Raw genomic sequence first — 894,225 nt, 5'->3', positions numbered from 1 at the left:
TATGCCTGGATCGTCGGCCCCGGCCCGGCGCTCAAGCTGGTCGGCCAGACCTCGATGCGCACGGTGACTGACTACACCTTCGGCGTGATCCCGATGTTCATGCTGATGGGCTCGCTGGTGTCGGTGTCGGGCGTGAGCCGCGAGTTGTTCAAGGCCGCCAACTCGATGATCGGCCATCTGCGCGGCGGGCTCGGCGTCGCGACCGTGCTGGCCTGCGGCGGCTTCGCGGCGATCTGCGGCTCGTCGGTGGCGACGGCGGCGACCTTCTCGGCGGTCGCCTATCCGGAGATGCGGCGCTTCAATTACCCGCAGTCGTTCTCGACCGGCGTGATCGCCGCGGGCGGCACGCTGGGCGCGATCCTGCCGCCGTCGACCGTGCTCGCGGTCTACGCGATCCTCACGCAGCAGGACATCGGCAAGCTCTTCATGGCCGGCATCGTGCCGGGTATTCTGGCGATGGCGATGTACGTGATGACCATCGCGCTGATCGTGCGCCTGCGGCCCGCGTGGCTGCCGCGCGGCGAGCTCAAGCCGTGGCGCGAACGCCTCGCCGACCTGAAGAACGTATGGGCACCGCTGGTGCTGTTCGTGTTCGTGATCGGCGGCCTCTACGGCGGCTTCTTCACGCCGACCGAAGCCGGCGGCGTGGGCGCGAGCGGCGCCTTCATCCTCGGCGTGCTGCGGCGCAAGCTCGACGGTCCCAAGATCCGCGAGGCGCTGCTGTCGGCCACGCGCACGGCGGCGGCGGTGTTCACGGTGCTGATCGGCGCGCTGCTGTTCGGCTATTTCCTGACCATCACGCAAAGCCCGCAGCGGCTCACCGAATTCCTCACCGGGCTGGGCATCGGCCGCTACGGCGTGCTGGCACTGATCATGCTGATGTACCTCGTGCTCGGCTGCCTGATGGACGCGATGGCGATGATCATCCTGACGGTGCCGATCATCTACCCGGTGATCGTCCACCTCGGCTTCGACCCGATCTGGTTCGGCGTCATCATCGTGATGACGGTGGAGCTCGGGCTGATCCATCCACCGGTGGGCATGAACGTGTTCGTGATCAAGAGCGTGGTGAAGGACGTGAGCTTCACCACCATCTTCAAGGGCGTGCTGCCCTTCATCCTCACGGACATCCTGCGCCTGGTGATCCTGATCGCGTTCCCGATCATCGCCTTGTGGCTGCCAACAAAAATGGGCTGATGAGCAACAAGCAAGTCATCTACACCGTGCGCGTCGAATTCGGCGACTGCGATCCCGCGGGCATCGTCTGGTTTCCGAACTTCTTCCGCTGGATCGATGCCGCGTCCCGCCATTTCTTTTCCGAGAACGGCGTCCCGCGCTGGGAAGAGACGGCGCGCACGCTCGGCGTCAACGGCACGCCGCTGGTCGACACGCACAGCCGCTTCGTCAACAGCGCAAGCTACGGCGATACGCTGCACTTCGCGGTGAGCGTGAAGGAGTGGCGCGGCAAGAGCTTCGTGCAAAGCTACCGCGTGACGCGCGGCGAGGACCTGATCCTCGAATGCGAGGAGGTGCGCATCTTCTCGGCGAAGCGCGAGGGCGGCGGCATCCGGGCGGTGGCGATTCCGGCAGAGATCAGGCGGCTTTGCGAATAAGAGCGGCTAACAAGACGTCGTGAGAGTCCGAACGCAGATGACGCAGCACGCCAGGAAAAGCAGCGCGACATGAGCGTCGATGCGACGCTCGAATCGGGTGCGCAGCTTGCCGAAGGAAGCCAGCCAGGAGTGAGTGGGCCCGACCACCCAGCGGTGGCGACCGAGCCGATCATTGCGCTCGATGCCTCTGCGCGTGATGCGATCCTTGATGCCTCGGCGCTGGAGGTGTCCATGCTGACTCGGCTGAGATCGAGCTTGTCGGCACTGCGCAGTTCGGACAGCAGCATCAGATGCAGGCCATGCCACACGCCTGCGGCCTGCCAGTCGCGAAGCCGCCTCCCGCATGCCATGCCGCTGCCAATGCCCTGTTCCTGGGGCAACTCCTCCCACGGGATGCCAGTGCGCAGCACGAACAAGATGCCGTTGAGCGCCATCTCGTCGCTCACCCGCAGACGCCCGCCCTTGGCCAAGGACACGAATACCGGCAACAGCGGCTCGATCTTCTTGAACAGCGCTGCGCTGATCTCTCTGTTCTTGTTTCGACCCATGCATCGCCAAACGCCGATCATGCGCTTGACGATGAGGTTGTTGTATTAGTCGCCTTTATCGCGGCCGATCGTCTGGATCTTGTCCCAGATTTTCGCAGGCTTGGGAACCTCGAGGCTGAAAATCGCTTCGAACGTGTCGGCAAGATGATCCGCGCTCGTGATGCGCTGTTCGCTGACGCCCTCTGCCGTCACGCTGCACAGGCAATCGTTCTTCAGGGCGACATAGCCATCCGCGGTATGTCGCAGGATCGCCAGCGCGTTTGTGAACGGCGAGCCGGGATCCTGTGTCAGCCAGCCAAGCGTGGCGGCTATGGCAGCCTCGTCGCTGTGATCGGGCCGAAAATCGAAGCTGTGCGCCATGCCGCGGGCATGGTTCCTGAAACGCAGCCAGCCGCCGTCCGTCGGCATGATCGAAAAATCGAAGCCGCGCTGGCTGATCGGCCCGACGGCAAGCGGTACAGGCTCGACGATGGCGTCCGCCAAGCCGACCTCGGCAAGGTACGGGCGGTCGAGATCGACGCGCAGAGTCAGATGGTTGCCGACGGCGTTGTCGCCCAGCGTTTCACGATTGACGCCGCCGCACAGGCGGGTCACGCGGAATCCGAGCGTGGCGAGCGCCGCGCCGAACAGACCATTCATCTCGTAGCACCAGCCGCCGCGCTTGCCCTCCACCATCTTGGCGAAGGCGGCGGCCGGGACGATTGAGGACGGCCATCCCATGAAAGCGTCCAGCGCCTCCCAGGTGAAGGCCATGAGATGGGCGCGGTGAAGTTTCGACAGGCTGCCTGCGTCGAGAGAAACCGGCCGGTCGACCCCGATCCTTGTGAGATAGGCGTCCAACTGGCCGGGCGTCAGGGCCATTGCACTTTCGCTTGAAGAGACGTGTGCCATTCTTTGGTTTCCTTTCGATGGACTGGTAAGGCTCCTTGTGAAGACCTCAGTACGAAGTCCTCGATTTCTGCCACGAGCCGTGCGGGCCCCGGGCCTTCCTCGGCAATGGCACGCCCAAACGCCGACGCCCGCTCCGCGAAGCTCGGCTCGGAAAGGACGCGCCGCACGGCCTCGCCGATCATCTGCGGCGTTGCTGAAGGATCGAGGCGCAGGCCCGCACCGTGATAGTCGACACGCGCGGCGTTGTCGTTCTGATCGCGCCCCATCGGGAGCACGACAAGGGGGACGCCATGGCACAGCGATCGCATGATCGTGCCGTGCCCGCCGTGGGTGACGACAGCACGCGCTTTGGTCAGCAGGTCGTCATGCGCTGCATTGGCAAGAATTGCCACATTCACCGGCGATTGAAGGCGAAGTCCCTCAAGTGCCTTGCCGAGGGTCACGACCACCTCGACCGGCTCCCCAGCCAAACCGGATATCACCCGCTGGAGCACGTCGGCCTGCCCCTGATTGGTGGTGCTGAACGATACGAGCACGCGTGGCCGTATCTCGCCCGCTGGTGGGCCCGCCCAGCGCTCGCGGGCCCAGCTCGGCATCTCCAGAAGCGGCCCCACATAGCGCACATGGTCCGGCAGGCGCCCGGCGGGAAAGTCGAAACTGCTGCTGGTGGCAAGGAGATGGCGGCCGGCGCTCAAGGGCTGTTCGTGGACATGGGCGAGCGGCGCGAGGCCGAAACGAGCACGGGCGGTGTTGAGGCCAGGCAGGAAGCTGTCCCATGCTTGCTCGACCATTGCCGCAACCTCGGCGTCGCGCGCTCTGTCCGCCGCCGACCGCGCAGGCTGAAAGCCCGGGCCGAACGGCGGATGTCCGGGCAGGGGCCAGAGCGAGATGTTGGTTGCGAGCAGTGCCGTTGGAACCTTCGCGACTTCGCCCGCGAGCATGCTGCCGAACAGCAGATCCGAGCCGAGAAGGAGATCGGACGGCTTCATTGCCAGCGCTTCGAGAATATCTTCGGCATAGGCTTGCGCTGGCCCGACGAAGATCCGTTCGCACCCTCTTTGAAAGCCGGCCAGGGGATCGGCGATTTCCCAATCACGCACGAAGCAGCTTTCGAATGAGCGATCCGGACGGTTCGGGGCGCGGTTCCATGGCAGGAATCGAGCCCCCGCCTCGATCGCCTCCGCCCTCATCGTGTCGTCTGCGATAAGGCGAACGTCGTGGCCACGTCCGGCGAGGGCGCGCACGGCTGCGAGCGTCGGCGGCACATTGCCGCCGCCTTCCCAGCCGACCGCCAGGATGCGCAGATGCGGCCCCGCATCTGTCGTCTTCATCATTGCCTTGGCCCTTTCTCGATGGAGACTGGATCAATTCGTGCTGTCCTCACGCAGCAGGCGCTCGATCGCCTGCGTCATGAGCCGGTGTGTCTGCGCGGCCGAATGCCCTTGCGCCCGGCGCAGCAGATGCCAGATCCAAACATCGGTCTGGGCCAACAACTGCGCGAGCCGATCCGCGCGGGGCCGGCCGTCGAGCTTGTCGAGCCAACCCTTGAACATGTCTTCGATCCACTCGCGATGACCTTTGCGTCCGCGATCGAGGACGGCGGCGAATTCGGGAATGCGAGCTTCCTGCCCGAGCGTCCGCACGAGGATGTCGCCGGTGCGTTCATAGTCGTCCATCAGGAGCGCGACGATGTCGGCCACGCTTTGGGCCGGCGTGCTCCAGCGCTGAGCCCGGATCGAGACATCCATCTGGGCCGCCATGGCGCTCAGCACGCCGGTCTTGCTGCCGAAACGCCGTATCACGGTTTGGCGGGTGGTGCCGGCCGCCGCGGCGATGTCGTCGAGAGTGATCTCGTCGAACCAGCGCTCTGCGAGGAGCGCGATCAAGGCGGCGATGATCTGCTGCTCGGTATCCTGAACCGCGTTGGCGCGCGCCGACTGGCGATAGGTTCGCGTAGGCTTGGTTGTCGCTCTCGATTTCATGTTACTCAGAGTAACTCGAAATCGAATGAGATGTCAACGGGAGTTGGCAACGCGCGCAGTTGCGACGTTGGGTTGTGCTTGCCGTGATTGCGGAAGAGCCTCGGCGTGAGATCGAGAGAGGCTGAATATTGCGAGAACTATCCGAGACAGGCTCGAAACGAGGACACCGCCCCATGACTGAAAGCTGCCGATCAACAATTGGGATCGTTAGACTCGGATCCTGCGACCTTGTGTGGTCTATTGCCCGCTAACACCACTTCGCCCTTAGATGCATCGAGCGCAATGATCGGCTCGGTCACCACCGCTGGGTGGTCGGGCGCACTCACTCCTGGCTGGCTTCCTTCGGCAAGCTGCGCACCCGATTCGAGCGTCGCATCGACGTTCATGTCGCGCTGCTTTCCCTGGCGTGCTGCGTCATCTGCGTTCGGACTCTCACGACGTCTTGTTAGCCGCTCTAAGCGCCGCCCGCGCTCTTCAAAGAATCAGGAGCGCCCGGAAGTCGTTCACGTTGGTATGCGTCGGCCCTGTGACCAGCAGATCGCCGATCGCATCGAAGTAACCGTAGGCATCGTTGCGATCGAGGTGCGCGGCCAGCTTGCAGCCCGCGGCTTCGGCGCGCGCGAGCGTGTCGGGCGTGACGAAGGCGCCGGCGTTGTCCTCGACGCCGTCGATGCCGTCGGTGTCGGCGGCCAATGCCCAGACGCCGGGCTGGCCCATCAGCGCGCCCGCCAGGCCCATGCAGAACTCGCCGGCCCGGCCGCCGCGGCCCTTGGGCTGGCCCGGCTGGCGAGGACGGATCGTGACCGTGGTCTCGCCGCCCGAAAGGATCACGCAGGGCTTCGCGAAAGGCTCGCCGCGCAGCGCCACGGCACGCGCGAGCGCGGCATGCACCTTGCCGACCTCGCGCGACTCGCCTTCCATCTCGTCGCTCAGGATGTGCGCTTCGAGGCCGGCCGCGCGCGCGGCCGCGGCCGCGGCTTCGAGCGATTGCTGCGGCGTCGCGATCAGGTGCGTGGCATGGCCCTTGAACACCACGTCGGCCGGCTTCGGCGTTTCGAGCGCGCCGCTTTCGAGTTGCGCGCGCACGGCCACCGGCACCTCGATGCGGTAGCGGCCCAGGATGGCCAGCGCGTCGGCACAGGTGCTGGCATCGGGCACGGTGGGACCGCTCGCGATGATGGCCGGGTCGTCGCCCGGCACGTCGCTGATGGTGAGCGTGACCACCTGCGCCGGCGCGCAGGCGGCGGCGAGACGGCCGCCCTTGATGCGCGACAAGTGCTTGCGCACGCAGTTCATCTCGCCGATGCCCGCGCCCGATTCGAGCAGTTGCTGGTTGACGCGCTGCTTGTCCTCCAGCGTCAGGCCCTCGGCCGGCAGCGTGAGCACCGACGAGCCGCCGCCCGAGATCAGGCACAGCACGAGGTCGTCGGCCGTGAGGCCTTCGGTCAGTGCGAGGATGCGCGCGGCGGCCTTCTCGCCAGCTGCGTCGGGCACCGGATGCGCGGCCTCGACGAGTTCGATGCGCTGCGCCAGACCTTCGGGCCGCGGCGGGATGTGACCGTAGCGCGTGACCACCAGGCCCGACAGCGGCGCATCGGCGGGCCACAGCGCCTCCAGCGCCTGCGCCATCGAGCCGCCGGCCTTGCCGGCGCCGAACACCAGCGTGCGGCCCTTGGGCGGCTTGGGCAGGTACGGGCCCATGCTGGCCAGAGGCAGCGCGCGCTCGACGGCGACGCGGTAGAGGTGTTCGAGGAATTCGCGCGGGGCGGTGCGGGGGTTGGGTGCGGTGCGTGATGCGCTCATTGACTTTCTCCACTGCCGATTGTCTTCGCTCCCCCTCCCAGAAGTCATGCGGGAGCGGGCTTCGATTACTTGGTGGGCGCTCCCGCCTCGAACCATTTGCCGATCATCGCGCGCTCCGCATCGGTGATGCCGGTCGCGTTGTTCATCGGCATGATCTTGGTGACGACCGCCTGCTGGTACACGGCCTGCGCATGCGCGGCGACCTGATCGGGCGAATCGAGGCGCACGTTCTTCATCTGCACCTGCGCGCCGTGGCACATGTAGCAGCGCGCCTCGAAGATCTTCTGCACGTCGCCGTAGGACACCTTCTGCACCGCTGCGCCCGGCGCCGGCTCGGCGGCGGGTTCGGGCTTCATCCAGACGATGGTGAGCCCGAGCACGGCGATGCCGAACAGCGCATAGGGAATCGGGTTGCGCGCATTGCCGAGCTTGAAGCGGTGCCGCACCACGAAGAACTGCCGGATCGCCGCGCCGCCGAGCATGATCAGCAGCAGCACGATCCAGTTGTACTGGTTGGTGTAGGTGAAGCTGTAGTGGTTGCTCAGCATCGCGAACACCACGGGCAGCGTGAAGTAGGTGTTGTGCACGCTGCGCTGCTTGCCGCGCTGGCCGTGGATCGGATCCACCGGCCGGCCCTCGCGCAGCGCGGCCACGTTCTTGCGCTGGCCGGGAATGATCCAGAAGAACACGTTGCCGCTCATGGTCGTGGCCATCATCGCGCCCACCAGCAGGAAGGCGGCGCGGCCCGCGAACCAGTGGCAGGCCAGCCAGGCCGCGAAAGCGATGAAGACGGCGACCAGCACGCCGACGATGGTGTCGCCGTTCTTGCGCTGGCCGAAGATCTGGCAGATGGCGTCGTAGACGATCCAGAACACGACGAAGAAGGCGAGCGCCACGCCGATCGCGGCGCCGGGCTGCCAGTCCATCTTCGACTTGTCGATCAGGTAGGTGCTGGCGTTCCACAGGTACGACATGGTGAAGAGGCCGAACCCGGTGAGCCAGGTCGAATAGCTTTCCCAGTACGACCAGTGCAGGTGCTCGGGCAGCTTCTTGGGCGACAGCGTGTACTTCTGCAGGTTGTAGAAGCCGCCGCCGTGCACGGCCCATTGCTCGCCGCCCACGCCCTTGTCCAGCGACTCCTGGTCCTCGGGCTTCTCGAGGCTGTTGTCCAGCATCACGAAGTAGAAGGAGGCGCCGATCCAGGCGACAGCGGTGATGACGTGGACCCAGCGCAGCAGCAGATTGGCCCAGTCGAGGTAGTAGCTTTCCATGTGCTCTCAACCTTGTCGGCGCGTGAGGGCGCCGTGGTGTGGTTCCGGCCTGCTCACCACTGCGGGCGCTGTAAGCAGAGAAAGTGCCGCGAACGCAGACCCTGCTGGGGACCTCGCTCCGCTGCGGCTTGTTGTGGACTGAAGTGTATACACTTTTTCCCAAAAGATTGCGGGAATTATCTTCATGCGATGTGCAGGAAAACCCTGCATCCATGCAAGCCCCATTCCAGGAATACCGCGGAACCGGCTTCGCCGGCCCGCAGGTATTGCCCCCTGCAAGGGGGTGGGCGGCCACACGCAATGGGCAAGCCTGGGGGGTGCTCATTGCTGCAACAGCTGTGCCGCCACGGCGACGGCGATCACTTCCGGCTCCTTGCCCGTGATGCCCGGCACGCCGATCGGGCAGGTGATGCGGGCCATCTCCTCGGCCGTGAAACCGCGTGCCTCCAGCCGATGGCGGAAGGTCGCCCACTTGGTCTTGCTGCCGATCAGGCCCACGTAAGGCAGGTCGCCGCGGGCGCGCAGGCGCTTCAGGCAGGCGATCACGATGTCGAGATCCTCCGCATGGCTGAAGCTCATGATCAGCACGCGCGAGCCCGGCGCGAGCTGCGCGACCGCGTCCTGCACGGGATCGGAATGCTCGGTCTCGATCTGTGCCGGCAGGTCGTCGGGAAACACGCCGTCGCGGCTGTCGATCCAGCGTACCGAGAAGGGCAGCGTCGACAGCAGCCGCGCGAGCGCCGCACCCACGTGGCCGCCGCCGAACAACGCGATCGGTTCGAGGTGCGCCAGCAATTCGGTCTGCAGCGCCTTCGCGTCCGCGGCCGAGATGCGGCGGAACGAGAGGAACACGACACCGCCGCAGCACTGGCCCAGGCTCGGGCCGAGCGGATAGCGCTGCACGCCTTCGATGGGCGGCCCACCGGCAAGCCAGGCGCGTGCTTCATCGGTGGCCTGGAATTCGAGCTGTCCGCCGCCGATGGTGGCCGTGAGCCCATCGGCCCACACCACCATCCAGGTGCCGGCCTCGCGCGGCGCGGAGCCCTGGGTCGACTCGACACGCACCAGCACGCCGCTCTCGCGCTTCAGGCGCGCGAGCAGTTCGTCGACCGCGCCGCTCATCGCCGATACCTCCGGTTGCGCGGCCCGGATGCGGGCACGGTATAACCGCGCCGATGAATTCCAAGCCCATGACGCGCCGCCTCGCCCGGGCTGGCGCACTGCTCTCCGCGCTCTGGCTCGCCGCCTGCGGCAGCAATCCCACCGCACCGATCGCCGGCACCGTGCCGGGACAGCTCTCGAAGGCCACGGCCAATCCCGCCGAAGCGTCCGGCCCGCGGCCATCGCCCTCGCGCGCAGCCACCGCGCGCGACTACCGGCGCGACGCGGCGCGCCACATCTATGCCGCCAACAGGAGCCGCATCTACGCCGGCAAGCTGCCGCCTCTGCTCTATGCGGTCGGCACGCTGCAGGTCAACCTCGATGCGGGCGGCAAGGTGCTCTCGATGCACTGGCTGCGCGCGCCCACGCATGCGCCCGATGCGATCGCCGAGACCGAACGCATGGTGCTGCAGGCCTCGCCCTTCCCCGCCGCGACGCAGCTGGGCAAGGTCACCTGGACCGATACCTGGCTGTGGGACGACGAAGGTCACTTTCAACTCGATACGCTCAGCGAAGGCCAGCAAGTGGGGGACTGACTCAGGACCCGCGGTAGGTCGAATAGCTCCACGGGCTGACCAGCAGCGGCACATGGTAGTGCTCGTCGGTGTGCGCGACGCCGAAGTCGAGCGCGACGCGGTTCAGGAAGTTCGGCTCCGGCAGCTGCACGCCGCGCGCCTTGAAGTAGCCCGCGACATCGAACACCAACCGGTAGGTGCCCGCGCGCAACGTGCTGTTGTCGTAGAGCGGCGCGTCGCTGCGGCCGTCCGCGTTCAGCGTGAAGCGCCGCACCAGCGTGGCACGCGCGTCTTCTTCCGTGCCGTCGGTGGTGAACAGCGCGACCTGCATGCCGGCCGCCGGGCCGCCGTGCATGGTGTCCAGTACGTGGGTGCTCAGGCCCATGGAGTGCTCCTTCGGTGCATTCGGGAAATTACGGTCGACAAAAGTGTATACAGTTATAGGCTTTGGGTCTATCATGAAAAACATGGACTCGACCACCACCCGCGCGATCGTCGACGCGCTGACCAAAGCCATTGTGGAGCACCGCCTGCAGCCCGGCAGCAAGCTGGCCGAGCAGAAGCTGGCCGACCACTTCGGCGTCTCCCGCACGCTGGTGCGGCAGGCCCTTTTCCAGCTGTCGCAGAACAAGCTGATCCGGCTCGAACCCGCGCGCGGCGCCTTCGTCGCGGCGCCCGCGGTCGACGAGGCCCGGCAGGTGTTCGCGGTGCGCCGCATGCTGGAGGCCGAGATGACGCGCGCCTTCGTGCGCAGCGTGACGCCGGCCAAGATCAAGGCGCTGAAGGAGCATGTCGCGCTCGAGAAAGCCGCCGTGTCCGGCGAGGACATCTCCGGCCGCACCGAGCTGCTCGGCGACTTCCACGTGCGCATGGCCGAGCTGATGGGCAACACCGTGCTGGCCCAGATCCTCGGCGAGCTGATCTCGCGCTGCGCGCTCATTACGCTGATGTACCAGAGCGCCACGGCCGCCGAGCATTCGAACGACGAGCATGCCGACATCGTGAAGGCGCTCGCCGCCCGCGACGAGGAGCGCGCCGTCAAGCTCATGACCGATCACCTGATGAACGTCGAGGCCAACCTCACCTTCGACCGCAAAGTCCCGACCCACGACATCTCCCTTGCACTGGCCTGAATACCCATGAGCAGCTACGACACCACCCTGTCCTATCCGCGCGACCTGGTCGGCTACGGCCGCAACCCGCCGCATGCGCAATGGCCCGGCCGGGCGCGCATCGCAGTGCAGTTCGTTCTCAACTACGAGGAAGGCAGCGAGAACTGCGTGCTGCACGGCGACGCGGGCTCCGAGCAATTCCTCTCCGAGATGTTCAATCCCGCGAGCTTCCCGGACCGCCACATCAGCATGGAAGGGATCTACGAGTACGGCTCGCGCGCGGGCGTCTGGCGCATCCTGCGCGAGTTCGAGAAGCGCGGCCTGCCGCTGACGGTGTTCGGCGTCGGCATGGCGCTGGAGCGCTATCCCGAGATCGCGGTCGCCTTCAAGGAACTCGGCCACGAGATCGCCTGCCACGGCTGGCGATGGATCCATTACCAGAACCTCGACGAGGCCACCGAACGCGAGCACATGCGCCTGGGCATGGAAGCCATCGAGCGCACCACCGGCGAGCGCGCCCTCGGCTGGTACACCGGCCGCGACAGCCCGCGCACACGCCGCCTGGTGGCCGACTACGGCGGCTTCGAATACGACAGCGACTACTACGGCGACGACCTGCCCTTCTGGATGAAGGTGCGCAAGACCGACGGCGAGGTCGTGCCGCAGCTGATCGTTCCCTACACGCTCGATTGCAACGACATGCGCTTCGCGCTGCCGCAGGGCTATTCGCACGCCGACCCGTTCTTCCAGTACATGAAGGACAGCTTCGACGCGCTCTATGCCGAAGGCGACGAGGCGCCCAAGATGATGAGCATCGGCATGCACTGCCGCCTGCTCGGACGGCCCGGGCGCATCACGGCGCTGCAGCGCTTCCTGGACCACATTGCCGCGCACGACCGCGTCTGGGTCTGCCGCCGGCTCGACATCGCGCGGCACTGGAAGACACAGCATCCCTACGTCGCGACCCACGGAGACTGACATGGCCCTCACCCTCGACCAATTGAATGCAGCCTCGCCCGGCCAGGCCGCCGCGCTGCTCGACGGCGTCTACGAGCATTCGCCATGGATCGCCGCCAAGGCGCTTGCGACGCGGCCCTTCCGCTCGCTCGCGCACCTCAAGTACGCGCTGGCGCAGGCCGTGACGGCCGCATCGCAAGACGAGAAGCTCGGCCTGATCCGCGCCCACCCCGAACTCGCGGGCAAGGCCATGGTGAGCAAGAGCCTCACGGCCGAATCGACGAACGAACAGAGCAAGGCGGGCCTCACCGATTGCACGCCCGAGGAGTTCGCGAAGATCCGGCAGCTCAATGCCGACTACAACGCCAAGTTCGGCTTTCCCTTCATCCTCGCGGTGCGCGGACCGCGCGGCACGGGTCTGGCCAAGCGCGAGATCATCGAGACCTTCGAACGCCGGCTGCACCACCATCCGGCCTTCGAGCTCGGCGAAGCGCTGCGCAACATCCACCGCATCGCGGAGATCCGCCTGGACGACAAGTTCGATGCCGAGCCGGTGCTCGGCAACGAGGTCTGGGACTGGCACGAAGCGCTCGCGAAGCACACCGATCCGGGCTATGCCGAGAAGGGCCAGCTCACCGTGACCTACCTGACCGACGCGCACCGCGCCTGCGCGCAGCAGATCGCCGAGGGCATGCGCGAGGCCGGCTTCGACAGCGTGCAGATCGACGCCGTGGGCAACGTGGTCGGCCGCTACGAAGCCGCCACGCCGGATGCGAAGACGCTGCTGACCGGCTCGCACTACGACACCGTGCGCAACGGCGGCAAGTACGACGGCCGGCTCGGCATCTTCACGCCGATGGCCTGCGTGCGCGAACTCCAGCGGCAGAAGCGCCGCCTGCCCTTCGCCTTCGAGGTGGTGGGTTTCGCGGAAGAAGAAGGCCAGCGCTACAAGGCCACCTTCCTCGGCTCCGGCGCGCTGACCGGCCATTTCAACCCGGCCTGGCTCGACCAGAAGGACGCCGACGGCATCACGATGCGCGAGGCGCGCGCCCATGCCGGATTGAAGGACGAGGAGATCGCCGGCCTCGAGCGCGATCCGTCGCGCTACCTCGGTTTCGTCGAGGTGCACATCGAGCAGGGGCCGGTGCTCACCGAGCTCGATCTGCCGCTGGGCATCGTCACCTCGATCAACGGCGGCCTGCGCTACGTCGGCGAAGTGATCGGCATGGCCAGCCACGCCGGCACCACGCCGATGGGCCGCCGCAACGATGCCGCGGCCGCGGTGGCCGAGCTGATCCTGTTCGCCGAACAGCGCGCCGCGAAGGACGGCGACTCGGTCGCCACCGTCGGCATGCTCGAGGTGCCGAGCGGTTCGATCAACGTGGTGCCCGGGCGCTGCAAGTTCAGCCTCGACCTGCGCGCGCCGAACGATCCGCAGCGCGACGCGATGGTGGCCGACGTGATGGCGGCGCTCAAGGAAATCTGCGATCGCCGCGGCGTGCGCTACGTGCTCGAGGAATCGATGCGTGCCGCGGCCGCGCCGAGCGCGCCCGAATGGCAGCAGCGCTGGGAGAAGGCGGTCGACGCGCTCGGCGTGCCGCTCTTTCGCATGCCCAGCGGCGCCGGCCACGATGCGATGAAGCTGCATGAAGTGATGCCGCAGGCCATGCTGTTCGTGCGCGGCATCAATTCGGGCATCAGCCACAACCCGCTCGAATCGAGCACCAACGACGACATCCAGCTGGGAGTGCAAGCGTTCCAGCTGCTGCTCGACAACCTGGCCTCCGAACAGGCCCACTGACACCATGACCGACTACCAAAAACTCGACGCCTGGATCGATGCCCACTTCGACGAGGAGGTGCAGTTCCTCCAGCAACTGGTGCGCGTGCCGACCGACACACCGCCCGGCAACAACGCACCGCATGCCGAGCGCACGGCCGAGCTGCTGAAGGACTTCGGCTTCGAGGCCGAGAAGCACGCCGTGCCCGAGCAGGAAGTGAAGGACTACGGGCTCGAATCGATCACCAACCTGATCGTGCGCCGCAAGTACGGCGAAGGCCTCACCATTGCACTCAATGCGCACGGCGACGTGGTGCCGCCCGGCGAAGGCTGGGCACACGATCCCTATGGGGGCGAGATCGATGGCGGCAGCCTCTACGGCCGCGCCGCAGCGGTCAGCAAGAGCGATTTCGCGAGCTTCACCTTCGCGCTGCGCGCGCTCGAAGCGGTCGCACGGCCCGCCAAGGGCAGCATCGAACTGCACTTCACCTACGACGAGGAATTCGGCGGCCTCCTCGGGCCGGGCTGGCTGCTGAAGAAGGGCCTCACCAAGCCCGACCTGATGATCGCGGCCGGCTTCAGCTACGAGGTCGTCACGGCCCACAACGGCTGCCTGCAGATGGAAGTGACGGTGCACGGCAAGATGGCGCATGCGGCCGTTCCGAGCACCGGGGTCGACGCGCTGCAGGGCGCGGTGCACATCCTCAACGCGCTCTATGCGCAGAACGTGCTCTACCGGCAGGTGACGTCGAAGGTCGAGGGCATCACGCACCCGTACCTCAACGTCGGCCGCATCGACGGCGGCACCAACACCAACGTGATCCCCGGCAAGGTCGTGTTCAAGCTCGACCGCCGCATGATCCCCGAGGAGAACCCGGCGCAGGTCGAGGCCACGATCCGCAAGGTCATCGCCGACGCGGCGGCCGAGCGCAGCGGCATCACGGTCGAGATCCGGCGCATGCTTCTCGCCAATTCGATGAAGCCGCTGGCGGGCAACAAGCCGCTGGTCGAGGCGATCCAGAAGCATGGCGAGGCGGTCTTCGGCGAGCCGATCAAGGCGATGGGCACGCCGCTCTACACCGACGTGCGGCTGTATGGCGAGGCCGGCATCCCGGGTGTGATCTACGGTGCCGGGCCACGCACGGTGCTGGAGTCGCATGCCAAGCGCAACGACGAGCGCGTGCTGCTGGAAGACCTGCGGCGCGCCACCAAGGTGATCGCGCGCACGCTCGGCGACCTGCTCGGCTGACGGACGGGCGCGCGGCATCGGCCGCCGCGCCTTTACAGATGGATGCATGGAAGGGTCAACAGGCCGTTCGCATGCGGCGTTGGAGATGCCATGTCGTCCATCGGGAGAATCTCGTCATGAGGCTCATCGTTCTGAGTTCAGCGCTGGCAGCCGCGCTTCTGGCCGGCTGCGTGGTGCAACCCGCGGTGCCCTACGCCGGCTATGAAGCGCCGCCGGGCGTGGCCTATGTCGCACCCACCTACGCAATTCCGGGGCCGGGTTTCGTGTGGGCCTATCACCCGCGTTATGGTTGGGGATGGCATCACCCCCAACAGGGCTGGCACCGAGGCTGGCGCTGAACCCGCCCGGCGCATCGCCCTGGCAGGACCTCGCCGCCGGCCTGTGCGTCGCGGGCTTGCTGATCCCCGAGGCCGTCGCATACGCAGGCCTCGCCCATCTTCCGGCCGTCCACGCGCTGACCGCGGCGATGATCGGTCTCGCGCTGTACGCCGCGCTCGGGCGCAGCCGCTTCGCCATCGTGGCGCCGACCTCGTCGACGGCGGTGCTGTCGGCCGCGGCGGCGATGTCGATCGCCGCGCCGGGCGCGTCGGCGGATCCGGCTGCGTATGCCGGCGCCTTCACGGCCCTGGTGCTGATGGCCGGCGTGGTGCTGGTGCTGCTGGCCTGGGCGCGACAGGGGCAGCTCTCCGCCTTCGTGTCGCGGCCGGTGCTGCGCGGGTTCGCCTTCGCACTCGCGATCACCATCGTGATCAAGCAGTTGCCCGATGCCTTCGGCTTCGCTTTGCCGCAGAAGGCCGGCGCAGACCCTTTCCATGCGCTGCTGTTCGCCGTCACCCACGTGCGCGAATGGCATGTGCCCACGGTCGCGGTCGCGCTGCTTGCGGGCGCCCTGATCGCGGGCCTGAAACGATGGCCCCGGGTGCCGGCATCGATGCTGGTGATCGCGCTGGCGATCGCGGCCGCGTACGGGCTCGACCTGAAGGCGCTCGGCGTGGCGGAAGTCGGCGTGATCGAAGCGCCGGGTTTCCATTTCGACGTGCCGCGGCTGCCGTGGGCCGAGTGGGTGACGGCCGGCGAGCTCGCCGTCGGCCTGGTCGTGCTGATCTTCGCCGAGTCGTGGGGCAGCATGCGGACGATGGCACTGGCCCACGGCGACACGCTGGATGCCAACCGTGAGCTGATGGTGCTGGGCGCATGCAACATCGGCGCCGCCTTGTTCCAGGGCATGCCGGTGGGCGCCGGCTTCTCGGCGACCTCGGCCAATGCGGCCGCGGGCGCGAGCAGCCGATGGGCTGGCGTGGCGGCGCTGGTCGCGGTCGGCCTGGCGGTGGCCTTCGCGCTGCCGGCGGTGCATCTGCTGCCGCGCCCGGTGCTGGCGGTCGCGGTGATCAGCGCGCTGTGGCATGCGCTGTCGGCGCGGCCGCTGTTGACGACCTGGCGCATGAATCGCGACCGCCTGTTGATCGTCGGCGCGGTGGCGGCCGTGCTCTTCTTCGGCGTGCTGTACGGCATGTTGATCGCGATCGCGCTGTCGCTGCTGGCCGCGCTGCGGCGCTTCAGCCAGCCGGTGGTGCACGAGCTCGGCGAGCTCGGCGCGACGCGCAATTTCGTCGCGCTCGATGGCCATTCGGGCGCGGCCGCGGTGCCGGGGCTGCTGGTCCTGCGGCCGGAGGAGCCCCTGTTCTTCGCCTGTGCCGAGCGCGTCGTCTCGACCATCCTCCGCAAGCTCGAGGACCGCGACGATCTGCGCGTCGTGGTCCTCAGCCTCGAGGAGAGTTCAGACCTCGACAGCACGGCCGCCGAGTGCCTGCTCGAACTGAACCAGCATCTGCGCGGAAGCGGACGCTCGCTCGTGCTGGCCCGCGTCAAGGAGCCGGTGCGCGATCTGCTGCATTTCCTGGACCCCGACGGCCTCGGCCGCACGGATGGCATGTTCTGGAGCGTCGACGATGCCGTGCAGGCCGCGCGCGCCGCGCAGCAACCGAAAGGACAGGCATGAACGTCGTGCGCCGCATGCAGGCCTTCAACGCCGGCCGGGATCCCGAGCGCCTGCAGATCAAGTACCGGCTGATGCGCGCCAGCGCCTTTGCGTTCCTGCGCGGGACCGACCATCTGTTCTACGAGCGCCTGCCGCGCGGCGGCCTGTTCAGGACGGCGCCGCGGGTCTGGGCCTGCGGCGATCTGCACCTGGAGAACTTCGGCAGCTACAAGGGCGACAACCGCCTCGTCTATTTCGACATCAACGACTTCGACGAAGCGATACTGGCGCCGGCCAGCTGGGACCTCGTGCGCCTGCTGGCCAGCCTGCGCGTCGGCGCCGACAGCCTGTCGATCAGCCCGCGCGAAGCGAGCGCGCTGTGCAAGGATTTCCTGCAGGCCTATGTCTCTTCCCTGGCCGAGGGAAAGGCGTACTGGGTCGAACGCGACACGGCGCATGGCCTGGTCCGGGAACTGCTCGACGGCCTGCGCCATCGGCCGCGCGCCCGGCTTCTCGCTGCGCGCACCACGGTCCGGCGCGGCCGGCGCGTGCTGCGCGTCGACGGCAAGAAGGCGCTTCCCGCGACGGCGGCGCAGCGCGCGGCGATCGGCGAATGCATGGCCGCGTTCGCCGCCAGGCAGTCCGACCCTGCCTTCTACGAAGTGATCGACGTCGCGCGCCGCATCGCGGGCACCGGCAGCCTCGGCGTGGACCGCTTCGCGGTTCTGGTCCAGGGCAAGGGATCGCCGGACGGCCACTACCTGCTCGACCTCAAGCAAACGCTGCCTTCCTCGCTGGCGCCGTACCTGACGGTGCCGCAGCCGGCGTGGGAATCGCAGGCGCACCGCGTGGTCGCATTGCAGCGGCGCGTTCAGGCCGTCTCGATGGCCTTCCTGCAGCCCGTGCTCTTCGGCGGGGGTTCCTACGTGCTGCGCGGCCTGCAGCCGTCCGAGGACCGCATGACGCTGGACCGCTCGCAGCGCTCGATGACCGAACTGGCGCAGGCGCTGCAGGTGATGGGCCGCGTGGTCGCATGGGGCCAGCTGCGCAGCGCCGGCCGCGACGGCTCGGCCACGGCCGATGAACTGGTCGCCTTCGCGCAACGCAGGAAATGGCAGGCCGAGCTGCTCGAACTGTCGCAGGACTGCGCGAACCAGGTCCGCAAGGACTGGGCGACCTTCAGCAGCGCATTCGACGATCGCGCATTCGACGGCTGACCGCGACGACCCTCGCGCGGACGCTGCCTGCAATCCATGGACGGCTGCCGTCGCCGGTCCATGGCACGCCAGTTGCTTCACCATCCACAAGGGTAAACACCGAACTCGCAGTTCAAGTTTGTCCTTGATTGCACCCATTTTTTGTATACAAATAACGGGTGCAATTCAAGACACCGGACATCCGGTCCGGACGTCTTTCCAACCGCCCCACCCGACGAGGAGTCCATCCGTGAACACAGCCGTCAGTCAAGGAACCATCGAGCTGCCCCTTCCCAACCATGCATCGCCCGCCGAATCGAATGCGCTGATCAAGCCGGGCTACGACCCGCGCCTGACCAACGAGGACCTCGCACCGCTGCGCACGCAGACCTGGGGCCAATACAACATCTTCGCCTTCTGGATGTCCGACGTGCACAGCGTCGGCGGCTACATCACGGCCGGCAGCCTGTTCGCACTCGGCCTGTCGAGCTGGCAGGTGCTGGTGTCGCTGCTGGTGGGCATCTGCATCGTGCAGTTCTTCTGCAACCTTGTGGCCAAGCCCAGCCAGATCACGAGCACGCCCTATCCGGTGGTCTGCCGCGCGCCCTTCGGCGTGCTGGGCGCCAACATCCCGGCCGTGATCCGCGGGCTGATCGCGGTCGCCTGGTATGGCGTGCAGACCTATCTGGCCTCGGGTGCCTTCATGGTGCTGGCGCTGCATTTCTTCCCGGGCCTCTCCGCCTATGCGGATGTCGCGAAGCATGGCTTCGTCGGCCTGTCGGCGCTGGGCTGGATCTCGTTCATGGTGATGTGGGTGCTGCAGGCCTTCGTCTTCTGGCACGGCATGGAGGCCATCCGCCGCTTCATCGACTGGGCCGGCCCTGCCGTGTACGTCGTGATGGCGATGCTGTGCGCCTGGCTGGTCTGGAAGGCCGGCTGGAGCCGCATCGACATGCGCCTGGGCGGCGTCAAGTTCGAGGGATGGGACGCCCTGCCGGTGATGCTGAGCGCGATCGCCCTGGTGGTCAGCTACTTCAGCGGCCCGATGCTCAATTTCGGCGACTTCTCGCGCTACGCCAAGAGCTTCGACGCGGTGAAGAAGGGCAACTTCTGGGGCCTGCCGGTCAACTTCCTGTTCTTCTCGCTGCTGTCGGTCATCACCACGGCGGCGACCCTGCCCGTGTTCGGCGAGCTGATCACCGACCCGGTGCACACCGTGGCGCGGATCGACAGCACCACGGCCGTCGTGCTGGGCGCGCTGACCTTCATGATCGCGACCGTCGGCATCAACATCGTGGCCAACTTCGTCTCGCCCGCGTTCGATTTCTCCAACGTCAATCCGCAGAAGATCAGCTGGCGCACGGGCGGCATGATCGCCGCCGTCGGCTCGGTCTTCATCACGCCCTGGAACCTGTACAACAACCCCGAGGTGATCCACTACACGCTGGACATCCTGGGCTCTTTCATCGGTCCGCTGTTCGGCATCCTGATCGCCGACTTCTACGTGGTGCGCAAACAGCGCGTGAACGTCGACGCGCTCTACACCCTCAACCCGGCCGGCGAATACTGGTATCGCAACGGCTACAACCCCCGCGCCATCTGGGCGCTGATCCCGGCGGCGCTGGTGCCGATCCTGTGCGTGATGGTGCCCACCCTTCGCGGCGCGGCCAACTACGCCTGGTTCATCGGCACCGGCTTGGGCTTCGCGGCCTATCTGCTGCTCAACGCCCGCAAGCGCTGAGCGAGGACTTTTCATGCGCATCAAGATCATCAATCCCAACACCACCTGGAGCATGACCGAGAAGATCGGTGCCTGCGCGCGATCCGTCGCCCGGCCCGGCACCGAGATCGTGGCGGTCAGCCCCTCGATGGGGCCGGCCTCGATCGAGAGCCACTACGACGAGGCGCTCGCCGTGCCCGGCCTGCTGCAGGAGATCGCCGCCGGCGAGCGCGAGGGCATCGACGGCTACGTGATCGCCTGCTTCGGCGACCCGGGCCTGAAGGCAGCGCGCGAACTGGCGCGCGGACCGGTGGTCGGCATCGCCGAGGCGGCCATGCATCTGGCCAGTCTGGTCGGCAGCAGCTTCAGCGTGGTAACCACGCTCGGCCGCACCGTCGGACAGGCCTGGCACCTGGCCGAGGCCTACGGCATGAAGCGCTTCTGCGCCAACGTGCGGGCCTGCGAGATCGCGGTGCTCGAACTGGAAGCGCCGGACTCGAAGGCACGCGAACGCATCATCGACGAATGCCGGCGCGCACTGGACGAGGACGGCTCCGACACCATCGTGCTCGGCTGCGCCGGCATGGCCGACCTCTGCGAGCACATCGGGCAGGTGCTCGGGGTGCCGGTGGTCGACGGCGTGGCGGCGGGCACGCAGCTGATCGAATCGCTGGTCAGCCTGCGACTTCGCACCAGCAAGCGCGGCGAGCTGGCGCATCCGCTGTCCAAGCCGGTGACCGGACTGCTCGAAGGCTTCACGCTGCCGGCCAGGACACCGCCCCTGAAACGCGCAGCCTGAAGCCGGGCGTGCGGCCCGCGCCGTCGGTCGTCCACAATCGCCCCATGCCACGCGTCGCCAAAGCACCTACGTCCCCGACCCCTCCGAGCAGCGCCAGCCCCGCCGTGCCCGACAAGAGCGCCACCATCGAAGGCATCGCGCAGGACATCGCCACGGCCATCGTCGAAAAGCGCCTGCCGCCCGGCACCTGGCTGCGCGAAGAGGCGCTGGGCCGCGTCTATGCGGTCAGCCGCACCAAGATCCGCGCGGCCCTGCTGACGCTGTCCAAGGAGAAGCTGATCGAGATGATTCCCGACAAGGGCGCCTTCGTCAGCAAGCCCAGCGTGCAGGAGGCGCGCGAGGTGTTCGGCGTGCGGCGGCTGCTCGAGAGCGAGGTGGTGCGGCTGTTCGTCGCGCGGGGCCGGCCCGCCGACTACAAGGCGCTGGAGCAGCACATCCAGTTCGAGCGCACCGCGCTGCGCGCCACCACGACCACCGGCACGGTGCGCGAGAAACTGCTGGGCGATTTCCACGTCGCGCTGGCCGAGGCCACCGGCAACCACACGCTGGCCGAGCTGATCCGCGAGCTGGTCGCGCGCAGCTCGCTGATCGCGATGCTCTACCACTCCTCCAACGACCCGCATTGCTCGTCGGACGAGCACGCGGAATTCCTGCGCGTGTGCCGCAGCGGCAATGCCGATGCGGCCGTCGCCAACATGACCAGCCACCTGCTGCGCATCGAGGCCAACCTGCAGCTCGAGACCGGCGCACCGGACCGCCAGCTCGACCTCGTCAAGGCGCTGCTGGCCTGAAACGTGCGAGGGGTGGTCCGCGTGTCCGTCACGCGGGCCGGAAGTGCGGGTTTTCCGCCATACGGCTTGCGAACTGAAGTGTATACAGTTTGGCGTACAAAATAACGCCGTTCGCCACGGCACCTGGAGATCCTCAATGACCGCTTCTTCCGTGACCGTCTCTTCGTCCGTTCATCCGGTCGACCAGCGACTGCCGGCCGGCAAGCTCGCCGCGCTCGGTCTGCAGCACGTGCTCGTGATGTACGCCGGCGCCGTGGCCGTGCCGCTGATCGTCGGCCGTGCGCTCAACCTCAGCCCGCACGAGGTCGCGCTGCTGATCTCGGCCGACCTGTTCTGCTGCGGCATCGCAACGCTGATCCAGGCGCTCGGCGCCACGCAGTGGTTCGGCATCCGGCTGCCGGTGATGATGGGCGTGACCTTCGCCTCGGTCGCGCCGATGGTCGCGATCGCCAACGCCAATCCGGGCCAGGCCGGCGCGCAGCTGCTGTTCGGCGCGATCATCGGCGCCGGCGTGGTGTCGATCCTGATCGCGCCGCTGGTCTCGCGCATGCTGCGCTTCTTTCCGCCGGTGGTGACCGGCACCATCATCGCGGTCATCGGCATCAGCCTGATGCGCGTGGGCATCAACTGGATCTTCGGCAACCCGGTGGGCCCGACCGCGCCGGCGCTGGTGGACCCGGTCTATGCCAAGTGGCTGGCCGACGTCACCTCGCCCGGCTCCGCGGTGCCGCCGATCCCCAAGGGCCTGTCGATCGTGCCTTCGGTGCCCAACCCCAAGTACGCCGACATGGGCGGCCTCGGCATCGCGGCGCTGGTGCTGGTGTCGATCCTGCTCATCGTCAAGTACGCCAAGGGTTTCGTGGCCAACATCTCGGTGCTGCTGGGCATCGTGATCGGCGCCGTCGTGGCCTCGGTCTTCGGCTTCATGACCTTCGAGAAGGTGGCCCGCGCGGACTGGGTCGACATCGTGCTGCCCTTCCATTTCGGCATGCCGCAGTTCGATCCGGTCCTGATCCTGACGATGACGCTGATCATGATCGTGGTGATGATCGAATCGACCGGGATGTTCCTCGCGCTCGGCGAGATGACCGACCGCCGAATCGACCAGAAGGACCTCGCGCGCGGCCTGCGCACCGACGGCCTGGGCACGCTGATCGGCGGCATCTTCAACACCTTCCCCTACACCAGCTTCTCGCAGAACGTCGGGCTGGTGGCGGTGACCGGCATCAAGAGCCGCTACGTCTGCGTGGCCGGCGGCGCGATCCTGATCGTGCTCGGCCTTCTGCCCAAGATGGCGGCGCTGATCGAGTCGCTGCCCACCGTGGTGCTGGGCGGTGCCGGCCTGGTGATGTTCGGCATGGTCGCGGCCACCGGCATCCGCATCCTCTCGGGCGTGGACTTCAAGGGCAACCGCCACAACGCGATGATCGTCGCGGTGTCCCTCGGCGTCGGCATGATTCCGCTGATCGCACCCAACTTCAAGCAATGGATGCCGCACGCGATCCACTCGCTGGTGGAGTCCGGAATCTTGCTTGCGTCCGTCGCCGCCGTAGTGCTCAATCTGTTCCTGAACGGCGCGAAGCACGACGAGGCTGCCATCATCACGGCCGCCAAGCAGGCCGAAGCGCATTAAGGCTCGCCCCCAGGCTTGCCCACTTCGTGTGGCCGCCAACCCCCCGGACCGGCAGAGCCGGATCCGCGGTGTTCCTTGAATTGGATGAAATCGGACCGATCGGCTTACTCAGGAGAGACTCATGCAAGGCAACAGCCCCCATGGCATTCCCGGCGCCGATCCGCGCCTCATCAACGAGGATCTCGCGCCCGTCACCGGTGCGAAGAAAACCTGGACTTCGTACAGCGTGTTCGCCATGTGGATGTCCGACGTGCACAGCGTCGGCGGCTACACCTTCGCGGCCAGCCTGTTCCTGCTCGGGCTGTCGGGCTGGCAGGTGTTCGCGGCGCTGGTGATCGGCATCGGCATCGTGAACGTGCTGATGAACTGGATCGGCCGGCCGAGCCAGCAGCATGGCATCCCGTTCCCGGTGATGGCGCGCGTGAGCCTGGGCGTGATGGGCGCCAACTTCGCGGCCACGATCCGCGGCGTGGTCGGCATCGTCTGGTATGGCGTGCAGACCTACTTCGCATCGAAGGCGGTGGCCACGCTGGTGCTGGTGTTCTTTCCGGCGGCGGCCTCGCTGCAGGCCACCAGCATCCTGCGGCTGGACCTGCTGGGCTGGGGCTGCTTCCTGTTCATGTGGATCTTCCAGCTCCTGATCTTCCAGCGCGGCATGGAAGCGATCCGCAAGTTCATCGACTTCTGCGGCCCGGCGGTCTATGTGGTGATGTTCCTTCTGATGGGCTGGATCCTCTGGAAGGCGGGCTGGGACGCGCTCGACCTCACGCTCGGCGACAAGGTGCTGACGGGCTCGGAATCCTTCATCGCGATGGGCAGCGCGATTCTGCTGGTGGTGGCCTACTTCGCGGCGCTGTTGCTGAACTTCGGCGACTTCTCCCGCTTCGCGAAGACCGAGCGCGACATGAAGGTCGGCAACTTTCTGGGCCTGCCGCTCAACTTCATCCTGTTCGCGATCATCGTGGTGGTCGTCACCGCCGGCAGCGCCAAGGTGTTCGGCCACATGATCATGGACCCGGTCGAGATCGTCGGCAAGATCGACAACAAGCTGGCCGTGGTGCTGGGCAGCGTGACCTTCGTGATCGCGACCATGGGCATCAACATCGTGGCCAACTTCGTCTCGCCGGCCTACGACATCGCCAACCTGTTCCCGCGCCATGTGGACTTCAAGAAGGGCGGACTCATCGCCTCCATCCTCGCGGTGATCGTGTGCCCGTGGATCTTCGTCGACAGCCCGAAGGCGATCACCGTGTTCGTGAGCATCTTCGGCGCCGTGCTGGCACCGATGTTCGGCGTCATGGTGGCCGACTTCTACCTGCTCAAGAAGCAGGTGGTCGACGTGCAGCAGCTCTACACGATGGCGCCCGGCGGCCGCTACCACTACGACGGCGGCTGGAACAAGGTCGGCCTGGTCGCGCTCGGCCTGGCCGGTGTGATCTCGGTCGGCTGGGAGTTCTCCACGCAGCTCTTCAAGGTACTGCCCGAGAACAACTTCGGCTGGGTCATCGGCGCCGTGGCCGGTGCACTGATCTACATGCTGATGATGCGCGGCGCCAAGCGCACCTGAGGCGGCGCGGACTCAGATCATCGCCAGCGGCCTCTTGCCGCGCGGCGGTGGATGCAGGCGATCGATGGCCGCGAGCGCCTCGGAGCCGAGCGTCAGTTCGGCCGCGGCGAGGTTCTCGCGCAGATGGGCTTCGTGCACCGCCTTCGGAATCGCGACGACACCCGGCTGCGCCACGGCCCAGGCGAGCGCGAGCTGCGCGGCGGTGACGCCGAATCCTTCGGCCATCGCAGCCATGCCCTTGTCGGTGGCCAATGCGCCCTGGTCGATCGGGCTGTACGCCATCAGCGGCATCCTTCGCGCACGCTGCCAGGGCAACAGGCTGAATTCGGGCCCGCGTTCGGCCACCGAGTAGTAGACCTGGTTCACGGCGCAATCCGGCGTCGCGCCGCACACGGCCGCGAGCCCTTCCATGTCGTCGGTGTCGAAGTTGCTGACGCCCCAGTGCCCGATGCGCCCCGCGGCCACCAGCGCGCGCATCGCTTCGCAGGTGTGCGCCAGCGGATGCTCGCCGCGCCAGTGCAGCAGATAGAGATCGATGCGGTCCAGCCCCAGCCGCGCCAGGCTGCGCGCACAGGCCGCGGACGTGCCCTTGCGGCTGGCGTTGTGCGGATAGACCTTGCTGACGATGAAGAGCTCCTCGCGCTTCACGTCGCCGGCGCGCAAGGCCTCGGTCAGCGCCTGGCCCACCACCTCCTCGGCACCGCCCTCACCGTACATCTCGGCGGTGTCGATGAGGCGATAACCCATCGCGATCGCGGCGCGCACCGCGGCCACTTCGGCCGCGCGCCGGCCCGGCGTTTCGCCCATCCGCCAGGTGCCGAGGCCGAGCACCGGCATCGTGCCGCCCGTGGACAGTTCGAGAGATCGCATCGCAGCTCCTTGTGTGCGTGAGGCTAGGCCTTCGTTCATAGGCCGTCCGGGAACTGGCGCCGGCCGGGTACATCGCCGACCATGGACAGCTCCCGAGAGAACCGGATCCCGCAGCCATGTCCGCCAACGACAACATCCTAGTGGCTTCGCTCGTGCTGTTCGCCGCGTTGAATCTCGCCGGGCACCACGGCGGCGAACGCGAGCACGAGCGCGAGCGCGAACCTGCACCGCAGGAAGTCACCGAGATGATCGATGAAGCCCTGACCTTCCCTGCCGCCGGCGACGACCTCACCATGTACATCAGCGGCCGCTTCACCGAGCGGGACGGGCGCATCGTCCAGCTGCCCGCCGACGCTGCGCCCGCGACGCCTGTGCTCTGAGCGGCTGCACCATCTCGATCGCGGCGCGCACCGCGGCCACTTCGGCTGCGCATCCACCCGACGTCGCCCCACCTTGGCGAGTAAGCATATTCAGTTTTTTATGGAACAGCGGCTTGAGCCGGCGTTACGAAAAGCGAGGAATTCATTCATCACCACTCTTCTTCAACGAGGTGCTGCATCGCAGCCTGGATCTTTCATGAGACATATCACCGTCAAGGTTCCGGGGGACTCGCCTGGCGCCATACGCCCTGTCGAACCCGACACCACGAACAAGCCGGCTCCGTTGAAGCTCCGCGTCGCTCCAGATGGCGCTTCCTTTGCCCATACCCCACGGTCTTCGCGACCCCGACGTTCCGAAGCGGCCGCAGGAGAACCCGGTGCGCCGTCGCCGCCGCGCTCGCGTTCGGCCTTCTCTGCAATCAACGACAACATGTCGAACCTCTCTTTGGTCTCCCTGGACAGCACATCGGAAACGATGCCGGCCTGGCTGGACGAAGAGCCGGGGAGTTTCGTGCTGCGAAGCGAGTCCTCGGAAGAAGAAGCGTGGAGCACATCGTCGCAGGATGAGTTCGATGACGAGGAGCCGTTGCGCTCCTTGCACGGCGACTACGAGCGGACGATTTCTCCGCGCCCGGTGTTCACGGACGACGCGTCGGCGGACTCCTTCGGGATAGATCCGGAAAAGCTGGCCGAAGCCAGAGCGGCGATGAAGAACACCTTCACGATCTGGTACCAGCATGCCAGGCGCCGGCAGAACGCGAAGGCCGACAGCAAGAACTACGAGGCGAAGCAAAGGCCCTACACGAAGACGGATGGCGAAACCGGAATGGAGACGCAGTTGCTCAGAATCGAACCGACCCGGGCCGAGCGCCTCCAGGCAAGCAACAGCAAGGCGGGAAAACAAGCAGCGGCGGGCACGAACCGTGCGAAGGTCTTGATGCGCAACCTGACCGGTACCCGCCGGCGGTACGGCAGCAACTATGCGAGCGACAAGGGCACGGAGGGGCTGCTGAACAACAAGAAGCTGGAGCCGGTCGTGTTCGCCTCTGGCATGCTCACCGAGGGAAAGATCGATACCTCCATTGTCGGCGCCGCCGGCGTCCATACCTCGGCGATCGGCGGGGCGCTGGGCTTTGCCAGCGTGCCGGCTTCGATCGCCGACACCCTGGACGTCCTGGACACCTATACCGGGTTGCTCAGCAGCAAGGCCCAGGCCAAGGCGAGTCTGCGTCATTGCGAAGACGCCCGTCGATTCATGCTCTACCTGGAGAACGCGACGCCGGAGGAGGCGCAGAACTACCTGGTGTTCTGCCAGGCAGCCCAGAAGCTGCTCGGTCGAACCAGGGAAGTGCGAGCGACCCACGCCGCGGTCAAGACGGACGCCGCCAAGGGTGGGGTCGTGCAGCCGGTGTCCACCACGGCGTCGACCTCCGTCCAGATCGCCAACCTCGTGGTCGGCTCTCCCGCTGTCGGCTATGCGAGTGCGGCGTTGGCGCCATTGGCCATTGCCAGCGCAGGCCTCGATATTCATTTGAGCAAGCAGGAGCAGGCGCGCAGACAGGCACAGCGCGAGTCGGCGATCGAGCGCAAGGAGGCGATGGCCGAGGTGCTGAGGTCTTGTGCCGGGCATCCCCGATACGCACTTCTGGCGGGCATCGTCGCCGGGCTGAACGCGCAGCAGGATCGATTGATTCGCCAGGCCAAGGTCGAATACGCATTTGCCAAGGCCCGGGAAATCAAATCCGCCACGAGCGTGCCCTTGAGTGTGGCTGGCGCCGTGACAACCGCCCTGGTCGCCGGCGGCGTGGCCACTGCCGCAACGGGGGGCGCCGTGGCGGCGGTGGTGGCCGTGCCGGCCCTGGTCATGGCGGCTTTGCTCACGGTGCGAGCCCGTCGCCGGGCCAGGGCCGAGCACACGTCGAAATGGCGCCAGCGCGGCGTTTGCGCCCTGGCCTTCCATATGCCGCGCAAGGTGCTGGAGCAAAAGCTGGCCGGCACGCATCCCGACGGCTCGAACTTCCAGGTGAATATCGGAGAAGGCGAATACCTGGCCCAGTTCCAGACCTTTGCCGGCATCCGCCTGATCGAGTTCGACGTTCGCGACAACGAGTACGCCGCGCTTCGAGGGCTGGCACTGCAAGTTCAGGACTTCATCCTGGCCCGCGATGCCGATGCCGCGGCGCCCTTCAGCGCGCTGCTGAATGCGCTCGGCGTCAACGAAGTCGATCTGCTGGCCCTGTGCAAGTCCGCCGCGGCCAAGCCATCAGAATTGCGCGCGGACTACATCCAGAACTACCTTGCGCCCCTGCTGGGAATGAAGTTTCGGATGGAAGGCGCAACGCAGGCGCTCCCCCACGTGTCGGTCTTTCTCGACGCCTTCAGGCTCGCGTGGATGAAGGTCCACGACAAGATGCCCAAGACCGTGGGCACCGATGATTTCTACGCCCGAGTCCGATGGAAATTGATGGCCCGATATGCCGATCCGAAGGAGGGCATGGCGGCCTTCATCAAGACAACGGGCGAGTTCCTGAGCAAGACCCGGGACGGACCGCATCCCTCCTACGACCTGAACCTCTACAACGAGTTGCAGCGCTTTCGCGCCTATTGCCTCCAGGTGCAGGAAATGCATGCGCAAGCGGCGCCAACGAAGACCGAGGAGATGAAGTCGAGGCAGAAAGACGGACGCAAGAACGCCGCGAGGACCGGCCCGACCGAATGGCGAGTCTCGGGGAACGACCTGGCAGCCCGCGCGGTGCGGTCGGCGAACGCCAAGGCCGGTCCGCCGATTGCTGGATTGGAGCCGACGCTGAGTCGGAGCCACGGCCCCTTGATCAGTCACAAACAAGAGGAGAAGGAAAAGAAGGGGACGGAAAGGAAGCCGCCGATACCGGCGATTCATCGAAGCCTCGATTCATCGAGCGGACGATCCGATGCTGCGCGGCAGGACGAGACGCCGCCGACGAGCCCGAGGACGCCCACGACCCCGAGGACACCGAGGACCTTGCGGACGCGCAGCAGCCCGAGGACGCAGACACCCTCGAGAACGCTGAGAACGCCAGGGAGCCCGCGCACGCCAAGGACGCCGACGCCGCACTCGGAGGTGATGCCGACGCCCATCGTGCCGGCGCGCGAAGCGCCGAAGACGAACCGAAACCCCGATGAATAGGCGAACCCCTGAGCGCGGCATTCGCGCGAAGGGTCGATCGACGCAGACCCGCCCTTCGATGGGGCAACGTCGATGAAAGACGCCTCAAGATGGCGACTCATTCGCCCCTCGATGGGGCCTCTTCTCGGTCTGCATGAAAAGACTTGCGCGAATCGCGCATGACTGGAACGGCGGCAGGGACCGCGTTACGAAGAGTGAGGAATTCATTCATCACCACGCCTCAAGGAGCACGCATGAGCAGAGAAGACTACGCCCGATTCGTGGAAGACTTTTGCGATGACCTCGGCATCGAGCAGTCCGACGAGGTATTGCATCGCGGCCTTCTGCAGGTGGACGACACGCTGATCGGCATCGAATATCTCGACGCGCGAGAAGAGGTCCGCATTCTCATGGACCTCGGAGAAACAGAAGTCGACACAAGAAGCGAGCTGCTCGCGCTCTTGCTGGAGGCCAATCTCGGCAACACCAGCATTTGCCTGCCGACCTTCAGCATGCATCCCGAGACACGGCATCCGATCGTCGCGTACCACGTGCCGCTGCAGGCATTGCTCGATGAAGAGCTCGACCTCGCGCTCGTGCTTCAGGAACACATGGTTCCGATGCTCGCCGAATGGAGGAGCGCAGTGGATGAAGCGCTCGACGCAGAACGGGAAGGTACGGAACTCGCGCCGCTTGCGGGCGCACGGGTCTGAACGAATCAATGAAAGGGAGTCATTCATGGACAACATCGGCAAGCGCAACAAGATCCAGCGGACCCGGACGACGGGCGATGCGACGGTGGAGACGGTGAAGGATGTCAGGCGGCTGCGCAAGACCTTGCGCAAGGCCGAACCGAATGCACCGGCGCCAGGCAGCGAAGGCGGCCGCTCTGTCATGCGCATCAAGGTCGCCGAGAGCGGCAGCTTTTTCTCTCATGCTGGCGAAGCTCTGCGGCCCTGGGGGCCTGACACGACCGGGAATCGGCTCAGCCCCTCCGATTCGCGGCGCACGCGCCGTCCGGCCTTCGTACCCAGGCTCGACATGGCGCACCGACTTCATGAATCCGGGGACGGCATGACGCGCATTTTCTCGAGCAGCGAGAGCGACACGCCCATCGTTTCGCCGCGCCGTGCGATCGACGAGCCGGATCCTCTCTTCGGTCTCGATCCCGAAAAACTTCAGCAGCAACGCGCCCTCTTGCAATCCGACTTCGACCGCAAATACGACTTTGCGAGAAAGCATCAGACCGACAGGATCGGGCGCAAGAACTACGTGGAAGTACAGGAGTTGGTGCCGTCGGAAGAAGGCCAACTTCAAAGGGAGACGCAATGGGTCAGGTCCGAAAAGACCTATGCGGAGCGCTTCCTCGAGCACAATGCCGAGACGGAGAAGAAGATCCAGACAGGCTTCAATCGCATGAAGCGCGTCGCACGCAGCCTGACCCACAGCCCGCGCAGGACCGGCAGCAACTATGCAAGCGACAAGCCCATGGACGAGCTGCTGAGCCTCAAGAAGATGCAGGGAGTCCTGGGTACCTTGACCACGCAGACCGCAACGAGATTGGACTTCGGCATCGCCGGCGCCGCGGGCGCCGCCGTCCCCGGTGCGGCCAACGCCCTGCCCCTCGTGGGCGTCGTGGCGGGCGGCGTCGACGCCGTGCAAGCCGCCCGCGCTGCCGTGCAATTGCACAGCAGCGACGCCGACATCAAGGCGCAACTGCGGCACCTCAACGATGCCGAGCGATTCCTTCGCTTTCTGTGGGCCGCGACGCCGAAGGAGGCGAAGCACTACCTGCAGTTCGACCAGGCGGCCCGACAACTGCTCGAACCGACCAAGGAAGAGCGCGCAGCCAGGGCTTCCCTGAAGGACGACATTCTCAACAGGGCCGTCGTGTTGCCGCCGATGACGCTCGCCTCGACCGGCGTGCAGATCGCCGGCATGGCGGTGACCACCAGTGCAACCGCCGCCGCCGGCGCGGCGCTGTCACCGCTGGGCATTGCGAGCAGCGCCATCGACATTCACCAGGGCAAGCAGGAACAGAAGTATCGGCGCGAACAGATACGGCTGGCGAAACTGCGCAAGGCCGCGATGAGCGCCGTGGTGGCGGCTCATGCCGGACATCCCAAGCACGCACTGCTGGCGGGCATCGTCGCCAGTCTCAGCGCAGGACAGGATCGGCTGCTTCGCGACGCCAGCGCCGGCAAGGCCTTCGGCAAGTTCCGCGAGATCAGGGGTGCCGTCAGCATCCCCCTGACGACCGGCGCCACCGTCGCGACCGGACTGGTGCTCGGCGGCGTCGCCACCGCGTTGACAGGGGGCATCGCGGGGGCGGTGGCCACCGTGCCCATCCTGGTCCTGCTCGGCGTGCTGACGAACGAGGTCCACCGCATCGCGAGGGTCGAGCACAAGGCCAAATGGCGCCAGCGCGCAGCCCAGGTGATTGCGCTGGACACACCGCGTGATGTGCTGGAACAAATGCTGGCCGGTACCCATCCGGGCGGATCGACGTTTCGGCTGGAAATCCGGGAAGGCGACTATCTCGCGGAATTCCAGACCTTCGCCGGAGTCCGCCTGATCGAACTCGACGTTCTCGAGAATGAATACGTAGGCCTTCACGCGCTGGCGCTGCAGATTCACGACCTCGTCACGGGCGAGGACCGCGGTGACGTGTCTCCGTTCCTCGACCTGCTGGAAGCCCTCGGCATGCATTCGGTCATGCAGCTTGCCGTCTGCAAGGCGGCATCCGGCGAGCCTTCGATCGCGCAGCGCGACTTCATCCAGAACCATCTGGCGCGCACCTGCATGGGCATGACTTTCCGCATGGCGGGCCCGATGCAGGCGCTTCCCCATGTGTCCGTGTTTCTTCGACACTACGGTCTTGCCTGGATGGAGGTCGTCGAAGACAGCAAGCTTCTGTCGGCGTCCCAGATGGCCGAGGGCTTGGAGTCCGAGGCGCTCAAGGAGCTTGTTCACTCCGACAGATTCCTGGCCGCAGTACGCTCGAAACTGGTTGCCCGATACGTCAACCCGAAAGAGGGACTTGCAGCCTTCATGCAGAGGTCCCGCGAATTCCTGCACAAGACCTGGGGGATGTCGCACCCCGCCCGTGACTTGAACCTCTGGAACGAATTGCAGCGCTTCTGCGACTATCAGCAAGGCGTCGAGCAAGATCTGCTGGAAGGCGATATCAAGCGGAAAAAAACGGGCCGCGCGGACGACGTTGCGAAAGCCCCCGAGATCCAGCAAGCCGGACGGAAGCTGGCGCAGTCGAAGAAAGAGTCGGAAGCGAAGGCGCAGATGGAGGCATCATCGAGGGCAGCGGTCATTGCCAGGGAGACGAGGAAGATCGAAAAGCACCCCGCCCTCGCAAAGAGCCTCCCGGCGAGCAACCGGGCCCCGGCGAAAATGCCGAAGATCGATCGACGCATCAATTCATGGAGCGACGTGTCCGGAGAGTCGGAAGGAGAGAAGGAAGCGTTGCTGAAGACGCCCAGGACTCCGAAAACCAACCGACGCTTCGATGATTGACCCGCGCCGGACCGGCCGCGGCGCCGCTCAGTCGCGGATTCCGACCAGCAAGCGCGGCAGCAGAAGCTCCGCCGCGCCGCGCAGTACCACGGCCGCCGAAGCGTCGAGGTGCAGGGGCGCGACGTCGAGCGTGATGAGCCGGCCGCCCTTGGCGAGCGACGCCAGCGGCAGGTCGGCCGCGGGGTAGACGATCGCCGTGCTGCCGACCAGCAGGAAAACGTCGGCCTCCTCTGCCGCCATCTGGGCGTCGAGCAGTACGCCGGGGTTCAGCATCTCGCCGAACATGACGACGTCCGGGCGCGCATGCGAGCCGCAGCGCAGGCATCGGTGAAGCGGCCACGGTCCGTGCCGGTTGCCGCAATGATCGCAGCGCCAGCGGCGCAGCGAACCGTGCAGTTCCAGCACGTCCAGGCCGCCGGCGCGGGTCAGGAGGCCGTCGACGTTCTGCGTGATGAGCCGCGTCGCCGGACGCAAGCGCTGCAACTCCGCCAATGCCAGGTGGCCCGGATTGGGCTCGGCCGCCTCCACCGCCGCGAGGCGCTCGGCCCAGAAGCGGGTGAAGCCGGCCGGGTCCCGCTGCAGGTCGTCGGCATGCGAGAACTTCAGCGCGCCCTGCTGCATCCACAAGCCGTCGGCATCGCGGTAGGTCGGAATGCCCGAGGCCTTCGACAGCCCCGCGCCAGAGAGCACGGCAATGCGCCGCGCCGAGCGCAGTAGCGCGATGGCGGTGTCGAGGGGGCCAGGGTTCTCGGTCATCGGCGTTGGCCTGAATTCTGCATCGACGCCCGTGCTCGCATGCGGGGCGGTTTTCGATTCGGGAATACCCGCACAGCAAAATCCCAAATCTTGCCTACATTGGTTGTATGCAAGATAAATGACTTCTTGCATGCAAACATCACGGAGATCTCCCATGCCCCGTTTCGCCAAGTCTCTCTTCGGTCAGGTCGTCATCGCGCTGGTGCTCGGCGTGGCGGTGGGCCTGTTCTTTCCGGCCTTCGCCGCCAAGCTGCAGCCGCTCGGCGACGGCTTCATCAAGCTGATCAAGATGATCATTCCGGTGCTGGTGTTCTGCGTGGTGGTGCACGGCATCGCCGGCGCAGGCGACCTGAAGCGCGTCGGGCGCGTCGGCGTCAAGGCGCTGGTCTACTTCGAGGTGCTGACCACCATTGCGCTGGGGCTCGGGCTGGTGCTGGCCTTCGTCTTCAAGCCCGGCGTCGGCATGAACGTCGACCCGGGCAAGCTCGATCCCAGCGCGATGGCAAGCTACGCATCGAACGCCGACAAGCTCACCCACGGCGGCACGGTCGACTTCCTGATGAGGCTGATCCCGACCTCCGTGGTCAACGCCTTCGCGACCGGCGACGTGCTGCAGGTGCTGCTGTTCGCGGTACTGTTCGGCTGCGCGCTGACGCTCCTGGGCGAGCGCGGCAAGCCGGTCGCCGTGGTGGTCGACGCGCTCTCGCTGGTCCTGTTCAAGATCATGGGGATCATCATCAAGCTGGCGCCCTTGGGCGTGCTGGGCGCGATCGCCTTCACGGTCGGCCAGTACGGCATCGGCTCGCTCAAGCAGCTCGGCATGCTGGTCGCGCTCTACTTCGCCTCGGTGCTGATCTTCGTCTTCGTCGTGCTGGGGCTGGTGATGCGGCTGTCGGGCTTCAGCCTCGTCAAGCTGCTGCGCTACTTCCGTGAAGAACTCGCGATCGTGTTCGCGACCACCTCCTCCGATGCGGTGCTGCCGCAGATCATGGCCAAGCTGCGCTACATGGGCATCCGCGATTCGACCGTGGGCCTGGTGATCCCGACGGGCTATTCATTCAACCTCGACGCCTTCTCGATCTACATCACGCTGGCCGCGGTGTTCATCGCCCAGGCCACCAACACGCCGGTCTCGATGACCGACCTGCTGACCATCCTGGCGATCGCGCTGGTCACCTCCAAGGGTGCGCACGGCGTGCCGGGCTCGGCGATCGTGGTGCTGGCAGCGACCCTGCATGCGATCCCGGCGATCCCCGCCATCGGCCTGGTGCTGGTGCTGTCGGTCGACTGGTTCATGGGCATCGCGCGCGCCTTGGGCAACCTGGTCGGCAACTGCGTCGCCACGGTGGCGATCGCGGCCTGGGAAGGCGACATCGACCGCGAGCGCGCGCACGCGGTGCTCAACGGCACCCATTCGCCCGAGGACGAGCCGCTGGCCGAAGCCGGCTCGCCGGCCCTGCCGGCCGGGATCCCGCTGGCACACTGAGGCCCCATGACCGACATCACACCGACCACCATCGCCGAGCGCGTCGTCGAAGCCATCCTGGCGCAGAAGCTCGCGCCGGGCGAGCGGCTCGGCGAGCAGGCGCTGGCGGAAAACTTCGGTGTGAGCCGCACGATGGTGCGCGAGGCGCTGATGCAGCTGCAGGCGCGCGGCTTCGTCGAGGTGCAGTCGCGCCGCGGCTGGTACGTGGTCGAACCTTCGGCCGAGGAGGCGCGCGATGCCTTCGCGGCGCGCCGCATCGTCGAGGCCGGCATCCTGGCCGAAGCCGGGCGGCCGCTCGCGAAGGTGATCCGCAAGCTGCGCGAACACATCGCCGACGAGAAGCGCGCGATCGCCGGCGCCGATGCCGCCACGCGCGCCTTCCTCCTGGCCGATTTCCATGTCTGCCTGGCCGACCAGATGGGCCACCGGCTGCTGTGCGACGTGCTGCGCGACCTCACGGCGCGCACCACGCTGGCGGCCACGCTGTTCCAGTCGACGCACGAGGCGGCGCAGTCGTGCGCCGAGCACGCGGCCATCGTCGCTGCGCTCGAGGCCGGCGACACGGCGCGCGCGCGGCAGTTGATGCTCGACCACATCGGCAACGTCGAGGAAGCGCTGGAGGTCGAGGCCACGGCCGGCCCCGGCGCCGACGAGCGCCTGCGCGCGACGCTGGCACCGGTGGCGCTGCCGCGCGCGCGCTGACTGCGCCGCGGGTGCGGCAGGGCCAAGGTCGGCTACAGTCGATCTGCCTATGAATTCCCCCCAGCTTCAACGCGGCGTCTTCCTGTTCCTGCTGTTCGCGGTCACGATCGCCTTCGGCTGGATCCTGTTTCCCTTCTTCGGTGCGGTGATGTGGGGCATGGCGCTGGCGATCCTGTTCACGCCGGCCTACAAGCGGCTGGCCAGGAAGATGGGCAATCGGCGCAACCTGGCGGCCATCGCCACGCTGTCGCTGGCGCTGGTGGTGGTGGTCATCCCGCTGAGCGTGATCACCGTCTCGCTGGTCGACGAGGTGTCGCTGGTGTCGCAGAAGATCCGCTCGGGCGACATCAACTTCGCCAACTACTTCCAGCAGGTGGTCAATGCCATTCCGCACTGGGCGCTCAACCTGCTGGACCGCTTCGGGCTGGGCAACGTCGAAGGCCTCATCAGCCGCATCTCCGCCGGCGCCGCGCAAGGCAGCCAGGCCATTGCCGCGCACGCGCTCAGCATCGGCCAGAACACCTTCGACTTCCTGGTGAGCTTCGCGATCATGCTGTACCTGCTGTTCTTCCTCTTGCGCGACGGCGGCGATCTGTCGAAGACGATCCGCAATTCGCTGCCGCTCGCCAAGCCGCACACGCACTACCTGCTGAACAAGTTCACCACCGTCATCCGCGCCACCATCAAGGGCAACGTCGCGGTCGCCGCGGCGCAGGGCATCATCGGCGGGCTGAGCTTCTGGTTCCTGGGCGTGCAGGGGGCGCTGCTCTGGGGCGTGCTGATGGCTTTTCTCTCGCTGCTGCCGGCCGTGGGCGCGGCGCTGATCTGGCTGCCGGTGGCCATCTACTTCCTCGCCACCGGCGCGATCTGGCAAGGGTTGACGCTGATCTTCATTGGCGTCTTCGTGGTCGGCCTGGTGGACAACATCCTGCGGCCGCTCCTCGTCGGCAAGGACACCCAGATGCCCGACTACGTCGTGCTGATGTCGACCATCGGCGGCATCGCGCTCTTCGGCATCAACGGCTTCGTGATCGGGCCGGTGATCGCGGCACTGTTCATGGCGGTCTGGGACCTGTTCGCTTCCTCCAACGAGGAAGACGGCAACACGCCGCCCTCGCCGTGAACGTCGACGCCCATGCATCGACTGGCACAGGCACGATCGAACGGCCCGGAACTTCACCAGCCTCCTCCCCTCTACATCCCACACCGACAGGAGACGTGGGAATGACAAGTCAATGAGTCAGCGCGGCCAGAGCGTCCAGTACGCAAGAAGTCCCCTGCTTGCCAGCAAGACCCCGGTCTGGCGCAGCAAGCTGATCGTCGCCGGCATCGCGTTCGGTTTCCTGATGCTGGCGGCCCGCGCGGTCTTCGTGCAGGTGATCGACAACAGTTTCTTCCAGCACCAGGGCGAGGTGCGCTTCGTGCGCACGCTCGAGCTGCCGGCGGACCGAGGCCGCATCCTCGACCGCAATGGCCTGATCCTGGCGTCCGACATCCCGTCGCCGAGCATCTGGGCCGTACCCGAGAACGTCGAGCGCGACGACCCCGCCGTCAAGGCCAAGCTCAGGCAGGTCGCCAAGCTGCTGGGCATGCCGCAGAAGGACCTCGACCAGAAGCTCGACGACGACGACAAGTCTTTCGTCTGGCTCAAGCGGCAGGTCGACGATCCGGTGGCGCGGCAGATCGCCGAGCTCGACATCAAGGGCATCCACTTGCGCAAGGAATACAAGCGCCGCTATCCGATGGGCGAAGCCGCGGCGCACGTGGCCGGCTTCACCAACATCGAGAACACCGGCCAGGAAGGAATCGAGCTCGCCTTCGACAAGGAACTCGCCGGCAAGGCCGGTTCGCGCCGCGTCATCAAGGACCGGCTCGGCGCCGTCGTCGAGGACACGGGCGAGCAGGTGCCGCCGATCGAAGGCAAGGACATCCAGCTCAGCCTGGACGATCGGATCCAGTCGGTGGCCTACGAGAAGCTGCGCGATGCGGTGATCGCCAACAAGGCCCGGGCCGGCAGCGTGGTGGTGGTCGATGCGGTCAGCGGCGAACTGCTGGCGATGGCGAACTACCCGAGCTTCGACCCCAACGACCGCCACAACCTCACCGGCGAACAGCTGCGCAACCGCGCGATGACCGACGTGTTCGAGCCGGGCTCGACGATGAAGCCGGTCACGGTCGCGACCGCGCTCGAACTGGGCCGCGTCAAGCCGACCACGATCATCGACACCAACCCGGGCCGCATCACCGTGTCCGGGGCGACCATCCATGACGACGAGAACTTCGGCGTGCTGACGGTCGAAGGCGTGATCCAGAAGTCCAGCAACGTCGGCGCGACCAAGATCTCGCAGCGCATGACGGCCCACGAGATGTGGGATTCGTTCACCGCGATGGGTTTCGGCCAGAAGCCGCAGACGGTGTTCCCCGGCGCGGTCACCGGGCGGCTGCGGCCGTGGAAGTCGTGGCGGCCGATCGAGCAGGCCACCATGTCCTACGGCTACGGGCTGTCGGCCTCGCTGTTCCAGATCGCACATGCCTACACGGCCTTCGCGAACAACGGCAAGATCATTCCGGTGACGCTGGTGAAGGCTAGCGTGCCGCCGATCGGCGTGAGGGTCTTCTCGCCGGAGGTCGCCAGCGAGGTCCGCAAGATGATGCACATGGCGGCGTCGCCCGGCGGCACCGCGCCACTGGCGCAGACCGAGGGCTATTCGGTCGGCGGCAAGACCGGCACCGCGCACAAGCAGGAAGGCAAAGGCTACGCCGGCAACAAGTACCGCGCCTGGTACACGGGCATGTCGCCGATCGACAAGCCGCGCATCATCGTCGCGGTGATGATCGACGAGCCGAGCGCCGGCAAGTACTTCGGCGGCCTGGTGGCGGCGCCGGTGTTCAGCCAGGTGGTGCAGGAGACGCTGCGCATCATGGACGTGCTGCCCGACCTGGCCGTCGCGCAGCAGGTGCACTGAGCCGGCGCCCGGCCGGCCGCGGCTTGACGACCTGCCGCAGCCCGTCCAGCCCGGGGCCGACGCTCTCGGCCTCGGCGCTCTCCGAATAGACGGCGTAGGCGGGGTACAGGAACTCGGGTGCGCCCGGCACGCGGTGCAGGCGGCCCGATGCGAGGTGGCCGCGCACGACGTCCAGCCGGAAGTAGCCCGAGCCGCCGGCCGCCAGCAGGTATTCGCGGCCCAGCGGGCCCAGGCTCGCCGACACGCCGGCGCCCGACAGATCGGGAAAGGCCAGGTCGTGCTGCACGGCGAATTCCTGGCCCCAGTCCACATACACGTAGTCGTCGGCCTTGGGCGCGTGGCCGCCGGGAGAGGTCGTCACCATCACGAGCTTCTCCTCGATCAGCAGCTCGATCCGCAGGCCGGGCCGCTGGTGCGGCGCATACATCACGGCGATGTCGAGCGTGCCTTCCGAGACCCGGCTCAGCAATTGCTCCGACAGGCCGACTTCGGTGCGCAGCGCCAGTTGCGGCGCGGCGCGGCGCATCCACAGCAGCCAGTTGAGCAGCAAGGGCTCCCAGAGGCTCACTTCGCAACCCACCGTGAGCACGGCCTGCCTGCCGGGCGGCACCTGCATCTGGTGCTGGGCCTGTTGCCAGGCCTGCACCAGGATCAAGGCATAGCGCCGGAAGCGCTCACCGGCCGGCGTCAGCGTGGCGCCGGCGCGGTTGCGCACGAACAGCGTGCGGCCCAGAAGTTCCTCGAGCGAACGCACGCGCGCGCTGATGGCCGTCTGCGTCAGGTGAAGACGTTCGGCGGCGCGCAGGAAGGAGCCGCTCGACACGATCTCCAGAAAGGTCTTCGCGAGGTTGATGTCCATGGGTTGTTCTGCTGCATTCTGGTCTTCAATGCAATCCTATTGCACTCAATGGCATTTGAATTCGTTTTACTTGCCGACCTCAAAGTTCGAAGATGTATCCACGCCTGTTGGCGGATGGACCGGACTCAAGACCAAGGAGTGCACCATGTTTGCAAGAGAAATCATGACATCGCCGGTGATCACCGTCTCGCCCCTCACACCGGTGAGCGACATCACGGCCTTGATGCGCGAGCGCCATATCAGCGGCGTGCCCGTGCTGGATGCGGACCAGCTGGTCGGCATCGTGAGCGAATCCGACCTGCTGCATCGCTACGAGGCCGAAGCCGATCGCTGCGCGCCCCGGCCTTGGTGGAGCCGGCTGATCCAGCGCAGCGCGCCGCCGCTGCGCTATGTGCGATCGCACGGGACGCGGGCAGCGGACATCATGACCTGCGGCACGGTGTCGGTGACCGAGGACACGCCGCTGGCGCAGATCGCCCTGCTGCTGACCACGCGCCAGCTGCGCCGCGTGCCGGTGCTGCGCGGCAAGCGGCTGGTCGGGATCGTGACCAGCGCCGACCTTGTCGCGGCATTGCTCGCTCACAGCGAGAAGCAGCCGGACTGCCCGCATTGCGACGAAGAGATCCAGGCCCGCCTGACGGCGGAACTCGACCAGCAGGAGTGGTGGAATCCGCATTGGTCGCACCTGTCGGTCATCGACGGGATCGTGAGCTTCCACGGCATGATCGAGCACGAGGCGCAGCGGGACGCGGCGCGCGTGGCCGCCGAGAACACGCCCGGCGTGCGCGGCGTGGTGGACGACCGCATCCGTGCAGCCGACTGGCAGGCCATGGCCTGAGCCGGAAGGCGGAATCCATGAACGCCAGGACGCCCTGCGCGACACGGTCGAGCGCCGCCTCGGCGCCGCCGCTGGCGCTGCACCTCGCTGGCCAGGACCGGCTCCGGCAGCAGTGCGCGTCGCTGAGAAGCCTGGCGCACCGCCTGGACGAACCCGATGCAGCGCAAGAGCGCGAGAGCATCCGCACCGCGCTGAACGCACTGAGCCAGGCTTTCCAGGTCACGCTCGAATGGCATCGCTCGGATCAGGAGGTCGATCTCTTTCCCGCGCTGCTCGAATCGATGGCCGGCTCGGACGCGGTCTGCATCCGGCAGATGGCGGACGATCTGACGGCCGAGCACCGCGCGCTCGAAGCACGGTGGCATCGGGTGCGCGCGGCGCTCGACGCCGTCGCCGAGGGCGGGAATGCCGGGATGCCGTCGGCGGAGGTCGACGCGCTGGCATCGCTGTGCGAGCGCCACACCGCGTTCGAGGATGCCGAGCTGCTGCCGATGGCCGAGCGCCTGCTGAGCGATCCTGAACTGGCGCGCCTCGCGCACGCGATGGCCGAACGCCGCGAGGAGCTGTAGCCGCCACAGTCCAGCGCCCGCACGGGCGCCCCGCTTCGGGATCTTCTTCTTGCGCAACGCGCCTCGGTGCCGGCATCGAAAGGCGGCCAGGGCTTCTTTTATGTCACGTCGTGATATAAACGGAACCCCCTGTTGCTGTGCCTGCCTGCCTGTGAATGCGCGAACACTTGCCAAGAAAGACTTCGAATCGCTGTCCGAATTCCGCTACCAGATGCGCCGCTTCGAGCGCTTCTCCGAGCGGGCGGCACAGGGCGAAGGCATCACGCCGCAGCAATACCTGCTGCTGCTCCACATCAAGGGATTTCCCGGCCGCAAGTGGGCGACCGTCGGCGAGCTCGCCGACCGCCTGCAGATGCAGGCGCATGGTGCGGTGGCGCTGGTCACGCGCTGCGAGACGCTGAACCTCGTCGAACGCCGGCCCAGCGAGATCGATCGCCGGCAGGTCGAGGTGCACCTCCTCGACCAGGGCGAGCAGGTGCTGCACCGGCTGGCCGACCTGCACCGCGCCGAACTCAAATCGCTGAAAGGCGTGTTCCAGATTCCCCAGATCGACTATCCCCCATCACCATGACGCATCCCCATCGCGGCGACTTCGCCCTCAATGCACGCCTGCTGCGCATCACGGCCATGGCCGCCGTGATCGGTGCGCTCAGCACCGCGGCAGCCTACGTGCTGCTGGACCTCATCCGCTTCTTCAACAACCTGTTCTTCTTCCAGACCTTCTCGATCGCCGACCGCTCGCCGGCCGACAACACGCTCGGCGCCTGGGTCATCGTGGTCCCGGTCATCGGCGGCCTGATCGTCGGCGTGATGGCGCGCTACGGCTCGGACAAGATCCGCGGGCACGGCATTCCCGAGGCGATCGAAGCCATCCTCTTCGGCAAGAGCAAGATGTCGCCGAAGGTCGCGCTGCTCAAGCCGATCTCGTCAGGCATCGTGATCGGCAGCGGCGGCCCGTTCGGCGCCGAAGGGCCGATCATCATGACCGGCGGCGCCATCGGCTCGCTGATCGCGCAGTACTTCCACCTCACCTCGGCCGAGCGCAAGGCGCTGCTGGTGGCCGGCGCGACGGCCGGAATGACGGCGGTCTTCGGCACGCCGGTCGCGGCGGTGCTGCTGGCGGTCGAGCTGCTGCTTTTCGAGCTGCGTCCGCGCAGCCTGCTGCCGGTCGCCGTGGCCTGTGCGGTCGCGGGCTTCTGCCGGCCCCTGCTCATGGCGCCGGGGCCGCTGTTCCCGCTGCAGACCGCGGTACCCGGTCCGCTCGCCATGATGTCGTGCGTGATCGCCGGCCTGTTGTGCGGCGCGCTGGCGGCGGCGCTGTCGGCTTCGCTCTACAAGGTCGAGGACCTGTTCGGCAAGCTGCCGCTGCACTGGATGTGGTGGCCGGCCATCGGCGGCGTGGCGGTGGGCATCGGTGGCTACCTGGAGCCGCGCGCGCTCGGCGTCGGCTATGACGTGATCGGCGACCTGCTGCACAACCACCTGGCCATCGGCGTGGTGCTGGCGCTGCTGGCGGTGAAGGCGGTGATCTGGGTCATCGCGCTGGGCTCCGGCACCTCGGGCGGCGTGCTGGCGCCGCTCTTGATGATGGGCGCCGGCGTCGGCGTGGCACTGAGCCGGGTGCTGCCCGGCAACGATCCGATGCTGTGGCCCATGGTGTGCATGGCCGCCACCCTGGCCGGCGTCATGCGTGCACCGCTGACGGCGACCATCTTCGCCTTCGGGCTCACCAACGACAGCAATGCGCTGCTGCCCCTGATCGCCACCTCGGCCGTGGCCTATGGCTTCACCGTGCTGACCATGCGCCGCTCGATCCTGACCGAGAAGATCGCGCGCCGCGGCTATCACATCTACCGCGAGTACGGCATCGATCCATTGGAGCGCCACTTCGTCGAGGAAGTGATGACGCGCGAGGTCCGGACCCTCGACGCCGGCATGCCGGTGGACGAGGCGATCGCCACCTACTTCGGATCGGGCCAGCTGCACCGCGCCTTCCCGGTGCTGCGCGACGGTGCGCTGATCGGCATGGTCGACCGCACCGCGCTCGCGTCCCACAGCGCCCGGGTGCCGGCCGCGACGGTGGGTGACGCGTGCGGCGACGCCGAGCCGCTGGTGGCGCTGGCCGCCGAAAGCTGCCGCACCGTGGCGACGCGGCTGGCGCGCCATCGGCTGGAGCGGCTGCCGGTCGTGAAGGACACGGAGTCGCTGACGCTGGTGGGTATCGTCGCGCGCAGCGACCTGATCAAGCCTTCGCTGGTGCACTTCGACGATGAAGAAAAGCGCGAGCGCATGCGGGGCATGCCCTGGCAGTCGCAGTCGGAGCAGCCCTAGACATGATGGCCGCCTTGCCCGGATCGGCGGCCATCATGTCTAGGCGCCTCAGTTCCCTCCCCAAGGGCGTACTGCGTACCCTCGCCGACCTGTGGCGCGACTCGCTTCACCAACGACGATTTTCCGGCTCCCCAGTTTCCGGAAACGCCGATGATCAGCGGCTCGCTGCCAGCCTCCTGGATCAGTTGCGCGGCCGCCTTCGCCACATGTGAAAAATTAAGCAAGTCAATTTTGACCTCGACGTCGTTCCACATCTGCGATGCCTCCTTTAATTTGTTCTTGATTGCCAATATCGGCGAAGAAGCTGTTCGTGGCTTGCCGAAGGTGAACGACCGCATAACGACTTATGCATCGGGTTGCCTTTCGAAAAAGAAGCACTCAGGCAGCATGGCTGGAGCGATGTAGTCGATGTCCTTGGTCGACACGCCGCAGGCAAAGAAGCCGTCGCGCCAATGCCGGACAACATCGACGAGTCGATCGATCTGCCCGCGCGCCTCTTCCGCAGTCAAACCGAAACGCCCCGCTTGCGACAGGAGGTTGTAGATGCTGGCCGTGCGACCGTAGTCGCCGATGGTCAACGCCAGGTCTCGCCTCTCCAGGTTGACCACAGGTGCGGGCACGAGGTCGTAGGCCGGAGACAGCCGCCATCCCTTCTGCCTGCGTAGCAGAGCGTGGTTGCGTGGATGATCATCGTTGTTGGTCACGGCGGCATTGAAGACCATCCGCCTGAATAATTCGGCGCAGTCAGCTTCCGGCTTGTCGGACCATCGGCGCAAGTTGTCGGCCAGCAGCGGGTAGGACCAGCGCTCGCGGTCCAGGTGGCTGTCACCACAGTCAAGCACGGTCAAGCCGCTGACAAGGCCGAAGCGAAGGTAGCCCTTGTCGGTATGGTTGCGGTCGAAGCGCTGCAACATCAGCACATCGCTCCCGCCAACGGACTGGAGCCGCGCCTGTGTGACGTTCAGGCCGCATCTCCGAGCCAAGTCGAGCGTCGCAAATTCGACTCGCTGCAGATTGAAGCGGTCATCTCTAGCGGGAAACTTGCCGAGCCAGAGACTTTGCGCGTCCTCGATCGTGGCCTTCGGCCGCGCACCACCCATGCTGGTGCCAGGATCGAGCTGTTCGAGCAGATGGGCGGCCACCGGGCGCCCCTCTTCGATCGCCTGTGTGGCCGCGATCAGCTCGGCCAACTGGTGTGTGCGGTTGTACTGGCGCTTGGGCGCGGGCGGTTCGGCCTTCAGCCCGAAGCTCAGGTACCCTGCCCCCCAGGGGTGAGGACCTGTTGGACCTGCGGACCAACGGTCCATTCAAGGGGTGCAGCGAGTTGCTGCGGTCGGCGCGCGCCGGGCTGATGGCGGCATGGGCAACCGGTGATGCGGCGCAAGCCGCCACGGGCTTGCTCAACTTCGTCAAGGTCAATGAGGCGGCACTCCGGACCCACATGCCGGGGAACGCCGAGTTCCGCGCATGGGCGCGCAACATCTCGGACTGGCTGTACAGCACCGATCACATCGCTGTCGGCTACGGCTTGGAGTATGACGGCGTAGATATCGAGCAGTTGTCGCCTGGCACGCTGGGCATCGTCTTGCTGCTGCTGTACTTGGCGATTCTCGACTATCGACGCGAGATCCATGCGTTGCTCAACCGCGGTGAATCTGTTCATCACCTGCAACGAGCAATTTACAGCGGTCGGGTAGCACCCGAGCGAGGCCGACGGCCGCAGGAGATGGTGGCGATTGCAGGGGCGCACGCGCTGTCGACGAACATCGTTCTCGCCTGGAACACGCAACGGATGGACCGAGCCATCACTCGCCTCAAAGGGGAAGGCATCGAGATCAAGGAGGACTGGCTGTACCGAATCGGGCCGGCGCACTTCTCGCACATCAACTTCCGGGGAACGTTCAAGTTCAATGTCGGGAAGTACGAATCTGTGTTGATCGACAGAATCGTCAGGCCGTCTTCCGCAAAGGTGCTCTGAAGCGTCGCTGCACAAACGTGATGGTGACGCATGGCGGGGCATGCTTAAGGTCGAATGCGATCGTGCGGCCCAAGGGTCCAGGCGTATCAATGTGCATTGAAAGCACGGAGCCGCGCGTCGAAAGCCTTCGCCAGATGCTTGTCGTGGCTATGTTTCTCAAGTCGCACCGTGTCAATCTGCACAAAAGATACGACTACCCATAGTGCGCCACGCACATCGATCAGGAGACGCGCGCCTCAAGTCCGGGCGATTGTCACTGCTCTTGATATGTCACGAATTGTTCGTGTCCACCGAGCCCCCGAGTGGGGCGTTTGAGATTGACATCGGCACGTTCGCCCTTCCTTCGGAGAATCCCGTGAGCTTGAATCGACCTGCGTTTGTCAAATTGATCTTCTCGGCTTCTATCGCAGCCGTTGCCCTCTCCGCGGCCACTGTGGCCAGCGCCGAGGTGAGTTGGTCCATCGGTGTCGGTGGCCCGATTTACTACGAGCCGGCTCCCGTGTATTCGAGTCCGCCACCGGTCTACTATCAACCGGCGCCCCCTGTCTATTACGACCCGCCTCCACCCGTCTACTACGATCCGCAGCCGGCATACTACGCGCCGCCTCGGCCGTCCGAGTACGAGCCTGGTTACTGGCAGGGGCCGCCCCCTGCAGAGCAACCAAGACTCAGCGATATGCAGCGGCGCGCTCTGGACAATTGCTCTATGTTGTCATGGCGTGATCAATCCAGGTGCCGTGCGACCGTGATGTCGACCGTCCGGTAGGCGTTTGCACGAGAAGCCTGAATTCAGGCGGCGCTGAGTGTTCCGGATGTCGCCCGTGTGGCAGTCAGTGGAAAATGTGACGCGCCTCATGGTTGCCTCATGTCTCGGTTGCACCGCTGGCCGTGAGCCGTGCAGCGACCTTGTCCCATTGGAGATGAACGCGCCCCTCCCTGGTCTGGATGGGCGTGTTGAAGAGACAGGTCGAGCGCCGCGACGCTCGAGCGCGCTACATCGTGTAGTCGCCGCTTGCCTCGGGCTGGAAGAGGACCGAGGCCACTTCTGCCGAACACTCTTCGCCGCTGGGCGTGAGCCATCGGGCGACGGCGCCTTCCTTCAACCCCAACAGACTCAGCCCCACCGGGGAAAGGATGGAAATGAAGCCTGCGGCGGGCTCGGCATCGCCCGGAAAACAGATCGTCAGCTTCTGGCGGCGCAGCGTGTGCGGGTCGACCAACTCGACCTGCGAATACATGGTGATGACCTTCGGCGGGACGTCCCGCGAGGCTACAACTTCGGTGGCCGACAGCAGATCCGCCAGATCGGGCGGAAGCTGGCCGCCGAACAACTTGGCGAGGCGTGAGAAATCCCGGTCGGTGAGCGTGCGCTCGCCGTGAATCGTTGCATGCATGACGCACTCCATTCGAGTTCGCAGGCGCCGCAAGAGCGGTGGCCCGCAGTCGCGCTGGGCTGGCGCCCGGCGATCAATGGTTGCGCTGAAGGTGGAGTGGATCGCCGGGCTCAGGGATGTGCGGCCGGCTGTCGCAATCCCAGTGTGACAACTTCGCGCCATGCGAACGCCCCGACGCTTGCCAAGAATGCATAGGGCATCGTGGACGCGCTGCAGCAACGGTGGAAACGCGGGAATCGCATGTCATGAGTCTATGCGGTGAAGCTGCAGCGGCCAAGCGATGCCCCCACCCTCCTTGCCAGAATGACTCAGCTCAATGCCCCTCGCGCGGAATGACATTGGAAGACTCACGGGTTGCGATCCAAGACTGAGTCGCCTCAATCTGGCAGGAGGTGTGGGGGTACTGTTGTCGCTTTCGCCAAGGTCTCATAGACTCGGCGCATGCAAATCAAGGCGCATACTTTCAACACAGTTCAAGGCCAGGTCGGCTTTACGATGTTGGCGACTCACACGTCGTGTGCCTTGGAGTTCGCTCGACCCATGGCAAGGTCGCAGCAGACGCTCGCACTTTCCTGAGCCCGGCGGTCAGCCTCTCCTCTTCTAGCGCAATTCTTTGACCGTCGGGCACCAGTCCCGCGCGGTAGCGATCTCACTTGCAAATGCAAGCCGGGTTCCTGGAATAGCCATGCACCAACCAAAGCTTCTAGAGCTTCGCTGCTGACGGACGACGTCGCACGTTCCCCTTTGGTGTTTCGCCTCTTCTGCCTCGGCCGCACCTCGCGCTTTCACCGACGCTAGAGCCTGTCTGGCGGTTCGTCGAGCCCGCATTCATCAGAACGCGGTTCGGCTTTCAGAACTGCGCGGGACAGCCACGACTCAGCAGGGCCGACTGGACCTCGGCCGCGCTGCGGCCTGCCCAACTTCGTGCCAACCTGGCGCGCATCGACATGACGACGCAGTCCCATGTCTTCAGGAGAGCAACCATGAACATCCAATCCATTCTCGCCGTCACCGACCTTTCGGGGCAGGGCAACCGCACCGTCTTTCGCGCGGCCGTGCTCGCGGCGCAGCATCGCGCGTTGCTCAAGATCATCTATGCGCCCAAGGACTTCATTGCTTGCGAAAACGCCGATGCAGGCGAAGGCGTGAGGCGACTCGCCGCCGAGGTCCACACGCGCTTCGGCATTCTTGTGAAGAACGTATCCGATACGAGCGGCCGTTTGGAGGCGATTGCCGAAGAGGCCCAATGGGTCGACATGCTGGTGATCGGCGAGCATCGAGAAAAATCCGCCAAGGCCTTTTTCTGCGGGCAACCCATCGAGCGTCTTCTGCGCGTCGTTCCTTGTCCGATCCTGCTCGCGCGACTGGAGGTATTCCATCGCTACCGCCGCATCCTGGTGGCAGTCGACTTCACGCCAGAGTCCAGGAAGCTGGTGAAGTTGGCCTGGTCACTCGACAGCGACGCCCAGGTCGAACTGTTTCATGCATTGAATACGATGCATGAGGGCAAGCTGCGCTATGCGGATGTGTCCGAGCAGGCGATCAGGGCCTATCGACATGAAAGCATGCGCGATGCGCACGAGCGCATTTTCTCCTTGAGCGACTCGTCGAATGCGCGTCGCAACAGGGTCGTCGCCGCCATCGGCAAGGGCGATGCGGCGCGCCAGGCGGTCGTTCAGCAACAGCACGCGAACGCCGACCTTCTCGTCGTCGGCAAGCGTCGGAGTTCGGCTTTCACGGACTTCCTTTTCGGAAGCATCGCGCAGCGCGTGCTGTGGTGGTCGAGCCGTGACGTCCTGCTGGTGCCGCACGATCTCCGGATCGACCCGAAGACCGAGGTCGCCGCATCGTCCGCGCGTCCGATTCGACGCGAACAAGTGGCTGTCGGGCAGCGCAGGAGGGCCGCATGAACACCCTGCGCTTTTTGACGACAGGGGAAGCGACCCTTTTGAGCGACGCGGCCGAGCGATGGCTGCGGCTGCGCGACGTGGAGATCAATCTCGGCGAGTTGGCTCTGAAGGTGCTCCGCGCTGCGACGCTGCGCCCGGCTGCCTGCCGACGACGGGACATCGCCAGCCTGAACTGGACCATCGACGCGCAATTTCCCGGAGCAAGTGCGCCTGTGGCGTTCACGCTGGTGTCTCCCGCAGCTGCCGACATCACGCAAGGCCGGGTATCTCTGCTCAGCTTCATCGGCTTGGCGCTGATCGGCCACGCGATCGGCGCGGTGGTCCGGTTGCCCCTTCGTGGTGGTCAAGCAGTCGACGCACGATTGGTGGCGCTCAGACCATGCCCGGAACTCACACATATTTCTGCCGACAAGGAGACGTGAATGTTCAGTGAAGACAGGCTCGCAGGCTATCCGCTTCGGCAATCGCTGCTGGCCGGCGCGAAAGGACTTCAAATCTTCGCGAACCGTGGCGTGGTGGACTGGATGTCACGCCCCGACCGGTACCTGGTCCTCTGCGAAGGCCGGGGTGGGCGGATTTACGCCGCGGATGAATGCGCTCTGGAGGAAGCCCAGCAGATGGTACGGGACGCGCATGGCGCCAAGGTCGTCATGCGCAAGCCCGAGATCCACACCTATGTAGACCTTGACCTGGACGCATTGGTCGAGCCCGTGATGTTCCTGCGCATCAAGAGCCCGCATGCTTATGCGAAAGATATCCTGGCGGAACTCAGCGGTCGTGAGGCACGAATCCTCGAGAAGGACATGCAACGGTATGAGTTGATTGTTCGGGCCGAAGGGCGACTGGCGAATCTTATGGGCCTGACCCGCAAGATCGGTTCGCTTGCCTGCGGCTCTGCCGCGGTCTGGACATGGCTGCACCGCTACGAGCGAGCGATGGCTGCGCCATCGCCGGGCGTCGAAACCCGGGATCCGACCTCCTGCACGAACGGCTCGCCTTGAATCGAGCCCCCTCCTCCACCGATGTCATTGGCCGCCATGAATATTGCATTGCCTTTCTCTCATTTCCGAATTCCGTTTCATCGGCCGGCAGAACTTCGGGTCGATGTCGGCTCGCTCTCCCCGGAATTCGACGAGTCGCTCGCCACGACTTACGAGCGCATCCATTCGCCGGGCGATCGGTTGCACGGCCTGCCGGCTTTCGATCTTCACGATCCCGACCTGAAGATTCGCATCAGAGAGGCCGACGGCGAGTTCTACGCGTATGTCGAAGACGTGCGTCGCGGATGTCTTGCGGGCTGTACCGTCTTCAATAGACTGGTCGAGGTGGGCCGTCGCGCAGACCGACATCTGCGCTCTCCCCACTCGCGCTACCGGGCGCAATACCAACGACGCGGCATCGCGACGGCCGTCTATGACTGGGCGCTCGCCACCGGGATCTGTCTGATGACGGGCGCGCGTCAGTCGCCAGGCGCACACGCCCTCTGGCTCAGCCTGGCGCGGCGGTACGAATCGGGATTCGCCGATCTTCGCAACAAGAAGCTCACTTACCTGGGGCGTGCCGTTCCTGCTCAGGAACTCGATCGGCTGCAGACCCGGATGTTCTTGCTCGGACGAGAGTGGTCACTGGAACGCTTCTGCGAAGCTGCCGAAATACAGAATGCCCGCGCTTCGGGCTGAGGGCGGACCGGCGCAGCGTGAACGCCTGCGCCAGCTCCGCGAGGCGAAGTTCCGAAACACTGCCTCGGATTTGTCGCCAGTTCCTTCGGCGCCGGATTTCCGAGACGCTGTCTCGGAAATCGCGGACCGTGGAGACGCCAGGAAGAAGCGCCGCATGAGCTCCAGGTTGTCGACACTGAAGCCACGGCTGAAGCTATTGGTCAGCTCACGAGACGGGCGGCCCATCGTATGTGTCTGGCAAAGTCATCGTGATCTTGCCTTGGCGTCGCAGGAGCCTCTTGTCCGTCCCACCCTTGACCGGCAAACGCGGATCGCCGAGGTCGTGCCGAGTCGCTCAGCGGGCGGGGTCCCAGTTGTAGGAAAGCAGTTCGTCGATGCGGCTGCTCAGACGCGTGGGCAACGGGCCCCCCCGATCGCCCGATGTCGCCCCAACCCGGAGATCGCAAGCACGTTCAAGCCACCGAGCGTAGCCACTCCGAGAAGACCCGGATGGTGCGCTCGCGCGGATGACTTGGCCTGCGGATCACGTGGAAGCCATAGCCGGGCAGGCTCAGTTGTCAGGTGCTGCATGTCCTTGAACTCGGGCACGTCGCGCCACCTGCGCGCAGCCGCGGCCAGCCATCGCTGCCATGTGGGCGGCTCGCGGTCGGCCGGACCCCAGTAGGCATGGACCAGGACGTGCCTGGCGAGGTCGGCGGGCCGCTTGAGCGCTCCCGCTGGCAGCAGGCGCGGACTGCAGATGGGCCAAAAGGTGTCGCTCACGAGTGCATCGACGATTCCGTCCGTCGGCATTTCCCGGCGGGTCGCATAGCGAATGGCGACGTCGCCATCCCCGGCCTGCAGATCGAGCACGGTGTCAGTGCCGATCACTTCCAGCGGCACGTGCGGATGCAATTTCCGCCATGCCGGCAGGCGGGGCACCCGCCAGCGGCTGGCGAAAGCGTTCGTGGCCGTCACACGAAGGGGCTGCTGCTCGCCATCTCGTTTGACGGCCGCGATGGCAGCGGCAAAGGCTTCCAGCCCGCCACGAACAGCCGGGAACAGTCGCGCGCCGGCATCGGTCAGCGCAAGGGGTCGCGGCCTGCGGCGGAACAGGGCGCAGCCGCAGTACCGCTCCAGCAATCGGATCTGGTGACTGATCGCGGTGGGGGACACGCACAGTTCCAGCGCGGCCTTCTTGAAGCTCATGTGGCGGGCGGCGGCGTCGAAGGCACGCAGCTCGAGTACGCGTTGCACCCGGTCGGGCCCACCATCACGGGCGGCCCGATCGTTCATTCGATCGAGCGCGCCCGCGCCCTGCTCGATGTCTTCCGCGACAGCACACACTCGCTGCCGGATGAGCACACGCTGTTCGCCACGCTGACGCATGCACCCGACGACTCCGGGACACCGGTGGCCGCCCTGGTCACTTGCCATTTCCTCACCGAACTGAGCGACGCCGCGATCGACACCATGATCGATTGCTTCGCGCGCTGCCCGACGCCCATGGGCCAGTTGCTGCTCGAACATTTCCATGGCGCGGTCGCCCGGATCGAGGTGGGCGACACGGCCTTCCCGCATCGACGCGAAGGCTACAACTTCCTCGTGCTCGCTCAATGGACGCAGCCAGTGGACACCGGCGCATGTGTCGCCTGGGCCCGTGAAACCTACGAAAGGATGCGAAGCTTCTTCGCCGCCGGCCGCTACGTCAATTGCCTGGAGCAAAGCGTTGATCCAGGCGGGCTGGTCATCGGGCGCTACCTGTGAAAAGGCGCCATGCATCAAAGCGCACAGCCAACTGCTTGCGGTAGAGCGATGCGTGCAGCAGATGGCGCTTGATGGCGAAGTGCTGGCGGATGGAGCCGAAGCTCGAGAGAAAAGACTGCGTGCGCTCAGGCCGGCGAAATCCTCGCATGCGTCGCTCCCGCTTCGGGGCGCACCTCCAAGGCCGCGCAGGTGGCCTTGCTAGCCCCTCGCGCTGCCGCTTGTCGCGTAGACAACCAGGCGACGCGAACCTGCAAAGATCTCCTTCGGCCTCAGCCCATAGACCTGCTTGATGCAATGGCTGAAATGGGTGGAGTCGGGGTATCCGTTGTCCAGGGCCACGTGGGCCAGGTTGGCCTTCTCGTTGACGTGCCGCAGCACGCTGCGCGCGCGCTTCCATTTGCGGAATGTCCGGAATGACACACCGACCTCCTGCTTGAACAGATGAAGAAAGCGCGAAAACGAAAGGTGCGCGGCTTCTGCGCACTCCTCGGCGCTCGACGGCGCGGACGGATGCCGCTTGATCATCTCAACGATCTCCTGAATCCGTCGATCGAGGACCTTCGGCACCAATGGCCCGTCAAAAAAGAACCGATCGAAATCCAGCGAGTTCAGATCGTCGAGGCTTCCCAGTTCGCAGAGTTCGCGTTGCCGGCGGCGCACGCGCTCGACGAACTGCGGCGCATCGACGATGCCCGACCGGGCGAGCAGCGGCGGCAGACTGGCAATCTCCATCGTCTCGGCCTCGATCTTGATGAGATTGATCATCATGGCCTCGGAGAGCAATTGATGCGGCTGGTAGGGATGAACGATCGCCATCTCGCCGGTTTCCCATTCGCCGCCGCCGACCGCGATGCGGATCGACCCCTCGGTCGCGACGTAGATCATCAGGGAACCCATGGTCCGCACACCCGGTGCGCCGAGCAGGCCGGCGTAGAAGATTCGGTCGGGCGTGATCCACATCAACCGGGCCGAGGGGCCCGCGGTCCTCAATCGATCAGCGGCAGTGTTACTGGCAACTTGCATGGCGAGTCTCCGGCCGCCAGACCGGGCGGGCGCCCAAGGGATATTACAGGACCGTTCGGGCGGTAGTTTGCAGCAGCCTAGCCGCTCGGGCGGCGCCAGTCTTGTGTCAGCTGGCTATTCGCCGCTTGACGCGCCGAATTCGACACCCCTTTTCCGCGGACCTCGCGGCACAGCGAATCCGCGCAAGACCGCGCGTTGATTTCGGGTCAGACTCGTCGGCACACACCCAGCCCTGCCCGATGCAAACACTCAAGGACAAGACCCTCCTCATCACAGGCGCCAGCCGCGGAATCGGCCGTGCCCTGGCACTGCGGGCAGCCGCCGACGGCGCCAACGTCGTGATCGCCGCCAAGACATCCGAGGCACATCCCCGGCTCGCCGGCACCATCCACGACACGGCCGCCGAGGTCGTGGCCCGCGGCGGACGAGCCCTGGCGGTGGCCGTCGACGTGCGGGACGAAAGCCAGGTGCTGGATGCGGTGGCGCGCGCGGCCGAACGCTTCGGCGGCATCGACATCCTGGTGAACAACGCCAGTGCCGTGCATCCGCATCCACTCCAGGACACACCGATCAAGCGCTATGACCTGATGATGGACGTCAACGTGCGCGGCAGCTTCGTTTGCGCGCAGGCGTGCATGCCGCATTTGCTGAAGGCGGCCAATCCGCACATTCTCAGTCTCTCGCCGCCACTGGACCTGCAGCCCAAATGGTTCAGGCCTCACCTCGCCTACACAACGTCGAAGTTCGGCATGAGCATGATCGCGCTCGGACTGGCCGAGGAGTTCGGCGCGCAAGGTCTGGCTTCGAATACGCTGTGGCCGCGCACGCTGATCGCGACGGCTGCCCTGGATCTGGCAGCGCCGGGCCAGGCCGCCTCGGCCCGCAGGCCGGAGATCATGGCGGACGCGGCCCACTGGATCCTGACCCAGCCGAGCCGGACCACCACCGGGTGCTTCTTCGTCGATGAGGACGTGCTTCGGCGAAGCGGCGTGACGTCATTCGAGTGCTATGCGGTCACGCCGGGTGTGGAGCCGCACCTGGACTACTTCATCGATCCCTGAGAGCGCGCTCATCCAGAAGTCCCGCGGGCACCTCGATCTCCAGGTCCAGCAGGATCTGGCCCATGCCCTTGCCCAGCGGATCGATGCGCGTCGACGCAGGACCACCGCCGTCCAGCGCTTCGTGAAGCACGAAGTTGATCGCCTGCACGCCCGGAAGATAGAAGCGCTCGACGGCCCCCTTCGCGAGGTGGGCGAAATGCCGCTTCACGCGTTCCGGCGTGACCAGCCGCCAGAGAAGACCGGCCCACTCGGGCTTTCGGGCAATCAGGCCGATGTTGCTGAGGTCGCCCTTGTCGCCGCTGCGGGCCCACGCGAGCCGTATCAGGGGAACCAGGATCTGCGGTCCCTGCGCGTGCCCCGACCACGCATCAGTCGGCTCCATCTGCACGCCCGACACGGCTGGCGGGGCGATGGATTCGGGCGCAGGCGACGTCATGAGCGCGGACGTGCCGTCCGGCAACACCACGCGCACGGGGACCCGCTGCTTGTCGAGCAGGAACGCAAAGGGCCTGACCAGCGGCGAAGGCGACGGGCGACCGCCGCCCGGGCTCGTGGTGCCCGGTGACCACGAGGTTGCGCTGGCGGCGATCTCGCGCGCGAACAGTTCGAGCGCCTTGCTTTGGGGATGGTCTGCGATGACCCGCAGCATGATCTCACGCGCATCCTGGCCGCGGGCCGCCGCGCCATACAGGGACTCGGTACCGAAGAGGTCGATTCGCGTTGCCGAGTAGTCCTCGAGGCCGGCCGCCCGGAACATGGCACGCGTGCGCTCGATGATGGCTTCGCCCGTGCGTCGCGCCTTGGCCTCTGCTTCGCGGCCGACGATGACCATGCTTCCCGTGCAGCGCCAGCCGTCGCGTCGGGTTGCCGACACCTTGTAGCTGGGCCCCGGCGCGCGACCGCGGGCACCGGTGACGCCCACGTGGTCGTCGTCGAGCTGCACCAGTCGAACCTCCCTGAAGTCGCAGGTCACGTCGGGCAGCAGATAGGAGGCCGGATCGCCAATCTCGTAAAGCAGCTGTTCGGCCACGCAGGCGCGCAGGATCCGGCCGCCCGTGCCCTTGGGCTTGGTCACGCGGAAGCTGCCGTCGGCCTCGCATTCGACGATCGGATAGCCGATGTGGGCCCAGTCGGGAATCTCGCGCCAGTCGGTGTGAAGGCCGCCGGTCGCCTGGCAACCGCATTCGATGAGGTGGCCCGCCAGACTGCCCGCAGCCAGGCGATCGAAGTCGTCTTCTTGCCAACCGAATTCGTGGATCAACGGCCCCAGCGTCGCGGCGCTGTCGACGATGCGGCCGGTGATCACGATGTCCGCGCCGGCCGCCAATGCGCGTGCGATCGGGAACGCGCCGAGATAGGCATTCGCGCTCAAGATCGAGGCGGGAACGGGCTCTCCGGAGAACATGTCGCGCATGTCTTCGAGTTGCGCCAGCTGGCCGGAGACATCGTCGCCTTCGACCACCGCGATGCGCGGCGCAAGGCCGAGGCTCTGCGCCATCTTGCCGAGCGCCTGCGCGCAAGCTGCCGGATGGATTCCGCCGGCGTTCGAGACGACCTTGATGCCGCGCTCCAGCACTTGCGCGATGACCGAGCGCATCGTGATTTCGACGAAGTCGGTTGCATAGCCCATGTCGGGCTTCTTCAGCCGCGCCGCAGCCAGAATGGCCATCGTCGTCTCGGCCAGGTAGTCGAACACGAGGTAGTCGATCTGCCCCGATTGGACGAGCTGCGGCGCACCGACGGCGCTGTCGCCCCAGAAGCCGGACGCGCATCCGATGCGGATGACCTTGGACGATGACTGCATGCGGCGCAATTCCTTTTCAACGATTTCGCACGATAGCCAGCCGGCCGCCGATTGCTTGCGCGAACTGGTCGAGGTCGAGGACGCGCGGGGCACTCGCCGGTTACAGCCAATTGCCGCAAGACGACCCGCATCGCTTTCGATCATCCTTCGAACACGCTGGCTGCCGGCCATCGTCCACGATGCCGCGCGGCGGCGACAACCCTGAGGTGCAATTTCGAATGAAGAGTGACCTGCGCAACGAGCTGGGTGAATCCTACGAGGCGACGCTTGCCGAGATCGCGAAGCGTGCGCAGTTCTACGATCTCGAGGGGCGTTTCCCGACGGAGAACATGCAGCTTCTTCATCGCAACGGACTGCTGGCCTATTGCGTGCGCAAGGAGTTCGGAGGCCTGGGCGCCGGTCCGGGCGGCGACGTCGGCCTCTACGGGCGCATCATCGAGGACGTCTCGGCGGCCTGCAGTTCGACCGGGCAGGCGCTCGCGGTCCATGGCACCGCCTGCGCCGCCATCAACCTGCTGGGCAGCCGGGATCAGATCCGCAGACTGAGCGAAGAGGTGGTGTCGGAAGGCGCGGTCTACGGCTTCTTCGGAAGCGAGCCGACGCAACGCTTCACCAAGGACGGCGGCCGCCCCGGCTACGACGCCGAAGTGCGGCGCGCGCCTGGCGGCTGGATCGCCAACGGCCAGAAATTCTTCTCGACCAATTCGATGGGCGCGAAGCGCTTCCTTTTTTTCGCCATGTCCCAGGCCGACGGTGAGCAAGGTCTGGCCGTGCCGATCATCGCCGTCGACGCGCCTGGCGTGAAGGTGCACGACACCTGGGACAACATCGGCCAGCGCGCGACCTCGAGCGGCGCGGTCGACGTGAAGGAAGTCTTCGTCGCGGACGAATTCATGCTGGGACGTCCCGGCGCCTTCTCGCAGGTCAGCCCTGTACTGCTCTCGAGCTTCCAGCTCACCTTCGCGCTGGAACTCACCGGCATCGCGCGCGGCGGGCTCGACTTCACCATCGATTACCTCAAGAACCACACCAAGGCGCCGGCAGGCCTGCCTACGCTCGGCCACGATCCCCATGTCCAGGGCCGGCTCGGCGAGATGGCTGTTCTGGTCGAGGCGACCCGGGCCATCGTCGAGCGCGCGGTGCAAGCCGTAGCGGACGCGGACCGCGATCCGACGCTTGCCGCCATCGCGCACCGCCGCGTGCTCCAGGCGAAGATCCAGGCCTCCGATGCCGCGATCGAAGTCGGCACGCGGCTGTTCCAGATCTGCGGCGCGCGCGCCACCACGCGCCGTGCCGGCGCCGACCGCTTCTGGCGCAATGCCCGCACTCTCTCGCTGCACGATGTCGTCGACAAGCAGCGGGCGGCGGTGGGCCGCGACCTTCTCGGCCTCGAAGGCGACATGGGCCATGTCCTCGCATCCGATGCGCAACGCACCAACACCGCATGACCATGAGCGCCGAATCTACGACCCCCGCCCCCGAAATCCTGGCCCGCGCACTGGCCGAAGACTTCTGGCGCCGTGCCGCCGATCACGACGCGGCCGGCAGCTTTCCGACGCAGAACTTCGACGATCTCCGCACCGCCGGGCTGCTCAGTTTGAATGTTCCGTCCCAATGGGGCGGCGCAGGGCTGGGGCCGGAAGCCGGCAAGCCGCTGGAACTCTGGAAGGTCACGCGCGCCATTGCCTTTGGCGACCCCGCCACCGCCCAGTCCTTCCACGTCCATGCCAACGAGATCGACATCATCCTCGGCCTGGGCACACCGCAGCAGCACGCGATGTTCCTCGAGCCGGTGGTCGACCGCGGCGTGATCTTCGGCGGCTACGGCTCGCAGCTGGCGGACAGCACGCCCACCATCGCCCGGCGCCGCGACGGCGGCTGGGTGCTGGATGGCAAGAAATTCTTTTGCACCAACTGCGAGGCCGCCGGCGCGGCGCTGGTGTGGGCCCTGGTCGAAGGCGACGAGGATCCTTCCGATCGGATCCAGGTCTTCTGCGTCTCGCACGACAACCCGGGCTTGCGCATCCAGCGCGGCTGGTGGGAGCAGTTCCAGGGCATGCGTTCGACCGGCAGCCACGTGGTGCAACTCGACCGGCTCGAACTCGACGAATCGGCGGCGCTCGGCAAGCCGGGCGACTATCTGCGTCTGGGTCTGCAGGCGCGCGCATACTGCCAGTTCGCAGCGAGCTTCGTCGGCATCGCCGACCGCCTGCTGCACGAGTCATGCAAGTCGGTCGCCTTCAGGAAGTTGACCGATGACGCGTCGGCGATCGCGCGCATCGGCAATTCGCGTCTTCACCTCGACGCGGCCTGGGGCCTGGTCGAGCGCGCCGCGCAGGCATACCAGCGCGGCGAGCCCGATGCGCCCGTGCGCGCCAACATGGCGCGCTACTTTGCCGAGCAGGCCGTCCGCGTCGGTCTCGAGAATGCGCTCGATAACATCGGCACCTTTGCCGGCAGCGCCGCGTCCGGCATGCCGAAGCTGGCACGAGACATCCACCTCTACATCCGCCACGAGAGCCGCGATCGCATCCTGCGCACCATCGGCGCGGCCCAACTCGATCTGCGCGTGGACACCAACTTCAGTGGCGACAACCCGATTCTGAAAGGTCTTTCAAAGCATGAGCACAGCCCGTCCCATCGTTGACCCGCTGGCCTTCGGCTGGTACTTCGTGGACCTTCTCGTCCACGACGGATCGCGCTTCACCGTGGCGATCCATGGCGCGAACGGCTTCGCCCTGCCCCGTCGTGCATCGGTGGTCGTCTGGCACTATCGGGATGGCGCCAAGCCGCAGATGTGGGTCAGCTCCGGCGGCGCGGCCCAGTTGCCCGAGCGGTCGATGTTCGACGGCATTCGCAACGACGTCGCGGTGCTCGATCGAACGCCGAACGGCTGGCAACTCGAAGTCAAGTCGCCCCAGTTCGAACTGACGCTCTCGATCGATCAACACTTGCCTCTATGGCGGCCGCCGACGCTGCCCTTTCCGCTTCGCTACGAGAGCGGGTCCGCGAGCTTCGATTGGGTCATTCTTTGTCCGCACGGGAGCGCCCAAGGCGTGTTCCAGGCCGGCGCCACGCGCATTGCGCTGGCGGGCGATGTCTATGTCGATGCCAATTTCGGCACCATCGACGTGGCCGCCGAGCTGGACTGGTGGAAGTGGTCCACCATCGACCTGGCGCCCGGCGAACGGGTGGTGGCTTCCACGACCCGGTGGCGGCGCGACCCGGCGGTCACGGCGGCCATTCACATCGGAAGCCATGGCGTGCAGGTCATGACGCCGGCGCAGGTGCGGGCGCAGCTGGGCGCGGACCTGACACCGCTCGGGCTGGACGCGCCGACAGCGCCGGACCTTCCGCTGGCGTCCGAGCTGGATCTCTCGGTGCTGGGCGCCCGGCTTCAGAAATACCGGCGCTGGTCCGGGCGGATCGGCGGCAAGCCGGCGGTGCTGGCACTGCTGACCGCCTAGCCGCGGCATCGGGCCCGATCGACATGCCGCGTCTGCTGACACCGCAACAGCTGCGCGACGGCACGCGCGAAGCGCTGCATGATTTTCAAGACCGCAAGTTCCGTGCGTATGCGGGTTCGATGCTGCGCCGCAGCCGCTACTACCTGGCGCTGTTCGAGCGCCATGGCGTGCGCGCAGAGGATATCGAGGGCATCGATTGCTGGCAACGCCTGGGCCTGCCGCTGGTTCGCAAGGATGCCTTTCGCGATGATGGCGATGCGTTCGAACTCGGTACGGCGGCCGGAGAACCTGACGCCGCGGTCGCGAGCTATCGGCAGTTCGTCGAGCAGATCGGGGCCTTGCCAGCCGTCGTACCGATCCGGTCATGGCAGCGCCTTCATGTCGAACAAGGCGTGCCGGCTGTGTTCCGCGACAAGCCGGCGGAGACGGCCGCGCAAATCTTTCAGGCCGTGTTCGGCATCAGCGGCGTGTTCCTGTCCGGGGGCAGCAGCGGCGTGCCGGTCGCCGTGAAACACACGCGCCTCGATCGGCAGCTCTTCGAGATCGCCACCCGGCGCCTGCATGCTGCGATGGTGGACCATCTGCATGCACTCGAGGAAACGGTGGTGTCCGCGACGCTCTACCCCCAGGCGCCTCACATGGGCTTCTGGATGACGACCTGGGGTTTCGAGGCCATTGCCCACACGCACATCGGCCTCAGCGGCGCCGGCATCCTGCCGACCGAACGGATGGCGGAGCTTGCGTTGCAATACGGCGTCAATGTCTATGCCGGGATCCCGAGCTATTTCCGCAATCGCTTCGTGCCCGCGCTGGTGGAACAGGCGCAGGCAGGGCGTTTTCCGATGCCGCGCAGAATCGCCATCACCCTGGGTGGCGAGCCGGTGACACCGGCCTGCCGCACCGAAGTCCGCACGCTGCTGCTGAACGCAGGCGCCCAGGACGTGCGGATCACCGGCGGCTATGGCGCATCCGAATCGCGCTTCCATCTCTGGTACGAGTGCGTCGAAGGCAGCGGCTACCACTCCGCGGCGCCGGATCTGGTGGCATGCCGCATCGTGCGGGTCGAGGAGGACGGCCACTGGACTTTTCTTCCGGATGGCGAGGAAGGCCTGCTCGTGCAGTTCCCCCTCGACGGCGCGGGTACCGTGCTGGCCGGCTTTCTTCTTGGCGACTCGGCGGTCATGACGCACGAGCGTTGCCCACATTGCGGCGTACAAGGCCCGCGGCTGCTGCGCGTCGGCCGGGTCGCGGACCTGGCCGCGCAGCGCGCGATCATGGGTACGGTGGAATTCAAGATCCGGGGCGCGACCGTGAATCTGGAGGACCTGCGGGAACAGTTGCTGCGCGATGCCGGCGTGGCCGAGGTCCAATTGCTGATCCGCCATCGCGATCCGTCGGACAGCGCATCGCCCGATGAACTGGTGGTGCGCTGCGCGCCGGCCGATGCCGATGTCCGATCCGAAGAGATGTTGCAGCGCGTCGCCCGATTGACCAAGCGTGTCAGCGAACTGACGCCGCTCGTCGAGCTCGTCACGCTCGACGACTTGCTCGGGCGCGGCTTGAAATTCTCGTGGCTGGTCGACCAGCGGCGGCGCGAGCCCTGAACCTGCGTGCGGCTCATGCCGCCGGATGCACCAGTCCCGCGTAGCTCCGGTTGAAATACACCAGCGGCCGCAGATCGCTGGCGCCGGCATCCACCACGCGGCCCAGGAAGATCGCATGGTCGCCTGCACGCTGGCAGGAACTGACCTCGCATTCGAAATGCGATACCGCGCCGGCCAGGATCGGCACCCCGGTGCTTCCGAACTGATGCGGCTCGGCCAACGCATGCACCGGTTCGCGGCCGGCCTTGGCGAAGCCATGGCTCAAGTCGATCTGTTCCTCGGAAAGAACGTTGACAGTGAACGCTCGGGTCTCTTCGATCAGTCGGGCAATCTTGCTGTGCTCGTTCACGCAGACCAGCACCAGCGGCGGATCCAGCGACACGCAGTTGAATGCGCTCACGGTCACGCCGTGCACGCAGCCGGTACGCCCCGACAGCACCACGGTCACGCCGGAAGCGAATCGGGCGGCGGCGTTCTTGAGCTTCGCGCTGATGGATGTGGTGGATTCGGTCATCGCTCTCTCCGATCCCAGAGCGACGCCGGCCCGACGCCTCTGAGTTGGGCCTTCTGCACCTTGCCGGTGTCTGTTCTCGGCAGCGACGCCATCGCACAGAGATAGCGAGGCACCATGAAGCGCGGCGCCACCGCCTCGAGGTGTTCGACGAGCCGGGAGGGCGCCAGCGGCGAAGGCGACTTGCTCACATAGAAGAGTGCAACCTCCTGGTCTTGCGCGTCCGTGTCGATCCCGACGGCCGCGGCTTCTTCCACCTCGGGATGGAGGCATGCGAGCATTTCGAGTTCGAAGGTCGAGATGTTCTCTCCCTTGCGTCGAATCGCATCCTTGGCACGGTCCACGAATTCGAAATGCTGATCGGCGCGCCTGACGAAGATGTCGCCGGTGTGCAACCAGCCGTTGCGCCATGCCGCGCTGGTCGCCTCCGGCCGGCCCCAGTATTCGGACATCACGGTCCAGGGCTGCGCGGGCCGCAGGACCAGTTCGCCGGCCGTGCCGTCGGGCAATGCCTGGTCCCATTCGTCCACGATGCGCGCCTCGTAGCCCTCGCACAGCGTCCCGCAGGATCGAGCATCTGTTGGCGATCGGTTCATGAGCGGAATGCTGGCCTCGGTGGACCCGTAGTTGGTGGAAATGTGGCAGGCGAACTTCTTCCCCAGCGCGACGAAATCCGGTGGCAGCGGAATCAGGTGCAGCTTGCGCAGCGGGCTCCCTGTGGCCGGATAGGAGGCGCGTACGGCAGCGACCATCGACGACATCAGGACCGCGGCGGTGCAGCCATGCGTCTCGACCTCCTGCCAGAAGCTGCTGGCACGGAAGGGTTCGCACAACGCCACCGAAGCGCCGGCCAGCGCTGCGCCCACCACGTGCGCATACTGCCCGGCGATGTGGAACAGCGGCAGAAATCCGTAATGACGATCGCCCGGCTCGATCCCCAGCGCCGCGTTTGCGCGCAGCGAATAGTCGATACCCCAGCGATGGCTGAGCACCACGCCCTTGGAGCGGCCCGTGGTGCCCGACGTGAAAAGGATGACCAGGGGCGCATGCGAAGCCACCGGAGCCGCCTCCTGCGGCGCGAAGGACAACGCCTCCTGCCACGCATACCGTGCCGCCGTCGGTGCGGCGACCGCCTCGCCGATCATCAGCAAGGGCGCACGCCATCCGGCATGAACGTGCGGATCATCGAGTTTCTCGGCTTGATCCACGCTGGCCACGATCAGCCGCGGCTCGGTGTCGCGCAGCAGATCGGCCAACAAGAGCCCTCGCCACGAGGTATTGATGGGCACCTGGATCGCGCCCAGCCCGGCCAAGGCCCATTGGCAGGCCACCAGCTCCTTCGAAGCGGAGGCCAGGACCGCCACGCGATCCCCCGCTGTCACGCCCCAGTGGCGAAAGGCCGCGATCAGCCTGCGCGCCATCGCGAGCAGCTCGGCGCGCGTCGCGCCGCCGCCCAGCGACCCCGCGAGGAAGACGCGCCTGTCCGCACCTTCCGCGCTCGCTTCCAGGGCCTGCCAGAGATTCATGGGACTGTCGAGGCGGCCAGCTCGCTCGCCTCCCCCAGGCCGAGATAGACCTTGCGCACGGCGTCGTCCTGCAACAGGCTTTTCGAAGGTCCGTTCATCACGATACGCCCGCGCTCCAGCACATAGGCCCGATCCGACAGTGCGAGCGCGAGGCTCGCGTTCTGTTCGACGAGCAGGATCGACATCTCGGAGCCGCGCAAACGCTGGATGAGCCCGGCGACACGCTGCACCATGACGGGCGACAGACCGAGCGAGGGTTCATCGAGCATGAGCAGGCGCGGCTTGGCCATCAGCGCGCGGCCCAGCGCGAGCATCTGCTGCTCGCCGCCCGACAGGCCGCCGGCCATCCGATCCGCGTACCTGGCCAATGCCGGGAACAATTCCTCCATGCGCGCGATGGACGCGGCATGCTCCGTCCGCGGCCGGGTGACGGCGCCCATCAGCAGGTTCTCCCGGACCGTCAGGTTCGGGAAGATCCGCCGCCCTTCGGGCACGTGCACGATGCCGGCTTCCACGACCTGGCGCGGTGTGCTCCCGAGGATGGAACGGCCGCCAAAGAGGATGTCGCCACTGGCCGGCACGATGCGCGAGATGGCATTCAGCGTGGTTGTCTTGCCGGCACCGTTCGAGCCGATGATGGCCACGACCTCGCCCGCCTGCACGTGCAGGTTCAGCGAAGCGAGAACCGTGGCGCCGCTGAAGGCGACGGTCAGACGTTCAGTGCTCAGCATCGGCGAACTGCCCCAGATAGATCCGGATCACGTCTTCATTCGCCGTCACTTCGGCCGGCGATCCGTGCATCAGCACGCGGCCCGCGTCCAGCACGGTGACGGTGTCGGCCAGTGACATGACGAAGTTCATATCGTGTTCCACCAGAACCACCGTGCACCCCCGCTGCCGCAGTGCCGCGATGTTGCGCGCCAGCACGCGCCGCTCGGTGTCGTTGAGGCCGGCAGTCGGTTCGTCGAGCATGATCAGCTTCGGGTCGGTCGCCATCGCCATGGCGAGGTTGAGCCGTCGAATCACGCCATAAGGACATTCGGAAGCTCGCCGATCGGCGAACTCGAGCAGCCCGGCCGCCTCCAGCACCAGCTCCGTTTCATCGGGACGCCCGGCCACGCGCGCGGCAGCAAACACGTTCTCGCGCACCGTCATGCCCAGAAAGCTCTTGGGGTGTTGGAAGGTCCGCACCAGGCCGGCGCGAGCAAGACGATGCGTCGCCCAACCCGTCACGTCTTCGTCGCCGTATTGCACGGCTGAACCCGGTAAGGGCTTCAGGAAGCCGGTGATGCAGTTGAAGAGCGTCGTCTTGCCCGCGCCGTTCGGACCGATCAGCGCGGAGATCGAGCCCTGCTCGATGTTCCACGTCACGTCGTCGAGCGCCCGTACACCGCCGAAGCTCTGCGACAACGCGCGAATGGCCAGCAGCACCGCCATCAGTCGGCTCCCACTCTCTTCGCACTCGATGGCGCGATCGGCGAAGGACCGGCGGCGCGTTCGCACGGCGCCGACCGTTCGGCGCGCCGGCGCGCACTCCCCGCATCGGCGCGCTGCGACAGCGCGCCGACGATGCCCTTGGGCAGGAACAGGACGACGACAACGAGGATCACGCCGGTGAGGATCAGGCTGTCCGTCGGATTGATCCGCAGCGCTTGCGGCAGCAAGACGATGATGGCAGCGCCAACGACCGGGCCGAACAGGGTTCCCGCGCCGCCGATGACCAGCATCATCACGAGTCGGACGGATTCCATCCCGGAGAAGGAAGACGGCGCGATGAACTGCAGGTAGACGCCGAAGACGGCACCCGCCAGACCCGCGATCAGCCCGCTGATGAAGAACGCCACGATCTTGGTCCGCAGGACGCCGACGCCGAGCGATGCCGCCAGATAGGGATCGTCGCGCACATGCATCATTCTTGCGCCCAGGCGCGACCGCAGCAGCAGTGCGAGCGCTGCCGCCGTCAGGCCCATCAGCAGCAGCGCCAACGCAAAGAAGCTGCGGCGATTCGCCAGGTCCAGGCCGAAGGTCATCCACTGCGCGCCGGCCGGGCGCGGCACCATCAATCCTGCCGGACCGCCGGTCAACCCGCGCCACTCGTTGAGCACGATCCTCACGAGTTCGCCCAACGCGAAAGTCCCGATCGCGAAATACGGTCCCTCCAGGCGAGAGAAGATGGCCGATACCGCCGCGCCCACCATGGCCGCGGCCAGCCCCCCGCAGAGGATCGCCGGGGCCAGCGGAACGCCTGCCTGCGACATGGCCAGCCCGGCGCCGTAAGCGCCGATGCCGAAGAGCGACGCATGGGCGATGGAGAACAGGCCTGTATAGCCGAACGCGAGATTCAACGACATCGCGAGCACTGCATAGATGGCCGTGACGATGCCCAGGTGCAGGATGAAGTCGGAGCCCTGCACAAGCAGATACGCGCCGAGCGCGCCGAGCAGCAGCCAGGGGGCCCATCGCAGTCCCTGCGCCATGTGTGTCCTCATGCGCGCCGCTCCAGCACGCCGAAGAGCCCCTTGGGTCTGATGAGGAGCACCAGGATCAGTATCACGAACCCGAAGCCGTCGCGGAATGCCGACGAGATATAGCCCGCGCCCAAGGCTTCGACGACGCCGAGCAGCAGCCCGCCGGCAATCGCGCCGGGCACGCTGCCCAGTCCGCCGAGGACGATGACGATGAATCCCTTGGCCACCGGTGCCGCGCCCATGAACGGAGAGACGGGAAACAGCGCGGCCAGAAGTCCGCCGGCCGCACCGGCGAGTCCACACCCCAGGCCGAAGGCGATCGAATACATCCGCTCGGTCCGCACGCCCATCAGCGATGCCGCCGTGCGGTCGACGGCCAGCGCTCGCAACGAACGGCCGAGGCTCGACTTCTTCAGCAGCAGCCAGACGGCGAAGATGACCAGGGCGCCCAGGCCGATCGTCCATACGCGCTGGACGGCCAGCACGACACCGGCGATCTGGACCGTCCCCGCGAAGGGCGGCGCCAGATTGTAGGACTCGGTACCGACGACTCTTGCCATGCCGTTCTGGAGAATCGCGATCAGGCCGAGCGAGACCACCAGGCCGTTGATGGGCTCGTCGAGCGTGTAGCGAAAGGTCAGCCGCTCGACGATGACGCCCAGCAATGCGGCCGCCAGCGCACCAACGAGCACAGCCGGAACAAAGGGCATCCCGGCCTGGACCAGTGCGAAGGTCGCGAATGCGCCGATCATGAGGAACTCGCCGTGGGCGAAGTTCGTGATGTTCATGATGCCGAAGGTCATCGTCAGGCCGACGGCCATCAGCGCGTAGAGGGTGCCGCTCATGAGGCCGTTGACGAGTTGCTGGAACAGCGTGATCAGCATGGCCGGCTCCCGGGGCGCGGACGCCATGCGCTGTAGGCACGCGCCAGCTCGTTCGACAGATGCGTCCGGGTTTCCCGCGGATCGATGATGTCGTCCAGGTAGCCGTGGCGCGCCGCAATATAGGGGTCGAGCAATTTCTCGAATTCCTCGCCGAGCTGCGCCCGGGTCGCGTCCGGATCCTGCGCTGCGGCGATCTGCCGATGGAAGATCACGTTCACGCCGGGGCCCGGACCCATCTGGCTGATCGAGGCCGTGGGCCATGCGACGATCGATCGGGGATGGACCGGATAGCCGCACATGACCATGTAGGCCAGGCCATAGGCCTTGCGAAGAATCACCGTGAACTTGGGCGTTGTGCTGCGCGCCAGCGCCGCAAGCACGTGGGTCGCGCGCACCACCTGACCCTGGCGCTCCACCTCCGAGCCGACCAGAAATCCCGGCACGTCCTGCAGGAAGACCAGCGGCATCTGAAAGGATTCGGCCACGGCGATGAAGCTGGCCATCTTGTCCGAGGACGCCGGATCGAGCGCGCCGCCCGCGTGCAGCGGCTGGCTTGCGATCAGTCCGACGGGCAGCCCGTCGATGCGCGCGTACGCGGTGATCACGGCAGGCCCGAAGGCGGGCTTGATCTCGAAGACCGAGTCCTGGTCGACCAGGACTCGGATCACCTGCCTCATGTCGTAAGCGGCCTTCAGGTCACTCGGAACGATCTGCAGCAGGTCCCGCTGATCACCGCCAGCGGCGGCCGCATTGCGCGCCGGCGGACGTTGATGGCAGTGATCGGGAAAGTAGGACAGGTAGATGCGGATCGCGGCCAGCGCAGCGAGTTCATCGGCGGCGACGTGATGCACCAGCCCGGTCTGCTCGGCATGCATGCGATGGCCGCCGAGTTCCTCGGGCGACACGTTCTCGCCGGTCGCCGCCGCGACGATCGGCGGACCCGAGACACCCGCGAAGGCCGTCGGCGTCATCACCACGAAGTCGGCGAGCGCGGCCACGAAGGCGGGCTGTCCGAAGCAATTGCCCAGAAGCGCAGCGATCGTGGGCACCCGGCCCGACATCTTCTGCACCTGATCGATGAAGGGATCCGCGAAGGCGCCGGCGAAGGTCGCGCCCATCTGTTCCTGGATGCGCGCGCCCGAGCCCTCCTGCAGCCAGATGAACGGATGGCCGTCGCGCGCCGCCCGCAAGCGCAGCTGCCTGAGCTTGCGCTCCGCCGCCATGCCCCGTGCGCCGCCGAACACGCTGCCGTCGTCCGCAGCGACGCAGACGATGCGGCCATCGATCGTGCCCACACCGCAGACCAGCCCGTCGGCGGGCGCGGCCACCTCGGGAAGAACGCTGTTCGTCAGCAGCCCGGCTTCATCGAAGGAACCCGGATCCAGCAGACAGCCGATGCGCTGCCGGCAGAGCATCCTGCCGCGCGCCTGCGCGCGCTGCATCTGCGCCGGTGTCGTCGCGCTCGCCTCGCTGCGCGCAGCACGCAGGCGCTCGAGATGCTCGTCCCAGGTTCTCAAGAATTTCCCCCGTTGGTACGCTGGCCGTCGATCGTTTCAGTGGCCGGGCAGCTTGATGGAACGGACTTCCTTGACCTGGCCACCAGCGAGATACACGCCTTCCATGCTCTGGCGACCGAGTCCCTTGTCGTCGACGCTCCAATCCACCAGGCCTGCGTACCGCTGCCCCTTGAGGACCTTCGCGACGGCGCCGAGATCGGTGGTCGTGCCCGCCTTTTGCATGCCGCTGATGATCATGTTGAGCCAGTCGTACTGCGTGATGGACCAGAAGCTGTTCGGCGTCAGTTTGCCCGCCGACTTTTCCAAGGCGGCCATGTACGCCAGGACTCTGCGATCCGATTGACCCTTGTCCAGAAAGCGCGTCCATGCCGGATAGGCGAAAGCCGGCAGGCCCTCGCCGGCCGCACCGGACACGCCGACCGTGCCGGCGTACATCGCGTCGACGCCCAGCTCGCCGGCCTGGCGGAAGATGCCCCGGACTTCGTCCGAATAGCCGGCGAAGAGCACGTCCGGCTTGCGCTCGCGGATCTTGGTCAGCTGGGGCGAGAAATCGGTGGCCCCGTGGTCATAGCGCTCGACGGCGACGACCTTCACACCCTTGGCTTCCAGTGTCTGCCGATAGGCGTCGGCATAGATCTGCCCGGCCTCGTCGCTCGGCACCATGATGGCGGCCGTCTTCGGCTTGGCCTTCTCCAGGACGAAGGGCACCCACATGGCTGTCGAGCCGTCATCTCCCACCTCGATATTGCCGGCCTTGAAAAGCAGGTCTTTTCCCGGCGTTCCCAGGAGCTTGGTGACGGCCGCGTTCGGACTGACCATGATGGCCCCCTGGGGCAGCGCGGCATTCAATACGGGCACGGCTTCGGCGCTGAGATTGCAGCAGAAGAAGATGCGCACGCCATCGGCGGCCATGCGCTGCGCCTCTGCGATCGCCTGCGCGGGATCCGACTTGGTGTCCGCCAGCACGACACTGATGGTGTAGGTCCTGTCGCCCACCTTCACGCCGCCCTTGGCATTGATCTCGCTGGCGGCAAGCTTGAGCCCTTCGCTGTAGGGAACACCGAAATTGGCCTGCGGTCCCGTGGTGCCGAACAGGCCGCCGACCTTGATGACACCGTCCGCAGCGAATGCGGCGAATCCCGCCCCCCCCAAGATGAGCGCGAGACAGGACACCGCGACAAGCCTGAGCCATGAAAGTATCTTCACCATCGTCTCCTTCTGTGTTGAATCATTGCGTCCGGCCAAACGGACAAGCGTAGGCGAGTCCACACCATTCACCAACGACGCGTTCGGCACTTGCTTATTCTTCTTGGCTTCGCCGCGCCGTGAATGGCGCAAGCACTCGGGCGGCGAGGCATTCACGGGCTGCCATTCGCCGAGACGACGGGCGCATCGGCGGTGATTTCCGCCAGCATCCGCCGGGCCGGGACATGATCCCCCACGGCTGCGTGCACTGCCGTGACGGTTCCCGCGACAGGGGCGCCATGCGCGTGTTCCATCTTCATCGCCTCCAGGGTGATGATCGGCTGGCCGGCCCGGACCTTGTCTCCCACCTGGGCCAGCACGGCGATCACGCGCCCGTTCATCGAGGCGCGCAAGCCACCGTCGGTCCCCGCTTCATCTTCCTTGCGAATCGTGGCGGCACGCGTGGCGTCCAACACTTCGTGCGCCTGACCGCGATACTCGAACAGCAGCCTTGCGCCATCGCGATGAAAGAAGACGCGCTCGAGGATGCCATCGCAGAGCACCTGCAGCGAATGCTCTTCGATTTCGTTGACCGACATCTTGTGCGAGCGCCCATCGATCTGCAGCTCGTACGCGTGCTCGCCTGTCGCATGGAAAAGCGCGCCGGCCGCGCGGCCGCCGAAATCCAGGCGGAGCTCGATGGGAAGCGAACTTCCGAGCTGGCGAGTTCCGGCGCGTCGCGAGGCGCCGGCGCTGGTCTCCAGCATCAGCAGCGCACCCACCGCCTGCGCCCGTGCCAGTTCGTCGTCCGTCGACACGAGCAGCGCATCCAGATGCTCGGCAATGAAGGCCGTGCTCGCCCTCCCGGCCGCGAATACCGGATGGGTCAGACAGCGGCCGAGAAAAGCCTTGTTGGTCTGCACGCCCAGTGCGACGCAATCTTCCAGGCCGGTGGCGAGCTTGCGGCGCGCCTCGTCGCGGTCGATGCCATGGCTGACCACCTTGGCGATCATCGAATCGTAGAAAGGCGGTATGGCACATCCGGATGCCAGCGCGTGATCGACGCGCAAACGCCGTGTGGGCTCCCAGAGCGACATCGTTCCGCTCTGCGGCATGAAGGCGCGCGACGGATCCTCGGTGCAGATCCGCACCTCCATCGCGTGACCTTTGAACTGCACCTGCGCCTGCGAAAGCGGCAGCGCTTCGCCGGCGGCAATGCGAAGCTGCAGTTCGACCAGGTCCAGACCGGTGATCGCCTCGGTCACCGGATGCTCCACCTGAAGCCGCGTGTTCATCTCCATGAAGTAGAACGCGCCCGACGGGTCGAGCAGGAACTCGAGCGTGCCCGCGCCTTCGTAACGGATGGCCTGCACTGCCTTGACCGCCACCTCCCCCATGCGCTGGCGCAGTTCGGCATCGACCGCGGGCGAAGGCGCTTCCTCGATGAGCTTCTGGTGACGGCGCTGCACCGAACAGTCGCGTTCGCCCAGATGAATGGCGTGGCCGAAACGGTCGGCGAGGATCTGAATCTCGATGTGGCGCGGCTGCACGATGGCGCGCTCGAGAATGACCTGGGCATCGCCGAAGGCATTCTTCGCTTCGGACTGCGCGCTTCGCAGCAACTCGGGGAAATCGCCCGGCGTCTGCACCAGCCGCATGCCTCGTCCGCCACCGCCCGCACTGGCCTTGATCATGACGGGGAAGCCGACGCGTTGCGCTTCGGCCATCAACTGCCGTTCGCTCTGATCCTCTCCCTGGTAGCCCGGAATGCAAGGCACGCCCGCCTGCTCCATCAGCAATTTGGCGCGGGCCTTGCTGCCCATCGCGCGGATCGCCTCCGCAGACGGACCGATGAAGACCAGCCCGGCATCGACGCAGGCCTGCGCGAACGCCTCGTTCTCGGCCAGGAAGCCGTAGCCGGGATGCACCGCGTCCGCGCCGGTCAGGCGGGCCGCGTCGATCAGGGCGGGGATGTTCAGATAGGACTGAGCGGGCAGCGAATCGCCCACGCACACCGCCTGGTCTGCCTCGCGCACATGACGTGCATCCGCGTCGGCATGCGAATACACCGCGACGCAGCGATAGCCGAGCTGCCGCGCGGTCCGCATGATGCGCAAGGCGATCTCTCCGCGGTTGGCGATCAGGATCTTGCTGAAGGGGGTTGGCGAACTCATCGAATTCAATCCTTGTCAGGGCCGGGCCACCGAGAACTGCATCGGGCGCGGGGTCCTCGCGTCGGCCTCGCGGCACACCGCCATGACCATGGCGAGAAGCTCTCGCGTATCGCGAGGATCAATGACCCCATCGTCCAGCATGAGGGCACTGGTCGTGAATACGCTCGTCTGCGACTCGAAGAGTTCGACGATCCGCCGCTGCTGCGCGTCGAGGGCCGCGTGGTCCACATTGCCGGTCTTGCGTCTCATGGCGCCCTCGGTGACGATCGCCATCGTGCGAGCGGCCTGCTCCGCGCCCATGACGGCGGTCTTGGCATTCGGCCATGAAAAGCAGAAACGCGGATGGAAGCCGCGGCCGCACATGCCGTAGTTGCCGGCCCCGAAGGAAGCGCCGCAGTACAGCGTGATCTGCGGCACCGTGGCGTTGGTGACCGCCTGGATCATCTGGGATCCGCTCTTGATGATGCCGGCCTCTTCGTAGCGGCGCCCGACGATGAATCCGGTCGTGTTGTTGAGGTAGAGAAGCGGTGTCCGGGCCTGGCAGCAGGCCTGGATGAAATGCGTGGCCTTGGCGGCGCCGGCGGGGTCGATCGGCCCGTTGTTGGTGATCACGCCGATGGGCCAGCCTTCGATCTTGAAGTGCCCGCAGACGGTCTCGCTGCCATAGCCGGCGCTGAACTCGAGAAAGTCCGAGTCGTCGGCAATGCGTGCGATGACCTCCCGCATGTCCACGGGCTGCCTGTGGTCCATGGGCATGATGCCCAGCAGTTCCTCGCGGTCGTAGCGCGGTGGTCTGAAGTCGCGCCGCGTCTCGGCGGGCTCCTGGCGCCAGTCGATCTGGGCGAGGATCTCGCGCGCGATGCGGATCGCGTCGCGGTCGTCTTCAGCCAGGTAGTCGCCCAGGCCCGACACCGTCGTATGCATCTCGGCGCCGCCGAGTTCTTCCTCGCTCGCCACCTCGCCGGTGGCAGCCATCAGGAGCGGCGGCCCCGCGAGGAAGGCGCGCGATCTTCCCCGGACCATGACGACATAGTCCGAGAGTCCGGTTTGATAGGCGCCGCCGGCGGTGGACGATCCGTGCGTCACGGTCAGCACCGGCAGCCCGGCGGCGGACATGCGCGCCAAGTTGCGAAACAGGTGGCCGCCGCGAACGAACTCCTCCACCCGGTAGCTCATCAGATTGGCTCCGGCGCTCTCGACGAGCTGCACGTACGGCAGGCGGTTCTCCAGCGCGATTTCCTGCATGCGCAACTGCTTGTCCAGGCCCATCGGCTGCAGCGCACCAGCGTCGATGCCGGAGTCGGACGCACTCACCATGCAGCGGATACCCGAGACGAACCCGATGCCTGCAATCACGCCGCCGCCCGACACGCTTTGGGTGAGATCCGGCTTGTCCATGCCCAGACCTGCGAGTGTGGAGAGCTCGACAAAGGGAGTCTGCGGGTCCAGAAGCAGGGACAGGCGTTCGCGCGGCATGAGTTGCCCGCGCGCCTCGAAGCGCGCCTTCGCGGCGGCCGACTTGCGCACGGTGCGGGCCTGGTGTTCGCGCACCTGCTCCAGAAGCGTCAGCATCCCTGCCCGGTTTGCCACGAAGCGTTCGGACGAAGCAGAGAGGGTGGTTTGGATAGATGCCATGCCGGTGTGAAGCTATGAGACGAAGCGTAGGGATGTCATGCACGCGGGTCTTGTGCCAATTGGCTGTACCTCGGCAACTCGTCAGCGCGAACGCACGCGCACCCTGAACTTCGGAACCAAGGCTGCCGGCCCATAGGACATCTTGGTCTGCCTGAAATTCGGAAGACCCATGTCCTGCTCGAAGTTGAGCCAATTGACCGAGCGAAATGCAGTGGCTGCGTGCCGAAACATGTACTGGTAGATTCCCTTGAAGGCTTCCGAGCCCTTGGCGAATCGCACCACTGCGTAGTCGTCGCGCAGCAGCTGCAGGAGAACGAAGCCCGCCGGTCGATGCCCGACGAAATACACGAACCCCGTCAGCCCCAGTTGAGGAGCCATTGCAAGCGCCTCCAGACAGGCCCGCTCGTCCGCTTCGCCTTGGCGCTTGCCCTTGGCAGCCATCCACTCCTGCACGATGAACGTGCACGTGCCGAGATCGTCGATGCCATAGGTCCGGCATTGAACTTCGTGGGCCGCCAGAAGCTGCCGCACCAGGTTGAGTTTCTTGGCTCGCAGCCGGCCACCATAGTCGCGAATGTCCTGCGCGAGGTAGAGATAGTCCTCGTCCGCTCGTGACGAAGCCCAATCGAAGCGCCGAGGATCCAACCGGTCGACCTGCGATTGGCTCAAGGGAAAGAGACAGTCCGCGCGGTGGAACAGCGCGTCGAGCTCGTCGGACGATGCGGTCGCCGGCTCGAAGAGCGGAAGAATATGCCGTACCCCGTCGTAGGTCAGACCGCTGACATAGGGCAGTGCGCCATCGACGAATCGGTAGGCGTGAGCCTCGCGAAATAGGTACAGGTTGGCGAACCAGGGGTCCGACAGGCAGAAGCCCCCCCTATCTGCGAAACGCTCCCGCAGCAGCGCGTCGAGACGGGCCTGATGCCGCAGTCCGAGGGGCTCACCGCTCGAGATGGGAGCGGGACACATGGTTCACATTGCGGCGACCTGGCTCCGGGCCCTGTGCCGGTGGCCCCGCGAAGCACTGGGCGATCGCGAGCCAAGTCGTCGCGGGCTCTCCATGGATCTCGAGCGCCGTGTCTGCGGCGTGACGACGCTGGGTCACGACCAGACAAAAATCTTCGGCGGGCCCGCGCACCCACGAGCCCGTCGCCGAGTCGCCCCAGGTCCAGATCGCGCCGCTCGGCGCGTCGAGTCGCACAAACGGCGTTTCGGCCGGAGGCTTCATGCCTCGATTGCTGAAACTCCAGGCCAGCGTCGTCACGCCGAGGTGTGCGATATGGCGGATGCGATCGGACGCGGGCCGCCGCTCCGACAGGGCATCCCAGATGTCCTGGCCATGCGCCCAAGTCTCCATCAGGCGCGCGGTCGCGAAGGAGCGCGCGCTCATGTCGGGTCCGAACCAGGGAATCCGGTCCTTGGAATTCCTTTGCCGGAGCGACGCAATCACGGATTCGCAGCGGCGTTGCCAGAGAGTCAGCAAGCTCGAATCGTCCAGATGGGCGTATTGCGCACGCGCGATGGCGCTGATCTCCTCGCCCGTGCTCAGGCGCTTCTTCAACGCAGACTCGTCAATGCGGAAGGCTGGCGGATTGGCCAGCGCCTGCGCAGCGCACTGCTCAAAGTAGCAGAGATGCGCGATCTCGTCCCTGGGCGTCCAGCGGTAGAAGGGGGTGGCGCGGGTCCAGTCGTTGACGCTGAGTGCGTGGCAACGCTCTGCGAGTTCGCCATATTCAGCGGCCAGATCATCGCAGAGGTCGTTCATGTGGAGAGAAGAGGCGTCCGGTGTTTCGATCGTCTGCCATGCTAGGGCCTTGCATGCCGTTGTTCTTGCGCGAACTTGCTGCGGCCGTTGACTATGTCGGCCCGACGGGCTGAGGGGGGAGCGTCAAGAAAGAATCACCGCCCGCAGCTCAAAGCTTTTGCGAACGCGGCAGACCGAGAGTGTGCTCACCCGCGGCGTCATTGGTTCCACAACCGAGCATCAGCGCGTTCACGAAGCGGCGATGTGCTGGTGTCAATCCCTCGCGTCCCCCGATGAGGTGCGCTACTGCACCTTGGCGCCCGAGGCCTTGACCACCTTCGCCCAGCGGCCCATTTCCTGGTGCACGTAGGTGTCGAACTGCACGGGCGAGGTCACCTGCGCATCGGCGCCGAGCGTGGCGAGCCGCTCCTTCACGTCGGGCATCGCGAAGATCTTCACCATCTCGGCGTACAGCTTGTCCACGACGTCCTTCGGCAGGTTCGCCGGGCCGATCAGACCGAACCAGGAACGCACGTCGAAGCCCGGCACGGTCTCGGCGATCGCAGGCAAGTCGGGGAAGGCGGGGCTGCGCGTGGCGCTGGTCACGCCGAGCGCGCGCAACTTGCCCGCGCGGATGTTCTCCGCCGCCGAAGGCAGGTTGTCGAACATCAGGTCCACGTGGCCGCCGAGCAGGTCGTTGATCGCCAGGGCCGCGCCCTTGTACGGCACGTGCAGGTACTTCGCGCCGGTGTCCATCCGGAACATCTCGGCCGCGAGGTGCTGCGAGGTGCCGTTGCCGGAGGATCCGAACACCAGCTTGTCGTTCGACTTCGCGTACGCGATGAACTCGGCGACCGTCTTCGACGGCACCTTCTCCGGATTCACCACGAGTACGTTCGGAATCGACACCACGTGCGAGATGAAGGTGAAGTCCTTGACTGAGTCGTAGGGCAGCTTCTCCATCAGACTCGCATTGATGGTGTGGTTGATCGCGCCCATCAGGATCGTGTAGCCGTCGGCCGGGGCGCGCGCGACGATCTGCGTGCCGATCACGCCGGCGGCGCCCGCATGGTTTTCCACGATCATCGGTTGCGGCCAGGATTGGCTGACCTTCTGCGCGATGAGGCGGCCGATGATGTCGGTAGCGCCGCCCGCGGCCGCAGGCACGATGAGGCGGATCGGCTTGTTCGGGTACGTGCCTTGGCTGAACGCGGGGGCGGCGAGGGTGGCCGCGGCCGCGCCGAGCAGCACGCGGCGGCGCGACAAGGTGCGAGTCGTGAAATTCATGTCGTCTCCTGTTGATATCGGTTCAAGCGGGGCGGAACACCGGCGCGATGCGGCCCTCCGGCGTGGCGCGGAAGTCCACCTGCATCGGCATGCCGATGCGAAGGGCGTCGGGCTCCGCGCCCACGATGTTCGTCATCAGCAACGGGCCTTCGTCGATGCGCACGTACGCAAGCAGCGTGTTCTCGCTCGGGCGGCGCACGAGCGTGAAGGTGTGCAGCACGCCGCGGCCCCTGGCCTCGATCCACTCGAGGTCGTCGCTGCGGCACTCGGGGCACTGCGCGCGCGGATGCCAGTGCACCTGCCCACAGGCGCGGCAGCGTGGCAGCAGCAGCACGCCGCGCGCGGTGGCTTCCCAGAACGGCAGCAGCTCGGGAAAGGCGGCGACATAGGGATCGGATTGCAATGTCGAATCGCTCATCACAAACGCTCCAGCAGGACGGTGGCGTGCGCATGGCCCGCGCCCATCACGAGGCCCGGACCGCTCGCGAGGGCGATGTCGCAGTTCGGCACCTGCACGGCGGGATGCGCCTCGCCACGCAGCTGGCGCACGGCCTCGATCACCTTGGTGAGTCCGCCGCGGTTCTGCGGATGGTTGTTGCACATGCCGCCACCGTCGGTGTTCCATGGCAGCTTGCCGCTGCCGGAAATCAGGTTGCCGTCGGCGACGAAGCGACCGCCCTCGCCTTTGGCGCAGAAGCCGAGGTCCTCGAGTTGCATCGCGACCATGATGGTGAAGTTGTCGTAGACGGACGCGTACTTCACGTCGGCGGGCGTGAGGCCGGCGTCCGCGAAGGCACGCGGGCCGGTCACGGCGGCGCCGGTCTGCAGCAGGTCGAGGCGCCCGGCTTCGTTGGTGCGGATCGTCTCGGCGAAGCCGCGCACGCCCACCCGCGGGCGCTTCAGCGCCTTCGCGATCTCCGGTTTGACGATCACGAGCGCGCCGCCGCCGTCGGTGATCACGCAGCAGTCGCCGCGTCGCAGCGGGTCGGCCACGAGCGGCGAGGCAAGCACGTCCTCGGTCGTGAACACCTTGCGCAGTTGCGCATGCGGGTTGTGCTGCGCATGGTGCGAGGCCGCGACCTTCACCCAGGCGAGTTGCTCCATGGTCGTGCCGTATTCGTACATATGCCGGCGCGCGAGCAGGCCGTACATGCCGGCGACGCTCCACGCGCAGGGCTGCTCGAACGGCGCCGCGGGCCGCTCGGCCGGGATCTGGCGGATCTCGGTGCCGGTGGCCTGGCCGCTGCTCCGCGGCTTGCCCGCGAGCGTGACGAGTGCCACCGAGCACCTGCCCCGCGCGATGGCGTCGGCCGCGTGGCCCACATGCGCGATGTACGAGCAGCCGCCCGACTCCGTGCCGTTCACGTGCGTCAGCTTCGTGAGGTTCAGGTAGTCGGCCATCAGCGCGGGGATGCCGCCGGGCGCGTCGGCCGCACAGAAGTAGCCGTCGACATCGTCGAAGCTGAGGCCCGCATCGGCGAGTGCGCCGCGCGCGCACTCGGCGTGCAACTGGGCGATGGACTTGTCGGGCGCGAAGCGCGTCGGGTGCTCGAACGCGCCCGCGATGAAGGCGGGATGACGCTGCGTCATAGGTTTCAGTGCGGCAGCGAGCAGGTGATGCCGCCGTCCACGGCCATCACCACGCCGGTGACGTACTTCGCTTCGTCGGACGCGAAGAAGAGCGCGGCGTTCGCCACGTCCCATACGTCGCCCATACGCTGCATCGGAACGGCTTTGGCGCGCGAGGCGCGCATCTCTTCCACATCGCCGCCGAACACCGGCAGGATCGTCGAGTAGATGCGCGGCGAATCGATCAGCCCGGGCAGGATGCAGTTGCAGCGGATGTTCTGCGCCGCGTGCTGCACGGCCACCATGCGCGTGAGCTGGTTGAGCGCCGCCTTCGATGCCTGGTAGGAGAGCATCGGATGGCCTGTCCAGCCGATCGACGCGATCGACGAGATGTGCACGATCGAGCCGCCGCCTTGGCGCTGCATGTACGGAATCGCGGCCTTGCAGGCGAGGAACGCGCCCTTGGCGTTGACGTCGAACACGCGGTCCCAGTTTTCCTCGGTGCCGTCCACGGGGCCGGCACGGTCGCTGATGCCCGCGTTGTTGTGCAGCACGTCGATGCGGCCGAACTTCTCGACCGTGAGCGCGACGGCACGGTTGACGTCGTCGGCCACGCAGACGTCGGTGCGCAGGTGCAGCGCCTCGCGGCCCTCCTTGCGCACGAGTTCCGCCGTGCTGGCGGCCGCCTCCTCGTTCATGTCGGCGCACACCACGTTCGCGCCTTGGCGCGCGAAGGTCGCGGCGGCGGCGTTGCCGTTGCCCCAACCTTCGCCCACGCAGCCGGCGCCCAGCACCAGCACGGTCTTGCCCTTCAGCCGATCGGCCATATTCGTTTCCTTGGTTTCAGACGCGGCGCGACTGGCCAGCCCAGTAGCGTTCCCGGATCTCGCGCTTGAGCACCTTGCCCACGGCGCTGCGCGGCAACTGCTCCCACACCTCGATGGTCTTCGGCGCCTTCATGGCGCCCAGCTTGTCGCGGCAGAAGCTCAATGCCGCCTCGCCGTCCCACGCGGCGCCGGGCTTCAGCTCCACGATCGCCTTGACCGCCTCGCCCCAATGCGCATCCGGCACGCCGACCACCGCGCAGTCGCCCACGGCGGGCAGCGACCACAGCACCTGCTCGACTTCACCGGGCGAGATGTTGAAGCCGCCGGAGACGATCAGGTCCTTCAGACGGTCGACGATGTAGAAATAGCCGTCGGCATCCTGGTAGCCGGCATCGCCCGTGTGCAGCCAGCCGTGCTTCATCGCCTCGGCCGTCTTCTCCGGGTCCTGGTAGTAGCCCTTCATGACGAGGTCGCCCTGGACCACGATTTCGCCGCGCTCGCCCGCGGTCAGCAGCCTGCCATCGCTGTCCATCACGCCGATGCGTACAAAGGGCGAGGGTCTTCCGCAACTCGAGAGGCGATGCGCGAGCGCCGGGTCGCGCAGCACGCGCGCATGGTCGTCCGCGTTCATCACCGTGCAGACGAAGGGCGCTTCGGCCTGACCGTACGCCTGCACCATCACCGGCCCGAACAGGTCGAGCGCTTCGCGCAGCTTGTCCACCGACATCGGCGCGGCGGAGTACACGAAGTACTTGAGCGAGGCGTAGTCGCCCTTGCGCACGCCGTCATGCGCGAGGAGCTTGTAGATCGCCGTCGGCGGCAGGAAGAGTTGCGTCACGCGATAGCGGGAGATCGCGTCGACGATCGCGGCCGGATCGGCGGATGGCAGGATCACATTGGCGCCGCCGTAGCCGCAGGCGGCGAACGCAACCGAGCCCGCCGCATGCGTCAGCGGTGCGACCACGAGGTGCACCGGCCGCTCGGTGATCGGCATCGCGGCATACCAGTTGGCGAACAGCATCGCGTAGTTGCGATGCGTGATGAGCACGCCCTTGGGCAGGCCTGTCGTACCGCCGGTGCCGCGGATCGCGATGACGTCGTCCGGCCGCGCATCGCTGCGCACAGGTGTCGCCGGGTGCCGCCCGGCCCAGGCTTCGAGCGGCGGCACGCCCGGCAGTTCGCCGTCGATGCACACGATGCCCTTGAGGTTCGGCATCGCTTCGCGCAGCAGCGGCAACTGTGCCGCGAACTGGCTGTGCACGAACAGGAACTCGCAGCCGCCGCGCGCGAGGATGTTCGCGTTTTCTTCCGGCGCGTTGCGTGCGTTCACCGGCAGCCAGATGCCGTTGGAGCGCACGATGCCGAGAATGGCTGCAAAGGTGAGCAGATGGTTGGCACTCAGCAGGCCCACCTTGCTCCCGCGTCCGATGCCCGCGGAATGCAGGCCGTTGGCGATGCGATGCGAGAGTTGCTGCACCTCGCCGTAATTGAGCGTGCGGCCGCCGGGCTCGGTGAGGCAAGGAGCCTCGAGACCGTATCCCGCGCCACGGTCGAACATGTCGATCAATTGCACGCTATTCCCCCGCGGCGCCGCTGGCTCGCACGAAGACGACGCCGCGCTCGGGCCATTCGCCGGCCAAAGAAAGCAGGGCCTGCGCGGCGGCGAAGGCGCCGAGCGCCTGCAGGAAGTGGCGGGGGGAGAAGGAGATGTCGCTCATCGATTTGTGAAAACGTTTCCAGATGCACTACGATAGGGAAACTGCAAAGAAGCGGCAATCCTGTGGAACGTTTTCATCCGGGTAAACCATGACGCAGCGGATCTCTGTGCGGGAGGTGGCGGCGGAAGCCGGCGTCTCGATCGGTACCGTCTCGCGCGTGTTGAACAGCAGCGGTTATGCGAGCGCGGATGTGCGTCTGCGCGTGCAGCAGGCGGCCGCGCGCCTGGGCTACCAGCCCGACTTCACGGCCCGTCACTTGCGCGGCGGCCGCAGTCGAACGATCGGCTACCTGCTGCCCAACATAGCCAACCCCTACCTGGCGATCCACCTGAGCGAAGTTGAGCGACTTGCGCAGGCCGCGGGCTATTCGCTGCTGGTCGGCAGCTCCGAGCGGCCGGAGCGGGACAAGGAACTCGTCGCCTTCTTCGAGAACCGGCGGCTCGAAGGCATCATCGCGTCGCCTTCGAACGAATACACGGACCCGGCGGGGTCGCCGTTCGCCGTGACGCCGTTGCCTTGCGTGATCGTCGACCGCGACCTGGGCCCCGGCTTCGACAGCGTGCTGATCGACCACTGCGCCGGCATCCGACAGGTGATGGAATACCTGCTGTCGCTCGGTCACCGGCGCGTTGCGTTGTTCGCTTCGGGCCGCGGCATGCGGCCCGGCCGCGAGAAGCTGCGGGGTTATCGCGCGGCGCTCGAATCGGCCGGGCTCGCGCATGACGAGCGACTCGTCCACATCGGCGATTCGTGGCTCGAGTCGTCGCGCGTGCCGATGCAGCACATGTTGAAGCTCGACGCGCCGCCGACGGCGATCATCGCAGTCGGAACCCAACTGCTCTCGGGCGCGGTGCACGTGATCCGCGAAGCGGGCCTCGACATTCCCGGCGATGTTTCCGTTGTCGGAATCGGTACGCTCGAGACGCTGGAGCTGATGTACCCGCCCGTGACCGCGCTTCGCGCCAACTACCACCAGAGCGCGGCGGCGGCGATGAAACTCATGCTGGAACGCGTGGAGAAGCGCGCGCCGAAGGAACCCCGCACGGTGCTCATTCCCTCGGACTTGATCCTCGGCCGGTCCTGCGCGCGGGCGCGTTGAGCGCGAGCAGCAGCGCGGTGAAGCGCGCTCCTTCTCGGGCTCGTCGGTCAGCAGGATGCGCCTCGCCGGGCCGTTCTGGTCAGTCGATCGAGCCGATCCCTTCGCTTTCCGGTTCGATGCCAACGCGCCATCCGGATTGTGGAGCCCGGCCGCGCTCGATCTGGCAATTCCGATCACCCGCAGACCCCGCTGTCGCCACCGCTTTCAATTGCTGCTATTTCGGCTCGCGCTTGGCAAGTCGTTCGAGCAGCGCGCGGATTCTCTCGCGTGCTTCGTGGCTGTGAATAAGGTGATCGAATGCCGCGATCTCGACATCGGCAGAATCGTCTGCGCCGCGCCGGTGTACCGCGGCCAAAAGCCGCTTTGCTTCGCGCAATGCGATCGGCGACTGCTCCGCAATGCGCGCGACGGTTGCAGCGGCGCGATCTTCCAGTTCATTGTCAGGTGCGATCCAATGGGCCAGGCCGAGACGATGGGCTTCCAGGCCATCGACGAGGTCGCCGCCGAGCAGCAGCCTTTGCGCGACCACCGTGCCGGCCAGGCCGACCAGCCGATCGACCGTCCTGCCGGCGGGCAGCAGGCCCACCCTGACTTCCGGCGCGCCGATGCGCGAGCTCGCGGACAGCATGCGCAGGTCGCAGGCCAGCGCCAGCCCGAGACCGGCGCCCAGTGCATTGCCTTTCACTTCCGCGAAGGCGATGGTCGGGCTTCGCTCGATGCGCCGGAACAGCCGATCCCACCGGTCGCCGTCGCCACGCAGGGCCTCGCCGCCCCGCTCGCCCAGCCACTGTGCGACGCGTGCCGGATCGGCCCCCCCGCAGAAATGCGCCGTCGCGGTCCGCAGGTGCAGCGCGGCGGCACCGAGCCGCTCCGACTCCGTCAGTGCATGCTCGATCGCATCGGCCAGCGCGCCGTCGATCGTGTTCTGGAGATTGCGATTCAGCGTCGCGACCAGAACATTGGCGCGCGTTTCCAGCGTCAACATCGTCATCGAGTCTCCTCGCGGTTCAGCCCCTGCGGTTCAACCAGTGCAGCGCGAGCCCGGGGCGCGGCCAGTCCATGGCCATCAGCTCCCCGCTCGACGACAGCGTGATATAGGCCGTCCGCAGGTCCTTGCCGCCGAAGCAGATGTTGGTGACGAAGATGTCGGGCATCGCGTACTGCTCGACGATCGCGCCCTCGGGCGAGATCACCGTGATGCCGCCATAAGGAATGTCGGCCACGCACACGTTGCCCGCGCTGTCGATCGCCAGCGAATCGAGGACCGAGTAGCCGCCGATGCCGAGCAGCAGATGCCCGCGCTCCCAGGGCACCGGCCCGACCGCCTTCTTGATCTCGCCGGGGCCGGCGATCTGGTAGGACCAGACGCGGCCCGACCATGACTCCGCGACGTACAGCGTGCTGTCGTCCGGCGAGAGCCCGACGCCGTTCGGCCCATCGAGCGGGAACACGACCTGCTTGATGAACGAGCCGTCGGTGCGCGCATAGAACACCGCACCGCGGTCGCGCTGACGCGCCATCACCTTGCCGGTGTCGGTGAACCAGAAGCCGCCGTGCTGGTCGAATACCAGGTCGTTGGGACCGCGAAGTTGAATGTCGCCGCAGTTGCGATAGAGCACTTCGCTCTTGCCCGTCTTCAGGTCGACCGCCTCGATCCAGCCCCCGCTGTAGTCGTCGGGCGCGATCCCGGGCAGCGTCTTGTCGCCGCGCTTGTGGAACGAAAAGCCACCGTTGTTGCAGATGTAGCAGCGGCCGTCCGGACCGATCGCTGCGCCGTTCGGTCCGCCGCTGAGCTGCGCCACGACGTCCTTGCTGCCGTTCGGCAGCACGCGGGTCAGCGCCTTGCCTTCGATCTCGACCACGAGGACGCTGCCGTCGTCCAGCGCGACCGGACCCTCGGGAAAGCGCAGGCCGGAGGTGACTCTGCGCAGGCCGGGAACTTCATGGACCAATGTTTGTTTCACGAAAGGACTCCTTGTTGGAATACGTGCACGTCTCGCTGTCCGGCAGCGGAGGTCGCGCGGATGGAAGGTCTTCTGCGCTCGGGATCAGACCTTCATCACGAAGGGATCCTGGATTTCGTCGCTGGTCTCGCACCACACGCTCTTGGTCTGCAGGAACTGGTCGATCGACTCGATGCCGTTGACGCGGCCGAGGCCACTGTCCTTGTAGCCGCCGAAGGGCGAGTTGAAGGCAAGCGCGCGGTAGGTGTTGATCCACACGGTGCCGGCCTGCAAGCGCCTGGCCATCGTGTGGGCACGCGCGAAGTTCGAAGTCCATACGCCGGCCGCGAGGCCGAAGCGCGTGCCGTTGGCGAGCGCTACCGCCTCGTCGTCGCTGGAGAAGGGCGTGATCGCGAGCACCGGCCCGAACACCTCTTCCTGCAGGATCGGATTGCCCTCGGGGATCCGATGCAGGATGGTGGGCTGGTAGAAGTAGCCGCCCTCGAAGCCGGGGACTTTCGCGCGCTCGCCGCCGCAGGCGAGTGCTGCGCCATGCTCGAGCGCCCTTGCCACCATGGTCTCGTTCTTGTGGAGCTGTGCCGCGCTCGCGGCCGGACCCATCTGCGTGCCTGCCGCGAGCGGGTCGCCGATCCGGATCGCCCTGGCCCGCGTGACCAGGCGCTCCATCACCTGGTCGTAGATGCGTTCGTGCACGTAGGCGCGCGAGCCGGCGATGCAGGTCTGGCCGGCCGCCGCGAAGATGCCCGACAGGATGCCCGCCACGGCGTTGTCGACCGGCGCGTCCTCGAACACGATGTTCGGGCTCTTGCCGCCCAGCTCCAGGGTGCAGCTGGCAAGGCGCGCCCCTGCGCGCGCGGCGATCGCGCGGCCCGCGCCGTCGCTGCCGGTGAAGCAGATCTTGGCCACCATCGGATGGTCCACGAGCGCTTCACCGGCGGCGCGCGCGCCGGTCACGACATTGATCACGCCGGGCGGAAATCCTGCCGCCTCGGCCAGCCGCACGAGTTCGAAGGCCGAGGCCGAAGTCACCTCCGAGGGCTTGAGAACGATGGTGTTGCCTGCCGCGAGCGCGGGCGCACAGCTCATCAGGGTGAGGAAGGTCGGCGAGTTCCAGGGCACGATGACGCCCACCACGCCCAGCGGCTCGCGCAGCGTGTAGTTGAGGACGCTGCGGCGCTCGAGCGGGATGGTGCGGCCTTCGATCTTGTCCGCCAGGCCGCCGAAATAGTAGAGCCAGTCGCACACCACGCGCGCCTGCGCAAGCATCTCGCCGATGAGCTTGCCGTTCTGCGTCGACTCGAGCCGAGCGATGGTCTCGGCATGGGCCGCTATCTTGTCGCCCCAGGCCATCATGAGGCGCCCGCGCCGCGTGGGCGAAAGCCGGCCCCAGGGACCGTCGAGCGCGCGACGGGCCGCATGCACCGCGGCGTCGACGTCCGCTGCGCCCGACTCGACGAAGCTGCCCCAGGGCCGGCCCGTGCTCGGATTCACTGCCTTGAACTGGCGGCCCTCCGCGCCCGCGCACGGCTGGCCGTCGATGTGGTTCTGGTAGACGGGGTCTTCGGACCGCTCCTGCACTTCGCTCATGGCGCGCTCCCCGGCCGGAAGCGCGGAACGATCTGGCCATCGCCCGTGTCGTCCCACCAGAGCGAAAGCGGCATGCCGATGCGCACCGCCTTCGGATCGATGTCGGTGAGGTTGCTGATCAGGCGCACGCCCGGCATGCCGTCGAACTCGACGAGCGCGACGACGTACGGGAGCTTTTCGCTGACGGCCGGGTGGCTTGCGTGGTGCACGACCGTGAAGGAAAAGAGCGTGGCCGACGGCGGCGCCTCGATCCATTTCACCTCGGTGGAAAGGCATGTCGGGCACATCGGACCGGGCGGGTGGCGCAGCGTTCCGCACTGCGCGCAGGCCTGGAAGCACAGTTCGCGCTTGCCGAGGCGGGCCCAGTAGTCGCGGTCGTTGAAGTCCGGCTCGGCGCGCGGCATCTCGGGGGGAAAGTAGGCCATCAGTGAACTCCGAGGATGAGGCCGCTGGTCGGCGACACGCCGAGACCACCGGTCACGAGACAGGTGCGCGCGTCCGCGACCTGCGAAGTGGAGGTGCCGCGCAACTGGCGCACGCCTTCGATGACGAGGTTCATGCCATGCACGTAGGCTTCCGAGAGCTGGCCGCCCGAAGTGTTCAGCGGCAGCTTGCCGTCGGGCCAGCGGATGGCGCCGCTCGCGACGAACTCGCCGCTCTCGCCCGGCGCGCAGAAGCCGTAGTCCTCCAGCGCCATCAGCACGAGGCCGGAGAAGTGGTCGTAGATCTGCGCCACGTCGATGTCCTTGGGGTCCAGGCCGGCCTTGGCGAACAGTTCCCTGGCGAGGCGACGGCTGTTGGTGGAGGCGTAGTCTTCGGCCGGCATGTTGTGGCTCGCGAGCGGGCCCTGGCCCCATCCGGGGCCGCTGCCCATCGCGGCCGAGAGGATGTCCACCGCCTTCACGTCGAGGTCGCGTGCGCGCTCCTTCGTCGTCACCACGACCGCGCAGGCACCGTCGCTTTCCAGGCAGCAGTCGTAGAGGCGAAAGGGTTCCGCGATCCAGCGCGCCGCGAAGTACTGCTCGCGCGTGAGCGGCTTGTCGTACATGATCGCGTTCGGATTGCGGTTGGCATTCGCGCGGTTGCTCAGCGCGATCTCCGCCATCGCCTCGTGGCCGATGCCGTGATCGTGCATGAAGCGCTGCATCACCATCGCCAGCATCATCGAAGGCGCGAACAGACCGTAGGGCGCGACGAAGTTGCCCTGCACGCGTGCATGGTTGAACCGGCCGAAGCGGCGCGACTGGCCCTGGCACAGGCCCCGGTAGACCACCACCACGTCGGCCTGCCCGCTCGCCACCGCTGCGTACGCCATCGAGACGCCGCCCGCGCTGCCGCCGCCGCCGCCGCCCCAGACCATGCCCGAGAAGCGCAGCACCTCGCCGCCGATGGAGACGTGCATCATGGGCGCCTCATTGGCGTCGTTGGAGAACGAGGTGAAGCCGTCGACCTCGCGCGCGGCGATGCCGGCATCGGCCAGGGCCGCGCGAACCGCCTCCGCCGTCACCTGGAACTGCGAGCGGTCCATGATGCCGCCCCACTTCTTGAATTCACTCTGGCCGATGCCGACGATGCATGGGCTGCGGTTGCCTCGGGTCAATTGCTGTCTCCTTGAGATGCGGGTTCAACGTTGGTGGGGCCGGGCGCGGCTGCGCTTGTCGGGGTGCAAGTCCTTCACGGCCTTGCGCAGTTCTTCGATGAAGGGCTCGAGCATCGGCTGGTCACCACGGTCGCGCAGGCGCGCGAGATAGGAGGTACGCTCCAGCGGCGGCACCAGCGGCACGTTCGCGATGCCGTCCTCGGGGCGGCAGTCGCCGCGCGCGAGCAGCGTGTAGTACGACAGGCTCGCGACCGTGTCCTTCTGGAGCGTCATCGAGTCGATCTCGATCCGCGTGTCCACCACGATGCCGCCGGCCGCGAAGTAGCGCTCCATCAGAAGGCGCGCGCCATGCGGATTGACTGGCAGGATGAAAGGCAGGCCGTTGAGTTCGTGGCGGTCCATCGACTTGCGCGTGGCCAGCGGATCGCTCGCGCGCATGGCCAGGTCCATGTGCTCGACCAACAGCGCTTCGGTCTCGACCTTGGGCGAATTGGGCGCGTGCACGACGATGCCCAGGTCGACCACCGACGCGGCCACGAGTTCGGCCACCTGGCCGGTCGCCGCTTCGATCACGCGCAGGCGCACGTCGGGATAGTGCTGCGCGAAGCGCCTGACCACCTGGCCCATGAAGCCGCGCACGAACATCGAGGGTGCCGCGAAGCTGATCTGCCCCTTGGGCCGGCGTTGCGAGAGCTCGATCTCGCTGCGGGTGTTGGACATCTCGTCGAGGATGCCCTTGGCCTTCTCGAACACCACGCGGCCCACGTCGGTGAGCGAGACGCCGCGGCCGGTGCGTTCGAGCAATTGCACGCCGAGGTCGGACTCGAGCTGCTGCAGCTGCCGGCTGATCGCCGACTGCGCGATGTCGAGGTACGCCTCCGCCGTGGTGAGACTGCCCAGGCGCGCCACGTGATAGAAGTAGAAGAGCCGTCGCGAGTCGATCACGTGCTGCGCGGTGCCTTCGGCGACGCGGCTCTTGGCCTTGCCCGGTGGGCGGCTGTCGGCGGAGTCGGCGTCCTGGGGGGATTTCTTTTTCACGTTCGTGCGGGGGAAAAGTGGACAAGCGCCTATTGTTGGGCCGGCGGTGACGACTTCCCGCGCGCGGCGCGCGGCTGTTCCCGTTCGCGATCCCAGGCCGCGTCGTTGGGACGTTTGCGCAGGGCGGCGCGATCGATTTCCATCTTGGCCACCGAACGCGGCAGCAGCGCGATGAATTCCACGAAGCGCGGTACCTTGAAGGGTGCCAGCTTGTCTTCGCACCATGCGACAAGTTCGGCCGGCGCGAGCTGTGCGCCCTCCTCCGCCACGACGAAGGCCTTGACCTCGTCCTCGCCGATCTCCGACGGGCCGGCGACGACGGCCACTTCCTTCACGCCCGGGCACTTGGCCAGCACGGTCTCCACTTCGACGGCCGAGATGTTCTCGCCGCGCCGGCGCAGCCAGTGCGCTTCGCGGCCGATGAAGCGCAGCCTTCCATCCGCCTGCAGCCAACCGAGGTCGCCCGAGTGCAGCCAACCGTCCTTGAGCACCTGGGCCGTGCGCGCGGGATCGTTCCAGTAGCCGGTCATGAACATGAACGGGAAGTTCGAGCGCAGCACCAGCTTGCCGGTTTCGCCATCCGGCAGCGGAAAGCCGTCCTCGTCGAGGATGCGCAACTCCACCCAGCCGTGCGGGCTGCCATTGGAGTCATCCTTGCGATCGCGATTGGTGGTGAGCATGGCGCCGCCGCCCTCGGTGAGGCCGTAGACCATCACGAGCGGAATGCCGAAGCGCCGGGTGAATTCGTCGGGGATGTGCGACGGCAGGCCCTGCGTCGCGCCGAGGCTGATACGCACCTTGTGCTCGCGATCCTGCGGGCTCGGCGGCCGCCGGCACAGCATGGTCAGCACCACGCCGAGCGGGTCGATCACGTTGGCCTCGACTTCGCGCACGCGCTCGAAGTAGCGGCTGGCGCTGAAGCGGCGGTCGATCACCGTGCTCATGTCGCACACGAGCGGCCCCATCAAACCCCACTGGAGTGCGCCCGCATGGAAGAGCGGCATCGTCGAGTAATGACGCTCGCCCGCGCGCACGGAGAAGGACTCGCCGTAGCGCACGCCCGAGAGGATGAAGGAGAACTGCGGCAGCACCACGCCTTTGGGCAGCCCGGTCGTGCCGCCGGTGTAGAGGATGGCGCCCGGGTCTTCGGCGCGCGTGGCGGGGAGCGTCGTCGGCAGGGGGCCGGCTTCGAGCGCCGCATACGGTTGCGCGCCGCTGGCGGCGGCCGTCTTTGCGTCGGCGACGACGTAGAGCGAGAGCATTTGCGTCTGGGCCGCAACTTCGAGAAAGTGCGGCAGACTCTCGGTGTCTGCCACGAGTACGCGCGCACCCGAGTTGGTGAGCGTGTAGCGCAGGTCCTGCCCCACGAGGCCTGCGTTGAGCGGCACCCACACGAGTCCTGCGCGCACGGTGCCGAACCACACCAGCAATTGCTCGAGGGCATTGAGCATGAAGGTTGCGACACGATCGCCCGGTGCGAGGCCGAGCGCGAGCAGGCCGCCCGCGACATGGCGCGATCGCCGCTCGAGCTCGACGTAGCTCACGCGCACGCCGTCGATCTCGGCGAACATCTTGCCGCCGTGCCGCGCCGCCTTGTCCTCGAGCAACTCGCCGAGGGTCTTCCAGGGAATGTTCTTGCCGTTGATCTGCATGTCGTGTGCTGTTCTCAAGCCGTCCCGGGCAGCAGGTGCATTTCGTTGCGTGCGGCCCGCTCCAGGGATTCGCGGAATTGGGGATGTGCGATGGAAATGAGCAGGCGCGCGCGGTCGCGCAGCGACTTGCCCCGCAGGTCGACCGCGCCGTATTCGGTCACGACCCAGTGGATGTCGTTGCGCGGAATGGTCACGGCCGTGCCCGCGGCGAGCATGGGCACGATGCGCGACACCGTGCCGCCGCGCGCCGTGGAGGACAAGGCGATGATGCCCTTGCCCTCGTCGGCAAGCGCCGCGCCGTAGTGGAAGTTCCATTGGCCGCCGACGCCGCTGTGGTGCAGGTGGCCGAAGCCTTCGGACGCGCACTGTCCCATCAGGTCCACCTCGAGCGTGGCGTTGATCGACACCGGCCGGTAGCCGGCCGCGATGGTGCGCACGTCGTTCACATAGGAGAAGGCGCGAAACCATGCGAAAGGATTGCGATCGACAAAACGGTGCAGCCGGCTCGATCCGATCGCCATCGCGGCCATCATCCTGCCGCGGTCGAGGCTCTTGCGTGCGTTGGTGATGACGCCCGCTTCGGTGAGCCTCACGACCCAGTCGAAGTAGGCCTCGGTATGCACGCCAAGGTCTTTCGCACCGCCCGTCACGAGCAGCTGCACCACGGCTTCGGGCAGGTTGCCCGCGCCGACCTGCAGCGTCGAGCCGTCCTCGATCAGCGCCGCGATGTGCGTCGCGATGCGCTTTTCCGTCTCGCTCGGCGCGGCGCCGGCCTGCGGCAGTTCCACGAGCGGATAGTCCGCTTCGTAGAAGCCGGCCACCTGGCTGATGTGCACATTGACGTCGCCATGCACGCGCGGCTGCGCCGGGTTGACCTCGAGCACGAGCTTCTTCACGCGCGGCAGGAAATCGGGCACCCACCCGCCCCAGGAGCCGAGATTGAAATAGCCGTGCTCGTCCATCGGCGTCGCGCCCGCGACGAAGACGTCGATGTCGTAGGGAAAGCGCCGCCCCGATTCGCTGCCGTGGTTGGGGCGGTAGCTCGCGCGGCCTTCGCGGATGGCCGTGCGCACGTTCTCGTCGTAGGTGAAGTCCGAGACATGAAACAGGTGGCCGGCCAGATCGGCCGACACGAGATCGGGCGTCAGCGGCAGCACCTCGCGGCGCATCGGGTGGAAGAGCTGCACGTCGCGAAAACGCCGGCCTTCGGCCGCGAGGCGCTGCGCGAAGCGGTTCGGAAAGCCACTCGCGCCGTTCAGGTACACGAGCGCACCGTCGTGCACGAAGCCCAGACCCTCGTCGCTCACGCGCCTGGCGGTGAGTTCGGCCTGGAAGTTCATGCCGCCTCCGCATGGTTGAGCGCGAGGCCCGCGCGCGGCCATGGCATCGAGACGATCTGCCCCATTGAGGAAAGCGTGATATAGGCCGTGCGCCGGTCCGCGCCGCCGAAGCAGATGTTGGTCGTGAACGGGTCCGGCATCGGGTACTGCGCGATGCGCTGGCCTTCGGGTGAGATGACGGTGATGCCTCCGGTGGGAATGTCGGCCACGCAGACGTTGCCGTCGCCGTCGATGGCGAGCGAGTCGAGGATGGCGTAGTAGTCGGGCGCCCAGAGCATGTGGCCCTTCTCCCAGAACACGCTCGCATGCGGGTGGCGCACGACGTGTCCCGGCTCGCCGACCTGGAAGGCCCAGACGCGGCCGGTGTGCGACTCCGCCACGTAGACCGTCTGCTCGTCCGGCGAAAGGCCGATGCCGTTGGGTCCTTCCAACGGAAAGATGGCGCGGCGGATCATGCTGCCGTCGGCCCTGGCGTAGTAGACGGCGCCGCGGTCGCGCTCGGTCCTGCCCTTGAAGGCCTTGCCGATGTCCGTGAACCAGAAGCCGCCGTGGCGGTCGAACACGATGTCGTTGGGCGCTCGCAGCGGGATGTCGCCGCAGGCGGTGTAGAGGCGTTCGTGCTTGCCGGTCCTGTGGTCGACGACGTCGATCCAGCCGCCCTCGTAGTCGTCGGTCGCGAGGCCCGCATAGGTGTGACCGTCACGCTCGGTGAACGTGAGGCCGCCGTTGTTGCAGACATAGCAGCGGCCATCGGGGCCGATGGCCGCGCCGTTCGGCGAGCCGCCGAGCTCGGCGACGACGCTGAATGCGCCTTCGGCAGAGATGCGGCTCAGCGTCCCGCGCTGCAGTTCGACGAACAGCAGGCTGCCGTCCGGCATCGCGATCGGACCTTCGGGGAACTGCAGGCCGCTGGCCAGCACGGTGACGGAAGTGGTTGTCATGCGGGGGTCTTTGGCTGGGGCGCGAGTTCCACGCCCAGGTAGGTGCTCATGAGGTCGGGGGCGGCGCGCAGTTCGTCGGGCGTTCCGCTGTAGGCGATGCGCCCGTTGGCGAGGACGTAGACGCGATCGGCCACGCGCAGTGCCTGCTGGATGTTCTGGTCCACGAGCAGCACGCTCGCACCGGCGTCGCGCAGGTCGCGCAGGCGCGGCACCAGCTCGGAGGTGACCTTGGGCGAGAGCCCGAGCGAGAGTTCGTCGATCAGCACGAGGCGCGGGCGCGCCAGCACCGCGCGCGAGATCGCGAGCATCTGCTGCTCGCCGCCGGACAGCATCCCCGCCAGCTGATCGTGGCGGCGGAAGAGCACGGGGAACCATTGCTCCAACTTCGCCATGAGTCCGGGGTCGGGCCGGCCGTGCACGTAGGCGCCCAGGCGCAGGTTCTCCTTCACCGACAGCGTCGGCAGGATGCCGCGGCCTTCGGGGATGTGCGAGATGCCGCGCTGCACGATGCGGTGCACCGCGAGTCCGGCAATGCTCTCGCCGTTGAAGCGCACGTGACCGTCGGCGGGTCGCACGAGACCCGAGAGCGTGCGCAGCAGCGTGGTCTTGCCCGCGCCGTTGGCGCCGACCACGGCGACGATCTGCTGCGGCGCGACGGTCAGCGAGATGCCGTGCAGCGCCTGGGCACTGCCGTAGCGCACGACGAGATTGACGACTTCGAGCAGCGGCGCGTTCGCGGTGCTCATTCGTCCACTCCCAGATACGCCGCGCGCACGCGCGCATCGGTGTGCACGAGGTCCGGCGTGCCGTCGGCGATCACGCAGCCGAGGTCCAGCACGGTGACGCGATCGGCGACTTCGAGCAGGAATTCGATGTGGTGCGTGATGAGCAGCACCGTCAGGCCCAGCGTCTCGCGCATGCGGCGCACGGCGATGCCGAGCTGGTCCATCTCCGTCGGGTTGAGGCCCGCCGTCGGCTCGTCGAGCATGAGCAGGCGCGGACGCGTGCACAGCGCACGCGCGATCTCGATCGACTTGCGAAAGCCGTAGGGCAGCTTGCCGATCCTGTCGTGCGCATACTGCTGCAGGTCCACCTGGGCCAACGCGGCCAGCGCCGTCGCGCGGTCCTCGGCCTCGAGCGCGAGGCGCCGTGGCGTGGGCAGGAAGTCGTGGAGCGTGAAGCCGCCCTGCCGCCGCAGCCCGACGAGCACGTTGTCGAGCACCGTGGCATCGTCCATCAGTGCCAGGTTCTGGAAGGTGCGCGAGATGCCCAGGCTGGCGAGGTCGTGTGCCGGCCGTGCGCGCAGGTTCTCTCCCCCGAACGCGAGCCGCCCTTCCGCGGGCTCGATCACGCGCCCGATGCAATTGAGCAGCGTGGTCTTGCCCGCGCCGTTGGGCCCGATGAGCCCGTGCACCGAGCCTTCGGCCACCTGCATGTCCACGCCGCCGAGCGCGCGGACGCCGCCGAAGCGCACCGTGATGCCGCTCACTTCGAGCAGAGCCGTCACGGCGACCTCCGCGTCGGCTGCCCGACGAGCCTCGAAAGCATCTGCTGCAGGCCCCCGGGGTACACGGTGCTCACCGCGATGAAGAGCAGCGCATAGACGATGGCGCCCAGGTTCTGCACCGACTGCGTGAGCTCGGGAATCAGCACGATGAAAAGCGCACCGAGCACGGGTCCCCAGAAGCGTGCCATGCCGCCGATCATCACGGCCGCGAAGACCTGGATCGACAGCTCGGGCGAATACGCTTCGGGCGCGATGTAGCCGCTCACGAGACCGAGCAGGCTGCCTGCGATCGAGCCGTAGACGGCACTGATCACGAACGAGAGCGTTCGTGTGCGCCTCAGGTGCACGCCGAAGCTCTGCGCCATAAGTGGATTGGCGGCCGATGCCCGGAGCGCGCGACCGATGCGGCCGCCCTCTACGCAGCGGGCGACCACGAGGCCCAGCACCATCAGCAAAGCGCAGATCGCGTAGAACACGCGGCCATCCATCGCTTTCACGAACGCGATCTCCGGCAGGAACAGACCCTGTGGTCCTCCCGTGACCGTGAACACCTTGACCGACTGGAAGAAGAGCGACGAGGCGCCCATCGTGACGATCGCGAGCGCGAAGCCCGACAGGCGCAGCGACGGCAGCGCGAGCAGCGCGCCGACGATGCCCGCGAGCATGAGCGCCGCGAGGATCGCCAGCGGCACCGGCCAGCCGCCGAGCGTGATCGCGAGCGCCATCGCGTAGGCGCCGATCAGCATGAAGGCGCTGTGGCCGAAGGAATAGATGGCCGCGAGACCGATGGGGATCTGCAGGCCCACGGCGGCAATCGCGTAGATCATCCAGAGCGTAGCGACGTAGCGGACGTACCCGGTCGCGAAGAGCGGCGCGAGCAGCACGAGCACTGCCACTGCCGACACCAGGGCCGACCGGCGCGAAGCGCGGCCGGCCTCCTGAAAGCCAAGGACAGGGTCGTGCATCTCAGACTCTCCTTTGTGCGCGATGGGAGGCGAACAGCCCCGCGGGCCGCAACAGCAGGACCAGCAGCAGCACCGCGAAGGCGAGCGGCTCGCGCACGTGGATCGAGGTCGCCGCGGCGGCGACCGTTTCGGCGATGCCGAGGATCAGCCCGCCCGCGACCACGCCGGGGAAGCTGTACATGCCGCCGATGATCGCGGCGGTGAAGGCCTTGAGCAGGTACGGCTGCATGAGGCCGGTGTCGAGGAAGGAGATCGGCGCGACGAGCAGGCCCACCACCGCGCTGATCGCCGTGGCGACGATCCACACGAGCACGTTGGTACGCTGCACGTCCACGCCCTGCAGTGCCGCGACCTCGCGGTTGAGCGCGACGGCGCGCATCGCAAGGCCGGTGCGCGTGTGGTTGAAGAACACGAAGAAGAGTGCTGCCATCGCCGCAGCAACCGCAAGCGTGCCGAGCTGGTCGTTGCTCAGCACCACGGCACCGAAGGAGATGGAGCCCGAACCGAACAGGCTCGGGAACTTGTAGGGCTCGTTCGGGCCCCACTTGAGCACGTCGATCGCGTGCAGCAGGCCCGAGAAGCCGAGCGTGCGCACCACGAGGTTGAGGTGATCCGCCTCCGGGCGAGGACGGATGAGGACGAAGTACACCACCGCGCCCAGAATGCCCAGAAGAACGACGGTCGACAGCCAGGCCGCCACGAGCGAAAGGCCCATGGGCAGCACGATCATGAACATCGCGAAGGCGCCGAAGGTGGCCAGTTCGCCCTGCGCGAAGTTGGCCACGCCGGTCGTGCTGAAGATCAGCACGATGGCGATGCCCAGGAGCGCATAGAGGCCGCCGTTGACGGCGCCGCTCACGACCGCAGCCACGAGGATGTCGAAGGTCATGCCTCGGCCCTACTGCAGCGGCACGGGTGCGCCGATCACCTTGAACTGGCCGTTCTGCACGGCGATCGGGTACATGGCCGTGAGGCCCTGGTGCACCGTGGGGCTGAAGCTGATCGGTCCGCTGAAGCCGGACTCGAAGCCCTTGGTCTTGTCCAGCTCGGCGATCAGCCCGGCGCGCGTGGGCTCGGGGCCGACGCGCTTGAGCGCATCGACGAACATCTTCGCGCCGAGGCAGCCGAACATCGTGAAGCCCGAGGGCTGCAGCGACTTGTCATAGGCAGCGAGCGCATCCACGCACTCCTTGGCGTTGGGCTCAGTGGGCGGCAGCGTCGCGGCGGGTGCGATTACGAGGTCGTCGGCCGCGTTGCCGGCGGCACGCAGGAACGCCTCGTCGGTAAGGGTGTTGATGCCGGTGATGACCTTGGGCTTCCAGCCTTGACGCTGCATCTCGAGCACGTAGCGCGCGGCGCCGGGCGCGGAGTCGACCATTACCACCATGTCGGGGTTCTTGGCTTTCATTTGCGTCACGAAGGTCGCTTTCTCGGGCGAGGTCACTTCGATCAGTTGCTCGTCGACGACCTGGATGTTGAGCGCCTTGAGCTTGTCCTTGATGACGGTCGTCCAGCCCTCATGGCCGGCGATATTGATCATCGAGATCGCAGCCGTCTTGGGTTGCCGGCTCTTGGCGGCGTAGTCGATCGCGGTGGCGAGCTGCTGGCCATAAAGCGGCAGGATCGAATAGACGTTCTTCTTCACCGGCTGCACGAGCGAATCAAGGCCCACCTGCGGAAAGAGATAGGGAATCGAATCCTTCTCGACCACCGAGAGAACGGCCGCGCCGGTGGCCGTACCGCAGCCGGAGAAGATGGCGAACACCTTGTCCTGGCTCATCAGGCGTCGCACGTTGCCGATGGCGCGCTGCGTCGAGTACGCGTCGTCGAGCACGGTGAACTTGATCTTGCGGCCGTTGACGCCACCCGCGTCGTTGACCTTCTTGAAATAGGCGTTCGCTCCGTCGCCGACGCCCGCGCACACGGCGATGGGGCCGGTCACCGCGAGCGAAGTGCCGATGTGGATTTCGCCGGGGCTCACGCCGTCATCGGCGGCGGCGCCGAACGAGGCGGCGGCGAGCAGCATGGCCAGGGTGGTCGCGATGGCGGTGCGGGCCAGGCATACAGGGGGAGCCTTCGAGTGGTGCGGATCGATCATGGTTGTCTCCTGTCGGTCTTGATTGCTTCGGCCGGACGACGGCCGCGTCGCTTGAGTTGAGTATGCATTGTTGATATTTCAGATATCGCATGTCAAGATAATTTCAAAGAGAGGCGATGGAGGAAAACCCGAAGGCCGCGAACCCATGCAGGTCGCGGCCGAAAACCATGGCGGAGATGCAGCGCAAAGCAAGCTGGACATGACGGGCAAGGCGACCGCCATGTCCAGCGGACTTATCCGCAGCGCGCGGCCACCACCCGCCCGTTCGGCTCGACGTCGACGAGCAGGCGGTCGGCCCTGAAAGGCAGCGGCGGATCGTCCGGCAGGACCGCGCGGGCCATGTAAGCGCCGGCTCGCATGCGCATTTCCTCCAGGAGCGGCAGGCTGATGCGTTGCCTCAGCGCGAAGTGGATGCGCGACGACATACACACCCCCGGCGCAGCGACGAATTCCGGCGGCGGTGGAAGATTCGGAGACATCGGCCTCGGACGCTCGGACTGACAGCCGACCATCACGAGGCACGCCAGCAGCATCATCGAGGCGTCGCAGACGGGCGCGGTTTTGAATGCTGACCTGAAGGTATTCATGACGCTCGCGCTCCACCGGAAAAGCAATACGAAATGATGGCCAGCGGCGCGCCCTCTCAGGCAGGATTGCGACAATTGAACAGAATTTCAGCGTCGCGGCGCGCAGGAATTGGTGCACTGGCAGGACGGCCTTGCGATCGACAATCCGGGCGCAACCCGCCTGCACGCCCCAACGGAGGACATCGATGTATCCCAGGAACCGTCTCGAAGCCCTGACCGATGGCATCTTCGCCGTCGCCATGACGCTGCTGGTTCTGGATCTGCGCATCCCCGACGACGCGGGCCGGCCCACGGACGAGGCCTCGCTGGTCCGGGCCCTGCTCGCGCTGGCGCCGAAATTCCTTCCGTACCTGCTGACCTTCTACGTGCTCGGTATCAGCTGGCTGTCGCTGATCAAGGTCAAGTCGCGCAGCGAGATGGTGGGCTCCGCCTATGCGAAGTGGTGCCTTCTCTACCTGCTGCTCGTGACCCTGCTGCCGTTCTCGACCCTGGTGATGGGACGCTTCACCGCCTACGCGGCGGCGACCGCGATCTACGCCGCCAACATCGGCCTCAGCGCGGGCGTCGGCTACAGGCTGATGTCGCTGCTGCCCGCGCCCGTGAAGGACGAGCACTGGCTGGATCGCCGGGTGTCGCTCGTGGTGCTGCTGGTCTCGTGCCTGCTGACGATTGCGCTGAGCTTTCTGATTCCTGCGCAGGCGTTGTGGGCGCTGGCGCTCAATCTCGGCGCGGGCACGGCGGCGCGCTGGTATCGCCGCCTTGAAACGCGCAGCTGAACGCAGTCGGCGGCCTTTGCGTCAACGCATCGGCACGTCGATCGACGCGGCGAGCGCCAGTCCGTCGAGCCGCTCCGAGCTGGCGACGACGATCGCCCGTTCGGACCGCCGCGCCGCATCGGCCAGCGCATTGCGCAGACACCGGATCGATGCACCATCGAGGGCCGCCGCCGGTTCGTCGAGCAAGGTCAGCGCGCGTCCCGATGCCAATGCCGCGGCCAACCCGACTTTGCGTTTCGAGCCGGTCGACAGCATGAACATCTGCTTGTCGAGATGTGGTGTCAGCGCGAAGCCGTCGACCAGTGCCTGCCAGCCGGCCGCGTCGAAACGAGGGTCGTCCGCGACCAGCGACGTCGTGCACTCGCGTGCGGTCATCCGGTCGAATTGATCGGCGGTCGGGTCGCAGAAGAACAGGTCCCGCCGATAGGCCTCGGGGTTTTCGTCGAGATGAACGCCGCCCAGCGTCAGCCGGCCGCCGCCGGGCAACAGGCCGGCCATCACACGCAGCAGCGTCGACTTCCCGCTGCCGGTGTCGCCGTACAGAAGGGTCACGCCGGCCTCGATGGATCCGGTCCAGCCGGACGCCAGCGCCGGCTGATCCGGATGCGCAAAACTCAGGTTCTCGATGTGCAGGATGCGGGGGCGGTGCGGGCTGTTGTCCATGCGCGCAAGCCTACCGCAGTGCAACTCAGCCGAAGTGGCACGAGACAGTTCCGAACTCGCCGTAGTCCGCCACCACGGTATCGCCCTTCGCGACATCGATGGGCCGGATGAAGGAGCCCGCCAGCACAACCTCGCCGGCCTGCAGCACGACGCCATGCCGATGCAGCCGGTTGGCCAGCCAGGCCACGCCATAGCCCGGATGATTGAGCACGCCCGCGGCCAGTCCGGTCTCCTCGACCTCGCCGTTGCGGCTGACGATGGCGCCGATGCGGCGCATGTCGGCATCGCTCGTGGCGGGCCGGAACGGGCGCCCGCCCAGCACCAGCGCCGCGTTCGCGGCGTTGTCGGCGATGGTGTCCAGCACGGTCCGCGTGCGCTTCGTCTCCGGGTCCACGCGCTGGATGCGCGCGTCCAGGATCTCCAGCGCGGGCGTGACGTAGGCCGTCGCGTCCAGCACGTCGAACAGCGTGCAGTCGGGGCCGGACAGGGGCCGGGCCAGCACGAAGGCCAGCTCGGCCTCGATCTTCAGCTGCAGGAAGCGATCGGCGGGAATCACCGCGCCGTCACGATGGAACATGTCGTCGAGCAGCACGCCGAAATCCGGCTCGGCGATCTGGACCGCGCGCTGCATGGCCTTGGACGTGAGCCCGATCTTGTGGCCCTTGACGGTTCGGCCCTGGGCTTGCTTGTGCTGCATCCACGCATGCTGGATCGCATACGAATCCTCGATCGTCATGTCGGGGTAGTCGAGCGAGAACTGCCGGCACGGCGTGCGCGTGCGCGCGGCTTCTTCGAGACGCTCGGCCGCGCGCTGCAAGGTCGCGGCATCGAGGCTCATGCGGGCCGCCCTTCGGCTTCGACGACGTTGCGCAGCACGCCGACGCCCGTCACCTCGACTTCGACCACGTCGCCCGGCTGCAGGTACTTCGGCGGGTCGAAACGGATGCCCGCGCCGATCGGCGTGCCGGTCGCGATCACGTCGCCGGGCTCCAGCGTCGTGAAGGTCGACAGGTACGAGATCAAATACGCGAAGTCGAACATCAGGTGCGCCGTGGTGTCGTCCTGCCGGGGCTCGCCGTTGACGCGCGTGCGCACGCGCAGGCCGGCATAGCCCCCGGGAAACTCGTCGGCCGTCGCGATCCACGGACCGATGGCGCCCGACGCGTGGAAGTTCTTGCCCTGGGTGACGTTGAACTTGGCGTGATGCACCCAGTCGCGAATGGTGCCTTCGTTGATGCAGGTCAGCCCGGCGATGTGCGCGCTGGCCTTCTCCCGCGCGATGCGCCGCCCGCCGCGGCCGATCACGATGCCGATCTCGCCTTCGTAGTCGAGCTGCCGCGATTCCGGCGGCTGCAGCAGCGCGCCGCCGTGGCCGACGAAGGAGTCGGGCACGCGCATGAAGATGCTCGGGTACTTGGGCAGGTCGCTGCCGTCCTTGTACTCGGCATTGCGGTGCGCGTAGTTGACGCCGATGCAGAAGATCTTGCGCGGCTGGGGCACCGGCAGTTCGAGGCGCACATCGGCGAGCGCATGGTCGGGCGCGGCGTCGGCGAGCGCGGCGCGGGCGCGTTGCAATGCCGGCTCGCCGCCCTCGAGCAGCGCGAGGACAGAGGCGATGTCCGGCAGGCGCCGGCCCAGGTCGACCACGCCCTCGCCTTTGGCCGCACCCCAATGGACCGTGCCGCCATGGCGATAGCTGAGAAGTTTCATGCGGACTCGAATCCAAAAAAGCGGGCGGGGTTGTCGACCAGGATCTTGCGGCGCGTGCCGGCGTCGGGCGCGAAGCGGTACAGCAGTTCGAGCAGTTCGCCTTCGTTGGGCGGCTGCTTGACCGAGACGGGATGCGGCCAGTCGCTGCCCCACACGCAGCGCTCGGGCGCCGCCTCGATCAGCCGCTGTGCGAGCGGCACGACGTCGTTCCAGGGCGCGCCGGTCTTCGAGATCTTCTCGGACAGCGACAGCATCACCCAGAAGTTGCCGCGCTGGAACAGCTCGAGGATGCGGACCAGGCTCGGGTCGGCCTCGCCCCGCGCAGGATCGGCCCGGCCCATGTGGTCGAGCAGCACCGGCACGTCGAGCGCCTCGAAGGCGTCGAGCTGCGCGGCCATGCCGCCGGGCTCCGGCTGCACCTTGACGTACCAGCCCAGCTCCTTCGCGCGGGCGAAGGCACGCGCCTGCTCGGCCGGCGAGAAGCTGATGCCCAGGCCGCCGCGCGTGAAGCGCGCGCCGCGCACGCCGGCGTCGTGCAGCTTGTGCAGGTAAGCATCGTCGCGCTCGGTCAGCACGGCCGCGTTGGCACAGGCGAGGTAGCGCCGCGGGCCATCGGCGTTCAGGCCCGCGAGCGCATCGAGCACCACCGTGTGGTCGGCGCCGTACGTGGTCGCCTGCACGATCACGCCGCGCTGGATGCCGAGCGTCGCATGCAGCTTCTGCGCGACCTGCCAGGTGGCGCTCGGCATCTCGTAGGCGGCGTCGGGCCGCACCGGGTAGACCTCGCGCGGACCGAACACATGGAACTGGCTGTCGCAGGACAGCGGCGGCGGCAGCGGCACGGGTGCGCGCGGCCGCGGATCGAAAGGAAGGTAGTCGGGCATCAGGCGATCCAGGCGGTGAAACTGCATTCGATGAGCTTGCCCATGTCGAGCTCGGGCGCCGTCATCGAATGGCGGGCCGGGCGCGATGCGGGGTCGGGGAACATCTCGAGCCACGGCGCGTTGAGGGCGGGCCGCTGCGTGCGGTCCTTCATCCAGACCGTGAGCTTCACGATGTCGGTGGTCCGGCCGCCGGCCGCCTCGACGATGCGGCGCACGTTGTCCAGCATGTGGCGGCACTGGGCCTCGATCGACTCGGCCGGCTTGCCGGTCGCGGGATCGTTGCCCTGGATGCTGCCGCTTTCCACCAGCGGGCCGACGCGGCATGCGGCGGGAATCGGGTTCTTGTGGCCGAAGCCCTCGACGTACACGCTGGTGCGCGCCGCGGGTGCGCTGCGGTCGAGCTTCATTCCGCCGTGATGTTGGCCTGCTTGATGATGGGGATCCATCGCGCGTCTTCCTTGGTGAGGTATTGGGTGAACTGCTCGGGCGTCATGCCGCGTGCTTCGGCGCCCAGGCCCTGGAACCGGTCCTGCACCGTCTTCTCGGCCAGGATCTTTCGCAGCGCGGTCGAGAAGCGCGCCACGATGTCCGCGGGCGTGCCGACGGGCGCCAGGATGCCGGTGAAGGTCTCCGCCTCGAAGCCCTTGAAGCCGGCCTCCTGCAGCGTCGGCACGTCCGGCAGCTGCGGCACGCGCCTGGCGGAGGTCACCGCCAGCGCGCGCGTCTTGCCCTGCTGGATGAAGGGCTGCGACACCGACAGCTGATCGAAGTTGAACTGCACCTGCCCGCCCAGCAGGTCGGTGGTGGCCGGCGCGTTGCCCTTGTAGTGCACGGTGACCCAGTGGCCGCCGCTTTCGCGCTGCAGGTACTCGCTCACCAGATGGTTGGTGGTGCCGGCGCCGGGGGACGCCATGGTCAGGTGGTTGTCGGGCTTTTTGGCGGCCGCCATCAGCTCGCCGATCGTCTTGTAGGGCGTCGACGGATGCACCTGCAGCACCAGCGGCGTGAACGAGACCGAGCCGATGGGCGTGAAGTCCTTCTTCCAGTTGTAGACGTTGCGCTTGAAGATCACCGGCGAGAACAGGATCGGACCATTGGCACCCATGAAGAAGGTGTAGCCGTCGGGCGCCGACCTGGCGACGAACTCGCCTGCGATCAGGCCACCCGCGCCGGGCCGGTTGTCGACCAGGAAGGGCTGGCCGAGCTCGGCCTGCAGGCGTTCGCTGATGATGCGCGCGGCGCCGTCGACGTTGCCGCCGGGCGGGTACGGAAGAACCAGCCGCACCGGCTTGGTGGGCCATGCCGGCTGTGCGCAGGCCAGAACGGGAAGCGCCACCGCAACGACGGCGCAGGCAACGCGGAATGCTTTCAACATAGGTCTCCTGAGTGAGCGGGAGCGCGCGCAAGACGCACCCTGGCCGCATCCGCCCACTCTAAGGAGACAGGCCGGAATGCTGCAAAGCAATAAGCCTCATTTGTTCCAGCATGTGGACTTTTATGAGATGCTGGCCGTGCCCGGATCGCGCCGCTGTCCACAATGGCGGCATCCCTCGCAGCTCCTCCACGCCGCCATGTCCCTGATCGCCAGCACCCTCAGCCCCGAAGCCACCTACCGCCTGATGAGCGGCATCGTGGTGCCCCGCCCCATCGCATGGATCACCACGCTCTCGGACACCGGCGTGGTGAACCTCGCGCCCTTTTCGTGCTTCACCTTCGTATCGAACAAGCCGCCGCTGCTCGGCATCAACATCGGCCGCAAGGCCGGCCGGCGCAAGGACACAGGCGCGCACATCCATGCGCTGGGCGAGTTCGTCGTCAACATCGGCAGCGCGTCGCAGATGAGCGCGATCCACGAGAGCAGCGCCGAGCATGCGCCGGAGGTCAGCGAGGCCGAGCTGCTGGGCCTGGCCACCCTGCCCTCGACCATGGTGCGCGTGCCGCGCCTGGCCGATGTGCCGGTGAGCATGGAATGCCGGCTGGAACGCGTGATTCCCTTCGGCGAGACCGGTGCCGAATTCGTGGTCGGCGAGGTGATCGTCTTCCACGTGCGCGACGGGCTGATGCGCGACGGCAAGGTCGACACCCGCGCGCTCGACCCGGTCTGCCGCATCGGCGGCCCGAACTACGCGACGCTGGGCCGGATCGTGACGCTGCGCGGCATGCAGCAGACGCCGAAATCGGTGCTGGACTCGCCGCCATGAGCCGCCGGCCGTTCCGAAGGCGAATACCGAAGCGCTGCTGCGCGAAGGTACTCCAGTGACCGAGCGCGACGCGAGCCAGACCGTCGGCGCGCAAAGTGTCCGTCGCGCGCTCGCGGTGCTGCGCATCGTCGCGACCGGCCAGGAACGCGGCGTGCGCCTGACCGATGTCGCCAGCCATTCGGACCTGAGCCGGCCGACCGCGCACCGCATCCTGCGCGTGCTGGTCGAGGAAGGCGCGGTGGAGCAGGACCCGGCCACGCGCCGCTACCTGATCGGCGGCGAAGTGTCGCTGCTGGGCCTGGCGCGCTCCTCGCGTTTCCCGCTGCGTGCCATCGCCGAGCCGCACCTGCGCCACCTCAGCGAGGTGCTGGGCGACACCGCGTTCCTCACCATCCGCAACGGCGCCGACTCGGTGTGCATCGATCGCCGTCCGGGCAGCTTTCCGGTCAAGGTGCTGTCCATCGAAGTCGGTGCGCGCCGGCCGCTGGGCGTGGGCGTGAGCGGCCTGGTCCTGCTGGCCTCGCTGCCGGTGGACGAAATGGCCGACATCGTGCGGCGCAACAGGCCCCGGCTGAAGGCGCTGCACATCGATCCCGGCACCTTGATCGCGCAGGCCGGCCTCACGCGCGCCCGGGGCTATGCCTATGCACCGGTCGGCGTGGTCCAGGGTTCGCGTGCAGTGGCAGTGCCGGTGCGGCTCACCGACGGCCGCACCGTCGCCGGCCTCGCGATCGCCACCATCACGGAACGGCTGCCCGATGCCCGCGTCGCCGCGGTCGTCGCAACCATGCAGGAACGCGCGGCGCTGATCGGCACGCAGGCCGCGGAACTCGCGCGGCGCAAGAGTTCGCGCAGCTGAAGCCGCGCCGCGCGGCAAGCCCGCTCAAGCTCTCGGCAACCTCGCGACGAAACAGGTTCCGGCCTCGGCCGACGAACCGACCTGCATGCTCCCTTCAGGCCGCCGGCGCTGCGCCGGGCGTGAAGGTCAATGCCAGCCCGTTCATGCAGTAGCGCAGTCCGGTCGGCGGCGGTCCGTCGTCGAACACATGGCCCAGATGGCCGCCGCAGCGCCGGCACAGCACTTCGTCGCGCGTCATGCCGAAGCTCTTGTCGGAGGCCTTCTCGACCGCATTGGCCATCGGCTTCCAGAAGCTGGGCCAGCCCGTGCCGCTGTCGAACTTGGTGGCCGAGGTGAACAGCGGCAGCTGGCAACCGGCACAGGCGAACACGCCAGCGCGCTTCTCATGGTCGAGCGGGCTGGAGAACGGCCGCTCCGTCCCGGCGTGCCGCAGCACGGCGTACTGATCGGGTGTCAGGCGCTTCTTCCATTCTTCGTCGGACAGCGTGAACTCGTAGGCCTTCGCGGCGCGGGCCACGGGACTCAGCAGCAGGCCGGACAGCGTGCCGAGCCCGGTGGCTGCAAGGGTGTTGAGGAATCGTCTGCGCGGGTGCATGCGGGAATCTCCTTTCGATGCCGTCTTCATGGTACGCACGCCGGGCCTCTGCAGGATTCAAGATTTCGTGACAACTTCAGGGCCTGTCGAGGCCCACCACCGCTCCCCGAAGCGCCCCTGCAGGAAGGCGATGAAGCTCGACACCTTGCCCGGCACCAGCTTGGGCGAAGGGAACACCGCATGGATTTCCTGCGCCGCCAGCGCGTGGTCGGCCAGCACTTCCACCACGTGGCCGGTGGCGAGCGAATCGCTGGCCACGTAGCGCGGCATCAGCGCGATGCCGAGCCCGGCGCGCGCGGCGGCCAACACTGCCGACACGTTGTTCGAGCGCAGCCGGCCCGACACCGGCACCGTGACCGGATCGCCCTTCGGCGTCTGCAGCTGCCAGACGTCGTCGCCCACCACGCTGCTGTAGATCAACGCCACGTGCGCGCTCAGGTCCTGCGCCTTCTTCGGCGTGCCGTGCTTCCTGAGATAGGCCGGCGCAGCCACCATCACCCACGGGTTCATGCCGAGGAAGCGCGCGCCGAGCGAGGAATCGGCCAGCTTGCCCATGCGGATCGCGACGTCGACGCCCTGCGCCACCAGATCGACGTAGCGGTCCTCGAAGCTGAGGTCGACCTGCACCTGCGGGTGCCGCCCCATGAATTCGAGTGCCAGCGGCACCACCACGCGGCGGCCGAAGGCGGTCGAGGTGCCGATGCGCAGCAAGCCCTGCGCCTGCGATTGCCGCAGCTTGACCATGCTCTCGGCCTCCTCGGCATCGCGCACGATGGCCTTGCATTTCTCGTAGTAGAGCGCGCCCGATTCGGTCAGGCTCACGCCGCGCGTGTTGCGGTTGAGCAGGCGCGCCTTCAGCCGCGCCTCGGTGGCCGCGACCTGCTTGGTCACGGTGGGCTGGGTGGTGTTGAATTCGCGCGCGGCCTTGGAGAAGCTGCCGGTCTCCACCACACGAACGAACATCTCCATCGCGAGCAATCGGTCCATCCCCGGATCGTAGCCAGTTATTCCGCCATGGAATAGGCTTTATGGTCCGGCGCCACCTTCTGCCGAAGGCGCGGAATTCCTACAGTCGAGCCAACCCAAGGAGACTCGACATGGCAAAGATGACCGCGGCCCAGGCCGCTGTGCTGGTGATGGAAAAGGAAGGCGTGACGCAGGCCTTCGGCGTGCCCGGCGCCGCCATCAATCCCCTTTACTCGGCCCTGCGCAAGCACGGCAGCATCGCCCACATCCTGGCGCGCCACGTCGAGGGCGCCTCGCACATGGCCGAGGGCTACACGCGCGCCGTCGCCGGCAACATCGGCGTGTGCATCGGCACCTCGGGCCCGGCCGGCACCGACATGATCACCGGCCTGTACTCAGCCTCGGCCGATTCGATCCCGATCCTCTGCATCACCGGCCAGGCGCCGCGTGCGCGCCTGTACAAGGAAGACTTCCAGGCGGTCGACATCGAGTCGATCTCCAAGCCGGTCACCAAGTGGTCGGTCACGGTGCGAGAACCCGGCCAGGTGCCGCAGGTGTTCCAGCAGGCCTTCCACCTGATGCGTTCGGGCCGTCCGGGCCCGGTACTGATCGACCTGCCCTTCGACGTGCAGATGGCGCAGATCGAGTTCGACATCGACACCTACCAGCCGCTCACGCCCTACAAGCCGGCCGCCACGCGGGCCCAGATCGAGAAGGCGATCGCGATGCTCAACGCGGCCGAGCGCCCGCTGATCGTGGCCGGCGGCGGCATCATCAATGCCGATGCCGCCGACCTGCTGGTGCGCTTCGCCGAGACCACCGGCGTGCCGGTGATCCCGACGCTGATGGCCTGGGGCGCGATCCCCGACGACCATCCGCTGATGGCCGGCATGTGCGGCCTGCAGACCAGCCACCGCTATGGCAACGCGACGATGCTCGCCTCCGACTTCGTGCTCGGCATCGGCAACCGCTGGGCCAACCGCCACACCGGCTCGGTCGAGGTCTACACCAAGGGCCGAACTTTCGTGCACGTCGACATCGAGCCGACGCAGATCGGCCGCGTCTTCACGCCCGACTTCGGCATCGTGTCCGATGCCAAGGCGGCGCTCGAACTCTTCGTGCAGGTCGCCGAGGAAATGAAGGCCAAGGGCCAGCTGCCCGATCGCGGCGAATGGGTCGGCCAGTGCCGCGAGCGCAAGAAGACCCTGCTGCGCAAGACCAACTTCGCCGACGTGCCGATGAAGCCGCAGCGCGTCTACCAGTGCATGAACAACAACTTCAGCCACGACACCTGCTACGTGAGCACCATCGGCCTGTCGCAGATCGCGGCCGCGCAGTTCCTGCACGTCTACAACCCGCGCCACTGGATCAACTGCGGCCAGGCCGGCCCGCTGGGCTGGACCATTTCCGCCGCGCTCGGCGTGCGGGCGGCCGATCCGTCGCGCAAGATCGTCGCGCTCTCGGGCGACTACGACTTCCAGTTCATGATCGAGGAACTGGCCGTCGGCGCGCAGTTCAAGCTGCCCTACATCCACATCGTGGTCAACAACTCCTACCTCGGGCTGATCCGCCAGGCGCAGCGCGGCTTCGAGATGGACTACTGCGTGCAGCTCGGCTTCGACAACATCAATGCGGCCGAGGATGCCGGCGTCGAGCGCAGCTACGGCGTCGATCACCTGAAGGTGGTCGAGGGCCTGGGCTGCAAGGCGATCCGCGTGCGCAAGCAGGAAGAGATGACGCCGGCGATCCAGCGCGCCGAAGCGTTGATGGCCGAGTTCGGCGTGCCGGTGGTGATCGAGGTGATGCTCGAGCGCGTGACCAACATCGCGATGGGCACCGAGATCGATGCCATCAACGAATTCGAGCCGCTCGCGGAGAGCGTCGAGGACGCCCCAACCTCCATTGCCGTCGCAATGCTGGATTGATCCGAGGAGACAAGATATGCCCAAGTTCGCAGCCAACCTCACGATGCTCTTCACCGAGCTGCCCTTCATGCAGCGCTTCGAGGCGGCCGCCAAGGCCGACTTCAAGGCGGTGGAATACCTGTTCCCCTATGCCTTCGACAAGAAGGAGCTGGCCGCCGCGCTGCGCGACAACGGCCTGGCGCAGGTGCTGCACAACCTGCCCGCGGGCGACTGGGATGCCGGCGAGCGCGGCATCGGCTGCCATCCGGACCGCACGGCGGAATTCCGCGAGGGCGTGGCCCGCGCGATCGACTATGCGAGCGCGCTCGGCTGCCCGCAGCTCAACTGCCTGCTCGGCAAGCTGCCGCAGGGCGTGACCGCGGCCGATGCCCGCAAGGTGGTGGTCGACAACCTGCGCTTTGCCGCGAAGGAGCTGCAGGCCGCGGGCATCCGATTGCTGATCGAGCCGGTCAACAGCTTCGACATCCCCGGCTTCTACCTGACGCGCACCGACCAGGCACTGTCGCTGATCGACGAGGTCGGCTCGACCAACCTGCTGCTGCAGTACGACATTTACCACGCGCAGCGCATGGAAGGCGAACTCGGCGCCACGCTGTCGAAGAACATCGCGCGCATCGGCCACATCCAGCTGGCCGACAACCCCGGCCGCGGCGAGCCCGGCACGGGCGAGATCAACTACCCGTGGCTGTTCAGGCACATCGATTCGATCGGCTATGCGGGCTGGATCGGCTGCGAATACAAGCCGCGTGCGACCACGGCGGAAGGCCTCGGATGGCGCACCGCACTCGCGCAATAAGCACAGAACACGACGACCAAGGAAACGACTTCATGTCCAGCAACGCACAAAAGATCGGCTTCATCGGCCTCGGCATCATGGGCGCGCCGATGGCGGGCCACCTGCTCGACGCCGGCCACACGCTCTTCGTCCACACGCGCGGCAAGACGCCCGAGCCCTTAGCCTCGCGCGCCAACGTGTGCGCATCAGCCACCGAGGTCGCACAACAGGCCGATGTCGTCTTCATCATGGTGCCCGACACGCCGGACGTGGAGAAGGTGCTGTTCGGCGAAGGCGGCGTCGCCGCGGGCCTCGCCAAGGGCAAGACGGTGGTGGACTGCAGCTCGATCGATCCGATCGCGACCAAGGACTTCGCCAAGCGGATCGCCGGGCTGGGCTGCGGCTATGTCGACGCGCCGGTCTCGGGCGGCGAAGTGGGCGCCAAGGCCGCGAGCCTCACGATCATGTGCGGCGGCGACGAAGGCACTTTCGGCCGCGTGCGGCCGCTGCTCGAGAAGATGGGCAAGAACGTGACACTGGTCGGCGGCGTGGGCGACGGCCAGGTGTGCAAGGTGGCGAACCAGATCATCGTGGCGCTCAACATCGCGGCGGTCGGCGAGGCGCTGGTGTTCGCATCGAAGGCCGGCGCCGATCCGGCCAAGGTGCGGCAGGCCTTGATGGGCGGCTTCGCATCATCGCGCATCCTGGAGGTGCATGGCGAGCGCATGATCAAGCGCACTTTCGCGCCGGGCTTTCGCATCGCGCTGCATCAGAAGGACCTCAACCTCGCGATGCAGAGCGCGCGTTCGATCGGCGTCGCGCTGCCGCAGACCGCGGGCGCGGCACAGCTGATGAACGCCTGCGCGGCCCTGGGCCATGGGCAGGACGATCACTCGGCGCTGGTGCGCGCGCTCGAAGCGCTGGCGCAGCATCCGGTGGCGCCGGACGCGGTCTAGAACAAACCAGCGCCAAGTGCTTTCACCGACCACCGCGGACATCAGTTTGGGGTAGCCTCTCTCCTGAGCCAAGAAGCAAGGAGACCCGATGGCACACAAGCTTTCCCCCGCCGAAGAAGCGCTGCGCGACGCAGCGCGCGAATACCACCGCTCGCCCGTCAAGGGCAAGATCTCGATCTCGCCCACCAAGCCGCTGCTGAACCAGCGCGATCTGTCGCTGGCCTACTCGCCCGGCGTCGCCTACCCCTGCCTGGACATCCAGGCCGACCCTTCGCTGGCCGCCGAATACACCTCGCGCGGCAACCTCGTGGGCGTCGTCACCAACGGCACCGCCGTGCTCGGCCTGGGCAACATCGGCCCGCTGGCCAGCAAGCCCGTCATGGAAGGCAAGGGCTGCCTGTTCAAGAAGTTCGCCGGCATCGACGTGTTCGACATCGAGCTGGCCGAGAACGACCCCGACAAGCTGGTGGACATCATCGCCGCGCTCGAGCCCACGCTCGGCGGCATCAACCTCGAGGACATCAAGGCCCCCGAGTGCTTCTACATCGAGAAGAAGCTGCGCGAGCGCATGAACATCCCGGTCTTCCACGACGACCAGCACGGCACCGCCATCATCTCCGCGGCCGCGCTCATCAATGGCCTCGAACTGGTCGGCAAGAAGATCGAGGACGTGAAGATCGCCGTCTCGGGCGCGGGCGCCGCCGCCATCGCCTGTCTCGATGTCATGGTCGGCCTCGGCGCCAAGCCCGCCAACATCTTCGCGGTCGATTCCAAGGGCCTGATCTACATCGGCCGCGCCGGCGGCTTCGACGATTCGAAGACGCGCTATGCCCAGCGCGACACCGGCGCGCGCACCCTGGCCGACGTCATGAAGGACGCCGACGTCTTCCTCGGCTGCTCGGCACCCGGTGTGGTCACGCAGGACATGGTCAAGAGCATGGCCCGCCAGCCCATCATCCTGGCCCTGGCCAACCCCGAGCCCGAGATCCGGCCCGAGCTGGCCAAGGAAGTGCGGCCCGACTGCATCATCGCCACCGGCCGCTCGGACTATCCGAACCAGGTCAACAACGTGCTGTGTTTTCCCTACATCTTCCGCGGCGCGCTCGACTGCGGCGCCAGCAAGATCACGGAAGAAATGAAGCTCGCCTGCGTGCGCGAGATCGCCGAGCTCACCAAGGCCGACATCAGCGAGGAAGTCGCCACCGCCTACGCGGGCCAGGAGCTCGCCTTCGGCCCCGACTACCTCATTCCCAAGCCCTTCGATTCGCGGCTGATCCTGCGCATCGCGCCGGCCGTGGCCAAGGCCGCCGCGGCCTCGGGCGTGGCGCTGCGGCCGATCGAGGATCTCGAAGCCTACCGCCAGCACCTGACGCGCTTCGTCTACCAGACCGGCATGTTCATGCGGCCGGTGTTCAGCGCCGCCAAGCTCGCGACCACCAAGCGCGTGGCCTATGCCGAGGGCGAGGACGACCGCGTGCTGCGCGCCGCGCAGCTGGCAGTCGACGAAGGCCTGGCCAAGCCGATCCTGATCGGGCGTCCCGCGGTGATCGAGACGCGCATCAAGAAGGCCGGACTGCACATCCGCCTGGGCACCGACGTCGACTGCGTCAACCCCGAGGACGATCCGCGCTTTCGCACTTACTGGGAGACCTACCACAAGCTCATGGGCCGCCGCGGCATCTCGCCCGAGGCCTCCAAGGCGATGGTGCGGCGCTCCAACACCACGATCGCGGCGCTGATGGTGCACCTGGGCGATGCCGATGCGATGCTGTGCGGCCTGGTCGGGCGCTTCGACAGCCACTTGAAGATCCTGGACAACGTGCTGGGCCTGAAGCGGGGCGCGCCGGGCTTCGCGACGCTCAATGCGCTCACGCTCGAGAAGTACACGATGTTCATCGCCGACACCAACGTGCACGAGGACCCGAGCGCCGAGACGCTGGCCAACATCGCGCTGATGGCGGCCGAGGAAGTGCGCCGCTTCGGGCTGCCGCCCAAGGTGGCGTTCCTGTCGCACTCCAACTTCGGCTCGTCCGAGCGCGGCTCGGCCCGCAAGATGCGGCTGGCGCGCGACCTGTTCGCGCGCATGGCGCCCGACATCGAGTGCGACGGCGAGATGCACGGCGACGCGGCGCTGTCGGAGACGGTGCGCCTGAACGCGATGCCCGAGACCACGCTCAGGGGCGAGGCCAACCTCTTGATCTGTCCCAACCTCGATGCAGCGAACATCCTGTTCAACGTGCTCAAGATGACCGGCGGCAACGGCGTGACGGTCGGCCCGATCCTGATGGGTGCGGCGGGCTCGGCCCACATCCTCACCACCTCGTCGACCGTGCGCCGCGTGGTCAACATGACCGCGCTCGCCGTCGCCAACGCGACCTCGTCGAAGTAAGCGTTCGAGCCCTTGAATGACGCCCCGCCGCGATGCCCGCGTCGGGGCGTTTTTGTTGGCGGGCTTTCATCACCGTTCCCGATGAATTTATAGCAACTGCGTCATTTACCGATCGGATCCGCGATGCAAACATGCGCCAGGGCTCGAAGAAGCCGCCGTGCGCAAGACATCCACGTAGGAGACATCCATGACGACGAATGCAGTGAGCGATCCGGTCAACGAAATGCTGCCCCTGCCGAAGCTGGCCACGCTCGGCCTGCAGCACGTGCTGGTGATGTACGCAGGCGCGGTCGCGGTACCGCTGATCATCGGCGGCGCGCTGAAGATGTCGCGCGAGGAGATCGCGTTCCTGATCAGCGCCGACCTGCTGTGCTGCGGCCTGGTCAGCCTGATCCAGTGCGTCGGCCTCTGGAACGTGGGCGTGCGTCTGCCCATCATGATGGGCGTGGCCTTCACCGCGGTCGCACCGATCATCGCGACCGGCTCCGATCCGCGGCTGGGCGTGCCGGCGGTCTTCGGCGCGGTCATCGCCTCGGGCGTCTTCACTTATTTCGCCGCGCCGTACATGAGTCGCATGGTGCGCTTCTTTCCGCCGGTAGTGACCGGCACCGTGGTGCTGCTGATCGGCGTTTCGCTGATGAAGATCGGCATCAACTGGGCGGCCGGCGGCGTGCCGATGATCCATGGGCCGGGCGGCATGGTGCCGAACCCGCAGTACGGCGCGCCCGTCAATCTGGGGCTGGCCGCCTTCGTGCTGGTGACGATCCTGCTGCTGACCGCCTTCCTGAAGGGCTTCATGGCGAACATCGCGGTTCTGCTGGGCATGACGCTCGGATTCGTCGTCGCGGCCGCAATGGGCCAGGTGCACTTCGGCGGCATCGCGGAGGCCGGCTGGCTGCGCGTCGTGCTGCCCTTCCACTTCGGCCTCCCGACCTTCGATGCGCTGTCGATCCTCACCCTGTGCCTGGTGATGATCGTGATGATGATCGAGTCCACCGGCCTCTTTCTCGCGATCGCGGAAATCAACGAGCGCCCGCTGACGCAGAGCGACCTGGCGCGCGGCCTGCGCGCCGACGGCATCGGCAACATCATCGGCGGAATCTTCGGCACCTTCACTTACACCTCCTATGCGCAGAACGTCGGCCTGGTGCAGGTGACCGGCGTGCGCAGCCGCTGGGTGGTGGCCGCGGCCAGCGTGATCCTGATCGTGCTGAGTTGCCTGCCGAAACTGTCGGTGCTGGTGGCCGCGATCCCGAATGCGGTGCTCGGCGGCGCGGCGCTGGTGATGTTCGGCATGGTCGCGGCCACCGGGGTGAAGATCCTGGCCAAGGTCGACTTCACCGGCGACCGGCGCAATCTCTACATCGTCGCGCTGGGCGTCGGCGTCGGTCTGATTCCGGTGGTGGCCGACCGCTTCTTCACCCAGTTGCCGGACCTGGCGGTGCGCTTCTTCCAGAACGGCATCCTGATCGGCACGCTCACCGCGGTATTGCTGAACCTGCTGTTCAACGTCCGCCGGCCGGTGCTCACACGGTCAGTAGCTGCGCTCGACGCTTGAAGAGCAGATCGCTGAAATTCTGCGCCGCCGGCGAGAGCGAGCGGTCGGCATGGAACAGCAGCGCGATCTTGCGCGTGATGACCGGATTCACCACCGGCTTGACGACCAGCCCCAGCGCCAGCGCGAGCCGCGTGGCGGTGGTCGTCAGCACCGCGATGCCCAGGCCGCCCTCGACCATGCCGATGATCGTCAGCGGCAGCGCCACTTCGTAGGAGCGCGTCAGCGTGATGCCGTGGCGCGCCAGCGTCATGTCGATCTGCTCGCGCAGCGGATTGCCGGCCGGCGATCCGATCAGCGGATAGCCTTCCAGGTCGCGCCAGGTGAGCTCCTTCTTGCGCGACAGCGCATGGCCGGCCGGCATCATCACCGCGTAGGTGTCGGTGGTCAGCAGGCGCGACGCCACGTCCTGGCGCAGGCCGGACTCGGTGCCGATGCCGAAGTCGACGGCGCCCGAGCGCACCATCTCCGGCACGTCGGGCTGCGCCACGTCGTGCAGGTCCACGGTGACGCCCGGATGCGCCACGCCGAACTCGCGGATCATGCGCGGCAGCATCAGCGCGGCCTGCAGCGAGGACGCGGCGATCGACACGCGCCCGCGCCCCAGCGTCTTCAGGTCGCTCGAACTGCCGAGCACGCTGTCGAGGTCGGCCAGCGCCTTGCGCGCCAGCGGCAGGATCTCGGCGCCGGCCTGCGTGAGGCTGAGCATGCGCGTGTGGCGGTCGAACAGCCGCAGGTCCAGGTTGGCCTCGAGTTCGCGCACCAGCGAGCTGACCGTGGACTGCGACAGCTCCAGCTTGTCGGCCGCGCGCGTGAAGTGCTTGGCCTCCGCGACCTCGACGAAGGCGCGCAGCTGACGCAGGGTCACGTTCATCTTGTTCATCGATCAATGCCCCGGTTTGAATGGCTGAGCCGATGGTAGCCACAGCTGCGGCCGCACGCGACCTCGAAATGATCGACTCGGGAAAGTCTGGAGTGGCTCATCGTGAATGCCGATGAATTTATCCGTTTAAGCATATTTACCGATGAACTGCCAATCGCCACCATTGTCATCACCGACCCACGTACGCAGGGGCAAAAGACGATGAGACGATTCGAATACAACGACCCGCAGACGATCCCCGAAGCGATCGCGCTGATGGCCCGGCTCGAAGGCGCCAAGAGCCTGTTCGCCGGCGGCACCGACCTGCTGGTCGAGATCCGCGAACACATCCGCCGGCCGGCCCATCTGATCGACCTGAAGAAGATCGCAGGCCTCGACGGGCTCGCGTTCGATGCCGAGAGCGGCCTGCGCTGCGGCGCGCTGGTCACGGTACGCAGGATCGAGACCTCGCCCATCGTGCGCCAGCACTACCGCGGCCTGATGAGCGCGGCGCGCGAGCTCGGCTCGATCCAGGTGCGCAACCGCGCGACGCTCGGCGGCAATGTCTGCCGCGCCTCGCCCTCGGCCGACACGCTGCCGCCGCTGGTGGCCGACGGCGCGCGCGCCACGCTCGAAGGCGCCGAGGGCCGGCGCAACGTGGCGCTGGAGGACTTCTTCACCGGCCCGGGACGCACGCTGCTGCAGAGCGACGAGATCCTGGTCGAGTTCCAGATCCCCGCGCCGCTGCCGCACACCGGCAAGTCCTACCTGAAGCACGGCCGGCGCAAGGCGATGGAGCTGGCGACCGTGGGCGTGGCCGTCACGCTGAGCCTGCACGAGGGCCGCGTGAGCCATGCGCGCATCGTGCTCGGCGCCGTCGCGCCGACGCCGCTGCGCGCACTGCGCGCCGAAGCATTGCTGATGGGCGAGAAGCCGAACGACGCCGTGTTCGCCGCGGCGGCGCAGGCGGCGCTCGAGGAATCGCGCCCCATCACCGACGTGCGCGCCAGCGCCGACTATCGGCGCCGCATGGTCGGCGTGCTCACACATCGGGCCCTGACACAGGCCCTGGAGGCCGTGCAATGAAGCGAGTGATTCAAGTCCGCATCAACGGCGAGGAGCGCGAGCTGGTGGTCGAGCCCTACCGCAGCCTGCTCGACACGCTGCGCAACGAGGCCACGCTGACCGGCACCAAGAAAGGCTGCGATGTCGGCGACTGCGGCGCCTGCACCGTGATCCTCGACGGCAACCCGGTCAACGCCTGCCTGGTGCTGGCCGTCGAAGTCGCGGGCCGCAGCGTCGAGACCATCGAGGGCCTGCAGCATGCGCCGGACCATGTGCATGCGCTGCAGGACAACTTCATGCGCTGCGGCGCGGCGCAGTGCGGCTTCTGCACGCCGGGCATCCTGATGATGGGCAAGTCCCTGCTCGACCACAACCCGAACCCGAGCACCGACGAGATCCGCTTCGCGCTCGCCGGCAACATCTGCCGCTGTACCGGCTACACCAAGATCATCGAGGCGATCTCGCAGACCGCCTGCGCGCACAAGGAGGAAGTGCAATGAAGCGCGACATCGATCTCGCCGAGCCGGCGCACAAGGTCATCGGCCACAGCGTCAAGCGGCGCGACCTGCTCGACAAGGTCACCGGCCAGGCCGTGTACGCGGGCGACCTCACGCTGCCGGGCATGCTGCACGGCAAGATGCTGCGCAGCAAGATCGCGCATGCGCGCGTCGTGCGCATCGATACGAGCAAGGCGCTGGCGCTGCCCGGCGTCAAGGCGGTGCTGACGCACGAGAACGTGCCGCGCGTGCTGCACTATGGCTCGCCGCATCCGCGCTCGGCCTCGTGCACCAAGGACCAGTACATCTTCGACACCAAGGTGCGCTACTGGGGCGAAGGCGTCGCGGTGGTCGCGGCCATCAGCGAGGAGATCGCCGAAGAGGCGCTGGACCTGATCGAGGTCGAGTACGAGCCGCTGCCCGCCGTCTTCACGGTACAGGACGCGATGCAGCCCGGCGCGCCGCTGCTGCACGACGTCGGCCCCGGCGGCAACCTGGTGCTGCCGCCGGTGATCGTGAAACGCGGCGACATCGCGCGCGGTTTCGCCGAGGCCGACTTCGTGATCGAGGGCGAGTTCGAGCTCGGCCGCCCGACCGCGTCGTACATGGAACCCAACATCTGCGTCTGCCAGTGGGACAGCAACGACAAGCTGACCTGCTGGGTCTCGACGCAGACTGCCTTCATGGTGCGCGGCGCATTGGCCGAGGTGCTCGGCGTGCCGCTGCACCGGGTGCGTGTGCTGGTCGATCACATGGGCGGCGGCTTCGGCGCCAAGCAGGATCTTTTCCAGCACGAGTTCCTCTGCGCGCTGCTGGCGCGCGAGACGCGCAAGCCGGTGCGCATGGAATTCACGCGCAAGGAGACCTTCCTCGGCGGCCGCTCGCGGCACCCGGCCAGCATCTGGCTCAAGCAGGGGTTCAGGAACGACGGCACCATCACCGCGCGCCAGGCGCGCGTGATCTACAACTCGGGCGCCTACGGTTCGCACGGCCCGGGCGTCACCACCGTCGGCACCAACGCGCTGAGCTCGCTCTACCGCTGCGACAACGTCGAGCTCGAAGGCCTGTGCGTCTACACCAACAACCCGATTGCCGGCGCCTTCCGCGGCTACGGCGTGGTGCAGACCTACTACGCGCTCGACATCCAGATGGACGAGGCGGCCGCGCGCCTGGGCATGGACCCGGCCCAACTCAAGCTGCAGAACGTGGTGCGCGAAGGCGACATCGCGCCCTCGGGCCATCCGGTCGTCGGCCACGGCTTGCCCGACTGCGTCGTGCGCGGCATGGCCGAGGTGGACTGGGAAGCCCAGCGCCGCCGCCCGCGCGACACCAGCGGTCCACTGCGGCGCGGCTGGGGCATCGGCTGCGAGATGCACGGCTCCAGCGCCTACCCCGGCATCAAGGAACAGGGCAACGCGATCGTCAAGATGAACGAGGACGGCACCGCCACCCTGCTCACCGGCGCGGCCGGCCTCGGCACCGGCGCGCACACCGCGCTGGCGCAGATCGTCGCCGAGGAATTGCACCTGCCCTTCGAGGACGTCAGCGTGGTGCATGGCGACACCGACGTCGTGCCCTGGGACATCGGCGCCTTCGCCAGCCACACCACCTACCTCGTGGGCCGGGCCGCGCAGATGGCGGCCGCCGAAGTGCGGCAGCAGGTGATGCAACAAGCGGCCATCCGGCTCGAAGCCGAACCCAATGCGCTGACCTGGCTCGACGGCCGCATCGTGCTGCGCGAGGATCCGCTGCGCGGCCTGACGGTGCGCGAAGCGGTGTCGCCGACGCGCGGCATTCCGTCGGCCCACATCATCGGCCACGGCAGCTACATGCCGACCAAGTCCTATTCCTTCGCGGCGCATTTCGTCGAGGTCGCGGTCGACATCGAGACCGGCCAGGTGCACGTGCTGCAGGTCGTGCCGGTGCACGAGTTCGGCAAGGTGATCCATCCGGTCGCTGCATCGGGACAGATCGAGGGCGGCATCCAGCAGGGCATCGGCCACACGCTGACCGAGGACTACCTGGTCGACACGACGACCGGCCGTTCGCTGAACGCGAGCCTGGTCGACTACAAGATGCCGCTGTCGATGGACATGCCGCCGATCCGCACCGTGATGCTGGAGACCGCGCCCGACCCCGGCGGTCCCTTCGGCGCCAAGGGCGTCGGCGAGGATCCGATCGTGGCCATCGGCCCGGCGATCGCGAGCGCGATCTACGACGCCATCGGCGTTCGCTTCCGCTGCTACCCGATCACGCCAGAGAAAGTGCTGCAGGCCCTCGCGGCCCAGCAGTGAAGGAGCAAACCATCATGCGATTCCCCGATGCCCAACGCGCCGACGCGCCGACCGATACAGCGCCCGTCGACATCGCGCAACCCGTCCCGGTGACCATCCTCACCGGCTTCCTCGGCGCCGGCAAGACCACGCTGCTCAACCACATCCTGACCGAGAAGCACGGCCTGCGCATCGCCGTGATCGAGAACGAGTTCGGCGAGGTCGATGTCGATTCCGACCTGGTGATGACCTCGGAGGAAGAAATCTTCCAGATGACCAACGGCTGCATCTGCTGCGTGGTCGATGTGCGCACCGACCTCGTGCGCATCCTGCAGACGCTGCTCGCACGGCCCGAGCCCTTCGATCACATCCTGGTCGAGACCAGCGGCCTGGCCGATCCGACGCCGGTGGCCGCGACCTTCTTCATGGACAACGAGGTCGCGCGCCGCGTGCGGCTCGACGGCATCGTGACGCTGGTCGACGCGCTGCACATCGAGAGCCATCTCGACGATCCGCAATTGCGCGATCACGACAACCAGGCGATCGACCAGATCGTCTCGGCCGACCGCATCATCGTCAACAAGACCGACCTGGTGGACGAGGCGACGCTGCAGCGCGTCGAGCGGCGCCTCTGCACACTCAACGAAGGCGGCCAGGTGATGCGCTCCAACCATGCGCAGGTCGACCTGACGCAGATCCTCGGCATCAGCGGTTTCGACTCGGCCTCGCAACTCGTCACCGAGGCCGACTTTCTCGATCTCGGTGGGCATCGACACGATCCTTCGGTGGCCTCGGTGTCGCTGGTGTTCGACGCACCCTTCCGCCGCGAAGCGCTCGAAGAGGCGCTGCGCGAGCTGCTCGATGCCGATGGCGAGAACATCTTCCGCCTGAAGGGCATCGTCGCCATCGCCGGCCATCCGCGCCGCCATGTGCTGCAGGGCGTGCACCGCGTGCTCGACCTGCGGCCGGCCGAGAGCTGGGGCGAAGCCGCGCCCGAGAGCAAGTTCGTCTTCATCGGACGCGCGCTCGATCCGCTTCGGCTGCGCCTCGTGCTGCAGGCCTGCCTGCAGACCGATGCCATGAGCGTTGCCGCCTGAGGCACGACGAACTCGCCATGCATGAAACGGCACCGCGTCGGATCATCGTCGGCATCAGCGGTGCCTCGGGCGCGATCCTCGGCGTGCGGCTGCTCGAACTGCTGCGAGAACTCGATGTCGAAAGCCACCTGATCGTCAGCAAGTCGGCGCAGGTCACGCTGGCCTACGAGACCGACCTGAAGCTCAAGGACGTGACGGATCTTGCCGACCACTGCTATCGCAGCGACGACATGGCGGCCTGCATTTCCAGCGGCTCGTACCGCACGCTCGGCATGGTGATCGCGCCCTGCTCGATGCGGACGCTGGCCGAGATCGCGAGTGCGAATTCATCCTCGCTGCTCACGCGTGCGGCCGACGTGGTGCTGAAGGAGCGCAAGCGCCTGGTGCTGCTGGCGCGCGAGACACCGCTCAACCTGGCCCACATCCGCAACATGCTGGCCGTCACCGAGATGGGCGCGATCGTTGCGCCGCCGGTGCCGGCCTTCTATGCGCGCCCGGTGAATCTCGAACAGATGATCGACCACACGCTCGGCCGCGTGCTCGACCTGTTCGACATCGACACCGGGGGCGTCAAGCGCTGGTCGGGCAGCAGCCGGCATGCGCAGTTGCCGCCGGCCAATGAAGACGGCGACGCCTGAGTCGGGGGTTTCATTGTCCCCAGCATGAAGCGCTGGCCACGCCTTGACTGTCGAGCGCCGTCTTGCTGTTCGTCTGGTCGATGGAGAGGGATGCGCACGCGGTATCGGCCAGTTGAGATCCCGACGGGGTCGCGGTAAGCAGGTATGAGGTCGCGCTTTGCGTCAGCACCACGGTGTAGAAGTTCTGCGCTGATGTCTGCGGAAAGGCCGGCAAAGCGGCGCATGCCTGGCTGTACGAATAGTTCTGCGCATAGCAACGTTCGAGAATCGCCTGATCCTGCGTCAGGGCCGCGTAGGCATCGGAGCGGTGCGATCGCAATACATAGCTGCGATAGGAAGGCATTGCGATGACGGTCAGCAGCGCCACGATGGCGAGCGTGATCATCAGTTCCAGCAACGTGAAGCCGGAGATGGCCGTGCGGCGTGGGCGCGTGTTCGAGAAAGCAAATGAATCGTTCATGGCATCGTCACTGGATCTGCCACCACGCGATGGAATGCGTGTTGTTGTTCGGGTTGAGGATCGATGGCTGCGTTCCATTCGACAGCGTGATGTTCTTGACCATCTGATTCGACTTGTTCGGCCCGAGAATCGTCGGTGAACTGCCATATCCCGCAGTGCCCAAGCCCACGCCCACAGGATTGCTACCGTTGTAGGCGTCGTTCAGATCGATGACGAGATTCCCGTTGACATCCAGCTGCGGCTGGGAGAACGCGCCGCCAGTGGCGTAATTGAGTTCCAGCAGCACCGGTGCCGCCCGAATTCCGCAACTGGTCGAAGGCGGTGTATTGAGGGTGGTGATGAAGGCACCGTTGAGCAATTGCGGGTCCGTCATGACTCTCTGTCCGGCAATGGGAAGATCGTCATGCCAGCCCACCTTGCTACTGAAATCCACTCTCGAATTCGTGGCCGTGAGAATGTCCTGCGGCAGCCCGGACTGCGCGGCCGTGACCAGGGTCAGCGTCTGCGATTGAAGATTGCTGCGTTGGTAGGGGTAGCCGCTTCCCGTCGGGCTGTCCAATATCCCGTAGACGGATTGAACCTGCGTACCCGAGAGGTCGCTGGCCGTCAGAAACTGCCCGGTACCGAACATCACGAAAAGCCCGGCGATGTGCGGATACTGGGGATTCAAGGTGACGACAGGCGCGGTGGTGATAGGTTGCGCGGCTCCGGCTGCATCCCGCGCCTGGAACAGCAGCTTGACCGACCATGCGCTGGGCGTGGCACTGCTCACGTCGATGGCCCACAGATTGCCCTGCAGGTCGCCCGCGTAGACCTTCGTGATGGCCGCGGACTGAAGCCCGTCCGAGTTGGCCACACTCACCGTGGAAAGCCCTTCGGGCGCGGTCGCCGAGCACGCATTCGACGGGACGCCTGACGCGGAACACAGATCGATCTTGGCGATGGTCTCGCCCGTCTGCGGATTCACCGCAAAGAGAATCGCGTGATTGGACGGGCTGTTGTAGCCATTGCCGAAGAAGACCGCATAGTTGGGCGACGCCGCAATCGCTGCGATGGTCGGCTGGCTGTAGGAAAGCCCCATGTCGCTGTCGCTGAATTCCCACTTCACGGCGTTTGCCACAGCCGTCTCGCTGGTCAGCGTCGACGGGTCGGTCACATCCAGCGCGTAGACCGTGCGTCCCCCGCCATTCTCGCCACCGACGAGCATCGTGTGCCAACTGCCGTCGGAGAATTGAACGTCGCCGGATTGCGGCGACCCGTCCACGAAGAACAGATGACTCTGGTTGTAGAACGGCGCGCTGAGTTGGTAGAGATTGGAGAACACGCCATTGGGAACGAACGCGAACTGCTCGCTGCCGTTGCTCGCATTGATCCCATGCAGCATGCCGTCGTTGGCGCCGACATAGAGCATGGGGGCTCGGTTGGCATGCCTGGATTGGAAGGTGAAATAACTGGTCGAGAAATAGGTTCCGTTCGGTGCACCCACATACGCGGCCTGGCTGTCGACGATGTCGCCCAGCAAGTGGGATCGATTCCGGAATGTTCCACCATTGCGAGCTTCGCCGGAGGTATCGCCGCGCAGATAGGCCAGTCGACTTTGGCCCGCAGTGTCGGAAGGCTGCAGCAGCGACTGCTGGGCCGGACTGATCCCCGAAGAGGCCGCGCTACCCGGCCATTCGAACGGCACCCCGGCATTGAGCACCGGGTTCCAGGTCGCGATCAGGCGTGATGAAGACCAGCCGGTGCCTGCGGCCTGGGCATCGAGCAAGGTCCGGGCCGACCAGATCGGTCCGCCGGTCGGCGCGCCGGTCGCCGGATCCAATGCCTTGGCGAACAGATCGCCGGTCCAATCCTGGTAGGGCGTATCGCTGGAAACGAGATTCGCCTGGTATTCGACGCTGCCGCTTTGCAGATGGCTGGAGTTCACGGAAGAGGCGGTCAAACTCGCTGCTGCGTTCTGCACCGCGACGAGAATGCCGTTCAGGTCGTCGACAAGAGCAGCAGGGCTCGTCGCGGGATAGTAGTTGGCGGTTCCACCTGCGACGGCGATCGCCTTCAGCGTGGCGGCCGCTTGTGGATTGAGCGTCGGGTCGACACCGGCTCCCAGACCCACGACATAGGTCTTGATGCCCACGCTGCGAAGCGCCTTGGTGCTTTCAATGGCGTCGTGCACCGCCTGATTGTTGGTGGATGCCAGGGAACCGTCGTCATTGAAGTTGGCCGTGATGCCGAAGCCAGCGGCCGCGGCACTGCCCAATGGCGGCCATGCACCGCCGCTCAGATCCATGGTCGGAAGACCGTCCGAGAGCAGGACCACATATTGCTGGGGCGCACATCCTCCGACGCTGTTCGGGGCCACGCGGCCGAAATACGATTTGACGCCGGTCAGCAGGCCCGCGATCGGGGACTGGCTGGCTACCGATTTGATATCCGGAGCGTCGATGTCCATGGATTCGGACTGAAGAGAAGGCAAGAAGGTGTTGAGTGCAGCCGTGACGTCGGTCGCCGCCGGATTGGCGCCGAGCTTGGTCATGTCAACGACGACGTGGCCATCTCCGGGAGAGGCATATTTACTGAACCCGAAGCCACGCTGGGCATACAGGATTTGCGACGAGTATGCGGCATAGCCTGCGTTGGAAGGCACCGATGTATTGGGCTGTCCAGCGGGCGCAGTGTTGGGATAGCTGATCAGGGTTCGCCGTGCGTTGAAATCAGACAGCTTGAAGTAGGGCGGATAGGGTGACTTGGGCGTCGGCTCTCCGTATTTGTAGAAGACCGGCGCAAGCCCTGTTCCCAGGTAATACACATCGTTGATATTCGGGTCGTCGCTCGACGCCCCGATTTGCACGTACGCGCTGCCTGACAGCGTCGCCGAGTCCACCAGTCCGCTGTTGGCGATGGAATCGCAAGTGGTGCCGACCAGCGTTGTCGCGCTGCTCTTGTAGTTGGCGCACGGGTTGGTGATGTATCGCTTCCCTGGTTCCTGGGTGTTGGTGTAGACGAAGCCTCCGGTGTCCGGCGACATGTAGTAGGCATATGTCAGGTACACCCCATCGGCCTCGGATTGGTAGTCCATCAACCCGAAATCGGTGTTTTGCAAGTAGCTCTGCAAGGTCGCCATGATGCCGGCCTTGGCGACGTTCAACCGGCTCGGCCCGTTGTCTACTGGCCAACCCTGGGCATCGACGGCCGTGTAAGGCGCCATGCCGGTGGAATCGGCAGGCTGCCGCGGTGGTGTGAAGCCGGCGGGTACCGCATAGTTCACCGGCGAACTCGAACCGCCCAGCTCATCGATCGGGAATACCAGACCGTAGTCGGCATAGATCGGGATGCTTCGCATGCCCGATCCGGTCATGATCGCGCCGCTCAGGATGCCGTCCATCGACGATGAATTGGCGAGGGCGAAGACGACCTGCGGACGCCCAGGCGTCGTCAATGCGAGAGGCACTTGCGAAATGAGCAATGTCGGATTGGAAGCCATGGCCTCCAACAGGCCTCCTCCCATCGACAGCAGCACCGCCAGGGGAATGCCCCACCAGCGGATTCCGGGTACCCACGAGCGAACGCGGCGCATTGTTTTCATGGTCTTGGTCCACCTATTGAAGCGACACCGTGCTTTGAAGCATCACGGGAGACCCTCCGCTCTTGCCGGTCGCCCGCACGGTGATGCGGTACACCCGTATCGCTGTCTTCGTGCTGATGCCCGGCTTGGGCACGGGCGGCAGCTTCTCGATCACATAGGCTGACGGTGCATTCGAGCCGCCTTGAAAGCCTTGCAGCACCGCGCTCGTCGATGTCCAGATGGCCGGGTTCTTCCAAACCGGATCGGCTGTGGGGTCGAGGATGTAGAGCCCGTTCTGGTTTGCCGCAAAACTGCTGTCGGAATAGGTTCCGCCGATCAACGCGTTCTCGACCTGGGCGAGCGTGCCCTCGGCCGTCTGGAATGCCACCATGCTGTCCGCGGAATTCGTGGCGACACGCGTTTGCGTCGTGTTCAGCGAAAACGCTGCAAGAGCGAGAATGGTGAGCATGACGAGCAACATCACGGTGCTCAGCAGCACCGCACCGCGCTGTGAAGATGACGTCGTGGCGTTCATCACGACGTGGCGTTGCGCAGATTGATCGTCATCTCGTACACGTGGCGAAGCCGCGTGTCGGCGGGCGGCGTGACGGCAGTGCCCAGCAGCGTGTAGGGCGACGCGGCGGCGCCTGTCCCCGAGCCGGCCCTTCCTTCGATCAGGAAAGACAAGCGCACGCTGGACACCGCCGTCCAATCGGTCACGGCGCCGGCTGGCACGTATTGCGCAATCACGAAGTTCGCATTGCTTCCGTAGAGCACCTGCATGCTCTCGACGCCGGGTACCAATTGCTCGATATTCCAGCCGGTGGTGGTGAGCGTTGCGCGCATCAACGCGCTTTGGTCCGCGTCGGTGTGCGAAACGAAAAAGGCGGTCTGACTCAGCGGGATCACTTGTGCCCCCACTCCATAGTTCACGGGGAAAGTCGCAGCCGCGTTGGTCAACGCGGCCGCACCCGCGTCGCGCGCGATGGTGGTCTGGGAGATGGCGGCGCCGGTGTTCAGAAAGATCGTCGATTTGCCGCAGTCGGATATCGCGGCGAACTGGCCGGGCGCAATGGCGCTGGCATCCTTGACCTGCAGCGGACCTGCGGCAACTCCGGCGCCGCTGGTGAGCGCGGTCGGGGCACTGCCGGCGACCGCGCCCAGAACGACCAGCACGTCGCTGCCCGGCAGCACATGGCCTGCCAATTGCACGTCCAGCGAGGGCGACCAGTGGGACGGGTCGGCATCGTTGTTGGCGTTGTCCGTCGCGATGCTCAGGGTGCTGCCATCGCCCGCCGTGTTCGAGGCGTCGTAGCCCATCACGCCCGTGGATACGTTGGCCAGATTGCCCAAGGGCGGCGACCCACCGGGCACCAGGTTGGAGGCTGCGCCGCTGATCGACGAGCATCCGGCGAATCCTGCCGCGCGCACGGTCGGACCCACGAGGCCGGCAATCGCGTTGTCTGCATCCTGAATGGCGGCTTGTCCCTGTGAAGCCTTGTAGACCTGCGACTGCGCGACATAGGCGCTGACCACGACGCCGACGAGCAGGATGCCGAGGCTGATGGCGATCATCATCTCGATGAGCGAAAGGCCCTTTTGTGAATGCGAGGCGCTCTTCATAGCAAGGTCGTGACCACGAAGTTCGCGATGCTCGGATGCCCTGCCGCGCTGGGCGACGCAGCGCCGAGCTTCCGGTAGGCCGGCGAGTCGTCCCACTGCACGGTGACCGTCACCAGCGTGTCGCTTCCCGAGGCCTGGGTCACGATGGAGCCGCTGCCCATGGGCAGTCGGGCGATGTCCTTGATGTCCTTGCCCAGCCAGTACCACGTGTCGTACGCCGCCAGTTGCTCCGGCGTGCAACTGACGCTGCCGCAGTCCGTCGCGGGCGCGGACGGATAGGTCGGCGTTCCGCTCGTGACGAGGTTGTTGACATCGTAGTTTCCGGTCAGGGCCGCTTGCCGATTTGCACGGGCACGGTCGACGGCGTCATAGGCCAGTTGCACTGCCTGCTGCTTCATGATGCTCGACGTGTTGGCTTTCATCGTCACGAGCAGCAGGCCCGCAATGCCCAGCAGGCCGAACGACAACACCAGAAGTGCGATGAGCACTTCGAGCAGCGCAAAGCCTTTTTGATGCGGGTGGGAAACCATGGCGATCTCCGTTCATTCAAGGGCAGGTCAATGCGCCGCCCCAGGCCGCCTGGCCGGGTGTCGAGCCCACCTGCACGAAGCCGGTGGCAACTGTCTGCACCGATCGCGCATAGGCAGCGCCGCGGGCGTCGCAGATCTTGAAATGCGCGGCCGTGCTGGCCAGTCCGTGCGAGTCGAAGCTCACGCTGGCCAGCGAATGACCGTTGACATCCGTGGCGGACAGCGCGGGGCCGGCCACGGGCGCACTCGATCGCTGGAGCAGCGAGGGCGAACCATCCGGATCGCTGACCAGCATCCAGCCTGCGCTCCAATCGGTTCCGCAAGCGGTGGACCCGGGTGCTCCGACAGGGCAGACGCGCGCCGGAACGGTCGCCTTCAGCGCCGAGCCGCGTGCGTAGTTGAGTGCGTTGACGAGGCTGTCGGCCAGTCCGGTGAGACGATTGTTCATCACCATGACTTGAAACGCCGGTGCCGCGAGAGACAGAAGAATGACCACGATGGTGGTCGTGATCAGCAATTCGATCAACGTGAAGCCCGCGAGCGCGGCTTTCGACGCGGCCTTGACCTTCGGCCCACGGATGCCGAAGGCGCGAGAAGCGCAGCCAGTGTGGCAATGGAGCGAATACATCTGCATTGGCATCGGCAATTGAAGGATCAGTCAGTGTTCGTCGTTCGTTCTGTGCGGGCGGACCTCATGCCTCATTGGATGAGGCGACGCGAGCTTAGGCATCGCCCGGATCGAGCACCTGACGCGCGCGACAATTGGCGAGAAAGCGGTGGAACAAATTGGCGGAAATGGGGCGATTTCCTGAATCGCTCCATGGCGGAGCGCCACGCCAGCAAGGATGAGAAAGCCTGGCGGCTATCGCCGGTGGCGTCGAAGCAGGCGAGCGCCCGCGTCAAAGCCGCGGCAGGCCGCGGCAGCCATCACGCCGGTGACGGCGAGCATCGCCGCCGTGTGAAGACCGACCGCCGCGAGCGCCAGCAGCAGCGAGCCCGATGCGGTGATCTCGCGGGCCGGCGTCCCGCTCATGCACAGCGGGATCAGCGCCGGCACCAGCATCAGACCGGCACCGTGCGCGGTGGACATCATGAAGGACCAGAGCGCCAGCCCCGCACGCCCTGCCGGCGCCCCCGGCAGCCGGACCCTGCGGCCCGACAGATGAAGCGCCACCACGACGACCAGCAGCCCGCCCGCCACCGCCTGCATCACGACACGGTCCATCGACAAGCCGAGCGCCACCGCGCCGGCCACCAGCGCGACCGAGACGGCATGCCCGGCCGCGATCGGCATCAGCGCCCGCAGCGCCTGCATCCGATCGCGCGAACGCACGCCCCAGGCCGCGGCGGCCATCCAGCCGGTGGCGGGATTCAGCCCGTGCAGAGCGCCGACCCCTGCGACCGCGAGCCAGGGCCAGAGGCTTGCCATGATGCGCGTCCGATGTCAGGCTGCCCGGCGTCGGGCATCCGCGTGGCAGGCGCTCACGAGGCGACTCGCTTCGGACGCCGCACGGCGCGAACCTTGCCGCTCGCGCCGCCGCCGCAATAGAAGAGCTCCGCCCCATCGGACTCGAGGCCGCTGACGCCAGTGCCGCGCGGCATCTCCAGCCGATCGAGCACGGCGCCGCTCTGCGGATCGAGGCGGCGGATCTCGCTCTCGTCGCCTTCCCATGTGCCGTGCCACAGCTCGCCGTCGACCCAGGTCACGCCGGTGACGAAGCGGTTGGACTCGATGGTGCGCACGACGGCACCGGTCGCCGGATCGATCTGGTGGATCTTGCGATCGCGGTACTGGCCCACCCACAGGCTGCCCTCGGCCCATGCGAGCCCCGAGTCATAGCCGTGGCCGGGCGCCGGGATCGACGCCAGCACCTCGCCGGTGGCCGGATCGATCTTGTCGATGCGCGCCTCGGCGATCTGATAGAGGTAGGTGCCGTCGAAGGCGGTGCCGGCATCTCCGGCATGGGCCAGCGTGCGCGTGGGCTCGCCACTCGCGGGATCGAAGGCAACCAGCTGGGCGCCGGTCGCGGCCCACACGTTGAAGCCGTCGTGGCTGACGCCGTGGACCTGGGCGGCGCCGGCGAAGGGGCCGTATTCGCGCACGATCTCGGCCGCATGCACCGATGGCTGGGGTCTGTTCCTGCTCGTCTTGCCTGTCATCGCTGGCTCCTTGCGGCACACCAGGGACGGCGCCGTCCAGTCACTCTAACCAGGTGGCAGCGCCGCGGGGAGTAACAATGTCGTCGTGAATCCGGTCCACGGCCGGCCTTCGACGAAACACCATCCAGCCCGATGCACTTCATACCCCGATGAACGAAATACAGAGAAGAATCACGGACAGCTTCGATGCACAAGGGCTGATGACGACCCTTGGTGCAAGGCTCGCACGGGTCGCGGATGGCGAGGTCCACATCGAGATGCCGTTCGCCACCGGGCTTTCACAGCAACTCGGCTATGTGCATGCGGGCGCGATCACCAGCATCGTCGACAGCGCATGCGGCTATGCCGCGTTGACGAAGGCGCCATCCGAATTCGAGGTTGTCACCGCGGAGTTCAAGATCAACTTCCTGCGGCCGGCCCTCGGGGAGCGCTTCCTGGCCATCGGGCGGGTGCAGAATTCCGGCAAGCTCCTCACGGTCTGCGTGGGCGAAGTCCGAGCCTTCTCTGGAACCGGGGATGCCCACAAGGTGGTGGCCCTCATGCAGGCCACCATCGTCAATGTCCGGCGGTGATGCGGCTGGCCGGATTCATCGCCGCATGCAACAGCCACCCACGACCCTGAACATCGGCATTGCCGGCGCTGGCCCGGCCGGTCTGGCCACCGCCATCGCGTTGAGCCGCCTCGGTCATCGGATCGAGGTGTTCGAAAAGCATCCCACGCTCGAGCCGCTCGGCGCCGGGCTCCTCATCCAGCCGCAGGGCCTGCACGCGCTCGATGCGCTGGGCGTGCGGCGCGCGTTCGACCACGTCAGCGTTCCCATCGAGCGGCTCCTCGGCGCCAGCCACCGCGGCTGGCGCGTGGTCGATTCAACTACCAGGACTCGCCGGCGCGTGCCGTCAGCCGGGCTGCGCTGGCCCAGGTTCTCTACCGCCAAGCGTTGGCGGCCGGGGTGCGCTTTTCTTTCGGATGCGAGGTCGAATCGCTGACAGCGGCCGAAGGACGCTCGCGGGCGATGACGCCTCGGGGGACTGCGGAATTCGACCTCTTCGCCATTGCCGACGGCGCGGCTTCGCGCCTGAGGGAAAGCGTCGGCCTTGCAGGCGCCGCGGGGACCTACCCATGGGGTGCTCTGTGGGGCCAGTTCTGGGTTCCCGCGTGGGACGAACCGCGGGCGCTGCGCCAGCGCCTGCGAGGAACGTCGGAAATGATGGGGCTGCTGCCGACCGGGGTCTCGGGCCGTGCCGTGCGCCTTTCCTTTTCTGCGAGTCTGCGCGGCGATCGCCATGCGGCGTGGCAAGCGAGCGAGCGAGCATGCGATGGCGCCGCAGGACTCAATTGGGTGCTGCCCGTCTCGACTTCGATCTGCGCGAAGCCGGCGGCAGGCTCGAGATGCATCTGCGAGGATTGCGCTTTCTGGGCGTTCCGTGTCCGCGCTGGCTGCTGCCACGCCTCGTTGCAGAGGAGACCGGCGACGGCGATCGGTTGCATTTTCGCGTTCGAGCGTCATTGCCGCTCGTCGGCACCGTCACGAGCTACCGCGGCCACCTGCGCATCGACCCACCCGAACAGGCATGACCGTCGCCTTGGCTGCCGCCTCAGGCCAGCATTTTCTCGACGATCAAGCGCCAGTGCGCCGCATCGACCGGCGTGATCGACAGGCGATTGCCCCTGCGCAGCACCAGCATGTCGGCCAGCGCGGGCGTCGCGCGCAGCTCGGGCAGGCCCAGCAGGCGGGTCTTGCGCAGCGCCTGCACGTCCAGCAGCAGCCAGCGCGGGTCTTCGACTTTGGAGGCCGCATCGTGGTAAGGCGACTTCGGATCGAATTGCGTCGGATCGGGCCGCGTGCCCGAGGCCACGCGCGCGATGCCGACGATGCCGGGCTCGGGGCAGCTCGAGTGATAGAACAGCACGCCGTCGCCGACCTTCATCGCATCGCGCATGAAGTTGCGCGCCTGGTAGCTGCGCACACCGGTCCACGGCACGGTCGCATGGGGCGCGGCCAGCGCATCGTCGATCGAGCATTCGTCGGGCTCGGATTTCATCAACCAGTACTGGGTCATGGCAGGTTCGCGGGTTTTTCGCCAATATAGCCGGCTTGTTTCCCGCCGTGCGTGCCCCTATGCTCGCAGACCTGTCACTACGAGAACCCGTCATGATCAAAGTCAGCGTGATGTACCCCCACACCGACGGTGCGCGTTTCGACCACGCCTACTACCGCGACAAGCACATGCCTTTGCTCAAGAGCCGCATGGGCGAGGCCTGCAAGTCCTACACGATCGACCGCGGCCTGGCCGGCGGCGCGCCGGGCTCGCCGCCGGTCTATGTCGGCATGTGCCACATCTTCTGCGATTCGGTCGAGGCCTTCCAGGCGGCCTTCGGCCCGCACATGAAGGAGATCATGGGCGACATCGCGAACTACACCGACCTGAAGCCGGTGATGCAGATCAGCGAAGTGGTGGTGGGCTGAGGCCCTCGCCTACCGGCCCGCCAGGATCTGCGCTGCGCGCTCCAGCGCCTGCGGCGACAGTTGCGCGCGCACGCCGTGGAAATCCGGGCCGCGCGTCGCATCGAGCCCCATGCGCGAGGTGGTGCCGACGCCCGAGGCCGACGGGTCGAGCGCGCTGCCCGGCAAGCCATCGATCACGACCAGGTCGCGGTGCGGCTGGAAGTGCGTGGCCAGTGCCCACAGCACCTCCTCATCGCGCGTCACGTCGACATCGGGGTCGACCGCGATCACGGTCTTGAGGTACGGGTCCCAGCCGAGCAGCCCCAGCATCACCTGGCGCGCCTCGCCGGCGCGCATCTGCTTCAGCGCCACGTAGGCATGGAAGTGGGTGCCCGAGTTCGGGTAGTGCAAGGCCGTGACGCTCGGAAAGCGCTGCATCAGCTTCTCGACCATCTCCGATTCGCGCGGGATGCGCGCGAGGTTCAGGTGCTCGGCCGAGTTGCCGCCGACCACGTCGACCAGCATTGGCGCACGCCGGCGCATGATCGTCTCGACGCGCAAGAGGTTGTTGGTCGAGCGGTCCGACGAGTAGCCGGTGAATTCGCCAAATGGACCTTCGTCGACCTTGGCCGTCGGATCGATCACGCCTTCGAGCACGAACTCGGCCGAGGCCGGCACCGCGATGCCGTGACGCGGCGTGCGCACCACGTCCAGCGGCGCGCCGAGCAGGCCGCCGGCGACCTCGCGCTCATCGACGTCGAAGGGCACGCGCGCCGACGCGGCCAGCATGAAGAGCGGATGGGCACCGATCACCATCGCCACCGGCATCGGACGGCCGCGCTCGATCGCGATCTGCAACAGGCGCCACAGGTCGCCGCGCGAATGCAGGCTGGTCGCAATCTCGGTCGGCGAATGCAGCATCGAGCGGTGGTAGCTCATGTTGCCGCAGCCCGTGTCGGGATGCTCCGAGATCAGGACCGCGTTGGTGATGTAGGGCGCGCGGTCGGTCTCGAAGTGTTTGAGCAAGGGCAGCGTGCGCAGATCGATGTCGCCTTCGCTCACCTCGTCGCACACCGGGCCCGAGGCGAGTACGCGCGGCGCCAGCAGCTTGCGCGTTCGCGCCTGATAAGCCTGGTGCAATTGCACAGGCTCGACGCCGAAGAGCCGCGCGACGCGCTCGCGCGAGGCGAACACATTGGTCGCGACCGGCACCGACAGCCCATCGACCTGCTCGAACAGCACCAGCGGATGCCGGCCTTCGCGCGCGAGCGCCTGCACGACGGCCGTGATCTCCTGGTCGGCGCTCACGGCCTGATCGATCACCAGCACATCGTCGGCATGCGCCGCGCGATAGCCGGTCAGCCAGCTCTGGAAGTCCTGCGCGGACACGGCCGTCGTCGCGGTCACGACAGCGGCCCTATTTCACGCCCGCATACGTGTCCGTCATGCGCCGCTTGGCGTCGTCGAGATCTTTCGGCGGCGGCGTCGTCTTGATGCCGCACAGCCGCGCGATGTTGTTGCCCATGTAGTCCTCGAGACCGTCCTCGTCGAGGTCCATGCCCTGCGGCGCGGGCGAGCACAGCACCTCGAGTTCGCGCAGCCACATGCCGGGTTCGTTGGGCGGCGAGTCGGTGCCGAACACGATCTTGTGGCGCGGCAGTTGCTTCGCGAACTCGACGATGCGCGACTGGAAGCACCAGCCCGACTCGCACACCACGTTGGGCGTGTCCATCGCCATCCAGAAGGCCTCGAAGGAATAGTTGCCGCCGGTCTGGATGCCGAAGTGGCCGATGATGAAATTCACCATCGGGAACTCGCGGATGATCGGATAGAACATGGTCGGGATCGTGTACGGCCCGTCGCCGGTATGGATCAGCACCACGATGTTGTACTTGGCGCAGACCTTCATCGCGGGGCGCAGCCAGTCGAGCGCGCGGTCGGGCCGGTAGCCGTGCATGTTGGCGTGCAGCTTCAGCATCTTGAAGCCGTACTCCTTGATGTGGAACTCCAGTTCCTCGGCGCCGTTCTCCGGACCCCAGCGCGGGTTGAAGGTGAAGTTGCCGATGAAGCGGTCCGGGTACTTCTGCGTCAGCTCGGCGATGTAGGCCATGTAGTCGCGGATGCCTTCGCGCCCGCGCCGGTTGCCGTCGCGGTAGCCGGTGTTGCCGGGCGGCGGCTGGATGAAGCCCATGTCGATGCGGCGCGGCTTGCCGTTGATCATGTAGGGGCCATCCATCAGCTTGAGCATGCGCTCGCCGTTGAAGGGCGTGCCGGTGTGGCGCCAGGCCTCGTCGACCAGGTTGGTGGGATGCAGGTGGGTGTCGATGATCATTGCGGGTCTCCGGGTTCAGCGCGTGGTGACGGGGGCCTTTTCGGCGGCGTCGGCCAGGCGGTCGCGAGCCTCCTCGAAGCTGCGCGGCGGCGGGCTCGGTTCGATGCCGATCATTCGCGCCAGGTTGTTGCCGAGGTAGTCCTCGAGCGAGTCCTCGTCGAGGCTCAGGCCCTGCGGCGGCTCGTGGCAAAGCACTTCCAAGAGACGCAGCCACATGCCGGGTTCGTTGGGCGGCGTGTCCGAGCCGTAGAGGATCTTGTGCTTGGGCAGCACCTTGGCGAACTCGACGATGCGCGACTGCAGGCACCAGCCCGATTCGCAGTACACGTTGGGCAGTTCCTGCGCCCACTGGAAAGGCTCGAAGCAGTACACGCCGCCGGTCTGCACGCCGAAGTGCGCCATGATGAAGTTGACGCTCGGAAACTCCTTGATCATCGGCACCCATTCGGTCGGGATGCTGTAGGGCCCGTCGCCGATGTGCAGCTTGACCAGCAGGCCGAGCTCGGCGCATTTCTGCAGCGCGGGCCGCACCCAGTCGAGCGCGCGGTCGGGCCGGTAGGCATGCATGTTGGCCTGCAGCTGGACCATCTTGAAGCCGTGCTCGGTGGCATAGCGCTCGATCGCCTCGACGCCGTTCTGCACGCCGCAGCGCGGGTTGTAGACGAAGCAGCCGATGAAGCGCTCGGGGTACTTCTGCACCATCTCCAGCGTGTAGGCCATGTAGGCGTCGATCGCCTCACGGCCGGTCTGCTCGCCGTCGGTCCAGGTGTAGATGGTGTTGCCCTGCGGCGGCTGGATGAAGGCGCGGTCGATGCGCCGCGGCTTGCCGTTGATGGTGTAGGGCCCGTCCAGCATGCGGATCAGGCGCTCGCCGGTGAAGGGCTCGCCGTCATGGCGCCACGCGAGGTCGACGAGGTTGGTGGGATAGCAGCTGGTATCGATGATCATGGTGTCCTCTGCGGGTTCGATGAACGAATGCTCGCAGCGGACCTTTGATCGGTAAACGGGTGAATCTTTATATATTCATCGGCTCTTTCAATGACTGCAATGAAGCGGCTGCAGCGCTGCGGCCTCAGACCAGGCGCGTCTCGATCTCCGTCCTGACCTCCGTCATCAGCCGATGCAGCGGGCACTTGCCCGCCACGCGCAGCAGCTCCTGCCGCTGTTCCTCGCTGAGCGCGCCAGTGACGCGCAGCGTGGTGTTGAGCCGGTAGACGCCCTTGCGCTCCTCGCTGTCGTCGCGCGCCACCACCACCTCGATGTCCTCCACCGGAATGTTCTTGCGCTGCGCGTAGACCAGCACCGTCAGCGCCTTGCAGGCACCGAGCGAGGCGTCGTACAGATCGTGCGGCTGCGGACCGGCATCGTGGCCGCCCGCGGCCTCGGCAGCGTCGACCGTGATCTGATGATCGCGAATGCGCAGGGTGTGCTGCGTGCCATGGAGGCCGTCGCGCCGGACCGTGATGCTCATGGAATTCTCCTGGTTGGAAAGTGGGCCGGATGGTAGCCGCGCCCGCATCCGCGCGGTGCGCTAAAGTCAAAGTGCCTGATTCGGTCATTTCGACCCTGCGGCGCCCCCGGCGCGCGGCCCACGTAGCATGAAAGCATGAGTTCACCTCCTCCACCCACCTTTCCCGCCGAAGTCCAGCTCGACGAACGCGACGGCCGCTACCTGCGCAAGGCCATCGTCTGGTCGCATGCGGCACGGCGGCGCGGCAACCGGCCCTTCGGCGCGCTGGTGGTGTCGGCCACCGGCGAGGTGCTGGCCGAGGCCTACTGCAACACGGCCGAGACCGGCGACCTCACCGGCCACGCCGAACTCAACGTCGTTCGCATGCTGAGCGAGCGCAAGCTGCCGAGCGAGGAAATGGCCGGCGCCACGCTGTACGCGTCCGGCGAACCCTGCGTGATGTGCGCGGGCGCGATCTTCTGGTCCGACATCGGCCGCGTGGTGTTCGGCATCGATGGCGCACGGCTGCGCGCGTTTCGCGGCGACGCGCGCGATGGCGTGCTGTCGTGCCGCGACATCCTCCAGTCCTCGCCGCATGCGGTCGAATGCATCGGACCGGCGCTGCTCGACGAGGCGAGCGCCGCGCACGTGGGTGCGTGGGAAGGCTGAGCCGCCTCCTGCAAGCCGGCTAGCATCGACGGATCACCGCATCGAACGAGCCCTCCGCATGAACGACGCCCCTCGGCTGCCCGGCTACCGCTTTCTCCATTCCCCGGGGCCGAGCCGCGTGCCCGACGAAGTCGTGCATGCCATGAGCCGCCAGCCGATGGACCTGGCCGATCCGCGCCTGAATCTGTGCATCGCCGCCTGCGAGACGGGGTTGAAGCGTCTGCTCGAGACCGAGCGCTCCGACATCTACCTTTACGCCGCGAACGGCCACGGCGCCTGGGAAGCGGTGATCGCGAACCTGGTCGCGCCCGGCCAGGCCGTGCTGGTGGCCAGCACCGGCCACTTCTCGGAATCGTGGGCGGTGCAGGCCGAGGCGATGGGCGGCCGCGTGATCCGCACGCCATGGACCGAAGGACTGCCGGTCGATCCGGCCGACGTCGAAGCCGTGCTTCGCGTCGACGCGGCGCACGAGATCGTCGCCGTCTTCATCGTCCACACCGACACCGCCAGCGGCGTCACCAACGACCTGGCCGCGCTGCGCGCCGCGATCGATCGCAGCGGGCACCCGGCGCTGTTCGTCGTCGATGTCGTGGCATCGCTGGCGGCCGCGCCGTTCGCGATGGATGCGCTGCGCGTCGATGTCGCGCTCGGCGCCAGCCAGAAGGGCTTGATGGTGCCGCCCGGGCTCGCGTTCGTCGCGGTCAACGAGGCGGCGATGGAGGTCTCGCGCCGCAACCGCGCGCCGCGCTACTACTGGGACTGGCCGCTGCGGCAGAGCCCGCACGCGTACCGCAAGTTCTGCGGCACGCCGCCGCAGAGCCTGCTCGCCGGCATGGAAGCGGCGCTCGCGCTGATCTTCCGCGAAGGCGTGGCCGAGGTGATCGCCCGCCATCGGCTCATCGCCGACGCGGTGCATGCCGCGGTCGAATGCTGGAGCGAGGCCGGCGCGCTGCGCTTCTTCGCGCAAGTGCCGGCCTCGCGCTCGGTATCGGTGACGACCATCGCAGTCGGACCCGGCATCGATCCCGAGGCGATCCGCAACGTCGCCCGCGAGCGCTTCCAGGTCGCGATCGCGGGCGGCCTCGGGCCGCTCGCCGGCCGGGCCTTTCGCATCGGCCATCTGGGCGACATGAACGCGGCGATGATCCTCGGCTGCCTGGCCGGCGTGGAAGCAGCGATGACGGTGCAGCGCATTCCGTACGGCCGCGGCGGGCTGGAGCGCGCGGTCGCGCGGCTGGCTTCGGGTTGAGGAAACGGGCCTCTTTCAGCGGACTTCCGCGTGGAGGAGTCCGAGTTGCTGCAGCGCCTTGACGCCGTCGTCCAGGCCGATCTCCTCGACGATCTTGCCGTCCTGGAGCCGCAGCACGGTCGTGCCGGTGAAATGCATCTTCCTGCCCGTCGCGGCCGGCAGCGATCCGATGAGAAAGTCGCTGAAGGCCGGCCCGGTGTGCGTACCGCCGCCTTCCCAGCGGCCCACCACGTGGTCGCCCTCGGCGATGAGATCGGCAGCGCCCCAGAAGTGAAGGTCGGGAAACGCCTCGCGAAAATCGGTCATGAAGGCCTTGATGTCTTCGCGGCCACGACGCGGCTCATGCAGCGAGTAGTGCAGCAGCATATCGGGCGCGGCAAGCTGATCGACGATGTCGAGATTGCAGGTCTTGCCCCAGAAATCGGTGAACCAGCGGCCGACGACGGCCTTGTTGTCGTCTTCTTTGGACATGGTGATATTTCCTTCAATGGATGGGGTTGAAAGAGAAGCAGGATCGCGTCTCCGTGCCCGGACCTTAGGCATGCGCGCCGACAACGGCACTCCGTTTCTTGCTTCGAAACCTCGTCGAAGGCGCGTTGCCGATGGCAGCGATTCCATGACAAGAACCGGAGTTTCTTCGGTCGATGCACGCCGTAGATTGGCTGCATCCCAGCCAGTCGAACCATGGAGAGTGACATGACGCGCAATCCGCAAACAGCGATCAACCCGCCCCCGAGGACCAGCACGGCGTCGTGACGAAGCTCGGTGAGTTCGTTCGAATCCGCAGACTCTCGGCGTCGATGCCGCACGAGCAATGGATGACGAGACTCGCCGACGACACGGAGGTCGTCGTGGCAGCCGACGGAAACGGGCCCAGCCCGCTCGGCATCGACAAGGCCATCGCGATCGTGCAAAGCCGGTTCTACCTGGAGCCGCGGGCGATCCAGTTGATCGCACCGTTCCTGAAGGGACGGGGCAGTTGGCGTCTGCTGACGATCGACTTCGGTGTCGAAGCACTTCGCCACGCGAGCGAGTTTCTCATGTGCTTTGCGTTCGTGACCGCGAACACCACCCTGTGCGGCACGAGCCCGTACTTCGAGGTCGGCTTCGCGTTGCCGAAGCAGCGGCCGCTGGAAGACCCGGTGTTCCTGCTCACCGTCAGGACGATCGTGGGCATTCCGTTCCCGATGGCCTGATCGCGAGCGGACCGGGCGAAACGCAAGGGCGCCGCGCAAGCCGGCCCGCGGAGTCCCTACACTCGACCCATGGCCTGGCACGCGCAACTCGACCTCGACTATCGGCTTGAAGACGCGCGCAGCGTCGCGCGCTTTCGCCACGAAGGCCCGCTGCGCATCCTGCAAAGCCTTTATCCCGAGGGCGACGCGATCTGCCACAACGTGCTGGTGCATCCGCCGGGCGGCCTGGTCGGCGGCGACACGCTCGACTTGCGCGTGCGCGCCGCGGCGGGCAGCCACGGGCTCATCACCACGCCGGGCGCGACGCGCTTCTACCGCTCCGAAGGCGAGCTCGCATTGCAACGCACCGAGCTGGTCGCCGAGGCCGGCGCGCGCCTCGAATGGCTGCCGCTCGAAGCGATCTGCTACAGCGGCTGCCGCGCGGAGAACCGGCTCACGCTCAGGGCCGAGCCCGGCGCCGAGCTGATCGGCTGGGACCTGAGCGCGCTCGGCCTGCCGGGCGCCGGCAAGCCCTTCGAACACGGCCGCCTGCAACAGCACGTCGAAGTACCGGGCGTTTGGCTGGAACGCGGACGCATCGACGCCGCTGACCGGCGCCTGCTGCAAAGCCCGATCGGCCTGGCCGGCCATCGCTGCCTCGCCTCGATGTTCTTCGTCGCCGGCACGCCGATCGCGCGTGCGCGGCGCGGCGCGGCGCTCGATGTCGCAAGGGCGCTCATCGAAGACCACGTGCTGTGCGCGAGCGCCGGCGCGACCAGTCCGCACGAAGAGGTCATCGTGCTGCGCGTGCTGGCGCCGCTGGTGGAGCCTGCGATGCAGCTGCTGCGCACGATCTGGCAGGCCTGGCGCGCCGAGCTGTGGAACCTGCGCGGACCCTCGCCGCGGATCTGGGCGACATAGGCGCGGCCAGCGGCGAACAGGCCCTCGTCCGACGAAAGCGCGCCGCGCGACTGCCTAGACTGGGGCGCCATGCAATCCCCAAGCTTCGCATGACGGCCGTGCACAGCGACATCCCCGCGCGGCTCGACCGCCTGCCATGGTCGCGCTGGCACTGGCGGGTGGTGATCGCGCTGGGCGTGGCCTGGGTGCTCGACGGGCTGGAGGTCACGCTGGTCGGCTCGATCGGCAGCGTGCTCGAGCGCGCCGACACGCTGGCACTGAACGCAGCGCAGGTCGGCTGGAGCGGCTCGCTCTACATCGGCGGCGCGGTGGTCGGCGCGCTGGTCTTCGGGCGGCTGGCCGACCGGCTGGGGCGCAAGAAGCTGTTCCTCGTTACGCTCGCGGTCTACACCGCGGCGACGCTGGCCACCGCCTTCTCGCCGGACTTCGCCTTCTTCGCGCTGTGCCGCTTCATGACCGGCCTGGGCATCGGCGGCGAATACGCGGCCATCAACTCGGCCATCGACGAGCTGATCCCGGCGCGCGTGCGCGGCCGGGTGAACCTGGCCATCAACGGCAGCTTCTGGATCGGCGCGGCGCTCGGTGCCGGCATGAGCCTGTGGCTGCTCGATCCGCGCGTGCTCGGCCCGGTGTGGGGCTGGCGCGCGGGCTTCGGCCTCGGTGCGTTCCTCGCGGTGGCGATCCTGCTGGTGCGGCGCGACGTGCCTGAGAGCCCGCGCTGGCTGATGTCGCATGGCCGCGCCGACGAAGCGCAGCGCATCGTCGCCGGCATCGAGGCCGAAGTCGCCACGCGGCACGGACCGCTCGCGCCCGCCGTCGGCGGCGCAGCCTTCGGCACCCGCGCAAGTCCGGCATGGCGCGAGGTGGCGCACGTGCTGTTCAAGCGCTATCCGCAGCGCAGCATCGTCGCGCTCGCGCTGATGATCTCGCAGGCCTTCTTCTACAACGCGATCTTCTTCACCTATGCGCTGGTGCTGACGCGCTTCCACGGCGTGCCCGAGGGCCGGGTCGCGCTCTATATCTTTCCATTTGCGCTCGGCAACGTGCTGGGGCCGCTGGTGCTGGGCCCGCTGTTCGACCGCGTGGGCCGGCGGCGCATGATCGCGCTGACCTATGTGCTGTCGGGCGTCGGGCTGGCGCTGACCGGCTGGGCCTTCATGCAAGGCTGGCTCGATGCGCGCAGCCAGGCGCTGTGCTGGTCGGCGGTGTTCTTTCTGGCCTCGGCGGCGGCCAGTTCGGCCTACCTCACGGTGAGCGAGGTATTCCCGCTGGAGATGCGCGCGATCGCGATCTCGATCTTCTATGCCGTGGGCACCGGTGCCGGCGGCTTCGTCGCGCCGGTGCTGTTCGGCGCGCTGATCGAAACCGGCAGCCGCGGCGCGGTCGCTGTCGGCTATGCGATCGGCGCGGCGCTGGTCATCGTCGCGGGGCTGATCGCGCTGCGCTGGGGCGTCGATGCCGAGCGGCGCTCGCTGGAAGACATCGCGCCGCCGCTCGGTGCGGACGCCGGCTGAACGAATGGATCAGGGACAGAACATCGAAGCGGCCGCCATGATCGCGGCGGCGACCACGCCCGTGAAGAACATGTAGAGGCCCAGCCTGGCGGCGAACGGGTCCTGGGGTTGCAGCTTCGCGTGAGATGTTTCCATGACGAACTCCTCTCGAATGGCAGTGTGATGCTAGACCTCGCATGGCACGAAGCACAGCGCAAAACCGCAGCGCCGGCGATTTCCGTTGCGCAATGTGTGGAATGTGTCACCCATCGGCGCACCGGGTTGACGAGAATCGAAGGCGGGCGCAAGGCATGGAATAAATCAGCGCCCCGCCGCGTCATGCAGTGAAGGACTCCGTTGACCGACCGCACCCTTCGATTCGAGACCGCGGCGCTGCCGCACCTGCCCGCCGCCTACAACCTGGCGCGCTGGCTGCTGCGCGACGACCGCGAGGCCGAGGACGCGGTGCAGGAGGCGTACCTGCGCGCCTTCCGCTTCTACGACGCGCTGCGCGGCGAGAGCGTGCGGCCCTGGCTGCTCGGCATCGTGCGCAATGCCTGCTACGACTGCATGCGGCAGCATCGCCATCTGGCGGACCAGGTCGAGTTCGACGAGTTGCGCGACAGCCAGGTCGATACGGCCGGCATCAGCGCCCTGCCCCAGGACGGCGGCGATCCTGCCGCGCTCTGGGAGCAGCGCAGCCGCGGCCGGCGCGTCAACGCGGCGATCGAGGCGCTGGCGCCGGCCTTTCGCGAAGTGATCGTGCTGCGCGAGCTGGAGGGAATGCCGTATGAAGACATCGCGCGCGTCGCCGGCATCCCGGTCGGGACGGTGATGTCGCGCCTGTCGCGCGCCCGCGCCCTGCTGCGCGATGCATTGCGCGAGGAAGCCCCCGCGGCGAAACAGGAAAGGGAACGGGATGCCAATGCCTGAAGAAGACGACCCGCTCGACGCGCTGATCCGCCAGGAGGGCCTGCGGCATGCACCGCCGGCCGCGCTGGCCGGGCGCATCCAGGGCGCGCTGCGGATGGCCGACGCGCAGCGTTCCGCACCGGGACGCAGCGGCCGGCAAGCGGCATGGCCCTGGCTGCGCGGCCTCGCGCTGTTCGGCGCCGGCGCCGCAACCGCCTGGGGCCTGGCCCTGAGCCTGCTCGTGCTGCCCGCGCAGGACGTGCTGAGCGACGCCGTCACCGACAGCCACGTGCGCTCGCTCATGGGCTCGCACCTGGCCGACGTCGCCTCGTCGGACCGCCACACCGTCAAGCCCTGGTTCGCGGGCAAGCTCGACTTCTCGCCGCCGGTGGTGGACCTCGCCGACGAGGGCCTGCCGCTGACGGGCGGCCGGCTCGACTACCTCGACGGCCGGCCGGTCGCCGCGCTGGTCTACCGCGCGGGCTCGCACATCGTCAACCTGTTCGTCTGGCCGGCGCCGGACGGTACGCCCACGGTGCCCGTGTCCGCCACGCGGCGCGGCTACAACCTCGTGCACTGGACCCAGGCCGGCATGCAATTCTGGGCCGCGTCGGACCTGAACGCCAAGGAGCTGGCGGCCTTCGCGCAACGCCTGCGCGAACGCCTCGCCACGGCCGATCCCGGACCCTGAGCCCGCTCAGGCGGACGATCTGGCCTGGTACATCGGATAGAGCTGCGCCTCCTCGCGCACGATGCGGTCGGTCAGCACCTGGCCGATGGAGGCGTACTGCTCACGGAAGGCCGCCTGTCTGGCCGGGTCGTCGAACACCTCGGACGCGGCATGACGATCGACGAAGTTGAAGGCGATCTTGCCGATGGCCCCCATCTCGATCTTGAAGCCGAGAAAGAGTGCATGCATGTCGTCGTCCTCCGGGATCACGCGCTGCAGGTAGCAGTAGAGGCTGACGCGTTCCTTCAACAGGTGGCTGGTCAGCATGCCGCGCAGCTTGCGCAGCTGCGCCGAGACCTCGGGCCATCGGTTCTGCCCCATCGCACGGCCGATCGCGTCGTAGAGCACCAGCAGCCCTTCGTGCTCCGCGCGCAGTTGGTCGACCAGTCCCGCGTGGTATTCGACCTGAAGCCCGTCGCCCCGGGCGGACGGCCGGGAGAGCCGGGCGGCGGCTGGCATGCGGGCCACCGCATCGGGCAAGGGGGCCGGGCTGCGTGGCGCCGGTGGAGGAACGGGACGCGGCTTTCGCCAGAAGGTGAAGAAGTGCGTGAACATGATCGTCCGGCTCCCACGGTGGCCATGCAGGATTGCCTCGTTGAGTGGCCGGGGCCATGCGGCGGTTCCGGGCTTGGCCTCGGCGACGCGCGCCGCTGCGCAATCCGTCACGATGGCCGCGGAAACCCTGAGGATGTCGAGTGCGCGCGCCGTGCGCCGACCGCTCAGGCGGATTCGATGTGCACGCCCGGTGCGCCGTCTTCCACCGCGAAGCGCGCGAGCCGGCGGACAGCGGAGCCGGCGAGCTTCTCGTCGTCCACGGCACGGTACTCGACCGCGCAGCCGCGCGCATCGAGCGACATCAGCGCGTAGCCGCGCTTGTCGCCGCGGCCGAAGCGCAGGTGCGGATTCTTCGCCAGCAGGTTGGCCACGCCCGCCGCGCTCGGGCCTTCGGAGGTGATCGCGCCGCCGACGAATTCGGTCGCCACGATCGGCGCGCCAGGCTCGCGCCGCAGGTCGGCCGCCCAGAACGCATGCACGTCGCCGCTGATCACGAGCGGGTTGCGCGGCCTGAGCACCGCCACCGCATCGAGCAGCCGCGTGCGCGCCGCCGCGTAGCCGTCCCAGCCATCCATCCAGTAGCCGTGCGCGGGTGGCCCCTTGCGATCGGCCTCGGCCATCAGCGTGGTCTGCGCGATCACGGTCCACTGCGTGGGAGGCCGCACCAGTTCGCGCGCGAACCAGGCCTCCTGCGCGGTGCCGAGAAAGCTGCGCCCGGGCGCGCTGCGTTCGGGGCAATCGACCAGCGGCGTGGCGCTGCGGCCCGGCAGGCAGGCGTGGTGCGAGCGGTACTGCCGACCGTCGAGCAGCAGCACATCGAGCATCTGGCCGAAGCGATAGCGGCCATAGATGGTCGCCGAGGCGCCTCGGGGCCGCGCGCTCGCGGGCACCGGCATGTGCTCGTACCAGGCCTGGTAGGCGGCCGCGCGGATGGCGAGGAATTGCGCGGGATCGGCCGTGTGGGGCGAGACATCGTCCGTGTAGTCGTTGGCGACCTCGTGGTCGTCCCAGATCACCAGCCACGGGAAGGCGGCATGCGCGGCCTGCAGGTCGGGATCGGTCTTGTAGAGCGCGTAGCGGTCGCGGAACTCGGGCAGTTGCGCCGGGATGCCGGCCTGGTGATGCCGCACGTGGCGCGAGCCCCAGGAGGTCTCGTAGATGTAGTCGCCGAGATGGATCATGCAGTCGATCGGCTGAGTCGCCATGTCGCGGTAGGCCGCGTAGTAGCCCTGCTCGTACTGCTGGCACGAGCCGAAGGCCAGCCGCGCGGGCGTGGCCGTGTCGCCGTCGGCGGGCGCGGTGCGCGTGCGGCCGACGGGGCTGCGGGCATCGCCCGCCCTGAAGCGATACCAGTAAGGCCGGCCCGGCGCGAGGCCGTGCAGCTCGACATGCACCGAGTGCGCCTCGGCAGCGACGGCCCGTGCAGTGCCGCGCGCGGCGATGCGCGCAAAGCGCTCGTCCTCGGCAACTTCCCAATCCACCTCGACCGGCGCCTTGCCCATGCCGCCGCCCTGCAGCGGATCGGGCGCGAGCCGCGTCCACAGCACCACGCCGTCGGGCGTCGGGCTACCCGATGCGACGCCGAGCGTGAACGGATCGCGATCGCGCCACCGCTGCGCGTGCAGGCGCAGAAAGGGGTGGGCGAGCGATGCGGCGGCCAGCGCGCCGCCGACCAGGCGGCGGCGGGAGAGAAAGTATCGGTTCAAGATGGCCTCGCGCAGTGGATGCCATCATCGCCCAATTCGCGATTGTCCCGGCATTCCGCCGTGACTCGCCACGATCCTGGCGAGGCTCGGTCAGATCGCGACCAGCTGCCGCACCCCCTGCGCCTCCATGTCCTTGCCGAGCCCGCGCGCGATCACCTCGCCGCGCTCCATCACGAGGTAGTCATCGGCCAGTTCCTGCGCGAAATCGTAGTACTGCTCGCACAGCACGATCGCCATGTCGCCGCGATCGGCCAGCATGCGGATCACGCGGCCGATGTCCTTGATGATGCTGGGCTGGATGCCTTCGGTCGGCTCGTCGAGGATCAGCAGCTTGGGTTTCGGCGCCAGCGCGCGCGCGATCGCGAGCTGCTGCTGCTGCCCGCCCGACAGATCGCCGCCGCGCCGGTTCAGCATCTGCCTGAGCACCGGGAACAGCTCGTAGAGCTCGGGCGGAATCGGCGTGCTGCCGGGCTTGTAGGCCAGGCCCATGCGCAGGTTCTCCTCGACCGTGAGCCGGGCGAAGATCTCGCGGCCCTGCGGCACGAAGCCCATGCCGGAGCGCGCGCGCTCGTAGGGCGTCTGCCGCTGGATCGGCGCGCCATCGAACTCGATGCTGCCGCTCTTGATCGGCACCAGACCCATGAGAGACTTGAGCAGCGTCGTCTTGCCCACGCCATTGCGCCCGAGCAGCACAGTGACCTTGCCGAGCGTGGCGGCGAAGCTCACGTCGCGCAGGATGTGCGAGCCGCCGTAGTACTGATGGATGTTCTTGACTTCGAGCATGGCTATCGTCCCAGGTACACCTCGATCACGCGCTCGTCGGCCTGCACCTCGTCGAGCGTGCCCTGCGCCAGCACCGAGCCATCGCACAGCACGGTCACGATCTCCGAGATCGCGCGGATGAAGCTCATGTCATGCTCGACCACCATCAGCGAATGCTTGCCCTTGAGCGACAGGAACAGCTCCGCGGTGCGCGCGGTTTCCTCGTCGGTCATCCCAGCCACCGGCTCGTCGAGCAGCAGCAGCTTGGGATCCTGCATCAGCAGCATGCCGATCTCCAGCCACTGCTTCTGGCCATGGCTCAGGTTGCCCGCCCGGCGCAGCACGCTGCCTTCGAGGTGAATGGTGTGCAGCACTTCCGCGAGCCGGTCGCATTGCGCCGAGTCGAGCCTGAACAGCATCGACGACTTCACGCCCTTGTTGGTCTTGAGCGCGAGCTCGAGGTTCTCGAACACGGTGAGCTGCTCGAACACCGTCGGCTTCTGGAACTTGCGGCCGATGCCGAGCTGCGCGATCTCGGCCTCCTTGTGGCGCAGCAGGTCGATGGTGCTGCCGAAGAACACGGTGCCTGCGTCGGGCCGCGTCTTGCCGGTGATGATGTCCATCATCGTCGTCTTGCCGGCGCCGTTGGGGCCGATGATGCAGCGCAGCTCGCCGGGCGCGATGTCGAGCGAGAGCTTGTTGATCGCCTTGAAGCCGTCGAAGCTCACGCTCACGTCCTCAAGGTAGAGGATGCGGCCGTGCGTGGTGTCGACCTCGCCGACCGTCGCGTGCCGGCCATAGCCCGCCTCGCGGCCGCCCGATTCGGTGAGGCTGGCGAAGTCGCTGTGTGCGTGGCGCGCGATGCGCTCGGCGCCGGCATCCATCAGGTCGGGTGTCATGCGCGGGCTCCCTTCGGTTCGGCCGCGAGCGGTGTCAGCGCGGCGGGTTCGGCGCCCTGCCCCGCCGCCACCGCGCGCTGCGCTTCGCGCCGGCCCTCGCTCGGCGCCGCCTTCTCGCGCGAGGCCCATTTCTTCACCAGACCCACGATGCCGTTCGGCAGGAACAGCGTGACAGCAATGAACAGGGCCCCCAGGAAGTAGAGCCAGTATTCCGGATACGCGACGGTGAGCCAGCTCTTGGCGCCATTGACGATGAAGGCCCCGAGGATCGGCCCGATCAGCGTCGCGCGGCCGCCGACCGCGGCCCAGATCGCGATCTCGATCGAGTTGGCCGCGCTCATCTCGCCGGGGTTGATGATGCCCACCTGCGGCACATAGAGCGCACCGGCCACGCCGCACATCACGGCCGAGATGACCCAGATGCTGAGCTTGTAGCCGAGCGGGTTGTAGCCCGAGAACATCACGCGCGACTCGGCGTCGCGAATCGCCTGCAGCACGCGGCCGAACTTGCTGCCGATCAGCCATTTGGCGAACAGGAAGAAGCCGAGCAGCGTGAGGCCGGTGAGCACGAACAGCGTCATGCGCATCTCCCGGGTCGCGATCGGAATGCCCAGAATGCGCTTGAAGTCGGTGAAGCCGTTGTTGCCGCCGAAGCCGGTCTCGTTGCGGAAGAACAGCAGCATGGCCGCGAAGGTCATGGCCTGCGTGATGATCGAGAAGTACACGCCCTTGATGCGCGAGCGGAAGGCGAAGAAGCCGAACACGAAGGCCACCGCGGCCGGCACCGCAGCGATCAGGATCAGCGTGGCGACGAAGCTGCCGCTGAAAGTCCAGTGCCAGGGCAGCGTCTTCCAGTCGAGGAACACCATGAAGTCCGGCAGGTCGCTCTTGTAGTTGCCGTCGCGCCCGATCTGGCGCATGAGATACATGCCCATCATGTAGCCGCCGAGCGCGAAGAACACGCCGTGACCCAGCGAAAGGATGCCGGTGTAGCCCCAGATCAGGTCCATGGCCAGTGCGCAGATCGCGTAGCACATGATCTTGCCGACCAGGGCCACGGCGTAGTCGCTCATGTGGAAGGCGCTGTCGGGCGCGACCGCCATGTTGAGCACCGGCGCCAGCGCGCAGACGGCGATCAGCGCGACGAAGAAAGCGGTCCAGCCCTTGCCGCTGAGCAGCGGGCCCTTGGAAGGAAGTTGGACGTCGCTCATGCCTCGGCGCTCCGACCTTTGATTGCGAAGATCCCTTGAGGGCGCTTCTGTATGAACACGATGAGGAAGACCAGCACGGCGATCTTGGCCAGCACCGCGCCGGCCCGGCCTTCGATGAACTTGTTGAGAATGCCCAGCCCCATCGCCGCGTACACGGTGCCCGCGAGCTGGCCGACGCCACCCATCACGACCACCATGAACGAATCGACGATGTAGTTCTGGCCGAGGTCCGGGCCGACATTGCCGATCTGCGACAGCGCACAGCCCGCGAGGCCCGCGATGCCGGAGCCGAGCGCGAAGGCGTAGGTGTCGATGCGCGCCGTGTTCACGCCCATGCAGGAGGCGATCGGCCGGTTCTGCGTGACGCCGCGCACGAACAGGCCCAGGCGCGTGCGGGCGATGAGCCAGCCCATCGCGAGCAACACGAGACCGGCGAAGACGATGATGCAGATGCGGTTCCACGGCAGCGTCACGTTGCTCAGCATGGTGAAGCCGCCGCTCATCCAGCTCGGGTTCTCGACGCCGACGTTCTGCGCGCCGAAGAACGAACGCACCAACTGCTGCAGCACCAGGCTGATGCCCCAGGTGGCCAGCAGCGTCTCGAGCGGCCGGCCGTAGAGGAAGCGGATCACGCCGCGTTCGAGCACCGCGCCGACCAGCGCCGAGGCGAGAAAGGACACGGGAATCGCCGCCACGAGATAGAGGCCGAATGCCGACTCCGGCAGGTAGCGCTGGAACAGGCCCTGCATCACGTAGGTCGCATAGGCGCCGATCATCATCAGCTCGCCGTGCGCCATGTTGATCACGCCCATCAGGCCATAGGTGATCGCGAGGCCCAGCGCGGCCAGCAGCAGCACCGAGCCGAGGCTGATGCCGCTGAAGATCGCGTTGATGCGATCGCCCCAGACCAGCGCGCCGTCGATGCTCGCGATCGAGGCCTGGATCGCGGCCTTGACATCCGCCTCGGTCTCGTCGGCCAGGCGCTGGTTGAGCAGCAGCTTGGTGTCGGGGTTCTTGTTCTGCCCCAGCGCCTTGGCCGCGGCGAGGCGGCGGCCCTTGTCGGCGCTGGTGAGCATCGAGGCATCCCGCACGAGTTCGAGCTTCGCCTTGATGCCGGCGTTCGTCTCGGCCGCCAGCGCCTTCTCGACCAGCGGCAAGCGCGATTCGTCGGGTTCCTTGAACAGCGCGGCCGCGGCTTCGGCCCGCACCGCATCGTCCTTGCTCGTGAGCTTGAGCGCGGCCTGCGCGGCATCGAGCGCGCCGCGCATCAGGTTGTTGTTGACCACGTCGTCGGCGTCGTCGGGCAGCTTGAGCTCGATGCCGCTCACCGGATCGAAGGCCTTGTCGTCCCTGATGACGAAGACCTTGTCGGCGCTCACCTTGACGGTGTCGTCACTCAAGGCCTGGATGAAGGCGGCGGTCTTGTCGTCGGCATCGGTCACGGCCTTGTTCAGCGCGGCGATGCGGTCTTCGCTGTCGCCGATCGCAATGGCCCGTGCTTCGTCGACGGTCAGTGCGTGGGCCGAGAGAGTCGTCAACAGCACGAATGCCGTCACGCAGAAGTTGATGAAGCGCATAGATAGTTGCACGCGATCTCAATTCCAGAAACACCGCGGAACCGGCTTAGCCGGGCCGCAGGTGTTGCCCCCGGTAGGGGGTTGGCGAAGCGACACGAAGTGCGCGAAGACTGGGGGCGAGCCAGCTACATCGACTTTCCGGCAGGAAAGTCGGGTTTTTTGTCGTTGCCTTCGATGAACGGGCTCCACGGCTGCGCCTTGACGGGCGCCGGCGTCTTCCACACCACACCGAACTGGCCATCGGCCTTGATCTCGCCGATGAACACCGGCTTGTGCAGGTGGTGGTTCTTCGGATCCATCTCGACGGTGAAGCCGTCCGGCGCCTTGAAGGTCTGGCCCGCCATCGCAGCGACGACCTTGTCGGTGTCGGTGCTCTTGGCCTTCTCGACGGCCTGCTTCCACATGTGCATGCCGATGTAGGTGGCTTCCATCGGATCGTTGGTCAGCGGCTTGTCGGCCTGCCCCGGCAGCTTCTTGGCCTTGGCGTAGTCGCTCCATTCCTTGATCCAGGCCGCATTGCTCGGGTTCTTGATCGACATGAAGTAGTTCCATGCCGCAAGGTGGCCGACCAGCGGCTTGGTGTCGACGCCGCGCAGCTCTTCCTCGCCGACCGAGAAGGCCACCACCGGCACGTCCTTGGCCTTGAGGCCGGCATTGCCCAGTTCCTTGTAGAAGGGCACGTTGGAATCGCCGTTGATGGTGGAGATCACCGCCGTCTTGCCGCCCTGCGAGAACTTCTTGATGTCGGCCACGATGGTCTGGTAGTCGCTGTGGCCGAAGGGCGTGTACTTCTCGTCGATATCGGCATCCTTCACGCCCTTGCTGTGCAGGAAGGCGCGCAGGATCTTGTTGGTGGTGCGCGGATACACGTAGTCGGTGCCCAGCAGCACGAAGCGCTTGGCGCCGCCGCCTTCCTTGCTCATCAGGTACTCGACCGCGGGAATGGCCTGCTGGTTGGGCGCGGCGCCGGTGTAGAACACGTTCTTGGACAGCTCCTCGCCCTCGTACTGCACCGGATAGAACAGCAGGCCGTTCATTTCCTCGACCACCGGCAACACCGACTTGCGCGACACCGAAGTCCAGCAGCCGAAGATCACGGCGACCTTGTCCTGGCCGAGCAGCTGCTTGGTCTTCTCGGCGAACAGCGGCCAGTTGGAGGCCGGGTCGACGATCACGGGTTCGAGCTTCTTGCCCATCACGCCGCCGTGGGCGTTGATCTCCTCGATGGTCATCAGCGCCATGTCCTTGAGCGCCGTCTCGGAGATCGCCATCGTGCCCGACAGCGAATGCAGGATGCCGACCTTGATGGTGTCCTGGGCGAACGCCGGCACGGCGGAAAGGCTCGCGAGAGCCACGGCGGCGGTGAGCGCCTTGAGGGTGAAACGACGTTGCATGGCTTCCTTCTCCGGTGGTTTGAACGATGGAGGGAAGTCTGCGCAGGAGGGCGCGCAACGGAAATACGCCCGGTGGCGTACGGCGGCTCAGCCGAAATACGCCCTGGCGTAATTGACCGGCGCATGGTCCGCCAAGTCGCGCAGCAGCACGGCGCCCGGCTTCCACGCATGCTCCGTCGCGTAGCGCGCGCGGCCCTGCGCGCGATCGGTCTCGATGAAGGATGGCGTCGGGTCGATGACGCAGATGGCCTGGTCGCAGGTGATGTAGGTCGGCGCGCCGGCATGTGCATAGAACGAGAGCGCCGGCGGTACCTGGGTCACGACGTCGCAGCCATCGACGAGGCGCACGATGTCGGCGCCGGCCAGCACCGCGACGAAGTCCGCGTCGCCCACGCGCGGCGAGCCGAGCGTGACGAGCAAGGTGGGCGGCGTCACTGTGGCGGCGAGCGTGGCGAGCGCCGCGCCGAGGCTGTGGCCGGCCAGCACGAGGCTGCTGCGCCGGCTGGCCGCGCCGGCGAGCCAGTCCTGGATCCGCGGCAGCACCGCGCGCGCCGCATGCGCGAAACCCGCGTGCACGCGGCCGCCGGTCGGTGCCCATGCGGTCTGCTGCGCCTGCAGGTTGGTCGCGAGATGGCGGATCTCGTCGGGCTGCGTGCCGCGAAAGGCGACCAGCGCGCCGCCGTCGTGCGCATGCAGTGCGCCGAACGCGAAGGTGGCGCCTTCGACGAACAGCGTCGGCGCATCGAAGCCGGCGCGGGCCAGTGCATCGATCAGGCGCGCATGCTCGGTCGTGGATGTTTCCGCGCGGTAGTAGGCCAGTCGCGCGGCTTCGACGGCCCGCTGGGTGGGCGTGTAGCGCTCGCCGGCCGCGAACAGCGTGTCGCGATGCTCGGGTGCGTAGAGCGCTGCGCGGCTCGCGTCGTAGGGAATGGTGGCCATCGGGTTGTCCCTCGGCGATACCGACTACGGCTGCACGGCGCCCGACCTGAACTGGCGCGCGGCGAAGGCCCAGATCAGTTTGCCAGCGTCCGGGCCCGCGACATCGCTGAACGGCATGCTGGGGGCACCGCCGCTCCATGCATGGCCGAGGCCGGCGATCTCGCACAGCGTGACCAGTGTTCTGTTGCCGCGGGTGTAGTCGGTGATGCGCATCGGATGGCGCTTGCCGCGCTGCAGCGTGCGCGGGCTGCCGGGCCGCGCGCCGGTGGCCATGGCCCAGACCGCTGCACTGCTGACCGCATTGCGGGCCGACACCACGGCGTCGGCATCGCCATGCAGCACCAGCAGCGGCGCCAGCGAGCTGAACGCGGCCGCCGCGCCCATCGCCTTGCCGACGGCGGTGGCGGGCATCGGCGGCACATGGCGGCCGCGCATGGCGCCGAGCGCGGTGGCCGGCGACTTCGCGGCGCCGGGCGCAACGCCGGAATGCATCGCTACCGCCTTGAAGCGCCCGGGATAGCGCGTGGCCATCAGGGCCGCCATGCTGGCGCCGGCCGAGAGGCCGGCCAGCGCAACGCGCTCGCGGTCGGCGGGATAGAGCAGGATCACCTGGTCGATCGCCGCCATCAGCGTCGCGGCCTCGGCATCCGCCTTGCCCGAGCGGCGTTCGTACCAGTTCCAGCAACCCTGCGCGTTGGCCAGGCGGTCCTGCTCCGGATAGAGCACGAGGAAGCGTTCGCGCGCGGCCACGCGGTTCATGCGCGTGCTGGCCGCGAAGTCGCGGCCGGTCTGGCCGCAGCCGTGCAGCATGACCATGAGCGGCAGCTTTTCGCCCGGCTGCAACTGCAGGTCGGGCGGACGGTACAGGTGATAGCGCCGGGCGCCGCCGGCGCCGAGCGCCATGCCGCCGATCCAGTCGCCACGGCCCGGCGGCGGCTTGAGCTGCTTGGCGGTCGCGCGCTGCACCTGGCTCGCGATGCGCTTGCCGCTCTTCAGCGTGGCCTTGGTGAGCGCCTTCAGGTTGCGCTGGTAGGCGCGCGTGAGCGGAGAGGTGGAGCGGCGGGACATCGGTGTGCGCGAAAGCGTGTTCCGCACACGGTAGCAGCTTCGCCTGCGCGCATCCATCGGCCGACCGGCCGCATCTCAATACAGTTCGGGCACGATCATGCTGGCCGGCACCGGATGGCGCAGGTAGTCGGCATTGCGCACGCGCGCGGGCAAGGTCACCGGGGCATGCTCGACCTCGTGGTACGGAAACTGGCCCAGCAGGTGGCTGATGCAATTCAGGCGCGCCTTCTTCTTGTCGACCGCCTGCACCACCCACCAGGGCGCCTCGGGGATATGAGTGCGTTCCAGCATCGTTTCCTTGGCCTTGGTGTATTCCTCCCAGCGGCGGCGGCTTTCGAGGTCCATCGGGCTCAGCTTCCACTGCTTGAGGGGATCGTGGATGCGGCCGAGGAAGCGCATGTGCTGCTCTTCGTCGGTGATCGAGAACCAGTACTTGATGAGCTTGATGCCCGAGCGCGCGAGCATGCGCTCGAAGTCGGGCACGGTGCGGAAGAACTCTTCGTATTCCTCGTCGGAGCAAAAGCCCATCACGCGCTCGACGCCGGCGCGGTTGTACCAGCTGCGGTCGAACAGCACGATCTCACCCGCGGCCGGCAGGTGCGCCACGTAGCGCTGGAAATACCACTGCGTGCGTTCGCGGTCGTTGGGCGCCGGCAGCGCAGCCACGCGGGCCACGCGCGGGTTGAGGCGCTGCGTGATGCGCTTGATCACGCCGCCCTTGCCCGCCGCGTCGCGGCCTTCGAAGAGGATGACGACCTTCTGCTTGCCGTGCTGCACCCAGTCCTGCAGCTTGACCAGCTCGGCCTGCAGGCGAAAGAGCTCCTTGAAATAGGCCTGGCGCCCCGCCTTGTCGGTCACCTTTCCCGATTCGAGTTCGTCGAGATTGCGGTCCTCGAGCTCGAGCTCGATCTCCTCGTCGTAGCTGTCGACCAGGTCGCGCGCGATGCGCTGCATCAGATCCTCATGGTCGGTGAAAGTGCTGGGCAGCGTCATGGTCGATCCGGAAGGCAGAGGGAAAGCCGGATGCTGCCGCCGCGGCATGACCGTTCCGTGACAAAGGAGGCCCGGCACGGGCCAAGCGCCGTCACGAAGCTGTCACATGACGCGCCCACGATCAGGCGCCGCGCCACAACCCGCCCCTTGCCATGAGCTCGATCACCGCGCCTTCGCTTTCGACCCAGGCCCCGTCTTCGGGGCGCCCCTCGCTGGATGCCAAGCCGGGACCGGTCACGCTGATCGTGTTCGTCGGCCTGCTGGCGAGCGGCCTTCTGTACACCGCCTGGAGCCTGGTTCAGGACGTGAGCGCCGCCGGCACGCCGGTCACGACCTACGTGCCTTTCATCCTGCTGGGCGTGGCGCTGCTGATTGCCCTGGGCTTCGAATTCGTCAACGGTTTCCACGACACCGCGAACGCGGTCGCGACCGTGATCTACACGCACTCGCTGCCGCCGAGCTTCGCGGTCATCTGGTCCGGCTTCTTCAATTTCCTGGGTGTGCTGGTATCCAGCGGCGCCGTGGCCTTCGGCATCATCTCGCTGCTGCCGGTCGAACTGATCCTGCAAGTGGGGTCGAGCGCCGGCTTCGCGATGGTGTTCGCGCTGCTGATCGCGGCCATCGTCTGGAATCTGGGTACCTGGTGGCTCGGGCTGCCGGCCTCGTCGTCGCACACGCTGATCGGCTCGATCATCGGCGTCGGCGTCGCCAATGCACTGATGCACGGGCGCGACGGCACCAGCGGCGTCGACTGGGGCCAGGCCCTCAATGTCGGCTATTCGCTGCTGCTGTCGCCGATCGTCGGCTTCGTGTTTTCTGCGCTGGTGCTGATGGTGCTGCGCCTGCTCGTGAAAAACCGCGAGCTCTACGACGAGCCGAAGACCAACGCCCCGCCGCCGTGGTGGATCCGCGGCCTGCTGGTGCTGACCTGCACCGGCGTGTCCTTCGCGCACGGCTCGAACGACGGCCAGAAGGGCATGGGCCTGATCATGCTGATCCTGGTCGGCACCGTGCCGCTGGCCTATGCGCTGAACCGCGCCATGCCCGCCGAGGAGACCATCCGCTTCGTCGCAGTGGCCGAGGTGGCACAGAGCGCGCTGGTGCGCAGCGCCCCTGCTGCCCTGCCCGCCCCGCAGCCGGCGCAGGCGCGCGAGACGATCGCGACCTATGTGCGGACGAAGGAATTCAATCCGACGGTGCTACCGGCGATCGCGGCCCTCGCCGGCAGCATCGGTACCCAGGTCAAGGACCATGGTTCGCTCGCCGGCGTCCCGGCCGACGCGGTGGCCAACGTGCGCAACGACATGTACCTGGCTTCCGAAGCGATCCGCGTGCTCGACAAGAGCGGCGCCGTGAAGCTGGATGCCGACACCAAGGGCAAGGTCGGCGCCTTCCGTCACGAGATCGACGATGCGACCAAGTTCATCCCGCTGTGGGTCAAGGTGGTGGTCGCGATCGCGCTGGGCCTGGGCACCATGATCGGCTGGAAGCGCATCGTCGTCACGGTGGGAGAGAAGATCGGCAAGACCCATCTGACCTATGCCCAGGGCGCCTCCGCCGAGGTGGTGGCAATGCTGACCATCGGTGCGGCCGACATGTACGGACTGCCGGTGTCGACCACGCACGTGCTGTCCTCGGGCGTGGCGGGCACGATGGCGGCCAGCCGCTCGGGCCTGCAGATGTCGACGCTGCGCAACCTCGCGCTGGCCTGGGTGCTGACGATGCCCGCTGCGATCCTGCTGTCGGGCTCGTTGTACTGGCTGTTCAGCCACCTCTTCTGAGCGCGCCCTGACCGCCGCGACTTCGCCAGTGCTGCAGCAACGGGCCGGCAACGCCTACGGCAGCGACGAGGCCGGGCTGATCTGCGGCTACCTCTTCGATGCGGCCGCGCCGCAGCCGGCCTGCGCCGTCGACTCGGCCTACGCGGCCGAATGGCTCGCCGCGGCGCCCGATGCAGCGCCGGGCGGCGCCTACATGTGGCTGCACTTCAACCTGAGTCACTCACAGGCGGAGCGCTGGCTGCTGCGCCACGCCGGGCTGTCCGATGTCTTCTTCGAGACTCTGCACGAGGGCCTGCATTCGACCCGCATCGAGCGCGCGGACGATTCGCTGATCGCGGTCATCAACGACGTCCACTTCGAGTTCAGCTTCGAACCGTCGGACATCTCGACGCTGTGGATCAGCGTCGGGCCGCGGCTGGTGGTGACGGCGCGCTCGCAGCCGCTGCGCTCGGTCGACGCGCTGCGCACGGCGGTGAAGGCCGGCGACGCGCCGCGTTCCAGCACCGAGCTGCTCGAGCATTTGCTGCGCGCGCAGGCCGACGTGCTGGTGAACATCGTGCGCGGCGTGACGACGCGCATCGACGTGATCGAGGACGACCAGCTCGCCGGCCGGCTCGACCACAAGCGTTCGCGGCTGGGCGTGCTGCGCCGGGTGCTGGTGCGGCTGCAGCGCCTGCTGGCACCGGAGCCGGCGGCGCTGTTTCGGCTGCTGCAGAACCCGCCCGCCTGGATGGCCGAGCCGGATGCACAGGCGCTGAGCGGCTCGACCGAGGAATTCTCGGTGGTGCTGCGCGACATGGGCGCGCTGCAGGAGCGCATCAAGCTGCTGCAGGAAGAGATCGCGGCCAACGTCAACGAGGACAACAACCGCAGCCTGTTCGTGCTGACGGTGGTGACGGTGCTGGCGCTGCCAATCAACATCGTCGCCGGCCTGTTCGGGATGAACGTGGGCGGCATTCCGCTGGCCGACCACAAGCACGGCTTCTGGGTCGTGCTGTCGATCATCGTGACTTTCACCGCGGCGGCGGCGTGGATCGCGTTGCGCAAGAAACGCTGAAAAAGCGAAAAGAATAAACTCATGGTGTGCCCTCGATCCTCAACGCCGACCTGCATTGCCACTCCGTGGTCTCGGACGGCACGCTGACGCCCGAAGCGCTGGCAGCGCGCGCCGCGGCCAACGGCGTCGAGCTCTGGGCGCTGACCGACCACGACGAGATCGGCGGCCAGCAGCGCGCCGCGGCCGCGGCCCGCGCGCACGGCATGAAGTACCTCACGGGCACCGAGATCTCGGTGACTTTCGCAGGCGAGACGGTGCATATCGTCGGCCTCGGCTTCGATCCGGACGACGCGGCCATGAGCGAAGGCCTCTACGACACGCGCGGCGGCCGCGGCAAGCGCGCGATGGAGATGTCCGAGGGGCTCGCCAAGGTCGGCATCCACGGCGCCTATGAAGGCGCGCTCAGGTTCGTCGGCAATCCCGAACTGATCTCGCGCACGCACTTCGCGCGCTTCCTGGTCGAGCAGGGCCACTGCCGAGACACGCCCGAAGTGTTTCGCAAGTTCCTCACCGAGGGCAAGCCCGGCTACGTGCCGCATCGCTGGGCCACGCTGAAGGACGCGGTGCACTGGATCACCGCCGCCCACGGCCTGGCCGTGATCGCGCATCCGGGCCGCTACAAGTTCACGGCCAACGAGGAATACGCGCTGTTCGTCGAGTTCCAGGCCCATGGCGGCCGTGCGATCGAGGTCGTGACCGGCAGCCACACCACGGCCGAGTTCGTCGAGTACGCCGACAAGGCGCTGGAGTTCGGCTTTGCCGCCTCGCGCGGCAGCGACTTCCACAGCCCCGACGAAAGCCATTGCGACCTCGGCAAGCTCCCCTTGCTGCCCGGCAAGCTCACGCCGGTGTGGGAACTGCTGGAGCACCGCATCCAGTGACGGCGGCGGCCAGCGCGGACGCTCCCGCAAGGAAGAACACGCGCGACATCGAATCGGAACGCATCCTCGCGGGCATTGGCTTGGTCGTGCTCGCCGTCGCCTGTTTCGCGACGCTCGACAGCGCCACCAAGCTGTCGACCACCGGCGTGCCGATCCTGATGGGCATCTGGGTGCGCTATGCGTTCCAGGCGATCGCGACGACGGCGGTGCTGGTGCCGACGCGGGGCGCCGCGCTGTTCCGGACGCGGCATCCCAAGTACCAGTTGCTGCGCGGCGTCCTGCTGCTGGCTTCGAGCACGCTGGCCTTCTTCAGCCTGCGCTACATGCCGGTGGCCGAGTTCACCTCGGTGGTGCTGATCGCGCCGCTGGTGATCACGCTGCTGGCGGCCACCACGCTCAAGGAGTCCGTGTCGCCGCTGCGCTGGGCGCTGGTGGCGGGCGGCTTCGTCGGCACGCTGGTGATCCTGCGGCCGGGCGGCGACGCCTTCGGCTGGGCGGTGCTGTTGCCGATCGGCCTGGTGATCACCAACGCGTGGTTCCAGGTACTGACCAGCAAGCTGGCGCAGACCGAGGATCCGCTCACGATCCATTTCTACACCGGCTGGGTCGGCACGCTGGTCGCATCGGTCCTGGTACCCCTCGCCTGGACGGCGCTGCCGTCGTGGCATTGGTGGGCGCTGCTGTGCCTGATGGGATTCATGGGGACGGTCGGCCACTTTCTTCTCATCCTGGCGTACCAACGGGCGCCCGCCTCCACGCTGACGCCCTACCTCTACGCCCAGATCGGCTTCGCCATGCTGGGCGGCTGGCTGCTGTTCGCCCAGATGCCGGACCGGGTGTCGCTGATCGGCATGGGGCTGATCGCGATCTGCGGCGCGGCCGGCGCCTGGCTCACCGTGCGTGAGCGGCGCGTGCCGATCGAGCCGGCCGAATCCTGAAGCGCCGTTCTCGCGGCAGAATGTCCCGCTTCGCTTTCGCATCCTCTCGCTCGCCATGGCCCAGTTCTTCGAAGTTCATCCCGACAACCCGCAGCAGCGCCTGCTCAAGCAGGCTGCCGCGCTGCTCGCGCGCGGCGAGATCGTCGCCGTACCGACCGATTCGAGCTACGCGCTCGCCTGCCATCTCGACGACAAGGACGCGGTCGACCAGCTGCGGCGCATCCGCCAGGTCGACGAGAAGCATCACCTGACGCTGATCTGCCGCGACTTGAGCGAGCTCGCCAACTATGCGCGGGTGGACAACAAGCAGTACCGCCTGCTCAAGGCGGCCACGCCCGGCCCCTACACCTTCCTGCTCGAAGCCACCAAGGAAGTGCCCAGACGGGTGAGCCATCCGCAGCGCAAGACCATCGGCCTGCGCGTGCCCGATCACAAGGTGCTGTGCGAGCTGCTGATGCTGCATGGCGAGCCGCTGCTGGCCACGACGCTGATTCCGCCGGGCGAGACCCAGGCGCTCAACGACGCGCAGCAGATCCGCGAGCGCTTCGAAAAGCAGATCGGTGCCGTCATCGATGCCGGCGCCTGTCCGTCGGAACCGACCACGGTGGTCGACCTCACGCCGATGGGCACGGGCGGCGAGCCGGTGCTGGTGCGGCAGGGACGCGGCGCACTGGCAGTTCTGGGCTTGTAGCCCCAGGCCATCGGGGGTCGAGCTCGACTCCTGAGACAATGGGTTGTGGACATTTCAAACCTGATTCAAACCGTGCTCATCTACGCCCTGCCCGTGGTCTTCGCGATCACGGTGCACGAGGCGGCGCACGGCTATGTGGCGCGGTACCTGGGCGACAACACGGCGTACGTGCTCGGCCGCGTGACGCTCAATCCCTTCAAGCATATCGACCCGGTCGGCACCATCCTGATGCCGCTGCTGCTTTACTTCGCGACCTCGGGCGCCTTCCTGTTCGGCTACGCGAAGCCGGTACCGGTCAACTTCAATCGTCTGCGCAATCCGAAGCGCGACATGGTCTGGGTCGCGCTCGCCGGTCCGGCGTCGAATTTCATCCAGGCGATCATCTGGGCGCTGTTCTTCGTCGGCCTGGTGGCCGGGGGCATCAACGAGCCCTTCTTCATCAAGATGGCGCAGGGCGGCGTGCTGGTCAATCTCGTGATGTGGGCTTTCAACCTGTTCCCGCTGCCGCCGCTCGATGGCGGCCGGGTGCTGGCCGGCCTGCTGCCGCACGGGCGTGCCCAGATCTTTCTGTCGCGCATCGAGCCGTATGGCTTCTTCATCGTGATGGGCCTGGTGATCGCCGGCATCGTCAGCAACTACTGGCTGCGGCCGCTGATGAACCTGGGCTACCAGGCGATCAACCTCCTGCTCACGCCCATCCTGGCCTTGCTGCACTGAATCTTCTCCCATGGCTTCGTCCTCCCCCGCTCCCGTCCGCTTCCTGACCGGCATCACCACCAGCGGCACGCCGCACCTCGGCAACTATGTCGGCTCGGTGCGGCATTCCGTGCGGTTCAGCCGCGAGAAGCATGTCCAGAGCTTCTATTTCCTCGCGGACTATCACGCACTGATCAAGGTCGACGAGCCCGCGCGCATCCAGCGCTCGACGCTCGAGATCGCCGCCACCTGGCTGGCCTGCGGACTGGACCCCGAGCGCGTGACCTTCTACCGGCAATCCGACATCGCCGAGATTCCCGAGCTGACCTGGTTCCTGACCTGCGTGACGGCCAAGGGCGTGCTCAATCGTGCCCACGCCTACAAGGCGTCGATGGACAAGAACATCGCCCGCGGCGACGACCCCGACGCCGACGTGAACGCCGGCCTGTTCATGTACCCGGTGCTGATGGGCGCGGACATCCTGATGTTCAATGCGCACAAGGTGCCGGTCGGCCGCGACCAGGTGCAGCACATCGAGATGGCGCGCGACATGGCGCAGCGTTTCAACCATCTCTATGGCGAACACTTCACGCTGCCGGAGGCCGAGATCGACGATGCGGTGGCGACGTTGCCCGGCCTCGACGGCCGCAAGATGAGCAAGAGCTACGACAACACGATCCCGCTCTTCGCACCGCGCGCGCAGTTGCAGAAGCTGATCGCCGGCATCGTGACGGATTCGCGCGCGCCCGGCGAGCCGAAGGACACCGAGGGTTCGGCGCTGTTCCAGATCTACCAGGCCTTCGCGGACGCCGAGGAGACGCAGATGCTGCGCCGGGCCTTCGCCGAGGGCATCTCCTGGGGCGACGCCAAGCAGATCCTCTTCGAGCGCATCGACCGCGAGGTCGCGCCGATGCGCGAGCACTACGACGCGCTGCTGAACGATCCGGCGCAGATCGAGCAGATCCTTCGCGCCGGCGCCGACAAGGCGCGCGCGCTCTCGCGCCCCTTCATGGCCGAGTTGCGCCAGGCCGTCGGGCTGCGCAATCTGGCGGCGCGGGACAAGGCCGCTGCACGCAAGGCCGGCAAGACCGTGCGGCCCAGTTTCAAGCAATACCGCGACAAAGACGGACTTTTTTATTTCAAGCTGCTCGACGCGAACGGCGTACAGCTGTTACAAAGCGTAGGGTTCGCATCGCCCCAGGAAGCCGGCCGCATGATCGGTACGCTTCGGCAGCAAGGCGGGCCGGCATTGAGCCTGCTCGCCGCGCAGCTGGAACCGATCGACAATGAGGGAGTTCGCGCGGCCTCGGCCGCACTCGAGGCGCTGGCTGCTGAAGCGGCCGGCGGCAGCTGAGCAACGATTTCGCGCAGCAATGGCCGGCACTGCCGGCCAGGGCGCACAAAATGAGAGAGAAGCCATGAGTATTTATGTCATCGACGACCATCCCCTGATGCGTGACGCGATCGTGATGGTGCTGCGTCGCCTGCGGCCGGCCGAGACCATCGTCGAACTCGAGCGGCTCGACAAGCTGCCCTCCGCCGTGAAGCAGCACGGCGCGCCCGACCTGTTCTGCCTGGATCTCAAGCTGCCCGACACCAACGGCGTCTCGGGCGTGGTCGAGGTGAAGAAGGACTATCCGGACGTTCCGATCGCGGTCTACTCGGCCTCGCCCGCGGCCGACATGGAAGAAGCCTGCATCGAGGCCGGCGCCGACACCTACATCGAGAAGTCGTCCAGTTCCGCGGAGCTGACTGCCGTGCTGCGCGGCCTGCTGATGGCCGACGCCGATGCCGAGGAACCGGTGGCCGCGGCCAGCAGCAAGCTGTCCAAGCGCCAGACCCAGCTGATCGCCATGCTCGACCAGGGCATGAGCAACCGCGACATCGCCACCGAACTCGACATCAGCGAGCACACCGTGAAGGTGCACCTCTGGCGCCTGTTCCGACGCCTCGGCGTCAAGAGCCGGACCCAGGCGCTCCACCACGCCCGGACCAACGGGCTGCTTTCGAATAACAGCTGACCCCCCAGGCTGCGCGCACTTCGTGTCGCTTCGCCTACCCCCTTTCAGGGGGCGCTGCCTGCGGCCCGGCGGGCCGGATCCGCGGCAGCTCACGAACAGGGTCCTGGCCTTCGGCCGGACCCTTTTTTCTTGGTCAGCCCACGGCGCCGGAGATGCGGGTTTGGGCTTGCGATTCGTCGGCATCGTGCAGCGCAACACGGAACACGCTGCCTCGCCCGAGCCGGGAGCGCACGCTGACCGGATGGCCGAGCGCATGCGACAGGCGCGCGACGATCGCAAGGCCCAGCCCGAATCCGTCCGATGTGCCGGCATGGTCGGCCACCTTGTAGAACTCGAGGAACACGTCGCGCAGGTGCTCGCGCGCGATGCCGATGCCGGTATCCCAGACCTCCACGCGAAGGCCGTCCCTCGACTGCCGTGACGCGAGCAGGATGCCCCCCTCGACGGTGTACTTGATCGCATTGGCCAGCAGGTTGCCGATCATGCGACGCACACGGATCGGATCGGTCAGCACCGTGCCCGACGCCACGTGCATGCGAAAGGTCAATCCCTTGGCCTCGGCGACCGGCCGGTATTGCAGTTCGAGATCGTGCAGCAGCTGGGCCACATCGACCCGCTCGATGTGCAGCCTCACCTGGCCCGAATCGATGCGCGCCAGATCGAACAACGAATCGAACAGCGCGTTGACGGCATGCGTGGCGCGCACGATCTTGGGCGCGATCTCCGCCACCAGTTCCGGCTCGTTGCGCAGCCAGTCGGCATAGAGCGAGAGCGCCAGCACCGGCTGGCGCATGTCGTGCGCGGCGCTGGCAAGGAAGCGATTCTTCATCGCCACCGCCGAGACCGCCGCCTGCCGTTGCTGCGTGAGCGAATTGATCAGGATGTGGTTGTGGAACAGCAGCTCGAAGCTGTTGCGGGCGGTCTCGTGGATGCGGCGACCGGCGCGCAGCAACAGCCACCAATGAAGACCGGGAAGCAGGAGAAAGCCGTAGTGAAAATGCGGGCGCTCGAACTTGAGCTCGATCATGCGCACGATGATCGCCGCCAGCATGGTGAAGAACAGCGTGTTGACGTAGCGCTTGAGCAGCGGCGGATGCAGCGCGAGTCCGTTCAACGGGAAGGTCGCCACGCCGGCGACGATCAGCCAGCTCATGAACTGGTTCACGAGCGGCGTGCGCTCGAAAAATATCAGGATCGACAGGCCCCACGCGAACGCGCTGGTGCTCCAGAGATAGCGATAGTGTTCGACGAAATATTGCTGGGCGGCCGAGTCCCGGTCGGCATAGTGCCGGGCGTAGAGCTGCTCGCCCCAGATGCGGAACCCGGTCGCCACGATGCCGATGACCAGCCAGGCCATCAGCTGCCACACGGGCACGTGACCCCAGCTCAACCCCACCATGGCCGGCATCAGGGCGGCTGCCAGGAGATAGGAACCGCGGGCTGCCCGCATCAGGCTGCGGATCAGCTCGCCGCGCACCCATGGCTCGGCCTCGTCCGCCGACGCGGGCGCCGGCGTGAGACTTGCAAAGGACGAGTTGCCCAGCCCTGCGAACGACGAATTACCCATCATGGCTCACTGCCCTCTGTCAGCCGGGCCACAAAAAAGGCCCCTCACGAGGGGCCCCTGGATGCGGCGCTGCGGCGCGCAAAAAATTTGACGGCTCCGTGCCGCTCTCGTCCACCCGTGCGTGGCCGGGCGGAGTCGTTCGATCTTAATTGCGCGCGACCGGGTCCCCTGGAATCGCTGAAGGATGCGTCGCGCCGCAACAACGCGATAGCGGCCTCGCCTCGTCTCTGTTTGGGTTTAAATCAACCTGTACAGAAGCTGAACAAATGAAAATTTACTGCACTTGTATCGCAGATCTGACATTTTCCCTACAAGAACAACAATAAGAACGATTCGCAGTCAAAATCTCGCGTCCAGGTGGCATGGCTTGTATGCGCCGCTGCCTGTCATTCATTACCGAGGATTTCATGAAACGCGTTCGTCCCGCGGTGCGCCATCACACGCCCGTCGCCCTGGCCCTGCTCAGTCTGTTCTCCCTGCCCGGTGCATTCGCCCAGCAGGCCGCGCCGGCCGCGGCCTCCGGACAGACAGATTCGTCAGCGTCAACGCCGGCGACTTCGGCCGCGCCAGGGACCTCGGTGCCGCCCACCCTGCGTGAGGTGCAGGTTCGCGATACCGCGGACAAGAACAACTTCGGCGCCAATGGCTCGTCGATCAGTCGCCTGCCCGCCGATCTGAAAGACATTCCTCAATCGGTGACAGTCATCAACCAGGCGCTGATGCAGTCGCAAGGCGCGACCTCGCTGGCGAGCGCATTGCGCAACGTGCCGGGCCTGACCATCGGCGCGGCCGAGGGCGGCACGATCGGCACCAACATCAACCTGAATGGATTCTCCGCGCGGACCGACGTGTATCTCGATGGCGCACGCGATCGCGCCCAGTACTTCCGCGACACTTTCGCCCTGGATTCGGTCGAGGTCCTGATGGGCCCATCGTCCATGCTGTTCGGCCGCGGCTCGACCGGCGGCGTGATCAACCAGGTGACCAAGAAGCCCTCGCTGACGCCGGCCGGCGAAGTGTCGGTATCGGCCAGCACGACCGGGCTGGCACGGACGACGATCGACGTCAATCAGCCGTTGTCCGAGACCTCGGCCTTCCGCATCTCGGCGATGGGCCAGGACGGCGATGCCACCACCCGCGATCAGACCAAGCTGCAGGACTACGGCATCGCGCCGTCGCTGAAATTCGGCATCGGCACGCCGACGCAAGTGACCTTCACCGCCCTCGTGCAGCACAACCGCGACATGGCCGACTACGGTGTGCAGGCGCTCAACGGCAAGCCGGTCGCGGTCGACCGCAACAATGCCTACGGCTTCAGCGATGACCGGACCATTTCGGACATCGGCGCTTTCGGCGCGACGGTCCTGCACAAGCTCACGCCGACCAGCTCGATCCGCAATCAGACGCAGTTCAATGAGGTCACCACCGACGCGCGCGAAACCGCGCCCCAGGCCCTTGGCACGCTGAGCGCGAAGGGCTTCACCGCGTTCACCACCGGGACCACGGCGGCACCGGCGCCTGCCTTCAGTGGCCTGCCGCTCGACCAGCTCTGGGTGCGGCAGCAAAGCCATGACCGCGTGATCCACGACAAGTCCTTCTTCAACCTGACCGAATACAACGCGAAGTTCGACACCGGCAGCATCAAGCACACCTTCCTGGCCGGCTTCGAGTTCGGGCGCGACATGTACAGCAACCAAGCCTACTACCGCAACGGAAACTGCGGCGGCGTGGCGCTGAATCCGGTCGGCGGCACCAGCGGCTATGCGTCGTGCACGCCCCTGCTCAATCCGATCGAGATCGCCTCGTCCGCCTCGGCGCCCAGCCTGCCGGGCAATCTCGCGACGGCCAATGCGACCACGGTCGCCGGCTACGTCAACGACACGATCGAACTCAGCCCGCAGTTCAAGCTCGTCGCGGGCGTCCGTCAGGACAACTACCGCGCCAGCATCAACAACACGGTCACGAGCGCCAATGCATTGGCGTTCATGAATCAGACGGTCAACTTCACCAGCGTGCGCGGCGGCGGCATCTGGCAGCCAACGCCCGAGCAGTCGTACTACGTGTCGTACAGCACGTCCTTCAATCCGTCGCTGGAGCAATTGACCTCTACGACAGGCGCGACGCAACCGCTGCCACCGGAAAAGAACAAGGCCTACGAGCTCGGCGGCAAGTGGGATCTGCACAACGGCGACCTGTCGCTCACTGCCGCCGCGTTCCAGATCACGCAAACCAATGCGCGCTCGCAGAACTCCGACGGCACCTACGTCGCGACCGGCACAGTGCGCGTGAACGGCGCGCGCGCCGGCGTGGCCGGACGCGTCACCGACCAGCTGCAACTGTTCGGCGCCTACACGCACCTGGATGCGACGATCGTCGACGGCATCGCGCCCGGCACGCTCGGCAAGACGCCGGCCAACACGCCCAAGGATGCCGCCAGCATCTGGGCGGTCTATGCCATCACACCGGAATGGGAAATCGGCGGCGGCGTCACTTACAGCGGGAGCCGTTTCGCGAACAATACCGACTTGGTTCGCGTGGACAGCTACACGCGCTTCGACGCCACGCTCGCGTACCACCAACCCAAATACGATATCCGCTTGAACCTGTTCAATCTCTTCAATCGCTACTATTACGACGCGCTGATCCCGTCCGACGGCGGCCGTGCAGTGCCCGGCTCCGGCCGCTCGGCCATGGTGACGCTGAACTACAGGTTCTGATCCCGCCGCTTCCTGCCAGAACATGCTTGTCTGCATTCCCCAGCTTCTCGACGCAGCGGCGCTGGCCGCGGTGCGCACGCGGCTCGACGCGGCCGGCGACGCCTGGGTCGACGGCCGCGTGACGGCCGGCCATCAGGGCGCAGCGGTGAAGTTCAATCAGCAGATCGACGAGCGCTCGCAGGTGGCCCGCGAGTGCCAGGACATCATCGCGAGCGCGCTGGAGCGGCATCCGATCTTCATCAGCGCGGCATTGCCGAACATCCTCTATCCGCCGATGTTCAACCGCTACAGCGAAGGCATGACCTTCGGTCTGCATGTCGACGGTGGCGTCCGCATTCATCCGCACATCGGCCGCAAGGTGCGCACCGATCTGTCGGCCACGCTGTTCCTGTCGGACCCCGACAGCTACGACGGCGGCGAATTGCAGATGGAAGACACCCACGGCATGCAGAGCGTCAAGCTGCCGGCCGGCGACCTGGTGATCTACCCAGCGAGCAGCGTGCACCGGGTCACCCCGATCACGCGCGGCACCCGCGTGGGATGCTTCTTCTGGGTGCAAAGCCTCGTGCGCGATGCCGCCGACCGCGCGTTGCTGTTCGACCTGGACAACGCCATCCAGCGTCTGAACCAGAGCGGGGCCGACGAAACGGCGCGCCGCACGCTGATCGGCACCTACCACAACCTTCTTCGCAAATGGAGCGACACCTGAGTCACGCCCGCATGACGAGCCTTTCAACAACTGCCATCGGCCCCGCCATCGCCGATCCGACGCAAGGCCTGGCCGCCGAACGTCCGCACCCGCATCATCGCCGCGCGATGCTCGTGCGCTGGATCCGCAAGACACACGGCTGGATCGGCCTCTGGGGCGCGATCCTGGGACTGATCTTCGGTACGGCCGGCATCTGGCTGAACCACCGTGCCGTGCTGAAACTGCCGATGTCGCAGCAACGCGCCAATGCACAGCTTGCACTGCCGGATCCCGCACCAGCCAGCGCACAGGAAATGGCGGCCTGGCTGCAAACCGCTCTCGGCATGGATGCGCCACCCAACTCGATACGCACCGAGCCCTCTCGACCTGTGGCCTGGACCGAAAAAGGCCGGCATGCCGGCGCGTCTGAATCGGCGGACGCCGCAGCGCCCAAGCCGCTGATGCAGCCCGAACGCTGGATCTTCAATTTCGGTGGTCCGGATGCGATCGTGCAGGCCGACTACTGGCGCGGCAACCGGTCCGTCGGCGTCACGACCACGAGCAACGGCTTCGTCGCCACTCTGGCCAACCTGCACAAGGGCGTCGGCATGCCCGTCGCGTGGATCCTGTTGGTCGATACGCTGGCCGGGAGCCTGATCTTCCTGTCGGTGTCCGGTGTGGCGTTGTGGATGCTGACCCACCGGCGCCGGGTCGTCGGCCTGGTCATCTTCGGCACCTCGGCGGCACTCACGCTGGGGTTGATATTGAGCCGGCTCTGAGCACGACGCGCTACCCCTGGCACAGTTCACAGGCTACAAGGAAGGCTCGACAAGCCTTCAAATAAAAGTAGAACTTTAGATTTAATTTCGGCTACGATTGGGCCATGAGAGCGCAGCCATTGGGGCTGCGCCGATGGAACAACCAAGGCAAGGCCGTGAAGAAATCCTGGCGTTTGTTGGCAAGCGTGATCCTGCTGATGTGCCTGGCTGGCTGCGAAGATGGCGCTGCAACAGCACCTGTGCGCAGTGCCGGCACGCCGACCGCGACATCGACGACAGTGACCTACGCGCCAGCGGCACCGCGTGCGCCGGACCCGACGTCCGAATTTCTCAGCGCATGGCGTCCCAAGGAATAGCTTCCTTGCCGGTCCTCTGACCCCCAAGGCAAAGCGCACGTCGCCGACGGATTCGCAAATGCCGGCGGCATCTCGACCACTGCACGAAACGACTGCCCGCGTGCAAAATGCAGCGCTCCTGCCGTGTAAGTGGCCTCATCAAGCGCATCATGCAAGCACGTCCCATCCGAACCTGCCGGCACGCCATCGATCGTCCTGAAACTCGATGAGCGACGATGCGCTGAAACGCATGCGCTTCGACAAGGTCAATATTGCGGCACAGCTGGTTCGACGCGCGGACGAATGGATCCGCCGCGCCGAGCCCGATGCCTTGCTGCGTGTGATGATGGCCGGCGGCCTGAGTGCGGTGATCCTCGAAGAGGACGGCCACGTGCGAACCGGCATCGAGTTGAACGAGTGCCGGGGCATTCTGTCCCGTATCGGAATGATCTGGGCCGATCTGCCGGCGGACGAATCCCTTTCGATCTTTGCGCTGGTATGGGGTGCCTCTCCACCGCCCGCGGCCGGCGCGGCCAGGGAAAGGTGGTTCGCGGCCGACCTGCGGGCCCAGGCCGGCGCGCGTCGATTCCTGCATGACGAAGTCGAAGAGAACATCCCCCTGTTCGAGGCATGCGTGCAGGAATGGCTCGACGCACGCGGAACCTGAAGTCACTCGAAAATGCGTTGCGCACCTACACGGCCGATGCGGTGACCGCTCAAGAATCCCGGATGAGCTTCGGCTTGAGGATCATGCATGGCAGCTTATAAAGCGCGCTGGACAATCGAGGATCTGGACTTCTCGCGCATGGCGCTCGATCGGGTGCGCGCAGACGAGAATCTTTTTTACATGGCAAGTTCCGCATCGTTCGTCGAAAGCGGATCGGACCTCTACACGCAGAACCTCGTCGACTTCTTTCGCGGCGACGCCGAAGTCGTCTCCTGGCTGCGCAATCAGTGGGAGCCCGAAGAGCTTCAGCATGGGCGGACACTGCGTGCGTACGTGCATCACGCATGGCCTGAGTTCGATTGGAACACGGCCTACCAGGACTTCCTCGCGGAATATGCGACCTATTGCAAGGTCGAGCTCCTGGCCCCGACGCGCGCCCTCGAGATGGCAGCGCGCTGCGTGGTCGAAACCGGCACCGCCACCTACTATCGCGCGCTGGCGCGCGCCACCACCGAGCCCGTGCTGCGCGATCTGAGCAACCGCATCGCCACCGATGAAATCAATCACTACAAGCACTTCTACGGCTTCTTCCGCCGCTACCGCGAACAGGAAGGCGTGGGACGGGCCCGTGTGCTGGCGACGATCAGCAAACGCACGCTGGAGTTGAAGAGCGAAGACGCCGATTGCGCGATCCGCCATCTGGTGAAGGCGCGATCCCCGGAGCGCGCCACGGATGCGAGCTATGTCCGGGAATTGAGCGCGCGCATGAGCGGCACCGTGCGGCGCAACCTGAAGCCGGGCGCCACGCTCAAGATGCTGATGCGCCCGCTGGAGCTTCCGGCGACGATGCAGGCCGTGGTCCAGTACCCGATCCGGCAGTTCATGCAGCACGTCTTCTTGCGTTAGCGGCGTGTCACGATTTTGGTCACTCTTCCCAGCCCTTCTGTCGTCTCTATGCCCGACTGCTGAGCAACCGGACGTTCGTATCGTCGAAGCGCTGGAGGTCTGCCGAAGGGATCGAGATCAAGCTCCGTCCCTTTGCTGCTGGCGCACGAGCCAACGCTCGCTGCGCCCGCCCACGCTGTAGCCGACGAGCTCGCTCGCGATGTCGATCGCCGCACACAAGGCCTGCAGATCGATGCCGGTTTCAAGCTTGCATTGCTGCGCCATCAGCGCCAGATCCTCGGTGGCCAGGTTGCCGGCAGCGCCGGGGGCAAACGGACATCCTCCCAAACCGCCGATGCTGGCATCGAAACGGCGCACGCCATGCGTGATGGCGCACCAGGCATTGGCCAGCGCCATGCCCCGCGTGTCATGGAAATGCACGCCTACCGCGTCCGGGGGCAGATGCGCCAACAGAGCGTCCAGCACGCGCGCCACATCCGTTGGCGCGGCGGAGCCGATGGTGTCGGCAATGACGATCTCGCTCGCGCCGGCGTTGCGCATCTCCAGCGCCAGTTCCGTCACGCGCGCCTCGGCGGTCACGCCTTCGAAGGGACAGGCGAAGGCCACTGCCACATAGGCGCGGGTGCGCAAGCCTGCGCGCGCCGCGTCGGTCAGCGTGTCCCTGCAGGTCTGGAGCGCCTGGTCGAGCCCCATGCGAATATTCTTCCGGTTCATCGTTTCGGTCGCCGCGAGCACCACGGCGATCTCCCGCGCGCCCGCCTCCACGGCACGCTCCAGGCCCCGCTGGTTCGGGACCAGCACGGAGACACGGGCGTCGTCCGGCACCACGAGCCCCCGGATCAACGCATCGGCATCCGCCATTTGGGGCACCGCCTTCGGCGAGGCGAAGCTGGTGGCTTCGATGCGCCGCAGCCCCGCGTCGAACAGCGCCTCGATCAGCGCGCGCTTGCCCTCAGTGCTCACCATCGTGCTTTGGCTTTGCAGACCATCGCGTGGTCCGACATCGGTGATGAACAGAGCATCGGTCACCGGTCAGACCCCCACTGCGCCGGCGACCTGCAAGGCGGCAATGCGGGCGTCGTCATAGCCCAGCATCTGCGACAGGATGACGTGCGAATCCTGTCCCACACGAGGCGGCGCTGTGAAACGAGCTTCTCCGGTCTCAGAGAACTTCATCGGAATGCCCGGCATGCGCACCACTTCGCCAGATTCCAATGGCATCGATACCACCATGTTGCGCGCGAGGACCTGAGGATCCGACAGCGCCTGCGCGAAATCATTCACCGGCCCGCAGGGAATGCGCGCAGCACGCAACCGCTCGAGCCACTCCGCAGTGGTACGACCGGCGAACGCCTGGCCAATCGCCGTGTCGATGAGAACCTTATCGGCCAGCCGGGCTGGTTGATACGAATACTCGGGCTTTTGCAATGCCGGCAGCGGAAGCATCTCGCGGAAGCGTTCGAAGAAAGCGTCTCCAATGCAGGCGACCACGACATGACCGTCCTGGGTGGCATAGACGTTGTAGGGCACGTGGACGAAGTGACCGTTGCCGATTCGATTTGGCACATGACCGGACATCAGGTGCATGGTCGCCATGTAGTTGAGCAACGAGATCTGCACATCGAGCATCGATACGTCCACGTGCTGTCCCTTCCCCGTGCTGTGGCGCGCGATCACCGCCGCGAGCACGCCCATCGCGCCGAAGATGCCACCACCCAGGTCACCGATCGGAATACCCGATCGTGTGGGCGGCATGGTCGGCTCCCCCGTGATGGACATACCGCCACCCATGGCCTGCACCACCTGGTCGAAGGCGGGACGCTGCGTGTCGGGTCCGGACTCGCCAAAGCCGGAGACGGTGCAGGTGATGATGCGCGGGTTGACCGCCGCGAGCGTGTCGTGGTCGATGCCGAGCCGCCGCATCACGCCGGCGCTGAAGTTGTCGAAGACGATGTCGGCGTGTTTCACGAGGTCGTAGAACACGGCCCGCCCCTCGGTCGACTTCAGGTCCAGGGCCATGCTCTCCTTGCCACGGTTCAGGGTCAGGAAGTAGGCCCCCATCCCATCGCGTGAATAGTCGGAGCTCTCGGCCAGCAGCTTGCGCGTGCCTTCGCCTGCGCCGGGTGGTTCGATCTTGATGGTGCGAGCACCCAGGTCGGTCAGCGTCATTGTCCCGTAGGGACCTGACAGCATGTGGGTGAGATCGAGGACGGTCAGTCCTGTCAGCGGCGCATTCTGCTTGGTAGTCATTCCGGATTCAATTTCTGTTTCTGCACAGTCACGCCCCAACGCCGCGCCTTACTGCGGGGAGAAAGGCGCCGGGTTGAGGATTTCGTTGTTCATGTCCTGGATCAGGGGCAGCACCTTCAGCACGAAGGCAGCCCACTCGGGATGAGCGGCCAGCTGCGCGCGGCGGCACTGTCGATCCTCGAAGGAGTCGTAGGCCCACAAGTGGATGACCTTGTTGATCGCGCCGATCTCGGTGCTGTAGAAACCCAGCATGCGACCCAGCACCCTCTGCTCGATGGCGATGCCTTCGGTGCCCATGAGCCGCATGAATTCGGGCAGCTTGCCCGGCAGCAAGACGTAGGAACGCATCTCGACAATCATCGCCACCCCCTCAGGCCCACATGACCAGGCTGCTGTCGGGCATGCGGCCGATGAAGGAACCGATGGACACGCGGCTGCCGCCCGGCGCCGTCGTGCCCGACGCGATCTCGTGCGGATTGCGAGTGTTGAAGATGACCACGTCGCCCGCCTTCGCGCGGTACACCAGGTTGGGCGCGCCTTCGACCAGGCTGCGGTCCAATCCGTAGCTCTTGGGAATCTCGCCCGGAACGACCTCGGGTTCCCAGGGACTGTTGTGCACCGTGGTGTGGCCGCCGGAGGCCAGTTCCTCCGCGAAGAAATTCCATCCGAGCTGGCCGTCGATGGCGCCGATCGCGTAATCGGGCGAATTGACGGGCGCCCAATCCACATGGAGATCGATCTTGTCGCTGGTGGACCGGATGATGCCGGCGAAGTAGGCTAGGCCGCTCTCCCGTGCGAAGTCCACCGGGTGCGGCCAGACCGCGCGCAGGCGATCCATCACGCGCTGCAGCGGATTGAAGGAATCGGCGAAGACCGCCTCCACATCCGCGCGGGCCTTGGGAACATCGGCCAGAAATTCCTCCTTGGTCCGGGTCCAACGGTACTGGTATTGAGCCAATCCGATGTACCCGATGCGGTCGCTCACGTTGTAGTACTGCATATTTCCCTTCTTGGCGGCGGCGGCAAAGCCTTGGCACTCCGAAGGGCTGGCGAAGCTCGGGATGCGGATAGCAGCGATCCTGTTGTCCAGCAGCAGGCGCAGGTTGTCTTCGGTCAGCACGTGCTCCTGCACGTCGACCCAGGTGGGTTTGGAAGTCATGCTTTGCCTTCAGTCGGGCTGCCGGTTGACCAGTCGCCCGGGCAGGAGAATCGTCACGACCGCTGCCACCACGAGGCTGCCGGCGGTCAGGTACATGCCGACAGCGCCGCTGCCGGTGGTGTCTCGCAGCCAGCCCACCAGATAAGGGCTGGCAAATCCGGACAGGTTCGCCACCGAACTGATGATCGCGATCCCCGCCGCGGCCGCTCTCCCGCTCAGCAGCACCGTGGGCAGCCGCCAGAATTGGGCAAAGGCCGTCAAGATGCCAGCGGTCGCCACGGTCAGCGCTGCAATGGCGAAGACTGTGGTGTCCTTGAAGGACATGCTCAGGTAGAGAGCGACAGCGCCTATCAGCGCCGCGAGCGCCAGGAAGAACTTGCGGTCGCCGCGAGCGTCTGCCACTTTGGCTACCCACACCATCGAGATCGCCGCCACGCCGTAGGGAATGGCGCTGAACAGCCCGATGTTGAGCATGCCGCTGACACCGCTTTCGCGAATCATGGTCGGCATCCAGAAGCCCATGCCGTAGATGCCCAGCCCGATGCAGAACTCGATCAGGCACAGCACCCAGACCAACGGCAGCGCGAAGGCGTCCTTGACGGAGACACCGATGATCCTGGTGTTCTCACGCTCCAGGTTGCGTGCCAGGATCTTCTTTTCGTTCTCATCGAGCCACGCCGCGTCCTTGATGTGGTCACGCAGCATGACGAGGACGACCACGCCGAGGAGGACGGATGGCAATCCCTCGATCAGCAACATCCATTGCCAGCCCTGCAGCGAGCCAACCTGGTGGAAGCTCTGCAGCAGCCAGCCCGAAAGCGGGCCACCCACCACGCCCGAGATCGGGACCGCCAGGAAGAACAAGGCCAGCGCCTTGCCCAGCCGGCTCGGCGGAATCCAGTAGGTCAGGTACAGGACGATGCCCGGAAAGAATCCGGCTTCGGCCACCCCGAGGAGAAAACGCAGCACGTAGAAGGACATGGGCGTCTTCACGAACATCATCGCGGAAGACAGCAGTCCCCAGGTGATCATGATGCGGGCGATCCAGCGCCTGGCGCCCACGCGATGGAGAATCAGGTTGCTCGGAACCTCGAAGATGAAATAGCCGAGGAAGAAGACCCCGGCGCCGAGCCCGTAGATGGTCTCGCTGAAGCCCAGATCGCCCAGCATCTGCAGCTTCGCGAAGCCCACGTTGATGCGATCCAGATAGGACATCGCATAGCTGAGGAACAGGATGGGGACCAGCCTCCAGAGAACCTTGCGATAGAGAGCCTCTTGGCTGGCAGCCTGCGCCGAGGAAAGGTAGCTCGAATTCTCCAGTGCCTGTGCGTCTGTCATGATTTCTTGCCTCGTTGGGATCTGCGGGGGGTCGGTGCTATGGGGCGGCGGCTCATCGCAGCTACTCGCTGACCCATGTCTTCTTGGGAGGCGACTTGATTTCCAGCTGTTCGCAGTCTTCCAGGGCTTCGCTGAAATGCTCCACGCCACGAGGATGAATCCATGAGGTACCGGGCTCAGCGATGAACTCCTTGTCGCCGATCACCAGGCGCAGGCGGCCCTTGATCAGGTAGGCAACAGTCTCATGGTCCATGTGCTTGTGCACCGGATCGATCAGGCCCTTCTCCCGGAAGACGTGAAGCATGAGGATGTCCTCGCCCACCATCAACCGTCGCACTTCCACCTTGCCTTTGGGCTTCACGCCCTCAACGGCAGCCAGCCGCTCGATCGGAATGTGGTCTCTCACCGAGAAGTAGCCTTCGGTTCGCGGTATGGAACGCTCTGTATCGCTCATCGGGTCATCCTCAAAGTCAAGCAAATAAGGGGTTGGGCATCGCCTCTTCGGCGCGCCTCTCAGCTCAATGTAGCTACAACAACAGTCGTCGCCTCATCTTCAATGTCGACAATGATGCGAGATTCAAGGCAATTTATGGCATATAAAGGATAAAAACCGGATAAATTGTGGACAATCATAGGTGACTGATTTCAACGACGCAAGTGCTATCGAAAGGAAAACATGACCGACTCTTTAGGCTGGCGACAGAAGTTCGCCGTTCTGGTCCCCTCCACCAACACGAGCGTGCAGCCGGAGTTCGACGCGATGCGCCCCACCGGCGTGACGAACCACATCAGCCGCATCCGCATCCCGAACATCCCGCTGAACAACGACGAGGACTTTCAGCGCCTGATCGAATTGATCGCAGCGGCGCAGGACGAGGCGGTCGATGCGGTCATGTCCTGCGAGCCGGACCGCCTCGTGCTTGGGATATCCGCGGAAACCTTCTGGGACGGGCTGACCGCCAGCCGCCGCCTCAAGGCACAACTGGAAGAACGCACGCGGCTGCCCGTTTCAATGGGTTCGGAAGCCTGCGAAGCCGCATTCGCGGTGCTGGGCATCCAGCGCATTGCCGTCGTCACGCCTTATCAGGCAATCGGCGACAGAAACGTCGTGCGCTTCTTCGAGGAAGCCGGCTACGAGGTCAAGCGCATCAAGGGACTCCGGTGTGAAAGCCCCGTCAAGATCGCGCACGTGCAGGAGGCCGAGCTTCGCAATGCCTTGCAGGAACTGGATGGGGATGACATCGACGGCATCGTCCAGGTGGGAACCAACCTGGCAATGGCCCGGCTTGCCGGCGAAGCAGAGGCATGGCTCAACAAGCCTGTGGTGGCCATCAACACCGCCATCTACTGGCATGCGCTGCGCCAGTCCGACATCGGGGACAGGAAGAGCGGTTTCGGCGCTCTCCTGGAACGATACTGATCGCCAACATGTCAGGCCGCCTCAGGAGGAGCCCTTGAAACAAGTCACCGGCACGGCCACCGTTGCCCACCAGCTCTACGCCGTCGTGAAGGAGCGCATCATCAATGGCCTCTACGGGCCGGGCATGAGATTGACCGAACAGCAGATGGCGGCAGAGTTCAACACCTCTCGCACGCCAGTGCGCGAAGCCATGCGCCTGCTGACTGCGGACGGCTTCGTGGTCTTCAAGCCCAACAGCGGGACGATGGTACGGACCTGGTCCAGTGCACAGATTGCAGAGATCTTCGAGTTGCGCGTGCTCATCGAAGGAGAAATCGCCGGTCACGCCGCGCGTCACATCGGTCTGGACGAAATTGCTCAACTCCAGGCTTTGCAGGACGACATCGAATCCGGCGGCCCGGATACCAGCGAGGCCAACGCGGCACGCATTGGCCGGCTCAATCGCGAGTTCCACCGGGTCATTGCGCAGGCCAGCCACAACGAGCGCCTGATCGCGACCCTCGCCAATGCGATCGAGCTTCCCATCGTCCAGAGGACCTTTCGCAGCTACACCGTCGACCAGCTTCGGCGCAGCTTCGGCCAGCATCGGGAGTTGATCGATGCCTTCCAGGTGCATGACGCCGCCTGGGCGCAGAGCACCATGAGTTGCCACATCCATTCGGCCAAGCACACCCTCTTGAAAGCCAATGAACACCATGATGAATGACGCGATGCACAAGAGCGAGACCGCACCCGGCAGCAACCACGGCCAAAGCGGCGCTTTCGGCGCACGGCTGGGCACAGGCACTCGTCAAGCGTTGCTGATGGTCGACTTTGCGCGCGCCTACTTCGAACCCGACTGCCCCCTGTTCGCCAACGTGCCCCACGTCATCGACGCAGCACAGGCGCTGTTGCTTTGGGCCCGCGGGCAAGGGCTTCTCGTATGCCACACCCGCGTGGTCTACGACGCACAAGGTGTCAATGGCGGCGTCTTCTACCGGAAGGTCCCCGCTCTCTCGGTTTTCCGCGAAGGCAATCCGATGGGAGACTTCGTCGAAGCGCTCCGGCCCGCGTCGCACGAGCCAGTGATCTCCAAGCAATACGCAAGCGCGTTCTTCGGCACCTCGCTCGCCAGCCTGCTGAATTCGCAGGGCGTGGACTGCGTGATCATCGCCGGCATGAGCACAAGCGGCTGCGTGCGAGCCACGGCCGTCGATGCCGTGCAACATGGCTACATCCCGATCGTGGCGTCCGAGGCGTGCGGCGACCGGCATCCAACGCCTCACGAGGCCAATCTCTTCGACCTGCAGGCCAAGTACGCGGACGTGCTGAGGACACACGAAATCCGCCAGGCCATCGAGGCGGCGGCCGGACGGTGAAGCCGCGCGGCGCCGCGCTCTATCTCGGCGTGGCGCCCGGCGACGAGAAGTCGTAGCGCGGCCCCGGCCCGGGAGCGATCGGCGGACCGAGATCGGCTCCTTGCGCAGGGCCCGCGAATTCGCGTGGCGACACCACGGGCGAAGGCGGTGATCCGGCGTAACGTGGCCCCGGCCCTTGCACGATCGGCGGTCCCGGATCTTGGTAATCCGGCATCGACGTGCGCGCGTTCGGGCGCGAAGGCTCGACCCAGGTGAACTTCGGCGACACATCGTCTTCATCCGATGACGTCGGCGCTCGAACGCGCGGCGCAGCGGCAGGGCGAGCGCGCCGCGTCTCGGTGTTTCGCGGGGTGGTGGCCGCCACGGTCCTGGATCGAGGCTCGGCACTTGCCGCCTGCGTGCCCGGCACCGATGCGGGGGCCACCCGTGCCTCGCTCGTCGTGGCGGGAACCGCTGGCGTCGACGCCAGCTTTGGCGCATCAGCCCCCGCGGTTGCCGGCTTGGGCTCGGCAGGTGGCTGCGGCGCTGCAAGCACCGTGCGCTCACTCACCGACGACTGCGGCGGCACCTTGTTCGCGGTCAGGACGTACAGGCACCAGCCGATGAATCCGATCAGCAGCACGAGGCCGGTCATCCCCGCGCGGACCCAGAAGATCGCCGGCTCGCGCGACATCAACGCAGCGCGCAGGCTCATCGGATGCGAATAGGCCGTACGCGGCGCATCGAAACCCGAGTCGCGCTGCGTACGCGGGGCTTTCGCATCGGTCCCGAAAATGGATTGGCCCATCGGCTCCACGCCAAGCCGCGCCGCACAGTTCACGCAAAACTTCGCATTTTCCCGATTGGACGCTCCGCAAATACCGCAAGCGGTCGTCATGAACATCGACTCCTTCGCACAAGGTCTTCACTGTGCCCCAAAGCGCGCGTCCGCGCTGTCGGCGGTTGCCCACTTTGCGTTTCGACTTGTCACCGAGGTCGTTCGCCGGACGCTGGCGACCTCGGACGAAAAGTTCAAGGAGTGGAACTCGAAACTCGCGGCCCATGTGCAGGGGACAGGACGGCCGATATTCTCAAAAGGCGACCCCCCAAAACCCACGAGATGCAAAGCACATCTGGAGACGACATGGATTTCACCTTGAACATCAGGCGGCGCTTCCTCCTCGGCGGCGCGCTCGCATCCCTGGCGTGGTCCAGCGGCGCGCTGGCGCAGGGCTTCCCTGCCCGGCCCATCACGATCGTGGTCCCGTTCGTCGCCGGCAGCCCGACCGACGTGGCCGCGCGGGCGTTTGCCGCCGAGTTCTCCCAGACACTGAACTCGCCGGTGATCGTCGACAACAAGCCCGGTGCCAACCAGACCATTGCAGGCGCCTACGTGGCGCGTGCCGCGCCCGACGGCTACACGCTGTTCTTCGCCAACCTGCCGGCGGTCGTGCCGCCGTCGATCCTCGCCAACCTGCCCTACAAGGGCATTCGCGACTTCGCGCCGGTTTCCGACATCATGACCATCGGATTCGTCCTGGTGACCGCGCCCGACGTGCCGGCCACCACCCTCCAGGAATTCGTCGCGCTGCTGAAGGCGGACCCGGCGAAGTATTCCTACGGCTCGTCGGGCATCTCGACGCCCATCCACCTGATGGCGGAAATGTTCAACAAGGAGATCGGCGTCAAGACCCTGCACGTGCCCTACAAGGGCGGCAACCAGGTGCAGATGGACCTGATCAGCGACCGCGTGACCTACGCCTTCCTGCCCACGGGTTCGATGGACTACGTGCGCGCCGGCAAGCTCAAGGGCCTGGGCCTCGCCTCGGCAAAGCGCGACCCGGCCTATCCGGAACTTCCCACCATGGACGAGGCGGGGCTGCGCAACTTCAGAGCCACGGTGCGCTTCGTCCTGGTCGCGCCCAGGCAGACGCCGCCCGACGTCGTCGGCAAGCTGAATGCGGCCGCCAACAAGGTGATCGCGAGCGAGGCCTTCTACACGCGCGTGAAATCGGTGGGCGGCGTGGAGATGTCGCACCCTGCCACGCCGGCCCAGGTCGGCGCGCGCATCGCCGAGGATGAAGCCCGCTGGGATGCGGTGGTCAAGAAAGCCGAGATCCAGCTCGAATAAGGCGGCGATGCGAAGCCGCCGGCAAACCGGCGGCGCCTTCGCCCAAAGCCTTCACGCCACGATGGCTTGCAGCAGGTCGGGGCTCGGCATCAACTCCCCCTTCTCGATGCGCTTGATGATCTCGTTGACGCGCCGGTGGCAGGTGACGTCGATGCCGACTTCCTCGCCGCGACGCGCGACGAGTCCGTTGATGTACTCCGTTTCGGTGCGGCGGCCCTTGCGGATGTCCTGACCCATCGACGGCCGCTGGCCATCGCTGCGCGAATTGGCCACTTCCATGATCATCGTCGTGATTGCCTCGCGAGCGCGAGTGTCGCTTTCAGCACGCGCCAGCAGGTCGAGGTCCAACCCGCCGACAGGCTCCAGCGCCAGGCCCAGCGCCCGGCCGACCCGGATGCTCGAGCTGCCGAGCCGGATCGTCAGATCGCGCGCCACGTCATTCGTGTCGCGCTGCTTGCCCGTGAGGCCGGTCAGGGCGCAGACGCCGTTGCGCATCGCATTGATCGTGAGCTTGGACCAGCGCTCGCCCCACAGGTTCGGCGTCACCTTGCAGGTGTCGCCGTGCGCCAGCAGCGCGGCGAGCATCTGCGCGCGCGGGGTGACTTGTCCATGCAATTCGCCGATGCGCATGCCGGCTTTCTTCTCGTCGCCGAGCGGCGAGTTGCGAACGATCCGGCCGGGTGCCACCAGTTCGGCCGCCAGCGCACTCACGGAACAGCCCAGCGTGCGCCCCCAGCCGGCGATCGCGGCGATGGTCTCTTCATTGATGCCGTTCTGCAGCGAGACGACGCAGGCCGTGGGCGCAAGGTACGGCAGGATCAACTGCGTGGCCCACTCGGTGTCGTAGGCTTTCACTGCGATGAAGGCGACATCGATGGGTGCCTCGCGCAACAGCTGCGGAACGTCGCCGATGTGGAGCGCCCTGACCGGCGTGTCCACCGCGCCGGCCCCGTTCATGCCGGCGACGCTGAGGCCTTTCGCGCGCATGGCCTCGACGTGCTCCGGCCAGGCGTCCACCAGGATCGTGTCGACCCCGGCCCGGGTCATGTGCGCCCCCACGTAGCCGCCCACGGCGCCTGCCCCGACGATGCATACCCGCGTCATGGCCTGTCCTTTCACAGATTGAATTGGCGCGCGGCCTCGCCCAGCGCTGCCGCCGCGGTGCCCAGTTCGTCGCGCAGGATGTCGAGCCTCGCTTCGCCATGGCGCTCGGGTGTGCCCAGCAGAGACAGCGAGCCGAACACGGCATCGCCGGATCCGCGCACGGGCATGCCGAACGCATGCACGCCCGGCACGACATCGCCCAGGTTCACGCCGAAGCCATGGCGATCGGAGCGTTCGCGCATCTTCTGCAACGCCGCCAGCCGGCCGGCGCCGCAACGCGCGACCTCCTGCGCCACGTTGTCGAGCAGGACTGCACGCGCCTCGCCTGCAGGCAAGGTCTGCAGGATCGCCACGCCGCCGGCCGAGGTGAACAGGGGCCGGCGCGAGCCCGGATAGAGCACCGACCCCGTGACCGGCAGCGTCCCGGCGCGCACGCTGCAGACGTATTCATTGCCGCTGCGCAACAGCAGCACCGCGACGCCACCCATGCGGCGCGCGAAGGCTTGCAAGTCCGCCTCTGCGTGGCGCTGGAACTGGACACGATCGGGCAGCGCGAGGCCGAGTTCGTACATCAACGGCCCGGGCAGGTAGTGGCGATCGCTCGCGCACTGCGCCACCAGGCGCTCCTCGATCAGGCAGGCCAGCATGCGATGCACGGTGGCCCGGTCCAGTTCGCACGCGGCGGCCAGGTCGGACAGCCGCCAGCCGAACTGCGGACGCGAGGCGATCGCGCGCAGGAGCTTGATGCCGCGCGCAAGGCTGCGCGTGCCGGGGCGCTCGGGCCCGGTCGCTGTCGCCGCAGGGGCCCATTGCGCGAGAAAAGTCATGTCCATGGTGAGCATCTCCTGCAGCCGGTTCAGTTCATGCGCCGAAGCCATAGAGGCGCTCCGGGTTGTCGACGAGGATCCTGTGCAGCGTTGTCTCGTCCGGCGACCATCGGCGCAACTGGCGCAGCGCATGGCCGGTGTCCACGACAAACGGTGGGCAGACATCCGTGGCGAGCGGCTTCGCACCTGGCTGCGGATGCGGCCAGTCACTGCCCCACAGCATGCGATCCGGATGGGCCTGGATGAAGCGCCTTGCGAGCGACTCGAGGTCTGCGTGGTCGGCCCTGGCGGAACAGCGATAGGGCGCGGAGAGCTTGACGTAGGCCTTGCCGGCTGCCACGAGGTCCAGCACGGCCCCAATGCCTTCCTGATCCACGCCTCGGCTCGCATGCGCGCCGGCGTAGTGATCCAGCACCACCGGCACCGGCAGTTCCCGGATGACGGCACTGCAAGCGGCGATCAGGGGCATGCTCGCATAGACCTGCACGTGCCATCCCCTCGGCGCCACGCGTGCGGCGATGCGCCGCATCTGCTCGGCCGACCTGGCCGAATCGCTTTCGCGATCGATCTCGAGATTGACGCGAACGCCGCGAACGCCGGCCGCCGTCATCTTGTCGAGCGTCGCCTCCGGCACCTGGGCGTCGATGACGGCGACGCCCCTTGCGCGGCCCTTGCCGAGCACCCGCAGCGCATGCAGGGTGGCCGCGTTGTCGAGCCCGTAGACGCTGGGCTGCACGATGACGACGCGTTCGATGCCCAGACCGGCGTGCAGCCGTGACAGCGCATCGATCGATGCGGGCGGCGGCGTGTAGCGGCGCGAAGGCGACAGCGGGAATTCGTGCTCGTCCAGGAACACGTGCGTGTGGCAATCACATGCGCCAGGGGGCAGCGTTGGGTTCGTCGTCGAGCCAGTCATGCGGTACGCGGATCACCTCGGTGTGGATCGGGCCAGGTCGCAGCCACGATAGCCGCCCGGTCACGCAACGAAACGCTCGGGCTGCACCGCAATTTCACGGGTTGAACTTTCGGCGCCCCTCATCTGGCCGAGAACTGGCGGGAAATGAAGCTGCAGGTCGCCACCAGCAACTGCGCGCACTCCGCGAGGCTGGTCTCCATGCGGTGCCTCGGCCCCGCCACTGCCACGGCCAGCGTCTCGTTGTGAACCGCGAAGAAGGCGGCAACCGCCCACACATCGCTCACGTTCTCGCCGCGCGTCTGGAAATAGCCGGCGCGCCGGCTTTGCAGGATGTCGGCGATCAGCGCATCCGGATCCGTGATCGTCGCGGCGGTGATGGAGGGCAATGCCCGGTGTTCGAACCACGCGCGCAGGTCCGGCTCCTTCATCGAGCCCAGCAGGGCCTTCCCGATCGAGCTCGAATGCATCGGCTTGATGTCGCCCGGCTTGGCGGAATAGCGGATCGAGTGCTCGCTCTCCGAGACCTGCAGATACACCACCGAATCGCCCTGCCGCTTGCCCAGGATGATGGTCTCGCGCGAAGTGTCGCGAAGACGTTCGAGCATCGGCGTCATCCGCTCGACGAACGGATCCTTGTCCAGGATGTCGCGCGCCACATCGTGCATGCGCTTGGTCGGATACAGCGAGCGCGGCCGGGTCAGCGAATACAGGTAGCCGCGCGCGGTCAGCGTGGCGACGATCGCATGGCAGGTGCTCTTCGGGATGTCCACGGCCTCGGCCAGGTCGGTGAGGGACAGCGGCCGCTGGCTCGTCTGGAAGGCTTCGAAGATGTCGATGACGCGGTCGACGGCGGTGACGCTGGCTGCTGACATGCGATTCCCTTTACGGCCTGGGCAAGCAAGAAATTCTGCGGGCTGAACAAACGCAGGCCCCGCGTCCCAAGTGTCGGGATCAGCGCCAGTTTGTTCGAAATATCGAACACTGTTTCTCGTCTCAGAATAAATCAACTATAGCATCGCGCTTCGAAAAAACCTCCGGAGACATGCCAGTGCCCAACAGCCAAGACATCACGGTCGACCAGCGCGCATCCGGCGCGTGCTGGATCACGATCGATCGCGCGCACAAGCACAACGCCCTCTCGCGTCCGGTGCTCGCAGCGCTTTCGGCCGCGGTGCGCGAGGCCGGTGCGCAGGACGGGATCCGGCTCATCGTCCTGACCGGCGCCGGCGAGCGCTTCTTCGCAGCCGGCGGTGACCTGGTGGACCTGGCCGACGTTCGCGACGAGCCCGCGACCCGCGCCATGACGGACCAGGCGCGCGGTGCGCTGGACGTCATCCGCGGCTGTCCCGTGCCCGTCATCGCCCTGCTCAACGGCGACGCGATCGGCGGCGGCGCGGAACTGGCGCTCGCCTGCGACATGCGGCTGCAGTCGTCGCACGCGCGCATCGGCTTCATCCAGGCCCGACTCGCGATCACCTCCGCCTGGGGTGGCGGGCCGGATCTTTGCCGGCTCGTCGGCGGCGCCCGGGCGATGCGGATGATGAGCCGCTGCGAGCTCGTGGATGCGCAGCAGGCACTGGCCTGGGGACTGGCCGATGCCGTCATCGGCGACGGCCCCGCGGGCAGCGACGTGCAGGCCTTCCTCGAACCCATGCTGGCCTGCGCGCCGCAAGTGCTGCGCGGCATCAAGGCGCAGACGCTGGCGTGGCGGCGCGGCGCGTCGTTCGAGGACTGCCGCGCTGTCGAGCAGCGGCAACTGCTCGACACATGGCTCCACGACGACCACTGGAGCGCCTCCGGAAAACTGTTGTCCAAGGCCAAGAAATGAGCGGCACACCCAGCGTCCACCCCGAGATTCGCCCCGTCAACCGCAGCGGCGTCGAAGTACCGGCACGCATCGCGGCCGCGGCCATCGACCCGGCGCAGATCGGCGCGCCGGGCGAGTACCCGTTCACGCGCGGCATCTTTCCCGACGGCTACCAGGGACGCCTCTGGACCATCCGCCAATACTCGGGCTTCGGAACCGCGGAGGAATCCAACGCGCGCTACAAGTTCCTGCTGGCCAAGGGGCAGACCGGTCTCTCGGTGGCGCTCGACCTGCCCACGCAATGCGGCCTGGACCCCACGCACCCGATGGCCCGCCCCGAGATCGGCAAGGTCGGCGTGTCGCTGTCCAACCTGAGCGAGGCCGAGATCCTGTTCGACGGGCTGGACCTGTCGAAGATCTCGACCTCGTTCACGATCAACGGAACCGCTGCCATCGTCTACGCGATGTACCTGGCCGTCGCCGACAAACAGAACGTGCCGCGCAGCAAACTCACGGGCACGATCCAGAACGACATCCTCAAGGAGTACGTCGCCCGCGGCACCTGGATCTTTCCGGTGCGGCCCTCGATGCGGCTGATCGCCGACTCGATCCTGTACTCGAACGAAGTCTCGCCGCGCTTCAACCCGATCAGCATCGCCGGCGCGCACGTCCGCGACGCGGGCGCGACGGCCGCCGAGGAAATGGCCTACACGCTGGCGAACGGACTGGCGTATGTCGACGAGCTGCGCGAACGCGGCGGCGACGTGGAGAAATTCGCCAAGCGGCTGTCGTTCTTCTTCTACGTCCACATGGACTTCTTCGAGGAGATCGCGAAGTTCCGCGCCGGGCGCCGCCTCTGGGCGCGGCTGATGAAGGAACGCTACGGCGTGCAGGATCCGAAGGCGCAGCACTTTCGCTTCGGCGTGGTCTGCGGCGGGTCTTCGCTGGTCGCGCCGCAGCCCTACAACAACATCGCGCGCGTGGCCGTGGAAACCATGGCTGCGGTGCTCGGTGGCGCGCAATCGATCTTCACCTGCGCATTCGACGAAGCCTTCCAGATACCGACCGAGTTCTCCGCCGAGCTCGCGGTCCGCACGCAGCAGATCATCGCCTACGAGAGCGGCATCGCCCGCACTGTCGATCCCCTCGGCGGCAGCTACTTCATGGAGCAGCACACCGACCGCATGGAAGAAAAGATCGTGCAGGTCATGGACGAGATCGAGGCTTACGGCGGCGTGACCCGCGCGATCGAGGAAGGCTGGATCCAGCTGCGCCTGGCCGAGCGCGGGCTCGAACGCAAGCTCGACATCGACGCCGGCCACCAGGTCATCGTCGGCCAGAACCATTTCAGGAAGGCGGACGAGGAGATCAAGGTCGGCGAGGTCTTCACGCTCGACCCGACGGTGGCGCAGCGCGCGCTCGAGAAATTCCAGCGCGTCCTCGACACGCGCAGCCAGACGGCGGTCGATGCATCGCTGGCCAGGCTCGCCACGGCCGCTGCCAGGGACCGCGAGAACGTGATGCCCTTTCTCGTGGACTGCTGCCATGCCTACGCCACGGTCGGCGAGATGGTCGCGTGCCTCAAGAAGGAATGGGGCGAATTCAAGGAACCGGTGAATCTATGAACACGCCCCTCCAGACCCGTCCCGCGCTGGCCGGCAAGCGCATCCTCATCGGCAAGCCCGGCCTCGACGGCCACGACATCGGCGCGAAGATCGTCGCGCTGACGCTGCGCAATGCGGGCGCCGAGGTGATCTACACGGGGCTTCGCCGCAGCCCGCAGCAGATCGCGCAGGTGGCCGTCGACGAAGGCGTCGATGCAGTGGGCCTGAGCATCCTGTCGGGCAGCCACAAGGAGCTGGTCGGGGACGTGATGGCGCAGTTGCGCGAACTCGGCGCAGGCGACGTCAAGGTCTTCGTCGGCGGAACCATTCCGGCGGAAGATCAGCCGCACCTGCGACAGCTGGGCGCGGCCGCCATCTTCACGGCCGACATGCCGCTGGACGACGTGGTGCGCATCCTCGCCGAGCGCCTGGCATGAACGCACCGCTCGAAGGGATCCGCGTGGTGGAGGTCGGCCACATGCTGGCCGGCCCCTATTGCGGACTGATGCTCGCCGACATGGGCGCCGAGGTCATCAAGATCGAGGCACGCGAAGGCGACATCGGCCGCACCGTCAGCCCTCACTTCATCGGACCGCACAACGCCTATTTCGCGAGCCTGAACCGCAACAAGAAAAGCGTGGTGCTCGACCTCGCGGACGACGGAGGGCGCGAAGCGCTGGGCCGCATCGTGGCGCGATCGCACGCGCTCGTGACCAACCTGCGCCCCTCGGCCATCCGCAAGCTCGGCCTCACCTACGATGCGCTGCGCCCATGGAACGAGCGCCTGATCTGCGTCGCCCTCACCGGCTATGGCCTCGAAGGGCCGTACTCGGAAAACCCGGCCTACGACTACGTCATCCAGGCGATGACGGGCGTGATGGCGCTGACCGGCGACCCCGCTTCGCCGCCGACGAAGGCCGGCTATTCGGCGGTCGACAACTCTGCCGGCCTGGTGGCCGCGCTCGGCCTGCTCGCCAAGATCGTGCAGGGACGCGGCGGGCAAGTCGATGTGTCGATGTACGACGTGATGCTGTCGCAGCTCAACTACCTGGCGGGCGCGGATCTCAATGCCGGCGAGACGATCGAACGGATGCCCTGTTCGTCGCATCCGTACCTCGTGCCTGCGCAGATCTTTCCGACGGCGCAGGGATGGCTCACGCTCTTCATCACGCACGACAGGTTCTGGAAGAAGTTCTGCGAGGAGATCGGCCGGTCGCACTGGACCGCCGATCCGAAGTTCGCCACCATGCCGGCCCGGCGCACGCATCGCGCCGAGGTCGTCGCGGCGATCGCGGCCGTGCTCGCCGGCGCGCGCGCCAGCGAATGGGTGAGCCGCCTGGCACCGCTCGGGCTCGTGGTGGCGGAAGTGGGAACACTGAGCGATGCGCTGCGAAGCGACATCGCCGCGGACCGGTCGCTCGTGGTGCCGCTCGGCAACGGCGATCTGCCGTTGCGGGCCATCGCGAGCCCGATCCGCTTCGATGGCTTCACACCCTCGTACGGGTTGCCGCCGCTGCTGGACGAGCACCGCGGCGAAGTGCTGGGCTGGGCCTCGACGTGACTTCGAAGCCGCTCGATCGCAGGACGCTCGGCCGCACACTCACGCAGCTGACGAATGCCAGCGCCCTCGAACTCGCAAGACGGCCGCTGCGCGAAGCGGCTGCATGCGGCGCCCGGCGGATCGGCATCACCGGTGCGCCAGGCGCCGGCAAGAGCACGCTGCTGGGCCACCTGGCGCTCGCGCGCGCCGCCCGCGGCCGCCTCGGCGTGCTGGCCGTCGATCCGAGCAGCCCGAAGACCGGCGGCGCCATCCTGGGCGACCGGGTGCGCATGGACGAACTCGCCGGCGCGGCCGAGCTCTATATCCGCTCGCTCGGCTCGCGCAAGACCTCGGACGGGCTCGCGGACAACCTGCCCGAGATGCTCGACGCGATGGACGACTTCGGCTTCGCCGAGGTCATGCTCGAAACGGTGGGTGTGGGCCAGACCGACTACGCGGCCCGCGTGCAGGTGGACACGCTCGTGCTGGTGCTGCTGCCGGAAAGCGGCGACACGGTGCAGGCCATGAAGGCCGGGATCATGGAGATGGCGGACATCTTCGTGGTCAACAAGGCCGATCTTCCGGGCGCACGGAAGATGGCAACCGACATTCAGCGCATCGCGGCGATCACGCGCCACGCACAGGGCGCCTGGGTTCCGCCCGTGCTGCTCGCATCGGCGTCGCAGCCCGCATCCATCGACGCGCTCTCGCAGGCCATCGACCGCCACCAGTCGTGGCTGGCAGCCGGCGACCTCCGGCAAAGCCTGAAGGATCAGCGCGCACGCTACCGGCTGCGGCGCCTGCTGGAGATCCGTGCCGCGGAAGTCGTCGCCGAACAGGACGCCGCCTTCTTCGCCGCCCCGCTGGAACAGCAGTTCAGGCGCGCACTCGAACTGGCGGGCGGGACCCGCGCATGCGCATCGCCATGAAGCATGATCGGCGCGGATCCCTCGCGATACTGCGCAGGATCCACCCGTTGCCACCCACGCTCGTGCAGGAGATGACCGAGCGTCCCTGAAGGAACTCGTTCACGTGCAAACCTCGCACAACGCACCAGCCCCCGAACACAACGGAACTCAGAGCATCGAGCGCGCACTGCGCATCCTGCGCGAGCTGGCCGCGCGCGGCGAATTCGGCTGGCGGCTGTCGGACCTCGCAACCCGCTGCGAAGTGGACAAGGGAACGGTTCATCGCATCCTTTCGTGCCTCGTGCGCGAACGCTTCGTGCAGCAACGTTCCGCGGACAAGCACTACTTTCCCGGGCCGATGCTCTATGAGCTCGGCCTGTCGCTTCCCGGCTATGCCACCTTCCGCCAAGCCTGCGAACGCCGCCTGGCGAAGTACGCCGTCCAGACCGAGGCCATTGCCTGGCTGATCCTTCGCAGCGGCAACGAGTACGTGTGCGCAGTGCGCAAGGGCACCCTCGAGCTGCGCGGCCTGATGGTGCACGTCGGCACCCGGCGGCCGCTCTTCACCTCGGTCGGCGGCGTGGCGATCCTGCAGACGCTGCCCATGCTCGAAGCCGAGAACATCCTCGCGGACAACACGCAGCAGGAAATCGCCAAGCGCGGCGACGGCCGCCTTGCCGCACTCCGGAAGATGCGCGAGCGTTCGCAGCGCCATGGCTTCGGCGTCAATCTCGGCGACGTCGTGCCCGGGGTTCATGCGTTCGCCGTTCCGGTGTGCGGCGGCGATGGACGCGCCATCGCCGCCGTCGTCCTGACCGGGCTGCCGGAACAGTTCGGCGAAGCGCGCCTGCCGGAGATCCGGCAGGCGCTGTCCGAAGTCGCGGCCGCGGTGCAGAGCGATGCGCACCAGTTCCTCGGCTCGATGATGCCGGCGGCCCCGGCCGCATTCCCTTAGTGCGCATTCGCCTGGAAGTTCAAATTGTGAAACTCCGCTTCCGGGCCCTATGGGCAGCGAAAAGAGGGGTCGATATTCTCGAATGGAGAGACAACTCCGGAACGAGAAACGATGAACGTGAACACAGCGATCAACCTCGAGGACCTGCGCCTGATGGCACGGCGCAAGCTGCCCCGGATCGCCTTCGACTTCATCGACGGCGGCGTGGACGACGAGGACTGCATGCGGCGCAACCGCGCGGCGTTCCGGCGCTTTCAGCTGGTCCCGCGCTACCTGGTCGACGTGTCCCGACGCGACCAGTCGACCGAACTCCTGGGCCGCCGCTATGCCAGCCCTTTCGGCATCTCGCCCACCGGCCTGGCCGGGCTCTTCCACCCCGGCGCGGATGAGCTACTTGCCGAGGCGGCCAAGGCAGCCGACATCCCCTTCCTGCTGTCGAGCGCGAGCAACGCGGCGCTCGAGAAGGTGGCGAAGCTCGCGCCCGAACACGTCTGGTTCCAGATCTACGGCACGCGCGAAGAACACATCAACACCGACCTGGTGAAGCGCGCACGCGATGCCGGCGTGCGCACGCTGGTGGTCTCGGTCGACGTCCCGGTCAACTCGAACCGGGAGCGCAATCGCCGCAACGGCTTCTCGCGTCCGTTCCGCATGACGCCTTCCGTGGTGCTCGAGGCGCTCGGCCATCCGGCCTGGGTGCTGCGCTACCTGCGCACGGGCGGCATTCCCATGATGAGCAACTGGGCGCCGTACGGCCGCGCGGGCGCTTCGGCGGCCGAGGTGGCCGATCTCTACGGCACGCTCACGCCGGCCCCGATGATCAAGTGGCAGACGCTGGAGCGCATCCGCGCGGCCTGGAGCGGACCGCTCGTGGTCAAGGGACTGCTGCATCCCGACGATGCGCGCGAGGCCGCGGCCATCGGCGTCGATGCGCTCATGGTCTCCAACCATGGGGGCCGCCAGCTCGATACCGCGCCCACGCCCATCGAGATGCTGCCCGCGATCCGCGCGGCCGTCGGCGACCGGGTGGTGCTGATGGTGGACAGCGGCGTGCGGCGCGGTTCCGACATCGTCATCGCACGCTGCCTGGGTGCGCGATTCGCGTTCTTCGGGCGGCCCACCTTGTTCGGCGCCGCGGCCGGCGGCGCGCGCGGCATCGCGCGCGCGCTGCAGATCGTGCGCCACGAGATCGACGTGGTCATGGCGCAGATCGGATGCAGCGCTTTCGACGCGCTGGACGAACGCTACCTGCGCACGGCGGCCGACACGGAGCCGCTCATTCCAACACCAAGGAGACAAACATGATTTCTCTTGCCAGATTCGTCCGCCGGATCGCGGCCGTGCCGATGGCGCTCGCGATCGCGGGCAGTGCCTTCGCACAAGGCTATCCCAATCACCCGATCAGGATCGTGGTCGCCTATCCGCCCGGGCAGAGCACCGACATCGCCACGCGCTACTTCGCCTCCAAGCTGTCTGCCGCGCTGAACGAGGGTGTGGTGGTCGAGAACCGGCCCGGCGCCTTCGGCAACATGGGAACGGCCTACGCCGCACGCGCCACGCCCGACGGCTACACGCTGATCATGGGCGCCTCGGGCACGCACGCCCTGAACCCCGCGCTGTACGACAACACGGGCTTCGATGCGGAGAAGGACTTCGAGCCGATCACCGCGACGGCTTTCATTCCGATGGTCATCTCGGTGAATCCGTCGCTGAACATCAAATCCCTGCCCGAGCTGATCCAGCTGGCCAGGAGCCGGCCCGACAAGATCGACGTCGCGCTGCCCAGCGTCACCGCGCAACTCGTGCTGGAGATGATCAAGCGGCAGAACGTGCCGCTCTTCGCCATCAAGTACAAGGGCTCGGGCGAGGCGATGACCGCGCTGCTGGGCAACCAGGTGCCGGTGCTGATCGACACCGTGGCCGCTTCGCAGTCCCAATTCGGCAAGATCAAGCCGCTCGCCGTGACCTCGGCCAAGCCGATGACCGCACTGCCCGAGATCAAGTCCGTGGCCGAGCAGGGACTCGATGGCTTCAATGTCGTCGCCTGGAATGCACTGATGGCGCCGCGCGGCACGCCGGTCGAGATCCGCGATCGGCTCGCCGCCGAGATGCGCAAGATCCTCGCGCTGCCCGAGACGACCAAGGCACTGCACGACCTCGGCTTCGAGCCTGCGCCCGCCATGGACCACGAACAGCTGGTGGCATGGCTGCGCTCCGAACGCCGCACCGACGCGGACATCATCCGCAGCGCCCACATGAAGGCCGACTGACACGGCCCTGCCTGCCCCATCCGAAATCCGCCACCCATCCAGCATCCAGGAGCTCTTCCATGTCCGCCATTGCCCACTCATTGAAATACCGCCAGCTGCATTCCGATTTCGCCATCGAGATCGAGGACCGCATCGACGAACTGCTGGCCGATCCCGAGGCGATCGAGCAGATCCGGCAACTCTGGCAGACCTCGCCCCTCATCATCTTCCGGCGCCAGTCGCTCGAGGAGGAAGAGCAGGTGCGCTTCACGCAGATGTTCGGCCGCTGCGAGAGCGCGAACCGCAAGGACATCCAGTCGCCGTACCGCGACGAGATCATCTACTTCAGCACCCTGCGCTACGCGGACGGCCGCTTCGTCGGCGGCTTCGCCGGCGGCGACGACGTGGACTGGCACTCCGACCAGACCTTCAAGGTGCGGCCGGCCACGGGCGCGATGCTGTACGGCGTCGAAGTGCCCAAGGGCGGCGGCGACATCTACTGGGCCAACCAGTACGGCGCCTGGGACCGCCTGCCGGCCGACGTGAAGAAGCTGGTGGACGGACGCACCGGCACCTACCGCTATGCAAAGCGCATGGCCATCATGAACACGCTCGAACTCAAGGACAAGGACAGCCCGCAGGCCAGGGAAATGGCCAAGCTGCCCGATGCCTTCCACCCGGTCGTGCTGACCCACCCGGTCACCGGCAGGAAGGCGCTCTACGCCGACCCGACCACGCTGGTCGCGATCGAGGGCCTGAGCGAAGCGGACAACGCGCGCGTGCTGCCGATCCTGTTCGAGGCGGGCGGCAGCCCGGAGTTGGTCTATCGGCACAAGGTGCACAACGGCGACCTGATGATGTGGGACAACGGCTGCACGATGCACCGCCGCGACGAGATGCAGCTCGACCAGCCGCGCCTGATGAAGCGCACCACCTTCCGGCTGTCGGCGGACGCCCACTGCGTGCCGCATTGAAGGCGGACGGATCATGAACAGTTCCAAGGTATTCCTGCGCGTCAACCGCGTCGACGCGGCCCTGTGCGCCGAGGCGCGCGAGGCCACGGTATCGGATCTCCACGAGGCCGCGGCGTCCCACGGCCGCGGCGGCCTGATGTCCAGCCGCATGCGGCCGATCCAGAAAGGCGCGAAGATCGCCGGCCCCGCGGTCACGGCCTTCTGCGCGCCGGGCGACAACCTCATGATGCATCGCGCGCTCTACCTCGCGCAGCCCGGCGACGTGCTCGTGGTGGTCTGCGATGCCGAGACTTCGGGTGCGCAATGGGGCGACATGGCGGCGCGCTACGCGATGCGAAAAGGGCTCGCCGGCGTGGTCGTGCAGGGCTGCGTGCGCGACACCGACACGGTGGAGTCGCTCGGCTGCGCGGTCTGGGCCACCCACATCCATTCGATCCATCCCGACAAGAGCGGCCACGGCTTCGTCAACACGCCCGTCGTCTGCGACGGCGTGCTCGTGAACCCGGGCGACCTGATCGTGGCCGACGGCGATGGCGTGATCTGCGTGCCGAAGCAGGAGGCCGCCGCCACCGTGCAGGCGGCCCTCGCACGCATGCGCAAGGAAGACGCGCTGGCCAAGGCCGTCGAGCGCGGCGAAGCCGTCTGGGATCTCAGCGGCGCGGCCGCGAGCTATGCCGCGATGAAGGTCGAAGAAATCGACGCGGCCTTCGACGACCGTTGAATGCCCCGGGCGGCACGCCGAACCTTCCGTGCCGTCGATTCCGTCCACAAGCGCAGGAGACACAACAATGAGACTTCCGATCAGAGCCCCCATGAAGCTGGCCGCACTGCTGACCGCGGCGATCCTGGGATGCACGGCCTTCGGCATGGCGCAGGCAGCCGACTTCTGGCGCGCCTACACCTACAACGCGGTCGCGACCGTCACCGCCGTGAAAGGCCTGAACGCGATGTTCGAGGACATCAAGAAGCAGACCGGCGGCCAGCTGTCGGTCCGGCTGAACCTCGGCGGCACGCTGCCCATCACCGCGACCAACATCACGCAGGCCGTGGCGGACAACGTGGTGCAGCTGGGCGACGATGCCTTCTTCGTCGGCAGCGCACCGGTCGGTGCCGTGGTCCGCCTGCCGCTCCTGATCCGCTCGATGAGCGAATTCGAGAAAGCCTGGGACATCGAGGCGCCCTACCTGCGCGACGACTACGCGAAGAAGGACGTGGTGATCCTGGGGCGCTACATCTTCCCGTACAACGTGCTCTGGTCGCGCAAGAAGCTGACCTCGCTCGCGGACATCAGCGGCCAGAAGATCCGCGTGATCGCGCCGGAACAGGCGGACTTCATCAAGATGCTCGGCGGCATTCCCGTCACGCTCGGCACGGCGGAAGTGGCGGCGGCGCTCGATCGCGGCGTGATCGACGGCGCCATCACCGCGAGCTCCGGCTACGGCTATGTGTGGCGCGACCTGCTCAAGTACAGCTATCGCCTCAACATCAGCTTCATCGATTCGCTGATCCTGGTCAACAAGGGCGTCTGGGACAAGCTGCCACCGGACACCCGCAAGACGGTGCAGGCCATCGTCGATGACCACACCCGCCGCATGACGAACGCCATGGCCGCCGAGGAAGACGAGATGACCCGCAAGCTGGCCAGCGAGGGCATGGTCGTCACCGAGCCGAGCAAGGCGGACATCGCGACCGCCGAAGGCAAGATGGCGCCGTACTGGAAGAGCTGGGCCGGCAGCCGCCCCGCCAATGCGCAGGAAGCCATGCAGAAGATCCTTCCCGTGATCGGGCGCTGAAGATGGAGCCCGTTGCAGCAGACCTCGCCGCCATCGCCCCGATCGACGCGGACGCGTTCAGCCCCGCCGAAAGTCTGCTGGAGCGCGTGACGCGCTGGGCCACCCAGGTGGCCGTGGTCATCCTGGTCGTGATGATGGGGATCGAGATGATCGCGCGCTCCGCCTTCGGCTGGTCGCTGCAGGTCACCAACGAGCTGGGCGGCTACGCGCTGCTGGCCATCACCTTCCTCGGGCTCGCCTCGGGCCAGGTCGATCACGCCTTCCATCGCGTGCACCTGCTCGACACGCGCCTGTCGCCCGCCGGTCGCGCGGGCCTGCGGCTGGTCTTCGACGCCGCGACGTTCATCGTCGCGGCCGTGCTGTTCGTCGAGTTCGTGCGCTTCGTCTGGATCACGTGGGCCTCGGGGGACGTGGCCGCGACCACCCTGATGACGCCGCTGTGGATTCCGCGCCTGGCAATGCCGATCGGCATGCTGGCCCTGACGATCACGCTGCTGCGGACACTGGTCGGCGACTGGCGGCGGCTGCGCGCCATCCTGCGTGGAGGCGGCGCGTGAACCCCGACTACCAGATCGTCCTGATCTTCATCCTGTTCCTGGGACTGCTCGCGGCGGGCATGACCGTGCCGTTCGCGATCCTGCTGCCCGGCATCGCCTATCTCTACGTGCAGGGCGGCACCGGCGCGCTGCACGGACTCGGCCTGGTGAGCTGGGGCAGCATGGACAGCTACACGCTGACGGCCATCCCGCTGTTCGTGCTGATGGCCGAGTTCCTGCAGGGCAGCGGCATCGGCCTGCGCGTCTACGGCGGACTGTCGAAGCTGGTGCGCAAGGTCCCGGGCGGGCTGCTGCAGACCAACATCGTGGGCTGCGCGATGTTCGCCGCGGTCAGCGGATCGAGCATCGCGACCGCCGCGGCGATCGGCAAGGTCGCGCTGCCGCAGCTCGATGCGCGCCACTACGACCGGCGCTTCGCGACCGGCAGCCTCGCGGCCGGCGGGACGCTCGGCATCCTCGTGCCGCCGAGCATCGCGATGATCGTCTACGGCACCTTCACCGAGACCTCGGTCGCGAAGCTGTTCATGGCCGGCGTCGTGCCGGGCATCATCCTGACGCTGCTGTTCATGGTCTACATCGCGTTCGCCGCACTCGCACGGCCCGGGATCGCGCCGCGCGACACCGGCACCCTGCCGGCGGGCGTGATCCTGAGGGCATTGGTCGACGTCGTGCCCTTCGTCGTTCTCATCGCCGCCATCATGGGAACGATCTACAGCGGCATCGGCACGCCGACGGAAGCCGCGGGCGCCGGCTGTCTCTTCAGCCTCGTGATCTCGCGCATCTGGGGCCATCTGTCGTGGCAGGAGTTCGTCGATTGCCTGAAGCGATCGTCGCTGGTCGTCGCGAACATCCTGTTCATCACCTACGCCGCCTTCGTGTTCTCCTATGCCATGAGCTTTGCCGGCGTGGGCGAGCAGATCACCGGGTTCATCGTCGGCCTGCATCTCAACAAGCTCGAGTTCTTCCTTGCGCTGCTCGCACTCTTCACCGCGCTCGGCGCGTTCGTCGAGAGCCTCGGGATGATCGTCATCACAGTGCCGCTGCTCTATCCGCTGCTCGCCAGCTACGGCATCGATCCGATCTGGTTCGGCATCGTCGTCGTGGTGTTCATCGAGATGGGCCAGATCACGCCGCCGATCGGCATCAACCTCTTCGTCATCCAGAGCATCTCGCGCGGCAGCCTGACCGACGTGGTGCTCGGCACGGTGCCGTTCCATCTGCTCATGTTCGTGCTGCTGGCGATGCTCGTCGTCTGGCCGGAGATCGCGCTCTGGCTGCCCGGCAGCATTTCCCGCTGATCGTCTCCAAAGGTCTCCACGATGTTTGCACCGCCCGTTCGAATCCAGGCCGAGGTCTTCGCCCGCGTGCCGGAGGAATTCATGGTCCGCGACCGCCAGTCCGCGTGGGCCCATGCGCAGCTGCATGGCGCACCGGCGCCGGTGTTCCTGGAGGGACCGTCGTTCGACCGTGACGGCAATCTGTGGGTGGTCGACATCCCCTGGGGCCGGATCTTCAGGATCGATCCCCAGGGCAGCTTCACGCTCGTCGCGCAATACGACGGCGAACCGAACGGCCTCAAGTTCCATCCGGACGGACGCGCCTTCATCGCGGACTATCGGCGCGGCATCATGGTGATGGACCCCGTGAGCGGCAAGGTCGAGCCCTACCTGGAGCGGGCGCGGCTGGAATGCTTCAAGGGCTGCAACGACCTGTTCTTCGCATCGAACGGCGATCTGTACTTCACGGACCAGGGGCAGACGGGTTTGCAGGATCCCAGCGGCCGGCTGTTCAGGTTGCGCACCTCGGGCCAGCTCGATTGCGTACTCGCCGGCATTCCCAGCCCGAACGGATTGGTGCTCAACCTGGACGAGACCGCGGTGCTGCTCGCGGTGACACGCGACAACGCGATCTGGCGCGTGCCGATGATGAGCGACGGCACGGCCACCAAGGTGGGCGTCTACATCCAGATGTCGGGCGGCGGCGGCCCCGACGGCATTGCACTGGACCGCACGGGCGGGTTGGCGGTGTGCCACGTCGGCTTCGGCGCGACCTGGATCTTCAGCCCGAGGGGTGAGCCGCTCTACAGGATCGACTCGCCCGAAGGCCTCTACACGACCAACTGCGCCTATGGCGGACCCGACCGCAAACGCCTGCATATCGTGGAGTCGCGCTCCGGCACGATCCTGACGGCCACGCTGCCCGAGGCGGGCCAGCCGATGTATTCGCATCGCAGCGCTTCATAGACGCACGCACGTCATCGGCTCCGACACCCGGCGCGTCGGCGAAGGGCGTGGGCAACGCCGTGCGGCCAGCGGCCAAGGGCAGGCAAAGGCGGGATATGGAAGCTCCTTGGACATAAAAGGCCTCCACCATCGTGCACCCGCAGCAGGGGGGCCGATGCCGTAGGCCGACGGCGCAATCGGCCGCGCGGAACATCCGCCGGCACCCTACCCTGGCGACCCCGATCATTCCGGCAGCCGCAGGCCGGCCTCTGCTCGGACGGCACCTCAGCTGGCGCCGGGGGGTCGACGCACCTGGGCCATCAGTTGCTGCGCTACGGCCTCGAAGGCCTCCAGGCTCTGGTCGGCCCGACTGAGCACCACCGCCCCTTCGACCGAGGCGATCAGCACGATCGCGAAGCGCCGCGCCTGCGCGGCCGGCAGACCCCCCTGGCAGAGCAGGTCGCTCAGCCGCTCGCGCCAGGCGCGAAACACCGCGGTGGCGTGTGAAAGCAGTTCGGCCGAGTCGGTGGCCACCGTCACGGCCAGCACGGCACATCCCGCCCCGCACTGCGAGCGCGTGAGCACGGTACGCCAGATCGCGAGAAAGCGCTCGACCACCGCCTCGGCCGGCGCGCCGGCCACCGGCTCCATCGCGTCGATCAACACGGCGCCCGCGCCGTCGACGGCGGCGGCCACGAGCTGGTCCTTGCCGCCCGGAAAGTGGTGATACAGCGATCCGCGCGGCGCTCCCGTGGCCGACAGCACCTCGGAAAACGACGTCGCCTGCAAGCCGCGCTGCGCCAGCAGCGCCATCGCCCCCTCGACCATGCGATCACGAACCTCACCCGCCATGCCCACTTCTCCTTTGCTCGAATCGATTCCAAAAAACTATGACGATCATCATAGTTACTGCTACTATGCCAATCATCATAGTCACACCCCGAGGAGCATCGCCATGCCATTGCGCCGCCACGCCCTTCTGCCCATGATGCTGCCACTGGCCCTGGCCGCCTGCGGCGTCATGCCTTCCGCTTCCCCTTCATCGACCCAAGGAGCTTCACCCATGACCGTTGAACAAAGCAGGCAGGCCATCTCCGGCGACTGGATCAGCATCGCCCCGGAAATCCGGCCCAGCGCCCAGAAGACGCCCGAAGGCGCGCTCAAGCCCTTCTACCTGAAGCGCGAGTTCAAGGCGCTGCCGGACGATCGCTTCGAGCTGGCCATCGCCAACTCGGCCGACCCCTACGGCAAGGTACCGCTGGCGAAGATCCTGATCAAGGGCCACATGCACTGGCAAGGCGAGCACCCCATCGCTGCGGGCGCGCAGAAGGTGGACTTCGTGGCCGACGAGGGCTACGAGGTCACGCCGTTGCTGCAGGGCTTTGCCGACGTGCTCAACCAGATCGCCGCCCAGGGCTACGCCAAGTGGGAAGTCGGCCAGACGCAAAGTGTCTTCGGCAAGAGCTTCGCGCCCTTCGGCCTCGCGGCGGGCAAGAACTTCATGGAGTACGACCTGGTGTACGTGTCGCACGGCCTGCTGTTCTGGGGCGCCCGCAACGTGGACGGTCGCGGTTTCGACAGCGAGCAGAACCGTCCTACCAACCTGCAGATTCCGCTGGCGCGCAAGTAGGAACGGATGCAGCGCCGCTTGGGTTCCATCCGGAAGACTTGTCGCCTCGGCAAGCGTGAGATCGTCCGGACAAACTTGAGCCGATGTTCTGATCGAACCTGAATGACCGGGGGACTCACCAGGCAGGTCCTGTGCGACCGACTCTCATCAGGCAAGTGTCATTCGGCGACCGAGCTTGCTCACGCAGACAACGTGCGCCGCTTCGTCGCCACCTGCAGCGCGCGCACGCGTCCCAGGGCCGTCGAGTCTGCCATGGCCGACGCGTACATCAGCGCCAGATCGGCCTTCAGCCGTGTGCGCGAACTGCCATCGAGATACACCATGTGTCCCGAAGGATAGAACTTCGCTGCAAGGTTCTGCCGAACCTGTTGGCTGATCAACGGCATCTGCTGCAGGTCGAGCACAGTCTGATAGAAGGGCGTGACGAAATCGAAGAAGCCATTGACCGACAGCACTTTCAAGTCCACGTTGAGTGCCATGACGGCCGCGAGGTCGCCGGCCGTGTAGAGCACCACGTTGCCTTTCGCATCGATGCCCTTTTGTGCGCCCGTCGGATCGATGTGGCTGAAATTCCAGTACTTGAATGCCTGATCGTTCAGGTCAGTGAAGGATGAGGCGGACGTGTATTTCAACTGCTCGTTCAGGTACACGTTCCACATCGTCGTATAGACGCCGCTCACCGCAGTCATGGTCGGGTCGTTGCCGCCGGAGTTCGGATCGATGCGGCCTGCGATGCCGGTCTCGATCCCAGTCACCCGGCCATCGTATTCACCCAGCGCGAGTCCCTCGGATTTCATCAGCGTCGTGAGGAACAGCGAGTTCCCACGGCTGTCGTAGGCGGCGATGTCGAGGTTCCAGGCCTGCAGTGTCGTCTTCTCGATGCCGGTGTAGCGGGCCAGCTTGTCGAGCGCAACCGGGTCCACCGCGGGCAATTTGCGCAGCGCTGCGAGATAGTCCGTGCGCGAGAAGGCGGCAACCTCGTCGGCGAACGCTTCGAGTTCGGCCGGCACCGGTACGACGCGAAGCTTTTTGTGATACCACGCATCCGCGGCTGCCGTCGGCAGGACGCCGACCGGGTTGCCGGCCTGCGTGTAGTCGAGAATCGACGATTGCAGCGTGATGCCATTGAGATCCACGCCGTCCTCATGCAGGCGATAAGCGAGCACGCAGCTGCGCGCCGTTCCGTAAGATTCGCCATAGAGGAACTTCGGCGAGTTCCAGCGATTGTTCTTGGTCAGGAAGCGCTTGATGAACTGCGCGAGCGAATCCGCGTCCTCGTCGACGCCCCAGAAGGCCCGGTTGGTCTTGGGCGTGATCGCCGCCGAATAGCCGGTGCCAACCGGGTTGATGAACACCAGATCACTCTTGTCGAGCAGACTGTCAGGGTTGTCTTCCATCGCATAGGGCGCCGGCGGCGTGAAGCCGGGCATCGACGTCTTGATGCGGCGCGGTGCGAACGAGCCGAGCAGCACGAAGACCGATGAAGAACCCGGCCCGCCGTTGTAGAAGAACGTGACCGGGCGCGACGCCTCCTTCTGGCGGTCCTCGGTGAAGGCGACGTAGAACAGCCGCGCCGTCGGCTGCGAACTGCTCGGATCGACGATCACCAGATGACCCACCGCCGCGGTGTAGGCAATCTTGCGACCATCGATCACGGCCGAATGGTGCGTGATTGCAGCGGCTTCGGTCGTGTCGGTCACCGAATCGTCGGGCCCGTTGCCGTAGGCCACGGGATCGAAGAGAGCCTGGTCTTGGGTCATGAAGCCTCCTGTGTCATGCAGCCAAGGCGGCCAGCAGCGCGGAACCTTTGACCGAGCCCCAGCCGGTGCACGCGTCCCAGCCCGGACCCGCGGCGTACGCGCCGTTGCTGCCCGAGGTGATGTCGCGCAACAGGCCCTTGCCGGCGAGCGAGCCGTACAAGAGCGGGTTGAGGAATCCGACGGGTTGCAGCAACTGCTGGTTCATCAACGCGATCAGGCCGGCCCATAGCGGCGCCACCGCGCTGGTGCCGCCGATCACCAGGGCCTGGCCGTCCACCGCCACCTCGTAGCCGGTTGCAGGATCGGCATCGCCCGCCACATCTGGCAGGCCCCGCCCTGTCTTCCGGGTGCCCGCAATCGCCGGGATGTGCGCGCCGCTCTGGTAGCCGGGTAGCGCGAAGAACCCGCTGACGCCACCGCCCGTTGCGCCGCCTGCGCCCTCGTTCCAGACCACCTCGGAACGGATGGTGTGGCCGGAGGCCACCAGCTTCGTTCCCCCGCAAGCGAGCGCATGGGGACTGGAAGCGGGAAAGTCGACATGCGGCTTTCCATCCGGGACGCCGTCCGCAGAGCCGCTGTCACCGGCGGCGACGCAGACCGTGACCCCCATCGAGGCGGCAGCCTGAAGGACCTGATCGAACTGCGTCATCGCCTGGGCCGTCCAGTTCGGCTCGGCCGAGCCCCAGCTGATCGAGATCACCGATGGCTTGTTGGCGTCGTCATGGACGGCGGTCGTGAGCGCGTCCAGGAAGCCACGGCTGGTGTTGGGCGCGAAGTAGACGGCAATCACCGCCTTGGGCGCGATGGCGGCTGCCACTTCGATGTCGAGCATGACCTCGCCGTCGGCGCTGTTGGCGTTGGTGGGGTGATTGGGCGCATGGTCGACCGACACCGCCTTGACCGTGGGTGCGGCGATTCCCAGGCCGCCGAAATAGGCATCCAGGTCGGCAGGGCGATAACCGCCTCCGAGCTCGACGATGCCGATGCATTGGCCGCTTCCATCCAGGTTCGATGGAAAATCGTAGAGCCTGGCCAGATCCGGAGGACTGAACGACGATGCAGCCTTTGCGCTCATGCCTCGCAGGGGCTCGTGGCGCAGGAAGTGAGGCTCGGCCTGTGGACGGTTGTCCAAGCCAAACACGCCCTCCACGATCGGGGCCAAGTCTGCCGGCACGCTGATCGGGCCGGTGCGGCCGCGGTAGGTTCCACCGCCGTGCGCGAATTGATGCAGCGCGACGCCAAAGGCTGCGCACATCGACCTGGCATCCCCGGACAAGACGACGCTGCGGCGTGCAACGCTCGACTCGACCACCGACAGGTCATGCGCCTTGGCGAAGGCAGCCACCTTGGAAAGATCCTGCACGTCGGCGCCATGGTCGGCGGCAAGTTCGTCGCGGCTCAGGTATTTGCGACGCGCGGGCGCCAGGTCACCGAGGCACCCGCCGGCCTTCGATACATCCGGCGGTGCCTTCGGCCGGACTCGCACGGTCACTTCGAAGCGCTCGTCCGCCCGGATGGCGGCCATCGGCTTCGCGCCCGGCACAGGCTCGCGTTCGCTTCCCACGACGACGTTTCGCTTGGATGCGTTGCGCATGACACATGCCTCCTGCTTGCAGGCATAGCCTCCCCCTTTCCGCGACCGCCGCGCGTCAGCGGAAGCCGCAAGTTGCCCCACGTCATCCATCCGATGTGGCAGGCGTCAGCGATGGGGTGGCTCGAAGCAACGGAAGCCAAGCTCCGGCAACGGCTCGGGTCGCGAATAGCGGCCCTTATCGAGCGGAGGCAACTGCCGCCGGGCCACCCGTCACCCAAGCGAACGCATCGGAATCACCGCTGAAGGACGTGGCCGCCTCGGCGAGGCGCAACTCGCCCTGAGCGGCCTCACCGCTGACGATTCCCGCCGCGGACCCAAGCGTCACCGCGACGGCCAAGATGAAATTCCATGTCGTGTTCATAGCGGCCTCTGCATAGAGCCAGTTTGAGGCAAATGACCCGGGCTGAGAAAGGACAAAGGGAACAGCAGTGTTCGTTCCTTGGAAACAATAGGGCGTCTTCAAACTGCGCTCTTCGTTCGAGCGGAGCAGACCGGCAGGGTGCGCGTTCCTTGGGGCCGGACCGTCTTCTACGAGGCGCATGTGCGCGGCTTGACGATGCGTCGTCTCGCGGCGCCGAAGCCGCTGCGCGGGTGGGCGCGAAAAGCCATGCGCGCTCGCCCTCGCACACGAGTTCGGCGTATGCGCTCCCCTGGACGGCCGCGATGTCATCGGCATCCCCAGGAACGCAGTCGGAAAGTCGGCTGGCGGCCCGTTTGTGAGATTGGACTCGTGTTCATTCCCACTGGCTGGCGAACGAGGCGCCCCGGACCTTTGCGATCGCCTGTTGCATCGCTGCACGGATGCGCTGATAGACCTTCGTGCTGCTAAAAGATTCAGCTGACGCGCGTACACCGCTGGCAAGCGGTAGCAGCGAGGGGTTGTGGACGATGCTTTGAAGCCGCTCGGCCAAGGCCGAGCAGTCGCCAACGGCAAAGAGCCAACCGTTCAGCCCTTCCCTGATGACGTCCGCGGGGCCGGAGGAGCAATCGGTGCTGAGACATGGCACGCCCCGGACCATTGCTTCGATCAGCACCATCGGAAATCCCTCGAAGGCGGAGGTCAGCACCAGCAAGTCGGCCGTTACTGCTGCAGTCCAGGGGTCGCGCTGCCGTCCGTGCCAGGTGAGCCTGTGTTCGATTCCAAGCTCTGCCGCCAGCGCCCTCAACGCAGGGAGATCCTCCACGCGATCACCTGCGCCGACGAGGTCGAGGCGCCACTCTCCTTCGACCTGCGTGAGTGCGCGCAGAAGGTCGTCGGACCTCTTCTGCCGCCCCATCATCAGGCGGCCGACATGCAGAAAACGCACAGGCGCGCCGTTCGAGCGTGGAATGAGAGGCGCGCCATCGAAACGCGTCCCATTGAATACCAGATGCACGTCCCTGGCCGCGATCCTTGGGTTGGTTATCAATTCGTTCGCGATCTCGCTGCTGATGCACAGGTGCGCATCGGCATAGCGAAGCAGGCCCGTGCGCTGGCGATGCACGGTCGAGAAGTGCAGCCACGACACGACCGGCCGTCGCCTGCCGGCCAGCCACAACGCCAGGCGGATGCCGGGAATGGTCGAGCTGTAGATGGCGATGACGGCATCGGCTGGTCGCGAGCGGCACGCTTTGACCATGGCCGGCAGGCCCCGCAAGAGTTGTTTGCGCAACGAGGTGGATCCATGGGCCACCTCGGCATAGTCCAGGCCTTGCTGCCAGGTCGGGTCGTGCGTGCTGGCGCAAAGCGCCAGGATCCGGACGTGATCGCCGCGGTCCTCGGCCTCCTGGGCCAGCGCGCGAATACAGGTCTCGATGCCGCCGAGGCCGGAGAGGGTGCCAGCGATGAGCAGGATTTCCACGTGGCCGTTACCAGCGTACTCGCATCCCAAGCGATGCCTGCAGCGAACTGCGCACCATCAAGATCCGCTCAGCGCTCAGCAACCGGCATGAAGCGGCCATCAAACCGACCAGTTCAGCGCCGAGGATCTCGACGGTCGACCTCGCGCCGACCTCGGCGTTGACCGCGGCCTGGTAGCCGGCGGGCAGGGTGCGGGAGAGGAAGAGCACCTGTTCGTCGGCAAGCCGCACGGGGATGACCATCGGCCCGATGTCGGCCTGCGGGACGCGCAAGAATTCGGCTCGGCCTCCCGCATATCCGCCGTACCGATGCGAATAGCTGAACAAGCCGGCGTCGGCGCGCACGTTCTTCTTGTCGAGGATGACGCCGCGTTCAGGATCGGTGGTCTCGCAGGCGGCGAACATCGACTTGCTGCAGAAGTAGCACTGGCCGCAGCAGATGGTGACGGGCACGGCCACGCGGTCGCCCTTCCTGCGCTGCGTGACGCCGCGGCCAGCGCCCATGAATTCGGGGCCGAGGGTCTCGCCCCTCTTCATGTCCGGGATCTTGCCGCGGTAGATGTGCAGGTCCGAGCCGCAAATGGCCGTCGCCGTGACTCGAAGCAGGATGTCGTCGTCCTGCATGACGACCGGATCGGGCACAGTCTCGACGCGGACGTCTTGCAACGAGCGGTAGGTCAGTGCTTTCATGATGTCCTGAAGAGGGACGAAACGACGCGACGTGTTGGAAGGCCCCCTGCATCAAGAAGCGCCTTGGGCCGCGGGGTCGCTACGGGATGGCACAACACGATCGCTCTGCCTCGAGCGATCCGGTGGTCAACATAGATGGCGGCCGACACTCCTTCTGTAGGAGACGGTGCTATCGAGGCGGGCCTCATTGCTTACTTCATCGTTCGTTTTTCATGGAATCGCGTCATGCATCCCACAGACTTGTCCGGCCCGCTCGCGGTCGTGACCGGCGCCTCCTCGGGCATCGGCCCGGAACTCGCGCTGCAACGCCGGACGAGGGTTGCGAACACCATGCGCCGCACCAAGGCATGCGGGATGGCGCGGTCCACCAGGTGACGCACTTGGCTCGGCACGCTCGCAGTTGCTACGAAATCGGCGACGACGTTAGATCCTGTTGCAATGTGTGACAAATTCCCATACATTTTCATAAATCAATGGAATGGAGCAGCCTGTGAACCGCGAGATGCGATCTGGATCCGAGAGCTTGGCGGCCGCGCTTTCCGAGTGGGCCGATCTAACCGAAGCCTACAGGCGGGGCATGGAATCTTTACGGCGTGGCGAAGCCGGGGCTTCTCAAAGGATGATGGATCTCGCTCGCGACATGCGCAGTTTCGAGGCACGGCATCGCGCCGCGCCGGCCCTCGCCACTTCGGATGAACCGGGGCCACTCCGCGACGCGCGGGCTCGCCCTCGGACTCGCGGCTCGCTTGATCGAGCCTTAAATGATCTCGTGAGCGGATTTTCTCGATTGGTCGCGTATTGACGGCGCACGGCGACTTGGTGAGCACACACCTCGCTCGGATGGGCGGCGGGCTGTCAACGGCGGTTCCACCATGACTTTGAAACAGGCGGAGGTTCGAGGTGTGACGCGATGGTAGTCGTGCCGCCAAACCTCGCGCTGAGTTCACGCTCGAATTTGATCACGACTTCCGCGATTTGCGACCTTGCGCCAGCGTGCAGGGAGTCGGCGACCAGCCGATTGCGCCAGTATTTCGTCCATGCCAACAGTTCAGCGTCGGCAAGGACCTTTGGGTCGGCGTATCGTGTGTCGAATGTTGTGTTTGCCATTCCACCAACCTACGCCTCGCCTGCGGTAGTTTGCGTAGGCGAAAACACCATCTACTGCCTGATGCAGCAGAAGGGATACGCCTTGGCACAGCGTCTGGCGTGACATCTTGAAATCGGCCACAGAGCCAAATCCGGGTGCGGCGCGAGCATCTCGTCCCGGACGGTTTGGCGTTGTCGCAGCGCATCCATTCATGCCTTGTCCCGTGATGTCGATCTGAGACAGCCCGGCGGCATTGATGATTCACTAGCGAATGGCCGCAGATACCTTCATCACGGAAACGATACCGGCGGCCTCTCATCGCGTGCTTGCGTCAATGCGTTCAATTTCAACAATTCAGTGTGGACTATTTCGCGCTTCCACTTGCATTCCTTCGTGCGAGAACAGAACTTTGGTCGCTTGACCGCTGGTATGCAATCAACTTGAATTGAGTATATGTCGGCAAAGGCCAATCAACATCATTCGAAAAACGGAAACTATCGAGCCAAGCTTCCCAGCATCTGAATTGAGAGGGTGATGGCGCAATCATCGCGCGCCGCGCCTTCATCAATGCCAGCGCATCAAGCGGCGCGAAACCTTTGTGCACCAGTAAACAAAGCGCAAGCGTTGCTGATCTGCCAATACCATAGGCACAATGGACAAGTAGGCGTTTACCTCTATCGAGATGCTCCGTTGCAAAGCGTATGCCGTGTTCGATATCGCCGTCTGCGATCGGGCCAAGATCCTCAGTGGGCAAGTGCAATAGATCAATTCCCTGTTGTGCGAGGCTCTCGCAGTCTGGCACCTCTTCGCCTCGCAGATCGATGGCTGCTTCGATGCGAAGTTTGCACACGAGGTGACCTGCTCGCTCGAACGGGAAGCTGCCGCCCACGGCGAGTTGCTCAGTGATCCAACTCAAGTTGGGTTGCCAAGTATCCATAGTTAAAGGCAATTCAAGGCGCAACCCATTGAGTGAGCCTGCCTAGCAATGCCGCTTGTCGTCGGTTGAAACATGGCTGTTGGGGACACCCTGCCCACCTGCACGCGAATCGAGATCGAACTGGTCGTGCCGTTCTGTGTCGTGAACACATGGAGATAGCCGATGCCCTGGGCCGCAGGCACGACCTCGACGGTCCAGCTCGAGACTTCGCCGGCCGGCAGCGTGCGCGTTGTCGCGGCGGAGCCGAGCTTGAGCCCGGCGTCGCTGTACAACTGGACCGTCGCGCCTGCGGGATCGGTGATGCCGTCGAAGCTCAGCACGATCGAGGTCGCCTGGCCCGCCTGCGGCAGCGGATCGACCCGGTACTGGAACGTGACGCCCGAGCCGTTCACTTTTTGAAATCCATGATGGTTCTTTCTACAGCGTGCTCGCCGACTTCCCTGCCCTGCCGCAAAACTCAATGAACGACTCCAGTTGAGTCGACTTGTCGAACACTGCGTTCGCACCCAATGACAAACATGTCTCACGCACCGGATCCGCAGGGTCAATTGCCAGGATCGCAACGCGCTGCCACGGAAGGCGCTCCGCCACCGCTGTCAGTATTTCGAGACCTGTCCCCTGGTTGAGATAGAGATCAATGACGGCGAGATCCCACTCCTCGGCATTTGCGACAAGCCAGGCAATCGAATCGGCCGCAGTAGTGGCAGTGCCGATCACTCGCGCCTGCACCAGGCGCTCGAGCGCCTGGATCAACGCGTCGAGAACGATCTCGCTGTCTTCGGCAACAAAGGTAATCAGCGGCATTGGAATAGCATCATGGTGTCGGTCGAGAGGTTCGCGCGACATTGTTCGAATGCGCGGCGAAGACGTCGGCAAACATCGGCACGAGCAGCTTGTTGCCGAACTCGTTCAGGTGGTTGTCGTCGGAATAGATCGGTCGACCGCGCAGCGCACCCGCGCAGCGGCCGTCCCGACACAGATAAGGCAAAGGGTCGAGGATCTTGACGCCACAATGCTCGCGCGCCGCATCCTGGGCGGCCCAGACGACGGCATGGCGAGCGCGATAGTCGTCGACGGTGACGAAAATATCCTTGGCTTTCCCGAGCGCCATCGCCCTGGACATCGACTTGGGCACGTCGATGCCCATCTCCGGAATCGGACGAACCAGAAACACGCGACGCTCCTTGGCCAACTGGCAGGCTGTGTCGGTCAGGCGTTTGCCGAATTCGAGCAGGAAAGTAGGATCTGCGTGGAGATGGGGGTGGGTGAAATAGACCATCGGTGTGTTCGTGTCTTTCCTTCCGGCCTGATTGCGACCGATCGCATAGATGCTCGTGCGGCTCACCAAGACGAGCGGCACATCCTTCGGTACATGCGCGAGTTGCCGGAGAGTCCACCTCAGGAAACTGTCGCAGTTGCTTTCGGGCGGAAAGCTGCCCGGCAACTCAAGGACGCCAGACAAGGTCGCACAGCCCGAGTAGCTCCAATCCACGATGCCCTCGGCGGCACTGGGCAATGCAGCGGCCAGCCCCGTGGCCAGCGCATCCGCGTGGCTGTCGCCGAGGATGATGGCCCGCACGCGAGACCCCCCATAGATGCACGATGCAGGCTCCTCGCCATACTTCGACAGACATTCGTACTGCCGAGGGTTCTTGTCGCGCGATTCGGCAGCCACGGCCTCGATCGGGGCAGCGAGCCGCCCCGGCATGCCGTCCCTCGTCCAAACGACCCGGCTACTGACCAAGACCACGATCGCCAGGCTCGCCAGTACTGCCACATGTGTGCGGCGAGGCAAGTTCTTGAGCTGCCGCTGAGCTCTCGCCTCGACCAGGCGGTACGACAGGTCGCCCAGCACCAGTGTCAGCGCCATTCCGGCGGCGATCGCCAATGGGCTGTGCTGCGAGTCCAGATAAAGCAGCCCCACCACCACCGGCCAATGCCACAAATAAAGCGAATAGGACCGGGCTCCTAACCATTGCGCAATAGGGTTGCATGTCCAAGCGGACTGGGTGCGTGCTGCCAGAAGCACGAGCACCGCGCCCATAGCAGGAACCCAAAGCCCCCAAGCGGATGCGGCTTCGGGTGAGAGAAAGATGGCAGTCGCCAGGATCAACCCAAGGCCCGCGCGCTCCATCAATACCTTGCGACCTTTGGACTGAGAACCAAGACCGACGAGAAACGCCAGACCGCCAGCCAACAGTTCCCAGGCCCGGGCAGGAAGCAAGTAAAACGCTGCAATGGGATCACGCGCTGCCAGCCTGAAAGCCACGAAGAGAGACGCCAACGAAAGAGCGCAGAGGACTACCGCCAGGAACCTGCGGCTGGGTCGTATCCTCCATGCCAGAAGGAGCACAACCGGAAAGATCAAATAGAACTGCCACTCGACCGAGAGAGACCAGGTATGAAGCAACCACTTCTCGTTCGATGCAGAGTCGAAGTAGCCGGCTTCTCGCCAAAACTGGAAGTTGGACAGAAAGGAAATGGAGAACGCCGCATGCTTCGCCAGCATCCGGTAATCGATCGGGGTCATTAGCACCCATCCCGAGGCCAGCAGCACAACACACAAGGCGATCAAAGCAGGGAGGATGCGGTTCGCCCTGGCGAGGTAGAACTGCCAAAGCGAAAACCCACCAGCCGCCGTACCTTCGAGACCCCTGACCACGATCCCCGTCATCAGGAAACCCGAGATCACAAAAAATACGTCGACACCGATATACCCTCCCGGGACTCTCGGAACGCCGAAGTGATAGAGCACTACCGCAATAACAGCCCAGGCACGCAGCCCGTTGATGTCACCACGAAAACGAAATGGCCCTTCTTTTCCAGAACGGATTGAAGAACTCGCAGCCAAAGCGCAGTTCCGGAAATTGAATTAAGCGCCGTACGAGTAAAGCCTAAATCGTAGTGCTAATGCGAAGCCCTGCTCTCAAATTCCTCGTGATTCCGAAGCGCGCGCAAAGGATCGAAACGCTGGCGATGGCGGAGCGCATTTTCCAAGCCCATCTCCTTGCGAGAACGCCGTTCGGTGAGCCAAACCAGTACCGCGGACACTATCAGACCGGGAAATGAAACGAGCGCCATCACCAATGCGGCGATTGTGCTCAAAAGCTGAACATTCCATAGGATATTGTCTTCCGCTACCACCGGCACCGACATCTCCAGCCCGAACGAGGATGATGGGAGAAGCGCGAATTCGGCGCCCAGCAAGCCGATAAGGAACATCGTGGAGAGAATGAATGCCCAGGCGAAAAATCGCCGATATCCAGGAAATTTTTCAGCTGACGAGTTCATTTTCATGTTCCTGATTTTCGTATCTTAATTTTGATGACTGAATCGATATGCTTCGAAAAACATGGCGAGATCGGTTCATCGACAAGCCCGACATTTCTCTATTAAAGTGAATTTCGGCGCGCCTCATCAATCCGACGCTGTCGAACGGCGTCACGGCATTGCAACTGCTGAGCCGGGTGAGGCTCAGCGCATCGGTTATTGATACAGATCGCACGCGCAAGGAAATTGAGGCTGCTGCATCCTGGGGATGGCTTTCGAAAGCCTTGGTATGCTGGCGACATACCGCGAGAGGATGTGAGATTTCCGGGCCTTGACTTGTAGGCCTGATGCGAGATCGATTTTTTTATGATTCCAGCTTTGGCCTCCGTCAAATCTACTGCTTCCTCCTCTTTCCTTGCGTCCGAGCGGTCGCCTGTAGCTGTATATTTTGAAGCAGCTGACTCAATAACGATTTCCTTCTCGATCTCATGCGCAGTACTTGGCGTTATTTCTCTCGGAAATACCATTGACGGGACCATCAACGGATCAGGCGCCCAGCGCGCAGTCGAATGAAACAAGAACCAAAAACCAAACCCCGCAAATATCAGAAGCGGCACAAGCACGACTCGGAGCGCATTCGAAGCCAATGCAGAGAGACTTGCTTCTTTTAAAAACCCAGATGAAAATGAACTGATTGCGTTTGAATTTTCAAAGGGTTTTTGCAATTTCCATCCGCAACCTGCGCAGGATTTTTCGCTTCCGCCGTTCACCGTTTGACAGAAATTGCAAGTCGTCAATTCTGGTCGACCAGACAAAAGCATCCGTAGCAAATCACCAATTTGAATGTACGCCGGCATCTGCTTTTCGACAAAGAATGGCAATGAAATCGAAATGGCGGGCAAAATAATCTCCAATTTTGTCAAATTGATCCCAAGAATTCGACCAGATGCCTTCTAGCAAAAATACCGTGATATATCTATGGGAGCGATGCATGTGACAAACTCCCATGTAATGCTGTTTTCGTACATGGCGCGATGGGCGCTTGTAAGACAACAACTCGACTTCGTGCATGGGCGATTCGTCATGAATTCAAGTGCGCCTCCACCGAGCCTCTGAGATGCCGAGCGGACAAATCGGAAGCCGTGAGGAAGCACTGCCAGCGACGTGATTGGGGTGGCCTGCGCGAAGCGAGATCTCGGCTTCCTGTCGCGCCTCCAATGCATCAAAGGAACCGTCGGGGTGAATCCCGAGTTCCGCGCCGAGATCACCGGCAGGCTCGCCGCTGGCGTACCGGCCGTGCAACGGGGACGTCGACGCCACCGGTCCCTGTGCGATCGCGACCGAACGGCCAACGCGCATCGAAAGCTCAAACTGTCTGACCGCGGGGCCGGCCGACTCGGCCGTGCCATGCTGCTGCGCAGGACTCGCCGCGTCAGCAGTACATTTCTCAGCGCCTGCGCCTGCGCCTGCGCTCGTTTAGTTTCGCCTGCGCCTGCGCTCGTTTAGTTTGTCAGCGTAGAGCGAACGTCCGAATCATCTCGGCTCCTTGCAGACGTAAGCAGGCGTCAGCCGATGCATCCACGTGCAAGCAGTAGCGCCAAGTGCGCAATTTTCGCATGTGCCACGCGCGGTTGGACTACACCGCAGGCCGGGAAAATTGATATCAATCCCCGGCACGCTGCACATAGCAGCATCGATTTGGCAAACCAAGGGCACTCATCATGGAATCCATCGGGCACGATGGCGCGAGCCGGCTTTTCTGGACGCCGGGCTGGGATGTTGAACTCTTAGATATCGCGGGCATAGGCGAGATGCGCAGCTATCACGCCGATGTTCGAAAGGACGGTGAGTTGATGTGCCGAATTGCCTTGGCCGGTCAATTCGGGTCTCGCGCCGCGGCCCATTCAGCCGTTCCTGAGCGCCTCCGCGCTTGGCTTCGGGACTATGAATCTAGACCGCACACAGGGGACAGTGGCTTTCAGATTCTTTGAGAGCTGCAATGAAGGGGCAGGATCGGGCCTTTAGCAGGTGTCACGAGGTTTTTTGTACATGTCAGGAGGCACGCTTGAAGGATCGTTCTCTGATCAGCCCGTTGCGCAGGTATCGGTATTTGACCTCATCGAGAAAACGTCTCGGTGCCGTTCTCTACGCAGTCGATCCCGTCCCGAAGACCCGGCGCTGCACGCCCCTGCGCGAAAGTCAGATACCAATCGATGAAGTTGCGCCCGCCATGCACCGCATCGAACAAGGTCATCCACAAGTCCACTGATGGCATCGACTTCTGGTCGATGGAGAATGTATTGCCTGGCCTCGAAGTCTCCACACTCTCTCAACAACTCGCGCTCCATGCTCGCCTGAGGCCTTCGGCGATCGCTCTGCTGGCGCCTGGATTCCAGACCATCAGCTACGCGCAATTGCTCGCCACCGTCCAGGGCGCGCGGCCATGGCTGGCGTCCCGCAGCATCGCGCCCGCCGCCCGCATCGCCGTGCTCATGCCGGCCGGGATGGAGCTGGCCCTCTGCTGCTTGGCCATCGCTTGCGGCGCCGTCTGCATTCCGCTGCACATCGGGCTGACCGAGCCTGAACTGCTGGCCCTGCTCGGCGACGCCAACGCCGATGCCGTCGTGGGGCTGCCGGATGACCCCCTTCCCGTGCGGCTCGCCCAGAAGCTTGGACTGGCCACTCTGGCTTTCAACGCACAACAGTTGCTCGAAGGCCCTTCCAAAGGTTTACCAGATGTCGATGCGCCCTGGCCCGAACCCGGCGATACGGCTTTCGTCCTGTTCACATCGGGCACGACCGGAAAGCCCAAGCGCGTTCCACTCAGCCAACAGCAGCTCGTGCGTTCCGCGCACCATATCGCGCAACACCTTGACCTGCGTCCGGAAGATCGTGCCCTGTGCGTGATGCCCGCCTATCACAGCCATGGTCTGATCGGCGGGCTGCTGACTCCCCTCGCCGCCGGCTCGTCCGTGGTGTGCGCGCCGGTTTTCGACGCCTCGGAATTCCTGCGCTGGGTCCGCGAATTTCGCCCCACCTGGTACACCGCTTCTCCCACCGTCCACCATGCCGCTGTCGAGCAACTGACCCGCGACCGCGCAGCGATGCCGGCACACAGCTTGCGGCTGATTCGCTCGGCCTCGTCGACGCTGCCCGCGGAACTGCTGAGCCGCATGGAGGATGTGTGGGGCGTGCCCGTCATCCAGTCCTATGGCATGACCGAAACAGCCACCCAACTGGCAAGCAATCCGTTGCCGCCGGGTGTGCGAAAGGCCGACTCCGTCGGCCGCCCCGTCGGAGCCGCACTGCGCGTGATCGATGACGAAGGCCATGCACTCCCAGCGGGGCAGGCCGGTGCGGTGATCGCGCACGGACCCGCCGTGTTCGCCGGCTACGAAGACGCGCCCGACACCAACGCCGAGGCCTTCCTCGATGGCTGGTTTCTCACCGGCGACCTGGGCTGGTTCGACGAGGACGGCTACCTGTTTCTCACCGGGCGCAGCAAGGAGTTGATCAATCGCGGCGGGGAAAAGATCGCGCCGCTGGAAGTCGAGCGCGCCCTGCTGCGGTTGCCCGATGTCGCCGAGGCCGTGGCCTATCCCGCGCCGCACCCGACCTTGGGCGAGGACGTGCATGCCGCCGTGGTGCTGGCCGGCGGCACGGCGGCCGATCCGCAGGCCTTGCGGGCCTCGCTGTTCGGGGCCATCGCCGACTTCAAGATTCCCGCGTGCATCCATGTGCTCGAGAAAATTCCCACCGAGGTGAATGGCAAGGTGCGTCGCCGCTGCTTGCACGAACAGATCCAAGAATTCGTCGTGTCACCTCTAACGGCTATGCTGTTTTCGCCGCTGCAAGCGCGCATCGCCGCGCTCTTTGCTCGCATCCTGAATCGACCGGTGACCGCGTGCGACGCGAATTTCCTCGCCCTGGGCGGCGACTCGTTGTCGGCGGTGCGGGTGGCGCAAGCGGTCCAGCAGGCTTGGGGAGTGGACTCGTCTGCATCGGCCCTGCTGGCCGCGCCAACGGTTGGCGGCTTTGCCGCGGTCGTGCAAGCCGCCATCGACGAAGCCGACGCGCTGAGCGATGCCCTGCAAGCCGAAGTCGACGCGCTGAGCGACGAAGAAGTGGCCCGCTTGCTGCAAAGGCCCTGAGGTACAGGAATTCGTGCCGCAAGCACAACCTTGTCCGATTTTCCGAGCCAGTGAAACCGATCTCCCATGAACACCGCGTCAATCCCGAATCACGACATTTCAGACCAGCTCGACACAGACACGCCCGATGCGCGGCGGCGCCTGCTTGCACGCAAACTGCAGCAGCAGCGCGCCCACCCATCCATGTCCAAGGCGAACCCGCCGAGCGACGACGCGCCCCTTTCTTTCGCACAGGAAGGCTTATGGTTTCTCGATCAGTTGGCCACCGGCGGCGGCGCCTACAACATCCATTCGGTCACCCGTCTGCAGGGCCCGCTGGATGCCGAGCGCCTGGAACGCAGCCTGCAAGCGCTCGTCGCGCGCCACGCCAGCCTGCGCACAGCCTTTCTCGCGACGGAGCGAGGACCGGTGCAGCAAGTCGTGCCGGCATCGCAGGCGCAGGAGCGGTTCCACCTTGCCCGCTCGGCGCTGGCGCCGAACGACGGCACGAATGCGGTGCTCGCGCAACATGTCGCTGCCTGCATCGCCCAGCCCTTCGATCTGTCCCGCGCGCCCCTGCTGCGCGCCGAGCTGCTGCGGATCACGCCCGATCATCATCTGCTCGTGCTGGTGGTGCATCACATCGTGGCGGACGGCTGGTCGATGAGCGTGATCCACCGCGAACTCGCGCAGCTCTACGCCTTGCGCGGCGATGCTTGCGTCCTTCCGGCTCTGTCGCTGCAGTTTCCCGACCATGCCCTGCGGCAACGCCAGCGCTACGAGCGCGGCGGCATTCAAACCCAGTTGGACTACTGGCGTACGAAGCTGCGCGATCTGCACACCCTGGAACTGCCCACCGACAAGGCCCGCCCCTCGCAAGCCGGCTTCGCGGGACGGACGCTGCCCTTCGGTATCGACTCCGAACTCTCCACGGCATTGCGGGCCCTCGCAAGGCAGCAGGGATCGACGCTGTTCATGACCCTGCTGGCGGCCTTCCATGTGCTGCTGGCGCGCTACAGCGGCCAGACCGATATCGCGGTGGGCGTCCCGCTGGCGGGCCGCGATGATGCGGCAGTGCGCGACCTGGTCGGCTACTTTGTCAATACCGTGGTCATTCGCGGCGATCTCCAGGGCCGACCCGGATTCACCGAGCTGCTGCAGCGGGTCAGGCAAAGCACGCTCGAGGCGCTGACCCACCAGGACATGCCCTTCGATCGCCTGGTGGTCGAACTCAATCCTGAACGCGACGCCAGCCGAAATCCGCTGTACCAGGTTTCGTTCGCACTGGAGAATTTCGCGGATCGCGCACTCCATCTCGATGGACTGCGAAGCGAACGGCTGGACGTGCGCTCGGAAACCTCCAAGTTCGACCTCTCGCTGACCGTCACAGAGTCCGGCGACCATCTCGACGCCGCGATCGAGTACCGCACCGACCTGTTCGAGCCACACGCCATCGCTCGCATGGCAACCCACTTCCGCCATCTCCTGGCGGCCATCGTGGCCGATCCGGACTGCGCGGTGGACCATCTGCCGCTGATGGATGCTGCCGAGCGGCAGCTGCTGCTGGTCGACTGGAACGCGCAGTCGCGCGTCCATCTGCACGACCAACCCGTGCACGCGCTGTTTCGCGCTCAGGCGATGCGGACGCCCGATGCCATCGCGTTGCGCTTCGGCCAGATGCGAATGACCTATCGCGAACTCGATGCGCTGTCGGAGCAGCTCGCGCATGCGCTGCGGACCCTGGGAGCCGGTCCGGAAGTTGTCGTCGGACTTTGCATGCAGCGCTGCTTCGGGTTGGTCGTCGGCCTGCTCGCCATCTGCAAGTCGGGCGCCGCCTTCCTGCCGCTCGATCCCGACCATCCGCCCGAGCGGCTGCAAGGCATGCTGGCCGATGCGGCGCCCGCTTTCGTGCTCACACAGTCGCACCTTGCCGACCGGTTGCGACAACTCGACCAGGCCCAGGCGTCGAAGATCATCGAAGTGCCGGACCACGGCGGAGAGAGGGTGCCCGAGCCCTTGCCGGCGTTGACCGATCTCACGCAACCGGACCACCTGGCCTACCTGATCTACACGTCCGGCTCCACGGGCAAGCCCAAGGCCGCGCAATTGATGCATCGCGGCTTGAGCAACCACGTGCAGTGGATGAACGATGCACTTGGGCTGACGCCAGGCGATCGCGTGCTGCAGAAAACGGCGGTCAGCTTCGACGCATCGGCCTGGGAATTCTTTTCGACCCTTTCCTCTGGCGCGACGCTCGTGATCGCGCAGCCCGATGTGCATCAGGACATGCGCTTGCTGGCTGAAGCGATCCGTGAGAGCGACATCAGCGTGGTCCAGTTCGTTCCGTCCGAGTTGCGTGTGATGCTGAATGAGTTCGAAGGGATGGAGTGCCCGAGTCTTCGCTATGTGCTGAGCGGCGGCGAAGCCATGGATCGCGCGCTCGCGCTGTCGTTCCGGCGAATCCTGCCGAGCGTCAGGCTCGGCAACTTCTACGGGCCCAGCGAAGCGACCGTGGACAGCGCCTGGTATGAAGTCGGCGAGCAGCTGCCGGACCGCCTCTTCGTGCCAATCGGCCGTCCCATTGCCAACGGACAGCTCTACATCCTCGATGCACAGCAGCAGCCCCAGCCCGTCAATGTGGCGGGCGAGCTGTACATCGGCGGCCATGGCGTGGGACGCGGCTACCGCAATCGCCCGGACCTCACGGCCGAGCGCTTCGTGCCCAATCCCTTCCGTCCCGGCGAGACCATGTACCGTACCGGCGACCTGGCGCGCTGGCTGCACGACGGCGTGGTGGAGTTCATCGGGCGCAACGACCATCAGGTCAAGCTGCGCGGCTTGCGCATCGAACTCGGCGAGATCGAGTCCGCACTCGCCGCCTGCGACAGCGTGCAGATGAACGCGGTGCTCCTGCGCGAGACCACCCCCGGCCGCCAGGAGCTTGTCGCCTACGTGGTCCGGACGGGGTCGGCCGATGCAGGCTCCCTGCGCTCGGCGCTGAAATCGCGCCTGCCCGACTACATGATTCCGAGCGTGTTCATGTTCTTGTCCGAGCTGCCGCGCCTGACCAGCGGCAAGCTCGACCGCAACCGGCTTCCCGATCCCGATACCGCTCCATCGGTTGCCGATCTGGTCGCGCCGCGATCGCCGATCGAATCCGCGCTGCTCGACATCTGGACCGGTGTGCTGGACAAATCCGGCTTCGGCGTGCGCGACAACTTCTTCGACCTCGGCGGCCATTCGCTGCTCGCCATGCAGATCGTGTCCCGGGTCCGTGCGACGCTTCGGATCGAGCTGCCACTGCGCGGGATCTTCGAGCAGCCGACGATCGAGGAGATGGCCCGGACCATCGGCAGCCTGGCCTCGGACCCTGGTGCCGCCCGCGCCACGCCGCTGGCGCCCATCGTGGCGTTGCCGCGGATCGGGCCGTTGCCGGTGTCTTTTTCTCAGCGGCGCATGTGGGTGCTGAACCAGATCGACCCGCAGGGTGCGGCCTACAACATGCGCGATTCGCTGCGCCTGCGCGGGCCGCTCGGCAAAGTCGCGCTGCAACGGGCGCTCGATCAACTGGTCGCGCGCCACGAGTCGTTTCGCACGACCTACGGCCTCGGCGACACCGAACCGATGGCCTTCGTCGGCGCGGCGCAGCCGGCCAACCTGATCCACCTCTCGCTGGCGGCCGTTCCCGAGGCCGAGCGGGACGCCGAGCTCGAACAACAGGCTGCACGCATCGCCTCGGAGCCCTTCGACCTGGCATCGGCGCCCCTTCATCGATTCGTCCTGATCGAGCGCGATGAGAACGATCACGTCCTCGTGCTGGTGATGCACCACATCATCGGCGACGATTGGTCGTGGGGCATCCTGCTGCGCGAGCTTCAGGACCTGTATGCGGCCGAATTGCGGGGCCTGGCGACGCCCCCGAAACCCCGGGCGATCGATTTCATCGACTACGCAAGCTGGCAGCGGGGACACATCAACGACGACCTGCTCGCCGGCCAGACGCGCTACTGGCTGCGGCAACTCGCCGACATGAGCCCCTTGAACCTGAGCTCCGATACGGCGGCGGCTCAGCGCCTCACCAGCCAGGGCGACCGCGTTCGACGGGACTTTCCGCAAGGCTGGCTCGCCGGCGTCAAGCGCTTCGGCAGCGGCCTCGGGCTGACGCCGTTCATGACCCTGCTGGCCGCGTTCCAGGCCTTGCTGTCGCGCTATTGCGGGCAGGAAGACGTCGTGGTGGGGACTCCCATTGCAGGACGTACCCGGGTCGAGTCCGAGCGGCTCGTGGGCTCGCTGGTGAACACGCTGGCGCTGCGCGCCCACGTCCGGCCGGCGCAAAGCTTCATGGACCTGGCGCAGCAGGTCCGGGAAACCTGCCTGTCGGCATTCACCCACCAGGACATTCCCTTCGACTACCTGATGGACCAGCTGCACAAGCAGGCGCCCGGCGCCAGGGCACCGGAAGTTCGCGTGATGTTCAACGTACTGAACACGCCCCGCAAGACTCCGCAGCTCGAAGGCCTCGACACCAGCTTCCTGCCCTTGAACCTGCGCGCGGCGCAGTTCGACCTGGCACTGACGATCGACACCGAGTGCGAGCACTCGTTGTCATTGAGCTACTCGACCGAGCTCTTCGCGCCCGCGACCGCGCAGGCGATGCTGGACAACTACATGCATCTGCTGGACTTGTTCATTCAGCAGCCGGAGCGGCCGCTGCACGACCATTCGGCGGCCAGCCCTCTGGAACTGGCAAGGCTGGCGAGCTGGAACCAGACCGACGCCGCATACCCGCACCACCTGACGGTTCACGAGCTTCTCGGCGTACGGCACGAATCGGCCGGCATCGCCATCATGCAGATGCCCGGCGCCGCGCTGAGCCACGCCGAGCTCTGGCCGCGCGTGCATCGACTCGCCCACGCGCTGCGCGCCCGCGGCGTGCAGCGAGGCGCCCTGGTGGGTCTCTGCACCGAGCGGTCGCCGGCGATGGTGATCGCGCAGCTCGCGGTCCTGAGCGCGGGAGGCGCCTATGTGCCGCTGGACCCGGCTTACCCGCTGCAGCGGCTGCACGACATGGCCCAGGACGCAGCGCTGACGCTGCTGCTGACCGAACAGGATCTCGCCGGCCTGTGGCGGGAGATCGAGTTGCCGATGCTGCTGCTGGACCAGGCGCAGGCCGAGCTGATGGCCCATCCCGAAACGCCGCTGCCGCCCGACGGCGGCCTCGACGCGCGGCCGGAGGATCCGGCGTACGTCATCTACACCTCCGGCTCCACCGGCAAACCCAAGGGCGTCGCAGTGCCGCACCGCGCGGTGGTGAACTTCCTGCTGTCGATGCGAAACGAGCCCGGGCTCGAGGCGCATGACGTGCTGGTGGCCGTGACCACGCTGAGCTTCGACATTGCGGTGCTGGAACTGCTGCTGCCGCTGCTTCTCGGCGCCACCGTCGTGCTCGCCACCCGGGAGCAGGCTGTCGACGGCGACGCGCTCCGGACCCTGATCGATCGGGCCCACGCCACCGTGATGCAAGCGACGCCGGCGACCTGGCGCATGTTGATCGATGCCGGCTGGACCGGCTCGCGATCGTTCAAAGCGCTGGTCGGTGGCGAGAGCCTCAGCCCTCACCTGGCCGAGCAGCTCTCGGAGCGAACCGGCGAACTCTGGAACCTGTACGGCCCGACAGAAACCACGGTGTGGTCCACCTGCTGGAAAGTGCCGTCGCAGCCACAGACCATTTCAATCGGCCGCCCGATCGCCAACACCAGCATCCACGTGCTCGATGCACAGGGCCATCGATGCCCGGCTGGCGTGTCCGGGGAGATCTTCATCGGTGGCGACGGCGTCACGTCGGGCTATCTGCGCCAACCCGAATTGACCGCCGAGCGCTTCATCACCGACCCGTTCAGCCCGCACCCGCAGGCGCGGCTGTACCGAACCGGCGACCGCGGGCGCTGGCGCCACGACGGCCTGCTCGAGCACCAGGGGCGACTCGACTTCCAGGTGAAGGTGCGCGGTCATCGCATCGAGCTTGGCGAGATCGAAGCGCGCCTGCAATTGCACCCGACCATCTTGCAGTGCCTGGTCATCGCGCGCGAGGACCGCCCCGGGGACGCCAGGCTGGTGGCCTATGTCGTGGCGCGCGACGGCGCGCTCGACACGCCGGCCCTCAGGGATCACCTGAGGGTGAGCTTGCCCGACTACATGCTGCCCCAATACTTCGTCGCGCTCGAGGCCCTGCCCCTCCTGCCCAACGGGAAGATCAACCGGCATGCGTTGCCCGCGCCCAGAATCGAACAGCGGACGGATGCGGTTGCGGGCCACGCCCCTGCCACGCCGGCGGAGATGGCGCTGGCCAGGATCTGGAGCGAGCTGCTGAAGGTGGACAGCGCCGAGATCTCTCGCCTCGACAACTTCTTCGACCTCGGCGGCGACTCCCTGCAGGTCGGCCAGATCGTCGTCGCCTTCCAGCGAACCAGCGGCGTTCGGCTGGTAGCCCGACGGATGGTCTTCGAATCCCTGGCCCAGCTCGCCCATGACATCGAGCTGCCCGAGCGCAAACCGGTTCAGGCGCCAGAGACTCCGGGGTGGTTCAAGCGCCTGTTCAAGTCCTAGCGAAGGGCTTGCAGAATCCTGCGGCGCCCCGAGCCGCGCGCGAGGCCTCGGGCCTGCGCCATGCGATGTCCAACTCCTTCGCGTTCGGCGGCACCAACGCGGTCATCGTCGCGGCGAATGGGCACCAGCCTCTCTCGAGGCCGCGCGCCTCTTTCAGCATCGACGATGCTTGCTGAGCGAACGTGCTAACCGAACAGCTGGGCCCTCCGGGACTTGATGGCCTGTGTGCGGCCCACGCCATCCTTGGTCTTGCTTCGCACCAGATGGCGCGCAGCTTCGAGGTCATCGAGCCACGGCAGGTAGTCTTCCTCTTCGAGCACCAGTGGCGTTGAGTGCCTGGCGCCGCGCAGGAACACCTCGGGCGTCACCGTCAGAACGACAAAGGTGTCGACGGACATGCCGGTGCGGATGTCATGCGAGATCTCGTACAACCCGGCGACCGCGAACACGGGCCGCTCGGGCAGCGAGACCTCGACGAGCGCCTTCCTGCCGTCGGTATCCTGTCGCTCGCTCCACGAAGACATCGGAATCAGGCAGCGCCGCCAGGCGAATCCGGCCCTGAAGCTCGGCAGTTGGGTGACTTGCGTCGCGTCGGCAATGAACAGTTCGCGCTTGAAGGGCTGTGCCCGGTCGTCCCCGGGGTAATGGCGATGGAAGCCCCATCGCCTGCTTTCGATCTGCAGTGCATGGAGAGGGGCATTTCGCACGATCGACGCCCAGGTGCTGCGCGCGCAGTCGAGGCGCGCAGCAGGGCCCTCGGGCGGCGGCGACTGCGGCACCCCGAGGCGACGCATCCCGGCATCGTGGCGCCAATGATTCAGCAGGTGGTAGCTGTCACACATGAGCGATGAGCGCGATGGGGCCGTCGTTGAAGGTCAACCCGACCCTTCGCCGAAGGCCACGGCTCTGACCGTCCTCAAAAGGATCCTGATGTCGAGCCAGAGCGACCAGCGATGAACGTATTCGACGTCCAGCGCGACGCGTTGTGCGTAGGAGAGCCGATTGCGCCCGCTCACCTGCCACAGACCGGTGATGCCCGGTTTGACCGAACAGTAGTGGCCCCAGTGCTGCCCGTACAGGCTTCGCTGGCGCTCCATGCAAGGCCGGGGACCGACCAGGCTCATGTCACCTTTCAGCACGTTCCAGAGCTGGGGCAGTTCGTCGAGACTCGACTTGCGGATGAGCCGCCCCAGGAACGTGATGCGGGGGTCCGCTTCCAGCTTCTGGAAAGTGTCCCACTGCGTGCGGGCCATGTCGTTGCGGCTCAGGTATTCCTCGAGCACCCCTTCAGAGTTGCGCAGCATCGACCTGAACTTGTAGAACCGGAAGCGCTTGCCGCCCTCGCCGACCCGGTTGTGCCAGAAATGCACGGGGCAGCCCATGCTCACCTGCACGGCCACGCACAAGGCAAGGTACACCGGACTGAGCACGATCAGGAGCGCAGCCGCCCCGACGATGTCGACACAGCGCTTGAGGCGTTTCTGCGAGCGTGTGAGAGATCGTGCGAGAGCTTCCGGTGCGGTGCTGCCATCCGGGGCCTGCCAGAGCGATCGTCGCTGCGGATCATCGGCACTATCTGATTCGGGTCTGAACATCGAACGCTCCAATGGACAATGAGCGCTTCGCATTGGAATGCGCGTACCGATGCACTGGTTTCAGCGCCAGTCATAGTGGCCGCGCACACGGCGGCCATCGTCTTCGCGATGGGCGGGTACCCAGACCTTGCGTCTGCGGGAATGCTCTTCCATCTCGGGCCGATCTCTTTGGCCACGCTCCATTTCATGGCGATCCATCTCGCGTTGCCCCCTGCCGCGTTGATCCAGCGCACGCTGCACCAAGGCCCGGTGCTCCATGTCGCGGTCTTCTCGCTGCGAATCGACGGGCTGACTTATCGCAGCGGAAGAAATGGCGCAAGTCGCAAGAGCAATCAATAGCTTTTTCATCGTCGTTTCCTTTGGATGCACTGAATACAGAGAGAAAGCAAGTTAGACCCGCATGCGTCACGGGCTTGTAGGTCGTCGGGCTCTTTCCTGGTCTTCTTTCGACCTGAGCAGCTCGCTTGTCCCCCAGCGTCTTGAACGGATCATCATCAACTGGCAGTCGATGTGCGTTACCAAATCCGTCGGCGCACAGACGCTGGCTGCTATGTACCTGGGAGTCGGAACCGGCGTCTCACTTCGGGCCCACAGTTCCACTTACAAAAATGACAGGAGGCCAAGATGGGGCCATCTCAGACGCACATTGACAGCCCCTCGGTGCCCGTGTCGTGCAATCGCCCGGGCCTGTCCATGATTCTTCCCTTGAATGTTCGGAAGACAAGTCTGTGGATGGAACAATTACAGCCGGCTGACCGCGAACAAAGAGAAGGCGGTGTCCTACCTCTCGGCGTCGACGGCCCGCGACTTGCTTGCCGGCGCCGGCGATCGGCACCGACAGCTACGACCGTCACGTTTGGCAACCAACTTCACATGGCAGATGCCGTGAGGCGCGGTTCATCCGGGAATGGCCCTGTTGCCGCGATCTGGCGTGCGATGCGTCGATGAAATGCGTCGTCTCGGCAAGACGATCACATCCCCCTCGAGCACACTCGCGCCGAGATTGATCAGCCGCGCGATGCCATCATCTGATCAGGTCCGGACCCCAGTGCGATCGCAATGGCGATCAACTCCGTCCTGAACAGGTCAAAGCGTGCCGGGCAAGGTTGCCGACATGCCTTCGGCCAACGCGGGAACCGGACCGCCCCTCTTCTTCCGCATGGCCCGCGCAAACGCCACGACTTGCCACACGATCACCGCACCGATGACGGAAAGCAGGGTCGCGCTGATCGGCCGGTTGACGAAGCCGCTGAAACTGCCGCGGCTCAGGAGCATGGCACGGCGAAAGTTCTCTTCCAGCATGGGCCCGAGAATGAAGCCCAGCATGAGCGGTGCCGCTTCCATGTCGAGCCTCAGGAACAAGTAGCCGATCAGGCCGAAGACGGCCGTGGTGTAGATGTCATCCAGGCTGTTGTTGATGCTGAAGGTACCAATACAGCAGAAGAACATGATCGCCGGGAACAGAACGACATACGGGATCTTGAACACCGACAGCCAGTAGCGCACCAGGGGCACGTTGAGCAGCACGAGAAAACAGTTGCCGACCCACATGCTGGCCACCAGACCCCAGAACAGATCGGGGTGGGTGGCGATCATGTTCGGGCCGGGCTGGATGCCCTTGACGATGAAGGCCGCCATCATCAGCGCCATGACGGCGTTCTCCGGAATGCCGATGGCCATGAGCGGGATGAAACTGGTGCGTGCCGCGGCCTCGTCGGCTGCCGCCTGGCCGGCCACGCCTTCGATCGCGCCGCTGCCGATCTCGTGCTTGTGCTTGCTGAAGCGCTTGTCGGCTGCGTAGGCCGCGAACTGCGCGATCGTGGGGCCGCCGCCGGGCAGGATGCCGAGGATCGAGCCGATCACGCTGCCACGCAGGGCACTCGGAATGATGCGCTTGAACTCGGGCCACGTCGGCATGAGCTTGATCTTGCCGTTGAAGGGCGTCAGCACGTTCTTCATGTCGAGGTTCTTCACGACCTCTGCAATACCGAAGCAACCCAGCGCAATGCTGATCAGGCCGATGCCGTCCGTCAGGAAAGGCAGGTTCATGGTGTAGCGCGCAACGCCGCTGTTGACGTCGGTGCCGACCATGCCCAGCAGAACACCCACCATTGCCATCGCCAGGCCGTTCAGCAGGCTGCCACTGCTCACGAAGCTGACGCAGAAGAACCCGAGAAGCATCAGCGAACAGTAGTCAGCCGGTCCGAACAGAAAGCCGACTTCGCCGAGCGCCGGCGCCATCGTCGACAGCACGACGATCGCGACCGTGCCGCCGATGAAGCTGGAGATGCCCGCGGTGAACAAGGCCAACCCCGTCTTGCCCTTGAGCGTCATCTGGTAGCCGTCAATGCATGCCACGATGCTGCTCGCATGCGGGATCTTCATCGTGATGGCGCTCACGCTGTCCCCGTATTGCGCACCGTAGTAGATGCCGGCGAGCATGATGAGTGCGCCGCCTGTGGGAATCGAATAGGTCAGCGGAAGCAACAGGCTGATGGTCGACAGAGGACCCAGGCCCGGCAGCAGTCCGACGAGCGTGCCCACCGTGCACCCGAGGGCGCAATACAGAAGATTCTGAAGCGTCAGTGCGTGCTCGAAACCGAACGCAAGGTTATGCAGGATGTCCATCAGTAGAGGGGCAAATTGAGGCCGAGGAGGTTTTTGAACGCAAAGGCGACTGCAATCAGCCCCAACGAGGTCTTGATGTTGCGCGCCACCGAATACGAAGTACCGGCGACAGTCGAGCAGAACACGAGGAAGATGATTCCGAGAATCATGTTGAGGTGCTCGGAGATGACCGCGAATCCGATAAGACTCAGCAGGATGAGAACGATGTTCTTGACGTTGTAGTTGAGCGGCACGGGCTCGACGAAGTGCGAGCGGATCACCTGGAGCAGCCCGATCACGAACAGGAATGAGCTCACCATCAACGGAAACAGACCGGGGCCGGACCGACTCAAATCGCCGATCGAGTAAGTCCTCGCAATCAGGCCGAACAGGAGTGCGATCGCCATGAGGAACAAGCCTCTGACGAAATTGCGATTGCTGAGCTTCATGCGACAACGACTCCGCGGTTCCGCCGGAGGTCTGTACGTGTTGTGGGTTGGCCAGGGTTCATCCGTATCTCCATCTTGTTTTCCGCACCTTCGATTCACGCATCGATGCAGTGAGTCAGGCGTTCGGATTCGACGGGATGGTAAGGATCAATGCTTCCAAAAACCTGCCATTTTTTCGACCGTCTTCTAAATACGTGTTATCACTAACAGTCAAATACGCGTTATCACCAACAACCGGATACGTGTTTTTACTCACAGCAAATGCGTACGCGGACGCGAAGTCCGGGTCGACGGCGATCAGTCTTCGGAACGCGGATGCGTGAAGCTTTCCAGCATGTAGCCGAGTCCGCGCACAGTGGCAATGCGAACGTCGCCGCCGGCCAACTTGTGGCGCAGTCGGTGCACGACCTGCTCAATGGCATCGGGGCCGACATTGCTGGAGACCGGGAAGACTTTCCCCGAGAGATGCGATTTCTCGACGGGCGAATTGCTGCGTACCAGCAGGACGGAGAGTGCCGCGCTTTCGCGGCGCGTCAGCTGAAGCAGTTGACCGGCCAGCGTGAAGGCTCGGCTGTCGGGGGCACATGACAACGAGCCGCACTGCAGCGCTGCGTTCCATCTCCCCCGGCTTCGCCGGACCAGTGCGGTGAGGCGAGCTTCGAGTTCTTCGACCGCGAAGGGTTTGGTCAGGAAGTCGTCGGCCCCCACGTTCAGGCCTTTCACCCGATCCTTGACCGAGCCGTGCGCCGTCAGCACGAGAACGGGTGTCCGATTGCCCGCCTTGCGAACGTCCGACAGCAGCGTCAAACCGTGTTTGTCGGGCAGTTGAAGATCGAGAACGACGACGTCATAGTCGTTGCTGGCCAGCAATGATTCGGCAGTTCTTGCATCCGGCGCGTGATCGGGCACAAAGCCGCGTTGCTTGAAGGCGCGCACCAGCCACAAGGCCATCTCGGCCTCGTCTTCCACAAGCAATAGACGCATTCAAGACTCCTTCTATTCATTGCCGAGCCGGGCGATTGCACAAGCTGCTCGTTCCCTGCGCAGGTGGTTCAGCCCGAAAGGATCACGTCATCTCAAGATCAAGGCATGCCAATTTCGCCGCGATAGCTTATCTTGAGCGCAGGAGCGATTCTTCTGAGTCATGACCGATGTTCAATGCTGGCGATGAATCCAGTTCTCGTCTGACTTCGCCGACGATTGACGCCATACGGTCTTCTCGATTTCATGCGGGAAGATCGATGAATGTAGCCGAGCGCTTGGATCGCTAGCTGGAGTCCCGAGTGCGCACCGATCTACAACTGCCTCGCGGATGGCGGATGGACTGTTGGGTGCCAAGACTCCTTCGGCATCGATTTGGCAGGAAGCCAGTGATGTCTCCCCCATATCCGGTCATTTCTCAACTGGAGTTGAGCGGCTCCCGGCTGAGTGAACCGTGCGCCTGTCAAATGATCGATGAGGTGAATGCAAAGCGCCCGCGGGTACCGCACGAACACCGCGAAAGCGGGTCGCGCGGTGCCGGCGGACAAGTTACTTTCTCTTTCTTGCGCGCAGTACCTGCACGAGCCGCTCGAACGGCCGCAGCATCTCGCCTTCCGGCACGCTCGCGAAGCCGAGCACCAGACCGCGCTCGCGCGGCGCTTGCACGAAGTAGCGCGAAAGAGCACGTGCGATCACGCCGCCTGCGAGCAACTCACGCTCGATCGCGAGATCGTCCACGGCGTCGGGCAGCGTGAGCACCACGTGCAGCCCCGCCTCGGTGTCGAGCGGATGGATCCATTCGCGGCCGAGCCAGCGCTCGACCAGGCTGACGAGCATCGAACGCCGCGCAGCATAGATCTGCCGCATGCGGCGGATATGGGCTGCGTACGCGCCCTGCGACATGAATTCGGCGAGCGCGGCCTGCGTGAGCAGGTGGCCACCACGATAGAACTCCGAATGCGCCACGTGAAAGCGCTCACAGAGATCGGACGGCACCACCGCATAGGCGATGCGCAGGCCCGGATAGAGTGTCTTGCTGAACGTGCCCACGTAGATCACCGGCCCGTCGGGCGCGAGTCCCTGAAGCGATGGCACGGGTCGGCCGGTAAAGCGGAATTCGCTGTCGTAGTCGTCCTCGACGATCCACATGCCCTGACGCATGGCGTGATCGATCAGATCAAAGCGCCGCGCCATACTCATGATCGGCCCGAGCGGGTATTGATGCGACGGCGTGACGAACGCGAAGCGGGCATTTTCGCGGCCTTCCGCATGCGGCAATTGCATTCCCTCGACATCGACCCGCACTGGCAGCATGCGGATGCCGTTGATCGCCAGCACGCTGCGGATTCCCCAGTATCCCGGCTCCTCGACCCAGGCCGCGTCGCCCGCATCGCCGAGCAGGCGCACGACGAGATCGAGCGCCTGCTGAACCCCTTCCGTCACGATGATCTGCTGCGGCTCGCACACCACCGAGCGCGCCTGCCGCAGGTACTGCGCGATGCTCTCGCGCAGCGCGGCATGGCCGCCTCCCGTGGAATAGGTCATGAGCGACGGCGACATCTTCCTCGCCAGCCGCGAGGCAATGCCCGCGAACTGGCGCTGTGGAAAGCGCGTGACGTCCGGCAGGCCCGGCATGAACGCGCCCCACTGCCTTGTCGACGCCTGGGCCTGATCGATGGCGGCGAACCCTCGCTGCGAGAGCGCAGGGCGTCGCGGCGGCATGCCGCAGACCCGGGGCGCGGGCGCGAGCGGCGCCGCATCGGGCATGCGTTCCCGCACGTAGGTGCCGCTGCCCACGACGGCGCGCAGATAGCCCTCGGCAACCAGCTGCTCGTAGACGAAGGTGGCCGTATTGCGCGAGAAGCCGAGTTCACGCGCGAGTTCGCGGGAGGCCGGCAGTCGTGACCCGGCTTCGAGACTGCCATCGTGGATGGCGCCGCGAATGCATTCGCACAGGCGCCGGTTGAGCGCGCCACGCGCCGGGGCCGTGCTCGACTGCGCAAGCCGCGCCAGCAGGAGATCACCGACGAGCGATCGCAATTGGCACCGTCCATCGAACGTGATTGGCGCTGGCCCCATGCGTCGATCGCACGTCCAATCGTCGCCATCGAACACCCCGGAGCCCTTCCCCATGTCCAGCAATCAGCAGATTCATCAACGCCGCCTCGCGGCGGCCTCGCGCGGCGTCGGCGTGATGTGCGACTTCTTTGCCGAGCGTGCCGAGAACGCCACGCTGTGGGACGTCGAGGGCCGCCGCTTCATCGACTTCGCCGGCGGCATCGCCGTGCTCAACACCGGCCACCGGCATCCGAAGGTGATCGCCGCGATCGAGCAACAGCTGCACCGCTTCACGCACACGGCCTACCAGATCGTGCCCTACGAGAGTGCGGTGTCGCTCATGGAAAGACTCAACGCCCTCGTGCCGATCGACGGCCCGGTCAAGTCGGCGCTCTTCACCACGGGTGCCGAAGCGGTGGAGAACGCCGTGAAGATCGCGCGTGCACACACCGGCCGCTCGGCCGTGATCGCATTCAGCGCGGGCTTTCACGGCCGCACGCTGATGGGTCTCGCTCTGACCGGCAAGGTCGTTCCATACAAGAGCGGCTTCGGTCCGTTTCCGGCCGAGGTGTATCACGTGCCGTTCCCGGCCGGTCCGCAGGGCCCTTCGGTGGCAGCGAGCCTCGCGGCGCTCGAGCAGCTGTTCAAGTCGGATGTCGACCCTGCGCGCGTGGCCGCGATCGTGATCGAGCCCGTGCAGGGCGAAGGCGGCTTCAACGTCGCCCCCGCGGCGTTGCTGAGCGGCCTGCGCGAATGCTGCGATCGCCACGGGATCCTGCTGATCGCCGACGAAGTGCAGACCGGCTTCGGCCGCACAGGCCGGATGTTCGCGATGGAGCACTACCCCGTGCAGCCCGACCTCATCGCCATGGCCAAGAGCCTTGCCGGCGGCATGCCGCTGTCGGCGGTGGCCGGCAAGGCCGCGATCATGGATGCACCGGCGCCCGGCGGCCTCGGCGGCACCTACGCGGCCAATCCGCTGGCCGTGGCGGCATCGCACGCGGTACTCGACATCATCGCCGAGGAGCATCTTCTCGAACGATCGAATGTGCTGGGCGCGCGGCTGACGGCATTCCTCGAATCGCGCCGCGCGCAATGCCCGGCGCTGACGGACGTGCGGGGATTGGGCTCGATGATCGCCGCCGAGTTTGCCGATCCCGCAACGGGCCAGCCTTCGGCCGCGTTGGCCGCGCGCGTGCAGCAAGCCGCGCTCGCGCGCGGTCTGCTGCTGCTGACCTGCGGCACGGACGGCAACGTGATCCGCTTTCTGTATCCGCTCACGATCGACGACGCCCAATTCGAGGAAGCGCTCGGCCATCTTGACGCCGCACTCGCGCAAGCGGCGCAGGCCCTCATGCAGGCCGCGTGAACGCGCGCCAGCGCCCGAGACATGGGCGCTGACGGTGCATCGCACCACAGGAAAGGTGGCGACCTCCGCCTTTTTTGGCGTGCCGCAAAAGTCCTTGCCAAGGTGTTGGCCTTCTGACATCATTCGATTATACGAGTGTATAGAGTCTACTCGCACTTGCCCCTTCCGCCCCGCTCGCCCCAGGAGAAGAAAATGCCCGAGCCTCGCTTCGAGGTCTCCACCCAGTGGCTTCATGTCCACTTCAAGGAGCCCGTCGCTTTCGCCGAAACCTATGGATTTGCGGGCAATCAGGGGGCGGTCAACCTGGAAGGCGTTCTTCTGCGCCCACAAGGCGTGGCCTCGAAGACGCTGATCGTCTTCATGCATCCTGCCTCGACCTTGCAGCTCCTGCCCGTGCCGCGCGAGCTCGCAGCGCTCGGCATGCATGTCCTGTGCGCCGCGAGCCGCTATCCGCGCAACGACAGCGCCCTCATCATGGAGAAAGTCGCGATCGACCTCGGCGCGCACATCCGCCATGCGCGCGAGGTGCTGGGTTACGAGAAGATCGTGCTGGCGGGCTGGAGCGGCGGCGGCTCGCTCTCGCTGTTCTATCAATCGCAGGCCGAGCGGCCCGACATCACGCACACGCCGGCCGGTGATCCGGTGGACCTCGTCGGCGCGGGCCTGATTGCCGCCGATGCGGTGGTCTGCCAGGCAGCACACCTGTCGCGCGCCGTGATGCTGCGCGACATGATCGACCCGTCCGTGCGCAACGAGAACGACCCCGACGACCGCGACATCGAATTCGACCTCTACCACCCGGCCAACCCGAGCAAGCCGCCCTACGCACCGGACTATGTCGCCGAATACCGCCGGCGCCAGCTCGCGCGCATGCGCCGCATCACCGCGCAGGTGAAGCAAACGCTCGACATGCTTCGCCGGCGCGGCTCGGGCGAACTCGAACGCGGCTTCACCACGCATCGCACGCTGGCCGATCCGCGCTACCTCGATGCCGCGCTCGAACCCAATGCGAGGCGGCCGGGCTGGTGCTATCTCGGCAACCCCGAGACTGTTAACTCGGGACCCGTGGGACTGGCCCGCTTCTCCACGCTGCGCTCGTGGCTCTCGCAATGGTCGATCGACGACAGCCGCGTCGACGGCCTCGCCTGTGCCGCCCGGATCTCGGCGCCGCTGCTCGTGATCGAGAACGAAGCCGACGACTGCGTGCCTCAGCCCCACGCGCGCATGCTGTTCGACGCGGCCGGCAGCCGGGACAAGCAGTTTCAGGTGATCCGCGGCGCCACGCACTACTACGCGGGCCAGCCCGAACTGATGCTCGAGGCCGCGATGCTCACGCGCCGCTGGCTCGCCGAACGCGGCCTGCTCTCGTGATTGCAGGCGTCGCCCGTCCCTTTCCATCCGCCCATCTTCCGGAGTGCCCCCCATGAAAAAGAGACAGTTCAACAAGCTTCTGCTGACGGCCGGAGCGCTCGGCCTTGCCGACATCCCGCTCGGACTGACGCGGGCCTACGGGGCCACGCGCGGCGGCACGCTCAACGCCGTGCTGCAGCCCGAGCCTCCCACGCTCAACATCGGCGTGAACCAGCAGACGCCCACGCAGACCGTCGCGGGCAAGATTTTCCTGAGCCTGCTCACTTACGACTTCAAGCTGAAGCCCCTGCCCAGCCTCGCCAAGGCCTGGACCATCTCGCCCGACGGCAAGACCTACACCTTCGCGCTCGAACGCAACGTGAAGTGGCACGACGGCAAGCCGCTCACGGCCGAGGACGTGGTCTACACCGTGACCGAATTCCTGCCCGTGACGCATCCGCGCGCCAAGGCCATCTTCGCGCGCTGCGAATCCGTGACGGCGCCGGATCCCTACACCGTGGTCTTCAGGCTCAAGGAACCGTTCGGTGCCTTCATCGGCGCGTTCGACATCTCCAACCTGCCGGTGATGCCCAAGCACATCTACGCAGGCACCGACGTGCAGAAGAATCCTGCCAATCTCAAGCCCATCGGCAGCGGCCCCTACAAGTTCAAGGAGTGGGTGCGCGGCTCGCACATCCATCTGGTTCGCAACGACGAGTACTTCAAGCCCGGCAAGCCATACCTCGATGCGGTGATCTACCGCATCATTCCCGACGGCGCCTCGCGCGCAGTGGCGCTCGAGGAAGGCCAGGTGCAACTCACGCAATGGACCGACCTCGAACTCTTCGATGCGCAGCGCCTCGCGAAGAACCCCAAGTTCACGATGACGACCAAGGGCTACGAATACTTCGCACCCATCATGTACCTCGAGATGAACGTGCGCAGCGCGCCGCTCAACGACAAGCGCTTTCGCCACGCCATCTCGCACGCGATCGACCGCGAGTTCGTGCGCGACAAGATCCTCTACGGCTTCGGCAAGGTGGCCACGGGGCCGATCAGCTCCAAGACGCGCTTCTACGACGGCAATGTGCCGAGCTTCGATTTCTCGATCGCCAAGGCCACCAAGCTGCTCGACGAGATGGGCCTCAAGGCGGACGACAAGGGCGTGCGCGCGCGCCTTCGGCTGCCGGTCGCGCCCTACGGCGAGATGCCCGCGCGCGCCTGCGAATACATCCGCCAGGCGCTCTCCAAGCTGGGCATCGCCGTGACGCTGGAAACCTCGGACGCCGCGGGCTGGGCCCAGAAGATCGCGAACTGGGACTACGACCTCAATCTCACCTGGCCCTTCCAGTACGGCGACCCGGCGATCGGTGTCACGCGCAACTATGTGAGCTCGAACATCCGCAAGGTGCTGTTCTCGAACACCATCGGCTACTCCAACCCCGAGGTCGACAAGCTCGCAGACCAGGCCGCCGCCGAGATCGACGAGGGCAAGCGGCAGGCGCTCTACAGCCGCATGCAGAAGATCCTGGTGGAGGATTCGCCGATCGCGTGGCTGGTCGAAATGGAATTCCCCACCATTTACGACAAGCGATTGCAGGACCTCGTCACCACGGGCATCGGCATCCACGACAGCTTCGACGGCGTCTACTTCCAGGGATGATCGCCAGGGTGCGGCGCCAGTGCCGCATCCGCTTCGAACGATATGAATCAATCTCCCGCAGCGATCCTGGGTCCGGTTCTGGCCCGCTTCGCGAAGATGGCGGCCGTCATCGTCACGGTGGCCATCTTCAATTTCTTTCTCGTGCATGCGGCGCCCGGCGATCCCGCGCTGGTGATCGCCGGTCAGTCGGGCTCGACCGACGAGGCCTACATGGCGCGCATCCGCGCGGAGTACGGCCTGGACAAGCCGATCGCGGCCCAGCTGGCGAGCTACCTCGGCAAGGTGGCCACGCTCGATCTCGGCTATTCGTACCGCCAGCAGCGTCCGGTCACCGAAGTGATCGGGGAGCGCCTCGGGCCGACGCTGCTGTTGACCGGCACGGCCTTTCTCCTTTCGCTGATCGGCGGCATCGCGCTCGGCAGCCTGGCCGGCGTGCGCGCCGGAAAGCTCTCCGACACGCTGATCACCATCGTCTCGCTGGTGGTCTATGCCACACCGGTGTTCTGGCTCGGGATCATCCTCGTGCTGCTGTTCTCGGTACGCCTCGAGTGGCTGCCCGCCTTCGGCTACCAGACCGTGGGCGCGAGCCTGCACGGCATGGCGCTCTGGCTCGATCGCGCGAAGTACCTCGTGATGCCGGCGACGACGCTCGGCCTGCTCTACCTCGCCATCTACGCGCGGCTCATGCGCGCCTCGATCATCGAGGTGAGCCACCAGGACTTCGTGAAGACCGCGCGCGCCAAGGGCGCGAGCCGGCACCGCGTGCTCTGGCGGCACATGCTGCGCAACGCGATGCTGCCCGTCCTCACGATGGCGGGGGTGCAGGCCGGCACGCTGATCGGCGGCTCGGTGGTGATCGAAACCGTGTTCGCCTGGCCGGGCCTGGGCCGCCTCACCTACGAGGCGGTGCTGCAGCGCGACTACCAGCTGCTGCTGGGCATCTTCCTCGTGATGTCGATCGTCGTTTCCGTCTTCAATCTCGTGACGGACCTTCTCTACCGCGTGGTCGATCCCCGCATCCGCAGCGTCTAGGGACCATGAAGCGCCTCCTTTCCGCATTCATCCGCCGGCCCTCCGGCGTCATCGGGCTCGTGATCCTGGTCACGGTGCTCGGCGCCGCGCTGCTCGCGCCCTGGCTCTATCCGGGCAGTCCGTGGGACACGGTGGCCACGCCCTTCTCGCCGCCGGGCGCCGAAGGCATGCTCATGGGCAGCGACAGCCTCGGTCGCGACGTGGCCGCGGGCATCGTGCACGGCGCGAAGGTGTCGCTGATGATCGGTGTCGCCTCGACCTTCGTGGCGCTCGTCATCGGCGTCCTGGTGGGCGCGATCGCGGGCTACGCCGGCGGCCGCGTCTCCAGCGCGCTCATGGGCTTCACGGAACTCTTCCAGGCAGTGCCGGCCTTCGTGCTCGCGATCCTCTTCGTCGCCATCCTCACGCCTTCGGTCACGACCATCACCGTCGCGATCGCGATCGTGAGCTGGCCGCAGGTGGCGCGGCTCACGCGCGGGGAGTTCCTCTCGATCAAGGAGCGCGAGTACGTGCAGGCCGCCCGCTGCGCGGGCGAGGGGCCGGTCTCGATCGTCTGGCGCCATATCCTGCCCAATGCGCTGTCGCCCATCATCGTCACGGGCTCCCTCTCCATCGCAACCGCGATCCTGATCGAGAGTGCGCTGAGCTTCATGGGCCTGGGCGACCCCAACCTGATCAGCTGGGGCTACATGGTGGGTACGGCGCGCACCATGATCCGGCAGGCCTGGTGGATGAGCTTCTTCCCCGGCATGGCCATCCTGCTGACCGTGCTGGCGATCAATCTGGTCGGCGAAGCCCTCAATGATGTCCTCAATCCCCGCGTGAGCCGCCAATGAGCACTGCCGCCCCCCTTTTGCAGGTGCGCAAGCTGCGCATCGCGCTGCCCCGTTCCGGCGACCGCGCGCTGGCCGTCGACGGCCTCGACTTCGAGCTGCGCGACAACGAGATCGTCTGCCTCGTCGGTGAATCGGGCTCCGGCAAGTCGATGACGGCGCATGCCATCCTGGGCCTGCTGCCGCCGCGCGTGAGCATCGACCCGGCGAGCGAGATCGTTTGCGACGGCACGAATCTCGCTCGCCTGTCCGAGGCCGAAATGCGCCCGTTTCGCGGCAGCCGCATCGGCATGGTGTTCCAGGAGCCGATGAGCGCGCTCAACCCGCTGCAGCGCGTCGGCGCTCAGGTGCGGGAAGCGCTGGTGCTGCATGGCCAGGCGCACGACGAGGCCGCGCTGCGCCAGCGCGTGATCACGATGCTCGCCGCCGTCGGGCTACCCGACCCCGGGCGCACCTACCGCGCCTACCCTTTCGAACTCTCGGGCGGACAGCGCCAGCGCGTCATGATCGCGATGGCACTCATCAACGAGCCGCGCGTGCTGCTCGCCGACGAGCCGACGACGGCGCTCGACGTCACCACGCAAAAGCAGATCCTCGACCTGATCCGCCAGCTGCAGGCCGAACGCCACATGGGCGTGCTCTTCATCACGCACGACATCGGCGTGGTTGCCGACATCGCCGACCGGGTGATCGTGATGCGCCATGGCTGCGCCGTGGAGGCGGGCACGCGCGACGAGGTGCTGCTGCGGCCCCGGCATGCCTACACGCGCGCGCTGATCGATGCGCTGCCGGGCCGCCGGCCTGCCGCGCGCAGCGATGCCGGCACGCGCACGGACGCGCTGTTGCGCATCCGGCAGCTGTCGAAGCGCTTCGCGAGCGGCGGCGGCCTTTTCGCGCCGGCGCGCGAGGTGACGGCCGCGCGCGCGATCGACCTCGATATCTTCGCCGGCGAAACGGTGGCGATCGTCGGCGAGTCGGGTTCAGGCAAGTCCACGCTGGGCCGCATGGTCATGCGGCTCATCGAGCCCGACAGCGGGCAGATCGAGTTCGAAGGGCGCGACATCCTGCGCCTGGCCGGCCGCGAGCTCACGTCATTCCGGCGCCATGTCCAGATGATCTTCCAGGATCCATTCGCCTCCCTCAATCCGCGCATGCGCGCGGGCGAGGCGATCGCGCGCGGTCCGATCCGGCACGGCGAGGCGCCCGCTGCGGCGCGCGCACGGGCGCGCGCACTGCTCGAACGCGTGGGCCTCGGCGCCAGCGCGGCCGATCGCTTTCCGCACGAGTTCTCCGGCGGCCAGCGCCAGCGCATCTCGATCGCGCGTGCGATCGCACTCGAGCCGCGCCTCCTGATTGCCGACGAGGCGGTGTCGGCGCTCGACATGTCGATCCAGTCGCAGATCCTGCAGCTGCTGGCCGAACTCCGGCGCGAATTCCACCTGACGCTGCTGTTCATCACGCACGACCTGCGCGTCGCGGGCGAGATCGCCGACCGCGTGGTGGTGATGCGCCGCGGCGAGGTGGTCGAGGTCGGCACGCCCGACGAGGTGCTGGGCGCGCCCCGGCACGACTACACGCGCCAGCTCGTGGCGGCCGTGGCGGGCGCGGATTTTCTCGGTACGCTCGGCGACGACGCATCGCCGCTGAGGGCCCGCGCATGACCCTCCCGATCGACACCGAGGACGAGATGCGCGAGGAGCTCGCCACGCTCTACCGCCTGATCGCGCATTTCCGCATGACCGACCTGATCGACACGCACATCAGCGCGCGCGTGCCGCACACCGAGCATTTCCTCATCAACGAATACGGCTGCCTCTTTCATGAGATCGGGCCCGACCAGCTCGTGAAGATCGACCGCAACGGCGACATCGTCGACCGCGAGCGCGAGGGCCGCAAGCGCGTCAACCGCGCGGGCTTCGTCATCCACTCGGCCGTGCACATGGCGCGCGGGGACGTGGCCTGCGTGGTGCACACGCACACGGCGGACGGCATCGCGGTGGCGTGCCAGGAAGCCGGGCTGCTGCCGATCTCGCAGCATGCGCTCAGGTTCCATGGTCGGCTGAGCTACCACGACTACGAAGGCATCGCGGTCGACCTCGGCGAGCGGGAACGCCTGATCCGCGACCTCGGCCGCAACGAGGCGATGATCCTGCGCAACCACGGTTTGCTCGCCATCGGGCGATCGGTGGCCGCGGCCTTCGCCAACATTTATTTTCTCGAACGCGCCTGCCAGGTGCAGACCAAGGCACAGGCCGGCTCCGGGCCGCTGCGCATGCCTTCGGCCGAGGTGATGGCGCGCACGGCCGCCCAGTTCGACCCCGACGAGAGCGACTGGCACAGCCAGCTCTTCTGGGCGTCGGCGCGCCGGCTCGTCGTCTGAAGGTGTCAGGCCGGACTGGCGGTGCGCGTGCGGCGGCTCGGCGCGGCGGCTTTCTTCGCGGCCGGCTTGCGCTTCGACCCGGCCGTCACGCGCTTGTCGACGCCGGCCGGCCGGTCGATCGGCATCTGCGCCGGCACCACATCGGGCGCGAGCATGCCGAGCCAGAACGACATCATCTGCGCAAGCAGTTCGCGCGGCTCGAAGTCGTCGCTCGAGAGCGTCCACTCGGCCCAGATGCCCTTGAGGTAAGTGGTGATGGTGCGCGTGACCATGCGGCAATCGGCCTTGCTGCCGTGGTCGCGCGCGACCGCCGTCACCAGCGCGAGCAGTTGCTGCTCGAAGCGCGCATAGATCTCTTCATGCACGCGCTTGACCACCTTGTTGGTGTGCGTGAGTTCGAAGAAGAGAAAGCGGATGCGCACATAGTTGCGATCGAGCAGCGGCGGTTGCAGGCCCGCGTTGATGAAGGCCACGAGCTGGCTCATGGAATCGGGCGGCGTGCGCGCCAGCAATTCCTGGGTCTGCTCCTTGAGGCGCTCGGACATGTTGCGATAGGTGGCGGCGAGCAACTCGTCCTTGCTGTTGAAGTGATGCCGCACCATGCCGAGCGAGAGCCCCGCCTCGCTCGCGATGGTGCGCACGCTGGTTTCGAAAACGCCGCGATCGCACAGGCATCGGAAGGTCGCATCGATGAGCTCCTGCCGCCGCACATCGGGGGCCTTCTTCGAGAAGCTTTTTCGGTCGGGGACGGAGACAACGTCGCTCATTCTTTTCAGGCCTGGGTGTCGAGGGACGATACCCGAAATCCATCGGATCCGGAGATGCGTCTTCATGCGTGCGACCGCATCGCGATCGGCACTGGCTTTTTATAATACGAGTGTATAGAATAACCCGGAATCGATTGCCTGCGTGCGAGCGTTGCGCCGCCCGCATGTCCTCCCCACGATCCGGAGCCCACCGATGACCATCCCCTCCCAGCCCCTGCGCTACGTTCCCCGCGGCGACATCTCCATCAACAAGACCGAGCTTTCCCGGTCGCGACATCTGTCGGGCGACATCTACACCTCGCCCGAAATCTACGCGCGCGAAATGGAGGAATACTTCTTCAAGGAATGGCTCTTCATGGGCCGCGTCGAGCAGTTCGGCAAGCCCGGAGATTTCCAGGCCCGCCGCATCCTCGGCCGCCCGGTGCTGATCGCGCGGAACAAGGCCGGCGACCTGCACGCCTTCCACAACATGTGCCGCCACCGCGGTGTGGAAGTGGCCGATGGCGAGGGCAATGCGCGCTCGTTCAAGTGTCCCTACCACGGCTGGACCTACGACCTCGACGGCCAGCTCGTTGGCGCTGCCTACATGAAGGACACCGAGGGCTTCGATCCCGGCACATGCCGGCTGCCGGGCATCCACCTCGATGTGTGGCGCGGCAACATCTTCATCAATTTCGCCGAGCAGCCCAAGCCCTTCGCCGAGGCCACGGCCGACCTCGAGCGCGACTTCGCGATGCTGCACACCGAGAACGTGCGACTCGCCGACATCGCGCGCATGACGCTGAAGTGCAACTGGAAGTTCTTCCATGAGAACCTCATGGACTACTACCACGTCGGCGTGCTGCATGCGAAGACCTTCGGGCAGCGCTTTTCGTGGACGCCCGAGAACCTCGTCCTCAAGCCCGGCGGCGGCCTCACGATGCGCTACCTCTCATCGCCTTCCACACCGGATGGCGTGAGCCTGTTCGGCAAGGCGCCCTGGCTGGCGCACGAGGAGAACTCCTTCGCCTGCACGGCGTTCTACCCGCCCAACATGACGCTCTTCGGCCGCATCGACATGGTCAAGATCATCACGGCCTGGCCCACCGGACCGGACAGCTGCGAAGTGGCGATCTACATGATGTTCCCCGCCGAGTTCTTCGCGCACGAGAACCTGCAGCAGAAGATCGACGTGTATCGCCAATACCAGAATGCGATCTACGACGAAGACCGCTCGATGATCGAATCGATGCAGCGTGCGATGGCGCTGCCCAACTACGAGCCGGGCCGCCTCTCGGTGATGGAGAAGCCGATCCATCATTTCCTCGGCAGCTATGTCGATCGCATCTTCGGGCCTGCCGAGGCCTGATCGAAGAACACGATGGCTTTCGCACTGCAGGATTCGCCACCGGCCGCGCAGGACCGTCTGCGCACGGCGGTGGTCGAGCGCATCCGCCGCCTCACCGAAGACACGACCGAACTCACGCTGGCCGCAGCCGACCCGCAAGCGGCGCCCATCGAGGCCGGCGCCCATGTGCGCGTCGATTTCGGCGCGGGCCTCGTGCGCTGCTATTCGCTGTGCAATGCCGGCGAGCGCGCAGAGCGCTATGTGATCGCGGTCAAGCGCGAGCCCGGTTCGCGCGGCGGCTCCGCGGCCGCGCACGCGCTCGCGGTGGGCGCGCGCGTGAGGGTGTCGGCGCCGATCAACCGGTTCGAGCCCGATTGGGGCGAATCGCGCCACCTGCTGATCGCAGGCGGCATCGGCATCACGCCCCTCTATGCCATGGCGCAGGCGGCGCTGCATCGCGGGCATGACTTCGTGCTGCACTACTTCGTGCGCGACACCGGGCATGCGGCCTTCCTGGCCGAACTGAACAAGGCGCCCTTCGCAGGGCATCTTCGCTTGCATGCGGGCCTCGATGCCGACGCCGTGCGCGCCCGAGCGGCCGACATCGTGGCCGAGGCCGGCGACAACGAAGGCATCTACGTCTGCGGCCCGGCGCCGCTGATCGAGCTGGTGCGCACGCAGGCCGCGGCGCGCCTGCCTGTGCAACGCATCCACTGGGAAAGCTTCGGCGGCGATGACAGTGCCGCCACAGCCGAGGGCGACGCGCCGTTCGAGATCGCGATCGCCAGCGGTGAAGGCCCCTTCGTCGTGCCGCCGGGCCAGAGCGCGCTCTCGGTGCTCCTGGCGGCCGGCGTCGATGCGCCCTTTTCCTGCCGCGAAGGCGAGTGCGGGATGTGCGTCGTCGACGTGATCGAGGGCATCCCCGACCACCGCGACCGCTTCCTGAGCGACGCCGTGCGCGCGAAGAACGGCTGCATGGCGCTGTGCGTCTCGCGAGCGCGCAGCCCTCGCATCGTCGTCGACCTCTAGGCGGCGCATCGCCCCGCTCGATCATTTCAAGGAACTCCATGTTTTCACATCCCCGTCTGGTGCGTGCCGCCGACAACCTCGTGCGCGAGCAGTTCTGCGTCTCTCCAGGCGAAAGCGTGCTGCTCACGGCCGACTCGAGCGTCGAGCGCGAACTCGTCGACGCGGTCGTGCAGGCCGTGCTGCGGCAAGGGGGCAAGCCGCTGGTCGCGCTGGCGCCTTCGCTGCCGTTCCAGGGCGGGCTCTCCGATCCCTATGTGGGCGATTCGCTCGCGGCCGCGGTGGTGGCTTCCGATGTCTGGCTCGACTTCTGCTTTCCCTACCACGCCGGTTCGCGCATCCACAACGCGGCGATGGAAGCCCGGCGCTGCCGCTACGGACTCATTGCGATCTCGCGCGCGGACAGCCTCGCGCGGCTCTATGGCGGTGTCGAGTTCAGCACCTTGCTCGACTTCAACATCGGCTTCATGGAGTTCGTCTCCGAGCATGCGGGCGAGACTGCGCGCTTCACCTGCGCGGCGGGCACCGACGTGAGCTTCGTGCTCGACAAGGTCAAGCTCAAGCGGCCGCGCAGCATGCGCGCGCCGGGCATGGACACGGTGCCGGGCGCACAGAGCCTGTACCCGACGAAGGATTCGGTGCGCGGCCGCATCGTCATCCAGGCCCTGTTCGACGAGACCTACCGGCGCCTGCGCAAGCCCATCGTCATCGAGGCCGACGGCCACATCACCCGTGTCCATGGCGAGGCACCCGAGGACGCGGCGAGCTTCGAACGCGCGCTGCGCCGCGCGAGCGGCGAGAACACGCTCGGCACCTTCGTTCATTTCACCTACGGCTTCCATCCAGCCGCGCGGCTCACCGGAGACCAGTTCGTCGAGGACATCCGCCTGCCGGGCAGCAATGCCATCGGCATGGGCCTGCCGTGGTGGGAATCCGGCGGCGGCGAGAACCATCCGGACGGCATCGTGCTCGACCAGTCGCTGTGGATCGGCGAGCTGCAGATCGTGGACCAGGGCCGCTTCGTCGGACCCGCGCCGCTGCGCGCGCTGCACGACGCGATGCTGCGCCGCCTCGATTGAAGAACCGACTCATCCGCTCAGAAAGGAGCCCTGATCCATGGCTGTCCGAAGCATTCTCAAGATGGGCAACCCGGCGCTGACCGTCGTCTCCGAGCCGGTGGCCGACCCTTCGTCACCCGGGATCCGCGCGTTGATCGACGACATGCGCGAGACGCTCGATTCGGTCGCCGGCATCGGCCTTGCCGCGCCGCAGATCGGCACGCCGCTGCGCGTGGTGCTCTACGCCCTGCCGGCCTCGCGCATCCCCGCGCATGCGCGCACGCAGCCGGTGCCGTGGACGCCGCTGATCAACCCGGTGATCACGCCGCTCACCGACAGGACCGTGAATCTCTGGGAGCGCTGCCTCTCGCTGCCGGGACTCTACGCCCGGGTGCCGCGCCATCCGCACATCATGATCCGCTGGCAGTCGCTCGACGGCCAATGGAACGAGCGCGAGTGTCGCGGCTACCACGCCACGCTGCTGGCGCACGAGTGCGACCATCTCGACGGTGTTCTCTATCCCGCGCGGATGCCCGATGCGAGTGCGCTCGCATTCGCCTCCGAGGTGTGCGGGCCGCGGGGCGTCTACACCTACTCGGCTGCCGAATTCGACGGCGACGACGCGTCGTGAGCGCGGCTCTGCGAGGCGTGGCTGCGCGAAGCCGAAGCGCAAGGGGTATCGCCTGAGCGCCGGGCTCGCACGACGACCGATGCGATGAACTGCCGCACCGTGCTCGCGCTCGTCAGCCAGCGCCACGATCTTTCGGCTTTCAAGCCCATGATCGAAGATGCCGATCCCGGGCTCGACGTCGTGGTCTGGCCCGATCCGCGCTGCCACGACGCCGAGATCATTGCGGGATGGGAAGTCCCGCCAGGGCTCTGCGCCAGGATGCCTCGCCTGCGGCTCGTGCACAGCATCGCGGCGGGTGTGGACAACGTCATTGCGGGCCAGGCGCTGCACGCAATCCCGGTGTGCCGCGTCGTCGATCCGCTGCTCGCCGAAGGCATGCTGCAGTACGTACTCTGGGCCGTGCTTTATTTTCATCGCCGCTTCGACGAGGCACTCCGAAGCGGGGCGCGCCACGCCTGGACTCGGCCAGTGCAGACGCCGGCGGCCCAGTGCCGCGTCGGCCTGATGGGGCTGGGCGAAATGGCGAGCCGCGTCGCGACGATCCTGCCGTCGCTCGGCTACACGGTGAACGGCTGGGTGCGCACGCCGCGCGAATTCCAGGGAGTGAATGTGTTCAGCGGGGAAGCCGGGCTTCTGCCATTCCTCAGGGCCACCGACGTGCTCGTCTGCCTGCTGCCGCTCACCGGGGCCACACGCGGCATCCTCTCGCACACGACCCTGGATGCGCTGCCTCGAGGCGCGGCGCTGGTGCATTGCGGCCGCGGCGAACATCTCGTGGAGCGCGACCTCATCGAAGCGATCGCGCGGGGGCCATTGCGCGGCGCGGTGATCGACGTGTTCGAACAGGAGCCTTTGCACACGGACAGCCCGCTCTGGTCGACGCCCGGCGTGCTGATCACGCCGCACATGGCGACCATGGCTCGGCCCGAGACGGTGGTCGCACAGGTCGTGGAGAACGCCGCCCGATTGCGGCGCGGCGAAGCCCTCGTGCGCAGAGTCGATCTCGAACTCGGCTATTGAGGCCAGCGTAGCGCTTCGGCCATCGAACTTCCCGTTCGGCGCTCTCTTTCCTCGCGCGCGGAGCACGAAGCGCGCGAGCCGGCGGACATCCCAGGGGCCTTTCTTCAAGTGCCGGGCGTACCTGCGGCCATCTCCGGGCTGTAACCTGGCGGCCGCTGCGAGACGATCAGGACCTTGGCGCTGCCGCTGGCGCCAGCCACATAGGCATGGGGCACCGAACTGTCGAACAGTGCGCTCGCGCCAGCCTTCATGACGCGCGGCGCGTGACCCTGCATGTGCAGCAGCAGCGTGCCCGACAGCACATAGCAGAACTCCTCGCCGGGATGCGCCGCGAGCCCGCCGACTTCGTCGAGATCGCCCGTGCGCACCTCCACCAGGAGCGGCAGCTGGCGCGCCGCGTCGCTGGAGTGCAGGATCCGCGCACTGGATTGCCGGATCTCGGTGGACTGGCCTTCGCCCGGATCGGCGAAGCTCAGGAGGCGTTCGCCGGACGGCAGCGGCTGCGCGCCCAGCAGGCCGGCCCAGTCGGTGCCCAGGCCCACCATCACGCGTGCCAGCACCCCGAAGGTCGGCGACATCTTGTTGTTCTCGATGCGCGACAGCGTGGCCGCCGGCAGGCCGCTGACCTCGCTCAGCCGCACCAGCGACATGCCCCTCTCCTCACGCACGGCACGCACGCGCGCGCCCAGTTGCTGGGTCATGGACTGGTCGATTTCGGCGCGGCGCCAGCCCTTTGCCGCAGGCTCGGCGGGTGGAGGCACGGCGGCACGCCGCAGTTTGGAGGCCGGGGCGCGTCGGGCGGGCAGCGGTTTGGATGTGGGCATGGAGTCATCTTTGCCGGCCTCGACATGGCGGCCGCCTTTTCTGTGGTCGGCGCCGTGGTCGGTGAGTTCGTCGGCGCCCAGGCCGGCCTGGGTGTGCTCATCCTGCAGCGCGAGGCGCAGCTCGACACGGCGGGCAGCTTCGCTGTCTTCGTGGTGCTCTCGGTGCTGGGCATTGCACTCACCGCCGCATTGCGTGCCGTGCGCAACCGCGTGCTCGGCTGGATGCCGCTCGAAGAATCCCACAAGACGGTGAGCGCCTGACAACGCGCACCGGCTCCGCTTCCATCCCACACGCCTGAAAGGTCGACCATGATCAACCGAAGAGACTTCAGCCTGGCCGCCGGTGCACTCGGCCTTGTTGCGATGTCGAGCTACGTGAATGCACAGGGCAAGCGCGTGTTTCGCGCGGCCAACCCCAATGCCGTGCTCGACGCTCAGCAGGCCTTTGCGACCTGTGGCCGCCACCCCCGGCTCGGCTACTTCGCGGCCGAAGGGGTGGATCTGGAATACGTGAACATGAGCAGCATCGTGCAAGCCATGTTGTCCATCGCCACCAACCAGGCCGACACCGGCTCGCTGGCGCCCGCCCTGTTCCTGCCGGCCGTGGCCAAGGAACCGGGCCTGGGCCTGATCGCGGCCTACAAGTGGCTGCCGCGCAATGCGAACGTGGTGATCGTCAACGCCGACAGCCCGATCAAGACCGTGCGCGACACCGTGGGCAAACGCATCGGCATCCGCAACCAGGGCGACGGCGGCGTGACGCAGCTTCAGCTGATGTACGGCGAGCTCGGCCTGCCGACCGGTGATATCAATTTCGTGCCGGTGGGCGACGTGGGTGTGGCCGCGACCGCGCTGAAGGACAACAAGGTCGATGCCTACGTCACCTTCGACACGGTCGGCGGGCGCATGGAGGCGCTGGGCTTTCCGGTGCGCTACCTCGCGTTGCCGCCCCAGTACGCGCGGCTGGGCGCCGGCTGGTTCGGCTTTCGCAAGAAGGACATCCAGGACAACCGCCAGCAGGTGGCGGCCTTCTGCCGGGCGATGGCCAAATCGACGCTGTTCGCGTACACCAACCTCGGCCAGGCGCTGAACATCCACTGGGAGCTGTACCCCGATTCGAAGCCCGCAGGCAAGTCGCTCGACGAGAGCCGCAAGGAGATCGAGATCATCCTGAGCCAGCGCAGGAACAACTGGATTCGTTGGCCCGACGATCCCGACCAGCGCTGGGGCGCATCCACCGCCGCCGAGTGGAAAGCGCTGATCGACATCACGGCCACGAGCACGAACAACCCGCAGCTCGCGCAGCAGATCGGCGACGTGGGCAACGTCTTCACCAACGAGCTGGTGACCGACATCAACGATTTCGACAAGGCCGCGGTCATCAGGCAGGCACGCGAGTTCAAGCTTTGAGCCAGCCACCGCGCTACGGCCCTGCCGGCTGGGAGCACTGGCCCGACTTTCCGGTGCACAGCATGCAGCTGGCTCGCACGCTGGGCATGGCGCAGCAGGGCGCGGCAACCCTCAGCGAATGCATGCTGGCAGCGTCGCGGATCGTGCCGGACGATCCCGTGAGCTGGCACCGCGAATGGGCCACGCTGGCGCGGGCCAGCCGGACGCGCGCGGACGCGGCCGAGCGCGTGGGCGCCCTGGCGACGGCCCGCGCCAACCTGCTGCGCGCCGCGTCCTATTGGCGCGCCTCCGAGCAGTTCCTGCCGCCTCCGGATGGCGTGCGGCACGACAGTTTCCAGCGCGGCATCGAGTGCTCGCGCGACTGGCTGCGCCTGTCCTCGCCGCCGGGCGAAGCGCTCGCTATCACGGCCGCCGATGGCAGCGTCGTCGATGCCTATTGGCTGCGGCCTGCCGCGTGCAGCGAGCGGGCCCCGGCCGTCATCTGCTTCGGTGGCCTGGATGCGCACAAGGACGAGATGCTGCCCAGGGTGTGGCCCCAGGCCAGCGAGCGCGGCATCGCCGTCCTGCTGGTCGACCTGCCCGGACAGGGCGAGACGCTGCGGCTGCGCGGCTCACCCAGCCGGGCCGACATCGAGGTGCCGGTCGCGGCCTGCGTGGACGCCCTGCTGCGCCGCCCCGAAGTCGATGCGAATCGCATCGGCCTGTATGGCGCCAGCCTGGGCGGCGTCTATGCCGCGCGCGCGGCGGCGCGAGAGCCGCGCCTGCGCGCCGTGGTATCCGACAGCTGCATCTTCGACCTGCAGGACCACCTGCGGCAACGCCTGGCGGTCGACGGCGGCAGCGGCTGGGACTACCTGTTGTGGGTGTTCGCTTGCGCCACGCCGCAACAGGCCATCGACAAGGCCGGGAACCTGCGCATGGCCGGGTTCGCAGGCGAGATCGCGTGCCCCTGGTTCATCGTTCAGGGCGAACACGACTTCCTGGGCGTGCAGACGGCGCGCGATGCCTTCGACTTCGCACGCGCCGCGGGAGTGGCTGTGGAGTTCAAGGTGATCCGCGGCGAAGAGACCGGCGCCGCTCACTGTCAGGCGGACAACCCGACACCGGGGCAGGAAATGATCTGGGATTGGTTCAAGCACACGCTGTGAGGCCTCGATCCGCCATGGGATCGTTCTGGAGCGCAGCATGAGGAGGGCATCACGGCGTCAACTCGATCACTGCATCCCGACTGGCTTCCTGAGGATTGGCGACGTCCTGCGCGCCACCGCATTGAGCCGGCCGACACTCTATCGCCGCATGGCTGCCGGCAGGTTTTCCTTGCCAGTTCACTGGGTGAAACCCGCTGATACCAACACGCCATGCCAACAGAAATCCGAGATGCCAAGAAAACAGCTGAGACCGCTTGGACAAGAAAAAACCCCGAAACAAAAATACCAACAGATGCTCCTTGTGCAGAAACCTCTCGTTGCGACTCGTTCGCGATTGCATGGCATTGGCGTCGGCGTGTCCGCGATAGGCCCGCGCGCTGGCATGGCGTCTGGCAGTTGTTTCCGGGATGAACGCCGCTGTCGGGTTCAGCGAGAAAATTGGATCGCAAGTGAAGGAAGGGACGCGGTATGGCGGGCAATCTCCTCGTTCTCCCGCGCGGGCAGAACGAGCACCGCGCAATGCGAGCCGATGTCATGCAACGGATTGCGCGCCGAGCGGTTTCGTTCGGCGTCGAGGCCGACACCGGCCCAGGACAGGCCCGCGCAGATGGCCGCCCGCGTCTCGGCATCGTTCTCGCCGATGCCGCCGGTGAAGACGAGCAGGTCGACACCCTCCATGGCCGTGGCCATCGCGGCCACCTGTTTGCGTACCGAATAGCAGAACATCTCGACCGCCAACCGCGCCTGCGCATTCGAGGCCGCGGCTTCGCGCAGCCTCCGCATGTCGCCGCTCACGCCCGATATGCCGAGCAGACCGGCGCGCTCGTTGACCAGCGCTTCGAGTTGCGCGGCATCGAGCTTCTTCTCGCGCATCAGATAGACCAGCACGCCCGGGTCGAGATCGCCAGTGCGCGTGCTCATGACGACGCCGCCCGTGGGCGTCAGTCCCATGCTGGTGTCGACCGAGTGTCCGTCCCTGACCGCGGTCACGCTCGCGCCATGGCCCAGATGGGCGATCACCGTGCGCTGCGGCAGATCCCCGCCCAGTTGACGCACGATCGACTCGCAGGACAGTCCGTGGAAGCCGTAGCGCTCGATGCCCTGCGCGCGCAGTTCGCTCGGGACCGGCAGCACGCGCGCGAGTTCCGGCAGATCGGCATGGAAGCTGGTGTCGAAGCAGGCCACCTGCGGCAGGCCCGGAAACTGCGCCATGGCATGGCGTACCAGCGACAACGCGACCGGCACATGCAGCGGCGCGAAGGCGGCGGCGGCCTCGAGCTGATGCATCACCGCAGCGTCGATCAGGCAGTGCCGGCGCAACGCCGGACCGCCGTGCACGATGCGGTGCCCGACGGCTTCCGGTGCCGGAATGTCGATGGCGGCGAGCAGGCGGCCGATGCGCTCGATCGCTGCCTGCTGATTCGCAATGGCCGCCGTCTCGCTGACCAGCGTCCGGCGCTTCGCATCGTGCGCGCTGAGCTTGCCTTGCGCTTCGCCGATCATCTCGGCCTCGCCAGCGACCAGCATGTCGACAGCGGCGGGACCGGCGCGGTAGATGCCGAACTTGAGCGACGAGGAGCCGCTGTTCAATGCGAGGACGATCATGCCCACGCAGTCCAGCGCCAGTCCCTGACTTCGGGCATGTCCTCTCCATGCTCGCTCACGTGGAGCTTGTGGCGCTCCATCGTCGTCCAGTAGCGCGCGGTCGCCTCTTCCACCTGGTCGCGAAGCCGCGGGATCCGCCGGATGGCGTCGAGCGCGAGGTGATAGCGATCGAGATCGTTCAGCACCACCATGTCGAAGGGCGTGGTGGTGGTTCCTTCTTCCTTGTAGCCGCGCACGTGGATGTTGGGATGATTGCGCCGCCGGTAGACCAGCTTGTGGATCAGCGCCGGATAGCCGTGGAAGGCGAAGATCACCGGCCGGTCGCGGGTGAAGAGCTCGTCGAAGTCTTCGTCCTCGAGGCCATGCGGATGTTCCGAAGCCGGTTGCAGGACCATCAGGTCGACCACGTTGACGACGCGGATGCGGATGTCCGGCACGTAGGTGCGCAGGAGCGTCACTGCGGCCAATGTCTCCAGGGTCGGCACGTCGCCGGCACAGGCCATGACCACGTCCGGATCGCTTCGACCATCGTCGTTGCCGGCCCAGTGCCAGATGCCGGCGCCGGCGGTGCAGTGGCGTATCGCCGCATCGAGAGACAGCCACTGCCATTCGGGCTGCTTGCCGGCGACGATCACGTTGATGTAGTTCCGGCTTCGCAGGCAATGATCCGCCACCGACAGCAGGCAGTTGGCGTCGGGCGGCAGGTAGATGCGCACGACGTCGGCCTTCTTGTTGGCGACATGGTCGATGAAGCCCGGATCCTGGTGCGAGAAACCGTTGTGGTCCTGGCGCCAGACATGCGAGGTGAGCAGGTAGTTCAGCGACGCGATCGGCTTGCGCCACGGAATCTGCCGCGTCACCTTGAGCCACTTGGCATGCTGGTTGAGCATCGAGTCGACGATATGGACGAAGGCCTCGTAGCACGAGAACAGGCCGTGGCGGCCGGTGAGCAGATAGCCTTCGAGCCAGCCTTCGCACAGGTGTTCGCTCAGCACTTCCATCACGCGGCCGTCGGCGGCGAGGTCGGTGTCGACCTCTTCGACGGCGGCCATCCATGCCTTGCCGGCGACTTCGTAGACCGCCTCCAGCCGGTTGGACGCCGTCTCGTCGGGACCGAAGAGGCGAAAGTTGGCCTTGTCGAGGTTGAGCTTCATCACGTCGCGCAGGAATTTGCCGAGCACGCGCGTCGCCTCTGCGCGCAGGGTACCGGGCTCGGTCACCGCGACCGCGTGGTCGTGGAAGTGCGGCATCGCCAGTGGCTGCAGCAAGGCGCCGCCATTGGCATGCGGATTGGAGCCCATGCGGCGATGGCCGGTCGGCGCCAGCGAGGCGAACTCCTCGCGGAATTTTCCGTTGTCGTCGAACAGCTCGCGCGGCCGGTAGCTCTGCATCCAGTCCTCGAGCTGTTTGAGGTGTTCGGGCTGGCTGCAATCGGCGAGCGGCACCTGGTGCGCGCGCCAGGTGCCTTCGACCGGTTTGCCGTCGACGAACTTGGGACCGGTCCAGCCCTTGGGCGTGCGCAGCACGATCATCGGCCAACGCGGTCGTTGCGGCCTCTTCGCGCCATCGGCCGAGCGGGCTTCGCGCTGCACATGCCGGATCTGCGCGAGCGCCGTGTCGAGCGCGGCGGCGAGCGATTGATGCACGAGCGCCGGATCGTCCCCCTCGACGAAATGCGGCTCATGGCCGTAGCCGCGCATCAGCGCCGTCAGCTCCTCGCGCGTGATGCGTGCCAGCAGCGTCGGATTGGCGATCTTGAAGCCGTTGAGATGCAGGATCGGCAGCACCGCCCCGTCGCGCGCGGGATTGAGGAACTTGTTGGAATGCCAGCTCGCCGCCAGCGCGCCGGTCTCGGCCTCGCCGTCGCCGATGACGCAGGCGACGATCAGGTCCGGGTTGTCGAAGGCCGCGCCGTAGGCATGGGCGAGCGAATAGCCCAGTTCGCCGCCTTCATGGATGGAGCCGGGCGTTTCGGGTGACACATGGCTGGGAATGCCATAGGGCCATGAGAACTGCCGGAAGAGCCGCTGCAGCCCGTTGCGGTCGCGCTCGATCGCAGGATAGTGTTCGGTGTACGACCCTTCCAGGTAGCTGTTCGCCACGATGCCGGGGCCGCCATGGCCCGGGCCGATGACGTACATCATGTCGAGATCGTTCTCCTTGATCAGCCGGTTGAGATGGACGTAGAGCAGATTGAGTCCCGGCGTCGTGCCCCAGTGTCCGAGCAGGCGTGGCTTCACGTGCTCCAGCTTCAGCGGCGTTTCGAGCAGCGGGTTGTCCTGCAGGTAGATCTGGCCGACCGAGAGGTAGTTGGCCGCGCGCCAGTAGGCGTCCATCCTGCGCAGGAGATCGGGGGAGAGGGGAGCAGACATGATGGCTTTCATTGCGTCGTTCGAACTCGCTCGTCAGGCATCCGCGCCAGGCTCAGCGAGGTCACGCGCTGAACCCTCCCGAGGACACCTCGAGACCCGGATGGTGCATCAATTCGGTCCCGGCATGGGCCCTCTTGCCGGCACGGCGTCGAGAGCGCTCCACGGCATACGTCGCAGCTCCATGCCGGCGCCATTCAGAGCGTCCCAACCATGGCGGCGACCGTGCCCGCCATCGCCGCCGTGGCAATCCACCCGAGCCAACGCAACCGGACCCCGATCACATGCGCGCCCATGGTCCGTGCGCGCGACGCCAGGAGCATCATGACGGCCATGATCGGCACCGCGATCACCCCGTTGATGACGGCCGCCCAGAACAATTCCCTGACCGGATCGGTGGGAGTGAAGCACAGAAGCACGCCTCCTAGCGTGGCGGCCGCAATGACGCCGTAAAAGCCGCGGCCTTCATTCCTGTCCAGACGCAAACCGAGGCTGCCCTGCCAGCCGGCGGCTTCGGCGATCGCATAGGCCGCGGAGCCGACCAGGACCGGTACCGCCAGCATCCCGGTCCCGATGATCCCGAGACTGAACAGCAAGAACGTGAATTCGCCGGCGAGCGGACGCAATGCCTCGGCCGCCTGCGCCGACGTCTGAATGTCGGTGATCCCTGCAGCGTGCAGCGTGGCCGCCGTGCTCAGGATGATGAAGAAGGCGATCAGGTTCGAGAAGGTCATGCCGAGGAGGGTGTCGATCTTGATGCGACCGAGATGACGGCGCACGGCCTTGGCCGTGTGCAGCGCGCCATGACTGTCGTCTTCGATCTCCTGAGCGGCCTGCCAGAAGAACAGATAGGGGCTGATGGTGGTGCCGAAGACTGCGACCACCATCAATACGACATCGTGGACGGATGACCCTGCGGGCAAGCGCGGCATGGCCACTTCACTCAGGACCTGGTGCCAATCGATATGCAGCGTGAACGCCACGCCTGCGTAGGCCAGCAGCGTGAGCGTGAGCCACTTCAACCACTTGACGTAGCTCTTGTAAGGCAGGAAGACCTGCAGCAGAAGGCACGACAGGCCGAAAGCCACCGCATAGAGACGCGCCGAGCCTCGGACAAGAAGTTGCAGGGCCCCGCCCATCGCGGCAATGTCCGCGGCAACATTGAGTACATTGGCCACCACCAGCATGCCGACCACCGCATACAGCACCCAGCGCGGAAAGCTCGCCTTGATGTTGGCTGCGAGGCCGCGGCCGGTGACGTAGCCGATGCGTGCGCTGACCATCTGGATGGCAACCATCAGCGGCAGCGTGAACACCACGGTCCACAGCATCGAGAGCCCGAACTGCGCACCCGCCTGTGAGTAGGTGGCGATACCACTGGGATCGTCGTCGGCCGCGCCGGTGATCAGGCCCGGGCCGAGGCGGCGCCATCCGAGACCCGGCCCGAGCCGTCGATGGGATCGCCGCGTGTCGCGTTCTCCAAGCTCCATTGAAGCCACGCCGGACCGCGCGACACCCGCGTCGGAAAGCGGCGTCACTCGATGACTTTCTCTTGCGCGAATCGAAAGAGCCGCGCGCTGGAACGGGAGGATATGTGCTGGGGCATGCTGGCATGTTTGCAGGCGATGCCGTTGCGGATTTGCGCCAGATCAAGAAAGGCGGACGAAGATCGCTTGATCCAACGCAAGCCGTGGGCTTCCAGGGCCGACTAGCCTCACGACATCACTCAGGAGTCCACATGGCGCGACCTTCCTTGCAATTCCGACAGGCATGCACTGCGCTGCTCGAGGCAGTTCGGGCTGCTCACAGAAGCTCCGCAGGCTATGGAATCGGTCCGCGGAATCTGGATGAGGGCACGACGCCACCGCGTGCGAAACTTTCGACGGAACCGGGGAGGAAGGTCGAGGCCAAGGAGCGGGATGAGGCATCCACACGGCCGCGGAGAAAGACCGGCCGCTAGCCGCGGCGCCCGTCAGCCGCAACGGACGCCTCCCATCGCCGCAATCGCTCAATGCGACATCAGCACCGGCAGCGTCATGGACTGCAGGATCGAGCTCGTCGCGCCGCCCAACACCCATTCACGCGCGCGGCTATGCCCGTAGCAGCCCATTACGAGCAGATCCGCACTCCGGTCCGCTGCCAGAGACAACAGCCTTCCACCGACTTCGTCGTCCTGCGGACCACCCTGTTGAAGGGTTGCCGTCACGCCCTGTGCTCTCAGGTAGACCTGCAGCGCCTCGAGCGAGGATTCGATGTCCTCGCCATAGCTCACTACATGCACGGTGGCCGCACGGCGCAACCAGGGGAGCGCTGCCGACACGGCGCGCGCGGACTCGCGCGTCTCCTTCCACGCGACGAGGACGGTGCGACCGATGGGAGCGATCGGCCCCGCATAGGGCAGCACCAGGGCCGGCCGCCCGCTCTCGACCAGCAGGCTCGGCAGGAAGTCGCCGGGCAGCTCGCCGGCCGCTGGATCGCCGGCGTCACGCTGCCCCAGGATCATCAAGTCGCAATACAAGGCCCGCCGCGCGAATCCCCAGGGCGCATCCCCCATTGGCTCCTCCCACTTGAAGCGCGGTGATCCCGAGCCGACAGCCGTGAATGCCGCATACGCCTTGTCGCGGCACTGCCTGTCGAGGTCCTGCATGATTGCCAGGGCCTGCGCGGCGCCTTCGAGGGCGAAGGGATAGCGCATCAGCGCCGACATCGTGCATGGCAGGCCCGTGACTTCGGCATTGAAAGTCTCGGCCAATTGCCGGGCAACTTTGATCCGCTCGACGACTCGCGCCGAGCTGTCCAGATGCAGCAGGATCGATTTCGGAGTTTGCATGGTGTTCTCCTTCAGAACTCGAGAGTGGATGCGATGCAGTGCGGAGGCTGGTCCCGCACCCTATGTCTTGGGCGGGCGGCGCAGGACCGGCACGAAGTTGGTCAGCTTGCCCCGCCTGACCAGCAAGGCGACGACATCGTCGTCCTGCGTGGCCTGGAGGGCGGAGTCGAAGTCCTTCAAACTGGCGACTGCCGTCCCATTGACACCCACGATCATGTCGTCGAAGCGCAGGCCAGCAAGCCGCGCGAATCCGGAGGCCGATCTCACGTAGATCCCGGCGGGAAGCATTCCAAGGCTCTGGCCCGTGCCGCGCTCGACGAGGGCGAGCCCCAGCCGGGCATCGTTGTCACTCTGGGTCACGGCGGCAGGCCGAGGCAGGTCTTCAACCGCCTCGGCGACGCGGACCTTCAGCTGCACCAGGGCCCTGTTGCGCCAGATCGCCAGCGCCAACTCGGTCCCTGGACGCGCCGCAGCGACCCGCTCTTGAATGTCGGGATATGACATCCACGCGGCGCCGTCGATGGCAAGAATGACATCGCCGCTGCGCAGACCGGCATACGCCGCACCACCCTGCGGCTCGACGCGGATGACCAGGGCGCCAAGGGCACGGTCGAGACCAAAGGCCGGCGCGAGTTCGGGCGTGAGGGCTTGACTGGCGGCACCGATCTGTCCGCGATGCACCCGACCGGTCGAGCGCAGCTCTGCGGCGACTCGCATGGCAAGGTCGATGGGCAAGCTGAACGACGCACCGCCATAGCCGCCGGTCGAATAGATCATCGAGTTCACGCCGACGACTTCGCCCCGAAGATTGAACAGCGGGCCGCCGGAGCTGCCGGGGCTCAGCGCCACATCGGTCTGGATGAAGGGCACGCCAGCGCCGCCAGGAACAAAGCGCGGGTTCGCACTGACGACACCCGCCGCGACGCTGTTCTCGAATCCGAACGGCGCGCCCATCGCGGCCACCCACTCCCCCGCGCAAGGTCCTGATCCGCTGCCGATGAGCGCCGCCGGCAGCCTCGATGCAGCAATCTTCAGCACCGCGATATCCGTGCGGCGATCGAGTCCGACCAGTGCCGGGCGGAAGCGCCGTTCGTCCGGAAGGACGACCGTCATGTCCTGGGCGCCCGCGACCGCATGGGCGGCAGTCAGGATGTAGCCTTCCTGATCGATGACGAAGCCGGAGGCCAGCGATCGGTCCGGTGGCGAGGTCCATTGCACCGGGATGCCGCGCGACGGCACATCTTCCGACGGCGCGGCGCCCACATTCCATTCCTCCGTGCCCGAGGCCAGAACCCGGACGACGGCGAGTGATTCCCGCGCCACGGCGGAGACGAAATCTCCCGCTCGCCCTGGCGCCTCGGCGCGCTGCGCGCAGGTCGATTCACGCGGCCGGGCCGTGTCCGCTGCCGCGAGTCCCACGGCACCTACCCCCAGGACGACAGCGACGAACGCGTGCTTGAACCAGTCCATCTTGCTTGGTCTCCACGCGCCTCAGCGCACCAGCAGGATCGGTACCGAGCACTTTGCCAGCACCTTGGTGGCAACCGAGCCGAGCACCAGGTTCGCGAGGGCACCGTGCCCATGCGACCCCATGACCACGAGATCGAAGCGGCCCTGTTCCGCACGCGCGGCGATGAGATCGGCCGGATGTCCGATCTCGTACGCGAATTCCGCATCGATACCTGTCGTCTCCATCTGCGTGCGAATGGGGTTCAGGACGACGCTCGCATCGTCTTCGTAGTAGCTGCGGGTCAACGCGGGCCCTGCGAACGCCGCCGCGCGATGGGGCACCGGCAGGACCGCATAGAAGGCCGTGTAGGCGTGACTTGCGCCGAACAGGTCGCGGTGCGAACCCAGGTAGGAGAGCATGCGCTGCGTGTATTCGCTGCCGTCCACCGCCAGAAGTATTTTCATGATGAACCTTTCCTGTCTATCAGGCTTCCGCGCCCAGCCCGATCGGTGCCGGGACGATGCTGACGATGCGCGTGAAGAGCGCCCGGTATGGCTCGTCGGGCTCGCAACCCGTGAGCGGATCCCGGTTGGCAAGGAATGCGCGGTCCAGCTCCGCCCAGTCCTCCTCGGTCAACGCGCGTTCGGCCAGCGGCAGGATCTCCTTTTCCTCCAGCGCCATGTGCGCCAGGTAGAAATCGACATAACGCTCGACGGCCGTTTCGAAATCCTGCCGGCGAGGCTCGCCGAGCATCTCGAAGGCAAGCAGCGCGTGCTCGACGTCGCGGATCCTGCGCTCGCCGCGTTCATGGTCGTCGTCCAGCCGGTCGAGGAGTTCCCTCGACAGCGGTGTTCGCGCGCGAAGCTTCGGGAACAGCAGCTGCGACTCCTTGCGGTGATGCCGCTTCTCCGGAAACTCGTCGACGTAGAACAGCATGGCGCGCAGCGCAGCGAAATCGGGCAGCGTGCCGCGACGCCGGTGCTGGGCCAGCAACAGCAGAATGGATCGAAGCATCGCGGCCAGCGCGGCGTGCTCGTCGCGAATGATTCGGGTGGTGGTGTGCGTCATGCGAGGCTCCGGGTTGAAGCCCCGAGCGTCGCCCCTGTGGCTGCGCGTTGCCTTGTCGCAGATCAAGGACTGCGGCTCTTCTCATGCTTTGCCCGTCGCGTCGAACGCGAAAACCGCAGGCTTCGGCTTGCCGGCGCGCAACAGATCATCCAGCAGCGAAGAAAGCGACAGATGCCCAGTCAGCACGCTCGACAGGCTTGGCGCACAACGCGCCTGCAAATCGTCGAAAGGCGCCCACCGAAACGCATCCATCTCCGGCCGTACGCGGCCCTGGCGATCGACATAGGTACTCACGCACACGCATTGCCGCGTGTCGAACCGCTCCATCAGAACGGCGTAGAGCAGCAGCTCCTTGTGGCGCAGATAGTCGAAGCGTCCGAGATCCAGAAGTTCGTTGGCCTCCAGCCTCAAGCCGCACTCCTCGCGCGCTTCGCGTACGGCCGCCTGGGGACCGGCCTCGGAGCCGGCGACTCCGCCCTTGGGAATGTCCCAGTAGCGGCTCCCCGTAGCGTGGCAAAGGAGCAGCTCGCCTGCCGGATCAAGCACGAGCACGCCGCAGCTGGTGGTTTTCATCACGTCCATGAAAACCGCCATCGAATCACGACGACTTGATCGATGTCAAAGCACCGCACGAACCGCCTTCCATACTGCCTGCACCTCAACCGCAAGCCCAAGGAGCGCATCATGTACCAGCGAATTCTCGTCCCCGTCGACGGCAGTCCGACCTCCCGCCGGGGGCTGGACGAGGCGATCCGCCTCGCCAAGCTCACGCACGGAAAGCTGCGCCTGATGCATGTCGTCGACGAGCTCTCGTTCAGCTTGGCCATGGATGCCTATGCCGGCTACGCGGGCGACTGGCTCGGTGAACTGCGTGCCGGCGGTGCCCGCATCCTCGAGGCGGCCAGGGCGACAGTGGCAGCCGCCGGCATCGAGGTCGATACCGTGCTGCACGACACGTTCAGGAACTCGGTCCATGAACTCGTGACGGCCGAGGCGGCCACCTGGCCTGCCGACCTGATCGTCGTCGGCACCCATGGCCGCCGCGGCGTCGGACGGCTGGTGATGGGCAGCAGCGCGGAGCACATCCTGCGCTCTGCGAGCGTCCCGGTGCTGCTGGTGCGCGCACCCGAAAGCGCGGACAAGCCGCAAGCGAGCGCTGACGGCTCCACCCATGTGAAGCTGCCGAGCGCCGCCCTGACGATGGAGTGATGGGCCGCGCTCGAGGCACTGACCGCACCGCGGTGCCGAGCCATTCCGATTCGGATTTCACGGCAGAAGAAATCCCGTTCGCCAAGGAGGCTTCGATGAGCCAAGTACTCGTGATCAGCTATTCGAATACGGGCACCTGCCGCCGGCTGGCGCAGTTGCTGTGCGGCCAGCAGGACTGGCAGATGGCCGAAATCCTCGATGTGCAGCCCCGCAGCGGCATCTGGGGCACATGGCGCTGTCTGCTCGACTCCTGGCTGCGGCGCTGCCCGCCCATTCGCTACACGGGCCCGCAGCCTTCCGAGTTCGGGGTGGTAGTGCTGGTGGCGCCCATCTGGGCCTATCGGCTCGCAGGCCCGATGCGAAGCTTCGTGACGTCGCGGCGCGATCAGCTGCCGCGCGTTGCCGTGGTGTCCGTCATGGGGGGTCAGGGCGCGCCGAACGCGGTCGCCGAAATCGGTGCGCTGCTGGGTCGCTCTCCCCTGCTGAGCACGGCTTTCACAGCGCGAGAGGTCGAGGACGGCAGCTGCGCAGCCCGCCTGCAAGCCTTCGGCACGGCGGTGGAGACATCGCAGAACACGCAGACCGCCACCCGCGCAGCCGCCTGGTCGCCGCAGGCGGCCTGATCGAGGATCGGAATCTGCCCATCGGCTGATGCGGATCAGGGCTCGCGCGTCTGCGCATCCTTGCACCGCTGCATGGCGAGAAACTACTTGCCCCTGCGCTTCTTCTTTTTCTTGTCCTTCTCGTTCTCTTCGCCGACCTGCTCCTGCCCGGCCTTGTGAAGCCGCACTTTCTTGAACTCCCCGATCGCCGACTTGTCGTGGGCATAGCTCACCACGCGATATACCTGACGGCTGACCCCTCCGCTTCCCACGTTGCAGATGACCGTGCCGTTCTGGCTCTCGAAATCCGGGGCCTCGTCACCCAGCCAGTCATGGTTCTCGATCGTCGTCTCGATCCGGCAGTCGCGAGGCAAGCCGATGCCCATCTTGCGCAAGAAGTCGCGCGGCTTGCCGAGATAGGCCTTGAATTCGGATGGCGTGCATTCCCAGAAATGGATGTTGAAGGGTTCGGCCCGAACGATCTCGGACCGGGCGGAGAAATCGACAATCTTTGTCGGCATGGTCGGCTCCCAGTTGGCTTTGAGGAAACAGGAGACAGCTTCGGCGTTCAAGCTTCAACGGCGACACGGGAAGGTGCCGGCTCTGCGCCCGCCGCCCGGGCTGCGTTCGCCTCAGCGGCCTGGACGACCCTGACCAGCAATACCGGCACCGGGGCGACGCGCAGGATCTGTTCCGCGTCGCTGCCGAGCAGTGCCCGGCCGATGCCGCGGCGGCCATGCGTTCCCATCACGATGAGTTCGGCGTTCCAGGTCTTCGCCTGTTCCACGACGAAGTCCGAGACGCGACCTGCCGGCGAGGTGAAAAGAACGCTCTCGGCCTGCACGCCGGCCTTCGCCGCACGCTCCCTGCCTTGCTGAAGAACCTGCTCCCCGGCCTGCTCCATCAACGGAATCAGGTCCGAGCTGTAAGAGGCGAAGGTCTCGAAGCCGGACACGTACTTCAGTTCGTCCACGACGTGAACGATCCTGAGCTTCGCGCCCGTGAGCTTGGCCAGACGGACGGCTTCGTCCAGACCGAGAAGAGAAGTTGTGCTGCCGTCGATGGGAACCAAGATTCGTTGATACATGGCGGTATGGCTGCCGGTGCAGGTGTGGATGGATGGGCATCAGTTTCCGCCCGGCGAATCCGCACGGTCTTGACGCGCATCAAGGCGCCGCGTTGACCTGGCGCAAACGACTTGGTGCAAGCGGGCCCAAGAATCGATTCGCTCGCCCGTGCGGCCGAGGGCGGGCATTCCGTGCATCGGCCCGAAAGGAAAACAACCATGTATCAGCGAATCCTGGTCCCGGTGGACGGCAGCTCGGCCGCCGAACGCGGCCTGCGCGAGGCGATTCGACTCGCTGCCGAACAGAGAAGCAGGCTGCGCCTGCTGCTTGTCATCGACGACTTTCCGATGCTGGTGGAGATGTCGGCCATCTCCAGCTTCGAAGCGTCGATGCAGAAGCTGCGGCAGTACGGCGAAGGCGTGCTGGCCGAGGCCAAGGCCAAGGCGCTGGAAGCCGGCATACAGGCCGACGCGGTATTGCGCGAGGTCACGCAGGGCCGGGTCGCCGACATCATCGTCGACGAGGCCCAGACGGCAGCGTGCGACTTGATCGTGATGGGAACGCATGGCCGCCGCGGCTTCAGCCGACTGGCACTCGGCAGCGATGCGGATCGGGTCGTTCGAAGCAGCCGGGTGCCGGTGCTGCTGGTGCGCGACGAAGCGGCCGATGCCTGATCGCGGGTCGGTGTTCGGGCGGCGGCTCATCCGGTGCGTCGCCTTTGCGGGCCTGCTCGCCGCTTGCGGCGCCGGCGCGGCACAGCCTACCGCGACATCGGAGACGACCGCCTTCGCCGCCCTCGTCGCCGGTCGCAGCGCAACCGTGGTCGACATCACCGCCCTGCGTTTCGACCGCGACGCCGACGCCGATGACGAAGACAATGTGGAGATCACGCCCGATGCCGATTTCGCGGACCGACTGGCCCAGCCCCTGCCCGCGGGCCTGGCGATCAGTCAGATCCGGGATGTCGCATCCGGCGTGATTCTCAGCAGCGACGGCTTGATTCTCACCAGTGGCCACGTGGTCGCCGGCGTCGACGAGGCGCAGGTACGGCTGAGCGACGGGCGCAAATTCGCCGCCAGGCTGATCGGTGCGGACAGGCCCACCGATGTGGGCTTGCTGAAGATCGAGGCTAGCGGCTTGCCGGCCGCGGTCTTCGGCGATTCGTCGACGCTCGCACCGGGCGACTGGGTGGCGGCGATCGGCGCGCCCTTCGGCTTTCACGGCAGCGTCACGGCCGGCGTGGTCAGCGCCACGGACCGCTATCTGTCTGGCGCGGGCGAGATTCCCTTCGTTCAGACGGATGTGGCCATCAACCCGGGCAGCTCGGGCAGTCCGCTGTTCAACGCGCGAGGCGAGGTGGTCGCGATCAATTCGATGATCTACAGCGGCAGCGGAGGCTACATGGGTTTGTCCTTCGCCGTGCCGATCAATTTGGCGATGCAGATCGCGATCGAGTTGCGCGCGCATGGCAGCGTGAGGCGCGCACGGCTCGGCGCGGAGTTCCAGGAGGTCAGCCCCGCACTCGCCCAGTCCTTCGGCCTGAGCGCGGCGGCCGGGGCGCTCGTGGTGCATGTGCAAGCCGATAGTCCCGCCGAGGCGGCTGGTCTCCTGTCCGGCGACATCGTGAGCGCGATCGACAGCATCCGCATCGAGCGTTTCACCGAACTGCTGCGGGACGTGGTGCACCGCACGCCAGGCACGCGCGTCAAGCTCCAAGCATGGCGCCGCGGCCGCGCCGTCACGCTGTGGGCGACGTTGAACGAAGAGCTTCATGCGCAGACACCGCCGGTGCCGCGGCCTCCCACGCCCACGGGCGACGGTCTGGGCCTCGGCCTCACCGAACTGTCGCGCATGCAGCGCGTGCAATTGCGCATCGAAGGTGGCCTTCTGGTCAGGCAGGCCATCGGCCCAGCGCGCAGCGAGGGCTTGCGCGCGGGCGACATCATCCTCGCAGTCAACGACGTGGTCGTCGATCGCGTGGACGACTACAGCCGCATCGTGTCACGCATGGCACCGGGCCGCATGGCCGCGCTGCTGGTCCTGCGCGCGGGACGCCGGGCCTACGTGCCGATCCAGGCGCCCGCGCGCGCCGCGCGCCGCGAGACGCGCGGAGATTGAAGTCTGGCCGCTGCTGCGGATTTCTTGCGCTGGCGCAAGCGCCGCCGGCATCCGAAGCCGGATGCTCATGCCACCCGCAACTCAGGAGAATTCCATGACCCCGAGAACGCTGCTGGCCCTGCTGGCCCTGCTGGCACTCTCCCTCAGCGCAACGGCTTTCGCTGCCGACTCCACGCAGCCCGGCCAGCTCAGTCCGCCGCCCGGCCCGGCACAAAAGACCGTGGCGGCTGCAAGCAAGGCGGCACGAGAGGCAGAGAGCGCCGCGCGCAAGGCGGCCAACGCAGCCAAGGACGCCGCCGAACAAGGCAGGATGACTGCGGGGCGGCTTTCCAGCGCGGCGGCCGAAGCGATCCGACGCGCAGCCCGCAAGGCGGCCGATGCCGCGACCCGCTTCGAGGAAAAGGCCAGCACCTCGGCAAGCAAGGCACTCGACGAAAGCAAGGCTGCTGCCCGCGCTGCCGAAGAAGAAGGCAAGAAGGCATCCGCCGCCACCCGGGACGCCCTGGGCAAGGCAGAGGAATCGGTCCACCAGGCGGCGGCGTCGAGCAAGGAGGACGCCGAGCAGGCCGCGCAGGCCACGCGCAACGCCTTGCAAGAGGCGCAGCAAGCCACGGCCGCGGCGGCACGCGCCGCTCGGGACGCGGCCGCCAGAACGGCGCAGGCGGCCAGACGGAATGCACGTACTTCCGATCAGGCCCCCGGGCGCTGAAGGCCGGCGGCTTCGGACGCGCGCCCGGTACGGGAAGGTGGCGATCGTCAGTGCGCCAGCAGCGCCGGCAGAGTCATCTTCTCCAGGATCCCGCGGGTCACGCCACCCAGCATCAGTTCGCGGAACCGTGAATGGCCATAGCCACCCATCACAAGCAGATCCGCGCCCAGGTCGGTGCTGCGCGAGAGCAATGCATCGTCGATGTCGATGTCGACGGCCTCTTGGTCGGCCTTGACCTGCACGCCATGCCGCAAAAGCCAGTGGGTCATCTCCGGGACCAGAAGCTTGCCGCCGTCCGGTGCTTCGCCCAGCCGATGGAAAGACAGCAGGGTCACCCGGGCCGCCCGCCTCAGCAGCGGGAGCGCCTGGCGCATGGCAACCGCCGATTCCCGTGAGCCATCCCAGGCGATGACCGCGTGCTCCCCGACCTTGTCGAAATGCCCCGCAAAGGGAACCATGAGGATGGGACGGCCAGTCTGCAGCATCGCCTGTTGTGCGAGCTCGCGCAGCGGCGCATCCGCAGGATTCGACCGGTCGCCCTGGCCGAGCACGATCAGGTCGCTGGCGCGCCCGTGATTCACGACGGCGTCGACCGTGCTGCCGTCGACGCGGCGAATCTCGCTGGACAACGGACCAGGGCCCGCCGCCTGCTCCCTGAACTCTTCGGCGATGGCATTCGCGCGCCGACGCAGATGCTCCGACGACTCGGCGATGAAGTCGCTTGCGCCCGTGGGGATGGCGCCGATGGGAATGGCGCCGTCGTACAGGCCCGTGGGCACCAGACCGACCAGATGGCTGCCATGCGCCCGGGCCAGCCCGGCGGCGAGACGCACGCGGACGGGACATCGGTCCGTGGGGTCCAAGTGAACGAGGATGGTTCGGAAGTTCATGCGGCAGCTCCTTGGAATGCGGATGGACTCATCCTCGAACGCAGGACAGCGAAGTGCCTTGACGCCGGTCAATGCGACGGACATTCGCGCCGTCAGACTTCGGCGCACGATGCCTCCCTCCCGCTCTGTCCGATTCCTCGCAGCGCCCGCGATGGCCCTGTGGGCGCTCTGCGCCGCTGCCGCGCCGCCCAGCCCTGCCGACCTGGCGCAAACCTACCGCGATCAGGTCGAGATGCGCCTCGATCCGCCCGCCGACGAGGCCCTTCGCTATGGCGTTCTCGCGCTCGAAGCGCTCGAGCGCGCCGGCATCCCGCCTGCGCACGCGCAATACGTGGCGCTGGTCGACCGCAATCCCAACGTGCAGGCGATCTTTCTCTACTGGCTGGACAGCGGATCCGCACCCCTTCTCGTCGGCGCCTCGCCCGTATCGACCGGGCGCGGCGGCGACTTCGATCACTTCGAGACACCACTCGGCGTGTTCGAGCATTCGATCTCGAACCCCGATTTCCGCGCCGAAGGAACGCTCAACGCGCGAGGCATCCGCGGCTACGGCGCGAAGGGAATGCGTGTGTTCGACCTCGGATGGCAACAGGCAGAGCGACTGTGGGGCCATGGCGGCACGAGCACCATGCGTCTGCAGATGCATGCGACCGATCCCGAGCTGCTGGAGTCACGGCTCGGCAGCGCGCAATCGAAGGGCTGCATCCGCATTCCCGCGAGCCTGAACCGCCTGCTTGACCGCTTCGGCGTGCTGGACGAGGACTATCTTTCGGCCGCAGCGGAGGGTCTGCCGATGTGGGTGCTGCCGCCCGCACAGACGCCGGTCGAGGGTGCCGGGCGCTACCTGATCGTCGTCGACACAGGGCGCCATGAACGTCCTGCGTGGTCCCCGAAACCCGGTGCCACCGCGGCCCGAGCTGCAACGCGAGCCAGGACCGCGAAGTGAACGAAGAAGTCAACGAGTTCGACAGGATGCTGCATGCTGCGTGGGGCAGGTTGACCCGCGGCATGTCACCTGCCGCACTGATACTGGCGTGGGCCGACTGGGCAATCCACATGGCCGCGCAACCGGAGCGCTGCACGAAGGCGTGGACCGACCAGCCGCCGTGGCTGGCCGCGGATCGAAATGCCGAGCACGACCCGCGCTTGCGCGGCGACGAATGGGAGCGCTGGCCCTTCGACCTGTACCGGCGGGCCTTCGAGACCGGCGCACGATGGTTGCATGGCATGACCGATAGCGTGCCGGGTGTGGACCGCCACCACGCGCAGTTGGTCGCCTTCATGGCACGGCAGTGGCATGCCATGGGCTCGCCCGCCAACTTCCCCGCCACCAACCCGCAGGTGCTGCAAAGAACGGTGGCCACCGCCGGACTCAACTTGCTGAAAGGCGCCGCCAACTGGATCGACGACGCAAGGCGTTCCGCACTGGAGCTGCCGCCAGCGGGGGCGGAGGCCTTCGAACCCGGACGCGAGGTGGCCGCAACGCCGGGCAAGGTCATCCTGCGCAACAGGCTCATTGAATTGATCCAGTACACGCCCGTCACCGCAACCGTGCACGCCGAGCCCGTGCTGATCGTCAGCGCGTGGATCATGAAGTACTACGTGCTCGACCTGTCGGCGCACAACTCGCTGATCCGTTTCCTGGTCGGGCAGGGCCACACCGTGTTCGCCGTCTCCTGGAAGAACCCCGACGCCAGCGACCGGGACTTTGGCATGAGCGACTACCTGAAGCTGGGCTTCATGGCCAGCCTCGATGCGATCGGCGCTGTGTTGCCGCGCAGGCGCATTCACGCGGTCGGCTACTGCCTCGGCGGCACCCTGCTGGCGATCGGCGCGGCCGCGATGGCACGCGACCATGACGGGCGCCTTGCCACGCTCACGTTGCTGGCTGCGCAGACGGACTTCACGGAACCGGGCGAACTGAGCCTCTTCATCGACGAGAGCCAGCTGGCGTTTCTCGAGGACGTGATGTCCCGCCAAGGCTACCTGAGCGCACGGCGGATGGCCGGCGCCTTCCAGCTCCTGCGCGCGCAGGATCTCGTCTGGACGCCCATGGTGCGCAACTACCTGCTGGGCGAACGCATGCCGATGACCGACCTGATGGCGTGGAATGCCGACGGTACGCGCATGCCCTATCGCATGCATGCCGACTACCTGCGCAGCCTGTTCCTGGACAACGCGCTGGCCGAAGGCCACTACCTGGTGGACAACCGCCCGGTCTCGCTGAAGGACATCGAAGTGCCCGTCTTCGCGCTCGGCACCCGGACCGACCACGTGGCGCCCTGGCGTTCGGTCTACAAGTTCAACCTGCTGTGCGATGCCGACATCACTTTCGTGCTGACGGACGGCGGCCACAACGCCGGCATCGTGAGCGAGCCGGGGCACGCGCGTCGCAGCTACTGCGTCCTGCAGCGCGCCAGGAACAGTCCTTATGTCGGGCCGGACGATTTTCTGCTGCAGGCGACGCATGTGGAAGGCTCGTGGTGGCCGCTCCTGCAGCGCTGGCTGGCCGATCGTTCGGGGCCGCGGCGCAAGCCACCGCGCATCGGTTCCACCCGACACGGCCTCGCGCCGATCTGCGACGCGCCCGGCACCTACGTGCTGGAAGGCCGGCATCCCAGTCGCGATGCTTGATCCAGCGCAAGGCGGCGCGCGCCGGGCGTTCCTACAGTGAGCTTGCAGGCACGGCGTCCCTGCCGCGATGCCTGCCGTACCACTTCCAATCAACCGAAGGAATTCCATGAAGACCGATGCACAACTCAGAGACGATGTCCAGGCCGAGCTGACCTGGGACCCTGCGATCAAGGCCACCAACGTGGGCGTGATCGCCAAGGATGGCGTGGTCACCTTGACCGGCCACCTCGGCTCCTATGCCGAGAAGTACGCAGTGGAGCGCGCCGCGCAGCGCGTCAAGGGCGTGAAGGCACTGGCGGTCGAACTCTCGGTCAAGCTGGCCCCCGCCTATGAACGCACCGACGCCGACATCGCCCTGGCAGCCGAACGCGCGCTCGAATGGAACGTGCTCGTGCCCGACGGAAAGATCAAGCCGATGGCGGAAAACGGCTGGATCACCCTGAACGGCGAGGTCGAATGGGAATACCAGCGCCGGGCCGCGGAGACGGCGGTGCGCAATCTGCTCGGCGTCACCGGCGTCAGCAACCTCGTCAAGGTCACGCCGCAGGTCAAGCCCTCCGAGGTGGAAAAGAACATTCGCGAAGCCCTCGAGCGTCAGGCCGACCGCGAGGCCAAGGCCGTGTCGATCAGCGTGAACGGATCGAAGGTCACCCTGCGCGGCAAGGTCCATTCCTGGGCGGAATTCAACGCGGTGCAGGGCGCCGCCTGGTCGGCGCCCGGCGTTGCGACCGTCATCAACGACGTGCTGGTGGAAGTCTGAGCATGCGCGTTGCGTCGATCACCGGTAGGACGGCCGGCATCGGCGCGGCCTTGGCCGAGGCACCCTGTCGATCAACGGCGGGAAGTACATGGCCTGGGCCCGAACTTGCGAAAGGATTGCAATGAACCCCGACATCGAACTGAGGCACGAGGTGCTTGCCGCGCTGAACTGGGACCCGCAGGCTTGCTGCGCGGACGTCGACGTGTGCGTCGAGGACGGCGCGGTCACACTCACCGGACAGCTGGTCAGCATCGATCTGAAGCGCGCCGTTGAATGCGCCGTCCGGCGAGTGAAGGGCATCAAGACCCTGGTGAACGAGCTCGTCGTGCGCGGTGTGCCCGAGCCTTGCCGGCGCGATTCCGACAGCGCATCGGCGGGCGGCGTCGGACAGCTCGAGGCCGGCGCGGCCTGATAGCACCATGCGCGCCATGGTCCTGGAGGCGCCAGGCCAGCCACTGCGCCTGACACAACGGGCATCGCCCGAGCCCGCGGGCGGCGAGGTACGCCTGCGCATACTGGCCTGCGCCGTGTGCCGCACCGATCTGCATGTGGTCGATGGCGATCTGCCACTGCCGACGCTGCCGATCGTGCCGGGGCACGAGATCGTCGGCGTGGTCGATGCGCTCGGTGCGCAAGTGACAAGGCATCGCATCGGTGATCGCGTGGGCGTGCCATGGCTCGGCCATGCCTGCGGGCATTGCAGCTACTGCCACGACGGCCGAGAGAACCTGTGCGACGCCCCGCGCTTCACTGGCTACCATCGGGACGGCGGCTTCGCGAGCCATGTGGTCGCGGAGGCCGACTTCTGCCTGCCGCTGGGCCTGCAGCAGGCGCACGACCCGGCACGGATCGCGCCCCTGCTGTGCGCCGGGCTGATCGGCTGGCGCAGCCTCAAGGCGGCGGGCGAATCCGCGCGGCGTCTGGGCCTCTATGGCTTCGGCGCCGCGGCCCACCTGATCGCGCAGGTGGCCAGCGCACAGGGCCGGCAGGTCCACGCGTTCACGCGAAGCGGCGACGTGCAGGGGCAGGCCTTTGCGCGCCGCCTGGGCGCCGTGTGGGCCGGAGGGTCCGATGAACTCCCCGCCGAGCCGCTGGATGCGGCGATCATCTTCGCCCCGGCCGGCGAGCTCGTTCCCATCGCGCTGCGCGCCGTCCGAAAGGGCGGCCGGGTCGTCTGCGGCGGCATCCACATGAGCGACATCCCCTCGTTTGCGTACCGGCTGCTGTGGGAAGAGCGGCAGATCGTCTCGGTCGCCAACCTGACCCGCGACGACGCGCGCGAGTTTCTGGACATCGTCCAGACGCAGGCGCCGCAGGTGCACGTCACGACCTACCCGCTGGAACAGGCCAACGACGCTTTGGCCGACGTGCGCGCCGGCAGACTGCAAGGCGCGGCGGTGCTGCTGCCCTGATCGCAAGCGCAGCCGCATCGCTTGACCGATGTCAAGGCCGCCGGCGCTGCAGCAGGCCATGATCGAACCCTCTCTTCTTGCTCTCGATGCATTCCGATGAAACCTCTCAGCACCGCCGATCGCGACCTTCTCGCGCAACGACTGCAGATCCTGAAGAGGCAGGCACTCGACGAACTGCGCAACGCCGGCCCCGACGTACAGGGCGGGCTCGAAGCCAATCAACCTGAAATTCGGACCTTCGCGGACGCAGCCGAAACGCAGCGCCTCGACGATGTGCGCTTCACGGAAATCCAGATCGACCGCGCCAGGCTTCACGACATCGAACAGGCGCAGCAGCGCCTCGCGCACGATCGCTACGGCATCTGCACCGATTGCAACGAGGAGATTCCACGCGATCGGCTGTTCGCCCAGCCCACCGCCATTCGCTGCGCTGCCTGCCAAGCCGCGTTGGAGAGGCAGCAGCATCGCTGATCCATCACGCGCCGGCGCAACAGGATGGTGGCGGTTCCTGTGGATGCCGGAGCGCGCGCGGCGATCCTTGCTTGCGCAACGACAAGTGCAGCATCCCATCGCTGCACTCCCTGCTCGAGGCAGCAACATCGATGGCGCATTCGAAAGCAAGGCAAAGGCTGTCTGGTTCGGCATTGCACTGCGTCGGCGTGCACATCGCGGGTCCACCGCGAATGGTGACCGGCACGACATGCACATGGATGTAAAGCTTGTTGCCTGCCAGTTCCACCTCGAAATCCTTGGGCGGAACATCGTCGAAATCAGCGATCACGTCATAGCTGACAGCGTCTTCCGTGATGCGCAGCATCGCGCACGGCACGCCGTCCAGCTGGACCCCGACCGGGCGGCGCGAGGAGGCACGATCGAAGCGTGTGCTGCTGTCTCATGACTGCTCCCGCAGGAGATCGGTGCAAATCGAGGGCGCGTCGCCAGGGGCGGCATGAGTCCGACCGGAGCTGAGGCATGTCGACCGGACATCGCCTGCTGCGACACGCTGCGATACGGAAGGTTCACGCAGCGTTTCCGATCGATGCACGGCATTGATGGTTCCGTCAATCGGCGCGCCTACATTGAGGCTGCGCATCGCCCCTGCTTCGTTCCCATGCAGAAACCGGAATGCGCATCGAGGAGACAGTGATGAACGCTTCGCATGCATCCGCCCACTACGAACTCTGCTTTCGCCCCCTGAGGGCCGGAGGTCGCGGCTACAGCTTTCCCTGCGACGTGCTGGGCCATGTCGACATGGATTCTCTCGGCGAGCGCGGGCGCATCGACTACCTTTACGCCCGCGCAGTCCGAGATCTGGAAGTCGCCAGACCCGACGTGCAACCTCGCCGGTTGAACTGAACATCGCCCGCGGCCGGGCGACGAGCCGATCTGCAAGTCGCCAAGCCACGATCGAAACCAGATGTCGGGTTCAATCAATCTTCAGGACACGGCTGGCGCTGCCCTCGCGCTTGGGCAGCGTGAGACGCAGCACGCCGTCCTCGAGCTTGGCGGCAGCGGCCTTCTCGTCGACATCGCTGGCCAGCGTGAAGCCGCGCGAAACGCTGCCGTGATAGGTTTCCTTCACCAGCGAACGCCCGTGCTTCTCTTCCTGGTCCTTCTTGGCACCGGGAATCTCGGCGCTCACGAGGTATTCCTTGTCGTTCTCGCTGACATCGACGCGGATATCGGCCGGCAGGCTGACGTCGTCCAGCAGTTGAAGGGGACGCGCCCAGCGGCGCATCATTTCGGGGAAAAGATTTTCGATTCGATCGAAACGGGTCAAAGCATTTATTTGGAGGGCTCCAGTGGGTTGAACATCGTTGCGAATCGAAATGCGCCAGCCGCATCGCGACAATCTCGAGTCTAGGAATCCCGCGGCTGCGCGCCTTGCGCTCGATCAAGGATGAGCCGGGTTGCGATGCTCACGAGAGACGGCAGGAACATCCACACGCTAGCCGTCGAGCGGCACACCGCCGCCGAACCTGCAGACCCACTGGTCCCACATCTCCTGCTGGATTGCACGCAGAGACTCCTGCCAAGCCATCGCCATATCGAGTTGGCTGCACTGAACCCGCATCAGGTTCTCCGCGAGCAGGGCTTGCCAGGCAAGCATGGATCGCCAGTAGCCGTCGCCGGGTTGCGACACGGGGAAAGCTGCACCGGTCATGAGCATCTCCTTATGAAATTCCGAGCCTTGCATGCGGCTCGCCTGCCCCCAGGCGGCGGGAGATCGTTCCAGGCGCGGCGCCCTCCGAGGCCAGACCCGCCGCGCGCGACGAGGCCGGCGCCAAGGCATCGCTCCCGGCGCGACCCCGCGCCTTGGGCAGCATCGCCATGATCCGCGTTCCCTTGCCCGGTGCGGAAGTGATCGTCAACCGCCCGCCGCAAGTTTCGACCCGATGGCGCATCCCCTGCAGGCCGTGATGCGACGAGTCCGCACCGGTCACATCGAAGCCGCTGCCGTTGTCGAGCACGGCCACCATGGCGTCCTGCTTGCAGTCGACCAGGACGATCTGCGCTTCGCTGGCGCAGGCGTACTTTCCGATATTGGTGAGGCACTCCTGCACCAGGCGGTAGATGGCAAGCTGTGTCGGCGCATCGAAGGCGACTTCCTCCAGCGTCACGGTCATTGCGATGCCGGCGCCGAGCCCGAAGTCGCGCGCCAGGATGTCCAATGCGGCCACCAGGCCGAGGTTCGCGAGGGCGGATGGACACAGGCCTTCGACAATCCTGCTCTTGAGTGCGATCCCGCTGTTGAGGGTGTCGGCGAGATGTTTCAGACGCCGGGCGATGTCGGGCGACAGGGAGCCCAGACGCGCGCCAAGACTCGCCACGTCCAGTTTGGCGGCGGTCAGGATCGCACCGAGCTCATCATGCAGTTCGCGCGCCAAGTGCGCGCGCTCCTGTTCGCGTGCACGTTGCAGATGGGCGGCGAGTTCCGCGAGGCGCACCGAGCGCTGACGATCTGGTTCGGAGCTGGGTGTCATACGGGTTCCTTTTGCATGGATCGACTCGCTGGTCTTTCTGCATGCTCTCGCGCCCGCGGAACGATGGATCTGATCCAGATCAATGAATACGTCCGAAACGGCTGGCAAAGGGCCGGCGGATGCCGCCTAAGGCCGAGACTTGACCCCGGTCAAGCCGGCGAGCCCTTTTTGCCCCTACGCTTGCCGCATCCACAACCCGGAAGGGCGGAGCGCCATGGACTCCATCAAATCCATCCTCGTGCATCTCGATGGCACGGCACGCGCACAGGGCCGCATGCGTCTTGCCCGTCAACTCGCGGACATTCATCAGGCCTCGTTGACCGCGCTGTTCGCGGTCGCGCCACGCTACCTGCCCCTGCTGCCGCTGGCAGGTGGCGTGCCGTCGGTACCCATGCCTGCGGAAATAAACCCCGACCATCGGGCCCGCGCGGTCGCCTCGTTCGAAATCGAGAACAAGGCCGGCGCCTCCGCAAGCCACTGGCTGGAACTGTCCGGCGAGCCCGTCGTCGAGACCTTCACGCGCCGTGCCCTGTGCTCCGATCTGCTGGTTCTCGGCCAGCGGGATCCGGCGGATGCAGATGGCTTCGACGTTCCCGGCGACCTCGCCGAGGCAGTCATCGTCGACAGCGGCAGGCCGGCCATCATCATTCCCTTCGCGGGTCAGGCCCTGGCCGCGCCGCAGACGGTGCTGGTGGCCTGGAAGGCTACGCGGGAATCAGCTCGTGCGCTCACTGCCGCCCTGCCTTTTCTTCGGCAAGCGCGGCAGGTCCACCTCGTGTGCGCCGATGGAAGCGGCGACGAGACGCAGGCGGTACCCGTCCAGGTTTCCGAGTGGCTTCGCCTGCACGGCATTTCGCACCCACACGAGCACCGCCAGATCAGGGATCGCCATGCCGGCGACGATCTGCTGTCGCTGGCGGCGGAGATCGGCGCCGATCTGATCGTCATGGGCTGCTATGGGCACAGCCGTATGCGCGAACTGGTGCTCGGAGGCGCGACGCTCACCGTCCTGGATTCGATGACGGTGCCGGTGCTGATGGCGCACTGACGGCTTTCGTCCCGGTGCTCCGAAGGCATTGTGGGCAGCCGGAGGGGCGATTACCATGCCCCGGTGACCGACCTTACCCACATTGCCGTCCTGGACGACGAGCACGACATCACGCTCCTGCTGGCCAACTACCTGGGCAGCCACGGCTATCGCGTCAGCCAGCTGCACTCGGGGCGGGCGCTGCTCGAATTGATGGGCAAGGACGCGCCGGTGCTCGTGCTCCTCGACCTCGGCCTCCCGGGCGAAGACGGTTTCGCGATCGCGCGCCAGCTGCGGGAGCACTGGCACTGCGGGCTCGTGATCGTGACCGGCCGTGGCGACCCGGTCGACAAGGTCGTCGGCCTCGAGGTCGGTGCCGACGACTATGTGACCAAGCCCTTCGACCTGCGCGAACTGCTTGCACGCATCAAGGCGGTGCTGCGACGCATCGCGCCGGCGACACCGGCCGTGCCTGTTTCGCGTCCTGCGCCGCGCCCGCTGCTGCAGTTCGCGGGCTGGGAACTCGACACGGCCGCGAGACGGCTGCTCAGGCCCGGCGGTGCCGAGGTGACGCTGACTTCGGGCGAGTTCGACCTCCTTCATGTCCTGAGCACCCATCCCGGCCGCGTGCTGTCGCGCGACTTCCTGCTCGAAAGCACGCGCGGACGCGAAAGCGGGCCCTTCGACCGGACCATCGACGTGCAGATCGGAAGATTGCGTCGCAAGCTCGAGACCGATCCGGAGCGTCCCCAGATCATCAAGTCGGTGCGCGGCGCCGGCTATCTCTTCGTTCCCGGCGTCGAGACGGCGTGATGACGCAAGGCCCCGTCATTCCGGGCTTCGACGACGGCACCGTTTTCCGCTCGCTGTTCGCTGCCTACCCCGATGCGCTGCTGCTGGTCGATCTCCATGGCGTGATCGTGCTGGCCAATCCGGCGGCGCTCGACCTGCTCGGCTACGAAGCCCGGGAACTGCTCGGACTCTCGGTCGACGTCCTCGTCCCCGATGCCATCCGGCCGCGCCATGCGGCCTACCGCAACGCGTATGCCGATCAGCCGCGCACACGCCCGATGGGCACGCAGATGGACCTGGTGGCAAAGCGCCGCGATGGCAGCGAGGTGATGGTCGAGATCGCGCTCAGTCCGCTCAACGACCATGGCCTGCCGTTCGTGGTGGCCGCGATTCGCAGTGTCGGCGCCTATCCCCGGGTCAAGCAGGCCCTGCAACGGGCGCGCTATGCCGAATGCCTGGCGCAGTTCGGGCGCCTCGCGGTGCAGGCGCCCCACACGCAGCGGCTGCTCGAACAGGTGCCGGTGACCGCGGCGGACGCGCTTCAGGTCGAAACGGCCAAGGTGCTCCTGCTGGAGCCGAGCGGCCTGGAGTTTCGGATCGCATCCGGGGTCGGCCTGCTGCCGGAGGAGACCATCGGGGATCGAATTCCGAACGAGCCGGACACCCCGTCAGGCTATGTCGTCGCGCAGGGCAAGCCGGTGCTGATCGGCGACTATTCACGGGACCAGCGATTCAAGATTCCGGCTCTCTACCTGCGGGCCGGGATGACGTGCGAGATCTCCGTGCCGCTGGCAGACCGCGGCCACGTGATCGGCATCCTGGCCGTGCGCTCGCGCACGGCCGGGCGATTCGGCGAGGACGAGGTCCGCTTTCTCGATTCGCTGTCGAGCCTGCTGGCCACTGTCCTGCAACGGGCGCAAAGCGAGGACGCCCTGAACCATGCGCAGCGGCTCGAAAGCGTCGGCCAGCTCACGGGCGGCATCGCCCATGACTTCAACAACCTGCTGACCGTGATCTCGGGCAATCTGCAGGTACTCGAAGAGACGCCCGCCTGCGCCGCCGACACATTCGCGCTGCAATTGATCAGTGCCGCCACGCGCGCGACGCGACGCGGCGCAGAACTCACGAGCAAGCTGCTTGCCTTCTCGCGGCGGCAGGTGCTCCAGCCGGTGGTGCTCGACGCCAGTGCCCTCCTCCATTCGCTGACCGACATGCTGCGTCGAACACTCGACCAGCGCATCACCATCACGCTCGACACGGACCAGGTGCTTTGCCTGGCCGATCCGGTCCAGCTGGAATCGGCTCTGCTCAACATTGCCATCAATTCGCGCGATGCCATGCCGCAAGGCGGCACGCTGGCCTTCGCATGCCATGCCGAGCGCGAGCTGCCGCCGGAGCTTGACGCCGAGATGGCGCAGGCTCCGGCCGCCGGTTATGTGGCGATCTCCATCGTGGACACTGGTAGCGGAATGCCGCAGGCGGTGAAGGATCGCGCCTTCGAACCTTTCTTCACGACCAAGGAGATCGGACGCGGCACCGGGTTGGGACTGTCCACGGTCTACGGCTTCGCACGGCAATCGCGTGGTGCCATCCGGCTCGACAGCGCGCCGGGCGAGGGCACGACCGTCACGCTCTACCTGCCGCGCATCGAGCCGGACGATGGGGGCCAGCATGGCAACGAGGACGTTGCCGGCGGCAGCGTGCCGCGAGGGCTGCGCGTGCTGCTGGTGGAGGACGATACCGAGGTACGCAGCGTCGTTCAGAGCTTTCTGGAATCGATGGGCTGCGAGGTGCTGCCGTGCGGCGATGCCCAACAGGCGCTCATCGCCCTCGCATCCGACTCGGGTGTCGGACTGTTGCTGACCGATATCGCGCTCGGCGTTGGTATGCAGGGGACCGAGCTGGCCGACGAAGCACGCAAGAGGCGACCCGGCCTGGCCGTGCTGCTGATGTCGGGATTCTCGGTCGAACTGCTCGAAACGCCGCCCGGTTGGGAGTTGCTGCGCAAGCCCTTTGCCCGGGACGAACTGGAACGCGCGATGACAAGGGCATTGCTCACCGCTCAATGAACAGGCGCGGCGCCCATCGGCGCCGCCGGGCCAGACGCCACACGGCCCAACCCGCGGGCAGCGCGGCGGCCAGTGCCCATGCAGCCGGCACGGCAGGCAGGCCGAATACCGACCCGATGGCGGGCACGCCCAGCAGCAGCACCCAGACGATGCAGACACCTGCCAGCAGGACCATGAAGGCCGGATTGGCCCGCTCCTGACCGCCGCGGATGCCGCGGAACCACAGCAGGAGCAGCATGTTGCCCAGCACGATCGAGCCCAGACTCGCCAGCCGCAGCACGTCCGGTGCGGCATCGTGCAGGCGGCAGAACCATTGAACGAGCACAACGCCTGCAAAGGCCAGGCTGCCGAGAGCCAGCGCGCGAACCGCGGCTGCCGGCGAAAACAGCCTTTCGTCGCTTCGCCGCGGCGGCACGCGCATGCTGTCGTCCGGTGCGGGCTCCGCTTCGAACACCAGCGAACACGCGGGGTCGATCAGGAGTTCGAGCAGTACGACGTGAAGCGGCAGCAGCAGGACCGGCCCTCCCAGCACGACCGGGATCAGCGCGACACCGACGATTGGCACATGGACCGCAAACAGATACCCCAGGGCCTTGCGCAGATTGAGAAAGATGCGTCGTCCCGCGCGCACTGCATCGACCAGCGAGGCAAAGTTGTCGTCCATCAGCACCAGGGCGGCGGCCTCGCGCGCGACATCGGTACCGCGCTGCCCCATCGCAACACCGATATCGGCGGCCCGAAGGGCAGGCGCATCGTTGACGCCGTCTCCCGTCATGGCCACGATCTCGTCCTGCGCCTGGAGGGCGTGGACGATGCGCAGCTTCTGCGCTGCGTCGACTCGGGCGAAGACCCTGAGCGCACCGATGCATCGCGACAATTCGAAATCGTTCATCGCCGCGATCTGGGCGCCGGTCATGACGGGAACGGTGTCTGTCTCGATCAGGCCTGCGTCGCGGGCGATGGCCTGCGCAGTGAGCGCCGAGTCGCCCGTGATCATCACCACCCGCACGCCCGCTCGCCGGCAGTCCTCGATCGCCCGCGGCACCTCGTCGCGCAGCGGATCCAGGAAACCCAGCAAACCCAGGGGTGAGAGCCGCAGGCCCTGCGGCAGCGATCCATCGGAACCTGACGCGGCTGTGCGGCTCTCGGCCACCGCCAGAACGCGCAGTCCCTCCGCGCTCCAGCTGTGCGCGGCCTCGGCGAGTTGGTGCAATTCAGCGGCCTCCGCGTCGCACAACGCCAGCACGGCCTCGGGCGCACCCTTGACCACGACGACGTGCTCCGCCCCCTCCGCGCGGCGCCACCAGTTGACGACGTAGGGTTGGCGGTCGCGCACGCCCTGCCGCTGGCCCAAAAGCCAGTCCTTTGGCAAGTCGAGACCCGCGGCCGCGCCGGCCCGGAAGATCGCCTGATCCATCGGTTCGACGCCAACGGCCGTACTGGCGCGCATCGCGCCGACGAGCAAGCGATGGAAGTGCGGCGGCACGACATCCCGCAGATCGAGTCGGCCGCCCTGCCTGCCATCGTGCAGCGCGGCAAGGGTCATCCGATTGCGCGTCAAGGTACCCGTCTTGTCCACGCACAGGACGGTGGCGGTACCCAGCGCCTCGATGGCCTGCGGCTGGCGCGTCAGAACCTGCGACTTCCCCAGCCGCCAGGCGCCGAGTGCGAGCATCACGCTCCAGACGACGGCGAATTCTTCCGGGATCAGCGACATAGCGAGCGTCAGCCCCACGAGCAGGCCGGCAGACCACGAACCCTCGCGCAGCGCGAAGACCGTTGCCGCGACGCCGCAGGTGAGCAGGGAGAGCAGCGCGACTCGCCGAACCAGAACCTTGAGTTCGCCCTGCAGCCGGCTCTGACGCGGTGCGATCCGGGTGATCGAGCCGCCAATGCGCCCCAGGGCCGTGTTCGCGCCTGTGGCGGTCACGACGGCAACGCCGTCTCCCCGGACCACCAGGCTTCCTGCATGGAGCAATGCAGCCTCGGCCGTGCCCCCAGCATGCTTGCCCACTGGCATCGATTCGCCCGTCAATTGCGATTCATCGACCTGTATCGCGGCGGCCTCGACGAGGCGCGCGTCGGCCGCCAGCCGATCGCCCTCGTTGACGACGAGACGATCGCCACACACCAGTTCGGCGCTGACAACGCGGCGCGAGACGCCTTCCCGCACGACAGTACAGCGCGGACTGGAGAGATCCCTCAACGCGTGCATCACACGCTCGGTGCGTTGTTCCTGGTAGATCGACAAGCCGCCGACCACCAGCACGGACACCAGCAGCACGGCGGCATCGCCCAGGCTGCCGAGCACCGCATAGAGCGCCGCGGTCGCCAGCAGCAGCAGGAACATCGGCTGTGTCAGCGCGGTCCATGCGATGCGCGGCACCCCCTTGCGCTCGGTCGAAGGCAGGACGTTAGGCCCGTCCCGGCGCAGTCGCGCCAGGGCTTCGTTCTCGTCCAGGCCCTGCGCACTGCTGTCGAGCGGATGTGTCATGGACGCCAGGATTGCGACATGGGCATGGGCATGGGCAGGCACCCTCAGAGTTCGCGCGAATCCCGATAGTCCGGCACCGTGCAGGGCCACGGATGGCGCTCCTCGATGGCCAGCCGCAAGGCGTCGGCCGCCACCGGCTCCCCGTGCGTGACGAATACCCGGCGCGGCGCCGGCTGCGCGCCGATCCAGGCCAGCAACTGTTCGCGGTCCGCATGCGCCGACAGCGTATCGAGGTGGGCCACCTCGGCGCGAAGGGGCACATAGGCACCATGGATCTTGACCGCTTCGGCGCCGTCCAGCATCGCCGCGCCGCGGGTGCCGGCGGCCTGGAAGCCCGTGAACAGGATCGTATTCCTGGCATCCGGCGCATAGGCCTTGAGGTGATGGAGCACGCGCCCGCCGGTGGCCATGCCGCTGGCGGACACGATGATCGACGGACCCGTCAGCGCGTTGAGGCGCTTCGACTCCTCGATGGTGTTGACGATGGTGACTTCCTGACTCAGAGCAGCGCATTGCTCTTCGGTCAGGCGATGTTCGTCGAGGTGGCTGCGCAGGAGCCGGGTTACATCGGCGGCCATCGGGCTGTTCAGATAGACCGGCATCTCCGGAATGCGACGCGCCTGCTTGAGCAGCCGGATGCAATGCAGAAGCGTCTGCGCGCGTCCGACGGCGAACGCCGGCACCACCAGCACGCCATTGCGCGCGGCAGTGCGGTTGATGATCTCGGCAAGCGCGCCGAGCGTATCGGCCTCGCGATGCCGCCGGTTGCCGTAGGTGGACTCCACCACCACGTAGTCCGCAGGTGCGGGCGCTTCCGGCGGGCGCATCATCAAGTCGTCGTTGCGGCCAAGGTCCCCCGAGAAAAGAATGCTGCCGCCACCCCAATCGATGCGGGGACTGCAGGCGCCGAGAATATGGCCCGCGCGACCGAGACGCCATGACCAACCGGGCCAGATCGAGATCTCCTTTTCGAAGGGAACGGTCTCGAAGCGCTTCAATGCAATGCGAGCCTCCTCCTCGGTATAGAGCGGGAGTGCCGGCTTGTGCTTCGAGTGTCCGTGACGGTTCGCAAAATCGGCCTCCTCCTCCTGCAGCCGGCCGGAATCAGGCAGCAGCAGCCTGCACAGGTCGCGCGTGGCAGACGTGCAGTACACCCTTCCCTCGAAGCCGAGCTTGACGAGGCGCGGCACATAGCCGCTGTGGTCCATGTGGGCATGGGTCAGCAGCACGGCGTCGATGCGTGCGGCATCGACGGGGAGCGGCTCCCAATTGCGCAGGCGATGCTGCTTCAGACCCTGGAAAAGTCCGCAGTCGACCAGCAGCCGCCGGCCATCGTGCTCCAGCAAATACTTGGACCCGGTGACGGTACCGGTGGCGCCGAGGAATTGGATGCGCATCGCTGTTCTCCTTGTCGGATGAAGCGTGGCACCGGCGCGCGGCGGCACCTTGACCTCCATCAAGGCAGCCGTTTGCGGAGGCCCGCTCGAGCATCCGTCGCCTCGATCGCTTGGGGCGCCTGCGCAGGTCGCCCGTGTGCATGAAAGCTTGATGCGCGTCAAAGCCCGCGACCCGGGGACAGCGCACGATTCATTGATCAGAGGAAAAAATCACATGAACGCGGATCATCGAATCGCCGTCCGGAGATCGCACCGCGGCGCCGTCCTGCGCATCGTCGTCGCGTCGCTGGCCACCGCGCTCACGCTGCTTTGGCTCGGACTGCGAGCGCTGGTGATATGGGTCACGCAGGACTGAAAGCGATCGAAGGAGGTGCCGAATGCCCATGGAACTGCTGCACAGGCTTGCGAACGCGAGACTTCCCTCACCGATCGCGAGCCGCGACGAGATCGAAAAACTCCGAAGGCTCGATGCAGCCGGGCACGTCAAGGCACTGATTCCCGCGCCCCACTTCGATTGCGACGACTGCCTGCGCCAGGATTCCGCCACGGTTTTCGAGATCACACCGCGCGGACTCAGGGCATTGAACCGCAAATGGCTGACGCCCACCGGAGATGAGCCGCATTGCGATACCGTGCGCCGGGTTCCATGGCCCGGCGCCAAGCCAGCGCGCCGCAGTCTGTACGAATGAGCATCTTCGAGAGCACGGATGCCAGATGCGCGCCACGCTGTGCCAGGCCGATCGGACAAATGCCGGCGCCCTGATCCAGCGCAAGTCGCATCGAATGCCGATCACTACAGTCGAAGCATCCCTCCCGGCGGGTCGGCCGACCGACCGACCGACCCGCCCCAGTCCATCACGCAGGAGTTGACATGACGATCACCAAGACGGGGATTCTTCAGGTGCTGGCGTTCGTGCTGGCCACCGCGGGAGCGACCGCAGTGCTCGTGGTCGCCGGAATGGCCGAATCGGTCGAAGTGGCCGCCCCCGCGTGCCAGTCCTGTACGCCTCACGGGACGAAGTAGGTTCGGACCTGCACTTCCATGACGGTCATCAGTTTCCCGGTAGGGCTGTCGATATGGGGTCAGACCTTCTACAGCTTCATCCTGGAGAACCTCGAAAAGTTCGGCGCGCTCAAGGCGATCGGAGCCAAGCGACGCGAGCTTGTCTACATGATCCTCTTCACGGCCACCTTCACCGCATTGACAGGCTTCGGCCTGGGCACCGGCCTCGTGACGTTGACGATCACCATCGCGCGCGCCGAGTTGTCCGGCTACGCCGCCATCGTGATGTTCTGGAACCCGAGCCTGGCCTTCGCCATGGTCCTGGTCATCGCCGCGATCTCGAGCTGGTCCGGCGTGCGCCGGGTGTTGACGATCGAGCCCTTCGACATCTTCAGAGGCTGAGACGTCGCCATGGCAGACCTGCCTCGCGCCGCGGGCAACGCAGCAGGCTCTGCGACGCGACGTTTCACCCAGGGCTTCAGCCGATTACTTCGTCGCCAGCATGAGACAGTCGCGATCGGTGGTCGCCTGCCAATTTTGAGGATCGCACCCCAAAGAGCATCCTCGAGATGAGGTTCACGGGTCTTCCGCACGAGGCGCATGGCTTCCAGGTGGTTGGAGGATTGTTCCACTTTGGCACGCTTGATGCCGTTGCAGGTGAGGCATCCATCCGTTGCTTACTGTGCAGCGACATACAACGCACCATCGTCTTCGAGCGCCTGGTAGAAGGCCGTCAATGCCGTCCGCACGCGAGCCCTGCTGTCGGGGAGATTACGCCGGGCATCGAAGACGGCGATGACCGCGTTCAACACCGGCAGATATCCACGCTGGCCGTCGCGCCGCTGTCCGAGGCGGCTGCCGAAGCCGCGCGCGGGCTCGGCTATCCAGTGGCACTCAAGGTCCTGTCGCGCGACATCACCCACAAGTCGGACGTGAGTGACGCGCGGCTCGGGCTCGACAATGAAGTTGCGCTGACCCGTGCCGCGCGCGAGATGCTCGATGCGGTGCGAACCGCCAGGCCGCTGGCACGAATCGACGGCTTCACCGTGCAGCCCACGGTGCACCGGCCCCATGCGCAGGAACTCATTGTCGGCGCCGGCATCGACATCGTGTTCGGCCCGGCGATCCTTTGCGGCCAGGGCGGCACCGCGGTCGAGGTGGTCGACGAGAACGGTGCGCACGCACGCGAATGGCCGGCGCCGAACGCTTTACCATCCTGCCCTACCCCGCGCACTACATGGCCTTCATTGCCGAGGCGACCGATGCGCAGGGCCAGGCCGAGACGCCGGGCGTGGCGCGCACGGTGAGCGACCCCGACAACGTGGAAGCCGAGTTTGCGATCATCGTGCGCTCCGACCTCAAGGGCCGGGGGCTGGGCCGGCTGCTGTTCGAATGCCTGATCGAGCACGCACGCAGCCGCGGCATCCAACGGCTGATCGGCTTCGTGCTGCGCGAGAACCGCCGCATGCTGAAACTCTCGACCGGGATGGGCCTCAAGGCCGATCCGACAGAGCCACCCGCGTCGGGCCTGCGGCGGATGGTCCTGGAACTGCGGGCGTCAACGAGGCCGTCGTGTTCGTCGGTGTGAAGCCGGGGAAGCAGTCCATTGCAGCCGGGGCGGTCTGTGCATCGAGTGTTGCAGCACAGAACATCGCGGTGCTCATCACGTCTGCATATTTGGGCGGCGGAGGACAAGTCCATCTTGGCATCGTCTAAGCTTGAGGCATGCCCCGCCACTCGGAACGTCACCGCAATCATCGGATCGGCTGGCTGCGCGCCGCAGTGCTCGGCGCCAACGATGGCATCGTTTCGACGGCCAGTCTCGTCGTCGGCGTCGCGGCGGCCGGTGCGAGCCATGCGACTGTCGTGATAACCGGTGTTGCAGGTCTCGTGGCCGGCGCCATGTCGATGGCCGCGGGCGAATATGTTTCGGTCTATTCGCAGACCGATACCGAACGAGCGGACCTGGCCCGCGAGCGCACGGAACTCGATACGGACCCTGCCGCGGAGCAGCGCGAATTGACCGCCATCTACGTCAAGCGAGGCCTCGAGCCTGCTCTGGCGCGGCAAGTGGCTGTCGAGCTGATGAACCACGACGCCCTCGGTGCCCATGCACGTGACGAGCTCGGGATCTCCCCGGATCTCGGGGCGAATCCCGTGCAGGCCGCCCTGGCCTCGGCCGCCAGCTTCGCGGTGGGCGCCGCGTTGCCGCTGGTCATCGCGATGCTGGCACCCGAACGTGGTCTGATGGTCTGGGCCGCGGGCACTTCGATGGCCTTCCTCGCAGTGCTGGGCGCCCTCGCCGCCCGTGCGGGCGGAGCAGGTGTTCTCGTGGGTGCCTGGCGAGTTGCTTTTTGGGGCGCGCTTGCAATGGGCGCTACCGCGGGGGTCGGCCACCTGTTCGGTGCACCCGTTGGATGACTCGGTTCGCTGGTCTCGAACCGGCCCAGCGCGGCAACATGGAAGCGAGAACGCCGTCCTTGAGGACGATGTGATGGTAGATGCCGGCGAGCGCGTGAAATCCCGCGAGCCACAGGATCGCATCGCCGAGCCAGGTGTGGATCTTGGCGATGGTCGCGCCCGCACTGTGCGAAACCGCGAGCGGTGACGGAACGTCCAGGCCCGGGAGAAATGTCAGGGGATGGCCTTCGAGCCAGGCGCCGGCGATTGCAGTGAGCGGGAGCGCGAAAAGGAGCAGGTACAGCGCCCCCTGAACGGCCTTCGCGACGACGCCCATCCAGCGCGGACCTTGTGGAAGTTCCGGGCGGGAGTCGACCATGCGCCACAGCACGCGCAGCACGGCCAGCGTCAGCACGCACAGTCCGAGAGTCTCATGGAGTCGCCGGTCAAAATCGCCGGCCGCAGCGTACACGCGCTGCTCGGATCCCCCGGGCCCGTAGATGAACGCAACCAGGACGAGGATCGCCGTGGCCCAATGAAGCGCCTGCGCGACGGTTCCGTACCGTGCATACGACCGATGGTCCATTTCGTCTTCCTTCACTGTTGCGAGGGCCGGTGCAGCCCCCCACCCGCGAAGTCCGCGAGGCAACGCGGCCCGAATCCCTGCAGAGCGACGAAGACGCCCACCACCAGCACCGCAAGCAGCAAACCGGCGAGGATGTCCCGAGGGAAGTGGACCCCGACGTAGATTCGCGCCCACCCGGTGAGGGTCGCCAGCAGCAGCAGGGGAACGCCCATGTTTCGCAGCCCTGCTCTCAGAAGGAAAGCCAGCGCGATCGTGAACATGACAGTCGCGTGCGTGCTGGGCAGCGATCCGCGCCCGCTGTGCACGATGTAGGCGGGCGCCAGATCGAGCATGAAGGGCCGCGGCAGATGGAGGTAGGACGCCAATCCGTGCGAGAGCAGCGAAGCCACTCCCGCCGCCACCATCAGGCCGAGGATGTAGGCGCGTTCCTCGGGCCGACGCCATGCGGCCCAGCCGACGATGGCCGCACAGAACCAGCCGCCCCATAAGGCAAACACACACCCGACAAGCAAGACCCACGGCGTGGGCTCGTCGCCCGCGGCCATCCATTGCTCCAGCGCTATGTTCAGCGTGCTCATGGCAACGTCCTTGCAATGAACGCGACCGGGCGGACCGATGGGCGAGGCGGCTTCGAGATGCGACCCAGCCGGCGGAGATGTAAGCGCTTCCGAATTGAGTTCAAGATATGACCTTTCGACACCAACGAGAAAGCCCTTTGCGCGCGCGCAAAGGGCGCTCGACGTCCAGCGACGTCGTTCGTCAGGTCGACCGGGGAGGCGCGGTCTTCGGCGGGTGGCTCAGCCAGAGCGCAGTGGGCGGCGGGGCGCCGCTGGTGTGAGGCACGATCTCGCGCAGGATGCGCTGCGCCGGCTCTACCGGCTGAACCAGCGCCACCCTGAATGGAAGCAGCGACAGCACCAGCGCCATCAGCGCAGCCAGGCCGTGCTGGAATGCGTCCGGTACATCGGTATGGGCGCTGGCGGGGACGTACAACGTTGTTTCGAATTCATTCTTGTGATCGCTGCGATCGTCCGGCTCGAACAATGCCATGGCGCTCACATTGCGAACGCAAAACTTGGCCTCGTCCTCCCAGCCGTCCTGACGAAAATGCGTGAAGAGGAACGGCTGCAGTGCAGCCAGAACAATGCCCGCAAGGCACCACCACGCACCATGCGTCGCAACGAGATGACGAACCCGCCGGGTCAACATCGCGCAAGTTTATTCGCCCGTGGGCGCCGAAGCCTGAACGTGCCAGTCAGGTTGGTCAGCGTTTGCGCCGATCAGGCACATCGCCGATTGCCCGCGGCGCCGTCGCCTGCTCAATGAACGGCCGCGGCGCCCAGCGACGCGGTGCTGCGCTGCATGAAGGCCGTCAAGGCGCCGAGTTCCGGGATATGGATGTCACGCCTGCCCTTCTCGCAAAACCGGATCGCGTCGACGCGAGCGAGGCGCGACAGAGAGCGACTCACGGTCTCCAGGGTCATGCCCAGATAGTTGCCGATTTCGGCGCGGGTCATGCGCAGCGTGATCTGATCGGTGCGCAAGCCGCGCTGGGCCAGCGCATCGGCCCAATAGCGCAGAAAGCCGGCAACGCGCGCATCGGCGGGCAAGGTGCACAGCGACTGCATCGAGTCGCGGTCCCGCGCAAGCTCACGGCTCATCGTCTCGTGGAATGCGGTCAGCAGTGCCGGCGTGCGGGCGCCGGCCTCGAGCAGCGCGTCGTAGCGGATGCTCCAGACTTCGCCGGTGTCCATGGCCACCGCGTCGCAACCGTACCGGCCATTGGCAATACCGTCCAGGCCCAGCCAGTCGCCGCGGAAATGAAGACCCACGACCTGTTCGCGGCCGTCGTCCGAGAGATTGACCATCTTGAAGAAGCCTGTGCTGACGACATACAGGCACTGGAACGGCTGACCCACCTGGTAGACCGAGTCGCCTGCGTGGACGATCCGCTTCTGAATGGACATCGTGTCCTGGAGCAATTGCAGCATCGCGGCAATGCGATTCTGTGCGGGTTGGCCTGTCTTCGCCGCGGGGGTCGCTTGTTCCATCGTTCGCTCCTGATTTGATGGATTGAAGCTTAGGCAGCACGTGCAACAGGACCGCCAATGCAGTGCGCGTTCGCGTAACGGTGCGTGAATGGCTTGTGTCTTTTGCGTGAGTGCTGTGGTCCATGCGCTGGCGTTGATGTTGATCAAGAATTGGCTGAACGCCAGGCGTAGCCTTCTCCGCGTGCCCCCAATTGCCCTGCATCCCGTCAACGCTCGCAGCACCTGGCCGTCTCCTGGCGCTTCGAGCGCCGAAGTGCGCCGGATCGTCGACATGGCGCAGCGGCTGAAGGCGGCGTCGCGCGCAGGTGGGACGCTCCGCCCCTTGTCGGGCAAGAACCTGGCGCTGCTGCGAACCGAGGCGCCAACAACCGAAACCTCCGAACTGCACCGCGCGGGGGCAGAACTCGGCGCTCGCATTTCCCACGTGCGGCTTGGCGATCCCCTCGAATCCGGCGACCCGAAGCTCAGGGACATCTGCCAGATGCTTGGCCGGCTCTACGACGCCGTCGATTGCGGGCCGATCTCAAGCGCCGTCGCCCTGGAGATCGAGCGCCACGCCGGCATTCCGGTCTACCATGGCCTCGAAAGCGACGAACACCCGTTTCGGATTCTGGCGGACCTGTTGTGCATCAGCGAGCGTTGTCCGCGCGGCGTTGCCGGCAACGCCATCTCGTTCCTCGGCAATCCGCGCACGCCGCGCGGCGAGGATTTCGTCAGGGCTGCCAGGCTGCTGGGTTTCGACCTGCGTTTCGTCGAGTTCGCGCGGTATGCAGCCAACGACGAGGCATTCACGATCGATGCCAGCGATGCAGAGCACTGGGCATTCGAAGCGCCGTCCGGGCCGATCGAAGAGGCGGAGCGTTGCGAGAACCGCCACTTCGTGCTGCAGGCGATGCTGCTCGACGCGATGACCAATCGCTAGCTCCCCTTGCGGCGCGTCATGCGTCACAGCGCTAACGGCAATAGATGTCCAGCTGTTGGGTGATGTCCATCCGCAATGCTTGCGCCGCGATGATGGACAGAACCAGACCGGCAAGCCGGTTCGCCCAGTCGACGCGCAGACGGCCGACATGCCAGCGCAAGCGCTGCCAAAGCCACGGCGCCGCAATCAGCGAGATGGCGCCGCCCAGCGCAAACAGGGCCATGGTGACAGCTCCTTGCCATGCCGTATCGGCGAGGCTGGCGACCAGCAATGCGGAGTACAGCAGGCCGCAGGGCATCAAGACCCACAGTGCGCCTGTCGCGAGCACACCCGCGGTCGAAGCGGTCAACGGCTGCAGGCGGCCACCCACTGTCCGGCCGATGCGATGGGCCCAGAGTGGTTGCCGCCCGTGCAGCATGAGCAGCGCGCCCCATGCCAGCACGCAGGCATGAAACATGATCCACAGCGGCCGCAAGGCGGCCACCTGCGCGCTTGCAAACGCCAGTCCCTGGGTCGCCGTCGCCACCGCCGCACCGGCAACGGCATAGCTCGCGATCCGGCCCAGGTGAAAGGCAGCGGTTCGCACCGCGCCGCGCCGCGCCGGCGCGGCGTCGGCCACGGCGGCCGGAGCGCCCGCACGCACCAGGCGAATCACGCCGGCACATCCCGCACCGCACATCGCCACGCAATGCGGACCGCCCACCAGTCCCATCAGCAGCGCAGCGCTGGCCAGAGAGGTCTGCATGCTCAGACGATGCGCGAGAACCGGCCCCGGTTCCGATCCGCCTGGAGGTAGCGGTCGAACACCATCGCGACGGCACGCACGAAGTACCAGCCCGTCGACGTGACCTCGATGTCGTGATCGGTCAGATTGACAAGCCCCTGCGCCACCAGCGGCCCGAGCGCCGCGAACTCCGGCGCGAAGTAGTCGCGGAAGTCGAACAGGTGGGCCATGCTCATCGCCTCGAAGTCCACCCGGCCCTGGCACATCAGGGCCATGATGACCGAGCGTCGGATCAGGTCGTCGCGCGTCAGCGCCAGTCCGCGCACGACGGGGAGCCGGCCCTGGTTCAGATGGTCGTAGTACTCGGCCAACGTCCTGGCGTTCTGGCTGTAGGTGGCGCCGATGCGCCCGATGGCCGACATGCCGAGGGCGACGAGGTCGCAGTCGGGCTGCGTGCTGTAGCCCTGGAAGTTGCGATGCAGCCGGCCCTGGCGCTTGGCCACGGCCAGAGTGTCGTCGGGCAGCGCGAAATGGTCCATGCCGATGTAGACATAGCCTGCCGCCGTCAGTGCATCGATCGCGCGCGACAGCATCTGCATCCTGACCGCAGGCGCGGGCAGGTCGTTCACGTCGATGCGACGCTGCGGCTTGAAGCGGTCCGGCAGGTGCGCATAGGCGTACAGCGCGACGCGGTCGGGGCGCAGTTCCTGGATCCGTTCCAGCGTGCGATCGAACGAGACGGCTGTCTGCAGGGGCAGGCCAAGGATGAGATCGACGTTGATCGATGCGAAGCGCAATGCGCGCGCAGCAGCCATCAACTCGAAGACCTGAGCCGCGGGCTGCATCCGGTGAACCGCTTGCTGCACGTCCGGATCGAAGTCCTGCACACCGAAACTCAAGCGGTTGAAGCCCAGTTCCGCCAGGTGCGCCAGGCGTTCGGCATCCACGGTGCGGGGGTCGATCTCGATCGACTGTTCGCGGTCCGGCATGAACGTGAATGCGTTGCGCAACACGTCCATGAGCCTGTCGAGCTCGGCATCGCACAGGAAGGTGGGCGTGCCGCCGCCCAGGTGCAACTGGCTGACGAGGGCCCCGCGACCGAGCTGAGCGGCCTGCAGCTGCGCCTCGCGTGTCAAGCCGTCCAGGTACTGGCGCGCGCGATCGTGATGCCGCGTGACGATCTTGTTGCACGCACAGTAGTAGCAGAGAGACTCGCAAAAGGGGATGTGCACGTACAGGGAGAGCGACAGCGCGTGCGCGCCGGCGCTGCGCCGCTGTCGCAGGGCCTGCGCGTAGTCCGCGGCACCGAAGGCATCCACGAAGCGATCTGCCGTGGGATAGGAGGTATAGCGCGGACCCGCGATGTCGAAGCGCTGCAGGACAGCAGGAGAAACCAGCGGCCGGACCGCTGCGGCGCGAAATATGGCGGGGTTCGAGGACATCGCGAAGCGACCTGACGATTGGAATGTGCCAATGTGCCGCCGTTCCGCCTTGCGGGCCTTGACGCACGTCAATCCTCCGTTCGTTTGCGCGACCCAGAATCGCGCAAACGAACGGACCTCATCATGACCACCACCGACAACATCAGGGTTGCCTGTTCGAACTGCAACCTGCGGACGCTCTGCATGCCGGTGGGCCTGGAGCCCGCCGAACTGCAGCGCATCGACGACATCGTTGCCAAGCGTCGCAAGGTGCGGCGCCGCGAGGCATTGTTTCGCGCCGGCGAGAAGTTCACGTCGCTCTATGCGATCCGCACGGGCGTGTTCAAGACCCGCATCACGACCGAGGACGGGCGGGATCAGGTCACCGGCTTCCAGATGGCCGGCGAGATCATCGGCCTGGACGGCATCGTGAACGACCGGCACACCTGCGACGCCGTGGCGCTGGAGGACGCCGAAGTCTGCGTCATGCCCTTCGAGCGGATCGAGGCGCTTTCGCGCGAAGTGAGCGCGCTGCAGCGCCACGTGCACCAGATCATGAGCCGCGAGATCGTGCGCGAGCACGGCGTGATGCTGCTGCTGGGAAGCATGCGTGCGGAAGAACGGCTCGCCGCCTTCCTGCTGAATCTGGTGCGGCGGCTGCACGCGCGCGGATTCTCGGAGTCGGAGCTGGTGCTTCGCATGACGCGCGAGGAGATCGGCAGCTACCTCGGCCTGAAGCTCGAGACCGTGAGCCGCACCCTGTCGAAGTTCATGGACGACGGCATCCTGCAGGTTCGCCAGCGCCATCTGCGCATCGTCGATGCCGATGCGCTCCAGCGAGTCTTCAATCGCGCTGGCGATTGAAATCGGCCGGCGGCTGCGCGAGCCAGATCGTCAGCGCGCTCGATCCGATGCCGAGCAGCCAGAAGAGGAAGAATCCGCCCGCATAGAGCGTCTGCCGCGTGAAGTCGGCACTGCCGCTGCGCCAGTAGAGTTCGCCCGGGTCCCACAGTGCGAACACCACGACCTCGCAGACGCAGGCCATCAGGAAGGCCGGCCACAACACACACATCCAGCGTTGCGGGCTCATCGCTTCAAGGCCTCCGCGCCGGCAGGACGCCTGCCGGCGTCACGGCATGGTTGCGCCCCGTCTCGGCGGGAACCATCGTCCTCGCAGCCAGCGCGCGATTGATGTCGACGCCCTTCTGGTAGTAGTCCTCGTCGACCACCGAGTCTGTCGTATGCACCGCCAGCCAAGCCGATGCGAGGCTGGCCACCACGACTGCGGCCGGCAGACCTATCACAAGCCATACCAGCGGATATTTCCACCAGCCTTGGGGGCGAATGGGTGGCTTCTCGATCGATGACATGCTGTCCTCCGGAGCTTAACGTGGAACCAGAAATACGGCTTTTTCGGACACATGCGCGCTGCCATCGGCCGTTCGCACATCGAAATAGACCGTGTGCGAGCCGACCGGCGCCCGGTCCGCGGGGATCTGCAACCGCACCGCCACCCAGCGCGATTGCGCCGCGTCGACCTTGACCCTGTCGTCCGAGGCCACCGCGAGCCCCTGCAGCCCGCCCTCGGCCGCGATCCGGTAGACCTGCGGCCTCTCGGTCGCGTTCATGATCTGCAGCCGATAGACGTTCTCGAGGCGGCCGCCTTCGACGAGGCGCGCGAGCGAGCCCCGGTCGCGCACGACATCGACCTTCAGGGGCATGCGCACCACCAGGCTCGCAAGAAGACCGATGGCCAGGGCCAGCAGCACGAAGCCATAGACCAGTACCCGGGGACGGAGAACGCGGCGCAGTACCTGGGCCGCCGTCCAACCCTTCTTCATGCCGTTCTCGGTGGCGTAGCGGATGAGTCCGTGCGGCTGCGCCATGCGATCCATCACCGTGTTGCACGCGTCCACGCACAGCCCGCAGCCGATGCACTCGTACTGCAGGCCCTGGCGGATGTCGATCCCGACCGGGCAGACCTGCACGCACAGCCCGCAATCGATGCAGTCGCCCAGGCCCAGCGCCCGTGCATCCTGTCCCTTGGCGTGCACGCCGCGCGGCTCGCCACGAGCTGCGTCATAGCTCACGATCAGGGTGTCGGCGTCGAACATCGCGCTCTGGAATCGCGCATAGGGGCACATGTACTTGCACACCTGCTCGCGCATGAAGCCGGCGTTGCCGTAGGTCGCAAGACCGTAGAAGAACACCCAGAACACCTCCCACGATCCCATGCGTGTCTGCAGGAACGCGAGACCCAGCTCGCGGATCGGCGTGAAGTAGCCCACGAAGGTGAAGCCGGTCCACATCGCAATGCCCAGCCAGACCACATGCTTGAACCATTTCTTGACCAGCTTCTCCGCAGAGAAGGCCTCGCCGTCCAGGCGCATGCGCGCGATCCGGTTGCCCTCGATCTTCTGCTCCACCCACATGAAGATCTCGGTGTAGACCGTCTGCGGACAGGCAAAACCGCACCAGAGCCGCCCCGCCACCGCAGTGAACAGGAACAGCGAAAGCGCGCTCAGCACCAGCAGCCCCGACAGATAGATCAGGTCCTGCGGATAGAGGACCAGACCGAAGATGTAGAAGCGGCGTGCCGCGAGATCGAACAACAGGATCTGCCGGCCGCCCCATTGCAGCCACGGCATCAGATAGAAGAACAGCTGCGTCGCGAAAACCATCGCCCAGCGCCAGCGCGTGAACCGCCCCTGCACGTTGCGCGGGTAGATCTTCCTGGACGACTCGTAAAGGCGGCCGCTGCCGGCATCTGCTGCCACCGGCGCGATGGGAATCACCTTGGGGGAAGCGGCTGGCCGTGTCATGCGGGGCATTCGCAGGCGAGCCGATCAGTTGCCAGGAAGCGCAGGCTTCGGCGCAGGCGTGTTCGACAGGCCCCACACATACGATGCAACCACCTTGATCTGCGCCTCGGTGAGCCGTCCCTCCTGCGCCGGCATGACGTTGTGCTTGCCGTTGTTGATCATCTCGACGATCGCTTCCTGTCCAAAGCCGTGCAGCCAGATGTTGTCGTTCAGGCGCGGGGCGCCGATGTCCTGGCTGCCCACGCCGCCCATACCGTGGCAGGCCGCGCAAACAGTGAAATGCGATTTGCCCAGGCCGGCTCGAACCGAATCGGTCGAGTTGCCGGAAAGGCTCAGCACGTACTGGGCAAGATTCTTGACATCCTCGGGCGAGCCGACGGCCGCGGCCATCGGCGGCATGTTGCCCGTCCGACCATGGGTGATGGTCTCGATGATCTTGTCGGGCGTCCCGCCGTACAGCCAGTCCTTGTCCGTCAGGTTCGGGAAGCCCTTGCTGCCGCGCGCATCCGAGCCGTGACACTGTGCGCAGTTGTTCATGAACAGACGCTCGCCGATGGCCATGCCTTTCGGGTCCCCGGCGATCTGCTCCACCGGCATGGCCGTGAAGGCTGCATAGATCGGTGCCAGCGCCTTGTCTGCGTCGGCGACCTCGCTCTGGTACTGTCCGGCCGCGCTCCAGCCGAGTCTGCCGCCGAAGCTGCCCAGGCCGGGAAAGAAGGCCAGGTAGGCCAATCCGAAGACGATGGTGATCACGAACAATCCGACCCACCACATCGGCAGCGGATTGTTGGCCTCGCGCAGGTCCTCGTCCCATACGTGGCCGGTCGTGTTGTCGTCGTTCGCCACCACCTTCTTGCGCGCGGTGAGCCACAACAGCAGGGCGCACGCCAGGATGCTGAGGACGGCCGCACCGGCCACGTAGTTGGCCCAGAAGACGTTGATGAAGTCGTTCATCGAAGCGCTCCGCCTAGTCTTGCTCGAACGGAAGCCGTGCCGCTTCCTCGAAGCGCCGCGTATTGCGGCGCGAGAAGGTCCAGACCAGGATGCCGATGAACACGACGAAGCAGGCCACTGTGGCCGCGACGCGCAGGGTGGTGATATCCATGAGCTTGTTCCTTACTTGAGCGACAGGCCCAGCGATTGAAGGTAGGCGACCACCGCCTCCAGCTCGGTCTTGCCCGCGACATCCTTCGAGGCCGAAGCGATCTCCTGGTCCGTGTAGGGGACGCCGACGCGCCGCAATGCGCGCATGTGCGCCGGCATGACCTCGGCGTCGACCTTGGACTTCTCGAGCCACGCGTAGGCCGGCATGTTCGATTCGGGCACCAGGTCGCGCGGATTGATCAGGTGGATCCGATGCCACTCGTCGCTGTACTTGCCGCCGACGCGCTGCAGGTCGGGGCCGGTGCGCTTGCTGCCCCACTGGAACGGGTGGTCGTAGGCGAACTCGCCGGCCACCGAGTAGTGGCCATAGCGCAGGGTCTCCGAACGGAAGGGCCGGATCATCTGCGAATGGCAGTTGTAGCAACCCTCGCGCTGGTAGATGTCCCGGCCGGCGAGTTGCAGCGCGGTGTAGGGCTTCAGTCCGGCGATCGGCTCGGTGGTCGATTTCTGGAAGAACAGCGGAACGATCTCCACGGCGCCGCCGATGGCGACCACCAGCAGGATGAGCACGATCATCAGGAAATTGTTCGTCTCCACTTTCTCGTGGGTGAAGCCGGTCCCGGGTGCGGAATTCGATGACATGAACGATCCTCAGGCGCGAGCCAGTGGCAACGGGGGAATGGTGGCGCGCGCCGATGCACCGCTGATGGCCGTCATCCAGACGTTCCACGCCATGACGAGCATGCCGCCGAGGTACATCAGTCCGCCGATCAGGCGCACCACGTAGAACGGATAGGTGGCCTTGACGCTTTCGACGAAGGTGTAGGTCAGCGTGCCGTCGGGATTGATCGAGCGCCACATCAGGCCCTGCATCACGCCGGCGATCCACATGGCGGCGATGTAGAGCACGACGCCGATCGTCGCGGTCCAGAAGTGAACTTCGATCGCCTTGACGCTGTACATCGAGGTGCGCCCATACATCCGCGGGATCAGGTAATAGAGCGATCCCATCGAGATGAAGCCGACCCAGCCAAGCGCGCCGGCATGCACGTGCGCGATGCCCCAGTCGGTGTAGTGGCTCAAGGCGTTGACCGTCTTGATCGACATCATCGGCCCCTCGAAGGTGGCCATGCCGTAGAAGGACAGCGCGACGATCAGGAAGCGCAGGATCGGGTCGGTGCGCAACTTGTACCAGGCGCCCGACAGCGTCATCACGCCATTGATCATTCCGCCCCAGCTGGGCGCCAGCAGGATCAGCGAGAACACCATGCCGAGGGACTGGGTCCAGTCGGGCAGCGCCGTGTAGTGCAGATGGTGCGGGCCGGCCCACATGTAGGTGAAGATCAGCGCCCAGAAGTGAACGATCGACAGGCGGTACGAATAGACCGGCCGCTCGGCCTGCTTCGGGATGTAGTAGTACATCATCCCGAGGAAGCCCGCGGTCAGGAAGAAGCCGACCGCGTTGTGGCCGTACCACCACTGCACCATCGCGTCCTGCACGCCGGCGTAGACCGAGTAGCTCTTCATCCAGCCCGCCGGCATCGAGGCGCCGTTGACGATGTGCAGCAGCGCCACCGCGATGATGAAGGCGCCGTAGAACCAGTTGGCCACGTAGATGTGGCGCACGCGCCGCCGGGCGATGGTGCCGAAGAACACGATCGCATAGGCGACCCAGATGACGGCGATCGCGATCGTGAGCGGCCATTCGAGTTCGGCGTATTCCTTGCTGCGCGTGAATCCCATCGGCAGGGTGATGGCGGCCGCGACGATCACCGCCTGCCAGCCCCAGAAGACGAAGGACGCCAGCTTCGGTGCGAACAGGCGAACCTGGCAGGTGCGCTGCACGACGTGGAAGCTGGTCGCCATCAATGCGCAGCCGCCGAAGGCGAAGATCACGGCATTGGTATGCAGCGGGCGCAGCCGGCCGTAGCTGAGCCAGGGGATGCCCGAGATCAGGTCGGGCCAGGCGAGCTGCGACGCGATGACCACGCCGACCAGCATGCCGACCACGCCCCAGACGACGGCCATGAGCGCGAACTGCCGGATCACCGTGTCGCTGTAAGTCTGTGAGGAAGAAGGGTTGGATTGCATGATCGATCCTGGGACGGCGTCAGTGTCTTTCCACGTCGCAGGCGCGAACTTGACGCAGATCAATCGCCGTGAAGAATGCGCTCGCCTTCCTGTTCGACGTCCTCGAACTGGCCACGGTCGACGGCCCACCAGAGCGCTGCGACGATGACCAGGACCAGCCCCACCGAGAAGGGAACGAGAAGAAAGAGGATGTCCATGTCAGCGGTCTCCAGCCGGTGCCTTGGCCAGCCGTGCGGCATTGGCCACGACCACCAGCGAACTCGCCGCCATCCCCAGGCCGGCCAGCCATGCCGGCAGCCAGCCCGCCACCGCCAGGGGCACGCACAGCGCGTTGTAGCCTGCGGCCCACCAGAGGTTCTGCTTCACGATGCGCAAGGTACGGCGCGCCTGCGCGACGGCCTTCGGGATGGCGGCCAGCGAGTCGCCCAGGACGATGAAATCGGCCTTTGCCTGCGCCAGCGGCACGCCCCGCCCCATCGCGAACGATGCGTGAGCCTGCGCGAGTACCGGACCATCGTTGAGGCCGTCGCCGACCATGGCGACGTGCCGACCCGTCGACTGCAAGTCTTTCAGCAGGCGCAGCTTGTCTTCCGGAGTGCAGCCGCCCTGGGCGATCGCGATGCCTGCGCGGGCGCCGATGCCCTTCGCAGCGGCGTCCCGATCGCCGGACAGCAGGCGCACCCTCAGGCCCTGTGCTTCGATCGCCGCGACCGTGGCCGCGGCGTCCTCGCGCAAGTCCTCCGCGAGCATGAAACTCGCCAGCCACCCCTGGTCGTCGCAGAGGTGAACCTGGGTCATTCCGGTCTGCAGCGGCGCAACGCCGCAAAAGGCCGGCGAGCCCATCCGCACGCGGCGCGTCGCGTCGTCTGCGCCTGCGTCCCAGCGCAGCCGGCCCTCAAGGCCAGAGCCCGCGTATTCGGTCAGCTGAACCACATCCCACGGAGGGGGCAAGCGGAACTGCGCGTTCCACGCATTCACCAGCGCGCGCGCCGCCGGGTGAAGGGATCGCGCGCCGAGCGCAGCCGCCATGCCGAGTGCGTCGCCGGGACGCACGCCCCGGCGGGTGTAGGCACGGTCGATGCGGGGTGTATCGCGCGTCAGGGTGCCGGTCTTGTCGAAGACCACGGTGTCCACCGAGGCCAGTGCTTCCAGTCCCTGCAGGTTGCGCACCAGCACGCCGTCGCGGGCCAAGGCGCCGGCGCTCGCCAGCATCGCCGCCGGCGTCGCGAGCGAGAGCGCGCACGGACAGGTCACGATGAGCACGGCCACCGCCACCATCACGGCCTTGCCCGGGTCGGAATGCCACCAGATGGCCGCCGCCGCCACGGCCGACGCCACCACCATGACGAGAAAGGGCTTGGCCACACGATCGGCCAGCCGTGCCAGGCGCGGCTTTTGCAGCGCAGCGTTCTCCATCAGCGCGACGATGCCGGCGTATCGGGTGTCCGAGCCCAGCGATTCCACGCGCACCTGGACCGCCGCGCCCAGGTTGTGGCTGCCCGCCAACACGCGCGCCCCGCACGGACGCGGCACGGGTCGCGACTCGCCGGTGAGCAGCGCTTCGTCGACCGACGTGTCGCCCGCGAGCACGGTGCCGTCGGCCGGAAAGGCTTCGCCCGGCAACACGCGAAGCACGTCACCGGGCACGAGCCGCCGCAACGCGACGCGCACGAAGCGGCCATCGGAATCCAGGCGCTCGATGGTCTCCGGCAGGCGATGGATCAGCGCATCGAGCGCGCCCGCCGTGCGATCGCGCAGCCGGGTCTCCATCCAGCGCCCCGTGAGCAGGAAGAAGACGAACATCGTCAGCGAATCGAAATACACCTCGTGCCCGAGGACACCACCGGGATCGAAAGTGGCGGCGGTGCTGACCGCGAAGGTGATCGCGATGCCGAGCGCGACCGGCAGATCCATCCCGATGCGGCGCAGGCGCAGATCCCGCCAGGCGCTGCGGAAGAACGGCGCGCACGAGAACAGCAGCACCGGCAGCGTCAACATCCACGACGCCCAGCGCAACAGCTGCGCCACGTCCGGCGTCATGTCGCCGGGCCGCGCGATGTAGGCCGGGTAGGCGTACATCATCACCTGCATCATGCAGAAGCCGGCAACCAGCCAGCGCCAAAGGGCCTGGCGCGCGAGCTTGCGCCGGCGCGCGCAAGCGAGCAGGTCGCCGGCGGGCACCAGCCCGTAGCCAGCGGCGCCGACTGCATCGAACCATCGCGATGGCTTGACGACTGCCGCCGACCACACGATGCGCGCGCGCCGGCTGGCCGCGTTGACCTCGGCCGCCTGCACACCCGGCACGCGTGTCAGTGCGACCTCGATCGCCAACGCGCACGCGGCGCAGTGCATGCCTTCGACCAGCACCTGCGATTCCCACAACCCCGTCTGGTTCTCGCCTTGGAGGCAGCGTCCGAACACGGGCCATTCGGCGGGATCGTCCAGGAGCCATTGTTCCTTGCGCGATTCGGCCGGCGCGGAGAAAGCCGGTGGAACGAGGGGCAGCGTCGCTTGCATGGATCAAGGCTAGCGGCCATCGGAGCACGCAAGCTTGATCCTCGTCAAACCGCCCGGTGCACGCGGCTCTAAGCTGAGGCCTTCAACCTCCGGAGATTCCGCACCATGTTCAATCGCATCCTGGTCGCCACCGACGGCTCCCCTCTTTCAAAGAAAGCCGTCACGAGCGCCATCGCCCTGGCCGCGCAGCATGGCGCCGAGCTGGTCGCCTTCACCGTGGTGCCGAAGTACCCCCAGAGCTACCTGGACGGCGCCATGACCTTTGCGCCCGAGGACGTCGGCCGCATCGAGAAGCAATGGGCCGAGCGGGCGCAGGCCGCGCTCGCGGCCATCGGTGAGCGCGCCAGGGCTGGCGGTGTCAAGGTCAAGACCGCCATGGTCAGCTCCGACCGGGTGGCCGAGTCGATCATCGCCGCCGCCGGGAAGCACCGCAGCGATCTCATCGTGATGGCATCGCATGGCCGCAAGGGACTCAAGCGGCTGTTGCTGGGCAGCGAGACCCAGCACGTGCTCACGCATTCCGCCTTGCCCGTGCTGGTGTTGCGCTAGCAGTCACCCTTGCCGACCGCCTACATCACCCACGCGGACTGCGCCCGCCACGAGATGGGTGCCGACCATCCGGAGGCGCCCGAGCGCTTGGCGTCGATCCATGATCATCTGCTGATCAAGGGATTGCTGGACTACATGGTTGCGTACGACGCGCCGCTGGCGACGCAGGAACAGCTCGGCCGCGCCCATTCGCTTCGCTACGTGCACGAGCTGATCGCGGCGACGCCCATCGAAGGCCATGTTCAGGTGGATCCTGACACCTGCATGAATTCGCACACCCTCATGGCCGCCCTGCGCGCGGCCGGCGCCGCGGTGCTGGCCACCGACCTGGTGCTGGGCGGCAAGGCGGACGCCGCGTTCTGCTGCGTGCGCCCGCCCGGCCACCATGCGGAACGCGCCGCGGCGATGGGTTTCTGCTTCTTCAACAACGTCGCGGTCGGCATCCGCCATGCGCTCGACGTTCACGGTCTGCAGCGCGTGGCGCTGATCGACTTCGACGTCCACCACGGCAACGGCAGCGAGGATATCCTGCGCGACGACGAACGCGTGCTCATGTGCTCGACCTTCGAAATCGGTCTCTATCCGTTCTCGGGAGAAGATGGCGACGCGCCGAACATGGTCAACGTCGGTCTGCCCGCGCGATCGGGAAGCGACGCGTTCCGTGCCGCCGTCACGAGCCGATGGCTTCCCGCCCTCGAGGCCTTCGGCCCCGAGATCGTCTACATCTCGGCCGGCTTCGACGGCCACCGCGAGGACGACATGGGCAACCTCGGCCTGGTCGAGGCGGACTACACGTGGGTCACGCAGCGCATCATGGAGATTGCGCGGCGCCATTGCCGCGGGCGCGTCATCTCCTGCCTCGAGGGCGGCTACGCGCTGAGCGCCCTGGCACGCAGCACCGCCGCGCACGTAAAAGTGCTGATGGGTGCAGACTAAAGGCCCATGGACCGACACTATCTCGCCCGCCTTCTTTCGCCCGAGTCCATCGTCGTCTTTGCCGGCCGCGCTGACGATCCCGAAGGCCAGACAGCACAGGCCGCGGTGCTGCACGAGGCCTTGCGCGCCCAGCGCTTCAGCGGCACGTTGCAGTTCCTGGACATCCACACCAGCGGCACGCTGGAGGAGCTGTCGCAGGCGCGCGCCGACCTGGCCATCATCGCGCTGCCGCCGAAGGACATTGCTGCGGCGCTCGAAGTGGCCGGACGCATCGCCTGCCGATCGGTGCTGCTGATCTCCAGCAGGGTCGACGCCGAGCTGGCGGCCGACCTCAAGAAGATCGCCCGGCGCGAAAACATGCACCTGCTGGGCCCCAACTGCCTGGGCTTCCAGCGTCCGCATCTGCAGCTCAATGCCAGCGTGGCCGGGCCGCTGGCCAGGACCGGGTCTCTGGCGCTGGTGTCGCAATCGGGTGCATTGACCGCGTCCATGCTGGACTGGGCAAGCAAGAACGCCGTGGGCTTTTCCTCGGTCGTTTCGCTTGGACGCCACACCTCGGTGGACATCGGCCAGGTGCTGGACTTCCTGGCCCACGATGCCCAGACCCAAAGCATCATTGTCTATGTCGAGGGAATAGGCAGCGCGCGCCACTTCATGAGCGCGCTGCGTTCGGCCGCCAATGCCAAGCCGGTGGTGGTGCTCAAGGCCGGACGCAAGCCGGCCGGCAACGAGGCCGCGCAGACCCACAGCGGCGCCAGTGTCGGCAGCGACGAAGTGTTCGACGCCGCCCTGCGCCGCGCCGGTGCGGTGCGCGTTCGTTCGTTCGTCGAGCTGTTCTCGGCAGCCAAATGCCTGGCCTCGCGCTACCGGCCGGTCGGCCGCCGGCTGGCGATCATCACCAACGGCGGCGGACCGGGTGTGCTGGCGGCCGACTGGATCAATGAAATCGGCCTGCAGCTGGGCCGGCTCTCGACAGCCTCCGTGGCTGCGCTCGCGCCGCTGCTGCCGCCCTCCGCTTCGCTGCTCGATCTGATCGACCTGTCCGAAGAGGCCACGCCGGCGCACTACCAGGCGGCGATCGAAGCGGCGGGAAAGGACGCCCAAGTCGACGGCGTGCTCGCCATCTATTCGCCGAAAGCCCGCACCAACGCGTGCGCGGCCGCGCGCGCGCTGGTCGATGCCAAGCTCTCCCTCAGCAAGCCTCTGTTGTCCTGCTGGATGGGCGATGCCTCGGTGGGAGAAGCGCGCGGGATCCTTCACGAGGCGGCCGTCCCGAGCTTCCGCACGCCTGAGGCGGCGGTCGGCGCCTTCGGCAACATCGCGGCCTTCTATCTGAACCAGCAGCTGCTGCGGCAGATCCCGGCGCCGCTGTCCGCACTGACAACGCCCGACATCGAGGGTGCGCGGCTGGTGATCGAGAGCGTGCTCGCGGAACGCCGCACCGTGCTGACCGAGATGGAGTCCAAGACGCTGCTGTCGTCATTTCATATTCCGATCACCAAGACCCTGCTCGCCCGCAGCGCCAACGAAGCGGTGATGATCGCCGCGCAACTGGGCTTTCCGGTCGCGCTCAAGATCGATTCGCCCGACATCAGCCACAAATCCGACGTCGAGGGCGTGGCGCTCAACGTCATGAACGGTGCCGGCGCGCGCGACACCTACCGCGACCTGGTGGAACGGGTGACGCGCCTGCTCCCCGATGCACGCATCAACGGCGTGACGGTCCAGAAGATGGCGCGAGCCCGGCGCGGACGCGAGATTCATATCGGGCTCGTGACCGATGATCCTTTCGGGCCGGTCATCGTGTTCGGCGCCGGCGGCACCATGATCGAGCTCATCGGCGACCGCGCCATGGAACTGCCGCCGCTCAACCAATTCCTGGCACACCACCTGATCGGGCGTTCGCGTGTGGCCGAGACGCTCGGCGAGTGGCGGGGCGCCGGCTCGGTGGACATGGGTGCGCTGGAGCAGGTATTGCTGCGCGTCTCGGAAATGGTGTGCGAATTGCCCGAGCTGCGCGAGATGGACATCAATCCCGTGATCGTCGATGCATCGGGCGCGGTGGCGGTCGACGCGCGCATCGCGATCGACCCTGCGCCGCAGGCCACCATCGGCCGGGCGAGCAACTACCACCACCTGTCCATCCTGCCCTATCCGGCCCGCTACGAACGGACATGGCCGATGCGCGGAGGCGGCGCCTACACCGTGCGCGCCCTGCATCCGGACGACGCGCAAATGCTGCAGGATCTGGTGCAGCACCTTTCCCCGCAGAGCCGCTACTTCCGCTTCGTCTCGTGGTTCAGCGAATTGCCGCCGACCATGCTGTCGCGCTTCGCGCTGATCGACTATGACCTGGAAATGGCGCTGGTGGCGGTCTTCAAGGAGCGCAACGCGGCCGCCGACGGTACGATCGCCGAGACCGAGCGCATCGTCGGCGTGTCGCGCTACATCACCAACCCCGACCGGTCGAGCGCCGAGTTCTCGTTGCTCGTGGCCGACGACTTCAACGGCAAGGGCATCGGATCGCGCCTGATGGAAAGCATCATCGACGCGGCGCGCGAGAAAGGCCTGACCGAGCTCGACGGCCTGGTGCTCACGGGCAATGCCGGCATGCTCAGGCTCATGAAGAAGCTGGGCTTCTCGGTCAAGCGCTTTGCCGAAGACCCCGACTTCAGGCTGGTGACCCTGGCGTTGTGAACAGCGCCTCGGCGCCGGAGCGCCGAGGATCCCGAGGCTTGCGGGCGATCCTTCAATGCCCGCTGGCCGCGGAGGCGCCGATGCCGGTCTCCGATCGCACCTGCTGTGCCAGGAAGCCCTGCCTGTCGACCCTGGAGCGGGCGCTGCGGTCCAGCAGCGAGAACAGCCAGATGCCGGCAAAGCCGATGGTCATCGAGAACAGGCACGGGGATGCGTAAGGAAACAGCGCCGATCCGGCCGGGTGGCCCAGGGTCGCTTCCCACACCGAGGGAGAGACGACCGTCAGGCCCACGGAGGAGATCAGCCCGAGAAAACCGCCGATCACTGCGCCGCGCGTCGTGCACCCCTTCCACAGCACCGACATGAACAGCACCGGGAAGTTGGCCGAAGCCGCGATCGCGAATGCCAGCGACACCATGAAGGCGATGTTCTGTTTCTCGAACAGGATGCCGAGCATCACTGCCAGCGCGCCGAGCACGAGCGTGGTGATCTTGGAGACGCGCAACTCTGACGCGCCCTCGGCCTTGCCTTTCTTGAACACCGTGGCATACAGGTCGTGCGAGACGGCGGAGGCGCCCGACAGCGTGAGGCCGGCGACGACGGCCAGGATGGTCGCGAAGGCCACCGCCGAGATGAAGCCGAGAAACACGTTGCCGCCCACTGCGTTGGCGAGATGAATCGCCGCCATGTTGCCGCCCCCTTTCAGCACGCCACCCGCGTCGAGGAACTCCGGGTTGGTCAGCACGAAGGTGATGGCGCCGAAGCCGATGATGAAAGTCAGCAGGTAGAAGTAGCCGATCCAGCCGGTGGCCCACATCACCGACTTGCGCGCCTCCTTGGCGCTGGGCACGGTGAAGAAACGCATCAGGATGTGCGGCAGGCCGGCCGTGCCGAACATCAGGGCCATGCCGAACGAAATGGCCGAGATCGGGTCCTTGACGAAGTTGCCCGGCCCCATGATGGACTGGCCGATGGTCGCCGCGGCCTCGGCCGTCTTGCCGTCCTTGAGCGCAAGGTCGGTCTTGACCTTGACTGCACCGGCGAACATCGCCTCCGGGCTGAAGCCGAAGTGCCACAGCACCGACAGCGCCATGAAGGTCGCGCCGCCGAGCAACAGACCTGCCTTGATGATCTGCACCCAGGTGGTGGCGGTCATGCCGCCGAAGAGTACGTAGACCATCATCAGCGAACCGACGATCACGACCGCGATCCAGTAGTCGAGGCCGAACAGCAGCTTGATGAGCTGGCCCGCACCGACCATCTGCGCGATCAGGTAGAAGGCCACCACGACCAGCGTGCCCGAAGCCGCGAAGATGCGTACCGGCCCCTGCTTGAAGCGGAAGGCCGCGACGTCGGCGAAGGTGAACTTGCCCAGGTTGCGCAGTCGCTCGGCCATCAGGAAGGTGATCACCGGCCAGCCGACCAGGAAGCCGATCGAGTAGATCAGCCCGTCATAGCCGGCGGCCATCACGGCCGCCGAGATGCCAAGGAAGGATGCCGCCGACATGTAGTCGCCGGCGATCGCCAGGCCGTTCTGGAAGCCCGTGATGCCGCCACCCGCGGTATAGAAGTCTGCGGCCGACCGGGTTCTGGACGCGGCCCACTTGGTGATGAACAAGGTTCCGACGACGAACAGCCCGAACATGCCGATCGCCGTCCAGTTCGTCGGCTGCCGTTGGGCCTGGCCGAGATCGGCGCTGGCAGCGCTGGCCGCCGTGCAGACGGCAAGAAGTGCAGCGAACGCGAAGGCGTGACGCGTGGTGCAGAGCGTGGCTTTCATTTCTTCGCATCCTTCGCCACGGCGTCCGACAGCGCGTCGAAGACGGCATTGGCCCGATGCACGTAGTAGGCGGTGATCGCGACGGTGAACAGGATGACGCCGAACCCGATGGGCATGCCCATCGTCATCACGCCGTCGCCGAGCCTTTGCGCGAGAAAAGGCTTGTCGAACGCCACCAGCAGGACAAAGCCGTAGTACACGAGCAGCATGAGTACGGCGAGCGTCCAGCCCAGGCGCGTGCGCCTGGCTTTCAGTTTCTGATAGGCCGGATTGCCGACGATACGCCGGACCAGGTGTTCGTCCATGGAGTCTCCTTGCGGGTGGATGTTGCGGTCGATTGGACGCGCCCGGACTGCGCCAGACCTTGCGCTGGCGCAAGGTCTGGCGATGCGAACGCAACGACGATGCGCATGGTCGACACGCGTCCCGGTCACGACGCGTGTTTCAACAACCTCCAGGAGCACACATGAGCCAGTCAGCGCACGCACAAGACCTCCACCGATTCCCGCCGCCGCAAAGTCTCGTCCGTTCGGCGCATGTCAGCGGGCGGGCCGCCTACGACAGGCTCGTAGCCGAAGCCGAGGCAGACTACGAGGGTTACTGGGCACGCCTGGCGCGCGAGTTCGTGCAGTGGAAGACACCTTTCACCAGGATCCTCGACAGCGACGACGCGCCGTTCTACAAATGGTTCGAGGACGGCACGCTGAACGTCTCCTTCAACTGCCTGGACCGGCATGTCGCGGCCGGGCTCGGTGACAAGGTCGCAATCATCTTCGAAGCCGATGACGGGACGGTCACGCGCACCACCTATGCGCAGCTGCTGGCGCAGACCTGCCGCATGGCGAATGTCCTGAAAAGCTTGGGCGTCCGCAAAGGCGATCGCGTCGTGATCTACATGCCGATGTCCGTCGAGGGCGTGGTCGCGATGCAGGCTTGCGCGCGGATCGGCGCGGTGCATTCGGTGGTGTTCGGCGGGTTCTCGGCGCACTCGCTGCGCGACCGCATCGCCGACACGGGCGCGGTCGTCGTCGTCACCGCCGACGAGCAGGTGCGCGGCGGCAGGTCACTGCCCCTCAAGGCCCTGGTCGACGAAGCGCTGGCACTCGGCGGCTGCGGGGCGGTGCGCAACGTGATTGTCTACCGGCGCACCGGCGGCACGATCGCCTGGCAGCCGCGCGATCTCTGGATGCACGAAGCCGCCGCCGCGCAGCCGGACATCTGCGAGCCCGAGTGGGTTGGCGCAGAGCACCCGCTCTTCCTGCTCTACACCTCCGGCTCCACGGGCAAACCCAAGGGCGTGCAGCACAGCAGCGGCGGCTACCTTGTCCAGGCCGCGGTGACGACGAAGTGGACCTTCGACCTTCACGACGGCGACGTCTTCTGGTGCACCGCCGACATCGGCTGGATCACGGGCCACACCTACATCACCTACGGCCCGCTCGCCATCGGGGCGACCGAAGTGGTGTTCGAGGGCGTTCCGACATATCCCGATGCGGGCCGCTTCTGGCAGATGATCGAGAGGCATAAGGTCTCGGTGTTCTATACGGCGCCCACCGCGATCCGCTCGCTCATCAAGGCGGCCGAGGCCAACGCCGCCGTGCATCCCGACCGGTACGACCTGACGAGCCTGCGCCTCCTCGGCTCGGTCGGCGAGCCGATCAATCCTGCCGCGTGGGAGTGGTACCACAAGCACATCGGCGGCGGGCGCTGCCCGATCGTCGATACCTGGTGGCAGACCGAAACCGGTGGACAGATGATCACGCCGCTGCCGGGTGCCACCACGCTGGTGCCGGGTTCGTGCACCCTGCCCTTCCCCGGCATCATGGCTGCGATCGTGGACGAGACCGGCGGCGACCTGCCCAACGGACACAGCGGCATCCTGGTGATCAAGAGGCCCTGGCCCGGCATGATCCGCACGATCTGGGGCGACGATGCGCGCTACCGATCGAGCTACTACCCGGCCGACCTGCGCGGCTGTTACCTCGCCGGCGATGGCGCTGCACGCGATGCCGACACGGGATACTTCACGATCGGCGGCCGCATCGACGACGTGCTCAATGTCAGCGGCCATCGCATGGGCACCATGGAAATCGAGTCGGCCCTCGTATCGTGCACGGACCTGGTGGCCGAAGCCGCGGTGGTCGGTCGTCCGGATGACACCACCGGTGAAGCGATCTGCGCGTTCGTCGTCCTCAAGCGCGCCCGGCCGACGGACGACGAGGCCGCGCAATTGGCCGCCGAGCTGAGAAGCTGGGTCGGAAAGGAGATCGGCCCGATCGCGAAGCCGAAGGACATCCGCTTCGCGGACAACCTGCCGAAGACACGCAGCGGGAAGATCATGCGCAGACTGCTGCGGTCCGTTGCGAGAGGCGAAGCGGTCACCCAGGATATTTCGACACTCGAGAATCCAGCCATCCTCCAACAGCTGTCGCAAGCGCACTGACGCCCAGCCGCGCGAAGACCGTCATGTGCGGCTTCGCTCGTCAATGCGAGATCAGCACTGGCAGCTTCGCCCGTGCAAGCATCTCGCGCGTGGTCCCGCCGAGCATCGCTTCCCGAAACCGGGTGTGGCCGAAGCCTCCCATCACGACCAGGTCGGCGCCGAAGTGCGCCGCACACACCCGCAGGGTCTCGGTGATGCAGAGTGCGGTCACGCGCTCCTCGGCCTGTGCATCGATGCCGTGTCGCCGCAGCCAGGCGAGGGTTTCGGGGACGCAAAGTCTGCGCGGGTCAGGCGCATCGCGCTCGTTGCGCATCGAGATCAGCATCACCCGGGCCGCCGGGTCCAGCAACGGCAAGCTATCGCGCAACGCCATGGCCGCCTCGCGCGTGCCGTCCCAGGCGACCATGACCTTCCTGCCGACCTCCTCGAAATGACCTGCGCATGGGACGACGAGCACGGGTCGGCCCGAATGCAGCATCGCCTGCCCCGGCAGATCGCGGGGCGTCGCGTCCGCTGTTTTGTCATGGTCGGACCTCGCTTGATCGACTTGTCCGACCACGATCAGATCACTCGCGTGCCCATGGTCAATGAGTGCATCCGCGGATCCGCCATCCACCAGCCGCGCCTCATGCGAAACCTGACCGCTGTCGCGAACGATCTGCTTGAAGAGATGGGCCGTCGCATCCGCGCGCAGGCGCAGGTAGTCGGCCGAGGCCCCGATGAACTCGGGGCTGCGCATCGGGTGCGCATCAGGCGCGATCGCGCCATCGCGCAGCCCCGTCGGTATCAAGCCCACCACGTGCCAACCACGCGCGCGCGCCAGCCGCACTGCGAGACCGACGCGGGCCAGGCACCTTTCCGAGTGGTCCAGATGGACGAGGATGGTTCCGAGTTCCATGGAATCTCCTGTTGCAGGCAATGCGCTTATCTTCGAACGCAGCACATCGCGGCGCCTTGACATGGGTCAGACGCCGCTCGTGCGCGCGCCACGGATGTCAGAAGCGTGCGAGCGCAAGCAGCTGACCGCCGATCCGCCACATGCCGATCACGACGACGGTCGCGACGATCACTGAGGCGAGGGCGGCGACGAAACCAAGGAGCATGAGGACACCGTCGCGGCGCAGCCCGCCGAGCGCGAACAGCACCAGGGCGATGCCCGACGGTACGTTGACCAAGGGCAGCGGCAGCACGAGCACGGCCGACAGGATGACGCCCATCACACCTGCCAACCGCAGCGCCGAGGCGCCCGCGAATGCGGGAAATCTGGGGTGCGAGATGCTTTCGGTCCAGGACGAAAAGCGCGTCAAGCGCTTCATGATCGCGGCAAAATCGGAGCGCCGCAAGGACTGCCGGGCGATCCAGCCGGGCACCCACGGCTTCTTGCCTCGCAGCCACTGGAGCGTCAGGAACAGCAGCGGCAAGCCCAGGACGGTCGAGGTCCCCGGCGGCGCCGGAACGGCGTTGGGCAAGGCGAACAGCAGGATCAGCATCATCACGCCGTTGTCGCCCATGGCGCTCAGGATGTCCGCAATCGCCACCCGGTGCCGGGCAGGGTTTGCGGCGAGCCGGGTCAAGCCATCGACTTCGGTGTTCGAAGTGGTCACGATGAGTGCATGCTGATCGCCGCGAGGCCGTCATGGCTTGCGCGAAATCAAGCTTCTATGCCGGTGCCGGACCCCGAGCGGCGAACGCCGACAGATATCGGCTGCGCCTTGATCCAGCGCAACAACGCAGCGGGCCGCGTCCAGCACGATGCGCGGATCGGAACTGCTGGAGAAGGCGATGAACCGCAACATCGGATTGACGGACCGCACGCTGCGCATCGGCGCGGGCGCTGCGCTTGTGCTGCTCGCGGCAATCGGGACCATCGGGCCTTGGGGCTACTTCGGCCTCATCCCCCTGGTCACCGGCCTGGTCGGCAGCTGCCCCCTGTACTCGCTGTTTCGGTTCGGCACCCAGAGAGAACATCGGGGCAAGGCGAGCGGCAGCTGAGATGGCCCTTTGGTGGTGCCGAACCGCACTCGTTATGTGACACCTATTTCCCAATCCCCGGTTCCGCCGGCCGGACCCTGGTGGCTCGGCCCCGCGCCGGCCGCCACCCAGGGGCTGTCCCGCCAGCAGCCCGAGGAGACGCTGGCGCGCACGGGGCCGAACACCTTCGATGCGAGCAAGAAACGCCCGCTGGTCTCGCAGTTCCTCTCGCGCTTTCGCAATCCGCTGGTGCTGATCCTGCTTGCCGCCAGCGCCATCTCGGCCGCCACCGGCGACGTCGCGAATTTCGCCATCATCATCTCGATGGTGCTGCTGAGCGTGGCGCTGGACTTCGTGCAGGAACACCGGGCCAGCCGGGCCGCCGAGAAGCTGCGCGAGTCGGTGGCACTGCGCGCCAGCGTGCTGCGCGACGGCGTTGCCCAGGATATCCCGGTGTCGGCGATCGTCGTCGGCGACCTCGTGCTGCTGGCCGCCGGCGACCGGGTGCCGGCCGACGGACGGGTGCTCGAAGCACGCGACTTCTTCGTCAATCAGGGCCTGCTCACCGGGGAGTCCTATCCGGTAGAGAAAAAGCCCGGCTTGCTCGATGCCGGCGCCATCGAGCTGCAGCAGGCGCTCAATGCAGTTTTCATGGGCAGCACGGTGGTCAGCGGCAGTGCGCGCGTGCAGATCATGGCCACCGGCTCGGCGACCGCGCTCGGCGAAGTTGCGCACAGCATCGAGGCCGCGCCGCCGCCCACCGACTTCGAGCTTGGAATGCACCGCTTCGGCATGATGATCATGCGCATCACGCTGCTGCTGGTGCTGTTCGTCCTGCTGGTCAACCTGGTCCAGCATCGTCCGCTGCTCGATTCGTTCCTGTTCGCCGTCGCGCTGGCCGTCGGTCTCACACCCGAACTGCTGCCGATGGTGGTGTCGGTGACGCTGTCGCGCGGCGCGATGCGGATGGCGAAGCGCCGCGTGATCGTCAAGCGCCTGCCATCGATCGAGAACCTCGGCGCGATGGACGTGCTGTGCACCGACAAGACGGGCACGCTGACCGAGGCCAGGATCCACCTCGCGCAATGCCTGGATGCCGACGGGCGCGACACCACGCGCGTGCTGATGCTGGCGCATCTGAACAGTGTCTTCGAAAGCGGCCTGAAGAGTCCGCTCGACGAGGCCATCCTGGCGCGCCATACGGACGTCGGGGGCTGGAGAAAGATCGACGAGGTGCCTTTCGACTTCGAGCGGCGTCGGGTCTCGGTGCTCGTCGATCGCGGTGATGCGCGATGGCTGGTGGTCAAGGGTGCGCCCGACGACGTGCTCGGCCTATGCAATCGCCACGAACAGGACGAAGGCCGCTCACAGGGGCCGCTGGATGCGCCTGCGCTGGAGCGCCTGCGCGAGCGATGCCATGGCCTGGAACGCGACGGCCTGCGCGTGCTGGGCGTCGCCTGGCGCGAGGTGCCGGCCGACCACGCGCATGCCGTCGTGGACGACGAGAGCGAACTGGTCTTCGCGGGCTTCGTCGCCTTCATCGATCCGCCCAAGGCGGGTGCCGACGCCGCGCTGAAGGCGCTGGCAGCGAGCGGCGTCGCCGTGAAGATCGTCAGCGGCGACAGCGAACTCGTCACCCAGCACCTGTGCGCTCTGCTGGGCCTGCCGGTGGGAGGCGTTCTGACCGGCCAGGAGATCGCCCGCATGGACGAGGCCTCGCTGCGCGCCCGGGTCGGCGAGACCACCCTCTTCTGCCGCGTCAACCCGGCCCAGAAAAATCGCATCGTCCTGGCGCTGAAGGCGCGCGGGCATGTGGTGGGCTACCTCGGTGACGGCATCAACGATGCGCCGCCGCTGCGCTCGGCGGACGTCGCCCTCACGGTCGACACGGCCGTCGACGTCGCACGCGAGGTCGCCGACATGGTCATGCTCGACCATGACCTCGCGGTGCTGCACGAAGGCGTCCTGGAGGGACGCCGTACCTTCGGCAATGTGATGAAGTACATCATGATGGGGACGAGTTCCAATTTCGGGAACATGCTGAGCATGGCCGGCGCCTCGCTTTTCCTGCCGTTCCTGCCGTTCCTGCCGATGCTTCCGACCCAGATCCTGCTCAACAACATCCTCTACGACCTCTCGGAGGCGGCCATCCCGCTCGACCGCGTGGACAGCAGCGACCTGCGCCGCCCGCGCTCGCTGGACATGGGCTTCATCCAGCGTTTCATGTGGCTCTTCGGATCGATCAGCTCGCTCTTCGACTTCCTGACCTTCTGGGTTCTGCTCAACGTCCTGCATGCGCCGGAGGGACTGTTTCGAACCGGCTGGTTCATCGAGTCGCTGGTGACCCAGGTGCTGGTGATCTTTGTCATCCGCACCCGCGGTCGGCCATGGTCGAGCCGGCCCAGCGCGGTGCTCGTCGGGTCGTCGCTTGCCGTGGTGGCCGTCGCGCTGCTGCTGCCGCTCACGCCGCTGGGGAGCCTCTTTCACTTCGAGGCCCCGCCGGCGATCTTCTTCGTCTGGCTGGGCGGCATGGTGGTGGCGTACCTCGCGCTGGTCGAAGGTGCCAAGCGCATCTTTTACGCGCGGCTGGCGTCTCGATCGAAGTCATGAGCGTTCAGCCTGCCCCTTCGAATCCGAGCCTAAGGATGATTCACGAAGCCTGGCTTCTTTGCGCCAGATCAAGTCCATGCCGCGACCATTTACTACAGTGATGGATATCGAATGCGCATTCCGGCCCCGGAGAAAATCTATCGCTCGACGCCGAAGCGGTTCCATTTTGAAGGGGCGACTCAGGACAAAGGAGTTCCGATGCTTCCCGATTCACAGACCCGCCAGAAGACCAAGGGCTCAAGCACTGCGGGAAGTTCCACGCGCGCAGATTCGCCGGAGATCCTCGCTGACCTGTTCGAGACGGCCGGGCGGCCCTATGGACAACTACACCCGAGGTTCCGGCTGCTGCGTGACTCGGCGTTGCTGGGACCTGCGCGCGACCTGCTGCGCCAACTGCACGCGGCCTTCCACGACCGTGACTTCGTGGACCGGTTTCAAACCACCGGCTTCGACGCGGCCCTGTTCGAATTGTTCCTCTTCGCGATGTTCAAGACGGCGGGCCACTGTGTCGATCACAGCCATCGCGATCCGACCTTCCTGCTGACGAAAGGCGAAACCACCGTCGCGGTCGACGCTCTGACCGTGGGGATCCCGACGACTGGAATCGGGCAGCCGGACATCGTCCCGCCCCAGTTCGCGGCGCACGACAAGAGCGCAAGCCATCGGCAGCGCGGGGGATCGAACGGAGCCGGCTGCAGCCTTTTTCGAAAGCTGCAGCAGCAACACTGGAACCTGCCGCACACCGCCGGCAAGCCGTTTGTGATCGCAGTCCAGGACTTCGATCACATGGAACTCCCGCAAGGAGCGCCGCCTGCTGCGGTTCTGCATTTCCTGTTCGGTACGCAACCATCGCACGAGCTCGGTCAGATATTTCCGGAGGGCTTCTTCGGTCAGAGTGAGGCAGAGAACATTTCGGCCATCCTGTTCTGCAACGAGGCGACCCTCGCCAAATTCAATCGACTCGGACAAGAGGACCATTGCAATCATGCGGTACGAATGCTGCGCCACGGCAGCTGCCTTGGAAGCGATTGCGACTCCCCATCGCCGGCCGGCTTTGTCTACGAAGTGGGCGAGCGTCCGGAGCGCGAGGATTGGAACGAAGGGACCGTGCTGATCCACAACCCGTACGCGCGGCATCCGCTGCCGAGGAAGTGGCTTGGCGCTTCAGCAGAATTGGAACTCGAGAATGGACGCGTCGTGACGGGCTTCGCGCACGGCTTCCATCCTTTCGCGTCCACCACGGAGACACTTGCGGGGGACACGCCGGAATGGTGGCTCCAGAGAAGGGCAAACCTTCTTCGGAAGGAATTGTCGGCCCATTCTCCCGGATAAATGATCCCGTGGCCTCTCCTTCTACGCCAGCTGCTGCAGGGATGATTCCGCCGGCCCTGCAGATCAGCGCACTGACACGTCGCTTCGCGGTTGGTCGCCATCTACTCGGATGGCATGATCCGGCGGTTGGAAATCGCACAGTCGATGCGGAGAGCGATTCAAATGGTGGGGTGTACAGACGCTGACTTGCGAGTTCCTATTGCGATTGGCCAATCTGTGATCGAGTTCGCTGGCTGGAGAATGACGCCTGGCGCGCCTTTGGAGCTTGGCCATGCAGATCACAGTCAGTTTTGCCATTTCCGGCGGCGCTGCCGAGTCGGACGCGTTGCCGCTGCTGGCGCTGAAGGTCGATGCGCAGCCGAGCATCGAAACCCCGGGGCTGGGCTTGGCTGACGCCAAGGCGGTGCTCGCGCAGTTGCAGGCCCAGATCGTCACGTGTCAGGTCGAACTGCTGTCGGCCAGCCAGCGCCGATGCGATGGCTGCGGCCTGAATCGCGCGATCAAGGACTACGTGGCGCATTCAAGCAGCCGAATTGCGCAAGTGGCGTGCCGCGTGACTGAACCATCCGACAGCCACCACGCCGGCGATCCATAACAGTCCGAGCCCCAGTCGCTGCTGATCGTCGATTCGATAGGCATTGCACAGTCGGATTGGAGAATCTCGATACAGCGTCGCAACGACGATTGTCATCGGCAGGACGCCGCCAAGAAAGAAGCCCTGAATCACCAGCCCCGCCGCGCGCCATGATGGCCGCAGAACCGCTCCGGCAAAGAGCAGGGCGACGACCTTGGCAGCTTCGACCCGAGTGTCGATCAGCACCAAATCGAGTACGCGCGGGATCATCAACACAGCGAAGGACAAGGCACACGCCGTGAGGCCGGCCATACCCAGTTCGTTCCACGCTGACAGACGCTCCGCCAGGCTCGCCGGCAGCGCCACCCCCACGAGTGCGCCGGCCAGCACCAGCGCCGGATACTGCACGAGCATGTGCAGGCTCATGCTGGACTCCAGCGCCTGCCGCAGTGGCGGCAGCATCAGCAAGACCAGCAGCGCAGCGCCTATGGCGAACTGCAGGACAATCGCGCCGCGCGGCTTGGTCATGGCCGGCTCCCGTCGGCCAGCGCGCGAGAAAAAGCCAACGCCGCATCCAGCTCGGAGTAGTCGAACACCCGAACTAACCGACCGGCCGGATCGATCACCAACAGCGCGGCATTGTGCTCGAAGCCGCCCAGACCATCCGCAATCACGGTGACCTGATAGTGGTCGAGCAGGCGCCGGCCGCTCGAGTCTTCGGAGGGATCCACGACCCGAGCGAAGCGCCAGATGCGCGGGTCGGCGTGCAATCCGGTCGCATAGGTTGCGAGCACACCGGCGTCGTCGTGTTCGGGATCGAAAGTGATGGAAAGCAGGCGCACGTTCGATTCGCCCGGAAATCGCTCGCTGCCGGCGATGGCTGATTGCATCTGCTGGAAGGCACTTCCCAGCGCCGCACACACCGTGACGCAGCGTGTGTACATGAAGTCGACGATCGTCACAGCACCCTCGCTCGCCAGGAGTTGCGTCAGCGTCCGTGCCCGAACGCCGGGGCCCTCCATGGCGACCGGGAGCGCTTCAAGTGGTCGCCTCGCGATTTCGAGGCGGCGCGCGCCTTCTGCCGTCCAGATGTGGAAGTCCAATGTCAGCCAATGCGCGGCCGCGTATGACAGCAGCACGAACATCGCGCTGGCGAACGCGGTGCGTTTCATCCGTCCATCCGCATGCGCATGCGCATGCGCAATGCCGGAGGGGACTTCGGCGTCTGCACGACGAACGAGCCCTGGGAGCCGCTGGGCAGAACGTCGGTGCAGCCCACTAGCGTCACGGACGCCGCGGTGCGCATCACGGCGCCGAGATTGATGTTTTCCGGCCAGCCTGCAAGACGCATCCCACCGCCTCGGCCGCGCACAATGACTGTCGAGCCGTTGAGTCGCGATTGGTGAGTGATCTTCACCAAGCGCGGCGAATGGTCGCTCATTGCGGTCAGGCGCATGGAAATCCTGGGCTCAAGGGGTTTTGGCCGCCAATGCTTTCAGTTCTTCGCCGCCGGCAAACGGTGTCGTTCGGGGGTTCGCCTTGCGCTCCTGTTCGAACAAATCCGGCTTGATCGGCTCGGCCTTGTTCGACCAGTTGCTACGGATGAAGGTCGCCAGCGCGGCCAACTCCTGATCGCTCAGCTGGTTGAATGCAGGCATCGCGCCTTTGTACACCGTGCCAGCCACCTCCAATTCGCCGGCGATGCCATGCAACAGGATGTTGACCACTGTACGCGGATGGCCCGCGACCCATTCCGATCCGTCGAGCGGTGGGAAAACGCCGGGCAGCCCTTTGCCCGTAGCCTGATGGCAGGCCACACAGTTCGCGGTGAAAAGCTGCTTACCGTCCGGGCCGGAACCGCGAGCGGAAGGCGCGGGGCCCGACAGTTCCGCCACCGTGCGGCGGTCGCCCAGGCCGGGCGTGCCGAAGGGATCTGACAGCAGAATGTAGCCGGCGCCAAACAGCACCATGCTGGCCGCGACCGCGGCGACGATCAGCGGCATGGGTCGACGGACTTCGTCGGGCTCGGCATTCTCGCGCTCTTGCGGCGGGCGGTGTTGGTCGGTTTCGTTCGACATGTGCAATCTCGCGTGCAATCAGGATTTGGGGACCTGGCCGGCTTTCGGCTCAGCCTCGCGATCGCCCGCCGGCGGCGGCAGCGGCGGCAAGATCGGGTAGGTGCGGTTCAGCGCCTGCAGATACCTCACCAGATCCAGCGCCTCGGGCCGGGGTACCACCACGCGGCCCACGGGGGCATACCCGGGCGGCAAGGTCAATACTTCCTCACCGGCATCGGCCGCGTCCTTGACGTCGAACAGGTACGGGTACGACGGCATGTTCGAGCCCGGCGAGTAGGCGCGCGGCTGGTAGAGGTGGCCCAGATGCCAATCCTTGCTCGGTTGGCGCGCGCCGATGTTCAGGAGATCTGGCCCCGTTCGCATGCTGCCGAGCAGGTGAGGCTTGTCGTAGAAATAGTCCCCGGGCACCGATGCGCGCCCCCATCCGCGCTCGAAATCGGGGCCAAAGCTGCGCGTGCGCGGCTGCTGGCTGTGGCAATAGACACAGCCATTGGAGATGTACACCTCGCGCCCGCGCAGTTCTGCGGTGGTGTAAGGCTTCAGCGCAGGAGGCTTCGGAATATCACGGACTTGCATGTAGGGCAACACGACCAACGCGGCCGTCGCCACAGCGAGCGCCACCATGGCCCCGGCGGCGAGTTTGACCTCATTTTCCATGTGCGACCTCCTGCTGACCCTGCTGCCAGAACAAGGCTGCGCCCGCGCGCGTAGGGCCGAAACGCAATGCCATCGCGAGAAAATGCCCGACGAACACGATATGGCTGGCGAGCATCAGGGTGCCACCCACACTGCGCCATCTCAGGTACGGGAGCGTCAGCGTGACCGACTCGATGAACGGACGCGTGGCGTCGAGCATGGCAACGCCCTGCAGCCAGCCGCCGATCGACAGGCCGACAAAATAGATGGACACACCCACCGCCGCTAGCCAGAACTGCAGGCTGATCAATCTTGGATAGGGCCACTCCCAGTTCAGCACCCGCGGCAACATGAAATAGATGGCGCCGAACAGCACCATCGTGACGAAGGCGTAGGCGCCCAGATGTGCATGAGCCACCGTGAAGTGCGTGAAGTGCGTGATCTGATTGACGCTGCGCAGCGCCTCCAGCGACCCTTGCAGCGAGGAGAGCATGTACATGAGGCCGCCGAACATCATGAAGCGCAGCGTCGGCGAATAGCGCGCCAGATGCATGCGCCCCTGCAGCGTGAGGCCCATGTTGATGGTGAAGGCGATGACCGGAATGATCATCATCATGCTCTGCACGATGGACAGCGTGACCAACCACCCCGGGACAGGACCGCCGATCAGATGATGGCCTCCCACCTGGCCGTAGAAGAAGGCCAGCGTCCAGAACCCGAGGATCGACAGGTTGTAGGAACGCACGGGGCGGCCGATGATCTTGGGCAGGAAATAGTAGATGGCCCCCACGCTGACGGGCGTGAACCACAAACCCAGGACGTTGTGCCCGTACCACCAGTTGGTGGTCGCCTGCTGGACGCCAGTGTGCACGCCCGGCACCTTGCCAACGAGGTACAGCAACGCGATCCACAACAGCGCCGCCACCATGTACCAGACACTCACGTACAGGTGCTCCACCTTGCGGTTGACCAGCGTGAACAGCACCGGCAGGATGACGAGCGCGAAGCCGACAAAGATGAAGATGCCGATTTGCCAGGGAATTTCCAGGTATTCCATGCCATCTGTCCAGCCCACTGCAATGGCACCGATACCGCCGGCGACGCCCGTGTTGATGAGCGCGCCGCCGAGCATCGCCCATATGCCGCCGACCAGGCGCGTGCGCAGAAGCCGAGGCAGCAGCCACAAAATCATGCCCAATGCAGCGTTGGTGATCCAGCCGTAGAGCACGGCATTCAGGTGCACGCTGCGCATGCGCCCGAAGGTCATCCAGGCCTGGCTGACCAGCCAGTCGGGTTCGTGCAGCTTGATGGATGACACGAGGCCCGCGACGGAGCCGACCAGCAGCCAGACACAGGCGAACGCTATGAACATGAACACCGGGAACGCTGTAGAGGTATCAGCCTCTATGCGGTCGCGCATTTCATGGGGATCGGTGGGGTGTGTTTCGATGCCGGCCTGCGCAGCGGCGGTCTGCATCGACGCCTGCGCCGCGTCGCCCAGCGCCGGGTCGTCCACCTTGCCGACCTCGCCCCGCGCGAAGATGACGGATGCCGCCTTGGGGTTTTCGACCAGCAGGCCGCTGCGCATCGACCAGATGAACACGAACAGGCCGATGATCGACAGCAGGAAGGCGCCGAGCAGGCTCAGGATTGCGCTGTCCATCAGTGTCTCCGAGCGACCGTGTCGCAGTTGGTTTGAAACATCTTCGAGACCGTGTGCCTTGCCCTCTTCGGTCTCGGATTCGGATTCGGATTCGGATTCGGATTCGGATTCGGTGTCATTGTCATTTGATTTCTACGGCGCGCACGCCGAGATAGCCCTTGACAGCCGCGATGACCAGCGGCACGGCGCCGAAGACGATGAAGACCACGTCGCCCGGCATCCGCAGCCATTCGATCAGGTGCGACCGTTCGCTGCCGATGTACTCCATGCCTCTGGCGTGCCAGTAACCATGCTCGAGCACGTCCCAGACCTGCAACACGCCGCCAGGAAACAGGCTCAGTGCGACCATCATCGCGAGCCCGCCGTTGGTCCCCCAGAATGCGACCTTGATGTACTTCTCGATGCCCGGCCAACGCGCGTCGTCGCTGGTCTGCCGCAGCACGAAGACCATCAGCGCGATCGCCAGCATGCCGAAGACGCCCATCAGCGCCGCGTGCCCGTGCGCCGGCGTCAGCAGGGTGCCGACCTCGTAGTAACTCACGATCGGCAGGTTGAGCAGGAAGCCGAGCATGCCGGCGCCGACGAAGTTCCAGAAGCCCACCGCCATCAGGAAGTAGAAGGTCCACTTGTGCGGTATCGCGATCCTCGTGCCGGCGGCGTCGCGCTGGCCGCGCGTCGTGCGCACGAAGTCCCAGGCGTCCAGCGTCAGCAGGGTCAGCGGCACCACTTCGAGCACCGAGAACATCGCCGACATCGCCATGCTGAAGTTGCTCTGGCCGGTGAAGTACCAGTGGTGGCCGGTGCCGATCAGGCCGCCGAGAAAGTAGAGGATGGCGTCGAGGTAGATCACGCGCAGCGCCACGTTGCGGCGGCTCAGGCCGAGCTGGTAGAAGGTCAGCGCCACCACCGTCGTGGCGAAGAACTCGAAGAAGCCTTCGACCCACAGGTGGATGATCCAGAAGCGCCAGGTGTCGACCACCGTGTAGTTGGTTCGGGCGCCGAACAGGAGCGCCGGGATGTAGAACACCGGGATCGCGAGCGCGGCCACCAGGAACATCCGGACGATGGGCACGGCGGCGGTACTCGCCAGGGCGCGCGGCCGCACCAGGGTCCACAGCAGCACGAACCAGGCCAGCAGGCCGGCCACCAGCAGGTACTGCCAGACACGCCCGAGCTCGAGGTATTCCCAGCCCTGGTTGCCGAGCCAGAACCACCACGCGCCGAGCAGCTGCGCGATGCCCAGCCACTCGCCGAGCAGGCTGCCGCCGATCACCAGCGCGAAGGCGCCGAACAGCAGATGGGTCCAGCCCGCCAGCCAGCGCGGTTCGCCGATGCGCAGCGAGCGGCCGAGGAACAGCGCCGCGGCCACGTAGGCGGTGGCGATCCAGAAGATCGCCAGCTGCAGATGCCAGGTGCGCAGCAGGTTGCTTGGGAAGATGCGCTCCAGCTGGAAGCCGTAGAAGCTGCCCGGGTCGGCCCGGTAGTGCGCCACCGCGCCGCCGACCAGCGACTGCCCCAGCAACAGCAGCGCCACCACCACGAAGAACTTCACCAGCGCGTTCTGGCCCTTGCTCGAATGTCCGGGCAGCATCTGCGGCCGCACCTGGTGGCCGCGCGTGATCCAGCCCAGGTAGTCGAACTTGCCGAAGGCCAGCAGCACCGTGGCGATGCCGGCCAGCAGCACGGTCAGGCTCAGCGCGCTCCAGAGCAGCGCGCCGGAGGTCGGCAGGTTGCCGACGCTCGGGTCGTACGGGAAATTGTTGGTGTACGAATAGGCCTCGCCGGGCCGCGCCGCCACCGACGCCCAGGCCGCCCAGGTGACGAAGGCGGAGAACTGGCGCAGCTCGGCCGGATCGGTGATCAGGTCCGCCTTCAGGCCACCGTTGCGCGACGGGTCGTGGAAGTAGCCGGTCCAGTGCGTGATCTCCTCGCGAAAGGCGGCGGCCTGCGGCGCCGTGAACTGCAGCGTGCCGCTGGCGGCGTCGTAGCGATTGGTCTTGAGGCTCGCCATGGCTTCGCCGCGCACCGCGGCCTGCTGCGGTTTGGCGAGCGCCGCGAAGGGCTGCTGATACTGCCGCTGCGCGATGGCGTCGGCGCTGCGCTCGCCCATGCGGTGCAGCGCCTCGGCGCTGTAGTCCGGGCCGAGGTAGGCGCCGTGGCCCCAGATGCTGCCATTGGCCATCAGGCCGTAGCGCAGGAACACCGTCTGGCCGTCGAGGACGTCTTCGCCGCTGAACACGCCGCGGCCCTGCACATCCACCACCTGCGCCGGGATCGGCGGCGCATTGCGGTAGGCGAGCCGCGTGATGGTGATCAGCCCGGCAAAGCCCAGCACCATCACGATCAAGATGGTGCGCAGCCACCACGGCGACAGCGGGCCGTCGTCCTCGGCCACGGGTTGTGCGGCGATGCTCATGGATGAATCCGTTGCTGCACGTGTTCGACCTTCATCAGAACGACACCTTGACCAGCATCAGCCTGATCTTCTCGATGGCACGCGATGGCGCCAGGCCCTTCGGGCAGACCTCGGTGCAGTTCATGATCGAACGGCAGCGGAACAAGCGATAGACGTCGTCCAGGTCGTCGAGGCGCTCCTGCGTGGCCCGATCGCGGCTGTCGGCGATGAAGCGATCGGCCTGCAGCAGTCCCGCCGGTCCGACGAATTTTTCCGGATTCCACCAGGACGACGGACATTGGCTCGTGCAGCAGCCGCACATGATGCATTCGTACAGGCCGTTGAGCTTGTCGCGGTCTTCCGGCGACTGCAGGCGCTCCTTTTCCGGCGGCGGCTCGTCGTTGATCAGGTACGGCCTGATCGAGTGGTACTGCTTGAAGAACCGGGTCATGTCGACCACCAGGTCGCGGATGACCGGGAAGCTCGGCAGTGGCCGCAGCAGCACCGGCTGCTTCAGGCCCCGCACCGGCGTGATGCACGCCAGCCCGTTGCGGCCGTTGATGTTCATGGCATCGGAGCCGCACACGCCTTCCCGGCAGGACTTTCGCAACGTCAGCGAGTTGTCCATCGTCTTGATGCGCAGGATGACGTCCAGCAGCATGACCTCGTCGGCCCGCAGCTCGATCTCGTAGTCCTGCATGTACGGCTTTTCGTCGTGCTCGGGATTGAAGCGAAAAATCGAGAATCTCATGAAGGCCCCCTCAGCCGTGACCCAGTCAGAGAATGCGGACAAGCCATGCGCCGATCGCCGCGAGGACGAGCCCGAGCAGGCCGAGCGCAGGCAAGCGAAGCGCGACCGGCCGGACGTAGTCCAGGATCACGTCCCGAAGTCCCACCCACGCATGCGCCAGCAGCGCAGCGCAAAAGACCGAGGCGCCGACACCGAGGCCCGGGCTCGTCACCCAGTCACGCCAGGCCAGGTACGAATGGGGCGGATCGACGAGAAAGTGGGCGAGCAGGAACACGATGAAGAAAAGCATGTAGACCGCGCTGGCGCGCTGGACCATCCACGCGCGCAAGCCGCTCATGGCTTTGCTCAAAGCAGCGCCCACGCCGCGAGCAGGGCGATGAAGACCCCAGTCCCGTTCACGACCCATGCGCTGCGCCGGGCGAACGGTAAGCGCGAGCCCACGCCGATGTCGCTCAGCAGGTGCCGCACGCCGGCCAGAAGGTGATGCGCCAGGGCCCAGACGAACACGATCGCGGCGGCCTTGAGCATCGATCCGGCGAGCAGCTCCTGCGCCCGCTCAAAGGACCGCGGGCCTTGCAGCGAAAGATCGAAGATGTAGGCGCTGAAAGGGACACCCAGCGCCAGTAGAACGCCGCTGACCCGGTGCGCGATCGACGTCACCGCACCCACCGGCATCCGGATCTGCATGAGATTGAGAAATACAGGTCTGTTCATACCGGTCTTCCGTTGTCAATGCTCGTGCAACAAAAGGGTGAAGAGCAACGAGGAGTCTTCGAACGCCTTCAGAGCAAATGGCTCGCCACCTACCAGACACTTGAGATCACCTCGCTGCATGGCCTCATTGATCCCTGCAAACGAGAGTTCGATCAGGCCTTCTATGCATTGGACTGTCAATTCGCCTGGAACCTGATGCACCGGTTTGGTTTCCCCAGCCAGCAGAATCATCCGGAACAACTCAAGACGCTCCGACTTGTACAGGGTCTTCGTGGTCTCCTGCCTGAGGCCGCTTCCCAGCGGGCGAACGGCGATGAGCTCGCCAGGTACTGCGTGGTGAATCGCCATAAGGTTCCTTGCGTTGGCGTGCGAGTATGGGCGCGCGAGACGTCCAGGCTCATCCCCGTCGGATCTGCATCATCGGATTGCCGGCTGCAACCGGGACGGGTCGAATCATCATCGGCACGAAGCGCCACAGATAGAGGGCGAACGCACCGATCCACGCAACGGCCGCAAGCTGGAGCACGATGAAGCTGGCATTCGAGGGCGCGAGGGCGATCAGTCGCAGGACGAATGCCGCCAGCATCAGGCATAGCATGCCTTCGACATCCGATCGAGCACCAGAGGCCGGCCCAGGTGGCCCAGTGCGGTGCGCGTCATCATGCCCACGATGAGGACGGAAAAGCCGCCGATCGCAAGGACGTGGACGTGAATCGCCGCGCGTTGGACCAGGCCCAGGGAATGCAATGCGGCGAGCAGCAGTCCCACGCCGAGGCATGCATGGCCCACATAGAGAATCCACAGGATCGGGCGACGCCGGACCGCGAGCGGCTTCCAGTCAAGCAGTTGCCAGCCGCACAGGAAGGCTGCCACCGCGAGGGCCAGCGCCATGGTCGCCACGAAACCCCACAGCATTTCGTGCGCATGCCAGGCCGGTCCTGCCAGCGTTCCCGATGCAAGCCGGGGCGCGAAGATCCAGATGCCGATCGAGGCGGCGGCCCAGAAGGTGCCGGCCGGATAGAGCGGTCGGAATCCCATGCCGAGAAACGCAGACAACTGCGGCTGCGGACGCTGCGTGGCCCTGCGTTCAGGCTCCTCGATGTGAAGGAGATCAGGCATCAGCGTACTCCATAGTGTCGGCTTGTCTCCCACGCTGTATCTGGCCACCACAGCAAACGTTGATTGAATCAACCCCGTAGCCTTGCAGGATCTCAGGTGAGCATAAGATTTATTTAATATAAAGCTTTCAATTGATCAGATCAAGCAGCCTTGTGGTGGGCGGCCTTGCGTGGCGGCCACCGCACCTTTGAACGCGCTACTGGAGAAGCACTTGCCATCGCGGCGGAGCCGCTCGACGACGTCATGCATACGGCTCGTGTTCCAGGCCAGCACGATGTTGGTCAGCAGCGCGTGCGATCCCGAGATGGCCTGCATCTCGTCGCGCCGGCGACCACGCTCAGGCGCCACTTTGCCGCTGTAGGCGGCGCGCTGCAGTTGATGAACCGACGCACCGCGGCTCAGCAGCATGTGGATCTCGCGCCGGAAGCTCTCGATGGCGATGTAGTCGCACAGGAATACGGTGCGCAACAGCCGCCCCAAATGCTCGGCCGCCCTGTGAAGCGGATCGCCCTGTGCCGCCGAACCGAAGCGGTGTAACGCCAGCGTGGCTGACACGCGACCGGAGCGGACGGATGCGGCCAGGCGCAGCAATTCGTCCCAGCCGCGCTCGATCGCTCTCAGCGAGACATTCCTGAGGGTGGCAGCCTCAAGGCCCTCCGGGACCGAGAAGATGTGCGGCAGGTAGAGCTTTCGCTCGGCCAGATCACGAAGGCGCGGGCATAGGTCGAAGCCGAGCAGCTTGGCGATCGCCATTGCGGGGTTGGTGTAGCCGTGGGTATCAACAGCAAGGAGTGACAGCCGAATCCGGTCCTCGGCACGGTCCCGTGCATTCCACAGATGCCGGGACGCGCATGGTCACCGAGATCTGGCCCGATTCAGGCCAGGGACCATCGATGCGACACCCTTGGCATCGACGTCGGTGCCGTGCGCCAGCAGCGCACCGTACAGCGCCACAAGTTCGCCGATGGACTGTGCGCGGTGCCCGAGTAGCGCCTCGCTGAAGTTGGTGACCGCATCCACATCCAGCAAGAGGTCCGGGAACTGAACGTTGCCTATGAGGTTGTAGATGCTGTCGCGGGTGCGCACCGGCTCGGTCTGGTCACCCAGCGCAGCGATCGCGGGCAAGTGCAGCAAGCCATCATCGCCGATCTCGACCCTGCCTCGGCGCTGCGCTTCTTCGATGGCGGCCATGCCCGCGACCAGGTTGGCCAGCAAGGGCTCCAAGAACTGCCTGGCCGACTTCGGCAGACCCAGGAGGTCTATCTGCTGTCCCGCTGAAACACCCACTGCGCTGGCGGGATGAGCATCTGGTCGCGCTCCCGATAGCTCAGCGAGTGATCGATCCAGACGCTGCCGCGGCGCAGGCGTTTGCGCAGCGACATCATCGTGCAGGCCTCCAAGGCCGATACCAACCAATGTACCAACAAGCTATCGAGCACCAAGAGACCGGATGAGACCGTTTCAGACAACAAAAAACCCCGAAACCTAGGCTGGACGCGGGTTTTCGGGGTTTCTGAAGCTGCCTGAGACAGCCTAAATTGTCACTGGAGGAGAGGGAGGGATTCGAACCCTCGGTCCGTTCGCACGGACGCCTGATTTCGAGTCAGGTACATTCGACCACTCTGCCACCTCTCCGGTGTCTGTCGAGCCAAGAATTCTAGCAGAGCCCGTGCCGCGATTTCCCCGTCAGGCGCGCAGCAGCTCGATGCCGCCGAGGTACGGCCGCAGCGCCGCCGGCACGGTGATCGAACCGTCCTCGTTCTGATGGTTCTCGAGCACCGCGACCAATGTGCGGCCCACCGCAAGGCCCGAGCCGTTGAGGGTGTGCACCAGCTCGTTCTTGCCCTTTGCATTCTTGAAGCGGGCCTGCAGGCGGCGCGCCTGGAAGGCCTCGCAGTTCGAGACCGAGCTGATCTCGCGGTAGGTGTTCTGTGCCGGCAGCCAGACCTCGAGGTCGTAGGTCTTGGCCGCGCCGAAGCCGATGTCGCCGGTGCACAGCAGCACCACGCGGTACGGCAGGGCCAGCGCCTGCAACACCGCCTCGGCATGCTTCGTCATGGCTTCGAGGGCTTCGTAGCTGTGGTCGGGGTGCGTGATCTGCACCATCTCGACCTTGTCGAACTGATGCTGCCGGATCATGCCGCGCGTGTCGCGCCCGGCGCTGCCCGCTTCCGAACGAAAGCACGGCGTGTGCGCGGTGAGCCTGATCGGCAATTGCGACTCCGCCACGATCTCGTCGCGCATGAAGTTGGTGAGCGGCACCTCGCTGGTGGGAATCAGATAGAGCGCCGCGTGGTCGGGCGCGGGCTCGCCTTCCTGGCCGCCCTTCTTCGCAGCGAACAGATCGCCCTCGAACTTGGGCAACTGGCCGGTGCCGCGCAGCGTCTCCGCGTTGACGACATAGGGCACGTAGCACTCGGTATAGCCATGCTGCTGCGTCTGCACGTCGAGCATGAACTGCGACAGCGCACGGTGCAGGCGAGCGATCGGCCCCTTCATCACCGTGAAGCGCGAGCCCGAGAGCTTGGTGCCCATCTCGAAATCGAGGCCCAGCGGTGCGCCGAGGTCGACGTGGTCCTTGGCCGCGAAGCCGAGTTCCGGGGCCGCCGCGCCGTCGCCGCCCTGCGGGCTCCAACGGCGGACCTCGACGTTCGCCTGCTCGTCCTCGCCGACGGGCACGCTCTCGTGCGGCAGGTTCGGCACCGCCATCAGCAGCGCGTGCAGTTCGGGCTGGATCTCGTCGAGCCGGACGGCCGAGGATTCCTGTTCGGCCTTGAGCGCGTTGACCTCGGCCATCAGCGCATCGACCGATTCGCCCCTGGCCTTCAGCGGCCCGATCTGCTTGTTGAGGGTGTTGCGGCGCGCCTGCAATTCCTCGGTGCGGGTCTGCAGGGTCTTGCGTTCGGCCTCGAGCGCGGTGAACGCAGCGACGTCGAGAAAAGTCTGGTTCTTCTTGCGCGTTTCGAGCCGGGCGACCACCGACGGAAGATCCTTGCGGAGCGACGTAATATCAAGCATCAGGTGATTTTAGAGGGCACGACTCCGTGCCCCGTGCGCCTGATGTTCAACCCAGGGAAACAACATGCAAGCCTATCTGACCTTCAACGGCAACGCGGCCGAAGCACTCGCCTTCTATGCGAAATGCCTGGACGGCAAAATCCTCTTCAGCATGACTTTCGGCGAGAGTCCGATGGGCAAGGACACGCCCGCCGCGCTCAAGGACAAGATCATGCACGCCACGCTCGAAGCGCGCGGCCACCAGATCATGGCGTCCGATGCGCCGCCCGAATATCCCTTCGAAGGCTACAAGGGTTTCTCGCTCTCGGTCCAGGCCAAGAACGTGCAGGAAGGCGAAGCGTTGTTCAAGGCGCTCGGCGCAGGCGGCAAGGTCACGATGCCCTTCGGGCCTCAGTTCTGGTCGACGGGCTTCGGCGTGCTCGAAGACAAGTTCGGCGTGCCGTGGATGATCAACACCGAAGAAATGCCCGCCAAGAGCTGAACGTTCAGGCCAGCGTGGCGGGATCGACGTTCGCGCCGCAGACGATGAGGCAGATCTTCTCGCCCTCGCGCGGCACATAGGCGGCGCTTTGCAGCGCGGCCAGCGGCAGCGCCGCGGCCGGTTCGACGGCCAGCTTCAGTTCGCGCCACAGCCACAGCTGCGCCGAGCGGATCGCCTCGTCGGACAGCAGCAGCGCATCACGCACGTGACGCTGCGTGATCTCCCACGAGATCGCGCCGATGCGCCGCGCGCCGAGCGAATCGGCCGCGACGCCGCCGACGTCGACATCGATCGGCTCGCCCGCCGCGCGCGCGTTGAACAGCGTCGGTGCGCGCTCGGGCTCCAGCGCCACCACGCGGCTGCGCGCTTCGAACCAGCCGGCGAGTCCAGCGATCAGACCGCCGCCGCCCACGCTGACGAGCACGGCATCCGGCATGCCGCCCTGCTGCTCGATCTCGCGGCCGAGCGTGCCTGCGCCGGCCACCACTTCGGGCTGGTCGTAGGCATGGGTGAGCAATGCACCGGTCTCGCGCTGCCGCTCGAGGCAGGCCGCGAGCGCATCGCCATAGACCTCGCCGCCAACGACCACTTGTGCGCCGAGCGCGCGCAGCCGGGCGCGCTTGGCCTCGGACGACACGACCGGCAGGAACACCTCGCATGGCACGCCGAGCGCCTGCGCCGCCGCGGCCGTCGCGATGCCCGCGTTGCCGCCGGAGGCCACGATCGCGCCGCTGGCAGGAATGTCGTTGGCCAGCAGCCGGTTCATCATGCCGCGGGCCTTGAAGCTGCCACTGATCTGCAGATGTTCGAGCTTGAGCCAGACCTCGGCACCGCGCGCTTTCAGGCCGAGCGCTTCGCCCCTCAGCTTCCACAGCGGAGTCTCGCGCAGAAAGCCCGGCACTCGCGCGTGCAGACGTTGCGCTGCGGCCTCGATGTCGTGGCGCCAGTCGATCGTCGCGATCGTCGCGGCGCTCACGAGATGTGTCCCGGCGCGGGGATGTCGTCCAGCTTGAGGCCCTTGGGCAATGGGAACTTGAGCGTCTCCTCGATGCCCTGCATCTTGCGCACCGACACCGCGCCCAGCGCCTTGATGCGATCGATCACCTCGCGCACCAGCACCTCGGGTGCGGACGCACCGGCCGTGAGGCCGACACTGTGCTTGCCCTCGAACCATTCGGGCCGCAGCTCGGCGGCGGAGTCGACCATGTAGCTCTCGGTGCCCAGGCGCTGTGCGAGTTCGCGCAGGCGGTTGCTGTTGGAACTGGTCGGGCTGCCGACCACGATCACCAGCTCGACCTGCGGGCTCAGCAGCTTCACCGCATCCTGTCGGTTCTGCGTGGCGTAGCAGATGTCCTGCTGCTTGGGCTCGCGCACGCTCGGAAAGCGCGCGCGCACCGCGGCCGAAATCTCGGCCGCATCGTCGACCGACAGCGTGGTCTGCGTCACGACGGCGAGCCTGGCGGTCTGAGCGGGCGACACATGGGCCACGTCGGCCACGTCCTCGACCAGGTGGATGCCGCTGGAGAGCTGGCCCATCGTGCCCTCGACCTCGGGATGCCCCTTGTGGCCGATCATGATGAACTCGTAGCCCTCCTTCGCAAGCTTGGCGACCTCGACGTGCACCTTGGTCACCAGCGGGCAGGTGGCGTCGAAGACCTCGAAGCCGCGCGCGCGCGCCTCGGCCTGCACGGCCTTGCTCACGCCATGGGCGCTGAACACCAGCGTCGCACCGGGCGGCACTTCGGCCAGGTCTTCGATGAAGATCGCGCCCTTGGCCTTGAGCTCGTTCACCACATAGGTGTTGTGCACGATCTCGTGCCGCACATAGATCGGCGCGCCGAACTTCGCCAGCGCGCGCTCGACGATCTCGATCGCGCGGTCGACGCCGGCGCAGAAGCCACGCGGCTCGGCCAGAAGGACCTCCTTCACGCTGTTCATGGGTGCCCCCACGCTCGGCACTTCGTGTCCTCGCTGCCCCCCGAGGGGGCGCGAGCTTGCTTGGGGCGGCCCGGCGCGGCGCTCACAGGATGCCGATCAGTCGAAGCTCGAAGGTCACCGGCTGGCCTGCGAGCGGATGGTTGAAATCGAAGCGCACGGCGGTCTCGTTCGACTCGATCACCGCGCCGGCGTAGCTGCCCGTGCCGTCGGGCGTGGGGAACTGCACCACGTCGCCGACAGCATAGTGCTCGTCGGGATCGCCCATCTTCGCGAGCAGGGTGCGTGCCACCCATTGCTGCATCTCGGGATTGCGCTCGCCGAAGGCCTCGCCGGGCGGCAGCTCGAAAGTGGCGTGCGTACCCTCTTCCAACCCGAGCAGCCGCTGCTCGACCGCGGGCGAAAGCTCGCCCGTGCCGAGCGACAGCGTGGCCGGCTTGTCGTTGAAGGTGTTGATGATGTCGCCCGCAGGTCCGGCCAGCCGGTAATGCAGCGTGAGGAAGGAACCGGGCGTGACGACGGCGGCGGATGTGGGCAAAGACAAGATGGGCGGTCCCTATACACTGGGCCTTGTATTTTAGGGAGTGGGGCCAGAGCCCTCATCAAAGCATGTCTTTCAAGGATCTGCCTGCCGAAGCCCGGCCGCGCGAAAAACTCATCGCACGCGGCGCCGGCGCGCTCGGCGATGCCGAACTGCTGGCGCTGCTGTTGCGCACCGGCGTCGCCGGCAAGAACGTGCTGCAGCTCGCACAGGAGCTGCTCGACGGCTTCGGCGGCCTCGCCGGCCTGCTGCATGCCGACCTTCCTGCGCTGCGGCGCATCAAGGGCTTGGGCGGCACTGCCAAGCGGGCCGAGCTGACGGCCGTGCTCGAGCTGGCGCGCCGCGTGCTGGGCGAGCGCCTGAAGCAGCGCACGGTGTTCGACTCGCCAGATGCGGTCAAGCACTACCTGCAGCTCCATCTCGCCGCCAAGGCGCACGAGGTGTTCGCCGTGCTCTTCCTCGACGCGCAGCACAAGCTGATCGCGCTCGAGGAACTGTTCCGCGGCACGCTCACGCACACCAGCGTGTATCCGCGGGAGGTGGTCACGCGGGCGCTGCACCACCAGGCCTCGGCCCTGGTGCTGGCGCACAACCATCCGAGCGGATGCACGGAGCCCTCGCGCGCCGACGAATCCCTCACGCGCACGCTCAAGGCCGCGCTCGCGCTGGTCGACGTGCGCGTGCTCGACCACATGATCGTGACGCCGGGCGAGACGCTGTCGATGGCCGAGCACGGGCTGCTCTGAAGCCGCGGCAACCCGCGTCTGCAATCCCGCACAATGGGGGCAAGGCGGCGAACGCCTTTCACGCCCATGCCCGCCAAGCCGAATCATCTTCGCAGCCTCGCCGACCTCAAGCAGGTGCAGCGCTCGCTCGCCGAACGGCGCGAGCGCGAAGCGGCCGAGGTCGCGGCGCACGCAGCGGCCGAGAAGAAGCGCGCGGCCGAGCAGGACCTGTTCACGCGCGCGATCGGCGCCACGCAGCCGCTGCGGCGCAAGGCGGCGGTGCCGCTCGCGCCCGAACCGCCGGCGCCGATCCCGGTGCAGCATCAGCTCGACGAGCAGCGCGTGCTGCACGAGTCGCTGTCCGACGAGTTCGATGTCACCACGCTGCTCGATGCCGACGATGCGATGAGCTTTCGCCGCACCGGCATCCATACCGACGTGACGCGCAAGCTGCGCGCCGGCGAATGGTCGATCCAGCGCGAGATCGACCTGCACGGCATGCGCAGCGACGAAGCGCGCGAGGCGCTCGGCGCCTTCGTGCGCACGGCCCATAAGCAAGGCCTGCGCTGCGTGCGTGTGGTGCATGGCAAGGGCATCGGCTCGCCCGGCCGGCAACCGGTGCTCAAGGCCAAGGTGCAGCGCTGGCTGATCCAGAAGACCGAGACGCTGGCCTTCGTGCAGGCCAAGCCGTCGGAAGGCGGTGCAGGTGCGTTGGTGGTGTTGCTGGCGCCCACGCGACGCTGAGCTTCGCTACTCGCCTCTGTTCCGCATCCAGTCGGCGGTCTGAAAGAACGAACCGCGCAGGCGCTCGCGCAATTCCCCGGGCACGCCGGTCTCCCCCATCGCCTGGTCCATGCAGGCCAGCCACTGATCGCGCTCCCTGATGCCGATGGTGTGGCCGCCGATGCTCTGCGGCATGTGCCGGGCGCGCAGCATCGGATGGCCGAAGCGATCGGTGTAGTGCTGCGGGCCGCCGAGCCATCCGCACAGGAACCAGAACAGGCGCTGGCGCGCGTTGTCGAGCGTCGTGCCGTGCACCGCGCGCAATTGCGCATAGCCCGGCTCGAGGTCCATGAGGTCGTAGAAGCGCTCGACCAGCGCATGGACGCGGGCTTCGCCGCCGATCCATTCGTAGGGCGTGTCGAAGGGGGCCTTGTCTTGTATCTGCATCGGGCACCATTGTCGCCACATGCGAATGCACCCGGCGTGCCGCGGCCCATTCGGCCGCGCGGCTACAGCGCGCCCTCGGGCACCACCTTCAGCAGCAGCCAGTCCGTGACGCGCTGGAACAGGCTCGCGCCGGGCTCGTCGCGAATCACCTTGTCGCTGCCGTCCACGTCGTGCTCCACCCATTCGAGCGCGCCCGCCGCGTCGAGCCGCAGCTCGTAGGCGCCGAGCTCGGGAGCGGGCATCAGCGTGTAGAACTGGGCGGTGAGGTCGGGGCTGTCGATCACGAGGCCGATCTCGGTGTTGAGGCGGGCCGAGCGCCCATCGAGGTTCATCGAGCCGACGAACAGCCGACGATGGTCGACCACGGCGATCTTGGCATGCAGCCGGCCGCTCGAGCTGTGGAAGTCGCCGAGCTGCCGGTCGCGCCGCGCCAGCGTACCGCCCAGCTCATAGATGTGTATGCCCGCCTTGAGCATGGCGAGCCGGTAGCGTGCATAGCCGGCATAGACCAGCGACTCGTCGGTGGCATCGAGCGCGTTGGTCAGCACGTCGACACGCACGCCGCGTCTCACGCTGTCCTCGAGCACCTTCATGCCGTTGTCGCCGGGAATGAAATACGGCGAGATCATCGTCACCTCCGACTGCGCCCCGAGCATGATGGCGACGGTGCGCTGCGTGACGCTGTCCTCGAAGCGCGCGTCCGGGTTGTCGTAGGTGATCTTCTCCGGAATGTCCGCCAGCATGCGCGCGTCGGCCCAGGTCTGCGCGAGTCGGCCGGCGGCGATCTGCTGCCCGACCGGCGTGTTGCCCAGCACGTCGACGGACGGCTCGGCAAGCGAGGAGAGCGCGCCGTGCAGCAGCATGGCGAGGCGCTCCGCCCTTTGCGCGGCATCGCCGACAGGCCGCGGGACCAGGCTGCCGATGGGCCAGACCTGCGGGCTGTTCCAGTAGTCGTCGAAGGAATCGGACAGCTCGCGCACCACCGGCCCGCTGGCCAGCACGTCCATGTCGATGAAGTTGGCGGTGTCGCTGTGCATGAAGTATTCGTCGGCGACGTTGCGCCCGCCCGTCATGGCCAGGCTGTTGTCGGCCACGAGAAGCTTGTTGTGCATGCGGCGGTCGATGCGCCGCAGGTCGTGCAGTGACAGTGCGATGCGCAGCGCGAGCGGCCCGAAGTGCACCGGCAGCGGATTGAAGACCCGCACCTCGAAGTTGGGCTGCGCGGCCAGGAGCGCGAGAAGTTCGTCCTTGCCTGCCGTGTAGAGATCGTCGATGAGCAGGCGCACGCGCACCCCGCGCTGCGCGGCGGCGTTCAGCTCGCGCAGGAACAGAAGTCCGGTCGAATCGTTCGACAGGATGTAGTACTGCGCATCGATCGAGCGCTCGGCGTTGCGCACCATGGCAAGGCGGGCATCGAAGGCGGTCGTCCCTTCCGGCAGCAAACGAAAACCCGACAACGCAGGCGAGGCGGCCGGCGCACCGGCACGGGCCACGCGCGCGAGCCGGGTGTTCGCGACATCCGTCGGCGCATGCGTCGGCGTCTGCGCCACGGGCGGCGGCAGGCTGGCGCAGCCGGCCAGCGCGCCAGCGGCAGCGAAGACGCACAGGCGGATCCACGCCGATCCGATCTTCATCGACAGCCATTCGCTCACTTCGACGACACCCCTATTCGGCCGCACGGCGCAGCGTATCGACCACCGGCCGCCGCAGCACGTCGCGCAAGCCCCACCAGCCGGCGGCCAGCGCCAGCACCGCGCCGGCCAGCGCACCGCCCACCGGCACCAGCGGCGATGCGGTCCAGGTGAAGTCGAACACATAGTGCGCCAGCGCCCAGCCGATCACCGAAGCGACGAGGCTCGCGAGAAAGCCCGCCAGCAGCCCGACGCCGGCGAGTTCGGCGCGCTGCACCTGGCGCAGCAGGCTCGCGTGCGCGCCGACCGCACGCATGATCGCGAACTCACGCGCCCGCTCCTCGCGCGTGGCCGTGACGGCGGCGAACAACACCACCAGCCCGGCCGCGAGCGTGAAGCCGAACAGGAACTCGACGGCGCGGATCACCTGGTCGAGCACCCGCTGGATCTGGCCGATGGTGGCGCTCATGTCGACATTGGTCACGTTCGGAAAGGCGCGCACCAGCGCGTTGTCGAATCCCTTGACCTCGGGCGCACGGAATGCGCCCATGTAGGTGACCGGCACCTCCGCCAACGCGGCGACGGTGTACATCACGAAGAAGTTGGCATGCAGCGAGCCCCAGTCGACCTTGCGCAGCGAGGTGATGCGTGCGTCGCTCTGGATGCCGCCGATGTCGAAGCGCAGCTGGTCGCCGAGCTTGAGGCCGAGCGTGTCGGCCAGTCCTTCCTCGACGCTGAGCTCGCCCGGCGCGCCCGGCGTCCATGCGCCCGCGGTGACGATGTTGTGCGGTGGCGCCTCGACGCTGTTGCTGAGATTGAACTCGCGGTCGACCAGCCGCTTGGCGCGGTCGTCCGCATAGTCGTCGGGCGTGACCGGCTTGTCGTTGATGGCGACCAGGCGCCCGCGGATCATCGGGTACCAGTCGAACTGGCGCACGCCGCCATCACGCAGCGTCTTCTGGAAGGCCTCGCTCTGGTCGGGCATCACGTTGATCACGAAGCGGTTCGGCGCGTCGGGTGGCGTGGCTTGCCGCCAGCTCGAGACCAGGTCGGTGCGCAGCAGCACGAGCAGGATCAGCGCCAGCAGGCCCACGGCCAGCGCGCTGACTTGCACCACCGCGTAGGCCGGCCGTGCCGAGATCTGCCGCGTGGCCAGCACCAGCCAGCGCGGCGCGGTCGATTCGTTGACGCTGCGCCGCAGCAGCAGCACCGCGAGCCAGCTCAGCAGCGCGAACACGGCGACGGCCGCCGCGAAGCCGCCGACCGCGATCAGCCCCAGCTTGAGGTCGCTGCTGGCCGCGACCAGCAAGGCCGCGAAGCCCGCGATGCCGAGTGCCAGCACCGCGATCGATGCCGGCTTCAGGTTGCCGACGTCGCGGCGGATCACGCGCAGCGGCGGCACCTGCGCCAGCTGCAGCACCGGCGGCAGCCCGAACGCGAACAGCAGCGTGAACCCCATGCCCATGCCGAAGGCCACGGGCCAGAAGGTCGGCGCGGGCAGCGCGCTTTCGACCAGCCCCGCCAGCAGCAGCACGAACGCGTAGTGCACGCCGAAGCCGATGGCGACGCCGAGCGCGCTGGCGATCAGCCCGACCAGCGCGAATTCGAAGGCGTAGGCACCCGCAATGGTGCGCTGGCTCTGGCCCAGCACGCGCAGCATGGCACAGTCGTCCAGGTGGCCGGCCGCGAAACCGCGCGCGGCCAGCGCGACGGCCACCGCCGACAGCAGCGCGGCCAGCAATGCAACCAGGTTGAGGAATTTCTCCGCACGGTCCATCGTCTGGCGCATTTCGGGGCGGCCGCTCTCGAAGGACTCGAGCCGTGCGCCGCGCACTTCGCCCTTCTTGATCGTCGCGTCGGCGAAGGCGTTGAAGCGCTGTACCGCATCCGGCGCGCCCGCGACCGCAAAACGGTAGCTCACGCGGCTGGCCGGTTGAACCAGACCCGTGCGCGGCACATCGGCCTGGTTGAGCATCACGCGCGGCGCAAAGCTCATGAAGCCGGCGCCGCGATCGGACTCGAGCACGATCACGCGCGCGATGCGCAGGGCGGCATCGCCCAGCAGCAGCGTGTCGCCCATCTTCAGGCCGAGCGACTCGAGCAGCGACGCGTCGACCCAGGCCTGGCCCGGCGCCGGCACGTCGCGCGTGGTCTGGCCCGGCGCGTCGGGTCCGTCGGCCACCTGCAGGCTGCCGCGCAGCGGATAGCCCGGCGCCACGGCCTTGAGAGCGACCAGCTTGCTGGCGCCACCCTGCGCGTCGCTGGCACGGGCCATGGTCGGAAAACCGTAGGTGCCCGCGCTGTCCAGGCCGAGCGACCTGGCGCGCGCCACGAATTCGGCCGGGGTCGGGTTGTCGGTCGCGAGCACCGCGTCGCCGCCCATCAGCTGGCGTGCGTCGCGCTGCAGGCCACCCTTGAGCCGATCGGCAAAGAAGCCGACCGCCGTGAGCGCCGCCACCGCGAGCAGCACGGCCACGATCAGCAGGCGCAACTCGCCGGCGCGCAGGTCACGCCGCAGCGTGCGCCAACCAAGGCGTAGGGAAGCGTTCATGGTCCGACGATAGCCGAGCGGCCACCGCCAGCCAAGCCGAAGGATTTACCGGGTCCCGGCGAGCTCGGGCTGCAGCACCAGCCGGTCGACACCTGCGTAGCAGACGAAGCGGCGGTTCGTCGCGCGTCCGATCGCGCACAGGCCGACCCGCTGGGCGATCTCGTGGCCCATCTGCGTGATGCCGCTGCGCGACACCACGATGGCCACGCCCATCTGGGCCGACTTGATCACCATCTCGCTGGTCAGCCGGCCCGTGGTGTAGAACACGCGGCCGCCGGCCAGCCGCTGGGCCGGCTGCATCGCGATCCAGCCCGCGATGGTGTCGATCGCGTTGTGACGGCCCACGTCCTCGACGAAGGTCTGCAGGCTCACATCGTCGTCGCCCGCGCCGAGCGTGAACAGCGCGCAGCCGTGCACCGAACCGGCCGACTTGTAGGTGCTCTCCTGAATGCGGATGGCGTTGACCAGCGCGTAGAGCTGCGCCTGGGTCATGCGCGTGCCGGGCAGATGAAGACGGTCGATGCCGGTCATCAGCGCACCGAACACGCTGCCCTGCCCGCAGCCGGTGGTGACCACCTTCTGCGCCGTCCGTTCCTCGATGCGGTCGATGCCGGCGTGGGTCTTCACCGCCGCGGCGCCGACCTCCCAGTCGACGGTGACCGACTCGACGTCGGCGGCCGATTCGATCAGCCGCTGGTTCAGCAGGTAGCCCAGCACCAGCAGCTCGGGCCGGGCGCCGAGCGTCATCAGCGTGACCAGTTCGCGACGGTCGACATAGATCGTCAGGTCACGCTCGGCCGGGATCGAGACCCGGCCGCGTTCCCCGTGCTCGTCGACGACCTCGACCTCTTGCGTGAGCACCGCCGTCGCCTGCGTGAGGCGCGGCAGCGCCGTCCGGTCGCTCGCGCGGCCGCCTGCGGGTGCGATGTCGGGCGAGGCCATGGGGGGACGATAGCCGATGGCGCCGGGGCAGCCAGCCGGGGAGATTTCAGAAATCATGTAACCTATAGGTACTCATGTAGTACTTTTGTGACATATATCTCAAGATTTAGGAAACCATAGTTCTCATTTTTTAAAAAGTGACCTGTAATACTTTCCAATACATACATCGCAACCGGAGTCCACAATGAGCTTTTTCGAACCCGACTACTGTGCCGCCGACCTCGAAGTCAGGGTGTCCGAGCTCCTCATTGCCACGGCCGACGCGAGCGACCCGGCGGTCGATCAGGCCGTCCACCAGGTTCTCAGGCTCTTGCGCGAGCAGCACGGGATGGAAGCCGGCTTCGCGGCCGAAGTCATCGATGGCAAGCGCGTCTCGCGCCGTCTCGAGCCGAGCGAACGCGCCCAGTTCATCGACGAGCAGGCCGAACCCCTCGAACTGGCCTTCTGCAAGCAGGTCCTGCAGGCCAAGGTTCCGTCCGGCTGTTATGTCAGCGCGCCGATGGTGCTGAGCGACGGCCTGTTGTACGGAACGCTCTACTCCTTCAGCTTCAATCCCGACACCGCGCTCGAACTGCGCGACCTGAAGAAGCTCGAAATGGCGGCCCAACTGGCAGCCCGCATGATCGGCGAACGCCGCGCGCAGCGTGCTGCCGCGTCGCAGGCCCAGCCGGCCTGACGCGCAGCCGCATCACGCAGGCGATCGGCCCTGACGGCGGCGCGACTGCGCTGCCCCGCTTACCATCGCGAGAGGCCCGCTCCGACCTCTCGCCGCGCTTCGAACCACACTTGGGATTCCTGGACCGGCACGCTGCGGATGTGCGGGCGAGGAGACTTCGAGCATGACGACATCGACCCTTGCGCTGTACCCCGGCTTCGAGCATCGAAGTGTCGAGGTCGACGATGGCATCCGCATTGCCGCAGTGGTCGGCGGCTCGGGGCCGCCCTTGCTGTTGCTGCACGGTCATCCGCAGACACGCGCGATCTGGCACCGCGTCGCACCGGTGCTCGCGCTGCATCACACGGTGGTGGCCGCCGATCTGCGCGGCTATGGCGATTCGTCCAAGCCGGCCGGTGCACCCGACCACGGCAACTACGCCAAGCGCGTGATGGCGCAGGACCAGGTGACGTTGATGCAGCGTCTCGGCTTCGACCGCTTCGACCTGCTGGCGCACGACCGCGGCGCGCGCGTGGCGCATCGCCTGGCCATGGACCATCCCGACGCCGTCGCGCGCCTGGTGCTGCTCGACATCGCGCCGACGCTCGCGATGTACGAGCAGACGACCGAGGCGTTCGCGCGTGCCTACTGGCACTGGTTCTTCCTGATCCAGCCCGCGCCACTGCCCGAGCGGCTGATCGAGGCCGACCCCGCGGCCTACATCCGCGACGTGATGGGCCGGCGCAGCGCCGGTCTCGCGCCCTTCGATCCGCGCGCCCTGGCCGAATACCAGCGCTGCATCGCGCTGCCCGGCGCCGCGCACGGCCTGTGCGAGGACTATCGCGCCGCGGCAGGCGTCGACCTCGGACATGACCGCGCCGACCGCGATGCCGGCCGCCAGCTGCAGCCACCGCTGCTGGTGCTGTGGGGGCGCGAAGGCGTGGTCCATCGCTGCTTCCAACCGCTGGACGAATGGCGCCGCGTGGCGCGCGACGTCGAAGGCGAGGCCCTGCCCTGCGGCCACTACATCGCCGAGGAAGCGCCCGACGCGCTGCTCGCGAAGGTCACTCCCTTTCTCGCTCGAAGGGCGCCAGGGCTGTCACGCAACGGATGCGCGCCGGCGTGACGCCGAAGGTGCGGCGGAACATCGCGATGAAGGCGCTGACGTTCTCGTAACCGAGGTCGAGCGCGATGCGCGTCACGGGCTCGCCCGCGGCCAATTGTTCGAGCGCCCGCATCAGCCGCGCGCGCTGGCGCCATTCGGTGAAGCTGAAGCCGGTCTCGGCCGTGAAGCGGCGCGCCGGCGGCGCGGCCGAGATTCACGCCGCTGTACCAGACATAGGCGGCGCCGAGTCCGACAAAGGGACGCAGCTTTTCCGTGCCTTCCCTGAAGTAGTACTTGCCGAGCAGTGTCGGGTTCCACTGCCGCGCCTCGCCGAGTTCGCCGACCTGCGCCAGCGTGCCGGTACCATGGATCTTGAACTTCGGCGGGATGCCGAACACGCCCTCGATGGCCCAGTGGCTGTCGAGGAAGTAGGTGGCGTCGAGGCCGAGGGTGTCGGAATTGCCAATGCTGGCGCCGGAGCCCGCCAGCACGCTCGGCACCGGCGAGGTCAGCGTGAGCGGCTCGCTCGAATCCTGCGGCGAGAGATGGAACCAGCCGGCGCCGACCTACCGGTCACCGGCCTGCTGCGCCATCGCGCTGCCCGAACCGCACGCAGCGACGGCCGCCAGCACGAACGCTTGTCTCTTGAAACTTCTCATGAGGATGCTCCGGGTCTGTTTGCTGGAAGCGCTTGGACGTGCAAGCAGCACGATTGGTTCACATGGCGGCGGCATGTCCTGTCGCGCCCGTGCCATACCCGGCCATCGCCATCGGCGTGCCGCCGCGCAGCACGCGCACGGCGCAATACTTGAACTCCGGGATCTTGCCGAACGGATCGAGCGCCGCATTGGTCATCAGGTTGGCCGCCGCCTCGTAGTAGGCGAAGGGCACGAACACCGCGCCGTCCGGCATGCCGTCGTCGCGGCGCACATGGATCGCCACCTCGCCGCGGCGCGAGCGGATCGTGACGACCTCCCCCGCCTGCAGGCCGAGCGCCTCCAGGTCGCGCTGGTTCATCGATGCGGTGGCCATCGGCTCCAGCGCATCGAGCACCGTGGCGCGGCGCGTCATGCTGCCGGTGTGCCAGTGCTCGAGCTGGCGGCCGGTGATCAGCACGAACGGGTAGTCGGCATCGGGCCGCTCGTCGGCCGGGATGATGTCCGCAGGCACCAGCGTCACGCGGCCGTCCGGCGTCGGGAAATCGTCGATGAACACGGTGGGCTGGCCAGGGTCGTCAGCGCTCAGGCAGGGATAGGTCACGCTCGATTCGCGCTGCAGCCGCTCCCAGGTGATGCCGCCGATGGCGGTGTGCATCGCCTGGCGCATTTCCTCGTAGACCGCGGCCACGCCTTCCTCTTCGCCGGGGTAGTCCCAGGCCAGGCCCATGCGCTGCGCGATCTGCTGGATGATCCAGAGATCGGGCCTGGCATCGCCCGGCGGATCGAGCGCCCGCTTGCCCAGCTGCACCATGCGGTCGGTGTTGCTCACCGTGCCGGTCTTCTCGGGCCAGGCGCTGGCCGGCAGCACCACGTCGGCCAGCCACGCGGTCTCGGTCATGAAGATGTCCTGCACGACCAAATGCTCCAGGCTCGCCAGCGCGTGGCGCGCGTGGTTGAGGTCGGGGTCGCTCATGGCCGGGTTCTCGCCCATGATGTACATGCCGCGGATCTTGTGCGGATCGTCGTCGGGCGCGAGCGCCTTGTGCATGATCTCCACCACCGTGTAGCCGGGCGCCGCGTCGAGCGGCATGCCCCAGAAGTTCTCGAACCACGCATGCGCGCCGGCGTCGTCGACGCGCTGGTAGTTGGGAAACATCATCGGGATCAGGCCCGCGTCGCTGGCGCCCTGCACGTTGTTCTGGCCGCGCAGCGGATGCAGCCCCGAGCCGGGCTTGCCGATCTGGCCGGTGACGGTGGCCAGCGCGATCAGGCAGCGCGCGTTGTCGGTGCCGTGCACGTGCTGGCTGATGCCCATGCCCCACAGCACCATCGCGCCCTTGGCGGTGGCGAAGGCGCGCGCCACCTCGCGCAGCGTGGCGGCCGGCACGCCGCAGATGGGCGCCATCGCTTCGGGGCTGTAGCCCTTCACGTTCTCGCACAGCGCGGCGTAGTTGCTGGCCCGCTTGCGCACGAACTCCTCGTCGACCAGGCCTTCGTCGATCACCGCATGGATCAGCGCATTGAGCATCGCAACGTCGGTGTCGGCCTTGAACTGCAGTGTGCGCCACGCATGGCGGCCGATGTCGGTGATGCGCGGATCGGCGAGCACGATCTTCGCGCCGCGCTGCGCCGCGTTCTTCATCCAGGTCGCGGCCACCGGATGGTTGGCGGTGGGGTTGGAGCCGATGATGAGGATCAGCCCCGCATGCTCGACATCGTTGACCTGATTGCTCACCGCGCCGGAGCCCACGCCCTCGAGCAGCGCCGCGACGCTGGAGGCATGGCACAGGCGGGTGCAATGGTCGACGTTGTTGCTGCCGAAGCCGGTGCGCACGAGCTTCTGGAACAGATAGGCCTCTTCGTTGCTGCCCTTGGCCGAGCCGAAGCCGGCCAGCGTCTTGGGGCCGTGCGTGTCGCGCAGGCCCTTCAACGTGCCCGACGTGAAGGCCAGAGCCTCTTCCCAGCTGGCTTCGCGGAAGGTGCTGCGCCAATCGCCGGGCCGCGGCGCATCGCCGATGTCCTTCGGCATGCCGGGCCTGCGGATCAGCGGCTGCGTCAGGCGCTGCGCATGGTGCGCATAGTCGAAGCCGAAGCGGCCCTTGACGCAGAGCCGGCTGTGATTCGCCGGGCCGTCGCGGCCGTCGACGCTGACGATCTTCTCGTCCTTGACGTTGTAGGTGATCAGGCAGCCCACGCCGCAGAAGGGACAGACCGAATCGACCTTGCGATCCACCTGCTGCGAACCGATATGGCTCTTGGGCATCAGCGCGCCGGTCGGGCAGGCCTGCACGCATTCGCCGCAGGCCACGCAGCTGCTGTCGCCCATCGGATCGTCGAGGTCGAACACGATCTTCGAATGCTCGCCGCGCATCGCATAGCCGATGACGTCATTGACCTGCTCCTCGCGGCAGGCGCGCACGCAGCGGTTGCACTGGATGCAGGCGTCGAGGTTGACGGCCATCGCGGGGTGGGAAAGGTCGGGGGCCGGCTGCTCGCGGCGCAGGGCCTTGAGTTGCGGGCGCACCTGGATCCCGAGGCGTTCGGCCCACTGACTGAGCTCGCCGTGCTGGCCGACGGGCGCGCCTCCATACCCGTCCTGGTCGTTCCACTTGTAGCCCGCCTCCGGCATGTCCGACAGCAGCATTTCCACCACCATCTGCTGGCTCTTGCGCGCACGCTCGCTCGCGGCCTGCACCTCCATGCCCACCGTCACGCTGCGGCAGCAACTCGGCGCCAGCGTGCGCTCGCCCTTCAGCTCGACCACGCAGGCGCGGCAATTGCCGTCGGGCCGCAGGCCGTCCTTGTGGCACAGGTGCGGAATGTCGACGCCGTGGCGTTGCGCCGCCTTCAGGATCGTCTCGCCTTCGAAGGCCTGCACCGCGCGGCCGTCGAGCACGAAGTCGACCGTCTGCGGCAGCAGTTCGGCGAGCATGGCAGGCGCGTTCATGCAATCTCCTGCGGAAAGTAGGTACGGATGCTGCGGATCGGATTCGGAGCCGCCTGGCCGAGGCCGCAGATCGATGCATCGGCCATGACCTGCGCCAGGTCTTCGAGCGTTTCGTTGTCCCACACCGCCGCCTGCATCAGCGCCGCGGCCTTGGCGGTGCCGACCCGGCAGGGTGTGCACTGGCCGCAGCTTTCATGTTCGAAGAAGCGCATCACGTTGAGCGCCGCGTCGCGCGCGCGATCGTGCTGGCTGAGCACCATCACGGCCGCCGAGCCGATGAAGCAGCCGTGCGGCTGCAGCGTGTCGAAATCGAGCGGGATGTCGTTCATGCGCGCCGGCAGGATGCCGCCCGACGCGCCGCCCGGCAGGTAGGCATGCAGCATGTGGCCCTCCAGCATGCCGCCGCAGTATTCGTCGATGAGTTCCTGCACGGTGATGCCCGCCGGCGCGAGCTTGACGCCGGGATGCCGCACGCGGCCGCTCACGCTGAAGCTGCGCAGCCCACGGCGCCCGTGGCGGCCGAAGCCGCTGAACCATTGCGGGCCTCTTTCGACGATGTCGCGCACCCAGTAGAGCGTTTCGAAGTTGTGCTCCAGCGTCGGGCGGCCGAACAGCCCGACCTGCGCGATGTAGGGCGGTCGCATGCGCGGTTCGCCGCGCTTGCCCTCGATGCTTTCGATCATCGCGGACTCTTCGCCGCAGATGTAGGCGCCGGCACCGCGACGCAACACGATCGTCGGCAGCGCGCAGGGGGGATCGGCTTGAAGCTTCGCGATCTCGGCTTGCAGCAGCGCGCGGCAGTCGTGGTATTCGTCGCGCAGGTAGATGTAGCAGCCCTCGATGCCGACCACCTGCGCGGCCACGATCAACCCTTCGAGAAAACGGTGCGGATCGCGTTCGAGGTAGGTGCGGTCCTTGAAGGTGCCGGGCTCGCCCTCGTCGATGTTGACCGCCATCAGTTTCGGCGCCGGCTGGTCGCGCACGATGCGCCACTTGCGTCCGGCCGGGAAGCCCGCGCCGCCGAGGCCGCGCAGGCCCGAATCCTCCATCGCCTTGATCACGGCTTCGGCGTCCTTCCCGCCGCTGGCCAGCGCGGCCGCGAGCGCGTAGCCGCCGTTCGCGCGGTAGCTCGCGTAGCCGGTGAAGGCGGGCTGCGCCTCGATCGCATCGGGCAAGGGTGAGATGCTTTTCTCGGCCAGATCCGCCGGCGCGAAGCAGGCCTTCGCGCGGTCCGCGTCGGCCGGATCCGGCGCCGTCGACGCATCGAGCATCTGCAAGACCTTGTCCGCCGTCGCCAGCGGCACGGCGCGCTGATGCACGGCCACGGCCGGCGCCTGCTCGCAGCGGCCGATGCAGGGCGCGGCGATCACGCGCACATCGTCGCGACCCGCCGCACCCAGCAGCGCGGGCAGCCGCGCCATCAGGTCCGCCGCGCCTGCAAGTTCGCAGGCCAGGCTGTCGCACACGCGCACGGTGAGCCCCGGTGCCCGCGCGTCGCCGCGCACCACCTCGAAGTGGTGATAGAAGGTCGCGACCTCGTAGACCTCCGCCATCGGGATGTTCATCTCGCGCGCCAGCGCGACCAGATGGCGGTCGTGCAGGCAGCCATGCGCGTCGTTGATGCGGTGCAGGTGCTCGATGAGCAGGTCGCGCGGATGCCCGTCCGCGGGCCGCGGCCCGATGAGCGCCTGCACTTCGGCGAGCGCGCTTTCCTCCGGCTGGCGCCCTTTGAGCTTGCTCTTGCGACGAATCCGATCGCGCATTTCGTCCGCGGTCGCGAGCGGGATCGAACGGTCCTTGTCGAGAATGCCTGGGTCGCTGTTCACTGCCTTGGCCTTGCTTTCCGAATGAGGCGCCGCTGGGGCCGCAGCGCCCGTCTCCGGTTGATCAGTTGAAGAACTTCGCCGCGCTCACCAGCGTCTCGTAGACGCCCCACGCGAGCGGAATGCCGACCGCGGCCCAGGCCAGCCAGACCATCGCCGGGCTGGTCGTCTCCGGGCGGCCCGAGCCCGCGCCGACCTCGGCGGCGACGGCCTTCTCATGGGCGAGCTTCTGCTCGATCGCGAGTTCCTCGGGCGTCATGAAGTACTTGTTCGCGACCGGCCTCACCATCAGGTTGGCGATGAGGCCGATCACCAGCATGCCGACCAGGATGTACATGGTCTGGTTGTAGACCTGTTCGCGCGGAATGCCGAGTCCCAGCTGGTACTCGCGCATGTAGTTGACGATCACCGGGCCGAGGATGCCGGCCGTGGCCCAGGCCGTGAGCAGGCGGCCGTGGATCGCACCGACGAACTGTGTGCCGAACAGGTCGGCCAGATAGGCCGGCACGGTCGAGAAGCCGCCGCCGTACATCGACAGGATGATGCAGAACGCGCCCACGAAGAGCAGCTTGCTGCCCGCGGCAGCCGAGGACGGGATGCTGAAATACAGCAGGCCGCCGAGGATGAAGAACACCGTGTAGGTCAGCTTGCGGCCCAGCTTGTCCGACAGGCTGGCCCAGAAGAAGCGGCCACCGATGTTGAACAGCGAGAGCAGCGCGGCAAAACCCCCGGCCACGCCGGCGATGGCTGCCAGCTGCGTCTTGTCGAGTTCGCCGAACTTCTTCGGCACATCGATCAGCGCGCCGCCGAAGACTTCCTGCAGCATCGGCGAGGCCATGCCGATCACGCCGATCGCCGCGCTCACGTTCATGGTCAGCACCAGCCAGACCAGCCAGAACTGCGGAATGCCCCAGACCTTGTTCACATGCACGTGGCGCTGCGTGATCATCGCGTTGGCGGCACGGGCCACCGGCGGCGTCCAGCCTGCCGGCTTCCAGCCGGTCGGCGGCACGCGGTAGCCGAGCGCACCGCCCATCATGAAGACGAAATAGATCAGCGCCATCACCACGAAGGTGCCCATCACGCCGACGTCGGCGGGACCGGCGAAGCGCTTCATCAGTTCGACCGCCAGCGGCGAGCCGATCATCGCGCCGCCGCCGAAGCCCATGATGGCCATGCCGGTCGCCATGCCGCGGCGGTCGGGAAACCATTTGATCAGCGTGCTCACCGGCGAGATGTAGCCGAGGCCGAGGCCGACGCCGCCGATCACGCCCGAGCCGAGGATCATCAGCCAGAACTGGTGCAGATGGATGCCCAGCGCCGAGATCAGCATACCGCCGCACCAGCACACGGCCGACACCACGCCGGCCTTGCGCGGGCCGGCACGTTCGAGCCAGCCGCCCCACAGCGCGGCGGAACAGCCGAGGAAGACGAAGAACAGCGTGTACATCCAGCCCAGCGTCGCGATGCGCCAGTCGCAGCCCGTGGCGAACAGTTCGGCGATGAAGCTCACGTCCTTGCCGCAGGCATGCGCGCCGGTACCGGCCACCGACAACGCCTTGGAGAGCGGCAGCCAGAAGACCGAGAAGCCGTACGCCATGCCGATGCACAGATGAATCGCCAGCGCGGCGGGCGGCACCAGCCAGCGGCTGAAGCCGGGGCCGGCGATGATGCGTTCCTTGTCGAGGAATCCAGACTGCCTCCCCTCGCCATCGGTGTCGCGGTCCCCGTCGAGGACGCCAGCGGTCGAACTTGCCATCTGTCTTCTCCTTGTCGTGATGGGTTTGCCTGTCGAAGCTCGCGCAGTGTGGTGGCCGGTTCGGACCCCGTCAAGTTCGACCCGGACGTGGATCGAGCGGTTCCGACTCAGGTGTTCTTGCTGACCGTGATGGTCGGAAACTTGGCCGAGAAGTCTTTCGCTTTCTCGGCGATCCCGACCGCGACGCGGCGCGCGACGGCCTTGTAGATGCCGGCCACCTCGCCGTCGGGGTCGGCCGCCACGGTCGGCGTGCCGCTGTCGGCCTGCAGGCGGATCTGGATGTCGAGCGGCAGCGCGCCGAGGTAGTCGACGTTGTATTGCGCCGCCATCTTCTTGCCGCCGTCGGCGCCGAAGATGTGCTCGACATGGCCGCAGTTGGAGCACACGTGCACGGCCATGTTCTCGACGATGCCGAGGATCGGCACGCCGACCTTCTCGAACATCTTGATGCCCTTGCGCGCGTCGAGCAGTGCGATGTCCTGCGGCGTGGTGACGATCACCGCGCCCGTCATCGGCACGCGCTGCGAGAGCGTGAGCTGGATGTCGCCGGTGCCGGGCGGCATGTCGACGATCAGATAGTCGAGTTCCTTCCAGTTGGTCTGGCGCAGCAGCTGCTCCAGCGCCTGGGTGGCCATCGGGCCGCGCCAGATCATGGCCTCGTCGGGATCGACCAGGAAGCCGATCGACATCACCTGCACGCCATGGTTCTCCAGCGGCTCCATGGTCTTGCCGTCGCCGCTCTCGGGGCGGCGGTGGATGCCCAGCATCATGGGCTGGCTCGGGCCATAGATGTCCGCGTCGAGCAGGCCGACGCTGGCGCCCTCGGCCGCGAGCGCCAGCGCCAGGTTGGCCGCGGTGGTGCTCTTGCCCACGCCGCCCTTGCCGGAGGCGACGGCGATGATGTTCTTGACGTTGGGCATCAGCTGCACGCCGCGCTGCACCGCATGGCTCAGCACCTTGGTCGCGATGTTGGCCGAGACGTTCTCGACGCCCGGCACCGTCTTCGCGGCGGCGACCAGGGCCCGGCGCAAGGCCGGGATCTGGCTCAGGGCGGGATAGCCCAGCTCGACATCGAACGAGACCTCGCCTTCGTGGATCTGCAGGTTCTTCAGCGCCCGTGTGCTGATGAAATCCTTGCCGGTGTTGGGGTCGAGCACGGTCTTGAGGGCGTCCGTGAGCTCAGCGTGCGTAGCTGCCATTTGATGAAACTCCTGAATGGCGAGTAGTCTAGTGTGCCCTTCATGTCCTCCCTCGCGACCGCCCCATTGCCTTCTTCCCCGCCCACCACCGGCCTGCTGCTGACCGGCGGCGGTGCCCGCGCCGCCTACCAGGTCGGCGTGCTCGAAGCCATTGCCGCCCTGCGCCGCGAGGCCGGTGCGAGCGCCGGCCCGCCGCCCTTTCCCATCATCACCGGCACCTCGGCCGGCGCGATCAATGCGGCCGCGCTGGCCTGCGGCGCGGACGACTTCGACGGCGCCGTGCAGCGCATCGCCGAGGTCTGGCACGGCTTCCACGCCGAACAGGTCTACCGCGCGGATTCTCTCGCCATGCTCGACGCCGCCGCGCGCTGGCGACTGGTGCTCGGCGTCGGCCAGCTGATCGCCAAGTGGCTGCGCATCCATCCGCGCTCGCTGCTCGACAACGCGCCGCTGGCCGAGCTGCTCGCGCGCATGGTGCCGCTCGAACGGCTGCCGGCCCTCATGCGCGCCGGCCACCTGCAGGCGCTGGCGGTGACCGCGTCGAGCTACAGCTCGGGCGAGCACGTCACCTTCTTCGAGTCCGCGGTGCCGATGAAGCCCTGGGTGCGCTCGCAGCGGCTGGCGGTGAACGACCGCATCACGCAGGACCATCTGCTGGCCTCCTCCGCGATTCCTTTCGTTTTCCAGGCGACGGCGCTGCCGATGCAGGGACACACCGAATACTTCGGCGACGGCTCGATGCGGCAGTCGGCACCGATCGCCGCCGCCATCCACCTGGGCGCCGATCGCATCCTCGCGGTCGGCGCCGGCCGCATGAACGAGCCGACCGCGACACTGGCCCCGAACGCGCTGACCGGCTACCCCTCGATCGCGCAGATCGCGGGCCATGCGCTGTCGAGCATCTTTCTCGATTCGCTCGCGGTCGACGTCGAACGCCTGCGGCGCGTCAACCATACGCTGGCCCTGATTCCGCCCGAAGCCTTGCTGGAGAGCGGGCTGCGTCCGCTGGAGCTGCTGGTGATCTCGCCCTCGGAACGCATCGACGTGATCGCGGCCCGCCACGTCGACGCCCTGCCCGGTGCCGTGCGGCGCCTGTTCGGCGGCCTGGGCGGCAACGGCGCGGCCAACGTGAAGGGCGCCGCCTTCGCGAGCTACCTGCTGTTCGAATCGAGCTTCACGCAGGAACTGATGGCGTTGGGCCGCGCCGATACGCTGCGGCAACGAGACGAGGTGCGCCGGTTCTTCGGGTGGGGGGATGTCAGGCCAGATGCTTGACCATGCGCACACCATCCTCCGAGCCCTCGTAGTAGCCCGGACTGAGCCCGGATTCGACGAAGCCGTGGCGAAGGTAGAAGGCTCGCGCACCCGCGTTCCCCGCCCTCGCCTCGAGCCTGATCGCTCGGATGCCCGCGATCCCGGCCGTCGCTTCGAGCCAGGCCAGCAAGGCGGAGCCCAGGCCGCTGCGGCGCTGCGTGGCGTGCACTGCGAACAGCAGGACATGCGCCTCGTCCTCGCCGTATTTCATGATGGCAAAGCCGAGCAGCTCGCCATCGCGGCGCGCGACCACGACGTTGGTCGCCGCGTCCCGGATCGACTTCATCACGCGGCCCTGCGTCCAGCGCCAGGGCAGGCCGTACTCGATGGCGTCGCGGGACAACTGCGCGATCTCCAGCGCGTGCGCCGGCCGGGCGAGGGTGATGTCGTACGCGGTGATCACGCGGCGCCTCGAGAGGGCTTCAGGGTTCGGCGGCAATGCCGAGTTCGGAGCAGATCCGCGTGGTCAGCGCCCGCAGCGCCGCGACCTCGGTCTCGAGCCGCGCGACGTTGAGCTTCAACGCGGCCACCTCGCCGAGCGACACCTCCGACTGGCCCGCGGCGCGCAGGCCGGGCGCGTCCTCGGGTGGTTCGCCGCTCAGCAGATGGGCCCAGCGGCTCTCGCGCGCACCCGGCAGGCGCGACAGCTTGCGCACCAGCGCACCGGCCGGCCGCGCGGCCAACTCGTCGAGAAAGCCTTCGACCGCGGAGATGTCGGCGAAGTTGTGCATGCGCTCGCAGGCGATCCGCAGTTCGCCGGCGGTCTGCGGCCCGCGCAGCATCAGCACGGTCAGCAGGATCGCGGATTGCGAGGGCACGCGCAGCAGACGCTCGAGGTTGTGCTCGTAGCGCGAGACGCGCCCGCCGCCGCCTTCCATGACCAGGCTGTAGCCCTTGAGGCTGTCGAGCGCGGCTTGCACATCGGCGTCGGAGGCTTCCATCAGCGGATTGCGGCTGGTCTTCTGGTTGCAGCCGGCGACCAGCGCGTTCAGGCTCAGCGGATAGCTGTCGGGCACGGTGCGCTGCTTTTCGGCCAGCACGCCGAGCACACGGGTTTCGATCAGAGACAGGGCGGGCAGGGTCGAGGTCATGGCAGCAGGAGGTTGTCGTCGCAGTGTAAGGACGCTCGCGCCACTGCCACCTAAAATGTCTGTCCCGCGACCGCGGCGGCCTGTGGGGGTCCTGCCGGTCCGTCCATCCCCAGAAAGCGCCCCTCTCGATGTCCCAGCGCAAGCTCTTCGTCACCACCGCCCTGCCGTATGCCAATGGCAAGTTCCACGTCGGCCACATCATGGAGTACATCCAGGCCGACATCTGGGTGCGATACCAGCGCATGCAGGGCCACATGGTGCACTTCGTGGGCGCCGACGATGCGCACGGCGCGCCGATCATGATCGCGGCCGAGAAGGCCGGCAAGACGCCGCAGGCCTTCGTCGGCGAGATCGCCGCGGGCCGCAAGCAGTACCTCGACGGCTTCCACATCCGCTTCGACAACTGGCACTCGACCGACAGCGCCGAGAACACCGAGCTCGCGCAAGGCATCTACCGCAAGCTCAAGCAGGGCGGCATGATCGCCACGCGCACCATCGAGCAGTTCTACGATCCCGTGAAGGGCATGTTCCTGCCCGACCGCTACATCAAGGGCGAGTGTCCGGTGTGCCATTCGAAGGACCAGTACGGCGATGCCTGCGAGGTGTGCAGCAGCGTCTACACGCCGACCGAGCTGATCAATCCCTACTCGACGCTCACCGGCGCGACGCCCGAGCTGCGCAGCTCGGAACACTTCTTCTTCAAGCTCTCCGACCCCAAGGTGGTCGACTTCCTCAAGGCCTGGACGCAGGACGGCAAGCTGCAGCCGGAAATGGCGAAGAAGGCCAGCGAATGGTTCGAGGCCGGCATGGCCGACTGGGACATCTCGCGCGAGGCGCCCTACTTCGGCATCGAGATTCCCGATGCGCCGGGCAAGTACTTCTATGTGTGGCTGGACGCGCCGGTCGGCTACCTCGCGAGCCTGAAGAACCATTTCGACAAAGGCCAGGCCGCGCAGCACTGGCATGCGCCTTCGCGCACCACACAGAGCTTCGACGAGTTCGTCGCCGATCCGGCCGTCGAGCAGGTGCATTTCATCGGCAAGGACATCGTCTACTTCCACACGCTGTTCTGGCCGGCGATGCTGCAGTTCAGCGGCCGCAAGACGCCGAGCCAGGTCAACGTGCACGGCTTCATCACGGTGTCGGGCGAGAAGATGAGCAAGAGCCGCGGCACCGGCATCGACCCGCTCAGGTACCTGTCGATCGGCATGAACCCCGAATGGCTGCGCTACTACATCGCGGCCAAGCTCAATGCCAAGGTGGAGGACGTCGACTTCAATCCCGACGACTTCATGGCGCGCGTCAATGCCGACCTGATCGGCAAGTACATCAACATCGCCAGCCGCGCGGCCGGCTTCGTCGCCAAGCGCTTCGGCGGCAAGCTGGGCACCGTGACGGCCGACGGATCGCAGCTGCTGGCCGCGCTGCAGGCCGCGTCGGCACATCTGCAGGCGCTCTACGACGGCCGCGACTTCGCGCGCACGCTGCGCGAGATCATGCTGCTGGCCGACAAGGTCAACGAATACGTCGACCAGAACAAGCCCTGGGAACTGGCCAAGAAGGAAGGCAGCGAAGCGCGCCTGCACGATGTGTGCACGACCTGCATCGAGGCCTTCCGCCTGCTCACGATCTACCTCAAGCCGGTGCTGCCGGCGCTGGCGGCCGAGGTCGAGGCCTTTCTCGGCAGCGCGCCGCTGGTGTTCGCCGATGCCGGCACGCTGCTCGGCGCCGGCCATGCGATCAGCGACTACAAGCACCTGATGCAGCGCGTCGATGCCAAGCAGCTCGATGCGCTGTTCGAGGCGCCCGAGCCGGCCGCCGAAGCTGCCCCCGAAGCCGCACTGCCCGGCGGCGAGGCGATCGCGCCCACCATCACCATCGACGACTTCGCGAAGATCGACCTGCGCATCGCGAAGATCGTGGCCTGCGAGAAGGTCGAAGGATCGACCAAGCTGCTGCGCCTCACGCTCGATGCCGGCGAAGCCAGGACCCGCAATGTGTTCTCCGGCATCGCCTCGGCCTACCAGCCCGAGCAGTTGGTCGACAAGCTCACGGTGCTGGTCGCCAACCTCGCGCCGCGCAAGATGAAGTTCGGCCTTTCCGAAGGCATGGTGCTCGCCGCCAGCCATGCGGACGAGAAGGCGCAACCGGGCATCCACGTGCTCGAACCCTGGCCTGGTGCCGCACCGGGCATGCGCGTGCGCTGACGCGCAGAGGAGATCCACGCATGCATCGCTTTGTCTTGTCCACGATTCTGGCGATGGTGCTCGGCCTGCCGCTCGGCGGCTGTGCGGTGGTCAGCGTCGCCAGCACGGCGGTGAGCGTGGGCGCCGGCGCGGTCGGCCTCGCGGCGGATGCGGCGATCGGCACGGCACGCATTGCGGGCAAGGCCGTCGGCGCGACGGCCGATGCGGTGTTGCCGGACAGCGAGTCGCGCTAGGACGCTCATGCCGCCGCAAGAGCAGGCTTAGTTCGCCTCGGTGCCGCGGTCGGGCGACGAGCCGGATCGCAACACATGCTGGTCCTCGCCCAGCACGGCCGTGAACACCATCGGCGAATTCGGCGGCTGCATCCAGCGCCACTCCCACTCGGTCTCGTTCTTCAGCGGATAGGGCGTACGCCGCGCCGGCTTGCCGAGCAGCCGCCGCAGCGCTTGCGCCGTCATGCCTGGCTGCACCCTGGCGAAGTTCTCGGGCGTCAGCACCTGGCGCAACGCAGCCATCTTGCCGTCGGGCCCGATGGTGATCATGTAGTTCTTCTGCCCCTGCGGCTGGCGGTCGTATTCGAACACCCGGCCGCCTGCCCCATCCCAGATGTTCTCCGGCTCGCCGAAGCGCGCCCGCACATCGGCCTCGGTCGACACGCCTTCCTCGAGCTCACTGATGCGCTGCGGATCGCACGCCGTCAAGCCCAACACGCCCGCGAACAGCGCCGGCATCACCATTCCAGAAACATTGCGGATCCGGCTTGGCGGTCGCTCGCGAACAGATTGCATGAGGCCACCCTAACCCATGCACGCACCGCTTTCAATGCGCAATCCCACCGAATCGGCGGGCGCGGTCGCCGGCGCCGGTAAAATCCGCGCCAAAGGTTCCACGTCATGTCCATCTTCGCCCGCCCCCACTACACGTCCGAGATCACGAACTTCATCGAGGAGATGAAGGAAAAGAAGCCGACGCTGGAGGCCGAACAGCGCGCCGGCCGCGCGTTGCTGTGGGACAAGAACCTCGACCGCAGCCTGCTCTGCGAATACAGCGAAGCCAAGGTGCCGCAGCAGCCCTACGTCTACCAGACGCGCGTGAAATAAGTGGCCATCCGGGCCGTCCCGAGCGCCAGCGGCCGCCGCAAGGGCGACGCCGCCGCGGCACGCGCCGACGAGCGATCGGCGAACGACGTCCTTGCCGAGGACGATCGCGCCACCTTCATCGGCGCGATGCCCGAGGTGATCGATCAGGTTGCGCTCGCGCGGCTCTACGGCGAGCCCCTGTTCGCGCTGCCCAACGACCTCTATATCCCGCCCGAGGCGCTGCAGGTGTTCCTCGAGGCCTTCGAAGGGCCGCTGGACCTGCTGCTTTACCTGATCAGGAAGCAGAACTTCAACATCCTCGACATCCCGATGGCGGGGCTGACGCGCCAGTACCTGACCTATGTTGACCAGGTCCGCCAGACCAACCTCGAACTGGCCGCGGAATACCTGCTGATGGCCGCAATGCTGATCGAGATCAAGTCGCGCATGCTGCTGCCGCCCAAGAAGACGGCCGACGGCGAGGAGGCCGAGGATCCGCGCGCGGAGCTGGTCCGTCGCCTGCTCGAATACGAGCAGACCAAGCTGCAGGCGGCCTCGATCGGCGCCACGCCGCAGGCCGGCCGTGATTTCTGGAAGGCGCAGGTCTACATCGAGCAGTCGCTCAAGCCGCGCTTTCCGGACGTCAACGTGGTCGACCTGCGCGAGGCCTGGGCCGACATCCTCAAGCGCGCCAAGCTCGTGCAGCACCACAAGATCTCGCGCGAGGAACTCAGCGTGCGCGAGCACATGAGCATCGTGCTGCGCCACCTGCAGGGGCGGCAGTTCGTCGAGTTCGAAAAGCTGTTCGACGTCACGCGCGGCACGCCGGTGCTGATCGTCACCTTCATCGCGATGCTCGAGCTCGCGAAGGAGACGCTGATCGACATCACACAGGCCGAGGCCTTCGCGCCGATCTACGTGCGCCTGGCCTACTCGCCGGCCTGAACCCGTCCAACCGGACTTCGATTCCCCTTCACCTTCAATGGCTTCGCACGATTTCGACGTTCTCATCGTCGGCAGCGGTCTGGCCGGCCTGAGCGCCGCGCTGCACCTGGCGCCGACGCACCGCGTGGCGGTGCTCACCAAACGCGCGCTGCAGGACGGCGCCAGCCAATGGGCGCAAGGCGGCATCGCGGCCGTACTGGCCGAAGGCGACAGCCTCGCATCCCATGTCGACGACACGCTGATCGCGGGCGCCGGCCTGTGCGATCTGGCCGCCACCCGTTTCGTGGTCGAGCACGCGCCCGAAGCGATTGGCTGGCTGCGCGCGCTCGGCGTCGCTTTCTCGCTCGAGAACGGTGAACTGCACCTGACGCGCGAGGGCGGCCACAGCCAGCGCCGCATCGCGCACGTGACCGATGCCACCGGCGCTGCCGTGCAGCGCACGCTGATCGACGCCGTGCGCCGCACGCCCAACATCCACCTGTTCGAAGAGCACACGCTGGTCGACCTGATCACCGGCCGCCGGCTCGGGCTGGCCGACGCCGCCTGCCGGGGCCTGTATGCGCTCGACGCGACGACCGGCGAAGTGCTCACCTTCCGCGCGCCCCACACCATCCTGGCCACGGGCGGCGCCGGCAAGGTCTACCTCTACACCACCAATCCCGACACCGCGACCGGCGACGGCATCGCCGCGGCCTGGCGCGCGGGTTGCCGCGTGTCGAACATGGAGTTCATCCAGTTCCATCCGACCTGCCTGTACCACCCGCATGCCAAGTCCTTCCTGATCTCGGAAGCGGTGCGTGGCGAAGGCGGGCGGCTGCTGCTGCCCGACGGCACCCGCTTCATGCCCGAGCACGATGCGCGCGCCGAGCTCGCGCCGCGCGACGTGGTGGCGCGTGCGATCGACTTCGAGATGAAGAAGCACGGCCTGGACTGCGTGCACCTGGACATCTCGCACCAGAGCCCGGCTTTCCTGCAGGCGCACTTCCCCAACATCCTGGCGCGCTGCGCCGAGCTCGGCATCGACATCACGCGCGAACCCATCCCGGTGGTGCCCGCCGCGCACTACACCTGCGGCGGCGTGCTCTGCGACCTCGACGGCCGCACCGACGTGCCGGGCCTCTACGCGATCGGCGAGACCGCATGCACCGGCCTGCATGGCGCCAACCGCCTGGCCAGCAATTCGCTGGTCGAGTGCATGGTGTTCGCGCGCGCCGCCGCCCGCGCGATCGCCGATGCGCCGGGGCGCATCGGCGCCTCACTGCCGCCCTGGGACGACAGCCGCGTCACCGATGCCGACGAGGCCGTCGTGATCTCGCACAACTGGGACGAGCTGCGCCGCTTCATGTGGGACTACGTCGGCATCGTGCGCACCAACAAGCGGCTGACGCGCGCGTCCCATCGCATCGCGCTGCTGAGCGCGGAGATCGAAGAGTTCTATGCCAACTTCCACGTCACGCGCGACCTGCTCGAACTGCGCAACCTGGTGCAGGTCGCCGGGCTGATCGTGCGTTCGGCCGAGGCGCGGCACGAGAGCCGCGGCCTGCATTTCAGCCGCGACTATCCTTCGCTCGCCGAGCCCGCCGTGCCGACCGTCCTGGTGCCGCCCGCGGCTTGACGCCCAGCATCCCGTCCATCCATCTTTTTGCAGAGAGAGTCCCTGGCCATGTTCCGTACCCTGCTCAAGTCCAAGATCCATCGCGCCGCCGTCACCGATTGCGAACTTCACTACGAGGGCTCCTGCGCCATCGACGAAGACCTGCTGGATGCCGCCAACCTGGCCGAGAACGAGCAGGTCCACATCTGGAACATCAACAACGGCGAGCGCTTCGTGACCTACGCGATCCGCGGCCAGCGCGGCAGCGGCATCATCTCGCTCAACGGCTCGGCCGCGCGCAGGGCCTCGGTCGGCGATCTGGTCATCATCGCCGCCTTCGGGCTGGTGCCCGAGGACCAGGTGGCCGGCCATCGGCCGAAGCTGGTGTTCGTCGACGGCGCCAACCGCATCAAGGAAGAGCGCGCCCACATCCCGGTGCAGGCGGCCTCGGGCGAAGCCGTCGCGGCCTGACGCCGGGCGCCAAGCGCTTCTTTTCCCCTTCTCGACGGCTGCGGCCGCTTCATGGAGAAAGCTCGACCATGCCATCCGTTCCCGGTACCGACACGGCCACCCCTTACGGCACCCTGCCGCCCGCCTCGCCGCCTGCCTCGCGCAAGCCGCTGAGTCTGCCGCGACTGGCGGACATGCATGCACGCGGCGAGAAGATCGCCATGCTGACCGCTTACGACGCCACCTTCGCCGCCATGGCCGATGCGGCCGGGGTCGAATGCCTCTTGGTGGGCGACTCGCTGGGCATGGTCTGCCAGGGTCTGCACAGCACCGTGGGCGTGTCGCTCGACACCATGCGCTACCACACCGAAAGCGTGGCGCGCGGGCTGCATCGCGCACAGGGCACCGCGTGGCTGATCGCCGACCTGCCCTTCGGCAGCTACCAGGAATCGCGCGAGCGGGCCCTGCGCAGCGCGGCGCTGCTGATGCAGGCGGGCGCGCACATGGTCAAGCTCGAAGGCGGCGGCTGGACGGCCGAGACCGTGCGCTTCCTGGTCGAGCGCGGCATCCCGGTGTGCGCGCACCTCGGCCTGACGCCGCAGACCGTGCATGCGCTGGGCGGCTACCGCGTGCAGGGCAAGGGCAGCGAGGCCGCGGCCCTGCTCAGGCAGCAGGCCCACGCGCTGCAGGACGCGGGCGCGGCGATGCTGGTGCTGGAGATGGTGCCCGCGACGCTGGCCGCCGAACTCACGCGCGAACTGCCGCGCTGCGCCACCATCGGCATCGGTGCCGGCCGCGGCACGGCGGGCCAGGTGCTGGTGCTGCACGACATGCTGGGCATCAACCTCGGCCGGATGCCGAAGTTCGTCCGCAACTTCATGGCCGATGCGCCCGGCATCGCGCAGGCGCTCGAAGCCTATGTGCGCGCCGTCAAGGACGGCAGCTTTCCCGACGACGAACGGCATGCCTGGTAGGCCTGCGCCCCTTCCTTCCATCCGGACACGACACGACCATGCACATCTTCCGCGCCCTGCCCGAACTGCGCGAGTACCTGGGCCGCTTCCACCGCCCGGCCTTCGTTCCCACCATGGGCAATCTGCACGACGGCCATCTGAGCCTGGTGCAGCAGGCCCGCCCGCTGGGCGACGTGACGGTCGCGAGCATCTTCGTCAACCGGCTGCAGTTCCTGCCGCACGAGGATTTCGACACCTACCCGCGCACCTGGGCCAGCGACTGCGAGAAGCTCGAAGCCGCGGGCTGCGACGTGCTGTTCGCGCCCGATGAGAAAACCCTGTACCCCGAGCCGCAGACCTGCAAGGTGCATCCGGACAGCGCGCTGACCGACATCCTCGAAGGCCACTTCCGGCCCGGCTTCTTCATCGGCGTGTGCACCGTGGTGATGAAGCTGTTCACCTGCGTGCAGCCGCGCACGGCGGTGTTCGGCAAGAAGGACTACCAGCAGCTCATGACGATCCGCCACATGGTGCGGCAGTTCGCGCTGCCGATCGACGTCGTGGGCGGCGAGACGCGGCGCGCCGAGGACGGGCTGGCCCTGTCGTCGCGCAACGGCTACCTGAGCGAGGCCGAACGCGCCGAGGCGGTGCAGCTGTCGAAGGCGCTGCAATCGATGGCCGAGGCGATCCGGGAAGGCGATCGCGACCTGGCGGCGATCGAGGCACGCGCCATGCAGATGCTCACACAGCGCGGCTGGCAGCCGGACTACCTGGTGCTGCGCCGCCGCACCGATCTGCAGGCGCCCGAGGGGACCGAGCCGCTGGTTGCGCTCGGCGCGGCCCGGCTGGGCACCACGCGCCTGATCGACAACCTGGAAATCGATCGCTGAACAACCCGAGGGCACGCGCCCGATTCAGGCCGCCGCCTCGTCGAGTACGGCATCGATCCAGCCGCGCAGGCTGTTGACGAACGCCAGCGCCTGCACGCGCGGCAGATCGTGCACGCGCACCACGGCCTCGGCCAGTCGGCCTTCGCGCAGATGGCGGGCGCGCGCGATGCCACCCAGCAGGCCGCATGCGAGCGGCGGCGTCACCCAGCGGCCGTCGAGCCGCAAGGCCACGTTGCCGCGCGTGCATTCGGTGATCTCGCCGCGGCGGTTCCACAGCAAGGTGTCGAAGATGCCCGCGCGCGTCGGCGCGAAGGCGTCGTAGTGCGCGCGGCGGGTGGTCTTGAAGCGCACGAATTCGCTGTCGGCCGCGTCGAAGGGCCGGTCCGCGAGTTGCAGCCGCACTTGCGCCGGTGCGGCTTCCTGCGCATGAGCCTGCGCCTGCGTGCGGCCCCGCCGGTCGAGCAGCAGGCGCACGCGCCAGCGGCCTCGGGGATGCGCTTGCGAAAGATGCTCGAGTTGGCACATCACCGCGGCGGAATCCATGGGTAGCCGAAATGCGCGGCGGCTTCGGCCATGCGTGCCAGATGCGCCGGCGCGTCGCGCAGACGGCCGTCTTCCAATGCCAGGGTTTCGAGCAGCTCGAAAGGCAGGCTCGCGCGGTCGAGGAAGGCGCGCTTGTGACGCCACTCCTGCCATTCGCTTTCGGCCCGCGCATCCGCGTGATGCACTGCCGACCCGCAACGCGCGGTGCCTGCGCTCAGCGTCACGGTACGGATGGCACATTGAAGGTGGCCGCGCCGCCGGCTGCACCACGCCCACCGCGCCGCAATAGATGCCTCGGGGCTCGGGTTCCAGCTCGCGGATCATGCGCATGGCAGCGACCTTGGGTGCGCCGGTCACCGAGCCGCAGGGGAACAGCGCCGCGAACACATCAGCGAGCGTGCAACCCGCACGGGTGCGCGCCTCGACGTCGGAGGTCATCTGCCACACGCTCGGCAGCGCCTCGGTGTGGAACAGGCGCGGCACACGCACCGAGAAGGGCTCGGCGATGCGTGACATGTCATTGCGCAGCAAGTCGACGATCATCACGTTCTCGGCCCGCTCCTTGGCCGACGCGCGCAACCCGGCGGCCGCCGCTGCATCGGCCTCGGCCGTGGCGCCGCGCGCCGCCGTGCCTTTCATCGGGCGCGCCAGCAGCCGGCGCTCGCGCCAGTCGAAGAAAAGCTCCGGTGAGACCGACAGCAGCTGTTCGTCGCCGCTGTCGATGAACACCGCATAGCCGCCCGGCTGGGCGCGCTGCAGGGCATCGAACAAGGCCCTCGCCCGGACGCGCGGCGCGGCATCGGGCGGCCCGAGAGCGTGCCCTGCAGCAGCGCCGTGTGGTTGACCTGGTAGAGCGCGCCGGCCGCGATGGCGCGCTGGATCCGGGCCACCGCACGGTCGAAGGCGGACCACGGCAGCGCCTCCTTCCACGTCAGCTGCACTGCGTCCGCCTGCGCCTCGCTGTCGCAGGCTTCAGGCCATGGCTGCGCGCGGTCGTGGATGCCGAACCAGGCGAGCGGCCCGTCCCGCCGTGCACCGCCAAGGCAGCATCGAAGGCCGGCGCCGCTTCGTAGCGCAGATTAGCCCACGCACCAGCGCCCTTGCAAGGCCTGCGCATGCACGCTGTCGAGCAGCGGCCGCACCTCGGCCGGCGTGCGCGCCACAAGGATCTCGCGCGGCTCGCCGAACGCACATCGCAGCCGAGGCGCTTCGGGTTCGGCCGGAGAAGAAAAATCGATCAGCGCCGAGACGGCACGCATCAGGCCGCGCCGATGCCCGCAACGAGTCCGCCGGCCGGCAGGCCGTTCTTGAGCGCGGCCGTGAAGGCCAGCATGCGGTCGATCGGCACGCGCGCGCGCAGGCCCAGCGCCGGGTCGACATGGATTTCGCCGGCACCGGTTTCCAGCACGCGGGCCAGGTCCGCGAGGCCGTTCATCGCCATCCAGGGACAGTGCGCACAGCTCTTGCAGGTGGCGCTGTTGCCGGCCGTGGGCGCCTCGATGAAGGTCTTGCCCGGATTCAGCGTGCGCAGCTTGTGCAGCATGCCGCTGTCGGTCGCGACGATGAACTCGGCCGCGTCCATGCGCTGCGCCGCGTTCAGGATGCCCGAGGTCGATCCCACCGCATCGGCCAGCGCGATCACGTCGGCCGGCGCCTCGGGATGCACCAGCACCTTGGCGCCGGGATGGTCGCGCTTCAAGAGTTCGAGTTCGAGCGCCTTGAACTCGTCGTGGACGATGCAGGCGCCTTCCCAGCTCACCATGTCGGCGCCGGTCTCGCGCCGGATGTAGTCGCCCAGGTGGCGGTCGGGCGCCCACAGGATCTTGCGGCCCTGCGCCGCCAGCGCGCGCACCACGTCGAGTGCGCAGCTCGAGGTCACCAGCCAGTCGGCGCGCGCTTTGACCGCGGCACTGGTGTTGGCGTAGACGACCACGGTGCGGTCGGGATGTTGGTCGCAGAAGGCGCTGAAGGCATCGGCGGGACATCCGAGATCGAGCGAGCAGGTGGCATCGAGATCGGGCATCAGCACGCGTTTCCCGGGCGACAGGATCTTCGCCGTCTCGCCCATGAAGCGCACGCCGGAAACCACCAGCGTGCGCGCCGCGTGGTCGCGGCCGAAGCGTGCCATCTCGAGCGAATCGCTGACCAGGCCGCCGGTCTCCTCGGCCAGGTCCTGCAGGTCGGGATGGACGTAGTAGTGCGACACCATCACCGCGTCACGCTCGCGCAGCAGGCGGCGGATGCGGTCCTTCAGGGCGGCGCGCTCGGCGGGCGTCGGCTCGACCGGCACGCGCGCCCAGGCGCGGCGCGTGTCGCAGGCGGCGCCGGCCTGCGGGGCGGGCTGTTCGTAATCGACGTCGATGAGGGCGGAAGACATGATGTCAGGCCTCCTGAAAGCGCATCGAAAAGTCTATCGCCTTGATGTCTTTCGTGAGCGCACCGACCGAGATGCGATCGACGCCCGTCTCCGCCAGCGCGCGGATGGTGTCGAGCGTGACGCCGCCGGAGATCTCGAGCACCGCCCGCGCCGCGCCGGCCGCCTCGTTGCGCCGCACGGCTTCGTGCAGGGTCGCCAGGTCCATGTTGTCCAGCAGGACCATGCGCGCGCCATGGGCCAGCGCCTCGTCGAGCTGGGTCAGGGTTTCGACCTCGATCTCGATGAACTTCGCTTCGGCCGCGACGCGCGCGGCGGCGCGCAGCGCAGCGCCCACGCCACCGGCCGCCGCGATGTGGTTTTCCTTGATCAGGACGGCGTCGTACAGCCCGATGCGATGGTTCGTGCCGCCGCCCGTGCGCACGGCGTACTTCTGGGCCAGACGCAGGCCCGGCAGCGTCTTGCGGGTGTCGACGATGCGTGCGCGCGTGCCTTCGACCGCCGCGACATAGGCCGCGGTGCGCGTCGCCACGGCGCTGAGCAGTTGCAGGAAATTGAGCGCCGTGCGCTCGGCCGTGAGCAAGGCCCGTGCATCGCCCGAGAGTTCGAGCACGGTCTGGTCGGCCGCGCCGTGCGCGCCCTCCTTGCAGTGCCATGTCACGCGGGCTTGCGGATCGAGCTGCTGCACGACCGCCTCCACCCAGGGCGCGCCGCACAGCACCGCCGCTTCGCGCAGCCGCACGCGGGCCGTGGCGCGGGAACCGGCGGCCACCAATCCGGCCGTGAGGTCGCCGTCGCCGGCATCCTCGTGCAGCGCACGCCGTGCATCGTCCAGCGCGAGCTCGCGCACGCTGGCCTCGGAAAAGTCGAAGAAGCTTGTCATGGGTTCGTTGAACGGATCGATCAGGAGGATTCGGTGCCGGGCTCGCGGCGCATCAGTTCGGCCACGGCCTCTGCGGGCTGCATGCGGCCGTCGAGCAGCGCCACCACGCCCTCGGCGATCGGCATCTCGACGCCCAGATGCCGCGCGCGCTGCACCACCGTGCGCGCGCAATAGACGCCTTCGGCCACGTGGCCGAGAGAATCGACTGCCTGTGCCAGCGTGCGGCCCTGCGCGAGCAGCAGGCCGACCTGGCGATTGCGCGACAGATCGCCGGTGGCGGTGAGGACGAGGTCGCCGAGCCCGGACAGGCCCATGAAGGTGTCCGGCCGCGCGCCCAGGGCGACGCCGAAGCGCGTCATTTCGGCCAGGCCGCGCGTGATCAGCGCGGCGCGCGCATTGAGGCCGAGGGCCAGCCCATCGGCCAGGCCGGTCGCGATGGCCAGCACGTTCTTGACGGCGCCGCCGACCTCGACGCCCACGATGTCATCGTTGGCGTAGACGCGCAGCGTCGGACCGTGAAAAGCCTCGACCAGCGCGTCGCGCAACGGCGCATGGCGGCTGGCCGCGACGAGCGCCGTGGGCCGGCCCTGCGCCACCTCCTGCGCGAAGCTGGGACCGCTGAGCACACCGGCCATCAGCCGCGGCGCCACGCTGGCCTGGATTTCGTTGGCGAGAAGGCCGAAGGCGCCCGATCCCGCGCGCGCCGGCTCGACGCCCTTGCAGAGCCAGGCCACCGGACACGCCGCATCGTGCAGCAGCGCGAGCTGCTCGCGCAGCGCGGCCATGGGCGTCGCCACGATCGCGAGCTCGGAACCCCGCACGGCCGCGAGCGCCTCGCCGGTGGCAAGGCGCAGCGAGGGAGGAAGGGAAACGCCGGCCAGATAGCGCGCGTTCTGCCGCGCCGCCGACATGGCCGCATGCTGGGCCGCATCGCGCGCCCACAGCGTGACCGCGTGGCGCGAGGCCGCGCTCACCGCCAGTGCCGTGCCCCAGGCACCAGCACCCAGAACGCAGATCTTCATCGGCGTCGGCGCAGGTTGCAAGACTTACTGCGTGACGATGGGCGAGGGTTGCCCCGCCGCCTGGGCCTGCTGCTGTTCGAACATCGCCTGGAAGTTGATCTCGGCCAGATGCACCGGCGGGAAGCCGCCGCGCTGGATCACGTCGGCGACGTTGCCGCGCAGGTAGGGGTAGACGATCTGCGGGCAGGCGATGCCGAGGATCGGACCCATCTGGTCCTCCGGCAGGTTGCGGATCTCGAAGATGCCGGCCTGCTTGGCCTCGACCAGAAACACGGTCTTGTCCTGGATCTTGGTCTGCACGGTGGCCGAGACGGTGATCTCGAAAATGCCGTCGGACACCGGTTGCGCATCGACGCCGAGCTGGATGTCGACGGTGGGCTGTTCCTGCTCCAGCAGGATGGCGGGCGAATTGGGCTGTTCGAGCGACAGGTCTTTCAGATAGACGCGCTGGATCTGGAACACGGGATCTTGGGCTTGCTGGTCGGCCATGCTGAACTTTCGAGAGTCAAAACGACGCCCGCAGCGACGAGACGTGCGCGGCGGGCCGGAGAGAGGACGCGAAGGGGATTATCGCCCGGGGGATCAGGCGCCCTGCAGCAGCGGCACGAGGCCGCCGCGGCCGTCGAGCGCGATCAGGTCATCGCAGCCGCCGACGTGGATGTCGCCGATGAAGATCTGCGGCACCGTGCGCCGCTGCGTGAGATCCATCATGGTGGCGCGCGCCTGGGGGTCGCTGTCGATGCGGATCTCCTCGATCCGATCGACGCCCTTGGACTTGAGGATCTGCTTGGCGCGAATGCAGTAGGGGCAAACGGCGGTGGTGTACATCTTGACGGCTTGCATCGTGCTCATCTTGTGGAAGTTCAGGCCTTTTCAACCGGCAGATTAGCCGCTTTCCACGATTTGAGCCCGCCGGCCACCGCTTGGGCCTGCTCGTAGCCGAGTTTCCGGGCCGTGGCCACCGCGCGCTGCGCGCGCGCACCCGTGGCACACACGAGGAGCAACGGAACCGACTTGTTCTTCACGGCGGCGGGCAGCCGGGCTTCGAGCTGCTCGAGCGGCACGTTCTTGGCGCCGGTCACGTGGCCTGCCGCAAATTCGTCCGGCTCGCGCACATCGACCACCACCGCGCGCTCGCGGTTGATGAGGTGCACCGCGCCCTGCGCCGACAGCGATCCGGCATTCGCGCCGCGCACCATCGGCCATGCGAGCATGCCGCCCGAGCTGAGCGCAATCACGATCAGCAGCCAGTTGTCGACGATGAATTTCACGGTGTTCCTTCTGTGGCAAACCCGGGATTTTAGAATGTCGGGTTTCGGCAAGCATTCCCAAAGGCCTCCTCCATGCACAAACTGGTACTGATCCGCCACGGCGAATCGACCTGGAATCTCGAAAACCGCTTCACCGGCTGGACCGATGTCGACCTGACCGACACCGGCATCGAGCAGGCCAAGCAGGCCGGCCGGCTGCTCAAGGCCGAGGGTTACGACTTCGATGTGGCCTACACCAGCGTGCTCAAGCGCGCCACCCGCACGCTCTGGCACACGCTCGACGAACTCGATCGCACCTGGCTGCCGGTGGTGCATTCGTGGCGCCTCAACGAGCGCCACTACGGCGGCCTGCAGGGCCTGAACAAGGCCGAGACGGCCAAGAAGTACGGTAACGAACAGGTGCTGGTGTGGCGGCGCAGTTACAACACGCCGCCGCCGCCCCTCGAGCCCGGTGATCCGCGCAGCGAACGCAGCGACCTGCGCTACGCCAAGCTGCCGCCCGAGCAGGTGCCGTTGACCGAGTGCCTGAAGGACACGGTGGCACGCGTGCTGCCGTTCTGGAACGAATCGATGGCCCCGGCGGTCCGCACCGGTCGCCGGCTGGTGGTGTCAGCCCATGGCAATTCGATACGCGCCCTGGTGAAATACCTCGACGGCATCTCGGACGACGACATCGTGGGCCTCAACATCCCCAACGGAATTCCGCTCGTCTACGAACTGGACGACGAACTCAAGCCCTTGCGGCACTACTACCTCGGCGATGCCGCCGCGGCCGAAAAGGCGGTCGCCGCCATCGCGGCGCAGGGCAGGACTTGATGAAAACCAAACATCTGGCAACGGGTTCAAGGAACCCCGGCAGGCAACTTGCTTCCAAGCTGTGTATATTGGTTTGACAGGCGACAAGGAATATTCACACATGGGCCAGAAACTGAAGATCACCGGCTGGGTTGCAGCCGGCGCCATGGCGGGCGTGCTGACCACCGTCTCGCTGCAAACCATGGCCCGCGGCTCGCTGGCGCCGCTGCCGCTGGAAGAGTTGCAGCAGCTCGCCGCCGTGTTCGGGATGGTGAAGACCGACTACGTGGAGCCGGTCGATGACAAGAAGCTCATCTCCGATGCGATCGCTGGCATGGTCGCGGGGCTCGATCCGCATTCGCAGTATTTCGACAAGAAGTCGTTCAAGGAATTCCGCGAAGGCACCACCGGGCGTTTCGTCGGGGTCGGGATCGAGATCTCGCAGGAAGACGGGCTGATCAAGGTGGTGTCGCCGATCGAGGGCTCCCCCGCCTTCCGCGCCGGCCTGAAGCCCAACGACCTGATCACCAAGATCGACGACACCGCCGTGCGCGGGCTGTCGCTCAACGATGCGGTCAAGCGCATGCGTGGCGAGGCCAACACCAAGGTCTCGCTCACGATCTTCCGCAAGGACGAGAGCCGCACCTTCCCCGTGACCATCACGCGCGAGGAAATCCGCACACAGTCGGTCCGCGGCAAGATCATGGAACCGGGCTACGGCTGGATCCGCGTATCGCAGTTCCAGGAGCGCACCGTCGACGACTTCGTCAAGAAGGTCGACGAACTCTACAAGCAGGATCCGAATCTCAAGGGCATCGTGCTCGACCTGCGCAACGATCCGGGCGGCCTGCTGGACGCCGCGGTGGCGATTTCCAGCGCGTTCCTGCCCGAGAACGTGACTGTCGTCACGACCGACGGCCAGCTCGCCGAAAGCAAGGCGGTCTACAAGGCGGCGCCTGAGTTCTACCAGCGGCGTGCCGGCAGCGACCCGTTGCGCAGCCTGCCCGCGGCGCTCAAGACGGTGCCGCTGGTGGTGCTGGTCAACGAGGGCTCGGCCTCGGCCAGCGAAATCGTCGCCGGCGCCCTGCAGGATCACAAGCGCGGCGTCATCATGGGCAGCCAAACCTTCGGCAAGGGCTCGGTGCAGACCGTGCGCCCGCTCGGACCCGACACCGGCCTCAAGATCACGACGGCGCGCTACTACACGCCGAGCGGCACCTCGATCCAGGCCAAGGGCATCGTGCCGAACGTGCTGGTCGACGAAAGCGCCGAGGGCAGTCCCTTTGCGGCGCTGCGCATGCGCGAGGCCGATCTCGAGAAGCATCTGGCCAGCGGCCAGGGCCCCGAGACGAAGGACCCCGAGCGCGAGAAGGCGCGCGACGATGCTCGCAAGCGCCTCGAGGAAGAAGCCCTGAAGCCGCCGCAGGACCGCAAGGTGCCCGAGTTCGGCTCCGACAAGGACTTCCCGCTGATGCAGGCCCTGAATCGCCTCCGCGGCCAGCCGGTGCTGGTCAGCAAGACGCAGGTGATCGTCGACAACAAGGAAGAGAAGAAGGACAACTGATCCCCGCGTGGCTTGTTCGCAAGCCCCGGCGATCACGGCGCGCATGGACGACTCCGAGCTCCTGCGCTACTCGCGCCACATCCTGCTGGAAGAGTTCGGCATCGACGGCCAGGCGCGGGTGAGCGCAGGCCATGCGCTCGTGATCGGCGCCGGCGGACTCGGTTCGCCGGTGGCGCTCTACCTGGCTGCGGCCGGCGTCGGCCGGGTCACGCTGGTCGACGACGACGAGGTCGACCTGACCAACCTCCAGCGCCAGATCGCCCACACGAGTGCGCGCATCGGCATGGCGAAGGTCGATTCCGCGGCCGAGGCGATGCACGCCATCAATCCGCAGGTCGTGGTCGACACCCGCCGCTTGCGTGCCGACGCGGCGCTGCTCGCGCAGCTCGTCGCGACGGCCGACGTGGTGATCGACTGCAGCGACAACTTCGGCACGCGCCACGCGGTGAACCGGGCCTGCGTCGCGCACGCCAGGCCCCTGGTGGCCGGCGCGGCCATCCGCTTCGACGGGCAGCTGAGCGTGTACGACGCGCGCGACGCGGCGTCGCCTTGCTATGCCTGCATCTTTCCGCCCGACGCCGCCTTCGAGGAAACGCGCTGCGCAGTGCTCGGCGTCTTCGCGCCCGTGGTCGGCACCATCGGCACCCTGCAGGCCAGCGAGGCCTTGAAGCTGCTCGCCGGCATCGGTCCTTCGCTGGCCGGCAGCCTGCTGATGTTCGATGGCCGCCGGACGACGTTCGACACGCTGCGCGTCGCGCGCGATCCCGCCTGCAGCGTGTGCGGGCACCGCGCGCACGGCTGAGGCGCCCGCCCTTCGGGCGCCTCGCGCGGCCAGCCGACTATTGCTTCTTCGCCTTGGCGGCACCGGCCGCCGCCGCGTCCTCCGGAGACCGGAACTGCATGGCCTCCGTAAGATCACGCCTACAGCCGGCGCGACGCGAACCCTGCATGATGCAAGCCTATCGATTCAAGCATCTCGACGGTCCCTTTCCTGGCAACGGGCAAGCCGGCGAAGCTCGATCCCAGAGGGCGAGGTTCGCCATGGACGCAAGATTGAAAACCTACATCGTCGAAGACAACGTCACCATCAGAGAGAATCTGATCGGCACCCTCGAGGAGCTCACCTGCATTTCGGCGATCGGCTTCGCCGAGACCGAGGCCGATGCCACCGCGTGGCTGGCCGAGAACAGCGACAGCTGGCAGCTGGCGATCGTCGATCTGTTTCTGAAGCAGGGCAGCGGCCTCGGCGTGCTGCAGGCGTGCATGTCGCGCCGGCCGGACCAGAAGGTGGTGGTGCTGAGCAACTACGCGACGACCGACATCCGCAAGCGGTGCGCGCAATTCGGGGTCGATGCCGTGTTCGACAAGTCGAACGAGATCGATGGGCTGATCGACTTCTGCATCCGGCAGACGACCGAATTGCAGCAGGCCGCCAGCCGCGAGTGACACTGCGGCCCGTGCCGCCAGTGCACGGCGCAGCCTTCGAATCAATCGATCAGCTTGTTCTTCAGCGCGTAGTACGTGAGGTCGCTGTTGGACGAGAGGTTCATCTTCTCCATCAGCCGCGTGCGGTAGGTGCTGACGGTCTTGACGGACAGCGAGAGCGTCTTGGCGATGTCGCCCGCCGTCTCGCCCTTGGCCAGCTTGAGGAACACCTGGAATTCGCGTTCAGACAGTTGCTCGTGCGGCGCCGCGTCGTCCTTGCGGTCGAGCTGGCGTGCGAGCAGTTCCGCCACGGCGGGCGTGATGTAGCGGCGGCCCAGCGAGATGGTGCGGATCGCGTTCACGATCTCGATCGGATCGCATTCCTTGTTGAGGTAGCCGCTGGCGCCCTGCCGGATCAGGTTCATCGCATAGTGTTCCTCGGGATAGCCGCTGAGGATCAGGATGCCGACGTCGGGCGCCTTGGCGCGGATCATCGCCAGCGCGTCGATGCCGCTTTGTCCTGGCATCGAAAGGTCCATCACGAGCACATCGAGTTCCGTGGTGCGCACGAGTTCGATCGCCTCGCGTCCGCTGGCAGCTTCTCCCGCCACCCGCAGATCCACATGCTCCGAGAAAAACTGGCGCAGCCCGGAGCGCACGATGGCGTGGTCGTCCACAATTCCGATCTTGATCATCTGTTACCTTCGTCGTTGCATGGCGACCTTACGCGTCGCAACATGCCGGGTCCCTGAACGGCTTTGATTATTCCCGAATTTGAGCGGCGGGTATCCACCGGAGACTTCATGCGCTGGTTAGCCTTCCCGAAGATGGCCCTTGGCCTGACGCTCGCGGCCCTCGCGGCGCTTGCGCTCGTGGGCATCAACGAGGCCGGCTACCGTCAATCCCACCGGGCGCTCGCCGAGGTGAGCGAGGCGCAGCGCGTGCGCCTGGTACTCAATCTTCTGATGCAGAACGTGGTCGACGCCGAGACGGGCCAGCGCGGCTACCTGCTGACCGGCGAGAAGCGCTACCGCGAACCGTACGACGTCGCGGCCAGAGAACTGGAGGGCAACCTGGCCGCGCTGCGCCTGCTTTATGCCGGCAAGCCGAACGAGACCGAGCGCCTGGCCGAGCTTTCGGGACATGTCGCACGCAAGCTCGCGGAAATGGACATGAGCGTCCGATTGCGCAGTGAAGGCAACGACGATGCATGGAAATTCGTCATCACGACCGATGTCGGCCGCGAAGAGATGGACGCCATCCGGACCATCGCCGGCGGATTGATCCTCAACAGCAACGAGGCCTTGCTGCAGGGGCAGCGGCAGATCGCGAAGTCGCTGCGCTTCGCGCGCGTCGGCATCGCCCTCGTGGCCCTGGCCGGGCTTTTCGCCTTCTTCCTGTACCTGCGGCAGACCCATGCCCTGCGCCTGGCCGGTGAACGCCAGCAGCTGGCCTTGCAGCGCGAGCGCAATGCGCTCGAGGACGAGGTGCGCGAACGCACCGCGACGCTGGCCGAACTCGCCACCCACCTGCAGGAAGTGCGCGAGACCGAGCGCGGCTATCTGGCGCGCGAATTGCACGACGAACTCGGCTCGCTGCTGACCGCCGCCAAGCTCGACGTGGCGCGCCTCAAATCGAGGCTGGTGGATGCACCGGACGCCATCCAGCGGCTGCAGCATCTGAACGACCTCCTCAACAGCGGCATCGCGTTGAAGCGGCGCATCATCGAAGACCTGCGGCCGTCCTCGCTGTCCAACCTGGGGCTCATCGCTTCGCTCGAGATCCTGGGACGGGAATTCGCCGAGCGTTCGGGCATGGAAGTCGAGATGGTGCTGGAACCGGTGTCGCTCGACGAATCGAACCAGCTCACGGTCTACCGGATGGTGCAGGAAGGCCTGACCAACATCGGCAAGTACGCGCAGGCGAGCGAGGTCAGCATCGTGATGAAGAACTACAGCAACCACGTCGTCGTGGAAGTAACCGACAACGGCGAGGGCTTCGACACGCAACGCAGCCGACCCTCATCGCACGGGCTGGCGGGCATGCGGCACCGCGTGGAAACGGCCAAGGGCAAGTTGACGGTCTCGTCGACGCCTGGCCGGGGCACGAAGCTGAGCGCGGTGATGCCTGCCAAGGCCGCCTGAATCGCTGACTTCCAGGGCGCCGAGCCTCATTCGGCCCTCTCCTACGCCTCCAGACCCCTGCTGCTGACAGGGTGTTCGAGGTGCGCCACTTAACGTGGATCCCACGCCATCCAGTACCGGACGAGGCGCCATCCACAACGACGAGACCGCCCTCGAAAAGGAGTTCAGCATGTTGTATTACGCAGTCGTGTTTCTGGTCATCGCCCTGATTGCCGCACTGCTCGGCTTCGGCGGCATCGCAGCCGGCGCGGTCGGCATCGCGAAGATCATTTTCCTGGTCTTCATCGTCCTCGCGCTCGCCAGCTTCATCGCGGGCTTGATGCGACGCAGATAGCGTCGTTACGATGAGCACGCCCGCAACCCATTTCCCTGAAGGATTTCTCACATGAACACGACCACCAAGACGCCATCGCAACTGGCCGACGACGCCCGCCAGACTGCCAACGACGCGATCGATACGACGCGAGCCTACGCACAGAACGCGGTGAACGCGGCCGGCGAGAAGGTACGCGACCTGCGCCGCGACGCCGAGCCCGCGGTGGAGCAACTGGCAGCGCGTGTTCAGCAGGCCGTTCAGCGCGGGCTCGATGCCGCATCGACGACCAGCGCCCGGGCACAGCGCCGGCTCGAGCTGGCGGCCGACGTGACGGGCAAATACATCTCCGACCAACCCGTGCGTTCGGTGCTCATCGCCGCGGCTGCGGGCGCTGCCATCACCGCGCTGATCGTGCTCGCAAGCCGCCGCCGGGACGACTACTGATCCAGCGCCCGTATCGATCGGCGCCTGCGATCGCTCTCGCTCGACTGCACCCATGCTTCATCCCATTTTTTCCACGGTGCTCGGGCATCCGGAGCTGATCGCCACGCACATTGCCAACTACGGCGCACTCGTCCGGGAAGAAGCCGCCGAGGCGAGCCGCGTACTGGTCGCGCGGCTCGTTGCCGGCATGCTGGCCGCGGTCAGCGCCATGCTGGCGCTCGGCCTGATCGGCGTTGCCGTGATGCTCGGCGTGCTCGATGGGCGCTTTCACTGGGTGCTGGTGGTCGTCCCCGGCGTCGCCATCCTCATCGCGCTGATCGCAATCTTCGTGGCGGCGCGGCCGACCGAATTCCACGGCTTCTCCGACCTTCGTGCGCAGCTCGATGCCGACGTACGGGCACTCCACCTCGCGGGCGACCATGATGGCGCCTGAGCTCCGGACACTGAGCCCTCGGCAGCGCCTCGCGCTGTCGCGCCGCGCGCTGGTCGCGCAATTGCATGGCGACGAGCCGCGGCAAGCGCGCGCATCGGACGATGCAAGCTCCGCACCGCGGCGCGAGAGGAACGCAGACCGGTTTGCATGGGCATCGCTGGCGCGCGGCGTGACGCGGCGCTGGTGGCGCCGGCATCCCGCGAACGCGGTCGGCCAGTTGGCGCGCCCTCTTCTCGATCGCTATGCGCGCGAAGAACCGGCCAAGCTCATCGCGGCCGCCGCGGCCACCGGCGCCCTGGTCGTGCTGATCAAGCCCTGGCGGTTGCTGTCGATCACGGCGGTGCTCGCGGCGGTATTGAAAACCTCGGACGTGGCCGACCTGGTCACCACGCTGATGCAGAAAAACACAAGCCCACGAAAGGATCCCCCATGAACAAGCCCGCCAGCGCAACCCCACACCAGCACCTGACGCTGGACCAGAAGGCCATCGATGCTGCCGCCAAGAGCATCGACGATGGCGCCGTCACACCCAGCTCCGGCCCGTGGCGCGACGACATCGTCAAGCTGCTCAACGATGCGCTCGCCACCGAACTGGTTTGCATTCTTCGCTACAAGCGCCACTATTTCACCGCCTCCGGCGTCTCTTCCCCCGCGATTGCCGACGAGTTCCTCGTGCATGCCAACGAAGAGACGGCGCATGCGGACATGATCGCCGAGCGCATCGTGCAACTGGGCGGCGATCCGGATTTCAACCCCGATTCGCTGCGCGCGCGCAGCCATGCGGACTACGACGAGTCCAAGGAACTGCAAGCCATGGTTCGCGCCAACCTCGTGGCCGAGCGCATCGCGGTCGAGTCGTACCGCCAGATGATCCTGCTGATCGGCGACAAGGATCCCACCACGCGCCGCATGCTCGAGGAGATCCTCACCGACGAGGAAGAGCATGCCGACGAGTTGAAGGACTGGCTGACGAAGTGAGCCCGTCGCACAGACGTGAAAAAGCCCGGGTGACCGGGCTTTTTTTCGTCAGAGCTTGTCGGCACCGCTCTTGATGGTGTCCTTGACCTTTTCCTTGGTGTCGCCGTAGGTGGCTTGCACCTTGCCGCTGGCCTGGTCCGCAGCGCCTTGCTCCTTGAGCTTCTCGCTGCCCGTCACCTTGCCGGCCGCTTCCTTGATCTTGCCCTTGGCTTCCTCGACGCGTCCTGCCACTTGGTCCTTGTTCATACCGATGTCCTTTGCAAGTTGATCTACGTGATTCGGTTGAACCACTGATTTCAATCTAGCCACGGGCTGCGGCCGGCAATCGACGGCGCGGGCTCGACCTCGTGTAGGACGCGGTGATATCAGGCCGTGATGATCCATCCCTCGAGCGGATCGATGCCCTCGGGCAGCCCATAGCCCGGCCCGGCGCTCGTGCGGCGCGCCGCCCCCCAGGCCGCCTGCACGAGGCACAGTACGGCATCGATGCGGTCGCCTTTCGCATCGTCCAGCAGATGAGCGCGCGCCGCGTCATCGAGCGCCAGTCGAAGGCCGAGGCGCGAAGCACCTTTCTCGAGCGCCGCCAGAAGGTCTTCGCGCGCCGCGCGGCGCGCGGGCGTCTGCGAAGCGGCATCGTCGCTCTTGTAGCTGCGCCGCCCGACCAGCTCGCGCGCAAGCAGGCCCGGATAGGCCTCCAATGCGATGCGTGCGCCGCACTCCGCGGGCATGTGCAGGCCCGGCAGCGAAGCGCCTGCCTCCAGCAACCGCGGGACGCCGGCATGCAGCATGAACGCGACCGGCGGATTCACCCACTTCATCGATGGACTCGATCCTGCGGGACCGTCCGTCGCGCGATGGGCGAACTTGCCTCCGACGGGACGCGCGGCACAGAACGCCGCGAAGCGCTCCCGAATCTCGGCGCGCGAAAGGCCCGCGTAGCGCGCGATCAACGCCTGCCATTGCAGCGGCCAGCCCAGGTGCTCGACCAGTTCCCGCGGCAGCCCGAACGGAAAATCGAAAGCGCCGATCCATTCCGGCGCGCTGCGCAGCCACTGGCCCCACGCATCGAGCGACGCGAAGTGTTCGAGGCCGGTCAGCGTGACGCAGCCCGCCTGCACGGTACCGAGCGCGATCACGATCGGCTTGCGCGCGGTCGGCGCGCTCGAGAAGTCGCAGCCGAAAAGCAGCATCGCCGACGCCGCGCTCAGCCCAGCGCGAGCGCGACGACGCCGGCGGCGATGAAGAGTGCGCCGACCAGCCGCAGCACGCGATCGCCCTCGCGCAGCAGGTGGCCGCCGATCAATGCCGCGAACAGCATCGACACCTCGCGTGCGGGCGCCACGTGCGAGATCGGTGCCTGCTGCACCGCATAGAGCACCAGCACATACGAGATCGGACTGATCACCGCGACGATCAACGCGTACTTCCATTGCTCGCGCCAGAGCCGCAGCGTGGCCGGCCGGTCGCGCAGTGCCGCGGGTGCGAGCAGGACGACGCGCACGATGTTGCCGAAGTAGTCGACCAGGATCGGCGACATGGCGAGGAACTTGACGGCGTAGCTGTCGGTCACGGTGTAGGCCGCGATGAAGGCGCCGGTTGCCACGCCGTAGCGGATGCCCTTGTGCACGCGCTGGCGCCGGGCTGCATCGTGCGTGCCGCGCCACAGCCGCGGTCCGCCCGCGATCAGGAACACGCCCAGCACCACGCCGGCGATGCCCGCGACCCCGGTCACGCTGATGTGTTCGCCGAGAAAGACAAGCGCCACCAGCGACGACAGCAGCGGGCCGGAGCCGCGCGCCAGCGGATAGACCACCGTGAGGTCGGCCTTGCGATAGCCGCGCAGCAGGATCACGTAATAGAACACGTGCAGTACGCCGCTCGCCACGACCAGGCTCCACTGCTCAGCGCCCCAGTGCGGCACCACGTTCCAGCCCAGCGCGATGCCGAGCGGGGCCCACACGACCATCATGAACACGCCGGTCTGGAACGCGAAGCGCGCGTCGCCGTTCGCCTTCTTGGCGGCAATGTTCCAGCTGGCGTGGATGACCCCGGCAAGCAGGATCAGTGCGAACGCGGAAAGGGGCACTCCCGGATCAGTCGGATGCCGGATCCGTCGGCTTCAGTGCCGCCCGACGATGGCGGCAGTGGCCATCAGTTCCTCGAGCAGCGCGAGCGACACTTTGCCCGACACCGAGTACGGATCCAGCTCGGGCCGCTCGGAATACTTCAGCAGCGTCGATGCGTTGAGACGGGAGAGATTGACCTGCCCCATGGTCCAGCCACCGAAGCGGCGCTCGGAGATCTCTTCGTAGTCCAGCAGCACGACGTCCTTGTGGCGCGGGTCTTTCTGGATATGGCCGTACAGCTCGCTGATCGCCATCCGGCCGCCTTCGATGGCTTGCAGGAAGACGCCGGCGCCGTAGCAGAGGATGCCCGTGATGCCGCAGGCCGTGTTGTGCGAGCGCGATTGCGCGAGGATCGCCTCGATGGCGGCCGGGCTGTTGTCGACGGCGCGGCTGGCGTAGATAAGTCGTACGAGCATGAGGTTCAGCCCTTGCGCGGCAACAGGGAAAGGAATTCGCGGCGAAGGTTGGGGTCCTTCAGGAACACGCCGCGCATCACCGAATTGATCATCTTGCTGTCCATTTCCTTGACGCCGCGCCATTGCATGCAGAAGTGCTCGGCCTCGACCACCAGCGCGAGGCCGTCCGGCTGCGTCTTCTCCTGGATCAGGTCGGCCAGCTGCACCACGGCTTCTTCCTGGATCTGCGGCCGGCCCATGACCCACTCGGCCAGGCGCGCGTACTTGGACAGGCCGATCACGTTGGTCTTCTCGTTCGGCATGACGCCGATCCAGAGCTTGCCGATGATCGGGCAGAAATGGTGAGAGCAGGCGCTGCGCACCGTGATCGGCCCGACGATCATGAGCTCGTTGAGATGCTCGGCGTTCGGGAATTCGGTCAGCGGCGGCGGCGCCACGTAGCGGCCCTTGAACACCTCGTTCAGGTACATCTTGGCGACGCGCCGCGCGGTGTTGCCGGTGTTGTGATCGTTGTCGGTATCGATCACGAGGCTCTGCAGCACGCCCTTCATCTTGACCTCGACCTCGTCGAGCAGATGCTCGAGTTCGCCGGGCTCGATGAACTCGGCGATGTTGTCGTTGGCATTGAAGCGCCGGCGCGCGGCGAGCAGGCGTTCGCGTATCTTCACGGACACGGGCGTGCCCTCGTCCCCTGCCCCGTCCTCGGGGCGCAGTGCGGCGTCGGTGGTCCTTAGCATGGGTGCATCCTAACAGTGAATGTATTTCGGACGGCCGCCGCTGCAGGGCGCGACCCGCCTCGGCGCGAAGCTACTGTTTTGATAGCAGAAAATCCGTGACCAGCGGCAGGTGATCGGACATGCGGGCCCAGATGGGACCGCGCGGCACCGAACTCGCCACCGCCTCGATCTGCCGGCCGTAAATGAAGTCGAGCTGCGCAACGGGCAGGCGCGAGGGATAGGTCAGCGTGCGCGGTCCGCGCAGATCGCTCGCGTCGCGCAGGCCCATCGCGTTCATCGCGTAGCGCATGCGCGCACCCCAGTCGTTGAAGTCGCCGGCCACGATCAACGGCTCGCCGGCCGGAATCTCGCGCTCGATGAAATCGCGCAACAGCGCAACCTGCCGCACGCGGCTGCCCCGGATGAGACCGAGATGCACCACGATCGCGTGCACCAGCAGGCCATCGACGTCGATCGCCACGTGCAGCAGCCCGCGCTGCTCGAAGCGGTGGTCCGAGATGTCCTGGTGCGTCTTGCGCAGCACCGGCCAGCGGGTCAGCAGCGCGTTGCCGTGCTCGCCGTGGCGGGTGATGGCGTTGGTCTCGTAGACCGCCGTATAGCCCTCGGGCGCAAGGAAATCGGCTTGCGGCAGCTCGGGCCAGCGGCTGAAGCGCGCAGCGGCCTGGCGGTTCATCTTGCGCACTTCCTGCAGACACACGATGTCGGCGTCGAGCTGCTCGATCGCATGGCCGAGGTTGTGGATCTCGAGCCGCCGCGCCGGCCCGATGCCCTGCACACCCTTGTGGATGTTGTAGGTGGCCACCCGGAAACCATTCATGCTCGCTGGCGGATTCATCGCACAAATTGTGGCAGCAGCAGGACGGCTTCCGCATTCGAAGGGGAAAAGCAGGCGTCGGCGGCTTCGCGCCAGGGCAGCCATCGCCAGGCCGTGTGTTCGCGCGGGTCGAGCCGCGGCGTCAGGCGCTCGGGCACGCACAGGCCGAACAGGTGCTCGGTGTTGTGGGTGACGCCCTCTGCGTAGCGCGAACGCCAGCGCGGATAGATCTCGTAGACGTTCTCGAGCTGCCAGTCGACCAGTTGCGAAGCGAGCGCGCTGGCTTCGCCGCAATCGATGCCGGTTTCTTCGGCGACCTCGCGCGCGGCGGTGAGCGCCAGCGGCTCGTCCTCGCGATCCTTGCTGCCGGTGACGGATTGCCAGAACCCGTCGGCATCGGCACGGCGGATCAACAGCACGTCGAGCGCCGGCGTGTGGATCACGACCAGCACGGACTCGGGGATCTTGAAGGGCTTCGGCGACATCGGATGCCGCCGATTTTCGCCTATCGCGCAGTGCCGCGCCGCTTGGGGAACCAGGGATAGAAACGATTGGTGCGCCGGATGTAGTCGGCATATTCAGGCCGCAGGTTGCTCATCTTGGCTTCGAGCCAGCCGATGCCCTGCCGATAGGCCATGCGGTGATGCATGCGCAGCGGCGAGACGATCGTGAAGAGCCCGACCCAGTGGTCGCATGCGATCAGGAAGATGCCCCACCAGACCAGCGCCTCGCCGAAATAGTTGGGATGGCGCGTGTAGCGCCAGAAGCCCGTGTCGAGCACCCGGCCCTTGTTCGACGGATCGGCCTTGAAGCGGCCGAGTTGCCAGTCGCACAGCGCTTCCATGAAGAAGCCGATGGTCCAGACCGCCAGGCCGATCATCGCGACCGGGCCGAGTTCGGTCGGCTGCAGGTAGAACTGCGTCACCTGCAGCGGCAGCGAGGTGATCCACATCATGATGCCCTGGATCCCGAACACCTTGCGGTAGATGTACCAGTCGGCGTCGATGCCGGCTGCGGCCGCCTGCTTGCGGTAGTTCTCGTAGCGGTCGAGCTCGCGCCAGCCGTCGGCGCGGCTGCGCATGACGAGATGGGCCGACAGGCGCACGCCCCAGATCAGCGCGCAGGCCGTGATCAGCAGCTTGCGCGACTCCACGCCGACGCCCGCCGTATGGGCATAGGTCACCAGCGCGATCGTGCCGTAGCCCAGCCCCCACCACCAGTCCGCGAGCGTGGCGTCGCCGGTCTTGATGCTGATGCGCCAGAGCAGGAACTGCACGCCGAGGGACAGCACGGCAGTCATGAGGAGGTTGACCAGCAACCCGGGAGCGAGATCTGCGGACATGGATGGTTTTCCTTCAGTCGAGCTTGACGCCGGCCTTCTTGATCAGCGCGCCCCAGCGCGCCGCGTCCGTGCGGACCTGCGCCACGAACTGCGCATGCGGCATGCCGCCCGGCTCGTAGCCGAGTTCGCGCACGCGCGCCTGCACATCGGGTTGCGCCAGCACCTTGCGTATCTCGCTTTCGAGCCGCGCCATCACCTCGGGCGGCGTCCTGGCGGGCACGAACAACGCGGCCCAGGCGGCCGCCTCGAAGCCCGGATAGCCCAATTCGGCGAGCGTGGGCACATCGGGCGTCAGCGGCGAGCGCTGGCTGCCGGTGACGGCGAGCAGCCGTACCTTGCCGACCGCGAGCTGCGGCTTGAGCGTCACGAAGTCGAGGAAGACGGCCGCGATCTCGCCGCTCATCAGCGCCATCATGGCCGGCGCGCTGCCCTTGTACGGCACGTGGGTCATGCCGAGGCCATTCGCCTCGTTGAGCGCGTAGCCCAGCAGATGGCCGGAAGAGCCCGGCCCGATCGAGGCGTAGTTGTAGTCCTGCGGGTTGCGCCGGGCTTCCTCGACATAGGCCTTGAAGGTCGTGGCCTTCACCTTGGCCGTGCTCACCGCCAGCCACTGCGGCGAAGTCGCGAGATCGGTCACCGGCGTCAGGTCGGCCAGCGCGTCATAGGGCAGCTTGCTGTAGAGGCTCATCGTCTGCACCAGCAGCGGCACGTTGAGCAGCAGGGTGTAGCCGTCCGGCGCCGATTTGGCGACGAAATCCGAAGCGATCACCGAACTCGCACCCGGCTTGTTCTCCACGATCACCGGCTGCTTCATCGATTCGGAAAGCTTCTGGGCGAACAGCCGGCCGAGCACGTCGCCCCCACCGCCGGGTGCAAAGGGCACGACGATGCGCAAGGACCGGCTCGGGTAGTCGGGCGTTTGCGCGAAGCCGGGCGAGGCTGCGAGCGAGGCGCCGGACGCCATCAGCTGGGTCAGAAAGATTCGGCGTGGATGCGGTGTCATCGGTGTCTCCTTCATCGGCGCGGTGCGCTTGACGGGATTCATTGGAAAAGAGAGATTCCCGCAGTACAAACTCTTTTTCAACTTTCTCTCGCATCATGGGAACTTCTCGCGCCACCGGTGGCGTTCAAAGCGCAGTCCGCGTGCTGACCTTGCTCAGGCACGTGGGTGCCCATCACGCGACCGGCATCCGGCTGAAGGACCTGATCACATTGAGCGGTATCGACCGCTCGACGGCGCATCGGCTGCTGGCCTGCCTGGTGAAGCAGGCGTTCGTCGAGCGCCCGCCCGGATCGCAGCACTACCGGCTGGGCATGGAAGCCATGCAACTGGGGCTCGTGTCGGCCGGCATGGCCCCCGTGATCGAGCGGCTTCGCCCGGCGATGCAGAAGATCGCGCGGCTTACCGGCGACACCGTGTTCCTGATCGTGCAGAGCGGCGACCATGCGCTTTGCCTGCACCGCGAGGAAGGCTCCTACCCGATCAAGGCCTTCGTCGTCGAGCCCGGGAGCCGCCGCCTGCTGGGCCTGAGCGCGGTGGGTGTCGATCGGATGGCCCGCATGGAAGATGCCGACGTCGCCGCGATGCATGCGCGGCACCCTGCCGACTATGCACGCGCCCACATGAGCCTCGCCAGGCTCATGTCCCTGATCCGCGCAGCGCGCCGGTCAGGCCATGCCGAAATGGTGGATGCGCGCACCGAGCAGACCTCGGGCGTCGGCTGCGCGTTCCAGCTATCGGCCCACAGCTACGCGGGCATCAGCATCGCCGCGATCAATGCCCGCATGCCGGCGCGGCGCCGCGCCGAACTCGGGACGCAACTGCGCACGGAGGTGCAGCCTTTCGAATGGACGGAAACGGGCGACGCTGCGCACTGAGCGCGGCCGTCCCGCAGGCCCGTGGTGCTGCCCGAGCCTCAGGCGGCCTGGACGTTGCGAAGCTTGATGTGCAGCTCGCGCAGCTGCTTCTCGTCGACCGGGCTCGGCGCCTGCGTCAGCAGGTCCTGCGCGCGCTGGGTCTTGGGGAAGGCGATCACGTCGCGGATCGATTCGGCGCCGGTCATCAGCATGACGAGACGATCCAGGCCGATCGCGATGCCGCCGTGCGGCGGTGCGCCGTATTGCAGCGCATCGAGCAGGAAGCCGAACTTGTTCTGCGCATCCTCGGCACTGATCTTGAGCGCGCGGAACACCTTGCTCTGCACTTCCTCGCGATGGATACGCACCGACCCGCCGCCCATCTCGATGCCGTTGAGCACCATGTCGTAGGCCTTGGCGATGCACTTCTCGGGCGCGGTGTCCATGAGGTCCTCGTGCCCGTCCTTGGGCGCGGTGAACGGATGGTGCACGGCCGACCAGCGCTGGCCTTCCTCGTCGAATTCGAACATCGGGAAATCGACCACCCAGAGCGGCGCCCAGCGGTCGTCGAACAGGCCGGTCTTGCGGCCGAAGGCGCTGTGGCCGATCTTGACGCGCAGCGCACCGATCGCGTCGTTCACGACCTTTTCCTTGTCGGCACCGAAGAACAGGATGTCGCCGTTGCACGCGCCGGTGCGGGCGATGATCTCGGCCAGCGCGCTGTCGTCGAGGTTCTTGACGATCGGGCTCTGCAGCCCTTCGCGGCCGGCCTGGACGTCGTTGACCTTGATGTAGGCCAGGCCCTTGGCGCCGTAGATCTTGACGAACTCCTGGTAGGCGTCGATCTCGCCGCGCGACAGCCCGCCCTCGGCACCGCCGCCGGGCACGCGCAGCGCCACCACGCGACCACCGGCCATGTTGGCCGCACCCGCGAACACCTTGAACTCCACGCGCTTCATGAGCTCGGTGAGCTCGGTGAATTCGAGCTTCACGCGCAGGTCGGGCTTGTCCGAGCCGTACTTGAACATCGCGTCGCCGTAGCTCATGGTCGGGAACACCGGCAGGTCGATGCCCGCGGCGTTGCGGAACACGTTGCGGATCATGCCCTCGAACATCTCCCGGATTTCCTCTTCGGCGAGGAACGAGGTCTCGATGTCGATCTGCGTGAATTCGGGCTGGCGATCGGCGCGCAGGTCTTCGTCGCGGAAGCACTTGACGATCTGGTAGTAGCGGTCGTAGCCGGCCACCATCAAGAGCTGCTTGAAGAGCTGCGGCGACTGCGGCAGCGCGAAGAAGCTGCCGTCGTGCACGCGGCTGGGCACCAGGTAGTCGCGCGCGCCTTCGGGCGTGGACTTGCCGAGCATCGGCGTCTCGATGTCGATGAAGCCGTTGGCATCGAGGAACTTGCGCGTCTCCATGGTGACCTTGTAGCGCAGCATCATGTTGCGCTGCATCACCGGACGGCGCAGGTCCAGCACGCGGTGCGTGAGGCGGGTGGTTTCCGACAGGTTGTCGTCGTCCAGCAGGAAGGGCGGCGTGACCGACGGGTTGAGCACCTTCATCTCCTGGCACAGCACCTCGATTTTGCCGCTCTTCAGGTTCTCGTTGACCGTGCCCTCGGGGCGCGCGCGCACCAGGCCGACGACCTGCATGCAGAACTCGTTGCGCAGGCCTTCCGCGGTCGCGAAGGTCGCGACGCGGTCGGGATCGCACACCACCTGCACGTAGCCTTCGCGGTCGCGCAGGTCGATGAAGATCACGCCGCCGTGGTCGCGCCGGCGATTGACCCAGCCGCACAGGGTGACGGTTTCGCCCATCAGGGCTTCGGTCACGAGACCGCAATAGTGAGAACGCATGGCCATAGCTGGATTCCGGCGCCGGAGCGGCGCGTTGCTTTACTTGAGTGCGATGGTGGCGGGGCCGCCGGGAACGACCACCCCCATCGAGACGATGTACTTGAGCGCTTCATCCACGCTCATCTTGAGTTCGATGCAGTCGCTGCGCTTGAGCATCACGAAGTAGCCGCCCGTGGGATTGGGCGTGGTCGGCACGTAGACGCCGAGATAGTCGCCGCCGCCCAGGTGATCGACCACGTCCCTGCCGGGGGTGCCGGTCACGAAGGCGATGGTCCACACGCTCTCGCGCGGCCACTGGATCAGCACGGCGGTGCGGAAGGCATTGCCGTTCTCGGAGAACAGCGTGTCCGACACCTGCTTGACGCTGGAATAGATCGAGCGCACGACGGGAATGCGCCGCACCACCGCATCGCCCCAGCCGAGCAGCCGCTTGCCGACGAAATTGCTGGCGATCGCGCCGACCGCCAGCAGGATCGCCAGCGTGAGCAGCACACCGAGGCCGCGCACCCTGTGGTCGTTGAGCCACTGCTGCCACGCCTCGGGCAGCAGCCACAGCGTCTGGTCGAGCGTGCCGATGATCCAGTTCAGCACGCCCAGCGTGATGACCAGCGGCACGATGACCAGCAAGCCGGAAAGCAGCCATTTGCGCAGGGCGAGCATGGCGCAGACTCAGTCGCTCTTGGCTGCGGGCGCGGCGGCAGCCGCGGGTGCGGGGGCCGGTGCAGGTGACTTTGCCGCGGTTTCCGCGGGCTTGGCAGCGGCGCCGTCGGCCGTTGCAGCCGGTGCGGCTGCGGGTTCGGCGCCCTTGTTGCCGGCCTGGTCACCGTTCTTCTCGCCGCCCTTCTTCCCGCCGCCGTCGCGAAAGTCGGTCACGTACCAGCCGGAGCCCTTGAGCTGGAAGCCGGCGGCCGTGAGCTGTTTGCTGAACGCGCTCGCGCCGCAAGACGGGCATTCCGTGAGCGGCGCGTCGGACAATTTCTGCAGCGCGTCCTTGGCAAAGCCGCAGGCGCCGCACTTGTAGGCGTAAATGGGCATGGATTCGGGGGGTGGGTATGGAGCAGCCGGCGGCCGCTCGCAAAGCCCTCGATTATAAGCGCGCAGCCCCCCGGACCGCGGCCCGCCCTTCCTTGTAACGGCGGCGCTCCCGGGCGGCGAGCAGGTAGCTCGACACGACGACGAACACCGCCACCAGCGCGATCACGACGGTGGCCAGCGCATTGACCGTCGGGTCCAGCCCCAGGCGGGCGCGCGAGAAGATCACCAGCGGCAGCGTCGTCGAGCCCGGCCCCGAGAGGAAGGCGGACATCACCACGTCGTCGAGCGACAGCGTGAAGGTCAGGAGCCAGGCCGCCATCAGCGACTCGGCGATCATCGGCAGGGTCACGAGCCAGAACACCTGCAGCGGGCGCGCGCCCAGATCCTGGGCCGCCTCCTCGAACTGCGGATTGAGGTCGCGCAGCCGGGCGCTGATCACCACCGTGGCATAGGCCATGCCCACCAGCAGGTGGCCGAACCAGATCGTGACCAGGCCGCGCTCGGGAAAACCGAAGGTGCGCTGGACCGAGACCAGCATCAGCAGCAACGACAGTCCGACGATGACCTCGGGCATCACGAGCGGCGCGCTGACCATGCCCGAGAACATCGTGCGGCCCCGGAAGCGCGGAAAGCGCTCCAGCGTGAAGGCTGCCAGCGTGCCCAGCACGATGGCGCCGGTCGCGGTGGCGGCGGCGATGCGCAGCGAGAGGAACAGGCCGTCGCGGATCTCCTCGTCGCCGGCCAGCTTGTGGTACCAGCGCAGGCTGAAGCCCGCCCACACGTTGGGCACCGGCGAATCGGTGACGCTGAAGACGATCAGCGCGACGATCGGCAGGTAGAGGAACCCGAAGCCCAGCAGCAGCCAGATGCGGCCGGTCCAGCGCGCGGCGGGTGTCGCGATCATCCGCGCGCCGCCCTGGCCTGGGCGTTGTTGAAGAGCGCCAGTGGCACGATGATCAGCAGCACCATGACCACGGCCACGCTGGACGCCATCGGCCAGTCGTTGTTGGAGAAGAACTCGTCCCACAGCACGCGGCCGATCATCAGCGTCTCGGGGCCGCCCAGCAATTCGGGAATGACGTACTCGCCGACGCAGGGAATGAAGACCAGCATCGCGCCGGCGACGATCCCGCTGCGCGACAGCGGCACGGTCACGCGCCAGAAGGCCTGCCAAGCCGTCGCGCCCAGGTCCTGCGCGGCCTCCAGCAATTGCAGGTCCATCTTGGACAGCGTGCCGTAGAGCGGCAGCACCATGAAGGGCAGGTAGGTGTAGACCATGCCCAGCACGAGCGAGAAAGGGCTGTACATGAACTGGCCGGGCGAGGAGATCAGGCCCAGCGGCAGCAGCAGGCTGTCGGCATGGATGTACGCAAGGAAACGGCCGACCCAGCCGGTGTCGGCGTCCAGCAAGCCTTTCCACGCGTAGACGCGCAGCAGGAAGCTGGTCCAGAACGGCAGCATCACGCCCATCAGCAGCAGCGGCTGCCGGGCCGCGGACGCACGCGCCATGAAGTAGGCGAAGGGATAGCCGATGAGCAGGCAGATCACGGTGGTGACACCCGCATAGAGCAGCGAATGCCCGTAGGTCGCCACGTAGAGGTCGTCCTGCAGCAGCGTGGCGTAATTCTGCAGCTTCAGCGTCAGCGAGAACTGCTGGTTCGCGAAGCTGAGCAGGTCGCTCACCCGGGCGCCGTCCATTTCCGCGAAGCTGATGCGCAGCACGATCAAGAAGGGCAGCAGGAAAAAAACCAGCAGCCACAACGTGGGCGCACCGATCACGAGGCTGCGGCCCCGCACGAAGGCGGGCTTGCCGTCAGCCTGCGCGGAACGCCCGAGGGCATCGGACCTGTCCATGCCGCCCGTCCTACTGCGTGAGCACGACCTGCGAGGTCGGCAGCCAATGGGCCCAGACGGCGTCGCCTTCGACGGGGACGCCCTCGCGGTGCCGGGTTTCGTTCTCGACATTGACCTTGAGCGCGGCACCGCTGGCCAGCTCGAGGTGGTAGACCGTGTAGACCCCGAAATACGACGAGGCCCGGACCACGCCGCGGGCCTTGTTGTGATCGTCCTCAGGCTCGCTTGCGCAGAGGTGGATCTTCTCGGGCCGCACCGCGACGGTGACGGTCTGCCCCTGGTAGCCGGTGATCCCGTGGCCGACACGGTGCAGCACGTCGGCGCAGCGGATGTCGACGTGGTCGGCCTCGTCGGTCTCGATCACGCCATCCATCAGGTTGACGTTGCCGATGAAGTCGGCAACGAAGCGCGTCGCAGGCGTCTCGTAGACGTCGGCCGGACTGCCGACCTGCAGGAAGCGGCCTTCGCTCATCACCGCCATGCGCGAGGCCATGGTCATGGCCTCCTCCTGGTCGTGGGTCACCAGCACGCAGGTCACGCCGACCTGCCGGATGATGTTGACCAGTTCGATCTGCGTCGCCTCGCGCAGCTTCTTGTCGAGCGCGCCGAGCGGCTCGTCGAGCAGCAGCAATTGCGGCCGCTTGGCCAGGCTGCGCGCCAGCGCCACGCGCTGCTGCTGGCCGCCGGAGAGCTGATGCGGCTTGCGCCCGGCCAGCGCCGTGAGCTGCACCAGGCGCAGCATCTCGTCGACGCGCGCCGCGATCTCGGCCTTGGGCAGCTTGTCGCGACGCAGGCCGAAGGCGATGTTGTCCCGGACCGTCAGGTGCGGAAACAGCGCGTACGACTGGAACATCATGTTGACCGGCCGCTCGTAGGGCGGCCGGCCCGCGAGATCGACGCCGTCGAGCACCACCCGTCCCGACGACGGCGCCTCGAAGCCGGCGAGGATCCGCAGCAGCGTGCTCTTGCCGCAGCCCGAAGAGCCGAGCAGCGCGAAGATCTCGCCGCGCGCGACGTCCAGGCTGACCTGGTCCACCGCGCGGAAATCGCCGAAGTCCTTGGTGACGGCCTCGATGCGCAGGAAGGCGCCTGGCGCCCCGGAAGCATTCATACGCACCCTGTCAGCGATTGGCCTTGAAGTTGGTGAAGGTGCGCGTCACCAGCCGCAGCGTGGCCTGGTCCGGCGTGTCGGGCGGAATCATCGTCGCGAGCGCGGCCGCATCGGGGAACACGGCCTTGTCCTTGGCCAGCACCGGATTGACGAACTTCATCGCTGCCTTGTTGGGGTTCGCGTAGAACACCTTGTTGGTGAGCGACGCATGCACCTCCGGGCGCAGGATGTAGTTGATCCACTTGTACGCGTTCTCCGGATGCTTGGCGTCCTTGGGGATCGCCATCGTGTCGAAGAACAGCAGGCCGCCCATCTTGGGCAGCAGCACCTCGAGGTTCTGCGGATTCTTCGCCTTGGTCGACTTGTCCTTGGCGATCATGATGTCGCCCGACCAGCCGATCACCGCGCACAGCTGGCCCTTGGCCATCTGGTCGATGTAGTCGGAGCCGGAGCCGGAGAAACGCGTCACGTCGGGCCGCACGGCCTTCAGCATGTCGCCCGCGGCCTTGTAGTCGGCCGGGTCCTTGCTGCGCGGATCCTTGCCGATGTACTTGAGCGCGATCGGCAAAATCTCCGACGCGGTGTCGAGGAAGGACACGCCGCAGCCCTTGAGCTTCGACGCGTACTCGGGCTTGAACACCAGGTCCCAGGCGTTGTCCGGCATCGGCATGCTGCCGAGCGCCTTCTTCACCTTGTCGGCGTTGATACCCACCGTCGTGTAGCCCCAGAGCCAGTCGACGATGTAGTCGTTGCCCGGGTCCATCTTGGCCAGTTGGGCCTGGATCGCCGGATCGAGATTGGCGAGGTTGGGGATCCTGGACTTGTCCAGCTTCTGCAGCAGGCCGGCCTGGATCTGCATCTTGGCGAAGTGGGAGCCCGGCACGACGATGTCGTAGCCGCTCATGCCGGCCACCAGCTTGGCATGCAGCGCCTCGTTGCTGTCGAACAGGTCATAGCGGACCTTGATGCCGGTTTCCTTCTCGAAGTTCGCGACCGTGTCGTCGGCGATGTAGTCGCCCCAGTTGTAGATGTTGAGGACCTTCTCCTCTTGCGCATGGACGGGAGCGCCCAGCACGGCAGCGCCCAGGGCCAGAGCCCACAGGATCCGCGCGGGGCGCAGCAACATCGATTTCATGGAACGAACCTCCGGAAAGAATTGAGCAACGAAGCGAGCGACAGACACGGCCGCGCACGCAAAGTTCAGGCCTTCTAGAACAAGCGCACGCGCACCAGCAATTGCATCGCCAACAACCCCAGGACGAAGCCGACGCCGCAGTAGATGATGGTCTGCAGCAGGCGGTTGGTCCGCTTCTGCGCAGCCAGCAGCTCCAGCAGTTCCCGGCGGTGGTCGGCGGGGCGATTTTCCAGGAAATCGTGCAGGAGGCGCGGCAGCTGCGGCAGCAGCTTCGCGTAGCGCGGCGCCTCGGCGCGCAGCTGCTCGAACAGCTTGTGCGGGCCAATCTGGTCGGTCATCCACTTCTCGAGGAAAGGCTTGGCCGTGTGCCAGAGGTCGAGCTCGGGATCGATCTGGCGCCCGAGCCCTTCGATGTTGAGCAGCGTCTTCTGCAGCAGCACCAGCTGCGGCTGGATCTCGACGTGGAAGCGGCGCGAGGTCTGGAACAGCCGCATCAGCACCATGCCGAGCGAGATCTCCTTGAGCGGGCGATCGAAGTAAGGCTCGCACACCGTGCGGATCGCCCCCTCGAGCTCGTCGATGCGCGTGCCCTCGGGCACCCAGCCGCTCTCGAGATGCAGCTCGGCGACGCGCTTGTAGTCGCGCCGAAAGAAGGCCACGAAGTTCTGCGCCAGGTACTCCTTGTCCGACTCGGTCAGCGTGCCGATGATCCCGAAGTCGAGCGAGATGTAGCGCCCGAAGGTCTGCGGATCCAGGCTCACCTGGATGTTGCCGGGGTGCATGTCGGCATGGAAGAAGCCGTCGCGGAACACCTGCGTGAAGAAGATCGTGACGCCGTCGCGCGCCAGCTTCGGGATGTCGACGCCGGCGGCGCGCAGGCGGTCGAGCTGCGCGATCGGCACGCCCTTCATGCGCTCCATCACGATCACTTCCGGATGGCAGAAATCCCAGAACATCTCCGGGATCAGCACCAGCTCGAGCTGGGTCATGTTGCGGCGCAGCTGCGCGGCATTGGCGGCCTCGCGCACGAGATCGAGCTCGTCGTGCAGGTACTTGTCGAACTCGGCCACCACCTCGCGCGGCTTCAGCCGCTTGCCGTCGGCCGAGAGCCCTTCGACCCAGCCGGCCATCATGGCCATCAGCTCGAGGTCCTTCTCGATCACCTCGCGCATGCCCGGCCGCAGCACCTTGACGGCCGCTTCGCGCACCGTGCCGTCGCTCGTTCGCACGGTCGCGAAGTGCACCTGGGCGATCGACGCACTGGCCACCGGCGTCTCGTCGAACTGCACGAAGATGTCGCCGACCGGCCGGCGGAAGGCGCGCTCGATGGTCGCGATCGCGATCTTCGAGTCGAAGGGCGGCACCCGGTCCTGCAGCCAGGCCAGTTCGTCGGCGATGTCGGGCGGCAGCAGATCGCGCCGGGTCGACAGCACCTGGCCGAACTTGACGAAGATCGGCCCCAGCCGCTCCAGCGCCTCGCGCAGGCGCTGGCCGCGCGGCGCGTCGAGGTTGCGGCCGACCGAAACGATCCGCGCCACCACGCGCAGCCACGGCTTCTGGAAGCTCGTGAGGACCAGTTCGTCGAGGCCGTAGCGCAGCGCGACCCAGACGATGACGGCGCCGCGGAAGACGCGCCTCATTCGGCGCCTGCGGTGCCGCCGGCCCGTCCGCTGCGCTCGCCGACGAACTGCCGCAGCGCGCCCGCCACGCGTCGCGCGCCGGTGGCCAGCGTGTGCGCCGGCACGTCGCCGATGGCGCGCGCGAGATCGTCCTCGACATCCCAGCGCACGTGGTCGACCAGCCAGTTGACCTCGGCCGCGAGCTGCACATCGCCCTCGACGCGCACCGCCGGCTTCTCGCCGCGGAATGCGGCGCGTGCCAGGCCGAAAGGGGATTCCTCGGTCACGGTCAGCGTGAGTTCGGAAACGGCGCCCTCGGGCGCCAGGTCGAGCAGCCCGGCCGGCGTGGCCACGAGCTGCATCGTCACGAAACGCCATTCGAACTTCACCACACGGCCTTGCTGCCGCGTGAGTCGCTGCTGGGCTTCGGGCTCCTGCTGCAGCACGTGATTGAGGAACAGCACCGCCCGGTGCCGGATCTCATGGACCGCCCAGGCCGGTGGCTGCAGACGGCTGCCGACGCGGTTGAAGAGATCGTCGATGAACGCGAAGGGGGACGATGGTTTGACCATGTCCCGATTATCACGCTCGCTCCCGGCCTCATGCAGCCGGCTGCGCGCAGCGCGCCCCTTCGTGGGCTGCCGCGGATCCGGCTTCGCCGGTCCGCCGGCAGCGCCCCCTGCAAGGGGGCGGGCGGCCACACGAAGTGGGCAAGCCTGGGGGTGGTCCTACTGCAATGCCTGAACGCCCGCGACCAGCCAACCGCTCGTACCGCTCGTCGGCTTGGTCATGTTCCAGACCTCGCGGAACGGGCTCGGACCGGAGGACAGATCCTCGCGGATCATGCCGGAGAACTCGACGCTCGCCATGTAGGCATCGGGCAACTCCTCGATGCCGAGCAGCTGGGCGTCGAGCATGACGACCTCGGTCTTGTTCGGCTGGCCGCCGGTGTGGGTCTCGCGTTCGGCCAGCTGCTGGCGGATCTCGCCGACCATGCCGTCCGTCATCATCGAGCGCAGCATGCCGATGTCGGCGCGGTCCCAGGCGTCCTGCAGCGTCACGAAGTTGCGCTTGGCGGCGGCGAGGAAGCCGTCGGCATCGAAGCCCGCGGGGATGCCCCACGATTGCGATCCCGCGAGCGCGGAGCCGATCAGGCTGCCGCCCGCCGCGGCAGCACCGGCCATCGACGAACCGCTGCGATCGCTGGTGTCGGTCAGCAGCCCCGGGCTGTTGTCGAAGACCGCGGTGTTGCGCTCCCAGGGCCGGGCCGACGCATCGTTGCCCACGTTGTGGGGACTGTACTGCGCAGGCGCGGTCGCGTTGGCCGGATTGCCGGCGCCCTGGAAGGCGAAGGGCGTGTTGCCGGCCGCGCCGTTCGGTCGCGAGCGCGCGGCGAACATGCGCCAGAGCGCCATGGCCACCAGCGCGAGCAGCGCGATCAACAGGATGTTGCCGAAGCCGGCACCGAGCCCGAGCGAATGCGCGAGCCACGCAAGGCCCAGCCCTGCGGCCACGCCGCCGAGGATGCCGGCCCAGGGGCGCTTGGGCGCCGCGGCGGGTGCGGGTGCAGCAGGCGCGGGCTTCGCGGCCGCTGCATTGTTCGCGTTCTGGGCGGGCGCGCCGGGCGCCACCGCCGGCGCGGGCGGCGTCGCCTGGCGCTGCGTCACGTTGCCGGACTGCTTGCCGAAGGATCGGCCTCCGCCCATGCGGGCCGCATCGGCATCGATGCTCACGACAGCCAATGCGCACACCAGCAACACGGAACCGAGATTCTTCATGACGTCTCCTCTTGTACGACCAGCGACTTCCATATCAACACTTGATTCCAACATGCAGGGCGACGACGCCGCCGGTCATGTTGTGATAGTCCACATGGCCGAAACCGCCCTCCTTCATGAGGGTCTTGAGTTCCTCCTGTGCAGGATGCATGCGGATCGATTCGGCCAGATAGCGGTAGCTGGCATCGTCGCCCGCGACCGCCTTGCCCAGGCGCGGCAGCACGTTGAACGAATACCAGTCGTAGACCTTCTGCAGCGGCTTGGCGACCTTCGAGAATTCGAGCACCAGCAGCTTGCCGCGCGGCTTGAGCACGCGATTCATTTCCTTCAGCGCCATGTCCTTGTGGGTCATGTTGCGCAGACCGAAGGCGACCGTCACGACATCGAAGTGCTCGTCCGCGAAGGGCAGCTTCTCGGCATCGCACACCAGCGTGGGCAGGGACACGCCGGCGTCGAGCAGCCGATCGCGGCCGGTGCGCAGCATGGCCTCGTTGATGTCGGTGTGGACCACCTCGCCGCTGGCGCCGACCTTCTTCGCGAAGGCAAGCGCCAGGTCGCCGGTGCCGCCCGCGATGTCGAGCACCTTCGAGCCCTCGCCCACGTTGGCGACCATGACCGTGTAGGCCTTCCAGGCGCGGTGCAGCCCCATCGACATCAGGTCGTTCATGAGGTCGTAGCGCGTCGCGACCGAATCGAAAACACCGCGAACGCGCCGCGCCTTGTCGCTCTCTTCGACCGACTCGAAACCGAAATGGGTGGAACTCATGCTTCCGATGTTAGGCCGGAAGCGTTCATATTCGACCGACGACCCCGCGGGGACACCGGTCATTCCTTGCGTTCGGCGCTCAGTGGCTGCCGCAGGCGTGGCCGCCTTTGTCGGGCATCGGCGCATCGCGGTCGATGCCGGCGGCCGCGAGCCGGCGCTCGTAGGCGGCCCACAGTTCGTCCTGCTTCGCGCCGAGTTCGTACAGCAGATCCCACGAGAAGATGCCGGTGTCGTGGCCGTCGCTGAAGCTCGGCTGCACGGCGTAGTTGCCGACCGGCTCCAGCGCCAGCAGGCCGACGTTGCGCTTGCCGGTCTGCAGCACTTCCTGGCCCGGGCCGTGGCCCTGGACTTCGGCCGAGGGCGAATAGATGCGCATCAGCTCGAAGGGGATGCGAAAGCTCGCGCCGTCGGAAAAGCCGACTTCCAGCACGCGTGACTTGTTGTGCACGGTGATCGATTGAGGCGTCGGTGCGCCCGCTTGCAAACCTGCCATCAGAAACTCCTTGCCGCCAGGCGGCGGACCATCTCGCTTTCCAGGGCCGGCAGCCGGGCCTCGATGGCCGCTTCGCGCACGGGGTCGCGTTCGCGCTGCACTTCGGCCCAGACCGAGCCCGGGAAGCGCGGATCCCAATCGAAGCGCGCGATCACGTGCCAATGCAGATGCGGTGTCATGTTGCCGAGCGCGGCGAGGTTCATCTTGGTCGGCGCGAGCGCATCGCGCTGGCTTTGCTCGACGATCGCCACCGCCTCCATGCACAGCGCGCGGTCCTCTGCGTCCAGGTCGGACCACTCGGCCACATGGGCCTTCCATACCACGCGGTAGAAGGCCGGAAAGCCGTCCTCGACCACGTGGATCACACGGAACTTCGGCGCATCGAAGATCAGCCGGCCACCGGTCCCGTCGCACAGCGGACAGCCGATCACGCGCACCATGCTCATACCAGCACCCTTTCGATCCCGCCCTGGTTGGCCGCCGCCACGTACTCGGGCATCCAGTCCTCGCCGAGGATCTTGCGCGCCATCTCGACCACGATGTAGTCGGCTTCGAGCAGGCCGTTGCTCAGGTCGTTGCCGTAGCGGCTCAGGCCCTGCAGGCAGCTCGGGCAGCTGGTGAGGATCTTGACGTTGTCCGTCGGCGCGAGCTGGCCGCCGTCGCGCAAGGCGGCTTCGCCCTTGCGCAGTTCCTCCTCCTTGCGGAAGCGGATCTGCGTCGAGATGTCGGGACGCGTCACGCCGAGCGTGCCCGATTCGCCGCAGCAGCGGTCGTTCTTGAGCACGTTGTCGCCGACCAGCGCCTTGACGGTCTTCATCGGGTCCTGCAGCTTCATCGGCGTGTGGCAGGGATCGTGATAGAGATAGCCACCGCCGCCCATGTCACCGAGCGTGATGCCCTTCTCGAGCAAATACTCGTGGATGTCGATGATCCGGCAGCCCGGGAAGATCTTGTCGAACTGGTAACCCTGCAGTTGGTCGTAGCAGGTGCCGCAGCTCACCACGACGGTCTTGATGTCCAGGTAGTTGAGCGTGTTGGCGACGCGGTGGAAGAGCACCCGGTTGTCGGTGATCATCTTCTCGGCCTTGTCGAATTGGCCGCTGCCGCGCTGCGGATAGCCGCAGCACAGATAGCCCGGCGGCAGCACCGTCTGCACGCCGGCATGCCAGAGCATCGCCTGCGTCGCCAGCCCGACCTGCGAGAAGAGCCGCTCCGATCCGCAGCCGGGAAAGTAGAACACCGCCTCGGTCTCGGGCGTGGTCGCCCGCGGGTTGCGGATGATCGGCACGTAGTCGGCATCCTCGATGTCGAGCAGCGCGCGCGCCGTCTGCTTGGGCAGCCCGCCTGGCATCTTCTTGTTGATGAAGTGGATCACCTGTTCCTTGACCGGCGCCGGCCCGAGCGTGGCCGGCGGCGCCGCGGTCTGCTTCTTCGCAAGGCCGCGCAGCAGGTCGTTGGCCAGGCGCTGCGCCTTGAAGCCGATGCCGACCATGCCGACGCGCATCGCCTTGATGGTCTGCGGGTTCGTCGCGTTGAGGAAGAACATCGCCGCCGCGTTGCCGGGTCGGAAGGACTTCTGACCCATCTTGCGCAGCAGGTTGCGCATGTTCATCGAGACGTCGCCGAAGTCGATATCGACCGGGCAAGGCGACAGGCACTTGTGGCACACGGTGCAGTGGTCGGCCACGTCCTCGAACTCTTCCCAGTGCCGGATGCTGATGCCGCGCCGGGTCTGCTCTTCGTACAGAAAAGCCTCCACCAGCAGCGAGGTCGCGAGGATCTTGTTGCGCGGCGAATAGAGCAGGTTGGCGCGCGGCACATGCGTCGCGCACACCGGCTTGCACTTGCCGCAGCGCAGGCAGTCCTTGACGCTGTCGGCGATGGCGCCGATGTCGCTCTGCTGCATGATGATCGACTCGTGGCCCATCAGCCCGAAGCTCGGCGTGTAGGCGTTGGTGAGATCGGCGTGCAGCGAGCGCCCGTCCCGCGAAGCATGTTCCGAGCCGCGCAGCAGCTTGCCCTTGTTGAAGCGGCCTTCGGGATCGACGCGCTGCTTGTAGTCGGTGAAGGGCTGCAGTTCCTCGTCGCTCAGGAACTCGAGCTTGGTGATGCCGATGCCGTGCTCGCCCGAGATCACGCCGTCGAGGCTGCGCGCCAGCACCATGATGCGCGCGACCGCCGCGTGCGCGGTCTGCAGCATCTCGTAGTTGTCGCTGTTGACCGGGATGTTGGTGTGCACGTTGCCGTCGCCCGCGTGCATGTGCAGCGCGATCCAGACGCGCCCCTTGAGCACGCGCTGGTGGATCGCATTGCACTCGGCCAGGATCGGCGCGAACTCGGCACCGCTGAAGATGGCCGAAAGCGGCGTGCGGATCTGCGTCTTCCAGCTCGCACGCAGCGAATGGTCCTGCAACTGCGCAAACAGCGGCTCGACCTGGTCGAGCCAGCCGCGCCAGAGCGTGCGCACTTCGCGCACCAGCGCGATCGCCTGCGCGACGCGGTCCTCCAGCAGCTCGGCCGAGGGAATGTCGTGCGCATCGTCGCTCTTGCCCAGCGGCAGATTGCCGCGCGAGAAGAAGGCTTCGAGCGCGTCGGCGAGCGCGAGCTTGTTGGCCAGCGAGAGCTCGATGTTGATGCGCTCGATGCCATCGGAATATTCGGCCATGCGCGGCAGCGGGATCACCACGTCCTCGTTGATCTTGAAGGCGTTGGTGTGCTTGCTGATCGCGGCCGTGCGCTTGCGGTCGAGCCAGAACTTCTTGCGCGCGTCGGCGCTGATCGCGATGAAGCCTTCGCCGCTGCGCGAGTTGGCGATGCGCACGACCTCCGAGGTCACGCGCGCCACCGCGTCGGCATCGTCGCCCGCGAGGTCGCCGAACAGCACCATCTTCGGCAGGCCGCCGTGCTTCTTCGACTTGGTCGCATAGCCGACCGCCTTCAGGTAGCGATCGTCCAGGTGCTCGAGGCCGGCCAACAGCACGCCCGAACGTTTCTGTTCGGCGAACATGAAGTCCTTGATCTCGACGATGCTCGGTACCGCGTCCTTCGCATTGCCGAAGAACTCGAGGCAGACCGTGCGCGTATGCGCCGGCATGCGGTGCACCACCCAGCGCGCGCTGGTGATCAGGCCGTCGCAGCCTTCCTTCTGAATGCCCGGCAGGCCGGAGAGGAACTTGTCGGTGACGTCCTTGCCGAGGCCCTCCTTGCGAAAGGTGCGCCCCGGGATCTCGAGGCGTTCGCTGCGCAGCCGCGTGCGGCCGTCGGCAGCGAAATACTGCAGCTCGAAGACCGCGCTTTCGGCATCGTGGATCTTGCCGAGGTTGTGGCCGATGCGCGTGACTTCGAGCCATTCGGCCTCCGGCGTGACCATGCGCCACGAGACCAGGTTGTCGAGCGCCGTGCCCCACAGCACGGCCTTCTTGCCGCCGGCGTTCATCGCGACGTTGCCGCCGATGCAGGAGGCCTCGGCCGAGGTCGGGTCGACCGCGAACACGAAGCCCGCGCGCTCGGCCGCGTCGGCCACGCGCTGGGTGACCACGCCGGCTTCCGTCCAGATCGTGGGCACCGGCGCATCCAGGCCGGGCAGCGACATCGTCTCGACCTCGGTCATCGCCTCGAGCTTCTCGGTGTTGATGACCGCGCTGTTCCAGGTCAGCGGGATCGCGCCGCCGGTGTAGCCGGTGCCGCCGCCGCGCGGAATGATGGTCAGGCCGAGCTCGATGCAGCCCTTGACCAGCCCGGCCATCTCGGCCTCGGTGTCGGGCGTGAGCACGACGAAGGGGTATTCGACGCGCCAGTCGGTCGCATCCGTCACGTGCGAGACGCGCGACAGGCCGTCGAACTTGATGTTGTCCTTGGCCGTGACGCGGCGCAGCTGGCGCGTGGTCTTGCGCCGCAGCGCGGCGACATCGCGGAACGTGGTGTCGAAGGCCAGCACGGCCTGCGACACCAGCGTGGTCAGCTCGCCGACCAGCAGGTCGCGCTGCGCGTCGCTGTCGGGCGTGCGGCGCTTCTGCACCTCGCCCAGCCGGTGGTTGAGCGCATCGACCAGCTGGCCGCGGCGGCGCGGGTTGTCGAGCAGGTCGTCGACCAGGTAGGGATTGCGCTGCACCACCCAGATGTCGCCCAGCACCTCGTAGAGCATGCGCGCGGAGCGGCCGGTGCGGCGCTCCGCGCGCAAGGTCTGCAGCAGTTCCCAGCCGCGTTCGCCCAACAGGCGGATCACGATCTCGCGATCGGAGAAGCTGGTGTAGTTGTAGGGGATCTCACGCAATCGCGCGGGCTCTGCGGCCTGCGACAACAACGCCGTCAACGCGGTCGGTGCATTCATCGGGGAGTGGCCTCGGTCGGGCGCTGCGCGCCCATGAACCAGGGGATGGGATTTTAAGTCACCACTGACTGATGGCGGCGCTGCCTAGAACAAGACCCGACTGCGGATGGTGCCCGGCACGCTGGCGAGTTTTTCGAGCGCGAGATCGGACGACGCCGCATCGATGTCCGTCACCACATAGCCCACCTTCTCGTTGGTCTGCAGGAATTGCGAGGCGATGTTGATGCGGTTGTCCGAGAAGATCCGGTTGATCTCCGACAGCACGCCCGGCACGTTGCGATGAACGTGCAGGATGCGGTGCTTGCCCGGATGGGAGGGCAATGCGACCTCGGGGAAATTCACCGACGAGGTCGAGGTGCCGTTGTCGCTGTACTTCACCAGCTTCTCGGCTACCTCCAGGCCGATGTTGGCCTGCGCCTCCATGGTCGAGCCGCCGATGTGCGGCGTAAGGATCACGTTGTCGAGCCCGCGCAGCGGCGACTGGAACTCTTCCTTGTTGCTGCGCGGCTCGGTCGGGAAGACGTCGATCGCGGCGCCCAGCAGCTTCTTCTGCTTCAGCGCCTCGGCCAGCGGCTCGATATCGACCACGGTGCCGCGCGATGCGTTGATCAGGATGGCGCCGGGCTTCATCGCCGCGATCTCGGGCGCGCCGATCATCCACTGCGTGGCCTGGGTCTCGGGCACGTGCAGGCTCACGATGTCGCTCTGCGCGAGCAGGTCGGGCAGGAGGCGCACCTGGCGCGCATTGCCCAGCGGCAGCTTGGCCACGACGTCGAAGAAGGCCACGTGCATCCCGAGCGCCTCGGCCAGCACCGACAGCTGCGCGCCGATGGAGCCGTAGCCGACGATGCCGAGCGTCTTGCCGCGGATCTCGAAGGCGTTGTCGGCCGACTTGAGCCAGCCGCCGCGGTGCGCGACGGCACTCTTCTCGGGCACGCCGCGCAAGAGCAGGATCGCCTCCGCCAGCACGAGTTCGGCCACGGACCGGGTGTTGGAATAGGGTGCGTTGAAGACGGCCACGCCGTGCTCGCGCGCCGCATCGAGATCGACCTGGTTGGTGCCGATGCAGAAGCACCCCACCGCCACCAGCTTGTGCGCGGCGGCGAACACCTCGGCGGTCAATTGCGTGCGCGAGCGGATGCCGATGAAATGCACATCGGCGATGCGCGCCTTGAGCTCGGCATCGGGCAACGCGCCCGACACGGTCTCGACGTGGGTGTAGCCCGCGTCCTTCAACACCTCGACCGCCGAGGGATGAATGCCTTCGAGCAGAAGGAACCTGATCTTGCTTTTGTCGAGAGAAGTCTTGCTCATACGCGTCCTGCAAGCCCCGCCCGGACGCATGGAGCAGAGGCCGAAAAAAGGAGCGCGATGCTAGCATGGTGCAACGCAGCAAGCAGGCCGTGGGGCGATGCCCACAAAAAGGGTTTCCCCCGTTGGAGCCTTCCTCGACCGAAGCCAAGAATGCACAAATGTGACGCCGCCGTGTCATACGTGCGACCTAGCATTCACGCTTTCTTTTCCCCCTGAGGAGTCTTCATGCGATTCAAAACGCTCGCCCTGGCCTCGGCCGTGGCCCTGTTCGGCACGCTGGCCATTCCGGCCCAGGCCCAGACCGAGATCCAGTGGTGGCATTCGATGGACGGCGGGCTCAACGACTGGGTCAATGATCTGGCCAAGGGGTTCAACGAGAGCCAGAAGGAATACAAGGTCGTTCCCACGTACAAGGGCGAGTACGACCAGTCGCTGGCCGCCGGCATCGCCGCCTTCCGCGCCGGCAACGCACCGGACATCCTGCAGGTCTACGAGGTCGGCACGGCCACGATGATGTACTCCAAGGGCGTGGTCAAGCCCGTCGCCGAGCTCATGAAGGAGGCCGGCGTTCCCTTCGATCCCAAGAGCTACATTCCCGCCGTGGCCGGCTACTACACGGCACCGAACGGCCAGATGATGTCGTTCCCGTTCAACAGCTCGACCACCGTCTTCTACTACAACAAGGATGCGTTCAAGGCCGCCGGCCTCGATCCCGAGAAGGCGCCCGTGACCTGGCCGGACGTCTTCGCCGATGCGACCAAGCTCAAGGCCGCGGGCAACAAGTGCCCGTTCACGACTTCATGGATGACCTGGGCCCAGCTCGAGAGCTTCTCGACCTGGCACAACGTGTCCTATGCCACCAAGAACAACGGCTTCGACGGCCTGGATGCGCGGCTCGAATTCAACTCGCCGCTGCACGTGCGCCATTTCGAGAACCTGGCGAAGATGTCCAAGGAAGGCACCTTCGTCTATCAAGGCCGTGCCAGCAAGCCGACCTCGTCCTTCACTTCGGGTGAATGCGCGATGTTCATCGGTTCGTCGGGCAGCTATGCCGCGATCAAGAAGGACGCCAAGTTCCAGTTCGCCGAGTCCGCCCTGCCCTACTACCCTGATGTGAAGGGTGCACCGCAGAACACCATCGTCGGCGGCGCCAGCCTCTGGGTCATGACCGGCAAGAACGCCGACCACTACAAGGGCGTCGCGAAGTTCTTCCAGTACCTGTCGGATCCGAAAGTGCAGTCCGACAGCCACATGCGCACCGGCTACCTGCCGATCACGACCGCGGCCTTCGAGCTGACGGAGAAGTCGGGCTTCTACAAGCAGAACCCCGGCACCGACGTCGCCGTGAACCAGATGATCCGCAAGACCACGGCCAAGTCGCGCGGCGTGCGCCTCGGCAACTTCCCGCAGATCCGCGCCATCCTGGACGAGGAAACGGAACAGATCTGGTCCGGCAAGAAGACGCCAAAGGAAGCGCTGGACAGCGGCGTGAAGCGCGGCAACGAACTGCTGGCCAAGTTCCAGGCAGCGAACAAATAATCGGACGGTACCTTGCACCCGGCGCGCATCCCGCGCACGGGGTGCGGTGCCGGCGGGCCGGACGCACGGCAGCCCGATATCCGCCCGAAACGGTTCCCCCATGGAAAAACGCGTTCTCTTCCGCTCCTCCTGGCTGCCCTGGGTGCTGATCGCACCGCAGTTGATCGTCGTCGGCGTTTTCTTCTTCTGGCCCGCGGTGCAGGCGCTGATCCAGTCGGTCCAGCAGCAGGACGCGTTCGGCTCGTCGATCACCTGGGTCGGGCTGGACAACTTCAAGGCGCTGTTCGCCGACGAGACCTACGTGGCCTCGTTCAAGACCACGCTGATCTTCTCGGTGCTGGTGGCGGTGCTCGGGCTGGCCATCGCGCTGCTGCTGGCCATCTTCGCCGACCGCATCGTGCGCGGCGCGACCTTCTACAAGACCATCCTGATTCTGCCGTACGCCGTGGCGCCGGTGGTCACGGGCGTGCTGTTCACCTTCATGTTCTCGTCCTCGCTGGGCGTGGTCGCGTACTGGCTGCACCAGATGGGCATCAGCTGGAACCATCTGCTGAATGCCAACGATGCGATGGCACTGGTGGTGATGGCCGCGATCTGGAAGCAGATCTCCTACAACTTCCTGTTCTTCCTCGCGGGCCTGCAGTCGATACCCAAGTCGCTGATCGAGGCCGCGGCCATCGACGGCGCGCGCCCGCTGCGCCGCTTCTGGAGCATCCAGCTGCCGCTCCTGTCGCCGACCACCTTCTTCCTGTTCGTGATCAACATGGTGTACGCCTTCTTCGACACCTTCGCGATCATCGACGCCGTGACGCAGGGCGGCCCCGGCAAGGAAACCGCCATCCTGGTCTACCGCGTGTATTTCGACGGCTTCCGGGGCATGGATTTCGGCAGTGCCGCCGCGCAGTCCGTGGTGCTGATGGCCATCGTCATCGGCCTGACCGTCATCCAGTTCCGCTACGTCGAGAAGAAAGTCCACTACTGATGTCTTCTTCCATTCCTGTGCCGGAGCGCCCGCATGGTTGAGCGCCGCCCCGCCCTCAGCATCCTGGCGCATGCGGTGATGATCGTCGGCGTGCTGTTGATCGCCTTTCCGATCTACCTCGCCTTCATCGCGTCCACCCACACGGCGCAGGAGATCATCCAGGTGCCGATGCCGCTGCGGCCAGGCGGCAACTTCTGGGGCAGCTACCACGCAGCGCTGACCGGCGGCGGCCGCACCAGCGGCGGCGGCTCGGTGGCGCGGATGATCTGGGTGAGCTTCGTCATCACCTTCATCATCACCTTCGGCAAGATCTTCATCTCGCTGCTGTCGGCCTTCGCGATCGTGTATTTCCGCTTTCCGTTCCGCAACCTGTGCTTCTGGCTGATCTTCATCACGCTGATGCTGCCGGTGGAAGTGCGCATCGGCCCGACCTACCAGGTGGTCGCCGACCTGAAGATGATCAACACCTACGCCGGCCTCTCGGTCCCGCTGATCGCATCCGCCACGGCCACCTTTCTGTTCCGCCAGTTCTTCCTGACCGTGCCCGACGAGCTGGTCGAGGCCGCGCGGGTGGACGGCGCAGGGCCGATGCGCTTCTTCTTCAACATCCTGCTGCCGCTGTCGATCACCAGCATCGCGGCGCTGTTCGTGATCCAGTTCATCTACGGCTGGAACCAGTACCTGTGGCCACTGATCGCCGCCACCAGCGAGGACATGTACCCGATCGTGGTCGGCATCAAGTCGATGATCGGCAACGGCGAGGCGGCGGTCGACTGGAACGTGGTGATGGCGACGGCGATCATGGCGATGCTGCCGCCCACGATCGTCGTCGTGTTGATGCAGAAGTGGTTCGTCAAGGGCCTCGTGGACACAGAGAAATAATCGAAGACTATGGCAGCCCTCTCACTACGCAACGTCATCAAGCGCTACGGCCAGGGGCCGAAGGCGAACCAGGTCATCCACGGCGTCAGCGCCGAGGTCAACACCGGCGAGTTCGTTGTGATCGTCGGGCCCTCGGGCTGCGGCAAGTCGACGCTGCTGCGCATGGTGGCCGGCCTGGAGGAAATCAGCGCCGGCGAGATCTACATCAAGGACCGGCTGGTCAACAACCTCGAGCCGGCCGAGCGCGACATCGCGATGGTGTTCCAGAACTACGCGCTCTATCCGCACATGACCGTGTTCGCCAACATGGCCTACGGCCTGAAGATCGCCAAGGTGCCGGTGCCCGAGATCAAGACGCGCGTCGACAAGGCGGCCAAGATCCTCGAACTCGGCCATCTGCTCGAGCGCAAGCCGCGCGAGCTCTCCGGCGGCCAGCGCCAGCGCGTGGCGATGGGCCGCGCGATCGTGCGCCAGCCCCAGGTGTTCCTGTTCGACGAGCCGCTGTCCAACCTCGACGCCAAGCTGCGCGCGCAGACGCGCCTGGAGATCCAGAAGCTGCACCGCGAACTCGGCATCACCTCGCTCTTCGTCACGCACGACCAGGTCGAGGCGATGACGCTGGCGCAGCGCATCATCGTGATGAACGCCGGCGTGATGGACCAGTTCGGCACGCCCGAGGAGGTGTACTCGCGCCCGGCCACCACCTTCGTCGCGAGCTTCATCGGCTCGCCGCCGATGAACCTGCTCAGGAATGCGCCCGGCGTGCGGCCCGGCGCCATCCTCGGCATCCGGCCCGAACACCTGGTGCTGGATGCCGATGGCTGGTCGGTGCAGGTCGAGTACGTCGAACTGCTGGGCGCGGAGCGCCTGATCTACGGCCGCATCGGCGAGGAGCAATTGATCATGCGCACCGACGAGAGCCAGGCCTCGCCGGCTGCCGGCGACACGATCCGGATCGCGGCGCGCCAGGACAAGCTGCACTGGTTCGACGCCGGCTCCGGCAAGCGAAACGCATGAGCGCGGCGCCGGACCGCTCCAAGCAAGCTCGCTCCCGCTGGGCGGGAAGGCGCGAAGCGCCAAGGGTGCACGCATGACGCCCTGGCCCTATCCGCGCTGGATCGCGCATCGCGGCGCCGGCAAGCTGGCGCCCGAGAACACGCTGGCGGCCTTCCGCCTCGGCGCCGAGTACGGCTATCGCATGTTCGAATGCGATGCCAAGCTCAGCGCCGACGGCATTCCTTTTCTTCTGCACGACAGCACGCTGGAGCGCACCAGCAATGGCCGCGGCACGGCAGGCGATCTTTCCTGGGGCGAGCTGGCGCAGCTCGACGCCGGCGCATGGCATTCGCGGCGTTTTGCCGGTGAGGGGCTTCCCAGCCTCGAAGGCCTGATCCGCTTCTGCCTGGCCAACGCTCATGCGCTCAACATCGAGATCAAGCCGACGCCCGGCGTCGAGCGGCAGACCGGCGAGGCGGTCGCGCAGCTCAGCGCACGGCTCTGGTCGGGGACAAAAGTGCCACCGCCCCTGTTGACTTCCTTCCAACCGGAGTCGCTGCGCGGCGCGATGGAGGCCCGGCCCGAGCTGCCGCGCGGCCTGCTGCTGGACACGCTCACGCCCGGCTGGCTCGAGAGCGCGTCGGCGCTCGGCTGCGTGGCGATCGTGTGCAATCACGCGCTCTGGGATGCATCCAACGTGGCGCAAGTCCATGCGGCCGGCATGCGAACCCTGAGCTACACCGTCAACGACGAATGGGCCGCGGAGCGGCTGATCGCGCTCGGCACCGACGGCCTCATCACCGACCGGGTCGACCGCTTCAGTCCGGCCGGCTGAGCCGTCACGGGCCCACCCCAGGAGCCTTTGCATGGTGTAACACCCATGCCTTCTATGATGAAGTCATGAGCTGGCTCCCCCGTCTCGTGGCCCTTCTGCTGGCCGCGGTGCTTTGCAGCGCCGCCTTCGCCCAGGACAGCGCCTCCGATTCCCCGACCGCACCCGAGCCGACGGTCGCCGACCTGCGCACGCAGCTCGACCAGATCCCGAAGGCGGTCGACAACGACAACGACGTGCGCGCGCTGGTCGCCCAGCTCACGGCCATCGGCGGGCAGGCCGACAAGTTCGTCGCCGCGCACACCGTCGAACTCAACGACCTCAACGCGCGCCTCGGCGAGCTGGGCAATGCGCCGGCCGGCGGCGCAACGGCCGAAGACCCGGACATCACGCGGCAGCGTGCCGCGCTGACCAAGGAGCGCAACGGGCTGGATGCCGACATCCGGCTGGCGCGCCTGGTCACGGTCGACGTCCAGCAGCGCAGCGCCGACCTGCTGGACCAGCGCCGCGCGCTGTTCGAGGCAAGGCTCACCGAACGCTCGCCGTCGCCGCTGGGGCGGGAATTCTGGAGCGACATCGGCGACGCCTGGGCCGGCGACGTGACGCGCCTGCGGGCGCTCGATGCCGAAGTGAAGAAGAGCATCGCCATCGCCAGCCAGCCCGCACACCGCGTGGCCGTGGTGACCAGCATCGGGGTGGCGCTGCTGATTGCGTTCCTCGGCAACTGGGCGGCCGAACGCGCGCTGGTTGGGCTGGCCGCGCGGCTGCTGCCGGGCGGCCGGCTGCGCCGCTCGCTGCTGGTGATCGCGATCGTCATCACCAACGTGGTGCTGGTCGGGCTCTCGGCGCAGGGCGTCCACGCGGTGCTCGATGCGCATGGCGTCTGGGGCCCGCAGACGCGCAAGCTCGCGCAGGCCGTGGTGCAGTCCAGCATCTTCATCGCCTTCGTGGTCGGCCTCGGCCGCGCGCTGCTGTCCAACCAGCGGCCCTCATGGCGGCTGCCGCCGATCGCCGATGCGATGGCGGCCCGGCTCGCGCCCTTTCCATGGCTGACGGCGCTGATCGCGGCGCTGGTCTGGGCACCCGCGCAGGTCAATGCAGTGGTCGAAGCCAGCTTCGCGGCCGTCGTTGCGACGCACGTGGCCACGGCGCTCGGGCTGACCGCGCTGATCGGCGCGATGCTGCTGCGCCTGCGGGCGCCGCGCGGGGCCGCTGCGGCTGCGACCACGGCGGAAACGGCACCCGCACCCGCACCGTCCGGTGGCGCGGCTCAGCCGGCCGAACGCCCCACGTGGGTGAGCCTGCTGCTGGGCGCTGTGGCGGCGATGCTGGTCGCGATCTGGGTGCTGGTGGGCACCGGCTATGTCGCGCTGGCGAGCTTCCTGGCCAGCCAGCTCACATGGACCGGCATCGTCGTCGCGGCCTTCTACCTGCTGTTCAAGTTCGCCGACGATCTGTTCATGGCGGTCGTCTCGTCGCGCAGCAGCTTCGGCCAGCGGCTGCAGAAGAGCTTCGGCCTGGCACCGCAGACGCTGGACCAGGCCGCCGTGCTGCTGTCGGGCGTGGCCCGGCTCGCGCTGTTCTTCTACATGGTGATCGCGCTGGCGACGCCGCTGGGCACCAGCCCGGGCGAGGTGTTCCAGCGCAGCGGCAAGTTCGGCGCGGGTGTGAAGGTGGGCGAATTCGAGCTGGTGCCCGGCGCGATCTTCAGCGCGATGGCGGTACTGGTGGCCGGCCTGCTGGCACTGCGGATCTTCAAGAGATGGCTGGACACGCGCTACCTGCCGCAGACCACGCTCGAATCGGGCATGCGCAACTCGATCACCACGCTGCTCGGCTACGCGGGCGGCGTGCTGGTGGTCGCCGTCTCGCTGTCGGCGCTGGGCATCGGCATCGAGCGCATCGCCTGGGTGGCGAGCGCGCTCTCGGTCGGCATCGGCTTCGGCCTGCAGGCGATCGTGCAGAACTTCATCTCCGGGCTGATCCTGCTGGCGGAGCGGCCGGTCAAGGTCGGCGACTGGGTGGTGCTGGGCAATGCCGAGGGCGACGTGCGGCGCATCAACGTACGCGCCACGGAAATCCAGCTGGGCGACCGATCGACGCTGATCGTGCCCAACTCGGAGTTCATCACCAAGACCGTGCGCAACATGACGCTCTCGAATGCCGAGGGCCGGGTGCTGATCCGCCTGCCGATGCCGCTGAGCACCGACGCCGGCCGCACGCGCGAGGTGATGCTCGCGGCCTGCACCGGGCACGACGGGGTGCTGGCCACGCCCGCGCCCTCGGTCACGCTCGAGGGCATCGAGGGCGGCTTCCTGATCTTCCAGGCGATCGCCTATGTGCAGAGCCCGCGCGCCGCCGGGGGCATCCGCAGCGACCTGTTCTTCGCGATGATCGACGGCCTGCATGCGGCCGACCTGCCGCTGGCGGCTTATGCCGCGGCCCCGGCGCCCGCACCGCCTGCGCCGCCGCCCGCCGATCCCGTGATGCCGGGCCCCGCCCCCTAGCGCCGCCAGCCGCCGGCCACGAGCCACTGGCTGGTGCCGCAGGCCGCGACGAGTGCGCCGTAGGTGAGCATCCTGCCGTCATGGCCGAAGACGATCAGCCCGGCCGCCAGCACCACGATCCCGACGATGAAGTTGATGGCGCCCTGCGTCCACCACGCGGGCGTGCCGGCCGCCTTGCGCATCGCGAGCCGGCCGAGCAGCGCGCACAGGAAGCCGACCGCGAAGGCCGGGGCGATGAAATTGAGCAGGTGATCGATGAGGTCCAGGAGGGCCATGGAGCGCGTCGCCCAAAGGGCAACCAAGGGTTATCGCCGCCATGGCCACGGCCATTCGGCCGCGGAAAGACTGGATGCGTCTGCTGATTTTATAATCACGCGTTATGTCAGTCTGGGCTCTCGGCTTGAACCACACGACCGCGCCGCTCGATCTGCGCGGTCGTTTCGCGTTCGCCATCGACCAGATCGCCCCGACGCTGCAGAGCCTGCGCCATTCCTTCGGCGCCCATCGGCATCCGGCCGTGGAGGCCGCGATCATCTCGACCTGCAACCGGACCGAGATCTACTGCGCCGCCGATCATCTCGCGCTCGACCACACCGTGGACTGGCTGGCCCAGAGCGGCGGCGTCACGCCGGCGCTGCTGCGCTCGCATGCCTACGCACTGCACGACGACCAGGCCGCGCGCCATGCCTTCCGTGTCGCCAGCGGTCTCGATTCGATGGTGCTGGGCGAAGCGCAGATCCTCGGCCAGATGAAGGATGCCGTGCGCGCCGCCGAAACCGCGGGCGCGCTGGGCAGCACGCTGAACCAGCTGTTCCAGCGCTCCTTCGCCGTCGCCAAGGAAGTGCGCACCGCCACCGAGATCGGCGCCCATTCCATCAGCATGGCCGCCGCGGCCGTGCGGCTCGCGGCCCAGCTGTTCGAGGACCTGCGCGAGACCCGCGTGCTGTTCATCGGCGCCGGCGAGATGATCAACCTCGCGGCGACCCATTTCGCGGCCCGTCAGCCGCGCTCCATCGTCATCGCCAACCGTACGCTGGAGCGCGGCGAAAAGCTCGCCTCGCGCTTCGGCGGCGAAGCCATGCGGCTGGCCGACCTGCCGGCACGGCTGGCCGAGTTCGACATCGTCGTCAGTTGCACGGCGAGCACGCTGCCGCTGATCGGACTCGGCGCGGTCGAGCGCGCGCTGAAGCTGCGCAAGCACCGCCCGATGTTCATGGTCGACCTCGCGGTGCCGCGCGACATCGAGCCCGAGGTGAAGGCGCTGGAGGACATCTACCTCTACACCGTCGACGACCTCGCACAGGTCGTGCAGCAGGGCCATGCGAGCCGCCAGGCGGCGGTGGCCGAGGCCGAGGTCATCATCGATGCCGGCGTCCAGAGCTTCATGCACTGGCTCGACCAGCGCGTCGCCGTGCCGCTGATCCAGCAGCTCAACGCCCAGACCGACGAATGGCGCGCCGCCGAAATGGCCCGTGCGCGCAAGCTGCTTGCCAAGGGCGAGCCGATCGACACCGTGCTCGAAGCGCTGTCGCGCGGGCTGACGCAGAAGATGCTGCACGGTGCGATGGCCGAGCTGCACGCGGGCGACGCCGATGCGCGCAAGCAGACGGCCGAGACGCTCGCACGCCTCTTCCTGCGCAAAGAGCGTTAGCGACGCTCGCCTCGAATCCGGCGCCCGGCACTGCCGGATGCGGTGGACGCAGCTTCTGCGTCCGGTCTCAGTCTCGAACACCTCTTCACGTGAAGCCTTTTCTTCGTCATCAACTCGAACGCTACGCGCAACGCCTCGGCGAACTCGACTTCCTGCTCTCGCGCGAGGACATCATGTCCGACATGGCGCAGTACCGCACCATCTCGCGCGAGCATGCGGAGGTGACGCAGATCGCGGGCCGCTACGCGCGCTATGTGCAGCGCGAGGGCGACCTCGCGGGCGCGCGCGAGATGCTCGGCGAGCCCGAGATGGCCGAGATGGCGCAGGAGGAAATCGCGGGCGCCGAGGCCGAGCTGCTGCAGCTCGAGGATGAGCTCCAGCGCCTGCTGCTGCCGAAGGACCCGGACGATGCGCGCAATGCCTTCCTCGAGATCCGCGCCGGCACCGGCGGCGACGAGTCGGCGCTGTTCGCCGGCGACCTGCTGCGCATGTACACGCGCTACGCCGAGCGCACCGGCTGGCGCTGCGAGATCGTGAGCGAGAGCGCGAGCGAGCTCGGCGGCTACAAGGAGGTGGTGCTGCGCATCGTCGGCGACGAGGTGTTCGGCAAGCTGCGCTTCGAATCGGGCGGCCACCGGGTCCAGCGCGTGCCGGCCACCGAGACGCAGGGCCGCATCCATACCAGCGCCTGCACCGTCGCCGTGCTGGCCGAGCCCGACGAAACGCAGGCGGTGCAGATCAATCCGGCCGACCTGCGCATCGACACCTACCGCGCCAGCGGCGCCGGCGGCCAGCACATCAACAAGACCGATTCGGCGGTGCGCATCACGCACATCCCGACCGGCATCGTCGCCGAATGCCAGGACGACCGCAGCCAGCACCGCAACAAGGCCAAGGCGCTGCAGGTGCTGACGGCGCGCATCCAGGAGAAGGAACGCAGCGAGCGCGCCGCGAAAGACGCGGCGACGCGCAAGGGCCTGGTCGGCACCGGCGACCGCTCCGACCGCATCCGCACCTACAACTTCCCGCAGGGGCGGCTCACGGACCACCGGATCAACCTCACGCTCTACAAGCTGCTGGCGATCATGGAAGGCGACCTCGGCGACGTGGTGGCGGCGCTGCAGTCCGCGCGCGAGGCCGAGCAGCTGGCCGAGCTGGAAGCCAGCCTGCCTGCGTGATGACGCCCGGCACGCCTGCGCCGGCGACGGCGGCCGAGATGCTGGCGGCGGCCGCCGCGCTCGGCCTCGATCGGCTCGATGCCCAGCTGCTGCTGCTGCATGCGCTTGGCCGGTCGGCAGACGAGCGCGCATGGCTGATCGCGCATGACACCGATGCGCTGTCCGATGCCGTGTGGCCGGCCTTTTCGCGGCTCTGCGCCCGGCGCGCGGCCGGCGAGCCGCTGGCCTACCTGGTCGGCGAAAAGGAATTTCACGGACTGCGGCTGCAGGTCGATGCACGCGTGCTGGTGCCCCGACCCGACACCGAGACGCTGGTCGACTGGGCGCTGCAGTGCCTGGATGGGCTGACGGCGCCCTCGGTGCTCGATCTGGGCACGGGCAGCGGCGCGATCGCACTGGCCATCGGCGCGGCGCGCGCCGATGCATGGATCGGCGCCGTCGATGCCAGCGCCGGCGCGCTGGCCGTCGCGCGGGCCAATGCGCTGCGGCTCGGTCTGGCGGTTCACTTCATCGAACGCGACTGGCTGGCCGGTGCCGATGCCGGGTATGACCTGATCGTCTCGAACCCGCCGTACATCGCGGCGGGAGACGCGCATCTGCCAGCCCTGATGCACGAACCCTCACAGGCCCTGGTGTCGGGCATCGACGGGCTGGACGACATCCGGCGCATCGTGCAGGCGGCGCCCGGTCATTTGAAGGACGGCGGCTGGCTGTTGCTCGAACACGGCCATGACCAGGCCGCCGCCGTGCGAAACCTGCTCGCGCTGCACGGTTTCGCCGAAGTCCAAAGCCGCAACGACCTGGCAGGCATCGCGCGCTGTTCCGGCGGAATCCTGCGCTCGGTGAAATAATGCCGCGAAGCCCATTTCCAAGGAGTCCCCATGCCCGACGCCCAGCAACGCATCGACGACCTCGTCAAGACCAATGACCTCGTGCTCTTCATGAAGGGCAACGCCAGCTTCCCGATGTGCGGTTTCTCGGGCCGCGCGATCCAGATCCTCAAGGCCGTCGGCGTCGATACGCGCTCGCTCAAGACCGTCAATGTGCTGGAGGACGACGGCATCCGCCAGGGCATCAAGGAATACAGCAACTGGCCGACCATCCCGCAGCTCTACGTCAAGGGCGAGTTCGTCGGCGGCTCGGACATCCTGATGGAAATGTACGAATCAGGCGAGTTGCAACAAATGCTGAACGGCAGCCCGGCCTGATCGTTGGGCTCATGAGCCACGACCACGCCGATGACGGCCAGGCGCACGACCACGATGACGCCGCGTGGAAGCACGATGGCGTGCGCGTGATTCCCGCCAGCCAGCTCGACGCCAACACGGCCCAGACGCCGGGCATGAACCGCGCCGCGGCGATCAACTTCGCGCGCGTCGGCGCGCAGAAGCTCTGGGCCGGGACGGTGACGATCCATGCCAATGCGAAGACCGGTGCCCATCACCATGGGCCGCTCGAATCGGTGATCTACGTCGTGCGCGGACGCGCCCGCATGCGCTGGGGCGACAACCTGGAGTTCACCGCGGAGGCCGGGCCCGGCGATTTCATCTACGTGCCGCCCTATGTGCCGCACCAGGAGATCAACGCCAGCGCGACCGAGGCGCTCGAATGCGTGCTGTGCCGCAGCGATGGCGAGGCGGTGGCGGTCAATCTCGACATCGAGCCGGTCGAGAAGCCCGAGTCGGTGCTGTGGGTCGACCCCACACATCCGCACGGCGGCGTGTAAGCCAGCGGCGACAAAACGCCGAAACCGAGAAAACATAGACACCGTCCGACACGAGGCACGGCTTATGCTGTGTTCCAGTGATCGAAGCCGGAGGTGTCCATGGATTCCCGCAGTCTCGTTCCCGCATCCTCGTCGTTCCAGCTGCCGGTGGCCCAGCTGCGCAGCGTGTTCCGCACCCACGACGTCGAACGCAAGCTTGCCCATCTGCCCGAGCGCGATCACGAGCACCTGCGCACCACTTACGAGCGCATGCTCGAACGCGGCCCCGACCGCTTCCAGGTCAAGCCGAGCGGCGTGCCCGAAATGGCCGCGCTCTACGCGCAACTGCCCAACTTCACCGAGGTGCTGGACGACGTGCGCCGCCACGTCGCGCTGGCGCAGGACAGTCGCGACGGGCTCGAAGTGACGCCGATGCTGCTGCTCGGGCCGCCGGGCATCGGCAAGACGCACTTCGCGAAGAAGCTGGCCGAACTGCTGGGCACCGGCATGTCGCTGGTGCCGATGAGCTCGATGACGGCCGGCTGGCTGCTTTCCGGTGCGTCGTCGCAATGGAAGGGCGCCAAGCCGGGCAAGGTGTTCGAGGCGCTGGTCGACGGGCAGTACGCGAACCCGGTGATGGTGATCGACGAGATCGACAAGGCCGGCGCCGATGCGCAATACGACCCACTCGGCGCGCTCTACAACCTGCTCGAGCACGACACGGCGCATGCCTTCATCGACGAGTTCGCCGAAGTGCCGATCGATGCCAGCCAGGTGATCTGGATCACGACTGCGAACGATGCGCGCGGCATCCCCGAGCCGATCCTGAACCGCATGAACGTGTTCGAGGTCGATGCGCCCTCGCCCGAGGCCGCGCGGCAGATCGCGCGCCAGCTCTATGCATCGATCCGCGGCGAGCACGATTGGGGCCGGATGCTGGCGCAGGAGCCCTCGGCCGACGTGCTCGACCACCTGGCCACGCTGGCGCCGCGCGAGATGCGCCGCGCCTTGATGACCGGCTTCGGCAATGCACGGCTGGCCGGCCGCGACGAGGTGCGCGTGGAGGATCTGCCGCGGGCCGGCGCTGCGCGCAGCCGCATCGGCTTCATGCAATAGACGAAGACCAGCCGTCAGTCCGGCCGGCGATCCTTGAAGACCCAGAACCGCTGGTTCGCGAAAACTGCATCCGGGTAAGGCGCCCTGCCGCGGCTGCCGTTGTAGCGACCGAGCGTCATGAACAGGTCGCCCTGCTCCTGGTTGAGGTAGTGGCGCAGGATGACACAGCCGAAGCGCAGGTTGGTCTGCATGTGGAACAGCTTGGACGGATCGCCGTCGCCGATCACGCGTGTCCAGAAGGGCATCACCTGCATGTAGCCGCGGGCGCCGGCACTGGACACGGCGAACTTGCGGAAGTTGCTCTCGACCTGGATCAGGCCGAGCACCAGGCTGATCTCGAGGCCCGAGCGCTTGCTTTCGTACCAGACGGTCTGGAGGAATTCCTTGCGCGTGGGCCAGTCGGGCAGTTTCTTCTTGAGCCGTTCGCTCATCTCGCCCAGCCAGCGCAGGTAGGTGAGACGCGCCTCGGTGCTGCCGAACTCGGGGACCGGCGGCGCGCCGTTCTGGATCGCCGAACTGAGCGCGGAGCGCACCGAATCGATCAGCGGCTCCTCGATCTGCGCGCCGGCGCGGGCCTGCCGCGGCAGTGCGGCACCGAGCGCGGCGGCGGCAACGCCACCAAGGCACCAGCGCCGTGAGAGGCGGCGCGCACCGTCCGGCGCCGCAGCGGTCATGCGGACAGTCTGCCCCTGATGAAATCCGCGATGCCGCCCGCGGGCACCTTGGTCGCCGCCGCGTCGCGCCGATGCTGGTATTCGAGCTGGCCTTCCTTCAGGCCGCGGTCGGAAATCACCACGCGGTGCGGGACGCCGATCAGTTCCCAGTCGGCGAACATGGCGCCGGGACGCTCGCCGCGATCGTCGAGCAGCACGTCGACGCCGGCGGCCAGCAACTGTTCGTACAACGCCTCGGCAGCGGTCTTGACTTCGGGGCTGCGGTCCATGCCGATGGGACAGACGACGACGGTGAAAGGCGCGATCGCATCGGGCCAGATGATGCCGCGCTCATCGTGGTTCTGTTCGATCGCCGCGGCCGGCAGCCGTGTGATGCCGATGCCGTAGCAGCCCATCTCGAGGAACTGCGGCTTGCCGCCCTCGTCGAGGAAGGTCGCGTTCATGGGCTTGCTGTACTTGGTGCCGAGCACGAACACGTGCCCGACCTCGATGCCGCGCTCGATCGCGAGGAGGCCCTTGCCGTCGGGCGAGGCATCGCCCGCGACCACGTTGCGCAGGTCGGCCACCGCATCGGGCTCGGGCAGGTCGCGGCCCCAGTTGACGCCCGTCATGTGGAAGTCGACTTCGTTGGCGCCGCAGATCCAGTCAGCCATCACCGCCACCTCGCGGTCGGCGACGATCTTCAGCGGACGCCTGAGCTTCAGCGGGCCGAGGTAGCCGGGCTTGCAGCCGAAGTGGTCCTCGATCTCGGCGGAGGTCGCGAAGCGGAAGCCCTGGTCGAGGCCCGGCACCTTGCTCACCTTGATCTCGTTCATGTCATGGTCGCCGCGCACCAGCAGCAACCAGACCTGCGAGCCCTTGACCGCACCGGCTTCGTCGGTGAGCTCGGTGGCGAGGACGAGCGACTTCACGGTGGTCGAGAGCGGCACGCCCAACAGAGCCGCGACGTCTTCGCAGGTGCTCTTGCCCGGTGTCGGCATCTTGGTCAGCGCCTGGGTCGCCGGGCCGCGCGGACCGGCGGGCGCGAGCGCTTCGGCCTTTTCCATGTTGGCCGCGTAGTCGCTGTCGGGGCAGTAGACGATCGCATCCTCGCCGGTCGCCGCGATGACCTGGAACTCCTGGCTCGTGTCACCGCCGATCGCACCGCTGTCGGCCGCCACGGCGCGGTAGCGCAAGCCGAAGCGGTCGAAGATCTTGCGGTAGGCATCCGCCATCACCTGGTAGCTGGCTTTCGCGCCACCGAGGTCGCGATCGAAGCTGTAGGCGTCCTTCATGATGAATTCGCGCCCGCGCATCAGGCCGAAGCGCGGCCGGCGCTCGTCCCTGAACTTGGTCTGGATCTGATAGAAATTCTTCGGCAGCTGCTTGTAGCTGCGGATGTCCTGGCGCGCGATGTCGGTCACCACCTCTTCGCTGGTCGGCTGCACGATGAAGTCGCGCTCGTGGCGGTCCTTGATGCGCAAGAGCTCGGGCCCGAAGTTCTGGAAGCGGCCGCTCTCCTGCCAGAACTCGGCCGGTTGAACCACCGGCATCGCGAGCTCGACCGCGCCGGCGCGGTCCATTTCCTCGCGCACGATCGCCTCGACCTTGCGAATCACCCGCAGCCCCATCGGCATGTAGGTGTAGATGCCCGTGCCGAGCTTCTTGATCATGCCGGCGCGCATCATGAGCCGGTGGCTCGCGATCTCGGCATCGGCCGGCGCTTCCTTGAGGGTGGAGATAAAGAATCGGGAAGCTTTCATCGGTCGCGCAGAGAGGTTCGTCGTTGGAGAAAGAGGCAGGCCGCGAGGCGGCCGGCAACTGGTCGCTTGCCGAGTGCAACCCGGCATGCATAATCGACTCAGTTCAAAAAATTGGGGTTTGATTATGCTCGACCGGGACGGCTTCAGGCCCAACGTCGGCATCATCTTGCTCAACCAGAGAAACCAGGTTTTCTGGGGCAAACGCATCCGCACCCACTCCTGGCAGTTCCCGCAAGGCGGCATCGATCGCGGCGAGAGTCCCGAGCAGGCCATGTTCCGGGAACTGCACGAGGAAGTGGGTCTCCAGCCGGAGCATGTGCGGATCGTGGCCCGTACCCGTGACTGGTTGCGCTACGAGGTGCCGGATCGGTTCATCCGCCGTGACGCACGGGGCCACTACAAAGGCCAGAAGCAGATCTGGTATTTGCTCCAACTGACAGGGCACGACTGGGATCTCAACCTGCGTGCCACCGACCATCCCGAGTTCGACGCCTGGCGCTGGCATGATTACTGGGTCCCGCTGGACGTGGTGGTCGAGTTCAAGCGCGGCGTCTATGAAATGGCGCTGACCGAACTCGCCCGCTACCTGCCCCGGCAGGACTTCCGCAACCGTTTCCTGCGCAGCAACGTGCGCGCCCGTGAATTCGAGCGCCATCCGCCCGGCCCAGGCCATGAGCCCCACTTCGAGCTGCCGCCCGGCGCCAGCTTCGATCCCAATCCCAATGCCAAAGCGTCGAATGACCTTCCTGCCGCAGACGTCTCTTTTCCGCCGCATCGCTAGCACGGCGCCGGTCGCGGCCTGCCTCTTCCTCGCCGCTTGCGCATCAGGCCCGCGGGATACCTCCAATCCCGATTGGGCGCAGGCCGGATCGCCTCCGCCGCCCACGATCACCTCCTCGGACAGGGACTGGAAGGAAACCGACGTTCCCCCGCCGCCCGCCTTCAAGCCGGAGCGGTTGATCCCGATCGAGATGCCGCCCTACATGAGCCTGAAATTCGGCGTCGATCCGGCGACGATCGTGATCACCGGCGATGGCGTCGTGCGCTACGTGGTGGTCGCCAGCAACCGCAGCGGCGACGCGCTCAATGCGTTCTACGAAGGGGTGCGCTGCGCGACCGATGAAAAGAAGACCTACGCGCGCTACAACAACGGCAAATGGGAGGAAGTGCCCAATCCCGACTGGAAGCGCTTCAGCGACCAGAACTCGCGCTACACCCAGGCGCTCGCCGCGCAGGGTGTTTGCCGCGACCACGCGCCACGCGCCTCGGTGAGCGAGATGGTCGACCAGATGAAGAACCCGATCCGCGAGGTGCAGTGAGCGGTCAGCGGGTTCCCGGCATCAACACCATGTTGTCGCGGTGCACCATCTCCGGCTCGGCCGCATAGCCCAGAAGGCGCTCGAACTCGGCTGAGGGCTTGCGGCACAGCATCCGCGCTTCGGCGCTCGAGTAGTTGGCGAGCCCGCGCGCAAGCTCGATGCCGTGTTCGTCGCGCACGGCGATCACGTCGCCGCGCGAGAACTCGCCCTCGACGCTCGTCATGCCGATCGGCAGCAGGCTCTTGCCCTCGCCGCGCACCTTGGCCGCAGCGCCGGGATCGACCATCACCGCACCGCGCAGCTGCAGGTGATCGGCCATCCAGCGCTTGCGGGCCTGGTGCTTGGCGGTCTGCGCCAGCAGCAGCGTTCCGATCGGTTCGCCGCGCGTCAGGCGCAGCAGCGCATCCGGTTCGCGACCCCAGGCGATGACCGTGGAAGCGCCCGAACCGGCGGCGCGCTTGGCCGCCAGGATCTTGGTGATCATGCCGCCGCGGCCGATGCTGCTGCCCGCGCCGCCCGCCATGGCCTCGAGCGCGGGATCGCCGGCGGCGGCCTCGTGCACGAAGCGGGCATCCGGATCCTTGCGCGGATCTGCCGTGAAGAGGCCCTTCTGGTCGGTGAGGATCACCAGCGCATCGGCTTCCACCAGATTGGCCACCAGCGCGCCGAGCGTGTCGTTGTCACCGAACTTGATCTCGTCGTTGACCACCGTGTCGTTCTCGTTGATGACGGGCACCACGCCGAGCGCGAGCAAGGTCACGAGGGTCGAGCGCGCATTCAGGTAGCGCTCCCGATCGGCCAGGTCGGCATGCGTCAGCAGCACCTGCGCGCTGCCCATGCCGTTCTCGCGCAATTTGCTCTCGTAGATCTGCGCCAGGCCCATCTGTCCCACGGCGGCAGCGGCCTGCAGCTCGTTGATCTCGCGCGGACGCGCGCGCCAGCCGAGCCGCTTCATGCCTTCGGCGATGGCGCCGCTGGACACCATCACCACCTCTCGGCCGTCGCGCACCAACGTGGCGAGCTGGCGGCACCATTCGCCGATGGCGATCTCGTCCAGGCCTCGGCCTTCGTTCGTGACGAGGCTGGAGCCGACCTTGACCACGATGCGGCGCGCATCGCGAAGTACGACGGAACCCGAGATGAAGCTGGAGGTCATTTCAGCCAAAGCGGGGATCGATGTCGGTAGGCGGCTGTTCGGCCACCTGCTGTGCCTTGACGTGCTGGTAGATCGCCTGCACCAGGGGCTCGCAGCCCTCGCGCGTGAGCGCGGAGATCTCGAACACCGGCCCCTTGAAGCGCAGCCGCCTGACGAAATCCTTCACGCGCGCGGCGCGCTCGTCGACGGGCACCATGTCGAGCTTGTTCAACACCAGCCAACGCGGCTTTTCGTACAAGGCCTTGTCGTACTTCTTCAGCTCGCCGACGATCGCCCTGGCCTGAACGACCGGATCGACACCCTCGTCGAAGGGCGCGAGATCGATCACGTGCAGCAGCAATCGGGTGCGTTGAAGATGGCGCAGGAACAGGTGGCCGAGTCCGGCACCTTCGGAGGCACCCTCGATCAGGCCGGGAAGATCCGCGACGACGAAGCTCTGCTCCGGCCCGACGCGAACGACGCCGAGGTTGGGATGCAGCGTGGTGAAGGGATAGTCGGCAATGCGCGGGCGCGCGTTGGAGATCGCGCTGATGAGGGTGGACTTGCCGGCATTGGGCATGCCCAGCAATCCCACATCGGCCAGCACCTTCAGCTCGAGCTTGAGGTTCTTCTTCTCGCCAGGCCAGCCGGGGGTCTTCTGGCGCGGCGCGCGGTTGATGGCGCTCTTGAAGCGCATGTTGCCGAAGCCGCCGTCCCCGCCCTTGGCAATGGTGATGACCTCGCCGGGCGTCAGGAGCTCGTACAGCACCTCGCCGGTTTCGGCATCGGAGATGATGGTACCCACCGGCATCTTGAGCGTGACGTCATCCCCGGCTGCGCCGAACATGTCCGAGCCCATGCCATGCTGTCCCCGCTTGGCGTCGTGGCGGCGCGAAAAGCGGAAATCGACCAGGGTGTTGAGATTCGGGTCGGCCACGGCGAACACATGGCCTCCGCGGCCGCCGTCGCCACCGTTCGGGCCGCCGAATTCCTTGTACTTCTCATGCCGGAACGACACGCAGCCGTTTCCGCCATCGCCGGCGGCGACGTCGATGAAAGCTTCGTCGACGAACTTCATGAGATGTCCAGTTTACAAATGAAAAAGCCCCGGCAAAGCGGGGCTTCGAGCGGGTCGAAGTGACTGGCTTACGCCGGGGTCACGTTGACCGTATGCTTGTTGAGCGCGCCCTTGGTGCCGAAGGACACATGGCCCTCGACCAGGGCGAACAAGGTGTGATCCTTGCCCACGCCGACATTGACGCCAGGATGGAACTGGGTGCCGCGCTGGCGCACGATGATGGAGCCGGCGCTGATCAGTTCGCCGCCGAATGCCTTCACGCCGAGCATCTTGGGCTTGGAATCGCGCCCGTTTCGCGTCGAGCCGCCGCCTTTTTTCTGTGCCATGGTGTTCGCTCCTTAGCCGGCGATCGCACCGATTTGCAGTTCGGTGAACTGCTGGCGATGGCCTTGACGTTTCTGATAGTGCTTGCGACGGCGCATCTTGAAGATGCGAACCTTGTCGTGCTTGCCATGCGACAGCACGGTGGCCGTCACGGAGGCGCCGGACACCAGGGGCGTGCCGACCTTGATTTCGCTGCCGTCGCCGACTGCGAGCACTTGATCGATCACGATTTCCTGGCCTACGTCCGCAGCAATCTGTTCTACTTTAATTTTCTCGCCGGAAGCAACGCGATACTGCTTGCCCCCGGTTTTTATGACCGCGTACATGTTGACCTCTTGGAATAAGATGGCTCCGCGGCGAATTCCGCAGAGCCTTCGATTCTAACATGGCCGGGATTCGCTGCCACCCGGCATGGCGCGAGGCCCGGAGCCCTGCCTGCGGCTCTCTATAATCTGCGCCGTCCGGCCTTGCGCCGCCGTCGCATCATCACGCAGCGCGCCAGCGCCCCAGCCTTGTCAGTTCCAGTCGCCGACACCTCACCTGCAGCCGCCGTGCTCGGCCTGATCGCCGGCGACATGGCCGAGGTCGATCTCGTGATCGCCCGCCGCCTGGATACCGGCGTCCCGCTGGTGCGCCAAGTTTCCAAGTACATCATCTCGGCCGGCGGCAAGCGGCTGCGCCCCGCGTTGCTGCTCCTCATGGCAGGCGCACTGGGATACAAGGGCGACCAGCGTTTCAATCTGGCTGCCGTGGTGGAGTTCATTCATACCGCGACGTTGCTGCACGACGACGTGGTCGACGAATCCACGCTGCGGCGCGGGCGTCCGACCGCCAATGCGGCCTTCGGCAACCCCGCCAGCGTGCTGGTCGGCGACTTCCTGTACTCCCGCGCTTTCCAGATGATGCTGGACGCCGACGATGTGCGAGTCATGCAGATCCTCGCCGAAGCGACCAACGTGATCGCCGAGGGCGAGGTCCTTCAGCTCATGAACATGCACGACGCCTCGCTCGACGAAGAGGCCTACCTGCGCGTCATCCGATCGAAAACCGCCAAGCTCTTCGAGGCCAGCACGCGACTCGCCGCCGTACTGGCCGGCACGCCGCCGGAGGTGGAAGCCGCGAGCGCCGCCTACGGGCAGGCGCTGGGCACGGCATTCCAGGTCATCGACGACGTGCTCGACTATGCAGGCGACGCGAGTGAAACCGGCAAGAACGTCGGGGACGACCTGCGCGAAGGCAAGACCACCCTGCCCCTGATCCTGGCCATGCAACGCGGCAAACCCGAAGCGCGCAATCTGATCCGCGCAGCCATCGAAGCCGGTGACACGGCGCAACTTCCGCAGATCGTCGCCATCGTGCGGGAAACCGGCGCCCTGGAAGCGACGCGCGCCGCGGCTGCAGCCGAAGCGCAGCGGGCGATGGACGCTCTTCGCGACTTTCCGGCGAATTCGCACTCGGCCGGTTTGCTACAATTGGCGGCTCAGTTGCTCGAGCGACGTGCCTAAGTCACCACGAAGGACAGTTCTCTCTTCATTGCAACCATCGGGGTGTAGCTTAGCCTGGTAGAGCGCTACGTTCGGGACGTAGAGGCCGGAGGTTCGAATCCTCTCACCCCGACCAGCCTTTTCGGGCTGTAATGCCAACTGCTTGGCGATCTGCTGCCCGCGCAGCGGTTTACAGCCCGTTGGTGATCAACGATGATCGTGAAGCAAATCCTCACGTTTCTTACCTGTTGAATGGCCGCTGCCGAACCCCTTGTCAAAGAAAGCTCGCCGATCGCCCTTCCAGGGCTCGCGCGTGCGTTGATCTCGGCCGGAAAGCTGCCGGCCAAGGTCGCCGAGGACATCTATCAGAAGTCGCTCAGCGGCCGCAGCAGCTTCATTGCTGAGCTCACAGGCACCGGCGCCGTGTCGGCCGCCGACCTGGCTCACACGCTGTCCAGCGCCTTCGGCGCCCCATTGCTGGACCTGGACGCCATCGACCCGCAGCGGCTGCCGAAGGACCTTCTCGACCCCAAGCTTTGCACGGCCTACCGGGTGGTCGTCCTCAGCAAGCGCAACAACCGTCTCATTGTCGCAACAGCTGACCCTTCCGATCAGCAGGCCGCCGAAAAGATCAAGTTTGCGTCGCAGATGGGCGTGGACTGGGTCATTGCCGAGTACGACAAGCTCTCGCGCATGATCGAAGCGGCCGCCGTGAGCGCGGCCGAAACCATCGACAACATCATCGGCGCCGAGTTCGAGTTCGACGAGGTGTCCTCGGACACTTCGAGCGAGGCCAACGATTCCGCGGCGGCCGAAGTCGAGGATGCGCCGGTCGTGCGCTTCCTGCACAAGATGCTGCTCGATGCCTTCAGCATGCGCGCGTCGGACATCCACTTCGAGCCCTACGAACATCAATACCGCGTGCGCTTTCGCGTCGATGGCGAATTGCGCGAGATCGCAAGCCCGCCCACGGTCATCAAGGACAAGCTGGCCTCCCGCATCAAGGTGATTTCGCGCCTGGATATTTCCGAGAAGCGGATTCCGCAGGACGGCCGGATGAAGCTCAAGATCGGTCCGGAGCGTGTGATCGATTTTCGCGTGAGCACGCTGCCCACGTTGTTCGGCGAAAAGATCGTCATCCGTATCCTCGACCCGAGTAGCGCACGCCTGGGCATCGATGCGCTGGGCTACGACGCGGACGAAAAGGAGCGCCTGCTCACCGCGATCGGACGTCCTTACGGCATGGTGCTGGTCACCGGGCCCACGGGTTCCGGCAAGACGGTGTCGCTCTACACCTGCCTGAACCTGCTCAACAAGCCCGGTGTCAACATCGCCACGGCCGAAGACCCGTCCGAAATCAACCTTCCCGGCGTGAACCAGGTCAACGTCAACGAAAAGGCGGGACTGACCTTCGCCACCGCGCTGCGCGCGTTCCTGCGGCAGGATCCCGACATCATCATGGTCGGCGAAATCCGCGACCTCGAAACGGCCGACATCTCGATCAAGGCCGCGCAGACGGGCCACCTGGTTCTCTCCACGCTGCACACCAACGACGCTCCGACGACGCTGACGCGGATGCGCAACATGGGTATCGCGCCCTTCAACATCGCGTCGAGCGTGATCCTGATCACCGCGCAGCGGCTCGCACGCCGCCTGTGCACGGTCTGCCGCGTGCCGGCGGACGTGCCCGCGCAGGCCTTGCTCGATGCCGGCTTCAAGGCGCAGGACGTGGACAACTCCTGGAAGCCCTACCGCCCCGTCGGCTGCTCGGCCTGCAACAGCGGCTACAAGGGACGTGTCGGCATCTACCAGGTGATGCCGATCACGGAAGAAATCCAGAAGATCATCCTGCGCGACGGCAGCGCCCTCGACATCGCCAAGCAGGCCGAGGCCGAGGGCGTTCGCTCGCTGCGGCAATCTGGACTGAAGAAGGTCATGCAAGGGCTGACTTCACTTGAAGAAGTGCTGGCAGTCACCAACGAGTAGCACGGAGAAGCGGAGATTCCATGGCCACGGCAGCAGCATCGTCCCGAACGCTCAAGGAGTATGTCTTCGAGTGGGAGGGCAAGGACCGCAACGGCAAGGCCGTGCGCGGCGAAGTGCGGGCAGCGGGCGAGAACCAGGTGCAGGCGTCGTTGCGGCGCCAGGGCGTGCTGACGACGAAGATCAAGAAGCGGCGCATGCGCTCCGGCAAGTCCATCAAGCCGAAGGACATCGCCATCTTCACGCGCCAGCTGGCGACCATGATGAAAGCCGGCGTGCCACTGCTGCAGGCATTCGACATCGTCGGCCGCGGCAATGCCAACCCGAGTGTCGCCAAGCTGCTCAACGACGTCCGCAGCGATGTCGAGACCGGCACGTCGCTCTCCGCCGCGTTCCGCAAGTTCCCGAGGTACTTCGACAACCTCTACTGCAACCTGGTCGAGGCCGGCGAAGCCGCAGGTATCCTGGAAGAGTTGCTCGATCGCCTGGCAACCTACATGGAAAAGACCGAGGCGATCAAGTCGAAGATCAAGTCGGCGCTGATGTATCCGACCTCGGTCATCGTGGTCGCCTTCGTGGTGGTGGCGGTCATCATGATCTTCGTGATTCCGGCCTTCAAGCAGGTGTTCACCTCCTTCGGCGCCGACCTGCCCGCGCCGACGCTGATCGTCATGGCGATCAGCGAATACTTCGTCACCTACTGGTGGCTGATCTTCGGCGTGATCGGCGGCGGCATCTACTTCTTTCTCCAGGCCTGGAAGCGCAACGAGCGCGTGCAGAAGTTCATGGACCGCCTGTTGCTGCGCGTGCCGATCTTCGGCACGCTGATCGACAAGTCCTGCGTCGCGCGCTGGACCCGCACGCTGGCCACGATGTTCGCCGCAGGCGTCCCGCTGGTCGAAGCGCTGGACTCCGTCGGCGGTGCATCGGGCAATTCGGTGTACGCGGACGCCACAACCAAGATCCAGCAGGAAGTCTCCACCGGCACCAGCCTCACGGCGGCCATGACCAATGCCAACCTCTTTCCGTCGATGGTCCTGCAGATGACCGCGATCGGCGAGGAGTCCGGCTCGATCGACCACATGCTCGGAAAGGCCGCCGACTTCTACGAGGCGGAAGTCGACGACATGGTCGCCGGCCTCTCGAGCCTGATGGAGCCCATCATCATCGTTTTCCTCGGGGTCATCATCGGTGGCATCGTGGTCTCGATGTACCTGCCCATCTTCAAGCTCGGCCAGGTCGTCTGATGCTGGTTTCGCAGGGGGTCGACGCCGCACTGGCCGGCGTGTTCGGGTTGTTGATCGGCAGTTTCCTCAACGTCGTGATCCATCGCCTGCCGAAGATGCTGGAGCGGCAATGGGCCGCCGAATGCGCGAGCGCCGGCGGCGCGGATGCCGCGGCCGCGGCAAAGGACGCCGAAGCTTTCAACCTGATGGTTCCCCACTCGCGCTGCCCGCAGTGCGGCCATGTCATCCGCTGGTACGAGAACGTCCCCGTCCTGAGCTACCTGTTCCTGCGCGGCCGATGTTCCGCGTGCAAGACCCCCATCAGCCTGCGCTATCCGGTGGTCGAACTGGTGACCGGTGCGCTCTTCGCATGGTGTGTGTGGCGCATGCCCGGTCAGTTCGGCAGTCTGGCCTGGTGTGGGTTCGCCGCGGCGCTTCTTGCGCTGGCGCTGATCGACTGGGACACGACGCTTCTGCCGGACGACATCACGCTGCCGCTGCTGTGGGCCGGCCTGCTGGCCGCCATCGCCGGCTTCACGGGCGTGACGCTCGTCAATGCCGTCTGGGGTGCCGTGGCGGGCTACGGGTCGCTGTGGGCCATCTACTGGCTGTTCAAGCTGACCACCGGCAAGGAAGGCATGGGCTATGGCGACTTCAAGCTGTTTGCCGCCTTCGGCGCATGGTTCGGATGGCAGGCCCTGGTGCCGATCATCCTCATGGCCTCGGTGATCGGCGTGATCGTCGGCATCGCGCTCAAACTCGGCAAGGGCTTGCGCGAGGGCGGCTACGTGCCCTTCGGTCCGTTCCTGGCGGGCGCGGGCTTCACGGCCATGATCTTCGGTCCGGACGCGATCCTTCGCGTGGCAGGTCTCTGAAGGCCGGCGCGCCATGCGCATCGGTCTCACAGGCGGCATCGGCAGCGGCAAGAGCACTGTCGCGTCGATGCTGGCGTCGCACGGCGCGGCACTGGTCGACACCGATGCGATCGCACGCTCGCTGGCGCAGCCGCAAGGCGCGGCCATGCCTGCGATCGAGGCCGCATTCGGCCGATCGGTCCTGGCCGAGGATGGTGGCCTGGACAGGGCTCGCATGCGCGAACTGGTGTTCGCCGACAGCAGCGCCAGGAAACGGCTCGAAGCCATCCTCCATCCCCTGATCGGCGCGGAGTGCGATCGCCAGGCTGCGGCGGCCGGGGATCACCCAATCGTTTTCGATGTGCCCTTGCTGGTCGAATCGAATCGATGGCGCGGCCTCGTGGACCGCGTGCTGGTGATCGATGCGACCGAGGAAACCCAGGTGCAGCGCGTCCTCGCACGCTCGGGCTGGACCCCCGATGCCGTGCGCTCAGTGATCGCCCAGCAGTCTCGTCGCTCCTTGCGCCGGGCAGCCGCCGATGCCCTGATCTTCAACGAAAACATTTCACTGGCGGAACTCGCCGCCGAAGTCCGGACTCTGTGGAAACAGTGGGCCGGCAAGGGCACGCGATAATCGCCTACCTGCCGTCGCTGTCCCCGTGAAATAACAACAAAGCGGCGCGCGGATGGGCTTCGCGACACCGCCCTCTTCAAGATGCTTTTCAATTCCTACGCGTTCATCTTCTTTTTCTTCCCGATCGTCTTCATCGGGTTCTTCCTGATCGGAAAACAGAATGTGCGCGCGGCGGCCGGCTTCCTCGCGCTGGCATCGCTGTTCTTCTACGGCTGGTGGAGCATCAAGGCGGTGCCGCTGCTCGTCGTCTCGATCTGCTTCAACTACTGGATCGGCCTGCGCCTGACACCCGGCCACGGCCACACCGACGCCACCCGCAAGCGCCTGCTGGTGCTGGCGCTGGTGGTCAATCTGGGCGTGCTGGCCGTCTTCAAGTATGCGAACTTCTTCGTCGGCAACGTCAACGACGGACTGGCCGCCGCCGGCATCGCGCAGTTGCCCTTGCTCCACATCGCGCTGCCGATCGGCATCTCCTTCTACACCTTCACCCAGATCGCCTTCCTGGTCGACTGCTGGCAGGGCAAGGTGCACGAGCGCAGCTTCGTGCACTACCTGCTCTTCGTCACCTATTTCCCGCATCTGATCGCCGGACCGGTGCTGCACCACGCGCAGATGATGCCGCAGTTCGCGGACGATTCGACCTACCGGCTGGACGCCAACAAGGTCGCCCTGGGCATCGCCATCTTCACCTTCGGCCTGGCCAAGAAGCTGCTGATCGCAGACCCCCTGGGCCAGTACGCGGACCTGATGTTCACCGGCGTGCACAACGGCGTGATGCCGACGGTCTACACCTCGTGGTTCGGTGTCCTGGCCTACACGCTGCAGATCTATTTCGACTTCTCAGGCTACTCGGACATGGCGATCGGCCTGTCGCTGTGCCTGGGCGTGCGCTTGCCGCTCAACTTCAATTCGCCCTACAAGTCGACCAACATCATCGAGTTCTGGCGCCGCTGGCACATCTCGCTGTCGACCTTCCTGCGCGACTACCTCTACGTGCCGCTGGGAGGCAATCGCAAGGGGCCGGGGCGCCGCTACATGAATCTCTTCATCACGATGCTGTTAGGTGGCCTGTGGCACGGCGCCGCCTGGACCTTCGTGCTGTGGGGCGCGCTGCACGGCGCCTTCCTGACCATCAATCACCTGTGGAATGCCAAGGTGCGGCGCAATGCCACGCCGGGCCGGCTGGCGCGCGTGATCGGCTGGCTGGTGACCTTCCTGTGCGTGATGATCGCCTGGGTCGTCTTCCGCGCCGAGAGCATGCATGCGGCGATGGACATCTACAAGGGCATGCTCGGCATGCACGGCGGCCCTTCGCTGGGTGCCTTCCGCGAATTCACCGCGATCCCCTACCGCAAGCCGGAGTTCTTCCAGACGACCCTGGTCGCGCTCTTCATCTGCCTCGCATTGCCGCCCACCATCTCACTGGAACGCTGGGTGCCGCAAGCCCAGGCCCTCGCCGGACGACCGCGCCTGGCCTGGATCTTCACCGCGCTCATGGCGTTCGGTACGGTCTACCTGCTCGGCGCGTGCGTGTCGAAGCTGGGCTCGTACAGCCCGTTCCTCTACTTCCAGTTCTGAGTTCCGACATGACGCCCGCAAAACTCTGGCTGCAGATCTTCCTGTCCGGCTTCGCCGTCATCGTCGCCTTGCTGGCCGTGACGCTGACCACCCCCGTGCCCTATGGCGACCTCAGCCGGATAGGCCTGATGTCGGACCGCGATTTCGGCTGGAAGACCACGCCGCCCCACGTCGATCCCGAATACCTGCGCGCCGTGCCGGTGACCCAGGCGGACATCCTGGTGATCGGCGACAGCTTCTCGATGACCAACCGGTGGCAATCGGTGCTGACCAAGGAAGGCTATCGCGTCACGACGATCTTCTGGGGCCAGCTCGACGAGCGGATCTGCGACGACCTCGACGGCTGGCTCGACCTCGCAGGCTTTCGCGGCAAGCTGGTGATCCTCGAAAGCGTCGAGCGGCTGTTGGCGGGGCGGCTCGACAACACGCAGACGTGCGCGCACATGAGAGTGCCCTTCGACGCCAAGACCAAGCCCTTCATCGAGCCGCCGGCCGAGGTGCCGGGTTTCGCGCTCAACTGGAACGCCAAGCTGAGCTCAGGTTGGCACACCTTCTGGAACACGCGGCGCGCGGAGACAACCGACGACGACAACGCGATCTCGGGCTATTGGACCAAGGCCCGCTCGGTGCCCGATGGCTGCACGATGTTCAGCAACCGGCTCTGCAACAAGGCACTGTTCTTCGGCGAGGACGACGACAACGGCGAACTCACCCCGAAGAACGCCGAGCAGATGCGCTCCATCACGCAGGCGCATCGGAGCCGCTCGATCATGTGGATGGTGATCCCCAACAAGACGACGGTCTATGTCGCCCCGGATCGTTCGAAAGACTTTGTGACAGCGCTGCTGAAGGACGGGCTCGGCCCCGACCTCTTCAGCTTTGCCTTGGACGAGAAAAGAAAAATCCGCGACTTCTTCCTCCCCAATGACACGCACATCTCCATGCAGGGCCAGCTCGTGCTCGGGGCACGCATGCTCGAGGCCGTTCGCAAAATCCTCCCGGCACCGCCAGGCAAGGCTTCTTGAAGCTATCATTCATCACGGACTAAATGCCGCCCCCGCGTGATCCTCTACGAGTACCCCTTCAACGAGCGCATACGAACGTACCTGCGGCTGGAACATCTGTTTCGCCGCCTCGGTGAATTGGTGCCGGCCGACTCGGCCCTCTCGCATCACTACGCGCTCGTCACCATCTTCGAGATCATGGATGTCGCGGCGCGCGCAGACCTCAAGGCCGATGTGCTGCGAGACCTGGACAAGCACAAGAACGTCTTCAACAGCTACCGCGGCAACCCGGCGATTTCCGAGTCGGTGCTCGACCAGGTCGTCGGCCAGCTCGAACGCAACTTCGCGACGCTCAACACCGTGCCCGGCAAGGCGGGGCAGTCGCTGACCGAGAACGAGTGGCTGATGAGCATCCGCAGCCGCGCGGGCATTCCCGGCGGTACCTGCGAATTCGACCTGCCGGCCTACTACGCGTGGCAGAACCGCCGCGCCACCGAGCGCCGCGCCGACCTGGAACGCTGGTCGTCGACGCTCGCGCCCCTGGCCGAGTCAATCTACCTGCTGCTCAAGCTCCTGCGCGACGCCGACGTGCCGTACAAGGTCATCGCAGCCAACGGCCAGTTCCAGCAGACCCTTCCGCAAGGGCGCAGTTTCCAGCTGCTTCGCCTTCGCATCGATCCCCTGCTCGGCCTCATTCCGGAGATCAGCGGCAACCGGCTCATGGTGTCGGTCCGGCTGATGCGGCACGAAGCCGACGACCGCCTGCACCAAAGCACCGATGCGGCGCCGTTCGAACTGACCCTCTGCGCATGAGCGCCGCGCCGGACCGCTCCAAGCAAGCTCGCTCCCGCTTGGCGGGACGGCGCGAAGCACCAAGGGTGCTCCGATGAGCGCCACGAATTCGATCGGCGAGCGCATCGTTCGCTGTCCTGCGTGCGGTGGAGACAGCGTCTATGCGGCCAGCAACCCGTACCGGCCCTTCTGCAGCGCCCGTTGCAAGGGCATCGACCTCGGCGCCTGGGCCAGCGAAGACTTCAGGATGCCCGCGGACGCACCGCCCGACGACGATCCCTTCGGCGACCCCAAGCGTCAATAGTCCTTCGTGGCGGCCAGCCCGCGCTCTTCGGCGAGCCAGCCCAGGACCGGCAGCGCGCCGGGCAGCACCGGCGTCACCTCGAGCGGCAGCTGCTGCCAGCGCATCGACTGGCCTTCGCGCATCTCGAACGCGCCGGCCCATGCCCTGACCTTGCACCAGTGCAGCCGCACCAGCGCGTGGGGATAGTCGTGCTCGGTGATCTTCCAGACCTCGGCGCTGGCGATGGTGATGCCGAGTTCCTCGTGCAGTTCGCGCCGCAGCGCCTGCTCGACCGTCTCGCCGGCCTCGAGCTTGCCGCCCGGAAATTCCCAATAGCCGGCGTAGGGCTTGCCCTCCGGCCGCGTCGACAGCAGCAGCGCGTCGTCGTCACTGCGGATCAGGATGCCGACCGCGACCTCCGTATGTTTGCGCGATGATGTCGTCATGGTGGTGCTCAGACTCGACCCGCATGGTCGCGCGCAAACTGGTACGCGACGCGGCCGCTGCGCGAGCCGCGCTCGAGCGCCCACACCAGCGCTTCGGGGCGAGCGGCCTCGATCGCCGCGGCATCGGCGCCGAAAGACGACAGCCATTGCGCGACGATCGCAAGGTACTCGTTCTGGCTGAAGGGATAGAAGCTGACCCAGAGGCCGAAGCGCTCCGACAGCGAGATCTTCTCCTCGATCACCTCGCCCGGATGGACCTCGCCGTCCTCGGTGTGGGTGTAGCTCAGGTTGTCCTTCATGTACTCGGGCAGCAGGTGGCGCCGGTTGCTGGTCGCGTAGATCAGCACGTTGGGCGTCGCCGCCGCAATCGAGCCGTCGAGGATCGACTTGAGCGCCTTGTAACCCGGCTCGCCCTCGTCGAAGCTCAGGTCGTCGCTGAACACGATGAATTTCTCGGGCCGCTGCGACACCACCTCGACGATGTCCGGCAGGTCGGTCAGTTCGGCCTTGTCGACCTCGATCAGGCGCAGCCCCTGCGCCGCATAGGCGTGCAGGCAGGCGCGAATCAACGACGACTTGCCGGTGCCGCGGGCGCCGGTCAGCAGCACGTTGTTGGCCGGCTTGCCTTCGACGAACTGCCGCGTGTTGCGCTCGATCTTTTCCTTCTGCAGATCGATTTCCTTCAGCGCATCGAGCGACATCGCGGCCACGTGGCGCACCGGCTCCAGCGTGCCATGGCCCGAGCTGCGCCGCCGGTAGCGCCAGGCGATCGAGGCATTCCAGTCGGCGGGCGACGACAGCGGTTGAGGCAGGATCGACTCGATCCGGGTGATGAGCTGTTCGGCGCGCTCGAGCAGGTGTTCAAACTTCTCGTTCACGATCTGTAATCGGCGTTGATGGAGACGTAGTCGTGGCTCAGGTCGCAGGTCCAGACCGTGTCGCTGGCCTCGCCGCGGCCGAGGCCGATGCGCACCGTGATTTCGCTCTGCTTCATCACGCGCTGGCCGTCTTCCTCCCGGTAGGAGGGATTGCGCCCTCCCTGGACGGCCACATGCACGTCGTCGAGGTGCAGGTCGATGCCCGTCTGATCGAGATCGGCGATGCCCGCGTAGCCGACCGCCGCCAGGATCCGCCCCAGGTTCGGGTCGCTCGCATAGAACGCGGTCTTGACCAGCGGCGAATGCGCCACCGCATAGGCCACTTGCCGGCACTCGGCCGCATCGCGTCCGCCTTCGACGCGAACCGTGATGAACTTGGTCGCGCCCTCGCCATCGCGCACGATGGCCTGGGCCAGCTGCCGCGCGACGTTCTGCATCGCTTCGACCAACGCGCGTCCGTCCGTCGAATCGAGCGAGGTGATCACGCCGTGCTGCGCCTTCTGCGTGGCGATGACCACGAAGGAATCGTTGGTCGAGGTGTCGCCATCGATCGTCACGCGGTTGAACGAGGCGTCGGCCAGCGCCTTGGCCAGTGGCTGGATCAGCGAAGCATCGATCTTCGCGTCGGTCGCCATGAAGCCGAGCATGGTCGCCATGTTCGGCCGGATCATGCCGGCGCCCTTGCTGATGCCGGTGATCGTGACGGTCGCGCCGCCGATCTGCACCTGCCGGCTGAAGGCCTTGGGCACGGTGTCGGTGGTCATGATGCCCTCGGCCGCGCGCGCCCAATGATCGGGTGCGGCGTCGGCCAGTGCGGCGGGCAGCCCGGCCTCGATCCGGTCGATCGGCAGCGGCTCCATGATCACGCCGGTGGAGAAGGGCAGGATCTGCTCGGGCGCGAGATCCAGGTGGCGGGCCAGCGCGATGCAGGTCGCGCGCGTGCGCGCCAGGCCGTCCTCGCCGGTTCCGGCATTCGCGTTACCGGTATTGATGAGCATGGCGCGGATGCCGAAGTCGCGCGCCAGATGGTCGCGGCACACCTGAACCGGCGCGGCGCAGAAGCGGTTCTGCGTGAACACGCCACCGACGGCTGCGCCTTCGTCGATCAGCACCACCGTCAGGTCCTTGCGACCGGCCTTGCGCACGCCCGCTTCGGCCACGCCGATGCGAACACCGGGCACCGCATGCAGCGCGGCAGGATCGGGAGCGGAAAGGTTCACTGGCATGGGCGATGTCTCGATGCGAGTTTCAGGAATACCGCGGAACCGGCTTCGCCGGGCCGCAGGTGTTGCCCCCTGCAAGGGGGTTGGCGAAGCGACACGAAGTGCGCGAAGACTGGGGGTTCACGTCAGCTTCCCGTGACAGTGCTTGAACTTCTTGCCGCTGCCGCAGGGGCACGGGTCGTTGCGTCCGACGCGCGCGAAGGCCGCGGCGCCGGCGCTCAGACCCGAGCCCAGGCCCGCGGCGGCCAGCCGGCGCTGGCTCTCTTCGTCGACCCGCACCTCGACCTCGCCCGTTTCGGTGGGCGCCGAATAGGTGATGTTGGCCATGTTCTCGCCGCGGTTCTCCATCGCTTCGGCGGCTTCCTCGAGCTGCTCGCTCGACTGCACACGCACCGTCATGAGCTGGCGCGTGACTTCGTTCTTGACGGAGTCGAGCAACTGGCCGAAGAGCTCGAAGGCTTCGCGCTTGTATTCCTGCTTGGGTTGCTTCTGCGCATAGCCGCGCAGGTGGATGCCCTGGCGCAGGTAGTCGAGCGAAGCCAGATGTTCGCGCCAGTGCGTGTCGATGCTCTGCAGCAGCACCATGCGCTCGAACTGGGTGAAATTCTCCTGCCCGATCAAGGCGACCTTGGCATCGAAGGCCGCGTTGGCCGCGGCGACCACCTTCTCGACGACGTCCTCGTCGGACATCGCGCTCGCGGCCTCCACATCCTTCTGCAACGGAATGTCGATGCCCCATTCGTCGGCCAGGAGCTTCTCGAGCGTGGCCAGATCCCATTGCTCCTCGACCGATTCGGGCGGCACATATTGGCGCACCAGGTCGGTGAAGCAGCCCTCGCGCAACGCCCCAATCTGCGCGGTCAGCTCGCCGGCATCGAGGATGTCGTTGCGCTGCTGGTAGATCACCTTGCGCTGGTCGTTCGAGACGTCGTCGTACTCGAGCAATTGCTTGCGGATGTCGAAGTTGCGCGCCTCGACCTTGCGCTGCGCGCTCTCGATGCTGCGCGTGACGATCCCGGCCTCGATGGCCTCGCCGTCGGGCATCTTCAGGCGGTCCATGATCGCCTTGACGCGATCACCCGCGAAGATGCGCATCAGCGGATCGTCCAGGCTCAGGTAGAAGCGCGAGGAGCCGGGATCGCCCTGCCGGCCGGAGCGCCCGCGCAGCTGGTTGTCGATGCGGCGCGACTCGTGGCGCTCGGTGGCGATGATGCGCAGGCCGCCGAGCGATTTCACGAGCTCGTGGTCCTTGTTCCACTCGGTGCGCAGGCGCGCGACCTCGGCCGCCTTGGCGGCGTCATCGAGCGCCTCGTCGGCCTCGACCGCCTCGATCGCCTTCTCGACGTTGCCGCCGAGCACGATATCGGTGCCGCGGCCGGCCATGTTGGTGGCGATCGTGATCATCTTCGTGCGGCCGGCCTGGGCCACGATGTCGGCCTCGCGCGCGTGCTGCTTGGCATTGAGCACCTGGTGCGGCAGGCCGACCTTGACCAGCAGCCCGTCGATGATCTCGGAGTTCTCGATCGACGAGGTGCCCACCAGCACCGGCTGGCCGCGCTCGTAGCATTCGCGGATGTCCTCGATGGCTGCGTCGTACTTCTCGCGCGTGGTCTTGTAGACGCGGTCGAGCTGGTCCTCGCGCCGGCTGTTCCGGTTGGGTGGGATGATCATGGTCTCGAGACCATAGATCTCCTGGAACTCATAGGCCTCGGTGTCGGCCGTGCCGGTCATGCCGGCGAGCTTGGCGTAGAGACGGAAGTAGTTCTGGAAGGTGATCGAAGCCAGCGTCTGGTTCTCGGCCTGGATCTCGACGCCTTCCTTGGCCTCCACGGCCTGGTGCAGGCCATCGCTCCAGCGCCGGCCCGTCATCAGGCGACCGGTGAATTCGTCGACGATCACCACCTCGCCCTGCTGCACCACGTAGTGCTGGTCGCGGTGGTACAGGTGCCGCGCGCGCAGCGCGGCATTCAGGTGATGCATCAGCGTGATGTTGGCCGGGTCGTAGAGCGACGCGCCCTCGGGCAGCAGCTTGAATTCGGCGAGGATCTGCTCGGCCTTCTCGTGGCCGTCCTCGGTCATGAACACCTGGTGCGTCTTCTCGTCGACCGTGAAATCGCCCGGCTTGGTCACGCCCTCGCCGGTGCGTATGTCGGCCTCGCCCTCCTGCTTGACCAGCAAGGGCACGACCTTGTTGATCGCGAGATAGAGCTCGGTATGGTCCTCGGCCTGGCCGCTGATGATCAGCGGCGTGCGGGCCTCGTCGATCAGGATCGAATCCACCTCGTCGACGATCGCATAGTTCAGTCCGCGCTGGACGCGGTCGCGCGTCTCGTAGACCATGTTGTCGCGCAGGTAGTCGAAGCCGTACTCGTTGTTGGTGCCGTAGGTGATGTCGCTGCCGTAGGCCTCCTGCTTTTCCTCGCGCGGCATCTGCGGCAGGTTGATGCCGACCGTGAGCCCGAGGAAGTTGTAGAGGCGCCCCATCCACTGCGCATCGCGGCTCGCGAGGTAGTCGTTGACCGTGACCACATGCACGCCCTTGCCGGTGAGTGCGTTCAGGTACACGGGCAGCGTGGCCGTCAGCGTCTTGCCTTCGCCTGTGCGCATCTCGGAGATCTTGCCGTTGTGCAGCGCCATGCCGCCCAGCAGCTGAACGTCGAAATGGCGCATCTTCATGACGCGCTTGGACCCTTCGCGCACCGTCGCGAAGGCCTCGGGCAGCAGGTCGTCGAGCGACTCGCCCTTGGCGACGCGGTCCTTGAACTCCTGGGTCTTCGCGCGCAGGGCCGCATCGTCGAGCTTCTCGAAAGAGGGCTCCAGCGCGTTGATGCGCTCGACCGTCTTGCGATACTGCTTCAGGAGCCGGTCGTTGCGACTGCCGAAAATTTGGGTCAGGAAGTTGGTGGCCATGAGTGGAGATCGACGCACACTCGCTGCATGCGGGCGCATCGATCGAAATCCCTAAGATAGACAGGAATGAACTTGGGCGCGCTTTGCATGAAAGCAAGCGGGCCCGCCTGCAGCAATGCCGGCAAACCGTTGATTTTAGCCACCTTGCCCAGCCTGCCGGACCGCCCGACCTGCCACCCATGAACCGCCGCTTCCATCCCGTCACTTTGCTCGAGGCCACCGAGGGCTCGCCCACGCTGGCGAGCCTGGCCGCCCGGGCGCGCGATGCGAGCGAACGGCTGCGCGCGGTGGAGGACCTGATCCCGCCCGAGATGCGATCCGCGCTGAAGGCCGGGCCGGCCGAAGGGAATGTCTGGTGCGTGCTGGTCACCGGCAGTGCGGCGGCAGCGAAGCTGCGTCAGCTCGCGCCGTCGCTGCAGTCGCGCCTGAAAGCCCGGGGCTGGGACGTGGAAACGATCCGCATCAAGGTGCAGTCGCGGCGCTGAAGTGCCAAACTCGCCAGGCGGCTCATGGTGAACCGCGAAGGATTCAGTCATGAGCAACCCAAGTCGACGTGCTTTCGTGATGTCGGTGGTGACGGGCGGCGCGGCCCTCACGGCCGCCACGCAAGTCGCGGCCCAGGCAGCTGTCCCGGTGGCCGAAAGCGATCCGCAGGCGGTGGCGCTGGGCTACAAGGCCGACACTACCAAGGTGGACAAGGCGAAATTTCCGAAGCACGAGGCCAGCCAGATGTGCAGCGGCTGCCAGCTGTTCCAGGGCAAGCCCGCCGACGCGAGCGGGCCATGCACGCTGTTCGGCGGCAAGCTGGTCGCGGGCAAGGGATGGTGCAGCGCCTGGGTCAAGAAGGCTTGAGGCGCAGGATCGGGCGCGCCGCCATCATGCGGGCGGCGGCGCATGACCGATCGTTCGCAGCACGGCATCGGTCATGAATGCCTGCCAGTCGGCGTGTGACGCCTCGTCGTCGAGCGCCTCGCCGAGGAAGCGCGAGAGCGTGAAGCGATTGGAGACGTAGAAGTAGCCCGTCGCGAGGATCATCAGGTAGACCTGTCGCGGCCTGATGTCCTTGCGGAAGCAGCCGTTGCGCTGGCCGGCGAGCAGGATCGCGCGGATCCTTTTCATGGTCGGCGAGGCAGGCACCTTGGCCGCCGCCGATTCGCCGAGCGCCTGCGTCAGGTGGCGGCCCTTGTGCATGTTCTCCGTATTGAGGAGAACGATGAAGTCCGGGTTCGCCCGGTAGTACGCGTAGACGAAGGCGATGATGGCTCGCATCGCCGATACGGGATCGGAAAGATCAATGTCGAGCGCCTCTTCCGCCGCGCCCATTCTTCGGTACATCTCCTGCAGCACCGCGTTGTAGAGGCCCTCCTTGCTGCCGAAGTAGTAGTAGATCATCCGGTCGACGGATTTCGCCGCCTTGGAGATCTTGCCCACGCTTCCACCGTCATAGCCATCGCGGGAAAACACGCGCAGGGCGGCGTCGAGAATCGCGTCGCGCGTCTCGGAAGCATCCGAGGGAAGCTTGGGGCGGCCACGGCCCCGCTTTGGCTCGAGGACGACAGGGTTTGTCTTGGCAGTCGGTTTGGGCATTGAAAGGTCTGGAACGGCGCGAAGCAGGCGTGCGAGGCCGGCGCTGCCGGGTCTGAAGCGAAGGCCGTCCGACTCTACCGAAGACGCGTCGCAGCTCCTATCCACCACAGTGTCCTCGGCGGCCGCCGCCAAAAAAACGGCTTGCCCGGGCTTGCGCTCGCCGCCACAATTAATTATTGTAGCGATCCCTACATTAAATCGACGCACAGCCCATGACCTCTCTCCAGACCGTACTGGATCACGTCCCGGTGATCGACATTTCTCCCTTCGCCTCCGGCTCGCCGTCGCATCGGCACGAGGTCGCGGACCAGGTGTGCGCGGCGTGCGAGCAAGTGGGCTTTCTCGTCATCACGGGGCACGGCGTGAGCGACGGCGTGGTCGATCGCCTCTACCGCGCTTCGCAGTCGTTTTTCGCGCTCGACGAGGCGGAAAAACTCCGCGTCAAGAAGCCCGAGGGAACCAATCCGAAGGGATTCACCCCGCAAGGCGCCAAGACGGTCGGCAAGGACCGGGATCCCCAGCTCAAGCCCTCGCTGCTCGAAAGCTTTGCGATCGGCCCGCTGGACGTGACCGACGATCCCTGCTCGAATTTCGGCCCCAACCTGTGGCCGGAGCGGCCTGCTGAACTCAAGCCGGCGTTCAGCGACTACTACCGGGAGATGGAGCGCCTGTCCAACGAGATCCTCGATATCTTTTCCCTTGCGCTGGACGTTCCGCCTGCCTATTTCCGCGAGCGCGTCAACCGGCACGCAAGCATCCTTCGCGCCAATCACTATCCTGCCCTCAAGACGGCGCCGACAGACGGCGAAGAGCGTGCCGGCGCCCACACCGACATCACGGCCATCACCATCCTGAAGGTCGACGACGCGCCAGGTGGCCTGGAGGTTCAACTGCCCAACGGCAACTGGGTCGGCGTTCCCCGGGTGCCGAACGCCTTCATCGTCAACATCGGCGACATCCTGATGCGTTGGACCAACGACAGATTCATCTCGACGATGCATCGCGTGATCAATCCGCCGCCGGCGCTCGCATCCAGGGCCGCGCGCATCTCGATCCCGTACTTCTGCATACCGAACTACGACGCGATGATCGAATGCATTCCAAGCTGTGTCGGCAACGGCGCCAAATACCCGCCGATGCAGTCCGGCCAGCTTCTGTCGCAGCGGTACACGGTCACCTTCTCGCTCGAAACGGGCAAGGTGCTGTGATGAAGAAAATCGCTGCCATCATCGCCATCGGATGGAGCTGCTGCCTCGCGCTGCCCCAGGCAGGCGCCGCGGAATGGAAGGCCGAGCATCCGATCCGCATCGTCGTTCCCTATCCACCGGGCGGCTCCGCGGACGTCGCGGTGCGGCTGATCGCCGAAAAGATGCGTGAGGCGCTCCAGCAGCCGGTGATCGTCGACAACCGCCCCGGCGCGGGCACCGCGATCGGCGCCATCGCGGTCGCCAAGGCGCCCGCGGACGGCTACACCCTGCTGCTCGCGACATCGACCACCCTGAGCATCCAGCCGCTGGTTCAAAAGCAGCTCGGCTACACGAACAAGCAGTTCGTCCCGGTCGCCAGCATCCTGACGCTGCCGTTCATGCTCGACGTCAACAAGAGCCTTCCGGTCAAATCGCTTGCCGAGCTGGTCGGCTATGCACGCCAGCACCCGGGCAGCATGAACTACGGAACCCTGGGCAATGGCAGCTCCAACCATTTGCTGGGCGCACTGCTGTCCAGGCATGCGGATGGCGCTCTGGTGGCCGTTCCCTACAACGGCGCCGGGCCAGCGCTGCTGGCATTGATGCGCGGAGAGATCCAGGTGTATTTCGACGGCATACCGACTTCGGTCGCCAGGAACGCGTCCGGCGATTTCCGCGGGTTGGCGGTGACCAGCCGTGAGCGCGCCGCCGTAGCGCCCAACGTGCCGACGGTGTACGAAGAGGGCTTGCCGGATCTGGGACTCAGCATCTGGTACGGACTCGTGGCCCCCGCGGGAACGCCGCGCGACGTGGTCGCCAGGCTCAACGCCGTCGTGAATGCCGCGATCTCCGATCCTTCGATCAACGCGACGCTGGCGCGCGACGGCGCCGTGCCGACGAAGCTCAGTCCGCAGGAATTCGGCACGTTGATCGAGCAGGACGCCGCGTCGTGGAAGAAGGCCTTCCAGGCTTCCGACCTGAAGGCCGAATAGCCGGCGGGCATCGCATCCCGACGACATTGCCGAATCAAGACCTGGTGCCGCTTGTCCGAATCGAACGGACGACCTTCCGCTTACAAGGCGGGTGCTCTACCAACTGAGCTAAAGCGGCGGGGCTTTGGATTTTAGACGGCGGTGCGTCGCACGCGCGAGCGAAGCACGCCTCACTTGATGCGCTTGAGCGAGGGCCGCGCACCACCGCTTGCGGGCGGACGCGGCGGATCGCTCGGATCCTCGGGCGGGCTCACGCTCGTCTCGCCGATCGCGCCGGCTTCGTCGGCACCGGCGCCGCTGACCAGATGGACCACCTTGCCGGCATCGCCCTCGGTGCCGCGCGATGCGTCTCGCAACGGCAGGCGCAAGGCAGCGGATGGCGTGAGCGTTGCCGTCGGCGTCGCGGGCGCGGCGCCGCCGCCTTCGGCGGCCGGCACTGGCGCCGGAAAGGCCATGCCCTGTCCGTTCTCCCGCGCATAGATCGCCAGCACGCGCCCGACGGGCACGCTGATCTCGCGCGCCGTGCCCGCGAAGCGCGCCTTGAACTCGATGAAGTCGTTGCCGAGCTTGAGCGAACTGGTCGCGTCGAAGCTGATGTTCAGCACGATCTCGCCGTTCTTCACATACTCGCGCGGCACCTGCACGGTGTCGTCGACCTGCACCGCGACATAGGGCGTGAAGCCGTTGTCGGTGCACCACTCGTACAACGCCCGGATCAGGTACGGACGTGTCGAAGACGATTCGAGCGCGTTGATCATGGCCAGCTGCGCAATGCCTACTTGCGCATCACCTTTTCCGAAGGCGTCAGCGCTTCGATATACGCCGGGCGCGAGAAGATGCGCTCTGCGTACTTCAGCAGCGGCGCCGCATTCTTGCTGAGATCGATGCCGTAGTAGTCGAGGCGCCACAGCAGCGGCGCGATCGCAACGTCGAGCATCGAGAAGTTGTCGCCCAGCATGTACTTGTTCTTGAGGAACACCGGGGCGAGTTGGGTGAGGCGGTCACGGATGTGCGAGCGCGCCTTCTCGATCGCCTTCTCGTTGCCCTTGGAGCTGCGGTTCTCGAGCGTGGACACATGCACGAAGAGTTCCTTCTCGAAGTTGAGCAGGAACAGCCGCACGCGTGCACGATCGACCGGATCGCCGGGCATCAGCTGCGGATGCGGGAAGCGCTCGTCGATGTACTCGTTGATGATGTTCGACTCGTACAGGATGAGGTCGCGCTCGACCAGGATTGGCACCTGGCCGTACGGATTCATCACGCTGATGTCTTCGGGCTTGTTGTAGAGATCGACATCGCGGATCTCGAAGTCCATGCCTTTCTCGAACAGCACGAAACGGCAACGATGGGAAAAAGGGCAGGTCGTTCCTGAGTACAAGACCATCATGGCGAAAGGCTCCTAAAAATCAAAAAGAGTGGGTCGCGTTGGCAACCCACTCTGCGGGATCCGGCGCACAAGGCGCCCGATCGGCGGCACTCGAACTACTTGACGTCTTTCCAGTACGACGCATTCAATCGCCATGTGAAGACCACGGCCATGACGAGGAACAGCAGCACCCAGACACCCACGCGCACACGGGTGTTCTGCGCCGGCTCGGCCATCCATTGCAGGTAGCTCACGAGGTCGCCCACGGCTTCGTCGTACTGCAACGTGGTCATCGTGCCGGGCCTGACCTGCTCCCAGCCCTTGAAGACCTCGACCTCGTGGCCGTGCGCCTCGACCTTGTCGTAGACCGGGCGGCGATCGCCCTGCAGTTCCCAGAGCACGTTGGGCATCGCGACGTTCGGGAACGCGAGGTTGTTCCAGCCGGTGGCCTTGGTGTCGTCGCGGTAGAAGGTGCGCAGGTAGGTATAGAGGTAATCGGCACCGGTGCCGCCATGACCGGCACGCGAGCGTGCGACCAGTGTGAGGTCGGGCGGAACAGTGCCGAACCACTCCTTGGCCTGGCGCGCATCGATGTTGGCCTTCATGGTTTCGCCGACCTTGTCGGTCGTGAACAGAAGGTTGTCCTTGATCTGCTGCTCCGAGATGCCGATGTCCTGCAGCCGGTTGTAGCGCATGAACGCCGCCGAGTGGCAGTTGAGGCAGTAGTTGACGAAGAGCTTGGCGCCGTTCTGCAGCGCCGCGAGGTCGTTCGTCTTGTTCGGTGCCTTGTCCCAGGGAATGCCCGTCTCTTCGGCATGGGCGCCGACCAGGAGGCCGAGCGCCGCGATCAACGTGAGGATCAGTTTCTTCATTCTTAGACTCTCCCGTCAGTGCGCTGCGAAACGCACGCGATCGGGCACGGGTTTGAATTCACCAAGCTGGCTCCACCATGGCATGAGCAGGAAGAAGCCGAAATAGACCAGCGTTCCGATCTGCGAGACGGTCTGCGCGAGATCGAGCGAGAACGAGCCGATCACCATGCTGCCCCAGACGCCGGGCGGCTGGATGCCGAGGTAGCCGAGGATCAGGAAGAAGAAGACGAAGGCGCCGTACACCGTCTTGTGCCAGCCCGGACGGAAGCGGATCGACTTGACCGGGCTGTGGTCGAGCCAGGGCAGGAAGAACAGGATGATCACCGAGCCGCCCATCACCAGCACGCCCCAGAACTTGGCATCCAGCGACTTGAGCAGATAGATCACGATGACCGCGACGACCACGATCGCGACCTTGGTCACCATGCCGAACTTGCCCTTGATGAAGGCGCCGATGGCACCGAGCGCGACGATCAGCGAGAACACGTTGACCATGTCGTCGGTGGTCGCGCGCAGCATCGAGTAGAACGGCGTGAAGTACCAGACCGGTGCGATGTGCTGAGGCGTCTTGAGCGAATCGGCCGGGATGAAGTTGTTGTACTCGAGGAAGTAGCCGCCAGCCTCGGGCGCGAAGAAGATCACCGCCGAGAAGATGGTGAGGAACACCACCACGCCGAAGATGTCGTGCACCGTGTAGTAGGGATGCGAGGGGATGCCGTCGAGCGGATGGCCGTCGGCGCCGCGCTTGGCCTTGATCTCGATGCCGTCGGGGTTGTTGGAACCCACTTCGTGCAGCGCGATCAGGTGGGCGACCACCAGGCCCAGCAACACCAGCGGCACTGCGATCACGTGGAAGCTGAAGAAGCGGTTGAGCGTGGCGTCGCTCACCACGTAGTCGCCGCGGATCAACAGCGAGAGGTCCGGACCGACGAAGGGGATCGCGGAGAACAGGTTCACGATCACCTGCGCACCCCAGTAGCTCATCTGGCCCCAGGGCAGCAGATAGCCCATGAAGGCTTCGGCCATGAGGCACAGGAAGATCGCGCAACCAAAGACCCAGATCAGCTCGCGCGGCTTGCGGTAGCTGCCGTACATCAGGCCGCGGAACATGTGCAGGTACACCACGATGAAGAATGCCGAGGCACCCGTCGAGTGGATGTAGCGGATCAGCCAGCCCCAGGGCACGTCGCGCATGATGTACTCGACCGAGGCGAAGGCTTGCGTCGCATCGGGCTTGTAGTGCATCACGAGGAAGATGCCGGTCACGATCTGGATCACCAGCACCAGCATCGCGAGCGAGCCGAAGATGTACCAGAAGTTGAAGTTCTTGGGCGCGTAGTACTTGCCCCACTGGTCGTTCCAGAGCTTGGAGAGCGGGAAACGGTTGTCGACCCAGTTCAGCAGCTTCTCGCCGGCCGGGGCGTTGGGGGAGATTTCGTGGAATTCAGCCATGGTCGTCGCTCTCAAGCCTTCTTGTCTTCGCCGATGAGCAGGCGCGTATCGGAGAGATACATGTGCGGCGGCACGGGCAGGTTGTCGGGTGCGGGCTTGTTCTTGAACACGCGGCCGGCCAGGTCGAAGGTCGATCCGTGGCAAGGGCACAGGAAGCCGCCTTCCCAGTCATCGGGCAGCGAGGGCTGCGGGCCGGCCTGGAAGCGATCGCCCGGCGAGCAGCCGAGGTGGGTGCAGATGCCGACCACGACCAGCACTTCGGGCTTGATCGAGCGGGTTTCGTTCTGCGCGTACTTGGGTGTGAATTCGTCCGGATGGCGCTTGGACTCCGGGTCGGCGAGTTGCGGATCGAGCTTGGGCAGCTCGGCGATCTGCTCTGGCGATCGTTTGAGGATCCAGACCGGCTTGCCACGCCATTCGACCGTCATCTTCTGGCCGACCTGCAGGCCGCTGATGTCGGCCTCGACCGGCGCACCGGCTGCCTTGGCTTTCTCGGAGGGTTCGAAACTGCTCACGAACGGAACGGCGGTGGCCACGCCACCCACTACGCCTGCACATCCCGATGCGATCAACCATGTCCGCTTGCTGGTGTCGATCCGGGGGCGGCCGGCAGTGCTGTCACTCATGGGGGTCCTCAATCTTCTCGCTAGGGGCTTGGGTCAACCGGCGATTGTAGCGGAGCGTAAGCAGTGAATTCAACGCGGCACGCAGGCGCGCACGGGCCGCGCGAGACGCCGCGCACGGATGTCACCGTTGTGCGGATCCCGCCCCTATACTGGCCGCCGTCAACACAACCAAGAACGAGGTGGCCGGCATGAGCGTCATGAAAGAGTTCCGTGAATTTGCCGTCAAAGGCAATGTGGTCGACCTCGCGGTCGGCGTGATCATCGGTGCGGCGTTCGGCAAGATCGTCGACTCGCTGGTCACCGACATCATCATGCCGATCGTCGGGCTGGTCTTCGGCAAGCTCGACTTCTCCAGCCTGTACATCGTGCTGGGGACGATCCCGGCCGGCGTTCCCAACACGCTGGCCGATCTCAAGAAGGCCGGCGTGGGCGTGCTGGCCTACGGCAACTTCATCACGGTCGCGGTCAACTTCGTGATCCTGGCCTTCATCATCTTCATCATGGTCAAGCAGATCAACAAGCTGCGCAAGAAGAACGAAGAAGCACCCGCGCCGGCCGCGCCGCCTGAAGACGTCGTGCTGCTGCGCGAGATCCGCGACAGCCTCAAGCGCGCCTGAGGCAACAGCCCGTCAGGGGCCCGCGCCGCGAACCAGCGAGCGGGCCATGCGCACGGCCTCGATCAGGCTCGAGGGGTCGGCAACGCCCTTTCCCGCGATGTCGAAGGCGGTGCCGTGATCGGGGCTGGTACGCACCAGCGGCAGCCCGAGCGTCACGTTGACGCCCTTGTCGACGCCGAGATACTTGACCGGGATCAGGCCCTGGTCGTGGTACATCGCGACCACCACGTCGAACTCACCCGGCCCCTGCGCCTTGGCACGCGCGCGCATGAAGACCGTGTCGGGCGCATGCGGCCCGTCGGCATCGATGCCTTCGGCGCGTGCGCTCGCGATCGCGGGCGCGATGATGTCGCGCTCCTCCGAACCGAACAGGCCGCCCTCCCCCGCATGCGGATTGAGTCCCGCGACGCCGATCTTCGGCGGCCGTCCCAGCACCGCGCCGAGCGCGCGATGCGCGATGCGTAGCGTCTGCAGCACGCCGTCGAAGCTCACGGCCTCGATCGCATCGCGCAGCGACATGTGGATGCTCACGAGGACGGTGCGCAGCTCGTCGTTGGCCAGCATCATGCGCACCGGCAGCTCGGCGATCGACCGGCCCTGATGCGCCGCGGCTTCGGCCTGCAGCAGCTCGGTGTGGCCGGGGAACGGGTATCCCGCGGCGGCGAGCGCCTCCTTGTGCAGCGGCGCGGTGACGATCGCCGCGATCTCCGAGCGCAATGCCGCGCGCGCGGCCCACACCACGCACTCGCCGGCGATGCGGCCCGCGGCGGCGCTGATCTCGCCCTGCGCGATCGCGTGCCCGGGCGCGGCGACGACCTGCAGCACGGGCACGCAGCGAGGCGGTACATCGTGTGCATCGGCGGGCGTGTCGATCAGCGCGACGGCCAGCGCCGGCTGGCCGGAGGCAGCGAGCGCCTGTGAAGCGCGGCGCACGATGCCCACGTCGCCGGCCACGAAGCAGTCGCGCATGTCGACGGCCGCGTCGCGAAACGCCTTGACGATGATCTCGGGCCCGATGCCTGCGGGATCGCCGAGCGTGAGCGCGATCGCGCCAGCCTTGTCCTTGTTCACGCGGGGTTGTCGATGTCGATGAATTCGTGCGCGAGGCCGAGCTGCGCGGCGACATGGCCCGCCACGGCCGGCGCGCCGTAGCGCTCGCTCGCGTGGTGCCCGCAGGCGATGAACGCGACGCCCATCTCGCGCGCGTAGTGGGCCTGCGGCTCCGAGATCTCGCCGGTGAGAAAGGCGTCGGCGCCCGCGGCGATGGCCGCTTCGAAATAGCCTTGCGCGCCGCCCGTGCACCAGGCGATGTTGCGGATCGCGCGATGGGCCGTGTCCAGCAGCGTGACCGGCTTGCCCAGCGCCTTTTCCACGTGGCTGGCCAGCGCCTTCGCGCTCTTGAAGTCCTCGCCGTTGTCGCGCGCGCCCAGGAAGCCGATCTCCTGGTCGCCGAAGCGGCCGGCCGCGCCTGCGTGCGCGATCAGTCCGAGTTTCAGGCCAAGCTGCGCGTTGTTGCCGAGCTCGGGATGCGCATCGAGCGGCAGATGGTAGGCGAACAGATTGACGTCGTCGCCGAGCAGCAGGCCGAGCCGCTGCTTCATCCAGCCGGTCACGCGCCCGTCCTGGCCGCGCCAGAACAGGCCGTGGTGGACGAAGACCGCATCGGCCTCGGCGCGGATGGCAGCCTCGATCAGCGCGCGGCTGGCGGTCACGCCCGAGACGATCTTGCGCACCGTGGTGCGGCCCTCGACCTGCAGGCCGTTGGGCCCGTAGTCCTTGAAGCGCGCGGGCGCGAGCAGGAGATCGAACGCGTGCAGGAGTTCGTGGCGTGTCGTGCTCATGCGGCGATTGTCTCAGTCTGGCGCTGCGCGACAATCGCTGTTTTAGATTCACCCCGGCCTTTCATGAAACGCACCTGGCTGCTGTTTGCCCAAGCCGTCACCGTCCTGCTGGCGGCTTATTTCGTCGTCGCCACCCTCAAGCCCGAGTGGCTCAACCGCCGCAGCACCTCACTCGGCGGCGTGGTGTCGGTGATCGAGGCGCCGGCCGCGAATCCGGCCATCCCCGCGCCGGGCAGCCTGAGCGCGGCCGCGAAGAAGGCGTCGCCCGCCGTGGTCAGCATCAACACCAGCAAGATGGCGCAGCGCAATCCGCGCAGCGACGATCCGTGGTTCAAGTTCTTCTTCGGCGACCAGGGGGCAGACCAGCCCCAGATCGGCCTCGGCAGCGGCGTCATCGTGAGTACGGATGGTTACATCCTCACCAACAACCACGTGGTGGAAGGCGCCGACGAGATCGACGTCACGCTCAACGACAGCCGCCACGCGCGCGGCAAGGTGATCGGCACCGACCCCGACACCGACCTGGCGGTGCTGAAGGTCGAGCTCGACAAGCTGCCCGTCATCGTGCTGGGCAACTCCGATGCGCTGCAGGTGGGCGACCAGGTGCTCGCCATCGGCAACCCCTTCGGCGTCGGCCAGACCGTGACCAGCGGCATCGTCTCGGCGCTCGGGCGCAACCAGCTCGGCATCAACACCTTCGAGAATTTCATCCAGACCGATGCGGCCATCAACCCCGGCAATTCGGGCGGTGCGCTGATCGACATCAACGGCAACCTCGAGGGCATCAACACCGCGATCTACTCGCGCTCGGGCGGCAGCATGGGCATCGGCTTCGCGATCCCGGTCTCGACCGCCAAGCAGATCCTCGAGGACATCGTGAAAGACGGCAAGGTCAGCCGCGGCTGGATCGGCGTCGAGCCGAACGACCTCACACCCGAACTGGCCGAGACCTTCGGCATCAAGGCCAATGCCGGCGTGATCATCACCGGCGTGCTGCAGAACGGGCCGGCCGCCAAGGCCGGCGTCCGGCCGGGCGACGTGATCACCGGCGTGGGCGACAAGAAGATCGGCAACGTGCAGGAACTGCTGACCGCGGTGGCCGGACTCAAGCCCGGCAACGCGGCGCGCTTTGCGCTGCAGCGCGGCGCCGACAAGATGGAACTCGACGTCACCGCGGGCCTGCGGCCCCGGATCAGCCCCAAGCGCACGCCGGATCCGAACCAGAACGACACCGAATAGGCCGCGCGCGCCGAAAGAGGCTCAGTCAGGACTGCGCCGAATCGGCGCGCTCTTCGGGCGCCTTGGTGTACTTCGAGAAGTAGCGCGCACCGATGATGCCGATCTCGTAGAGCAGGCACATCGGGATCGCCAGCGCGAGCTGCGACACCACGTCCGGCGGCGTCAGCACCGCCGCCACGACGAAGGCGACGACGACGAAATAGCCGCGGAAGGAACGCAGCTTCTCGACCGTGACCAGCTCGAAGCGCACGGCCAGCATGACCACGATCGGGACCTGGAAGGCAACGCCGAACGCGATGTAGAGCGACAGGATCGCCTCCACGTAGGACGAGATGTCGGGCGTGGCCGCCACCGACGGCGGCGTGAAGCGCTGGATGAAGCTGAACATCTTGTCCAGCACGAAGAACTGCACGAAGGCGATGCCGCAGTAAGCCAGGAAGCTGCCGAAGAAGATCAGCGGCAGCGCGAACTTCTTTTCATGGCTGTAGAGCCCGGGCGCCACGAAGGCCCAGCACTGGTACATCAGCCAGGGCAGCGCCAGCAGCACCGAGGTCATGGCCAGCACCTTGAGCGGGACGAAGAAGGGCGAGAACACGCCGATGGCGATCAGCTTCGCGTCGTGCGGCATGTGGGCGCGGATCGGGATCGCGATCAGGTCGATCAGCCCGCTCGGACCGGGCCAGATCGAAAGCAGGATGCCGGCGACCACGAGGCCATAGATGCAGTAGATCAGCCGATCGCGCAGCTCCATCAGGTGCTGGACGAAGGGCTGCTCGGTGCCGGCCAGCTCGTCTTCTTTGTCTTTGTTCTTGTCGGTGGATTCGGCCATGGGGGGACGCTGCGGGCGGGACCTCGGGGCGCGCTGCGCGCGGCCGGATCGACGTTGCGGCTAGTTGATTTTGTGAGGGCGAAAGCGTGCCACGCGCGCCGCGCCCGACAGCGCCTTGGTGCGCACGCCGTTGCGCGCCTTGTACCACTGCGGGGTGGCGCCCTGCTTCAGGCGCCAGTTCTTGCGGGGGTGCTTGTACTCGGGAAAGGAGGGCGTCGGCTCGGACAGGGCCGACAGGGTCTGGCCGCTCTCGGAGAACTGCTTCTCGAAGTCGCTCGCGCCGGACTGGATGCTGTGCTCGACGTCGCGCGCCGCTTCCTGCACCGTGTCCTTCATCTTGCGCAGCTCGTCGAGGTCCATCGAGCGGTTGACCTCGGCCTTCACGTCGTTCACGTAGCGCTGCGCCTTGCCGAGCAGCGTGCCGACAGTGCGCGCCACGCGCGGCAGCTTCTCGGGCCCGATGACGATCAGCGCGACCGCGCCGATCAGCGCAAGTTTCGAGATGCCGAGATCGATCACGGGTGTGCGGCGATCAGGACTTCTGACGCGCTTCGACGTCGATCGTCGACTTGTCGGCGGCCGGGTTGGCCGTCACCTGCGCGGGCGGCGCGCCGGGTTCGTCGGAGGACGAGCCTTCGCGCATGCCGTCCTTGAAGCCCTTGACGGCGCCGCCGAGATCGGACCCCATGTTGCGCAGCTTCTTGGTGCCGAAGATCATCACGACGACGAGCAGCACGATCAACCAGTGCCAGATGGAAAGTGAACCCATGGATTACTCCTGAAGAATGTCTGCGATTTTAGTCGGCGCCCGAAGCGCGACCACCAAGCTCGAATATCACCCCTTGAGCCAGGGCCTTGGCCCGCCCATGACGTGGGCGTGGAGATGGTGGACCTCCTGCCCGCCCTCGGCACCGGTGTTGACGACGATCCGGAAGCCGCCTTCCGGATACGGGCGGCAACCCTGCTCGACGGCCAACTTGGGCGCCAGCGTCATGATCCGTCCCAGCAGGCCCGCATCGTCGGCCGTGACCTGCGCCATCGACGGAATGTGCCGCTTCGGCACGATCATGAAATGCACCGGCGCCCACGGTGCGATGTCGTGGAAGACGAAAAGTTCTTCGTCCTCGTAGACCTTGCGCGACGGGATCTTGCCTTCGATGATCTTGCAGAAGACGCAGTTCGGGTCAGACGACATTCAGGACTCCATGGGTCGGCCCGCATTCATGCGCACCATCCCCTTGACGATGCGATAGAGGAACCAGAGGGAAATCAGGGCCCAGGCAATCCAGCCGGGGACAAAGAGCAGCAGCCACAGCCACGAGGTCAGCAGGTACAGCAGGCCGGCCCACAGCACCGAGCGGATGCGCCAGCTGAAGTGCGAGGCCTGCCAGGTGCCGGCCGCGTCGTCGCGCTTGACCAGATCGACCACGAGCGCGATCAAGAGCAGCGCAATCGAGGCCTGCGCGCCCGGCAGCACGGCGCCCACCGCCACCACCAGATGCATCACGTAGCTGATCCAGCCCCAGGTCTTGAGCGAGTCCTTGGGTTCGACGGTCACGATGTCCTGGGCCATGGCGTCCTCTCAGTCGTTGGAAGCTTCGCGATCCTGCGCCTTGCGCAGGGCCTTTTCCTCGATGCCGCTGGTGCCTTCGCGGCGCTCCAGCTCGGCAACGACGTCGCGCGGCGCGAGGCCGTAATGCGCGAGCGCGATCATGCAGTGGAACCACAGGTCGGCCACCTCGTTGACGATCTTGGCGCGCTCGCCGCCATGGTCCGCATCCTTGGCCGCCATCACCACTTCCGTGGCCTCTTCGCCGATCTTCTTGAGGAAGGCGTCAGGCCCCTTGTGCAGCAGCCGGGCGACGTAGCTCTTCTCGGGATCGCCGCCGCGTGCCGGCAGGCGGCTTTCGATGACGGCGGCCAGGCGCGCCAGCGCGTCCTCGGCGTTTCGTGGGGGGACGTCGGATTTCATCGTGGTGACGAGGTATAGATCGATGCGGGATCTTTCAAGACCGGCTCGACCGCCGTCCATCGGCCGTTCTCGTACTTGCTGAAGAAGCAGCTGTGGCGGCCGGTGTGGCACGCGATGCCGGGCTCGTGGCCGAGCTGGGTGACCTTGAGCAGCACCACGTCGTTGTCGCAATCCATGCGGATCTCGTGCACCGTCTGCACATGGCCGGACTCCTCGCCCTTGAACCAGAGCTTGCCGCGCGAACGGCTGAAGTACACGGCGCGGCCGAGCTCCGCGGTCTTGGCGAGCGCTTCGCGGTTCATCCAGGCGAACATCAGCACGTCGTTGCTTCCCTGCTCCTGCGCGATCACCGGCACCAGGCCGTTCGCGTCCCATTTCACTTCGTCCAACCAGTTCATACGGCGGATTGTCCCACCCTGGGCCTTGCTCACGTTCGCACGGGGATGCCGCGGGCGGCCATGCAGGCCTTGGCCTGGCCCACCGTGTACTCGCCGTAGTGAAAGATGCTCGCCGCCAGCACCGCATCGGCGCCGCCGGTCTGGATGCCGTCGGCCAGGTGGTCGAGGTTGCCGACGCCGCCGGAGGCGATCACCGGCACGCCGACCGCGTCGCTCACCGCGCGCGTCAGCGCGAGGTCGAAGCCGCTCTTGGTGCCGTCACGGTCCATGCTGGTCAGAAGGATCTCGCCGGCGCCGCGGCGTGCCATCTCGACGGCCCATTGCACGGCATCGAGGCCGGTGTTCTTGCGGCCGCCGTGGCTGTAGACATCCCAGCCGGGCCCGACGCGCACGCCCTCCGGCGTCAGGCGCTCGGCCTCTTCGGCGCTACGCCGCTTCGCATCGATCGCGACCACGATGCATTGCGCGCCGTACTTGCGCGACGCGTCCTCGATCACCTGCGGATTGGCGATGGCGGCCGAGTTGAAGCTGGTCTTGTCGGCGCCGGCATTGAGCAGCCGGCGCACGTCCTCCACCGTGCGCACGCCGCCGCCGACGGTCAGCGGAATGAAGACCTGCGAGGCCACCGCCTCGATGATCGGCAGGATCAGGTCGCGTCCGTCGCTGGTCGCGGTGATGTCGAGGAAGGTGAGCTCGTCGGCGCCCTGCGCGTTGTAGCGCGCCGCGATCTCGACCGGGTCGCCGGCGTCGCGCAGCTCGACGAAATTGACGCCCTTGACGACGCGGCCGCCGGTGACGTCGAGGCAGGGGATGATGCGTTTGGCAAGCATGTGATGGCTTCGGTCCGAAAAATCAGGTCACGGTGAGCTGTTGCCAGCCCTGCCAGGCAGCGCCCGGCGCGAGCAGCACGGGTTCGTCGATGCGCGCGGCCTCGACGCAGAGCATGTGGCGCCATCCGTCGTCGGGCATGTCGGCGAGCTTGGCGCTGAGTTCGGGGCCGGGATTCCACACCACCGTTTCGGTGCAGTTCGCGCTGTGCGCGATGGCGAGCGTGCCGGACGCCTGCACCAGCCGCAGCGGCCCGGCGGGCGCCGCATAGACGCTGTCGAACTCGGCGCCGAAATGCAGCGCCGGTGCCGTCTCGACCTGCCGCACGTCGCGCACCGAATCCCAGCGCCTGGCGCCCTGCAGACCTTCGAGCCGCACGGCCGTCGCATCGTCCACGCGCAGGTAGCTGTGCAGCGCGGCCGCGAACGACCAGGGCAGCGGGCCGGGATTCTCGACAGCCAGCGCGATGCGCAGCGCGCGCGGCGCCAGGGTCACGGAAAGACGAAGGTGGAAGGCATGCGGCCAGAGGGCGCGCGTCGCGTCGCTGTCGTGCAGCGAGAGCGCCAGCGTGCCATCGCCGCCCTCGCCTTCGGGCCCTTCGGGGGTATGGGCCTGCCACGCGACATTGCGCGCGAAGCCGTGCTTGGGCAGGGGCCCGCGCTGGTTGAATTGCGGCCAGCAGACCGGCACGCCGCCGCGGATCGCGCTCTGGCCATCGAACAGCGCTTCGGGGCTCAGGTAGATGCGCTCGACGCCATCGGCCGTGACCCACGACAGCACGTGGGCGCCATGCAGGGCCACCGTGCAGCAGTCGCCCGCAGGCAGGGTGACTTGCAGCGCAGGCTGGCCACGAAAGACAAGGGCTTGGACGGACATGACCCGATTCTAGGTTTCAGCCGCATGGCCCCAGGCCGACACGGCATGGCCGCAGCCCGGATCGCCATTGCGGCAGGCACGGATTTGGCATGAAATCACTCCCCAGCAGGGATCCGCGGCGCGCGCGGGCCGGCGGTGAGGGAACGACATCTCCAGAACTCATTCGACAAAGGGGCTCTCATGACAAAGAAACTGCCGCCAGCGGCATGGATCCTGATCGCGATGGTGATCGGCATCGTGCTCGGCTACATGGTCTTCCTCAACTTCCCGGACAAGAAGACGGCGACCGAGATCGCGGGCTACATCTCGATCATGTCGGACGTCTTCCTGCGGCTCATCAAGATGCTGATCGGGCCGTTGGTGTTCTCGACGCTGGTGGTCGGCATCGCGCACATGGGCGATGCCGCTTCCGTCGGCCGGGTGTTCGGCAAGTCGCTCGGCTGGTTCGTGACGGCCTCGCTGATCTCGCTGATCCTGGGCCTGATCATGGCCAACCTGCTGCAGCCGGGCCACAACCTGGGCCTGCCGCTGCCGGACATCGGCGCTTCCGCCAACCTCGCGACCTCGAAGTTCACGCTGAAGGACTTCGTCGCCCACATGGTGCCGAAATCCTTCGCCGAGGCCATGACCAACAACGAGATCCTGCAGATCGTCGTGTTCTCGATGTTCTTCGGCGTCGCGCTGGCCGCACTCGGGGAAAAGGCCCGCACGCTGATCAACGCGATCGACGAACTCTCGCACGCGATGCTCAAGATCACCGGCTACGTCATGAAGCTGGCGCCGCTGGCCGTGATGGCCGCGATGGCCGCCACCGTGGCCGTGAACGGCCTGGGCATCCTGCTCAAGTTCGCGGTCTTCATGGGCGATTTCTACATCGGCCTGTTCCTGCTGTGGGGCGTTCTGACCTTCGCGGGCTTCGTGTTCCTCGGCCCGCGCGTGCTCAAGCTGCTGGTGCTCATCAAGGAGGCTTTCCTGCTGTCCTTCGCGACCGCGAGTTCGGAGGCGGCCTATCCCAAGATCCTCGACGCGCTCGACCGCTTCGGCGTCAAGCGCAAGATCTCCAGCTTCGTGATGCCGATGGGCTATTCCTTCAACCTGGACGGCTCGATGATGTACTGCACCTTCGCGGTGCTCTTCATTGCCCAGGCCTACGACATCCATCTGCCGATCGGCACCCAGATCACGATGCTGCTGATCCTGATGCTCACCTCCAAGGGCATGGCCGGCGTGCCGCGCGCCTCGCTGGTGGTGATCGCCGCGACGCTGAACCAGTTCAACATCCCCGAAGCCGGTCTGTTGCTGATCCTCGGCGTCGACACCTTTCTCGACATGGGCCGCTCGGCCACCAATGCGGTGGGCAATTCCATCGCCGCGGCGGTGGTCGCCAAGTGGGAGGGCGAACTGATGTCGGAGAGCGATGCCGATGCGAACGCGCGCACGCTGGACGCCGAAAGTTCCGCCACGCTGGCCCACCCTGTACATGCTTGAGATGTGCACCATGAGGCTGATCCGCAAGCTGTCGATGGCAACCGTGCTGCTGACGGGGCTGCTCGGCCTGCCGCAGTCTGCGCTGGCCCAGACCGACGCCACGCCGGCGGCGCCGGCCGCACTGACCGGCACGCTGGCCAAGGTGCGCGAAGCCGGCGCGGTCGCCATCGGCTACCGCGAATCGTCGATTCCCTTTTCCTACCTGTCCGCACGCAACGAGCCCATCGGCTATTCGATCGAGCTGTGCAAGGCGCTGGTCGAGGCGCTGGGCGACGCGGTGCACAGGACGCTCGCCATCCAGTGGGTGCCGGTGACCTCCGAGTCGCGCATCGACGCCGTCGTCAAGGGGCAGGTCGATCTGGAGTGCGGCTCGACCACCAGCAACCTCGAGCGGCAGAAGCGGGTGAGCTTCTCGCCGACGATGTTCGTCTCGGGCACCAAGCTGCTGGTGCGCAAGGGCTCGCCGGTGCGCTCGTACGCCGACCTTGCAGGCAAGACGGTGGCCGTCACCAGCGGCACCACCAACGAGAAGACGATGCGCGACCTGTCGGCGCGCTTCAAGCTGGGCCTGAACATCGTGGTGTCGCGCGATCATGCCGATTCGTTCGCGCTGGTGAAGGCCGGCAAGGCCGATGCCTTCGCGACCGACGACGTGCTGCTGTACGGCTTCATCGCGCAGGACAAGAGCGCGGCGCAGGGCAACTCCGACTACCAGGTGGTCGGAGATTTCCTCTCGTACGACCCCTATGGCGTGATGTACCGCAAGGACGATCCGCAGCTGGCCAAGGTGGTGAACGACACCTTCCATGACCTCGCCGAGCAGGGCGAGATCGAGCGCCAGTACAAGCGCTGGTTCCTGCGCAAGCTGCCTTCGGGCACGAGCCTGGATTTGCCGATGAGCCCGCAGCTAGAAACCATCATCCAGACGATGGCCGTAAAGGCGGAGTAGCACGGCCGCGGCGCAGGGAGCCCAAGCCAGGAACACCGCGGAGCCGCCTTTGCCGGGCCGCCGGTGTTGCCCCCGACAGGGGGTTGGCGAAGCGACACGAAGTGCGCGCAGCCTGGGGGCGAGCCTATTGTTCGGCGAGTTCGTCGGCGCGGGCTTGGGCGGCCGCGAAATCGAGATCGCCCGAGTAGATCGCACGCCCGCAGATCACGCCCTCGATGCCGTCCGACTCGACCGCGCAGAGCTTGTCGATGTCGGCCATGTTCGAGAGGCCGCCCGACGCGATCACCGGAATCGTGAGCGCCTGGGCCAGCCGCACGGTGGCCTCGATGTTGATGCCCGAGAGCATGCCGTCGCGGCCGATGTCGGTGTAGATGATCGACTCGACGCCATAGTCCTCGAACTTCTTGCCGAGATCGGCCACTTCGTGCCCGGTCAGCTTGCTCCAGCCGTCGGTGGCGACCTTGCCGTCCTTGGCGTCGAGGCCGACGATGATGTGGCCGCCGAAGGCGCTGCAGGCGTCCTTCAGGAAGCCGGGATTCTTGACCGCGGCGGTGCCGATGATGACGTAGCGCAGGCCGTCGTCGATGTAGCGCTCGATGGTGTCCAGGTCGCGAATGCCGCCGCCCAGTTGCACCGGGATGTCGTCGCCGACTTCGCGCAGGATCGCCTTGATCGCCGCATGGTTCTGCGGCTTGCCGGCGAAGGCACCGTTCAAGTCGACCAGATGCAGGCGCCGGGCGCCGGCCTCGAGCCAGCGGCGCGCCATGGCGGCCGGGTCTTCGCTGAAGGTGGTGGACTGGTCCATGTCGCCCTGTTTCAGGCGAACGCAGTGGCCGTCTTTGAGATCGATGGCGGGAATCAACAGCATGGCAAGGCGACCCGAAGGGGTGGTCTAGGGATTCCAGTGGAGGAAGTTTCGATAAAGCTGCAACCCATGGTCCGCGCTCTTTTCGGGGTGGAACTGGGTCGCGAAAATATTATCGCGTGCGATCGCGGCTGTGAACGGCGCACCGTAATCGGCTTCGCCCACACTGTGGCGGGCGTCGGCCGGCTTCGCATAGAAGCTGTGAACGAAATAGAAATACGCCAGGTCGGGCACACCCGCCCAGACCGGATGCGGCTGCGCCTGGCGGACCTGGTTCCAGCCCATCTGCGGCACCTTGTAGCGGCTGCCGTCGGGCTGCACGCGTCCGGCGAGTTCGAACTTGCGCACCTCGCCGGGAATCAGGCCGAGGCCATCGGTCGGCCCCTCGTCGCTGTGCGTGAGCAGCATCTGCATGCCGACGCAAACGCCGAAGAGCGGCTTGCCGGCGGCCGCCTCGAGCACCGATTCCTGCAGGCCGGAATCGCGCAGCTCGCGCATGCAGTCGGGCATCGCGCCCTGGCCCGGCAGCACGACGCGCGAGGCGCGCCGCACCACCGCCGGATCGGAAGTGACGAACACCTCCACCCCGACCTGGTCGGCCGCGTGCCGGACCGCCTGCGACACCGAACGCAGGTTGCCCATCCCGTAGTCGACGACAGCGACTGTGTTGCTTTTGCTCAGAGCGAACCCTTGGTCGAAGGAATGACGCCCGCCGAGCGCGGGTCGAGTTCGAGCGCGGCACGCAGGGCGCGCGCGAAGGCCTTGAACACGGTTTCGCACTGGTGGTGCGCATTGACGCCCTTGAGGTTGTCGATGTGCAGCGTGACGAAGGCGTGGTTGGCGAAGCCCTGGAAGAATTCGTAGGTGAGCTGGGTGTCGAAGCTGCCGATCATGCCGCTGGTGAACGGCACGTCCATCACCAGTCCGGGACGGCCGGAGAAGTCGATCACGACACGGCTCAGCGCCTCGTCGAGCGGCACGTAGGCATGGCCGTAGCGGCGGATGCCCTTCTTGTCGCCGACGGCCTTCGCGACCGCCTGGCCCAGCGTGATGCCGACGTCTTCCACCGTGTGGTGGCCGTCGATGTGCAGGTCGCCCTGGCAGTCGATGTCGAGGTCGATCAGGCCGTGGCGGGCGATCTGGTCGAGCATGTGGTCGAAGAAGCCGATGCCCGTCGACAGCTTCGAGCGGCCGGTGCCGTCGAGGTCGACGTGGACGGTGATCTTCGTCTCGGCGGTGTTGCGCGTGACGGCGGCCGTGCGCGCGCCGGTCGCGACGACTGCTTCGGGTGCCGTAGGGGTGTTCATAGGGATGCTTCGAGCGCTGCGAGCATCTGCGCATTCTCGTCGGCGCATCCGACGGTCAGCCGCAGGCAATTCGCGAGCAGGGAATGCATTTTAGAAACGTTCTTGACCAGCACCCCACGCGCCTTCATGCCCTCGAAGGTTTTTGTGGCATCGGGGACACGGATCAGCACCATGTTGGCATCGCTCGGCCAGTGCTTCACGCCCGGCAGGCGGTCCAGCGCCCGGGCGATCAGCGCCCGGCCGGCCCGGATCTGCGCCGCCTGCTCGGCGAACACCTCGGCGTGCTCCAGCGCGAACAGCGCGCATTCGCAGTTGAGCACGCTGATGTTGTAGGGCGGTCGCACCTTGTCGACCTCGGCGACCAGCGCGGCCGGCCCCATCAGGTAGCCCAGGCGGACGCCCGCGAGGCCGAACTTGCTGAGCGTGCGCATCAGCAGCACGTGGCCGTGGTGCGCGACGCGGTCGATGTAGCTCTTGCCGGCGAAGGGCTGGTAGGCCTCGTCGACGACGACCAGTCCGCCCTGCGTGCCCTGGGCCTCGACGATCTTCTCGATCGTGGCGTCGTTCCACAGGTTGGCGGTCGGGTTGTTCGGGTAGGCCAGGTAGACGATGGCGGGCTTCTCGCGCGCGATCGCCTCCAGCATGGCGGCCTCGTCGAGCTCGAAGTCGGCGGTCAGCGGCACGCCGACGAAGCGCAGGCCCTGCAACTGCGCGCTCATCGCGTACATCACGAAGCCGGGCACGGGCGCGAGGATGGCGGCACCCGGCAGGTCGCAGGCCAGCGCGAGCAGCGAGATCAGTTCGTCCGAACCGTTGCCGAGCATCAGCGCGAAACCCTCGGGCATGGCGGCATGCGCGGCCAGCGCACGCTGAAGGTCGGCGCCGCGCTCGCCCGGATAGCGATTCAGCGCCAGCGCGCCGAGCCGCCGGCCCAGCGCCGCCTGCAAGGCGGGCGGCAGGCGGAAGGGGTTTTCCATCGCGTCGAGCTTGAGCAGGCCGCGCGCGTCCTGCACTGCATAGGCGTGCATCGATTTCACGTCGCTGCGGAAGCGCTCGAGGGCGCGGGCGGTGGTGTCGGAGGAAGTCGTCATGGTCATTGGGCGCAACGATAGCTGTTGCGCAGCGCGGCCGACACCACGAGCTGCACCGGCATGTCGGCCTCGTAGTCGTCGGCGTTGCGGGTCAGTTCGGTCTGGTAGAGGGAGCGCGCCATCGAGGGTTCGAGCCGGCGGCCGTCGACGCAGAACAGCGGCTTCTGGCCGGCGCGCTGCGCGGCGTCGCTGGCTTCGCGCAGGCCCTCGACCACGCCCACGAGGTAGTAGGTGGCGTAGGTCTTGCCGTCCTTTTCCTTGGCTTCGAGCGTTCGCATCTCGCGGATGGTCATCGCCTGGGACGTGGCGGCCCCTGCCAGCAGCACGATGCCCAGGCAGCGCAGAAAGTATCTGGCCGGGATCCTCACGCAGGAGATCATCGCCGTCCGCTCCCTCAACGCAGGCGCAGGCGCGCCGCCTCGGCATGCGCCTGCAGGCCCTCACCCTCGGCCAGCGTGACGGCGATGCGCCCCAGCGCCTGGGCGCCCTCTTCGCTCACTTCGATCAGGCTGGAGCGCTTCTGGAAATCGTAGACGCCCAGCGGCGAGCTGAAGCGCGCCGTGCCGCTGGTCGGCAGCACGTGGTTGGGGCCGGCGCAGTAGTCGCCCAGGCTCTCGCTGGTGTAGGCGCCGAGGAAGATCGCGCCGGCATGTTTGAGCAGCGGCTCCCATCGATGCGGATCGCGGCTGCTGACTTCGAGATGCTCCGGCGCGATGCGGTTGCTGATCTCGCAGGCCTCTTCCATGCTGCGCGTGTGGATCAGCGCGCCGCGGCCGTTGAGCGAGGCCGCGATGATGCCGGCGCGCGGCATCGACGGCAGCAGCCGGTCGATGGCCTGCTGCACGCGATCGATATAGCCGGCGTCGGGGCACAGCAGGATGCTCTGCGCGAGTTCGTCGTGCTCGGCCTGGCTGAAGAGGTCCATCGCCACCCAGTCGGCCGGCGTGCTGCCGTCGGCCAGCACCAGGATCTCGCTCGGGCCGGCGATCATGTCGATGCCCACGGTGCCAAAGACGCGGCGCTTGGCGGCGGCCACGTAGGCATTGCCGGGGCCGGTGATCTTGTCGACGGCGGGAAGGGTCGCGGTGCCGTAGGCCAGCGCGGCCACCGCCTGCGCGCCGCCGATCGTGAAGGCGCGCGTCACGCCGGCCACGTGCGCCGCGGCCAGCACCAGCGGATTCTTCTCCCCGCCGGGCGTGGGCACCACCATGATGATCTCGCCGACGCCGGCCACGTGCGCGGGAATCGCGTTCATGAGCACGCTCGACGGATAAGCCGCCTTGCCGCCCGGCACGTAGATGCCGACGCGGTCGAGCGGCGTGACCTTCTGGCCGAGCAGCGTGCCGTCGGCATCGCGGTAGCTCCAGCTCTCGCCGCTCGCTTTCTTCTGCGCCTCGTGGTAACTGCGCACACGCTGCGCGGCGGCTTCGAGCGCCTGGCGCTGCACGGTGGGCAACGCCTCGAAGGCCGCGCGCAGTTCGCCGGCGCGCAGTTCGAGCGCGTCCATGCCGGCGGCGTCGAGCCGGTCGAAGCGCCGGGTGTAATCGAGCACCGCCGCATCGCCGCGCTCCCGGACGTCAGACAGGATGTCCGCCACCACCTGTTCGATGGCAGCGTCCGCTTCGGCGGACCAGTGCAGCCGGGCCTTGAACTCGGTTTCGAAGTCGGCCGAAGCGGTCGACAGTCGCGCGGGAGTGGCTTTCATACGGCTGAAGCGAATGCGTCGATGATGCGGCGGATCGGGGCTTGCTTGAGCTTGAGCGCGGCCTGATTGACCACCAGCCGCGCGCTGATGTCCATGATGCGCTCGACCTCGACCAGGTGATTCGCCTTGAGCGTGTTGCCGGTCGACACCAGGTCGACGATGGCATCGGCCAGCCCGGTCAGCGGCGCGAGTTCCATGCTGCCGTAGAGCTTGATCAGGTCGACGTGCACGCCCTTGCCGGCAAAGAACTCGCGCGCCAGACCGACGTACTTGGTCGCGACCTTGAGGCGCGAGCCCTGCCGGACGGCCGAGGCGTAGTCATAGTCGGCACGCACCGCCACGCTGAGGCGGCAGGCGGCGATGCGCAGGTCGAGCGGCTGGTAGAGGCCCTGGTTGCCATGTTCGAGCAGCACGTCCAGGCCGGCCACGCCGAGGTCGGCGCCGCCGTACTGCACGTAGGTCGGCACGTCCGAGGCGCGCACCAGCACCACGCGCACGTCGGGCCGCGTGGTGCCGAGGATCAGCTTGCGCGATTTCTCGGGATCCTCGCTGACCTCGATGCCGGCCGCGGCCAGCAGCGGCATCGTCTCCTCGAAGATCCGGCCCTTGGACAGCGCGAGGGTGATCATGGCTGGAACTCCGCCGGCCCGGCCACGCGCTCGATGTCCGCGCCCAGGCCGCGCAGCTTGCTTTCCATGCGGTCGTAGCCGCGGTCGAGGTGGTAGATGCGGTCCACCAGCGTCTCGCCTTCGGCCACCAGGCCGGCGATGACGAGGCTGGCCGAGGCGCGCAGGTCGGTCGCCATCACGGTTGCGCCCGAGAGTTGCGGCACGCCCTCGATCACGGCCACCTTGCCGTCGGTCTGGATGCGGGCGCCCAGGCGCAGCATCTCGTCCACGTGCATGAAGCGGTTCTCGAAGATCGTCTCGGTCACGGTCGAGGTGCCCTCGGCGATCACGTTGAGCGCCATGAACTGCGCCTGCATGTCGGTCGGAAATCCGGGGTACTCGGTGGTGCGGAAGCTCTGCGCGCGCAGGCGGCCGTCGCTCTGCACGTGGATGCCACCGTCCGTCGCGGTGACGCGCACGCCCGCTTCGCGCAGCTTTTCGATCACCGCGTCGAGGTGGTCGGCGCGGCCATGTTTCAGGATCGCGTCGCCGCCCGTCGCGGCCACGGCGCAAAGGAAGGTGCCGGCTTCGATGCGGTCGGCCACCACCTGGTGCGTGCAGCTGCGCAGACGGTCCACGCCCTGGATGCGGATGCGGCTGGTGCCGTGGCCTTCGATCTGCGCGCCCATCGCGATCAGCATCTCGGCCAGGTCGGAGATCTCGGGCTCCTGCGCGGCATTCTCGAGCAGGGTCTCGCCTTCGGCCAGCGCGGCGGCCATGAGGAAGTTCTCGGTGCCGGTGACCGTCACCATGTCGGTCGTGATGCGCGCGCCGTGCAGGCGCCTGCGGCCGCCGGCGAGGCTCGCCACCATGTAGCCGTGCTCGACCGCGATGTCGGCACCCATCGCCTGCAGGCCCTTGATGTGCTGATCGACCGGCCGCGAGCCGATGGCGCAGCCGCCCGGCAGCGACACCTTGGCCTTGCCGAAGCGCGCCAGCAGCGGCCCGAGCGCGAGCACGGAGGCGCGCATGGTCTTCACGAGCTCGTAGGGCGCCTCGGGCGCGTGCAGCGGGCCGGCGTCGATGCGCACGGTGCCGTTGTCGTCACGCTCGGCGATCACACCCATGTTGCGGATCAGCTTGAGCATGGTCGCGACGTCCTGCAGCCGCGGCACGTTGTGCAGCGTGACGGGCCGGTCGGTCAGCAGGGCGGCGCAGAGTTCGGGCAGCGCGGCGTTCTTGGCGCCCGAAATGAGCACCTCGCCGCGGAGCGTGCGCCCGCCGCGAATCAGAAGTTTGTCCATGAACGATCCAGCGAGAAAACTAGGAGGGTTGATTGGCCCATTCGGCCGGTGTGTAGGTCTTCATCGACAGCGCATGCACCTCGTCGGTGTGCATTTTGGCACCGAGGGTCGCGTAGACGCGCTGGTGTCGCTGGATGGCGCGCTGGCCTTCGAATTCGGGCGAGACGATGGTGGCGTACCAGTGGCGGCCGTCGCCCTCGAGCGCGATGTGCTCGCAGCGCAGGCTGGACTGGATGATGGATTGAAGTTCTTCGGCGGTCATGGGTTCAGCCCCGGATTTTGTACCCGATGCGCAGAAGATGGACGGCGATCGCGCTGACAACCAGCCAGGCGACGCCGACGATGGCGAGGCTCAGCCACGGCGAGGCGTCGCTGACGCCGAAGAAGCCGTAGCGGAAGCCGTCGATCATGTAGAAGAACGGATTCAGGTGGCTCACCGTCTGCCAGAAGGGCGGCAGCGAACCGATCGAATAGAACACGCCCGACAGGAAGGTCATCGGCATGATCAGGAAATTCTGGAACATCGCCATCTGATCGAACTTCTCGGCCCACAGGCCGGCGATCAGCCCCAGCGTGCCCAGCATGGCCGCGCCCAGGAATGCGAACACCAGGATCCATACCGGCGCAACGAAGCTGGGCACCGCGAAGAAAGCCGTCACGACGAAGACGCCCACGCCGACCGCCAGCCCGCGCACGAGCGACGAGCCGACGTAGGCGAGGAACATGCCCCAGTGCGACAGCGGCGTCAGCAGCACGAACACCAGGCTGCCCATGATCTTGCTCTGGATGATCGACGAAGAACTGTTGGCGAACGCGTTCTGCAGCACGCTCATCATCACGAGCCCGGGCACGAGGAAGGCCGTGTAGCGCACCGTGCCGTAGACCTTGACGTGGTCTTCGAGCGCGTGGCCGAAGACCAGCAGGTAGAGCACGGCGGTCAGCACCGGAGCGCCGACGGTCTGGAAGCCGACCTTCCAGAAGCGCAGCGTTTCCTTGTAGAGCAAGGCGCGCCACCCAAGCGCACTGATCATCATCTCGCCACCTCCAGCGGCGTCTGCTCACCCGCCATCAGGTCGATGAACACATCCTCCAGATCGGCCTTGCGCATCTCGACATCCTCGACGGCCAGGCCGGCCTCGCGGATGGCGGCCAGCAATTGCTCGACTTCGAGCGCATTCTGGGCCGGCAGTTGCACGATGCGGCCGGTGATGCGCGCGTGCTGCGCGATCGCCCAGGGCAGCATGCCGTCGGTCTTGAAACGCAACACGTTGCTGGCGGCCGAGCGCAGCAGCTCGCTGGTGCGGTCCAGCGCGATCACGCGGCCCTGCTTGAGCATCGCGATGCGATGGCACAGCGCCTCGGCCTCTTCGAGGTAATGGGTGGTCAACAGCACGGTGCTGCCCTCTTTGTTGAGCTTGGCGATGAACTGCCACAGGGTCTGCCGCAATTCGACATCGACGCCGGCGGTGGGTTCGTCCAGCACGATCACCGGCGGCTTGTGCACCAGCGCCTGCGCGACCAGCACGCGGCGCTTCATGCCACCGGAGAGCTGGCGCATGTTGGCCGTGGCCTTGTCGGCCAGGCCGAGGCTGTGCAGCAATTCGTCGATCCAGGCGTCGTTGTTCCTGATGCCGAAATAGCCCGACTGGATGCGCAGCGCCTCGCGGACGTTGAAGAAAGGATCGAAGACGAGTTCCTGCGGCACCACGCCGAGCTGCCGGCGCGCTTCGGCGTAATCGCGCTGCACGTCGAAGCCATGAACCTGGATGGACCCCGAACTCGGGCGCGACAGGCCCGCCAGCATGCTGATCAGCGTCGTCTTGCCCGCGCCGTTGGGCCCCAGCAGGCCGAAGAACTCGCCCTCCTCGATCTGGAACGTGACGTTGTCGACGGCTCGAAGACCAGGGTGTCCCTGGGCACGCTGCTGTCGCGAGGCGGGGTAGGTCTTGGAGACCGATTGGAAAGAGATCGCGGGCATAGGCAACCCGCCATTTTAGGGGCCGACGCCGTTCTCTAGGGCGCGGCCGGCAAAAGGCCCGCGACGCCATACAACGCGGCCAACTCGCGCAGGCGCGGAGGCAGGCCCTTGACCGAGAAACCGCGGTCGCGGGCGCGCGCATCGCGGCGGCATTCGAGCAGCACGGCAAGCGCCGACGAATCGAACTGCGTCAAAGCACTCGCGTCCACCACCGTGGACGTCTCGGCCTGCCCGGCGAGCCCCTGCTGGAGCATGTGCACGCAGGCAGGCGCTTCGTCGTGTGTCAGCTTCGGTGGCAGGACCAGCATCGGGTTCTCGCTCAGCTCTTGCTGTTGCTCTTGTTGCGCGCCGCCAGCGCAGCGATCAGGCCGTCGATGCCCTTGCTGTTGATCTGCTGCGAGAACTGCGTGCGGTAGGTATCGACCAGCCAGACGCCGAGCACGTTGAGGTTGAAGATCTTCCAGCCGCCGGCCTCGCCCGGTGTCTTCTCGAGCCGGTAGTCCAGCTGCACGGGATCGCCGCTGCCCCGGACCTCGGTGCGCACGAGCACTTCCTTGTCGTCGGTCGAGCCGCGGAACGGACGCACGGTCACCGTCTGGTCGCTGACCTGGTCGAGCGCACCGGCATACGTGCGCACCAGCAGGGTCTTGAATTCCTGCTCCAGTTGTTGCTGCTGCTCGGGCGTGGCCTGGCGCCAGGCGGGGCCGACCGCCGATGCGGTCATGCGCTGGAAGTCCACGTTCGGCATGATCTTGCTGTCGACCAGCGCCATGATCTTGTTGACGTCGCCGGCCTTGATCGACTTGTCGGCCTTGATGGTTTCGAGCACGTCGGAGGAAAGACGCTTCACGAGTGCGTCGGGGGCTTCGTCGGCGGCACGGGCCGGCTGCACGAAAAAGACGGCCGCGCCCAGCAGCAGCAGGCTGGCGAGCGCAAAGCGTCCGAGCGAACGGCGTTGGAGAATCTGATTCATCGAATAAATCCCTTGTTTCAAATGTCGGTCCGAGGGGCCGTGGCGGGTTGGAGACACGGCGCGATGGCAGGGTTCCAGAGCGGGCGCGAAGGCCTGCAACCGGATGCAATCGACTTACTTGCCGTTGTCATCGTCCGGTGGATTGCCGTCATAGACATCGTTGCGGCGGCGCTGCAGGAACGCATCGCGCGTGAACGAATACTTGTCGAGCGCCGCGTCGTCCAGCAGCTGGCCGGCACGCAGCAGGTTCGAGCGAATGTCGACGCCGCGCAGCACATACAGCGAATTGCGCACCGGAACATTGTCGATCTGCGTCAGAAGATCGCCCTTCCAGTCGACAGGCAAGGCCGCGGTGTCGCGCACGGTCGACGGGCCCAGCACCGGCAGCACCAGGTAGGGGCCGCTCGGCACGCCCCAGCGTCCCAGCGTCTGGCCGAAATCCTCATTGTGGCGATCGATGCCGGCTTCGGAGGCAACGTCGAGCAGGCCGCCCAGGCCGAAGAAGGTGTTGACGTTCACGCGCATGAAGTTCTGCGCGCTGCTTTCCAGCTTGAGTTGCAGCACGCTGTTGGCGAAGCTCCACACGTCGCTCAGGTTGCCGAAGAAATTGTTGACGCCGGTGCGCACCGGCGAGGGCAGCACGTCGCGGTAGGCCACCGCGACCGGACGCACGACGGCGTTGTCGACCGTGTCGTTGAAGCGCCAGACACCGCGGTTGAAAGGCTCGAACGGATCGTGCGGATTGGCGTTGGGCTCGGTCGCGCAGCCGGTCACCAGGATCAGCACGGCGGCGGCGCCGGTCTGCCGGAAGCGGGGCGCTGCCTCGCGGATGGCGGCCCACAAGGCCGGAAGAGGTCGTGTTGTCATTTCTTGTTGCTATTGCCGGGCGGCGGACTGCTGCCTTCGGCGGCCTTGCTGTAGAGGAACTGGCTGATCAGATTTTCCAGGACCACAGCTGACTGGGTGGCGGTGATGGTATCGCCCGGCTGAAGATTTTTTGCGTCGGCACCCGCCTCGATCCCGATGTACTGCTCGCCGAGCAAGCCGCTGGTCAGGATCTTGAGCGAACTGTCCTTCGGAAAACTGTACCGGCTTTGCAGCGCCAGCGTCACGCTGGCCTGAAAGTTCTTGTCGTCGAACGTGATCGAATCGACACGTCCCACCACCACGCCGGCGCTCTTCACGGCCGTCTGCGGCTTCAGGCCGCCGATGTTGTCGAAGCGCGCCGTCACGGTGTAGGTCTTTTGGAAATTGAGGCTCAGCAGATTGGCCGACTGGAGCGCCAGGAACAGCAGCGCCGCCGCGCCGATCAGCACGAACAGGCCGACCCAGATGTCTTTGTTGGAACGTTGCATGTGTTGCGCTCTTTTGATCAGTTTTACTAGATGCTGAACATCATGGCCGTCAGCAGGAAGTCGAGGCCCAGCACTGCCAGCGACGCGACCACCACGGTCCGCGTGGTCGCGCGCGACACGCCTTCGGGCGTGGGCTGCGCGTCGTAGCCTTCGAGCAGCGCGACGAAGGTCACGGTCAGGCCGAACACGATGCTCTTGACCACGCCGTTGCCCACATCGCGCCAGACGTCGACGCCGCCCTGCATCTGACCCCAGAACGCACCCGGGTCCACGCCCAGCATCAGCACGCCGACGACGTAGCCGCCGAACACCCCGACCGCGCTGAACACGGCGGCCAGGAGCGGCATGGTGATCACGCCGGCCCAGAAGCGCGGCGCGAGGATTCGCTGCACCGGATCGACCGCCATCATTTCCATCGCGCTCAATTGCTCGCCGGCTTTCATGAGACCGATCTCCGCGGTCAGCGAGGTGCCCGCGCGGCCGGCGAAGAGCAGCGCGGCCACCACCGGCCCCAGTTCGCGCACCAGGCTCAGCGCCACCAGCAGGCCGAGCGCCTCCGACGAGCCATAGCGCTGCAGCGTGTAGTAGCCCTGCAGCCCGAGCACGAAGCCGACGAACAGGCCCGAGACGGCGATGATCGCGAGCGAGTAGTTGCCGAGGAAATGGATCTGGTCGCGCACTAGGCCGAAGCGGCGCAGGCTGCGCGCGCCCTGCACCAGCAGGCGCAGGAACAGCCGCGCGCCCAGGCCCAGATCGGCGAGCTTGCTGCGCACCGCGAAGCCCACGTCCGAAGGCCGGTACCAGCTCATGGGTGCACCCTTGGCGCTTCGCGCCTTCCCGCCGGGCGGGAGCGAGCTTGCTTGGAGCGGTCCGGCGCGGCGCTCATGTCCGGCCTCCTTGCGCGTTCCCGAAATCGTCCTCGACGCTGACGCCGGGATAGTGGAAATGCACCGGCCCGTCCGGCAGCGCATTGACGAACTGGTGCACCAGCGCATCGGTGCTGCGGCGCACCTCATCCGGCTTGCCCTCTGCGGCGATGCGGCCGTTGGCCAGGATGATCACGTGGTCGGCGATGCGGAAAGTCTCTTCGAGGTCGTGCGACACCACGATGCTGGTCAGACCGAGCGCGTCGTTGAGTTGCCGGATCAGGCGCGCCGCGGTGCCGAGCGAGATCGGGTCGAGCCCGGCGAAGGGTTCGTCGTACATCACGAGATCGGGGTCGAGTGCGATCGCGCGCGCCAGCGCCACGCGCCGTGCCATGCCGCCGGACACCTCGCTCGGCATCAACTGCCGCGCACCGCGCAATCCGACCGCATCGAGCTTCATGAGCACGATGTCGCGGATCAGCGCTTCGGGCAGGCGGGTGTGCTCGCGCAGCGGAAACGCGACGTTGTCGAACACGCTCATGTCGGTGAAGAGGGCGCCGAACTGAAACAGCATGCCCATGCGACGGCGCGCGGCATAGAGCGCGTCGTTGCCGAGCTTGCCCACATCCTGCCCATCCATCAGCACCTCGCCGCGCTGCGCGCGCAGCTGCCCGCCGATCAGCCGCAGCACCGTGGTCTTGCCGCCACCCGATGCGCCCATCAGCGCCGTCACCTTGCCGCGCGGCACGGCGAACGAAACACCGTCGAGGATCGCTCGCGCGCCGTAGCCGAAGGCAATGTCGCGAAATTCAACAAGGGAAGTGGCAGAAGGGTCCATAGCAACAGAAAAGCCGGGGCGCCCTCAGGCATCCCGGCTCGCGGTGACCAGCCATGATAAATGAAGCGCGGGCCCTCGCCCGACCCTGACCAAGAGTGTCAGGCCCCCGTTCCAGAAACACCACGGAACCGGCTTCGCCGGGCCGGGGGTCTACCGAGGCAAATCGCTAAAACCCATCAAAAACTCGTCGACCGAGCGAGCCGCTTGCCGCCCTTCGCGAATGGCCCAGACCACCAGCGACTGGCCGCGACGAATATCGCCCGCGGCGAAGACCTTCGGCACGTTGGTCGCGTAACCGCCGATGAAGTCGACACTGGCCTTCGCATTGCCGCGCGCGTCCTTCGCGACACCGAAGGCATCCAGCACGTTGCCGACCGGGCTCACGAAGCCCATCGCCAGCAGAACGAGATCGGCCTTGAGCAGTTGCTCGCTGCCCGCGACCTCGACCATCTTGCCGTCCTTCCACTCGACCCGGACCGTCTTGAGGCCGGTCAGCTTGCCCTTCTCGCCGACGAATTCCTTGGTCGAGATCGCGAACTCGCGCTCGCATCCTTCCTCGTGGCTGGAACTGGTGCGCAACTTGTAGGGCCAGTAGGGCCAGGTCAGCGGACGGTTCTCTTCTTCCGGCGGCTGCGGCATCAGCTCGAACTGGGTCACGCTCGCCGCACCGTGGCGGTTGCTGGTGCCCACGCAGTCGGAGCCGGTATCGCCGCCGCCGATCACGATCACATGCTTGCCGTCGGCACGCAGCTGACCCTTGACCTTGTCGCCGGCATTGACCTTGTTCTGCTGCGGCAGGAATTCCATCGCGAAGTGAATGCCGTCGAGGTCGCGGCCGGGCACGGGCAGATCGCGCGATTGCTCGGCACCGCCGGTGAGCAACACCGCATCGAACTCGCGCTCGAGCTGCTCGGGCGTGACGATTTCCTTGGCCCAGTTGGTAACCTTGGAGCCCTTGCCCAGCGGATCCTTGGCGGCACCGACCATCACGCCGATGCGAAAGCTCACGCCTTCGGCCTTCATCTGCTCGACGCGGCGATCGATGTGCGACTTCTCCATCTTGAAGTCGGGAATGCCGTAGCGCAGCAGGCCGCCGATGCGATCGTTCTTCTCGAACAGGGTGACATCGTGGCCGACGCGCGCGAGCTGCTGCGCGGCCGCCATGCCGGCCGGCCCGGAACCGACCACGGCGACCTTCTTGCCGGTCTTGTGCTTGGACGGGCGGGCCGCGACCCAGCCTTCGTCCCAGGCGCGGTCGATGATCGCGTGCTCGATCGACTTGATGCCGACGGGGTCGTCGTTCACGTTGAGCACGCAGGCCGCCTCGCAGGGTGCGGGGCAGATACGGCCGGTGAACTCCGGGAAGTTGTTGGTCGAATCGAGCACGGTGAAGGCGCTCTGCCAGTCGTCGCGATAGACGAGGTCGTTGAAGTCCGGAATGATGTTGTTGACCGGGCAGCCGCTGTTGCAGAACGGCGTGCCGCAATCCATGCAGCGTGCGCCCTGCACCTGGGCCTGAGCGGGGTCGAGGCCGACAACGAATTCCTTGTAGTGCTTGATACGCTCGGCGACGGGCTTGTAGCCCTCTTCGACACGCTCGTGCTCCATGAAGCCAGTAATCTTTCCCATCGTGCTGTCCTGTTCTTGTGTGCTCGCCGCCTTCAGGCAGCCACGGGCTTGGCCATCGCGTGCGGCTCGAGGCCCACATGGGCGTTATTGCCGCTGCTCGTGAGTTCGACCTTGCGATCGTGGATCTCGGCCAGCGCCCGCTTGTATTCGTTGGGGAAGACCTTCACGAACCTCGTGCGCGAGACGGCCCAGTTGTCGAGCAGTTCGCGCGCACGCTTGCTGCCGGTCCAGCGGTGATGATCCTCGAGCAGCTTCCTGAGCTGCGCTTCGTCGGTCTCGCCGTCGTGCCAGATCTTGCGATGCATGCTCGCGATCTGTTCGGCCGAGGTCAGCACCTTGTCGAGCGACACCATCGCCAGGTTGCAGCGCGACGCGAACTGGCCGTCCTCGTCGTAGACGAAAGCAAGACCGCCGCTCATGCCGGCGGCGAAGTTGCGCCCGGTCTTGCCGAGCACGGCGACCGTGCCGCCGGTCATGTATTCGCAGCCATGGTCGCCGGTGCCTTCGACCACCGCGGTGGCGCCCGACAGGCGCACCGCGAAGCGCTCGCCCGCCACGCCGCAGAGGTAGGCCTCGCCCGTGGTCGCACCATAGAGCGCGGTGTTGCCGACGATGGTGTTGCGCACCGCCTCGCCGCGGAAGTCGAGACTGGGGCGCACCACCACGCGACCACCCGAGAGGCCCTTGCCGGTGTAGTCGTTGGCATCGCCGATCAGGTAGAGCGTGATGCCGCGCGCCAGGAAGGCGCCGAAGGACTGGCCACCCGTGCCTTCGAGCTGGATGCGGATGCTGTCGTCCGGCAGGCCCTGCGGATGGACCTTGGTCAGCGCACCCGAGAGCATGGCCCCCACCGAGCGGTTGACGTTGCGCGCCACTTCGATGAACTGGACCTTCTCGCCCTTCTCGATCGCCGGCCGCGACCGCTCGATGAGCTTGTTGTCGAGGCTCTTCTCGAGGCCATGGTCCTGGTTCTCGACGTGATGGCGCGGCACGTCGGCGGGCACGTTCGGCTGGGCGAACAGGCGGCTGAAGTTGAGGCCGCGCGCCTTCCAGTGCTCGATGCCCTGGCGCGTGTCGAGCAGGTCGGCGCGGCCGATCAGGTCGTCGAACTTGCGCACGCCCAGTTGCGCCATGATCTGGCGCACTTCCTCGGCGACGAAGAAGAAGAAGTTCACCACGTGCTCGGGCTTGCCCGAGAACTTCTTGCGCAGCACCGGGTCCTGCGTGGCGACGCCGACCGGGCAGGTGTTGAGATGGCACTTGCGCATCATGATGCAGCCCTCGACCACCAGCGGCGCGGTCGCGAAGCCGAACTCGTCGGCACCGAGCAGCGCGCCGATCGCGACGTCGCGCCCGGTCTTCATCTGGCCGTCGGCCTGCACGCGGATGCGGCCGCGCAGGCGGTTGAGCACCAGCGTCTGCTGGGTTTCGGCCAGGCCGATTTCCCAGGGGCTGCCGGCGTGCTTGATCGACGACCACGGCGACGCGCCCGTGCCGCCGTCATGGCCCGCGATCACGACGTGGTCGCTCTTGCACTTGGCCACGCCGGCCGCGATGGTGCCGACGCCGACCTCGCTCACCAGCTTGACGCTGACGCTCGCGTGCGGCGCGACGTTCTTCAGATCGTGGATCAGTTGCGCCAGGTCTTCGATCGAGTAGATGTCGTGGTGCGGCGGTGGCGAGATCAGGCCGACGCCAGGCACCGAGTAGCGCAGCTGGCCGATGTAGTTGGACACCTTGCCGCCCGGCAGCTGGCCGCCTTCGCCGGGCTTGGCGCCCTGCGCCATCTTGATCTGCAGCTGGTCGGCCGACGCCAGGTATTCGGCGGTGACGCCGAAGCGCCCGGACGCCACCTGCTTGATGCGCGAACGCAGCGAGTCGCCGGCCTCGAGCGGCAGGTCGACCTCGACATTGGCCTCGCCGATCACGCTCTTGAGTGTGTCGCCGACCTTGATCGGGATGCCCTTGAGCTCGTTGCGATAGCGGTTCGGATCCTCGCCGCCTTCGCCGGTGTTGCTCTTGCCGCCGATACGGTTCATCGCGACGGCGAGCGTCGAGTGCGCTTCGGTGCTGATGGAGCCGAGCGACATCGCACCGGTCGCGAAGCGCTTGACGATCTCGGCCGCGGGCTCGACCTCGTCGACCGGAATCGCCTTGGCCGGATCGATCCTGAACTCGAACAGGCCGCGCAGCGTGAGGTGCCGGCGGTTCTGGTCGTTGATGAGCTGCGCGTATTCCTTGTAGGTGTTGAAGTTGTTGGCGCGCGTGCTGTGCTGCAGCTTGGCGATCGCGTCGGGCGTCCACATGTGCTCTTCGCCGCGCGTGCGCCAGGCGTATTCGCCGCCGGCATCGAGCATGTGGGCGAGCACCGGATCGTCGCCGAACGCGGCCTTGTGCATGCGGATCGCTTCCTGCGCGATCTCGAACACGCCGATGCCCTCGACCCGGCTCGCGGTGCCGGTGAAGTACTTGGCGACCGTGTCGCTGTTGAGGCCGATGGCCTCGAACAGCTGCGCGCCGCAGTAGCTCATGTAGGTGCTGACGCCCATCTTCGACATGATCTTGGACAGACCCTTGCCGACCGCCTTGACGTAGTTGTAGATCGCCTTGTCCGCGCTCAGGTCGCCGGGCAGGTCCTCGTGCATCGCGGCCAGCGTTTCCATCGCGAGGTAGGGGTGCACGGCTTCCGCGCCGTAGCCTGCCAGCACGCCGAAGTGATGGACCTCGCGTGCCGAGCCGGTCTCGACCACGAGGCCGGCCGTGGTCCGCAGGCCTTCGCGCACCAGGTACTGGTGGATGGCCGAGAGCGCGAGCGCCGCGGGGATCGCGATCTGCGTCGGACTGACGGCGCGATCGCTCACGATCAGGATGTTGTGACCGCCCTTGATCGCATCGACCGCCTCGGCGCACAGCGACGCCAGCTTGGCCTCGACACCCTCTTCGCCCCAGGCGAGCGGATAGGTGATGTCGAGCACATAGCTCTTGAACTTGCCTTGCGTGTACTTGCCGATGTCGCGCAGCTTCGCCATGTCGGCGAAGTCGAGGATCGGCTGGCTCACTTCGAGCCGCATCGGCGGGTTGACCTGGTTGATGTCGAGCAGGTTCGGCTTCGGGCCGATGAAGGACACCAGCGACATCACGATCGCCTCGCGGATCGGATCGATCGGCGGGTTCGTGACCTGAGCGAACAGCTGCTTGAAGTAGTTGTAGAGCGGCTTGTTCTTGTTGGACAGCACGGCCAGCGGACTGTCGTTGCCCATCGAGCCGATGCCTTCCTCGCCGGCCTGCGCCATCGGGCTCATGAGGAACTTGATGTCTTCCTGCGTGTAGCCGAAGGCCTGCTGGCGATCGAGCAAGCCGACCTGGCTCAGCGGCGCCTGGATCGCCTCGGCCTCGACACTGTCGAGCTTGATGCGCAGGTTCTCGATCCACTGCTTGTAGGGCTTGCTGTTGGCGAGGGTGGACTTGACCTCCTCGTCGTCGATCATGCGGCCCTGTTCGAGGTCGATCAGGAACATCTTGCCGGGCTGCAGGCGCCACTTGCGGACGATCTTCTGCTCGGGCACGGGCAGCACGCCCGACTCGGAGGCCATGATGACGAGGTCGTCGTCGGTCACGCAATAGCGCGAAGGCCGCAGGCCGTTGCGGTCGAGCGTGGCGCCGATCTGGCGGCCGTCGGTGAAGACGATCGAGGCCGGGCCGTCCCAGGGCTCCAGCATCGCGGCGTGGTATTCGTAGAACGCGCGGCGACGCGGATCCATGGTCGCGTGCTGTTCCCAAGGCTCGGGGATCATCATCATCACGGCCTGGCTGATCGGGTAGCCGGCCATGGTCAGCAGTTCGAGGCAGTTGTCGAAGGTGGCCGTGTCGGACTGGCCGGGGAAGCTGATCGGGTAGAGCTTCTGTAGGTCGGCGCCCAGCACCGGCGAGGACATCACGCCTTCGCGTGCCTTCATCCAGTTGTAGTTGCCCTTGACCGTGTTGATCTCGCCGTTGTGCGCGACGTAGCGGTAGGGGTGGGCCAGCGGCCACTCGGGGAAGGTGTTGGTGGAAAAGCGCTGGTGCACCAGGCCCAGTGCCGAGACGCAGCGCTTGTCCTGCAGGTCGAGGTAGTAGGTGCCGACCTGGTCGGCCAGCAACAGGCCCTTGTAGACCACCGTGCGGCTGGACATGCTCGGCACGTAGTATTCCTTGCTGTGCTTGAGCTTCAGCCGCTGGATGCTGGCGCTGGCGGTCTTGCGGATCACGTAGAGCTTGCGCTCCAGTGCGTCCTGGACGATCACGTCGTTGCCGCGGCCGATGAAGACCTGGCGCAGCAGCGGCTCCTTGGCGCGCACGTTCGGCGACATCGGCATCTCGCGGTTGACCGGGACATCGCGCCAGCCCAGCAGCACCTGGCCTTCGGCCTTGATGGCGCGTTCCATTTCCTGCTCGCACGCTTCGCGCGACGCATGCTCCTTGGGCAGGAAGATCATGCCGACACCGTATTCGCCGGGCGGCGGCAGCGTCACGCCCTGCTTGGCCATTTCCTCGCGGTACAGCAGGTCGGGCAGCTGGATCAGGATGCCGGCGCCGTCGCCCATGAGCTTGTCAGCGCCCACTGCGCCGCGATGGTCCAGATTCTCGAGAATCTTCAGGCCCTGGAGGACGATGGCGTGGCTTTTCTCGCCCTTGATGTGGGCGACGAAGCCGACGCCACAGGCGTCATGTTCGTCGGCACCGGAGTACAGACCGTGTTGTTGGAGATATTCGATCTCGGCAGCCGTCGTCATGGGCGCCCTCCTTCAGTTTCGTGGGAAAGGGAGCATATTGCATTGCACAAACAATGCCAAATCTTTTAATAAGGGTCAGATCACTATTAATTACCGAATGGATTTGTCGGAATTAAATAAGGGACATATTAAATTGATAGCGCAATGGCCACGCCCAATGTGGGCTGGCGCGTCTCAGGGCGAAGATTTGCGGGTCGCAGAGGGTCGACCGGGTCGCGCCTTGAGCACCCGCCGCTCTGTCGCCTTCTGCAGCGAGTTCAGAAATTCGGGGTCACCCGCGGCCCAGCCATGCAGGGTGGCTTCGGTCAGCGCGGCTTGTTCGGCAGCCGGGACGCCCGCGCGCACCAACTCGGCATACGCGGCCTCGCGCGCGAACGGGGTGTTGCCGAGGGTCCAATAGAGCGAATGGGGCGTCAGCAGTTTGTCGTGACGCTGCCCGGCGTAGTGGGCATGGCTCGACCATGGATAGTCGCCCGCTTCGGCGGCGATGCCGGCGCGCACCGGATTCTGGTCCATGTAGGCCATGCAATTGAGCAGATAGCGGTCGGCCTGGATCAGCGTCGATCGGTAGCGCCCTTCCCAGAGCGTGCCGGTGCGCCCGTGGCGCTGATTGAAGTAGCGGACGTAGCGACGGCCGATCGCCTGCATCCACTGCGGCAATGCCTGGGCAGTCGACGGCGTGGCGAGCAGATGAAAGTGGTTGTCCATCAACACGTACGCGTGCAGCGCGATGCCCAGGCGCTGGGCGTTCTCGCCCAGCAAGCCGAGCAGCATGTCCCTGTCGGCGTTGTCCACGAAGATCGCCTGCCGGTTGTTCCCGCGCTGGATCACGTGATGCGGCTGGTCGGCGAGGGTCAGGCGGGGCAGGCGTGCCATGCGCAAGTCCGGCGCTCCTGCTCAGGGCAGGCGAAAGCGCGTTGTCGACAGGGATTCGAGCCCGAACTGGGCCAGCAATTCAAGCAGCCGCTCGGCCGCGCCGGATTTGCGCTGGCCGGTATGGCGCGCGATGATGAGTTCGTTCTTCATGCTGTGCTCCCAGCCGACCAGTTCCGTCACGGTCACCTGGTAGCCGTTCGCTTCCAGGTAGAGGCAGCGCAGCACGTTGGTGAGCTGACTGCCGATCTCGCGCGTGTGCAGCGGGTGGCGCCAGAGTTCTGCCAATGGCGTGCGCGACAGCTGCAAGGCCTTGCTCTCGCGCAGACAGGCCGCAATCTCGGCCTGACAGCAGGGCACCAGCACCATGAAGCGCGCCTGCTTGTGCAGGCCGAACGCGATCGCGTCGTCGGTGGCGGTGTCGCAGGCATGCAGCGCGGTCACCACGTCGATGCGCGCCGGCAACGCGGCCGCGACGGCCGACTCGGCCACCGTGAGATTGAGAAAAGACATGCGCTCGAATCCCAGCTGCGATGCCAGCGCCCGCGACTTTTCAACCAGGTCCGCGCGCGTCTCGATGCCATAGACATGGCCATCGGCCCGCCCTCGAAAAAAGAGGTCGTAGATGATGAAGCCGAGGTAGGACTTGCCTGCGCCATGGTCCGCGAGCGTGGCCTGCGCGCCATCGGCCGGCAATTCACCCAGCAGCTTCTCGATGAACTGGAACAGGTGATAGACCTGCTTGAGTTTGCGGCGTGAATCCTGGTTGAGGCGGCCTTCACGGGTCAGGATGTGCAGTTCCTTGAGCAGTTCGAGCGACTGGCCCGGCCGCACGGCATCGGACACCTCGGCGTCGGCCTTCGCCGCCTTCGACGTCTTGTTCATCGCGCGCTGCCCGGACCGACGTTCAATGCCTCCCAGCCGGCGGCGCCCAGCGCCTCGAGCGTCTGGATGTTGCGGCCGAAGATCGCTTCGGCATCGGGAAAGGCGTCGACCGCGCGGCTCACGCTGTCCTCGCGCAACAGGTGCAGCGTGGGATACGGTGAACGATTGGTCGCGTTCGTGACGTCATTGATGTCAGTACCGGCAAATTGATAGCGCGGATGAAAGTTCGCGAGCTGCAGCTGGCCCTCGAAGCCCGCGCGCGCAAGCCCGCGTTCGGCGCGGACGACGAAGTCGTTGAAGTCCAGAAAATCGGCCAGGGTGTTCGGTGCAATCAACAGAGTGGTATCCCGTTCGGACGGCTCGCAAGCCGCAAGTTCTTGCGCTGCATCGAGCAAGGCGTCGAGCAGCCCCTCTGCATCGCTCGCCAGGTACACGTCGTAGTGAATCTGCTGCCTGACGTGGACCGCTTTCGCGAAGGGGCAGAGATTGAGCCCGATCACCGCCACTTCGAGCCAGCGCCGCGTGTCGGCACTGGCCTGCATCGCTGAAATTGTGGCACCGGTGCTCATGCAGTGCCGGCGTGGGGACTTGCGGGAGACAAACGGGTCGCCAGTGCGATGCCTGCGAGCGAACAGGCCAGCGTCACGATCCAGGTCCACTCCCAGCCGCCCACGCGATGTGCGATCCAGGCAACGACCGGCGGCGCGATGAACTGGCCCAGCGATGAAGCCTGCTGCATCATCCCGACCGTTGCGGAGACGGTCGAAGGCCCTGGCGCGATCCGGACCGACAGCATGAACAAGGTGGCGGGAACGACGCCGCCGCCGAGCGAGAACATGCAGACCGCGAGGTAGCGCAACACCGGTGGAAGGCTCGCCGTTGCGTTCTGGCCGATCTGGGCGAAGGCGGCGACGCCGCCGAGCGCCATGATGGCGAAGCCCCATCGAAGCAGGCGCTCGGGCGCCACGCCTCGCTGCAGAAGTCGGCCGCCGGTCACATTGCCGACGATGTTCAGGGCCGCCGCGAGCGCTGTCAGCGCCGCGCTCCAGCCGGCCGGGACGTCGGCGTCCGCATAGATCGCGGGCAGGAAACCGATCACCGCGATCCATTGCGAGGAATAGACGGCGAACGCGAGAGCGAGCGTGCGCGGCCCACGCGCGCCGAGCGTGGCGCGCAAACGCGCAACCCCATCTTCCCGGGATACGGCGGCAACCCGCACACGGCAGCCGTCGGCCGGCACCGCCAGTGCCACCCAGGCAGCGGCGGCAGCCGACACCAACGACAGCACCCACCACCAGCCGGGCCAGCCCAGCCAGGCGATCAGCGCAGGCCCGCACAACAGTGCCAGCGCCACGCCGAGCGGCATGTAGGCAGCCCAGAGACCCAGCGCCGCCTTTTCCGTATGCGGCACCGACTGCGCGCGGATCAGGCCGGGTCCCGGCATGACGGTCAGGAGAAAGCCGACGCCTTCGAGCGCGCGCAAGGCAAGCAGCTCAAAGACCGCGTGCGCCCCCGGGTCCGCAGCCCCGACGGCGCCGCCGAGCACGCTGGCGACCGTGAGCACTGTCAAACCCACCAGCATGCTGCGGCGCAGTCCGATCGTGTCGGCCGCGAGTCCGACCAGCAGGCCGAGGGTCATGCCCGCCAACTGCACCAGCGAAAGCAGGAAGCCCGCCTCCACCAGCCCGATGCCCAGCGTCGCCCGCAGCGCAGGCACCGCAGGCGGCAACTTGCCCAGGTGCAAGGCGGCCGCGACGCCAGCCATGACGACGGCGAACGCCGCGGCGGGAACACCGGCCCTGCTAGGACGCGGCGCGCTGCTCATTCGATCCACCGCTGCCCTGTCAGGCGCTCGTATTCACGGATCGCGAAGCGATCGGTCATGCCGGCGATGTAGTCGGCGACCGCCCGGTGCCGATCGGTCCGCTGCACATAGGCGCCCGGCATTTCGGCCGCGTCGTCGAGATAGGCCGCGAACAACCCGCGCACGACGCGCTGGGCCTGATCGGCGGTCTGCATCACGCGAGCATGGCGGTACAGATTGTCGAAAAGAAAGCGCTTGAGTTCGGTGGATTGCGCGCGCATCGTCTCGCCGAACAGCACCAGCGGCGGCGCGCGGCGCACCGCATCGGCGTCCACGGGCGCGGCCTGCTCGAGCGCCGCACGCGTCGCATCGATCACGTCATAGACCTGCGCGCTCAGCATCCGCCGAATCGTCTCGTAGAGAACGCGCCGTCCCTGGAGCTGCGGATGATCGGCCAGCGCTTCGCGGCGATGGCGATCGAACAGGCCGACCTCGCCCAGGCTCTCGATGCCGATCAGGCCTGATCGAACACCATCGTCGATATCGTGCGCGTTGTAGGCGATCTCGTCCGCGAGATTGCACAGCTGCGCTTCGAGGCTGGGCTGGGTGCGATCGCAAAAACGCCGCGCCACCCCGCCCGGCTCGGCCGCCTCGATGCGTTCCGCGTTGGCGCGTGAACAATGCTTGAGAATCCCTTCGCGGGTCTCGAAGCTCAGGTTGAGGCCGTCGTATTGCGGATAGCGGTGCTCGAGTTCATCCACCACGCGCAGGCTCTGCAGGTTGTGTTCGAAGCCGCCGTGATCCCGCATGCAGCCATCGAGCGCATCCTGGCCTGCATGGCCGAAAGGCGTGTGCCCAAGATCGTGCGCCAGCGCGATGGCCTCGACCAGATCCTCGTTCAGCTGCAGGGCACGGGCGATCGAGCGGCCGAGCTGCGCCACCTCGAGCGAATGGGTGAGACGGGTACGGAAAAGATCCCCTTCGTGATTCAGGAACACCTGGGTCTTGTAGACCAGGCGCCGGAACGCGGTGGAGTGCACGATGCGATCGCGATCGCGCTGGAACGCATCCCGCGTGGGCGCCGGTGCTTCGAAGTGGCGCCGTCCACGCGAGAAGCCCGGGTCGCTGGCATGGCGCGCGAGACTCATGATGCGGTCTGGCCCGCGGTTCCTGCCGTCGGCATCGAAGCAGCGATCGGCGCTCGATTCAGGCCGCGCAGCATTGCGCCAACACCTCGCGCACCATGGCATCGGGTGCGCTGCGCACGATGGCCGACCCCGGCTTGTCGATCACGACGAAACGGATCTCGCCGGCTTCCGACTTCTTGTCGACGCGCATGAGTTCGAGATAGCGGTCCGCACCCAGCGCAGGCCCGACCACGGGCAGCCCCGCGCGTTCGATCAATGCGGTGAGACGCCGAACGAAGGCATCGTCGATCCCGCCGAGACGCCGAGACAGATGCGCGCCCATCACCATGCCGCAGCCCACGGCCTCGCCATGCAGCCACTTGCCATAGCCGAGGCCCGATTCGATGGCGTGGCCGAAGGTGTGGCCGAAGTTGAGGATCGCGCGCAGCCCGGTCTCCCGTTCGTCCTGGCCCACGACCATGGCCTTGATCTCGCAGCTGCGCCGCACGGCATGCGCCAGCGCGGCCGGATCCCGCGCCACCAGGGCATCGATGTTCGCCTCGATCCAGTCGAGGAAGTCCAGGTCGTGGATGGGTCCGTACTTGATGACCTCGGCCAGTCCCGCGCTGAGTTCGCGCGCCGGCAGGGTCGACAGCGTCGACAGGTCACAGAGAACGAGCCTCGGCTGATAGAACGCGCCGATCATGTTCTTGCCGAGCGGATGATTGATCGCGGTCTTGCCACCCACCGACGAGTCGACCTGGGCGAGCAAGGTAGTCGGCACCTGCACGAAAGGCACGCCGCGCATGTAACTCGCAGCGGCAAAGCCCGTCATGTCGCCGACCACGCCGCCGCCCAGCGCGAAAAGCACGGTCTTGCGGTCGCAGCCATGGCCCAGCAACGCGTCGAAGATCAGGTTCAGCGTGCGCCAATCCTTGTACGCTTCGCCATCCGGCAAGCTCAGCACATGGACAGCGCGAAATCGGGCCGCCAGGGCCTCGCGCAAGGCTGCCGCATACAACGGCTCGACCGTGGTGTTGGTCACGATCAGGGCCGCGCTGCCCGTCGGCACGGCCGCCAGATGGCGGGGCTCGCTCAACAGATCGCTGCCGATCAGGATCGGGTAGCTGCGCTCGCCGAGCAGGATCTCGACGCTTTCAGGAGGGACGGACAGTCGCATGGCCCCGAGTTTAGGCGCATGCCGCCATCTCTCTCTCAGAGTGGCGGGTCGACGTCGGACTCGGGCGAAGCGATGCCCGCCAGCTCGAGCTGCATCACGATGATGTTCACCAGCATGGCCACCGAGGGACGCCCGGTCTCGACGATCTCATGGGCCGTTTCGCGGTACAGCGGATCACGCGCGCTGTAGAGATCCCGCAGGCGACCCAGCGGGTCGGCGACCTGGAGCAGCGGCCGCTTGACGTCGTGGCGCAGGCGCCGAAACAGATCTTCGGGCGAAGATCGCAAATAGACCACGTGGAAATGCCGGCGCAGCAGCGTGCGGTTGGACTCCCGCAACACGGCGCCGCCACCGGTCGCGACGACGCCTTGCGAAGCGGCGTTGGCGGCCAGGTCCGCGATCACCGATGCTTCGAGCTCACGGAAGCTCGCTTCGCCCTCACGCTCGAAGTAGTCCCGGATCGAGCAGCCGATCCGGTCCTCGATCAGGTGATCGCTGTCGACAAATGGAAGCCGCAAACGCTGCCCGAGACGGCGGCCTACCGCGGATTTGCCGGCGCCGGGCAAGCCGACGAGTGCTACAGCCACACAGCTACGACACCGCGCGTCAGTGCGCGGCGTTGCGATCGGTAATCATCTTCGGGGTGATAAAGACGAGCATTTCTGTCTTGTTGAGAGAGCGATCGCGGGTACGGAACAGTGCGCCAAGGTAGGGCACTTCGCCGAGCACCGGTATCCGCGATTCGTTGTTGGTTTCGGTAAGTTCGAAGATACCACCGATGACCACCGTGCCGCCGTTCTCGACCAGCACCTCGGTCTGCACATGCTTGGTATCGATCGCAAAGCCTGCCGTCGTGGCCTGGCCCACCGTGTCCTTGTTGACGTCGAGCGTCAGGATGATGTTGCCCTCGGGCGTGATCTGCGGCGTGACTTCGAGCTTCAGGTTGGCCTTGCGGAAGGCGATCGAGGTCGCGCCGCTCGAGGTGGCGACCTGGTAAGGCAATTCGGTGCCCTGCTCGATCAACGCCTTGGTCTGGTCCGCCGTCACCACGCGCGGACTTGAAACCACCTTGCCCTTGCCGTCGGCTTCCAGCGCCGAGATTTCGAGATTCAGCATGCGCGAGAAGCTGGAGTTGAACAGCGAAATCGCGAAGGTGCCCGGCGCATTGCCGTTCCCCGACACGCCCGTGGAGGGCAGGTTCACGAAGTTGGAGTTGGTGAAGTTCGTGACCGCGCTCGACGCCGTGGTCGCGGTTCCCGCCGTGACGGTCGGCATCACACCGAGGTTGCCGAACACCTGATGGCCGTTGGTCGAGCCCACGCTGCCGCCCGAGATCCCGCCACCCAGCCTGACGCCAAGCGATTTGCCGAAGGTGTCGGATGCCTCGACGATGCGCGCTTCGATCAGCACCTGGCGCACGGGAATGTCGAGCTTGCGGATCAGTTCGGCGACATCGGCCAGACGTGCGGGAATGTCCGAAACGAAGATCTGATTGGTGCGCGCCTCCGCAATCACGCTGCCGCGGGGACTCAGGATGCGTGTCGTCGAACCCGAACCACCGCTGGATGTCCCCGACCCGGTCAGGCCCTGGGCAATCGTGACGGCCTTGGTGTAGTTGAGCTGGAACGACTGGGTCCGCAGCGGCTCCAGATTGGCGATGGCGGCCTGTGCCTCGAACTCGAGCTTTTCCTTGGCGTTGATCTCGTCCTTCGGCGCAATCCACAGGACGCTGCCGTTCTTGCGCATGCCGAGATTCTTGGCCTGCATGATGATGTCGAGCGCCTGGTCCCAAGGCACGTCCTTGAGGCGCAAGGTGAGCGAGCCGGTCACCGAATCCGAGGTCACGATATTGAAGTTCGTGAAGTCCGCGATCACCTGGAGCAGCGACCGGATCTCGATGTTCTGGAAGTTGAGCGACAGCTTCTCGCCCGTGTAGCCGACACCCTGCGTGAGCTTGGTCGGGTCGACCTTGCGCGGGCGGACTTCGACCACGAACTGGTTTTCGCTCTGATAGGCGCTGTGTTCCCAATCGCCCTTGGCATCGATCGTCATCCGCACGCGATCGCCGGCCTGCTGCGTCGTCACCAATTGGACGGGCGTGCCGAAATCCGAGACGTCGAGGCGACGGCGCAGGCCCTCGGGCAAGGTCGACTTCGTGAACTCCACGATCAGGCTCTTGCCCTGCTGACGGACATCGACACCGACCTGGTTGTTGGCCAGATCGACGATCACCCGCCCCGTGTTCTCCGAGCCGAGTCGGAAATCGACATCGCGCAGCGGCAAGGTATCCCGGTTGCGGTTCTCGGCAAATGCCGCCGGCGTGGAACTGGCCAGCGCGGCGCCAGCCACGGGCTCCAGCGAAACCAGGAGCGACTTGCCTTGGATTTCCGTCTTGTATGCGGTGGCCTGCTTCAGATTCAACACCAGGCGGGTGCGCTCACCGGCCTGCACGACATTGACGGACCGCAGATTGCCCTGGTTGATGTCGATCGCCGAGCGGCCGATGGCATTGGTCACCCCCGGAAAATCGAGCGCGATGCGTGCCGGTGTTTGAATGGCGAAGCCGTTCGGTACGGCGGCGAGCGGTTGCGTCAGGTCGATCCGGACGACTTCCGAGCCGGACTGCATGGAGCTCGTGACGGATTCGATGGCATTCTGCGCATGCACGATGGCAGCCGCAGTGAGTGCGAACGCAGCCATCCCGAGCGCACGCAATGCCTGTGCGAATTTTGATTTTTGTTGATTCATTTCGACCTCTCTTGCAACTGCAGCGTCGCCACGCGTTCGATCCATTCACCGGCGGCGTCCTGCACGATTTCACGCAAGGCGAGTTCGGTTTCGCTGATACGGGTGATGCGCCCGTAGTTGAGTCCCAGGTAGTTGCCGACCCGCACTTGATACAGCAGCTTGTCGACGCTGATCAGCGCAACAGGTTGGCCGTTGCGATTCATGCTGCCGACCATGGCCATCGAGTCCAGCGGGAAGGCTTCCAATGCCTCCTTGCGACGTGACAGCTCGGGGGCGATGAGACCCGAGGTGCTCGGCTGGCTCGAGTCGCGCCGCAACGCCTGTGTGAGCTTCTGCATGTTGAAGGGATCGATCGCACCGGCTTCCGTATAGGCCTGAGGCGTGAATTTCTTCGGCTCGGTGATCGGCGGCACCGTCGGGCGCACTTGCGCCCTCTGATCCGCCATCCAGCGTTGAAGATCCTCCTGCTCGGATCCGCCACAGCCGCTCAGGCCGACCACGGCGACAGCGACGCACAGGAATTGGAGCGTTCTCATTTCTTCTTCGCTCCGGCTGTCGCGCGCTTTTGCATGGCCTGCTCTTCGGCATCCAGATACCGGTAGGTCCGCGCGGTGGCGTCCATGGTCAAGGCGCCGTCCTTCTGGGGCGTGATGGCCAGATTGTTCAGCGTCACGATGCGGGAAAGATTGGCGACATCCGCGGCAAAAGCGCCCATGTCGTGATAGCGCCCGGTCACCCGCACGGCGATCGGCAACTCGGCGTAGTAGTCCTTGACGGAAATCTGCCCGGGACGGAACAACTCGAATTGCAGGCTGCGCCCGAGCCCTGCTTGATTGATGTCCGAGAGCAGCGCATCCATTTCTGCCTTGCTGGGCAACTGCTTCTCGAGCAGCGTCACGTACTGCTGCACCTGCTCGCGCTGCTTCTTCAGCAGGTCGAGATTGGCGGCCTGTGCCACCTTCTTCTGATAGTCCGCCCGCAATGCGACTTCCTTGGCCCGCGCGGCGTCGAGTTCGTCGTTCGAGTTGGTGAGCCAGATGAACCACAGTCCCGCCAGCACCAGCACGGCAACGGCGACGCACAGCGCGTAGCGAGGCACAGGCGGCCATACGGACGGGTCATTCGGATTCAGGCCGCGGAACTGATCGCCGAAGCGCCGCATGGCGGCAGCGAGATCGATTTGGGAAGAGCGTCTTGTCGCCATGATGAGCACTTACCCTTTGACGGCACTGGATGCCGCGCCCGCCGGGCCGGCTGCCTTCTGAACATCCGTGGGCCGCTTGAGCCCGATGCGCATCGTGAAGTTGGCGACCCGCCGCTGATCACGCGGACTCAGGGTGACCGTCCCGGAGGTGATCTCGACCAACTCCGGCTTGACAAGCCATGGGCTGTTGTTCCCCAGATTCCGCAGCAGTTCGGACACGCGCTCGTTCGACTGCGCCATGCCCTGGAGCGTGACCGTCTGGTTGTCCTGCTTCATCGTGGTCAGATAGACGCCGTCGGGCAACTGGCGAACGAGCTCGTTGAGCAGATGCACGGGCATGTTGCGATCGCCCTGCAGGTCTTCGACGGCCTGCTGCCGCGCACGCAATGCCGCGATTTCGGACTGCAGCGTCGAGATCTCCTTGATCTCGCCCTCGAGCTTGGTGATCGAGGATTGGAGAAAGCTGTTCTTCGCCTGCTGACTCGAAATCTGCGCCTGGAACCAGAGATACGTCCCGCCCGCGATCAGGACACCCAATAGCGCGGACATCCCCAGCATGGCATAGAAGGTCTCGCGCCGACGTTTGCGCGCGGCCTCCCGATGCGGGAGCAGATTGATCAGAATCACTGCAGAAACCTCCGCATCGCCAGACCGCACGATGTCAGATAGGACGGGGCCTCCCGTCGAACCTTCTTCTCCCGGATCCCGCTGCCGATTTCCATCCCGTCGAACGGATTCACGAGCGAGCATGCGAAGGAGGTCTGCCGCGTGACGGCGCTCGTCAGGCCGGGCAGCGCCGCCGATCCGCCCGCCAGTAACACGTAGTCGACGCGGTTGTGCGGCGTGCTGGTGAAGAAGAATTGCAAGGCCCTTGCGATTTCCTGCGCAATGCTCGCAACGAAGGGCTTCAGGACACCCGAGCCGTAATCGTCGGGCAGATCACCGCTGCGCTTCTTGGTCTCTGCCTCTTCCGCCGAGAAGCCGTACTGACGCACGATCAGTTGCGTCAGCTGAGCACCTCCGAAGGCCTGGTCACGGTCATAGAGCACTTCCTGATTGCGCAGGACCTGCATGCTCGTCGTGAACGCACCCACCTCGAACAGCGCGACCACCGCATCGCGGCCCTGCCCGGGGAGTTGCTCGATGAGCCGAGCCGTTGCAAGACGCGATGCATAGGACTCGACATCGAGAATCATCGCCTTCAGACCCGCGGCCTCGGCCAGCCCCTGGCGATCCTGGACCTTTTCCTTGCGCGATGCGGCGATCAGCACCTCGACATCGCCAGTCGAATTGGCGCTTTGTCCGATGACACAGAAATCGAGACTGACTTCGTCGAGCGAGAAGGGGATGTATTGATTGGCTTCGGACTCGACCTGGATCTCGAGTTCCTGCTCGCTCATGCCGCCGGGAAGAACGATCTTCTTGGTGATGACCGCCGAAGGCGGAAGGGCCAGCGCCGCATTCTTGGTGCGCGTGCCGCTCTTGCGAACCACGCGCCGGACCGCCTCGGCGACCTCATCGAACTTTTCCACATTGCCGTCGGTGATCCATCCCCGTTCCAGGGGCTCGATCGCGCAGCGTTCGAGTACCAGCTTGCCGCTCGCATCGCGGCCCAACTCGACCAGCTTGACGCTGGATGAGCTGACATCCAGCCCGAGCAATGGCGCGGGCTGCCGGCGAAACAACGATCCCAATGCAGCCAAGTTCGATCCCGTCCGTTTGTAACGATTGGAAAAATTTGCGTGTGGTTGCATGCTATCAGTAAGGTATCGAGCCGACCAAGCGGTGAAACCTCCTGGGATGTGCATTCGTTGTCAAAAGTCGACGCGACGGTAGCGATCTGCAACTTAGGTCACAAATTGGCGTACTTGGGGCCTAGATGCTACGAGCGGGCCGCGAAGGGGGCGGGGTTTTTATAATGTCCGCTGACTCTCAGGGCCTCAATGCCAGAAACCCCTCGCCCCAACAGGCCAGCCAAGACACCTCCCCCTCCAAAGCGCGCCGCCTGGCTGACATGGTTGCTGCGCGTCATATTGTGGGGACTGGGGCTCGCCGCGGCCGGCGCGGTAGCGCTGGTCTGCGTCATCGCCGTCGCGCTGGCGGTCGCCTATCCCAATCTGCCGGACATCTCCGAACTCGCCGACTACCGCCCCAAGCTGCCGCTGCGCGTCTTCTCGTCCGAAGGCATCCTGATCGGCGAATTCGGCGAGGAGCGACGCAACCTCACGCCCATCGCGACCATCCCGAAGGTCATGAAGGATGCGGTGCTGGCAGCCGAGGACGCGCGCTTCTACGACCACGGCGGCGTCGACTACAAGGGGATGCTGCGCGCCGGGCTCGCCAACCTGAACCGCGTGAAGAGCCAGGGGGCCTCGACCATCACGATGCAGGTCGCGCGCAACGTGTACCTGAGTTCCGAGAAGACACTGACGCGCAAGATCTACGAGGTCTTGCTGACCTTCAAGCTCGAGCATCTGCTCACCAAGGACCAGATCTTCGAGATCTACCTGAACCAGATCTATCTCGGCAACCGGGCTTACGGTTTCGCAGCGGCCTCCGAAGCGTATTTCGGCAAGCCGCTGCAGGACATCACGATCGCGCAGGCAGCGATGCTCGCGGGCCTGCCGAAGGCGCCCGGTGCCAACAATCCCGTCAACAACCCGACGCGCGCGAGAGGACGACAGCTCTACGTCATCGACCGGATGCAGGAAGCCGGCTTCATCACGGCCGAGCAGGCAGCCGAAGCCAAGAAGGAAGAACTCCACCTTCGCGACGCAGCGGACCCGACGCGCCTGCACGCCGAGTACGTCGCCGAGACCGTTCGCCAGCTGATGTACGCCCAGTACGGCGACAGCACCTACACGCGCGGCCTCAAGGTCTACACCACGCTCGTGGCAACGGATCAGGCGGCGGCTTACAACGCCTTGCGCAAGGGCATCATGGATTTCGAGCGGCGCCAGATCTATCGCGGCCCCGAGAAATTCGTCGACCTGCCCAATGATCCGAAGGAGCTCGACGAAGCGGTCGACGACGCCCTGGCCGAACATCCGGACAACGGCGACGTGATGTCGGCCGTGGTGCTCAAGGCCAACGCCAAGGAAATCACCGCCGTTCGCAGCAACGGCGACACGCTGCAGATCGTCGGCGAGGGTCTCCGCCCGGCGCAGTCGGGGCTGTCGGACAAGGCACCGCCCAACATCAAGATCCGTCGCGGCGCGGTGATCCGCGTGGCGAAAACGCCCAAGAACACGTGGGAGATCACCCAGTTGCCCGAGGTCGAAGGCGCATTCGTGGCCGTCGATCCACGCGACGGCGCCGTCAAGGCCATGGTGGGTGGCTTCGATTTCGGCAAGAACAAGTTCAACCACGTCACGCAGGCCTGGCGCCAGCCCGGGTCGAGCTTCAAGCCCTTCATCTACTCGGCCGCGCTCGAGAAGGGCTTCACGCCCAGCACGGTCATCAACGATGCGCCGCTGTTCTTCGATGCAGGCACGACCGGCGGCCAGCCCTGGGAGCCGAAGAACTACGACGGCGGCTTCGACGGGCCGATGTCGATGCGCCGCGCGCTGATGAAGTCCAAGAACATGGTGTCGATCCGCATCCTGCAATCGATCGGAACGCACTACGCACAGGACTGGATCACCAACTTCGGCTTCGACCGCGACAAGCACCCGGCCTACCTGCCGATGGCGCTCGGCGCCGGCTCCGTCACGCCGATGCAGATGGCGACGGCCTATTCGGTGTTCGCCAACGGCGGCTACCGCGTCAATCCCTATCTCGTGACGCGCATCACCGACCACAAGGACAAGGTCCTGGTCGAGCCGCAACCCCCGCTGCTCAATGACGCCCTGCGCGTGATCCCGCAGCGCAACGCCTACATCATGGACAGCCTGCTGCAATCGGTGGCGAGCGGCGGCACCGCGGCCAAGGCGCAAGCCACGCTGAAGCGGACCGACATCTACGGCAAGACGGGCACCACCAACGATTCCCTCGACGCGTGGTTCGCAGGCTTCCAGCCGACGATGGCCGCCGTCGCATGGATGGGCTACGACACGCCGCGCAAGCTGGGCGACCGCGAGACCGGCGGCGGCCTGAGCCTGCCAATCTGGATCACCTACATGGAGACCGCGATCAAGGGTGTTCCGGTGGCAGAGATACCGGTGCCCGCCGGCGTCGTCAACGTCGGCGGCGAGTGGTACTACGACGACTACGCACCGGGCCGCGGCGTGGCGACGCTCGGCGTCGACACGGCGCCGACACCGCCGGTCGAATCGATCACCGGCGTGCCGATCAGCCCGGCGCCCGCGCCCGAAGAGCGCAGCAAGATCCTCGACCTGTTCCGCAATTAGTCAGCCCTGAACGCGAGCGGCTGCCCGGCCTGCGCAGTCGCTTCGCGCGACAGGTTGCCGAACAACTCTTCGCCGGTCTTGGTGTCCACCCACACACGGCCGTCGTGCCGATAGTGATAGCCGCCGGAACGCGCCGCCAGCCAGATCTCCTGCAGCGGCTTCTGCAGATTGACGATCAACTGGCTGCGGTTGGGAAAAGTGATCGTGATCATGCCGCCCACGCGCTGATTGTCGATATCGGCGTCGGTCGCATCGTTGATGCGATCGCACCCGCGCTCGATGGCGGCCAGTGCTGCTTCCGCGCGATCCATGTACTCGGGGTCGGTCATTACAATTTCGCCATGTTGAATGTTCGCCAAATTCTAGTGAGCGCGGCAGCCCTCGTGCTCACAGGGGTCGCTTTGACCGCTTGCGGCCAGAGAGGCCCGCTCTATCTGCCCACCACGCCTGCGGCCAAGAACCGCGCCACCCTGCCAGAGCTGTTGAAGCCCGGATCCGGTGATGCCGGCGAGACGAAGCCGGAGTCGGCCGATACGCCCGCGCCCGTGAAGGCCCCGGCCGGCGCCGCCAGCGCCCCCGCCACGAGCGAGGGCACGAAGTGAACGCAGAACGGCTGCCAGGCCATCCCCATATCGCGCGCAAGGACGGCGCGCTCCATGTCGAAGGACTTTCGTTGGCAGCACTGGCGCGCGAGCACGGCACGCCGCTCTTCGTCTATTCGAAGCAATGGATGCTGGATGCGCTTGCCGCCTACCAGCGCGGATTCGAAGGCCGCGATGCACTGGTCTGCTACGCCATCAAGGCGAACTCCTCACTGGGCGTACTGCGCGTGTTCGCCGAGGCCGGCTGCGGCTTCGACATCGTCTCCGGCGGCGAACTGGCGCGCGTGCTCGCGGCCGGCGCGGACCCCGCCAAAGTGATCTTCTCCGGTGTCGGCAAGACGCGCAGCGAAATGCGCCAGGCGCTCGCGGCCGGCATCGGATGCTTCAACGTCGAGAGCGAGGCCGAGATCGACGTGCTCAATGCGGTGGCGCTCGAAGAAGGCCGCCGCGCCGCGATCAGCGTGCGCATCAACCCCAACGTCGACCCGAAGACGCATCCGTACATCTCGACCGGCCTCAAGGGCAACAAGTTCGGCGTGGCGCACGACCGCGCCGTGGCGATCTACCAGCATGCCGCGTCGCTGAAAGGCCTGCAAGTGGTCGGCATTGACTGCCACATCGGCTCGCAGATCACCGAAGCCTCGCCTTACCTGGAGGCGCTGGAACGCGTGCTCGACCTCGTCGAGGCCATCGAGAAAACAGGCGTCGCGCTGCATCACCTCGACTTCGGCGGCGGACTGGGCATCGACTACAACGGCGACACGCCGCCCGCGGCCGATGCGCTCTGGCGGCAATTGCTGCAGCGGCTCGATGCGCGGGGTTTCGGCCGGCGGCGGCTCATCGTCGAGCCCGGCCGCTCGCTGGTCGGCAACGCCGGCGTCTGCGTCACCGAGGTGCTCTACACCAAGCCCGGCGAAGAGAAGAACTTCTGCATCGTCGATGCGGCGATGAACGATCTTCCGCGGCCGGCGATGTACCAGGCCTTCCAGCAGATCGTGCCGCTGACTGCAGGCCCAGGCCGCACCATCACCTACGACGTCGTCGGCCCGATCTGCGAAAGCGGCGACTGGCTGGGCCGCGACCGCGCACTCGACGTGCAGGCCGGCGACCTGCTGGCCGTGCTCTCCGCCGGCGCCTACTGCATGGCGATGGCCAGCAACTACAACACCCGCGGACGCGCGGCCGAAGTACTGGTGAGCGGCGAGCGTGCCACCGTGATCCGCCGTCGCGAAAGCATCGAGGACCAGCTGCGCAGCGAGCGATTCGGCGACTGAACGACGGCAAAGCCGCTATTCGGTCACTCGCGCCCGCGCAGCGAGCGGGCGCTGAGGCAGCGCCCTCCTCTTGCTCGCGAAGTACCAGACGCGCCAGCCCAGCAGCACCGCGATGATCGCGACATAGACGAACACCTCCGCAAAGTTGTGCTTGCCTGCGCGCATCCAGAAGAAGTGCAGCAAGCCCAGCCCGGCAATCACGTAGATCAGCTTGTGCAAGGCCTGCCAGCGCTTCACGCCCATCGCCCTGATCGCGCGGTTGAACGAGGTCGCCGCGAGCGGCGTAAGCAGCACAAAGGCGCTGAAGCCCACCAGGATGAAGGGCCGCTTGCCGATGTCCTTGGCAATGTCCGCCACGTCGAAGTCCATGTCGAACCCGGCGTAGCTCAGCAGATGGACCACGACATAGAAATAGGCGAACAGGCCCAGCATCCGCCGAAACCGCGCCAGCGCGTTCAAGCGGGTCATCACCCGCAGCGGCGTGATGGCGAGCACGATGCAGATGAAGCGCAGCGTCCAGTCGCCGTTCGAGCGGATCAGGTGTTCCGCCGGATTGGCGCCCAGGCCATCGGTGAAGGCGCCATAGACCAGCCACGCGAAAGGCAGCAGGCACAGCACGAAGACCAGCGGCTTCGCGGCCGGGTGCATCAGCAGTTTGTTCACGCGCGGCTCAGTAGAACTTCTTCAGATCCATGCCGGCATAGAGCTGGCCCACCTGCGCCTCGTAGCCATTGAACATCTCGGTCTTCCTGCGCTTGGCGAACAGGCCACCGCCGTCGCCGATGCGCCGCTCGGTCGCCTGGCTCCAGCGCGGATGGTCGACGTTGGGGTTCACGTTCGAATAGAAGCCGTATTCGTTTGCCGCCGCCTTGTTCCATGCGGTGCCGGGCTCCTTCTCGACGAAACGGATCTTGACGATCGACTTGCCGCTCTTGAAGCCGTACTTCCAGGGCACAACGACGCGCACCGGCGCGCCGTTCTGGTTGGGCAGCACCTCGCCGTACATGCCGAAGGCCAGCAGGGTGAGCGGGTGCATCGCCTCGTCCATGCGCAACCCTTCGGTGTAGGGCCAGTCGAGCACGCGCGAACCGACGAAAGGCATGGTCTTGGGATCGGCCAGCGTGACGAACTCGACGTACTTCGCGCTGGGCTGGGGCTCGACCTTCCTGATCAACTCGGCCAGCGAGTAGCCGACCCAGGGAATGACCATCGACCAGCCTTCCACGCAGCGCAGGCGATAGATGCGCTCCTCCTGCGCACTGAGCTTGATCAGGTCGTCGATGCCGTACTTGCCCGGCTTCTTGACCAGGCCTTCGACCTCGACGGTCCACGGCCGCGTCTTCAGCGTGCCGGCGTTCTTGGCCGGATCGGTCTTGTCGGTGCCGAACTCGTAGTAGTTGTTGTAGCTGGTCGCGTCCTTGTACTCGGTCAGTTTTTCCGTGGTCTGCGCGCCTGCCACGGCGGACTTCGCGCCGGGCAGCGGCACCAGCTTGCCGGGCACCGGGGTCTGCGCGCCGGCGTCGCGCGCAGCCCAGGACGCCATGGCGGCCCCTGCCGCGCCGGTGGCCAGCAGCTTCAGCATGTCGCGGCGCCCCTCGTAGATGCTGCGCGGCGTGATGTCGCTCGAACGAGGATGAATGAAGCCGTCGTCACCGGACCGAATCAACATGAATTGCCTTTCGCCTCGATGGCCGTGGACTCGAAGGAGTTCATTGCCATGTCGATTCGTTTACACGGCGGATGTTCCGGTGGTTTCAAACGCTTCGCGAAGAACCAAGCCCACGGGCCACCCGCGCACCGCCCTAGAGCGTGCCGTAGCTGTGCAGCCCGCTCAGGAACATGTTGACGCCGAGGAAGGCGAAGGTGGTCACCGCCAGCCCGCCGAGCGCCCACCACGCCGCCACGGTGCCTCGCAGCCCCTTGACCAGCCGCATGTGCAGCCATGCCGCATAGTTGAGCCAGACGATCAGCGCCCAGGTTTCCTTCGGGTCCCAGCTCCAGTAGCCGCCCCACGCGTCGGCCGCCCACAGCGCACCCAGCACCGTGGCGATGGTGAAGAACGCGAAGCCCACCGTGATGGATTTGTACATCACATCGTCGAGCACCTCGCTGGCCGGCAGCCGCGCCGCGATGCGCTTGCGGCCCAGCAGGATGCCGGCGGCGATCAACGCCGCGATGGCCGCATAGCCGACCCAGTAGCTGCCGCCCGCCTCCTGCGCACGCTGGCGGAATGCGACCGGCACGAAGCACATCGCCACGCCCAGCAGCCAGATCGGCGTGAGCTTGTACCAGCGCGTCTCCAGCGCCTGCTCCTTGATGAGGTAGGCGAACGCGACCATCGCCGCTAGCGAGAAGGTGCCGTAGCCGATGAAGTTGGCGGGCACGTGCAGCTTCATCCACCAGCTCTGGAGCGCCGGCACCAGCGGCTGGATCTCGTGCGCGTCGCGCACCAGCGTATACCAGAGCAGGAAACCGACCGCGGCACTGACCACCAGCATCACGAAGGCGCCGAGCGCGCGCGTGCGATAGCGCCATTCGAAGTACAGATAGAACGCCGCCGTCAGCCAGGAGAAGAGAACGAACACCTCGTAGAGGTTGCTGACCGGGATATGGCCGATGTCGGGGCCGAGCAGGTGGCTTTCGTACCAGCGCACCATCGAGCCGATCAGCGCCATCGTCACGCCCGCCCAGGCGAGTCGCGAGCCGATGAGGTCCATCGCATCGCCTTGCTTGCCGCCGAAGAAGCCGATCCAGTAGAACAGCGTGCTCATGAAGAAGAGCACGCTCATCCAGAGGATGGCCGACTGGCTCGACAGGAAGTACTTGAGCCAGAACACCGTGTCCGCGCGCGCCAGATCGCCCTGGTACGAGCTGATCGCCAGCAGAGCCGCGCAGGCGACCACGATCGCCAGCACCCGCAGCGGCCGCCAGAACCAGCCCAGACAGACCATGGCGACCAATGCGGCCACCAGGATGAGCTTCTCGTAGTAGTCCATCGTCACGGCATGGCGCGAGAAGGCGAAGAAGCCGCCGGCCACCACCAGCGCAGCGAACACCCAGTCGAAGGTGTTGCGGCGCGAGAGCCAGCTGTCGTTGAGCGTGAGTGTGGTGGTCGTCATGACGCTGTGTCTTTCCTGATGGCGAGCAGCCTGTGCTTGAGATGCTCGAATTCGCGATCGCTGTCGATGGTCTTGCGATTGACCGAGAAGGCCATGGTGGCCGCCGTGCCGCCGGCACCGTCCTTCGCCAGCCAGACCCAAAGCCTGCGTTCACGCACGAACAGCATCGCAAAAATACCGGTGATCAGCAACAGGCAGCCCAGATAGACAACTTTCTTCCCAGGGGCTCGGGCCACCTGGAACACGCTGGCCTGCACCTGCTTGAAGTCGGTCATCATCATCGCCACGGGTGCCGGGTAGAGGTGTGCGTCGCTGATGGCGAGCACCGCCTGCGTGAGGAAGGCCTGCGACTTCTCGTCGGCCGGCAGATCGGCGAGGCCCGCCTTCTCGCGGCTCAGGTTGAGCACCTCGAAGAGCACGTCGTTGAGGATGCGCACCAGCACGGTACCGGCGCGCTCGCGCTCGGCCTGCGGCACGTTGGCCTCCATGAATTCGGCGATCGCCTGCCAGCCGCCGGTGGTCGCGGCATCCGGCTTGGCGCGCTCGGCGCCCGCGAACAGCGCCAGCGCGCGCGCGGCCGAGCTGCGCAGCTGGTCGACCAGCTCCTTGCGCTTCGGATCGGTCACGCGCACCACGTAGCGATCGACCGCACGCGCACGCAAGTCGGGATCGGCCAGCACGGCACGCATGCGCACGAAGCCGTCCATCGAGCCCTGGTCGTCGGCCGGCACGCGCAGATAGCGGAACGCATCCTCGGGACGCTCGCGCACGCCGAGCAGGAACACCGGCTGGCCGTCGCCGGTGTCGACCGGGACCATGTAGTTCTGGAACTCGCGTGCCTGGCCCGACGCATCGCGCAGCTTGTAGCCGATGCTCGGCCCGATGTTGCGCAGCGTCTTCGGCTTGTTGGTCTTGTTGGCGGCGCCCAGACGGTCTTCGAGCTCGTGGCGCAGATCGACCTTGCGCACGTCGGCGCCGCTGGTCATCGGGCCGTTATCGCCTTCGCCGAAGTTCTCGACGTTGATCACGCGCAGCGCCGTGTACTCGAGCGTGAGCCGGTCGGTGCCGTTGGTGATTTCAGAACTGCTGCCGATGGTGCCCTCGATCTCGAAGGGCTTGGCCGCGGCCGCCATCGGCACCGCCTTGAGCTTGACGTGAGAACCGCCGTCGTCGAAGCTCGACTGGTAGATCTCGACACCCTTGTAGCTGGCTGGATGGTTGACCTCGATGCGCACCGGCTTGGCTTCGCCGGTCGCGCGATCGTGCAGCACCACATCGCTCGCGAACAGCTTGGGCATGCCGGTCGAGTAGTAGTCGACGATGAATTTCTTGAGCTCGATCGAGAACGGCAGCTCCTGCAGCAGCACGCCGTCGGACTGATTGAGGATCGCGACGCTCGACTGGCCGCCTTCGGGCACCAGGATGTTGCCGCGGAAGGTCGGGTTGCTCGGCGACAGGCGGTGTTCCGGCGCGACGTCGGCGATCATGCCGCCGCCGCTGTACACGCTCTTGCCGTTGAGCCAGGTCTGCGCGCGCACCACCAGGTCGCCGTCGAGCAGGCCGCCCAGGCACACCAGCACGATCGCGCTGTGGGCCGCGATGTAGCCGAGCTTGTGCGCGCCGCCCGTGCGCGCGGCCACCATCCAGCCGTCGCCGTCACGATGCTGCAGCTTGACCTTCCAGCCGCCGCTCGTCAGCAGCTGGCCGATGCGGTTGGCGGCTGCATCCGGTATCTCGCCGAGCACGGCCTCGGCCCGCTGGCCGAAGGCCTTGAGGCTTTGGACGCGGATGCCTTCCTTGAAGGTCTTCAGATCGGCAAAGATGCGTGGCGTATTGCGCGCGATGCACAGCGAGGTGCTGATCACGAGGAACGCCAGGATCATCAGGAACCACCAGGCGCTGTAGACCGTGTCGAGCCGCGCCACGCGGAAGAACTCGGCCCAGAACGGCCCGAACTGGTTGATGTAGTTGTTGATCGGCTCCTGCTGCTTGAGCACGGTGCCGATGATCGATGCGATGCAGATGATCGTGAGCAGCGCGATTGCGAAGCGCATCGACGAGAACAGCTCCACCGCCGCGCGGGCCACCGGGGGGCCGCTGCGGACTCGAAGGCCGTGGGTGGAAACTGACATGGGGAAGAAAGAAGCCTGGGAAAGAGAAAAGGCGGGCCATCCTCGTTAGGATCGGCCCGCCTTGTTTGGGGTTGTTATCGGCGGTTAGTTCACGCAGAAAGGCCGTGAATCAACGCAAGCCGGCGATGTAGTCCGCCACTGCCTTGATCTCGCGGTCGTTGAGCTTGGCCGCGACGCCGGTCATCTGGATGCTGTTCAGGCGCACGCCGTCGCGGAATTGCGTGAGCTCCGAGGCGACGTACTCGGCATGCTGGCCGGCCAGCCGGGGGTACTGCGCCGGAATGCCCGCACCGTTGGGGCTGTGGCAGCCGGCACAGGCCGGGACCTGACGGTCGGCAATGCCGCCGCGGTAGATCTTCTCGCCCAGCGCGACCAGGTCCTTTTCCTTCGCGAAGCCCAGCTTCTCCTTCTTGGAGGCGACGAACCAGGCGATGTCGCGCATCTCGTCGTCGGTCAGCGTGGCCGCCATGCCGCTCATGATGGCGTTCTTGCGTTTGCCCGACTTGAATTCCTCCAGCTGCTTGAGGATGTACTCGGGATGCTGCTCGGCGAGCTTGGGGTTGGCGGCGATCGCCGAATTGCCGTCGGCGTTGTGGCACGAGGCACAGGCCTTGGCGGTGAATGCCGCCTCGCCCTTGGCCAGATCGGGCTTGGGCTTGGCAGCCGCTGCAGCCGGGGCGGCGGGGTGCTCGTCGGCCGCGAAGCTGGCGTTGGCGGCGACGCCCACGAGGGCTGCAAGCAGAAAATGGGCAAACAACTTCATATCGGGGGCTCGGATTTATGGCGCAAAACCCCGCGATTCTACAATGGCGCCCCGCTCCGAAAGCCCATCGATGACAACCCCGCCGCGCAAGCCGGCCTCCTATGCCCGTCGCAGCGCGCCTGCGACGGACGCCGCAACGGCCGAACGCGTGCGCATCGCGCGCGGCTGGCTGCACACCGCGCACTTCCTCACGAGCGCGCCGCAGCTCGAGCATCTGCCACCCTTCACGCTGCCCGAGATCGCCTTCGTCGGCCGCTCCAACGCCGGCAAATCGACGGCCATCAACACGCTCACGCAGCAGACCCGTCTGGCCTTCGCGTCCAAGACGCCCGGCCGCACACAGCACATCAACCTCTTCGGCGTCGGCAAGCAGAAGCTCGACGACGCGGTGCTCGCCGACCTGCCGGGCTACGGCTATGCGGCCGTGCCGAAGGAAGCCAAGCTGCGCTGGCAGCGCGTGATGGGCAACTACCTGATGACGCGCGAGAACCTGCGCGGCGTGGTCCTGATGTGCGACCCGCGGCACGGCCTCACCGAGCTCGACGACATCCTGCTCGACGTCATCCGGCCACGCGTCGAACAAGGGCTCAAGTTCCTCGTGCTGCTGACCAAGGCCGACAAGCTCACGCGCTCCGACGGCGCGAAGGCGCTGTCGATTGCGCGACTGCAGGCCGGCGGCGGCGAGGTCAAACTGTTCTCCGCATTGAAGCTGCAGGGCGTCGACGAAGCCGCCGAGCTGCTGTGGCACTGGGCGCATCCGCACGACGAGGAGACCGAGCCATGATCGAGACCTTTGCCCGCACGCTGCCGAACGGCACCACCCTCAGTTGCCGCGCCACCGGCGCGCCGGGCCGGCCGCTGATGGTGTTCCTGCACGGCTTTCCCGAGGCCGCGTTCATCTGGGACGAATTGCTCGAGCACTTTGCCGAGGCCGCACATGGCGGCTATCGCTGCATCGCGCCGAACCTGCGCGGCTTCGAGCAATCGAGCGCGCCCACCGAGGTCTCGGCCTACCGCCCGCACCTGATGGTGCAGGACATCGCGCAGCTCGCCGAGAGCGAAAGCGCCAACGGCCGCATCGAGGCGCTGGTCGCCCACGACTGGGGCGGCGCCTTCGGCTGGGGCTATGCCAACCAGCATGGCGACAGGCTCGGCAAGCTGGTCATCATCAACTCGCCGCATCCCGGCATCTTCACGCGCGAGTTGCTGAACAATCCGGCACAGCAGGCCGCCAGTGCCTACATGAACTTCCTCGCCAAGCCCGGCGCGGAAGCGCTGCTGGCGGCCGACGACTTCAAGCGCATGTGGCCCTTCTTCACGCTGATGAAGGCAGGACCGGACGGTTTCGGCTGGCTGACCGAAGCGGTCAAGAGCCAGTACCGCGAAGTCTGGAACGCGGGCCTGACCGGGGCGTGCAACCTCTACCGCGTCACGCCGATGAAGCCGGCGATGCCCGGCGGCCCTGCGCCCGAGATTCCGACGCTGCCGCGCGAGCGCCTGACCGTCGCCGCACCGACCTTCGTGCTGTGGGCGCTCGACGATGCGGCCCTCCTGCCCGGCTTGCTCGAAGGGCTGGAGGACTATGTGCCGAAGCTCGAGCTCCGCAAGGTGCCGGGCGCCACGCACTGGCTGGTGCACGAGCAGCCGCAGTTCGTTGCCGCGGAGATCGAGGCCTTCCTGCAACGCGCTCAGTAAACCGTCGCCTCGCCTTCCGGGCGCGTCTTGAAGCGCCGGTGCACCCAGTAGTACTGCGAGGGCATCGCGTCGATGTAGCCGGCCAGCCGCTCGTTCATCAGGGCGGTGTCCGCCACCGCGTCGTCGGTGGGGAAGTTCTGCCAGGCCGGCAGCACTTCGATCTCGTAGCCCTGCTTCGTGAGTTTCGACACCACCGGCACGACCTTCGCGCGGCCCAGCCGCGCGAAGCGCGAGAGCGACGGCACCGTCGCCGCCAGCACGCCGAAGAAAGGCACGAACACCGTCTGCTCGCGGCCGAAATCCATGTCGGGCAGCAGGTACAGCAGGCCGCCCTTGCGCAGCCCCGCGACGATCGGCTTGATGCCGTCGACGCGGTTCAGGGTGATCACGTTGCCGAAGCGCTTGCGGCCCTCGCGGATCCACTCGTCCACCGTCGGGTCGCGCTGCGTCGTGTAGATGGTGGTCGACGGCCGTGCCGTGTGCATCGTCAGCGCCGTGGCCGCGGCATCGAGGCCGTAGAAATGCGGCGCGAACAGGATCATCGGCTCGTCGCCGTTGGCGATCTCGTCGATTTCCACGGCCGCGCCGTGCACCTTGAGCCGCTTCGCCACCATCGCTGGCGGCGCATGCCAGAGCCAGCTTCGATCGAGCCAGGACTGCGCCACATAGACGAAGGTCTCGCGCGCGATGCGGCGGCGCTCCTCGGCCGACTTGTCCGGAAAGCACAGGGCCAGATTGGTGTCGACCACGCGCCTGCGCGACACCGCGACGCCGTGCAGCACGCGCCCGAGCACGGCGCCGAAACCGCGCACCAGCGGCAGCGGCACGTGGGCCAGCGTGCGCATGAAGCCGACCCCCAGGCGCGACGAAAAGCTCATGCCTCGGCCCTCTCAGCGATGTCGCCACGCGGCGCCTTGAAGCGCGCGTAGTCCCAGACGTACTGGCCCGGCAGTCGGCGGATGAGCGCGGCGATGCCTTCGTTCATCGCGGCCGCGCCGGCCTCGGGCGTCGCCTTGGGATCGCTCAGCGCCGTGCCGTCGAAAGGCTCGAAGCGGATGACGTAGCCCGCACCGCGCGGCAGGCGCTCGCACACACCGAGGAACACGCGCGCGCCGGTCTGGCGGGCCAGGCGCAGCAGCAGGGTCATGGTGTAGGCCGGCCGCCCCAGGAACGGCGCCCAGACGCCCTGTCCGAGCGGCGGCACCTGGTCCGGCAGGATGCCCGTGTAGCCGCCGGCCCGCAGCGTGCGGATCAGCCCGCGAACCCCGGCCACGCTGGTCGGCAGCGTCTGCAGGCCGCGGCGGTCGCGCGAACCGGCCATGAGCTCGGCCATCCACTTCTTGCGGGCCGGGCGGAACAGCGCGGTGATCGGGCCGTAGGCCTCGAAGAAGCGCTCGCCCACCGCCTGGCCGAAAGTCTCCCAACTGCCGATGTGCGGCGAGACCAGGATCACGCCCTTGCGCGCGGCCAGCGCCGCCTCGAAGGCCTCGATGCCTTCCCAGCGCACGATGTGCGGCAGCAGGCTCTCGCCCTGCGGCCGCATCCACAGCCAGGGCAGTTCGGCCACCATCGCGCCGGCCGCCGCGATGGCCGGGCGGTACTGCGCGGGCGCGAAGCCGGCGCGTTCGGCGTTCTCCCGGAAACGGCGCCGGTAGTCCGGCGCCGTCCACCAGACCAGCCATCCCAGCCATCCGCCCACCGCATGCATCCAGGGCAGCGGCACACGGGCGAGCAATCGGAACAGAGATGTCATCGACAACGAGGGGGTGAAAACCATGACGCGCGCGCAGGGTACAGCGCGGCTCGAATAGAATGCAAATTGTCGCTGAGTTATTGGAACTACTTGCAGGGCGACGTTAAACATCACTGCTAAAGCGTTCGCCAAGGCTCCCGACGGGTTGGCAACGCGCCAATTCAACTGTTTGGAGTTTCATCGACATGGCGAACGACTTTCTCTTCACTTCCGAATCCGTTTCCGAAGGCCACCCCGACAAGGTCGCCGACCAGATCTCGGACGCGATTCTCGATGCGATCTTTGCCCAGGACCCGCGCTCGCGCGTCGCCGCCGAGACGCTGACCAACACCGGCCTCGTGGTGCTGGCCGGTGAGATCACCACCAACGCCCATGTCGACTACATCCAGGTCGCACGCGACACCATCAAGCGCATCGGCTACGACAACACCGACTACGGCATCGATTACAAGGGCTGCGCCGTCATGGTCTGCTACGACAAGCAGTCCAACGACATCGCACAGGGCGTCGACCATGCGAGCGACGACCACCTCAACACCGGCGCCGGCGACCAGGGCCTGATGTTCGGCTACGCCTGCGACGAAACCCCCGAGCTGATGCCCGCGCCGATCTACTACGCGCACCGCCTGGTCGAACGCCAGGCCCAGTTGCGCAAGGACGGCCGGCTGCCTTTCCTGCGGCCCGATGCCAAGAGCCAGGTCACGATGCGCTACGTCGACGGCAAGCCGCACAGCATCGACACCGTGGTGCTTTCCACGCAGCACCATCCCGACCAGAGCGAGACGCCGACCAGGATGAAGGCCTCGTTCACCGAGGCCATCATCGAGGAGATCATCAAGCCGGTGCTGCCCAAGGAGTGGCTGAAGGAAACCAAGTACCTGATCAACCCGACCGGCCGCTTCGTCACCGGCGGCCCGCAGGGCGACTGCGGCCTCACCGGCCGCAAGATCATCGTCGACACCTACGGCGGCGCCTGCCCGCACGGCGGCGGCGCGTTCTCGGGCAAGGACCCGAGCAAGGTCGACCGCTCGGCCGCCTATGCCGCGCGCTACGTGGCCAAGAACATCGTCGCCGCCGGCCTCGCGCGCCAGTGCCAGATCCAGGTCGCCTACGCGATCGGCGTGGCGCGGCCGATGAACGTCACGGTCTACACCGAAGGCACGGGCGTGATCTCCGACGAGAAGATCGCCGCGCTGATCCAGGAACACTTCGACCTGCGCCCGAAGGGCATCGTCCAGATGCTCGACCTGCTGCGCCCGATCTACGGCAAGACCGCGGCCTACGGCCACTTCGGCCGCGAGGAGCCCGAGTTCACCTGGGAAAGCACGGCCAACGCGGCCAAGCTGCGCGCGGCCGCCGGGCTCTGATCAGCCGCTGCCGTCTCGCAGCAGGCGGCAGACTTCCTCGTCGCTGGTCTGCGTGAAATCCGCGTACCAGAGGCCGACCGCGTGGAAGTCCTCGGGCGTGAGGACGCACACGACCTCGTCGGCCACGGCCTGCAGGTTGCGGACCGCATCGCGCGAAGCCACCGGCACCGCCACCACGATGCGCTGCGGCCCGCCCGCGCGGGCTGCGGTGACAGCCGCGCGCATCGTGGCGCCAGTGGCCAGCCCATCATCGACCAGCAGCAGCACGCGGCCGGCCAGCACGAGCGGCGGGCGATCGCCGCGGTAGTGCTGCTCGCGCCGTGACAGCTCGGCCTCCTCGCGTGCAACCACGGCCTCCAGCGCATCGCGCGAAACCGGCCAGCCACCGGATGGATCGGCCATCACGCGCACGCCACCGCCAGCGATCGCGCCCATCGCATATTCCTCCTGCCCCGGATAGCCGAGCTTGCGCACGACCAGCACATCGAGCGGCGCGCGCAGGAAGCGCGCCACCTCCCAGGCCACCGGCACGCCGCCGCGCGGCAGCGCGAGCACCAGCAGACCGGATTGCCCGCGCCACGCGACAAGCGCCTGCGCCAGCGCGCGGCCCGCATCGCGTCGATCCTTGAAGCTCATTCAGAAACGATACGCCCCACCCATGCCGATCGTCCAGTTCCGTCCCGGTGCGGGCTCGAAGTAGCGCGCGTTGCCTTCGTTGACGATCACCGAACCGGCATAGCGCCGATCGAAGAGGTTGTCGACGCGCGCGAAGGCGTTGAACTCCCAATGCTGCCAGTGCCGGACGTAGCCGGCCGACAAAGCCACCACCGCATAGCCCGGCGCGGCAGCGGTGTTGCGGTCGTTGGCCTGGATGCGGCCGAGCGCGCGCAACTCGGCGCCGGCGCGCCAACCCTCGGGCGGCGCCCAGCCGAAAGAAGCGAACAGCGCATTGCGCGCGATCCCGGGCATGAGGCTCCCGGCGGCCACCGTGTTGCCGGCAACGCAAGGCGACGGCGAACAGAAGGCGTCGCGGTAGCGCGCATCGAGCCAGGTGTAGGCCAGTTGCGTGCGCCAGTGGTTCGCGGTCTCGTGCTGCCAGGCGAGCTCGAAGCCATCGCGTCGCGTGCGGCCGGCATTCTGGTAGGTGGCGCGGCCGCCGACGTTGGTGTCGGTCACGATCTCGTCGCGGGTGCGTGTCTGGAACACCGCGGCCGTCAGAAGGCCGCCCGCGAGGCGCGCCTTGGCGCCGGCTTCGACGCTCTCGCTGACCGCGGGCTGCAGCGCGAAGTTGAGTCCGCCGAGGCCATCGGGCCGGTAGGAAAGTTCGTTCAGCGTCGGCGTCTCGAAGCCGCGGCCCGCAGAAACGTAGAGCGCGAGATCGCGCGTCGGCTGATAGCGCAGCGAAGCCACCGGCAGCGCCTGCCCGTAGCGCGCGCGGCCGCTGCCATCGCCATTGGCACCGACGATGTAGCGGTCCTGCGAGTCGAAGCGCACGCTGCTGCGGCGCACACCCGCCTCGAGTGTCCAGCGATCGGCGAACTGCCAGGTGCCCTGCACATAGGGATCGAGGTTGCTCGCTTCGTTGCGCTCGTCGCGGCGCAGCCGGCCCTGCACGCCCAGCAGCAGGGGCGACGCGGCCGGGCCGATGAAGTTCTCGAAGCCGGTGCGATGCTCGCGCAGGTCGTCGTACGCAAGGCCGGCCACGAGATCGAAAGGCCGGCCGGCCAGCTGCAGGTGGCTGCTCCAGCGCAGGTCGATGCCGGCGTAGTCGCGATCGAGGCCGATCACCGCGCCCGCGTTGAGCGGATTGAGCTGCGCCGAAGGCGGGATCGCCTGGAACTGCGTCGTCTTTCGCTCGCCGCCGTAGACCATCAGGCGCAGCGCGTTGTCGGCATCGATGCGGCGTTCGTACAGCAGGCCGAGCTGCGTCTGGTCCACGCTCTTGCGCGTGTCGTACTGCGTCGCGAGCGGGGCCGCATGCGGGTTCAGTGCATAGTCCGTGGCCGCCAGTCCCAACGGGTCCTGCGCCTGCAGGTGCACGCTGTTCAGGATCAGCGTGAGCTGGCTGCCGTCGTCCAGCCGGATGCCGAGCTTGCCGTTGGCGATGTCGCGCCGCGCGGCGCTGTGCTCGCGTGCACCGTCGATTTCGAAGTGACTGCCGCTGAGCAGGTAATCGATCGCGCCGGACGAACCGCCGAGCTGCGTCGCGGCCCGCGTGGTGCCGTAGCTGCCGGCGGCCAGCGAAAAGCCCAGCCTCGGCGCGCCCTCGCCGTCCCCGGTGAACACCTGCAGCACGCCGCCCGACGAATTGCCGTAGAGCGCGGAGAACGGGCCGCGCAGGACCTCGACATGGTCGATCGAGCCGATGTCGATGTTGGAGGTCTGCCCCTGGCCGTCGGGCAGCGTGGCCGGAATGCCGTCGACATAGAGCCGCACACCGCGCACGCCGAAGGTCGAGCGGGCGCCGAAGCCGCGCACCGACAGCTGCAGGTCCTGCGCGTAGTTCTGCCGGTTCTGGATCAACAGGCCGGGCACGGCCCCGAGGCTTTCGGAGAGGTTCACCTGCAACCGGCTGTCGCGCATGTCCTCGCCCTCCACACGGTCGACCGAGCCCGGCACGTCGAAAGGCGGCGCCGCGCCGCGCGGCGTCGAGACGGTGACCGCGGGCAAGGTGTCCGGGCGCGCCTCGTCCTGGCTGGATGGCAGCGCCTGCGCGACAGCGGCCAGGGGATGCAGTGCAAGCACGAGCAGCACGCAAACGGCGCGTCGGAGGAAGTGGTGGGTGTCGTTCATGTCGGCGTGGGCTCCGCAGTCTAGACATGGAGCCGGGCGCGGGCTGGCGCATTCGCGCCGATCCATATCGAAAACTTGCCAGCACCGGATGGCTCGGCACGACAGCAGCGCCTCGCAGGCGGAGGTCGAAGCTTCGGGGCGTCGATTGTCACGATCTCTGGATCGGTTGGCCCGCTCCCTGTACGGCCGTCGACGCGGCGGAATCTAGAGTCCGCTTGGCCTCGGCCAACCCTTCGCTTTCGCAACTCAAGAGACAACACATGGCACAAGTCGAGACACTCGAATCGGTCCGCTCCTTTCTCGCCCGGACCCACCAACTCCACATCGACGGCATCGGCGTCGACAGCCGGGAAGGCGCATCGCTTCCGGTGTTCGATCCCGCGACCGGGGACGTCCTGTGCCGAGTCCCGGCCGGAGGCGCCGCCGACATCGATGCCGCGGTGGCCGCAGCGCGCCGGGCCTTCGAGGGTCCGTGGCGCGCCATGCGGCCCGCCGACCGCGAGCGCGTGCTGCTCAGGCTCGCGCAGCTGATCGAGGACAACGCCGAGGAGCTGGCGCAGATCGAAACACTGAACCAGGGAAAGTCCATCACCTACGCGCGCGCGCTCGACATCGCCTACACGGCCGAATGCATGCGCTACATGGCGGGCTGGGCCACCAAGCTCGAAGGCCAGACGGTGGACGTGTCGATCCCCTTTCCGCAGGGCACGGCCTATCGCGCCTTCACCGTGCGCGAGGCACTCGGCGTGGTGGGCGCGATCGTGCCCTGGAACTTCCCGCTGCTGTTGGCCGTGATGAAGATCGCACCGGCCCTCGCGGCCGGCTGCACGGTGGTGCTGAAGCCGGCGGAGGAAACGCCGCTCACGGCACTTCGCTTCGCCGAACTCTGCGCGGAAGCCGGCTTGCCGCCGGGCGTCCTCAATGTCGTCACGGGCCTGGGGCACACCGCGGGTGCGGCGCTGGCGATGCATCCGGGCATCGACAAGATCTCCTTCACCGGCTCCACGGAAGTCGGCAAGCTCGTCGGCCGTTCGGCACTGGAGAACGTCACGCGCTTCACGCTCGAGATGGGCGGCAAGTCGCCGTTCATGGTGTTGAAGGATGCGGACGTGTCACTCGCCGCAGCGGGCGCGGCCGGCGCGATCTTCTTCAATGCCGGCCAGGTCTGTGCGGCCGGCTCCAGGCTGTACGTGCACCGCTCGATCTTCGACGAGGTGCTCGACGGCGTCGCGCAGCACGCCCGCGCCATGCAGTGCGGTCCCGGCATGAATCCCGATTCGGGCATGACACCGCTGGTTTCGCGCAAACAACTCGACCGCGTCACGCAGTACGTGGACGGCGGCGTGGCCGAGGGCGCGCGCATCGCCTATGCGGGCAGCACCGGCGGCGACGCGCGCGGCTTCTTCTATCCGCCGACCATCCTGGTGGACGCGGCGCACGGCATGCGCGTGGTGCAGGAGGAGATCTTCGGGCCCGTGCTGGTGGCCACGCCTTTCGACGACCTCGATGACCTGGTGGCCAAGGCAAACGGCACGAGCTACGGCCTCGCCTCGAGCATCTGGTCGCGCGATGTCGGCGAAGTGATGCGATTGATTCCGAGGATTCGAGCCGGTCTGGTGTACGTCAACACGCACGGGGTGATCGATCCGAACTTCAGCTTCGGCGGCGACAAGCAGTCCGGCATGGGCGTGGAAATGGGACGCGCCGGCGTGGAGGCCTTCACGCGCATCAAGTCCGTGTGCCTTGCCTACTAGTTCATCAAAAAAGGAGATTCAACGTGACTTCATTCAGACCCGGATTCGTACTGGCCGCCGTGCTGGCCTTGGGTGCCGCGGCGCCGCAGCACGCGATGGCCGCGCCCGGCTTCACACCGATCGGCGGCGAAGATCTTGCCCGGCCCAAGCAAGGCGGCGACGAGTGGCTCGCTGCCGGACGCACCTACACCGGCACCTTCTCGAGCCCGCTCGCGACGATCAACGCGAAGAACGTCGCCAAGCTCGGCCTGGCATGGCATCTCGATCTGCCGACCGATCGGGGCCTCGAGGCCACGCCGCTGGTGGCGGACGGCGTCATGTACTTCTCGCTGCCCTGGGGCCACGTCATGGCCGTGGATGCGCGCACCGGCAAGGAGATCTGGCACTACGACCCCGGCGCGGTCAAGCAGGTGTCGAAGGACATCTGCTGCGATGCGGTCAACCGGGGCGTCGCGCTGTGGGGCGACAAGGTGTTCGTGGGCGTCATCGACGGGCGGCTCGTCGCGCTCGACCGCGCCACCGGCAAGGTCGCATGGGAGGTACAGACCGTCGACCGGACCAAGCCCTACACGATCACCGGCCAGCCGCTGGTCATGAAGAACATCGTGGTGATCGGCAACAGCGGCGCCGACTTCGGCGCGCGTGGCTACATCACGGCCTACGACGTGAACAGCGGCAAGCAGCTGTGGCGCTTCTTCATCGTGCCCGGCGATCCGTCCAAGCCGTACGAACACGAAGAACTCGCGATGGCCGCCAAGACCTGGAAGGGCGACAACTACTGGAAGAACGGCGGCGGCGGCGGCAACGCGTGGGGCAACATGAACTACGACCCCGAGCTCGACCTGCTCTATGTCGGCACCGGCAACGGATCGCCGTGGAACCGCGAGATCCGCAGTCCCGGCGGCGGCGACAACCTGTTCCTGTCGTCGATCCTCGCCATCCGGCCTGCCACCGGCAAGCTGGTCTGGTACTACCAGACGACGCCCGGCGAAAGCTGGGACTACACGGCCACCGCGAACATGGTTCTGGCCGACCTGAAGATCAAGGGCAGGCAGCGCAAGGTATTGATGCAGCTGCCGAAGAACGGCTTCTACTACGTGCTCGACCGCGCGACCGGCGAGCTGCTGTCCGCCGACAAGGTCGGCAAGGTGACGTGGGCCAGCAAGGTCGACCTGAAGACGGGCCGCCCGGTGGAAGAGCCGGGCGTGCGCTATGAGAAAAAGCCGATCGTCATGTGGCCCGGCCCCTATGGCGCGCACAGCTGGCAGCCGATGGCGCTGAGCCACAAGACCGGCCTGGTCTATATCCCCTACCAGGAGATGGCGGGTGCCTACAAGAACGAAGGCGCGGGCTTCGTCCATCGACCCAGCAACTTCAACACGGGCAGCGCCTTCTACGAAGGCACGTCCTTCCCGAAGAGCTTCGCCAGCGGCGCGCTGATCGCGTGGGATCCGGTCCAGCGCAAGGTGGTGTGGAAGGTGCCGCACGAGTCGGTCTGGAACGGCGGCGCGCTGGTCACCGATGGCAACCTCGTGTTCCAGGGCAATGCCTTCGGCAAGTTCGTCGCCTACGCGGCCGACACCGGCAAGACGCTCTGGGACTTCGATGCGCAGACCGGCATCATCGCCAGCGCATCCACCTACATGATCGATGGCGATCAGTACGTGGCTCTGCTCGCCGGCTGGGGCGGCGGCGCGCCGATGGTGGGCGGCGAGGCCGACAACTTCACGGGCGTGCGCAACGTCAGCCGCTTGCTGGTCTTCAAGCTCGGCGGCAGCGACAAGCTGCCGCCCCTCGCGCCGCAGGCGGTGAGCCACCGCGTACCGACCGGTACCGACGCCGGCGCCGCCGTCATCGCGAACGGCAACAAGGACTTCGGCATCTACTGCGCCAAGTGCCACGGCGTAGGCGGCGAAAGCGGCGGGCTCGTTCCCGATCTGCGGCGCTCGCCGATGATCCTCAGCGCCGAGGCTTTCCGGGTCACCGTCACGGACGGCCGGGAGCCGCGCGGCATGCCTTCGTTTTCCACCGACCTGAAGCCGCGGGAGATCGAAGAGATCCGGGCCTACCTGCTCGACAAGGAGATGAAGGACTTCGGCAAGCCGACCGCCAGCAAGTGAGCGCCGCGCGCGGGCCCGGTCAGGCTTCGGTCCGCGCGCTTCGCCGCGCATCGCGCAGCGCGGTGCGCAGGCCCTCTTCGACCACCGGATGGTAGAAGGGCATGGACAGCATCTGGTCGATGCGCATGCGCGCCTGCAGCGCCCACGCCATCAGATGACCGAGGTGCTCGGCATCCGGGCCGAACATCTCCGCACCCAGAAAGAACCCCGCGCGATCGGCGTAGACGCGCAGCAGCCCGCGGTTGCGCAGCATCACGCGGCTGCGCCCCTGGTTGGCGAAGGAGGCCTGGCCGACCACGACATCGCCCGCGCGTTGCGCCAGCGCCCAGCCGCCGCCGACGATCGCCATCTGCGGATGGGTGAATGCGATCGACAGGCGCGCGCGCCGCTCGCCACCGCGCACGCGCGGAAAGCTCGCGGCGTTGCGGCCGGCGATGCGTCCCTCGTCGACCGCTTCGTGCAGCAGGCTGTCCTCGCCGCTCGCATCGCCGGCAACGAAGACCGGGCTGGCGCCGACCTGCATCGTGGTGCGGTCGAAGCCCCAGGCGCCCGCCGCGACGGCGGCACCCCACGAGGTGGTCTCGAGGCCGGCCGGCAGCCTGGGCGCGCGGCCGGCGGCCGCGATGACGCAGGCGAAGCGCTCGCTCGCCCGGCTGCCGTCCCGCGTCACGTAGTCGACCCGCACCTCGCCGCCATCGGCGTGGAAGACCGCACGCGCATCGCATTCGAGCGGCAGCGCATCGGCCCAGACCGCGCAGGCCTGGCGATGCACTTCGGGATCGGTGAGCACGCCCAGCCGCCCGCCGCGGCCGAACAGCCGCACGCGCACGCCCAGTCGATGCAGGGCCTGTCCCAGCTCGAGCGCGACGACGCCGGCGCCGACGATGGCCGCGCTGGCCGGCAGATGGGGCAGCTCGAACAGGCTGTCGGTGGTGAGGCACAGCGCACGCACCGCATCGAGTTCGCGCGGCACGACCGGCACGGAGCCGGTGGCGAGCACGATGCGGCCCGCGTGCACGCGCGTCGCATCGCCGTTCGCGTGCGTGACCACGAGCACATGGTCGCCGACGAAGCGCGCGACACCGGCAAGCTTGTCGGTGGCCGGATAGGCCTCGACCTCGCGCAGCACGAAGCCGACGAAGCGGTCGCGCTCGCGCCGCACGCGGTCCATCACGCCCGCGAGCGCATCGCCGGCACGTGGCGCAGGCGCCGGCAGGCCGAAGTCCGAGGCCGTGTCGCCCGCATGCGCCGCATCGGCCGCCGCGATCAGCAGCTTGCTCGGCATGCAGCCCACGCGGGCGCAGGTGGTGCCGAAGTCGCCGCCTTCGATCAGCACCGTGCGCGCACCCGCCGCGACGGCCGCGCGGTAGGCGGCCATGCCCGCCGAGCCGCCGCCGACGACGGCAACGTCGACCTCCAGGGTCGGCGGCGCGGTCATCGGGCGCGCTGCCCGAGCAGCACGGCGCGCGCCTCCGGCGTCATGGTGGAGCGGCCTTCGCGCCATTCGTTGGCCGTGCGGAAGCCGCGGTTGACCGCGGGCCGCGCCGCGATCGTGGCCAGCCATTGCGCCAGCGCCGGAAAGGTCTCGATGTCCAGGTGGTGATGGCGCCACAGCCGCACCCAGACCCAGCATGCGATGTCGGCGATCGAATAGTCGCCGGCCAGGTAAGGCCGATCGGCCAGCCGGCGCTCCAGCACGCCATACAGCCGGTGGATCTCGTTGTTGAAGCGATCGATCGCGTAGGGCACCGGCTCGGCCGCGTATTCGTTGAAGTGATGCACCTGGCCCGCGGTCGGCCCGAGGCCCGACATCTGCCACATCAGCCACTGGCTCGTCTCGTGCCGCCGGCGCAGTTCGGTGGACCAGAAGCGGCCGTGCTTGTCGGCCAGGTACATCATGATCGCGCCCGACTCGAAGAGCGCCAGCGGCGGCCCGCCATCGGCCGGTGCATGGTCGACCAGCGCGGGGATGCGGTTGTTGGGATTGATGCGCAGGTAGGCCGGCTCGAACTGATCGCCACGGCGGATGTCGACCTTGACGAGCCGGTACGGCACGCCCAGTTCCTCCAGCAGGATCGAGATCTTCCAGCCGTTGGGCGTGGGCCAGTAGTGCAGGTCGAGCGCGGCGTCCGGCGCCGTGGCCTCTGCATCGGTCGCGAGCGTCATGGTTGCAGCGCGGCGAGGCAGCCGGTGGCGCGCAGCACGGGTTCGACGCGTTCGCGCGCGGCGCCGTCGAGGCCGCGCCACTCGTCGCGCAGCCAGCGCAGGCACTTGGCCTGGTAGCGGAACGCGCCCTGGCTGTAGCTGCGGCCGAGCAGCTCGACGCGCACCGTCGGCTCGCCGCGTTCGACCGCCGCTGCATTGGCAACCAGGAACGGCAGGTAAGCATCGCCGATGACGCGCAGCAGGTCGATCGCGCCCGCAGGCAGCGCCGTGGCATCGGGCAGCCATTCGCCCTGCACGCCCGAGGCCTCGTCGAGCGCGTAGATCCAGTCCAGCGTGCCGGGCGAACTGCGCCGCATGATCTCGGCCGGCGTCGGATCGTTGCGGCAGGTGAAGAGCGCGCCGAACAGACCGAAGTCGCCCAGCGACGGGCGCGAGCCGAAGAGATAGCTCTGCGTCTCGCGCAGCCGGCTCATCGCATCGAGCACGCGCGCATAGGTGGCCTCGATGACCGGCGCGTTCTGCGGCGTGGCACCGACCAGCGGCATGCGCGACACCTGGCGGTCGCGGAACTGGTCGGCTGCATGCGCGATCGTCGCCTGCGCCACGCCGCCGCCGAGCAGCTCGCCCATCACGAGCCGGTTGGTCGCGTTGCGGTCGCTCTCGTTGCCCCAGCGGTACTGGAACGCGATCTTCACGCCCCACTCGTCGCCGAAGTCGTCGATCAGGTTCGACAGGAACGCCAGCCCCGGATCGGCCGGCACCACCGAGCGATGGCCCGGATGCAGCTGCTCCAGATCGAGCGCGATGAAGGTCGAGTCGGTGTGGAAGGAGCGGTCGTGCGGATACCAGAGGATCGGCACGATGCGCGGCTTCACCTCGGCCAGCTCGGGCCGCACGAGCTGGAAGTCGGGCGCCCAGTCGAAACTGGCCGGCATCCAGTCGAAGGGGATGTGGCGATAGCGCAGCAAGGCGCGCAACTTGGCCGCGTACGGCGAGGCGAGGACGCCGTAAAGGCGGTAGCGATCTGACATGACGGTCTCCAGCAGGGCAACGGTTCGTTGAATGAAGCTTCGATGCTAGGAACGAAGCCCCCTGCGCTGTCATGATTGCGCGCCATCGCGTGTCGCGCAGCGGACGTTTCGCCGCTCGGCGGCGACGCCCCGGGGCCCTCAGTTGAAGTACTGGCCCGGTGTCTGGCCGATGGTGCGGCGGAACATCTCGATGAAGGCGCTCGCGCTTTCGTAGCCCACATCCAGCGCGGTGCTGGTGACCGAATCGCCCATGCCCAGCCGCACCATCGCCGCCATCAGCCGCGCCTGCCGCCGCCAATGCGCGAAGGACACGCCGGTCTCCTTGAGGAACAGCCGCGTCAGCGTGCGGCCACTGGCGCAGGCGATGTCCGCCCAATCTTCGAGGGTGCGCGGATCGGCCGGGTTTTCGCGCAGCGCGATGCAGATGCGGCGGATGCGCGGATCCTGCGGCAGCGGCAGCAACAACGGCGCCACCTGGCACACGTCGATCTCGTCGAACAGCAGGCCGATCGCGCGCTCGTGATGCGCGGTCGAACGGAAGGTGGACGGATCCTCGACCACGCGCAGGATCAGTTCGCGCAAAAGCGGCGTGACGCGAACGAAGGTGCAGGCGGTGGGCAGCGGCACATCCACGTCGGAGCGGATCAGCAGGTTGCGCAGGCTCAGGTTGGTGGCCGGATGGAAGGTGTGGCGCACGTGGTGCGGCACCCAGACCGCGCGCTGCGGCGGCACCACCCACGAACCGCCCATGCCCTCGATGACCATCACGCCCGAGCTCGAGAACATCAGCTGGCCGCGGCCGTGCTCGTGCGGCTCGACCGTGGTGCCCGCCGGTATCTCCATGGACAGGCCGACCATCGGCGCGGCGCCCATGTCGTGCTCGAGTTCGCTGATATGGTGGGCCGACAATTCGAACTGGTCCATCGCAGAGTCTCCGTCAGTTGCGCACCGGCGCATGATAGCCAGCGAGCGGGAAAACGCGAGTCACGCGAGCCGGCTGTGCGGCGCGCGGCCCTGTTCAGCGCCGGCCGCGCACGAGCCGGCGCACCGCGCCTTCGATGCCCGAGGGCATGAGGAACACCACGACGATCAGCAGCACGCCGTAGATCGCCCAGGTCGCGGACTTCGAGACCTGGTCCACCAGGTTCGGCACGAACTGGATGAACACGGCGCCGTAGAGCGCGCCCCCCACCGTGCCCAGGCCGCCGATGACGACGCCGATGATCAGCGTGATCGACAGGAAGAAGTTGAAGCTGTCCGGCGACACGAACTGCACGACCATCGCGCTCAGCGCGCCGGCGACGCCGGTGTAGAGCGCGCTGATGCCGAAGGTCAGCGTCTTGATGCCGGGCACGTCGACGCCCATCGCCGCCGCCGCGATCGGCTGTTCGCGGATCGCGACCAGCGCGCGGCCGAGGCGCCCGCCCAGCAGGTTGCGCGCCGCCACGAAGGCCAGCAGCGTGATCGCCAGCACGCACAGGTAGAGCCACTGGTCCGGCGACAGCGGCAGGCCGGCCGGCACTTCGGGCTTGGCCAGCAGGATGCCCTGCACGCCGCCGGTCCAGTCTTCAAGCGCCTTCCACTTGAGCAGCTGCGGCACCGCCACCGCCAGCGCGAAGGTCGCCAGCGCGAGGTAATGGCCCTCGAGCCGCAGCGCGGGCAGGCCGAAGGCGAAGCCGACGACGAAGCACAGCACCGCGGCCATCGGTATCGCGGCCCAGCCGGGCGCCGCGAAGTGATCGACCAGGATCGCGGTGGTGTACGCGCCGACGGCGAAAAAGGCGCCGTGCCCGAGCGAGATCTGGCCCGAGTAGCCGACCAGCATGTTCAGGCCGAGCAGCGCGATCGCATAGATCATCGCCAGCGTGGCCTGGAACAGGTAGAAGCCGGGCGCGACCAGCGGCAGGACCAGCGCCGCGGCGGCGATCGCGCACGGCAGCAGCCATGCGGCGGCGCCGGGCTTGCGCGCGACGAGCGGGGAAGACACGGTGATGTCCGTCATGTTCAGACCCTCGTGACCACGGGCTTGCCGAACAGGCCGGAGGGCTTGAACAGCAGCACGCCGATGATGAGCATCAGCGCCACGGACAGCTTGAGCTCCGTGCCGATGACATAGGCGCCGAGCACGTTCTCGAGCACGCCGACGATCACGCCGCCCGCGATCGCGCCCCAGGGGCTGTCGAGGCCGCCCAGCAGCGCCGCGGCGAAGCCGTAGATCAGCACGCCGGACATCATGCTCGGGTCGAGGTAGACCACCGGCGCGACCAGCACGCCGGCGACGGCGCCGATCGCGGCCGCGAGCCCCCAGCCGAAGGCGAGCATCCAGCCGACGCGGATGCCCACCAGCCGCGCCGACATCGGGTTGTGCGCGGTCGCCTGCATCGCGAGGCCGAGCTTCGTGAAGTTGAAGAAGAGGTAGAGCGCGGCCACCAGCACCAGCGTCACAGCGATCGATCCCAGCTCGTGCGCGGATATCAGCGCGCTGTCGAACGCCCGGCCGCTGCCGAAGGGGCTCGGGAAGATCCGCGCGCTGTAGCCAAAGAGCCAGCCGGCGAGGCTGTTGAAGATCACCAGCAGCGCGATGAAGAGCAGCACGGTGGTGAGCGCCGGTGCGAAGCGCGCGCGATGGATGACGAAGCGCTGGATCAGCATGCCGGTCGCGAAGGCAGCGACCAGCGTGAGGCCCAGCGCAGCCCACAGGGGCAGCCCCGCCTGCATCAGCATCCAGGCGATGTAGGTCGAGAACATGGCCATCTCGCCCTGCGCGAAGTTGAGGTGATGGGTCGACTGGTAGACGATGACCGCCGCCAGCCCGAGCGCGCCGTAGACGCCACCCATCGCGATGCCCGAAATGATCTGGTGCAGCAAGCCTTCCATGCGGTGTTCCTGGTGGTGAGTGGTGAGATGCCGCTCGTCTCAGTGGCCGAGGTAGGCCTGCCTGACGGCGTCGTTGCAGCGCATCTGGTCCGGCGTGCCGTGCGCGACGACGCGCCCGGTCTCCAGCAGGTAGACCTGCGTCGCGATGCCGAAGGCCAGGTTCGCGTTCTGCTCGACGAGCAGCATGCTCAGGCCTTCCTGTTGGCGGACCGTGCGCAGAATCTGGTAGACCTCCTGCACCACGAGCGGCGCCAATCCGAACGAGGGCTCGTCGAGCATCAGCAGCGTCGGCCGCAGCATGAGGGCGCGCGCGATCGCCAGCATCTGCTGCTCGCCGCCCGACAGCGTGCCGGCCTGCTGATGGCGGCGCTGCCTGAGCCGCGGGAAGTAGGCGTACATGCGCTCCAGGTCGCGCGCGACTTCCTGCCGGTTGCGATGCAGGTAGGCGCCGAGCAGCAGGTTCTCCTCGGCGCTCAGCGGCATGAAGGTGCCGCGGTCGGCCGGCACGTGGGCCACGCCGAGCCGCGCGACCGATTCGGCCGCGAGGCGCCGGCCCTGCACGCCGCACAGTCGGATGTCGCCCTCGCGCTGCACCAGGCCGCTCAGGGCCATGAGCGTGGTCGTCTTGCCGGCGCCGTTGGCGCCCAGCAGCGCCGTCACGCCGCCGCTTCGGACCTCGAAGCCGACGTCGAACAGCACCTGCGTGCGGCCGTAGTACGCGGCCAGGCCCTGCACGGCGACGATGGGTTCGGCGGGCGTCATGGCGTGGCGGCGCCGAGATAGGCTTCGATCACCGCGGGATCGTTCTGCACCTGGGCCGGGCTGCCCTCGGCGATCTTGCGGCCGAAGTTGAGTGCGACGACCTGGTCCGAGATGCCCATCAGGAAGCGCATGTGGTGCTCGACCACGAGCACCGTGATGTCGAGGCGGCGGCGGATATCGCGCACCAGCTCGGCCAGCGCATCGAGTTCGCCGGTGTTGAGGCCTGCCGCAGGTTCGTCCAGCAGCAGCAGGGTCGGTGCGCTGGCCAGGGCGCGTGCCAGTTCGATGCGCTTTTGCAGGCCGAAGGGCAAGGCATCGGCGCGCTGGTCGGCCCAGCGCTCGAGGCCGACGAGGCGCAGCAGCTCGTCGGCCCTGTGCGCGCTGAACGCTTCCTCGCGCCGCATCGCGCGGCTGCGCAGCACGCTCGCCAGCACGCCGGCGCGTGTGCGGCAATGCGTACCGACGCGCACGTTGTCCATGACCGACATGGCACGGAACAGCGCGAGGTTCTGGAAGGTGCGGCCGATGCCGAGGCCGGCGATGCGGTGGCGCGGCAGGCGCGACAGCGGCTGGCCGCGCCAGTAGATCTCGCCGGCCGACGGCGCATAAAGGCGGCTGATGCAATTGAACAGCGAGCTCTTGCCGGCGCCGTTCGGCCCGATCAGGCCGCAGATCTGCTTCTCGCGCACGCCGAAGGACACCGCGTCCAACGCCAGCACGCCGCCGAAGCGCAGGCTGAGCTCGCGCACTTCCAGCAGGTTCTGCCCGTCGTTCATGGCCTGCATCCGCTCAGCTGACCTGGCGCTGCTGGCCGGCCCAGTACCTGGCGCGCAAGGTCTTCTTGTCCGGCTTGCCGAGCGCGGTGAGCGGCAGCGCATCGAGGAAGTCGATCGACTTGGGCGTGGCCACCGCGCCCTTCTTCTCGCGCACCCAGTGCATGATCTCGCCGGCCGTGACCGTCGCGCCCTCGCGCAGCACGATCATGGCCTTGACCGCCTCGCCCCACTTGCCGTCCGGCACGCCGATGACGGCGGCCGAGCTGATGGCCGGGTGCGCAGTGATGACATCCTCGATCTCGCGCGGATAGACGTTGAAGCCGCCCGAGACGATCATCTCCTTGCGCCGGTCGACGATGTGCAGGAAGCCTTCGCCGTCCTCGAACGCGAGGTCGCCGGTGTGCAGCCAGCCGCCGCGCAGCGTCTCGGCCGTCTCTTCCGGCTTGTTCCAGTAGCCCTGCATGATCGAGGGACCGCGAAAGCAGATCTCGCCGATGTCGCCGCGCTGGACCGGATGGTGGTCGTCGTCGAGCAGCGCCACCGTGATGCCGGGAAGCGGCCGCCCGCACGAGGCATGGCGTCCGGCCACGCCGCCCTGGTGCTCCTTCTTGCGCAGCACGGTCGCGCAGTTGGGCGCCTCGGACTGCGAGTAGATCTGCATGAACACCGGCCCGAACAGCGCGATCGCCTCCGCCAGCCGTGCGGGCGAGATCGGCGAGCCGCCGTAGATGACCGTCTCGAGCGCGGAGGTGTCGGCCGGCGCCGCGCGCTGCGCCTCGATCAACAGGTAGATCATGGTCGGCACGAGGAAGGTGCTGTTGATGCGGTCGCGCGCCACCGTGGCGAGGAACTTGCGCGCATCGAAGCCCGCATGCAGATGGATGGTGCCGCCGCGACTCAGGATCGGCACCAGCATGCAACCGGTCGCGTGGGTGATCGGCGTGCTGCACAGGAAGCGGATGTCCGCGGGCCATTCCCAGCCCGACAGCGTCAGCAGCACGTTCATGACCATCGAGCGGTTGGTGAGCGTCACGCCCTTCGAGCGTCCGCTGGTGCCGCCGGTGTAGAGCAGCGCCACCACATCCTCCGGATGCGACTTGGCCTTCGACTTCGACAGCGCCCCGGTCATCGGCAGCGAGAAGATGTCGGTGGCAAAGTCCGAGGCGCCATGCGAGAACACATGCCGCAGCGAGGTTGCGCGGGACAGCAGCTGCCGGGCGTGCTCGCCGAACTGCGCCGGCTCGACCACCAGCGCCGACACTTCCGCGTCCTCGAGGATGTAGGCATGGTCGTCGACCGAGCCCATCGGATGCAGCGGCGTGTAGCGCAGGCCGAGCGCGAACGAGGCCAGCTGGACGATGACGGCGTCGATCCGGTTGCTCGACAGCTGGGCGATGCCGTCGGTGCGCGCGAGCCCGGCGCTCAGCAGGCGGTCCTGCATCTGGTGCACGGCGGTGCGCAGCGCTGCGTAGTTGAGGCTGCGTCCGTCCTGGACCAGCGCGGGCGCGTCGGGGTTCTGCTGCAGCGCGAGTTCGACGAGGTCCGAGTAGGTGGCGCTGTCGTGGAGGTGGCGGTCGATCATGGGTCTCCTTGTCCTGATGCCCCGCACGATACGGATCGGTGCCGCGGCCGGTGTCGAAGTCGGGCCGTTCGATAGCGCAAAACGGACAGCCTCTCCCGTGAACCGGCGAACTGGCCATTTCCCGATATGAATCGGCGCAGACGCCGCAGTGCGCGCCGCACCTCGTGCCTAGACTGGATTGCGACAGCGTCGAAAAACTTCCGGAGACACAACGACCATGGACACGCCTCTTCCCCTCTCGCGCCGCAAGCTGCTCACGCTGGCGGCCGCTTCCGTGGCGCTGCCCGCGCGCGCGCAGACCAGCTCGGAAATCCTGATCGGCCAGACCATGCCGTACAGCGGTCCCGCCTCGTCGTACGGCGTCATCGGCCGCGCCGAGGCGGCCTACTTCGAGAAGGTGAATGCCGAGGGCGGCATCGCCGGGCACAAGCTGCGATTCCTGTCGCAGGACGACGGCTACAGCCCGCCGAAGACGGTCGAGCAGACGCGCCGGCTGGTGGAGCAGGAGAAGGTGGCGATGATCTTCGGCACCTTCGGCACCCCGACCAATGCGGTGATCCGCAAGTACCTCAACGCCGCGAAGGTGCCGCACCTGTTTCCCACCGGCGGCGCCGACCAGTGGGACGATCCCAAGGGCGCGCCGTGGACCTTCGGCTGGCAGCCGAACTACAACACCGAGATGCGCATCTATGCGGCGTTCGTGCTCGCGGAACGGCCGCAGGGAAAGATCGGCATCCTCTACCAGAACGACGACGTCGGCCGCGACAACCTGCGCGGCCTGCGCCAGGGCCTGGGCGCGGCGGCGGACCGGATGATCGTGAAGCAGGTGAGCTACGAGAGCACCGACGCCACGGTGGATTCGCAGGTGATCAGCCTGCGCGAATCCGGCGCGGATGTGTTCTTCAATGCCGCGGCCGGCAAGTTCGCCGCGCAGGCGATCCGCAGGGCGTCCGATCTCGGCTGGAAGCCGCTGCAGATCGTGAGCAACTATTCGAGCTCGGTGGCCGCGGTGCTGGCGCCGGCCGGGCTCGACAAATCGAAGGGCATCGTCTCGACGCAGTTCCAGAAGGACCCGAACGACCCGCACTGGCGCAAGGATGCGGGCTACCTCGAATGGCTGGCCTGGATGGACAAGCACTACCCGCAGGGCGACAAGACCGACATCTTCAACGTCTACGGCTACCTCTCGGCCCAGACCCTGGTCGAGGTGCTCAAGCTGTGCGGCAAGGATTTCAGCCGCGAGAACGTGCGCCATGCGGCCGAGTCGCTGCAGCGCGTCGAACTGCCGATGCTGATGCCGGGCATCACGCTCAACACGAGCCCGACCCGCCACGTGCCGATCCGCCAGCTCTACCTGATCCGCTTCGACGGTGCTTCGTGGCAGGCCTTCGGCGACGCCAAGGGCGGCGCCGCGTGAACGGCGAGGCGCAGCAGGCCGGGCCATTGACCGGGGTGCGGGTGATCGAACTCGCAGCCCAAGGGCCGGTCCCCTTCTGCGCCATGATGCTGGCCGACATGGGCGCCCGGGTGCTGCGGATCGGGCGCCCCGGCGAGAACGCCGGCACGCCCTCGGCGATCGGCCTTGCCCCGCGCGACGACGTCCTGCTGCGCCACCGCGAGCACCTGGCCGTGGACCTCAAGGACCCCGACGGCATCGCGCGCGTGCGGCAGCTGACCGCCGAGGCGGACGTGCTGATCGAGGGCTTTCGTCCCGGCGTCGCGGAACGCCTCGGCCTGGGTCCGGAGGTCCTGCTGGCCTCACACCCCTCGCTGGTCTACGCACGGCTGACCGGCTGGGGCCAGACAGGACCGAATGCGCGGCTCGCGGGACACGACATCAACTTTCTCGCCGCGACGGGCGCACTGGCGGCACTCGGGCGCCCGGGCACGCCGCCTGCGCCGCCCTTGAACCTCGTGGCCGACTTCGGCGGCGGCGGCATGTTCGGCGCGCTCGGCATCGTGGCCGCGCTGTACGAGGCGCGCCGCTCCGGCCAGGGGCAGGTCGTCGATGCCGCCATGGTGGATGGCGTGGGCTGTCTCATGTCGACCGTGCAGAGCCTGAGAACGGCGGGCATGTGGTCGAACGATCGCGGCGCCAACGCGCTCGATGGCGGCGCGCCCTGGTACGACTGCTACGAGACCGCGGACGGACGCTACATCGCGCTCGGCTGCGTCGAGCCGCAGTTCTTCCAGGGGATGACCGCGCTGCTGGAACTCGACCCCGCGTATGCGCGCCAGCAGTTCGACCGCCAGGCATGGCCGTCGATGCGGCGCGCGATCGCCGAGCGGATCCGGGCGCAGCCGTGGCAGGCGTGGGTCATGTGCCTGGCCGACACCGACCTGTGCATCACGCCGGTCTGGCATGGCGATGAAGCGGCACGGCTGCCGGCGCTGCGCGCGCGCGGCAGCCACATCGACGTGAATGGGCAATGCCAGCCGGCGCCGGCGCCGCGCTTCTCGCGCACGCCGGGTCGCCCGGGGACGCCGGCGCCGCCGATATCCCCCTCGGCGTGAATCGCCGCTACGATGCGCCTCGCGCCGCACTTTCCCGGCGCGCACGATCCATGCCCCTTTCTCCCCGAGCCTTCCCTGCCCTGCTGCGCTGTCTGGGCATCGTGCTGGCCTGCCTGCTGTCGGCCTGCGCCGGCCTGCCGCCGCACGCGAGCGCGCCGGCCGTCACCGCCATCCCTGCATCGCCCGCGACCGAGCTGGGACGGCTCACCGTGCCCTATGCGAACCCGCCCGACGGCCGCTCGGCCGTGCGTGTGATGCCGCAGGCGGCGTTCGCGCTGGACGCGCGTCTTTCGCTGATTCGCCACGCCCAGACCTCGCTCGATCTGCAGTACTACCTGCTGGGCAACGACAAGACCGGCAAGCTGATCCTGCGCGAACTGCGCGACGCGGCCCAACGCGGCGTGCGCGTGCGCCTGCTGCTGGACGATTTCTACACCGTCAAGCTCGACCCGATGCTGCTGGGCCTGAGCGCCTACCCGAATATGGAAGTGCGCCTGTTCAATCCCTTCGTGGCCGGGCGCGATCACGCGGCCACGCGCTGGATGGGCTTCTTCGCCGACTTCCACCGGCTCAACCACCGGATGCACAACAAGCTGTTCGTGGTCGACGGCGCGCTGGCCATCGCGGGCGGGCGCAACCTCGCCGACGAGTATTTCCTGCGCAGCCGCGACGCGAATTTCATCGACCTGGACATGCTGCTGGCCGGCCCGGTGGTGAACGAGCTCGAAGGCATCTTCGACACCTACTGGAACAGCGAAGTGGTCTATCCGCTGCACGCCGTCGTGCAGCCGATCGAATCGCCCGAGGCGCTGCGCACCCGCTTCGACGCGCTGACGTCTCCCGTGGTGGCGCCGCCGCCCGATCCGACGCCGGAAACAGATGTCTTCGGCGAGCCGCCGCTCAGCGCCGTGCTCGCGAGCGGCAAGCTGGCGCTGATCCGCGCCCGCGCCGACGCGGTGGCCGATGCGCCGACCAAGGCACTCGGGCTCGACGCGCAGGAGGCCGGCGGCCGGCAGCGTCCGCCCACGCTGGCCGAACGCATGCTCGGCCTGTTCGACCTCGCCAAGTCCGACATCACGATCGTCTCGCCCTACTTCATTCCGGGCGACGCCGGCATGGAGCACATCCGGCGCCTGCGCGCGCGCGGCGTGCAGATCGCGGTCGGCACCAATTCGCTGGCCGATACCGATGAGCCGCTGGTCAACATCAACTACAACAACTACCGCGTCGCGATGCTCAAGGAGGGCGTCACGCTGTACGAGGTCAGCTCCACGCAGATCCGTCGCAGCCGGAGCCTGCGCCGGGTGTTCGGCCAATCGCGCGGCCGCCTGCATGCCAAGCTGGCGATGATCGACCGCGAATGGATCCTGGTCGGCTCGCTCAACTTCGACCCGCGCTCGGCCTACATCAACACCGAGGTCGGCGTGCGCATCCAGAGCTTCGAGGTGGCGCACCAGGTCATCGACGCCATGCAGATCGACAACGTCGACAGCGTCTACAAGGTCCAATTGAAGCCCGGCACCGACCAGGTCCAGTGGGTCAGCACGGACGGCGACAATGCGGTCCTCGACGACGAACCCGACGCCAACCTGCTCGTGCGGCTCAAGCTGCTGATGTTCTCGTGGTTCGTCCCGACCGACCTGCTCTGATTTCACTCCACACCTTCGCATGACCACGCCTGCCCCAGCGCTTCCGCCCTTTCACCTCGCCTTCCCGGTCCGCGACATCGCAGAGGCACGACGCTTCTATGGCGAACTGCTGGGTTGTCCGGAAGGCCGCAGCGCCCCCGAGTGGGTCGACTTCAATTTCTACGGCCACCAGATCGTCGCGCACCTGGCGCCCGACGAATGCGGCCACAAGGCCACCAGCGCGGTCGACGACCAACAGGTGCCGGTGCGGCACTTCGGCGCCATCCTGTCGCTCGCGCAATGGCACGAGATGGCCGACAAGCTGCGCGCCGCAGGCACGCAGTTCGTCATCGAGCCCTACGTCCGGTTCCAGGGCGAAGTGGGCGAACAGGCCACGATGTTCTTCCTCGATCCTTCGGGCAACGCGCTCGAGTTCAAGGCCTTCGCGGACATGGCGTCGCTGTTCGCGAAATAGGCCGCGGGCTTCGTCAACCCAGCTGCGCCTGCAGCGCGGCGAGCACACGGTAGCAGGGCAGCACGCTGGCGACGCCGGCGTTCGGTTCGCGGCCTTCCCGAATGGCGGCGAAGAACTCGCGGTCCTGCAATTCGATGCCGTTCATCGACACGTCGACGCGCGAGACGTCGATCGGCGTCTCCTTGCCGTCGAACAGGTCGTCGTAGCGCGCAAGGTAGGTGCCGCTGTCGCCGATGTAGCGAAAGAAGCTGCCCAGCGGGCCGTCGTTGTTGAAGGAGAGGCTGAGCGTGCACAGCGCGCCGGTGCTGCTCTTGAGCTGGATCGACATGTCCATCGCGATGCCCAGCACCGGATGCACGGGCCCCTGCAACGCATGGGCCGCGACGATCTCGCCGCCGGCCTGCCACGCGAACAGGTCCACCGTGTGAGCCGCGTGGTGCCACAGCAGGTGGTCGGTCCAGCTGCGCGGCTGGCCCAGCGCATTGATGTTGCTGCGGCGAAAGAAGTAGGTCTGCACGTCCATCTGCTGCAGCGCGAACTCGCCCGCTGCGATCCGCCGGTGCACCCACTGGTGGCTGGGGTTGAAGCGGCGCGTGTGGCCGCACATCGCCACCAGGCCGGTGCGCCGCTGAAGGGCTGCGACCGCCTCGGCATCGGCCAGGCTGTCGGCCAGCGGAATCTCGACCTGCACATGCTTGCCGGCCGCAAGGCAGGCCTGCGCCTGGGCCGCATGCATCGGTGTCGGCGTGCAGAGGATCACGGCATCGATCTCCGGCAGTGCGAGGCTCGCGGCCAGCTCGGTGGTCGCATGCGCGATGCCGTGGCGTTGTGCAACTTCGCGCGTCTTCCCGAGCTCGCGGCCGACCAGCGACACCACCTCGACGCCATCGATCACGCGGATCGCATCGAGGTGCTTGAGGCCGAAGGCGCCCGCGCCGGCCAGCGCCACCTTCAGCGTTTTCATGGGCTCTGGCGCACGGGACGGGGACGGCGCGGAACGCCGAGGCCGCACTCGAGGTCGCGGTCCCATTGCGCAAGGCTTGCCGCCGCGCGGTAGGTCGTCTCGAGAAAGCGCAGCAAGGCGGCATCGGGATCGGCCGCGCTGCGAACCACGTCGTACGGCAGCAGCCACTCGCCCATCGCCGGCGCCCAGACCGCGCCGGCCGGCTCGACCACCGCGCGATCGAAGCCCTCCGGCGTCGGATACGCATACGAATAGAAGGCTGCGCCGGGGGACGCATCGTTGCCGGGCCAGAAGCCCGCGCTGCTCACTTCATGCGAATAGGCTTCACGCGTGACGGCGTCCGGCAGGCCCGCGATGCCGCCCGGATGCAGCGGCGCGGCGCGCCCGGAAAAGCGCGTGACGGCCAGATCGAAGCTGCCCCAGAACAGATGCACCGGGCTCGACTTGCCGAGGAAGGCGGTGCGGAACAGGCGAAAGACGCGGTCCACCTGCACGAGCGCACGCCAGAACGCCTGCACCGCCTGGGCGTCGTAAGCGGCATGCACCTCGTCGTCGGTGAAACGGATGGGCGCGGGCACTTCGTTGGGCAGGCCATCGATCGCGACGCGCACGCCGACCGCATCGAGCTCGGCCATGACGCGGCGATGGAAGGTGGCGACCGACATCGGTTCGAGCGCAAAGCCGCGGTCCGGCCCCTCTGACGTGCGCACGACCAGCCGCTGCGCGAGCAGGTCGAAGTCGATCTCGATCAGGCCCGCGCCCGCATGGATCGGCGAGGTGCCGAAGCCGTGCGCATTGACGTACAGCGGCACATGCCAGCCGTGGTTGAGCCAGGGCGTGAGCGCGAGCCGCACCTTGCCGACGATCTGCGTCCAGAGCTGGAAGGTGAGCGCGGTGTCGCGCCATGCCGCGTAGTCCAGCATCGGCCAGCTGGCGGCGTTGTCGTGGGTGCTTTGCATCGCGGCATTCTCCGTGCAGTCAGGGGCGTGAGCGTGACCCGCCGGGCGCCATTGTCCGACCTCACCGGGCGCATCCGGAAAAGCGCCGCACTAAACTGCCTCATGCCGACCGCACCATCCTCCGATTCATCCATCCCCATGCCCGCCGCACACCCGCTGGACAACGTCATCTGGAGCGCGCTCACGCACCGCCATCAGGCCGCGCTCGCGCTCGGCGACGGCGCGGCACGGCGATATCCGGCGGAGTTCGCCCCCTTCGGCGCGATGGTCGATGCATCGGCCGCCGGTTTCCGTGCGTTGGCCGGGCTGCTGACGCCGGGCGAGCAGGTGGCGCTGGTCACGGCCGGCGACGTGGCGCCCACGGCCGAATTCGAAATCCTCCTGCAGAAACCCATCGTGCAGATGGTGCAGTCGAAGCCTTCCGGCGATCAGGCCGCAGACCCTCGGATGGCGCCGCTCGGGCCGGACGATGCGACGGACATGCGAGCCCTGGCCGAGTTGACGAAGCCGGGCCCTTTCAGCAGCCGCACGCAGGAACTCGGCGCGTTTCTCGGCGTGCGGGAGAACGGCCGCCTTGTCGCCATGGCCGGCGAGCGCATGCATCTCGACGGGAACGCCGAGGTCAGCGCGGTGTGCACGCATCCGGATGTTCGCGGACGGGGCCTGGCGCGCGCGCTGGTGACGGCCGTGTCCGCGCGCATCGCTGCGCGCGGCGAGATCCCCTTCCTGCATGCCTTCAAAGACAACGACTCGGCGATCGCGCTCTATGCCAGCCTGGGCTTCGATCTGCGAGCGACCCTGCGGCTGACCGTGCTGCGCCGCCAACCCGCCGCCGGATGATTCCGCGGCGCCTACCGGGCGTCCGCTCCCTTCGCGACCGTGACCGTGCGCACATGCAGCGCACGACCGGCCCCCAGCCCACTGATCAACATCGCTGCGCCGACCCCCACGAACAGGAAGCCCGACGCGTCGAAGCTGCCGCTCCAGCCGCGCAAGAGGCCCACCAGCATCGGTCCGCAGGCGGCGATCAGATAGCCCACGCCCTGCGCCATGCCGGAGAGCTGCGCGGCGACATGCGGATCGGGCGAGCGCAGCACGATCAGCGTGAGCGCCAGCGCGAACGAAGCGCCCTGCGCGATGCCGAGCAGCACCGCCCATCCCCAGACGCCGGACAACGGCGCGAAGAGACAGCCCAGCATCGCCGCGACCGTGAACACGGCGACGGCGGCCGCCATGCCGGACTGGTTGCGGCACCGGACCGCGATCGACGGCGCCACGAGGCAGGTGACCACCTGGACGATGACCGAGAGCGACACCACGTAACCGGCCGCGTCACCGGCCAGTCCGCGTTCGCGCAGGATCGGCGCGAGCCAACCCATGACGATATAGGCGAGCGAGGACTGCAGCCCCATGAACAGGGTCACCTGCCAGGCCAGCCGATCGCGCCACAGCCCGCGCACCGCATAGCCCGATTCGCTGGGCACCGGTCGCAGCGGCAGCGCCTGCGGCGCCCACAGCAGCGTGATGACCGCCGCCGGCACCGCCCACAACGCCAGCGCATGCGTCCAGCCGCCGCCCAGCGCGTGCGACAGCGGCACCGTGAGGCCGGCGGCGCTGGCGGCACCGCCGCACACCGCCATCGTGTACAGGCCCATCATGAGCGCTTCGTGGCGCGCGAAGTCGCGCTTGACCAGGCCCGAGAGCAGCACGTTGCTGACCGCAATGCCCGTGCCCGCGATCGCCGATGCGAGGAACAGCAGCGGGATGCTGCCGGCGCCGCGCAGCAGCGTGCCGACCAGGATCAACACCATGCAGCCCAGCAGCGTGCGCTCGGTCCCGGCGCGGCGTCCGAGCCAGGGCGCGAGCGGCGCGAACAGGCCCAGACAGATCACCGGCAGCGTCGTGAGAAAGCTGGCCGCCGTCGGCGACAGCCCGGTCGCCGCCATGATCTCGGGCAGCATCACCGACAGGCTGGAGAACACCGGCCGCAGGTTGAACGCGATCAGCACGACGCTCAGGCCCAGCAGCAATTGGCGGCTTCGGCTCCCGGCGGGCGTCGGGCGGGGCGGCGGAAGGTTGTCGGCTTCGACGTCGATCAGCAGGTCGGCGGCAGGGAGCGTGGCGAATGGGGTGGAGTTCATGGGGTGGCAGACGCAAGCGCCTTGGAGATGTGCGCCATGAAAGCGCGGACCGTGGCGGCAGCCCGTTCCGGGTCGCGGCTGGCAATGGCTTCGACGATGGCCCGGTGCGCGGCCTCGTCGGGTTCGGGCAGTTCGATGGCCGCGGTGGCGGCGATGGTTTCGCGGATGTAGCCCGTGACGAAGCGGCAGGTCTCCACCAGAGCCAGGTTGCCGGACATGCCGACGATGGCGAGATGAAAAGCCAGATCGCGATCGACGAAGCCAGCCGCGCCGCCGGCATCCTCGGCCCGGCCGCGCCGCTCGAGCAGGGTTCGAAGCTGCTGCAGGTCGCCGGCGGTATGGCGCAGCGCCGCGAGACGCGCCGCCTCGGCCTCGAGCGCACAACGCAGCTCGAACTGGTCGCGCAGGCTGGCGCGCCGCAGCTTCTGCAGGCTGGCCGACGCGTCCACATCCGAGCGCACATAGGTGCCCGATCCCTGGCGCACTTCGAGCAGCCCGCCCGACACCAGCGTCTTGACCGCCTCGCGCACCGTGCCGCGGCTCACGCCCAGCATCTGCGCGAGCTGGGGTTCGATGGGAATGCGGGTGCCGACGGCCCAGCGCCCGTTGGCGATCTCGGCGCGAATGCCGTCGGCGGCGGCGTTGGAGAGAGAAGCTCTGGGAGCGTGCTGGAGCATGGATGTGGAGCGGCCCGATTCAATCATCGAATCATTGGATGATTTTAGAACCTATCCAATGCCGAACGGTCCGCAGGGACTCACCGCCCGCATCGCGCGCATTCCGCCGAGCTTGAAAAGCGCCAAAACACCCTTATCATTAGCACTCGCTGAAGCAGAGTGCTAACAAGCACCTTCGCCCCAGTCGACGGAAGCCGGCGGTGACGCCAGCACCCAAACCCAACCAGTTTCTTATCCAGGAGATGCAATGAAACTTCGTCCTTTGGCCGATCGCGTGATCGTCAAGCGTGTTGACAGTGAAACCAAGACCGCCTCGGGCATCGTGATCCCCGACGCCGCCGCCGAGAAGCCCGATCAGGGCGAGGTGCTGGCCGTCGGTCCCGGCAAGAAAAACGACAAGGGCGAACTCGGCGCGATGAGCGTCAAGGTCGGCGACCGTGTCCTGTTCGGCAAGTACAGCGGCCAGACCGTCAAGGTCGACGGCGACGAACTGCTGGTCATGAAGGAAGAAGACCTCTTCGCGGTCGTCGAGAAGTAACTCGCTTCCACCCGCTCACTCAATCTCAACTGAATTCTTCGGAGAAATCTCATGGCAGCAAAAGACGTAGTCTTCGGCGGTGAAGCCCGCGCGCGCATGGTCGAGGGTGTCAACATCCTCGCCAACGCAGTCAAAGTGACCCTGGGCCCCAAGGGCCGCAACGTGGTGCTCGAACGTTCGTTCGGTGCCCCGACCGTGACCAAGGACGGCGTGTCCGTGGCCAAGGAAATCGAACTCAAGGACAAGCTGCAGAACATGGGCGCCCAGCTCGTGAAGGAAGTGGCTTCCAAGACTTCGGACAACGCCGGTGACGGCACCACCACCGCGACCGTGCTGGCCCAGGCCATCGTTCGCGAAGGCTTCAAGCTGGTCGCCGCCGGCATGAACCCGATGGACCTGAAGCGCGGCATCGACAAGGCGGTCACCGCCCTGGTCGAGCAGCTCAAGAAGGCATCCAAGGCCACCACGACCTCGAAGGAAATCGCGCAAGTCGGCTCGATCTCGGCCAACAGCGATGAAACCATCGGCAAGCTCATCGCCGACGCGATGGACAAGGTCGGCAAGGAAGGCGTGATCACCGTCGAAGACGGCAAGTCGCTCGAGAGCGAACTCGACGTCGTCGAAGGCATGCAGTTCGACCGCGGCTACCTGTCGCCCTACTTCATCAACAACCCCGAGAAGCAATCGGCGCTGCTCGAGAACCCGTTCGTGCTGCTGTTCGACAAGAAGATCAGCAACATCCGCGACCTGCTGCCGACGCTGGAACAAGTCGCCAAGGCCGGCCGTCCGCTCCTGATCGTTGCTGAAGAAGTCGAAGGCGAAGCCCTTGCTACTTTGGTCGTGAACACGATCCGCGGCATCCTGAAGGTCGTGGCCGTCAAGGCACCGGGCTTCGGCGACCGTCGCAAGGCCATGCTGGAAGACATCGCCATCCTGACGGGCGGCAAGGTCATCGCTGAAGAAGTGGGCCTGACGCTCGAGAAGGTGACGCTGGCCGACCTGGGCCAGGCCAAGCGCATCGAAGTGGGCAAGGAAAACACCATCATCATCGACGGCGCCGGCGCCGCTGGCGACATCGAAGCCCGCGTCAAGCAAGTGCGCGTGCAGATCGAGGAAGCCACCAGCGACTACGACCGCGAAAAGCTGCAAGAGCGCGTGGCCAAGCTGGCCGGCGGTGTGGCCGTGATCAAGGTCGGCGCTGCCACCGAAGTCGAAATGAAGGAAAAGAAGGCCCGCGTCGAAGACGCCCTGCACGCCACCCGCGCTGCAGTGGAAGAAGGCGTGGTCGCCGGCGGCGGCGTGGCGCTGCTGCGTGCCAAGCAAGCCGTGGGCGACAAGCTCAAGGGCGACAACGCTGACCAGGACGCCGGCATCAAGCTGGTGCTCAAGGCCATCGAAGCGCCGCTGCGCGAGATCGTCAACAACGCCGGCGGCGAAGCCAGCGTGGTGGTCAATGCCGTCTACGCCGGCAAGGGCAACTACGGCTTCAATGCCCAGAACGACACCTACGGCGACATGCTCGAGCTCGGCATCCTGGACCCGACCAAGGTGACCCGCACCGCGCTGCAGAACGCTGCCTCGGTCTCGTCGCTGCTGCTGACGACCGAAGCCATGGTCGCCGATGCGCCGAAGGAAGAGGCCGGTGCCGGCGGCGGCATGCCCGACATGGGTGGCATGGGTGGTATGGGCGGCATGGGCATGTAATTGCTCGCCCCCAGGCTGCGGCGCACTTCGTGTCGCCTACGCCTTCCCCCTACCGGGGGCGGTGCCTGCCGACCGGCTTAGCCGGATCGGTGGCACCTCACGAACAGAAAAAAGGTCGCCTTGGCGGCCTTTTTCTTTTTGGAGATCGGGTCGCTTCGGCGGTTTTTATTGCAGCTCGAAGGAGAAGACGGCGCCCTTGTCGGCGCGCTGCAGCAGGTGGATGTGGCTGCCATGCAGCTGCAGGATCTTCTGCACGATGACCAGGCCGAGGCCGCCGCTGCGCTCGGCGGTCGATGAAAAAACCGGTCGCGTGAAAAGGCCGGTGCGCAGTTCGCCGGGGATGCCGGGGCCGGTGTCGCTGATCTCGACGCCGACGCCGCCCTTGTCCTGGCGCAGCGCGACCACGATCTCGCCGCCCGCGGGCGTGTGACGGATCGCGTTGTCGAGCAGATTGGTCAGCACGCGCTCGATCATGCCGAGGTCGGCAGTGACGACGGGCAGGCCCGAAGGGATGTCGGCGACCAGCCGCTGCTGCCTGGCTTCGGCCGCCAGTTCGAATTTCTGGAACACGTCCTGCACGAGATCGGCCAGCGCGAAGCTTTCCTTCTCGGGCTTGACCACGCCGTACTCGAGGCGCGCGAGTTCGAACAGCTCCTGCGCCAGCCGCCCGACCTTGCGGCTCTGGCCCAGCGCGATTTCGAGATAGCGGCGCCGCTCGTCGGGGGCGAGCGAATCGGCCTTGAGCAGCAAGGTCTCGAGATAGCCGTGCAGCGAAGTGAGCGGCGTGCGCAGGTCGTGCGAGATGTTGGCGAACAATTCCCTGCGCTGCTGGTCCTGCGTGCGGAGCTCGCGCCATTGCTCGGCGATGCGCCGCGTCATCTGCGCGAAGGCCTGGCCCAGCGTGGCGATCTCGTCGCCGCCGCGGCTCGCCTGCGCGAGCACCGGCTCGGCGCCTTCGAGCGCGGCCACGCCTTCGCTCTCGAAGCGCTGCACCACGGCGGTCAGCGCGCGCAAGGGCCGCGTGATCAGATGGAAGGCCGCCAACCCCGCCAGCAAACCCAGCAGCGCGACCAGCGCGATCGACCAGAGCGTGGCGCGCAGCACGCTGCCGGCCGCGACGTTCGCGACCACGGCGTCGCGGTCCTCGCCGGACAGCACCACGTACACATAGCCCGCATCGTGCCCGTCGACCTGGAGCGGCGCCGCGCTGAAGACCTTGCGCACGCCGTCTCCGCGCGGATCGTCGCCCACGATCGGCAGCGGAGCGCCTTCCAGCAGGCGCCGTATCGGCGCCACGTCGACGCGCTCGCGCTTGAGATGGCCGGGCGGCGCGGCCTGCGCCACGATGCGGCCATCGGGCGCCAGCAGGTACACCTCGACGCTGGGGTTCACCGCCATCAGCTTGTCGAACAGGTCGCGCACCGCGGGCTCATTGAGGCCGCCGCGCTGCATCAGCTCCGAATTGCCGGCGATGTGGGCCGCAAGGCCGCTGGACAGGCGCTGCGTCACCTCCTGTTCGTGCCGGCCGCTGGCGGCCATCTGCAGCCAGGCCGACGCGCCGCAGCAAGCCAGCAACAGCACCGCGAACACCACGGACAGGCGTTGCGACAACGAAGCCGGGCGCAGCTTCATGGGCTCGCCTCGCTGCCCGCCGGCGCGGCCAGCTTGTAGCCGCGTCCCCAGACCGTGAGGATGCGGCGCGGCTCGGCCGGATCGGTCTCGACCTTGAGCCGCAGCCGGTTGATGTGCGTGTTCACCGTGTGCTCGTAGCCGTCATGCTGGTAGCCCCAGACCTGGTTGAGCAGATCGAGCCGCGAGAACACACGGCCGGGATGCCGGGCGAAGAAATAGAGCAGGTCGAATTCGCGCGGCGTGAGCTCGACGGGCTTGCCCTCGACCTGCACCTCCCGCGCAACCGGGTCGATGCAGAGCGCGTCGAGGTCGAGCCGGCCCGACTCCATGCGCGCGTTGCGCGCCATCGCCTCGGTGCGGCGCAGCAAGGCCCGCACGCGCGCCACCAGCTCCAGCACCGAGAAGGGCTTGGCCAGGTAGTCGTCGGCGCCCAGTTCCAGACCCAGGATGCGGTGCACTTCGCTGGAGCGCGCGCTGGTGATGATGATCGGCGTGTAGCGCGTCATTGCGCGCGCACGGCGGCAGATCTCGAGGCCGTCGATGCCGGGCAGCATCAGGTCGAGGATCAGCGCATCCCAGTTGCCGCGCTCGAGCTCGCGCAGGCCCGCATGCCCGTCGGCCGCATGTTCGACGGCGTAGCCCTCGTCGCGCAGGTGCATGCGCAGCAGCTCCGCGATGTGGGCATCGTCCTCGACGATCAGAACGCGTTTGACGGGATCCATGGCACGGATTGTCCCGCGATATCGCCGGCGCAGTTATCACGATTAATTGAACTCTTCGTGATGAAACGGCCACCGGATGCGCCCAACAATGCGCCCCATGACCCGCAGCGACACCCCATCTGACCTCACGCCGATCCATCCGGCCTGGATGCGAATCGCCCATTGGCTCAACGCCCTGGCGGTGCTGGTGCTGGTCACCAGCGGCTGGCGCATCTACGACGCCTCGCCTTTCTTTCCGTTCGAGATCCCGGCCTCGATCACGCTCGGCGGCTGGCTCGGGGGGGCCCTGCAATGGCATTTCGCGGCGATGTGGCTGCTGGTTGCGAACGGCGTTGTCTACCTGGTTCTGAACCTCGTGAGCGGGCGACTCTGGCGCAAGTTCTTTCCACTGTCGATCGCCGGCATCTGGCACGACGCGATGGCGGCGTTGAAAGGCCAGCTCTCGCATGCCGACCCGCGCCGCTACAACAGCGTCCAGCGTGTCGCCTACCTGTTCGTGATGCTGGACATCACGCTGCTGGTGCTTTCGGGCCTGGTGCTGTGGAAGTCGGTGCAGTTTCCGCTCTTGCGCGAACTGCTGGGCGGCTACGACTTCGCGCGCCGCATCCACTTCGTTGCGATGGCGGCGCTGGTCGGCTTCGTGGCCGTGCACCTCGTCATGGTGGCGCTGGTGCCGCGCACCCTGCTCGCGATGCTGAGCGGCCGCGCCGGGAGGACCACCGCATGAAGCTCTTCAAGCGTCCCGCGCTCACCGGCGTGGACAGCGAGGCCGCACTGGCCGAAGCGCGCAAGCTGATCGCGCGCCGCGTCGACCAGCCGGCCCGCCGCGCCTTCCTGCAACGCTCGCTGACGATGGGCGGCCTGTCGTTGCTGAGCGGCTGCAGCATCACCGACAACGAGACAGTCGACGCGGCGCTCACGCGCATCTCGCGCTTCAACGACACGGTGCAGGGCTGGATCTTCGATCCGAACCGGCTGGCACCGACCTACCCCGACTCGATGATCACGCGCCCCTTTCCGTTCAATGCCTACTACGGCGAGGACGAGGTCCGCGTGATCGAGGAAGCGGGCTACAAGCTCGAAGTCACGGGCATGGTCGCCGACAAGCGCAGCTGGACCCTGGCCGAGTTGCGCGCGATGCCGCAGGAGGATCAGGTCACGCGGCACATCTGCGTCGAAGGCTGGAGCGCGATCGGCAAATGGGGCGGCGTGCGCTTCGCCGATTTCCTGCGCCGCATCGGCGCCGACACGAGCGCGAAATACGTCGGCTTCAAGTGCGCGGACGACTACTACACCAGCATCGACATGCCCACGGCGCTGCACCCGCAGACGCTGCTCACGCTGACCTATGACGGCCAGCCGCTGCCGCCGAAGTACGGCTTTCCGATGAAGCTGCGCATGCCGACCAAGCTGGGCTACAAGAACCCGAAGCACATCAAGGCGATCTTCGTCACCAACACCTACCCTGGCGGCTATTGGGAAGACCAGGGCTACAACTGGTTCGGCGGCAGTTGAGTCGAACGACTCGGCGCCGTTGACGCTCGCGGCCGTGTTCTCCCGAACGGGCCATTTGAAATCAAGACTCTTTGAGGACACTGAAATGAACAAGCTCACCGCAACCCTGCTGGCCGCCTGCATGGCCATCGGCTCCGTCTCGGCCTTCGCCGCGGACGAAATGAAGAAGGACGACGGCATGGCCAAGGACTCAATGAGCAAGGACGGCATGAAGAAGAATTCCATGGCGAAGGACTCGATGGCCAAGAACAGCATGATGAAGAAAGACTCGATGGCCAAGGACTCGATGTCGAAAGACAGCATGTCGAAGGACTCGATGGGCAAGGACGAGATGAAGAAGTAGCCGTCGTCGACGGGCTCCGTCGGAGGACTCTCATGATCTTTTTCATCCTGTCGTATCTGGCCGGAGCGCTGACGATCGTTGCGCCCTGCATCCTGCCCGTCCTTCCTTTCGTGTTCGCGCGCGTCGGCGAACCCTTCGTCCGCAGCGGGCTGCCGCTGCTGGCGGGCATGGCACTCAGCTTCGCGGGCGTCGGCACGCTCGCCGCCGTCGCCGGGAACTGGGCCGTCGAGGCCAACGGGTACGGCCGCATGGCGGCGATCGCACTGCTGGCGGCCATGGGCGTCGCGCTGATCGCGCCTCGCCTGGCGCAGCGCCTGACGGCGCCGCTGGTGAGTCTTGGTGCGCGGCTTTCCAACACGGCCAGCCGACGCTCGGCATCGACCGGGCATACGGTCCTCCCCTCTCTTTTGCTCGGCGTTGCGACCGGTCTTCTGTGGGCGCCCTGCGCCGGACCGGTGCTGGGACTGATCCTGACCGGCGCCGCACTGGAAGGCCCCGGCGTGCGGACCTCGCTGCTGCTGACCTATGCGGCCGGCGCCGTCACTTCGCTGGCCCTCGCGCTGCTGCTCGGCGGGCGCGTCTTCGCCGCGATGAAGCGCTCGCTGGGCATCGGCGAATGGCTTCGCCGGGGTCTGGGCGTCGCCGTGCTGGCAGGTGTGGCGGCCGTCGCACTCGGCCTCGACACCGGTGCACTCGCACGGCTTTCGGCCGATGGCGGCGGAACGTCGCTCGAAAAGCGCCTGCTCGAGCGCCTGCGCCCGCAGCCAGCCGAGCGCGCGTCGGCCGCAGCGTTCCGGGAACCGCCGGCACCTGGCGGTTTCATGAAGGTGCAGGCGAGCCGGTTCAACACAACGCTCGCGCCGCTTCCGGCGGAAGGAACGATGCCGCCGCTCGAGGGCGCCGTCGAGTGGCTCAACTCGCCGCCGCTCAGCGCCCAAGCGCTGCGTGGCAAGGTGGTGCTGGTCGACTTCTGGACCTTCTCGTGCGTCAACTGCCTGAACGCATTGCCGCATGTTCGCGAATGGAATCGCAAATACAAAGACCAGGGGCTCGTCGTGGTCGGCGTGCATGCGCCGGAGTTCGCGTACGAGAAAAACATCAACAATGTGAAGCGCGCGGTCAGCGATCTCGACGTGCAGTTCCCGGTGGCGATCGACAACAACTTCACCATCTGGCGCGCCTTCAACAACAACTACTGGCCGGCACACTACTTCATCGACGCCAAGGGCCGGATCCGTTTTCATCACTTCGGCGAAGGCGAATACCAGAAGTCGGAGCAGGTCATCCAGCAACTCCTCGAAGAAGCACACAAGGACGCAAAACCCGTATGAACACCCCGCAACACTCCACCATGCAACGCGTCGGCCAGCTGGCCACCCTGGCTCGGCGGCCGATGCTGGCCACGCTCGCGCTGCTCGGCGCGGCGGCGATCTGGCATGCCATCCCTTCCTTCGCCGCGGAACCGGCGGTGGTCATTCCCGCGCCTGTCGAAGACCTGGCGGCAGCGCCCGGCGCGAAGTCGCAGACCGCCGTGATCGCGGGTGGCTGCTTCTGGGGCGTGCAGGGCGTGTTCCAGCACGTCAAGGGCGTGAGCAGCGCTGTGTCCGGCTACGCGGGTGGAGACGCCAGCACGGCGAAATACGAGATGGTGGGCTCGGGTCGCACCGGCCATGCCGAGTCCGTGCGCATCACCTACGACCCGACGCAGGTCAGCTACGGCCGCCTGCTGCAGATCTATTTCTCGGTCGCCCACAACCCGACCGAACTCAACCGGCAGGGTCCGGACAGCGGCACGCAATACCGCTCGACGATCTTCGCGGCCGACGCCGATCAGGCGCGCATCGCCAGGAGCTACATCGCGCAACTCGACAAGGCCCGAGTCTTCGGCCAGCCGATCGCGACCACGGTCGAAACGCTCAAGGGCTTCTATCCGGCCGAGGGCTACCACCAGGACTACCTGGCGCACAACCCCGACCAGCCTTACATCGCGATCAACGATCTGCCGAAGATCGACAACCTGAAGCGCGTGTTCCCGGACCGCTATCGCGCCACGCCGGTGCTGGTGGGCACAGGCGCCTGAGCAACCGTCGCGGTCTGCGCCGCGCGGCCGTCAGACCGGCGTCGGCACCGGCGGCGCGCCGTAGGCGTTCGATTCGGGCTGGCTCGGCTGCACCATGAAGTAGAGCAGCACCAGGCCGACGAGCGGGATCAGTCCCAGCAGCAGCCACCAGCCGCTCTTGCCGATGTCGTGCAGCCGGCGCGCGCCGGCCGCCAGCATCGGCAGCAGGAAGGCCAGGATCACCAGCGCATAGACGATGTGATGAATGAAGCCGGACACGATGGCGAGCACCACGTAGGCCAGCACGAACCACCAATATTCGGGCCTCGACGCACGGCCTGAAAAGTCGACGTACTTGCTGAAGCAGGTCTGGATGGCCTGTTGAAAGTTCATGAACAACTCCTCTCGATAGTCCCACGGGAAAACCCCGGGGCATCATATCGGGAGGTGTGTCGATTTGTATGACCTTGCGCCCCCCGACGGGGTTGCTCGGAAAACCAGTGCGACTCGTCCTCGGCCTTCGCAGGTTCAATTGACACAAAGATTGTTAACAATCACAATGACGGCTATCTCAAAGGAGCCGTCATTGACCCAAGAAATCGAAGTCCTGAGCGAGGTCACGGGGACCGTATGGAAAGTCCTGGCGACACAGGGCCAGCGACTTGCCGAGGGAGACACGATCGCCATCATCGAATCGATGAAGATGGAAATCCCTGTCGAATCCCCCTTCGCCGGCACCATTCGGAAGCTGCTGGTATCCGAAGGACAGGCCGTTGCCGAAGGCGCCGTGCTCGCCGTCATCGAACGCGACTGATGAGCACATCCATCAGACTGGATCGACCATGACGCCCGAAGCCATCGACAAGTCGGAAGAATTCTTCAAGACATGGGAGAGCGCGGTGGCATTCCGTCTCTTCGCGGACTCGGAGCAACTCACGCTGACCGTGCCCGAACAAATCGCACTGGCCGTCGGCGACCAGATCATTTCCGGGGACCTTCCGCCGGGCTCTCGCATCATCGAGGCCGAGCTGTCTGCCAAGTTCCAGGTGAGTCGCGGCCCGGTGCGCGATGCCATTCGCGTCCTGGAGCGCGAGGGGCTGGTGACTGTTCTGGCGCGCCGCGGGGCGATCGTCACCGAACTGACGGCGGACGAGATCCGGGAAATCTTCGAGATCCGGGCAGGCCTGCTCGAGATCGTGGCGCGCAAGGTCGCGGAGCGCCGCGATCCCGGACTGCTCGAAATGCTCAAGGTCGGTGTCGGCCGACTCGAATACCTGGCCAACAAGCCGGATGACCGCGGCGAGTATGCCGAAACCGGCTACAGGCTCACGATCTTCAGCGTGCGTTCGTGCGGCAACCAGCGTCTGGCCCGGATGCTGGCGGGATTGAGTCTGCAAACCCTTCGCTATTCCAAGCTGGGCCTGGCCAGTCGCGAACGCCGCCTTCAATCGGCCGCCATCTGGCGGCGCGCCGTCAACGCCCTGGCCAGGGGCGATACAGAAAAATTCGTGCGATTGCAGCGACAACGTGTCGAGGAGTCGGGCGCCGAAGCCGTGAGCATCCTGAGCACTCGCCCGATGGCCGGTCGCCGCGCCGCCTCGCCTGCACCGGTGGTCTGAATTCAGCTGAAACCCTGTCGGCTGCCGCAGCACGCCTGTTGCGGCAGGGACCGGCTCGTTTCGTTTTTGTCGGATATGGAAGGATCAAGAAATGACCTGGAGACCTGAAGTCGAGGAAATCCACCGCCGTCGCCAGATGGCCGAGGACTGCGGCGGTACCGTTGCGGTGGAAAAGCACCACGCCGCCGGAAAGCTGACGGTTCGCGAACGCATCGAACGTCTGCTCGACAAGAGGTCGTTCCGCGAAGTGGGCAAGCTGGCCGGGAAAGCAAGCTATGCGGCGGACGGAACGCTCGCCAGTTTCGAGCCGGCTCCCTATGTCATGGGCCTTGGCGCCATCGATGGCCGCCCGGTGGCGGTCGGCGGCGAGGACTACACCATCCGCGCGGGAACCGGCTTCGGCAGCGACCGCCGCAAAGGAGGTCAAGGCGGCTTTGTCGAAGACCTGGCGCACGAGTACCGTATCCCGCTGGTCAACCTGGTCGACGGTACGGGAGGTACCGTGAACACCGTCAAGCGAAAAGGCTACTCGGTATGGCCGGGTTACGGCATGGACGGCTTCGAGCGCTCCGCCTCCCTGCTCGGCGAGGTTCCCGTGGTGAGCGCGATCATGGGGTCGGTGGCCGGGGGTCCGGGAGGACGCGCATTGATGGCCCACTGGTCGATCATGGTGCGGGACACCAGCCAGATCTTCGCCGCAGGGCCACCGGTGGTGGAGCGCGCATTCGGCGTCAAGCTGCATAAGAACGACCTGGGCGGCGCGAAGATCGCCGTGGACACGGCCGGCACCATCGACAACGCGGCCGCCAGCGAGGACGACTGCCTGCGCCAGATCAGGACCTTCCTCTCCTACATGCCGCAGAACGTGTGGGAGCTGCCACCTTCGATCGCGCCCACGGACCAGCCCGATCGATGCGAAGAAGCGCTGCTGAGCATCGTGCCGCGGTCCGAGCGGCAGGCCTACAACATGCGCAAGCTGGTCGGCATGGTGGTGGACAAGGACTCGGCGTTCGAGATCCAGCCCACATTCGGCCGCGCTGTCATCACCTCGCTCGCTCGCATGAATGGCCATGTCGTCGGCGTCGTTGCCAACAACCCGATGGTGGGCGGCATCGTGGATGTCAAGACGGCGCGCAAGCAGACGCATTTCATCAGCCTCTGCGATTCCTTCAACATTCCGCTGATCTTCTTTGTCGACGTGCCTGGCCTGCTCATCGGCGTCGACTCCGAGTCCGAAGCCATCATGCGTTTCGGCATTCAACAGCGCTATGCACTGGCAAAGGCCACGGTTCCCATCTACACCGTGCTGGTGCGCAAGTGCTTCGGGGTCGCGGGCGGCAGCGTGTTCGATCGCGCCGGACTCAACTTCAAGATCGCATGGCCTTCGGCCAGCTGGGGCTCTTTGCCCATCGAAGGTGGCGTGAAGGCGGCCTACCGGCGCGAGATCGAGGCCGCACCCGATCCGGCAGCGCGCGAGGCCGAGATCGAAGCCGAATTGCGCGCCTTGTCTTCTCCTTTCCGCACGGCCGAGGCATTCGCGGTGGAGGACTTGATCGACCCGCGGGAAACGCGTCCGTACCTGTGTCAATTCATCGACGCCGCGCAAAGTCGGCTGCGCACCCAGCTCGGACCGAAATTGCGGGCTGGCGTCAGTCCTTGATGCCAGACCCGGCGCGTTGTTCAAACTTATTCACTGTGGAGCGAGACATGAAAGATTCAGAAGCCAAGGCAGGATCCGCAACACCGATCGACCCGCGCCGCCGGCGCGTTTGTGGCGCGCTCGGTGGATGGGGGGTCGCCGCATTGGGCGCCCTGCAATGGCCGGCCCATGCGGCAGCGCCCTGGAAGCCCGATGCGGGCGTGGAGTTCGTCGTGCCTGCGGGCCCCGGCGGTGCTCTGGACCAGGTCGGCCGCGCGATGAAGCAGTACTACGACCAAAGCGGCGCAGCGCCCGGCAAGCCCTTCCTGGTGTCCAACAAGCCGGGCGCCAACGGCAAGATCGCTTTCGATGTGCTGATGCAGCATCCCAGAGACCCGCACTATCTTTCGATCAACACGCACGGATACATCGCCAGCTATCTCACGGGGAACCTGGACATCCTCCCCCACCGCGACCTCCAGACCATCGCGGTGCTGCAGGAAGAATTCCTGATCCTCGCGGTGCGTGCCGACTCACCGTTCAAGGATCTGCAGGCGCTCCTGGCTGCACTGCGCGCCGATCCCGCCAGCCAACGCCTGGCGGTGGCCACCAGCATCGGCAACCACATCCACATCGGAACCGCCAAGGCCCTGAAAGCAGGCGGCGTCGATGTGTCCAAACTGGTCGTGGCGCCCTTCAGGTCGTCGATGGACTCGATCGTGGCCCTCGTGGGCGGACAGCTCGAAATGGTGGCCGCAACGACACCCAACGCGCTGGCCATGATGCAGGCAGGAAGGATCCGATTGCTCGCCGTCAGTTCGGACACTCGCCTGGGCGGCGCCTTCGCAGGCGTCCCGACCTGGCGCGAAAGCGGCGTCGATACGAGCTTCCATTCGGCGCTGGGAATTGTCGGCCCCAAGGGTCTTGCCCCGGAACAGATCGCCTTCTGGGAAAACGTCTGTCGCCAGATGGTGGCGACCACCGCGTGGAAGCGACTCGTCGAACTCAATCAGAGCAAGTCGCTGTTCATTCCGCATGCCCAGGCGACCGAGTACTACGAGAAGGAATACCAATCGATGCTCTCGACCGTGCGCGAGATCGGCCTGCTGGCGAAAGGAATCTCATGACAACCCAAGCACCGTCCGACAAGAGCGGCCCGTTGTCGGGCTATCGCGTCCTCGAGCTCTGCTCCACCGTCTCCGGCCCCGCCTGCGCCAGGCTGCTGGGGGATTTCGGTGCCGACGTGATCAAGGTCGAACCCCCTGGCGGCGACCCGCTGCGCAGCATGGGCAAGCATGCCGGCGACATATCGTTGTACGCCGCAACGATCCTGCGCAACAAGCGTTCGATCTCCGTCGACCTGAAACATCCCAAAGGCCGGCAACTCGTTCGCGAGCTTGCATTGAAATGCGATCTGCTGGTCGACAGCTACCGGCCCGGCGTGATGGAACGGCTGGGCCTGGGCTACGAAGAGCTCTCGAAGGAAAACCCCGGACTCGTGATGGTGCGCATCTCCGGATATGGCCAATCCGGACCGTACAGCCAACGGCCCGGTTACGGCGCCATCTGCGAGGCCATGGCCGGCGTTCGCAACCTCATCGGCGATCCGGACCGGCCGCCCGCGCGCGTGGCGGTGGCCGCCACCGACTACCTCACGGCGGTGTTTGCCGCATTCGGTGCCGTCACGGCGCTGCTGGCGCGCAAGAAGACCGGCCGCGGGCAGGTCGTCGATGCAGCCCTCTACGAAGCCGCATTCACGCAGATGGAGGCCTACGTCCCGGCATTCGAGACGACCGGCTACGTCCCTCAGCGCGTGGGACCCAACCTGCCGAACATGGCGCCCAACAGCCTGTACCCGACGCGGGACGGCGGCTATGTGCTCATCGCCGCCAACAGCGACGCCACCTTCGAGCGCCTGATTCTCACGATGGGACAGCCCGAGCTCAAGGACGATCCCTTGTTGTGCTCCATCCGTGCGCGCGGCAACAATATTCCATATTGCAACGAGGTCGTGTCCGCCTGGACACGACAGCACGACGGACCCGATATCGAAAGAATGCTCCTGGCGGCGGAGGTGCCCGTGTCGCGTGTCTACACGATGCCCGATATCTTTGCCGATCCGCATTTCGCCGCACGCGGCATGCTGACGCGCGTCCCGCATCCTCAACTCGGCGAGCTGGTGCATCCGGGGATCGTGCCGCGCCTTTCGGACACGCCGGGACGCATCGTGAAGAGCGGTCCTGACCTGGGGCAGGACACCCGTTCGATCCTGTCCGACGAGCTGGGATTCAGCGAGACGGAGATCGACGACCTGCTCGATCAGAAGATCGTCTACGGCATGGCGGCGTCCAGCGACCCGGCCAGCCACGAGGCCCATGCAAGCAAGCTGGAGACAAACTGATGTTCAACAAGATCCTCGTCGCCAATCGTGGTGCCGTGGCGGCACGGGTGCTGCGCGCGTGCCGGAAACTCGGCATTCCCACGGCGGTGGTCTACTCCGAAGCCGATCGTGATCTTCCCTATCTGGCGGCGGCCGACGAGCGCCATGAGATCGGTCCGGCGCCGGCGGCGGAAAGCTATCTTCATCAGGACCGTCTGCTCGACGTGCTGCGTCGCTCCGGTGCCGATGCCCTGCACCCGGGATACGGTTTCCTTTCGGAGAACGCGGCCTTCGCCGAAAAGGTGGAGGCGGCCGGCGCCACCTTCATCGGCCCCAGTCCGAAGTGGCTCGCCGCGATGGGCCACAAGACCCGCGCACGCGAGCTGATGGCGAGCCACGGCTTGCCCATGGGCGCCAGCTCGAAGCTCCTCGGCGCGGACATGGCAGCCAATCTGAAAGAAGCCGAGCGCGTGGGCTATCCGGTCCTCATCAAGCCGGCCGGCGGCGGAGGCGGCATCGGCATGATCGCCGCGCACAGCCCCGCCGACCTGCCCAAGGCGCTGGAAGGTGCACGCTCCCTGTCGAGCCGCAGCTTCGGCAGCGTCGACATCTACCTGGAGCGGCTGGTGCAGCGACCCCGGCACATCGAGTTCCAGATCCTGGCCGATCGGTATGGCCATGTGCGTCATCTCTTCGAGCGTGACTGCTCCGTGCAGCGGCGCCACCAGAAAGTCGTGGAAGAGGCCTGTGCTCCGAACATCCCGCGCGCCATGCTCGACGCTGCCGCGGAGCGCATTGCGGCCGTGCTGGGGTCCCTGCGTTATGACGTGATCGGCACGGTGGAAACGCTCTACGACACCCAGACTGGCGAGTTCAATTTTCTGGAGGTCAACACGCGCCTGCAGGTGGAGCATGCCGTGACCGAGGAGGTCACGGGCATCGATCTGGTGACGTCGCAGATTCGACTCGCGGCCGGCGAGCGTTTGAGCGAAGTCCTGCCCGATACCGTGGCGATCCAGGGGCATGCCGTGCAGGCGCGCATCTATGCCGAGGATCCCGTGCGCTTCTACCCTTCTCCGGGGCTGCTCGAACTGCTGGAGTTTCCGAGCGCCGAAGGTGTGCGGCTGGAGACGGGCTATGCCACCGGATGCCGCGTCACGCCCCACTACGACCCCATGATCGCGAAGATCATCGCGCGCGGCCGGAATCGGGATGAAGCCATCGCCCGGCTGGACACGGCGCTGGAAGGCAGTCGGATTCGTGGCGTCAAGACGAACATTCCATTCATTCGCCAAGTGCTCGCGAGCGAGTCATTCAAGTCGGGCGCGGTCCACACGGACATCGCCGCGGACGTTCTTCGCGAGGCGGCAAATCGTACGGCCGCGGTCGCTTCGTAGCAGCGCGGGCGCTGCGCGTCCTCGGCGCATCGCGGAACAGGACGCCGCGCGATCCAGCTAGCTCAGTCGCCGGAGCAGGCCCGCCGTCGAGGCGTCCAGCCCCTGCAGATCGCCGGAGGCAAGACGCGGCTCGATGTCCCTGGCCAGCACCTTGCCGAGTTCCACGCCCCACTGGTCGAAGCTGTTGATGCCCCAGACTGCGCCGCTCGTGAACACGCGGTGCTCGTAGAGCGCGATGAAGGCGCCCAGCGTCTCGGGCGTGAGTTTCTCGAGCACGAAGAAAGTGCTCGGCCGGTTGCCGGGAAAATTCCGCGCGCCGTTGTCGTCGTGCTTGCCCACCATCAGCGCCTGGGCCTGCGCGATCGCATTGGCCAGCAGCTTGGGATGATGGCCTTCGAGTTCGTGCGCCGCATCGCGCACCGCCATGAACTCCAGCGGCACCACGTCCGTGCCCTGGTGCAGCATCTGGAAATACGCATGCTGGCCGTTGGTCCCGGGCTCGCCCCACAGCACGGGCGAAGTGCCGAAGGACAGCGGCTCGCCACCGGCATCGACCTGCTTGCCGTTGCTTTCCATCTCGAGTTGCTGAAGGTAGGCCGGAAGCCGCTTGAGCGCACTGTGGTACGGCGCGATGCTGCGGCTCGTGAAGCGATGGAAGTTGCGATACCAGACATCGAGCAGGCCCAGGCGCACCGGCAGGTTCTGTTCCAGTGGCGCGGTGCGGAAGTGCTCGTCCATCGCATGCGCGCCGGCGAGCAGGCTGCGAAAGCCTTCGGCGCCGATCGCCAGCGCGATCGGCAGCCCGATCGCCGACCACAGCGAATAGCGGCCGCCGACCCAATCCCAGAAGCCGAAGGTGGTCTCGATGCCGAAGGCGCGCGCGGCCTCGACGTTGGTGGTGAGCGCGGCGAAGTGGCGCGCGATGTCGACGCCGCCGGACTGCTCGAACCAGCGCCTGGCCGACTGCGCATTGGTCATGGTCTCGGCAGTGGTGAAGGTCTTCGAGGCGATCAGGAACAGCGTGTGTTCCGGCGCCAGGCCGCGCAGCACGCCGGCCAGCTCATGCCCATCGACATTCGAGACGAAGTGGAAGCGCTTGCCCGGCGCGACATGCGCATCGAGCGCCAGCACGGCCATCTGCGGCCCGAGGTCGGAGCCGCCGATGCCGATGTTGACCACGTCGGTGATCGTGTGGTCGGAGCGCACCGTCTCGGCATACGCGAGCATCGCATCGAGGGTGGTGTGCACGTCGCGCAGCGCACCGGCCAGCTCGGCGGGCACCGGCGCCGAAGCCGGGCAGCGCAGCAGCGTGTGGAGCACGGCCCGGTCTTCGGTGGTGTTGATGTGCCGGCCGGCAAACATGGCGGCGCGATGCGCCTCGAGCTCGGTTTCGCGCGCGAGCGCGAAGAGCAGCGCTTCGGTCTGCGCATCGAGCAGGTTCTTGGACAGATCGGCGAAGAGGTGCGGCGCGGACTGGCTCAGGGTTTCGCAGCGCTTTGCATCCGCCGCGAAGGCCTGCCGCAGATCGAAGCTGCGGCCCTGGGCGTCGTAGTGCGCCTGCAGCTTCTTCCAGGCGGCGGTGCGGTCGCAGCGGGGTCGGGTCATGACGCCTCCATCAGCTTCTCGAGCTTCACCGCATCGGCCGCGAAGGCGCGAATGCCTTCGGCGAGCTTCTCGGTGGCCATCGCATCCTCGTTGAGGGCGAAGCGGAACGCCGCCTCGTCGAGCGTCTGCAGCGGCATGTCGCGCCCGCCCGCGGCGCCGGCATCGAGCGCATGGGCGAGCGGCGCCTCGCTGCCGGCCAGCTGCGCCAGCAATTCGGGGCTGATGGTCAGCAGGTCGCAACCGGCCAGGGCCGCGATCTGGCCGACGTTGCGAAAGCTCGCGCCCATGACCTCGGTCGCGATGCCATGCTGCTTGTAGTAGCCGAAGATCTCGCGCACCGATTTCACGCCGGGGTCGTTGGCGCCCGCGTTGGCGGCCTCGTCCCACTGGCTGCCGGCGGACTTCTTGTACCAGTCGTAGATGCGGCCGACGAAAGGCGAGATCAGCCGCACTTTCGCGGCACCGCAAGCCACCGCCTGCGCGAACGAGAACAGCAGCGTGAGATTGGTGTGGATGCCTTTCTGTTCGAGCTGGCGCGCGGCCTCGATGCCTTCCCAGGTGGAGGCCACCTTGATCAGCACGCGCTCGCCGACGTCGATGCCTTCGGCGCGGTACAGCGCCACGATGCGGTCGGCGCGCCGGATCGTCGCCGCCGTGTCGAAGCTCAGCCGCGCATCGACCTCGGTCGAGACGCGCCCCGGAATGATCGACAGGATCTCGGTGCCGAAGCGCACCAGCAGCCGGTCGATCAGCTCGTCGATGGGCAATCCCTTGTATTTCCTGACGGCGTCATCGAGCAGGGGCCGGTAGTCGGCTTTCTGCACCGCCTTCAGGATGAGCGAAGGGTTGGTGGTGGCGTCTCGCGGCTTGAACTGGGCGAGCTGGCGGAAATCACCGGTGTCGGCCACCACGGTGGTCCATTGGCGGAGGGCGTCGAGTTGGTTCATGCGGCCATTATCCCGCCGCAACACTACAGGGCGTGTCGTCCGTGGCTGACGAAATGCGCGGCGAGGCGGCCCTATGTTGGCGCTTTGACAGTCCCTCGGAGAACCCCATGCCCCTGCGCAAACACCGGACGCCACCCTCGCCAGCCGCCTTCGACGACCGCGCCTACAGCGCGTCGATCGGTACGCTGGCGACGGCCTTCTGCGTCGGCGGCGCGTTGACGCTGCTGGCACTCCACACGGCCCGGACGGCACGCGCCGACCGGATCGGCGGCCCGCCCGACGGCGCACCGTTGATGCGCGCGCCGCTGCAGGTGGTGGCGCCGGTCGACCTCCATCGCTACGCGGGCCTGTGGCATGAACAGGCACGCTTGCCGAACCGTTTCCAGAAGCAATGCGCCGGCCCGGTCAGCGCCGAGTACACGCCGATGCCGGACGGCACGGTCGAGGTGCGCAACCGCTGCATCCTGCCGGACGGCAGCTTCGATGAGTCGATCGGTTCGGCGCGCGTGGTGCCGGTCGCGGGCCAGCCCGGCGCGGGGCGGCTCGAAGTGCGCTTCGCGCCCGAATGGCTGGGCTGGCTGCCGGCGGTGTGGGGCGACTACTGGATCCTGAAGCTCGATCGCGCGTACCAGGTGGCGCTGGTGGGCACGCCGAATCGCAAGTACCTGTGGGTGCTGTCGCGCGCGCCGCGCCTCGACGATGCGGCACTCGAAGCCGAACTCGACTATGCGCGCACGCTCGGTTTCGACGTCGATCAGGTCGAGCGCACCGGCAGGTAGGCCGCGAGCTGCGCCGGCACGGCGCTCGGCGTCTCGCAATGGATGGCGTGCCATCCCATCTCGCGTGCAGCGACGACGTTGGGCAGCGAGTCGTCGATGAAGACGGTCTGTTCGGCGGCCAGCCGGTAGCGCGTGGCCAGCAGCGTGTAGATCTCGGGCTGCGGCTTGATCATCTTCACGTCGCCCGAGAAGATCCCGCCGTCGAACCAGCGAAAGAAGGCATGGCGCACTTCGAGCACGCGCGCGTAGGGCGAGGGCATGTTCGACAGGTAGTACAGCCGCAGGTCCTCGCCCGCGTCGCGGCGCGCGCGCAGCTGGTCCAGCAACTCGAGCGTGGGGGCGATCGGCTCCAGCCGCTCGCCCATCGGCGCGAGCGCCGCTTCGAGCCGATCGACCGGCAGCGAAAGGCGCAGCGCCATGCGGCCGATCGCATCGTCCAGGCTGTGCGTGCCGCGGTCGAAGCCCAGCCAGTCCTCGTGGTGGAACATCTGCCGTGCCAGCGCGTGCGCGGCTTCCGCCGTCGGCGCGAGGTGCGCGAACTGCGTCTGCACCAGCGGCACCGGCTCCCAGGTCAGGAGCACGGCACCCAGGTCGAAGACGATGTTCATGCGCCGGATACCGCAGGCACGTCCGCCGCGACCGGCACCACCGACACGCCATGGTTGGCGAGCGACAGCGTCGTCTGCGCGCCGGCCGCGAGCGGTCTCGACAGGTCGGCCGAGACCACGAACACGGCGCCCAATGCGGTGTCGAACACGTATTCGTGGAAACTGCCCAGGTAGGCCGCCTTGCGCAAGGTGGCCGGCAGGCCGATCGCGGCACCGATCTGCCAGGCCTCGGGGCGCACTGCCACCTTGACCACGCCCGGCGCGATGTCGTAGCGCGCAGGCAGCGTGAGCGGGCCGAGCTCGACGCGGCCCTCGGGCTGCGCCACCGCGGGGAACACCATCGCCTCGCCCATGAAGCCGGCGACGAACTCGCTCTCGGGGTGGCCATAGAGCTGTTCGGGCGTGCCGCGCTGCGCGATCACGCCGTGGTCCATCACGATGATCTGGTCGCTGACGGCCAGCGCCTCGCTCTGGTCGTGCGTGACGTAGGCGACCGTGAGCTGCAAACGCTGCTGCAGCGCGCGGATCTCCTCGCGCATCTCGCGCCGCAGCCGGGCATCGAGGTTCGACAGGGGCTCGTCGAACAGCAGCACGGCCGGCTCCAGCACCAGTGCGCGGGCCAGGGCCACGCGCTGCTGCTGGCCGCCGGAGAGCTCGCTCGGCAAACGCGCGTCGAAGCCGACCAGCCCGACGCCCCTGAGCGCATCGCGCGCGCGCGCCGCGGCCGCGTCCTTGCGCACGCCGCTCATGCGCAGGCCGTAGCTCACGTTCTCGATCACGTTCATGTGCGGGAACAGCGCGTAGCTCTGGAACATCATGCTCACGTTGCGCTCGGCCGGGCCCAGCGTGGTGACGTCGCGCCCGCCCATGAGGATCGAGCCCGAGGTCGGCGACTCGAGGCCGGCGATCATGCGCAGCGTGGTCGTCTTGCCGCAGCCCGAGGGGCCGAGGATGGTGGTCAGCGTACCGGCCGGCACCTCGAAGCTGATGCCCTTGACCGCCAGCGGCGCACTCGCGTCGCTGCCGTAGCGCTTGGTGACGTTGCGGAACTCGATGCCGTTGCTCATTGTTTCTTCCGTGTGTTCAGTGGGCCGGCACCACGAGGGCCGGACCGGCGGCCTTGCGGCGTCCGAGCTTGCGCTCGCCGACCACGAATTGCACCCCCGCGATCGCGAGCGACATCAGGATCATCAGCACCGTGCAGTAGGCCAGCGCCAGGCCGTAGTCGCCGTTGCCGACGCGGCCGATGATGTAGGTGGTCGCGAGCTCGTTCTCGGCCGTGACCAGGAAGATCACGGCGCTGACGGTCGTCATCGCGCGCACGAAGCTGTAGATCAGCGCGGCGACCAGCGCCGGCTTCAGGAGCGGCAGCACCACCTTGAACAAGGTCTGCGAGGTCGAGGCGCGCAGCATCAGCGAGGCCTCGTCGAGCGAGCGGTCGAGCTGCTTGAAGGCCGCCGTGCCCGCGCGCACGCCGACCGGCAGATTGCGGAACATGAAGCACAGCACGATGATCAGGCCGGTGCCCGTCAGTTCCAGCGGCGGCACGTTGAAGGCCAGGATGTAGCTCACGCCGAGCACCGTGCCCGGAATCGCGAAGGCCAGCAGCGCCGCGAACTCGAAGGCGCCCTGCCCCTTGAATTCGTTGCGCGCCAGCAGCCACGCGATCAGCAGACCGAGGCCGGCGGTGATCGGCGCCGAGATGGCCGCGAGCTTGACGGTGGTGATCAGCGAATTCCACGCCGTGCCGGCCCACACCAGCCCGAACTTGCCCCATTCGAGCGCGAAGGCGTTGTGGAAATGATCGAGCGTGAAGGTGTAGTCGCGGCCCCAGGTGCGCACGAAGCCGCCCGCGAACGCGAACAGGTACACCACCACCGTGAATGCGACCCACGGCAGCGCGATGCAGTAGATGGTGCGGCGCACGCCGTTCGGCAGCGGCATCGCGATGCCGGCATCGCCCTTGCCACTTACCGTGGTGTAGTTCTGCTTGCCCAGCACCCAGCGTTGCAGCGCGAACACGCCGAGCGCGAAGATCGTGAGCACCCAGGCCAGCGATGCGGCGCGGCCCTGGTCGTACTGCGCACCGACGATCGCGAAGAAGATGTCGGTCGACAGCACATTGAACTGGCCGCCCACCACCACGGGATTGCCGAAGTCCGCGATGCTTTCGATGAAGCCGACCAGGAAGGCATTGGCCAGGCCCGGCTTGAGCAGCGGCAGCGTGATGGTGACGAAGGTGCGCCACCGGCTCGCACGCAGCATCTGCGCGGCCTCTTCGAGGCTCGGCGCCACGCCCTGCACCACGCCGCGCATGATCATGAACGCGATCGGCGTGAATGCGAACAGCTGCGCGACGAGGATGCCCGGCATGCCGTAGAACCAGCGCGTGGGCTCGATGCCGAAGCTGCTTTCGAGCAGCTGGTTGACGACGCCCGCACGCCCGAACAGCAGGATCAGGCCCAGCCCGACGACGAAGGGCGGCGTGATGATCGGCAGCAGCGCGAGCACCTTGAGCGGTCCTTGCCAGCGCTTGCCGCCGCGCTCGGCCATCAGCGCCATCAGGGTGCCGAGGAAGGTGGTGCCGGTGGCCGTGATCAGGGCCAGCGCCAGCGTGTTCCAGGCGACGCCGCAGCGCACGCCACCGCCCAGGCACTCGAGACCCCAGACCCGGTCGGTGCCGATGCGGGCCCAGAAGGCATTCAGCGACGCGTGCCCGTCTTCATTGAGAAAGGCGCCCGCGAGCGCCTTGCTCACGGGATAGGCGATGAAGAGCGCCATCAGCACGCCGCAGCCGATCACCGCGGCCGAGACGAACAGGTCGCCTTTGAAGAAGCCGAGCCGCGCGAGCCCGAAGGCCGCGAGCAGGATCAGCGCCGCGAGCGCGACGAAGCCGCCCGCACCGATGCCGAACTGGTTGCCCGCGAGCTCGCCGAAAGCGCTGTTGAGCCATGCGAAGCTCCAGCCGCGCGCACCGATCGTGAAGCCGCTGAGCGCGAGGCCGATGGCGCCGATCGCGCCGCCGGCCAACAGCCACCGGCCCTGCGCGCGTCCCGGGCGCAGCAAGCCGCCGAGCACGCACAGTGCGAGGCCGAACAGGCCGACGAAGAGCCAGCTGCGCCCCTGCTGCAACGCCTGCATGACGCCGTCGGCACCCTCGGCCTGGCCGAAGACCTGCGGCAGGGCTTCGTACCAGGCGGTGTCCTGGATCGCATACCAGGGCAGCGCGACGTAGCCGACGAGCCCGGCCGCGATGCACGCCCAGATGGACGCGTTGGGCCGCCGTTGTCCTCCCGAAGCGATCGGCACGCTAGTGCGGCAGCGAGTTGACGTCCTTCTCCCAGCGCGCGATCAGGCGCCGGCGCTCGTTGCTCTCGCCGTACTTCTTGTAGTCGTAGTTGATCATCTTGATCTTCTTGAAGTCCGGCACGTTCGGGTCCACCGGCGTGGCCTTGTTCGACGGCAGCTGGTATTGCTTGGACGCGGCGCCGAAGGTCTGGGCCTGCGGCGTGAGCGCCCATTCGTAGAACTTCTTGGCCTGCTCGAGATTGCGTGCGCCCTTGACGATGCTCATGGAGCCGATCTCGGCGCCGGTGCCCTCGGAGGGGGTGGTGGTCTCGACCGGGAAGCCCTGCATCTTTTCCTGCGGCGCATCGTGGATGAAGCTGATCGACACCGCCGTCTCACCGCGTGCCACCGCCTTGATCGGGCCGGTGCCCGAGCGCGTGTACTGGCTGACGTTCTTGTGCAGGCCCTTGAGGTAGTCGAAGGCCTTGTCCTCCCCCATCAATTGCACCAGTGTCGCGATCATGGTGTAGGCGGTGCCGCTCGATGCCGGGTTGGCAACCTGGATGTCGCCCTTGTATTCGGGCTTGAGCAGGTCGGCCCAGCTGCGCGGAATGTCCATCTTCTTTTTCTTGATCAGCTCGGTGTTGTAGCCGAAGCCCAGCGGTCCGGAGTAGATGCCGACGGTCCTGTAGCCCGACTGCTGCGCCTGCTGCTGCGCCCACGGGTACAGCTGCGTCAGCGTGGGCGACTTGTATTCGATCGTGAGGCCGAGCTCGGCGGCCTGCAGATGCGGATCGCCGGTGCCGCCGAACCAGACGTCGGTCTTGGGGTTTTCCTTCTCGGCGATCAACTGCGCGAGCGCCTCGCCCGAACCCTTCAGCGCGATGTTGAGCTTGACGCCGGTGGTCTTCGCATAGACGGTAGCGATCATGTTGCACCAGTCGGCCTGCACCGAGCAGATGACGTTGACGGTCTGCGCCGACGCGGCGGCCGAGAGGCCAGCCAGGGCCGCCAGGACGAACAGCTTCTTCATGTGATGACCTCGCTCATGAAACAAAAAAGGCCCCGCGGGCCTGCATGCAGCTTAGCGCGACGATCCCGGCGCGGGATTGGTACAAGTACCATTCGGTGGCAAGCATCGTGCTTCGCGATCTCTCTCAACAACACGGATGTATCCATGAGTTTCGATCTCGTCCTTTTCGGCGGCACCGGCGATCTGGCGTGGCGCAAGCTGATGCCGGCGCTGTTCCAGGCCTTCCGCCATGGCAGCCTGCCGGACAACGGCCGCATCATCGGCGTGGCGCGCGACGATCTGTCCGATGATGCCTACCGCGAGCTGATCCAATCGCGCTTCGAAGCGGTCGAAGGCGCCAAGCGGCCGACGCCCGAGGAGTTCAAGAAGTTCGCGGCGATGCTGCACTTCCTGCGCCTGGACTTGTCCAAACCCGCCGACTACGCGCGGCTCGCCGAGTCGCTGAAGACGCGCAATGCCGATACGGTGGTGATGTACGTGGCCACCGCGCCCGCCCTCTTCACCCAGGTGGTCGAGCAGATCGCCGCGGCCGGCCTCAATGGCGCGCACACGCGCATCGTGCTCGAAAAGCCGCTCGGCCACGACCTCGCGTCGAACCGCGCGATCAACGAGGCAGTGCGCAAGGTGCTCTCGGAGCAGCAGGTGTTCCGCATCGACCACTACCTCGGCAAGCCCTCGGTGCAGAACCTGTTCGCGATGCGCTTCGGCAATGCGCTGTTCGAGCCGATGTGGCGCCGCGAGTACATCGCCAACATCCAGATCACCATTGCGGAAGACCTCGGCGTGGAAAAGCGCGGCGCCTTCTACGACCAGACCGGTGCACTGCGCGACATGGTGCAGAACCATGCGCTGCAGCTGGTCTGCGCGATCGGCATGGAGCCGCCGATCAACGCGCATGCCGATGCGATCCGCGACGAGAAGCTCAAGGTGCTGCGCTGCCTCGCGCCGTGGACCCCCGAAGCCATCGGCCTGCATGCGATCCGCGGCCAGTACGCGGCGGGCACGGCCTACGGCGAGCGCGTGCAGGGCTATCGCGACGAGCCGGGCGTCGACCCCGAAAGCCGCACCGAGACTTTCGTTGCGCTGCGCACCGAGATCGCCAACTGGCGCTGGGCCGGTGTGCCGCTCTACATCCGCACCGGCAAGCGCCTGGGCTCGCGCGATGCGCGCATCGAGGTCAACTTCCGGCCGACGCCGCATCCGATCTACCGCGCACCAGCGGGCGGGGCGGTCAACAAGCTGGTGATCAACCTGCAGCCCAAGGACGGGCTCGAACTGCACATGCTCGCGCAGGCGCAGGACAACCGGCAGCGCAACGGCAACCGGCACGCGGGGGCGCAGCTGGCGCCGGTGCAGCTCGACCTCGACTTCGACAAGCGCTTCGGCGCCGAGCGCGTGGGCGCCTACGAGCGGCTGCTGCTCGATGTCATCGACGGCCGGCTGAACCTGTTCGTTCGCAGCGACGAACAGGAAGAGGCATGGCGCTGGGTCGAGCCGCTGATCGACAGCTGGGCCTCGGACGGTGTGCCGCGGCCTTACGCGGCGGGCACCTGGGGTCCGAGTGCATCGAGCGCGATGATCGCCCGCGACGGCTTCGCGTGGGGAGAAGAACAGTAGGCCCCGTCAACGGCCGGGTCAGATCCGATCCTCTTCCACCGCGTGGCACGCCACCTGCACGCCGCGCAGCATCTGAAGCGAAGGCCGCTCGGCCTTGCAGCGCGCGTTGGCATGCGGGCAGCGCGGATGGAAGGTGCAGCCCGTCGGCGGATTCAGCGGATTCGGCACCTCGCCCTGCACCGGCGTGCGCTTTTCTCCCGTGTGCTTCATCTTCGGGATCGCATCGAGCAGCATGCGCGTGTAGGGATGCTGCGGCGTCGCGAAGAGCTTGCGCTTGTCGGCCACTTCGACCAGCCGGCCCAGGTACATCACCCCGACCTGATCGGCCACGTGGCGCACCACGGCCAGGTTGTGCGAGATGAAGAGGTAGGTCAGGCCCTGCGCGCGCTGCAGGTCCTTCATGATGTTGAGCACCTGCGCCTGCACGCTCACGTCCAGCGCCGAGGTCGGTTCGTCGCACACCAGGAACTCGGGCTGGGTCGCCAGCGCACGTGCGATCGAGATGCGCTGGCGCTGGCCGCCGGAGAACTGGTGCGGGTACTTCACCATGTCCAGCGGACTCAGCCCCACCGATTGCAGCAGCTCGCCGACGCGTGCCTTGAGAGCCGGTCCTTCCTTCAGGATGCCGTGCTCGCGCAAGGGCTCGCCGATGATGTCCTCGACGATCCAGCGCGGATTGAGGCTCGCATACGGATCCTGGAAGATCATCTGGATGCGCCGGCGCAGCTTGCGGCCCTCGGGCGTCTTGAAGGCCGCATGGGCATCCTGGCCGTCGAACTGCATGCCGCCGCGGCTGGGCTCGTACAGGCCGACCAGGAGGCGCGCCACGGTGCTCTTGCCGCAGCCGGACTCGCCCACGAGCGCGAGCGTCTTGCCGCGCTCGATCGAGAAGCTGACGCCGTCGACCGCCTGCAGCAGCACGCGCGGCTTGCGTTCGAGCACGCGGTTGAGCCAGGGCGGCGAGACGTCGAAGCTCTTGGCCAGGTCATGGGCCTGCACGAGCGCGTTCATGCCGCAGCTCCGTGTGGCGGCGAGGCGCCGGGCGTGGCGTGCAGCCAGCAGGCGGCGTGAGTGGCGCCCGCGTTCATGAGGTCCGGCCGCTCGACCATGCAGCGGTCGAAGCTGCGCGGGCAGCGTGGGTTGTAGGCGCAGCCGCGCGGAATGGCATTCAGGCGCGGCATCGCGCCGTCGATCTGGTTGAGGCGGTCGCGGTCCATCTCCATGTCGGGAATGGAGGCCATCAGCCCGGCGGTGTAGGGATGCGCAGGCTGATGGATCACCTCGTGCACGGGTCCGATCTCGGCCACGCGACCGGCATACATCACCGCCACGCGGTCGCAGGTTTCGGCGATCACGCCCATGTCGTGGGTGATCAGCATCACGGCCGCGCCACGCTCCTTGCAGATGGATTTGAGCAGCTCGATGATCTGCGCCTGGATCGACACGTCGAGCGCGGTGGTCGGCTCGTCGGCCACGATCAGCTTCGGCTCGGCCGCCAGCGCGAGCGCGATCACGACGCGCTGGCGCATGCCGCCGGAGAACTGGTGGGGGAAGTGGTCGAGGCGCTGCTCGGCGGCCGAAATGCCGGTGTCCGTGAGGAGGCCGATGGCGCGTTGCCGTGCCTCGCTCTCGCTCACCGGAAGGTGCGTGCGGATGGTTTCGATCAACTGCCGGCCGACGGTGTAGAGCGGGTTGAGCGAGGTCAGCGGGTCCTGGAAGATCGCACCGATGCGGCGGCCTCGGATGTGGCGCATGGCCTCGTGCCCGAGGTTGTCGATGCGCTGGCCTTCGAGCCGGATCTCACCGCCCGCGATGCGGCCCGGCGGTTCGAGCAGGCCGATGATCGCCGCACCGGTGAGCGACTTGCCGGCGCCGGACTCGCCGACCACGCCGAGGATCTCGCCGGGCTCGATCTCGAACGAGATGTCGTCGATGGCGCGCAGCGTGCCGCGCCGATGCGGGAACTCGACGATCAGATTGCTGACTTGCAGGAGGCTCATGGGGTGCTGGGCCTTCAGCGCAAGCGCGGATTGAGGGCATCGCGCAGCCAGTCGCCGAGCAGGTTCACGCTCAACGAGATCAGCACCAGCATCGCGCCCGGGAATACCGTGATCCACCACTCGCCCGAGAACAGGTAGTCGTTGCCGACGCGGATCAGCGTACCCAGCGATGGCGAGGTCGGCGGGACGCCGACGCCGAGAAAGGACAGCGTCGCCTCGGTGATGATCGCGGTCGCGACCTGGATGGTGGCCAGCACCAGCACGGGCCCCATCACATTCGGCAGCACGTGCCGCACCATGATGCGCCAGGGCGATACGCCGGTCACGCGCGCGGCCTGCACGTATTCCTTGTTGCGCTCGACCAAAGTGGATCCACGCACGGTGCGGGCGTACTGTACCCAGCCGCCCAGCGTGATGGAAATGATCAGCACGCCGAACGCCACCGAGGTCGGCGCATTCGGGAACAGCGCGCGGCCGACGCCGGAGATCAGCAGCGCCACGAGGATGGCCGGGAACGACAGCATGACGTCGCACACGCGCATCAGGAAGGCATCGAGCCAGCCGCCCCAGAAGCCGGCCAAGAGGCCGAACAGCACGCCGACCAGCACCGACAACGCCACCGACACCAACCCGACCACGAGCGAGATGCGCGCGCCGTAGATCACCGCCGACAGGATGTCGCGGCCCTGGTCGTCGGTGCCGAGCAGGTACTTGGCCGAACCTTCGGCGCTCCAGGCCGGCGGCAGCCGCGCGTCGCCCAGTTGGAGCGACGCGAGATCGAACGGGTTGTAGGGCGACACCCAGCCCGCGAACACTGCGCAGAAGATGCAGATGAAGGCGATCACGGCCGCGGACATCGCCACCGGCGAGCTGCGGAAGCTGTAGCCGACGTCGCTGTCGAGCCAGCGCGTTAGGGTTTTTTTCATCGTGGGGCAGACAGAACGGGGCCCGCAGACGCGGGCCCCGCGATGGTCATTTCATCGAGCGCTCAAGGCTTGATGCTCATCCACTTGAAGTACATGAAGTTGTCGGCCAGCTGGGTCAGCTCGACCTTCTTGCTCACGCCCCAGGCCAGCGACTGCTGGTGCAGCGGCAGATGGCCGACGTCGTCCGCATGGATCTTGAAGGCTTCCTTGATCAGCTCGTTGCGCTTGGTCTTGTCGGTCTCGGACTGGATCTTCTTGGTGATCTCGTCGAGCTTCGGATTGCAATAGGCGCCCAGGTTGAACTGGCCGGCGCCCTTGTCGTCTGGGCATTGCGTCAGCGAACTGAGCGCGTTGTGCGCATCGTAGGTCGTGGGCGTCCAGCCGAGCATGTAGAAGCTGGTGTCGCGCCGCAGCACCTTGGGGAAGTAGGTGCCCTTGGTCTCGGCGGCGAGGTTGATCTTGACGCCGATCTTCGCGAGGTTGGCCGCCACGCTCTGGCAGATTTGGCCGTCGTTGACGTAGCGGTCGTTGGGGCAGTTCAGCGTGACCTCGAAGCCGTTCGGATAGCCGGCCTCGGTCAGCAGCTTCTTCGCCGCATCGACGTCGTAGGGAAGACGCTTGTCCTGTTCGGCGGTCCAGCCGTTGATGCCGGGGCCGACGAGCAAGGCGGTGGGACGCGAGGCGCCGCGCATCACGGTGCGCTGGATGCCGACGATGTCGATCGCCTGGTAGAAGGCCTGACGCACGCGCTTGTCCTTGAAGGGGTTCTTGCCCTTGACGCTCGAGTACAGCAGCTCGTCGCGCTTCTGGTCCATGCCCAGGAAGATGGTGCGCAATTCCGGGCCCGAGATGACGCGCGCATTGGGACTGGCATTGACACGGGCGATGTCCTGCACCGGCACCGGCTCCATCACGTCGACCTCGCCCGACACCAGGGCGGCGACGCGCGTGGCCGGGTTGGCGATCGGCGTGAAGATGATCTCCTGGGCGTTGCCTTCGATCTTTCCCCAGTAGTTCGGGTTGCGAACGAAGACCGTCCGCACGTCGGGCTGGCGTTCGCGCACCTTGAAAGGCCCTGTGCCATTGGCCTTGAACGACGCGGTGTTCTCGATGCCCTTGCGCTTGTCGACGGGCTTGACGGCCTGATTGGCCTCGCACCATTTCTTGCTCATGATCATCGTCAGCGAGATCACGTCGGGAAGAATCGGGAACGGCCCCGCGGTTTCGATCTCGACGGCGTAGTCGTTGACCTTGCGCACTTCTTTGACCTCGTTCAGCGTGGCCTTCATGTCCGAGCCGTCGCCCTTCGCGCGCGCGAAGCTGAACACCACGTCGTCGGCGGTGAACGGCGTGCCGTCCTGAAATTGAACGCCCTTGCGCAGTTCGAAGCGCCACACGTTCGGCGAGGTCTGCTTCCAGCTCGTGGCCAGCAGCGGCGCCAGGCTCAGATCCTTGTTTCGACCCACCAGCGTTTCATAGACGTTGGCGTCCACGCTCAATTGCAGCGACTCGTTGAGCGAGTGCGGGTCGAGCGAGAGTGCATCCCCCTGATTCGCGATCCGGATGGTCTGCGCGCTCGCCACCAGGCTCGCGCCAGCCAGCACCATCCCTGCGGCTGTGGCGATCAGGTTTTTTTTCTTCAGATTCATGGGAAGCACTCCTCGGGGTTGAAGATGGAGTCAAGACGCCGCGGATGCGAGCTTGCTCTTGGATTTGCCGGCCTCGGCCAGCGGCATGCCCTGCTCGACGAGCCCCGCGTGCAGCGCGGCGCCGAGCGGCAGGATTTCATCGTTGAAGTCGTACCGGCTGTTGTGCAGGAAGGCGCCTCCCTTGGCGTCCTGGCCGATGCGCAGATAGGCGCCTGCCTTCTTCTGCAGCATGAACGAGAAGTCCTCGGCGCCCATGCTCGGCTCCATGTTGCGCTCGACGTTGTGTGCACCGACCAGCGACTGGGCCACGTCGCCGGCAAACACAGCCTCGGGCGCGGTGTTGATGGTGGCGGGATAGATGTGCTCGAACTTCACCTGGGCCGTCGCGCCGAAAGCCGCGGCCACCGCGCTGCACAATTCGACCAGACGCTGCTCGACGAGCGTCTGCACGCGGGCGCTGAAGGTCCTCACGGTTCCCACCAACGTGGCCTTCCCCGGCACCACGCTCATGGCGCCCAGGTCGCCGGTCTGGACGGCGCAGATGCTGACCACGGCCGCGTCGATGGGGCGCACGTTGCGCGACACGATGCTTTGAACCGCGGTGATGATGTGTGCGGACACGAGGACCGGATCGACGGTCAGATAGGCGTGCGCGCCGTGACCGCCCTTGCCGGTGACGTCGATCGTGATGCGGTCGGCCGCCGCCATCATCGCGCCGCGATTGATGCCGACCGTGCCGGCCGGCAGGCCCGGCCAGTTGTGCATGGCGTAGACGGATTGAACGGGGAAGCGGTCGAACAGGCCGTCTTCGATCATCACGCGGGCGCCTGCGAAGCCCTCTTCTCCGGGTTGGAAAATGAGCACGGCCGTGCCATCGAAGTCGCGTGTCTCGGCAAGGTAGCGGGCGGCCCCGACCAGCATCGCCGTATGGCCGTCGTGGCCGCAGCCGTGCATCAAGCCGGTCTTGGCGGAGCGCCAGGAGAATTCGTTGTCCTCGCACATCGGCAAGGCATCCATGTCCGCGCGCAGGCCGATCATGCGGCCGCTGGCTGTACCGCGGCCGTGGATCACGCCGACCACGCCCGTCTTGCCGATGCCGGTGTGGATCTCGTCCACGCCGCATGCCTTCAGCGCTTCCTGGACGCGTGCGGCCGTGTAGACCTCCTCGAAGCCGAGTTCGGGATGCGCATGAAGATCTCTTCGAAAGGCGATGATCTCGGGATAGAAGCGTGCGATGTGGGAGAACGCCCGTCCCGAGGCCTGAATGCGCGGCTGCGACATCGTCAATGGCCTCCCGCGGCATTGCCGACGCGAAGCCGGGGATCGACCGCGAAGTAGAGCAGATCGACCACCAGGTTGATGACGACGAAGATCAGGGCGATCAGGCAAAGATAGGCTGCCATGACCGGAATGTCCGCAAAGGTCACTGCCTGAATGAACAACAGGCCCATGCCGGGCCACTGGAAGACGGACTCGGTGATGATCGCGAACGCGATGAGCCCTCCCAGCTGAAGGCCGGTGATGGTGATCACCGGCACCAAGGTGTTCTTGAGCGCATGGCCGAAATGGATGGCGCGATCCGACAGGCCTCGGGCACGGGCGAACTTGATGTAATCGGTGCGCAATACCTCGAGCATCTCGGCGCGCACGAGCCGCATGATCAACGTGAGTTGAAAGATGGCCAGCGTCACTGCCGGCAGCACGATGTGGTACCAGCCGTCAGCCTTGAGCAGGCCGGTGCTCCACCAGCCGAGCTGCACCGTGGCGCCACGTCCGAAGCTGGGAAACCAACTCAGCATCACGGCAAAGACCAGGATCAACAGAATGCCGATCAGGAAAGTCGGCAGCGAGACACCCAGCAGGGAAATGGTCATGAACACCTGGCTCATGAACGTTCCACGCCGCAATGCCGTGTAGACACCCATCGGCATGCCGATCAGAAGAGCCAGCAGGGCGGCGACCAAGGACAGTTCCAGGGTGGCCGGAAAGCGCTCTCCGATGAGGCGCGACACCTTGGCGCCTTGCCGCAGGCTCAGACCGAACTCCCCCTGCGCCGCATGGACAAGAAAATGCCAGAACTGCACGACGAAGGACTGATCGAGCCCCAGGTCGGCGCGCAATGTGCGAATTTGCTCCGGAGACGCGTCCTGGCCCAGCAGGAACACGATGGGATCCCCGACATACTGAAACAGCAAGAAGGCGATGAAGGCAACCGCGACCATCACGATCACGGCCTGAATCAAACGGCGCAATACGAAAGCAATCATCAGCAGAGGGTGTGTACAACGATGCTAGCAGAGCAATGTGCGTGCCCATGCGGGGGTTCCCCGGGGGTCGCACCAGATCGGAGCGCTTCTTTGTCCTGGGCAAATTGACGCGGGCAAAAAAAAAGCCGCCCGACTCGCGTCGGGCGGCTTTTGAGCTTTTCATTCGAAGCTGGCTGACGCCAGCGTCAAATCAGAAAGCGTGACGGATACCGAAGTCGTAGCCGATCGAGGACTTCGGGGTGAAGACGCCAGCGGTGTAGAAAGCGGGGCCGCCGGTGGTCAGGTTCGCACCGTTCTTGTTCTTGATGTAGGCAACCGTGGCGTACAGCGCAGTGCGCTTCGACAGGTTGTGCACATAGCCAAGAGCCAGTTGGTCAGCCTTCGGATCGCCCACAGTCGAGAACGGCAGGTTGTAGTCGTACTTGACATGACCGTACGAAGCGCGGATCAAGCCAGGGCCGACCGGCACCGTCACGCCGAGCAGGTAGCCGTCGACCTTGATGTCGTTGGCGCGAACCAGCGGAGCGATCGCGTAGTCAACCTTGTTCTTCGTCCGCGAGTATTCGCCGAACAGCTTGGCAGGACCGAAGTCATACGAAGCGCCCAAGTTGAACGAGTCCAGGTTGGTGGTAGTGCCTGGACCGAAAGCGCTGGCGATCGTGCTTTCGCCGTAAGAAGCCGCGACGTCCAGAGGACCGTTGGCGTAGCCGAAACGGCCACCCACGTAACGGCCCGTGCGCGTGTCTTGGTTCGTGTTGGCGATCGCTGGGATGCCAGAGTCAAAGTGCGTCTTCTCGTTGAAGGCGTACTGAACTTGACCGTAGAAACCACCCAGGTTCGGCGGCAGGAAGTAGCCGATCATGTTGCTTGCGCGAACATAGTTGCTACCGCCCACGTTGGTCACACCACCGGTGTTCGAATTCACGAAGCCAGGGAAGGCATTGGAGCCAGCGTTCGCCCGGAACACCAGGCTGGTGCCGACGCCGTTGGTGCCGAACGGATCGAACACGGTGTCGTTCCAGAACGTCGCGGTGTAGTCACGACCCAGGCGGATTTCACCGAAACCACCCGACAGGCTGACCGTCGAACGACGCGCGAAGGTGCTGACGCCGGTTTGGCCGTCATCGTTGCTGATCGGGGCTTCGAGCCAGAAGCTGGCTGCCAGGCCACCACCGAGGTCTTCCGTACCACGGAAGCCCAAACGGCTGGAGTTGTAGCCCGAATTGGCCAACACGGTCTGACTCGTCTTCACGCTACCTTGGTTCACATAGAACGGGTTCAGAAGGGTCGCGAAGTTCCGATCTTCCGACTTGTTCGTGTAGCCGCTGATCGAGGCGTCCACGATGCCGAACAGCGTCACGGACGACTGAGCCGAGGCCACACCGACAACAGCCAGTGCAGCCAAGGCAACTAGAGATTTTTTCATCATTGCAAGTTTCTCCAAGGTTAAACATAGGGCTCCGGCGCGAAGGGCTCACCGTGACTGGCACTTTGTGCTCCCACCGGACCCCGGGCCAACCTCCTTTTGGGAAGTTGTCGCTATTGCACCAGAGGCGCTTCTTCAGGGCAAAGCAATTCCGCCGAAATCTCCGAAGGGCGCAATGTTTCGTTGCAGTGGTGCAACAGATTTTTGACGGCCTTGGCCGCACCACAATGTGAAAAAGACCGCCGCGTCGGATCCTCATTCCGCATGGGTTCCAATCGGCCCATGAACCGATCTCTAGATTCCATCCTGGAGCTGACGGATGCCGCGCTGCGCACCTTGCTCGCAAAACCGCACGCCACCCGAGCGGCCCCCTTGCCACCCGTTCCATCTGGCGAGTTGACCGACGCGGAACGGCGTGAGGCCGGCGCCTTGATGCGCGTCAATCATGTGGGCGAGGTGTGCGCACAAGCCTTGTATACGGGGCAAGCGGCGGTCACCAGCGACCCGGTCCTGCGCGGTCACTTCACGGCAGCCGCGCGCGAAGAAACCGACCACCTCGCCTGGACGCAGCAAAGGCTCGACGAACTGGGCGCCCGGCCTTCCTTGCTGAATCCGCTCTGGTATGCCGGCGCACTGGGACTTGGCATGATCGCCGGCCGCCTCGGCGATCCGCTGAGCCTGGGTTTCGTGGCCGAGACCGAGCGGCAGGTGGAAGCACATCTGGATGGCCATCTTGGCCGCCTGCCCGCGGGCGACACCGCCTCGAGAGCCGTGATCACCCAGATGAAGTTGGACGAGGCACGCCACGCAGCACAGGCATGGAGTGCGGGCGCGACGGAACTGCCCGCACCCGTGAAAGGGCTGATGCGTTGGGCATCGCGCGTCATGACGACGGTCGCCCACCGCATCTGAACCGGCGCAGCCCTGCGCTCAGGCTTCGATCAGATCGAAGCTGGTCGTGATTTCAGCTGTCTTGGCCAACATGATGCTGGCCGAACAATAAGTCTCGTGACTCAGGGCGATGGCGCGTTCCACGGCGGCGGCAGGAATCCGCTTGCCGGCAACGGTGAAGTGCATGTGGATCTTGGTGAAGACCTTCGGGTCTTTCTCGGCACGTTCGCTGGTCAGCTTGACGCTGCAGCGCTCGACCTGGTGCCGGCCACGCTTCAGGATCATGACCACATCGTAAGCGGTGCAGCCACCCGTACCGGCCAGAACGGTCTCCATGGGCCGAGGCGCGAGATTCTGCCCGCCGTTTTCGGGCTTCGCGGCGTCCGGGGCGCCATCCATCACCATGACATGGCCGCTTCCGGTCTCCGCGACGAAGCCCATGGCGGATCGCGTGCCGGTGTTGCCGGTCCAACTGACTGTGCATTCCATTGATGCGGACTCCAGAAGGTTGCATGCAGGCAGCAAAAGTTCGCTGCCGTGAATTTTTGTTCGAAAAGCGCCACATGCTTGTTGCAACGCAACAAACAATCGATATACTTTATTTCATCGCACACCGATGTGTGCACCGGTTGTCTCCTCCACCCTCCCAATTGGTGGATTTAGCCCCGGGCCGCAAGGCCCGGGGCTTTTTTCTTGCCGCGCCGGGCGCCACGACGACGGACCTATGATCGCTGCTCCATGTCCAAGCCGAACCCGCCGCTCTCCCCTGCCGACTACCTGAAGAAAATCCTGACGGCCCGCGTGTACGACGTCGCGGTGGAATCCGCTCTCGAGCCGGCGCATGCACTGAGCGCCAGACTCGGCAACACGGTGCTTCTCAAGCGCGAGGATCAGCAACCCGTCTTCAGCTTCAAGCTGCGTGGTGCCTATAACAAGATGGCACATCTGAGCGCCGAACAGCTCGCCAACGGCGTCATCTGCGCTTCCGCCGGCAATCACGCCCAGGGCGTGGCACTAGGCGCCCGCAAACTTGGCACGCGCGCGGTGGTGGTCATGCCGGTAACCACGCCTCAACTCAAGATCGACGCCGTGCGCGCATTGGGCGGCGAGGTGCAACTGCATGGTGACAGCTACTCGGATGCCTACGTACATGCGCTCGAGCAGCAAAAGCTGCACGGCCTGACCTTCGTGCATCCCTTCGACGACCCCGACGTCATCGCCGGACAGGGCACCATCGCGATGGAGATTCTCCGCCAGCACCAGGGTCGGCTCGACGCGGTATTCGTCGCCATCGGCGGCGGCGGCCTGATCTCGGGCGTGGCCAACTACATCAAGGCCGTACGGCCGGAGATCAAGGTGATCGGCGTCCAGATGAACGATTCGGATGCGATGCTGCAATCCGTCTCGGCGCGCGAGCGGGTGACGCTGAACGATGTCGGGCTGTTTTCCGACGGCACTGCCGTCAAGCTCGTCGGCGAGGAAACCTTTCGGATCGCGCGCGAGCTGGTGGACGAGTTCGTCACGGTCGACACCGATGCCGTGTGCGCCGGCATCAAGGACGTGTTCATCGACACCCGCAGCATCGTCGAACCTGCGGGCGCGCTCGCCGTGGCCGCCATCAAGCAGTATGTCGAGGCACACGGCACGCGGGGCGAGACCTACGCGGCGATCCTCTGCGGCGCCAACATGAATTTCGATCGGCTTCGCTTCGTGGCCGAGCGCGCCGAGGTGGGCGAAGAGCGCGAGGCGCTGTTCGCAGTGACCATTCCCGAGGAACGCGGCAGCTTTCGCCGCTTCTGCGAACTGGTGGGCGAGTTGCCGGGTGCGTCGCGCAACGTGACCGAGTTCAACTACCGGATCAGCGATACCAAGGAAGCGCACGTGTTCGTCGGCCTGACCACGACGACGCGCGGCGAATCCAGGACGATCGCCGAGACCTTCGTCGCCCACGGCTTCGGCGCCATCGACCTCACGCATGACGAACTCGCCAAGGAACACATCCGGCACATGGTCGGCGGGCGAACCGGCCTGGCGCAGGACGAACGGCTTCTGCGCTTCGTGTTCCCCGAGCGGCCTGGCGCGTTGTTGAAATTCCTGAACCTGATGCGGCCGAACTGGAACATCAGCCTGTTTCACTATCGCAACCAGGGCGCCGACTACGGACGCATCCTGGTGGGACTCCAGGTACCGTCGGCCGACCACGCCGCCTTCGACGAGTTCCTCCGGACGCTCGACTATCCGTTCGTGGAAGAAACCGGCAATCCGGTGTATCGGCTCTTTCTGCAGGCCTGAGTCCGCGGCGCGGCCGGCGCCGTCAGCGTTGCGCGGCCGGCACGACTGGCGCGGCCGGCGGCGTCATCACCGCGAGCGGCTGAACCGGCAACTGCAAGGTGAACGCCGGCGCCGAGTCGGGTCCTGTGCCCAATGTCGCGGCGCGCGCGCTCACCGACTGCAACACGTAGCTCTCGCCGATCCTGGCGCCGACCCGAAAGGGCCGTGCCGGCTTGCCGTCGACCGCAATCAGGGCCGCCCCTTGACGGTCGGTGTCGGCCACCACGCCGAGCAGGACGAAGCGACTGGCCGCATCGGGCGCGGTCGGCGCGACGACCTGCGAGGGGGCAGCGCCCAGCAGGTGCGCGACCGCCGCCGTGTCCACGGTAGCCGGCGGCGTGACCACGGCGGGCGGTGCGATCGCATCGGACGGCGCCGTCAACCGCAATCCCCAAAACACGCAGCTCGCGGCCGCCAAGGCCCACAGGACGGCCGTCGCAGTGGCTGCGGGCCAGCGGGCGGGTGCATAGGGAACGGACATGGGGCCGGATTATCATTCAGCCAACCGCGGCGCGACCGCCGCCTCGACGTTTCGCCCCATCTTCATGACCCTCTCCCATCGCCTTCCCGCACGTGCACTCCAGCGCGGTTTCACCCTGATCGAACTCATGGTCGTGCTCGTCATCATCGGCGTGCTCGCAGCGCTGATTGTGCCGAACGTCATCGAGCGCGCCGACGATGCCCGCGTCACCGCCGCCAGGACCGACGTCAACAACCTGATGCAGGCGCTCAAGCTCTACCGGCTCGACAACCAGCGCTATCCGACGACCGAACAGGGCCTCCAGGCCCTGCTCACCCGTCCCACCGGCGGGCCCGCTGCGCCCAACTGGAAGCCCTACGTCGAAAAGCTGCCCAACGACCCCTGGGGCCGGCCCTATCAGTACCTGAATCCGGGCGTCAAGGGCGAGGTCGACGTGTTTTCGCTCGGCGCCGACGGGGAGCCCGGCGGCGAAGGCAAGAATGCCGACATCGGCAGCTGGCAATAGCCGGCGCTGGGGTCGGCTCGGTCGCATCCGCCGCCGGATCGGCGGCTTCACGCTGCTCGAACTGCTGGTGGTCGTCGCCATCATCGCGCTCGCAACGGCCGGCGTCGGGCTCGCATTGCGCGATTCGGGCAGCGCCGGGATCGACCGCGAAGCCGAGCGGCTCGCCGCGTTGCTCGAATCCGCGCGCGCGCAATCGCGCGCCAGCGGCGTCGTGGTTCGCTGGCGCCTCACGCCGCAAGGACCTGCCGATTTCAGCTTCGATGGCTTGCCCGCCGGTGCGCTGCCCAGCTCGTGGCTTGCCGAAGGCATCAGCGCGCAGCCCCTGGCCGCCGACGGTTCGGCCATCGCGGCATTGCAACTGGGCCCGGATCCGATCATCCCTGCGCAGCAAGTGGTGCTGACCGCCGAAGGCACGCCGCCTCACAGCCTGCGCATCGGGACCGACGGCTTGCGTCCTTTCGCGGTGATCTCTCCATGAAGCGGCAGCGCCGGCCCGCTCTGCGCGGCTTCACCTTGATCGAGGTTCTGGTCGCGCTGGGCATCGTCGCCATCGCGCTGATGGCCGGCACGCAGGCCACGATGGCACTCACGCGCAACGCGCAGCGCCAGTCGGACATGTTGCTGGCCCAGCTCTGCGCCGAGAACGAACTGGTCAAGGCCCGCCTCGCCCAGCAGATGCCGGCGATCGGCGATGCGGGTTCGGTCTGCACCCAGGCCAACGTCGATTTCGGCGTGACGGTATCGACCTCACCGACCCTGAACCCGAACTTCCGGCGCGTCGACGTCCAGGTGCGGGACGCCGCCGACGCGCCGCTCCTGCAGCTGTCCACCGTCGTGGCGCGCTACTGATGCGTCCGTCCCGCGGCTTCACGCTGATCGAGCTCATGGTCGCCATCGCGATCATGGCGCTGCTCGCCTTGATGAGCTGGCGCGGCCTCGACGGAATGGCCCGCGCGCAGGCGCAGAACCGGGAGCGCGGCGACACGGTGCTGACGCTGCAGACCACGCTGACGCAATGGAACACCGACCTCGACGCCACGGTGGCCCTGGCACAGGTCCGCGCGATCGATTGGGACGGCCGGGTTCTGCGGCTCACGCGACGCAGCACCGACAACGCCACCCCCATGGTCTACGTCGTCGCCTGGACCTTGCGCGCCGACGCCGCAGTGGGCGCGCGCTGGCATCGATGGCAGTCGCCCGGCGTCACGAGCCGGCCCGATTGGCAGCAGGCCTGGGACCAGGCCGCCGCGTGGGGCCAGGACGGCAACGCCCAGGCGCAGGGCGCCGATGTGAGCCTGATGCCGGTCGCTGCCTGGCAGCTCTACTACTTCCGCAACGGCAGTTGGAGTCCCGCGGTCGGTGCCGACGAACTCGGGGCGGCCACGCCAGAGCCCGACGGCATTCGCCTGGTCCTGAGTCTGCCGCCCGGCCCCGCGCTCGCCGGCATGCTCACGAAGGACTGGGTCCGGCCGTCCGCGACCGCGCCCAAGTCATGAAGCGCCGCGCCCACCCCCACCGTGGCCGCCAGCTCGGCGCCGCCCTGCTGACCGCCATGCTGACCGTGACGCTGGTCGCGACCTTCGCCGCGGCGGCGCTGTGGCAGCAGTGGCGCGCGGTCGAGGTCGAGGCGGCCGAGCGCGCACGGATGCAATCGGCCTGGGTGCTGGTCGGTGCGCTCGACTGGTCGCGACTCATCCTGCGCGAGGACGCGCGCGCGGGCGGCGGCAATGGCGCGGATCATCTGGCCGAGCCGTGGGCGGTCCCGCTCGCCGAAGCCAAGCTGTCGAGCTTCCTGTCCGCCAACAAGAACGTCGCGAGCGACGCCGTCGAGGGCCTGCCCGAGGCCTTTCTTTCTGGCCGCATCGTCGATGCCCAGTCCAAGCTCAATGTGCTGAACCTGGTGGATGGCGGAAAACCGGTCGCGATGGCCGTTGCCGCATTCACCAAGTTGTTCGAACTGCTGGACCTGCCGGTGCAGGAGGTCGGGATCCTGACCACGAACCTGCAGCGCGCGCTGCCGGCGAGCAATGCGAGCACGCCAGCCACGGCGGCAGCGCCGGGTGTCATCGGCGCTGCCCCGGTGCCCACCACCGTCACGAGCACGGGTGACAGCTCGGCCGCCGGGCCGCTCCTTCCGCAGCACGTCTATCAGCTCGTCTGGCTCGGCCTGTCACCCTCCACGGTGGCCGCGCTGGACCCTTACGTCACCATCCTGCCGGCGCGCACGCCGCTCAACATCAACACCGCCAGCGCGGAGGCGCTGTTCGCCAGCGTGCCGGCACTCGACCTGGCCGGCGCCAAGCGGCTCGTCGCGCAGCGTACGCACAGTTACTTTCGCACCGTCGACGACGCATCCGCGCTGCTCGCCGGGACTTCGGTCCAGCTGACCGGCGGGTCCTACAGCGTGTCGACCAGTTACTTCGAGGTCTACGGACGATTGCGCATCGATCGCACCTGGGTCGAAGAGCGCTCGCTGTTGCAGCGCGACGGCATCAACGTGCGCATCGTGTGGCGCGAACGTGGTGCCGGCGCCACGGCCGCCGCGCCCACACCCTGAAGCTGCGGGCTTCTTCACACGACTCGGATAGAAAATCAGTACAACGCCCGCAGGATCTGCGGCAGACGCTATCAAATCTGTAGCGTCGCATGTCACCCCGCTCCTACAATAGCGACCCTTTCGACCTCATCCGCATGGCCTTGCTGTTCGTCACCCTTCCTCTCGCGCCCGCACCAGCCGGCGGCGAGTACAGCTGGGCGCTGTGGTCCACCGATGGCCGCAAGCTGCGCGCCCAGGGCAGTGCACCGCCGGCGCTGCTGCCGAGCAGCGAAGAGGTGATCCTCGGCGTGCCGGCGGCCGCGCTGTCGTGGCATCAGGTCACGCTGCCCCAAGGCAGCATGAGCGGCGCCGTGCGCGTGCGCTCGGTCCTCAACGGCCTGCTCGAGGATCGTCTGCTCGACGAGCCCGAACTGCTTCATTTCGCGCTGGAGCCCGGCGCACGCGCTGGCACGCCCGTGTGGGTGGCGGCCTGCAACCGCATCTGGCTGCGCAGTGCCGTGCAGGCCCTCGAGGGGGCCGGCCGCCGCGTCACGCGCATCGTCCCCGAATTCGCGCCGCAGCCGGCCGGCTCGCCGGCCATGGTTTTCGCGATCGGCGAACCCGGCGCAGCGCAGTTCGTGGTCTGCGATCGCGAGGGCGTCGCGGTGGTGCCGCTCGAAAGCGCCGGCATCGCGCTGGCCGGCGCGCTGCCCGAAGACACCACGATGCTGGCCGAACCCGCAGTGGCCGAGTCCGCCGAAAGCCTGCTGGGGCGCTCCGTCCCGATCGTCAAGCCGGCGACCCGATGGCTGCAGGCCAGCCGCTCGCCCTGGGATCTCGCGCAGTTCGACCTGGCATCCACCGGCCGCGCCCGCGCCAGCAAGAAGCTGATGGCGACCTGGCGCGCGCTGTGGCTGGCGCCGCGCTGGCGTGCCGCGCGCTGGGGCGCGCTGGTGCTGGTGCTCGCCCAGTTCGTCGGCCTCAACGCCTGGGCGTGGAAGGAGCGCCATGCCCTCGATGCCAAGCGCAACGCGGTGCGCAGCATCCTGACCCAGACCTTCCCTTCGGTGAAGCTGGTGGTCGATGCACCGGTGCAGATGGCGCACGAGGTCGCGGCGCTGCAGCAGGCCACCGGCGGCGTCGCGTCGGCGGATCTCGAACCCATGCTCGCCGCGCTGGCCGCGAGCCTGCCGCAAGGCCGCATCCCGAGCGCCATCGACTTCAGTGCCGGGCAGTTGCGGCTGCGCGGCCTGGGGCTGCAGGAAAGCGACGTGAACAGCCTCGCGACCGCGCTGTCCTCGCGCGGCTACGGCGCGCGCAGCGAAGGCGATCTTCTGCTCGTCCAGGCGGAGGCCGCGCGATGACATGGATCGATGCGCTCGAGGCGCGCTGGCAGGCCTGGTGGCCCGAGCTCGAGCCGCGCGAGCAGCGGCTGATCGCGATCGCGGCGGCGCTGGTCGCGCTGGCGCTGATCTGGTGGCTCGCGCTGGCGCCGGCGCTGGGCACGCTGTCTTCGGCCGCCGCCGAACATGCAAGGCTCGATGCACAGCTGCAGCAGATGACCAGTCTGCAGATGCAGGCCAAGACACTCCAGGCGCAGCCGCGCGCGAACCGCGGCGACGCGCTGCGTGCGCTCGAGACCTCGGTGCGCGACAACTTCGGACCCAACGCACAACTGCAATCCGCGAACGCCGGCGAAGGCGTGACGATCGCCATGCGGGGCGCGCCGGCCGAAGCGCTCGCGCAATGGCTCGCGCAGGCCCGCAGCAATGCGCGTGCCGTGCCGCGCGAGGCGCACCTGACGCGCGCCACCCAGGGCAGCAACACGCCGTCGTCCTCTCCACCCAGCCGCCCGGCACCCGCGCAGAACGCCGCCGACACCTCCCGCGTGCGCTGGGACGGGACGATGGTCATGAGCCTGCCGGCACGCTGAGCGACCAACCTCCATGGTGACCCGAGCCGCCCTCTCCTCCACGCCTGCCGCCGGCTGGCGCTGGGCGGTGCTCGGCATCCTGATCGGCGCCGCGGCAGCCCTCTCGCTCTTCGCGCCGGCGCGCTGGCTCGCGGCCGCGCTCGCACAATGGAGCAACGGCCATCTGCAGTTGGTCAACGCCCGCGGCACGATCTGGAACGGCACGGCCGGCGTCGTGTTTTCCAGTGGCGCCGGCGGCGCCGAATCGATCTCGCTGCCCGGGATGCTCGGCTGGACGCTGCGCCCGCGCTGGGGCGGCATGGCCGTCGTGCTCGACCTTCCCTGCTGCGCGGCGCAGCCGCTGCAGTTCAAGGCATTGCCGCGGCCGAAGGGACTCGAACTCGACTGGCGGGACGGCCAGTCGCGCTGGCCGGCCGCGATGCTCAGCGGGTTCGGCGCGCCATGGAACACGCTCCAGCCCGAGGGCGTCCTGAACATCGCGATGCAGGCCTTCGTCATGCGCTGGAACGGCCCGCAGCTGGCGCTCGCGGGCCGCGCCACGCTGGACGCGATCGACATCTCCTCCAGCCTCTCGACCTTGAGGCCGATGGGCAGCTACCACCTCGCGCTCGAAGGCGGCCCCTCGCCGACGCTGCTCCTCACCACCCGCGAAGGCAGCCTGCAGCTCAACGGCAGCGGCCGCTGGAACGGCACCGCCTTGCATTTCGACGGCGAGGCCAGCGCCGCGCCGGGCCGCGAAGACGCGCTGTCGAACCTGCTCAACATCATCGGGCGGCGCGAAGGCGCACGCTCGCTCATCACACTGGGTTGACCATGAAGCCACTATCCTCGTTCGCGAAACGCATCGGCACGGTCGCACTCGCGGCCCAGATGCTGGTCGCCGCCTGCATCCCGGCCGCCTTCGCGCAGGAAGCCACCGCGCCGCGCCGCGGCGAGCCGATCACGCTGAACTTCACCAATGCCGAGATCGAATCCGTCGCCCGGACCATGGCGGTCGTGACCGGCCGCGACGTGGTGGTCGATCCCCGCGTGAAGGGCACCATCACCTTGCAGACGGACCGCCCGATCTCCCCCACCGCGGCCTTCGACCAGTTCGCCTCCGTGCTGCGGCTGCAGGGCTTCGCGATCGTGCAGTCCGAAGGCCTCTACAAGATCGTGCCGGAAGCCGACGCCAAGCTGCAGAGCAGCGCGGTGACCACCTCGATGCCGGCCACCGCGAGCGTGAGCGGCAGCCAGATCGTCACCCAGGTCTTCAAGCTCAACTATGAATCGGCCAACAACCTGCTGCCGGTGCTGCGCCCGCTGATCCCACCCAACAACACGATCAACGTCAACCCCGGCAACAACTCGCTGGTGATCACCGACTATGCCGAGAACATGCGCCGCATCGGACGCATCGTCGCCGCGCTCGACGTGCCGAACGCGTCCGATCTCGAGGTGATCCCGCTCAAGTACTCGGTGGCCACCGACCTGGTTCCGCTGGTCACGCGGCTGATCGAAGGCGGCAGCGGCACGGGCCCGGCCGTCGCAGCGCCGGGCAACGCCGACGCCTCGTTCCGCACCACGCTGCTGGCCGAGCCGCGCAGCAACGCGATCATCGTGCGCGCGGCCAATCCGGCACGCGTCCAACTCGTGCGCACGCTGATCGACAAGCTCGACCGCCCCCCGATCGAGAACGGCAACGGCGCAGCCGGCAACATCTACGTCGTCTACCTCAAGAACGCCGACGCCGTGCGCCTGGCCACCACACTGCGCGCCGCGATGGCGAGCGACGCGCGCGGCGGCAGCAGCGCCGGGAGCAGCGCCGGCGGCGCGGCCACCCCGCAAAGCGGCCTCGGCACCCAGTCCGCCGCGCAGGCCAATAGTGCAATGGGCGGCTCTTCGCAGGGCACCAGCACGGCGGCCAGCACGCCGATCAACGGCGTCGCACCGCCATCGACCGGCGGCCAGATCCAGGCCGACCCGCAGACCAACTCGCTGATCATTACCGCCGCCGAGCCGCAGTACCGGCAGCTTCGGGCCGTGATCGACAAGCTCGACGGCCGCCGCGCGCAGGTGATGATCGAAAGCCTGATCGTCGAGGTCAATGCCGACAAGGCGGCCGACTTCGGCATCCAGTGGCAGAGCGCCCTGGGCGGCGCCGGCAACCGGAACGTCGGCGTGATCGGCACCAATTCGAGCCTGGCCGGCGCCAACATCGTCGACCTCGCGGTCGGCCTCGCAACCGGCGACCCGACCACGCGACCCTCGACCGGCTTCAATTTCGGCATAGGCCACAAGGTCAACGGGCAGTACGTGCTCGGCTTCCTGGCGCGCTTCCTGCAAAGCAACGACGAGGGCAACGTCCTGTCGACGCCCAACCTGCTGACGCTCGACAACGAGGAAGCCAAGATCGTGGTCGGCCAGAACGTGCCCTTCGTGACCGGCCAGTACACCAACACCGGCAGCACCACCAACACCGTCAATCCCTTCCAGACCATCGAGCGCAAGGACGTCGGCCTGACCCTGCGCGTGCGCCCGCAGATCAGCGAGGACGGCAGCGTGAAGATGACGATCTTCCAGGAGGTGTCGAGCGTGGTGGCTTCCACCGCCAACAACCCCAACGGCCCCACCACCAGCAAGCGCTCGATCGAATCGAACGTGATCGTCGACGATGGCAGCATCATCGTGCTCGGCGGCCTGCTGCAGGACGAGTATTCGCGCAGCGACGAAAAGGTGCCGGGCCTGGGCGACGTGCCGATCCTGGGCAACCTCTTCAAGAGCGAAACGCGCAGCCGCACCAAGTCCAACCTGATGGTGTTCCTGCGGCCCGTCGTGATCCGCGACAACGCATCGGGCGAGGCGCTGGCCAACGAACGCTACGACTCGATCCGCGCCATGCAGAAGGACCTGCAACCCAGGACCGACAACCCGATGCTGAACGGCGTGAACGCGGCGCCCGTGCTGCCGCCGTTCCCCTTCGCGCCGCCGATGCCGGCGCCGGCGCCAGCACCGAGCGGCGACTCGAGCCGCCGCATCGAGGGCACGCGGCTGATCCCGCCGCCCGCGCCGCCGCAGCCACCGCTGGGCAGCACGCCGCTCAAGGGCGCGCTGCCGCCGACCGCGGATCCGTCGACCCGGCAGGAACTGCCCTGACCCGACGATGCGCTACCCCCTGCCCTACGCCTTCGCACGCGGCCAGCAACTGCTGCTGGAAGAAGCGGACGACGGCACCTTCACCCTCTGGATGCCGGGGACCGCGCCGCGCAGCGCGCTCGGCGAAGTGGTGCGCAAGTACCCGGTCAAGACCTTCGAGACGCTGGCGCCCGAGCAGTTGGCACAGCGCATCAGCGCCGCCTATGCGCAAGGCGAATCGAACGCCGCGGCGATCGTGAGCGAGGTGCAGGGCGACGCCGACCTCTCGCGCATGATGCAGGAGCTGCCGGCGGTCGAAGACCTGCTCGAATCGGCCGGCGACGCGCCGATCATCCGCATGCTCAACGCGCTGCTCACGCAGGCCGCGCGCGACGGCGCCAGCGACATCCACATCGAACCCTACGAGCGGACCTCCTCGGTGCGCTTTCGCATCGACGGCACGCTGCGCGAGGTGGTGCAGCCCCATCGCGCACTGCACGCGGCGCTGATCTCGCGCCTGAAGATCATGGCCGACCTCGACATCGCCGAGAAGCGGCTGCCGCAGGACGGCCGCATCAGCCTGCGCATCGGCACGCGCGCGGTCGACGTGCGGGTCTCGACCCTGCCCTCGGCCCACGGCGAGCGCGCCGTGCTGCGCCTGCTCGACAAGACCGAAAGCAAGCTCACGCTCGAAGCCGTCGGCATGCAGGGCGACACGCTGGCGCGCTTCGAACACCTGATCGGACAGCCGCACGGCATCATCCTGGTGACCGGGCCGACCGGCTCGGGCAAGACCACCACCCTCTACGCCGCGCTCGGCCGGCTCGACGCCGGCCGCAGCAACATCATGACGGTCGAGGACCCGATCGAGTACGAACTGCCCGGTGTCGGCCAGACCCAGGTCAATGCCAAGATCGAACTCACCTTCGCCAAGGCGCTGCGCGCAATCCTGCGCCAGGACCCCGACGTGATCATGATCGGCGAGATCCGCGACTTCGAGACCGCGCAGATCGCGATCCAGGCCTCGCTCACCGGCCACCTCGTGCTGGCCACGCTGCATACCAACGATTCCGTGAGCGCGGTGACGCGGCTCACCGACATGGGCGTCGAGCCCTTCCTGCTGAGCTCCTCGCTGCTCGGCGTGCTGGCGCAGCGGCTGGTGCGAAAGCTCTGCCCCGTCTGCGCCGTGCATTCGGCCGACGGCGAGGCGCAGCCGGCGGGCTGCGAAGTCTGTGGGCAAACCGGCTACCAGGGCCGCACCGGCATCTTCGAACTGCTGGTGGCCGACGACGCCGTGCAGTCGCTGATCCACAACCGCGCGCCCGAAAGCCAGATCTTCGTCGCCGCCGAACGCGGCGGCCTGCGCTCGATGCGCGAGGACGGCGAACGCCTCGTCAAGGCCGGCGTCACCTCCCGCGCCGAACTCCTGAGGGTCACCCGAGACTAGCGCGAAGCCCCTCGCGAGCGCTCTTCGCCAGGGTTGCCGCGGATCCGGCTCAGCCGGCCCGCAGGCAACGCCCCCGGAAGGGGGTTGGCGGCTACGCGAAGCGAGCAAGCCTGGGGGAGAATGCCTGATGCCCGCTTATTCGTTTGAAGCCATCGACCAGCAGGGTCAGCCCCGCAAGGGCGTGCTCGAGGCCGACACCGCGCGCAATGCCCGCGGCATGCTGCGCGCGCAGGCGCTGATCCCGCTGTCGGTGACGGCCGTGGGCAGCGTCGAAAGCGGCGTGCCCGCGCCGCGCGGCTGGCAGCGCGTGCTCGGCGGCGGACGGGTCTTCAATGCCACCACGCTCGCGGTCTGGACGCGGCAGATCGCCGGCCTGGTGTCCTCCGGCCTGCCGCTCGAACGCGCGCTCACCGCGCTGACCGAGGAAGCCGAGAGCGAAGCCCAACGCAACCTCGTCGCCTCGCTGCGCGCCGAGGTCAATGCCGGCTCTCAGTTCGGCCGCGCGCTGGCACAGCATCCGCGCGAGTTCTCGCCCATCTACACCGCCGTCATCGGCGCCGGCGAGCAGACCGGCAACCTCGGCATGGTGCTCGAACGCCTGGCCGACGACCTCGAGCAGCGGCAGGCGCTGCAGCAGAAGCTGGTCGGCGCCGCGCTCTATCCCGCCATCGTGACGCTGGTCGCCATCGTGATCGTGATCTTCCTGGTCAGCTACGTGGTGCCGCAGGTGGCCAACGTGTTCGCCGGCACCAAGCGCGCGCTGCCCTTCCTCACGGTGGCGATGCTGTCGCTCAGCGCCTTCGTGCGCAACTACGGATGGCTGATGCTGATCGGCGTGATCGTCGCGGCCCTCGTCGCCCGGATGGCCTTGGCACGCGCCGCGTTCCGCGAGAAGTTCGACGCCGCCTGGCTGCAGCTGCCGCTGGTCGGAAAACTCTCGCGCGGCTACAACGCAGCGCGCTTCGCCAGCACGCTCGCGATGCTGGCGACCGCCGGCGTGCCCATCCTGCGGGCCTTGCAGGCGGCGTCCGAAACCCTGGGCAATCGCGCCATGCGCGCCGACGCGCTCGACGCGCTGGTGCTGGTGCGCGAAGGCGCGCCACTGGCTTCCGCGCTGGCGCAGAAGAAACGCTTTCCCGGCATCGTCTCGATGTTCGCGCGCCTCGGCGAGCAGACCGGCACGCTGCCGCTGATGCTGCAACGCGTCGCCAACCAGCTGGGCGCCGAAGTGCAGCGGCGCGCGATGCATCTGGCCACCATCCTCGAGCCCTTGCTGATCGTCGCGATGGGCGGCGTCGTGATGCTGATCGTGCTCGCGGTGCTGATGCCGATCATTCAATTGAACCAGTTCGTGAAGTAGCCCATGGCCGTCTCCCTCGACGACAAGCTGGTGGTGGCGATTTCGTCGCGCGCCTTGTTCAACCTCGAGGAAGAGAACCGCATCTTCGAATCGGGCGACGACGCGGGCTACATGAAGCTGCAGCTCGAAAGGCTCGACGTGCCCGCGCAACCGGGCATCGCCTATTCGCTGGTGCGCAAGCTCATGCGTTTCAACGACGACGGCCATCAGCGCGTCGAGGTCGTGATCCTGTCGCGCAACGATCCGGTCTCGGGCATGCGCGTGTTCCGCTCGGGCGTGGCCAACGGCATCTCGCTGCAGCGCGGCGTGTTCACGCAGGGCCGGCCGCCCTTCGGCTATCTGCGGCCCTTGCGTGCGCACCTGTTTCTTTCAGTCAATGCCGAGGATGTGCGCGAAGCGCTCGTCGCCGGCTTCCCGGCCGCGCGCGTGCTGGTCGAATCGGTGCAGGCCAGCGACGCCTATCCGAACGAAGTGCGCATCGCCTTCGACGGCGATGCCGTGCTGTTCAGCGACGAGGCCGAGCGCGTGTTCCAGGCCGAGGGCCTCGACGCGTTCCAGCAGCACGAATCCAGCAAGGCGCTGCTGCCCCTGCCCGAAGGCCCCTTCAAGCCGCTGCTGGCGGCGCTGCACCGGCTGCAGCAGGCCAGCAACCCGGCGATGCGCATCCGCACCGCGCTGGTCACCGCGCGCAGCGCGCCGGCGCACGAGCGCGCGATCCGCACGCTGATGAACTGGAACATCAAGGTCGACGAGGCGATGTTCCTCGGCGGCCTGCCCAAGGGCGAGTTCCTGCGCGAGTTCGAGCCCGACTTCTTCTTCGACGACCAGACCGGCCATGTCGACGCGGCCGCGCGCCACGTGCCGTCCGGGCACGTGTCGAGCGGCATCAGCAACCTGCGCTGAGCCTTTTCGCGGCCCGGCGAGGCGCTTCAGCCCCGTCTAAGAAAGGGCCCGCTACGATGGCGTCATCACGACCATCCCACGGCGCACCGACCGCGCAAGGCTTCTTCATGCCCACCTCCTCCGAACGCAAGACGACCTTCCTCCAGACGGTGCGCCGCGTCACCGCGCTCACGCTGCCGTATTTCCGCTCCGACCAGAAGTGGAAGGCCCGGGCCATGCTGGCCGGGGTCATCCTGCTCAACCTGGGCTCGGTCTTCATGCTGGTCCAGCTCAACGAGTGGTATCGCGTGTTCTACGACGCGCTGCAAAACCGCAACCTCACCGTGTTCTGGCAGCAGATCTTCAAGTTCAGCTGGCTGGCACTGATCTTCATCATCATCTCGGTCTACAAGTTCTACGTGACGCAGATCATTCAGCTGCGCTGGCGCGTGTGGCTGACCGACCACTACCTCGCGCGCTGGCTCGCGCATAAGGCCTTCTACCGGCTCGAGCTGTCGCGCTTCACGCCGGGCGCCGAAGGTGCGCCGGACAACCCCGACCAGCGGATCCAGGAAGACCTGAACCTCTTCACCAACTACACGGTGACGCTGAGCATGGGCATGTTCAACGCGCTGGTGACGCTGGTGAGCTTCGTCGGCATTCTCTGGACGCTGAGCGGCTCGCTCGACTTCGGCGTGCCGGCCTTCCTGGGCGGCGGCCAGTGGCACATCGGCGGCTACATGGTCTGGGCCGCGGTGCTGTATTGCGCAGTGGGCAGCGTGATCACCCACTACATCGGCCGGCCCCAGGTCCGGCTCAACTTCCAGCAGCAATTGCTGGAGGCGAACTTCCGGCACCACATGGTGCGCGTGCGCGAATACAGCGAGGCGATCGCGCTCGACGGCGGCGAGACGGTCGAACGGCGCCAGCTGGACCTCGGCTTCGCGGCCGTGATGCGCAACTACTTCACGCTGATCAAGAGCCAGAAGAACCTCACCTGGTTCAGCAGTTTCTTCGGCCAGGCCGCGGTCATCTTTCCGATGATCGTGGCATCGCCGCGCTACTTCAGCGGCGCCATTCAATTGGGCCAGCTGATGCAGATCAATTCGGCCTTCGGCCGCGTGCAGGATTCGCTCAGCTGGCTGGTCGACAACTACATGTCGATCGCGGTCTGGAAGGCCACGACGGACCGGCTGGCCGGCTTCGAGGAGAGTCTGACGCAGCAGTCGACCGACAACACGCAGCTGGTCACGTCGGCCAGCCCGGACACCCTCGACGCCCGCGGCCTCGATGTCGCATTGCCGGGCGGCCGCATGCTGCTGGCCGGTACCGACCTGCATGTCGCGGCCGGCGACTCGGTGCTGGTCCACGGGCCTTCGGGCAGCGGCAAGTCGAGCCTGTTCCGCAGCCTCGCAGGCATCTGGCCGCATGCGCGCGGACAGGTGGCGATCCCGGCCGACACCATGTTCATTCCGCAGCGACCCTACTTTCCCGACGGCCGCCTGCGCGACGCACTGGCCTATCCGCAGCCGGCCGACAGCTACGGCGACGACGCCCTGCGACAGGCCTTGCGCGATGCACTGCTGCCGCAGCTCGCCGACCAACTCGACCGGCAGGACGCATGGAGCCAGAAGCTCTCCGGCGGCGAGCAGCAGCGGCTGGCGATCGCGCGGGTGCTGCTCAAGAAGCCGGCGTGGGTGCTGGCCGACGAAGCCACCAGCGCGCTCGACGAGGATGCCGAGGCGACGCTCTACGCGCGCCTGGTCGCACAGGTCACGAAAGCGAAGGGCGCGATCATCTCGATCGCCCACCGCTCGACGCTCGGCGCGCACCACCAGCGCCGCTGGGATCTGCGGCCCAACGCCGAGGGCGCAACGGCCGCCTACCGCATCGAGGCGAGCGGCACCGATGCGCCGGACGCGCAGGGACGCTACCGGCTCACCGCGACGTAACGCTCCCAGCCCCGCGCGCGCAGCTCGCACGCGGGGCAGGTGCCGCAGCCGTAGCCCCAGGCGTGGCGATGCGTGCGGTCGCCCAGGTAGCAGGTGTGCGTGTCCTCGACGATCAGCTCGACCAGCGCATCGCCACCCAATCGATGCGCCATGGCCCAGGTCGCCGCCTTGTCGATCCACATCAGCGGGGTCTCGATGAGGAAGCGGCGTTCCATGCCGAGGGAGAGCGCGAGCTGCATCGCCTTCATCGTGTCGTCGCGGCAATCGGGATAGCCCGAGAAATCGGTCTCGCAGACGCCGGTGACGATCACCTGCAGGCCACGCCGGTAGGCCAGCGCGGCGGCCAGCGTGAGAAACAGCAGGTTGCGGCCCGGCACGAAGGTGTTGGGCAGGCCGTCGGCCTGCATCTCGAACGCGATGTCCTGCGTCAGCGACGAGGCGCTGATCTGGCCCAGCACGTCGACCGACAGCAGATGGTCATCGCCGAGACGCGGCGCCCAGCGTGGAAAACGCTCGCGCAGATGGGCAAGCACCGTGGCGCGAACTTCGAGCTCGATGCGATGGCGCTGCCCATAGTCGAAGCCGATGGTTTCCACGCGCTCGTATGTCTCGAGCGCATCGGCCAGGCAGGTGGCGGAATCCTGGCCGCCGGAGAACAGGACGAGTGCGGTGGTGTGCATGATGCGGACGCGTTTCGGACGAGGACGCGAGTTTGGCACTGCTTGCCGCAACCGCCGATACGATGCGCTGCATGATGACCAGACACCTCGTCGCCGGGGCCGCCACGCTTGTCGTGATCAGAGGAAGCGCTCCAGCAGCTTGCGCGACCCGCGGTCCAGCGCCTTCGCATCGGGGATGCGGAACTGCACGCCATTTGCGCTCGCGATCAGCAGCGCGCCGTCGTCCAGCCGCCGGATGTCTTCCTCGGCCTTGAGCACGAAGCGGGTCTCGCCGCGGTCGGTGCTCACGTGCCAGGTGCTGGGCACGCCGAAGCTCGACACCTTGTGCAGCTTCAGCAGCGTCGGCGCGAAGTCGCGTGCGGCGAGGTCCTCGTCGATCAGCGTGCGCGCGGTTTCGGGCAATGCATCGAGGCGGTCGATCCATACCAATTCACGGCCGTCGCCGCCGACCAGCGAAATGCCGTCGGCCGGCGCGGTGAGCGGAAAGGCGCGCACCGGCACCACGCCTTCGTGGCGCAGGCCCTCGGCATCGATCAGCACCAGCCGGCCGAAGGCATCGCGCTCCAGGTTGAAATCGTTCATGCGTTCCCCGCCGGATGGGCCGCATGGCCGCCGAGCGCCATCGCCACGGAAGCACGCTCGTCGGCGGCGCCCGGGCTTTCGTCGTCGTTCTGCCTGAGCTGCGCCTGGTAGAGCCGCCAGTAGGCGCCCTGCTTTTCCATCAACGCATCGTGCGGCCCGACCTCGACGATCTCGCCGCGGTCCATCACCACCAGCCGGTCGGCCTTGCGCAGGGTCGACAGGCGGTGCGCGATCGCGATCGTGGTGCGGCCCTGCACCAGGTTGTCGAGCGCTTTCTGGATTTCCTTCTCGGTCTCGGTGTCGACTGCGGAGGTGGCTTCGTCGAGGATCAGGATGCGCGGGTCGATCAGGAGCGCACGCGCGATGCTGATGCGCTGCCGCTCGCCGCCCGACAGGCCCTGGCCGCGCTCGCCGACCAGCGAGTCGTAGCCGTGCGCAAGACGCAGGATGAAGTCGTGCGCATGCGCGGCGCGCGCCGCGGCCACGACTTCCTCGCGCGTGGCCTCGGGCTTGCCGTAGGCGATGTTCTGCGCGATGGTGCCGAAGAAGAGGAAAGGCTCCTGCAGCACCAGGCCGACATGGCGCCGGTAGTCGGCGACGGCGAAGCGACGGATGTCGGTGCCGTCGACCTTGATGGCGCCGTCGGTCACGTCGTAGAAGCGGCAGATCAGGTTGACCAGCGTGCTCTTGCCCGAACCGCTGTGGCCGACCAGCCCGATCATCTCGCCCGGCTCGATCACGAGGTCGAGGTCGCGGATCACCGCGCGGCTGCCGTAGCGAAAGCCCACATCGCTCATCTCGATGCGGCCCTGCACGCGCTCGACCTTCACCGGGTTGGCAGGCTCGGGCACGTTGCTCACATGGTCGAGGATGTCGAAGATGCGCTTGGCGCCGGCTGCGGCCTTCTGCGTGACCGAGACGATGCGGCTCATCGAATCGAGCCGCGTGTAGAAGCGGCCGATGTAGGCGATGAAGGCCGTCAGCACGCCGACCGTGATGCGCCCGCGCGCCACCTGCCAGATGCCGAAGCCCCAGACCACCAGGAGGCCGATCTCGGTCAGGAGCGACACGCTGGGCGTGAACAGCGACCAGGTCTTGTTGAGCTTGTCGTTGACCTGCAGGTTGTAGGCGTTGGCAGCATGGAAGCGGCGCGCTTCGCGCTGCTCCTGGGCGAAGGCCTTGACCACGCGAATACCGGGGATGGTGTCGGCCAGCACGTTGGTCACCTCGCTCCACACGCGATCGATCTTCTCGAAGCCGGTGCGCAGCCGGTCGCGCACCACGTGGATCATCCAGGCGATGAAGGGCAGCGGCACCAGCGTCACGACGGCCAGGAGCGGATTGATCGAGAACAGGATCACCGCCGTCATCGCGATCATCAGGACGTCGGTGAGGAAATCGAGCGCATGCAATGAAAGGAAAACGTTGATGCGATCCGTCTCCGATCCGATGCGCGACATCAGGTCGCCGGTGCGCTTGCCACCGAAGTAATCGAGCGGCAAGGTGAGCAAGTGTTCGTAAGTGGTGGTGCGCAGGTCGGCGCCGATGCGCTCGGAGACCAGCGCCAGCAGGTAGGTTCGCGCCCAGCCCAGCGCCCAGCCCGTGAGCGCCGCGGCCAGCAGCGCGCCGAGGAACATCACCACCTTGGCGACCGCGATCTTCTGCCCGTTCTGGAACGGGATCAGGATGTCGTCCATCAGCGGAATCGTGAGATAGGGCGGCACCAGCGTGGCGGCGGTGGAGGCCAGCGTGAGCAGGAAGCCTGCGATCAACTGCTTGCGATAGGGCTTGGCGAAGCGCGCCAGGCGCAGCAGCACCCAGGTCGAGGGCGGAGCCTGCATCTCGGGCTCGGGCGGCAGGCCGTCGTCGACTTCGGCCGCTGCGGCTGTCGCCTGGGCGACGCCGGCCGCGCGCTGGTCGAACAGCTTTTGCAATCGCAGTGCGGCGGCCTGATGGGCCAGCGTGTAGCGCCAGCGGGCCAGCCGACCGCGGGTATCTACCAAGTCGAGCGTGCCGACGCCCGCGTGATCGGCGAACTGCAGCGCCAGCCCGCCCGGTTCTCCCAGGGGCCACTCGCGCCAGGCGCCGTCGGCGTCGCGCGCCAGCAGGCGACGATCGGTCAACGCCAACTGACCGGATGCAAACCGAAGTTCCCCATCGAGGTCAACCGGCAGGCTCGCCAAAACGTTTTCCGCGGCTACGAGCCGGCTTTTCAGAGCGTCTGAAGCCCCTCCTCCTTCGCCCTCCGGGGTGCCGACTGGATCGTGATGTTGCATTGTGTTTCTGTACTTCAGGGCCGTCGATGGGCTCTTCATGGCGCTCCTCGGGCGCCGATTCTGACCGATGACCATGGGCGCGCTTGAAGGCGACACCGTGCTCGGCCAAAGCACATCGAACGTTTCCATGTCCCGTTTCGACGACATCCGACTCCTGCGCGTCAACTATTTGCGTGGCCCCAATCTCTGGACCTACCGCCCCGTGCTGGAAGTCTGGCTCGATCTGGGCGCGCTCGAAGACCATCCCTCCAACAAGATCGACGGCTTCACCGACCGCCTGACCACGCTGCTGCCGGCGCTGATCGAGCACCACTGCGGCGTCGGCGAGCGCGGCGGCTTCATCCAGCGCCTGACCGAGGGTACCTGGTCGGGCCACGTGCTGGAGCACGTCGTGATCGAGCTGCTCAACCTCGCCGGCATGCCCACCGGCTTCGGCCAGACGCGCAGTACCTCCCAGCAGGGCGTCTACCGCATGGTGTTCCGCGCGCGCGACGAGCAGGTGGCCCGCGTCGCGCTGACCGAGGGCCATCGCCTGCTGATGGCAGCGATCAACAACGATCCCTTCGGCGCCACCGATGTCCAGCGCGCCGTCGATGCCGTCAAGCGCAAGGTCGAGGACTGCTACCTCGGCCCGAGCACCGCCTGCATCGTGAGCGCGGCCACCGACCGCGGCATTCCGCACATGCGGCTCAACAGCGGCAACCTGGTCCAGCTCGGCTACGGCGCCAACCAGCAGCGCATCTGGACCGCCGAAACCGACTACACCAGCGCGATCGGCGAATCGATCGCCAGCGACAAGGAGCTCACCAAGTCGCTGCTGGCCAGCTGCGGCGTGCCGGTGCCCGAAGGCCAGGTCGTGGCCAGCGCCGAAGAAGCCTGGGATGCCGCCGAGGACATCGGCCTGCCGGTGGCCGTCAAGCCCTCGGACGCCAACCACGGCCGCGGCGTCTCGCTCGAACTGCACACGCGCGACGAAGTGCTGGCCGCCTTCGCGGTCGCCGAACCCGAAGGCAGCGACGTGATGGTCGAGCGCTTCATCCGCGGCCACGAGCACCGCCTGCTGGTGGTCGGCGGCCAGGTGGTCGCCGCCGCGCGCGGCGAGATCATCACCGTGACCGGCGACGGCAGCGCGACCGTGGCGCAGCTGATCGACAGCCAGCTCAACAGCGATCCGCGCCGCGGCGTCGAAGAGGAATTCCCGCTCGACTTCATCGACGTCGCGACCGACGCCAAGCTGCAGCTCGAACTCAAGCGACAGGATCTCGATGCCGCCGCGATGCCTGCCGCCGGCCGCGTGGTCACGATCCAGCGCAACGGCAACATGGCGATCGACTGCACCGACCAGGTCCATCCCGAGGTCGCGCATGCGGCCGTGCTGGCGGCGCGCGTGGTCGGGCTCGACATCGCGGGCGTCGATCTGGTGGCGCAGGACATCGGCCGGCCGCTGGCGCCGCAGGGCGGCGCGATCGTCGAAGTCAACGCCGGTCCCGGCTTGCTGATGCACCTGAAGCCGGCCGTCGGTTCGCCGCGCCCGGTGGGCCGCGCGATCTGCGACCACCTCTTTCCGGACGATGCGCCCGGGCGCATTCCGGTCGTCGGCGTGGCCGGCTCGCGCGACACCGCCGTGCTCGCGCGCCTGGTCGCATGGCTGATCGGCCTCGGCGGCCGCCACACCGGCCTGGCCTGCCGCGACGGCCTGTTCCTCGAACGCCGCCGCGTCGATGCGCGCGACAGCGCCAGCTGGGAAGCCGGCCATCGCCTGCTGGTGAACCGCGCGGTGCAGGCGGTGGTGATCGAGAACGGCGCCGAAACCATCCTGCGCGACGGCCTGGCCTACGACCGCTGCACGGTCGGCATCGTGACCGACCTGGAAGGCGCCGAGGCGCTGGCCGAATTCGACATCGCCGAAAGCGACCAGCTGGTGAAGGTGCTGCGCACCCAGGTCGACGTGGTGCTGCCCGACGGCACCGCGGTGCTCAACGCAGCCGACCCGCGCGTGGCCGGGCTCGCGCCGCTGTGCGATGGCGACGTGATCCTCTATGCCGTCGACCCGCAGGCCGAAGCCGTGGGCAAGCATCAAAGCGCGGGCGGCAAGGCCGTGCTGGTGCGGCAGGACCGCGTGGTGCTCGCCAACGGCAGCAGCGAATCCTTCCTGCCCGGCCTCGGCCGCCTGACGATCTGGCGCGCGACGCACGCCGGTGTCAGCCTCGAAAGCCTTCTTGCTGCGGTCGCCGCGGCCTGGGCGCTGGGCATCCCGCTGAACCTGATCGGCGCCGGCGTCGAAGCCTTCGAAGCCGACCTGCATGCGGCACTCGCCTCGCTGCAGCTGTCGCAGACCCTGCTCGCGCCCGAACAACAACTCAACTGACCGGCGCAGCGCTCGCCGGCACCCACGCCATGGAAGTCACCCGCATTCGCGCCTTGCGCGGCCCCAATCTCTGGAGCCGCCACACCTGCATCGAGGCCGTCGTGGCCTGCCATGGCGACGAGAACGCGATCGAGCGGCTGCCCGGTTTCGAGGCCCGGCTGCGCGCGCTGTTCCCGACCATCGGCGAGCTGCATCCGATCGTGCTGGGCCAGCCGCTCGCGCTCGCGCACGTGCTCGAGAACGCGGTCGTCGCGCTGCAGTCGCAGGCCGGATGCGCCGCGAGCTTCGGCCATACCTCGCGCACGGTCGAGGAAGGCGTCTACCAGGTCACGATGCAGTACTGCGAGGAAGCCGTCGGCCGGCGTGCGGTCGAGCTGGGCAAGCAACTGATCGATGCCGCGCTGGCCGGCACCGACTTCGATGCGGCCGCGGCCATCACCGAACTGCGCGAACTCGACGAGTCCGAGCGCCTCGGCCCGAGCACCGGCTCGATCGTCGACGCCGCCGTCGCGCGCGGCATTCCCTACCGGCGCCTCACGCGCGGCAGCCTGGTGCAGTTCGGCTGGGGCTCCAAGCAGCGCCGCATCCAGGCCGCCGAGGTCGACAGCACCAGCGGCGTGGCCGAGGCGATCGCGCAGGACAAGGAACTCACCAAGCAGTTGCTCAACGCGGCCGGCGTGCCGGTGCCGCTGGGGCGTCCGGTCAAGGATGCGCAGGACGGCTGGGCCGCGGCGCTCGAGATCGGCCTGCCGGTGGTCGTGAAGCCGCAGGACGGCAACCAGGGCAAGGGCGTCACCGTCAACATCACGACGCGCGAACAGCTCTTCGCGGCCCACGATTCGGCCGCGGCGTATGGCGAGGTGATGGTCGAGCGCTTCCTGCCCGGCTTCGACTTCCGCCTGCTGGTGGTGGGCGACCGGCTGGTCGCCGCCGCGCGCCGCGACCCGCCGCAGGTGATCGGCGACGGCCGCAACAGCGTGCGCCAACTGGTGGATGCGGTCAACCAGGACCCGCGGCGCGGCGAAGGCCATGCGACCTCGCTGACCAAGATCCGGCTCGACGACATCGCGATCGGCCGCCTCGAATCGCAAGGCCTCGCGCCCGACAGCGTGCCCGCGCGCGGCCAGCGCGTGGTGCTGCGCAACAACGCCAACCTCTCGACCGGCGGCACCGCCACCGACGTGACCGACACCGTCCATCCCGAGGTCGCGGCGCGCGCGGTCGATGCGGCGCAGATGGTCGGCCTGCACATTTGCGGCGTGGACATGGTCTGCGAGAACGTGCTGCGCCCGCTCGAAGAGCAGCACGGCGGCGTGGTCGAGGTCAACGCCGCGCCCGGGCTGCGCATGCACATCTCGCCCTCCTTCGGCCGCGGCCGCGCGGTCGGCGAAGCGGTGATGGACACGCTTTTCGCGCACGGCGACGACGGCCGCATCCCGACGGTCGCGGTCACCGGCACCAACGGCAAGACCACCACCGCGCGGCTGATCAACCACCTGCTTGCCTCCAGCGGCCTGCGCACCGGCATGACCAACACCGACGGCGTCTGGGTCGACGGCCGCCAGACCGACAGCGGCGACTGCAGCGGCCCGAAGAGCGCGCGCAACGTGCTGCTGCACCCCGACGTCGATGCCGCCGTGTTCGAGGTCGCGCGCGGCGGCGTGCTGCGCGAGGGCCTGGGCTTCGACCGCTGCCAGGTGGCGGTGGTGACCAACATCGGCAGCGGCGACCATCTCGGCCTGAACTACATCAGCACCGTCGAGGACCTCGCGGTGCTCAAGCGCGTGGTGGTGCGCAACGTGGCGCCCGGCGGCTACGCGGTGCTCAACGCGGCCGATTCGAACGTGGCCGCGATGGCGGCCAGCTGTCCCGGCCACGTGATCTTCTTCGCGGCCGACCGCCAGCACCCGGTGATGGCCACGCACCGCGCCCAGGGCAAGCGCACCGTCTACGTCGACCAGGACACGCTGGTCGCCGCCGAGGGCTCGTGGCGCGAACGCATTCCGCTGCGCGATGTGCAGATCACGCGCAACGGCACCATCGGCTTCCAGGTCGACAACGTGATGGCCTCGGTGGCCGCGGCCTGGGCCGTGGGCCTGGACTGGGACACCATCCGCAGCGGCCTCGCCAGCTTCATGAACGACGCCGCCGGCGTGCCCGGCCGCTTCAACGTGATGGACTTTCGCGGCGCCACCGTGATCGCCGACTACGGCCACAACACCGACGCGATGCGCGCGCTGGTGGCCGCCGTCGACACCATGCCGGCGAAGAAGCGCTCGGTGGTGATCAGCGGCGCCGGCGACCGGCGCGACTGCGACATCCGCGACCAGACCGCCATCCTCGGCCAGGCCTTCGACGACGTGATCCTCTACCAGGACGCGGCGCAGCGCGGCCGCGCCGACGGCGAAGTCATGGCGCTGCTTCGGCAAGGTCTCGAAGGCGCGCAGCGCACGCGCGCCATCGACGAGATCCGCGGCGAGTTCATCGCCATCGACACCGCGCTCGACCGGCTGCGGCCGGGTGACCTGTCGCTGATCCTGGTCGACCAGGTCGAGGAAGCGCTCGCGCACCTCGCCCGCCGCATCGCCGCGGGCTGAACTGCTTCGCAGCGCGCGGCCTTGTCCGGCAAGGCCGGCATGCCGCGCGCAACAGTCCGGCGCCCGATGAGTTCGTGTCAGTCTGACGGACATGTCCCACACGAATCTCCGTCTCCACGCCAAGCCAAGCGCCCCTGATGTCCCACAACCCGGGTGGCCGGGCCACCGCCACACTGCGGCATCCCTGGCGCGTGGCGCCGCACATCTAGGAGTGATCCCATGAAAGCTACCCTTCGTTCGAGCCTGGCCGTCCTGTTCGCCGCGGCCGGTCTCGCCAGTGCCGCGCCCGGCTTCGCGGCCGAGCCATTGCGCGGACCGGGTTCCGACGCCCGCATGCAGCGCGAGCGCGCCGTCTGCGACGGCATCCAGCAGGACCGCGCCGCCTGCCTGCGCGAAGCCGGCGCGGCCCGCGAGGCCGCACGGCGCGGCGGGCTCGTCAGTGCGTCGCCGCAGACCTACGAACAGAACGCCCTGGCACGATGCACCCTGCAGCAGACGGCCGACGACCGCGCCGCCTGCGAAGCCCGCGTGCGCGGCACCGGAAGGACGGAAATCGAAGGCAGCGTGATGGGCGGCGGACTGATCCGCGAGACCGTCACACCGATCTCCGCACCGATGCAGCAGGCACGACCGATGCAGCAGCCGATGCCGATGCAGGCGCAACCGATGCAGCCTATGCAACCTATGCAACCTATGCAACCTATGCAACCCATGCGCCCCATGCAGTGAGCGTCCGGCAGGGCAAACCTATGCCCTACTTTGTCACGCGCCTGTCATAAAGCGTGGCACGGCGCTGGCTATAGTCATGGGCCTGTCTGAACCGAGGAAAAGCTCCCATGAATGCCATCAAGGTCGCGCGCCGATTCATTGAAACGGACCCGACCAACGAGTCGGCCCAGGTCCTCGCCCGGCTCGTGCTCGCCCTCGAATCCGAGCGCAGCTTCGAACTGGTCACGCTGTACACGCTCGACTACAAGAGCTTCCAGCTTGCCATGGACATCCTGCGGGAGTGGCGCCTCGACCGCTACTACGCGAGCAAGTCCAAGCTGTTCGATCTGTCGATGCAGGTCAGCGAACTCGATTGAGGAACGCGCAGCGACGTGCGTGTACGGCACCGTGATCGAATTCGAACTCAAGTTCCAGGTCGATCCGCGGTACCGCAAGCCGCTCGAAGCGGCGGTTGCCCGCGGGCGCTCGCAGCGCACGCGGCTGCGCGCCCACTATTTCGACACGGCGGACGGCGCGCTGGCGGCCGCGCATGTGGTCCTGCGGCTGCGGCGCGAAGGCAATGCGTGGGTTCAGACCGCCAAGGCGCCATCGGACGGCCCGCTGCAGCGCCACGAGCACAACGTCGAGATCCCGACCGAGCGCGCCAGCGACCAGCCCGTGCCGTCGGCGCTGCGGCATGCCGGCACGCCGGTCGGCGACCGCATTGACCGCGCCTTGCGCAAGGCGGGCCACGATGCAGCTCATGCCGAACTGGTCCCGCTCTACGGCACCGACGTCTGGCGTACCACGCGCGAGATGCGCACCGGCGACGCGCTGCTCGAACTCGCCTTCGACCGCGGCGAGGTGCAGGCCGGCGAGCGCTCGCATCCGGTGCGCGAACTCGAGATCGAACTCAAGCGCGGCAGTCCGCAGGCGCTGCTCGAACTCGCGCGGCGCTGGCGCAACCGCTACGGGCTCTGGCTCGACACGGTGTCCAAGTCGCAGCGTGCGCAGCAGCTGTCGCGCGGCGCCGCGCACGGCGAACCGGTTCACGCCGCCGCACCGCAATTCGATGGCGAACCCGGTGGCGAGGAACTGTTCCGCGCCGTGCTGAACAGCTGCCTGACACAGATTCTTCCCAACGCCAGCGAGGTCGCAGCGGGCAGCCCGGACGCCGAGCATGTGCACCAACTGCGCATCGGCATCCGGCGCCTGCGCACCGCGCTGCGCGAGATGGCCGCGTTCGCACCCGGCCTCGATCCGTCGTGCGAACCGGTGCTGGCGGACACCTTCCGTGCGCTCGGCCGGCAGCGTGACCGCGAACGCCTGCTGCAGATCGTGCAACCGCTGGTCGAGGCGGCGGGCGGCCCCTCGATCACATGGCCCGAGCCACCCGATGGCATGGCCCTCGAGGCGCGCGAGGTGGTGCGCGCTGCGCCCTTCCAGAATGCGCTGATGGGCCTGATCGAAGCCGCCTTGCCGCCCGCCGCGCCCTCGGCGCAGCACGGCAGTCCGGTGCGCAAGCTGCTGCGCGAACGCCTCTCGAAGCTGCACCGCCAGGTGGTGCGCGACGGCCGGCGCTTCGAGGCGCTCTCGGCGCTCGAACAGCACCGCGTGCGCAAGCGGCTCAAGCGCCTGCGCTACCTGGGTGAGTTCGTCGCGCCGCTGTTCGGACAGCGCAAGGCACGGCGCTACCTCGAGGATCTGCACCCGGCCCAGGACGCATTGGGCAATCACAACGACAACGCCGTGGCCATCGCCGCCTACCGCGACGCGGCCGCGCAAGACGGCCGCGCATGGTTCGCCGCCGGCTGGCTGGCCGCGCGCCAGCCAGCGAGCGCACAGGCCTGCGGCGAGGCACTGGCCAAGATCGCGCAGGCGCGCCGCTTCTGGACCGGCAAGGACTGAGCGGGCGAAGCCTTCAGCGGCCCCAGCGCAGCACCAGCGGATCGAGCCGGCGCGCGGTTTCGATCAGTCCCGCGCGCGTGTCCGGATGCAGCGCCGGCAGCGGATGGCGCGGCGCTTCGCAATCGATCACGCCGCCCTCCTTCATCAAGGCCTTGCAGGCCAGCAGCCCGGCCTGCCGGTTCTCGTAGTTGATCAGCGGCAGCCATTGCTGGTAGCGCACCAAAGCCTCTTCGCGCCGGCCTGCGAGATGGTCCATGAGGATCGGCCGGAGGCCATCGGCATAGGCACCCCCGGTCATCGAGCCGGTGGCGCCGGCATCGAGGTCGGGCATCAGCGTGATGGCTTCCTCGCCGTCCCACGGACCTTCGATCGCGTCGCCGCCCAGGCGGATCAGCTCGCGAATCTTCGCGGCCGCGCCGGCAGTCTCGATCTTGAAGTACGCCAGGTGCTCGATCTCCCGTGCCATGCGCGCGAGGAAGGGCACCGACAGCACGGTGCCGCTGGCCGGCGCGTCCTGCACCATGATCGGGACGTCCACCGCATCGGACAGCCGCGCATAGAAGTCGAAGATCTGCGGCTCGGGCACGCGGAAGGTGGCGCCATGGTAGGGCGGCATCACCATCAGCATGGCCGCGCCCATCGCCTGCGCGCGCAGGCTGCGCTCGATGCAGACACGGGTTGCGAAGTGGGTGGTGGTGACGATCACCGGCACGCGGCCGGCGACGTGTTCGAGCACGGTGCGGGTCAGCAGCTCGCGTTCGTCGTCCGACAGCACGAACTGCTCGGAGAAGTTGGCGAGGATGCAGATGCCGTCCGAGCCCGCGTCGATCATGAAATCGATGCAGCGCCTCTGGCTGGCGAGGTCGAGTTCACCGCGCTCGGTGAAGGGGGTCGGCGCGACCGGAAAAATGCCGCGGTAGCGGGGCGGGGTCGAAGAGGTCATGGTGAAAGTCCGGGTCGATGGATCAATGCGAATGGCGTGGCACGGCCGCGCCGCGGCAGCCGACCAGGAAGTCGAAGTCGCAGCCCTCGTCCGCCTGCAGCACGTGCTCGACATACAAGCGCCGATAGCCGCCGCCACCGGGCGGCGCCATGTCGGCCTGCAGCGCAGCCAGCCGCGCCCTCAGTTCGTCGTCGCCGATGTCCAGGTGCAGGCGGCCCTGCTCGCAATCGAGTTCGATCCAGTCGCCGTCGCGCACCGCGGCCAGCGGACCGCCGTCGGCCGCCTCGGGCGCCACGTGCAGCACCACCGTGCCGTAGGCGGTGCCGCTCATGCGCGCGTCCGAGATGCGCACCATGTCCTTGATGCCCTGGCGCAGCAGCTTCGGCGGCAGGCCCATGTTGCCGACCTCGGCCATGCCGGGATAGCCCTTGGGGCCGCAGTGCTTCATCACCAGCACGGAGCTGGCGTCGACCTCGAGCGTCTCGTCGACGATGCGTTCCTTGTAATGCTCGAAGTTCTCGAACACCACCGCGCGGCCGCGGTGCCGCAGCAATTCGGGCGACGCGGCCGAGGGCTTGAGCACCGCGCCGCGCGGCGCCAGGTTACCGCGCAGGATGCAGATGCCGCCGTCCTCGATGAGCGGATTGTCGAGCTGGCGGATCACCTCGTCGTTGTGACTGGGCGCGTTGCGCACGTTGTCCCACAGCGACTGCCCGTTGACCGTGAGCGCATCGGGATGCGGCAGCAGGCCATGCTCGCCGAGGCGGCGCAGCACGGCAGGCAGGCCGCCCGCGTAATAGAACTCCTCCATCAGGAAACGGCCCGAGGGCATCAGGTCGACCAGCGTCGGCGTGCCGCGGCCGATGCGGGTCCAGTCCTCGAGCTCGAGCGGCACGCCGATGCGGCCCGCGATCGCCTTCAGATGGATCACCGCATTGGTCGAGCCGCCGATCGCGGCGTTGGTGCGGATCGCGTTCTCGAAGGCCGCGCGCGTGAGGATCTTCGACAGCACCAGCCCTTCGCGCGCCATCTCGACGATGCGCATGCCCGACATCTGCGCCAGCACGTAGCGCCGCGCATCGACCGCCGGAATGGCCGCGTTGTGCGGCAGCGAGACGCCCAGCGCCTCGGCCATGCAGGCCATGGTGGACGCGGTGCCCATGGTGTTGCAGGTGCCCGCCGAACGCGACATGCCCGCCTCCGCCGAGAGGAACTGGTGGACGTCGATCTCGCCCGCCTTCATCGCTTCGTGCAGTTGCCACACGGCCGTGCCCGAGCCGATGTCGCGGCCTTCGAGCTTGCCGTTGAGCATCGGCCCGCCGGTGACGACGATGGTCGGCACGTCGCAGCTCGCGGCGCCCATCAGCAGTGCCGGCGTGGTCTTGTCGCAGCCGGTGAGCAGCACCACGGCGTCGATCGGGTTGCCGCGAATCGCTTCCTCGACATCCATGCTCGCAAGGTTGCGCGTGAGCATTGCAGTCGGCCGCAGGTTGGATTCGCCGTTGGAGAACACCGGGAACTCGACCGGGAAGCCGCCGGCCTCGGAGACGCCGCGCTTGACGTGCTCGGCGATCTTGCGAAAGTGCGCGTTGCAGGGCGTGAGCTCCGACCAGGTGTTGCAGATGCCGATGATCGGCCGGCCGTCGAACTCGTGGTCGGGCACGCCCTGGTTCTTCATCCAGCTGCGGTACATGAAGCCGTTCTTGTCGGCCGCACCGAACCATTCGGTGGAGCGCAGCTTCTTCTTCGCGGTGTCGGGCATGCGTGGACTTTTCTGTGAGAGACGAAGAGGAGCGGCCGACCTCAGCCGCGCCGCGCGCTGCGCGCGGTGAACAGCCGCTGCAACAGGCAGAAGACGAAGAGCAAGGCACCGACCACGATGCGCGTCCACCACGAACTCAGCGTGCCGTCGAAAGAGATGAGCGTCTGGATGATGCCCAGCATCAGCACGCCGAACAGCGTGCCGATCACGTAGCCGACGCCGCCGCTGAGCAGCGTGCCGCCGATCACCACGGCCGCGATCGCATCGAGCTCGAGGCCGACCGCGTGCAGGCCGTAGCCCGACAGCATGTAGAAGGTAAACACCACGCCGCCCAGCGCCGAGCAGAAGCCCGAGAGCGTGTAGACGCCGACGACGGTGCTGCGCACCGGCAGTCCCATCAGCAGCGCCGACTGCTCGCTGCCGCCGATCGCATAGACGGTGCGGCCGAAGGGTGTGCAATGCGCAATGAACACACCGAGCGCAACCACGGCCAGCGCGATCAGCGCCGACAGCGAGATGGACGCATCGCCCCAGACCGGCAGCCGCCACTGCGAGAGCGCCGAATAGGTCTCGTTGGTGATGCTGATCGAATCGATGCTGATCAGATAGCACAGGCCGCGCGCGAGGAACATGCCGGCCAGCGTCACGATGAAGGGCTGCAACCGGAAGCGCTCGATCAGCACGCCCATGAAGGCGCCGAACAGCGTGCCCATCGCCAGCACCAGCGGGATCACGATCGCCGGACTCCAACCCTGCTTCTCGACCAATGCGGCCGAGACCATCGTGGTCAGCGCGATCACCGAACCCACCGACAGATCGATGCCGCCCGACAGGATCACGAAGGTCATGCCGACCGCGACGATGCACAGAAAGGCGTTGTCGATCAGCAGGTTCAGGAAGACCTGCAGCGAGAAGAAGCCGTCGTAGCGCACCGAGCCCAGCGTGCCCATCAGCACGAACAGCGAGATGGTGGCGGCCAGCGGCAGGTGCCTGGGATTGAGGCGCACGCGTGCAGGCCGGGGCACCGTCGCAGGCGCGGCGGTTTCTGTGGGACGCGAGATCAGTGCACTCATGGCTTCAAAGCCCCACGCACCGGCCGCTGCACCAGCACGCGCAGGCTGGCGCGGAACTCGGCCGACTGCACCAGCATCACCGCGAACACCACGACGGCCTTCACCACCAGGTTGATCTCGGGCGGCACGCCCAGCGAGTAGATCGCGTAGGTCAGCGTCTGGATGATCAATGCGCCGATCACGCTGCCGACCAGGCTGAAGCGCCCGCCCGTGAGCAGCGTGCCGCCAAGCGTGACGGCGAGGATCGCGTCCAGTTCCAGCAGCTGCCCCGCGTTGTTGCCGTCGGCGCTCTTGACGTTGGAGCTGATCAGGAGGCCCGCCACGCCGGCGCAGAAGCCGCAGAACATGTAGGCGCTGAGGATGATGCGGCGCGCCCGCACGCCGGCCACGTGCGCGGCACTCGGGTTGATGCCGACCGCCTGGATGAAAAGGCCGAGCGCGCTGCGAGTGATCGCGAGATAGAGCAGCACGAACACCAGCGCCGCGACATAGACCGAGAACGGCAGCCCGAACAGATAGCCGCTGCCGATGAAGAAGAAGGGCTTGTAGTAGATCGTGATGATCTGCCCGCCGGTGATCAGCTGCGCGATGCCGCGGCCCGCCACCATCAGGATCAGCGTCGCGATGATCGGCTGCATGCCGACGCGCGCCACCAGGAGGCCGTTCCACAGGCCGCAGGCCAGCGCCGCGCCGAGCGCCGCGAGGATCGCCATCCACATCGGGAAGCGGCTGACCTCGGCCGCCGCGCCGTTGCTGACGACCAGCGAACCGCCGATCATCCAGGCGGCCAGCGCCGCCGCGATCGCCACCACCGCGCCGACCGAGATGTCGATGCCGCGTGTCGCGATCACCAGCGTCATGCCGAGCGACACCAGCACCAGCGGCGCCGCGCGGTTCAGGATGTCGATCAGGCTGCCGTACAGATGGCCGCCGCGCCATTCCAGGTGCAGGAAGCTCGCGTTGAAGATCGCGTTGATGGCCAGCAGCACGAACAGCGTCACGAGCGGCCACGCGAGGCGGTGGTGGAACGCGCGGGCGACGGTTTCGGAGGCGGGGGTCTTCATGATTCCGCTGCGATCAGGTCGTACACCGCGTCCTCGCTGCTGCCCTCGGGCAGCTCACCCACCTTGCGCCGTTCGCGCAGCACCGCGATGCGGTGCGAGATCCGCACCACCTCGTTCATCTCCGACGAGATGAAGAGCACCGCCATGCCGCCGCGCGCCAGGCGCAGGATCTCGTCCATGATTTCCTGCTTGGCCGCGACGTCGATGCCGCGCGTCGGCTCGTCGAGGATCAGCAGGCGCGGCCCGGTCGCCAGCCAGCGCGCCAGCAGCGCCTTCTGCTGGTTGCCGCCCGAGAGCAGGCCGATCGGCGTGTCGACGCTGGCCGTCTTGATGCCCAGCGCCTTGACGAAGCGCTCGGCCAATGCGGTCTGCTCGGCGCGCGACAGCGTGTTGCGCATGCCGCGCCGCGCCTGCAGCGCCAGCGCGATGTTCTCGCGCAGCGACAGCTCGGCCACGATGCCGTCGGTCTTGCGCTCCTCGGGGCACAACGCCAAGCCGTGTCGCACCGCATCGGCCGGGTTGGCGAACGTGACCGCGACGCCGTCCACGCTGAGGCTGCCGCAATCGGGCACGGCCAGGCCGAACAGCAGGCGCGCGAGTTCGGTGCGGCCCGAACCCAGCAGGCCCGCGAGGCCCACCACCTCACCCGGGCGCACGCGCAGGTCGACCGGCTGCAGCTGGCCGGCCTGCCCGATCGCCTGGGCCTCGAGCACCGGCCGCGCGGCTTCGTCGATGACGGGCAATTGCGCATGGCCGGTGGCCTGTGCCGCGAGTTCGCGACCGACCATGGCCGAGATCAGCGCCTGCGGCGGCAGATCGGCCGCGGCCCATTCGCCGACCCAGCCGCCATTGCGCAGCACCGTGATGCGGTCCGACACCGCATAGACCTGGTTCAGGAAATGCGTGACGAACAGGATCGCGAGGCCTTCGCCGCGCAGCCGGCGCAGCACGGCGAACAGGCTCTTGACCTCGTCGTCGTCCAGGCTCGAAGTCGGCTCGTCGAGGATCAGCACCGTCGACGACAGGCCGAGCGCGCGCGCGATCGCGACCATCTGCTGCACCGCCACCGAATAGCTCGACAGCAGCTGCGTGACGTCGATATCGACCTCCAGCCGCGCCAGCAGCGCGCGCGCATCGCGGTGCACCTTCGCCCAGTCGATGCGAAAGCCCTGCGCCGGGCCGCAGCGCGGATAGCGGCCCGAGAAGATGTTCTCGGCCACCGACAGGTTCGGGCACAGGTTGACTTCCTGATAGACCGTGCTGATGCCCAGGCGCTGCGCCTCCAGCGGCGAGGCCGGCCGGATCGCACGGCCCGCCAGCCGCATCTCGCCGCTGTCGGCGGTGTAGACGCCGGTGAGCACCTTGATCAGGGTCGACTTGCCCGCGCCGTTCTGCCCCATCAGCGCATGGATCTCGCCCGGCCGCAGCGCGAGCGCCACGTCGCGCAGCGCAGGCACGCCGTTGAACTGCTTGTGGATGCCGGTCAGCGACAGCACCGGCGCCTGCAAAAAGGCGAGGGCTTCGGTCATGTTTTATTTTTGTTGTAGACGTCGATGAAGACCGCGGCCAGCAGCACCAGCCCCTTGATGACCTGCTGGTAGTCGATGCCGATGCCGAGGATCGACATGCCGTTGTTCATCACGCCCATCACGAAGGCGCCGATCACCGCGCCCATCACCTTGCCGACGCCGCCCGAGGCCGAGGCGCCGCCGATGAAGCAGGCCGCGATCACGTCGAGCTCGAAGCCCAGGCCCGCCTTGGGTGTCGCGGTGTTGAGCCGCGCCGCGAACACCAGGCCCGCCAGCGCGGCCAGCACGCCCATGTTGACGAAGGTAAGGAAGGCCAGCCGCTGCGTCTTGATGCCCGACAGCCGCGCCGCCTTCTCGTTGCCGCCGAGCGCGTAGATGCGCCGCCCGACCGTGGTGCGGTTGGTGACGAAATCGTAGGCCACGATCAGCACCGCCATCACGATCAGCACGTTCGGCAGGCCCTTGTAGGTCGCGAGCAGGTAGCAGAGCAGAACGATGATCGCGGCGAAGAACAGGTTCTTGCCGAGGAAGAAGGCATAGGGCTCCTGCGCCATGCCGTACTTCGCGAGCTTGGCGCGGCCGCGCAGCTTGAAGAAGACCAGCGCTGCGGCGGCCGCCACGCCCAGCAACAGCGAGGTGGTGCGCAGGCTTTCACCGCCCAGCACGTCGGGCACGAAGCCCGAACTCAGCTTCTGGAACACCTCGGGGAACGGCCCGACCGACTGCCCTGCCAGCAAGGCCAGCGTGAGCCCCTTGAACACCAGCATGCCGGCCAGCGTGACGATGAAGGACGGGATGCGAAAGAACGCCACGAACCAGCCCTGCGCCGCGCCGACCAGCCCGCCCGCGATCAGGCAGACGATGCAGGCCGGCACGAAATTCCAGTCGTACTCCACCATCAGCACCGCGGCCAGCGCGCCGATGAAGCCGGCCACCGAGCCCACCGACAGGTCGATGTGGCCGGCCACGATCACCAGCAGCATGCCGAGCGCCATGATCACGATGTAGCTGTTCTGCAGCAGCAGGTTGGTGAGATTGAGCGGCCGCATCAGCGTGCCGTCGGTCAGCACCTGGAACAGCACCATGATCGCGACCAGCGAGATCAGCATGCCGTATTCGCGCAGGTTGTTCTTGAGGAAGCCCGCGTGCTCGGCGGCGGCCGCAGTGGCGACGGGCGTCGTGATTGGTGCGGCCGGCTTCACGGCGGCTTCGGGCTCACGCTGCATGGACAGAACTCCCCGAGGCGACGATGACGCGCATGATCTTTTCCTGCGATGCTTGTGCCGCCGGAAACTCGGCCACGAAGCGCCCTTCGTTCATCACGTAGATGCGGTCGCACATCCCGAGCAGTTCGGGCAGTTCGGATGAGATCATGAGAATGCCCTTGCCTTCGCTCGCGAGCTGGTCGATGAGCGTGTAGATCTCGTACTTGGCGCCGACATCGATGCCGCGCGTCGGCTCGTCGAGCATGAGCAGTTCGGGCCGCGCGAACAGCCACTTGCCCAGCACCACCTTCTGCTGATTGCCGCCCGACAGATTGACCACCTGCTGCTGCACGCCGGCGGAACGGATGTTGAGCATGCGCCGATAGTCCTGGGCGACCTTGAACTCGCGGCCCTCGTCGATCACGCCGCCGTCGGACACCGCGGCGAGGTTGGCCAATGTCACGTTCTTGCGGATGTCCTCGTCCAGCAGCAGGCCCAGGCTCTTGCGGTCCTCGGTGACGTAGGCGATGCCGTGGTCGATGGCGCGGCGGATGGTCGAGACGTCGACCTCCTTGCCGTGCATCCACACCGAGCCGCTGATGCGCTGGCCCCAGGCGCGGCCGAACACGCTCATCGCGAACTCGGTGCGGCCGGCGCCCATCAGGCCGGCGATGCCGACGATCTCGCCGCGCCGCACATGCAGATTCACGCCCTTGATCGTCTCGCGATCGGCGTGCTGCGCATGGTGCACGCGCCAGTCGCGCACCTCGAACACGGTCTCGCCGATCTTCGGCGTGCGCTGCGGATAGCGGTGCGCCATGTCGCGGCCCACCATGCCGCGGATGATGCGGTCCTCGCTGACGCCTTCGCCGCGGCAGTCCATGGTTTCCACCGTCGCGCCGTCGCGCAGCACGGTGATCGAGTCGGCCACCTTGGCGATCTCGTTGAGCTTGTGCGAGATCAGGATCGATGCGATGCCCTGCGCCTTGAGTTCGAGCAAGAGCGCCAGCAGCGCATCGCTGTCGCTCTCGTTGAGGCTCGCGGTCGGCTCGTCGAGGATCAGGAGCTTGACCTCCTTCGACAGTGCTTTCGCGATCTCGACCAGCTGCTGCTTGCCGACACCCAGGTGCGTGACCAGCGCCGTCGGCGGCTCGCGCAGCCCGACCTTGGCCAGCAGCGCGCGCGTCTTCGCATAGGCGGCGAACCAGTCGATCACGCCGCCCTTGGCCGTCTCGTTGCCGAGGAAGATGTTCTCGGCGATCGAGAGCAGCGGCACCAGCGCCAGCTCCTGGTGGATGATGATGATGCCGATCTTCTCGCTGTCGGCGATGCCCCTGAAGCGGCGCAGCTCGCCTTCGAAATGGATCTCGCCCGCATAGGAGTCGCAGGGGTAGACGCCGCTCAGCACCTTCATCAGCGTGGACTTGCCGGCGCCGTTCTCGCCGACCACCGCGTGGATCTCGCCGGCGCGCACCGCGAGGTTGACGTTGTCCAGCGCGTTCACGCCGGGGAAGGTCTTGGTGATGCCGCGCATCTCCAGAATGACGTCCTGCACCCTGTCTCCTTCTACTTGAACTGGCTGTCCTTGTAATAGCCGCTGTCGACCAGCACCTGCTTCCAGTTCGAGGCATCGACGCTCACCGGCTTGAGCAGGTACGAGGGCACGATCTTGACGCCGTTGTTGTAGGTCTTGGTGTCGTTCACCTCGGGCTGCTTGCCGGCCAGCATCGCGTCCACCATGTTCACCGTGACCTTGGCGAGTTCGCGCGTGTCCTTGAACACGGTCGAAGTCTGCTCCTTCTTCAGGATCGACTTGATCGACGGCACTTCGGCATCCTGCCCGGTCACCACCGGCATCGGCTGCTGCGGCGAGCCGTAGCCTACGCCTTTCAACGACGAGATGATGCCGATCGACAGCCCGTCATAGGGCGACAGCACGGCATCGACGTGGTCCTTGGTGTAGTAGGCCGACAGCAGGTTGTCCATGCGCGCCTGCGCCACCGCGCCGTCCCAGCGCAGGGTCGAGACCTTGTCCATGCCCATCTGCTTGCTGCGCACCACCAGCTTGCCGCTGTCGAGGTAGGGCTTCAACACCGACATCGCGCCGTTGTAGAAGAAGAAGGCGTTGTTGTCGTCCGGCGATCCGCCGAACAGCTCGATGTTGAACGGGCCCTTGCCTTCCTTGAGCTTGAGCGCGTTCTCGATGTAGCCGGCCTGCAGCACGCCGACCTGGAAGTTGTCGAAGGTGGCGTAGTAGTCGACGTTCTTCGAGCCCCTGATCAGCCGGTCGTAGGCGATCACCTTGACGCCCTTGTCGGCCGCCTTCTGCAGCACGTCCGACAGGGTGGTGCCGTCGATGGCGGCGATCACCAGCACCTTCGAGCCCTTGGTCACCATGTTCTCGATCTGCGCCAACTGGTTGGGGATGTCGTCGTCGGCGTACTGCAGATCGGTCTTGTAGCCCTTGGCCTGGAAGTCCTTGACCATGTTGGCGCCGTCGGCGATCCAGCGCGCCGACGACTTGGTCGGCATCGAGATGGCGATGAGACCCTTGTCCTGGGCCTGGGCCGGCGGCGCGAGGCCGATCAGCGCGAACGCGGCGCCAGCGAGCAGGGTCTTGAGGAAGTTGCGTTTCATTGAAGAGTCTCCGTTGTATTCAGTTCCAGGAACACCGCGGATCCGGCTTTGCCGGTCCGCTGGTGTTGCCCCCTGCAAGGGGGTTGGCGGCCACACGAAGTGGGCAAGCCTGGGGGTGTGCTCAATATTTGCGCTTCGGGAACTCAGCCGCCGCCACTTCCATGGGGAAGATGCTTTCGACGGTCACGATGCGCTTGGGCAAGGTCTTGCCGGCCTTGATGTCCTTCACCGCACTCATCAGCTGCGGCCCGAGCAGCGGGCTGCATTCGACCGAGACATTGAGCTTGCCGGCCATCATGGCCTCGAACGCGCCCTTCACGCCGTCGATCGAGATGATCACGATGTCCTTGGCCGGCTTCAGGCCCGCTTCCTCGATGGCCTGGATGGCGCCGATCGCCATGTCGTCGTTGTGCGCGAAGAGCACGTTGATCTTCTTGCCGTCGGCTTTCAAGAAAGCTTCCATCACCTCCTTGCCCTTGGCGCGCGTGAAGTCGCCGGTCTGCGAGCGGATGATCTTGAACTTCGGATCGGACTTGATGATTTCCTCGAAGCCCTTCTTGCGGTCGATCGCCGGCGCCGAGCCCACCGTGCCCTGCAGCTCGACGATGTTGACGTCGCCCTTCTGGTCCTTCATCTTCTCGACCAGCCAGCGGCCGGCCTTGCGCCCTTCCTCGATGAAGTCGGAGCCCATGAAGGTGACGTAGAGCGAGTCGTCCTTGGTGTCCACCGAGCGGTCGGTCAGCACCACGGGAATCTTCGCGGCCTTGGCTTCGCGCAGCACCGGTTCCCAGCCCGATTCGACCACCGGCGAGAACGCGATCACGTCGACCTTCTGCGCGATGTACGAACGGATCGCCTTGATCTGGTTCTCCTGCTTCTGCTGCGCATCGGAGAACTTGAGCTCGATGCCCGCGTCCTGGGCCGAGGACTTGATCGACTCGGTGTTGGCGGTGCGCCATTCGCTTTCGGCGCCGACCTGGGCAAAACCCAGGACCAGCTTCTTCTGCGCGAAGGCCGTGGCCGGCAGCAGCGAGGACAGCGAGGCGCTGGCGAGCGCCACGGTGAGAGTGCGACGGTTCAGTTTCATGGTGTCTCCTGGTTGGCGTGGTGAAAAACTCCGGTGCGGCACCTGCGCTCAGGCCAGCACGTAGCCGGTCTTGACGGTGGTGTAGAACTCCGCCGCGTGGCGGCCCTGCTCGCGCGGTCCGTAGCTCGATGCGCGGCGCCCGCCGAAGGGCACGTGGTAGTCGACGCCGGCGGTGGGCAGGTTGACCATCGTCATGCCGACCCGGGCATGGCGCTTGAAGTGGGTGGCCTGCGCCAGCGAGCTGGTGCAGATGCCGGCGCAGAGGCCGAAGGGCGTGTCGTTGGCGAGCGCCAGCGCATGCGCATAGTCGTCGGCGCGCAGTACGCAGGCGATCGGGCCGAAGATCTCTTCGCGCGCCACGCGGTGCTCCGGCCGCGCGAGGAACAGCGCAGGATTCATGTAGTGGCCGGGCGTCGGCCGCTCGATCAACTCGCCGCCACAGACGTGCTCGGCGCCTTCGTCGTTCGCGATCGCGAGCCAGGCCTGGTTCTGTTCGAGCTGCCGGCGGTCGACCACCGGGCCGATGTCGATGCCGCGCTCCAGCGCATGGCCGACCTTGAGTGCGGCGAGCCGATGGCGAAGGCGGACGACGAAGGCATCGTGCACCGGCGCCTCGACGATCAGCCGGCTCGATGCGGTGCAGCGCTGGCCGGTCGAGAAGTACGCGCCCTGCAGCGCGCAATCGACCGCGCGGTCGAGGTCGGCATCGGCCAGCACCACCAGCGGATTCTTGCCGCCCATCTCGAGCTGCACCTTGGCGCGCCGTGCCGCCGCGGCCTGCAGGATGCGCTCGCCGGTGGCGACCGAGCCGGTGAAGCTGATGGCATCGACCAGCGGGCTGTCGACGATCGTCTGCCCGACCTCGCGGCCGCTGCCCATCACGAGGTTGAAGGTGCCGGCCGGCAAGCCGGCGCGGCTGATGATCTCGGCCAGCGCCCAGCCGCAAGCCGGGACCAGTTCGGCCGGCTTGAACACCACGCTGTTGCCGTGCGCGAGGGCCGGCGCGATCTTCCAGGCCGGGATGGCGAGCGGGAAGTTCCAGGGCGTGATGAGGCCGACCACGCCGACCGGTTCGCGCGTGACGTCGACCTGCACGCCGGGCCGCACCGAGGCCAGGATCTCGCCGCCGCCGCGCAGGGCCTCGCCGGCGAAGAACTTGAAGATCTGTCCTGCGCGGGTGGCTTCGCCGACGGCTTCGGCCAGCGTCTTGCCCTCCTCGCGGGCCAGCAGCGCGCCCAGCGCGTCGCAACGCGCGAGGATCTCGCCGCCGATGCGATCGAGCACGTCGGCGCGCCGCTGCGGCGTGCTCAGGCTCCAGTGCGCGAAGGCATCGACGGCCGCGCGGATCGCAAGCTCGGTCTGGCTGCGGTCGGCACGTGCGTACTCGGCCACCACCTCGCGCGTGTCGGAGGGGTTCTCGCTGATGCCGGTGGTCACGCCGGTCTCCCAGCGGCCGTTGATGTACTGCCGGGCGTTCTGCTGGAGGTCACTGCGCTTCAAGGTGCGGCGAGTGTAGGAATCGCACCTATATCTTTCCAATCATTCTTTGGATCGAATCGATATCGAAAACCGCATTCAGGAAAACCCCATGACCAACTACACGCACTGGTTCATCCGTGCGCGTCTGAAGACCCGGCAGTTGCTGCTGCTCGTGGCCCTCGCCGAGGAAGGCAACATCCACCGCGCGGCCCAGGTGCTGAACATGACGCAGCCGGCGGCCTCGAAGCTGCTCAAGGACCTGGAGGATGTGCTGGAGGTCTCGCTGTTCGAGCGCCATCCGCGCGGCATGCGGCCGACCTGGTATGGCGAGGCGATGATCCGCCACGCGCGCGGCGCGCTCGCCAGCCTGAACCAGGCGCATGACGAGGTCGCGGCGCTCAAGGCCGGGCGCTTCGGCCAGGTCAACGTCGGGGCGATCACCGCGCCCGGACTCACGCTGCTGCCGCCGGCGGTGGCGGCGGTCAAGCGCGAGCAGCCCACGCTGCGCATCGCGCTCGAGATCGAGACCAGCCCGGTGCTGCTCGAACGGCTCGAGCAAGGCAAGCTCGACATCCTGGTGGCACGCCTCTTCGCCGAGCACGACAAGTCGCAGCTGCGCTACGAGGCGCTGACCGAGGAGCCGGTCTGCGCGCTGGTGCGCCCCGGGCATCCGCTGCTCGGCACGAGCGGGCTCGGCCTGCGCGACGTGGTGTCGGCCGGCTGGATCGTGCCGCCGGCCGGCAGCGTGCTGCGCCACCGCTTCGAACTGATGTTCCAGGAAGAAGGCGTGCAGCCGCCGATCAACGTGATCGAGACGGCTGCGCTGCTGTTCATCACGCGCATGCTGCAGCAGAGCGACCTGATCGCGGTGCTGGCCACCGACGTGGCCCACTACTACGCGTCGCACGGCATCGTCGCCGTGCTGCCGCTCGAGATGCCTTGCCACATGGATGCGTTCGGCATCATCACGCGCACGGACCGGTTGCTGTCGCCCGCGGCGAAGGTGATGATGAAGGCGCTCAAAGCCGCGAGCCTCAAGGCCTACGGACGCCGCCTAGACCCAGAAGTATGAAACTCACCCCCAGCCTCGCCCACTTCGTGTGGCTCTGCACCCCCTTGCAGGGGGCAACACCGGCGGACTGGCAGAGCCAGATCCGCGGTGTTTCCCGCAAAGGACAAATACCCCAGGAGACTTGCTTGAACACCAATCCCTCGTCATCTGCACCGTCGATTCTCGAAGCGCCCCGTTGCATCTGGCCCGCCGCAGCCACGCTCGGCGAGGGCACGCTGTGGTCGCAGCGCGAGCAGGCGCTGTACTGGGTCGACATCCTCGAGCGGCGGCTGCATCGCATCGATCCGGCGAGCGACATGCGCACCAGCTGGAGCTTCGACGAGGAGATCTCGGCGGTTGCCGAGCGCGCCGGCGACCCGGGCCTGATCGTCACGCTGCGCCGCGGCTTCGCGCTGTTCGATCCTGCCGCGGCCGAGGTCCCGCCCCGGTATCTGCTCGAGCCTGAACCGGAGCGCACGGCCAACCGCTTCAACGACGGCAAGTGCGATGCGAAGGGCCGCTTCTGGGGCGGCACGATGGACTTCGCCTGCAAGGCACCGACCGGTGCGCTCTATCGCTTCGATCCGGACGGCCGCTGCAGCCGGCACGACGACGGCTTCGCGGTCACCAACGGCCCGACCTGGTCGGCCGACGGCCGCACGATGTACTTCAACGACACGGTGAGAGGCCGCGTCTTCGCCTACGACTTCGACATGGCGACCGGAACGCCGAGCGGCAAGCGCGAATGGCTGCGCTTCGCGCACGGCGACGGCCTGCCCGACGGCATGACCACCGATGCCGCCGGCCGGCTCTGGATCGCGCACTGGGGCGGCGCCTGCGTGAGCTGCCACGACCCGGTGAGCGCGGCCGAACTGTGCCGCGTGAAGCTGCCCACCCGCCACATCACCAATTGCGCCTTCGGCGGCCCGGACCTGCGCACGCTGTTCATCAGCAGCGCGACCAGCGATCTCACGCCCGCGCAACGCGAGGCCGAGCCGGAGGCCGGCGGCCTGTTCGCCGTTCGCACCGACGCCACGGGTTTGCCCGCGCCGCGCTTCGGCGGCTGAGGACGAAGGCGCGCCAAGACGCGGCCTTGTCCGACACGCCTCCTCATTCCCACCAAAGAATCGACCCCCAGACTAGGGTTTGCCCTCGGTCGATTGTTTCCTGCGTATGAACACCGCGATTCGATTTACCTAGGGTTTTCACCTAGTTCTCAGCGCACAATTCACCCACAGACCCGCCACACGGCGGATCTGGGTGAACAGGGCACCGAGCGAGGTGGCCGCCCCCGAAGGGACGGTGACCCACCCAAGACCGGTTCGAATCATCCAAAAGCATTTGAAGGACATTGAAAATGAAGACCTCGAAGATCATCGCCGCCGCAGCCCTTTCGCTTCTCGCCGTGGCCGGTGCGCAAGCCGAAACCTATGAGGGCGTGCATCCCCTCGTTTCGGCCAACAGCCGTGCCGAAGTGAGTTCGCAAGCCGTGATCGCGGCGCACAGTGCCGACCCGTATGCGGAAGGCGCATCGGCTGGCGTGGCGCCGGTTCTGGCCAGCAACGTCGACCGCGCAACGATCCGCTCGCAAGCCGTCGCCGCCGCGCACAGCGCCGACCCGTATGCGGAAGGCGCATCGGCTGGCGTGGCGCCGATCCTGGCGAGCAACGTCGACCGCGCCGCGGTTCGCGCCGAGGCCCGTGCCGCTGCGCGCGGCTTCAACCAAGCCTCGCTGTAAACAGCCGGGCACCCGAAGGACCGGGCCATGCGCCGAGCATGGCCCGTTTTTTTTTCGTTTCAGCGGGACCCTCGCGCAGCGCCTCGCTCATGCGCGGCCTTGATCAGGCCGTTGCGGCTCTTCAGGAGTTCGTTCAGCTGGGCCAGGCGGGCAGGGCAATCGGCCGACGCCGACACCAGCACGATCGGGTTGCGCCGCAGGGCGGTGATGTTCTTCTCGACAGCGACGGGATCCCGGCCCTTCACGACCAGGCCGGCGGCGACGGCGGCCTTCGAACGACGGGTGAAGGCTTTCTCGAAGGCCGGTGTCCCGCAGCGCGCGGCGATCACGCGGTAGTCGCTTTCCAGCTGCTCGCTGGCGATCGGCGAATCGGCCTGCTGCATGCTCTGGCCGCTCGCAGGAATGCAGGTCAGGATCATGGCTGCCGCTGCATGCGCACCCAGTACCAAACGCGTCTTCATGAGCTTTGCCCGGATCGAACATGGTGTGTTCGGCTTGTGCCATCGTACGCCTGCGGCGCGTTTTCGGCAGCCGCGCGGCGTGCGCTTTTCATCGATTTGCAGGCAAGTCTTTCGCCTGCGCGAGAAGCGCCGCGCCTGTCTATCGCGGCACCTTGCCGAGCGTCTTCGGCGCACGCAGGAAATCGAAATCGACGCCCCGGTCGGCCTGCGTCACGCTCTGCAGAAAGAGCTTGCGATAGCCGCGTTCGGCCGTCGGCTCGGCCACTGGCGATTCGGCGGCACGGCGCGCCAGTTCGCCATCGGGCACGCGCAGCGTGATCTCGCGCCTCGCCACGCTCAAGCGGATGCGGTCGCCGTTGCGCACATGGGCGAGCGGTCCGCCGATGGCGGATTCGGGCGTCACGTGCAGCACGATGGTGCCGAAGGCCGTGCCGCTCATGCGCCCGTCGGAGATGCGAACGATGTCCTTCACGCCCGCGCGCGCGAGCTTGCGCGGGATCGGGATGTAGCCCGCCTCGGGCATGCCCGGCGCGCCCATGGGGCCGATGTTCTTGAGCACCAGGATGTCGTCGCGCGTGACGTCCAGATCGTCGCGGTCGATGCGCAGGGCCAGGTCCTCGACGTTCTCGAAGACCACGGCGCGGCCCTCGTGCTCCATCAGGCCGGCGTCCGCCGCGGACTGCTTGATGATCGCGCCGCCGGGCGCCAGGTTGCCGCGCAGCACGGCGATGCCGCCCTGGGGATAGATCGGGTCGGCGATCGGTCGCACCACCTCCTGCACGAAGCCCGGCCCCGCGCGGTCGATCTCTTCGCCCAGCGTGCGGCCGGTCACGGTCATGGCATCGAGCTTCAGCAGCGGCTTGAGCTCCCGCAGCAGCGTCGCCATGCCGCCGGCCTTGTGGAAGTCCTCCATGTAGTGCTGGCCCGAGGGCTTGAGATCGAGCAGCACGGGCGTCTCGCGCCCCATGCGATCCAGCGCATCGAGGTCGACGTCCAGGCCCATGCGGCCCGCGATCGCCGTCAGGTGCACGATGCCGTTGGTCGAGCCGCCGATCGCCAGCAGCACCCGCATCGCATTCTCGAACGCGGCGGGCGTGAGCACCTTGTCGATGGTCAGGCCGTCGCGCGCCATCTGCACCGCCTGCGCACCTGTCTGCTCGGCAATGCGGATGCGGTCCGCGGTGACGGCCGGTGGCGACGCGCCGCCGGGCATCGTCATGCCGAGCGCCTCGGCGATGCAGGCCATGGTGCTGGCCGTGCCCATCACCGAGCAGGTGCCCACGCTGGCCACCAGCTGGTCGTTCACGTCGGCGATTTCATCGGCGTCGATGTCACCCGCGCGGTACTTCGCCCAGTAGCGCCGGCAGTCGGTGCAGGCGCCGACGCGCTCGCCGCGGTGGCTGCCGGTCAGCATCGAGCCGGTGATCAGCTGGATCGAGGGGATGCCCGCGGAGGCTGCGCCCATGAGCTGCGCCGGCACCGTCTTGTCGCAGCCGCCGATCAGCACGACGGCGTCCATCGGTTGCGCGCGCACCATCTCCTCGGTGTCCATCGACATGAGGTTGCGCAGGTACATGCTGGTCGGCGCCGAGAAGCTCTCGTGGATGGAGATGGTCGGGAAGTCCATCGGCAGGCCGCCCGCCAGCATCACGCCGCGCCGGATGGCCTCCATCAGCTGCGGCACGTTGCCGTGGCACGGGTTGTACGCGCTGCCGGTGCTGGCGATGCCGACCACCGGCCGGTCGAGCGCGGCGTCGGTGTAGCCCGCGCCCTTGATGAAGGCCTTGCGCAGGAACAGCGAGAAGCCGGCGTCGCCGTAGCTGGTCAGGCCGCGGCGCATGCCCGAGGCGTCGGCATCGTCATCGGGTTCGAAAGCGGATGTGGCCATGGAGCGTGCCTGAAGGAGTCGGTTCGACCGCCGAGCGTACATCGGACGGCGCCACGGCCCAGATCAGGCACAGTGCATGGATGGCCCTGGCGCGCTGTTCCTCGGCCTGCAGCGCTGCAAGGGTTGCGAGGTCCTCGGGCGCCGGTCCCTGCCCGCTGCCGCACATCCGGTCACCCAGCGACTCGATGAGCCGTTCGCGCCAGTCGGCCACAGCCGCCTCCGCGCTGTGGAGCATCCTGCGAAGTCTTTCCAGTTCCGTATGTTTCTCAGGCCCACCCATGATTGCTTTGTTCGAGCAGCGGTGCTGCTCGGCGTTCATTGCTTTGCTTTGCATCCATGCGAAGGTCGACGCCGCGCGCACGCCGGTATGTAGGAAGAATTCCCCATCCTGAGCCAGCATTGCCTTCGGTGCCGCGATGCCCGCAGGGACTCGGCCTCGGATGGTCAGCCCAGCGCCGCAGAAAACAGGCATCGGCGCCTTCCATGGCGCCGCAAGCTTGCGTAGGCCGTCTTCCCTTGTCGCTTCGACCGCGTGCGCAGCGATCTAGCATTTGATCGCGCTGCCTCGTCGGCAGCCACGCTCATCGTTCCCATCTGCTTCGTCAAAGGAAGGACATCATGAAACCCTCGAGTCTCCGAACTTTCTGCAGCGCCACCGCACTGGCCGCCTGCAGCATCGCCTTCGTCGGTTGCACCACCACGCGCCCGGCCGACCATGCGAGCAGCACCTCCTCGCGCACATCCATCGATGCCCAGGTCGATGCCTCGCTGTCCAAGCTGTACGACTCGGTGGCGGGCTCGCGCGACATGGTGGCCCGAGCCAGAGGCGTGCTGGTGTTCCCGTCGGTGGTGGGTGCCAGCCTGGGCGTCGGCGCCGAGTACGGCCGCGGCGCGCTGCGCGTGAACGGCCGCACGCAGGCCTACTACAGCACGACCGCGGGTTCGATCGGCTTGCAGGCCGGCGCGCAATCGAAGGCGGTGATCTATCTGTTCAATTCCGAGGAGGCGCTGAACAAGTTCCGCAACAGCAAGGGCTGGACCGCCGGCGCGGATGCCACCGTGGCCGCCGCGACCATCGGCGCCAACGGCAGCATCGACACCAACACGATCCGGCAGCCCGTCGTCGGCTTCGTGCTGACCAACGTGGGCCTGGAAGCCGGCGTCTCGGTGCAAGGCGCCAAGATCACCGAGGTCCAGCCTTGAGCACGGACGATGTCGACATGCGCCAGGGCCCTGGTGTTCACCGGACTGCTGTCGCTGTCCGCCTGCGCTGCAGCGTTTGACGATCAATCCAACGGCATCTACGTCGAGGCAGGCCGCGCACCGCACGGCGACACGGGCACCAACGCGATGGAAGTGGGTCTCGTGACGCCGTGGGCCTATGGGCCGTCGGTCCTCGGCGGCCCGCTGTCGTTCTACGGGGACTTCTTCCTGAGCCAATGGCGCGCGCCGCAAGCCAGCGGCCCGGGCCATCACGGCTACACGCAGATCGGCGCCATCGCCAATTCAGCACGGCCTTCCAGTTCACCGAACAGATCGGCACCGGCCGCAACTTCGGCGCGCGCGGCCAGCACGAGCTGTCGCTGCGGCTGCAGCACTTCTCGAACGCGGACATCAAGCGGCCCAATCCGGGAGAGAATTTTCTGCGGGTGCGTTACCTCTGCCGCTTCTTAATCCGTCCGCTGCGCCGCGGACGCAGATCCCGAAATTCCATCCGCGACAATCGACCCCACGAGCGCGGGCCGCGAAAGCAGCCGCCCTGCGCCTCGGTCGAACCCAAGCCCTTGCAAGATGACCACAGACCCTGCTTTCGCCCTACCGCCCCGGCCCGGCGGCCTTGCCGCGCTCGAACAACGGCTCGCCAAGGACCTCGAGTGCCTGGGCTGGCCCGCGCGCTCCTGGATGCCGGCGTGCCGGCACGACGGCGAGCGCGTGCTGGACGTGGCCATCGTCGGCGGCGGCCAGGCCGGCCTGGCCGCGGCGGCGGCTCTTTCGCAGCAGGGCATCCAGGCGGCGGTGTTCGATCGCTCGAGCGCGGGTTGCGAAGGCCCATGGGCGACCACGGCCCGCATGGAGACGCTGCGATCGCCCAAGGAACTCACCGGCCCCGCGCTGGGCCTGCCCGCGCTCACCTTCCGCGCGTGGTTCGAAGCGCAGTACGGCGCCGAGGCCTGGGCCGCGCTCGACAAGATCCCGCGCCTTCAATGGATGGACTACCTGCGCTGGTACCGGCGCGTGATGTCGGTCGACGTGCGCAACGACATCGCCATCACCGGCGTGCATCCGCGCGCCGACGCGATGGTGCGCCTCGACCTGCGCACGCCGGCGGGCAACGAGCACGTGCTGGCGCGCCGCGTCGTGCTGGCCACCGGCCGCGATGGTCTTGGCGGCCCCGCGATCCCGGCCTTCACCAGCGCGCTGCCGCGCGCGAAATGGGCGCATTCTTCCGACGAAATGGACTATGCGCAGCTGGCCGGCCTGCGCGTGGGCGTGGTCGGCGCCGGCTCGTCGGCGATGGACAGCGCGGCCACTGCGCTGGAGGCCGGTGCGCAGAGCGTCGACCTGCTGATCCGCCGCGACGACCTGCCGCGCGTGAACAAGGGCAAGGGCGCCGGCGTGCCGGGGCTGACGCAGGGACACTACGACCTGCCCGACGAACTCAAATGGCGCGTGCGCCACTACATCAACGTGTCGAACACGCCGCCGCCGCACGGCAGCACGCTGCGCGTCTCGCGCCATCCCAACGCGCGCTTCAACATGAGCTGCCCGATCCAGCGGATCGCGTGGGACGGCGAAGTGCTGCGCGCATCGACGCCGAAGGGCGAATTCATCTTCGACTTCCTGATCGTCTCCACCGGCTTCCAGGTCGATTGGCAGAACCGCCCCGAGCTCGCCGCCATTGCACCCCACGTGCGCGCATGGGGCGATCGCTTCGCGCCCGCGCCCGGCGACGACGACCAGGAACTGTCCGACTCGCCCGACCTGGGACCGGTCTTCGAGTTCCAGGAAAAGAGCGCGGGCACATGCCCCGGGCTCGACCGCATCCATTGCTTCTGCTATCCGGCCGCGCTCTCGCACGGCACGGTGTCGGGCGACATCCCCGCGATCAGCGAAGGCGCGCGGCGCCTGGCCGGCGGCATGGCCAGCCTGTTCTATCGCGAGGACTTCGAGCACCACTTCGCGCGCCTCGAGGCCTACGACGAACCGGAACTGTTCGGCGACGAGTGGGTGCCCGCCGCACCGCCCGGGCCGGCACGCGATCCCCGAACCGAAAGCACCCGCTACAACACGCCATGACATCCGCAACTTCTTCCTCGCCGGCCGTCGACCTGATCGACGCCATCGTGCCGCTCGCCGCGGGCCAGCCGACCTGGGACGTGCGGCAGCAACGGCCCAAGGTCATCGCCGCCACGCAGGGCAGCCTGGAGGCGATGTTCTCGCCGACGGTCGAAGGTCTCTCGGTGATCGAACGCCTGCTGGTCGCATGGCATGCCTGCCGCGTCGCGAAAGCCGACAGCCTGGCCGGCCACTACCGCGAGCGGCTCGTGGCCGAAGGCGCCGAGCCGCAGGTGCTCGATGCCGTCGAGCGCGGCGCGCTGTCGTCGCTGGCCGACCCGCGCCTCGGCACGATGCTGGGCTTCGCGGGCCGGCTCATGCAGCGGCCCATCGAAGGCGACCGCGCCGCATTGCAGTCGCTCGCCGCATGCGGCCTCACGACGCCGGCCATCGTCGCGCTGGGTCAGTTGATCGCCTTCCTGTCCTATCAGGTCCGCCTCGCGGCGGGCCTCCAGGCGATGGCCGCCGCGGAGGTGGCGCCATGAGCGAGCCGATCCGCATCCACGGCTTCACCACCGAGGTGCTCGCATGGAAGCCCTGGCTGGACGTGGTGAACCTCGACACCGCCACGCCGGCGCAGCTGGCCGCGATGGACGAGATGAGCGCGCAGGCCCGAAGCTCGCCCTACTTCCTGCTGCTGGCCCATCAGCCCGAGATCCTGATGCAGCGGTCGATCGCCTTCAACGCGATCATGTTCGCGCCCGGCGGCATGCCGCGCGCCGAGCGCGAACTCGGCGCCACCGTCGAGTCGCGCGTCAACGGCTGCGTCTACTGCGCCTCGGTTCACGCGCAACGCTTCGAACAGCTCGCCAAGCGCAGCGACGTGATCGAGCAGGTGTTCACCGAGCCCTCGTCGGCCGGCACCACGGCGCGCGAGAAGGCCATCGTCGCCTTCTCGGTGCGGCTCGGATCGGCGCCCGACGAGATCGCGGCCGAGGACATCCGCGCGCTGCGGCAAGCCGGCCTGGCCGAGCTGGAGATCCTGGACCTGATCCATTCGGTGGCGCTCTTCGCCTGGGCCAACCGGCTGATGCTCAACCTCGGAGAGCCGGTCTTTCCGGCATGAGTCAGTCCAGCCGCGCGCGCAGGCCGGCGACCGTTTCGCCGGCCAGCCCCAGCGGTTCCAGCAGATCGTTCTGCAGCCGGTAGTCGACGCCGCCGATCAGCGAGGCGGCATCGACGATGGTGCGCGTGGCCGGCGTCGGCACGGCGGCGATGCGGCCGAGCGCTTCCACGAACGCGAGGCCGAAGGGCATGTCCTCCGCCACGTAGCGCGTGTCCGTGCGCGTCGGCCCCGGCGGCCCGCCGCGCTTCGCATGCAGCTCGGCCGCGATGTCCGCCAGGCGCGCGGATGCGGTGCCGAAGGACTTCGCGAAATGGTCCTCGATGGTGCCGACCTCGATGCCGAAGGCGCTCGCGAGCGCGCGCCGCTCGCCGTCCAGCGTTTCGATCACCCGCGCCACCGCGGGCGTCATGCAGTGGTACTGCGGCCAGTGCTCGGCCCGCTCGATGCGCGTCCAGTTGTAGATCGCGAGCGGGCCATGGGACTCCGCATTGACGTTCACGAGCGCACTGACCAGTGCATTGGCCTGCGCGAAGAAGCCGTCGCCGAACAGCGCGCTGCACAGCGCCACGCAGGCCGCGGTCTGCGCACTCGGCAGCGCCGACACGCCGATGGCCTTGCGCCGCGTCATGATCCGGACCTGCGCATCCGACTCCCGGCGCGCAGTCAGCACCGTGGTGCCGAAGCTGGCCACGGTCAGCGCCTTGCCCGCGCGCCGCGCGCGCTCGTGCAGATAGAGGGACGACAGCGATCCCATCGCGCTCACGATCACCACCTGCCCCTCGCGCAGCCACGGCAGCAACGCATCCATCACGCGCCGGTGGCCGTTGAGCGGCAGCGCGATCAGCAGCACGTCCGATGCGCGGCACAGCTGGGCCGCATCGTCGGCCACCTCCACCGCGACTGCGCAGGGCTGCAGGCCTTCGACCGTCAGCGCGCGCGTGCGCAGCGCCTCGGCGCCCGTTCCACCAGGCGACCACAGCATCACGCCGTGGCCGGCCCGGCTCAGCCAGGCCGCGCTGGCCAGCGCGATCGCGCCGGCGCCCGCGATGCCGACCCGATACCGCGCCGCCGCCGCATCGCCGAACGACGAACCCGCGGCCGCCTCAGTCAATCTTGATCCCGCCGGCCTTGATGACCCGGGCCCAGCGCTGGCTGTCCTCGGCGACCACCTTGCCCAGCGCCGCACCGTCGCCGCAGGTGTTCACCGCACCGAGCCGCGCGAAGTACTGCTGCGTTTCCGGCAGCTTGCAGATGTCGACCAGCGCCGCGCCGAGCGCCTTGATGCGCTCCTGCGGCATGTGCACCGGCGCCATCACGCCGACCCACACCGGCACCTCCATGCCGGGCACGCCGATCGCGTCGCTGACCGTCGGCACGTTGCGAAGGTTGGACAGCGACGCGCGCGAGAAGGTCGCCAGCACGCGCGCCTTGCCGCTCTCCACCATCGGATCGATGGACGCCGAGCTGGTGACGATCATCGAGACCTGCCCGCCGACCAGGTCGGTCAGCGCCGGCGACGCGCCGCGGTAGGGCACATGCAGCAGCTGCACGCCGGTGCTCTGCGCGAGCAGCGCGCCCGTGAGATGCGACACGGTGCCGTTGCCGGTCGAGGCGTAGCTCACCTGGCCCGGCCGCTTCTTCGCATCGGCGAGCACGTCGGCGACCGACTTGTAGGGGCTCTCGGTGCGCACCGAGAGCGTCATCGGCGTGTCGGCGATCAGCGCCACCGGCGCGAAGTCGTGCACCGGATCGTAGGGCAGCTTGGGCTGCAGGTGCGGCGCGATGGTGATGGCGCCGCCGGTCGCCAGGAACAAGGTCGCGCCGTCGCTCGCCTTGGCCACGAACTCCGCTGCGACGATGCCGCCGGCACCCGCCTTGTTGTCGATGACCACCGTCGTGCCGAGCTTCTCGCCGAGCTTGGCACCGAGGTAGCGGCCGATCACGTCCTGTGCGCCGCCGGCCGCGAAGGGCACGACGAGGTGCAGGGGCTTGTTGTCGGTCTGCGCCCACAGCGGCGCCATGACGAGGCAGGCCGCGAGACCCAGTGCGATGTTTTTCATCAGATGCAGTTTCATGTTCGCTCGCCGGCTCAGAGATTGAAGACGCGCCGCGCGTTGGCGAAGCGGACCGCATCGGTCTGGTCCTGCGGCAGCCGCGCGGTGTTGGCGAAGGCGCCCTTGGTGTCGTGCACCCAGTGCGGCCAGTCGGTGCCGAGCATCACGTGCTCGGCGCCCACCACCGAGATCAGGTACTGCAGCGCGCCGAGGTTGTAGGTGATGCTGTCGAAGTAGATGTGGCGCAGGTAGTCGGTCGGCTTGCGCTTCATCTGGCGCCGCTCGGCGAGTTCCACCTCGTCGCCCTTCTCGAAGCGGCCGACCAGGTAGGGCAGCGTGCCGCCGCCGTGCGAGGCGATCATCTTGAGATGGGGGTACTTGTCGAAGAAGCCCTCGAAGATCATGCGCGTGAAGGCCAGCGTGGTGTCGAACATGAAGCCGACCGACCAGCTGAGGTCGAACTTGGTCATGTCCATCATGTCGACGCCGGGCGGGTCGGTCGGGTGCACCAGCACCGGCAGCTTGCGCTTGTCGATCTCGGCCCAGATCGGCGCGAAGAACGGATCCGTGAGGCTGCGCCCCGACACGTTGGCCAGCACCATGACGCCGGACGCGCCGTTGGCGCAGGTGCGCTCCAGTTCCTCGACCGCGCGCTGCGGGTATTCCCACGGCAGCGAGGTGAACCAGCGGATGCGGTCGGGATACGTGCGCTGCGCCTCGGCCATGTTGTCGTTCGACTCGCGCGCGGCGCGGCAGCTGACCTCCTCGCCGCCCCAGTACACGTTGGGACAGGTGAGCGAGACGATCGAGATGTCGATGCCGGCCGCGTCCATGTGCTTGATGCGCAGGTCGTAGTCGAAGTGGCCCGCCTGCGGCAGCACCACCGGCGTGTCGCCGCGGAAGATCTCGCGCTGGCCGTCGGGGCGCGTCTTGATGTTGTACATGCCGCCCTCGGCCTTGAGCAGTTCGAGCCACTGGGTGGTGAACATGTGGGTGTGGACATCGATCACGGTCATGAATCAGGTCTCCTGGGGTGTGGCGCTTTTTTGTCGCCGTGGGAAAGAGGCGGGTCAGTGCGGCAGCAGCTGGCCGAGGAAGGATCGCAGGCGCGCGCTTTGCGGCCGCTCGAAGAAATCGTCCGGTGGTGCGGTCTCGATGATCTGGCCCTGGTCCATGAAGATCACGCGGTCGGCGACGCGGCGCGCGAAGCCCATCTCGTGCGTGACGATCAGCATGGTCATGCCCTCGCCGGCCAGGCTTTCCATGGTCTGCAGCACCTCGTTGACCATCTCCGGATCGAGCGATGCGGTGGGCTCGTCGAACAGCACCACCTGCGGCCGCGTGCACAGCGTGCGCGCGATCGCCACGCGCTGCTGCTGGCCGCCCGAGAGCTGTGCCGGATGCTTGTGCGCATGCGCCAGCAGGCCGACGCGCTCGAGGTAGTGCATGGCGCGCTCGTGCGCTTCGGGCCGGCTCACGCCATTGCCCCACACCGGCCCGACCGTGAGGTTCTGCAGCGCGGTCATGTGCGGGAACAGGTTGAACTGCTGGAACACCATGCCGACGCGCCGGTTCACCGCCAGCCGGGCCGCACGCGTGATCGCGTCGGCACCGACCTCCACGCCGCAGACCTGCAGATGCCCCTGCTGGAAAGGCTCCAGCAGATTGACGGTGCGCACCAGCGTCGACTTGCCCGAACCTGAGGGGCCGCAGATCACGATGCGCTCGCCCGGCGCCACCCCGAGCTCGATGTCGCGCAGCGCGTGGTAGGCGTCGTACCACTTGTTGATGCCGTTCATCCGCACCACGGCGGCGGCATCGGCAGACGCAGCGATCTGGTTTGTCATCGGGGGGGATTCAGGTGGGTCAACGCCGGGCTTCGAGCCGGCGGCTGTAGCGCGACAGCCCCCAGCAGATGATGAAGTAGGCCAGCGCGAGGAAGACATGGCCGGATGTCAGGATATTGGATTCGCCGTTCCACTCCGGTGACTTGGCGCCGCTTTCCACCGCGCCCAGCAGGTCGTTGACGCCGATCACCGAGAGCAGCGTCGTCTCCTTGACCACCGAGATCATGATGTTCACCAGCGCCGGCACCACCGCGGTCACGGCCTGCGGCAGCACGACCAGGGCCAGCGCGGCGAGTTCGCTCAGGCCGACGGTGGTCGCGGCCTCGCGCTGGCCGCGGCCGATGGTCTGCAGCCCGCCGCGGAAGACCTCGGCCGCCATCGCCGCGTTGAAGAGCGCGAAGGCCACGACCGCGCGCGTGAACAGGTCGACGTTCAGGCCGGCCGGCAGGAACATCGGCAGCAGCGTGGCGGCGATGAAGAGCACGACCAGCAGCGGCACCGCGCGCATGCCCTCGACGAAGGCGGTGCACAGCCAGCGCACGATCGGCAGCCGCGAGCGGCGCCCGAGCGCGAGCAAGAGACCCAGCGGCAGGGCGGTGGCGAAGGTCGCGAGCGTGGCGACCAGCGTCAGCAGCAGCCCGCCCCAGCGCGTCGGCGGCACGAAGGGCAGCACGCCGCTGCCGAGCAGCAGCAGGAAGAAGAACACCGGCAGCAGCACGAAGCCCAGCAGCACGCGCTGCTGGCTGGCGCCGTGCGCGCGCCGCACCGCCCAGCCCCAGAACAGCGCGAACACCGCGAAGCAGGTCCATGCGCGCCACAGCTGGTCCGAGGGATAGTCGCCGACCAGCCAGGGCTTCCAGCGCGCGATGATGAAGGCCCAGCAGGCGCCGTCGTCGCCCGGGCAGGCGCTGCTCGACACGCCGAGCCAGTGCGCGCGCACCAGCGCCCAGCCGAAGAAGCGCCAGCCGGCGACGACGAGCAGCGCCAGCAGCAGCAAGGACAGGAGGCCCATCGCCACGCTCGGGAACCAGGTCCGGCGCCAGCGCGTGAGCGTGGGCACCACGGCGACGGGCGCGGGCCGGGGATCGATCAGCGTGGTGCGGACGAAGGAAGTCATCTCAACGCCCTTGCGACCGGAGCAGGCGCCGATTCGCCAGGTTCACCACCAGCGCGATGACCAGGTTGATCGCCGCGTACAGCAGCACGACCAGTGCCATCGCCTCCAGCGCCTGGCCGGTCTGGCTCAGCACCGTGCCGCCGACGATCTGCATGATGTCCGGATAGCCGATGGCGGCCGCCAGCGAGGACGCCTTGGCCAGCGTCTGGTACTGCCCCGCCGCCGGCGGCAGCGCCAGCCGCAGGGCCTGCGGCAGCACGACCAGCACGGCCGCGCGCACGCCGGTCAGTCCGACGGTGGCCGCGGCCTCGGTCTGGCCGCGCGGCACCGACAGGATGCCGGCGCGAAAGATCTCGGCCAGGAAGGTGCTGTTGTAGATCGACAGGCCGAGCGTCAGCGCGATCAGCTCGGGCAGCAGCGCGAAGCCGCCGCTGACGTTGAAGCCTTCGGCGCCCGGTCGGTCGAGGGCGAACTGCGCATGCATCAGCGCCAGCGGCGCAAGGCACAGCGCGAGCAGCAGCACGGCGCTCAACGCGAGCGTGCCAGTACCGGCCGCCCCGCGCGCCCTGCGCACGCGCCGCAGCGCAATGAACAGCACGGCGAAAACCACGACCGCCGCCACGACGCTCCAGACCGCGGCGCCGGTCATCAGCAAGCGCGGCAGGAAGAGGCCGCGGTTGTTCAGCAGCACGGCGCCGAGCTCGAAGCTGTCGCCCACGCCCGGCAGCAGTGCGATGGCGGAGAAGTACCAGAAGAAGATCTGCAGCAAGAGCGGGATGTTGCGAAAGAGCTCGACATAGGCCGTCGATGCGCCGCGGATCAGCGGATGCGCGCTCAGCCGGCCGAAGGCGACGAGCAGCGCGATCAGGGTGCCGAGCACGCTGGCGAGCGCGACCACCAGCAGCGTGTTGAGCGTGGCGACGACGATCGCGTCCCAGTAGCTCGATGCCGGCCCGAAAGGGACCATCGCCTGCGCGATCTCGAAGCCCGCCTCGCCGCGCAGGAAGCCATAGCCCATCGACACGCCGTGCGCGTGCGCGTTGACGACGAAGTTGGAGAAGCCGCGCCACAGCAGCCAGGCCACGGCCCCGAGCAGCACGAGCTGCCCGACATAGCCCGGCAGCCGTTCCAGCAGAACGGCGCGCGAGAGCCTGGGGCGGGGATGTGCCGTCATGCGGGAAGCAGGGGCGCGGCCACCGCGGCAGCGGCCGGCCCCGGACGATCAACGGACCGGAATCGACATCATGAGGCCGCCATTGGCGATCAGCGCATTGCGTCCGCGCTCCAGCCGCAGCGGCGTCTTGGGGCCGACGTTGCGGTCCCAGACGTCGCCGTAGTTGCCCACCGCCTTGATCGCCTTGTAGGCCCAGTCATTGCCGAGGCCGAGCTTGGTGCCGAAGTCGCCCGTGACGCCGAGCAGGCGCTGCACGTCGGGGCTCTGCGAGCTGCGCTGCTCGTCGACGTTGGCCTGCGTCACGCCCAGCTCCTCCGCCGCCACCAGCGCGTTCAGCGTGAAGCGCACCACGGCTTCCCAGCGCGGCTGGCCCTGGGCCACGATCGGGCCGATGGGCTCGTTGGACACGGTCTCGGTCAGCACCTTGAACTCGTCGCGGTTGGGCAGCGCGGCCAGGCGCGCAGCGAGGCCCGAGCGGTCGTTGATGGCGGCGTCGCAGCGCTTGCTCACGAACGCATCCCAGGCCTGCTCCTGCGAGGCGAAGGTGACGATCTTGTACTTGAGCTTGTGGGCGCGGAAGTAGTCGGCCACGATGAGTTCCGACGTGCTGCCCTGCGCGGTGCAGATCGTGGCGTTGTTGAGGTCGGCCACCTTGTTGGCCTTCGACTTGGTGGTCACGGCGAAGCCCTGGCCGTCGAAGAACATGACCTTCGGGAACTTCAGGCCGCTGACGTCGCGGCTCTGGGTCCAGGTGAAGCGGTGCGTGAGCACGTCGACCGCGCCGGTGGGCAGGCCCGCGAAGGCGGTCTTCAGGTCCATCGGGACCAGCTGGATCTTGGTCTCGTCGCCCAGCGTGGAGGCGGCGATGGCCTTGCACAGGTCGATGTCGAAGCCCTTGCGGGTGCCGGTGTTGTCCTCGGCCGAGAAGCCGGGTGCGGCCTGCGTCACGCCGCACTTGACGACGCCGTGCGCCTTGACGTCGTCGAGCACGTCGGCCCGGGCCGCGCCGGCCAGCGCCGTGAAGGCCGCCAGTGCGAGGACGGTGTTGCGTGTCGAAAGGACCGATGGGATGCTCATGGCTTGTCTCCGGCTTGTCGTTGTGGTGGGACCGCTTGCAAGCGCCCCTGACGCAACTCGGAGAGTAGGCTACCGTCGCTCGCTCGGCGGCGGCAGTGTATCAGTGTCCTCCCATGCGCTGCGCCGGGTCTTACCCGGCGTTCGCGACGCCGCCGGGGCGCTCGGCGCAGTCCACGATCCTGAACTCGACGCGGCGATCGAGTGCGTCGACGGCATCGTCCGTGCCGCTGCCGATGATGTTCTCGCGGAAGCCCTTGCCACTGAAGGTGATGCGCGCGTTCAGCGCGGTGGATTCGCCGATCAGCCGCTGGCGGATGTAGCGCGCGCGCTGCAGCGAGAGCGAATCGTTGTACGCGACCGAGCCGGTATGGCTGGTGTGGCCGACGACATCCATGCAGACCCTGACCTCGGTGCTGCGCCTGGCGATCTCGCGCAGCCACATGGCGTAGGGGCCGCTGATCTTCGGCTCGGGCCAGAACTCGGTGCTGCCCGGACTGAACAGGAACTTGACCTTGAGCTGCTGATTGGCGATGCCGTAGGCGACGATCCTGCCGAAGGCCTGCTCGGCGTCGGACGTGCGGCCCAGCTTCGTCGAGCTCAGATAGATGCCGTTGAGCACGCGCAGCTGCTGTTCGCCGGCCGGCGTTTCGCCCGCGCCGCTGTACTGCGCCAGCGCGTCCTCGTAGCGGCCGGCGTTGTAGAGCGTGGTGGCCTCCTGGATCGCGGGTGCCGCCGCGATGTGGGCCAGGTAGTACGGATCGGCGTGCTGGCCGGTCGGCGTGGCGGTGGTGCGTATGTAGCTCTCGATCACCGGATCCTTGTTGGGCACCGGCGTGTCCTGGTCGTAGCGCAGCGGCGTGGCGTCGAGTCCCTCGTCGCGCGCCACGGCAGCGGCATGCGCGGCCACGATGCCGCTGCCCAGTTCGGTCAGTGCCAGCTCGATCTTCAACGGGCTGTGCGGCTCGTCGGTCGAAAGGCGCTTCATCGTGCCGGTGAGCAGGTAGCGGGCCTTGCCCAGGTTCGCGCTCCGGAACGGCAGCATCTCGAAGGCATCGTGCTTTGCCTGGATGCGCTCGCCGACCTGGTCCTGCAGCCGTTGTGTCGCCACGGTCTGCTGCGCGCCGTCGGCATCGATCATCGGATCGAGCACCACGCCGCGCCGGGCGCCGAGCCTGGCGAGCAGGGCCGGCCCTTTCTGCGTCTGCATCAGGAGCTCGTCGGTGGCCTGCGCGACGGCCTGCTCGAAGGGCAGCGCGGCCGTGGAGGACGGTGCCGGCGGCGCGGCGCAGCCGGCCAGACCGAGCGCGAGCAGCACGGCGCCGGACAAGGACAGGGCATGCAGCCCGCGAGCGAAGGCGGTGGTCATCATTCGCACTCCTTTCTCAGGAAAGCGGCCTCGCCGGGCGCCAGGGCTTCGAGCGAAGCGCGTTGAAGCATCTCGGTACAGCGGGCGCGGGCCTGCGCGATGTCGGGCACTGCCGCGGGGACCGTGGCCGGCGGCGCGATGGCTTCGCTCGCCGGGGCGCGCACTTCGCGCCGGGTCGCGCGCGCGGCGCCGACGGGCGCACGCGGCATGGCCTTTCGAAGCGGCTCGACGGCTGCTGGCGCGGCGGCCTGCGCGGGCGAGGGCTCGGCGGCCGGTCTGGCATCCGGTGTGTCGAAGCGCAGGGATGGCTGTTCAACGATCGGGCTTCGCGGTGCTTCGTGGCGTTCGGGCACTGGCGGCGTGGTGGGCTCGAGCCTTGCGGTCTCGGGCGCCGGCGCAGCTTCGACCGGCTGCGGCGTCGGTTCCGGCACGGGCACGGCCGCCGCGGGCACCGGCACGGATGCGAGCGATGTCGCCGCAGGCGCCGCGAGCACCGGGGCGCCGGTCCGCTGATGGCTCACGACGAAAGCGCCCGCCAGCACCACGGCCGCCACGGCGAGCGCAGCGAGTTTGGTCGGGCCGCCGAAGCGCCGCCGCGCCACGCGCGGCACCGTGCGGCGCGTCATGGCGGCGAACACCCAGGGCTCGACACGCGGCGCCGGCGGCTCGGTCTGCGGCATCGGGCCATCGGCCACCTCGACCTGACACTGAGGCAGCTCAGGTTCGCAGGTCTCGGTGGGTCGGGCCGCCTCGATGGTCGCGCTGTTCGTCGCGGCCGGCGGCGCTGCGCGCTCCTGCGCATCGAGTCCACGCAGCGCGCGCACGAGGTCCAGGTCCTCGAGCCGCTGCGCACAGCTCAGCCGCGCCAGGAACTCGGCCGCGCTTTGAGGCCGGTTGCGCGGATGCAGCGAGAGCGCGGCATCGACAGCCGCCAGAAAATGGTCGCTGTAGCGGCCGCGCGCGAGTTCGGACAGCGGCTGCAGCCGGTCGTCCATCAGGCGTTCGATCGACGGTGTCGGCGGCTGCCCGGTGATCGCCGCGTACACCACGCCGGCCAGCGCGTACACGTCGGTCCATGCGCCCTGCGTCATCGAAGCGACTTCGCCGTACTGCTCGATCGGCGCGAAGCCGGGCTTGAACACCACCGTCGGCGAGTTTCCCAGGCCGTCGATCACACGACGCGCTGCGCCGAAGTCCAGCAGCACCGGACCATGGTCCGTGAGCAGGATATTGTCGGGCGCGATGTCGCGGTGAAAGCAACTCTGCGCATGCATGGCGCCGAGCGCATCCAGCAACGGGCGCAGCCATTCGAGCAGTTCGGCTTCCTCGGGCGGCCGGCCGAGTTCGGCCAGCGCGCGTGCGAGCGTCGGGCCCTCGTAATACGGCATCGCCATGTAGGCCGTGCCGTTGCCTTCCCAGAAGTGCAGCACCCGCACCAGCGACGGATGATCGAAGCGCGCCAGGATGCGTGCCTCGTTGACGAAGCTGCGCAGCCCGATGCGGAAGTTGTCCATGTGGCGCTGCGACTTGACCACCACCGCCGACGAGACGCTGGCACGCGAGGCGAGCACCGCCGGCAGGTATTCCTTGATCGCCACGTGCTGCTGGAGCGCATGGTCCCAGGCCAGGTAGACGATGCCGAAGCCGCCCTCGCCGACCGGTCCGATGATCTCGTAGTCGAGCAGCCGCATGCCCTCGGGCAGGGTGTGTGCGGTGTCCCGCACGCTGTCGGCCCAATCCAGCGCCAGCGACAGGTAGTCGTCGACCTGCGCCGCCGGACCGGGCACGGTGGGTATGTCGAGCGCGAAGGCGGGGTTCATCGAATCAAGGGCTCACCGGACCGGCTGCCCACCTCTGCGCCAGGTCATCCATCCCACGACAAGAACCCACATTGCGATCATCAGGTCAGACCCCCAGTCCGAGCCTTGACTCTACGGCGCTGCGCCGGCGAAAACATTCACCGGAAGCACTAGCCGAACGGAGACGGCGCGGCGCCGGCAAGGCCAGGGCAGGCCATAGGCTGTACGCTGGAATAAGTGAGAGCTTGCATCGCGCAGGCCGCGCAGGCCGCGCAGGCCGCGCAGGCGCAAGCTACGCGATCACTTCCTGCAGTTGCCGCCCATCGACACGGAGCCGTCCTTGCACTCGGTCAGCATGGGTTCGTCGCGCGAGCGCGCCGGCGTCGTGGCGGAAGAATCGCTGCGCGCGTACACGATCTTCCTGGTGCCGAGATCGCACGAACCGACGACCTTGCCATCGACCTGAGCGCCCGCGTCGACCGTGGCGAGCGTGTAGCCGACCACGCCGGAGGCCTTGATCTTGGCGTCGATCTGCGCGCTGATGTCCTCGCAGGTGCTGGCCCTGCTGGCGGCGCCGGCGAGGAGCAGCGCCACCATCACGATCGTCCGGACAGGCGTCTTCATGGCGAACAGTCTATCGCCGCCCCGCCTTGGCACAAGCCCGGCCTCACCCGCGCGTCGCGGCGACCGTCTTCACGGCGCTCAGGAACGCGGCCGTGGCCGGATGGAGGGGCGATCCCTGGCTGGTCATGATGGACACCGGATGCAGCGTCGCCGACAGGGTCAGCGGCAGGATCTGCAACTGGCCGATGTCCACGAAGCGCCGCGCCACGCCGCTCGGAATCGCGGACAGCATCTGCGTCTGCCGCACGATTTCCACCAGCGTGAGGATCGACGATGTCTCGACCGCCACCCTCGGTGCCGCGGCCTTCAGCGCCGCGAGGCCGCTGGCGACCAGCGTGTAGAGCTGGCCGGTGCGCGCCGGCAGGATCCAGTCGAAGCGGTCGAGCTGGGCCGGCGTCCAGTCGGTGTCCTGCAGCAGCGGATGGCCGACGGCGCAGACGATCACCGTCGGCTCCTCGAACAGCATTTCGCAGGTGAAGGGCCGCGAGCCGGGCGACGAGGTCGCGCGGCCGATCACGCAATCGAGCTGCCCCTGATCCAGCAAGGGCAGCAGGCTGGTTTCCAGCCCTTCCTGCAGGCTCAGCTGAATGCCCGGGCGCAGCTTGCGCAGCAGCGTCGCGGCGTCGGGCACCAGCACCGTGCCGGCGACCGGAAAGACGCCGACCCGCACCCGCCCTTCCCAGCCGTTGCGAAGGGCCGCGATCTCGGCATGCGCCGCGTCCATGTCGGCGAGGCCCTTGCGCGCCCAGTGCAGCAGCACCTCGCCGTAGGGCGTGATCTCGATGCCATGCGCGGTGCGCTCGAACAGCCGCGCCTCGAAGATGGACTCGATCTCCTGCAGCAGCTTGCTGGCCGCGGGCTGGGTCACGAACAGGTCGCTGGCAGCCTGGCGGATGTTCTTGCGCCGGGCCAGCGCCTCGATCACCACCAGGTGGCGCACGCGCAGCCGCGCGCGCACATGGCCGAGCGAAGGCAAGGGGCCGTGGGCGTCGAGAGCGTCGGCGTTCGTCTCGCGGGTCATCGCCGCATTCTGCAGCACGCTCCTTGCGCCTTCCCGGGGGTTATATGCGTATTCATTTTGAACATGCCCGTCGATGGCGGCGGCCGCGGCTCCTATGCTGGGGCGATCCATCCATCCTTCGAGGTTCCGCTTGAAACGTCTTCGCCTGCCCCTTCCCTTCACGTGCAGCGCCGCCTGCGCGCTGCTGCTCCTGGCGCCGTGGGCCCATGCGGAGATCACCGTGGGCGTGGTGCTCAGCATGACCGGCGCCGCGTCCTCGCAGGGCATTCCCGAGAAGAACATGATCGCGCTCCTGCCCGACAAGCTGGGCGGCGAGCCCGTGAAGTACATCGTGCTGGACGATGCCACCGACCCGACCCTGGCACTCAAGGACGCGCGCAAGCTCGTGAGCTCGGACCAGGTCGACGTGCTGATCGGCTCCTCCAACACGCCCAATGCGCTGGCCCTCGCGTCGGTCGCGCTGGAGAGCAGGACGCCGCAGGTGTCGCCGGCACCGATGGACGTGCCCGCGAACCAGCACCCGTGGGTCTTCGTGGTGCCGCAGTCGGCCGACCTGATGATCGATGCGGTGCTCGAGAACATGAAGAAGAAGGGCATCAAGACGGTCGGCTACATCGGCTACTCGCAGCCCTGGGGCGACCAGGTGCAGCACAGCCTCGCGACCCTGAGCGGCAAGTACGGCATCCAGCCGCTCAACGACGAGCGCTTCGAGCGCACCGACAGCTCGGTGGTGGCGCAGGTGGTCAAGACCATGGCGCTCAAGCCCGATGCGATCCTGATCGGCGCCACCGGCACGCCGGCCGCGCTGCCGCACCTGACGCTGGTCGAGCGCGGCTACAAGGGACCGATCTACCACACGCACGGCGTGGTCAACGACGACTTCCTGCGCGTCGGCGGCGCACGCGTCGAAGGCGCGCTGGCGCCGATCGGGCCGGTGGTGGTGTTCAAGGATCTGCCCGACAGCGATCCGGTGAAGAAGGTATCGAAGGACTTCTCCGCGCTCTACACCAAAGCCTACGGCGCGGGGCCGGTCAACGCCTTCGCGACCTGGGCCTACGACAGCTACCTGCTGCTGGACAAGGCGTCCGCGGTGGCATTGAAGAAGGCCAGGCCCGGCACGGCCGAGTTCCGCGCCGCACTGCGCGATGCGCTCGAGAACAACACGGCCGGACTCGTGGGCACCAACGGCATCTACCACATCACGCCCACCGACCACAACGGCCTGGACAAGCGCGCGCGCGTGATGGTGCGCGTATCCCACGCCGACTGGCGGCTTGCGGAATGACCGAGGCCTATGTCCCCTACGGCGGCTACTGGTGCTCGCCCTTCGCGCGCTGGCAGGGCAGCCTGTCGCATCTTCATGCGCTGGAGTTCGGCGCCTGGCTCGCGCGCGAGTCCCTCGCGGAACGCGACATCGACACCGCGCTGATCGACAGCGGCGTGCTGGGCACGACGATTCCGCAGCGCGGCGCCTTCTACGGGCTGCCCTGGGTCGCGGCGCTGGCCGGGATGCCGCATCTGGCCGGGCCGACGATCGCGCAGGCCTGTGCGACCTCGGCGCGCTGCGTGTCGCTGGCCTCGCAGGAGGTCGCATTCGGCGCCTCGCAATGCACGCTCGTCATCACGGCCGACCGGGTGTCGAACGGGCCGCAGATCTACTACCCCGATCCGCGCGGCCCCGGCGGGGCGGGCGAGAACGAAAGCTGGGTGATGGCGAATTTCGAGCGCGACCCCTGGGCCGGCGTTCCGATGGTTCGGACCGCGGAGAACGTCGCGGCCCGCTTCGGCATCGGCACCGAGGCGCAACACGAACTCGTGCTGCAACGCTATGCGCAATACGGCGAGGCGCTGAAGGACGACGGCGCCTTCCATGCGCGCTTCATGCGCCTGCCCTTCGCGGTGCCCGATGCGGCATTCCGCAAGACCGTCGCCACGCTGCAGGGCGACGAAGGCATCCATGCCACAACACGCGAAGGCCTCGCGCGCCTGCGGCCCGTGATCGAAGGCGGGACGGTCACCCATGGCGCACAGACGCATCCCGCGGACGGCAGCGCCGGCATGCTGGTCGCATCGCGCGAACGGGCGCGGCAGCTCACGCGGCGGCCCGAGATCGAGATCCGGATCGTCGCGACGGGCCAGGCGCGCACCGACATCGCGGCGATGCCGTATGCGCCGGTGCCGGCAGCCCGCGAAGCGATGGCGCGCGCCGGGCTGCGCTTCGACGAACTGCATGCGGTCACCACGCACAACCCCTTCATCGTCAACGACATCGTGCTCGCCCGCGAGACCGGCCTCGACGCGATGGAGATGAACCGCTTCGGCTGCTCGCTGGTCTGGGGCCATCCGCAGGCACCGACCGGATTGCGGGCGATCATCGAACTGATCGAGGCCCTTGAAATGCGCGGCGGCGGGCACGGCCTGTTCACCGGCTGCGCGGCAGGCGACAGCGCGATGGCGGTGGTGGTCGAGGTCACGGACGCCCGCGCATGAGCGACTACGCTGCGTTCGCCGCGCTGTTCCGCGGCACGGTGGTCGAGATGCTGTTCGAAGCCGCCACCCACACGCCCACGCGCCAGGCGCTGGTCTGCGATGGCAAGGTGCTGAGCCATGCCAAGTATGCCGATGCCGTGCTCGCACTGGCGCGCAGGCTCGCGGTGCCGGGCTCGCGCGGCGTCCGCATCGCGGTGCTGCTGCCCAGCGGCATCGATGCCTGCGTCGCGCACTTCGCGGTGCTCGCCAGCGGCGCCCAGTTGCTGCCGCTGAACCCGGCCTATACGCCGCGGGAACTCAAGGTCCAGCTGGACGATGCGCAGTGCGATGCGCTGATCGCCGATGCCGCGCTGCGCCCGATGCTGAAAGAAGCCTTGCTGCACGATTCGACGATGCGCATCGTCTGGTCCGACGGCGGGTTCGCGGCCACGAGCGCGCACGATGCGGACGCCGCGAGCCGCACGCTCGCGCCGCTCGAGCCCGGCCAGCTCGCACTGCTGCAATACACCGGGGGCACCTCGGGGCGCCCCAAGGGCGTCGAGCTGACCCACGCGGCGCTGCGCGCCAACGTCGAGCAGCGCGAAGCGATGCTGCCGACACGACCCGACACCGAACGCATCCTGTGCGCGATGCCGCTCTTCCATTCGTATGGCATGGCGATGGGGCTGTACCTCGCGGCGCGCTGCCGCGGTGCGCTCGTCATCCTGTCCGCCTACCGGCGCGAAGATCTTCTGGCCACCGTGGAGCGCGAGCGCATCACCGTCTTTCCCGGCAGCCCCGCGATCTTCGTCGGGCTCATGGCCCATCCGCGCTTCGCCGGCACCGACTGGTCGAGCGTGAAGGTCTGCTACTCGGGCGCCTCGGCGCTGCCGGCCGCGGTGCTCAGGCAATGGGAAGAGACGGTCAAGGTGCCGATCTTCGAGGGCTACGGCCAGACCGAAGCCGGGCCGGTGCTCAGCTTCAACGGGCCGTCGGCGCCGGTGAAGACGGGCTCCGTCGGCAAGCCTGTGCCGCAAACCGAGATCGAGATCGTCGATGTCGAGACCGGCCGGCTGCCGCTGGGCCGCAACGCCTGCGGAGAGATCCGGGCGCGTGGGCCGCAGCTCATGCAGGGCTATCGCAACCTGCCGCTCGAAACGGCGCAGGCCCTGCGCGACGGCTGGCTCTACACCGGCGACCTCGGCGAGTTCGACGACGACGGCTATCTCTTCATCCGCGGACGCAAGAAAGACCTGATCATCGTCGGCGGCTACAACGTCTATCCGCGCGAGATCGAGGATGTGCTGCTCGAGCATCCTGCGGTGCTGGAAGCGGCCGTGATCGGCCAGGCCGATGACTACCGCGGCGAGACGCTGCACGCCTTCATCGCCCTGCGCGAAGGCATGACGGCAAGCCGGGCCGAGCTCGACGCGCACTGCGCGCGCAACCTCGCGAGATACAAGCTGCCGGCGAAGATCAGCGTCGTCGACCGGCTGCCCAAGACCTCGGTCAACAAGATCGACAAGAAGGCATTGCAAGTCGCACCGATCAACGATGCGACCGCCGAAACCGCCACAGGAGATTCCCCGTGCTGATCTGCGTCATCGAATTCGCAACCATGCCCGGCATGGAGCAGCGCAACCGCGATCTCGTGACCGAGCTGCTGGTCGAAGCCGGCAAGCTGGACGGCTTCATCTCGAAGGAAAGCTTCACGAGCCGCGACAACCCGGGCAAGGTCGTCACGCTCTCCTATTGGCGCGACGCCGAGGCGCTGCGCGCCTGGATGCACAACGCCGAGCATCGCAAGGCGATCCCGCTCGGCAGGAAAGAACTCTTCACGCACTACGTGATCCAGATTGCAGAGGTGGTGAACGACAAGTCGTGGACGCGGCCGGCATAGGCCCTGGCCGATGGCGCCTCGCAATCCTCAAGCAATGTCAATTGGATTGCGGCACGCGGTTCGCAACACTAGAGTCGGCATCCATGTCGAAGACTCCAGGGCGGACGCAGGGCTCGGCTCCTCGGATCGATCGCTGGAGATCGGTGCAAAGGAAAGGCCAAGCATGAGGTTCTGGACAACGATCGTCGCGACGCGATGGCGCGTGAGTTCGTCCCACGCGTGCGTGCGTGTCATCGAGCAGCGACGCAAATGGCTGGGTTTGACCACGCCCGCGGAAGACGAGGCGCTGTCGGCCTGGCGCAGCGGAAGGGTCGTCGATTCGGAGTGCTACGGCGCGCCGCACGACACCTGCATCTTTCTGTCGCTGCGCGCCCGCGTCGTCGGCATGCAGGAAATCTCCGAGCAGCACCTCTGCGCGATGGCCTGGGACATTCAGCAGGTCGCGTACCTGGTGCGGCTCGGCGTTGCCGCGGGGTTCGTGTCGCGCGGACGCGCGGATGCACTATTCCTCGTGGCGAGACTATTCGCTGTCGACCCTCATCGGCATGGGCTTGCGCCGGGAGATCGACATGTACGACAGCAAGACATGGTGGCGTATCGCGCGCAGCCACAAGATGCTGCTCGAGGATCGGCATACGCCAATCTCGCACGCAGCCCCTTGGGGACCGCCGAATTCCCAGGCGGACCTGAGGTCCGTCCATTCGCTGCGTCTCGTGCATGCGTCGCCGCAGCCGGCCATCACGCTGGTCGACGTCGAGGCATTGCTCGACGGCATGCGAGGCGCGCAGGCGCTGAACTGGCGCACGTCGATCGTCGACCTCATGAAATTGCTGGGCCTGGACAGCGGCCTCGAGGTGCGTCGTCAACTCGCCGCCGAACTGAGCTATCGTGAGAACACCAGCGACACCGCGAAGATGAACATCTGGCTGCACCGCCAGGTCATGACCAGGCTCGCGGCCAATGGCGGCAAGGTGCCGAGCGAATTGCGCGACTGAGCATCGGCACCCTTTCAACTCGATTCCATTCAGGAGAAACACCATGGGACTGCTCGATGTACTGCAACAGGTGGTCGGCGGTAATGCCGAAAAGCACTTCGACGAGGTCGCGCAGAACGCGTCGCCCGATCAGCTCGGCGCGGGACTCGCCGCCGCGATGCGTTCCGACCAGACACCGCCCTTCAGCCAGATGGTGGGGCATCTCTTCGGCCAGTCGTCCGCCTCTCAGCAGGCGGGTGTGCTGAACCAGATCCTCGCCACGCTCGGCCCGGCCGCGCTGTCGGCGGCGGCCGGCGGTGCGCTGGGGCGCGTCCTGGCGCCCGGCCAGACGCAGCTGACGCCGGACCAGGCCAGCCAGCTGTCGCCGGCGCAGGTCACCGAGATCGCGGCGCACGCCGAGCAGGCCCATCCCGGCGTGGTCGATCAGGTGAGCCAGTTCTATGCGCAGCACGCGGGGCTCATCAAGGTGCTCGGCGGCGCCGCGCTCGCCGTGACGCTCGCGAAGATGAAAGAGCACGCGACCCAGGGTTGAACCGAGGCGATCTCTATTCGGCCGATGGTCGAATGAGCACACGCCACTCGGAAGGCATCAAGCCGATGGTGCTCCGATCCGTTGCGTCGTAATGGCGCACGGTCGGCTCGCGGTCCAGAAGCTTGCCGCGGTCTGCCGGATCGATGGTGGACTTCAGGACATCGTCGCCCACGTGCGCACGGATGTGCGCCATCGAATGCCAGACCGAGACCACCGACACCTCCGTGCTTCCGTCACCGAGGTCGCGGAACAACGCAGCGGCACGCTGACAACCCGCCACGGCCCGGTATTCGGTGAGCTTGGTGCGCTCCAGGTATTCACGGCATTCCTCGCGCAGTGGCGTCAGTATCCAGAATGTCCACGCGCGGAGGATTGAGCTCATTGAAAGTGTTGCGATTGATGGGATGAGCGTCAGCGCTCGAGGTGGGACAACTTCCGCGAGCCGTGGGCCGGCCCGTCTTGCTCATGATGCGTCGGGTTGACTTGTTCCTGGCAGGAAGGAAGTCGCGTTTGCCGCGCCAGCCTTGGACTGCGCACAGTTTCGCCGATCAACTCGTGCGAAAGTTCCGACGATCTGCCTGGACTCTCAGGAAGTGTCAATTCGATGGCGGCAAGGCCACCCCGTCTCTACATTCGGTGCATGGACAGGCTGATCGCGCTGCATGACATGGTGGAGCGAAGCCGGGATGCACTCGTCGAGGCACGCGCCGATCTGATCGAAGCGCTTGGCGATCATCTGTGCGGGGGCGGTTCAGCGCCGCATCGTGCGCACGTCGATGCACTGCAAAAATTGCGAGAAGCTCATCACGAAGCAGAGTTGCGCCATGCCGCGTACGTGAAGGTGCTGGGTGCGGACATCGTCGAGCGCGCGCAACGCGCCCGGGCATGAGGCTGTCGAACGAGCGCGCCCTCTGCCGTTTCCTTGTGCGCTCTATGCGATGGCAGCGATCAGATCGATCTCGACCGCCGCTAGCGGACTGCAAATCCTTTCACCACGTCGGCGGGTTCGAGCACCTGCGCCACTTCCACTCGATCGACGCGCGCTCCCGCCGGACCGCGGCGCGCCCAGTCGGTCAGCGCATCCACGGCAGAGGCATCGCCCCAGGCAAGCGCCTCCACGCTGCCATCCACGCGATTGCGCACCCAGCCGTTGACGCCCAGCCGGTTGGCGGCCTGGACCATGGACCAGCGGAAGCCCACCCCCTGGACATGCCCGTGGATGATGAGATGTGCCGATGCCACCGCCCTACTCCACCGTCACGCTCTTCGCCAGATTGCGCGGCTTGTCGACATCCGTGCCGCGCGCACAGGCCGTGTGATAGGCCAGCAGCTGCAGCGGCACCACGTGCAGCAGCGGCGACAGCGCGCCGTAGTGCTCGGGCATGCGGATCACGTGAAGGCCTTCGCTGTTTTCGATGTGGGTATCGCTGTCGGCCAGCACGTAGAGCACGCCGCCGCGCGCGCGCACTTCCTGCAGGTTGCTCTTGAGCTTTTCGAGCAGCGCGTCGTTGGGCGCCACGGTGACCACCGGCATCTCGCTGGTGACCAGCGCGAGCGGACCATGCTTGAGCTCGCCGGCCGCATAGGCCTCGGCGTGGATGTAGGTCACTTCCTTGAGCTTGAGCGCGCCTTCGAGCGCGATCGGATAGTGCAGCCCGCGGCCGAGGAACAGCGCATGTTCCTTGCGCGCAAAGTCCTCGGCCCAGCTGATGATCTGCGGCTCCAGCGCGAGCACCGACTGCAGCGCGGCCGGCAGGTGGCGCATCTCCCTGAGATAGCGCGCTTCGTCGGCTTCGTTCAGGCGATGCTTGGCCTGCGCGAGCGCCAGCGTGAGCAGGAAGAGTCCCGCCAGCTGGGTGGTGAAGGCCTTGGTGGATGCAACGCCGATCTCCACGCCGGCACGCGTGATGTAGGCGAGCTTGCATTCGCGCACCATCGCGCTGGTCGCGACGTTGCAGATGGTGAGCGTCTGTTCCATGCCGAGCGATCTCGCATGCTTGAGCGCGGCGAGCGTATCGGCCGTCTCGCCCGACTGGCTGATGGTCACGACCAGCGTCTTCGGATCGGGCACGGAGTCGCGGTAGCGGTATTCGCTGGCGATCTCGACCTGCGTCGGGATCTTCGCGATGCCCTCCAGCCAGTACTTGGCGGTGCAACCGCTGTAGTAGCTGGTGCCGCAGGCAAGGATCAGCACCTTGTCGATGTCCTTGAAGACGCGCCATGCGGCCGCGCCCGGCGTGCCATCGCCGGCGACGCCGTCGAACAGTTCGGGAACGATGCCCTCGATGCCTTCGAGCGTGTCGGCGATCGCCCTCGGCTGCTCGAAGATTTCCTTCTGCATGTAGTGCCGGTAGGGGCCGAGTTCCGCAGCGCCACTGTGCGCGACGACGGTGCGCACGGCTCGCGTGACCGGCCTGTGGTCGCGATCGACGATCCAGTACTTGCCCGGCTGGATGTCGGCCACGTCGCCTTCCTCGAGGTACACGATCTGGTCGGTCACGCCGGCCAGCGCCATCGCGTCGCTGGCGAGGAAGTTCTCGCCGGCCTCCTGACCCACGCCCAGAATCAAGGGCGAGCCCGCGCGCGCGCCGACCACACGGTGCGGCTCGTCGCGGCAGATCGCGGCGATGGCGTACGCGCCCTGCAATTGCTTCACGCTCGCCTTGACGGCCTCGAACAGGTCGCCGTCGTAGTGGCTGTCGATCAGGTGCGCGATGACTTCGGTGTCGGTCTGGCTTGCGAACACGTAGCCCTTGGCCTGCAATGCAGCGCGCAGCGGCTCATGGTTCTCGATGATGCCGTTGTGGACCAGCGCCACGCGGCCCGGTCTTGCCGACTCGGCGTCCGCGCCGGGGCCGTGGCTGAAGTGGGGATGGGCATTGTGCACTGCCGGCGCGCCATGCGTGGCCCAGCGCGTGTGGGCGATGCCGGTGCCGCCTTCGATGCGGTCGTTGCGCACCTGGGCGAGCAGATCGGCGACGCGGGAGGTGGTTCGGGCCCGCTGGATGCCACCCGAATGAATCGCCACGCCACAGGAGTCGTAGCCGCGGTATTCGAGGCGCTGAAGCCCCTGCACGAGGATGGGAACGATGTTGCGACCGGAAACGGCGCCGACGATGCCACACATGGCTGCTCCTGTTGGATGAGATCGGTAGCGATAGTAGTGGCAGTAATATGAAATTTGATTACCATTCTTCTCAATTTATGGTTTTTAATTTCTTATTTTCGATAGCATAAAGATTTATTTCACCAACATCGTATTCATGAAATCTGAATCCACAGATGAGATCGACCGCCGTCTGCTCGACGCCCTCCAGCACGACGCCTCCGAGAGCAACCAATCGCTCGCGGAACGCATCGGCATTTCTGCACCGACCTGCCTTCGCCGCATCAGGCGCCTGCGCGAGGCGGGCTGGATCGAGCGGGAGGTCGCGATCCTGCGTCATGACCGCGTCGGCGCGCTCCTCACGGCCGTGGTCGAGCTGTCGCTGGATCGGCAGGATGCCGCTTCGCTGGACGCCTTCGAGCAGCGGGTGGTGCAGGACGACGCCGTGCAGCAGTGCTATCGCGTCTCGCCGGGACCGGACTTCGTGCTGATCGTCGCGATGCGCGACATGGCCGGATACCAGGCGCTGGCGCAACGCCTCTTCACCAGCGATGCCAATGTGCGCAACGTGAAGGCCTTCTTCAGCGTCAAGCGCGCCAAATTCGAACCGCGTGTCCCGCTGCCCGGCGCGAACTGAATCGGCGATACGGTTCTAGTCCTTCGGCGCCTTGCGCGGGCGCTCCCAGTTCGGGAAGCTCGCTTGCCGGGCGCGCGAGATCGTCAATGCGCCTGGCTCCGTGCTCTTGGTGACCGTCGAGCCGCCGCCCACCGTGCCGCCCGCGCCGATGGTGACCGGCGCGACCAGCACGCAGTTGCTGCCCACATGCACGTCGTCCCCGATCACCGTGCGGTGCTTGTTGGCGCCGTCGTAATTGGCGGTGATGGCGCCGGCCCCGTAGTTGACGCGCTGTCCGACCGTCGCATCGCCCAGGTAGGCGAGATGGTTGGCCTTGGCGCCCGCGCCCAGCGTCGAGTTCTTGACTTCGACGAAGTTGCCGATGTGCACCTCGGGGCCCAGCCGGGCGCCCGGGCGCAGGCGGGCGAAGGGCCCGATCCGCGAGCCTGCACCGACGGTCACGCCGGCCTTCTCGCCGTCGATGTGCGTGAACGGATGGATCACCGTGCCCGCCTCGATGCGCGCGTTCGCGATCACGCAATTGGCGCCGACGCGCGTGCCTGCACCCAGCGACACGGCGCCTTCGAACACGCAGTTGACGTCGATCTCGACATCGGCCTCGCAGGCCAGCGTGCCGCGCAGGTCGAAGCGCGCCGGATCGGCCAGCCGTATGCCTTGCGCCATCAGCGCGTCGGCCTGGCGCAGCTGATAGGCGCGCTCGAGCGCCGCGAGCTGCGCGGGACTGTTGACGCCGGCCACCTGCAGCGCGTCCTCGGTGCGGTGCGAGACCACCGGCACGCCATCGACGGTGGCGAAGCTCACCACGTCGGTCAGGTAGTACTCGCCCTGCGCGTTCTTGTTGTCCAGGCGCGCGAGCCAGGTCTTCAGCAGCACGGCCGGGACCGCCATCACGCCGGTATAGATCTCGCGGATCGCGCGCTGGGTCTCGCTCGCGTCCTTTTCCTCGACGATGGCCAGCACCTCGCCGTCCAGGCCCTGTGCGCCCTCGGCACGCACGATGCGGCCATAGCCGGTCGGGTCGTCGACCTGGATCGTGAGCAGCGCGAGCCGCCGACCCGCGCTTTCCGCGATCAGCGCGCGCAAGGTCGCCTCGGAGATCAGCGGCACGTCGCCCGAGAGAACCACCACCGTGCCGTCGTCCGGCAACAGCGGCGCTGCCTGCTGCACGGCATGGCCGGTGCCGAGCTGCGGAACCTGGCGCACGAACACCGGCCCATTGCCCTCGCCGATCGCCGTTTCGACGTCGTTCGCACCATGGCCCGTCACCACCACCACGTGGCGCGCGCCAAGGCGCGTGGCGGTTTCCAGCACGTGCGCCAGCAGCGCGCGTCCGGCCAGGCGATGCAGCACCTTGGGCAGGCTGCTTTTCATTCGCGTGCCCTTGCCGGCCGCCAGGATCACCACGTCGAGCGCGGGTGTGTTGCTATCGTTCAGGGCAAGCGGATCGGACATGTGCGGCGGCGGTTCGGTTGGGGGCTGGATTATCGCGGACGGCGTGTCCGGCTTCTCCGGAGGGCCTCAGGCTGGCCGACCATGCTCGCGACGGCCTCGAAGACCGTTCAAATTTCGCGGTCCGCTCGTCCAAATCCATGCCGGCCGAATCTGGGGTCTGCCAATTTCCAACATAATGTATTACACAGAGGGCATCGACCGAGGCGTCCGGTTCGCAACGCTTTTCCCTGAACCGAGCCGCTGCCCCACCAGCCCACCCGAGAATGCAACAAGGTCAGGACACGCATACGCGACGACGAATTTCACGGGGCCGCCACTTGGCTGCCATGGCGGAATTCGATAGAAAATGAACATCATTCAGCGCATATTATTCAAGCTTGGGTCATTGATCCAGGAGGCCGAAAGTGCCTGGACCCTGTCGACATTGCGCTCGTGCGGCTCCTCGGTACGAATTGATCGCCGTGTTTTCATCTGGGGAACGGATCGGATGGACGTTGGGAGCAACGTAGATATCAATGGATACACCGTCATCTACGCTGCCGGTGGTGTTCGCATCCATGACAACGCTTTGATCGGCGCAAATTGCGTCATCACCAGCGTGACGCATCCGATCGATCCGGCCGAGCGACATCAGCTTGTTTTTTCTCCCGTCGAGCTGCAGAGCAACTGCTGGCTGGGCGCCGGCACCATGGTCATGCCGGGTGTCACCATCGGAAAGAATTCAATCATCGCGGCCGGCAGCGTGGTGACCAAGGATGTTCCCGACAACTGCATTTGCGCCGGCGTCCCGGCCAAAATCATGCGCTATCTCGATTCGTCTCATTGAGCAGGTGACACATGTATTCCGTGATCATTCCCACTTACAACCGCCACTCCGATCTGTACAAATGTCTGAGTTGCTTTTCGGAATATTTCACCGTCCCGGAATCGGGAGAGCAACCCTTTACCGTTGAAGTGATCGTCTCCGACGACGCCAAACAGAATGAGCTGAAGGAATATCTGTCGGCGAATTTCCCCTGGGTCCGATACTTCGAAGGGCCCAGTCGAGGCCCGGCCGCGAATCGCAATAACGGCGCAGCACAGGCAAAGGGAGAATGGCTGGTATTCACGGACGACGATTGCCTGCCAGGCAAGGGATGGCTGCACTCGCTTCACGGCATGGCAAATCAGGCGACGGTGCTGGAGGGAAAAACAATTGCCGAACGCCCCAGAGAGCGCCTCGACGAAGAGTCTCCCATCAATTTTGGCGGCTACCTCTGGTCATGCAATTTCGCAATAAAAAAATCCCTCTTCGATTCGTTGCACGGCTTCGATGAGAATTTTCCTTTTGCAGCCATGGAAGACATGGATCTGAAGAAACGGATAGACGATGAGGGAGCGAAGATAATTTTCGTGCCGGATGCAGTGGTGACGCACCCCTGGAGAAGATCACGTGGCATGGCGTTCTGGGGCAAGCAGCAAAAGAGCGAATTTTATTTCTGGGAAAAGCACAAAAACCTGGCACCCGCATCGCTTCCAAGGTATTACGCTTACCTGGGCTTGCGTTCGCTGGTCAAGATAACCATTCCGGGGGCGCTCAAATACCGATGCCGCGGATTGAGAAATGCAATCGAGCACGATGCGTGGCTTTTCAGCCAATCGCTCAGGTTCTTGATACGCCGCCCCCCGAAGTCATCGCGCGGCTGACTACCTGTCGCCGTCTGCTCCGCTCACCTGGTCCGTGGACCCGTCTGCCGGCACCTGCCGACGCCACTCCGGCAGCCGCAGCGCGAGCAACAGGTACTGGTAGCTGGCGTGGGCCATCGCGGTGGCGAGGTTGAAGCCGAGTGCGGCGCGCAGGTCGGCGACGCCGAAGACCCATAGATACAGCACCTGCACGGCAAGGATGAAGCCGACGCCATAGCCCTGCTTGGAGGTGGCCCCACGCACCGTCAGCGTCCTGAAGGCGAGGTTCGAGGCATTGTTGAGCATGGCGGCCAGAAACACGATCCACACGTACGGCGCCATGGACTGGTACTGCCGCCCGAGCAGAATGATCCAGTACTGCGGCAACATGACTGCCGAGAGCTCCATCAGCGCCATGGCCAGCAGGTACAGGCCGTGCACGCGCACCACCGTGGAGGCCAGGGCCGGCCCCTCGGGCGAGCGGGCCAGCACCGGGAACAGCAAGGTGCCGGTGATGCGGTCCACCACCAGCAACACCATGGCCAGGCGACCGAAGGCGCCCACTTCCGCAAGCATGTTGGAGGTGCCGAGCAGCGACACCAGGAACACCGTGATGACGCCCTGGACCTGGAAGAAAATGGCGGGCAGCACCAGCGGCTTCGCGATCTGGATCACCTGGGCGTCCACGCGCTTCACATCGGCAGCATCGAGCCTGAAATCGGCGATCTCGTGTGATCTGAATGCCCTGCGATAGAGCGTCACGGCGACAAAGCTCGCCGCCGCGGTGGCGGCCACGATCCCGGCCATCGACCACGACGTGATCGGCAGCAGAAGCACGACCGCGACGAAGGAGATCCGCACGATGTTCGTCGTGAAGCCGATGCGGTTCAGCGTCGAGATGTGGCCAAGGATGACCAGCACCGTGTTGCCGTAATGCTCTCTGAGCGCCAGCAGCACCACGAACAGCATCAGCACCGACCCCAGGAAATAGCCGCCGCCGAACCAGCCGTGCTCCCTGGAGGTGTAGAACCAGTACGGCCCCACGATCACGAGGCCGAGCCCCAGCAGCAGCCAGCGCTTGCGAAACACCTGATGGCAGGCGCCGACGACCCAGGGCACCTCGCGGCTTCGCTGGCCGACGACCGGCAGGCAGCAATGGGAGAGGCCCAGATCGGTCACGCCCAGCACCAGCGTCATGCAGGCGAGGAGGAAGGTGTAGGCCGCGTACTGATCCTTCGGCAGCACGTTGACGATGAGCAGCCCGGCGATGCCTCCGAGCACCACACCCAGGGATTCGACGCTGCCGACGATGGCGATCTGGCGCAGGCGGGACAGGATATTCACGGATGGGCGGCGGTCATGAGAATGGCCGGCGGCTGCCGGACGAGGCTGCGGCCAGGACGTCCGGGCACAGCCTCTACGATACGCGATGGACCGGTGCCCGCGCTCAGAGCAGCGGCGCGGGCCGCATCGGCCGCTCGAAATAGTCGCCGAGCGTCTCGAGCGCGCGCGGCTCGAGGATACGCAGCCAGCCGCTGTCGATCTTGTAGAGGCCCAGGCGCTGCAAGTACCGCAAGGTCTTGTTGGTGTGCACCAGCGACAAGCCCAGCGCATCGGCGATGTGCTGCTGGTTGATGGGAAACTCGGCCCAGCCGTCGCGCACCATGCCGACACGTTCCGCGCGGCGGTACAGATGCATCAGCAGCATCGCGACACGCTCGCCGGCGTTGCGCCGGCCGGCCGTCACGAGGTTGTCGTCCACCATCTTTTCCTCGCGCGCTGCGAGCCAGGTGATGTCGTAGCTCAGCTTGGGCTGCGCGTGGAACAGGTTCCAGAGTTTCTCGCGCGGAAAGGCACAGAGCGTCACGCCCGTCACCGCTTCGACGCCATGCGTCTGGCCGTCGGCGAATTCGTCCTGCAACCCGATGAAATCGCCCGGCAGCAGAAAGCTGAGGATCTGCCGGCGCCCATCGCTCAGCGTCTTGTAGCGAAACGCCCAGCCCGAATACAGCGTGAAGAGCATCGGACTGGGCCGATGCTCTTCGATGACGGAGCCACCGGCATCGACGGCGCGCGTGCCGCCGCGAAACGACTCGATGACGCGCAGTTCTTCGTCGGAGACGGGAATGAAAGCGGGGTTGCTGCGCAGTCCGCACTGGCCGCACGGATGCGCACAGCGCGGCGGCGAGACGGGGGCCGGGTAGTCCTCGAATTTCACGCCAGCACTATAGGGCCGCGCCCTGTGTCTTTTCACATTTCACGGCGGATTTCGGGCTCCTACACTCCGCACACCCTACCCGTCACCCATGGCCGAACTCCACGAATTCCTCTACTGCAGCATGCTTGCGCCCGATCAATCCGCCACCGTCGTTGGCCAGATCGTGACCGCGGCACGCGCCCGCAACCTGCAGGACCAGATCACCGGCCTGCTGGTGTTCGACGGCCAGCGCTTCTGTCAGCACTTCGAAGGCCCGTGCGGGGAGGTGCTGTTGCTGATGGACCGGCTCCAGGCCGACCCCCGGCACACGCAATTGCGCGTGGCGTACGAGGGCTCCCTGACGAAGCGCCGCTACGAGCGCTTCGAAATGGGCCTCGCGGAAGTCGAGACGATCGGTGACGACATGGGCGGCATCCACGAACTTGACGGCGTCGAGGCCCTCGAACGCTTTCTCGCCCTGCGCTCGGATCTCGACATTTTCAGCTGAAGAGGCGGGCGCCAGTTCAGGCCGCTTCCGCGGCCGATGCCTCATCCCAGCTGTAGGTCGCGCCGTAGCCGTCCCATGGCTCCATCACGATGCGTTCACCGGCCGCAATCGCCAGCGACTCGCCGGGTGCGAGCACGATGTCCTCGCTGCCGAAGTTCGCGGTGGCGTCGCGGGTGACCCAGACCCGGCCCTGGCGAATGCGCAAGATGCTCGCGCTGGAGGCCTTCAGACTCATGGCATGGCCTGCGGCCAACTGCCATGCGCCGCGACGCACGGCCGGTGGCACGGCCGCGGGGCGGGCAGCCAGGGACTGAAGCGAAGAGGGGGCGTAAGCAGCGGACATGATCAAACTCCTGAGGCGGTTTCTCCGAAGCGCAATAGCGCGCTTCGGGAATGAATGATCGGCCTTCCGCCGTTGGCGGTCCAATGAAAACGCGGTAGCCTACTGATTCCGGTTTCGCATCAATCGTCCGGCCCGAAAGTCACCGCCCATGCAGCATTCCCAGACCCATCTGCGCTCCCGGCCGATCTCGGCCGGCCACCTGCGCGCCTTCGAAGCGGTCGCCCGGCACCTGAACTTCCGCGCCGCATCGGAAGAGATGGCGCTGACGCAGTCCGCCGTCAGCCGGCAGATCCAGGCGCTCGAGGAAGAGGTCGGGGTCGGCCTGTTCCTGCGCCACACCCGTGCGGTCGAACTCACGGGCGCCGGTGCACAGCTGCTGCTTGCCGTCCAGCAGTCGCTGCCGCGCATCGATGGCGCGGTGCGCCAGATCCGACAGAACGCGGGACGCAAGAGCGTGTCGCTCACCACCTTCGCCTCGTTCGCATCCATGTGGCTGATCCCGCGGCTCGAGGCCTTCCAGCGCGACAACCCCGAGATCGATATCCGCATCGATGCCAGCGACGTGGCGCTCGACATGGGCATGGCCGACGTCGACCTCGCGCTGCGCTACGGCCCGCGCGAAAACATGCCGGCCGGCTCGCTGCGCCTCTTCGGCGAAACCATCACGCCGGTGGCGAGCCCCTGGCTCATCAAGAGCAACCCGGCCATCAAGGCGCCGCAGGACATTGCACGCTTCACGCTGATCGAGGCCGGCGACGCCCATCGAAGCCATCTCGAATGGCTCACCTGGCGCCGCTGGTTCGAGGTCAACGAGCTGCAGCGCGCGCAGCCGCGGCGCTGGCTCTATTTCAACTACGCCTACCAGATGGTCCAGGCTGCACTCACCGGCCAGGGCGTGGTGCTGGCACGCAGCTCCCTGATCGCCGAGAGCCTGGCCAACGGCGACCTGATCGAAGTCCTGCCGCACCACCGCATGGACTCGCCCATGGCCTACTGGCTCATCGTCGGCCCGCGCAGCGCGCCTCGCCCCGAGATCCAGGCCTTCTGCGAATGGCTGCAGGCGCAAGCCGCCACCACACGCGAAACCATCGGCGAAATTCCCGACCCCGACACCATCGACCAGTTGGACTGACTCGACACCGCGACGGCTCCAGTTCCAGGGGCACCGCGGATCCGGCTTCGCCGGTCCGCCGGTGTCGCCCCCGGCAGGGGGTTGGCGAAGCGACACGAAGTGCGCGAAGCCTGGGGGCGAGTCAAGTGATTGGCCAGACGACCCCGTTGTCGTTGAGGATCGCGTCCAATGGCATGTCGTGCGCTTCCGGTTCGAACTCGTCGAGGAATCCGTTCGTGAAGCCAAGGCCCACGGTGAACGGCCGCGGCTCCAGCGCCGCCAGTGTTCGATCGTAGAAGCCCCCCCCGTAGCCGAGCCGGTATCCGCCCGCGCTATAGCCCAGGCAGGGCACGAACAGCAGCGTCGGCACGATCAGCTCGGTGTCCTTGGGCTTCGGGATGTCGTAGGCATCGTTCTCCATCGGGCAGCCCGGATACCAGGAATGGAAGGTCAGCGTCTTGTGCAGCCGGTCGACGACAGGCAAACCGATGCGCCGCCGATGCGGCTCGTCGAGCAGTTCGCCGTCTTCCTTCCAGCGATGCAGTGCCGGCAGCGGATCGAATTCACCCTTGATCGGCCAGTAGGCGCCGATCACGGTGTCCGGGCGCCCGACCAGCCAGATGCGCATCACGCGCTGCAGCAGATCGGCGCGCGCGAGGCGGTCGGGCATGGAAAGACGCTGTTCAATCAGTGCCGCACGCAGCTGACCCTTGAGAAAGTTGGCAGTTGCCGAGGTGTCGGCACCCTTTGACTTGTCCATAATCCCCCGATGCAGTTCGCAAGCATTTTGGCACTCGCACGCAATCGCCCGCGCGCTTCCTTTTCCACCCTGTTCCTTTCATTGGTCCTGACGACCGCAACGCTGCTACAGCCGGCCTGCGCGCAGAACCCCGACGACGACGCGCTGCTGCAGATGAAGCAGGCCTTCCAGCGCGGCGACAAGGCGCGCCTCACCGCCCTGCTGCCGCTCACGCGCGGCAGCGTGCTCGAGCCCTGGGCCGCCTACTGGGAGCTCAAGGCGCGCCTGCAGGATGCGAGCGCGCAGGAGGTGCAGGACTTCCTCACGCGCTACGCCGGCACCTACCAGGAGGACCGCCTGCGCAACGACTGGCTGCTGCTCGTCGGCCAGCGTCGCGACTGGGATGCCTTCGCCACCTTCCATGCCGGCTTTCGCATGAACGACGACCCGCAGGTGCGCTGCTACGCGATCCTGGTCGACTCGCTGCGCACCGGCACCGCATCGCAAGCCCAGGCCGATGAAGTGCGGCGCGACTGGTTCGGCCAGCGCGATCTCGACGACGGCTGCCTCACCGCGGCCGACCGCATGATCGGCGCGCGCCTGATGTCGCCCTCCGACGCCTGGAAGAAGGCGCGCCTGGCCATCGAGGCCAACCGTCCGCAGGCCGCGCGCGCCGCGGTGCTGCTCGTCGCGCCCGATGCCATCCCGCTGTTCGACGAAATGAACGCCAGCCTCGCCAAGTTCCTGCTCGGCCGTGCCTTCGTCGCCGCCAAGTCGCGCAAGGAGCTGGTGGTGCTCGCGCTCATCAAGATGGCGGTCACCGATCCGGACATGGCAGCCTCGCAGCTCGACAGCAAGTGGGGCCCGATGCTGGCGCCCGAGGAGCGCAACTGGCTCTGGGGCGCGATCGGCCGGCAGGCGGCCGTCAAGCTCTCGCCGCTGGCCGGCAGCTACTTCGCGAACGTCACGAAGAACACCGAGCTTTCCGACGACATGCTGGGCTGGAAGGCGCGCGCCGCGCTGCGTAGCGGCAACTGGAAGGACGTGAACACCGCCATCACGGCCATGAGCGAGACCACGCAGCGGGACCCGACCTGGGCCTACTGGAAGGGACGCGCACTCGTTGCGATGGGTGGCGACGAGCGCCGCGCCCAGGCCCGCGCTCTGTATGAAAGCATCGCCGGCACGCGCGGGTTCTATGAACTGCTCGCGCTCGAGGAACTGGGCCAGCGTGCCGCCGTGCCGACCCGCCCCGCCCCGCTCACGGCCGAAGAAAAGGATGCGGCGCGCAACAACCCGGCGCTGAACCGCGCGCTCTATGCGATCTCGATCGGCCTGCGTCCCGAAGGCACGCGCGAGTGGAACTACACGACCAACCTGCACGACAAGGGCGGCATGGGCGACCGCGAGCTGCTCGCCGCGGCCGACTTCGCCTGCCAGCGCGAGGTCTGGGACCGCTGCATCAACACCAGCGAGCGCACCAAGGGCGTGATCGACGTCGACCAGCGCTATCCCATGCCCTTCCACGACACGGTGCTGCGCAAGAGCCAGGAAATCGGCCTCGATCCGGCCTATGTGTACGGCCTGATCCGCCAGGAAAGCCGCTTCATCATGGACGCCCGCTCCGGCGTCGGCGCCTCCGGGCTGATGCAGGTGATGCCCGCCACCGCGCGCTGGACCGCGCGCAAGATCGGCCTGCCCGACTTCACGCCCGGCCAGCTCAACGACCGCGAGACCAACATCACGATCGGCACCAACTACCTCAAGCTCGCGCTCGACGATTTCGACGGCTCGATGGCGCTGGCCGCCGCGGCCTACAACGCCGGCCCCGGCCGGCCGCGCGCCTGGCGCAACGGGCCGGTGCTCGACGCGGCGATCTGGGCCGAGAACATCCCCTTCAGCGAAACCCGCGACTACGTCAAGAAGGTGCTCGCCAACACCACCAACTATGCCGCGCTGATCAGCGGCAGGCCGCAGTCGCTCAAGGATCGGCTCGGTGTCGTCGGGCCGCGCGACGCAGCCGCAGTCGATCCGGTCAAGGACCTGCCCTGATTCCGGTGCCGGCGCGTCGCCGGGCATCAATGACGCGGCATTTGCACATCAATCGCGCTGCGCCGCGTCGGTAGCATCGAAGTCCTTTCAACACATTCAGGAGGACAACGATGACCCAGCTCTATATCGGCAACAAGAACTACTCGTCCTGGTCCATGCGACCCTGGGTGCTCATGAAGCAGGCCGGCATCGACTTCGAGGAGGTCCTGGTGCGCTTCGATTCCTTCGAGGCCGGGTCGCAGTTCAAGCAGCTCGTTCTTTCGATCAATCCGGCCGGGTGCGTGCCGGTGCTGAAGGACGGCGACGTGATGGTGTACGACACCCTCGCGATCTGCGAGTACCTCGCCGAAACGCATCCCGACAAGAAGCTCTGGCCCGACGACAAGGCGCAGCGCGCCCACGCGCGCAGCATCTGTGCCGAGATGCATGCCGGCTTCGTCGAGATGCGTACCCATTGCGGCATGAACATCGAAGCCGATCTTTCAGCGCAGGGCCGGCTGATCCTGCGCGACCAGCCCGGCGTGCGCGCCGACCTCGACCGCATCGTGCAGATGTGGAGCGGCCTGCTCGCGGCACACGGCGGACCGATGCTGTTCGGCGAGTTCGGCATCGCGGACGCCTACTACGCACCGATCGGCGCCCGCATCAAGACGTATGGCCTGCCGGTGCCAGCCGCGATCTGCGCCTACATCGATCGCGTGCAGGCGCTGCCCGGCGTCAAGGCATGGCTCGACGACGCGCTGGCCGAGAAGGACTTCCTCGTCTTCGAGGAACCGTACCGGCTCGGACGCTGAAGCAAACGGCCCGCGGGGCTAGACTCCCGCCCCATGCAAACCTACCTCGTCGGCGGCGCGATCCGCGATGCGCTGCTCGGCCAGCCCGGCAGCGACCGCGACTGGGTCGTGGTCGGCGCCACGCCCGAGCAGATGGCTGCGCGCGGCTTCCTGCCGGTGGGGCGTGATTTCCCGGTGTTCCTGCATCCCGAAACGCGCGAGGAATACGCGCTGGCGCGCACCGAACGCAAGAGCGCGCCGGGCTATCGCGGCTTCGTCATCCATGCGGCGCCGGACGTGACGCTCGCGCAGGACCTGGCGCGGCGCGACCTCACGATCAACGCGATCGCGCTGCCCGCGGAGAAGGTCCGCGATGGCGAAGGCCTGGCGCCGCAGCACGACGACCTGATCGATCCCTTCCACGGCCAGCGCGACCTGCAGCGCAGGCAATTGCGCCACGTGACCGATGCCTTCCGCGAAGACCCGGTGCGCATCCTGCGCGTGGCGCGCTTCGCAGCCCGCTTCGACGACTTCGGTGTCGCGCCCGAAACCATGGCGTTGATGCGCGAGATGGTCGCCGCCGGCGAAGCCGACGCGCTGGTGCCCGAGCGCGTGTGGCAGGAGCTGGCGCGCGGCCTGATGGAAGCCAAGCCGTCGCGCATGTTCGAGTTGCTGCGCGAATGCGGTGCGCTCGCGGTGCTGCTGCCCGAGGTCGACCGCCTGTGGGGCGTGCCGCAACGCGCGGAGTACCACCCCGAGGTCGACACCGGCGTGCATCTGATGATGGTGCTCGACATGGCCGCGAGGCTCGAGGCGCCGATGCCCGTGCGCTTCGCCTGCCTGGTGCACGACCTCGGCAAGGGCACGACGCCGGCCGACATCCTGCCGCGCCACCACGGCCATGAACAGCGCAGCGCCGACCTGCTGCGCGCGGTCTGCGATCGCTGGCGCGTGCCGGTCGAGGTGCGCGAGTTGGCAGACGTGGTGGCCCGCGAGCACGGCAATATCCATCGCAGCGGCGAGCTCAAGGCCGCGGCCTTGCTGCGGCTGCTCGAACGCTGCGACGCGATCCGCAAGCCCGAGCGCTTCGACCAGGCCCTGCTGGCCTGCGAATGCGACGCGCGCGGGCGCCTGGGCTTCGAGGACAGCGCCTACCCGCAGCGCGAACGACTGATAGCCGCCCTCCGCGCCGCACAGTCGGTCGACACCGAACCCGTCGCCCGCGCGGCGCTGCGGGCGGGCCAGACCGGTCCGAAGATCGGCGAGGCGATAGCGCGCGCCCGCGTGGCTGCCATCGCGGCAGCCCTCGGGGCAGCCCCTTCGTGAAACACCGCGGAACCGGCTCAGCCGGGCCGCCGGTGTTGCCCCCGGGAAGGGGTTGGCGAAGCGACACGCAGTGCGCGCAGCCTGGGGGCGAGCCACGACTCGCGGTTTTGGCCGACGTGCCGTACCGTGCAGCTCTGCTATGGTTTCCTCTTCATGCAAAAGCCCCCTCGCCTGACGCGCGACACCGCGCTCTTCCTCGACTTCGACGGCACGCTGGTCGCGATCGCCGAGACGCCCGAGGCGATCGAGGTGCCCGCCGCGATGGTGCCGCTGCTCGGCGATCTGCGCGACCTGCTGGGCGGCGCGCTCGCGGTCGTCTCGGGCCGCCAGATCGACGCGATCGACCGTTTTCTCGCGCCCTTGCGGCTGCCGGCGGCCGGCGAGCACGGCGTGCAGCGCCGCGATGCCCAGGGCCATATGCAGGAACAGCGCGCGCCCGATCTCTTGCGGGTGCTCGACGCGGCCAACGAGCTCGCGCGCGTCTACGAAGGCCTGCTGGTCGAACGCAAGCACGCGGCGATCGCGCTGCACTACCGGCTCGCGCCACAGCTCGAAGCCGTGTGCCGCGACGCCATGCTGCGCGTGATCGACGGCCAGCCGCAGCTGGAGCTGATGCACGGCAAGTTCGTCTTCGAGGTCAAGCCCGCAGGCATCAACAAGGGCATCGCGATCGATGCCTTCATGCACGAGGCGCCCTTCGCCGGCCGGGTGCCGGTCTTCGCCGGCGACGACACCACCGACGAGCACGGCTTCGCGATCGTGCAGCCGCGCGGCGGTGTGGCGATCAAGGTCGGCTCCGGCCCCAGCCAGGCGCTGCACCGCCTCGACTCGCCGCGCGAAGTGTTCGAATGGCTGGTCGCCGCGCGGGATCTGCTCGCCGCACCGGCGCCGCGGGACTCGGCGACCTAGGAACCACAACACCATGAGCCGTCTGGTCGTCATCTCCAATCGCATCGCCGATCCGCGCAAGCCCGCGGCCGGCGGTCTGGCCGTCGCGCTCGGCGAGAGCCTGCAGCAGACCGGCGGCCTGTGGTTCGGCTGGAGCGGCGCCGTCATCGAGGACGGACCGACCGGCGAAGGCGAACTGCACGTGCAGCAGGCCGGCAAGGTCGCGCTCGCGACCCTGGACCTGTGCCGCGAGGACCACGACAGCTACTACCTCGGCTACAGCAACGACGTGCTGTGGCCGGTGTTCCACGACCGGCTCGACCTCGCGAACTTCGATGCCGGCTTCATCGGCGGCTACCGCCGCGTGAACCAGCTGTTCGCGCGCAAGCTGCTGCCGCTGCTCAAGCCCGACGACATCATCTGGGTGCACGACTACCACCTGATCCCGCTCGCGGCCGAGCTGCGCGCGATGGGCTGCCGGCAGCGCATCGGCTTCTTCCTGCACATTCCGCTGCCGCCGCACATCATCATGGCCGCCATTCCGCAGCACGAGTGGCTGATGCGCTCGCTGTTCGCCTACGACCTGATCGGCTTCCAGGCGCGGCAGGACGTGCAGCACTTCGAGCAGTACGTGCGCAACGAGGCCAACGGCGAGTTCATGGGGCGCGACCTCTACCGCGCCTATGGCCAGACAGTGCGCTGCAGCGCCTTCCCGATCGGCATCGACGTCGACGAGTTCGCCGCGCTCACGCATGCCAAGGAATCGCGCGACATGTACGAGACCATGAAGCGCGAATACTCCAGCCGCCGGCTGCTGCTGGGCATCGACCGGCTCGACTATTCCAAGGGCATCCCGAACCGGGTGCGATCCTTTCGCGAGCTGCTGGCCAACTATCCGGAGAACCGCCGCAGCGCAACGCTGATCCAGATCGCCTCGCCCACGCGCGAGACGGTCGACGCCTACGGCGACATCCGGCGCGAGCTCGAGTCGCTGTGCGGCGCGATCAACGGCGACTACGGCGAGCTCGACTGGATGCCGGTGCGCTACATCCACCGCATGGTGGCGCGCAAGCGCGTGCCGGGCCTGTGCCGGGCAGCCGCCGTCGGCCTCGTGACGCCGCTGCGCGACGGCATGAACCTGGTGGCCAAGGAGTACATCGCGGCGCAGGACCCGGCCGATCCCGGCGTGCTGGTGCTGTCGCGCTTCGCCGGCGCGGCCGAGCAGCTCAAGGAAGCGCTGCTGGTCAATCCCTACGACACGCACGGCACCGCCGAGACCGTGCAGCAGGCGCTGCAGATGCCGCTCGAGGAACGGCGCGAGCGCCATCAGAAGCTGTTGGCGCGCATCCGCGAGCACGACGTGCACTGGTGGCGCAAGACCTTTCTCGATGCGCTGCGCGAGGCGGCCAGCGAACGCTAGTTTCGGCGCCGATCTGGCGTCAGTCGAGCAGCGCCAGCGCGGCGTAGTCGCCGACCTTGTCGCCCAGGCCGGCCGGAACCAGCTGAACGCCGCGCGTCAACGGCACCAGCTTGCCGTCGATCTGCGCCTGCAGGTGCGGCAGCAGGACATCGCGGTTGTTCCAGAACACGCTGCCGCCGAGGCTGATGCGCTGCAGGTCGAGCGTGGCGATCAGGTTGTAAAGCATGCGGCCCATCACGCGGCACAGTTCATCGACGCGCTGGTGCGCGGCCGCCTCGCCGGCCGCGGCCGCCTTGAAGAGTTCTTCGGCCGGACGCGCGAAGCGGCGTGCGATCGCGTTGCCCGCGATCAGCGACTCGACGTCGCCGAGGTTGCCGCAGCCGCACAGCGCATGGTCGTCGTCGTCGACCACGAAGCTGTGGCCCGCGTGGCCCGCATTGCCGTTCTTGCCGCGCAGGATCCGGCCGCCGACGCACAGGCCGACGCCGACGCCGGTGCTCCAGGTCACGTAGGCGCAATGGTCCAGGCCTTTCAACGCGCCCCAGCGGCGCTCGGCTTCCAGCGCGGCGACGCCATCGTTCTCGACCCGCACGCGGCCGAAGCGCGCGGCCAGCGGCGCCTCCAGCAACGCCGTCATCCACTGGTTCGGCAACCCGCGCGCCGGGCCGGCCGCGCCGCCGCAGATGTTGGGCGCGGCAAGCTCGACCTTGCCGTCGCGCAGTTCGAAGGGACCGCAGGACGACACGCCGACGGCATCGATGATCGCGGCGTCGATGCCCTGCGCGGCGCAGACCTCATCGATCAGCCGAAGGATCTGCAGCGCGAGCGCGTCGTTGTTGCCGGTCTTGGCGGTGGGCTCGCTGCGGCGGCCGATCAGCGGCGACGCGCTGTCCGTGGAAAGGCTCACGGCGACCTTGGTGCCGCCGACGTCTACACAGGCTCTCATCGAATCAAATCCATCGTGCGACCAAGGCCGCGATCATGCTGAGCACCACGGTGCTGGCGATCGGCAGTTGCCATTCGCGCCCGAAGGCGCGGAACTCGAAGTCGCCGGGCAGGCGCCCGAAGCCCAGGCGCCGCAGCCAGGGCGTGAGGCCGCTCACGAGCAGCAGCGCCAGGACGACGACGATCAGCCAGCGAATCATCGGTGCAGTTTAGGCCCCGAGCAGTGCCAGCGCCTGCTGGTGGAGTTCGGGCGTCGCCGCGGCGATCACGCGCCCGTCCGACGCAAGGCCGAGCGGCTGGCCCTTCCAGTCGGTGATCACGCCGCCGGCGGCCTCGATCAGCCCGGCCGGGCCCATGTAGTCGTAGGGCTTGAGGCCGCTCTCGACCACCAGGTCGATGGTGCCGCCCGCAAGCTGCGCATAACCATAGCAATCGCCGCCGAAGCGGCGCATGGCGCAGCGGCGGCTCAGCGTGTCGAAGGCCTGCCAGTCGGCGGCCTCGAAGATGTCGGGCGAGGTGGTGACGATGCGCGCCTCGGCGAGCGTCTTGCAGCCGCTCGCATGCACCGCCTGGCCGTTGCGCTCTGCGCCGGCACCGGCCTGGCCGACCCAGCGCTCGCGCAGCACCGGCATGTCGATCATGCCGAGCGTGATGCGCCCGTCCTCCAGCACGCCGATCAACGTGCCCCATAGCGGCGAGCCGGTGATGAAGCTGCGCGTGCCGTCGATCGGGTCGAGCACCCAGATGCGTCCGGCATCGAGCCGCTCGAGGCCATGCTCCTCGCCGTAGATGCCGTCGATCGGCAGCTCGGCGCCGAGGATGTCGCGCATCGCCGTCTCGGCCGCGCGGTCGGCCCGCGTGACCGGGCTCTCGTCGGCCTTGGTGATGACTTCCAGCTGCGTGCGGAACAGGGCAAGCGACTCGACCGCGGCAGCGTCGGCGAGCGAATGGGCGATGCCCAGCAGGTCTTCGGGGGATGAACTCATGATCGATGACGGTGCGGCCAAAAACTCCGATTAAACCCGAGGCCGGTTTGACATGCTGCACGGGTCCCTCCTAGCATCGGACCACTCCCCGGAAAGGATTGGCATGCGGCGATTTCGCTGGCTTCGATGGGCGCTCCTCGCGCTGTGGCTCGGTGCCGCTTCGGTGTCGCAGGCGACGCCTTCGGAGCAGGAGAACAAGGTCATCACCGCGTTGATCGAAAGGGTCGGCCGGATGAAGACGATGAAGTTCATGCGCAACGGCGACGAACATTCATCCACCGAGGCCGCCGAGCACATGCAGGCGAAGTACGCGTACTTCAAGGAGAAGATCGTCACGGCGGAGGACTTCATCGAGCGCTGCGCCACGCGCTCCGAGCTCACGGGCCGGCCCTACACGGTCAAGCTCGCCGACGGCCAGGAGCACGAGGCCAACGCCTTCCTGCGGCGCGAGCTGCGCGCGGTGCGGCAGGAAATGCGCTAGCGCTGCTGGCCCCAGCGTCGCACGGTGAGCCGCTCCAGGCTCGCGAAGCCGAGGTTTTCGACCAAAAGGCCGATCAGCACCACCATCGCGAGGCCCGCGAACACGCGATCGGTGTAGAGCTCGTTGCGGTTCTGGAAGATGTACCAGCCCAGCCCGCCCTGCCCGGACGAAGCGCCGAACACGAGCTCGGCCGCGATCAGCGTGCGCCATGCGAAGGCCCAGCCGATCTTGAGCCCCGAGAGGATCGAAGGCAGCGCGGCCGGCACGAGGATCTGCAGCACATAGCGCAGGCCCCGCAGTCCGTAATTGCGCCCGGCCATGCGAAGCGTGTCGGGCACGCCCTGGAAGCCGGCATAGGTGTTGAGCGCCAGCGGCCACAGCACCGAATGGATCAGCACGAAGACCAGACTGCCGCGGCCGAGGCCGAACCACAACAGCGCCAGCGGCAGCAGCGCGATGGCGGGCAGCGGATTGAACATCGAGGTCAGCGTGTCCAGCAGATCGCGTCCGAGCCGCGTCGACACGGCCAGCGTGGTCAGCGCGAAGGCCAGCACCACGCCCGCGAGATAGCCCTGCACCAGCACCGCCAGCGAAATGCGCACCTTGTCGAGCAGTTCGCCGCTGGCCACGCCGCGGACCAGCGCGGCCACGGTGGCCGAGAAGGTCGGCAGCAGCAGGTCGTTGTCCTGCCAGCGGGCCGCCAGCTCCCACAGCAGCGCGAGCACGCAGAGGATCAGGCTCTTGCGCAGCCAGCCCTGCGCCCACAGGCGCGAAGCCGCGGGCAGCGCGCGCTCGACCGGCACCTCGGCGAAGGGCTCGAGCACCCGTTCGTATTCGGGACGCAGAGGCGGATCGATGGTCGTCATGCGGCGGCCGCCTCCCGAGCGGCTTCTTCGAAGAGCAGCCGATGGATCCGCTGCGCCGCGGCCTGGAACTCGGCGCCGCCGAGGCTGCCCTGGGTGAAGGCATGGCTGTTGATTTCCGCACGCATGCGGCCCGGGTGCGGCGACAGCAGCGCGACCCGGTTGCCGACCAGCAAGGCTTCTTCGATCGAATGCGTGACGAACAGCAGCGTGAAGCGGACCTCGTCCCACAGCGCGAGCAGCTCGTCCTGCATCCTGCGGCGCGTGAGCGCGTCGAGCGCAGCGAAAGGCTCGTCCATCAGCAGCACGCGCGGCTGCATGGCCAGCGCACGCGCAATCGCGACGCGCTGCTTCATGCCGCCCGAGAGCTGGTGCGGATGCACGTCCGCGAATCTCGCGAGGCCGACCTTGTCGAGGTAGTGCAGCGCGCGCTCCTCGGCTTCGCGCCGGCCGAGCACGCCGGATGCGCGCAGCGGGAACACGACGTTCTGCCGGACCGTCTTCCACGGCGGCAGCTGATCGAACTCCTGGAACACGACGATGCGATCCGGCCCGGGCTCGGCCACGCGCCGGCCGTCGAGCCGGATCTCGCCTTCGACCGGATGGACGAAGCCGCCGACCGCCTTCAGCAGCGTCGACTTGCCGCAACCGGAGGGGCCGAGCAGCACGAAGCGGTCGGCTTCGTGCACGTCGAAGCTCACGCGGTGGGTCGCGCGCACCACGCGCTCGGGCGTGCGGTATTCGAGGCTCACGCCATCGACCTGCAGCAGCGCGCTACCCGCGGCGGGCGCAAGCGCGCGTGCATCATGAGCCCGGCTCTGCCGGTCCACCGGTGCAGTCTCCTTCAGGAACGCGGTGGGTGGCCACACGAAGCGGGCCAGTCGCGACGACATCTCAGTTCCCTGCTTCGGTGCGAACGTCGTCGAAGAAATAGTCCTTCACCGAAGCCGGCTTGTTGCGGATGGCGCCCACGCGATGCATGAACTCGGCCAGCGCGTAGGTGTTCTGCGGCGCCGTCTTGAACTGGACTTCGGGGTTCTTGATGATCCTGAGCAGCAGCGCGCGGTCGATCTTCGCGTCGCTGGTGCGGATGTAGATGTCGGCCGCCTTCTCGGGATTCGCGGCGATGAACTGCGCGGCCTCGTCGAGCGCATCGACGAACGCGCGGTAGGTCTTCGGATTCTCGTTGCGGAACTTCTCGGTCGCATACAGCACGGTCGCCGACGCGGGGCCGCCGAGCACCTGGTAGGAGTCGAGCACGATGTGCGCCTTCGGGTTGCCGGCAAGCTCCTGCTCCTGGAACGGCGGATTGCCGAAATGGGCATTGATTTCGGTGCCGCCCTTGATGAGGGCCGCCACCGCGTCGGGATGCGGCAGGGTCACGCTGATCCTGTCGAGCCGGTTGAATTCCTTGTCACCCCAGAGCCTGGCCGACGCCAGTTGCAGGACGCGCGACTGCACCGAGACGCCGACGGCCGGCAGCGCAATGCGGTCCTTGTCGCCGAAGTCGGCGAGGCTCTTCACGGCCGGGTTGGTGCTCACCAGGTAGAAGGGAAAGTTGCCCAGCGAAGCGACGCCGCGCACGTTCTGCTTGCCGCGGGTGCGGTCCCACAACGTGAGCAGCGGACCGACGCCGGCACCCGCGATGTCGATGTTGCCCGACAGCAGCGCATCGTTGACCGCGGAGCCGCCCGACAGCTTGATCCATTCGACCTGGGCGTCGATGCCGGCCGCCTTGGCGTGCTTCTCGATCAGCTTCTGGTCCTGGGCGACGTTGAGCATCAGGTAGACGACGCCGAACTGCTCGGCAATGCGGATGCGTCCTTCGGCATGGGCCTCGAGGCTGGCGAGGGCCAGGGCGGCGGTGGCGATCCAGAGGCTCGCGGTGCGGGTGAAACGGTTCATTGTTCTTGGCTCGAGGGGTGTTCGATCAGAAGGGCGCATCGCCCCGGACGGTGGTGCGGTAGAGCTTGCGGCGCAGTGCGTCGGGCGTGCCCGCCGCGAGGTGCATGAGCGAGCGGTTGTCCCAGAACACGAGGTCGTGCGGCGCCCACCGATGGCGGTACACGAACTCGGACTTCACGCTGTTCGCGCACAGCTCGGCCAGCAGTGCATCGCCCTCGTCCTGCGGCAGGCCAAGGATGCGGGTCGTGAAATGCTCGCTCACGAACAGCGCCTTGCGGCCCGTTTCCGGATGGGTGCGCACGACCGGATGCACCGCCGGCGCGACCTTGTCGATCTGCGCCTGCGAGAGCGCCGGCCGCCATGGATTCTTCGCGCGCAGCGCTTCGTACTTGGCCAGATAGCTGTGCTCGGCCTTGAGCCCCAGCACGCGTTGTTGCAGCGCGGGCGCGAGCGCCTCCCACGCGAGATGCTGATCGGCAAAGAGCGTGTCGCCGCCTTCGCCCGGCAGCTCCTGCGCGTGCAGCAGCGAACCGAGGCTGGGCTCGGGCTTGTACGAGATGTCCGAATGCCAGTAGGCCCCGGCATCGCCGAGGCCGAGGGGCTCGCCGTTGTCCTTCTTGATGTTGGAGACGATCAGGATCTCGGGATGGTCTCCGAGGTGGAACTGGTGCAGCACATGGATGTCGAGCGGACCGAAGCGCCGGCTGAACGCGATGTGCTGCGCCGGCGTGATCCGCTGATCGCGGAACACCAGCACGTGGTGATCGAGATGCGCGCGGTGCAGGCGCGCGAACGCGGCGTCATCGATCGGCTTGGCGATGTCGAGGCCGATGACCTCGGCACCGACCGGCGCGTCGAAGCGGCGCAGCTCGAAGTGCTGCTGCGACGACGCACGGGGCGGGGCATCTGGAGAAAGAAGGGCGGGCATGCGGACGGTCCATCGTGGCGCCTCGCACCCGAAGGGCACGCGGCGAACCGCCCAATGTAGAAGGCACGCCGCCGATTCCCAACGAACCGTTCGTTGCTAGCTTATTCGGGCTTCACAGCGTGTGGCTGCGATCGCCCTCGGCAAAGCCGATCGCGTCCCAGGGCGCGCCGACCGCAAAGCCGATCACCTTGAACAGCTCGCCCATCTCGTGTTCGTGCACCAGACGCGCCGCCAGGATGCGCTCGGGCTGCGCGGCCTGCGCCATGGGTTCCAGCAGCCCCGCGTTGAGCAGGAAGCGCGCCTGGCTGCAGTAGCCCAGCACCTCGAAGCCGGCGTTCTGGCCCTCGAGGGCGACGCCGGTGAAGTTCACGTGGGCCGTGATGTCCTTGTCGCCGACGTCGGCCAGCGGGTCGCCGTCGGCCGCGTGGCCGCGGTGGCACATCACGGTGCCCATGTGGCGCTGCGGGTGGTAATACTCGGCCTCCGGAAAACCGTAGTCGATGAAGAAGGCTGCGCCCTGCTTCAGGCGATCCGCCAGCGTGGCGATGAAGGCCTCGGCCTGCGGATGGATCTCGGTCAGGTAGTCGTGCACGCCTTCGATCTCGACCGGCGGGCGCAGCGCGGTGGGACGGTCCTCCCAGGCGAAGCCGTCGCCTTGCCGGATCACGCCGCGCTCGAACCATTGCCCGCCGGCGCGTGCGAGCAGCTGCACCGGCATGGCATCGAGCACCTCGTTGCCGACCACCACGCCGCGCATCGCCTCGGGCAGCTCGGCCAGCCATTCGACCTTGCCCGCATGCCCGGCGAGCGTCTGCTGCTGCCGCTCGCGCAGCGTGCCCGACAGATCGACGATGCGATAGCGCGCGATGCGTTCGCCGAGCGCATCGAGCAGTTGCAGGGCCAGCGCGCCCGAACCGGCGCCGAACTCCCAGACTTCATCGGTGCCGGTCTTGTCCAGCGCCTCGGCCACCTGCACGGCCAGGGTCTGGCCGAACAGCGGCGTGAGTTCGGGCGCGGTCACGAAGTCGCTGCCGGAAGACGGCATGTGCCCGAACTTGCGGCTTGCGTTGGCGTAATAGCCCAGACCCGGCGCATAGAGCGCGAGCGCCATGAAGCGGTCGAAAGAGATCCACCCGCCGTCGCGCTGCAGCGCGGCGTCGATAATCCGGGTCAAGGGGGTGGCGCGTGTTGCGCCGTGCTCCATGTTCATGACGGAAATCTATCAGGATGGCTGAATCGACCCCACGCCCCGGCGTGCTCGTGACCGGCGGCGGCCAGCGGCTCGGCGCCGCGGTCTGCGAGGCCTTCGCGCGCGCGGGCTGGCGCGTGTGGTGCCAGTACCGCGCCTCGCGTGCGCCGGCCGAGGCCCTGTGCGAGCGCCTGCGCGGCGAAGGCCATGACGCGAACGCGGTCGAAGCCGACATCGGCACCGAGGAAGGCCGGTGCGCGCTGATGGCGCAGGCCACGGCCGGCGGCGCGCTCGCATGCATCGTCAACAACGCCTCGGCCTTCGAACCCGACACCGGCCTGGACTTCGATGCCGATGCCGCGCTGCGTCAGCTCGGCGTGAACCTGATGGCACCGCTTTCGTTCGCGCGGCTGCTCGCGCGCAGCGCGGTGGCGGGCGACGGCATCGACCGCTCGGCGATCCACATCCTGGACCAGAAGGTCTACAACCTGAATCCGGACTACTTTTCCTACACGGTGTCCAAACTGGCGCTCGAGCGCGCGGTGTCGCTGCAGGCGCAATCGCTGGCACCGGCGGTGCGCGTGTGCGGCGTGGCACCGGGCATCCTTTTCACCAGCGGCCCGCAGAACGAAGCCAACTTCGCGAAAGCGGCGCGCGTCAACCTGATGCGCCGGCCGATCGATCCGGCCGATGTCGCGCGAACCTGCGTCTTCCTCGCCGGCACGCCCAGCGTGACCGGGACCACCCTCTGCGTCGACAACGGCCAGCACCTGGTGCCGCTCGAACGCGACGTCATGTTCGTCGTCGACGACCTGTTGAAAGCATCCATCCCATGACCACTGCTGCCCTCGATCCCTTGCTGCTTTCCTGCCGGCGCGTGTTCCTGCGCGACTACGAGGTCTGGATCAACATCGGCGTGCACGAATTCGAGAAGCGCGCGGAGCAGCGCGTGATCATCAACGTCGATCTCTACGTGCCGCTCGACATCTCGACGCCGAAGGCCGACGAACTCGATGAAGTGGTCGACTACGACTTCATCCGCCGCACCGTCGCGACCCGCCTGAGCAAGGGCCACATCCACTTGCAGGAAACGCTGTGCGACGACATCCTCACGCAGGTGCTGGCGCATCCGAAGGTGCAGGCGGCGCGGGTGTCGACGGCCAAGCCGGACGTCTACCCGGACTGTGAAGCAGTAGGCGTCGAAGTTTTCAGGAGCAAGTAGTGACCCACCCCCAGGCTTCGCGCACTTCGTGTCGCTTCGCCAACCCCCTCGCCGGGGGCAACATCGGCGGCCCGGCAAAGCCGGTTCCGCGGTGTTTCTGGAAAATGCGCGTATGGCGTGACGGAGTCGAATGATGAGTGTCGTGTGGACCGAGAAGAACGAAGTTGCATCGGGTGGGCCGATCAAGATCGAGCGCGAGACGCACAAGCTCGAGAAGCGCCTGTGCCGCGAGGTCGGCCGCGCGATCGTCGACTACAACATGGTCGAGGACGGCGACAAGGTCATGGTCTGCGTCTCGGGCGGCAAGGACAGCTATGCGCTGCTCGATATCCTGCTCAAGCTGCGGGCGCGGGCGCCGATCCACTTCGACATCGTGGCAGTCAATCTCGACCAGAAGCAGCCCGGCTTTCCGGAAGACGTGCTGCCCGGCTACCTGCGCGCGCTCGGCGTGCCCTTCCACATCGAGGAGCAGGACACCTACTCGATCGTCAAGCGCGTGATCCCCGAAGGCAAGACCACCTGCGGCCTGTGCAGCCGGCTGCGCCGCGGCATCCTGTACCGCGTGGCGGACGAACTCGGCGCCACCAAGGTCGCGCTCGGCCACCATCGCGACGACATGCTGCAGACCTTCTTTCTCAACATGTTCTTCGCCGGCAAGCTGAAGTCGATGCCGCCCAAGCTGGTGAGCGACGACGGCCGGCACATCGTGATCCGGCCCTTGGCTTACGTGGCCGAGAAGGACCTCGTGCGTTGGGCGCAGCACCGCGAATTCCCGATCATTCCCTGCACGCTCTGCGGCAGCCAGGAGAACCTGCAGCGCAAGCAGGTCGGCGAGATGCTGCGCGAATGGGAGCGCAAGCACCCGGGCCGCGTCGAGAACATGTTCAATGCGCTGCAGAACGTGGTGCCGTCGCATCTGCTCGATGGAGCGTCCTTCGATTTCAAGGGTCTCAAGGCGACGGGCGTGGCCGACGCCGAGGGCGACAAGGCATTCGATGCGCCCGAGTTCCCGGCGCCGTCGGCGCTGCGCATCGTGCAACTCTAGGACCGGCGCAACGTGCAGGCCGGGCCCTAGAATTCCAGCGGATGGAGGCCACCCGACTGATTGCCGTGCGCCACGGCGAAACCGCCTGGAATGTCGACGCACGCATCCAGGGACAGTTGGACATCGGCCTCAACGAGACCGGCCTCTGGCAGGCCCGGCGCGTCGGGCAGGCCCTCGAAGACGAGCCGATCGCCGCGATCTACGCCAGCGACCTCGCACGCGCCTGGCAGACCGCCCTCGAGATCGCCAGGCCCCACCGCATCGACGTGGTGGCCGAACGGGGGTTGCGGGAACGGGCCTTCGGCCTGTTCGAGGGCCGCACCTTCGCCGACATCGATGCCAACCTGCCGGCCCAGGCCCGGCTCTGGCGAACCCGCGACCCCGAGTTCACGCCGGCAGGCGGCGAGTCCCTGCGGGTATTTCGGGACCGCGTGACATCGATCGCCGCGCAACTCGCCGCCCGCCATGCCGGCGCGCTGGTGGTCCTGGTCGCCCACGGCGGCGTGATGGACGTGCTCTACCGCGCTGCGACAGGACAGGAACTCCAGGCGCCTCGCACCTGGGATCTGGGCAACGCGGCCATCAACCGCCTGCTCTGGACGCCGCAAGGGCTCACCCTGGTGGGCTGGGCCGACACCGGTCATCTCGGCGGCGACGCGCTCGACGAAGCCACGGCCTGAGCGCCTCTGCTCGACTGCGGCGGAAGATGGAACTTTTTCAATGAAGTTCTGCGATCAAACTCACAATCAATGTCAGCTTTTTGTATTCAAATTTCAAAAATCTAGGCACAATCAAGTCTTCGCCGTCGGCTTTGTCAAGCACGCAATCGCAACCAAGTGCATCTGATGTTGCTGGCCCGATCGTGAGATATATGCCTGCCGGCATGACTTTCGGCAGGTGGCGTTTCGAGGGGTCATTGAGCAATATCCAAGCGGGATGGCTGGGTGACTGCTTTGTTATTAAATTCGCACATGGACACATCATGTTGCGGCAATGGGTGCTGGCGGTGAAAGGGATCTTGTGGTGACTGCATTCATACCCATACACCAACGCGTTGCGCTTCGCGCGGCGGCGACCCCGAATGCCATCGCCGTCTCCTGCAACGACATTTCGATCACCTACCAGCAGCTGAACAGCCGTGCCAACCAGCTGGCGCGGCGTCTGCAGCGCGCCGGCGCCGGCCGGGATCGGCTGATTGCCATCGGCATGGACCGGTCCATCGAGATGGTGGTGGGCCTGCTCGCCATCCTCAAGTCGGGAAGCGCCTATCTCCCCATCGACCTCGAGTACCCCGCGGAGCGGATCGAATTCACGCTGGAAGACGCTCGCCCGGTCGCGATGCTGACGCACTCCGCCAATGCGGCGGCCATTCCGGCGGCGAACGTGCCTGTCCTGCGGATCGATGACGAAACGCTCGCCAGCGAAGACTCGGCGGATGTCGGCAGCGCCGACCCCGAGGCCATCGCCTACGTGATCTACACCTCGGGGTCCACCGGCCGGCCCAAGGGCTGCCTCGTCACGCATGCCAATGTGGCACGCCTGTTCGATGCGACGGATGCCTGGTACGGCTTCGGACCGGACGATGTCTGGACCTTCTTCCATTCGCATGCCTTCGATTTCTCGGTCTGGGAGATCTGGGGCGCGCTGGCCTATGGCGGCCGGGTCGTCGTGGTGCCTTATGCGACCACGCGCTCGCCCGCCGACTTTCTCGACCTGCTGGTGCGTGAAAAGGTCACCGTCCTCAACCAGACACCGTCCGCTTTCCGGTCCCTGATCGACGCCGACCACCGCTCGGCGCTGGCACCCGACGCGCTCAGCCTGCGCTACGTGATCTTCGGCGGCGAGGCGCTCGCCTTCGAGATGCTGCGCCCCTGGTACGAGCGCCATGGCGATGTCCGGCCGCAGTTGATCAACATGTACGGGATCACGGAAACGACGGTCCACGTGACCTATCGCCCGGTGTCGCTGCAGGACCTGGAGCAACGTCGCGGCAGCATGATCGGCCGCCCGATCCCGGACCTGCGCGTCCACCTGCTGGGCGAAGACCTGAAGCCGGTGGCCGCGGGCGAAACGGGCGAGATCGTCGTCAGCGGCGCCGGCGTGAGCAACGGCTATCTGCGGCGTCCCGAACTGAGCGCGCAACGCTTCATCGACTGGACCGATCCGGCCACCGGCGAAACGCTGCGTGCCTACCGCTCCGGCGATCTCGGCCGGGCCGATGCGGACGGCGACATCGAATGCCTGGGCCGGATGGACCATCAGGTCAAGATCCGGGGCTTTCGCATCGAGACCGACGAGATCGAGAACCTGCTGCTGCGGCATCCCGGCGTGCGCGAATGCGCGGTGATCGCGCGCACGGATCACGGCGACGGCGAGGCACGACTCGTGGCCTATGTCGTGCCGAGCTCGGCGCGCATCGCCGGCCCGGCGCTGCGCGCCCACCTGGCGCGGGACCTGCCGCAGTTCATGCTCCCGGCCGCCTTCGTCGACCTGCCGGCCTTGCCGCTCACCGAAAACGGCAAGCTCGACCGCCGCGCCCTGCCGGCGCCGCCGCGCGAGCGGCCCGAACTGGCTGCGCCGTTTCAAGAACCCTCGACGCCGCTCGAAACGCAGGTGTGCCAGGTATTCGCCGACGTGCTGGACATCGACCGTGCCGGCGTGTTCGACAACTTCTTCGAATTGGGCGGCACCTCGCTGGCCGTGATCCGCGCGCTGGAGAAGCTCGCCCACGCGGGCTCGCGCAAGCTGGGCGTGACCGATTTCTTCCACGAGCCCACCCCCAGGGCGCTGGCGCAAGCGCTCGGCGAGCCGGTCGAGCCCGCCACGGCCGCGCACACGAAGGCTTCGCCAGCCGATGCGCTGGAGCCGGTGGCCATCATCGCGATGGCCGGTCGCTTTCCGGGCGCCGCGGACGTGGAACAGTTCTGGGACAACCTGCGCGCAGGCCGCGAGTCCATCACCTTCTTCTCGGACGATGCGCTCGACCCCTCGGTCAGCGCCGCGCTGCGCGCGGATCTCGCCTATGTGCGGGCACGCGGCGTGGTGGACGGCATCGAGATGTTCGATGCCGCGCACTTCGGCATCGGCCCCCGGGAGGCCGAGGTCATGGATCCGCAGCAGCGCCTGTTTCTCGAGCTCTGCTGGGAATGCCTCGAACGCGGCGGCTACGTACCGGACGCGACCCCGGGTCCGGTCGGCGTCTATGCCGGCATGTACGGCAGCACCTACCTGCATCGCCATCTGCTGCCCCGCGCCGACCTGATCGAGCAGCTGGGCGAGCTGCCGGTCAACCTGGCCAACGACAAGGACTTCATCGCGACCCGCGTGGCCCATCGGCTGAACCTGACCGGCCCCGCGATCAGCGTGCACACGGCCTGCTCGACCTCGCTGGTGGCGGTGGCGCAGGCGTTCTCGGCGATCCGCCACGGCGAATGTGACATGGCGCTCGCCGGCGCGGCCTCGGTGACCTGCCCGCCGCGCAGCGGCTACCTCTACGAAGAGGGCGCCATGCTCTCGCCCGACGGCCACACGCGCTCCTTCGATGCCGGCGCGCAAGGCACGGTCTTCAGCGACGGCGCGGCCGTCGTGCTGCTCAAGCGCCTGTCGGCCGCGATCGCCGATGGCGATCCGATTCACGCGGTGTTGCGCGGTGCGGCGATCAACAACGACGGCGCCGTCAAGGCCAGCTTCACCGCACCCAGCATCGACGGCCAGGCGCGCGTGGTCACCGCGGCGCTGGCCTCGGCGGGCGTCGACGCGCGCAGCATCTCCTACGTCGAGACGCACGGCACCGCGACGCCGATGGGCGATCCGATCGAGATCGCGGCGCTGACCAAGGCCTATGCGGCCCAGACCCGCGACACCGGCTTCTGCGCCATCGGCTCGGTCAAGAGCAACATCGGCCACCTCGTGGCGGCGTCGGGCGCCACCGGCCTCATCAAGACCGCGTTCGCGCTGCGCGAACAGGCGATTCCGCCGTCGGTGAATTTCAGCGCGCCCAATCCGGCGATCGATTTCGCGTCGACCCCGTTCCGCGTCAACGACCGGCTGCAGAGTTGGCCGCGCGCTGCGGCACCGCGCCGCGCCGGCGTGAGCTCCTTCGGCGTCGGTGGCACCAATGCGCACGTCATCGTCGAGGAAGCGCCGGTGATCGCGCCGTCGGATGCCGGTGCGGGACCGCAGCTGCTGCAACTCTCGGCGCGCACGGCCACGGCGCTGTCGGCCGCGGCGTCGCGCCTTGCCGACCATCTGCAGGCGCGGCGCGATGTCTCGCTCGCGGACGTGGCGCATACGCTGCGCGTCGGGCGCAAGTCCTTCGCGCACCGGGCCTGCGTCGTCGCCGAGAGCGTCGAGGAGGCCGTGCAGGCGCTGCGCACCGAGGCTCATCCGATGCGCGTCGCCGGCGAGATCGCGGCCTGGGTGCCGCGTGCCGTCTTCATGTTCCCCGGCCAGGGCGCCCAGTACGCCGGCATGGGCCGCGCGCTCTACGCCGACGAGGCCGTGTTCCGCCAGGCCTTCGACGAGTGCCTGCAGGCCTTCGACGGCGTGCTGCCCTTCGACCTGCGCGAGCGCATGTTCTCGGACGACGACAGCGCGCTCAAGCCGACCTCGGTCACCCAGCCCGCCACCTTCGCGATCGAGTACGCGCTCGCGCGCCAGCTGCAGGCGCTCGGCATCCAGCCGGCAGCGCTGGTCGGCCACAGCGTGGGCGAGTTCGCCGCCGCGGTGCTGGCCGGCGTGATGCGCCTGCGCGATGCCGCCCGGCTGGTGGCCCAACGCGGCGCCCTGATGCAGGCCATGCCCGAGGGCGACATGCTGTCGGTCCGGATGCCGGCAGCAGAGCTCGCCAAGCAGCTGCCCGACGGCATTTCCCTCGCGGCGGAGAACGGACCGAGCGTCTGTGTGGCCGCCGGCCCGGCGCCGCTGATCGAGCAATTCCGCCAGCAGCTCGAAGCGGCGGGCGTCGCCGCCAAGCTGCTGCAGACCTCGCACGCCTTCCATTCCGTGATGATGGACGGCGCCGTGGCGCCCTTCGAGGCCCTCGTTCGCCAGGTGCCGCTGTCGGCGCCGGCGCTGCCGATCTTCTCGACCTTGACCGGTCGGCTGCTCAGCGCTGACGAGGCCATCGACCCGGCCTATTGGTCGCGCCATCTGCGCGAGACGGTGCGTTTCGCGCCGGCGGTGCAGAGCGTGCTCGGCGAAATCGATCATCCGCTGTTCATCGAACTGGGTCCGCGCAACACGCTCGCGACGCTGGTGCGCCAGCACGCATCGAGGCAGCGCACCATCAGCGCCGTGCCGCTGCTGGGCGATCGCCCCGACCAGGAGTGCACCGCCTGGCGTCTTGCCGCGGGCCGCCTCTGGACGCTCGGGCTGGACCCGGACCTTTCGCGGCTCGACGTGCGCGCACGCAAGCACCGCCTGCAACTGCCCACCTACCCCTTCGAGCGCAAGCGCTTCTGGGTCGACATCGCGTCGGCCCCGGCGCAGCCTGCCGCTCCCGCGCCTGCCACTTCCATGCCCTCGTCCCCATCGATTCCGGAGTTGACAATGACTGCCGCCGTTTCCGCCGCCCCTGTACCGGGTGCACTGCCCGCGCGCCGCGCCTCGCTCGTCAACCGCCTGCGCGATCTGTTCGAGAACCTCTCGGGCATCGACATGGCCGGCGTCGGCGGCGCATCGCCCTTCGTCGAGATCGGACTCGACTCGCTCACCCTCACCCAGGCCGCGATCCAGGTCAAGAAGCACTTCAAGGTCAACCTGAGCTTCCGGCAGCTGATGGAAAGCTACCGCAGCTTCGACGCGCTGGCGGAATTCCTCGATGCCACCTTGCCGTCGGACCCGATCGCAGCAGTGCCCGCCGCAGTACCGGCGCCTGTCGCGGCGGCCGTCGCCGCACCGATGGCCGCCGCGCAGCAGGTCGCCGTCTCGGCACCGCTCGCGATGGCCCAGCCCATGGCGGCGATCGCGCCGGCCAACGGCACCCTGGTGCAGCAGGTGATCGCACAACAGATGCAATTGATGCAGCAGCAACTCGCATTGCTGTCGGCGGCGCCGACGGCACCGGTCAGCCCCGTGCTGCCGGCGCCGGCGGTGGAGCAACCCACGCCCATGGCCACCGCCGCGGCCACGGCGTCCACATCCCCCGCACCGGCCGCCGAGGAGCCGCCGGTCGCAGCGCCGAAGTACGACGTCAAGAAGGCCTTCGGCGCCATCGCGCGCATCCATACGCAGAGCAAGGAACCGACCGAACGCCAGAAGGCGCGGCTCGCGGCCTTCATGCGCCGCTACACCGAGCGCACTGCTGCCAGCAAGGCCTTCACCGAGAAGCATCGCCCGCAGATGGCCGACCCGCGCGTGGTCAACGGCTTCCGCCCCGCGACCAAGGAGATCACCTACCAGATCGTGGTCGAGCGCTCCAAGGGTTCGAGGCTCTGGGACATCGACGGCAACGAGTACGTCGACGTGCTCAACGGCTTCGGCATGAACCTGTTCGGCTGGCAGCCCGACTTCGTCAACGAGGCGGTGCGCGCCCAGCTCGACCGCGGCTACGAGATCGGCCCGATGCATCCGCTCGCCGCCGACGTTTCGGAGCTGGTCTGCGACATCACCGGCTTCGACCGCGTCGGCTTGTGCAACACCGGCTCCGAGGCCGTGATGGCGGCGATGCGCATCGCCCGCACCGTCACCGGCCGCAGCACCGTCATCATGTTCACCGGTTCCTACCACGGCACCTTCGACGAGGTGCTCGTGCGCGCCGGCCGCGGCGGCAAGGGCATGTCGGCCGCGCCGGGCGTGCTGCAGGGCATGTTCGGCGAGATCCGCGTGCTCGATTACGGCACGCCGGAATCGCTGCAGTTCATCCGCGACAACGCCGAGGACCTGGCCGCGGTGCTGGTCGAGCCGGTGCAGAGCCGCCGCCCCGATTTCCAGCCGCGCGAATTCCTGCGCGAGCTGCGCGCCATCACCGAGAAATCCGAAACCTGCCTGATCTTCGACGAGGTCATCACCGGCTTTCGCTGTGACCTCGGCGGTGCCCAGGCGCTGTTCGGCATCCGCGCCGACCTGGCCTGCTACGGCAAGGTGATCGGCGGCGGCTTTCCGGTCGGCGTGGTCGCCGGCAAGCGCGCCTACATGGACGCGCTGGACGGCGGCGCCTGGCAGTACGGCGACGACTCGATGCCGACGGTGGGCGTGACCTATTTCGCCGGCACCTTCGTTCGCCATCCGCTGGCTCTGTCGGCCGCCAAGGCCTCGCTCGAACACCTCAAGCGCGACAACGGCGCGTTGCAGCAGACGCTGAACCTGCACACCGCGGCGATGGCCGACGAACTGACCGCCTTCTGCCGCGAGGTCGGCGCGCCGCTCGAGATCCGCTACTTCTCGTCGCTGTGGCGCGTGACCTGGCTCGAGGACCATCCGCTGCAGGATCTGCTGTTCGCCATGATGCGCAGCCGCGGCGTGCACATCCTGGACAACTTCCCCTGCTTCATGACGACGGCGCACACGCAGCAGGACATCGCGACCATCAAGTCGGCCTTCAAGGAATCGGTGGCCGAGATGCAGGAAGCCGAGCTGCTGCCGCGCCGTGCCGTGACCCAGCCGGCCTTCGATGCCTCTCATCCGCCGGCGCCCGACGCGCGGCTGGGCCGCGATCGGGATGGCCAGCCCGCCTGGTTCGTGCCGGACCCCAAGGCACAAGGTAAATTCACCAAGTACCAAGCATGACCGAAGCCGTCGCCATTTCCCCTGCCGAGCAAGCCAACGACGCATTCGACCCGTTCGAGTCGGGCGCGATCGAGCGGATCGTCTCGACGACCGAAGCGCAGCGCGAAGTCTGGCTCGGCGACCGCTTGAGCCCGGAAGCATCGCTCGCCTACAACGAGTCGCTGCAGCTGCGTCTGCGCGGCACGCTGGACACGCGCGCGCTGGCCAACGCGCTCGATCGCCTGATCGAACGCCATGAATCGCTGCGCTCCACCATCTCGCCGGACGGCACGCAATTCCTGATTGGCGAAGCCACGCCGCTGCAGCTGATCGAGCACGATCTGCGCGCGCTCGATCCGGCCGCGCAGAAGCGCCGGCTCGACGAGGACAGCGTGGCTGCGGTGCAGAACCCTTTCTTGCTCGAACAGGGTCCGCTCTTTCGTGCCAGCCTCTATCAGTTGTCGAGCATCGACTACCTGCTCGTGATGACCGCCCACCATGCCGTCTGCGACGGCTGGTCGTGGGGCGTTGTCAGCCAGGACCTGGGGCAGCTCTACGCCGAGCAGATCGGTGCCGGGCCGGGCCTCGAGCCGGCGGCGCAGTATTCGGACTACGCGGCGTGGGAGGCGGAGGAAGCCTCCGGCCCCGCGATGCAGGCGCATACCGACTACTGGCTCTCGCGCTTCGCGGGCGGCAGCCTGCCGGTGATGGAACTGCCGGTCGATCATCCGCGTCCGCCAGTGCGCACCTTCAACTCGTTGCGCATCGATCATCTGCTGGACCGCGAGCTGGTCGACGGGCTGCGCAAGGTCGGCGCTGCATCGGGCACCAGCCTGTTCGCCGCCTTGTTCAGCGGCTTCGCCGCGACCCTGCACCGCCTGACCGCGCAGGACGAGCTGGTGATCGGCATCGCGGCCGCCGGCCAGATGCCGAGCGACATGCCGAGCCTCGTGGGCCATTGCGTCAACCTGCTGCCGATCCGCGTGGCGGTCGATCCGCAGACACCCTTCGACGCGCTCTCGCGGCAGGCCGGCAGTCTCTTGCTCGACGCCTTCGAGCATCAGATGCTGACCTACGGCTCGCTGCTCAAGAAGCTGCCGGTGGCGCGCGATCCCAGCCGACTGCCGCTGGTGAGCGTGCTGTTCAACGTCGACAGCTCGACCTCGGTGAACGCCAGCACCTTCCCCGATCTGGACGTCGAGCAAAGCAGCATCGGACGGCGCTACGAGAACTTCGAACTCTTCCTCAACATCACGCCGGTGGCCGATGGCATGCGCATCGAGGCCCAGTACAACACCGACCTGTTCGACGACGCCACGGTCAGGCGCTGGCTCGGCATGTACGAAAGCCTGTTGCGCGCCGCGGTGCGCGATCCGGCCCAAGGCGTCGGCCGGCTCGACGTGCTGCCGGAGCGCGAGGCGCTCGCCGCCGCTGCCCTGCAGCCGGCCGCCACGCCGCTGGACGGCGACGCGCTGATGCACGCGGGCTTCGTCGCCTGCGCCGCCGCGCAGCCCGAGCGCATCGCATTGCGCCACGGCGACGAGCGCCTGAGCTATCGCGAACTCGACGAGCGTTCCAACCGTCTGGCCCACGCCCTGCGCGCGCGCGGGATGGGCCGCGGCGAGCGGGTCGGCCTGTGCCTGGACCGCGGCCTGGACATGATGGTCGGGCTGCTGGCGGTGCTGAAGAGCGGCGCCGCCTACGTGCCGCTCGACCCCGCGTTCCCGCAGGCACGCCTCGACTACTACGCCGAGGATGCGAAACTGGGCCTGCTGCTGACCACCTCGACGATCGCCGCCGCACCCGTCGGCTGGCGCGCCGATGCGGCCGAGCGCGTGCTGCGCCTGGACCTGGACGCCGACTGGCTCGCGCAGCCCGCGACCCTGCCCGCACCCGGCGCGCAGGATGCGCAGCCCGAGGACAGCGCCTACGTGATCTACACCTCCGGCTCGACCGGCAAGCCCAAGGGCGTCTGCGTGCCGCATCGCGCGGTCGCGAACTTCCTGCAGAGCATGCGCGCGGAACCCGGCATCGAGATCGACGACCGCCTCGCCGCGGTGACGACGCTGTCCTTCGACATCGCCGTGCTCGAGTTGATGCTGCCGCTGACAGTCGGCGCGCAAGTAGTGCTGGTCCCGCGCGAGACCACCATGGACGGCGATGCGCTGCGCAGCCTGGTCGAAGGCTGCGGCGTGACCATGATGCAGGCCACGCCGGGCGCCTGGCGCCTGCTGCTCGACGCGCAATGGCGTGGCACCTTCGGCTTCAAGGCGCTGGTGGGCGGCGAGAGCCTGCCCGCCGACCTCGCGCAGCTGCTGCTCGGCCGCTGCGGCGAAGTGTGGAACATGTACGGTCCGACCGAGACCACCATCTGGTCGACGCTGTGGCGCGTCGACGCGACCCAGGTGGCGCGGCGCGGCGTCTCGATCGGCCGACCGATCGCCAACACCACCGTCTGGATCCTCGACGAACAGGGCCAGCGCTGCCCGGTCGGCGTGCCCGGCGAGATCTGCATCGGCGGCCAGGGCGTGACGCTCGGCTACCTCGAACGGCCCGAGCTGACCGCGGAGCGCTTCATCGCCGATCCGTGGGGCGGCCAGGGCGCGCTGCTGTATCGCACCGGCGACCGCGGCCGCTGGCGCAACGACGGCCTGCTGGAACACATGGGCCGGCTCGACTTCCAGGTCAAGGTTCGCGGCTACCGCATCGAGCTCGGCGAGATCGAGGCCGGCTGCAACGAAGCGCCCGGCGTGGCGCGCAGCGTGGTCGTCACGCGCGAGGACCAGCCGGGCGATGTGCGCCTGGTGGCCTATGTGGCGCCGGTGGCCGGCGCGACGATCGATCTGGCCGAACTGGATCGCCGTCTGCGCGCGCGGCTGCCGCAGTACATGGTGCCGCAGCACGTGGTCGTGCTCGACGCGCTGCCGCAGCTGCCCAACGGCAAGATCGACCGCAAGGCGCTGCCCAAGCCGAACGCGACGCGGCAGGAGGCGGCGGAACGCCTGGCGCCGCGCGACGATCGCGAGCGCATCGTGCTGGAGACCATGGAGCGCGTGCTCAACCTGCCGGGCCTCGGCATCCGCGACGATTTCTTCGCGCTCGGCGGCCATTCGCTGCTGGCGGCGCGGCTGGCGACACAGCTCGGCGGCGCCTTCGAGATCAAGCTGCCGCTGCGCGTGCTGTTCGAGGCACCCACCGCCGAACGGCTGGCCGCGGCGATCGACGGCCTGCAGCGCAGCCATGCGCCGCGCGCCGAAGCGATCCCGCATCGCAGCGACCGGCGCAGCGCGCCGCTCACGCCGATGCAGGAGCGCATCCGCTTCATCGAGGAGCTGCACCCGGGACGGCCGGTCTACAACGCGCCCTCCGCGCACCGGCTCGGCGGCTCGCTGGATCTGCCGAAGTTCGAGGAGGCGCTGCGCGAGATCATCCGCCGCCAGAGCGCCCTGCGCACCTTCTTCGGTACCGACCCGGCCACCGGCGAACCCGCCGCGCTGATCAGCGACCAGGTCGTGCTCGACATGCCGCTGATCGACCTCGGCGGCATCCCGGCCGGCGAGCGCGAGGCCGCGCTGCAACAGCAGATGCAGGAGGTGGCCGACCGGCCGATCGACATCCATCACGGGCCGCTGTTCCATGCGGCGCTGTTCAAGGTCGCGGACGACGACCATGCCTTCGTCTTCGTGCCGCACCACCTGATCTGGGACGGCTGGTCCTTCGACCTGCTGCAGAGCGAGCTGTCGGTGATCTACGGCGCGCTGGTGCGCGGCGAGCCGCACGGGCTGCCCGAGCCGGCGGTGAGCCATGGCGACTACGCCGAGTGGTATGCCCGCTGGCTCGAGTCGCCGGAATACCAGGAACAGCTGCGCTATTGGAACGATCGCTTCGCCCATGCACCGCCGGCCAAGGCGCCGCGCACCGACATGCCGCGCCGCGCCGGCATGAGCGGCCAGGGCGGCACGCACCGCATCGAGATCGACAAGACGCTGGCCGAACGGCTGCGCGAGGTCGCGCGCGGCCACGACGTCACGCTGAACATGCTGACGCTCGGCGTCTACACGCTGATGATGGGCAGCGTCATCGAGACGCGCGCCATCGTCATCGCGACACCGGTGCGCGGCCGCGAGGCACCGGAGACCGAGTCGGTGATGGGCTTCTTCAACAACATCCTGCCGCTGTCCTTCCAGATCGACCGCTCGCTGCGCTTCGGCGAGTTCATGCACTATCTCAAGCAGGAACTGCTGTCGATCATGAACTACCAGCAGGTGCCCTTCGAGCGCCTGGCCACCGAGCCGGCCTTCGTCGAGCGCGCCCAGGGCGTCGGGCTCTACCAGGCGCTGTTCTCGTTCCAGGATGCGCGCGAGCGGCCCTCCGCCATCGGGAACCTGCGCGACCGCCAGATGCACCTGCTGCAGCAGGGCGCGACCGACGATCTCGGCCTCTGGCTGATGGACAAGCCGACCGGCATCGAAGGCGCGGTCACCTACAACGCCGACATCTACAAGGCGGAAACGGGCGCGGCCTTCAAGGAGCGCTTCATCGAATTGCTCCAGACCGTGGCGCAGCGGCCCGACGACAGCGTCGAGGCCATCGTGGCACCGATGGGATCGGCGAGCGCCGCCTATCTGCAGCATCTGGCCGCCACCGAAACGCCGGAGCAGGCCGAGGCGGCCGCCACGGTGCAGGCCGCGCGCCAGGCCCAGCCGCAGCAACTGCTGCTGCCCGAACAGGCGCAGTTGGCGCAGGTCTGGGCCAGCGTGCTCGGCATCGACGTGAACGACCTGCGCACCAGCGACAACTTCTTCGACCTCGGCGGCGACTCGCTGCTGACGATGCGGGTGCTCCAGCAGGCCGAGCAGGCACTGGGCTTTCGCGTCGAGCCGCGCCGTTATGTGTTCGAGAGCCTGGGACAGCTGGCCGTGCCCACCGGCGCCCCCGTGCAGGCGCAGGCTGTCGACGAAAGCGCCCCGGCACAGGCACCGCGCGGCAACGCGTTCACGCGTATGCTGGGCCGCTTCGGCCGAAAGGGTTGAGACCGTGAACGCCATCACATCGATCGGATGCATCGAAGGCTGCGCGCTGTGGCGCGTGGATCTCGACGCACCGGACGCGCTTCCATGGCAGACGCTCCTGTCCGCCGGGGAGCGCGCGCGCGCGGCCCGCTTCGTCTTCGAACGCGATCGCCGCCGCTACCTCGCGGCGCACGGTGCGCTGCGCCATCTGCTCGGCCTGCGCGCCGGCACCGATGGGCAGGCGCTGCAATTTGCCGAGGGGCCGTTCGGCAAGCCCTTCCTGCGCGACCGGCCCGGTATCGCGTTCAACCTGAGTCACAGCCAGGCGATCGGCCTGGTCGCCATCGGCGAGGGCGCGATCGGCGTCGATGTCGAAGTGCTGCGGCCGATGGACGACATGCCGGCGCTCGCCGCGGCGCATTTCACCGATGCGGAGCAGCAGGCGCTGGCGAGCGCCGAAGCGGCCCGGCAAGCACGCGTGTTCCTCGAAATCTGGACGCGCAAGGAAGGCTGCCTCAAGGCGCTCGGCGCCGGACTGTCGATCGACACCCGCACGATCCATGTCGGCGCCGCTGCCACGGCGGGCGCCTCGGCCCCGATCGACGCCGGCGCCCACGGCGCATTGAGCGCATCGTCCTTCGACCTCGGCGCCGAGGCGATCGCCTGCGTGGCCCGCGTCGCCGGTCTCCCTGCCGCATCCACCGAAGCGCAATGCTGCACCGCGGAGGCCTGCGCATGACGATGAGCATGAGACCGATCGTCTTCGGGCCCCTGCAGCGACGGCTGTTCGGGTTCTTCCACGCGCCGCAGAAGACGACGCCGGCACGCGCCGGCCTGGTGATGTGCTATCCCTTCGGCCACGAAGCGACGCGCGCGCACCGCCTCTACCGCGTGCTGGCCGAACGCCTGGCGCGCCAGGGTGTCGCGGTGCTGCGCTTCGACTACTTCGGCACCGGCGATTCACCCGGCGGCGATCTCGATGGCGACATGGAAGGCTGGCGCGGCGACATCCTGCAGGCGCATGCGGAGTTGAAGCGCCTGGCCGAGGTGCGTAGCATCCACTGGCTCGCATCGCGACTCGGCGCCGCCCTGGCGGTGCAGGCCGCGGGCGATGCGGCCGACCTCGACCGCCTGATCCTGTGGGATCCGATCGTCGACGGCCCCGCTTACGTGAAGGAACTCAAGGTGGAACACATGGAGGCGCTCGAGCTGAGCTTCTATGCCAAGGACAAGTCGTGGTTTCGCGCCCATCCGGAACGCGACACCGCGCCGTTGACCGAGGCCATCGGCTTCGGCATCAATGGCAAACTCGCTGCACAATTGCCGGCCGTGCGCGCCGATGCATTGGATGTCCCCGCCCATGCGGCGGCGGTGGTGTTCGCCAATCCGGCGGATCTGCTCGCCGCCGGCTGGTGCGGGCGCCAGCAGCGCGCAGCGCAGCCGGTTCGTCTCGAAGCGCTCGTGCATCCGATCGTCTGGACTTCGGACCCGCTGGCCGACAGCGCGATCGTGCCGGCGGAGGTGACCCAACGTTTGTCAGCCCTGTTCAATGAACCCACCTAAAGAAGAACCCGTCCTCTTCGGCCCCGCGTCGGCGCTGTTCGGCGTGTTGACGCGTCCGGCATCGGGCGCGAGCGCGCCGGTCGCCTGCCTGATGTCGAACTTCGGGGTGACGCATCACATCGGTCCGCACCGCATCCAGGTGAAGCTGGCGCGCCAGCTCGCCGCGCAAGGCATCGCGACCCTGCGCTTCGACCTCACCGGCATCGGCGACAGCCCGGCCTCGGGCACGGCGAAGAATTTCGAATCGCAGGCGCAGGACGACCTCCGTGCCGCCATCGACTATCTGGAGTCGAAGCTCGGTGTGAAGAAGGTCGTGATCTTCGGCCTGTGTTCCGGCGTGGCACACGGCCTGCGCATCGCGGTCGCGGACACGCGGGTGACCGGCCTGCTGTCCTTCGACGGCTACCGCTTTCCGGGGCGCCGGGCGGAGCTGCTGCGGCTCTGGCGGCGCTTCCTGAAATACCCGGTCGCGCAGAGCGTGCATTGGGCCAAGCGTCTGGCGGGCGCCTCGCGCCAGAAGGACAACCTGCTGGAAAGCCGCGAGCCGGAATCCACGGTCACCGCGGCGGATTTCGCACGCAGCATGGAGACGCTGGTGGCACGCGAGGTGTCGGTCTATCTGGTCTATTCCGCAAGCCACCAGCCACGGGACCGCAACAAGGACCAGATGCTCGAGCTGCGCGGCGCGCCCTTCCTCGAGAAGGTGCGCTACGAATTCATGCCCGCGGTCGACCACTCGTTCACGCTGCTGTCGAGCCAGCGCTTCTTCAGCGATGCCGCATGCAGCTGGGTGGAGGAGATCACGCAGCGCGTGTCGCGCGGCGCCGCTGCGCTGCCGCCGGCTGCAGCCGATGCGCGGCGCGGCATGCAGAGTCCCGGCGCAGGCGCAGGCGCAGGCCTGGTGCACTCGCTGGCGGCCTGAAGCGCGGCACGCTCAGGCGTGCGACGCAGCAGGGTCCGCGGCCGGTGCCGCGGCTTCGGCTTCGGCTTCGCCCGGCAGCCGCACCATCGGACCGCTGCCGCTGTAGCGGTCGAGCGCAAGGTAGATCGCCGGCGTGATGTAGAGCGTGATCACCTGCGAGAAGATCAGCCCGCCGACCACGGCCACGCCAAGCGGCTGGCGCAGCTCGGCGCCGGCCCCCAGCCCGAGCGCGAGCGGCAACGCGCCCATCATCGCGGCCAGCGTGGTCATCAGGATCGGGCGAAAGCGCAGCCGGCAGGCCTCGCGGATCGCGTCGACCGGCGCCAGGCCCTCGCTGCGCTGCGCTTCGAGCGCGAAGTCGATCAGCATGATCGCGTTCTTCTTGACGATGCCGATCAGGAGCAGGATGCCGATGGTCGCGATCAGCGTCAGGTCGAAGCCGAACAGCTTGAGCGAGAGCAGCGCACCCACCGCCGCCGATGGCAGCCCGGCCAGGATGGTGAGCGGATGGATGTAGCTCTCGTAGAGCACGCCGAGCAGCACGTAGATCACCAGCACCGCGAGGATCAGCAGCACCGCCTGGCTCGATTGCGAGCTCTGGAACACCGCCGCGTCGCCGCCGTAGTTGGTGATGATCGAGGGCGGCATCTTCAGCTCGCTCTTGAACTGGTCGATCTTCGCCGTCGCATTGCCCAGCGGCACGTCGGGCGCGAGGTTGAAGGACACGGTCACGGCCTGCAGCTGGCCCTGGTGGTTGACCGAGGTCGGACCGATGGTGCGCCGCACGCTCGAGAAGGCCGACAGCGGCACCAGCTGGCCGGCGCGGTTGCGCACCGACAGGCGCGTCATGTCGTCCTCGAACTGGCGGTCGTTGTCGGCCGCCGAGAGGATCACCTGGTAGGTGTTGCTGGCCGCGTAGATGCTGCCGATCTGGCGGTCGCCGTAGGCGTTGTAGAGCGCGGTGCGCAGGTCACCGACCGCGACGCCGAGCACGCCGGCCTTGTCGCGATCGATGTCCAGCGTGGCCTGCAGGCCGCGGTTCTGCGAATCGCTGGTGACGTCGCGGAAGACCGGGTCGGCGCGCATGCGCTCCATCAGCCGATCGGCCCAGGCGCCCATGGTGCCGGCATTGACGCTCTGCAGCGTGTACTGGAAGCGCGCTTTGCTCTGCCGCCCGCCCAGGCGCAGGTTCTGCACCGGCTGCATGTAGACCGCGATGCCCGGAATCTCGCGAAAGCGCTTGCGCAGCACCTCCAGCACCTGGGCCATGCGCGGCCGCTGGCTGCGCGGCTTGAGCACCGCGAACAGACGCCCGGAGTTCTGCGTCGCCGTCGGTCCGCCGACGCCGATGAAGGAGTTGACGTAGTCGACGCTCGGGTCGGCCTGCAGCGCCTCGGCGACGCGCTCCTGCAGCGCCTGCATCGCGGGGAAGGAAATGTCTTCGGCCGCCTCGGTGGTGATCTGGATCTGGCCGATGTCCTCTTCCGGGAAGAAGCCCTTGGGGATGGTGACGAACATCCAGGCCGTGAGCGCGAAGGTCGATGCCGCGAGCAACAGCATGAGCGGCCGATGGTGCAGCGTCCAGTCGAGCGAGCGCAGGTAGGCGCCATGCACGCTGCGGTACAGGCGCTCGAAAGCGCGGCCGATCGCGGTGCCGGGCTCGGGATGGCTTTCCTCGTGGTCGAGCACGCCCTCGGCCTTCGGCGTGTGCTTCAGCAGCCGGCTCGCGAGCATCGGCACCAGCGTCAGCGAGACCACGGCCGAGACCGCCACCGCGAGGCCGACGACGACCGCGAACTCGTGGAACAGGAGGCCGATCACGCCCGGCATGAAGAAGATCGGGATGAACACCGCGATCAGCGAGATCGAGATCGAGACGATGGTGAAGCCGACCTCGCGCGCACCGCGCAGCGCGGCGGCGAAGGGCTCCATGCCCTTCTCGACGTAGCGCATGATGTTCTCGAGCACGACGATGGCGTCGTCCACCACCAGCCCGACCGCCAGTGTGATGCCCAGCAGCGAGACGTTGTCCAGGCTGTAGCCGAAGGCATAGAGCAGCGCGACCGCGCCGACCAGCGAGATCGGGATCGTCAGCGCCGGGATCAGCGTGGCCACCAGCCGGTGCAGGAACAGGAAGATCACCAGCACGACCAGCAGGATGGTTCCGAGCAGCGTGAGCTGGACGTCGTGCACCGCCTCGCGGATCGACAGCGAGCGGTCGTTGAGCACGTTGATCTCGATCGACTGCGGCAGCTCCTGCCGGAAGCGCGGCATCAGCGCGCGCACCGCATCGACCACCTGCACCGTGTTGGCGTTGGGCTGGCGCTGCACCGCCAGCGAGATCGAACTCTGGCCGTTGTAGCTGCTCGCGGTCTTGACCGACTCGAAGCTGTCCTCGATGGTCGCGACCTCATCGAGACGCACCGCCGCGCCGTTGCGCTGGCCGACGATGACTTTGGCGAAATCGGCGGCCCTGAGCATCTGCTCGTTGGCCTGGATGGTGAGCGTCTGGCGCGGGCCGTCGAGCACGCCGACCGGCGTATTGGCGTTGGCCAGGCGCACGGCGTTGGCCAGTTCGTCGAGCGTGATGTTGCGCGCATTGAGCAGATCGGCATCGGCCTTGATGCGCACCGCGAAGGCCTTGCGGCCGTACACGCCGACCTGGGCCACGCCGTCGATGGTCGACAGCGTCGGCGAGACCAGGTTCTCGGCGTAGTCGTTGAGCTCCGCCGGGTTCATCGACTCCGACACCATCGCGATGAACAGCACCGGCGCGTCGGCCGGATTGACCTTGCGGTACGAAGGCAGCTGCGTGAGCTCGACCGGCAGCTGGCGCTGGGCGCGCAGCAGGGCCGCCTGCACGTCGACCGCGGCGGCATCGATGTCGCGGCTGCTCACGAACTCGAGCGTGATCGAGCTCACGCCCTGCGTGTTGACCGAGCTGATGGTCTGCAGGCCGGGGATGGTCGAGAACTGCTTTTCGAGCGGCAGCGCGACCGACGAGGCCATGGTGTCCGGACTGGCGCCGGGCAGCTGCGCGTTGACGTTGATGACGGGCGTGTTGTAGCTCGGCAGCGCCGCCACCGGGATCTGGAAATAGGCAAAGATGCCGATCACCACCACCGCGGCGGAGAGCAGCACCGTCATCGCGGGACGACGGATGCACAGCTCGGAGATGTTCACGTGCGTTCCCGCTCGGCGACGAGGCCGGCGCCGGGAGGTGCCGCCCGGGCCGCGCTGCCGGCATCGGGCCCGGGTGCCGCATCGGCGGGCGGTGGCGACTGCGAGGCAGCCTCGACCCGCACCATGCCGCCGTGCCGCACGTTCTGCTTGCCTTCGATGACCACCCGCTCGCCCGGCTCGACGCCGCGCACCACCACCTGCGTGCCGAAGGTGTAGAGCGACTGGACCTTGCGGCGCGCGGCCTTCTGGCCGGCATCGACCACGTAGACCGAGCTGCCCTCGGCCAGCATCATCAGCGCGGAAGCCGGCAGCACGGTCGCATCGGCGATGGTGCGCACGATCACCCGCGTCTCGACGAACTGGCCGGGCCAGAGGCTCTGGTCGGCGTTGTCGAACACGGCCTTGGCGCGCACCGTGCCGATCAGCGGATCGACCGTGTTGTCGACGAAGCTGAGCGCGCCTTGCAAGGGCAGCTTGCGTCCGGCCACCACGGCTTCGACCCGGGTGCGGGTGCGCGAGGCCTCGAGCAGATCCTGCAGCTTTCCCTCGGGCACCGGAAAGCTCACCGCGATCGGATCGAGCTGCGTGATGGTGACCAGCGACAGGCTGCTCTGCACCAGCGTGCCCGGGTAGATGTTGACGGCACCGATGCGCCCGGCGATCGGCGCGCGCAGCGTGTTGTAGCCGAGCGCGACCTGGGCCGACTGGACCGCGGCGCGGTCGGCGGCGACCGCGGCGCGCTGCGCGTCGAGCTGCGACAGGGTCGCATCGACGGCGCTCTTGGCGATGAAGTTCTGCGCCACCAGGTCCTGGCTGCGTTTGTACTGGCGCTCGAGATCGGCCAGCGTGGCCTCGTCCTTCTGCTGCTGCGCGCGCGCCTTCGCAAGGTTGGCCTGGTCGGGGCGATCGTCGAGGGTGAACAGCAACTGGCCCGTCTTGACGAACTGCCCTTCCTTCACGTGCACCTCGCGCACGGTGTTCGTGATCTGCGGCCGCAGGTCGACGCTGTTGAGCGGCACCACGCTGCCGTTGACCTGGACGGTGACCGGCACGTTCTGGCGCTGCGCGGCCGCCAGCGTGACGAGCGCCGGTGCGCCGCCGGCCGCGTTGGCGGAAGCCGGCACGCCGCTGTGCGCGACGCGCCGCGCACCGGCAGCCGACCACCACCAACTGCCCGCCGCTGCGGCAACGATCAGCACGGCAACGGCGCTGAGGACGAGGTTCTTCTTCATGACGACCTGGGTTGTCTCCGGAAGCGCGCCGCGGCGTGCGCGCGCATGTTTAACTTTTTAACTACTGTCATATTGGATCAGGGCCGGGCTCGGGCGTCCATCCGCAACATCGCGATACATCGCGCCTTCATGCACCATCGCACGTCGCGGGCCGCGGGCATGTCGCCGCGACTGGGGCCGCCCGCTAGAATCCCCGCTCCCACAGCCTCTGGATATACCCCATGAACCGCTGCCGAATCCTCTTGAACGCGCTGCTCCTGTTCGCCACGGGCACGGTACTGATGCCCGCCGCTGCGCAGCTCGTGGACCCCTCGCAGACACAGAACGAAGCCGCCTTGGGCGGGCGCAACTTTCCCGCCGGCACCTTGCGCGGCAAGTTCCTGATCGTGAACTGGCCCAACATCGAGCTCGACGGCCAGCCCGAGCGCCTCTCGCCCGGCGCGCGCATTCTCAGCGCCGATCGCATGCTCGTGATGCCGGCCTCGATCACCGGTCAAAAGCTGCTGGTCAACTACACGCGCGATGCGGCGGGCCTGGTGCGCGAAGTGTGGATCCTCACGCCCGGCGAAGCGCAGGCCAAGCGGGCGTCGGCCGACCATCCGATCCTCAATTTCTGGCCCTTCGTGGCCAACACCGGCCCGCACGACGACGGCAAGACGCCGTTCGACCAATTGCCCAAATACGGTCAATAGCTCGCCCCCAGGCTTGCTCACTTCGTGTAGCCGCCAACCCCCTGCCGGGGGCGATACCGGCGGACTGGCGGAGCCAGATCCACGGTATCTCTTGAACTAGTCAGCGCTGAGCCATCGGAGCGAGCACGATCTCGCTCGCGGAGAAACCCACATGAACCCCAAAGTTTTTATCAAGACCTTCGGCTGCCAGATGAACGAGTACGACTCGGACAAGATGGCCGACGTGCTGCATGCCGCCGAGGGCTACGAGCAGACCTCGGATGTCGAGGAGGCCGACCTGATCCTCTTCAACACCTGCTCGGTGCGCGAGAAGGCACAGGAAAAGGTGTTCTCCGACCTCGGCCGCGTCAAGCACCTGAAAGCGAAGGGCGTGAAGATCGGCGTCGGCGGCTGCGTCGCGAGCCAGGAAGGCGAGGCGATCATCGCGCGTGCGCCCTACGTCGACGTGGTGTTCGGGCCGCAGACGCTGCACCGTCTGCCCGAGCTGCTGGCGCAGCGTGCGCGCATCGGCCGGCCGCAAGTGGACATCAGCTTCCCGGAGATCGAGAAGTTCGATCACCTGCCGGCGGCGCGGGTCGAGGGCGTCACGGCCTTCGTCTCGATCATGGAAGGCTGCTCCAAGTACTGCAGCTATTGCGTCGTGCCCTACACGCGCGGCGAGGAAGTGAACCGCCCGCTGGACGACGTGCTGGTCGAGGTGGCGGGCCTCGCGGACCAGGGCGTGCGCGAGGTCACGCTGCTGGGCCAGAACGTCAATGCCTATCGCGGGAAGATGGGCGACACCGCCGAGATCGCCGACTTCGCGCTGCTGCTCGAATACATCGCCGAGATCCCGGGCATCGAACGCATCCGCTACACCACCAGCCATCCGAACGAATTCACGCCACGGCTGATCGAGGCCTATGCCCGGGTGCCGAAGCTCGCGAGCCATCTGCACCTGCCGGTGCAGCACGGCAGCGACCGCATCCTGATGGCGATGAAACGCGGCTACACCGCGATGGAATACAAGAGCACGGTGCGCAAGCTGCGCGCGATCCGGCCCGAGCTCGCGCTCAGCAGCGACTTCATCGTCGGCTTCCCCGGCGAGACCGACGAGGACTTCGCCCGGATGATGAAGCTGATCGACGACATGGCTTTCGATGCGAGCTTCAGCTTCATCTTCAGCCCGCGCCCCGGCACGCCGGCCGCGGCGCTGCACGACGAAACGCCGCATGCGGTCAAGCTGGCGCGCCTGCAGCAGCTGCAGGCGGTGATCGACGGCAACGTCAAGCGCTTCGGCGAAAGCCGCGTCGGCACCGTGCAGCGCGTGCTGGTCGAAGGTGCGTCGCGCAAGGACGCGCACGAGCTGATGGGCCGTACCGAGTGCAACCGTGTCGTCAACTTCGAGGGCGACGCGCGGCTGGTCGGACAGATGGTCGACCTGCGCATCACGCGCTCGCTTGCCTACACGCTGCGCGGCGAGGTCGTCACGGCCGAATCGGTACGGATGCCGGCGGCTGAAGCATCGGCTGCGGCCGCGGCCGCCTGATGGCGAAGCTGCCCTCGGCGCGCGGCTCGTTCCAGCAGCTGCTGCTGTTCGCATTCCTTCTGATCACGGCGCTGCTGGTGGGCGTCGCGTTGCGCGCGGTGTTCCAGTACGACCTGCTGATGACGCAGAGCCGCGACGCGGCGGCGCGCGCGCTCACGCTGTCCGGCGCGGCGCAGTCGCTGGCGGAGCGCAGCGCGGCGATGGAGCGCGCGGGACGCCAGTCGCTGGTGCTCAACGATGCGGTGCTGCGCCGCCGCTTCGACGATGCGGCGCGCGACGCGCACACGGTGCTGGATCGCCTGGGCGCGAGCGGCCTGCCTTCCACCGGACCCGACCAGTGGCGGGCCCAGCTCGACGTCATCGAGGGGCTGATGAGCGGGCCGCCCGAGACCGCACTCGCGCGCGAGAACTCGATGGCGATGCAGTTCCGCGATCTGGACGTGCTGAACACCCAGATCGCGCAGCAGGCCCAGTTCCTGATCGAGACACAGAACAACGCGCTCGCACAACGCATCGAGAGCGCCCGCACGCGGCTGATGCGGCTGGTGGTGGCCGCGAGCGCGCTGGCGGCCGTGCTGGCGCTGGCCTTCGGCGTCTGGCTGGCGCGGCCGTTCAAGCGGCTCGAACGCGCCATCGTCGGACTGGGACAGAACCGGCTCGACGAGCCGATCGACATCCGCGGCCCGGCCGACGTCCGGCGCGTCTCGCAGCAGCTCGAATGGCTGCGGCTGCGGCTCACCGAACTGGATGCCGACAAGGCACGCTTCCTGCGTCACGTCTCGCATGAACTCAAGACGCCGCTGGCCGCGTTGCGCGAAGGGGTCTCGCTGCTGGAAGACGGCGTGACAGGTGCGCTGAACCCGGCACAGCGCGAGGTCGCGCAGATCCTGCAGCAGAACACGGTGGCGCTGCAGGGGCAGATCGAGGCCTTGCTGCGCTTCAATGCCGCAGCGTTCGAGGCGCGCGAGCTGCGGCGCCAGCGCACGGCCTTGCTGCCGCTGATCGAGGAGCAGATCGAGTCGCAGCGGCTGCAGTGGCAGGCCGGCGGGCTCACGGTGCGCGCCGAGGGCGAGCCGCTCGCGGTGGTCGTGGACCCGGTCAAGCTCGGCACCGCACTGGCCAATCTGCTGTCGAACGCGATCCGCTATTCGGAGCGCGGCGGCACCATCGAATTCGTGGTCTCGAGCACGCCGGAGACGGCGCGCATCGACATCGGCGATGCCGGTCCCGGCATCGAAGAAGGCGATCGCGACCGCATCTTCGAGCCCTTCTACCGCGGCGCGCGGCAACCCCAGCACGCGGTCAAGGGAACTGGCATCGGGCTTTCGATCGTGCAGGAGTACATTGCAGCCCATGGCGGCCGCATCACGCTGCTCCCCGGCGGCCCTGGCGCGCGCTTTCGCATCGAGCTGCCGCGCTCCGCCTGACAACCACGCCTTCACGCGCAATTCCAACCCATGTCTCTTTCGATCGCTCGCAGATCTGCTTTGGCCATGACGATCGCCGTATCGGCGTTGCTCGTCGCATGTGCGGCCCCGACCCAACCGCCTGCCGAGTCCGTTGCCGTTCCCGCCGCTCCACCGCCGCCGCGCGTCTCGCCGGTGGAGGCGGAGCCGGTGGCACCGGCGACCCAGCCGGCGCTGGTCTTCACGCAGCTCACACAGGGCCCGGTGGCAGCCATCCTGGCCTATGCCGACCGGGTGCGGCCGCTCGGCAACAACGAACTCGCGGCGGAGCTGGGCCGGCTGGGCGATCCGGGTGACGCACCGATGGCGCAGATGCAGACGGCGCTGGTGCTCGCACAGACCCGTGTTCCGGCCGACCTCGCACGCGCCCTGGGGCTCATGCAGCGGGTGATCGCGAATCCGTCGTCCGATGCGCAGCCGCTGCAGCCGCTGGCGCGCGCGCTCGCGGCTCGCTACACGGAGCAGCGCCGCGTCGAGGACGACCGGGACCGGCAGGCACAGCAGTTGCGCGACAGCCAGCGACGCATCGAACAGCTGAACGATCGCATCGAAGCGCTGCGCGCCATCGAGCGCAGCTTCGCGCGGCCCAATACCCCGGCACCGGCCGCACCGGCAGTGGTGCCCCCGGCCAGCAGCCCGAAGCCGACGCCATGAGCGCAGCGCCGGGCCGCCCCAAGCAAGCTCGCACCGCAGCCCGCGGGGCGGAGGTTGTCTTATGAGCAACGCGGGACCACCCCAGCCCGCCAAGGGATCCGCTGCGCCCGCCGCGCAGACTGCGAGCGGCGCCCGCCTCCTGGTGGTCGACGACGACCCGGACATGCTGCGGCTGCTGTCGATGCGGCTGTCCTCCTCCGGCTACCAGGTGACCGCCGTGACCTCGGCCGAATCGGCACTGACGCAGCTCGAGATCGAGCACCCGCAGCTGGTCCTCAGCGACGTGCGGCTACCGGGCCGGGACGGGCTCGCGCTGTTCGACGAGATACGCAAGCGCCATCCGACCCTGCCGGTGATTCTGCTGACCGCCCACGGCACCATTCCCGATGCCGTGGAAGCGACCGCGCGCGGCGTCTTCACCTACCTGACCAAGCCCTACGACGGCCGCGAGCTGCTCGACAAGATCGCCCAGGCTCTCGCGCTCGGTGCGCCAGCAACCGTGCCGGGCAAGGGCGGCGACGAGAGCTGGCGCGCGGAGATCGTGAGCAGGAGCAACCGCATGGCGGAACTGCTGGCCGAGGCGCGCATGGTGGCCAAGTCGGACGCCAGCGTGCTGCTGCGCGGGGACAGCGGCGCCGGCAAGGAACTGCTGGCGCGCGCCATTCACCGGGCCAGCGCGCGCGCCGACAAGCCTTTCGTCGCCGTCAACTGCGGCGCCATTCCCGAGGCGCTGCTGGAGTCGGAACTGTTCGGCCACATGAAGGGCGCCTTCACCGACGCCGTGGCCAATCACAAGGGCCTCTTCCAGCAGGCCGATGGCGGCACGCTGCTGCTCGACGAGATCGGCGACATGCCGCCCGCCCTGCAGGTGAAGCTGCTTCGGGTGTTGCAGGAGCGCGCGGTGCGGCCGCTGGGCGGCAGCCAGTCGATCGCCGTCGACGTACGGATCATCTCGGCCACCCATCGCGATCTGGATGCCGCGATGGAGGCGGGACAGTTCCGCGAAGACCTGTATTACCGGCTCAACGTCGTCACCTTGAGCCTGCCGCCGCTGTCGGCGCGACGCGAGGACATTCCGCTTCTGGCCAATCACTTTCTGCAGCGGCTGTCGACCAAGTACGGCAAGCGCCTGTCGGGTTTCGCGCCCGAGGCGCTGAAGGCACTGACCACCGCTTCGTGGCCGGGCAATGTCCGGCAGCTGTTCAACGTGGTCGAGCAGGTGTGCGCACTGTCCAGTTCGCCGCTGATTCCGCTCGCGCTGGTGCAGCGCGCGCTGCGCGTGCCGAGCGTGGAAGTGCAGACCTACGCCGAGGCCAAACAGCGCTTCGAGCGCGACTACCTGGTCGGATTGCTGAAGCTGACGGACGGCAACGTGGCCGATGCGGCCCGGCTGGCCGACCGGAACCGGACCGAGTTCTACCGGCTCCTGCAGAAGCATGAGCTCACGCCGGGGCACTTCAAGGCCGATGCCGTGTCGCCAGGCAACGGCGGCGGGTCGCTCGGCAGCGACAGTCCTAAGCCGTTGATTTGATTGATTTTTCTTCGGCTTGCCGGAGCCTCTGTCGGGATTCGGCGACAAAAGAGGGGCATTTCGGGGTCCGACAGCGCCAGCCCGCGAGCCGGACGCCTCGAGATCGAGCCAAACGGTTGATCTGAAAGGGGTTTTCGGCGCTGGCACAGGGATTGCCCCTGTACAGGCATGACAGCCCATACCAGCCCCTCTTTCGCACTGCGTCCGCAGCGCGACAGCCTGCGTCAAAAGCAGTTTTCCCTCTCGCGGCCCCGTGCCGCGGGTCATTCACTGGCAGCACTCGATCACGCCAGCGGCGCGGCGCCGGATTGCGTCTTCAAGCGCTTTCCGGCAATCGGCGACACGCCCTCCCTCCTGAAGCAACGCGGGTGAAGCGCCGATGAAACCCAACGATTTCTCCCAACTCCGCGTGCTGACCGACGACCTGTCGCTGCGCAGCCCGTTCCGCGAAGAGCGCCATCCCAATTCGGTGACGGCGCCCCCGATCAACCGCGGCTCGATGGCACCACGCCCCTGGCGTGGGTTCTGGAACAGTATCGGCACGGCGCTCCTGGTGAAGTTGGGCGCCGGCGGTGCACGCGCATCGGTGGACCGGGCCGGCACGCCGGATGCGGCGGTCCAGCCGTGGCAGCGCGCGGCGACGCGCCGCCGCCTTGCCTTCATTGCGCTGACGCTGTTCAGCACGGTGATCGCCTCGACGCTGTTCGCCCGCGTGCAACCCGATTACGACAATGCCTGGCTCGAATACGGCCAGATCGCGCTCTACGGCCTGTTGTCCGGCTGGGTCGTGACCGGCTTCGTGACCGCGCTCATGGGTTTCTACGTTTCCGTGCGCGGCGACAAGCATGCGCTGTCGGCCGCCCAGGTCGCGGGGCATCCGATGAACCCCGAAGCGCGCACGGCGATCATCATGCCGATCTGCAACGAAGACGTGGCCACGGTGTTCGCTGGCCTTCGGGCGACATGCGAATCGGTCGCCGCCACCGGCCATGCGAAGCAGTTCGACGTGTTCGTGCTGTCCGACAGCTACACCCCCGAGATCGCGGCAGCCGAGCGCGCAGCCTGGGAAGATCTGCGCGCCGCGCTGGCCACCGGCGTGAACCAACCTCAGGTCGAGGTCTACTACCGCCTGCGCACCCGGCGCACGCACCGCAAGGCCGGCAACGTGGCCGACTTCTGCCGCCGCTGGGGCAAGGACTACCGCTACATGGTGGTGCTGGACGCCGACAGCGTGATGAGCGGCGACTGTCTGACCGCGATGGTCAAGCTCATGGAAGCCAACCCGACCGCCGGCATCATCCAGACTGCGACCCAGGCCATCGGCCACGTGACGCTGCACGCACGCGCGCAGCAGTTCGCCTCGCGGATGACGGGCCGCCTGTTCACGCTGGGCATGCAGTTCTGGCAGCTCGGCGAATCCCACTACTGGGGTCACAACGCCATCATCCGCGTCGAACCCTTCATGACCCATTGCGCGCTGGCGCCGATCAAGGGCACCGGTGGCATGTCGGGCGGCATCATGTCGCACGACTTCGTCGAGGCCGCGCTGATGCGCCGCGCCGGGTACCACGTCTGGCTGGTGGCCGACCTGGTGGGCAGCTACGAACAGCAGCCGCCGGACCTGCTGGCCGAACTCCAGCGCGACCGCCGCTGGTGCCAGGGCAATCTGCAGAATGCCCGCCTGATGGCCGAGCCGGGTCTGCATTCCGTGCACCGCGCGATGTTCGTCACCGGCACCATGGCCTATGTGTCCGCGCCGCTGTGGCTTGCATTCCTGACGCTGGGCACGGCGCTCTGGCTGACCGGTTCGAGCGTGGTCGAGCATTGGCTCGCGATGCCGATGGAACTGGCGGGCCTCTGGGTGTGGACGCTGTGCCTGCTGTTCCTGCCGCGCGTGCTGGGTCTGGTGGCGGTGCTCATGCGCGGCGAGCAGCGCCAGTTCGGCGGTGTCGGCGGCCTGCTGAAAAGCGCGGCGCTCGAAAGCCTGCTGGCCATCGTGCAGGCGCCCGTTCGCATGCTGGCGCATTCGCTGTTCGTGGTCGTTGCGCTCACCGGCCTCAAGCTGGACTGGAAGTCGCCCCCGCGCGAAGCGGTCGCCGTGCCGTGGCGCATCGCGATTGCGCAGCTTGCGCCGATGACGCTGGTGATCGCGGCGCTGGCCGTCGGCATCGCGTTGATCGATGCCAGCGCGCTCGCGTGGTTGATGCCTGTCGGCCTGCCGTTGCTGCTGGCCATCCCGCTGACGGTGCTGACCAGCCAGATCGCGCTGGGCAATTCGCTTCGCGACAAGGGCTTCCTGCTGATTCCCGAAGAATCGCGTTCACCGGCCGTGCTGCGCAGGGCCTGGATGCATGCGATTCGACTGGCGAGGTAAGCTCACCCCCCAGGCTTGCCCACTTCGTGTGGCCGCCCACCCCCTTGCAGGGGGCGATGCCTGCGGATCGGCGGAGCCGGATCCGTGGCATCTCTGGAATTTAAAGCCCGCTCTGCGGGCTTTTTCTATTGGCGCTCGAGGTCAGAACCTCGGCATTCCACCGCCGCCGCCCATGCCGGACATTCCCTTCATGCCGCCCATGCGCTTCATCATCTTCATGAGGCCGCCGCCCTTCATCTTCTTCATCATGCCCTGCATCTGCTCGAACTCGTTGAGCAGCCGGTTGACTTCCTGAACCTGCACGCCGGCGCCCGCCGCGATACGGCGCTTGCGCGTGGCCTTGAGCAACTCGGGCTTGCGTCGCTCCAGCGGGGTCATGCTGTTGATGATGCCTTCCTTGCGGCGGATGTCGCGTTCCGCGCGGGTCATGTCGGCTTCGGTGGCCTTGGCGGCCATTTGCGCGGGCAGCTTGTCCATGATGCTGGAGAGGCCGCCCATCTGCTTCATCTGCTGCAGTTGCCCCAGGAAATCATTGAGATCGAAGCCGGCGCCGCTCTTGACCTTGGCCGCGAGCTTCTGCGCCGCCGCGACGTCGACACCCGCCGTGACCTGTTCGACCAGCGCCACGATGTCGCCCATGCCGAGGATGCGTCCGGCATGGCGCTCGGCGTCGAACACCTCCAGGCCGTCGATCTTCTCGCTCACGCCGGCGAACTTGATCGGCACGCCGGTGACCTGCCGCACCGACAGCGCCGCACCGCCGCGCGAATCGCCGTCGGTCTTGGTGAGGATGATGCCGGTCAGCGGCAGCGCGTCCTTGAAGGCCTTGGCGGTATTGATCGCATCCTGGCCCTGCATGGCATCGACCACGAACAGCGTCTCGACCGGATCGAGCGCAGCGTGCAGTTGCTGGATCTCGGTCATCAGGACTTCGTCGATCGCCAGCCGACCGGCCGTGTCGACCAGCAGCACGTCGAAGAAATGGCGCTTGGCATGGTCGAGCGCAGCGCGGGCGATGTCGAGCGGCTTCTGGTCGGGGCTGCTCGGAAACCATTCGGCGCCGGCCTGCTTCGTCACGGTCTTGAGCTGCTCAATGGCCGCGGGCCGGTAGACGTCGCCCGACACGGTCAGCACCTTCTTCTTGCGTTTTTCGATCAGATGCTTGGCCAGCTTGGCGGTGGTTGTGGTCTTGCCGGCGCCTTGCAAGCCCGCCATCAGGATCACCGCCGGCGGCTGCGCGGCCAGATTGATGTCCGCCACGCCTTCGCCCATGGTCGCGGCCAGCTCGCGGTTGACGATGCCGACCAGCGCCTGACCCGGTTTCAGGGAGCCCAGCACCTCCTGGCCGAGCGCCTTCTCCTTCACGCGGGCGACGAAATCGCGCACCACGGGCAGCGCGACGTCGGCCTCGAGCAAGGCCATGCGCACCTCGCGCAGCATGTCCTGCACGTTGCTCTCGGTGATGCGGGCCTGGCCGCTGACCTGCTTGACAAGGCGGGAGAATTTTTCGGAGAGAGCGGTGGCCATGGGATGCCTAGTTGCCCGTGCGGCGGGCGATGAATGATCGAAAGAGGAGCAACGCTTCAAGTATGTACCACCGGGTCTTCGCTCAGGGATGCCGCAGATCCGGCTCCGCCGGTCCGCAGGCATCGCCCCCGGCGAGGGGGAAGGCGAAGCGACACGCAGTGCGCGAAGCCTGGGGGAGTACATATACTCAACCGGATGATTTTAGCGATCCCCTCCCCGCTCGGCGTGGCGCTGGGCATCGCCACCGCCGCCGCCTATGGCATTGCCGCCGCTGTCTCCTCGGGACTCGCCCGTTCGTCCACGCGATCGATCCTGGTCGTGGCTTGGCTGCTGCACGCCTGCGCGCTGGGCTGGGGGCTTGCCGGCGGTATTCCGCGCTTCGGCTTCGCGCCGGCGATTTCCGTCACGGCCTGGCTCGTGCTGACGGTGTATGGCATCGAGAGCCGCATGTACCCGCAACTCACGGTGCGGCGCGTGCTGGCGGCGCTCGGCGCGGTCGCCGCATTGCTGGCGGCCGAGTTCCCGGGCACGCCGCTGCACGTGTCGGCCTCGCCCTGGTTGCCGCTGCATCTGGCGCTTGGCATCGCTTCGTATGGATTGTTCGGCGCTGCCGTGGTGCACGCCTGGCTGATCACGCGCACGGAAAAGCAGATCCGCCTGGCGACCGAGCCGCCAAGCGGCGTGCCCCTGTTGACGCTGGAACGGCTGACGTTCCGCTTCGTGACCGCCGGCTTCGTGCTGCTCTCGGCCACCTTGCTGGCCGGACTGTTGTTCGGCGAGACGCTCTATGGTGCATCGGCCCGGAACTGGAAGTGGGATCACAAGACCGTGTTCTCGGTGCTCGCATGGATCACCTTCGCGATCCTGCTGATTGGACGTACGCGCTTCGGCTGGCGCGGTCGGACCGCACGGCGAGTGCTCTACGCAGGCTCGGCGCTGCTGCTGCTGGCCTATGTGGGTTCGCGCTTCGTGCTCGAGGTCGTGCTGGCGCGCGGATCATGAAATTCCTTCTCGTCTTCGCCGTGGTCTTCGTGGCGATCTGGATCTGGCGCAAGAACCGGCGCGACGAAATGCGCGAACGCCAACCGCCGAAACGCGCGACACCCGCGGTCGCCGCGCCCCAGGCCATGCTGCGCTGCGCGCACTGCGGACTTCATCTGCCTGCGGCGGACGCCATCGGCGGACCGGGTGGCATCGCCTACTATTGCAGCGTTGCGCACCGACAGGCCGCTGGTCACTGAGACACCCCGCCATGGCCACCTTTCTCTGGTCGCGCGGCGAGCCGGCTACGGACTGGAGCCCGCTCGAGCACTTCCACCGGAAAAGCTCCGCGTTGCTGCGGCTGTGGCGCGGCTTCATGACCGCACGCTGCTTCGTCGCCGTGGTGCTGCTGCTGCTTCAGGCCGTGGCCTTCGCGCTGCGGCAGCCCCTGCAGATGGCGGCGGTGGGTTTGTCGACCGGCTACCTGGTCGCCACCCTGCTGGCCGCGCGCTATGCGCCGCTGCAACCTCCGATCCGCGGCTTCGGAGCAGCGTGGCTGGCCACCATCGGAATCGATCTGCTCGTCTTCACCGCGCTGCAGGTGCTGCAAGTGGGCAGCATCAACTACACGCCGCTGTTCGCCTTGCCGGTGCTGATGGGTGCGGTACTGGGCACCGAAATGGTCGGCCTCGGGACGACCGCTGCAGTGACGCTGCTGCTGCTGGGACACGCGGGATGGTTCTGGCTGTGGGAGGCAGCGGATGCGTCGCCGCGCTTCGTGCAGGCCGCGCTGACGGGCACCGGCCTGTTCGTCGTGGCCTTGCTCGCGCACGAGCTCGCGCGCCGGCTCGCGCGCGAGGAAGCGCTGGCGCAGCGCAACCGGAGCAACGCGCAGATGCATGCGCAGGTCAATGACCTGGTGATCGAGACGCTGAGCGAAGGTGTGCTGGTGATCGATGCGCAGGGCGATGTGCATGCCGCCAATCCCGCCGCCGATGCGATCCTCGGCCAGGGTCTCGCGGGGCTGTCGCTGCCGTTCGCGCTGAATGCCCACCCGGCCTGGAACGCACTCGCCGACCTCGCCCATCAAACCTTCGTGCGGCACACGCCGCAATCGAAGGAGACGCCGATCGCGCAGCCGCACGGTGCGGCGCGGGAAGTCCGCGTGCGCACCCGGCTGACACCGACCCGGGATCCCCAGGCCGAAAGCCTCTGCGTCATGTTCCTGCAGGACCTGCGCGAACTCGAGGCGCGCATCCGCACCGAGAAGCTGGCCGCCATGGGCCGCATGTCGGCGGCCGTCGCGCACGAGATCCGCAATCCGCTGGCCGCCATCACCCAGGCCAGCGCGCTCCTGGGCGAAGACCTGGTCGATCCCGCTCACCGCCAGCTGACGACGATGGTGCAGCAGAACGCGCAGCGCCTTTCGCGCATCGTGGACGACGTCCTCGATGTCGCGCGGGTGCGCCAGCAGCGCGTGCTGCCGCTCGGCGAGCAGGTGGCGCTCGACCCGACCGTGCGCGCACTGGCGGAAGAATGGATTCACCATGTGCAGCATCAGGGCGTGCGGCTGACGCTCGATGCGGGCCCGAGCGACGTGCGCTTCGATGTCGAGCATTTGCGTCGCATCCTCGTGAACCTGCTCGACAACGCCGCGCGCTATGCCAGCGACCGCGACGGCGCGATCCAGGTGGCGACCGGCTTCAACGCTGGCGGCCACGCCAGTCTGCAGATCTGGAGCGACGGCGCGCCGCTCGAGCCGGCGGTGCAGCGCCACTTGTTCGAGCCTTTCTTTTCCTCCGAAAGCCGTTCCAGCGGGCTCGGGCTTTTCCTGTGCCGCGAACTCTGCGAGCGTCATGGCGCAACGATCGGCTATGAACGCCGCGCCCTGACCGCGGCCGGGCCCGAAGGCAATGAATTCTTCATCACCTTCGCTGCGGCCGAAACGCGGCTGACACAATAGCGGCGTGAGCACCTCCCATCCGTCAGCGCCTCGTGCCGCCCAGATCCTGGTGGTCGACGACGAGCCCGATCTGCGCACGCTCTACGAACTCACGCTGCTGCGCGAGGGCTACGGCGTCGAGTCGGCGGGCAGCGTCTCGGAAGCCCGGCAGCAACTGGACGCGGGTCGCTTCGATGCCGTGATCACCGACATGCGGTTGCCCGACGGCCTCGGGCTCGAGATCCTGCAGCGCGTACAGCAGGAGCAGCGCGGCGAGCGATGCATCGTGATGACGGCCTACGGCTCAGCCGAGAACGCCGTCGAGGCGCTCAAGGCCGGCGCCTTCGACTACCTCACCAAGCCGGTCGACCTGAAGCAGTTCCGCGCCGTGGTGGCGTCGGCCGTGCAGACCCCGATACAGTCGGCGGCGGGCCGGCCGGTGCGTCCGACGGACGATGAAACGAAGACGGCGACAATCGGCAGCAGCGGCGTCGCGGCACTCGACCGGCTGGTCGGAGACTCCGAGGCGATGCGTCTGGTCAAGTCCCGCATTGCCAAGGTCGCGCGCGGCATGGCGCCGGTGCTGGTTCGCGGCGAATCCGGCACCGGCAAGGAACTCGCGGCCCGCGCCGTGCATGCCTGCAGCCAGCGCAGCGACGGGCCCTTCGTCGCCGTCAATTGCGGCGCCATCCCCGAGAACCTGCTCGAAGCCGAGTTCTTCGGCGCGCTGAAGGGTTCCTACACCGGCTCCTCGCAGGACCGCGACGGCTACTTCCAGGCCGCACGCGGGGGCACCTTGTTCCTCGACGAGATCGGCGACCTGCCGCTGGCCATGCAATCGAAATTGCTGCGCGCCATCCAGGAGCGCAGCGTGCGTCCGATCGGCTCGACCCAGGAAGACGCAGTCGACGTTCGCGTCGTGAGCGCCACGCACAAGGACCTGCACGCCGAAGTTCAGGCGGGGCGGTTTCGGCAGGATCTTTTCTATCGCCTCAACGTGATCGAGATCGCCGTGCCCGCGCTGCGCGAGCGCCGCGAGGACCTGCCCGCGCTCTGCCATGCGCTGCTCGAGCGCATCGCGCGGGATGCCCAGATGCCGGCACCGACGCTGTCGGCCGAAGTGCTCCAGCGCCTGACGGAGCATCCCTTGCATGGCAACGTCCGCGAACTCGAGAACCTGCTGCACCGCGCGGTGGCGCTGAGCGACGGCGACGTGCTTCACCTCGATTTCGTGGACAGCACGGCGGCGCCGATCGCGCTGGCATCCGAAGCGCCGGTTGCCGCGTCGAAGCCCGCCGAAGCCGCGCCGATTCCGGAAGCAAAGCCGCAGTCGGCCGTCCCGAACGATCTCCAGACCTACCTCGATCAGCAGGAGCGCGAGATCCTGGTCCGCGCACTGCAGGACAGCGGGTTCAACCGGACGGCAGCGGCAGCCCGGCTCGGCCTGAGTCTGAGACAGATCCGATACCGGATCGCCCGGCTGGGCATCGCGACACCGAACGGCGAAGAGCCGCATGGCGCCAATGCCGATGAGTGAAGCCGGCGCCGACCTCTGGCGCGCGGGTTGGTATCGCTTTGCCAGGCCGTTGCGTTCTCCGAATTTCGGACCACGGCCGGCCGGCGCGCAGATCGACCTGATCGTGCTGCATTCGATCAGCCTGCCGCCGGGCCGCTATGGCGGCGACGAAGTGCAGCAGCTCTTCACCAACCGGCTGGACTGGGATGCGCATCCCTACTTCGGCACGATTCGCGGCCTCGAGGTGTCGGCGCATTTCTATGTTCGGCGCAACGGCGAGCTGTGGCAGTTCGTGAGCTGCGACGACCGCGCATGGCACGCCGGCGCATCGTCGTGGCGCGGACGACCGAACTGCAACGACGATTCGATCGGCATCGAGCTCGAGGGACTGGAAGGCGAGGCTTTCGAGGACGCCCAGTACGAAACGCTCGCCAGCCTGTGCCCCGCGATCGCGCAGCGCCACGCGATCGCGTTCATCGCAGGCCACGAACACATCGCGGCGGGCCGGAAGCAAGATCCCGGCAGCGGCTTCGACTGGGCCCTTCTGCAGCGACAGCTCGGCTGGGATCGCGCGATGTTCCCCGATGGCATTCCGATGCGCTGAATTTTTTCAATCGCGCGGCTGCGGCTCATGCAGAACTGACGCGGCACGGCAACAGCCTTGGTGCGAAACCGAGAGTGCAGCAACCATGCGCCTTTCAGGTTCAAAAGCGCTGGAAACGACCGCATGTCGCGGCCTGCGCTACGGTGGTCCAGTATCGATGCGGTCTGCGTGACCACTGGGCCTATACCCACAATGTATTCATCCGTTGAAGTCGGTGAAAAACACTATATCTAGTGGGTTGTAGACCCCTCAGACCCTAGATATAGTGTGTACTGCCCCGCGCTCGAAGCCGGGGCCCCGGCTGTCTCGGCACCGCCGGCCCAACAAGAATTGCCAACCGAGGACTGAATGCAAACCGCCCTGAACACCCCATCCACCTCTCGCGCCGTTCCCTCGACGCCGCAAAATCGTGACGTCGCAGGCTCGACCGCCGGCAACGCGCTCGCGCACTACCAGATCATTCGCCGCAACGGCGCGGTCGTGCCCTTCGAGCCCAACAAGATCGCGATCGCCATGATGAAGGCCTTTCTTGCCGTGCACGGCACGCAGGGTGCGGCCTCGGCAAGCGTTCGCGAAACGGTCGATACCCTGACCCAGGCCGTGGTGCGCGCGATGGTCCGTTCGCGTCCGGGCGGCGGCACCTTCCACATCGAGGACGTGCAGGATCAGGTCGAGCTCGGCCTGATGCGCGGCGGCCACCACGAGATCGCCCGCGCCTACGTGCTGTACCGCGAACGCCGTTCGCAGGAACGCTCGAAGGCAGGCGAGCAACATGCGCAGGCGGCAGCGCCCACGCTGCACGTGCTGGACCGCGGCGAACGCGTCGCGCTTGACCTCAACGAACTCCGTGGCCTGATCGAGTCCGCCTGCGAAGGCCTGGGCGACAGCATCACGGCCGCGCCGATCCAGGCCGAGACGATGCGCAATCTCTACGACGGCGTGCCGCTCGACGAGGTCTACAAGGCCTCGATCCTCGCCGCCCGCACGCTGATCGAGAAGGATCCCGACTACACCTTCGCCACCGCTCGCCTGCTCCTGCACACGATCTTCAAGGAGATCATCGGCCGGGAGGTGATGCCCGCAGAACGCGCGCAGGCCTATGCCGACTACTTCCCGCAGTTCATCAAGAAGGGCGTCGACAACGAACTGCTCGACGAGAAGCTGCTGCAGTACGACCTGAACCGCCTGGGTGCCGCGCTCAAGCCCGAACGCGATCTGCAGTTCGACTACCTCGGCCTGCAGACGCTCTACGACCGCTACTTCCTGCACGTGCGCAAGACCCGCATCGAACTGCCGCAGGCTTTCTTCATGCGCGTCTCGATGGGTCTCGCCCTGAACGAGATCGACCGCGAAGCGCGCGCGATCGAGTTCTACGAAGTGCTCTCGTCCTTCGACTTCATGTCGAGCACGCCGACGCTCTTCAACAGCGGCACCCTGCGCTCGCAGCTGTCGAGCTGCTACCTGACCACGGTGCCGGATGACCTCGACGGCATCTACGAGTCGATCAAGGAAAACGCGCTGCTGTCCAAGTTCGCCGGCGGCCTGGGCAACGACTGGACGCGCGTGCGTGCGCTCGGCAGCCACATCAAGGGCACCAACGGCGAATCGCAGGGCGTCGTTCCCTTCCTCAAAGTCGTGAACGACACGGCCGTGGCGGTCAACCAGGGCGGCAAGCGCAAGGGCGCGGTCTGCACCTACCTGGAAAGCTGGCATCTCGACATCGAGGAATTCCTCGAACTGCGCAAGAACACCGGCGACGACCGCCGCCGCACCCACGACATGAACACGGCGAACTGGATCCCCGATCTGTTCATGCGCCGCGTGATGGAGAAGGGCAACTGGACGCTGTTCTCGCCCTCCAACGTGCCCGACCTGCACGACAAGTTCGGCATCGACTTCGAAACCGCCTACGTCGCCTACGAAGAAAAGGCTGCGCGCGGCGAGATCAAACCGAGCCGCACGGTCCAGGCGACCGACCTGTGGCGCAAGATGCTCACGATGCTGTTCGAGACCGGGCATCCGTGGATCACGTTCAAGGACGCCTGCAACGTGCGCTCGCCCCAGCAGCACGCCGGCGTGGTCCATTCCTCGAACCTGTGCACGGAGATCACGCTCAACACCAGCGACACCGAAACCGCGGTCTGCAACCTCGGCTCGGTCAACCTGCTGCAGCACCTGAAGGACGGCGCGGTCGACCAGGAAAAGCTCAAGCGAACGATTTCGACCGCGATGCGCATGCTCGACAACGTGATCGACATCAACTACTACGCGGTCAAGAAAGCGCGCGATTCCAACCTGCGCCACCGCCCGGTCGGCCTCGGCGTGATGGGTTTCCAGGACGCGTTGTACGAGTTGCGCATCCCCTACGCCTCGCAGGAGGCGGTGCAGTTCGCCGACGAATCGATGGAAGCGATCTGCTACCACGCCTACTGGGCCTCGACCGATCTGGCCCGCGAACGCGGCAAGTACTCGAGCTACAAGGGTTCGCTGTGGGACAAGGGAATCCTGCCTCCCGACACGCTCGACCTGCTGGAGAAGGCGCGCGGCGGCTATGTCGAGGTGGACCGCTCGTCCACGCTCGACTGGAATGCGCTGCGCCAGAAGATCAAGACCGACGGCATGCGCAACTCCAACTGCGTCGCCATCGCACCGACCGCAACCATCTCCAACATCATCGGCGTCGACGCGTCGATCGAGCCCTGCTTCGGCAATCTCTCCGTCAAGTCGAACCTCTCCGGCGAGTTCACCGTCATCAACCACTACCTGGTGCGCGACCTCAAGCGCCTGGGCCTGTGGGACGACGTGATGGTGATGGACCTCAAGCACTTCGATGGTTCGCTGCGTCCCATCGACCGCGTGCCGCAGGATGTGAAGGCGCTCTACGCGACCGCGTTCGAGGTCGAGACCACCTGGCTGGTCGAGGCGGCCGCACGTCGCCAGAAGTGGATCGACCAGGCACAGTCGCTCAACATCTACATGGCCGGCGCCTCGGGCAAGAAGCTCGACGACACCTACAAGCTCGCCTGGCTGCGCGGCCTGAAGACCACCTACTACCTGCGCACGCAGAGCGCGACGCACGCCGAGAAATCCACCGTTCAATCGGGCCGGCTCAACGCCGTGTCGTCGGGCAGCGGCGATGCATCGTCGGGCATGAGCGCACTCGAAGCGGCGGCGCTCGCAGCGCAAGCACAGATGAGCGCGATGCCTGCAACCGACATCGCGTTCTGCGGCGTGGACGATCCGACGTGCGAAGCCTGTCAGTGACGTCGGCATGAGGAGGCCGCGATTCGCGGCATCGCCTGACAAATTGCGATGCATGCGAACAACATAACGACAACATAATTGGAGCGCGATGTGAAGGAGCACTTTGCAACTCACATCGTTGCTCACATAATTTGAGCATTGGATTTTTCTATGTTGACCTGGGACGAAGAAGTCAAGCCCTCCTTGCCAAAGGATCTGCCACAAGGATTGCGGCACTCATCGAACAGCGGCGCGCAAGCCAGCCGCTCGGCGGAGCTTCCGACTTCGCAAATCGCTCCGGCCTTGCGCACCCTCGATGACGGCGCCGCGGTGCCGACACCCCGAGCTCTCGCACCTCAAGCACCCGCCGTACCTGCCGCACGCCGCGTCAAGGCCGCGGACAAGCGCATCATCAATGGCCAGACCGACGTCAACCAGCTGGTTCCGTTCAAGTACAAGTGGGCCTGGGAGAAGTACCTTGCCACCTGCGCCAATCACTGGATGCCGCAGGAAGTGAACATGACGCGCGACATCGCGCTCTGGAAAGACCCGAACGGCCTCACCGAGGACGAGCGCCGCATCGTCAAGCGCAATCTCGGCTTCTTCGTGACCGCCGATTCGCTGGCCGCCAACAACATCGTGCTGGGCACCTACCGCCACATCACGGCGCCGGAGTGCCGCCAGTTCCTGCTGCGTCAGGCTTTCGAAGAGGCGATCCACACCCACGCCTACCAGTACATCGTCGAATCGCTCGGCCTTGACGAGAGCGAGATCTTCAACGCCTACAACGAGGTGCCTTCGATCCGCGAGAAGGACCAGTTCCTGATCCCGTTCATCGAGGCCATCAGCGACCCGCACTTCCACACCGGCACGCACGAAAGCGACCAAACGCTGCTCAAGTCGCTGATCGTCTTCGCCTGCCTGATGGAAGGCCTGTTCTTCTACGTCGGCTTCACGCAGATCCTTGCGCTCGGCCGCCAGAACAAGATGACCGGTGCCGCCGAGCAGTACCAGTACATCCTGCGCGATGAGTCGATGCACTGCAATTTCGGCATCGACCTGATCAACCAGTTGAAGCTCGAGAATCCGAACCTCTGGACCTCCGAGTTCAAGGCAGAGATCAAGGCGCTCTTCATGAAGGCCGTCGAGCTCGAATACAAATATGCCGAAGACACCATGCCGCGCGGCGTGCTCGGCATGAACGCCTCCATGTTCAAGGGCTACCTGCGCTACATCGCCAACCGGCGCGCGCAGCAGATCGGCCTTGAGACGCTCTTCCCGAACGAAGAAAACCCATTCCCCTGGATGAGCGAAATGATCGACCTGAAGAAGGAGCGCAACTTCTTCGAAACCCGTGTGATCGAGTATCAGTCGGGTGGTGCGCTCTCCTGGGATTGAATTTTTGCGACAAAACAATAAGGTGAATTCAGGAATTGCCCTTGCCGCCGATCGCACCGAAGAGTGCGGCGCCGACGAAGGCTCAGGTGTTCATGGTGCTGGATCTTGATCCAACGCCATGAATCGCTTCACGCTGACCAACATGCGTGGAGTGCTTCAAAAGGTTGATTTTTCAACTTGATCAGGAGAAATAGAAATGGCAACTGCAAAGAAAGCGCCGGCTAAGAAAGCCGCTGCAAAGAAGGCCCCGGCCAAGAAGGCACCAGCGAAGAAGGTAGCCGCCAAGAAGGCGCCGGCCAAGAAGGTCGCTGCGAAGAAGGCTCCGGCCAAGAAGGTAGCCGCCAAGAAGGCACCGGCGAAGAAGGCTGCTGCGAAGAAGGCTCCGGCCAAGAAGGCGCCGGCGAAGAAGGCCGCTGCCAAGAAGGCGCCGGCCAAGAAGGCTGCAGCCAAGAAGGCACCGGCGAAAAAGGCCGCTGCCAAGAAGGCCCCTGCGAAAAAGGCTGCAGCCAAAAAGCCTGCTGCCAAGAAAGCAGCGAAGAAGCCTGCTGCCAAGAAGGCCGCGAAAGCGCCCGCCAAGGCCGCCGTAGCGCCTGCTCCTGCGGCGCAAACGACGCTGAACCCACAGGCAGCATGGCCGTTTCCGACGGCCAGCAAGCCCTGAGTCTTTCAGCGGCCTTGAAGGCAAAAGCCCGGCACCTTGCGGTGTCGGGCTTTTTTATGCGGCTACTTCAAAGGCCGAGCGCTTTGAGATCGACTTGGTAGTTCTGAGGGCCTCGCTGCGCGATCTTGAGCGCACCGATGCGATTGCCCAGCGCTGCGCAGCGCGCAAGCGGCCAGTCCTGCTCGAGACCGAAGAGCAGCGCACCGCGCCAGGCATCACCGCAGCCGGTGGGCTCGACCACGGCGGCAGGCGTCACGCCGGGAACATGCTCGCGCTCGCCGTGGGTCCACACCTCGCAGCCTTCGGCCGCCAGGGTCACCACCAATCCGCGTACGCGCTTCGAGATGTCGGCAAGGCTCCACCCGGTGCGCTGCGACAGCATCTTTCCCTCGTAGTCGTTGACCACCACCCAGCTGGCCAGGTCGACGAAGTGCGCGAGCTCCTTGCCGTCGAACATCGGCAAGCCCTGGCCCGGATCGAACACGAAAGGAATGCCCGCCGCCTTGAACTGCTCCGCGTGCTGCAGCATCGCCTCGCGGCCGTCCGGCGCAACGATGCCGAGTCGAATGTCCTCGCGCGCGACCACACGCGTGATGTGCGCCTGCTGCATCGCGCCCGGATGGAATGCAGTGATCTGGTTGTTGTCGCGGTCGTTCATGATCATGGCCTGGGCGGTGAAGCTGTCGTCCACCTGCCGCACGAACTCGGTGCTGATGCCGAGCGCACGCAGGCGTTCCAGGTAATCGCCGCCGTCGCTTCCGACCGTCGCCATTGGCAATGCAGTGCCGCCGAGCGCGCGGAGGCTGTAGGCGATGTTGCCGGCGCAGCCGCCGAAGTCACGCCGCAGGCCGGGCACGAGGAAGGACACGTTGAGGATGTGCAACTGATCCGGAAGAATCTGGTCGGCAAACCGGCCTTCGAAGGTCATGATGGTGTCGAACGCGAGGGAACCGCAAATCACTGCTGCCATGGATACGCCATTGGTTGAAAAGAATGGAAAAGGAAGAAAGGAAGAATCGCCGGATATTCAAGGGTAGAACGCCTCGACGACAAAGCCCGCGACCGGCGGCAGCGCTGCCGCCTCGGCACCGACGAGCGTGATCGGCAGCGACGCTGCGCGCTCGCCGCGAGCCGAGAGCACGGCAGGCGCGCCGAATTCGGCAGGCATCAGAACTCGTCGCACGACCGTCCGATCCTGTGTGTCGCGCAAGGACAATTCCACCGCCGGCATCGCCAGCGGCACGCTCGCCCCATTGCGCAAGCTGAAGTCGAGCCGATAGGCATCGCCGTTTTTTGCGCGTGAGAAGGAGGCACCCTCGATCACGATGTCGTTCTTCCGGCGCAGCGCGGAAATCTCGCATCCGGTCAGACGGCACAGCGCCGTGAGCGCAGGACGCAAGGAAGGGCTCCGCGCCGCGATGGCATCGCGCCGCTCATGCACTGCCTGTGCAGCAAGCGCCAGCAAGCCAGCCAGGATGGCGATCGAATAGAGCGAGCGGTGCGCTGTCGGACGCCGCCAGAAGCCTGGCGCTGCATCTTCGGACTCCGAAGAAGGTGCAAATCCCCCGGCCGCACCACTCAACGGCCACTCCGGCTCGCTGGCCATCTGCATGATCGGCGCCGATTCGCGCGCCGCCACTTTCTCTTCGTGCGCCTTCGCTTTGGCGGCCTTCTCGCGCGCGCGCCGCAAGGCTTTCTGAAACTGGGCATTCCCCGAATCGCCCATGTCGGGGATCGGATCCCGTCCGACAGGACGGTTTGAAGGCAGCGTCAGATCGATCTTGGGAAATGGCGGATAGGAGGCCTTGGGCGGCATGGGCACTACAGGCGGCTCGACGACGGTCCAAGGCGCATCGGGAACGATGCCGATGAAGCGCAGCGGCGCCGACGACGCGGCGTCCTCGGGCGACCGCACAGCCGACGCGGGATCGGGATCCGGTCTCGATGCCGCCGCTGTGTCCGGCGCCGATGAGGGAAGCTGGATCTCTTCCTGCTCCTCTTCGAAAAAGTCTGCTTCCTCGAAATCCTGCACCGGCGATTCGCTCGTCGACGCGTTCTGCGTGCTTGCCGGCGCCGACGTTTCGGGCCCGGGTTCTATCGGAGGATCGGCATCGGATGCCGGGCCGGGGACATTTCCCACCGAAGGCGTCGCCGACACAGAGGGAGCGTCGGACTCCGGTACTTCCTGGAGATCGGCAGTCGCGTCGAACACTTCGCTGCAACGGCCGCAACGCACCCATCCGTCGGAAATACGAAGCTGGTCCCTCACCACCTTGAAAGTGGTGGCACAGGCAGGACAGCGGGTGACCAGGCTCATGAGATGCCGATTGTAGGAGCGACCTCCGGCGGCAACGGCCGCTCAGAGGCGTGCCGTCATCAGAATCCAGCCATCCTCGTTGTCGCTCACTTCCAGGGCCGCATGAGGTGCGTAGGCGAGCGTCAATTCATCGGCCTGCCGTTCGAGGATGCCGGCCAGCACCAGCGCGCCGCCCGGCGCCACGTGCTCACAGAGCAAGGGAGCAAGCACCTTGAGCGGCGTGGCGAGGATGTTCGCGAGCACGATGCCGTAGCGCCCCTGCGCGGTTTCCGGCAACCCCGCGTTCAGATACACGCCATTCGCTTCGGCATTGAGTCGCGTCGACGCCACCGCGGCTTCGTCGATGTCGATCGCATCGATCTCCGGTGCACCGAATTTCGCGGCGCCGATCGCGAGAATGCCGGAGCCGCAACCGTAGTCCAGCACGCGCCGGCCATCCAACTGGCCCTGCGACGCGATCCAGCGCAGGCACATGCGTGTCGTCGGGTGCGTGCCGGTGCCGAAGGCAAGGCCCGGATCGAGCCGAATCACCTGACGCGCCTGCGGCGGCGGCTCATGCCAACTCGGCACGATCCAGAACTCGGGCGTGACCTCGACCGGAGAGAACTGCGACTGCGTCAACCGCACCCAGTCCTGATCGGGCACGTCGGCCAAGCCGAGCATTCTGCAATCGGCAAAGAAGTCCTGCGCGACCAGCACAGCAGCCGCTTCTCTTGCCAGGCGCTCCTCGGCGAACAGCGCGATCACCCGGGAGCGCTGCCACCCCTCCTTGGGCGGTGGCATGCCCGGCTCGCCGAACAAGGCCTGCTCCGCATCGGTCTGCGCATCCGCATCCTCGACGGAAACGCTCAGCGCATCGAGCGCCTCGAGGGCATCGCTGACAGTCTCGACCCGGTCTTCCGGCGCGAGGAGGCGGAGTTCGAACAAGGCCGACTCCGTTCAGCGCTTGTGCGCCGCGAGCCACTCTTCGAGATAGTGGATGTTGGTGCCGCCGCTCATGAACTTGGCGTCGACCATCAGTTCGCGATGCAGTGGAATGTTGGTCTGGATGCCTTCGATCACCGTTTCGTTCAGTGCCGTGCGCATGCGCGCGAGGGCCTGATCGCGCGTGTCGCCATGCACGATGATCTTGCCGATCATCGAATCGTAGTTCGGGGGCACGAAGTAGTTGGTGTAGACATGCGAATCCACACGAACCCCGGGGCCGCCCGGCGGATGCCACATCGTGATGCGACCCGGCGACGGCGTGAAGTTGTACGGATCCTCGGCGTTGATCCGGCATTCGATCGCATGGCCGCGCATCTCGATCTGGCGCTGCGTGAAGGGCAGCTTCTCGCCTGCCGCCACCATGATCTGCATCTTGACGATGTCGATGCCCGTGGTGAACTCGGTGACCGGATGCTCCACCTGGACACGGGTGTTCATCTCGATGAAATAGAACTCGCCGTTTTCGTAGAGGAACTCGAAGGTGCCGGCGCCGCGGTAGCCGATCTTCTTGCAAGCGGCGGCACAGCGGTCGCCGATCTTCTCGATCAGCTTGCGCGGAATGCCGGGCGCGGGCGATTCCTCGATCACCTTCTGGTGGCGCCGCTGCATGGAGCAATCGCGCTCGCCAAGATAGACGGCATTCTTGTGCTTGTCCGCGAGGATCTGGATCTCGATGTGGCGCGGGTTCTGGAGGAACTTCTCCATGTAGACGGCCGGATTGTTGAACGCCGCGCCGGCTTCCGCCTTGGTCATCTGGATGGCATTGACCAATGCTGCCTCCGTGTGCACCACACGCATGCCGCGTCCGCCACCGCCGCCCGCCGCCTTGACGATGATCGGATAGCCGATCGCACGCGCAATGCGCTTGTTGGTGGCCGCATCGTCCGACAGTTCACCCTCGGACCCGGGCACGCAGGGCACGCCAGCCTTGATCATCGTCTGCTTGGCCGACACCTTGTCGCCCATGATGCGGATCGATTCCGGGGTCGGGCCGATGAACTGGAATCCGCTTTGCTCGACGCGCTCGGCGAAATTGGCGTTCTCGCTCAGGAAGCCGTAACCCGGGTGAATCGCCTCGGAGTCCGTCACCTCGGCGGCCGAGATGATGGCCGGCATGTTCAGATAGCTCTGCGAGGAAGGCGCGGGACCGATGCACACCGCTTCCTGCGCGAGCTTCACGTACTTGGCCTCGCGGTCGGCCTCGGAATACACCATGACCGCCTTGATGCCGAGTTCGCTGCAGGCGCGCTGGATGCGCAGCGCGATCTCGCCGCGATTGGCGACCAGAATCTTCTTGAACATGGTCACTCGATGATGAACAGCGGCTGGCCGTATTCGACCGCCTGGCCGTTCTCGCCGAGGATCTGGGTCACGGTCCCGGATTTGTCCGCCTCGATTTCATTGAGGATCTTCATCGCTTCGATGATGCAGACTGTGTCGCCCTCCTTGACCTGGCTGCCGATCTCGACGAAGGCCGGTGCACCCGGGCTCGAAGATCGATAGAAGGTCCCCACCATCGGCGACTTGATGGCATGACCGGCCGGCACTGCGGCCTCCGCAGGCGCGCCAGCGGGTGCGGCGGCGATGGCGCCAGATACGGCAGTTGCACCGGCCGGGGCTGGTGCAGCGAGCGTCTGAACATATTGAACGGGGGCAGCCACGCCGCCCTTGACGATACGGACCTTGCCTTCGGTTTCGGTGATTTCCAGTTCGGAAATATTCGATTCGGACACCAGATCGATGAGTGTCTTCAGTTTGCGTAGATCCATGGGACTCCAGCGCCGGCTTTGCCGGTTATTAGAACTTAAATCGCCTGAAAATCGGCTTATTTCGGCGTTTCAGCGCCAACTGCCGGATTCGTGGGCCCGGATTCTAGCTCTGAACTAGACGCGGTGCCATGCCTGGAAGTCGCTCGGCTCAAGCTTTCCCATTTTACGCGCCGAGACGGAGCCATCGGCCGCCACCACGAACGAGAAGGGCAATCCCCCGGCGCTGTTGCCCAATTGCTTGACCAGTTCCGTGCCATCCAGACCCGCCAGACCGATGGGATAGGTGACCGGCGTCTTGACCAGGAACTTGCGCACAGCGCTCGGTTGATCGATTGCCAATCCGATCACTTGCCATCCGTTGGCACTATTTTCGCGGAAGAAGGCGTCGATCATTGGCATTTCCTCCACACAAGGAGGACACCAGGTCGCCCAGAAGTTGACCAGCAAGGGCTTGCCGCGGAGGTTTGCGAGCAGCAATTCGCCGCCCTCCGGACGATCGAAGCGGCGGGACCAGAAGTCCGCGCCGAGCTTCTCGCCACCGCTGGCGCCAGCGTCGTGGCGCCAGAGCGCGCCGCCCAGGCCAGCCGCAGCCGCAATGGCCGCGACGCCGCCATAAATCAGGCCTCGGCGCGTTGGCGAAGAAGTCATTCCGTATCCTTTTCTATCAGCCGTCGCAGCGCGGCCAGATTTCCGCGGGGCACGCGGCCTTGTGCATCGGGCTTGAGCGCACCGCGCAGGTCGTCGAGGTCGTACACGAGCAAGTGAACGCCGATCTCCTCGCCCAGCGTACGACTTGCGGCATGGACGCTGAGCGCCTCGACCTGCTCGCCATGGAAGCCGGTGACCATGCGCGGCTCGTAGTCGACATGGTGATCGATCAGCGCGATCTCCGCCGATTTCGAATCGTCGCAAAAGAGCTGGATGTAGATGTCCGACAGCCGCGTGGCCGTGCCGTGCCACACGGCGCCGCCAACGTGAGGCCGGAACTGCGCCATCCGCTCCATCCATTCGAGCGCAAGCAGCCGCAACGCATGCAGCTCCTTGGGTTGCGTGTCGGCGCAGTACAGCTGGATGTAATCCCGGACCTCGGCCTCGACCTCGTCATTGTTGGGCAGCGCGGTGCGCGCGGGCAAACCCAGATCGCGCAGTGCACGGCGTTTCGCCGGGCCGTACTCCAGCCCTTCCTCGACGACGAGGCGGGCCGCGGCAGCGGCAATTTCCTGCTTGGACATGTCCATCCGGCCATTTTGCCCGCAGTACGGCGGTCACAGAAGGCCGCGCGAATGCATCCCTAGAATCGCCCAATGCATATTCACATTCTCGGCATCTGCGGCACTTTCATGGGCGGCGTCGCCGCCCTGGCGCGCGAAGCCGGCCATCGGGTGACAGGCTGCGATGCCGGCGTCTATCCGCCGATGAGCGACCAGTTGCGAGCCCTCGGCATCGAGCTCATCGAAGGCTTTGGCGAAGACCAACTGGCCCTGCGGCCGGATGTCTTCGTCGTCGGCAACGTGGTGTCGCGGATTAGGCTGGGTGATGGTTCGCCCAAGTTTCCGCTCATGGAAGCCGTTCTCGATGCCGGCGCTCACTACACCAGTGGGCCCCAATGGCTGGCCGAACACGTCTTGCAAGGGCGCCACGTGATGGCGGTCGCCGGCACGCACGGCAAGACGACCACGACCTCCATGCTGGCCTGGATTCTCGAGCAGGCAGGACTGGCACCGGGCTTTCTGGTGGGTGGGGTGCCGCTCGACTTCGGCATCTCCGCCCGGCTCGGGCGAAGCGCCGAATCCCCTTTCGTGATCGAGGCCGACGAGTACGACACGGCGTTCTTCGACAAGCGCAGCAAGTTCGTCCACTACCGCCCGCGGACCGCGATCCTGAACAACCTGGAATTCGATCACGCGGACATCTTCGACGACCTCGCGGCGATCGAAAGGCAATTCCATCATCTCGTGCGCACGGTACCCCGCCGAGGCCGCGTCGTCGTCAACGCCACCGAGGAAAGCCTGCAACGCGTGCTGGCACAAGGCTGTTGGAGCGAAGTCGCCCGCTTCGGAGCCGGCGGCGAATGGCGGGCCGACGGATCGCATGACGCCTTCGACGTGCTGCGCGCTGGCGTCCGGGTCGGGCGTGTCGAATGGCCGTTGTCGGGCCTGCACAACCAGATGAACGGGCTCGCGGCGATCGCCGCGGCGGATCACGTCGGCGTCGACCCAGCCGCAGCGGCGGCCGCGCTCGGCAGTTTCCGCAATGTGCGCCGGCGCATGGAGCTGCGCGGATCGGTGGAGCGCAGCGAGGGAACCATCGCCGTCTACGACGATTTCGCGCATCACCCAACGGCGATCCGCACCACGCTCGACGGCCTGCGCCAGAAGCTCGATGCGAGCGGCAGGCAAGGCGAACGCATCCTGGCGGCGTTCGAACCGCGCAGCAACACCATGAAGCTCGGCACCATGGCGGCACAACTGCCCTGGAGCCTGGAGGCGGCCGATCTCGCCTTCTGTCACAGCGGCGGATTGGACTGGGACGCCGCCGCCGCCCTCGCCCCCCTGGGTTCGCGGGCGCAGGTGGCCGGAGCGATCGAGCCGCTGGTGGCCGGGATCGTCGCCGCCGCGCGTCCCGGCGATCACATCGTCTGCATGAGCAACGGGGGCTTCGGCGGCGTGCACGACAAGCTGCTTTCCGCGTTGCGCGCGGCAAAATAGATCCCATGCGCGCCCGGCAGCTCATCGAGACCCTCCAGTTGCAGCCCCATCCCGAGGGCGGCTGGTTTCGCGAGGTGTTCCGCTCGACGGCCCAGGTCGTGCCCGCCGACGGCCGCCCCGCGCGCCAGGCGCTCACGACCATCTACTTCCTGCTCGAAGCCCACCAGCACTCCCGCTGGCACACCGTGCGATCCGACGAAGTGTGGATTCATCTGGAAGGCGTGCCGCTGGCACTCTGGACCTGCGACGCGGCGCTTCGCACGGCACCAGCCCATGTGCGGCTCGGCCCGGTCGACGTTCATGGCACACGGCCTCAGCACACCGTACCGGCCGGCCAATGGCAAGCGGCCCGGCCCATCGCGACGAAGCCCTCTGACGACTACACGCTGGTCGGTTGCACCGTGGGGCCAGGCTTCGACTTCACCGACTTTTCATTCATGCGCCCGGACAGCGACGAAGCGGCCTTGCTGCGCCATCACTGGCCGGACTTGGCCGCGCTGATCTGACTGAAATTCAAGCGCCGCGAGTCGGCCGCCGCCGGGCCGCCCCAAGGCGGCCGAGCCACCCCCTCGGGGGTGGCGAATTACAAGCAGCGAAGCGAAGTGAAGTGAAAAGCCGGGGGCTCACAGCGACCCGCGCCGCTGCTTGACGGCCTGCGACAGCGCTTCCAGCACCTGCACCGAATCGTCCCAGCCCAGGCAGGCGTCGGTGATGCTCTTGCCGTATTCGAGGCTGTCGACCCGGTCCTTGCCCGGCGTGAACTTCTGCGCGCCGGCATGCAGATGGCTCTCGACCATCAAGCCGAACACGCTCCGGCTGCCACCCGCGACCTGGGCCGCAATGTCCTTCGCGACGTCGACCTGCTTCTGATGCTGCTTGCTGCTGTTGGCATGGCTGCAATCGACCATCAGCGTGGCGGGCAGCTTGGCGGCCTCGAGATCCTTGCAGGCCGCCGCTACGCTCTGCGCGTCGTAGTTGGGCGCCTTGCCGCCGCGCAGGATCACATGGCAGTCCTTGTTGCCGTTGGTCTGCACGATCGCGACCTGGCCGTTCTTGTGGACGGAAAGAAAATGATGGCCGCGCGCCGCGGCCTGGATCGCGTCGGTCGCGATACGGATGTTGCCGTCGGTGCCGTTCTTGAAGCCGATCGGCGCCGACAGCCCCGAGGCCAGCTCGCGGTGCACCTGGCTCTCGGTCGTGCGCGCACCGATCGCGCCCCAGGCGATCAGGTCGCCGATGTATTGGGGCGAGATCACGTCGAGGAACTCGCTGCCGGCCGGCAGCCCCAGGCGATTGATGTCGATCAGCAACTGGCGCGCGATCCGCAGGCCCTCGTCGATCCGGAAGGTCTGGTCGAGGTACGGATCGTTGATGAGCCCCTTCCAGCCCACGGTGGTGCGCGGCTTCTCGAAGTACACGCGCATCACGATCTCGAGCGTGTCTGCGTACTTCTGGCGTTCCGCCTTCAGGCGCCGGGCGTACTCGAGCGCAGCGGCGGGGTCGTGGATCGAGCATGGCCCCATGATCACCAGCAGCCGGTCATCCTTGCCGGCCATGATGTTGTGGATGGCACGGCGCGTGCCGCTGATCAGGGATTCGATGCCCGTCCCACGGATCGGGAAGAAGCGGATCAGGTGTTCAGGAGGAGGCAGCACGGTGATGTCCTTGATGCGTTCGTCGTCGGTCTGGCTGGTTTTCTCGACGTTCGCGTACCAGGCGTCGCTGGACGGGGCGGCTTTCGTGCTCATGCTGTCGTTCCTTCTTTCGGGGGGTCTTGAAATTCGTTCGGCCAAAGAAAAACCGCCGGGCTTTTGGCACCGGCGGTTCTGAGAGGGGTTCTGCTGTCTGCTTGCTCTACGCACGCGCCTCTCGTCCGCCGGAAACCGGGAACCAAAAGTAGGCAAAGAAATAAGCGCGAAGAGCGGACATGGGTGCGGAGTATAGCCTCAAGCCGTGCCGCCTACGGTCAATCCGTCGATTCGCAGCGTCGGCTGGCCGACACCGACCGGCACGCTCTGGCCTTCCTTGCCGCAGGTGCCGACGCCCGAATCGAGCGCCATGTCGTTGCCGATCATCGTGACGCGGGTCAGCGCATCCGGACCGTTGCCGACCAGGGTCGCGCCCTTGACCGGATATTGGATCTTCCCGTTCTCGACCCAGTAGGCTTCGCTGGCCGAGAACACGAACTTGCCGCTCGTGATGTCGACCTGGCCGCCGCCGAAATTGGTGGCATAGAGGCCCTTCTTGATGCTGGCCACGATTTCCGCCGGCACCCGGTCGCCGCCCAGCATGTAGGTGTTGGTCATGCGCGGCATTGGCACGTGCGCATAGCTCTCGCGCCGGCCGTTGCCGGTCGGCTTGGACTTCATCAGCCGTGCATTGAGCGAGTCCTGGATGTAGCCCTTCAGGATGCCGTCCTCGATCAGCACGTTGCGTTGCGTCGCGTTGCCTTCGTCGTCGACGTTGAGTGAACCGCGGCGATCGGCGATCGTGCCGTCGTCCAATACCGTCACGCCCTTGGCCGCGACGCGTTGCCCGATGCGGCCCGAGAACGCACTCGAACCCTTGCGGTTGAAGTCGCCTTCCAGGCCATGGCCGATGGCCTCGTGCAGCAGGATGCCGGGCCAGCCCGGGCCGAGCACCACCGTCATCTCGCCGGCCGGCGCGGGCCGCGAATCGAGGTTGGTCAATGCCGACTTGACCGCCTGATCCACATACTCCGCGATGTGCGCGTCGTCGAAATAGGCCAGGCCGAAGCGGCCGCCGCCGCCGCCCGAACCCATTTCGCGGCGGCCGTTCTGCTCGGCGATCACCGTGACCGAGAGCCGCACAAGGGGCCGCACGTCGGCGGCCAGCGTGCCGTCGGCGCGCGCGACCAGCACCACGTCGTATTCGCTCGCGAGGCCGGCCATCACCTGCGCCACGCGCGGATCGCGCGAGCGGGCCAGCTTTTCGACCTTTCCGAGCAGCTCGACCTTGGCCGTGCTGTCGAGCGTGGAGATCGGATCGATGCCGTCGTAGAGCGAACGGCTGCTCGCTATCCTGCGCGCCGGCGTCTTCACGCGGGCCGTACGGCCCGCGGACGAAATGGCACGGACCGTGCGCGCCGCATCGAGCAGCGAGGCTTCGGAGATGTCGTCCGAATAGGCGAACGCCGTCTTCTCGCCGCTCACTGCGCGCACGCCCACGCCCTGGTCGATGCTGAAGCTGCCGGTCTTGACGATGCCCTCCTCCAGGCTCCAGCCCTCGCTGCGGGTGTACTGGAAGTAGAGGTCGGCATCGTCGACCTTGTGCGCCGTGATTTCGGCGAGTGCGCGCGACAGATGCGACTCGTCGAGACCGAAGGGCGTGAGCAGGAGTTGTTGCGCCGTGGCGAGGCGCTCGATGGTGGGTTCGCGACTGATCATGAAACCATTCTAGGGCGGCACCCCTGGCTGCGCCGGCCGCAGGGTCAGGTCTGAATGAGGCGCTTGGCGCGAGAGATGGACATGAGGATGCCCAGCCCCAGGCCCAGGGTCACCATCGCCGTACCGCCATAACTGATGAAAGGCAACGGCACACCCACCACCGGCAGGATGCCGCTCACCATCCCCATGTTCACGAAGGCATAGGTGAAGAAGATCATCGTCACCGCGCCGGCCAGCAGACGAGAGAACAGGGTCGGCGCATCCGATGCGATCGCCAGTCCGCGCAGGATCAGCAGGATAAAGGCGGCGATCAGCGCCAGGTTGCCCACCAGGCCGAACTCCTCTGCATAGGCCGCGAAGATGAAATCGGTGGTGCGTTCGGGGATGAATTCGAGGTGCGTCTGCGTGCCCTGCATGAAGCCCTTGCCGCCGACGCCGCCGGAGCCGATCGCGATCATCCCCTGGATGATGTGGAAGCCCTTGCCCAGCGGATCCTTGCTCGGGTCGAGCAGCGTGCAGACGCGCTGCTTCTGGTAGTCGTGCAGCACCTTCCAGTCGACGCCGTCGGCGCACAGCTGCGACTCGAAACCCACGATCAGCGAGATCGCGACCAGGCCGATCACCACCGGCGGCACGATCAGCTTCCACGACAGGCCGGCAAAGAAGATCACCGACATGCCGGCTGCGAGCACCAGCAGCGCCGTGCCGAGGTCGGGCTGCTTCATGATCAGGCCGATCGGCACCGCCAGCAGCACCGTGGCCACAACGAAGTCGAGCGGCCGCAATTGCCCCTCGCGGCGCTGGAACCACCAGGCCAGCATCAGCGGCATCGCGATCTTCAGGATCTCGCTCGGCTGGATCACGACACCGACGTTGATCCAGCGCCTGGCCCCCTTCTTGGTCAGGCCGAAGAGCGCCACCGCGATCAGCAGCGCCACGCCCAGCGTATAGAGCGGCACGGCGAACACCATGAGCCGCTGCGGCGGGATCTGCGCCACCACGAACATGATGAAGCCTGCGATCAGCATGTTGCGCCCATGGTCCACGAAGCGGCTGCCATGGTCGTAGCCCGACGAGTACATCGTCAGCATGCCGGCGCAGGCGAGCAGGAAGACTGCGAACGCGATGAAGCCGTCGAAACCCTGGAAGATGGGCAGCACGCGCCGCACGAGCGAGGGTTGATGGAGGACGGCCGACATGGACGCGAATTATCCGCGCCGGCGCGGCCCGTTCAATCGATATCGAGCCGAACGACCGTGCGGCCGGGTCGGCTTTCGACCGCCAGCCACGCCCCGATCGCGGCGGCGCGCTCGCAGATCGCGCGCGGCATGCTCGAGGCGTCGTAGCCGCGGCCGTTGTCGATCACGCACAGGCGCAGCGCCGGCCCTGCCATCGCCGCCTCGATGCGCAGCACCGTGGCCTGCGCGTGCTGCAGCACGTTGGAAATCGCCTCGAACAGCAGGAACTGCAGCTGCCGCATCGCCTGCGCGTCGAGGCGCTCGACCGGCGACAGCTCGTCCACGGCCCATTGCAGCTCGATGTTCGAGGCCGCAAAGCGCGACCCGAGCCGATAGCGCAGCGCGGCCAGCAGCGCACCGACGTCGCCGGGCGGCAGCTGGATCGAATCGATCGAGAGCTTCAGCTGGTCGAGCGAATCGCGCAGGGTGCGCAGCAATTCCTCGGGCTTCGCGTCGCCCGATTGCAGTTGGCGAATGGCCGCGCTGATGTGCGAGCCCACGCCGTCGTGCATGTCGCGCAGAATCCGCTGCCGCTCCAGCGCCGTGGCCTGTTCGCGCGCGGCCCGTTCGAGCCGCCCGTAGGTCGCGGCCAGTTCGCGCTCGCGATCCGCCACCTTGGCGGTGAGCGTGGCGAGCAGTTCGCGCGCCTGCTGGCTGGCGGTGCGAAAGCGCGTCACCACGATCGTGAGCAGCGCGATGCCGAAGAAGACCGAGGTGTAGCGCACCCAGGTGGTATCGCCGTAGGAATCGCTGACCCGGATCACCACCCAGTCGCGCAGCCCGATCAGCACGGTGAGCACGGCCACGCTGGACAGCAGCACCCGCGCGATGTTCGGCCGCAGCACCGTCGCCAGCACGAAACCGCCGATATAGACGGCGATGCCGGCGATCTCGAACCCGAGCCAGCCGGTCAGCCACTGGGGCTCGGCACGCGCGAGGGACAACCACGTCGAGGACACTGCGCCCACGAACATCACGGCCATGGCCCATCGCATCCATCGCACGCTGGCATGCCGATGCCAGCCGGCGACGTGGTGGCAGAACAGCACGGCCGACACCACCCAGCCCGAATAGCAGGCGGTCATCAACACGCCCCACGCCACCCAGGGCAGCGGCGGATTCGCGATCGCGCCGTCGGCCACGCGCAGCGCCCAGCAGAACTCCGCCAGCGCCGCCCAGAGGTACACGCCCTCGCGCCGCCGACCGTCGGCAGCGCTGGTGTCGAGCTGCGTGAGCCAGAGCGCGAAGGCCGTGACACTGACGACCAGGCTGAAGGCCGCCAGCAGCACCGATCCCGAGAAGCGCCACGCATACGCGCTCGCGAACAGATCGGCGCGCACCGTGCTCGCGGGCCCGAGCACAGGCGCCGACAGGCCCGCACGGCGGCCCGTGTCGGCGCGGATCCGGATCCGCAACAGGTTGTCGCCGGGCCGCAGCAGCCTGGCGGGCACGGCGATGAAGCGCGGGATCTTGGCGTAGTCGCCACCGTCGCTGTACGCCAGGCTGCCGTTGGCCTCCACCAGTTCCCCGTTGAGCTCGACCGAGAAGGAAGTGCCGACGCGCGCCAGGTAGATGCCCCACGGCACATCGGGCTGCCGCTCCAGCGAGAAGGGCAGATCGAAGCTCGCCACGCCGGGCTGAGCCGCCTGGTGCCGGTCCCAGTGATAGGGCAGATCGACCGCCTCGGTCTGCGTGCGGCCCGCGACCGTGGTGGTGACCGTCGCCGCGTTCAGCACTTGCAGGTCGGAGCCCGCCCACGCGCCTGCCAGCGCGCACCAGAGCAGCAGTGCCGTGCCCGCCCGGAAACCGCTGCGGAGCCAGGCCTGCATGACGTGCCTCAGCCCGGGTGGCGCAGCAGCCCCAGGCGCATCGCCTCGAACACCGCTTCGTTCTTGGAATGCACCGCCAGCTTGCCGTAGAGATTCTTGATGTGCGTCTGCACCGTGTGCACGCTCAGCGCGTGCAGCCGCGCGATTTCGGCATAGGAGAAACCGCGCGCGATCAGCGCCAGCACCTCCTGCTCGCGCTTGGACAGCAGCGGGCGCCCGGGCAGGATCGCGGCCGCCGCGTCAACGGCCTCGGGCGCCGGCGCGGCATCCGCCGGACGGTTCTCGTCCTGCAGGCTGCGGTACTTGGCCAGCACGCGGCGCGCGACCATCGGCGAGATCGGCGAACCACCCGCCTTCATGTCGAGAATGGTGCAGGCAATGCTTTCCGGCGCATCGTCCTTGTGGATGTAGCCGACCGCACCGGCCTCGATGCTGGCCAGCACGTTGTCCTCGTCGCCGAACACGGAGATCACCAGCGGCTCGCACTGCGGGTAGCGGGCCACGGCCTCCTGGATCACCCGCAGCCCGCTGCCATCCGGCAGGCCCAGATCGACCAGCAGCACGTCCGGTGCCGGGGCCAGGCCTTCCAGCAGCGACAGCGCGTCGTGCACCGTCCCCGCGCTGGCGAGCCATCGAAGTTTCGTGCAACGACCGATGCTCTCCTCGAAAAAGGCGCGGGTCGGCCCGTCGTCTTCGACGATCACCACGCCCCACGGCAGGGTCGCGCCGTCGTCGGGCATTTCGTTTTGTTGCATCACGATGAGCATAAAGCTCGTCGACGGGCGGAAACTCCGAAAAATTACCTGATTCATGGGATTCGGGCGCAACCCGGCCCCTCCACACTCTGCTGCGCCGCTTCCGACCGAACCCGACTGCCTCCCCATGCCTCCCGCGACCCACCTGCTCTACCTCCACGGCTTCCGCTCTTCTCCGCAGTCGGCCAAGGCCAGCCAGATGGCACGGCGCGTGGCCGAGCGGCATCCCGGCGTCGAATGGTGGTGCCCCCAGCTGCCGCCCTCGCCGCGCGATGCCATCGACCTGGTGATGCGCGGCATCGCGGGCTGGCCGCGCGCGTCCATGGCCGTGGTCGGCTCCTCACTCGGCGGCTTCTATGCCACCTACGTGACCGGCATGACCCGCTGCCGCGCCGTGCTGCTGAACCCCGCCGTGCACCCCGCGCGGGACCTGGCCCGCCACATCGGCGACCAGACCCTGTGGCATGACCCCGCGGAGCACTTTTATTTCCGCCCCGAGTACATCGACCAGTTGCGCACCCTCGACGTCGGCCCGCTGACCCGGCCCGAACGCGTCCTCGCGATCGTCGCCAAGGGCGACGAAGTGCTGGACTGGCGCGAGATGTCGGCCCGCTACCCCGGCAGCCGCGTCAAGCTGCTCGAAGGCGGCGACCATGCGCTGTCCGACTTCGAGCGCCATCACCTCGACGACGTCATCGCATTTCTGGACCTGCGCTAGCGGCGAAGGGCCAGAAACACCGCGGAACCGGCTCCGCCGGGCCGCTGGTGTTGCCCCCGGCAGGGGGTTGGCGTAGCGACACGAAGTGCGCGAAGCCTGGGGGTGAGCAAAGGCTCATGGGACAATCCAACCCATGTTTGTATTGTTCGAAGAAGCCGGCAAATACCTCGGCGGCCGCATCCTGTCGGAAGCGGAGGCCTCGGCGCAGGTCGAGCTCGACAGCGGCAAGCGCGTCAAGGTCAAGAGCGCCCACATCGTGCTGCGCTTCGAGAAGCCGGCACCGGCCGCGCTGATCACCGAAGCCCGTGAACTCGCGGCCGCGATGGATCTGGACCTGGCCTGGGAATTCGCGCCCGAAGGCGAGTTCGGCTTCGGCGAACTGGCGGTCGACTACTTCCAGGCCCATCCCACGCTGACGCAGCAGGCCGCAGCGCTGCTGGCGCTGTTCGAGGCGCCGCACTACTTCCGCCGTGCCGGCAAGGGGCGCTTCAAGAAGGCGCCGGCCGAAATCGTGCAGCAGGCCCTGGCCGCGATCGAAAAGAAGAAAGCCGTCCAGGCGCAGATCACGCAGTGGGCGGCCGAACTGGCCGACGGCATCTGCCCGGCGCCGGTGCGCGAGCAGCTCTACAAGATCCTGTTCCGCCCCGACAAGAACGCGCCCGAATACAAGGCCGTGGTCGAAGCGGCCCGCGCCACGCAGCGGCCACCGCTCGATCTGCTGCAGCGCGCCGGCGCAATCGACTCGGCCTACCAGTTCCACTGGCGCCGCTTCCTGTTCGAGAACTTTCCCAAGGGCACCGGCTTTCCGGCCCTCAGCGCGCCGGCCATCACCGATGACCTGCCGCTCGCCGACGTGCAGGCCTTCTCGATCGACGATTCGCAGACCACCGAGATCGACGACGCGCTCTCGGTCCGCGGCCTGGGGCAGGACACGGTGGTCGTCGGCGTCCACATCGCGGCGCCCGGACTGGCGCTGGTGCCGGGCAGCCCGATCGACCAGGTGGCGCGTGCGCGCATGTCGACCGTCTACATGCCAGGCCACAAGATCACGATGCTGCCCGACGAGGTGGTCGAGACCTACACCCTGCAGGAAGGGCGCGACTGCCCCGCCGTCTCGCTTTACGCGAGCTTCGACGCGGCCACGCTGGAACTGAAATCCACCGAGACCAGGCTGGAGCGCGTGCCGATCGTCGCCAACCTGCGCCATGACCAGCTCGACGGCTTCGTCACGCAGCCCTGGCTCGAGGATGCCTCGGTGGCCGACAGCGACGCGCCCGAAGCCGCACGGCGGCTGCGCGAACCGCTGTCCTTCCTGTTGCGCCTCGCAAAGCATCTGAAGGCGCAGCGCGAGGTGGTGCGCGGCAAGCCCGAGAACTTCAACCGGCCCGACTACAACTTCCGCCTGGTCGGCAACGACGGCGAGCCCACCGGCAACGAGCAGGTCCAGATCAGCACCCGCCAGCGCGGTGCGCCGCTCGACCTGATCGTCTCCGAAGCGATGATCCTGGCCAACAGCAGCTGGGGTGGCTGGCTCGGCGAGCTCGGTGTGCCCGGCCTCTACCGCAGCCAGGCCAGCCTGGCGCCGGGCATCAAGGTGCGCATGGGCACGCGGGCCTTGCCGCATGCCGGCCTCGGCGTGAAGAGCTATGCGTGGAGCACTTCGCCGCTGCGCCGCTACACCGACCTCGTGAACCAGTGGCAGATCATCGCCGCGGCGCGCCACGGCAAGACCGCCGCGCTCGCGGCGCCGTTCAAGCCGAAGGACGCCGAGCTGTTCTCCATCCTCTCGGGCTTCGACGCCACCTACGCGACCTACAACGCGCACCAGGGCGGCATGGAACGCTTCTGGACGCTCGAATACCTGCGGCAGCAGGCCATCACCGAACTCGACGCGACCTTGATCAAGGACCTGCCGAACGGCGCCCTGGTGCGGGCCGACACGCTGCCGCTGGTGTTCCCGGTCACGGGCACGCAGGGGCTGATGCGCGGCGCCCGCGTGCGCGTCAAGCTCGGCGACATCGACGAGATCGCGCTCGACATCCACGGCACGGTCGTCGAGCGCCTCGACACCGCGCCGGCGCAAGTCGCGGCCGAGGACGAAAGCGGCGACGACGAAGAAGTCGCCGGTCCCATTGCGATCGCGGTCGACCTCGCCGACAGCGAGGCGGCCGCACCGGAAAGCGCGCCTGCATGAACCTGCGCGACCTGAGCACGCTGCAGATTGCGCTCGGCCTGTCGGTCCTGGCGCATGCGGTGCTGCTCTCGGTGCGCTTCATCGATCCCGAATCCTTCAACCGCGTCTTCAAGGAAACGCCGCTCGAGGTGATCCTCGTCAATGCCAAGAGCGACGAGCGGCCCGACAAGGCTCGCGCCATCGCGCAGGCTTCGCTGGCCGGCGGCGGCGATCTCGACAAGGGCTTCGCGACCAGTCCGCTGCCGCCTTCCACTTTCACCGCGGTCGGTGACTCGACGGACGAAGCGCAGCGCCAAATCGAAGCCATGCAGGCGCAGCAAATGATGATGCTGGCCCAGATCAAGCGGCAGCTCGCCGAGATGCCGGTGCCGGATCCGCGCACGCAGGGCAACCCGAACGAGGCGGCTGCGCGCGAGGAGAAACGGCGCCAACTGGTCGAACTGCTGGCCGCGATTGAGCGCCGCGTCAACGAAGAGAATGCCCGGCCGCGCAAGCACTACCTCAGCCCCGCCACCCGCGAGGCCGCCTATGCGGCGTACGTCGATGCGCTGAGTCGACGCATCGAAGTGCGCGGCACCGAGAACTTCCCGGAGATCGCCGGCAAGAAGCTCTATGGCGAACTCGCCATGATGATCACGGTCAACTTCGACGGCTCGATCCTTGGCACCGACATCGCCGAAAGCTCGGGGGATCGGGTGCTGGACCGGCGCGCCCAGGCGATCGTTCGCAGCATCGGCAACTTCGGCAAGTTCACCGACGCGATGCGCCGGCAGACCGATCAGATCGTGCTGCTCAGGCGCTTCAAGTTCACCCACGACGAGACGCTCGAGACGCAGCTCTCGTCGAAGCAATGAGCGCAGCGCCGGGCAGCCCCAAGCAAGCTCGCGCCCCCTCGGGGGGCAGCGAGGACACGAAGTGCCGAGCGTGGGGGCACCAATGACCATGGATCAGTACTGTGTGATGGGCAACCCGGTCGAGCACAGCCGCTCGCCCTGGATTCATGCGCGCTTCGCCGAACTCACCGGACAGACGATGCGCTACGGCCGCCGCCTGGTCGCGCTCGGCGGCTTTGCCGGCGGCGTGGCCGCATTCCGCGCCGACGAGACCGAAGGCACGGCGCGCGGCTGCAACGTCACCGTGCCCTTCAAGTTCGATGCAGCCGCGCTGGCGCAGCACCTCAGTCCGCGCGCCGCGCTGGCGCAGGCGGTCAACGTGCTGAGTTTCCGCGAGGACGGCATCCACGGCGACAACAGCGACGGCGTCGGGCTGGTCCACGACATCACGGTCCATGCGGGCGTGGCGCTCGCGGGCGGCGACGTGCTGCTGCTCGGCGCCGGCGGCGCCGCGGCCGGCGTGCTGGGCCCGCTGCTCGAAGCCGGGCCACGCCGGCTGGTGGTCGCCAACCGCACGCTCGCCCGCGCGATCGCACTGGTGCAGCGCCATGCGCCGCTCGCGCTACAGCACCACGTCGTGCTCGAGGCGCAGGCGCTCGACACGGTGCCGGGCCGCTTCGGCGTGGTGGTCAACGCCACCGCTTCCAGCCTGGCGGGCGGCGAGGTGCCGGTCGCGGCCGGCGTGCTCGCGCCCGGCGCACTGGCGATCGACATGATGTACGGGCCGGCCGCCGCCGGCTTCATGCAGTGGGCGCGCGAGAACGGCGCCGTGCCGCGCGACGGCCTCGGCATGCTGATCGAGCAGGCCGCGCAAGCCTTCGCGACCTGGCGCGGCGTGCGGCCGCCGTCCGCGCAGGTGCTGGCCGAACTGCGCACCATCGTCGACTCGGCGTGAAGGCGATCCTTCGCTGGCTGCTGTGCCTGCTGATCGCGGGCCTCGCGCTCGAACTCTTCTTCGTGCTGCGCATCGCGACGATGGCGGCCATCGATCCGCAATCGACCGCCTTCCAGCGCTCCGAAGCGTGGCTGATCGCCACGCAGGGGCGCGGCAATGGCGATCGCGACTGGCAGCAGCGCTGGGTGCCTTATGCGCAGATCTCGGACAACCTCAAGCGCGCCGTGATCGCGAGCGAGGACAGCGAATTCATCTACCACCAGGGCGTCGAATGGGAAGCCATCGAGCGCGCGCGCCAGCGCAACGCCCGTGCCGAGGAGATCGCCGCGCGGCGCGCTGCCCAGATGCGCGCACGCGGCAAGGAACCACGCCCGCCGCAGCTGCGCGGCGGCTCGACCATCACCCAGCAACTGGCCAAGAACCTGCTGCTCTCCGGTGAGCGCACGCTGCTGCGCAAGGGCCAGGAGCTGGTGCTCGCCACCACGCTCGAGATCATGCTGAGCAAAGAGCGCATCCTCGAGATCTATCTCAACAACGTCGAGTGGGGCGAAGGCGTGTTCGGCGCCGAGGCCGCGGCCGAGCGCTATTTCCGGAAGCCGGCCTCGCGCCTGAGCGCCGCCGAAGCGGCACGGCTCGCGGTGATGCTGCCGAGCCCCAAGTTCTTCGAGCACCATCCCGGCTCCGCCTACCTGGCCCATCGATCGGCCACCATCGTCGCGCGCATGCCGGCCGCCGAACTGCCCTGAGGCATCGCCCCGTATCATCGCGCGCATGTTGGCGAAGCTCATGGGATGGTTGTTGCTGGGGGCGATCCGGTTGCTGACCGGTGCGCAGGCGCGCTGGTACGGCTGCCCGCCCAAGGCCGAACAGCGGATCTACTTCGCCAACCACCAGAGCCATGTCGACCTGGTGATGATCTGGGCCGCGCTGCCCGAGGAGCTGCGCAGCATCACCCGCCCGATCGCGGCGCGCGACTACTGGGCCAACACGCCGTTCAAGCGCTGGATCACGACCGAGGTGTTCAACGCGGTGTACGTGGAGCGCGGCGCTGCGGCATCGACCGCACCGATCGAGCCTCCCGCAGCGCCGGGCCCCGATCCGCTCGAACCGCTGGTCGAGGCGCTGCGAAGCGGCGACTCGATCATCATCTTCCCCGAGGGCACCCGCGGCCACACCGGCGAGCCGCAGAAATTCAAGTCAGGCCTGTTCACGCTGGCCACGCTGTTTCCCGAGGTGGTGCTGGTGCCGGCCTGGATCGACAACGTGCAGCGCGTGATGCCCAAGGGGGAGATCGTGCCGGTGCCGATCCTGTGCTCGGTCACCTTCGGCGCGCCGATCCGCGTCGAGCCGGGCGAAGAGCGCCGCCCCTTCCTGGACCGCGCGCGCGACGCGGTGATCGCACTGCGCTACGTGTAGGCCCGGATGAACGACTACCTGCGCCATCTCACGCCGACGCACCAGGTCGCAGCGCTGTTCCTGATCGTCTTCGGCCTGCTGGTGACGGTCAGCACCATCGCCTTCCTGCTGACCTTCAAGGAGCGCCGCAATCCGCGGCACGATGCACTGTGGCAGGCCGAGCTGCTGCACTTTCGCGCCCTGCTTCGCACCAGCTGGTTCATGGTGGTGGTGTTCTGGATCGGCTGGGCGCTCGGCGAAACGGTCGCGACCGTGCTGTTCGCACTCATCGCATTCTTCGCGCTGCGCGAGTTCATCACGCTGTCGCCGACGCGGCGCGGCGATCACCGCAGCCTGATCCTGGCTTTCTTCGTGGTGCTGCCGATCCAGTTCTGGCTGGTTGCGACGGCGCGCTTCGACCTGTTCACCGTGTTCATTCCGGTCTATGCCTTTCTTGCGATCCCGGTCGTGAGCGCACTGGCCGATGACCCGAACCAGTTTCTCGAACGCAATGCCAAGCTGCAGTGGGGCATCATGGTCTGCGTCTACGGCATGAGCCATGTGCCGGCGCTGCTGCTGCTGTCCTTTCCGGGCTATGAAGGCAAGAGCGCCTTCCTCGTGTTCTTCCTGGTGTTCGTGGTGCAGACCTGCATGCTGACCCAGCACTTGATATCACGGCGCACGACACTGCCGACCGACGGCGCCGAGCCCGCAGCGCCCGAGCAACCGGCGCGCGGCCTCGACGCGATCTGGCAGCGCCTTTTTCGGCAAGCGCCCTTCGCGCCGCACGTGAGCCGCAGCTTCAACTGGACCAGCTGGGCGATCGGCATGGTGATCGCGAGCCTGGTCGGCGCACTGTTCTCGTTCATCACGCCCTTCGGCTTCGGCCAGGCGCTGGCGATGTCGCTGATCGCCTGCGTCGCGGGCTCGATGGGGCACCTGGTGATGAAGGCGCTGAAGCGCGACCGCGGCATTCCCAACTGGGGCCAGCGCGGCGTCGGCATCACGGGCGCCAACGGGCTGCTGGACCGCGTCGATGCGCTGTGCTTCGCGGCGCCGATCTTCTTCCACTCGGTGCGCTGGTACTTCGGCGTATGAAGTTGCACACCCCCAGGCTTGCCCACTTCGTGTGGCCGCCCATCCCCTCACCGGGGGCAACACCAGCGGCCCGGCAAAGCCGGTTCCGCGGTGTTCCCCGCATTCGGCCGGGGAAATGACGCCGTGCGAATACTAGGGATTGATCCTGGCCTGCAAACCACCGGCTTCGGCGTGGTCGATGTCGACGGCCATGCGCTGCGCTATGTCGCCAGCGGCACGATCACCACCCGCCACCTCGGCACCGGCGAATTGCCTGCGCGACTCAAGGTACTGTTCGATGGCATCGGCGAGATCGCAGAGCGCTACAAGCCCGATGCGGCGGCGGTGGAGATCGTGTTCGTCAACGTCAATCCGCAATCGACGCTGCTGCTCGGCCAGGCGCGCGGCGCCTGCCTGACGGCGCTGGTCACGAGCAATCTCACGGTCGCCGAATACACCGCGCTGCAGATGAAGCAGGCCGTCGCCGGCCACGGCCGCGCCGCGAAGGCGCAGGTGCAGGAGATGGTCAAGCGCCTGCTGCACCTGCCAGGCGTGCCGGGCAGCGACGCGGCCGACGCGCTCGGCATCGCGATCACGCATGCGCACGTGGGTGCCTCGATGGCGCGGCTCAGCCAGGCGACGACGCTGGGGCGCAGCACCAACGGCGTGTACCGGCAGGGGCGTACGCGGTGAGACGGCACGGGCGGCGATTCGAGCGCCTCAACGCAACAACCGATGAGTTGGCGTCTTCGCCGCCTTCTTGTCCAGCGTCAGCACCGGGGCGTAGCCCGCGATTTGCGCACGCACTGCCAGCAGATAGTCCGAGAAATCGGCAGGCCCGGCCTCGTAAAGTCCAAGTGCCTGTCTGACTGCGCCCGGGGATTCGACCTTGAGCTGATCCTGTTCCATCAATGCACTCAATGCCTGATGCACCGATTCCCGTTCGTAGCCATAGCTGCGCTCCAGCACCCAGGCCAACTCGCACAGCACGATGTGATCGACATAGGCAGGCACCCGCGCACTCGCGTTGTCTCGCAACCAGCTTTCTGCCTTGGCGGCCTGACGGGCGTCGTCGTTGGTGAGAAGCTTCACCAGGATGTTGGTGTCCAGCGCTATCACTTCGCTGACCTGGATCCGTGCTTTTCCTTGAGGTGTGCCGCCACGCCAGCGTCCATTTCTTCGACGGTCAGAGCCCGCCGGGGTCGCGCCAGAAGGCCCCTGAGTGCCTTGACCGGCTTTGGTGACGGCCGCTTCAGGATGATGGTGTCGTCGTCGACGACGGTCACCAGCAATCGATCGCCAGCTTCCAGCCCAAGCCGTGTCCTCGCGGCGCTCGGCAGCGTCATCTGGCCTTTGGATGTCAAGGTGGTCTGCATCAACATTCCTTACGAAGACGTAAGGATACCATTCGGTACGGATGCGGTGCTCAGACCACCCGTTCCGCGATCAGGACCGCAAAGAACCCGAACGCCGCCAGCAGCGTCCACTTCAGCACAACCCACCCGAAGCGCCGGTACTTGACCCGCCCCGTCCCCGCATAGAACGCGAACGAAGCTCCCGCCACCAGCAACAGCAGCAGGACGGCCCAGCGGAACAGCAGCATCGACCGGCGTGCCTACCAGGCCCGCGCGACTTCGGCGAAGCCGACCGGCGCGCGCTTCTCGTCGTCGAAGGTCACGATCTCGTAGGCGTCTTCGTGCGCCAGCAACTCGCGCAGCAGCTTGTTGTTGAGCGCGTGACCGGAACGGTAGGCGCTGTAGGCGGCCAGCAGCGGCCGGCCGATCACGTAGAGATCACCCATCGCATCGAGGATCTTGTGCTTGACGAACTCGTCGTCGTAGCGCAGCCCGCCTGCATTGAGCACCTTGGTATCGTCCATCACGATCGCGTTGTCGAGCCCGCCGCCGAGCGCGAGCCCCTTCGAGCGCATGTACTCGACCTCCTTGGTGAAGCCGAAGGTGCGCGCGCGCGCGATGTCGCGGCTGTAGGAGCCGCTGCCGAGGTCGAACTCGACGCGCTGGCCGGTCGAATTGACCACGCGGTGGTCGAAGTCGATCTCGAAGCTGAGCTTGTAGCCGTGGTAAGGCGCAAGGCGCGCCCACTTGCCCTCGGCGCCCTCGCCTTCGCGCACCTCGACCGGCCGCGTGACGCGGATGAAGCGGCGCGCGGCCTTCTGCAGCTCGATGCCCGCGCTTTGCAGCAGGAACACGAAGGACGATGCCGAGCCGTCGAGGATCGGCACCTCGTCGGCCGTGATGTCGATCTGCAGGTTGTCGATGCCCAGGCCGGCGCAGGCCGACATCAGGTGCTCGACGGTCTGCACCTTGGCGCCGCCCGATGACACGGTCGACGCGAGCCGCGTGTCGGTCACCGCCTCGGCCGTCATCGCGATCGACACCGGCTCGGGCAGATCGACGCGGCGGAACACGATGCCGAAATCGACCGGCGCCGGCCGCAGCGTCAGGTCGACCCGCTGGCCGCTGTGCAGGCCCACGCCGACGGCGCGGGTGATGGATTTGAGGGTTCGTTGGGCAAGCACGGCACCGATTTTAGGAGCGCGAGGTGTCCGGCGTACCGTCCGCCTCGCTATGTCCGCGATAGCCGCCATATCCGCCCGGGCGTGCTCAATCCGCCTGCCTGCGCAGGAAGGCCGGGATCTCGAAGTCGTCCATGCCACCCGACGACAGTGCATCCACCTTGGCCGCGGCCATCGTGCGGTTGGTGCGCCACACGCTGGGCACCGCCATGCCTTCGTAGTTGGGCTGGCCGCTCGGATGCGCGCCGCCGCCCAGCGTCGGCACGTGGAACGGAATGTTGTCCGTGCCGGTGCGGATCACCTCCAGCGTCGGGGCCTGGCGGCGCGCGTCCTGGCGCGAGAGGCCGGTCGCGACCACGGTCACGCGCATTTCGTCGCCGAGGCTTTCGTCGTAGGCCGCGCCGTAGATCACATGCGCATCGGGCGAAGCGTAGGCGCGGATGGTGTTCATCGCCAGCTTCGATTCGCTCAGCTTGAGCGAACCCTTCGACGCCGTCACCAGCACCAGCACGCCCTTGGCGCCCGAGAGGTCGATGCCTTCGAGCAGCGGGCAGGCCACGGCCTGCTCGGCGGCGATGCGCGCGCGGTCCGGGCCGCTGGCCGCGGCCGTGCCCATCATGGCCTTGCCGGGCTCGCCCATCACGGTGCGCACGTCCTCGAAGTCGACGTTGACGTTGCCGTACTCGTTGATGATCTCGGCGATGCCGCCGACGGCATTCTTGAGCACGTCGTTGGCATGCGCAAAGGCCTCGTCCTGCGTGACCTCGTCGCCCAGCACTTCGAGCAGCTTCTCGTTCAGGATCACGATCAGCGAATCGACGTTGGCTTCGAGCTCGGCCAGGCCGGCATCGGCATTGGTCATGCGCTTGCCGCCTTCCCAGTCGAAGGGCTTGGTCACCACGCCGACGGTGAGGATGCCCATCTCCTTGGCCACGCGCGCGATCACCGGCGCCGCGCCGGTGCCGGTGCCGCCGCCCATGCCGGCGGTGATGAACAGCATGTGCGCGCCCTGGATGGCGCCGCGGATGTCGTCCACCGCGACCTCGGCGGCCTCGCGGCCGATCTCGGGCTTGCTGCCTGCGCCGCGGCCCGTGAGGCCGAGCTGGATGGTCTTGTGCGCGTTGCTGCGGTTGAGCGCCTGCGCGTCGGTGTTGGCGCAGACGAACTCCACGCCCTGCACCCTGCGCTCGATCATGTGCGCGACCGCGTTGCCGCCGCCGCCGCCGACGCCGATCACCTTGATCTGCGTGCCCTGGTTGAATTCTTCGACTTCGATCATTTCGATGGCCATTTTCTGACTCCTAAATTTGCAGTTGCCGTGTATATGAATTGAATGTTCTTCTAGTAACCGGAAGGATTCTCAGGATGGTGGCCCGGTTCGTCGCCATCGCTCGTTGAAATGCCGTTGCGGACTTCCGCGCGCCAGCCAGAGTGGGTAGAAGTTCATGATCAGAAATTCCCCACGATGAAATCCTTGAAGCGGCCAAACGCGGTTTTGACCGAGCCGTTCTTCTGCGCGACCTTGAAGCCGCGCAGCCGCGCATAGCGCGCTTCCTCGAGCAGCCCCATCACGGTCGCGGCGCGCGGCTGCGCGACCATGTCGGACAGCGCGCTCGAATACTTCGGAATCCCTCGGCGCACCGGCTTGAGGAAGATGTCCTCGCCGAGCTCGATCATCCCGGGCATCACCGCGCTGCCGCCGGTCAGCACCACGCCCGAGGACAGCACCTCTTCGTAGCCCGACTCGCGCACCACCTGCTGCACCAGCGAGAAGATCTCCTCGACGCGCGGCTCGATCACGCCGGCCAGCGCCTGCTTGCTCAGCATGCGCGGGCCGCGGTCGCCGAGGCCCGGCACCTCGACCTGGGTCTCGGGGTCGGCCAGCAGCTGCTTGGCGTAGCCGTTCTCGACCTTGATGTCCTCGGCGTCCTTGGTCGGCGTGCGCAGCGCCATCGCGATGTCGCTGGTGATCAGGTCGCCGGCGATCGGGATCACCGCGGTGTGGCGGATCGCGCCGTTGGTGAAGATCGCGACGTCGGTGGTGCCGGCGCCGATGTCGACCAGCACCACGCCGAGCTCGCGCTCGTCCTCGGTCAGCACCGCGAGGCTGGAGGCCAGCGGGTTGAGCATCAGCTGGTCGACCTCGAGGCCGCAGCGGCGCACGCACTTGATGATGTTCTCGGCCGCGCTCTGTGCACCGGTCACGATGTGCACCTTGGCTTCGAGCCGCATGCCGCTCATGCCGATCGGCTCCTTGACGTCCTGGCCGTCGATCACGAATTCCTGCGGCTCGACCAGGAGCAGCCGCTGGTCGCTGGAGATGTTGATGGCACGCGCCGTCTCCACCACGCGGGCCACGTCGGCCTGCGTGACTTCCTTGTCCTTGACCGCCACCATGCCGCTCGAGTTGATGCCGCGGATGTGGCTGCCGGTGATGCCGGTGTAGACGCGGCCGATCTTGCAGTCGGCCATCAGCTCCGCTTCCTTGAGCGCCTGCTGGATGCTCTGCACCGTGGCGTCGATGTTCACCACCACGCCGCGCTTGAGCCCGTTGCTGGGCGCGATGCCGAGGCCGGCGAGCTTGAGCTCGCCGTTGGGCAGCACCTCGGCCACCACCGCCATCACCTTGGCGGTACCGATGTCGAGGCCGACAACCAGGTCTTTGTATTCCTTGGACATGAAACTTCCTCTGTTCGCTATTTCTTCTTCGCGTCCGGTGCGACCGTGGTCACGCCGTGCAAGCGCAATGCGTAGCCATCGTTGTGCCGCAGATCGGCGCCCTCCACCGCGGCGAGCGTGCGCCCGTAGCGGCTTGCCACCGGCGTCACCGTGCGCAGGAAACGCTGCGTACGGGCCACCACTTCATCGCCCGACCCGCGGCCGAGTTCGATCACCGCACCGGTCTCCAGCACGACGCGCCAGCTGCCGCGGCTCGACAGCGAGAGATCGTCGATCGTCAGGTCGTAGGGCTGGAACAGCGGCTGCAGCACGCGGTACATGCCCAGCACCTGGCCGGCCTGCTCGATCGGCCCGTCCAGGCGCGGCAGGTCGTCGTCGACCTCGGCCACGTTGGCCTCGAACACCTCGCCGAAGCCGTTGATCAGCTTCGAGTCGGCGTCGTCGCCCCAGTGCGCGACCGGCACCTGCTCGGTCAGCGTCGCGCGCAGCTTGTTCGGAAACTCGCGCCGCACCACCGCCTTGCGCACCCAGGGCACCGACTCGAAAGCGGTGCGCGCGCGCGTCAGGTCGATGGTGAAGAAATTGCCCGACAGCTGCGGCGTCACGTTGGCGCGCAGGGTGACGGCGTTGTTGTGCGTGATGTCGCCGTCGACCTTGATGCCGGCGATCGGAAAGAAGGGCTGGCGCAGCACCCACCACGCGCCCGCGGCCAGCAGCACGAGCACGAACGACGCGAACACCAGCGCCGCGGTCGCGTTCATGAGCTTGACGTCGAAGGGCACGGGGATGCTGTCGGTCATCAGACCTCCGCCTTCGAATCGAGCGTGGCCGAGGCCAGCACGCGCAGGCACAGGTCTTCGTAGGCGATGCCCGCCGCGCGGGCCGACATCGGCACCAGCGAATGGGTGGTCATGCCGGGCGAGGTGTTCATCTCCAGCAGGAAGGGCTTGCGATCGCTGGCGCGGATCATCAGGTCGGCGCGGCCCCAGCCGCGGCAGCCGAGCTGGTGGTAGGCCGCCAGCGTGATGCGCCGGATCTCCTGTTCTTCCGCCGGCGGCAGGCCGCTCGGGCAGTGGTACTTGACCTCGTCGGTGAAGTACTTGTTCTGGTAGTCGTAGGCGCCTTCGGGCGCAGCGATGCGCACCACCGGCAGCGCCTCGGCGCCGAGGCCGCTGCCCAGCACGGGGCAGGTGACTTCCTCGCCTTCGATGAATTCCTCGCACAGCACATCATGGTCGTAGCGCACCGCGAGCGCGACGGCATCCTGCATCTGCGAATAGCCCTCGACCTTGGTCACGCCGATCGACGAGCCCTCGCGCGGCGGCTTCACGATCACCGGCAGGCCCAGCACGTCGGGCACCGCCAGCACCTGCTCGCGGCTCTGCTGGTCGAAGGCCAGGCGCACGTAGCGCGGCGTCGGCAGGCCGTCGGCCTGCCAGATGCGCTTGGTCATGACCTTGTCCATCGCCACGCTGGAGGCCATCACGCCGGAGCCGGTGTAGGGAATGCCGAGCAATTCGAGCGCGCCCTGCACCGTGCCGTCCTCGCCGTGGCGGCCATGCAGCACCACGAAGCAGCGCGCGAAGCCGTCGCGCCGGAGTTCCCACAGTTCGCGCTCGGCCGGATCGAAGGCGTGCGCATCGACGCCGCGCGAGCGCAACGCGGCGAGCACCCCGGTGCCCGACATGATGGAGATCTCGCGTTCGGCCGAGCTGCCGCCGAACAGCACCGCGACTTTGCCCATGGCCTTCGGATCGATCGGGCTCACAGTGCCCTCCCTTCGCGCGTGAGGCGCTCCGACTTCGGCGATGCGGCGCCGCCGAGTTCGACCACCTTGGCCGGCACGGCGCCGATCGAACCCGCGCCCATGCAGATCACGACGTCGCCGCCGCGTGCGTTGTCGAGGATGGCCTGCGGCATCGCGGCGATCTCGTCGACGAACACCGGCTCGACCTTGCCCGCCACGCGCAGCGCGCGCGCCAGCGAACGGCCGTCCGCGGCCACGATCGGCGCCTCGCCGGCCGCATAGACCTCGCCCAGCAGCACCGCGTCGGCCTGGCCGATGACCTTGACGAAATCCTCGAAGCAATCGCGCGTGCGCGTGAAGCGGTGCGGCTGGAAGGCCAGCACCAGCCGCCGGCCCGGGAAGGCGCCGCGCGCCGCGGCGATGGTGGCGGCCATCTCGACCGGATGGTGGCCATAGTCGTCGATCAGCGTGAAGCTGTCCTGCGCGCTCGCGGTCTTGAGACGCACCTCGCCATAGCGCTGGAAGCGCCGGCCCACGCCCTTGAAGTCGGCCAGGCCGCGCTGCACCGCCTCGTCGGGCACGTTGAGCTCGACCGCCACCGCGATCACCGACAGCGCATTCAGCACGTTGTGCTCGCCCGGCAGGTTCAGCACGATGTCCAGGTCCGGCAGCGTGACGCCGTTGCGCCGCTGGGCGGTGAAATGCATCTGGGCACCGACGGCGCGCACGTTGACCGCGCGCACCTGGGCCTCCTCGTTGAAGCCGTAGCTGGTGACCGGGCACGACACCTCGGTCACGATCGCGCGCACCGCCGCGTCGTCGGTGCACAGGATCGCGACGCCGTAGAACGGCATGCGGTGCAGGAAGTCGACGAAGGCCTTCTGCAGGCGCGCGAAGTCGTGGCCATAGGTCTCCATGTGGTCGGCGTCGATGTTGGTGACCACTGCCATGATCGGCAGCAGGTTCAGGAACGAGGCGTCCGATTCGTCGGCCTCCACCACGATGTAGTCGCCGCTGCCGAGCTGGGCATTGGCGCCCGCGCTGTTGAGCCGGCCGCCGATGACGAAGGTCGGGTCGAGCCCGGCGGCGGCGAGCACGCTCGCGACCAGGCTGGTGGTGGTGGTCTTGCCGTGGGTGCCGGCGATCGCGATGCCCTGCTTGAGGCGCATCAGCTCGGCCAGCATCAGCGCGCGCGGCACCACCGGGATGCGCTTCTCGCGCGCCGCCACGACCTCGGGGTTGTCGGCATGCACGGCGGTCGAGGTGACGACCGCATCGGCACCGGCGATGTTCGCCGCATCGTGGCCGACGAAGGTCCCGATGCCCAGGCCCGCGAGCCGCTTGAGCGTCGCGCTGTCGGCCAGGTCGGAGCCGGAGATCCTGTAGCCGAGGTTGAACAGGATCTCGGCGATGCCGCTCATGCCGGCGCCGCCGAGGCCGACGAAGTGGATGTGACGAATGGCGTGCTTCATGCGCAGCCTCCTTTCGCCGAAGACTCGAATGCAACGGCAAGCAAGGCGAAGCCCTCTCGGGAGACACCGCGGAACCGGCTCTGCCGGGCCTCCGGTGTCGCCCCCTTGAGGGGGGAGGCGGCTACACGAAGTGAGCAAGCAACGGGGGTGGGCATCACTTCGCAAGCTCCTCACAGGCGCGGACGACTGCATCGACCGCTTCGGTCTTGCGCATCGTCTTGGCCTTGATGGCGCGCTCCAGCAGCGCGGGGCGGTCGGTTTTCTGTAGCAAGTCGGCCAGCAATTCGGGTGTGAGTTCGGTCTGTTGAACGAGCCAGCCGCCGCCCGCGTCGACGAGGAAGCGCGCGTTGGTGGTCTGGTGATCGTCCACGGCGGAAGGGAAAGGCACGAACAGCGCTGCTGCGCCGACGGCCGCGATTTCTGTGACGGTGCTGGCGCCGGCACGCGCGACGATCAGGTCGGCATCGGCGTACGCGCCGGCGGTGTCTTCGATGAAGGGGGTGAGTTCGCCCTCGACGCCGGCGGCCGCGTAGTTGGCGCGCAGCTCGTCGATCTGCTTCGCGCCGCTCTGGTGGATGACGTGCGGGCGCTGCTGCGGCGCGATCAGCGCGAGCGCCTTCGGCACCACCGCATTGAGCGCGCGCGCGCCGAGGCTGCCGCCCACCACCAGCAGCCGGAGCGGACCGCGGCGGCCGGCGAAGCGCACCGCCGGATCGGGCTGCTGCATGAACGCGGCGCGCAAGGGATTGCCGACCCAGTGCGCGGTCTTGATCACGTTGGGGAAGGCCGTGAAGGCGCGGTCCGCGACGCCCGCGAGCACGCGGTTGGCCAGGCCCGCGACCGAGTTCTGCTCGTGCAGCACCAGCGGCTTGCGCAGCAGCACGCTCATCATGCCGCCCGGAAAGGTGATGTAGCCGCCCAGGCCGACGACGACGTCGGGCTGCACCCGGCGCACGACGCGCAGGCTCTGCAGGAAGGCGCGCAAGAGGCGCAGCGGCAGCAAGGCGAAGGTCACGAGGCCCTTGCCGCGCAGGCCGCCGAACTGCACCGGCTCGAAGGCGAAGCCACGCGGCGGCACCAGCTTTTCTTCCATGCTGCCGGGCGCGCCCAGCCAGTGCACGCGCCAGCCGCGCTCGCGCAGCGCCTCGGCCACGGCGAGACCCGGGAAGATGTGCCCGCCCGTGCCACCCGCCATGACCAATGCTGTCCTGCTCATAGCCGGCCCCCACGCATCAGCACGCGGTTCTCGTAGTCGATGCGCAGCACGATCGCCAGTGCGATCACGTTCATCAGGATCGCCGAACCGCCGAAGCTCATCAGCGGCAGGGTCAGGCCCTTGGTCGGCAAGGCACCCAGGTTGACGCCCATGTTGATGAAGGCCTGGAAGCCCATCCACACGCCGACGCCCTGCGCCACGAGGCCGGAGAACACGCGGTCGAGCGCGATCGCCTGGCGGCCGATGTGCATGATGCGGCGCGTGAGCCAGAGGAACAGGCCGATCGCGAGCAGCACGCCGACGAGGCCGAATTCCTCGCCGATCACGGCAAGCAGAAAGTCGGTGTGCGCCTCGGGCAGCCAGTGCAGCTTCTCGACGCTGCCGCCGAGGCCGACACCGAAGATCTCGCCGCGGCCGATCGCGATCAGCGAGTGCGACAGCTGGTAGCCCTTGCCGAGCGCATGCTCCTCGGTCCACGGGTCGAGGTAGGCGAAGATCCGCTCGCGCCGCCATGAGCTCGATGCCACGATCGAGGCGAAGGCGACCACCACCAGCGTCGCGATGACGAAGAACATGCGGGCATTGACGCCGCCGAGGAACAGGATGCCCATGGCGATCACCGCGATCACCATGAAGGCGCCCATGTCGGGTTCCGCCATCACCAGCATGCCGACCACCACGACCGCGATGCCCATCGGCAGCACGGCGCGGAAGAAGCGCTCCTTGATTTCCATCTTGCGCACCATGTAGCTGGCGGCGTAGAGAATCATCGCCAGCTTGGCCAGCTCCGACGGCTGGAAGCGCATGAAGCCGAGCGGCAGCCAGCGGCGCGCGCCGTTGACGTTGATGCCGATGTGCGGAATCAGCACCACCACCAGCAGCAGCAGCGAAGCGACGAAGAGCCAGGGCGCGGCGCGTTCCCAGGTCTTCATCGGGATCTGGAAAGTCAAAAGGCCGGCGATGAAGGCGATCACGATCGACGCCAGGTGCCGCGTGAGGAAGAAGGCGGGGCCGTAGCCGGCGCGCGCGAAGCGCGGGTTGTCCGGCAGCGCGATCGAGGCCGAGTACACCATCACGAGGCCCCAGGCCAGGAGCGCGACCGTGACCCACACGAGTGCCTGATCGAAGCCGAGCACGCGCATCGGCGCCGCCTTGGTCTGCGTCATGCCGGCGTTGCCGAGGCGCACGGGCAGGTGCATGGGCAGCGCATCGATGCTGCTCTTGGCGCGGCTGAACCAGCCGTTGAAGCGGCCGGTCTTGTTGGGCGTCGCAGCGGCGGCGGTGGCGGTGTTCATGCGATCTCTCCGCCGGCGCCGCGCGGTGCATCGGCGAGCGCCTGCACGGCCTCGCAGAAGACGGCGGCGCGGTGCGCGTAGTCCTTGAACATGTCGAAGCTCGCGCAGGCCGGCGACAGCAGCACGGCGTCGCCCGGATGGGCGCGGCCGGCCGCGGCCTGGACGGCTTCGGGCAGCGACGCAGCGGCCTGCATCGTGACGCCGGTGGACGCCAGTGCGGCTTCGATCAGCGGTGCATCGCGGCCGATCAGCACGACGGCGCGCGCGTACTGGCGCACCGGCGCGGCCAGCGGCGCGAAGTCCTGGCCCTTGCCTTCGCCGCCGAGGATCACGACCACGCGCCGCTCCTCGCCCAGGCTGCCGAGCGCGGCGACCGTCGCGCCGACGTTGGTGCCCTTGCTGTCGTCGAAGTACTCGACCTCGTCCACGATCGCCACCGGCTCGACGCGATGCGGCTCGCCGTGGTACTCGCGCAGGCCATAGAGCATCGGGCCGAGCTGGCAGCCGGCAGCCGTGGCGAGCGCGAGCGCCGCCAGCGCGTTGAGCGCGTTGTGCCGGCCGCGGATGCGCAGTGCGTCGGCGGGCATCAGGCGCTGGATGTGGATCTCTTCTTCCTCGATGGCCGCGCCGCGCTTGCGCTTCTGCGTCTCGTCGGCCTCGAGCGCGCGCACCAGCCAGCCCATGCCGTTGATTCGCTCGATGCCGTAGTCGCCCGGCCGCTGCGGCAGGTCGGCGCCGAAGGTGACGATGCTGCGCGCGACCTGCCCCTTGGCGAGCTTGACCGGCGCAGGCCGCATGGCCATGACGGCGTCGTCTTCCCGGTTGAGCACCATCACGCCGCGCGTGCCGAAAACGCGCGCCTTGGCCGCCGCATACGCGGCCATGTCGCCGTGCCAGTCGAGATGGTCCTGCGACAGGTTGAGCACCGTGGCGGCCGTGGGCTCGAAGCCCTGCACGCCGTCGAGCTGGAAGCTCGAGAGCTCGAGCACCCAGACCTCGGGCAGCGTGCCGGCGTCGAGGTGCGCGGCCAGGGTGTCCAGCAAGGTCGGGCCGATGTTGCCGGCGACCGCGACGCTCTTGCCGGCACGCGCCACCAGTTGACCGGTGAGCGCGGTGACGGTCGTCTTGCCATTGGTGCCGGTGATGGCCAGCACCGCGGGCGCATAGCCCTGCGGCGCGGGCGCAGGCGGCTCGATGACCGGCGCCGGCGATTCGGCGGCGATGTCGTCGTCGTCGTCCTCGGCGGATTCCGCGGCCGGTTGGGCTTGCGTGGGCTCGGCCTGCTCGACGGCCTCGGGCGGCGTCGCCTCGGGTTCGAGGGCCGGTGCCGCGAGCGGCGCGTCCTCGACCGTCGGCGCATCGACGACGTCGACCGTGCGCAGATCCGCCAGCGCCTGCGCGAACAGCTCGAGCTCGCCACCCACCGGCAGGCCGATCGCCCGCGCCGCGCCGGCCACCACGGCGACCGAGGCCGGCGACAGGCCCGGCGACACATGGACCGCGCGCACCGACGTGCCTTCGACCAGCGCAGCCGTGAACGGGCCGCCGACGAAGACTGCGTCGGGCACCGCCTGCCTGAGCGCATCGCGCTGCGGCGGCGCCTCGCGCGTGTCGGCCACCGTCACCATCGCGCCATGGCGCGCGCACCAGCGCGCCATCGCCAGGCCGGACGCACCGAGGCCCAGGACGAGCACGTGAAGGTCTTGCAGATGTCGCATGGGCTTCACCGCAGCTTCAACGTCGACAGGCCCACCAGGCACAACAGCATGGTGATGATCCAGAAGCGCACCACGACCTGCGTCTCGCGCCAGCCGCTCTTCTCGAAGTGATGGTGCAGCGGCGCCATCTTGAGCACGCGGCGGCCTTCGCCGAAGCGCTTCTTGGTGTACTTGAAGTAGGTGACCTGCGCCATCACCGAGATCGCCTCGACCACGAAGATGCCGCCCATGATGAAGAAGACGATCTCCTGCCGCACGATCACCGCGATGGTGCCGAGCGCGCCGCCGAGCGCGAGCGCGCCCACGTCGCCCATGAAGACCTGCGCCGGATGGGTGTTGAACCAGAGGAAGGCCAGGCCGGCGCCCGCCATCGCCGAGCAGAACACCAGCAGTTCGCCCGAGCCCGGGATGTGCGGGAACAGCAGGTAGCGCGAATACACGGCGCTGCCCGTGACGTAGGCGAACACGCCCAGCGCGGAGCCGACCATCACGACCGGCATGATCGCCAGGCCGTCGAGGCCATCGGTGAGGTTGACCGCATTGCTCGCGCCGACGATCACCAGGTAGGTGAGGATCACGAAGCCGATGCCGCCCAGCGGATAACTCACTTCCTTGAAGAAAGGCACCAGCAGGTTGATCTTGGGCGGGAAGCTCAGGTCGAAGCCCGAGCTCACCCAGCTGGAAAACAGCTCGAGCACGCGCCAGTTGGAGCTCTCTGAAATGCTGAACAGCAGGTAGAAGCCGGCCACCAGGCCGACCACCGACTGCCAGAAGTATTTCTCGCGCGAGCGCATGCCCTCCGGATCCTTGCGCACCACCTTGCGCCAGTCGTCGACCCAGCCGATGGCGCCGAAGCCGAGCGTGACCCACAGCACGATCCACACGAAGCGGTTCGACATGTCGAACCACAGCAGCGTGGCGAACGCGATCGCGAACAGCACGAGGACGCCGCCCATCGTGGGCGTGCCGCTCTTGGTCAGATGGCTCTCCATGCCGTAGCCGCGCACCGGCTGGCCGATCTTGAGCGCAGTGAGCCGGCGGATCACGTACGGCCCGGCGATCAGCCCGACCAGCAGCGCCGTCAGCGCCGCCATCAGCGCGCGGAAGGTGAGGTACTGGAAGATGCGCAGGAACCCGAAGTCGGGCGACACCGTCTGCAGCCATTGGGCCAGGCTCATCAGCATGAGGTTGCCAAGCGCGGCTCATTCGACATGGCCGGCCTCCTTGTTTTGTTGTTGTTGTCGTGGCGTGCCGGCCGCGGCGATGGTCTGGACCACGCGCTCCATCCGCATGAATCGCGATCCCTTGACCAGCACGCTGGCGGTCTCCGGCAAGCGTGCGAGCACCGCGTCCTTGAGCGTCTCGATGTCGTCGAAGTGCCGGCCTTCGGCAACGCGTGAATCCGCGGACGCCCTGAAGGCCGCGATGCTGTGCGCCGATTCCTGGCCCAGTGCGAACAGGGTCTCGATGCCGCGCTCGCGCGCCCAGGCGCCGACCTCGGCATGGAACTGCGGACCGCGGTCGCCGACCTCGCCCATGTCGCCCAGCACCAGCACGCGCGGACCGGGCAGGCTGGCGAGCACGTCGATGGCGGCACGCACCGAGTCGGGATTGGCGTTGTAGCTGTCGTCGATCAGCGTGATCGCGCGGCCGCCCGGCAGCAGCAGCTCGGCGGCGCGCGAACGTCCCTTGACCGGCTCGAACGCGGCCAGCCCTTCGGCGATCTTGTCGAGCGACACGCCGCTGGCGAGCGAACAGGCGATCGCCGCCAGCGCGTTGACCACGTTGTGGCGGCCGGCGATGCGCAGCGCGCAGCGCAGATCGCCGACCGGCGTGCGGGCTTCGAACTGCCAGGCGCCGCGCTGCCAGTCGGCCGCCAGCAGCGTGATGTCCGCATCGGCATGTTCGCCGAAGGTCAGGCAGCGGCGCGGCGCGCCCTTGTGCGCGAGTTCGTCCCACAGCGGCGTGAATTCGTCGCCATAGGGGAACACCGCGGTGCCGTTGCCGGGCAGCGTGATGAAGGCCGCGCCGTTCTCGCGCGCCACGGCCTCGACGCTGGCCATGAATTCCTGGTGCTCGCGCTGCGCGTTGTTCACCAGCGCGATGGAGGGGCGCGCCATCGCGGCCAGACGCGCGATCTCGCCCGGATGGTTCATGCCCAGCTCGACCACGGCCAGCTGGTGGTGCGCACGCAGCCGCAGCAGCGTCAGCGGCACGCCGATCTCGTTGTTGAAGTTGCCCGCGGTGGCGAGTGCGCGGTCGCCGCAGGCCACGCGCAGGATCGCCGCGATCATCTGCGTGACGGTGGTCTTGCCGTTGCTGCCGGTGACGGCCACCATCGGCAGCTCGAACTGCGAACGCCAGCCGGTGGCCAGCGCGCCGAGCGCGGCCAGCGTGTCGGGCACTTCGAGGCCCGCGAGGCCCGCGGCTTCGAGGCCGCCGTGCGCGATCGCCGCGGCCGCGCCGCGCGTGCGGGCGTCGTCGAGGTAGGCGTTGGCATCGAAGCGTTCGCCCTTCAGCGCCACGAACAGGTCGCCGGGCGCGAGCGTGCGCGTGTCGGTGTGCACGCGCAGGATCGGCGTGGCAGCGCCGCCGACCAGGCGTGCGCCGGGAATCCACGGCAGGGCCTGACCCAGGGTCATCATCGGCGCGGTCGCGAGCGCGTCGTTCATCCAGCTGTCCTTCGCGTCAGTGCATCGATCGCATGCGTGCGATCCGAAAAGGCGATGCGTTCGCCGGCGATCTCCTGCCACGCCTCGTGGCCTTTGCCGGCGAGCAGCACCACGTCCTCGGGCGCCGCCTGCGCCAGCGTGTCGGCGATCGCCTTCGCACGATCGGGCTCGACCTGCGCGGCCTCGGGGCTCGCCAGGCCGAGCAGGATCTGGCTGACGATCGCCGACGGTGTCTCGCTGCGCGGGTTGTCGCTGGTGACGACCACGCGATCGGCCTGCTTCTCGGCCACCGCGGCCATCATGGGCCGCTTGGCCGTGTCGCGGTCGCCGCCGCAGCCGAAGACGCACCACAGCAGGCCGCCGCGCTGCTGCGCCAACGGCCGCAGGCCGGCAAGCGCCTTGTCGAGCGCGTCGGGCGTGTGCGCATAGTCGACCACGGCCAGCGGCTGGCCCGGCACGCTGATGCGCTCCATGCGGCCGGGCACGCTGTCGAGCCGGCCGCAAGCCTGCACCGCGTCTTCGAGCGACAGGCCGAGCGCGCGCAGCGTGCCCAGCACGCCCAGCAGGTTGGCGACGTTGTACTGGCCGATCAGCTGCGTCGACAGGCGCTGGCGCGCGGCGCCCCGCTCCACCACCGAGAACTGCAGGCCCTGCGCGTCGTAGCCGATGTCCTCGGCCGCGAGCCGGGCCGGCGCGCCGCTGGCCGACACGGTCCAGACGTCGAGCGCGCCGACGCCCTTTTCCATCAGGCTCGCCACCAGCGAGGCGCCATGCACGTCGTCGATGTTGACCACCGCGGCGCGCAGGCCGGGCCAGCGGAACAGCTCGGCCTTGGCCTGCCAGTAGGCGTCCATGCTGCCGTGGTAGTCGAGATGGTCCTGCGTGAAATTGGTGAACACCGCGAGGGCGATGCGCGTGCCGTCGAGGCGGCGTTCGGCGATGCCGATCGACGACGCCTCGATCGCGCAAGCGCCGAAGCCGCGATCGGCGAAGCTGCGCAGCTCGCGCTGCAGCATCACCGGATCGGGCGTGGTGAGGCCGGTGTAGCTGAGCTCCGGCGGCACGCCGATGCCGAGCGTGCCGATCACGCCGCAGGGGCCGGTCCCCGGCCTGGCCGCGTTCGACAGCGCCTGGCCCAGCCACCATGCGGTGGAGGTCTTGCCATTGGTGCCGGTGACGGCGAGCACATCGAGCCGTTCGGAAGGCATGTCGTGGTACGCGGCGGCGATGGGGCCGGTCGCGGCCTTCAGGCCCGCATAGCCGGCGATCGCATCGCCGTCGAGGCCGAACGGCTCGACGCCCTCGCGCTCGACCAGGCAGGCCGCGGCGCCCTGCGCCAGCGCGGCCGCGACATGGCGGCGGCCGTCGGTCGCCGCGCCCGGCCAGGCGATGAAGCCGTCGCCCGCGGCCACCGGCCGGCTGTCGGCATGCAGCACGCCGCGCACGCGCGACTTGAGCCAGCGCGCGGCTTCGTCGGGAGTGTGGAGCGCCAGCATCAGAAGCTCTCCTCCACGCCGCTGGTCACCACCAGCGGCTTGACGGCCAGGTCGGGCGGCACGTTCATCATGCGCAGCGTCTGCTGCACGACTTCGCTGAACACGGGCGCGGCCACGATGCCGCCGAAATACTGGCCGTCGCTCGGCTCATCGATCATCACCGCGACGATGATGCGCGGCTTCTCGATCGGCGCCATGCCCGTGAACCAGGAACGGTATTTATGGCCCGCGTAGCCGCGGCCTTCCTGCTTGTGCGCCGTGCCCGACTTGCCGCCGACCGAATAGCCGATGGTTTGCGCCAGCGGCCCCGTGCCGCCGGGGCCTGCAGCCATCTGCAGCATCTTGCGCACGGCCAGCGCGTTCTGCGCCGAGAACACCTTCACGCCGACGGCCGGCTCCGGGCTCTTGAGGATGGTGACCGGGATGATGTCGCCGTCGTGCGCGAACGAGGTGTACGAATGCGCCATCTGGAACAGCGAGGCCGAGAGGCCGTAGCCGTAGGCCATGGTCGCCTGCTCGACCGGCCGCCAGTTCTTCCAGGGCCGCAGGCGCCCGGTCACCGCGCCGGGGAACTGGATCTGCGGCTTCTGGCCGTAGCCGAGCGCGGTATAGGTGTCCCACATCTCGCGCGGCGTCATCTTCTGCGCGATCTTGAGCGCGCCGATGTTGCTGGATTTCTGGATCACGCCCTCGACCGTCAGCATGCCGTAGTTGTGCGTGTCGCTGATGGTGAAGCCGCCGATCTGGAAGCGGCCGGGCGAGGTGTCGACCAGGGTCGACGGCTTCACGCGGCCGGCCTCGAGCGCCATGCCGATGGTGATCGGCTTCATGGTCGAGCCGGGCTCGAAGGTGTCGGTCAGCGCGCGGTTGCGCAGCTGTTCGCCGGTGAGGTTCTGCCGCTTGTCGGGCACGTAGCTCGGGTAGTTGGCCAGCGCCAGCACTTCGCCGGTGATGGCGTCGAGCACGACCACGCTGCCGGCCCGGGCCTTGTGGGCGGTCACGGCATCGCGCAGCTTCTGGTAGGCGAAGAACTGCACCTTGCTGTCGACGCTGAGCTGGATGTCCCGGCCTTCGGCCGGCGGCACCTGCTCGCCGACGCCTTCGACCACGCGGCCGAGGCGGTCCTTGATCACGCGGCGCGAACCGGCCTTGCCGGCCAGCTCCTTGTTGAATGCGAGTTCGATGCCTTCCTGGCCGTTGTCCTCGACATTGGTGAAGCCGACCACATGGGCCGCGGCCTCGCCTTCCGGATACTGGCGCTTGTATTCCTTGCGCTGGTAGATGCCCTTGATGTTGAGCGCAGCGATCTGCTTGGCGATCGGCTCGTCGACCTGGCGCCGGATCCAGACGAAGGTTCGGTCCTCGTCCTCGAGCTTCCTGTCGAAGTCCTTCTGCGCCATGCCCAGCAGCTGTGCCACCTGCCTGAGCTTGGCCTTGACCTCGGGATCGTCGCGCTCGATGTCCTCGGGGATGGCCCAGATGCTCGGCGCGACCACGCTGGACGCCAGCAAGAGGCCGTTGCGATCGAGGATGCGGCCGCGGTTGGCGGGCAGTTCCAGCGTGCGCGTGAAACGCACTTCGCCCTGGCGCTGGAAGAAGGCATTGCCGAACACCTGCACATAGGCCGCGCGGCCGGCCAGCGCCAGGAAGCCGAGCGCGATGCCGGCAACGATGAACTTGCTGCGCCACACCGGCGTCTTGCTGGCAAGCAAGGGGCTGGTCGTGTATTGCACGCTGCGGCTGCGACGGGTCATTGACGCCCCTTCGGCGCCAGCTTGGGCACAGGCCGGGGCGCGGAGGCCGCGGGCGCAGCGGCCACTGCCGGGATCACGGTCCCGTCCTGGCGCACGTACTGCGTGATGGCCGGCGTGGTCGTGCGCATCTTGAGCTGCTCCTTGGCCAGCTTCTCGACGCGCAGCGGCGTGGCCTGGGCGCGCTTCTCGACTTCCAGGCGATCGCGGTCGAGCTCCAGCCGGCGGGCTTCGAGCTCGACGCGGTGGAACTCGGTGAAGAGCTGGCGCGACAGGTACTGCGTGTGCACGAGGTAGATCGCCGAGCCCAGCACGGCGATCAGCAGCAGGAAGTTGAGGCGCGCCATCCCGGTCAGTGCTCCGCCGTGCGCTCGGCGACGCGCAGGATCGCACTGCGCGCGCGCGGGTTGCCGTCCACCTCGGCCTGCGAAGGCCTGATGCGTCCCAGCGCGCGCAGCTTCATCGCCCGCGGCGCCGCGAACGGCGCGCGCCGGTCGTAGACCTGGCGCGAATGCTTCGCGATGAACTGCTTCACGATGCGATCCTCCAGCGAATGGAAGCTGATCACTGCGAGCCGGCCCTGGGGTTGCAACACGGCCAGACTCGCTTCTAGCGCCTGTTGCAGCTCTTCAAGCTCGGCGTTGATGAAAATCCGAAAAGCCTGAAATGTGCGCGTTGCAGGGTTCTGGCCCGGCTCGCGGGTTTTGACCGTGCCAGCCACGAGCTCGGCCAGTTCGGTGGTGGTTGAAACTGCGCCCCGTTCTTGTCGGCGAGCAACAATCGCCTTTGCAATCTGAACAGCAAACCGTTCCTCGCCATAGTCACGAATCACCTCCGCAATCTGCTGTGCTTCGGCTGTCGCCAGCCACTCGGCCACGCTCTCGCCGCGCGTGGTATCCATGCGCATGTCGAGCGGGCCGTCGAAACGAAAAGAAAAACCCCGTGCGGGGTTGTCGATCTGGGGCGAGCTGACGCCGAGATCCATCAGCACGCCGGCCACGCTGGCCGGCGGCAATTCCCCGAGATCCCTGAAGCCCTGATGCCGGATGGAAAAACGCGCATCCTGGATGCGCGCTGCTTCGGCCACCGCTTCCGCGTCCTTGTCGAACGCGATCAGCCGGCCAGACGGCCCCAGCCTCGCCAGGATGGCCCGCGCATGGCCGCCGCGCCCGAAGGTCGCGTCCACGTACGTCCCGGAAGCTGGCGACGCGTCGGCAAGGAGGGCTTCCACCGCTTCCCTCAACAAGACGGTCGTGTGGGTCCATGGGTGATCCACTTCGGCCCTCAGAACGAGAAGTCCTGGAACACATCGGGCATCTCGCCCTGGGTGGCCTCGGCCTCCTTGGCCTCGTAGGTCGCCTTGTCCCAGAGCTCGAAGTTGTTGCCCATGCCCAGCAACAGCACGTCGCGCGTGATGCCGGCGGCGGCGCGCAGCTCGGGCGACACCAGCACGCGGCCGGTGCCGTCCATTTCCACGTCCATCGCATTGCCCAGGAAGACGCGCTTCCACCACTGGGCAGACATCGGCAGCGCGGCGATGCGCTCGCGGAATTTCTCCCATTCGGGCCGCGGAAACACCATCAGGCAGCCGTGGGGATGCTTGGTGATGGTGAGATGTCCGGCCGCCGTCGCGCTCAGGACGTCGCGATGCCGGGTCGGCACGGAAAGCCGCCCCTTGGCATCCAGACTGAGCGATGAAGCGCCTTGAAACACGACCACGAAACCCCGGTGATGAGAGAGGCCGGATGCCTTGACGAAGGCATCGCTCGACACTATTTCCCACTTAACTGCACTTTTTTGCACTGTAGCAGGAAACGCCTCCTGCGCAAGGGTGCGTCGCGGGTATTTTTTGTAATGGAATCAACGACTTAGCGGCATTTTTGCGAGTGCAAGAATGCCGAATTTCGTTGCAAATGAAGTACTTAGCTCACGCAATGAATGTGATGGATCATCACCCGCTCATTGTTCGAGCCGCGCCACGCACCAGTTCTTGGGCAGCCGCGGGACCGGCTTCGCCGGGCCGCTGGCTGCGCCCCCGGCAGGGGGTGGGCGAAGCGACACGAAGTGCGCGCAGCCTGGGGGCGAGCCTAGAGAATAAATCGGGAGAGGTCTTCGTCGTGACTTAGTGCCTCGAGGCGCGCATCGACGTACGCGGCATCGATGTGCACCGTCTGCCCACCGAGCTTGGTCGCGTCGAAGCTCACTTCGTCGAGCAGCCGCTCCATCACGGTGGACAGCCGCCGTGCACCGATGTTCTCGGTGCGCTCGTTGACCTCGAAGGCGATGCTGGCCAGCCGCGTGATGCCTTCGGGCGTGAATTCGAGCGTGACGCCTTCGGTGGCCAGCAGCGCCTGGTACTGCTTGACCAGGGACGCACGCGTCTGGGTCAGGATGCTTTCGAAGTCCGCCACCGACAGCGATTGCAGCTCGACGCGGATCGGAAACCGGCCCTGCAATTCGGGAATCAGGTCGCTGGGTTTGCTGAGATGGAACGCGCCGCTGGCAATGAAGAGGATGTGGTCGGTGCGCACCACGCCGTACTTGGTGCTCACCGCCGTGCCTTCGACCAGCGGCAGCAGATCGCGCTGCACGCCCTGGCGCGAGACATCCGTGCCCTGCGTTTCGCTGCGGGTCGCGACCTTGTCGATCTCGTCGATGAAGACGATGCCGTTCTGCTCGGCGTTGTGGATCGCCTGCGCGCGGATCTCGTCCTCGTTGACCAGCTTGGCCGCCTCCTCGTCGATCAGGAGGCGCATCGCCTCGGCGATCTTGAGCTTGCGCGTCTTGCGCTTGGCCTGGCCGAGCTGGCCGAACATGCCGCGCAACTGCTCGGTCATTTCCTCCATGCCGGCCGGGCCCATGATCTCGAGCGGCGCACGCGCTTCGGCCAGATCGATCTCGATCTCCTTGTCGTCGAGCTCGTGCTCGCGCAGCTTCTTGCGAAAGGCCTGGCGCGTCGCGTTGCCGCTGTCGTGCACGGCGCCCTCGGCGGTGCGCGCCGGCGGCAGCAGGACGTCGAGGATGCGCTCCTCGGCCGCGTCTTCGGCGCGCATGCGCACCTTGGCGCTTTCGCCCTCGCGCGTCTGCTTGACCGCGATCTCGGCCAGGTCGCGGATGATCGAATCGACATCCTTGCCGACATAGCCCACCTCGGTGAACTTGGTGGCTTCGACCTTGATGAAGGGCGCATCGGCCAGGCGCGCCAGCCGGCGCGCGATCTCGGTCTTGCCCACGCCCGTCGGGCCGATCATGAGGATGTTCTTGGGCGTGATCTCGGCGCGCAGCTTGTCGTCGACCTGCTGGCGGCGCCAGCGATTGCGCAGCGCGATCGCCACCGCACGCTTGGCATCGGGCTGGCCGACGATGTGGTTGTCGAGCTCGGAAACGATTTCCTGGGGCGTCATCGGCATGGTGTCAGAGCGATTCGATGGTGTGGTGCATGTTGGTGTAGATGCAGAGTTCACCCGCGATCTCGAGCGCCTTCTTGACGATCTGGTCGGCCGGCAGCTCGGTGTGATCGAGCAGGGCCTTGGCCGCGGCCTGGGCATAGGCGCCGCCGGAGCCGATCGCGATGATGCCGTTCTCGGGTTCCAGCACGTCGCCGTTGCCGGTGATGATCAGCGAGGTGGTCGCATCGGCCACGGCCAGCATCGCTTCGAGGCGGCGCAGCACGCGATCGGTGCGCCAGTCCTTGGTGAGTTCGATGGCCGCGCGCGCCAGGTGGCCCTGGTGCTTTTCGAGCTTGGCTTCGAAGCGCTCGAACAGGGTGAAGGCATCGGCCGTGGCGCCGGCAAAACCCGCCAGCACCTTGCCGTGATGGAGCCGGCGCACCTTGCGCGCGCTGCCCTTGATGACGATGTTGCCGAGCGTGACCTGGCCATCGCCGCCGATCGCGACCTGGTCGCCAGCGGAGGTCTTGCGGCGCACGCTGATGATCGTGGTTCCGTGAAACTGTTCCATCGAGCGGATGTGAGGGCGGATTGCGGGGATGCAAGCTTAACGCCGCACGGTCCGGCCGACTTTCGCAGCCGCTTCAGGGACGCAGGACGCGCGAGGCGAAAAATACGCCCGGGTTCAGTTCTGGCGCACCGCCACACCGGCGTGATCTGCAATGCCGATCACGCCGAAAAAGGCCCCGATGAGCCGGTGCGCATCGACGAACTGCACCGGGCGGCCGCGTGCGCTGTGGGCCGTGACCCAGTTCAGCAGCGTCCCGGCAGCCGCGAAGTCGAGACGCACCAGGGCCGCGCAGGAAATCGTCGGCGACAGCGCCTCGACCAGTTCGGCATCCAGCCGCTCCCAGGTGGTCAGCGACTCGCCGGTCAATTCGCCGACGAGCACGGCGTGGCCGACGGCGGCTGCGGCCGGGGCTGGCTCGGCGCCATGCGAGGCCCGCGAAAAGCCGGAAGACGTCGATGCCGGCGCCGCCTCGAGCGTGGCGTACGCGCCCTTGGGGTCTTCCCACGGCGGCGGCGACACCTCGTAGGTGATGCAGTAGTTGAGCGCCAGCAGCTCGAATTCGTCGGGTCGATGCATCACGCGCAGCGCCGCCATGTGCAACTGCCACCAGACGGCGTCGGTGCGCCGGTCGTTGGCGGGCGTGGCTTCGGCGAGCACCCTCAGCAGACGGTCCTCGTCGGAAAAGCGCAGTTGCACCGCCGAATCGGCCCAATGGGTGAACAGCGCACGCAGCGGCCCGGCGGCATCGGGTTCGATGGCGTCGAGCGAACCCCAGTCGAGCTTCCAGGACGGACCCGCCGCGCCGAGCGCGCGCGTGAGGCCCATCAGGCCTTCCCGCGTGAGCCGCGGCGGGCTCGACCAGTCGGCATCACCGCCCGGCACAGGCCTCGATTCGCCGCTTGCGGCCGCAGAGGCCTGCACGCCGGCAGCCAGCGCGCGCAGCGAAATCCACTCCGGCGCGCTGCGTTTCGTACGCTGCGCATAGCGCGTGGCCGTGGCCTCGAATTTTTCGGCGTCGCCGGTCGCGCGATACAGGTCGAACAGGGCGCGCCAGCTGTCATCGTGATCTGCGCTCGGGCTGTCCGGCGCGAGCGTCTGGAGCAGGATCGCCTCGGCGCCCGCATCGTCGCCATGGGCAAAGCGGATCGCCGCCTCCTCGATGCCGCCTTCGTCGCCCGCACCCGGCAACGCAGAGTTCCCGGCGCCGACCCGCGGCACGCCCGGCACGGTGTCGGCGTAGGCACGCGCATGCTGCTCCGCCATCCGCGGGCCTTCGGCATTCGCCGCATCGCCGCCCGATGTCTGCGCCTGCTGGGGGCCGCGGCTCTTCCACCATTGCTGCGACATCTGCTCTTCGATCTCGTCGATCTTCTTGAGCGTGAGCGCGCGTCCCTCGGTCTTGCCGGAGGTGCTGCTGACATTGAAGGACGACGGCGTGGCGGACGGATCCCGTCCGCCTGCGGCTTCCCGCTGGCGCAGCTTGCGCAGCATGTCGAACTCGCGGCGGCGCACGAAGTCGTTGCGCTGCCGTCGCTCGATCATCTCCTTGAGCATTTCGCGGCTGTAGCCGTTTTCGAGCGACGACGCCTCGTCGGCGTCGAGTTCGGACCAGTCCTTGAGAGGATTGCGGACGAACTTCGCCACCTTCGACAGCAAGCGGCTGGGTTCTTCCTTGGGCATATCGGACTCAGCGAATGTTGAATGTTCCTAGTCGCCGAACATCTTCTGCTTGAGCTCGCGGCGCTGCTGCGCCTCGAGCGACAGCGTGGCCGTCGGACGGGCCAGCAGGCGGCCGACGCCGATCGGCTCGCCGGTCTCGTCGCAATAGCCATAGTCGCCGGCATCGATGCGCTGGATCGACTGCTCGATCTTCTTGAGCAGCTTGCGCTCCCGGTCGCGCGTGCGCAGTTCCAGCGCGTGCTCTTCCTCGATGGTCGCGCGATCCGCCGGGTCTGGAACGACCACCGTGTCTTCACGCAGATGCTCGGTCGTTTCGCCCGCGTTCTCGAGAATGCCGCGCTTGAGTTCCTGCAGCTTCAGGCGGAAGAACGCCATCTGCTTCTCGTTCATGTACTCCGAGTCCGGCATCGCGATCACTTCGGCGTCGCTGAGCTCCTCGGCCGACTTGGCCTTCCAGTTGTTGGCGAGCTTGGGGTCTTTCTTGACCGCGACCGGCGGCGGCGGCACCAGCGCGTTCGACGTGATCTGCACGAAGCTGGACTTGGCGGCGGTGGAGGCCACCGATTGCGGCATGGAGGGCACGGTGAGCTGCGACAGCCGCGAGACGCGCCCGCCCCGCGCGGGGGCCGGGGTGGCGGTCGGTGCGGATATCGAAGGTGTCGCCGTGGCGGAAGAGGAGGCAGAGGCGGCAGCCGTTTTTTTCATGGGAGTCGGTGGTGCAGGTGGCGCGGCGCGGGGGTCGGCCGGTTTGGATGAAGGGGCGCTCGCACCAACTGTCTTGCTCTTGGCAGGAGCCTTGGACGGCGCGGCGGGCTTGGCGGACTTGGCGGCAGAAACCTTCTTCGCGGCGGGCGCGGCCTGCTTGGCCGCCGGCGTCTTCTTGACGGCCGGCTTGGCAGCGGGCTTGGGCTTGGCAGCGGGTTTCTTCACGGTGACTGGCTCCTTCGACGAACTGGAACGCGTTTTCAACGGTTGTCTCCTCCCGCGGAACGCTGCGTGCGGATGGGCGCGCAGACTCCGCGTCTGTCAGGGTGCTCGCCAGTGGCGAACCCCGGGGTTATACCCCCGAAAGTAAGCCAAAACCGCGCGCATTCCTATGCCGAAAGTCACACATCGCTTCAGGAAAGCTCGGTGCGGCCCCGGAACAGGCGCGCGATTGTATAGAGAGATCGGGCGGCCCGACGACAGCCGGCTACCCTTTTCTGCGTGACCGGCTCAGACCAGGCACTGGTCCAGACCCTGCTCCAGGATCTCGCGCGGCAACTCGATGCCGATGAAGACCATCCGGCTGTTGCGCTTCTCGTCCGGCCCCCAGGCCGGACCGAGGTCGCTGCCCATGAGCTGGTGCACGCCCTGGAAGATCACCTTGCGTTCGGTGCCCTGCATGTGGAGCACGCCCTTGTAGCGCAGCATGCGCGGACCGTAGATGTTGACGATCGCGCCCAGGAAATCCTCCAGGCGCGCCGGATCGAAGGCGCGGTCGGAGCGGTAGACGAAGCTCTTGACATCGTCGTCGTGGTGATGGTGGTGGCCATGGCCTTCGTGCGCATGCGAGGGATGGTCGCAATGCTCACCCTCCGCGTGGTCATGGTCGTGGTGGTCGTGCTCGTCTTCCTTGAGGAAGTCCGGGTCGATGTCGAGCTTGGCATTGAGATTGAAGCCGCGCAGGTCGAACACGCTTTCGAGCGGTACCTCGCCGAAATGCACCTTCTGCTGCGGCGCGCGCGGATTCATATGCTTCAGGCGATGGATCAGCGCCTCGGTCTCTTCCTCCGCGACCAGCTCGCTCTTGCTGATGAAGATCTGGTCGGCGAAACCGACCTGGCGGCGCGCCTCCTGGCGGTCGTTGAGCTGCTGCGGCGCATGCTTGGCGTCGACCAGCGTGAGGATCGAGTCCAGCAGGTAGCTTTCGGCGATCTCGTCGTCCATGAAGAAGGTCTGCGCCACCGGGCCGGGATCGGCCAGGCCGGTGGTCTCGATCACCACGCGGTCGAAGTCCAGCAGGCCCTTGCGCTTCTTCGCGGCCAGGAGCTGCAGCGCCTCGCGCAGGTCCTCGCGGATGGTGCAGCAGATGCAGCCGTTGCTCATCTGCACGATCTGCTCCTTCGACTCGGTGACGAGGATGTCGGTGTCGATGTTCTCCTCGCCGAATTCGTTCTCGATCACGGCGATCTTCTGGCCGTGCGCCTCGCTCAGGATGCGCTTGAGCAGCGTGGTCTTGCCGGAGCCGAGAAAGCCGGTCAGGATGGTGGCGGGGATGAGGGCCATGGAATGCTCCGGAAATCGGGAAAGGCGGAAAGTTTAGCGACGGGGCCCGCGCCATGCGGCCGCAAGGTCAAAGCCTACTTGCGCACCACCACCAGGCCTTTCAAGTATTCCCCTTCGGGAAACTCGATGGTCATCGGATGGTCGGGTGCCGCGCCGAGGCGTTCGGTGATGTAGCCGTCGACCCCGGCGTCGATGCCGGCCGAGGCCACGATCTTGTGGAACAGGTCGGCCCCGATGCCGCCCGAGCACGAGAAGGTCATGAGCACCCCGCCCGGCGCCAGCAACTTGAGGGCCAGCCGGTTGATGTCCTTGTAGGCGCGCGCGGCGCGCTCGGCATGCGCCACCGTCGGCGCGAACTTGGGCGGATCGAGCACGATGGCGTCGAACGCCCTGCCCTCCTCGATGAAGCGGCGCAGCGTGGCGTTGACATCGGCGTCGAGAAACTCGGCCGAAGCGCCCTCGAAGCCGTTCAGCGCCAGGTGCGCGCGTGCACGCTCCAGCGCCGGCAACGAAGAATCGATCGAAATCAGCTCGGCGCCCTCGAGCGCGCCCGCGCTCCTCAGGCCGGCCAGCGCGGCGACCGTGAAGCCGCCGGTGTAACAGAAACAATTGAGCACGCGCCGAAAGCGCCGATGCGCCGCCAGCTCGGCAAAGCGATGGCGGCTGTCGCGCTGGTCGAGGTAGAAGCCGGTCTTGTGGCCGCTCGCCACATCGAGCGTGAGATGCCAGTCGTGCTCGCGGATCGTGAGTTCCGTCGGGCCGCTGCCGCGCAGCCAGCCCGTCACGGGCGCAAGGCCCTCGCGTTCGCGACCGCTGGCATCGGAGCGCTCGTAGAGCCTCGCGAGTCCGGTCGCCGCGAGCAGTGCGTCGGCCAGTGGCGCTTTCCATCGCTCCACGCCGGCCGACAGGAATTGCGCCACCAGCGTGTCGCCATAACGGTCGACGATCAGCCCCGGCAGGCCGTCGGCCTCGCCATGGACCAGCCGCACGCCGTCGCTTCGCAGGTCGAACAGATGCCTCGCTTCGACGGCCGCCGCGACCCGCGCCGCGAGAAAGGCCGCATCGATGCGCTGCGTCTCGTCGAAGCTCCAGGCGCGTGCCCGTATCTTCGAATGCGGGCTGAACGCCGCCCAGGCAAGGAAGCGGCCATCGTCCGACTCGATGCGCACCGTCTCGCCGGCATCACCGCCGCCCTTGGCGATCGCCGACTCGAACACCCAGGGATGGCGCCGCAGCAGCGAGCGCTCCTTGCCGGGTCGCAGGCGAAGCAGCTTCATTTCCGTGCCTTTGCGTTGGGCGTCTTCTGGTGACCCTCGTCCCGCGCCTGCGCCCGCGGGTGCGCGGCGTCGTAGGCCTTGGCCAGATGCTGGAAGTCGAGCCGCGTGTAGACCTGGGTGGTCGTGATGTTGGCGTGCCCCAGCAGTTCCTGCACCGCGCGCAGGTCGCTGCTGGACTGCAGCAGATGGCTCGCGAACGAATGGCGCAGCATGTGCGGATGCACCGGCGCCGACAGCCCGGCCTTGAGGCTTCGCTGGCGCAATTGCTTCCACACGGAATGGGCCGAGAAGCGCAGTCCATTGCGGCCGATGAAAAGCGCCGCAGCGCTCGCCGGATCGCGCAGGAGCGCCGCCGGCAGCGCCGCGCAGTCCTCGCGCACCGCGAGCCACGCGCGCAAGGCTTCGGCCGCCTTGGCGCCCACCGGCACGAGGCGGCGCTTGCTGCCCTTGCCGAGCACGTTGGCTTCGGTCGCCTCGAGATCGATCCAGCCGCGGGCCGTGTTGCTCGGCCGCGCATCGAGCCCGGTCAGTTCACCGACGCGCAGCCCGCAGCCATAGAGCAGTTCGACGATCGCGTGGTCACGCGCCTCGGCCCAGGGATCGGCCTCGGCATCGTGCAGATCCGCGAGCTGCACCGCCTCGTCGACCGCGAGCGCCTTCGGCAGCGGCCGGGCGGCCTTGGGCGCATGAACGTCCTGGACCGGGTTCGCACCCACCAGCCCCTCGTTGCCGAGCCAGCGGTAGAAGCTGCGCCAGCACGACAGCACCAGCGCGATGCCGCGCGACTCGCGCCCGGCGCCGTGCAACTGCGCCATCCAGCGGCGCACGTGCGCGGTCTGGACCTTGTCGAGCGCGAGTCCCGCGGCAGCGGCCTTCTCGGCCAATGACTTCAGATGGATCGCATAGAGCTCGACCGTGCGCGTCGCCAGGCGGCGCTCGACCCGCACATGCTCGAGATATTTCTCGATCAGGACGGGAATCACCACGGCCGGCGCGTCAGTGGAGGTAGCCATTCATGCCATTGTTCACGATCGCCAGCGGCTCGCGCAGCGCGCCCTTGAAAAGCATGCCCCAGCGGCGCCAGCACGAGGTCGGCGCCGCGGCGTACTGCACATCGAACAGCCGATCGAAGCCGCTCGCGTGCGCAAGGCGTTCGGCGCGCCACAGATGGTACGGCTCGGAAACGATGATCACGCGCTTCATGCCCGCCGCCTGCAGCAGGCTGCGCGACATCGACAGGTTCTCGCGCGTGGACGCCGACACCGGCTCCAGCAGCAGCGGCCCTGCATAGCCCGACAGCCGCGCGTGGGCCTGCATCACTTCGGCCTCGATGCGCCCGTCTTCCTTGTCCACGCCGCCGCTCATGACGAGTTCGCGCACCAGGCCTTCCCTGGCCAGTGCGATGCCGGCATCGACGCGGCCGGTGAGACAGGGATTGGGCTGGCCCTCCCAGTACGCGCGATTGCCGAGGACCAGCGCCGCATCGGCCGGCCGCTGCGGCGGATGACCGAGCAGATCGAGGGCATGCAGCCAGACCATGATGGCGATCGCCGCATAGCCCGCCGCGAGAACCCCGAGCGCGCCCAGCACCACGCGCCAGAGCGATCGCCTCAAGGCCGCAGCCGCGACAGCGCGCCCGAGGCGAGCTCGGCGATGCGCTCCAGGAAATCGGTGCCCATTTCGGCATTGAAGCGCTGTGCATCGGGCGACGCCAGCACCAGCATGCCGAAGGCCGGCATCGCGGCCTCGGGCCGCAGCGGGATCAGCGCGATCGACACCGCGGCATGCGCCTCGGGCAGCCAGTTGGCGGCCTCGAAGCCCGCATTCAGCCCGCAATACGGCGCCGTCAGCGAAGTCGCGAGCGCCTTGACGTCGTCGCTGACCCACTGCGCATAGGGTTCACTGAGATAGTTGCTGTCGCAGTCCCAGACCTTGATCGCGGTCTGCGGCACCATGAAGAGCGACTGCAGCTCGCCGGCGATCTGCGTCGGCAGCCCGCGCGGATCGCGGGTGGCGAGCAGGCCGCTGGTCCAGCGCTGCAGGCGATCGGCCGTGACCACGTTCTCGGTGCCGTGGCGCACCATGTCCATCACGCGATGCTCCAGCGCCTTGATCTTCTCGCGCAGCATCTCGGCCTGGCGTTCCTGCAGGCTGACGGCGCGGTTGCCGTGCGGGCTGGTGAGCTGCACCTGCGCCAGCAGCTGCGCATGGCGCTCGAAGAAATCCGGCGTGTTCGCCAGGTAGTTGGCGATGTCGTCTTCGGTGATCGGGTTCATGGCGTCCTGGTTGAAATGATTCATGGCTGCTCCGGCACCTCGATGTCGCCTTCGAACACGGTGACGGCGGGTCCGGTCATCAGGACCGGTGCGCCATCGCCGGTCCATTCGATGGTCAGCGTCCCGCCGCGTGTCTCGACATCGACGCGCGCATCGAGCAGGCCGAGCCGGATGCCCGCGACCACCGCGGCGCAGGCGCCGGTGCCGCAGGCCAGCGTTTCGCCGGCACCGCGCTCGAACACGCGCAGCCGCAGGTGCGTGCGGTCGACCACCTGCATGAAGCCGGCGTTGACGCGCTGCGGAAAGCGCGGATGGTGTTCGATCAACGGACCCTGCACGGCGACCGGCGCGGTGTCGACGTCGTCGACGATCTGCACCGCATGCGGATTGCCCATCGACAGCACGGCCACCGCGACGAGGTCGCTGCCGGCCCGGGTGCCGAGCGCCAGATGCCAGAGCTGCCAGCTGCCTTCGGGCTGCGGGTCGAGGCCGGCGGTGTCGAAGGGCACCTGCGCCGGCTCGAAGACCGGCCCGCCCATATCGACCGTGACGCGGCCGTCCGCGCCCATGCGCGGCTCGATCACGCCCGACAGCGTCTGCACGCGCACCGTGTTCTGGACCGTCAGACCGCGCTCGCGCACGAAGCGCATGAAACAGCGCGCGCCATTGCCGCACTGCTCGACCTCGCCGCCGTCGGCGTTGTGGATCACGTACTGGAAATCGATGCCCGGCGACGGCGCGGGCCGCACGCTCAGGACCTGGTCGGCGCCGACGCCGAAATGACGATCGGCCAGGAAGCGGTACTGCGCCGCGCTCAGGCCGAGCGTGCCGCGGGTTTCGTCCAGCACGACGAAGTCGTTGCCGGCGCCCTGCATCTTGGTGAAGCGGATTCGCATCCGCGGATTATCTGCTGCCCCGCGCACTGGAATACCTTCGCGCATCAGCGCTTCGGTATTCGCCTTCGGAACGGCCGGGCGGCGCATGCACCAGGCACCGCGCCCATCGTCGCCCCGTCGCGCCCGGTGGCGCCGGATCAATCCGGGCGTCCGGCCCGCAGCCGGTCCAGCGCGCGATCGAGAAAGGGCAATCGATCCTGGCCCCAGAAGCGCTCGCCGGCGAGCACGTAGGTGGGTGCGCCGAACACGCCGATCTCCACCGCCTCGGCGCTGTTGGCGCGGTAGATCGCCTGAGTCTCCGGTGTCTGCTCCAGCGCCTGCAGCGCCGCGCCGTCGTAGCCGTTTTCCTCCGCCACCGTGATGCGCACCTCGGCCTGCGAGGTGTCGCGCTGCTCGGCCCACAGCGCGCGCAGGAGTGCATGCGAGAGCGGCTGCGCATCCAGCCCCTGCAGCTGCGCGGCGATCACCATCCAGCCCGGGTACTTGTTCCAGTCCGGATCGGCCGGCGCGCCCTTGGGATAGTGCGCGGGCTCGAGATGCAGCGGCATGCCCAGATGCTCGCGCCAGCGCGCGAGCTCGAGCGCGTGGTAGCTGCGGCGCGGCTCGGGCCGCGTCTTCAGCGGAATGCCGCCGGTCTGCGGCACCACCGCCTGGAAGTCGTAGGGCTTGAGCGTGAGCTGCACATGGTGGCGGCGCACGATGTCCTGCAGCTGCGGGCCGCCGAAATAGGCCCAGGGCGAGGACAGGCTGTAGTAGCAGTCGAGGGCGATCATGGCGGGATTATCTTCAGCCCGCCATGACCGTTCTCAGAACGCAGCCGGCCTCCACTTGAGCAGCCGCTTCTCCAGCGAGGTCAACAGGAAGTCGGCGAGCAGCGCCACCACCGCCAGCACGATCATCGCGGCGAACACGCCGCTGGCATTGAACGCACCCTGCGCGGTCGAGATCAGCAGGCCGATGCCTTCTTTCGCGCCGAGGAATTCGCCGACCACGGCACCGACCAGCGCGAAGCCGAAGCTCACGTGCAGGCTGGCCAGGATCCACGACATGGCCGACGGGATCACGACCGACATCGTCACCTGGCGCGGCGAGGCGCCGAGGATCTGCGCATTGGCGATCATGTACTTGTCGGCCTCGCGCACGCCCTGGAAGGCATTGCCGAAGACGACGAAGAACACCATGACGACCGCGAGCGCGACCTTGGACGCCATCCCCAGCCCGAGCGCGATCACGAAGATCGAGCCCAGCACCACGCGCGGGATCGAGTTGGCGATCTGGATGTAGAGGCTGAAGACGTCCGACAGCAGCTTGTTGCGCCCGAGCAGGATGCCGCAGATGACGCCCGCGATGGCGCCGATCAGGAAGCCGATCACGGTTTCCTCCAGCGTCACCGCGACCTGCATCCACAGCGAACCCTGCGAGGTGCCGTCGCGGATCCACTCGACGATCTGGTCGTAGATCAGCGAGGGCATCGAATAGAAGAAGGGGTCGATCCACTTGCGGCGCGCAGCCAGCTCCCAGCCGCCGAGCACCACCACCAGCACCAGCACGCGCAGTGTGATGATCATCTGGCGGCGCCGGCGGATGCGCGCCTGAGCGATTTCGGACTCGCGGGCCAGCGCTTCGTCGCTCAGGACGGCGGGCAAGGCAAGGTCGGTCATGAAGAGGCTCCGGAAGGTCGGGATTCGGTGGGATTCATGCGAGCGTGACTTCTTCGCGAAGATCGTCCCAGATGTGCTTGGAGAGCTCGATGAACTTCGGCTCGTAGCGCACCGTCGAGGTCACGCGCGGGCGCGGCAGATCGATCTCGTAGACGCGCTTGAGCGTGCCCGGCCGCGCCGACAGCACGAACACGCGGTCGGCCAGCGCGATCGCTTCCTCGAGGTCGTGCGTGACGAACACCACCGAGCCGCCGGTGCCCGACCAGATCTTGAGCAGTTCGTCCTGCATCAGCGTGCGGGTCTGCATGTCGAGCGCCGAGAAGGGCTCGTCCATCAGCAGGATCTCGGGGTTGTTGATGAAGGTCTGCGCCAGCGCCACCCGCTTGCGCATGCCGCCCGAGAGCTGGTGCGGGTAGTGCTTGCCGAACTTGCCGAGGCCCACGCGCTGGATCCAGTCCTCGGCCATGGCGTAGGCCTCCTGCTTCGGCTTGCCGCGGAACATCGGGCCGGCCGCGACGTTGTCGATCACGCTGCGCCACGGGAACACCGCGTCGGCCTGGAACACGAAGCCGATGCGCGGATCGATGCCCTGGACGGGCTTGCCCATCACGTGCACCTCCCCGACCGTGGGCTTCAAAAGGCCCGTGATCATGTTGAGCGTGGTCGACTTGCCGCAGCCCGTCGGGCCGACGATGGCGACGAACTCGCCGCGCGCCACCGCCATGTTGAAGTTGCGCAGCGCCACCGTGGCATTGCCGTCGGCGGAGATGAAGCGCAGCGAGACGCCGCGGAAATCGATGGCCGGCGTGCTGTCGCTCACTTGGCCCCCGCCGCCAGGTACGCGTTGCTGTACGTCTTGGACAGGTCGATGTTCTTGCTCTTGACGAGCGGCTTGTAGGTGGCCAGCACCTTGAGCACGGTCTCCGGGCCGCCGGCCGGCATCTTCGCGTCGGTGGTGAACATCGGCAGCGAAGATTCGAGCGCCTTCACGTACAGCTCCTTGTCATTGCCGTAGTAGTCGCGCGGCACCTTGTCGGCGATCTCGGCCGCCGAATGGGTGTGGATGTATTCCATCGTGCGGGCAAAGGCGTGGGCCAGCTTGGTGGCCTGCTCCTTGTGCGACTCGGCCCAGGTGTTCTGGACATAGAAGCTCGCGGCGGGATAGAGGCCGCCCAGTGCCGCGCTCGTATCCTTCTCGGTGCGCAGATCCACCAGCACCCTGGCATCGCCGGTCTTGAGCATTTCCGAGATCGTGGGCTCGGTGGTCATGCCGGCCTGGATGCGGTCCTGCTTCATCGCCGCGATGAAGGTGTTGCCGGCGCCGACGGGCAGCAACGAGTAGTCCTTGGAGGCCACGCCCTGGCGGTCTGCCAGGTAGCGCGTGAGGAAATCGGTCGACGAGCCGAGGCCGGTCACGCCCAGCGTCTTGCCCTTGGCATCGGCCATGGTCTTGAAAGTCGGCGCCGCCTTGCTGGAGACCATCTCGACCTCGCCCGGCACCTTGCAGAACACCGCGATGGCCTCGATCTCCTTGCCCTTACTCTGCAGGTCGATGGTGTGGTCGTAGAAGCCGACCACGCCCTGCACGGCGCCGGCGATCAGCTGGTTCTCGGCATCGACGCCGGCCGGCTGCGACTGCAGCTCCACCGTCAGGCCTTCGTCCTTGAAGTAGCCCAGTGCCTCGGTCAGCTTGGCCGGCAGGTAGATGATCTTGTTGATGCCGCCCACCATGATGGTGATCGGCTCGGCGGCCTGGGCCAGCGGCGCGGCGGCGGCGAAGGTGGTGCACAGGGCGGTGGCGAGCAGGGTGCGGTGGAAGGCGCGCATGGTGAGAGGTCTCCTGGATGCAATGTGGGAAGACCGCGGGCGGGACGAGGCCAGCCGCGGGGCGCAGCCAGTCTAGGCAGCGCGGTCTTTCGGCCAGCTTTCGGCACCGGTGCGGATCGCTCGTGGTTATCCCTAAGCTTCCCTGCCGCCATCCACCTACACTCGCGTCGCCGTGCAGCCCTTCGCATCGGCTCGTCCATTTCGCTAAAGACCCAAAGGCTCGACATGAGATTCGCATCCACGATCGGCGGACGTTCCAGATCGGCTGCCATCGGCCTCTGGCTGTGCGCGGCGGCGGCGTTCTGTTTCTGCGCGAACGCCGGCGCGCAATCGATCGACAGCATCAAGCGCAAGGGCACGCTGACGGTCGGCGTGCAGGCCGAATTTCCGCCATGGGGCTCCATCGATGCCAGCGGCGCGAATGTCGGCTACGACATCGATGTCGCCAAGCTGATGGCCGACGACCTGGGCGTGAAGCTGGCGCTGGTGCCCGTCACCGCGGGCAATCGCGTGGGCTACCTCACCACCGGCAAGGTCGACGTGCTGGCCGCCGCGATCGGCATGTACCCGGACCGCGCCAAGGCCGTGCAATTCTCCAAGCCCTACGCCACGCTCGATGGCGTGATCTACGGCAAGAAGACCGACACCGTGCGCGACTGGAACGACCTCGCGCAACTGCGCGTCGGCACCGCGCGCGGCAGCGCTGCCGATGTGGCGCTGACCAAAGGCATGCCACCAGGCACGGACGTGCGACGCTTCGACGACGACGCGGTGCCGATCCAGGCGCTGCTCTCGGGCCAGGTCGACGCCATCGGCAGCACCAACCTGATCGCCGTCGTGCTCGCCAGATCGCCGGCCGGTGCGCAGTTCGAGCAGAAGTTCCAGTTCGCGCGGCAGTACAACGGCCTCGCGACGCGGCTCGGCGAGAAGGAATTCAATGCCTGGCTCAATGCCTTCGTCGACCGCAACATGGCCAACGGCAAGCTGAACGCGATCAACCGCAAGTGGGTCGGCGGCGACCTGCCGGCGCTGCCGACCGAGCTGGCGGACGTGCCCTTCACCGTCCGCTGAGCCACGCCGCGCGGGCCTTCACGGCCCTGTCACGATGCCGTTGACACCCCAGGGGTCGACTGCTACATTCATTTCATAGGCATATGTAAATACAATTGCATATCGATGGAAATCGATCGACGGGCTGAACCGGCCCTCACCCCTGGGACGTGACGATGAATGAGGCAGGCGCATCCGTCGTGAAGACGGAACGGATCGGATCCCATCCCGCGATCGCGGTCCGCTGGCGCGGAAGCGGCGAACTGCTCGTGTTCCTGCACGGCATCGGCGGCAACAAGTCGAACTGGGATCGCCAGCTTGCCCGCTTCGGCGCGCATGCGCAGGCGGTGGCCGTGGATTTCCGCGGCTACGGCGAAAGCGACGACTACGAAGGGCCCACCGGCATCTCGCAATTCGCGGACGATGTCGCACGGGTGATCCGCCATTTCGGCGCGGCGCGCGCGCATGTGGTCGGACTCTCGCTCGGCGGACGCGTCGCGCAGCGGCTGGCGCTGCTGCATCCGGACCTGGTCGCCTCCCTCGCCCTGGTCGACGCGCGTTCGGACGCGCGCGACACGCGCACGCCGGCGGAACGCGAAGCCTTCCTCGGCGCGCGCTCGAAGCCGCTGCAAAGCGGCAAGACCCCCTCGGACATCGCGCCGGCGGTGGTGAAGAGCCTGGTCGGGCCCAACGCCTCGCCGGCCGTGGTCGCGGAGCTGACGCAAAGCATCGCCAGCCTGCGGACCGACAGCTACCTGAAGACGATCGAGGCCAACGTCTGCGACGACTTCGCCGGCGATCTCGGCCAGATCCGCGCGCCCACGCTGGTGCTCGTCGGCGAGCACGACACGACCACGCCGCTGCGCCATTCGCAGGAACTGGTCGGACTCATTCCGGGCGCCCGCCTGCAGGTGATTGCCGATGCAGGCCACCTGACGAACATCGAACAGCCGGAGGCATTCAACGCCTGCCTGGCCGAGTTCCTGCTTCCCCAACTCCATCGGAGGACCGAATGACCGCACCCCATGACGACGGCGCACCGGCGCGTACCCTCAGCGCCGCCGCGACGCGCCGTGTGCTGCTGTCGTCCGTGATCGGCAACGCGCTCGAGTGGTACGACTTCTTCCTTTACGGCACCGCGGCGGCGCTGGTGTTCGGCAAGCTGTTCTTCCCGGCCGGCACCGACCCGCTGGTCGGCACGCTCGGCGCCTTCGCCGGCTTCGCGATCGGCTTCCTGGCGCGCCCCTTCGGCGGCCTCTTGTTCTCCCACATCGGCGACCGCTACGGCCGCAAGCGCGCGCTGGTCTCCACGCTGGTCCTGATGGGCGCCGCGACCTTCCTGATGGGCCTGATGCCGACCTACGCACAGATCGGCATCTGGGCGCCGGTGCTGCTGGTGCTGCTGCGCATCCTGCAGGGTCTGGCCGCCGGCGGCGAATGGGGCGGTGCCGTCCTCATGCTCACCGAGAGCGCGCCCAAGGGCAAGATCGGCTTCTACTCCTCCTTCGGCCAGGCCGGCCTGAGCCTCGGCTTCCTGCTTTCGGCGCTGGCCTTCTACCTGGCGCAGCGGCTGCCGGCCGAGGACTTCATGGGCTGGGGATGGCGGCTGCCGTTCCTCGTGAGCATCGTGGTCTTCGCGGTCGGCGTCTACATCCGCTCCCGGGTGCCCGAGACGCGGGCCTTCGTCGAGGCGCAGGCCACCGGCCAAACGGTAGCGAAGGTGCCGGCGCTCGAAGTCCTGAAGCGCCATCCGCGCGAAGTCCTGATCGCCATGGGCCTGCGCGTCGCGGAGAACGGCAGCTCCTACATCTTCGTCGCCTTCTCGCTCGGCTTCGGCAAGTTCGTCGGCGCGCCGGACGACATGATCCTGCTGGCGATGATCGTGTCCTTCGTGATCCAGATGCCGGTGCTGATCGCCTTCGGCGCGCTGGCCGACCGCATCGGCACCAAGCCGATCTACATGTTCGGCTCGATCACGCTGATGCTGATGGCGTTTCCGTTCTTCTCCCTGATCGGGACCAAGGACCCGACCTACATCTTCCTCGCGTTCATGCTCGCGAACACCGTCAGCTACTCGGCCATGTGCGCCACGCAGCCGATGCTGTTCAGCAGCTTCTTCGGCACCAGCATCCGCTATTCCGGCCTCGCGCTGGGCCACGAGATCGCGGCGGTGTTCAGCGGCGGGTTGTCGCCTTTCATCGCCACGGCGCTGCTCGGCGCCTATCACTCCTCGGCGCCGGTGTCGCTGTACCTGATCTTCCTCGGGGCGGTCACGACGCTCACCTGTCTGGCGATCAAGCGGCCGGCCATGGCCCAGGAAACCGCCGGCGCCGCGACCGCAGCGGGCTGAGCAACCGCAGAGACCGCTTCAGAAGGTCCGCAGGCTCGACAGGACCTTCTGCAGCAGGCCGACGAGCGTCGTCGCTTCGTCTTCACTGAGCTCGTGCATGCCGCGCTGGTAGTGCTTCCAGGCGAGCGGCCACATGTCGTCGAACAGCTGTTCGCCCTGGGCCGTCAGCGTGATGGCCAGGAAGCGCGCATCGGCCGTGCTCTGGGAACGCTTGAGCAATTGCCGCTCGACCATCTGGTCGACCAGCCGGCTCAGCGTCGGCTGGTCGATCGCGGCCTCTTGCGAAATCACGGTGAGCGAGGCCTCGGGCGCGCCTTTGAGCACCGCGAGCACGCGCCACTGCAGCACGCTCATGTCGCGCGCCTTGAGATCGCGCTTGAACTTCTGGTTGAACAGCGTGGCCGTCTGGTTCAGCAGGTAGGGAATGAATTGCTCGACGAAGTAACGGTCGTTCGCGTCGTGCGGCTGGCTCCCGGGCACGCCGGCGGTGGCGTCGCTGCTCGCGGCTTTGGCGTTCTTGCCGGCCTTGGCGGGCTTGGCGTTCTTGCCGTTCTTGGCGGCGGGCTTGCCGGCGGATGCCGCCGATGTCTTGGCCATGGGATCGTTCGGGTCTCGCGTTGTTTGTGTCAGCCGGCATCGATGGTAATGGATCGACGTGGCGAACGAGCGCGCGATGGCCCGAGGCCCGGGGCCACGGACTCGCCCCTGCGCGCGCGTGGCGCGCGCGATCCTCAGGCGAAGGCCGCGGCCCCCGCGCGCTGCCCGGCCGACGCGAGCAAGCCGGTGAAATCGACCACCTGCGCGGCCATCACCTCGAGCTGGCGCGCGGCGCCGGCGTCCAGGCAGACGCCGTCCTCGTCGAAGACGCGCGTGGCCGTGTTGATCGTGACCCCCATCGGCGTCGGCATGCCGCGCAGCGCATGGACGATGTCGCGCAGCGCCGACAGCGTGGTGCCTGCGCCCTGGTGCCCGGCGGCGCAGGCGATGCAGCCGACCGGGCGGCCCTCGAAATAGGGCCGTGCATCGCCGCGCAAGTCCTCGACATAGTCGATCGCGTTCTTCAGCAGGCCGGAGATCGATCCGTGGTAGCCGGGGGACGAGACGATGATGCCGTCGCTGCGCCGCAGCGCGTCGATGAAGCCGCGCAGTTCGGCGCCGCGTGCCGCGGACTCCGGCGAGTACATCGGGAACACGAGCGACGGGCCGGCGATGAGCATCGTCTCGGCGCCGCGCCGGCGCGCCACGGCCAGCGCATGGCGCAGCGCCATCTCCGAGCTCGATCGCTCCCGGATCGTGCCGCCGATGCCGACGATCAGCGGCGCCCCGGCGCGAGCTCCGGCATTCATGGCCGGGCCGTGCCGAACGACGGCGAGAAATGCGGCGCCACTTCCGCGGCGAAGCGGCTCAGCCAGCGCCTGCGCATGGCCTGCGGGATGTCCGGCGTGGCGGTCATGACGATCAGGTTGTTGAAGCCGACGTCGATGTACTTCTGCACGCGCTCGCGCACCGTCTTCGGCGAGCCGAAGAGCTGGACCTGGGAGAAGGGGCCGAGGTTGTCGGGGTTCGACATCGACTTGCGCCGCTCGTGGACCTTGGCGAAGGACTGGTAGTCGGCGATCTCGGGAAAACCGTTGGCGTCGGGCTTGTAGTGCTCGACCTGCAGCTGGAACCAGCGCGGCATGTACTGGCGCGCAAGCGCCTCGGCCTCGTCGTCGCTGTCGGCGATGATGCAGCTGATGGCCACCGGCTTGGTCACGTCGGTGTTGCCGCCGCGCTGGCGCGTGACCTCGGCCCAGGTTGCAAGCACCTTGGATTGCACTTCGAACGGCAAAGTGCCGTTGCAGATCGGCGGCAGGTCGAGTTCGGCGATCTTGGTGGCGCTGTCCGGACTGCCGATCGCGCCGTAGAAGTGGATGTTGTCGCGCTTCGCATCGGGACGCAGGCGGATGTCGAGCGGCACCTTGAAATGCTTGCCTTCGAAACTGAAGGGCTTGCCTTTCAGCGCCAGGTCGAGGATCTTCCAGGCTTCCTCGAACAGTTGCTTGGCGTTCTCCAGCTTCAGATCGAAGGCGTCGTATTCGAGCGGCGCCGCGCCGCGCCCGAGGCCCAGGTGCAGCGGGCCCTTCGACAGCAGGCTCAGCATCGCGATCTCGCCCGCGAGCCGCACCGGGTTGTGCCACGGCGTCACCAGCACCATCGTTCCGAGGCCGAGGCCCGGGCACAGCGCCGCGATGTGCGAGAAGAGAAGCAGCGGGCTCGGCGTCGGGAAGTAGTCCGAGAAATGATGCTCCACCGTCCACACGGTCTCGTAGCCGAGCCCATGGCCGAACTGGGCGTCCTCGATCATCCCCTTGTAGAGATCGGCATCGGAGGTGCCGGCCTTGTCCACGGCGGCGATCATGAATCCGAACGAAACCTGCTGTTGCGCTGCCATCGGGCTCCCGCTGAAAAAACATGTAAAAACATATGTTATAGCGATGAAAGCCGATGTCAAGCACCCGGGACGCGTTCCCTAGAATTGCGGGACCCGTCCCGCCGCCCCATGAAGCTCCTGCTGATCGAAGACAACCCGCAGCTCGCCCTCTGGCTGTCCAGCCTGCTGCGCGCGCAGGACTTCGTGGTTGATCATGTGGAGGACGGCGACGCTGCCGACGCGCTGCTGCGCCAGGCGCGCTACGAGGTCGTGCTGCTGGACCTCAACATCCCCGGCCTCTCGGGCAAGGGCGTGCTGCGGCGGCTGCGGGAACGCCGCGACGACGTGCCGGTGATCATCCTCACCGCCGCCGCCTCGCTCGACCAGAAGGTGCTGTGCCTGGAGATCGGTGCCGACGACTACCTCGTGAAGCCGGTCGAGATCCGCGAGCTGGTGGCGCGCGTCAAGGCGCTGCTGCGCCGCCAGGTGCCCGGCAAGGCCAACGACATCGTCTGCGGCGACCTCCACTACGACCTGCGCACGCGGCAGTTCGCGCTCGCAGGCCAGGCGCTCGCGCTGCCGCCGCGCGAGCGCACGCTGCTGGAGACGCTGATGCGCAAGGCCGGCAGCACGGTTTCCAAGCAGGCGCTGATCGACAGCATCTTCGGCCTCGACGATGAACCCAGCGCCGATGCGATCGACCTCTACATGCACCGGTTGCGCAAGAAGCTCGAGGGCGCGCAGGCCACCATCATCACCTTGCGCGGCGTCGGCTACCTGCTTCGAACGCGCGAAGAGGCCTAGGCGCCGCATCGCATGGCCAGCCTTCGCCTGCGCCTGGTGGCCTGGCTGCTGCTGCCGCTGTCGGTGTTCGTCGGCGTGTGCGGCTACCTGAGCTGGCGCAACGCGGCCGCGGTGGCCGACTACGTGCAGGACCACGACCTGCTGTCCTCGGCCAAGGTGCTGTCGGACCGGTTGATCTGGGAAGGCGACGATGTCCAGGCCAGCGTGCCGCCGTCCGCGCTGAGCCTGTTCGTCTCGCCGGACCGCGATCGCGTCTTCATCAGCGTCACCAACACCAGCGGTGCGCTGCTGGCAGGCTCGCCGGACTTCCCGCTGCCGCGGGTGCGCAGGCCCGCGGGTGTCGACCGTGCGCAGTGGTACGACGCCGAATTCGACGGCCTGCCGCTGCGCGCGGTGCTGACCACGCGCTCGATGTACGACGTCGGCGGCGCCGAGGACATCACCATCGCGGTCGGCAAGACCACGCGCAGCCGCGACCACATGCTGCGCGCGCTGTGGCTGCCCTCGATCGAATACCTGCTGATCGCGCTGCTGCTGGCGATCGTGCTGACCACGCTGGCGCTGACCTGGGAGCTGCGGCCGGTGGTGCGCCTGAGCCGCCAGCTCGCGCAGCACGATCCGCTGCACCTGGATTTCGCGGTCGATGCGCGCGCACTGCACACCGAGCTGCGTCCCGTGGCCGACACCATCAACCGCTTCGTGCGCGAGTTGCGCTCGCACTCCGAGGCGCAGCGCCGCTTCGTCGCCGATGCCGCGCACCAGCTGCGCACGCCGCTGGCGCTGCAGGCCTCGCAGATCGAGTTCGCGCGCTACACGCGCCAGCATCGCCAGCAGTGGGACACGCGCCGCGCCGACATGGATGCCCTGTGGCTGGCGATGCAGACCAGCAACCGCCGCCTGGTCGACGTCACCAACAAGCTGCTGCTGCTCGCGCAGGCCGAGCACCGCGATGCCTACAGCGGACTCGAGCGCGTCGACCTCGCCGCGGCCGCGCTGCGCAGCATCGAGCAACTGGCCGCGCTGGCCGACCGCCGCCGCATCGACCTCGGCATGGAGGCGCCCGCGCCGGCCTGGGTGCAGGCACAGCCGGCGCTGCTCGACGCGCTGGTGGTCAACCTGCTGGACAACGCGCTGCGCTACACGCCCGAGGAAGGCCGCGTGACCGTCGGCGTGCGCACGATCGGCGACGAGGTCGAGCTCTCGGTGGAAGACAACGGCCCCGGCATTCCGCCCGAAGCGCGCGAGCGCGTGTTCGAGCGCTTCTACCGCGTCTCGCAAGGCACCGAGGGCACGGGCCTCGGCCTGGCGATCGTGCGCGAGATCGCACGCGGCTTCGGCGCCACGGTCGAGCTGGCGTCGAATCCGAACGAGGCGCAGGGCCTGCGGGTGACGGTGCGCTTCAATCGACGTGTGCGCCCGACACCTTGACGATCTCGGCCCAGCGCGCGCGCTCCGCGTGGACGATGGAAGCGAACTGCTCCGGCGTGCTGCCGACCGCTTCGCTGCCGACCAGCGCGAGGCGCTTCTGCGTCTGTTCCTGGGCAGCGACCTTCGCCACCGCGGCCTGCAGCTTCCTGACGACCTCGCGCGGCGTGCCCGCCGGCGCGACGAGGCCGGACCAGGCATCGGCCGAGTAGTCCTTGACGCCGGTCTCGCCGACGGTCGGCAGCTGCGGCATCGCCTGCGAACGCTTCACCGAGGTCACCGCGATGCCGCGGATGCGGCCTTCCTTGATCAGCGGCGCCGCCGTGCTGAGCGTGTCGAACATGCCCTGGATATGGCCGGCCAGCAGATCGTTCACCGCCAGCGAGGTGCCCTTGTAAGGCACGTGCACGATGTCGACGCCGGCCCGCGCGCGCAGCATCTCGAGCGACAGGTGCGACAGCGTGCCGTTGCCGCCGCTGCCGAAGTTGAGCTTGCCCGGATTCGCCTTGGCGTACGCGATCAGCTCGCCCACGTCGTGCACGGGCAGCGCGGCATTGACCTCGAGCACCATCGGCCCCGAAGCCACCAGCGACACCGCCACCAAGTCCTTCTCGGGATCGAAAGGCATGCTGCCGCGATAGAGCGAGGGATTGATGGCCATCGTTCCGGCCGAGACCATGGCCAGCGTGTAGCCGTCCGCCGGCGAGCGCACCACGGTTTCCGTGCCGGTGTTGCCGTTCGCGCCGGGCCGGTTGTCGACGACCACCGCCTGCCCGAGTTCCTCGGTCAGCGCCTGCGCGAACAGACGGCCGATGACGTCGAGATTGCCGCCCGCCACATAGGGCACGACCATGCGGATCGGCTTGTCCGGATAGTCGGCGGCCGCCGGCCCGGCCCACCACGCGAGCACGGCAGCGGCCGCCGCCAGCGCAAGAAACTTGAAGCGCATCATGGTCGCCTTTCGTTGGCGCGATGAAAGGTCTCGGCGCCGATCGCCAGCAGATCGGACACCCGCGTCATCAGCAGCCGCGCGCCGGCATCGACCAGCGCACCCACCGTCTGCGGCGTGACGAGCGTGCCCGCGATGGCGCCCGCGTCCGAGATCGCGCGCAAGGTCGAGAGCACGGCCGCGCGCACATCGGGATGGGCCGCGTTGCCCGGATGGCCCATGCGATGGGCGAGGTCGTTCGGGCCGATGAACCAGATGTCGATGCCCTCGACTGCCAGCAGCTGCGGCAGCCGTTCGATGGCCTGCGGCGATTCGATCATCGCCACCACCAGCTTCTGGTCGTGGTCGGCGAAGCGCGCATAGCGCACCGCTTCGACAAGCGCGCGCGCCGCCTCCGGCGTGTCGACGGCCGCGACCATGACGGCGTCGGCGCCGAGGTCGAGGTAGCGGCTGATCAGGTTGGCATCGCTGCTCCAGGGCCGCACCAGCGCGGCGATGCCGGCCGCGCGCGCGGCGCGGCACATCTCCTCGATGCGCTCGGTGGTGGCGCTGCCCTTCTCGGTGTCGATGAAGGCGATGTCGAAGCCGAGCGCGCCGACCTTCTCGACCAGCGCCGGCGACGGGTAGTTGACGAGCACCATGGTCGCGGTTTCCCCGCGGGCGAGCTTGGCTTTGACACGGGCGTTCATGGGTTCTTTCTTTTTCAGAAGGGCACGCTGCCGCCGACGGTGGTGCGATGCATCAGACGCCGCTGCGGCAGCGCGTAGTCGCCGACGGCGAGATGCTGGCTCGCGCAGTTGTCCCACATGAGCAGATCGCCGACCTGCCAGCGATGCCGATACACCATCTCGTCGCGTACGCACCAGTCGGCGAGTTCGTCGATGAGCTGGCGGCTTTCGTCCTCGGGCAGGCCGATGATGCGCAGCGTCGCGGCCTTGCTCACGTAGATGCACTTCTCGCCGGTGTGCGGATGGGTGCGCACGACCGGATGCGTGACCTCGCGCTTCTGCGCCTCGGTCAGCGGCGCCCGCTGGGCGGCTGCGTTCGAGCGCCGCAGTGATTCGTAGACCGCGGCCAGCGAATTGACCGCCTTCAAATCCGCGATCCGGGCCTTCGTCGCGGCCGGCAGCCGGTCGTAGGCGGCCGCGGTGCTTGCGAACAGGGTCGCGCCGAGCGGGTTGCCGTCGGCGTCGGCGGGTATCTCCAGCGCATAGAGCATCGAGTACATGTTGGGCCGTTCGAGGAAGGCGCCGTCGCTGTGCCACACGCGGCCGGCATCGATCATGCCGATCGGCTGGCCGGCGGCGTCGAGCACGTTGGAGACACGCACCAGATCGCGATAGCCGGGCACCAGGTACTGCGGCAGCACGTGCGGCTCGAGCGTTCCGATGCGGCTGCAGAACGCGATCTGCTGGTCCGGCGTCAGCCACTGGTCGCGCAGCACGACCACCTTGTGCGCATGCAGCGCGGCCTTGATGCGCTCGACCGTCGCATCGTCCACGCCGGCGCCGAGGTCGATGCCCCGGATCTCGGCCCCGAGGGGGGCGCCGCTGGGAATGATCTGTTCCATCGTCATCGTTCGGGTCCTGGAATGCGCGTGTTCATGCGGCGTCGGCGGTGGCGCTCTCGTGCGCGGGCGCACCGACGGGCTCGATACCGGCGACGGTGGCGCGGTGCATCAGGCGCCGTTGCGGCAGCGCGTAGTCGCCGATGGCCAGGTGCTGGCCGCCGCAGTTGTCCCAGATCAGCAGGTCGCCTTCGCGCCAACGGTGGTGGTATTGCATCTCGTCGCGCACGCACCAGTCGGCGAGCTCGTCGATGAGCGCGCGGCTGTCCTCCTCGGCGAGCCCGAGGATGCGCACCGTCGCGGCGCGGCTCACATACAGGCACAGCTGGCCGCTGTGCGGATGCACGCGCACCACCGGGTGCACGACGCCGCGCCGCTGCGCCTCGGTCAGCGGCGGCCGGTTCAGCGCCGCCTTGTCCTTGTGCATGGCCGCGTACACGGCCTCGAGCGAATTGAGGGCCGTGAGGCCGGTGATGCGTTGCTTCATCGCCCGGGGCAGCGACCCGTAAGCCTTGGCCGTATCGACAAACCACGTTTCGCCGAGCGAGCGCCCGTCAGCGCCGTGCGGGATCTCGATCGCATACAGCATCGAATAGAGGTTCGGCTTGTCGAGAAAGGCGCCATCGCTGTGCCAGAGGCGCCCGGCATCGACCAGGCCGATCGGCTTGCCCGCCTCGTCGAGCACGTTCGACACCCGCACCAGCTCGCGATGGCCCGGCACCAGGAACTGCGCCAGCACGTGTTCCTCGAGCGATCCGAAGCGCGCGCAGAAAGCGATCTGCTGCACAGGCTGCAGCAGCTGATCGCGCAGCACGACCACCTTGTGCGTGTGCAGGGCCTGCAGCACCAGCGCGAGGCCGGCGTCGGAGAGCGGCACCGAGGCATCGATGCCGCGGATCTCGGCGCCGAGCGCGGCGCCGCTGGGAGTGACGGTGGCCATGGCTGCTTTCTCCTTGGCGCTAGGCCGCGACGCTCGCGGTGTCCCGGGCCTCGGCCTGTCGCGATGCCACATGCAGCTGGCGCTGCAGCGTGGCGAGCGAATCGAGCGACGGCAGATCTCGCAGTGTGCGGAACAGGCCGTCGGCCCGGTCGTCCGCCAGCACACCGCGGCAGCAATCCAGGAACTTGGTGCGCAACTCGTTCTCGCTGAACCAGCGGCCCACCTTGCCGATCGCGAGCGGCACCAGTTCCTCGTGCATCGCGCCGTCCTCGGTCTCGACCCGCACCGCGGTCGCCCATTCGGGATCGAAGCGCACGCGCTCGTCCACCTCCATCGTGGTGCGCGCGATCAGCCCGACGATGTCGGGCGAGGACACGCGCGCCTGCGTGAAGGTGTCGATGCGGACCTGGCCGTCCAGCAGCCCGGCCGCGACGCAGAACTCGAGGCTGAACTTGCCCTCCAGCGGCGTCTTCGGCGAATGATGGATCAGGGGCCGGAAGGAGAGCTCCGGCACGCCGATGCGAACGCGCCGCGGCTTGCGGCCGGCCAGCCACCGGTGGACCTTGGTCGCCGCCTCGATGCCGGGATGGGTCGCGCCGCAGGACGGGAAGGCCTTCAGCGACAGGCCGTAGTCGGTCAGGATCTCGAGCGCTTCGCCGGGCTTTCCCATGGCGCCGAGATCGGCCTTGTCGGGCCCCCAGTTGAAGACGGTCGCGAAGCCATAGGGATGGTCCAGGGCCGCGCTCGCGCAACCGAAGTCTTCGCGCGCCAGCATCGCGGCCTGGATGCCGTTGCGCGCCGCGATGCCGGCATGCAGCGGCTTGGTCATGGTGCCGAAGTGCGCGCGCAGGCCCGAAGCAAAGGAGGTCGCGAGATTCAGCGCGCCGGCGATCTGCGCGGCGGGCAGGCGCAGCAGCATGGCGGCCGCGGCCGCCGCAGCGATCGTCCCGAAAGTGCTGGTGGCATGCCAGCCGTTCTCGTAGTGGCGGTTGTTCATGCCGCGCGCCAGCTTGCCGAACATCTCGAGGCCGACGATGTAGGCGTTGATGGCATCCGTGCCCGACACGCGCGCCATCGCGCTGGCCGAGAGCAAGGTCGGCACCAGCACCGCACTGGTGTGCGCATAGGCGGGATGGCTCGAATCATCGAAGTCGATCGCATGCGCGAGCGCGCCGTTGAAGATCGCCGCGTCCGTCGGCAGGGCCGCGCGGTCGCTGAAGGCCATGACCGCGGTCTCGGCATCGATGCTGCCCTCGAAGGCGCGGCCTGGCAGCGCGCGCAGCAACTTGCCCGCCAGCGGCTCGCGCCGGCCGGCCGCGATGCAGCCCACACAGTCGGTGATGCCGTCGAGCGCACGCTGCTGCGCCAGAGCGGGAAATCCCGTCGTCGCGGCTTGCGCGGCAAAGTCGGCGAAATCGGAGAAGAAAGACGATGCCAAGAGCGGATCTCCTAGACGGTTTGCAGCGAGGACCGGTCGGCATCGAGCACGCGCACCGGCGCCTTGGCGATCCAGGCCAGGATGTCCTCGACGAACTGGGCGTAGAAGTGCGCGTAGTTGCGCTCGGTCACGTAGCCGATGTGCGGCGTCGCGATCACGTGGGGCAGGCTGCGCAGCGGATGGTCCGGCGGCAGCGGCTCGACGTCGAACACGTCCAGCCCGACGCCGGCGATGCGTCCGCTCTGCAGCGCATCGATCAGCGCGGGCTCCGAGACGATCGGCCCGCGCGAGGTGTTGACCAGGAAGGCCGAGCGCTTCATGAGACCGAACTCGCGCGCGCCGATCAGGCCGCGCGTGCGCGGGCTCAGCTTCATGTGGACCGTGACGTAGTCGGAACTGCGCAGCAACTCGTCCTTGCTCACCAGCGAGGCGCCGGCTTCGGCAGCGCGCTCGGCCGTGAGGTTCTCGCTCCATGCGAGCACGCGCATGCCGAAGGCGTTGGCCACGCGCGCCACTTTCGAGCCGATCGTTCCCAGGCCGAGGACGCCGAGCACGCGGCCCTCGAGTTCGTCGCCGACGGCGGTCTGCCAGCCGCCCGCGGCCACGGAGGCCAGTTCGGCCGGCAGCCGCCGCGCCAGTGCGAGCAGCAGCAGCCAGGTCAGCTCCGGCGTGCCCGATTGCAGCGAGGTGGTGCCGCAGACCGCAATGCCCTGGCGCACGGCATGGCCGACATCGAGGCTCGCGTTCCACATGCCGGCCGTGACGATCAGCTTGAGTTTCGGCAGGCGCGACAGCAGCCCGGCCGGCATCCGCGTGCGTTCGCGCATCAGGCAGACGACGTCGAAGGGCGCCAGGCGCTCGGCCAGCGCATCGACATCGTCCAGATGGTCGGCGAAGGCCGTGAGCTCGGCATCCGGGATGGACGACCAGGGCCCGAGCCGCGCGGCCACGCCCTGGTAGTCGTCGAGCACTGCGATGCGGAGAGACGGTGTGCCGGTGGTCATGGTTGTTTCAGTCGACGGTGATCCCGGCGTCCCTGACGACCTTGCCCCACATGTCGATGTTCTGGTGAAGGTAGGCGCGAAACTGGGCCGGCGTGCCCGGCGCGGGCAGCAGGTCCAGATCGACCAGGCGCTTCTTCATCGCCGGCTGCGCGAGGATCTTGTTGACCTCGCTGTTGAGCCGCTGCACGACCTCCGCCGGCATGCCGGCCGGCCCGAGCAGGCCGTACCAGGAACTGACATCGAAGCCCGGCAGCGTCTCGGCGATGGCGGGCACGTCCGGCGCGCTCGGCCAGCGCTGCTTCGACGTCACGCCCAGCGCGCGCAGGCGGCCTTGCCGGACTTGCTGCAGCGAGCCCGTCAGCGCGCCGAAGCCGAACGCGACGTCGCCGCTGATGATGGCGATTTCCGCCGGCGCCCCGCCCTTGTACGCGATGTGCGTGGCCTCGAAGCCGCCGCGCATTTTGAGCAGCTCCGCCGCGAGGTGGTTGGTTCCGCCCGCGCTCGGCGAGGCGTAGTTGAGCTTGCCGTGCTGCGCACGGCCGTAGTCGATCAGTTCCTGCACCGTCTTCACCGGCACCGCGCTGCCGACGACGAGCACCTGCGGGCCTTCCGCGAGGTTGGCGATCGGCGTCAGGTCGCGCGTGGCCGAATAGGGCAGCTTGCGGTAGAGCGTTTCCTGGATCGCCAGCGGCGTCGAGCCGAGCAGGATCGTGTAGCCGTCGGGCTGCGCCTTGGCGACGAAGTCCGAACCGATGACGCCGCCCGCGCCCGCGCGGTTCTCGATGATCAGGGGCTGGCCGAGCGCCGTGCCCAGCGGCTCGGCGAGCACGCGCGCGAGGATGTCGAGCGGTCCGCCCGGCGGGTAGGCGACGACGAGACGGATGGGCTTGCTCGGATAGTCGCCGGCCTGGGCCGCGACAGCGCCGAACAGCGCGAGCCCGGCCATGCCGGCGAGCAGGCTTCTGCGCAGACCGTGGTGCTTCATTCGCCCTTCCTTTCCGCTTCGCAACGGCTGCGCCTAGAAAGGCTCCGGGCCGAGAATGCCCGCGCGATGCAGCCGGCGCGGAATGTCGCCGTAGTCGAAGACCGCGAGGTGGTGCACCGCGCAGTTGTCCCAGACGATCAGGTCGCCCTTGCGCCAGCTGTGCCGGTAGTGGAAGGCGGGGTTCTTCAGCTGTGTCCACAGCGCCTCGAGCAGCGCGTCGCTTTCGTCCTCGGACAACCCGACCACGGCGCTGGTATGTCCTTCCGTCACGAACAGGCAGGGACGGCCGTTGACCGGATGGGTGCGCACGATCGGATGGTCGACATCGGGCAGCTCCGCCTTCTGCGCCTCGGTGAGCGGCGCGCGCTTGAGGTTGCCGGCCCGCTTCTTCTTGTCCAGGTGATGGATGAAGCTGTGCGTCGCGCGCAGGCCTGCGATGCGCTTCTTCATCGCCTCGGGCAAGGCCTCGTAGGCCCGCCAGGCGCTGGTGAAGACCGTGTCGCCGAGCACCTGGCCGTCGCGCTGCGGTATCTGCAGGCCGTAGAGCACCGTGTACATGTCCGGCGTCTTCAGGTAGGAGGCGTCGGTGTGCCAGAGCATGCCGGCGTCGGCGATGCCGATCGCCTCGCCGTCCTCCTTCCTGATGTTGGAGACCACCGACAGCTCGGGATGTCCGGGCACGCCATAGCGGTTGTAGAAGGAGACGCGCATCTCGCCCAGCCGCTTCGTGAAGGCCGTCTGCTCGGCCGGTGCCAGGTCCTGGTCGCGCAGCACGATCACCGAATACTCGTGCAGCGCATTGCGCACGAATTCGAAGGCTTCGTCGTCGAGGCCACGGGCCACGTCGACGCCCCGGACCTCGGCGCCGATGCCCGGGCCCTTCAGCACGACCTCGCGTTCCGGCCGGCCGGCGCCGGTGTCGGAGGGGGGAAAGTGGCGCAGCGTGATTGAGGAATCCATCGTTCACCTCGGTTGAATGGGAGCGAGGCTAGACAGTGCCTTTGCTTATATTAACTATAAGTCCGACAGCGATCCACCGCAAGCCCTCCAGCGGCGGTGCTTACCCGAAGGCCTCGCCGGAGACGGTGGCGCGCCGCATCAGCCGGCGCTGCGGCAGCGCGTAGTCGAAGGTGGCGCGATGCAGCGTGGCGCGGTTGTCCCAGATCAGCAGGTCGCCGGGCGCCCACCGGTGCCGGTACTGGAATTCGGGCCGCACCACGTGCTCGCACAGCGCCTTCAGCAGGGCTTCGCCCTCGTCCTCGGGCAGGCCTTCGATGCGGGTCGTGTAGCCCTCGCTGAGGTACAGGCACTTGCGGCCGGTGGCCGGGTGCCGGATCGCCAGCGGATGCGAGACCGGCGGAAACTGCCGCGTGAGCTCGGCCATGTCCTGCGCGGCATCCGCCTTGGTCGCGTAGCGGTAGTGCAGGCTGTGCACGCCGCGCAGCCGGTCGACCTGCTCGCGCGTGGCCTGCGGCAGCGCGTCGTAGGCCGCGCCCATGGCGGCGAACAGCGTGTCGCCCACGGCCTTGCCGTCCTTCTCGGGCACCTCGATGGCATACAGCATCGAGACGCTGTGCGGCTTCGGCAGGTAGGCGCCGTCGGTGTGCCAGTACACGCCCGCGTCGGTGCTGCCGATCGGCTTGCCGTTCTCGAGGATGTTCGAGACCACGAAGAGTTCGGGGTAGCGGCTCGACAGCGCATCCTTCAGAAAGATCTTCTGCAGTTCGCCGAAGCGGCGCGCGAAATCGATCTGCTGCTGCTCGGACAGATCCTGTCCTTCGATGGTGACGACGCTGCGCTCGTTCACCAGATCGAGGATCCGGCGGAACGCATCTTCATCCAGATCGGGCAGACGGACGTTGGCGACCCGGGCGCCGATCGGCCGGTCGGAATGGGTGATGGACAGGTTCATGGTTTCAATCGAACTTGATGTTGGCTTTTCTGACGACGTCGCCCCACTTGGCGACGTCGCGGCGAAGGTAGGTGGCGAATTCGTCGGGCTGCATGGTGGTGATCTCCAGGCGCTCGCGGCCGAGCTTCTCCTTCATGGCGGGCGCGGCCAGCACCTTGGCCACGTCGTCGTGCAGCTGGCGCACGATCTCGGGCGATGTGTGGGCGGGCGCCATCAGACCGAACCAGATCGTGACGTCGAAGTCGGGCACGCCCTCCTCCTGCAACGTGGGCACCGACGGCAGGCCTCGGCTGCGCGCCGCCGAGGTCACGCCGAGTGCGCGCAGCTTGCCGGCGTCGACCTGCGGCATCACGGCGGCCGGCGTGTCGAGCACGAAGTCGACCTCGCCCGCCATCACCGCGGTGAGCGCCGGATTGCTGCCCTTGTAGTTGACCAGCGTGCTGCGGGTGCCGGTGCGAAAGGACAGCAGCTCGAAGCTCAGGTGCGACAGCGTGCCGTTGCCGGGCGAGCCGAAGTTCAGCTTGCCGGGCTGTCTTTTGGCGAGTTTCAGAAGGTCCGCCACGGTCTTCGCCGGCACGGCCGCGTTGACGGCGAGCACGTAGGGCGATTCGGCGACCATGGTGATGGGCGCGAAGTCCTTCAGCACGTCGTAAGGCAGTTTCGGATACGCGGCCGGGCTGACAGCCATCGTGCCGGCCGTCATCAGCAGCGTGTAGCCGTCGGCCGGCGCCTTGGCCACCATGTCCGTGCCGATGGTGGCGCCGGCGCCGGGCCGGTTGTCTACCAGCACCGATTGCTTCCAAAGCTTGCCGAGCGCGTCCGCGACCGTGCGGGTCAGCACGTCGGCGCCGCCGCCTGCCGCATAGGGCAAGATGATGCGCACGGGATGATCGGGATAGGCGGCAACGGCGCCGCCCGCGCCGCCCAGCAGGCCGAGGACCAGGGCCGCGCGCAGGAATCTTTTCATCGTGTCTCCGTGAGAATGGCTGGCAGGACACCAAGCCCTTACATTTATACAAACTATAAGTTGGAGCAACTAGCAATGCAAGACGACGCAGCCGTCGCTGCGGCGGCCCTTCAGGGCCTGACCGCGGGATCGCCACCGCTCAGCCTCACGCTGCGCCTGCTCGAGGTCTTCCTGGCTGTCGTGGAACGACGCACCATGACCGCGGCGGCCGAACAACTCAACCTGACGCAAGCAGCGGTGTCGCAGTCGGTCACCGCGCTGGAGCAGGCGCTGCGCGTCAAGCTCTTCGACCGCTCCGTGCGGCCGCCGGTGCTGACGCTGGTCGGGCAATCCGTCTGCCAGCACGCGCTCGAGATCGTCACCGCCGCGCACAAGCTGGAGGACCAGATGCGCTACAGCGGCTCCGGCCGGCTGCCGCTGCTGCGCATCGGCATGCTGGACAGCTTCGCGTCGACCGCCGGCGTCACCGTGCTGTCGCAGCTGCGCGAACTCGCCTTCGAATGGACGATCGCCTCGGGCTTCAAGGCGACCGGCATTCCGGCGCTGCTGGAGCGCCGCTCGGACGTCATCATCACCTCGGACGAGACGCCGGTTCCGCCGGAGGTCGAGGCGCTGCCGATCTGCAGCGAGCCCTTCGTGCTGGCCATTCCGGCTTCGCACCGCGGCAAGGTCAGCGACGTCAAGAGCCTGGGCGCCAAGCTCGACTTCATCCGCTACGGGCGCGACGCGCACATGCTCACGCGCATCCAGAGCTACCTCGAGAGCGCCGGCATGCAGGCGCCGGTGCGCTACCAGTTCGACACCACCGACGCCGTCGTGCGCATGGTCGCCGGCGGCTTCGGCTGGACGGTGATGACGCCGCTGATCCTGCTCAAGTCGGGCGTCCAGCCGCACGCGGTGCGGGTGCTGCCGCTGCCCGGGCCGGCCATGCGCCGCACGCTGATCGTCGCCACGCGGCGCGGCGAGGGAACGGAAATCGCGCAACAGATCCGTGCCACCTCGATCGCGACGCTGAAGAGCGTGGTCGTGCCTCAGCTCGCGAAGCTGATGCCGCACGTGGTGAAGGAATTCAGGATCCTGGAAAAGAAAGGCCCGCTCAAGTGAAGGACGCGCCCGCGCGCTGCGTCACGGCCGCTCATTCGGCCGCGGCATGGGCCGCACGGCCGAGCGGCACCGCGCGCGCCGAGGTCGGCGAGCCGAAGAGCCCGGCCGTCGCCCGCGCATAGCCGCGCGGATCGAGGCGCCAGCTCAACGGCAGCAGCAGCACGACGACGGCGCCCAGGTAGGCCCACGCGAAGCCGAAGCTGCCCGTGTGCTCGCGCACCGCGCCGGTCACGAAGGGCGCCAGGGCGGCGATCATGAAGCCGACCGCCTGCATGAACGCGGCCAGCGTGCCGGCCTGCGCGGGATCGGGCAGATGGTCGAGCGACAGCACCATGCACAGCGCGAAGGAGCCGCCGAGGCCGAAGCCCAGCACCACCACGATGGCCGCGGCCGCCGGTGCGTTCAGCAGCAGCCCAGCGAAACCCGCGAGCTGCGCCAGCAGCGTGAGCGCGAGCCACGGCCGCAGGTCGCGCCGGCCGCGTGCGAGTGCGGGCAGCAGCAGCGCCGAAACCAGCTGCGCGGCCGTCATCAGCGCCAGCATCGCGCCGCCCTGCGCCGCGCTCCAGCCCTGCTGCGCATAGAAGTGCGGCAGCCACGCGACCAGGCTGGTGTAGCCGCCGTTGACCAGGCCGAAGTAGACCGCCAGCAGCCAGGCGCGGCGGTTCGCGAAGCAACGCAGCCAGCCCGCGTCGGTGCGCGCGCCGGGCACGCGCGCGGACACCGGCGCGGCATACGCGCTGCGCGACCATGCCCATAGCGCGAGCAGCGCCGGCAGCGCCCACACCGCGAGCCCGGCCTGCCATGCGCCGGCGAGGCGCGCGACCCAGGGACTGCCCATCGCGCCCAGGCCGCCGCCGCCCATCAGCGCGGCGGAATACAGGCCCATCGCGATGCCCATGCGGGCCGGACAATTGCGTTTGATGACCGCGGGCATCAGGGCCTGGACGAGCCCGACCCCGGCGCCCGCCAGCGCGGCGCTGAGCAGCAGCGGCAGCGCATCGCCGGTGACGAAGAAACGGCTGGCGCAGGACGCGGCGATCGTCGCCAGCCCGAGCAGAATGGCCGCGCGCTCGCCGAAGCGCCGGCCGATCGCGACGCCTGCCAGCGACATCGGCCCCATCGTCATCATCGGCAGCACGGTGAGCATCGCGGCCCACTGGAAGCCCAGGCCGGTGGCGCTGCGGATGCTTTCGAGCAGCGGACTGCTCGAGGTGTAGAAGGCGCGCAGGTTGAGCGCGACGAGCACGATCAGCAGCGCGAAGCCGATGCCGCCCTCGCGGCGTACCGGCGTATCTGCCACCGTCATGCAGGCACCGCGTCGGGCAGCAGCTCGCCGTTGCGCGCCACGATGCGGCCGCCCGCCACCACGAGCCGCCGCACCGGCCGCGCGACCACCGCCTCGGCGACGGTCTGCGCATCGAGCAGCACCAGGTCGGCGCGGCAGCCGGGCGCGAGGCCGTAGGCTCCGAAGCCGCAGCCGCGCGCGCCCGCTTCGGTGACGCAATCGAGCGCCACGTCGAGCTCGTCGTCGCGGCGCAGGTTGTAGCGCAGGCCGATGAGCATCGCGCGCTCCAGCATGTCGGGGTTGCCATAGGGCGACCAGGTGTCGCGGATGCCGTCGTTGCCGCCCAGCACCGTCACGCCCGCCTGCCGGCAGGCCATGAGCGGCGGCACGCTGCGCGACGGCGGCGCGCTGGTGATCAGCGCCACGCCGAGCGCGGCCATGCGCGCGAGCAGCGGGTCGCGCTCGTTCGCCGGCAGGTCGCCGAGGCAGAAGCCGTGGCTGATCGCGACCCGGCCCTGCATGCCGAGCGCGGCCGTGCGCTCGAGGATGCGTTCGAGCGAGAACGCGCCCATCGCGCCCGGCTCGTGCAGGTGGATGTCGATCGGACACGCGCGGCGCTCGGCGATGCCGAACAGGGTGTCGAGCGAGCGCACCGGGTCACCGTCGATGGCGCAGGGGTCGAGTCCGCCGAGCACGTCGGCGCCCGCGGCCATCGCCTGGTCGAGCAGCGCGTCGGTGCCGGGACGCTGCAGCAGGCCCGACTGCGGGAAGGCGACGATCTGGATCTGCTGCACGTCCCGCAACACGCTGCGCGTGCGCAGCACGCCGTCGAGATGGCGCAGCCCGGCCTGCGTGTCGATGTCGACATGCGTGCGCAGGCGCGTCGTGCCGAGCGCGAGAAAGGCCTTGGCGAGCGCAAGCGACTGCGCACCGGCGTCGTGCCCGCTTGCGTGGCGGAAGGCGCGCTCGTTGTCGATCCGGTCGATGAGCCGGGTGCCGACCTCGTTGCGGTACCAGTCCATGCCCCACATCGTCTTGTCCAGATGCGTGTGGCCTTCGACCAGGCCGGGCAGCAGCAAGGCGCCGCCGCCCTCCTCGACCGCGCAGCCGTTCGGCGCCTGCAAGGCCGGGCCGAGCGCCGCGAGCCGGCCGTCCTGCACCAGCACGTCGAGCGGCGCGGCACCCAGCGGACGCACGTTGCGAAGAAGAAGCGAGGATGGCATGGACATGGGCAGTGCGATCGAAGAAGAGCGAAAGAAATCAGGCCGGCACGGCCGCCGCGCCGCGCGCCGGCACGAAACGCCCGAGCAGCGTCACGACGACGAACACCAGCGCATTGACCGCCAGCGCGACCAGGCCGATGTTGAGCGATTTGAAGACCACCGGCGCCTGCGGGAACAATTGTCCGAGGCTGGTGCCGGCGATCATCGTGAAGCCGAGCACCGCGCCGCCCGCGAGGATGCCGGCAAAGGCGGCCTGCTTGCTGCCGAAGGGCCGCCGTAGCAGGCTGAACAGCAGCGAGGGCAGCAGTTGCGTCAACAGGCTCGACGCGAAGATCGCCACCGACACGATGGTGGTGCCGCCGCGCAGCACGAAGTAGACCGCCACCAGCGCGAAGACCGGCAGCACGATGCGCGCCATCATCGACACCTGGCGGTCGGTGGCGCGCGGCGCGAAGCCTTCCTTGTAGACGTTCTTGCCGATCACGGTCGACGCGGTGAGCAGGATCATCGAGCCCGGCACCAGCGCGGTCAGCACGCCCGTGCCGCCGATGAGGCCGACGAACCACGGATCGAAGCTCGCCTTGGCGAGGCCGAACAGTGCGAGGTCGACCTCCGCGCCCTTGAGCCCCGGCACCTTGAGGATGGCCGCGAAACCGACCAGGAACAGGAAGGCGATCACGATCTGGTAGAGCGGCATCAGGATGGTGTTGCGCCGCACGGCGCGCGCGCTCCTGGCCGCATACACCGAGGTCAGGTTGAACGGGTAGAGGTAATAGCCCAGCGCCGTCAGCAGGATGGTCGAGTTGTACCAGGTGAGGTTCAGGCCGTCCTTCGGAAACTGGAAGTAGCTCGGGTTCGCTTGATGGATCGCGGCGAACATCGGCGTCACGCCGCCGTAGTAGTGCAAGGGCAGGTACACGCCGAGGAAGATCGCGAGGCCGAGGATCAGGAGGTCCTTCACGATCGCGATGCTCGCCGAGCCGTGGATGCCCGACACCAGCACGTAGACCACCATCACCGCCGCGCCGATCCAGATCGCGACCTGCGGCGCGATGGCGCCGTAGGAAGCCTCGGAGACGATGATGCCCAGTCCGCGCAGCTGGATGGTGAGCAGCGCCACCATGCCCATCAGCGCCACCACCGAGACCAGCACGCCGAGCGCGCGGCTGTCGTACTTGCTGGCGAAGAAATCCGAGAACGACACCAGCTTGTGCGCGTTGGCATAGCGCCAGACGGCCGGCAGCATCCAGAACGCCATCAGGTAGGCCAGGCCGCCGTAGGCCAGGATGTAGAAGGCCGGCGCGCCCTTGCTGTACGACCAGCCGCTCGCGCCCAGGAAGGTGAAGGTGGAGAAGGATTCGCCCGCCATCAGCAGGAACACCATGATGGCACCGAGCCCGCGCCCGCCCAGCGCCCATTGTTCGAGGCTCATCTTGCGGCCGCGGCGCGCGAGCACCGCGAGCCCGAGCGCGCCGAGCACGAAGAAGGCAATGATCGGCAATGCGATGTTCATCGAGCCTCTCCGGCTGCTGCTGCGTCCGCGGCGTCGAGGTCGCCCTCGCTGCGGTCGATGGCCAGCATGATGAAGGAGCTCAGCACCAGCCAGCTCACGTTCCACAGCATGAGGAAAGGCAGGCCCAGCACGAAGTCCGGCGCGAAGGCGCTGAGCCATCCGCCGCTGAAGAACGCGATCACCGGCAACAGGGCCAGCCATTTGAGGGGATTCACGCGAGGCCTCGCTTTCGCAGTTGGTTGAATTTTTGGTCAACCCTTCAATATCATTTTGGTTAACCAAATTCAATTATATGGCTGACCATGCGTCAGGTCAATATGCGGATTGACCCGGGGTCCGCCCCAGCTGCCCGGCGGCGCCACGGCCGCCGCGGGTACCATTTCCGCCATGCCCACCGCCGTTCGCCGCAGCCGCCCCGCCCCTTCCGACCCACCCGCCAGTCGCACCAGGCGCGCCGATGCCGCGCCGCCCGAGGCGCCGCCAACCGATGCCAGCGTGGACGAACGGGTCTATGCCGCGGTGTCGAAGGCGCTGCTGAGCGGCAGGCTGCGCCCCGGCACGCCGCTGCGCGAGCGCGCGCTCGCCGAGGCGCTGGGCTGCACGCGCGGCGCGATCCGCAAGGCGCTGGCGCGGCTGGGCACCGAGAAGCGGCTGGTGCTCGAGCACAACCGCGGCGCCTTCGTGCCCAACCCGTCGATCGACGACATGCGCGGCATCTACCGCGCGCGCCGCATCGTCGAGGCCGGCCTGATCACGACCTTGTTCGGCCAGCTGTCGCGCGAGCAGGTCGCGGCGCTGCGCAAGCACGTCCAGGGCGAACAGCGCGCCTTCAAGGAAGGACGGCGCGAGGACGCGATCCGCATGGCGGGCGACTTCCATCTGCTGCTGGCGCAGATGGCCGGCAGCGAAGAACTGCTTTCCTACATCCGGCGGCTGGTGGCGAACACCGAGCTCTACAAGGCGCTCTTCGATTCGGCCGAGGCCGCGAGCTGCGCGCCGCGGGAACACGAGCAGATCATCGAGGCGCTCAGCGGCGCGTCATTGCAACGCGCCGTCGCCATCGCGATGGAGCACCTGGACGAACTGGAGCAGCGCGTGGTCGCCGGTGCGGCCGCGGAACGGGAGGTCGACCTGGCCAGCCTGTTCGCCGAGGACGCGCCTACACCCAGCCCGCGCGCCGGAACCGGTAGTACAGGTAGCCGCAAATCCCGAACATGAGCAACAGCGCGGCCACATAGCCGTACTGCCATTTCAGCTCCGGCATGTGCTCGAAGTTCATGCCCCAGATGCCCGCGAAGGCAGTGCACACCGCGAAGATGGCCGCCCATGCGGCGAGGCGCTTGGTGACCTCGCCGTCCTCGATGGTGACCATCGAGAGGTTGACGTGGATCGCGGTGCCGATGGTGTCGCGCGTGGCGTCGATCGAGGCATCGATGCGGCCCAGATGGTCGACCACGTCGCGGAAGTATTCCTGCGAGCCCGCGCAGATCTGCGGCACGCGCCCGCCGTGCAGCTTGCCGGTGCCCTCGAGCAGCGGCGCAACCGCATGCTTGAGCACCGTGAGCCGCTGCTTCAGGGCATACAGCCGCCGGATGTTCTCGCGGGCCTGGCCCTTGCTGAAGATCTGCTGCTCGATGGTCTCGAGCTCGACCTCCAGCCCGTCGATGACCGGGAAGTAGCGATCGACCGCCGCGTCCATCAGCGCATAGAGCACGAAGCCCGGTCCGTTGCGCAGCAGCTCGGGCTCGCGCTCGCAGCGCTCGCGCACTTCGACGAAGCCGTGCCCGCTGCGGCTGCGCACCGACACCACGTAGTTCCTGCCGACGAAGACATTGAGCTCGCCCACGTCCAGCACGCCGGGCCGGCGCTCGTCGGTGTCGAGCAGATGCATCACCACGAAGAGCGAATCGGCGTACTCCTCGACCTTCGGGCGCTGATGGCCGTGCTGTGCATCCTCCACGGCCAGCGGATGAAGATCGAATTCGGTGCGCACCTCTTCGAGCTCCTCGGGCGTCGGGTCGTGCAGCGCCACCCAGACGAAGCAGCGCGGCAGTGACACGTAGTCGCCGATCCTGTCGATCGGAATGTCGGCCAGCTTGGTGCCGTCTTCATAGACGGCGCAGTTGATGAGCATGCAGGAGCTCCGGGGTGACTTGGACGAATCATCTTGCCACGGCGGGCACGACCGGCTCTAGGCGCCGGGTGCGTCGCCCATCCGGTTCATCCATTTGAGCAGCGGCCCCATGATCTCGATCGGCAGCGGAAACACGATGGTCGAGTTCTTGTCGGCCGCGATCACGGTCAGCGTTTCCAGGTAGCGCAGCTGCAGCGCCTGCGGATGCCGGCCCAGGATCTCGGCCGCCTCGGAAAGCTTGGCCGAGGCCTGCAGCTCGCCTTCGGCATGGATCACCTTGGCGCGCCGTTCGCGCTCGGCCTCGGCCTGCCGCGCGATCGCACGCACCATGTTCTCGGCGAGGTCCACGTGCTTGATCTCGACGTTGGTCACCTTGATGCCCCAGGCGGCGGTCTGCACTTCGAGCGTCTTCTGGATGTCGAGATTGAGGCGCTCGCGCTCGGCCAGCAGATCGTCGAGCTCGTGCTTGCCGAGCACCGCGCGCAACGTGGTCTGCGCGAGCTGGCTGGTGGCCTCGAAATACTTCTCGACCTGGATGATCGCCTTCTCGGGATCGACCACGCGAAAATAGAGCACCGCGTTCACCTTGACCGACACGTTGTCGCGCGTGATCACGTCCTGCGAGGGAACGTCGAGCACCATCACGCGCAGGCCCACCCGCACCATCTGCTGGATGCCGGGGATGAGGATCACCAGGCCCGGCCCCTTGACGCGCCAGAAGCGCCCCAGCTGGAACACCACGCCGCGCTCGTACTCCCGCAGGATGCGCAGCGACGAGGCCGCGAGCACCAGCAGAAGCAACAGGCACAGCACCACGAATGCGAAGCCGAAATTGAAGAACATGGCGGACTCCCCGGAAGGGTTCAATCATGCGCCACCGCGACGACCTGCAGCGCAAGATCCTGCACATGGGTCACGCGGATGCGGCCGCCCGGGCGCAGGTCGGGCGCGCCGTGCACGTGCCAGTAGTCGCCTTCGATCTGCGCCCAGCCTTCGCCGTCCTCGAACTCGACCAGCTCGCCCGTCGCGCCCACCAGCGTCGAGACGCCGCTCAGCACCGGCCGCCGGCGCGCCTTCGCAGCCATGCCCGCCACGAGCAGGATGAAGACGGCCGAGATCGCGCTCATCAGCCCGACCAGCCACAGCGGCACGCCGAAGCCCGGCGCATCGTTGTCGATCAGGAGCAGCGCGCCGATGGCAAAGGCCGCGATGCCGCCCGCGCCGAGCGCACCGAAGGTCGGAAGAAAAGCCTCGGCAATGAGGAAGGCCACGCCGAGCAGGAGCAGCGCCAGCCCCGCATAGTTGACCGGCAGCATCTGCAGGCCGAAGAGCGCCAGCATCAGGCTGATGACGCCGACCACGCCGGGCAGCACGAAGCCGGGATTGGAGAACTCGAACAAGAGGCCGTAGATGCCCACCATCAGCAGGATCAGCGCCAGGCTGGGCTCGGTGATCACCGACAGCAGCCGGGTGCGCCAGTCGGCCTCGAAGACCAGCACCTGCATCCCCTGCGTGGCGAGGCGCACGCTGCCCTTGCCCATGGGCACCTGGCGGCCGTTGAGCTGGCGCAGCAGGTCGGACACGTCGCTCGCGATCAGCGTGACGACGTTCTTCTGCAATGCTTCCTGTGCCGAGAGGCTGACCGATTCGCGCACCGCCTGCTCGGCCCAGTCGGCATTGCGCCCGCGCAGCTGGGCCAGGCTGCGGATGTAGGCCGAGGCATCGGCCAGGCGCTTGGCGGTCATCGTGTCGGCGGGCGCGGCGGGTTCTGCGCCCTTGTCCGGGGTCGGCGGCTTGCCGGCCGGCGCCGCGGGCGATGGCATCCCGATCACCACCGGCGTCGCAGCGCCGAGATTGGAAGCCGGCGCCATGGCCGCGATGTGGCTCGCATAGAGGATGTAGGTTCCGGCGCTGGCGGCGCGCGCGCCGTCCGGCGCAACGAAGGCCGCCACCGGCACCGGGGAAGCGAGGATGTGCTTGATGATGTCGCGCATCGAGGTGTCGAGGCCGCCCGGCGTGTCGAGCTGCAGCACCACCAGCTGCGCATGCTCCCGGGCTGCCAGCGCGAGGCCGCGGCGCACGTAGTCGGCGGACGCGGGGCCGATGGCGCCATCGAGGTCCAGCAGCACCGCCGTGCCGGGGGATGCCGAAGGCGCGGCAGGCACGGCTTCGGCGCTGGCCGCGCCCAGGGCGTGGGCCAGGAGGACCAGTCCCATCAACCATGCTCTGGCGGGCCTCATTTTTTCATTCTAGGGAGCACCGGGCAGCCTGTCACACCCGCCAAAACCCGCGCCTCAATCGATGCTGATGTGCGCCGCCTTCGCCACCTCGGCCCACTTCACGCGGTTGGCGTGCACGGTCTCTTTGAACTCGGCCGGCGTCTCGATGCGGATGGTGTTGCCCTGGGCCTCGAAATGCGCGCGGACCTCGGGCTGCTCCAGCACGGCCTTCACGGCGGCGTTGAGCTTGTCGACGATGCGCGGGTCGGTGCCCCTGGGCGCGAAGATGCCGAACCAGATCGAGCTGTCGAAGCCCTGCGTGCCCGGCAGGCCGCTCGATGCGATGGTGGGGACTTCCTTGATGGCCGCCACCGGCTTGGCGGTGGTGACGCCGAGCAGCCGCACCTTGCCGGCCTTGTACTGCGGCAGCACGGTCTGCACCTGGTTCATGATGCAGCAGGTCTCGCCGCGCACGACCGAGGTGATGGCCTCCGGCCCGCCCTTGTAGGGCACATGCACCATCTGCAGCCCGAGGCGCGAATTGAATTCGGCAAAAGCCATGTGGGTGCCGGCGCCATTGCCGGTCGATGCGTAGTTGTACTTGCCGGGATGGGCCTTGACGAGTTCGACGAATTCCTTGAGCGTCTTCACGTCCATCACCTCGGGGTTGATGGTGAGCACGTTGGAGACGTCGAGCACCGGCGCCACCGGCACGAAGTCGGCCTCGACGTCGAAGGGCAGCTTCTTGTAGAGCGCGGCGTTGCTGCCGTGCGTGGCAGCGGTGCCGAAGGCGAGCGTGTAGCCGTCGGGCCTGGCATGCGCGACGTACTCGCTCGCGATGTTGCCGGCGGCGCCGGCCTTGTAGTCGATGACGATCGACTGGCCCAGCTTCTTCTGCAGCGGATCCTGGATGGTGCGCGCCACCACGTCTACACCGGAGCCCGCCGGAAAGCCCATGATCAGCGTGATCGGCTGCTGCGGCCAGTCCGACTGGGCGAAGGCGGCGGGAAGCGCGGCGCCCCACAGGGCGAGCCCGGCGAGCGCACCGAGGCGGCGTGCGCTGCGAGAAAAAGAATCGAACATCGGGGTCCTTTGCTGGCGGGTGGCGGAGTTGGCGCGGAGGTCTCGATAATCGCACCATGGTCCGTTCCGCTCAATTGCTCCATTCCCCTCATGAACCCGCACCGCTGCGCGCGGCCGCCACCGTGCTGCTGCTGCGCGACACGCCCCAGGGCGTCGAGGTGCTGATGACGCGGCGCTCGTCGAGCGCGAGCTTCGCGCCCGGCGCCTACGTGTTCCCCGGCGGGCGCATCGACGAAGGCGATGCCGCGGCGCATGCCATGGCAACGCGCCGCCCGACGCAGAGCCTGGCGCAACTCACGCAGGCCGTCGCGGCGATCCGCGAGAGCTTCGAGGAACTCGGCGTGCTGCTCGCCCGCCATGCCGACGGCCGCCCGGCGAGTGCCGAGGACATCGCGGGCATGGACCGCAGCACCGCCGCTTCCACCGTCGCCTTTGCCGAGCAGTGCGCGGCGCGCGGCCTGCGGCTCGCGACCGACCAGGTCTTCACGCTGGCGCACTGGATCACCGACCGCGACCTGCCCAGGCGCTTCGACGTGCCCTTCCTGGTGGCGCGCATGCCCGAAGGCCAGGTGCCGGCGGCGGACGAGGCCGAGCAGTTCGAGCCCTGCTGGGTGCGCCCGGCCGACGCGCTGGCGCGCCACGCAGCGGGCAGCTTCTTCATGATCTTCCCGACCCTGCGCACGCTGGAGCGGCTGGCCGTCTACGCCGCGGTCGACGCGGTGCTCGATGCCTGCGCGAACCGCCCCGGCGGCGAAGGACCGCTGTGGACCAGCTGTCCGCGCGCCGGGCTGCTGAACGGCAAGGAAGCGCGCTACATGGAAAGCGATTCGCCCTTCGGCGAACTGGCGCTGGTCTGCCCCGACGGCCAGATGGTCCATGCGCTCGACTGGCAGAGCGCGCATCCGGTGCCGCTGCTCGCGAACGTGCAGCGCCTGACCGCGCCGAACCCAGGCGTGATGACCGGCCCCGGCACCAACAGCTACATCGTCGGCGACGCCGCCACCGGCTACCTCGTGATCGATCCGGGTCCGGACGATGCCGAACACATCGGCCGGCTGTGGCGCGCGACCGGGGGCGACGTCCGCATGATCGTCTGCACCCATTCGCATGCCGACCATTCGCCGGGCGCCGCGCCGCTGCAGGCGCTGTGCAGCACCCAGCCGCCGATCCTCGGGCTGCCGGCCGCTGCCACCGCACGGCCCTCGGCGAAATTCTCGCCCGAGCGCGTGCTCGCCGACGGCGAGCGCCTGGTGCTGGCACCGGCCACGGCCGCAGGCGACGACAGCGCGCCGCGCACGCACACGCTGCGCGCGATCCACACGCCCGGCCATGCGGCCAACCACCTGTGCCTGCTGCTCGAGGAAGACGGGCTGCTGTTCTCCGGCGACCATGTGCTCAACGGCAGTACCACCGTGGTCGATCCGCCGGACGGCAACATGAACGCCTACCTCGATTCGCTCGACAAGCTGGATGCGGCCTGCGCCGAGGGCGGCGTCGATTTCATCCTGCCGGCGCACGGCTACGTGCTGGGCAACGCGCGCGGCGCCATCGCGCATCTGAAGGCGCACCGCCTCAGGCGCGAGGCCAGGATCGCCGACGCCATGCGCCGCCTGCCGCAGGGCACGCCCGAGGACTGGCTGCCGCTGGCCTACGACGACGTGCCGCCGCGCATGTGGCCGGTGGCCGCGCGTTCGCTGGCCGCGCACGTCGAGCGCATCCGGCAATCGGCCGCACAGTGACGGACAGCACCGACGAAGGCATCCGGCTGGCCAAGCGCGTGGCCGCGCTCGCCGGCTGCTCACGGCGCGAGGCCGAGCTCCTGATCGAGAACGGCGCGGTGCGCGTCGACGGCGAGCCGGCCCTGCTGCCGCAATCGCGCGTGCGTGCGCAGCAGCGCGTCGAGATCGAGCCGGGCGCACGGCCCGAACCCGTGGTGCCGGTCACGCTGCTGCTGCACAAGCCGGCGGGCATGCCGATCGACGGCGCGCACCGCCTGCTCGTGCCGGCGCACCACCATGAGCCCGAGCGCGCGGGGCTTCGTTTCCTGCCGCGCCATGCGGCCGGACAGCGCTGCATGACGCCGCTCGAAACCGGCGCCAGCGGGCTGGTCGTCTTCACGCAGGAGTGGCGCATCGAACGCAAGCTGCAGGAAGACGCCGGCGTGCTCGAGAACGAGGTCATGGTCGACGTCGCCGGGCCGGTGAGCCCCGAGGTGCTGGCAAGCTTCGAGCGCTCGCCCGCGCGCGTGAGCATCGGCCAGCAGGCCGAAGGCCACACCGGCCTGCGCTTCGCGCTCAAGGGCGCGCGTGCGGGCCAGATCGCGCATCTGTGCGACGACGCGGGCCTGCGCATCCTCGCGATGAAGCGCATCCGCATCGGCCGCGTGCCGCTGGCCGGCCTGCTGCCGCAACAGTGGCGCTATCTGCTGCCGCACGAACGCTTCTGAACCCCGAGGGCCGACACGATGCACGACGACGATCCGCTTCCCGCCAACGCACGCCGCTTCGCCGCGGTGGCGGCCTTCGTCGGCTGGGCCGCGCTGGTGCTGCAGCTCGTGCTGTCGATCGAGCTCGCGACCACGGCCGGCCGTTCGGCGGCCTGGGGCACGCTCAACTACCTGAGCTTCTACACGGTGCTCACCAATTTCCTCGTCGCCTTCGCGCTCACGGCGGCGGCGACCGGTGCGCAGGGCGCGTTCTGGCGCTTCTTCCGCCGGCCGGGCGTGGCGACCGCGATCGCCGCCTCGATCGCGGTGGTCGGGCTGAGCTACCACTTCCTGCTGCGCCACGTCTGGGATCCGCAAGGGCTGCTGTGGCTGTGCAACGCGCTGCTGCACTACGTGATACCGGTGCTCTATCTCGTGTACTGGTGGATCGGCGTGCGCGGGCGCGGCGTGGCGTACCGGGACATTCCCACCTGGTGGGTCTATCCGATCGCCTACCTTGTCTATTCGCTGGCGCGCGGCATGGTCGAGGGCGTGTATCCGTATCCCTTCATCGACGCGAGCACGATCGGCTACCCGCGCCTGGCCATGAATTCCGTTGCCTTGCTCATCGTCTTCACGCTGATCGCCGCGCTGCTGGTCGCCCTCGGCCGCGCAAAGCCTGGGAGGGAAAAAATAGTGTGAAGCGCGCCGATACGCCGGATTCTGTGCACTGAGGCCTCCTTTCGGTTGCCTCAGCGTGACCGCCATTACTCTGGGCCGTCTGTCGCCAGACGGCTCGGTGCCACCTACCCGCCAACTCTGCGGAACCACATCGACGTTGGCCTACTTGGTGTTGCTGCGCGCAGAGATTGCCCGTTTCACCCGGCCGGGTCGCCCCGGCCGACTCGTCTCTGTTGCTCTGATCCTCACCTCGCGGTGGAGAGCCGTTAGCTCCTGCGCTGTCCTGTGCAGTCCGGACGTTCCTCCAGTGCGCTCTTTCGAGACTTGCACCAGCGGCGGTCCAGCGTGCTTCACGCAAGGATTATCGCCACAATGTCGCTCCTCTTTCCCGCCACCACGTTTCCATGCGCATCCTGCTGATCGAAGACGAAGTCGAACTCGCCGACTGGCTAGCGCGCGCGCTCAAGCAAAGCGGCTTCGTCCCCGACCATGCGCCCGACGCGCGCACGGCCGAAGCCCTGCTGGCCGGCAACGAATACGACGCGGTGGTGCTCGACCTGCGCCTGCCCGACAAGCACGGACTCACCCTGCTCGGCGCCATGCGCGACGCCGGCGACCGCACGCCGGTGCTGGTGCTGACGGCCGAGGGCTCGCTGCAGGACCGGGTGCGCGGCCTCCACCTCGGGGCCGACGATTTCCTCGCCAAGCCCTTCGCGGTCGAGGAAGTCGAAGCGCGCCTGACCGCCCTCGTGCGCCGCAGCCGCGACAACCCGCATCCGCGCATGCAGTGCGGCTCGCTCGTCTACGACAGCAGCAGCCGCGCCTTCATGCTGCACGGCGCGCTGCTGTCGCTCACGCCGCGCGAGCATGCGGCGCTGACCGCGCTGCTGCTGCGCAGCGGCATGCCGGTCGGCAAGCAGCGGCTGTCGGGCAAGGTGTTCCCGCACGACAGCGACGTCGGCCCGGCGGCGATCGAGCTGGTGCTGCACCGGCTGCGCCGCAAGCTCGCGGACGGCGACGTGCGCATCACCACCGTGCGCGGCCTGGGCTACATGCTGGAAGATGCGTCGCAGGCGCCCGGCCATGAATAGGCTGGCGCTGGCCGGGCCGCGCCGCATCGGCATCCGCGTGCTGTTGCTCGCGATGCTGCTGCCCGGCATCTTCGGGCTGCTCGCGCTCGACACGTGGAACGACTACCAGGCGATCTCGCGCGTGGTGGTGGATGCCTACGACCAGGCGCTGATCGAGCCCGTGCAGGCGCTCAACGACAGCGTCGAGATCGACACCCGCGACATGAAGCCGCGCGTCAACGCGGCCTTCTCGGTGGAGGCCATGTTCGAGTCGACACGCCCGCGCTTCAAGCACCTGCATGTCGGCTTCACGCGCGTGGCGTCGAACGGCGCCGACACCACGCCGCCCTCGCCCGAGCAGACGCTGGTGGGCGTCCCGGACCTGCCGCCACCGCCGCCGGGCGCCGCCGACGACGTGGCCGTGTTCTACGACGGCGTCTACCGCGGCTACCCGGTGCGCATCGCGGCCTTGCACCGCACGGTGCAGATCTCGGCCACCGAGGCCTTGCGCGTGCTGAGCCAGGCCGCCGAAAGCACCGGCGTGCGCCAGCAGGCGCTGGCCGATTCGTGGCACCACGCGCTGTGGAACGACGTCCGCGTGGTCGGCGTGATGGTCGTGCTCGTGTGGCTGGGCGTGGCGCTCGCGCTGCGCCCGCTGGAGCGCCTGCGCCGGTCGCTGGCGGTGCGCGCGCCGGGCGACCTCGCGCCGCTCGACACGCACGGCGTGCCCTACGAGGTCGCGCCGCTGGTCGACGCGGTGAACCACCACATCGGCAACCAGAGCCGGCTGCTGGCGGCGCAGTCGCGCTTTCTTGCCGACGCATCGCACCAGCTGCGTACGCCGCTGGCCATCATGCTGACGCAGGCCGGCTATGCGCTGCGCGAGCGCGAGCCCGGTCCGATGCGCGAGACCCTGCGCGCCATCGTGGCGCAGCTGGTGCGCACCCGCCGCCTGAGCGAACAGCTGCTGGCGCTCGCGCATGCGCGCGATGCCACGCAGAGCGCCGCGGCGCGGCCGTCGAAGGCCGACCTCAACGCGGTCGCGCGCGACGTGGTGCTGCAATACCTGCCGCTGGCACACGAGAAAAACCAGGACCTCGGCTGGGTCGACGCGCGCGGCGAGGCGGCGACCGACGAAGTCGACCACGAACCCGGCGAGGCCGGCGCCGAGCCGCCTGCGCCCGTCGCGCCCGTCGCGGCCAACGCCGCCGAACTGCACGAGGCGCTGTCGAACCTGGTGCACAACGCCATCAAGTACACGCCGATGGGCGGGCGCATCACGGTGTCGGTGCGGCTGGCCGGCGATTCGGCGGAGGTCGAGGTGAGCGACACCGGCCCCGGCATCCCCGCCGCGCTGCGTGCCGCCGCGTTCGAACGCTTTCATCGCACCGATGCCGGCGACGCGGCAGAGAACCGCGGCGCGGGGCTCGGCCTCGCGATCGCGGACGCCTATGCGCGACGCAACGGCGGCGTGATCGAGCTCGGCGATGCCGAGCCGTCGGACGGCCTGCCGGGCGGACTTCGCGCGACGCTGCGGCTGCCCTTCGTCAGGTCCAACCCGATACGTGATAACACGTATTTTGGGGATCCTGACGCGCACTGAAAGCAGATTGGAAGGCTCGATTCCTAGACTGGCCCCCGCTCGGCACGCACCCCGCGTGCCACGAAGGAGACATTTCTATGCAGAGCCAACACCGGCATTCGAGCCCGGGGCTGAAAGGGCGGCCATGAAGCCCGGCACCCATCACAACAAGAAGGACTACTACGGCGGCGCGCTGATGGTCTTCATCGGGCTGCTCGCGGTGTACGCGGGCCTCGACTACAAGACCGGCACCCCGGCCCGCATGGGTCCTGGCTTCTTCCCGGTCGCCGTCGGGGCGCTGCTGGCGGTCACCGGTTTGCTGATCGCGCTTTCGGCACGCACCGAAGCCGACTCGAGCGCGCCCAAGCTGGTCGTCGCCCATGGCCACGGACACGGCATGCCCGACCTGCGCGGCGGCGTCTGCATCATCCTCGCCACGCTGGCCTTCCTGCTGTTCGGCATCTACGGCGGCCTGGTGCCGGCGACCTTCGCGATCGTATTCATCTCGGCCCTCGGCGACCGCAGCAACACCATCACGCAGGCCATCCTGCTGTCGCTCGCGATGTGCATCATCGCGGTGATCGTCTTCTGGTGGGCGCTGCAGCTGCAGTTGCCGCTGTTCCAGTGGGGAGGCTGAGCCGCCATGTCACAAGCACTTCAAGACCTCTGGTTCGGTTTCGGTGTCGCCTTCCAGGGCACCAACCTGATGTGGTCCTTCTTCGGCGTCCTGGTGGGCAACCTGATCGGCGTGCTGCCGGGCATGGGCGCACTGTCGGCGATCTCGATCCTGCTGCCGCTCACCTACGTGATGCACCCGGTGCCCGCCATCCTGATGCTGGCCGGCATCTTCTACGGCTCGCAGTACGGCGGCGCCATCGGCGCCATCCTGCTGAACCTGCCCTCGCATCCACCGCACGCGGTGACCTGTCTGGACGGCTTTCCGATGACGAAGGCCGGCAAGGGGGGAACGGCGCTCGGGATCACGATGATCTGCTCGTTCTTCGCGGCATCGGTCGGCATCCTGGTGATGATCTTCGCCTCGCCGCTGCTGGTGGCGGTGGCCTTCAAGTTCGGGCCGGCCGAGATCTTCTCGATCATGCTGCTCGGCCTGATCGCGGGCTCCACCATGTCGCGCGGCTCGCCGCTCAAGGGCGTGGCGATGACGCTGTTCGGCCTCTTGTGCGGCGTGGTCGGCACCGACGTCAACTCGGGCAGCTTCCGCTTCTCGTTCGGCGTGCCTGAACTGAGCGACGGCCTGGAACTGGTGGCAATCGCGATGGGCCTGTTCGGCGTGGCCGACTTCCTGCTCAACGTCAATCGCATGACGGTGATCACCACCAACGCCAAGCTGCGCATCCGCGACATGCGTCCGAGCATGGCCGAGATGAAGGAAGCCTTCTGGCCCATGGTGCGCGGCACCCTGGTGGGCACCGTGTTCGGCGCGATGCCCGGCACCGGCCCGACCATCACCACCTTCATCGCCTATGCGCTCGAACGCAAGATCTCCAAGACGCCCGAGAAGTTCGGCACCGGCATGATCGCCGGCGTGGCCTCGCCCGAAGCCTCGTCGCACTCGAAGACCCAGGTCGACTTCATCCCCACCATGAGCCTGGGCATTCCCGGCGACGCGGTGATGGCGCTGATCCTGGGCGCGCTGATGATCCAGGGCATCGCGCCCGGACCGCAGCTCATCACCGAGCATCCGGACATCTTCTGGGGCCTGATCGCCAGCTTCTGGATCGGCAACGTGATCCTGATCATCCTCAACGTGCCGATGATCGGTGTCTGGGTGAAGATGCTGCAGGTGCCCTACCGCTACCTGTTCCCCTCGGCCATGTTCTTCATTGCCGTCGGCGTGTTCAGCACGCAGAACAGCCTGTTCCAGATCTGGGAAGTGCTGGCCTTCGGGGTGATCGGTGCGCTGTTCATCGTGCTCGATTTCTCGGTGGCGCCCATCATGCTGGGCTTCGTGCTCGGGCCGATGGTGGAAGAGAACTTCCGGCGCGCGATGCTGCTGTCGCGCGGTGATGTCACGGTGTTCGTGCAGCGCCCGATCAGCTGCGCCTTCGTGATCATCTCGACGCTGCTGCTGATCGGCGTGACCTGGTCGAGCTGGCGCGGCCGTGCCCTCAAGAAGGTGGAGAAGGACGCCGACAAGCTCGGCGTGGAAGCGACCTCCGACGCCTGACGGATCACCCTCACGGCAAAGGGCCTGCGGCGCGATGCGTGCCGCAGGCCCTTTGTCATTGGCGAGCGCGTTCTATGATCGGGCGCCCTGCTTGATAACCACAAGCCAACGCCACGATATGCTGCGAATCTCGGAAATCAAACTACCGCTCGATCACGACGACGCGGCGCTGCCTCGCGCGATCGATGCCGCGCTCGGCACACCGCCCGGCGCGGTCAGCGGATTCACCGTCTTCAAGCGCAGCTTCGACGCGCGCAAGGCCGAGCTGCTGCGGGTCTACATCGTCGATGCGACGCTCGCCGATCCGGCGCTCGAAGCGGCGCTGCGCCTGAAGTTCGCCGGGCATGCGCACATCCATCCCACGCCCGACATGGCATGGCACGCGCCGGCAGAGGCTCCGGCCGCGCTGTCGTCGCGCCCCGTGGTGGTCGGCTTCGGCCCCTGCGGCATCTTCTGCGCGCTGCTGCTCGCGCAGATGGGCTTCAAGCCGATCGTGCTCGAGCGCGGCAAGACGGTGCGCCAGCGCACGCGCGACACCTGGGGCCTGTGGCGCAAGAGCGTGCTCGATCCCGAATCGAACGTGCAGTTCGGCGAAGGCGGCGCCGGCACCTTCTCCGACGGCAAGCTCTACAGCCAGATCAAGGACCCGCGCTTCCTCGGCCGCAAGGTGATGGAGGAGTTCGTCAAGGCCGGCGCGCCGCCCGAGATCCTCTACGTCGCACATCCCCACATCGGCACCTTCAAGCTGGTGAAGGTGGTGGAGCACATGCGCGCGCAGATCGTCGCACTCGGCGGCGAGATCCGCTTCGAGCAGCGCGTGACCGACGTGCTGATCGAGGACGGTCCGCACGGCAAGGCGCTGCGCGGCCTCACCGTGCTCGACCAGCGCACGGGCCAGACGCACGCGTTGCGCGCCGACCATGTGGTGATGGCGCTCGGCCACAGTTCGCGCGACACCTTCGCGATGCTGCATGCGCGCGGCGTGCATATCGAGGCCAAGCCCTTCTCGATCGGCTTTCGCGTCGAGCATCCGCAGGGCCTGATCGACCGCGCGCGCTGGGGCCGGCATGCGGGCCATCCGCTGCTGGGTGCGGCCGACTACAAGCTGGTGCATCACGCGAGCAACGGCCGCTCGGTCTACAGCTTCTGCATGTGTCCGGGCGGCACGGTGGTCGCCGCGACCAGCGAGCCGGGCCGTGTCGTGACCAACGGCATGAGCCAGTATTCGCGCAACGAACGCAACGCCAACGCGGGCATCGTGGTCGGCATCGATCCGCGCGATTTCCCCGGCTGGGAAGAAGGACGCAAGGGCTCGCCGCTGGCAGGGATCGACCTGCAGCGCGAACTCGAATCGAAGGCCTTCGTCCTCGGCGGCGGCGACTACCGCGCGCCCGGGCAACTGGTCGGCGACTTCGTGGCCGGCCGCCCCTCGACCGCGCTCGGCAGCGTCGAGCCCTCGTACAAGCCCGGCGTCACGCCCGGCGACCTGCACGCCGCCCTGCCCGGCTACGCGATCGAGGCGATGCGCGAGGCCTTCCCCGCCTTCGGCCGCAAGATCAAGGGCTTCGACCTCCACGACGCGGTGCTGACCGGCGTCGAGACCCGCACCTCCTCGCCGATCCGCATCACGCGCGGCGACGACCTGCAGAGCCTCAACGTGCGCGGCCTCTACCCGGCCGGCGAAGGCGCGAGCTACGCGGGCGGGATCCTGTCGGCGGGAGTCGATGGCATCAAGGTCGCGGAAGCCGTGGCGCGCAGCCTGGCGGCGAGCTATTGAAGCGCTGCGATGCGTTCTTCGATCGGCGGATGCGTTGCAAACAGCTTGCCGATGCTGCCCGTGATGCCCATCGCCTCGACCGCCTTCGGCAGCTGGCCCGCCGGCAGGCCGCCGAGGCGCGCGAGCGCACTCACCATCGGCTGCTTGCGGCCCATCAGCTTGGCCGAGCCCGCGTCGGCGCGGAACTCGCGCTGGCGCGAGAACCAGGCCACCACGATCGCGGCGGCAAAACCGAGCACGATGTCGAGCACCAGCGTCGTCACCATGTAGCCGATGCCGGGGCCGGACGAGCGGTCGTCGCCGCGGCGCAGGAAGCTGTCGACCGCATAGCCGATCACGCGCGAGAGGAACACCACGAAGGTGTTCATCACGCCCTGGATCAGCGTCATCGTGACCATGTCGCCATTGGCCACGTGCGCGATCTCGTGGCCGATCACCGCCTCGACCTCCTCGCGCGTCATGTTGGCGAGCAGGCCGGTCGACACCGCGACCAGCGACGAGTTCTTGAAGGCGCCGGTGGCGAAGGCATTGGGCTCGCCTTCGAAGATGCCGACCTCGGGCATGCCGATGCCGGCGGTGTCGGCGAACTTGCGCACGGTCTGCACGATCCAGGCCTCGTCGGGCGACTGCGGCTCGTTGATGATGCGCACGCCCGCGGTCCACTTGGCCATCGGCTTGCTGATCAGGAGCGAGATGATTGCGCCGCCGAAGCCCATCACCAGCGCGAAGCCCAGCAGCGCCGAGAGGTTGAGCCCGTTGGCCGTGAGGTAGCGGTTGACGCCGAGCAGGCTGGCGACCACGCCGAGCACCGCGACGACCATCACGTTGGTCAGAACGAACAGAAGGATACGTTTCAAGTTGAATTCTCCGTGAGGACAGACGACGGCCCGCCCTGGCGCGCAAATGAGGGCCGGCTACAGGGTTTCAAGCCAAGGGAGACGCGGGGCACGGCGTTGTTCTGGTTCTGGGAGCCCGCACGGCACTTTCGTACAGAGTGATGATAGGAGCAAAAGTTCTGGCCGCGACACGGGCTGCGGCGCTCACTCGGGAGAAAGGCGCCCCGCCAGCGTATTGCGCGCGCGGCGCAGCGCCGGCAGGAAGGCCTCGCGGAACTCGGCCATCTCCATGCGCTCGGCGCGCACCGCGATGCTCATCGCCGCGACGGTGGCGCCCGTGCGGTCGTAGACTGGCACGGCCATCGACCGCACGCCCAGCTCGAGCTCGCCGTCGCTGCCGGCATAGCCCTCCTCGCGGCAGCGCACGACCAGCGCCAGCACCTCGTCGGCCTCGTGCACCGTGCGTGCGGTGAGCACGCGCCGCGGCATGGTGCGCACGCGGCGTTCGGCCTCGTCGGGCGACAGGCTCGCGAGCAGCACGCGTCCGAGCGCCGAACAGTACGCCGGCAGCCGCGAGCCGATGCCCAGGCCGGTGCTCAGGCTGCGCCGCGCGGTCGAGCGCGCGATGATGATCACGTCGTCCTCCAGCAGCTTGCCGAGCGAGGCCGACTCGCGCGTGCGCTCCGACAGCGCATCGAGCAACGGCTGCGCCAGCGAGGGCGCCGCGCGCGAGGCCAGGTAGGCGTGCGCGACCAGCAGCGCCTTGGGCAGCATCCAGAAGCGCTTGCCGTCACCGTCCAGATAGCCGAGCGTGCGCAGCGTGAGCAGCGAGCGCCGCGCCGAGGCCGGCGAGCCGTGCGTCAGGCGCGCCACCTCCGACACCGTGAGGCGGGCGTGCTGGCGGCCGAAGCAGGTCAGCACCTCCAGCCCCTTTTGCAGCGAGGCGACGAAATTCTTGTCTGCCGGATTCCCGGCACTCTGGGGAGCGGGCTCGTTTTTGCGCATGGCGCAAATCTAGCTTGTTCTCGCTGGTCGCGCCCGAGACACTCGATGCACCTCGATGAACGACGAATCACGGAGACAGACCATGTCGAAAACACTCGCGCGGCGCTTGGCCGTTGCCTGCCTGGCGAGCGCCTGCCTGATCGGCAGCGCATTCGCGCAAACCCCCAAAATGCTGAAGCTCGTCGTGCCCTTCCCGGCCGGCGGCACGGCCGACATCCTGCCGCGCGTGGTGGCAGAGAAGCTGCGCGACAAGTTTCCCGGCGGCGTGGTGATCGAGAACCGCACCGGCGCCGGCGGCAACATCGGCGGCGACTACGTGTACCGGGCCGAGCCCGATGGCAGCACGATGCTGGCCTCGCCGCCGGCGCCGATCGCGATCAACCAGTACCTGTACAAGAAGCTCGCCTTCGATCCGGCGAAATGGGTGCCGGTGACGGTGATCGCCACCGTGCCCAACGTGCTGGACGTCAATCCCAAGCTGCCGGTGCACGACGTGCCCGAACTCATCGCCTACCTCAAGGCGCATCCGGGCAAGGTCAGCTTCGCGTCGCAAGGCAACGGCACGACCTCGCACCTGACCGCCAGTCTGTTCATGCAGCTCACCGGCACCGAGATGACCCACATCCCCTACAAGGGCACGGCGCCGGCGCTGGTCGACCTGATCAGCGGCCAGGTCGATGTGTTCTTCGACAACCTGAGTTCCTCGATGCCCTTCCAGAAGAGCGGCAAGGTGCGCATCCTCGCGGTCGCCGACGAGCACCGCTCGCCCGCGCTGCCCGACGTTCCCACCTTCGCCGAGCAGAAGCTGCCGGCGATGAACGCGGTGACCTGGTTCGCCGTCGTCGCGCCGCCCGGCACGCCGGCCGCGACGGTGGCGGCCACGCAGAAGGACATCGCCGCCGTACTCGCCTTGCCCGACGTGAAGCAGCGCTTCGCCGAACAGGGCGCCGAGCCGCGCGGCTGGGACAGCGAGCAGACCGGCCGCTTCATCCAGGCCGAATCTGCCAAGTGGAACAAGGTCATCAAGAGCGCGAACGTGACGCTGGACTGAGGCCCTCATCATGACGAACGACATCGCACCCCAATCGATCCGCTGGGCCGGCCCCGGCCTCACGCGCATTCCCTTCGCGGTCTACAGCGACGCGCAGGCCGCGGCCGACGAGCAGGCGAAGATCTTCCGCGGCCAGACCTGGAACTACCTGTGCCTCGAAGCCGAGTTGCCCGACGCCGGCAGCTACCGCACCACCTTCGCCGGCGAGACGCCGGTGGTGGTGGTACGCGACGCCGACGGCGAGATCTACGCCTTCGAGAACCGCTGCGCGCACCGCGGCGCGCTGATCGCGCTGGAGAAATCGGGCCGCGCCGAGAACTTCCAGTGCGTCTACCACGCGTGGAGCTACAACCGGCAGGGCGATCTCACCGGTGTCGCCTTCGAGAAGGGCGTCAAGGGCCAAGGCGGCATGCCACCGGACTTCTGCAAGAAAGACCACGGGCCGCGCAAGCTGCGCATCGCGACCTTCTGCGGCCTGGTGTTCGGCAGCTTCAGCGACGACGTGCCGGGCATCGAGGAGTACCTGGGCGACGAAATCTGCGCACGCATCGAACGCGTGCTGCACAAGCCGGTTGAGGTCATCGGCCGCTTCACGCAGGCCTTGCCGAACAACTGGAAGCTCTACGTCGAGAACGTCAAGGACAGCTACCACGCGAGCCTGCTGCACCTGTTCTTCACCACCTTCGAACTCAACCGGCTGTCGATGAAAGGCGGCGTGATCGTCGACGAGAGCGGTGGCCATCACGTGAGCTATTCGATGATCGACCCGGCGGCGGAGAAAGATGCTTCGTACAAGGAGCAAGGGCTGCGCTCCGAGACCGACCGCTACCGGCTCAAGGACCCGAGCGTGCTCGCCGGCTTCACCGAATACGACGACGGCGTGACGCTGCAGATCCTTTCGGTGTTCCCGGGCTTCGTGCTGCAGCAGATCCAGAACTGCCTCGCGGTGCGGCAGGTGCTGCCCAAGGGCACGGCGCGCACCGAGCTCAACTGGACCTACATCGGCTATGCCGACGACACGTCCGAACAGCGCTTGGTCCGGCTCAAGCAGTCGAACCTGGTCGGCCCGGCCGGCTTCATCTCGATGGAGGACGGCGCGGTCGGCGGCTTCGTGCAGCGCGGCATCGCCGGCGCGCGCGACCACGAGGCGATCGTCGAGATGGGCGGCGACAGCGCGAGCTCGAGCGAAGGCCGCGCCACCGAGGCCTCGGTGCGCGGCTTCTGGAAGGCCTACCGCGCCCACATGGGCATGTGAAGACAAGAAAGCGACGACCATGATCGACCTGCTGGCGCTGTGCGCCTTCAACGCGGCCTATGCCGATGCCATCGACAGCGATGCGCTCGAGCAGTGGCCCGACTTCTTCACCGCCGACTGCCACTACCGCATCACGCATGCCGAGAACGAGCGCGAAGGGCTGCCCGCCGGCATCGTCTACGCCGACTCGCGCGCCATGCTGGAAGACCGCATCGCCGCGCTGCGCGAAGCCAACATCTACGAGCGCCAGCGCTACCGGCACCTGCTGGGCATCCCGCTGGTCCAGCACGCGGATGCCGACAGCGCCGAGGCGCGCACGCCCTTCGTGGTGGCGCGCATCATGGCCACCGGCGAGACCGAGGTTTTCGCCACCGGCGTCTACCAGGACCGCTTCGTGCAGCAGGACGGGCGGCTGCGCCTCGGTTCACGCGTGGCCGTCTGCGACAGCAGCGTGACCGACACGCTGCTCGCGCTGCCGCTGTGAGCGCGCCATGACCCTGCCCCTTGTGCACGCAACGCCGCGGCGCCTGGCGCTTGCCGCCGGCGATCCGAACGGCATCGGCCCCGAGATCGCGCTGAAGGCGATGGCTGCGCTGCCGGCAGAGGCACGTGCGCGCATCACGCTCTTCGGCCCGCTTGGCGTGCTCGAACGCACGGCCGCGCAGCTCGGGCTCGATGCGCTGCTGCGGGATGGCCGAGTCGTCGATGCGGGCGCCTTGCCGGCCGACGCGGCAAAGGCCGGACGCATCGATGCCGCGGCCGGCGCTTCGGCGGTCGCCTCGGCCACGGCGGCGATCGAGGCCTGCCGCCGCGGCGAGGTCGATGCGGTCGTCGCCTGCCCGCACCATGAGACCGCGATCCACCAGGCCGGCATCGCCTTCAGCGGCTACCCCTCGCTGGTGGCGCGCGTCTGCGGCGTGCCGGAAGACAGCGTGTTCCTGATGCTGGTCGGCGGCGGCCTGCGCATCGTGCATGCGACGCTGCATGAAAGCGTGCGCACGGCGCTCGATCGGCTCACGCCCGCGCTGGTGGCCGACGCGGTGCGCGCCGGCGCGCGGGCCTGCGCGATGCTGGGCGTGATCGATCCGTCGATCGGCGTCTTCGGCATCAATCCGCATGCCTCCGAAGGCGGGCTGTTCGGGCCGGAAGACGCGGCGATCGTCGAGCCCGCGGTGCACGACTTGCGCGCCGAGGGTTTTCGCATCGACGGCCCGAAAGGTGCGGACCTGCTGCTGGCGCAGCGCAGGCACGATCTCTACGTTGCGATGCTGCACGACCAGGGCCACATTCCGATCAAGCTGCTGGCGCCGAATGCGGCGAGCGCGCTGAGTATCGGCGCCGAGGTGCTGCTGTCCAGCGTCGGCCACGGCAGCGCGATGGACATCGCCGGCCACGGCATCGCCGACGCGGGTGCGGTGCTGCGCACCATCGCGTTGTTGTCGGCCCGGCCTCAGGCAACCCACGAGGAGACCACGGCATGAGCCACCGGATCGCCATCGCCGGCAGCGAGATCTCCTTCGATTGCGCCGACGGCCAGAGCCTGCTCGACGCGGCACTGCGCGCCGGCATCGAGCTGCCTTACTCCTGCCGCAGGGGCGTGTGCGGCAACTGCGCCGGCGAGGTCCTGCAGGGCGATGTCGCAGGCCTCGAAGGCGCATCGATGCGCAACGAGACCTGCCAGCCTGATCAGCTGCTGCTGTGCATGTGCACGCCGCGCACGGACGTGCAGATACGGCCCGCTTCGTGGCACCGCATCGACCCGGGTGCGCGCAAGCGCTTCACGGCCAAGGTGTTTCGCAACCAGCTCGCCGCGTCCGACGTGTCGGTGCTGCAGCTGCGCCTGCCAGCCGGGCAACGCGCCAGGTTCCATGCGGGCCAGTACCTGCAGCTCGCGGTCGGCGACGGCAGCACGCGCTGCTATTCGATGGCCAATGCGCCGCACGAAAGCGATGCGCTGACGCTGCACATCCGTCATGTGCCGGGCGGCGCCTTCAGCGCGCGCGTGCCGCAACTGCAGCAGGGCGAACAGCTGGAGATCGAGCTGCCCTTCGGTGCCGTGGCGCTCGACGAAGCCGACACGCGGCCGATCGTGTTCGTCGCTGGCGGCACCGGCTTCGCGCCGGTCAAGTCGATCCTCGACGACACGGCGAAGCGGCGCATCGAGCGACCGATCACGCTGATCTGGGGCGCACGGTACGCCGACGGCATCTACATGCGGACGGCCATTGCGAAGTGGCAGCGGCAGTGGCCGCGATTCCGCTTCGTGGCGGCGCTGAGCGACGGCGCGGTCGATGCGCCCGACGATGTCTTCGCCGGCCGCGCCGACGAGGCGCTGGCCGCCCACTGCCCCGCGCTCGCGGGCCACGAGGTCTACTGCTGCGGTTCGCCCGCCATGGTCGCCGGAGTGCGCGACACCGCGGTGCATCACTGTGGACTCGATGCCGTGGACTTCCATGCCGACGTGTTCGTCGACGGCCCGGCCGTCGACCCGCTGCCCGCCGCGACGGCCTGAACGCGGCGCCGGCCGCGCGGACTCACAGCGACGTCGGGCCGATGTACTGCACCTTGTTCGGCGTGCCGTCCGGCGTGAGCCAGAACATGCCGGGGTATTTGTTGAAGAACTTGGGCGAGCTCGCGCTGCGCCCGAGCAGGCGCGCGGCGCGCAGCCGCTCCGCGGCCTGGTTGAGCTCGACCTTGCCGCCCGCGAGCAGTTCCGGCACGGCATCGAGGATGCGGATCACCTCGTCGGGCAGGGCCGGCGCGCGCGGTGCCGCGGCTGGCGCTTCGGGCTTGGCGGCAGCGCGTCGCGGTGCCCGCGGCGCACGCTTGGCCGCGGCCGGTTTGGGCGCCGCCGCGGCCGTGGCCGTGGCCGCAGCGTGGTGCTGCAGATCGTTGAACTCGTCGTACACCAGCGTCGTCTCGTCGCCGGTCTTGCCCTTCTGCCCGATGCCGCATACGCGGCAGCCCTTCTCGCGCAGGCGAATGACGAGCGGCGCGAAGTCCGAATCGGAAGACACCAGGTAGACCACCTGCGGCCGCTCCGCAATGACCAGGTCCATGGCATCGACGGCCAGCGCGATGTCGGTGCTGTTCTTGCCGGCCGAGAGGTTGACCATCGGCCGCACCGACAGGCGCTTGAAGAGGGCCTGCTGCTTCTGTGCCGCCTCGGCATTGCAGTAGGCACGCCGCACATGAAGATGGCCGTGCCGGGCCAGCACCATGGCCACGGCCTGCTCGATCACGTCGGCCGAGACGTTGTCGGCGTCGATCAGCAGCATCACGCGCGGCATGTCGTTCATGCGAGTCTCCAGGTCAGGGTTTCGCCGCCGCGCAGCGGCTTGAGCGTCGCTTCGCCGTAGGGCAGGGTTTCGGGCAGGGTCCAGCTTTCGCGCTTGAGCGTCACCGTGCCGGTGTTGCGCGGCAGGCCGTAGAAATCGGCGCCGTGGAAGCTCGCGAAGGCCTCGAGCCTGTCGAGCGCGCCGGCGTTGTCGAAGGCCTCGGCATAGAGCTCGAGCGCGGCCAGCGCGGTGTAGCAGCCGGCACAGCCCAGCGCATGTTCCTTGAGGTGTGCCGGATGCGGCGCGCTGTCGGTGCCGAGGAAGAAGCGGTCGCTGCCGCTGGTGGCGGCCTCGACCAGCGCCACGCGGTGCGTCTCGCGCTTGAGCACCGGCAGGCAGTAGTAGTGCGGCCGGATGCCGCCGGTGAAGATCGCGTTGCGGTTGTAAAGCAGATGGTGCGCGGTGATGGTGGCGGCGGTGAAGCGGTCGGCATCGCGCACGTAATGCGCGCCCTCCTTCGTCGTCAGATGCTCGAACACCACCTTGAGCTCGGGGAAGTCGCGCCTGAGCGGGATCATCACGCGATCGATGAAGACGGCCTCGCGATCGAACAGGTCGACCGCCGGATCGGTGACCTCGCCATGGACCAGCAGCAAGAGGCCGCGCTTCTGCATCGCCTCCAGCGTCGGGTAGGTGTGACGGATGTCGGTCACGCCGGCATCGCTGTTGGTGGTGGCGCCGGCCGGGTAGAGCTTGAGCGCGCGCACGCCGGCATCGGCGGCCGGTTCGATCTCGTCGGGCGCGAGGTTGTCGGTCAGATAGAGCGACATCACCGGTTCGAACTGCAGGCCCTCGGGCACGGCGGCGCGGATGCGCTCGCGGTAGTCGATGGCCTGGCCGGAGGTGGTCACCGGCGGGCGCAGATTGGGCATGATCAGCGCACGGCCGAACTGGCGGGCCGAGTGCGGCACGACGGTTTCGAGCGCATCGCCATCGCGCACATGCAGGTGCCAGTCGTCGGGACGGGTGATCGTGAGGGTGTCGGCGGAACTTGTCATTGGGCGATTGTCCCATTGCGCCCCGGGCGCCGATCCCGCAGCGGGATGGCCTTCGTCAGGGAAGAGTGGCCGCCGAAGAGCGGTGCCCTATGATCGTCCAACCCAAGGGCGCACTCCCATGAACGAATTCGTCGACCAACTCCACGATGTCTTCGAACGCTTCGGCCGCGTGTCGATGCGGCGCATGTTCGGCGGCTACGGGGTCTACCACGAAGGCCGGATGTTCGGCCTGGTCACCGGCGACCGCCTCTACCTGAAGGCCGACCCGCACTCGGTCGCTGCCTTCGAGGCGAAGCAGCTCGCGCCCTTCGAATACATGCGCCAGGGCAAGCCGGCACGCCTGTCCTACTACGAAGCGCCGCCGGAAGTGTTCGAGGACCGCGACGCGGCCGCGGTCTGGGCGCGCCGGGCCTGGGAAGCCGTGCTGCGCGCGCCGCCGCCCAAGCGCAGGTCCCGCGCCACGCGCAAAGCTTAGGACTGTGCGGGTGGTGTCAGCCGATCTTGCGCAATGCGAGGGTCGCCCGCTCCTGGGCCACGGTGTCATGCGGTACGCTTGGCGTCGCGGCAAGTCCGGGACAGGGCAACTCAGGGGAAAACCAAGATGGCATATCTGAAAGAACTCAAGGTCACCTACACCCGAAAGCGCGTCGACGACGATCTGCTGAACAAGCCGATCGAAAGCCCGGCACAGGTCTACGAGCTGTTCAAGGACATGCAGGACGAGACCAAGGAGAAGGTGGTCATCCTGCACCTCAATCCACAGCTGGAAGTCTTGTCCTATGAGGTGGCGTCGATCGGCACGGCGACGCGCGTGCCGATGGAGCCGATCGAGATCTACCGCAATGCGATCCTGGCGAGGGCATCGTCGCTGGTCGTCGTGCACAACCACCCTTCCGGTTCATGCGAGCCTTCGAACGCCGACATCGCCGTGGCGGCGAAGCTGAAGGAACTCGGCGACATCCACGGCCTGCCGCTGCAGGACTTCATCGTCATCGGCTTCGAACGCTTCTACAGCTTTCGCGAGAACGGGCCGTTCTGATCAGAGCTCGAACACCATGACCCGCTACACCGGAAGCTGCCACTGCGGCGCCATCCGCTTCGAGATCGACACCGTGATCGACCGCATCACCGAATGCAATTGCTCGGTCTGCACGAAGAAGGGCATCCTCCACCACCGCGTGGCGCCGGAGAGCTTCCACCTCGTGAGCGGCGAGACCGCGCTCGGCACCTACCAGTTCGGCAGCGAGGTCGCGAGGCACCACTTCTGCACGGTCCGCGGCATCCACACCTTCACGCGGCCGCGCGCCGTGCCCGCGCTCTACACCGTGAACGTGCGCTGCCTCGACGACTACGACCTCCAGCAGGCGCAGCCCGAGGTGCTGCGCTTCGATGGGCGGCATTGGGAGGCGGAGGTCGGCAAGCTGGCCTGAACGCCCGCCCGCGACACCGGTCACGCAGCCCCGCACCCCTTGGCATCACACCATGCACCTCGCCACCCTCCTGCTCTTCGCACTGGTCGCCCTGGTGGCGATCGCCACGCCCGGCCCGACCGTGCTGCTGGCGCTGACCAACGGCTCGCGCTACGGCGTGCGGCGCGCGCTGGCCGGCATGCTGGGCGCGATGGCCTCGGACTTCGTGCTGGTCGGCGCGGTGGCGCTCGGCCTCGGCGCGCTGCTGGCGGCGTCGGAGTTCTGGTTCTCGGTCGTGAAGTGGGTGGGCGCGGCCTACCTCGCCTGGATCGGGCTCAAGCTGCTGCGCTCGCAAGGCGGGCTGGACCTGTCGCAGGCCGCCGCAGGCCACGCCGGCGGCACGCCGCACACCCTGCTCGCGAAGTCCTTCCTGGTCTCGGTGACCAATCCCAAGGGCTACCTGTTCTGCTCGGCGCTGCTGCCGCAGTTCATCGACGCGTCGCTGCCGCAGGGGCCGCAGTACCTCGCGCTCGCGATCGTGTTTGCCGCGCTCGATTTCGCGGTGATGCTGGGCTACGCACTGATCGGCGCACGCGCGGTGAGGCTGCTGAGCCGGCGCGCGGTGCTGTGGCTCGACCGCTGCTGCGGCGGCGCCCTGCTGGCGCTGGCCGGCTCGCTGGCCTTCTACCGCCGCAGCACGGGCTGAGGCGGGCGCGTGCTAAGGAAACCACCGATGAGGCGGTGGTTATCGATCGTTACTATTTCGGGGCACTTATCGAGGTGCGCGGATCGCATCCCGGCGGCCGCCGGGTGACACAACAACGCCAAGCACGCACCTTCTTCCCGATGTCCACGCCCACCGAGTCCGGCCCCGTGCTGGACGCCGCCAGCCCCCTCCCGCCCGAAATCGAAGCCGCCGACGAGCCGACGCGCGTGCCGCTGGCCATCGAGGACTGGCTCACGGTGATCATCATGGGCCTGCTGGCCTGCATCACCTTCGCCAACGTGCTGGTGCGCTACTTCACCGATTCGTCCTTCGCGTGGACCGAGGAGTTCTCGGTGTTCCTCATGATCCTGCTGGCGCTGGTGGCCGGCTCGGCCGCGGTGGCGCGCGACCGCCACATCCGCATCGAGTACTTCGCCGAGAGCGGTTCGCAGGCGCGCCGCAAGCGCCTCGCGCAATTCGGCGCCGCGATGGTGGCCATGTTGTTCTTCCTGATCGCGGTGCTCAGCGTGCGCGTGGTCTGGGACGACTACCGCTATGAGGAAAACTCGCCCGGCATCGGCGTGCCGCAGTGGTGGTATTCGATCTGGCTGCCGGTGGTCTCGCTGGCGATCGCTCTGCGCGCGGTGGGCCTGTTCGTGCGGCGCGGCCGCAAGACCACCTACGGCGGCACGGACCGATGATCCCGACCCTGCTCTTCGTCGCCTTCGTGCTGATGATGCTGGTCGGCGTGCCGATCGGCGCGGCACTCGGCCTCGCCGGCGCGGCCTGCATCGCACTGGCCAACGGCGATGCGCAATGGTTCGGCCTCCTGGCCGTGCCGCAGAACTTCTATGCGGGCCTCGGCAAATACCCGCTGCTCGCGATCCCGATGTTCGTGCTGGTCGGCTCGATCTTCGACCGCTCGGGCGTGGCGCTTCGGCTGGTCAACTTCGCGATCGCGATCGTCGGCCGCGGCCCGGGCATGCTGCCGCTGGTGGCGATCGTGGTGGCGATGTTCCTGGGCGGCATCTCCGGCTCGGGCCCGGCCAATGCGGCCGCTGTCGGTGCGGTGATGATCGCCGCGATGTCGCGCGCGGGCTACCCGGCGGCGTTCTCGGCCAGCGTGGTCGGCGCGGCGGCGGCGACCGACATCCTGATCCCGCCCTCGGTCGCCTTCATCGTCTATTCGGTGCTGGTGCCCGGCGCCTCGGTGCCGGCGCTGTTCGCGGCCGGCATGATCCCGGGCATCCTGGCCGGCGTCGCGCTGATCGTGCCGGCCGTGCTGCTGGCGCGCAAGCACAAGATGGGCGCGCTCGAATCGAGCCTGCCGCGGCCGGCGTTCTGGAAGAGTTTCCGCGAGGCGACCTGGGGCCTGGCGGCCCCGGTGCTGATCCTCGGCGGCATGCGCGCCGGCCTGTTCACGCCGACCGAAGCGGCGGTGGTCGCGGTGTTCTACGGGCTCTTCGTCGGCATGGCGATCCATCGCACGATCAAGGTGCGCGACCTGTTCGTGATCCTGCGCGAATCGGGCGAGTTGTCGGCGGTGATCCTGATCGTGGTGTCGCTTGCGGGTATCTTCGCGTATTCGCTGTCGACGCTGGGCGTGATCGACCCGGTCACACGCGCGATCGTGAATTCGGGGCTGGGCGAATACGGCGTGCTGTCGCTCCTGATCCTGATGCTGATCACGGTCGGCATGTTCCTCGACGGCGTCTCGATCTTCCTGATCTTCGTGCCGCTCCTGTGGCCGATCGTGCAGTTCTACAAGTGGGACCCGGTGTGGTTCGGCGTGATCCTCACGCTCAAGGTCGCGCTCGGCCAGTTCACGCCGCCGCTGGCGGTCAACCTGATGGTGTCGTGCCGCATCGCCAACGTGCGCATGGAAGAGACCGTGCGCTGGGTCGGCTGGATGCTGTTCGCGATGTTCCTCGTGATGGTGGCGGTCGTCATCTGGCCCGAGCTTGCGCTGTGGCTGCCGCGAAAACTGGGCTACTGATTCATTCAAAGGAGACTGCACATGAAATTCCGTCGCTCCCTGCTCGGCGTGCTGGCCGTCGCTGCGGCGCTCGGCACCTTCTCGGTGGCCGCGCCCGCGCAGAGCTACAAGGCCGAGTACAAGATGTCGCTGGTGCTGGGCCCGCCCACGCCATGGGGCCAGGCCGGCAAGATCTGGGCCGATCTGGTGAAGGAGCGCACGCAGGGCCGCATCAACATCAAGCTCTATCCGGGCGTGTCGCTGATCCAGGGCGACCAGACACGCGAGTTCAGCGCGCTGCGCCAGGGCGTGATCGACATGGCCGTGGGCTCGACCATCAACTGGTCGCCGCAGGTCAAGCAGCTCAACCTGTTCTCGATGCCGTTCCTGATGCCCGACTATGCGGCGGTGGACGCGTTGACGCAGGGCGAGGTTGGCAAGGACATGTTCAAGATCCTCGACAAGGCCGGCGTGGTGCCGCTGGCCTGGGGCGAGAACGGCTTCCGCGAGATCACCAACTCCAAGAAGCCGATCAGGACGCCCGAAGATTTGAAGGGCATGAAGATCCGCGTGGTCGGCTCGCCGATCTTCTCCGACATGTTCACCGCGCTGGGCGCCAATCCGACGCAGATGAGCTGGGCCGATGCGCAGCCCGCGCTCGCCAGCGGCGCGGTCGACGGGCAGGAGAATCCGCTCTTCCTCTTCACCATCCTGAAGATGCAGACCGTGGGCCAGAAGTTCGTCACCACCTGGGGCTATGTGTGCGACCCGCTGGTGTTCGTCGTCAACAAGGAGGTCTGGGCCTCGTGGACGCCGGCCGATCAGGCCGCCGTGCGGCAGGCCGCGCTCGATGCGGGCAAGCAGGAACTCGTGCTTGCCCGCAAGGGGCTGGTGGAAGCCGACAAGCCGGTGCTCAAGGAGATCGCGGGGATGGGGGTGACGGTGACTTCGTTGAACCCGGCGGAGCGTGATGCGTTCGTGAAGGCGACGCGGCCGGTGTATGACAAGTGGAAGAGCACGGTGGGCACCGACCTGGTTGCGAAGGCAGAGAAGGCGGTAGCGGCGAGCAGGAAGTAGGCGGCAGCGGGCGCCGCGCGCCCTCACCCCAACCCTCTCCCAGAGGGAGAGGGAGAAAGAAAAAATGCCCCGCGATGCGGGGCATTTTTTCGTTCCAGGGGTGCCGCCGATCCGGCTCTGCCGGTCGGCCGGCACCGCCCCCGGCAGGGGGTAGGCGGAGCGACACGAAGTGCGCGCAGCCTGGGGGCGAGCTTAGTGCTGAAGGATCTTGTTGAGGAAGTCCTTCGTCCGCGCCTGCCGATTCTCCGGATGGCTGAAGAATTCATCCTTCGAGCAATCCTCCAGAATGCGCCCGCCGACGTCGATGAAGATCACGCGGCTCGCGACCTTGCGCGCGAAGCCCATCTCGTGCGTGACCACCATCATGGTCATGCCTTCCTTGGCCAGCGCCACCATCACGTCGAGCACTTCGCCGACCATCTCGGGGTCGAGCGCGGAAGTCGGCTCGTCGAACAGCATCACGATCGGGTCCATGCTGAGCGCGCGCGCGATCGCGACACGCTGCTGCTGGCCGCCCGAGAGCTGGCCGGGGAACTTGTCCTTGTGCGCCATCAGGCCCACGCGGTCGAGCATCTTGAGGCCGCGCGTCTTGGCCTCGTCGGCGCTGCGGCCCAGCACCTTGATCTGAGCGATCGTGAGGTTCTCGGTCACCGACAGGTGCGGAAACAGCTCGAAGTGCTGGAACACCATGCCGACCTTGGAGCGCAGCTTGGGCAGGTTGGTCTTCGGGTCGTGCAGCGGAATGCCGTTGACCGTGATCTCGCCCTTCTGGAAGGGCTCCAGCGCGTTCACCGTCTTGATCAGCGTGGACTTGCCCGAGCCCGAAGGCCCGCACACCACCACCACGTCGCCCTTGGCGATGCTCACCGAGCAGTCCTGCAGCACCTGCACCGGCCCGTACCACTTGGACACGTTCTTGATCTCGATCATGTTGTCGGCCATTTCAAAGCTCTCCGTTCAATGGTTCATTGACGATCATCGAATGATCGCGATCTTTTTGTGCAGTCGCTTCACGAGCCACGACAGCGCGTAGCACATGATGAAGTAAACGACCGCGGCCAGCAGGTAGGCCTCGATCGGACGCCCGAAATTCTTGCCCGCGGTCTCGAAGCCCTTGAGCATGTCGTAGGCGCCGATGGCATACACCAGCGAGGTGTCCTGGAACAGGATGATGGTCTGCGTCAGCAGCACCGGCAGCATGTTGCGGAAGGCCTGCGGCAGGATCACGAGCCTCATGTTCTGGCCGTAGGTCATGCCCACGGCCTGGCCCGCATTCACCTGGCCGCGCGGGATCGACTGGATGCCGGCGCGCATGATCTCGCTGAAGTAGGCCGCCTCGAAGGCGATGAAGGTGATCACCGCCGAGATCTCGGAGCGGTAGTTGGAACCCCAGGCGCCGAAGAACGAATAGAAGGACGCCGGCATCAGCAGGAAGAACCACAGGATCACCATCACCAGCGGAATGCTGCGCATGCCGTTGACGTAGACGGCGGCCGGCGCGTCGAGCCACTTGTTGCCCGACAGGCGCATGAGCGCCAGCAAGGTGCCGAAGATCACGCCGCCGATCGTCGAGACCACGGTCAGCATGATGCTGAAGTAGAAGCCCTTGACGACGAAGTTGCTGATGACGTCCCAGTTGTAGAACGACAGATCCAGATGCATCATGGCAATTGCTCCATTCCAGAAACACCGCAGAACCGGCTTCGCCGGGCTGCTGGTGTTGCCCCCTGCAAGGGAGTGGGCGGCCACACGAAGTGGGCAAGCCTGGGGGTGTGCTTCATGCTAGTGTCCTCCGCCGCCGGCACTGGCCGAGACGATGAAGCCCGGCACGCGCGTCTTCTTCTCGATGAAGGCCATCAGCCGGTTGATCGCGAAGGCCGAGATCACGTAGAGCGCCGTGACCGCCAGGTAGACCTCGATGCCGCGCGAGGTTTCTTCCTGCGCCTGCATCGCGAACATCGTGAGTTCCGTCACCGACACGGCGAAGGCCACCGACGAGTTCTTGAAGATGTTCATCGTCTCGCTGGTGAGCGGCGGGATGATGATGCGGTAGGCCATCGGCAGGATCACGTAGCGGTAGTACTGCGGCGTGGTGAAGCCCACCGCCATGCCCGCGTAGCGCTGGCCCTTGGGCAGCGCCTGGATGCCGGAGCGCACCTGCTCGGCGATCCGCGCGGAGGTGAAGAAGCCCAGCGCCAGCACCACCAGCACGAAGCTCGGCACGCCCTTCATGGGCGGGATCAAGGCCGGGATCACGTGGTACCAGAGGAAGATCTGCACCAGAAGCGGAATGTTGCGAAAGAGCTCGACCCAGGCATTGCCGAAGCGGATCAGCCAGGGGCTGTCGGGCAGCGTGCGGATGATGCCGATCAACGAACCCAGCACCAGCGCCACGATCAACGCCAGCAGCGACACGGAAATGGTCCAGCCCCAGGCCGAGATCATCCATTGCCAATACGTCGGGTACTTTCCTCCAGGGTCTTGCAAGAAGACCTGCCAATCCCAGTTCGATCCCATCGGGACTCTCCTATTTCTTGACTAAAACAAACGCCCGCCGAAGTGGGCGGGCGTTGCGCGGTGACCGGCGCGCGAATCACTTCTTCGCGTAGTCTTCCATCGGCTTGTCGTTGGGGTTCGCCCAGGCCGCCTTGGTGGCGTCCGACAGAGGCAGGCCGATCTTGACGTTGGCCGGCGGGATCGGCTGCAGGAACCACTTGTCCCAGAGCTTGTTGAGTTCGCCGGCCTTGATCTGCGCCTTGATGCTGTCGTCGACCATCTTCTTGAAGGCCGGGTCGTCCTTGCGCATCATGATCGCGATCGGCTCGACGCTGAGCACCTCACCGACGATCTTGTAGTCGGACGGCGTCTTGGCCTTGGCGATGTTGGAGGCCAGGATCGAGCCGTCCATCACGAAGGCATCGGCGCGGCCGGACTCGAGCAGCAGGAAGCTGTCGGAGTGGTCCTTGCCGTAGAGCTCCTTGAAGTCGATGCCGCCGGCGCGCTCGTTCTTGCGCAGGGTCTGGACCGAGGTGGTGCCGGTGGTGGTGGCCACCGTCTTGCCGTTGAGGTCCTTGATCGAGGTGATGCCCGAGTTGGCCTTGACCGCGATGCGCACTTCCTCGACGTAGGTGGTGTCGGCGAAGGCCACGTCCTTCTGGCGCGCGAGGTTGTTGGTGGTGGAGCCGCATTCGAGGTCGACGGTGCCGTTCTGCACCAGCGGCACGCGGTTCTGCGAGGTCACGGGCTGGTACTTGGTTTCCAGCTTGGCCAGGCCCAGGTTCTTCTGGATGTCCTTGATGATGTTGGCGCAGACGTCGTAGTGGAACCCGGTGTACTGGCCGTTGCCCAGCGTATAGGACAGGCCGGACGATTCACGCACGCCTTCGGTGATGACGCCCGACGCCTTGATCTTCGCCAAGGTGTCGTTGGCCTGCGCCCATGCGGCGCCCGTGGCCAGCGCCGCGATCGTCAATGCCAGTACTTGCTTCTTCATGAAGGAAAACTCCTTGGGTGAACTGAAAAAAGAGACGAGGAAATTCTAGACACACGCATTCTGCTGCAACACCCGGACCAACCCGGTGCACTGCGCACCATGCCGGCCATGAGGCGCACGGGAGAATGCCGGGTCTTCTTCACCATGCAGTCTTCGTGCCCGACGGGCTGCCTCAAAAAAAAGCACGCGCGAAGGCGTGCGAAGGATTCATGCGACAGCAAGACTGCCCGCGACTGTAGGGGCACGCCAACGCGTGCGCCAATGCCGTTTGCGAGACCCGGCATGCACCGGCGTCATAGATTGATGCACTGCACAAGACGGGCGCTCAGCTCGCCGCCTCGGTGCCGACCAGGTAGGACCAGAGCGCCTCCACGCTGCCCTTGGTCCGCGGCGCTGCCGCGGTGTCGGGCTTGATGGCCGCGCCGCGGCCGTTGCCCTTCGCCGACGGCGCGGCCTGCGGCCGCTCGCGGTAGGCGCGGATCTCCATGGTCGCCTCGAGGCTTTCGATCTCGGGCGGCAGCGCGCTCACCAGCGTGCGGGCACGCACTTCCTTGCGCACCGCGCTCTCCGGCAGGAAGGCGATGCCGTGCCCTTCGAGCGCCATCACCTTGAGGCCTTCGGCCATGTCGGTCTCGTAGACGCGATCGAGGTGGATGGCGGTGCCCGATTCCTTGAGCAACTGGTCGACCAGCCGCCCCAGATAGGCGCCGGGCGCATAGCCCAGGTAGGGCAGCGGCTGCCCCGGCCGGCCCGGCAGGCGGTAGCGCGGGCGGCCGTCGGCGTCGGGCTTGACCCAGGGCGCGACCACTTCGACGCCCAGGCCCACCATCTCGTAGCGGTTGGCATCGAGCGGCAGCGGATGCGACGCATGGTGGTAGGCGATCAGCACATCGCAGCTGCCCTCGACCAGCCGCAGCACCGCGTCGTGCACGTTGAGCGCGATGAGGCGGCTCTTCATCGGACCGAACCGTTCGCGCAGGCTGGTGACCCAGGCCGGGAAGAAGGTGAAGGCCAGCGTGTGCGGCACCGCGAACTCGATCACGTCCTGCGCCGCCGCCGAATGGCCGCGCAGCATGGCGCGCGTGCTCTGCAGCGCCTGCAGCATCTCGATCGCCTGGCCGTACAGGGTCTGGCCGGCCGGCGTCAGGCGCGTGGGGTAGGAACTGCGGTCGACCAAGTCGGTGCCGGCCCATCCCTCCAGCGCCTGGATGCGGCGCGAGAAGGCCGGCTGGGTGACATGGCGCAACTGGGCCGAGCGGCTGAAGCTGCGCGTCTCGGCAAGACTGACGAAATCTTCAAGCCACTTGGTTTCCATGCAGAACATTATGTCTGCGCGGCAGCCTCGCGCTAGATCGGCGAGACCACGCCGCGCCCCGAGAAATGCCCGGCCGCATTGGCCAGGAAGCGCTGGAAGGTCGCCTCGTTGGCCTCCGGCGACCAGCCGGCCAGGTGCGGCGTGAGCACGACATTGTCGAGGCCGATCAGGGGCGCGGGCGGCTTCGGCTCGCTCTCGTAGACATCCAGGCCCGCGCCGCCGAGACGCCCTTCGCGCAGGGCCGCGGCCAGCGCCTCGGTATCGACCACGCTGCCGCGCGCGATGTTCACCAGGAAGCCCTGCGGGCCGAGCGCGTCGAGCACCGCCGCGTCGACCAGGTGCCGCGTGCCCTCGCCGCCCGGCGTCGCGACGACCAGGAAGTCGCACCACGCGGCCAGCGCATGGAGGCTGTCGAAGTAGCGATGCGCCGCGCCCTCGCGCGGGCGGCGGTTGTGATAGCCGACCTCCATGTCGAAGCCGGCGGCACGCCTGGCGATCTTCTCGCCGATGGTGCCCAGCCCCAGGATGCCCAGGCGCTTGCCCGAGACGTTCGGCGGCGACGCGATCCCGTCGCGCCAGGCGCCCTCGCGGCACAGCCGGTCGAGCCTGAGCAGGCCGCGCACGGCCGCGATCAGCAGCCCGAAGGCATGGTCGGCCACGCAGTTGTCGTTGGTGCCGGCGCCGTTCGCCAGCGCGATGCCGCGCGCCCGCGCCGCGGCCAGGTCGACGCTCTCGTAGCCCACGCCCATGGTGCAGATCAGCTCCAGCGCCGGCATCGCGTCGATCTCCGCGCCGGTGAGGCCGACGGTGCCGATGGTGAGCACGGCGCGAAAGCGCCCGCCCCCGGCCTCGATCGCCGCCTTGCGCTCGGCCGGCGTCGGCGCATAGGTGACATCGTAGGCCTGCGACAGCTGCGCGAGATGCGCCTTCATCTGCCTGTTGAGGATCAGCAAGGGGACAAGACCTGACATGACTGCGACGACTCCTGAAGTTCGAGATACCGATGACGCTGCAAGGCCCGTGCCGATGCGTCAAAGCACCGGCGCGGCCTCGATCTTCTGCAGCGCCCACATCTGCGCGTACTTGCCCTCCCGGGCCAGCAGCGCCGCATGGGTGCCGCGCTCGACGATCACGCCGCTTTCGAGCACCAGGATCTCGTGCGCGTCGACCACCGTCGACAGCCGGTGCGCGATCACCAGCGTGGTCTTGTTCTGTGCCGCGCTCTTGAGCTCCGACTGGATCGCGCGCTCGTTCGCCGAATCGAGCGCCGAGGTCGCCTCGTCGAAGATCACGATCGGCGGATTCTTGAGCAGCGTGCGCGCGATCGCGACGCGCTGCTTCTCGCCGCCCGACAGCTTGAGGCCGCGCTCGCCGACCGTCGTGGCGTAGCCCTTGGGCGTGGCGGCGATGAAGTCGTGGATGCGCGCCGCGCGGGCCGCCTCCTCGACCTCCGCGCGGCTGGCGCCGGGGCGGCCGTAGGCGATGTTGTATTCGACCGTGTCGTTGAACAGCACCGTGTCCTGCGGCACGATGCCGATCGCCTGCCGCACGCTGGCCTGCGTCACCTGCCGGATGTCCTCGCCGCCGATCGTGATGCGGCCCTGCTGGACGTCATAGAAGCGGTAGAGCAGCCTGGCCATGGTCGACTTCCCCGAGCCCGAAGGGCCGACCACCGCCACCGTCTTGCCTTCGGGGATCTCGAAGCTCACATGCTTCAGGATCGGCCGCGCGGCTTCATACGCGAAGCTCACGTCCTCGAAGCGCACCGTCGAATCGGCGCCGGCCAGCGGCTGCGCGCCCGGCGCATCGCGCACCTCGCGGTCCTTCTCGAGCAGCACGAACATCTTGTCGAGGTCGGTCAGGCTCTGCTTGATCTCGCGGTAGATCACGCCCAGGAAATTGAGCGGGATGTAGAGCTGGATCATGAAGGCATTGACCATCACCAGGTCGCCCAGCGTCATGCGGCCGTCGACCACGCCCTGCGTCGCGCGGTACAGCATCGCCACCAGGCTGACCGCGATCAGGCATTGCTGGCCGGCGTTCAGGAGGCTCAGCGTGGTCTGGCTCTTGACGGCGGCCTTGCGGTAGCGCTCCAGGCTGGCGTCGTAGCGGCCGGCCTCGAAGTGCTCGTTGTTGAAATACTTGACCGTCTCGTAGTTGAGCAGCGAGTCGACCGCATGGCTCTGCGCCAGCGAATCGAGTTCGTTCATGGTCTTGCGGAACTGCGTGCGCCACTCGGTCACCGTCACCGTGAAGACGATGTAGACCACCAGCGCCGCGAGCGTGATCCAGACGAAGCCGGCATCGAACTTCACACCCAGCACCGACAGCACCAGCGTGAGCTCGATGATCGTCGGCACGATGCTGTAGAGCGACATCGAGATCAGCGAATGCACGCCGCGCGAGCCGCGCTCGATGTCGCGCGTCATGCCGCCGGTCTGGCGCTCGAGGTGAAAGCGCAGGCTCAGCGCATGCAGGTGCTGGAACACCTCGAGCGAGATCCGCCGCGCCGCGCCCTCGGTGGCCTTGGCGAAGACCAGCTCGCGCAGCTCGTTGAAGACCGCGGTCGACAGGCGCAGCAGGCCGTAGGCGACCAGCAGCCCGATCGGCACCACCAGCAGCGAGGCCACGCTGCCGGGCTTGATCGACATCGCGTCGATCAGGTTCTTGAGCAGCACCGGCACGCCCACGTTGGCGACCTTGGCGCCGATCATGAAGGTCAGCGCCGCGATCACCCGCCACTTGTAGTGCCAGATATAGGGAAAGAGCCGCCGCAGCGTCGCCCAGTCGGAGCGATCGCTGCGCGCGGGCTGGCCGGCTGACGCGTGGTGGGGAGAGGAAAGGGTTTCGCCGCTGCGGCGCATAGGGAGACAATCGTGGCTGTTGTTGTCCCCGGATTGTGCCCATGTCCCATTCTTCCAGTGCCAACGTGGCCGCCACGCTCAAGAGCCTCCCCGCCGACATGGAGCTGGTGCTCAAGGTGATCCCGCTGCCGGCCGACGTCAACGCCAACGGCGACATCTTCGGCGGCTGGGTCATGGCGCAGTGCGACCTGGCCGGCTCGGTCATCCCGGCGCGCTACGCCAAGGGCCGCATGGCGACCGTCGCGGTCAACGAATTCGTCTTCAAGCAGCCGGTGCGGCTGGGCGACATCCTGTCCTTCTATTCGAAGCTGGTGCGCGTCGGGCGCACCTCGGTCACGGTCACGGTCGAGGTGTTCGCCGAACGCTTCCGGGCGCAGGGGGAGTACATCAAGGTGACGGAGGCGACCTTCACCTATGTGGCGATCGACGAGAACGGGCGGCCGCGGGCGATCGAGAAGAAGGATTGAGCGCTTGCGTCCTGTCTCTCACACCTTCGAGAAATCCGGCCGCCGCTTCTCCATGAACGCCGTGAACGCCTCGCGCGCCGCCGGCTCGCGCAGCATGCGGCCGAAGCTCTGGCCTTCCTCGCCCATGCGCTCGATCAGCGCCGGCTGCTGCGCCTTCTTCATCAGGCGCTTGGTCTCGACCAGTGCAGTCAGCGGCTTGGCCGCGAGCTTGCGCGCCTGCGTCTGCGCGAAGGCGTTGGCTTCGGTCGGCGGCAGCACGCGATTGACCAGGCCCACCTCGAGCGCGGCCTCGGCCATGAAGGGCTCGCCCAGCAGCAGCGCCTCGGCCGCGCGGTGGTAGCCGAACATCTGCGGCACCAGCAGGCTCGACGCGGCCTCGGGGCACAGGCCGAGGTTGACGAAGGGCATCGAGAACATCGCGTTGTCGCCCGCATAGACGAGGTCGCAATGGAACAGCATCGTGGTGCCAATGCCCACGGCCGGGCCGCAGACCGCCGCGACCAGCGGCTTGGGAAAGGTCCCGATGCCGCGCAGGAAGCGGAACACCGGCGAGTCCTCGGTCGAGGGCGGCGCGTTGAGGAAGTCGCCGATGTCGTTGCCGGCGCTGAAGATGGTCGCATCGCCCTGGATCAACACCGTGCGCACGGCACTGTCCTGTCCGGCCTGGGCGATCGCGTCGGCCAGCTGCGCGTACATCGCGCTGGTGATCGAGTTCTTCTTGTCGACGCGGTTGAAGGTGAGGGTCATCACACCGGCTTCGGTGTGGACGAGGATGTCGCTCATGTCAGGTATTCCTTTCCAGTGCTTCGCGCACGAAATCGAGCCGGTCCTGGCCCCAGTACATCTGGTTGTCGACGAACATGGTCGGCGCGCCGAACACGCCGCGCCCGACGGCCTCCTCTGTGATCGCCTTGAGTTGATTCTTCACCGCCTGGGTACCGGCGAGCGCAAGCATCGCATGCGGATCGAAGCCTGCCTCGGTCAGCATGGCGCCGACGGTCGCGGCATCGTTGAGATTGCGCGGCTCCACCCACATCGCACGGAACACGGCCGCGAGGTAATCACCGAAGCGTTCCGGCTCGCGCATCTGCAGCGCCGTGGCACCACGCATCAGCAGCAGCGTGTTGATCGGGAAGTGCGGGTTGTGGACGAAGGGCACGCCGTAGCGCCGCGCGAAGCGTTTCAGGTCTTCGGTCAGATACGGCCCCTTGGCCGCGATCTCGGCCGGCGAGTGGTTGCCCGTGGCCTGGAACACGCCGCCCAGCAGCATCGGCTTCCAGACCAGCGTGGCGCCGGTGTCGGCGCACACGTGCGGCAGTTGCGTGTAGGCGAGGTAGGCAGCGGGACTGCCGACGTCGAAATAGAACTCGACGGTCTTGGTGGTCATGCGTGTCTCCTTTTCCCGACGAGCTTCTTCAGAATTTTTCAGACCAGGGACGCAGGTCGAGTTCATGCGTCCATGCGTCGCGCGGCTGTGCATGCAGCATCCAGTAGGCGTCCGCGATGTGCGCCGGATTCAGGATGCCATCCTGCGCCTTCAACGCGTAGCGCTCGGGGAAATTGCTGCGGATGAACTCGGTGTCGATGGCGCCGTCGATGATCGTGTGCGCGACATGGATGCCGCGCGGGCCGAGCTCGCGCGCCATGCTCTGGGCCAGCGCGCGCAGCGCCATCTTCGCGCCCGCGAAGGCGCCGAAGTTCGCGCCGCCGCGCAGCGATGCGGTGGCGCCGGTGAACAGGATGGTGCCCCGGTGCGCGCCATCCGGCAGCTCGCGCGCGACCATGCGCCTGGCAACCTCCCGTGCATTGAGAAAGCCCGAGAAGCAGGCCATCTCCCAGACCTTGAAGTACTTGCGCGCGCTTTCGGTCAGGATGCTCTCGGGCACGTTGGCACCGATGTTGAAGACCATCACCTCGATCGGCCCGACCGTCGATTCGACCTGCTCGACCAGCGCGACCACTTCCTCTTCCTTGCGCGCATCGCTGGCGAACGCATGCGCGCGGCCGCCGTCGGCCTCGATGCGCGCAACCAACGGCTGCAGCTTGTCGAGGCTGCGTCGCGTGACGCAGGTGGCATAGCCTTCACGGGCGAAGCGGCGGGCGATGGCGCCGCCGGTGGCGTCGCCGGCGCCGACGATCAATGCGGCCTTGGTGGATGCCATGACGGTCACTCCTTGAAGTAAACGATCTGATTGCTGGTCGCCAGCAGCGTACCCGCCTCGCTCCACAGCTGCGCCGCCTGGTCGAAGTAGCCGTTGCGGAACTGCTGCCCGACGGCCCGGCCCAGCAGATAGCCCGTGCCGACTTCGGCCAAGAGCGCCGCATCGGCATGGAAGTAGGTGGTGATCGAGACCGTGCCGATCGGCACCGGCTTCGCGCGCCGCAGCCAGATGCGCGGATAGAAGCAGTCGCTCAAGGCCGTGAGCGCGGCGAAGTCCAGCGGCCGCGACTCGGCATCGCGCACCCACATGCGGGTTTCGCTGTGGTCGCCGCTGCCGTCCCAGCGGGACGGCATCGTGCCGACGATCGGCCGCATCTCGTAGCGCTCGATCCAGGCCACCTTCGCCGGCCCGATGCTCAGGCGCTCGACTGCGGCCGGCGGCGGCACCTCGGGCATCGCCAGGTCGGTGGCACCCCAGGTCTCGCGGCGCAGCGCCGTGACGGCCGTCGCCGTGGTGGTGAGGTGCGGCTTGCCGTCGGCGCCGGTCTGCGACATCTGCACGGTCCAGTGCTGGGTCGAGCGGTTGGTGCGCACCGGCACGGCCTGCAGTTCGAAGGCGCCCGCCTCGATCGCCGCGGCATAGTTGACCGTCAGCGCGACCGGCGCGCCGAGCAGATCGGGATGGCGCAGCACGGCCTGCAGCATCACCGCCGCGGTCGTGCCGCCGAAGGGGCCGACCATGTTGCCGTAGTCCGGGCTCGTGGCGCCGGTGAATTGGCCGGCGCGCAAGTCGCTGTGGGACAGCGCGAGCGCCTTGTCGAGAGGATGTGTGCTCATGGTCGCAGTGTGCCCCTGGACCGGTGGTTCATGCAGTCGTGTGCGGGACGCAGCACGCGTTTCAGACGCGCTCGAAGATGCCCGCGGCACCCTGCCCCATGCCCACGCACATCGTGACCATGCCGTACTTCAGGTTGTTGCGCCGCAGCGCATGCACCACGGTCGCCGAGCGGATCGCGCCGGTCGCGCCGAGCGGATGGCCGAGCGCGATCGCGCCGCCCATCGGATTGACCTTGGCCGGATCGAGCCCGAGCGTGCGGATCACCGCCAGCGACTGCGCCGCGAAGGCCTCGTTGAGTTCGATCCAGTCGATCGCGTCCTGCGCGAGGCCCGCAGAGCGCAGCGCGGCGGGAATCGCCTCGATCGGCCCGATGCCCATGATCTGCGGCGGCACGCCCTTGCTGGCGAAGCTCACGAAGCGCGCCAGCGGCTTCAGGTCGAACTGCTGGCAGGCCTTCTCGCTCGCGAGGATCAGCGCACCCGCGCCATCGGAGGTCTGCGAGCTGTTGCCGGCCGTGACCGTGCCGCGCGCGGCGAACACGGTGCGCAATCTGGCCAGGCCTTCGAGCGAGGTGTCGGGGCGCGCGCCTTCGTCGAGCCGCACGGTGCGGGTGGTCGCAACCGACTCGCCGCTGGCGAGATCGGGCGCGCGGTCGGTGACTTCGATCGGCGTGATCTCGTCCGCGAAGTGGCCGGCCTGCTGTGCGGCCAGCGCGCGCTGGTGCGACTGCAGCGCGAAGGCGTCCTGTTCCTCGCGGCTCACCTGCCACTGCTGCGCCACCTTCTCGGCCGTGAGGCCCATGCCGTAGGCGATGCCGACATCGCCTTCGCGCTCGAAGATCGCGGGCGACAGCGAGGGCGCGTTGCCCATCATCGGCACCATGCTCATGCTCTCGACGCCGGCCGCGATCATCACCTCGGCCTCGCCGACGCGGATGCGGTCGGCCGCCATCTGCACCGCCGACAGGCCCGACGCGCAGAAGCGATTGACCGTGATGCCGCCGACGCTGTGCGGCAGCCCCGCGAGCACCGCGCCGATGCGCGCGACATTGAGGCCCTGCTGCGCCTCGGGAATCGCGCAGCCGCAGACGATGTCCTCGATCGCCTTCCAGTCGAGGCCCGGCACGGCCGCGAGCGCCGCCTTCAGCGTGGTCGCGAGCAGATCGTCCGGCCGGTGGTTGCGGAAGAAGCCGCGGTGCGAACGGCCGATGGGGGTGCGGGTGGCGGCGACGATGTAGGCGTCTTGAACTTGCTTCATGAATGGCTCCTGAGTCTGGGTATTACTCCTTCCCCCTTTGGGGGAAGGCAGGGATGGGGGCAAGCGGCGCCAACTCTTCCAGGCGGTTCGCTATCGCCTGCAGCACCCCTTCAAGTTGAATCAGCGGATCGTTCGACGCGAAACGCGGCACGTCGAAACCCTGCGCGCGCAGATAGGCATCGCGCCGCGCGTCATAGCCTTGCTGTGCCTGATGTTGCGACCCATCCAGCTCGACGACCAGCTTCGGCGCAAGACAGGCAAAGTCCGCGATGTAGTTGCCCACCGGATGCTGGCGGCGGAACTTCACGCCCAATTGCTCGCTGCGAAGACCCGACCAGAGCTTGCGTTCGGAGTCGGTCATTTCGCGCCGCAGGATGCGGGCGTTCTGCTGGGCGGTGGGGGTGGCTTGGTTTTGCATCGGGGGTTGCCCCCATCCCGGCCTTCCCCCAGAGGGGGAAGGAGGAATGCGGGGAGCGCTTCAGTTGCGGAGTGGCTTGCCCGTGCTCAGCATCCCCATGATCCGTTCCTGCGTCTTCGGATGCACGAGCAGCGCGCAGAAGGCCTTGCGCTCGAGCGCCATCAGGTACTCCTCGGTCACGAGGCTGCCGGCATCGACGTCGCCGCCCGTCACCACGCCGGCGATCAGGCTCGCGATGTGGAAGTCGTGCGCGCTGATGAAGCCGCCGTCGCGCATGTTGACCAACTGGCCGCGGATCGTCGCGGCGCCGCTGCGGCCCGCGACCTTGAACGGGCGGCGCAGCGGCGCGCGCCAGCCGGCATCGGCCATCGCGCGGGCCTGCTGCAGCGCGACGTGGAGCAGTTCGTCCTTGTTCGGCACGATCACGTCGCTGTCGAGCAGGTAGCCGAGCTTCTTCGAATCCAGCGCGCCGGTGCCGACCTTGGCCATCGCCGCGGCGGTGAAGCCTTCGGTCAGGAAGGGCAGCAGGTCGGTGCCTGTCGAGGCCGCCGCGTTCTCGGCCGCGCGGCGTGCGATGTAGGTCAGTCCGCCGGCGCCGGGCACGAGGCCGACGCCGACTTCGACCAGCCCGAAGTAGCTTTCCATCGCGGCCACGCGTTTCGCCGAATACACGGCGAGTTCGCAGCCGCCGCCCAGCGCCATGCCGCGCACGGCCGAGACCACCGGCACGCCCGCGTAGCGGATCCTGAGCATGAGCTTCTGCAGTTCATGCTCGGCGCCGTCGACCGCGCCGATGCCGGCGACCACGAAGGCCGGCAGCATCGCCTGCAGGTCGGCACCGACCGAGAACAGCTCGTCGGGCGACCAGATCACCATCGCCTGGTAGTCGCGCTCGGCCCGCTCGACGCCGGCCGCCAGCGCGTCGGCGACATCGGGGCCGATGGCATGCATCTTCGAATGGATGCTCGCGATCAGCACCTCGCCGTCGAGGGTCCAGAGCCGCACCTCGCCTTCGTCCTGGATCGTCGTGCCGGCCTGGTTCGCATCGGGCGCATTCGCACCCCGCACGCTCTCGGGAAAGCGCTGGCGCGCATGCACGGGCAACTTTCGTTGCGGCACGAAGCGGTTCTGCGATGCGCTCCACGAACCCTCCGGCGTGTGCACGCCGCCGGCCTCGGCGACCGGACCTTCGAACACCCACTTCGGCAACGGCGCGCGCGACAGCGCCTCGCCGGCATCGATGTCCTCTTGAATCCACTTGGCGACCTGCGTCCAGCCGGCCTCCTGCCACAGCTCGAACGGCCCCTGCTTCATGCCGAAGCCCCAGCGCATCGCGAAGTCGATGTCGCGTGCGCTCTCGGCGACATCGGCCAGATGCACGGCCGCGTAGTGGAAGCTGTCGCGCAGGATGGCCCAGAGGAAGCGGCCCTCGGCGCCTTCGCTCTCGCGCAGCAGCTTCAGCCGCTCGGCCGCGGGCTTCTTCAGCATGCGGCCATAGACCTCGTCGGCCTTGTCGTCCGCGGGCACGTAGTCGCCCTTGGCCAGATCGAAGCGCAGGATGTCGCGCCCCACCTTCTTGAAAAAGCCGGCCTTCGTTTTCTGGCCCAGGTTGCCGAGTTCGAGCAGCTTCGCGAGCACCGGCGGCGTCGCGAAGCTGGCGTGGAAGGGGTCGCTCTTCTCGTCGAGGTTGTCCTGCAGCGTCTTGATGACGTGGGCCATGGTGTCGAGCCCGACGACATCGGCCGTGCGGAAGGTGCCCGAGCTCGCACGGCCCAGCTTCTTGCCCGTGAGATCGTCCACCACCTCGGGCGCGAGGCTGAACTTCTCGGCCTCCTTCAGCGTCGCCAGCAGGCCGGCGATGCCGATGCGGTTGGCGATGAAGTTGGGCGTGTCGTGCGCGCGCACCACGCCCTTGCCGAGCGTGCGGGTGACGAAGGTCTCCAGCTCGTCGAGCACCTGCGGCTCGGTGGTCGGCGTGTTGATCAGCTCGACCAGGAACATGTAGCGCGGCGGGTTGAAGAAATGGATGCCGCAGAAGCGCGGCTTCAACGCCTCGGGCAGCGCTTCGCTGAGCTTCGTGATCGACAGGCCCGAGGTGTTCGAGGCCAGGATCGCGTGCTTGGCGACGTGCGGCGCGATCTTGCGGTAGAGGTCGAGCTTCCAGTCCATGCGCTCGGCGATCGCCTCGATCACCAGGTCGCATTCGCCGAGCTTCGCGAGATCGTCCTCGTAGTTGGCTTGTTCGATGAGCACCGCATCGTCGACATCGCCGAGCGGCGCGGGCTTCTGCTTCCTGAGGTTGTCGATGGCGCGCGCGACGATGCCGTTCTTCGCGCCTTCCTTGGCCGGCAGGTCGAACAGCACCACCGGCACGCGCACGTTGACGAGGTGGGCTGCGATCTGCGCGCCCATCACGCCGGCGCCGAGCACGGCGACTTTCTTCACTTGAAATCGGGACATGGTTCTTCCGTCGATGGGCTACTGGATTCGATTCCAAACTTGTGTGCGCCAGAAGGGGCCGAGGTAGCCGCGCACCTCGAGCTTCTTGCCACCGTCGATCGGCGTGAAGCTGGCGCGGTATTCCTTGCCGTTCTCGGGGTCGAGGATCCTGCCGCCTTCCCAGACCTCCTTGCCCTCGGCCTTCCTGCCGCCGCGGATGATCTCGAGGCCGGCGATCGGCTGGCCCTTGCGGTCGTCGGTGCATTCGTCGCACACCGGCTTGCCGTCCTTCTTGAGCGACTTCTCGATATGGCCGGCGAGCGCGCCGCCCGACTCGGCGATGCGGATCTCGGCCTTGGCCTCCCCCGTCTTGTCGTCGACGTTGCGCCACAGGCCGACGGGGTTCATCTGCGCCATCGCCGAGGTGGCGGTGGCGGCGAAGGCGATCGCCGCGAGGAGGTATTTCATGGGCTTCACGCCAGAGCGGCGTCCGTGTTCATCAAAGGAGCAGCACCGGCGCGCGCGGTGCGCATCAGCGTCGCCGTCTCGGGAAAGAGCTTGGCGAAATAGAAGCGTGCGGTCTGCAGCTTGGCCTGGTAGAACGGATCGGTGTTGCCGGCCGCGATCTCGCGCAGCGCCACGCGCGCCATCAGCGCGAACATGTAGCCGAACACGAAGTGGCCCGCCACGCGCAGGTAGTCGACCGCGGCCGCGCCCACCTCGTCGGGGTTCTGGAAACCCTTGAAGCCGATCTCGGTCGTGAACTTGGTGAGCTGCTCGCCGAGCACGGCGATCGGCGTGATGAACTCCGACATCTTCTCGTTCACGCCTTCTTCCTCCACCAGGCGGCCGACCAGCTTGCCGAACTTCTTGAGCGTGGCGCCGTTGTTGCCCAGCACCTTGCGGCCCAGCAGGTCGAGCGACTGGATGGTGTTGGTGCCTTCGTAGATCATGTTGATGCGGTTGTCGCGGACGAACTGCTCCATGCCCCATTCCTTGATGAAGCCGTGGCCGCCGAAGACCTGCATGCAGGCGTTGGTCGCGATGTGGCCGTTGTCGGTGATGAAGGCCTTCACGATCGGCGTCAAGAGCGCGACGATCTCGCCCGCGTCCTTGCGCACCTTCTCGTCGGGATGGTGGTGCTCCTTGTCGAGCAGCAGCGTGCAGTAGATCGCCAGCGCGCGGCCGCCCTCGGCATAGGCCTTGGCCGTCATCAGCATCTTGCGCACGTCGGGGTGGACGATGATCGGATCGGCTTCCTTGTCCTTGGCCTTGACGCCCGACAGCGAGCGCATCTGCAGCCGGTCCTTGGCATAAGCGAGCGCGTTCTGGAACGCGACCTCGGTCAGGCCCAGCGACTGGTTGCCGACGCCCAGGCGCGCCGCGTTCATCATCACGAACATCGCGGCCAGGCCCTTGTGGGGCTCGCCGACCAGCGTGCCCGCCGCGCCTTCGAGCACGATCTGCGCCGTCGCATTGCCGTGGATGCCCATCTTGTGTTCGAGGCCGCCGCAGTAGATGCCGTTGCGGCTGCCGAGCGAGCCGTCGGCATTCACGTTGAATTTGGGAACGACGAACAGGCTGATGCCCTTGCTGCCCTTGGGCGCGTCCGGCAGCCGCGCGAGCACGAGGTGGATGATGTTGGCGGCCATGTCGTGCTCGCCGGCCGAGATGAAGATCTTGTTGCCGGTCAGCCGGTACGTGCCGTCGGCCTGCGGCTCGGCCTTGGTACGCAGCAGGCCGAGGTCGGTGCCGCAATGCGGCTCGGTCAGGCACATGGTGCCGGTCCACTCGCCGCTGGTGAGCTTGGGCAGGTAGGTCTTCTTCTGCGCGTCGGTGCCGTGTGCCACCAGCGCTTCATAGGCGCCGTGCGAGAGGCCCGGGTACATGGTCCAGGCCTGGTTGGCCGAGTTGAGCATTTCGTAGAAGCACTGGTTCAGCGCCAGCGGCAGGCCCTGGCCGCCGTACTGCGGATCGCACGAGAGCGCGGCCCAGCCGCCTTCGACGTACTTCGCATAGGCCGCCTTGAAGCCGGTGGGCGTCTTCACTTCGTGCGTGGCCTTGTCGAGCACGCAGCCTTCCTCGTCGCCGGTGATGTTGAGCGGGAAGGTGACTTCGGCCGCGAACTTGCCGCCCTCCTCCAGCACGGCGTTCAGCGTCTCGGCATCGACATCGGCATGGCGGGGAAGGGCCTGGAGCTCCTCGGTGATGTTCAGCACTTCGTGCATCACGAACTGCATGTCGCGAAGAGGCGGGGTGTAGGAAGGCATCGGGCGGATCTCCGGGAGAAATTGAAAAGGATGAAAGCCGAGGAATCGGACAGGACGGGCGCTCAGCGCACGGTCTTCAGGCGGCGCGCGGGGGATGCGGCGATCGAGGCGGCCGCGCCGGGCGCATCGACCACCGCGCTGCGCGCGAGGATGTTGCCGAAGCCCTGGTTGGCGCGCGCCAGCGAATCGGGCGAACGCAGGAAGCGGGCCTCGTAATGCAGCGCGAGGATCAGCGCATGGATCTCGAAGGCGATCTGCTTGGCATCCGCGTCGTCGCGCAGATGGCCCTCCGCCTGCGCCTGCACCACTGCGCGGTACATCGCGGCGAGCCAGGTGTTGACCGAGTCGGCCAGCGCATCGCGCACCGGGCCGGGCCGGTCGTCGAACTCGACCGCGCCGCTGATGTAGATGCAGCCGGAATCGATTTCGGCCGAGGTGCGCTTCATCCAGTTGGCGAACATCGCGCGCAGCCGCGGCAGGCCGCGCGCGGCCTTGAGCGCGGGGTAGAACACCTCCTGCTCGAAGCGCGCGTGGTATTCGCGCACCACCGAGATCTGCAGTTCCTCGCGCGAGCCGAAGTGCGCGAACACGCCCGACTTGCTCATCTGCGTGACCTCTGCCAGCGCGCCGATCGACAGGCCTTCGAGACCGATCTGCGCCGCCAGGTTCAGCGCCGCATCGACGATGGCGGCCTTGGTCTGCTGGCCCTTCTGGGGTGGCCGGGCAGGCTTGGATCGGGCGGTGGTGGCGGGCATGGAGGCATCTGGAATAAAACGAACGGTCGTACTATTTTGCAGTGCTTTGAAGGCCGCCGAGCAAAGACCTAGGGCTGTGGAAGGTTATCGGCCGGCATGCACCGGCGGCCGAAGCCGGTGCGCAGGCCAAGGCCTTCGGGGAACGGCTCAACGCGGCGGACCGAGGCCAGGGCTTTCCAGCGCGCTGCGAAAGACGCCCAGTTCGCGCGAAGCCGCGGCGCCGCCGGGCTGCGCGCGGCAGACGATCAGGATCGCGATGTTGGCCAGCGCGAGAACGCTGCCGGCCGCTTCGGCGCGTGCCGCCGGCAGCCGCGTGCGCAGGGCTTCGAGGCGGCCCTGCTCCCGTTGCTCGGCATCGAGTTCGAGCGCCTGGATCCGGCTGCGCACGGCCTCGACATCGGGATCGGCGATGCGCTGCGCCACGCCCTTGAGACCGCGGCGCAAGGCCCGGATCGGCATCACCACTTCGGATTGCCAATCCGCCGTCGCATCGACCGCGGCCTGCACGCCCGCGGCATCCAGCGACAGGCCGTGCACCTGGCCGAGCCAGGCCGCGAACATCAGCAGATTGACGTCGATGCCGTGTTCGTCCTGCAGCCGGAGACAAGCGCTCGAGATGCCGGTCTCTGCATAGAGCCTGGCCGAGAAATCCCAAAGCGTGCGAATCATGGAGCGTCCAGCCGACACCGAGGTTGCGCGTGAGCTTGCGTTTGCCGCTCGCCCTATTCGTAGCGCTGCCCGAGCGCCATCAGCGCCGGCGTCCCGATCACGTCGTTGAGCCCGTCGAAGTCGAGCATGCGATCGCGCCACGGCTGCGTGGTGCGCTGCGCATGCAGGCTTGCGTAGTAGCCCTGCAGCGTGTGGGCCACGGCGCGCGCGGTGCCGCCCGGGAAGATGGCGATGCGAAAGCCGTGCGCCTGCAGCGCATCGGCATCCTGGATCGGTGTCTTGCCGCCTTCGACCATGTTGACCAGGAGCGGCACGCGCTGCCCGAAGCGCCGGCAGGCCGCATCCATCTGCGCGGGCGAGCGCAGGGCCTCGATGAAGAGCGCATCGACACCGGCCGCGAGGTACGCCTCGGCGCGATCGAGCGCGGCCTCCAGGCCTTCGACCGCGACCGCATCGGTGCGCGCGAGGATCAGCGTCTCGGCCGAGCTGCGCGCGTCCAGCGCGGCCTTGAGCTTGCCGACCATCTCGCGCGCCGGCACCACCGTCTTGCCGTCGAGGTGGCCGCAGCGCTTGGGAAAGCCCTGGTCCTCGATCTGGATCATCGCCGCGCCGGCGCGCTCGAAGCCGCGCACCGTGCGCTGCGTGTTGAGCGCATTGCCGAAGCCGGTGTCGGCATCGACGACCACCGGCACGGTGACGCGCTCGGTGATGCGCGCCAGCGTGTCGGCGACTTCGCTGAAGGTGGTGAGTCCGACGTCGGAGCGCCCGAGCCGCGTGTACGCGATCGAGGCGCCCGAGAGGTACAGCGCCTCGAAGCCGGCCTGCTCGGCGATCAGCGCGCTCAGCGCGTCGTAGATGCCGGGCGCGAGCACGATGTCGGCACGCGCCAGCCGGGCCTTGAGCGTGGTGTTCGATTCATTCGTCATGGGAGTCCTTGTTGGCATGGATCCGTGCGGCCGCGGTGCGCGCCGCGATGGCGCCGCCGGCGATCGCGCTCAGGAGGCCGTTGCCCGAGAGATAGCCCCAGACCGCATCGCCCGACACGCCACCGGCCGCGCCGCCCGCGGCCAGCAGGTTGGGCAGTGGCGAGCCGTCCTGCCGCAGCACGCGCGTGTCGGCATCGATGTCGAGCCCGCCCTGGGTGTGAAACAGCGCGCCGGTGACCTTGACCGCGAAGTAAGGGGCTGCTAGTCCGCGCGTGAAGACGCGGCCGTCGGGTTGCGCCGAGCGGCTGTGGAGCGTAGCGAGCGTGGCCTGCAGCGCGACCGCGTCGCAACCGATGCAGGCCGCGAGCTGCGCGACCGAATCGCAGCGGCGCAGCGCGCCCGCCGCCTCGGCCTCGCAGAAATCCGGAAAGCCCCGCGCCAGCGCGAGCAGCGGTGCATCGAACACGTTCCATGCGATGCCGCCCGGCTGCGCGAGCACATGCACGGCGGCTTCGGAATAGCCCTGTGTCTCGTCGTGGAAGCGCCGCCCTTCACGGTTGATCTGCATGCCGCCTTCCATCATCACGGCCCACGACATCAGCGCGCCCTGCGGCGTGATCCACGAGCCATGGCCCTGGTAGCCGCCGAGGTCGCGCAGCCGCGCGCCGAGCGCTTCGCCCCAGAGGATCGCGCTGCCGTCGTTGCCGGCATGGCCGCCGAAGGTGGCCTCGGCCATCTCGGGCAAGAGCGTACGCACCATCGCCGCATTGCCGCCGAAGCCGTTGCAGGCCAGCAGCAGCGCGTCGCAGGCGAGCTGTTCCTCGCGACCGTCCGGGCGCCGGTAACCGATGCCGACGACGCGGTCCGCATCGTCGAGCCACAGCGTGTCGACCAGCGCCTGCGTCAGCACCGGAATGCCGGCCACCTCCGCCGCGGCCTGCAGGCTCGCCATCAGCGCGGCGCCGGTCTTCTGCGGCAGCGCGTGCATGCGGTGGCGGCTGTGGCCCGGATAGAGAAAGTTGTCGAGCACGATCCAGTCAAGGCCATGGCGTTCCTGCAAGGCATCGATGGCCGGGCCGATCGCCTCCGCATAGGCCTGCACCAGGGCCGGCGCCGCGCGGCCGTGGGCCTTGGCCTGGATGTCGGCGGCAAAGCGCGCCGGGCTGTCGTCGAGGATGCCTTGCGCGCGCTGCGCGCGCGTCGCGGGCGCGGGCACGAAGCCCGAGGACAGCGCGGTCGATCCGCTGGGCGCCGCATCGCGTTCGAGCAGCACGCAGTCGATGCCCGCGTCATGCAGCATCAGCGCGGCCACGAGCCCGCAAGCGCCGGCGCCGACGATCGCCACCTGCGTTCGGGCCTCGGCATCGAGATGCGGCGTGCGGCGGATGCGGCGCACGAGCCCATCGACCAGGTCCATCGTCATGCCAGCGACCGGATGAAGGCCGCGCAGTCCGTCACCTCGGCCACATTGCGCATGTCGGCCAGCGAGGTCTGGTGGCGCTCTTCGCCGAAGGCCGCGCAGCCGTCGCCGAGCACCAGCGTGCGGTAGTCGCGCATGTGCGCATCGCGCACCGTGCTGGCGACGCCGCCGTTGGTGACGATGCCGCACACCGCGACGGTGTCGATGCCGGCGCGGCGCAGCACCCAATCGAGCTGGGTGTTGAAGAAGGCCGAGTAGGCGACCTTGCTGACCGTCGCGTCGATCAGGCCGGCCAGTGCATCGACGTTCGCCTGCCCCCAGCTGCCGGGCGCGAAGTCGCCCTTCTTCAGATAGGGCCGCAGCGCCAGCAGGTGCGGCGACACCATCGGCTCGCCCGCTGCATCGGGCCACAGCGTGAACTGGCTCGCGAGCACCATGCCGCCCGCGGCCTTGAGCGCGCGCGCCACGCCGGCGACGCGTTCGGGCAGCCGCAGTGCCGACGGGTTGGTGTCGCCGCCGCGCGCATAGGCGCCCTTCGGATCGAGGAAGTCGTTCTGCAGGTCGATGACCACGAGCGCGGTCTTCGGCCCGTCGATGCGTGTGCCTTCGTTCATGACAACCTCACGAGAAGATTGCCGTGCGCATCGACCTCGGCATGGAAGCCCGGTTCGAGCCACACGGTGGTGTCGGCCTGCTCCAGGATCGCGGGCCCGTCGACGCGCGCGCCGACCGGCAGGTCGAGCCGCGCATAGCGCGTGGCCTCGCGCCATTGCCCGGCGTGGAACACGCGCTGCATGCCGAGCGGCGCGGTGCGGCCCTCGCCTTCCGGCGCCAGCACCGCGAGGTCGAACTTGGGCCGCACGCCGACGCGCGCATAGCGCAGATTCATCACGCGGATGCCGATGCCGGCGAGCACGCGGCCGAAGGCGGCGCCGTAGCTGGCCTCGAAGGCCTGGCGGATCGATTCGCGTGTGAGCGTGCTGCCGCTGCCCGCGGGCAGCAGCACCGGTAGCGTGTGCGTCTGGCCCGCGTAGAGCATGTCGAGCGCGACGATCTCGCGCACCTCCTCGAAGCGCACGCCCGAGGTATCGAGCCGCTCCTGGCAGGCCGCCGCGAGCGCCGCGATGCGCGCGCGCAGGTCCGCGACGTCGAGTTCGTCGAGCGGCCGGTTGAGCGTCTGCACCGCGTCGTGCCGCATGTCGGCGATCACGCAGCCGAGCGCCGAGGTCACGCCCGGGTAGCGCGGCACGATGCCGGTGGCGACGCCGACCTCGCGCATCATCGCGCACACGTGCAGCGCGCCGCCACCGCCGAAGGGCATGTAGGCGAAGCGGCGCGGATCGTGGCCGCGCTCGATCGACACGAGACGGATCGCGCCGGCCATGCGCGCATTGGCCACCGTGAGGATCGCCTCGGCGGCGGTGTGCACGTCGAGCCCGAGCGGCTTGGCCACGTGTTCGTCGATGGCCTGGTGCGCCTTGTCGATGTCGAGCGCGGCCAGCAGGCCGCCGCCCAGCGGCCGGTCGGCGGCGATGCGGCCGAGCAGCACGTTGGCATCCGTCACCGTCGGCCGCATGTTGCCGCGGCCGTAGCAGGCCGGCCCGGGCACGCTGCCGGCCGACTCGGGGCCGACCTGCAGCATGCCGCTCGCATCGACCGAAGCGATCGAGCCGCCGCCGGCGCCGATGGTCTCGATCTGGATCATCGGCGAGCGGATCACCATGCCGAACTCGATCGCGGTCTGCGCGGCCAGCGCGGCTTCGCCGTTGGCGACCAGCGAGACATCGAAAGAAGTGCCGCCCATGTCGCCGGTGATCGCATTCGGAAAGCCGGCCGCGCGCGCGATCGCGGCGCAGGCGATCACGCCGGCCGCCGGCCCCGAGAGCGCGGTGCGCACCGGCAGTTCGCTCGCGGTCTGGCGCGACATCACGCCGCCGTTGCTCTGCACCACCAGCAGTTCGCCGTCGAAGCCGTGCGCGCGCAGGTCGGACTCCAGCCGCGCGAGGTAGCTGCCGACCACCGGCTGCAGCGCGGCATTGAGCGTGGCGGTGGAGCAGCGCTCGAACTCGCGGATCTCGGGCAGCACCTCGCAGGCCGAAGTCACGTGCGCGTTGGGCCAGAGCGCGCGCACCGCGGCGACGGCCAGCCGCTCGTTCGCGGGATTGGCATAGGTGTTGATGAAGAACACGCACACCGCCTCGCAGCCCGCGGCCAGCAGCGCGCGCGCCTCGGCGCGCACCTGGTCGAGATCGACCGGCGTGTGCAGCGTGCCGTCGGCCAGCACGCGCTCGTCGACCTCGCGCCGCAGGTCGCGCGGCACCACCGGCACGAAGCTGCCGCGCAGGCCCCAGGTCACGGGCCGGTCGCGGCGGCGCATCTCCAGCACGTCGCGAAAGCCGCGCGTGGTGATGATGCCGGTGCGCGCGACCTTGCGTTCGAGCAGCGCGTTGGTGCCGACGGTGGTGCCGTGCACGATGGTGGCGATGGCCGCGGCCGAATCGGCCACGCGCGCGACGCCGTTCATGAAGCCACGCGCCTCTTCGCCGCGCGTGGACGGCACCTTGACGATGCGTGCGGTACCCTTGGCCTCGTCGAGCACGAAGAGGTCGGTGAAGGTGCCGCCGACGTCGACGCCGACGACCAGCCGTGCGGGTTTAGCGGAAGATTCTGCTGCTGTCATTCGGATGCTTTCTTCTGCGCCGAGGCCGTGCCCACGTAACCCATCGCGCGGTCCTGTTCGCGCTGCGCTGCGGGCCGTTCGGCCGCCGCGCCCCAGCCGCCGCCGCCCGGCGTTTCGAGCCGCACGCGCTCGCCGCGCGCGAGCTTGACGCCATGGATCTTGGACAGCATCGGCGGCGTGTGCCATTGGCCATCGTTCTCGTAGCGAAAGACATTGACCGCGCCCGGCCCGCCGCCCGCGATGCCCTTGGGCGGCGAGCTGCCGCGCTCGCCGAACAGGAAGACCTCGGCGTTCTGTTCGAGCAGCTCGATCTCGTAGACCGCGCCGAGGCCACCGCGATGCCGGCCGTCGCCGCCCGAGTCGGCACGCAGCGACCATTCGGTGAAGCGCACCGGGTACGCGGCTTCGAGGATCTCGAGCGGCGGAATGGTCGCCGTCGAGATCGGCGCATTGCCGTGCGAGAGCCCATCGCCGCCCGAATGCCCGCCATGGCCGCCGCCGAAGAAGCTGAACATCACCCAGCGCTGGCCCTCGCGGGCGGCATCGCTGCGATGGCCGGCGATCGACAGCGCATTGATGGTGCCGTAGGCCTGCGCCACCGCGCGCGTCGGATCGGCCTTGGCGGTGGCGCTGAAGATCACGTCGATCATGCGCAGGATGGTCTCGGTGTAGCCGCCGACCGGGCGCGGGCGCTCGCAGCTGATCACCAGCTTGTCGGGGATCACGAAGTCCACCGCATCGAGCACGCCGGCATTGGCCGGCACGTCGGGGAACAGGTGCTTGAGCGCGACGTAGCAGGCCGCGATCGAGGTCGCGCGCGAGATGTTGACCGGCCCCGCGCACTGCGGCGAGCTGCGCGAGAAATCGAGCGTGAGCCGGTCGCCGGCCACCGTCATGTCGAGCGCGATGGCCAGCGGCTGGTCGGTGATGCCGTCGTTGTCGAGCACGTCGTCGAAGCTGTAGCGGCCGTCGGGCAGCGAGGCGATGTGCGAGCGCATCAGCCTGAGCGCGCGGCTGCGCAGTTCGCCCAGCGCCTGCAGCACCAGCGCGTCGCCGTATTCGTCGAGCAGGCCGTGCAGCCGCCTGGCGCCGAGCTCGAGCGCGGCCAGCTGGCCGTTGAGATCGCCCCACAGGCTTTCGGGCAGGCGCGTGTTGGCGCGCAGTATCGCGAGCACGTCCTGGTCGAGCTCGCCTTCGCGCACGATGCGCACCGGCGGGATCTGCACCGCCTCCTGCCAGCATTCGGTGGCCGAGGGGTTGTAGTTGCCGGGCACCGCGCCGCCGACGTCGTGCCAGTGCGCGGCCGAGGCCATGTAGCAGTAGAGCTTGCCATTGCGGAAGAAGGGCCGCACCAGCTTGAAGTCGTTGGCGTGCGTGCCGCCGTCGTAGGGATCGTTGCTGATCCAGATGTCGCCGTCGATCATGCCCCAGCGCGACTCGGCCACTGCCGCGGTGGCGCGCACCGCGAAGGCCATCGCGCCGACGAACACCGGCAGGCCCGACTTGCCCTGCACCAGCGTGTCGCCGGTGTCGGCATCGTAGAGTCCGTGGCACGCATCGTGCGCCTCGGCGATGATCGGATTGAAGGCGCTGCGGTAGAGCGTGGCGTCCATCTCGTCGGCCACCTGCTCGAGGCGGCCGCGCAGGACGGCCAGCGTGACGGGATCGATGATGGTGTCATTCATTTCGGGTGCCTTCTTGGCTCAAGACAACGCGGTGGCGCACTGCTGTTGACGATGCGAAGTCCGCCCGGTCTGCAATGCGGGCCGGGCTCCGGGGCGTGCGAAAGGCGTGTACTTCGTTGAGGCCCTTGCCCTCACCCCAACCCTCTCCCGGAGGGAGAGGGAGCAAGACCCGAGCATGTCCACGGCGGCGGGCGGTGTGCCCTGGGCCGGCCGTTGAGGCACCGCCGAGCAGCGCAGCGGTACGCGGATCAGGGCTCGCGACTGTCTGAGCGAAGCGAGTTTGAGCGAGACCCCGCGTACCGCGAGCAGCGCAGGGAAGCCCCGCAGGGGCCGGTGACGTCGGCCGGCACAGGGCACACCGCCCGCCGACGCACCCCCGCGTGCCCGCGCGCCCGCCAGGCCCGAACCTCGTCCGCTTTTGTTCCTCGACATATTCATCTTTCAAACTTCGGTGTGTCGTGCGCGCATGCTCAGTCCACCTTCGCTCCACTGCTCTTGACGACCTTGGCCCATTTCGCGATCTCGCGATTCACGTGTGCCTCGAACTCCGCAGGCGTTGAACCTACGGGCTCGGCACCGAGCGCGGCGAGCTTCTGGCGCACGTCGGGCAGACGCAGGATGCGCTGCACCTCGGTCGAGAGCTTGTCGATGATCGGCTTGGGCGTGCCCTTGGGCGCGAACAGGCCCGACCAGGCATCGGCATAGAAGCCCGGGTACGTTTCCGCGATGGTCGGCAGATCGGGCAGCGAGGGCGAACGGTGCAGGCTGGTGAGCGCGATCGCGCGCAGCTGGCCGGCCTTCACGTGCGGCAGCGACGAGGGCAGGCCGTCGACCATCATCTGCACCTGGCCGGCGATCAGGTCGGACACCGCGGGCGCGCTGCCCTTGTAGGGCACGTGCGTCACGTCGATGCCGGCCGCGGTCTTGAGCATCTCCATGCCGAGGTGCGCGGCCGTGCCGTTGCCGAGCGAGGCGTAGTTGAGCTTGCCGGGCTCGGTCTTGGCCAGCGCCACCAGTTCGGCCAGGTTCTTCGCCGGCACCGAGGGATGCACCACCAGCACGTTGGGCACCACCGCCACCTGGCTGATGGCAACGAAATCCTTCACCGGGTCGTAGGGCATCTTGCTGTAGAGCGAGATGTTGATGGCATGCGAGCCGGTCACGCCCATCACCAGCGTGTAGCCGTCGGGCGCCGACTTGGCGACGATGTCGGAGCCGACGTTGCCGCCCGCGCCCGGGCGGTTGTCGACCACCACCGGCTGGCCCCAGTGCGCGCCCATCTGGGTGGCGATCAGGCGCGCCGCCTCGTCGGTGGCACCGCCCGGCGGGAACGGCACCACGATGCGGATCGGCTTGCTCGGAAAGTCGGCCGCCTGGGCAAGAGCGAACAGCGGCAGCGCCGCCAGAAAGGCGGTCGCGAGATGGCGCAGGAGTTTCATGGTCGTGGCGAAGTGGTGGGGGAAGGAATGGCGAGCGGTGCCGGCGCGAGCTGTTGCCAGAGCAGGCGCAGGTCGATGTCGGCGCTGTCGAGGACGGTGTCGCAGAAGGATGCGGCGCGATCGTCCGCGACGCTGCGCGCGGCATAGTGCGTGAACTTGGCGAGCAGCGCGGCGCGGTCGAGCGGATGACCGGCATCGCCGGCGATCGTGTGGACGGTTTCGCCGAGGTGCCCGCCGTCGTGCGTCAGCGCAAGCGTCGCACCGCGCTCGCCGCGCGCCGAGAGTGCGGGATCGATGCGCAGCACGACGAGGGCTTCGAGCCGCCGCAGCTCGGCGTCGCCGAAGCGTTCCGGCGTGTAGACCGAGGGATCGAGCACGCCGAAGCGCAGCATCGCCGCAAGGCCGAAGGACAGGCTGAACTGCGCCTGGATCGGCGTGCGCGGCGCGCGGTTGCCGCAGTAGACGGTGGCTTCCTCGTAGATCGTCAGCTCGATCGCGCGAATGACCGACGTATCGGCATGCAGGCGCTCGCGCAGACGCTGGGCCGCGACCGCGCCGTAGTGCACATGGCGCACCGCCGCGAAGGGCTTGAGGTAGGCATCGAGCAGCAGCGTCGCTTCGGGACCTGGCAAGGGCTGCACCGATGCAGCCGCATGCGCGCTCGCATAGTGCGCAAGCGCATCGGCCGGCGCATCGATGCCGGCCGCGCTCGCAAAGGCGGCCTGCAGCCCGAGCAGTGCGCTGTGCGCGAGGTAGGTGTTGCGCGCCGTGCGGCCCGAGGCCACCGGCAGGTAGAGGCTGGCCGCGAGCTGGCAGGCCGCGATGTCGATCGCCTGCACGATGCCGGCCGCGTCGAGGCCGAGCAGCCGCGCCACGCCGGCCGCAACGCCGAGCGCCGGCCAGTTGGCATCGACGTGCATGCCGGGCCGGATGCGCAGCCAGGCGCCGGCGCGCGCGCCGACTTCGTAGCCGAGCACGAAGGCATCGACGAACTGCGCCAGCGTCGCGCCGCGCTGCAGGGCCAGCGGCCACAGCGCCGCGATCAGCGGCACGCCGGGCCGGCCGTGCGCGAGCGCATGGCCTTCGCAGGCCTCGTCCCAGGTGGCGGCCATCGCGATCAGCTGCGCGGCGCCGAGCACGCCCATCGCCGGCCCATCGGGAAAGCGAAAGGCGCCGCTGGGTTCGAGTGCGGCCATCGCCGCTTCGAAGCGCCGCACTTCGGCGGCGTGGCGGCCCGCGATCGCGCAGCCCAGCGTATCGATCAGCCAGCGGCGCGCCTGCTGCGCTGCGGCGGGCTCGGCCGCGCGGCCCGCATGCAGTGCGGCCGTGGCATGCAGCGTTGCCAGCTGCGCATCCCAGCGGCGCGCATCGGCGAGGGGCGCGTCGGCTTCAGCGCGCATCGCGGTCCTTGTTCGCGAAGCGCTGCTGCAGCTGCTTCATCAGGCCGCCCGCGCGCACCATCTCCATCAGGAAATCGGGCACGGGTTCGCAGGCGAGTTCGCGGCCGTCGCCGGTGCGCACCGCGGGCCGCGCGACATCGAGCGACACCGTATCGCCGTCCTGCAGCGACTCGGCCTCGGCGCAGGTCAGCAGCAGCAGGCCGAGGTTGAAGGCGTTGCGAAAATAGAGGCCGCCGTACGAGGGCGCGATCACCGCCGCCACGCCCAGGTGCACCAGCACGGCCGCGGCCTGCTCGCGCGAGGAGCCGATGCCGAAGTTGGGCCCGGCCACGATCACGTCGCCCGGCTGCACCGCGCGCGCGAACTCGGGCCGCATGGCTTCGAGGGAATGCTTGGCGATGATGTCGATGCCGTGCTTCATCGCATGGCCCGGCGCCAGCGCGTCGGTGTCGACATCGGCGCCGACGCGCCAGACGCGATGGGCCGTCATGCGAGCACCTCGCGCGGATCGGTCACACAGCCGCGCAGCGCGGACGCCGCCACCGTGTACGGCGAGCCGAGATACACCAGCGCGCTCGGCGAGCCCATGCGGCCCTTGAAGTTGCGCGCGGTGGTGGAGATCACGGTCACGTCGTCCAGCGGATCGCCATAGCCCGAGCAGGCGCCGCACGCAGTCGGATAGAGCTCGGCGCCGGCGTCGAGCAGCGCCTGCAGCACGCCCTCCTCGCGCGCCTGGTCCTGGTCGCGCAGGCTGGCCGGCGCGACGATCAGCCGCACGCCGGCCGCGACCTTGTGGCCGCGCAGCACCTCGGCCGCGGCGCGCAGGTCGTCGAGCTTGGCGCCGGTGCAGGCGCCGATGTAGGCGACATCGATGCGCGTGCCGGCATGCCGGCTCACGCCGTGCGCATTGGCCGGGCTGTGCGGCGCGGCGACATACGGTTCCAGCGCCGATGCGTCGAAGCGATGCTGCGTGAACGCGGCCCCGTCGTCGGTGAACCACGGCGCCATGTCGACCGGCGGCGCGCCGGCCGTGGCGAGGTAGGCCGCGGTGGTCGCATCGGGCGCGATCAGCCCGGCCTGCGCGCCGAGCTCGGCGCTCATGTTGGACAGCGTCATGCGCTCCTGCATCGACAGCGCCGCGACGGCCGGGCCGCAGAACTCGACCGCCTGGTAGCGGCCGCCGTTCATGCCGAAGCGGCCGATCATGTGCAGCATCATGTCCTTGGCGGTGACGCCGGCAGGCAGCGCGCCGTCCCACCACATGCGGATGGTTTCAGGCACGCGCAGCCAGATGCTGCCGGTGACGACCACGCCCAGCATCTCGGTGCTGCCGATGCCGAACATGTAGGCGCCGAAGGCACCGCCGGTGGGCGAATGCGAATCGCCGCCCACGCACAGCATGCCGGGCCGGATGTGGCCGTGCTGCGGCACCACCACGTGGCAGATGCCCTGGCTGTCGTAGACGTGCGGCAGCTGCTGGTCGCGCGCCCAGTCGCGCGCGATGCGCACGATGCGGCGCGAATCGTCGTCGCGCTCGGGCACGTAGTGGTCCATCACCAGCACGATGCGCGAGCGGTCCCAGATCTGCGCGCCGAGTTCCTCGAGCATCGGCTGCAGGCGGCGCGGGCCGGAGGAGTCGTGGAACATCGCGAGGTCGACCGCACAGGTCACGATCTCGCCCACCGCGACGCCGTCGCGGCCGCAGGCGCGGGCGATGAGCTTCTGCGCCAGCGTCTGCGGCGGCGCGTGCGCGGAGGCAGTGCGTGCGTTCATTCGGGTTTGGCTCCGGAATACTTCACCACCTTGCCCCAGCGCGTGATCTCGCTCTGCACGAAGGCGGAGAACTGTTCGGGCGTGTTGCCGACCGGGATCGCGCCTTCATTGTCGAGGCGCTTGCGCATCTCGGGCTGGGCGATGGCCCGGCGTGCGGCGTCGGCGATGCGGCGTGTCAGGTCCGCACTCATGTGCGCCGGCCCGAACAAACCGAACCACGCGCTCGACTCGTAGCCGGGCAGGACCTCGGCGATGGTCGGGACGTTCGGGAACTCGGGCAACCGCTTGGCCGAAGTGACGCCGAGCGCCTTCAACTTGCCGGCCTTGATGTGGGCCTGCACGTTGCCGACCGCGGCGAACATCAGCTGCACCTGGCCCGCGAGCACGTCCTGCACCGCGGGCGAAGTGCCGCGGTAGGGAATGTTCACGATGTAGGTGCCCGACTGCATCTTGAAGGCCTCGCCGGCCATGTGCAGCGAGGAGCCGATGCCGCCGATGGCGAAGTTGTACTGGCCCGGCCGGCTCTTGACCAGTGCGATCAGCTCGCGCACGTCGTTGGCCGGCACCGAGGGGTTGGCGACCAGGATCGAAGGCGAGGTCGCGACGCAGGTGAGCGCGGTGAAGTCCTTCACCGGATCGAAAGGCAGCGTCGGGTAGAGCGTGGCGTTGATCGCATGGCTGGTGTAGCTCATCAGCAGCGTGTTGCCATCGGGCGCGGCCTTGGCCACCGCATCGGCGGCGATGTTGCCGCCGGCGCCGGGGCGGTTCTCGACGATCACCGTGCGGCCGAGCAGCGGTCCCATGCTGGCGGCCAGCGTGCGGGCGATGGTGTCGGTGGAGCCGCCGGCCGTCGCGCCGACCAGGATGCGCACGGGCGCGTTGTTCTGCGCGCGGGCGCCGGTGGCGAGCGCGGCGGCCACGGACGAGATCAGGATGTCACGGCGTTTCACGAAATATCTCCTTCATGGATTCAAAGACCGAGGTAGGCGCGGCGCAGTTCGTCGCTGCCCAGCAGGTCCTGCGGCAGGCCCGAGAAGCGCACGCTGCCGTTCTCCAGCACATAGGCGCGGTCGGCGATCTCGAGCGACTGGCCGACGTTCTGCTCGACCAGCAGCACCGCGAGCCCACCGTCGCGCAGTTCGCGGATCAGCGCGAACATCTCTTCCACCAGCAGCGGCGACAGGCCCAGCGAGGGTTCGTCGAGGATCAGCAGCACCGGCTCGGCCATCAGGCCGCGGCCGATGGCGAGCATCTGCTGCTCGCCGCCGCTGAGCGTGCCGGCGTTCTGGCGCATGCGCTCGCGCAGGCGCGGGAAGATGCCGAACACCTTCTCGAGGTTGGCGGCGCGGCGCTCGCGGGCGCGCGTGAAAGAGCCGAGCTCGAGGTTCTCGCGCACGCTCAGGTTGGGGAACACCTTGCGGCCTTCGGGCACCTGGATCAGGCCGGCCTTCACCACCTCGCGGTAGTGCGCGCCGCTCAGGTCGCGGCCGTCGAAGCCGACCGTGCCGCTCCATGCGGGGCAGAGGCCGCAGACCATCTTGTTGAGCGTCGACTTGCCGGCGCCGTTGCTGCCCAGCAGCGCGACCATCTCGCCGGCGCGGACCTGCAGGTCGACGCCGCGCAGCACCTCGACGCGGCCGTAGCCGCCGCGCAGGTCGCGGATGTCGAGCAGCACCGTCATGCGCCGGCTCCCGCGGCCGCCTTGCGCAGCCGCGCCGCGGTGCCGTGGCCCAGGTAGGCCTCGACCACCTTGTCGTCGGAGGTGACCTGGGCCGGATTGCCCTCGGCGATCAGCTGGCCCTGCGCCAGCACCCAGACGTGCTCTGCGAGATGCATCACGGCCTGCATCACGTGCTCGATCATCAGCACCGTGATGCCGCTGTCGGCGATGCCGCGCACCACCGGCATCATCTCGGCGATCTCCTGCGGATTGAGGCCGGCGAGCACCTCGTCGAGCAAGAGCAGGCGCGGCTCGGCCGCGAGCGCGCGCGCGAGTTCGAGGCGCTTGCGGCCGGCCACGGTGAGGTCCGAGGCCGCCTTGTCGAGCTGCGGCGCGAGGCCCACGCGCTCGGCCACCGCCTCCGCACGCGACAGCGCCGCGCCGCGGCTGCGCACGCGCAGGTGCGCGCCGACCGCGATGTTCTCGCGCACGGTCTGGGCCGCGAAGGGCCTGACGATCTGGAAGGTGCGCGTCATGCCGAGCATCGCGTTGCGGTGCGGCTCATGGCCGGTGATGTCGCGGCCCGCGAAGCGCACGCTGCCGCTGTCGGGTTTGAGGAAGCCGGACATCAGCGCGAACAGCGTGGTCTTGCCCGCGCCGTTGGGGCCGATCAGCGCCGACAGGCTGCCTCCGGCCACCGCGAGGCTCACGTTCTGCACCGCCTTCAGGCCGCCGAAGGCGCGCGAGATGCCGTCGAGCACCAAGAGCGATTCAGCCACGTCGGCCTCCCTTCGCCGAAACCCACAGCTGCCGCGCCGACAGACCCATGCCCGCGATGCCGCGCGGCAGGAAGATCACGATCAGCACCAGCACCGTGCCGTAGACCACCATGTTGATGCCGGGCAGTTCGCCGAACAGGTTGCGCGTGAAGTCCGCCAGCGCATGCAGCACCACGGCGCCCAGCACCGGCCCCCACAGCGTGCCCATGCCGCCGACGATGGCGGCCACCAGTGCCTCGATCGAGATCGTCGCGCCGTAGGCGATGCCGGCGTCGATGTACTGGAACATCTGCACGTAGAAGGCACCCGCCGCGCCCATGAAGGCGCCGGAGATGCCGATCGCGCCGAGCTTGATGCGAAACGGGTTCACGCCCACGGCGCGCGCCGCGTCCTCGTTGTCGCGTACCGCCTGCAGGTAGGCGCCGAAGCGGCCGTTGCGCAGCCACCAGGACACGAGCAATGCGGCGACGACGAAGCCCAGCACCAGCCACAGGTAGCCGGCGCGCGAGGCGAACTGCAGGTTGGCCGCCGACTCGCGCAGCGGCACCATCAGGCCGACGCCGCCGCCGGTGAAGGGCACCGAGGTCGCGACGATGCGGAACACCTCGGCAAAGGCCAGCGTGACCAGCGCGAAGTAGGAGCCCTTGAGGCCGTAGCGGAAGGTCAGCGCGCCGATCACGAGGCCCACGACCGCGGCGCCGATCACCGCCAGCGCCAGCGCGACCCACGCATTGAGGCCGCCCTGCAGTTGCGCGATGGCCTGGATGTAGGCGCCGGTGCCGAAGAACAGCGCATGGCCGAACGAGAACTGCCCGCCGAAGCCGCCGAGGATGTTCCAGGCCTGCGCGATCAGCGCCGCATAGAGCGCCATCGTGACGAAGTTGAGCGCGACACCCGACGAGGTCGCGAGCGGCACGCAGGCCACCAGCACCGCGAACAGGGCGATGCCGGCAAGGTCGCGGCCACGTTGCGTGACGGCGCTCATGCCTTGGCTCCGAACAGCCCTTCGGGCCGGAACAGCACGACGCCGATGAAGATCGCGAAGATGCCGATCTGCCCCAGCGATTCGCCGAGGTAGAGGCCGCCGAGCGATTCCACCACGCCGACCAGGAAGCCGCCGACGAGCGCGCCGACGAAGCTGCCCATGCCGCCGAGCACGACGATGGTGAAGGCGACCAGCACGAAGCCGCTGCCGACCTGCGGATTGACGTAGTAGGCCGGCAGCAGGAAGCAGGCGGCGGCGCCGAGGCAGGCCAGGCCGATGCCGAAGCTCATTGCATAGACGTGCTCGACGTCGATGCCCATCAGCTTGGCGCCTTCGCGCTCCTTGGCGACGGCACGGATGGCACGGCCGAGGTCGGTCGCGCCCATGATCCAGAACAGCAGCGCCGACACCACCAGCGCGCCCGCGAAGGCGACCAGCTTGGGCACCGCGATCATCGCCGGGCCGATGGCGACGGTGCTGAGCGCGTAGGCGGTGTCGATGCTGCGCGTGTCGGACTTGAAGAAGATCAGCGCCAGGTTCTCCATCACGATCGCGATGCCGAGCGTGGCCAGCAGGATGTTCTCGTCCTTGCCGTGGCCGGCGCGGTTGATGACGATGCGCTGCAGCCCGTAGCCGAGCGCGAACATGCCGGGGATCACGATCGGCAGCGCGAGGTAGGGGTCGATGCCCCAGCGCTCCTTGAGGAAGTACACCGCATACAGCGCCAGCATCAGGCAGGCGCCGTGCGCGAAGTTGATGATGTGCAGCACGCCGTAGATCAGCGTGAGGCCGAGCGCGATCAGCGCATAGACCGCGCCGGTGGTCAGGCCGTTGAGGACCGACGGGAAGAGGATATTGAAGTCGAACACGGTCAGGTTCCCGCCCGTCCCAGGCCCACGCTCATCCTCACGCCTTCAGCGGAAACACCGGCTCCACCTCGCGATAGTCGCGCGGAATGATCACCTTGATGTCGTTCTTGAACACCTGCGTCATCAGCGGCTGCGCGCCCTGGTTCTGGCCGTTGACGAACTTCGTCGGGCCGTACGGCATGATGTGGTTCGAGAAGCTGCTCTTCTCCAGCGCATCGATGATCGCGGCGCGGTCGGTCGACTTCGCGCGCTCGATCGCATCGGCCAGAAGGCCCATCGCGGTGTAGGTCATGAAGACCTCGTAGCTGAAGAACAGGCCCTTGGCCTCGACCCGCTTGCGCAGTTCGGCCGAGCGCTTGTCCTTCGGGTTGAACCAGTGGTTGCAATCGATGATGCCGTTGGCGGCTTCGGGGTATTCCTTCACGAACTTGTAGCTCGACGCCGCGCCGCCCAGCACCGAGAAGATCGCCTTGGGCGACACCTTCTGCTGCTGCATCGTGCGCACCAGCAGCGCGTATTCGTTGTAGTAGTTGGCCGGGATCACGATGTCGGGGTTGATCGACTTCATGCGCAGCACGATGTTGTTGAAGTCGCGCGTCGGGTTGGCGTGCTTCACCACCTCCTTGACCTCGAAGCCGTAGCCCGGCAGCTCGCGCGACAGCAGCTGCGCCGTGCCGGTGCCGAACAACGAGTCCTCGTGGATGATCATCACCGTTTTGGCGGGATTGCCCGCGGCCTTGTTGAGCACCAGCAGGTTGGCCATCGCCACTTCGGTCGACTTGTTGTAGCCGGGGCCGAAGCGGAAGGTGTTCTTCAGTCCGCGCTCGACGATCTGGTCGGCCACGCCGACATCGACCACGTGCGGCAGGTTGTACTTGGCCGCCGCCTGCGTGGTGGCCAGACAGATGGCCGAGGCGAAGGCGCCCACGATCGCCGAGACGCCGGCCTCGTTCATCTTCTCGACCTCGGCGGTGCCGGCCTGCGGGGTGGACTGCGCGTCGCCCAGCAGCGCCTCGATCTGCGCGCCGCCGAGCGAGTGGATGCCGCCGGCCTTGTTGATGTCCTCGATCGCCATCTGCGCACCGAGCCGGCACTGCTGGCCCGAGTAGGCGAGTGCGCCGGTGACCGGATGCAGCACGCCGACCTTGACGGTCTTCGGCTGCGCGCCGGCCACCAGCGGGAACGCGATGGCGGAAGCCACGGCAGCGGATTGCGACATGAAGCGGCGACGATTGGACATGGGCTTTCCTTTTTCTTCAGTTGAATGGAGCGGGAACATCCTGGTTGATCCAGACCTTGGCGTCGATGCTGCCGACGCGGGAGAGCTGCATCTCGTAGGTGTAGCGGTCGGGCCGATAGAAGCCATGCAGCCACTGCACCGGCTTGTCGGCATCGTCGTAGACCAGGCGCCGCACGGCGAGCAGGGCCGAGCCGACGGCGACGTCGAGATGCCCGGCCAGCACGTTGTCGGCGAGCCGCGCGGAGATGGTCTGGTGGGCACGCCCGACCTTGACGCCGGACTCCTCCAGCAACATCAGGATCGGCTTCCTTGCGAGTTCGCGGCGGCCGAACTGCTGCGCGATCTCCGCGGGCACGTAGGTGGTGATGTGCGACAGCGGGCCCGCGCGCATCGAGCGCACGCGCACCGCCTTCTGCACCGGATCGCCGAGCTGCAGCTGCAGCGCCTGCGCCACCGCCGTCGAGGCCGGGATCGTCGCCACGTCGATCACCTTGACCGAGGTGTGCAGCCCCATCGTGACCAGGTTCTCGAGCAGCCCATGCAAATGCGCACGTCCCTTGCCGTCGGCGGCGCGGCCTTCGGCAGCGGCCGGCGGGGCGACGGGGCGCGTGCGGCGGCCCGGGTTGCGCGAGATCAGCCCTTCGGCGGACATGCGCTCGAGCGCGCGCCGGACCGTGACCCGTGCCACGCCGAACTGCGCCATCAGCGCCAGCTCGCCAGGCAGGCCGTCGGCAAAGCGCCCCTCTTCCAGCTGCTCGCGCAGCACCAGGTAGATCTGGTGGTATTTGGGCAGCGGCATCTGCGACATGGCCGCGATGGTTGGTCACTTCCATTGTTCTGTCAATAGGACATTTTGATGGGGCCGGGCATCGACCGATGCGGGCACGCGTCCCCTCGCACTGCGAGGCCGCGCGGGGCCGCAATCGGCGGGCCCGCGCGCCGGCATGAAATCGCCACCGCAGAGACGCCCGCCATGACCTTCGCCCACGCCAAGATAAGGCCGCCCCGCTTGCGCACCGTATGGACGGCACGTGAAGCACTCGACCGCCACCTCCATGCTGCGCTGCTGGAACGGCGGCTGGTTCTTCTGGTGGCGCCTGCGGGCTACGGCAAGACGGCTGCGCTGTCGCGCCAGTTGCAGTCCTTGCCGCCGGGCTGCATCGCGCTGTGGCTGAGGGCCGACGAAGAGGACGACCTTCCACGCTTTGTCTCCTGCCGGTGCGAGGCGCTGGAACCCCATGACCCGCCGTGGCGCAAGTCGCCCGAGGCGCTGGCCGAATCGGCCGCGCGCGCCGGCCGGGGACGTCGCGATGCTGCGCCATGGGGCCGAGGTCGCGCAACAGCTTCGCGCGACCCGCACACCGTCAAGCGGCACGTGGCGCGGATCCTCGAAAGGCTGGATGTTTCCTCGCGGGATGCCGGCGCCGCCGGGTATCGAAGCCATCTCCAGGACACCGGGGCCGCCTGAATGGCTTTTTTCACGCAGGTAAGAAGAAAGTAACGAAATATCTTGTTACGCGTGCTGTAACTAGGCACAATGTATTACATGGAAACACAAACCTCCTCTTCCCAGCTGCGGTGGTCCTCCAAGGGGCTGCTCGACCTCTTGCGCGCCAGTCTCCCGCCTGCCGGGACGGGGCCGGCACCGGTGCGCGAGCCGCGTCCCGCGGTGGAACGTCTCAACAGCAGACAGCTGGCCGAGCTGGCCGACGCGTGGCGCCATCGCACGGCCGAAGGCGACAAAGGCGCCGAATCGGTGGCCCAGGCGCTCGAACTGCTGGCCAGCCGGCGCGCCGGGGAAAGGCGTTCGCGCATCCAGGCGATGGGCCAGCGCATCTCGGACCTGATGCAGCTGTCATGAAAACCCAGGCCGAAGCCGTCCGCGAGGGCTACGACGTCGACCTGTCCGGGCCAGGCCGGCCGATGGGCGCACGCGGCAAGTACCCCCAATACGAGGTGATTCCGCTGATGACCGAGATGGAAGCGGAACTACTCAACACGCTGCGCCTGATCCGCCAGCTGCTCACCGAGGGCACGCCCAGCCGCGACGCCCAGGACGACGTGGTGCTCGCGATCGACAACCTGCTGTCGGTCGCGCATTCCTGAGCGGCTGAAGAGCCAGCGCGCGGCCGGCCGTGCGCTGCGTCAGATCACGATCGGCGCGAACTTGCGGCGCGCCTTCAGCTGCGCCGAATCCCACTCGATACCCAACCCGGGCGTCTCGGGCGCCAGCGCATGGCCGGCCTCGATCTTCAGACGGCTGGTGGTCAGGTCGTCGAGCTGCGGGATGTATTCGACCCAGCGCGCGTTGGGCACCGCCGCGCACAGGCTCACGTGCAGCTCCATCAGGAAGTGCGGGCACATCGCGAGGTTGTGTGCCTCGGCCAGGTGCGCGATCTTGAGCCAGGGCGTGATGCCGCCAACCCGCGCCACGTCGGCCTGGACGATCGAGCACGCACCCTTGTGCACGTACTCGCCGAACTGCGACAAGTGGTACATGGATTCACCGACCGCGATCGGCACGCTGGTGCTGGCCAGCAGTTGCGCATGCGCGGCCACGTGCTCGGCGGGCATCGGCTCCTCGAACCAGGCGAGGTCGAGTTCGGCGTACTGGCGCGCGCGGCGGATCGCTTCGGCCAGCGTGAACGCCTGGTTGGCATCGACCATCAGCTCGAAATCCGCACCGACCGCGCTGCGCACCGCCGACAGGCGCGCCATGTCCTGCGCGACATGCGGCTTGCCGACCTTGATCTTGGCGCCGAGAAAGCCATCCGCCTTGGCGGCCAGCGTCTGCTCGACCAGCTCGCCGGGCTCCAGGTGCAGCCAGCCGCCTTCGGTGGTGTAGACCGGCACGCGCGGCCCGGCACCGCCGGCCATGCGCCACAGCGGCAGGCCCGCGGCGCGGCCATTGCGATCCCACAGCGCGGTGTCGATCGCCGCGAGCGCGAGGCTGGTGATGGCGCCGACCGCCGTGGCATGCGTGTGGAAGAACAGGTCGCGCCAGACCGCTTCCACGCATTGCGGATCGCGCCCGATCAGGAGCGGCGCGAGATGGTCGCGCAAGAGCGCCACGATCGACGAGCCGCCGGTGCCGATGGTGTAGGTGTAGCCGGTGCCGTCCGAGCCGTCGTCGCAGCGCAGCGTGACCATCACGGTCTCCTGCGTGACGAAGGACTGGATGGCGTCGGTGCGCCGCACCTTCGGCGCGATGTCGATCTGCGTGATCTCGACCTGGTCGATCCTGGCTGCCATGTCGCAATCCGATTCAGGCGCCGTTCTTCGTCACTTCCTCGGGCAGGTCGGCGCCGTGGAATTTCTTGTAGATCGCATCGAGCTTGCCGTTCTTGAGGTTGGTGCGGATCCAGCCGTCGATCTTTTCCTTGAGCTTGGGCTCGCCCTTGCGGAAGCCGACCGCGAGCATGTTGACCTTCATCGTGAACTTGACCTCCATCTGCTTGGCCGGGTTCTTCTCGTTGATGGCTTTCAGCAGCGGCGGCGCGGTCGCGAAGATGTCGGCCTGGCCGCTGACGATCGCGGTGATCGAGGTCGCGTCGTCGTCGAAGCGGACGATGGTCGCGTCCTTCGGCAGGATCTTGGTCACCTCCTGGTCGTTGGTGGTGCTGCGCGTGGCGATCACCTTCTTGCCCGACAGGTCGGCGGCGCTCTTGATGTTCATGCTCTTGGGCGCACCGACCACGGCCGAGATGCCGGCGTAGGGAATCGAGAAATCGATCACTTTCTCGCGCTCGGGCGTGACCGAGAGGCTGGAGATCACGATGTCGGCCTTGTCGGTCTGCAGGAAGGGAATGCGATTGGCGCCGGTCGTCGGCACGATCTCGAGTTCGAGGCCCAGGTCCTTGGCCAGCAGTTGCGCGGTCTCGACATCCGAGCCGGTGGAGTTGAGCTTGTCGTCCTTGAAGCCGTAGGGCGGCACGCCGAGATCGATCGCGACACGGATCTTCTTGGCGGCGGTGATGGTGTCGAGCTGGTCCGCATGGGCGGCGACGCCCAGGCCGAGCGTGGCGCCGGCCAGCAGCAGGCTCGACAGCAACAGGGGAATGCGGCGGCGTTGGAAGTGGTTCATGTCTCGTGATCCTCGTGGTTGGAATGAAATCGGCGGGCGCTCGGCTCAGAGGCCGTTGCCCAGGAACTGCTGCAGCTCGGGCGTCTTCGGATCGGCCAGCATCGAGGCGTCGCCCTCCTCCCAGATCTGGCCCTGGTGCATGAAGATGATCTTGTCGGCGACGCCGCGCGCGAAGGCCATCTCGTGCGTCACCAGCACCATGGTCATGCCTTCGGCCGCCAATGTCTCGATGACGCGAAGCACCTCGCCGGTGAGTTCGGGATCGAGCGCCGAGGTCACCTCGTCGAACAGCATCACCTGCGGCTTCATCGCGAGCGAGCGCGCGATCGCCACGCGCTGCTGCTGCCCGCCCGAGAGCTGCTCGGGATACGCCTCGGCCTTCTCTGCGAGGCCGACATGCGCCAGCACCTCCATCGCGATGGTGCGCGCATCGGCCGCGCTCAGGCGCTTGACCGAGGTCAGCCCGAGCGTGATGTTCTGCAGCGCCGTCAGGTGCGGGAACAGGTTGTAGCTCTGGAACACGATGCCGACGTCCCGGCGCAGCGCGCGCACGTTGAGCGCGGCGTCGTGCACCGCATGGCCGCAGACATGAATGCTGCCGCTGTCGACGGTCTCGAGCCGGTCGATGCAGCGCAGTGCCGTGCTCTTGCCCGAGCCGCTCTTGCCGATGATGGCCACCACCTGCCCGCGGCCGACCGAGAACGAGACGCCGCGCAGCACATGCAGCGCGCCGAACTTCTTGTGGACCTGGTCCAGTTCAACCACGGCTTGCATTGAGTTTCCTTTCCAGCGCGCGGCTCCAGCGCGAGAGCGGATAGCACATCGCGAAATACAGGAGCGCCGCGCAGCCGAAATAGATGAAGGGCTGGAAGGTCGAGTTGTTCAGCACCTTGGCGTTGTACGAAAGCTCGGCAAAGCCGATGACCAGCGACGCGATCGAGGTGTTCTTGATGATCTGCACCATGAAGCCGACGGTCGGCGGCGTCGCGATGCGCAGCGCCTGCGGCAGCACCACCTTGACCATGCGCTGCCAGCGCGTGAGGCCGATGCATTCGGCCGCTTCCCACTGGCTCTTGTGCACCGACTGGATGCAGCCGCGCCAGATCTCGCCGAGGAAGGCGCTCGCATAGATCGTCATCGCCAGCGCCGCGGCCACCAGCGCCGGCACCGAGCCGATGCCGAGGATGTTCGGACCGTAGAAGCACAGCCCCATCAGCACCAGCAGCGGCGTGCCCTGGATCACCTGGATCCAGGCCGCCGCGGCGACACGCACGCCGCGCAACGGCGAGATGCGCGCCAGCGCCATGCCGAGCCCGGCGAGACCCCCGGCGACGAAGGTCAGCACCGACAGCTCCAGCGTGCCGATGGCGCCCAGCAGCAGGTAGGTGGCTTGCTCGTGCGTCATGCCGCGGCCTTCGTCAGAGCGGCGTGCCGAGCTTGCGCCGGCGCGTGAACACGATCTGCCCGAGCAGCCAGAAGCCGAGCCGCATCAGGTACGACAGTGCGAGGTACACCGCCCACAGCACGAGGAAGATCTCGAAGTTGCGGAAGGTGTCGGACTGGATGCGGTTGGCGATGCCGAACAGCTCCTCGGCACCGATCGAGGACATGATGCTCGACGCCAGCATCAGCAGCACGAACTGGCTGGTGAGCGAGGGATAGACCCGCTCCACCGCGGGCCGCAGGATCACGTGCCAGAACACCTGCAGCTTCGACATGCCGAGGCAGTCCGCGGCTTCGAGCTGGCCCTTGTGGATCGACTCGATGCCGGCGCGGATGATCTCGCAGGTGTAGGCGCCGATGTTGATCACCAGCGCAAGCACCGCGCCGACCAGGATCGGCATCGTCACGCCCACGCTCGACAGCCCGAAGATCAGGAAATAGGCCTGGATCAGGAGCGGCGTGTTGCGGATGCCTTCGACATACACACCGACAACGCGCCGCAGCCACGCGTGCCGGCTGCCGCGCCCGACCGCGCACAGCGCGCCGAGCACGAAGCCGATCACCGTCGCCAGGAAGGACAGCTGCACCGTGACCCATGCGCCTTCGAGCAGCAGCGGCCACTGCGCCAGCACGGCGGCAAAGTCAAACTGATACGTCACCGCAGACCGGCCGGCGAAGCCAGGCCCGTTCGTGAAACACCGCGGAACCGGCTTCGCCGGGCCGCTGGTGTTGCCCCCTGGAAGGGGGTGCAGAGCCACACGAAGTGGGCGAGGCTGGGGGAGAGCTCATCTCAGAGCTTGAACGCGACGACGTTCTGCCGCTGCTCGCCGAGCCCGTCGATGCCCAGCGTCATCACGTCGCCCTTCTTGAGGTAGAGCGGCGGCTTCATGCCGAGGCCGACGCCGGGCGGCGTGCCGGTGGTGATCACGTCGCCCGGATTCAGCGTCATGAACTGGCTCACGTAACTCACCAGCTTGGCGACGCCGAAGATCATGGTCCTGGTGCTGCCGGTCTGCATGCGCTTGCCGTTGAGATCGAGCCACATGCCGAGCTTCTGCGGATGGGGCACTTCGTCGCGCGTGACCAGCCACGGGCCGATCGGGCCGAAGGTGTCGCAGCCCTTGCCTTTGTCCCAGGTGCCGCCGCGCTCGGTCTGGAACTCGCGTTCGCTCACGTCGTTGATGGTGCAGTAGCCGGCCACGAAGTCGAGCGCACTTTTCTGCGAGACATAGCGTGCACGCGTGCCGATGACCACGCCGAGCTCGACTTCCCAGTCGCTCTTGACCGAGTTCTTGGGCAGCATCACCGGATCGTTCGGGCCCTGGATGCAGGAGATCGCCTTGGTGAAGACGATCGGCTCCTTCGGGATCTCGGCGCCGGTCTCGGCCGCGTGGTCGGAGTAGTTCAGGCCGATGGCGATGAACTTGCCGATGCCGCCGACCGGGCAGCCGATGCGCGGCGAGCCGCGGACGATCGGCAGCTTGTCGACCTTCTGCTTGCGCAGCCTGGCCAGCGCGGCATCGCCGAGCTGATCGGGGCCGATGTCCTTGACCACGGCGCTGAGGTCGCGCAGGCGTCCGTCGGCATCGATGAGGCCGGGCTTTTCCTTGCCGGGGTTGCCGAAGCGTACGAGTTTCATGAACAAAATCCTTTCAAGAGAAACAGAAATACAAGGGGGCCGCCGCGCACGGCCGCCCGAAGCGGCCGGCCCGCCCCCGGCAGGGGGGTTGGCGAAGCGACACGCAGTGCGCGCAGCCTGGGGGCGAGCGTCATATCGTGATGCCGCCGTCGACCGAGTAGGCCTGTCCGGTGACGAATTGCGATTCGTCGCTGGCAAGGAACAGTACCAGGGGCGCGATCTCTTCTGCCTGCGCGAGCCGGCCCATCGGCTGACGCGCGATGAAGGCCTTGCGCGCGGCGACCGGATCGGCGTTGGCATTGATGCGATCGCCGAGCGAAGGCGTATCGACCGTGCCCGGGCACACCGCATTGCAGCGGATCCCCTGTCCCACGAAATCGGCCGCCACGCTCTTGGTGAGGCCGAGCACCGCCGCCTTGGTGGTGCCGTAGACGAAGCGGCTCGGCAGCCCCTTGATGCTGGAGCACACGCTGGCCATGTTGATGATGCTGCCGCGCCCGGCCGCGATCATGCCGGGCAGCGCGGCCTGGATGGTCCACATCTGCGCGCGCACGTTGAGGCGGAACGCGAAGTCCAGATCGTCGTCGCTGGCCTGCAGCGCCGTGCCGTTGTGCACCACGCCCGCGCAGTTGAAGAGCACGTCGAGCGCCGGCACGCCGGCGAAGAAGGCATCGATGGCGGCCTTGTCGAGCACGTCGAGTTTCGCGGTGCGGATGTTGGCGATGCCGGCAAAGCCTTCGAGCAGCTTCTCGTTGACGTCGGTGGCCCAGACCTGCGCACCTTCGGCTGCGAGCAACCGCGCGCTGGCATGGCCGATGCCCTGGCCGGCGGCAGTGACGAGCGCCGTCTTGCCTTGGAGTCTCATGGGGAATTTCCTTGTCGAGGGTTTCGCCCGATGGTTGCGGGCCGGTGCGGATCGTATTCTGAATTGGCCTGACCACTTGTCCAATTAAGGACAACCCTTAAACTCCGCGCTACCGTGCCGCTGCAGACCGTCGAACCGCAACGCCTCTACCGCCAGATCGCCGATCAGCTGCGCACGCTGATCGCGAAGGGCGAGTTCGCCACCGGCGCGCGCCTGCCGGCCGAGCGCGACCTGGCCAAGCAGTTCGGCGTCAGCCGGCCCTCGGTGCGCGAGGCGCTGATCGCGCTCGAGGTCGAAGGCCGCGTCGAGGTGCGCACCGGCTCGGGCGTCTACGTGCTCGACCGCTCGAAGCGCAGCGGCACGCCGGTCGAGGTGATGGGCTGGGGTCCGCTCGAACTCATCCGCGCACGCCGCGTGGTCGAGGGCGAGACCGCCGCGCTCGCCGCCACGCTGGCCAAGCGCGCCGACCGCGATGCCATCGCGCGCGCTCTCGACGACATGAAAGAGCTCGCCGCACGCGGCGTGATGCCGCTCGACGCCGACCGCGCCTTTCACCTCGCCATCGTGCGCGCCAGCGGCAATGCCGTGCTGACCGAGACCGTGCAGGGCTTTCTCGATTCGCGCCTCGGCCCGCTGTTCAAGCGGCTGGGCGGCTATTTCGAGACGGGCAAGTCGTGGCAGAGCGCGATCACCGAACACGAAGCCGTGCTGGCCGCCATCGTTGCGCGCGACCCCGATGCGGCACGCATGGCAATGCACGAACACATGGACAAGGCGCACCAGCGTTTCTCTGTGAGCTGGCGTCGCGCCCATGCGCCCTGATGAAAGAACCCCCATGAACCCCTTCATCCGACTCCATCCCGCCGACGACGTGGTGATCGCACGCGCGCAGGTGCTCGGCGGCGCCGCGATCGAGAACGTGGTCGCGCGCGGCCTGATCCCACCCGGCCACAAGATCGCCGTGCGTGCCATCGCGCAGGGCGAGCCGGTGCGCCGCTACAACCAGATCATCGGCTTCGCGAGCAAGCCGATCGCGCCCGGCGAGCACGTGCACACGCACAACCTGGACATGGGTCCGGACAAGGGCCACTTCGCGCGCGACTACGCCTTCGGCGCCGACGTCAAGCCGGCGCCCGCGCGCCGCGAAGCCACTTTCATGGGCATCCGGCGCGCCGACGGCCGCGTCGCGACGCGCAACTACATCGGCGTGCTCACCAGCGTCAACTGCTCGGCCACCGCCGCACGCGCGATCGCCGACCACTTCTCTCGCCAGACGAACCCGCAGGCGCTCGCGGCCTATCCCAACGTCGACGGCATCGTCGCGCTCACGCACGGCACCGGCTGCGGCATGGACACCCAGGGCATGGGCATGCAGATCCTCGAACGCACGCTCACCGGCTATGCCACGCATGCCAACTTCGCGGCCGTGCTGGTGGTCGGGCTGGGCTGCGAGGCGAACCAGATCAACGCGTGGCTCGCCACCGGCAATCTGGCCGAAGGCGAGAACTTCCGCGTCTTCAACATCCAGGACACGGGCGGCACGCGCAAGACGGTCGAGAAAGGCATCGCGCTGATCAACGAGATGCTGCCGCGCGCCAATGCGGTGAAGCGCGAGCCCTGCAGCGCGGCGCACATCACCATCGGCCTGCAGTGCGGCGGCTCCGACGGCTACTCGGGCATCAGCGCCAACCCCGCGCTCGGCGCAGCGGTCGATCTGCTGGTCGCGCATGGGGGCACCGCGATCCTGTCGGAGACACCCGAGGTCTATGGCGCCGAGCATCTGCTCACGCGCCGCGCGGTGCGGCGCGAGGTCGGCCAGAAGCTGGTCGACCGCATCGCCTGGTGGGAGCACTACACCGCCATCAACGAAGGCGAGATGAACAACAACCCCTCGCCCGGCAACAAGGCCGGCGGCCTCACCACCATCCTCGAGAAGAGCCTGGGCGCGGTCGCCAAGGGCGGCACCAGCAACCTCGAGGCGGTGTACGAATACGCCGAACCGGTGACCGCGCACGGCTTCGTCTACATGGACACGCCGGGCTACGACCCCGTGAGCGCGACCGGCCAGGTGGCCGGCGGCGCCAACATGATCTGCTTCACCACCGGACGCGGCTCGGCCTACGGCTGCGCGCCCTCGCCCTCGCTCAAGCTCGCCACCAACTCGGCGCTGTGGCAGCGGCAGGAAGAAGACATGGACATCAACTGCGGCGAGATCGTCGAAGGCACCGCGTCGATCCAGGAGATGGGGCAGCGCATCTTCGAACTGGTGCTGGCGACGGCGTCGGGCGCGCAGAGCAAGAGCGAGAAGCATGGCTATGGTCAGAACGAGTTCGTGCCATGGCAAGTCGGTGCGGTGATGTGAGCGCGCGACGCATAGCAGATGCCCACCATGACCATCACCCTCGCACCCGCCGCCCTTCGCACCCGGATCACCCGCATCCTCGCCGCCGCCGGCAGCGCGCAAGCCGAGGCCGAGCAGGTCGCGGCCAACCTCGTGCTCGCCAACCTGAGCGGCCATGACTCGCATGGCGTCGGCATGGTGCCGCGCTATGTCGATGCGATCGCCGAAGGCGGCCTCCAACCCAACACCTCGGTCAAGGTCGACCTCGACGCCGGCGCGATGCTCGCGCTCGACGGCCAGCGCGGCTATGGCCAGGTCGTCGGCGTGCAGGCGATGGAACTCGGCATCGCGCGTGCCCGGCAACAGGGCAGTTGCATCCTGTCGCTCGCCCACGCGCACCACCTGGGCCGCATCGGCCACTTCGCCGAGATGGCGACCGCGCAAGGGCTCGTGTCGATGCATTTCGTCAACGTGCTGTCGCGCCCGGTGGTCGCGCCCTGGGGCGGGGGCGACGGCCGCTTCGGCACCAACCCCTGCTGCATCGGCGTGCCGCTCGCGGGCGCGGAGCCGTTCATCCTCGACTTCGCGACCAGCCGGGTGGCGCAGGGCAAGATGCGCGTGGCCCACAACAAGGGGGAGCGCGTGCCGGCGGGCTACCTCATCGACGAACGTGGCGCGCCGACCGACGATCCGGGCGTGGTCGTCGTCCCGCAGCGCAACGGGCTCTTCGGCGCGCTGATGACCTTCGGCGAGCACAAGGGCTACGGCATGGCCGTGGCCTGCGAACTGCTCGGCGGCGCGCTGACCGGCAGCGGCACCTGGCACCGCGAGGCCGACACGGCGCGGCCGGTGTTCAACGGCATGCTGACCGTGCTGATCGATCCGGCGAAGCTGGGCACCCAGCAAAGCTTCGCAGAGGAGGCGAAGGCCTTCATCGACTGGCTGCGGCAAAGCCCGCCGGGCGCCGGCTTCGATGCGGTGCAGATCGCGGGCGAGCCCGAGCGCAGCGCGCGCATGGCGCGCGAGCGCGACGGCATTGCGCTCGACGACGCGACCTGGAGCGAGATCGAGGCGGCCGGCGCCAGGGTGGGCGTGGCGATCGCGTAGGACGGCGGCGACTTGCGGCGCCCTGGGCGATGGCTAGAGTGAAGCGATGACGTCATCGCACACCGACCCCATCGCCTTGGTCAAGGCCTGCTACGCGGCCTACGTGAGCAAGGACCGCGCAGCGATCGAAGCATTGCTGGCGGACGACTTCCACTTCACGAGCCCGCTCGACAACCGGCTGGACCGCGCCGCCTACTTCGCACGCTGCTGGCCGAACAGCGAGAACACCGAAGGCTTCGACTACGTCCACCTGGTGCAGGACGGACCGCGCGTCTTCGTCACCTACGAAGGCCGCGTCAAGGGCGGGCATCGCTTCCGGAACACGGAACTCCTGACGACATGCGACGGGAAGATCGTCGAGGCGGAGGTGTACTTCGGGTGGTCGCTGCCGCATGAGGCGAAGGCAGGTGGGTTCGTGGACAAGGCGGGGTGAAGCCCGCGCCTCTGCTGCACCGTCGAAGTCGTATTCAATCTGCGCCATGCAAGGCCGCTTCTACGACTGCTTCAGCAGCATCGCCGCGTCTTCGAACCACCACGCGACCGCTGCGAAATAGCCCTCCCAGACGCAACCGTCGCAGCCGCGGCCGCAGCAGGTGGTGGGCTCCGGTGGCGGCGGGCGAAAGTGCTCGACGCGCTCGGCACGAAGGCGGGCTGCGAGACGATGGATGGCGGCAGCGGCCGAGGGTGCATCGAAGACGGAGGGCATTTCCACGCGCCGATCTTAGATCCGGCGATGCGGCCGGGTCAGAATCCAGGTCCTCTCTTCCGATGCATCCCATGACACACGCTGTTCTCCCAAGACCACGCCCGCGACCCGCGGGCACAGGCCTGCCGATCGCCTTGGCGGCCATGGCACTCGCCGGCGCCGCACACGCGGCCGATGACGACGAAGGCCCGCCCATCACGCCCTACCGCCCTTCGATCTCCAGTCCCGCGCAACTGCCCTACCCCGGGCAGCTCGAGTTCGAACTCGGCGGCCTGCGCATGAGAGACGGGACTTCGCATCGCAGCAGCCTGCCTTACCTCTTCAAGCTCGCTTTCAGCAACGAGTGGGGCGTGCTCGTCGGCGGCGACGCGCATGTCTGGACGCAGGACAACGACCTCGGCCGGTCGCAGGGCGTGGGTGACACCACCGTCACGCTCAAGCGCGCGTGGATCGTCGATGACGCGAGCGCCTTCGGCATGGAATTCGGCGTCAAGATTCCGACCGCCCGCGACACGATCGGCAGCGGCAAGACCGACTACACGATCAACACCATCTACAGCCGCGACTTCGGCCCGGTGCACATGGACGCCAATCTCAATGCCACGCGCCTGGGCCTGGCCGATCCCGGCAGCGCGCGCACGCAGTTGGGCGCATCGACCTCGTTCTCGATCCCGCTGTCCGAACATTGGGGACTGACGGGCGAAGTCTCCGGCACGCATCGCCGCGGCGCCGACAACGGGTTGCAGTTTCTCTCGGCACTGACCTTCAGCCCGAACAAGCGATTGACCTTCGACTTCGGCATCGCGCACGCGGTGCGGCCGCGGCCGGCGGCGAACTCGCTGTTCGCGGGCGTGGTGCTGCCGCTCGGGCAGCTCTGGCAGGGCGGATCACGCTGACACGCGCAGCCGATACCGGCTGTCACAGGTGGCGCCGGCGCGTACGCTAGGGTCGGCATTCCATGACGATGACATCACCCCCTCCCCTTCAGGTTTCCCGGCCGCTCGCGGTCGCGCTCTGCGCCGCTGCGCTGATGCTCGCAGGTTGCGACAAGCCCGGCACCGCGCCTGCGCCTGCCGCACCGACCGCATCCGTGCCGGCCAACGCACCCGCTGCCGCAGCACCCTCCGCCGTCGCGCCCGCGGCGCCCACCCCCACGGGCTATACGCCGCCGAGCGCCGACCAGCTCTACGAGATGGTCGCACCGATCGCGCTCTACCCGGACAAGCTGGTGGCACAGGTGCTCGCGGGCGCGACCTACCCCGCGCAGGTGACGGCCGCCGACCAATGGCTGGCCCAGAACGGCACGCTCAAAGGCGGCCCGCTGGCCGATGCCGCGCAACAGCAGCCCTGGGACGCAAGCGTGAAGTCGCTGACCGCGTTCAGGCCGGTGCTCGACCAGATGGCGAAGAACCTGCCGTGGACCACCGCATTGGGCGAGGCCTACTACAACGATCCGGACGACGTGATGAACGCGATCCAGGTCATGCGCCAGCGCGCGTCGAAAGCAGGCAAGCTCCAGAGCACGACGCGGCTGCGCGTCGCGACGGCCGTTGCGCCGCCCGACTACACGCCGGATCCGAATACGCCCTTGCTCTATGCAGGGCCGCCGATCATCGAGCCGCCGGCGCAATTCATCACCATCGAACCGGCACAGCCCGACGTGGTCTACGTGCCGGCCTACGATCCGCAGCAGTTCTATGGCGACCCGGTGGCGATCTATCCCGGCTACGTCTATTCGCCGCCGTCCTATGCCACGGCCGGTGCCTTGGGTTTCGGCGTCGGCGTGGTGGTCGGCGCGGCACTCGAACGCCATGACTGGGGCTGGCACGCATGGGGCATGCATTGGGGCCGGCCGGACGGCGCGCGCGGCGGCAGTGCGCGGGCGCAGCCGGCCTTCGATCGGCCCGCGGTGGTCTACAACCGCTCGACCTACATCTCACGCTCGACCACGGTGGTGAACAACCACATCCGCAACACCGTCGTCAACGGCGCCAATCCGCAGCAGGTGCGAGCCCTGCAGGCACAGGAACGCCAGCAGCAGACGCAGGCGGAGCAGCTGCAGCGCGAGCAAGCCCAGCAGGGTCAACGGGCACTGGCGCAGCAAGCCATGCTGCAACAGCAACGGCAGGCGCGCGCGCAGCAGGAACAGCAACGCCAGCAGCAGGCACAGGCACCACGCCAACAGACGCGACAGATCCGTGCGCAGGAAGCACAGGCGCAGGCACAGCAGCAGGCGCAGCAACGACGGACGCAGCAGCCGACGCAACAGCAGGCCCACGTGCTGCAGCAACGGCCACAGCGGCCGCCGCATCGGCAGGAAGACGCCTCGCAACGCGCCCGGGCGCAACAGCTGCAACAAAACCAGCAACAGCAGGCCCGCCAGCAGCAACAGCAACAACGTGCACAAGCGCAGCAGGCGCGCAACCAGCAGGCACAGGCGCAGACACAAACGCGTCAGCGTCAACAGCAGATGCAGGCGCAGCAGCAACGGACACAGCAGGCTCAAGCACAGCGGCAGACGCAAGCCCAAGCTCGCCCGCCGCGCGCGGCGCAGCGGCAACCGCAGCCGCAGCCGCAGCCGCATGAACGCGGCGGCCGTCCCGCGGGGCAGCATGGCCCCGGCGAGCACAAGCAGAACCAGTGAGGACGCGGTGTTGTCGTTGACGGCCATTCAGATGTACCGCCAATGCGTCCCCCGGACATTGCGTGCCCCGCCGGCCGCGATGTTTCATCGGCTCTTCCCTCGGGGTGGAACTGCGCCGTGCGTGACGACCATGGCCGCCTGTTGCAGCGGCATGCTGCCCGGGTACTGCGCGGCATAGCGACCCACGATGTCGACGAGCCCTGCCGCCGGCGAGTCCGCATGCGCGGACCGCAGCAGCGGCGTTGCCTCGGGGGACAGCAGGTACGCGATGACCTTTCGACCGTCGGTTCCGGGCATGCTCAACGTGCCGACCAGCACATCGTCGACCGCCATTCCCGAACGCTGGCTTTCGATGCACGCCAGGGCCCGCAACCAATTGGCGTACCGGGTCGCGAGATTCAAATCGAATTGATCCGGTGCATCGAGAAACACGGGCTCGTTCTTCTCGATGAATTGCCGAAGTCTTCCGAGATTGGCGGATGCGTATTTTTTCAGCAAGGCCGGGTCCTGCTGAAGAGGCACGATCAGCGTGTCCGCCACGGACATTCCCGATTGCGCCGGGAGACGGTCCAGCATGCCGGCCCAGGCATCCGCCGGCGCCGTTGCCATCAGGCGCAGCATCTCGCGGGAATACGCTGGGGGGTCGAGCAGCTGATGGTCGAAAGCATCCTTAAGCAATGCATCGGATCCGGGCAGATAGCCGATCCCTGCAAAGGTCGACACCGCCGCATGCGCCACCTCCTTGTTGGCGTCATTCGCGAGCGCCCGCAGATCCAGAAGAATGTCGGCGTTGTAGCCGGTCGCATCCTCCTCGGTGTACAGGCTTCCCAGAATGCGCACCAGCACGATGCGCTCGTCGTCGGTGACAGCACCCTGGAGCAGCGTACGCACGGCCGCGGCCGACTGCGCCGTGACCGGAACGCCCTGGCGGTACATCCATTCGAGACGGTCGCGCCGGGCGGCACCGGAGAGAGACTTGTAGGAGACCAAGGGGTTCTCCTGTTGCGCCACAGCTGCCTCAGCGAACCGGGCCCTGTATTCAGCCGCGGCCGAATTGGCAGAAGCGGAGGGACCGGGCGCCGGCGACCATCGCACTCAGCGTGCATGCGAGATACCCCAAGGGTTTCATGTGCAAGGAAACGCGACGCGGCACGTGCTGCTCCTCCCTGTGCGTCGCCCATTGCTTGTCGTGCAAGAAACGGAGACGGCGGCAGAGAGTACGTACAGGCGGTCACTCTTTCAATCTGGGAGATATACGAACATGAAAGCGGCCATGTTCAGCAAATTTCCAAGCGACTGCGTTCAGGCGTGATCGCTTCGGTGCGATGGCGCACGCATCGGAGCCGCCATCGCCGCCAATGCGACGAGCCGGCCTATCGCGCGATCTCGTCGAACACGTCTGCCAAGGTCTCCGGCATCGTGATCTGCGGGTTGTGACTGGCATCGAGCGCGCGGTAGTCCCAGCCCTCGGCCTGCGCGCGCTGCGCGAAAGGCCGGAACGGATCGCCGGGCGCGACGCGCGTGCAGTAGATGTACGAGCGGCGCACGCGATCCACCGCGCCGGTCAGCGGCAGGCGCTGCTCCAGCGTGCGCAGCGGCTGCATCCGGCGGCGCGGCATGGCCCAGGCCTTGTCGGCCTCGGGCGTGTCGGGCGGCATCGGATTGGGCGGCACGCGCCAACCGTCGCCGCCCTGGCGCGCCAGCGCGATCGCCTGCTGGTGCGTCGGCTCGCCGAGCAGATCGAAGACCGACTGGCCATCGCGCGGCACGAAGGCGTCGAGGTAGACCAGGCGCCTGACGCGCTCGTGCACGCGGTCGACCACGCCCGTCGCCACCATGCCGCCATAGCTGTGGCCGACCACGACCAGGTCGTGCAGATCCTCGAACTCGATCACGGCCAGCACGTCGGCGATATGCGCCTCGAGGTCGATCTCGGGCCGCGCGAGATGCGCGCGTTCGCCGAGCCCGGTGTGGGTCGGCGTGAAGAGTTCGTGGCCGCGATCGCGCATCGGCGCGCGCAGCTTCTTCCAGGCCCATGCGGCCGACCAGGCGCCGTGAATCAACAGGAATGTCGCCATCGCAAGTCTCCGATTCAGTAGCTGCTTTCCACCACCGCCATGATGTTGCCTTCGGTGTCCTTGAACCACGCGGCCTTGGCGCCCTGGTTCGGATAGACGTTGCTGCCGGGCGCGCTCTCGGGCATCGGATAACTTTCGAACACGACGCCGCGGCCCTTCAGCCACGCGACCACGGCTTCCACGTCGTCGACCTGCCAGAACGCGCAGCTGGCCTGGTTGGTTCCCGCGTTGGGCGTCGGATAGACGAAGAAGGCGGTGCCCTTCGCGCACTCGAAGGTATAGCCGGGGCCGGCCTTGCGGCCCGGGCCGAGCCCGAGCGTGTCGGCATAAAAGGCGCGGCAGCGTTCGACGTCGTGGGCAGGAACGTAGGCATACAAACCGGAGATCTTGAGCATGGCAGGTCCTTGGTGGGAGAAACGGGGGTTGCGCGCGAACGGCCTTCAGCGCCGGGCCGTGTCGGCCTCGACCGCGCGGCGCAGCGCGGCGCGCGCCAGCAGGCGCGTCGAATCGAGCGTCGGCAGCGGCGAGTTGGTGTCGTCGATGATCAGCGGGATCTCGGTGCAGCCGAGCACCACGGCATCGCAGCCCTCGTCCTTCAGGCGCGCGATGACGCGCTGGAAGCTGGCCACCGACGCCGGCTCGAAGATGCCGCGGACCAGCTCGTCCATGATGATGCGATGGATGTCCGTGCGGTCCTCCACGCTCGGGCGCACGTACGCAAGGCCGCGCGCTGCGAGCTTCTCGGGATAGACCTCGCTGTCCACGAGCCAGCGCGTGCCGGTGATGGCGAGCCGGCCGAAGCCGCGCCGCACGGCTTCGGCCGCAGCCACCTCGGCGATGTGCAGCCACGGCAGCGGCGAGCGCGCCTGCACATGCGAAAAAGCCTGGTGGATGGTGTTGTCGGGGCAGATCAGGAAGTCGGCGCCCGCCCTCGCGAGCTTGTGCGCCGAGCCGAGCATCAGCTCGCCCACGCCCGCGAGGTCGCCGCGGTCGAGGCACTGCGTGTAGTCGGCGAGCGAGAAGGTATGCATCGAGACTTCGGGATGCGCGTGCGGGCCGAGGAACTGCGCGCCTTCGGCGCAGATCGTGCGATAGCAAAGGGCCGCTCCTTCCGCGGAGCAGCCGACGATTCCGATGTGCTGGGGCATGGCGTGGCACCTGGTTGAACGCAGCGCGGGCTGCCGGCTCGCCATTCTGAACCCGCGCCGCGGCTGTGTCGTCGCGGCCGCATCTTTACCGACGATTCGCCGATCCGTGAAATCCGCACTCCCCGCCCTGCGGCGTTTGCACGCCCAATACGGCATGGCCTCCACCCACCGGACAATGATGAAGAACAATCTGGAGCTGATCGTCGACGAGCCCATCCCCGGGCACTACTACTGGACGATCATCGTCTCGGGACAGCCGGGCGACACGCCCACCGTCGTCGACTATGCGCGCGGCCCGTTGCCAACCTACAATTCGGCCACCGCCTCCGGCGTCGCCGCGCTGCGCTCGCACGAGGCGGCCGAAGTCGCTGCGGCGCACACGCACACCGGGCTCATGCTGTCGGGCATGCGCGCCGAATGGGGCGTGGAGACGATGCCCGCGCAGCTGCCGTAGGCCCGCGCTCCGAGCCTCACACGACGAGGCGGCCCTCGAGGTCGCTCCTGGAGAATCCGCCGATCGGCCCCGCGAGCACGGCCTCCCCATGGTCCAGCAGCAGCACCTCGTCGGCCGTGCCGAGCACGAAGGACAGGTTCTGCTCGACGATGACGAAGCCGCCCCCCGCCTCACAACGCGCGCGCACCAGGCGCGACATGCGCTCGATGTTCTCCGGCTGCACGCCCTCGGTCGGTTCGTCCATCAGCGTGACCGCCGCATCCAGCGCCAGCGTGCGCGTGAAGGCGAGCAGCTTGCGCTCGCCGCCGCTGAGTGATCCGGCCCGCTGCGCACCGCGTTCGGCCAGGCGCGGAAAGGCCTCGAAGTAAGGCGCATAGCGCGCCATGCCGCCATCGGCCAGATGCAGCCGCAGGTTCTCGCCGACGCTGAGCTCGGTGAACACCGTGTCCTCCTGCGGGCTGTAGGCGATGCCCGCCGCGAGGCGCGCATGCGCGGGCACCTTCGCCAGCTCGCGCGGGCCGAAGCGCACGCTGCCGCCCATCAGCGGCAGGAAGCCGGCCAGCGCGCGCATCAACGTCGTCTTGCCCACGCCATTACGGCCCAGCACGCCGAGCACGCGGCCCGGCCGGACCGCGCCGCCGATGCCGCGCAGCACCGTGGTGTCGCCGTAGCCCGCGACCACGCCGTCGAAGACGAAGCCCTCGGTCACTTGCTGCCTCCCGCATAGACCGCGCGCACCCGGGCATCGGCCTGCACCTCGGCCAGGCTGCCCTCGGCCAGCAGCCGGCCCTGGTGGAGCACATACACGTGGCCGGCGATGACCGCGACCGCGCTCATGTCGTGCTCGATGACCAGCGCCGCGGCATCGAGCCGGCGCGCGGCCACCTTGATGGCATCGATCATGCGCCGCGTCTCCGCGGGCGACAGGCCGGCGCACGGCTCGTCCAGCAGCAACAGACGCGGCTCGGGCAGCACGGTCATCACGAATTCGAGCGCCTGCCGGTCGCCCTGCGCGAGCCGGCCCGCGGGCAGATCGAGCTGCCTCTGCAGCATCGGGAACAGGCCCAGCATCTCGTCCTCCATCGGCGAGTGCCAGCCGAGCGGCGCGCGCGCGAAGGCCTGCCACCCGCCGAGCCGCTCGGCCCACAAGGCGATGGCGAGGTTCTGCCGCACGCTGAGCTCGGCGAACACCGCCGGGATCTGGAACTTGCGGCCCACCGCGCGGCGCGCCACGCGCCATGCGGGCCAGCCCGAGATGTCCTCGCCATGCAAATGGATGCGGCCGCCGCGCACCGGCAGCCGGCCGGTCATCACGTTGAAGGACGAGGTCTTGCCAGCGCCGTTGGGACCGATCACGCAGCGGATGCCCGGCCCCTGCAACGCGAGCGTCAACCCGTCGAGGATCGTCACGCCCGCATGCCCGGTGGCGACCTCCTCGAAGACCAGCGACGGCAGGCCGCGCAGCGGTGCCGCGGGCGCCGGCACCGCGTGGGGCGCCGCCTCGGCCCGGCGCCAGCGCTCGAACCATCCCGCGACGCCGTTCGGCAGGAAGCGCACCACGCCCATGAACGCGATGCCGACGATCACCTCCCAGGCGCTGAAGTGATCGCGCAGTTCCGACGAGGCATAGCCGACGATGACGGCACCGAGCAAGGCACCGAGCGGACTCGCCTTGCCGCCGACGGCCGCCCAGATCACGAACTGGGTGGCCAGCACGTAGTCCGTCGCCAGCGGCGTGACGATGCCCTGGTGGGCCGCGAACAGCAGGCCCGCCAGCGCCGCCAGCGCGGCCGACAGCGCGAAGGCGCCGGCCTTCCAGCGATGGGTCGCGAAGCCGAAGAACTGGAGCCGGTCCTCGTTCTGCGCGATGGCGCGCCAGAGCACGCCGATCGGCCGGCGCATCAGCAGCGTCAGCCCGGCGGTGCTGGCGACGGCGACCGCCGCGATCACCCAGTACAGCGTGGTGAAGCGCTCGGTGCCCGGCAGCTCCGGGATGCCCGAGAGGCCGTTGAAGCCGCCGGTGACCGCGCTCCACTGCTGGGCCGCGAGAAAGCCGAGCATGGTGGCCGCGAGCGTGATCAGCGAGAAGAAGGGCCCGCTGCGCGCATTGCGCACGAACACCAGGTGCGCGATCAGCCACGCCAGAGCCGCCGGCAGCAGCACCGCGATCGGCAGCAGCGCCAGCCACGCACTGCCCTGCTCGGCCGCCTTGAGGATGCCACCCGCGAGGTAGGCGCCAAGGCCGAAGAACAGCGCATGGCCCAGCGGCAGGAAGCCGCACTGGCCCCAGCACAGCGCCACGCCCTGCGTCGCGATGCCGTAGATCAGGAACAGCGCGATCTCGTAGGCGACGAAGTTGTCCGCCACCAGCGGCACCGCGATCAGGCCGAGGGCCAGCGCGAAGGTGCCGATCCATGGCTTCAGCGCAGGCCCGGCGCTGATCGCGAGGCCGGTGCGCTCAACGGCGTCCGAAGAGTCCATGGGGTCGCAGCCAGAGGAACAGAATGGAAAGGACGAGCACGACGGCATAGCCGCTGGTCTGGTCCGCGAGGCCGGACACCACGGCCTTGGTGCCGCCGATCACGGCCACGCCGCCGCCCAGGCCCGAGAGCGTGCCGAGCCCGCCGACCACGAGCACGAAGAACGAGTCGAGCAAGTAGTCGACGCCGATGCCGGGCTCGATGCGCACCAGCGGCGCGAGCATCACGCCCGCAAGGCCTGCCAGCGTCACGCCGACGACGAAGGCACGCGAAGCCAGCCGCTCGGTGTCGATGCCGAGCGCCTGCGCGAGCACCGGATTGCCGGTCATCGCACGCACGCGCAGGCCGGCCGAACTGCCGCGGTACCAGCGCACCAGCAGGACCATGATCGCGATCACCATCGCGATCAGCGCGAGCCGGTAGGCCGGATAGCTGACGCCCAAGAAAGACACGGGCGCGGCCATCTGCGTCTCGACATTGCGGTAGCCCTTGCCGAAGAGGCTTTCGACACCCTTGCGGATCAGCAGCGCCAGCGCCCAGGTCGCAAGCAGCGTGTCGAAGGGCCGCGCATAGAGCGGCCGGATCAGCCAGCGCTCGACCACCCAGCCGATGGCCGCGCAGACGACCATCGCCAGCGGTACCGCGCACAGGAGCGGCAGCCCGAGGCCCTGCACCACCACCACCGAGTAGGCACCCAGCATCACGAACTCGCCGTGCGCCATGTTCAGCACGCCGAGCAGCCCGAACACCACGGCGAGGCCGAGCGTGATCAGAGCCAGCGTCGACAGCTGGTAGGCGATGTTCAGCAGCTGCAGCAGCAGCGCGTTGTTGTCCATCGGCTCGATCGCTCGCCTGCGGTGCGTGCGTTGCTCAGGCCTTGCAGCTCTGGCCCGAAGGCACGTGCGAGAAGGTCTTCACGATGTTGAAGCCCTTGGCATTCACGTCGGCCACGAAGATGTCCTGGTCGACATGGCGCGCATGCATCGTCACGGTGCCGCGCGGGCCCTGGTAGGTCGCACCTTCGCTTGCGCGCTCCATCTTGGCCACGTTCAGGTCGCCGGCCTTGGTCGCGATCGCATCCAGCATGAGGAAGCCTTCGTAAGTCGATTCGGCCAGGCCGTTGAGCATCGGCGCCTTGTCGCCGAAGCGCTTGGCATAGGCCGCGGCGAAGGCGGTGGCGCCGGGTGTCGTCAGCGTCGAGAAATAGCCCATGCTGGCGTACAGGTTCTTCGCGTTCTCGTTGCCGATGCCGGCCAGCGTGTTCTCCTCGATCAGCGATCCGAGCCGCACCGCCTTGTCGGCCAGGCCGAAGCCGGCGAAGGCCTTGTTGAAGGTGACCGACGAGCCGCCCACCAGCGACACCAGCACCGCGTCGGCGCCCGAGTCGCGGATGCGCGCCAGGCTCGAGTCGAAGTTGTCGACGGTGAAGGCGACGTACTCGTCGCCGACCACCTGCGCGCCGGCCCGGGCGATGTAGCCCTTGGCGGCACCGTTGGTGTTGCGGCCCCAGATGTAGTCGTTGCCGATCAGGTACCACTTCTTGATCTTGCGCTCGCCGGTGAGCCACGGGATCACGGGCTCGAGCTGCTGCGACGGCGTCTCGCCGTTCATGAAGTCGCCCGCCGCGCATTCGCCGCCCTCGTACACCGGCGTGTAGAAGTAAGGCACCTGGCCCTTGAACAGGCCGTTGAGCGCGCCGCGCACGGCGCTGTCGTGCATGCCGATGAAGACCTCGCACTTGCCGCCCTTCCACAGCTTGAGCGCGGTCTGCGCGGCCTCGGCGGGCGGCAGGCCGGCGTCGCCGATCGCGATCTCGAGCTTGCGTCCGAGGATGCCGCCGCGCGCGTTGATCTGCTCCACCGCGAGCTCCGCGCAGGCCTTGGACGAGGCGCCGAACAGGCTGGCCGGCCCGCTCAGCGGGATCATCACGGCGACCTTCAGCGGCGTGGCCGCGAACGCATTGCGCGAGGCCAGCGCAGCGCCGGTCAGGCCCGCTGCGAACGAAACGAAATGGCGACGGTTCATCACGAGGCTCCTCATGTTTGGGCGGGTCGGGGCTCAGGAAATCGAAGGCATGGCGGCACGCGGCAGCACCCGCTCGATGGCGGCGGCGATGCCCAGCAGCTGCCGGTCGCTGCCGGCCGGCGCATCGAGCGCGAGGCCCACCGGCAGGCCATCGCTCGCGATCCCGGCCGGCAGGCTGATGCCGGGGATGCCGGCGTTGCTGCCGGGGTCCGTGTTGCGGATGAAGGCGAGGAAGGTCGGCACCTGCCGGCCATTGAACTCGACCGTCTCGTCCTGGCCGATCGGCCGCGCGGTGAGCGGCGAAGTGGGGAACACGAGCGCCCGCACCGCGTTGCTTTCGAAGGTGTCGCGGTAGAGGCGCTGCAACTGGCCGCGCGTTTCGAGCGCGCCGCGGTAGACCGCTTCGGGAATCGCACCGCCCGCCAGCAGCGGTCGCAGGATGCCGGCCACGTCGGGGCTGCCGATGCCCGCCAGCAATTGCGCGATGTCGACACCGTGTCCCGCATCGCGCAGGTAGCGCGGCATCTCGTCGAGGAATTCGAAGAGCGCCACCGGAAAGCCCGTGGCATCGTTGAGCGCGTCGAGGCCCGGCAATGCGACTTCGACGAGGACCACACCGGCTGCGCGCAGCCGCTGCAGCGCGTCGTCCATGACCGCGGCGACCGGCGCGTCGAGCTCGCCCCAGAAGCGTTCGCGCGGAATGCCCAGGCGCAGGCCGGCGAGTGATGCGTCAGGCACCGGCGTCGCATCGCCGGTCAGCACCGCATCGAGCAACGCGAGGTCCTCCACGCTGCGCGCGATCGGACCGGCGGTGTCGCGCGTGGAAGCGATCGGCGCGATGCCGCGGCCCGGCACCCGGCCTACCGTCGGCCGCAGCCCGGCGACGCCGCACAGCGCGGCAGGCAGGCGCACCGAGGCGCCGGTGTCGGTGCCGATCGCCGCCGGCACCAGCCCGGCCGCGACCACCACCGCCGAGCCGCCGCTGCTGCCGCCCGGAATGCGGTCCGGCGCCCACGGATTGCGCGCCGCGCCGGTGACCGCGTTGTTGCAGGTGATGCCGAAGGCGAGCTCGTGCATGTTGGCCTTGCCCGCGACGATCGCGCCGGCCGCCTTGAGCCGCCGCACGATCTCGGCATCGGCCTTCGGGCGCTTGCCGCGCAATGCGCCCGTGCCTGCGCTGGTCGGCAGATCGGCGGTGTCGATGTTGTCCTTGAGCGCGATCGGAATGCCGAGCAGTGGCAGCGCGGTGCCGGCGGCGCGCTGAGCGTCCGCCTGCCGTGCCTGGGCGCGCAGCGGCGCGGGATCGAAATCGACATAGCCGTTGAGGCCGGCGGCGGCCTCGGTGCGGGCGATCAGCGCCTCGACATGGTCGGCGCAGCTGAGTTCGCGCTGCGCCAGCGCCCGTTGCAATTCGACGATTCCGAGTTCAGACGCGTTCATGGAAGCTCTCGATACAGGTGGTCGGGCGCCCGGCGCGGCCGGGCCGCACCTGCGCGAACCCCGATTGCCTGCGGACAGGTGTTGCGATACGTTCAGCATATCGAGCGGGGTTCGCGACGGCTCCCCTGAAGAATGAGGGGACAGCGAACCCGTCGCACCGGCGGCCGGGCACCCTTGTTGCTTGGAACGAAGCGGTCAGCGACGCCCGGACGCCGACGAACACAGAGGATTGGAGTTGCCATGTACCTGAGCGAGCGACAGTCCGCCGCGCTGGCGGAAAGTTTTCGACTGCTGGTCAACGCCGAGGATGCCGACGAGCTGAGGCAGCAACTCGCGGGACCGGTCACGCGGCTGCTCGGCGCCGACAGCATGGTGTCGCGCGACATGGACCCCGAGACCTCGCGCTATGTGATCCGCGTCGCGCACAACATGGACGCGGCGCACGCGGCCACCTACGACCACTACTACCAGTTCTGCGATCCGGTCACGCCGGCGCTCAAGCCGATGCGCTGCGCCTCCTTCAGCCAGGTGTTCTCGATGAGCGAACTCACGCGCACCGAGTTCTTCAACGACTTCCTGCGCGTGCATGGCATCTACTGGGGCATGAACCTGTATGCCTACGCCGAGGGCCGCTGCGTCGGCGATCTGCTGGTGTTCCGCACCCAGTCGCGCGACGACTTCGATGCCAACGACCTGGCGATCCTGCGCATGATCGAGCCGGCCTTGACCGCCGCCTTCGTGCGCCTGCAGAAGCCGGCGCCGGCCGACGCGATCGTGCTGCCGAGCGACGAGGCGGCCGACGTGCCGCTGCTGCTGGCCGAGCACGCGCGGCTGACCGAGCGCGAGGCGGAGGTCACCATGCTGGCCTCGCGCGGCTACGCGGACAAGGAAATCGCGCGCGAGCTCGGCATCGAAATCTCCACGGTGCGCTACTACCTGAAAAACGCCCTGCTAAAACTGGATGTCAAGGGCCGCAATCGGCTCGCCCATGTGGTAACCGAATTGCTGACGCGGCGCCGGCTGCGCCTGCAGGCCGGCACGGCCTCCGCGGCATCGCCGGCACGAACCCACTGAGGGCGCAGCAAGCCCGCAAGTTCTCCACCGCGCCGGGGGACAAGGGTGTGGACAACGATGCGCAATTCGCGCGGAAGCCTCGCCGGCTGGTCGTTGCGACAGGGTGCCTGCCGAAACAGCACCTCTGGCAAAGATGTAAGCAAATCTTCTAAGGCTCAGGCCGGCCAGTGCAGCGGCGTCGATCCGAGCGTGGCGCGCGGCGCCAGCCACTCGACGGCCGCCGCGTTGAAGGCCGGCGCATTCTCGATGTTGCTCAAGTGGCCCGCGCGCGACAGCACCGTGACCGGTGCGCCGCCGAGCTTGGCCGCCATCTCGCGATGCATCGCCACCGGCGTGAGCCGGTCGTCGGCGCCGACCACGAAGTGTGCCGGCGCCGTGATGCGCGAGATGTCGCCCAGCACCACCTGGTCGACCGTGGCCCGCAGCGACTTGATGTACGAATCCTTGTGCAACGCCGCGATGCTGTCGATCAGCTGCTGCAGTTGCGCTGTCGTGGCGTGTGGCCCGACCAGCGAGCGCGCGACCGCATCGGCGATGTCGGCCGGCGACTGCCCGGCCAGCAGCGGCGCGCGCCGGCTGTCGACGAAATCCTGGCGCTGCTGCGGCGTGAAGGCCTCGAAGCCTTCGTGCGTGTCGAGCAGCGTCAGCGTCGCGATGCGCTGCGGATGCAGCAGCGCCGCGCGCATCGCGATGCGGCCGCCCATCGACAGGCCGACCAGGTGCGCGCGCTCGGCGCCGAAGTGGTCGAGCACGCGCAGCACGTCGTCGACGAAATCGTCGAAGGCGAGCGTGCCTTCGTAGTCCTCGCTGTCGCCGTAGCCGCGCGCGTCCCAGGCCACGCAGGCGAAGTGCGGCGCGAAGGCCGGCAGGTTGGCGCGCCAGTTGCTGCGGTTGCCGCCGATGCCGTGCATGAAGAGGGCCAGCGGCCCGGTGCCGGCGAGGTCGACGGCCAGTGCGGGCGAACCCGGAATGCGATAGCTCATGCCCATGTCGTGTCCTGTTCAGAGTCCCAGGTAGGCCTGGCGGATGCGCGGATCGCCGGCGATGTCGGTGGCCGGTCCTTCGGCCGCGATGCGGCCGTTCTCGACCACATAGGCCTGGCCGGCGACCTCCAGCGTGCGCTGCACATCCTGCTCGGCCAGCAGCAGCGTCAGGCCCTCGGCGGTGAGGCGGCGCACCAGCGCGAAGATCTCCATCGCCATCACCGGCGCGAGGCCGAGCGTGGGTTCGTCCAGCAGCATCAGCTTCGGTTCGGCCATCAGGCCGCGGCCGATGGCCAGCATCTGCTGCTCGCCGCCCGACAGCGTGACCGCAGCCTGCGACGAACGCTCGCGCAGGCGCGGGAAAACCTCGTACACGCGCTCGACGTTGCGCCGCCATTGCGGTCGCGCGCGCAGGTTGATGCCGCCCAGGCGCAGGTTCTCGTGCACCGTGAGCGTGGGGAACACCATGCGGCCCTCGGGCACCAGCACCAGGCCGGCCAGCACGCGCCGGTCCGCGGCGCTGCGGCCGATGTCTTCGCCGAGGAAGCGCAGCGTGCCGCCCTGCACCGGCAAGAGACCGCACAGCGTCTTCATCAGCGTGGTCTTGCCCGCGCCGTTGGCGCCAAGCAGCGCAGTCACGCCGCCCGCGCGCACCTGCAGCGACAGGCCATGGATGACGCGGGTCGGCCCGTAGCCGGCGACCAGCCCCTCGACTTCGAGCATCACGTGGGAAGCCGTCATGCATGCGCTCCGAAATACACCGACAGCACCTTCGGGTTGTCGCCGATCTCCGCCGGCGAACCTTCGGCGATCAGCTCGCCGTGGTGCAGCACGACGATGCGGCCGCACAGCTCCATCAGCGCGCGCATCACGTGCTCGATGACCAGGAGCGTGAGGCCGCGCGACTGCTGCAGGCGGCGCAGCGTCTCGAGCATCTCGCCGACCTCGGTGGGCGTGAGCCCTGCCATCACCTCGTCGAGCAGCAGCAGCTGCGCACCGGTCGCCACGCAGCGCGCGATCTCGAGCCGCTTCTGGCCCGACAGCGTGAGCGCCGAAGCGCGGCGGTCCGCCATCGCGGCGAGGCCAAGGTCTTCGAGCACGCGGCGCGATGCGGCATCCGCCTCGGCCACGTGCAGGTGCTGCGCGCGGCCGAACATCGCGCCGGTGCGCAGGTTCTCCAGCACGGTCAGCGAAGCGAAGGGCTTGACGATCTGAAAGGTGCGCGCAACGCCGAGCCGGCAGATCTGATCCGGCCGCAGGCCGACGATCTGCTGGCCGTCGAATTCGATGCGGCCCGCGTTCGGGCGCGAGTTGCCGGCGATGAGGCTGAAGAGCGTGGTCTTGCCGGCACCGTTGGCGCCCATGACGCCGACGATCTGGCCGGCGCCGACTTCGAAGGACACGTCGTGCAGCGCGGTCAGTCCGCCGAAGCGCTTGCCCAGGCCCTGCACGGACAGCAGTGCGCTCACGATTCGGCTCCTTCCGCGGCGGCATCGCGCCTGCGCGCCCACGCATCGGCCAGCCCCACCAGCCCGTTGGGCAGCAGCAGCACGAAGGTGATGAGGATCGCGCCGAGGATGATCATGTAGAGCAGCGGCGCGTTGGCCCACAGCAGCTCCTGCACCAGGAACAGGAACACGGCGCCGAGCAGCGGCCCCTTTGCGTTGTCGCCGCCGCCGAGGATCGCCATCGCGATGACGGTGATCGAGATCATCGGATCGAACACGCCGTCGACCACGAAGTAGGTCGAGCGCAGCGCCATCACCGCGCCGACCATGCCCGGGATCGCGGCCGAGAGCACGAAGGCGATCAGCTTGAAGCGCACCACCGGCACGCCGAGCGTCTCGGCGGCCTCCTCATTCTCGCGCAGCGAGCGCAGGCCGTGGCCGAAGCGCGAGCGGCTGACCCAGGTCAGGAGGCCGGTCGCGAGCAGTGCCAGCGCGAACATCGCGAAGTAGACGATCACGAGATCGGGCGTGCCGAACAGGATCCGGCTCGCAGTGCCGCTGGCCGACTCGATCGCCATGATGCTGAACTTGACCAGCTCGGCCAGCCCGAAGGTCAGGATCACGAAGTAGGGTCCGCGCACACGCAGCACCGGCAGCCCGACCAGCGCCGCGAAGGCGGCCGCGAGCAGCCCGGCCGCGGGGATCGCCAGCCACAGCGGCACCTGCTGCCAGGTCACCACCACCAGGTAGGCGCCGAGGCCGTAGAACACCACGTGGCCGAGCGAGACGTAGCCGGTCATCTTCGACAGCACGCACCAGCTCTGCGTGAGCGCGAGCCACATCAAGAGCGTGAGGCCGGTGCCGACGATGTAGTCGTTGGCGACGAAGGGCAGCACCGACATCGCGACGATGCCGGCGGCAAGAAGGACCAGCCAGGAGCGTTCGCGCCCAAGAGAATTCATGTCAGCTTCGGGCCGAGCGTTTGGCCAAGAGGCCGTTGGGGAACAGGAGCAACGCACCGACGAAGCAGCCGTACAGCAGCACCGAACGCAGATTGGCCGAGGTGAGCGCGACGCCGTAGGTCTCGATCGCGCCGAGCACCAGCGCCGCCACCAGCCCGGCCATCACGTTGCCGAGGCCGCCGAGGATGATCACTATGAAGCCGGCGATGGTGAAGGGAAAGCCCGAGAAGGGCGAGAACTGTTCGAGCATCGACATCAGCACGCCGGCCAGCGCCGCGCTCGCGAAGCCGAGCGCGAAGCTGGTCCACTGCACACGGTCGACGTCGACGCCGACGATGAAGGCCGCCTCGCGCCGCTCGATCACCGAACGCATCGCCAGGCCGGCCATGCTGCGGCCGAGGAACACCGCGATCGCGATGCAGGTGCTGCCCGCCACCGCGAGCGCGGCGATGCGGTTGCCCGTCATCGAGACATTGCCGACATGCCAGACTTCGTCGAGGTACTGGTAGGCCCGGTTGTTGGGCGTGAAGAGCATGGCCGCGGCGTTCTGCAGGATGATCGACAGGCCGAAGAAGAGCAGCAGCGAGTTGCCTTCCATGCGCCCCGCATCGGTCGCGCTGCGCGCCAGCAGCCGGCGGAACAGCCCGCGGTACAGCAGGTAGCCGAGCAGCCCGCCGAGCCCCGCCACCACCGGCGCGGCCAGCAGCGGCGAGACGCCGGCGATGCTGAAGGCCCAGTAGCCGCCATAGGCGCCCAGCATCACGAGGTCGCCGTGCGCGACATTGAGCATGCGCATCGTGCCGTAGACCAGGTTCAGCCCGAGCGCCACCAGCGCATAGAGCGAACCCGTCACCAGCGCGGCGAACAGCAGCTGCCCCGACAGCAGGACGTCGAGAACGGGCATCTCACCAGGACTTCTTGGGCTCGTACTGGCCGGTCGCGATCGACTTCGGCCACACGAGCTGCAGCTTGCCCTTCTGCGTCTGCACGAAGGCGGTCGGCGTGATCGCGTTCTGCACGCCGTCGAAGCGCACCTTGCCGTTGATGGTGTCGAAGGTCTCGGTGCTGACGATCTGGCGGATCTTGTTCTTGTCGAGGCCGGCCTTGGCGACCGCGGTCTCGAGGATCTCGAGCGACATCCAGGCCAGCGCCGAGTTGAGGTAGTCCGGATCCTCGCCGAACTTCTTGACGTAGGCGTCGTAGAAGGCCTGCGAGCCCTTCCATTCGGCGCGCGGCGTCCAGTGCGCGATGGTGACCACGCCTTCGGCCGACGCGGCACCGACCGCCTTGGCGAAGAAGGCATCGCTCGGTCCGATGGCGATGAACTGGAACGGACTCGCAATGCCGAGTTCCTTGGCCTGCTTGGCATAGAGCACCGAATCGCTCGGGTAGGCGAGCGCGAGCACGGCATCCGGATTGGCCTGCTTGACCTGCGTGAGGATCGAGGTCATGTCCTTGATGTCCGGTGGGTACTCGGTGGAGAGCTTGATCTCGATGCCGGCCTTCTTGAGCTCGGGCTCGAGATAGTTCTTGATCTCCTTGGTGAAAGGCAGCACGTTGGACAGCACCACCGCCGACTTGACGTTCTGCGCCTTCAGCATCGCGGTGAGCTCGACGCCGATGCGGTCCGGAATGGCCGAGGTCGGGAACCAGATGTAGCCCGGCTTGACCTGCCGCAGCGCGACCGACGCGGCGGTGTTGCCGACCATCGGGAACTTGAACTTCTCCAGCACCGGCGCGATGGCGATCTGGAACGGCGTGCCCCAGGGCGCGAGCAGCAGGTCGACCTTGTCGTCGGTGATCAGCTTCTCGTAGATGCGCACCGCCTGCTCGGGCTTGGACTGGTCGTCGTAGGTGACGAACTCGACCTTGCGCTTCTGGCCGCCGACGTCCATGCCGCCGCGCGCGTTCACCTGCTCCTTCCAGAGCTCGTAGGTGTTGGACTGCGATGGCGTCGCGTTGGCCAGCATGCCGGTGCGGGCCATCGAGAAGCCGATGCGCACGGGCTTGTCGGCCTGCGCGAAGGCGCCTCGCGCGGACAAGGCCGCGGCCAGTGCGGCGATGCCGCCGACGATCGATCTGCGGTTCAGGGTCGGACTTTGCATTCAGGTTCTCCTGTCGACGGGATGGGGTGATGCGGCGCGCTGCCGCATCCACGCTGCTGCGAGTGCCGGCCATCCCGCGGGACGTTCGCCACAGGCCACGCTGGCCTCGAAGTGGTCTGCACCTTCGAGGATGTGGGTTTGCACGGCAACGCCAGCGGCCTCGAGGGCTGCGGCCATCTGCTGTGCCTGCACGATGAGGTGCGGGAAGTCGCGGCTGCCGTGCGTGATCAGGAAAGGCGGACAGGCGGCCGCCTCGACGCGTGCGATCGGCGACGCGGCCGCATCGGCGCGCTCGGGCGCCTGCGTGCCGAGGAAGCGCGGCCGGCTGTTGATGCCGCTGTCGGCGCCGAGGCGGTAGACGCCCGACACCGGCAGGCAACCGCTCAGCACATCGGGCGGCAACCCGTGCGCCGCGCGCCAGCCCGTCGTGACCGCGAGCAATGCCGCATAGTGGCCACCGGCCGAATGCCCGCCGACGAAGAGACGGTGCGCGCCATCGCCCTGCCCTGCGACATGCCGCCACACCCACGCGACCGCATCGGCCCCGTCCTCGAAGCCGGCCGGGAACACATGGCCCGGCGCCAGCCGGTAACCCGCGCTCACGAAAGTCACGCCCTGCGCCAGCAGCGCGGGCGCCATGAAGTACATCCACTCCTTGTAGCCGCTGGTCCAGCCGCCGCCGTGGAAGAACAGCAGCACATCGCCGCTCGGCGCTTCGGGCCGGAACACGGTGAGCGTCTGGTACGGGTCCGCGCCGTAGGCATGCGCCTCGCCCTCGATGCCCTCGCCGAGCGCGAGGATGCGGGCCTGGTATGCCGCGCCCAGCGGCGACAGCGGCTCCTGCGGCGGATAGTGATCGAGCTTCATGCGGCGGCGCTCCCTGCCTCGTCGCGTGCCAGCAGCGCATCGAGCACGCGCTCGGCCGTCAGCGGCAGCCGGTTCAGGCGCACGCCGGTGGCATCGGCGATCGCGTTGGCGACGGCCGCCGCCACGCCGTTGATACCGAGCTCGCCGACGCTCTTGGCGCCGAAGGGACCGCTCGGCTCGTTCGACTCCACGAGGTACGCGTTGACGCTGTCGGGCAGCTCGGCGAAGGTCGGGATCTTGTAGTCCATCAGGCTCGGGTTGGCCAGGCGCGCGCCGTCCCACACCATCTCCTCGGTCAGCGCGAAGCCCATGCCCTGCACGAAAGCGCCCTCGACCTGCCCTGTGGCCATGACGGGATTGATGGTGCGGCCGATGTCGCAGGCCGACCAGGCGTTGCACACGCGCACCTTGCCGGTGAGCTCGTCGACCTCGACCTCGACCACCAGCGCATTGAAGCTGTAGATGCCGATCTGCGAGAAGGGCAAGCCGTTGGCGATCGCGCGCTTGGGGTCGATGGTCTTCTGGTCGAAGACCCAGCTGTGGGTGCCGATGATCGGCCCGCCCGCGGCCCAGTGCGCGCGGCCGGAGATCTCGGCGAAGCTGACGGCGCGCTGCGACACGCCCTTGATCGCGACGCGGCCGCCCGGCAGCAGTTCGAGATCTTCCGGTGCGCATTCGAGCATCTGGCTGGCCTGCTGCTTGAGCTTGTCTTCCACCTCGGCCGCGGCGCCGACCACCGAGCGGCCCGTGACGTAGGTGACGCGGCTCGCGGTGGTGCCCCAGTTGTAAGGCGAGCCGTCGGTGTCGGGACTCGCGATGGCGACGCGCTCGACCGGCAGCTTGAGCGCTTCGGCGCACATCTGCGTCAGCACCGTGTTCGAGCCCTGGCCGATGTCGACCGCGCCGGTGTTGAGCAGCACCGTGCCATCCTCCAGCACGCGCACGATCGCGCCCGATGCGAGCAGGCCGCTGATGTGCGCCGACAGCGCCATGCCGAAGCCGCGCTTGAAGCCGGGTGCGGCTGGCGCCGAGCGATCGGCCGCCTGCCAGCGCGATGCCTTCTCGACGATGTCGACACATTGCGCGAGACCGTTGGACAGGATCGGCTGGCCGCCGAACCACGGGTCGTCGCCGGCCAGCGCGTTCTTGCGGCGCAGCGCCATCGGGTCCATGCCGAGCTTGTGCGCGATCTCGTCGAGCTGCGTCTCCGAGGCGAAGGTGACCTGCGGCACGCCGAAGCCGCGGAAGGCGCCGAAGCGCAGCTTGTTGGTGTAGGCCACACGGCCATGCGCATGGACGTTGGGGATGCGATAAGGCCCGCAGTTCATCAGCAGCGCGTAGCCGAGCACGCCCGGGCTGTCGTCGCCGTAGGCGCCTCCGTCGAGCAGCAGTTCGGTCTCGCGCGCGACCAGCATGCCGTCGCGCTTGACGCCGGTCTTCATGCGCACGATCGCGGGATGGCGCGCACGCACCGATTCGAAATCTTCCTCGCGGCTGAGGATCAGCTTGACGGGCTTGCGCGCCTTCAGCGCCAGCAGCACCACGGCCGGCTGCACGTGCGCCTCCATCTTGTTGCCGAAGCCGGCGCCGATGCGCGGCGTGAGGCAGCGCAGCCGCGTCATCGGCAGGCCCAGCGATTCGCAGACGCTGGCCTGAACGCGGAACACCGACTGGTTGGCCGACCACAGCGTGACGCGGCCGGCTGCATCGACCTCCGCCAGCGCGCCGCAGGGTTCGAGCGACAGGTGGGCCTGGGCCTGCGTGCGCCAGGTGCCTTCGACGATCAGGTCGCACTGCGCCCAGGCGGCGTCGATGTCGCCGCAACCCAGGGACGTGCGCGAACAGAGGTTGCCTTCGGTGCCGGCATCGAAGACCTTGACATAGGACGCGGCATCGTCATGCACGGTCGCCGTGCCCGGCGCGAAGGCCTGCTCGGGATCGAGCACCGCGGGCAACTCCTCGTAGTCGACACGGATCAGACGCACCGCCTGCCGCGCGATGGCTTCGGTGTCGGCGGCCACGGCGGCGACGATCTCGCCGACATAGCGCACCTTGCCCTTGGCGAAGGCGGGCTCGTCCTTGATGAAGGCGCCCATGCGGTGCCCGTCGTCGAGGTCGTCGCCGGTGACGATGGCGCGCACTCCCGGCAGCGCCTTGGCCGCGCTCAGGTCGTAGCCGAGGATGCGCGCATGCGGCAGATGGCTTTGCAGGATGGCGCCGAACAGCATGCCGGGCCGGTAGAGGTCGGCGATGTACTGCGCGCTGCCGCTGAGCTTCTCGTGGCCTTCGAGCTGCGGCACGGCCTGGCCGACCGCACCTCGGCTTTCCTCGACGGGCTCGATCGCGACGGCGTTCATTGCGCGGCTCCTTCATGCGCCAGCGCGCGGGCCGCGCCCTGCACCGCCTGGACGATCTTGACGTAGCCGGTACAGCGGCACAGGTTGCCCGACAGCGCTGAACGCACGGCCTGTTCGTCGGGCTGCGCATTGCGCTCCAGCAGCGCCTGCGCACTGACCAGCATGCCGGGCGTGCAGAAGCCGCACTGGAAAGCGCCGCATTCGGCGAAGGCCGTCTGCAACGCGCGCATGCGCGGGCTGTCCTGCAGGCCTTCGAGCGTCGCGATCTCGGCGCTCTCGCAGTTGTGCGCCAGGCTCAGGCAGCCGCGCATCGGCACGCCGTCGACGCGGATGGTGCAGGCACCGCAGACGCCCTGGTTGCAGCCGCGCTTGGCGGCAGTGAGTTGCAAGCGGTCTCGCAGTACGGTGAGCAGCGTGTCGTGCAGGGCGGCACCGACCTGCACGCGCTCGCCGTTGACGTTCAGGCTGACCATGGCCTGCGAGGGCGCGATGGCATCGGGGTTCATGCGGCACTCCGGGAAAGGGCTTCGACGCTGCGCACCGCGCGCAGCAGCAGGCGGGGAATCAAGCGGCGCCGGTAGTCGGCGCTGCCGCGCACATCGTCGAGCGGGTCGGCCCGTGCGACCAGCAGCTCGCCGGCGCGCGCGATGGCGGCGTCGCCGCGATCGGCGGACAGGATCTCGTCGGCGTCCGCGCCGGCCAGCGGCGTCGGGCCACAGGCGCCGACGGCGACGCGCATGCGCCCGTCTTCCAGCAGACAGGCCGCCACCGACGCGGTCGCGTAGTCGCCCGCGACGCGCGCATGCTTGATGTAGACGCCGGTGCCACGGTCGGGCCGCGGCAACAGCACGGCCGTGACCAGTTCGCCGGGCTCCAGCGCCGTCAGGTACCAGTCGACGAAGAACTCGCAAGCCGGCAGCGTGCGGCGGCCGGCGGTGGACGCGATCTCGATCTGCGCACCCGCAGCCACCAGCGCCGGCGGATAGTCCAGGCCCGGATCGGCGAACGAGATCGAGCCGCCGATGGTGCCCATGTTGCGCACCGTCGCATTGGCGATCTGCGAGGCCGCATGGCGCACCACCGCGGCGTTGCCGAGCGCCAGCGCGCAGCCGGCCGTGTCGCGATGGCGCGTGAAGGCGCCGATGCGCACGCGGCCGTCGTCCAGCAGCGAGATGCCCTTGATCTCGTCGATGTCGGCCAGGCTGATCAACGCAGCGGGCTCGATCACGCGCGCATTGAGCATGGCGACCAGCGTCGCGCCGCCGGCCAGCAGCCTGGCCTCGTCGTCCTGCGCCAGCAGGGCCGCAGCTTCCTCGACGGTCTTCGGGCGGTACAGGCCCCGCAGGCTGCTCATGGTCAGCGGCTTTCGGCGGGCGCGGTGCGCGCGGCGGCCGCACCGAGTTCTTCGAGCTTGCGCTGCAGGTTGGCCGCGAACTCGTCGCCCATGTTCTGCGCCTTCTTCTTCATCATGCCGAGCGCGAAGCGGCCCAGGCGGCCGGTCACCGAGACCTCGGAGCGATAGCGCACCTGCGTGCCCGCGCCCACCGGCTCCAGGCTGACCTGGCTGTCGGCCTGCAGGCTGCTCGCATGGCCGCCCTCGTCGCCGCGCGTGACGGCCCAGACGTTGCGCTCGTCGCGCTTCGTGATCTGTACCAGCAGCTCGAAGCGCGCCTTGATGCCGGCCATCGCGATGACGACCACCGCGCGGTAGCGCTCGTCGTCCAGCGCCTCGAGCTTCTCGCAGCCGGGCAGGCACGAGGCCATGAGGCGTGCATCGAACAGGTGGACCAGCAGCGCCTCGGGCGGTGCGGCGATCGGGAACTGGCCTTCGATCAGCATGGGGTGGGCTCCTCGGTGGTGATGCGGTGCATCAGCGCGGCACCCGCCTGACGATCATCTTCGGGTCGACCACGCGCCCGTCCTTCACCACCACGTTGCCGTCGAGCGAGATGGTGCAGCCGCGCATCGGCACGTCGTAGTGGCCGCGCGTGGTGCGCTTGCCGCCGCCCTGCGTGTTGGGGCCGGTGGAGAACAGGAAGTTGCCGGGGAAGCTGCGCGCCGCGGCTCGGCTGCGCTCGGGCGCATCGCCATGCAGCGCCAGCGAATCCCAGCGGCATTGCGGATTGAGGCCCCAGCCCAGGTGCGACAGCGCGAAGGGGTCGGTGTCGGCCTCGCTGACCTTGCCTTCGCCGAGCCATTCGCGCATCAGCGCGGCGTCGAGCCCGCCTTCGATGCTGACGATGTGGCCGTCGCGGATCTCTAGCGTGATGGCGTCCTGCACATAGCGGCAGTAGGGCAGGATCACGATGTCGCCCGGCGCGATGACGACGCGGCCCTGCGCGCTGCCTTCGTTCGGGAAGGTGTGCAGCAGGCCGACGCCCCAGTGGTCGAAGCGGCCGGGCTCGTCGGCCATGCCGTACTGGCTCATGACCGGGTATTCGCCGCAGCGGTAGCGCAGGTCGGTGCCGGCGGCGCTGGTGACGTGAGCCTCGCGCGTCTTCTCGTAGAGCGCCTGCGCATGCTTGACGGCTTCCTTCAGGCCGGGCGGCGACTGCAGCTGGTAGAGGTCGTCGGGCGCGTCGATGATCATCTGCACGCGCACGCCCTTGGCCTGGATGTCGCGCAGCCATTTGGAGAACAGCGGCACGTGGAAGATCAGCACCATGTCGACCGCCATCAACGCTTCGAGCGTGCCCTTGCACTGGCCGATGGTGGCGACGCCGACGCTGGTCCAGCCGGGGATCGCGTTGACGCACATCTCGTAGATGTCGAAGCCGATGTCCTCGGCCGCGGCGAAGGCGGCCTCGATGTACTCGCGCCGGGTGCCGAGGTCGCTGACGATGGCCACCGTCTGGCCGGGCTCGACGCGGCACAGCTCGAACTGCTTTCGGAACAGGGACATGAGCTTCGCGGGATTGAGCTCTTGCGTACGGATCGCTGCTTGCATGGATTGAATCCTGAAATTTCTCACCAACGGCCGGTGATGTGAAAAGTACTTTAGAAATCAATCAACCGGCTGTCAATAGCGAATACCATTCATTTTTGAGAGAATGCCGCAATCCACCGGAACAGGATCGAACCGAGATGTCACAGACCAAGAAACAAGACGTGCGCGAAGCGATCCTGGCGGCCGCGTTCCGGCTGTTCTCGGCGCAGGGCTACAGCGACACCTCGATCCCGGCGATCGCGCGCGAGGCGGGCATCTCGACGGCCAACGTGTACGTCTATTTCCGCTCGAAGATGGACATCCTCTACACGCTCTACGAGCCCTGGCTGAAGGAGCGGCTCGACCGCCTCGACCGCTCGCTCAAGAAGATCGCCGTGCCGCAGGAGCGGCTGGAGCGCCTGCTCGCGATCCTGTGGCGCGACCTGCCGCGCGAGAACAACGGCTTCGCCAAGAACATCATGCAAGCGCTGTCGACCACCGGCGGCGGCGACGACTACAGCCCGCACCTGCGCGAACTGTTCCAGGGCCGCGTGGCGGTGCTGCTCGCGGACTGCCTGTCGGTGACGGCGGCCGAGAGCCAGGTGATCGCCGGCATCGTGCTGATGGCCTTCGACGGCTTCGCGATGAACGTGCATCTGGAACACGGGATGGCCTTCACCGCGAGCGCGGCGCGGCTCTTCAGCCGGATGCTGGTCGGTTCGCAGCCGGGCACCGCGCGCTGAGACCGCCGCGTCGCCGGTCGCCCGGCGACAGGAAAAATCCCGACCGACGGGCAGCCTCCCGGCTGGCGCGGATGGGAGGATGATGGGCGCATGCTCCGAGGTCCGGCGCAAGAACAGAGACGAAGCTGCGCATTGCCCAAGGAACTCGACGGGCCGCGGGGGCTCACACTGGGAACCGCGCCCCTTGGCGCCGGATCGCGCCACCCAGGCGCGTCGAACGACAGGAGCATCTCAATGCAAATCGGCATGATCGGACTCGGACGCATGGGCGCCAACATGACGGCCCGCCTGCTGCGCGGCGGCCACGACTGCGTGGTGCAGGACATGGATCCACATGCGGTCGAGCGCGTGGCCGCGCAGGGTGCCACCGGCGCAAGCTCGCTCCAGGATCTGGTCGCCAGACTCGCGCCGCCGCGCGCGATCTGGCTCATGGTGCCGGCGGCGGTGGTCGACCGGGCGCTGGCTTCGCTGCTGCCGCTGCTCGAGGCCGGCGACATCGTGATCGATGGCGGCAACTCCTATTACCACGACGACCTGCGCCGCGCGGCCGAGCTCAAGGCCGCAGGCCTGCACCATGTCGATGTCGGCACCAGCGGCGGCGTGGCCGGCTTCGACCGCGGCTACTGCCTGATGATCGGCGGCGAGGAGGCGGTGGTGCAGCATCTGTCGCCGATCTTCGCGACGCTGGCGCCCGGCACCGGCAGCGCCGCGCCGACGCCGGGCCGCACCCCGGGCACCGCCGAGCAGGGCTACTTGCACTGCGGCCCGCACGGCGCCGGCCACTTCGTCAAGATGGTCCACAACGGCATCGAGTACGGGATCATGGCGGCCTATGCCGAGGGCCTGAACATTCTTCGCAATGCCGATGCCGGCAAGCGTCCGCAGGATGCCGACGCCGAGACCACGCCGCTGCGCGACCCCGCGCTCTACCAGTACGACCTGAAGCTGCCCGACATCGCCGAGCTCTGGCGCCGCGGCAGCGTGATCGGATCGTGGCTGCTCGATCTCACGGCGGCCGCACTCGCGGTCGATCCCGCGCTCGCCGGCTTCCAGGGCCGCGTCTCCGATTCGGGCGAAGGGCGCTGGACCGTGCAGGCCGCGATCGACGAAGCGGTGCCGGCGCCGGTGCTGAGCGCGGCGCTCTATGCGCGCTTCAGCTCGCGCGGCGAGGCCGGTTTCGCGGACCGCGTGCTGTCGGCGATGCGGCATGAATTCGGCGGCCATGTCGAGAAGACCGATGCCACCCCACCCGCCAGGGGAGCCTGAATGCGAGATCCTTCCGCCCCCGCGGCCGAGCCCTCCGACGCACTGGTGCTGTTCGGGGTCACCGGCGACCTCGCCTACAAGAAGATCTTTCCGGCGCTCTACGCGCTGTGCCGGCGCGGCGCGCTCGCGGTACCGGTGATCGGTGTCGCCTCGACCGACTGCACGCTCGAACAACTGCGCGAACGCGCGAAGAAGAGCATCGAAGAGGCCGGCGCGATCGACGATGCGAAGGCGCTCGAGCGCCTGCTGTCGCAGCTGCGTTATGTGCAAGGCGACTACAAGGACCCCAAGGTCTTCGCGGCGCTCAAGCAGGCGCTCGGCGCCGCGCAGCGCCCCGCGCACTACCTCGCGATTCCGCCGGCGCTGTTCCCGGCGGTGATCCAGGGCCTGGGCGCGGCCGGCCTGGCCGCGCATGCGCGCGTCATCGTCGAGAAGCCCTTCGGCCGCGACCTCGCATCGGCGCGCGAACTCAACCGCGTCGCGCTGTCGGTGTTCTCGGAAGATGCGATCTTCCGCATCGATCACTTCCTCGGCAAGGAAGCGATCATGAACATCCTGTATTTCCGCTTCGCCAATTCCTTTCTCGAGCCGATCTGGAACCGCGACCACATCGCGAGCGTGCAGATCACGCTGGCCGAGTCCTTCGGCGTCGAGGGCCGCGGCGCGTTCTACGAAAGCGCGGGCTGCCTGCGCGACGTGATCCAGAACCACCTGATGCAGGTCGTCGCGCTGCTGGCGATGGAGCCGCCGTCGCAGCGCGGCTTCGCGGCCGTGCACCGACAGAAGACCAGCGTCTTCGAGGCGATGCGCCCGCTGCGCGCCGCCGACATGGTGCGCGGCCAGTACGCCGGCTACCGCGACGAACCGCAGGTCGCGAAGGACTCGGACGTCGAGACCTATTGCGCCGTGCGGCTGTACATCGACTCCTGGCGCTGGAGCGGCGTGCCCTGGTACCTGCGCTCCGGCAAGATGCTGCCCGAGACCGCGTGCGAAGTGCTGGTGCGACTCAAGCCGCCGCCGCAGGCGCTGTTCGCGGATGCGGCGCAGTGCGAGGACGCGAACTACCTGCGCTTTCATCTGTCGCCGCGCTCATGCATCGCACTGGCCGCACGCGTGAAGCGCGCGGGCCAGGAATTCGTCGGCGACCAGCGCGAGCTCTGCCTGGTCGAGGAAGAAGCCGGCGAGAAGACGCCCTACGAACGGCTGATCGGCGATGCGATGGCGGGCGACGATGCGCTGTTCACGCGCGAGGGCGCGGTCGAGGCCGCATGGGCGGTGGTCGATCCGGTGCTCACGCAGCATCCGCCGGTCTCGATCTACCCGCCCGGCAGCTGGGGCCCGCCCGCGGCGGACCGGCTGATTGCGGCTGACGGCGGCTGGCACAACCCCGACCCCGGCGCGCCCGCGGCCGGCAAGGAGCCCGCCCTGTGAACGCGGTGCCAGATGTAGTCTTCCTGCTCGACGTCGACAACACGCTGCTCGACAACGATGTGGTGGTCGACGACCTGCGCGCGCACCTGGTGCGCGACTTCGGCAGCGCCAAGGCCGATCGCTACTGGGTCTACTTCGAGGAGCTGCGCGACGAGCTCGGCTACACCGACTACCTCGGCGCGCTGCAGCGCTATCGCCTGCGCGAACTCAGCGACGAGATGAACGACCCGCGCCTGTTGCAGATGTCGACCTTCCTCATCGACTATCCCTTCGCCGACCGGCTCTATCCGAGGGCGCTGGAGGTCATCGCGCATCTGCAGCGCCGCGGCCCGACGGTGATCCTGACGGACGGCGACGTGGTGTTCCAGCCGCGCAAGGTGCAACGCTCGGGGCTGTGGGATGCGGTCGATGGCCGGGTGCTGATCTACATCCACAAAGAGCAGATGCTCGACGCGGTGCAGCAGCGCTATCCGGCGCGCCATTACGTGATGGTGGACGACAAGCTGCGCATCCTGAGCGCCATGAAGGCGGTGATGGGCGAGCGGCTGACGACGGTCTTCCCGCGCCAGGGCCACTATGCCCTCGACCCCGACACCCTCGCGAGCCACCCGCCTGCCGATCACACGATCGCGCACATCTGCGATCTGCTCGGCATCGATCCCCTCGTCCTCCAGGAGACACCATGAACGCGACACACCGGCTCCATGCACAGGGCCAGAGCCTCTGGCTCGACAACATCACGCGCGGGCTGCTCGACAGCGGCACGCTGGCGCGCTACATCGACGAATTCTCGGTCACCGGGCTGACCTCGAACCCGACCATCTTCGAACAGGCGATCGGCGGCTCCGAGGACTACGACGCGGCGATCCGCGCGCAGGCGGGCAAGGGCGCGTCGGACGAAGCGCTGTTCTTCGGCCTCGCGATCGACGACCTCGCGCGCGCGGCCGACCTGTTCCGCCCGGTGCATGACGCGACCGATGGCGTGGACGGCTGGGTCTCGCTCGAAGTGTCGCCGCTGCTGGCCAACGACACGGCCGGCACCATCCAGGTCGCGGCCGAGCTCCATGCACGCGCCGCACGGCCGAATCTGTTCATCAAGATCCCCGGCACGCCCGAAGGTATTCCGGCGATCGAGGCATCGATCTTCGCGGGCGTGCCGATCAACGTCACGCTGCTGTTTTCCAGCGCGCACTACGTCGCCGCGGCCGAGGCCTACCTGCGCGGCATCGAGCGGCGCATCGCCGCGGGACGCGATCCGAAGGTCACCTCGGTCGCGTCGCTGTTCATCAGCCGCTGGGACGTGGCGGTGAAGGACCGTGCACCGCCCAGCCTGCGCAACCGGCTCGGCATCGCGGTCGCGATGCAGGCCTGGCGCGCCTACCGCGAACTGCTGGCCTCGCCGCGTTGGCAGAAGCTCGCGGCCGCCGGCGCGCGGCCGCAGCGCATGCTGTGGGCCAGCACCGGCACCAAGGATCCGGCCGCGCCCGACACGCTCTACGTCGACGCGCTGGCCGGGCCCGACAGCATCGACACGATGCCCGAGAAAACGCTCAAGGCCTTCGCCGACCACGGCCGGCCGGGCCCCGGCCTGCCCGACGACGGTGGCGATGCCGATACGGTGCTGGCCGCGTTCGAGCATGCAGGCATCGACGTGAATGCACTCGCCGGGCGCCTGCAGCGCGAAGGCGCCGATGCGTTCGCCAAGTCGTGGCAGAAACTGCTGCAGGGACTCGCAGGCAAGACGCAGCGGCTGGCCCACGCCAGCGGGTCATGAGCCGCGGAAACGAGGCGGAGCCGCTCGACCTGCTGTGCATCAATACGCTGCGCACGCTGTCCATCGATGCGGTCGAAAAGGCCCACTCCGGCCACCCGGGCACGCCGATGGGTGCGGCGCCGACCGCCTACTGCATATGGCAGCGCTTCCTGCGCTCCGACCCGAACGACCCCGAATGGCCGAACCGCGACCGCTTCGTGCTGTCGGTCGGCCATGCGTCGGCGCTGCTCTACAGCCTGCTGTACCTGTGCGGCGTGAAGGCGAAGGGGCCGCACTACGCTGACAACGAGACGGACCGGCTCGCGGTCACGCTGGCCGATCTGCAGAGCTTTCGCCAGGCCGGCAGCCGCTGCACCGGGCATCCCGAATACGGATGGACCTCGGGCGTCGAAGTCACCACTGGGCCGCTCGGCCAGGGCGTCGCCAACAGCGTGGGCATGGCGATCGCGCAGCGCTGGCTCGCCGCCATCTACAACCGCCCCGGGCACGCGGTGTTCGACTACAAGGTCTATGCGCTCTGCGGCGACGGCGACATGATGGAAGGCATCAGCGGCGAGGCGGCGTCGCTGGCCGGGCACCTGAAGCTCGCCAACCTGTGCTGGATCTACGACGACAACCAGATCAGCATCGAAGGCCCGACCTCGATCACCTCCACAGAGGACATCGGCGCGCGCTTCGAGGCCTATGGCTGGCGGGTGCACCGGGTGGCGGACGCGAACGACCTCGAAGCCGTGACGCGCGCCCTCGCGGCCTTCGTCGCGACCGAGGACCGGCCGACGCTGATCGTCGTGCACAGCCACATCGGCTACGGCGCGCCGCACAAGCAGGACACCAAGGAGGCGCATGGCGAGCCGCTCGGCACCGAGGAAGCGCGGCTGGCCAAGCAGTTCTTCGGCTTCGATCCCGACGCGCAGTTCGCGGTGCCGCAAGGCGTGCAGGCGCACTTCGGCGCGCTGTTCGGCCGGCGCGGCGCTCGCGCGCACGAGGCATGGAAGGCGCAGCTCGCGAGCTACCGCGCGCAGTACCCCGACCTTGCCGTGCAGATCGACGGCATGCAGCAGCGCGCCCTGCCCGCCGGCTGGGACAGCGCGCTGCCGAGCTTCCCCGCCGACGCGAAGGGGCTGGCCACGCGCGATGCCTCGGGGAAGGTGCTGAATGCGATCGCCGGGCAGGTCCCGTGGCTGCTCGGCGGCGCCGCCGATCTGGCGCCGTCGACCAAGACGCAGCTGAACTTCGAATTCGCGGGCACCTTTGAAAGCGGCGGCTTCGGCGGACGCAACTTCCATTTCGGCATTCGCGAGCATGCGATGTGCGCCATCGCAAACGGCATGGCGGCATCGAAGCTGCGGCCCTTCGCGGCCAGCTTCTTCGTCTTCACCGACTACTGCCGCGGCGCGATCCGCCTGTGCGCCATGATGGGCCTGCCGGTCATCTACGTCTGGACGCACGATTCGATCAGCATGGGCGAGGACGGGCCCACGCACCAGCCGATCGAGCAGCTCGCGTCGATGCGCGCGATGCCCGGCATGGTGCTGCTGCGGCCGGCCGATGCCAACGAGGTGGTCGAAGCCTGGCGCGTGGTGATGCAGCTGGACGACCGTCCCGCGAGCCTGGTGCTGTCGCGCCAGGCGCTGCCGACGCTCGACCGCGGCAGGTATGCGAGCGCCGGCGGCCTGGCCCGCGGCGCCTATGTGCTGGCCGATGCGGACAACGGCCGACCGGACGTGCTGCTGCTGGGGACGGGCAGCGAAGTCGCGCTCTGCGTCGCGGCCTATGAGCAACTGAAGGACGAAGGCATCGCGGCCCGCGTGATCAGCATGCCTTCGTGGGACCTGTTCGAGCGCCAGGGCGCCGACTACCGCGACAGCGTGCTGCCGCCCGGGGTTGCCGCACGGGTGTCGGTCGAAGCGGCCTCGCCGCTGGGCTGGGAGCGCTACGTGGGGCAGCGTGGCGCGATCATCGGCATGCGTTCGTTCGGGTTGTCGGCGCCGGGCAAGGTCGTGGAGGCGCACTTCGGTTTCGATGCGGCGCACGTGGTCGCGGCGGCCAAGGAACAGCTGGCGCTGCACGCGCCGGCGCAGTAGGCTTCATCGCCATGGCCACACACATCAGCCCCCTCGCCGGCAAGCCGGCGCCTGCCTCGTCGCTCATCGATGTCGGTGCGCTGCTCGCCGCGTACCACGCGGACATTCCGGACCTGGGCGTGGCGTCGCAGCGCGTCGCGTTCGGCACCTCGGGCCATCGCGGCTCGGCCTTCGAGCGCTCGTTCAACGAATGGCATGTGCTGGCGATCACGCAGGCGATCTGCGACTACCGCCGTGCACAGGGCATCGACGGGCCGCTGTTCATGGGCATCGACACGCACGCGCTGTCGGCGCCGGCCTGCGCGAGCGCGCTCGAGGTGCTGGCCGCCAACGGCGTCGAGGTGATGCTGGCAGTGAACGACGAGTTCACGCCGACGCCCGCGATCTCGCATGCGATCCTGGTCTACAACCGCGGGCGCACGGCCGGCCTGGCCGACGGCATTGTCGTCACGCCCTCGCACAATCCGCCGCGCGACGGCGGCTTCAAGTACAACCCGCCCAACGGCGGGCCGGCCGGCCAGGACATCACGGGCGGCGTCGAGGCCGCGGCCAACCGCTTCATCGAACAGCGGCTGGCCGGCGTGAAGCGCATGCCGTACGAGAAGGCCTTGCAGGCGCCGACCACGCACCGCCACGATTTCCTGCGCGCCTATGTCGACGACCTGGGCAGCGCGATCGACATGGGGGCGATCCGCGATGCCAAGGTCCGCATGGGCGTCGATCCGCTCGGCGGCGCGGGCGTGCATTACTGGGCCGCCATCGCCGACCGCTACGGGCTCGACCTCACGGTGGTCAGCGACGCGGTCGATCCGACCTTCCGCTTCATGACGCTGGACTGGGACGGCCAGATCCGCATGGACCCGTCGTCGCCTTATGCAATGCAACGGCTGCTCGACATCAAGGACCGCTTCGACATCGGCTTCGCCTGCGACACCGACCATGACCGGCATGGCATCGTCACGGCCGGCACGGGCCTGCTGCCGCCCAATCACTACCTGTCGGTCTGCATCGACTATCTGTTCCAGCATCGGCCGCAATGGCCGGCGCAGGCGGCGGTGGGCAAGACGGTGGTCTCGACCGCGCTGATCGACCGGCTGGCGGCGCGGCTCGGGCGCAAGCTCTATGAAGTGCCGGTCGGCTTCAAGTGGTTCACCGAAGGCCTGCAGGACGGCTCGCTCGGCTTCACCGGCGAGGAAAGCGCGGGCGCGACCTTCCTGCGCCGCGACGGCTCGGTGTGGACCACCGACAAGGACGGCATCACCGCCGCGCTGCTGTCGGCCGAGATCACCGCGCGCATGGGGCGCGACCCGGGCGCGCTCTATGCGGACCTGGGCCGCGAGTTCGGCAGCCCCGCGGCGAGCCGGGTGGATGCGCCGGCCACCGTGCAGCAGAAGAAGCAGCTGGCCGCGCTGACGCCGCAGCAGGTCGGCTCGAGCGCGCTGGCCGGCGAGAAGATCGAGCGCATTCTGAGCCGCGCGCCGGGCAACGATGCGGCGATCGGCGGCATCAAGGTCATCGCGCCCAAGGGCTGGTTCGCGGCGCGGCCCTCGGGCACCGAGGACATCTACAAGATCTACGCCGAGAGCTTCGACGGGCCCGAGCATCTGCAGCGCATCCTGCAGGAAGCGCAGGCCATGGTCGACGCGGCGATCGCGCCCGCGGCCTGAGCCTCAGAAGCCCCAGCGCGCGCCGGCCCCGGCCAGCGTGGCGACGCCGAGAATCAGGAAGATCGCGGCCGCGATCCGGTGCACCAGCTTGACCGGCATGCGGTTCGCGATACGGTCGCCGAGCAGCACGGCCGGCCCGTCGGCGATCATCATGCCCAGCGTGGTGCCGGCCACCACCGTGAAGAAGGAATGGTATTGCGCGGCCAGCGCGACGGTGGCGATCTGCGTCTTGTCGCCCATCTCGGCCAGAAAGAAGGCGAGCACCGTGGTGCCGTAGACGCCGAAGTGGCCGAACTTCGCTTCGCTCTCGTCGAACTTGTCGGGGATCAGCGTCCAGCCGGCCATCGCGATGAACGACACGCCCAGCACCCAGCGCAGGATCTCGGGCCCGACGACGGTGGTGATCCAGGCGCCGAGCGCACCGGCGGCGGAATGGTTGGCGATGGTCGCGGTCAGGATGCCCAGGATGATGGGCACGGGCTTGCGGAACTTGGCCGCGAGGATGAAGGCGAGCAACTGGGTCTTGTCGCCGATCTCGGCGAGGGCCACGATGCCCGTGGAAACAAGAAAGGCTTCCAAAACAACTCCTTGGCCGGCGACAGGACGAATGACCACAAGGCGCCGCCGGCCAATCCGAAGGCGATGTGGTCAAAGGTCTTGCCAAGCCCAAGGGCCGCTGGCGCCATGGCCCGGGAAGAGCCAAGTATGTTGACGACAGCCTCTTTCGCGAAGGAAGAGAAGCTACTCCCCAATGACGGGCGCGATCCTATCACGAGGCACTCCCGCGCAGCCGCTTGCCGGCCTAACCTGTACGTGAACGTACACGTTTAGGTATACTGGAGGCTCATTTCCGAACCCTTGCTTCCATGAACGCCGCGGCCCCTCCCACCCCTCTCACGGTGCGGGATGCCGCGGCCAGGCTCGGCGTGACGCCGCGCACGCTCAAGTACTACGAGGAACTCGGCATCGTGGTGCCGTCGCGCAGCGAGGGCCGCTACCGGCTCTACGAAGCGGCCGATCTCGGCAAGCTCGCCCGCGCGCTGCGCATGCGCTCGCTGGGCTTCTCGCTCGCGACCATCACCGCCATGCTGCAGCAGCCCTACGAGGCGCCTGCGGACGGCGGACGGCCGCACCTGTCCAAGGCGTCGCTGAAGACGCTGAAGGCAACGCTCGCGGCCCAGCTCGAGGCGCTCGACACCCGGGTCGCGCAGGTGCGCGCGCAGCTCAAGGAAGCCGCCGCGCTGCAGGCGCAATTGCGGCGCGATCTCGACTACGTGGAACGGCGCCTGGCAGGCGAGCCGGTCGAGACGGCACTCGCCCGGCGCGAGCGCGCGCAAGGCGCAGCGAAAGCCTGACCCATGAGCGCCGCGCCGGACCGCTCCAGGCAAGCTCGCTCCCGCTTTGCGGGAAGGCGCGAAGCGCCAAGGGTGCACCCATGAATGCCTCGGCCTGCGCATCGATCTCCGCATCGCCCGGCCGCGGCGGCATGGCGCTGGCCGCGCTGATGCCGTGGGCCATCGGTCTCGTGACCGCGATCGACTACTTCGACAACGCGCTCTTCGCCTTCTTCGCCAGCTACATCGCCGGCGGCATCAGCGCGACAGCCGACGAGCTGGTGTGGGCCTCGAGTGTCTACGCGCTGGGCGCGGTGCTGGGCATCCTGCAGCAGCACGCGTGGGTCGAACGGCTCGGCTACCGGCGCTACCTCGCGCTGTGCATGTTCGCCTTCGCCGCCGCCGGCGTGTGCGCCGCGCTGTGCGAGAACCCGATCCAGCTCGCGCTGGCGCGCGGCGTGCAAGGCTATTTCGTCGGACCGATGCTGGGCGCCTGCCGCATCCTGATCCAGATCGGCATCGCGCCCCAGCGGCGTCCCAAGGCGCTGCGGGCCTTCATGGTGCTGATCGTGTTCGGCGGCGGGCTGGCGCCGGTGGTCGGCGCCTTCCTCGTCACCCATTTCGAATGGCGCTCGCTGTTCCTGTGCACCGTGCCGGCCGCAGTGCTCGCGGGTGCGCTGGTGCTCTGGACATTGCCCGACATCGGCGACGTCGCGCCGCACGAGCGCACCGAGCCGCACCGCCTGGCCTACCTGGTGTTCGCGCTGGCGCAGGCGGCGCTGCAGGTCGTGCTCACGCGCACGCACTTCGAGCTGTTCTCCACATCGCCCGCGCTGATCGGCCTGGCCATCGCCGGCATCGCCGGCCTGGCCTGGTTCGCACAGCAGCAATGGCGCCAGCCGGCGCCGCTGGTGCGGCTGCACGCGTTCAGGCATTCGACCTTCCGCGTCGGACTGGCGCTGTACGTCGTCTACTACTACCTCTCGACCGGCTTCAGCTACCTGCTGCCGCGCCTGATGGAAGGCGGCCTCGGCTTCACGGTCGGCGACACCGGCTACTTCACCGGCATGGCCTCGCTGGCAGCCAGCCTGCTGGTCTTCGTCTATCTGCGCCATTCGGCGCGCGTCGTTCACAAGAAGTGGCTCATCGTGCCGGGCTTCGGCATCGCGGCGCTGGCGGCGTGGTGGCTGGCGCAGATGTCACCGGAAGTCGGGCGCGCCGCGCTGCTGGGGCCCTTGCTGCTGCGGGGACTGATGATGCTGTTCGTCGTGCTGCCGGTGGCGAACCTCACCTTCCGGCCCTTCGCCGCGGAGGAGTTCGCGCATGGCTACCGGCTCAAGAACCTGGTGCGCCAGCTGGCCATTTCCTTCGCGACCGCGACCGCCATCGCTGTGCAGACGCACCGTGTCGCGTTGCACGAAGCGCGGCTGAGCGAGTCGACCACCGCATCCAACGCCACCTTCGTTCAGGCGCTCGATGTGCTGACCCGGGGCTTCGTGGCCTCGGGCCATGCCATCGGCGAAGCGCATGCCATGGCCCTGGGCAGCCTGTGGCGCGTGCTGGAGCAGCAGGCCACCTTCATGGCCTCGCTCGACGGCTTCGAGGTGATGGCCGTGATCGCGCTCGCGGCCGGCGCCTTCGCGGCGTGGCAGCGCGAGATCGACTGAGGCGCGGACGGCCTCAGCTCTGGCTGTCGCGGTGCGACGGCTTGCCGACCTGGATCGTCACGTCCTCGCCCCTGATCTTCGCCTGCACGGCCTTCACCGCCTGCTCGAGCCGCGCGCCGTAGTCGGCATCGGCCTGGCGGAAGTGGCCGATCGCGCGGTCGATGATGTCCTGCCGCTTCACGGCGCCGAGGCCGCCGGCGATGTTGCTCACGAGGCGTTGCTTCGCGGGCTCGTCCATCAGGCGGTAGAGGTCGCCGGCCTGCACGAAGTCGGTGTCGGCCGCGTGCTGCGTCCATGCGTGGCTGCCGGTCCAGCCGTGGATCTCGAGCGGCGCGTACACGGGTTCGTTGCTCTGTTTGGGCGCATCGCCGAAGCTGTTGGGTTCGTAGTTCGGCCCGCGGCCACCGTTGTCGTAGCGCATGGCGCCGTCGCGGCCGTAGTTGGCGGCCTTCGTCGCATGCGGACAGTTCACCGGCAACTGCGTGTGGTTGATGCCGAGGCGGTAGCGCTGCGTGTCGCCGTAGCTGAAGAGGCGCCCCTGCAGCATCTTGTCCGGCGACGGGCCGATGCCCGGCACGAAGTTGGCGGGGTTGAACGCGGCCTGCTCGATCTCGGCGAAGTAGTTCTCGGGATTGCGATCGAGCGTGAGGATGCCGATGTCGATCTTCGGGTAGTCCTTGTGCGACCAGACCTTGGTCAGGTCGAAGGGGTTGAAGCGGTAGTTCTGCGCCTCGGCCAGCGGCATGATCTGGGCCTGCACGCGCCAGCTCGGGAACTCGCCGCGCTCGATCGAATGCAGCAGGTCGAGGTGATGGTGGTTCGGGTTCTCGCCGCCGACGCGCTGCGCCTCCTCGCCGGTGAAGCACTCGATGCCCTGGCGGGTCTTGAAGTGGTACTTGACCCAGAAGGCCTCGCCCTTGGCATTGACCCACTGGAAGGTGTGCGAGCCGAAGCCGTCCATGTGGCGGTAGCTCTTCGGAATGCCGCGGTCGCCGAACAGCCAGGTGAACTGGTGCGTGGCCTCGGGCGAATGCGAGAAGAAGTCCCAGGCGTTGTCGGGCTCCTGCACGTGGCTGTAGGGATCGCGCTTCTGCGAGTGGATGAAGTCGGGGAACTTGAGCGGATCGCGGATGAAGAACACCGGCGTGTTGTTGCCGACCAGGTCGTAGTTGCCCTCTTCGGTATAGAACTTGAGCGCGAAGCCGCGCGGGTCGCGCACGGTGTCGGCCGAGCCGAGTTCCAGCGCCACGGTCGAGAACCGGGCCAGGACTTCGGTCTTCTTGCCGACCTGGCCCAGGAAGCGGGCCTTGGTCCACTTCGAGACATCGGCCGTCACTTCGAAGGTGCCGAAGGCACCCGATCCGCGCGCATGCACCACGCGCTCGGGAATGCGCTCGCGGTCGAAGCGCGCAAGCTTCTCGATCAGGTGATGGTCCTGCATCAGGACCGGACCGTTCGGGCCGGCGGTCTGCGACTGCTGGTTGTTCTCGACGGGCGCGCCGTTTTCGGTGGTGAGCTTGCGGTGGTCGGTCATGGGTGAGCCTCTTTGTTCAGGACCCATGCATTCTGGCAACGAAGATGCATTCGGTGCATCAGATCACCCTATCGCCGCGATAGGGCCGCCGGCTTCAGAGCATCAGGGCGACCGAGGCTTCCAGATGTTCGGAGGGCAAGCGCCGGAAGCCCGAGCGCGCGAAGCGCTGCAGCCGTCCGACCACGAAAGCGGTGAGCGACGAGGCCCGCACCTGCGCATCGACACTGGGCGTGGCCGAGCCATCGGCCGCCGCGACACCGCGCAGCGCCTGGCGCAGCGTCGCCTCGATCTTGTCGAAGAACTGGTTCATGCGGCTCTGCAGGCGCTCGTTCTCGAACACCAGCGCGTCGCCGACCATCACGCGGGTCATGCCCGGATTCTTCTCGGCGAACTGCATCAGCATCGCGACGATGCGCGCGGCCTGCTCCTGGCCGGGGATGTCGCGCTCGGTGATCTGATTGACCAGCGTGAACACGCTTTGCTCGATGAAGTCGATCAGCCCTTCGAACATCTGAGCCTTGCTCGCGAAGTGGCGGTAGAGCGCGGCCTCGCTGACGTCGAGGCGGGCCGCCAGCGCGGCCGTCGTCACCCGCTCCGCGCCCGGCTGCTCGAGCATGGCGGCCAGCGCCTGCAGGATCTGCACGCGCCGCTCTCCCGGCTTCGGTCGCTTGCGCACCGGAGCGGCCACGGGTTCTGAACTGCCGTCCTCGGCGTGCGAAGAGCTCGTCTCGTCGTTCTGCATGGGCGCTGCAATTGTAAAAATTTGATTCTCGCACAGCGCAGTGAGCGCGTGCCAACCGGGCATGCCCTCTCTGTCGCGCCGAATCAACGCATTTATTGACGGATTCAACGATTCGACGATGAGATCTCGCCGCCCGCCAGATCAGGCTCCATTCGGCCTCCTCTTGCGCGGCCGGCGAAGCCAGGCCCGCTCGCAAAACACCGCAGATCCGGCTCAGCCGGTCCGCCGGTGTTGCCCCCGGTAGGGGGTTGGCGAAGCGACACGAAGTGCGCGAAGACTGGGGGCGAGCCTATCTAGCCCGAATCATGGTGCCGTAGGCCTGGTCCGTGAGGATCTCCAGCAGCATCGCATGCGGAACCCGCCCGTCGATGATGTGCACGGCATTGACGCCGCTCTTGGCCGCATCGAGCGCGCCCTCGATCTTCGGCAGCATGCCGCCGGAGATGGTGCCGTCGGCGAACAGTTCGTCGATCTCGCGCGCGCTCAGGTTGGTGAGCAGCTGGCCGTTCTTGTCGAGCACGCCCGGCGTGTTGGTGAGCAGCATCAGCTTCTCGGCCTTCAGCACGGTGGCGAGCTTGCCGGCGACGACGTCGGCATTGATGTTGTAGCTCTCGTTCTCCTCGCCGAAGCCGATCGGGCTGATGACCGGGATGAAGGCATCGTCCTGCAGTGCGATGACCACGCTCGGGTCGATCGAGACGATGTCGCCGACCTGTCCCACGTCGTGGTGCACGCTGGGATCGTTGCGGTCGGCCATCCTGAGCTTCTGCGCGCGGATCAGGCCGCCGTCGCGGCCGGTCAGGCCGACCGCCTTGCCGCCGGCCTGGTTGATCAGGCCCACGATGTCCTGCTGCACCTCGCCGGCCAGCACCCACTCGACCACCTCCATGGTCTCGGAGTCGGTCACGCGCATGCCCTGGATGAAGTGGCCCTTCTTGCCGAGCCGGTTGAGCGCGGCCTCGATCTGCGGACCGCCGCCATGCACCACCACCGGGTTCATGCCGACCAGCTTGAGCAGTACCACGTCCTCGGCGAAGTCGGCCTGCAGCGCCGGATCGGTCATCGCATTGCCGCCGTACTTGATGACGATGGTCTTGCCGTGGAACTTGCGGATGTAGGGCAGCGCCTGGGCCAGGATCTCGGCCTTGTCGCGCGGAGGGATGTTGAGGACGGGATCGGTCATGGCATCGGCGCTGAAAAAAGATGGGCGGATTTTGCAGGCATTCGGGGAACACCGCGGAACCGGCTTCGCCGGGCCGCTGGTGTTGCCCCCGGTAGGGGATTGGCGGCCACACGAAGTGGGCAAGCCTGGGGGCGAGCTAAGGCCTTAGCCAGCGGGGGACTTTGAAGCGCACGATCATGAGGTACGCCGCGACATAGGTCGCGACGAACAGCACACAGAAGGCCATCAGCACCGGCGTGTTGTTCCAGAACAGCACGGCCGGCACCACCGTCAGCGCCGCGAAGATCCACAGGTAGGGCGAGGTGCGGTTGTTGCGCGCGAGCAGCTGGCGCGCCTCGTCGTCGGCGAAGGCGACGCGCACGATGCGGCGGAAGATCAGCTGGTGGAAATGCAGCGCATCGGCGGTGCCGGGCGACTGGCCGCGTGCGACCTTGCGGTAGATCGAGAACATGGTCTCCCACACCGGATAGATCAGGAGCAGCATCGGGAACCACGGCGACACCACGCGGTGCCGCTGCACCAGCGTCACGCAGGCCACGGCGATCACCATGCCCCAGACGTAGGCGCCACCGTCGCCGGCGAAGATCTTGCCGCGCGGGTAGTTCCAGATCAGGAAACCGAAGGTCGCGCCCACCAGGCAGACCACCATGGCCGCGAGCTGGCGGTCGCCCACCTGCAGTGCGACGTGCGAGATCGCGAGGCACACCAGCACCGCCACCGTGCCGGCGAGGCCGTTGTAGCCATCGATGATGTTGAAGGCATGCGGCAGGCCGCCGATCGCCAGCGCCGCGAACAGCAGCGCCGCGTAGGGCACCATCTCCAGCCAGCCATCGACCAGGCTGATGCCGGTGCGGTGCAGCCCCAGCTTCAGCACCCAGCACACCAGCACCGCGGAGCCGATGGTGAGCCCGAGCCGGTAGCGCACCGACACGCGCTGCGTCACGTCCTCGATGATGCCGCCGAGCACGGCCGGCAGGATGCACAGCAGCGCGATCGCCGACACCTTGACCGGCCAGAAGACGTTGAAGGGGTCCGACGGGATGCCCGCCACCAGCCAGGCCACGCCCATGCCGATGAAGATGCCGGCGCCGCCCAGCCGCGGCACGTGGCCCTTGTGGAAGCGCTGCGGCATGTCGGCGGCATAGCGCCGCGCATGCCGGCGCGCCCGGCGCATGAAGACCTGCACGGCAAATGCGGCAACGAGAAAACTGATGAAGATCAGAGCAATCATGGGTGGGTGTGGGGAACCCTAGAATTCCCGAGCGAAATTAGACCATGCCGATGCCGCCGCCTCCTTTACAAGCCATCACGGTTTCGATCGTGAGCCACGGTCAGCTCGAACTGGTGCTTCCGCTGCTCGATCAGCTGGACCGCTTCAGCCGTCCGTGCGTCGCCCGCGTCCTGCTCACGATCAACATCCCCGAGACCGATGCGCTGGCCGGCCGGCACTGGGGCTTCGACATCGAGCGCATCGAGAACACGCGGCCGCGGGGCTTCGGCGCCAACCACAACCAGGCCTTCGCGCGCTGCGCCACGCCCTGGTTCCTGGTGCTCAACCCGGACATCCGCTTCGCGAGCGACGTGCTCTCGCCGCTCGTCGCGCAGGCCGCGCCCGACGCCGGCCTGCTCACGCCACGCATCCTCGAGCCCGGCAAGCGCGAGCCGGAACAGCACCGCGCGATCATCACGCCGCGCGAGATCCTCACGCGCCGGCGGCCGGACTACCTGCGGCCGGCCGTGCCGGCCTGGATCCCCGGCCTCTTCATGCTGTTTCGCAGCGAGGCCTACCGGCAGGTGCGCGGCTTCGACGAGCGCTTCTTCATGTACGGCGAGGACTTCGACATCTGCGCCCGCACGCGCCTGGCCGGCTGGAAGCTGCAGGTGGCCGAGGACCTGGTCGCACTGCACGACGCGCGGCGCGCCAGCCATGCCAAGCCGAAGCACCTGTACTGGCATGTGACGAGCCTGCTGAAGGTCTGGCTGTCGGCGGCCTTCTGGCGCTACCTGAAGCGCCGGCCCCTCTGAGTCAGGGTGCCCTCATTGTTTGCGGGACAATCGAGGGCAAAGAAGCAAGCCGCAGCAGCCCTGCGACGACGATGACGAGCAGCACGACCTCCCCCGCAGAGCCTCACCACCACCTCCTCCACCCGAAATACCGCCCCGACATCGATGGGCTGCGCGCCGTGGCCGTGCTGTCGGTGCTCGGCTTCCACGCGTTTCCGCAGTGGCTGCAAGGCGGCTTCATCGGCGTCGACATCTTCTTCGTCATCTCCGGCTTCCTGATCAGCACGATCATCATGGGCAGCTTCGAGGGCGAGGGCTTCAGCTACCGCGAGTTCTACGAGCGGCGCATCCGGCGGATCTTCCCGGCGCTGGTGCTGGTGATGCTGCTGTGCTTCGTGTTCGGCTGGTATGCGCTGCTGCCGCAGGAATGGGAGCAGCTCGGCAAGCACGTCGCATCCGGCGCGGGCTTCGTCTCCAACTTCGCGTTCTGGAACGAGGCCGGCTACTTCGACAACGCGGCCGAGACCAAGCCGCTGCAGCACCTGTGGTCGCTGGCGATCGAGGAGCAGTTCTACATCTTCTGGCCGCTCTTGCTGGGGCTCGCCTGGCGGCGCAAGTGGCGCGTGCTGGGCGTGGTCGGCACGGTCGCGGCGCTGTCCTTCCTGGTCAACGTCGGCACCATTCACGGCCATCGCACCGCGGCCTTCTATTCGCCGCTGTCGCGCTTCTGGGAATTGATGGTCGGCGGCATGCTCGCGTACATGCGGCTGCACAAGCCGGCGCCGCCCGGCCTGCGGCGCCATGTCCAGTCGATCGCGGGGCTGCTGCTGATCGGGCTGGGCCTGGTCTTCATCCGCAGCGGCAAGGCCTTTCCGGGCTGGTGGGGGCTGCTGCCGACGCTGGGCGCCTTCTTCTGTCTCGCGGCCGGGCCGACCGGCGTGCTGAACCGCACGCTGCTGGCCTCGCGGCCGATGGTCTGGTTCGGGCTGATCAGCTATCCGCTCTACCTGTGGCACTGGCCGCTGCTGGTCTATGCGCGCATCCTCGAAGGCGACAGCCCGTCCGACGCGATTCGCGCCGGGGCGATGGTGGCCTCGGTCGTGCTCGCCTGGCTGACCTACCGCTTCGTCGAGCGGCCCCTGCGCCGAAGCGAGAACGCGGCGGTGGTTCCGGGGCTCGTCGCGCCGATGGTGGCCTTCGTCGTGCTTGGCGTGCTGGCCGCCACGCAGATCTTCGACGGCCGCCACAGCGATCCCTACTTCAAGAAGACGGCGGCCGCGGCGCACGACTGGGGCTATCCGGACGGGCTGACGCCGATCAAGGTCGACGGCGAGGTGCTGTTCCAGACCGGGCACGGCAAGCGGCGCGTGCTGCTGTTCGGCGACAGCCACATCGAGCAGTACGGCCCGCGCGCGGTCGAGCTCGCCAGGACCTCGCCCGACACGCTCGGTTCGCTGTCCTTCGCGACCTGGGGCGCCTGCCCGCCGATCCCCAACGTGGTCGACGAGAAGAACAACCTCTGCGCCGAGCGCCGCGACGGCGCCATGCGCATCGCGGTCAGCGACAAGATCGATGCGGTGGTGTTCGGCGGCTGCTGGAACTGCTACTTCTCCGATCCGTCGAAGCCCACCGCCGCCAACGCCGAAGCCGATCGCTTCTATTACCTCGACGGCAAGACGCACCGGCGCTTCATGGGCGGCGGTGGCGTGGACTACGCGCTCGCCACGCTCGAGGTCGTGATGACCACGCTGGCCAAGACCAAGCAGGTCTACCTGATCCTGGACAACCCGGTCGGCGACGACTTCGGCCCCGAGAAACTGGTCAAGGGCAACCGGCTGGGCCAGATGAGCGTCGGGCGCATGTCGCCCACCGCGCCCTGGCCGGCCGAGCAGAAGGCGCTGCACGATCGCATGCGCCAGATCGCGCTGCGCAGCGGCGCCATCGTCATCGACCCGACCGAGACCCTGTGCCACGACGGCCAGTGCACCCGCACCACCGCCGACGGCACGCCGATCTACAAGGACGCAGGCCACCTGCGCGCCGAGTACACGCGCAAGTTCGCGACCTGGATGGACGCGGCCATGGCGACGCCGAAGTAGCGGCGGCCCGCGCCTTCAGGCGTACAGGCGCCGAAGCGCGCGGATGCCCGGCATGCGCGTGAGCGCGCCGATGAAGCGCACCAGGGCCGGCGAGCTGTGTTCGAGCAGGAACACCGTCAGCCGCAGCCGCAGCTTCTTCTTGCGGCCCACGTAGGGATTGGCCAGCACCATGGCCGCGTACTCGGCGAGGATCGCGCTCATCTCCGCGCGGTACTGGTCGTCGTTCTTGATCGACTCGATCGCGTGGTTCACGAAGTAGGGCTGGAACCTCGGCACCAGGCATTCGCGGAACCAGTAGCGTCCGCGCTGGTGCTCGTCGGGGAACATCTGCGTGAGCTTCTTGAAATACTTGAAGCGGCTGCGCACCATCCGGATGCCGAACGAGGTGCTCGCGGTGTGGATGCACCAGACGGTCACCGCCTTGTCGACGAAATGATTGCTGTAGCCCTTGCGGAAGATGCGCAGGAACAGGTCGTCGTCCTCGAAGCCCATGAACTGCGAATCGAAGCCGCCGACGGCCTCGAAGGCCTCGCGGCTCACCAGCGCCGCCGAGGGCAGCACGAACATGTCGTGGCGCAACAGATCGAGGATGTTGCGCTTCGGATGCTGCGCATGCTCCTTGACCACGCCGGTGCGCACGATGTTGCCGTCGCCATCGGCCTCGTACAGGTCGGCGTAGACGAAGCCGAACAGCCGGTCGTCCGGCGGAATCGACGAGACCAGCGTCTCGATGTGGTTGGGCAGGTAGAAGTCGTCCTGGTCCAGGAAGCAGATGCAGTCGGCCGTCGATGCCGCGACGCCGGCATTGCGCGCCGAGCCCTGGCCGCCGTTCTCCTTGTCGAGGATGCGGAACGGATAGCGCGCGGCCAGCCCATCCAGCGCCGCACGTTCCTCGGGGCGCGAGCCGTCGTTGACGACGATCACCTCGCTGGCCGGCACCGACTGCGCGAACACGCTGCGCACCGAGCGCTCGATGAAGTCGGCGCCGTTGTAGAACGGGATGACGACCACGACGGTCGGCCATGTCGCAGGTCGGGCGGCGGATGTTTCAGGCAAGGCGTTCATTGAAGGGGTGGAAGTGTGCGCGGACCGAGCCTACACAGATTCGAAAAGGTCGCGCACCACGCCGCGCACGCCGCGGCCGAAGGCATCGTAGCGGCCGGTCATCGCTTCGCGCAGGACCGGCAGGCAGCGGGCCCATCGCGACGCCGGCAGGGCCGCGCGAAAACGCTGATGCACGACCTTGCCGCTTACCTTTTCGAGGGTGTCGGGCGCGACCCGGTCGCCAAGCGACTGCAGCCGCGCAAGCAGGAGCTCGGCCTTGATCGCGCGGTCGAGATGGGTTCGGCCGCGGGAGGCCAGCGCCTTGCGCACCTTGTCGGGGAAGGTGTCGCGGCGCGCGCCGATCTGGTTGGATTCGTGCTGGCGGTAGTCGATCAGCGCGTCTTCCAGCACGTCGACGCGCCCGGTCGCGGCCGCGATGATGCCCAGCCATTCGTCGTGCACCCATTCGACCGGCAGCGGCATGGCATCCGTCAGCAGGGAGCGGCGAAAGACGGTGGTGGCGCCGGTCACGAGGTTGCGGCGCAAGAACACGTCGAAGGCCCGGCCACTGTGGATGCGTTCGAGTTCGACCGGCGTGACCTCGAGCGCATGGAACAGCGTCTGGCCCAGGCCTTGGCCCCCTGCATCCACCAGGCGCGCATCGGTGTGCAGCAGCAGCAGCGCGGGGTCGTGCGCGAAGGCGGCCGCCATCCGCGCGAGCCGGTCGGGCACCCAGACATCGTCCTGATCGCTGAGCGCGATGAGTTCGCCGCGGCAGGCGCCGATGGCCTGCTCGAAGTTCTTGACCACGCGCAAGGGCGTCGCGTTCTCGAACACGCGCAGTGCCACGGCCGCGTCTAGCCGCTCCAGCGCGCATTCCTCGACCGCGGCGCGCGCGACCGCGACCGAGCCATCGCGTGAGGCGTCGTCGGACAGCACGATCTCCCGGGGCGGCAGGGTCTGCAGGCAGATGCTGCGCACCTGCTCGCGCAGGAAGCGGGCACCGTTGTGGGTGCACAGGGCGACGGAGATATCAATTGCACTCATGGGCACAAGGGCGCGACGCGCGGTGGCCAGGCGAGGTCGAAGTCCTCGGTGTCCAGCGTCAGGTTGGGGTTGTAGGCCGGATCGTCGCCCAGCAGCGCGCCCCAGCGCTCGGTCATCCAGGCGGACTCGCGCGCCAGCCGGTCGCGCGATCCGGCCGCGATCTCGAGCCCGCGCGTGGCCGACTCGTGGTGCAGCAGTTCGGCATACGGGGTCCAGACATTGCGGTAGCCGGCCGCACGCAGGCGCAGGCAGAAGTCGACGTCGTTGAAAGCGACGCCCAGGCGCTCCTCGTCGAGCCCGCCGACCTGTTCGTAGAGCACCTTGCGCACCACCAGGCAGGCGGCCGTCACGGCGCTGAAGGTCTGCATGCGCCGGGCACGGCCGCCATGTCCCGGATCGTCCGCGGACAGGTGCTTGTGCGCATGGCCCGCGATGCCGCCGACGCCGAGCAGCACGCCGCCATGCTGCACGGTCCGGTCAGGATAGAGCAGCTTCGCGCCCACGGCACCCACGCCGGGCTGCAGCGCGATCGACACCATCTCGTCGAGCCAGCCGGGCGAGGTGACCTCGATGTCGTTGTTGAGCAGGCCCACGACCTCGCCGCGGGCGCGTGCCACGGCCGCGTTGTTGAGGGCCGAGTAGTTGAAGTCGCGGTCGTCGCGGATCACGGTGATGCCGGGCTGCGCGCCGAGTTCGGCAAAGTACGCCAGCGCTTCGGCATCGTCCGAGCCGTTGTCGACCAGCAGGATCTCGTAGTGCGGATAGGCCGTCTCCGCCACGATGCTCTCGATGCACTGGCGCACCAGCGCGAGCGCGTTGCGCGTCGGAATGATCAGCGAGACGAAGGGCGGCGGGCTCGGCAGCGCATAGCGCACGCGATGGCCGTGCGGCGTGGCCTCGGCCGTCGCGGCGATGCCGAGGCGTTGGAAGTGCGCGTCGAGGGCGCGCTCGCCGGCGCGCTGCGCCTCGTTCGGGGCCGCCGCAACCCCCTGCGCGTCCGAACGGGTGTGGGAGAGCACGCGGGGAATGTGGCGTATCTGCACGCCATCGACCCGCTCCGCGCAGCGCAGTGCGAGCTCATGCCCCTGCGCGCCATCGAAACCTTCGCGCAGGCCGCCGGCCTCCTGGAACAGTCGGCCTTCGAAGGCGCCCAGCGGCGCGAACAGGTTGCGCGAAAGAAAAAGATCGGGATTCCAGTCCGGCTTGAAGAAGGGATCGCTGCGCCGCCCCGCCGCATCGATGGCGTCCTCGTCGGCGTAGACCATGCGGGCCTCGGGATGGGCGACGATCTCCCGTGCCACGCAGAAGAGCGCATGCGCAGGCAGCACGGCGTGCGGCTCGAACCAGACGACCCAGTCGCCGGGCGCCGGCGCATCGCCCGCGCCGGCCTTGATTCTCGGATCCGCGGCTGCGCATTCCGCCAGCAGCGCGCCGAGCGCCTCGCTCTGCGCGGCGGCCGGCACCGTGCGCAGCACCCACGCCGGATAGATCTGGAACTGGACCGAAGCGATCGCCGCACGCAGCGACGACACGGCGCAATCCTGCACAGGCATCAGGATCGACAGCCGAGGCCGCACCGGCCAGCCCTCGATTTCCCGGCGCAAGCCCTCGCAAGCGTTGCGGCCCGGGCTGTCGTAGGCGGCCACCCATTCGGCATAGCCGCCGCGCTGCATCGGCACCTCGGGCGGCGTCCCGCGCACAATGCGTTGAAAATACCGGCTGACCCACCGCAGCGGCGCCGTCACGCGCCAGCTGGTGGATTGCCTCATCGTACGGACCTGTTCCTCCAAAGCCCTCGTTTGCACTTCCAACAAGCCGATCTGCCGCTGCAGCTGGGCCTCGCTGCGGCCGGCGCCGGGCGCGGGTCGCCGGCGCGGCGCCTGCGATGCCGGCAACGTGGGCTTACTGAACATCACTGGCGGCAATCAAGAGCATGGTCGGTCATCTGTGCCTGAAGCGGCATGGGCATCGTCGCGGGGCCCCGAACCGGGGCCGGTAAAATTATCCACTCCCTTCACACCCTCAAAAAAATGCACGTGCTTTCAGTTGTGCTCTCCGGAGGCGCAGGCTCCCGCCTTTGGCCCGCCTCGCGGCAGGCCTTCCCCAAGCCTTTCATGAAGCTCGGAGGCTCGACGCTGCTGCAGCAGGCCATCGAACGCGGCCAGGCCTGCGGCACGGGCGACCTGATGGTCGTGACCAACAAGGACCACCTGTTCCTCACCAAGGACGTGCTGCGCCAGATGGCGGATCCGCCCGAAGCGACCCTGCTGCTCGAGCCCCGGGGCCGCAACACGGGTCCGGCGATCGCGCTGGCTGCGCTCGAATGCATCCGCAAGTTCGGCGGCGAGACGGTGATGCTGGTGCTCTCGGCCGATCACCTGGTGCCCAATGTCGACGCCTTCGTGGCCAGCGCGAGCCAGGCCTTCCGGCTCGCCGAGAAGGGCGCGCTGGTGGTCTTCGGCATCAGCCCCACCAGCCCGGACACCGGCTTCGGCTACGTCGAGGTCGAGCACGTCTCGCGCGACAGCCAGCCGGCCAAGCGCTTCGTCGAGAAGCCCGATCTCCAGACCGCGCAGGACTACCTGGCCACGGGGCGCTATTACTGGAACAGCGGCATGTTCTGCTTCACGGCCGACGCGATCGTCTCGGCCTTCGAGCGCTGCGCGCCCGAGCTGCTGGCGGCCGCCCGCCGTGCACTGGAGAGCTCGCAGAGCACCAAGGACACGGTCCAGTTCGACCTGCACGCCTTCGGCCTGCAACCGGACATCAGCATCGACTACGCGGTGATGGAGCGCGCCGACAACGTGCACGTGGTGCCCGCCAAGTTCAGCTGGAGCGATGTCGGTTCCTGGCCTTCCGTCGCGCGTGCGCACACGCCCGACGCGAGCGGCAACACGATGCCGCGCGACGTGGTCGCGATCGACACCACCGGCACCCATGTCGAGGTGCACAGCCACGGGCCGAAGATGGTGGCCACGCTGGGCGTGCATGACCTGGTGATCGTCGACACGCCCGATGCGCTGCTGGTCGCCCACAAGGACAGCGCGCAGAAGGTCAAGCAAGTGGTCGATACGCTCAAGGCCCGCAAGCACGAGACCGTGCACCTGCCGGCCGTGGTCCACCGTCCCTGGGGCACCTACGCGTCGCTCAAGGAAGAGGACGGCTACAAGGTCAAGCGCATCACGGTCAAGCCGGGCGAGTCGCTGTCGCTGCAGTACCACCACCAGCGTGCGGAGCACTGGGTGGTGGTGCAGGGCAAGGCGATCGTGCAGGTCGGCGAGGTGGAGCACGAAACCCTGCCCGGCCAGTACCGTTACATCCCGCTCAAGGAGAAGCATCGTTTGACCAACATCGGCAAGGACGAGCTGGTGCTCATCGAAGTCCAGTGCGGTGGGTACCTCGGCGAAGACGACATCGTGCGTCTGGCCGACACCTACGGGCGAGTATGAGCCGCCCGGCCGTTCCGAAGGCGAATACCGAAGCGCTGCTGCGCGGAGGTACTCCATGAGCCAGGCGCAATCGAACATTCGCCGCAGCGCGTGGGCAGACTGGTGGGAAGGCACCCGCCGCACCGACATCTGGTGGACGCTGGCCTGGTTCGACGTCGTGCTGCGCTACCGCCGCTCGATGCTCGGCCCGCTGTGGCTCACGCTCAGCATGGGGGTCATGATCGCCGGCATGGGGCCGCTCTACAGCTCGCTGTTCGGCACCAAGCTGTCCGAGTTCTTTCCCCACCTCGCGCTCGGCCTGATTTTCTGGAGCTTCTTCTCCAGCATGGTGACGGACTCGTGCAACGCCTTCATCGGCTCGGCCAACTACCTCAAGCAGGGCTATTTCCCGATCAGCCTGTTCGTGTGGCGCAGCATGGCGCGCAACCTGATCCAGTTCGCGCACCAGATCGTGCTGTACGTGCCGGTGGCGCTGTGGGCCGGCATCACGCTGTCGTGGTCGGCGCTGCTCTTCATCCCGGCATTTCTGCTGGTGCTGGTCAATGCGCAAGCCATCGGTCTCGCACTCGGACTGGTCTGCACGCGCTTTCGCGACGTGACCCAGATCGTGACCAGCGTGATGCAGATGCTGATGTTCCTGACGCCGGTGTTCTGGCTGCCGTCCACCTTGCCCGGGCGCGCCAAGTACATCCTCTACAACCCCTTCGCCGAAATGCTCGACCTGCTGCGCACGCCGCTGATGGGCGGCGTGGCGGAAGTCCACAACTGGTGGGGCATCCTGGTGTGGACGGCGCTGAGCCTGGGCCTGTCGGCCGCCCTGTTCGCGAAATACCGCCGCCGCGTCGTCTACTGGCTGTAAACATGGCTTTCATTTCCCTCAAGAACGTCTCGGTCAACTTCCCCATCTACGGCGCCGGCGCCGCCTCGCTGAAGAAGACACTGGCGGCATCGGTCACGGGCGGGCGCTTCGGCAAGGAGACCGGCGTCAACGTGGTGCAGGCGCTGAGCGACATCAACCTCGAGTTGAAGAGCGGCGACCGCCTCGGGCTGATCGGCCACAACGGCGCCGGCAAGTCGACGCTGCTGCGCGCGCTGGCCGGTGTCTACGAGCCGTCCTCGGGCGAGTTCGTGCGCGAAGGAACGGTCTCCAGCCTGATCGACCCTTCGCTGGGCATCGAAGCGGACGCCTCGGGCGTCGAGAACATCATGCTGCGCGGGCTCGTGATGGGCATGAGCAAGAAGCAGATCGATGCGCTCACCCCCGAGATCTGCGAGTTCAGCGGTCTCGGCGAGTACGTCAACATGCCGGTGCGCACCTACTCCACCGGGATGATGATGCGGCTGGCGTTCTCGATCTCGACCAGTGTGCAGGCCGACATCCTGCTGATGGACGAATGGCTGTCGGTCGGCGATGCCGAGTTCACCGAGAAGGCCGAGAAGCGGATGAAGGACGTGGTCGCCAAGTCCGGCATCCTGGTGCTGGCCTCGCATTCGCCGGCCCTCATCGCCAAGGAATGCAACCGGGTGATCCACCTGGAGCACGGGCGGATCGTGGAGCAGCGGATCAACGAAGGCTGATCGGCGTCAGCGCGGGACGCGCCGCAAGGCCCTGATCTCTTCGAGCCGCGCGGCGATCCTGCGGCCCGCGGCCGGCAGCGACAGGTTGGCCTCGGCGCTGGCCTTGCCGCGCGCACCGAGCTCGCGCGCCCAGGCCTGGTTCTCGTAGAGGCGACGCATCAGCTGCGCCGCATGGTCGAGCGACGGTTCGGCCCATTGCAGGCCCGCGTCGTAGGGCGGAATCGGCTCATCGAGCTTCACGAGTTCATAGGGGACCAGCAAGCTGTTGCCGTCGTCCATGAAGTCCATGTTGCCGGAGAACGCGGTGGCGATCACGGGCTTGCCCATCAGCATCGCTTCGGCCAGCGTCAGGCCAAGCCCTTCGCTGCGGTGGAGCGAAACATAGGCATCGCAGGCATCCATCAGCGACAGGACCTCGTCGGGGGTGTAGACCTCGTCGATGAGCGTGATCGCAGCGCCCGCCGCGGCGGCTGCGCTTCGCAATGCATTGAACTCCGCCGGATACCGGTCGCTGAAGGACGTCTTCAGCACCAGCCGCACCGGCTCCCCTTCCGTGAAAGCCGCCTTGAAGGCGCGGATGAGGCCGAGCGGATTCTTGCGCTCCATCACGCTGACCATGTGGAAGGTGAAGAGAAACGTGAACGTGTTCTCGGGCAGTCCGAAATGCGCCTTGCCGCGCCGTCCGAACGGCGCCAGCCTGACGCCCGGGAACAGCGTCCGAACCGGCAGCGGGAGTCGCGCGCGCAGACCGCGTGCCACGAACTCCGTGGCCGCCCAGACTTCGTCGACGTCTTTCGCATGCGCGATCCATGCGTCGGGGATCGCATCGAACTCCCAATACCAGTACGCGATCCTGTAGCTGCGCGGCACCCGCTCCGACAAGTGGGCACGCGCATAGGCCAGGTCGAGAAAGGGCTCCGGCTGCGTATGCAGGATGGTCACGTCGTGGCATTCCAATCCCCGGTATTCGACGTGGCGGGGTTCATCCCTCGAATCGGTCAGCACATCGCGCAACGATGTCGGCACGCCCGCCGCCTGCATCGCGCCGACCATGGATTCGACGGAAACGCGCAGGCCCGAGGGATAGCAGAAATGCCCGATCACGTTCGCCCCGGGACGCCCCAGTCCGGCGGCGACCGCGGCCGCGTCCAACTGGCGACACCAGCCGCGAACCGATTCGGGCAGCCCGGCCTTCGGTGATGACAGCCAGGCCACCAAGGCGCGCGCGCGGCCGGGGTCGCCGTCGAATGCTTCGGGATGGGCCGCCTGCCAATCGGCGCGAACGGCGTAGCTGCTTCGAATCTGCTGTGCCGGGGGCTGCAGGTCCGGCCACCGCAGAGGATCGAGCCACGCGCCCGCGGCGCCGTACTCCGCGCGAAACCATTGCGCGAAGGCATCCCGGCCGAACACGGTCATTCCGTCCGGATGCGCGTGCTGCCAGGCCGGCGAGAA

860 protein-coding genes, 3 tRNA genes, 1 other RNA gene, 12 pseudogenes and 1 riboswitch (2 of these 877 running past the window's edge) are annotated in these 894,225 nt (G+C 67.2%); of the genes and pseudogenes, 368 read left to right on the top strand and 508 right to left on the bottom strand.

Annotated features, from left to right (window positions below):
* Positions 1 to 1,197, top strand: the 3' portion of a protein-coding gene (locus WDLP6_RS07915; RefSeq protein ID WP_162591895.1) for a TRAP transporter large permease. It extends 105 nt beyond the left edge of the window; the window shows 1,197 of its 1,302 coding nt (coding positions 106-1,302); the start codon falls outside the window, past its left edge; it ends in the stop codon at positions 1,195 to 1,197.
* A complete protein-coding gene (locus tag WDLP6_RS07910) occupies positions 1,197 to 1,613 on the top strand; it encodes an acyl-CoA thioesterase (protein WP_162591894.1) in 417 nt (138 codons plus the stop codon). The genes WDLP6_RS07915 and WDLP6_RS07910 overlap by 1 nt, the downstream gene beginning before the upstream one ends.
* Before the next feature lie 6 nt (positions 1,614 to 1,619).
* Here WDLP6_RS07910 and WDLP6_RS35500 read toward each other — a convergent pair whose 3' ends face one another.
* The 5 genes and pseudogenes from WDLP6_RS35500 to WDLP6_RS07890 all read right to left on the bottom strand — a co-directional run bounded on the left by WDLP6_RS35500 (position 1,620) and on the right by WDLP6_RS07890 (position 5,034).
* Complete coding sequence (locus WDLP6_RS35500; protein WP_443083447.1) at positions 1,620 to 1,958, bottom strand: transposase; 339 nt, start codon at positions 1,956 to 1,958, stop codon at positions 1,620 to 1,622.
* Between the two features lie 5 nt (positions 1,959 to 1,963).
* A pseudogene (locus WDLP6_RS35495) lies at positions 1,964 to 2,161 on the bottom strand (transposase); the annotation flags it as partial.
* Between the two features lie 45 nt (positions 2,162 to 2,206).
* Positions 2,207 to 3,022 carry an arylamine N-acetyltransferase family protein gene (locus WDLP6_RS07900; protein WP_232076992.1) on the bottom strand — a complete coding sequence of 272 codons (816 nt, stop codon included), beginning with the start codon at positions 3,020 to 3,022 and terminating at the stop codon, positions 2,207 to 2,209.
* The gene (locus WDLP6_RS07895) at positions 3,013 to 4,386 is read right to left on the bottom strand and encodes a nucleotide disphospho-sugar-binding domain-containing protein (protein WP_162591892.1); all 1,374 of its coding nucleotides are present in this window, start codon (positions 4,384 to 4,386) and stop codon (positions 3,013 to 3,015) included. Before WDLP6_RS07895 ends, WDLP6_RS07900 begins: the two co-directional genes overlap by 10 nt.
* A 30-nt stretch (positions 4,387 to 4,416) precedes the next feature.
* Positions 4,417 to 5,034 carry a TetR/AcrR family transcriptional regulator gene (locus WDLP6_RS07890; RefSeq protein ID WP_162591891.1) on the bottom strand — a complete coding sequence of 206 codons (618 nt, stop codon included), beginning with the start codon at positions 5,032 to 5,034 and terminating at the stop codon, positions 4,417 to 4,419.
* A 260-nt stretch (positions 5,035 to 5,294) separates the two neighbouring features.
* Here WDLP6_RS07890 and WDLP6_RS07885 point away from each other — a divergent pair.
* Positions 5,295 to 5,483: pseudogene (locus WDLP6_RS07885) on the top strand (IS5/IS1182 family transposase); the annotation flags it as partial.
* A gap of 25 nt (positions 5,484 to 5,508) precedes the next feature.
* Here the strand turns inward: WDLP6_RS07885 and WDLP6_RS07880 are convergent.
* The 3 genes from WDLP6_RS07880 to xdhC form a co-directional block, all read right to left on the bottom strand.
* Positions 5,509 to 6,837: a glycerate kinase type-2 family protein gene (locus WDLP6_RS07880; protein ID WP_162591890.1), complete on the bottom strand. Its 1,329-nt coding sequence runs from the start codon at positions 6,835 to 6,837 to the stop codon at positions 5,509 to 5,511.
* A 65-nt stretch (positions 6,838 to 6,902) separates the two neighbouring features.
* The gene (locus WDLP6_RS07875) at positions 6,903 to 8,108 is read right to left on the bottom strand and encodes a urate hydroxylase PuuD (RefSeq protein ID WP_162591889.1); all 1,206 of its coding nucleotides are present in this window, start codon (positions 8,106 to 8,108) and stop codon (positions 6,903 to 6,905) included.
* Positions 8,109 to 8,429: 321 nt separating this feature from the next.
* Entirely contained in the window at positions 8,430 to 9,230 is an 801-nt protein-coding gene (gene xdhC / locus WDLP6_RS07870; protein WP_162591888.1) for a xanthine dehydrogenase accessory protein XdhC, read from the bottom strand.
* Between the two features lie 53 nt (positions 9,231 to 9,283).
* On the opposite strand from xdhC, the gene WDLP6_RS07865 reads away from it, so the two are divergent.
* Positions 9,284 to 9,805 (top strand): hypothetical protein, encoded by a 522-nt coding sequence (locus WDLP6_RS07865; RefSeq protein ID WP_162591887.1) that lies wholly within the window; start codon positions 9,284 to 9,286, stop codon positions 9,803 to 9,805.
* Position 9,806: 1 nt separating this feature from the next.
* Here WDLP6_RS07865 and uraH read toward each other — a convergent pair whose 3' ends face one another.
* Complete coding sequence (uraH, locus tag WDLP6_RS07860; protein WP_162591886.1) at positions 9,807 to 10,169, bottom strand: hydroxyisourate hydrolase; 363 nt, start codon at positions 10,167 to 10,169, stop codon at positions 9,807 to 9,809.
* Positions 10,170 to 10,242: 73 nt separating this feature from the next.
* On the opposite strand from uraH, the gene WDLP6_RS07855 reads away from it, so the two are divergent.
* The 12 genes from WDLP6_RS07855 to WDLP6_RS07800 all read left to right on the top strand — a co-directional run bounded on the left by WDLP6_RS07855 (position 10,243) and on the right by WDLP6_RS07800 (position 24,566).
* Positions 10,243 to 10,917 carry a GntR family transcriptional regulator gene (locus tag WDLP6_RS07855; protein WP_162566496.1) on the top strand — a complete coding sequence of 225 codons (675 nt, stop codon included), beginning with the start codon at positions 10,243 to 10,245 and terminating at the stop codon, positions 10,915 to 10,917.
* A gap of 6 nt (positions 10,918 to 10,923) precedes the next feature.
* Entirely contained in the window at positions 10,924 to 11,874 is a 951-nt protein-coding gene (gene puuE / locus WDLP6_RS07850; RefSeq protein ID WP_162591885.1) for an allantoinase PuuE, read from the top strand.
* A 1-nt stretch (position 11,875) separates the two neighbouring features.
* Positions 11,876 to 13,654, top strand: coding sequence for a 2-oxo-4-hydroxy-4-carboxy-5-ureidoimidazoline decarboxylase (gene uraD, locus WDLP6_RS07845; protein ID WP_162591884.1), 1,779 nt, complete (start codon positions 11,876 to 11,878; stop codon positions 13,652 to 13,654).
* A gap of 4 nt (positions 13,655 to 13,658) precedes the next feature.
* Positions 13,659 to 14,882, top strand: coding sequence for a M20 family metallopeptidase (locus tag WDLP6_RS07840; RefSeq protein WP_162591883.1), 1,224 nt, complete (start codon positions 13,659 to 13,661; stop codon positions 14,880 to 14,882).
* A gap of 116 nt (positions 14,883 to 14,998) precedes the next feature.
* Positions 14,999 to 15,220, top strand: a complete 222-nt coding sequence (locus tag WDLP6_RS07835; RefSeq protein ID WP_162566492.1) for a hypothetical protein — start codon at positions 14,999 to 15,001, stop codon at positions 15,218 to 15,220.
* Entirely contained in the window at positions 15,178 to 16,881 is a 1,704-nt protein-coding gene (locus WDLP6_RS07830; protein WP_162591882.1) for a SulP family inorganic anion transporter, read from the top strand. The genes WDLP6_RS07835 and WDLP6_RS07830 overlap by 43 nt, the downstream gene beginning before the upstream one ends.
* Positions 16,878 to 18,077, top strand: a complete 1,200-nt coding sequence (locus tag WDLP6_RS07825; protein ID WP_162591881.1) for a DUF2252 domain-containing protein — start codon at positions 16,878 to 16,880, stop codon at positions 18,075 to 18,077. Before WDLP6_RS07830 ends, WDLP6_RS07825 begins: the two co-directional genes overlap by 4 nt.
* Before the next feature lie 229 nt (positions 18,078 to 18,306).
* Positions 18,307 to 19,797: an NCS1 family nucleobase:cation symporter-1 gene (locus tag WDLP6_RS07820; protein ID WP_162591880.1), complete on the top strand. Its 1,491-nt coding sequence runs from the start codon at positions 18,307 to 18,309 to the stop codon at positions 19,795 to 19,797.
* Between the two features lie 13 nt (positions 19,798 to 19,810).
* Complete coding sequence (locus WDLP6_RS07815) at positions 19,811 to 20,575, top strand: aspartate/glutamate racemase family protein (RefSeq protein WP_162591879.1); 765 nt, start codon at positions 19,811 to 19,813, stop codon at positions 20,573 to 20,575.
* A gap of 44 nt (positions 20,576 to 20,619) precedes the next feature.
* On the top strand, positions 20,620 to 21,366 hold the full coding sequence (locus WDLP6_RS07810) for a GntR family transcriptional regulator (protein WP_162591878.1): 747 nt from the start codon (positions 20,620 to 20,622) through the stop codon (positions 21,364 to 21,366).
* 136 nt (positions 21,367 to 21,502) lie between these two features.
* On the top strand, positions 21,503 to 22,999 hold the full coding sequence (locus WDLP6_RS07805; RefSeq protein ID WP_162591877.1) for a nucleobase:cation symporter-2 family protein: 1,497 nt from the start codon (positions 21,503 to 21,505) through the stop codon (positions 22,997 to 22,999).
* A gap of 121 nt (positions 23,000 to 23,120) precedes the next feature.
* Positions 23,121 to 24,566 (top strand): NCS1 family nucleobase:cation symporter-1, encoded by a 1,446-nt coding sequence (locus tag WDLP6_RS07800; protein ID WP_162591876.1) that lies wholly within the window; start codon positions 23,121 to 23,123, stop codon positions 24,564 to 24,566.
* 12 nt (positions 24,567 to 24,578) lie between these two features.
* On the opposite strand, the gene WDLP6_RS07795 is transcribed toward WDLP6_RS07800, so the two are convergent.
* Positions 24,579 to 25,436: an aldo/keto reductase gene (locus WDLP6_RS07795; protein ID WP_162591875.1), complete on the bottom strand. Its 858-nt coding sequence runs from the start codon at positions 25,434 to 25,436 to the stop codon at positions 24,579 to 24,581.
* A gap of 116 nt (positions 25,437 to 25,552) precedes the next feature.
* Here WDLP6_RS07795 and WDLP6_RS07790 point away from each other — a divergent pair, with 116 nt between their 5' ends.
* The 4 genes from WDLP6_RS07790 to WDLP6_RS07775 all read left to right on the top strand — a co-directional run bounded on the left by WDLP6_RS07790 (position 25,553) and on the right by WDLP6_RS07775 (position 32,489).
* The gene (locus tag WDLP6_RS07790; protein WP_162591874.1) at positions 25,553 to 25,816 is read left to right on the top strand and encodes a hypothetical protein; all 264 of its coding nucleotides are present in this window, start codon (positions 25,553 to 25,555) and stop codon (positions 25,814 to 25,816) included.
* Between the two features lie 430 nt (positions 25,817 to 26,246).
* Complete coding sequence (locus WDLP6_RS07785; RefSeq protein WP_162591873.1) at positions 26,247 to 28,982, top strand: hypothetical protein; 2,736 nt, start codon at positions 26,247 to 26,249, stop codon at positions 28,980 to 28,982.
* 143 nt (positions 28,983 to 29,125) lie between these two features.
* Positions 29,126 to 29,674 (top strand): CesT family type III secretion system chaperone, encoded by a 549-nt coding sequence (locus WDLP6_RS07780; protein ID WP_162591872.1) that lies wholly within the window; start codon positions 29,126 to 29,128, stop codon positions 29,672 to 29,674.
* 25 nt (positions 29,675 to 29,699) lie between these two features.
* Positions 29,700 to 32,489 (top strand): hypothetical protein, encoded by a 2,790-nt coding sequence (locus WDLP6_RS07775; protein ID WP_162591871.1) that lies wholly within the window; start codon positions 29,700 to 29,702, stop codon positions 32,487 to 32,489.
* A gap of 27 nt (positions 32,490 to 32,516) precedes the next feature.
* On the opposite strand, the gene WDLP6_RS07770 is transcribed toward WDLP6_RS07775, so the two are convergent.
* Positions 32,517 to 33,245: an SIR2 family NAD-dependent protein deacylase gene (locus WDLP6_RS07770; RefSeq protein WP_162591870.1), complete on the bottom strand. Its 729-nt coding sequence runs from the start codon at positions 33,243 to 33,245 to the stop codon at positions 32,517 to 32,519.
* A 154-nt stretch (positions 33,246 to 33,399) separates the two neighbouring features.
* Here WDLP6_RS07770 and WDLP6_RS07765 point away from each other — a divergent pair, with 154 nt between their 5' ends.
* The 4 genes from WDLP6_RS07765 to WDLP6_RS07750 all read left to right on the top strand — a co-directional run bounded on the left by WDLP6_RS07765 (position 33,400) and on the right by WDLP6_RS07750 (position 38,399).
* Positions 33,400 to 34,731 carry a C4-dicarboxylate transporter DctA gene (locus WDLP6_RS07765; RefSeq protein WP_162591869.1) on the top strand — a complete coding sequence of 444 codons (1,332 nt, stop codon included), beginning with the start codon at positions 33,400 to 33,402 and terminating at the stop codon, positions 34,729 to 34,731.
* A gap of 6 nt (positions 34,732 to 34,737) precedes the next feature.
* Complete coding sequence (locus tag WDLP6_RS07760) at positions 34,738 to 35,433, top strand: GntR family transcriptional regulator (protein WP_162566477.1); 696 nt, start codon at positions 34,738 to 34,740, stop codon at positions 35,431 to 35,433.
* A gap of 49 nt (positions 35,434 to 35,482) precedes the next feature.
* The gene (locus WDLP6_RS07755; protein WP_162591868.1) at positions 35,483 to 36,556 is read left to right on the top strand and encodes an AI-2E family transporter; all 1,074 of its coding nucleotides are present in this window, start codon (positions 35,483 to 35,485) and stop codon (positions 36,554 to 36,556) included.
* Positions 36,557 to 36,668: 112 nt separating this feature from the next.
* Positions 36,669 to 38,399, top strand: a complete 1,731-nt coding sequence (locus tag WDLP6_RS07750) for a peptidoglycan D,D-transpeptidase FtsI family protein (protein ID WP_162591867.1) — start codon at positions 36,669 to 36,671, stop codon at positions 38,397 to 38,399.
* Here the strand turns inward: WDLP6_RS07750 and WDLP6_RS07745 are convergent.
* Positions 38,353 to 39,258: a LysR family transcriptional regulator gene (locus WDLP6_RS07745; RefSeq protein ID WP_162566474.1), complete on the bottom strand. Its 906-nt coding sequence runs from the start codon at positions 39,256 to 39,258 to the stop codon at positions 38,353 to 38,355. The genes WDLP6_RS07750 and WDLP6_RS07745 overlap by 47 nt on opposite strands.
* 145 nt (positions 39,259 to 39,403) lie before the next feature.
* On the opposite strand from WDLP6_RS07745, the gene WDLP6_RS07740 reads away from it, so the two are divergent.
* The 4 genes from WDLP6_RS07740 to WDLP6_RS07725 all read left to right on the top strand — a co-directional run bounded on the left by WDLP6_RS07740 (position 39,404) and on the right by WDLP6_RS07725 (position 42,996).
* Entirely contained in the window at positions 39,404 to 40,096 is a 693-nt protein-coding gene (locus tag WDLP6_RS07740) for a CBS domain-containing protein (protein ID WP_162591866.1), read from the top strand.
* Positions 40,097 to 40,113: 17 nt separating this feature from the next.
* Entirely contained in the window at positions 40,114 to 40,665 is a 552-nt protein-coding gene (locus tag WDLP6_RS07735; RefSeq protein ID WP_162591865.1) for a hemerythrin domain-containing protein, read from the top strand.
* A 100-nt stretch (positions 40,666 to 40,765) separates the two neighbouring features.
* Positions 40,766 to 41,236, top strand: coding sequence for a MarR family winged helix-turn-helix transcriptional regulator (locus WDLP6_RS07730; protein ID WP_443083446.1), 471 nt, complete (start codon positions 40,766 to 40,768; stop codon positions 41,234 to 41,236).
* Positions 41,233 to 42,996 carry a chloride channel protein gene (locus WDLP6_RS07725; protein ID WP_162591864.1) on the top strand — a complete coding sequence of 588 codons (1,764 nt, stop codon included), beginning with the start codon at positions 41,233 to 41,235 and terminating at the stop codon, positions 42,994 to 42,996. Before WDLP6_RS07730 ends, WDLP6_RS07725 begins: the two co-directional genes overlap by 4 nt.
* Here WDLP6_RS07725 and WDLP6_RS07720 read toward each other — a convergent pair.
* Both WDLP6_RS07720 and WDLP6_RS07715 read right to left on the bottom strand, forming a co-directional pair.
* A complete protein-coding gene (locus WDLP6_RS07720; protein ID WP_162595008.1) occupies positions 42,993 to 43,250 on the bottom strand; it encodes a P-loop NTPase fold protein in 258 nt (85 codons plus the stop codon). The genes WDLP6_RS07725 and WDLP6_RS07720 overlap by 4 nt on opposite strands.
* Positions 43,251 to 43,340: 90 nt before the next feature.
* Positions 43,341 to 44,186, bottom strand: a complete 846-nt coding sequence (locus WDLP6_RS07715; RefSeq protein WP_232076991.1) for a type II toxin-antitoxin system HipA family toxin — start codon at positions 44,184 to 44,186, stop codon at positions 43,341 to 43,343.
* Between the two features lie 77 nt (positions 44,187 to 44,263).
* Between WDLP6_RS07715 and WDLP6_RS35490 the strand changes: the two are divergent.
* A pseudogene (locus WDLP6_RS35490) lies at positions 44,264 to 44,974 on the top strand (Tn3 family transposase); the annotation flags it as partial.
* 992 nt (positions 44,975 to 45,966) lie between these two features.
* Here the strand turns inward: WDLP6_RS35490 and WDLP6_RS07705 are convergent.
* Positions 45,967 to 46,368 carry a GreA/GreB family elongation factor gene (locus WDLP6_RS07705; protein ID WP_162591862.1) on the bottom strand — a complete coding sequence of 134 codons (402 nt, stop codon included), beginning with the start codon at positions 46,366 to 46,368 and terminating at the stop codon, positions 45,967 to 45,969.
* A gap of 983 nt (positions 46,369 to 47,351) precedes the next feature.
* Here WDLP6_RS07705 and WDLP6_RS07700 point away from each other — a divergent pair.
* Genes WDLP6_RS07700 through WDLP6_RS07685 form a run of 4 tightly spaced genes read left to right on the top strand, consistent with a single transcriptional unit; the run spans position 47,352 to position 49,957 of the window.
* Positions 47,352 to 48,278, top strand: coding sequence for a universal stress protein (locus tag WDLP6_RS07700; protein WP_162591861.1), 927 nt, complete (start codon positions 47,352 to 47,354; stop codon positions 48,276 to 48,278).
* The gene (locus WDLP6_RS07695) at positions 48,275 to 48,700 is read left to right on the top strand and encodes a GreA/GreB family elongation factor (protein ID WP_162591860.1); all 426 of its coding nucleotides are present in this window, start codon (positions 48,275 to 48,277) and stop codon (positions 48,698 to 48,700) included. Before WDLP6_RS07700 ends, WDLP6_RS07695 begins: the two co-directional genes overlap by 4 nt.
* A complete protein-coding gene (locus tag WDLP6_RS07690; RefSeq protein WP_162591859.1) occupies positions 48,701 to 49,279 on the top strand; it encodes a hypothetical protein in 579 nt (192 codons plus the stop codon). It begins immediately after the preceding gene.
* Positions 49,280 to 49,315: 36 nt separating this feature from the next.
* Positions 49,316 to 49,957: an N-acetyltransferase gene (locus WDLP6_RS07685; RefSeq protein WP_162595006.1), complete on the top strand. Its 642-nt coding sequence runs from the start codon at positions 49,316 to 49,318 to the stop codon at positions 49,955 to 49,957.
* 384 nt (positions 49,958 to 50,341) lie between these two features.
* Here WDLP6_RS07685 and WDLP6_RS07680 read toward each other — a convergent pair whose 3' ends face one another.
* Positions 50,342 to 51,145, bottom strand: coding sequence for a LysR substrate-binding domain-containing protein (locus WDLP6_RS07680; RefSeq protein ID WP_232076990.1), 804 nt, complete (start codon positions 51,143 to 51,145; stop codon positions 50,342 to 50,344).
* On the opposite strand from WDLP6_RS07680, the gene WDLP6_RS07675 reads away from it, so the two are divergent.
* Complete coding sequence (locus WDLP6_RS07675) at positions 51,146 to 51,703, top strand: hypothetical protein (protein ID WP_162590690.1); 558 nt, start codon at positions 51,146 to 51,148, stop codon at positions 51,701 to 51,703.
* Here WDLP6_RS07675 and WDLP6_RS07670 read toward each other — a convergent pair.
* Together WDLP6_RS07670 and WDLP6_RS07665 are read right to left on the bottom strand one after the other, a co-directional pair.
* Positions 51,684 to 51,866: pseudogene (locus WDLP6_RS07670) on the bottom strand (IS6 family transposase); the annotation flags it as partial. The gene WDLP6_RS07675 and the pseudogene WDLP6_RS07670 sit on opposite strands and share 20 nt — an antisense overlap.
* A 35-nt stretch (positions 51,867 to 51,901) precedes the next feature.
* Positions 51,902 to 52,663, bottom strand: a complete 762-nt coding sequence (locus tag WDLP6_RS07665; protein WP_162591858.1) for a helix-turn-helix transcriptional regulator — start codon at positions 52,661 to 52,663, stop codon at positions 51,902 to 51,904.
* 302 nt (positions 52,664 to 52,965) lie between these two features.
* Here WDLP6_RS07665 and WDLP6_RS07660 point away from each other — a divergent pair, with 302 nt between their 5' ends.
* Positions 52,966 to 53,787 carry an SDR family oxidoreductase gene (locus tag WDLP6_RS07660; protein ID WP_162591857.1) on the top strand — a complete coding sequence of 274 codons (822 nt, stop codon included), beginning with the start codon at positions 52,966 to 52,968 and terminating at the stop codon, positions 53,785 to 53,787.
* On the opposite strand, the gene WDLP6_RS07655 is transcribed toward WDLP6_RS07660, so the two are convergent.
* Positions 53,774 to 55,591 (bottom strand): acyclic terpene utilization AtuA family protein, encoded by a 1,818-nt coding sequence (locus tag WDLP6_RS07655; protein WP_162591856.1) that lies wholly within the window; start codon positions 55,589 to 55,591, stop codon positions 53,774 to 53,776. The genes WDLP6_RS07660 and WDLP6_RS07655 overlap by 14 nt on opposite strands.
* Between WDLP6_RS07655 and WDLP6_RS07650 the strand changes: the two genes are divergently transcribed.
* The 5 genes from WDLP6_RS07650 to WDLP6_RS07630 are packed head-to-tail and all read left to right on the top strand — an operon-like array spanning position 55,590 to position 60,662.
* Positions 55,590 to 55,796 (top strand): hypothetical protein, encoded by a 207-nt coding sequence (locus tag WDLP6_RS07650; RefSeq protein WP_162591855.1) that lies wholly within the window; start codon positions 55,590 to 55,592, stop codon positions 55,794 to 55,796. The two genes, WDLP6_RS07655 and WDLP6_RS07650, sit on opposite strands and share 2 nt — an antisense overlap.
* 13 nt (positions 55,797 to 55,809) lie before the next feature.
* The gene (locus WDLP6_RS07645; RefSeq protein ID WP_162591854.1) at positions 55,810 to 57,039 is read left to right on the top strand and encodes an acyl-CoA dehydrogenase family protein; all 1,230 of its coding nucleotides are present in this window, start codon (positions 55,810 to 55,812) and stop codon (positions 57,037 to 57,039) included.
* A gap of 2 nt (positions 57,040 to 57,041) precedes the next feature.
* On the top strand, positions 57,042 to 58,238 hold the full coding sequence (locus WDLP6_RS07640) for an acyl-CoA dehydrogenase family protein (protein ID WP_162591853.1): 1,197 nt from the start codon (positions 57,042 to 57,044) through the stop codon (positions 58,236 to 58,238).
* The gene (locus WDLP6_RS07635) at positions 58,213 to 59,058 is read left to right on the top strand and encodes a hypothetical protein (RefSeq protein WP_162591852.1); all 846 of its coding nucleotides are present in this window, start codon (positions 58,213 to 58,215) and stop codon (positions 59,056 to 59,058) included. The genes WDLP6_RS07640 and WDLP6_RS07635 overlap by 26 nt, the downstream gene beginning before the upstream one ends.
* A gap of 23 nt (positions 59,059 to 59,081) precedes the next feature.
* Positions 59,082 to 60,662: a phenylacetate--CoA ligase family protein gene (locus WDLP6_RS07630; protein ID WP_162591851.1), complete on the top strand. Its 1,581-nt coding sequence runs from the start codon at positions 59,082 to 59,084 to the stop codon at positions 60,660 to 60,662.
* 13 nt (positions 60,663 to 60,675) lie between these two features.
* Here WDLP6_RS07630 and WDLP6_RS07625 read toward each other — a convergent pair whose 3' ends face one another.
* The 18 genes from WDLP6_RS07625 to WDLP6_RS07540 form a co-directional block, all read right to left on the bottom strand.
* Entirely contained in the window at positions 60,676 to 61,176 is a 501-nt protein-coding gene (locus WDLP6_RS07625; protein WP_162566458.1) for a flavin reductase family protein, read from the bottom strand.
* The gene (locus WDLP6_RS07620; RefSeq protein ID WP_162591850.1) at positions 61,173 to 62,699 is read right to left on the bottom strand and encodes an AMP-binding protein; all 1,527 of its coding nucleotides are present in this window, start codon (positions 62,697 to 62,699) and stop codon (positions 61,173 to 61,175) included. Before WDLP6_RS07620 ends, WDLP6_RS07625 begins: the two co-directional genes overlap by 4 nt.
* Positions 62,696 to 63,430 (bottom strand): ABC transporter ATP-binding protein, encoded by a 735-nt coding sequence (locus WDLP6_RS07615; protein WP_162591849.1) that lies wholly within the window; start codon positions 63,428 to 63,430, stop codon positions 62,696 to 62,698. The genes WDLP6_RS07620 and WDLP6_RS07615 overlap by 4 nt, the downstream gene beginning before the upstream one ends.
* Entirely contained in the window at positions 63,417 to 64,136 is a 720-nt protein-coding gene (locus WDLP6_RS07610) for an ABC transporter ATP-binding protein (RefSeq protein ID WP_162595005.1), read from the bottom strand. Before WDLP6_RS07610 ends, WDLP6_RS07615 begins: the two co-directional genes overlap by 14 nt.
* Positions 64,136 to 65,188 carry a branched-chain amino acid ABC transporter permease gene (locus tag WDLP6_RS07605; RefSeq protein ID WP_162591848.1) on the bottom strand — a complete coding sequence of 351 codons (1,053 nt, stop codon included), beginning with the start codon at positions 65,186 to 65,188 and terminating at the stop codon, positions 64,136 to 64,138. The genes WDLP6_RS07610 and WDLP6_RS07605 overlap by 1 nt, the downstream gene beginning before the upstream one ends.
* Positions 65,185 to 66,051, bottom strand: a complete 867-nt coding sequence (locus WDLP6_RS07600) for a branched-chain amino acid ABC transporter permease (protein ID WP_162591847.1) — start codon at positions 66,049 to 66,051, stop codon at positions 65,185 to 65,187. The genes WDLP6_RS07605 and WDLP6_RS07600 overlap by 4 nt, the downstream gene beginning before the upstream one ends.
* Positions 66,045 to 67,568 carry an acyl-CoA carboxylase subunit beta gene (locus WDLP6_RS07595; protein ID WP_162566453.1) on the bottom strand — a complete coding sequence of 508 codons (1,524 nt, stop codon included), beginning with the start codon at positions 67,566 to 67,568 and terminating at the stop codon, positions 66,045 to 66,047. Before WDLP6_RS07595 ends, WDLP6_RS07600 begins: the two co-directional genes overlap by 7 nt.
* Positions 67,569 to 67,604: 36 nt before the next feature.
* Positions 67,605 to 68,930, bottom strand: a complete 1,326-nt coding sequence (locus WDLP6_RS07590; RefSeq protein WP_162591846.1) for an ABC transporter substrate-binding protein — start codon at positions 68,928 to 68,930, stop codon at positions 67,605 to 67,607.
* Positions 68,927 to 70,927 (bottom strand): acetyl/propionyl/methylcrotonyl-CoA carboxylase subunit alpha, encoded by a 2,001-nt coding sequence (locus WDLP6_RS07585; protein ID WP_162591845.1) that lies wholly within the window; start codon positions 70,925 to 70,927, stop codon positions 68,927 to 68,929. The genes WDLP6_RS07590 and WDLP6_RS07585 overlap by 4 nt, the downstream gene beginning before the upstream one ends.
* A gap of 15 nt (positions 70,928 to 70,942) precedes the next feature.
* Positions 70,943 to 72,562: an acyl-CoA carboxylase subunit beta gene (locus WDLP6_RS07580; protein WP_162591844.1), complete on the bottom strand. Its 1,620-nt coding sequence runs from the start codon at positions 72,560 to 72,562 to the stop codon at positions 70,943 to 70,945.
* 81 nt (positions 72,563 to 72,643) lie between these two features.
* Positions 72,644 to 73,531 (bottom strand): phosphatidylglycerol lysyltransferase domain-containing protein, encoded by an 888-nt coding sequence (locus WDLP6_RS07575; RefSeq protein ID WP_162591843.1) that lies wholly within the window; start codon positions 73,529 to 73,531, stop codon positions 72,644 to 72,646.
* Positions 73,503 to 74,327, bottom strand: coding sequence for a TIGR03084 family metal-binding protein (locus WDLP6_RS07570; RefSeq protein ID WP_162591842.1), 825 nt, complete (start codon positions 74,325 to 74,327; stop codon positions 73,503 to 73,505). The genes WDLP6_RS07575 and WDLP6_RS07570 overlap by 29 nt, the downstream gene beginning before the upstream one ends.
* A 282-nt stretch (positions 74,328 to 74,609) precedes the next feature.
* Positions 74,610 to 75,593, bottom strand: a complete 984-nt coding sequence (locus WDLP6_RS07565) for a tripartite tricarboxylate transporter substrate binding protein (RefSeq protein WP_162591841.1) — start codon at positions 75,591 to 75,593, stop codon at positions 74,610 to 74,612.
* 22 nt (positions 75,594 to 75,615) lie between these two features.
* A complete protein-coding gene (locus WDLP6_RS07560) occupies positions 75,616 to 76,011 on the bottom strand; it encodes a Zn-ribbon domain-containing OB-fold protein (RefSeq protein ID WP_162591840.1) in 396 nt (131 codons plus the stop codon).
* Positions 76,011 to 77,183: a thiolase domain-containing protein gene (locus tag WDLP6_RS07555; RefSeq protein ID WP_162591839.1), complete on the bottom strand. Its 1,173-nt coding sequence runs from the start codon at positions 77,181 to 77,183 to the stop codon at positions 76,011 to 76,013. The genes WDLP6_RS07560 and WDLP6_RS07555 overlap by 1 nt, the downstream gene beginning before the upstream one ends.
* 5 nt (positions 77,184 to 77,188) lie before the next feature.
* Positions 77,189 to 77,989: an SDR family NAD(P)-dependent oxidoreductase gene (locus WDLP6_RS07550; protein ID WP_162591838.1), complete on the bottom strand. Its 801-nt coding sequence runs from the start codon at positions 77,987 to 77,989 to the stop codon at positions 77,189 to 77,191.
* Between the two features lie 16 nt (positions 77,990 to 78,005).
* Positions 78,006 to 79,562, bottom strand: a complete 1,557-nt coding sequence (locus tag WDLP6_RS07545) for a class I adenylate-forming enzyme family protein (RefSeq protein ID WP_162591837.1) — start codon at positions 79,560 to 79,562, stop codon at positions 78,006 to 78,008.
* Between the two features lies 1 nt (position 79,563).
* The gene (locus tag WDLP6_RS07540) at positions 79,564 to 79,707 is read right to left on the bottom strand and encodes a hypothetical protein (RefSeq protein WP_162591836.1); all 144 of its coding nucleotides are present in this window, start codon (positions 79,705 to 79,707) and stop codon (positions 79,564 to 79,566) included.
* Positions 79,708 to 79,795: 88 nt separating this feature from the next.
* Here WDLP6_RS07540 and WDLP6_RS07535 point away from each other — a divergent pair, with 88 nt between their 5' ends.
* A complete protein-coding gene (locus WDLP6_RS07535) occupies positions 79,796 to 80,806 on the top strand; it encodes a LacI family DNA-binding transcriptional regulator (RefSeq protein WP_162591835.1) in 1,011 nt (336 codons plus the stop codon).
* Positions 80,807 to 81,020: 214 nt separating this feature from the next.
* Here WDLP6_RS07535 and WDLP6_RS07530 read toward each other — a convergent pair whose 3' ends face one another.
* From WDLP6_RS07530 to WDLP6_RS07460, 15 genes are all read right to left on the bottom strand, one after another.
* Positions 81,021 to 81,797, bottom strand: coding sequence for an enoyl-CoA hydratase/isomerase family protein (locus tag WDLP6_RS07530; protein ID WP_162591834.1), 777 nt, complete (start codon positions 81,795 to 81,797; stop codon positions 81,021 to 81,023).
* 16 nt (positions 81,798 to 81,813) lie between these two features.
* Positions 81,814 to 82,770, bottom strand: coding sequence for an SMP-30/gluconolactonase/LRE family protein (locus WDLP6_RS07525; protein ID WP_232076989.1), 957 nt, complete (start codon positions 82,768 to 82,770; stop codon positions 81,814 to 81,816).
* 84 nt (positions 82,771 to 82,854) lie between these two features.
* A complete protein-coding gene (locus WDLP6_RS07520; protein ID WP_162591833.1) occupies positions 82,855 to 84,357 on the bottom strand; it encodes an aldehyde dehydrogenase in 1,503 nt (500 codons plus the stop codon).
* Positions 84,354 to 84,782 (bottom strand): Zn-ribbon domain-containing OB-fold protein, encoded by a 429-nt coding sequence (locus tag WDLP6_RS07515; RefSeq protein WP_162591832.1) that lies wholly within the window; start codon positions 84,780 to 84,782, stop codon positions 84,354 to 84,356. Before WDLP6_RS07515 ends, WDLP6_RS07520 begins: the two co-directional genes overlap by 4 nt.
* Complete coding sequence (locus WDLP6_RS07510) at positions 84,782 to 85,957, bottom strand: thiolase C-terminal domain-containing protein (protein WP_162591831.1); 1,176 nt, start codon at positions 85,955 to 85,957, stop codon at positions 84,782 to 84,784. Before WDLP6_RS07510 ends, WDLP6_RS07515 begins: the two co-directional genes overlap by 1 nt.
* A gap of 24 nt (positions 85,958 to 85,981) precedes the next feature.
* On the bottom strand, positions 85,982 to 86,995 hold the full coding sequence (locus tag WDLP6_RS07505) for a LysR family transcriptional regulator (RefSeq protein WP_162591830.1): 1,014 nt from the start codon (positions 86,993 to 86,995) through the stop codon (positions 85,982 to 85,984).
* A gap of 29 nt (positions 86,996 to 87,024) precedes the next feature.
* Entirely contained in the window at positions 87,025 to 88,665 is a 1,641-nt protein-coding gene (locus WDLP6_RS07500; protein WP_162591829.1) for an AMP-binding protein, read from the bottom strand.
* On the bottom strand, positions 88,662 to 89,987 hold the full coding sequence (locus WDLP6_RS07495) for an acetyl-CoA hydrolase/transferase family protein (RefSeq protein ID WP_162591828.1): 1,326 nt from the start codon (positions 89,985 to 89,987) through the stop codon (positions 88,662 to 88,664). Before WDLP6_RS07495 ends, WDLP6_RS07500 begins: the two co-directional genes overlap by 4 nt.
* The gene (locus WDLP6_RS07490) at positions 89,984 to 90,928 is read right to left on the bottom strand and encodes an SMP-30/gluconolactonase/LRE family protein (RefSeq protein WP_162591827.1); all 945 of its coding nucleotides are present in this window, start codon (positions 90,926 to 90,928) and stop codon (positions 89,984 to 89,986) included. Before WDLP6_RS07490 ends, WDLP6_RS07495 begins: the two co-directional genes overlap by 4 nt.
* Complete coding sequence (locus WDLP6_RS07485; RefSeq protein ID WP_174259852.1) at positions 90,925 to 91,674, bottom strand: ABC transporter ATP-binding protein; 750 nt, start codon at positions 91,672 to 91,674, stop codon at positions 90,925 to 90,927. The genes WDLP6_RS07490 and WDLP6_RS07485 overlap by 4 nt, the downstream gene beginning before the upstream one ends.
* Positions 91,671 to 92,435, bottom strand: coding sequence for an ABC transporter ATP-binding protein (locus tag WDLP6_RS07480; protein WP_162591826.1), 765 nt, complete (start codon positions 92,433 to 92,435; stop codon positions 91,671 to 91,673). The genes WDLP6_RS07485 and WDLP6_RS07480 overlap by 4 nt, the downstream gene beginning before the upstream one ends.
* Positions 92,432 to 93,400 (bottom strand): branched-chain amino acid ABC transporter permease, encoded by a 969-nt coding sequence (locus tag WDLP6_RS07475; protein WP_162591825.1) that lies wholly within the window; start codon positions 93,398 to 93,400, stop codon positions 92,432 to 92,434. Before WDLP6_RS07475 ends, WDLP6_RS07480 begins: the two co-directional genes overlap by 4 nt.
* A gap of 1 nt (position 93,401) precedes the next feature.
* Positions 93,402 to 94,289 (bottom strand): branched-chain amino acid ABC transporter permease, encoded by an 888-nt coding sequence (locus tag WDLP6_RS07470; RefSeq protein ID WP_162591824.1) that lies wholly within the window; start codon positions 94,287 to 94,289, stop codon positions 93,402 to 93,404.
* A gap of 9 nt (positions 94,290 to 94,298) precedes the next feature.
* Positions 94,299 to 95,498, bottom strand: coding sequence for an ABC transporter substrate-binding protein (locus WDLP6_RS07465; RefSeq protein WP_162591823.1), 1,200 nt, complete (start codon positions 95,496 to 95,498; stop codon positions 94,299 to 94,301).
* 233 nt (positions 95,499 to 95,731) lie between these two features.
* Positions 95,732 to 96,085: a hypothetical protein gene (locus tag WDLP6_RS07460; protein WP_162591822.1), complete on the bottom strand. Its 354-nt coding sequence runs from the start codon at positions 96,083 to 96,085 to the stop codon at positions 95,732 to 95,734.
* Between the two features lie 185 nt (positions 96,086 to 96,270).
* Here WDLP6_RS07460 and WDLP6_RS07455 point away from each other — a divergent pair, with 185 nt between their 5' ends.
* Positions 96,271 to 96,861 (top strand): TMEM175 family protein, encoded by a 591-nt coding sequence (locus tag WDLP6_RS07455; protein WP_162591821.1) that lies wholly within the window; start codon positions 96,271 to 96,273, stop codon positions 96,859 to 96,861.
* Positions 96,862 to 96,882: 21 nt separating this feature from the next.
* On the opposite strand, the gene WDLP6_RS07450 is transcribed toward WDLP6_RS07455, so the two are convergent.
* Genes WDLP6_RS07450 through WDLP6_RS07425 form a run of 6 tightly spaced genes read right to left on the bottom strand, consistent with a single transcriptional unit; the run spans position 96,883 to position 101,493 of the window.
* Positions 96,883 to 97,524, bottom strand: a complete 642-nt coding sequence (locus WDLP6_RS07450; protein ID WP_162591820.1) for an ABC transporter ATP-binding protein — start codon at positions 97,522 to 97,524, stop codon at positions 96,883 to 96,885.
* A gap of 25 nt (positions 97,525 to 97,549) precedes the next feature.
* The gene (gene hpaH, locus WDLP6_RS07445; RefSeq protein ID WP_162591819.1) at positions 97,550 to 98,362 is read right to left on the bottom strand and encodes a 2-oxo-hept-4-ene-1,7-dioate hydratase; all 813 of its coding nucleotides are present in this window, start codon (positions 98,360 to 98,362) and stop codon (positions 97,550 to 97,552) included.
* On the bottom strand, positions 98,359 to 99,234 hold the full coding sequence (locus WDLP6_RS07440; RefSeq protein ID WP_162591818.1) for a fumarylacetoacetate hydrolase family protein: 876 nt from the start codon (positions 99,232 to 99,234) through the stop codon (positions 98,359 to 98,361). Before WDLP6_RS07440 ends, hpaH begins: the two co-directional genes overlap by 4 nt.
* On the bottom strand, positions 99,231 to 100,118 hold the full coding sequence (locus WDLP6_RS07435) for an amidohydrolase family protein (RefSeq protein WP_162595002.1): 888 nt from the start codon (positions 100,116 to 100,118) through the stop codon (positions 99,231 to 99,233). The genes WDLP6_RS07440 and WDLP6_RS07435 overlap by 4 nt, the downstream gene beginning before the upstream one ends.
* On the bottom strand, positions 100,118 to 100,525 hold the full coding sequence (locus tag WDLP6_RS07430) for a RidA family protein (RefSeq protein ID WP_162595001.1): 408 nt from the start codon (positions 100,523 to 100,525) through the stop codon (positions 100,118 to 100,120). The genes WDLP6_RS07435 and WDLP6_RS07430 overlap by 1 nt, the downstream gene beginning before the upstream one ends.
* Positions 100,522 to 101,493 (bottom strand): Bug family tripartite tricarboxylate transporter substrate binding protein, encoded by a 972-nt coding sequence (locus tag WDLP6_RS07425; protein ID WP_162566440.1) that lies wholly within the window; start codon positions 101,491 to 101,493, stop codon positions 100,522 to 100,524. The genes WDLP6_RS07430 and WDLP6_RS07425 overlap by 4 nt, the downstream gene beginning before the upstream one ends.
* A 196-nt stretch (positions 101,494 to 101,689) precedes the next feature.
* Here WDLP6_RS07425 and WDLP6_RS07420 point away from each other — a divergent pair, with 196 nt between their 5' ends.
* Both WDLP6_RS07420 and WDLP6_RS07415 read left to right on the top strand, forming a co-directional pair.
* Positions 101,690 to 102,319, top strand: a complete 630-nt coding sequence (locus WDLP6_RS07420) for a flavin reductase family protein (protein ID WP_162591817.1) — start codon at positions 101,690 to 101,692, stop codon at positions 102,317 to 102,319.
* Between the two features lie 55 nt (positions 102,320 to 102,374).
* The gene (locus WDLP6_RS07415; RefSeq protein WP_162591816.1) at positions 102,375 to 103,178 is read left to right on the top strand and encodes an IclR family transcriptional regulator; all 804 of its coding nucleotides are present in this window, start codon (positions 102,375 to 102,377) and stop codon (positions 103,176 to 103,178) included.
* A 94-nt stretch (positions 103,179 to 103,272) separates the two neighbouring features.
* Here the strand turns inward: WDLP6_RS07415 and msrB are convergent, their stop codons facing one another.
* Positions 103,273 to 103,773, bottom strand: coding sequence for a peptide-methionine (R)-S-oxide reductase MsrB (gene msrB, locus WDLP6_RS07410; protein ID WP_162591815.1), 501 nt, complete (start codon positions 103,771 to 103,773; stop codon positions 103,273 to 103,275).
* 57 nt (positions 103,774 to 103,830) lie between these two features.
* Positions 103,831 to 104,760: a LysR family transcriptional regulator gene (locus WDLP6_RS07405; RefSeq protein ID WP_162566436.1), complete on the bottom strand. Its 930-nt coding sequence runs from the start codon at positions 104,758 to 104,760 to the stop codon at positions 103,831 to 103,833.
* A 110-nt stretch (positions 104,761 to 104,870) separates the two neighbouring features.
* On the opposite strand from WDLP6_RS07405, the gene gcl reads away from it, so the two are divergent.
* The 5 genes from gcl to WDLP6_RS07380 all read left to right on the top strand — a co-directional run bounded on the left by gcl (position 104,871) and on the right by WDLP6_RS07380 (position 112,342).
* Positions 104,871 to 106,664, top strand: coding sequence for a glyoxylate carboligase (gene gcl, locus WDLP6_RS07400; RefSeq protein WP_162591814.1), 1,794 nt, complete (start codon positions 104,871 to 104,873; stop codon positions 106,662 to 106,664).
* A 16-nt stretch (positions 106,665 to 106,680) separates the two neighbouring features.
* Positions 106,681 to 107,460 carry a hydroxypyruvate isomerase gene (gene hyi / locus WDLP6_RS07395; RefSeq protein ID WP_162591813.1) on the top strand — a complete coding sequence of 260 codons (780 nt, stop codon included), beginning with the start codon at positions 106,681 to 106,683 and terminating at the stop codon, positions 107,458 to 107,460.
* On the top strand, positions 107,436 to 108,395 hold the full coding sequence (locus WDLP6_RS07390; protein WP_332105485.1) for a 2-hydroxy-3-oxopropionate reductase: 960 nt from the start codon (positions 107,436 to 107,438) through the stop codon (positions 108,393 to 108,395). The genes hyi and WDLP6_RS07390 overlap by 25 nt, the downstream gene beginning before the upstream one ends.
* An 88-nt stretch (positions 108,396 to 108,483) precedes the next feature.
* Positions 108,484 to 110,784 carry an NADP-dependent malic enzyme gene (locus tag WDLP6_RS07385; RefSeq protein WP_162566432.1) on the top strand — a complete coding sequence of 767 codons (2,301 nt, stop codon included), beginning with the start codon at positions 108,484 to 108,486 and terminating at the stop codon, positions 110,782 to 110,784.
* 187 nt (positions 110,785 to 110,971) lie between these two features.
* Positions 110,972 to 112,342 (top strand): nucleobase:cation symporter-2 family protein, encoded by a 1,371-nt coding sequence (locus WDLP6_RS07380; RefSeq protein ID WP_162591811.1) that lies wholly within the window; start codon positions 110,972 to 110,974, stop codon positions 112,340 to 112,342.
* On the opposite strand, the gene WDLP6_RS07375 is transcribed toward WDLP6_RS07380, so the two are convergent.
* Positions 112,311 to 113,222, bottom strand: coding sequence for a LysR family transcriptional regulator (locus WDLP6_RS07375; protein ID WP_332105483.1), 912 nt, complete (start codon positions 113,220 to 113,222; stop codon positions 112,311 to 112,313). The genes WDLP6_RS07380 and WDLP6_RS07375 overlap by 32 nt on opposite strands.
* A gap of 201 nt (positions 113,223 to 113,423) precedes the next feature.
* Here WDLP6_RS07375 and WDLP6_RS07370 point away from each other — a divergent pair, with 201 nt between their 5' ends.
* The 5 genes from WDLP6_RS07370 to WDLP6_RS07350 are packed head-to-tail and all read left to right on the top strand — an operon-like array spanning position 113,424 to position 118,771.
* The gene (locus WDLP6_RS07370; protein WP_162591810.1) at positions 113,424 to 114,287 is read left to right on the top strand and encodes an FAD binding domain-containing protein; all 864 of its coding nucleotides are present in this window, start codon (positions 113,424 to 113,426) and stop codon (positions 114,285 to 114,287) included.
* Positions 114,284 to 114,766, top strand: a complete 483-nt coding sequence (locus WDLP6_RS07365; RefSeq protein ID WP_162591809.1) for a (2Fe-2S)-binding protein — start codon at positions 114,284 to 114,286, stop codon at positions 114,764 to 114,766. Before WDLP6_RS07370 ends, WDLP6_RS07365 begins: the two co-directional genes overlap by 4 nt.
* The gene (locus WDLP6_RS07360) at positions 114,763 to 117,057 is read left to right on the top strand and encodes a xanthine dehydrogenase family protein molybdopterin-binding subunit (RefSeq protein ID WP_162591808.1); all 2,295 of its coding nucleotides are present in this window, start codon (positions 114,763 to 114,765) and stop codon (positions 117,055 to 117,057) included. The genes WDLP6_RS07365 and WDLP6_RS07360 overlap by 4 nt, the downstream gene beginning before the upstream one ends.
* Positions 117,058 to 117,071: 14 nt before the next feature.
* Complete coding sequence (locus WDLP6_RS07355) at positions 117,072 to 118,133, top strand: CobW family GTP-binding protein (protein WP_162591807.1); 1,062 nt, start codon at positions 117,072 to 117,074, stop codon at positions 118,131 to 118,133.
* Positions 118,134 to 118,150: 17 nt separating this feature from the next.
* Positions 118,151 to 118,771, top strand: coding sequence for a UbiX family flavin prenyltransferase (locus WDLP6_RS07350; protein ID WP_162591806.1), 621 nt, complete (start codon positions 118,151 to 118,153; stop codon positions 118,769 to 118,771).
* A gap of 10 nt (positions 118,772 to 118,781) precedes the next feature.
* Here the strand turns inward: WDLP6_RS07350 and WDLP6_RS07345 are convergent, their stop codons facing one another.
* From WDLP6_RS07345 to WDLP6_RS07320, 6 genes are read right to left on the bottom strand one after another with little or no spacing between them, the layout of a single operon-like run.
* A complete protein-coding gene (locus WDLP6_RS07345) occupies positions 118,782 to 119,231 on the bottom strand; it encodes a type IV pilin protein (RefSeq protein ID WP_162591805.1) in 450 nt (149 codons plus the stop codon).
* 7 nt (positions 119,232 to 119,238) lie between these two features.
* On the bottom strand, positions 119,239 to 122,814 hold the full coding sequence (locus tag WDLP6_RS07340; protein ID WP_232076988.1) for a pilus assembly protein: 3,576 nt from the start codon (positions 122,812 to 122,814) through the stop codon (positions 119,239 to 119,241).
* 13 nt (positions 122,815 to 122,827) lie between these two features.
* Positions 122,828 to 123,328 carry a pilus assembly PilX family protein gene (locus WDLP6_RS07335; RefSeq protein ID WP_162591804.1) on the bottom strand — a complete coding sequence of 167 codons (501 nt, stop codon included), beginning with the start codon at positions 123,326 to 123,328 and terminating at the stop codon, positions 122,828 to 122,830.
* A complete protein-coding gene (locus WDLP6_RS07330; protein ID WP_162591803.1) occupies positions 123,328 to 124,416 on the bottom strand; it encodes a PilW family protein in 1,089 nt (362 codons plus the stop codon). Before WDLP6_RS07330 ends, WDLP6_RS07335 begins: the two co-directional genes overlap by 1 nt.
* Positions 124,413 to 124,946: a type IV pilus modification protein PilV gene (gene pilV / locus WDLP6_RS07325; protein ID WP_162591802.1), complete on the bottom strand. Its 534-nt coding sequence runs from the start codon at positions 124,944 to 124,946 to the stop codon at positions 124,413 to 124,415. Before pilV ends, WDLP6_RS07330 begins: the two co-directional genes overlap by 4 nt.
* A gap of 16 nt (positions 124,947 to 124,962) precedes the next feature.
* Positions 124,963 to 125,463 (bottom strand): GspH/FimT family pseudopilin, encoded by a 501-nt coding sequence (locus tag WDLP6_RS07320; protein ID WP_443083445.1) that lies wholly within the window; start codon positions 125,461 to 125,463, stop codon positions 124,963 to 124,965.
* Between WDLP6_RS07320 and WDLP6_RS35015 the strand changes: the two genes are divergently transcribed.
* On the top strand, positions 125,435 to 125,596 hold the full coding sequence (locus WDLP6_RS35015; protein WP_232076986.1) for a hypothetical protein: 162 nt from the start codon (positions 125,435 to 125,437) through the stop codon (positions 125,594 to 125,596). The genes WDLP6_RS07320 and WDLP6_RS35015 overlap by 29 nt on opposite strands.
* A 212-nt stretch (positions 125,597 to 125,808) precedes the next feature.
* On the opposite strand, the gene WDLP6_RS07315 is transcribed toward WDLP6_RS35015, so the two are convergent.
* Entirely contained in the window at positions 125,809 to 126,375 is a 567-nt protein-coding gene (locus WDLP6_RS07315) for a hypothetical protein (RefSeq protein ID WP_162566420.1), read from the bottom strand.
* Positions 126,376 to 126,428: 53 nt separating this feature from the next.
* A complete protein-coding gene (locus WDLP6_RS07310) occupies positions 126,429 to 127,106 on the bottom strand; it encodes a Vgb family protein (protein WP_162591801.1) in 678 nt (225 codons plus the stop codon).
* A 149-nt stretch (positions 127,107 to 127,255) separates the two neighbouring features.
* On the opposite strand from WDLP6_RS07310, the gene WDLP6_RS07305 reads away from it, so the two are divergent.
* The 3 genes from WDLP6_RS07305 (at position 127,256) to WDLP6_RS35010 (ending at position 128,682) form a co-directional block, all read left to right on the top strand.
* Positions 127,256 to 127,678 carry a PaaI family thioesterase gene (locus WDLP6_RS07305; protein ID WP_162591800.1) on the top strand — a complete coding sequence of 141 codons (423 nt, stop codon included), beginning with the start codon at positions 127,256 to 127,258 and terminating at the stop codon, positions 127,676 to 127,678.
* A gap of 25 nt (positions 127,679 to 127,703) precedes the next feature.
* Complete coding sequence (locus WDLP6_RS07300) at positions 127,704 to 128,093, top strand: FAD-dependent oxidoreductase (RefSeq protein ID WP_162591799.1); 390 nt, start codon at positions 127,704 to 127,706, stop codon at positions 128,091 to 128,093.
* A 349-nt stretch (positions 128,094 to 128,442) separates the two neighbouring features.
* Positions 128,443 to 128,682 carry a DUF4166 domain-containing protein gene (locus WDLP6_RS35010; protein WP_443083400.1) on the top strand — a complete coding sequence of 80 codons (240 nt, stop codon included), beginning with the start codon at positions 128,443 to 128,445 and terminating at the stop codon, positions 128,680 to 128,682.
* A gap of 20 nt (positions 128,683 to 128,702) precedes the next feature.
* Here the strand turns inward: WDLP6_RS35010 and WDLP6_RS07290 are convergent, their stop codons facing one another.
* Entirely contained in the window at positions 128,703 to 129,167 is a 465-nt protein-coding gene (locus WDLP6_RS07290; protein WP_162591797.1) for an EVE domain-containing protein, read from the bottom strand.
* Positions 129,168 to 129,259: 92 nt separating this feature from the next.
* Here WDLP6_RS07290 and WDLP6_RS07285 point away from each other — a divergent pair, with 92 nt between their 5' ends.
* Positions 129,260 to 129,574 (top strand): EthD family reductase, encoded by a 315-nt coding sequence (locus tag WDLP6_RS07285; RefSeq protein WP_162566415.1) that lies wholly within the window; start codon positions 129,260 to 129,262, stop codon positions 129,572 to 129,574.
* 9 nt (positions 129,575 to 129,583) lie between these two features.
* On the opposite strand, the gene WDLP6_RS07280 is transcribed toward WDLP6_RS07285, so the two are convergent.
* The 4 genes from WDLP6_RS07280 to WDLP6_RS07265 all read right to left on the bottom strand — a co-directional run bounded on the left by WDLP6_RS07280 (position 129,584) and on the right by WDLP6_RS07265 (position 133,356).
* A complete protein-coding gene (locus WDLP6_RS07280; RefSeq protein ID WP_162591796.1) occupies positions 129,584 to 130,960 on the bottom strand; it encodes a UbiD family decarboxylase in 1,377 nt (458 codons plus the stop codon).
* Between the two features lie 10 nt (positions 130,961 to 130,970).
* Positions 130,971 to 131,885: an amidohydrolase family protein gene (locus WDLP6_RS07275; RefSeq protein WP_162591795.1), complete on the bottom strand. Its 915-nt coding sequence runs from the start codon at positions 131,883 to 131,885 to the stop codon at positions 130,971 to 130,973.
* A gap of 15 nt (positions 131,886 to 131,900) precedes the next feature.
* The gene (locus WDLP6_RS07270) at positions 131,901 to 132,833 is read right to left on the bottom strand and encodes an amidohydrolase family protein (protein ID WP_162591794.1); all 933 of its coding nucleotides are present in this window, start codon (positions 132,831 to 132,833) and stop codon (positions 131,901 to 131,903) included.
* A gap of 124 nt (positions 132,834 to 132,957) precedes the next feature.
* Positions 132,958 to 133,356 carry an OsmC family protein gene (locus WDLP6_RS07265; RefSeq protein WP_162591793.1) on the bottom strand — a complete coding sequence of 133 codons (399 nt, stop codon included), beginning with the start codon at positions 133,354 to 133,356 and terminating at the stop codon, positions 132,958 to 132,960.
* A 135-nt stretch (positions 133,357 to 133,491) separates the two neighbouring features.
* On the opposite strand from WDLP6_RS07265, the gene WDLP6_RS07260 reads away from it, so the two are divergent.
* A complete protein-coding gene (locus tag WDLP6_RS07260; RefSeq protein WP_162591792.1) occupies positions 133,492 to 134,004 on the top strand; it encodes a nucleoside deaminase in 513 nt (170 codons plus the stop codon).
* A gap of 58 nt (positions 134,005 to 134,062) precedes the next feature.
* Entirely contained in the window at positions 134,063 to 135,253 is a 1,191-nt protein-coding gene (locus tag WDLP6_RS07255; RefSeq protein WP_162591791.1) for a pyridoxal-phosphate-dependent aminotransferase family protein, read from the top strand.
* Positions 135,254 to 135,268: 15 nt separating this feature from the next.
* Here the strand turns inward: WDLP6_RS07255 and WDLP6_RS07250 are convergent, their stop codons facing one another.
* Positions 135,269 to 135,724: an ester cyclase gene (locus WDLP6_RS07250; protein WP_162591790.1), complete on the bottom strand. Its 456-nt coding sequence runs from the start codon at positions 135,722 to 135,724 to the stop codon at positions 135,269 to 135,271.
* Between the two features lie 347 nt (positions 135,725 to 136,071).
* Between WDLP6_RS07250 and WDLP6_RS07245 the strand changes: the two genes are divergently transcribed.
* The 3 genes from WDLP6_RS07245 to WDLP6_RS07235 all read left to right on the top strand — a co-directional run bounded on the left by WDLP6_RS07245 (position 136,072) and on the right by WDLP6_RS07235 (position 138,863).
* The gene (locus tag WDLP6_RS07245; protein WP_162591789.1) at positions 136,072 to 136,449 is read left to right on the top strand and encodes a hypothetical protein; all 378 of its coding nucleotides are present in this window, start codon (positions 136,072 to 136,074) and stop codon (positions 136,447 to 136,449) included.
* Positions 136,450 to 136,518: 69 nt separating this feature from the next.
* Entirely contained in the window at positions 136,519 to 137,349 is an 831-nt protein-coding gene (locus WDLP6_RS07240; RefSeq protein WP_162591788.1) for an urease accessory protein UreD, read from the top strand.
* Positions 137,350 to 137,438: 89 nt separating this feature from the next.
* The gene (locus tag WDLP6_RS07235) at positions 137,439 to 138,863 is read left to right on the top strand and encodes an MFS transporter (protein ID WP_162591787.1); all 1,425 of its coding nucleotides are present in this window, start codon (positions 137,439 to 137,441) and stop codon (positions 138,861 to 138,863) included.
* A gap of 9 nt (positions 138,864 to 138,872) precedes the next feature.
* On the opposite strand, the gene WDLP6_RS35355 is transcribed toward WDLP6_RS07235, so the two are convergent.
* A complete protein-coding gene (locus WDLP6_RS35355) occupies positions 138,873 to 138,998 on the bottom strand; it encodes a hypothetical protein (RefSeq protein WP_269475562.1) in 126 nt (41 codons plus the stop codon).
* Positions 138,999 to 139,199: 201 nt separating this feature from the next.
* On the opposite strand from WDLP6_RS35355, the gene WDLP6_RS07230 reads away from it, so the two are divergent.
* Together WDLP6_RS07230 and WDLP6_RS07225 are read left to right on the top strand one after the other, a co-directional pair.
* Positions 139,200 to 139,775, top strand: coding sequence for a sigma-70 family RNA polymerase sigma factor (locus WDLP6_RS07230; RefSeq protein WP_162591786.1), 576 nt, complete (start codon positions 139,200 to 139,202; stop codon positions 139,773 to 139,775).
* Complete coding sequence (locus WDLP6_RS07225) at positions 139,768 to 140,445, top strand: anti-sigma factor family protein (RefSeq protein ID WP_162594997.1); 678 nt, start codon at positions 139,768 to 139,770, stop codon at positions 140,443 to 140,445. The genes WDLP6_RS07230 and WDLP6_RS07225 overlap by 8 nt, the downstream gene beginning before the upstream one ends.
* A gap of 6 nt (positions 140,446 to 140,451) precedes the next feature.
* Here WDLP6_RS07225 and WDLP6_RS07220 read toward each other — a convergent pair whose 3' ends face one another.
* The 10 genes from WDLP6_RS07220 to ppk2 form a co-directional block, all read right to left on the bottom strand.
* Complete coding sequence (locus WDLP6_RS07220; RefSeq protein ID WP_162591785.1) at positions 140,452 to 141,039, bottom strand: hemerythrin domain-containing protein; 588 nt, start codon at positions 141,037 to 141,039, stop codon at positions 140,452 to 140,454.
* 164 nt (positions 141,040 to 141,203) lie between these two features.
* Entirely contained in the window at positions 141,204 to 142,745 is a 1,542-nt protein-coding gene (locus WDLP6_RS07215) for an alkaline phosphatase D family protein (RefSeq protein ID WP_162591784.1), read from the bottom strand.
* Positions 142,746 to 142,835: 90 nt separating this feature from the next.
* Positions 142,836 to 143,528: an urea ABC transporter ATP-binding subunit UrtE gene (gene urtE / locus WDLP6_RS07210; protein ID WP_162591783.1), complete on the bottom strand. Its 693-nt coding sequence runs from the start codon at positions 143,526 to 143,528 to the stop codon at positions 142,836 to 142,838.
* 2 nt (positions 143,529 to 143,530) lie between these two features.
* Positions 143,531 to 144,406, bottom strand: a complete 876-nt coding sequence (urtD, locus tag WDLP6_RS07205) for an urea ABC transporter ATP-binding protein UrtD (RefSeq protein ID WP_162591782.1) — start codon at positions 144,404 to 144,406, stop codon at positions 143,531 to 143,533.
* Complete coding sequence (gene urtC / locus WDLP6_RS07200) at positions 144,403 to 145,617, bottom strand: urea ABC transporter permease subunit UrtC (protein ID WP_162591781.1); 1,215 nt, start codon at positions 145,615 to 145,617, stop codon at positions 144,403 to 144,405. Before urtC ends, urtD begins: the two co-directional genes overlap by 4 nt.
* Positions 145,614 to 147,194: an urea ABC transporter permease subunit UrtB gene (gene urtB, locus WDLP6_RS07195; RefSeq protein WP_174259924.1), complete on the bottom strand. Its 1,581-nt coding sequence runs from the start codon at positions 147,192 to 147,194 to the stop codon at positions 145,614 to 145,616. The genes urtC and urtB overlap by 4 nt, the downstream gene beginning before the upstream one ends.
* A gap of 125 nt (positions 147,195 to 147,319) precedes the next feature.
* Positions 147,320 to 148,588 (bottom strand): urea ABC transporter substrate-binding protein, encoded by a 1,269-nt coding sequence (urtA, locus tag WDLP6_RS07190; protein WP_162591780.1) that lies wholly within the window; start codon positions 148,586 to 148,588, stop codon positions 147,320 to 147,322.
* A gap of 87 nt (positions 148,589 to 148,675) precedes the next feature.
* Positions 148,676 to 149,527: a lipase family protein gene (locus WDLP6_RS07185; protein WP_162591779.1), complete on the bottom strand. Its 852-nt coding sequence runs from the start codon at positions 149,525 to 149,527 to the stop codon at positions 148,676 to 148,678.
* 24 nt (positions 149,528 to 149,551) lie between these two features.
* Positions 149,552 to 150,595 carry an extracellular catalytic domain type 1 short-chain-length polyhydroxyalkanoate depolymerase gene (locus tag WDLP6_RS07180; RefSeq protein ID WP_162591778.1) on the bottom strand — a complete coding sequence of 348 codons (1,044 nt, stop codon included), beginning with the start codon at positions 150,593 to 150,595 and terminating at the stop codon, positions 149,552 to 149,554.
* A 75-nt stretch (positions 150,596 to 150,670) separates the two neighbouring features.
* A complete protein-coding gene (gene ppk2 / locus WDLP6_RS07175) occupies positions 150,671 to 151,588 on the bottom strand; it encodes a polyphosphate kinase 2 (RefSeq protein WP_162591777.1) in 918 nt (305 codons plus the stop codon).
* A gap of 152 nt (positions 151,589 to 151,740) precedes the next feature.
* Here ppk2 and WDLP6_RS07170 point away from each other — a divergent pair, with 152 nt between their 5' ends.
* The 8 genes from WDLP6_RS07170 to WDLP6_RS07135 all read left to right on the top strand — a co-directional run bounded on the left by WDLP6_RS07170 (position 151,741) and on the right by WDLP6_RS07135 (position 159,653).
* Positions 151,741 to 153,369 (top strand): inorganic phosphate transporter, encoded by a 1,629-nt coding sequence (locus tag WDLP6_RS07170; protein WP_162591776.1) that lies wholly within the window; start codon positions 151,741 to 151,743, stop codon positions 153,367 to 153,369.
* 28 nt (positions 153,370 to 153,397) lie between these two features.
* The gene (locus WDLP6_RS07165; protein WP_162591775.1) at positions 153,398 to 154,426 is read left to right on the top strand and encodes a transporter; all 1,029 of its coding nucleotides are present in this window, start codon (positions 153,398 to 153,400) and stop codon (positions 154,424 to 154,426) included.
* A 26-nt stretch (positions 154,427 to 154,452) separates the two neighbouring features.
* A complete protein-coding gene (locus WDLP6_RS07160) occupies positions 154,453 to 155,307 on the top strand; it encodes a 3',5'-nucleoside bisphosphate phosphatase (protein WP_162591774.1) in 855 nt (284 codons plus the stop codon).
* Complete coding sequence (locus tag WDLP6_RS07155) at positions 155,304 to 156,245, top strand: DMT family transporter (protein WP_232076985.1); 942 nt, start codon at positions 155,304 to 155,306, stop codon at positions 156,243 to 156,245. The genes WDLP6_RS07160 and WDLP6_RS07155 overlap by 4 nt, the downstream gene beginning before the upstream one ends.
* Positions 156,246 to 156,300: 55 nt before the next feature.
* Positions 156,301 to 156,936: an L-threonylcarbamoyladenylate synthase gene (locus tag WDLP6_RS07150; protein WP_162591772.1), complete on the top strand. Its 636-nt coding sequence runs from the start codon at positions 156,301 to 156,303 to the stop codon at positions 156,934 to 156,936.
* Between the two features lie 45 nt (positions 156,937 to 156,981).
* Positions 156,982 to 157,653: a site-2 protease family protein gene (locus WDLP6_RS07145; protein WP_162591771.1), complete on the top strand. Its 672-nt coding sequence runs from the start codon at positions 156,982 to 156,984 to the stop codon at positions 157,651 to 157,653.
* A gap of 10 nt (positions 157,654 to 157,663) precedes the next feature.
* Positions 157,664 to 158,986 carry a tryptophan--tRNA ligase gene (locus WDLP6_RS07140; RefSeq protein ID WP_162591770.1) on the top strand — a complete coding sequence of 441 codons (1,323 nt, stop codon included), beginning with the start codon at positions 157,664 to 157,666 and terminating at the stop codon, positions 158,984 to 158,986.
* A gap of 64 nt (positions 158,987 to 159,050) precedes the next feature.
* On the top strand, positions 159,051 to 159,653 hold the full coding sequence (locus WDLP6_RS07135; RefSeq protein WP_162566388.1) for a response regulator transcription factor: 603 nt from the start codon (positions 159,051 to 159,053) through the stop codon (positions 159,651 to 159,653).
* Positions 159,654 to 159,786: 133 nt separating this feature from the next.
* Here the strand turns inward: WDLP6_RS07135 and shkS are convergent, their stop codons facing one another.
* Positions 159,787 to 161,223, bottom strand: a complete 1,437-nt coding sequence (gene shkS / locus WDLP6_RS07130) for a surface-behavior sensor histidine kinase ShkS (RefSeq protein WP_232076984.1) — start codon at positions 161,221 to 161,223, stop codon at positions 159,787 to 159,789.
* Between the two features lie 404 nt (positions 161,224 to 161,627).
* On the opposite strand from shkS, the gene WDLP6_RS07125 reads away from it, so the two are divergent.
* From WDLP6_RS07125 to WDLP6_RS07100, 6 genes are all read left to right on the top strand, one after another.
* Complete coding sequence (locus WDLP6_RS07125) at positions 161,628 to 163,937, top strand: TonB-dependent receptor (RefSeq protein WP_174259851.1); 2,310 nt, start codon at positions 161,628 to 161,630, stop codon at positions 163,935 to 163,937.
* A 22-nt stretch (positions 163,938 to 163,959) separates the two neighbouring features.
* Positions 163,960 to 164,646, top strand: a complete 687-nt coding sequence (locus WDLP6_RS07120) for a Fe2+-dependent dioxygenase (RefSeq protein ID WP_162591769.1) — start codon at positions 163,960 to 163,962, stop codon at positions 164,644 to 164,646.
* An 11-nt stretch (positions 164,647 to 164,657) separates the two neighbouring features.
* The gene (locus WDLP6_RS07115; RefSeq protein WP_162566386.1) at positions 164,658 to 165,404 is read left to right on the top strand and encodes a PepSY-associated TM helix domain-containing protein; all 747 of its coding nucleotides are present in this window, start codon (positions 164,658 to 164,660) and stop codon (positions 165,402 to 165,404) included.
* A 104-nt stretch (positions 165,405 to 165,508) separates the two neighbouring features.
* Positions 165,509 to 165,760 carry a hypothetical protein gene (locus WDLP6_RS07110; protein WP_162591768.1) on the top strand — a complete coding sequence of 84 codons (252 nt, stop codon included), beginning with the start codon at positions 165,509 to 165,511 and terminating at the stop codon, positions 165,758 to 165,760.
* Between the two features lie 205 nt (positions 165,761 to 165,965).
* On the top strand, positions 165,966 to 166,406 hold the full coding sequence (locus WDLP6_RS07105) for a hypothetical protein (RefSeq protein WP_162566384.1): 441 nt from the start codon (positions 165,966 to 165,968) through the stop codon (positions 166,404 to 166,406).
* A gap of 87 nt (positions 166,407 to 166,493) precedes the next feature.
* Positions 166,494 to 167,312, top strand: coding sequence for a ferritin-like domain-containing protein (locus WDLP6_RS07100; protein ID WP_162591767.1), 819 nt, complete (start codon positions 166,494 to 166,496; stop codon positions 167,310 to 167,312).
* A gap of 117 nt (positions 167,313 to 167,429) precedes the next feature.
* Here WDLP6_RS07100 and WDLP6_RS07095 read toward each other — a convergent pair whose 3' ends face one another.
* From WDLP6_RS07095 to WDLP6_RS07070, 6 genes are all read right to left on the bottom strand, one after another.
* The gene (locus WDLP6_RS07095) at positions 167,430 to 168,341 is read right to left on the bottom strand and encodes a hydroxymethylglutaryl-CoA lyase (RefSeq protein WP_162591766.1); all 912 of its coding nucleotides are present in this window, start codon (positions 168,339 to 168,341) and stop codon (positions 167,430 to 167,432) included.
* A gap of 3 nt (positions 168,342 to 168,344) precedes the next feature.
* The gene (locus WDLP6_RS07090) at positions 168,345 to 169,562 is read right to left on the bottom strand and encodes a CaiB/BaiF CoA transferase family protein (protein ID WP_162591765.1); all 1,218 of its coding nucleotides are present in this window, start codon (positions 169,560 to 169,562) and stop codon (positions 168,345 to 168,347) included.
* Positions 169,563 to 169,610: 48 nt separating this feature from the next.
* On the bottom strand, positions 169,611 to 169,910 hold the full coding sequence (locus WDLP6_RS07085; RefSeq protein WP_232076983.1) for an NIPSNAP family protein: 300 nt from the start codon (positions 169,908 to 169,910) through the stop codon (positions 169,611 to 169,613).
* 22 nt (positions 169,911 to 169,932) lie between these two features.
* Positions 169,933 to 170,721 (bottom strand): hypothetical protein, encoded by a 789-nt coding sequence (locus WDLP6_RS07080; protein ID WP_162591763.1) that lies wholly within the window; start codon positions 170,719 to 170,721, stop codon positions 169,933 to 169,935.
* A gap of 9 nt (positions 170,722 to 170,730) precedes the next feature.
* Positions 170,731 to 172,059, bottom strand: a complete 1,329-nt coding sequence (locus tag WDLP6_RS07075) for an MFS transporter (protein WP_162591762.1) — start codon at positions 172,057 to 172,059, stop codon at positions 170,731 to 170,733.
* Between the two features lie 61 nt (positions 172,060 to 172,120).
* The gene (locus tag WDLP6_RS07070; protein ID WP_162591761.1) at positions 172,121 to 172,513 is read right to left on the bottom strand and encodes a cupin domain-containing protein; all 393 of its coding nucleotides are present in this window, start codon (positions 172,511 to 172,513) and stop codon (positions 172,121 to 172,123) included.
* Between the two features lie 285 nt (positions 172,514 to 172,798).
* Between WDLP6_RS07070 and WDLP6_RS07065 the strand changes: the two genes are divergently transcribed.
* The 3 genes from WDLP6_RS07065 to WDLP6_RS07055 all read left to right on the top strand — a co-directional run bounded on the left by WDLP6_RS07065 (position 172,799) and on the right by WDLP6_RS07055 (position 174,837).
* Positions 172,799 to 173,479 carry a maleate cis-trans isomerase family protein gene (locus WDLP6_RS07065; RefSeq protein ID WP_197910147.1) on the top strand — a complete coding sequence of 227 codons (681 nt, stop codon included), beginning with the start codon at positions 172,799 to 172,801 and terminating at the stop codon, positions 173,477 to 173,479.
* The gene (locus WDLP6_RS07060; protein WP_269475561.1) at positions 173,412 to 174,185 is read left to right on the top strand and encodes a GntR family transcriptional regulator; all 774 of its coding nucleotides are present in this window, start codon (positions 173,412 to 173,414) and stop codon (positions 174,183 to 174,185) included. Before WDLP6_RS07065 ends, WDLP6_RS07060 begins: the two co-directional genes overlap by 68 nt.
* Positions 174,186 to 174,282: 97 nt before the next feature.
* Positions 174,283 to 174,837, top strand: a complete 555-nt coding sequence (locus WDLP6_RS07055) for an isochorismatase family protein (protein ID WP_232077416.1) — start codon at positions 174,283 to 174,285, stop codon at positions 174,835 to 174,837.
* Positions 174,838 to 174,856: 19 nt separating this feature from the next.
* Here WDLP6_RS07055 and WDLP6_RS07050 read toward each other — a convergent pair whose 3' ends face one another.
* Positions 174,857 to 175,720 (bottom strand): zinc ribbon domain-containing protein, encoded by an 864-nt coding sequence (locus tag WDLP6_RS07050; protein ID WP_162591758.1) that lies wholly within the window; start codon positions 175,718 to 175,720, stop codon positions 174,857 to 174,859.
* Positions 175,721 to 175,960: 240 nt separating this feature from the next.
* Between WDLP6_RS07050 and WDLP6_RS07045 the strand changes: the two genes are divergently transcribed.
* Complete coding sequence (locus WDLP6_RS07045; protein ID WP_162591757.1) at positions 175,961 to 176,947, top strand: Bug family tripartite tricarboxylate transporter substrate binding protein; 987 nt, start codon at positions 175,961 to 175,963, stop codon at positions 176,945 to 176,947.
* Positions 176,948 to 176,998: 51 nt separating this feature from the next.
* On the opposite strand, the gene WDLP6_RS07040 is transcribed toward WDLP6_RS07045, so the two are convergent.
* From WDLP6_RS07040 to WDLP6_RS07025, 4 genes are all read right to left on the bottom strand, one after another.
* Entirely contained in the window at positions 176,999 to 178,051 is a 1,053-nt protein-coding gene (locus WDLP6_RS07040; RefSeq protein WP_162591756.1) for a ketopantoate reductase family protein, read from the bottom strand.
* Between the two features lie 11 nt (positions 178,052 to 178,062).
* On the bottom strand, positions 178,063 to 178,929 hold the full coding sequence (locus WDLP6_RS07035; RefSeq protein WP_232076982.1) for an IclR family transcriptional regulator: 867 nt from the start codon (positions 178,927 to 178,929) through the stop codon (positions 178,063 to 178,065).
* Complete coding sequence (locus WDLP6_RS07030) at positions 178,913 to 179,734, bottom strand: amidohydrolase family protein (protein WP_162591755.1); 822 nt, start codon at positions 179,732 to 179,734, stop codon at positions 178,913 to 178,915. The genes WDLP6_RS07035 and WDLP6_RS07030 overlap by 17 nt, the downstream gene beginning before the upstream one ends.
* A gap of 179 nt (positions 179,735 to 179,913) precedes the next feature.
* Positions 179,914 to 180,666 (bottom strand): IclR family transcriptional regulator, encoded by a 753-nt coding sequence (locus WDLP6_RS07025; protein ID WP_162566378.1) that lies wholly within the window; start codon positions 180,664 to 180,666, stop codon positions 179,914 to 179,916.
* Between the two features lie 176 nt (positions 180,667 to 180,842).
* Here WDLP6_RS07025 and WDLP6_RS07020 point away from each other — a divergent pair, with 176 nt between their 5' ends.
* The 14 genes from WDLP6_RS07020 to WDLP6_RS06955 all read left to right on the top strand — a co-directional run bounded on the left by WDLP6_RS07020 (position 180,843) and on the right by WDLP6_RS06955 (position 194,424).
* A complete protein-coding gene (locus WDLP6_RS07020) occupies positions 180,843 to 181,622 on the top strand; it encodes an enoyl-CoA hydratase/isomerase family protein (protein WP_174259850.1) in 780 nt (259 codons plus the stop codon).
* Complete coding sequence (locus tag WDLP6_RS07015; protein ID WP_162566376.1) at positions 181,619 to 183,226, top strand: acyl-CoA mutase large subunit family protein; 1,608 nt, start codon at positions 181,619 to 181,621, stop codon at positions 183,224 to 183,226. The genes WDLP6_RS07020 and WDLP6_RS07015 overlap by 4 nt, the downstream gene beginning before the upstream one ends.
* A complete protein-coding gene (locus WDLP6_RS07010; protein WP_162566375.1) occupies positions 183,223 to 183,642 on the top strand; it encodes a cobalamin B12-binding domain-containing protein in 420 nt (139 codons plus the stop codon). The genes WDLP6_RS07015 and WDLP6_RS07010 overlap by 4 nt, the downstream gene beginning before the upstream one ends.
* Complete coding sequence (locus WDLP6_RS07005; protein ID WP_162591753.1) at positions 183,639 to 184,766, top strand: CaiB/BaiF CoA transferase family protein; 1,128 nt, start codon at positions 183,639 to 183,641, stop codon at positions 184,764 to 184,766. Before WDLP6_RS07010 ends, WDLP6_RS07005 begins: the two co-directional genes overlap by 4 nt.
* Complete coding sequence (locus WDLP6_RS07000) at positions 184,763 to 185,674, top strand: ArgK/MeaB family GTPase (protein WP_162591752.1); 912 nt, start codon at positions 184,763 to 184,765, stop codon at positions 185,672 to 185,674. The genes WDLP6_RS07005 and WDLP6_RS07000 overlap by 4 nt, the downstream gene beginning before the upstream one ends.
* A 103-nt stretch (positions 185,675 to 185,777) precedes the next feature.
* Positions 185,778 to 186,608, top strand: a complete 831-nt coding sequence (locus WDLP6_RS06995) for an IclR family transcriptional regulator (protein ID WP_232076981.1) — start codon at positions 185,778 to 185,780, stop codon at positions 186,606 to 186,608.
* Between the two features lie 111 nt (positions 186,609 to 186,719).
* Complete coding sequence (locus WDLP6_RS06990; protein ID WP_162566372.1) at positions 186,720 to 187,913, top strand: alpha-hydroxy acid oxidase; 1,194 nt, start codon at positions 186,720 to 186,722, stop codon at positions 187,911 to 187,913.
* Positions 187,910 to 188,878 carry a Bug family tripartite tricarboxylate transporter substrate binding protein gene (locus tag WDLP6_RS06985; protein ID WP_162591751.1) on the top strand — a complete coding sequence of 323 codons (969 nt, stop codon included), beginning with the start codon at positions 187,910 to 187,912 and terminating at the stop codon, positions 188,876 to 188,878. Before WDLP6_RS06990 ends, WDLP6_RS06985 begins: the two co-directional genes overlap by 4 nt.
* Before the next feature lie 59 nt (positions 188,879 to 188,937).
* The gene (locus WDLP6_RS06980) at positions 188,938 to 189,831 is read left to right on the top strand and encodes a TauD/TfdA dioxygenase family protein (RefSeq protein WP_162591750.1); all 894 of its coding nucleotides are present in this window, start codon (positions 188,938 to 188,940) and stop codon (positions 189,829 to 189,831) included.
* Between the two features lie 13 nt (positions 189,832 to 189,844).
* Positions 189,845 to 190,552 (top strand): 4-carboxy-4-hydroxy-2-oxoadipate aldolase/oxaloacetate decarboxylase, encoded by a 708-nt coding sequence (locus WDLP6_RS06975; protein ID WP_162566369.1) that lies wholly within the window; start codon positions 189,845 to 189,847, stop codon positions 190,550 to 190,552.
* Between the two features lie 67 nt (positions 190,553 to 190,619).
* Positions 190,620 to 191,624: a TRAP transporter substrate-binding protein DctP gene (dctP, locus tag WDLP6_RS06970; RefSeq protein ID WP_197910145.1), complete on the top strand. Its 1,005-nt coding sequence runs from the start codon at positions 190,620 to 190,622 to the stop codon at positions 191,622 to 191,624.
* Positions 191,625 to 191,626: 2 nt separating this feature from the next.
* Complete coding sequence (locus WDLP6_RS06965) at positions 191,627 to 192,181, top strand: TRAP transporter small permease (protein ID WP_162591749.1); 555 nt, start codon at positions 191,627 to 191,629, stop codon at positions 192,179 to 192,181.
* A complete protein-coding gene (locus tag WDLP6_RS06960) occupies positions 192,178 to 193,479 on the top strand; it encodes a TRAP transporter large permease (RefSeq protein ID WP_162591748.1) in 1,302 nt (433 codons plus the stop codon). Before WDLP6_RS06965 ends, WDLP6_RS06960 begins: the two co-directional genes overlap by 4 nt.
* A gap of 21 nt (positions 193,480 to 193,500) precedes the next feature.
* Positions 193,501 to 194,424 (top strand): SMP-30/gluconolactonase/LRE family protein, encoded by a 924-nt coding sequence (locus WDLP6_RS06955; RefSeq protein ID WP_162591747.1) that lies wholly within the window; start codon positions 193,501 to 193,503, stop codon positions 194,422 to 194,424.
* Between the two features lie 264 nt (positions 194,425 to 194,688).
* Here WDLP6_RS06955 and WDLP6_RS06950 read toward each other — a convergent pair whose 3' ends face one another.
* Positions 194,689 to 195,255, bottom strand: coding sequence for a TetR/AcrR family transcriptional regulator (locus WDLP6_RS06950; RefSeq protein WP_162591746.1), 567 nt, complete (start codon positions 195,253 to 195,255; stop codon positions 194,689 to 194,691).
* A 211-nt stretch (positions 195,256 to 195,466) separates the two neighbouring features.
* Between WDLP6_RS06950 and WDLP6_RS06945 the strand changes: the two genes are divergently transcribed.
* Positions 195,467 to 196,033, top strand: a complete 567-nt coding sequence (locus WDLP6_RS06945) for a hypothetical protein (RefSeq protein WP_162591745.1) — start codon at positions 195,467 to 195,469, stop codon at positions 196,031 to 196,033.
* A 179-nt stretch (positions 196,034 to 196,212) separates the two neighbouring features.
* On the opposite strand, the pseudogene WDLP6_RS06940 reads toward WDLP6_RS06945, so the two are convergent.
* The 5 genes and pseudogenes from WDLP6_RS06940 to WDLP6_RS06920 form a co-directional block, all read right to left on the bottom strand.
* Positions 196,213 to 197,784: pseudogene (locus WDLP6_RS06940) on the bottom strand (S10 family peptidase); the annotation flags it as partial.
* A gap of 22 nt (positions 197,785 to 197,806) precedes the next feature.
* Positions 197,807 to 199,387 (bottom strand): S53 family peptidase, encoded by a 1,581-nt coding sequence (locus WDLP6_RS06935; RefSeq protein ID WP_162591743.1) that lies wholly within the window; start codon positions 199,385 to 199,387, stop codon positions 197,807 to 197,809.
* Between the two features lie 175 nt (positions 199,388 to 199,562).
* The gene (locus tag WDLP6_RS06930) at positions 199,563 to 199,748 is read right to left on the bottom strand and encodes a hypothetical protein (RefSeq protein WP_162591742.1); all 186 of its coding nucleotides are present in this window, start codon (positions 199,746 to 199,748) and stop codon (positions 199,563 to 199,565) included.
* Between the two features lie 373 nt (positions 199,749 to 200,121).
* A complete protein-coding gene (locus WDLP6_RS06925; protein ID WP_162591741.1) occupies positions 200,122 to 201,228 on the bottom strand; it encodes a glycosyltransferase in 1,107 nt (368 codons plus the stop codon).
* Between the two features lie 7 nt (positions 201,229 to 201,235).
* A complete protein-coding gene (locus tag WDLP6_RS06920) occupies positions 201,236 to 201,850 on the bottom strand; it encodes an alcohol dehydrogenase catalytic domain-containing protein (RefSeq protein ID WP_232077415.1) in 615 nt (204 codons plus the stop codon).
* A 291-nt stretch (positions 201,851 to 202,141) separates the two neighbouring features.
* Between WDLP6_RS06920 and WDLP6_RS06915 the strand changes: the two genes are divergently transcribed.
* On the top strand, positions 202,142 to 202,291 hold the full coding sequence (locus WDLP6_RS06915; protein WP_162591739.1) for a hypothetical protein: 150 nt from the start codon (positions 202,142 to 202,144) through the stop codon (positions 202,289 to 202,291).
* 1,076 nt (positions 202,292 to 203,367) lie between these two features.
* On the opposite strand, the gene WDLP6_RS06910 is transcribed toward WDLP6_RS06915, so the two are convergent.
* From WDLP6_RS06910 to WDLP6_RS06885, 6 genes are all read right to left on the bottom strand, one after another.
* Entirely contained in the window at positions 203,368 to 203,919 is a 552-nt protein-coding gene (locus WDLP6_RS06910; protein WP_232076980.1) for a protein-tyrosine phosphatase family protein, read from the bottom strand.
* Positions 203,920 to 203,942: 23 nt separating this feature from the next.
* The gene (locus WDLP6_RS06905) at positions 203,943 to 204,332 is read right to left on the bottom strand and encodes a hypothetical protein (protein ID WP_162591737.1); all 390 of its coding nucleotides are present in this window, start codon (positions 204,330 to 204,332) and stop codon (positions 203,943 to 203,945) included.
* A gap of 25 nt (positions 204,333 to 204,357) precedes the next feature.
* Entirely contained in the window at positions 204,358 to 204,744 is a 387-nt protein-coding gene (locus tag WDLP6_RS06900; RefSeq protein ID WP_162566341.1) for a response regulator, read from the bottom strand.
* A 10-nt stretch (positions 204,745 to 204,754) separates the two neighbouring features.
* Positions 204,755 to 206,791 carry an acyltransferase family protein gene (locus WDLP6_RS06895; protein ID WP_162591736.1) on the bottom strand — a complete coding sequence of 679 codons (2,037 nt, stop codon included), beginning with the start codon at positions 206,789 to 206,791 and terminating at the stop codon, positions 204,755 to 204,757.
* Positions 206,792 to 206,847: 56 nt separating this feature from the next.
* Entirely contained in the window at positions 206,848 to 207,237 is a 390-nt protein-coding gene (locus WDLP6_RS06890; RefSeq protein ID WP_162591735.1) for a hypothetical protein, read from the bottom strand.
* A gap of 95 nt (positions 207,238 to 207,332) precedes the next feature.
* Positions 207,333 to 208,133 carry a hypothetical protein gene (locus WDLP6_RS06885; RefSeq protein ID WP_162591734.1) on the bottom strand — a complete coding sequence of 267 codons (801 nt, stop codon included), beginning with the start codon at positions 208,131 to 208,133 and terminating at the stop codon, positions 207,333 to 207,335.
* 798 nt (positions 208,134 to 208,931) lie between these two features.
* Between WDLP6_RS06885 and WDLP6_RS06880 the strand changes: the two genes are divergently transcribed.
* The 3 genes from WDLP6_RS06880 (at position 208,932) to WDLP6_RS06870 (ending at position 217,946) form a co-directional block, all read left to right on the top strand.
* Positions 208,932 to 209,201, top strand: a complete 270-nt coding sequence (locus WDLP6_RS06880) for a hypothetical protein (RefSeq protein ID WP_162591733.1) — start codon at positions 208,932 to 208,934, stop codon at positions 209,199 to 209,201.
* Positions 209,202 to 209,423: 222 nt separating this feature from the next.
* Positions 209,424 to 211,361, top strand: a complete 1,938-nt coding sequence (locus tag WDLP6_RS06875) for a non-ribosomal peptide synthetase (RefSeq protein ID WP_162591732.1) — start codon at positions 209,424 to 209,426, stop codon at positions 211,359 to 211,361.
* A 66-nt stretch (positions 211,362 to 211,427) separates the two neighbouring features.
* The gene (locus WDLP6_RS06870; RefSeq protein WP_162591731.1) at positions 211,428 to 217,946 is read left to right on the top strand and encodes a non-ribosomal peptide synthetase; all 6,519 of its coding nucleotides are present in this window, start codon (positions 211,428 to 211,430) and stop codon (positions 217,944 to 217,946) included.
* A 185-nt stretch (positions 217,947 to 218,131) separates the two neighbouring features.
* Here the strand turns inward: WDLP6_RS06870 and WDLP6_RS06865 are convergent, their stop codons facing one another.
* The 7 genes from WDLP6_RS06865 to pdxR all read right to left on the bottom strand — a co-directional run bounded on the left by WDLP6_RS06865 (position 218,132) and on the right by pdxR (position 225,618).
* Entirely contained in the window at positions 218,132 to 218,788 is a 657-nt protein-coding gene (locus WDLP6_RS06865; protein WP_162591730.1) for an SOS response-associated peptidase family protein, read from the bottom strand.
* Positions 218,789 to 218,821: 33 nt separating this feature from the next.
* A complete protein-coding gene (locus tag WDLP6_RS06860) occupies positions 218,822 to 219,541 on the bottom strand; it encodes a sugar transferase (RefSeq protein ID WP_162594989.1) in 720 nt (239 codons plus the stop codon).
* A 60-nt stretch (positions 219,542 to 219,601) separates the two neighbouring features.
* Positions 219,602 to 219,889: a hypothetical protein gene (locus tag WDLP6_RS06855; RefSeq protein WP_162591729.1), complete on the bottom strand. Its 288-nt coding sequence runs from the start codon at positions 219,887 to 219,889 to the stop codon at positions 219,602 to 219,604.
* Between the two features lie 738 nt (positions 219,890 to 220,627).
* Entirely contained in the window at positions 220,628 to 222,169 is a 1,542-nt protein-coding gene (locus WDLP6_RS06850; protein ID WP_162591728.1) for a tripartite tricarboxylate transporter permease, read from the bottom strand.
* On the bottom strand, positions 222,169 to 222,597 hold the full coding sequence (locus WDLP6_RS06845; RefSeq protein WP_232076979.1) for a tripartite tricarboxylate transporter TctB family protein: 429 nt from the start codon (positions 222,595 to 222,597) through the stop codon (positions 222,169 to 222,171). The genes WDLP6_RS06850 and WDLP6_RS06845 overlap by 1 nt, the downstream gene beginning before the upstream one ends.
* A 297-nt stretch (positions 222,598 to 222,894) precedes the next feature.
* Positions 222,895 to 223,581, bottom strand: coding sequence for a response regulator (locus WDLP6_RS06840; RefSeq protein WP_162591727.1), 687 nt, complete (start codon positions 223,579 to 223,581; stop codon positions 222,895 to 222,897).
* 546 nt (positions 223,582 to 224,127) lie between these two features.
* On the bottom strand, positions 224,128 to 225,618 hold the full coding sequence (gene pdxR, locus WDLP6_RS06835; protein WP_162591726.1) for a MocR-like pyridoxine biosynthesis transcription factor PdxR: 1,491 nt from the start codon (positions 225,616 to 225,618) through the stop codon (positions 224,128 to 224,130).
* 91 nt (positions 225,619 to 225,709) lie between these two features.
* Here pdxR and gabT point away from each other — a divergent pair, with 91 nt between their 5' ends.
* From gabT to WDLP6_RS06800, 7 genes are all read left to right on the top strand, one after another.
* Positions 225,710 to 227,005, top strand: coding sequence for a 4-aminobutyrate--2-oxoglutarate transaminase (gene gabT, locus WDLP6_RS06830; RefSeq protein WP_162591725.1), 1,296 nt, complete (start codon positions 225,710 to 225,712; stop codon positions 227,003 to 227,005).
* A gap of 192 nt (positions 227,006 to 227,197) precedes the next feature.
* Positions 227,198 to 228,376, top strand: coding sequence for an alpha/beta hydrolase family protein (locus tag WDLP6_RS06825; protein WP_162591724.1), 1,179 nt, complete (start codon positions 227,198 to 227,200; stop codon positions 228,374 to 228,376).
* Positions 228,377 to 228,428: 52 nt separating this feature from the next.
* On the top strand, positions 228,429 to 230,018 hold the full coding sequence (locus WDLP6_RS06820; RefSeq protein WP_162591723.1) for an ABC transporter substrate-binding protein: 1,590 nt from the start codon (positions 228,429 to 228,431) through the stop codon (positions 230,016 to 230,018).
* Between the two features lie 42 nt (positions 230,019 to 230,060).
* Positions 230,061 to 231,050, top strand: a complete 990-nt coding sequence (locus WDLP6_RS06815; protein ID WP_162566323.1) for an ABC transporter permease — start codon at positions 230,061 to 230,063, stop codon at positions 231,048 to 231,050.
* Positions 231,051 to 231,055: 5 nt separating this feature from the next.
* On the top strand, positions 231,056 to 231,886 hold the full coding sequence (locus WDLP6_RS06810; RefSeq protein WP_162566322.1) for an ABC transporter permease: 831 nt from the start codon (positions 231,056 to 231,058) through the stop codon (positions 231,884 to 231,886).
* On the top strand, positions 231,883 to 233,544 hold the full coding sequence (locus WDLP6_RS06805; RefSeq protein WP_162591722.1) for a dipeptide ABC transporter ATP-binding protein: 1,662 nt from the start codon (positions 231,883 to 231,885) through the stop codon (positions 233,542 to 233,544). The genes WDLP6_RS06810 and WDLP6_RS06805 overlap by 4 nt, the downstream gene beginning before the upstream one ends.
* The gene (locus tag WDLP6_RS06800; RefSeq protein WP_162591721.1) at positions 233,541 to 234,263 is read left to right on the top strand and encodes a class II aldolase/adducin family protein; all 723 of its coding nucleotides are present in this window, start codon (positions 233,541 to 233,543) and stop codon (positions 234,261 to 234,263) included. The genes WDLP6_RS06805 and WDLP6_RS06800 overlap by 4 nt, the downstream gene beginning before the upstream one ends.
* 5 nt (positions 234,264 to 234,268) lie before the next feature.
* On the opposite strand, the gene WDLP6_RS06795 is transcribed toward WDLP6_RS06800, so the two are convergent.
* Entirely contained in the window at positions 234,269 to 235,030 is a 762-nt protein-coding gene (locus tag WDLP6_RS06795) for a TetR/AcrR family transcriptional regulator (RefSeq protein ID WP_162566319.1), read from the bottom strand.
* Positions 235,031 to 235,223: 193 nt separating this feature from the next.
* On the opposite strand from WDLP6_RS06795, the gene WDLP6_RS06790 reads away from it, so the two are divergent.
* From WDLP6_RS06790 to WDLP6_RS06770, 5 genes are all read left to right on the top strand, one after another.
* On the top strand, positions 235,224 to 236,378 hold the full coding sequence (locus tag WDLP6_RS06790; protein WP_162591720.1) for an aromatic ring-hydroxylating oxygenase subunit alpha: 1,155 nt from the start codon (positions 235,224 to 235,226) through the stop codon (positions 236,376 to 236,378).
* Between the two features lie 12 nt (positions 236,379 to 236,390).
* On the top strand, positions 236,391 to 237,386 hold the full coding sequence (locus tag WDLP6_RS06785) for a PDR/VanB family oxidoreductase (RefSeq protein ID WP_162591719.1): 996 nt from the start codon (positions 236,391 to 236,393) through the stop codon (positions 237,384 to 237,386).
* Between the two features lie 38 nt (positions 237,387 to 237,424).
* Complete coding sequence (locus tag WDLP6_RS06780; RefSeq protein WP_162591718.1) at positions 237,425 to 238,462, top strand: hypothetical protein; 1,038 nt, start codon at positions 237,425 to 237,427, stop codon at positions 238,460 to 238,462.
* 37 nt (positions 238,463 to 238,499) lie between these two features.
* Positions 238,500 to 239,072 (top strand): peptide deformylase, encoded by a 573-nt coding sequence (locus WDLP6_RS06775; RefSeq protein ID WP_162591717.1) that lies wholly within the window; start codon positions 238,500 to 238,502, stop codon positions 239,070 to 239,072.
* A gap of 84 nt (positions 239,073 to 239,156) precedes the next feature.
* Positions 239,157 to 240,092, top strand: a complete 936-nt coding sequence (locus WDLP6_RS06770) for a 2-hydroxyacid dehydrogenase (RefSeq protein WP_162591716.1) — start codon at positions 239,157 to 239,159, stop codon at positions 240,090 to 240,092.
* Positions 240,093 to 240,196: 104 nt separating this feature from the next.
* Here the strand turns inward: WDLP6_RS06770 and WDLP6_RS06765 are convergent, their stop codons facing one another.
* Entirely contained in the window at positions 240,197 to 240,916 is a 720-nt protein-coding gene (locus tag WDLP6_RS06765; RefSeq protein WP_162591715.1) for a helix-turn-helix domain-containing protein, read from the bottom strand.
* Positions 240,917 to 240,940: 24 nt separating this feature from the next.
* Between WDLP6_RS06765 and WDLP6_RS06760 the strand changes: the two genes are divergently transcribed.
* The 3 genes from WDLP6_RS06760 to WDLP6_RS06750 are packed head-to-tail and all read left to right on the top strand — an operon-like array spanning position 240,941 to position 243,474.
* Entirely contained in the window at positions 240,941 to 241,177 is a 237-nt protein-coding gene (locus tag WDLP6_RS06760; RefSeq protein WP_162591714.1) for a hypothetical protein, read from the top strand.
* A gap of 48 nt (positions 241,178 to 241,225) precedes the next feature.
* Positions 241,226 to 242,326, top strand: coding sequence for an ABC transporter substrate-binding protein (locus WDLP6_RS06755; RefSeq protein ID WP_162591713.1), 1,101 nt, complete (start codon positions 241,226 to 241,228; stop codon positions 242,324 to 242,326).
* Positions 242,323 to 243,474 (top strand): alpha/beta hydrolase family protein, encoded by a 1,152-nt coding sequence (locus WDLP6_RS06750; RefSeq protein WP_162591712.1) that lies wholly within the window; start codon positions 242,323 to 242,325, stop codon positions 243,472 to 243,474. The genes WDLP6_RS06755 and WDLP6_RS06750 overlap by 4 nt, the downstream gene beginning before the upstream one ends.
* A gap of 426 nt (positions 243,475 to 243,900) precedes the next feature.
* Here the strand turns inward: WDLP6_RS06750 and WDLP6_RS06745 are convergent, their stop codons facing one another.
* The 8 genes from WDLP6_RS06745 to WDLP6_RS06710 form a co-directional block, all read right to left on the bottom strand.
* Positions 243,901 to 245,079 carry an acetate/propionate family kinase gene (locus WDLP6_RS06745; protein ID WP_162591711.1) on the bottom strand — a complete coding sequence of 393 codons (1,179 nt, stop codon included), beginning with the start codon at positions 245,077 to 245,079 and terminating at the stop codon, positions 243,901 to 243,903.
* Positions 245,076 to 247,451, bottom strand: coding sequence for a phosphoketolase family protein (locus WDLP6_RS06740; protein WP_162591710.1), 2,376 nt, complete (start codon positions 247,449 to 247,451; stop codon positions 245,076 to 245,078). Before WDLP6_RS06740 ends, WDLP6_RS06745 begins: the two co-directional genes overlap by 4 nt.
* Positions 247,452 to 247,645: 194 nt before the next feature.
* Positions 247,646 to 248,986 (bottom strand): NRAMP family divalent metal transporter, encoded by a 1,341-nt coding sequence (locus WDLP6_RS06735; protein WP_232076978.1) that lies wholly within the window; start codon positions 248,984 to 248,986, stop codon positions 247,646 to 247,648.
* A 470-nt stretch (positions 248,987 to 249,456) separates the two neighbouring features.
* Positions 249,457 to 250,278, bottom strand: a complete 822-nt coding sequence (locus WDLP6_RS06730) for a universal stress protein (protein ID WP_162591709.1) — start codon at positions 250,276 to 250,278, stop codon at positions 249,457 to 249,459.
* Between the two features lie 60 nt (positions 250,279 to 250,338).
* Positions 250,339 to 251,748, bottom strand: a complete 1,410-nt coding sequence (locus tag WDLP6_RS06725; RefSeq protein ID WP_162591708.1) for a trypsin-like peptidase domain-containing protein — start codon at positions 251,746 to 251,748, stop codon at positions 250,339 to 250,341.
* 21 nt (positions 251,749 to 251,769) lie between these two features.
* Entirely contained in the window at positions 251,770 to 252,192 is a 423-nt protein-coding gene (locus WDLP6_RS06720) for a universal stress protein (protein ID WP_162591707.1), read from the bottom strand.
* Positions 252,193 to 252,211: 19 nt separating this feature from the next.
* On the bottom strand, positions 252,212 to 252,796 hold the full coding sequence (locus WDLP6_RS06715) for a hemerythrin domain-containing protein (RefSeq protein WP_162567080.1): 585 nt from the start codon (positions 252,794 to 252,796) through the stop codon (positions 252,212 to 252,214).
* Positions 252,797 to 252,877: 81 nt separating this feature from the next.
* The gene (locus WDLP6_RS06710) at positions 252,878 to 253,378 is read right to left on the bottom strand and encodes an NUDIX hydrolase (protein WP_232076977.1); all 501 of its coding nucleotides are present in this window, start codon (positions 253,376 to 253,378) and stop codon (positions 252,878 to 252,880) included.
* A gap of 102 nt (positions 253,379 to 253,480) precedes the next feature.
* Here WDLP6_RS06710 and WDLP6_RS06705 point away from each other — a divergent pair, with 102 nt between their 5' ends.
* Positions 253,481 to 254,005 carry a universal stress protein gene (locus tag WDLP6_RS06705; protein ID WP_162567079.1) on the top strand — a complete coding sequence of 175 codons (525 nt, stop codon included), beginning with the start codon at positions 253,481 to 253,483 and terminating at the stop codon, positions 254,003 to 254,005.
* Between the two features lie 95 nt (positions 254,006 to 254,100).
* A complete protein-coding gene (locus tag WDLP6_RS06700) occupies positions 254,101 to 254,628 on the top strand; it encodes a flavodoxin family protein (protein ID WP_162591706.1) in 528 nt (175 codons plus the stop codon).
* Between the two features lie 83 nt (positions 254,629 to 254,711).
* On the opposite strand, the gene WDLP6_RS06695 is transcribed toward WDLP6_RS06700, so the two are convergent.
* Both WDLP6_RS06695 and WDLP6_RS06690 read right to left on the bottom strand, forming a co-directional pair.
* Entirely contained in the window at positions 254,712 to 255,179 is a 468-nt protein-coding gene (locus tag WDLP6_RS06695; protein ID WP_232076976.1) for a hypothetical protein, read from the bottom strand.
* Positions 255,176 to 255,694 carry a universal stress protein gene (locus WDLP6_RS06690; protein WP_162591705.1) on the bottom strand — a complete coding sequence of 173 codons (519 nt, stop codon included), beginning with the start codon at positions 255,692 to 255,694 and terminating at the stop codon, positions 255,176 to 255,178. Before WDLP6_RS06690 ends, WDLP6_RS06695 begins: the two co-directional genes overlap by 4 nt.
* A gap of 198 nt (positions 255,695 to 255,892) precedes the next feature.
* Between WDLP6_RS06690 and WDLP6_RS06685 the strand changes: the two genes are divergently transcribed.
* The 3 genes from WDLP6_RS06685 (at position 255,893) to WDLP6_RS06675 (ending at position 258,501) form a co-directional block, all read left to right on the top strand.
* A complete protein-coding gene (locus WDLP6_RS06685) occupies positions 255,893 to 256,348 on the top strand; it encodes a universal stress protein (protein ID WP_162591704.1) in 456 nt (151 codons plus the stop codon).
* Positions 256,341 to 257,792 carry a trypsin-like peptidase domain-containing protein gene (locus WDLP6_RS06680; RefSeq protein ID WP_162591703.1) on the top strand — a complete coding sequence of 484 codons (1,452 nt, stop codon included), beginning with the start codon at positions 256,341 to 256,343 and terminating at the stop codon, positions 257,790 to 257,792. The genes WDLP6_RS06685 and WDLP6_RS06680 overlap by 8 nt, the downstream gene beginning before the upstream one ends.
* A 94-nt stretch (positions 257,793 to 257,886) precedes the next feature.
* A complete protein-coding gene (locus tag WDLP6_RS06675; protein ID WP_162591702.1) occupies positions 257,887 to 258,501 on the top strand; it encodes a hypothetical protein in 615 nt (204 codons plus the stop codon).
* A gap of 47 nt (positions 258,502 to 258,548) precedes the next feature.
* On the opposite strand, the gene WDLP6_RS06670 is transcribed toward WDLP6_RS06675, so the two are convergent.
* Positions 258,549 to 259,391 carry a universal stress protein gene (locus tag WDLP6_RS06670; protein WP_162591701.1) on the bottom strand — a complete coding sequence of 281 codons (843 nt, stop codon included), beginning with the start codon at positions 259,389 to 259,391 and terminating at the stop codon, positions 258,549 to 258,551.
* Between the two features lie 109 nt (positions 259,392 to 259,500).
* Here WDLP6_RS06670 and WDLP6_RS06665 point away from each other — a divergent pair, with 109 nt between their 5' ends.
* From WDLP6_RS06665 to WDLP6_RS06640, 6 genes are all read left to right on the top strand, one after another.
* Entirely contained in the window at positions 259,501 to 260,337 is an 837-nt protein-coding gene (locus WDLP6_RS06665; RefSeq protein WP_232076975.1) for a L,D-transpeptidase, read from the top strand.
* Positions 260,334 to 262,025, top strand: coding sequence for a PHA/PHB synthase family protein (locus WDLP6_RS06660; RefSeq protein ID WP_232076974.1), 1,692 nt, complete (start codon positions 260,334 to 260,336; stop codon positions 262,023 to 262,025). Before WDLP6_RS06665 ends, WDLP6_RS06660 begins: the two co-directional genes overlap by 4 nt.
* A 106-nt stretch (positions 262,026 to 262,131) precedes the next feature.
* Complete coding sequence (locus WDLP6_RS06655; RefSeq protein WP_162591700.1) at positions 262,132 to 262,785, top strand: BON domain-containing protein; 654 nt, start codon at positions 262,132 to 262,134, stop codon at positions 262,783 to 262,785.
* A 121-nt stretch (positions 262,786 to 262,906) separates the two neighbouring features.
* Positions 262,907 to 263,197 carry a BON domain-containing protein gene (locus tag WDLP6_RS06650; protein ID WP_162567074.1) on the top strand — a complete coding sequence of 97 codons (291 nt, stop codon included), beginning with the start codon at positions 262,907 to 262,909 and terminating at the stop codon, positions 263,195 to 263,197.
* A 7-nt stretch (positions 263,198 to 263,204) separates the two neighbouring features.
* Positions 263,205 to 264,197, top strand: coding sequence for a zinc-dependent alcohol dehydrogenase family protein (locus WDLP6_RS06645; RefSeq protein ID WP_162591699.1), 993 nt, complete (start codon positions 263,205 to 263,207; stop codon positions 264,195 to 264,197).
* A gap of 21 nt (positions 264,198 to 264,218) precedes the next feature.
* Positions 264,219 to 264,668 (top strand): TraR/DksA family transcriptional regulator, encoded by a 450-nt coding sequence (locus WDLP6_RS06640; RefSeq protein ID WP_232076973.1) that lies wholly within the window; start codon positions 264,219 to 264,221, stop codon positions 264,666 to 264,668.
* Between the two features lie 4 nt (positions 264,669 to 264,672).
* Here WDLP6_RS06640 and WDLP6_RS06635 read toward each other — a convergent pair whose 3' ends face one another.
* Positions 264,673 to 265,014, bottom strand: a complete 342-nt coding sequence (locus tag WDLP6_RS06635) for an Hsp20/alpha crystallin family protein (RefSeq protein ID WP_162591698.1) — start codon at positions 265,012 to 265,014, stop codon at positions 264,673 to 264,675.
* Positions 265,015 to 265,343: 329 nt separating this feature from the next.
* Between WDLP6_RS06635 and WDLP6_RS06630 the strand changes: the two genes are divergently transcribed.
* Positions 265,344 to 265,553 carry a hypothetical protein gene (locus WDLP6_RS06630; protein WP_162591697.1) on the top strand — a complete coding sequence of 70 codons (210 nt, stop codon included), beginning with the start codon at positions 265,344 to 265,346 and terminating at the stop codon, positions 265,551 to 265,553.
* A gap of 70 nt (positions 265,554 to 265,623) precedes the next feature.
* On the opposite strand, the gene WDLP6_RS06625 is transcribed toward WDLP6_RS06630, so the two are convergent.
* The 3 genes from WDLP6_RS06625 to WDLP6_RS06615 all read right to left on the bottom strand — a co-directional run bounded on the left by WDLP6_RS06625 (position 265,624) and on the right by WDLP6_RS06615 (position 267,181).
* Complete coding sequence (locus WDLP6_RS06625) at positions 265,624 to 265,938, bottom strand: Hsp20/alpha crystallin family protein (protein ID WP_162591696.1); 315 nt, start codon at positions 265,936 to 265,938, stop codon at positions 265,624 to 265,626.
* A 207-nt stretch (positions 265,939 to 266,145) separates the two neighbouring features.
* Positions 266,146 to 266,361, bottom strand: coding sequence for a hypothetical protein (locus WDLP6_RS06620; RefSeq protein WP_232076972.1), 216 nt, complete (start codon positions 266,359 to 266,361; stop codon positions 266,146 to 266,148).
* A gap of 10 nt (positions 266,362 to 266,371) precedes the next feature.
* A complete protein-coding gene (locus WDLP6_RS06615) occupies positions 266,372 to 267,181 on the bottom strand; it encodes a sensor histidine kinase (RefSeq protein ID WP_162591695.1) in 810 nt (269 codons plus the stop codon).
* 214 nt (positions 267,182 to 267,395) lie between these two features.
* On the opposite strand from WDLP6_RS06615, the gene WDLP6_RS06610 reads away from it, so the two are divergent.
* From WDLP6_RS06610 to WDLP6_RS06600, 3 genes are all read left to right on the top strand, one after another.
* Complete coding sequence (locus WDLP6_RS06610) at positions 267,396 to 268,229, top strand: universal stress protein (RefSeq protein WP_162591694.1); 834 nt, start codon at positions 267,396 to 267,398, stop codon at positions 268,227 to 268,229.
* Between the two features lie 63 nt (positions 268,230 to 268,292).
* Positions 268,293 to 269,021, top strand: coding sequence for a winged helix-turn-helix domain-containing protein (locus WDLP6_RS06605; RefSeq protein ID WP_162591693.1), 729 nt, complete (start codon positions 268,293 to 268,295; stop codon positions 269,019 to 269,021).
* Complete coding sequence (locus WDLP6_RS06600) at positions 269,021 to 271,069, top strand: PAS domain S-box protein (protein WP_162591692.1); 2,049 nt, start codon at positions 269,021 to 269,023, stop codon at positions 271,067 to 271,069. The genes WDLP6_RS06605 and WDLP6_RS06600 overlap by 1 nt, the downstream gene beginning before the upstream one ends.
* On the opposite strand, the gene WDLP6_RS06595 is transcribed toward WDLP6_RS06600, so the two are convergent.
* Complete coding sequence (locus WDLP6_RS06595; protein ID WP_162591691.1) at positions 271,056 to 273,563, bottom strand: cation-translocating P-type ATPase; 2,508 nt, start codon at positions 273,561 to 273,563, stop codon at positions 271,056 to 271,058. The genes WDLP6_RS06600 and WDLP6_RS06595 overlap by 14 nt on opposite strands.
* 44 nt (positions 273,564 to 273,607) lie before the next feature.
* Positions 273,608 to 274,960 carry an MBL fold metallo-hydrolase RNA specificity domain-containing protein gene (locus WDLP6_RS06590; RefSeq protein ID WP_162591690.1) on the bottom strand — a complete coding sequence of 451 codons (1,353 nt, stop codon included), beginning with the start codon at positions 274,958 to 274,960 and terminating at the stop codon, positions 273,608 to 273,610.
* Between the two features lie 214 nt (positions 274,961 to 275,174).
* Between WDLP6_RS06590 and WDLP6_RS06585 the strand changes: the two genes are divergently transcribed.
* The 7 genes and pseudogenes from WDLP6_RS06585 to WDLP6_RS06560 all read left to right on the top strand — a co-directional run bounded on the left by WDLP6_RS06585 (position 275,175) and on the right by WDLP6_RS06560 (position 278,384).
* Positions 275,175 to 275,315, top strand: coding sequence for a hypothetical protein (locus WDLP6_RS06585; protein WP_162591689.1), 141 nt, complete (start codon positions 275,175 to 275,177; stop codon positions 275,313 to 275,315).
* A 22-nt stretch (positions 275,316 to 275,337) separates the two neighbouring features.
* Positions 275,338 to 275,649: a hypothetical protein gene (locus tag WDLP6_RS06580; RefSeq protein ID WP_162591688.1), complete on the top strand. Its 312-nt coding sequence runs from the start codon at positions 275,338 to 275,340 to the stop codon at positions 275,647 to 275,649.
* A 182-nt stretch (positions 275,650 to 275,831) separates the two neighbouring features.
* Positions 275,832 to 275,984, top strand: a complete 153-nt coding sequence (locus WDLP6_RS06575) for a hypothetical protein (RefSeq protein ID WP_162567068.1) — start codon at positions 275,832 to 275,834, stop codon at positions 275,982 to 275,984.
* Positions 275,985 to 276,002: 18 nt separating this feature from the next.
* Positions 276,003 to 276,365: pseudogene (locus WDLP6_RS06570) on the top strand (FtsX-like permease family protein); the annotation flags it as partial.
* Between the two features lie 167 nt (positions 276,366 to 276,532).
* Positions 276,533 to 277,270: an acetate--CoA ligase family protein gene (locus WDLP6_RS35485; protein ID WP_443083399.1), complete on the top strand. Its 738-nt coding sequence runs from the start codon at positions 276,533 to 276,535 to the stop codon at positions 277,268 to 277,270.
* On the top strand, positions 277,153 to 277,551 hold the full coding sequence (locus tag WDLP6_RS35480; protein WP_443083398.1) for a GNAT family N-acetyltransferase: 399 nt from the start codon (positions 277,153 to 277,155) through the stop codon (positions 277,549 to 277,551). Before WDLP6_RS35485 ends, WDLP6_RS35480 begins: the two co-directional genes overlap by 118 nt.
* Before the next feature lie 137 nt (positions 277,552 to 277,688).
* Positions 277,689 to 278,384 carry a VIT1/CCC1 transporter family protein gene (locus tag WDLP6_RS06560; protein WP_162591687.1) on the top strand — a complete coding sequence of 232 codons (696 nt, stop codon included), beginning with the start codon at positions 277,689 to 277,691 and terminating at the stop codon, positions 278,382 to 278,384.
* On the opposite strand, the gene WDLP6_RS06555 is transcribed toward WDLP6_RS06560, so the two are convergent.
* The 4 genes from WDLP6_RS06555 to WDLP6_RS06540 form a co-directional block, all read right to left on the bottom strand.
* Positions 278,341 to 278,949: a cytochrome b gene (locus tag WDLP6_RS06555; RefSeq protein ID WP_162594982.1), complete on the bottom strand. Its 609-nt coding sequence runs from the start codon at positions 278,947 to 278,949 to the stop codon at positions 278,341 to 278,343. The two genes, WDLP6_RS06560 and WDLP6_RS06555, sit on opposite strands and share 44 nt — an antisense overlap.
* Positions 278,950 to 278,960: 11 nt before the next feature.
* On the bottom strand, positions 278,961 to 279,527 hold the full coding sequence (locus tag WDLP6_RS06550; protein WP_162591686.1) for a phosphatase PAP2 family protein: 567 nt from the start codon (positions 279,525 to 279,527) through the stop codon (positions 278,961 to 278,963).
* Between the two features lie 181 nt (positions 279,528 to 279,708).
* Positions 279,709 to 280,158, bottom strand: coding sequence for a hypothetical protein (locus WDLP6_RS06545; protein WP_162591685.1), 450 nt, complete (start codon positions 280,156 to 280,158; stop codon positions 279,709 to 279,711).
* Between the two features lie 110 nt (positions 280,159 to 280,268).
* Positions 280,269 to 281,147 carry a Crp/Fnr family transcriptional regulator gene (locus WDLP6_RS06540; RefSeq protein ID WP_232076971.1) on the bottom strand — a complete coding sequence of 293 codons (879 nt, stop codon included), beginning with the start codon at positions 281,145 to 281,147 and terminating at the stop codon, positions 280,269 to 280,271.
* On the opposite strand from WDLP6_RS06540, the gene WDLP6_RS06535 reads away from it, so the two are divergent.
* A complete protein-coding gene (locus WDLP6_RS06535) occupies positions 281,137 to 281,922 on the top strand; it encodes a hypothetical protein (protein WP_162591684.1) in 786 nt (261 codons plus the stop codon). The two genes, WDLP6_RS06540 and WDLP6_RS06535, sit on opposite strands and share 11 nt — an antisense overlap.
* A 31-nt stretch (positions 281,923 to 281,953) precedes the next feature.
* Here WDLP6_RS06535 and WDLP6_RS06530 read toward each other — a convergent pair whose 3' ends face one another.
* Positions 281,954 to 282,667 carry a sulfite exporter TauE/SafE family protein gene (locus tag WDLP6_RS06530; RefSeq protein WP_162591683.1) on the bottom strand — a complete coding sequence of 238 codons (714 nt, stop codon included), beginning with the start codon at positions 282,665 to 282,667 and terminating at the stop codon, positions 281,954 to 281,956.
* A gap of 2 nt (positions 282,668 to 282,669) precedes the next feature.
* Positions 282,670 to 284,088: an oxygen-independent coproporphyrinogen III oxidase gene (gene hemN, locus WDLP6_RS06525; protein ID WP_162591682.1), complete on the bottom strand. Its 1,419-nt coding sequence runs from the start codon at positions 284,086 to 284,088 to the stop codon at positions 282,670 to 282,672.
* Between the two features lie 123 nt (positions 284,089 to 284,211).
* Here hemN and fnr point away from each other — a divergent pair, with 123 nt between their 5' ends.
* Positions 284,212 to 284,931 (top strand): fumarate/nitrate reduction transcriptional regulator Fnr, encoded by a 720-nt coding sequence (gene fnr / locus WDLP6_RS06520; protein WP_162591681.1) that lies wholly within the window; start codon positions 284,212 to 284,214, stop codon positions 284,929 to 284,931.
* On the opposite strand, the gene WDLP6_RS06515 is transcribed toward fnr, so the two are convergent.
* The 9 genes from WDLP6_RS06515 to WDLP6_RS06475 are packed head-to-tail and all read right to left on the bottom strand — an operon-like array spanning position 284,912 to position 292,601.
* Positions 284,912 to 285,157 carry a hypothetical protein gene (locus WDLP6_RS06515; protein WP_162591680.1) on the bottom strand — a complete coding sequence of 82 codons (246 nt, stop codon included), beginning with the start codon at positions 285,155 to 285,157 and terminating at the stop codon, positions 284,912 to 284,914. The two genes, fnr and WDLP6_RS06515, sit on opposite strands and share 20 nt — an antisense overlap.
* Before the next feature lie 4 nt (positions 285,158 to 285,161).
* Entirely contained in the window at positions 285,162 to 285,437 is a 276-nt protein-coding gene (locus WDLP6_RS06510) for a FixH family protein (RefSeq protein ID WP_162591679.1), read from the bottom strand.
* 15 nt (positions 285,438 to 285,452) lie between these two features.
* A complete protein-coding gene (gene ccoG / locus WDLP6_RS06505) occupies positions 285,453 to 286,889 on the bottom strand; it encodes a cytochrome c oxidase accessory protein CcoG (RefSeq protein WP_162591678.1) in 1,437 nt (478 codons plus the stop codon).
* A gap of 24 nt (positions 286,890 to 286,913) precedes the next feature.
* On the bottom strand, positions 286,914 to 287,843 hold the full coding sequence (gene ccoP / locus WDLP6_RS06500; RefSeq protein WP_162591677.1) for a cytochrome-c oxidase, cbb3-type subunit III: 930 nt from the start codon (positions 287,841 to 287,843) through the stop codon (positions 286,914 to 286,916).
* A gap of 13 nt (positions 287,844 to 287,856) precedes the next feature.
* A complete protein-coding gene (locus tag WDLP6_RS06495) occupies positions 287,857 to 287,994 on the bottom strand; it encodes a cbb3-type cytochrome oxidase subunit 3 (protein WP_162567058.1) in 138 nt (45 codons plus the stop codon).
* An 11-nt stretch (positions 287,995 to 288,005) separates the two neighbouring features.
* Positions 288,006 to 288,635, bottom strand: coding sequence for a cytochrome-c oxidase, cbb3-type subunit II (gene ccoO / locus WDLP6_RS06490; protein ID WP_162567057.1), 630 nt, complete (start codon positions 288,633 to 288,635; stop codon positions 288,006 to 288,008).
* A gap of 9 nt (positions 288,636 to 288,644) precedes the next feature.
* Positions 288,645 to 290,084 (bottom strand): cytochrome-c oxidase, cbb3-type subunit I, encoded by a 1,440-nt coding sequence (gene ccoN, locus WDLP6_RS06485; protein ID WP_162591676.1) that lies wholly within the window; start codon positions 290,082 to 290,084, stop codon positions 288,645 to 288,647.
* A 59-nt stretch (positions 290,085 to 290,143) separates the two neighbouring features.
* A complete protein-coding gene (ccoS, locus tag WDLP6_RS06480) occupies positions 290,144 to 290,281 on the bottom strand; it encodes a cbb3-type cytochrome oxidase assembly protein CcoS (RefSeq protein WP_162591675.1) in 138 nt (45 codons plus the stop codon).
* A gap of 1 nt (position 290,282) precedes the next feature.
* Positions 290,283 to 292,601, bottom strand: a complete 2,319-nt coding sequence (locus WDLP6_RS06475) for a heavy metal translocating P-type ATPase (protein ID WP_162591674.1) — start codon at positions 292,599 to 292,601, stop codon at positions 290,283 to 290,285.
* Between the two features lie 105 nt (positions 292,602 to 292,706).
* On the opposite strand from WDLP6_RS06475, the gene WDLP6_RS06470 reads away from it, so the two are divergent.
* Genes WDLP6_RS06470 through WDLP6_RS06460 form a run of 3 tightly spaced genes read left to right on the top strand, consistent with a single transcriptional unit; the run spans position 292,707 to position 296,783 of the window.
* Positions 292,707 to 293,150: a universal stress protein gene (locus WDLP6_RS06470; RefSeq protein WP_162591673.1), complete on the top strand. Its 444-nt coding sequence runs from the start codon at positions 292,707 to 292,709 to the stop codon at positions 293,148 to 293,150.
* 9 nt (positions 293,151 to 293,159) lie between these two features.
* The gene (locus tag WDLP6_RS06465; RefSeq protein WP_162591672.1) at positions 293,160 to 294,086 is read left to right on the top strand and encodes a histone deacetylase family protein; all 927 of its coding nucleotides are present in this window, start codon (positions 293,160 to 293,162) and stop codon (positions 294,084 to 294,086) included.
* Positions 294,087 to 294,092: 6 nt separating this feature from the next.
* The gene (locus WDLP6_RS06460; RefSeq protein ID WP_162591671.1) at positions 294,093 to 296,783 is read left to right on the top strand and encodes a bifunctional acetate--CoA ligase family protein/GNAT family N-acetyltransferase; all 2,691 of its coding nucleotides are present in this window, start codon (positions 294,093 to 294,095) and stop codon (positions 296,781 to 296,783) included.
* A 52-nt stretch (positions 296,784 to 296,835) separates the two neighbouring features.
* Here WDLP6_RS06460 and WDLP6_RS06455 read toward each other — a convergent pair whose 3' ends face one another.
* A complete protein-coding gene (locus tag WDLP6_RS06455) occupies positions 296,836 to 298,563 on the bottom strand; it encodes a cation acetate symporter (protein ID WP_162591670.1) in 1,728 nt (575 codons plus the stop codon).
* The gene (locus WDLP6_RS06450) at positions 298,560 to 298,868 is read right to left on the bottom strand and encodes a DUF485 domain-containing protein (protein ID WP_162591669.1); all 309 of its coding nucleotides are present in this window, start codon (positions 298,866 to 298,868) and stop codon (positions 298,560 to 298,562) included. The genes WDLP6_RS06455 and WDLP6_RS06450 overlap by 4 nt, the downstream gene beginning before the upstream one ends.
* A 161-nt stretch (positions 298,869 to 299,029) precedes the next feature.
* Between WDLP6_RS06450 and acs the strand changes: the two genes are divergently transcribed.
* Positions 299,030 to 301,006: an acetate--CoA ligase gene (gene acs / locus WDLP6_RS06445; RefSeq protein WP_162591668.1), complete on the top strand. Its 1,977-nt coding sequence runs from the start codon at positions 299,030 to 299,032 to the stop codon at positions 301,004 to 301,006.
* 40 nt (positions 301,007 to 301,046) lie between these two features.
* On the opposite strand, the gene WDLP6_RS06440 is transcribed toward acs, so the two are convergent.
* The gene (locus WDLP6_RS06440) at positions 301,047 to 301,904 is read right to left on the bottom strand and encodes a universal stress protein (protein ID WP_162591667.1); all 858 of its coding nucleotides are present in this window, start codon (positions 301,902 to 301,904) and stop codon (positions 301,047 to 301,049) included.
* A 97-nt stretch (positions 301,905 to 302,001) separates the two neighbouring features.
* Positions 302,002 to 302,610, bottom strand: coding sequence for an exopolysaccharide biosynthesis protein (locus tag WDLP6_RS06435; RefSeq protein ID WP_162591666.1), 609 nt, complete (start codon positions 302,608 to 302,610; stop codon positions 302,002 to 302,004).
* Positions 302,611 to 302,788: 178 nt separating this feature from the next.
* Between WDLP6_RS06435 and WDLP6_RS06430 the strand changes: the two genes are divergently transcribed.
* The 4 genes from WDLP6_RS06430 to WDLP6_RS06415 all read left to right on the top strand — a co-directional run bounded on the left by WDLP6_RS06430 (position 302,789) and on the right by WDLP6_RS06415 (position 307,514).
* Positions 302,789 to 302,998 (top strand): YgaP family membrane protein, encoded by a 210-nt coding sequence (locus tag WDLP6_RS06430; protein ID WP_162591665.1) that lies wholly within the window; start codon positions 302,789 to 302,791, stop codon positions 302,996 to 302,998.
* Positions 302,999 to 303,034: 36 nt separating this feature from the next.
* Positions 303,035 to 305,587, top strand: coding sequence for a magnesium-translocating P-type ATPase (mgtA, locus tag WDLP6_RS06425; RefSeq protein ID WP_162591664.1), 2,553 nt, complete (start codon positions 303,035 to 303,037; stop codon positions 305,585 to 305,587).
* 111 nt (positions 305,588 to 305,698) lie between these two features.
* On the top strand, positions 305,699 to 306,919 hold the full coding sequence (locus tag WDLP6_RS06420; protein WP_162591663.1) for a hypothetical protein: 1,221 nt from the start codon (positions 305,699 to 305,701) through the stop codon (positions 306,917 to 306,919).
* A 271-nt stretch (positions 306,920 to 307,190) separates the two neighbouring features.
* A complete protein-coding gene (locus WDLP6_RS06415; RefSeq protein WP_162591662.1) occupies positions 307,191 to 307,514 on the top strand; it encodes a hypothetical protein in 324 nt (107 codons plus the stop codon).
* On the opposite strand, the gene WDLP6_RS06410 is transcribed toward WDLP6_RS06415, so the two are convergent.
* The 15 genes and pseudogenes from WDLP6_RS06410 to serS all read right to left on the bottom strand — a co-directional run bounded on the left by WDLP6_RS06410 (position 307,440) and on the right by serS (position 319,867).
* Positions 307,440 to 308,021 (bottom strand): hypothetical protein, encoded by a 582-nt coding sequence (locus WDLP6_RS06410; RefSeq protein WP_162591661.1) that lies wholly within the window; start codon positions 308,019 to 308,021, stop codon positions 307,440 to 307,442. The genes WDLP6_RS06415 and WDLP6_RS06410 overlap by 75 nt on opposite strands.
* Positions 308,018 to 308,665, bottom strand: coding sequence for an SCO family protein (locus WDLP6_RS06405; RefSeq protein WP_162591660.1), 648 nt, complete (start codon positions 308,663 to 308,665; stop codon positions 308,018 to 308,020). The genes WDLP6_RS06410 and WDLP6_RS06405 overlap by 4 nt, the downstream gene beginning before the upstream one ends.
* Entirely contained in the window at positions 308,662 to 308,949 is a 288-nt protein-coding gene (locus WDLP6_RS06400; RefSeq protein ID WP_162591659.1) for an Rrf2 family transcriptional regulator, read from the bottom strand. The genes WDLP6_RS06405 and WDLP6_RS06400 overlap by 4 nt, the downstream gene beginning before the upstream one ends.
* Positions 308,950 to 308,962: 13 nt before the next feature.
* Complete coding sequence (locus WDLP6_RS06395) at positions 308,963 to 309,571, bottom strand: c-type cytochrome (RefSeq protein WP_162591658.1); 609 nt, start codon at positions 309,569 to 309,571, stop codon at positions 308,963 to 308,965.
* 18 nt (positions 309,572 to 309,589) lie between these two features.
* Positions 309,590 to 310,228 (bottom strand): cbb3-type cytochrome c oxidase subunit II, encoded by a 639-nt coding sequence (locus WDLP6_RS06390; RefSeq protein ID WP_162591657.1) that lies wholly within the window; start codon positions 310,226 to 310,228, stop codon positions 309,590 to 309,592.
* On the bottom strand, positions 310,218 to 311,870 hold the full coding sequence (locus tag WDLP6_RS06385; RefSeq protein WP_162591656.1) for a cbb3-type cytochrome c oxidase subunit I: 1,653 nt from the start codon (positions 311,868 to 311,870) through the stop codon (positions 310,218 to 310,220). The genes WDLP6_RS06390 and WDLP6_RS06385 overlap by 11 nt, the downstream gene beginning before the upstream one ends.
* A 121-nt stretch (positions 311,871 to 311,991) precedes the next feature.
* Positions 311,992 to 314,286: a nitric-oxide reductase large subunit gene (locus tag WDLP6_RS06380; protein WP_162591655.1), complete on the bottom strand. Its 2,295-nt coding sequence runs from the start codon at positions 314,284 to 314,286 to the stop codon at positions 311,992 to 311,994.
* 34 nt (positions 314,287 to 314,320) lie between these two features.
* Positions 314,321 to 315,016, bottom strand: a complete 696-nt coding sequence (locus tag WDLP6_RS06375) for a succinate dehydrogenase iron-sulfur subunit (RefSeq protein WP_162591654.1) — start codon at positions 315,014 to 315,016, stop codon at positions 314,321 to 314,323.
* Positions 315,017 to 315,041: 25 nt separating this feature from the next.
* Complete coding sequence (gene sdhD / locus WDLP6_RS06370) at positions 315,042 to 315,353, bottom strand: succinate dehydrogenase, hydrophobic membrane anchor protein (protein ID WP_162591653.1); 312 nt, start codon at positions 315,351 to 315,353, stop codon at positions 315,042 to 315,044.
* 8 nt (positions 315,354 to 315,361) lie between these two features.
* Positions 315,362 to 315,730 (bottom strand): succinate dehydrogenase, cytochrome b556 subunit, encoded by a 369-nt coding sequence (gene sdhC, locus WDLP6_RS06365; RefSeq protein WP_162591652.1) that lies wholly within the window; start codon positions 315,728 to 315,730, stop codon positions 315,362 to 315,364.
* A 15-nt stretch (positions 315,731 to 315,745) separates the two neighbouring features.
* Positions 315,746 to 316,078: a cupin gene (locus WDLP6_RS06360; RefSeq protein ID WP_162591651.1), complete on the bottom strand. Its 333-nt coding sequence runs from the start codon at positions 316,076 to 316,078 to the stop codon at positions 315,746 to 315,748.
* A gap of 49 nt (positions 316,079 to 316,127) precedes the next feature.
* Positions 316,128 to 316,768 (bottom strand): annotated as a pseudogene (locus WDLP6_RS06355) (NnrS family protein).
* 294 nt (positions 316,769 to 317,062) lie between these two features.
* A pseudogene (locus tag WDLP6_RS35000) lies at positions 317,063 to 318,162 on the bottom strand (Tn3 family transposase); the annotation flags it as partial.
* A 232-nt stretch (positions 318,163 to 318,394) separates the two neighbouring features.
* Positions 318,395 to 318,484, bottom strand: a tRNA-Ser gene (locus WDLP6_RS06340).
* A 51-nt stretch (positions 318,485 to 318,535) separates the two neighbouring features.
* Positions 318,536 to 319,867 carry a serine--tRNA ligase gene (serS, locus tag WDLP6_RS06335; protein WP_162591649.1) on the bottom strand — a complete coding sequence of 444 codons (1,332 nt, stop codon included), beginning with the start codon at positions 319,865 to 319,867 and terminating at the stop codon, positions 318,536 to 318,538.
* Positions 319,868 to 319,931: 64 nt separating this feature from the next.
* Between serS and WDLP6_RS06330 the strand changes: the two genes are divergently transcribed.
* Positions 319,932 to 320,348 carry a VOC family protein gene (locus WDLP6_RS06330; protein ID WP_162566311.1) on the top strand — a complete coding sequence of 139 codons (417 nt, stop codon included), beginning with the start codon at positions 319,932 to 319,934 and terminating at the stop codon, positions 320,346 to 320,348.
* Positions 320,349 to 320,352: 4 nt separating this feature from the next.
* Here the strand turns inward: WDLP6_RS06330 and WDLP6_RS06325 are convergent, their stop codons facing one another.
* The 3 genes from WDLP6_RS06325 to WDLP6_RS06315 all read right to left on the bottom strand — a co-directional run bounded on the left by WDLP6_RS06325 (position 320,353) and on the right by WDLP6_RS06315 (position 322,827).
* Entirely contained in the window at positions 320,353 to 321,324 is a 972-nt protein-coding gene (locus WDLP6_RS06325; RefSeq protein WP_443083397.1) for a threonine/serine dehydratase, read from the bottom strand.
* Positions 321,321 to 322,286, bottom strand: coding sequence for a 4-hydroxy-3-methylbut-2-enyl diphosphate reductase (gene ispH, locus WDLP6_RS06320; RefSeq protein ID WP_162566310.1), 966 nt, complete (start codon positions 322,284 to 322,286; stop codon positions 321,321 to 321,323). The genes WDLP6_RS06325 and ispH overlap by 4 nt, the downstream gene beginning before the upstream one ends.
* An 82-nt stretch (positions 322,287 to 322,368) precedes the next feature.
* Positions 322,369 to 322,827 carry an FKBP-type peptidyl-prolyl cis-trans isomerase gene (locus WDLP6_RS06315; RefSeq protein ID WP_443083396.1) on the bottom strand — a complete coding sequence of 153 codons (459 nt, stop codon included), beginning with the start codon at positions 322,825 to 322,827 and terminating at the stop codon, positions 322,369 to 322,371.
* 65 nt (positions 322,828 to 322,892) lie between these two features.
* Between WDLP6_RS06315 and radC the strand changes: the two genes are divergently transcribed.
* A complete protein-coding gene (radC, locus tag WDLP6_RS06310) occupies positions 322,893 to 323,570 on the top strand; it encodes a RadC family protein (protein ID WP_162566309.1) in 678 nt (225 codons plus the stop codon).
* A gap of 66 nt (positions 323,571 to 323,636) precedes the next feature.
* Positions 323,637 to 324,293, top strand: coding sequence for a Smr/MutS family protein (locus WDLP6_RS06305; RefSeq protein WP_162591648.1), 657 nt, complete (start codon positions 323,637 to 323,639; stop codon positions 324,291 to 324,293).
* A 6-nt stretch (positions 324,294 to 324,299) separates the two neighbouring features.
* Here the strand turns inward: WDLP6_RS06305 and WDLP6_RS06300 are convergent, their stop codons facing one another.
* The 4 genes from WDLP6_RS06300 to WDLP6_RS06285 all read right to left on the bottom strand — a co-directional run bounded on the left by WDLP6_RS06300 (position 324,300) and on the right by WDLP6_RS06285 (position 329,843).
* Positions 324,300 to 324,719 carry a group II truncated hemoglobin gene (locus WDLP6_RS06300; protein ID WP_162591647.1) on the bottom strand — a complete coding sequence of 140 codons (420 nt, stop codon included), beginning with the start codon at positions 324,717 to 324,719 and terminating at the stop codon, positions 324,300 to 324,302.
* A 62-nt stretch (positions 324,720 to 324,781) separates the two neighbouring features.
* The gene (locus WDLP6_RS06295; RefSeq protein WP_162591646.1) at positions 324,782 to 326,353 is read right to left on the bottom strand and encodes a phospholipase D-like domain-containing protein; all 1,572 of its coding nucleotides are present in this window, start codon (positions 326,351 to 326,353) and stop codon (positions 324,782 to 324,784) included.
* Positions 326,354 to 326,384: 31 nt separating this feature from the next.
* Positions 326,385 to 328,901 carry an ABC transporter permease gene (locus WDLP6_RS06290; RefSeq protein ID WP_162591645.1) on the bottom strand — a complete coding sequence of 839 codons (2,517 nt, stop codon included), beginning with the start codon at positions 328,899 to 328,901 and terminating at the stop codon, positions 326,385 to 326,387.
* A 45-nt stretch (positions 328,902 to 328,946) separates the two neighbouring features.
* The gene (locus WDLP6_RS06285; protein ID WP_162591644.1) at positions 328,947 to 329,843 is read right to left on the bottom strand and encodes a formate dehydrogenase accessory sulfurtransferase FdhD; all 897 of its coding nucleotides are present in this window, start codon (positions 329,841 to 329,843) and stop codon (positions 328,947 to 328,949) included.
* 184 nt (positions 329,844 to 330,027) lie between these two features.
* Between WDLP6_RS06285 and WDLP6_RS06280 the strand changes: the two genes are divergently transcribed.
* A complete protein-coding gene (locus tag WDLP6_RS06280) occupies positions 330,028 to 330,519 on the top strand; it encodes a hypothetical protein (RefSeq protein WP_162591643.1) in 492 nt (163 codons plus the stop codon).
* Between the two features lie 163 nt (positions 330,520 to 330,682).
* Positions 330,683 to 331,624, top strand: a complete 942-nt coding sequence (locus WDLP6_RS06275; protein WP_162591642.1) for an alpha/beta fold hydrolase — start codon at positions 330,683 to 330,685, stop codon at positions 331,622 to 331,624.
* Here the strand turns inward: WDLP6_RS06275 and WDLP6_RS34995 are convergent.
* From WDLP6_RS34995 to apbC, 6 genes and pseudogenes are all read right to left on the bottom strand, one after another.
* Positions 331,563 to 331,799 (bottom strand): annotated as a pseudogene (locus WDLP6_RS34995) (helix-turn-helix domain-containing protein); the annotation flags it as partial. The gene WDLP6_RS06275 and the pseudogene WDLP6_RS34995 overlap by 62 nt on opposite strands.
* Positions 331,800 to 331,839: 40 nt before the next feature.
* A pseudogene (locus WDLP6_RS06265) lies at positions 331,840 to 332,142 on the bottom strand (OmpW/AlkL family protein); the annotation flags it as partial.
* A 178-nt stretch (positions 332,143 to 332,320) separates the two neighbouring features.
* Positions 332,321 to 335,209, bottom strand: a complete 2,889-nt coding sequence (gene fdhF, locus WDLP6_RS06260; RefSeq protein WP_162591641.1) for a formate dehydrogenase subunit alpha — start codon at positions 335,207 to 335,209, stop codon at positions 332,321 to 332,323.
* Positions 335,206 to 336,972 carry an NADH-ubiquinone oxidoreductase-F iron-sulfur binding region domain-containing protein gene (locus WDLP6_RS06255; protein ID WP_162594977.1) on the bottom strand — a complete coding sequence of 589 codons (1,767 nt, stop codon included), beginning with the start codon at positions 336,970 to 336,972 and terminating at the stop codon, positions 335,206 to 335,208. Before WDLP6_RS06255 ends, fdhF begins: the two co-directional genes overlap by 4 nt.
* Positions 336,973 to 337,096: 124 nt before the next feature.
* The gene (locus tag WDLP6_RS06250) at positions 337,097 to 338,791 is read right to left on the bottom strand and encodes an OFA family MFS transporter (protein ID WP_162591640.1); all 1,695 of its coding nucleotides are present in this window, start codon (positions 338,789 to 338,791) and stop codon (positions 337,097 to 337,099) included.
* Between the two features lie 107 nt (positions 338,792 to 338,898).
* A complete protein-coding gene (apbC, locus tag WDLP6_RS06245; RefSeq protein ID WP_162591639.1) occupies positions 338,899 to 339,990 on the bottom strand; it encodes an iron-sulfur cluster carrier protein ApbC in 1,092 nt (363 codons plus the stop codon).
* 42 nt (positions 339,991 to 340,032) lie between these two features.
* Here apbC and WDLP6_RS06240 point away from each other — a divergent pair, with 42 nt between their 5' ends.
* The gene (locus WDLP6_RS06240; RefSeq protein WP_174259849.1) at positions 340,033 to 341,265 is read left to right on the top strand and encodes a patatin-like phospholipase family protein; all 1,233 of its coding nucleotides are present in this window, start codon (positions 340,033 to 340,035) and stop codon (positions 341,263 to 341,265) included.
* On the opposite strand, the gene WDLP6_RS06235 is transcribed toward WDLP6_RS06240, so the two are convergent.
* Positions 341,249 to 341,707, bottom strand: a complete 459-nt coding sequence (locus WDLP6_RS06235) for a GNAT family N-acetyltransferase (protein ID WP_162591638.1) — start codon at positions 341,705 to 341,707, stop codon at positions 341,249 to 341,251. The genes WDLP6_RS06240 and WDLP6_RS06235 overlap by 17 nt on opposite strands.
* A gap of 19 nt (positions 341,708 to 341,726) precedes the next feature.
* Positions 341,727 to 342,395, bottom strand: a complete 669-nt coding sequence (locus WDLP6_RS06230) for a YceH family protein (protein ID WP_162591637.1) — start codon at positions 342,393 to 342,395, stop codon at positions 341,727 to 341,729.
* A 128-nt stretch (positions 342,396 to 342,523) separates the two neighbouring features.
* Here WDLP6_RS06230 and metG point away from each other — a divergent pair, with 128 nt between their 5' ends.
* Positions 342,524 to 344,602 (top strand): methionine--tRNA ligase, encoded by a 2,079-nt coding sequence (gene metG, locus WDLP6_RS06225; protein WP_162591636.1) that lies wholly within the window; start codon positions 342,524 to 342,526, stop codon positions 344,600 to 344,602.
* A 20-nt stretch (positions 344,603 to 344,622) separates the two neighbouring features.
* Positions 344,623 to 344,835: a hypothetical protein gene (locus WDLP6_RS06220; protein ID WP_162591635.1), complete on the top strand. Its 213-nt coding sequence runs from the start codon at positions 344,623 to 344,625 to the stop codon at positions 344,833 to 344,835.
* 27 nt (positions 344,836 to 344,862) lie between these two features.
* Here the strand turns inward: WDLP6_RS06220 and WDLP6_RS06215 are convergent, their stop codons facing one another.
* The gene (locus tag WDLP6_RS06215) at positions 344,863 to 345,339 is read right to left on the bottom strand and encodes an outer membrane protein assembly factor BamE (RefSeq protein ID WP_174259922.1); all 477 of its coding nucleotides are present in this window, start codon (positions 345,337 to 345,339) and stop codon (positions 344,863 to 344,865) included.
* Between the two features lie 156 nt (positions 345,340 to 345,495).
* On the opposite strand from WDLP6_RS06215, the gene WDLP6_RS06210 reads away from it, so the two are divergent.
* The 6 genes from WDLP6_RS06210 to panC all read left to right on the top strand — a co-directional run bounded on the left by WDLP6_RS06210 (position 345,496) and on the right by panC (position 350,513).
* Complete coding sequence (locus WDLP6_RS06210; protein ID WP_162591634.1) at positions 345,496 to 345,702, top strand: DUF3460 family protein; 207 nt, start codon at positions 345,496 to 345,498, stop codon at positions 345,700 to 345,702.
* A 126-nt stretch (positions 345,703 to 345,828) separates the two neighbouring features.
* Positions 345,829 to 346,626, top strand: coding sequence for a segregation and condensation protein A (locus WDLP6_RS06205; RefSeq protein ID WP_162594974.1), 798 nt, complete (start codon positions 345,829 to 345,831; stop codon positions 346,624 to 346,626).
* A 37-nt stretch (positions 346,627 to 346,663) separates the two neighbouring features.
* Entirely contained in the window at positions 346,664 to 348,241 is a 1,578-nt protein-coding gene (gene nadB, locus WDLP6_RS06200) for an L-aspartate oxidase (RefSeq protein WP_162591633.1), read from the top strand.
* A gap of 48 nt (positions 348,242 to 348,289) precedes the next feature.
* On the top strand, positions 348,290 to 348,691 hold the full coding sequence (gene panD / locus WDLP6_RS06195) for an aspartate 1-decarboxylase (RefSeq protein ID WP_162566290.1): 402 nt from the start codon (positions 348,290 to 348,292) through the stop codon (positions 348,689 to 348,691).
* Between the two features lie 68 nt (positions 348,692 to 348,759).
* A complete protein-coding gene (gene panB / locus WDLP6_RS06190) occupies positions 348,760 to 349,644 on the top strand; it encodes a 3-methyl-2-oxobutanoate hydroxymethyltransferase (RefSeq protein ID WP_162591632.1) in 885 nt (294 codons plus the stop codon).
* Positions 349,645 to 349,682: 38 nt separating this feature from the next.
* Positions 349,683 to 350,513 carry a pantoate--beta-alanine ligase gene (gene panC / locus WDLP6_RS06185; RefSeq protein ID WP_162591631.1) on the top strand — a complete coding sequence of 277 codons (831 nt, stop codon included), beginning with the start codon at positions 349,683 to 349,685 and terminating at the stop codon, positions 350,511 to 350,513.
* A gap of 24 nt (positions 350,514 to 350,537) precedes the next feature.
* Here panC and WDLP6_RS06180 read toward each other — a convergent pair.
* The 7 genes and pseudogenes from WDLP6_RS06180 to WDLP6_RS06150 all read right to left on the bottom strand — a co-directional run bounded on the left by WDLP6_RS06180 (position 350,538) and on the right by WDLP6_RS06150 (position 356,606).
* Positions 350,538 to 352,315, bottom strand: a pseudogene (locus tag WDLP6_RS06180) (chorismate-binding protein).
* Complete coding sequence (gene nadA, locus WDLP6_RS06175; protein ID WP_162591630.1) at positions 352,315 to 353,433, bottom strand: quinolinate synthase NadA; 1,119 nt, start codon at positions 353,431 to 353,433, stop codon at positions 352,315 to 352,317. The pseudogene WDLP6_RS06180 and the gene nadA overlap by 1 nt, the downstream one beginning before the upstream one ends.
* Before the next feature lie 4 nt (positions 353,434 to 353,437).
* Complete coding sequence (nadC, locus tag WDLP6_RS06170; RefSeq protein WP_162591629.1) at positions 353,438 to 354,313, bottom strand: carboxylating nicotinate-nucleotide diphosphorylase; 876 nt, start codon at positions 354,311 to 354,313, stop codon at positions 353,438 to 353,440.
* A gap of 20 nt (positions 354,314 to 354,333) precedes the next feature.
* A complete protein-coding gene (locus WDLP6_RS06165) occupies positions 354,334 to 355,335 on the bottom strand; it encodes an NAD(P)H-dependent glycerol-3-phosphate dehydrogenase (protein ID WP_162591628.1) in 1,002 nt (333 codons plus the stop codon).
* Between the two features lie 24 nt (positions 355,336 to 355,359).
* The gene (secB, locus tag WDLP6_RS06160; protein ID WP_162566283.1) at positions 355,360 to 355,824 is read right to left on the bottom strand and encodes a protein-export chaperone SecB; all 465 of its coding nucleotides are present in this window, start codon (positions 355,822 to 355,824) and stop codon (positions 355,360 to 355,362) included.
* Positions 355,825 to 355,917: 93 nt separating this feature from the next.
* Positions 355,918 to 356,178, bottom strand: coding sequence for a glutaredoxin 3 (grxC, locus tag WDLP6_RS06155; protein ID WP_162570357.1), 261 nt, complete (start codon positions 356,176 to 356,178; stop codon positions 355,918 to 355,920).
* A gap of 20 nt (positions 356,179 to 356,198) precedes the next feature.
* Positions 356,199 to 356,606, bottom strand: a complete 408-nt coding sequence (locus WDLP6_RS06150; protein WP_162566282.1) for a rhodanese-like domain-containing protein — start codon at positions 356,604 to 356,606, stop codon at positions 356,199 to 356,201.
* Between the two features lie 72 nt (positions 356,607 to 356,678).
* Here WDLP6_RS06150 and gpmA point away from each other — a divergent pair, with 72 nt between their 5' ends.
* The 4 genes from gpmA to WDLP6_RS06130 all read left to right on the top strand — a co-directional run bounded on the left by gpmA (position 356,679) and on the right by WDLP6_RS06130 (position 360,411).
* Entirely contained in the window at positions 356,679 to 357,422 is a 744-nt protein-coding gene (gpmA, locus tag WDLP6_RS06145; RefSeq protein ID WP_162566281.1) for a 2,3-diphosphoglycerate-dependent phosphoglycerate mutase, read from the top strand.
* 100 nt (positions 357,423 to 357,522) lie between these two features.
* Positions 357,523 to 358,965, top strand: coding sequence for a S41 family peptidase (locus WDLP6_RS06140; RefSeq protein WP_162566280.1), 1,443 nt, complete (start codon positions 357,523 to 357,525; stop codon positions 358,963 to 358,965).
* Between the two features lie 43 nt (positions 358,966 to 359,008).
* Complete coding sequence (locus WDLP6_RS06135; protein ID WP_162594973.1) at positions 359,009 to 359,767, top strand: HesA/MoeB/ThiF family protein; 759 nt, start codon at positions 359,009 to 359,011, stop codon at positions 359,765 to 359,767.
* A 239-nt stretch (positions 359,768 to 360,006) separates the two neighbouring features.
* A complete protein-coding gene (locus tag WDLP6_RS06130; RefSeq protein ID WP_162566279.1) occupies positions 360,007 to 360,411 on the top strand; it encodes a response regulator in 405 nt (134 codons plus the stop codon).
* Between the two features lie 41 nt (positions 360,412 to 360,452).
* Here WDLP6_RS06130 and WDLP6_RS06125 read toward each other — a convergent pair whose 3' ends face one another.
* Entirely contained in the window at positions 360,453 to 361,085 is a 633-nt protein-coding gene (locus WDLP6_RS06125) for a response regulator (RefSeq protein ID WP_007837167.1), read from the bottom strand.
* 108 nt (positions 361,086 to 361,193) lie between these two features.
* On the opposite strand from WDLP6_RS06125, the gene WDLP6_RS06120 reads away from it, so the two are divergent.
* The 6 genes from WDLP6_RS06120 (at position 361,194) to WDLP6_RS06095 (ending at position 364,705) form a co-directional block, all read left to right on the top strand.
* Positions 361,194 to 362,534: a CHASE3 domain-containing protein gene (locus tag WDLP6_RS06120; protein WP_232076970.1), complete on the top strand. Its 1,341-nt coding sequence runs from the start codon at positions 361,194 to 361,196 to the stop codon at positions 362,532 to 362,534.
* 169 nt (positions 362,535 to 362,703) lie between these two features.
* On the top strand, positions 362,704 to 362,868 hold the full coding sequence (locus WDLP6_RS06115) for a DUF1328 domain-containing protein (RefSeq protein WP_162566278.1): 165 nt from the start codon (positions 362,704 to 362,706) through the stop codon (positions 362,866 to 362,868).
* A 51-nt stretch (positions 362,869 to 362,919) separates the two neighbouring features.
* Complete coding sequence (locus tag WDLP6_RS06110) at positions 362,920 to 363,294, top strand: hypothetical protein (RefSeq protein WP_162566277.1); 375 nt, start codon at positions 362,920 to 362,922, stop codon at positions 363,292 to 363,294.
* Between the two features lie 52 nt (positions 363,295 to 363,346).
* Positions 363,347 to 363,727, top strand: coding sequence for a hypothetical protein (locus tag WDLP6_RS06105; RefSeq protein WP_162591627.1), 381 nt, complete (start codon positions 363,347 to 363,349; stop codon positions 363,725 to 363,727).
* Positions 363,714 to 364,160, top strand: a complete 447-nt coding sequence (locus WDLP6_RS06100) for a hypothetical protein (protein WP_162591626.1) — start codon at positions 363,714 to 363,716, stop codon at positions 364,158 to 364,160. The genes WDLP6_RS06105 and WDLP6_RS06100 overlap by 14 nt, the downstream gene beginning before the upstream one ends.
* Complete coding sequence (locus WDLP6_RS06095) at positions 364,157 to 364,705, top strand: ferritin-like domain-containing protein (RefSeq protein WP_162591625.1); 549 nt, start codon at positions 364,157 to 364,159, stop codon at positions 364,703 to 364,705. The genes WDLP6_RS06100 and WDLP6_RS06095 overlap by 4 nt, the downstream gene beginning before the upstream one ends.
* Positions 364,706 to 364,753: 48 nt before the next feature.
* Here WDLP6_RS06095 and WDLP6_RS06090 read toward each other — a convergent pair whose 3' ends face one another.
* From WDLP6_RS06090 to WDLP6_RS06050, 9 genes are all read right to left on the bottom strand, one after another.
* Positions 364,754 to 364,951, bottom strand: a complete 198-nt coding sequence (locus WDLP6_RS06090) for a CsbD family protein (protein ID WP_162591624.1) — start codon at positions 364,949 to 364,951, stop codon at positions 364,754 to 364,756.
* A 119-nt stretch (positions 364,952 to 365,070) separates the two neighbouring features.
* Positions 365,071 to 365,895, bottom strand: a complete 825-nt coding sequence (locus WDLP6_RS06085) for a DUF429 domain-containing protein (protein WP_162591623.1) — start codon at positions 365,893 to 365,895, stop codon at positions 365,071 to 365,073.
* 14 nt (positions 365,896 to 365,909) lie between these two features.
* Positions 365,910 to 366,791 (bottom strand): DMT family transporter, encoded by an 882-nt coding sequence (locus tag WDLP6_RS06080; protein ID WP_162591622.1) that lies wholly within the window; start codon positions 366,789 to 366,791, stop codon positions 365,910 to 365,912.
* 33 nt (positions 366,792 to 366,824) lie between these two features.
* Positions 366,825 to 367,247, bottom strand: a complete 423-nt coding sequence (locus tag WDLP6_RS06075; RefSeq protein ID WP_162591621.1) for a BLUF domain-containing protein — start codon at positions 367,245 to 367,247, stop codon at positions 366,825 to 366,827.
* Between the two features lie 5 nt (positions 367,248 to 367,252).
* Positions 367,253 to 367,984, bottom strand: coding sequence for a GTP cyclohydrolase I (gene folE / locus WDLP6_RS06070; RefSeq protein ID WP_162566270.1), 732 nt, complete (start codon positions 367,982 to 367,984; stop codon positions 367,253 to 367,255).
* Positions 367,985 to 368,054: 70 nt separating this feature from the next.
* Positions 368,055 to 368,819, bottom strand: coding sequence for an endonuclease/exonuclease/phosphatase family protein (locus WDLP6_RS06065; protein ID WP_162566269.1), 765 nt, complete (start codon positions 368,817 to 368,819; stop codon positions 368,055 to 368,057).
* Entirely contained in the window at positions 368,816 to 369,283 is a 468-nt protein-coding gene (gene nudB, locus WDLP6_RS06060; RefSeq protein ID WP_162591620.1) for a dihydroneopterin triphosphate diphosphatase, read from the bottom strand. The genes WDLP6_RS06065 and nudB overlap by 4 nt, the downstream gene beginning before the upstream one ends.
* A gap of 20 nt (positions 369,284 to 369,303) precedes the next feature.
* The gene (locus WDLP6_RS06055; protein WP_162591619.1) at positions 369,304 to 370,140 is read right to left on the bottom strand and encodes a DUF1295 domain-containing protein; all 837 of its coding nucleotides are present in this window, start codon (positions 370,138 to 370,140) and stop codon (positions 369,304 to 369,306) included.
* Between the two features lie 13 nt (positions 370,141 to 370,153).
* Positions 370,154 to 371,143, bottom strand: coding sequence for a Bug family tripartite tricarboxylate transporter substrate binding protein (locus WDLP6_RS06050; RefSeq protein WP_162591618.1), 990 nt, complete (start codon positions 371,141 to 371,143; stop codon positions 370,154 to 370,156).
* A gap of 95 nt (positions 371,144 to 371,238) precedes the next feature.
* Here WDLP6_RS06050 and WDLP6_RS06045 point away from each other — a divergent pair, with 95 nt between their 5' ends.
* The gene (locus tag WDLP6_RS06045) at positions 371,239 to 372,018 is read left to right on the top strand and encodes an IclR family transcriptional regulator (protein WP_162591617.1); all 780 of its coding nucleotides are present in this window, start codon (positions 371,239 to 371,241) and stop codon (positions 372,016 to 372,018) included.
* Between the two features lie 38 nt (positions 372,019 to 372,056).
* On the opposite strand, the gene aspS is transcribed toward WDLP6_RS06045, so the two are convergent.
* From aspS to serA, 15 genes are all read right to left on the bottom strand, one after another.
* Positions 372,057 to 373,859, bottom strand: coding sequence for an aspartate--tRNA ligase (gene aspS, locus WDLP6_RS06040; RefSeq protein ID WP_162591616.1), 1,803 nt, complete (start codon positions 373,857 to 373,859; stop codon positions 372,057 to 372,059).
* Between the two features lie 33 nt (positions 373,860 to 373,892).
* Positions 373,893 to 374,513 carry a DUF502 domain-containing protein gene (locus WDLP6_RS06035; protein WP_162566263.1) on the bottom strand — a complete coding sequence of 207 codons (621 nt, stop codon included), beginning with the start codon at positions 374,511 to 374,513 and terminating at the stop codon, positions 373,893 to 373,895.
* A 9-nt stretch (positions 374,514 to 374,522) separates the two neighbouring features.
* Positions 374,523 to 374,888 carry an FmdB family zinc ribbon protein gene (locus WDLP6_RS06030; RefSeq protein WP_162591615.1) on the bottom strand — a complete coding sequence of 122 codons (366 nt, stop codon included), beginning with the start codon at positions 374,886 to 374,888 and terminating at the stop codon, positions 374,523 to 374,525.
* A gap of 52 nt (positions 374,889 to 374,940) precedes the next feature.
* Complete coding sequence (locus WDLP6_RS06025; protein ID WP_162591614.1) at positions 374,941 to 375,792, bottom strand: ABC transporter permease subunit; 852 nt, start codon at positions 375,790 to 375,792, stop codon at positions 374,941 to 374,943.
* Positions 375,789 to 376,853, bottom strand: a complete 1,065-nt coding sequence (locus WDLP6_RS06020; protein WP_443083395.1) for an ABC transporter permease — start codon at positions 376,851 to 376,853, stop codon at positions 375,789 to 375,791. The genes WDLP6_RS06025 and WDLP6_RS06020 overlap by 4 nt, the downstream gene beginning before the upstream one ends.
* Complete coding sequence (locus tag WDLP6_RS06015) at positions 376,753 to 377,853, bottom strand: ABC transporter ATP-binding protein (RefSeq protein WP_162566259.1); 1,101 nt, start codon at positions 377,851 to 377,853, stop codon at positions 376,753 to 376,755. The genes WDLP6_RS06020 and WDLP6_RS06015 overlap by 101 nt, the downstream gene beginning before the upstream one ends.
* Before the next feature lie 10 nt (positions 377,854 to 377,863).
* Entirely contained in the window at positions 377,864 to 378,988 is a 1,125-nt protein-coding gene (locus WDLP6_RS06010; RefSeq protein WP_162591612.1) for a polyamine ABC transporter substrate-binding protein, read from the bottom strand.
* 74 nt (positions 378,989 to 379,062) lie between these two features.
* Entirely contained in the window at positions 379,063 to 380,628 is a 1,566-nt protein-coding gene (gene ubiB, locus WDLP6_RS06005) for a ubiquinone biosynthesis regulatory protein kinase UbiB (RefSeq protein WP_162566257.1), read from the bottom strand.
* On the bottom strand, positions 380,625 to 381,179 hold the full coding sequence (locus WDLP6_RS06000) for a ubiquinone biosynthesis accessory factor UbiJ (RefSeq protein ID WP_162591611.1): 555 nt from the start codon (positions 381,177 to 381,179) through the stop codon (positions 380,625 to 380,627). The genes ubiB and WDLP6_RS06000 overlap by 4 nt, the downstream gene beginning before the upstream one ends.
* Positions 381,180 to 381,335: 156 nt before the next feature.
* Entirely contained in the window at positions 381,336 to 382,385 is a 1,050-nt protein-coding gene (locus tag WDLP6_RS05995; protein ID WP_162591610.1) for a Tim44 domain-containing protein, read from the bottom strand.
* 34 nt (positions 382,386 to 382,419) lie between these two features.
* Positions 382,420 to 383,151: a bifunctional demethylmenaquinone methyltransferase/2-methoxy-6-polyprenyl-1,4-benzoquinol methylase UbiE gene (ubiE, locus tag WDLP6_RS05990; RefSeq protein WP_162591609.1), complete on the bottom strand. Its 732-nt coding sequence runs from the start codon at positions 383,149 to 383,151 to the stop codon at positions 382,420 to 382,422.
* 79 nt (positions 383,152 to 383,230) lie between these two features.
* Complete coding sequence (locus WDLP6_RS05985; protein WP_162591608.1) at positions 383,231 to 383,644, bottom strand: gamma-butyrobetaine hydroxylase-like domain-containing protein; 414 nt, start codon at positions 383,642 to 383,644, stop codon at positions 383,231 to 383,233.
* Positions 383,644 to 384,084: an HIT family protein gene (locus tag WDLP6_RS05980; protein WP_443083444.1), complete on the bottom strand. Its 441-nt coding sequence runs from the start codon at positions 384,082 to 384,084 to the stop codon at positions 383,644 to 383,646. The genes WDLP6_RS05985 and WDLP6_RS05980 overlap by 1 nt, the downstream gene beginning before the upstream one ends.
* A 2-nt stretch (positions 384,085 to 384,086) precedes the next feature.
* Positions 384,087 to 387,974 carry a DUF3683 domain-containing protein gene (locus WDLP6_RS05975; protein ID WP_162591606.1) on the bottom strand — a complete coding sequence of 1,296 codons (3,888 nt, stop codon included), beginning with the start codon at positions 387,972 to 387,974 and terminating at the stop codon, positions 384,087 to 384,089.
* Positions 387,975 to 388,058: 84 nt separating this feature from the next.
* Complete coding sequence (gene serA / locus WDLP6_RS05970; protein WP_162591605.1) at positions 388,059 to 389,288, bottom strand: phosphoglycerate dehydrogenase; 1,230 nt, start codon at positions 389,286 to 389,288, stop codon at positions 388,059 to 388,061.
* Positions 389,289 to 389,513: 225 nt separating this feature from the next.
* Here serA and ugpB point away from each other — a divergent pair, with 225 nt between their 5' ends.
* From ugpB to WDLP6_RS05940, 6 genes are all read left to right on the top strand, one after another.
* Positions 389,514 to 390,827, top strand: coding sequence for a sn-glycerol-3-phosphate ABC transporter substrate-binding protein UgpB (ugpB, locus tag WDLP6_RS05965; protein WP_162566249.1), 1,314 nt, complete (start codon positions 389,514 to 389,516; stop codon positions 390,825 to 390,827).
* Between the two features lie 100 nt (positions 390,828 to 390,927).
* Entirely contained in the window at positions 390,928 to 391,809 is an 882-nt protein-coding gene (ugpA, locus tag WDLP6_RS05960; protein ID WP_162566248.1) for a sn-glycerol-3-phosphate ABC transporter permease UgpA, read from the top strand.
* A gap of 33 nt (positions 391,810 to 391,842) precedes the next feature.
* Positions 391,843 to 392,691 (top strand): sn-glycerol-3-phosphate ABC transporter permease UgpE, encoded by an 849-nt coding sequence (gene ugpE / locus WDLP6_RS05955; protein ID WP_162591604.1) that lies wholly within the window; start codon positions 391,843 to 391,845, stop codon positions 392,689 to 392,691.
* A gap of 9 nt (positions 392,692 to 392,700) precedes the next feature.
* The gene (gene ugpC / locus WDLP6_RS05950; RefSeq protein ID WP_162591603.1) at positions 392,701 to 393,708 is read left to right on the top strand and encodes a sn-glycerol-3-phosphate ABC transporter ATP-binding protein UgpC; all 1,008 of its coding nucleotides are present in this window, start codon (positions 392,701 to 392,703) and stop codon (positions 393,706 to 393,708) included.
* A 73-nt stretch (positions 393,709 to 393,781) separates the two neighbouring features.
* On the top strand, positions 393,782 to 394,522 hold the full coding sequence (ugpQ, locus tag WDLP6_RS05945) for a glycerophosphodiester phosphodiesterase (protein ID WP_162591602.1): 741 nt from the start codon (positions 393,782 to 393,784) through the stop codon (positions 394,520 to 394,522).
* 65 nt (positions 394,523 to 394,587) lie between these two features.
* Positions 394,588 to 397,026 carry a DUF3772 domain-containing protein gene (locus WDLP6_RS05940; RefSeq protein ID WP_162591601.1) on the top strand — a complete coding sequence of 813 codons (2,439 nt, stop codon included), beginning with the start codon at positions 394,588 to 394,590 and terminating at the stop codon, positions 397,024 to 397,026.
* On the opposite strand, the gene WDLP6_RS05935 is transcribed toward WDLP6_RS05940, so the two are convergent.
* Positions 397,023 to 397,301, bottom strand: coding sequence for a hypothetical protein (locus WDLP6_RS05935; protein ID WP_162566243.1), 279 nt, complete (start codon positions 397,299 to 397,301; stop codon positions 397,023 to 397,025). The two genes, WDLP6_RS05940 and WDLP6_RS05935, sit on opposite strands and share 4 nt — an antisense overlap.
* A 104-nt stretch (positions 397,302 to 397,405) precedes the next feature.
* On the opposite strand from WDLP6_RS05935, the gene hemA reads away from it, so the two are divergent.
* From hemA to WDLP6_RS05905, 6 genes are all read left to right on the top strand, one after another.
* Positions 397,406 to 398,677, top strand: coding sequence for a glutamyl-tRNA reductase (gene hemA / locus WDLP6_RS05930; RefSeq protein ID WP_162591600.1), 1,272 nt, complete (start codon positions 397,406 to 397,408; stop codon positions 398,675 to 398,677).
* 89 nt (positions 398,678 to 398,766) lie between these two features.
* Positions 398,767 to 399,855 (top strand): peptide chain release factor 1, encoded by a 1,089-nt coding sequence (prfA, locus tag WDLP6_RS05925; protein WP_162591599.1) that lies wholly within the window; start codon positions 398,767 to 398,769, stop codon positions 399,853 to 399,855.
* Positions 399,855 to 400,706, top strand: coding sequence for a peptide chain release factor N(5)-glutamine methyltransferase (prmC, locus tag WDLP6_RS05920; RefSeq protein ID WP_162591598.1), 852 nt, complete (start codon positions 399,855 to 399,857; stop codon positions 400,704 to 400,706). The genes prfA and prmC overlap by 1 nt, the downstream gene beginning before the upstream one ends.
* A gap of 30 nt (positions 400,707 to 400,736) precedes the next feature.
* Positions 400,737 to 401,063: a Grx4 family monothiol glutaredoxin gene (grxD, locus tag WDLP6_RS05915; RefSeq protein WP_162566239.1), complete on the top strand. Its 327-nt coding sequence runs from the start codon at positions 400,737 to 400,739 to the stop codon at positions 401,061 to 401,063.
* 11 nt (positions 401,064 to 401,074) lie between these two features.
* A complete protein-coding gene (locus WDLP6_RS05910; protein WP_162591597.1) occupies positions 401,075 to 401,581 on the top strand; it encodes a cupin domain-containing protein in 507 nt (168 codons plus the stop codon).
* 99 nt (positions 401,582 to 401,680) lie between these two features.
* A complete protein-coding gene (locus tag WDLP6_RS05905; RefSeq protein WP_162591596.1) occupies positions 401,681 to 402,676 on the top strand; it encodes an AAA family ATPase in 996 nt (331 codons plus the stop codon).
* 14 nt (positions 402,677 to 402,690) lie between these two features.
* Here WDLP6_RS05905 and WDLP6_RS05900 read toward each other — a convergent pair whose 3' ends face one another.
* Together WDLP6_RS05900 and WDLP6_RS05895 are read right to left on the bottom strand one after the other, a co-directional pair.
* Positions 402,691 to 403,350 (bottom strand): lytic transglycosylase domain-containing protein, encoded by a 660-nt coding sequence (locus WDLP6_RS05900; RefSeq protein WP_162591595.1) that lies wholly within the window; start codon positions 403,348 to 403,350, stop codon positions 402,691 to 402,693.
* Positions 403,347 to 405,092 carry a proline--tRNA ligase gene (locus WDLP6_RS05895; RefSeq protein WP_162591594.1) on the bottom strand — a complete coding sequence of 582 codons (1,746 nt, stop codon included), beginning with the start codon at positions 405,090 to 405,092 and terminating at the stop codon, positions 403,347 to 403,349. The genes WDLP6_RS05900 and WDLP6_RS05895 overlap by 4 nt, the downstream gene beginning before the upstream one ends.
* Positions 405,093 to 405,216: 124 nt before the next feature.
* Here WDLP6_RS05895 and WDLP6_RS05890 point away from each other — a divergent pair, with 124 nt between their 5' ends.
* On the top strand, positions 405,217 to 405,873 hold the full coding sequence (locus tag WDLP6_RS05890; protein ID WP_162570354.1) for an RNA pyrophosphohydrolase: 657 nt from the start codon (positions 405,217 to 405,219) through the stop codon (positions 405,871 to 405,873).
* Positions 405,764 to 406,411: a CNP1-like family protein gene (locus WDLP6_RS05885; protein WP_332105448.1), complete on the top strand. Its 648-nt coding sequence runs from the start codon at positions 405,764 to 405,766 to the stop codon at positions 406,409 to 406,411. Before WDLP6_RS05890 ends, WDLP6_RS05885 begins: the two co-directional genes overlap by 110 nt.
* A 4-nt stretch (positions 406,412 to 406,415) precedes the next feature.
* Here WDLP6_RS05885 and proB read toward each other — a convergent pair whose 3' ends face one another.
* From proB to rplU, 4 genes are all read right to left on the bottom strand, one after another.
* On the bottom strand, positions 406,416 to 407,567 hold the full coding sequence (gene proB, locus WDLP6_RS05880; protein ID WP_162591592.1) for a glutamate 5-kinase: 1,152 nt from the start codon (positions 407,565 to 407,567) through the stop codon (positions 406,416 to 406,418).
* 1 nt (position 407,568) lies between these two features.
* Complete coding sequence (gene cgtA / locus WDLP6_RS05875) at positions 407,569 to 408,624, bottom strand: Obg family GTPase CgtA (protein WP_162566232.1); 1,056 nt, start codon at positions 408,622 to 408,624, stop codon at positions 407,569 to 407,571.
* A gap of 68 nt (positions 408,625 to 408,692) precedes the next feature.
* Entirely contained in the window at positions 408,693 to 408,950 is a 258-nt protein-coding gene (gene rpmA / locus WDLP6_RS05870) for a 50S ribosomal protein L27 (protein ID WP_162566231.1), read from the bottom strand.
* A gap of 12 nt (positions 408,951 to 408,962) precedes the next feature.
* Positions 408,963 to 409,274 (bottom strand): 50S ribosomal protein L21, encoded by a 312-nt coding sequence (gene rplU, locus WDLP6_RS05865; protein ID WP_162566230.1) that lies wholly within the window; start codon positions 409,272 to 409,274, stop codon positions 408,963 to 408,965.
* A gap of 186 nt (positions 409,275 to 409,460) precedes the next feature.
* Between rplU and WDLP6_RS05860 the strand changes: the two genes are divergently transcribed.
* From WDLP6_RS05860 to WDLP6_RS05815, 10 genes are all read left to right on the top strand, one after another.
* Positions 409,461 to 410,453, top strand: coding sequence for a polyprenyl synthetase family protein (locus tag WDLP6_RS05860; RefSeq protein ID WP_162566229.1), 993 nt, complete (start codon positions 409,461 to 409,463; stop codon positions 410,451 to 410,453).
* Positions 410,454 to 410,491: 38 nt separating this feature from the next.
* Positions 410,492 to 410,568: transfer RNA gene (locus WDLP6_RS05855), tRNA-Pro, on the top strand.
* 116 nt (positions 410,569 to 410,684) lie between these two features.
* A complete protein-coding gene (gene pilB, locus WDLP6_RS05850; RefSeq protein ID WP_162591591.1) occupies positions 410,685 to 412,418 on the top strand; it encodes a type IV-A pilus assembly ATPase PilB in 1,734 nt (577 codons plus the stop codon).
* 20 nt (positions 412,419 to 412,438) lie between these two features.
* Complete coding sequence (locus tag WDLP6_RS05845) at positions 412,439 to 413,662, top strand: type II secretion system F family protein (protein ID WP_162566227.1); 1,224 nt, start codon at positions 412,439 to 412,441, stop codon at positions 413,660 to 413,662.
* Positions 413,662 to 414,516: a prepilin peptidase gene (locus WDLP6_RS05840; protein ID WP_162591590.1), complete on the top strand. Its 855-nt coding sequence runs from the start codon at positions 413,662 to 413,664 to the stop codon at positions 414,514 to 414,516. Before WDLP6_RS05845 ends, WDLP6_RS05840 begins: the two co-directional genes overlap by 1 nt.
* Positions 414,517 to 414,529: 13 nt before the next feature.
* A complete protein-coding gene (coaE, locus tag WDLP6_RS05835) occupies positions 414,530 to 415,129 on the top strand; it encodes a dephospho-CoA kinase (protein WP_162591589.1) in 600 nt (199 codons plus the stop codon).
* An 81-nt stretch (positions 415,130 to 415,210) separates the two neighbouring features.
* Positions 415,211 to 416,707 (top strand): MBOAT family O-acyltransferase, encoded by a 1,497-nt coding sequence (locus tag WDLP6_RS05830; RefSeq protein ID WP_162591588.1) that lies wholly within the window; start codon positions 415,211 to 415,213, stop codon positions 416,705 to 416,707.
* Between the two features lie 8 nt (positions 416,708 to 416,715).
* Positions 416,716 to 417,732: a hypothetical protein gene (locus WDLP6_RS05825; RefSeq protein WP_162591587.1), complete on the top strand. Its 1,017-nt coding sequence runs from the start codon at positions 416,716 to 416,718 to the stop codon at positions 417,730 to 417,732.
* A gap of 36 nt (positions 417,733 to 417,768) precedes the next feature.
* The gene (gene zapD / locus WDLP6_RS05820) at positions 417,769 to 418,524 is read left to right on the top strand and encodes a cell division protein ZapD (protein WP_162566222.1); all 756 of its coding nucleotides are present in this window, start codon (positions 417,769 to 417,771) and stop codon (positions 418,522 to 418,524) included.
* A gap of 73 nt (positions 418,525 to 418,597) precedes the next feature.
* Entirely contained in the window at positions 418,598 to 418,807 is a 210-nt protein-coding gene (locus WDLP6_RS05815; protein ID WP_162566221.1) for a DNA gyrase inhibitor YacG, read from the top strand.
* Here WDLP6_RS05815 and WDLP6_RS05810 read toward each other — a convergent pair.
* The 4 genes from WDLP6_RS05810 to secA form a co-directional block, all read right to left on the bottom strand.
* Positions 418,801 to 419,232 (bottom strand): NUDIX domain-containing protein, encoded by a 432-nt coding sequence (locus WDLP6_RS05810; RefSeq protein ID WP_174259848.1) that lies wholly within the window; start codon positions 419,230 to 419,232, stop codon positions 418,801 to 418,803. The genes WDLP6_RS05815 and WDLP6_RS05810 overlap by 7 nt on opposite strands.
* An 8-nt stretch (positions 419,233 to 419,240) precedes the next feature.
* The gene (locus tag WDLP6_RS05805) at positions 419,241 to 420,110 is read right to left on the bottom strand and encodes an ATP-binding protein (RefSeq protein WP_162591585.1); all 870 of its coding nucleotides are present in this window, start codon (positions 420,108 to 420,110) and stop codon (positions 419,241 to 419,243) included.
* A complete protein-coding gene (argJ, locus tag WDLP6_RS05800) occupies positions 420,107 to 421,336 on the bottom strand; it encodes a bifunctional glutamate N-acetyltransferase/amino-acid acetyltransferase ArgJ (protein WP_162591584.1) in 1,230 nt (409 codons plus the stop codon). Before argJ ends, WDLP6_RS05805 begins: the two co-directional genes overlap by 4 nt.
* 117 nt (positions 421,337 to 421,453) lie before the next feature.
* A complete protein-coding gene (secA, locus tag WDLP6_RS05795) occupies positions 421,454 to 424,243 on the bottom strand; it encodes a preprotein translocase subunit SecA (protein WP_162591583.1) in 2,790 nt (929 codons plus the stop codon).
* 2 nt (positions 424,244 to 424,245) lie between these two features.
* Between secA and WDLP6_RS35475 the strand changes: the two genes are divergently transcribed.
* A complete protein-coding gene (locus WDLP6_RS35475; protein ID WP_443083394.1) occupies positions 424,246 to 424,728 on the top strand; it encodes a hypothetical protein in 483 nt (160 codons plus the stop codon).
* Positions 424,729 to 424,777: 49 nt separating this feature from the next.
* Entirely contained in the window at positions 424,778 to 425,095 is a 318-nt protein-coding gene (locus tag WDLP6_RS05785; RefSeq protein WP_162566216.1) for a high-potential iron-sulfur protein, read from the top strand.
* A 24-nt stretch (positions 425,096 to 425,119) separates the two neighbouring features.
* On the opposite strand, the gene WDLP6_RS05780 is transcribed toward WDLP6_RS05785, so the two are convergent.
* Complete coding sequence (locus tag WDLP6_RS05780; protein ID WP_162591582.1) at positions 425,120 to 425,830, bottom strand: TetR/AcrR family transcriptional regulator; 711 nt, start codon at positions 425,828 to 425,830, stop codon at positions 425,120 to 425,122.
* A 212-nt stretch (positions 425,831 to 426,042) separates the two neighbouring features.
* Here WDLP6_RS05780 and WDLP6_RS05775 point away from each other — a divergent pair, with 212 nt between their 5' ends.
* On the top strand, positions 426,043 to 427,038 hold the full coding sequence (locus tag WDLP6_RS05775) for an isopenicillin N synthase family dioxygenase (protein WP_162591581.1): 996 nt from the start codon (positions 426,043 to 426,045) through the stop codon (positions 427,036 to 427,038).
* Positions 427,038 to 428,009, top strand: coding sequence for a Bug family tripartite tricarboxylate transporter substrate binding protein (locus tag WDLP6_RS05770; protein WP_162591580.1), 972 nt, complete (start codon positions 427,038 to 427,040; stop codon positions 428,007 to 428,009). Before WDLP6_RS05775 ends, WDLP6_RS05770 begins: the two co-directional genes overlap by 1 nt.
* 42 nt (positions 428,010 to 428,051) lie before the next feature.
* On the opposite strand, the gene WDLP6_RS05765 is transcribed toward WDLP6_RS05770, so the two are convergent.
* The 6 genes from WDLP6_RS05765 to petA all read right to left on the bottom strand — a co-directional run bounded on the left by WDLP6_RS05765 (position 428,052) and on the right by petA (position 432,325).
* A tRNA-Thr gene (locus WDLP6_RS05765) sits at positions 428,052 to 428,127 on the bottom strand.
* A 52-nt stretch (positions 428,128 to 428,179) separates the two neighbouring features.
* Positions 428,180 to 428,767, bottom strand: a complete 588-nt coding sequence (locus tag WDLP6_RS05760; protein ID WP_162591579.1) for a ClpXP protease specificity-enhancing factor — start codon at positions 428,765 to 428,767, stop codon at positions 428,180 to 428,182.
* A gap of 17 nt (positions 428,768 to 428,784) precedes the next feature.
* Positions 428,785 to 429,396: a glutathione S-transferase N-terminal domain-containing protein gene (locus WDLP6_RS05755; protein WP_162566213.1), complete on the bottom strand. Its 612-nt coding sequence runs from the start codon at positions 429,394 to 429,396 to the stop codon at positions 428,785 to 428,787.
* Between the two features lie 95 nt (positions 429,397 to 429,491).
* On the bottom strand, positions 429,492 to 430,247 hold the full coding sequence (locus tag WDLP6_RS05750; RefSeq protein WP_162591578.1) for a cytochrome c1: 756 nt from the start codon (positions 430,245 to 430,247) through the stop codon (positions 429,492 to 429,494).
* A gap of 15 nt (positions 430,248 to 430,262) precedes the next feature.
* Positions 430,263 to 431,699, bottom strand: a complete 1,437-nt coding sequence (locus WDLP6_RS05745; protein WP_162566212.1) for a cytochrome b — start codon at positions 431,697 to 431,699, stop codon at positions 430,263 to 430,265.
* 11 nt (positions 431,700 to 431,710) lie between these two features.
* Positions 431,711 to 432,325 carry a ubiquinol-cytochrome c reductase iron-sulfur subunit gene (petA, locus tag WDLP6_RS05740; RefSeq protein WP_162591577.1) on the bottom strand — a complete coding sequence of 205 codons (615 nt, stop codon included), beginning with the start codon at positions 432,323 to 432,325 and terminating at the stop codon, positions 431,711 to 431,713.
* 188 nt (positions 432,326 to 432,513) lie between these two features.
* Here petA and mscL point away from each other — a divergent pair, with 188 nt between their 5' ends.
* Complete coding sequence (gene mscL / locus WDLP6_RS05735; RefSeq protein WP_162591576.1) at positions 432,514 to 432,942, top strand: large conductance mechanosensitive channel protein MscL; 429 nt, start codon at positions 432,514 to 432,516, stop codon at positions 432,940 to 432,942.
* Positions 432,943 to 432,954: 12 nt separating this feature from the next.
* Here the strand turns inward: mscL and pdxA are convergent, their stop codons facing one another.
* Positions 432,955 to 434,013, bottom strand: coding sequence for a 4-hydroxythreonine-4-phosphate dehydrogenase PdxA (gene pdxA / locus WDLP6_RS05730; protein ID WP_162591575.1), 1,059 nt, complete (start codon positions 434,011 to 434,013; stop codon positions 432,955 to 432,957).
* Complete coding sequence (locus WDLP6_RS05725; RefSeq protein ID WP_162591574.1) at positions 434,010 to 434,783, bottom strand: Nif3-like dinuclear metal center hexameric protein; 774 nt, start codon at positions 434,781 to 434,783, stop codon at positions 434,010 to 434,012. The genes pdxA and WDLP6_RS05725 overlap by 4 nt, the downstream gene beginning before the upstream one ends.
* A 63-nt stretch (positions 434,784 to 434,846) precedes the next feature.
* Here WDLP6_RS05725 and WDLP6_RS05720 point away from each other — a divergent pair, with 63 nt between their 5' ends.
* Complete coding sequence (locus WDLP6_RS05720; RefSeq protein ID WP_162566207.1) at positions 434,847 to 436,022, top strand: trypsin-like peptidase domain-containing protein; 1,176 nt, start codon at positions 434,847 to 434,849, stop codon at positions 436,020 to 436,022.
* Positions 436,023 to 436,047: 25 nt separating this feature from the next.
* On the opposite strand, the gene tatC is transcribed toward WDLP6_RS05720, so the two are convergent.
* The 9 genes from tatC to WDLP6_RS05675 form a co-directional block, all read right to left on the bottom strand.
* A complete protein-coding gene (tatC, locus tag WDLP6_RS05715) occupies positions 436,048 to 436,851 on the bottom strand; it encodes a twin-arginine translocase subunit TatC (RefSeq protein WP_162591573.1) in 804 nt (267 codons plus the stop codon).
* 60 nt (positions 436,852 to 436,911) lie between these two features.
* Entirely contained in the window at positions 436,912 to 437,370 is a 459-nt protein-coding gene (gene tatB / locus WDLP6_RS05710; RefSeq protein ID WP_162566205.1) for a Sec-independent protein translocase protein TatB, read from the bottom strand.
* A 13-nt stretch (positions 437,371 to 437,383) separates the two neighbouring features.
* Positions 437,384 to 437,620, bottom strand: coding sequence for a Sec-independent protein translocase subunit TatA (gene tatA / locus WDLP6_RS05705; protein WP_162566204.1), 237 nt, complete (start codon positions 437,618 to 437,620; stop codon positions 437,384 to 437,386).
* A gap of 66 nt (positions 437,621 to 437,686) precedes the next feature.
* On the bottom strand, positions 437,687 to 438,046 hold the full coding sequence (locus WDLP6_RS05700) for a histidine triad nucleotide-binding protein (RefSeq protein ID WP_162591572.1): 360 nt from the start codon (positions 438,044 to 438,046) through the stop codon (positions 437,687 to 437,689).
* The gene (locus tag WDLP6_RS05695; protein ID WP_162566202.1) at positions 438,047 to 438,424 is read right to left on the bottom strand and encodes a DUF4870 family protein; all 378 of its coding nucleotides are present in this window, start codon (positions 438,422 to 438,424) and stop codon (positions 438,047 to 438,049) included. It lies immediately after the preceding gene.
* A 9-nt stretch (positions 438,425 to 438,433) separates the two neighbouring features.
* Positions 438,434 to 438,823 (bottom strand): phosphoribosyl-ATP diphosphatase, encoded by a 390-nt coding sequence (locus WDLP6_RS05690; RefSeq protein WP_162591571.1) that lies wholly within the window; start codon positions 438,821 to 438,823, stop codon positions 438,434 to 438,436.
* Positions 438,820 to 439,230: a phosphoribosyl-AMP cyclohydrolase gene (hisI, locus tag WDLP6_RS05685; RefSeq protein ID WP_174259921.1), complete on the bottom strand. Its 411-nt coding sequence runs from the start codon at positions 439,228 to 439,230 to the stop codon at positions 438,820 to 438,822. Before hisI ends, WDLP6_RS05690 begins: the two co-directional genes overlap by 4 nt.
* Positions 439,231 to 439,250: 20 nt before the next feature.
* Positions 439,251 to 440,051 (bottom strand): imidazole glycerol phosphate synthase subunit HisF, encoded by an 801-nt coding sequence (gene hisF / locus WDLP6_RS05680; protein WP_162591569.1) that lies wholly within the window; start codon positions 440,049 to 440,051, stop codon positions 439,251 to 439,253.
* Positions 440,052 to 440,073: 22 nt separating this feature from the next.
* A complete protein-coding gene (locus WDLP6_RS05675; protein ID WP_162591568.1) occupies positions 440,074 to 440,925 on the bottom strand; it encodes a D-hexose-6-phosphate mutarotase in 852 nt (283 codons plus the stop codon).
* Between the two features lie 180 nt (positions 440,926 to 441,105).
* Between WDLP6_RS05675 and WDLP6_RS05670 the strand changes: the two genes are divergently transcribed.
* Positions 441,106 to 442,413: a dicarboxylate/amino acid:cation symporter gene (locus WDLP6_RS05670; protein WP_162591567.1), complete on the top strand. Its 1,308-nt coding sequence runs from the start codon at positions 441,106 to 441,108 to the stop codon at positions 442,411 to 442,413.
* A 1-nt stretch (position 442,414) separates the two neighbouring features.
* Positions 442,415 to 443,362, top strand: coding sequence for an amino acid ABC transporter substrate-binding protein (locus WDLP6_RS05665; RefSeq protein ID WP_443083393.1), 948 nt, complete (start codon positions 442,415 to 442,417; stop codon positions 443,360 to 443,362).
* A 124-nt stretch (positions 443,363 to 443,486) separates the two neighbouring features.
* On the opposite strand, the gene hisA is transcribed toward WDLP6_RS05665, so the two are convergent.
* The 31 genes from hisA to WDLP6_RS05510 form a co-directional block, all read right to left on the bottom strand.
* Complete coding sequence (gene hisA / locus WDLP6_RS05660) at positions 443,487 to 444,230, bottom strand: 1-(5-phosphoribosyl)-5-[(5-phosphoribosylamino)methylideneamino]imidazole-4-carboxamide isomerase (RefSeq protein WP_162566195.1); 744 nt, start codon at positions 444,228 to 444,230, stop codon at positions 443,487 to 443,489.
* A gap of 24 nt (positions 444,231 to 444,254) precedes the next feature.
* A complete protein-coding gene (gene hisH, locus WDLP6_RS05655) occupies positions 444,255 to 444,908 on the bottom strand; it encodes an imidazole glycerol phosphate synthase subunit HisH (protein ID WP_162594970.1) in 654 nt (217 codons plus the stop codon).
* A complete protein-coding gene (hisB, locus tag WDLP6_RS05650) occupies positions 444,905 to 445,534 on the bottom strand; it encodes an imidazoleglycerol-phosphate dehydratase HisB (RefSeq protein WP_162566194.1) in 630 nt (209 codons plus the stop codon). Before hisB ends, hisH begins: the two co-directional genes overlap by 4 nt.
* Complete coding sequence (hisC, locus tag WDLP6_RS05645; RefSeq protein WP_162591566.1) at positions 445,531 to 446,625, bottom strand: histidinol-phosphate transaminase; 1,095 nt, start codon at positions 446,623 to 446,625, stop codon at positions 445,531 to 445,533. Before hisC ends, hisB begins: the two co-directional genes overlap by 4 nt.
* 2 nt (positions 446,626 to 446,627) lie before the next feature.
* Positions 446,628 to 447,005 carry a hypothetical protein gene (locus WDLP6_RS05640; protein ID WP_162591565.1) on the bottom strand — a complete coding sequence of 126 codons (378 nt, stop codon included), beginning with the start codon at positions 447,003 to 447,005 and terminating at the stop codon, positions 446,628 to 446,630.
* A gap of 14 nt (positions 447,006 to 447,019) precedes the next feature.
* Positions 447,020 to 448,330 carry a histidinol dehydrogenase gene (hisD, locus tag WDLP6_RS05635; protein WP_162591564.1) on the bottom strand — a complete coding sequence of 437 codons (1,311 nt, stop codon included), beginning with the start codon at positions 448,328 to 448,330 and terminating at the stop codon, positions 447,020 to 447,022.
* The gene (gene hisG / locus WDLP6_RS05630; RefSeq protein WP_162591563.1) at positions 448,327 to 448,959 is read right to left on the bottom strand and encodes an ATP phosphoribosyltransferase; all 633 of its coding nucleotides are present in this window, start codon (positions 448,957 to 448,959) and stop codon (positions 448,327 to 448,329) included. Before hisG ends, hisD begins: the two co-directional genes overlap by 4 nt.
* The gene (gene murA / locus WDLP6_RS05625) at positions 448,956 to 450,242 is read right to left on the bottom strand and encodes a UDP-N-acetylglucosamine 1-carboxyvinyltransferase (RefSeq protein WP_162591562.1); all 1,287 of its coding nucleotides are present in this window, start codon (positions 450,240 to 450,242) and stop codon (positions 448,956 to 448,958) included. Before murA ends, hisG begins: the two co-directional genes overlap by 4 nt.
* 19 nt (positions 450,243 to 450,261) lie before the next feature.
* Positions 450,262 to 450,504, bottom strand: a complete 243-nt coding sequence (locus WDLP6_RS05620) for a BolA family protein (RefSeq protein ID WP_162591561.1) — start codon at positions 450,502 to 450,504, stop codon at positions 450,262 to 450,264.
* 4 nt (positions 450,505 to 450,508) lie between these two features.
* A complete protein-coding gene (locus tag WDLP6_RS05615) occupies positions 450,509 to 451,273 on the bottom strand; it encodes an ABC transporter permease (protein WP_162570351.1) in 765 nt (254 codons plus the stop codon).
* Positions 451,273 to 452,220: an ABC transporter ATP-binding protein gene (locus WDLP6_RS05610; protein ID WP_162566187.1), complete on the bottom strand. Its 948-nt coding sequence runs from the start codon at positions 452,218 to 452,220 to the stop codon at positions 451,273 to 451,275. The genes WDLP6_RS05615 and WDLP6_RS05610 overlap by 1 nt, the downstream gene beginning before the upstream one ends.
* 35 nt (positions 452,221 to 452,255) lie before the next feature.
* Positions 452,256 to 452,528 carry an STAS domain-containing protein gene (locus WDLP6_RS05605; protein WP_162566186.1) on the bottom strand — a complete coding sequence of 91 codons (273 nt, stop codon included), beginning with the start codon at positions 452,526 to 452,528 and terminating at the stop codon, positions 452,256 to 452,258.
* 11 nt (positions 452,529 to 452,539) lie between these two features.
* Positions 452,540 to 453,193, bottom strand: coding sequence for an MlaC/ttg2D family ABC transporter substrate-binding protein (locus tag WDLP6_RS05600; RefSeq protein ID WP_162566185.1), 654 nt, complete (start codon positions 453,191 to 453,193; stop codon positions 452,540 to 452,542).
* Positions 453,194 to 453,307: 114 nt separating this feature from the next.
* Positions 453,308 to 454,060 carry an MlaA family lipoprotein gene (locus WDLP6_RS05595; RefSeq protein ID WP_162591560.1) on the bottom strand — a complete coding sequence of 251 codons (753 nt, stop codon included), beginning with the start codon at positions 454,058 to 454,060 and terminating at the stop codon, positions 453,308 to 453,310.
* Positions 454,057 to 454,548 (bottom strand): outer membrane lipid asymmetry maintenance protein MlaD, encoded by a 492-nt coding sequence (gene mlaD, locus WDLP6_RS05590; RefSeq protein WP_162566183.1) that lies wholly within the window; start codon positions 454,546 to 454,548, stop codon positions 454,057 to 454,059. The genes WDLP6_RS05595 and mlaD overlap by 4 nt, the downstream gene beginning before the upstream one ends.
* Before the next feature lie 26 nt (positions 454,549 to 454,574).
* Positions 454,575 to 455,357: a lipid asymmetry maintenance ABC transporter permease subunit MlaE gene (gene mlaE, locus WDLP6_RS05585; RefSeq protein ID WP_162566182.1), complete on the bottom strand. Its 783-nt coding sequence runs from the start codon at positions 455,355 to 455,357 to the stop codon at positions 454,575 to 454,577.
* 73 nt (positions 455,358 to 455,430) lie between these two features.
* A complete protein-coding gene (locus tag WDLP6_RS05580) occupies positions 455,431 to 456,252 on the bottom strand; it encodes an ABC transporter ATP-binding protein (RefSeq protein WP_162591559.1) in 822 nt (273 codons plus the stop codon).
* Between the two features lie 150 nt (positions 456,253 to 456,402).
* Positions 456,403 to 457,881 (bottom strand): glutamate synthase subunit beta, encoded by a 1,479-nt coding sequence (locus WDLP6_RS05575; protein WP_162591558.1) that lies wholly within the window; start codon positions 457,879 to 457,881, stop codon positions 456,403 to 456,405.
* Positions 457,882 to 457,913: 32 nt separating this feature from the next.
* Complete coding sequence (locus tag WDLP6_RS05570; protein ID WP_162591557.1) at positions 457,914 to 462,653, bottom strand: glutamate synthase-related protein; 4,740 nt, start codon at positions 462,651 to 462,653, stop codon at positions 457,914 to 457,916.
* A 174-nt stretch (positions 462,654 to 462,827) separates the two neighbouring features.
* Positions 462,828 to 463,529: a transposase gene (locus WDLP6_RS05565; protein WP_162591556.1), complete on the bottom strand. Its 702-nt coding sequence runs from the start codon at positions 463,527 to 463,529 to the stop codon at positions 462,828 to 462,830.
* 21 nt (positions 463,530 to 463,550) lie between these two features.
* Complete coding sequence (locus WDLP6_RS05560) at positions 463,551 to 464,411, bottom strand: class I SAM-dependent methyltransferase (protein WP_162591555.1); 861 nt, start codon at positions 464,409 to 464,411, stop codon at positions 463,551 to 463,553.
* Entirely contained in the window at positions 464,408 to 464,980 is a 573-nt protein-coding gene (locus WDLP6_RS05555) for a DUF1415 domain-containing protein (RefSeq protein ID WP_162591554.1), read from the bottom strand. Before WDLP6_RS05555 ends, WDLP6_RS05560 begins: the two co-directional genes overlap by 4 nt.
* Complete coding sequence (locus WDLP6_RS05550; protein WP_162591553.1) at positions 464,977 to 466,236, bottom strand: MFS transporter; 1,260 nt, start codon at positions 466,234 to 466,236, stop codon at positions 464,977 to 464,979. The genes WDLP6_RS05555 and WDLP6_RS05550 overlap by 4 nt, the downstream gene beginning before the upstream one ends.
* On the bottom strand, positions 466,233 to 467,363 hold the full coding sequence (locus tag WDLP6_RS05545) for a deoxyguanosinetriphosphate triphosphohydrolase (protein ID WP_162591552.1): 1,131 nt from the start codon (positions 467,361 to 467,363) through the stop codon (positions 466,233 to 466,235). Before WDLP6_RS05545 ends, WDLP6_RS05550 begins: the two co-directional genes overlap by 4 nt.
* Before the next feature lie 58 nt (positions 467,364 to 467,421).
* The gene (gene aroB, locus WDLP6_RS05540; protein ID WP_162591551.1) at positions 467,422 to 468,522 is read right to left on the bottom strand and encodes a 3-dehydroquinate synthase; all 1,101 of its coding nucleotides are present in this window, start codon (positions 468,520 to 468,522) and stop codon (positions 467,422 to 467,424) included.
* Positions 468,523 to 468,557: 35 nt separating this feature from the next.
* Positions 468,558 to 469,109: a shikimate kinase gene (locus WDLP6_RS05535; RefSeq protein ID WP_162566172.1), complete on the bottom strand. Its 552-nt coding sequence runs from the start codon at positions 469,107 to 469,109 to the stop codon at positions 468,558 to 468,560.
* A gap of 19 nt (positions 469,110 to 469,128) precedes the next feature.
* Complete coding sequence (gene pilQ / locus WDLP6_RS05530) at positions 469,129 to 471,270, bottom strand: type IV pilus secretin family protein (protein ID WP_162591550.1); 2,142 nt, start codon at positions 471,268 to 471,270, stop codon at positions 469,129 to 469,131.
* Positions 471,267 to 471,806: a pilus assembly protein PilP gene (locus WDLP6_RS05525; RefSeq protein WP_162591549.1), complete on the bottom strand. Its 540-nt coding sequence runs from the start codon at positions 471,804 to 471,806 to the stop codon at positions 471,267 to 471,269. Before WDLP6_RS05525 ends, pilQ begins: the two co-directional genes overlap by 4 nt.
* Positions 471,803 to 472,474: a type 4a pilus biogenesis protein PilO gene (locus WDLP6_RS05520; protein ID WP_162594969.1), complete on the bottom strand. Its 672-nt coding sequence runs from the start codon at positions 472,472 to 472,474 to the stop codon at positions 471,803 to 471,805. Before WDLP6_RS05520 ends, WDLP6_RS05525 begins: the two co-directional genes overlap by 4 nt.
* Positions 472,475 to 472,483: 9 nt before the next feature.
* Positions 472,484 to 473,101, bottom strand: a complete 618-nt coding sequence (locus WDLP6_RS05515) for a PilN domain-containing protein (RefSeq protein ID WP_162570349.1) — start codon at positions 473,099 to 473,101, stop codon at positions 472,484 to 472,486.
* On the bottom strand, positions 473,098 to 474,177 hold the full coding sequence (locus tag WDLP6_RS05510) for a pilus assembly protein PilM (RefSeq protein ID WP_162570348.1): 1,080 nt from the start codon (positions 474,175 to 474,177) through the stop codon (positions 473,098 to 473,100). The genes WDLP6_RS05515 and WDLP6_RS05510 overlap by 4 nt, the downstream gene beginning before the upstream one ends.
* 240 nt (positions 474,178 to 474,417) lie before the next feature.
* Here WDLP6_RS05510 and WDLP6_RS05505 point away from each other — a divergent pair, with 240 nt between their 5' ends.
* A complete protein-coding gene (locus tag WDLP6_RS05505) occupies positions 474,418 to 476,823 on the top strand; it encodes a penicillin-binding protein 1A (RefSeq protein ID WP_162591548.1) in 2,406 nt (801 codons plus the stop codon).
* On the opposite strand, the gene cyaY is transcribed toward WDLP6_RS05505, so the two are convergent.
* Positions 476,820 to 477,152 (bottom strand): iron donor protein CyaY, encoded by a 333-nt coding sequence (cyaY, locus tag WDLP6_RS05500; protein ID WP_162566168.1) that lies wholly within the window; start codon positions 477,150 to 477,152, stop codon positions 476,820 to 476,822. The genes WDLP6_RS05505 and cyaY overlap by 4 nt on opposite strands.
* A 12-nt stretch (positions 477,153 to 477,164) precedes the next feature.
* Between cyaY and lptM the strand changes: the two genes are divergently transcribed.
* Positions 477,165 to 477,425, top strand: a complete 261-nt coding sequence (lptM, locus tag WDLP6_RS05495) for an LPS translocon maturation chaperone LptM (RefSeq protein WP_162591547.1) — start codon at positions 477,165 to 477,167, stop codon at positions 477,423 to 477,425.
* On the top strand, positions 477,422 to 478,699 hold the full coding sequence (lysA, locus tag WDLP6_RS05490) for a diaminopimelate decarboxylase (protein ID WP_162591546.1): 1,278 nt from the start codon (positions 477,422 to 477,424) through the stop codon (positions 478,697 to 478,699). Before lptM ends, lysA begins: the two co-directional genes overlap by 4 nt.
* Before the next feature lie 15 nt (positions 478,700 to 478,714).
* On the opposite strand, the gene WDLP6_RS05485 is transcribed toward lysA, so the two are convergent.
* The 5 genes from WDLP6_RS05485 to WDLP6_RS05465 form a co-directional block, all read right to left on the bottom strand.
* The gene (locus WDLP6_RS05485; protein WP_162591545.1) at positions 478,715 to 479,362 is read right to left on the bottom strand and encodes a sulfite oxidase heme-binding subunit YedZ; all 648 of its coding nucleotides are present in this window, start codon (positions 479,360 to 479,362) and stop codon (positions 478,715 to 478,717) included.
* Positions 479,363 to 479,369: 7 nt separating this feature from the next.
* A complete protein-coding gene (msrP, locus tag WDLP6_RS05480; protein ID WP_162591544.1) occupies positions 479,370 to 480,368 on the bottom strand; it encodes a protein-methionine-sulfoxide reductase catalytic subunit MsrP in 999 nt (332 codons plus the stop codon).
* 133 nt (positions 480,369 to 480,501) lie between these two features.
* The gene (gene ccsB, locus WDLP6_RS05475; protein WP_162566163.1) at positions 480,502 to 481,818 is read right to left on the bottom strand and encodes a c-type cytochrome biogenesis protein CcsB; all 1,317 of its coding nucleotides are present in this window, start codon (positions 481,816 to 481,818) and stop codon (positions 480,502 to 480,504) included.
* Entirely contained in the window at positions 481,815 to 483,950 is a 2,136-nt protein-coding gene (locus WDLP6_RS05470) for a cytochrome c biogenesis protein ResB (RefSeq protein WP_162591543.1), read from the bottom strand. The genes ccsB and WDLP6_RS05470 overlap by 4 nt, the downstream gene beginning before the upstream one ends.
* 109 nt (positions 483,951 to 484,059) lie before the next feature.
* A complete protein-coding gene (locus tag WDLP6_RS05465) occupies positions 484,060 to 484,713 on the bottom strand; it encodes a c-type cytochrome (protein ID WP_162591542.1) in 654 nt (217 codons plus the stop codon).
* Positions 484,714 to 484,783: 70 nt separating this feature from the next.
* Here WDLP6_RS05465 and yihA point away from each other — a divergent pair, with 70 nt between their 5' ends.
* On the top strand, positions 484,784 to 485,497 hold the full coding sequence (yihA, locus tag WDLP6_RS05460; RefSeq protein WP_162591541.1) for a ribosome biogenesis GTP-binding protein YihA/YsxC: 714 nt from the start codon (positions 484,784 to 484,786) through the stop codon (positions 485,495 to 485,497).
* Positions 485,494 to 486,408 carry an alpha/beta fold hydrolase gene (locus WDLP6_RS05455; RefSeq protein ID WP_162591540.1) on the top strand — a complete coding sequence of 305 codons (915 nt, stop codon included), beginning with the start codon at positions 485,494 to 485,496 and terminating at the stop codon, positions 486,406 to 486,408. The genes yihA and WDLP6_RS05455 overlap by 4 nt, the downstream gene beginning before the upstream one ends.
* Here the strand turns inward: WDLP6_RS05455 and WDLP6_RS05450 are convergent.
* Together WDLP6_RS05450 and WDLP6_RS05445 are read right to left on the bottom strand one after the other, a co-directional pair.
* Positions 486,402 to 487,286: a lysophospholipid acyltransferase family protein gene (locus WDLP6_RS05450; RefSeq protein ID WP_162591539.1), complete on the bottom strand. Its 885-nt coding sequence runs from the start codon at positions 487,284 to 487,286 to the stop codon at positions 486,402 to 486,404. The genes WDLP6_RS05455 and WDLP6_RS05450 overlap by 7 nt on opposite strands.
* Complete coding sequence (locus WDLP6_RS05445; RefSeq protein WP_162591538.1) at positions 487,283 to 488,161, bottom strand: lysophospholipid acyltransferase family protein; 879 nt, start codon at positions 488,159 to 488,161, stop codon at positions 487,283 to 487,285. The genes WDLP6_RS05450 and WDLP6_RS05445 overlap by 4 nt, the downstream gene beginning before the upstream one ends.
* A gap of 185 nt (positions 488,162 to 488,346) precedes the next feature.
* On the opposite strand from WDLP6_RS05445, the gene metK reads away from it, so the two are divergent.
* Positions 488,347 to 489,528, top strand: coding sequence for a methionine adenosyltransferase (metK, locus tag WDLP6_RS05440; protein WP_162591537.1), 1,182 nt, complete (start codon positions 488,347 to 488,349; stop codon positions 489,526 to 489,528).
* On the opposite strand, the gene WDLP6_RS05435 is transcribed toward metK, so the two are convergent.
* Entirely contained in the window at positions 489,529 to 490,164 is a 636-nt protein-coding gene (locus WDLP6_RS05435) for a phosphoribosyltransferase (protein WP_162591536.1), read from the bottom strand.
* The gene (locus WDLP6_RS05430) at positions 490,165 to 492,321 is read right to left on the bottom strand and encodes a TonB-dependent receptor family protein (RefSeq protein WP_162591535.1); all 2,157 of its coding nucleotides are present in this window, start codon (positions 492,319 to 492,321) and stop codon (positions 490,165 to 490,167) included.
* A gap of 260 nt (positions 492,322 to 492,581) precedes the next feature.
* Between WDLP6_RS05430 and WDLP6_RS05425 the strand changes: the two genes are divergently transcribed.
* Together WDLP6_RS05425 and WDLP6_RS05420 are read left to right on the top strand one after the other, a co-directional pair.
* Positions 492,582 to 494,075, top strand: a complete 1,494-nt coding sequence (locus WDLP6_RS05425) for an aldehyde dehydrogenase family protein (RefSeq protein ID WP_162591534.1) — start codon at positions 492,582 to 492,584, stop codon at positions 494,073 to 494,075.
* 23 nt (positions 494,076 to 494,098) lie between these two features.
* Positions 494,099 to 496,195 carry a PQQ-dependent dehydrogenase, methanol/ethanol family gene (locus tag WDLP6_RS05420; protein ID WP_197910140.1) on the top strand — a complete coding sequence of 699 codons (2,097 nt, stop codon included), beginning with the start codon at positions 494,099 to 494,101 and terminating at the stop codon, positions 496,193 to 496,195.
* A gap of 19 nt (positions 496,196 to 496,214) precedes the next feature.
* Here WDLP6_RS05420 and WDLP6_RS05415 read toward each other — a convergent pair whose 3' ends face one another.
* From WDLP6_RS05415 to WDLP6_RS05375, 9 genes are all read right to left on the bottom strand, one after another.
* Positions 496,215 to 497,633, bottom strand: coding sequence for a dihydrolipoyl dehydrogenase (locus WDLP6_RS05415; RefSeq protein WP_162591533.1), 1,419 nt, complete (start codon positions 497,631 to 497,633; stop codon positions 496,215 to 496,217).
* Positions 497,630 to 498,361, bottom strand: a complete 732-nt coding sequence (locus tag WDLP6_RS05410; RefSeq protein ID WP_162591532.1) for a glutathione S-transferase N-terminal domain-containing protein — start codon at positions 498,359 to 498,361, stop codon at positions 497,630 to 497,632. Before WDLP6_RS05410 ends, WDLP6_RS05415 begins: the two co-directional genes overlap by 4 nt.
* On the bottom strand, positions 498,358 to 499,392 hold the full coding sequence (locus tag WDLP6_RS05405; protein ID WP_162591531.1) for a glutathione S-transferase N-terminal domain-containing protein: 1,035 nt from the start codon (positions 499,390 to 499,392) through the stop codon (positions 498,358 to 498,360). The genes WDLP6_RS05410 and WDLP6_RS05405 overlap by 4 nt, the downstream gene beginning before the upstream one ends.
* Before the next feature lie 138 nt (positions 499,393 to 499,530).
* Positions 499,531 to 500,316 carry an AraC family transcriptional regulator gene (locus tag WDLP6_RS05400; protein WP_162591530.1) on the bottom strand — a complete coding sequence of 262 codons (786 nt, stop codon included), beginning with the start codon at positions 500,314 to 500,316 and terminating at the stop codon, positions 499,531 to 499,533.
* Between the two features lie 94 nt (positions 500,317 to 500,410).
* Positions 500,411 to 501,379 (bottom strand): branched-chain amino acid ABC transporter permease, encoded by a 969-nt coding sequence (locus WDLP6_RS05395; RefSeq protein WP_232076967.1) that lies wholly within the window; start codon positions 501,377 to 501,379, stop codon positions 500,411 to 500,413.
* Positions 501,380 to 501,396: 17 nt separating this feature from the next.
* Positions 501,397 to 502,269 (bottom strand): branched-chain amino acid ABC transporter permease, encoded by an 873-nt coding sequence (locus tag WDLP6_RS05390; protein WP_162591528.1) that lies wholly within the window; start codon positions 502,267 to 502,269, stop codon positions 501,397 to 501,399.
* 39 nt (positions 502,270 to 502,308) lie between these two features.
* Positions 502,309 to 503,031, bottom strand: a complete 723-nt coding sequence (locus WDLP6_RS05385) for an ABC transporter ATP-binding protein (RefSeq protein WP_162591527.1) — start codon at positions 503,029 to 503,031, stop codon at positions 502,309 to 502,311.
* Positions 503,028 to 503,807 carry an ABC transporter ATP-binding protein gene (locus WDLP6_RS05380; protein ID WP_162591526.1) on the bottom strand — a complete coding sequence of 260 codons (780 nt, stop codon included), beginning with the start codon at positions 503,805 to 503,807 and terminating at the stop codon, positions 503,028 to 503,030. The genes WDLP6_RS05385 and WDLP6_RS05380 overlap by 4 nt, the downstream gene beginning before the upstream one ends.
* A gap of 13 nt (positions 503,808 to 503,820) precedes the next feature.
* Positions 503,821 to 505,389: an AMP-binding protein gene (locus WDLP6_RS05375; RefSeq protein WP_162591525.1), complete on the bottom strand. Its 1,569-nt coding sequence runs from the start codon at positions 505,387 to 505,389 to the stop codon at positions 503,821 to 503,823.
* Positions 505,390 to 505,606: 217 nt separating this feature from the next.
* Between WDLP6_RS05375 and WDLP6_RS05370 the strand changes: the two genes are divergently transcribed.
* Genes WDLP6_RS05370 through WDLP6_RS05355 form a run of 4 tightly spaced genes read left to right on the top strand, consistent with a single transcriptional unit; the run spans position 505,607 to position 510,006 of the window.
* Positions 505,607 to 506,806, top strand: a complete 1,200-nt coding sequence (locus tag WDLP6_RS05370; RefSeq protein ID WP_162591524.1) for an ABC transporter substrate-binding protein — start codon at positions 505,607 to 505,609, stop codon at positions 506,804 to 506,806.
* Complete coding sequence (locus WDLP6_RS05365) at positions 506,803 to 507,903, top strand: CaiB/BaiF CoA transferase family protein (RefSeq protein ID WP_162591523.1); 1,101 nt, start codon at positions 506,803 to 506,805, stop codon at positions 507,901 to 507,903. The genes WDLP6_RS05370 and WDLP6_RS05365 overlap by 4 nt, the downstream gene beginning before the upstream one ends.
* A 50-nt stretch (positions 507,904 to 507,953) precedes the next feature.
* Positions 507,954 to 509,552, top strand: coding sequence for a phospholipase D family protein (locus tag WDLP6_RS05360; protein WP_162591522.1), 1,599 nt, complete (start codon positions 507,954 to 507,956; stop codon positions 509,550 to 509,552).
* A 19-nt stretch (positions 509,553 to 509,571) separates the two neighbouring features.
* The gene (locus tag WDLP6_RS05355) at positions 509,572 to 510,006 is read left to right on the top strand and encodes a VOC family protein (protein ID WP_162591521.1); all 435 of its coding nucleotides are present in this window, start codon (positions 509,572 to 509,574) and stop codon (positions 510,004 to 510,006) included.
* Between the two features lie 13 nt (positions 510,007 to 510,019).
* Here the strand turns inward: WDLP6_RS05355 and WDLP6_RS05350 are convergent, their stop codons facing one another.
* Positions 510,020 to 510,970 carry a Gfo/Idh/MocA family oxidoreductase gene (locus WDLP6_RS05350; protein WP_162591520.1) on the bottom strand — a complete coding sequence of 317 codons (951 nt, stop codon included), beginning with the start codon at positions 510,968 to 510,970 and terminating at the stop codon, positions 510,020 to 510,022.
* Positions 510,967 to 511,929 (bottom strand): DUF5996 family protein, encoded by a 963-nt coding sequence (locus WDLP6_RS05345; RefSeq protein ID WP_162591519.1) that lies wholly within the window; start codon positions 511,927 to 511,929, stop codon positions 510,967 to 510,969. Before WDLP6_RS05345 ends, WDLP6_RS05350 begins: the two co-directional genes overlap by 4 nt.
* Before the next feature lie 138 nt (positions 511,930 to 512,067).
* Here WDLP6_RS05345 and WDLP6_RS05340 point away from each other — a divergent pair, with 138 nt between their 5' ends.
* Positions 512,068 to 512,769: a GNAT family N-acetyltransferase gene (locus WDLP6_RS05340; protein ID WP_162591518.1), complete on the top strand. Its 702-nt coding sequence runs from the start codon at positions 512,068 to 512,070 to the stop codon at positions 512,767 to 512,769.
* Between the two features lie 11 nt (positions 512,770 to 512,780).
* Here the strand turns inward: WDLP6_RS05340 and WDLP6_RS05335 are convergent, their stop codons facing one another.
* Together WDLP6_RS05335 and WDLP6_RS05330 are read right to left on the bottom strand one after the other, a co-directional pair.
* Positions 512,781 to 514,070 (bottom strand): CynX/NimT family MFS transporter, encoded by a 1,290-nt coding sequence (locus WDLP6_RS05335; protein ID WP_162591517.1) that lies wholly within the window; start codon positions 514,068 to 514,070, stop codon positions 512,781 to 512,783.
* Positions 514,067 to 514,747 (bottom strand): FadR/GntR family transcriptional regulator, encoded by a 681-nt coding sequence (locus WDLP6_RS05330; RefSeq protein WP_162591516.1) that lies wholly within the window; start codon positions 514,745 to 514,747, stop codon positions 514,067 to 514,069. The genes WDLP6_RS05335 and WDLP6_RS05330 overlap by 4 nt, the downstream gene beginning before the upstream one ends.
* A 247-nt stretch (positions 514,748 to 514,994) precedes the next feature.
* Between WDLP6_RS05330 and WDLP6_RS05325 the strand changes: the two genes are divergently transcribed.
* Together WDLP6_RS05325 and groL are read left to right on the top strand one after the other, a co-directional pair.
* Positions 514,995 to 515,285, top strand: coding sequence for a co-chaperone GroES (locus tag WDLP6_RS05325; RefSeq protein WP_162566134.1), 291 nt, complete (start codon positions 514,995 to 514,997; stop codon positions 515,283 to 515,285).
* Between the two features lie 51 nt (positions 515,286 to 515,336).
* On the top strand, positions 515,337 to 516,989 hold the full coding sequence (groL, locus tag WDLP6_RS05320) for a chaperonin GroEL (protein WP_162591515.1): 1,653 nt from the start codon (positions 515,337 to 515,339) through the stop codon (positions 516,987 to 516,989).
* A 165-nt stretch (positions 516,990 to 517,154) separates the two neighbouring features.
* On the opposite strand, the gene WDLP6_RS05315 is transcribed toward groL, so the two are convergent.
* Together WDLP6_RS05315 and WDLP6_RS05310 are read right to left on the bottom strand one after the other, a co-directional pair.
* A complete protein-coding gene (locus WDLP6_RS05315) occupies positions 517,155 to 518,621 on the bottom strand; it encodes a sensor histidine kinase (RefSeq protein ID WP_162591514.1) in 1,467 nt (488 codons plus the stop codon).
* On the bottom strand, positions 518,618 to 519,343 hold the full coding sequence (locus tag WDLP6_RS05310; RefSeq protein WP_162591513.1) for a response regulator transcription factor: 726 nt from the start codon (positions 519,341 to 519,343) through the stop codon (positions 518,618 to 518,620). Before WDLP6_RS05310 ends, WDLP6_RS05315 begins: the two co-directional genes overlap by 4 nt.
* Positions 519,344 to 519,440: 97 nt before the next feature.
* Between WDLP6_RS05310 and WDLP6_RS05305 the strand changes: the two genes are divergently transcribed.
* The 5 genes from WDLP6_RS05305 (at position 519,441) to msrA (ending at position 523,281) form a co-directional block, all read left to right on the top strand.
* Positions 519,441 to 520,070: a cytochrome b/b6 domain-containing protein gene (locus WDLP6_RS05305; RefSeq protein ID WP_232076966.1), complete on the top strand. Its 630-nt coding sequence runs from the start codon at positions 519,441 to 519,443 to the stop codon at positions 520,068 to 520,070.
* Positions 520,067 to 520,858, top strand: coding sequence for a molybdopterin-binding protein (locus WDLP6_RS05300; protein ID WP_162591511.1), 792 nt, complete (start codon positions 520,067 to 520,069; stop codon positions 520,856 to 520,858). Before WDLP6_RS05305 ends, WDLP6_RS05300 begins: the two co-directional genes overlap by 4 nt.
* An 85-nt stretch (positions 520,859 to 520,943) precedes the next feature.
* Complete coding sequence (locus tag WDLP6_RS05295) at positions 520,944 to 521,201, top strand: pentapeptide MXKDX repeat protein (RefSeq protein WP_162591510.1); 258 nt, start codon at positions 520,944 to 520,946, stop codon at positions 521,199 to 521,201.
* 32 nt (positions 521,202 to 521,233) lie between these two features.
* Positions 521,234 to 522,532, top strand: coding sequence for a cytochrome c biogenesis protein DipZ (locus WDLP6_RS05290; RefSeq protein ID WP_162591509.1), 1,299 nt, complete (start codon positions 521,234 to 521,236; stop codon positions 522,530 to 522,532).
* Between the two features lie 20 nt (positions 522,533 to 522,552).
* Entirely contained in the window at positions 522,553 to 523,281 is a 729-nt protein-coding gene (gene msrA, locus WDLP6_RS05285) for a peptide-methionine (S)-S-oxide reductase MsrA (protein WP_162594967.1), read from the top strand.
* A gap of 30 nt (positions 523,282 to 523,311) precedes the next feature.
* Here msrA and WDLP6_RS05280 read toward each other — a convergent pair whose 3' ends face one another.
* A complete protein-coding gene (locus tag WDLP6_RS05280; RefSeq protein ID WP_162591508.1) occupies positions 523,312 to 523,653 on the bottom strand; it encodes a DUF805 domain-containing protein in 342 nt (113 codons plus the stop codon).
* A 193-nt stretch (positions 523,654 to 523,846) separates the two neighbouring features.
* Between WDLP6_RS05280 and WDLP6_RS05275 the strand changes: the two genes are divergently transcribed.
* The 6 genes from WDLP6_RS05275 to WDLP6_RS05250 all read left to right on the top strand — a co-directional run bounded on the left by WDLP6_RS05275 (position 523,847) and on the right by WDLP6_RS05250 (position 530,295).
* The gene (locus WDLP6_RS05275) at positions 523,847 to 524,074 is read left to right on the top strand and encodes a biotin/lipoyl-binding carrier protein (RefSeq protein WP_232076965.1); all 228 of its coding nucleotides are present in this window, start codon (positions 523,847 to 523,849) and stop codon (positions 524,072 to 524,074) included.
* 28 nt (positions 524,075 to 524,102) lie between these two features.
* Complete coding sequence (locus tag WDLP6_RS05270; protein ID WP_162591507.1) at positions 524,103 to 524,879, top strand: GntR family transcriptional regulator; 777 nt, start codon at positions 524,103 to 524,105, stop codon at positions 524,877 to 524,879.
* 91 nt (positions 524,880 to 524,970) lie between these two features.
* Positions 524,971 to 526,539 (top strand): acyl-CoA carboxylase subunit beta, encoded by a 1,569-nt coding sequence (locus WDLP6_RS05265; protein WP_162591506.1) that lies wholly within the window; start codon positions 524,971 to 524,973, stop codon positions 526,537 to 526,539.
* The gene (locus WDLP6_RS05260) at positions 526,539 to 527,645 is read left to right on the top strand and encodes a tripartite tricarboxylate transporter substrate binding protein (RefSeq protein WP_232077411.1); all 1,107 of its coding nucleotides are present in this window, start codon (positions 526,539 to 526,541) and stop codon (positions 527,643 to 527,645) included. The genes WDLP6_RS05265 and WDLP6_RS05260 overlap by 1 nt, the downstream gene beginning before the upstream one ends.
* Positions 527,642 to 528,919, top strand: coding sequence for a CaiB/BaiF CoA transferase family protein (locus WDLP6_RS05255; RefSeq protein ID WP_162591504.1), 1,278 nt, complete (start codon positions 527,642 to 527,644; stop codon positions 528,917 to 528,919). Before WDLP6_RS05260 ends, WDLP6_RS05255 begins: the two co-directional genes overlap by 4 nt.
* Entirely contained in the window at positions 528,919 to 530,295 is a 1,377-nt protein-coding gene (locus WDLP6_RS05250; protein ID WP_162591503.1) for an acetyl-CoA carboxylase biotin carboxylase subunit, read from the top strand. Before WDLP6_RS05255 ends, WDLP6_RS05250 begins: the two co-directional genes overlap by 1 nt.
* Before the next feature lie 57 nt (positions 530,296 to 530,352).
* Here the strand turns inward: WDLP6_RS05250 and pgi are convergent, their stop codons facing one another.
* Together pgi and tal (WDLP6_RS05240) are read right to left on the bottom strand one after the other, a co-directional pair.
* Positions 530,353 to 531,900, bottom strand: a complete 1,548-nt coding sequence (pgi, locus tag WDLP6_RS05245) for a glucose-6-phosphate isomerase (protein ID WP_162591502.1) — start codon at positions 531,898 to 531,900, stop codon at positions 530,353 to 530,355.
* Positions 531,897 to 532,847, bottom strand: coding sequence for a transaldolase (gene tal / locus WDLP6_RS05240; RefSeq protein ID WP_162591501.1), 951 nt, complete (start codon positions 532,845 to 532,847; stop codon positions 531,897 to 531,899). The genes pgi and tal (WDLP6_RS05240) overlap by 4 nt, the downstream gene beginning before the upstream one ends.
* A gap of 107 nt (positions 532,848 to 532,954) precedes the next feature.
* Here tal (WDLP6_RS05240) and WDLP6_RS05235 point away from each other — a divergent pair, with 107 nt between their 5' ends.
* A complete protein-coding gene (locus WDLP6_RS05235) occupies positions 532,955 to 533,626 on the top strand; it encodes a lipocalin family protein (protein WP_162591500.1) in 672 nt (223 codons plus the stop codon).
* Here the strand turns inward: WDLP6_RS05235 and WDLP6_RS05230 are convergent.
* From WDLP6_RS05230 to WDLP6_RS05215, 4 genes are read right to left on the bottom strand one after another with little or no spacing between them, the layout of a single operon-like run.
* On the bottom strand, positions 533,602 to 534,234 hold the full coding sequence (locus WDLP6_RS05230; RefSeq protein WP_162591499.1) for an HAD family hydrolase: 633 nt from the start codon (positions 534,232 to 534,234) through the stop codon (positions 533,602 to 533,604). The genes WDLP6_RS05235 and WDLP6_RS05230 overlap by 25 nt on opposite strands.
* Positions 534,231 to 535,301, bottom strand: a complete 1,071-nt coding sequence (locus tag WDLP6_RS05225) for an ABC transporter ATP-binding protein (protein WP_162591498.1) — start codon at positions 535,299 to 535,301, stop codon at positions 534,231 to 534,233. Before WDLP6_RS05225 ends, WDLP6_RS05230 begins: the two co-directional genes overlap by 4 nt.
* A gap of 16 nt (positions 535,302 to 535,317) precedes the next feature.
* The gene (locus tag WDLP6_RS05220; RefSeq protein ID WP_162591497.1) at positions 535,318 to 537,543 is read right to left on the bottom strand and encodes an ABC transporter permease; all 2,226 of its coding nucleotides are present in this window, start codon (positions 537,541 to 537,543) and stop codon (positions 535,318 to 535,320) included.
* 1 nt (position 537,544) lies between these two features.
* Complete coding sequence (locus tag WDLP6_RS05215; protein ID WP_162591496.1) at positions 537,545 to 538,555, bottom strand: ABC transporter substrate-binding protein; 1,011 nt, start codon at positions 538,553 to 538,555, stop codon at positions 537,545 to 537,547.
* 144 nt (positions 538,556 to 538,699) lie between these two features.
* Between WDLP6_RS05215 and zwf (WDLP6_RS05210) the strand changes: the two genes are divergently transcribed.
* The gene (gene zwf, locus WDLP6_RS05210) at positions 538,700 to 540,172 is read left to right on the top strand and encodes a glucose-6-phosphate dehydrogenase (protein WP_162591495.1); all 1,473 of its coding nucleotides are present in this window, start codon (positions 538,700 to 538,702) and stop codon (positions 540,170 to 540,172) included.
* Between the two features lie 18 nt (positions 540,173 to 540,190).
* On the opposite strand, the gene WDLP6_RS05205 is transcribed toward zwf (WDLP6_RS05210), so the two are convergent.
* From WDLP6_RS05205 to WDLP6_RS05175, 7 genes are all read right to left on the bottom strand, one after another.
* A complete protein-coding gene (locus WDLP6_RS05205; RefSeq protein ID WP_162591494.1) occupies positions 540,191 to 541,183 on the bottom strand; it encodes an ABC transporter ATP-binding protein in 993 nt (330 codons plus the stop codon).
* A complete protein-coding gene (locus WDLP6_RS05200; protein ID WP_162591493.1) occupies positions 541,180 to 542,172 on the bottom strand; it encodes an ABC transporter ATP-binding protein in 993 nt (330 codons plus the stop codon). Before WDLP6_RS05200 ends, WDLP6_RS05205 begins: the two co-directional genes overlap by 4 nt.
* A 14-nt stretch (positions 542,173 to 542,186) precedes the next feature.
* Positions 542,187 to 543,098, bottom strand: coding sequence for an ABC transporter permease (locus WDLP6_RS05195; RefSeq protein ID WP_162591492.1), 912 nt, complete (start codon positions 543,096 to 543,098; stop codon positions 542,187 to 542,189).
* A 62-nt stretch (positions 543,099 to 543,160) separates the two neighbouring features.
* Positions 543,161 to 544,747, bottom strand: a complete 1,587-nt coding sequence (locus tag WDLP6_RS05190) for an ABC transporter substrate-binding protein (protein WP_174259847.1) — start codon at positions 544,745 to 544,747, stop codon at positions 543,161 to 543,163.
* Positions 544,748 to 544,777: 30 nt separating this feature from the next.
* Entirely contained in the window at positions 544,778 to 546,028 is a 1,251-nt protein-coding gene (locus tag WDLP6_RS05185; RefSeq protein ID WP_162591491.1) for a M20 aminoacylase family protein, read from the bottom strand.
* Positions 546,029 to 546,030: 2 nt separating this feature from the next.
* Positions 546,031 to 547,014: an ABC transporter permease gene (locus WDLP6_RS05180; RefSeq protein ID WP_162566108.1), complete on the bottom strand. Its 984-nt coding sequence runs from the start codon at positions 547,012 to 547,014 to the stop codon at positions 546,031 to 546,033.
* A gap of 190 nt (positions 547,015 to 547,204) precedes the next feature.
* Positions 547,205 to 548,440 carry a porin gene (locus tag WDLP6_RS05175; protein ID WP_162570343.1) on the bottom strand — a complete coding sequence of 412 codons (1,236 nt, stop codon included), beginning with the start codon at positions 548,438 to 548,440 and terminating at the stop codon, positions 547,205 to 547,207.
* A gap of 282 nt (positions 548,441 to 548,722) precedes the next feature.
* On the opposite strand from WDLP6_RS05175, the gene coq7 reads away from it, so the two are divergent.
* A complete protein-coding gene (coq7, locus tag WDLP6_RS05170) occupies positions 548,723 to 549,352 on the top strand; it encodes a 2-polyprenyl-3-methyl-6-methoxy-1,4-benzoquinone monooxygenase (RefSeq protein WP_162591490.1) in 630 nt (209 codons plus the stop codon).
* Between the two features lie 18 nt (positions 549,353 to 549,370).
* Here coq7 and WDLP6_RS05165 read toward each other — a convergent pair whose 3' ends face one another.
* Positions 549,371 to 549,820 carry an OsmC family protein gene (locus WDLP6_RS05165; RefSeq protein WP_162591489.1) on the bottom strand — a complete coding sequence of 150 codons (450 nt, stop codon included), beginning with the start codon at positions 549,818 to 549,820 and terminating at the stop codon, positions 549,371 to 549,373.
* A gap of 23 nt (positions 549,821 to 549,843) precedes the next feature.
* Here WDLP6_RS05165 and WDLP6_RS05160 point away from each other — a divergent pair, with 23 nt between their 5' ends.
* Complete coding sequence (locus WDLP6_RS05160; RefSeq protein WP_162591488.1) at positions 549,844 to 550,059, top strand: hypothetical protein; 216 nt, start codon at positions 549,844 to 549,846, stop codon at positions 550,057 to 550,059.
* Between the two features lie 10 nt (positions 550,060 to 550,069).
* The gene (gene ilvA, locus WDLP6_RS05155; RefSeq protein WP_162591487.1) at positions 550,070 to 551,623 is read left to right on the top strand and encodes a threonine ammonia-lyase, biosynthetic; all 1,554 of its coding nucleotides are present in this window, start codon (positions 550,070 to 550,072) and stop codon (positions 551,621 to 551,623) included.
* Positions 551,624 to 551,645: 22 nt separating this feature from the next.
* Here ilvA and WDLP6_RS05150 read toward each other — a convergent pair whose 3' ends face one another.
* The gene (locus WDLP6_RS05150) at positions 551,646 to 552,143 is read right to left on the bottom strand and encodes a type II secretion system protein N (protein WP_162591486.1); all 498 of its coding nucleotides are present in this window, start codon (positions 552,141 to 552,143) and stop codon (positions 551,646 to 551,648) included.
* Between the two features lie 64 nt (positions 552,144 to 552,207).
* Between WDLP6_RS05150 and gspG the strand changes: the two genes are divergently transcribed.
* The 13 genes from gspG to WDLP6_RS05085 all read left to right on the top strand — a co-directional run bounded on the left by gspG (position 552,208) and on the right by WDLP6_RS05085 (position 565,872).
* Positions 552,208 to 552,648: a type II secretion system major pseudopilin GspG gene (gene gspG / locus WDLP6_RS05145; protein ID WP_162591485.1), complete on the top strand. Its 441-nt coding sequence runs from the start codon at positions 552,208 to 552,210 to the stop codon at positions 552,646 to 552,648.
* Positions 552,623 to 553,126 carry a prepilin-type N-terminal cleavage/methylation domain-containing protein gene (locus tag WDLP6_RS05140; protein WP_162566102.1) on the top strand — a complete coding sequence of 168 codons (504 nt, stop codon included), beginning with the start codon at positions 552,623 to 552,625 and terminating at the stop codon, positions 553,124 to 553,126. Before gspG ends, WDLP6_RS05140 begins: the two co-directional genes overlap by 26 nt.
* Positions 553,123 to 553,497, top strand: coding sequence for a type II secretion system minor pseudopilin GspI (gene gspI / locus WDLP6_RS05135; protein ID WP_162591484.1), 375 nt, complete (start codon positions 553,123 to 553,125; stop codon positions 553,495 to 553,497). The genes WDLP6_RS05140 and gspI overlap by 4 nt, the downstream gene beginning before the upstream one ends.
* Positions 553,497 to 554,144, top strand: a complete 648-nt coding sequence (locus WDLP6_RS05130; RefSeq protein WP_162591483.1) for a PulJ/GspJ family protein — start codon at positions 553,497 to 553,499, stop codon at positions 554,142 to 554,144. Before gspI ends, WDLP6_RS05130 begins: the two co-directional genes overlap by 1 nt.
* Positions 554,141 to 555,205, top strand: a complete 1,065-nt coding sequence (gene gspK / locus WDLP6_RS05125) for a type II secretion system minor pseudopilin GspK (protein WP_162591482.1) — start codon at positions 554,141 to 554,143, stop codon at positions 555,203 to 555,205. Before WDLP6_RS05130 ends, gspK begins: the two co-directional genes overlap by 4 nt.
* Positions 555,206 to 555,339: 134 nt before the next feature.
* The gene (gspL, locus tag WDLP6_RS05120; protein WP_162591481.1) at positions 555,340 to 556,548 is read left to right on the top strand and encodes a type II secretion system protein GspL; all 1,209 of its coding nucleotides are present in this window, start codon (positions 555,340 to 555,342) and stop codon (positions 556,546 to 556,548) included.
* Positions 556,545 to 557,117 (top strand): type II secretion system protein GspM, encoded by a 573-nt coding sequence (gspM, locus tag WDLP6_RS05115; protein ID WP_162591480.1) that lies wholly within the window; start codon positions 556,545 to 556,547, stop codon positions 557,115 to 557,117. Before gspL ends, gspM begins: the two co-directional genes overlap by 4 nt.
* Positions 557,118 to 557,130: 13 nt before the next feature.
* Positions 557,131 to 557,928 carry a type II secretion system protein N gene (gene gspN / locus WDLP6_RS05110; RefSeq protein ID WP_162591479.1) on the top strand — a complete coding sequence of 266 codons (798 nt, stop codon included), beginning with the start codon at positions 557,131 to 557,133 and terminating at the stop codon, positions 557,926 to 557,928.
* A gap of 2 nt (positions 557,929 to 557,930) precedes the next feature.
* Positions 557,931 to 560,252, top strand: coding sequence for a type II secretion system secretin GspD (gene gspD, locus WDLP6_RS05105; protein WP_162591478.1), 2,322 nt, complete (start codon positions 557,931 to 557,933; stop codon positions 560,250 to 560,252).
* 7 nt (positions 560,253 to 560,259) lie between these two features.
* Entirely contained in the window at positions 560,260 to 561,678 is a 1,419-nt protein-coding gene (gene gspE, locus WDLP6_RS05100; RefSeq protein ID WP_162591477.1) for a type II secretion system ATPase GspE, read from the top strand.
* 127 nt (positions 561,679 to 561,805) lie between these two features.
* Positions 561,806 to 563,038, top strand: a complete 1,233-nt coding sequence (gene gspF / locus WDLP6_RS05095; RefSeq protein WP_162566093.1) for a type II secretion system inner membrane protein GspF — start codon at positions 561,806 to 561,808, stop codon at positions 563,036 to 563,038.
* Between the two features lie 3 nt (positions 563,039 to 563,041).
* Positions 563,042 to 563,941, top strand: coding sequence for a 5'-nucleotidase (locus WDLP6_RS05090; protein WP_162591476.1), 900 nt, complete (start codon positions 563,042 to 563,044; stop codon positions 563,939 to 563,941).
* 107 nt (positions 563,942 to 564,048) lie between these two features.
* On the top strand, positions 564,049 to 565,872 hold the full coding sequence (locus tag WDLP6_RS05085) for an ABC transporter ATP-binding protein/permease (protein ID WP_162566091.1): 1,824 nt from the start codon (positions 564,049 to 564,051) through the stop codon (positions 565,870 to 565,872).
* On the opposite strand, the gene queC is transcribed toward WDLP6_RS05085, so the two are convergent.
* From queC to WDLP6_RS05070, 3 genes are all read right to left on the bottom strand, one after another.
* The gene (queC, locus tag WDLP6_RS05080) at positions 565,851 to 566,552 is read right to left on the bottom strand and encodes a 7-cyano-7-deazaguanine synthase QueC (protein WP_162591475.1); all 702 of its coding nucleotides are present in this window, start codon (positions 566,550 to 566,552) and stop codon (positions 565,851 to 565,853) included. The two genes, WDLP6_RS05085 and queC, sit on opposite strands and share 22 nt — an antisense overlap.
* 117 nt (positions 566,553 to 566,669) lie before the next feature.
* The gene (locus WDLP6_RS05075) at positions 566,670 to 567,134 is read right to left on the bottom strand and encodes a cyanophycin metabolism-associated DUF1854 family protein (protein WP_162591474.1); all 465 of its coding nucleotides are present in this window, start codon (positions 567,132 to 567,134) and stop codon (positions 566,670 to 566,672) included.
* A complete protein-coding gene (locus tag WDLP6_RS05070; protein WP_162591473.1) occupies positions 567,131 to 569,410 on the bottom strand; it encodes a cyanophycin metabolism-associated ABC transporter in 2,280 nt (759 codons plus the stop codon). The genes WDLP6_RS05075 and WDLP6_RS05070 overlap by 4 nt, the downstream gene beginning before the upstream one ends.
* Positions 569,411 to 569,537: 127 nt before the next feature.
* On the opposite strand from WDLP6_RS05070, the gene WDLP6_RS05065 reads away from it, so the two are divergent.
* From WDLP6_RS05065 to WDLP6_RS05045, 5 genes are all read left to right on the top strand, one after another.
* A complete protein-coding gene (locus WDLP6_RS05065) occupies positions 569,538 to 571,778 on the top strand; it encodes a cyanophycin synthetase (RefSeq protein ID WP_232076964.1) in 2,241 nt (746 codons plus the stop codon).
* A 29-nt stretch (positions 571,779 to 571,807) separates the two neighbouring features.
* The gene (gene cphA, locus WDLP6_RS05060) at positions 571,808 to 574,375 is read left to right on the top strand and encodes a cyanophycin synthetase (protein WP_162591471.1); all 2,568 of its coding nucleotides are present in this window, start codon (positions 571,808 to 571,810) and stop codon (positions 574,373 to 574,375) included.
* 219 nt (positions 574,376 to 574,594) lie between these two features.
* Positions 574,595 to 575,104, top strand: coding sequence for a hypothetical protein (locus tag WDLP6_RS05055; protein ID WP_162591470.1), 510 nt, complete (start codon positions 574,595 to 574,597; stop codon positions 575,102 to 575,104).
* A 107-nt stretch (positions 575,105 to 575,211) separates the two neighbouring features.
* Positions 575,212 to 575,460 (top strand): hypothetical protein, encoded by a 249-nt coding sequence (locus tag WDLP6_RS05050; RefSeq protein WP_162566084.1) that lies wholly within the window; start codon positions 575,212 to 575,214, stop codon positions 575,458 to 575,460.
* Positions 575,461 to 575,479: 19 nt separating this feature from the next.
* A complete protein-coding gene (locus tag WDLP6_RS05045; protein WP_232076963.1) occupies positions 575,480 to 576,991 on the top strand; it encodes a CYTH and CHAD domain-containing protein in 1,512 nt (503 codons plus the stop codon).
* 13 nt (positions 576,992 to 577,004) lie between these two features.
* Here the strand turns inward: WDLP6_RS05045 and WDLP6_RS05040 are convergent, their stop codons facing one another.
* The 10 genes from WDLP6_RS05040 to WDLP6_RS04995 form a co-directional block, all read right to left on the bottom strand.
* A complete protein-coding gene (locus WDLP6_RS05040) occupies positions 577,005 to 577,934 on the bottom strand; it encodes a dihydrodipicolinate synthase family protein (protein WP_162591469.1) in 930 nt (309 codons plus the stop codon).
* 22 nt (positions 577,935 to 577,956) lie between these two features.
* Positions 577,957 to 579,696, bottom strand: coding sequence for an IlvD/Edd family dehydratase (locus WDLP6_RS05035; protein ID WP_162591468.1), 1,740 nt, complete (start codon positions 579,694 to 579,696; stop codon positions 577,957 to 577,959).
* Between the two features lie 41 nt (positions 579,697 to 579,737).
* Positions 579,738 to 580,769 carry a galactofuranose ABC transporter, permease protein YjfF gene (gene yjfF, locus WDLP6_RS05030; protein ID WP_162591467.1) on the bottom strand — a complete coding sequence of 344 codons (1,032 nt, stop codon included), beginning with the start codon at positions 580,767 to 580,769 and terminating at the stop codon, positions 579,738 to 579,740.
* Positions 580,766 to 581,833 (bottom strand): ABC transporter permease, encoded by a 1,068-nt coding sequence (locus tag WDLP6_RS05025; RefSeq protein ID WP_162591466.1) that lies wholly within the window; start codon positions 581,831 to 581,833, stop codon positions 580,766 to 580,768. Before WDLP6_RS05025 ends, yjfF begins: the two co-directional genes overlap by 4 nt.
* Positions 581,830 to 583,362, bottom strand: a complete 1,533-nt coding sequence (locus tag WDLP6_RS05020) for a sugar ABC transporter ATP-binding protein (RefSeq protein ID WP_162591465.1) — start codon at positions 583,360 to 583,362, stop codon at positions 581,830 to 581,832. Before WDLP6_RS05020 ends, WDLP6_RS05025 begins: the two co-directional genes overlap by 4 nt.
* The gene (gene mmsB / locus WDLP6_RS05015; protein WP_162591464.1) at positions 583,359 to 584,588 is read right to left on the bottom strand and encodes a multiple monosaccharide ABC transporter permease; all 1,230 of its coding nucleotides are present in this window, start codon (positions 584,586 to 584,588) and stop codon (positions 583,359 to 583,361) included. The genes WDLP6_RS05020 and mmsB overlap by 4 nt, the downstream gene beginning before the upstream one ends.
* The gene (gene mmsA / locus WDLP6_RS05010) at positions 584,578 to 586,101 is read right to left on the bottom strand and encodes a multiple monosaccharide ABC transporter ATP-binding protein (protein WP_162594964.1); all 1,524 of its coding nucleotides are present in this window, start codon (positions 586,099 to 586,101) and stop codon (positions 584,578 to 584,580) included. Before mmsA ends, mmsB begins: the two co-directional genes overlap by 11 nt.
* A gap of 32 nt (positions 586,102 to 586,133) precedes the next feature.
* Positions 586,134 to 587,204, bottom strand: a complete 1,071-nt coding sequence (gene chvE, locus WDLP6_RS05005; RefSeq protein WP_162566077.1) for a multiple monosaccharide ABC transporter substrate-binding protein — start codon at positions 587,202 to 587,204, stop codon at positions 586,134 to 586,136.
* Between the two features lie 121 nt (positions 587,205 to 587,325).
* Positions 587,326 to 588,291 carry an ABC transporter substrate-binding protein gene (locus WDLP6_RS05000; protein ID WP_162566076.1) on the bottom strand — a complete coding sequence of 322 codons (966 nt, stop codon included), beginning with the start codon at positions 588,289 to 588,291 and terminating at the stop codon, positions 587,326 to 587,328.
* Positions 588,292 to 588,339: 48 nt separating this feature from the next.
* Complete coding sequence (locus WDLP6_RS04995) at positions 588,340 to 589,791, bottom strand: aldehyde dehydrogenase family protein (RefSeq protein WP_162591463.1); 1,452 nt, start codon at positions 589,789 to 589,791, stop codon at positions 588,340 to 588,342.
* Between the two features lie 88 nt (positions 589,792 to 589,879).
* Between WDLP6_RS04995 and WDLP6_RS04990 the strand changes: the two genes are divergently transcribed.
* The 3 genes from WDLP6_RS04990 to WDLP6_RS04980 all read left to right on the top strand — a co-directional run bounded on the left by WDLP6_RS04990 (position 589,880) and on the right by WDLP6_RS04980 (position 592,559).
* The gene (locus tag WDLP6_RS04990; protein ID WP_162591462.1) at positions 589,880 to 590,842 is read left to right on the top strand and encodes a LysR family transcriptional regulator; all 963 of its coding nucleotides are present in this window, start codon (positions 589,880 to 589,882) and stop codon (positions 590,840 to 590,842) included.
* A gap of 125 nt (positions 590,843 to 590,967) precedes the next feature.
* Positions 590,968 to 591,888, top strand: coding sequence for an SMP-30/gluconolactonase/LRE family protein (locus WDLP6_RS04985; RefSeq protein WP_232076962.1), 921 nt, complete (start codon positions 590,968 to 590,970; stop codon positions 591,886 to 591,888).
* A 290-nt stretch (positions 591,889 to 592,178) separates the two neighbouring features.
* A complete protein-coding gene (locus WDLP6_RS04980) occupies positions 592,179 to 592,559 on the top strand; it encodes a helicase SNF2 (protein WP_162591460.1) in 381 nt (126 codons plus the stop codon).
* A gap of 59 nt (positions 592,560 to 592,618) precedes the next feature.
* Here the strand turns inward: WDLP6_RS04980 and WDLP6_RS04975 are convergent, their stop codons facing one another.
* The 3 genes from WDLP6_RS04975 to WDLP6_RS04965 form a co-directional block, all read right to left on the bottom strand.
* Positions 592,619 to 593,020, bottom strand: coding sequence for a hypothetical protein (locus WDLP6_RS04975; RefSeq protein WP_162591459.1), 402 nt, complete (start codon positions 593,018 to 593,020; stop codon positions 592,619 to 592,621).
* 139 nt (positions 593,021 to 593,159) lie between these two features.
* Positions 593,160 to 594,908, bottom strand: coding sequence for an IlvD/Edd family dehydratase (locus tag WDLP6_RS04970; protein WP_162591458.1), 1,749 nt, complete (start codon positions 594,906 to 594,908; stop codon positions 593,160 to 593,162).
* Positions 594,880 to 595,308 carry a hypothetical protein gene (locus tag WDLP6_RS04965; RefSeq protein WP_162591457.1) on the bottom strand — a complete coding sequence of 143 codons (429 nt, stop codon included), beginning with the start codon at positions 595,306 to 595,308 and terminating at the stop codon, positions 594,880 to 594,882. The genes WDLP6_RS04970 and WDLP6_RS04965 overlap by 29 nt, the downstream gene beginning before the upstream one ends.
* Before the next feature lie 218 nt (positions 595,309 to 595,526).
* On the opposite strand from WDLP6_RS04965, the gene WDLP6_RS04960 reads away from it, so the two are divergent.
* From WDLP6_RS04960 to WDLP6_RS34980, 5 genes and pseudogenes are all read left to right on the top strand, one after another.
* Positions 595,527 to 596,111: a BPSL1445 family SYLF domain-containing lipoprotein gene (locus WDLP6_RS04960; protein WP_162591456.1), complete on the top strand. Its 585-nt coding sequence runs from the start codon at positions 595,527 to 595,529 to the stop codon at positions 596,109 to 596,111.
* Positions 596,112 to 596,347: 236 nt separating this feature from the next.
* Positions 596,348 to 596,506 (top strand): annotated as a pseudogene (locus WDLP6_RS34990) (acyloxyacyl hydrolase); the annotation flags it as partial.
* A 193-nt stretch (positions 596,507 to 596,699) separates the two neighbouring features.
* Positions 596,700 to 598,205, top strand: a complete 1,506-nt coding sequence (locus WDLP6_RS04950) for a flavin-containing monooxygenase (RefSeq protein WP_162591455.1) — start codon at positions 596,700 to 596,702, stop codon at positions 598,203 to 598,205.
* A complete protein-coding gene (locus WDLP6_RS34985; RefSeq protein WP_162594963.1) occupies positions 598,202 to 598,729 on the top strand; it encodes a CMD domain-containing protein in 528 nt (175 codons plus the stop codon). The genes WDLP6_RS04950 and WDLP6_RS34985 overlap by 4 nt, the downstream gene beginning before the upstream one ends.
* Positions 598,726 to 599,310, top strand: coding sequence for a peroxidase-related enzyme (locus WDLP6_RS34980; RefSeq protein WP_162591454.1), 585 nt, complete (start codon positions 598,726 to 598,728; stop codon positions 599,308 to 599,310). The genes WDLP6_RS34985 and WDLP6_RS34980 overlap by 4 nt, the downstream gene beginning before the upstream one ends.
* 1 nt (position 599,311) lies before the next feature.
* On the opposite strand, the gene WDLP6_RS04940 is transcribed toward WDLP6_RS34980, so the two are convergent.
* The 11 genes from WDLP6_RS04940 to WDLP6_RS04890 all read right to left on the bottom strand — a co-directional run bounded on the left by WDLP6_RS04940 (position 599,312) and on the right by WDLP6_RS04890 (position 611,389).
* On the bottom strand, positions 599,312 to 600,421 hold the full coding sequence (locus WDLP6_RS04940; RefSeq protein ID WP_162591453.1) for an NAD/NADP octopine/nopaline dehydrogenase family protein: 1,110 nt from the start codon (positions 600,419 to 600,421) through the stop codon (positions 599,312 to 599,314).
* Positions 600,414 to 601,370: a Bug family tripartite tricarboxylate transporter substrate binding protein gene (locus WDLP6_RS04935; protein ID WP_232076961.1), complete on the bottom strand. Its 957-nt coding sequence runs from the start codon at positions 601,368 to 601,370 to the stop codon at positions 600,414 to 600,416. The genes WDLP6_RS04940 and WDLP6_RS04935 overlap by 8 nt, the downstream gene beginning before the upstream one ends.
* A 29-nt stretch (positions 601,371 to 601,399) precedes the next feature.
* Positions 601,400 to 602,380, bottom strand: coding sequence for an amidohydrolase family protein (locus tag WDLP6_RS04930; RefSeq protein ID WP_162591451.1), 981 nt, complete (start codon positions 602,378 to 602,380; stop codon positions 601,400 to 601,402).
* A 54-nt stretch (positions 602,381 to 602,434) separates the two neighbouring features.
* Positions 602,435 to 603,211, bottom strand: a complete 777-nt coding sequence (locus WDLP6_RS04925; RefSeq protein WP_162591450.1) for an amino acid ABC transporter ATP-binding protein — start codon at positions 603,209 to 603,211, stop codon at positions 602,435 to 602,437.
* Positions 603,212 to 603,230: 19 nt separating this feature from the next.
* Positions 603,231 to 604,328, bottom strand: coding sequence for an amino acid ABC transporter permease (locus WDLP6_RS04920; RefSeq protein WP_162591449.1), 1,098 nt, complete (start codon positions 604,326 to 604,328; stop codon positions 603,231 to 603,233).
* Between the two features lies 1 nt (position 604,329).
* Positions 604,330 to 605,502, bottom strand: coding sequence for an ABC transporter permease subunit (locus WDLP6_RS04915; RefSeq protein ID WP_162591448.1), 1,173 nt, complete (start codon positions 605,500 to 605,502; stop codon positions 604,330 to 604,332).
* 48 nt (positions 605,503 to 605,550) lie between these two features.
* On the bottom strand, positions 605,551 to 606,579 hold the full coding sequence (locus WDLP6_RS04910) for an amino acid ABC transporter substrate-binding protein (protein WP_162591447.1): 1,029 nt from the start codon (positions 606,577 to 606,579) through the stop codon (positions 605,551 to 605,553).
* 130 nt (positions 606,580 to 606,709) lie between these two features.
* A complete protein-coding gene (locus WDLP6_RS04905) occupies positions 606,710 to 607,945 on the bottom strand; it encodes an OmpA family protein (protein WP_162591446.1) in 1,236 nt (411 codons plus the stop codon).
* Positions 607,945 to 609,765: a serine/threonine protein kinase gene (locus WDLP6_RS04900; RefSeq protein WP_197910138.1), complete on the bottom strand. Its 1,821-nt coding sequence runs from the start codon at positions 609,763 to 609,765 to the stop codon at positions 607,945 to 607,947. The genes WDLP6_RS04905 and WDLP6_RS04900 overlap by 1 nt, the downstream gene beginning before the upstream one ends.
* 279 nt (positions 609,766 to 610,044) lie before the next feature.
* Positions 610,045 to 610,368, bottom strand: a complete 324-nt coding sequence (locus WDLP6_RS04895; protein ID WP_162591445.1) for a DUF1161 domain-containing protein — start codon at positions 610,366 to 610,368, stop codon at positions 610,045 to 610,047.
* Between the two features lie 43 nt (positions 610,369 to 610,411).
* A complete protein-coding gene (locus tag WDLP6_RS04890; protein ID WP_162591444.1) occupies positions 610,412 to 611,389 on the bottom strand; it encodes a LysR substrate-binding domain-containing protein in 978 nt (325 codons plus the stop codon).
* A gap of 130 nt (positions 611,390 to 611,519) precedes the next feature.
* Between WDLP6_RS04890 and WDLP6_RS04885 the strand changes: the two genes are divergently transcribed.
* From WDLP6_RS04885 to WDLP6_RS04860, 6 genes are all read left to right on the top strand, one after another.
* Positions 611,520 to 612,674, top strand: coding sequence for an ABC transporter substrate-binding protein (locus tag WDLP6_RS04885; RefSeq protein ID WP_232076960.1), 1,155 nt, complete (start codon positions 611,520 to 611,522; stop codon positions 612,672 to 612,674).
* On the top strand, positions 612,671 to 613,879 hold the full coding sequence (locus tag WDLP6_RS04880; protein WP_162591442.1) for a thiolase family protein: 1,209 nt from the start codon (positions 612,671 to 612,673) through the stop codon (positions 613,877 to 613,879). Before WDLP6_RS04885 ends, WDLP6_RS04880 begins: the two co-directional genes overlap by 4 nt.
* Positions 613,876 to 615,453: an AMP-binding protein gene (locus WDLP6_RS04875; protein ID WP_162591441.1), complete on the top strand. Its 1,578-nt coding sequence runs from the start codon at positions 613,876 to 613,878 to the stop codon at positions 615,451 to 615,453. Before WDLP6_RS04880 ends, WDLP6_RS04875 begins: the two co-directional genes overlap by 4 nt.
* Positions 615,447 to 615,758, top strand: coding sequence for an antibiotic biosynthesis monooxygenase family protein (locus WDLP6_RS04870; RefSeq protein ID WP_162566048.1), 312 nt, complete (start codon positions 615,447 to 615,449; stop codon positions 615,756 to 615,758). Before WDLP6_RS04875 ends, WDLP6_RS04870 begins: the two co-directional genes overlap by 7 nt.
* 497 nt (positions 615,759 to 616,255) lie before the next feature.
* Positions 616,256 to 616,753, top strand: a complete 498-nt coding sequence (locus WDLP6_RS04865) for a DUF3597 domain-containing protein (RefSeq protein ID WP_232076959.1) — start codon at positions 616,256 to 616,258, stop codon at positions 616,751 to 616,753.
* A 43-nt stretch (positions 616,754 to 616,796) separates the two neighbouring features.
* The gene (locus WDLP6_RS04860) at positions 616,797 to 617,285 is read left to right on the top strand and encodes a hypothetical protein (RefSeq protein WP_162591440.1); all 489 of its coding nucleotides are present in this window, start codon (positions 616,797 to 616,799) and stop codon (positions 617,283 to 617,285) included.
* 13 nt (positions 617,286 to 617,298) lie between these two features.
* Here the strand turns inward: WDLP6_RS04860 and WDLP6_RS04855 are convergent, their stop codons facing one another.
* Complete coding sequence (locus WDLP6_RS04855) at positions 617,299 to 617,667, bottom strand: hypothetical protein (RefSeq protein WP_162591439.1); 369 nt, start codon at positions 617,665 to 617,667, stop codon at positions 617,299 to 617,301.
* A 258-nt stretch (positions 617,668 to 617,925) separates the two neighbouring features.
* Between WDLP6_RS04855 and WDLP6_RS04850 the strand changes: the two genes are divergently transcribed.
* Positions 617,926 to 618,174: a hypothetical protein gene (locus WDLP6_RS04850; protein WP_162591438.1), complete on the top strand. Its 249-nt coding sequence runs from the start codon at positions 617,926 to 617,928 to the stop codon at positions 618,172 to 618,174.
* Between the two features lie 80 nt (positions 618,175 to 618,254).
* Here the strand turns inward: WDLP6_RS04850 and WDLP6_RS04845 are convergent, their stop codons facing one another.
* Together WDLP6_RS04845 and glmS are read right to left on the bottom strand one after the other, a co-directional pair.
* Positions 618,255 to 618,527 carry an acylphosphatase gene (locus tag WDLP6_RS04845; protein WP_162591437.1) on the bottom strand — a complete coding sequence of 91 codons (273 nt, stop codon included), beginning with the start codon at positions 618,525 to 618,527 and terminating at the stop codon, positions 618,255 to 618,257.
* Positions 618,528 to 618,531: 4 nt separating this feature from the next.
* Entirely contained in the window at positions 618,532 to 620,412 is a 1,881-nt protein-coding gene (glmS, locus tag WDLP6_RS04840; RefSeq protein WP_162591436.1) for a glutamine--fructose-6-phosphate transaminase (isomerizing), read from the bottom strand.
* Between the two features lie 136 nt (positions 620,413 to 620,548).
* On the opposite strand from glmS, the gene WDLP6_RS04835 reads away from it, so the two are divergent.
* Positions 620,549 to 621,028, top strand: a complete 480-nt coding sequence (locus tag WDLP6_RS04835) for an Lrp/AsnC family transcriptional regulator (RefSeq protein WP_162591435.1) — start codon at positions 620,549 to 620,551, stop codon at positions 621,026 to 621,028.
* Between the two features lie 15 nt (positions 621,029 to 621,043).
* Here WDLP6_RS04835 and glmU read toward each other — a convergent pair whose 3' ends face one another.
* Positions 621,044 to 622,480, bottom strand: coding sequence for a bifunctional UDP-N-acetylglucosamine diphosphorylase/glucosamine-1-phosphate N-acetyltransferase GlmU (gene glmU, locus WDLP6_RS04830; RefSeq protein WP_162591434.1), 1,437 nt, complete (start codon positions 622,478 to 622,480; stop codon positions 621,044 to 621,046).
* Between the two features lie 346 nt (positions 622,481 to 622,826).
* Here glmU and WDLP6_RS04825 point away from each other — a divergent pair, with 346 nt between their 5' ends.
* Both WDLP6_RS04825 and WDLP6_RS04820 read left to right on the top strand, forming a co-directional pair.
* Positions 622,827 to 623,306, top strand: coding sequence for an acyltransferase (locus WDLP6_RS04825; protein WP_162591433.1), 480 nt, complete (start codon positions 622,827 to 622,829; stop codon positions 623,304 to 623,306).
* An 11-nt stretch (positions 623,307 to 623,317) separates the two neighbouring features.
* Positions 623,318 to 624,166: a glycosyltransferase family 2 protein gene (locus tag WDLP6_RS04820; protein WP_162591432.1), complete on the top strand. Its 849-nt coding sequence runs from the start codon at positions 623,318 to 623,320 to the stop codon at positions 624,164 to 624,166.
* On the opposite strand, the gene WDLP6_RS04815 is transcribed toward WDLP6_RS04820, so the two are convergent.
* Both WDLP6_RS04815 and WDLP6_RS04810 read right to left on the bottom strand, forming a co-directional pair.
* Positions 624,167 to 625,489, bottom strand: a complete 1,323-nt coding sequence (locus WDLP6_RS04815) for a hypothetical protein (protein ID WP_162591431.1) — start codon at positions 625,487 to 625,489, stop codon at positions 624,167 to 624,169.
* Positions 625,490 to 625,592: 103 nt separating this feature from the next.
* Entirely contained in the window at positions 625,593 to 626,363 is a 771-nt protein-coding gene (locus tag WDLP6_RS04810; RefSeq protein WP_162591430.1) for a Crp/Fnr family transcriptional regulator, read from the bottom strand.
* 88 nt (positions 626,364 to 626,451) lie between these two features.
* Between WDLP6_RS04810 and WDLP6_RS04805 the strand changes: the two genes are divergently transcribed.
* Positions 626,452 to 626,850, top strand: a complete 399-nt coding sequence (locus tag WDLP6_RS04805) for a BLUF domain-containing protein (protein ID WP_162591429.1) — start codon at positions 626,452 to 626,454, stop codon at positions 626,848 to 626,850.
* 16 nt (positions 626,851 to 626,866) lie between these two features.
* Here the strand turns inward: WDLP6_RS04805 and WDLP6_RS04800 are convergent, their stop codons facing one another.
* Entirely contained in the window at positions 626,867 to 627,193 is a 327-nt protein-coding gene (locus tag WDLP6_RS04800) for a DUF2917 domain-containing protein (protein ID WP_162591428.1), read from the bottom strand.
* A gap of 148 nt (positions 627,194 to 627,341) precedes the next feature.
* Between WDLP6_RS04800 and WDLP6_RS04795 the strand changes: the two genes are divergently transcribed.
* Positions 627,342 to 628,325, top strand: coding sequence for a LysR substrate-binding domain-containing protein (locus WDLP6_RS04795; protein ID WP_162566032.1), 984 nt, complete (start codon positions 627,342 to 627,344; stop codon positions 628,323 to 628,325).
* Between the two features lie 121 nt (positions 628,326 to 628,446).
* On the opposite strand, the gene WDLP6_RS04790 is transcribed toward WDLP6_RS04795, so the two are convergent.
* Positions 628,447 to 629,064, bottom strand: coding sequence for a 5-formyltetrahydrofolate cyclo-ligase (locus tag WDLP6_RS04790; protein WP_162591427.1), 618 nt, complete (start codon positions 629,062 to 629,064; stop codon positions 628,447 to 628,449).
* 9 nt (positions 629,065 to 629,073) lie between these two features.
* Between WDLP6_RS04790 and WDLP6_RS04785 the strand changes: the two genes are divergently transcribed.
* The 5 genes from WDLP6_RS04785 (at position 629,074) to otsA (ending at position 635,502) form a co-directional block, all read left to right on the top strand.
* Positions 629,074 to 631,095, top strand: a complete 2,022-nt coding sequence (locus WDLP6_RS04785; RefSeq protein ID WP_162591426.1) for a lytic transglycosylase domain-containing protein — start codon at positions 629,074 to 629,076, stop codon at positions 631,093 to 631,095.
* A 110-nt stretch (positions 631,096 to 631,205) separates the two neighbouring features.
* A complete protein-coding gene (locus WDLP6_RS04780) occupies positions 631,206 to 631,889 on the top strand; it encodes a glutathione S-transferase family protein (protein ID WP_162591425.1) in 684 nt (227 codons plus the stop codon).
* Positions 631,890 to 631,922: 33 nt separating this feature from the next.
* A complete protein-coding gene (locus WDLP6_RS04775; RefSeq protein ID WP_162591424.1) occupies positions 631,923 to 633,194 on the top strand; it encodes a multifunctional CCA addition/repair protein in 1,272 nt (423 codons plus the stop codon).
* A gap of 153 nt (positions 633,195 to 633,347) precedes the next feature.
* Positions 633,348 to 634,103: a trehalose-phosphatase gene (gene otsB / locus WDLP6_RS04770; RefSeq protein WP_162591423.1), complete on the top strand. Its 756-nt coding sequence runs from the start codon at positions 633,348 to 633,350 to the stop codon at positions 634,101 to 634,103.
* Between the two features lie 13 nt (positions 634,104 to 634,116).
* Positions 634,117 to 635,502 carry an alpha,alpha-trehalose-phosphate synthase (UDP-forming) gene (gene otsA / locus WDLP6_RS04765; protein WP_162591422.1) on the top strand — a complete coding sequence of 462 codons (1,386 nt, stop codon included), beginning with the start codon at positions 634,117 to 634,119 and terminating at the stop codon, positions 635,500 to 635,502.
* Between the two features lie 19 nt (positions 635,503 to 635,521).
* On the opposite strand, the gene WDLP6_RS04760 is transcribed toward otsA, so the two are convergent.
* The 3 genes from WDLP6_RS04760 to hisN are packed head-to-tail and all read right to left on the bottom strand — an operon-like array spanning position 635,522 to position 637,433.
* Positions 635,522 to 636,448 carry an ROK family protein gene (locus WDLP6_RS04760; RefSeq protein ID WP_162591421.1) on the bottom strand — a complete coding sequence of 309 codons (927 nt, stop codon included), beginning with the start codon at positions 636,446 to 636,448 and terminating at the stop codon, positions 635,522 to 635,524.
* A 4-nt stretch (positions 636,449 to 636,452) separates the two neighbouring features.
* The gene (locus WDLP6_RS04755; protein ID WP_162566024.1) at positions 636,453 to 636,647 is read right to left on the bottom strand and encodes a DUF2905 domain-containing protein; all 195 of its coding nucleotides are present in this window, start codon (positions 636,645 to 636,647) and stop codon (positions 636,453 to 636,455) included.
* Between the two features lie 9 nt (positions 636,648 to 636,656).
* Complete coding sequence (hisN, locus tag WDLP6_RS04750; RefSeq protein ID WP_162591420.1) at positions 636,657 to 637,433, bottom strand: histidinol-phosphatase; 777 nt, start codon at positions 637,431 to 637,433, stop codon at positions 636,657 to 636,659.
* A gap of 103 nt (positions 637,434 to 637,536) precedes the next feature.
* Between hisN and WDLP6_RS04745 the strand changes: the two genes are divergently transcribed.
* Positions 637,537 to 637,914: a DUF5329 family protein gene (locus WDLP6_RS04745; RefSeq protein WP_162566022.1), complete on the top strand. Its 378-nt coding sequence runs from the start codon at positions 637,537 to 637,539 to the stop codon at positions 637,912 to 637,914.
* On the opposite strand, the gene WDLP6_RS04740 is transcribed toward WDLP6_RS04745, so the two are convergent.
* From WDLP6_RS04740 to WDLP6_RS04720, 5 genes are all read right to left on the bottom strand, one after another.
* Complete coding sequence (locus tag WDLP6_RS04740; RefSeq protein WP_162591419.1) at positions 637,911 to 638,780, bottom strand: ABC transporter permease; 870 nt, start codon at positions 638,778 to 638,780, stop codon at positions 637,911 to 637,913. The two genes, WDLP6_RS04745 and WDLP6_RS04740, sit on opposite strands and share 4 nt — an antisense overlap.
* Positions 638,777 to 639,670, bottom strand: coding sequence for an ABC transporter ATP-binding protein (locus WDLP6_RS04735; RefSeq protein ID WP_162591418.1), 894 nt, complete (start codon positions 639,668 to 639,670; stop codon positions 638,777 to 638,779). Before WDLP6_RS04735 ends, WDLP6_RS04740 begins: the two co-directional genes overlap by 4 nt.
* Before the next feature lies 1 nt (position 639,671).
* The gene (locus WDLP6_RS04730; protein WP_162591417.1) at positions 639,672 to 640,682 is read right to left on the bottom strand and encodes an ABC transporter substrate-binding protein; all 1,011 of its coding nucleotides are present in this window, start codon (positions 640,680 to 640,682) and stop codon (positions 639,672 to 639,674) included.
* Between the two features lie 25 nt (positions 640,683 to 640,707).
* Positions 640,708 to 641,610 (bottom strand): TauD/TfdA dioxygenase family protein, encoded by a 903-nt coding sequence (locus WDLP6_RS04725; protein WP_162591416.1) that lies wholly within the window; start codon positions 641,608 to 641,610, stop codon positions 640,708 to 640,710.
* Positions 641,611 to 641,722: 112 nt separating this feature from the next.
* Complete coding sequence (locus tag WDLP6_RS04720; protein ID WP_443083443.1) at positions 641,723 to 642,814, bottom strand: class I SAM-dependent methyltransferase; 1,092 nt, start codon at positions 642,812 to 642,814, stop codon at positions 641,723 to 641,725.
* A 23-nt stretch (positions 642,815 to 642,837) separates the two neighbouring features.
* Here WDLP6_RS04720 and WDLP6_RS04715 point away from each other — a divergent pair, with 23 nt between their 5' ends.
* The 9 genes from WDLP6_RS04715 to WDLP6_RS04675 all read left to right on the top strand — a co-directional run bounded on the left by WDLP6_RS04715 (position 642,838) and on the right by WDLP6_RS04675 (position 660,270).
* On the top strand, positions 642,838 to 643,635 hold the full coding sequence (locus WDLP6_RS04715; RefSeq protein ID WP_162591414.1) for an SDR family oxidoreductase: 798 nt from the start codon (positions 642,838 to 642,840) through the stop codon (positions 643,633 to 643,635).
* Positions 643,632 to 644,021 (top strand): dihydroneopterin aldolase, encoded by a 390-nt coding sequence (locus tag WDLP6_RS04710; protein WP_162566015.1) that lies wholly within the window; start codon positions 643,632 to 643,634, stop codon positions 644,019 to 644,021. The genes WDLP6_RS04715 and WDLP6_RS04710 overlap by 4 nt, the downstream gene beginning before the upstream one ends.
* A 133-nt stretch (positions 644,022 to 644,154) precedes the next feature.
* On the top strand, positions 644,155 to 645,066 hold the full coding sequence (ttcA, locus tag WDLP6_RS04705; RefSeq protein ID WP_162591413.1) for a tRNA 2-thiocytidine(32) synthetase TtcA: 912 nt from the start codon (positions 644,155 to 644,157) through the stop codon (positions 645,064 to 645,066).
* Between the two features lie 41 nt (positions 645,067 to 645,107).
* Complete coding sequence (locus tag WDLP6_RS04700) at positions 645,108 to 645,746, top strand: histidine phosphatase family protein (RefSeq protein ID WP_162591412.1); 639 nt, start codon at positions 645,108 to 645,110, stop codon at positions 645,744 to 645,746.
* A gap of 343 nt (positions 645,747 to 646,089) precedes the next feature.
* The gene (locus WDLP6_RS04695) at positions 646,090 to 652,794 is read left to right on the top strand and encodes a polyketide synthase (RefSeq protein ID WP_232076958.1); all 6,705 of its coding nucleotides are present in this window, start codon (positions 646,090 to 646,092) and stop codon (positions 652,792 to 652,794) included.
* On the top strand, positions 652,791 to 657,806 hold the full coding sequence (locus WDLP6_RS04690) for a non-ribosomal peptide synthetase (protein WP_162591410.1): 5,016 nt from the start codon (positions 652,791 to 652,793) through the stop codon (positions 657,804 to 657,806). The genes WDLP6_RS04695 and WDLP6_RS04690 overlap by 4 nt, the downstream gene beginning before the upstream one ends.
* Positions 657,807 to 657,810: 4 nt before the next feature.
* Entirely contained in the window at positions 657,811 to 658,524 is a 714-nt protein-coding gene (locus WDLP6_RS04685) for a 4'-phosphopantetheinyl transferase family protein (protein ID WP_162566010.1), read from the top strand.
* On the top strand, positions 658,521 to 659,348 hold the full coding sequence (locus tag WDLP6_RS04680) for a serine aminopeptidase domain-containing protein (RefSeq protein WP_162591409.1): 828 nt from the start codon (positions 658,521 to 658,523) through the stop codon (positions 659,346 to 659,348). The genes WDLP6_RS04685 and WDLP6_RS04680 overlap by 4 nt, the downstream gene beginning before the upstream one ends.
* Entirely contained in the window at positions 659,335 to 660,270 is a 936-nt protein-coding gene (locus WDLP6_RS04675) for an alpha/beta hydrolase family protein (RefSeq protein ID WP_162591408.1), read from the top strand. Before WDLP6_RS04680 ends, WDLP6_RS04675 begins: the two co-directional genes overlap by 14 nt.
* A 12-nt stretch (positions 660,271 to 660,282) precedes the next feature.
* On the opposite strand, the gene WDLP6_RS04670 is transcribed toward WDLP6_RS04675, so the two are convergent.
* Together WDLP6_RS04670 and WDLP6_RS04665 are read right to left on the bottom strand one after the other, a co-directional pair.
* Positions 660,283 to 663,453: an efflux RND transporter permease subunit gene (locus WDLP6_RS04670; protein ID WP_162591407.1), complete on the bottom strand. Its 3,171-nt coding sequence runs from the start codon at positions 663,451 to 663,453 to the stop codon at positions 660,283 to 660,285.
* On the bottom strand, positions 663,450 to 664,685 hold the full coding sequence (locus WDLP6_RS04665) for an efflux RND transporter periplasmic adaptor subunit (RefSeq protein ID WP_162591406.1): 1,236 nt from the start codon (positions 664,683 to 664,685) through the stop codon (positions 663,450 to 663,452). The genes WDLP6_RS04670 and WDLP6_RS04665 overlap by 4 nt, the downstream gene beginning before the upstream one ends.
* 221 nt (positions 664,686 to 664,906) lie before the next feature.
* On the opposite strand from WDLP6_RS04665, the gene WDLP6_RS04660 reads away from it, so the two are divergent.
* The 6 genes from WDLP6_RS04660 to mdoH all read left to right on the top strand — a co-directional run bounded on the left by WDLP6_RS04660 (position 664,907) and on the right by mdoH (position 672,930).
* Positions 664,907 to 665,377, top strand: coding sequence for a hypothetical protein (locus tag WDLP6_RS04660; protein ID WP_162591405.1), 471 nt, complete (start codon positions 664,907 to 664,909; stop codon positions 665,375 to 665,377).
* A 151-nt stretch (positions 665,378 to 665,528) separates the two neighbouring features.
* Positions 665,529 to 666,905 (top strand): tRNA (N6-isopentenyl adenosine(37)-C2)-methylthiotransferase MiaB, encoded by a 1,377-nt coding sequence (gene miaB / locus WDLP6_RS04655; protein WP_162591404.1) that lies wholly within the window; start codon positions 665,529 to 665,531, stop codon positions 666,903 to 666,905.
* A complete protein-coding gene (locus WDLP6_RS04650) occupies positions 666,905 to 668,332 on the top strand; it encodes a sensor histidine kinase (RefSeq protein WP_162566004.1) in 1,428 nt (475 codons plus the stop codon). Before miaB ends, WDLP6_RS04650 begins: the two co-directional genes overlap by 1 nt.
* Before the next feature lie 66 nt (positions 668,333 to 668,398).
* Complete coding sequence (locus WDLP6_RS04645) at positions 668,399 to 669,025, top strand: hypothetical protein (protein WP_232076957.1); 627 nt, start codon at positions 668,399 to 668,401, stop codon at positions 669,023 to 669,025.
* A gap of 61 nt (positions 669,026 to 669,086) precedes the next feature.
* Positions 669,087 to 670,556, top strand: coding sequence for a sigma 54-interacting transcriptional regulator (locus WDLP6_RS04640; RefSeq protein WP_162591402.1), 1,470 nt, complete (start codon positions 669,087 to 669,089; stop codon positions 670,554 to 670,556).
* A gap of 379 nt (positions 670,557 to 670,935) precedes the next feature.
* Positions 670,936 to 672,930, top strand: a complete 1,995-nt coding sequence (gene mdoH / locus WDLP6_RS04635) for a glucans biosynthesis glucosyltransferase MdoH (protein ID WP_162591400.1) — start codon at positions 670,936 to 670,938, stop codon at positions 672,928 to 672,930.
* Between the two features lie 141 nt (positions 672,931 to 673,071).
* On the opposite strand, the gene ffh is transcribed toward mdoH, so the two are convergent.
* Positions 673,072 to 674,457: a signal recognition particle protein gene (ffh, locus tag WDLP6_RS04630; protein WP_162594961.1), complete on the bottom strand. Its 1,386-nt coding sequence runs from the start codon at positions 674,455 to 674,457 to the stop codon at positions 673,072 to 673,074.
* A 195-nt stretch (positions 674,458 to 674,652) separates the two neighbouring features.
* Here ffh and WDLP6_RS04625 point away from each other — a divergent pair, with 195 nt between their 5' ends.
* From WDLP6_RS04625 to WDLP6_RS04590, 8 genes are all read left to right on the top strand, one after another.
* Positions 674,653 to 675,459 carry a cytochrome C assembly family protein gene (locus tag WDLP6_RS04625; RefSeq protein ID WP_162591399.1) on the top strand — a complete coding sequence of 269 codons (807 nt, stop codon included), beginning with the start codon at positions 674,653 to 674,655 and terminating at the stop codon, positions 675,457 to 675,459.
* A complete protein-coding gene (locus tag WDLP6_RS04620; protein WP_162591398.1) occupies positions 675,456 to 675,698 on the top strand; it encodes a PP0621 family protein in 243 nt (80 codons plus the stop codon). Before WDLP6_RS04625 ends, WDLP6_RS04620 begins: the two co-directional genes overlap by 4 nt.
* Positions 675,699 to 675,709: 11 nt before the next feature.
* The gene (locus WDLP6_RS04615; protein ID WP_162591397.1) at positions 675,710 to 677,401 is read left to right on the top strand and encodes a sensor histidine kinase; all 1,692 of its coding nucleotides are present in this window, start codon (positions 675,710 to 675,712) and stop codon (positions 677,399 to 677,401) included.
* A gap of 4 nt (positions 677,402 to 677,405) precedes the next feature.
* On the top strand, positions 677,406 to 678,917 hold the full coding sequence (locus tag WDLP6_RS04610; RefSeq protein ID WP_162591396.1) for a sigma-54-dependent transcriptional regulator: 1,512 nt from the start codon (positions 677,406 to 677,408) through the stop codon (positions 678,915 to 678,917).
* Positions 678,904 to 679,500 carry a 1,6-anhydro-N-acetylmuramyl-L-alanine amidase AmpD gene (ampD, locus tag WDLP6_RS04605; protein ID WP_162591395.1) on the top strand — a complete coding sequence of 199 codons (597 nt, stop codon included), beginning with the start codon at positions 678,904 to 678,906 and terminating at the stop codon, positions 679,498 to 679,500. The genes WDLP6_RS04610 and ampD overlap by 14 nt, the downstream gene beginning before the upstream one ends.
* A 348-nt stretch (positions 679,501 to 679,848) precedes the next feature.
* Positions 679,849 to 682,764 (top strand): ribonucleoside-diphosphate reductase subunit alpha, encoded by a 2,916-nt coding sequence (locus tag WDLP6_RS04600; RefSeq protein WP_162591394.1) that lies wholly within the window; start codon positions 679,849 to 679,851, stop codon positions 682,762 to 682,764.
* 150 nt (positions 682,765 to 682,914) lie between these two features.
* Positions 682,915 to 684,141, top strand: coding sequence for a ribonucleotide-diphosphate reductase subunit beta (locus tag WDLP6_RS04595; protein ID WP_162591393.1), 1,227 nt, complete (start codon positions 682,915 to 682,917; stop codon positions 684,139 to 684,141).
* Positions 684,142 to 684,337: 196 nt separating this feature from the next.
* Positions 684,338 to 684,802 (top strand): histone H1-like DNA-binding protein, encoded by a 465-nt coding sequence (locus WDLP6_RS04590; protein ID WP_162591392.1) that lies wholly within the window; start codon positions 684,338 to 684,340, stop codon positions 684,800 to 684,802.
* Positions 684,803 to 684,869: 67 nt separating this feature from the next.
* Here the strand turns inward: WDLP6_RS04590 and WDLP6_RS04585 are convergent, their stop codons facing one another.
* From WDLP6_RS04585 to WDLP6_RS04555, 7 genes are all read right to left on the bottom strand, one after another.
* Complete coding sequence (locus WDLP6_RS04585) at positions 684,870 to 685,772, bottom strand: carbohydrate kinase family protein (protein WP_162565991.1); 903 nt, start codon at positions 685,770 to 685,772, stop codon at positions 684,870 to 684,872.
* Between the two features lie 57 nt (positions 685,773 to 685,829).
* A complete protein-coding gene (locus tag WDLP6_RS04580) occupies positions 685,830 to 687,119 on the bottom strand; it encodes a zinc-ribbon and DUF3426 domain-containing protein (protein ID WP_162591391.1) in 1,290 nt (429 codons plus the stop codon).
* Between the two features lie 42 nt (positions 687,120 to 687,161).
* Positions 687,162 to 688,046, bottom strand: coding sequence for a 50S ribosomal protein L11 methyltransferase (gene prmA, locus WDLP6_RS04575; RefSeq protein WP_162591390.1), 885 nt, complete (start codon positions 688,044 to 688,046; stop codon positions 687,162 to 687,164).
* Positions 688,047 to 688,058: 12 nt separating this feature from the next.
* Positions 688,059 to 689,408, bottom strand: a complete 1,350-nt coding sequence (accC, locus tag WDLP6_RS04570) for an acetyl-CoA carboxylase biotin carboxylase subunit (protein WP_162565988.1) — start codon at positions 689,406 to 689,408, stop codon at positions 688,059 to 688,061.
* Between the two features lie 2 nt (positions 689,409 to 689,410).
* Positions 689,411 to 689,875 (bottom strand): acetyl-CoA carboxylase biotin carboxyl carrier protein, encoded by a 465-nt coding sequence (gene accB, locus WDLP6_RS04565; protein WP_162565987.1) that lies wholly within the window; start codon positions 689,873 to 689,875, stop codon positions 689,411 to 689,413.
* A gap of 114 nt (positions 689,876 to 689,989) precedes the next feature.
* Positions 689,990 to 690,523 (bottom strand): TlpA family protein disulfide reductase, encoded by a 534-nt coding sequence (locus WDLP6_RS04560; protein ID WP_162591389.1) that lies wholly within the window; start codon positions 690,521 to 690,523, stop codon positions 689,990 to 689,992.
* On the bottom strand, positions 690,520 to 691,113 hold the full coding sequence (locus WDLP6_RS04555; protein ID WP_162591388.1) for a hypothetical protein: 594 nt from the start codon (positions 691,111 to 691,113) through the stop codon (positions 690,520 to 690,522). The genes WDLP6_RS04560 and WDLP6_RS04555 overlap by 4 nt, the downstream gene beginning before the upstream one ends.
* A 66-nt stretch (positions 691,114 to 691,179) precedes the next feature.
* Here WDLP6_RS04555 and mpl point away from each other — a divergent pair, with 66 nt between their 5' ends.
* Both mpl and WDLP6_RS04545 read left to right on the top strand, forming a co-directional pair.
* Positions 691,180 to 692,583 (top strand): UDP-N-acetylmuramate:L-alanyl-gamma-D-glutamyl-meso-diaminopimelate ligase, encoded by a 1,404-nt coding sequence (mpl, locus tag WDLP6_RS04550; RefSeq protein WP_162591387.1) that lies wholly within the window; start codon positions 691,180 to 691,182, stop codon positions 692,581 to 692,583.
* Complete coding sequence (locus tag WDLP6_RS04545) at positions 692,580 to 693,089, top strand: cupin domain-containing protein (RefSeq protein WP_162570339.1); 510 nt, start codon at positions 692,580 to 692,582, stop codon at positions 693,087 to 693,089. The genes mpl and WDLP6_RS04545 overlap by 4 nt, the downstream gene beginning before the upstream one ends.
* Positions 693,090 to 693,206: 117 nt before the next feature.
* On the opposite strand, the gene WDLP6_RS04540 is transcribed toward WDLP6_RS04545, so the two are convergent.
* The 5 genes from WDLP6_RS04540 to WDLP6_RS04520 form a co-directional block, all read right to left on the bottom strand.
* The gene (locus WDLP6_RS04540; RefSeq protein ID WP_162591386.1) at positions 693,207 to 694,331 is read right to left on the bottom strand and encodes a 3-deoxy-7-phosphoheptulonate synthase; all 1,125 of its coding nucleotides are present in this window, start codon (positions 694,329 to 694,331) and stop codon (positions 693,207 to 693,209) included.
* Positions 694,332 to 694,529: 198 nt separating this feature from the next.
* Complete coding sequence (gene tldD / locus WDLP6_RS04535) at positions 694,530 to 695,990, bottom strand: metalloprotease TldD (RefSeq protein ID WP_162565982.1); 1,461 nt, start codon at positions 695,988 to 695,990, stop codon at positions 694,530 to 694,532.
* 44 nt (positions 695,991 to 696,034) lie between these two features.
* Entirely contained in the window at positions 696,035 to 697,189 is a 1,155-nt protein-coding gene (gene rodA / locus WDLP6_RS04530) for a rod shape-determining protein RodA (protein WP_162565981.1), read from the bottom strand.
* Positions 697,190 to 697,221: 32 nt separating this feature from the next.
* Positions 697,222 to 699,057, bottom strand: coding sequence for a sensor histidine kinase (locus tag WDLP6_RS04525; RefSeq protein ID WP_162591385.1), 1,836 nt, complete (start codon positions 699,055 to 699,057; stop codon positions 697,222 to 697,224).
* Between the two features lie 8 nt (positions 699,058 to 699,065).
* A complete protein-coding gene (locus WDLP6_RS04520) occupies positions 699,066 to 699,812 on the bottom strand; it encodes a response regulator transcription factor (protein WP_162565979.1) in 747 nt (248 codons plus the stop codon).
* Between the two features lie 127 nt (positions 699,813 to 699,939).
* On the opposite strand from WDLP6_RS04520, the gene WDLP6_RS04515 reads away from it, so the two are divergent.
* From WDLP6_RS04515 to ruvC, 8 genes are all read left to right on the top strand, one after another.
* Positions 699,940 to 700,530, top strand: coding sequence for a YqiA/YcfP family alpha/beta fold hydrolase (locus WDLP6_RS04515; RefSeq protein WP_162591384.1), 591 nt, complete (start codon positions 699,940 to 699,942; stop codon positions 700,528 to 700,530).
* 133 nt (positions 700,531 to 700,663) lie between these two features.
* A complete protein-coding gene (locus WDLP6_RS04510) occupies positions 700,664 to 702,724 on the top strand; it encodes a ribonuclease catalytic domain-containing protein (RefSeq protein WP_162591383.1) in 2,061 nt (686 codons plus the stop codon).
* Positions 702,721 to 703,578 carry an energy transducer TonB gene (locus WDLP6_RS04505; protein ID WP_162591382.1) on the top strand — a complete coding sequence of 286 codons (858 nt, stop codon included), beginning with the start codon at positions 702,721 to 702,723 and terminating at the stop codon, positions 703,576 to 703,578. The genes WDLP6_RS04510 and WDLP6_RS04505 overlap by 4 nt, the downstream gene beginning before the upstream one ends.
* Before the next feature lie 88 nt (positions 703,579 to 703,666).
* Positions 703,667 to 704,512 (top strand): shikimate dehydrogenase, encoded by an 846-nt coding sequence (gene aroE, locus WDLP6_RS04500; protein WP_162591381.1) that lies wholly within the window; start codon positions 703,667 to 703,669, stop codon positions 704,510 to 704,512.
* Entirely contained in the window at positions 704,509 to 705,258 is a 750-nt protein-coding gene (locus tag WDLP6_RS04495; RefSeq protein ID WP_162591380.1) for a transglycosylase domain-containing protein, read from the top strand. The genes aroE and WDLP6_RS04495 overlap by 4 nt, the downstream gene beginning before the upstream one ends.
* A gap of 25 nt (positions 705,259 to 705,283) precedes the next feature.
* Complete coding sequence (locus tag WDLP6_RS04490) at positions 705,284 to 705,928, top strand: lysophospholipid acyltransferase family protein (RefSeq protein WP_162591379.1); 645 nt, start codon at positions 705,284 to 705,286, stop codon at positions 705,926 to 705,928.
* 6 nt (positions 705,929 to 705,934) lie between these two features.
* Positions 705,935 to 707,005 (top strand): phosphatidate cytidylyltransferase, encoded by a 1,071-nt coding sequence (locus WDLP6_RS04485; protein ID WP_162591378.1) that lies wholly within the window; start codon positions 705,935 to 705,937, stop codon positions 707,003 to 707,005.
* 123 nt (positions 707,006 to 707,128) lie between these two features.
* Complete coding sequence (gene ruvC, locus WDLP6_RS04480; protein ID WP_162565971.1) at positions 707,129 to 707,677, top strand: crossover junction endodeoxyribonuclease RuvC; 549 nt, start codon at positions 707,129 to 707,131, stop codon at positions 707,675 to 707,677.
* A gap of 27 nt (positions 707,678 to 707,704) precedes the next feature.
* On the opposite strand, the gene WDLP6_RS04475 is transcribed toward ruvC, so the two are convergent.
* The 33 genes from WDLP6_RS04475 to WDLP6_RS04315 all read right to left on the bottom strand — a co-directional run bounded on the left by WDLP6_RS04475 (position 707,705) and on the right by WDLP6_RS04315 (position 741,411).
* Positions 707,705 to 708,103, bottom strand: a complete 399-nt coding sequence (locus tag WDLP6_RS04475) for a PIN domain-containing protein (protein WP_269475558.1) — start codon at positions 708,101 to 708,103, stop codon at positions 707,705 to 707,707.
* A complete protein-coding gene (locus WDLP6_RS04470; protein ID WP_162591376.1) occupies positions 708,100 to 708,360 on the bottom strand; it encodes an AbrB/MazE/SpoVT family DNA-binding domain-containing protein in 261 nt (86 codons plus the stop codon). The genes WDLP6_RS04475 and WDLP6_RS04470 overlap by 4 nt, the downstream gene beginning before the upstream one ends.
* Positions 708,361 to 708,410: 50 nt before the next feature.
* A complete protein-coding gene (locus WDLP6_RS04465) occupies positions 708,411 to 708,587 on the bottom strand; it encodes a hypothetical protein (RefSeq protein WP_174259845.1) in 177 nt (58 codons plus the stop codon).
* A 12-nt stretch (positions 708,588 to 708,599) separates the two neighbouring features.
* The gene (lpxC, locus tag WDLP6_RS04460) at positions 708,600 to 709,523 is read right to left on the bottom strand and encodes a UDP-3-O-acyl-N-acetylglucosamine deacetylase (protein WP_162591375.1); all 924 of its coding nucleotides are present in this window, start codon (positions 709,521 to 709,523) and stop codon (positions 708,600 to 708,602) included.
* A gap of 85 nt (positions 709,524 to 709,608) precedes the next feature.
* Positions 709,609 to 710,811 (bottom strand): cell division protein FtsZ, encoded by a 1,203-nt coding sequence (gene ftsZ / locus WDLP6_RS04455; RefSeq protein WP_162565969.1) that lies wholly within the window; start codon positions 710,809 to 710,811, stop codon positions 709,609 to 709,611.
* 158 nt (positions 710,812 to 710,969) lie between these two features.
* Positions 710,970 to 712,199, bottom strand: a complete 1,230-nt coding sequence (gene ftsA, locus WDLP6_RS04450; RefSeq protein WP_162565968.1) for a cell division protein FtsA — start codon at positions 712,197 to 712,199, stop codon at positions 710,970 to 710,972.
* 17 nt (positions 712,200 to 712,216) lie between these two features.
* Positions 712,217 to 712,999, bottom strand: a complete 783-nt coding sequence (locus WDLP6_RS04445) for a cell division protein FtsQ/DivIB (RefSeq protein ID WP_162591374.1) — start codon at positions 712,997 to 712,999, stop codon at positions 712,217 to 712,219.
* Entirely contained in the window at positions 712,999 to 713,943 is a 945-nt protein-coding gene (locus WDLP6_RS04440; RefSeq protein WP_174259920.1) for a D-alanine--D-alanine ligase, read from the bottom strand. The genes WDLP6_RS04445 and WDLP6_RS04440 overlap by 1 nt, the downstream gene beginning before the upstream one ends.
* 20 nt (positions 713,944 to 713,963) lie before the next feature.
* On the bottom strand, positions 713,964 to 715,418 hold the full coding sequence (gene murC, locus WDLP6_RS04435; RefSeq protein ID WP_162591372.1) for a UDP-N-acetylmuramate--L-alanine ligase: 1,455 nt from the start codon (positions 715,416 to 715,418) through the stop codon (positions 713,964 to 713,966).
* A 154-nt stretch (positions 715,419 to 715,572) separates the two neighbouring features.
* Positions 715,573 to 716,634, bottom strand: a complete 1,062-nt coding sequence (gene murG / locus WDLP6_RS04430) for an undecaprenyldiphospho-muramoylpentapeptide beta-N-acetylglucosaminyltransferase (protein ID WP_162591371.1) — start codon at positions 716,632 to 716,634, stop codon at positions 715,573 to 715,575.
* On the bottom strand, positions 716,631 to 717,929 hold the full coding sequence (gene ftsW / locus WDLP6_RS04425) for a putative lipid II flippase FtsW (RefSeq protein WP_162565963.1): 1,299 nt from the start codon (positions 717,927 to 717,929) through the stop codon (positions 716,631 to 716,633). The genes murG and ftsW overlap by 4 nt, the downstream gene beginning before the upstream one ends.
* The gene (gene murD, locus WDLP6_RS04420; protein WP_162591370.1) at positions 717,926 to 719,647 is read right to left on the bottom strand and encodes a UDP-N-acetylmuramoyl-L-alanine--D-glutamate ligase; all 1,722 of its coding nucleotides are present in this window, start codon (positions 719,645 to 719,647) and stop codon (positions 717,926 to 717,928) included. Before murD ends, ftsW begins: the two co-directional genes overlap by 4 nt.
* 5 nt (positions 719,648 to 719,652) lie before the next feature.
* Positions 719,653 to 720,831, bottom strand: coding sequence for a phospho-N-acetylmuramoyl-pentapeptide-transferase (gene mraY, locus WDLP6_RS04415; protein ID WP_162565961.1), 1,179 nt, complete (start codon positions 720,829 to 720,831; stop codon positions 719,653 to 719,655).
* A gap of 18 nt (positions 720,832 to 720,849) precedes the next feature.
* Complete coding sequence (locus WDLP6_RS04410; protein ID WP_162591369.1) at positions 720,850 to 722,319, bottom strand: UDP-N-acetylmuramoyl-tripeptide--D-alanyl-D-alanine ligase; 1,470 nt, start codon at positions 722,317 to 722,319, stop codon at positions 720,850 to 720,852.
* Positions 722,316 to 723,815 carry a UDP-N-acetylmuramoyl-L-alanyl-D-glutamate--2,6-diaminopimelate ligase gene (locus WDLP6_RS04405; RefSeq protein WP_162591368.1) on the bottom strand — a complete coding sequence of 500 codons (1,500 nt, stop codon included), beginning with the start codon at positions 723,813 to 723,815 and terminating at the stop codon, positions 722,316 to 722,318. Before WDLP6_RS04405 ends, WDLP6_RS04410 begins: the two co-directional genes overlap by 4 nt.
* A complete protein-coding gene (locus tag WDLP6_RS04400; RefSeq protein WP_162591367.1) occupies positions 723,815 to 725,569 on the bottom strand; it encodes a peptidoglycan D,D-transpeptidase FtsI family protein in 1,755 nt (584 codons plus the stop codon). Before WDLP6_RS04400 ends, WDLP6_RS04405 begins: the two co-directional genes overlap by 1 nt.
* Complete coding sequence (gene ftsL, locus WDLP6_RS04395; RefSeq protein ID WP_162591366.1) at positions 725,566 to 725,913, bottom strand: cell division protein FtsL; 348 nt, start codon at positions 725,911 to 725,913, stop codon at positions 725,566 to 725,568. The genes WDLP6_RS04400 and ftsL overlap by 4 nt, the downstream gene beginning before the upstream one ends.
* A 5-nt stretch (positions 725,914 to 725,918) precedes the next feature.
* On the bottom strand, positions 725,919 to 726,842 hold the full coding sequence (gene rsmH / locus WDLP6_RS04390; protein ID WP_162591365.1) for a 16S rRNA (cytosine(1402)-N(4))-methyltransferase RsmH: 924 nt from the start codon (positions 726,840 to 726,842) through the stop codon (positions 725,919 to 725,921).
* A gap of 8 nt (positions 726,843 to 726,850) precedes the next feature.
* Positions 726,851 to 727,279: a division/cell wall cluster transcriptional repressor MraZ gene (gene mraZ, locus WDLP6_RS04385; protein WP_162570338.1), complete on the bottom strand. Its 429-nt coding sequence runs from the start codon at positions 727,277 to 727,279 to the stop codon at positions 726,851 to 726,853.
* A gap of 374 nt (positions 727,280 to 727,653) precedes the next feature.
* The gene (gene hslU, locus WDLP6_RS04380) at positions 727,654 to 728,976 is read right to left on the bottom strand and encodes an ATP-dependent protease ATPase subunit HslU (RefSeq protein WP_162565955.1); all 1,323 of its coding nucleotides are present in this window, start codon (positions 728,974 to 728,976) and stop codon (positions 727,654 to 727,656) included.
* A 4-nt stretch (positions 728,977 to 728,980) separates the two neighbouring features.
* A complete protein-coding gene (gene hslV / locus WDLP6_RS04375) occupies positions 728,981 to 729,526 on the bottom strand; it encodes an ATP-dependent protease subunit HslV (RefSeq protein WP_162565954.1) in 546 nt (181 codons plus the stop codon).
* A gap of 114 nt (positions 729,527 to 729,640) precedes the next feature.
* Positions 729,641 to 731,206 carry an STAS domain-containing protein gene (locus WDLP6_RS04370; RefSeq protein ID WP_162591364.1) on the bottom strand — a complete coding sequence of 522 codons (1,566 nt, stop codon included), beginning with the start codon at positions 731,204 to 731,206 and terminating at the stop codon, positions 729,641 to 729,643.
* Between the two features lie 27 nt (positions 731,207 to 731,233).
* The gene (dksA, locus tag WDLP6_RS04365) at positions 731,234 to 732,136 is read right to left on the bottom strand and encodes an RNA polymerase-binding protein DksA (RefSeq protein ID WP_232076956.1); all 903 of its coding nucleotides are present in this window, start codon (positions 732,134 to 732,136) and stop codon (positions 731,234 to 731,236) included.
* Positions 732,137 to 732,421: 285 nt separating this feature from the next.
* Positions 732,422 to 733,474, bottom strand: a complete 1,053-nt coding sequence (locus tag WDLP6_RS04360; protein WP_162565952.1) for a CobW family GTP-binding protein — start codon at positions 733,472 to 733,474, stop codon at positions 732,422 to 732,424.
* Between the two features lie 74 nt (positions 733,475 to 733,548).
* Positions 733,549 to 734,751 carry a class I SAM-dependent rRNA methyltransferase gene (locus WDLP6_RS04355; protein WP_162591363.1) on the bottom strand — a complete coding sequence of 401 codons (1,203 nt, stop codon included), beginning with the start codon at positions 734,749 to 734,751 and terminating at the stop codon, positions 733,549 to 733,551.
* Positions 734,748 to 735,764 (bottom strand): tyrosine recombinase XerC, encoded by a 1,017-nt coding sequence (locus WDLP6_RS04350; protein ID WP_162591362.1) that lies wholly within the window; start codon positions 735,762 to 735,764, stop codon positions 734,748 to 734,750. Before WDLP6_RS04350 ends, WDLP6_RS04355 begins: the two co-directional genes overlap by 4 nt.
* The gene (locus WDLP6_RS04345; protein WP_162591361.1) at positions 735,748 to 736,365 is read right to left on the bottom strand and encodes a YdcF family protein; all 618 of its coding nucleotides are present in this window, start codon (positions 736,363 to 736,365) and stop codon (positions 735,748 to 735,750) included. Before WDLP6_RS04345 ends, WDLP6_RS04350 begins: the two co-directional genes overlap by 17 nt.
* Positions 736,362 to 737,051: a DUF484 family protein gene (locus WDLP6_RS04340; RefSeq protein WP_162591360.1), complete on the bottom strand. Its 690-nt coding sequence runs from the start codon at positions 737,049 to 737,051 to the stop codon at positions 736,362 to 736,364. The genes WDLP6_RS04345 and WDLP6_RS04340 overlap by 4 nt, the downstream gene beginning before the upstream one ends.
* Positions 737,048 to 737,923 carry a diaminopimelate epimerase gene (gene dapF / locus WDLP6_RS04335; protein ID WP_162591359.1) on the bottom strand — a complete coding sequence of 292 codons (876 nt, stop codon included), beginning with the start codon at positions 737,921 to 737,923 and terminating at the stop codon, positions 737,048 to 737,050. The genes WDLP6_RS04340 and dapF overlap by 4 nt, the downstream gene beginning before the upstream one ends.
* Before the next feature lie 137 nt (positions 737,924 to 738,060).
* Positions 738,061 to 738,696 (bottom strand): 2-hydroxychromene-2-carboxylate isomerase, encoded by a 636-nt coding sequence (locus WDLP6_RS04330; protein WP_162591358.1) that lies wholly within the window; start codon positions 738,694 to 738,696, stop codon positions 738,061 to 738,063.
* A 33-nt stretch (positions 738,697 to 738,729) separates the two neighbouring features.
* Positions 738,730 to 739,584 (bottom strand): ABC transporter permease, encoded by an 855-nt coding sequence (locus WDLP6_RS04325; protein ID WP_162565945.1) that lies wholly within the window; start codon positions 739,582 to 739,584, stop codon positions 738,730 to 738,732.
* 34 nt (positions 739,585 to 739,618) lie between these two features.
* The gene (locus WDLP6_RS04320; RefSeq protein WP_162591357.1) at positions 739,619 to 740,404 is read right to left on the bottom strand and encodes an ABC transporter ATP-binding protein; all 786 of its coding nucleotides are present in this window, start codon (positions 740,402 to 740,404) and stop codon (positions 739,619 to 739,621) included.
* Positions 740,401 to 741,411 (bottom strand): ABC transporter substrate-binding protein, encoded by a 1,011-nt coding sequence (locus WDLP6_RS04315; protein WP_162591356.1) that lies wholly within the window; start codon positions 741,409 to 741,411, stop codon positions 740,401 to 740,403. Before WDLP6_RS04315 ends, WDLP6_RS04320 begins: the two co-directional genes overlap by 4 nt.
* Before the next feature lie 225 nt (positions 741,412 to 741,636).
* Between WDLP6_RS04315 and WDLP6_RS04310 the strand changes: the two genes are divergently transcribed.
* From WDLP6_RS04310 to WDLP6_RS04300, 3 genes are all read left to right on the top strand, one after another.
* On the top strand, positions 741,637 to 742,482 hold the full coding sequence (locus WDLP6_RS04310) for a transporter substrate-binding domain-containing protein (protein WP_162565942.1): 846 nt from the start codon (positions 741,637 to 741,639) through the stop codon (positions 742,480 to 742,482).
* Positions 742,483 to 742,637: 155 nt separating this feature from the next.
* The gene (locus WDLP6_RS04305; RefSeq protein ID WP_162591355.1) at positions 742,638 to 743,477 is read left to right on the top strand and encodes an alpha/beta fold hydrolase; all 840 of its coding nucleotides are present in this window, start codon (positions 742,638 to 742,640) and stop codon (positions 743,475 to 743,477) included.
* Positions 743,474 to 744,811, top strand: a complete 1,338-nt coding sequence (locus tag WDLP6_RS04300) for an MFS transporter (RefSeq protein ID WP_162591354.1) — start codon at positions 743,474 to 743,476, stop codon at positions 744,809 to 744,811. Before WDLP6_RS04305 ends, WDLP6_RS04300 begins: the two co-directional genes overlap by 4 nt.
* Positions 744,812 to 744,829: 18 nt before the next feature.
* Here WDLP6_RS04300 and WDLP6_RS04295 read toward each other — a convergent pair whose 3' ends face one another.
* The 3 genes from WDLP6_RS04295 to WDLP6_RS04285 form a co-directional block, all read right to left on the bottom strand.
* Positions 744,830 to 745,408, bottom strand: coding sequence for a MarR family winged helix-turn-helix transcriptional regulator (locus WDLP6_RS04295; RefSeq protein WP_162565939.1), 579 nt, complete (start codon positions 745,406 to 745,408; stop codon positions 744,830 to 744,832).
* A 134-nt stretch (positions 745,409 to 745,542) separates the two neighbouring features.
* Positions 745,543 to 746,157: an NADPH-dependent FMN reductase gene (locus WDLP6_RS04290; protein WP_162591353.1), complete on the bottom strand. Its 615-nt coding sequence runs from the start codon at positions 746,155 to 746,157 to the stop codon at positions 745,543 to 745,545.
* Positions 746,154 to 747,245 (bottom strand): LLM class flavin-dependent oxidoreductase, encoded by a 1,092-nt coding sequence (locus WDLP6_RS04285; RefSeq protein ID WP_162591352.1) that lies wholly within the window; start codon positions 747,243 to 747,245, stop codon positions 746,154 to 746,156. Before WDLP6_RS04285 ends, WDLP6_RS04290 begins: the two co-directional genes overlap by 4 nt.
* 108 nt (positions 747,246 to 747,353) lie before the next feature.
* Here WDLP6_RS04285 and WDLP6_RS04280 point away from each other — a divergent pair, with 108 nt between their 5' ends.
* Both WDLP6_RS04280 and WDLP6_RS04275 read left to right on the top strand, forming a co-directional pair.
* On the top strand, positions 747,354 to 748,028 hold the full coding sequence (locus WDLP6_RS04280) for a response regulator transcription factor (RefSeq protein ID WP_162591351.1): 675 nt from the start codon (positions 747,354 to 747,356) through the stop codon (positions 748,026 to 748,028).
* Between the two features lie 12 nt (positions 748,029 to 748,040).
* Positions 748,041 to 749,456: a sensor histidine kinase gene (locus tag WDLP6_RS04275; RefSeq protein ID WP_162591350.1), complete on the top strand. Its 1,416-nt coding sequence runs from the start codon at positions 748,041 to 748,043 to the stop codon at positions 749,454 to 749,456.
* Here the strand turns inward: WDLP6_RS04275 and WDLP6_RS04270 are convergent.
* The 10 genes from WDLP6_RS04270 to WDLP6_RS04225 all read right to left on the bottom strand — a co-directional run bounded on the left by WDLP6_RS04270 (position 749,428) and on the right by WDLP6_RS04225 (position 759,215).
* Positions 749,428 to 750,405: a Bug family tripartite tricarboxylate transporter substrate binding protein gene (locus WDLP6_RS04270; RefSeq protein ID WP_162591349.1), complete on the bottom strand. Its 978-nt coding sequence runs from the start codon at positions 750,403 to 750,405 to the stop codon at positions 749,428 to 749,430. The two genes, WDLP6_RS04275 and WDLP6_RS04270, sit on opposite strands and share 29 nt — an antisense overlap.
* Positions 750,402 to 751,091, bottom strand: a complete 690-nt coding sequence (locus tag WDLP6_RS04265; protein ID WP_162591348.1) for an HpcH/HpaI aldolase family protein — start codon at positions 751,089 to 751,091, stop codon at positions 750,402 to 750,404. The genes WDLP6_RS04270 and WDLP6_RS04265 overlap by 4 nt, the downstream gene beginning before the upstream one ends.
* A 14-nt stretch (positions 751,092 to 751,105) precedes the next feature.
* Positions 751,106 to 751,978: a TauD/TfdA dioxygenase family protein gene (locus tag WDLP6_RS04260; RefSeq protein WP_162591347.1), complete on the bottom strand. Its 873-nt coding sequence runs from the start codon at positions 751,976 to 751,978 to the stop codon at positions 751,106 to 751,108.
* Positions 751,979 to 752,003: 25 nt separating this feature from the next.
* Positions 752,004 to 752,909 (bottom strand): TauD/TfdA dioxygenase family protein, encoded by a 906-nt coding sequence (locus WDLP6_RS04255; RefSeq protein ID WP_162591346.1) that lies wholly within the window; start codon positions 752,907 to 752,909, stop codon positions 752,004 to 752,006.
* 19 nt (positions 752,910 to 752,928) lie between these two features.
* On the bottom strand, positions 752,929 to 754,347 hold the full coding sequence (locus WDLP6_RS04250; RefSeq protein ID WP_162591345.1) for an MmgE/PrpD family protein: 1,419 nt from the start codon (positions 754,345 to 754,347) through the stop codon (positions 752,929 to 752,931).
* An 11-nt stretch (positions 754,348 to 754,358) separates the two neighbouring features.
* Positions 754,359 to 755,351, bottom strand: a complete 993-nt coding sequence (locus WDLP6_RS04245; protein WP_162591344.1) for a D-2-hydroxyacid dehydrogenase family protein — start codon at positions 755,349 to 755,351, stop codon at positions 754,359 to 754,361.
* A 7-nt stretch (positions 755,352 to 755,358) separates the two neighbouring features.
* On the bottom strand, positions 755,359 to 756,336 hold the full coding sequence (locus WDLP6_RS04240; protein ID WP_162591343.1) for a Bug family tripartite tricarboxylate transporter substrate binding protein: 978 nt from the start codon (positions 756,334 to 756,336) through the stop codon (positions 755,359 to 755,361).
* 33 nt (positions 756,337 to 756,369) lie between these two features.
* A complete protein-coding gene (locus tag WDLP6_RS04235) occupies positions 756,370 to 757,296 on the bottom strand; it encodes a TauD/TfdA dioxygenase family protein (RefSeq protein WP_162591342.1) in 927 nt (308 codons plus the stop codon).
* Positions 757,297 to 757,396: 100 nt separating this feature from the next.
* Positions 757,397 to 758,248 (bottom strand): TauD/TfdA dioxygenase family protein, encoded by an 852-nt coding sequence (locus WDLP6_RS04230; RefSeq protein ID WP_162591341.1) that lies wholly within the window; start codon positions 758,246 to 758,248, stop codon positions 757,397 to 757,399.
* A 4-nt stretch (positions 758,249 to 758,252) separates the two neighbouring features.
* The gene (locus tag WDLP6_RS04225; protein WP_162591340.1) at positions 758,253 to 759,215 is read right to left on the bottom strand and encodes a tripartite tricarboxylate transporter substrate binding protein; all 963 of its coding nucleotides are present in this window, start codon (positions 759,213 to 759,215) and stop codon (positions 758,253 to 758,255) included.
* 75 nt (positions 759,216 to 759,290) lie between these two features.
* Between WDLP6_RS04225 and WDLP6_RS04220 the strand changes: the two genes are divergently transcribed.
* Positions 759,291 to 760,319, top strand: a complete 1,029-nt coding sequence (locus WDLP6_RS04220) for a LysR family transcriptional regulator (RefSeq protein ID WP_162591339.1) — start codon at positions 759,291 to 759,293, stop codon at positions 760,317 to 760,319.
* Between the two features lie 31 nt (positions 760,320 to 760,350).
* On the opposite strand, the gene WDLP6_RS04215 is transcribed toward WDLP6_RS04220, so the two are convergent.
* From WDLP6_RS04215 to WDLP6_RS04200, 4 genes are read right to left on the bottom strand one after another with little or no spacing between them, the layout of a single operon-like run.
* Positions 760,351 to 761,625 (bottom strand): cyanate transporter, encoded by a 1,275-nt coding sequence (locus tag WDLP6_RS04215; RefSeq protein ID WP_162591338.1) that lies wholly within the window; start codon positions 761,623 to 761,625, stop codon positions 760,351 to 760,353.
* Positions 761,622 to 762,833 carry an amidohydrolase family protein gene (locus WDLP6_RS04210; RefSeq protein WP_443083392.1) on the bottom strand — a complete coding sequence of 404 codons (1,212 nt, stop codon included), beginning with the start codon at positions 762,831 to 762,833 and terminating at the stop codon, positions 761,622 to 761,624. Before WDLP6_RS04210 ends, WDLP6_RS04215 begins: the two co-directional genes overlap by 4 nt.
* A 31-nt stretch (positions 762,834 to 762,864) precedes the next feature.
* Entirely contained in the window at positions 762,865 to 764,340 is a 1,476-nt protein-coding gene (locus WDLP6_RS04205; RefSeq protein WP_162591337.1) for a sodium:solute symporter family protein, read from the bottom strand.
* The gene (locus tag WDLP6_RS04200) at positions 764,337 to 764,555 is read right to left on the bottom strand and encodes a DUF3311 domain-containing protein (protein ID WP_162591336.1); all 219 of its coding nucleotides are present in this window, start codon (positions 764,553 to 764,555) and stop codon (positions 764,337 to 764,339) included. Before WDLP6_RS04200 ends, WDLP6_RS04205 begins: the two co-directional genes overlap by 4 nt.
* A gap of 172 nt (positions 764,556 to 764,727) precedes the next feature.
* On the opposite strand from WDLP6_RS04200, the gene WDLP6_RS04195 reads away from it, so the two are divergent.
* Positions 764,728 to 765,558 (top strand): GntR family transcriptional regulator, encoded by an 831-nt coding sequence (locus WDLP6_RS04195; protein ID WP_162591335.1) that lies wholly within the window; start codon positions 764,728 to 764,730, stop codon positions 765,556 to 765,558.
* On the opposite strand, the gene corA is transcribed toward WDLP6_RS04195, so the two are convergent.
* The 4 genes from corA to WDLP6_RS04175 all read right to left on the bottom strand — a co-directional run bounded on the left by corA (position 765,500) and on the right by WDLP6_RS04175 (position 769,776).
* Entirely contained in the window at positions 765,500 to 766,474 is a 975-nt protein-coding gene (corA, locus tag WDLP6_RS04190) for a magnesium/cobalt transporter CorA (RefSeq protein ID WP_162591334.1), read from the bottom strand. The two genes, WDLP6_RS04195 and corA, sit on opposite strands and share 59 nt — an antisense overlap.
* 57 nt (positions 766,475 to 766,531) lie before the next feature.
* Entirely contained in the window at positions 766,532 to 767,317 is a 786-nt protein-coding gene (locus WDLP6_RS04185; RefSeq protein ID WP_162565917.1) for a slipin family protein, read from the bottom strand.
* 20 nt (positions 767,318 to 767,337) lie between these two features.
* On the bottom strand, positions 767,338 to 768,690 hold the full coding sequence (locus tag WDLP6_RS04180) for an NfeD family protein (RefSeq protein WP_162591333.1): 1,353 nt from the start codon (positions 768,688 to 768,690) through the stop codon (positions 767,338 to 767,340).
* Positions 768,691 to 768,768: 78 nt separating this feature from the next.
* Positions 768,769 to 769,776, bottom strand: a complete 1,008-nt coding sequence (locus WDLP6_RS04175; protein WP_162591332.1) for a Bug family tripartite tricarboxylate transporter substrate binding protein — start codon at positions 769,774 to 769,776, stop codon at positions 768,769 to 768,771.
* 56 nt (positions 769,777 to 769,832) lie between these two features.
* Here WDLP6_RS04175 and WDLP6_RS04170 point away from each other — a divergent pair, with 56 nt between their 5' ends.
* From WDLP6_RS04170 to WDLP6_RS04160, 3 genes are read left to right on the top strand one after another with little or no spacing between them, the layout of a single operon-like run.
* Positions 769,833 to 771,515 (top strand): MBL fold metallo-hydrolase, encoded by a 1,683-nt coding sequence (locus WDLP6_RS04170; protein WP_162591331.1) that lies wholly within the window; start codon positions 769,833 to 769,835, stop codon positions 771,513 to 771,515.
* Positions 771,512 to 772,222, top strand: coding sequence for an RNA pseudouridine synthase (locus WDLP6_RS04165; RefSeq protein WP_162591330.1), 711 nt, complete (start codon positions 771,512 to 771,514; stop codon positions 772,220 to 772,222). Before WDLP6_RS04170 ends, WDLP6_RS04165 begins: the two co-directional genes overlap by 4 nt.
* An 18-nt stretch (positions 772,223 to 772,240) precedes the next feature.
* Positions 772,241 to 772,903, top strand: a complete 663-nt coding sequence (locus WDLP6_RS04160; RefSeq protein ID WP_162591329.1) for a Pr6Pr family membrane protein — start codon at positions 772,241 to 772,243, stop codon at positions 772,901 to 772,903.
* Here the strand turns inward: WDLP6_RS04160 and rnpB are convergent.
* An RNA gene (gene rnpB, locus WDLP6_RS04155) (RNase P RNA component class A) lies at positions 772,898 to 773,234 on the bottom strand. The two genes, WDLP6_RS04160 and rnpB, sit on opposite strands and share 6 nt — an antisense overlap.
* Before the next feature lie 52 nt (positions 773,235 to 773,286).
* Here rnpB and WDLP6_RS04150 point away from each other — a divergent pair.
* The 5 genes from WDLP6_RS04150 to WDLP6_RS04130 all read left to right on the top strand — a co-directional run bounded on the left by WDLP6_RS04150 (position 773,287) and on the right by WDLP6_RS04130 (position 779,499).
* Complete coding sequence (locus WDLP6_RS04150) at positions 773,287 to 773,973, top strand: response regulator (protein WP_162565911.1); 687 nt, start codon at positions 773,287 to 773,289, stop codon at positions 773,971 to 773,973.
* Positions 773,966 to 775,555, top strand: coding sequence for a sensor histidine kinase (locus tag WDLP6_RS04145; RefSeq protein WP_232076955.1), 1,590 nt, complete (start codon positions 773,966 to 773,968; stop codon positions 775,553 to 775,555). Before WDLP6_RS04150 ends, WDLP6_RS04145 begins: the two co-directional genes overlap by 8 nt.
* A 124-nt stretch (positions 775,556 to 775,679) precedes the next feature.
* On the top strand, positions 775,680 to 776,171 hold the full coding sequence (locus WDLP6_RS04140; protein WP_232076954.1) for a tripartite tricarboxylate transporter TctB family protein: 492 nt from the start codon (positions 775,680 to 775,682) through the stop codon (positions 776,169 to 776,171).
* A gap of 6 nt (positions 776,172 to 776,177) precedes the next feature.
* Positions 776,178 to 777,722, top strand: a complete 1,545-nt coding sequence (locus tag WDLP6_RS04135; RefSeq protein WP_162591327.1) for a tripartite tricarboxylate transporter permease — start codon at positions 776,178 to 776,180, stop codon at positions 777,720 to 777,722.
* A gap of 118 nt (positions 777,723 to 777,840) precedes the next feature.
* The gene (locus tag WDLP6_RS04130) at positions 777,841 to 779,499 is read left to right on the top strand and encodes an NAD(P)/FAD-dependent oxidoreductase (protein WP_162591326.1); all 1,659 of its coding nucleotides are present in this window, start codon (positions 777,841 to 777,843) and stop codon (positions 779,497 to 779,499) included.
* Here WDLP6_RS04130 and htpX read toward each other — a convergent pair.
* Positions 779,493 to 780,356 (bottom strand): protease HtpX, encoded by an 864-nt coding sequence (gene htpX, locus WDLP6_RS04125; RefSeq protein WP_162591325.1) that lies wholly within the window; start codon positions 780,354 to 780,356, stop codon positions 779,493 to 779,495. The genes WDLP6_RS04130 and htpX overlap by 7 nt on opposite strands.
* A gap of 183 nt (positions 780,357 to 780,539) precedes the next feature.
* A complete protein-coding gene (locus tag WDLP6_RS04120) occupies positions 780,540 to 781,340 on the bottom strand; it encodes an IclR family transcriptional regulator domain-containing protein (RefSeq protein WP_162591324.1) in 801 nt (266 codons plus the stop codon).
* An 82-nt stretch (positions 781,341 to 781,422) separates the two neighbouring features.
* On the opposite strand from WDLP6_RS04120, the gene WDLP6_RS04115 reads away from it, so the two are divergent.
* From WDLP6_RS04115 to WDLP6_RS04095, 5 genes are read left to right on the top strand one after another with little or no spacing between them, the layout of a single operon-like run.
* Complete coding sequence (locus tag WDLP6_RS04115) at positions 781,423 to 782,391, top strand: Bug family tripartite tricarboxylate transporter substrate binding protein (RefSeq protein WP_162591323.1); 969 nt, start codon at positions 781,423 to 781,425, stop codon at positions 782,389 to 782,391.
* A gap of 10 nt (positions 782,392 to 782,401) precedes the next feature.
* Complete coding sequence (locus tag WDLP6_RS04110) at positions 782,402 to 783,646, top strand: aromatic ring-hydroxylating dioxygenase subunit alpha (RefSeq protein ID WP_162591322.1); 1,245 nt, start codon at positions 782,402 to 782,404, stop codon at positions 783,644 to 783,646.
* Positions 783,647 to 783,665: 19 nt separating this feature from the next.
* Entirely contained in the window at positions 783,666 to 784,130 is a 465-nt protein-coding gene (locus WDLP6_RS04105; RefSeq protein WP_162591321.1) for an aromatic-ring-hydroxylating dioxygenase subunit beta, read from the top strand.
* Between the two features lie 7 nt (positions 784,131 to 784,137).
* Positions 784,138 to 785,127, top strand: coding sequence for a PdxA family dehydrogenase (locus WDLP6_RS04100; RefSeq protein ID WP_174259844.1), 990 nt, complete (start codon positions 784,138 to 784,140; stop codon positions 785,125 to 785,127).
* Positions 785,124 to 786,158, top strand: coding sequence for a 2Fe-2S iron-sulfur cluster-binding protein (locus WDLP6_RS04095; RefSeq protein ID WP_162591320.1), 1,035 nt, complete (start codon positions 785,124 to 785,126; stop codon positions 786,156 to 786,158). The genes WDLP6_RS04100 and WDLP6_RS04095 overlap by 4 nt, the downstream gene beginning before the upstream one ends.
* 22 nt (positions 786,159 to 786,180) lie before the next feature.
* Here the strand turns inward: WDLP6_RS04095 and WDLP6_RS04090 are convergent, their stop codons facing one another.
* Both WDLP6_RS04090 and pyrC read right to left on the bottom strand, forming a co-directional pair.
* Positions 786,181 to 786,945 carry an NYN domain-containing protein gene (locus WDLP6_RS04090; protein WP_232076953.1) on the bottom strand — a complete coding sequence of 255 codons (765 nt, stop codon included), beginning with the start codon at positions 786,943 to 786,945 and terminating at the stop codon, positions 786,181 to 786,183.
* Positions 786,942 to 787,982 carry a dihydroorotase gene (pyrC, locus tag WDLP6_RS04085; RefSeq protein WP_162591319.1) on the bottom strand — a complete coding sequence of 347 codons (1,041 nt, stop codon included), beginning with the start codon at positions 787,980 to 787,982 and terminating at the stop codon, positions 786,942 to 786,944. Before pyrC ends, WDLP6_RS04090 begins: the two co-directional genes overlap by 4 nt.
* A 118-nt stretch (positions 787,983 to 788,100) precedes the next feature.
* On the opposite strand from pyrC, the gene WDLP6_RS04080 reads away from it, so the two are divergent.
* The 7 genes from WDLP6_RS04080 to WDLP6_RS04050 all read left to right on the top strand — a co-directional run bounded on the left by WDLP6_RS04080 (position 788,101) and on the right by WDLP6_RS04050 (position 793,149).
* On the top strand, positions 788,101 to 788,457 hold the full coding sequence (locus WDLP6_RS04080) for a TfoX/Sxy family protein (RefSeq protein ID WP_162591318.1): 357 nt from the start codon (positions 788,101 to 788,103) through the stop codon (positions 788,455 to 788,457).
* A gap of 126 nt (positions 788,458 to 788,583) precedes the next feature.
* The gene (locus tag WDLP6_RS04075; RefSeq protein ID WP_162591317.1) at positions 788,584 to 789,021 is read left to right on the top strand and encodes a JAB domain-containing protein; all 438 of its coding nucleotides are present in this window, start codon (positions 788,584 to 788,586) and stop codon (positions 789,019 to 789,021) included.
* 16 nt (positions 789,022 to 789,037) lie between these two features.
* Positions 789,038 to 789,412, top strand: coding sequence for a GFA family protein (locus tag WDLP6_RS04070; RefSeq protein WP_162591316.1), 375 nt, complete (start codon positions 789,038 to 789,040; stop codon positions 789,410 to 789,412).
* A 52-nt stretch (positions 789,413 to 789,464) separates the two neighbouring features.
* Positions 789,465 to 790,097, top strand: coding sequence for a LysE family translocator (locus tag WDLP6_RS04065; RefSeq protein WP_162591315.1), 633 nt, complete (start codon positions 789,465 to 789,467; stop codon positions 790,095 to 790,097).
* A gap of 140 nt (positions 790,098 to 790,237) precedes the next feature.
* Positions 790,238 to 790,798 (top strand): TRAP transporter small permease, encoded by a 561-nt coding sequence (locus tag WDLP6_RS04060; RefSeq protein ID WP_162591314.1) that lies wholly within the window; start codon positions 790,238 to 790,240, stop codon positions 790,796 to 790,798.
* A complete protein-coding gene (locus tag WDLP6_RS04055) occupies positions 790,795 to 792,093 on the top strand; it encodes a TRAP transporter large permease (protein WP_162565900.1) in 1,299 nt (432 codons plus the stop codon). The genes WDLP6_RS04060 and WDLP6_RS04055 overlap by 4 nt, the downstream gene beginning before the upstream one ends.
* A gap of 21 nt (positions 792,094 to 792,114) precedes the next feature.
* Positions 792,115 to 793,149, top strand: coding sequence for a DctP family TRAP transporter solute-binding subunit (locus WDLP6_RS04050; protein WP_162591313.1), 1,035 nt, complete (start codon positions 792,115 to 792,117; stop codon positions 793,147 to 793,149).
* A gap of 192 nt (positions 793,150 to 793,341) precedes the next feature.
* Here the strand turns inward: WDLP6_RS04050 and WDLP6_RS04045 are convergent, their stop codons facing one another.
* The 7 genes from WDLP6_RS04045 to WDLP6_RS04015 all read right to left on the bottom strand — a co-directional run bounded on the left by WDLP6_RS04045 (position 793,342) and on the right by WDLP6_RS04015 (position 800,821).
* The gene (locus WDLP6_RS04045) at positions 793,342 to 794,079 is read right to left on the bottom strand and encodes an amino acid ABC transporter ATP-binding protein (protein WP_162570334.1); all 738 of its coding nucleotides are present in this window, start codon (positions 794,077 to 794,079) and stop codon (positions 793,342 to 793,344) included.
* 45 nt (positions 794,080 to 794,124) lie between these two features.
* Positions 794,125 to 794,814, bottom strand: coding sequence for an amino acid ABC transporter permease (locus WDLP6_RS04040; RefSeq protein ID WP_162565898.1), 690 nt, complete (start codon positions 794,812 to 794,814; stop codon positions 794,125 to 794,127).
* A gap of 117 nt (positions 794,815 to 794,931) precedes the next feature.
* Positions 794,932 to 795,666, bottom strand: a complete 735-nt coding sequence (locus WDLP6_RS04035) for an amino acid ABC transporter permease (protein ID WP_162591312.1) — start codon at positions 795,664 to 795,666, stop codon at positions 794,932 to 794,934.
* Between the two features lie 76 nt (positions 795,667 to 795,742).
* Entirely contained in the window at positions 795,743 to 796,642 is a 900-nt protein-coding gene (locus WDLP6_RS04030) for a transporter substrate-binding domain-containing protein (RefSeq protein WP_162565896.1), read from the bottom strand.
* A 325-nt stretch (positions 796,643 to 796,967) separates the two neighbouring features.
* A complete protein-coding gene (locus WDLP6_RS04025) occupies positions 796,968 to 797,957 on the bottom strand; it encodes a LysR family transcriptional regulator (RefSeq protein WP_162591311.1) in 990 nt (329 codons plus the stop codon).
* Positions 797,958 to 797,989: 32 nt separating this feature from the next.
* Positions 797,990 to 798,928 carry a 2-hydroxyacid dehydrogenase gene (locus tag WDLP6_RS04020; RefSeq protein ID WP_162591310.1) on the bottom strand — a complete coding sequence of 313 codons (939 nt, stop codon included), beginning with the start codon at positions 798,926 to 798,928 and terminating at the stop codon, positions 797,990 to 797,992.
* A gap of 60 nt (positions 798,929 to 798,988) precedes the next feature.
* Positions 798,989 to 800,821, bottom strand: coding sequence for an ABCB family ABC transporter ATP-binding protein/permease (locus WDLP6_RS04015; RefSeq protein ID WP_162591309.1), 1,833 nt, complete (start codon positions 800,819 to 800,821; stop codon positions 798,989 to 798,991).
* 41 nt (positions 800,822 to 800,862) lie between these two features.
* Here WDLP6_RS04015 and WDLP6_RS04010 point away from each other — a divergent pair, with 41 nt between their 5' ends.
* Positions 800,863 to 801,288: an acyl-CoA thioesterase gene (locus WDLP6_RS04010; RefSeq protein ID WP_162565892.1), complete on the top strand. Its 426-nt coding sequence runs from the start codon at positions 800,863 to 800,865 to the stop codon at positions 801,286 to 801,288.
* Positions 801,289 to 801,306: 18 nt separating this feature from the next.
* Here WDLP6_RS04010 and WDLP6_RS04005 read toward each other — a convergent pair whose 3' ends face one another.
* The 27 genes from WDLP6_RS04005 to WDLP6_RS03875 form a co-directional block, all read right to left on the bottom strand.
* Complete coding sequence (locus tag WDLP6_RS04005) at positions 801,307 to 802,071, bottom strand: enoyl-CoA hydratase (protein ID WP_162591308.1); 765 nt, start codon at positions 802,069 to 802,071, stop codon at positions 801,307 to 801,309.
* 1 nt (position 802,072) lies between these two features.
* Complete coding sequence (locus tag WDLP6_RS04000; protein WP_162591307.1) at positions 802,073 to 802,675, bottom strand: 2-hydroxychromene-2-carboxylate isomerase; 603 nt, start codon at positions 802,673 to 802,675, stop codon at positions 802,073 to 802,075.
* Between the two features lie 28 nt (positions 802,676 to 802,703).
* Positions 802,704 to 803,450: an SDR family oxidoreductase gene (locus WDLP6_RS03995; protein WP_162591306.1), complete on the bottom strand. Its 747-nt coding sequence runs from the start codon at positions 803,448 to 803,450 to the stop codon at positions 802,704 to 802,706.
* 5 nt (positions 803,451 to 803,455) lie between these two features.
* The gene (locus WDLP6_RS03990) at positions 803,456 to 804,286 is read right to left on the bottom strand and encodes an acyl-CoA thioesterase (RefSeq protein ID WP_162591305.1); all 831 of its coding nucleotides are present in this window, start codon (positions 804,284 to 804,286) and stop codon (positions 803,456 to 803,458) included.
* A 61-nt stretch (positions 804,287 to 804,347) separates the two neighbouring features.
* A complete protein-coding gene (locus tag WDLP6_RS03985) occupies positions 804,348 to 805,544 on the bottom strand; it encodes an acetyl-CoA C-acyltransferase (protein WP_162591304.1) in 1,197 nt (398 codons plus the stop codon).
* Positions 805,545 to 805,566: 22 nt separating this feature from the next.
* The gene (locus WDLP6_RS03980) at positions 805,567 to 805,962 is read right to left on the bottom strand and encodes an endonuclease domain-containing protein (protein WP_162591303.1); all 396 of its coding nucleotides are present in this window, start codon (positions 805,960 to 805,962) and stop codon (positions 805,567 to 805,569) included.
* A gap of 60 nt (positions 805,963 to 806,022) precedes the next feature.
* Entirely contained in the window at positions 806,023 to 808,422 is a 2,400-nt protein-coding gene (locus WDLP6_RS03975) for a 3-hydroxyacyl-CoA dehydrogenase/enoyl-CoA hydratase family protein (protein WP_162591302.1), read from the bottom strand.
* Positions 808,423 to 808,440: 18 nt separating this feature from the next.
* A complete protein-coding gene (locus WDLP6_RS03970; RefSeq protein ID WP_162591301.1) occupies positions 808,441 to 808,869 on the bottom strand; it encodes a DUF2147 domain-containing protein in 429 nt (142 codons plus the stop codon).
* A 5-nt stretch (positions 808,870 to 808,874) separates the two neighbouring features.
* On the bottom strand, positions 808,875 to 810,671 hold the full coding sequence (locus WDLP6_RS03965; RefSeq protein WP_162591300.1) for an acyl-CoA dehydrogenase C-terminal domain-containing protein: 1,797 nt from the start codon (positions 810,669 to 810,671) through the stop codon (positions 808,875 to 808,877).
* A gap of 62 nt (positions 810,672 to 810,733) precedes the next feature.
* The gene (locus tag WDLP6_RS03960; protein WP_162591299.1) at positions 810,734 to 811,426 is read right to left on the bottom strand and encodes a TetR/AcrR family transcriptional regulator; all 693 of its coding nucleotides are present in this window, start codon (positions 811,424 to 811,426) and stop codon (positions 810,734 to 810,736) included.
* A gap of 147 nt (positions 811,427 to 811,573) precedes the next feature.
* The gene (locus tag WDLP6_RS03955) at positions 811,574 to 812,095 is read right to left on the bottom strand and encodes a TIGR02444 family protein (protein ID WP_162591298.1); all 522 of its coding nucleotides are present in this window, start codon (positions 812,093 to 812,095) and stop codon (positions 811,574 to 811,576) included.
* A 53-nt stretch (positions 812,096 to 812,148) separates the two neighbouring features.
* Positions 812,149 to 813,021: an isocitrate lyase/PEP mutase family protein gene (locus tag WDLP6_RS03950; protein WP_162591297.1), complete on the bottom strand. Its 873-nt coding sequence runs from the start codon at positions 813,019 to 813,021 to the stop codon at positions 812,149 to 812,151.
* A complete protein-coding gene (locus WDLP6_RS03945) occupies positions 813,011 to 814,444 on the bottom strand; it encodes an FAD-dependent oxidoreductase (protein ID WP_232076952.1) in 1,434 nt (477 codons plus the stop codon). Before WDLP6_RS03945 ends, WDLP6_RS03950 begins: the two co-directional genes overlap by 11 nt.
* Entirely contained in the window at positions 814,441 to 815,055 is a 615-nt protein-coding gene (locus tag WDLP6_RS03940; RefSeq protein WP_162591296.1) for a cysteine hydrolase family protein, read from the bottom strand. Before WDLP6_RS03940 ends, WDLP6_RS03945 begins: the two co-directional genes overlap by 4 nt.
* Entirely contained in the window at positions 815,052 to 817,121 is a 2,070-nt protein-coding gene (locus WDLP6_RS03935) for a hydantoinase/oxoprolinase family protein (protein ID WP_162591295.1), read from the bottom strand. The genes WDLP6_RS03940 and WDLP6_RS03935 overlap by 4 nt, the downstream gene beginning before the upstream one ends.
* Positions 817,118 to 818,806 carry a hydantoinase B/oxoprolinase family protein gene (locus WDLP6_RS03930; protein WP_162591294.1) on the bottom strand — a complete coding sequence of 563 codons (1,689 nt, stop codon included), beginning with the start codon at positions 818,804 to 818,806 and terminating at the stop codon, positions 817,118 to 817,120. Before WDLP6_RS03930 ends, WDLP6_RS03935 begins: the two co-directional genes overlap by 4 nt.
* A 470-nt stretch (positions 818,807 to 819,276) precedes the next feature.
* Positions 819,277 to 820,245: a tripartite tricarboxylate transporter substrate binding protein gene (locus WDLP6_RS03925; RefSeq protein WP_162591293.1), complete on the bottom strand. Its 969-nt coding sequence runs from the start codon at positions 820,243 to 820,245 to the stop codon at positions 819,277 to 819,279.
* Complete coding sequence (locus WDLP6_RS03920) at positions 820,242 to 821,645, bottom strand: MmgE/PrpD family protein (RefSeq protein WP_162591292.1); 1,404 nt, start codon at positions 821,643 to 821,645, stop codon at positions 820,242 to 820,244. The genes WDLP6_RS03925 and WDLP6_RS03920 overlap by 4 nt, the downstream gene beginning before the upstream one ends.
* Positions 821,635 to 822,135, bottom strand: a complete 501-nt coding sequence (locus WDLP6_RS03915) for a LeuD/DmdB family oxidoreductase small subunit (protein ID WP_162591291.1) — start codon at positions 822,133 to 822,135, stop codon at positions 821,635 to 821,637. Before WDLP6_RS03915 ends, WDLP6_RS03920 begins: the two co-directional genes overlap by 11 nt.
* Positions 822,132 to 823,418 (bottom strand): 3-isopropylmalate dehydratase large subunit, encoded by a 1,287-nt coding sequence (locus WDLP6_RS03910; protein WP_162591290.1) that lies wholly within the window; start codon positions 823,416 to 823,418, stop codon positions 822,132 to 822,134. The genes WDLP6_RS03915 and WDLP6_RS03910 overlap by 4 nt, the downstream gene beginning before the upstream one ends.
* Positions 823,415 to 824,368 carry a tripartite tricarboxylate transporter substrate binding protein gene (locus tag WDLP6_RS03905; protein WP_162591289.1) on the bottom strand — a complete coding sequence of 318 codons (954 nt, stop codon included), beginning with the start codon at positions 824,366 to 824,368 and terminating at the stop codon, positions 823,415 to 823,417. The genes WDLP6_RS03910 and WDLP6_RS03905 overlap by 4 nt, the downstream gene beginning before the upstream one ends.
* Before the next feature lie 20 nt (positions 824,369 to 824,388).
* A complete protein-coding gene (locus tag WDLP6_RS03900) occupies positions 824,389 to 825,099 on the bottom strand; it encodes an ABC transporter ATP-binding protein (RefSeq protein ID WP_162591288.1) in 711 nt (236 codons plus the stop codon).
* Complete coding sequence (locus WDLP6_RS03895) at positions 825,096 to 825,857, bottom strand: ABC transporter ATP-binding protein (RefSeq protein ID WP_162591287.1); 762 nt, start codon at positions 825,855 to 825,857, stop codon at positions 825,096 to 825,098. Before WDLP6_RS03895 ends, WDLP6_RS03900 begins: the two co-directional genes overlap by 4 nt.
* Entirely contained in the window at positions 825,850 to 826,842 is a 993-nt protein-coding gene (locus tag WDLP6_RS03890) for a branched-chain amino acid ABC transporter permease (RefSeq protein WP_162591286.1), read from the bottom strand. The genes WDLP6_RS03895 and WDLP6_RS03890 overlap by 8 nt, the downstream gene beginning before the upstream one ends.
* Complete coding sequence (locus WDLP6_RS03885) at positions 826,839 to 827,711, bottom strand: branched-chain amino acid ABC transporter permease (protein WP_162565869.1); 873 nt, start codon at positions 827,709 to 827,711, stop codon at positions 826,839 to 826,841. Before WDLP6_RS03885 ends, WDLP6_RS03890 begins: the two co-directional genes overlap by 4 nt.
* Before the next feature lie 37 nt (positions 827,712 to 827,748).
* On the bottom strand, positions 827,749 to 828,951 hold the full coding sequence (locus WDLP6_RS03880) for an ABC transporter substrate-binding protein (protein ID WP_162565868.1): 1,203 nt from the start codon (positions 828,949 to 828,951) through the stop codon (positions 827,749 to 827,751).
* Between the two features lie 16 nt (positions 828,952 to 828,967).
* Complete coding sequence (locus tag WDLP6_RS03875) at positions 828,968 to 829,759, bottom strand: GntR family transcriptional regulator (RefSeq protein ID WP_443083391.1); 792 nt, start codon at positions 829,757 to 829,759, stop codon at positions 828,968 to 828,970.
* Positions 829,760 to 829,924: 165 nt separating this feature from the next.
* Between WDLP6_RS03875 and WDLP6_RS03870 the strand changes: the two genes are divergently transcribed.
* The 3 genes from WDLP6_RS03870 to WDLP6_RS03860 all read left to right on the top strand — a co-directional run bounded on the left by WDLP6_RS03870 (position 829,925) and on the right by WDLP6_RS03860 (position 831,057).
* Positions 829,925 to 830,419, top strand: coding sequence for a hypothetical protein (locus WDLP6_RS03870; protein ID WP_162591285.1), 495 nt, complete (start codon positions 829,925 to 829,927; stop codon positions 830,417 to 830,419).
* Between the two features lie 78 nt (positions 830,420 to 830,497).
* The gene (locus WDLP6_RS03865; protein ID WP_162565866.1) at positions 830,498 to 830,812 is read left to right on the top strand and encodes a hypothetical protein; all 315 of its coding nucleotides are present in this window, start codon (positions 830,498 to 830,500) and stop codon (positions 830,810 to 830,812) included.
* The gene (locus WDLP6_RS03860; RefSeq protein WP_162565865.1) at positions 830,809 to 831,057 is read left to right on the top strand and encodes a hypothetical protein; all 249 of its coding nucleotides are present in this window, start codon (positions 830,809 to 830,811) and stop codon (positions 831,055 to 831,057) included. The genes WDLP6_RS03865 and WDLP6_RS03860 overlap by 4 nt, the downstream gene beginning before the upstream one ends.
* Positions 831,058 to 831,096: 39 nt before the next feature.
* Here WDLP6_RS03860 and WDLP6_RS03855 read toward each other — a convergent pair whose 3' ends face one another.
* From WDLP6_RS03855 to WDLP6_RS03825, 7 genes are all read right to left on the bottom strand, one after another.
* Positions 831,097 to 832,203, bottom strand: coding sequence for a mandelate racemase/muconate lactonizing enzyme family protein (locus WDLP6_RS03855; protein WP_162591284.1), 1,107 nt, complete (start codon positions 832,201 to 832,203; stop codon positions 831,097 to 831,099).
* 13 nt (positions 832,204 to 832,216) lie between these two features.
* Positions 832,217 to 833,035 carry a transporter substrate-binding domain-containing protein gene (locus WDLP6_RS03850; RefSeq protein WP_162565863.1) on the bottom strand — a complete coding sequence of 273 codons (819 nt, stop codon included), beginning with the start codon at positions 833,033 to 833,035 and terminating at the stop codon, positions 832,217 to 832,219.
* Positions 833,036 to 833,080: 45 nt separating this feature from the next.
* Positions 833,081 to 833,809 (bottom strand): amino acid ABC transporter ATP-binding protein, encoded by a 729-nt coding sequence (locus WDLP6_RS03845; RefSeq protein WP_162591283.1) that lies wholly within the window; start codon positions 833,807 to 833,809, stop codon positions 833,081 to 833,083.
* Positions 833,793 to 834,440 (bottom strand): amino acid ABC transporter permease, encoded by a 648-nt coding sequence (locus WDLP6_RS03840; RefSeq protein WP_162591282.1) that lies wholly within the window; start codon positions 834,438 to 834,440, stop codon positions 833,793 to 833,795. The genes WDLP6_RS03845 and WDLP6_RS03840 overlap by 17 nt, the downstream gene beginning before the upstream one ends.
* A 13-nt stretch (positions 834,441 to 834,453) precedes the next feature.
* The gene (locus WDLP6_RS03835; protein WP_162591281.1) at positions 834,454 to 835,137 is read right to left on the bottom strand and encodes an amino acid ABC transporter permease; all 684 of its coding nucleotides are present in this window, start codon (positions 835,135 to 835,137) and stop codon (positions 834,454 to 834,456) included.
* A 131-nt stretch (positions 835,138 to 835,268) separates the two neighbouring features.
* Positions 835,269 to 836,117 (bottom strand): fumarylacetoacetate hydrolase family protein, encoded by an 849-nt coding sequence (locus WDLP6_RS03830; RefSeq protein WP_162591280.1) that lies wholly within the window; start codon positions 836,115 to 836,117, stop codon positions 835,269 to 835,271.
* A gap of 130 nt (positions 836,118 to 836,247) precedes the next feature.
* Positions 836,248 to 836,982, bottom strand: coding sequence for an SDR family oxidoreductase (locus tag WDLP6_RS03825; RefSeq protein ID WP_162565858.1), 735 nt, complete (start codon positions 836,980 to 836,982; stop codon positions 836,248 to 836,250).
* Positions 836,983 to 837,096: 114 nt separating this feature from the next.
* Between WDLP6_RS03825 and WDLP6_RS03820 the strand changes: the two genes are divergently transcribed.
* Genes WDLP6_RS03820 through WDLP6_RS03805 form a run of 4 tightly spaced genes read left to right on the top strand, consistent with a single transcriptional unit; the run spans position 837,097 to position 840,863 of the window.
* Entirely contained in the window at positions 837,097 to 837,804 is a 708-nt protein-coding gene (locus tag WDLP6_RS03820; RefSeq protein WP_162591279.1) for a FadR/GntR family transcriptional regulator, read from the top strand.
* Positions 837,805 to 837,817: 13 nt separating this feature from the next.
* Complete coding sequence (locus WDLP6_RS03815; protein ID WP_162591278.1) at positions 837,818 to 839,344, top strand: UxaA family hydrolase; 1,527 nt, start codon at positions 837,818 to 837,820, stop codon at positions 839,342 to 839,344.
* A gap of 27 nt (positions 839,345 to 839,371) precedes the next feature.
* Positions 839,372 to 840,430, top strand: a complete 1,059-nt coding sequence (locus WDLP6_RS03810; protein WP_162591277.1) for a malate/lactate/ureidoglycolate dehydrogenase — start codon at positions 839,372 to 839,374, stop codon at positions 840,428 to 840,430.
* 46 nt (positions 840,431 to 840,476) lie between these two features.
* Positions 840,477 to 840,863, top strand: a complete 387-nt coding sequence (locus WDLP6_RS03805; RefSeq protein ID WP_162591276.1) for a nuclear transport factor 2 family protein — start codon at positions 840,477 to 840,479, stop codon at positions 840,861 to 840,863.
* Between the two features lie 60 nt (positions 840,864 to 840,923).
* Here the strand turns inward: WDLP6_RS03805 and WDLP6_RS03800 are convergent, their stop codons facing one another.
* A complete protein-coding gene (locus WDLP6_RS03800; protein WP_162594955.1) occupies positions 840,924 to 841,136 on the bottom strand; it encodes an oxidoreductase-like domain-containing protein in 213 nt (70 codons plus the stop codon).
* A gap of 143 nt (positions 841,137 to 841,279) precedes the next feature.
* On the opposite strand from WDLP6_RS03800, the gene WDLP6_RS03795 reads away from it, so the two are divergent.
* The gene (locus WDLP6_RS03795) at positions 841,280 to 842,032 is read left to right on the top strand and encodes a transporter (protein WP_162591275.1); all 753 of its coding nucleotides are present in this window, start codon (positions 841,280 to 841,282) and stop codon (positions 842,030 to 842,032) included.
* A gap of 68 nt (positions 842,033 to 842,100) precedes the next feature.
* Positions 842,101 to 843,780, top strand: coding sequence for a DUF3300 domain-containing protein (locus WDLP6_RS03790; protein WP_332105433.1), 1,680 nt, complete (start codon positions 842,101 to 842,103; stop codon positions 843,778 to 843,780).
* Positions 843,781 to 843,864: 84 nt separating this feature from the next.
* On the opposite strand, the gene WDLP6_RS03785 is transcribed toward WDLP6_RS03790, so the two are convergent.
* The 4 genes from WDLP6_RS03785 to WDLP6_RS03770 all read right to left on the bottom strand — a co-directional run bounded on the left by WDLP6_RS03785 (position 843,865) and on the right by WDLP6_RS03770 (position 847,006).
* Positions 843,865 to 844,770, bottom strand: a complete 906-nt coding sequence (locus WDLP6_RS03785) for a hypothetical protein (RefSeq protein WP_162591273.1) — start codon at positions 844,768 to 844,770, stop codon at positions 843,865 to 843,867.
* Between the two features lie 383 nt (positions 844,771 to 845,153).
* On the bottom strand, positions 845,154 to 845,858 hold the full coding sequence (locus WDLP6_RS03780) for an alpha/beta fold hydrolase (RefSeq protein WP_162565851.1): 705 nt from the start codon (positions 845,856 to 845,858) through the stop codon (positions 845,154 to 845,156).
* A gap of 14 nt (positions 845,859 to 845,872) precedes the next feature.
* On the bottom strand, positions 845,873 to 846,253 hold the full coding sequence (locus WDLP6_RS03775; protein ID WP_162591272.1) for a VOC family protein: 381 nt from the start codon (positions 846,251 to 846,253) through the stop codon (positions 845,873 to 845,875).
* 45 nt (positions 846,254 to 846,298) lie between these two features.
* Entirely contained in the window at positions 846,299 to 847,006 is a 708-nt protein-coding gene (locus tag WDLP6_RS03770; RefSeq protein WP_162591271.1) for an aspartate/glutamate racemase family protein, read from the bottom strand.
* A gap of 178 nt (positions 847,007 to 847,184) precedes the next feature.
* On the opposite strand from WDLP6_RS03770, the gene WDLP6_RS03765 reads away from it, so the two are divergent.
* Positions 847,185 to 847,460, top strand: a complete 276-nt coding sequence (locus tag WDLP6_RS03765; RefSeq protein WP_162591270.1) for a hypothetical protein — start codon at positions 847,185 to 847,187, stop codon at positions 847,458 to 847,460.
* Between the two features lie 16 nt (positions 847,461 to 847,476).
* On the opposite strand, the gene WDLP6_RS03760 is transcribed toward WDLP6_RS03765, so the two are convergent.
* From WDLP6_RS03760 to iaaH, 5 genes are read right to left on the bottom strand one after another with little or no spacing between them, the layout of a single operon-like run.
* Entirely contained in the window at positions 847,477 to 848,169 is a 693-nt protein-coding gene (locus WDLP6_RS03760; RefSeq protein ID WP_232076951.1) for an ATP-binding cassette domain-containing protein, read from the bottom strand.
* Positions 848,166 to 849,941: a branched-chain amino acid ABC transporter ATP-binding protein/permease gene (locus WDLP6_RS03755; protein ID WP_162591269.1), complete on the bottom strand. Its 1,776-nt coding sequence runs from the start codon at positions 849,939 to 849,941 to the stop codon at positions 848,166 to 848,168. The genes WDLP6_RS03760 and WDLP6_RS03755 overlap by 4 nt, the downstream gene beginning before the upstream one ends.
* Positions 849,919 to 850,776 (bottom strand): branched-chain amino acid ABC transporter permease, encoded by an 858-nt coding sequence (locus tag WDLP6_RS03750; protein ID WP_162591268.1) that lies wholly within the window; start codon positions 850,774 to 850,776, stop codon positions 849,919 to 849,921. The genes WDLP6_RS03755 and WDLP6_RS03750 overlap by 23 nt, the downstream gene beginning before the upstream one ends.
* A 34-nt stretch (positions 850,777 to 850,810) precedes the next feature.
* Positions 850,811 to 851,965: a substrate-binding domain-containing protein gene (locus WDLP6_RS03745; RefSeq protein ID WP_162591267.1), complete on the bottom strand. Its 1,155-nt coding sequence runs from the start codon at positions 851,963 to 851,965 to the stop codon at positions 850,811 to 850,813.
* Positions 851,966 to 851,998: 33 nt separating this feature from the next.
* Positions 851,999 to 853,405 (bottom strand): indoleacetamide hydrolase, encoded by a 1,407-nt coding sequence (gene iaaH / locus WDLP6_RS03740; protein ID WP_162591266.1) that lies wholly within the window; start codon positions 853,403 to 853,405, stop codon positions 851,999 to 852,001.
* A gap of 240 nt (positions 853,406 to 853,645) precedes the next feature.
* Here iaaH and WDLP6_RS03735 point away from each other — a divergent pair, with 240 nt between their 5' ends.
* The gene (locus WDLP6_RS03735; RefSeq protein WP_162591265.1) at positions 853,646 to 854,479 is read left to right on the top strand and encodes a helix-turn-helix transcriptional regulator; all 834 of its coding nucleotides are present in this window, start codon (positions 853,646 to 853,648) and stop codon (positions 854,477 to 854,479) included.
* A 155-nt stretch (positions 854,480 to 854,634) separates the two neighbouring features.
* On the opposite strand, the gene WDLP6_RS03730 is transcribed toward WDLP6_RS03735, so the two are convergent.
* The 12 genes from WDLP6_RS03730 to WDLP6_RS03675 are packed head-to-tail and all read right to left on the bottom strand — an operon-like array spanning position 854,635 to position 866,148.
* Positions 854,635 to 855,462 (bottom strand): alpha/beta fold hydrolase, encoded by an 828-nt coding sequence (locus tag WDLP6_RS03730; RefSeq protein WP_197910136.1) that lies wholly within the window; start codon positions 855,460 to 855,462, stop codon positions 854,635 to 854,637.
* A gap of 18 nt (positions 855,463 to 855,480) precedes the next feature.
* Positions 855,481 to 856,203 (bottom strand): ABC transporter ATP-binding protein, encoded by a 723-nt coding sequence (locus tag WDLP6_RS03725; protein ID WP_197910135.1) that lies wholly within the window; start codon positions 856,201 to 856,203, stop codon positions 855,481 to 855,483.
* Positions 856,200 to 856,931, bottom strand: coding sequence for an ABC transporter ATP-binding protein (locus tag WDLP6_RS03720; RefSeq protein ID WP_162591264.1), 732 nt, complete (start codon positions 856,929 to 856,931; stop codon positions 856,200 to 856,202). The genes WDLP6_RS03725 and WDLP6_RS03720 overlap by 4 nt, the downstream gene beginning before the upstream one ends.
* Entirely contained in the window at positions 856,928 to 857,872 is a 945-nt protein-coding gene (locus WDLP6_RS03715) for a branched-chain amino acid ABC transporter permease (protein WP_162591263.1), read from the bottom strand. Before WDLP6_RS03715 ends, WDLP6_RS03720 begins: the two co-directional genes overlap by 4 nt.
* 1 nt (position 857,873) lies before the next feature.
* Positions 857,874 to 858,776 (bottom strand): branched-chain amino acid ABC transporter permease, encoded by a 903-nt coding sequence (locus tag WDLP6_RS03710; protein ID WP_162591262.1) that lies wholly within the window; start codon positions 858,774 to 858,776, stop codon positions 857,874 to 857,876.
* A gap of 1 nt (position 858,777) precedes the next feature.
* Positions 858,778 to 859,977 (bottom strand): amino acid ABC transporter substrate-binding protein, encoded by a 1,200-nt coding sequence (locus WDLP6_RS03705; RefSeq protein WP_162591261.1) that lies wholly within the window; start codon positions 859,975 to 859,977, stop codon positions 858,778 to 858,780.
* Positions 859,978 to 860,844 carry an alpha/beta hydrolase gene (locus WDLP6_RS03700; RefSeq protein ID WP_162591260.1) on the bottom strand — a complete coding sequence of 289 codons (867 nt, stop codon included), beginning with the start codon at positions 860,842 to 860,844 and terminating at the stop codon, positions 859,978 to 859,980.
* Entirely contained in the window at positions 860,841 to 863,201 is a 2,361-nt protein-coding gene (locus WDLP6_RS03695; protein WP_162591259.1) for a xanthine dehydrogenase family protein molybdopterin-binding subunit, read from the bottom strand. The genes WDLP6_RS03700 and WDLP6_RS03695 overlap by 4 nt, the downstream gene beginning before the upstream one ends.
* Complete coding sequence (locus WDLP6_RS03690) at positions 863,198 to 863,707, bottom strand: (2Fe-2S)-binding protein (protein WP_197910134.1); 510 nt, start codon at positions 863,705 to 863,707, stop codon at positions 863,198 to 863,200. The genes WDLP6_RS03695 and WDLP6_RS03690 overlap by 4 nt, the downstream gene beginning before the upstream one ends.
* Positions 863,704 to 864,555 (bottom strand): FAD binding domain-containing protein, encoded by an 852-nt coding sequence (locus tag WDLP6_RS03685; protein WP_162591258.1) that lies wholly within the window; start codon positions 864,553 to 864,555, stop codon positions 863,704 to 863,706. Before WDLP6_RS03685 ends, WDLP6_RS03690 begins: the two co-directional genes overlap by 4 nt.
* Positions 864,556 to 864,557: 2 nt before the next feature.
* Positions 864,558 to 865,040, bottom strand: a complete 483-nt coding sequence (locus WDLP6_RS03680; protein ID WP_162591257.1) for a CoxG family protein — start codon at positions 865,038 to 865,040, stop codon at positions 864,558 to 864,560.
* Between the two features lie 31 nt (positions 865,041 to 865,071).
* The gene (locus WDLP6_RS03675) at positions 865,072 to 866,148 is read right to left on the bottom strand and encodes a 2,5-dihydroxypyridine 5,6-dioxygenase (protein WP_162591256.1); all 1,077 of its coding nucleotides are present in this window, start codon (positions 866,146 to 866,148) and stop codon (positions 865,072 to 865,074) included.
* A 137-nt stretch (positions 866,149 to 866,285) separates the two neighbouring features.
* Here WDLP6_RS03675 and WDLP6_RS03670 point away from each other — a divergent pair, with 137 nt between their 5' ends.
* The 7 genes from WDLP6_RS03670 (at position 866,286) to pgm (ending at position 875,092) form a co-directional block, all read left to right on the top strand.
* Positions 866,286 to 866,870 (top strand): TetR/AcrR family transcriptional regulator, encoded by a 585-nt coding sequence (locus tag WDLP6_RS03670; RefSeq protein WP_162591255.1) that lies wholly within the window; start codon positions 866,286 to 866,288, stop codon positions 866,868 to 866,870.
* Positions 866,871 to 867,104: 234 nt separating this feature from the next.
* Positions 867,105 to 868,136: a phosphogluconate dehydrogenase (NAD(+)-dependent, decarboxylating) gene (gene gnd, locus WDLP6_RS03665; protein WP_162591254.1), complete on the top strand. Its 1,032-nt coding sequence runs from the start codon at positions 867,105 to 867,107 to the stop codon at positions 868,134 to 868,136.
* A complete protein-coding gene (zwf, locus tag WDLP6_RS03660; RefSeq protein ID WP_162591253.1) occupies positions 868,137 to 869,567 on the top strand; it encodes a glucose-6-phosphate dehydrogenase in 1,431 nt (476 codons plus the stop codon). It abuts the gene before it with no gap.
* Positions 869,564 to 870,253: an HAD family hydrolase gene (locus WDLP6_RS03655; protein ID WP_162591252.1), complete on the top strand. Its 690-nt coding sequence runs from the start codon at positions 869,564 to 869,566 to the stop codon at positions 870,251 to 870,253. The genes zwf (WDLP6_RS03660) and WDLP6_RS03655 overlap by 4 nt, the downstream gene beginning before the upstream one ends.
* On the top strand, positions 870,250 to 871,341 hold the full coding sequence (gene tal / locus WDLP6_RS03650; protein WP_162591251.1) for a transaldolase: 1,092 nt from the start codon (positions 870,250 to 870,252) through the stop codon (positions 871,339 to 871,341). Before WDLP6_RS03655 ends, tal (WDLP6_RS03650) begins: the two co-directional genes overlap by 4 nt.
* On the top strand, positions 871,338 to 873,425 hold the full coding sequence (gene tkt / locus WDLP6_RS03645) for a transketolase (protein WP_162591250.1): 2,088 nt from the start codon (positions 871,338 to 871,340) through the stop codon (positions 873,423 to 873,425). The genes tal (WDLP6_RS03650) and tkt overlap by 4 nt, the downstream gene beginning before the upstream one ends.
* An 11-nt stretch (positions 873,426 to 873,436) precedes the next feature.
* Positions 873,437 to 875,092 (top strand): phosphoglucomutase (alpha-D-glucose-1,6-bisphosphate-dependent), encoded by a 1,656-nt coding sequence (pgm, locus tag WDLP6_RS03640; RefSeq protein WP_162591249.1) that lies wholly within the window; start codon positions 873,437 to 873,439, stop codon positions 875,090 to 875,092.
* A 3-nt stretch (positions 875,093 to 875,095) separates the two neighbouring features.
* Here pgm and WDLP6_RS03635 read toward each other — a convergent pair whose 3' ends face one another.
* Entirely contained in the window at positions 875,096 to 875,671 is a 576-nt protein-coding gene (locus tag WDLP6_RS03635) for a TMEM165/GDT1 family protein (protein WP_162591248.1), read from the bottom strand.
* A gap of 3 nt (positions 875,672 to 875,674) precedes the next feature.
* Positions 875,675 to 875,854, bottom strand: a riboswitch (yybP-ykoY riboswitch).
* A gap of 104 nt (positions 875,855 to 875,958) precedes the next feature.
* On the opposite strand from WDLP6_RS03635, the gene WDLP6_RS03630 reads away from it, so the two are divergent.
* A complete protein-coding gene (locus WDLP6_RS03630; RefSeq protein ID WP_162591247.1) occupies positions 875,959 to 876,447 on the top strand; it encodes a MerR family transcriptional regulator in 489 nt (162 codons plus the stop codon).
* Between the two features lie 104 nt (positions 876,448 to 876,551).
* Positions 876,552 to 878,093, top strand: a complete 1,542-nt coding sequence (locus WDLP6_RS03625; RefSeq protein ID WP_443083442.1) for an MFS transporter — start codon at positions 876,552 to 876,554, stop codon at positions 878,091 to 878,093.
* Between the two features lie 13 nt (positions 878,094 to 878,106).
* Here WDLP6_RS03625 and WDLP6_RS03620 read toward each other — a convergent pair whose 3' ends face one another.
* The 4 genes from WDLP6_RS03620 to WDLP6_RS03605 form a co-directional block, all read right to left on the bottom strand.
* Complete coding sequence (locus WDLP6_RS03620) at positions 878,107 to 879,627, bottom strand: catalase (RefSeq protein WP_162591245.1); 1,521 nt, start codon at positions 879,625 to 879,627, stop codon at positions 878,107 to 878,109.
* Positions 879,628 to 879,721: 94 nt separating this feature from the next.
* Complete coding sequence (slmA, locus tag WDLP6_RS03615; protein ID WP_162565834.1) at positions 879,722 to 880,369, bottom strand: nucleoid occlusion factor SlmA; 648 nt, start codon at positions 880,367 to 880,369, stop codon at positions 879,722 to 879,724.
* A gap of 289 nt (positions 880,370 to 880,658) precedes the next feature.
* Positions 880,659 to 881,552 carry an acetylglutamate kinase gene (gene argB, locus WDLP6_RS03610; protein ID WP_162591244.1) on the bottom strand — a complete coding sequence of 298 codons (894 nt, stop codon included), beginning with the start codon at positions 881,550 to 881,552 and terminating at the stop codon, positions 880,659 to 880,661.
* Positions 881,553 to 881,688: 136 nt separating this feature from the next.
* Complete coding sequence (locus tag WDLP6_RS03605) at positions 881,689 to 882,783, bottom strand: glycosyltransferase family 4 protein (protein ID WP_162591243.1); 1,095 nt, start codon at positions 882,781 to 882,783, stop codon at positions 881,689 to 881,691.
* A gap of 44 nt (positions 882,784 to 882,827) precedes the next feature.
* On the opposite strand from WDLP6_RS03605, the gene WDLP6_RS03600 reads away from it, so the two are divergent.
* Positions 882,828 to 883,577 (top strand): glycosyltransferase family 2 protein, encoded by a 750-nt coding sequence (locus tag WDLP6_RS03600; RefSeq protein ID WP_162591242.1) that lies wholly within the window; start codon positions 882,828 to 882,830, stop codon positions 883,575 to 883,577.
* 71 nt (positions 883,578 to 883,648) lie between these two features.
* Positions 883,649 to 885,655: an acyltransferase family protein gene (locus WDLP6_RS03595; protein ID WP_162591241.1), complete on the top strand. Its 2,007-nt coding sequence runs from the start codon at positions 883,649 to 883,651 to the stop codon at positions 885,653 to 885,655.
* 15 nt (positions 885,656 to 885,670) lie between these two features.
* Here WDLP6_RS03595 and WDLP6_RS03590 read toward each other — a convergent pair whose 3' ends face one another.
* From WDLP6_RS03590 to WDLP6_RS03580, 3 genes are read right to left on the bottom strand one after another with little or no spacing between them, the layout of a single operon-like run.
* Positions 885,671 to 886,720: a glycosyltransferase family 2 protein gene (locus WDLP6_RS03590; RefSeq protein WP_162591240.1), complete on the bottom strand. Its 1,050-nt coding sequence runs from the start codon at positions 886,718 to 886,720 to the stop codon at positions 885,671 to 885,673.
* 30 nt (positions 886,721 to 886,750) lie between these two features.
* On the bottom strand, positions 886,751 to 887,746 hold the full coding sequence (locus tag WDLP6_RS03585) for a glycosyltransferase family 2 protein (RefSeq protein ID WP_162591239.1): 996 nt from the start codon (positions 887,744 to 887,746) through the stop codon (positions 886,751 to 886,753).
* Positions 887,743 to 889,515, bottom strand: coding sequence for a glycosyltransferase family 2 protein (locus tag WDLP6_RS03580; protein ID WP_162591238.1), 1,773 nt, complete (start codon positions 889,513 to 889,515; stop codon positions 887,743 to 887,745). Before WDLP6_RS03580 ends, WDLP6_RS03585 begins: the two co-directional genes overlap by 4 nt.
* 261 nt (positions 889,516 to 889,776) lie before the next feature.
* Between WDLP6_RS03580 and WDLP6_RS03575 the strand changes: the two genes are divergently transcribed.
* Genes WDLP6_RS03575 through WDLP6_RS03565 form a run of 3 tightly spaced genes read left to right on the top strand, consistent with a single transcriptional unit; the run spans position 889,777 to position 892,773 of the window.
* On the top strand, positions 889,777 to 891,195 hold the full coding sequence (locus WDLP6_RS03575) for a mannose-1-phosphate guanylyltransferase/mannose-6-phosphate isomerase (RefSeq protein WP_162565826.1): 1,419 nt from the start codon (positions 889,777 to 889,779) through the stop codon (positions 891,193 to 891,195).
* A 55-nt stretch (positions 891,196 to 891,250) separates the two neighbouring features.
* Positions 891,251 to 892,054, top strand: a complete 804-nt coding sequence (locus WDLP6_RS03570; RefSeq protein WP_162565825.1) for an ABC transporter permease — start codon at positions 891,251 to 891,253, stop codon at positions 892,052 to 892,054.
* Positions 892,055 to 892,056: 2 nt separating this feature from the next.
* The gene (locus WDLP6_RS03565) at positions 892,057 to 892,773 is read left to right on the top strand and encodes an ABC transporter ATP-binding protein (protein WP_162565824.1); all 717 of its coding nucleotides are present in this window, start codon (positions 892,057 to 892,059) and stop codon (positions 892,771 to 892,773) included.
* Positions 892,774 to 892,779: 6 nt separating this feature from the next.
* Here the strand turns inward: WDLP6_RS03565 and WDLP6_RS03560 are convergent, their stop codons facing one another.
* On the bottom strand, positions 892,780 to 894,225 hold the 3' portion of the coding sequence (locus WDLP6_RS03560) for a glycosyltransferase family 4 protein (protein WP_162591237.1). 702 nt of this gene lie beyond the right edge of the window; 1,446 of the gene's 2,148 nt are visible here — the last part of the coding sequence; the start codon falls outside the window, past its right edge; its stop codon occupies positions 892,780 to 892,782.

The sequence above is a fragment of the Variovorax sp. PBL-E5 genome, assembly GCF_901827185.1.
Lineage (GTDB): Bacteria > Pseudomonadota > Gammaproteobacteria > Burkholderiales > Burkholderiaceae_C > Variovorax.
The sequence above is the reverse complement of the archived record's forward strand: the minus strand, read 5'-3'. Positions and strand labels throughout refer to the sequence as shown.

Excerpts from the sequence above, each read along its gene's own strand:
- WDLP6_RS06765 (WP_162591715.1), bottom strand. The coding sequence starts at position 240,916 with ATGCCCACATCCAAACCGCTGCCCGCCCGACGCGCCCCGGCCTCCAAA.
- WDLP6_RS04015 (WP_162591309.1), bottom strand. The coding sequence starts at position 800,821 with ATGCGCCGCAGCGGCGAAACCCTTTCCTCTCCCCACCACGCGTCAGCC.
- serA (WP_162591605.1), bottom strand. The coding sequence starts at position 389,288 with ATGAGCAAGACTTCTCTCGACAAAAGCAAGATCAGGTTCCTTCTGCTC.
- WDLP6_RS06380 (WP_162591655.1), bottom strand. The coding sequence starts at position 314,286 with ATGAGCATCGCCGCACAACCCGTGGCCGAGGACGACGGCCCGCTGTCG.
- WDLP6_RS04890 (WP_162591444.1), bottom strand. The coding sequence starts at position 611,389 with ATGACCCGCGAGACGAACGCCGACGCTCTCGACGCCCACGGCCCCTTG.
- gspE (WP_162591477.1), top strand. The coding sequence starts at position 560,260 with ATGCGCTACCCCCTGCCCTACGCCTTCGCACGCGGCCAGCAACTGCTG.
- WDLP6_RS04025 (WP_162591311.1), bottom strand. The coding sequence starts at position 797,957 with ATGGAAACCAAGTGGCTTGAAGATTTCGTCAGTCTTGCCGAGACGCGC.
- WDLP6_RS05375 (WP_162591525.1), bottom strand. The coding sequence starts at position 505,389 with ATGATCGACCGCCACCTCCACGACAGCGCCACCTACTCGGACCTCGTC.
- WDLP6_RS04780 (WP_162591425.1), top strand. The coding sequence starts at position 631,206 with ATGACCCAGCTCTATATCGGCAACAAGAACTACTCGTCCTGGTCCATG.
- WDLP6_RS06210 (WP_162591634.1), top strand. The coding sequence starts at position 345,496 with ATGTCCATCTTCGCCCGCCCCCACTACACGTCCGAGATCACGAACTTC.
- WDLP6_RS06920 (WP_232077415.1), bottom strand. The coding sequence starts at position 201,850 with ATGCAGGACGACGACATCCTGCTTCGAGTCACGGCGACGGCCATTTGC.
- WDLP6_RS35500 (WP_443083447.1), bottom strand. The coding sequence starts at position 1,958 with ATGCGGGAGGCGGCTTCGCGACTGGCAGGCCGCAGGCGTGTGGCATGG.
- ccoS (WP_162591675.1), bottom strand. The coding sequence starts at position 290,281 with ATGGACATCCTCTTTCTTCTCGTTCCCTTCTCGGTGGGGCTGGTCCTG.
- WDLP6_RS04330 (WP_162591358.1), bottom strand. The coding sequence starts at position 738,696 with ATGATCGCCCTCGACTGCTACTACAGCCTGTCCTCGCCCTGGGCCTAT.
- WDLP6_RS07650 (WP_162591855.1), top strand. The coding sequence starts at position 55,590 with ATGCGGCGCAATTCCTTTTCAACGATTTCGCACGATAGCCAGCCGGCC.
- aspS (WP_162591616.1), bottom strand. The coding sequence starts at position 373,859 with ATGGCCATGCGTTCTCACTATTGCGGTCTCGTGACCGAAGCCCTGATG.
- prmC (WP_162591598.1), top strand. The coding sequence starts at position 399,855 with ATGACGCCCGGCACGCCTGCGCCGGCGACGGCGGCCGAGATGCTGGCG.
- WDLP6_RS06965 (WP_162591749.1), top strand. The coding sequence starts at position 191,627 with ATGGAGCCCGTTGCAGCAGACCTCGCCGCCATCGCCCCGATCGACGCG.
- WDLP6_RS07725 (WP_162591864.1), top strand. The coding sequence starts at position 41,233 with ATGACGCATCCCCATCGCGGCGACTTCGCCCTCAATGCACGCCTGCTG.
- WDLP6_RS05180 (WP_162566108.1), bottom strand. The coding sequence starts at position 547,014 with ATGATTGCTTTCGTATTGCGCCGTTTGATTCAGGCCGTGATCGTGATG.
- WDLP6_RS07365 (WP_162591809.1), top strand. The coding sequence starts at position 114,284 with ATGAAGCGAGTGATTCAAGTCCGCATCAACGGCGAGGAGCGCGAGCTG.
- WDLP6_RS04675 (WP_162591408.1), top strand. The coding sequence starts at position 659,335 with ATGAACCCACCTAAAGAAGAACCCGTCCTCTTCGGCCCCGCGTCGGCG.
- WDLP6_RS03985 (WP_162591304.1), bottom strand. The coding sequence starts at position 805,544 with ATGAAGCAAGTTCAAGACGCCTACATCGTCGCCGCCACCCGCACCCCC.
- WDLP6_RS04225 (WP_162591340.1), bottom strand. The coding sequence starts at position 759,215 with ATGAAAAGATTCCTGCGCGCGGCCCTGGTCCTCGGCCTGCTGGGCGGC.
- WDLP6_RS06545 (WP_162591685.1), bottom strand. The coding sequence starts at position 280,158 with ATGTTGACCCGGCGGGTTCGTCATCTCGTTGCGACGCATGGTGCGTGG.
- WDLP6_RS06115 (WP_162566278.1), top strand. The coding sequence starts at position 362,704 with ATGTTGTATTACGCAGTCGTGTTTCTGGTCATCGCCCTGATTGCCGCA.
- WDLP6_RS07910 (WP_162591894.1), top strand. The coding sequence starts at position 1,197 with ATGAGCAACAAGCAAGTCATCTACACCGTGCGCGTCGAATTCGGCGAC.
- WDLP6_RS07575 (WP_162591843.1), bottom strand. The coding sequence starts at position 73,531 with ATGTGTCCCGCTCCCATCTCGAGCGGTGAGCCCCTCGGACTGCGGCAT.
- WDLP6_RS05975 (WP_162591606.1), bottom strand. The coding sequence starts at position 387,974 with ATGAATGCACCGACCGCGTTGACGGCGTTGTTGTCGCAGGCCGCAGAG.
- WDLP6_RS07265 (WP_162591793.1), bottom strand. The coding sequence starts at position 133,356 with ATGAGCATCACGGTCCGGCGCGACGGCCTCCATGGCACGCAGCACACC.
- gcl (WP_162591814.1), top strand. The coding sequence starts at position 104,871 with ATGGCAAAGATGACCGCGGCCCAGGCCGCTGTGCTGGTGATGGAAAAG.
- WDLP6_RS04245 (WP_162591344.1), bottom strand. The coding sequence starts at position 755,351 with ATGACCACCGGCACACCGTCTCTCCGCATCGCAGTGCTCGACGACTAC.
- WDLP6_RS06700 (WP_162591706.1), top strand. The coding sequence starts at position 254,101 with ATGAGCCAAGTACTCGTGATCAGCTATTCGAATACGGGCACCTGCCGC.
- WDLP6_RS06555 (WP_162594982.1), bottom strand. The coding sequence starts at position 278,949 with ATGGACCATCGGTCGTATGCACGGTACGGAACCGTCGCGCAGGCGCTT.
- mscL (WP_162591576.1), top strand. The coding sequence starts at position 432,514 with ATGAGCGTCATGAAAGAGTTCCGTGAATTTGCCGTCAAAGGCAATGTG.
- WDLP6_RS05200 (WP_162591493.1), bottom strand. The coding sequence starts at position 542,172 with ATGAGCCTCCTGCAAGTCAGCAATCTGATCGTCGAGTTCCCGCATCGG.
- WDLP6_RS07435 (WP_162595002.1), bottom strand. The coding sequence starts at position 100,118 with ATGCCCGACTACCTTCCTTTCGATCCGCGGCCGCGCGCACCCGTGCCG.
- WDLP6_RS05310 (WP_162591513.1), bottom strand. The coding sequence starts at position 519,343 with ATGGATCCCGTCAAACGCGTTCTGATCGTCGAGGACGATGCCCACATC.
- WDLP6_RS07720 (WP_162595008.1), bottom strand. The coding sequence starts at position 43,250 with ATGTGGAACGACGTCGAGGTCAAAATTGACTTGCTTAATTTTTCACAT.
- WDLP6_RS07370 (WP_162591810.1), top strand. The coding sequence starts at position 113,424 with ATGAGACGATTCGAATACAACGACCCGCAGACGATCCCCGAAGCGATC.
- WDLP6_RS06890 (WP_162591735.1), bottom strand. The coding sequence starts at position 207,237 with ATGAAAATGAACTCGTCAGCTGAAAAATTTCCTGGATATCGGCGATTT.
- hisF (WP_162591569.1), bottom strand. The coding sequence starts at position 440,051 with ATGCTTGCCAAACGCATCATCCCCTGCCTCGACGTCACCGGCGGCCGC.
- WDLP6_RS07535 (WP_162591835.1), top strand. The coding sequence starts at position 79,796 with ATGACGCAGCGGATCTCTGTGCGGGAGGTGGCGGCGGAAGCCGGCGTC.
- WDLP6_RS04580 (WP_162591391.1), bottom strand. The coding sequence starts at position 687,119 with ATGAGCCTGGTCACCCGCTGTCCTGCCTGTGCCACCACTTTCAAGGTG.
- WDLP6_RS06620 (WP_232076972.1), bottom strand. The coding sequence starts at position 266,361 with ATGACCGGTGCAGCTTTCCCCGTGTCGCAACCCGGCGACGGCTACTGG.
- WDLP6_RS06095 (WP_162591625.1), top strand. The coding sequence starts at position 364,157 with ATGAACAAGCCCGCCAGCGCAACCCCACACCAGCACCTGACGCTGGAC.
- WDLP6_RS04800 (WP_162591428.1), bottom strand. The coding sequence starts at position 627,193 with ATGTCCGCTGCTTACGCCCCCTCTTCGCTTCAGTCCCTGGCTGCCCGC.
- WDLP6_RS06725 (WP_162591708.1), bottom strand. The coding sequence starts at position 251,748 with ATGGACTGGTTCAAGCACGCGTTCGTCGCTGTCGTCCTGGGGGTAGGT.
- WDLP6_RS34980 (WP_162591454.1), top strand. The coding sequence starts at position 598,726 with ATGAGCGAGCCGATCCGCATCCACGGCTTCACCACCGAGGTGCTCGCA.
- WDLP6_RS06450 (WP_162591669.1), bottom strand. The coding sequence starts at position 298,868 with ATGGACGAACACCTGGTCCGGCGTATCGTCGGCAATCCGGCCTATCAG.
- WDLP6_RS04370 (WP_162591364.1), bottom strand. The coding sequence starts at position 731,206 with ATGCCCAAGGAAGAACCCAGCCGCTTGCTGTCGAAGGTGGCGAAGTTC.
- WDLP6_RS05840 (WP_162591590.1), top strand. The coding sequence starts at position 413,662 with ATGCTGGTTTCGCAGGGGGTCGACGCCGCACTGGCCGGCGTGTTCGGG.
- WDLP6_RS06990 (WP_162566372.1), top strand. The coding sequence starts at position 186,720 with ATGAACGTGAACACAGCGATCAACCTCGAGGACCTGCGCCTGATGGCA.
- murD (WP_162591370.1), bottom strand. The coding sequence starts at position 719,647 with ATGCGACATCTGCAAGACCTTCACGTGCTCGTCCTGGGCCTCGGTGCG.
- WDLP6_RS06275 (WP_162591642.1), top strand. The coding sequence starts at position 330,683 with ATGACGACATCGACCCTTGCGCTGTACCCCGGCTTCGAGCATCGAAGT.
- WDLP6_RS04340 (WP_162591360.1), bottom strand. The coding sequence starts at position 737,051 with ATGAATCATTTCAACCAGGACGCCATGAACCCGATCACCGAAGACGAC.
- WDLP6_RS07610 (WP_162595005.1), bottom strand. The coding sequence starts at position 64,136 with ATGGCGGTGCTGCTGGCCATTCGCGCGTTGTCGCAGAGCTTCGGCGGT.
- WDLP6_RS07495 (WP_162591828.1), bottom strand. The coding sequence starts at position 89,987 with ATGAACTTCCAGGCCGAACTCACCGCCAGGCGCGTGAGCGACGAGGGT.
- WDLP6_RS04665 (WP_162591406.1), bottom strand. The coding sequence starts at position 664,685 with ATGAAGAAGAACCTCGTCCTCAGCGCCGTTGCCGTGCTGATCGTTGCC.
- WDLP6_RS04585 (WP_162565991.1), bottom strand. The coding sequence starts at position 685,772 with ATGGCAGCAGTGATTTGCGGTTCCCTCGCGTTCGACACCATCATGACC.
- WDLP6_RS05810 (WP_174259848.1), bottom strand. The coding sequence starts at position 419,232 with ATGACGACATCATCGCGCAAACATACGGAGGTCGCGGTCGGCATCCTG.
- WDLP6_RS04790 (WP_162591427.1), bottom strand. The coding sequence starts at position 629,064 with ATGGACAAGTCAAAGGGTGCCGACACCTCGGCAACTGCCAACTTTCTC.
- WDLP6_RS04760 (WP_162591421.1), bottom strand. The coding sequence starts at position 636,448 with ATGAGAGCCTGTGTAGACGTCGGCGGCACCAAGGTCGCCGTGAGCCTT.
- dctP (WP_197910145.1), top strand. The coding sequence starts at position 190,620 with ATGAGACTTCCGATCAGAGCCCCCATGAAGCTGGCCGCACTGCTGACC.
- ugpA (WP_162566248.1), top strand. The coding sequence starts at position 390,928 with ATGGAAAAACGCGTTCTCTTCCGCTCCTCCTGGCTGCCCTGGGTGCTG.
- WDLP6_RS05570 (WP_162591557.1), bottom strand. The coding sequence starts at position 462,653 with ATGACGACGGCTGCCGAGATCGAATATCTCCAACAACACGGTCTGTAC.
- WDLP6_RS04295 (WP_162565939.1), bottom strand. The coding sequence starts at position 745,408 with ATGGCCAAGACATCGGCGGCATCCGCCGGCAAGCCCGCCGCCAAGAAC.
- ubiB (WP_162566257.1), bottom strand. The coding sequence starts at position 380,628 with ATGAGGCGCGTCTTCCGCGGCGCCGTCATCGTCTGGGTCGCGCTGCGC.
- iaaH (WP_162591266.1), bottom strand. The coding sequence starts at position 853,405 with ATGAACGCGTCTGAACTCGGAATCGTCGAATTGCAACGGGCGCTGGCG.
- WDLP6_RS03675 (WP_162591256.1), bottom strand. The coding sequence starts at position 866,148 with ATGCAAGCAGCGATCCGTACGCAAGAGCTCAATCCCGCGAAGCTCATG.
- WDLP6_RS04490 (WP_162591379.1), top strand. The coding sequence starts at position 705,284 with ATGTTGGCGAAGCTCATGGGATGGTTGTTGCTGGGGGCGATCCGGTTG.
- WDLP6_RS04505 (WP_162591382.1), top strand. The coding sequence starts at position 702,721 with ATGAACCTGCGCGACCTGAGCACGCTGCAGATTGCGCTCGGCCTGTCG.
- WDLP6_RS04035 (WP_162591312.1), bottom strand. The coding sequence starts at position 795,666 with ATGGGATCGAACTGGGATTGGCAGGTCTTCTTGCAAGACCCTGGAGGA.
- WDLP6_RS06585 (WP_162591689.1), top strand. The coding sequence starts at position 275,175 with ATGAACGCGGATCATCGAATCGCCGTCCGGAGATCGCACCGCGGCGCC.
- WDLP6_RS05235 (WP_162591500.1), top strand. The coding sequence starts at position 532,955 with ATGCCCCTGCGCAAACACCGGACGCCACCCTCGCCAGCCGCCTTCGAC.
- WDLP6_RS05075 (WP_162591474.1), bottom strand. The coding sequence starts at position 567,134 with ATGAACGATTTCAACCTGGAGCGCGATGCCTTCGGCCGGCTGGTGCTG.
- WDLP6_RS03855 (WP_162591284.1), bottom strand. The coding sequence starts at position 832,203 with ATGGCAGCCAGGATCGACCAGGTCGAGATCACGCAGATCGACATCGCG.
- WDLP6_RS04285 (WP_162591352.1), bottom strand. The coding sequence starts at position 747,245 with ATGGCAGCGCAACAGCAGGTTTCGTTCGGATTCATGATCGCCGCCGTG.
- gpmA (WP_162566281.1), top strand. The coding sequence starts at position 356,679 with ATGCACAAACTGGTACTGATCCGCCACGGCGAATCGACCTGGAATCTC.
- WDLP6_RS04615 (WP_162591397.1), top strand. The coding sequence starts at position 675,710 with ATGGCCACCTTTCTCTGGTCGCGCGGCGAGCCGGCTACGGACTGGAGC.
- WDLP6_RS04170 (WP_162591331.1), top strand. The coding sequence starts at position 769,833 with ATGGTCCGTTCCGCTCAATTGCTCCATTCCCCTCATGAACCCGCACCG.
- WDLP6_RS06395 (WP_162591658.1), bottom strand. The coding sequence starts at position 309,571 with ATGTCGAACGAAACCGACCAACACCGCCCGCCGCAAGAGCGCGAGAAT.
- WDLP6_RS04275 (WP_162591350.1), top strand. The coding sequence starts at position 748,041 with ATGGCCAGCCTTCGCCTGCGCCTGGTGGCCTGGCTGCTGCTGCCGCTG.
- WDLP6_RS06635 (WP_162591698.1), bottom strand. The coding sequence starts at position 265,014 with ATGCTGCGCATCACGGAAGACGCTGTCAGCTATGACGTGATCGCTGAT.
- WDLP6_RS04135 (WP_162591327.1), top strand. The coding sequence starts at position 776,178 with ATGTCACAAGCACTTCAAGACCTCTGGTTCGGTTTCGGTGTCGCCTTC.
- WDLP6_RS07900 (WP_232076992.1), bottom strand. The coding sequence starts at position 3,022 with ATGGCCCTGACGCCCGGCCAGTTGGACGCCTATCTCACAAGGATCGGG.
- WDLP6_RS04140 (WP_232076954.1), top strand. The coding sequence starts at position 775,680 with ATGAAGCCCGGCACCCATCACAACAAGAAGGACTACTACGGCGGCGCG.
- WDLP6_RS07450 (WP_162591820.1), bottom strand. The coding sequence starts at position 97,524 with ATGGACAACAGCCCGCACCGCCCCCGCATCCTGCACATCGAGAACCTG.
- WDLP6_RS04825 (WP_162591433.1), top strand. The coding sequence starts at position 622,827 with ATGAACATCATTCAGCGCATATTATTCAAGCTTGGGTCATTGATCCAG.
- slmA (WP_162565834.1), bottom strand. The coding sequence starts at position 880,369 with ATGCAGAACGACGAGACGAGCTCTTCGCACGCCGAGGACGGCAGTTCA.
- WDLP6_RS05905 (WP_162591596.1), top strand. The coding sequence starts at position 401,681 with ATGGATTCCCGCAGTCTCGTTCCCGCATCCTCGTCGTTCCAGCTGCCG.
- WDLP6_RS04005 (WP_162591308.1), bottom strand. The coding sequence starts at position 802,071 with ATGAGCGACATCCTCGTCCACACCGAAGCCGGTGTGATGACCCTCACC.
- WDLP6_RS07340 (WP_232076988.1), bottom strand. The coding sequence starts at position 122,814 with ATGAAAACAATGCGCCGCGTTCGCTCGTGGGTACCCGGAATCCGCTGG.
- WDLP6_RS03875 (WP_443083391.1), bottom strand. The coding sequence starts at position 829,759 with ATGTCGCAGATGCCGCTGCCCAAATACCACCAGATCTACCTGGTGCTG.
- WDLP6_RS06130 (WP_162566279.1), top strand. The coding sequence starts at position 360,007 with ATGGACGCAAGATTGAAAACCTACATCGTCGAAGACAACGTCACCATC.
- WDLP6_RS04405 (WP_162591368.1), bottom strand. The coding sequence starts at position 723,815 with ATGCTGGCGCTCCACACTCCCGACGAAGCCGCGCGCTGGCTCAAGTCG.
- WDLP6_RS03715 (WP_162591263.1), bottom strand. The coding sequence starts at position 857,872 with ATGAATTCTCTTGGGCGCGAACGCTCCTGGCTGGTCCTTCTTGCCGCC.
- puuE (WP_162591885.1), top strand. The coding sequence starts at position 10,924 with ATGAGCAGCTACGACACCACCCTGTCCTATCCGCGCGACCTGGTCGGC.
- glmS (WP_162591436.1), bottom strand. The coding sequence starts at position 620,412 with ATGTGTGGCATCGTCGGCGCCGTTTCCGGTCGCAACATCGTTCCCATC.
- WDLP6_RS03935 (WP_162591295.1), bottom strand. The coding sequence starts at position 817,121 with ATGACAGCAGCAGAATCTTCCGCTAAACCCGCACGGCTGGTCGTCGGC.
- mlaE (WP_162566182.1), bottom strand. The coding sequence starts at position 455,357 with ATGAGCTGGTACCGGCCTTCGGACGTGGGCTTCGCGGTGCGCAGCAAG.
- gspL (WP_162591481.1), top strand. The coding sequence starts at position 555,340 with ATGGCCTTGCTGTTCGTCACCCTTCCTCTCGCGCCCGCACCAGCCGGC.
- WDLP6_RS05700 (WP_162591572.1), bottom strand. The coding sequence starts at position 438,046 with ATGTCGTCTGACCCGAACTGCGTCTTCTGCAAGATCATCGAAGGCAAG.
- WDLP6_RS07075 (WP_162591762.1), bottom strand. The coding sequence starts at position 172,059 with ATGACAGACGCACAGGCACTGGAGAATTCGAGCTACCTTTCCTCGGCG.
- tkt (WP_162591250.1), top strand. The coding sequence starts at position 871,338 with ATGAGCCGCGGAAACGAGGCGGAGCCGCTCGACCTGCTGTGCATCAAT.
- WDLP6_RS07405 (WP_162566436.1), bottom strand. The coding sequence starts at position 104,760 with ATGGACCGATTGCTCGCGATGGAGATGTTCGTTCGTGTGGTGGAGACC.
- WDLP6_RS06460 (WP_162591671.1), top strand. The coding sequence starts at position 294,093 with ATGGACCGACACTATCTCGCCCGCCTTCTTTCGCCCGAGTCCATCGTC.
- WDLP6_RS03570 (WP_162565825.1), top strand. The coding sequence starts at position 891,251 with ATGAGCCAGGCGCAATCGAACATTCGCCGCAGCGCGTGGGCAGACTGG.
- WDLP6_RS06590 (WP_162591690.1), bottom strand. The coding sequence starts at position 274,960 with ATGCGCATCCAATTCCTCGGCGCCACCGGTACCGTCACCGGGTCCAAG.
- WDLP6_RS07150 (WP_162591772.1), top strand. The coding sequence starts at position 156,301 with ATGGCCCAGTTCTTCGAAGTTCATCCCGACAACCCGCAGCAGCGCCTG.
- WDLP6_RS04650 (WP_162566004.1), top strand. The coding sequence starts at position 666,905 with ATGGCGAAGCTGCCCTCGGCGCGCGGCTCGTTCCAGCAGCTGCTGCTG.
- pyrC (WP_162591319.1), bottom strand. The coding sequence starts at position 787,982 with ATGACAAGTTCCGCCGACACCCTCACGATCACCCGTCCCGACGACTGG.
- WDLP6_RS03765 (WP_162591270.1), top strand. The coding sequence starts at position 847,185 with ATGAAGAACAATCTGGAGCTGATCGTCGACGAGCCCATCCCCGGGCAC.
- WDLP6_RS06010 (WP_162591612.1), bottom strand. The coding sequence starts at position 378,988 with ATGAAATCGATGTTGCTGCGCCCCGCGCGGATCCTGTGGGCTCTGGCC.
- WDLP6_RS05300 (WP_162591511.1), top strand. The coding sequence starts at position 520,067 with ATGAAGCTCTTCAAGCGTCCCGCGCTCACCGGCGTGGACAGCGAGGCC.
- WDLP6_RS05400 (WP_162591530.1), bottom strand. The coding sequence starts at position 500,316 with ATGGACCAGTTCGAATTGTCGGCCCACCATATCAGCGAACTCGAGCAC.
- urtD (WP_162591782.1), bottom strand. The coding sequence starts at position 144,406 with ATGACACCCGACCTGATGGATGCCGGCGCCGAGCGCATCGCGCGCCAC.
- WDLP6_RS06880 (WP_162591733.1), top strand. The coding sequence starts at position 208,932 with ATGGAATCCATCGGGCACGATGGCGCGAGCCGGCTTTTCTGGACGCCG.
- WDLP6_RS07655 (WP_162591856.1), bottom strand. The coding sequence starts at position 55,591 with ATGCAGTCATCGTCCAAGGTCATCCGCATCGGATGCGCGTCCGGCTTC.
- WDLP6_RS07015 (WP_162566376.1), top strand. The coding sequence starts at position 181,619 with ATGAGCGGCACACCCAGCGTCCACCCCGAGATTCGCCCCGTCAACCGC.
- WDLP6_RS06685 (WP_162591704.1), top strand. The coding sequence starts at position 255,893 with ATGTATCAGCGAATCCTGGTCCCGGTGGACGGCAGCTCGGCCGCCGAA.
- WDLP6_RS05265 (WP_162591506.1), top strand. The coding sequence starts at position 524,971 with ATGACCTGGAGACCTGAAGTCGAGGAAATCCACCGCCGTCGCCAGATG.
- WDLP6_RS04700 (WP_162591412.1), top strand. The coding sequence starts at position 645,108 with ATGGAGGCCACCCGACTGATTGCCGTGCGCCACGGCGAAACCGCCTGG.
- miaB (WP_162591404.1), top strand. The coding sequence starts at position 665,529 with ATGAACCCCAAAGTTTTTATCAAGACCTTCGGCTGCCAGATGAACGAG.
- gspD (WP_162591478.1), top strand. The coding sequence starts at position 557,931 with ATGAAGCCACTATCCTCGTTCGCGAAACGCATCGGCACGGTCGCACTC.
- WDLP6_RS03680 (WP_162591257.1), bottom strand. The coding sequence starts at position 865,040 with ATGCTGATCGAAGGCCAGTTCCCGATCGCCGCACCGCCCGAGGCGCTG.
- chvE (WP_162566077.1), bottom strand. The coding sequence starts at position 587,204 with ATGAAACGCAACTTCCTCAAGACCCTGCTCGCTGGCGCCGCGTTCGCG.
- gspN (WP_162591479.1), top strand. The coding sequence starts at position 557,131 with ATGGTGACCCGAGCCGCCCTCTCCTCCACGCCTGCCGCCGGCTGGCGC.
- WDLP6_RS06745 (WP_162591711.1), bottom strand. The coding sequence starts at position 245,079 with ATGATCGTCCTCGCATTGAACAGCGGCTCCTCGTCGCTCAAGTTCGGC.
- WDLP6_RS07315 (WP_162566420.1), bottom strand. The coding sequence starts at position 126,375 with ATGGCAAGCCTCTGGCCCTGGCTCGCGGTCGCAGGGGTCGGCGCTCTG.
- WDLP6_RS03980 (WP_162591303.1), bottom strand. The coding sequence starts at position 805,962 with ATGCAAAACCAAGCCACCCCCACCGCCCAGCAGAACGCCCGCATCCTG.
- WDLP6_RS06075 (WP_162591621.1), bottom strand. The coding sequence starts at position 367,247 with ATGCTCGTACGACTTATCTACGCCAGCCGCGCCGTCGACAACAGCCCG.
- WDLP6_RS07310 (WP_162591801.1), bottom strand. The coding sequence starts at position 127,106 with ATGACAGGCAAGACGAGCAGGAACAGACCCCAGCCATCGGTGCATGCG.
- WDLP6_RS07045 (WP_162591757.1), top strand. The coding sequence starts at position 175,961 with ATGGATTTCACCTTGAACATCAGGCGGCGCTTCCTCCTCGGCGGCGCG.
- WDLP6_RS06715 (WP_162567080.1), bottom strand. The coding sequence starts at position 252,796 with ATGACGCACACCACCACCCGAATCATTCGCGACGAGCACGCCGCGCTG.
- WDLP6_RS04720 (WP_443083443.1), bottom strand. The coding sequence starts at position 642,814 with ATGGAGCACGGCGCAACACGCGCCACCCCCTTGACCCGGATTATCGAC.
- WDLP6_RS07855 (WP_162566496.1), top strand. The coding sequence starts at position 10,243 with ATGAAAAACATGGACTCGACCACCACCCGCGCGATCGTCGACGCGCTG.
- WDLP6_RS07440 (WP_162591818.1), bottom strand. The coding sequence starts at position 99,234 with ATGAAACTTCTCAGCTATCGCCATGGCGGCACGGTCCATTGGGGTGCG.
- WDLP6_RS03565 (WP_162565824.1), top strand. The coding sequence starts at position 892,057 with ATGGCTTTCATTTCCCTCAAGAACGTCTCGGTCAACTTCCCCATCTAC.
- glmU (WP_162591434.1), bottom strand. The coding sequence starts at position 622,480 with ATGTCCGATCCGCTTGCCCTGAACGATAGCAACACACCCGCGCTCGAC.
- WDLP6_RS06645 (WP_162591699.1), top strand. The coding sequence starts at position 263,205 with ATGCGCGCCATGGTCCTGGAGGCGCCAGGCCAGCCACTGCGCCTGACA.
- WDLP6_RS05695 (WP_162566202.1), bottom strand. The coding sequence starts at position 438,424 with ATGGCCCAGGACATCGTGACCGTCGAACCCAAGGACTCGCTCAAGACC.
- WDLP6_RS06945 (WP_162591745.1), top strand. The coding sequence starts at position 195,467 with ATGACCGTTGAACAAAGCAGGCAGGCCATCTCCGGCGACTGGATCAGC.
- hemN (WP_162591682.1), bottom strand. The coding sequence starts at position 284,088 with ATGTCCTCGAACCCCGCCATATTTCGCGCCGCAGCGGTCCGGCCGCTG.
- WDLP6_RS03815 (WP_162591278.1), top strand. The coding sequence starts at position 837,818 with ATGAACCCCTTCATCCGACTCCATCCCGCCGACGACGTGGTGATCGCA.
- WDLP6_RS07225 (WP_162594997.1), top strand. The coding sequence starts at position 139,768 with ATGCCTGAAGAAGACGACCCGCTCGACGCGCTGATCCGCCAGGAGGGC.
- WDLP6_RS03890 (WP_162591286.1), bottom strand. The coding sequence starts at position 826,842 with ATGAGCGCCGTCACGCAACGTGGCCGCGACCTTGCCGGCATCGCCCTG.
- WDLP6_RS05890 (WP_162570354.1), top strand. The coding sequence starts at position 405,217 with ATGCTCGACCGGGACGGCTTCAGGCCCAACGTCGGCATCATCTTGCTC.
- WDLP6_RS06705 (WP_162567079.1), top strand. The coding sequence starts at position 253,481 with ATGTACCAGCGAATTCTCGTCCCCGTCGACGGCAGTCCGACCTCCCGC.
- WDLP6_RS07830 (WP_162591882.1), top strand. The coding sequence starts at position 15,178 with ATGGCATCACCCCCAACAGGGCTGGCACCGAGGCTGGCGCTGAACCCG.
- WDLP6_RS07515 (WP_162591832.1), bottom strand. The coding sequence starts at position 84,782 with ATGGCCTACTTTCCCCCCGAGATGCCGCGCGCCGAGCCGGACTTCAAC.
- yihA (WP_162591541.1), top strand. The coding sequence starts at position 484,784 with ATGACAACCCCGCCGCGCAAGCCGGCCTCCTATGCCCGTCGCAGCGCG.
- WDLP6_RS34985 (WP_162594963.1), top strand. The coding sequence starts at position 598,202 with ATGACATCCGCAACTTCTTCCTCGCCGGCCGTCGACCTGATCGACGCC.
- secA (WP_162591583.1), bottom strand. The coding sequence starts at position 424,243 with ATGGCCACCAACTTCCTGACCCAAATTTTCGGCAGTCGCAACGACCGG.
- WDLP6_RS05230 (WP_162591499.1), bottom strand. The coding sequence starts at position 534,234 with ATGAACATCGTCTTCGACCTGGGTGCCGTGCTCCTGACCTGGGAGCCG.
- WDLP6_RS07890 (WP_162591891.1), bottom strand. The coding sequence starts at position 5,034 with ATGAAATCGAGAGCGACAACCAAGCCTACGCGAACCTATCGCCAGTCG.
- ccsB (WP_162566163.1), bottom strand. The coding sequence starts at position 481,818 with ATGACGACCACCACACTCACGCTCAACGACAGCTGGCTCTCGCGCCGC.
- WDLP6_RS07100 (WP_162591767.1), top strand. The coding sequence starts at position 166,494 with ATGGCAGCTTATAAAGCGCGCTGGACAATCGAGGATCTGGACTTCTCG.
- WDLP6_RS07180 (WP_162591778.1), bottom strand. The coding sequence starts at position 150,595 with ATGTCCCGCCGCTCCACCTCTCCGCTCACGCGCGCCTACCAGCGCAAC.
- uraH (WP_162591886.1), bottom strand. The coding sequence starts at position 10,169 with ATGGGCCTGAGCACCCACGTACTGGACACCATGCACGGCGGCCCGGCG.
- WDLP6_RS06360 (WP_162591651.1), bottom strand. The coding sequence starts at position 316,078 with ATGGCGATTCACCACGCAGTACCTGGCGAGCTCATCGCCGTTCGCCCG.
- aroB (WP_162591551.1), bottom strand. The coding sequence starts at position 468,522 with ATGCGACTGTCCGTCCCTCCTGAAAGCGTCGAGATCCTGCTCGGCGAG.
- hslU (WP_162565955.1), bottom strand. The coding sequence starts at position 728,976 with ATGCCGATGACGCCCCAGGAAATCGTTTCCGAGCTCGACAACCACATC.
- WDLP6_RS04060 (WP_162591314.1), top strand. The coding sequence starts at position 790,238 with ATGTCCACGCCCACCGAGTCCGGCCCCGTGCTGGACGCCGCCAGCCCC.
- WDLP6_RS05070 (WP_162591473.1), bottom strand. The coding sequence starts at position 569,410 with ATGCAACATCACGATCCAGTCGGCACCCCGGAGGGCGAAGGAGGAGGG.
- WDLP6_RS07625 (WP_162566458.1), bottom strand. The coding sequence starts at position 61,176 with ATGACCGAATCCACCACATCCATCAGCGCGAAGCTCAAGAACGCCGCC.
- murG (WP_162591371.1), bottom strand. The coding sequence starts at position 716,634 with ATGAGCAGGACAGCATTGGTCATGGCGGGTGGCACGGGCGGGCACATC.
- WDLP6_RS06405 (WP_162591660.1), bottom strand. The coding sequence starts at position 308,665 with ATGAAACGCACCGCGTTCGCCAGCGCGATGTTCGTGCTGCTGTCATAC.
- WDLP6_RS06780 (WP_162591718.1), top strand. The coding sequence starts at position 237,425 with ATGTTTTCACATCCCCGTCTGGTGCGTGCCGCCGACAACCTCGTGCGC.
- WDLP6_RS06110 (WP_162566277.1), top strand. The coding sequence starts at position 362,920 with ATGAACACGACCACCAAGACGCCATCGCAACTGGCCGACGACGCCCGC.
- WDLP6_RS06390 (WP_162591657.1), bottom strand. The coding sequence starts at position 310,228 with ATGGAAAATGAGGTCAAACTCGCCGCCGGGGCCATGGTGGCGCTCGCT.
- WDLP6_RS07570 (WP_162591842.1), bottom strand. The coding sequence starts at position 74,327 with ATGAACGACCTCTGCGATGATCTGGCCGCTGAATATGGCGAACTCGCA.
- WDLP6_RS07025 (WP_162566378.1), bottom strand. The coding sequence starts at position 180,666 with ATGTCAGCAGCCAGCGTCACCGCCGTCGACCGCGTCATCGACATCTTC.
- WDLP6_RS05090 (WP_162591476.1), top strand. The coding sequence starts at position 563,042 with ATGGCCGTCTCCCTCGACGACAAGCTGGTGGTGGCGATTTCGTCGCGC.
- petA (WP_162591577.1), bottom strand. The coding sequence starts at position 432,325 with ATGAGTGACAGCACTGCCGGCCGCCCCCGGATCGACACCAGCAAGCGG.
- mmsB (WP_162591464.1), bottom strand. The coding sequence starts at position 584,588 with ATGCAGCGTGAGCCCGAAGCCGCCGTGAAGCCGGCCGCACCAATCACG.
- WDLP6_RS04360 (WP_162565952.1), bottom strand. The coding sequence starts at position 733,474 with ATGGCCCTCATCCCCGCCACCATCCTGACCGGCTTTCTCGGCTCCGGC.
- WDLP6_RS04070 (WP_162591316.1), top strand. The coding sequence starts at position 789,038 with ATGACCCGCTACACCGGAAGCTGCCACTGCGGCGCCATCCGCTTCGAG.
- WDLP6_RS04240 (WP_162591343.1), bottom strand. The coding sequence starts at position 756,336 with ATGAAGCACCACGGTCTGCGCAGAAGCCTGCTCGCCGGCATGGCCGGG.
- WDLP6_RS07250 (WP_162591790.1), bottom strand. The coding sequence starts at position 135,724 with ATGTCCAAAGAAGACGACAACAAGGCCGTCGTCGGCCGCTGGTTCACC.
- WDLP6_RS07620 (WP_162591850.1), bottom strand. The coding sequence starts at position 62,699 with ATGAATCTCTGGCAGGCCCTGGAAGCGAGCGCGGAAGGTGCGGACAGG.
- WDLP6_RS07490 (WP_162591827.1), bottom strand. The coding sequence starts at position 90,928 with ATGACAACCACTTCCGTCACCGTGCTGGCCAGCGGCCTGCAGTTCCCC.
- hemA (WP_162591600.1), top strand. The coding sequence starts at position 397,406 with ATGTCAGTCTGGGCTCTCGGCTTGAACCACACGACCGCGCCGCTCGAT.
- ftsL (WP_162591366.1), bottom strand. The coding sequence starts at position 725,913 with ATGGCGCGCCTCAACTTCCTGCTGCTGATCGCCGTGCTGGGCTCGGCG.
- WDLP6_RS07520 (WP_162591833.1), bottom strand. The coding sequence starts at position 84,357 with ATGAGCGAAGTGCAGGAGCGGTCCGAAGACCCCGTCTACCAGAACCAC.
- nadA (WP_162591630.1), bottom strand. The coding sequence starts at position 353,433 with ATGTCTTCCGCCCTCATCGACGTCGATTACGAACAGCCCGCCCCGCAG.
- WDLP6_RS05185 (WP_162591491.1), bottom strand. The coding sequence starts at position 546,028 with ATGTCGCAGCCGCGCATTCAGGCCTCGGGACGGGCGTTCTCCCACATC.
- WDLP6_RS05940 (WP_162591601.1), top strand. The coding sequence starts at position 394,588 with ATGAGCTGGCTCCCCCGTCTCGTGGCCCTTCTGCTGGCCGCGGTGCTT.
- WDLP6_RS07385 (WP_162566432.1), top strand. The coding sequence starts at position 108,484 with ATGGCACACAAGCTTTCCCCCGCCGAAGAAGCGCTGCGCGACGCAGCG.
- WDLP6_RS05370 (WP_162591524.1), top strand. The coding sequence starts at position 505,607 with ATGGACACGCCTCTTCCCCTCTCGCGCCGCAAGCTGCTCACGCTGGCG.
- WDLP6_RS05430 (WP_162591535.1), bottom strand. The coding sequence starts at position 492,321 with ATGAACGACACCCACCACTTCCTCCGACGCGCCGTTTGCGTGCTGCTC.
- WDLP6_RS03705 (WP_162591261.1), bottom strand. The coding sequence starts at position 859,977 with ATGCAAAGTCCGACCCTGAACCGCAGATCGATCGTCGGCGGCATCGCC.
- WDLP6_RS07795 (WP_162591875.1), bottom strand. The coding sequence starts at position 25,436 with ATGCGATCTCTCGAACTGTCCACGGGCGGCACGATGCCGGTGCTCGGC.
- ccoO (WP_162567057.1), bottom strand. The coding sequence starts at position 288,635 with ATGTCATCGAATTCCGCACCCGGGACCGGCTTCACCCACGAGAAAGTG.
- WDLP6_RS06720 (WP_162591707.1), bottom strand. The coding sequence starts at position 252,192 with ATGAAAATACTTCTGGCGGTGGACGGCAGCGAATACACGCAGCGCATG.
- WDLP6_RS07835 (WP_162566492.1), top strand. The coding sequence starts at position 14,999 with ATGAGGCTCATCGTTCTGAGTTCAGCGCTGGCAGCCGCGCTTCTGGCC.
- WDLP6_RS06670 (WP_162591701.1), bottom strand. The coding sequence starts at position 259,391 with ATGAACTTCCGAACCATCCTCGTTCACTTGGACCCCACGGACCGATGT.
- WDLP6_RS07060 (WP_269475561.1), top strand. The coding sequence starts at position 173,412 with ATGCGCTGCGCCAGTCCGACATCGGGGACAGGAAGAGCGGTTTCGGCG.
- WDLP6_RS06105 (WP_162591627.1), top strand. The coding sequence starts at position 363,347 with ATGCTTCATCCCATTTTTTCCACGGTGCTCGGGCATCCGGAGCTGATC.
- WDLP6_RS04525 (WP_162591385.1), bottom strand. The coding sequence starts at position 699,057 with ATGCAGGCCTGGCTCCGCAGCGGTTTCCGGGCGGGCACGGCACTGCTG.
- WDLP6_RS06805 (WP_162591722.1), top strand. The coding sequence starts at position 231,883 with ATGAGCACTGCCGCCCCCCTTTTGCAGGTGCGCAAGCTGCGCATCGCG.
- WDLP6_RS06930 (WP_162591742.1), bottom strand. The coding sequence starts at position 199,748 with ATGAACACGACATGGAATTTCATCTTGGCCGTCGCGGTGACGCTTGGG.
- WDLP6_RS07245 (WP_162591789.1), top strand. The coding sequence starts at position 136,072 with ATGACGAGACTCGCCGACGACACGGAGGTCGTCGTGGCAGCCGACGGA.
- WDLP6_RS04220 (WP_162591339.1), top strand. The coding sequence starts at position 759,291 with ATGCAAGACGACGCAGCCGTCGCTGCGGCGGCCCTTCAGGGCCTGACC.
- WDLP6_RS03590 (WP_162591240.1), bottom strand. The coding sequence starts at position 886,720 with ATGAACGCCTTGCCTGAAACATCCGCCGCCCGACCTGCGACATGGCCG.
- WDLP6_RS06300 (WP_162591647.1), bottom strand. The coding sequence starts at position 324,719 with ATGCAGATACAAGACAAGGCCCCCTTCGACACGCCCTACGAATGGATC.
- WDLP6_RS06820 (WP_162591723.1), top strand. The coding sequence starts at position 228,429 with ATGAAAAAGAGACAGTTCAACAAGCTTCTGCTGACGGCCGGAGCGCTC.
- zwf (WP_162591253.1), top strand. The coding sequence starts at position 868,137 with ATGCGAGATCCTTCCGCCCCCGCGGCCGAGCCCTCCGACGCACTGGTG.
- WDLP6_RS04735 (WP_162591418.1), bottom strand. The coding sequence starts at position 639,670 with ATGTCGTCGCGACTGGCCCGCTTCGTGTGGCCACCCACCGCGTTCCTG.
- WDLP6_RS05565 (WP_162591556.1), bottom strand. The coding sequence starts at position 463,529 with ATGGCACGCCTGCCCCGCCTGACCCTCGCCGACCAGCCGCATCACGTG.
- WDLP6_RS07640 (WP_162591853.1), top strand. The coding sequence starts at position 57,042 with ATGAGCGCCGAATCTACGACCCCCGCCCCCGAAATCCTGGCCCGCGCA.
- WDLP6_RS04970 (WP_162591458.1), bottom strand. The coding sequence starts at position 594,908 with ATGGCCACATCCGCTTTCGAACCCGATGACGATGCCGACGCCTCGGGC.
- WDLP6_RS04555 (WP_162591388.1), bottom strand. The coding sequence starts at position 691,113 with ATGGACATGTCCAAGCAGGAAATTGCCGCTGCCGCGGCCCGCCTCGTC.
- WDLP6_RS35480 (WP_443083398.1), top strand. The coding sequence starts at position 277,153 with ATGGCCGGCGCCGAACGCTTTACCATCCTGCCCTACCCCGCGCACTAC.
- WDLP6_RS04120 (WP_162591324.1), bottom strand. The coding sequence starts at position 781,340 with ATGCGCAAAAACGAGCCCGCTCCCCAGAGTGCCGGGAATCCGGCAGAC.
- WDLP6_RS07755 (WP_162591868.1), top strand. The coding sequence starts at position 35,483 with ATGAATTCCCCCCAGCTTCAACGCGGCGTCTTCCTGTTCCTGCTGTTC.
- WDLP6_RS05560 (WP_162591555.1), bottom strand. The coding sequence starts at position 464,411 with ATGAACAAGACGTCGAAGGCGGCGAAGGCCGACGCCGAGGTGTCCGAT.
- ugpE (WP_162591604.1), top strand. The coding sequence starts at position 391,843 with ATGGTTGAGCGCCGCCCCGCCCTCAGCATCCTGGCGCATGCGGTGATG.
- WDLP6_RS04065 (WP_162591315.1), top strand. The coding sequence starts at position 789,465 with ATGCACCTCGCCACCCTCCTGCTCTTCGCACTGGTCGCCCTGGTGGCG.
- WDLP6_RS05505 (WP_162591548.1), top strand. The coding sequence starts at position 474,418 with ATGCCAGAAACCCCTCGCCCCAACAGGCCAGCCAAGACACCTCCCCCT.
- urtC (WP_162591781.1), bottom strand. The coding sequence starts at position 145,617 with ATGAGCGACGTCCAACTTCCTTCCAAGGGCCCGCTGCTCAGCGGCAAG.
- WDLP6_RS04880 (WP_162591442.1), top strand. The coding sequence starts at position 612,671 with ATGACCGAGGCCTATGTCCCCTACGGCGGCTACTGGTGCTCGCCCTTC.
- WDLP6_RS04265 (WP_162591348.1), bottom strand. The coding sequence starts at position 751,091 with ATGAACGCCCGTGTCAAAGCCAAGCTCGCCCGCGGGGAAACCGCGACC.
- WDLP6_RS04740 (WP_162591419.1), bottom strand. The coding sequence starts at position 638,780 with ATGACGACCATCGATCCGCCTCTGCGTCCCGAATACGAACGGGTGCTC.
- WDLP6_RS06760 (WP_162591714.1), top strand. The coding sequence starts at position 240,941 with ATGGCGGCCGCCTTTTCTGTGGTCGGCGCCGTGGTCGGTGAGTTCGTC.
- WDLP6_RS07460 (WP_162591822.1), bottom strand. The coding sequence starts at position 96,085 with ATGAATACCTTCAGGTCAGCATTCAAAACCGCGCCCGTCTGCGACGCC.
- WDLP6_RS05665 (WP_443083393.1), top strand. The coding sequence starts at position 442,415 with ATGTGCACCATGAGGCTGATCCGCAAGCTGTCGATGGCAACCGTGCTG.
- WDLP6_RS04100 (WP_174259844.1), top strand. The coding sequence starts at position 784,138 with ATGACCCTGCCCCTTGTGCACGCAACGCCGCGGCGCCTGGCGCTTGCC.
- WDLP6_RS07380 (WP_162591811.1), top strand. The coding sequence starts at position 110,972 with ATGACGACGAATGCAGTGAGCGATCCGGTCAACGAAATGCTGCCCCTG.
- WDLP6_RS06000 (WP_162591611.1), bottom strand. The coding sequence starts at position 381,179 with ATGGTCAAACCATCGTCCCCCTTCGCGTTCATCGACGATCTCTTCAAC.
- WDLP6_RS05525 (WP_162591549.1), bottom strand. The coding sequence starts at position 471,806 with ATGAGAACGCTCCAATTCCTGTGCGTCGCTGTCGCCGTGGTCGGCCTG.
- WDLP6_RS07865 (WP_162591887.1), top strand. The coding sequence starts at position 9,284 with ATGAATTCCAAGCCCATGACGCGCCGCCTCGCCCGGGCTGGCGCACTG.
- WDLP6_RS06615 (WP_162591695.1), bottom strand. The coding sequence starts at position 267,181 with ATGACACCCAGCTCCGAACCAGATCGTCAGCGCTCGGTGCGCCTCGCG.
- WDLP6_RS05785 (WP_162566216.1), top strand. The coding sequence starts at position 424,778 with ATGAGCAACCCAAGTCGACGTGCTTTCGTGATGTCGGTGGTGACGGGC.
- WDLP6_RS05355 (WP_162591521.1), top strand. The coding sequence starts at position 509,572 with ATGACCACGCCTGCCCCAGCGCTTCCGCCCTTTCACCTCGCCTTCCCG.
- secB (WP_162566283.1), bottom strand. The coding sequence starts at position 355,824 with ATGGCCGACCAGCAAGCCCAAGATCCCGTGTTCCAGATCCAGCGCGTC.
- WDLP6_RS06840 (WP_162591727.1), bottom strand. The coding sequence starts at position 223,581 with ATGCGTCTATTGCTTGTGGAAGACGAGGCCGAGATGGCCTTGTGGCTG.
- shkS (WP_232076984.1), bottom strand. The coding sequence starts at position 161,223 with ATGATGGGTAATTCGTCGTTCGCAGGGCTGGGCAACTCGTCCTTTGCA.
- WDLP6_RS06055 (WP_162591619.1), bottom strand. The coding sequence starts at position 370,140 with ATGTCCGCAGATCTCGCTCCCGGGTTGCTGGTCAACCTCCTCATGACT.
- ftsZ (WP_162565969.1), bottom strand. The coding sequence starts at position 710,811 with ATGGCCATCGAAATGATCGAAGTCGAAGAATTCAACCAGGGCACGCAG.
- ffh (WP_162594961.1), bottom strand. The coding sequence starts at position 674,457 with ATGGCCACCGCTCTCTCCGAAAAATTCTCCCGCCTTGTCAAGCAGGTC.
- WDLP6_RS07090 (WP_162591765.1), bottom strand. The coding sequence starts at position 169,562 with ATGACTACCAAGCAGAATGCGCCGCTGACAGGACTGACCGTCCTCGAT.
- WDLP6_RS06220 (WP_162591635.1), top strand. The coding sequence starts at position 344,623 with ATGCATCGCTTTGTCTTGTCCACGATTCTGGCGATGGTGCTCGGCCTG.
- WDLP6_RS04835 (WP_162591435.1), top strand. The coding sequence starts at position 620,549 with ATGAAATCTGAATCCACAGATGAGATCGACCGCCGTCTGCTCGACGCC.
- WDLP6_RS03830 (WP_162591280.1), bottom strand. The coding sequence starts at position 836,117 with ATGAAACTCGTACGCTTCGGCAACCCCGGCAAGGAAAAGCCCGGCCTC.
- yjfF (WP_162591467.1), bottom strand. The coding sequence starts at position 580,769 with ATGAGTGCACTGATCTCGCGTCCCACAGAAACCGCCGCGCCTGCGACG.
- WDLP6_RS07355 (WP_162591807.1), top strand. The coding sequence starts at position 117,072 with ATGCGATTCCCCGATGCCCAACGCGCCGACGCGCCGACCGATACAGCG.
- WDLP6_RS07005 (WP_162591753.1), top strand. The coding sequence starts at position 183,639 with ATGAACGCACCGCTCGAAGGGATCCGCGTGGTGGAGGTCGGCCACATG.
- WDLP6_RS03695 (WP_162591259.1), bottom strand. The coding sequence starts at position 863,201 with ATGAACGCCGTCGCGATCGAGCCCGTCGAGGAAAGCCGAGGTGCGGTC.
- radC (WP_162566309.1), top strand. The coding sequence starts at position 322,893 with ATGTCTTTCAAGGATCTGCCTGCCGAAGCCCGGCCGCGCGAAAAACTC.
- WDLP6_RS06090 (WP_162591624.1), bottom strand. The coding sequence starts at position 364,951 with ATGAACAAGGACCAAGTGGCAGGACGCGTCGAGGAAGCCAAGGGCAAG.
- WDLP6_RS04875 (WP_162591441.1), top strand. The coding sequence starts at position 613,876 with ATGAGCGACTACGCTGCGTTCGCCGCGCTGTTCCGCGGCACGGTGGTC.
- ilvA (WP_162591487.1), top strand. The coding sequence starts at position 550,070 with ATGTCCAAGCCGAACCCGCCGCTCTCCCCTGCCGACTACCTGAAGAAA.
- WDLP6_RS06050 (WP_162591618.1), bottom strand. The coding sequence starts at position 371,143 with ATGACACCGCATCCACGCCGAATCTTTCTGACCCAGCTGATGGCGTCC.
- WDLP6_RS05390 (WP_162591528.1), bottom strand. The coding sequence starts at position 502,269 with ATGGAAGGCTTGCTGCACCAGATCATTTCGGGCATCGCGATGGGTGGC.
- WDLP6_RS03915 (WP_162591291.1), bottom strand. The coding sequence starts at position 822,135 with ATGACGGCCCATCGCGTCTGGCGCGTCGGCGCCGATGTCGACACCGAC.
- WDLP6_RS04755 (WP_162566024.1), bottom strand. The coding sequence starts at position 636,647 with ATGATTCGCTGGCTGATCGTCGTCGTCCTGGCGCTGCTGCTCGTGAGC.
- WDLP6_RS07135 (WP_162566388.1), top strand. The coding sequence starts at position 159,051 with ATGAGTATTTATGTCATCGACGACCATCCCCTGATGCGTGACGCGATC.
- WDLP6_RS07705 (WP_162591862.1), bottom strand. The coding sequence starts at position 46,368 with ATGCATGCAACGATTCACGGCGAGCGCACGCTCACCGACCGGGATTTC.
- msrB (WP_162591815.1), bottom strand. The coding sequence starts at position 103,773 with ATGCACCCGCGCAGACGATTCCTCAACACCCTTGCAGCCACCGGGCTC.
- panC (WP_162591631.1), top strand. The coding sequence starts at position 349,683 with ATGCACATCTTCCGCGCCCTGCCCGAACTGCGCGAGTACCTGGGCCGC.
- WDLP6_RS07580 (WP_162591844.1), bottom strand. The coding sequence starts at position 72,562 with ATGGCATCTATCCAAACCACCCTCTCTGCTTCGTCCGAACGCTTCGTG.
- WDLP6_RS06025 (WP_162591614.1), bottom strand. The coding sequence starts at position 375,792 with ATGATCGCGACACCCGCCGCGCGCTGGACCGGCCGCATCTGGCTGCTG.
- WDLP6_RS05465 (WP_162591542.1), bottom strand. The coding sequence starts at position 484,713 with ATGAAGTTGTTTGCCCATTTTCTGCTTGCAGCCCTCGTGGGCGTCGCC.
- WDLP6_RS03790 (WP_332105433.1), top strand. The coding sequence starts at position 842,101 with ATGACATCACCCCCTCCCCTTCAGGTTTCCCGGCCGCTCGCGGTCGCG.
- WDLP6_RS03745 (WP_162591267.1), bottom strand. The coding sequence starts at position 851,965 with ATGAACCGTCGCCATTTCGTTTCGTTCGCAGCGGGCCTGACCGGCGCT.
- grxD (WP_162566239.1), top strand. The coding sequence starts at position 400,737 with ATGCCCGACGCCCAGCAACGCATCGACGACCTCGTCAAGACCAATGAC.
- WDLP6_RS06305 (WP_162591648.1), top strand. The coding sequence starts at position 323,637 with ATGCCCGCCAAGCCGAATCATCTTCGCAGCCTCGCCGACCTCAAGCAG.
- WDLP6_RS04280 (WP_162591351.1), top strand. The coding sequence starts at position 747,354 with ATGAAGCTCCTGCTGATCGAAGACAACCCGCAGCTCGCCCTCTGGCTG.
- WDLP6_RS04325 (WP_162565945.1), bottom strand. The coding sequence starts at position 739,584 with ATGACCGACCTTGCCTTGCCCGCCGTCCTGAGCGACGAAGCGCTGGCC.
- WDLP6_RS07140 (WP_162591770.1), top strand. The coding sequence starts at position 157,664 with ATGGCTTCGTCCTCCCCCGCTCCCGTCCGCTTCCTGACCGGCATCACC.
- WDLP6_RS03925 (WP_162591293.1), bottom strand. The coding sequence starts at position 820,245 with ATGAAACTCCTGCGCCATCTCGCGACCGCCTTTCTGGCGGCGCTGCCG.
- WDLP6_RS05610 (WP_162566187.1), bottom strand. The coding sequence starts at position 452,220 with ATGCCCGCGATCTCTTTCCAATCGGTCTCCAAGACCTACCCCGCCTCG.
- WDLP6_RS07800 (WP_162591876.1), top strand. The coding sequence starts at position 23,121 with ATGCAAGGCAACAGCCCCCATGGCATTCCCGGCGCCGATCCGCGCCTC.
- WDLP6_RS05980 (WP_443083444.1), bottom strand. The coding sequence starts at position 384,084 with ATGGTGCGCGTGATCGGCTGTCCGCTGTGCGACGGGACCGGTGGCCGG.
- WDLP6_RS06495 (WP_162567058.1), bottom strand. The coding sequence starts at position 287,994 with ATGGATATCACCACCCTGCGCGTCGCGGCCACAGTGGCCTGCTTCGTC.
- WDLP6_RS05175 (WP_162570343.1), bottom strand. The coding sequence starts at position 548,440 with ATGAAAAAATCTCTAGTTGCCTTGGCTGCACTGGCTGTTGTCGGTGTG.
- WDLP6_RS05935 (WP_162566243.1), bottom strand. The coding sequence starts at position 397,301 with ATGGCCCTCCTGGACCTCATCGATCACCTGCTCAATTTCATCGCCCCG.
- WDLP6_RS04440 (WP_174259920.1), bottom strand. The coding sequence starts at position 713,943 with ATGGGCAAAGTCGCGGTGCTGTTCGGCGGCAGCTCGGCCGAACGCGAG.
- WDLP6_RS03975 (WP_162591302.1), bottom strand. The coding sequence starts at position 808,422 with ATGTCCCGATTTCAAGTGAAGAAAGTCGCCGTGCTCGGCGCCGGCGTG.
- WDLP6_RS07115 (WP_162566386.1), top strand. The coding sequence starts at position 164,658 with ATGACGAGCCTTTCAACAACTGCCATCGGCCCCGCCATCGCCGATCCG.
- WDLP6_RS04710 (WP_162566015.1), top strand. The coding sequence starts at position 643,632 with ATGACCACTGCTGCCCTCGATCCCTTGCTGCTTTCCTGCCGGCGCGTG.
- WDLP6_RS05150 (WP_162591486.1), bottom strand. The coding sequence starts at position 552,143 with ATGTCCGTTCCCTATGCACCCGCCCGCTGGCCCGCAGCCACTGCGACG.
- WDLP6_RS03850 (WP_162565863.1), bottom strand. The coding sequence starts at position 833,035 with ATGAACCACTTCCAACGCCGCCGCATTCCCCTGTTGCTGTCGAGCCTG.
- WDLP6_RS04725 (WP_162591416.1), bottom strand. The coding sequence starts at position 641,610 with ATGCCCGCCCTTCTTTCTCCAGATGCCCCGCCCCGTGCGTCGTCGCAG.
- WDLP6_RS04925 (WP_162591450.1), bottom strand. The coding sequence starts at position 603,211 with ATGACAAACCAGATCGCTGCGTCTGCCGATGCCGCCGCCGTGGTGCGG.
- WDLP6_RS06755 (WP_162591713.1), top strand. The coding sequence starts at position 241,226 with ATGATCAACCGAAGAGACTTCAGCCTGGCCGCCGGTGCACTCGGCCTT.
- WDLP6_RS04820 (WP_162591432.1), top strand. The coding sequence starts at position 623,318 with ATGTATTCCGTGATCATTCCCACTTACAACCGCCACTCCGATCTGTAC.
- ccoP (WP_162591677.1), bottom strand. The coding sequence starts at position 287,843 with ATGAACGACTTCATCAACGTCTTCTGGGCCAACTACGTGGCCGGTGCG.
- WDLP6_RS35015 (WP_232076986.1), top strand. The coding sequence starts at position 125,435 with ATGACCACGATGGTGGTCGTGATCAGCAATTCGATCAACGTGAAGCCC.
- WDLP6_RS03880 (WP_162565868.1), bottom strand. The coding sequence starts at position 828,951 with ATGTCCAATCGTCGCCGCTTCATGTCGCAATCCGCTGCCGTGGCTTCC.
- WDLP6_RS06165 (WP_162591628.1), bottom strand. The coding sequence starts at position 355,335 with ATGAAGATCTGCGTTCTGGGTGCTGGTGCCTGGGGCACGGCACTGGCG.
- WDLP6_RS03990 (WP_162591305.1), bottom strand. The coding sequence starts at position 804,286 with ATGAGCACACATCCTCTCGACAAGGCGCTCGCGCTGTCCCACAGCGAC.
- WDLP6_RS04485 (WP_162591378.1), top strand. The coding sequence starts at position 705,935 with ATGAACGACTACCTGCGCCATCTCACGCCGACGCACCAGGTCGCAGCG.
- WDLP6_RS05385 (WP_162591527.1), bottom strand. The coding sequence starts at position 503,031 with ATGACGCCCGCCGAACCCATCGTCGCCGTGCAGGGCCTGGCCGCGTAC.
- WDLP6_RS06600 (WP_162591692.1), top strand. The coding sequence starts at position 269,021 with ATGACGCAAGGCCCCGTCATTCCGGGCTTCGACGACGGCACCGTTTTC.
- WDLP6_RS07775 (WP_162591871.1), top strand. The coding sequence starts at position 29,700 with ATGGACAACATCGGCAAGCGCAACAAGATCCAGCGGACCCGGACGACG.
- WDLP6_RS05250 (WP_162591503.1), top strand. The coding sequence starts at position 528,919 with ATGTTCAACAAGATCCTCGTCGCCAATCGTGGTGCCGTGGCGGCACGG.
- WDLP6_RS05190 (WP_174259847.1), bottom strand. The coding sequence starts at position 544,747 with ATGAATCTGAAGAAAAAAAACCTGATCGCCACAGCCGCAGGGATGGTG.
- murA (WP_162591562.1), bottom strand. The coding sequence starts at position 450,242 with ATGGACAAACTTCTGATTCGCGGCGGGCGCACGCTCCGCGGCGAGGTG.
- WDLP6_RS03930 (WP_162591294.1), bottom strand. The coding sequence starts at position 818,806 with ATGAATGACACCATCATCGATCCCGTCACGCTGGCCGTCCTGCGCGGC.
- murC (WP_162591372.1), bottom strand. The coding sequence starts at position 715,418 with ATGAAGCACGCCATTCGTCACATCCACTTCGTCGGCCTCGGCGGCGCC.
- WDLP6_RS07255 (WP_162591791.1), top strand. The coding sequence starts at position 134,063 with ATGAACGACGCCCCTCGGCTGCCCGGCTACCGCTTTCTCCATTCCCCG.
- WDLP6_RS04785 (WP_162591426.1), top strand. The coding sequence starts at position 629,074 with ATGCAGTTCGCAAGCATTTTGGCACTCGCACGCAATCGCCCGCGCGCT.
- WDLP6_RS03575 (WP_162565826.1), top strand. The coding sequence starts at position 889,777 with ATGCACGTGCTTTCAGTTGTGCTCTCCGGAGGCGCAGGCTCCCGCCTT.
- serS (WP_162591649.1), bottom strand. The coding sequence starts at position 319,867 with ATGCTTGATATTACGTCGCTCCGCAAGGATCTTCCGTCGGTGGTCGCC.
- WDLP6_RS05055 (WP_162591470.1), top strand. The coding sequence starts at position 574,595 with ATGAAAGCTACCCTTCGTTCGAGCCTGGCCGTCCTGTTCGCCGCGGCC.
- WDLP6_RS07010 (WP_162566375.1), top strand. The coding sequence starts at position 183,223 with ATGAACACGCCCCTCCAGACCCGTCCCGCGCTGGCCGGCAAGCGCATC.
- WDLP6_RS06610 (WP_162591694.1), top strand. The coding sequence starts at position 267,396 with ATGGACTCCATCAAATCCATCCTCGTGCATCTCGATGGCACGGCACGC.
- WDLP6_RS04090 (WP_232076953.1), bottom strand. The coding sequence starts at position 786,945 with ATGAACGACATGCCGCGCGTGATGCTGCTGATCGACGCCGACAACGTC.
- WDLP6_RS06475 (WP_162591674.1), bottom strand. The coding sequence starts at position 292,601 with ATGCAAGCGACGCTGCCCCTCGTTCCACCGGCTTTCTCCGCGCCGGCC.
- WDLP6_RS05035 (WP_162591468.1), bottom strand. The coding sequence starts at position 579,696 with ATGCCCGACACCGCGAAGAAGAAGCTGCGCTCCACCGAATGGTTCGGT.
- sdhD (WP_162591653.1), bottom strand. The coding sequence starts at position 315,353 with ATGAGCGGCTTGCGCGCGTGGATGGTCCAGCGCGCCAGCGCGGTCTAC.
- WDLP6_RS06100 (WP_162591626.1), top strand. The coding sequence starts at position 363,714 with ATGATGGCGCCTGAGCTCCGGACACTGAGCCCTCGGCAGCGCCTCGCG.
- urtA (WP_162591780.1), bottom strand. The coding sequence starts at position 148,588 with ATGCAACGTCGTTTCACCCTCAAGGCGCTCACCGCCGCCGTGGCTCTC.
- WDLP6_RS07085 (WP_232076983.1), bottom strand. The coding sequence starts at position 169,910 with ATGCGTTCCTACGTCTTGCTGCCGGGCAAGCTGCCCGAATTCATGCGG.
- WDLP6_RS04640 (WP_162591402.1), top strand. The coding sequence starts at position 669,087 with ATGAGCAACGCGGGACCACCCCAGCCCGCCAAGGGATCCGCTGCGCCC.
- WDLP6_RS07290 (WP_162591797.1), bottom strand. The coding sequence starts at position 129,167 with ATGACCCAGTACTGGTTGATGAAATCCGAGCCCGACGAATGCTCGATC.
- WDLP6_RS07105 (WP_162566384.1), top strand. The coding sequence starts at position 165,966 with ATGAGCGACGATGCGCTGAAACGCATGCGCTTCGACAAGGTCAATATT.
- WDLP6_RS03780 (WP_162565851.1), bottom strand. The coding sequence starts at position 845,858 with ATGGCGACATTCCTGTTGATTCACGGCGCCTGGTCGGCCGCATGGGCC.
- WDLP6_RS04235 (WP_162591342.1), bottom strand. The coding sequence starts at position 757,296 with ATGGATTCCTCAATCACGCTGCGCCACTTTCCCCCCTCCGACACCGGC.
- WDLP6_RS04920 (WP_162591449.1), bottom strand. The coding sequence starts at position 604,328 with ATGACTTCCTTCGTCCGCACCACGCTGATCGATCCCCGGCCCGCGCCC.
- WDLP6_RS06850 (WP_162591728.1), bottom strand. The coding sequence starts at position 222,169 with ATGGACATCCTGCATAACCTTGCGTTCGGTTTCGAGCACGCACTGACG.
- WDLP6_RS05195 (WP_162591492.1), bottom strand. The coding sequence starts at position 543,098 with ATGAAAAAAACCCTAACGCGCTGGCTCGACAGCGACGTCGGCTACAGC.
- WDLP6_RS06415 (WP_162591662.1), top strand. The coding sequence starts at position 307,191 with ATGCAGATCACAGTCAGTTTTGCCATTTCCGGCGGCGCTGCCGAGTCG.
- WDLP6_RS06655 (WP_162591700.1), top strand. The coding sequence starts at position 262,132 with ATGAAGACCGATGCACAACTCAGAGACGATGTCCAGGCCGAGCTGACC.
- WDLP6_RS04600 (WP_162591394.1), top strand. The coding sequence starts at position 679,849 with ATGCAAACCGCCCTGAACACCCCATCCACCTCTCGCGCCGTTCCCTCG.
- WDLP6_RS05025 (WP_162591466.1), bottom strand. The coding sequence starts at position 581,833 with ATGAAGACCCCCGCCTCCGAAACCGTCGCCCGCGCGTTCCACCACCGC.
- WDLP6_RS03920 (WP_162591292.1), bottom strand. The coding sequence starts at position 821,645 with ATGCGCGCTGAAGCCGACGCGCCCCTCGCCGATGCGCGCCGCTGGGAT.
- WDLP6_RS05885 (WP_332105448.1), top strand. The coding sequence starts at position 405,764 with ATGAGCCCCACTTCGAGCTGCCGCCCGGCGCCAGCTTCGATCCCAATC.
- WDLP6_RS04730 (WP_162591417.1), bottom strand. The coding sequence starts at position 640,682 with ATGAACCGTTTCACCCGCACCGCGAGCCTCTGGATCGCCACCGCCGCC.
- mlaD (WP_162566183.1), bottom strand. The coding sequence starts at position 454,548 with ATGCAACGTTCCAACAAAGACATCTGGGTCGGCCTGTTCGTGCTGATC.
- WDLP6_RS07125 (WP_174259851.1), top strand. The coding sequence starts at position 161,628 with ATGAAACGCGTTCGTCCCGCGGTGCGCCATCACACGCCCGTCGCCCTG.
- WDLP6_RS05845 (WP_162566227.1), top strand. The coding sequence starts at position 412,439 with ATGGCCACGGCAGCAGCATCGTCCCGAACGCTCAAGGAGTATGTCTTC.
- WDLP6_RS06135 (WP_162594973.1), top strand. The coding sequence starts at position 359,009 with ATGGACGACTCCGAGCTCCTGCGCTACTCGCGCCACATCCTGCTGGAA.
- WDLP6_RS03865 (WP_162565866.1), top strand. The coding sequence starts at position 830,498 with ATGGAAACACAAACCTCCTCTTCCCAGCTGCGGTGGTCCTCCAAGGGG.
- WDLP6_RS07305 (WP_162591800.1), top strand. The coding sequence starts at position 127,256 with ATGAACGAAATACAGAGAAGAATCACGGACAGCTTCGATGCACAAGGG.
- WDLP6_RS06680 (WP_162591703.1), top strand. The coding sequence starts at position 256,341 with ATGCCTGATCGCGGGTCGGTGTTCGGGCGGCGGCTCATCCGGTGCGTC.
- gspK (WP_162591482.1), top strand. The coding sequence starts at position 554,141 with ATGAAGCGCCGCGCCCACCCCCACCGTGGCCGCCAGCTCGGCGCCGCC.
- urtB (WP_174259924.1), bottom strand. The coding sequence starts at position 147,194 with ATGCGCTTCATCAACTTCTGCGTGACGGCATTCGTGCTGTTGACGACT.
- hslV (WP_162565954.1), bottom strand. The coding sequence starts at position 729,526 with ATGGAACAGTTTCACGGAACCACGATCATCAGCGTGCGCCGCAAGACC.
- WDLP6_RS06825 (WP_162591724.1), top strand. The coding sequence starts at position 227,198 with ATGCCCGAGCCTCGCTTCGAGGTCTCCACCCAGTGGCTTCATGTCCAC.
- urtE (WP_162591783.1), bottom strand. The coding sequence starts at position 143,528 with ATGCTCGAAGTCAAGAACATCCATCAGTACTACGGCGGCTCGCACATC.
- WDLP6_RS03960 (WP_162591299.1), bottom strand. The coding sequence starts at position 811,426 with ATGCCCGCCACCACCGCCCGATCCAAGCCTGCCCGGCCACCCCAGAAG.
- WDLP6_RS06015 (WP_162566259.1), bottom strand. The coding sequence starts at position 377,853 with ATGAATGCTTCCGGGGCGCCAGGCGCCTTCCTGCGCATCGAGGCCGTC.
- WDLP6_RS07600 (WP_162591847.1), bottom strand. The coding sequence starts at position 66,051 with ATGCTGATCACGCTGTTCCAGCAACTCGTCAACGGCCTCATGAGCGGC.
- WDLP6_RS07785 (WP_162591873.1), top strand. The coding sequence starts at position 26,247 with ATGTCGAACCTCTCTTTGGTCTCCCTGGACAGCACATCGGAAACGATG.
- WDLP6_RS07270 (WP_162591794.1), bottom strand. The coding sequence starts at position 132,833 with ATGATCATCGATACCAGCTGCTATCCCACCAACCTCGTCGACCTCGCG.
- WDLP6_RS06625 (WP_162591696.1), bottom strand. The coding sequence starts at position 265,938 with ATGATGCGCCGCTGGGCGCGTCCCCTTCAACTGCTGGACGACGTCAGC.
- WDLP6_RS06580 (WP_162591688.1), top strand. The coding sequence starts at position 275,338 with ATGCCCATGGAACTGCTGCACAGGCTTGCGAACGCGAGACTTCCCTCA.
- WDLP6_RS04010 (WP_162565892.1), top strand. The coding sequence starts at position 800,863 with ATGTCCCATTCTTCCAGTGCCAACGTGGCCGCCACGCTCAAGAGCCTC.
- WDLP6_RS07475 (WP_162591825.1), bottom strand. The coding sequence starts at position 93,400 with ATGCACGACCCTGTCCTTGGCTTTCAGGAGGCCGGCCGCGCTTCGCGC.
- WDLP6_RS07550 (WP_162591838.1), bottom strand. The coding sequence starts at position 77,989 with ATGGCCGATCGGCTGAAGGGCAAGACCGTGCTGGTGCTGGGCGCCGGC.
- WDLP6_RS05040 (WP_162591469.1), bottom strand. The coding sequence starts at position 577,934 with ATGACCTCTTCGACCCCGCCCCGCTACCGCGGCATTTTTCCGGTCGCG.
- WDLP6_RS06985 (WP_162591751.1), top strand. The coding sequence starts at position 187,910 with ATGATTTCTCTTGCCAGATTCGTCCGCCGGATCGCGGCCGTGCCGATG.
- WDLP6_RS35355 (WP_269475562.1), bottom strand. The coding sequence starts at position 138,998 with ATGGAAACATCTCACGCGAAGCTGCAACCCCAGGACCCGTTCGCCGCC.
- WDLP6_RS03970 (WP_162591301.1), bottom strand. The coding sequence starts at position 808,869 with ATGAAATACCTCCTCGCGGCGATCGCCTTCGCCGCCACCGCCACCTCG.
- WDLP6_RS04080 (WP_162591318.1), top strand. The coding sequence starts at position 788,101 with ATGAACGAATTCGTCGACCAACTCCACGATGTCTTCGAACGCTTCGGC.
- WDLP6_RS04805 (WP_162591429.1), top strand. The coding sequence starts at position 626,452 with ATGGCCGAACTCCACGAATTCCTCTACTGCAGCATGCTTGCGCCCGAT.
- WDLP6_RS04050 (WP_162591313.1), top strand. The coding sequence starts at position 792,115 with ATGAAATTCCGTCGCTCCCTGCTCGGCGTGCTGGCCGTCGCTGCGGCG.
- WDLP6_RS03840 (WP_162591282.1), bottom strand. The coding sequence starts at position 834,440 with ATGACGCACGAGCAAGCCACCTACCTGCTGCTGGGCGCCATCGGCACG.
- WDLP6_RS04115 (WP_162591323.1), top strand. The coding sequence starts at position 781,423 with ATGTCGAAAACACTCGCGCGGCGCTTGGCCGTTGCCTGCCTGGCGAGC.
- WDLP6_RS06250 (WP_162591640.1), bottom strand. The coding sequence starts at position 338,791 with ATGGCAAGTTCGACCGCTGGCGTCCTCGACGGGGACCGCGACACCGAT.
- argJ (WP_162591584.1), bottom strand. The coding sequence starts at position 421,336 with ATGCCAGTGAACCTTTCCGCTCCCGATCCTGCCGCGCTGCATGCGGTG.
- WDLP6_RS06290 (WP_162591645.1), bottom strand. The coding sequence starts at position 328,901 with ATGAACGCTTCCCTACGCCTTGGTTGGCGCACGCTGCGGCGTGACCTG.
- WDLP6_RS05615 (WP_162570351.1), bottom strand. The coding sequence starts at position 451,273 with ATGATCAGTGCGCTTGGGTGGCGCGCCTTGCTCTACAAGGAAACGCTG.
- cyaY (WP_162566168.1), bottom strand. The coding sequence starts at position 477,152 with ATGACCGACCCCGAGTACATGGATCGCGCGGAAGCAGCACTGGCCGCC.
- WDLP6_RS07120 (WP_162591769.1), top strand. The coding sequence starts at position 163,960 with ATGCTTGTCTGCATTCCCCAGCTTCTCGACGCAGCGGCGCTGGCCGCG.
- WDLP6_RS05445 (WP_162591538.1), bottom strand. The coding sequence starts at position 488,161 with ATGACATCTCTGTTCCGATTGCTCGCCCGTGTGCCGCTGCCCTGGATG.
- WDLP6_RS04960 (WP_162591456.1), top strand. The coding sequence starts at position 595,527 with ATGAAACCCTCGAGTCTCCGAACTTTCTGCAGCGCCACCGCACTGGCC.
- WDLP6_RS04075 (WP_162591317.1), top strand. The coding sequence starts at position 788,584 with ATGGCATATCTGAAAGAACTCAAGGTCACCTACACCCGAAAGCGCGTC.
- WDLP6_RS04795 (WP_162566032.1), top strand. The coding sequence starts at position 627,342 with ATGCAGCATTCCCAGACCCATCTGCGCTCCCGGCCGATCTCGGCCGGC.
- WDLP6_RS06550 (WP_162591686.1), bottom strand. The coding sequence starts at position 279,527 with ATGAGCACGCTGAACATAGCGCTGGAGCAATGGATGGCCGCGGGCGAC.
- WDLP6_RS05435 (WP_162591536.1), bottom strand. The coding sequence starts at position 490,164 with ATGAGCTTCAAGGATCGACGCGATGCGGGCCGCGCGCTGGCGCAGGCG.
- WDLP6_RS04445 (WP_162591374.1), bottom strand. The coding sequence starts at position 712,999 with ATGACCGACAGCATCCCCGTGCCCTTCGACGTCAAGCTCATGAACGCG.
- WDLP6_RS05470 (WP_162591543.1), bottom strand. The coding sequence starts at position 483,950 with ATGTCAGTTTCCACCCACGGCCTTCGAGTCCGCAGCGGCCCCCCGGTG.
- WDLP6_RS07185 (WP_162591779.1), bottom strand. The coding sequence starts at position 149,527 with ATGGCCACCATTCCCTACGACGCGAGCCGCGCAGCGCTCTACGCACCC.
- WDLP6_RS04105 (WP_162591321.1), top strand. The coding sequence starts at position 783,666 with ATGATCGACCTGCTGGCGCTGTGCGCCTTCAACGCGGCCTATGCCGAT.
- WDLP6_RS06455 (WP_162591670.1), bottom strand. The coding sequence starts at position 298,563 with ATGAAAGCCACGCTCTGCACCACGCGTCACGCCTTCGCGTTCGCTGCA.
- apbC (WP_162591639.1), bottom strand. The coding sequence starts at position 339,990 with ATGGCAGCTACGCACGCTGAGCTCACGGACGCCCTCAAGACCGTGCTC.
- WDLP6_RS04620 (WP_162591398.1), top strand. The coding sequence starts at position 675,456 with ATGAAATTCCTTCTCGTCTTCGCCGTGGTCTTCGTGGCGATCTGGATC.
- WDLP6_RS04990 (WP_162591462.1), top strand. The coding sequence starts at position 589,880 with ATGACCAACTACACGCACTGGTTCATCCGTGCGCGTCTGAAGACCCGG.
- WDLP6_RS04950 (WP_162591455.1), top strand. The coding sequence starts at position 596,700 with ATGACCACAGACCCTGCTTTCGCCCTACCGCCCCGGCCCGGCGGCCTT.
- tatA (WP_162566204.1), bottom strand. The coding sequence starts at position 437,620 with ATGGGTTCACTTTCCATCTGGCACTGGTTGATCGTGCTGCTCGTCGTC.
- WDLP6_RS07055 (WP_232077416.1), top strand. The coding sequence starts at position 174,283 with ATGGTCGACTTTGCGCGCGCCTACTTCGAACCCGACTGCCCCCTGTTC.
- WDLP6_RS04210 (WP_443083392.1), bottom strand. The coding sequence starts at position 762,833 with ATGTCCATGCCATCCTCGCTTCTTCTTCGCAACGTGCGTCCGCTGGGT.
- WDLP6_RS03725 (WP_197910135.1), bottom strand. The coding sequence starts at position 856,203 with ATGACGGCTTCCCACGTGATGCTCGAAGTCGAGGGGCTGGTCGCCGGC.
- WDLP6_RS04355 (WP_162591363.1), bottom strand. The coding sequence starts at position 734,751 with ATGAAGCTGCTTCGCCTGCGACCCGGCAAGGAGCGCTCGCTGCTGCGG.
- WDLP6_RS07240 (WP_162591788.1), top strand. The coding sequence starts at position 136,519 with ATGGCCTGGCACGCGCAACTCGACCTCGACTATCGGCTTGAAGACGCG.
- WDLP6_RS04195 (WP_162591335.1), top strand. The coding sequence starts at position 764,728 with ATGCCCACCGCCGTTCGCCGCAGCCGCCCCGCCCCTTCCGACCCACCC.
- WDLP6_RS06740 (WP_162591710.1), bottom strand. The coding sequence starts at position 247,451 with ATGTCTGCTCCCCTCTCCCCCGATCTCCTGCGCAGGATGGACGCCTAC.
- WDLP6_RS07895 (WP_162591892.1), bottom strand. The coding sequence starts at position 4,386 with ATGATGAAGACGACAGATGCGGGGCCGCATCTGCGCATCCTGGCGGTC.
- WDLP6_RS06020 (WP_443083395.1), bottom strand. The coding sequence starts at position 376,853 with ATGTCGAGAACGAAACCCGGCACCGCGAGGGCGTCCCCGTCGAAGGCG.
- WDLP6_RS06730 (WP_162591709.1), bottom strand. The coding sequence starts at position 250,278 with ATGCAAACTCCGAAATCGATCCTGCTGCATCTGGACAGCTCGGCGCGA.
- proB (WP_162591592.1), bottom strand. The coding sequence starts at position 407,567 with ATGACCTCCAGCTTCATCTCGGGTTCCGTCGTACTTCGCGATGCGCGC.
- folE (WP_162566270.1), bottom strand. The coding sequence starts at position 367,984 with ATGCTAAGGACCACCGACGCCGCACTGCGCCCCGAGGACGGGGCAGGG.
- WDLP6_RS06875 (WP_162591732.1), top strand. The coding sequence starts at position 209,424 with ATGAAGTTGCGCCCGCCATGCACCGCATCGAACAAGGTCATCCACAAG.
- otsA (WP_162591422.1), top strand. The coding sequence starts at position 634,117 with ATGAGCCGTCTGGTCGTCATCTCCAATCGCATCGCCGATCCGCGCAAG.
- WDLP6_RS05450 (WP_162591539.1), bottom strand. The coding sequence starts at position 487,286 with ATGAGCTTTTCGTCGCGCCTGGGGGTCGGCTTCATGCGCACGCTGGCC.
- WDLP6_RS04625 (WP_162591399.1), top strand. The coding sequence starts at position 674,653 with ATGATTTTAGCGATCCCCTCCCCGCTCGGCGTGGCGCTGGGCATCGCC.
- WDLP6_RS03950 (WP_162591297.1), bottom strand. The coding sequence starts at position 813,021 with ATGACGAATGAATCGAACACCACGCTCAAGGCCCGGCTGGCGCGTGCC.
- WDLP6_RS03620 (WP_162591245.1), bottom strand. The coding sequence starts at position 879,627 with ATGACCGACCACCGCAAGCTCACCACCGAAAACGGCGCGCCCGTCGAG.
- WDLP6_RS06140 (WP_162566280.1), top strand. The coding sequence starts at position 357,523 with ATGGGCCAGAAACTGAAGATCACCGGCTGGGTTGCAGCCGGCGCCATG.
- WDLP6_RS06035 (WP_162566263.1), bottom strand. The coding sequence starts at position 374,513 with ATGCTCGCCCTGCGCAAATGGCTGCTTTCCGGCTTGCTGGTCATCGTG.
- WDLP6_RS05620 (WP_162591561.1), bottom strand. The coding sequence starts at position 450,504 with ATGACCGCCGAAGAACTTCAATCCATCATCCAGTCCAGCCTGCGCTGC.
- WDLP6_RS04975 (WP_162591459.1), bottom strand. The coding sequence starts at position 593,020 with ATGAAGACGCGTTTGGTACTGGGTGCGCATGCAGCGGCAGCCATGATC.
- metG (WP_162591636.1), top strand. The coding sequence starts at position 342,524 with ATGTCCCAGCGCAAGCTCTTCGTCACCACCGCCCTGCCGTATGCCAAT.
- hyi (WP_162591813.1), top strand. The coding sequence starts at position 106,681 with ATGCCCAAGTTCGCAGCCAACCTCACGATGCTCTTCACCGAGCTGCCC.
- WDLP6_RS05995 (WP_162591610.1), bottom strand. The coding sequence starts at position 382,385 with ATGAAGAATCTCGGTTCCGTGTTGCTGGTGTGCGCATTGGCTGTCGTG.
- WDLP6_RS06240 (WP_174259849.1), top strand. The coding sequence starts at position 340,033 with ATGTCCTCCCTCGCGACCGCCCCATTGCCTTCTTCCCCGCCCACCACC.
- WDLP6_RS04540 (WP_162591386.1), bottom strand. The coding sequence starts at position 694,331 with ATGAGCACGAAAGCCGCCCCGTCCAGCGACGCCTGGTACGCGAACGTC.
- WDLP6_RS06470 (WP_162591673.1), top strand. The coding sequence starts at position 292,707 with ATGTTCAATCGCATCCTGGTCGCCACCGACGGCTCCCCTCTTTCAAAG.
- nadC (WP_162591629.1), bottom strand. The coding sequence starts at position 354,313 with ATGACAAGCTTCTTCGACTTTTCCGAGGCCAGCGTGCGCGAGCTCGCG.
- WDLP6_RS07730 (WP_443083446.1), top strand. The coding sequence starts at position 40,766 with ATGTCACGTCGTGATATAAACGGAACCCCCTGTTGCTGTGCCTGCCTG.
- WDLP6_RS03735 (WP_162591265.1), top strand. The coding sequence starts at position 853,646 with ATGTACCTGAGCGAGCGACAGTCCGCCGCGCTGGCGGAAAGTTTTCGA.
- WDLP6_RS03795 (WP_162591275.1), top strand. The coding sequence starts at position 841,280 with ATGGCACTCGCCGGCGCCGCACACGCGGCCGATGACGACGAAGGCCCG.
- grxC (WP_162570357.1), bottom strand. The coding sequence starts at position 356,178 with ATGCAAGCCGTCAAGATGTACACCACCGCCGTTTGCCCCTACTGCATT.
- WDLP6_RS05545 (WP_162591552.1), bottom strand. The coding sequence starts at position 467,363 with ATGAGTCTCGCGCGCCATGCCAGCGACCCGGGCTTCTCGCGTGGACGG.
- WDLP6_RS05910 (WP_162591597.1), top strand. The coding sequence starts at position 401,075 with ATGAGCCACGACCACGCCGATGACGGCCAGGCGCACGACCACGATGAC.
- WDLP6_RS07805 (WP_162591877.1), top strand. The coding sequence starts at position 21,503 with ATGACCGCTTCTTCCGTGACCGTCTCTTCGTCCGTTCATCCGGTCGAC.
- WDLP6_RS07430 (WP_162595001.1), bottom strand. The coding sequence starts at position 100,525 with ATGAAGCTCGACCGCAGCGCACCCGCGGCGCGCACCAGCGTGTACGTC.
- WDLP6_RS06770 (WP_162591716.1), top strand. The coding sequence starts at position 239,157 with ATGAACTGCCGCACCGTGCTCGCGCTCGTCAGCCAGCGCCACGATCTT.
- ugpQ (WP_162591602.1), top strand. The coding sequence starts at position 393,782 with ATGACGCCCTGGCCCTATCCGCGCTGGATCGCGCATCGCGGCGCCGGC.
- WDLP6_RS03600 (WP_162591242.1), top strand. The coding sequence starts at position 882,828 with ATGCCGATGCCGCCGCCTCCTTTACAAGCCATCACGGTTTCGATCGTG.
- WDLP6_RS06845 (WP_232076979.1), bottom strand. The coding sequence starts at position 222,597 with ATGAAGCTCAGCAATCGCAATTTCGTCAGAGGCTTGTTCCTCATGGCG.
- WDLP6_RS05550 (WP_162591553.1), bottom strand. The coding sequence starts at position 466,236 with ATGAGCAGCGCGCCGCGTCCTAGCAGGGCCGGTGTTCCCGCCGCGGCG.
- WDLP6_RS07110 (WP_162591768.1), top strand. The coding sequence starts at position 165,509 with ATGAGAGCGCAGCCATTGGGGCTGCGCCGATGGAACAACCAAGGCAAG.
- dapF (WP_162591359.1), bottom strand. The coding sequence starts at position 737,923 with ATGCGAATCCGCTTCACCAAGATGCAGGGCGCCGGCAACGACTTCGTC.
- WDLP6_RS03595 (WP_162591241.1), top strand. The coding sequence starts at position 883,649 with ATGACGAGCAGCACGACCTCCCCCGCAGAGCCTCACCACCACCTCCTC.
- WDLP6_RS03710 (WP_162591262.1), bottom strand. The coding sequence starts at position 858,776 with ATGCCCGTTCTCGACGTCCTGCTGTCGGGGCAGCTGCTGTTCGCCGCG.
- queC (WP_162591475.1), bottom strand. The coding sequence starts at position 566,552 with ATGCACACCACCGCACTCGTCCTGTTCTCCGGCGGCCAGGATTCCGCC.
- WDLP6_RS06215 (WP_174259922.1), bottom strand. The coding sequence starts at position 345,339 with ATGGTGATGCCGGCGCTGTTCGCGGGCGTGTTGGGCTTGACGGCGTGC.
- WDLP6_RS06865 (WP_162591730.1), bottom strand. The coding sequence starts at position 218,788 with ATGTGTGACAGCTACCACCTGCTGAATCATTGGCGCCACGATGCCGGG.
- WDLP6_RS07685 (WP_162595006.1), top strand. The coding sequence starts at position 49,316 with ATGAATATTGCATTGCCTTTCTCTCATTTCCGAATTCCGTTTCATCGG.
- mraY (WP_162565961.1), bottom strand. The coding sequence starts at position 720,831 with ATGCTGATGAGCCTGGCCCAATGGCTGCAGACGGTGTCGCCCGACTTC.
- WDLP6_RS05160 (WP_162591488.1), top strand. The coding sequence starts at position 549,844 with ATGCAGGCAGCAAAAGTTCGCTGCCGTGAATTTTTGTTCGAAAAGCGC.
- WDLP6_RS07425 (WP_162566440.1), bottom strand. The coding sequence starts at position 101,493 with ATGTTGAAAGCATTCCGCGTTGCCTGCGCCGTCGTTGCGGTGGCGCTT.
- WDLP6_RS05720 (WP_162566207.1), top strand. The coding sequence starts at position 434,847 with ATGAAACGCACCTGGCTGCTGTTTGCCCAAGCCGTCACCGTCCTGCTG.
- metK (WP_162591537.1), top strand. The coding sequence starts at position 488,347 with ATGGCGAACGACTTTCTCTTCACTTCCGAATCCGTTTCCGAAGGCCAC.
- WDLP6_RS04745 (WP_162566022.1), top strand. The coding sequence starts at position 637,537 with ATGCGGCGATTTCGCTGGCTTCGATGGGCGCTCCTCGCGCTGTGGCTC.
- WDLP6_RS06650 (WP_162567074.1), top strand. The coding sequence starts at position 262,907 with ATGAACCCCGACATCGAACTGAGGCACGAGGTGCTTGCCGCGCTGAAC.
- WDLP6_RS05260 (WP_232077411.1), top strand. The coding sequence starts at position 526,539 with ATGCCAGACCCGGCGCGTTGTTCAAACTTATTCACTGTGGAGCGAGAC.
- WDLP6_RS07880 (WP_162591890.1), bottom strand. The coding sequence starts at position 6,837 with ATGAGCGCATCACGCACCGCACCCAACCCCCGCACCGCCCCGCGCGAA.
- WDLP6_RS07050 (WP_162591758.1), bottom strand. The coding sequence starts at position 175,720 with ATGTTCATGACGACCGCTTGCGGTATTTGCGGAGCGTCCAATCGGGAA.
- WDLP6_RS03585 (WP_162591239.1), bottom strand. The coding sequence starts at position 887,746 with ATGAGTGCAATTGATATCTCCGTCGCCCTGTGCACCCACAACGGTGCC.
- WDLP6_RS06870 (WP_162591731.1), top strand. The coding sequence starts at position 211,428 with ATGAACACCGCGTCAATCCCGAATCACGACATTTCAGACCAGCTCGAC.
- WDLP6_RS05305 (WP_232076966.1), top strand. The coding sequence starts at position 519,441 with ATGACCCGCAGCGACACCCCATCTGACCTCACGCCGATCCATCCGGCC.
- WDLP6_RS04185 (WP_162565917.1), bottom strand. The coding sequence starts at position 767,317 with ATGTTCTTCAATTTCGGCTTCGCATTCGTGGTGCTGTGCCTGTTGCTT.
- ugpC (WP_162591603.1), top strand. The coding sequence starts at position 392,701 with ATGGCAGCCCTCTCACTACGCAACGTCATCAAGCGCTACGGCCAGGGG.
- WDLP6_RS04865 (WP_232076959.1), top strand. The coding sequence starts at position 616,256 with ATGCACTATTCCTCGTGGCGAGACTATTCGCTGTCGACCCTCATCGGC.
- WDLP6_RS05830 (WP_162591588.1), top strand. The coding sequence starts at position 415,211 with ATGCTTTTCAATTCCTACGCGTTCATCTTCTTTTTCTTCCCGATCGTC.
- WDLP6_RS06230 (WP_162591637.1), bottom strand. The coding sequence starts at position 342,395 with ATGACCTCGACCCTGCCCGCCCTGTCTCTGATCGAAACCCGTGTGCTC.
- WDLP6_RS03955 (WP_162591298.1), bottom strand. The coding sequence starts at position 812,095 with ATGATTCGCACGCTTTGGGATTTCTCGGCCAGGCTCTATGCAGAGACC.
- WDLP6_RS07560 (WP_162591840.1), bottom strand. The coding sequence starts at position 76,011 with ATGAGCGATTCGACATTGCAATCCGATCCCTATGTCGCCGCCTTTCCC.
- WDLP6_RS04215 (WP_162591338.1), bottom strand. The coding sequence starts at position 761,625 with ATGACGGTGGCAGATACGCCGGTACGCCGCGAGGGCGGCATCGGCTTC.
- WDLP6_RS05020 (WP_162591465.1), bottom strand. The coding sequence starts at position 583,362 with ATGACCGAAGCCCTCGCCTTTTTGCAGGCGCCGGTGCTGTCGCTGACC.
- WDLP6_RS05575 (WP_162591558.1), bottom strand. The coding sequence starts at position 457,881 with ATGGGAAAGATTACTGGCTTCATGGAGCACGAGCGTGTCGAAGAGGGC.
- gnd (WP_162591254.1), top strand. The coding sequence starts at position 867,105 with ATGCAAATCGGCATGATCGGACTCGGACGCATGGGCGCCAACATGACG.
- ppk2 (WP_162591777.1), bottom strand. The coding sequence starts at position 151,588 with ATGACGCTGCCCAGCACTTTCACCGACCATGAGGATCTGATGCAGCGC.
- WDLP6_RS03860 (WP_162565865.1), top strand. The coding sequence starts at position 830,809 with ATGAAAACCCAGGCCGAAGCCGTCCGCGAGGGCTACGACGTCGACCTG.
- WDLP6_RS05410 (WP_162591532.1), bottom strand. The coding sequence starts at position 498,361 with ATGACGCTCGCGACCGATGCAGAGGCCACGGCGCCGGACGCCGCGCTC.
- accC (WP_162565988.1), bottom strand. The coding sequence starts at position 689,408 with ATGTTCAAGAAGATTCTGGTCGCCAATCGCGGCGAGATCGCGCTGCGC.
- WDLP6_RS03805 (WP_162591276.1), top strand. The coding sequence starts at position 840,477 with ATGACGTCATCGCACACCGACCCCATCGCCTTGGTCAAGGCCTGCTAC.
- WDLP6_RS04930 (WP_162591451.1), bottom strand. The coding sequence starts at position 602,380 with ATGACCGTGATCGATGTCCACACCCACATGTTCACCACCCAGTGGCTC.
- WDLP6_RS05900 (WP_162591595.1), bottom strand. The coding sequence starts at position 403,350 with ATGACCGCTGCGGCGCCGGACGGTGCGCGCCGCCTCTCACGGCGCTGG.
- WDLP6_RS06205 (WP_162594974.1), top strand. The coding sequence starts at position 345,829 with ATGCCCGAGGTGATCGATCAGGTTGCGCTCGCGCGGCTCTACGGCGAG.
- lptM (WP_162591547.1), top strand. The coding sequence starts at position 477,165 with ATGTTGAATGTTCGCCAAATTCTAGTGAGCGCGGCAGCCCTCGTGCTC.
- WDLP6_RS05985 (WP_162591608.1), bottom strand. The coding sequence starts at position 383,644 with ATGGCAGGTTTGCAAGCGGGCGCACCGACGCCTCAATCGATCACCGTG.
- WDLP6_RS04110 (WP_162591322.1), top strand. The coding sequence starts at position 782,402 with ATGACGAACGACATCGCACCCCAATCGATCCGCTGGGCCGGCCCCGGC.
- tal (WP_162591501.1), bottom strand. The coding sequence starts at position 532,847 with ATGAACCAACTCGACGCCCTCCGCCAATGGACCACCGTGGTGGCCGAC.
- WDLP6_RS03630 (WP_162591247.1), top strand. The coding sequence starts at position 875,959 with ATGAACGCCGCGGCCCCTCCCACCCCTCTCACGGTGCGGGATGCCGCG.
- uraD (WP_162591884.1), top strand. The coding sequence starts at position 11,876 with ATGGCCCTCACCCTCGACCAATTGAATGCAGCCTCGCCCGGCCAGGCC.
- WDLP6_RS06575 (WP_162567068.1), top strand. The coding sequence starts at position 275,832 with ATGACGATCACCAAGACGGGGATTCTTCAGGTGCTGGCGTTCGTGCTG.
- WDLP6_RS04850 (WP_162591438.1), top strand. The coding sequence starts at position 617,926 with ATGGACAGGCTGATCGCGCTGCATGACATGGTGGAGCGAAGCCGGGAT.
- WDLP6_RS04305 (WP_162591355.1), top strand. The coding sequence starts at position 742,638 with ATGAATGAGGCAGGCGCATCCGTCGTGAAGACGGAACGGATCGGATCC.
- fdhF (WP_162591641.1), bottom strand. The coding sequence starts at position 335,209 with ATGAACGCGCCTGCCATGCTCGCCGAACTGCTGCCGCAGACGGTCGAC.
- WDLP6_RS07700 (WP_162591861.1), top strand. The coding sequence starts at position 47,352 with ATGAACATCCAATCCATTCTCGCCGTCACCGACCTTTCGGGGCAGGGC.
- xdhC (WP_162591888.1), bottom strand. The coding sequence starts at position 9,230 with ATGAGCGGCGCGGTCGACGAACTGCTCGCGCGCCTGAAGCGCGAGAGC.
- groL (WP_162591515.1), top strand. The coding sequence starts at position 515,337 with ATGGCAGCAAAAGACGTAGTCTTCGGCGGTGAAGCCCGCGCGCGCATG.
- mdoH (WP_162591400.1), top strand. The coding sequence starts at position 670,936 with ATGAAACCCAACGATTTCTCCCAACTCCGCGTGCTGACCGACGACCTG.
- WDLP6_RS04855 (WP_162591439.1), bottom strand. The coding sequence starts at position 617,667 with ATGAGCTCAATCCTCCGCGCGTGGACATTCTGGATACTGACGCCACTG.
- WDLP6_RS07825 (WP_162591881.1), top strand. The coding sequence starts at position 16,878 with ATGAACGTCGTGCGCCGCATGCAGGCCTTCAACGCCGGCCGGGATCCC.
- WDLP6_RS05215 (WP_162591496.1), bottom strand. The coding sequence starts at position 538,555 with ATGAAGAAGCTGTTCGTCCTGGCGGCCCTGGCTGGCCTCTCGGCCGCC.
- WDLP6_RS06955 (WP_162591747.1), top strand. The coding sequence starts at position 193,501 with ATGTTTGCACCGCCCGTTCGAATCCAGGCCGAGGTCTTCGCCCGCGTG.
- WDLP6_RS07735 (WP_162591865.1), top strand. The coding sequence starts at position 40,114 with ATGAACGCCAGGACGCCCTGCGCGACACGGTCGAGCGCCGCCTCGGCG.
- WDLP6_RS03910 (WP_162591290.1), bottom strand. The coding sequence starts at position 823,418 with ATGAACGCACGCACTGCCTCCGCGCACGCGCCGCCGCAGACGCTGGCG.
- WDLP6_RS04980 (WP_162591460.1), top strand. The coding sequence starts at position 592,179 with ATGAAGACCTCGAAGATCATCGCCGCCGCAGCCCTTTCGCTTCTCGCC.
- WDLP6_RS04900 (WP_197910138.1), bottom strand. The coding sequence starts at position 609,765 with ATGAACCCCGCCTTCGCGCTCGACATACCCACCGTGCCCGGTCCGGCG.
- panD (WP_162566290.1), top strand. The coding sequence starts at position 348,290 with ATGTTCCGTACCCTGCTCAAGTCCAAGATCCATCGCGCCGCCGTCACC.
- WDLP6_RS05140 (WP_162566102.1), top strand. The coding sequence starts at position 552,623 with ATGCCGACATCGGCAGCTGGCAATAGCCGGCGCTGGGGTCGGCTCGGT.
- WDLP6_RS05325 (WP_162566134.1), top strand. The coding sequence starts at position 514,995 with ATGAAACTTCGTCCTTTGGCCGATCGCGTGATCGTCAAGCGTGTTGAC.
- hisA (WP_162566195.1), bottom strand. The coding sequence starts at position 444,230 with ATGCTGTTGATTCCCGCCATCGATCTCAAAGACGGCCACTGCGTTCGC.
- WDLP6_RS07745 (WP_162566474.1), bottom strand. The coding sequence starts at position 39,258 with ATGGACATCAACCTCGCGAAGACCTTTCTGGAGATCGTGTCGAGCGGC.
- cphA (WP_162591471.1), top strand. The coding sequence starts at position 571,808 with ATGGAAGTCACCCGCATTCGCGCCTTGCGCGGCCCCAATCTCTGGAGC.
- WDLP6_RS04020 (WP_162591310.1), bottom strand. The coding sequence starts at position 798,928 with ATGTCAGGTCTTGTCCCCTTGCTGATCCTCAACAGGCAGATGAAGGCG.
- WDLP6_RS04030 (WP_162565896.1), bottom strand. The coding sequence starts at position 796,642 with ATGAAGAAGCAAGTACTGGCATTGACGATCGCGGCGCTGGCCACGGGC.
- WDLP6_RS04680 (WP_162591409.1), top strand. The coding sequence starts at position 658,521 with ATGACGATGAGCATGAGACCGATCGTCTTCGGGCCCCTGCAGCGACGG.
- WDLP6_RS07040 (WP_162591756.1), bottom strand. The coding sequence starts at position 178,051 with ATGACGCGGGTATGCATCGTCGGGGCAGGCGCCGTGGGCGGCTACGTG.
- WDLP6_RS04270 (WP_162591349.1), bottom strand. The coding sequence starts at position 750,405 with ATGATGCGCTTCAAGTTTCTTGCGCTGGCGGCGGCCGCTGCCGTGCTC.
- WDLP6_RS06440 (WP_162591667.1), bottom strand. The coding sequence starts at position 301,904 with ATGGAACTCGGAACCATCCTCGTCCATCTGGACCACTCGGAAAGGTGC.
- WDLP6_RS04310 (WP_162565942.1), top strand. The coding sequence starts at position 741,637 with ATGAGATTCGCATCCACGATCGGCGGACGTTCCAGATCGGCTGCCATC.
- WDLP6_RS04715 (WP_162591414.1), top strand. The coding sequence starts at position 642,838 with ATGGCTGAATCGACCCCACGCCCCGGCGTGCTCGTGACCGGCGGCGGC.
- WDLP6_RS04180 (WP_162591333.1), bottom strand. The coding sequence starts at position 768,690 with ATGGGACTGGTCCTCCTGGCCCACGCCCTGGGCGCGGCCAGCGCCGAA.
- WDLP6_RS05380 (WP_162591526.1), bottom strand. The coding sequence starts at position 503,807 with ATGAACGACGGGCAGAACCTGCTGGAAGTGCGCGAGCTCAGCCTGCGC.
- WDLP6_RS04410 (WP_162591369.1), bottom strand. The coding sequence starts at position 722,319 with ATGAACGACGCGCTCGCGACCGCGCCGATGATGACCCTGGGTCAGGCC.
- WDLP6_RS07335 (WP_162591804.1), bottom strand. The coding sequence starts at position 123,328 with ATGAACGCCACGACGTCATCTTCACAGCGCGGTGCGGTGCTGCTGAGC.
- hisB (WP_162566194.1), bottom strand. The coding sequence starts at position 445,534 with ATGAACACCCCTACGGCACCCGAAGCAGTCGTCGCGACCGGCGCGCGC.
- WDLP6_RS04160 (WP_162591329.1), top strand. The coding sequence starts at position 772,241 with ATGCACGACGACGATCCGCTTCCCGCCAACGCACGCCGCTTCGCCGCG.
- WDLP6_RS03700 (WP_162591260.1), bottom strand. The coding sequence starts at position 860,844 with ATGAAGCTCGATCACTATCCGCCGCAGGAGCCGCTGTCGCCGCTGGGC.
- WDLP6_RS03775 (WP_162591272.1), bottom strand. The coding sequence starts at position 846,253 with ATGCTCAAGATCTCCGGTTTGTATGCCTACGTTCCTGCCCACGACGTC.
- WDLP6_RS04040 (WP_162565898.1), bottom strand. The coding sequence starts at position 794,814 with ATGATGCATCTGGATCTGTCGTTCTACAACTGGGACGTCATCAGCAAC.
- WDLP6_RS06385 (WP_162591656.1), bottom strand. The coding sequence starts at position 311,870 with ATGGACAGCGCAATCCTGAGCCTGCTCGGCGCCTTCCTGCTGTCGATC.
- WDLP6_RS07035 (WP_232076982.1), bottom strand. The coding sequence starts at position 178,929 with ATGGCTTCGGCGCATGAACTGAACCGGCTGCAGGAGATGCTCACCATG.
- ccoN (WP_162591676.1), bottom strand. The coding sequence starts at position 290,084 with ATGCAATCCAACCCTTCTTCCTCACAGACTTACAGCGACACGGTGATC.
- ccoG (WP_162591678.1), bottom strand. The coding sequence starts at position 286,889 with ATGACACGGCCAGCCGCTTCCCCCAAGGTGATTCCCATCGCGCCGGTG.
- WDLP6_RS04560 (WP_162591389.1), bottom strand. The coding sequence starts at position 690,523 with ATGACTTCTTCGCCAACGCGCCGAGGCCTGATTTATGGCGGCGTCGCG.
- WDLP6_RS07810 (WP_162591878.1), top strand. The coding sequence starts at position 20,620 with ATGCCACGCGTCGCCAAAGCACCTACGTCCCCGACCCCTCCGAGCAGC.
- WDLP6_RS07690 (WP_162591859.1), top strand. The coding sequence starts at position 48,701 with ATGTTCAGTGAAGACAGGCTCGCAGGCTATCCGCTTCGGCAATCGCTG.
- WDLP6_RS04895 (WP_162591445.1), bottom strand. The coding sequence starts at position 610,368 with ATGAAGACGCCTGTCCGGACGATCGTGATGGTGGCGCTGCTCCTCGCC.
- WDLP6_RS07660 (WP_162591857.1), top strand. The coding sequence starts at position 52,966 with ATGCAAACACTCAAGGACAAGACCCTCCTCATCACAGGCGCCAGCCGC.
- ugpB (WP_162566249.1), top strand. The coding sequence starts at position 389,514 with ATGCGATTCAAAACGCTCGCCCTGGCCTCGGCCGTGGCCCTGTTCGGC.
- WDLP6_RS04150 (WP_162565911.1), top strand. The coding sequence starts at position 773,287 with ATGCGCATCCTGCTGATCGAAGACGAAGTCGAACTCGCCGACTGGCTA.
- WDLP6_RS04130 (WP_162591326.1), top strand. The coding sequence starts at position 777,841 with ATGCTGCGAATCTCGGAAATCAAACTACCGCTCGATCACGACGACGCG.
- WDLP6_RS05000 (WP_162566076.1), bottom strand. The coding sequence starts at position 588,291 with ATGAAACTGAACCGTCGCACTCTCACCGTGGCGCTCGCCAGCGCCTCG.
- WDLP6_RS06535 (WP_162591684.1), top strand. The coding sequence starts at position 281,137 with ATGTTGATCAAGAATTGGCTGAACGCCAGGCGTAGCCTTCTCCGCGTG.
- WDLP6_RS06125 (WP_007837167.1), bottom strand. The coding sequence starts at position 361,085 with ATGATCAAGATCGGAATTGTGGACGACCACGCCATCGTGCGCTCCGGG.
- hpaH (WP_162591819.1), bottom strand. The coding sequence starts at position 98,362 with ATGAGCCTCGATGCCGCGACCTTGCAGCGCGCGGCCGAGCGTCTCGAA.
- hisN (WP_162591420.1), bottom strand. The coding sequence starts at position 637,433 with ATGAGTTCATCCCCCGAAGACCTGCTGGGCATCGCCCATTCGCTCGCC.
- WDLP6_RS06330 (WP_162566311.1), top strand. The coding sequence starts at position 319,932 with ATGCAAGCCTATCTGACCTTCAACGGCAACGCGGCCGAAGCACTCGCC.
- sdhC (WP_162591652.1), bottom strand. The coding sequence starts at position 315,730 with ATGAACAGACCTGTATTTCTCAATCTCATGCAGATCCGGATGCCGGTG.
- WDLP6_RS07615 (WP_162591849.1), bottom strand. The coding sequence starts at position 63,430 with ATGCTGAGCACTGAACGTCTGACCGTCGCCTTCAGCGGCGCCACGGTT.
- WDLP6_RS06595 (WP_162591691.1), bottom strand. The coding sequence starts at position 273,563 with ATGACACATCCGCTCGACAGCAGTGCGCAGGGCCTGGACGAGAACGAA.
- WDLP6_RS05780 (WP_162591582.1), bottom strand. The coding sequence starts at position 425,830 with ATGCCCAAACCGACTGCCAAGACAAACCCTGTCGTCCTCGAGCCAAAG.
- tal (WP_162591251.1), top strand. The coding sequence starts at position 870,250 with ATGAACGCGACACACCGGCTCCATGCACAGGGCCAGAGCCTCTGGCTC.
- WDLP6_RS03965 (WP_162591300.1), bottom strand. The coding sequence starts at position 810,671 with ATGCCTTCCTACACCCCGCCTCTTCGCGACATGCAGTTCGTGATGCAC.
- WDLP6_RS07345 (WP_162591805.1), bottom strand. The coding sequence starts at position 119,231 with ATGAACGATTCATTTGCTTTCTCGAACACGCGCCCACGCCGCACGGCC.
- WDLP6_RS07220 (WP_162591785.1), bottom strand. The coding sequence starts at position 141,039 with ATGTTCACGCACTTCTTCACCTTCTGGCGAAAGCCGCGTCCCGTTCCT.
- argB (WP_162591244.1), bottom strand. The coding sequence starts at position 881,552 with ATGACCGATCCCGTCCTCAACATCCCTCCGCGCGACAAGGCCGAGATC.
- WDLP6_RS06295 (WP_162591646.1), bottom strand. The coding sequence starts at position 326,353 with ATGAAGATCGGATCGGCGTGGATCCGCCTGTGCGTCTTCGCTGCCGCT.
- WDLP6_RS05675 (WP_162591568.1), bottom strand. The coding sequence starts at position 440,925 with ATGTCCGTCCAAGCCCTTGTCTTTCGTGGCCAGCCTGCGCTGCAAGTC.
- WDLP6_RS07235 (WP_162591787.1), top strand. The coding sequence starts at position 137,439 with ATGACGGCCGTGCACAGCGACATCCCCGCGCGGCTCGACCGCCTGCCA.
- WDLP6_RS06855 (WP_162591729.1), bottom strand. The coding sequence starts at position 219,889 with ATGAAAAAGCTATTGATTGCTCTTGCGACTTGCGCCATTTCTTCCGCT.
- gspI (WP_162591484.1), top strand. The coding sequence starts at position 553,123 with ATGAAGCGGCAGCGCCGGCCCGCTCTGCGCGGCTTCACCTTGATCGAG.
- WDLP6_RS05755 (WP_162566213.1), bottom strand. The coding sequence starts at position 429,396 with ATGATGGTCTTGTACTCAGGAACGACCTGCCCTTTTTCCCATCGTTGC.
- WDLP6_RS04095 (WP_162591320.1), top strand. The coding sequence starts at position 785,124 with ATGAGCCACCGGATCGCCATCGCCGGCAGCGAGATCTCCTTCGATTGC.
- WDLP6_RS05255 (WP_162591504.1), top strand. The coding sequence starts at position 527,642 with ATGACAACCCAAGCACCGTCCGACAAGAGCGGCCCGTTGTCGGGCTAT.
- WDLP6_RS07470 (WP_162591824.1), bottom strand. The coding sequence starts at position 94,289 with ATGACCTTCGACATCCTCGTGGCTGCGGTCGTGAGCGGCGCCGTCAAC.
- WDLP6_RS04350 (WP_162591362.1), bottom strand. The coding sequence starts at position 735,764 with ATGGCTACCTCCACTGACGCGCCGGCCGTGGTGATTCCCGTCCTGATC.
- WDLP6_RS07680 (WP_232076990.1), bottom strand. The coding sequence starts at position 51,145 with ATGAGCTTCAAGAAGGCCGCGCTGGAACTGTGCGTGTCCCCCACCGCG.
- WDLP6_RS07770 (WP_162591870.1), bottom strand. The coding sequence starts at position 33,245 with ATGACCGAGAACCCTGGCCCCCTCGACACCGCCATCGCGCTACTGCGC.
- WDLP6_RS04935 (WP_232076961.1), bottom strand. The coding sequence starts at position 601,370 with ATGAAAAACATCGCACTGGGTCTCGCGGCCTGCCTCGTCATGGCGCCG.
- WDLP6_RS05640 (WP_162591565.1), bottom strand. The coding sequence starts at position 447,005 with ATGATCTCCTGCGTGAGGATCCCGGCCAGATACTTTCTGCGCTGCCTG.
- pgi (WP_162591502.1), bottom strand. The coding sequence starts at position 531,900 with ATGACCCGACCCCGCTGCGACCGCACCGCCGCCTGGAAGAAGCTGCAG.
- WDLP6_RS06915 (WP_162591739.1), top strand. The coding sequence starts at position 202,142 with ATGCATCCCACAGACTTGTCCGGCCCGCTCGCGGTCGTGACCGGCGCC.
- WDLP6_RS06665 (WP_232076975.1), top strand. The coding sequence starts at position 259,501 with ATGCCTCCCTCCCGCTCTGTCCGATTCCTCGCAGCGCCCGCGATGGCC.
- WDLP6_RS05605 (WP_162566186.1), bottom strand. The coding sequence starts at position 452,528 with ATGCTGGTCCTGCCACCGAAGCTGACACACGACGAAGCGCCTGCCTGC.
- coaE (WP_162591589.1), top strand. The coding sequence starts at position 414,530 with ATGCGCATCGGTCTCACAGGCGGCATCGGCAGCGGCAAGAGCACTGTC.
- WDLP6_RS05775 (WP_162591581.1), top strand. The coding sequence starts at position 426,043 with ATGACCTCTCTCCAGACCGTACTGGATCACGTCCCGGTGATCGACATT.
- accB (WP_162565987.1), bottom strand. The coding sequence starts at position 689,875 with ATGGATCTACGCAAACTGAAGACACTCATCGATCTGGTGTCCGAATCG.
- WDLP6_RS04400 (WP_162591367.1), bottom strand. The coding sequence starts at position 725,569 with ATGACCCGTCGCAGCCGCAGCGTGCAATACACGACCAGCCCCTTGCTT.
- ttcA (WP_162591413.1), top strand. The coding sequence starts at position 644,155 with ATGAGTGTCGTGTGGACCGAGAAGAACGAAGTTGCATCGGGTGGGCCG.
- ftsW (WP_162565963.1), bottom strand. The coding sequence starts at position 717,929 with ATGAACACCGCCACCGCCGCCGCTGCGACGCCCAACAAGACCGGCCGC.
- WDLP6_RS04645 (WP_232076957.1), top strand. The coding sequence starts at position 668,399 with ATGACGATCGCCGTATCGGCGTTGCTCGTCGCATGTGCGGCCCCGACC.
- WDLP6_RS05815 (WP_162566221.1), top strand. The coding sequence starts at position 418,598 with ATGAGCGCCACGAATTCGATCGGCGAGCGCATCGTTCGCTGTCCTGCG.
- WDLP6_RS06400 (WP_162591659.1), bottom strand. The coding sequence starts at position 308,949 with ATGCGCCTGACCGCAATGAGCGACCATTCGCCGCGCTTGGTGAAGATC.
- msrA (WP_162594967.1), top strand. The coding sequence starts at position 522,553 with ATGCAACGCGTCGGCCAGCTGGCCACCCTGGCTCGGCGGCCGATGCTG.
- WDLP6_RS05295 (WP_162591510.1), top strand. The coding sequence starts at position 520,944 with ATGAACAAGCTCACCGCAACCCTGCTGGCCGCCTGCATGGCCATCGGC.
- msrP (WP_162591544.1), bottom strand. The coding sequence starts at position 480,368 with ATGTTGATTCGGTCCGGTGACGACGGCTTCATTCATCCTCGTTCGAGC.
- WDLP6_RS07285 (WP_162566415.1), top strand. The coding sequence starts at position 129,260 with ATGATCAAAGTCAGCGTGATGTACCCCCACACCGACGGTGCGCGTTTC.
- pilV (WP_162591802.1), bottom strand. The coding sequence starts at position 124,946 with ATGGTTTCCCACCCGCATCAAAAAGGCTTTGCGCTGCTCGAAGTGCTC.
- pilB (WP_162591591.1), top strand. The coding sequence starts at position 410,685 with ATGGCCGCTGCCGAACCCCTTGTCAAAGAAAGCTCGCCGATCGCCCTT.
- WDLP6_RS04910 (WP_162591447.1), bottom strand. The coding sequence starts at position 606,579 with ATGAGCATCCCATCGGTCCTTTCGACACGCAACACCGTCCTCGCACTG.
- WDLP6_RS04175 (WP_162591332.1), bottom strand. The coding sequence starts at position 769,776 with ATGTTCGATTCTTTTTCTCGCAGCGCACGCCGCCTCGGTGCGCTCGCC.
- tatC (WP_162591573.1), bottom strand. The coding sequence starts at position 436,851 with ATGGCCGAATCCACCGACAAGAACAAAGACAAAGAAGACGAGCTGGCC.
- WDLP6_RS06420 (WP_162591663.1), top strand. The coding sequence starts at position 305,699 with ATGCGCATTCCGGCCCCGGAGAAAATCTATCGCTCGACGCCGAAGCGG.
- WDLP6_RS06790 (WP_162591720.1), top strand. The coding sequence starts at position 235,224 with ATGACCATCCCCTCCCAGCCCCTGCGCTACGTTCCCCGCGGCGACATC.
- WDLP6_RS03995 (WP_162591306.1), bottom strand. The coding sequence starts at position 803,450 with ATGGCATCCACCAAGGCCGCATTGATCGTCGGCGCCGGCGACGCCACC.
- coq7 (WP_162591490.1), top strand. The coding sequence starts at position 548,723 with ATGAACCGATCTCTAGATTCCATCCTGGAGCTGACGGATGCCGCGCTG.
- WDLP6_RS07840 (WP_162591883.1), top strand. The coding sequence starts at position 13,659 with ATGACCGACTACCAAAAACTCGACGCCTGGATCGATGCCCACTTCGAC.
- WDLP6_RS06795 (WP_162566319.1), bottom strand. The coding sequence starts at position 235,030 with ATGAGCGACGTTGTCTCCGTCCCCGACCGAAAAAGCTTCTCGAAGAAG.
- WDLP6_RS07750 (WP_162591867.1), top strand. The coding sequence starts at position 36,669 with ATGAGTCAGCGCGGCCAGAGCGTCCAGTACGCAAGAAGTCCCCTGCTT.
- WDLP6_RS06285 (WP_162591644.1), bottom strand. The coding sequence starts at position 329,843 with ATGGCCTCGCCCGACATCGCACCCGCAGGCGGCCGCGCGAGCGACCGG.
- WDLP6_RS05895 (WP_162591594.1), bottom strand. The coding sequence starts at position 405,092 with ATGAAAGCTTCCCGATTCTTTATCTCCACCCTCAAGGAAGCGCCGGCC.
- WDLP6_RS05405 (WP_162591531.1), bottom strand. The coding sequence starts at position 499,392 with ATGTCAGATCGCTACCGCCTTTACGGCGTCCTCGCCTCGCCGTACGCG.
- WDLP6_RS06950 (WP_162591746.1), bottom strand. The coding sequence starts at position 195,255 with ATGGCGGGTGAGGTTCGTGATCGCATGGTCGAGGGGGCGATGGCGCTG.
- WDLP6_RS07375 (WP_332105483.1), bottom strand. The coding sequence starts at position 113,222 with ATGAACAAGATGAACGTGACCCTGCGTCAGCTGCGCGCCTTCGTCGAG.
- WDLP6_RS04690 (WP_162591410.1), top strand. The coding sequence starts at position 652,791 with ATGACCGAAGCCGTCGCCATTTCCCCTGCCGAGCAAGCCAACGACGCA.
- WDLP6_RS06800 (WP_162591721.1), top strand. The coding sequence starts at position 233,541 with ATGACCCTCCCGATCGACACCGAGGACGAGATGCGCGAGGAGCTCGCC.
- fnr (WP_162591681.1), top strand. The coding sequence starts at position 284,212 with ATGACCACCACCGACAACATCAGGGTTGCCTGTTCGAACTGCAACCTG.
- otsB (WP_162591423.1), top strand. The coding sequence starts at position 633,348 with ATGCAAAAGCCCCCTCGCCTGACGCGCGACACCGCGCTCTTCCTCGAC.
- WDLP6_RS05360 (WP_162591522.1), top strand. The coding sequence starts at position 507,954 with ATGCCCCTTTCTCCCCGAGCCTTCCCTGCCCTGCTGCGCTGTCTGGGC.
- WDLP6_RS03755 (WP_162591269.1), bottom strand. The coding sequence starts at position 849,941 with ATGGACTCTTCGGACGCCGTTGAGCGCACCGGCCTCGCGATCAGCGCC.
- WDLP6_RS04510 (WP_162591383.1), top strand. The coding sequence starts at position 700,664 with ATGTTTGTATTGTTCGAAGAAGCCGGCAAATACCTCGGCGGCCGCATC.
- gspG (WP_162591485.1), top strand. The coding sequence starts at position 552,208 with ATGACCCTCTCCCATCGCCTTCCCGCACGTGCACTCCAGCGCGGTTTC.
- acs (WP_162591668.1), top strand. The coding sequence starts at position 299,030 with ATGAGCCAGTCAGCGCACGCACAAGACCTCCACCGATTCCCGCCGCCG.
- WDLP6_RS04205 (WP_162591337.1), bottom strand. The coding sequence starts at position 764,340 with ATGAACATCGCATTGCCGATCATTGCCTTCTTCGTGCTCGGCGCGCTC.
- WDLP6_RS04255 (WP_162591346.1), bottom strand. The coding sequence starts at position 752,909 with ATGGCCACCGTCACTCCCAGCGGCGCCGCGCTCGGCGCCGAGATCCGC.
- WDLP6_RS07645 (WP_162591854.1), top strand. The coding sequence starts at position 55,810 with ATGAAGAGTGACCTGCGCAACGAGCTGGGTGAATCCTACGAGGCGACG.
- WDLP6_RS05205 (WP_162591494.1), bottom strand. The coding sequence starts at position 541,183 with ATGAACGCGCTCGTGCAGGCCCATGACCTGGCCAAGAGCTTCGACGTC.
- WDLP6_RS05345 (WP_162591519.1), bottom strand. The coding sequence starts at position 511,929 with ATGCAAAGCACCCACGACAACGCCGCCAGCTGGCCGATGCTGGACTAC.
- WDLP6_RS05225 (WP_162591498.1), bottom strand. The coding sequence starts at position 535,301 with ATGAGCAACGGCATCGAGTTCCGCAACGTCACCAAGCGCTACGGCAGC.
- WDLP6_RS04260 (WP_162591347.1), bottom strand. The coding sequence starts at position 751,978 with ATGACGATGGAACAGATCATTCCCAGCGGCGCCCCCCTCGGGGCCGAG.
- hisC (WP_162591566.1), bottom strand. The coding sequence starts at position 446,625 with ATGACGACTTCCTCCGACACCACCGCCCGCGCCCTCGAGCGCTTCCGC.
- WDLP6_RS03750 (WP_162591268.1), bottom strand. The coding sequence starts at position 850,776 with ATGGACAACAACGCGCTGCTGCTGCAGCTGCTGAACATCGCCTACCAG.
- WDLP6_RS05050 (WP_162566084.1), top strand. The coding sequence starts at position 575,212 with ATGAATGCCATCAAGGTCGCGCGCCGATTCATTGAAACGGACCCGACC.
- WDLP6_RS05290 (WP_162591509.1), top strand. The coding sequence starts at position 521,234 with ATGATCTTTTTCATCCTGTCGTATCTGGCCGGAGCGCTGACGATCGTT.
- WDLP6_RS06630 (WP_162591697.1), top strand. The coding sequence starts at position 265,344 with ATGAACGCTTCGCATGCATCCGCCCACTACGAACTCTGCTTTCGCCCC.
- WDLP6_RS03690 (WP_197910134.1), bottom strand. The coding sequence starts at position 863,707 with ATGAACCCCGATGCCATCGCGCCCTCGCAGGCCATGGTCAGCCTGAAC.
- rpmA (WP_162566231.1), bottom strand. The coding sequence starts at position 408,950 with ATGGCACAGAAAAAAGGCGGCGGCTCGACGCGAAACGGGCGCGATTCC.
- WDLP6_RS07300 (WP_162591799.1), top strand. The coding sequence starts at position 127,704 with ATGCAACAGCCACCCACGACCCTGAACATCGGCATTGCCGGCGCTGGC.
- WDLP6_RS07540 (WP_162591836.1), bottom strand. The coding sequence starts at position 79,707 with ATGAGCGACATCTCCTTCTCCCCCCGCCACTTCCTGCAGGCGCTCGGC.
- WDLP6_RS05750 (WP_162591578.1), bottom strand. The coding sequence starts at position 430,247 with ATGAAGAAACTGATCCTCACGTTGATCGCGGCGCTCGGCCTCCTGGTC.
- WDLP6_RS06530 (WP_162591683.1), bottom strand. The coding sequence starts at position 282,667 with ATGCAGACCTCTCTGGCCAGCGCTGCGCTGCTGATGGGACTGGTGGGC.
- WDLP6_RS07260 (WP_162591792.1), top strand. The coding sequence starts at position 133,492 with ATGAGTTCACCTCCTCCACCCACCTTTCCCGCCGAAGTCCAGCTCGAC.
- WDLP6_RS05770 (WP_162591580.1), top strand. The coding sequence starts at position 427,038 with ATGAAGAAAATCGCTGCCATCATCGCCATCGGATGGAGCTGCTGCCTC.
- WDLP6_RS07390 (WP_332105485.1), top strand. The coding sequence starts at position 107,436 with ATGGCGCACCGCACTCGCGCAATAAGCACAGAACACGACGACCAAGGA.
- WDLP6_RS06045 (WP_162591617.1), top strand. The coding sequence starts at position 371,239 with ATGGGAACTTCTCGCGCCACCGGTGGCGTTCAAAGCGCAGTCCGCGTG.
- WDLP6_RS04000 (WP_162591307.1), bottom strand. The coding sequence starts at position 802,675 with ATGACCACCAAGACCGTCGAGTTCTATTTCGACGTCGGCAGTCCCGCT.
- WDLP6_RS04860 (WP_162591440.1), top strand. The coding sequence starts at position 616,797 with ATGGGACTGCTCGATGTACTGCAACAGGTGGTCGGCGGTAATGCCGAA.
- WDLP6_RS07605 (WP_162591848.1), bottom strand. The coding sequence starts at position 65,188 with ATGAGGACACACATGGCGCAGGGACTGCGATGGGCCCCCTGGCTGCTG.
- ubiE (WP_162591609.1), bottom strand. The coding sequence starts at position 383,151 with ATGAGTTCCACCCATTTCGGTTTCGAGTCGGTCGAAGAGAGCGACAAG.
- WDLP6_RS03810 (WP_162591277.1), top strand. The coding sequence starts at position 839,372 with ATGACCATCACCCTCGCACCCGCCGCCCTTCGCACCCGGATCACCCGC.
- WDLP6_RS07555 (WP_162591839.1), bottom strand. The coding sequence starts at position 77,183 with ATGACGCAGCGTCATCCCGCCTTCATCGCGGGCGCGTTCGAGCACCCG.
- WDLP6_RS07455 (WP_162591821.1), top strand. The coding sequence starts at position 96,271 with ATGTATCCCAGGAACCGTCTCGAAGCCCTGACCGATGGCATCTTCGCC.
- WDLP6_RS05280 (WP_162591508.1), bottom strand. The coding sequence starts at position 523,653 with ATGAACTTTCAACAGGCCATCCAGACCTGCTTCAGCAAGTACGTCGAC.
- WDLP6_RS06430 (WP_162591665.1), top strand. The coding sequence starts at position 302,789 with ATGAACCGCAACATCGGATTGACGGACCGCACGCTGCGCATCGGCGCG.
- mpl (WP_162591387.1), top strand. The coding sequence starts at position 691,180 with ATGCATATTCACATTCTCGGCATCTGCGGCACTTTCATGGGCGGCGTC.
- WDLP6_RS05455 (WP_162591540.1), top strand. The coding sequence starts at position 485,494 with ATGATCGAGACCTTTGCCCGCACGCTGCCGAACGGCACCACCCTCAGT.
- WDLP6_RS03845 (WP_162591283.1), bottom strand. The coding sequence starts at position 833,809 with ATGCAAGCCGTGGTTGAACTGGACCAGGTCCACAAGAAGTTCGGCGCG.
- WDLP6_RS06515 (WP_162591680.1), bottom strand. The coding sequence starts at position 285,157 with ATGAGCCCGCAACGCTGGATGTGTGTGTTGTGGCCGGCCTTCCTGATG.
- WDLP6_RS07465 (WP_162591823.1), bottom strand. The coding sequence starts at position 95,498 with ATGATCGATCCGCACCACTCGAAGGCTCCCCCTGTATGCCTGGCCCGC.
- WDLP6_RS03940 (WP_162591296.1), bottom strand. The coding sequence starts at position 815,055 with ATGAACGAAGGCACACGCATCGACGGGCCGAAGACCGCGCTCGTGGTC.
- WDLP6_RS07760 (WP_162566477.1), top strand. The coding sequence starts at position 34,738 with ATGACCGACATCACACCGACCACCATCGCCGAGCGCGTCGTCGAAGCC.
- WDLP6_RS05415 (WP_162591533.1), bottom strand. The coding sequence starts at position 497,633 with ATGACCGCGCCGCCGACCCTGGAGGTCGACGTTGCCGTCGTCGGCGGC.
- hisD (WP_162591564.1), bottom strand. The coding sequence starts at position 448,330 with ATGAAAGCCACTCCCGCGCGACTGTCGACCGCTTCGGCCGACTTCGAA.
- WDLP6_RS04290 (WP_162591353.1), bottom strand. The coding sequence starts at position 746,157 with ATGAATGCCGGAGCTCGCGCCGGGGCGCCGCTGATCGTCGGCATCGGC.
- WDLP6_RS06975 (WP_162566369.1), top strand. The coding sequence starts at position 189,845 with ATGAACAGTTCCAAGGTATTCCTGCGCGTCAACCGCGTCGACGCGGCC.
- WDLP6_RS05340 (WP_162591518.1), top strand. The coding sequence starts at position 512,068 with ATGCCCGCCGCACACCCGCTGGACAACGTCATCTGGAGCGCGCTCACG.
- WDLP6_RS05330 (WP_162591516.1), bottom strand. The coding sequence starts at position 514,747 with ATGCTCCAGCACGCTCCCAGAGCTTCTCTCTCCAACGCCGCCGCCGAC.
- WDLP6_RS05825 (WP_162591587.1), top strand. The coding sequence starts at position 416,716 with ATGACGCCCGCAAAACTCTGGCTGCAGATCTTCCTGTCCGGCTTCGCC.
- WDLP6_RS03900 (WP_162591288.1), bottom strand. The coding sequence starts at position 825,099 with ATGACGGTGCTGCTCGACATCCGCGACCTGCGCGGCGGCTACGGCCGC.
- WDLP6_RS03800 (WP_162594955.1), bottom strand. The coding sequence starts at position 841,136 with ATGCCCTCCGTCTTCGATGCACCCTCGGCCGCTGCCGCCATCCATCGT.
- WDLP6_RS03580 (WP_162591238.1), bottom strand. The coding sequence starts at position 889,515 with ATGAGGCAATCCACCAGCTGGCGCGTGACGGCGCCGCTGCGGTGGGTC.
- WDLP6_RS07080 (WP_162591763.1), bottom strand. The coding sequence starts at position 170,721 with ATGACTTCCAAACCCACCTGGGTCGACGTGCAGGAGCACGTGCTGACC.
- WDLP6_RS04590 (WP_162591392.1), top strand. The coding sequence starts at position 684,338 with ATGGCAACTGCAAAGAAAGCGCCGGCTAAGAAAGCCGCTGCAAAGAAG.
- WDLP6_RS05350 (WP_162591520.1), bottom strand. The coding sequence starts at position 510,970 with ATGAAAACGCTGAAGGTGGCGCTGGCCGGCGCGGGCGCCTTCGGCCTC.
- WDLP6_RS05600 (WP_162566185.1), bottom strand. The coding sequence starts at position 453,193 with ATGAATCAGATTCTCCAACGCCGTTCGCTCGGACGCTTTGCGCTCGCC.
- WDLP6_RS05165 (WP_162591489.1), bottom strand. The coding sequence starts at position 549,820 with ATGGAATGCACAGTCAGTTGGACCGGCAACACCGGCACGCGATCCGCC.
- WDLP6_RS07765 (WP_162591869.1), top strand. The coding sequence starts at position 33,400 with ATGCCCCGTTTCGCCAAGTCTCTCTTCGGTCAGGTCGTCATCGCGCTG.
- WDLP6_RS04045 (WP_162570334.1), bottom strand. The coding sequence starts at position 794,079 with ATGATCGAGATCAAGAACGTGTCCAAGTGGTACGGGCCGGTGCAGGTG.
- ispH (WP_162566310.1), bottom strand. The coding sequence starts at position 322,286 with ATGAACAGCGTGAAGGAGGTCCTTCTGGCCGAGCCGCGTGGCTTCTGC.
- WDLP6_RS07565 (WP_162591841.1), bottom strand. The coding sequence starts at position 75,593 with ATGAATTTCACGACTCGCACCTTGTCGCGCCGCCGCGTGCTGCTCGGC.
- WDLP6_RS07275 (WP_162591795.1), bottom strand. The coding sequence starts at position 131,885 with ATGATCATCGACACCCACCTGCATCCCACCAACCTGGTCGACGAGGCC.
- WDLP6_RS07485 (WP_174259852.1), bottom strand. The coding sequence starts at position 91,674 with ATGAGCACCGCGAACGCGCCGCTGCTCGAAGTCGTCAATCTCGTCGTG.
- WDLP6_RS07170 (WP_162591776.1), top strand. The coding sequence starts at position 151,741 with ATGAGCTCGATCACCGCGCCTTCGCTTTCGACCCAGGCCCCGTCTTCG.
- WDLP6_RS06375 (WP_162591654.1), bottom strand. The coding sequence starts at position 315,016 with ATGAGATTCTCGATTTTTCGCTTCAATCCCGAGCACGACGAAAAGCCG.
- WDLP6_RS05270 (WP_162591507.1), top strand. The coding sequence starts at position 524,103 with ATGACGCCCGAAGCCATCGACAAGTCGGAAGAATTCTTCAAGACATGG.
- corA (WP_162591334.1), bottom strand. The coding sequence starts at position 766,474 with ATGCTCATCAACTGCGCCGTCTATGAAGACGGCACCAAGCTGGCCGAC.
- pilQ (WP_162591550.1), bottom strand. The coding sequence starts at position 471,270 with ATGAATCAACAAAAATCAAAATTCGCACAGGCATTGCGTGCGCTCGGG.
- WDLP6_RS07420 (WP_162591817.1), top strand. The coding sequence starts at position 101,690 with ATGTCCCTGATCGCCAGCACCCTCAGCCCCGAAGCCACCTACCGCCTG.
- WDLP6_RS03685 (WP_162591258.1), bottom strand. The coding sequence starts at position 864,555 with ATGAGCAGCCTGCGGGGCCTGTACCGCCCGAAGACCGTCGAGGAAGCT.
- WDLP6_RS06410 (WP_162591661.1), bottom strand. The coding sequence starts at position 308,021 with ATGACCAAGCCGCGCGGCGCGATTGTCCTGCAGTTCGCCATAGGCGCT.
- WDLP6_RS06030 (WP_162591615.1), bottom strand. The coding sequence starts at position 374,888 with ATGCCCATTTACGCCTACAAGTGCGGCGCCTGCGGCTTTGCCAAGGAC.
- WDLP6_RS04515 (WP_162591384.1), top strand. The coding sequence starts at position 699,940 with ATGCCTCCCGCGACCCACCTGCTCTACCTCCACGGCTTCCGCTCTTCT.
- WDLP6_RS05335 (WP_162591517.1), bottom strand. The coding sequence starts at position 514,070 with ATGAACTCCACCCCATTCGCCACGCTCCCTGCCGCCGACCTGCTGATC.
- WDLP6_RS07585 (WP_162591845.1), bottom strand. The coding sequence starts at position 70,927 with ATGAGTTCGCCAACCCCCTTCAGCAAGATCCTGATCGCCAACCGCGGA.
- WDLP6_RS07070 (WP_162591761.1), bottom strand. The coding sequence starts at position 172,513 with ATGAGCGATACAGAGCGTTCCATACCGCGAACCGAAGGCTACTTCTCG.
- WDLP6_RS07665 (WP_162591858.1), bottom strand. The coding sequence starts at position 52,663 with ATGTGGATCACGCCCGACCGAATCTTCTACGCCGGCCTGCTCGGCGCA.
- WDLP6_RS03670 (WP_162591255.1), top strand. The coding sequence starts at position 866,286 with ATGTCACAGACCAAGAAACAAGACGTGCGCGAAGCGATCCTGGCGGCC.
- rplU (WP_162566230.1), bottom strand. The coding sequence starts at position 409,274 with ATGTACGCGGTCATAAAAACCGGGGGCAAGCAGTATCGCGTTGCTTCC.
- WDLP6_RS06775 (WP_162591717.1), top strand. The coding sequence starts at position 238,500 with ATGGCTGTCCGAAGCATTCTCAAGATGGGCAACCCGGCGCTGACCGTC.
- WDLP6_RS04055 (WP_162565900.1), top strand. The coding sequence starts at position 790,795 with ATGATCCCGACCCTGCTCTTCGTCGCCTTCGTGCTGATGATGCTGGTC.
- WDLP6_RS04470 (WP_162591376.1), bottom strand. The coding sequence starts at position 708,360 with ATGCAGACCACCTTGACATCCAAAGGCCAGATGACGCTGCCGAGCGCC.
- gspM (WP_162591480.1), top strand. The coding sequence starts at position 556,545 with ATGACATGGATCGATGCGCTCGAGGCGCGCTGGCAGGCCTGGTGGCCC.
- WDLP6_RS05130 (WP_162591483.1), top strand. The coding sequence starts at position 553,497 with ATGCGTCCGTCCCGCGGCTTCACGCTGATCGAGCTCATGGTCGCCATC.
- WDLP6_RS06065 (WP_162566269.1), bottom strand. The coding sequence starts at position 368,819 with ATGAATCCGCCAGCGAGCATGAATGGTTTCCGGGTGGCCACCTACAAC.
- WDLP6_RS03945 (WP_232076952.1), bottom strand. The coding sequence starts at position 814,444 with ATGACGATGGACCTGGTCGATGGGCTCGTGCGCCGCATCCGCCGCACG.
- WDLP6_RS06815 (WP_162566323.1), top strand. The coding sequence starts at position 230,061 with ATGAATCAATCTCCCGCAGCGATCCTGGGTCCGGTTCTGGCCCGCTTC.
- WDLP6_RS05760 (WP_162591579.1), bottom strand. The coding sequence starts at position 428,767 with ATGATCAACGCGCTCGAATCGTCTTCGACACGTCCGTACCTGATCCGG.
- WDLP6_RS07740 (WP_162591866.1), top strand. The coding sequence starts at position 39,404 with ATGTTTGCAAGAGAAATCATGACATCGCCGGTGATCACCGTCTCGCCC.
- WDLP6_RS06785 (WP_162591719.1), top strand. The coding sequence starts at position 236,391 with ATGGCTTTCGCACTGCAGGATTCGCCACCGGCCGCGCAGGACCGTCTG.
- WDLP6_RS07875 (WP_162591889.1), bottom strand. The coding sequence starts at position 8,108 with ATGGAAAGCTACTACCTCGACTGGGCCAATCTGCTGCTGCGCTGGGTC.
- WDLP6_RS06085 (WP_162591623.1), bottom strand. The coding sequence starts at position 365,895 with ATGCTGCTTTTCGGCTGCGACTTCTCGAGCGCGCCGACCGCGCGCAAG.
- WDLP6_RS03825 (WP_162565858.1), bottom strand. The coding sequence starts at position 836,982 with ATGAGACTCCAAGGCAAGACGGCGCTCGTCACTGCCGCCGGCCAGGGC.
- WDLP6_RS04465 (WP_174259845.1), bottom strand. The coding sequence starts at position 708,587 with ATGCTGCTGTTCCGCTGGGCCGTCCTGCTGCTGTTGCTGGTGGCGGGA.
- WDLP6_RS07630 (WP_162591851.1), top strand. The coding sequence starts at position 59,082 with ATGCCGCGTCTGCTGACACCGCAACAGCTGCGCGACGGCACGCGCGAA.
- WDLP6_RS05065 (WP_232076964.1), top strand. The coding sequence starts at position 569,538 with ATGTCCCGTTTCGACGACATCCGACTCCTGCGCGTCAACTATTTGCGT.
- WDLP6_RS06860 (WP_162594989.1), bottom strand. The coding sequence starts at position 219,541 with ATGTTCAGACCCGAATCAGATAGTGCCGATGATCCGCAGCGACGATCG.
- WDLP6_RS06120 (WP_232076970.1), top strand. The coding sequence starts at position 361,194 with ATGCGCTGGTTAGCCTTCCCGAAGATGGCCCTTGGCCTGACGCTCGCG.
- WDLP6_RS04775 (WP_162591424.1), top strand. The coding sequence starts at position 631,923 with ATGCAAACCTACCTCGTCGGCGGCGCGATCCGCGATGCGCTGCTCGGC.
- cgtA (WP_162566232.1), bottom strand. The coding sequence starts at position 408,624 with ATGAAGTTCGTCGACGAAGCTTTCATCGACGTCGCCGCCGGCGATGGC.
- WDLP6_RS35485 (WP_443083399.1), top strand. The coding sequence starts at position 276,533 with ATGAGGTTCACGGGTCTTCCGCACGAGGCGCATGGCTTCCAGGTGGTT.
- WDLP6_RS05085 (WP_162566091.1), top strand. The coding sequence starts at position 564,049 with ATGCCCACCTCCTCCGAACGCAAGACGACCTTCCTCCAGACGGTGCGC.
- WDLP6_RS05690 (WP_162591571.1), bottom strand. The coding sequence starts at position 438,823 with ATGAAATCCGACGTCCCCCCACGAAACGCCGAGGACGCGCTGGCGCGC.
- WDLP6_RS07815 (WP_162591879.1), top strand. The coding sequence starts at position 19,811 with ATGCGCATCAAGATCATCAATCCCAACACCACCTGGAGCATGACCGAG.
- gspF (WP_162566093.1), top strand. The coding sequence starts at position 561,806 with ATGCCCGCTTATTCGTTTGAAGCCATCGACCAGCAGGGTCAGCCCCGC.
- rodA (WP_162565981.1), bottom strand. The coding sequence starts at position 697,189 with ATGTCGGCCGTCCTCCATCAACCCTCGCTCGTGCGGCGCGTGCTGCCC.
- WDLP6_RS05520 (WP_162594969.1), bottom strand. The coding sequence starts at position 472,474 with ATGGCGACAAGACGCTCTTCCCAAATCGATCTCGCTGCCGCCATGCGG.
- WDLP6_RS07635 (WP_162591852.1), top strand. The coding sequence starts at position 58,213 with ATGAGCACAGCCCGTCCCATCGTTGACCCGCTGGCCTTCGGCTGGTAC.
- WDLP6_RS05745 (WP_162566212.1), bottom strand. The coding sequence starts at position 431,699 with ATGGCTGAATTCCACGAAATCTCCCCCAACGCCCCGGCCGGCGAGAAG.
- zwf (WP_162591495.1), top strand. The coding sequence starts at position 538,700 with ATGAGTTTCGATCTCGTCCTTTTCGGCGGCACCGGCGATCTGGCGTGG.
- WDLP6_RS04595 (WP_162591393.1), top strand. The coding sequence starts at position 682,915 with ATGTTGACCTGGGACGAAGAAGTCAAGCCCTCCTTGCCAAAGGATCTG.
- panB (WP_162591632.1), top strand. The coding sequence starts at position 348,760 with ATGCCATCCGTTCCCGGTACCGACACGGCCACCCCTTACGGCACCCTG.
- WDLP6_RS06710 (WP_232076977.1), bottom strand. The coding sequence starts at position 253,378 with ATGGACGTGATGAAAACCACCAGCTGCGGCGTGCTCGTGCTTGATCCG.
- WDLP6_RS07790 (WP_162591874.1), top strand. The coding sequence starts at position 25,553 with ATGTCCGCCAACGACAACATCCTAGTGGCTTCGCTCGTGCTGTTCGCC.
- WDLP6_RS05580 (WP_162591559.1), bottom strand. The coding sequence starts at position 456,252 with ATGGACCCTTCTGCCACTTCCCTTGTTGAATTTCGCGACATTGCCTTC.
- WDLP6_RS06900 (WP_162566341.1), bottom strand. The coding sequence starts at position 204,744 with ATGCCGCTGATTACCTTTGTTGCCGAAGACAGCGAGATCGTTCTCGAC.
- nadB (WP_162591633.1), top strand. The coding sequence starts at position 346,664 with ATGGCTTCGCACGATTTCGACGTTCTCATCGTCGGCAGCGGTCTGGCC.
- hisG (WP_162591563.1), bottom strand. The coding sequence starts at position 448,959 with ATGATCACCCTCGCGCTGTCCAAGGGCCGGATCTTCGAGGAGACGATG.
- WDLP6_RS06810 (WP_162566322.1), top strand. The coding sequence starts at position 231,056 with ATGAAGCGCCTCCTTTCCGCATTCATCCGCCGGCCCTCCGGCGTCATC.
- pgm (WP_162591249.1), top strand. The coding sequence starts at position 873,437 with ATGGCCACACACATCAGCCCCCTCGCCGGCAAGCCGGCGCCTGCCTCG.
- WDLP6_RS04965 (WP_162591457.1), bottom strand. The coding sequence starts at position 595,308 with ATGCTGGCTCAGGATGGGGAATTCTTCCTACATACCGGCGTGCGCGCG.
- WDLP6_RS06510 (WP_162591679.1), bottom strand. The coding sequence starts at position 285,437 with ATGTCATCGATCGAGAAGCCACCCATTCGCCCCCAAGGCTGGTGGAAA.
- WDLP6_RS07330 (WP_162591803.1), bottom strand. The coding sequence starts at position 124,416 with ATGAAGAGCGCCTCGCATTCACAAAAGGGCCTTTCGCTCATCGAGATG.
- WDLP6_RS06560 (WP_162591687.1), top strand. The coding sequence starts at position 277,689 with ATGCCCCGCCACTCGGAACGTCACCGCAATCATCGGATCGGCTGGCTG.
- tldD (WP_162565982.1), bottom strand. The coding sequence starts at position 695,990 with ATGATCAGTCGCGAACCCACCATCGAGCGCCTCGCCACGGCGCAACAA.
- WDLP6_RS07360 (WP_162591808.1), top strand. The coding sequence starts at position 114,763 with ATGAAGCGCGACATCGATCTCGCCGAGCCGGCGCACAAGGTCATCGGC.
- WDLP6_RS03870 (WP_162591285.1), top strand. The coding sequence starts at position 829,925 with ATGACCTTCGCCCACGCCAAGATAAGGCCGCCCCGCTTGCGCACCGTA.
- WDLP6_RS04520 (WP_162565979.1), bottom strand. The coding sequence starts at position 699,812 with ATGCAACAAAACGAAATGCCCGACGACGGCGCGACCCTGCCGTGGGGC.
- WDLP6_RS04905 (WP_162591446.1), bottom strand. The coding sequence starts at position 607,945 with ATGACCACCGCCTTCGCTCGCGGGCTGCATGCCCTGTCCTTGTCCGGC.
- WDLP6_RS05670 (WP_162591567.1), top strand. The coding sequence starts at position 441,106 with ATGACAAAGAAACTGCCGCCAGCGGCATGGATCCTGATCGCGATGGTG.
- WDLP6_RS05315 (WP_162591514.1), bottom strand. The coding sequence starts at position 518,621 with ATGAAGCTGCGCCCGGCTTCGTTGTCGCAACGCCTGTCCGTGGTGTTC.
- WDLP6_RS05725 (WP_162591574.1), bottom strand. The coding sequence starts at position 434,783 with ATGAGCACGACACGCCACGAACTCCTGCACGCGTTCGATCTCCTGCTC.
- gabT (WP_162591725.1), top strand. The coding sequence starts at position 225,710 with ATGTCCAGCAATCAGCAGATTCATCAACGCCGCCTCGCGGCGGCCTCG.
- WDLP6_RS05595 (WP_162591560.1), bottom strand. The coding sequence starts at position 454,060 with ATGACAACACGACCTCTTCCGGCCTTGTGGGCCGCCATCCGCGAGGCA.
- WDLP6_RS04315 (WP_162591356.1), bottom strand. The coding sequence starts at position 741,411 with ATGCGCGCCTTCCACCGCACCCTGCTCGCCACCGCCCTGTGCACCACC.
- WDLP6_RS03730 (WP_197910136.1), bottom strand. The coding sequence starts at position 855,462 with ATGAGCTATCGCATTCCGGGTTCGCCCGCACTGGCCGTCGACCTCGCC.
- WDLP6_RS04915 (WP_162591448.1), bottom strand. The coding sequence starts at position 605,502 with ATGACGGCACATCCCCGCCCCAGGCTCTCGCGCGCCGTTCTGCTGGAA.
- WDLP6_RS04300 (WP_162591354.1), top strand. The coding sequence starts at position 743,474 with ATGACCGCACCCCATGACGACGGCGCACCGGCGCGTACCCTCAGCGCC.
- WDLP6_RS06675 (WP_162591702.1), top strand. The coding sequence starts at position 257,887 with ATGACCCCGAGAACGCTGCTGGCCCTGCTGGCCCTGCTGGCACTCTCC.
- WDLP6_RS06280 (WP_162591643.1), top strand. The coding sequence starts at position 330,028 with ATGAGCTTTTTCGAACCCGACTACTGTGCCGCCGACCTCGAAGTCAGG.
- ftsA (WP_162565968.1), bottom strand. The coding sequence starts at position 712,199 with ATGTCCAAGGAATACAAAGACCTGGTTGTCGGCCTCGACATCGGTACC.
- WDLP6_RS04145 (WP_232076955.1), top strand. The coding sequence starts at position 773,966 with ATGAATAGGCTGGCGCTGGCCGGGCCGCGCCGCATCGGCATCCGCGTG.
- WDLP6_RS05425 (WP_162591534.1), top strand. The coding sequence starts at position 492,582 with ATGGCACAAGTCGAGACACTCGAATCGGTCCGCTCCTTTCTCGCCCGG.
- WDLP6_RS07350 (WP_162591806.1), top strand. The coding sequence starts at position 118,151 with ATGCATGAAACGGCACCGCGTCGGATCATCGTCGGCATCAGCGGTGCC.
- WDLP6_RS04230 (WP_162591341.1), bottom strand. The coding sequence starts at position 758,248 with ATGAACCTGTCCATCACCCATTCCGACCGGCCGATCGGCGCCCGGGTC.
- WDLP6_RS07695 (WP_162591860.1), top strand. The coding sequence starts at position 48,275 with ATGAACACCCTGCGCTTTTTGACGACAGGGGAAGCGACCCTTTTGAGC.
- ampD (WP_162591395.1), top strand. The coding sequence starts at position 678,904 with ATGCCGATGAGTGAAGCCGGCGCCGACCTCTGGCGCGCGGGTTGGTAT.
- WDLP6_RS03605 (WP_162591243.1), bottom strand. The coding sequence starts at position 882,783 with ATGATTGCTCTGATCTTCATCAGTTTTCTCGTTGCCGCATTTGCCGTG.
- WDLP6_RS06690 (WP_162591705.1), bottom strand. The coding sequence starts at position 255,694 with ATGTATCAACGAATCTTGGTTCCCATCGACGGCAGCACAACTTCTCTT.
- nudB (WP_162591620.1), bottom strand. The coding sequence starts at position 369,283 with ATGTCGCCGAAGCCCTTCAAGATCCCCGAGTCCGTGCTGGTCGTGATC.
- WDLP6_RS03770 (WP_162591271.1), bottom strand. The coding sequence starts at position 847,006 with ATGCCCCAGCACATCGGAATCGTCGGCTGCTCCGCGGAAGGAGCGGCC.
- WDLP6_RS05555 (WP_162591554.1), bottom strand. The coding sequence starts at position 464,980 with ATGAGCACCGGTGCCACAATTTCAGCGATGCAGGCCAGTGCCGACACG.
- WDLP6_RS06935 (WP_162591743.1), bottom strand. The coding sequence starts at position 199,387 with ATGCGCAACGCATCCAAGCGAAACGTCGTCGTGGGAAGCGAACGCGAG.
- WDLP6_RS06255 (WP_162594977.1), bottom strand. The coding sequence starts at position 336,972 with ATGCGCGATCGGATTCGTCGCAAGAGCAAGCTCAAAGGGCGCCAGCCG.
- WDLP6_RS07530 (WP_162591834.1), bottom strand. The coding sequence starts at position 81,797 with ATGACGATGTTGACGCTGGAAACGCGCGCCAATGTTCTGGTCGCGACG.
- aroE (WP_162591381.1), top strand. The coding sequence starts at position 703,667 with ATGGATCAGTACTGTGTGATGGGCAACCCGGTCGAGCACAGCCGCTCG.
- WDLP6_RS06980 (WP_162591750.1), top strand. The coding sequence starts at position 188,938 with ATGTCCGCCATTGCCCACTCATTGAAATACCGCCAGCTGCATTCCGAT.
- mmsA (WP_162594964.1), bottom strand. The coding sequence starts at position 586,101 with ATGCGCGGCATCACCAAGACCTTCCCCGGCGTGAACGCGCTGGACAAC.
- WDLP6_RS04660 (WP_162591405.1), top strand. The coding sequence starts at position 664,907 with ATGAACCGCTGCCGAATCCTCTTGAACGCGCTGCTCCTGTTCGCCACG.